General features: G+C 62.1%; 805 protein-coding genes, 34 pseudogenes and 1 riboswitch (2 of these 840 running past the window's edge). Of the genes and pseudogenes, 386 read left to right on the top strand and 453 right to left on the bottom strand.

Annotated elements, in window-relative coordinates:
• The 7 genes and pseudogenes from SJ05684_RS30560 to SJ05684_RS22675 all read left to right on the top strand — a co-directional run.
• Positions 1-18, top strand: a pseudogene (locus SJ05684_RS30560) (HAD family hydrolase); its annotated part reaches 383 nt to the left of the window's first position; the annotation flags it as partial.
• Positions 19-206: 188 nt separating this feature from the next.
• Entirely contained in the window at positions 207-419 is a 213-nt protein-coding gene (locus tag SJ05684_RS22700) for a hypothetical protein (RefSeq protein ID WP_034857659.1), read from the top strand.
• A gap of 184 nt (positions 420-603) precedes the next feature.
• Complete coding sequence (ytfQ, locus tag SJ05684_RS22695; RefSeq protein WP_034857660.1) at positions 604-1566, top strand: galactofuranose ABC transporter, galactofuranose-binding protein YtfQ; 963 nt, start codon at positions 604-606, stop codon at positions 1564-1566.
• 88 nt (positions 1567-1654) lie between these two features.
• Positions 1655-3172, top strand: a complete 1518-nt coding sequence (gene ytfR / locus SJ05684_RS22690) for a galactofuranose ABC transporter, ATP-binding protein YtfR (RefSeq protein WP_034857661.1) — start codon at positions 1655-1657, stop codon at positions 3170-3172.
• On the top strand, positions 3169-4194 hold the full coding sequence (locus SJ05684_RS22685; RefSeq protein WP_034857663.1) for an ABC transporter permease: 1026 nt from the start codon (positions 3169-3171) through the stop codon (positions 4192-4194). Before ytfR ends, SJ05684_RS22685 begins: the two co-directional genes overlap by 4 nt.
• Positions 4191-5159, top strand: coding sequence for a galactofuranose ABC transporter, permease protein YjfF (gene yjfF, locus SJ05684_RS22680; RefSeq protein ID WP_034857665.1), 969 nt, complete (start codon positions 4191-4193; stop codon positions 5157-5159). The genes SJ05684_RS22685 and yjfF overlap by 4 nt, the downstream gene beginning before the upstream one ends.
• 21 nt (positions 5160-5180) lie before the next feature.
• Entirely contained in the window at positions 5181-5930 is a 750-nt protein-coding gene (locus SJ05684_RS22675; RefSeq protein ID WP_034857666.1) for a FadR/GntR family transcriptional regulator, read from the top strand.
• Positions 5931-6143: 213 nt separating this feature from the next.
• Here the strand turns inward: SJ05684_RS22675 and SJ05684_RS22670 are convergent, their stop codons facing one another.
• The 7 genes from SJ05684_RS22670 to SJ05684_RS22640 all read right to left on the bottom strand — a co-directional run bounded on the left by SJ05684_RS22670 (position 6144) and on the right by SJ05684_RS22640 (position 15216).
• Complete coding sequence (locus tag SJ05684_RS22670; protein WP_034857668.1) at positions 6144-7259, bottom strand: TRAP transporter substrate-binding protein; 1116 nt, start codon at positions 7257-7259, stop codon at positions 6144-6146.
• Between the two features lie 81 nt (positions 7260-7340).
• A complete protein-coding gene (locus SJ05684_RS22665; RefSeq protein ID WP_034857669.1) occupies positions 7341-8891 on the bottom strand; it encodes a TRAP transporter large permease in 1551 nt (516 codons plus the stop codon).
• A gap of 16 nt (positions 8892-8907) precedes the next feature.
• Entirely contained in the window at positions 8908-9456 is a 549-nt protein-coding gene (locus SJ05684_RS22660) for a TRAP transporter small permease subunit (RefSeq protein WP_034857671.1), read from the bottom strand.
• Positions 9457-9587: 131 nt separating this feature from the next.
• Positions 9588-10220: a two-component system response regulator MctR gene (mctR, locus tag SJ05684_RS22655; protein WP_034857673.1), complete on the bottom strand. Its 633-nt coding sequence runs from the start codon at positions 10218-10220 to the stop codon at positions 9588-9590.
• Positions 10217-11596 (bottom strand): two-component system sensor histidine kinase MctS, encoded by a 1380-nt coding sequence (gene mctS / locus SJ05684_RS22650; RefSeq protein WP_034857674.1) that lies wholly within the window; start codon positions 11594-11596, stop codon positions 10217-10219. The genes mctR and mctS overlap by 4 nt, the downstream gene beginning before the upstream one ends.
• Positions 11597-11918: 322 nt before the next feature.
• Entirely contained in the window at positions 11919-13415 is a 1497-nt protein-coding gene (locus tag SJ05684_RS22645) for an HlyD family type I secretion periplasmic adaptor subunit (protein ID WP_244426693.1), read from the bottom strand.
• Between the two features lie 13 nt (positions 13416-13428).
• A complete protein-coding gene (locus SJ05684_RS22640) occupies positions 13429-15216 on the bottom strand; it encodes a type I secretion system permease/ATPase (protein WP_034857686.1) in 1788 nt (595 codons plus the stop codon).
• A 695-nt stretch (positions 15217-15911) separates the two neighbouring features.
• Between SJ05684_RS22640 and SJ05684_RS29760 the strand changes: the two genes are divergently transcribed.
• From SJ05684_RS29760 to SJ05684_RS22620, 4 genes and pseudogenes are all read left to right on the top strand, one after another.
• Positions 15912-16442, top strand: coding sequence for a hypothetical protein (locus tag SJ05684_RS29760; protein ID WP_157211997.1), 531 nt, complete (start codon positions 15912-15914; stop codon positions 16440-16442).
• Between the two features lie 327 nt (positions 16443-16769).
• Positions 16770-17780: an IS30 family transposase gene (locus SJ05684_RS22630; protein ID WP_014857614.1), complete on the top strand. Its 1011-nt coding sequence runs from the start codon at positions 16770-16772 to the stop codon at positions 17778-17780.
• Positions 17781-17958: 178 nt separating this feature from the next.
• Positions 17959-19413, top strand: coding sequence for an ISNCY family transposase (locus SJ05684_RS22625; RefSeq protein ID WP_095694228.1), 1455 nt, complete (start codon positions 17959-17961; stop codon positions 19411-19413).
• A gap of 276 nt (positions 19414-19689) precedes the next feature.
• Positions 19690-20070: pseudogene (locus SJ05684_RS22620) on the top strand (helix-turn-helix domain-containing protein); the annotation flags it as partial.
• A gap of 36 nt (positions 20071-20106) precedes the next feature.
• Here SJ05684_RS22620 and SJ05684_RS22615 read toward each other — a convergent pair.
• Positions 20107-21585 (bottom strand): aldehyde dehydrogenase, encoded by a 1479-nt coding sequence (locus tag SJ05684_RS22615; RefSeq protein WP_034857732.1) that lies wholly within the window; start codon positions 21583-21585, stop codon positions 20107-20109.
• Positions 21586-21645: 60 nt separating this feature from the next.
• Positions 21646-23100 (bottom strand): APC family permease, encoded by a 1455-nt coding sequence (locus tag SJ05684_RS22610; RefSeq protein WP_034857691.1) that lies wholly within the window; start codon positions 23098-23100, stop codon positions 21646-21648.
• 287 nt (positions 23101-23387) lie between these two features.
• On the opposite strand from SJ05684_RS22610, the gene SJ05684_RS22605 reads away from it, so the two are divergent.
• From SJ05684_RS22605 to SJ05684_RS22580, 6 genes are all read left to right on the top strand, one after another.
• Complete coding sequence (locus SJ05684_RS22605; RefSeq protein ID WP_034857692.1) at positions 23388-24173, top strand: IclR family transcriptional regulator; 786 nt, start codon at positions 23388-23390, stop codon at positions 24171-24173.
• Positions 24173-25426, top strand: coding sequence for a Tm-1-like ATP-binding domain-containing protein (locus SJ05684_RS22600; RefSeq protein ID WP_034857693.1), 1254 nt, complete (start codon positions 24173-24175; stop codon positions 25424-25426). Before SJ05684_RS22605 ends, SJ05684_RS22600 begins: the two co-directional genes overlap by 1 nt.
• Entirely contained in the window at positions 25423-26073 is a 651-nt protein-coding gene (locus tag SJ05684_RS22595; protein ID WP_034857695.1) for an HAD-IA family hydrolase, read from the top strand. The genes SJ05684_RS22600 and SJ05684_RS22595 overlap by 4 nt, the downstream gene beginning before the upstream one ends.
• A gap of 17 nt (positions 26074-26090) precedes the next feature.
• Positions 26091-27449 (top strand): aspartate aminotransferase family protein, encoded by a 1359-nt coding sequence (locus SJ05684_RS22590; protein WP_034857697.1) that lies wholly within the window; start codon positions 26091-26093, stop codon positions 27447-27449.
• A 1-nt stretch (position 27450) separates the two neighbouring features.
• Positions 27451-28734 carry an aspartate aminotransferase family protein gene (locus tag SJ05684_RS22585; RefSeq protein ID WP_034857734.1) on the top strand — a complete coding sequence of 428 codons (1284 nt, stop codon included), beginning with the start codon at positions 27451-27453 and terminating at the stop codon, positions 28732-28734.
• A 67-nt stretch (positions 28735-28801) separates the two neighbouring features.
• Complete coding sequence (locus SJ05684_RS22580) at positions 28802-29758, top strand: phosphotransferase (RefSeq protein WP_244426694.1); 957 nt, start codon at positions 28802-28804, stop codon at positions 29756-29758.
• 72 nt (positions 29759-29830) lie between these two features.
• Here SJ05684_RS22580 and SJ05684_RS22575 read toward each other — a convergent pair whose 3' ends face one another.
• Positions 29831-30721 carry a helix-turn-helix domain-containing protein gene (locus SJ05684_RS22575; RefSeq protein WP_034857700.1) on the bottom strand — a complete coding sequence of 297 codons (891 nt, stop codon included), beginning with the start codon at positions 30719-30721 and terminating at the stop codon, positions 29831-29833.
• A 95-nt stretch (positions 30722-30816) separates the two neighbouring features.
• Between SJ05684_RS22575 and SJ05684_RS22570 the strand changes: the two genes are divergently transcribed.
• The 9 genes from SJ05684_RS22570 to hpaI all read left to right on the top strand — a co-directional run bounded on the left by SJ05684_RS22570 (position 30817) and on the right by hpaI (position 39969).
• Positions 30817-32379 carry a 4-hydroxyphenylacetate 3-hydroxylase N-terminal domain-containing protein gene (locus tag SJ05684_RS22570; RefSeq protein ID WP_034857702.1) on the top strand — a complete coding sequence of 521 codons (1563 nt, stop codon included), beginning with the start codon at positions 30817-30819 and terminating at the stop codon, positions 32377-32379.
• A gap of 10 nt (positions 32380-32389) precedes the next feature.
• The gene (locus SJ05684_RS22565; protein WP_034857703.1) at positions 32390-32902 is read left to right on the top strand and encodes a flavin reductase; all 513 of its coding nucleotides are present in this window, start codon (positions 32390-32392) and stop codon (positions 32900-32902) included.
• A 95-nt stretch (positions 32903-32997) separates the two neighbouring features.
• Complete coding sequence (locus SJ05684_RS22560) at positions 32998-33384, top strand: 5-carboxymethyl-2-hydroxymuconate Delta-isomerase (protein WP_034857705.1); 387 nt, start codon at positions 32998-33000, stop codon at positions 33382-33384.
• A 31-nt stretch (positions 33385-33415) separates the two neighbouring features.
• The gene (gene hpaE, locus SJ05684_RS22555; protein WP_034857707.1) at positions 33416-34933 is read left to right on the top strand and encodes a 5-carboxymethyl-2-hydroxymuconate semialdehyde dehydrogenase; all 1518 of its coding nucleotides are present in this window, start codon (positions 33416-33418) and stop codon (positions 34931-34933) included.
• A 61-nt stretch (positions 34934-34994) separates the two neighbouring features.
• Positions 34995-35975 carry a 3,4-dihydroxyphenylacetate 2,3-dioxygenase gene (gene hpaD / locus SJ05684_RS22550; protein WP_095694349.1) on the top strand — a complete coding sequence of 327 codons (981 nt, stop codon included), beginning with the start codon at positions 34995-34997 and terminating at the stop codon, positions 35973-35975.
• Positions 35976-36057: 82 nt separating this feature from the next.
• Positions 36058-37464, top strand: a complete 1407-nt coding sequence (locus tag SJ05684_RS22545; RefSeq protein WP_034857711.1) for a pyridoxal phosphate-dependent decarboxylase family protein — start codon at positions 36058-36060, stop codon at positions 37462-37464.
• Positions 37465-37476: 12 nt separating this feature from the next.
• A complete protein-coding gene (locus SJ05684_RS22540) occupies positions 37477-38352 on the top strand; it encodes a fumarylacetoacetate hydrolase family protein (protein ID WP_034857713.1) in 876 nt (291 codons plus the stop codon).
• On the top strand, positions 38349-39152 hold the full coding sequence (gene hpaH, locus SJ05684_RS22535; RefSeq protein ID WP_034857714.1) for a 2-oxo-hept-4-ene-1,7-dioate hydratase: 804 nt from the start codon (positions 38349-38351) through the stop codon (positions 39150-39152). Before SJ05684_RS22540 ends, hpaH begins: the two co-directional genes overlap by 4 nt.
• Before the next feature lie 10 nt (positions 39153-39162).
• A complete protein-coding gene (gene hpaI, locus SJ05684_RS22530) occupies positions 39163-39969 on the top strand; it encodes a 4-hydroxy-2-oxoheptanedioate aldolase (RefSeq protein WP_034857715.1) in 807 nt (268 codons plus the stop codon).
• On the opposite strand, the gene hpaR is transcribed toward hpaI, so the two are convergent.
• The 6 genes from hpaR to SJ05684_RS22500 all read right to left on the bottom strand — a co-directional run bounded on the left by hpaR (position 39963) and on the right by SJ05684_RS22500 (position 47335).
• Complete coding sequence (hpaR, locus tag SJ05684_RS22525; protein WP_034857717.1) at positions 39963-40469, bottom strand: homoprotocatechuate degradation operon regulator HpaR; 507 nt, start codon at positions 40467-40469, stop codon at positions 39963-39965. The two genes, hpaI and hpaR, sit on opposite strands and share 7 nt — an antisense overlap.
• Positions 40470-40975: 506 nt before the next feature.
• Positions 40976-41776: an inositol monophosphatase family protein gene (locus tag SJ05684_RS22520; protein WP_034857719.1), complete on the bottom strand. Its 801-nt coding sequence runs from the start codon at positions 41774-41776 to the stop codon at positions 40976-40978.
• Between the two features lie 29 nt (positions 41777-41805).
• Positions 41806-42867 (bottom strand): ABC transporter ATP-binding protein, encoded by a 1062-nt coding sequence (locus tag SJ05684_RS22515; RefSeq protein ID WP_034857721.1) that lies wholly within the window; start codon positions 42865-42867, stop codon positions 41806-41808.
• On the bottom strand, positions 42864-45086 hold the full coding sequence (locus SJ05684_RS22510) for an ABC transporter permease (protein ID WP_034857722.1): 2223 nt from the start codon (positions 45084-45086) through the stop codon (positions 42864-42866). The genes SJ05684_RS22515 and SJ05684_RS22510 overlap by 4 nt, the downstream gene beginning before the upstream one ends.
• Positions 45087-45157: 71 nt before the next feature.
• Entirely contained in the window at positions 45158-46186 is a 1029-nt protein-coding gene (locus SJ05684_RS22505; RefSeq protein ID WP_034857723.1) for an ABC transporter substrate-binding protein, read from the bottom strand.
• 126 nt (positions 46187-46312) lie between these two features.
• Complete coding sequence (locus SJ05684_RS22500; RefSeq protein ID WP_083846232.1) at positions 46313-47335, bottom strand: ABC transporter substrate-binding protein; 1023 nt, start codon at positions 47333-47335, stop codon at positions 46313-46315.
• A gap of 217 nt (positions 47336-47552) precedes the next feature.
• Here SJ05684_RS22500 and SJ05684_RS22495 point away from each other — a divergent pair, with 217 nt between their 5' ends.
• A complete protein-coding gene (locus tag SJ05684_RS22495; protein ID WP_034857725.1) occupies positions 47553-48293 on the top strand; it encodes a response regulator transcription factor in 741 nt (246 codons plus the stop codon).
• Positions 48290-50383: an ATP-binding protein gene (locus SJ05684_RS22490; RefSeq protein WP_034857726.1), complete on the top strand. Its 2094-nt coding sequence runs from the start codon at positions 48290-48292 to the stop codon at positions 50381-50383. Before SJ05684_RS22495 ends, SJ05684_RS22490 begins: the two co-directional genes overlap by 4 nt.
• A 72-nt stretch (positions 50384-50455) precedes the next feature.
• Here the strand turns inward: SJ05684_RS22490 and SJ05684_RS30555 are convergent, their stop codons facing one another.
• From SJ05684_RS30555 to treZ, 4 genes are all read right to left on the bottom strand, one after another.
• Positions 50456-50665 carry a hypothetical protein gene (locus SJ05684_RS30555; RefSeq protein WP_034857727.1) on the bottom strand — a complete coding sequence of 70 codons (210 nt, stop codon included), beginning with the start codon at positions 50663-50665 and terminating at the stop codon, positions 50456-50458.
• Positions 50666-50808: 143 nt separating this feature from the next.
• Positions 50809-51630: an alpha/beta fold hydrolase gene (locus SJ05684_RS22480; RefSeq protein ID WP_034857728.1), complete on the bottom strand. Its 822-nt coding sequence runs from the start codon at positions 51628-51630 to the stop codon at positions 50809-50811.
• A gap of 114 nt (positions 51631-51744) precedes the next feature.
• Complete coding sequence (locus tag SJ05684_RS22475) at positions 51745-52386, bottom strand: UdgX family uracil-DNA binding protein (RefSeq protein WP_034857729.1); 642 nt, start codon at positions 52384-52386, stop codon at positions 51745-51747.
• A 14-nt stretch (positions 52387-52400) separates the two neighbouring features.
• Positions 52401-54167: a malto-oligosyltrehalose trehalohydrolase gene (gene treZ, locus SJ05684_RS22470; RefSeq protein WP_034857730.1), complete on the bottom strand. Its 1767-nt coding sequence runs from the start codon at positions 54165-54167 to the stop codon at positions 52401-52403.
• 179 nt (positions 54168-54346) lie between these two features.
• Here treZ and glgX point away from each other — a divergent pair, with 179 nt between their 5' ends.
• From glgX to SJ05684_RS30075, 8 genes are all read left to right on the top strand, one after another.
• Complete coding sequence (gene glgX / locus SJ05684_RS22465; RefSeq protein ID WP_034857736.1) at positions 54347-56407, top strand: glycogen debranching protein GlgX; 2061 nt, start codon at positions 54347-54349, stop codon at positions 56405-56407.
• Between the two features lie 62 nt (positions 56408-56469).
• Positions 56470-56700 carry a DUF2934 domain-containing protein gene (locus tag SJ05684_RS22460; protein WP_083846233.1) on the top strand — a complete coding sequence of 77 codons (231 nt, stop codon included), beginning with the start codon at positions 56470-56472 and terminating at the stop codon, positions 56698-56700.
• A gap of 21 nt (positions 56701-56721) precedes the next feature.
• Positions 56722-57147, top strand: coding sequence for a CBS domain-containing protein (locus tag SJ05684_RS22455; RefSeq protein WP_034857731.1), 426 nt, complete (start codon positions 56722-56724; stop codon positions 57145-57147).
• 363 nt (positions 57148-57510) lie between these two features.
• The gene (locus SJ05684_RS22445; protein WP_050980135.1) at positions 57511-57981 is read left to right on the top strand and encodes a CBS domain-containing protein; all 471 of its coding nucleotides are present in this window, start codon (positions 57511-57513) and stop codon (positions 57979-57981) included.
• The gene (locus SJ05684_RS22440; RefSeq protein ID WP_095694348.1) at positions 57969-58238 is read left to right on the top strand and encodes a DUF982 domain-containing protein; all 270 of its coding nucleotides are present in this window, start codon (positions 57969-57971) and stop codon (positions 58236-58238) included. Before SJ05684_RS22445 ends, SJ05684_RS22440 begins: the two co-directional genes overlap by 13 nt.
• 73 nt (positions 58239-58311) lie before the next feature.
• Positions 58312-59100, top strand: coding sequence for an SDR family oxidoreductase (locus tag SJ05684_RS22435; RefSeq protein ID WP_095694347.1), 789 nt, complete (start codon positions 58312-58314; stop codon positions 59098-59100).
• Positions 59101-59261: 161 nt separating this feature from the next.
• On the top strand, positions 59262-59450 hold the full coding sequence (locus SJ05684_RS22430; protein WP_034857744.1) for a DUF3008 family protein: 189 nt from the start codon (positions 59262-59264) through the stop codon (positions 59448-59450).
• A gap of 97 nt (positions 59451-59547) precedes the next feature.
• Positions 59548-59700 carry a hypothetical protein gene (locus SJ05684_RS30075; RefSeq protein ID WP_172901133.1) on the top strand — a complete coding sequence of 51 codons (153 nt, stop codon included), beginning with the start codon at positions 59548-59550 and terminating at the stop codon, positions 59698-59700.
• Positions 59701-59721: 21 nt separating this feature from the next.
• Here SJ05684_RS30075 and SJ05684_RS22420 read toward each other — a convergent pair whose 3' ends face one another.
• On the bottom strand, positions 59722-60243 hold the full coding sequence (locus SJ05684_RS22420; RefSeq protein WP_034857745.1) for a sigma-70 family RNA polymerase sigma factor: 522 nt from the start codon (positions 60241-60243) through the stop codon (positions 59722-59724).
• A gap of 128 nt (positions 60244-60371) precedes the next feature.
• Entirely contained in the window at positions 60372-60746 is a 375-nt protein-coding gene (locus SJ05684_RS22415; protein WP_034857748.1) for a hypothetical protein, read from the bottom strand.
• Between the two features lie 218 nt (positions 60747-60964).
• Between SJ05684_RS22415 and SJ05684_RS22410 the strand changes: the two genes are divergently transcribed.
• Complete coding sequence (locus SJ05684_RS22410; protein ID WP_034857749.1) at positions 60965-61165, top strand: CsbD family protein; 201 nt, start codon at positions 60965-60967, stop codon at positions 61163-61165.
• Between the two features lie 177 nt (positions 61166-61342).
• Positions 61343-61588, top strand: coding sequence for a hypothetical protein (locus SJ05684_RS22405; RefSeq protein ID WP_034857751.1), 246 nt, complete (start codon positions 61343-61345; stop codon positions 61586-61588).
• A 54-nt stretch (positions 61589-61642) separates the two neighbouring features.
• On the opposite strand, the gene SJ05684_RS22400 is transcribed toward SJ05684_RS22405, so the two are convergent.
• Positions 61643-62632 carry an SDR family oxidoreductase gene (locus SJ05684_RS22400; protein WP_034857753.1) on the bottom strand — a complete coding sequence of 330 codons (990 nt, stop codon included), beginning with the start codon at positions 62630-62632 and terminating at the stop codon, positions 61643-61645.
• 191 nt (positions 62633-62823) lie between these two features.
• Between SJ05684_RS22400 and SJ05684_RS22395 the strand changes: the two genes are divergently transcribed.
• Positions 62824-63945: a DNA topoisomerase IB gene (locus SJ05684_RS22395; RefSeq protein WP_095694346.1), complete on the top strand. Its 1122-nt coding sequence runs from the start codon at positions 62824-62826 to the stop codon at positions 63943-63945.
• Between the two features lie 54 nt (positions 63946-63999).
• On the opposite strand, the gene SJ05684_RS22390 is transcribed toward SJ05684_RS22395, so the two are convergent.
• The 3 genes from SJ05684_RS22390 to SJ05684_RS22380 form a co-directional block, all read right to left on the bottom strand.
• The gene (locus tag SJ05684_RS22390) at positions 64000-64728 is read right to left on the bottom strand and encodes a BON domain-containing protein (protein WP_034857758.1); all 729 of its coding nucleotides are present in this window, start codon (positions 64726-64728) and stop codon (positions 64000-64002) included.
• 136 nt (positions 64729-64864) lie between these two features.
• Positions 64865-65062, bottom strand: a complete 198-nt coding sequence (locus tag SJ05684_RS22385) for a hypothetical protein (protein ID WP_083846235.1) — start codon at positions 65060-65062, stop codon at positions 64865-64867.
• Between the two features lie 25 nt (positions 65063-65087).
• The gene (locus SJ05684_RS22380; RefSeq protein WP_034857759.1) at positions 65088-65345 is read right to left on the bottom strand and encodes a hypothetical protein; all 258 of its coding nucleotides are present in this window, start codon (positions 65343-65345) and stop codon (positions 65088-65090) included.
• A 187-nt stretch (positions 65346-65532) separates the two neighbouring features.
• On the opposite strand from SJ05684_RS22380, the gene SJ05684_RS22375 reads away from it, so the two are divergent.
• A complete protein-coding gene (locus tag SJ05684_RS22375; RefSeq protein WP_034857761.1) occupies positions 65533-67506 on the top strand; it encodes a protein-L-isoaspartate(D-aspartate) O-methyltransferase in 1974 nt (657 codons plus the stop codon).
• A gap of 12 nt (positions 67507-67518) precedes the next feature.
• On the opposite strand, the gene SJ05684_RS22370 is transcribed toward SJ05684_RS22375, so the two are convergent.
• Positions 67519-67842, bottom strand: coding sequence for a hypothetical protein (locus tag SJ05684_RS22370; RefSeq protein WP_034857762.1), 324 nt, complete (start codon positions 67840-67842; stop codon positions 67519-67521).
• Between the two features lie 148 nt (positions 67843-67990).
• On the opposite strand from SJ05684_RS22370, the gene SJ05684_RS30550 reads away from it, so the two are divergent.
• The 3 genes from SJ05684_RS30550 to SJ05684_RS22350 all read left to right on the top strand — a co-directional run bounded on the left by SJ05684_RS30550 (position 67991) and on the right by SJ05684_RS22350 (position 69386).
• Positions 67991-68422: a hypothetical protein gene (locus SJ05684_RS30550; protein ID WP_244426695.1), complete on the top strand. Its 432-nt coding sequence runs from the start codon at positions 67991-67993 to the stop codon at positions 68420-68422.
• 384 nt (positions 68423-68806) lie between these two features.
• The gene (locus tag SJ05684_RS22355; protein ID WP_034857768.1) at positions 68807-69154 is read left to right on the top strand and encodes a hypothetical protein; all 348 of its coding nucleotides are present in this window, start codon (positions 68807-68809) and stop codon (positions 69152-69154) included.
• Positions 69155-69194: 40 nt separating this feature from the next.
• The gene (locus SJ05684_RS22350; RefSeq protein WP_034857769.1) at positions 69195-69386 is read left to right on the top strand and encodes a hypothetical protein; all 192 of its coding nucleotides are present in this window, start codon (positions 69195-69197) and stop codon (positions 69384-69386) included.
• A gap of 3 nt (positions 69387-69389) precedes the next feature.
• Here the strand turns inward: SJ05684_RS22350 and SJ05684_RS22345 are convergent, their stop codons facing one another.
• Genes SJ05684_RS22345 through SJ05684_RS22310 form a run of 8 tightly spaced genes read right to left on the bottom strand, consistent with a single transcriptional unit; the run spans position 69390 to position 77927 of the window.
• Positions 69390-70139, bottom strand: a complete 750-nt coding sequence (locus SJ05684_RS22345; RefSeq protein WP_374188718.1) for a TIGR04290 family methyltransferase — start codon at positions 70137-70139, stop codon at positions 69390-69392.
• A 26-nt stretch (positions 70140-70165) separates the two neighbouring features.
• A complete protein-coding gene (locus SJ05684_RS22340) occupies positions 70166-71197 on the bottom strand; it encodes a UDP-glucuronic acid decarboxylase family protein (protein ID WP_034857772.1) in 1032 nt (343 codons plus the stop codon).
• A 21-nt stretch (positions 71198-71218) separates the two neighbouring features.
• Entirely contained in the window at positions 71219-72337 is a 1119-nt protein-coding gene (locus SJ05684_RS22335) for a CgeB family protein (protein WP_034857773.1), read from the bottom strand.
• Positions 72334-73422: a CgeB family protein gene (locus tag SJ05684_RS22330; RefSeq protein ID WP_034857775.1), complete on the bottom strand. Its 1089-nt coding sequence runs from the start codon at positions 73420-73422 to the stop codon at positions 72334-72336. The genes SJ05684_RS22335 and SJ05684_RS22330 overlap by 4 nt, the downstream gene beginning before the upstream one ends.
• Positions 73419-74549 carry a CgeB family protein gene (locus SJ05684_RS22325; protein ID WP_034857776.1) on the bottom strand — a complete coding sequence of 377 codons (1131 nt, stop codon included), beginning with the start codon at positions 74547-74549 and terminating at the stop codon, positions 73419-73421. Before SJ05684_RS22325 ends, SJ05684_RS22330 begins: the two co-directional genes overlap by 4 nt.
• Before the next feature lie 2 nt (positions 74550-74551).
• Positions 74552-75703, bottom strand: coding sequence for a glycosyltransferase family 4 protein (locus SJ05684_RS22320; RefSeq protein WP_050980137.1), 1152 nt, complete (start codon positions 75701-75703; stop codon positions 74552-74554).
• Positions 75700-76824 (bottom strand): NAD-dependent epimerase/dehydratase family protein, encoded by a 1125-nt coding sequence (locus SJ05684_RS22315; protein ID WP_034857777.1) that lies wholly within the window; start codon positions 76822-76824, stop codon positions 75700-75702. Before SJ05684_RS22315 ends, SJ05684_RS22320 begins: the two co-directional genes overlap by 4 nt.
• Complete coding sequence (locus SJ05684_RS22310; RefSeq protein ID WP_034857778.1) at positions 76821-77927, bottom strand: NAD-dependent epimerase/dehydratase family protein; 1107 nt, start codon at positions 77925-77927, stop codon at positions 76821-76823. Before SJ05684_RS22310 ends, SJ05684_RS22315 begins: the two co-directional genes overlap by 4 nt.
• A gap of 333 nt (positions 77928-78260) precedes the next feature.
• On the opposite strand from SJ05684_RS22310, the gene SJ05684_RS22305 reads away from it, so the two are divergent.
• Both SJ05684_RS22305 and SJ05684_RS22300 read left to right on the top strand, forming a co-directional pair.
• Positions 78261-79253, top strand: coding sequence for an MDR/zinc-dependent alcohol dehydrogenase-like family protein (locus tag SJ05684_RS22305; RefSeq protein ID WP_034857780.1), 993 nt, complete (start codon positions 78261-78263; stop codon positions 79251-79253).
• Positions 79246-80253: a Gfo/Idh/MocA family protein gene (locus SJ05684_RS22300; RefSeq protein ID WP_034857781.1), complete on the top strand. Its 1008-nt coding sequence runs from the start codon at positions 79246-79248 to the stop codon at positions 80251-80253. Before SJ05684_RS22305 ends, SJ05684_RS22300 begins: the two co-directional genes overlap by 8 nt.
• 19 nt (positions 80254-80272) lie before the next feature.
• Here SJ05684_RS22300 and SJ05684_RS22295 read toward each other — a convergent pair whose 3' ends face one another.
• On the bottom strand, positions 80273-82030 hold the full coding sequence (locus SJ05684_RS22295; RefSeq protein ID WP_034857825.1) for a hypothetical protein: 1758 nt from the start codon (positions 82028-82030) through the stop codon (positions 80273-80275).
• Between the two features lie 132 nt (positions 82031-82162).
• Here SJ05684_RS22295 and SJ05684_RS22290 point away from each other — a divergent pair, with 132 nt between their 5' ends.
• Genes SJ05684_RS22290 through SJ05684_RS22280 form a run of 3 tightly spaced genes read left to right on the top strand, consistent with a single transcriptional unit; the run spans position 82163 to position 84878 of the window.
• Positions 82163-83266, top strand: a complete 1104-nt coding sequence (locus tag SJ05684_RS22290; RefSeq protein WP_034857783.1) for an inositol-3-phosphate synthase — start codon at positions 82163-82165, stop codon at positions 83264-83266.
• Positions 83263-83901 (top strand): histidine phosphatase family protein, encoded by a 639-nt coding sequence (locus SJ05684_RS22285; protein WP_050980138.1) that lies wholly within the window; start codon positions 83263-83265, stop codon positions 83899-83901. The genes SJ05684_RS22290 and SJ05684_RS22285 overlap by 4 nt, the downstream gene beginning before the upstream one ends.
• 2 nt (positions 83902-83903) lie before the next feature.
• Positions 83904-84878 carry a glycoside hydrolase 5 family protein gene (locus SJ05684_RS22280; protein WP_034857785.1) on the top strand — a complete coding sequence of 325 codons (975 nt, stop codon included), beginning with the start codon at positions 83904-83906 and terminating at the stop codon, positions 84876-84878.
• Here SJ05684_RS22280 and SJ05684_RS22275 read toward each other — a convergent pair.
• The 3 genes from SJ05684_RS22275 to SJ05684_RS22265 form a co-directional block, all read right to left on the bottom strand.
• The gene (locus SJ05684_RS22275) at positions 84815-86233 is read right to left on the bottom strand and encodes a Coenzyme F420 hydrogenase/dehydrogenase, beta subunit C-terminal domain (protein ID WP_034857787.1); all 1419 of its coding nucleotides are present in this window, start codon (positions 86231-86233) and stop codon (positions 84815-84817) included. The genes SJ05684_RS22280 and SJ05684_RS22275 overlap by 64 nt on opposite strands.
• A complete protein-coding gene (locus SJ05684_RS22270; protein WP_034857788.1) occupies positions 86220-87284 on the bottom strand; it encodes a polysaccharide pyruvyl transferase family protein in 1065 nt (354 codons plus the stop codon). The genes SJ05684_RS22275 and SJ05684_RS22270 overlap by 14 nt, the downstream gene beginning before the upstream one ends.
• Before the next feature lie 75 nt (positions 87285-87359).
• The gene (locus SJ05684_RS22265) at positions 87360-87635 is read right to left on the bottom strand and encodes a hypothetical protein (RefSeq protein ID WP_034857790.1); all 276 of its coding nucleotides are present in this window, start codon (positions 87633-87635) and stop codon (positions 87360-87362) included.
• A 293-nt stretch (positions 87636-87928) separates the two neighbouring features.
• On the opposite strand from SJ05684_RS22265, the gene SJ05684_RS22260 reads away from it, so the two are divergent.
• From SJ05684_RS22260 to SJ05684_RS22235, 6 genes are read left to right on the top strand one after another with little or no spacing between them, the layout of a single operon-like run.
• The gene (locus tag SJ05684_RS22260; RefSeq protein ID WP_244426696.1) at positions 87929-88516 is read left to right on the top strand and encodes a cytochrome c oxidase assembly protein; all 588 of its coding nucleotides are present in this window, start codon (positions 87929-87931) and stop codon (positions 88514-88516) included.
• On the top strand, positions 88507-89637 hold the full coding sequence (locus SJ05684_RS22255) for a c-type cytochrome (RefSeq protein WP_034857792.1): 1131 nt from the start codon (positions 88507-88509) through the stop codon (positions 89635-89637). The genes SJ05684_RS22260 and SJ05684_RS22255 overlap by 10 nt, the downstream gene beginning before the upstream one ends.
• Positions 89634-90620 carry a cytochrome c oxidase subunit II gene (locus SJ05684_RS22250; protein ID WP_095694345.1) on the top strand — a complete coding sequence of 329 codons (987 nt, stop codon included), beginning with the start codon at positions 89634-89636 and terminating at the stop codon, positions 90618-90620. The genes SJ05684_RS22255 and SJ05684_RS22250 overlap by 4 nt, the downstream gene beginning before the upstream one ends.
• 6 nt (positions 90621-90626) lie before the next feature.
• Complete coding sequence (locus SJ05684_RS22245; RefSeq protein WP_034857796.1) at positions 90627-90830, top strand: hypothetical protein; 204 nt, start codon at positions 90627-90629, stop codon at positions 90828-90830.
• Positions 90830-93352: a cytochrome c oxidase subunit I gene (gene ctaD / locus SJ05684_RS22240; RefSeq protein ID WP_034857797.1), complete on the top strand. Its 2523-nt coding sequence runs from the start codon at positions 90830-90832 to the stop codon at positions 93350-93352. The genes SJ05684_RS22245 and ctaD overlap by 1 nt, the downstream gene beginning before the upstream one ends.
• A gap of 7 nt (positions 93353-93359) precedes the next feature.
• Positions 93360-93740 carry a hypothetical protein gene (locus tag SJ05684_RS22235; RefSeq protein ID WP_050980139.1) on the top strand — a complete coding sequence of 127 codons (381 nt, stop codon included), beginning with the start codon at positions 93360-93362 and terminating at the stop codon, positions 93738-93740.
• A 34-nt stretch (positions 93741-93774) separates the two neighbouring features.
• Here the strand turns inward: SJ05684_RS22235 and SJ05684_RS22230 are convergent, their stop codons facing one another.
• From SJ05684_RS22230 to SJ05684_RS22220, 3 genes are all read right to left on the bottom strand, one after another.
• On the bottom strand, positions 93775-94302 hold the full coding sequence (locus SJ05684_RS22230) for a DUF1003 domain-containing protein (RefSeq protein ID WP_034857798.1): 528 nt from the start codon (positions 94300-94302) through the stop codon (positions 93775-93777).
• Complete coding sequence (locus SJ05684_RS22225; RefSeq protein WP_034857800.1) at positions 94299-94559, bottom strand: hypothetical protein; 261 nt, start codon at positions 94557-94559, stop codon at positions 94299-94301. The genes SJ05684_RS22230 and SJ05684_RS22225 overlap by 4 nt, the downstream gene beginning before the upstream one ends.
• Before the next feature lie 196 nt (positions 94560-94755).
• Positions 94756-95250 carry a YciE/YciF ferroxidase family protein gene (locus SJ05684_RS22220; protein WP_095694344.1) on the bottom strand — a complete coding sequence of 165 codons (495 nt, stop codon included), beginning with the start codon at positions 95248-95250 and terminating at the stop codon, positions 94756-94758.
• 203 nt (positions 95251-95453) lie between these two features.
• Between SJ05684_RS22220 and SJ05684_RS22215 the strand changes: the two genes are divergently transcribed.
• The 8 genes from SJ05684_RS22215 (at position 95454) to SJ05684_RS22180 (ending at position 103185) form a co-directional block, all read left to right on the top strand.
• The gene (locus SJ05684_RS22215) at positions 95454-95627 is read left to right on the top strand and encodes a DUF1328 domain-containing protein (RefSeq protein ID WP_034857804.1); all 174 of its coding nucleotides are present in this window, start codon (positions 95454-95456) and stop codon (positions 95625-95627) included.
• A 229-nt stretch (positions 95628-95856) separates the two neighbouring features.
• Positions 95857-96012, top strand: coding sequence for a DUF3309 family protein (locus SJ05684_RS22210; protein ID WP_034857807.1), 156 nt, complete (start codon positions 95857-95859; stop codon positions 96010-96012).
• 473 nt (positions 96013-96485) lie between these two features.
• Positions 96486-97781: a c-type cytochrome gene (locus tag SJ05684_RS22205; RefSeq protein WP_050980141.1), complete on the top strand. Its 1296-nt coding sequence runs from the start codon at positions 96486-96488 to the stop codon at positions 97779-97781.
• A 4-nt stretch (positions 97782-97785) separates the two neighbouring features.
• The gene (locus SJ05684_RS22200) at positions 97786-98277 is read left to right on the top strand and encodes a (2Fe-2S)-binding protein (protein ID WP_034857808.1); all 492 of its coding nucleotides are present in this window, start codon (positions 97786-97788) and stop codon (positions 98275-98277) included.
• On the top strand, positions 98274-100523 hold the full coding sequence (locus SJ05684_RS22195) for a xanthine dehydrogenase family protein molybdopterin-binding subunit (RefSeq protein ID WP_034857810.1): 2250 nt from the start codon (positions 98274-98276) through the stop codon (positions 100521-100523). The genes SJ05684_RS22200 and SJ05684_RS22195 overlap by 4 nt, the downstream gene beginning before the upstream one ends.
• Positions 100524-100672: 149 nt before the next feature.
• Positions 100673-101521, top strand: coding sequence for a PRC-barrel domain-containing protein (locus tag SJ05684_RS22190; protein WP_050980142.1), 849 nt, complete (start codon positions 100673-100675; stop codon positions 101519-101521).
• Between the two features lie 71 nt (positions 101522-101592).
• On the top strand, positions 101593-102657 hold the full coding sequence (locus SJ05684_RS22185; protein ID WP_244426697.1) for an AI-2E family transporter: 1065 nt from the start codon (positions 101593-101595) through the stop codon (positions 102655-102657).
• A 27-nt stretch (positions 102658-102684) separates the two neighbouring features.
• Positions 102685-103185, top strand: coding sequence for a hypothetical protein (locus SJ05684_RS22180; protein ID WP_034857811.1), 501 nt, complete (start codon positions 102685-102687; stop codon positions 103183-103185).
• A 62-nt stretch (positions 103186-103247) separates the two neighbouring features.
• Here the strand turns inward: SJ05684_RS22180 and SJ05684_RS22175 are convergent, their stop codons facing one another.
• A complete protein-coding gene (locus tag SJ05684_RS22175) occupies positions 103248-104006 on the bottom strand; it encodes a PRC-barrel domain containing protein (protein ID WP_034857813.1) in 759 nt (252 codons plus the stop codon).
• 486 nt (positions 104007-104492) lie between these two features.
• Between SJ05684_RS22175 and SJ05684_RS22165 the strand changes: the two genes are divergently transcribed.
• The 4 genes from SJ05684_RS22165 (at position 104493) to SJ05684_RS22150 (ending at position 109748) form a co-directional block, all read left to right on the top strand.
• Positions 104493-104666: a hypothetical protein gene (locus SJ05684_RS22165; RefSeq protein ID WP_085939136.1), complete on the top strand. Its 174-nt coding sequence runs from the start codon at positions 104493-104495 to the stop codon at positions 104664-104666.
• Between the two features lie 84 nt (positions 104667-104750).
• Entirely contained in the window at positions 104751-105362 is a 612-nt protein-coding gene (locus SJ05684_RS30955) for a hypothetical protein (RefSeq protein WP_193354432.1), read from the top strand.
• 403 nt (positions 105363-105765) lie between these two features.
• Positions 105766-108192 (top strand): methyl-accepting chemotaxis protein, encoded by a 2427-nt coding sequence (locus tag SJ05684_RS30540; RefSeq protein WP_244938030.1) that lies wholly within the window; start codon positions 105766-105768, stop codon positions 108190-108192.
• A gap of 518 nt (positions 108193-108710) precedes the next feature.
• Positions 108711-109748, top strand: coding sequence for a sodium:calcium antiporter (locus tag SJ05684_RS22150; protein ID WP_034859056.1), 1038 nt, complete (start codon positions 108711-108713; stop codon positions 109746-109748).
• Between the two features lie 134 nt (positions 109749-109882).
• On the opposite strand, the gene SJ05684_RS22145 is transcribed toward SJ05684_RS22150, so the two are convergent.
• From SJ05684_RS22145 to SJ05684_RS22095, 11 genes and pseudogenes are all read right to left on the bottom strand, one after another.
• The gene (locus SJ05684_RS22145; protein WP_050980205.1) at positions 109883-111580 is read right to left on the bottom strand and encodes a complex I subunit 5 family protein; all 1698 of its coding nucleotides are present in this window, start codon (positions 111578-111580) and stop codon (positions 109883-109885) included.
• Positions 111577-113043 carry a complex I subunit 5 family protein gene (locus SJ05684_RS22140; protein WP_034859059.1) on the bottom strand — a complete coding sequence of 489 codons (1467 nt, stop codon included), beginning with the start codon at positions 113041-113043 and terminating at the stop codon, positions 111577-111579. Before SJ05684_RS22140 ends, SJ05684_RS22145 begins: the two co-directional genes overlap by 4 nt.
• Entirely contained in the window at positions 113040-114521 is a 1482-nt protein-coding gene (locus tag SJ05684_RS22135; RefSeq protein ID WP_050980206.1) for a complex I subunit 5 family protein, read from the bottom strand. Before SJ05684_RS22135 ends, SJ05684_RS22140 begins: the two co-directional genes overlap by 4 nt.
• Complete coding sequence (locus tag SJ05684_RS22130; protein ID WP_050980211.1) at positions 114514-114786, bottom strand: NADH-quinone oxidoreductase subunit K; 273 nt, start codon at positions 114784-114786, stop codon at positions 114514-114516. The genes SJ05684_RS22135 and SJ05684_RS22130 overlap by 8 nt, the downstream gene beginning before the upstream one ends.
• Before the next feature lie 32 nt (positions 114787-114818).
• Entirely contained in the window at positions 114819-115739 is a 921-nt protein-coding gene (locus SJ05684_RS22125; RefSeq protein WP_034859065.1) for a hydrogenase subunit MbhD domain-containing protein, read from the bottom strand.
• Complete coding sequence (gene mnhG / locus SJ05684_RS22120) at positions 115736-116035, bottom strand: monovalent cation/H(+) antiporter subunit G (RefSeq protein WP_034859067.1); 300 nt, start codon at positions 116033-116035, stop codon at positions 115736-115738. Before mnhG ends, SJ05684_RS22125 begins: the two co-directional genes overlap by 4 nt.
• On the bottom strand, positions 116032-116313 hold the full coding sequence (locus tag SJ05684_RS22115; protein ID WP_034859074.1) for an MrpF/PhaF family protein: 282 nt from the start codon (positions 116311-116313) through the stop codon (positions 116032-116034). The genes mnhG and SJ05684_RS22115 overlap by 4 nt, the downstream gene beginning before the upstream one ends.
• Complete coding sequence (locus tag SJ05684_RS22110; protein WP_157212034.1) at positions 116306-116749, bottom strand: Na+/H+ antiporter subunit E; 444 nt, start codon at positions 116747-116749, stop codon at positions 116306-116308. The genes SJ05684_RS22115 and SJ05684_RS22110 overlap by 8 nt, the downstream gene beginning before the upstream one ends.
• 524 nt (positions 116750-117273) lie before the next feature.
• Positions 117274-117598: pseudogene (locus SJ05684_RS30530) on the bottom strand (AGE family epimerase/isomerase); the annotation flags it as partial.
• 166 nt (positions 117599-117764) lie between these two features.
• Entirely contained in the window at positions 117765-118532 is a 768-nt protein-coding gene (locus tag SJ05684_RS22100; protein ID WP_034859076.1) for a response regulator transcription factor, read from the bottom strand.
• Between the two features lie 321 nt (positions 118533-118853).
• A complete protein-coding gene (locus SJ05684_RS22095; RefSeq protein WP_034859151.1) occupies positions 118854-119585 on the bottom strand; it encodes a Crp/Fnr family transcriptional regulator in 732 nt (243 codons plus the stop codon).
• Positions 119586-119906: 321 nt separating this feature from the next.
• Between SJ05684_RS22095 and SJ05684_RS22090 the strand changes: the two genes are divergently transcribed.
• The 4 genes from SJ05684_RS22090 to SJ05684_RS22075 all read left to right on the top strand — a co-directional run bounded on the left by SJ05684_RS22090 (position 119907) and on the right by SJ05684_RS22075 (position 124282).
• Complete coding sequence (locus SJ05684_RS22090; protein WP_034859078.1) at positions 119907-120200, top strand: hypothetical protein; 294 nt, start codon at positions 119907-119909, stop codon at positions 120198-120200.
• Positions 120201-120570: 370 nt separating this feature from the next.
• Positions 120571-122067, top strand: coding sequence for a sugar ABC transporter ATP-binding protein (locus SJ05684_RS22085; RefSeq protein WP_034859080.1), 1497 nt, complete (start codon positions 120571-120573; stop codon positions 122065-122067).
• 17 nt (positions 122068-122084) lie between these two features.
• Complete coding sequence (locus SJ05684_RS22080) at positions 122085-123134, top strand: ABC transporter permease (protein ID WP_034859083.1); 1050 nt, start codon at positions 122085-122087, stop codon at positions 123132-123134.
• A 47-nt stretch (positions 123135-123181) separates the two neighbouring features.
• Complete coding sequence (locus SJ05684_RS22075) at positions 123182-124282, top strand: ABC transporter substrate-binding protein (RefSeq protein ID WP_034859086.1); 1101 nt, start codon at positions 123182-123184, stop codon at positions 124280-124282.
• Positions 124283-124403: 121 nt separating this feature from the next.
• On the opposite strand, the gene SJ05684_RS22070 is transcribed toward SJ05684_RS22075, so the two are convergent.
• Positions 124404-125450: a LacI family DNA-binding transcriptional regulator gene (locus tag SJ05684_RS22070; protein WP_034859089.1), complete on the bottom strand. Its 1047-nt coding sequence runs from the start codon at positions 125448-125450 to the stop codon at positions 124404-124406.
• Between the two features lie 143 nt (positions 125451-125593).
• On the opposite strand from SJ05684_RS22070, the gene SJ05684_RS22065 reads away from it, so the two are divergent.
• Genes SJ05684_RS22065 through SJ05684_RS22055 form a run of 3 tightly spaced genes read left to right on the top strand, consistent with a single transcriptional unit; the run spans position 125594 to position 128353 of the window.
• Positions 125594-126082 carry a TRAP transporter small permease gene (locus SJ05684_RS22065; RefSeq protein WP_034859154.1) on the top strand — a complete coding sequence of 163 codons (489 nt, stop codon included), beginning with the start codon at positions 125594-125596 and terminating at the stop codon, positions 126080-126082.
• The gene (locus SJ05684_RS22060; protein ID WP_034859091.1) at positions 126079-127359 is read left to right on the top strand and encodes a TRAP transporter large permease subunit; all 1281 of its coding nucleotides are present in this window, start codon (positions 126079-126081) and stop codon (positions 127357-127359) included. Before SJ05684_RS22065 ends, SJ05684_RS22060 begins: the two co-directional genes overlap by 4 nt.
• 16 nt (positions 127360-127375) lie before the next feature.
• Positions 127376-128353 carry a TRAP transporter substrate-binding protein gene (locus SJ05684_RS22055; protein WP_034859092.1) on the top strand — a complete coding sequence of 326 codons (978 nt, stop codon included), beginning with the start codon at positions 127376-127378 and terminating at the stop codon, positions 128351-128353.
• Positions 128354-128458: 105 nt separating this feature from the next.
• Here the strand turns inward: SJ05684_RS22055 and SJ05684_RS22050 are convergent, their stop codons facing one another.
• The 5 genes from SJ05684_RS22050 to SJ05684_RS22030 all read right to left on the bottom strand — a co-directional run bounded on the left by SJ05684_RS22050 (position 128459) and on the right by SJ05684_RS22030 (position 132063).
• A complete protein-coding gene (locus tag SJ05684_RS22050) occupies positions 128459-129475 on the bottom strand; it encodes a LacI family DNA-binding transcriptional regulator (protein WP_034859094.1) in 1017 nt (338 codons plus the stop codon).
• A 117-nt stretch (positions 129476-129592) separates the two neighbouring features.
• Positions 129593-129925 (bottom strand): hypothetical protein, encoded by a 333-nt coding sequence (locus SJ05684_RS22045; protein ID WP_034859096.1) that lies wholly within the window; start codon positions 129923-129925, stop codon positions 129593-129595.
• On the bottom strand, positions 129922-130806 hold the full coding sequence (locus SJ05684_RS22040; protein ID WP_034859098.1) for an NAD(P)-dependent oxidoreductase: 885 nt from the start codon (positions 130804-130806) through the stop codon (positions 129922-129924). The genes SJ05684_RS22045 and SJ05684_RS22040 overlap by 4 nt, the downstream gene beginning before the upstream one ends.
• A complete protein-coding gene (locus SJ05684_RS22035) occupies positions 130803-131294 on the bottom strand; it encodes a gluconokinase (protein ID WP_034859100.1) in 492 nt (163 codons plus the stop codon). The genes SJ05684_RS22040 and SJ05684_RS22035 overlap by 4 nt, the downstream gene beginning before the upstream one ends.
• A gap of 13 nt (positions 131295-131307) precedes the next feature.
• Positions 131308-132063, bottom strand: coding sequence for an SDR family oxidoreductase (locus tag SJ05684_RS22030; RefSeq protein ID WP_034859102.1), 756 nt, complete (start codon positions 132061-132063; stop codon positions 131308-131310).
• An 86-nt stretch (positions 132064-132149) separates the two neighbouring features.
• Between SJ05684_RS22030 and SJ05684_RS22025 the strand changes: the two genes are divergently transcribed.
• The 3 genes from SJ05684_RS22025 to SJ05684_RS22015 all read left to right on the top strand — a co-directional run bounded on the left by SJ05684_RS22025 (position 132150) and on the right by SJ05684_RS22015 (position 135185).
• The gene (locus SJ05684_RS22025; RefSeq protein WP_034859104.1) at positions 132150-133097 is read left to right on the top strand and encodes a 2-hydroxyacid dehydrogenase; all 948 of its coding nucleotides are present in this window, start codon (positions 132150-132152) and stop codon (positions 133095-133097) included.
• Positions 133098-133108: 11 nt separating this feature from the next.
• Positions 133109-134140, top strand: a complete 1032-nt coding sequence (locus SJ05684_RS22020; RefSeq protein ID WP_034859106.1) for an L-idonate 5-dehydrogenase — start codon at positions 133109-133111, stop codon at positions 134138-134140.
• A 148-nt stretch (positions 134141-134288) separates the two neighbouring features.
• Positions 134289-135185, top strand: a complete 897-nt coding sequence (locus tag SJ05684_RS22015) for an SMP-30/gluconolactonase/LRE family protein (protein WP_034859108.1) — start codon at positions 134289-134291, stop codon at positions 135183-135185.
• Between the two features lie 27 nt (positions 135186-135212).
• Here SJ05684_RS22015 and SJ05684_RS22010 read toward each other — a convergent pair whose 3' ends face one another.
• Positions 135213-136115 (bottom strand): GNAT family N-acetyltransferase, encoded by a 903-nt coding sequence (locus SJ05684_RS22010; RefSeq protein ID WP_034859110.1) that lies wholly within the window; start codon positions 136113-136115, stop codon positions 135213-135215.
• A gap of 430 nt (positions 136116-136545) precedes the next feature.
• Here SJ05684_RS22010 and argE point away from each other — a divergent pair, with 430 nt between their 5' ends.
• Genes argE through SJ05684_RS21995 form a run of 3 tightly spaced genes read left to right on the top strand, consistent with a single transcriptional unit; the run spans position 136546 to position 138991 of the window.
• Positions 136546-137694 carry an acetylornithine deacetylase gene (gene argE / locus SJ05684_RS22005; protein WP_034859113.1) on the top strand — a complete coding sequence of 383 codons (1149 nt, stop codon included), beginning with the start codon at positions 136546-136548 and terminating at the stop codon, positions 137692-137694.
• Positions 137691-138614, top strand: a complete 924-nt coding sequence (locus SJ05684_RS22000) for a 2-hydroxyacid dehydrogenase (RefSeq protein WP_034859115.1) — start codon at positions 137691-137693, stop codon at positions 138612-138614. Before argE ends, SJ05684_RS22000 begins: the two co-directional genes overlap by 4 nt.
• Positions 138615-138637: 23 nt before the next feature.
• Positions 138638-138991, top strand: a complete 354-nt coding sequence (locus SJ05684_RS21995) for a cupin domain-containing protein (RefSeq protein ID WP_034859117.1) — start codon at positions 138638-138640, stop codon at positions 138989-138991.
• A 247-nt stretch (positions 138992-139238) separates the two neighbouring features.
• On the opposite strand, the gene SJ05684_RS21990 is transcribed toward SJ05684_RS21995, so the two are convergent.
• Entirely contained in the window at positions 139239-139976 is a 738-nt protein-coding gene (locus tag SJ05684_RS21990) for a response regulator transcription factor (RefSeq protein WP_034859119.1), read from the bottom strand.
• A gap of 537 nt (positions 139977-140513) precedes the next feature.
• On the opposite strand from SJ05684_RS21990, the gene SJ05684_RS21985 reads away from it, so the two are divergent.
• From SJ05684_RS21985 to SJ05684_RS21960, 6 genes are all read left to right on the top strand, one after another.
• Positions 140514-141824: a polysaccharide biosynthesis/export family protein gene (locus SJ05684_RS21985; RefSeq protein ID WP_034859120.1), complete on the top strand. Its 1311-nt coding sequence runs from the start codon at positions 140514-140516 to the stop codon at positions 141822-141824.
• Between the two features lie 84 nt (positions 141825-141908).
• On the top strand, positions 141909-142787 hold the full coding sequence (rfbA, locus tag SJ05684_RS21980) for a glucose-1-phosphate thymidylyltransferase RfbA (RefSeq protein ID WP_034859123.1): 879 nt from the start codon (positions 141909-141911) through the stop codon (positions 142785-142787).
• On the top strand, positions 142784-143365 hold the full coding sequence (gene rfbC, locus SJ05684_RS21975) for a dTDP-4-dehydrorhamnose 3,5-epimerase (RefSeq protein WP_034859126.1): 582 nt from the start codon (positions 142784-142786) through the stop codon (positions 143363-143365). The genes rfbA and rfbC overlap by 4 nt, the downstream gene beginning before the upstream one ends.
• Entirely contained in the window at positions 143362-144429 is a 1068-nt protein-coding gene (gene rfbB / locus SJ05684_RS21970; RefSeq protein WP_034859128.1) for a dTDP-glucose 4,6-dehydratase, read from the top strand. The genes rfbC and rfbB overlap by 4 nt, the downstream gene beginning before the upstream one ends.
• Complete coding sequence (rfbD, locus tag SJ05684_RS21965) at positions 144426-145343, top strand: dTDP-4-dehydrorhamnose reductase (protein ID WP_034859130.1); 918 nt, start codon at positions 144426-144428, stop codon at positions 145341-145343. The genes rfbB and rfbD overlap by 4 nt, the downstream gene beginning before the upstream one ends.
• A gap of 5 nt (positions 145344-145348) precedes the next feature.
• On the top strand, positions 145349-146857 hold the full coding sequence (locus tag SJ05684_RS21960; protein WP_034859132.1) for an O-antigen translocase: 1509 nt from the start codon (positions 145349-145351) through the stop codon (positions 146855-146857).
• Here SJ05684_RS21960 and SJ05684_RS21955 read toward each other — a convergent pair.
• Genes SJ05684_RS21955 through SJ05684_RS21930 form a run of 6 tightly spaced genes read right to left on the bottom strand, consistent with a single transcriptional unit; the run spans position 146849 to position 152383 of the window.
• Positions 146849-148069 carry a DegT/DnrJ/EryC1/StrS family aminotransferase gene (locus tag SJ05684_RS21955; protein WP_050980209.1) on the bottom strand — a complete coding sequence of 407 codons (1221 nt, stop codon included), beginning with the start codon at positions 148067-148069 and terminating at the stop codon, positions 146849-146851. The genes SJ05684_RS21960 and SJ05684_RS21955 overlap by 9 nt on opposite strands.
• Positions 148066-149040 (bottom strand): NAD-dependent epimerase/dehydratase family protein, encoded by a 975-nt coding sequence (locus tag SJ05684_RS21950; RefSeq protein ID WP_095694343.1) that lies wholly within the window; start codon positions 149038-149040, stop codon positions 148066-148068. Before SJ05684_RS21950 ends, SJ05684_RS21955 begins: the two co-directional genes overlap by 4 nt.
• 15 nt (positions 149041-149055) lie before the next feature.
• Positions 149056-149751 carry an acyltransferase gene (locus SJ05684_RS21945; protein ID WP_034859135.1) on the bottom strand — a complete coding sequence of 232 codons (696 nt, stop codon included), beginning with the start codon at positions 149749-149751 and terminating at the stop codon, positions 149056-149058.
• Entirely contained in the window at positions 149741-150847 is a 1107-nt protein-coding gene (locus tag SJ05684_RS21940) for a DegT/DnrJ/EryC1/StrS family aminotransferase (protein ID WP_034859138.1), read from the bottom strand. Before SJ05684_RS21940 ends, SJ05684_RS21945 begins: the two co-directional genes overlap by 11 nt.
• On the bottom strand, positions 150844-151881 hold the full coding sequence (locus SJ05684_RS21935) for a Gfo/Idh/MocA family protein (protein WP_034859141.1): 1038 nt from the start codon (positions 151879-151881) through the stop codon (positions 150844-150846). The genes SJ05684_RS21940 and SJ05684_RS21935 overlap by 4 nt, the downstream gene beginning before the upstream one ends.
• 1 nt (position 151882) lies before the next feature.
• Complete coding sequence (locus tag SJ05684_RS21930; protein ID WP_034859142.1) at positions 151883-152383, bottom strand: acyltransferase; 501 nt, start codon at positions 152381-152383, stop codon at positions 151883-151885.
• 358 nt (positions 152384-152741) lie between these two features.
• On the opposite strand from SJ05684_RS21930, the gene SJ05684_RS21925 reads away from it, so the two are divergent.
• Entirely contained in the window at positions 152742-153989 is a 1248-nt protein-coding gene (locus SJ05684_RS21925; RefSeq protein ID WP_050980210.1) for a glycosyltransferase family 4 protein, read from the top strand.
• Between the two features lie 89 nt (positions 153990-154078).
• Here SJ05684_RS21925 and SJ05684_RS30065 read toward each other — a convergent pair whose 3' ends face one another.
• From SJ05684_RS30065 to SJ05684_RS21915, 3 genes are all read right to left on the bottom strand, one after another.
• Positions 154079-154240: a hypothetical protein gene (locus SJ05684_RS30065; RefSeq protein WP_157212035.1), complete on the bottom strand. Its 162-nt coding sequence runs from the start codon at positions 154238-154240 to the stop codon at positions 154079-154081.
• A 41-nt stretch (positions 154241-154281) separates the two neighbouring features.
• Positions 154282-155214, bottom strand: a complete 933-nt coding sequence (locus SJ05684_RS21920; protein WP_083846276.1) for a glycosyltransferase family 2 protein — start codon at positions 155212-155214, stop codon at positions 154282-154284.
• Positions 155215-155802: 588 nt separating this feature from the next.
• Complete coding sequence (locus tag SJ05684_RS21915; protein ID WP_095694342.1) at positions 155803-157245, bottom strand: right-handed parallel beta-helix repeat-containing protein; 1443 nt, start codon at positions 157243-157245, stop codon at positions 155803-155805.
• A gap of 1538 nt (positions 157246-158783) precedes the next feature.
• Between SJ05684_RS21915 and SJ05684_RS21905 the strand changes: the two are divergent.
• Positions 158784-159442, top strand: a pseudogene (locus SJ05684_RS21905) (ATP-binding protein).
• A 510-nt stretch (positions 159443-159952) separates the two neighbouring features.
• Here the strand turns inward: SJ05684_RS21905 and SJ05684_RS21900 are convergent.
• A complete protein-coding gene (locus SJ05684_RS21900) occupies positions 159953-160453 on the bottom strand; it encodes an FkbM family methyltransferase (RefSeq protein ID WP_157747895.1) in 501 nt (166 codons plus the stop codon).
• 551 nt (positions 160454-161004) lie between these two features.
• Here SJ05684_RS21900 and SJ05684_RS21895 point away from each other — a divergent pair.
• Positions 161005-163161: an Ig-like domain-containing domain gene (locus SJ05684_RS21895; RefSeq protein WP_034859460.1), complete on the top strand. Its 2157-nt coding sequence runs from the start codon at positions 161005-161007 to the stop codon at positions 163159-163161.
• Positions 163162-163236: 75 nt separating this feature from the next.
• Here the strand turns inward: SJ05684_RS21895 and SJ05684_RS21890 are convergent, their stop codons facing one another.
• Both SJ05684_RS21890 and SJ05684_RS21885 read right to left on the bottom strand, forming a co-directional pair.
• Positions 163237-163920, bottom strand: a complete 684-nt coding sequence (locus SJ05684_RS21890; protein WP_034859461.1) for a sugar transferase — start codon at positions 163918-163920, stop codon at positions 163237-163239.
• A 236-nt stretch (positions 163921-164156) separates the two neighbouring features.
• On the bottom strand, positions 164157-165089 hold the full coding sequence (locus tag SJ05684_RS21885) for a glycosyltransferase family 2 protein (protein ID WP_034859462.1): 933 nt from the start codon (positions 165087-165089) through the stop codon (positions 164157-164159).
• A 444-nt stretch (positions 165090-165533) separates the two neighbouring features.
• On the opposite strand from SJ05684_RS21885, the gene SJ05684_RS21880 reads away from it, so the two are divergent.
• From SJ05684_RS21880 to wecB, 3 genes are all read left to right on the top strand, one after another.
• Entirely contained in the window at positions 165534-167084 is a 1551-nt protein-coding gene (locus SJ05684_RS21880; protein WP_034859463.1) for a GumC family protein, read from the top strand.
• Positions 167085-167129: 45 nt separating this feature from the next.
• The gene (locus SJ05684_RS21875) at positions 167130-167924 is read left to right on the top strand and encodes a CpsD/CapB family tyrosine-protein kinase (RefSeq protein ID WP_034859464.1); all 795 of its coding nucleotides are present in this window, start codon (positions 167130-167132) and stop codon (positions 167922-167924) included.
• A gap of 66 nt (positions 167925-167990) precedes the next feature.
• Positions 167991-169193 carry a non-hydrolyzing UDP-N-acetylglucosamine 2-epimerase gene (gene wecB / locus SJ05684_RS21870; RefSeq protein ID WP_034859465.1) on the top strand — a complete coding sequence of 401 codons (1203 nt, stop codon included), beginning with the start codon at positions 167991-167993 and terminating at the stop codon, positions 169191-169193.
• On the opposite strand, the gene wecC is transcribed toward wecB, so the two are convergent.
• The 3 genes from wecC to SJ05684_RS21855 form a co-directional block, all read right to left on the bottom strand.
• Positions 169149-170405, bottom strand: coding sequence for a UDP-N-acetyl-D-mannosamine dehydrogenase (gene wecC, locus SJ05684_RS21865; protein ID WP_083846282.1), 1257 nt, complete (start codon positions 170403-170405; stop codon positions 169149-169151). The two genes, wecB and wecC, sit on opposite strands and share 45 nt — an antisense overlap.
• Complete coding sequence (locus SJ05684_RS21860) at positions 170405-171220, bottom strand: WecB/TagA/CpsF family glycosyltransferase (protein ID WP_050980222.1); 816 nt, start codon at positions 171218-171220, stop codon at positions 170405-170407. The genes wecC and SJ05684_RS21860 overlap by 1 nt, the downstream gene beginning before the upstream one ends.
• A gap of 106 nt (positions 171221-171326) precedes the next feature.
• A complete protein-coding gene (locus SJ05684_RS21855; RefSeq protein ID WP_244426733.1) occupies positions 171327-172583 on the bottom strand; it encodes a hypothetical protein in 1257 nt (418 codons plus the stop codon).
• Positions 172584-172926: 343 nt separating this feature from the next.
• On the opposite strand from SJ05684_RS21855, the gene SJ05684_RS21850 reads away from it, so the two are divergent.
• Positions 172927-173811 carry a glycosyltransferase gene (locus tag SJ05684_RS21850; RefSeq protein ID WP_050980224.1) on the top strand — a complete coding sequence of 295 codons (885 nt, stop codon included), beginning with the start codon at positions 172927-172929 and terminating at the stop codon, positions 173809-173811.
• On the opposite strand, the gene SJ05684_RS21845 is transcribed toward SJ05684_RS21850, so the two are convergent.
• On the bottom strand, positions 173729-175006 hold the full coding sequence (locus SJ05684_RS21845) for a glycosyltransferase family 4 protein (protein ID WP_083846284.1): 1278 nt from the start codon (positions 175004-175006) through the stop codon (positions 173729-173731). The genes SJ05684_RS21850 and SJ05684_RS21845 overlap by 83 nt on opposite strands.
• Before the next feature lie 565 nt (positions 175007-175571).
• On the opposite strand from SJ05684_RS21845, the pseudogene istB (SJ05684_RS21835) reads away from it, so the two are divergent.
• A pseudogene (gene istB, locus SJ05684_RS21835) lies at positions 175572-176323 on the top strand (IS21-like element helper ATPase IstB).
• A gap of 145 nt (positions 176324-176468) precedes the next feature.
• Here the strand turns inward: istB (SJ05684_RS21835) and SJ05684_RS21830 are convergent.
• Positions 176469-177003, bottom strand: a pseudogene (locus tag SJ05684_RS21830) (IS110 family transposase); the annotation flags it as partial.
• A 65-nt stretch (positions 177004-177068) separates the two neighbouring features.
• Between SJ05684_RS21830 and SJ05684_RS21825 the strand changes: the two are divergent.
• The 6 genes and pseudogenes from SJ05684_RS21825 to tnpC (SJ05684_RS21800) all read left to right on the top strand — a co-directional run.
• Positions 177069-177993: pseudogene (locus SJ05684_RS21825) on the top strand (IS3 family transposase); the annotation flags it as partial.
• 138 nt (positions 177994-178131) lie between these two features.
• Complete coding sequence (tnpA, locus tag SJ05684_RS21820) at positions 178132-178527, top strand: IS66-like element accessory protein TnpA (protein WP_034859469.1); 396 nt, start codon at positions 178132-178134, stop codon at positions 178525-178527.
• Positions 178524-178869, top strand: a pseudogene (gene tnpB / locus SJ05684_RS21815) (IS66 family insertion sequence element accessory protein TnpB). Before tnpA ends, tnpB (SJ05684_RS21815) begins: the two are co-directional and overlap by 4 nt.
• A gap of 44 nt (positions 178870-178913) precedes the next feature.
• Entirely contained in the window at positions 178914-180599 is a 1686-nt protein-coding gene (gene tnpC / locus SJ05684_RS21810) for an IS66 family transposase (protein ID WP_441347420.1), read from the top strand.
• The gene (tnpB, locus tag SJ05684_RS31185) at positions 180524-180691 is read left to right on the top strand and encodes an IS66 family insertion sequence element accessory protein TnpB (RefSeq protein ID WP_441347419.1); all 168 of its coding nucleotides are present in this window, start codon (positions 180524-180526) and stop codon (positions 180689-180691) included. The genes tnpC (SJ05684_RS21810) and tnpB (SJ05684_RS31185) overlap by 76 nt, the downstream gene beginning before the upstream one ends.
• A gap of 70 nt (positions 180692-180761) precedes the next feature.
• Positions 180762-182272, top strand: a pseudogene (gene tnpC / locus SJ05684_RS21800) (IS66 family transposase).
• Between the two features lie 82 nt (positions 182273-182354).
• Here tnpC (SJ05684_RS21800) and SJ05684_RS21795 read toward each other — a convergent pair.
• Positions 182355-183041: an FkbM family methyltransferase gene (locus tag SJ05684_RS21795; RefSeq protein WP_034859772.1), complete on the bottom strand. Its 687-nt coding sequence runs from the start codon at positions 183039-183041 to the stop codon at positions 182355-182357.
• A gap of 1029 nt (positions 183042-184070) precedes the next feature.
• Positions 184071-184257 (bottom strand): annotated as a pseudogene (locus tag SJ05684_RS21790) (phage integrase N-terminal SAM-like domain-containing protein); the annotation flags it as partial.
• Positions 184258-184496: 239 nt separating this feature from the next.
• Here SJ05684_RS21790 and SJ05684_RS21785 point away from each other — a divergent pair.
• Positions 184497-185081 carry a class I SAM-dependent methyltransferase gene (locus SJ05684_RS21785; protein ID WP_034859771.1) on the top strand — a complete coding sequence of 195 codons (585 nt, stop codon included), beginning with the start codon at positions 184497-184499 and terminating at the stop codon, positions 185079-185081.
• Positions 185082-185088: 7 nt separating this feature from the next.
• Here the strand turns inward: SJ05684_RS21785 and SJ05684_RS21780 are convergent.
• Positions 185089-185328: pseudogene (locus tag SJ05684_RS21780) on the bottom strand (transposase domain-containing protein); the annotation flags it as partial.
• Between the two features lie 312 nt (positions 185329-185640).
• Between SJ05684_RS21780 and SJ05684_RS21770 the strand changes: the two are divergent.
• Both SJ05684_RS21770 and SJ05684_RS21765 read left to right on the top strand, forming a co-directional pair.
• Positions 185641-185823 (top strand): hypothetical protein, encoded by a 183-nt coding sequence (locus tag SJ05684_RS21770; RefSeq protein WP_034859765.1) that lies wholly within the window; start codon positions 185641-185643, stop codon positions 185821-185823.
• Positions 185810-186409: pseudogene (locus SJ05684_RS21765) on the top strand (recombinase family protein); the annotation flags it as partial. The gene SJ05684_RS21770 and the pseudogene SJ05684_RS21765, both read left to right, overlap by 14 nt.
• 25 nt (positions 186410-186434) lie before the next feature.
• Here the strand turns inward: SJ05684_RS21765 and istB (SJ05684_RS21760) are convergent.
• A complete protein-coding gene (gene istB, locus SJ05684_RS21760; protein WP_014328473.1) occupies positions 186435-187355 on the bottom strand; it encodes an IS21-like element helper ATPase IstB in 921 nt (306 codons plus the stop codon).
• On the bottom strand, positions 187352-188866 hold the full coding sequence (gene istA / locus SJ05684_RS21755; RefSeq protein ID WP_014331811.1) for an IS21 family transposase: 1515 nt from the start codon (positions 188864-188866) through the stop codon (positions 187352-187354). Before istA ends, istB (SJ05684_RS21760) begins: the two co-directional genes overlap by 4 nt.
• 180 nt (positions 188867-189046) lie before the next feature.
• Here istA and SJ05684_RS21750 point away from each other — a divergent pair.
• A pseudogene (locus tag SJ05684_RS21750) lies at positions 189047-190522 on the top strand (recombinase family protein); the annotation flags it as partial.
• Between the two features lie 27 nt (positions 190523-190549).
• On the opposite strand, the pseudogene tnpC (SJ05684_RS21745) reads toward SJ05684_RS21750, so the two are convergent.
• The 6 genes and pseudogenes from tnpC (SJ05684_RS21745) to SJ05684_RS21720 form a co-directional block, all read right to left on the bottom strand.
• A pseudogene (gene tnpC / locus SJ05684_RS21745) lies at positions 190550-191872 on the bottom strand (IS66 family transposase); the annotation flags it as partial.
• Positions 191873-191940: 68 nt separating this feature from the next.
• Positions 191941-192263, bottom strand: a pseudogene (gene tnpB / locus SJ05684_RS21740) (IS66 family insertion sequence element accessory protein TnpB).
• A gap of 72 nt (positions 192264-192335) precedes the next feature.
• Positions 192336-193348: pseudogene (locus SJ05684_RS21735) on the bottom strand (tyrosine-type recombinase/integrase).
• The gene (locus tag SJ05684_RS21730; RefSeq protein WP_034859647.1) at positions 193345-194259 is read right to left on the bottom strand and encodes a tyrosine-type recombinase/integrase; all 915 of its coding nucleotides are present in this window, start codon (positions 194257-194259) and stop codon (positions 193345-193347) included. The pseudogene SJ05684_RS21735 and the gene SJ05684_RS21730 overlap by 4 nt, the downstream one beginning before the upstream one ends.
• 106 nt (positions 194260-194365) lie before the next feature.
• A complete protein-coding gene (locus SJ05684_RS21725) occupies positions 194366-195298 on the bottom strand; it encodes a tyrosine-type recombinase/integrase (protein ID WP_244426747.1) in 933 nt (310 codons plus the stop codon).
• A 410-nt stretch (positions 195299-195708) separates the two neighbouring features.
• Positions 195709-196020, bottom strand: a pseudogene (locus SJ05684_RS21720) (transposase); the annotation flags it as partial.
• A 751-nt stretch (positions 196021-196771) separates the two neighbouring features.
• Here SJ05684_RS21720 and SJ05684_RS21710 point away from each other — a divergent pair.
• Entirely contained in the window at positions 196772-197614 is an 843-nt protein-coding gene (locus SJ05684_RS21710) for a 2OG-Fe(II) oxygenase (protein ID WP_083846289.1), read from the top strand.
• Between the two features lie 171 nt (positions 197615-197785).
• Complete coding sequence (locus SJ05684_RS21705) at positions 197786-198640, top strand: hypothetical protein (protein WP_157212046.1); 855 nt, start codon at positions 197786-197788, stop codon at positions 198638-198640.
• A gap of 46 nt (positions 198641-198686) precedes the next feature.
• Here the strand turns inward: SJ05684_RS21705 and SJ05684_RS21700 are convergent, their stop codons facing one another.
• The gene (locus tag SJ05684_RS21700) at positions 198687-198929 is read right to left on the bottom strand and encodes a hypothetical protein (RefSeq protein WP_050980234.1); all 243 of its coding nucleotides are present in this window, start codon (positions 198927-198929) and stop codon (positions 198687-198689) included.
• On the opposite strand from SJ05684_RS21700, the gene SJ05684_RS21695 reads away from it, so the two are divergent.
• From SJ05684_RS21695 to SJ05684_RS21675, 5 genes and pseudogenes are all read left to right on the top strand, one after another.
• Positions 198928-200145, top strand: coding sequence for an O-antigen ligase family protein (locus tag SJ05684_RS21695; protein ID WP_050980235.1), 1218 nt, complete (start codon positions 198928-198930; stop codon positions 200143-200145). The genes SJ05684_RS21700 and SJ05684_RS21695 overlap by 2 nt on opposite strands.
• A 139-nt stretch (positions 200146-200284) precedes the next feature.
• Positions 200285-200467: pseudogene (locus SJ05684_RS31055) on the top strand (aldo/keto reductase); the annotation flags it as partial.
• A 44-nt stretch (positions 200468-200511) separates the two neighbouring features.
• A pseudogene (locus tag SJ05684_RS21685) lies at positions 200512-200958 on the top strand (IS66 family transposase); the annotation flags it as partial.
• Positions 200957-201094 (top strand): annotated as a pseudogene (locus SJ05684_RS21680) (UPF0149 family protein); the annotation flags it as partial. The pseudogenes SJ05684_RS21685 and SJ05684_RS21680, both read left to right, overlap by 2 nt.
• A gap of 167 nt (positions 201095-201261) precedes the next feature.
• Positions 201262-202154: pseudogene (locus tag SJ05684_RS21675) on the top strand (ISNCY family transposase); the annotation flags it as partial.
• On the opposite strand, the gene SJ05684_RS21670 reads toward SJ05684_RS21675, so the two are convergent.
• Positions 202136-202966 (bottom strand): right-handed parallel beta-helix repeat-containing protein, encoded by an 831-nt coding sequence (locus SJ05684_RS21670; RefSeq protein ID WP_157747894.1) that lies wholly within the window; start codon positions 202964-202966, stop codon positions 202136-202138. The pseudogene SJ05684_RS21675 and the gene SJ05684_RS21670 overlap by 19 nt on opposite strands.
• 654 nt (positions 202967-203620) lie before the next feature.
• Here SJ05684_RS21670 and SJ05684_RS21665 point away from each other — a divergent pair.
• From SJ05684_RS21665 to SJ05684_RS21615, 11 genes are all read left to right on the top strand, one after another.
• Positions 203621-209011 (top strand): DUF4082 domain-containing protein, encoded by a 5391-nt coding sequence (locus SJ05684_RS21665; protein ID WP_374188725.1) that lies wholly within the window; start codon positions 203621-203623, stop codon positions 209009-209011.
• A gap of 1 nt (position 209012) precedes the next feature.
• The gene (locus SJ05684_RS21660; RefSeq protein WP_034859595.1) at positions 209013-210245 is read left to right on the top strand and encodes a GTP-binding protein; all 1233 of its coding nucleotides are present in this window, start codon (positions 209013-209015) and stop codon (positions 210243-210245) included.
• A 30-nt stretch (positions 210246-210275) separates the two neighbouring features.
• Positions 210276-210581, top strand: a complete 306-nt coding sequence (locus SJ05684_RS21655) for a hypothetical protein (protein ID WP_034859596.1) — start codon at positions 210276-210278, stop codon at positions 210579-210581.
• Between the two features lie 30 nt (positions 210582-210611).
• Positions 210612-212756 carry a peptidase domain-containing ABC transporter gene (locus SJ05684_RS21650; RefSeq protein ID WP_034859598.1) on the top strand — a complete coding sequence of 715 codons (2145 nt, stop codon included), beginning with the start codon at positions 210612-210614 and terminating at the stop codon, positions 212754-212756.
• Positions 212753-214141, top strand: a complete 1389-nt coding sequence (locus SJ05684_RS21645) for an HlyD family type I secretion periplasmic adaptor subunit (RefSeq protein ID WP_034859599.1) — start codon at positions 212753-212755, stop codon at positions 214139-214141. The genes SJ05684_RS21650 and SJ05684_RS21645 overlap by 4 nt, the downstream gene beginning before the upstream one ends.
• 784 nt (positions 214142-214925) lie before the next feature.
• Positions 214926-220454 carry a DUF4082 domain-containing protein gene (locus tag SJ05684_RS21640; RefSeq protein WP_374193096.1) on the top strand — a complete coding sequence of 1843 codons (5529 nt, stop codon included), beginning with the start codon at positions 214926-214928 and terminating at the stop codon, positions 220452-220454.
• Positions 220455-220666: 212 nt separating this feature from the next.
• Positions 220667-221515, top strand: a complete 849-nt coding sequence (locus SJ05684_RS21635) for a Hint domain-containing protein (RefSeq protein ID WP_034858004.1) — start codon at positions 220667-220669, stop codon at positions 221513-221515.
• Between the two features lie 531 nt (positions 221516-222046).
• Positions 222047-222532 (top strand): bacterioferritin, encoded by a 486-nt coding sequence (gene bfr / locus SJ05684_RS21630; RefSeq protein WP_034858006.1) that lies wholly within the window; start codon positions 222047-222049, stop codon positions 222530-222532.
• Between the two features lie 479 nt (positions 222533-223011).
• The gene (locus SJ05684_RS21625; RefSeq protein ID WP_034858008.1) at positions 223012-224475 is read left to right on the top strand and encodes an aldehyde dehydrogenase family protein; all 1464 of its coding nucleotides are present in this window, start codon (positions 223012-223014) and stop codon (positions 224473-224475) included.
• Positions 224476-224580: 105 nt separating this feature from the next.
• A complete protein-coding gene (locus tag SJ05684_RS21620; RefSeq protein WP_034858010.1) occupies positions 224581-225624 on the top strand; it encodes a tartrate dehydrogenase in 1044 nt (347 codons plus the stop codon).
• Positions 225625-225640: 16 nt separating this feature from the next.
• Entirely contained in the window at positions 225641-227098 is a 1458-nt protein-coding gene (locus SJ05684_RS21615; RefSeq protein ID WP_034858011.1) for an NAD-dependent succinate-semialdehyde dehydrogenase, read from the top strand.
• Positions 227099-227105: 7 nt separating this feature from the next.
• Here SJ05684_RS21615 and SJ05684_RS21610 read toward each other — a convergent pair whose 3' ends face one another.
• Both SJ05684_RS21610 and SJ05684_RS21605 read right to left on the bottom strand, forming a co-directional pair.
• Positions 227106-228053, bottom strand: a complete 948-nt coding sequence (locus SJ05684_RS21610; protein ID WP_034858012.1) for a pyridoxamine 5'-phosphate oxidase family protein — start codon at positions 228051-228053, stop codon at positions 227106-227108.
• Positions 228054-228066: 13 nt separating this feature from the next.
• Positions 228067-228678, bottom strand: coding sequence for a glutathione S-transferase family protein (locus SJ05684_RS21605; RefSeq protein WP_034858013.1), 612 nt, complete (start codon positions 228676-228678; stop codon positions 228067-228069).
• A gap of 118 nt (positions 228679-228796) precedes the next feature.
• Between SJ05684_RS21605 and SJ05684_RS21600 the strand changes: the two genes are divergently transcribed.
• Complete coding sequence (locus SJ05684_RS21600; protein ID WP_034858015.1) at positions 228797-229732, top strand: LysR family transcriptional regulator; 936 nt, start codon at positions 228797-228799, stop codon at positions 229730-229732.
• Here SJ05684_RS21600 and SJ05684_RS21595 read toward each other — a convergent pair.
• Both SJ05684_RS21595 and SJ05684_RS21590 read right to left on the bottom strand, forming a co-directional pair.
• Entirely contained in the window at positions 229726-231000 is a 1275-nt protein-coding gene (locus SJ05684_RS21595; RefSeq protein ID WP_034858017.1) for an NAD(P)/FAD-dependent oxidoreductase, read from the bottom strand. The genes SJ05684_RS21600 and SJ05684_RS21595 overlap by 7 nt on opposite strands.
• Positions 231001-231023: 23 nt before the next feature.
• Positions 231024-231692 carry a haloacid dehalogenase type II gene (locus SJ05684_RS21590; RefSeq protein ID WP_034858019.1) on the bottom strand — a complete coding sequence of 223 codons (669 nt, stop codon included), beginning with the start codon at positions 231690-231692 and terminating at the stop codon, positions 231024-231026.
• 311 nt (positions 231693-232003) lie between these two features.
• Here SJ05684_RS21590 and SJ05684_RS21585 point away from each other — a divergent pair, with 311 nt between their 5' ends.
• The 7 genes from SJ05684_RS21585 to SJ05684_RS21555 all read left to right on the top strand — a co-directional run bounded on the left by SJ05684_RS21585 (position 232004) and on the right by SJ05684_RS21555 (position 240400).
• The gene (locus tag SJ05684_RS21585) at positions 232004-232840 is read left to right on the top strand and encodes a GNAT family N-acetyltransferase (protein WP_034858020.1); all 837 of its coding nucleotides are present in this window, start codon (positions 232004-232006) and stop codon (positions 232838-232840) included.
• 13 nt (positions 232841-232853) lie between these two features.
• Positions 232854-234230 carry an aspartate aminotransferase family protein gene (locus SJ05684_RS21580; RefSeq protein ID WP_034858022.1) on the top strand — a complete coding sequence of 459 codons (1377 nt, stop codon included), beginning with the start codon at positions 232854-232856 and terminating at the stop codon, positions 234228-234230.
• A gap of 228 nt (positions 234231-234458) precedes the next feature.
• Positions 234459-235175 carry an HAD-IA family hydrolase gene (locus SJ05684_RS21575; protein ID WP_034858024.1) on the top strand — a complete coding sequence of 239 codons (717 nt, stop codon included), beginning with the start codon at positions 234459-234461 and terminating at the stop codon, positions 235173-235175.
• Between the two features lie 67 nt (positions 235176-235242).
• Positions 235243-236853 carry an ABC transporter substrate-binding protein gene (locus tag SJ05684_RS21570; protein WP_034858025.1) on the top strand — a complete coding sequence of 537 codons (1611 nt, stop codon included), beginning with the start codon at positions 235243-235245 and terminating at the stop codon, positions 236851-236853.
• Between the two features lie 84 nt (positions 236854-236937).
• Positions 236938-237888: an ABC transporter permease gene (locus tag SJ05684_RS21565; RefSeq protein WP_034858027.1), complete on the top strand. Its 951-nt coding sequence runs from the start codon at positions 236938-236940 to the stop codon at positions 237886-237888.
• On the top strand, positions 237885-238748 hold the full coding sequence (locus SJ05684_RS21560) for an ABC transporter permease (RefSeq protein ID WP_034858029.1): 864 nt from the start codon (positions 237885-237887) through the stop codon (positions 238746-238748). Before SJ05684_RS21565 ends, SJ05684_RS21560 begins: the two co-directional genes overlap by 4 nt.
• On the top strand, positions 238748-240400 hold the full coding sequence (locus SJ05684_RS21555) for an ABC transporter ATP-binding protein (protein WP_034858031.1): 1653 nt from the start codon (positions 238748-238750) through the stop codon (positions 240398-240400). Before SJ05684_RS21560 ends, SJ05684_RS21555 begins: the two co-directional genes overlap by 1 nt.
• 228 nt (positions 240401-240628) lie before the next feature.
• Here SJ05684_RS21555 and SJ05684_RS21550 read toward each other — a convergent pair whose 3' ends face one another.
• Entirely contained in the window at positions 240629-241105 is a 477-nt protein-coding gene (locus tag SJ05684_RS21550; protein WP_034858032.1) for an Lrp/AsnC family transcriptional regulator, read from the bottom strand.
• Between the two features lie 234 nt (positions 241106-241339).
• Here SJ05684_RS21550 and SJ05684_RS21545 point away from each other — a divergent pair, with 234 nt between their 5' ends.
• Positions 241340-242662 (top strand): NAD(P)/FAD-dependent oxidoreductase, encoded by a 1323-nt coding sequence (locus SJ05684_RS21545; protein ID WP_034858035.1) that lies wholly within the window; start codon positions 241340-241342, stop codon positions 242660-242662.
• Between the two features lie 220 nt (positions 242663-242882).
• Here the strand turns inward: SJ05684_RS21545 and SJ05684_RS21540 are convergent, their stop codons facing one another.
• From SJ05684_RS21540 to SJ05684_RS21495, 10 genes are all read right to left on the bottom strand, one after another.
• Positions 242883-244106 carry an MFS transporter gene (locus SJ05684_RS21540; RefSeq protein ID WP_157212001.1) on the bottom strand — a complete coding sequence of 408 codons (1224 nt, stop codon included), beginning with the start codon at positions 244104-244106 and terminating at the stop codon, positions 242883-242885.
• A gap of 141 nt (positions 244107-244247) precedes the next feature.
• Positions 244248-245741 carry an ABC transporter substrate-binding protein gene (locus tag SJ05684_RS21535; RefSeq protein ID WP_034858038.1) on the bottom strand — a complete coding sequence of 498 codons (1494 nt, stop codon included), beginning with the start codon at positions 245739-245741 and terminating at the stop codon, positions 244248-244250.
• Between the two features lie 106 nt (positions 245742-245847).
• Positions 245848-246903: an ABC transporter ATP-binding protein gene (locus SJ05684_RS21530; protein ID WP_050980150.1), complete on the bottom strand. Its 1056-nt coding sequence runs from the start codon at positions 246901-246903 to the stop codon at positions 245848-245850.
• The gene (locus SJ05684_RS21525) at positions 246900-247904 is read right to left on the bottom strand and encodes an ABC transporter ATP-binding protein (protein WP_083846245.1); all 1005 of its coding nucleotides are present in this window, start codon (positions 247902-247904) and stop codon (positions 246900-246902) included. Before SJ05684_RS21525 ends, SJ05684_RS21530 begins: the two co-directional genes overlap by 4 nt.
• On the bottom strand, positions 247897-248811 hold the full coding sequence (locus SJ05684_RS21520; RefSeq protein ID WP_085939137.1) for an ABC transporter permease: 915 nt from the start codon (positions 248809-248811) through the stop codon (positions 247897-247899). Before SJ05684_RS21520 ends, SJ05684_RS21525 begins: the two co-directional genes overlap by 8 nt.
• Complete coding sequence (locus SJ05684_RS21515) at positions 248801-249745, bottom strand: ABC transporter permease (protein ID WP_034858042.1); 945 nt, start codon at positions 249743-249745, stop codon at positions 248801-248803. The genes SJ05684_RS21520 and SJ05684_RS21515 overlap by 11 nt, the downstream gene beginning before the upstream one ends.
• Before the next feature lie 422 nt (positions 249746-250167).
• The gene (locus SJ05684_RS21510; protein ID WP_034858129.1) at positions 250168-251664 is read right to left on the bottom strand and encodes a multicopper oxidase family protein; all 1497 of its coding nucleotides are present in this window, start codon (positions 251662-251664) and stop codon (positions 250168-250170) included.
• Between the two features lie 31 nt (positions 251665-251695).
• Positions 251696-252169, bottom strand: a complete 474-nt coding sequence (gene cueR, locus SJ05684_RS21505) for a Cu(I)-responsive transcriptional regulator (RefSeq protein WP_034858043.1) — start codon at positions 252167-252169, stop codon at positions 251696-251698.
• Positions 252166-253206, bottom strand: a complete 1041-nt coding sequence (locus tag SJ05684_RS21500; protein WP_095694339.1) for a 2Fe-2S iron-sulfur cluster-binding protein — start codon at positions 253204-253206, stop codon at positions 252166-252168. The genes cueR (SJ05684_RS21505) and SJ05684_RS21500 overlap by 4 nt, the downstream gene beginning before the upstream one ends.
• A 25-nt stretch (positions 253207-253231) precedes the next feature.
• Entirely contained in the window at positions 253232-255760 is a 2529-nt protein-coding gene (locus SJ05684_RS21495) for a heavy metal translocating P-type ATPase (protein WP_085939138.1), read from the bottom strand.
• Between SJ05684_RS21495 and SJ05684_RS30515 the strand changes: the two genes are divergently transcribed.
• A complete protein-coding gene (locus SJ05684_RS30515; RefSeq protein ID WP_244426702.1) occupies positions 255738-256193 on the top strand; it encodes a heavy-metal-associated domain-containing protein in 456 nt (151 codons plus the stop codon). The two genes, SJ05684_RS21495 and SJ05684_RS30515, sit on opposite strands and share 23 nt — an antisense overlap.
• A 76-nt stretch (positions 256194-256269) precedes the next feature.
• Here SJ05684_RS30515 and SJ05684_RS21485 read toward each other — a convergent pair whose 3' ends face one another.
• The 5 genes from SJ05684_RS21485 to SJ05684_RS21465 all read right to left on the bottom strand — a co-directional run bounded on the left by SJ05684_RS21485 (position 256270) and on the right by SJ05684_RS21465 (position 261122).
• The gene (locus SJ05684_RS21485) at positions 256270-257328 is read right to left on the bottom strand and encodes an L-idonate 5-dehydrogenase (RefSeq protein ID WP_034858047.1); all 1059 of its coding nucleotides are present in this window, start codon (positions 257326-257328) and stop codon (positions 256270-256272) included.
• The gene (locus SJ05684_RS21480) at positions 257328-258734 is read right to left on the bottom strand and encodes a TRAP transporter large permease (protein WP_034858052.1); all 1407 of its coding nucleotides are present in this window, start codon (positions 258732-258734) and stop codon (positions 257328-257330) included. Before SJ05684_RS21480 ends, SJ05684_RS21485 begins: the two co-directional genes overlap by 1 nt.
• Positions 258735-258737: 3 nt before the next feature.
• Positions 258738-259310, bottom strand: coding sequence for a TRAP transporter small permease (locus tag SJ05684_RS21475; RefSeq protein WP_034858054.1), 573 nt, complete (start codon positions 259308-259310; stop codon positions 258738-258740).
• 63 nt (positions 259311-259373) lie between these two features.
• Positions 259374-260342 (bottom strand): sialic acid TRAP transporter substrate-binding protein SiaP, encoded by a 969-nt coding sequence (locus tag SJ05684_RS21470; RefSeq protein ID WP_034858133.1) that lies wholly within the window; start codon positions 260340-260342, stop codon positions 259374-259376.
• A 36-nt stretch (positions 260343-260378) separates the two neighbouring features.
• Entirely contained in the window at positions 260379-261122 is a 744-nt protein-coding gene (locus tag SJ05684_RS21465) for a FadR/GntR family transcriptional regulator (protein WP_034858134.1), read from the bottom strand.
• A 341-nt stretch (positions 261123-261463) separates the two neighbouring features.
• Between SJ05684_RS21465 and SJ05684_RS21460 the strand changes: the two genes are divergently transcribed.
• Positions 261464-264832, top strand: coding sequence for a hypothetical protein (locus SJ05684_RS21460; protein WP_050980151.1), 3369 nt, complete (start codon positions 261464-261466; stop codon positions 264830-264832).
• Between the two features lie 84 nt (positions 264833-264916).
• Here the strand turns inward: SJ05684_RS21460 and SJ05684_RS21455 are convergent, their stop codons facing one another.
• The 13 genes from SJ05684_RS21455 to SJ05684_RS21395 all read right to left on the bottom strand — a co-directional run bounded on the left by SJ05684_RS21455 (position 264917) and on the right by SJ05684_RS21395 (position 276207).
• Entirely contained in the window at positions 264917-268039 is a 3123-nt protein-coding gene (locus tag SJ05684_RS21455; protein ID WP_034858057.1) for a LysM peptidoglycan-binding domain-containing protein, read from the bottom strand.
• Between the two features lie 179 nt (positions 268040-268218).
• Positions 268219-269037 (bottom strand): type III secretion system export apparatus subunit SctT, encoded by an 819-nt coding sequence (gene sctT, locus SJ05684_RS21450; protein WP_083846246.1) that lies wholly within the window; start codon positions 269035-269037, stop codon positions 268219-268221.
• 7 nt (positions 269038-269044) lie between these two features.
• Entirely contained in the window at positions 269045-269314 is a 270-nt protein-coding gene (locus SJ05684_RS21445) for an EscS/YscS/HrcS family type III secretion system export apparatus protein (protein ID WP_034858061.1), read from the bottom strand.
• 5 nt (positions 269315-269319) lie between these two features.
• Entirely contained in the window at positions 269320-269970 is a 651-nt protein-coding gene (gene sctR / locus SJ05684_RS21440) for a type III secretion system export apparatus subunit SctR (protein WP_034858063.1), read from the bottom strand.
• Positions 269963-271015: a type III secretion system cytoplasmic ring protein SctQ gene (sctQ, locus tag SJ05684_RS21435; RefSeq protein ID WP_034858065.1), complete on the bottom strand. Its 1053-nt coding sequence runs from the start codon at positions 271013-271015 to the stop codon at positions 269963-269965. The genes sctR (SJ05684_RS21440) and sctQ overlap by 8 nt, the downstream gene beginning before the upstream one ends.
• 4 nt (positions 271016-271019) lie before the next feature.
• Positions 271020-271490: a type III secretion system stalk subunit SctO gene (gene sctO, locus SJ05684_RS21430; protein WP_244426703.1), complete on the bottom strand. Its 471-nt coding sequence runs from the start codon at positions 271488-271490 to the stop codon at positions 271020-271022.
• A gap of 14 nt (positions 271491-271504) precedes the next feature.
• Positions 271505-272851 (bottom strand): FliI/YscN family ATPase, encoded by a 1347-nt coding sequence (locus tag SJ05684_RS21425; RefSeq protein WP_034858069.1) that lies wholly within the window; start codon positions 272849-272851, stop codon positions 271505-271507.
• Positions 272848-273453: a FliH/SctL family protein gene (locus SJ05684_RS21420; protein WP_034858071.1), complete on the bottom strand. Its 606-nt coding sequence runs from the start codon at positions 273451-273453 to the stop codon at positions 272848-272850. The genes SJ05684_RS21425 and SJ05684_RS21420 overlap by 4 nt, the downstream gene beginning before the upstream one ends.
• A 12-nt stretch (positions 273454-273465) precedes the next feature.
• Positions 273466-274119, bottom strand: coding sequence for a SctK family type III secretion system sorting platform protein (locus SJ05684_RS21415; protein ID WP_034858073.1), 654 nt, complete (start codon positions 274117-274119; stop codon positions 273466-273468).
• Positions 274116-274916, bottom strand: a complete 801-nt coding sequence (sctJ, locus tag SJ05684_RS21410; RefSeq protein WP_034858075.1) for a type III secretion system inner membrane ring lipoprotein SctJ — start codon at positions 274914-274916, stop codon at positions 274116-274118. Before sctJ (SJ05684_RS21410) ends, SJ05684_RS21415 begins: the two co-directional genes overlap by 4 nt.
• A complete protein-coding gene (locus SJ05684_RS21405) occupies positions 274913-275344 on the bottom strand; it encodes a hypothetical protein (protein ID WP_034858076.1) in 432 nt (143 codons plus the stop codon). The genes sctJ (SJ05684_RS21410) and SJ05684_RS21405 overlap by 4 nt, the downstream gene beginning before the upstream one ends.
• Positions 275345-275371: 27 nt before the next feature.
• Complete coding sequence (locus SJ05684_RS21400; protein WP_034858078.1) at positions 275372-275557, bottom strand: hypothetical protein; 186 nt, start codon at positions 275555-275557, stop codon at positions 275372-275374.
• On the bottom strand, positions 275554-276207 hold the full coding sequence (locus SJ05684_RS21395; RefSeq protein WP_034858079.1) for a type III secretion protein: 654 nt from the start codon (positions 276205-276207) through the stop codon (positions 275554-275556). The genes SJ05684_RS21400 and SJ05684_RS21395 overlap by 4 nt, the downstream gene beginning before the upstream one ends.
• 365 nt (positions 276208-276572) lie before the next feature.
• On the opposite strand from SJ05684_RS21395, the gene SJ05684_RS30060 reads away from it, so the two are divergent.
• The 10 genes from SJ05684_RS30060 to SJ05684_RS21350 all read left to right on the top strand — a co-directional run bounded on the left by SJ05684_RS30060 (position 276573) and on the right by SJ05684_RS21350 (position 285063).
• Positions 276573-276734, top strand: coding sequence for a hypothetical protein (locus SJ05684_RS30060; RefSeq protein WP_015242601.1), 162 nt, complete (start codon positions 276573-276575; stop codon positions 276732-276734).
• 110 nt (positions 276735-276844) lie between these two features.
• On the top strand, positions 276845-277753 hold the full coding sequence (locus tag SJ05684_RS21390; protein WP_034858081.1) for a SctD/MshK family protein: 909 nt from the start codon (positions 276845-276847) through the stop codon (positions 277751-277753).
• Positions 277754-277777: 24 nt separating this feature from the next.
• Positions 277778-278158 carry a hypothetical protein gene (locus tag SJ05684_RS21385; protein WP_034858083.1) on the top strand — a complete coding sequence of 127 codons (381 nt, stop codon included), beginning with the start codon at positions 277778-277780 and terminating at the stop codon, positions 278156-278158.
• Positions 278155-278490, top strand: coding sequence for a tetratricopeptide repeat protein (locus tag SJ05684_RS21380; RefSeq protein ID WP_034858085.1), 336 nt, complete (start codon positions 278155-278157; stop codon positions 278488-278490). Before SJ05684_RS21385 ends, SJ05684_RS21380 begins: the two co-directional genes overlap by 4 nt.
• Complete coding sequence (gene sctV / locus SJ05684_RS21375; RefSeq protein ID WP_034858088.1) at positions 278487-280634, top strand: type III secretion system export apparatus subunit SctV; 2148 nt, start codon at positions 278487-278489, stop codon at positions 280632-280634. The genes SJ05684_RS21380 and sctV overlap by 4 nt, the downstream gene beginning before the upstream one ends.
• 70 nt (positions 280635-280704) lie before the next feature.
• The gene (locus tag SJ05684_RS21370; RefSeq protein WP_034858090.1) at positions 280705-282048 is read left to right on the top strand and encodes a type II and III secretion system protein family protein; all 1344 of its coding nucleotides are present in this window, start codon (positions 280705-280707) and stop codon (positions 282046-282048) included.
• Positions 282038-282481 carry a hypothetical protein gene (locus SJ05684_RS21365; RefSeq protein WP_034858092.1) on the top strand — a complete coding sequence of 148 codons (444 nt, stop codon included), beginning with the start codon at positions 282038-282040 and terminating at the stop codon, positions 282479-282481. The genes SJ05684_RS21370 and SJ05684_RS21365 overlap by 11 nt, the downstream gene beginning before the upstream one ends.
• Positions 282482-282534: 53 nt before the next feature.
• Entirely contained in the window at positions 282535-283332 is a 798-nt protein-coding gene (locus tag SJ05684_RS21360) for a tetratricopeptide repeat protein (RefSeq protein WP_085939139.1), read from the top strand.
• On the top strand, positions 283329-284366 hold the full coding sequence (locus SJ05684_RS21355; protein WP_034858097.1) for an EscU/YscU/HrcU family type III secretion system export apparatus switch protein: 1038 nt from the start codon (positions 283329-283331) through the stop codon (positions 284364-284366). Before SJ05684_RS21360 ends, SJ05684_RS21355 begins: the two co-directional genes overlap by 4 nt.
• A gap of 28 nt (positions 284367-284394) precedes the next feature.
• The gene (locus SJ05684_RS21350; protein WP_034858100.1) at positions 284395-285063 is read left to right on the top strand and encodes a L,D-transpeptidase; all 669 of its coding nucleotides are present in this window, start codon (positions 284395-284397) and stop codon (positions 285061-285063) included.
• A gap of 443 nt (positions 285064-285506) precedes the next feature.
• Here SJ05684_RS21350 and SJ05684_RS21345 read toward each other — a convergent pair whose 3' ends face one another.
• The 10 genes from SJ05684_RS21345 to SJ05684_RS21300 all read right to left on the bottom strand — a co-directional run bounded on the left by SJ05684_RS21345 (position 285507) and on the right by SJ05684_RS21300 (position 301621).
• Positions 285507-287099, bottom strand: a complete 1593-nt coding sequence (locus tag SJ05684_RS21345) for a BCCT family transporter (RefSeq protein ID WP_034858110.1) — start codon at positions 287097-287099, stop codon at positions 285507-285509.
• A 255-nt stretch (positions 287100-287354) separates the two neighbouring features.
• Positions 287355-288254 (bottom strand): succinate--CoA ligase subunit alpha, encoded by a 900-nt coding sequence (gene sucD, locus SJ05684_RS21340; RefSeq protein ID WP_034858111.1) that lies wholly within the window; start codon positions 288252-288254, stop codon positions 287355-287357.
• 12 nt (positions 288255-288266) lie between these two features.
• Positions 288267-289451, bottom strand: a complete 1185-nt coding sequence (locus tag SJ05684_RS21335; RefSeq protein ID WP_034858113.1) for a malate--CoA ligase subunit beta — start codon at positions 289449-289451, stop codon at positions 288267-288269.
• Positions 289452-289464: 13 nt separating this feature from the next.
• Positions 289465-290409, bottom strand: coding sequence for an HpcH/HpaI aldolase/citrate lyase family protein (locus SJ05684_RS21330; RefSeq protein WP_034858114.1), 945 nt, complete (start codon positions 290407-290409; stop codon positions 289465-289467).
• Between the two features lie 17 nt (positions 290410-290426).
• Positions 290427-291617, bottom strand: coding sequence for an aminotransferase class V-fold PLP-dependent enzyme (locus SJ05684_RS21325; RefSeq protein ID WP_034858116.1), 1191 nt, complete (start codon positions 291615-291617; stop codon positions 290427-290429).
• 387 nt (positions 291618-292004) lie between these two features.
• Positions 292005-292634 (bottom strand): response regulator transcription factor, encoded by a 630-nt coding sequence (locus SJ05684_RS21320; protein ID WP_034858117.1) that lies wholly within the window; start codon positions 292632-292634, stop codon positions 292005-292007.
• Positions 292635-292896: 262 nt separating this feature from the next.
• A complete protein-coding gene (locus SJ05684_RS21315; protein ID WP_244426704.1) occupies positions 292897-294087 on the bottom strand; it encodes an ABC transporter substrate-binding protein in 1191 nt (396 codons plus the stop codon).
• 20 nt (positions 294088-294107) lie between these two features.
• Positions 294108-294473 carry a hypothetical protein gene (locus tag SJ05684_RS21310; RefSeq protein WP_034858121.1) on the bottom strand — a complete coding sequence of 122 codons (366 nt, stop codon included), beginning with the start codon at positions 294471-294473 and terminating at the stop codon, positions 294108-294110.
• A gap of 69 nt (positions 294474-294542) precedes the next feature.
• A complete protein-coding gene (locus SJ05684_RS21305) occupies positions 294543-298910 on the bottom strand; it encodes a VCBS domain-containing protein (protein WP_095694338.1) in 4368 nt (1455 codons plus the stop codon).
• Positions 298859-301621 carry a VCBS domain-containing protein gene (locus tag SJ05684_RS21300; protein WP_095694337.1) on the bottom strand — a complete coding sequence of 921 codons (2763 nt, stop codon included), beginning with the start codon at positions 301619-301621 and terminating at the stop codon, positions 298859-298861. Before SJ05684_RS21300 ends, SJ05684_RS21305 begins: the two co-directional genes overlap by 52 nt.
• 427 nt (positions 301622-302048) lie before the next feature.
• Between SJ05684_RS21300 and SJ05684_RS21295 the strand changes: the two genes are divergently transcribed.
• Positions 302049-302957, top strand: a complete 909-nt coding sequence (locus SJ05684_RS21295; RefSeq protein ID WP_244426677.1) for a transglutaminase-like cysteine peptidase — start codon at positions 302049-302051, stop codon at positions 302955-302957.
• A gap of 15 nt (positions 302958-302972) precedes the next feature.
• Here SJ05684_RS21295 and SJ05684_RS21290 read toward each other — a convergent pair whose 3' ends face one another.
• From SJ05684_RS21290 to SJ05684_RS21215, 16 genes are all read right to left on the bottom strand, one after another.
• Positions 302973-303581 (bottom strand): ribbon-helix-helix domain-containing protein, encoded by a 609-nt coding sequence (locus tag SJ05684_RS21290; protein WP_034857088.1) that lies wholly within the window; start codon positions 303579-303581, stop codon positions 302973-302975.
• A 3-nt stretch (positions 303582-303584) separates the two neighbouring features.
• A complete protein-coding gene (locus tag SJ05684_RS21285) occupies positions 303585-304877 on the bottom strand; it encodes an HlyD family type I secretion periplasmic adaptor subunit (protein WP_034857086.1) in 1293 nt (430 codons plus the stop codon).
• Positions 304874-307048 (bottom strand): type I secretion system permease/ATPase, encoded by a 2175-nt coding sequence (locus tag SJ05684_RS21280; RefSeq protein WP_034857084.1) that lies wholly within the window; start codon positions 307046-307048, stop codon positions 304874-304876. The genes SJ05684_RS21285 and SJ05684_RS21280 overlap by 4 nt, the downstream gene beginning before the upstream one ends.
• Positions 307049-307082: 34 nt before the next feature.
• Positions 307083-308444, bottom strand: coding sequence for a TolC family outer membrane protein (locus SJ05684_RS21275; RefSeq protein WP_083846213.1), 1362 nt, complete (start codon positions 308442-308444; stop codon positions 307083-307085).
• A 297-nt stretch (positions 308445-308741) separates the two neighbouring features.
• Positions 308742-309503, bottom strand: a complete 762-nt coding sequence (locus tag SJ05684_RS21270; RefSeq protein ID WP_034857082.1) for a GGDEF domain-containing protein — start codon at positions 309501-309503, stop codon at positions 308742-308744.
• A gap of 247 nt (positions 309504-309750) precedes the next feature.
• Entirely contained in the window at positions 309751-310740 is a 990-nt protein-coding gene (bioZ, locus tag SJ05684_RS21265; protein WP_034857080.1) for a 3-oxopimeloyl-[acyl-carrier-protein] synthase BioZ, read from the bottom strand.
• A complete protein-coding gene (locus SJ05684_RS21260) occupies positions 310737-312005 on the bottom strand; it encodes an adenosylmethionine--8-amino-7-oxononanoate transaminase (protein ID WP_034857078.1) in 1269 nt (422 codons plus the stop codon). Before SJ05684_RS21260 ends, bioZ begins: the two co-directional genes overlap by 4 nt.
• Positions 312002-312640: a dethiobiotin synthase gene (gene bioD / locus SJ05684_RS21255; protein ID WP_034857076.1), complete on the bottom strand. Its 639-nt coding sequence runs from the start codon at positions 312638-312640 to the stop codon at positions 312002-312004. The genes SJ05684_RS21260 and bioD overlap by 4 nt, the downstream gene beginning before the upstream one ends.
• Positions 312637-313782, bottom strand: coding sequence for an 8-amino-7-oxononanoate synthase (locus tag SJ05684_RS21250; protein ID WP_034857074.1), 1146 nt, complete (start codon positions 313780-313782; stop codon positions 312637-312639). Before SJ05684_RS21250 ends, bioD begins: the two co-directional genes overlap by 4 nt.
• Positions 313779-314798, bottom strand: coding sequence for a biotin synthase BioB (bioB, locus tag SJ05684_RS21245; RefSeq protein ID WP_050980103.1), 1020 nt, complete (start codon positions 314796-314798; stop codon positions 313779-313781). The genes SJ05684_RS21250 and bioB overlap by 4 nt, the downstream gene beginning before the upstream one ends.
• Positions 314799-315043: 245 nt before the next feature.
• Entirely contained in the window at positions 315044-316177 is a 1134-nt protein-coding gene (locus SJ05684_RS21240) for an ABC transporter ATP-binding protein (RefSeq protein ID WP_050980102.1), read from the bottom strand.
• Positions 316174-317001 (bottom strand): carbohydrate ABC transporter permease, encoded by an 828-nt coding sequence (locus tag SJ05684_RS21235; protein WP_034857072.1) that lies wholly within the window; start codon positions 316999-317001, stop codon positions 316174-316176. Before SJ05684_RS21235 ends, SJ05684_RS21240 begins: the two co-directional genes overlap by 4 nt.
• Positions 316998-317900 carry a carbohydrate ABC transporter permease gene (locus SJ05684_RS21230; RefSeq protein ID WP_034857070.1) on the bottom strand — a complete coding sequence of 301 codons (903 nt, stop codon included), beginning with the start codon at positions 317898-317900 and terminating at the stop codon, positions 316998-317000. Before SJ05684_RS21230 ends, SJ05684_RS21235 begins: the two co-directional genes overlap by 4 nt.
• Before the next feature lie 233 nt (positions 317901-318133).
• Entirely contained in the window at positions 318134-319366 is a 1233-nt protein-coding gene (locus tag SJ05684_RS21225; RefSeq protein ID WP_034857069.1) for an ABC transporter substrate-binding protein, read from the bottom strand.
• 61 nt (positions 319367-319427) lie between these two features.
• Positions 319428-320330: a sugar phosphate isomerase/epimerase family protein gene (locus tag SJ05684_RS21220; protein ID WP_034857067.1), complete on the bottom strand. Its 903-nt coding sequence runs from the start codon at positions 320328-320330 to the stop codon at positions 319428-319430.
• A gap of 8 nt (positions 320331-320338) precedes the next feature.
• A complete protein-coding gene (locus tag SJ05684_RS21215) occupies positions 320339-321334 on the bottom strand; it encodes a Gfo/Idh/MocA family protein (protein WP_034857065.1) in 996 nt (331 codons plus the stop codon).
• A 172-nt stretch (positions 321335-321506) separates the two neighbouring features.
• On the opposite strand from SJ05684_RS21215, the gene SJ05684_RS21210 reads away from it, so the two are divergent.
• From SJ05684_RS21210 to SJ05684_RS21195, 4 genes are all read left to right on the top strand, one after another.
• Positions 321507-322544, top strand: coding sequence for a LacI family DNA-binding transcriptional regulator (locus tag SJ05684_RS21210; protein ID WP_034857063.1), 1038 nt, complete (start codon positions 321507-321509; stop codon positions 322542-322544).
• A gap of 293 nt (positions 322545-322837) precedes the next feature.
• Positions 322838-323137, top strand: coding sequence for a cupin domain-containing protein (locus SJ05684_RS21205; RefSeq protein ID WP_034857123.1), 300 nt, complete (start codon positions 322838-322840; stop codon positions 323135-323137).
• 106 nt (positions 323138-323243) lie between these two features.
• On the top strand, positions 323244-324371 hold the full coding sequence (locus SJ05684_RS21200) for a site-2 protease family protein (protein WP_034857061.1): 1128 nt from the start codon (positions 323244-323246) through the stop codon (positions 324369-324371).
• Between the two features lie 143 nt (positions 324372-324514).
• On the top strand, positions 324515-325777 hold the full coding sequence (locus tag SJ05684_RS21195) for a S41 family peptidase (RefSeq protein ID WP_050980106.1): 1263 nt from the start codon (positions 324515-324517) through the stop codon (positions 325775-325777).
• 14 nt (positions 325778-325791) lie between these two features.
• Here SJ05684_RS21195 and SJ05684_RS21190 read toward each other — a convergent pair whose 3' ends face one another.
• Positions 325792-326790: an ABC transporter permease gene (locus tag SJ05684_RS21190; RefSeq protein ID WP_034857059.1), complete on the bottom strand. Its 999-nt coding sequence runs from the start codon at positions 326788-326790 to the stop codon at positions 325792-325794.
• Between the two features lie 41 nt (positions 326791-326831).
• Positions 326832-327578, bottom strand: a complete 747-nt coding sequence (locus SJ05684_RS21185; RefSeq protein WP_083846209.1) for an ATP-binding cassette domain-containing protein — start codon at positions 327576-327578, stop codon at positions 326832-326834.
• A gap of 279 nt (positions 327579-327857) precedes the next feature.
• Between SJ05684_RS21185 and SJ05684_RS21180 the strand changes: the two genes are divergently transcribed.
• Together SJ05684_RS21180 and SJ05684_RS21175 are read left to right on the top strand one after the other, a co-directional pair.
• The gene (locus SJ05684_RS21180) at positions 327858-328838 is read left to right on the top strand and encodes an NAD-dependent epimerase/dehydratase family protein (RefSeq protein WP_034857057.1); all 981 of its coding nucleotides are present in this window, start codon (positions 327858-327860) and stop codon (positions 328836-328838) included.
• Between the two features lie 44 nt (positions 328839-328882).
• Positions 328883-329872: a sugar-binding protein gene (locus SJ05684_RS21175; RefSeq protein WP_034857055.1), complete on the top strand. Its 990-nt coding sequence runs from the start codon at positions 328883-328885 to the stop codon at positions 329870-329872.
• 46 nt (positions 329873-329918) lie between these two features.
• On the opposite strand, the gene eglC is transcribed toward SJ05684_RS21175, so the two are convergent.
• Positions 329919-331316 carry an endo-1,3-1,4-beta-glycanase EglC gene (eglC, locus tag SJ05684_RS21170; protein ID WP_034857053.1) on the bottom strand — a complete coding sequence of 466 codons (1398 nt, stop codon included), beginning with the start codon at positions 331314-331316 and terminating at the stop codon, positions 329919-329921.
• Positions 331317-331522: 206 nt separating this feature from the next.
• Between eglC and SJ05684_RS21165 the strand changes: the two genes are divergently transcribed.
• Entirely contained in the window at positions 331523-334243 is a 2721-nt protein-coding gene (locus tag SJ05684_RS21165) for a PAS domain S-box protein (protein ID WP_034857051.1), read from the top strand.
• A gap of 1 nt (position 334244) precedes the next feature.
• Entirely contained in the window at positions 334245-334610 is a 366-nt protein-coding gene (locus SJ05684_RS21160) for a response regulator (protein WP_034857049.1), read from the top strand.
• 150 nt (positions 334611-334760) lie between these two features.
• Here SJ05684_RS21160 and SJ05684_RS21155 read toward each other — a convergent pair whose 3' ends face one another.
• The 4 genes from SJ05684_RS21155 to queC form a co-directional block, all read right to left on the bottom strand.
• Entirely contained in the window at positions 334761-335009 is a 249-nt protein-coding gene (locus SJ05684_RS21155) for a helix-turn-helix domain-containing protein (protein ID WP_034857047.1), read from the bottom strand.
• A 195-nt stretch (positions 335010-335204) separates the two neighbouring features.
• On the bottom strand, positions 335205-335942 hold the full coding sequence (queE, locus tag SJ05684_RS21150; protein WP_034857046.1) for a 7-carboxy-7-deazaguanine synthase QueE: 738 nt from the start codon (positions 335940-335942) through the stop codon (positions 335205-335207).
• Positions 335939-336295 (bottom strand): 6-carboxytetrahydropterin synthase QueD, encoded by a 357-nt coding sequence (queD, locus tag SJ05684_RS21145; RefSeq protein ID WP_034857044.1) that lies wholly within the window; start codon positions 336293-336295, stop codon positions 335939-335941. The genes queE and queD overlap by 4 nt, the downstream gene beginning before the upstream one ends.
• Entirely contained in the window at positions 336295-337005 is a 711-nt protein-coding gene (queC, locus tag SJ05684_RS21140) for a 7-cyano-7-deazaguanine synthase QueC (protein ID WP_034857042.1), read from the bottom strand. The genes queD and queC overlap by 1 nt, the downstream gene beginning before the upstream one ends.
• A gap of 226 nt (positions 337006-337231) precedes the next feature.
• On the opposite strand from queC, the gene galE reads away from it, so the two are divergent.
• Positions 337232-338212 carry a UDP-glucose 4-epimerase GalE gene (gene galE / locus SJ05684_RS21135; protein WP_034857040.1) on the top strand — a complete coding sequence of 327 codons (981 nt, stop codon included), beginning with the start codon at positions 337232-337234 and terminating at the stop codon, positions 338210-338212.
• Positions 338213-338265: 53 nt separating this feature from the next.
• On the opposite strand, the gene SJ05684_RS21130 is transcribed toward galE, so the two are convergent.
• From SJ05684_RS21130 to SJ05684_RS21115, 4 genes are read right to left on the bottom strand one after another with little or no spacing between them, the layout of a single operon-like run.
• Positions 338266-339273 (bottom strand): acyltransferase family protein, encoded by a 1008-nt coding sequence (locus SJ05684_RS21130; RefSeq protein ID WP_034857038.1) that lies wholly within the window; start codon positions 339271-339273, stop codon positions 338266-338268.
• Between the two features lie 23 nt (positions 339274-339296).
• Positions 339297-340580 carry an O-antigen ligase family protein gene (locus tag SJ05684_RS21125; protein ID WP_034857036.1) on the bottom strand — a complete coding sequence of 428 codons (1284 nt, stop codon included), beginning with the start codon at positions 340578-340580 and terminating at the stop codon, positions 339297-339299.
• Positions 340581-340588: 8 nt separating this feature from the next.
• A complete protein-coding gene (locus SJ05684_RS21120) occupies positions 340589-341851 on the bottom strand; it encodes a polysaccharide biosynthesis/export family protein (protein ID WP_050980101.1) in 1263 nt (420 codons plus the stop codon).
• A 52-nt stretch (positions 341852-341903) separates the two neighbouring features.
• Entirely contained in the window at positions 341904-342584 is a 681-nt protein-coding gene (locus SJ05684_RS21115; protein WP_034857034.1) for a sugar transferase, read from the bottom strand.
• Positions 342585-343358: 774 nt separating this feature from the next.
• On the opposite strand from SJ05684_RS21115, the gene exoX reads away from it, so the two are divergent.
• From exoX to SJ05684_RS21065, 10 genes are all read left to right on the top strand, one after another.
• Positions 343359-343655, top strand: coding sequence for an exopolysaccharide production repressor ExoX (gene exoX / locus SJ05684_RS21110; RefSeq protein ID WP_034857031.1), 297 nt, complete (start codon positions 343359-343361; stop codon positions 343653-343655).
• 148 nt (positions 343656-343803) lie between these two features.
• Positions 343804-344829 carry a glycosyltransferase family 2 protein gene (locus SJ05684_RS21105; protein ID WP_034857029.1) on the top strand — a complete coding sequence of 342 codons (1026 nt, stop codon included), beginning with the start codon at positions 343804-343806 and terminating at the stop codon, positions 344827-344829.
• A 254-nt stretch (positions 344830-345083) separates the two neighbouring features.
• A complete protein-coding gene (locus tag SJ05684_RS21100; protein ID WP_244426676.1) occupies positions 345084-345584 on the top strand; it encodes a thermonuclease family protein in 501 nt (166 codons plus the stop codon).
• Between the two features lie 897 nt (positions 345585-346481).
• Positions 346482-347276: an endo-1,3-1,4-beta-glycanase ExoK gene (gene exoK, locus SJ05684_RS21095; RefSeq protein WP_034857028.1), complete on the top strand. Its 795-nt coding sequence runs from the start codon at positions 346482-346484 to the stop codon at positions 347274-347276.
• A gap of 110 nt (positions 347277-347386) precedes the next feature.
• Positions 347387-348595 carry a glycosyltransferase family protein gene (locus SJ05684_RS21090; protein ID WP_034857026.1) on the top strand — a complete coding sequence of 403 codons (1209 nt, stop codon included), beginning with the start codon at positions 347387-347389 and terminating at the stop codon, positions 348593-348595.
• Positions 348592-349581, top strand: a complete 990-nt coding sequence (locus SJ05684_RS21085; RefSeq protein WP_034857024.1) for a glycosyltransferase family 2 protein — start codon at positions 348592-348594, stop codon at positions 349579-349581. Before SJ05684_RS21090 ends, SJ05684_RS21085 begins: the two co-directional genes overlap by 4 nt.
• Positions 349578-350504, top strand: coding sequence for a glycosyltransferase family 2 protein (locus SJ05684_RS21080; RefSeq protein ID WP_095694336.1), 927 nt, complete (start codon positions 349578-349580; stop codon positions 350502-350504). Before SJ05684_RS21085 ends, SJ05684_RS21080 begins: the two co-directional genes overlap by 4 nt.
• Positions 350501-351523 (top strand): glycosyltransferase family 2 protein, encoded by a 1023-nt coding sequence (locus SJ05684_RS21075; RefSeq protein WP_034857021.1) that lies wholly within the window; start codon positions 350501-350503, stop codon positions 351521-351523. Before SJ05684_RS21080 ends, SJ05684_RS21075 begins: the two co-directional genes overlap by 4 nt.
• Before the next feature lie 4 nt (positions 351524-351527).
• Positions 351528-352433, top strand: a complete 906-nt coding sequence (locus SJ05684_RS21070) for a UTP--glucose-1-phosphate uridylyltransferase (RefSeq protein WP_034857019.1) — start codon at positions 351528-351530, stop codon at positions 352431-352433.
• Positions 352434-352484: 51 nt separating this feature from the next.
• Positions 352485-354854 carry a polysaccharide biosynthesis tyrosine autokinase gene (locus SJ05684_RS21065; RefSeq protein WP_034857017.1) on the top strand — a complete coding sequence of 790 codons (2370 nt, stop codon included), beginning with the start codon at positions 352485-352487 and terminating at the stop codon, positions 354852-354854.
• A 192-nt stretch (positions 354855-355046) separates the two neighbouring features.
• Here SJ05684_RS21065 and SJ05684_RS21060 read toward each other — a convergent pair whose 3' ends face one another.
• On the bottom strand, positions 355047-355265 hold the full coding sequence (locus SJ05684_RS21060) for a hypothetical protein (RefSeq protein WP_034857015.1): 219 nt from the start codon (positions 355263-355265) through the stop codon (positions 355047-355049).
• Between the two features lie 202 nt (positions 355266-355467).
• Complete coding sequence (gene thiD, locus SJ05684_RS21055; RefSeq protein WP_034857013.1) at positions 355468-356286, bottom strand: bifunctional hydroxymethylpyrimidine kinase/phosphomethylpyrimidine kinase; 819 nt, start codon at positions 356284-356286, stop codon at positions 355468-355470.
• Between the two features lie 63 nt (positions 356287-356349).
• Positions 356350-356452, bottom strand: a riboswitch (TPP riboswitch).
• A gap of 184 nt (positions 356453-356636) precedes the next feature.
• Between thiD and SJ05684_RS21050 the strand changes: the two genes are divergently transcribed.
• Entirely contained in the window at positions 356637-357296 is a 660-nt protein-coding gene (locus SJ05684_RS21050) for a peroxiredoxin (RefSeq protein ID WP_034857011.1), read from the top strand.
• Between the two features lie 109 nt (positions 357297-357405).
• Here SJ05684_RS21050 and SJ05684_RS21045 read toward each other — a convergent pair whose 3' ends face one another.
• Positions 357406-358407, bottom strand: coding sequence for a serine hydrolase domain-containing protein (locus SJ05684_RS21045; RefSeq protein ID WP_034857003.1), 1002 nt, complete (start codon positions 358405-358407; stop codon positions 357406-357408).
• Positions 358408-358581: 174 nt separating this feature from the next.
• On the opposite strand from SJ05684_RS21045, the gene SJ05684_RS21040 reads away from it, so the two are divergent.
• A complete protein-coding gene (locus SJ05684_RS21040; RefSeq protein WP_374193095.1) occupies positions 358582-360912 on the top strand; it encodes a heavy metal translocating P-type ATPase in 2331 nt (776 codons plus the stop codon).
• Positions 360913-360967: 55 nt separating this feature from the next.
• Here the strand turns inward: SJ05684_RS21040 and SJ05684_RS21035 are convergent, their stop codons facing one another.
• Together SJ05684_RS21035 and SJ05684_RS21030 are read right to left on the bottom strand one after the other, a co-directional pair.
• Positions 360968-361912, bottom strand: a complete 945-nt coding sequence (locus tag SJ05684_RS21035) for a 1-phosphofructokinase family hexose kinase (protein WP_034857001.1) — start codon at positions 361910-361912, stop codon at positions 360968-360970.
• 9 nt (positions 361913-361921) lie between these two features.
• Entirely contained in the window at positions 361922-362581 is a 660-nt protein-coding gene (locus SJ05684_RS21030; RefSeq protein ID WP_034856999.1) for a CBS domain-containing protein, read from the bottom strand.
• 149 nt (positions 362582-362730) lie between these two features.
• Between SJ05684_RS21030 and SJ05684_RS21025 the strand changes: the two genes are divergently transcribed.
• Positions 362731-363708: a ribose-phosphate diphosphokinase gene (locus SJ05684_RS21025; RefSeq protein WP_034857111.1), complete on the top strand. Its 978-nt coding sequence runs from the start codon at positions 362731-362733 to the stop codon at positions 363706-363708.
• Here the strand turns inward: SJ05684_RS21025 and SJ05684_RS21020 are convergent.
• Entirely contained in the window at positions 363691-364698 is a 1008-nt protein-coding gene (locus SJ05684_RS21020; protein WP_034856996.1) for a hypothetical protein, read from the bottom strand. The genes SJ05684_RS21025 and SJ05684_RS21020 overlap by 18 nt on opposite strands.
• Before the next feature lie 108 nt (positions 364699-364806).
• The gene (locus SJ05684_RS29750; protein WP_157211992.1) at positions 364807-364959 is read right to left on the bottom strand and encodes a hypothetical protein; all 153 of its coding nucleotides are present in this window, start codon (positions 364957-364959) and stop codon (positions 364807-364809) included.
• A 274-nt stretch (positions 364960-365233) separates the two neighbouring features.
• Here SJ05684_RS29750 and groL point away from each other — a divergent pair, with 274 nt between their 5' ends.
• Positions 365234-366856, top strand: a complete 1623-nt coding sequence (groL, locus tag SJ05684_RS21015) for a chaperonin GroEL (RefSeq protein WP_034856995.1) — start codon at positions 365234-365236, stop codon at positions 366854-366856.
• 48 nt (positions 366857-366904) lie between these two features.
• Here groL and ppsA read toward each other — a convergent pair whose 3' ends face one another.
• The gene (gene ppsA / locus SJ05684_RS21010) at positions 366905-369277 is read right to left on the bottom strand and encodes a phosphoenolpyruvate synthase (protein WP_034856993.1); all 2373 of its coding nucleotides are present in this window, start codon (positions 369275-369277) and stop codon (positions 366905-366907) included.
• A 301-nt stretch (positions 369278-369578) separates the two neighbouring features.
• On the opposite strand from ppsA, the gene SJ05684_RS21005 reads away from it, so the two are divergent.
• From SJ05684_RS21005 to SJ05684_RS20985, 5 genes are all read left to right on the top strand, one after another.
• Entirely contained in the window at positions 369579-370106 is a 528-nt protein-coding gene (locus SJ05684_RS21005; RefSeq protein ID WP_034856988.1) for an Hsp20/alpha crystallin family protein, read from the top strand.
• A gap of 179 nt (positions 370107-370285) precedes the next feature.
• A complete protein-coding gene (locus SJ05684_RS21000; RefSeq protein WP_034856986.1) occupies positions 370286-371116 on the top strand; it encodes a universal stress protein in 831 nt (276 codons plus the stop codon).
• A 214-nt stretch (positions 371117-371330) separates the two neighbouring features.
• On the top strand, positions 371331-372050 hold the full coding sequence (locus SJ05684_RS20995) for an ABC transporter ATP-binding protein (protein WP_034856984.1): 720 nt from the start codon (positions 371331-371333) through the stop codon (positions 372048-372050).
• A 4-nt stretch (positions 372051-372054) separates the two neighbouring features.
• Positions 372055-374418 carry an ABC transporter permease gene (locus tag SJ05684_RS20990; protein WP_034857109.1) on the top strand — a complete coding sequence of 788 codons (2364 nt, stop codon included), beginning with the start codon at positions 372055-372057 and terminating at the stop codon, positions 374416-374418.
• A 3-nt stretch (positions 374419-374421) separates the two neighbouring features.
• Positions 374422-375621, top strand: coding sequence for an efflux RND transporter periplasmic adaptor subunit (locus SJ05684_RS20985; protein WP_034856982.1), 1200 nt, complete (start codon positions 374422-374424; stop codon positions 375619-375621).
• A 24-nt stretch (positions 375622-375645) separates the two neighbouring features.
• Here SJ05684_RS20985 and SJ05684_RS20980 read toward each other — a convergent pair whose 3' ends face one another.
• Together SJ05684_RS20980 and argF are read right to left on the bottom strand one after the other, a co-directional pair.
• Positions 375646-377241 (bottom strand): MBL fold metallo-hydrolase RNA specificity domain-containing protein, encoded by a 1596-nt coding sequence (locus tag SJ05684_RS20980; protein ID WP_034856980.1) that lies wholly within the window; start codon positions 377239-377241, stop codon positions 375646-375648.
• 152 nt (positions 377242-377393) lie between these two features.
• Positions 377394-378389: an ornithine carbamoyltransferase gene (gene argF / locus SJ05684_RS20975; protein ID WP_244426675.1), complete on the bottom strand. Its 996-nt coding sequence runs from the start codon at positions 378387-378389 to the stop codon at positions 377394-377396.
• 173 nt (positions 378390-378562) lie between these two features.
• On the opposite strand from argF, the gene SJ05684_RS20970 reads away from it, so the two are divergent.
• Positions 378563-379006 (top strand): hypothetical protein, encoded by a 444-nt coding sequence (locus tag SJ05684_RS20970; RefSeq protein ID WP_034856978.1) that lies wholly within the window; start codon positions 378563-378565, stop codon positions 379004-379006.
• Positions 379007-379035: 29 nt separating this feature from the next.
• Here SJ05684_RS20970 and SJ05684_RS20965 read toward each other — a convergent pair whose 3' ends face one another.
• Entirely contained in the window at positions 379036-379776 is a 741-nt protein-coding gene (locus SJ05684_RS20965; protein WP_034856976.1) for a response regulator, read from the bottom strand.
• 137 nt (positions 379777-379913) lie between these two features.
• Between SJ05684_RS20965 and SJ05684_RS20960 the strand changes: the two genes are divergently transcribed.
• From SJ05684_RS20960 to SJ05684_RS20950, 3 genes are all read left to right on the top strand, one after another.
• Positions 379914-380654, top strand: coding sequence for a Crp/Fnr family transcriptional regulator (locus SJ05684_RS20960; protein ID WP_034856974.1), 741 nt, complete (start codon positions 379914-379916; stop codon positions 380652-380654).
• Between the two features lie 3 nt (positions 380655-380657).
• Positions 380658-382550, top strand: a complete 1893-nt coding sequence (locus tag SJ05684_RS20955; RefSeq protein WP_095694335.1) for a hybrid sensor histidine kinase/response regulator — start codon at positions 380658-380660, stop codon at positions 382548-382550.
• 95 nt (positions 382551-382645) lie between these two features.
• Complete coding sequence (locus SJ05684_RS20950) at positions 382646-385348, top strand: bifunctional acetate--CoA ligase family protein/GNAT family N-acetyltransferase (RefSeq protein ID WP_034856970.1); 2703 nt, start codon at positions 382646-382648, stop codon at positions 385346-385348.
• Between the two features lie 70 nt (positions 385349-385418).
• Here the strand turns inward: SJ05684_RS20950 and SJ05684_RS20945 are convergent, their stop codons facing one another.
• Together SJ05684_RS20945 and SJ05684_RS20940 are read right to left on the bottom strand one after the other, a co-directional pair.
• Positions 385419-386969, bottom strand: coding sequence for a bifunctional aminoglycoside phosphotransferase/ATP-binding protein (locus tag SJ05684_RS20945; protein ID WP_050980099.1), 1551 nt, complete (start codon positions 386967-386969; stop codon positions 385419-385421).
• 156 nt (positions 386970-387125) lie between these two features.
• Complete coding sequence (locus tag SJ05684_RS20940) at positions 387126-387596, bottom strand: Lrp/AsnC family transcriptional regulator (protein ID WP_034856968.1); 471 nt, start codon at positions 387594-387596, stop codon at positions 387126-387128.
• A 206-nt stretch (positions 387597-387802) separates the two neighbouring features.
• Between SJ05684_RS20940 and SJ05684_RS20935 the strand changes: the two genes are divergently transcribed.
• The 6 genes from SJ05684_RS20935 to SJ05684_RS20910 all read left to right on the top strand — a co-directional run bounded on the left by SJ05684_RS20935 (position 387803) and on the right by SJ05684_RS20910 (position 393298).
• Positions 387803-388582, top strand: a complete 780-nt coding sequence (locus SJ05684_RS20935; protein ID WP_034856966.1) for an ABC transporter ATP-binding protein — start codon at positions 387803-387805, stop codon at positions 388580-388582.
• Between the two features lie 54 nt (positions 388583-388636).
• Complete coding sequence (locus SJ05684_RS20930; protein WP_034856964.1) at positions 388637-389407, top strand: transporter substrate-binding domain-containing protein; 771 nt, start codon at positions 388637-388639, stop codon at positions 389405-389407.
• A gap of 87 nt (positions 389408-389494) precedes the next feature.
• Positions 389495-390217, top strand: a complete 723-nt coding sequence (locus SJ05684_RS20925) for an ABC transporter permease (RefSeq protein WP_034856962.1) — start codon at positions 389495-389497, stop codon at positions 390215-390217.
• A gap of 9 nt (positions 390218-390226) precedes the next feature.
• On the top strand, positions 390227-390916 hold the full coding sequence (locus SJ05684_RS20920; RefSeq protein ID WP_034856960.1) for an ABC transporter permease: 690 nt from the start codon (positions 390227-390229) through the stop codon (positions 390914-390916).
• A gap of 198 nt (positions 390917-391114) precedes the next feature.
• Complete coding sequence (locus tag SJ05684_RS20915; protein WP_034857104.1) at positions 391115-392347, top strand: trans-sulfuration enzyme family protein; 1233 nt, start codon at positions 391115-391117, stop codon at positions 392345-392347.
• Between the two features lie 45 nt (positions 392348-392392).
• Entirely contained in the window at positions 392393-393298 is a 906-nt protein-coding gene (locus SJ05684_RS20910; RefSeq protein WP_095694334.1) for a homocysteine S-methyltransferase family protein, read from the top strand.
• 30 nt (positions 393299-393328) lie between these two features.
• Here the strand turns inward: SJ05684_RS20910 and SJ05684_RS20905 are convergent, their stop codons facing one another.
• Positions 393329-393967 carry a phosphoribosyltransferase gene (locus SJ05684_RS20905; RefSeq protein ID WP_034856955.1) on the bottom strand — a complete coding sequence of 213 codons (639 nt, stop codon included), beginning with the start codon at positions 393965-393967 and terminating at the stop codon, positions 393329-393331.
• 13 nt (positions 393968-393980) lie between these two features.
• Positions 393981-394643 (bottom strand): dienelactone hydrolase family protein, encoded by a 663-nt coding sequence (locus SJ05684_RS20900; protein WP_034856953.1) that lies wholly within the window; start codon positions 394641-394643, stop codon positions 393981-393983.
• Between the two features lie 264 nt (positions 394644-394907).
• Here SJ05684_RS20900 and SJ05684_RS20895 point away from each other — a divergent pair, with 264 nt between their 5' ends.
• From SJ05684_RS20895 to SJ05684_RS20885, 3 genes are all read left to right on the top strand, one after another.
• A complete protein-coding gene (locus SJ05684_RS20895; RefSeq protein WP_034856949.1) occupies positions 394908-396074 on the top strand; it encodes a dihydrolipoamide acetyltransferase family protein in 1167 nt (388 codons plus the stop codon).
• Positions 396075-396167: 93 nt separating this feature from the next.
• Complete coding sequence (locus tag SJ05684_RS20890) at positions 396168-396689, top strand: universal stress protein (protein ID WP_034856947.1); 522 nt, start codon at positions 396168-396170, stop codon at positions 396687-396689.
• Between the two features lie 143 nt (positions 396690-396832).
• A complete protein-coding gene (locus SJ05684_RS20885) occupies positions 396833-397150 on the top strand; it encodes a GYD domain-containing protein (protein ID WP_034856945.1) in 318 nt (105 codons plus the stop codon).
• 91 nt (positions 397151-397241) lie between these two features.
• Here the strand turns inward: SJ05684_RS20885 and SJ05684_RS30055 are convergent, their stop codons facing one another.
• Together SJ05684_RS30055 and SJ05684_RS20865 are read right to left on the bottom strand one after the other, a co-directional pair.
• Positions 397242-400118, bottom strand: coding sequence for an AMP-binding protein (locus SJ05684_RS30055; protein WP_034856943.1), 2877 nt, complete (start codon positions 400116-400118; stop codon positions 397242-397244).
• A gap of 510 nt (positions 400119-400628) precedes the next feature.
• A complete protein-coding gene (locus tag SJ05684_RS20865) occupies positions 400629-401783 on the bottom strand; it encodes a CapA family protein (protein WP_034856940.1) in 1155 nt (384 codons plus the stop codon).
• A 922-nt stretch (positions 401784-402705) separates the two neighbouring features.
• Here SJ05684_RS20865 and SJ05684_RS31200 point away from each other — a divergent pair.
• Positions 402706-403251, top strand: coding sequence for a helix-turn-helix transcriptional regulator (locus SJ05684_RS31200; protein ID WP_502587501.1), 546 nt, complete (start codon positions 402706-402708; stop codon positions 403249-403251).
• A gap of 149 nt (positions 403252-403400) precedes the next feature.
• On the opposite strand, the gene SJ05684_RS20855 is transcribed toward SJ05684_RS31200, so the two are convergent.
• The gene (locus tag SJ05684_RS20855; protein WP_034856938.1) at positions 403401-404177 is read right to left on the bottom strand and encodes a LuxR C-terminal-related transcriptional regulator; all 777 of its coding nucleotides are present in this window, start codon (positions 404175-404177) and stop codon (positions 403401-403403) included.
• A gap of 692 nt (positions 404178-404869) precedes the next feature.
• On the opposite strand from SJ05684_RS20855, the gene SJ05684_RS31050 reads away from it, so the two are divergent.
• Positions 404870-405688, top strand: coding sequence for a response regulator transcription factor (locus tag SJ05684_RS31050; protein ID WP_050980098.1), 819 nt, complete (start codon positions 404870-404872; stop codon positions 405686-405688).
• 118 nt (positions 405689-405806) lie between these two features.
• Here the strand turns inward: SJ05684_RS31050 and SJ05684_RS20845 are convergent, their stop codons facing one another.
• Together SJ05684_RS20845 and SJ05684_RS20840 are read right to left on the bottom strand one after the other, a co-directional pair.
• Positions 405807-406217, bottom strand: coding sequence for a hypothetical protein (locus SJ05684_RS20845; RefSeq protein WP_034856936.1), 411 nt, complete (start codon positions 406215-406217; stop codon positions 405807-405809).
• Between the two features lie 61 nt (positions 406218-406278).
• Complete coding sequence (locus SJ05684_RS20840) at positions 406279-406824, bottom strand: hypothetical protein (RefSeq protein ID WP_034856934.1); 546 nt, start codon at positions 406822-406824, stop codon at positions 406279-406281.
• A 279-nt stretch (positions 406825-407103) separates the two neighbouring features.
• On the opposite strand from SJ05684_RS20840, the gene SJ05684_RS30050 reads away from it, so the two are divergent.
• From SJ05684_RS30050 to SJ05684_RS20825, 4 genes are all read left to right on the top strand, one after another.
• Positions 407104-407262, top strand: a complete 159-nt coding sequence (locus tag SJ05684_RS30050; protein ID WP_172901131.1) for a hypothetical protein — start codon at positions 407104-407106, stop codon at positions 407260-407262.
• A 133-nt stretch (positions 407263-407395) separates the two neighbouring features.
• Positions 407396-408361 carry a SctD/MshK family protein gene (locus tag SJ05684_RS20835; RefSeq protein WP_050980097.1) on the top strand — a complete coding sequence of 322 codons (966 nt, stop codon included), beginning with the start codon at positions 407396-407398 and terminating at the stop codon, positions 408359-408361.
• Positions 408362-408364: 3 nt separating this feature from the next.
• The gene (locus tag SJ05684_RS20830) at positions 408365-410260 is read left to right on the top strand and encodes a flagellar biosynthesis protein FlhA (protein WP_034856932.1); all 1896 of its coding nucleotides are present in this window, start codon (positions 408365-408367) and stop codon (positions 410258-410260) included.
• Positions 410261-410286: 26 nt separating this feature from the next.
• Positions 410287-413508: a hypothetical protein gene (locus tag SJ05684_RS20825; RefSeq protein WP_034856930.1), complete on the top strand. Its 3222-nt coding sequence runs from the start codon at positions 410287-410289 to the stop codon at positions 413506-413508.
• A gap of 261 nt (positions 413509-413769) precedes the next feature.
• Here the strand turns inward: SJ05684_RS20825 and SJ05684_RS20820 are convergent, their stop codons facing one another.
• The 6 genes from SJ05684_RS20820 to SJ05684_RS20795 form a co-directional block, all read right to left on the bottom strand.
• A complete protein-coding gene (locus SJ05684_RS20820) occupies positions 413770-414159 on the bottom strand; it encodes a hypothetical protein (RefSeq protein ID WP_244426674.1) in 390 nt (129 codons plus the stop codon).
• A 251-nt stretch (positions 414160-414410) separates the two neighbouring features.
• Positions 414411-414986, bottom strand: coding sequence for an S-(hydroxymethyl)glutathione synthase (gene gfa, locus SJ05684_RS20815; RefSeq protein ID WP_034856926.1), 576 nt, complete (start codon positions 414984-414986; stop codon positions 414411-414413).
• Positions 414987-415064: 78 nt separating this feature from the next.
• Entirely contained in the window at positions 415065-416192 is a 1128-nt protein-coding gene (locus SJ05684_RS20810) for an S-(hydroxymethyl)glutathione dehydrogenase/class III alcohol dehydrogenase (RefSeq protein WP_095694333.1), read from the bottom strand.
• Between the two features lie 103 nt (positions 416193-416295).
• A complete protein-coding gene (locus SJ05684_RS20805; protein WP_034855688.1) occupies positions 416296-417159 on the bottom strand; it encodes a substrate-binding domain-containing protein in 864 nt (287 codons plus the stop codon).
• A 1-nt stretch (position 417160) separates the two neighbouring features.
• The gene (locus SJ05684_RS20800) at positions 417161-417682 is read right to left on the bottom strand and encodes a c-type cytochrome, methanol metabolism-related (RefSeq protein ID WP_034855686.1); all 522 of its coding nucleotides are present in this window, start codon (positions 417680-417682) and stop codon (positions 417161-417163) included.
• A gap of 130 nt (positions 417683-417812) precedes the next feature.
• Complete coding sequence (locus tag SJ05684_RS20795) at positions 417813-419684, bottom strand: methanol/ethanol family PQQ-dependent dehydrogenase (protein ID WP_034855734.1); 1872 nt, start codon at positions 419682-419684, stop codon at positions 417813-417815.
• 448 nt (positions 419685-420132) lie between these two features.
• Between SJ05684_RS20795 and SJ05684_RS20790 the strand changes: the two genes are divergently transcribed.
• Positions 420133-420474, top strand: a complete 342-nt coding sequence (locus SJ05684_RS20790; RefSeq protein ID WP_034855684.1) for a hypothetical protein — start codon at positions 420133-420135, stop codon at positions 420472-420474.
• Between the two features lie 47 nt (positions 420475-420521).
• Here SJ05684_RS20790 and SJ05684_RS20785 read toward each other — a convergent pair whose 3' ends face one another.
• From SJ05684_RS20785 to SJ05684_RS20690, 20 genes are all read right to left on the bottom strand, one after another.
• Positions 420522-421259: an ABC transporter ATP-binding protein gene (locus tag SJ05684_RS20785; RefSeq protein ID WP_034855682.1), complete on the bottom strand. Its 738-nt coding sequence runs from the start codon at positions 421257-421259 to the stop codon at positions 420522-420524.
• Positions 421231-421974 (bottom strand): ABC transporter permease, encoded by a 744-nt coding sequence (locus SJ05684_RS20780; RefSeq protein WP_034855731.1) that lies wholly within the window; start codon positions 421972-421974, stop codon positions 421231-421233. Before SJ05684_RS20780 ends, SJ05684_RS20785 begins: the two co-directional genes overlap by 29 nt.
• A 77-nt stretch (positions 421975-422051) precedes the next feature.
• A complete protein-coding gene (locus SJ05684_RS20775; RefSeq protein WP_034855679.1) occupies positions 422052-423044 on the bottom strand; it encodes an ABC transporter substrate-binding protein in 993 nt (330 codons plus the stop codon).
• A gap of 306 nt (positions 423045-423350) precedes the next feature.
• Positions 423351-423980: a hypothetical protein gene (locus SJ05684_RS20770; RefSeq protein ID WP_034855676.1), complete on the bottom strand. Its 630-nt coding sequence runs from the start codon at positions 423978-423980 to the stop codon at positions 423351-423353.
• A complete protein-coding gene (locus SJ05684_RS20765; protein WP_050980051.1) occupies positions 423980-424852 on the bottom strand; it encodes a lanthanide ABC transporter permease protein PedC in 873 nt (290 codons plus the stop codon). Before SJ05684_RS20765 ends, SJ05684_RS20770 begins: the two co-directional genes overlap by 1 nt.
• Positions 424849-425637, bottom strand: a complete 789-nt coding sequence (locus SJ05684_RS20760) for a lanthanide ABC transporter ATP-binding protein PedB/LutE (protein WP_034855673.1) — start codon at positions 425635-425637, stop codon at positions 424849-424851. The genes SJ05684_RS20765 and SJ05684_RS20760 overlap by 4 nt, the downstream gene beginning before the upstream one ends.
• A 45-nt stretch (positions 425638-425682) precedes the next feature.
• Positions 425683-426150, bottom strand: coding sequence for a cupredoxin domain-containing protein (locus SJ05684_RS20755; protein ID WP_085939092.1), 468 nt, complete (start codon positions 426148-426150; stop codon positions 425683-425685).
• 48 nt (positions 426151-426198) lie between these two features.
• The gene (locus SJ05684_RS20750; protein ID WP_034855671.1) at positions 426199-427176 is read right to left on the bottom strand and encodes a YVTN family beta-propeller repeat protein; all 978 of its coding nucleotides are present in this window, start codon (positions 427174-427176) and stop codon (positions 426199-426201) included.
• A 20-nt stretch (positions 427177-427196) separates the two neighbouring features.
• Positions 427197-428477 (bottom strand): lanthanide ABC transporter ABC transporter substrate-binding protein PedA1, encoded by a 1281-nt coding sequence (locus tag SJ05684_RS20745; RefSeq protein WP_244426652.1) that lies wholly within the window; start codon positions 428475-428477, stop codon positions 427197-427199.
• A gap of 171 nt (positions 428478-428648) precedes the next feature.
• Complete coding sequence (locus tag SJ05684_RS20740) at positions 428649-429455, bottom strand: EscU/YscU/HrcU family type III secretion system export apparatus switch protein (protein ID WP_034855667.1); 807 nt, start codon at positions 429453-429455, stop codon at positions 428649-428651.
• Complete coding sequence (locus SJ05684_RS20735) at positions 429442-430194, bottom strand: EscT/YscT/HrcT family type III secretion system export apparatus protein (RefSeq protein ID WP_083846175.1); 753 nt, start codon at positions 430192-430194, stop codon at positions 429442-429444. Before SJ05684_RS20735 ends, SJ05684_RS20740 begins: the two co-directional genes overlap by 14 nt.
• A 69-nt stretch (positions 430195-430263) precedes the next feature.
• Complete coding sequence (locus tag SJ05684_RS20730) at positions 430264-430533, bottom strand: flagellar biosynthetic protein FliQ (RefSeq protein ID WP_034855726.1); 270 nt, start codon at positions 430531-430533, stop codon at positions 430264-430266.
• Between the two features lie 2 nt (positions 430534-430535).
• The gene (gene sctR / locus SJ05684_RS20725) at positions 430536-431189 is read right to left on the bottom strand and encodes a type III secretion system export apparatus subunit SctR (RefSeq protein WP_034855663.1); all 654 of its coding nucleotides are present in this window, start codon (positions 431187-431189) and stop codon (positions 430536-430538) included.
• A complete protein-coding gene (locus SJ05684_RS20720; RefSeq protein ID WP_034855661.1) occupies positions 431189-432202 on the bottom strand; it encodes a FliM/FliN family flagellar motor switch protein in 1014 nt (337 codons plus the stop codon). Before SJ05684_RS20720 ends, sctR (SJ05684_RS20725) begins: the two co-directional genes overlap by 1 nt.
• Positions 432199-433518: a FliI/YscN family ATPase gene (locus tag SJ05684_RS20715; protein ID WP_034855659.1), complete on the bottom strand. Its 1320-nt coding sequence runs from the start codon at positions 433516-433518 to the stop codon at positions 432199-432201. The genes SJ05684_RS20720 and SJ05684_RS20715 overlap by 4 nt, the downstream gene beginning before the upstream one ends.
• Positions 433511-434074, bottom strand: coding sequence for a type III secretion system stator protein SctL (gene sctL / locus SJ05684_RS20710; RefSeq protein ID WP_034855657.1), 564 nt, complete (start codon positions 434072-434074; stop codon positions 433511-433513). Before sctL ends, SJ05684_RS20715 begins: the two co-directional genes overlap by 8 nt.
• Before the next feature lie 46 nt (positions 434075-434120).
• Entirely contained in the window at positions 434121-434723 is a 603-nt protein-coding gene (locus SJ05684_RS20705; RefSeq protein ID WP_050980050.1) for a hypothetical protein, read from the bottom strand.
• 2 nt (positions 434724-434725) lie between these two features.
• Positions 434726-435505: a type III secretion system inner membrane ring lipoprotein SctJ gene (sctJ, locus tag SJ05684_RS20700; RefSeq protein ID WP_034855724.1), complete on the bottom strand. Its 780-nt coding sequence runs from the start codon at positions 435503-435505 to the stop codon at positions 434726-434728.
• Positions 435506-435516: 11 nt separating this feature from the next.
• The gene (locus tag SJ05684_RS20695; RefSeq protein ID WP_034855656.1) at positions 435517-435990 is read right to left on the bottom strand and encodes a hypothetical protein; all 474 of its coding nucleotides are present in this window, start codon (positions 435988-435990) and stop codon (positions 435517-435519) included.
• Between the two features lie 50 nt (positions 435991-436040).
• Entirely contained in the window at positions 436041-436286 is a 246-nt protein-coding gene (locus SJ05684_RS20690) for a hypothetical protein (protein WP_034855655.1), read from the bottom strand.
• Between the two features lie 432 nt (positions 436287-436718).
• Here SJ05684_RS20690 and SJ05684_RS20685 point away from each other — a divergent pair, with 432 nt between their 5' ends.
• Together SJ05684_RS20685 and SJ05684_RS20680 are read left to right on the top strand one after the other, a co-directional pair.
• The gene (locus SJ05684_RS20685; RefSeq protein WP_034855649.1) at positions 436719-437708 is read left to right on the top strand and encodes an AraC family transcriptional regulator; all 990 of its coding nucleotides are present in this window, start codon (positions 436719-436721) and stop codon (positions 437706-437708) included.
• Positions 437709-437944: 236 nt separating this feature from the next.
• Complete coding sequence (locus tag SJ05684_RS20680) at positions 437945-438181, top strand: hypothetical protein (RefSeq protein ID WP_034855647.1); 237 nt, start codon at positions 437945-437947, stop codon at positions 438179-438181.
• 224 nt (positions 438182-438405) lie between these two features.
• On the opposite strand, the gene SJ05684_RS20675 is transcribed toward SJ05684_RS20680, so the two are convergent.
• Both SJ05684_RS20675 and SJ05684_RS20670 read right to left on the bottom strand, forming a co-directional pair.
• Positions 438406-440184 (bottom strand): adenylate/guanylate cyclase domain-containing protein, encoded by a 1779-nt coding sequence (locus tag SJ05684_RS20675; protein ID WP_034855645.1) that lies wholly within the window; start codon positions 440182-440184, stop codon positions 438406-438408.
• Positions 440185-440360: 176 nt separating this feature from the next.
• On the bottom strand, positions 440361-442421 hold the full coding sequence (locus SJ05684_RS20670; RefSeq protein ID WP_095694332.1) for a 3-hydroxyacyl-CoA dehydrogenase NAD-binding domain-containing protein: 2061 nt from the start codon (positions 442419-442421) through the stop codon (positions 440361-440363).
• A gap of 184 nt (positions 442422-442605) precedes the next feature.
• Here SJ05684_RS20670 and paaG point away from each other — a divergent pair, with 184 nt between their 5' ends.
• Together paaG and paaI are read left to right on the top strand one after the other, a co-directional pair.
• Positions 442606-443397, top strand: a complete 792-nt coding sequence (gene paaG, locus SJ05684_RS20665) for a 2-(1,2-epoxy-1,2-dihydrophenyl)acetyl-CoA isomerase PaaG (RefSeq protein ID WP_034855639.1) — start codon at positions 442606-442608, stop codon at positions 443395-443397.
• On the top strand, positions 443394-443843 hold the full coding sequence (gene paaI / locus SJ05684_RS20660) for a hydroxyphenylacetyl-CoA thioesterase PaaI (RefSeq protein ID WP_034855637.1): 450 nt from the start codon (positions 443394-443396) through the stop codon (positions 443841-443843). Before paaG ends, paaI begins: the two co-directional genes overlap by 4 nt.
• Positions 443844-443949: 106 nt before the next feature.
• On the opposite strand, the gene paaZ is transcribed toward paaI, so the two are convergent.
• The 9 genes from paaZ to SJ05684_RS20615 all read right to left on the bottom strand — a co-directional run bounded on the left by paaZ (position 443950) and on the right by SJ05684_RS20615 (position 452231).
• Positions 443950-446007 (bottom strand): phenylacetic acid degradation bifunctional protein PaaZ, encoded by a 2058-nt coding sequence (gene paaZ / locus SJ05684_RS20655; protein ID WP_034855635.1) that lies wholly within the window; start codon positions 446005-446007, stop codon positions 443950-443952.
• 14 nt (positions 446008-446021) lie between these two features.
• The gene (locus SJ05684_RS20650) at positions 446022-446789 is read right to left on the bottom strand and encodes a Phenylacetic acid catabolic protein (RefSeq protein ID WP_085939088.1); all 768 of its coding nucleotides are present in this window, start codon (positions 446787-446789) and stop codon (positions 446022-446024) included.
• 32 nt (positions 446790-446821) lie between these two features.
• Entirely contained in the window at positions 446822-447898 is a 1077-nt protein-coding gene (gene paaE / locus SJ05684_RS20645) for a 1,2-phenylacetyl-CoA epoxidase subunit PaaE (protein ID WP_034855633.1), read from the bottom strand.
• Between the two features lie 22 nt (positions 447899-447920).
• On the bottom strand, positions 447921-448436 hold the full coding sequence (gene paaD / locus SJ05684_RS20640; protein WP_085939087.1) for a 1,2-phenylacetyl-CoA epoxidase subunit PaaD: 516 nt from the start codon (positions 448434-448436) through the stop codon (positions 447921-447923).
• A 19-nt stretch (positions 448437-448455) separates the two neighbouring features.
• A complete protein-coding gene (gene paaC, locus SJ05684_RS20635; protein WP_034855629.1) occupies positions 448456-449241 on the bottom strand; it encodes a 1,2-phenylacetyl-CoA epoxidase subunit PaaC in 786 nt (261 codons plus the stop codon).
• On the bottom strand, positions 449241-449525 hold the full coding sequence (gene paaB, locus SJ05684_RS20630; protein WP_034855627.1) for a 1,2-phenylacetyl-CoA epoxidase subunit PaaB: 285 nt from the start codon (positions 449523-449525) through the stop codon (positions 449241-449243). The genes paaC and paaB overlap by 1 nt, the downstream gene beginning before the upstream one ends.
• A gap of 14 nt (positions 449526-449539) precedes the next feature.
• Positions 449540-450541, bottom strand: a complete 1002-nt coding sequence (gene paaA, locus SJ05684_RS20625; RefSeq protein ID WP_034855625.1) for a 1,2-phenylacetyl-CoA epoxidase subunit PaaA — start codon at positions 450539-450541, stop codon at positions 449540-449542.
• A gap of 291 nt (positions 450542-450832) precedes the next feature.
• Positions 450833-451726 (bottom strand): phenylacetic acid degradation operon negative regulatory protein PaaX, encoded by an 894-nt coding sequence (gene paaX / locus SJ05684_RS20620; RefSeq protein ID WP_034855624.1) that lies wholly within the window; start codon positions 451724-451726, stop codon positions 450833-450835.
• Between the two features lie 34 nt (positions 451727-451760).
• Entirely contained in the window at positions 451761-452231 is a 471-nt protein-coding gene (locus SJ05684_RS20615; protein WP_374188712.1) for an Lrp/AsnC family transcriptional regulator, read from the bottom strand.
• Between the two features lie 117 nt (positions 452232-452348).
• Between SJ05684_RS20615 and SJ05684_RS20610 the strand changes: the two genes are divergently transcribed.
• From SJ05684_RS20610 to SJ05684_RS20595, 4 genes are all read left to right on the top strand, one after another.
• Complete coding sequence (locus tag SJ05684_RS20610; protein ID WP_034855620.1) at positions 452349-454427, top strand: alpha-ketoacid dehydrogenase subunit alpha/beta; 2079 nt, start codon at positions 452349-452351, stop codon at positions 454425-454427.
• 2 nt (positions 454428-454429) lie between these two features.
• Positions 454430-455614 carry a dihydrolipoamide acetyltransferase family protein gene (locus SJ05684_RS20605; protein ID WP_034855618.1) on the top strand — a complete coding sequence of 395 codons (1185 nt, stop codon included), beginning with the start codon at positions 454430-454432 and terminating at the stop codon, positions 455612-455614.
• Between the two features lie 73 nt (positions 455615-455687).
• Positions 455688-456056, top strand: a complete 369-nt coding sequence (locus tag SJ05684_RS20600) for an ArsR/SmtB family transcription factor (RefSeq protein ID WP_034855617.1) — start codon at positions 455688-455690, stop codon at positions 456054-456056.
• The gene (locus SJ05684_RS20595) at positions 456053-456592 is read left to right on the top strand and encodes an SRPBCC family protein (RefSeq protein ID WP_034855615.1); all 540 of its coding nucleotides are present in this window, start codon (positions 456053-456055) and stop codon (positions 456590-456592) included. The genes SJ05684_RS20600 and SJ05684_RS20595 overlap by 4 nt, the downstream gene beginning before the upstream one ends.
• A 47-nt stretch (positions 456593-456639) precedes the next feature.
• Here the strand turns inward: SJ05684_RS20595 and SJ05684_RS20590 are convergent, their stop codons facing one another.
• The 7 genes from SJ05684_RS20590 to SJ05684_RS20560 form a co-directional block, all read right to left on the bottom strand.
• A complete protein-coding gene (locus tag SJ05684_RS20590; protein ID WP_034855613.1) occupies positions 456640-457074 on the bottom strand; it encodes an OsmC family protein in 435 nt (144 codons plus the stop codon).
• 109 nt (positions 457075-457183) lie between these two features.
• Positions 457184-459091, bottom strand: coding sequence for a bifunctional sugar phosphate isomerase/epimerase/4-hydroxyphenylpyruvate dioxygenase family protein (locus SJ05684_RS20585; RefSeq protein WP_034855608.1), 1908 nt, complete (start codon positions 459089-459091; stop codon positions 457184-457186).
• The gene (locus SJ05684_RS20580) at positions 459088-459948 is read right to left on the bottom strand and encodes a shikimate dehydrogenase family protein (RefSeq protein WP_034855607.1); all 861 of its coding nucleotides are present in this window, start codon (positions 459946-459948) and stop codon (positions 459088-459090) included. The genes SJ05684_RS20585 and SJ05684_RS20580 overlap by 4 nt, the downstream gene beginning before the upstream one ends.
• Positions 459949-459969: 21 nt before the next feature.
• Positions 459970-461481, bottom strand: a complete 1512-nt coding sequence (locus SJ05684_RS20575; RefSeq protein WP_034855720.1) for a tripartite tricarboxylate transporter permease — start codon at positions 461479-461481, stop codon at positions 459970-459972.
• Positions 461482-461487: 6 nt separating this feature from the next.
• A complete protein-coding gene (locus tag SJ05684_RS20570) occupies positions 461488-462006 on the bottom strand; it encodes a tripartite tricarboxylate transporter TctB family protein (RefSeq protein WP_034855606.1) in 519 nt (172 codons plus the stop codon).
• A 76-nt stretch (positions 462007-462082) separates the two neighbouring features.
• Complete coding sequence (locus SJ05684_RS20565) at positions 462083-463078, bottom strand: Bug family tripartite tricarboxylate transporter substrate binding protein (protein ID WP_034855605.1); 996 nt, start codon at positions 463076-463078, stop codon at positions 462083-462085.
• A 165-nt stretch (positions 463079-463243) separates the two neighbouring features.
• Entirely contained in the window at positions 463244-464155 is a 912-nt protein-coding gene (locus tag SJ05684_RS20560; protein ID WP_034855598.1) for a LysR family transcriptional regulator, read from the bottom strand.
• Between the two features lie 333 nt (positions 464156-464488).
• Between SJ05684_RS20560 and SJ05684_RS30505 the strand changes: the two are divergent.
• Positions 464489-464616: pseudogene (locus tag SJ05684_RS30505) on the top strand (SDR family oxidoreductase); the annotation flags it as partial.
• A gap of 28 nt (positions 464617-464644) precedes the next feature.
• Here SJ05684_RS30505 and SJ05684_RS20550 read toward each other — a convergent pair.
• From SJ05684_RS20550 to osmF, 5 genes and pseudogenes are all read right to left on the bottom strand, one after another.
• Positions 464645-464782: pseudogene (locus SJ05684_RS20550) on the bottom strand (GNAT family N-acetyltransferase); the annotation flags it as partial.
• A 90-nt stretch (positions 464783-464872) separates the two neighbouring features.
• Positions 464873-465610 carry an ABC transporter permease gene (locus tag SJ05684_RS20545; RefSeq protein WP_034855596.1) on the bottom strand — a complete coding sequence of 246 codons (738 nt, stop codon included), beginning with the start codon at positions 465608-465610 and terminating at the stop codon, positions 464873-464875.
• Positions 465610-466548, bottom strand: coding sequence for an ABC transporter ATP-binding protein (locus SJ05684_RS20540; RefSeq protein WP_034855594.1), 939 nt, complete (start codon positions 466546-466548; stop codon positions 465610-465612). The genes SJ05684_RS20545 and SJ05684_RS20540 overlap by 1 nt, the downstream gene beginning before the upstream one ends.
• Positions 466545-467744 (bottom strand): ABC transporter permease, encoded by a 1200-nt coding sequence (locus tag SJ05684_RS20535; protein ID WP_050980048.1) that lies wholly within the window; start codon positions 467742-467744, stop codon positions 466545-466547. The genes SJ05684_RS20540 and SJ05684_RS20535 overlap by 4 nt, the downstream gene beginning before the upstream one ends.
• A 68-nt stretch (positions 467745-467812) precedes the next feature.
• Positions 467813-468730, bottom strand: a complete 918-nt coding sequence (gene osmF / locus SJ05684_RS20530; RefSeq protein WP_034855592.1) for a glycine betaine ABC transporter substrate-binding protein OsmF — start codon at positions 468728-468730, stop codon at positions 467813-467815.
• 325 nt (positions 468731-469055) lie between these two features.
• Between osmF and SJ05684_RS20525 the strand changes: the two genes are divergently transcribed.
• A complete protein-coding gene (locus tag SJ05684_RS20525; protein ID WP_034855590.1) occupies positions 469056-469514 on the top strand; it encodes a membrane protein in 459 nt (152 codons plus the stop codon).
• Complete coding sequence (locus SJ05684_RS20520) at positions 469511-470887, top strand: FAD-containing oxidoreductase (protein ID WP_034855588.1); 1377 nt, start codon at positions 469511-469513, stop codon at positions 470885-470887. Before SJ05684_RS20525 ends, SJ05684_RS20520 begins: the two co-directional genes overlap by 4 nt.
• A gap of 18 nt (positions 470888-470905) precedes the next feature.
• On the opposite strand, the gene SJ05684_RS20515 is transcribed toward SJ05684_RS20520, so the two are convergent.
• Positions 470906-471361 (bottom strand): SRPBCC family protein, encoded by a 456-nt coding sequence (locus SJ05684_RS20515; protein ID WP_034855586.1) that lies wholly within the window; start codon positions 471359-471361, stop codon positions 470906-470908.
• Between the two features lie 198 nt (positions 471362-471559).
• Here SJ05684_RS20515 and SJ05684_RS30500 point away from each other — a divergent pair.
• From SJ05684_RS30500 to SJ05684_RS20480, 8 genes and pseudogenes are all read left to right on the top strand, one after another.
• Positions 471560-471876 (top strand): annotated as a pseudogene (locus SJ05684_RS30500) (AhpC/TSA family protein); the annotation flags it as partial.
• A 217-nt stretch (positions 471877-472093) separates the two neighbouring features.
• A complete protein-coding gene (locus tag SJ05684_RS20505) occupies positions 472094-472432 on the top strand; it encodes a hypothetical protein (protein WP_034855584.1) in 339 nt (112 codons plus the stop codon).
• A gap of 89 nt (positions 472433-472521) precedes the next feature.
• Positions 472522-472983: pseudogene (locus SJ05684_RS30945) on the top strand (multicopper oxidase domain-containing protein); the annotation flags it as partial.
• A gap of 133 nt (positions 472984-473116) precedes the next feature.
• The gene (locus SJ05684_RS30940) at positions 473117-473974 is read left to right on the top strand and encodes a multicopper oxidase family protein (RefSeq protein ID WP_244426649.1); all 858 of its coding nucleotides are present in this window, start codon (positions 473117-473119) and stop codon (positions 473972-473974) included.
• A 27-nt stretch (positions 473975-474001) separates the two neighbouring features.
• On the top strand, positions 474002-474442 hold the full coding sequence (locus SJ05684_RS20495; protein ID WP_034855582.1) for a DUF411 domain-containing protein: 441 nt from the start codon (positions 474002-474004) through the stop codon (positions 474440-474442).
• A 32-nt stretch (positions 474443-474474) separates the two neighbouring features.
• Entirely contained in the window at positions 474475-474948 is a 474-nt protein-coding gene (locus SJ05684_RS20490; RefSeq protein ID WP_034855715.1) for a c-type cytochrome, read from the top strand.
• A gap of 47 nt (positions 474949-474995) precedes the next feature.
• The gene (locus tag SJ05684_RS20485) at positions 474996-475688 is read left to right on the top strand and encodes an SCO family protein (protein ID WP_095694398.1); all 693 of its coding nucleotides are present in this window, start codon (positions 474996-474998) and stop codon (positions 475686-475688) included.
• 198 nt (positions 475689-475886) lie between these two features.
• Positions 475887-476945 carry an adenylate/guanylate cyclase domain-containing protein gene (locus tag SJ05684_RS20480; RefSeq protein ID WP_034855713.1) on the top strand — a complete coding sequence of 353 codons (1059 nt, stop codon included), beginning with the start codon at positions 475887-475889 and terminating at the stop codon, positions 476943-476945.
• An 11-nt stretch (positions 476946-476956) separates the two neighbouring features.
• Here the strand turns inward: SJ05684_RS20480 and SJ05684_RS20475 are convergent, their stop codons facing one another.
• The 7 genes from SJ05684_RS20475 to SJ05684_RS20445 form a co-directional block, all read right to left on the bottom strand.
• Complete coding sequence (locus tag SJ05684_RS20475; RefSeq protein ID WP_034855712.1) at positions 476957-477751, bottom strand: arginine deiminase family protein; 795 nt, start codon at positions 477749-477751, stop codon at positions 476957-476959.
• A 210-nt stretch (positions 477752-477961) separates the two neighbouring features.
• Positions 477962-478390, bottom strand: coding sequence for an OsmC family protein (locus SJ05684_RS20470; protein WP_034855580.1), 429 nt, complete (start codon positions 478388-478390; stop codon positions 477962-477964).
• A gap of 95 nt (positions 478391-478485) precedes the next feature.
• Entirely contained in the window at positions 478486-478941 is a 456-nt protein-coding gene (locus tag SJ05684_RS20465; RefSeq protein WP_034855578.1) for an RbsD/FucU family protein, read from the bottom strand.
• Positions 478942-479162: 221 nt separating this feature from the next.
• Positions 479163-481547: an aldehyde dehydrogenase family protein gene (locus SJ05684_RS20460; RefSeq protein WP_034855576.1), complete on the bottom strand. Its 2385-nt coding sequence runs from the start codon at positions 481545-481547 to the stop codon at positions 479163-479165.
• Between the two features lie 4 nt (positions 481548-481551).
• Positions 481552-482559, bottom strand: a complete 1008-nt coding sequence (gene deoC, locus SJ05684_RS20455) for a deoxyribose-phosphate aldolase (protein ID WP_034855574.1) — start codon at positions 482557-482559, stop codon at positions 481552-481554.
• Positions 482560-482693: 134 nt separating this feature from the next.
• Positions 482694-483425 (bottom strand): DeoR family transcriptional regulator, encoded by a 732-nt coding sequence (locus SJ05684_RS20450; protein WP_034855710.1) that lies wholly within the window; start codon positions 483423-483425, stop codon positions 482694-482696.
• A gap of 148 nt (positions 483426-483573) precedes the next feature.
• A complete protein-coding gene (locus SJ05684_RS20445) occupies positions 483574-484284 on the bottom strand; it encodes a GntR family transcriptional regulator (RefSeq protein WP_034855572.1) in 711 nt (236 codons plus the stop codon).
• A 265-nt stretch (positions 484285-484549) separates the two neighbouring features.
• Here SJ05684_RS20445 and SJ05684_RS20440 point away from each other — a divergent pair, with 265 nt between their 5' ends.
• The 7 genes from SJ05684_RS20440 (at position 484550) to pbpC (ending at position 497516) form a co-directional block, all read left to right on the top strand.
• A complete protein-coding gene (locus SJ05684_RS20440) occupies positions 484550-485638 on the top strand; it encodes an ABC transporter ATP-binding protein (protein WP_034855571.1) in 1089 nt (362 codons plus the stop codon).
• 77 nt (positions 485639-485715) lie between these two features.
• Positions 485716-487014 carry an ABC transporter substrate-binding protein gene (locus SJ05684_RS20435; RefSeq protein ID WP_034855708.1) on the top strand — a complete coding sequence of 433 codons (1299 nt, stop codon included), beginning with the start codon at positions 485716-485718 and terminating at the stop codon, positions 487012-487014.
• A 213-nt stretch (positions 487015-487227) separates the two neighbouring features.
• Positions 487228-488136 carry an ABC transporter permease gene (locus SJ05684_RS20430; protein WP_034855569.1) on the top strand — a complete coding sequence of 303 codons (909 nt, stop codon included), beginning with the start codon at positions 487228-487230 and terminating at the stop codon, positions 488134-488136.
• Between the two features lies 1 nt (position 488137).
• On the top strand, positions 488138-488959 hold the full coding sequence (locus SJ05684_RS20425; protein ID WP_034855566.1) for an ABC transporter permease: 822 nt from the start codon (positions 488138-488140) through the stop codon (positions 488957-488959).
• A 5-nt stretch (positions 488960-488964) separates the two neighbouring features.
• Positions 488965-489702 (top strand): aspartate/glutamate racemase family protein, encoded by a 738-nt coding sequence (locus SJ05684_RS20420; protein ID WP_034855564.1) that lies wholly within the window; start codon positions 488965-488967, stop codon positions 489700-489702.
• A gap of 120 nt (positions 489703-489822) precedes the next feature.
• Positions 489823-495276, top strand: coding sequence for an alpha-2-macroglobulin family protein (locus SJ05684_RS20415; protein WP_034855562.1), 5454 nt, complete (start codon positions 489823-489825; stop codon positions 495274-495276).
• A gap of 104 nt (positions 495277-495380) precedes the next feature.
• Positions 495381-497516: a penicillin-binding protein 1C gene (gene pbpC / locus SJ05684_RS20410; RefSeq protein WP_034855560.1), complete on the top strand. Its 2136-nt coding sequence runs from the start codon at positions 495381-495383 to the stop codon at positions 497514-497516.
• A 103-nt stretch (positions 497517-497619) separates the two neighbouring features.
• Here pbpC and SJ05684_RS30495 read toward each other — a convergent pair.
• The 3 genes and pseudogenes from SJ05684_RS30495 to SJ05684_RS20400 all read right to left on the bottom strand — a co-directional run.
• Positions 497620-497688 (bottom strand): annotated as a pseudogene (locus SJ05684_RS30495) (DUF982 domain-containing protein); the annotation flags it as partial.
• Positions 497689-497726: 38 nt separating this feature from the next.
• On the bottom strand, positions 497727-499070 hold the full coding sequence (gene guaD / locus SJ05684_RS20405) for a guanine deaminase (protein ID WP_034855558.1): 1344 nt from the start codon (positions 499068-499070) through the stop codon (positions 497727-497729).
• The gene (locus SJ05684_RS20400; protein WP_095694331.1) at positions 499067-500305 is read right to left on the bottom strand and encodes a urate hydroxylase PuuD; all 1239 of its coding nucleotides are present in this window, start codon (positions 500303-500305) and stop codon (positions 499067-499069) included. The genes guaD and SJ05684_RS20400 overlap by 4 nt, the downstream gene beginning before the upstream one ends.
• 250 nt (positions 500306-500555) lie before the next feature.
• Between SJ05684_RS20400 and SJ05684_RS20395 the strand changes: the two genes are divergently transcribed.
• On the top strand, positions 500556-501506 hold the full coding sequence (locus tag SJ05684_RS20395; RefSeq protein WP_034855554.1) for a LysR family transcriptional regulator: 951 nt from the start codon (positions 500556-500558) through the stop codon (positions 501504-501506).
• Between the two features lie 32 nt (positions 501507-501538).
• Here SJ05684_RS20395 and SJ05684_RS20390 read toward each other — a convergent pair whose 3' ends face one another.
• Both SJ05684_RS20390 and SJ05684_RS20385 read right to left on the bottom strand, forming a co-directional pair.
• Complete coding sequence (locus SJ05684_RS20390; RefSeq protein ID WP_034855706.1) at positions 501539-502177, bottom strand: LysE family translocator; 639 nt, start codon at positions 502175-502177, stop codon at positions 501539-501541.
• Between the two features lie 128 nt (positions 502178-502305).
• The gene (locus SJ05684_RS20385; protein ID WP_034855552.1) at positions 502306-502914 is read right to left on the bottom strand and encodes a LysE/ArgO family amino acid transporter; all 609 of its coding nucleotides are present in this window, start codon (positions 502912-502914) and stop codon (positions 502306-502308) included.
• 98 nt (positions 502915-503012) lie between these two features.
• Between SJ05684_RS20385 and SJ05684_RS20380 the strand changes: the two genes are divergently transcribed.
• From SJ05684_RS20380 to SJ05684_RS20350, 7 genes are all read left to right on the top strand, one after another.
• On the top strand, positions 503013-503912 hold the full coding sequence (locus SJ05684_RS20380; protein ID WP_034855550.1) for a LysR family transcriptional regulator ArgP: 900 nt from the start codon (positions 503013-503015) through the stop codon (positions 503910-503912).
• 330 nt (positions 503913-504242) lie between these two features.
• Positions 504243-505352 carry a LacI family DNA-binding transcriptional regulator gene (locus tag SJ05684_RS20375; protein WP_034855549.1) on the top strand — a complete coding sequence of 370 codons (1110 nt, stop codon included), beginning with the start codon at positions 504243-504245 and terminating at the stop codon, positions 505350-505352.
• Between the two features lie 345 nt (positions 505353-505697).
• Positions 505698-506747 (top strand): ABC transporter substrate-binding protein, encoded by a 1050-nt coding sequence (locus SJ05684_RS20370; protein WP_034855548.1) that lies wholly within the window; start codon positions 505698-505700, stop codon positions 506745-506747.
• Between the two features lie 79 nt (positions 506748-506826).
• Entirely contained in the window at positions 506827-507642 is an 816-nt protein-coding gene (locus SJ05684_RS20365; protein WP_034855547.1) for an ATP-binding cassette domain-containing protein, read from the top strand.
• Positions 507643-507671: 29 nt separating this feature from the next.
• Positions 507672-508904, top strand: coding sequence for a sugar ABC transporter permease (locus SJ05684_RS20360; RefSeq protein ID WP_034855546.1), 1233 nt, complete (start codon positions 507672-507674; stop codon positions 508902-508904).
• A 28-nt stretch (positions 508905-508932) separates the two neighbouring features.
• Positions 508933-509661 carry an SDR family oxidoreductase gene (locus SJ05684_RS20355; RefSeq protein ID WP_034855545.1) on the top strand — a complete coding sequence of 243 codons (729 nt, stop codon included), beginning with the start codon at positions 508933-508935 and terminating at the stop codon, positions 509659-509661.
• 4 nt (positions 509662-509665) lie between these two features.
• Positions 509666-511297 (top strand): FGGY-family carbohydrate kinase, encoded by a 1632-nt coding sequence (locus SJ05684_RS20350; protein WP_034855544.1) that lies wholly within the window; start codon positions 509666-509668, stop codon positions 511295-511297.
• 96 nt (positions 511298-511393) lie between these two features.
• Here the strand turns inward: SJ05684_RS20350 and dmeF are convergent, their stop codons facing one another.
• Positions 511394-512362 carry a CDF family Co(II)/Ni(II) efflux transporter DmeF gene (gene dmeF, locus SJ05684_RS20345; protein WP_034855543.1) on the bottom strand — a complete coding sequence of 323 codons (969 nt, stop codon included), beginning with the start codon at positions 512360-512362 and terminating at the stop codon, positions 511394-511396.
• 28 nt (positions 512363-512390) lie between these two features.
• The gene (locus SJ05684_RS20340; protein WP_034855541.1) at positions 512391-512663 is read right to left on the bottom strand and encodes a metal/formaldehyde-sensitive transcriptional repressor; all 273 of its coding nucleotides are present in this window, start codon (positions 512661-512663) and stop codon (positions 512391-512393) included.
• A gap of 151 nt (positions 512664-512814) precedes the next feature.
• Between SJ05684_RS20340 and SJ05684_RS20335 the strand changes: the two genes are divergently transcribed.
• Entirely contained in the window at positions 512815-515100 is a 2286-nt protein-coding gene (locus SJ05684_RS20335; RefSeq protein WP_034855539.1) for an acyl-CoA dehydrogenase, read from the top strand.
• Here SJ05684_RS20335 and SJ05684_RS20330 read toward each other — a convergent pair.
• Genes SJ05684_RS20330 through SJ05684_RS20320 form a run of 3 tightly spaced genes read right to left on the bottom strand, consistent with a single transcriptional unit; the run spans position 515094 to position 520485 of the window.
• Positions 515094-516974: an acetyl-CoA hydrolase/transferase C-terminal domain-containing protein gene (locus SJ05684_RS20330; protein ID WP_050980046.1), complete on the bottom strand. Its 1881-nt coding sequence runs from the start codon at positions 516972-516974 to the stop codon at positions 515094-515096. The genes SJ05684_RS20335 and SJ05684_RS20330 overlap by 7 nt on opposite strands.
• Entirely contained in the window at positions 516971-519079 is a 2109-nt protein-coding gene (locus SJ05684_RS20325) for a 3-hydroxyacyl-CoA dehydrogenase NAD-binding domain-containing protein (protein ID WP_083846169.1), read from the bottom strand. The genes SJ05684_RS20330 and SJ05684_RS20325 overlap by 4 nt, the downstream gene beginning before the upstream one ends.
• The gene (locus SJ05684_RS20320; protein WP_083846168.1) at positions 519076-520485 is read right to left on the bottom strand and encodes an acetyl-CoA C-acetyltransferase; all 1410 of its coding nucleotides are present in this window, start codon (positions 520483-520485) and stop codon (positions 519076-519078) included. Before SJ05684_RS20320 ends, SJ05684_RS20325 begins: the two co-directional genes overlap by 4 nt.
• Before the next feature lie 270 nt (positions 520486-520755).
• Between SJ05684_RS20320 and SJ05684_RS20315 the strand changes: the two genes are divergently transcribed.
• Complete coding sequence (locus tag SJ05684_RS20315; RefSeq protein ID WP_050980045.1) at positions 520756-521565, top strand: alpha/beta hydrolase; 810 nt, start codon at positions 520756-520758, stop codon at positions 521563-521565.
• A 181-nt stretch (positions 521566-521746) separates the two neighbouring features.
• Here the strand turns inward: SJ05684_RS20315 and SJ05684_RS20310 are convergent, their stop codons facing one another.
• From SJ05684_RS20310 to uraH, 6 genes are all read right to left on the bottom strand, one after another.
• Positions 521747-522106, bottom strand: coding sequence for a VOC family protein (locus SJ05684_RS20310; RefSeq protein ID WP_034855537.1), 360 nt, complete (start codon positions 522104-522106; stop codon positions 521747-521749).
• Positions 522107-522262: 156 nt separating this feature from the next.
• Positions 522263-523573 (bottom strand): PQQ-dependent sugar dehydrogenase, encoded by a 1311-nt coding sequence (locus SJ05684_RS20305; RefSeq protein WP_034855535.1) that lies wholly within the window; start codon positions 523571-523573, stop codon positions 522263-522265.
• A 230-nt stretch (positions 523574-523803) separates the two neighbouring features.
• Positions 523804-524661 (bottom strand): xanthine dehydrogenase accessory protein XdhC, encoded by an 858-nt coding sequence (gene xdhC / locus SJ05684_RS20300; protein WP_034855693.1) that lies wholly within the window; start codon positions 524659-524661, stop codon positions 523804-523806.
• A gap of 5 nt (positions 524662-524666) precedes the next feature.
• Positions 524667-527003 (bottom strand): xanthine dehydrogenase molybdopterin binding subunit, encoded by a 2337-nt coding sequence (gene xdhB / locus SJ05684_RS20295; RefSeq protein WP_034855533.1) that lies wholly within the window; start codon positions 527001-527003, stop codon positions 524667-524669.
• Between the two features lie 11 nt (positions 527004-527014).
• Entirely contained in the window at positions 527015-528493 is a 1479-nt protein-coding gene (gene xdhA / locus SJ05684_RS20290) for a xanthine dehydrogenase small subunit (RefSeq protein WP_034855531.1), read from the bottom strand.
• Between the two features lie 6 nt (positions 528494-528499).
• Positions 528500-528865 (bottom strand): hydroxyisourate hydrolase, encoded by a 366-nt coding sequence (gene uraH, locus SJ05684_RS20285; RefSeq protein ID WP_034855529.1) that lies wholly within the window; start codon positions 528863-528865, stop codon positions 528500-528502.
• 175 nt (positions 528866-529040) lie between these two features.
• On the opposite strand from uraH, the gene puuE reads away from it, so the two are divergent.
• Positions 529041-530456, top strand: coding sequence for an allantoinase PuuE (gene puuE, locus SJ05684_RS20280; RefSeq protein WP_034855522.1), 1416 nt, complete (start codon positions 529041-529043; stop codon positions 530454-530456).
• Between the two features lie 83 nt (positions 530457-530539).
• Here the strand turns inward: puuE and SJ05684_RS20275 are convergent, their stop codons facing one another.
• The 8 genes from SJ05684_RS20275 to SJ05684_RS20240 form a co-directional block, all read right to left on the bottom strand.
• Positions 530540-531832: an NCS2 family permease gene (locus SJ05684_RS20275; protein ID WP_034855521.1), complete on the bottom strand. Its 1293-nt coding sequence runs from the start codon at positions 531830-531832 to the stop codon at positions 530540-530542.
• Between the two features lie 413 nt (positions 531833-532245).
• Positions 532246-532587: a chaperone modulator CbpM gene (locus SJ05684_RS20270; RefSeq protein WP_034855516.1), complete on the bottom strand. Its 342-nt coding sequence runs from the start codon at positions 532585-532587 to the stop codon at positions 532246-532248.
• Positions 532584-533501, bottom strand: coding sequence for a DnaJ C-terminal domain-containing protein (locus tag SJ05684_RS20265; protein ID WP_034855515.1), 918 nt, complete (start codon positions 533499-533501; stop codon positions 532584-532586). Before SJ05684_RS20265 ends, SJ05684_RS20270 begins: the two co-directional genes overlap by 4 nt.
• Before the next feature lie 394 nt (positions 533502-533895).
• On the bottom strand, positions 533896-534681 hold the full coding sequence (locus SJ05684_RS20260) for a COG3904 family protein (RefSeq protein WP_034855514.1): 786 nt from the start codon (positions 534679-534681) through the stop codon (positions 533896-533898).
• Positions 534668-535963, bottom strand: coding sequence for a hypothetical protein (locus tag SJ05684_RS20255; protein WP_034855513.1), 1296 nt, complete (start codon positions 535961-535963; stop codon positions 534668-534670). Before SJ05684_RS20255 ends, SJ05684_RS20260 begins: the two co-directional genes overlap by 14 nt.
• 221 nt (positions 535964-536184) lie before the next feature.
• Positions 536185-537438 (bottom strand): RNA polymerase sigma factor, encoded by a 1254-nt coding sequence (locus SJ05684_RS20250; protein WP_034855512.1) that lies wholly within the window; start codon positions 537436-537438, stop codon positions 536185-536187.
• 18 nt (positions 537439-537456) lie between these two features.
• Entirely contained in the window at positions 537457-537816 is a 360-nt protein-coding gene (locus tag SJ05684_RS20245) for a YciI family protein (RefSeq protein WP_034855511.1), read from the bottom strand.
• 10 nt (positions 537817-537826) lie between these two features.
• Positions 537827-538186 (bottom strand): YciI family protein, encoded by a 360-nt coding sequence (locus tag SJ05684_RS20240; RefSeq protein ID WP_034855509.1) that lies wholly within the window; start codon positions 538184-538186, stop codon positions 537827-537829.
• A gap of 157 nt (positions 538187-538343) precedes the next feature.
• On the opposite strand from SJ05684_RS20240, the gene SJ05684_RS20235 reads away from it, so the two are divergent.
• From SJ05684_RS20235 to SJ05684_RS31045, 4 genes and pseudogenes are all read left to right on the top strand, one after another.
• Positions 538344-538538: a hypothetical protein gene (locus tag SJ05684_RS20235; RefSeq protein WP_034855507.1), complete on the top strand. Its 195-nt coding sequence runs from the start codon at positions 538344-538346 to the stop codon at positions 538536-538538.
• A 125-nt stretch (positions 538539-538663) separates the two neighbouring features.
• Positions 538664-538792, top strand: a pseudogene (locus SJ05684_RS29740) (hypothetical protein); the annotation flags it as partial.
• A gap of 79 nt (positions 538793-538871) precedes the next feature.
• Entirely contained in the window at positions 538872-539381 is a 510-nt protein-coding gene (cueR, locus tag SJ05684_RS20230; protein ID WP_034855690.1) for a Cu(I)-responsive transcriptional regulator, read from the top strand.
• 12 nt (positions 539382-539393) lie between these two features.
• Positions 539394-539465: pseudogene (locus SJ05684_RS31045) on the top strand (DUF411 domain-containing protein); the annotation flags it as partial.
• Positions 539466-539581: 116 nt separating this feature from the next.
• Here the strand turns inward: SJ05684_RS31045 and SJ05684_RS20220 are convergent.
• From SJ05684_RS20220 to SJ05684_RS20210, 3 genes are all read right to left on the bottom strand, one after another.
• On the bottom strand, positions 539582-540331 hold the full coding sequence (locus SJ05684_RS20220) for an FkbM family methyltransferase (RefSeq protein ID WP_034855504.1): 750 nt from the start codon (positions 540329-540331) through the stop codon (positions 539582-539584).
• Positions 540332-540431: 100 nt separating this feature from the next.
• A complete protein-coding gene (locus tag SJ05684_RS20215) occupies positions 540432-540896 on the bottom strand; it encodes a Crp/Fnr family transcriptional regulator (RefSeq protein WP_034855494.1) in 465 nt (154 codons plus the stop codon).
• A 94-nt stretch (positions 540897-540990) separates the two neighbouring features.
• Complete coding sequence (locus SJ05684_RS20210) at positions 540991-543702, bottom strand: ABC transporter transmembrane domain-containing protein (protein WP_034855492.1); 2712 nt, start codon at positions 543700-543702, stop codon at positions 540991-540993.
• 295 nt (positions 543703-543997) lie between these two features.
• On the opposite strand from SJ05684_RS20210, the gene SJ05684_RS20205 reads away from it, so the two are divergent.
• Positions 543998-544672 carry a class I SAM-dependent methyltransferase gene (locus tag SJ05684_RS20205; RefSeq protein ID WP_034855491.1) on the top strand — a complete coding sequence of 225 codons (675 nt, stop codon included), beginning with the start codon at positions 543998-544000 and terminating at the stop codon, positions 544670-544672.
• On the opposite strand, the gene SJ05684_RS20200 is transcribed toward SJ05684_RS20205, so the two are convergent.
• The 9 genes from SJ05684_RS20200 to SJ05684_RS20160 form a co-directional block, all read right to left on the bottom strand.
• Entirely contained in the window at positions 544650-545831 is a 1182-nt protein-coding gene (locus SJ05684_RS20200; protein WP_034855489.1) for a glycosyltransferase family protein, read from the bottom strand. The two genes, SJ05684_RS20205 and SJ05684_RS20200, sit on opposite strands and share 23 nt — an antisense overlap.
• The gene (locus SJ05684_RS20195; protein WP_095694330.1) at positions 545813-547057 is read right to left on the bottom strand and encodes a glycosyltransferase family 4 protein; all 1245 of its coding nucleotides are present in this window, start codon (positions 547055-547057) and stop codon (positions 545813-545815) included. The genes SJ05684_RS20200 and SJ05684_RS20195 overlap by 19 nt, the downstream gene beginning before the upstream one ends.
• A 5-nt stretch (positions 547058-547062) precedes the next feature.
• On the bottom strand, positions 547063-548277 hold the full coding sequence (locus SJ05684_RS20190; RefSeq protein ID WP_034855482.1) for a glycosyltransferase family protein: 1215 nt from the start codon (positions 548275-548277) through the stop codon (positions 547063-547065).
• A gap of 70 nt (positions 548278-548347) precedes the next feature.
• Positions 548348-549523, bottom strand: a complete 1176-nt coding sequence (locus SJ05684_RS20185) for an ABC transporter permease (RefSeq protein WP_034855480.1) — start codon at positions 549521-549523, stop codon at positions 548348-548350.
• Complete coding sequence (locus tag SJ05684_RS20180; protein ID WP_034855479.1) at positions 549520-550518, bottom strand: ABC transporter permease; 999 nt, start codon at positions 550516-550518, stop codon at positions 549520-549522. The genes SJ05684_RS20185 and SJ05684_RS20180 overlap by 4 nt, the downstream gene beginning before the upstream one ends.
• Before the next feature lies 1 nt (position 550519).
• The gene (locus SJ05684_RS20175; RefSeq protein WP_034855477.1) at positions 550520-552421 is read right to left on the bottom strand and encodes an ABC transporter substrate-binding protein; all 1902 of its coding nucleotides are present in this window, start codon (positions 552419-552421) and stop codon (positions 550520-550522) included.
• Entirely contained in the window at positions 552418-554310 is a 1893-nt protein-coding gene (locus SJ05684_RS20170) for an ABC transporter ATP-binding protein (protein ID WP_034855475.1), read from the bottom strand. Before SJ05684_RS20170 ends, SJ05684_RS20175 begins: the two co-directional genes overlap by 4 nt.
• 165 nt (positions 554311-554475) lie before the next feature.
• A complete protein-coding gene (locus SJ05684_RS20165) occupies positions 554476-555441 on the bottom strand; it encodes a polysaccharide lyase family 20 protein (protein ID WP_034855474.1) in 966 nt (321 codons plus the stop codon).
• A gap of 8 nt (positions 555442-555449) precedes the next feature.
• Complete coding sequence (locus tag SJ05684_RS20160) at positions 555450-556799, bottom strand: adenylate/guanylate cyclase domain-containing protein (protein WP_034855472.1); 1350 nt, start codon at positions 556797-556799, stop codon at positions 555450-555452.
• A 398-nt stretch (positions 556800-557197) separates the two neighbouring features.
• Here SJ05684_RS20160 and SJ05684_RS20155 point away from each other — a divergent pair, with 398 nt between their 5' ends.
• Positions 557198-558535 (top strand): nucleotide sugar dehydrogenase, encoded by a 1338-nt coding sequence (locus SJ05684_RS20155; RefSeq protein ID WP_034855470.1) that lies wholly within the window; start codon positions 557198-557200, stop codon positions 558533-558535.
• Here the strand turns inward: SJ05684_RS20155 and SJ05684_RS20150 are convergent.
• The gene (locus tag SJ05684_RS20150) at positions 558525-559721 is read right to left on the bottom strand and encodes a DUF3095 domain-containing protein (protein ID WP_050980043.1); all 1197 of its coding nucleotides are present in this window, start codon (positions 559719-559721) and stop codon (positions 558525-558527) included. The two genes, SJ05684_RS20155 and SJ05684_RS20150, sit on opposite strands and share 11 nt — an antisense overlap.
• A 253-nt stretch (positions 559722-559974) precedes the next feature.
• On the opposite strand from SJ05684_RS20150, the gene SJ05684_RS20145 reads away from it, so the two are divergent.
• A complete protein-coding gene (locus tag SJ05684_RS20145) occupies positions 559975-560805 on the top strand; it encodes an MBL fold metallo-hydrolase (RefSeq protein ID WP_034855469.1) in 831 nt (276 codons plus the stop codon).
• Here SJ05684_RS20145 and SJ05684_RS20140 read toward each other — a convergent pair.
• From SJ05684_RS20140 to SJ05684_RS20105, 8 genes are all read right to left on the bottom strand, one after another.
• Positions 560792-561562, bottom strand: a complete 771-nt coding sequence (locus SJ05684_RS20140) for a polysaccharide deacetylase family protein (RefSeq protein ID WP_034855468.1) — start codon at positions 561560-561562, stop codon at positions 560792-560794. The two genes, SJ05684_RS20145 and SJ05684_RS20140, sit on opposite strands and share 14 nt — an antisense overlap.
• The gene (locus SJ05684_RS20135; RefSeq protein ID WP_034855467.1) at positions 561559-562656 is read right to left on the bottom strand and encodes a glycosyltransferase family 4 protein; all 1098 of its coding nucleotides are present in this window, start codon (positions 562654-562656) and stop codon (positions 561559-561561) included. The genes SJ05684_RS20140 and SJ05684_RS20135 overlap by 4 nt, the downstream gene beginning before the upstream one ends.
• Positions 562657-562735: 79 nt before the next feature.
• Complete coding sequence (locus tag SJ05684_RS20130; protein WP_034855466.1) at positions 562736-563548, bottom strand: IclR family transcriptional regulator; 813 nt, start codon at positions 563546-563548, stop codon at positions 562736-562738.
• A gap of 64 nt (positions 563549-563612) precedes the next feature.
• A complete protein-coding gene (locus SJ05684_RS20125; protein WP_034855465.1) occupies positions 563613-563996 on the bottom strand; it encodes a RidA family protein in 384 nt (127 codons plus the stop codon).
• A gap of 35 nt (positions 563997-564031) precedes the next feature.
• A complete protein-coding gene (locus SJ05684_RS20120; protein ID WP_034855464.1) occupies positions 564032-564799 on the bottom strand; it encodes an amino acid ABC transporter ATP-binding protein in 768 nt (255 codons plus the stop codon).
• Positions 564800-564806: 7 nt separating this feature from the next.
• Entirely contained in the window at positions 564807-565466 is a 660-nt protein-coding gene (locus SJ05684_RS20115) for an amino acid ABC transporter permease (protein WP_034855463.1), read from the bottom strand.
• Positions 565467-565471: 5 nt separating this feature from the next.
• Complete coding sequence (locus SJ05684_RS20110; RefSeq protein ID WP_034855462.1) at positions 565472-566134, bottom strand: amino acid ABC transporter permease; 663 nt, start codon at positions 566132-566134, stop codon at positions 565472-565474.
• Between the two features lie 69 nt (positions 566135-566203).
• Positions 566204-567046: a transporter substrate-binding protein gene (locus tag SJ05684_RS20105; protein WP_034855460.1), complete on the bottom strand. Its 843-nt coding sequence runs from the start codon at positions 567044-567046 to the stop codon at positions 566204-566206.
• A 162-nt stretch (positions 567047-567208) separates the two neighbouring features.
• Between SJ05684_RS20105 and SJ05684_RS20100 the strand changes: the two genes are divergently transcribed.
• From SJ05684_RS20100 to SJ05684_RS20070, 7 genes are all read left to right on the top strand, one after another.
• A complete protein-coding gene (locus SJ05684_RS20100; protein ID WP_034855458.1) occupies positions 567209-568267 on the top strand; it encodes a D-TA family PLP-dependent enzyme in 1059 nt (352 codons plus the stop codon).
• A gap of 312 nt (positions 568268-568579) precedes the next feature.
• Positions 568580-569605, top strand: a complete 1026-nt coding sequence (locus SJ05684_RS20095) for a sulfate ABC transporter substrate-binding protein (RefSeq protein WP_034855457.1) — start codon at positions 568580-568582, stop codon at positions 569603-569605.
• Positions 569606-569611: 6 nt separating this feature from the next.
• Positions 569612-570469 (top strand): sulfate ABC transporter permease subunit CysT, encoded by an 858-nt coding sequence (gene cysT / locus SJ05684_RS20090; protein ID WP_034855454.1) that lies wholly within the window; start codon positions 569612-569614, stop codon positions 570467-570469.
• Positions 570459-571346, top strand: a complete 888-nt coding sequence (cysW, locus tag SJ05684_RS20085; RefSeq protein ID WP_034855452.1) for a sulfate ABC transporter permease subunit CysW — start codon at positions 570459-570461, stop codon at positions 571344-571346. Before cysT ends, cysW begins: the two co-directional genes overlap by 11 nt.
• 15 nt (positions 571347-571361) lie before the next feature.
• The gene (locus SJ05684_RS20080; protein WP_095694329.1) at positions 571362-572471 is read left to right on the top strand and encodes a sulfate/molybdate ABC transporter ATP-binding protein; all 1110 of its coding nucleotides are present in this window, start codon (positions 571362-571364) and stop codon (positions 572469-572471) included.
• A gap of 379 nt (positions 572472-572850) precedes the next feature.
• The gene (locus tag SJ05684_RS20075) at positions 572851-573876 is read left to right on the top strand and encodes a sulfate ABC transporter substrate-binding protein (protein ID WP_034859896.1); all 1026 of its coding nucleotides are present in this window, start codon (positions 572851-572853) and stop codon (positions 573874-573876) included.
• A 60-nt stretch (positions 573877-573936) separates the two neighbouring features.
• Positions 573937-574980, top strand: a complete 1044-nt coding sequence (locus tag SJ05684_RS20070; protein ID WP_095694328.1) for a sulfate/molybdate ABC transporter ATP-binding protein — start codon at positions 573937-573939, stop codon at positions 574978-574980.
• A gap of 151 nt (positions 574981-575131) precedes the next feature.
• Here the strand turns inward: SJ05684_RS20070 and SJ05684_RS20065 are convergent, their stop codons facing one another.
• From SJ05684_RS20065 to SJ05684_RS20030, 8 genes are all read right to left on the bottom strand, one after another.
• Positions 575132-575641: an RES family NAD+ phosphorylase gene (locus SJ05684_RS20065; protein ID WP_050979983.1), complete on the bottom strand. Its 510-nt coding sequence runs from the start codon at positions 575639-575641 to the stop codon at positions 575132-575134.
• Positions 575641-576012 carry an antitoxin Xre/MbcA/ParS toxin-binding domain-containing protein gene (locus SJ05684_RS20060; RefSeq protein ID WP_034854360.1) on the bottom strand — a complete coding sequence of 124 codons (372 nt, stop codon included), beginning with the start codon at positions 576010-576012 and terminating at the stop codon, positions 575641-575643. Before SJ05684_RS20060 ends, SJ05684_RS20065 begins: the two co-directional genes overlap by 1 nt.
• A 78-nt stretch (positions 576013-576090) precedes the next feature.
• Positions 576091-576876 (bottom strand): crotonase/enoyl-CoA hydratase family protein, encoded by a 786-nt coding sequence (locus SJ05684_RS20055; RefSeq protein WP_034854361.1) that lies wholly within the window; start codon positions 576874-576876, stop codon positions 576091-576093.
• A complete protein-coding gene (locus SJ05684_RS20050; protein WP_034854362.1) occupies positions 576873-577742 on the bottom strand; it encodes a hydroxymethylglutaryl-CoA lyase in 870 nt (289 codons plus the stop codon). Before SJ05684_RS20050 ends, SJ05684_RS20055 begins: the two co-directional genes overlap by 4 nt.
• The gene (locus SJ05684_RS20045; protein WP_034854363.1) at positions 577739-579727 is read right to left on the bottom strand and encodes an acetyl/propionyl/methylcrotonyl-CoA carboxylase subunit alpha; all 1989 of its coding nucleotides are present in this window, start codon (positions 579725-579727) and stop codon (positions 577739-577741) included. The genes SJ05684_RS20050 and SJ05684_RS20045 overlap by 4 nt, the downstream gene beginning before the upstream one ends.
• Positions 579728-579743: 16 nt before the next feature.
• The gene (locus tag SJ05684_RS20040; RefSeq protein ID WP_034854364.1) at positions 579744-580127 is read right to left on the bottom strand and encodes a RidA family protein; all 384 of its coding nucleotides are present in this window, start codon (positions 580125-580127) and stop codon (positions 579744-579746) included.
• An 18-nt stretch (positions 580128-580145) separates the two neighbouring features.
• A complete protein-coding gene (locus tag SJ05684_RS20035; protein ID WP_034854365.1) occupies positions 580146-581753 on the bottom strand; it encodes a carboxyl transferase domain-containing protein in 1608 nt (535 codons plus the stop codon).
• 41 nt (positions 581754-581794) lie between these two features.
• Positions 581795-582958: an isovaleryl-CoA dehydrogenase gene (locus tag SJ05684_RS20030; protein ID WP_034854366.1), complete on the bottom strand. Its 1164-nt coding sequence runs from the start codon at positions 582956-582958 to the stop codon at positions 581795-581797.
• Between the two features lie 617 nt (positions 582959-583575).
• Between SJ05684_RS20030 and SJ05684_RS20025 the strand changes: the two genes are divergently transcribed.
• Both SJ05684_RS20025 and SJ05684_RS20020 read left to right on the top strand, forming a co-directional pair.
• Positions 583576-584022: a helix-turn-helix domain-containing protein gene (locus SJ05684_RS20025; RefSeq protein WP_034854367.1), complete on the top strand. Its 447-nt coding sequence runs from the start codon at positions 583576-583578 to the stop codon at positions 584020-584022.
• A gap of 118 nt (positions 584023-584140) precedes the next feature.
• Positions 584141-584851, top strand: coding sequence for a TfuA-like protein (locus SJ05684_RS20020; RefSeq protein WP_034854368.1), 711 nt, complete (start codon positions 584141-584143; stop codon positions 584849-584851).
• 399 nt (positions 584852-585250) lie between these two features.
• Here SJ05684_RS20020 and SJ05684_RS20015 read toward each other — a convergent pair whose 3' ends face one another.
• Positions 585251-585877, bottom strand: a complete 627-nt coding sequence (locus tag SJ05684_RS20015; RefSeq protein ID WP_034854369.1) for a hypothetical protein — start codon at positions 585875-585877, stop codon at positions 585251-585253.
• 316 nt (positions 585878-586193) lie between these two features.
• Between SJ05684_RS20015 and SJ05684_RS20010 the strand changes: the two genes are divergently transcribed.
• From SJ05684_RS20010 to SJ05684_RS19945, 14 genes are all read left to right on the top strand, one after another.
• Positions 586194-587024: an N-formylglutamate amidohydrolase gene (locus SJ05684_RS20010; protein ID WP_034854370.1), complete on the top strand. Its 831-nt coding sequence runs from the start codon at positions 586194-586196 to the stop codon at positions 587022-587024.
• The gene (locus SJ05684_RS20005; RefSeq protein WP_034854371.1) at positions 587021-588907 is read left to right on the top strand and encodes a flavohemoglobin expression-modulating QEGLA motif protein; all 1887 of its coding nucleotides are present in this window, start codon (positions 587021-587023) and stop codon (positions 588905-588907) included. The genes SJ05684_RS20010 and SJ05684_RS20005 overlap by 4 nt, the downstream gene beginning before the upstream one ends.
• A gap of 10 nt (positions 588908-588917) precedes the next feature.
• A complete protein-coding gene (locus tag SJ05684_RS20000; protein WP_034854372.1) occupies positions 588918-589964 on the top strand; it encodes a glutathione synthase in 1047 nt (348 codons plus the stop codon).
• Between the two features lie 150 nt (positions 589965-590114).
• Positions 590115-590708: an ANTAR domain-containing response regulator gene (locus SJ05684_RS19995; RefSeq protein WP_034854373.1), complete on the top strand. Its 594-nt coding sequence runs from the start codon at positions 590115-590117 to the stop codon at positions 590706-590708.
• Positions 590709-591929, top strand: coding sequence for a CmpA/NrtA family ABC transporter substrate-binding protein (locus SJ05684_RS19990; RefSeq protein ID WP_034854374.1), 1221 nt, complete (start codon positions 590709-590711; stop codon positions 591927-591929).
• 341 nt (positions 591930-592270) lie between these two features.
• Positions 592271-593671 (top strand): CmpA/NrtA family ABC transporter substrate-binding protein, encoded by a 1401-nt coding sequence (locus SJ05684_RS19985; RefSeq protein ID WP_034854375.1) that lies wholly within the window; start codon positions 592271-592273, stop codon positions 593669-593671.
• A 79-nt stretch (positions 593672-593750) separates the two neighbouring features.
• Positions 593751-594824 (top strand): ABC transporter permease, encoded by a 1074-nt coding sequence (locus SJ05684_RS19980; protein ID WP_034854376.1) that lies wholly within the window; start codon positions 593751-593753, stop codon positions 594822-594824.
• 8 nt (positions 594825-594832) lie between these two features.
• Positions 594833-596605, top strand: a complete 1773-nt coding sequence (locus SJ05684_RS19975; protein ID WP_050979984.1) for an ABC transporter ATP-binding protein — start codon at positions 594833-594835, stop codon at positions 596603-596605.
• Between the two features lie 4 nt (positions 596606-596609).
• Positions 596610-599057 (top strand): nitrite reductase large subunit NirB, encoded by a 2448-nt coding sequence (nirB, locus tag SJ05684_RS19970; protein ID WP_034854377.1) that lies wholly within the window; start codon positions 596610-596612, stop codon positions 599055-599057.
• The gene (nirD, locus tag SJ05684_RS19965; RefSeq protein ID WP_034854378.1) at positions 599054-599407 is read left to right on the top strand and encodes a nitrite reductase small subunit NirD; all 354 of its coding nucleotides are present in this window, start codon (positions 599054-599056) and stop codon (positions 599405-599407) included. The genes nirB and nirD overlap by 4 nt, the downstream gene beginning before the upstream one ends.
• A 29-nt stretch (positions 599408-599436) precedes the next feature.
• Positions 599437-600282 (top strand): formate/nitrite transporter family protein, encoded by an 846-nt coding sequence (locus tag SJ05684_RS19960; RefSeq protein ID WP_034854379.1) that lies wholly within the window; start codon positions 599437-599439, stop codon positions 600280-600282.
• A gap of 64 nt (positions 600283-600346) precedes the next feature.
• Positions 600347-602080: a bifunctional protein-serine/threonine kinase/phosphatase gene (locus tag SJ05684_RS19955; RefSeq protein ID WP_050979987.1), complete on the top strand. Its 1734-nt coding sequence runs from the start codon at positions 600347-600349 to the stop codon at positions 602078-602080.
• A gap of 336 nt (positions 602081-602416) precedes the next feature.
• A complete protein-coding gene (locus SJ05684_RS19950) occupies positions 602417-605089 on the top strand; it encodes a nitrate reductase (RefSeq protein ID WP_034854380.1) in 2673 nt (890 codons plus the stop codon).
• Entirely contained in the window at positions 605061-606218 is a 1158-nt protein-coding gene (locus SJ05684_RS19945) for a siroheme synthase family protein (protein ID WP_083846116.1), read from the top strand. Before SJ05684_RS19950 ends, SJ05684_RS19945 begins: the two co-directional genes overlap by 29 nt.
• A 39-nt stretch (positions 606219-606257) precedes the next feature.
• Here SJ05684_RS19945 and SJ05684_RS19940 read toward each other — a convergent pair whose 3' ends face one another.
• On the bottom strand, positions 606258-606728 hold the full coding sequence (locus SJ05684_RS19940; protein ID WP_034854381.1) for an NUDIX hydrolase: 471 nt from the start codon (positions 606726-606728) through the stop codon (positions 606258-606260).
• A 169-nt stretch (positions 606729-606897) separates the two neighbouring features.
• Here SJ05684_RS19940 and SJ05684_RS19935 point away from each other — a divergent pair, with 169 nt between their 5' ends.
• Together SJ05684_RS19935 and SJ05684_RS19930 are read left to right on the top strand one after the other, a co-directional pair.
• On the top strand, positions 606898-607881 hold the full coding sequence (locus SJ05684_RS19935) for a zinc-dependent alcohol dehydrogenase family protein (protein WP_034854382.1): 984 nt from the start codon (positions 606898-606900) through the stop codon (positions 607879-607881).
• Positions 607882-608004: 123 nt separating this feature from the next.
• Positions 608005-608841 (top strand): universal stress protein, encoded by an 837-nt coding sequence (locus tag SJ05684_RS19930; protein ID WP_034854390.1) that lies wholly within the window; start codon positions 608005-608007, stop codon positions 608839-608841.
• A 157-nt stretch (positions 608842-608998) separates the two neighbouring features.
• Here the strand turns inward: SJ05684_RS19930 and SJ05684_RS19925 are convergent, their stop codons facing one another.
• Positions 608999-610450 (bottom strand): acetamidase/formamidase family protein, encoded by a 1452-nt coding sequence (locus SJ05684_RS19925; RefSeq protein WP_034854383.1) that lies wholly within the window; start codon positions 610448-610450, stop codon positions 608999-609001.
• A 439-nt stretch (positions 610451-610889) separates the two neighbouring features.
• On the opposite strand from SJ05684_RS19925, the gene SJ05684_RS19920 reads away from it, so the two are divergent.
• Positions 610890-613079: an acetamidase/formamidase family protein gene (locus SJ05684_RS19920; RefSeq protein ID WP_244426629.1), complete on the top strand. Its 2190-nt coding sequence runs from the start codon at positions 610890-610892 to the stop codon at positions 613077-613079.
• A gap of 57 nt (positions 613080-613136) precedes the next feature.
• On the opposite strand, the gene SJ05684_RS19915 is transcribed toward SJ05684_RS19920, so the two are convergent.
• The gene (locus SJ05684_RS19915; RefSeq protein ID WP_034854384.1) at positions 613137-613589 is read right to left on the bottom strand and encodes a pyridoxamine 5'-phosphate oxidase family protein; all 453 of its coding nucleotides are present in this window, start codon (positions 613587-613589) and stop codon (positions 613137-613139) included.
• A 280-nt stretch (positions 613590-613869) separates the two neighbouring features.
• On the opposite strand from SJ05684_RS19915, the gene SJ05684_RS19910 reads away from it, so the two are divergent.
• The gene (locus SJ05684_RS19910; protein WP_034854385.1) at positions 613870-614259 is read left to right on the top strand and encodes a hypothetical protein; all 390 of its coding nucleotides are present in this window, start codon (positions 613870-613872) and stop codon (positions 614257-614259) included.
• 89 nt (positions 614260-614348) lie between these two features.
• Here SJ05684_RS19910 and SJ05684_RS19905 read toward each other — a convergent pair whose 3' ends face one another.
• From SJ05684_RS19905 to SJ05684_RS19895, 3 genes are all read right to left on the bottom strand, one after another.
• Positions 614349-615599, bottom strand: coding sequence for an MgtC/SapB family protein (locus SJ05684_RS19905; RefSeq protein WP_095694327.1), 1251 nt, complete (start codon positions 615597-615599; stop codon positions 614349-614351).
• A 166-nt stretch (positions 615600-615765) separates the two neighbouring features.
• Positions 615766-616536 (bottom strand): slipin family protein, encoded by a 771-nt coding sequence (locus SJ05684_RS19900; RefSeq protein WP_034854465.1) that lies wholly within the window; start codon positions 616534-616536, stop codon positions 615766-615768.
• Between the two features lie 111 nt (positions 616537-616647).
• Positions 616648-618024 (bottom strand): NfeD family protein, encoded by a 1377-nt coding sequence (locus SJ05684_RS19895; protein WP_034854394.1) that lies wholly within the window; start codon positions 618022-618024, stop codon positions 616648-616650.
• A gap of 336 nt (positions 618025-618360) precedes the next feature.
• On the opposite strand from SJ05684_RS19895, the gene SJ05684_RS19890 reads away from it, so the two are divergent.
• The 7 genes from SJ05684_RS19890 (at position 618361) to SJ05684_RS19860 (ending at position 625744) form a co-directional block, all read left to right on the top strand.
• Positions 618361-619365, top strand: a complete 1005-nt coding sequence (locus tag SJ05684_RS19890) for a LacI family DNA-binding transcriptional regulator (protein ID WP_034854395.1) — start codon at positions 618361-618363, stop codon at positions 619363-619365.
• Positions 619366-619409: 44 nt separating this feature from the next.
• The gene (locus SJ05684_RS19885; protein WP_034854466.1) at positions 619410-620693 is read left to right on the top strand and encodes an ABC transporter substrate-binding protein; all 1284 of its coding nucleotides are present in this window, start codon (positions 619410-619412) and stop codon (positions 620691-620693) included.
• A 99-nt stretch (positions 620694-620792) separates the two neighbouring features.
• On the top strand, positions 620793-621734 hold the full coding sequence (locus tag SJ05684_RS19880; protein WP_034854396.1) for a carbohydrate ABC transporter permease: 942 nt from the start codon (positions 620793-620795) through the stop codon (positions 621732-621734).
• A complete protein-coding gene (locus tag SJ05684_RS19875) occupies positions 621727-622620 on the top strand; it encodes a carbohydrate ABC transporter permease (protein WP_034854397.1) in 894 nt (297 codons plus the stop codon). Before SJ05684_RS19880 ends, SJ05684_RS19875 begins: the two co-directional genes overlap by 8 nt.
• 3 nt (positions 622621-622623) lie before the next feature.
• On the top strand, positions 622624-624342 hold the full coding sequence (locus SJ05684_RS19870) for a beta-fructofuranosidase (RefSeq protein WP_095694326.1): 1719 nt from the start codon (positions 622624-622626) through the stop codon (positions 624340-624342).
• A 23-nt stretch (positions 624343-624365) separates the two neighbouring features.
• On the top strand, positions 624366-625412 hold the full coding sequence (locus SJ05684_RS19865) for an ABC transporter ATP-binding protein (RefSeq protein ID WP_034854399.1): 1047 nt from the start codon (positions 624366-624368) through the stop codon (positions 625410-625412).
• Between the two features lie 95 nt (positions 625413-625507).
• Positions 625508-625744, top strand: coding sequence for a hypothetical protein (locus SJ05684_RS19860; RefSeq protein ID WP_034854400.1), 237 nt, complete (start codon positions 625508-625510; stop codon positions 625742-625744).
• Between the two features lie 191 nt (positions 625745-625935).
• On the opposite strand, the gene SJ05684_RS19855 is transcribed toward SJ05684_RS19860, so the two are convergent.
• Genes SJ05684_RS19855 through SJ05684_RS19840 form a run of 4 tightly spaced genes read right to left on the bottom strand, consistent with a single transcriptional unit; the run spans position 625936 to position 630081 of the window.
• A complete protein-coding gene (locus SJ05684_RS19855; protein WP_034854401.1) occupies positions 625936-626697 on the bottom strand; it encodes an ABC transporter ATP-binding protein in 762 nt (253 codons plus the stop codon).
• On the bottom strand, positions 626691-627761 hold the full coding sequence (locus SJ05684_RS19850) for a FecCD family ABC transporter permease (protein WP_034854402.1): 1071 nt from the start codon (positions 627759-627761) through the stop codon (positions 626691-626693). Before SJ05684_RS19850 ends, SJ05684_RS19855 begins: the two co-directional genes overlap by 7 nt.
• Entirely contained in the window at positions 627758-628894 is a 1137-nt protein-coding gene (locus SJ05684_RS19845) for an ABC transporter substrate-binding protein (RefSeq protein WP_085939053.1), read from the bottom strand. Before SJ05684_RS19845 ends, SJ05684_RS19850 begins: the two co-directional genes overlap by 4 nt.
• A 53-nt stretch (positions 628895-628947) precedes the next feature.
• Positions 628948-630081 carry an ABC transporter substrate-binding protein gene (locus SJ05684_RS19840; protein ID WP_034854404.1) on the bottom strand — a complete coding sequence of 378 codons (1134 nt, stop codon included), beginning with the start codon at positions 630079-630081 and terminating at the stop codon, positions 628948-628950.
• 105 nt (positions 630082-630186) lie between these two features.
• Here SJ05684_RS19840 and SJ05684_RS19835 point away from each other — a divergent pair, with 105 nt between their 5' ends.
• Positions 630187-631002, top strand: a complete 816-nt coding sequence (locus tag SJ05684_RS19835; protein ID WP_034854405.1) for a class I SAM-dependent methyltransferase — start codon at positions 630187-630189, stop codon at positions 631000-631002.
• 263 nt (positions 631003-631265) lie between these two features.
• Positions 631266-631676, top strand: a complete 411-nt coding sequence (locus SJ05684_RS19830) for a DUF4168 domain-containing protein (RefSeq protein ID WP_034854406.1) — start codon at positions 631266-631268, stop codon at positions 631674-631676.
• A 55-nt stretch (positions 631677-631731) separates the two neighbouring features.
• Here SJ05684_RS19830 and SJ05684_RS19825 read toward each other — a convergent pair whose 3' ends face one another.
• The 6 genes and pseudogenes from SJ05684_RS19825 to SJ05684_RS19800 form a co-directional block, all read right to left on the bottom strand.
• A complete protein-coding gene (locus SJ05684_RS19825) occupies positions 631732-632025 on the bottom strand; it encodes a hypothetical protein (protein WP_034854407.1) in 294 nt (97 codons plus the stop codon).
• Between the two features lie 138 nt (positions 632026-632163).
• Positions 632164-632468, bottom strand: a pseudogene (locus tag SJ05684_RS31040) (DUF2934 domain-containing protein).
• An 8-nt stretch (positions 632469-632476) separates the two neighbouring features.
• Positions 632477-633199: a glutathione S-transferase gene (locus tag SJ05684_RS19815; protein WP_034854409.1), complete on the bottom strand. Its 723-nt coding sequence runs from the start codon at positions 633197-633199 to the stop codon at positions 632477-632479.
• Positions 633200-633247: 48 nt separating this feature from the next.
• Positions 633248-633538 (bottom strand): DUF3175 domain-containing protein, encoded by a 291-nt coding sequence (locus tag SJ05684_RS19810; protein WP_034854410.1) that lies wholly within the window; start codon positions 633536-633538, stop codon positions 633248-633250.
• A gap of 24 nt (positions 633539-633562) precedes the next feature.
• Positions 633563-633778 carry a hypothetical protein gene (locus SJ05684_RS19805; RefSeq protein ID WP_034854411.1) on the bottom strand — a complete coding sequence of 72 codons (216 nt, stop codon included), beginning with the start codon at positions 633776-633778 and terminating at the stop codon, positions 633563-633565.
• Between the two features lie 181 nt (positions 633779-633959).
• On the bottom strand, positions 633960-635270 hold the full coding sequence (locus tag SJ05684_RS19800) for a DUF763 domain-containing protein (RefSeq protein WP_034854412.1): 1311 nt from the start codon (positions 635268-635270) through the stop codon (positions 633960-633962).
• A 188-nt stretch (positions 635271-635458) separates the two neighbouring features.
• On the opposite strand from SJ05684_RS19800, the gene SJ05684_RS19795 reads away from it, so the two are divergent.
• The gene (locus SJ05684_RS19795) at positions 635459-636007 is read left to right on the top strand and encodes a DNA-3-methyladenine glycosylase (RefSeq protein WP_034854413.1); all 549 of its coding nucleotides are present in this window, start codon (positions 635459-635461) and stop codon (positions 636005-636007) included.
• Positions 636008-636041: 34 nt separating this feature from the next.
• On the opposite strand, the gene SJ05684_RS19790 is transcribed toward SJ05684_RS19795, so the two are convergent.
• A complete protein-coding gene (locus SJ05684_RS19790) occupies positions 636042-636503 on the bottom strand; it encodes a YbhB/YbcL family Raf kinase inhibitor-like protein (RefSeq protein WP_034854414.1) in 462 nt (153 codons plus the stop codon).
• A 251-nt stretch (positions 636504-636754) separates the two neighbouring features.
• Here SJ05684_RS19790 and SJ05684_RS19785 point away from each other — a divergent pair, with 251 nt between their 5' ends.
• Together SJ05684_RS19785 and SJ05684_RS19780 are read left to right on the top strand one after the other, a co-directional pair.
• Entirely contained in the window at positions 636755-639565 is a 2811-nt protein-coding gene (locus SJ05684_RS19785) for a cation-transporting P-type ATPase (RefSeq protein WP_083846118.1), read from the top strand.
• A gap of 112 nt (positions 639566-639677) precedes the next feature.
• Entirely contained in the window at positions 639678-640586 is a 909-nt protein-coding gene (locus tag SJ05684_RS19780) for a DMT family transporter (RefSeq protein ID WP_095694325.1), read from the top strand.
• 142 nt (positions 640587-640728) lie between these two features.
• Here the strand turns inward: SJ05684_RS19780 and SJ05684_RS19775 are convergent, their stop codons facing one another.
• From SJ05684_RS19775 to SJ05684_RS19735, 9 genes are all read right to left on the bottom strand, one after another.
• Positions 640729-641565: a fumarylacetoacetate hydrolase family protein gene (locus SJ05684_RS19775; RefSeq protein ID WP_034854416.1), complete on the bottom strand. Its 837-nt coding sequence runs from the start codon at positions 641563-641565 to the stop codon at positions 640729-640731.
• 208 nt (positions 641566-641773) lie between these two features.
• Complete coding sequence (locus SJ05684_RS19770; protein ID WP_083846119.1) at positions 641774-643003, bottom strand: adenylate/guanylate cyclase domain-containing protein; 1230 nt, start codon at positions 643001-643003, stop codon at positions 641774-641776.
• Positions 643004-643089: 86 nt separating this feature from the next.
• On the bottom strand, positions 643090-643653 hold the full coding sequence (locus tag SJ05684_RS19765) for a methylated-DNA--[protein]-cysteine S-methyltransferase (protein WP_034854417.1): 564 nt from the start codon (positions 643651-643653) through the stop codon (positions 643090-643092).
• Positions 643654-644055: 402 nt separating this feature from the next.
• Complete coding sequence (locus tag SJ05684_RS19760; RefSeq protein WP_034854418.1) at positions 644056-644493, bottom strand: hypothetical protein; 438 nt, start codon at positions 644491-644493, stop codon at positions 644056-644058.
• A gap of 237 nt (positions 644494-644730) precedes the next feature.
• Positions 644731-646044 carry an HlyD family type I secretion periplasmic adaptor subunit gene (locus tag SJ05684_RS19755; protein WP_034854419.1) on the bottom strand — a complete coding sequence of 438 codons (1314 nt, stop codon included), beginning with the start codon at positions 646042-646044 and terminating at the stop codon, positions 644731-644733.
• Positions 646041-647792, bottom strand: a complete 1752-nt coding sequence (locus SJ05684_RS19750) for a type I secretion system permease/ATPase (protein WP_034854420.1) — start codon at positions 647790-647792, stop codon at positions 646041-646043. The genes SJ05684_RS19755 and SJ05684_RS19750 overlap by 4 nt, the downstream gene beginning before the upstream one ends.
• A gap of 676 nt (positions 647793-648468) precedes the next feature.
• Positions 648469-648798, bottom strand: coding sequence for a hypothetical protein (locus tag SJ05684_RS19745; RefSeq protein ID WP_034854421.1), 330 nt, complete (start codon positions 648796-648798; stop codon positions 648469-648471).
• Positions 648799-648995: 197 nt separating this feature from the next.
• Positions 648996-649439 carry a universal stress protein gene (locus tag SJ05684_RS19740; RefSeq protein WP_034854422.1) on the bottom strand — a complete coding sequence of 148 codons (444 nt, stop codon included), beginning with the start codon at positions 649437-649439 and terminating at the stop codon, positions 648996-648998.
• Between the two features lie 142 nt (positions 649440-649581).
• A complete protein-coding gene (locus SJ05684_RS19735; RefSeq protein WP_034854423.1) occupies positions 649582-650691 on the bottom strand; it encodes a DUF475 domain-containing protein in 1110 nt (369 codons plus the stop codon).
• 375 nt (positions 650692-651066) lie between these two features.
• On the opposite strand from SJ05684_RS19735, the gene SJ05684_RS19725 reads away from it, so the two are divergent.
• The 3 genes from SJ05684_RS19725 to SJ05684_RS19715 all read left to right on the top strand — a co-directional run bounded on the left by SJ05684_RS19725 (position 651067) and on the right by SJ05684_RS19715 (position 652463).
• Positions 651067-651318: a DUF982 domain-containing protein gene (locus SJ05684_RS19725; RefSeq protein ID WP_034854424.1), complete on the top strand. Its 252-nt coding sequence runs from the start codon at positions 651067-651069 to the stop codon at positions 651316-651318.
• A 107-nt stretch (positions 651319-651425) separates the two neighbouring features.
• A complete protein-coding gene (locus tag SJ05684_RS19720; protein WP_050979989.1) occupies positions 651426-651713 on the top strand; it encodes a DUF982 domain-containing protein in 288 nt (95 codons plus the stop codon).
• A gap of 441 nt (positions 651714-652154) precedes the next feature.
• Positions 652155-652463: a DUF6074 family protein gene (locus tag SJ05684_RS19715; RefSeq protein ID WP_034854425.1), complete on the top strand. Its 309-nt coding sequence runs from the start codon at positions 652155-652157 to the stop codon at positions 652461-652463.
• Positions 652464-652493: 30 nt separating this feature from the next.
• Here SJ05684_RS19715 and SJ05684_RS19710 read toward each other — a convergent pair whose 3' ends face one another.
• The 5 genes from SJ05684_RS19710 to SJ05684_RS19690 form a co-directional block, all read right to left on the bottom strand.
• Complete coding sequence (locus SJ05684_RS19710) at positions 652494-652760, bottom strand: hypothetical protein (protein ID WP_034854426.1); 267 nt, start codon at positions 652758-652760, stop codon at positions 652494-652496.
• A gap of 207 nt (positions 652761-652967) precedes the next feature.
• Positions 652968-653246, bottom strand: a complete 279-nt coding sequence (locus SJ05684_RS19705; protein ID WP_034854427.1) for a DUF1236 domain-containing protein — start codon at positions 653244-653246, stop codon at positions 652968-652970.
• 142 nt (positions 653247-653388) lie between these two features.
• Positions 653389-653919 carry a DUF992 domain-containing protein gene (locus SJ05684_RS19700; RefSeq protein WP_034854428.1) on the bottom strand — a complete coding sequence of 177 codons (531 nt, stop codon included), beginning with the start codon at positions 653917-653919 and terminating at the stop codon, positions 653389-653391.
• A 308-nt stretch (positions 653920-654227) separates the two neighbouring features.
• On the bottom strand, positions 654228-654821 hold the full coding sequence (locus SJ05684_RS19695) for a DUF922 domain-containing Zn-dependent protease (protein ID WP_034854429.1): 594 nt from the start codon (positions 654819-654821) through the stop codon (positions 654228-654230).
• A 92-nt stretch (positions 654822-654913) separates the two neighbouring features.
• Positions 654914-655366, bottom strand: coding sequence for an Lrp/AsnC family transcriptional regulator (locus SJ05684_RS19690; RefSeq protein ID WP_034854430.1), 453 nt, complete (start codon positions 655364-655366; stop codon positions 654914-654916).
• A gap of 130 nt (positions 655367-655496) precedes the next feature.
• On the opposite strand from SJ05684_RS19690, the gene ocd reads away from it, so the two are divergent.
• The 4 genes from ocd to SJ05684_RS19670 all read left to right on the top strand — a co-directional run bounded on the left by ocd (position 655497) and on the right by SJ05684_RS19670 (position 661860).
• Positions 655497-656546 (top strand): ornithine cyclodeaminase, encoded by a 1050-nt coding sequence (gene ocd, locus SJ05684_RS19685; RefSeq protein ID WP_034854431.1) that lies wholly within the window; start codon positions 655497-655499, stop codon positions 656544-656546.
• Positions 656547-656894: 348 nt separating this feature from the next.
• Positions 656895-657500 carry a TetR/AcrR family transcriptional regulator gene (locus SJ05684_RS19680; protein WP_034854432.1) on the top strand — a complete coding sequence of 202 codons (606 nt, stop codon included), beginning with the start codon at positions 656895-656897 and terminating at the stop codon, positions 657498-657500.
• Positions 657501-657543: 43 nt separating this feature from the next.
• Complete coding sequence (locus tag SJ05684_RS19675; protein WP_034854433.1) at positions 657544-658680, top strand: efflux RND transporter periplasmic adaptor subunit; 1137 nt, start codon at positions 657544-657546, stop codon at positions 658678-658680.
• A 27-nt stretch (positions 658681-658707) separates the two neighbouring features.
• Positions 658708-661860, top strand: coding sequence for an efflux RND transporter permease subunit (locus SJ05684_RS19670; RefSeq protein ID WP_034854434.1), 3153 nt, complete (start codon positions 658708-658710; stop codon positions 661858-661860).
• Positions 661861-662385: 525 nt separating this feature from the next.
• On the opposite strand, the gene SJ05684_RS19665 is transcribed toward SJ05684_RS19670, so the two are convergent.
• Both SJ05684_RS19665 and SJ05684_RS19660 read right to left on the bottom strand, forming a co-directional pair.
• Positions 662386-663087, bottom strand: coding sequence for a LysM peptidoglycan-binding domain-containing protein (locus SJ05684_RS19665; protein ID WP_034854435.1), 702 nt, complete (start codon positions 663085-663087; stop codon positions 662386-662388).
• A gap of 398 nt (positions 663088-663485) precedes the next feature.
• Positions 663486-663860, bottom strand: a complete 375-nt coding sequence (locus SJ05684_RS19660) for a hypothetical protein (RefSeq protein ID WP_034854436.1) — start codon at positions 663858-663860, stop codon at positions 663486-663488.
• Between the two features lie 298 nt (positions 663861-664158).
• Here SJ05684_RS19660 and SJ05684_RS19655 point away from each other — a divergent pair, with 298 nt between their 5' ends.
• From SJ05684_RS19655 to SJ05684_RS19620, 8 genes are all read left to right on the top strand, one after another.
• Positions 664159-664728 carry an NnrU family protein gene (locus SJ05684_RS19655; protein WP_034854437.1) on the top strand — a complete coding sequence of 190 codons (570 nt, stop codon included), beginning with the start codon at positions 664159-664161 and terminating at the stop codon, positions 664726-664728.
• A gap of 283 nt (positions 664729-665011) precedes the next feature.
• Positions 665012-665440, top strand: a complete 429-nt coding sequence (locus tag SJ05684_RS19650) for a ParB N-terminal domain-containing protein (RefSeq protein ID WP_034854438.1) — start codon at positions 665012-665014, stop codon at positions 665438-665440.
• Positions 665440-666816, top strand: a complete 1377-nt coding sequence (locus SJ05684_RS19645; RefSeq protein WP_034854439.1) for a Y4yA family PLP-dependent enzyme — start codon at positions 665440-665442, stop codon at positions 666814-666816. The genes SJ05684_RS19650 and SJ05684_RS19645 overlap by 1 nt, the downstream gene beginning before the upstream one ends.
• Positions 666817-667827 carry a cysteine synthase family protein gene (locus tag SJ05684_RS19640; RefSeq protein WP_034854440.1) on the top strand — a complete coding sequence of 337 codons (1011 nt, stop codon included), beginning with the start codon at positions 666817-666819 and terminating at the stop codon, positions 667825-667827. It abuts the gene before it with no gap.
• Complete coding sequence (locus SJ05684_RS19635; RefSeq protein WP_034854470.1) at positions 667824-668963, top strand: NAD/NADP octopine/nopaline dehydrogenase family protein; 1140 nt, start codon at positions 667824-667826, stop codon at positions 668961-668963. Before SJ05684_RS19640 ends, SJ05684_RS19635 begins: the two co-directional genes overlap by 4 nt.
• Positions 668963-670849 carry an IucA/IucC family protein gene (locus tag SJ05684_RS19630; protein ID WP_095694324.1) on the top strand — a complete coding sequence of 629 codons (1887 nt, stop codon included), beginning with the start codon at positions 668963-668965 and terminating at the stop codon, positions 670847-670849. Before SJ05684_RS19635 ends, SJ05684_RS19630 begins: the two co-directional genes overlap by 1 nt.
• Positions 670846-672060, top strand: a complete 1215-nt coding sequence (locus SJ05684_RS19625; RefSeq protein WP_034854442.1) for an MFS transporter — start codon at positions 670846-670848, stop codon at positions 672058-672060. The genes SJ05684_RS19630 and SJ05684_RS19625 overlap by 4 nt, the downstream gene beginning before the upstream one ends.
• Positions 672061-672123: 63 nt before the next feature.
• Positions 672124-673242, top strand: a complete 1119-nt coding sequence (locus SJ05684_RS19620) for an ABC transporter substrate-binding protein (protein ID WP_374188705.1) — start codon at positions 672124-672126, stop codon at positions 673240-673242.
• Between the two features lie 258 nt (positions 673243-673500).
• Here the strand turns inward: SJ05684_RS19620 and SJ05684_RS19615 are convergent, their stop codons facing one another.
• The gene (locus SJ05684_RS19615) at positions 673501-675630 is read right to left on the bottom strand and encodes a TonB-dependent receptor (protein WP_034854443.1); all 2130 of its coding nucleotides are present in this window, start codon (positions 675628-675630) and stop codon (positions 673501-673503) included.
• Between the two features lie 379 nt (positions 675631-676009).
• On the opposite strand from SJ05684_RS19615, the gene SJ05684_RS19610 reads away from it, so the two are divergent.
• The 7 genes from SJ05684_RS19610 (at position 676010) to SJ05684_RS19580 (ending at position 686559) form a co-directional block, all read left to right on the top strand.
• Entirely contained in the window at positions 676010-679234 is a 3225-nt protein-coding gene (locus tag SJ05684_RS19610; protein WP_083846121.1) for a sensor domain-containing protein, read from the top strand.
• Positions 679235-679377: 143 nt separating this feature from the next.
• Positions 679378-680064, top strand: coding sequence for a response regulator (locus SJ05684_RS19605; protein ID WP_095694323.1), 687 nt, complete (start codon positions 679378-679380; stop codon positions 680062-680064).
• Positions 680065-680153: 89 nt separating this feature from the next.
• The gene (locus tag SJ05684_RS19600; protein ID WP_050979990.1) at positions 680154-681131 is read left to right on the top strand and encodes a CheR family methyltransferase; all 978 of its coding nucleotides are present in this window, start codon (positions 680154-680156) and stop codon (positions 681129-681131) included.
• Entirely contained in the window at positions 681128-681769 is a 642-nt protein-coding gene (locus SJ05684_RS19595) for a chemotaxis protein CheW (protein WP_034854445.1), read from the top strand. Before SJ05684_RS19600 ends, SJ05684_RS19595 begins: the two co-directional genes overlap by 4 nt.
• Positions 681766-683391, top strand: coding sequence for a methyl-accepting chemotaxis protein (locus SJ05684_RS19590; protein ID WP_034854446.1), 1626 nt, complete (start codon positions 681766-681768; stop codon positions 683389-683391). The genes SJ05684_RS19595 and SJ05684_RS19590 overlap by 4 nt, the downstream gene beginning before the upstream one ends.
• Positions 683388-685508, top strand: coding sequence for a hybrid sensor histidine kinase/response regulator (locus SJ05684_RS19585; protein ID WP_050979991.1), 2121 nt, complete (start codon positions 683388-683390; stop codon positions 685506-685508). The genes SJ05684_RS19590 and SJ05684_RS19585 overlap by 4 nt, the downstream gene beginning before the upstream one ends.
• A 7-nt stretch (positions 685509-685515) precedes the next feature.
• Positions 685516-686559, top strand: a complete 1044-nt coding sequence (locus SJ05684_RS19580) for a chemotaxis protein CheB (protein WP_034854447.1) — start codon at positions 685516-685518, stop codon at positions 686557-686559.
• Between the two features lie 100 nt (positions 686560-686659).
• Here SJ05684_RS19580 and SJ05684_RS19575 read toward each other — a convergent pair whose 3' ends face one another.
• The 4 genes from SJ05684_RS19575 to SJ05684_RS19560 form a co-directional block, all read right to left on the bottom strand.
• On the bottom strand, positions 686660-687631 hold the full coding sequence (locus tag SJ05684_RS19575; RefSeq protein WP_034854448.1) for a type II secretion system F family protein: 972 nt from the start codon (positions 687629-687631) through the stop codon (positions 686660-686662).
• A 9-nt stretch (positions 687632-687640) separates the two neighbouring features.
• The gene (locus SJ05684_RS19570) at positions 687641-688642 is read right to left on the bottom strand and encodes a type II secretion system F family protein (protein ID WP_034854449.1); all 1002 of its coding nucleotides are present in this window, start codon (positions 688640-688642) and stop codon (positions 687641-687643) included.
• Positions 688643-688698: 56 nt separating this feature from the next.
• Positions 688699-690123 (bottom strand): TadA family conjugal transfer-associated ATPase, encoded by a 1425-nt coding sequence (locus SJ05684_RS19565; protein WP_034854450.1) that lies wholly within the window; start codon positions 690121-690123, stop codon positions 688699-688701.
• A 98-nt stretch (positions 690124-690221) separates the two neighbouring features.
• Positions 690222-690383 carry a Flp family type IVb pilin gene (locus SJ05684_RS19560; protein ID WP_034854451.1) on the bottom strand — a complete coding sequence of 54 codons (162 nt, stop codon included), beginning with the start codon at positions 690381-690383 and terminating at the stop codon, positions 690222-690224.
• Positions 690384-690657: 274 nt separating this feature from the next.
• Here SJ05684_RS19560 and SJ05684_RS19555 point away from each other — a divergent pair, with 274 nt between their 5' ends.
• Positions 690658-691155, top strand: a complete 498-nt coding sequence (locus SJ05684_RS19555) for a pilus assembly protein N-terminal domain-containing protein (protein ID WP_034854452.1) — start codon at positions 690658-690660, stop codon at positions 691153-691155.
• Positions 691156-691174: 19 nt separating this feature from the next.
• Here SJ05684_RS19555 and SJ05684_RS19550 read toward each other — a convergent pair whose 3' ends face one another.
• The 4 genes from SJ05684_RS19550 to SJ05684_RS19535 are packed head-to-tail and all read right to left on the bottom strand — an operon-like array spanning position 691175 to position 694693.
• Entirely contained in the window at positions 691175-691597 is a 423-nt protein-coding gene (locus tag SJ05684_RS19550; protein ID WP_034854453.1) for a TadE/TadG family type IV pilus assembly protein, read from the bottom strand.
• Positions 691594-693333, bottom strand: coding sequence for an AAA family ATPase (locus SJ05684_RS19545; protein ID WP_034854454.1), 1740 nt, complete (start codon positions 693331-693333; stop codon positions 691594-691596). Before SJ05684_RS19545 ends, SJ05684_RS19550 begins: the two co-directional genes overlap by 4 nt.
• 20 nt (positions 693334-693353) lie before the next feature.
• On the bottom strand, positions 693354-694145 hold the full coding sequence (gene cpaB / locus SJ05684_RS19540) for a Flp pilus assembly protein CpaB (protein WP_034854455.1): 792 nt from the start codon (positions 694143-694145) through the stop codon (positions 693354-693356).
• A gap of 35 nt (positions 694146-694180) precedes the next feature.
• A complete protein-coding gene (locus tag SJ05684_RS19535; protein ID WP_034854474.1) occupies positions 694181-694693 on the bottom strand; it encodes an A24 family peptidase in 513 nt (170 codons plus the stop codon).
• Positions 694694-694890: 197 nt separating this feature from the next.
• Here SJ05684_RS19535 and SJ05684_RS19530 point away from each other — a divergent pair, with 197 nt between their 5' ends.
• Both SJ05684_RS19530 and SJ05684_RS19525 read left to right on the top strand, forming a co-directional pair.
• Positions 694891-696177, top strand: coding sequence for a pilus assembly protein TadG-related protein (locus SJ05684_RS19530; protein WP_034854456.1), 1287 nt, complete (start codon positions 694891-694893; stop codon positions 696175-696177).
• Positions 696178-696501: 324 nt separating this feature from the next.
• On the top strand, positions 696502-697035 hold the full coding sequence (locus tag SJ05684_RS19525; protein WP_050979992.1) for a hypothetical protein: 534 nt from the start codon (positions 696502-696504) through the stop codon (positions 697033-697035).
• Between the two features lie 97 nt (positions 697036-697132).
• On the opposite strand, the gene katG is transcribed toward SJ05684_RS19525, so the two are convergent.
• Together katG and SJ05684_RS19515 are read right to left on the bottom strand one after the other, a co-directional pair.
• Positions 697133-699316, bottom strand: a complete 2184-nt coding sequence (gene katG, locus SJ05684_RS19520) for a catalase/peroxidase HPI (protein ID WP_034854457.1) — start codon at positions 699314-699316, stop codon at positions 697133-697135.
• A 381-nt stretch (positions 699317-699697) separates the two neighbouring features.
• A pseudogene (locus SJ05684_RS19515) lies at positions 699698-699901 on the bottom strand (UbiD family decarboxylase); the annotation flags it as partial.
• On the opposite strand from SJ05684_RS19515, the gene SJ05684_RS30045 reads away from it, so the two are divergent.
• Positions 699861-700283 carry a hypothetical protein gene (locus SJ05684_RS30045; protein ID WP_162098809.1) on the top strand — a complete coding sequence of 141 codons (423 nt, stop codon included), beginning with the start codon at positions 699861-699863 and terminating at the stop codon, positions 700281-700283. The pseudogene SJ05684_RS19515 and the gene SJ05684_RS30045 sit on opposite strands and share 41 nt — an antisense overlap.
• Positions 700284-700304: 21 nt before the next feature.
• On the opposite strand, the gene SJ05684_RS19510 is transcribed toward SJ05684_RS30045, so the two are convergent.
• Both SJ05684_RS19510 and SJ05684_RS19505 read right to left on the bottom strand, forming a co-directional pair.
• On the bottom strand, positions 700305-700757 hold the full coding sequence (locus SJ05684_RS19510; RefSeq protein ID WP_034854460.1) for a helix-turn-helix domain-containing protein: 453 nt from the start codon (positions 700755-700757) through the stop codon (positions 700305-700307).
• 369 nt (positions 700758-701126) lie between these two features.
• The gene (locus tag SJ05684_RS19505; protein ID WP_034854461.1) at positions 701127-702680 is read right to left on the bottom strand and encodes a putative bifunctional diguanylate cyclase/phosphodiesterase; all 1554 of its coding nucleotides are present in this window, start codon (positions 702678-702680) and stop codon (positions 701127-701129) included.
• A gap of 793 nt (positions 702681-703473) precedes the next feature.
• On the opposite strand from SJ05684_RS19505, the gene SJ05684_RS19500 reads away from it, so the two are divergent.
• The 4 genes from SJ05684_RS19500 to SJ05684_RS19485 all read left to right on the top strand — a co-directional run bounded on the left by SJ05684_RS19500 (position 703474) and on the right by SJ05684_RS19485 (position 707138).
• On the top strand, positions 703474-704433 hold the full coding sequence (locus tag SJ05684_RS19500) for an AraC family transcriptional regulator (RefSeq protein ID WP_309546785.1): 960 nt from the start codon (positions 703474-703476) through the stop codon (positions 704431-704433).
• Between the two features lie 192 nt (positions 704434-704625).
• Positions 704626-706035: a TadE/TadG family type IV pilus assembly protein gene (locus SJ05684_RS19495; RefSeq protein ID WP_034854463.1), complete on the top strand. Its 1410-nt coding sequence runs from the start codon at positions 704626-704628 to the stop codon at positions 706033-706035.
• Entirely contained in the window at positions 706032-706562 is a 531-nt protein-coding gene (locus tag SJ05684_RS19490) for a TadE/TadG family type IV pilus assembly protein (protein WP_034854464.1), read from the top strand. The genes SJ05684_RS19495 and SJ05684_RS19490 overlap by 4 nt, the downstream gene beginning before the upstream one ends.
• 9 nt (positions 706563-706571) lie before the next feature.
• Entirely contained in the window at positions 706572-707138 is a 567-nt protein-coding gene (locus SJ05684_RS19485; protein WP_050979993.1) for a TadE/TadG family type IV pilus assembly protein, read from the top strand.
• A 333-nt stretch (positions 707139-707471) separates the two neighbouring features.
• Here SJ05684_RS19485 and SJ05684_RS19480 read toward each other — a convergent pair whose 3' ends face one another.
• The 12 genes from SJ05684_RS19480 to SJ05684_RS19425 form a co-directional block, all read right to left on the bottom strand.
• Positions 707472-709280, bottom strand: coding sequence for a methyl-accepting chemotaxis protein (locus SJ05684_RS19480; protein ID WP_095694320.1), 1809 nt, complete (start codon positions 709278-709280; stop codon positions 707472-707474).
• Between the two features lie 256 nt (positions 709281-709536).
• Positions 709537-710556, bottom strand: a complete 1020-nt coding sequence (locus SJ05684_RS19475) for a capsular polysaccharide export protein, LipB/KpsS family (protein WP_034854479.1) — start codon at positions 710554-710556, stop codon at positions 709537-709539.
• Positions 710557-710779: 223 nt separating this feature from the next.
• Complete coding sequence (locus tag SJ05684_RS19470; RefSeq protein ID WP_034854480.1) at positions 710780-712957, bottom strand: glycoside hydrolase; 2178 nt, start codon at positions 712955-712957, stop codon at positions 710780-710782.
• Positions 712954-713952, bottom strand: coding sequence for a glycosyltransferase family 2 protein (locus SJ05684_RS19465; protein WP_034854481.1), 999 nt, complete (start codon positions 713950-713952; stop codon positions 712954-712956). Before SJ05684_RS19465 ends, SJ05684_RS19470 begins: the two co-directional genes overlap by 4 nt.
• A gap of 14 nt (positions 713953-713966) precedes the next feature.
• Positions 713967-714359, bottom strand: coding sequence for a VanZ family protein (locus tag SJ05684_RS19460; RefSeq protein WP_034854482.1), 393 nt, complete (start codon positions 714357-714359; stop codon positions 713967-713969).
• 15 nt (positions 714360-714374) lie between these two features.
• Positions 714375-715472: a glycosyltransferase family 4 protein gene (locus tag SJ05684_RS19455; RefSeq protein WP_244426633.1), complete on the bottom strand. Its 1098-nt coding sequence runs from the start codon at positions 715470-715472 to the stop codon at positions 714375-714377.
• A 275-nt stretch (positions 715473-715747) separates the two neighbouring features.
• Positions 715748-716989, bottom strand: coding sequence for a glycosyltransferase family 4 protein (locus tag SJ05684_RS19450; RefSeq protein WP_034854483.1), 1242 nt, complete (start codon positions 716987-716989; stop codon positions 715748-715750).
• An 11-nt stretch (positions 716990-717000) separates the two neighbouring features.
• A complete protein-coding gene (locus SJ05684_RS19445; RefSeq protein ID WP_034854484.1) occupies positions 717001-717756 on the bottom strand; it encodes a polysaccharide deacetylase family protein in 756 nt (251 codons plus the stop codon).
• Positions 717749-719077 carry an O-antigen ligase family protein gene (locus SJ05684_RS19440; RefSeq protein ID WP_034854485.1) on the bottom strand — a complete coding sequence of 443 codons (1329 nt, stop codon included), beginning with the start codon at positions 719075-719077 and terminating at the stop codon, positions 717749-717751. Before SJ05684_RS19440 ends, SJ05684_RS19445 begins: the two co-directional genes overlap by 8 nt.
• Before the next feature lie 10 nt (positions 719078-719087).
• Complete coding sequence (locus SJ05684_RS19435; RefSeq protein WP_034854486.1) at positions 719088-720674, bottom strand: GumC family protein; 1587 nt, start codon at positions 720672-720674, stop codon at positions 719088-719090.
• Positions 720675-720824: 150 nt separating this feature from the next.
• A complete protein-coding gene (locus SJ05684_RS19430; RefSeq protein WP_034854487.1) occupies positions 720825-721973 on the bottom strand; it encodes a hypothetical protein in 1149 nt (382 codons plus the stop codon).
• Positions 721970-723289, bottom strand: a complete 1320-nt coding sequence (locus SJ05684_RS19425; protein ID WP_034854488.1) for a lipopolysaccharide biosynthesis protein — start codon at positions 723287-723289, stop codon at positions 721970-721972. Before SJ05684_RS19425 ends, SJ05684_RS19430 begins: the two co-directional genes overlap by 4 nt.
• Positions 723290-723487: 198 nt before the next feature.
• Between SJ05684_RS19425 and SJ05684_RS19420 the strand changes: the two genes are divergently transcribed.
• Genes SJ05684_RS19420 through SJ05684_RS19400 form a run of 5 tightly spaced genes read left to right on the top strand, consistent with a single transcriptional unit; the run spans position 723488 to position 727605 of the window.
• Entirely contained in the window at positions 723488-724198 is a 711-nt protein-coding gene (locus tag SJ05684_RS19420; protein ID WP_034854489.1) for a N5-glutamine methyltransferase family protein, read from the top strand.
• Entirely contained in the window at positions 724195-725316 is a 1122-nt protein-coding gene (locus tag SJ05684_RS19415) for a hypothetical protein (RefSeq protein WP_034854490.1), read from the top strand. The genes SJ05684_RS19420 and SJ05684_RS19415 overlap by 4 nt, the downstream gene beginning before the upstream one ends.
• Positions 725317-725351: 35 nt before the next feature.
• The gene (locus tag SJ05684_RS19410) at positions 725352-725816 is read left to right on the top strand and encodes a hypothetical protein (RefSeq protein ID WP_034854491.1); all 465 of its coding nucleotides are present in this window, start codon (positions 725352-725354) and stop codon (positions 725814-725816) included.
• Between the two features lie 56 nt (positions 725817-725872).
• Complete coding sequence (locus SJ05684_RS19405; protein ID WP_034854492.1) at positions 725873-726895, top strand: LLM class flavin-dependent oxidoreductase; 1023 nt, start codon at positions 725873-725875, stop codon at positions 726893-726895.
• Positions 726896-726930: 35 nt separating this feature from the next.
• Entirely contained in the window at positions 726931-727605 is a 675-nt protein-coding gene (locus SJ05684_RS19400; RefSeq protein ID WP_034854493.1) for a hypothetical protein, read from the top strand.
• A gap of 57 nt (positions 727606-727662) precedes the next feature.
• On the opposite strand, the gene minE is transcribed toward SJ05684_RS19400, so the two are convergent.
• The 8 genes from minE to SJ05684_RS19355 form a co-directional block, all read right to left on the bottom strand.
• Positions 727663-727923 (bottom strand): cell division topological specificity factor MinE, encoded by a 261-nt coding sequence (gene minE / locus SJ05684_RS19395; RefSeq protein WP_034854494.1) that lies wholly within the window; start codon positions 727921-727923, stop codon positions 727663-727665.
• A complete protein-coding gene (minD, locus tag SJ05684_RS19390) occupies positions 727920-728735 on the bottom strand; it encodes a septum site-determining protein MinD (RefSeq protein WP_034854495.1) in 816 nt (271 codons plus the stop codon). Before minD ends, minE begins: the two co-directional genes overlap by 4 nt.
• Positions 728736-728768: 33 nt before the next feature.
• Positions 728769-729515, bottom strand: a complete 747-nt coding sequence (gene minC / locus SJ05684_RS19385) for a septum site-determining protein MinC (protein ID WP_034854496.1) — start codon at positions 729513-729515, stop codon at positions 728769-728771.
• Positions 729516-729815: 300 nt separating this feature from the next.
• Positions 729816-730823 (bottom strand): NAD(+) synthase, encoded by a 1008-nt coding sequence (gene nadE / locus SJ05684_RS19380; RefSeq protein ID WP_034854497.1) that lies wholly within the window; start codon positions 730821-730823, stop codon positions 729816-729818.
• On the bottom strand, positions 730820-732367 hold the full coding sequence (locus tag SJ05684_RS19375; RefSeq protein ID WP_034854498.1) for a class I adenylate-forming enzyme family protein: 1548 nt from the start codon (positions 732365-732367) through the stop codon (positions 730820-730822). Before SJ05684_RS19375 ends, nadE begins: the two co-directional genes overlap by 4 nt.
• 27 nt (positions 732368-732394) lie before the next feature.
• Positions 732395-732661 carry an acyl carrier protein gene (locus tag SJ05684_RS19370; protein WP_034854499.1) on the bottom strand — a complete coding sequence of 89 codons (267 nt, stop codon included), beginning with the start codon at positions 732659-732661 and terminating at the stop codon, positions 732395-732397.
• 21 nt (positions 732662-732682) lie between these two features.
• The gene (gene asnB, locus SJ05684_RS19365) at positions 732683-734617 is read right to left on the bottom strand and encodes an asparagine synthase (glutamine-hydrolyzing) (protein WP_034854500.1); all 1935 of its coding nucleotides are present in this window, start codon (positions 734615-734617) and stop codon (positions 732683-732685) included.
• Between the two features lie 1081 nt (positions 734618-735698).
• A complete protein-coding gene (locus SJ05684_RS19355; RefSeq protein WP_034854501.1) occupies positions 735699-736298 on the bottom strand; it encodes a YdeI/OmpD-associated family protein in 600 nt (199 codons plus the stop codon).
• Between the two features lie 282 nt (positions 736299-736580).
• Here SJ05684_RS19355 and SJ05684_RS19345 point away from each other — a divergent pair, with 282 nt between their 5' ends.
• From SJ05684_RS19345 to SJ05684_RS19335, 3 genes are all read left to right on the top strand, one after another.
• Positions 736581-737063, top strand: a complete 483-nt coding sequence (locus SJ05684_RS19345) for a VOC family protein (RefSeq protein WP_034854503.1) — start codon at positions 736581-736583, stop codon at positions 737061-737063.
• A gap of 106 nt (positions 737064-737169) precedes the next feature.
• Positions 737170-738084 (top strand): aldo/keto reductase, encoded by a 915-nt coding sequence (locus SJ05684_RS19340; protein ID WP_083846125.1) that lies wholly within the window; start codon positions 737170-737172, stop codon positions 738082-738084.
• Between the two features lie 135 nt (positions 738085-738219).
• Positions 738220-738864 carry a DUF6064 family protein gene (locus tag SJ05684_RS19335; RefSeq protein ID WP_034854504.1) on the top strand — a complete coding sequence of 215 codons (645 nt, stop codon included), beginning with the start codon at positions 738220-738222 and terminating at the stop codon, positions 738862-738864.
• A 5-nt stretch (positions 738865-738869) separates the two neighbouring features.
• Here SJ05684_RS19335 and SJ05684_RS19330 read toward each other — a convergent pair whose 3' ends face one another.
• The 9 genes from SJ05684_RS19330 to SJ05684_RS19290 all read right to left on the bottom strand — a co-directional run bounded on the left by SJ05684_RS19330 (position 738870) and on the right by SJ05684_RS19290 (position 747886).
• On the bottom strand, positions 738870-739772 hold the full coding sequence (locus SJ05684_RS19330; RefSeq protein WP_034854505.1) for a carbohydrate ABC transporter permease: 903 nt from the start codon (positions 739770-739772) through the stop codon (positions 738870-738872).
• A gap of 13 nt (positions 739773-739785) precedes the next feature.
• Positions 739786-740718 (bottom strand): carbohydrate ABC transporter permease, encoded by a 933-nt coding sequence (locus tag SJ05684_RS19325; RefSeq protein ID WP_034854506.1) that lies wholly within the window; start codon positions 740716-740718, stop codon positions 739786-739788.
• A 92-nt stretch (positions 740719-740810) separates the two neighbouring features.
• Positions 740811-742121 (bottom strand): ABC transporter substrate-binding protein, encoded by a 1311-nt coding sequence (locus SJ05684_RS19320; RefSeq protein WP_034854507.1) that lies wholly within the window; start codon positions 742119-742121, stop codon positions 740811-740813.
• A 147-nt stretch (positions 742122-742268) separates the two neighbouring features.
• Positions 742269-743336 (bottom strand): ABC transporter ATP-binding protein, encoded by a 1068-nt coding sequence (locus SJ05684_RS19315; RefSeq protein WP_034854508.1) that lies wholly within the window; start codon positions 743334-743336, stop codon positions 742269-742271.
• Positions 743337-743423: 87 nt separating this feature from the next.
• Positions 743424-744200, bottom strand: a complete 777-nt coding sequence (locus tag SJ05684_RS19310; protein WP_034854509.1) for an SDR family oxidoreductase — start codon at positions 744198-744200, stop codon at positions 743424-743426.
• Position 744201: 1 nt separating this feature from the next.
• Entirely contained in the window at positions 744202-745185 is a 984-nt protein-coding gene (gene denD, locus SJ05684_RS19305) for a D-erythronate dehydrogenase (RefSeq protein WP_034854510.1), read from the bottom strand.
• 37 nt (positions 745186-745222) lie between these two features.
• Positions 745223-746005, bottom strand: coding sequence for a FadR/GntR family transcriptional regulator (locus SJ05684_RS19300; protein WP_034854511.1), 783 nt, complete (start codon positions 746003-746005; stop codon positions 745223-745225).
• Positions 746006-746159: 154 nt separating this feature from the next.
• On the bottom strand, positions 746160-746846 hold the full coding sequence (gene otnC / locus SJ05684_RS19295) for a 3-oxo-tetronate 4-phosphate decarboxylase (protein ID WP_034854512.1): 687 nt from the start codon (positions 746844-746846) through the stop codon (positions 746160-746162).
• Positions 746847-746863: 17 nt separating this feature from the next.
• Positions 746864-747886: a LacI family DNA-binding transcriptional regulator gene (locus SJ05684_RS19290; protein ID WP_034854513.1), complete on the bottom strand. Its 1023-nt coding sequence runs from the start codon at positions 747884-747886 to the stop codon at positions 746864-746866.
• Positions 747887-748019: 133 nt separating this feature from the next.
• Between SJ05684_RS19290 and ltnD the strand changes: the two genes are divergently transcribed.
• The 3 genes from ltnD to otnK are packed head-to-tail and all read left to right on the top strand — an operon-like array spanning position 748020 to position 751016.
• Positions 748020-748946: an L-threonate dehydrogenase gene (ltnD, locus tag SJ05684_RS19285; protein WP_034854514.1), complete on the top strand. Its 927-nt coding sequence runs from the start codon at positions 748020-748022 to the stop codon at positions 748944-748946.
• Positions 748947-748955: 9 nt separating this feature from the next.
• A complete protein-coding gene (gene otnI / locus SJ05684_RS19280; protein ID WP_095694319.1) occupies positions 748956-749732 on the top strand; it encodes a 2-oxo-tetronate isomerase in 777 nt (258 codons plus the stop codon).
• Positions 749733-749735: 3 nt separating this feature from the next.
• Positions 749736-751016: a 3-oxo-tetronate kinase gene (gene otnK, locus SJ05684_RS19275; protein ID WP_034854516.1), complete on the top strand. Its 1281-nt coding sequence runs from the start codon at positions 749736-749738 to the stop codon at positions 751014-751016.
• Between the two features lie 126 nt (positions 751017-751142).
• Here otnK and SJ05684_RS19270 read toward each other — a convergent pair whose 3' ends face one another.
• The 6 genes from SJ05684_RS19270 to gcl all read right to left on the bottom strand — a co-directional run bounded on the left by SJ05684_RS19270 (position 751143) and on the right by gcl (position 757687).
• Complete coding sequence (locus SJ05684_RS19270) at positions 751143-752087, bottom strand: DUF930 domain-containing protein (RefSeq protein WP_034854517.1); 945 nt, start codon at positions 752085-752087, stop codon at positions 751143-751145.
• Between the two features lie 173 nt (positions 752088-752260).
• Positions 752261-752791, bottom strand: coding sequence for an ureidoglycolate lyase (locus tag SJ05684_RS19265; protein ID WP_050979995.1), 531 nt, complete (start codon positions 752789-752791; stop codon positions 752261-752263).
• Entirely contained in the window at positions 752788-754056 is a 1269-nt protein-coding gene (locus tag SJ05684_RS19260) for a glycerate kinase type-2 family protein (RefSeq protein ID WP_034854518.1), read from the bottom strand. The genes SJ05684_RS19265 and SJ05684_RS19260 overlap by 4 nt, the downstream gene beginning before the upstream one ends.
• A 115-nt stretch (positions 754057-754171) precedes the next feature.
• On the bottom strand, positions 754172-755056 hold the full coding sequence (locus SJ05684_RS19255) for a 2-hydroxy-3-oxopropionate reductase (protein ID WP_034854519.1): 885 nt from the start codon (positions 755054-755056) through the stop codon (positions 754172-754174).
• Positions 755057-755059: 3 nt separating this feature from the next.
• Positions 755060-755875: a hydroxypyruvate isomerase gene (gene hyi / locus SJ05684_RS19250; protein ID WP_095694318.1), complete on the bottom strand. Its 816-nt coding sequence runs from the start codon at positions 755873-755875 to the stop codon at positions 755060-755062.
• Positions 755876-755899: 24 nt separating this feature from the next.
• A complete protein-coding gene (gene gcl, locus SJ05684_RS19245; protein ID WP_034854526.1) occupies positions 755900-757687 on the bottom strand; it encodes a glyoxylate carboligase in 1788 nt (595 codons plus the stop codon).
• Between the two features lie 165 nt (positions 757688-757852).
• Here gcl and SJ05684_RS19240 point away from each other — a divergent pair, with 165 nt between their 5' ends.
• The 12 genes from SJ05684_RS19240 (at position 757853) to SJ05684_RS19185 (ending at position 771589) form a co-directional block, all read left to right on the top strand.
• Positions 757853-758674 carry an IclR family transcriptional regulator gene (locus SJ05684_RS19240; protein WP_034854527.1) on the top strand — a complete coding sequence of 274 codons (822 nt, stop codon included), beginning with the start codon at positions 757853-757855 and terminating at the stop codon, positions 758672-758674.
• A gap of 105 nt (positions 758675-758779) precedes the next feature.
• The gene (locus SJ05684_RS19235; protein WP_034854529.1) at positions 758780-759616 is read left to right on the top strand and encodes a bifunctional allantoicase/(S)-ureidoglycine aminohydrolase; all 837 of its coding nucleotides are present in this window, start codon (positions 758780-758782) and stop codon (positions 759614-759616) included.
• A gap of 75 nt (positions 759617-759691) precedes the next feature.
• Positions 759692-762148, top strand: coding sequence for a DNA ligase D (gene ligD, locus SJ05684_RS19230; RefSeq protein WP_034854530.1), 2457 nt, complete (start codon positions 759692-759694; stop codon positions 762146-762148).
• 25 nt (positions 762149-762173) lie between these two features.
• On the top strand, positions 762174-763061 hold the full coding sequence (gene ku / locus SJ05684_RS19225) for a non-homologous end joining protein Ku (protein WP_034854531.1): 888 nt from the start codon (positions 762174-762176) through the stop codon (positions 763059-763061).
• A complete protein-coding gene (locus tag SJ05684_RS19220) occupies positions 763061-764146 on the top strand; it encodes a tetratricopeptide repeat protein (RefSeq protein WP_034854532.1) in 1086 nt (361 codons plus the stop codon). Before ku ends, SJ05684_RS19220 begins: the two co-directional genes overlap by 1 nt.
• Before the next feature lies 1 nt (position 764147).
• Entirely contained in the window at positions 764148-764789 is a 642-nt protein-coding gene (locus SJ05684_RS19215) for an alpha/beta hydrolase family protein (RefSeq protein ID WP_034854533.1), read from the top strand.
• Between the two features lie 12 nt (positions 764790-764801).
• Entirely contained in the window at positions 764802-765575 is a 774-nt protein-coding gene (locus tag SJ05684_RS19210) for an exodeoxyribonuclease III (protein ID WP_034854534.1), read from the top strand.
• 171 nt (positions 765576-765746) lie between these two features.
• Positions 765747-766643, top strand: coding sequence for an NAD(P)-dependent oxidoreductase (locus SJ05684_RS19205; protein WP_034854535.1), 897 nt, complete (start codon positions 765747-765749; stop codon positions 766641-766643).
• Positions 766644-766869: 226 nt separating this feature from the next.
• Positions 766870-767679, top strand: coding sequence for a TIM barrel protein (locus SJ05684_RS19200; protein WP_034854536.1), 810 nt, complete (start codon positions 766870-766872; stop codon positions 767677-767679).
• Positions 767680-767918: 239 nt separating this feature from the next.
• Positions 767919-768848, top strand: coding sequence for a sugar ABC transporter substrate-binding protein (locus SJ05684_RS19195; RefSeq protein WP_034854537.1), 930 nt, complete (start codon positions 767919-767921; stop codon positions 768846-768848).
• 140 nt (positions 768849-768988) lie between these two features.
• A complete protein-coding gene (locus SJ05684_RS19190; protein WP_034854586.1) occupies positions 768989-770530 on the top strand; it encodes a sugar ABC transporter ATP-binding protein in 1542 nt (513 codons plus the stop codon).
• 33 nt (positions 770531-770563) lie between these two features.
• Positions 770564-771589 carry an ABC transporter permease gene (locus SJ05684_RS19185; RefSeq protein WP_034854538.1) on the top strand — a complete coding sequence of 342 codons (1026 nt, stop codon included), beginning with the start codon at positions 770564-770566 and terminating at the stop codon, positions 771587-771589.
• Positions 771590-771709: 120 nt separating this feature from the next.
• On the opposite strand, the gene SJ05684_RS19180 is transcribed toward SJ05684_RS19185, so the two are convergent.
• Both SJ05684_RS19180 and SJ05684_RS19175 read right to left on the bottom strand, forming a co-directional pair.
• A complete protein-coding gene (locus SJ05684_RS19180; RefSeq protein ID WP_034854539.1) occupies positions 771710-773089 on the bottom strand; it encodes a sensor histidine kinase in 1380 nt (459 codons plus the stop codon).
• The gene (locus SJ05684_RS19175; RefSeq protein ID WP_034854540.1) at positions 773086-773763 is read right to left on the bottom strand and encodes a response regulator transcription factor; all 678 of its coding nucleotides are present in this window, start codon (positions 773761-773763) and stop codon (positions 773086-773088) included. Before SJ05684_RS19175 ends, SJ05684_RS19180 begins: the two co-directional genes overlap by 4 nt.
• A 79-nt stretch (positions 773764-773842) precedes the next feature.
• Here SJ05684_RS19175 and SJ05684_RS19170 point away from each other — a divergent pair, with 79 nt between their 5' ends.
• The 6 genes from SJ05684_RS19170 to SJ05684_RS19145 all read left to right on the top strand — a co-directional run bounded on the left by SJ05684_RS19170 (position 773843) and on the right by SJ05684_RS19145 (position 779468).
• Positions 773843-774910 carry an ABC transporter substrate-binding protein gene (locus SJ05684_RS19170; protein WP_034854541.1) on the top strand — a complete coding sequence of 356 codons (1068 nt, stop codon included), beginning with the start codon at positions 773843-773845 and terminating at the stop codon, positions 774908-774910.
• Positions 774911-775151: 241 nt separating this feature from the next.
• Complete coding sequence (locus SJ05684_RS19165) at positions 775152-776096, top strand: Bug family tripartite tricarboxylate transporter substrate binding protein (RefSeq protein WP_034854542.1); 945 nt, start codon at positions 775152-775154, stop codon at positions 776094-776096.
• Positions 776093-776584 (top strand): tripartite tricarboxylate transporter TctB family protein, encoded by a 492-nt coding sequence (locus tag SJ05684_RS19160; protein ID WP_034854543.1) that lies wholly within the window; start codon positions 776093-776095, stop codon positions 776582-776584. Before SJ05684_RS19165 ends, SJ05684_RS19160 begins: the two co-directional genes overlap by 4 nt.
• Before the next feature lie 15 nt (positions 776585-776599).
• The gene (locus tag SJ05684_RS19155; RefSeq protein ID WP_034854544.1) at positions 776600-778117 is read left to right on the top strand and encodes a tripartite tricarboxylate transporter permease; all 1518 of its coding nucleotides are present in this window, start codon (positions 776600-776602) and stop codon (positions 778115-778117) included.
• A gap of 147 nt (positions 778118-778264) precedes the next feature.
• Positions 778265-778426 (top strand): hypothetical protein, encoded by a 162-nt coding sequence (locus SJ05684_RS19150; protein ID WP_085939058.1) that lies wholly within the window; start codon positions 778265-778267, stop codon positions 778424-778426.
• A 268-nt stretch (positions 778427-778694) separates the two neighbouring features.
• Positions 778695-779468, top strand: coding sequence for a TIGR01458 family HAD-type hydrolase (locus SJ05684_RS19145; protein WP_034854545.1), 774 nt, complete (start codon positions 778695-778697; stop codon positions 779466-779468).
• Positions 779469-779633: 165 nt separating this feature from the next.
• Here the strand turns inward: SJ05684_RS19145 and SJ05684_RS19140 are convergent, their stop codons facing one another.
• Positions 779634-780668 (bottom strand): glutamine synthetase beta-grasp domain-containing protein, encoded by a 1035-nt coding sequence (locus SJ05684_RS19140; protein ID WP_034854546.1) that lies wholly within the window; start codon positions 780666-780668, stop codon positions 779634-779636.
• 487 nt (positions 780669-781155) lie between these two features.
• Here SJ05684_RS19140 and SJ05684_RS19135 point away from each other — a divergent pair, with 487 nt between their 5' ends.
• A complete protein-coding gene (locus SJ05684_RS19135) occupies positions 781156-781344 on the top strand; it encodes a DUF2735 domain-containing protein (protein WP_034854547.1) in 189 nt (62 codons plus the stop codon).
• A gap of 36 nt (positions 781345-781380) precedes the next feature.
• On the opposite strand, the gene SJ05684_RS19130 is transcribed toward SJ05684_RS19135, so the two are convergent.
• The 17 genes and pseudogenes from SJ05684_RS19130 to SJ05684_RS19050 form a co-directional block, all read right to left on the bottom strand.
• Entirely contained in the window at positions 781381-782055 is a 675-nt protein-coding gene (locus tag SJ05684_RS19130; protein WP_034854548.1) for an HAD family hydrolase, read from the bottom strand.
• 184 nt (positions 782056-782239) lie between these two features.
• Positions 782240-783235 (bottom strand): ScyD/ScyE family protein, encoded by a 996-nt coding sequence (locus SJ05684_RS19125; RefSeq protein WP_034854549.1) that lies wholly within the window; start codon positions 783233-783235, stop codon positions 782240-782242.
• A complete protein-coding gene (locus SJ05684_RS19120; protein WP_034854550.1) occupies positions 783214-783939 on the bottom strand; it encodes a formylglycine-generating enzyme family protein in 726 nt (241 codons plus the stop codon). The genes SJ05684_RS19125 and SJ05684_RS19120 overlap by 22 nt, the downstream gene beginning before the upstream one ends.
• Before the next feature lie 112 nt (positions 783940-784051).
• Positions 784052-785113, bottom strand: coding sequence for an ABC transporter ATP-binding protein (locus tag SJ05684_RS19115; RefSeq protein ID WP_034854551.1), 1062 nt, complete (start codon positions 785111-785113; stop codon positions 784052-784054).
• Positions 785114-785118: 5 nt separating this feature from the next.
• A complete protein-coding gene (locus tag SJ05684_RS19110; RefSeq protein ID WP_085939062.1) occupies positions 785119-785976 on the bottom strand; it encodes a carbohydrate ABC transporter permease in 858 nt (285 codons plus the stop codon).
• 7 nt (positions 785977-785983) lie between these two features.
• Complete coding sequence (locus SJ05684_RS19105; protein WP_034854587.1) at positions 785984-786895, bottom strand: carbohydrate ABC transporter permease; 912 nt, start codon at positions 786893-786895, stop codon at positions 785984-785986.
• A gap of 111 nt (positions 786896-787006) precedes the next feature.
• Positions 787007-788266: an ABC transporter substrate-binding protein gene (locus tag SJ05684_RS19100; protein ID WP_034854553.1), complete on the bottom strand. Its 1260-nt coding sequence runs from the start codon at positions 788264-788266 to the stop codon at positions 787007-787009.
• Positions 788267-788646: 380 nt separating this feature from the next.
• Positions 788647-789351: pseudogene (locus SJ05684_RS19095) on the bottom strand (class II fructose-bisphosphate aldolase); the annotation flags it as partial.
• Positions 789352-789382: 31 nt separating this feature from the next.
• On the bottom strand, positions 789383-789772 hold the full coding sequence (locus tag SJ05684_RS19090) for a tautomerase family protein (RefSeq protein WP_034854554.1): 390 nt from the start codon (positions 789770-789772) through the stop codon (positions 789383-789385).
• Positions 789773-789989: 217 nt separating this feature from the next.
• Positions 789990-790886: pseudogene (gene iolC, locus SJ05684_RS19085) on the bottom strand (5-dehydro-2-deoxygluconokinase); the annotation flags it as partial.
• 67 nt (positions 790887-790953) lie between these two features.
• Positions 790954-791834, bottom strand: a pseudogene (locus SJ05684_RS19080) (sugar phosphate isomerase/epimerase family protein).
• 50 nt (positions 791835-791884) lie between these two features.
• On the bottom strand, positions 791885-792826 hold the full coding sequence (locus SJ05684_RS19075) for a sugar phosphate isomerase/epimerase family protein (protein ID WP_034854555.1): 942 nt from the start codon (positions 792824-792826) through the stop codon (positions 791885-791887).
• 59 nt (positions 792827-792885) lie between these two features.
• On the bottom strand, positions 792886-794058 hold the full coding sequence (locus SJ05684_RS19070) for a Gfo/Idh/MocA family protein (protein WP_034854556.1): 1173 nt from the start codon (positions 794056-794058) through the stop codon (positions 792886-792888).
• Positions 794059-794191: 133 nt separating this feature from the next.
• Complete coding sequence (locus tag SJ05684_RS19065) at positions 794192-795094, bottom strand: sugar phosphate isomerase/epimerase family protein (protein ID WP_095694317.1); 903 nt, start codon at positions 795092-795094, stop codon at positions 794192-794194.
• Between the two features lie 16 nt (positions 795095-795110).
• Positions 795111-795899 (bottom strand): ATP-binding cassette domain-containing protein, encoded by a 789-nt coding sequence (locus SJ05684_RS19060; protein WP_034854558.1) that lies wholly within the window; start codon positions 795897-795899, stop codon positions 795111-795113.
• A 10-nt stretch (positions 795900-795909) separates the two neighbouring features.
• The gene (locus SJ05684_RS19055; RefSeq protein WP_034854589.1) at positions 795910-796914 is read right to left on the bottom strand and encodes an ABC transporter permease; all 1005 of its coding nucleotides are present in this window, start codon (positions 796912-796914) and stop codon (positions 795910-795912) included.
• Positions 796915-797036: 122 nt separating this feature from the next.
• Positions 797037-798011 carry a substrate-binding domain-containing protein gene (locus tag SJ05684_RS19050; RefSeq protein WP_034854559.1) on the bottom strand — a complete coding sequence of 325 codons (975 nt, stop codon included), beginning with the start codon at positions 798009-798011 and terminating at the stop codon, positions 797037-797039.
• A 162-nt stretch (positions 798012-798173) separates the two neighbouring features.
• Between SJ05684_RS19050 and SJ05684_RS19045 the strand changes: the two genes are divergently transcribed.
• Positions 798174-799214 carry a LacI family DNA-binding transcriptional regulator gene (locus SJ05684_RS19045; RefSeq protein ID WP_034854561.1) on the top strand — a complete coding sequence of 347 codons (1041 nt, stop codon included), beginning with the start codon at positions 798174-798176 and terminating at the stop codon, positions 799212-799214.
• A gap of 204 nt (positions 799215-799418) precedes the next feature.
• Here SJ05684_RS19045 and SJ05684_RS19040 read toward each other — a convergent pair whose 3' ends face one another.
• From SJ05684_RS19040 to SJ05684_RS19020, 5 genes are all read right to left on the bottom strand, one after another.
• Positions 799419-799913 carry a methyl-accepting chemotaxis protein gene (locus tag SJ05684_RS19040; protein ID WP_280109800.1) on the bottom strand — a complete coding sequence of 165 codons (495 nt, stop codon included), beginning with the start codon at positions 799911-799913 and terminating at the stop codon, positions 799419-799421.
• A gap of 152 nt (positions 799914-800065) precedes the next feature.
• Positions 800066-800341 carry a hypothetical protein gene (locus SJ05684_RS19035; protein ID WP_050979997.1) on the bottom strand — a complete coding sequence of 92 codons (276 nt, stop codon included), beginning with the start codon at positions 800339-800341 and terminating at the stop codon, positions 800066-800068.
• A 137-nt stretch (positions 800342-800478) separates the two neighbouring features.
• The gene (locus tag SJ05684_RS19030) at positions 800479-801267 is read right to left on the bottom strand and encodes an ATP-binding cassette domain-containing protein (RefSeq protein WP_034854562.1); all 789 of its coding nucleotides are present in this window, start codon (positions 801265-801267) and stop codon (positions 800479-800481) included.
• Positions 801260-803515, bottom strand: coding sequence for an ABC transporter permease (locus tag SJ05684_RS19025; RefSeq protein WP_034854563.1), 2256 nt, complete (start codon positions 803513-803515; stop codon positions 801260-801262). The genes SJ05684_RS19030 and SJ05684_RS19025 overlap by 8 nt, the downstream gene beginning before the upstream one ends.
• A gap of 85 nt (positions 803516-803600) precedes the next feature.
• On the bottom strand, positions 803601-804683 hold the full coding sequence (locus SJ05684_RS19020) for a substrate-binding domain-containing protein (RefSeq protein ID WP_034854564.1): 1083 nt from the start codon (positions 804681-804683) through the stop codon (positions 803601-803603).
• A gap of 427 nt (positions 804684-805110) precedes the next feature.
• Between SJ05684_RS19020 and SJ05684_RS19015 the strand changes: the two genes are divergently transcribed.
• Entirely contained in the window at positions 805111-805863 is a 753-nt protein-coding gene (locus SJ05684_RS19015) for a carbonic anhydrase (RefSeq protein WP_034854565.1), read from the top strand.
• Between the two features lie 164 nt (positions 805864-806027).
• Positions 806028-806777, top strand: a complete 750-nt coding sequence (locus SJ05684_RS19010) for an SDR family oxidoreductase (protein ID WP_034854590.1) — start codon at positions 806028-806030, stop codon at positions 806775-806777.
• 4 nt (positions 806778-806781) lie between these two features.
• Here the strand turns inward: SJ05684_RS19010 and mmsB are convergent, their stop codons facing one another.
• The 4 genes from mmsB to SJ05684_RS18990 all read right to left on the bottom strand — a co-directional run bounded on the left by mmsB (position 806782) and on the right by SJ05684_RS18990 (position 811509).
• Complete coding sequence (gene mmsB, locus SJ05684_RS19005) at positions 806782-807678, bottom strand: 3-hydroxyisobutyrate dehydrogenase (protein WP_034854566.1); 897 nt, start codon at positions 807676-807678, stop codon at positions 806782-806784.
• Positions 807679-807742: 64 nt separating this feature from the next.
• Entirely contained in the window at positions 807743-808810 is a 1068-nt protein-coding gene (locus SJ05684_RS19000; RefSeq protein WP_034854567.1) for an enoyl-CoA hydratase/isomerase family protein, read from the bottom strand.
• Between the two features lie 12 nt (positions 808811-808822).
• On the bottom strand, positions 808823-809965 hold the full coding sequence (locus SJ05684_RS18995; protein WP_034854568.1) for an isobutyryl-CoA dehydrogenase: 1143 nt from the start codon (positions 809963-809965) through the stop codon (positions 808823-808825).
• Between the two features lie 125 nt (positions 809966-810090).
• Positions 810091-811509, bottom strand: coding sequence for a helix-turn-helix domain-containing protein (locus SJ05684_RS18990; RefSeq protein ID WP_034854569.1), 1419 nt, complete (start codon positions 811507-811509; stop codon positions 810091-810093).
• Between the two features lie 141 nt (positions 811510-811650).
• On the opposite strand from SJ05684_RS18990, the gene SJ05684_RS18985 reads away from it, so the two are divergent.
• The 6 genes from SJ05684_RS18985 to SJ05684_RS18960 all read left to right on the top strand — a co-directional run bounded on the left by SJ05684_RS18985 (position 811651) and on the right by SJ05684_RS18960 (position 819298).
• Positions 811651-813183, top strand: coding sequence for an acyl-CoA carboxylase subunit beta (locus tag SJ05684_RS18985; RefSeq protein WP_034854570.1), 1533 nt, complete (start codon positions 811651-811653; stop codon positions 813181-813183).
• 11 nt (positions 813184-813194) lie between these two features.
• Positions 813195-813485 (top strand): hypothetical protein, encoded by a 291-nt coding sequence (locus SJ05684_RS18980; RefSeq protein ID WP_244426634.1) that lies wholly within the window; start codon positions 813195-813197, stop codon positions 813483-813485.
• A gap of 29 nt (positions 813486-813514) precedes the next feature.
• A complete protein-coding gene (locus tag SJ05684_RS18975; protein WP_034854592.1) occupies positions 813515-815518 on the top strand; it encodes an acetyl-CoA carboxylase biotin carboxylase subunit in 2004 nt (667 codons plus the stop codon).
• A gap of 203 nt (positions 815519-815721) precedes the next feature.
• Positions 815722-817860 carry a methylmalonyl-CoA mutase gene (gene scpA / locus SJ05684_RS18970; protein ID WP_034854571.1) on the top strand — a complete coding sequence of 713 codons (2139 nt, stop codon included), beginning with the start codon at positions 815722-815724 and terminating at the stop codon, positions 817858-817860.
• Between the two features lie 124 nt (positions 817861-817984).
• On the top strand, positions 817985-818566 hold the full coding sequence (locus SJ05684_RS18965) for a VOC family protein (RefSeq protein ID WP_034854572.1): 582 nt from the start codon (positions 817985-817987) through the stop codon (positions 818564-818566).
• Positions 818567-818584: 18 nt separating this feature from the next.
• Positions 818585-819298, top strand: coding sequence for a glutathione S-transferase family protein (locus SJ05684_RS18960; RefSeq protein WP_034854573.1), 714 nt, complete (start codon positions 818585-818587; stop codon positions 819296-819298).
• A gap of 5 nt (positions 819299-819303) precedes the next feature.
• Here the strand turns inward: SJ05684_RS18960 and SJ05684_RS18955 are convergent, their stop codons facing one another.
• Positions 819304-819930, bottom strand: coding sequence for a hypothetical protein (locus SJ05684_RS18955; protein ID WP_034854574.1), 627 nt, complete (start codon positions 819928-819930; stop codon positions 819304-819306).
• Positions 819931-820097: 167 nt separating this feature from the next.
• Entirely contained in the window at positions 820098-821492 is a 1395-nt protein-coding gene (locus tag SJ05684_RS18950) for a selenium-binding family protein (RefSeq protein WP_034854575.1), read from the bottom strand.
• A gap of 119 nt (positions 821493-821611) precedes the next feature.
• On the opposite strand from SJ05684_RS18950, the gene SJ05684_RS18945 reads away from it, so the two are divergent.
• A complete protein-coding gene (locus SJ05684_RS18945; protein ID WP_034854576.1) occupies positions 821612-821911 on the top strand; it encodes a DUF1905 domain-containing protein in 300 nt (99 codons plus the stop codon).
• 23 nt (positions 821912-821934) lie between these two features.
• Here the strand turns inward: SJ05684_RS18945 and phnF are convergent, their stop codons facing one another.
• Entirely contained in the window at positions 821935-822672 is a 738-nt protein-coding gene (gene phnF, locus SJ05684_RS18940; RefSeq protein ID WP_034854577.1) for a phosphonate metabolism transcriptional regulator PhnF, read from the bottom strand.
• A gap of 96 nt (positions 822673-822768) precedes the next feature.
• Here phnF and phnG point away from each other — a divergent pair, with 96 nt between their 5' ends.
• The 7 genes from phnG to SJ05684_RS18905 all read left to right on the top strand — a co-directional run bounded on the left by phnG (position 822769) and on the right by SJ05684_RS18905 (position 827999).
• Positions 822769-823248, top strand: coding sequence for a phosphonate C-P lyase system protein PhnG (gene phnG / locus SJ05684_RS18935; RefSeq protein ID WP_034854593.1), 480 nt, complete (start codon positions 822769-822771; stop codon positions 823246-823248).
• Complete coding sequence (phnH, locus tag SJ05684_RS18930) at positions 823248-823853, top strand: phosphonate C-P lyase system protein PhnH (protein WP_095694315.1); 606 nt, start codon at positions 823248-823250, stop codon at positions 823851-823853. Before phnG ends, phnH begins: the two co-directional genes overlap by 1 nt.
• Before the next feature lie 4 nt (positions 823854-823857).
• Positions 823858-824952 (top strand): carbon-phosphorus lyase complex subunit, encoded by a 1095-nt coding sequence (locus SJ05684_RS18925; RefSeq protein ID WP_034854579.1) that lies wholly within the window; start codon positions 823858-823860, stop codon positions 824950-824952.
• Positions 824949-825842, top strand: coding sequence for an alpha-D-ribose 1-methylphosphonate 5-phosphate C-P-lyase PhnJ (locus tag SJ05684_RS18920; protein ID WP_034854580.1), 894 nt, complete (start codon positions 824949-824951; stop codon positions 825840-825842). The genes SJ05684_RS18925 and SJ05684_RS18920 overlap by 4 nt, the downstream gene beginning before the upstream one ends.
• Positions 825839-826615 carry a phosphonate C-P lyase system protein PhnK gene (gene phnK / locus SJ05684_RS18915; RefSeq protein WP_034854581.1) on the top strand — a complete coding sequence of 259 codons (777 nt, stop codon included), beginning with the start codon at positions 825839-825841 and terminating at the stop codon, positions 826613-826615. The genes SJ05684_RS18920 and phnK overlap by 4 nt, the downstream gene beginning before the upstream one ends.
• A gap of 65 nt (positions 826616-826680) precedes the next feature.
• Positions 826681-827388, top strand: coding sequence for a phosphonate C-P lyase system protein PhnL (phnL, locus tag SJ05684_RS18910; protein ID WP_034854582.1), 708 nt, complete (start codon positions 826681-826683; stop codon positions 827386-827388).
• Complete coding sequence (locus tag SJ05684_RS18905) at positions 827385-827999, top strand: DapH/DapD/GlmU-related protein (protein ID WP_034854583.1); 615 nt, start codon at positions 827385-827387, stop codon at positions 827997-827999. The genes phnL and SJ05684_RS18905 overlap by 4 nt, the downstream gene beginning before the upstream one ends.
• Before the next feature lie 9 nt (positions 828000-828008).
• Here SJ05684_RS18905 and SJ05684_RS18900 read toward each other — a convergent pair whose 3' ends face one another.
• Entirely contained in the window at positions 828009-828554 is a 546-nt protein-coding gene (locus SJ05684_RS18900; protein ID WP_034854584.1) for a Pycsar system effector family protein, read from the bottom strand.
• Between the two features lie 133 nt (positions 828555-828687).
• Between SJ05684_RS18900 and SJ05684_RS18895 the strand changes: the two genes are divergently transcribed.
• Positions 828688-832284 carry a FecR domain-containing protein gene (locus tag SJ05684_RS18895; RefSeq protein ID WP_095694314.1) on the top strand — a complete coding sequence of 1199 codons (3597 nt, stop codon included), beginning with the start codon at positions 828688-828690 and terminating at the stop codon, positions 832282-832284.
• Positions 832284-834269, top strand: coding sequence for an adenylate/guanylate cyclase domain-containing protein (locus SJ05684_RS18890; protein WP_050979998.1), 1986 nt, complete (start codon positions 832284-832286; stop codon positions 834267-834269). Before SJ05684_RS18895 ends, SJ05684_RS18890 begins: the two co-directional genes overlap by 1 nt.
• A gap of 25 nt (positions 834270-834294) precedes the next feature.
• Here SJ05684_RS18890 and pcaD read toward each other — a convergent pair whose 3' ends face one another.
• Positions 834295-835110: a 3-oxoadipate enol-lactonase gene (pcaD, locus tag SJ05684_RS18885; RefSeq protein WP_095694313.1), complete on the bottom strand. Its 816-nt coding sequence runs from the start codon at positions 835108-835110 to the stop codon at positions 834295-834297.
• Between the two features lie 224 nt (positions 835111-835334).
• Positions 835335-837080: a gamma-glutamyltransferase gene (gene ggt / locus SJ05684_RS18880; protein ID WP_095694312.1), complete on the bottom strand. Its 1746-nt coding sequence runs from the start codon at positions 837078-837080 to the stop codon at positions 835335-835337.
• A gap of 550 nt (positions 837081-837630) precedes the next feature.
• On the opposite strand from ggt, the gene SJ05684_RS18875 reads away from it, so the two are divergent.
• From SJ05684_RS18875 to SJ05684_RS18865, 3 genes are read left to right on the top strand one after another with little or no spacing between them, the layout of a single operon-like run.
• The gene (locus tag SJ05684_RS18875) at positions 837631-838716 is read left to right on the top strand and encodes a glycosyltransferase (protein WP_034857263.1); all 1086 of its coding nucleotides are present in this window, start codon (positions 837631-837633) and stop codon (positions 838714-838716) included.
• 12 nt (positions 838717-838728) lie between these two features.
• The gene (locus SJ05684_RS18870) at positions 838729-839910 is read left to right on the top strand and encodes a glycosyltransferase (RefSeq protein ID WP_034857262.1); all 1182 of its coding nucleotides are present in this window, start codon (positions 838729-838731) and stop codon (positions 839908-839910) included.
• Positions 839907-841370, top strand: coding sequence for a lipopolysaccharide biosynthesis protein (locus SJ05684_RS18865; protein ID WP_034857261.1), 1464 nt, complete (start codon positions 839907-839909; stop codon positions 841368-841370). The genes SJ05684_RS18870 and SJ05684_RS18865 overlap by 4 nt, the downstream gene beginning before the upstream one ends.
• A 60-nt stretch (positions 841371-841430) precedes the next feature.
• On the opposite strand, the gene SJ05684_RS18860 is transcribed toward SJ05684_RS18865, so the two are convergent.
• Entirely contained in the window at positions 841431-842762 is a 1332-nt protein-coding gene (locus tag SJ05684_RS18860; protein ID WP_050980116.1) for a polysaccharide pyruvyl transferase family protein, read from the bottom strand.
• Between the two features lie 386 nt (positions 842763-843148).
• On the opposite strand from SJ05684_RS18860, the gene SJ05684_RS18855 reads away from it, so the two are divergent.
• A complete protein-coding gene (locus tag SJ05684_RS18855) occupies positions 843149-843556 on the top strand; it encodes a DoxX family protein (protein WP_034857260.1) in 408 nt (135 codons plus the stop codon).
• 417 nt (positions 843557-843973) lie between these two features.
• Here the strand turns inward: SJ05684_RS18855 and gcvA are convergent, their stop codons facing one another.
• The 11 genes and pseudogenes from gcvA to SJ05684_RS18800 all read right to left on the bottom strand — a co-directional run bounded on the left by gcvA (position 843974) and on the right by SJ05684_RS18800 (position 857451).
• Complete coding sequence (gene gcvA, locus SJ05684_RS18850) at positions 843974-844867, bottom strand: transcriptional regulator GcvA (RefSeq protein WP_034857259.1); 894 nt, start codon at positions 844865-844867, stop codon at positions 843974-843976.
• Positions 844868-844989: 122 nt separating this feature from the next.
• Positions 844990-846191 (bottom strand): annotated as a pseudogene (gene pcaF / locus SJ05684_RS18845) (3-oxoadipyl-CoA thiolase).
• Between the two features lie 95 nt (positions 846192-846286).
• Positions 846287-848356, bottom strand: coding sequence for an acetate--CoA ligase family protein (locus tag SJ05684_RS18840; RefSeq protein ID WP_034857258.1), 2070 nt, complete (start codon positions 848354-848356; stop codon positions 846287-846289).
• 11 nt (positions 848357-848367) lie between these two features.
• Positions 848368-849168 (bottom strand): enoyl-CoA hydratase/isomerase family protein, encoded by an 801-nt coding sequence (locus SJ05684_RS18835; RefSeq protein ID WP_034857257.1) that lies wholly within the window; start codon positions 849166-849168, stop codon positions 848368-848370.
• A 131-nt stretch (positions 849169-849299) separates the two neighbouring features.
• Complete coding sequence (locus tag SJ05684_RS18830; protein ID WP_034857256.1) at positions 849300-850673, bottom strand: MmgE/PrpD family protein; 1374 nt, start codon at positions 850671-850673, stop codon at positions 849300-849302.
• Positions 850674-850768: 95 nt separating this feature from the next.
• Positions 850769-851965, bottom strand: a complete 1197-nt coding sequence (locus tag SJ05684_RS18825) for a CaiB/BaiF CoA transferase family protein (RefSeq protein WP_050980115.1) — start codon at positions 851963-851965, stop codon at positions 850769-850771.
• A 90-nt stretch (positions 851966-852055) separates the two neighbouring features.
• On the bottom strand, positions 852056-853057 hold the full coding sequence (locus tag SJ05684_RS18820) for a Bug family tripartite tricarboxylate transporter substrate binding protein (protein ID WP_034857255.1): 1002 nt from the start codon (positions 853055-853057) through the stop codon (positions 852056-852058).
• 165 nt (positions 853058-853222) lie between these two features.
• Entirely contained in the window at positions 853223-854734 is a 1512-nt protein-coding gene (locus tag SJ05684_RS18815; RefSeq protein WP_034857254.1) for a tripartite tricarboxylate transporter permease, read from the bottom strand.
• Positions 854735-854743: 9 nt separating this feature from the next.
• Entirely contained in the window at positions 854744-855244 is a 501-nt protein-coding gene (locus tag SJ05684_RS18810; RefSeq protein WP_034857253.1) for a tripartite tricarboxylate transporter TctB family protein, read from the bottom strand.
• Positions 855245-855465: 221 nt separating this feature from the next.
• Positions 855466-856569: an AbrB family transcriptional regulator gene (locus SJ05684_RS18805; RefSeq protein ID WP_202947470.1), complete on the bottom strand. Its 1104-nt coding sequence runs from the start codon at positions 856567-856569 to the stop codon at positions 855466-855468.
• Positions 856570-856635: 66 nt separating this feature from the next.
• Positions 856636-857451, bottom strand: coding sequence for an alpha/beta fold hydrolase (locus SJ05684_RS18800; protein WP_083846218.1), 816 nt, complete (start codon positions 857449-857451; stop codon positions 856636-856638).
• Positions 857452-857705: 254 nt separating this feature from the next.
• On the opposite strand from SJ05684_RS18800, the gene SJ05684_RS18795 reads away from it, so the two are divergent.
• Positions 857706-859685: a 3-hydroxyacyl-CoA dehydrogenase NAD-binding domain-containing protein gene (locus SJ05684_RS18795; RefSeq protein WP_034857251.1), complete on the top strand. Its 1980-nt coding sequence runs from the start codon at positions 857706-857708 to the stop codon at positions 859683-859685.
• 77 nt (positions 859686-859762) lie between these two features.
• On the opposite strand, the gene SJ05684_RS18790 is transcribed toward SJ05684_RS18795, so the two are convergent.
• Positions 859763-860518, bottom strand: a complete 756-nt coding sequence (locus SJ05684_RS18790; protein ID WP_034857250.1) for an IclR family transcriptional regulator — start codon at positions 860516-860518, stop codon at positions 859763-859765.
• Positions 860519-860690: 172 nt separating this feature from the next.
• Here SJ05684_RS18790 and SJ05684_RS18785 point away from each other — a divergent pair, with 172 nt between their 5' ends.
• The 3 genes from SJ05684_RS18785 to pcaF (SJ05684_RS18775) are packed head-to-tail and all read left to right on the top strand — an operon-like array spanning position 860691 to position 863555.
• On the top strand, positions 860691-861551 hold the full coding sequence (locus SJ05684_RS18785; protein ID WP_034857249.1) for a CoA transferase subunit A: 861 nt from the start codon (positions 860691-860693) through the stop codon (positions 861549-861551).
• A gap of 10 nt (positions 861552-861561) precedes the next feature.
• On the top strand, positions 861562-862353 hold the full coding sequence (locus tag SJ05684_RS18780) for a CoA-transferase subunit beta (protein WP_034857248.1): 792 nt from the start codon (positions 861562-861564) through the stop codon (positions 862351-862353).
• Positions 862353-863555, top strand: a complete 1203-nt coding sequence (pcaF, locus tag SJ05684_RS18775) for a 3-oxoadipyl-CoA thiolase (RefSeq protein ID WP_034857247.1) — start codon at positions 862353-862355, stop codon at positions 863553-863555. Before SJ05684_RS18780 ends, pcaF (SJ05684_RS18775) begins: the two co-directional genes overlap by 1 nt.
• A 13-nt stretch (positions 863556-863568) precedes the next feature.
• On the opposite strand, the gene SJ05684_RS18770 is transcribed toward pcaF (SJ05684_RS18775), so the two are convergent.
• The 7 genes from SJ05684_RS18770 to SJ05684_RS18740 all read right to left on the bottom strand — a co-directional run bounded on the left by SJ05684_RS18770 (position 863569) and on the right by SJ05684_RS18740 (position 870865).
• Positions 863569-863853: an acylphosphatase gene (locus tag SJ05684_RS18770; RefSeq protein WP_034857265.1), complete on the bottom strand. Its 285-nt coding sequence runs from the start codon at positions 863851-863853 to the stop codon at positions 863569-863571.
• A gap of 382 nt (positions 863854-864235) precedes the next feature.
• On the bottom strand, positions 864236-864961 hold the full coding sequence (locus SJ05684_RS18765; RefSeq protein ID WP_034857246.1) for an amino acid ABC transporter ATP-binding protein: 726 nt from the start codon (positions 864959-864961) through the stop codon (positions 864236-864238).
• Positions 864939-865598 (bottom strand): amino acid ABC transporter permease, encoded by a 660-nt coding sequence (locus SJ05684_RS18760; protein WP_034857245.1) that lies wholly within the window; start codon positions 865596-865598, stop codon positions 864939-864941. Before SJ05684_RS18760 ends, SJ05684_RS18765 begins: the two co-directional genes overlap by 23 nt.
• Positions 865595-866266 (bottom strand): amino acid ABC transporter permease, encoded by a 672-nt coding sequence (locus tag SJ05684_RS18755; RefSeq protein ID WP_034857244.1) that lies wholly within the window; start codon positions 866264-866266, stop codon positions 865595-865597. Before SJ05684_RS18755 ends, SJ05684_RS18760 begins: the two co-directional genes overlap by 4 nt.
• Positions 866267-866335: 69 nt before the next feature.
• Positions 866336-867121 carry a transporter substrate-binding domain-containing protein gene (locus SJ05684_RS18750; protein WP_034857243.1) on the bottom strand — a complete coding sequence of 262 codons (786 nt, stop codon included), beginning with the start codon at positions 867119-867121 and terminating at the stop codon, positions 866336-866338.
• A 4-nt stretch (positions 867122-867125) separates the two neighbouring features.
• Positions 867126-867875, bottom strand: coding sequence for a GntR family transcriptional regulator (locus tag SJ05684_RS18745; protein WP_034857242.1), 750 nt, complete (start codon positions 867873-867875; stop codon positions 867126-867128).
• A gap of 164 nt (positions 867876-868039) precedes the next feature.
• The gene (locus tag SJ05684_RS18740) at positions 868040-870865 is read right to left on the bottom strand and encodes a DNA translocase FtsK (RefSeq protein ID WP_034857241.1); all 2826 of its coding nucleotides are present in this window, start codon (positions 870863-870865) and stop codon (positions 868040-868042) included.
• A gap of 477 nt (positions 870866-871342) precedes the next feature.
• Here SJ05684_RS18740 and SJ05684_RS18735 point away from each other — a divergent pair, with 477 nt between their 5' ends.
• Positions 871343-873106, top strand: a complete 1764-nt coding sequence (locus tag SJ05684_RS18735) for an adenylate/guanylate cyclase domain-containing protein (protein ID WP_034857240.1) — start codon at positions 871343-871345, stop codon at positions 873104-873106.
• 151 nt (positions 873107-873257) lie between these two features.
• Complete coding sequence (locus SJ05684_RS18730) at positions 873258-873662, top strand: DoxX family protein (RefSeq protein WP_095694311.1); 405 nt, start codon at positions 873258-873260, stop codon at positions 873660-873662.
• An 18-nt stretch (positions 873663-873680) separates the two neighbouring features.
• On the opposite strand, the gene SJ05684_RS18725 is transcribed toward SJ05684_RS18730, so the two are convergent.
• Positions 873681-874682: a LacI family DNA-binding transcriptional regulator gene (locus SJ05684_RS18725; RefSeq protein WP_034857237.1), complete on the bottom strand. Its 1002-nt coding sequence runs from the start codon at positions 874680-874682 to the stop codon at positions 873681-873683.
• Between the two features lie 180 nt (positions 874683-874862).
• Here SJ05684_RS18725 and SJ05684_RS18720 point away from each other — a divergent pair, with 180 nt between their 5' ends.
• Genes SJ05684_RS18720 through SJ05684_RS18710 form a run of 3 tightly spaced genes read left to right on the top strand, consistent with a single transcriptional unit; the run spans position 874863 to position 877926 of the window.
• On the top strand, positions 874863-875777 hold the full coding sequence (locus SJ05684_RS18720) for a sugar phosphate isomerase/epimerase family protein (protein ID WP_034857236.1): 915 nt from the start codon (positions 874863-874865) through the stop codon (positions 875775-875777).
• 39 nt (positions 875778-875816) lie between these two features.
• Positions 875817-876740, top strand: a complete 924-nt coding sequence (locus SJ05684_RS18715) for a sugar phosphate isomerase/epimerase family protein (RefSeq protein ID WP_034857235.1) — start codon at positions 875817-875819, stop codon at positions 876738-876740.
• 22 nt (positions 876741-876762) lie between these two features.
• The gene (locus SJ05684_RS18710) at positions 876763-877926 is read left to right on the top strand and encodes a Gfo/Idh/MocA family protein (RefSeq protein WP_034857234.1); all 1164 of its coding nucleotides are present in this window, start codon (positions 876763-876765) and stop codon (positions 877924-877926) included.
• 171 nt (positions 877927-878097) lie between these two features.
• Here SJ05684_RS18710 and repB read toward each other — a convergent pair whose 3' ends face one another.
• The 8 genes from repB to urtA all read right to left on the bottom strand — a co-directional run bounded on the left by repB (position 878098) and on the right by urtA (position 887164).
• Complete coding sequence (gene repB / locus SJ05684_RS18705; protein WP_034857233.1) at positions 878098-879174, bottom strand: plasmid partitioning protein RepB; 1077 nt, start codon at positions 879172-879174, stop codon at positions 878098-878100.
• Positions 879175-879177: 3 nt separating this feature from the next.
• Complete coding sequence (repA, locus tag SJ05684_RS18700) at positions 879178-880455, bottom strand: plasmid partitioning protein RepA (RefSeq protein ID WP_034857232.1); 1278 nt, start codon at positions 880453-880455, stop codon at positions 879178-879180.
• A gap of 355 nt (positions 880456-880810) precedes the next feature.
• Positions 880811-881203, bottom strand: a complete 393-nt coding sequence (locus tag SJ05684_RS18695) for a BRA0787 family protein (protein ID WP_034857231.1) — start codon at positions 881201-881203, stop codon at positions 880811-880813.
• 229 nt (positions 881204-881432) lie between these two features.
• Complete coding sequence (gene urtE, locus SJ05684_RS18690; RefSeq protein WP_034857230.1) at positions 881433-882128, bottom strand: urea ABC transporter ATP-binding subunit UrtE; 696 nt, start codon at positions 882126-882128, stop codon at positions 881433-881435.
• 19 nt (positions 882129-882147) lie between these two features.
• Positions 882148-882900, bottom strand: a complete 753-nt coding sequence (gene urtD, locus SJ05684_RS18685) for an urea ABC transporter ATP-binding protein UrtD (protein ID WP_034857229.1) — start codon at positions 882898-882900, stop codon at positions 882148-882150.
• A 5-nt stretch (positions 882901-882905) separates the two neighbouring features.
• Entirely contained in the window at positions 882906-884078 is a 1173-nt protein-coding gene (gene urtC, locus SJ05684_RS18680; RefSeq protein ID WP_034857228.1) for an urea ABC transporter permease subunit UrtC, read from the bottom strand.
• On the bottom strand, positions 884075-885688 hold the full coding sequence (gene urtB / locus SJ05684_RS18675) for an urea ABC transporter permease subunit UrtB (protein ID WP_034857227.1): 1614 nt from the start codon (positions 885686-885688) through the stop codon (positions 884075-884077). Before urtB ends, urtC begins: the two co-directional genes overlap by 4 nt.
• 183 nt (positions 885689-885871) lie before the next feature.
• Complete coding sequence (gene urtA / locus SJ05684_RS18670; RefSeq protein ID WP_034857238.1) at positions 885872-887164, bottom strand: urea ABC transporter substrate-binding protein; 1293 nt, start codon at positions 887162-887164, stop codon at positions 885872-885874.
• Positions 887165-887450: 286 nt separating this feature from the next.
• On the opposite strand from urtA, the gene SJ05684_RS18665 reads away from it, so the two are divergent.
• Genes SJ05684_RS18665 through SJ05684_RS18650 form a run of 4 tightly spaced genes read left to right on the top strand, consistent with a single transcriptional unit; the run spans position 887451 to position 892922 of the window.
• Complete coding sequence (locus SJ05684_RS18665; RefSeq protein WP_034857226.1) at positions 887451-888206, top strand: Tll0287-like domain-containing protein; 756 nt, start codon at positions 887451-887453, stop codon at positions 888204-888206.
• Positions 888203-890953 (top strand): response regulator, encoded by a 2751-nt coding sequence (locus SJ05684_RS18660; RefSeq protein WP_095694310.1) that lies wholly within the window; start codon positions 888203-888205, stop codon positions 890951-890953. Before SJ05684_RS18665 ends, SJ05684_RS18660 begins: the two co-directional genes overlap by 4 nt.
• A 21-nt stretch (positions 890954-890974) precedes the next feature.
• A complete protein-coding gene (locus SJ05684_RS18655; protein ID WP_034857213.1) occupies positions 890975-891346 on the top strand; it encodes a response regulator in 372 nt (123 codons plus the stop codon).
• Positions 891347-891356: 10 nt separating this feature from the next.
• Positions 891357-892922, top strand: a complete 1566-nt coding sequence (locus SJ05684_RS18650) for an adenylate/guanylate cyclase domain-containing protein (RefSeq protein ID WP_034857212.1) — start codon at positions 891357-891359, stop codon at positions 892920-892922.
• Positions 892923-893031: 109 nt separating this feature from the next.
• On the opposite strand, the gene doeB is transcribed toward SJ05684_RS18650, so the two are convergent.
• From doeB to ehuR, 10 genes are all read right to left on the bottom strand, one after another.
• Positions 893032-894036, bottom strand: coding sequence for a N(2)-acetyl-L-2,4-diaminobutanoate deacetylase DoeB (gene doeB, locus SJ05684_RS18645; RefSeq protein WP_034857210.1), 1005 nt, complete (start codon positions 894034-894036; stop codon positions 893032-893034).
• Positions 894037-894039: 3 nt separating this feature from the next.
• On the bottom strand, positions 894040-895221 hold the full coding sequence (doeA, locus tag SJ05684_RS18640) for an ectoine hydrolase DoeA (protein WP_034857208.1): 1182 nt from the start codon (positions 895219-895221) through the stop codon (positions 894040-894042).
• A 32-nt stretch (positions 895222-895253) separates the two neighbouring features.
• On the bottom strand, positions 895254-896243 hold the full coding sequence (gene eutC, locus SJ05684_RS18635) for an ectoine utilization protein EutC (protein WP_034857206.1): 990 nt from the start codon (positions 896241-896243) through the stop codon (positions 895254-895256).
• Positions 896240-897244 carry a hydroxyectoine utilization dehydratase EutB gene (gene eutB, locus SJ05684_RS18630; RefSeq protein WP_034857225.1) on the bottom strand — a complete coding sequence of 335 codons (1005 nt, stop codon included), beginning with the start codon at positions 897242-897244 and terminating at the stop codon, positions 896240-896242. The genes eutC and eutB overlap by 4 nt, the downstream gene beginning before the upstream one ends.
• Positions 897241-898020 (bottom strand): ectoine utilization protein EutA, encoded by a 780-nt coding sequence (gene eutA / locus SJ05684_RS18625; RefSeq protein ID WP_034857204.1) that lies wholly within the window; start codon positions 898018-898020, stop codon positions 897241-897243. The genes eutB and eutA overlap by 4 nt, the downstream gene beginning before the upstream one ends.
• Positions 898020-898682, bottom strand: a complete 663-nt coding sequence (gene ehuD, locus SJ05684_RS18620) for an ectoine/hydroxyectoine ABC transporter permease subunit EhuD (RefSeq protein ID WP_034857202.1) — start codon at positions 898680-898682, stop codon at positions 898020-898022. The genes eutA and ehuD overlap by 1 nt, the downstream gene beginning before the upstream one ends.
• A gap of 2 nt (positions 898683-898684) precedes the next feature.
• Positions 898685-899344, bottom strand: a complete 660-nt coding sequence (gene ehuC / locus SJ05684_RS18615; protein ID WP_034857200.1) for an ectoine/hydroxyectoine ABC transporter permease subunit EhuC — start codon at positions 899342-899344, stop codon at positions 898685-898687.
• A gap of 100 nt (positions 899345-899444) precedes the next feature.
• The gene (gene ehuB / locus SJ05684_RS18610) at positions 899445-900296 is read right to left on the bottom strand and encodes an ectoine/hydroxyectoine ABC transporter substrate-binding protein EhuB (RefSeq protein ID WP_034857198.1); all 852 of its coding nucleotides are present in this window, start codon (positions 900294-900296) and stop codon (positions 899445-899447) included.
• A 58-nt stretch (positions 900297-900354) separates the two neighbouring features.
• Positions 900355-901140: an ectoine/hydroxyectoine ABC transporter ATP-binding protein EhuA gene (gene ehuA / locus SJ05684_RS18605; RefSeq protein ID WP_034857197.1), complete on the bottom strand. Its 786-nt coding sequence runs from the start codon at positions 901138-901140 to the stop codon at positions 900355-900357.
• A 119-nt stretch (positions 901141-901259) separates the two neighbouring features.
• Complete coding sequence (gene ehuR, locus SJ05684_RS18600; protein ID WP_034857195.1) at positions 901260-902645, bottom strand: MocR-like ectoine utilization transcription factor EhuR; 1386 nt, start codon at positions 902643-902645, stop codon at positions 901260-901262.
• A 104-nt stretch (positions 902646-902749) separates the two neighbouring features.
• On the opposite strand from ehuR, the gene SJ05684_RS18595 reads away from it, so the two are divergent.
• Positions 902750-903232, top strand: a complete 483-nt coding sequence (locus SJ05684_RS18595; protein ID WP_034857193.1) for an Lrp/AsnC family transcriptional regulator — start codon at positions 902750-902752, stop codon at positions 903230-903232.
• A 60-nt stretch (positions 903233-903292) separates the two neighbouring features.
• On the opposite strand, the gene SJ05684_RS18590 is transcribed toward SJ05684_RS18595, so the two are convergent.
• Positions 903293-903508, bottom strand: a complete 216-nt coding sequence (locus SJ05684_RS18590; RefSeq protein WP_034857191.1) for a hypothetical protein — start codon at positions 903506-903508, stop codon at positions 903293-903295.
• A gap of 229 nt (positions 903509-903737) precedes the next feature.
• Between SJ05684_RS18590 and SJ05684_RS18585 the strand changes: the two genes are divergently transcribed.
• The 14 genes from SJ05684_RS18585 (at position 903738) to SJ05684_RS18510 (ending at position 918291) form a co-directional block, all read left to right on the top strand.
• Positions 903738-905234, top strand: coding sequence for an NAD-dependent succinate-semialdehyde dehydrogenase (locus SJ05684_RS18585; RefSeq protein ID WP_034857190.1), 1497 nt, complete (start codon positions 903738-903740; stop codon positions 905232-905234).
• Positions 905235-905251: 17 nt separating this feature from the next.
• Complete coding sequence (locus SJ05684_RS18580; RefSeq protein WP_034857188.1) at positions 905252-906628, top strand: aspartate aminotransferase family protein; 1377 nt, start codon at positions 905252-905254, stop codon at positions 906626-906628.
• A gap of 577 nt (positions 906629-907205) precedes the next feature.
• Positions 907206-907412 (top strand): hypothetical protein, encoded by a 207-nt coding sequence (locus SJ05684_RS18570; protein WP_034857186.1) that lies wholly within the window; start codon positions 907206-907208, stop codon positions 907410-907412.
• Between the two features lie 313 nt (positions 907413-907725).
• Positions 907726-907980 (top strand): hypothetical protein, encoded by a 255-nt coding sequence (locus SJ05684_RS18565; protein WP_034857184.1) that lies wholly within the window; start codon positions 907726-907728, stop codon positions 907978-907980.
• Between the two features lie 14 nt (positions 907981-907994).
• On the top strand, positions 907995-908348 hold the full coding sequence (locus SJ05684_RS18560; protein WP_050980110.1) for a DUF1622 domain-containing protein: 354 nt from the start codon (positions 907995-907997) through the stop codon (positions 908346-908348).
• Positions 908341-908772, top strand: a complete 432-nt coding sequence (locus SJ05684_RS18555) for a hypothetical protein (RefSeq protein WP_034857181.1) — start codon at positions 908341-908343, stop codon at positions 908770-908772. Before SJ05684_RS18560 ends, SJ05684_RS18555 begins: the two co-directional genes overlap by 8 nt.
• Before the next feature lie 118 nt (positions 908773-908890).
• On the top strand, positions 908891-909322 hold the full coding sequence (locus SJ05684_RS18550) for an EF-hand domain-containing protein (RefSeq protein WP_034857180.1): 432 nt from the start codon (positions 908891-908893) through the stop codon (positions 909320-909322).
• A gap of 278 nt (positions 909323-909600) precedes the next feature.
• A complete protein-coding gene (locus SJ05684_RS18545; RefSeq protein WP_034857178.1) occupies positions 909601-910668 on the top strand; it encodes an endonuclease/exonuclease/phosphatase family protein in 1068 nt (355 codons plus the stop codon).
• A gap of 303 nt (positions 910669-910971) precedes the next feature.
• Positions 910972-912252, top strand: coding sequence for a PRC-barrel domain-containing protein (locus SJ05684_RS18540; RefSeq protein WP_034857176.1), 1281 nt, complete (start codon positions 910972-910974; stop codon positions 912250-912252).
• Positions 912253-913431: 1179 nt separating this feature from the next.
• Positions 913432-914250, top strand: coding sequence for a transporter substrate-binding domain-containing protein (locus SJ05684_RS18530; protein WP_374188717.1), 819 nt, complete (start codon positions 913432-913434; stop codon positions 914248-914250).
• A gap of 128 nt (positions 914251-914378) precedes the next feature.
• Entirely contained in the window at positions 914379-915659 is a 1281-nt protein-coding gene (locus SJ05684_RS18525; RefSeq protein WP_083846216.1) for an NAD(P)/FAD-dependent oxidoreductase, read from the top strand.
• Between the two features lie 17 nt (positions 915660-915676).
• The gene (locus SJ05684_RS18520; protein ID WP_050980114.1) at positions 915677-916648 is read left to right on the top strand and encodes an amino acid ABC transporter permease; all 972 of its coding nucleotides are present in this window, start codon (positions 915677-915679) and stop codon (positions 916646-916648) included.
• Entirely contained in the window at positions 916638-917519 is an 882-nt protein-coding gene (locus tag SJ05684_RS18515) for a DMT family transporter (RefSeq protein WP_034857170.1), read from the top strand. Before SJ05684_RS18520 ends, SJ05684_RS18515 begins: the two co-directional genes overlap by 11 nt.
• A gap of 16 nt (positions 917520-917535) precedes the next feature.
• Positions 917536-918291, top strand: coding sequence for an amino acid ABC transporter ATP-binding protein (locus tag SJ05684_RS18510; RefSeq protein WP_034857168.1), 756 nt, complete (start codon positions 917536-917538; stop codon positions 918289-918291).
• A gap of 51 nt (positions 918292-918342) precedes the next feature.
• Here the strand turns inward: SJ05684_RS18510 and SJ05684_RS18505 are convergent, their stop codons facing one another.
• Complete coding sequence (locus tag SJ05684_RS18505; protein WP_034857166.1) at positions 918343-919155, bottom strand: PfkB family carbohydrate kinase; 813 nt, start codon at positions 919153-919155, stop codon at positions 918343-918345.
• A gap of 83 nt (positions 919156-919238) precedes the next feature.
• Positions 919239-920252, bottom strand: a complete 1014-nt coding sequence (locus SJ05684_RS18500) for an SIS domain-containing protein (RefSeq protein ID WP_034857164.1) — start codon at positions 920250-920252, stop codon at positions 919239-919241.
• 234 nt (positions 920253-920486) lie between these two features.
• Between SJ05684_RS18500 and SJ05684_RS18495 the strand changes: the two genes are divergently transcribed.
• Positions 920487-921218: a GntR family transcriptional regulator gene (locus SJ05684_RS18495; RefSeq protein ID WP_034857222.1), complete on the top strand. Its 732-nt coding sequence runs from the start codon at positions 920487-920489 to the stop codon at positions 921216-921218.
• Positions 921219-921341: 123 nt separating this feature from the next.
• Here the strand turns inward: SJ05684_RS18495 and SJ05684_RS18490 are convergent, their stop codons facing one another.
• Both SJ05684_RS18490 and SJ05684_RS18485 read right to left on the bottom strand, forming a co-directional pair.
• On the bottom strand, positions 921342-922175 hold the full coding sequence (locus tag SJ05684_RS18490) for a maleylpyruvate isomerase family mycothiol-dependent enzyme (RefSeq protein WP_083846215.1): 834 nt from the start codon (positions 922173-922175) through the stop codon (positions 921342-921344).
• A protein-coding gene (locus SJ05684_RS18485) for a cupin domain-containing protein (protein WP_050980113.1) crosses the window boundary here: on the bottom strand, positions 922175-922746 show its 3' portion. Its footprint extends 493 nt past the window's final position; 572 of the gene's 1065 nt are visible here — the last part of the coding sequence; its start codon lies off the right edge, out of view; the stop codon is at positions 922175-922177. Before SJ05684_RS18485 ends, SJ05684_RS18490 begins: the two co-directional genes overlap by 1 nt.

The raw sequence follows: 922746 nt of genomic DNA, 5'->3' as shown, positions 1-922746 counted from the left end.
GAGGCAAAACGCGTATAACAATAACACTTGCATGTTCCCGGAGACGTCCGGATCGGGGTTCGTTCCGATGTGCAGCAGAGGCGGCCGCGGCCGCCTGAACGTGTATAGGTCGCGGGAGCACCATGAATTGCTGCGTGATTCCTTGGATCGAGGCCGATTTGAGGAGAGATGCAACGGGCGTCCGGGACAACACCTGGAGGACAGCCATGGAGCTGACAAACGCGCGCAGACTGGCGGATGAGTACCTGCGTCTCGGCGGGCACCGCCGGGTTGTCATCGACGATAACCAGACGTCGGTTCGCGAATGGGAATCCGAGCCGGAGGAGGCGGAGGCGTTCTGGAAACTTTACGTCGAGACGCTGAGCCCTGAACGGCAACGCGAAGTGGAACTATTTCTGCCGACTATCAATCGAGCGTGAGGCGCCGACTTCGGCGCCTCCATTGACGCTTCATCTTGAACGCACACCGCGCCGGCTGATTGAAGAGCTCCTTGATCAATCTGGTAGAAGAGTGTGCATGATCGCAAATGAGAGTTTACAAAAGTAATATTATATGATTTTTTGTCCCCAGCTGCATGGAGGCAGCTTTCTTTGGGAGGAAATCATGAATTTTCGTAAAGCACTCGCGAGTGCCACGATCCTTGCCGCCTGCATGGTCGGCAGCGCTTCGGCCGCCGAACTTGTCGTCGGCTTTTCCCAGATTGGATCGGAGTCCGGCTGGCGCGCGGCTGAGACGACGCTGACGAAGCAGCAGGCCGAGCAACGCGGCGTCGACCTCAAATTCGCCGACGCGCAGCAGAAGCAGGAAAACCAGATCAAGGCGATCCGGTCCTTCATCGCTCAGGGCGTCAACGCCATTCTGCTTGCGCCGGTCGTCGCCACCGGCTGGGACGAGGTGCTGCAGGAGGCAAAGGACGCCGAAATCCCGGTCATCCTGCTCGACCGCACGGTGGACGCTTCCGATGATCTCTATCTGACGGCGGTTACCTCGGACCTCGTTCACGAAGGCAATGTCGCGGGCAAGTGGCTCGTCGACACCGTTGCCGGCAAGGACTGCAATGTCGTCGAGCTCCAGGGCACGACCGGGTCCTCTCCGGCAATCGACCGAAAGAAGGGCTTCGAGGAGGCGCTTGCCGGCCATGACAATCTGAAAATCGTCCGCAGCCAGACCGGCGACTTCACCCGCACCAAGGGCAAGGAAGTCATGGAGAGCTTCCTGAAGGCGGAAAACGGGGGCAAGAACATCTGCGCCCTTTATGCCCATAACGACGACATGGCCGTCGGGGCGATCCAGGCGATCAAGGAAGCCGGCCTGAAGCCGGGCACGGATATTCTCGTCGTCTCGATCGACGCCGTTCCGGATATCTTCCAGGCGATGGCCGCAGGCGAAGCCAACGCAACGGTCGAACTGACCCCGAACATGGCAGGCCCCGCCTTCGACGCGCTCGACGCTTACCTCAAGGACGGCAAGGAGCCGCCGAAGTGGATCCAGACGGAATCGAAGCTCTACACCCAGGCTGACGATCCGATGAAGGTCTACGAGGAAAAGAAGGGGCTCGGCTACTGATCTCGCTGTCGGCCCGCGTCGACCCCGGCGCGGGCCGATCCTAATCCGCCCGCTCCCCGGGCGGGGCGGTAATGATGAGACGGTATCCATGCACAGCACCAGCGACAATATCCTTTCGGCGGTCCGGATCGAGAAAGGCTTCCCAGGTACGAAGGCTCTCGACAAGGTCGATTTCCAGTTGCGGCGCGGTGAAGTTCACGCGCTTCTCGGAGAAAACGGCGCCGGCAAATCGACCCTCATCAAGTGCCTGACCGGCGCCTATCGACGCGACGGCGGCAGCATCCTGCTCGACGGCACCGAAATCGACCCACGCGACACCTTCGACGCCCAGAGACTGGGGATCGGCACCGTCTACCAGGAAGTCAATCTGCTGCCGAACCTCACGGTCGCCGAGAATCTCTTCCTGGGGCGGCAGCCACGCCGGTTCGGCATGATCGACGCCCGGGAAATGAACCGGATGGCGCGCGAACTGCTTGCCGAGTATGAACTCGATCTGGACGTCACGCGCGATCTCGCCGGCTATTCGGTGGCGATTCAGCAGGTCGTGGCGATCGCCCGCGCCGTCGACCTGTCCGGCAAGGTGCTTATCCTCGACGAGCCGACCGCTAGCCTCGACGCGCATGAAGTGGCGATGCTTTTCCGCATCGTAAGGCGCTTGAAGGCGCGCGGACTGGGCATCATCTTCATCACCCATTTTCTCGAACAGGTTTACGAAATATCCGATCGCACCACCGTACTGCGCAACGGTCAACTCGTCGGCACGCGCGAGACGACTGATCTCGACCGGCGCGATCTGATCACGATGATGATCGGCCGCGAGCTCGCGGACGAAATTCACACCAACCACCCATCGGCGGGCGACGGGCAATTGCGCTACCGGTTCCGCAACTACGGCCGCCGCGGACACATAGACCCCTTCGACCTCGACGTGCGCGCCGGTGAAGTGGTCGGAATTGCCGGCCTGCTCGGATCGGGGCGCACGGAAACGGCGGAGGTGCTTTTCGGCGCCAACCGCGCCGATAGCGGTACCGCCGAGATCGACGGGCGCGCGGTCGATCTGTCGTCGCCGCGGGCCGCCATCCGCCAGAAATTCGGTTTCTGTCCCGAGGACCGCAAGACCGCCGGCATCGTTGGCGACCTCTCGGTGCGCGAGAATATCGTGCTGGCGCTGCAAGCCCGGCGCGGCTGGACCCGACCGATCTCGCGTACGGAGCAGAATCGCCTCGCAGACCATTATATCCGCGCGCTCGATATCCGCACCGCCGACCGCGAAAAGCCGATCAAGCTGCTATCCGGCGGCAACCAGCAGAAAGCCATACTCGCCCGTTGGCTCGCGACCGAACCGGAATTCCTGATCCTCGACGAACCGACGCGGGGCATCGATGTCGGCGCCCATGCGGAGATCGTCAGGCTTATCGAAAGCCTTCGCGAAAAAGGTCTGTCGCTGATCGTCATATCATCCGAAATAGAAGAGCTGGTCGCCTACAGCACCCGGGTCGTCGTCCTGCGCGATCGTGCCCATGTCGCCGAACTCGATGGCGAGCGGATTACCGCGCATAACATTGTCGAAGCGATTGCTGCGGCGAATGAAGGAGGGGCATCGTGACGGCGACCGTTAAGACCTATTTCGGCCGACTGTTGCCGCAGTTGATTGCACTGGCTGTAATTGTCGTCGCCATTTCAATGGTTTTTCCGGGTTTTCTCAACCTGCAGATCCAGAATGGTCGCCTCTATGGAAGCCTGATCGATATCCTAAACCGCGGGGCCCCCGTGGTGTTGCTTGCGATCGGGATGACGGTCGTGATCGCCACCAAGGGCATCGACTTGTCGGTCGGTGCCGTCATGGCGATCTGCGGCGCCGTCGCCGCCGCTCTGATCACCTCCGGCCATTCGCTTGCCGAAACTCTGCTGGCGACGCTCGCGGTCGGTATCCTTTGCGGCGTCTGGAACGGAATTCTCGTCGCCATCCTCGACATCCAGCCGATCATCGCGACCCTCGTGCTGATGGTGGCGGGCCGCGGCATCGCGCAGCTCATCACCGAGGGCGCGATCCTCACCTTCAACCATCCGGGGCTCATCTTCATCGGCAGCGGCTCCTTTGCCGGCCTGCCGATGCCGATCGTGATCTGGCTTGTCTTCGGTGTCCTCATCGCGCTGCTCGTTCGTCAGACGGCACTCGGCATGTTGATCGAAGCGATCGGCATCAATCGACAGGCGAGCACGCTGGCCGGCGTGCTCACGCCCGTTCTCCTGATCGCGGCTTACGTGCTGTCCGGCCTCTGCGCGGCGTTCGCCGGTATTATCGCAGCCGCCGACATCAGGGGGGCGGACGCGAACAATGCGGGTCTCTGGCTAGAGCTCGACGCGATCCTCGCGGTCGTGGTCGGCGGCACGTCGCTTCTCGGCGGGCGCTTCAGCATCGCCGCGTCGGTGCTCGGCGCCATCATTATTCAGGCCATCAACACGGGCATTCTCCTGTCCGGCTTCCCCCCTGAGTTCAACCTCATCATCAAGGCGGCGATCATCGTCTTCATCCTTGTGCTGCAATCGCCGCGCTTCAGGACCGCCTTCACCTTCGTGAGGCTGCCGCGCGCCGCCGGAAAACCGACCGAGCGAGAAGCAAAATGAAGCAGAAATATCTTCCGCTTACGGCAACGATCCTCATCTTCGTGCTGAGCTATGCACTCTGTGTCATGCAGTTCCCGAACATGCTTTCGACGCGGGTGATCGGCAATTTGCTGACGGATAACGCCTTCCTCGGCATTGCTGCCGTCGGCATGACTTTCGTCATCCTGTCGGGCGGCATCGACCTCTCCGTCGGTGCGGTCATCGCCTTTACCGGCGTATTTCTCGCCGTCGTCCTGGAGCAGGGCGGCTTGCACCCGCTCGTCGCCTTCGCGCTGGCGCTCGCCATCACCACGGCGTTCGGGGCGCTTATGGGAGCAATTATCCACTACCTCGAAATGCCTGCCTTCATCGTGACGCTTGCAGGCATGTTCCTCGCCCGCGGCATGGCCTTCGTGCTCTCGATCGATTCCATTCCGATCAAACATCCGTTCTACGCCACCTTGAAAGGGTTCTATTATAAGCTGCCCGGTGGCGGTCGGATTACGCTGATCGGCGGCCTGATGTTGCTCGTCTTCGGCGTCGGCATCCTGATTGCGCACCGAACCCGGTTCGGCACGAATGTCTATGCGCTTGGCGGTGGTGCCGCGACGGCGAAACTGATGGGCGTGCCGGTCGCGAGAACCACCATCGGAATCTACGCCCTGTCGGGTCTGCTGGCGGGGCTCGCCGGCATCGTCTTCTCGCTCTACACCTCCGCCGGCTATTCGCTGGCTGCCGTCGGCGTCGAACTCGACGCGATCACGGCCGTTGTCATTGGCGGGACGCTTTTGACCGGCGGTTCTGGCTTTGTCGCCGGGACCCTCGTCGGTATCCTCATCCAGGGGCTGATCCAGACCTATATCACCTTCGATGGGACGCTTTCGAGCTGGTGGACGAAGATCCTGATCGGCCTGCTCCTCTTTGCCTTCATCCTCTTGCAGAAGGGAATCATCCGGCTGTCGCGGGTTGAAAGGCAGCACGCATGACGAGGGGGAGGGCGGGGTGAAATGCCGTCACGGTTCGGCAGGCAAGCGGGCAAAAGGACGAGCCACCGCCTCGTCGTAGACGAATTGGGACAGGCTGTCGTCGGTGGAGAATTTGCGGTGGGCGACATATTGCCCGGCGACCTCGAACTCGCGGCACGGTTCAATGTCTCTCGTACCGTCCTTCGCGAAGCCATGAAGACCCTTGCCGCCAAGGGCCTTGTGCTCGCCCGCGCCCGCATCGGCACGCGTGTCCTGCCTCGGGCCAGTTGGAACCTCTTCGACAGCGACGTGCTCACCTGGCGTTTCAATGCCGGCGTCGACGAGGATTTTCTGCGCCATGTCTGCGAGGTGCGGCTCGCGCTCGAGCCCTATGCCGCGGGTCTCGCGGCAAGCCGGGCGACCGATGCGGATATTGCCCGGATGATGCGGCTCGCCGTCGCCATGGGAAAATCCGGCCATGACGGTCAAACGCTCGCCCAGGCGGATCTCGAGTTCCACCTGAGCCTGCTCGAATCCTCGCTCAATCCATTCATGCACACGGCGGGAAGTCTCATCGAGGCGGCCCTGGTGGGCGTGTTCCGCCGAACGAGCCCCACGGCCGATGCGACTGAAATCGATCGCGTCGCCATGGCCCATATCCGCATCGTCGAGGAAATCCGACGTCGGAACGAGATAGGCGCGCGTAGCGCCATGGAGCATGTGATCCGTGTCGGGCAGGAGCGGCTGATCCTGGACCTTCGGGCGCAGCGCGTTCCAGTCGGGGCGAAGTGACGGCCAAATGAACAACGGATTTGCCAATTCGGACGAGCAGGCGGCGCTACTGCTCTGATCATGCTGGGTAATCCGGCTCGAGGCTTACTGCATGCCTCCTTGAATCGGCCTCGGTTTGAGGACAAAGGCATCCAGCAATTTAAAGGGCTGCAGCGCCGCGCGGTCTGATCAGATGCGCGGCGCTGCAGGGTCTGGAGCCGTCAATGAAAGCTCTTACTTGCCGGCCGCCTGTGCCGCGTAGTTGTAGCTGTCATAGCTGTATTCGGCGACGCGGAACCACTGGAAGGACTCGTCGCGGAACTTCTTCCACTGCGGATAGATCTTTGCCCAGGCGGGATGCTTGTCCTCGAACTCGCCGTAGAGCTCGAAGGTCGCCTGGTAGGCGGCGTCCAGGATGTCGCGCGGCATCGGCCTGAGTTTCACGCCCTTGCCGACGAGCGTGCGGATCGCGGTCGTGTTCTTGACGTCGTACATGGCCTGCATGTTGAGATTTGCCGCCTTGCAGGCGGTGTCGAGCGCAACCTTGTAGGCCTCCGGCAGCGCCTCGTATTGCGCCTTGTTGACGAAGAAGTGCACGGTCAATCCGCCTTCCCAATAGGCCGGATAATAGTAGTTCGGTGCGATCTGGTAGAAGCCGAGGCGCTCGTCATCGTAGGGACCGATCCATTCGGCGGCGTCGATCGTGCCGCGTTCAAGCGCCGGATAGATGTCGCCGCCCGGCAATTGCTGCGGTACGACGCCGAGCTTCGCCATCACCTGGCCGGCAATGCCGGCGATGCGCATCTTCACGCCCTTAAGATCGGCGAGGCTCTTGATCTCGTTGCGGAACCAGCCGCCCATCTGGGCACCGGTCGCGCCGCCCGGAATGCCGACGACGCCATAGTCGGCGAGAAACGCGTTATAGGCCTCGTTGCCGCCGCCATGATAGAGCCAAGCATTCTGCTGGCGCGCATTCATGCCGAAGGGGATGGTCGAACCGATCGCGAATGTCGGATCCTTACCGGTGAAGTAGTAGCCGCACGTGTGCGCGATCTCGACCGTGTTGGCGTTCACAGCGTCGAGGGCCTGCGGCCCCGGCACGATCTCGCCTGCCTGGAACACCTGGATCTGGAATTTGCCTTCGGTGATCTTCGACAGCGTCTCGGCCATCACCACGGCGCCGCCGTAGATCGTGTCGAGATTGTTCGGGAAGCCCGAGGTAAGGCGCCAGCGAAGCGCCGGCAATTCCCCGGCGATCGCCGGAGCCGCGAGCGTCGAGCCGGCGGCGGTCGCGACACCGGCCAGCACGCCTTTTGACAGGAAGTTTCGTCTGTTGAGAGTATGCGTCATGCGTGGTCCTCCTCAGTTTGGATGGCTGATTTTGCGGGTGGCCGCCACGCGAAGCGGCAGCCGGACTCGGTCGTTGGGTGCTTACTGCTGCGGGGCGCCGAAATCCGGCGTGGGCGAGCCGAAGTCTACCGAAGAGAGATCGGGGCTCGTCCCGCCCTCTTCCGAGCCGAAGGGCGCGGCCGGCGTGCCGAAGGGATTGCTTTCCGCGTCTCCAGGCATCGGCACGTCGAGCTGGATCTTAGACGGGTCCACTTCCACCTGGCCGGCCTTGTAGTGGGTCACGAGACCGGGGAAGGACATGACGAGCACGACCATTGCCAACTGGATGCCGAGGAACGGCAGGGCGCCCCTGTATATCTGCCCGGAGGTAACCGGTTGAATGGTCTCTCCGGTAACCTTGTCGCGATAGGCACGAGCCGGTGCGACCGAACGGAGGTAGAAGAGCGAGAAACCGAATGGCGGGTGCATGAAGCTCGTCTGCATGTTGATCGCCAGCATCACGCCGAACCAGATGAGGTCGATTCCTAGACTTTCCGCAACCGGCGCCAGCAGCGGGATGATGATGAAGGCCAGCTCGAAATAGTCGAGGAAGAAAGCGAGGAAGAATACGAGCAGGTTGGCGGCGATCAGGAAGCCAAGCTCGCCTCCGGGAATCGACGTCATCAGGTGCTCGACCCAGATATGGCCGTTCACGCCGTAGAAGGTGAGCGAGAAGACGCGCGCGCCGAGCAGGATGAAGATTACGAAGGACGAGAGCTTCGCCGTTGCATAGAGCGCCGAACGCAGGATCGTCAGATCGAGGCGGCGGTTGAACACGGCCAGCATCAGCGCCCCGACCGCACCCATGGCGCCGCCTTCCGTCGGCGTGGCAAGGCCGATGAAGATGGTCCCGAGCACAAGGAAGATGAGAGCGAGGGGCGGGATGAGGGACGTCATCACCTTGCGTGCGAGCTTGACGCCGCGGAGCGACCGGGCTTCGACCGGCAGCGCCGGCACGCTCTTGGGCTGCAGCAGCGACATGACGACGATGAAGCCGGCATAAACGGCGACGAGCAGGAGACCCGGCACCAGCGCGCCCTTGTACATGTCGCCCACGGACCGACCAAGCTGGTCGGCCAGGATGATCAGCACGAGGCTCGGCGGGATGATCTGGGCAAGCGTTCCCGAGGCGGCGATGGTGCCGGCGGCGATGCGCCGGTCGTAGCCGTAGCGCAACATGATCGGTAGCGAGATCAAGCCCATGGAGATGACCGAGGCCGCAACGACGCCTGTGGTCGCCGCCAGGATCGCGCCAACGAAGATCACTGCGAAGGCGAGGCCGCCGCGGACCGGTCCGAAGAGCTGCCCGATCGTATCGAGAAGATCTTCGGCCATTCCGCTTCGCTCGAGAATAAGCCCCATGAAGGTGAAGAAGGGAATGGCAAGCAGCGTCTCGTTCGACATCTGCCCGAAGATTCGGTCGGGAATGGCGCCGAAGAGGCTCGCGGGCAAGAGGCCCATTTCGATGCCGATGAAGCCGAAGACGAAACCGACGAAGGCGAGGGCAAACGCGACCGGGTAGCCGATCAGAAGCACGACGATCAGCGACAGGAACATGATCGGCGCGAGATTTTCCGCAAAGAAAGCGAACATGTGACGAGATCCTGATCTAGAGGGCGTTGGCTTCGGCGTCGGCAAGCGCGATCGCGTCGGGCATGTCGCCGCGAAGTATGGCGATGCGCTTGATCAGTTCCGAGAAGCCCTGCAGCGCCAACAGTCCGAACCCGATCGGGATCAGCATCCAGACCGGCCAGAGAACCAAGCCGCCGGTATTGTTGGAGATCTCACCACTCGTGAACTTGGCGAAGAAGATCGGCGTCGCCAGATAGATCGTGATCAGACAGAAGGGCATCAGGAAAAAGACCGTTCCCAGCACCTCGATCCAAAGCTGCACACGCCGGGGCAGGTGACCATAGACGAGGTCGACCTTGACATGCTCGTTGTTGAGCAGGGTGAAGCCGGCCGCAACCAGGAAAACGGCCGAGAACAGGTACCATTGCGCCTCGAGCCAGGCGTTTGAGCTCAGGTCGAACAGCTTGCGCGAGATCGCGTTGAGGGCGCTGATCAGCACGTCGGCGAGAAGCAGCCACGAGACTGCCTTGCCCACATGGGTATTCATCGCGTCCACGACGCGAGATAGCGACAATAAAACAGGCATTGAACATCCTCCCCGATGACGGGCGGCTTGGGGCCACCGGTCGTCGCGGCAATTGGTATGCCCGGGAACCCGCGGTCGCAAGGAGGAATATTATGTAAATTCAATGGCATACCCAGAACTGGGTAGGCCGGTCAGTTGAGTCCGTGCTCGATGACGTATCGCGTCAGCCCGGCGGTCGTCGCGATGCCGAGCTTCTTTTTCAGGTTTTTGCGATGGGTCTCGACCGTCGCTGCCGAAATGCCGAGGGCCTGGCCGATGTCGCGATTGCTCTGGCCGGCGGCCAGCAGACGCAGCACCTCCTGCTCACGGATGGTAAGCGGCGTGGCATTCTCGTCGGGCTTGCGCTCCATCAGCACGTCCGAGACGCCGGAGGAAAAGTAGGTCTCGCCGCGCGCGACCGCCTCGATCGCTGCAACGATCTCCTCGGTCGAGACATCCTTGAGGATATAGCCTCGCGCACCTCTCAGAACCGACGTCGAGATATATTCCCTGCTGTCGTGCATCGAAAGCATGAGGACGCGTATGCCAGGCAGTTGCTGCTGGAAGAGTTCGATCGCATCGATGCCGTTCACCTGTGGCATGTTGATGTCCATCAGAACGACGTCCGGCTGCGTGCGCAGGGCAACCTCGAGGCCGGCGCGAGCAAGGCCCGCCGTGCCGACCACCTCGACATGGCTATAGGTTTCGAGCAGCGCCTTGAGGCCGTCCAGAACCAGGGGATGGTTGTCGATCAAGAGGACCTTGATCGGTTGCTGAGGGTTCATGCAGCCTCCGACCGTCTTTCAGGCTCGTGATTTGCCGATTTCGGCAGCATCGCGGTCAGACGTGTTCCCTCAGGTCCCGACTTGACGAGCAGAAGACCGCCGAAATGCGCCATGCGTTCCTGCATGTTGCGCAGGCCAAGCCCGCCTCGACCCTCCTTCACTTCCTCTTCCGCAAAGCCATTGCCATTGTCGGCAATCGTCATCCTGACGCGCGTCCTTTCGCTCCAGAGCCTGATTTCCACCCGGCTTGCCTCCGAATGTCTCTCGATGTTGTTGAGGGCTTCCTGGGCGATGCGGTAAAGGGCCGTGCTCGCCTCCGGCCTCAACATGTCGCGCCACGAGGCTTCCATGTCCACCTCTATTCCGGTGCGCTCGGTGAAATTCTCGCTGAGCGCCTTCAGCGCCGGCGTAAGGCCGAGGTCGTCGAGCACGCGCGGCCGCAATTCGTGCGAAAGCCGCCGAACCTCCTTGATCGCACCGTTCAAGGCCTCGACGCCGACGTCGATCGCCTTGGAAGCATCCTCGCTGCGGTTCTTGACCTGCCGGCTCGCAAGGTCGATTGCATAGCGCACGCCGACCAGGTTCTGCGAAATTCCGTCATGAAGTTCGCGGGCGAGCCTCGCGCGTTCCTCCTCCTGTGTGTCGATGATGCGCTGCGTCAGCTGTTTCAGCTTATTGTCTGCCATACGTCGTTCGCGCAGCGTCACCAGCATGCAGGTGGCGAAGACGAGCAGCACTGCGGGTACGGCGATCAGCGTCACGACCAGAAAGGTCATGCGGATGTTCTCCCGGAGATCCGCCTTTGCCGCTTCGGTTTGCGCGAAGACATCGTCGAGATAGACGCCCGTTCCAATCATCCACTTCCATTTGCCGAGCCCGGCGGCGAAGGAGAGCTTGTCGGCAAGCTCTCCGGAGGAGGGCTTTTCCCACTTGTATTGATGGAGTCCGCCGCCTTCTTTCGCCTTGGCGATCAGATTGGCGATGACTCGGTCGCCGTCGGGATCGACCAGGCCGAGCCAGTTGCGTCCCGGACGAAAATCCTGTCGAGGATGAACGAGATTGTTGCCGTCATAGTCATAGACGAAAAAATAGCCGTCCTGGCCGTAGTCGAGGCCCTTGAGGATCGCCTTGACCTCTTCCTTCGCCGCCTCGTCATCGGGGCCCGCCTTGGCATAGACCTCGTTGATCGCCGAGAGGGCGAGATTGGTGAGGTTCAAAAGCTCGTTTTCCTTCGCCTTCAGCATGTTCTTTTCGAAGGTGTCGATGCTGCTTTCAACGAGCGTCGTCGATTGCCAGGTGATGAAGGCGGTGATCGTCAGGATCGCAACGATCAGCGGGACGATGGCAAGGGCGACGATCTGATGACGAAGATGCACGTGCGTTCCTCCAATCCACGGTCGCCAACTCGCTTGACGGGAGCGGGATCGGTTTCTCCGCCCGTCGACCGAGAACCATGAAAAGGCTAGCCCACAGGATGAAGTGGAAGTCAACTCGGGCGTGGGTCGCGCGGGGAAATTTTGGCCTCGGATGATCGCTCGTGTGGTGGTGCGGCAAGAAGGCGCTGCAGACGCTTCCAATTGCTGCATGCTTCACCTTAGGGAAGGCATGCAGCATCGGCGTGACCATTGGCGTCGCTGCGGTCCGTCCAGATCCTGTCAAAGAAGTGCTCAAGCGCAGGAAGTGGGCGAGTACAAGGCCTCAGTTCTCGCGCATGCCGAGCCGGAAGGCGTCCGTCAGCGGCTGGGTCAGGTAGGACAACACGGTCCTTTCGCCGGTAGCGACGATCACCTCCGCCGGCATGCCGGGCCGGAGCTTTGCGCGGACTTCTTCGGGAAAGTTAGACACCTGCACGGAAACCTTGAGCTCATAGTAGGGCTCCCGTGTCACTTCGTCATGAAGCGCGTCGGCAGCAACCGCCTTTACCTCTCCGATCGCGATTGGAGTCGAGCGGGCCTTGAACGAAGGAAGTCGGATCTCGGCAGGCAGGCCCTCGACAACATTGTTGATGTCCACCGTCGACATCTTCGCCGAAACGATCAGAGTGTCGTCGTCGGGAACGATTTCCATCAAGGTTTCGCCCGGGCGAACGACGGCTCCTATCGTGTGGACATTAAAGCCAACGACCCGCCCGGAGCGAGGTGCGCGTATCTCGGTGCGGTTGAGCACGTCATCGGCCACGTGGAGCTTTTCGCCGGCGTCTGCCAGCTTCGCGCTGGTCTCGGCAAGCTGTGCCGAGACCTCCTCAAAGGCCTTACGCCCGACTTGCTCGATCTGGAGCCGCGCCTCGCTGATCGTGTGGCGTTCACCAGCCATGTCCGCCACGAATGCCCCCAGCTGACCTTGAAGTTCGGCTTGCCGCCGTTTGAGCTCGATTAGTCGCGTAACCGGAATGATGCCCTTGCCGGCCAGCGGCGCCAGCTTGTCGTGTTCCTCCGTGACGCTCTCGATCTGTAAGCGGACAGCCTCGTGTTGGGATTCTAAGGCCTCGATCCGCTGTTCGGACTGGGCGATGCGTTCCTGTAGAATAGAAACGTCGTTGGTACGGGCCAAGCGTCGCTTTAGGAACAAACGCAACTGATCTTGCATCGCGCGTTGGGCAAGGGGCGCGTTCGCAGCGCGCGTGAGTTCGCGCGGGAAGGTAACCATGTCGGCCCCGTCCAACTCCGCTTGCAGCCGAGCCTTTTCGGCAAGCAGCGAGAAAACGGCGGACCTCGCTATTTCCCCCTCGGCCCGCGCCTCGGTGGGGTCAAGGCGCACGAGCACCTCCCCCTCGCTCACATGCGCATTGGGCGAGACGAGAACCTCACGCACGATGCCGCCCGCAAGGTGCTGAATTGCCTTGCGGTCCGTTTCGACCATGACTGTACCCGAAGCGATCACCGCGCTGTCAAGCCTTGCCAGAGCGGTCCATCCGCCGAGGACACCGAAGGTCAGCACGACGATGCCCAACCCGATCCGCGCCGGCTTGCCCCAGTCGCCGGAGAGGTTTGCGTGCGCCGGCTCGTGGGTTGGGGCAGCAATATCTGGCTGCTCGGAAACCGACGGGAAGGCGGCTCGATCCACCCGTCCTTTACGCAAGAGAACTGCACCTACCGCCCTTGTACCGGCGGCGGCAACGTTCGAACGGGCAGCTTGCACGAGGAGTTCGCGCCCGCGCGCCATGGCTGTGGTTCGTTGAGAGGTGTCAGGCTTCATTGTTAACCTCGCGCTATGCATCGACGCGCGGCCGGTGTAGGGGAGTCGAGGCTAATGCCGGCGATCCGGCACGCTCCCCCTCCCAGACGGGTCGCCGCTGCGCCGACGCTACATTGGGGCCAATGAGCGAGGGCAGCAATTGATCCCGACTGCCGATCTGCGCCACCCGCCCTTCTTGCATGATGATAATTCGGTCCACGACGGCGAGGAAGTTCGGCCTGTGGGTCACGATCACAACAGTCTTTCGTTCGCTCCTCAGCCTTTCGATGGCCTGGACCAGTGCCCGATTGCCATCGCCATCCAAATTGGCATCAGGCTCGTCGAGCACGACGAAACTCGGCTTGCCGAACAGGGCTCGCGCAAGACCGACCCGCTGCCGCTGCCCACCTGATAGTCCGATCCCGTCCTCACCGAGATCGGTCAAATATCCGTCGGGAAGGCACTGGATCAACTCGTGCGCGGAGGCCTGTGTTGCCGCCTCGATCACCTGTGCGTCGGCCGCGTCTGCCCGGAAGCGCGCGATGTTGTCGCGCACGGAACCCGAGAACAGCTCGACATTCTGGGGTAAGTAGCCGAGCGCGGAGCCAAGTTGGTCCGGATTAAAATGGCGTAAATCGTTGCCGTCGAGGCGCACGCATCCTTGCGCCGGGGGCCAGGCACCCACAAGCGCTCGCGCTAGCGACGATTTGCCAGAGCCTGATGGCCCCACAAGGGCGACGACCTCTCCGGCATTCAGCGTAAACGTCGCGCCGATGACGACCGGCGTATTCGTGCCGGGGGCACGGACGCCAAGGTTCTCGACGGAGACCGTACCCATAGCGTCGGGCAGATGCATGCGTCCGGCAGTGGGCGGGTTCTCTTCGAAGATGCGCTCGAGGCGTGTGTGAGCGCCGCGCGCGGTCACGATAGCTTTCCATTGCCCCACCATCATCTCAATTGGGGCAAGCGCCCGCCCCATGATAAGCGACGCCGCGAACAAGACACCCCCGGAGATCTCCTGGTTAATAGCCAGGTACGCGCCTACGCCCATCATGGAGATCTGAAGAGCCATACGCAGGAACTTGGACAAGGCGAGAAGACTTCCCCCGCGCTCGCCCGCGCCGACGGAGTAACTGAGCGCCTCCTGGCGGAGGCCGGTGCACCGCGACTGGACAGCGGACCCCATGCCGAGCCCCCGTATTGCCTCTGCGTTACGCAAAGAGGAGCCCAGCCTGTCGATCGCGCGAATATTTGTGACCGAGGCTCGCATGAGCAAACCTTTCGTGGCGCGCTCATTCACGAACGCGATCGTCACGATAGCCACTGCGCCAACCAGGGCCACAATACCGATCAGCGGGTGGAGCAGAAAACAGACCGCGAGGTAGATCGGGGCCCAGGGTGCGTCCATCAGTGCCATCATAACGCCGCCCGAAAGGATCTCCCGCATGAGGTCGAGATCGCGCAGGGTCTGTGCGTGATGGGATCCACGTGAACGCAGCGCAGAGGAGAGCGCCGCCTCAAAGGCGGGGCCGGACAAGAGCCGGTCGAACCGCACGCCGGCCTGCACCAGGATACGACTCCGGCAATGTTCGAGGGCCACATAGGTCACCAGCAGCACGCCCACGATCAGCGAGATCATGACGAGCGTGACTTCGTTGCGGCTCGTTAGCACACGATCATAGATCTGCATCGTGTACAGCGGAGACACGAACATGAGAAGATTTACGAAGAGCGAGATGCCCCCGGCAGCGATGAGACCCGGGCGGATCTCGCGCAAGGCTCGGGCGAGCGGTGATCGAATCTGCGGCGAAGGACTTTTCATATAGTATAACCCAATGAAGCTCTGTCGAACGTTGTATTCCTGATCATCATCAAGACTCTGACCACGGGGCAGTAAGGCGGGTGGCAAGCCGAAATCTCATGCAAATTCACTCCCGACGGAAACCACATCTTACTGGTCACGCGCTGGTCTTTCATCGCATCGGCGCCCGCCAACTCGATGTGGCAAGCGGGATGTGTCCGCAGTCGTATCAACGGCCTCCTCATAATTGGTCGGTACGGTTGTATTGCTGTCGCGCCCAGAAGCGGATCGGCTCGGTCAGAGCTCTTGAATTCATCTAAAAAATCCTAGCCTTAGGCGACTGAGTGGCTCAACCTTTCCGCGTCAAGCAAAGGCATTGTTGGGTGAGAGTAATTCAACGAAATACCTCTCTGATCCGAACAATATTCATCGTCAGTATCCCTGAAAGGGTGACTGCCGATAAATACATTGTCCTGACTAAGACTTAGTAGAACAGCCTGAGTGCTCGTCGGGCCGGGATAATGCTAACTTTCATGACGAAAATACGGCGTGCATAAGGCTATACTGCGAAGACTCTAACTAAAACAGACGGCGATCGAACCCGCACCTACGCCGGATTGCAAATGGCATAGTAAAATCCCGGATGGCGCGTGCTCGCGCATCGTCGAAACAGGAAGAGACTCGGATAACCCGCCCGAATGCGGCACTGCGCGCCGATGGAATATTCGATAATCGGTGAAATTGACAAATCAGACAGCGATGTGAACGCGGTGCTTGGCGCGTGCTCGTGCGCTCGGGTCCATATGGTTCACTCGATCAAGGAACCTTTGGGCACGAACTATCGGGTCGTGGAGATACTGTTCGGGCCCGAGCATCTTGTTGTCGTTAAGATCGCGTCTATCGAGCAGATTGAAGCTGACATGCTCGAGGCGGCAATTCCAACCTTCCGGATATCGGTTCGCCCATCCACTCGTATGATACGACAGCAGTCGATTCCTAAGCGAATAGCCGTGATGGTCGAAAGCGACGACGCCGTCGGTCACGAAGATATGGTTTCCCGCAAAGCCTTCGCCAGGGATGATACGATCCAGGGAGGGGTGCTTCCTGCAAACACTCCGGCGAGAATGGCACACGCACCATTTCCGAAGAAGATGCGGTCAGGGAGAGCCCAGCGTCGCACAGGGTCTTTCTTTATGCCGGGCTTCAACGTGTACAAGGTCGATGCACCGCCCCAAGCAAATCGCTGAATCAGTGACTATCAGCCTGATCGACGATTATTGGGCACGTCAATGAGACGGCGCGGAATGCCAAGTTGTACTCGCGATCCAAGGATTTAAGAGACGCGCAGACGACCTCGTTTAGGAGAGCGATATCGCCGACGAGAACGACGGTCTCTATGCGAGCAAAGTCACAACCGTGTAATCGGCGGTTCAGGCGCAAAAAGCAACACAGACGAAATCGCACCCCTGTTCCATAACATAGATTACGCGATTTTGAGGTGTAGCGAGGTGGGTTCAAGGATGAAGTGCGACTTGCGATAGATACCAATGGGTTATCACTCGCAAGGAATGCTCATGAGACGCACCTACTCCCAGATCGATATGGATGAACGTCGCAGGATCGCTCGCTGGCGAGCGGCCGGCCTCAGCGCCACGGTCATCGCCGAGAAGCTCGGACGGCATCGTTCGACGATTTTCCGCGAGCTCAAGCGCAATGCGTTTGAGGATGCGCAGATGCCGGATCTCAGCGGCTACTATTGCGTGACCGCCAACGAGATGGCACGTGAACGCAGAGCCAAGCTGCGCAAGCTCGCCCGCTTCGTCCATGTGCGCCAATCGGTGGTCGAGCGCATCATGCATGGCTGGTCGCCACAGCAGATCGCCGGCCGCATGCGGCTGGAGCGCCATCCGATTTGCGTCAGTTATGAGACGATCTACAAGTTCGCCTATTCCGCAGACGGCCAGGCCATCAAGCTGTGGCGGCACCTGCCGGAGCGTCGTGCGAGACGCAGACCGCGGCATGCCCGACGGCGTCACGGTCGCCGCTTCAGCCCGGAACTCAACATTCTTCACCGTCCTGATACTGTCGCCGAACGCAAACAGTTCGGGCATTGGGAGTGCGATCTCATTCAGTTTCGCAAGAAGTTCGGCAAGGCCAACGTGACGTCACTGGTGGAGCGGGTCAGCCGCTTTGCTGTCTTCCTGCGCAACAACGACCGGCAATCCAAGCCGATCATGGACGGGCTGATTGAGGTGCTCCAACCCCTGCCCCACGCTGCTCGACGCTCGATCACCTTCGACCGTGGCACTGAGTTCAGCGAATGGCCCTATCTGCAGGCTGGCATCGGAACGCAGACATGGTTCTGTGACCCGCAGTCGCCCTGGCAGAAAGGCACGGTCGAGAACACCAATGGCCGGGTTCGCAAATGGCTTTCGAGAGAGGTCGATCCCCTGTCGATCAGCGACGGCGAGCTCAGGGACATCTGCGACCGGCTCAACTCGACACCGCGGAAATGCTTAGGCTACCGAACGCCCGCGGAAGTCTTCCGCAAGAAACTGCTCGCGCAAATACGACGTGTCGGGTAGCGTCACACGCGCAAGTCGCAGTTCGGCATGAATTCACACGACATTTTAGAGATGCGACATATGCACCAGTTAGAGATGCGACAGTCGTCGCCTCTTGGGATGCTGGTCAAACGTCAACGTTTGGAAGGAAGACTGGCGACGTGAAGCGTGGTTGAGACCATGAGCGTTCGGAGTCGTCATGTCTTGTTTGATCACCATGTCGCAGAAGGAATTGCATCGTCTTGAACTCATCCAACAGATTCGCGGGCGTAGCCTGACTGTCGTCGAGGCGGCCGCGTTGCTCGGTCTCAGTCGCAGTCAGGTGCACCGGCTGTTGCAGGCCTATGATCGTGCCGGCGCCGACGGTCTGGTCTCGAAGAAGCGCGGCCGGCCGAGCAACCGGCGCCACAGTGAGGACTTCCGCAACCTGGTGCTCGACCTGGTGCGTGAGCATTACGTGGATTTCGGACCAACGTTGGCCACCGAGAAGCTGCTCGAACGCCACCGGATAGCCGTCAGCAAGGAGACGCTGCGTCAGTGGATGATGGAAGCCGGCCTCTGGGTGTCGCGACGCGAACGCAAGAAGCGGGTTTTCCAGCCGCGCGGCCGGCGCGATTGTTTCGGCGAACTCATTCAGATCGATGGCTCGCATCATTGGTGGTTCGAGAACCGCGGCCCCAAATGCGCCCTGCTCGTCTATATCGACGACGCCACCGGCAAGCTGTTGCATCTGCGCTTTGCGGCTTCAGAGAACACCTTCGACTATTTTCACGCAACGAGGGCCTATCTGCAGCAATGGGGCAAGCCGATCGCCTTCTACAGCGACAAGCATGGCATCTTCCGCACGACCCATGCTTCCAAGAAGGACAGGACCAGTGGCCTGACGCAGTTCGGGCGGGCTCTTTATGAGCTCAACATCGACATCATCTGCGCCAATACCCCGCAGGCCAAGGGACGCGTCGAGCGCGCCAACCAGACGCTGCAGGATCGTCTGGTCAAGGAACTGCGGCTGCGCGGCATCGACACGATTGCGGCGGCCAATGCCTATGCGCCGGAGTTCATCGCGGATTTCAATCGTCGCTTTGGCAAGGAACCGCGCAATCCGAAGGACATGCATCGGCCGTTTGCCGCGCATGAGAACCTCGATGGTGCCATGTGCCGCAAGGAGATCCGCAAGCTGTCGCAGGCCCTGACGCTGCGCTATGACAAGGTGCAATTCATCCTCGATCCGACGGATATCGCCAAGACGCTCGCCGGCAAGAAGGTCATTGTCTGCGACTATCCCGATGGCCGTCTTGAGATCACCCACGAGGGGACGTCCCTGCCCTACAGAACCTTCGACACGCTGCGCTCGGTGCACCGATCCGAGGTGGTTGAGAACAAGCGCCTCGATGACATGCTGGCGCTAGTGGCCGAGATGCAGGCCGGCCGAGAGCAACAGCGCAGCAAAAGCGGGCCGCGTCGCACCGGCCAGACGGACCATATGTTCGGCATTCCCGACGGCAGCCAAAGCAATGGCTACCAAAAGCGCGGCACGAAGCCTGGCAGGAGGACGGATTTCACCAACGATCCTGTGGTGATCGCCCGGCGGCAGCAGTCTCTGGCAAGATTGAAGGCAGCCGAGCATCCGACGGGTTCGAGCTCTCAAAGCTGAAGTTTATTTTGCAGCTGGAGCCATCCGCCGCCGACCGGGCTGCGCAACCCTGACCAGCTCCACCCGGCCGGCGGCTTGGGTCTGCGTACTTTGTAAACATATCAACTTGAAAACGCAGTAATAATGGATAGGATGAAGTCGCATTTCTAAGTTGACTACTTTGTCTCTTCTTTAAATAGCTGTGACATCTTGTGTAGCCGCAAAGTTGAAGTGTCCTGTTTCTGCAAAGTAAGAATGTCACTCTCCCCGCGTTTTCAATGACGTGGGAGATTGCGGATGGGACTGATTGCGATGAGCGAACGCGATCTGCAGCGGATTGAGGTTCTGTCGAAGGTCGTCGACGGCCGGATGACGATTGTTTCGGCGGCGCATGTCCTGGGCTTGAGCACGCGTCAGGTTCGCCGGCTCTTGGAGCGGATCCGGACGGATGGTGCAGCATCGATCCGGCACAAGGCGATCGGCCGACCGTCGAACAACCGGATCAGCGACGGCGTGCGCGACTATGCCGTAGCGGTCGTGCGCGAGCGCTATGCCGATTTCGGTCCGACGCTGGCTGCCGAGAAGCTGGCCGAGCGCCACCGGATAGCCGTCAGCAAGGAGACGCCGCGTCAGTGGATGATGGAAGCCGGCCTCTGGGTGTCGCGACGCGAACGCAAGAAGCGGGTTGGTTCAATCCCCAAGAGTCCACACGGCCTAAAGCTGAATCCATGCGGTCTTCAGGTTGACGTACTTGTCGAGCGCGTGGAGCGACTTGTCGTGACCGTTGCCCGATTGCCTGACGCCCCCGAGCGGAACGGTGTTGTCCGCGCCGCCATAGGTGTTGACGTGTACGACCCCGGCCCTAAGGCCCCTCACCATGCGATGCGCCCGCGACAGGTCCGAGGTCCAAACGGCTGAGGCGAGGCCGAAATCCGTGGCATTGGCAATCTGCAGCGCCTCCGCTTCAGTCTCGAAGGAAACGATTGACAGTATGGGCCCGAAGACCTCTTCCCTCGCGAGGGTCATGTCCGGCGTGACGTCGAAGACGGTCGGCTGCATATAATAGCCGCCGGTCTCTTCCAGTATTCGCTTACCGCCCGTGCGCAATGCAGCCCCCTCCATCAACGCCTGTTCGGCATAGGAAAGATCTTTCTTCAACTGGATTTCGCTTGCGATCGCGCCGGCCTCGGTGACGAGCTGAAGCGGGTCGCCGACTTTCATTTGTCTAGCGATCTTCGCAACTTTTTCAGAGAATTCCTCATGAATCGATCGTTCCACCAGGAGCCTCGATCCGGCGATGCAGACCTGGCCGGAATTGCGGAAGATGCCAAGGGCGGAAACCCTGGCGGCCTGGTCGATATCGGTGGCATCGCGAAAGATAATGTTTGGCGACTTACCACCGAGTTCGAGATAGACGCGCTTCAGGTTTGACCTGGCCGAATATTCCAGTAGCCGTCGGCCCACTGGTCCGGAACCGGTGAATGCCAACACGTCGATGTCGTTGTGCAAGCCGAGCGCTTCGCCGCAGGCCGCGCCCCTGCCTGTCACAACATTCAGAACACCTTCGGGCAAACCAGCCTCGGCGCACAGACCTGCGAGCTTCAGCAGAGTTAGGGAGGCGCCTTCGGCAGGCTTTAGAACGACTGAATTGCCTGCGGCAAGCGCCGGGGCAATCTTCCAGGCTGCGATCATCATCGGGAAGTTCCACGGTACGATCGCAGCGACGACGCCGACCGGCTCGCGGTGGACCAGTCCGAGGACGTTCTCCGCGGTCGGCGCGATCTCGCCATAGACCTTGTCGATCGCCTCGCCATAGTAGCGGAAGGTGGCCGCGGCGCTGCCGGGCTCGGCCTTGAGCGCCATCGAGATCTCGGTGCCGTTATCGCGCACGCCGAGGACTGCGATTTCCAAAGCACTTCTCTCGATCAGTTCGGCAATCCTCAGGAGGACCTTCTTGCGCTCGGCGGGTGCTGCCTTCGACCACGTACCCTTTTCGAAGGCGGCACGCGCCGCTTGTACGGCGAGGTCCACGTCCTCGGCGCCGGCATCGGCGATGGTCGTCAGCTTGCTACCGTCGATCGGAGAGATGACATCAATGACAGCACCGCCGACCGGTCCTCGCCATGCGCCGCCGATGAAAAGTGATTGGGGCGCGACGGGCAATGTTCGGAGTTGGTCGATCTTGTCCTGCATGGTCCGGCGTCCTTGCGAAAGTATGGCGGGCGAGATGCCCGCCATCATAATCCGACATTATTAGGCTTCCTGCCCTGCCCCCAGCCTTGCAAAGCCCAACGCATTGGCGGATTTCAAGCGTGCCGCGGCAACGAAGCCAATGAGTGCGGCCACGAGCACGAGGCTCGGCAATACCACGGCGAGAACACCGTTGGCTCCGGCGATGGCACCGAAGTTCACCGCGATATAGTAGACCAGTCCGAGCAGGATTACCCCGGTGACCATCGGCAGGAGCTTGGTCACGAGGACGTTGCTTTCTAGGCCGGGATTGCGGCCGAAAAAGGCGACGATCGCAAAGGCGGTGGAGGACATCAGGAGAATGATTGCCAACGTTCCGACATTGGTGAGCCAGGAAAAAAGCCCCAAGACAGGATCCTGGCCGGTCAGCGCGAAAAGCGCCACGACGAGTACGGCAAAGATCGTCTGGATCACCGAGCCTACATGCGGGCTCTGGAATTCCGGATGCGTCGCGCCGACGGATTTCGGCAGCAGGCCTTCGCGGCCGGCCACGTACATGTAGCGGGCCACGCCGTTGTGGAAAGCGAGCACTCCGGCGAACAGGCTGGTGATAAAGAGAATGCTCATCACGACGGTGATCCAGTGCCCGACGTAGCGCTCGGCGAGGCCGAAGAGGAAGGTGGTCGGATCGGCAAGGGCTTGAAGTTCCGGAACGAGCTTGTCCACGCCGGCGCCATTCACCATCAGCCAGGAGGTCAGCATGTAGAAGAGACCGATGGTGAGCACCGAGATATAGGTGGCACGCGGAACTGTCTTCTGCGGCTCGCGGGCCTCCTCACTGTAGATGGTCGTTGCCTCGAAGCCGATGAAGGCAGCAAAACAAAAGAGGATGCCGATTGCCGGCGTGCCGCCCCAGAAGGCGGTCGGCGTGAACGGGGCGGAGGAAAGGCCGCCTTCGCCGCCGGTGAAGAGGATTGCCGCATCGATGATCAGGACGACCAGATATTCGAGGACGACCAGCACGGTCAGTACCTTGGCCGAGAGATCGACGCGGCGATACCCAAACACGGCGACAGCGGCAATACCGATATAGGTCCAGACCCACCAGGGAAGAGCGAGACCGATTTGTTCTGCGAAGAAGCCGGACGTTGCTGCGCCGAACAGACCGAAAACTCCAATCTGCATCGCATTGTAGGCGAGGATTGCTACAAGTGCTGCCGCCCCTCCCATTAGGCCGCCGAGTCCTCGTGCAGTATAGGCGTAAAATGCGCCTGCATTGCGGATGTGGCGGGCCATAGCGACGTAGCTGACGGAAAAGAGTAGTAGCAGCGCCGTGACCAGCAGAAAGGTCAGCGGAATGCCTGCGCCATTGCCTAGCAGCATGGATAGCGGTACGCCGCCCGCCACTGCGGTCAGCGGTGCAGCCGCGGAGACCACAAGGAATGTCACGGCGCCGACGCCGAGGCTGTTCTTGCGCAGCTGGTTCTGACCCGCGCCCGGTGAGTTGTGAGTATCCATAAGCGTTCGTTCCCCTTGTTGAACGTATCCGACCATCGCTGCGGAACGCCCGCATGCGACCTCCACCAATTCGGACTGAAAAGGCGCTTCTTGCTTGTTATTGATTGCGCACCCGTCAGCGCATACGGTTCAATATGTGAACCCATGCTTCAAATATAGACTTGCAAAGAAACTCCGCGTCTGTCAAGTTATTTCTCATGTTAAGTATCTGCGCCGCGGGGGAAGCGATGCGAAGCGGGCACAAGCCCGAAGTAGCAGCGAAGAAAGAGGGCTCAAGAGGAGTAACGATGAGCACGGTCGGTAAAGCGCTGTCATTGCTAGACAAGGTATCTCGGCTCGACACGGAAGCGGGACTGACCGACATCGCGCGTTTGTGCGGACTCGACAAGGCGACGACACGCCGCTTTCTGGTCGAGCTGGAAAAGCACGGCTTCGTCGAACAGGATCCAGAAACCCGTAAATACCGCATCGGATCGGCGCCCGTCCGGCTGGCGCGGATCCGCGAGGCGCGGTACCCGTTCCTGCGTGTCGCCATTCCATTCATCAAGGCGCTCGCCGAAGCGTCGACGGAAACGGTGCATCTTTCCGAGTTTTCCGGCGGCCGTCTGTCCACAATCCATGTCGAGGATTCCCGGCGTGCGCACCGCGTCAACGTAGAGGTGGGCACACTGCTGCCCTTTCATGCGACCGCCTCAGGTCTCGCCTATCTTGCCTTCTGCCCTCCAGGCGAGATCGACGCCGCCCTTTCGAAGCCGCTCGAGAGGATCACCGAATACACGATCGTCGATCCCGCAGTGGTGCGCGGCCTTCTTGATGAAACGGTGGCGCGCGGCTTTTCCATAAGCCACCAGGGTATCGAGGCCGGCGTCGTGAGCACTGCTGCACCGATCCGCGCACCCGGCGGCCATCCGATCGGCTGCGTCGCGATCGCAGCGCCGATGGTCAGGGCCGATCAGTCGGAGCTCATGAAGTTCGGCGCGCAAGTTGCCGCCACGGCCAAGGCAATTTCAGAAAAATACTACGGGTCGGAAAGGCCCATGGGAACAAGCACGCAAATCAGGAGGACAGGCTGATGGGCCCTTCGGCGCCTTCGCCAAGGATAGTCGTCATCGGGACCGGTGACACTAAAAGCGACGAACTGCGGTTTATGGCATCCGTCATTGAAGAAGCGGGCGGCCTGCCGCTGATGGTCGACGTCAGCATTCTGGACGATCCGCCCTATGCACCCGACTACTCGAAACATGACATCGCCGAAGCAGCCGGCACTTCGATCGAGGCCATCATCGCCAGTGGAGACGAGAACAGGGCCATGGCGCTGATGGGCAAGGGTGCAGCCAGCCTCGCCCGCGATCTCTACGATGCGGGCCAGATGGACGGCGTTATCATGCTGGGTGGCACCATGGGAACGGATCTGGCCCTCGACGTCGCCGCGGCCCTGCCGCTCGGCGTACCGAAGTTCGTCGTCTCGACCATCGCTTATTCCCACCTCATTCCGCCGGAGCGCATCGCACCCGACCTGATGATGATCCTGTGGGCCGGCGGCCTTTATGGCCTGAACGGCATCTGCCGGTCCGTCCTGTCGCAGGCGTGCGGCGCGGTGGTCGGAGCCGCGAAACATGGCACGAAGCCGAACAGCAAACGGCCGCTGATCGGCATGACGTCACTCGGCTCCTCGTGCCTCAAATACATGAAGCATCTTAAACCGGAACTCGCGAAGCGCGGGTACGAAGTCGCCGTCTTCCACGCGACGGGCATGGGCGGGCGCGCCTTCGAGGCGATCGCCGCGGAGAACGGATTTGCAGCGGTCTTCGACCTCTGCATTCAGGAGGTCAGCAATCATCACTACGGGACCGTCGTCACCTCCGGGCCGGACCGGCTGGAGAACGCCGGGCGCGCCGCCATTCCACAGATCGTCGCCCCCGGCGCTGTCGACATGGTCGATCTTCAGGCATGGCAGGACCTGCCCGCCATCTTTGCGGACCGCCCCTATCATGCCCATAACCGGCTGATCGGATCGGTCACCAGCTCGCCGGAAGGCCGGCGCGAGATTGCCCGGCTCGTCGGGCGAAAACTCGCGACTGCCGACGCAAAGGTCGCCTTCCTGCTGCCGATCGAAGGCCTGCATGAATGGGACAAGCCGGAGGAGCGGCTTCATGATCCTGAAGGGCTCGACGCTTTCGTGGACGAGATCCGCAGTGCTCTGCCGGCCAACGTCACTGTTCGAGAGGTGAACGCCCATATCAACGCCACGGCGTTCGCTCAGAAAACGCTCGAAATCTTCGACGCGTGGGTGGCCGAAGGCATCATTCCGGAAGGACGGCCATGACAGGCGATCGTGCGCTCATTCTCGATTTCGGAGGCGTGGTGACCCGCACGCTGTTCGAAACCCACGACATCACCGAACGCGCCCTCGGCCTGCCGGCCGGCTCGCTGACCTGGCGGGGTCCCTTCGACCCCGCGACCGATCCGCTCTGGGTGGCGATGCAGAACCGCGAGATTACCGAACGAGACTATTGGCTCACCCGCACAGGCGAAGTCGGCCGGATGATCGGTGAGAATTGGGACGAGATGCAGACCTTCGTGCGCCGCGCCCGCGGCGCCGAGCCGGAGCTGGTGCTGCGTCCGGAAGCCCGCGATGCGATCCTCCAGGTGAAGGCCGCTGGGCTTAAGCTTGCCATTCTCTCGAACGAACTCGACCTCTTCTACGGCGTCGGATTCCGCAAGCGCTTTCCGTTGATCGATCTCTTCGACGTCATCGTCGATGCAACCTACACGAAGATCCTGAAGCCCGATCCCCGCGCCTACGAGCTCGTCCTTACCGAACTCGCGCTTCCTCGCGAAGCCTGCATCTTCGTCGACGACCAAAAGAAGAACATCGAGGGCGCCGAGGCCGTGCGTCTGCCTTACGTGCATTTCGACGTCACTCACCCGGCCGAGGGCTATGCCCGCGCGCTTGCAATGCTTGGGCTCTGAACAAAGAGGTAATACCGATGCGTGAGACCAACTTCCTGATTGAGAACAACGCCCGCCACCTATGGCACCCGATGGCGCATCCGGCCGAGATGCAGGCCCATCCGCCCCGCATCGTCAATGCGGCCGAAGGTGTCGAGATCGTCGATATCCACGGCAAGAAGGTGCTGGACGCGGTCGGGGGCTTGTGGAACGTCAATCTCGGCTATTCCTGCGAGCCGGTAAAAAGGGCGATCCGCGAACAGCTGGAAGAGCTGCCCTATTATTCGACGTTCCGGGGCACCACTAACTCGCCGCTGATAGAGCTCTCCTACGAGCTTGCCGAGTGGTTCAAGGAGGACGGCCTCACCCGCTCCTTCTTCACGTCGGGCGGCTCGGACTCGGTGGAGACCTGCCTGCGCCTGGCGCGGCAATACCACAAGATCAACGGCCAGCCGGAGCGCACCAAGTTCATCGCCCTGAAAAAGGGCTATCACGGCACCCATTTCGGCGGCGCATCGGTGAACGGCAATCAGAACTTCCGCCGCAATTACGAGCCGCTGCTGCCGGGGGTCTTTCACCTGCCGGCGCCCTGGACCTACCGCAACCCGTTTGGCACCAGCGACGGCGCGGAGGTCGCGGCGGCGATCGGGCGCCTGTTCGAGGAGGAGATTGCCTTTCAGGGCGCAGACACGATCGCGGCGCTGATCCTCGAACCGGTGCTTGGTGCTGGCGGCGTCATCGTTCCGCACGATAGTTTCCTGCCACTGATGCGCGCGATAAGCGACCGGCACGGCATCCTGCTGATCGCCGATGAGGTCATCACCGCCTTCGGTCGCACCGGAGCCTGGACCGGGTCGCGGCTCTGGGGGGTGAAGCCCGATCTCATGTCCACCGCAAAGGCGATCACCAACGGTTACTATCCCTTCGGCGCCGTGATGATCGCCGACAAGGTTGCCGAGGTGTTCGAAAGCAACAAGAACGGTACCGGCACGATAGGACATGGGTATACCTATTCTGGCCATCCAGTCGGCGCGGCCGCGGCACTCGCGACGTTGAAGGAAACGAGCCGGCTCAGTGTTGCCGCTAATGCTGCAGCGCGGGGGGAGGAACTCCTCGATGGCCTGGAGAACCTCCAGAACAGGCACGAGCTCATCGGCGACGTGCGCGGCAAGGGGCTGATGTGCGCGCTCGAACTGGTCAGCGATCGGGGGAGCAAGACTCCTGCCCCCAAAGAGATCCTGCAGACGGTTCAGGATGCCACTTACGAGGCCGGCGTCCTCGTGCGCACCTCGGGGCCGAACGTCATCCTGTCGCCGCCGCTCGTCATCACCGCCAACGACGTCGCTCGCATCGTCAGCGCGCTCGATGCGGGGCTTGCCGCTGCCGGGGGACGATGAAATGTCGGACAAGGCCACATTGCTCGCCCGCCGAGAACGCCTGCTCGGCCGCAACATGTCGCTCTTCTACCAAGATCCGGTCCACCTCGTCCGCGGTGAAGGCGTCTGGCTCTGGGATGCCGACGGCAGGCGCTATCTCGACTGCTACAACAACGTGCCGCATGTCGGCCATTGCCATCCGCGCGTTGTCGAGGCGATCGCCCGTCAGGCTTCGACCCTCAACACGCACACCCGCTACCTGCACGAGGGCATTCTCGACTATGTCGAGCGCCTGACGTCGACGTTCGATCATAGGCTCAATGCGGGGATCCTGACCTGCACCGGCAGCGAGGCGAACGACATCGCCCTGCGCATGGCCCAGGTGGTGACAGGCAGGACCGGGGTGATCGCCACCAACCACACCTATCACGGCAATACGGCCGCGGTCTCGCAGCTCTCCACCCGCATGCCGCCCGTCGGCGGCTATGGCGGCCATGTGCGGCATGTACCGGCGCCGGACAGCTATCGGCCGCTCGGCGGCGCCTTGGGTGAGGCATTCTCGGCGGCCTTCGCTGCGGAGGTGGAAAAGGCGATCGCCTCGCTCGAAGAAAGCCCGCACGGCTTTTCCGCCCTGATCATCGATCCCTTCTTCGCCAATGAGGGCTTTCCCGACCTCCCGGCCGGCTTCCTCGACGCGGCCGTCGCCGCCGTCCACAAGGCCGGTGGCCTCATCATCGCCGACGAGGTCCAGCCAGGCTTCGGCCGCACCGGCACGCATATGTGGGGCCACCAGCGCGCCGGCATCGTTCCGGATGTCGTGACGCTCGGCAAGCCGATGGCGAATGGCCATCCGGTCGGCGGCGTCATTGCCAACGTCGACACGCTGAACGCCTTTCGCAAGGCTTTCCGCTATTTCAACACCTTCGGTGGCAATCCGGTCTCCTGCGCCGCGGCGATGGCCGTTCTCGACGTCATCGAGGATGAAGGCTTGATCGAGAATGCGCGGGCCGTTGGTGAATACACGCGAAGCGGCTTTGCAAGGCTCGCCGCGAAGCACGCGGTCATCGGCGACGTGCGTGGCAGCGGTCTCTTCATGGGCACCGAATTCGTGCTCGACCGGGCAACGAAGGAGCCCGGACCGGAGCTCGCGGCCACTGTCATCAACGAAATGCGTAAGCGCGGTGTGCTGATGGGGAAGATCGGCATTTATCAATGCGCCACAAAAATCCGTCCACCGATGCCGTTTTCCAGGGAGCATGCCGATTTGATGCTGTCGACCCTCGACGACGTGCTTTCCAGTCTCTGAGGGGCCGATGATCGACCGTCCCGACGTGCCAGTGCCTGCCCTTCTCGCGCGGGCAAGGGAAGCGCTCATGCATTGGTCTCTCGCGGATCAGATGCCGGAGCTTCTGAAATTTCGCGAGAACGCGGTCTTCCGCATCTGTCTCGCTGGCGGCGAGCCCGCGGTTCTCCGCTTGCATCGCCCCGGCTACCACGACATGCGCGCGCTCGCTTCCGAGTTGGAGTGGATGGCGGCGGTGCGGGCGGGTGGATTGCGCGTCCCCGCTCCTATTCCCGCCGCCGACGGACGCAACGTCGTCGCCTTGCCGGCGACGGCGTTCTTCGCCGGCCAGCATGCCGACGTCGTGACCTGGATGAACGGCAAGGAGCTCGGCCGTTCCGGCGTTCCGCTTGGTCATGCGCCTGATCGGTTGGAACGCATCTTCGGCCGGCTCGGCGAGGCTATGGCCGAGTTGCACAATATCTCCGACCGCTGGGTCGCGCCGTGCGATTTCAACCGCCCCACGTGGGACCTGGGAGGGCTTTTAGGGGAACAGCCGGTCTGGGGTCGCTTCTGGGATTGTCCGGGCTTAACCCGCGACCAGACGACCAGGCTTTCGGCGTTGCGGCACCGGCTTGCCGAGCGACTCGCTGCCGTTGCACATTCCGGACTCGACTATGGCCTCATCCATGCGGATCTCGTGCGGGAGAATGTGCTCGTCGGACCCGATCACGTCGAACTGATCGACTTCGACGATGCCGGCTATGGATGGCGGATGTTCGACATTGCAACGGCGCTTCTCCGAAACCGGGGAGAAGCGAATTTCGCCTTGATCCAGTCGGCTCTCCTGGCGGGCTATCGAAGGAAGCGTCCGCTCGCGGACAAGGACGTCGAGATGCTTCCGCTTTTCCTGCTGATCAGAAGCCTCACCTATATCGGCTGGATCGGCGCTCGCCCCGGGACGCCAGATTCACATGAACGATTGACGCGCTACGTGGCCGAGGCACTGGAGCTCGCCGGGATGCTTGAATCTCCGGCAGTTTCCTGACGCTTATGGCGTGCTGGACGCGACTGTCTTAATGGGCTTCCCCGTCGCCATTGTGTTCCGGTCGAGGTGCGCTCAAGTAACGGACGTTGCTTTCTCGGGATGCAAATGCCGGCGGCGCCAGGCCGCGGGCGCCTCGCCGGTGCGTTTGCGGAAGAAGCGGGAGAAATACGCCGGATCGTCGAAGCCGATTTCGCGGCCGATATCCTCGACCGGGCGGATTGTGAACTTCAACAACCGTTTCGCTTCGAGGAGCCGGCGGTCGAGCAGCAATTCCTTGACGGTTTTCCCGAAGACTTCGCGGGCCGCCTTGTCGATCAGGTGCGGCGTGGTTGCCAACAAATCGACGTAGCGCCCGACGGGCCATTCCTCCTTGTAGTGCTGGTCGATGGCGCGACGCAGCGCCATGCCGAGCGAAACGGTTGGGGACGTGGCGTCGAGGCTGCCGGCACCGCCAAGGCGCGCCATCAGCGACAGGACCGCCGATATCAATCCGACGAGGACCTTCTCGCTCGCACTTCCGCCGAGGCGGTACTCATCGGCGATCATGTCGAGCAGCAACCCGATCCTTTTCCAGGTGAAGTCGACGCTCTCCCCCTTGAGCAGAATAGGCGCATTGAGACCAAGCTCCACCTGCGGGGCCATCGACCGCAGGAGGTCGTCCGATACCGAGACGACGATCGCATCCGACTGCTCGCCGACATCGAACCCATGAACGATGTTGCTTGGCACGAAACTTATGGCGGGAGCCGAAAAATTCCAAGTCTCGTCTTCAATGCGGTAAGTGCCGCCACCTTGGAACCAATAGGTGATCTGTCCCATCAGCGGATGCTTATGCGGTGAAACATGTCCGAAATGCACGCTTCTGCGCTCCATCACCGTCTCGACGTGGAGAAAGCCGACATCAAGCGCGCGGCTTGGTTCACCATAAACAAAGAAAGCCGGAACGTCGCGTCGCGTGACCATACCGAAAAAAGTACCAGCGAATTGCCGTCTTTGTCCATGGCCGCGCATGCCGTTCCGGCTTAGCTTTTGTCATTATTCCAGGGAGGAACACGAATATGCGTGCCGAAGATCACCGCAGCGACAAGACCAGACCTTTCACCGGCGCCGAATATCTGGCAAGCCTGCGCGACGGGCGTGAGGTCTATATCAATGGCGAACGAATCGCCGACGTCACGGCCCATCCCTCGATGCGCAACTCCGCCCGGTCCATCGCCCGGATGTACGACGCGCTGCACGGCGAGAAGACGAAGGAGCGCCTGACTTCTCCGACGGATACCGGTTCGGGCGGCTATACCCACAAGTATTTCCGCGTGGCGAAATCCTCCGCCGAACTCGTCGCACAGCAGGGCGCCATCGCCGATTGGGCCCGGATGTCCTATGGATGGATGGGCCGCACCGCCGATTACAAGGCGGCGCTGATGAACACGCTCGGGGCAAACGCCGACTGGTACGGCCCGTTCAAGGAGAACGCGCTTGCCTGGCACAGCCGCGCGCAGGAATCCGTCCTCTTCATGAACCACGCGATCGTCAATCCCCCGATCGACCGCCACAAGCCGGCCGATGCGGTCAAGGATGTCTTCGTTCACATCACCAAAGAAACGGATGCGGGGATCTACGTGTCCGGAGCCAAGGTCGTCGCGACCTCCTCGGCCCTGACGCACTACAACTTCCTCGCCCAGAGCTCGGCGACGGTCACCGAGGACCCGTCGCTGTCGGTCATGTTCATCGTCCCGATGAACGCGCCGGGCATCAAGATGTTCTGCCGCGTCTCCTATGAGCAGACCGCCAACAGCGTCGGCCATCCCTTCGACTATCCGCTGTCCTCGCGCTTCGACGAGAACGACGCAATCCTCGTGCTCGACAATGTCTTTGTCCCGTGGGGAGACGTGCTGGTGCTGCGGGACGCGGCCAAAATCCTCTCCTTCCACCCTGCCTCGGGCTTCATGCACGGCTACTGCTTCCAGGGCTGCACGCGTTTTGCGGTCAAGCTCGACTTCCTCGCTGGCCTGCTTGCCAAGGCGCTCCGCGCCACAGGCGGCGATGCCTTCCGCGGCAATCAGGCCGCGCTCGGCGAAGTCATTGCGTTGCGGCATATGTTCTGGAGCTTTTCGAATGCGATGGCCCATAATCCCATTCCCTGGACCAATGGTACCGTCCTGCCGAATCTCGAAGCGGCGCTCTCCTACCGCACCTTCATGTCGGAAGCTTATCCGCGAGTCATCGAAACGGTCCGTAGGGTCGTGGCCTCCGGTCTCATCTATCTTCCCTCCTCTGCCAAGGACTTTCTCAATCCGGACATCGACCGCTATCTGGCGCGATATGTCCGCGGCTCGAACGACATGGGCCATGTGGAGCGCATCAAGATCATGAAGCTGCTCTGGGATGCGACGGGCACTGAGTTCGGCGGCCGCCATGCCCTTTACGAGCTTAACTATGCCGGCGCTCCGGAAGAGGTTCGACTGCAGGTGCTGAAGGGTGCCGAGCGGGGCGGGCGGCTCAAGGAGATGGAAGCGCTCGTCGACCAATGCATGGCCGATTACGACGAGAACGGCTGGACGGGCGACACCTGGCTGCCGCCGCTCGACGACGCTTCGCCTGTTCGCAACGCGGCCGAATGAGAGGGCTGCCATGAGAACCGCCGTCTCAAAGACAGAATTCCGCGATGCGATGGCGAGGGTCTGCGCCCCCGTCAATGTCATCACTACCAATGGAGCCGCCGGGCGCGGCGGGTTCACCGCCACCGCGATGTGCTCGGTCACCGACGAGCCGCCGACGCTGCTCGTCTGCATGAACAGCCGTTCGGCCCAGACAGGCCTTTTTGTCGAGAACCGTCGTTTCTGCGTCAATGTGCTGACTGGCGAGCACAAGGATCTGGCGAGCTCCTTCGCCGGCCAACAGGCGGACATGGACGCCCGCTATGCGGCCGCCGAGTGGATCGATCTCAACTCCGGCAATCAGGCGCTTGCCGATGCAATCGTCTCCTTCGACTGCCGTCTGGTCGAGGCGCGCCTTATCGGGACGCACAATATCTTCATCGGCGAGGTGGCGGAAATCCGCACCCGCAAGGATGGGCACGCACTGCTCTATTTCGACCGCAACTACGTGCATGTGCCGACACTGGCCGGCAGCTTCGGCGGCTGACAGGAGGCGCCAATCGGGCCCCTCGCGAAAATGCCGCTTGACAGTGGTGAAATTATTTAACACGTTAATCAAATCGGAAGCACGCGAGAGGACCCATGCCGCATCTCACCGTTGAATACTCCGCCAATCTCGACGGCCGGGCCGATATCGGCGCGCTCTGCCATGCATTGCTGAGGGCTGTGCTGTCGACCGGGCTCTTCGAAACCGGCGCCGTACGAGTCCGGGCGGTCCGCTGTGAGCACTATGCGATTGCCGACGCGCTTGCCGAAAACGCCTTTGTCGACCTGAACTTCCGTATAGGCAGAGGCCGTTCGCCGGAGGAAAAGAAACGTACCGGCGAAGCGGTTTTCGTGGCGGCGAGCAGCGTACTCGCCCCGTTGTTCGAGACCCCGCACTTCGCGCTTTCGCTTGAGATCCGCGAGATCGATCCGGACTTGAGCTGGAAAAAAAACGCGATCCACTCGCGCCTCCGCGGTCGATAGCCGCCAAAAGGAAAACATCAGGGGTCAGATCATGTCCAAGTTGCAGGAAAACATCGCCAGGGCGGAGGACTACCTTGCCCGGTTCAGGAAGCAGGGTGTGCTGAACCGCATCGGCGGCGAGGACACCGCAGCCGCCGATGGCTCGACTTACGAGACCATCTCGCCTGTCGATCTGAAACCTATCGCCACCGTCGCCCGCGGCAATGCACAAGACATCGACCGCGCCGCCAAGGCCGCCAAGGCTGCTTTCGCCGACTGGGCTGCCATGCCCGGCCAGGCGCGCAGGAAGCTGCTACATAACGTCGCCGATGCGATCGTCCACCGCGCTGAGGAAATCGCCTTCGTCGAATGCATGGACACCGGCCAGTCCCTGAAATTCATGGCCAAGGCGGCGCTGCGCGGTGCGGAAAACTTCCGCTTCTTCGCCGACCGCGCACCAGAAGCCCGCGACGGCAAGTCGTTACGCGCCGACGGCCAGGTCAACCTGACGACCCGCGTGCCGATCGGCCCGGTCGGCGTGATCACTCCGTGGAACACGCCCTTCATGCTGTCGACCTGGAAGATCGCGCCGGCGCTCGCCGCCGGCTGCACCATCGTCCATAAGCCGGCCGAATTCTCGCCACTGTCTGCACGCCTACTGGTCGAGATCGCCGAGGAAGCTGGCCTGCCGAAGGGCGTCTGGAACCTCGTCAACGGCTTCGGCGAAGATGCCGGCAAGGCGCTCACCGAACATCCGCTGATCAAGGCGATTGGCTTCGTCGGCGAAAGCCGCACCGGCTCGATGATCATGCGCCAGGGTGCGGAGACGCTGAAGCGCGTGCATTTCGAACTCGGCGGCAAGAACCCGGTGGTCGTCTTCGCCGATGCCGATCTCGAGCGTGCCGCCGATGCCGCCGTCTTCATGATCTATTCGCTCAATGGCGAGCGTTGCACCTCATCATCGCGCCTGCTGGTGGAGAAAGGCATCTACGACGACTTCACCTCGCTCGTCGCCGAAAAGGCGAGCCGCATCAAGGTCGGCCACCCGCTCGATCCTGAGACGGTGGTCGGCCCGCTCATCCATCCGGTCCATGAGAAGAAGGTGCTGGAGTATATCGCGATCGGCCGGTCGGAAGGCGCCAAGATCGCCGCCGGCGGCGCCAAGTTCGATGGCCCTGGCGGCGGCTGCTATGTGTCTCCGACGCTCTTCACCGGCGCCAACAACAAGATGCGCATTGCTCAGGAGGAGATCTTTGGGCCGGTGCTGACCGCCATCCCCTTCAAGGACGAGGAAGAGGCGCTGGCGCTCGCTAATGACGTCCAGTATGGCCTCACCGGCTATCTCTGGACCTCTGACGTTACCCGCGCCTTCCGCTTCTCCGATCATCTCGAGGCAGGGATGATCTGGGTGAATTCGGAGAATATCCGCCACCTGCCCACCCCCTTCGGCGGGGTCAAGAACTCCGGCATCGGCCGCGACGGCGGCGACTGGTCCTTCGACTTCTACATGGAGACGAAGAACGTCGCTTTCGCGACCAGGCCGCATGCGATCCAGAAGCTGGGCGGCTGACGAGCAACAATCATCAGAGACATACCCGCCGCCCCTAGCGAGCGGGCCGGAGGAGGACCCGATGCTGATACCTAAACCCAATCTTTACCCGCCCTTCAACATCGTGCGGCTCTCCCATGTCGAGCTCGGGGTAACGGACCTTGCCAAGTCGCGCGCCTTCTACGTCGACACGCTCGGCCTGCAGGTGACCGACGAGACGTCGGACACCATCTATCTGCGCGCCATGGAGGAGCGCGGCCATCATTGCATCGTCCTGAAGAAGTCCGGCAAGGCGGAAGCCGGCGACCTCGGCTTCAAGGTTTTCAGCGACGAGGACCTCGACAAGGCGGCGCATTTCTTCAAGGCGAAGGACTTGCCGGTCGAATGGCTGGAGCGTGCCTATCAGGCGCGCACCTTCCGCACCCGTGATCCGCACGGCGTCCCGCTCGAATTCTATTCGAAAATGGACCGGCTGCCGCCGATCCACCAGCAATACGCCCTCTACAGGGGCGTGAAGCCGCTCCGGATAGATCATTTCAACTGCTTCTCGCCGAATGTCGACGAGAGCGTTGCCTTCTACAACGAGCTCGGCTTCCGCGTGACGGAATATACCGAGGACGAGGAAACCGGTCGCCTCTGGGCGGCCTGGACACACCGCAAGGGCGGCGTCCACGATATTGCCTTCACCAATGGCCGCGGCCCGCGCCTGCATCATACCGCCTTCTGGGTGCCGACGCCGCTCAACATCATCGACCTGCTGGACCTGATGGCGACCACCGGCTGGGTGGCGAACATCGAGCGCGGCCCCGGCCGCCACGGCGTCTCCAACGCCTTCTTCCTCTATATTCTCGATCCGGACGGCCACCGAATCGAGATCTATTGCTCGGACTACCAGACGGTGGACCCGGACCTCGAGCCGATCAAATGGGATCTGAAGGACCCGCAGCGACAGACGCTCTGGGGCGCACCGGCGCCGAAATCCTGGTTCGAGCATGGCAGCCTGTTCGCCGGGGCCGCCGTGGCGGACTCCGTGCTGAAGGCGCAGCCGATCATCGCGCCCTGACGATCGGCCGCTGACACCAGCGCGCCGGGCGCAAAGACGCGCCCGTCGCAACATTCCGCAATGTTCGCGAGGAGACAGAGGGATGGATGAAGCCACCTTTGCCGAATGGTCGAGAAAGGCCGCAGAATGGGGCAGCGCCTACCGGGCGTCGCTGCGCGAGAGGCCAGTGCGCGCGCAAACGGCGCCAGGCGACATCGCGGCGCAGATACCAGCAGCCCCGCCGCAGGCCGGCGAGAGCATGGATGCGATCTTTGCCGATTTCGAGAAGATCATCATGCCGGGGATGACGCACTGGCAGCATCCGCGCTTCTTCGCCTATTTTCCGGCGAACGCGGCGCCGGTGTCCGTCGTCGCTGAATATCTGGTGTCAGCAATCGCCGCCCAGTGCATGCTCTGGCAGACTTCGCCTGCCGCAACCGAGCTTGAAACGAAGGTTCTGGACTGGCTGCGTCAGGCAATCGGCCTGCCGGAGGGCTTTGCCGGCGTCATTCAGGATTCCGCCTCCTCGGCGACGCTTTCCGCGGTCCTCGTCATGCGCGAGCGTGCGCTTGCCTGGAACGGCAACAAGGCAGGGCTTGGCGCCAATCCACGCCTCCGCGTCTATTCCTCGGATCAGGTCCACACGTCGATCGATCGCGCCATCTGGGTCTCCGGCATCGGCGAGGACAATCTCGTGCGCATTCCGGTCCAGGGCGAATATCGTTCGATGGATTGTGCGGCGCTTGAAGCGGCGATCCTCCGCGACAAGGCGGCCGGCTATGTGCCCGCCGGTGTCATCGCCTGCACTGGCGGCACAAGCACCGGCGCGTGCGACAATATCGCCGACGTGGTTCGGATCGCCCATGCCCACGGTCTCTACGTGCATGTGGATGCGGCCTGGGCCGGTTCGGCGATGATCTGCGAGGAGTTCCGTCCTCTGTGGGCCGGCGTCGAGGAGGCCGACTCCGTCGTCTTCAACCCGCACAAATGGCTCGGCGCCCAGTTCGATTGCTCGGCGCATTTCATCCGAAGCCCGGATGACCTGGTTCGCACGCTGGCGATCAAACCCGAATATTTGAAAACCCATGGCAAGGACGGGATCATCAACTATTCCGAATGGACGGTGCCGCTTGGCAGGCGTTTCCGGGCGCTGAAACTTTGGTTCCTCTTGCGGTTCCATGGGCTGGAGGGGCTCAAGGGCATGATCCGCAACCACGTCGCCTGGGCGGAGAAACTCGCCGAGCGGCTCGGCAGGCAGGATGGATTCGAGATCGTCACCAGGCCGATCTTCTCCCTTTTCTCGTTCCGGCACATGGGCAGTGGCGACCTCGACGCTCACAACCTCGCCCTCGTCAACGCCATCAACGATGACGGGCGGATCTATCTCACCCAGACCCGCGTCGACGGGCGCGTGGCGATCCGCTTCCAGGCGGGGCAGTTCGATATGACCGAGCAAGATGCCGATATGGCCTTCGAAGTCGTCACCGAAATCGCAAAGAGCGCCGCCTAAAGGTAAGTTCTCATGTCCCGTCCGAAATTCCTCAGCTTTACCCAGAAGAACCGCAAGGGCTACGGCCTTCTGACGGAGGAAGGCGTCGTCGACCTCTCGGCACGCTACGGCGCCCGTTGGCCGACGCTGCGCGAAGTCATCGAAGAGGGCTCGCTTTTCCGGCTCGCCGCGGAGAGTGCGTCCCTGTCGTCTGACTTCCCGGCCGAAGACATACGCTTCGAGATTCCGATCCCCTCGCCGGAAAAGATCATCTGCGTCGGCGTGAACTTCCCCGACCGAAACGAGGAATACAAGGACGGCCAGGCCGCACCGGCGAACCCGTCGCTGTTCATCCGTTTTCCCCGTTCCTTCACCGGTCATAATGAGCCGCTCATCCGCCCGCCGGAGAGTGCGCAACTCGACTACGAGGGAGAGATCGTCATTGTCATCGGCAAGGGCGGCCGCCGCATCGCGGAAGCCGATGCGCTCGGCCACATCGCGGCGCTGTCGCTCTGCAACGAGGGCACGATCCGCGACTGGGTGCGGCACGCCAAGTTCAACGTCACCCAGGGTAAGAATTTCGACCGCACCGGCTCGATCGGTCCATGGCTCGTTCCTTATACGGATGAGGCCCAACTCGCCGACATAAACCTCGAAACCCGGGTCAACGGGGAAGTCCGCCAGAGGGACCGGACGAGCCGGATGATCTTCTCGTTCCGCAAGATCATCAATTATATCTCGACCTTCACGACCCTCGTGCCGGGCGACGTCATTGTCACCGGCACGCCTACGGGTGCCGGCGCGCGCTTCGATCCGCCGACCTGGCTGAAGCCCGGCGATATCGTCGAGGTCGAGGCGGACGGTATCGGCATTTTGCGGAACACAATCGCGGACGAGGTGTCGGCATGATGACCAGAGACCAGATCGAAGCGGCGGCTGAAAGCCTCGACGAAGCCGAGCGCGTCCGCGTCCAGACCGGGCTCCTCTCGCTGAAATATCCCGAAATAGACATGGACGACGCCTATGCCATCCAGGGCGCCTGGGTGAAAAAGAAGATCGCTGCCGGTCGCCAAGTGATCGGCTGGAAAATCGGCCTGACCTCCAAGGCGATGCAGTACGCGTTGAACATCAACATTCCGGACTCGGGCGTACTCTTCGACGACATGGTCTTCGAGGACGGCGCCACCGTCCCCGCCAACCGCTTCATCCAGCCGCGCATCGAAGCGGAAATCGCCTTCGTGATGAAGGCGCCGCTGAAAGGTCAGGGGGTTACCGTTTTCGATGTGCTGAACGCCACCGACTACGTCACCCCGGCGTTGGAAATTCTCGATACACGCATCGTTCGTGTCGATCCGGATACCAAAAAGGCGCGCAACGTCTTTGATACGATTTCCGACAACGCCGCCAATGCCGGCCTCGTTACGGGCGGCCGAGCCGTTCGCCCCGATGCAATCGACATGCGCTGGATGGGTGCGGTTGTCAGCCGCAATGCCGAGGTCGAGGAAACCGGCCTCGGCGCCGGCGTGCTCAACCAGCCGGCCCGCGGTGTCGCCTGGCTCGCCAACCGGCTCGCACAATACGGCGACGGCATCGAGGCCGGACAGATTGTTCTTGCCGGTTCCTTCATCCGACCGATCGAGGCACGGCATGGCGACACCATCGTCGCCGATTTCGGGCCTTACGGCTCGGTGAGCCTCTTTTTCGCCTGAGGAGACCCGAATGCCCGCGCCAAAAAATCGTTTTAAGCAAGCGCTAAGAGAAGGCCGTGCCCAGATCGGCCTCTGGCAGGCGCTCGCGAACCCTTACACCGTCGAGATCTGCGCCGGGGCCGGCTATGACTGGCTGCTGCTTGACGCCGAGCATGCGCCGAACGACGTGCCCCTCTTGGTTTCCCAACTCCAGGCCATGAAGGGGACCGCGAGCCATGCGGTGATCCGCCCGCCCATCGGAGAAACGTGGATCGTCAAGCAGCTGCTCGACATCGGCGCGCAGACGCTTCTCATCCCGATGGTCGACAGCAAAGCAATGGCAGAAACGATGGTGAGGGCGGTGCGCTACCCGCCTCACGGCCTGCGCGGAGTCGGGGCAGCACTCGCTCGCGCCTCGGCCTTCAGTCGAACGGCCGACTATCTGCAGACGGCGAACGATGAGGTCTGCCTGCTGCTTCAAATCGAGAGCTGCGCCGGGCTGCAAGCACTCGAAGACATCGCCGGGACGGAGGGTGTGGATGGTGTGTTCGTCGGCCCGGCGGACCTCGCAGCCGATATGGGTTTCCTCGGCGATCCCGGAGCGCCGGAAGTTCAAGCAGAAGTAGAGAAGGCGCTGCTCAGAATACAGCAGTTTGGCAAGGCGGCCGGCATCCTGACCGGCGACCTCTCGCTTGCAAAACATTATCTGGAACTCGGCGCAACTTTCGTTGCGATCGGCAATGACGTGACCCTCCTCGCCAACGCTACCAGTCAATTACTCCGTGACTTCCAGAAGGTGGAGCCTTCCGAGGGCGCGAGGGGCGCAGGCGTCTACTGACCGCCCTCGTCTTTCGTCCGGTCCTGGAGCCCGAGTCTTGAGAGCTCCTCCAGCATGTCGAGAAGCTGCTCCACCCGCTCCGCCCCGAATCGGGCATCAATATCCGCGTATACCTTGAGGCTCTCCGGCATCACCTCCTCGATGATCGCCCGGCCGGCGGGGGTGATCTGCAGCAGGACTCGTCGGCCGTCAGCCTTGTCCTTATGCCTGGTGATGAAGCCACGGTCCTCGAGGGAGCGACACATTCTCGTAAGGCTCGGCGCGAGGATGAATGCCCTCTCCGCCACTTCCGTCGCATCGAGCGTGCCCGCCTCGGCCAGAGCGCGGATGACCCGCCACTGCTGCTCTGTCACATCATGAGCCGCGAGGATCGGCCGGAAATGGCTCATCACCGCTTCACGAGCGCGCAGGAGTCCGATCGCCAGTGAACGCCGCCTTCCAGCCGGGGCCTCGTGCGGCTTGACGCCCTTAATTCCAGTGCTGTTAGCCTTGTTGTTCATGCTGCGTGTATCGCCGTTTTGACTAGGGAGCGCAACGTGCCCCTGCGGGAGCAGCTGCTTGTTGGGTCGTAAGCCGCACCAGGTTGCTTAACACGAAAACTATCTGGTTTCATCCGCCAAACGGGAGGAAACGAACACGGGGCGATGCTGCCTCGTTCCCACAGCAGTCGAGCTCGTGAGGCCACCGAGTGCGAGCAACCCATTGGTGCGGCTGAAGTAGTACGCGCAGCTATACCCAGCGCACAAGCGCCTCCCCTAGCCACCACGCCGATCAGATCAATGGCCGTTCGGACGCCTCGATTCCGCAAAGGCTATGGAATGCGCGAGTCTCGGTACTAGGGCGCAACTCAGAAGGTAGGAATGCCTACCAGCCCCCGAAAGCCGGGTCCGGGTTCCCATAGAAGAACTTGCGCGTGAAACGTCTGCGTGCGGACTTCGCGGCCGCACTGCTATTCTGGCCAAAGGCGCGGCGGATCGAACAGCAAGCCGGTGGTATTCGCTGTGGTTTAGGCCACGCCCGCCAGTTTCTCTAGGTCGGAGCGCGCGCCCGGACCCGACGCAATGACGGGCGCACCTCTGGTCAGGTTCTCGTCTTCTGTCGGGAAGGGATGGTACCAGCCGCCAGCCTCCTTCACGAGGCAATAGCCGGCGAGGCAATCCCAAGCATGCATGTAAGGCTCGTAGTAACCAACGAGCCGACCCGCGGCGACATAGGCGAGCATCAGCGCGCCGGACCCGTTGCGCACGAAATTGCCGCCGGCCTGGAGCAGCCGGCTCACAATATCGGCGACGATTTCCGGTGCCACATAGCTGTTGGCGCCAATGCCCGTGACGGCATTCTGGATGGTACGAGACGGGTCGAGCGAGAGCATCTTGCCGTTGAGCTTCGCGCCCTCGCCGACAGCAGCGGCATAGAGTTCGCCATGGCACGGCGCACCGATGACTCCGATGACAGGCACGTTCTCGTGCAGGACGGCGATCGAGACGCACCAGTTCGGCATGCCGTTGACGAAGGGCGCCGTACCATCGATCGGATCGACGACCCAAGTGTAGCCGGAGGTGCCGGTGGTATGGCCGAACTCCTCGCCGAGGAAACCGTCCTCGGCAAACATCGTCTCCACTCGCTCGCGGATGAGCATTTCCACGTTGCGGTCCGCGATGGAAACGACATCCTGCAGGTCCCGCTTGGTCTCGATCACCAGCGATTCGCGCCGGTTGAAATAATCGAGCGCCATGGCGCCCGCCTCTTGTACGATGGCCTTGGCGAGGGCGAAGCGCTTATCCAGTGCCATCTCTTGCGACGTCATGCTGATGTTCCTTGCGATTTCCACGGTCGTTAGTTGTTGATGAGAGCGATGCCGCGGCTCCTAAAGCCGAGCGAGGCTTCGGATGCGGCGGGCAGGATACGGTCCACGATGTGGTCGACGATGAAGAGCGTGCCGACTTCCGTCTCCACCTCGTATTCGACATGGCTGCCGAGATAGGCAGAGTGCAGAATGCGGCCATCGAGCCCCTGCCCCTTGCCTTCTGCCAGCGATATCGCACCGGGCCGCACGGCCAGTCTGGCGGCGCCGGGCTTGGCCTTTCCGGCCGGCACGCGATGTAAGAGACCACCGATTCGGATCTGTGCCTCTCCGTCCGCAACTCCGACCACCTCGCAGGGAACGACGTTCGCCTCCCCCATGAAATCGGCGATGAATGAAGAAGCCGGGGTTTCATAGAGCTCGCGCGGAACACCCGATTGGGCGATTTGGCCATCCTTCATGACAATGATGCGATCGGAAACTGCGAGCGCCTCGTCCTGGTCGTGCGTGACATAGACGGCGGTGAAGCCAAGCCGCTGCTGCAGCTCGCGGATCTCTGTGCGCACGCGGCGGCGCAATCGTGCGTCGAGGTTCGACAGCGGTTCGTCGAGCAACAGCACCTGCGGCTCCAGCACCAGAGCGCGGGCGACTGCGACGCGCTGCTGCTGGCCGCCGGAAAGCTCCGCCGGCAGGCGTTTGCCCATACCGGCGAGGCCGACAAGCACAAGACCCTCCTCCGCCCTTTCGCGCGCCTCTTTTCGACTGAGCCCTGAAGACTCGAGACCGTAGGCGACGTTGTCGAGCGAGCTCATATGCGGAAAAAGCGCATAGGACTGGAATACCATGGAGACGTCGCGCTCGTTCGCCGGCAGCATAGTCACATCCTTGCCGCCGATGAGAATCTTGCCCTCCGTCGGATGTTCGAGGCCAGCGAGCATGCGCAGCGTCGTCGTCTTGCCGCAACCGGAAGGGCCTAGCAATGTGACGAGCGTGCCAGGCTCGATGGCAAGCGAAAGATCTGGGATCGCGGTGAAGGAGCCGAAGGTCTTACGCACATTCTCGAAGACGACGGATCCTGCTTTTTGGGTGATCATGCGGTTTTCTCCTGGTCAAGGGTAGCGGACTGGGGGGCGCCGGCGACGCGGTTTTCGCGCCGCAACCGCCGCTCGCCCACGAGAAGCTGGAAGCCGGTGATGACCGTGATCATCACGACGATCAGCATGGATGAATAGGCAATCGCCACGCCGTATTCGCCGTTTTCGACGAGACCCACGATGTAGGCCGTCGCCATGTTGTATTCGGCACTGACGAGAAAGATGACGGCGCTGATCGAGGTGATCGCCCGGACGAAGGAGTAGACGAGGGCTGCAGTGATCGCTGGGCGCAGTAGCGGCAGAATGACCTTGCAGATCGTGCGCAAGCTATTGGCCCTAAGCGTCAGCGAGGCCTCGTCCAGGCTCTTGTCGAGCTGGCTCATCGCCGCAATCCCGCCGCGCACGCCGACGGGCATGTTGCGGAAGACGAAGCAGGCAATGAGGATCAGCGCCGATCCCGTCATTTCCAGCGGCGGTAAGTTAAAGGCCATGATGTAGCTGACGCCGATGACCGTGCCGGGAACGGCGAAACTCATCATCAGCGCGAACTCGAAGAGATTCCGGCCGGCAAACTTCTGGCGCACGATGATATAGGCCGTCAGCAGGCCGACGATCGCCGTCAACGGCGCGGAGATGAGGGCTATCTCCATCGTCGTCCAGAACGAATTCCAGGCAACGCCCGTCCAGGCAAGGCCGCCTTCGAAGGTGAGCGAAAAAGCCTTGGCGTAATGGTCGAGAGTCAGCGAGTTGTCGAGGCCCCAGGTTTTCACGAAGCCGCCGGCGAGGATCATGCCGTAGACCACGAGCGTGAAGATGATCCACGGAATGACGATCGCGTGCACGCCGATCGAGAGCCCGATCGGCAGCGCGATATGCGCCCCGCTGTCGCCCTTGCCGGTCACGGTGGCAAAGTTCTTGCCGGACAGCCAGAAGCGTTGGGCGAGGAAGGCGGAGAGCGTGAAGAAGAGCAGTACCATCGCCAGCACGGCGGCACGCGAGGGATCATTCTGCGAGCCGACGACGGCGAAGAAGATTTCCGTCGACAGCACCCCATGGCTGCCGCCCAGCACCAGCGGATTGCCGAAATCCGCCATGCTCTCGATGAAGCCGATGAGGAAGGCATTGGCAAGACCCGGCTTCATCAGCGGCAGCGAGACGCGCCAGAAGGTACGCCAGCGGTCGGCGCGCAGCGTCTGTGAGGCCTCCTCCATCGACGGACTGACGCCTTCGACGACACCGATCAGCACGAGGAAGGAGATCGGCGTGAAGGAGAGCACCTGCGCAATCCAGATTCCGGTGAGGCCGTAGAGCCAGCGGCCAGGCTCGATGCCGAAGAGGTTGGAAAGGCCTTGGGTGACCACGCCCGCGCGACCGAAAAGCAACGTTAGCGCGAGGCCGATGACAAAAGGCGGCGTGATGATCGGCAGGATGGTGAGCAGCCGAAGACCTTTCTTGAAAGGAAAGCGTGTGCGGGTGGCCACGAGCGCGAAGGCAAGCCCGAGCAGCGTCGATCCGAGGCCGGTCATGATGGCAAGCCACAACGTGCGCCAAGCGACGCCGCAGCGCCCGCCACCGACCAAGCAGCCGAGGTTCCAGATGCCGGGATCCTGCACGTTGCGAATGAAACCGCTAGGATTGAACGAGCCGTCGAGATCCTGAACCGCGCCGGTGAACATGCTGCCGATTGGATAGAAGACGAAAACGGCGACGAGGAAGACGAGCAGCGAGATCGCGCTGACGACGAAGGCATCGCCCTTCATCACGCCGCGCTCGGCAAGGCCGAAGGAAAAGATCAGCACAAAGAGCGCGGCCGCGAGCACGGCACCTGCGCCCATCGAGGGCTGGCCCTTGTCAAGCGCCCCGAAAATGCTTTCGCTGATAGTCCAGGTCCAGCCGGTAAAGCCGATTGCCAGACCCTGAAGTGAAAGGAACACGACGCCCAGCGCCCCAACCCATGCCAGCACGCCGCCGCGACGCATCGGGTCTGCTATGCTCCGCGACGCACCAGCAATGAGGAGAAGCAGCGCGACGGCGGCAAGCCAAGGCCGTTCGTGCGCGACGATCTGGACGAGGAGAGGCGCTACCTCGGATGAAAGAGGGAAACCGGCCAACCAACCGAGCCCGAAGAAGCCGCCCTCGGTGCGGTACCAGGGTAAAAGAGTCGTAGCGACCGCGCCCAGGAACAGGACGATATCCAGCCTGCGATTGCCATGCGTCATGGCCGACCTCGCTGTCATTTGTCGTTTCGTGAAGGCGGCGCCCGAACGAGAGGGGCGCCGCCGGTCCGGGCTCAGTTGGCGACGGCGCCAACCTCGCGATCCCACCTTTCAAGGAGCGCCTTGCGACGCTCCGGATCGCCATAAGCCTTAAAGTCGTAGTCGATCAGCTTGATGCCTTCGAAGCGCGGTGCTTCCTTAGGTATCTCCGCCTTAATATTGGAGGGAAGCTGGAAAGACTTCGCGTCCTTCATGCGCGACTGAGCTTCCGAAGTCAGCGCCCAGTCGTACCAGATTTTCGCGTTATCGAGATTGCGCGCGCCCTTGATGATCGACATAGAACCGATCTCATAGCCGGTGCCTTCGCAGGGCGTGACCGACTTGACGGGGAAACCTTCGGCAATCTGCGCTACCGCGTCGTGCACGAAGACGATGCCGAGTGCCGTCTCGCCGCGAGCTGCGGCCTTGACCGGCGCGGAGCCCGACTTGGTGTACTGTGAGACATTGTCGTTGAGCTTCTTCAGATAGTCGAAGGCCTGATCCTCACCCATGATCTGCACCAGCGAAGCGAGTGCTGTGTAGGCCGTGCCGGACGAGTTGGGATTGGCGATCTGTATTTCGCCTTTAAGTTCCGGGGTCAGAAGATCGGCCCAGCAGCCCGGCTCCTTAATCCCCTTCGACTTGAAGATGTCCGTATTGTAGCCCCAGCCGAGAGCGCCGGCGTAGACGCCCACGGTACGGAAGCCGGAGCTTTCGGCCTGCTTCTTAGCCCAGTCCTGCAACTCGTCCAGCATCGGCGACTTGTATTCGAGTGTCAGGCCCTCCGAGGCCGCTTGAAGCTGCGGATCGCCCGTGCCGCCCCACCAGATGTCCGTCTTCGGGTTGCGCACTTCCGCCCGCACCTTGGCATAGGTCTCGCCGGACGAGAGACGGACCATATTCACTTTGATGTTGCTGTGCGCCTTCTCGAAATCCCCCTTCATCTGCTCGCAGATGACGACATCGGCCGAGCAGATGAGGTTCAGGTCACCGGCCGCTTGCGCCGGCATGGCGGCGAGCGCCGCTCCAGCGAAGAGCATGAGGGAAAGAGCGTTCATCTTCATATGGCATCCTCCTGTTGCCTTGGTTTACATCGGTGTTTCGCATGAACTGGGCACAGTTGGCCCGTCCGCCCCTTGCAGAGCGGCACGTTCATGATTTCGGATCGGGATTTTGCTTGCGGATCTAGGTCAGTTCGTCGCGGTGATCTCCGCATCGAACCTCTCGAGCAGCCGACTTCGTTCCTCTGGCGAGCCGAAGGTGGCGAAGTCGTAGTCCACCATCTTGATCATCGAGATATCTGGTGCTGCAAGCGGCAGGATCGATCTGGCATTAGACGGCACTTGGTTCTGGCCGGCGGCGGCGCCCGTGCCCTGCCCTTCCGGACTCAACGCGAAGTCGACGAAACGCTTGGCGTTCTCGAGGTGTTGCGCACCCTTAACGATGCTGACGGCGCCGATCTCGTAGCCCGTCCCCTCGCAAGGGGCGACGATGACGAGCGGAGAACCCGCCTGCTTCTGCGTGACGGCGTCGTGCATGAAGGAAATACCGATCAGCGTCTCGCCGCGTGCCGCCGCCTTAACCGGGGCAGAACCTGCGGTCGTGTATTGGTCGATATTGCGGTCGAGAGCCGCCATATACCGGAAGGCCTCGTCCTCGCCGAAAAGCTGCACAAGCGTCGCGAGCGTCGTAAATGCTGTGCCGGAGGAGTTCGGATTGCCGCTCCGGATGCGGCCGCGGTAGGCAGCGTCGGCGAGGTCCTTCCAGCAGGTCGGCGCCTGCAGCTTCAGTTCGCGCAGCAGATCGGCGTTGTAAGCGAAGCCCAGCGCGCCCGCGTAAATCCCCGCCGAGCGGCCGCCTGACATGGCGAAGAAATTCTGCGCCCAAGGCAGCATGTCGCGCTCATGCGCCGGCTGATAGGACTCCAACAGGTCTTCGGAACCGGCCTGCAGATGGGTATCGCCCGTGCCGCCCCACCAGACATCCACGGTCGGTGCGACCTTCTCCGCGCGGATCTGGTTTAGGATGTCGCCGGTGCTCTTGCGGGTCATCGAGATCTCAAGGCCGAATTTCGCTTCGAAGGCCTTCTTCATCTCGGCGCACCAGACCTCTTCAACGCCGCACAGCACTGTGAGCGATGGGCCCGCCATGCTCGTCGTGACGCTGCACAGACAAAGGGCTACGCCCGCGCTGAAAGCGGTAATCCCTCTCACGATGTCCTCCCATTTTGAACGGATACGTCCAATCTCCGCCGTTAGGATGTCACATTCGGTGTCCGGAGCAATCGAAGAATGGTTACCGTTGTTACAGGCTGGGCCGTCGCAGAAATCGCAAAGACTACAAAGGTTACAATTGTGACAGATTGCATAACACGACCTGCTTTGAACATTGCGGCGGCCTCACCTATGATGCCGGCGGGAGGAAGGAAATGTGCTGAACGAGGGGATAAGGATTCTGATCGTCGAGGACGATCCGGACATGGCGGAGCTCATCGCGGATCTTGTCGAGGCGGAGGGGTGGGCGCCCGTGACCGCGTCGTCGGCGGAAGAGGCGGCAGGCGTTCTGGCGCGCGAGAAGGTGCATCTGGTGCTCGTCGACCATAACCTGCCCGGCACCTCCGGCCGTACCTTCGCCCAACGCCTCAGGGCACAGAGCAATATCGGCATCCTCATGGTCACGGCGGCGGGCAGCGCGGTGGACCGGGTTCTGGGGCTCGAAACGGCGGCCGACGATTACGTCGTAAAGCCCTTCGAGCCGATCGAGTTGACGGCCCGCATCAAAGCCGTGCTGCGCCGGACGATCCCCTCGCTGAAGCCGGAGCGAGAAAACAAGCGTGAGCATGAATCCCCGTCGCTGAAGCTCGGTGACTGGTCGGTCGACCTCAATGGCCGCCGCGCGGTCTGCCTCGCGGATCCGACGAAATCGCTCACCAGCGCCGAATTCGCCCTTCTCGAAATCCTCGCCGAGACGCCGAACAAACCGGTCAGCCGCGCCCATATCCTCGACCGGCTAGGTGCGGAGAGCGACCGTTACATCGACCGTAATGTCGACGTTCTAGTGCTCCGGCTGCGGCGCAAGGTCGAGCGCAATCCCAACCTGCCGCGCCACATCAAGACGCGGCGCGGCAAGGGTTATGTCCTCGATACGGACGACGGCGAGCTGCAGCCGTGATCAGCCGCCCCTTCCTTTCCTCGATCGCCTTCCGCCTGCCCTTTGCAATCGCCTTCATCTGCGTCCTCGTCTTCAGCCTGTCGACCATTGCCGTCTACGGTTTGCAGCGGGCGCGGGAGGAAATGGCGGCCTATGGCTTGCAGGCCTTTTCCAGCCTCGCCAAGGCCTCCCTCGTCTCGCGACAGGTGTCCGATCTCGTGTCGAGTGCACCATTCCTGATGAACGCGACCTCACCCTATCGCATATCGAGCGAAAGCCACTCCGTCGTCGCACAGGTTGAGGCGCTGCTGCGCGCCATGGAGCCGGAAAACGGCGAGACAGCTGTGAAGGGCTTTGCCAGCGCTCGCATCGTCGAACTCCTGAAAACGATCCGCACGCAGACGATGGCACTTGCCGGCGATGCAGATTCCGCGCAGCAGCACAAGGCGGAAGCTGCGGCCGCTCTCGGCGAGATCGCGACCGGACGCGGCATTGCCGACGCCGATTTCCGCCGGCGACTGAACGCCATCGTGCAGTCGGCTTCCAATTCCGACAGCCTCTTCCAGCTCGGCGAACTGCGCCGCCGCTACGTCTCTGAAACGACGCCACGCATCGGGCGTGCGGGACCGGATGTGCGGGTTTCCGCAGCCGAGCTCGCGCCGTATGAGCGGGTCTTCGAGGCGCAGGCGCGCTACCTGCTCGAAATGTTTGCCATCCGCGCCGCGGTGTCGCGGCTGCATTCCGTCTCGCGCGATCTCTCACATGCAACGGAAACCCAAAGCGAGGCGGTCGCCCGCGGCCTCAACGAAGATTTGGTGTCGACCTCCGATGCGCTGAGCCGCCTGCTCGTCATCGTCGCCGTCGCCTCCCTGCTCGTACTGGTGATGGCGATCTTCTCCATCCGCTCCGTCATGCGCGTCTCGCGCGGCATTGTCGCCCTTTCCAACGGTATGAATGCCCTGGCGGAAGGGCGGAAGGATGTCGACGCGCCGGCCTACGAGGGTACGGAAACTGAACTCGTGCGTTTGCTGGACGCCTTCCGCGCATTCCGCGAAAGCGTCGAGCGCGTCTCGCGGCTGCGGCGCACCGCGGAGGCAGCGGCGCGCACCATCCGCTCGACCTTCCGCAACATGAACGAGGGCATTGCGCTCTTCGACCCGGTCGGCAGGCCGATCACCATGAACCGGCGCGTCATTGAACTCGTCGGTTGGTCGGGCTCGGCTAGAAAGTTGCCACTGCGAAAATTCGTAAGCCCTATTCCCGAGATAGAGCCGACGCTTCTGCCCGCCGAAAGCGATACCGGTACACTCGAACACCGGTCCGTATTGCGCCACCGTTCCGAAGCGGGCCGTGTGACCGAGGTCTCGCTGTCACGCCAGCCGGACGGCGGCTTCGTTCTGCTCGCACGCGACGTTACCGACATGGACCGCCAGGAGGCGGAAGCCGCCAAGGCTCAGCGTCTCGACGGCTTAATGCGAATGACGCACCAAGTGAGTCACGAGGTTGGTAACATGATCGGTATCATTACCGGCAGCCTCGGTCTCCTGGAGCGCGAAACCGGCTTCAACGACCGGCAGAAGAGACACATCGCCCGTATCCGCAAAGCAGCCGACCGGGGCCGCTCGCTTGCCGGCAGTATGCTCTCGATTGGCAGCCAGCAACCGATCCATCCGGGTGCCGTAGAGATCGGCGCGCTGTTGCGCGGCATGGCGGATGTGCTTGAAATCGCTGTCGGCGAAAAGTGCCGGCTCTGCTTCGACATTGCCGGTGACCTCCCGACTGTCCTGCTGGACGCGGCGCTCTTCGAGCAGTCGATCCTCAATCTATGTCTCAACGCAGCCGCCGCCATGCCGGTGGGTGGGACTATCCTCATCCGCTGCGCCCGTGGCGAGGCTGGCGTTTTGGTTTCTGTCACCGATGACGGCTTAGGCATGTCGTCAGAAGCGGTCGACATGGCATTCGAGCCCTACTTCACCACGCGCGACGAGGGCGGCGGCGCCGGTCTCGGCCTGGCCGTCGTCTACGGCTTCGTACGCCAGAGCGGCGGAGACGCGCGCATTATTTCGGCTCCGGGCAAGGGAACGACGGTGGAGCTGTTGTTTCCGACCTGACGATGCCGAGAACTGACGGTCTTAAGTCGGGCAGAACCGCCAGCAGGATCTATATGGTCGCGCCCGAAGTCGTTAGATCGTTTGGCTAATGTCTGGCAGCTTGCAATACCATTTTTTCACGCGAAGCGCCGGGTGCTGCTCGGACCATTCAGCGATGTACATAACGGACCGGAACATGCATTGCGTCACCGAGCCTGTGTCTTCGAGCCGCAGAACCTCTTCGCGACACCTTTCGGGCGCGGAGAGGAGGCAGACTGTCAATACAAGCGTCACAGCTTCCATGATGGTGGCGAATCCCTGAAACTCCCGACCGTGCGAATTTACGCATATGCTAATGGAAGTTCAATGGATGACATCTCGAATCAACAAAACCACACCACTGTTGGCCGAGACCACGCCATGGGCCGCTCCAGCGGGTTACCGGTCTACGTGTGATGGAAAAATTGGTCCAATCGGCCGATAACGAGATCCGGGTCTTCGAGTTGGGGCAAATGGCCGACGCCCGTAAGTGTTTCGAAAGAGGCCTGGGAAATCAGCGAATGAAGCGCCTTGCCCCGCTCGAGCGGAATCCAGGGATCGTTCTCGCCCCACATGATTTTCACCGGGCAGCGAATGTCCGCGAGTAGCCCTTCGATCTCGGCGGTGTACCTCTCATCGGCTTGCGCGAACTGGCGGTAGAAGCTTACCCGCCCCTCCTCGGAAACCCACGGCTCAACGAGGCTCTCGAGATCGGCGGGATCGATGTCGTTGACGATCGCCCCTTCGATGTAGGCCTCCACGACGGCTCTGTGGATGTGCGGCGGCAGCCCCAAGAAGGCCTGGACATGGCGACCGACGTGATCGAAGAACTCCGATCCCCAGGGTCGCATCGCGACGACATTCATCAGAACGTACCGCTCGAAATCGCAGCCATGCAGGAGATGGGCGCGCAGCGTCGTCGCTCCGCCCATGTCGTGGGCAACGACCATCGGCCGCTCGAGGCGCCAGTGAGCCAGCATCTCGGCGAATATCTTTCCTTGCACGTCGAGGGAGGTGCGCTGGCCCGCTTCCTTGCTGGATCGCCCGTATCCAGGCATGTCATACCAGTGGACCCGAAAATGCTTGGAAAGGTGCGGAATGATCCGGTGCCACGAAAACGAAGACCATGGCCAGCCATGAGCCAGCACGAGCGGAGGTCCAGTTCCGGTTCGACCTGCCGCCACTGCGCCCGCAGATGTCTGCACGGTCTCATCGAGTTTCCACGACATCCAACATTCTCCCTTTGCCTGAACGAATGCGAAGCGCCCGGGCCGTCGACCTCGAACCTGCCCTTCGCCGACTCTGCGCGCGAAACGTTTCACAACTCGTGGGGGCGTTCAATGCTACGAACGAAGTGAGGCGGCTATCTTAAGGTCTTCGACGAAACGCTCTCGTTCGCGTTGCGCAGCGTCGCGCTCACGTATGCGCAACAGATAAGAGGGGTGAATTGTCACGAGGATTTCGAGATCCTGTCCGGCGTGGATTGCCCTGCCGCGGTCCCGTGTGACTTTGACCGAGTTGCCGAGCAGCGTTCTTGCTGCTGTTGCGCCAAGCGCGACAACGACTTCCGGGTGGATTTTTTCGATCTCCGCTCCGAGCCACCAGGAACAGCTCTGGATCTCGCCGGCATTCGGCTTCGAGTGGATCCGGCGCTTGCCTCGCTGCTCGTATTTGAAATGTTTCACCGCGTTGGTGACGTAGCATTCCGTCCGTTCGATGCCGGCCTCTTCCAGGCACCGGGCGAGCAGATTGCCCGCCGGTCCGACGAAAGGTCGGCCTTCGATGTCCTCGCGGTCGCCGGGCTGTTCACCGACGAGGATGAGTCTGGCGTCGCGAGGTCCTTCACCGAAGACGAGCTGCTTGGCATACTTATAGAGATCGCAGCGCTGACAGCCCTCGGCCTGCTGGCTGATGGCGTCGAGCGATGCGCCGTGTGCATGGTCGCCGACAAGAGCTGGACCCAGCTTCATTTTCCTCCTCCGCATTGTGGCTGGACTCTTCACTGTTTGTCTGCCTCCACTGCGACGGCAACGAGGATTCCGGGAGCCCTCAGCACCGACGCGTCGGCGGGCTGGCCTATAGACCAGATGACCTCTCCCTCTACACGGGGAAAAGCCCGCTGCTGCCTCGAGACATTGGCTCTCAATTGAAGTCTCGCCAGCTTGAAATGCCAGTCGATTGCGATCAGCCCTTCGGGCGACGGGTGAACCACTACCTTTCTTGGCGGAGCCAAGATCGGAACGATGTGGCGCATCCGCAGGTCTATGAGCTCGCTGAGTTTCGTGCGTTCGCGCTCCCCTTCCCCACTCTCCGCCCGGCGCCAGTTCAGCTTGGACGTCTCGAGAGTTCGCGGGTCCACGGCGTCAGGAATGTGCTTTGCATCTTCCGGCTTCCCGCCGAAGCGCACCGCTTCCCTTGGCCGGTTCTTCCGGATGGCATCGGCGATCTCGCCCTCATAGTCGGCGAAGAAACAAAAGGGTCGGGTCTCGCCGTAGTCGTCGCCCATGAACAGCAGAGGGACCTGGGGCGAGAGTAGAAGGAGGGACGTCAGCACGTCCAAAAGGTCCGACGGCACCAGCGTTCGCAAGCGTTCGCCAAGTGCGCGATTGCCGATCTGATCGTGGTTCTGCAGAAACGCGACGCGGGACAACGGTATAGTTTGCGCTACGTTTCGGTTTCCGCTCCCTGAACGCGACCAAAAGCCCGTTGCGAGAATTTCCTTCAGGATCGTCGAAGGGGCTTGCCCGTAAGGCTCGTAGTGGCCGGTGGCCTCACCGGTCGCGATGACGTGGGCCGCGTGATGAAAGTCGTCGTTCCAACCTGCCGAGAAATACAAAGGCAGCCCATCGCCTGAATAGGCGACGAGCTCCGGGCGCCGCTCGTTATCCTCGACCGTCAGATGGACATGACGGTCCGGTATGCGTCGGAGCACCGTCTGTGCCAGCTCCTGAAGAAACGGGGTCTTCTGGGTGCATTTGATGTGCTCGACCGCATCGAGGCGCAGGCCGTCGAAGCGAAAGTGCTGAAGCCAATAGAGAGCGTTCTCTGTGAAAAAGCGCCTTACCGCGGGCTCGTCGAATTCGACCGCCACTCCCCAAGGGGTCGCCCGTCTGCTGTTGAAGAAGGGTGATGCGTAGCGCGCCAGCGCATTGCCCAGCGGGCCGAAGTGGTTGTAGACGACGTCCAGAATGACCATTATTCCATGCCCGTGTGCCGCGTCGATCAAGGCCTTGAGATCATCGGGCGTGCCGTAGGCATTGTGCGGCGCGAAATGGAGCACGCCGTCATATCCCCATCCGCGGCTCCCCGGAAACTGGGCCACGGGCATGATTTCCAAGGCCGTGATGCCAACTCGCGCCAAATCCCCAAGGCGGGTGATGGCGGCCCTGAAGGTTCCTTCCTCGGTGAAGGTCCCGATATGCAGCTCGTAAATGACGGCCTCCTTCCAGGGACGTCCGCGCCAATCTGCATGTTTCCAACGATATTGGCCCTGGTCGACAAGAACCGACGGACCCTCAACTCCATAGGCCTGAGCGTGGGAAGCCGGGTCGCTTACTTTCGTTCCGTCCGAAAGTGCGAATTGGTACAGGCTGCCGGGATCCGCTGCGGTGACGGCCGAAAACCAGCCACCCTCCTCCTCCGTCATGGGTGTCGTCCGCTTGTCGACGACGACACCCATGCGCCTCTGATCAGGTGCCCAGATGCGGAATTCAGCCCGGCCGGGCGCCAGAAGCCGCGGCCCCCATAACGTTTCGCGTGTCAGCATTTTTGATTGCCCTATTGCGTCCTAAGAACCCTGCCGCTGTCGCAAAGTTCCGAATAACAGTGGCGGGCCGCAAGTATAGGAACAAACGTGTTTTGCAGTGCGTTCGCACCTTTGGCGGGGGCTGCCGCATTGTCGGCGATCGACTGTGCGTGACTGAAGGGGAAAGGATGGAAGCGCTTATGAATCTCTCCTTCTCGAAGCTGGACTTCCTGAAGCCGGAGCTTGGAGCCGAGTACATAGGCACAGGTACGCATTTCGCGGTCTTCTCAGCGCATGCCGAAAAGGTCGAACTGTGCCTCTTCTCCAACGATGGCAAAACAGAAGTCGCCCGCCTGCCGCTGCCGACGCGCGAGGGAGATGTGTGGTCCGGCTTCATCGAGGGGATCGGACCCGGCACGCTCTACGGCTATCGTGTCTACGGCCCCTATGATCCGGTGAACGGTCACCGCTTCAACCCCAACAAGCTCCTGCTCGATCCCTATGCCAAGCAGGTTTTCGGAGAACTGAGATGGGACGACGCCCTCTTTGGCTATCATGTTGGCCATGTGGAGGCCGATCTCAGCTTCGATGAGCGCGACAGCGCCCCTTATATGGTGAAGGCCGTCGTGCAGGATCCAGAATTTGACTGGGAAGGAGAACAGGCCATCCGGCGCCCCTGGACGGATACCGTGATCTATGAGGCACATGTCAGGGGCCTGACGATGATGTGCCCCGGCATACCGGAGCAGGAACGCGGAACGTTCCAAGCGATGGGGCACCCCGCGATCATCGAACATCTCTCGAAGCTGGGCGTGACCGCGGTCGAACTCTTGCCGGTGCAGTACTTTCTCGACGATCGGCACTTGGTTGAACGGGGATTACGCAACTACTGGGGATACCAGCCCCTCGGCTACTTCGCGCCGGCTCGCCGCTATCTGTCAAATGGCAGCATTCAGGAATTCAAATCGATGGTGAAGGCTTTCCACGCCGCCGGCATCGAAGTGATCATGGACGTGGTCTACAACCATACTGGAGAAGGTTCCGAACTGGGACCGACGCTCAGTTTCCGCGGCCTCGATAACCTGAGCTACTATCGCCAGTCGCCCGACGGCAGGCATACATACGACATGACCGGCACCGGCAATACGCTCAACGCCGCTCATCCCATGGTGCTTCGCATGGTTTTGGACAGCCTGCGCTATTGGGTGACCGCGATGCATGTCGACGGCTTTCGTTTCGATCTCGCAAGTGCGCTCGGACGGGAAGAGATCGAATTCGACCGCGAGGGCGGCTTCTTCGACGCCATTCGTCAGGATCCCGTGCTCGCAGGCGTGAAACTGATCGCCGAGCCTTGGGACATTGGCGACGACGGCTACCAACTCGGCGGCTTTCCCCCTCCCTTTCGCGAATGGAACGACCGCTTCCGCGACGACGTCAGGCGGTATTGGAGGCGCGATCCCGGGCAACTACCGACCCTCGCACAGCGCCTCGTGGGTTCCCCCACGGAATTCAACCATTCCGGCCGTGTGGCGACCTCGTCTATAAACCTGGTCAGCGCCCATGACGGCCTGACGCTCGCCGATACCGTCTCCTTCAACGAGCGGCACAATGAGGCAAATGGCGAGGATAACAGGGACGGACACGGGGATAACTGCTCGGATAATCTCGGCGTGGAAGGCGAAACAGGCGATGCCGATGTCCTGGCGGCGCGCTCGCGCCGACGCAGGGCCATGATGGCTACCCTGATGCTCAGCCGGGGAGTGCCCATGGTGCTCGGCGGAGACGAGCTCGGCAACAGCCAGGGCGGCAACAACAACAGCTACTGCCAGGACAATGAAATCGGCTGGGTCGGCTGGAGCTCCAGCGATGAGGATTTCCTTTGCTTTTGCAGGAGGCTCATCGCCTTTCGGTTCGACCATCCACTTCTTCGAGACGATAGTTTTCTCGACGCGGAGCTGGTCACCTGGCTTCGTCCTGACGGTCAGGTCCTGACGCATGAGGACTGGCATCAGATGGAGCAGCAGGCGATGGGTGTGCACCTACACGACACCGAGGATGGCGCCGGCGGCGATCTCATCATGGTGCTCAATGCCGGAGCAGATTGTAGGTTCTTTCTGCCTGAGCCGCGGGACGGCTGGCGATGGCGGCGCATGCTCTCGAGCGCGGAGGCAAGCTTCGCAGCCCGTGATGCCGACAATGTCGAGGAGATACCGGAACAAGGCGTCGTCGTCTTCGCCGCTGCCCGCCGAAGCCAGTCGTAGCGGAACAAATGAATGGTTCAGCCGTTGGCAATTGGCATCGATTCTTGGACGGGAGATCGGCAATGGATGACAGAGAAGAACTCATCCGTCGGCGCGCCTATGCAATTTGGGAGAACGAAGGTCGTCCGGATGGTCAGGACAAGCGACACTGGGAGCAGGCCAGCCGCGAAATGGCCCGCGGCAACGGGCCCGATCCGATGGAAGAAACGGAAGGCACCACCGGCGCGCTGAATGCACCGGCAGCCCCCGCCTCCCTTGGAGGCGAAAAAACCCCGGATGCCAATAAGGCCTAATGCCAGTAAGGAGTATAAACCATGCGCGTTGCAGATGTCATGACGAAGAATGTCCATGTGGTAAACCCGGACGATACGATCGCAGCGGTTGCACGGCACATGGCCGATAACGACATCGGCTTCCTGCCGGTTGGCGACCATGATCGGCTGGTTGGGATGATTACGGATCGCGATATCGTGGTCCGCTGTGTGGCCGATGGCCGCGACGGCAGTACACGCGTTTCCGATGTCATGACCACCGACGTCAAGTACTGCTTCGACGACGAGGAGCTCTCCGATGTGGCCCACAACATGGGCGATCAGCAGGTACGACGCCTGCCGGTGGTCAACCGGGCCAAACGCCTGGTCGGGGTCGTGTCGCTTGCCGACGCTGCCCGATCAGATCCCTCGGTCGCAGGAGTGGGCCTCCAGGGCGTGACAGAGCCGGGAGGCGCTCACAACCAGTGATCCGGTGAAGCCTGGGGCGAGCGGCGGCTGGAACCCTTTCAGCCGCCGCTCACGAGCGGACCCGTACGGAAGAGTACGCGACGCCGCCGAAATTCGGCGGCGGGTGGAACCTAATGGCTCGTCGGCACGTTGGGCTAACTGGACTGATCGCAACCGCAAAGGAGGCCGCAGCGATGATGCGACGCAAGCTCAGGCGCAATAAACCTCGCGTGACCCAGCCGGACTCGCCGGAATCTAGACGCGCTCGCAAGAACGCGCAGGAGCCGCAGGTGCTTGTGCCGCAAAAGGTGGATCTCCCTCTACCGACGTCCCCCCTTGATGAGGTCCGAGTGCCAGCGTCGATCGACGGCAGGAGTTTGGGCGATGGCCGAGAGTGAGGGGCAGACTACCGTGGCATCAATTATGACGCCAACCGTCTACACGATTTCGCCGGACGACTCGGCTCAGTCCGCGGCTCGGCTTATGGAGGAGACCGGGGTCGGTTTTCTACCCGTCGAATTCCCGCCTGTCGGGGCGGTGCTTGGCGTGATCTCCGACAGGGACATCGTTACCTCCGTTCTTGCCCAAGGCCTCTCCACTACTGCAGCGGTTCGCGAATTCATGGTGGTATCGCCGGAGACATGCTCCCCTGGAGACAGCGTGCTTTCCGCGGCGGAGAAGATGGCGAGCAGCCGGTCTCGGCGGCTCGTGGTCGTGAATGACGACCGCCGTGCAATTGGCGTCCTGGCGCTGGCAGATATCGCAAGAGTTTATCCGGACTTCGGCGCGTTCGTACTGGCGTCAGTCGCCGACCAGACACGCAATGCAGCGGGGACACAGGGATGGTTGGGTTGAATGTTGACCGGCAGTGGGACGAGCCGGTGATCCTGGAGGCGGACGAACGCGTACTGCGTGTGCAGAGCACGCGCGACGCGCTGCTCTGCCTCAAAAACCATTGGCGGTCAGCGGGGCCGGCTCGGCAGGCCGCCATGTCTGATTGCGAGGCCGCACTGATGGGCGACGGCTCCCCGGACGCAGCCCTGGAGGCCTTTTTGGAAGCGGCCAATGAAGCTGGTTTCCGCGTCAGCCGCTGGCCCCGGGAGGACGCATGATAACCCGTGCGGGCATCGGCTTCATCAATAGTCGGCGGCGCGGACGCAGAGACGATCGGAGAAGGAATTTCCGGTGAAAGCGCCGTCATCGAAACGTGTCGCGCTGGTCACGGGCGCGGGGTCCGGAATCGGCAAAGCGATCGCCCTGCGGCTCGCCCGGGAAGCCATAGCCGTTGCCGCCCTCGGCCGGACACCGGAGGAGACTGCGGTGACCGTTGGCAAGATCCAGCAATTCGGCGGCGACGCACTCGCTCTTGATGCCGACGTCCGGCATGAGGCCCAAATGCGCGAGGCCGTCGAGAAACTGGTGGGAAAGTTCGGTCGCCTCGATATTGTCGTGGCCAATGCCGGCATCAACGGCGTCTGGGCGCCGATCGAAGACCTAAAACCGCACGAATGGGATGAGACAATCGAGACCAATCTTCGCGGTACCTACCTCACCCTCCACTTTTGCGTGCCGCACCTGAAGGCGGCTGGTGCTGGGGCGATTGTCGTCGTGTCATCGATCAACGGCACGCGCACCTTCACGACGCCGGGCGCCACCGCCTATAGCGCCACCAAAGCGGCGCAGGTGGCGATGGTAAAGCAGTTGGCGCTGGAGCTTGGACAGCACCGGATTCGCGTCAACGCCGTCTGTCCCGGCGCCATCGAGACCAATATTTTCGACAATACGAACCAACGCGGCCGGGACGATACGTCGATTCCGGTGGAGTGGCCGGAGGGCGATATACCGCTCACGGGTGGCAAGCCGGGAGAGCCGGAAGATGTCGCTGACGTGGTGTACTTCCTCATCTCCGATGCTGCACGGCATGTTACGGGAAGTCCTGTCTGGATAGATGGGGGTCAAGGCCTCCTTCGCTGACGCTGCCCGGACTCTCTCACGACCCTGACGCCATGCGGGGCGCCCCCCTTCACGGGCCCGGTGGCGAATCATTTAATCCATCACCCCAACAAATTGTGCGGAACATAATCACTGTTGGCCGGTTCCATTGCCGCTCCCGCAGCATGCAAAGGAGAAGAGCAATGCCTGCGAAATCGAAGGCGCAACAAATGGCTGCCGGCGCTGCCCTTGCCGCCAAGCGTGGCGAAAAAAAGAAAAGCGAACTCAAGGGCGCTTCGAAGGAAATGGTTGAATCTATGTCGGAAAAGGAGCTCGAGAAACTCGCTTCGACGAAGCGCAAAGGCAAACCGCAACACGCTTCGAAATCCTGAACCATACGAGACCGCGCTCATTTATCGGCCTTTTTGGAATTTACAGAGGCCGATCAATGATATTTTATCTGGTCCTGCCATGGATAAGGAAATGCGGATGAGTGGAACGAAAGTCCCAGCGGTTGGAGACAGGGCCATCGACGAGCAGATCACGCTGTTGATGGAAGAAATCCAAAGGGAGGCTGTGCCGGAGCGGCTTCTGGAGTTGGCCCAACGGTTGCAGAAGGCCCTTAACGCGCGGACGAAGTAATTTGTGCGTTTAGATCTGCCATCAGTTCAGGGGATTGCCGTTCATCGTGGTTACCAGTTCTTCCCGCGCCCGATTGAGACGGCTCTTAATCGTTCCGATCGCACAATCGCAGATGTCGGCGGCTTCCTTGTAGCTCATCCCGAATCCGGCCACCAGGACAAGGACCTCGCGATGCTCCGGCGTCAGCAATCCTAGGGCCTGGCGAAGCTCGCCATTGAGGACCGACCATTCCTGGGCGGGCCCCGCGGGAATGGATAGCTCCGCGGAATCGGTCGCTCCGGGACCTTCCCGCTTTCGAAGCTTGTATTGCGTGCGGAACACATTCCGCATAATCGTGAAAAGCCAAGACTTGAGACTCGTACCAGGCTCGAATTGGTCGATGCTCCGCAGTGCCCGCAGCAAGGTTTCCTGTACAAGATCATCCGCTTCATAGGACGCCGATGTGAACGTCCGCGCGAATGCTCGCAATGCCGGTATCAGATCAACGACCTGTTCTTCTACTGGTGATGACCGCTGACGCGCTTCGCTGATAATGGCAGGCATATCGACTATTGTCCTTCTGCCCGAGAGAAATTTTTCGGTAACGCGAGGGAAAATGCCTGTGTAGCATTTTGGTTCCTGAGAGGCCGGATATTCTCCAAACCCTCAGAGAACGTCGGAAATAGCAGCCACTACTCCCGCCGCCGCACGCGATCGGTAGGGACGGTGGAAGTGGTAATCGAAGGCGGATCACTGGCCGGGAAGCTGTCCTCCAGCCCTTCCTGCAGTTGCTTTTCCAGCTCGTCGGCGTCCTTTGTCGAACGGGCACTGCGCCGGGCACGCGGCTGCGCCTTTCCCCCGCCGTCATCAAGGGCCTCGACATCCGCATTAGCCAGCTCAACGAAAAGTTCTTTTGCTCTCTCTGCAGCGTTCAGCCGGTTGAGACTGCACGAGGCGTCGTTCGGGAGGCAAACGGACACGATCTCCCCATTTTCCCCGACGAATTCGACGGTGAAGCCGGCTCGACCACCTTGTTCCGGAATGACCTGTACACCAACTAAATGCATTCTATGTCCTCCATGATACGCTCCACAGCTAAACGGCCATGGGCGGTCATGGTTCCGGTACACCTTGAGCGCAGCTGTTGTGCGCCGGCTTTGCGCGGCTGGCAAACTGCCGCAACGCGTTTTCACGGGGGACTCGGAAAAATTCCCTTTTCCCATGCCGAACCAAAGCTGTCTCCATGCATTATTTCGGTGGGCAAACCTATCGAAGGAGTAATTCCATGGACTGGAATCGGATCGAAGGAAATTGGAAGCAATTCAAGGGAAAGGTGAAGGAGCAGTGGGGACGCCTCACCGACGATGACCTTGACGAAATTGACGGTAACCGCCAGCAACTCGAGGGTAAGATCCAGGAGCGGTATGGATTGGAGAAAGACCGAGTACGGCAGGATATCGACGATTGGTATGGTCGCCAGTCTTAGTGACCTGGCTGCTCAACAGGGCTGAGATCCCTGAAAAACTTAATCACGAGACGCCCCGGCGGCATCGCCGGGGTCCCGCCGACCGACGAAAGTCGATGCCTCTCCCTTAAAGATTATTCTTGATGATATTGACAATTTTACACCGGAACCTTCGCCTCGTTCCGGAGTTGCTTTGTCATGACCAAGATCACATCAGATGCTCTTGAAGAAAGAGTTGAGCGCCAGCGCGAATGCGAACGGGCACTGAATTACGAGTTTGAATCCTTGACCAAGTGGGCGGAAAGCGCCGGGTGGTCGTGGGAGGAGATCGCTTTGGCGCTGATGGAACTGGTCGAACAATACGTTCTTGCTACGGCCTGTAGTCGCAACATCGCTCAGGAGCCCGAAGCAGCCCTGCGCGACAAGTCCAGAACGCTCCATTGACCCTTGAGAATAGCCGTTTACGCCCTCTGTGAAACGGCCTTCCGCGCGGACCGCTCAGTACCATCTGTCCCGATACGATCTACGCGGCACGCTTCGGATCGCGACCGCAAGCGCCAAGCCCGCGACTGCGGCGACAGCGATGGCAGCAACCGGCACCCGGCGCTTCGATCGCCACCCTCCGTCGACACCACCCGGCTGCGCAGGAGGACGGAACAGGTTACCGTTGCTTTTCTCCGCCCGCGGCGCCGTTCTCAGATATATCGCCGTCAGGCGGGCGATCAGCCGCGACGTCGTGTTGGGGGCAAGAAAATGCGCCAAGCGCGTCAGATCGGCAATTATGCCAACGGTGACGGAGGGACGGGGACGCTGAGCAAGACGCACGACGGCACGCGCAACACGGCGCGCATCGTAGACGAGAGGAGGCACAGTCAACCGGCGTCCGGTGTAGTTCGCACCGTGTGCGACGCCAGGCGTGTCCAGGAACGTGGGGTAGACGTCACAGACGTGGATATCCGGTTGATCGGCGAGTTCGGCTCGCAGCGCTTCGGAAAAGCCCCTCAAACCGAACTTGCTGGCGCTATAGGCGGTCGCAAACGGCGTCGAGGCGAAGCCACCGATCGAAATCATGTTGATGAAGGTGCCGTGGCCCTGCTTCAGGAAAATCGGTATGACCGCATGTGCATCGTTGAAGTGGCCGATGAGGTTCGTGCGCACGACGCGCTCATGCGCTTCGATCGGTGTGTCTTCAAATCGCCCGACCGCACCGACACCGACATTGCTGAACCAGATATCGATCCTGCCGAAGCTCATCGCCTTTCTCGCGAGTTCTTTGACGGCCTCGGCATCGGTGACATCGGTCGGCGCAACCAAAACCTCCGCGCCGAGTGCGCGACAGGCCTTGGCCACACTTTGTAGTGCCGCCGCGTCGCGCGCGGCAAGCACCAGGTTCGACCCGCGACGTGCGAATTCCTCGGCCGTTGCCTGTCCGACACCAGAGGAGGCACCTGTGATGACGACCACAGCGTCCTTCAGAGATTTTCTCATCGCAGCTCTCCCGTCTCCAGCCAGTGCCGGAGGAACAACCTGCGTCTGAATATGTTCCCCCTTGCCTCAGCGCCGGTTGGACCTGCGCTTGCGTGGCGGCGCCAGCAATTTCGGTGCCTGCCGAGGGACCTGATGGGGCAGCACGGCGTTATTTGCGATACGGACTAAGGCGCGTAAGAAAGACAAAGCGGATGCAATTGCAACTCGATGTAAGGCCGAAGAAGAGCAGAGATCGGCGGCCCAGCCCAGCCGGGAAGCCGCTCGTTCCGAATCGGCAGGGGCTGTCCGCAGCAGATCTCGTTTTCGTCAGCGATTGCGAGCCGGGCATCACCAGGCGACGCTGCGGCAAGGGCTTTGTCTATAGAATGCCAGATGGTTCGATCGTGTCCGACCCTGCAACAAAGGCCAGGGTCGCATCCCTGGGCTTGCCGCCAGCCTACGAGAATGTCTGGATATGTCTTGATGACAACGGTTACCTGCAAGCGACCGGCTACGATGCACGCGGACGCAAGCAATATCGCTACCACCAAGCTTGGCAAACACTGAGAAGTGCCAACAAGTTCGCGCAACTGATCCCCTTCGGGAAGGCACTACCCCGAATAAGGCGGACGGTACGGCGTCACATGGACGGTCAGTCGGAAAGCATCAGGACCGTGCTGGCAGCCATGGTGGCACTGCTCGACGAAGCGCATTTGCGAACGGGCAACCGCACCTATGTCGAAGAAAACGGGACCTATGGCGCGACGACGCTACTAAAGCGGCACGTCAAGCTTCGGAGCGAGTACATCGAATTGAATTTCATCGCAAAGGGTGGCAAGCGCGTGAGGCGGCGGCTGCGCCGGCCCAAACTGCAGCGGCTGCTCGAGGAGATTGCAGATTTGCCTGGTCGCCAGCTGTTCGTGTGGAAGGACGAGAGTCACACAGTGCGGGCGGTAGACTCCGGTCGTCTCAACCGCTACCTGGCGGAGGTCGCCGGCTTCGCAGTGTCAGCGAAGACGTTCCGCACCTGGGCAGGCAGCGTGGCGGCCTTCGCGGCGGCACGGGCGGCGATGGAGGAGGAAAATCGGCGGCCGACGGTAAAAGAGATGAGCGAGGCTGCGGCTGCCGTCCTTTGCAATACGCCCGCGATCTGCCGCAAGAGCTACATCCATCCGGACATCATCGCCTTGGCCGGCAACGGTTCCGCTTCCTCGGCCAGGCCATTGCAGGCGCGCAGCCGGGCGATGCCGGAACTGCGTGCGGAGGAGGCACGCATGCTGGCCTTCCTCTCCCGCGCAAGTCGTTCCCGGGAACAGCGCGACCGGCGCCAATGAAGGCGCCCGTCGGATATAGCCAAGCGGGGCGGGACGGCCAACGCAAATATTTGCTTAGGTCTCGCTTGCAGTGCTACTCCATCCGGATGAGCTCTCTGCCCGAACGCGGATATTGTTCTGAACATTGGTTACGCCGGAGACGTCCTCGGCGCAGTCCTCTGCTCTGCGCTTTGCCCATTTCGAATCGACGAAGCCACTGAGTTGCACCTCGCCATTGGACACCGACACCTCGATATCCGATGCGTCGAGCGCCCCATCATCGCTCAGCCGATCGCTGACATCTTCCTGGATGCGGCTGTCGGAACGGGTATAACCCTTGGGTCCCTTACCACGATATTCGTCCATCCTGCGCCTGCGCTCGGCATCCTCATCGCCGAACCAGGAAGCGACCTCGTCGCTGGCGCGTTCCATGAACCCACGTTCTCCGTAGACCCGATCCCGATCATAGTCGCGATAGGGGTAGCGTCGGGCGTAGCCGTAACTGGGGTAATAATCGCCGCTCGGGTAATAGCCGCCGCGATAGCCGAAGCCGGGCCCGTAATAGTCGCGGAAGGCGCGCTCCCGGTCTCCGCGCTCATAGTCGTCGCCCCATCTGCGGTAGGGGCCGGCTCGACCCGGCTCGGCATCCGGAAAATACTCCGAGTTCTCCCACTCCGCCCCCCGCGCGCCAGTCTCTTCGAACCGGCGGCCTCTGCCTCTCTCTTCGTCATTGGGTGCGCCATACCAGTCCCTACGGCTACGCCCTGCGGGATCGTTGCGCCTCCATTCCTTCCTGCTAGCCATTCCTTCTCTCCTTTCAAGGTTGGATCCACTCCACACCCAAACCGCCGCTGCGCCGCTCGGTTCCGCAATTCGGCGACGATTTGCTTGCCCATGCCCCTGATGAAATCGACGGCATCGGCGGGAAACGGACCTTTCCTCAATCGCCTTTTTGCTTGAGAGCGTCGCTCACTTTGCCCCGGTGGGGATCCTTCAGATTTTCGCCTACAGCGTCCCTGTCCTTTTCTGGATCGTCTTTGGCGGGCAGGTATCCTCGGGGCCGTGTTTCTTTCGGCCCCTCCCATCTCGGCCATTGTTCCGTCGTGCCCGGCGCTCCGGGTTTTGGTTTTTTCTTCATGACTCTTCTCCTCGCGTTGCTCGCGTCATTTCTGCTCTTTCATGTTCGGCAGAGGGAAACGCTGGTCCGCGTCCTCCAGGTCGGTGTCGACGAGGGATTGATCTCTCTTTGCGCGTGCCACCTCGCGCGCCGCTCGTTGCTTCATCAACTCCTCCGGTTCTAGCGGCGGTGCCTTGGATCTTGGATGCAAATCACTGTCGCTCTCGACGTGGTTTCCCATGGGAATTGTGGATTTTCGCGGCTCCTTCGTTTTGGAACTTTGCGGTTCTTTTCGCGTGGCCATTTCGCCCTCCTCGCGGTTCTCGTTGAAACAACGTCAGGGACAGGGGCAGGTTCCATCTCCTTTCCGTCCCTTAGGCGCGCCGAACGGGAACAATGCAGCCCCTTCGTAGTTCCGGAGCGGCAACCCCGTGCCACTGGAGCCCGGGCTCCTTCAAGAACACCCAACCGGAGAGAGGAGGCCGTTCGACATGGTCGACTTTTCGCGCGCCAGGGACAGGATGATCGCGTCTCACCTCTCTCGCCGCGGGATCAGCGATCCCGATGTTCTCGAAGCGATGCGAACCGTCCCGCGGGAGGCTTTTGTAGACCCCGGCTTCGAGGAGTTCGCCTACGAGGATTCTGCACTCGCGATCGGTCACGGCCAGACTATTTCACAGCCCTACATCGTTGCGTTGATGATCGAGCGCGCCGAGCTTCAGCCGGGCGACATCGTTCTCGAAATTGGAACTGGCTCCGGCTATGCGGCGGCAGTACTCAGCCGGATCGCAGCGCACGTCTATACCATTGAGCGGCATGCCGAATTGGCGAAGGTGGCACAGAAGCGGTTTTCAGATCTTGGTTACGACAACATCGATTTGCGCATCGGCGACGGCACGGCGGGCTGGCCAGAGGCCGGGCCCTTCGACGCCATCCTCGTGACGGCCGGTGGACCGGGCGTGCCGTATGATCTGAAAGAGCAGCTTGATCTTGGCGGTCACCTGATCATTCCGGTCGGCTCGGCCGAAGAACAGCGCCTGATGAAGATCACGCGCGTCAATGCCACTCGGTTCGAGGAACAGGATCTCGGCGGCGTTCGCTTCGTACCGCTCGTCGGCGAGCAGGGGTGGACAAGGGACCGGACGGTTTTGCATGCCAAGGCGCGGTCCGCCATGTCCCTCCCGGAACTGATTGCCGACGCCGCCGAGCCCCTGCCCGATTTCGACGATCCGGCTTTCGGCTGCCTGTTTGACCGCTTCGCAGACCGCCGCCTGGTGCTTCTGGGCGAAGCCACGCACGGCACTTCCGAATTCTATCGGGCCCGCGCGGCCATTACCCGCCGGCTGATCGAGGCGCACAGCTTCACGATCGTTGCCGTCGAAGCCGACTGGCCCGATGCGGCAGCTGTCGACCGCTATGTGCGGCAGCGCCAACCCGCCGGGCTACAGACCGCATTCGAGCGCTTCCCGGCCTGGATGTGGCGAAATCGGGAAGTCGTCGAGTTCGTCGAGTGGCTGCGTGGCCACAATCAACGAAAGGCCGAGGCAGACCGCACCGGGTTCTATGGACTGGACATCTATAACATGCGCGGTTCGATCGCGGCGGTTCTCGAATATCTCGACAGCACTGACCCGGAGGCGGCAGCGGTTGCGCGCGAGCGCTACGGGTGCTTGACACCTTGGCAGAACGAGCCCTCGACCTACGGTCGCGCGACGCTGTCGCAGGGCTTCCGTGATTGCGAGAAGGCGGTCGTCAGCCAGTGTCAGGACCTGCTGGAGCAGCAATTGCAGGCCGGGCGTGCGGCCGGAGACGAGCTTCTCGACGCGGCGCAGAATGCGCGCCTGATCGCCTCGGCCGAGCGATATTATCGCATCATGTATTATGCCGGTCCCGAGTCTTGGAACATGCGCGACACCCACATGTTCGAGACACTCGAGCATGTCCTGCGGACCCGCGGACCGGACGCCAAGGCGGTCGTCTGGGCTCACAATTCGCACATAGGTGACGGGCGCCACACCGACATGGGCATGGCGCGCGATGAGTTGAATATCGGGCAGCTGTGTCGCCAGCGATTTCCCGACGAGACGGCGCTGATAGGCTTCGGCACCCATGGTGGCAAGGTTGCAGCCGCGAGCAACTGGGGAAGCGAGATGGAGGTGAAGCCCATCCGCCCATCGCTCGATGCGAGCTACGAGCGACTGTTCCACGAGTCACAAGTCGGACGCTTCCTTCTCGATTTTTCACGCGACCGGGTACTTCGCCAGCGCCTTCTGGGGCCGAAGCTCGAGCGTTTCATCGGGGTGATCTATCGGCCGGAAACGGAACGCCTAAGCCACTATGCCTACGCGTCGCTGCCCCGGCAGTTCGATGCCTTCGTCTGGTTTGACGAGACGACGCCTGTGAAGCCGCTCGGCCCGGACAGCATCGACGAGGGCGTACCAGAGACGTTCCCGTTCGGCTTGTAAAAACGACCGAGACTAGAGCTGCGTCGATACGATATTGTCGACGCGGACTGTACCGCCGACTACGCCCCGCTTCAGTCCCGCAGGCGCCGGCCCCTCCTCTATCACGCTGTAGAGCTTGTCGTTGCGGAAGGCGCTCGCCATTTCCGTCGTGACCCCCTCCGCCGGTTTCGCGTCGATCTCGAGGAAGTCGAGTTCCGCCTCGGCGGCAACGACGCGCGCGTCGCCGCTTGATCTTGCGGCCACGAGCACCTCGCCTTGATATGTGGCATTTTGCCAGTTCGGGTCATCGGGCCCGGCGAGCGGCGACAGCCGATATATTTTCAGTTCTTCCTGCATCCTGCGATACCCCGTGGTCCTGCACTGCCGGTGTCTCAATCGCCAGAGGTTGGAATTGTTCCGTGCCGCGAGATCCGCCTGGCAGCTGGGCGGAACTTTTTATGAGGCCAAGGTTGGATGAACCTCCGATCCGGATAGGGAGAAGTCGATGGCTAGAAATCGCGTCCTCAAACCACAGGCCGGCTCTTTTGTTCCTGCTGATGTTGAAGCAGATGGCCTGCGTGCGGCCCCACCTTGCTTGAAGTCGGAACAAACGGCGGACCTCCGCTTTCCCCTGTCTGAAGGGAGAAAGCTGATGACAACGAACAGCGCCAAACAGTTCGGGCGAGCAAAGTCCGGTCCTGCCGCTGACGACGCGCCCCATCCTCCAGTGGAAGAGAAATTGCCCGAAAGCGCGCGAAATCCTGAGGAAGCGGAGCCCGTGGACCAGGGGCGGGTTCCTCCGGTCCGGAGTCGCGACGAAGCCAATGTCGGGACGGATGAAGCCCTTCCGAGCGACGAGGAAGAGGAAGTCATCCCCGAGAACCCCGAGCGCGAAGAGGTTCGTTTTGGCGAGGCCAAGACCCCGCGGAACGACTAATGGAATGCGCCGCGGCGGCACTATTTAGGAGGGCAGAAGATCATGCTGATGGATTACCTATGGCTGCTGGCGACCGCAGGCGGAGCGTTTGCGCTCGGCGCGGCCGTCGCCTATGCGATAATGAGGCAGAGGCCGCTGCGGCCTGCCGAAAAGGAAGCGCAAAAGCGGAAGATAGAGGAGCTGTACGAACATTCGCCTGAAGGAAAGCCGCGCGAGGGTTTGCCCAGGTGATTGATTGATCCCGCATGCTTTCTGCTGACGATGCCGCTTTCGCAGATCTCGAGGTGCCGCTGAAATTTCCGCCAGGTTCGAGCCGGCGACTCTCGGCTTCGCCAGCGGAACAAACGGCGGAGAATCCGGTTGTCCGCTCGAACAGGAGCGATCATGTCCAGACGGCCTCGAACGAACCCCGCCCAGGTGCGCGGCGACGTCCAGCATGGACGCACGGGAGACAAGACGCGCGGCTTCGATCCGGCAGCAGCGCCGCTAGAGACGGACGACGAAGCGGGGGGAGCCCCCGTGAGCACGGAGGCTGCGCAAGACGCGCGCAATGACCAACTTCGTGGGGCCGCGGTCGACACGTCGACGGAATATGCTGATGCGATGCGGCCGCTCTCCGAGGGAGAAAAGGCGAGCTCGTCGCTGCAGTGGCTGACGATAGCGTTGCCGCTTGCCGTCCTTGCGATCGTGATCGGCGCTTTGGTCTATGTAGCGGGCGCGGGTCTGTCTTGAGCCGACCGTTTACGAAAACGGGGATCGAAAGGAGACCCAAATGTCCGATCATCGCCCCGATCCCAGAGACCCGCTTTCCGAACTGAGCGCGTCGGAGCAGGCCCTCTATCTGCGCCGGTCGTCCTTGCGATTTCTCGAATGCGCGATCCATCTCTGCGCGACGCACATGACGCTTGAGGAAGTGGCGGACCTGCTTGAACAGGAAGCAGAGCAGCTTCGTCGCTTCGGCTGATCGCTAAGGGTGTACCGCGCCTCCAATCACCCGCAATGTCGGCTCGTCCATGTAGGGCCGCTCGCCGCGCCGGACCAAATAGACTTCCCGTTCGGGATTAGCCTCGATGAGGAAACCGGAACTCCTGAGCATAGCCTCGACGCAGGCCCGGTTCGGAATGAACCAGTTGGTCGGATCGTCCGCGAAGCGATGTTCGACGAAGAACAGTTTCGGATAGTCCGGACGGTCGAAAATCCCCCATTCCTTGAAATCGTAGTTGGTGTCGAGCTGCGCCACAGATTTCGTCCCGCGCTGCATGCACTGGAAGAGCATTCTTTCTCCGACGACGTGCTCGTAAAGAAGATCAAGCGCGAGCAACGGATGGCGAAGATGATAGAGAACGCCCATGAACAAGACGAGGTCGAACCGTTCGCGCAGCGAGGCAACCTCGTAGACAGACATAAGTCTGAACTCGATCTCCGCACCCGCCTGCTCGGCGGCGAACTCCGCCTGCCGCAGATAATGGGGGTCTGAATCGATGCCGAGCACGCGCCCGGCATTGCGCCGCTTCATTTCTTGCGCATAGAAGCCGGCATTGCAGCCGATGTCGAGGACACTCCTGCCGGCGAGGTCTTCCGGGATTACATGCTTGAAGGTATTCCATTTCACCGCCGGATAATCACCGAGAAAGTGATCCGGCGACGTCTCGATGCCTCGGATACGCATGTTGTGGAACCACGGTCCGAGCGCTGCGATCTCTTCTTGTAGCGCCATCCGTTCTTTCGCCTCCTCGAACATCGTTAGACCGGCTGCGATGAGACAGATGGTTGCGGCTGCTGGCCGCGGCGTCGAGCAGGCCGGCGCTTTGCAAGCGTCGTCTGGAACCAGCGGATCGTTGGTGAAAGCCCTTCGGCGAGCGAAACCTTCGGCTCCCAGTCAAGCAGCGCCTTCGCACGGGAAATGTCGGGGCGGCGGCGAGAGGGGTCATCCTGAGGCAAGGGTGCATAGACAATGCTCGAAGTCGTTCTGATTTTCGACAGGACAAGTTCGGCGAGTTCGATCACGGTGAATTCGCCGGGATTGCCGAGATTGACCGGTCCGCGCGGGTTAGCCCCGCAATTCATGAGCCTGATGAGCCCCTCGACGAGATCCGTGACGTAGCAGAAGGAGCGTGTTTGTTCGCCGCTGCCATAAACCGTCAGCGGTTCGTTGCTGAGGGCCTGCACCACAAAATTCGAGACAATACGGCCATCGTTCGGGCGCATATGCGGCCCGTAGGTGTTGAAGATGCGTGCGACTCTCGCATCCACGGTCCCGGCCCTCAGGCTGTCGAAGCACAAGGCCTCGGCTGCACGCTTGCCTTCGTCATAGCACGCCCTTGGCCCGGTGCAGTTGACGTGGCCCCAGTAATCCTCCTGCTGCGGATGCTCCTCCGGATCACCGTAGATCTCGCTTGTGGAGGCCTGAAGGAAGATCGCGCCATGGCGCTCCGCCGCCCTCAGCAGGTTGCTCGTTCCCGTCACGCTGGTCAGCATCGTGTGGATCGGGTCGGCCTGATAGTCTCTCGGGGAGGCCGGGCATGCGAGGTTGTAGATCTGATCGATGGGGCCATCGATCTGAATTTCGTCGCAGACATCCTGCTCGATCATCGTGAAGTAGGGATTGCACTGCAACGCACTGAGGTTGACGGGAGAGCCCGTGAGATAGCTGTCGAGGCAGATAACCCGATTGCCTCTGTCAAGCAGTGCCGAGCAAAGGTGTGAGCCGACGAAACCGGCTCCCCCGGCAACCACGATGACCTTTCCTTCGTTCATTTTGGGTCGCTTTGCCATTGGGCCGTTCTCCTTTCGGTGTTAGGCCGGAAGCCGCCGCATGGAATCGGTCGCCGCCAAGTCGGCCGTGGGCGAGACGTTTTCGATTGCATCGATGAAGGTTCGCGCGCGCACCTCAGCGCTGTGCGCGCCGGCCACCCGCTTGTAAGCGGCGTCCGCAATCGCCTCACGTTGCCGATCGTCGAGCTCTTTAAGTGCTCTGACGACATCGCTGCTCCTGCGCGCGATAACGAGGGCTTCGTCGGGCGGGAAAAAACTCTCGATGCCCTGCCACCAGTCGCTGATCAGAGGCGTGCTGCAAGCCGCCGCCTCGAAAAGCCTTACGCTCGGCGACCAACCCGCCGCGATCATGTCGTCGCGCGTGATATTCAACGTGAAGCGCTGACGGCTGTAGAATTCGGCGTGCTCGGAGGGAGGCAGATGCTCTATGCGCTCCACATTCTCCGGCCATCGGATATCCGAGGGATAACTTGGGCCTGCCACGACGAAGCGCTTCTCCGGCAGTTGCCGGGCCGGCTCCATTAGCAACCGTTCGAGAGCGGGCTGCCGATCCGGACTATAGGTCCCAAGATAGCCGAGGTCCCATGTCCTTTGCGCTCCGCTGTTGCGGTATGTGTCGAGATCGACGGCGCAATAGAGCGGAAGGGGGCGGCTTGCCCCGAACTCTTGGCGGAGCCGGTCGATCGTTTTGCCGCCCGAGAAGGAGAAATAGAGGTCGAAGGCTGGAATCTGGCGGCGTGCCAGATATTCCTCGTCGCCGCGCCTCAGCTTCGAAAGCGTCACCGGCGTGTCGATGTCGTAGAAGCAAAGCCGCTTCGGCATGAGATGGGAGACGGCGTCGATCACCTTGACGCCCTCCGGCACGTAGGAGCCGACGACGACGGCATCCGCCGTGGCGAGCCTTTTCGCGTAACGCGCAAGGAGTTCATCGACACTCGCGTAGAAGATGAGGTCGCAGAAATCCGGGTCGGCCATGTCGCGGCGCGAGGCGTACCATGGGACATCGCGCTCCAGGAAGGTCACTCGGTGCCCCGCGGCGCGGACACCGCGAAGCAGTGCCCGGAATGTCGTTGCGTGGCCATTGCCCCAGGAAGAAGACAGCGAGAGGCCGAGAACGACTATGTCGAGGCAGCGTGTCATTCCGCGGCCTCCGGGTTCTGGACGCGGCGGCGGAAAATCCGGTCCACGTCCGCGGCGCGATGCGAATAGGTGTGCTCGCCAAGGACGCGGCTGAGCGCCCGTTGACCGATTTGCTTCGCATCGACCGCACTCAGACTGCACATCAGGTCGGCAACGTCCCGGCCATCCCTCGCGACCAGCACTTCTTCTCCGGGTTTCAGGAAGAGTTCGATGCCCTCCCACGCATCCGTGATCAGGCACGCCCCGGCGCCAGCCGCCTCGAAAACACGGGTCGCCGGCGAGAACCCGTTCTCCGCCATGCTGGCGCGCGAGATGTTGAGGACCGCTTTGGGTGTCGTATTGAAGGCATTGTGATCGGCGGTCGGAACATGGCCGATATAGGTCACGCTCCCCGGTAGCGGCTTGTCGTGCCAGCCCGCTCCGCCAAGCAGGAGGCGGCGATCCGGAAGCTTCGACGCGGGCTCGAGGAAGAAGTCTTGAACGCGCGCTTCCCGATCCGGCAGCCGGTTGCCAAGGAAAGCGAGGTCGGCGGCGAAGCGCGGATCCGGCGCCACTGGATGATGCGTCTGCGGGTCAAGCGCATTGTAGACGGGAATGCATTCCCGTGCGCCAATGGCACGGTAGGACCGGACTACCGGGTCGCCTCCCCCATAAGTCAATACGAGGTCCAGCGACGAGAGGGCGCGCCGGAGCGGATGGTCCGGAAGGGCCCTGAGGATCGCCAGGGTCGCGGGTGCGTCGACATCCCAGAAGATCTTCAGCGCCGTAGGCCTTGCCGCTGCCATCACCTCTTTGAGCAGCAGATCATCCTCGAAGCCGACCCCGCTTGCCTTGACGACGATGTCGGCACCGGCCGCTTGAGCCGCAGCCCGCTTCAAGGCTGGAACCGAGCCCTCATAGACGACGACTTTGCACCATGCCGGCGGATCGATATCCCGATGTTTCTGCCGGTCGTAGACGTCCGGCTCATAGAACGTGATCTCGTAACCCCGCGAGGCAAGCGCCCGCAACAGCCCCCGATAGTAGGTGGCCGCACCGTTCCAATAGGCTGAAACGAGGCTGGAACCGTAGAACGCAACTCTCATGGCGCCGCTTCCTCCCGTGCTATGTGTCCAGCCGCCTTGCCTGTCCTATAGGGCGTCACGATCCAGAGGAGTTCGTCGACGCGATGAGCGCAGGTGTGGCGCGCGCGGATGGTCTCCAGGCCCGAGGCCGCCATTTCGCGGGCGAAATCGGGATCGAAGAGCACCTGGCGCAACAGTCGCTTCATCTCCTTGCTGTCTCGGGCAAAGACGAAATCCTCGCCGGCACGGAACAGGCCCTCCGTGTCGTCCCAATGCGCCGACACCAGCGGAATGCCGCAGGCGAGCGCTTCGAATACACGAATGGTGGGAATGCCGGGCAGGGCTTCGACATAGGGTCGGCGCGGAATGTGCACTGTCACGCGGTGCTCGGCGAAAGCGCGGGGGACTGCCGCATTGGCAAGCCAGCCGCCATAGAGAACGCCCGCATCGCGCAGTCCACTGAGAGCCGCGTCGGGGTATCTCACACCACGGACCGTCGCTTTGAGCTGCAACTGACGCGCGGGTTCGACGAAGAGCGAGACGATCTCGGCGCTCCGCTCCTCGTCGCCCCAATTGCCGATCCAGACGAGATCGCTGTGTTTGTCGACATCGGGTAGCGGTCGGAACAGGGCTGTATCTGCGGCCTCATGCCACGTGTAGACGTCCTTCCCCCAGCCTGTGCGGAGATACCTCTCCCTCAGTGCCTCGCCGAATGCGAGCACCAGGTCGTAGTTCGACAGGTCGAGCCGGGCAATATCGGATTTTGCCGTGACGGCACGATGATGCGTATCATGGAAAACCAGCGTAAACCGGCCGCCGTCGCGACGCATCCGGCCGAGTCGCGCAACGATCTTCGGATCAGTCCATTCGTGGACCACCACGACGTCGGCGGTACTCACCGCCGCCTCATGATCGAAGTCATTGTCGTAAATTGCTGTTCTCAACTCGGGAAAGTTCTTGAGGAAGGCCATGATCGGGCCAACCCCCTGATCGTCGATCAGGTTCTGCCTGCTCCAGGAATCGCTCGGCTCGAGAGCCGTTGCCTGGTGGCCGCGCCGGAGAAGTTCCCGCATGACGCCGCGCAGGAAATGCGCGTTGCCATGGTTCCAGTCGGAGATCAGGGACTGGGTGTAGAACAGAAATCGCATGGTCACTCCGCTGCAGTCAGTCGGCCAGACGCGCGCATTGCCCGACCATAAACATCGAGCATCGCATCGCGCTGAGCCTCGACCGTGAATTCGCTCGACCGCAAGCGCGCACTTTGACCCAATTCGGCCCGGAGATCGGTATCCCTCGCCAGCCGCTCGAGTGAACCCGCAAAGGCTGCAGGATCGCGGGGATCGGCGAAGAGTGCAGCGCCATCCCAGAGCTCGCGATACGTGTCGATATCGGACAGGACGAGGGCTGCACCGCTTCTCGCCGCCTCGAGCGCCGCCAGGCCAAACGGTTCGTAGAGAGACGGCGAGACGACGATCGCGGCCCTCGACATGAGCGCCATGGTCCTGTCATGGCTGAGTTCGCCAAGATGTTCGGCATGCTCTATCGCCAGCCGTTCGCCGCACGGGCCTTCGCACGCGCCTGCCATAGCGACAGGCCAGCGGAACCGGGCGGCCGCCCGGTCGAGCGCCACGCCGTTCTTGCCTTCATCCCACCATCTGCCGGCGGCGAAGACGAAGCACTCCTTGACGGGCCGCGGGCACGGAGACCTGCTCGCATTATGCACGACCATGAGATCGTCGATCTGCCCGTAACAGCGGGTCAGCGCCGCCGCGTGGCTCCGGCTTGGCGCCAGCACCAGGTCGGCGCGGTCGAAGCCTCGCCGGTTTCGGGTCTTCTGCCAGAGCCAGTGCTCCGGCAGCCCGGAGCCGCGCACCGCTTCAAACCACGTTGTGACACACGAGTGCGAAACCACCACGATGGGTATTTGTAGCTGCAGGCCCACTGCCTGCGACGGAAGGTTCAGATGCAGGAGTTCCACAGCGTGCTTGAGAGACAATTCAGTCAACCGATCCGCAATGGAATCGAGGCCGGCTTCATCGTCCGCCATCCAGTCCGGCGACACGGACAACCATTCGAGGACGCCGATGCGGTTCGCTTCGCGCCGCTGGCTTGCTGAGGGAGCAGGGCCGTAGCCGACGAAGACGGTTTCGATCCCACTCTCCCGAATACCTTGTGCAAGGTCCATCGCATATCGCCAGATGCCGCCCACGGCATCGATGCTCATCAGGATCCGCCGCGGCACTTTCGTGCGGGCGTTGACCCCAGCCGTCGCCGGACGTGGAGATGCGGCACGATTGCTCATGCAATGACCCTCCTCGATCCATGCTTCATCAGACTGGCCTCGGCCCAATCCTGGATCAGCCAAGAATGCAGGTCCCGCAGGCCCGTACGCCAGTCGATACGCGCTTTCCAGCCCACCGCTTTTTCGAGAGCCCGTGTGTCGGCGACGAAAAACAATTGATCGCCTGCGCGCCAGTCGCTGCCGACCGTTGCCACCGGACGGCTCATCAAGAGCTCGATCTCATGAAGGACTTCATTGAGGCTGACCGCGTTGTCCGGACCGCCACCAAGGTTGAAAGCGCAGCCGCCGAGCCGATCGATGGACTTCAGCACCGCCCGGTAGGCGGCGACGGCATCGCCGACATGCAGAATATCGCGAACCTGCTTGCCGTCGCCATAGATCGATATCGGCTCGCCCGCGAGCGCGCGAATGAGGAAATGCGCCACCCACCCCTGGTCTTCTGTACCGAACTGCCGGGGGCCGTAGACGCAGCTCATCCGCAGCACCGCCGCCGCGAGTCCATAGGATCTTGCATAGTCAAGCACGTACTGATCCGCGACCCCTTTCGAGCAGCCATAGGGTGTTCGGAAGTTCAGCGGCTGCGCCTCGCTCACACCGAGGCTTCGCACGGTTTCGTCGGCCGGCACATAGCGATCTCCCGCCTCACGCAGCCTCATATCTTCGAGCGTGCCGTAGACTTTGTTGGTGCTGGCAAAGATGACGGGCAGCCGCCGACCAGACCGACGCGCTGCCTCGAGTACGTTGATCGTGCCCATGGCATTCGTCTCGAAATCGGCGATCGGCTGCTGCAGACTGGTCGTGACTGCGGTCTGCGCCGCAAGATGAAAGATCGCCTTGGCGTCCTTGAGAATGGGCTCTATCGCGCCCAGGTCGCGGATATCCGCGATCGCTGGATGCACGCTACGGCCATGATTTCCAACGAGCCAGTCCAGGTTGCTCTCCACGCCGGCGCGGCTCAGATTGTCAAGAACGACGACATCCTCGCCCTCCCGCAGAAAGCTGTCTGCCAGGTTGCAGCCGATAAAGCCGCTACCGCCGACGACCACGATGGCTTTCGCCTTCCGAGCCAAAGCGGGCGTCGCAAGGCCCGGCCTTCTGTGATGCGGAGATCTATCGTTCATATCACCAGCCCCCGCGTCTCCAGGTGCCGCTTCATCTCGGCGCCACGGTCAACGGCGGCGACGCTGCGAACCCAACCGACGAAGTCCGCAAGTGAATTCTCCAGCTTTCGGACCGGCTCGAAACCGATGAGGTCACGCGCCTTGGCTATGTCGGCGAAGCAATGTCGGATGTCGCCGGAACGCCCCTTGTTCAAGATCTCCGGCTCGAGTTCGGGAACACCCATTGCATCTGCGAGCATCCGCGCGACGTCGGCGATCGCATAGGCTTGTCCGCTGCCTATGTTGATGACGTGGCCTGCCGTCTGCTGCCGCTCCAGCGCCAACCGAAAGGCGCTCGCCACATCGCGGACATGAACGAAGTCCCGCCTTTGCAGACCGTCTTCGAAGACCATCGGCGCCTGGCCATTGGCCAGCCGCGAAGCGAAATTGGCGAGTACGCCGGTATAGGGATTGGAGAGTGCCTGACCGGCACCGAAAACGTTGAAGAGCCGCAATGCCACCGCTTCGATCCCGTAGGCTTCGCCGAAGATCAGCACCTGTCGTTCCTGGGCGTATTTCGTCAGCGCATAGATCGACGCGAGATCGACCGGCTTCTGCTCGTCGGTCGGCACGGGACTCAAACGCTCTCCTTTCGGCCCGACCGGGTCCCAGGCGCCGCCCTTGACCCGGCCCTGCGATCGGCGGACTTGTTGCAGTCGTTCGCCCACTGCCGTCTGGTAGAGCCCCTCTCCATAGACGCTCATGGACGATGCGACGACAATTCGCCGGACGGGCATTTCGATCATCGCCTCGAGGAGGATTGCCGTGCCGAGATCGTTGACGCCCACATAGCGGGCGATCTCGTACATTGATTGGCCAACGCCAACTTCGGCCGCAAGATGAATGACGGAGTCGACGCCCCTCAGGGCGCTTCTAACAGCATCCGCATCGCGAATGTCAGCATATCGCATATCGACGCCGTCGGGCATGGCAACATGCGCGTCCGCATGGACCTGTGCGTTGAGTGCGTCCAGGACGCGCACGTCATAACGTCTTGAAAGAAGCTCCTCGACCACGTGGCGGCCGATGAATCCGCAACCGCCAGTAACTAGCACTTTTGCCATATCGCACCTGATTAGGACTCATCAGAGATGGTGGAACAAAGCTTCCAACCTACGTGCGCGGCAAATGTTCCTTCTTCTATGACTTCTTCTAAGACTTCTACTTAGCCTTGGGTGGCTTCGACTTCTCACATTCCAACGAAGGGAACGGACTTCTCGCGCAGGATGTTCCGTCGCGGCTGAGGCAGGAACAAAAGCCGGAAAGATGAAGTTAACGGCGCGAGGGCGACCGAATGCCATTCTACAGCATGATGCGGCACGCACGCGATCGGGGCTTCCTTTTCGCGAGCCGCCGTCCCGCCGGTCTGCCGAGTTTAACCGTAGGAGGAGGCAGGGATGAACATCTCCATGAAGGCAGAGGGCGATACGATGTCGGCCGCCGTCGTTACCGGCCCGGGCACCGTCCGGATCGAGACGCTTCCGCTGCCGCAGCCCGGCCCAAGGCAAGTGCGTGTCAGGCTGGAGGGTTGCGGAGTCTGCGCCTCCAACCTCGTACCCTGGTCCGGGCCAGATTGGATGAACTTTCCCACCGAACCGGGGGCGCTCGGGCACGAGGGATGGGGCATCATCGATGCGATCGGTGAGGAGGTCGACGGCTTCAGGGTCGGGGATCGGGTCGCCGCCCTCTCCTACCATGCCTATGCGACCCACGACATCGCCGAGCAGACGGCGATCGCCCGATTGCCTGCGAAACTTTCCGCTCAGCCCTTTCCTGGTGAGCCCCTCGGTTGCGCCTTCAACATTTTCCGCCGCAGCCGGATCGAATCGGGGGAGACAATCGCAATCATCGGCATCGGCTTTCTCGGCATTCTCCTCACCGAACTCGCAAATGCGGCAGGGGCGCGGGTGATCGCCATTTCCCGCCGGCCATTCTCACTGGCCGCGGCGAAGCGAGCGGGCGCCAGTGAGGCAATCCCCATGGACGATCACTGGCAGATCATCGAGAAGGTGAAGGATCTAACCGGGGGGCAGTTCTGCGACTGCGTCGTCGAGGCGACCGGGAAGCAATGGCCGCTCGATCTTGCGGGAGAACTGACGAAAGAACGCGGCCGCCTGATCGTGGCCGGATATCATCAGGATGGCCCTCGCCAAGTGAACATGCAGCTCTGGAACTGGCGCGGCCTCGATGTGATCAACGCGCATGAACGCGATCCGGCCGTCTATATGCGCGGCATATCCGAAGCGATCGATGCGACCGCTGCCGGCCGCCTGTCGCCCTCGCCACTCTTCACCCACCGCTTCCCGCTCGAGCAGCTCGGTGCGGCATTGGACATGACCCGGGATCGCCCCGAAGGTTTCATCAAGGCGCTGGTGATCTGCGATGCCTGACGCAATCCTGGTTCAAGCCCGCCCCCGTGTCGGCTTCCTGGGCGTTGGCTGGATCGGCCTCGACCGGATGAGGGCGATCGTCGAATGCGGCGCCGTCGAGCCAGCCGTTATCGCCGATCCCTCCCCCGAAATGGTGGCGGCGGCACGCGAACTGGCGCCGGAAGCAACGGTCGCAGCATCGCTCGAAGGGCTGCTCGACCAGGAACTCGACGGTGTCGTGATCGCGACGCCGAGCGCGCTCCACGCGGCGCAATCGATCATGGCCCTGGAGCAGGGCCTCGCGGTGTTCTGCCAAAAGCCGCTCGGCCGTTCGCACGACGAGTGCATCGCCGTCGTCGAGGCAGCGCGACGCGCGGACAGGCTGCTCGGCGTCGACCTGTCCTATCGCCAAACCGAAGGCATGCGGCAGATTCGCGATCTGATCGTCTCAGGCGAACTCGGCACTGTTTATGCCGTCGATCTCGTCTTCCACAACGCCTATGGTCCCGGCAAGCCATGGTTCTACGACAAGGCGTTGTCCGGCGGCGGATGCGTCATGGATCTCGGCGTGCACCTCGTGGACCTCGTCCTTTGGACCCTAGGCTTTCCGGATGTCGTTCGCGTCGAAAGCAGGCTGTATTCGAGGGGATCGCGCATTCTTCGAGACGGCAATGAAGTAGAGGACTACGCGGTCGCAACGCTCGAACTGGCCAACGGTGTTGTCGCCCGGATCGCTTGCTCGTGGCAATTGCACGCAGGCTGTGACGCCGTAATCGGCGCCGACTTCTACGGTACCCGGGGGGGTACGAGCTTCCGCAACGTGAATGGCTCTTTCCTCGACTTCACGGCCGAACTTCACCGCGGCACGCAACGGCAAGTCCTGGCGTCGCCGCCGGATGCCTGGTGTGGACGCGCCGCCGCCGCCTGGGCTGAACGGCTCGCCGCAGCAGAGGCCTTCGACCCCGACTGCGGGAATTTCGCGACTGTCGCTGCAGTGCTCGATATAATTTACGGACGATAGGCGCTCCGCAGCCTTGGGCTCAGTCCGCGACCTCCAATGTACGTTGCCGGAGGCAATTCACGTAGCGTGAAGCGACCGCCTCCAGCCGGGATGCTTCGTCCGCTGACGCAGACTTTCTGGCAGAAGTCCAAAGACCGATCTGGAAGGCCAGATAGAAGATTTCGAAGACACTCTGCAGTTCCGCGTTCACGGCATGCAAGCAGCCGTCAGAAACAGCTGCGCGCAGGTTTGCCGCTTCTCCCGGTGACAGGTCGAACTCGATTGCCGCGCCCGCTATGTCCCATACCACGTCCTGCGCGCCGACGAGATCGTGGCCTTCGCTGTGGTCGAGCGCATCGGCCTTGAGGTAACCCCTTTCCCCCGCCTTGAGCCATTCCCAGGGGTGGAGCCGATTGTCGGTATCGATCCGCACGAGGAGGTCAGCGTAACGCGCAACATCGTCGACGCGCTCTCTCACGGCCCTGGCGAAAGCCCTCCCCAGGGCTTCTTCCGTGTTCATCAGGGTCATCTCGCTCAGCTTGGCCAGTGAGGCCCCGCCATTCTTCGGCGGTGGCAGACGGCGTGCGCGGAATGCGAGGTACTCACCAAGATGCGCGATGAATTCCGGACGGTGCAGGTCTCTCGACGCAGTATGTGCCGGCACCCACTTCTGAACCAGAAAGCCATGGCAGAGCCCTGCGACCGGTGCCGTGAAACCGGCCTCTGCGAGCAGGCGCGCCTTCGCGTACTTCCGCTCGCCGATATCGCCAAGGCCGGCGAACTTCACGAGCCAAGCCCCTTCTGCCGTGTGCGCGAGGAATTTTCGCCGTTCGAATCTCCGATCTGTTGGAGGCCAGGCATGCTGGTCGCCGGTGGTGGCGCGCCGCCAGGCGCCGCAGGAGATATCTTCGAGCGGTCGTTTGAGCGGGCCGACAAGGTTGCTCACCCAGGACGCAAGCCGATGTGAGGACCGAACGCACCCAAGGAGGAGCTCATCCATGTCGACGACGTGCCGCGGGGTCGCTTTCCACCGGCTCTGGTGCCGACGAGTGGCCTCGGGCCCAGGGCTCCCTTTGTGTCCCGGAAAGAAATGTATGCGCCCCTTACAGGTCGCGTGCTCCTCGAGCCAGTCAGCAACGCTGCCGAACGAACTGCCGGAAAGGCCGGGGCCCTCGTCGACGATCGCGAAATCGGCGTCCGGGTCGCGAAGCAATTGGCGGGAAAGGGTGGGAGCGATTGCAATTCGCTTTCGGTAAGGCGGTCCGACCGGGCGCACCGTCTCCGGGGCTTTAGCCCCGATCGCAGCGGAAACGACGGCCGAAAGACTGGTGCCGATCGACCGGATGCCGATCACGACCCGGTTTGGAGAAAGCCTCGACCGTATTGCCGCCTCGATGTAGCTCTCCGGATAGAGACCGTAAAAGGCAAATCCCTCCGCTTCCTTTATCGAAAGAGCCTCGGGCATCCGAAGCTCCCGCAGAAGGGCGGACATCCGGCCGGGGTCGCTCGGATGCCAGGTGAAATCGTGAAGCCAGGATTGGACGACAAGGCGCCCAACCTGGAGAAGCAGACCTCCGGCCGCTTCCCGCACGGGCGAGACTTCGTCGGCACCAAGGCTCTTGAACTCGAGATCCGACAAACCCTGTGCCAGTTCGCCGGCGTTCAGCAGGACGCCGACCAGACGCATGTGCCGTGCGAGGCCTGGCGGCTGATGTGCGACCTCCGCCAGCCTTTCTGCAATCGCTTCGCAGAGGACGTCAGCGCATTCTGCGCGCTTCGGGTCGCCGTAAACCAGCATCTTACCGCCTTTCCCGTTCGCCTTGAACGCGTAGCGGAGGAATTCGATCCGCGCGGTGCGTGTCAATTGGAAGGAACCAATCCAGCGTGCGCGGGTTTGGCAAGCATTGTAGATGCTTTGCGGAGTGCGGAGATGCGATCGAAATCCATTCGGATCGGCTTGGCGGGGGTGGGCAATTGTGCCTCGTCCCTCGTTCAGGGGCTCACCTTTTATCGTAACGCCAGAGAGGACGAACCGGTTCCCGGGCTGATGCATGTCACCCTCGGCGGCTACCATGTGAGTGACGTCGAAATCGCCGCGGCATTTGACGTTGCCGCTCCGAAGGTGGGCCGGGATGTTGCCGATGCGATCTACGCCGAACCGAACAACACCTGTCGCTTCGCCAACGTCGCTCCGACGGGCGTGACCGTTCAGCGCGGCCGGACCCTTGACGGCATAGGCCGATATCTGCGTGAGAACATCGAAGAATCCGACCAGCCCGCAGTCGACGTTGCGGAAGTCCTGCGGCAGAGCGAAACGGATGTGCTCGTTTCCTATCTGCCCGTCGGCGCCGAGGCGGCCACGCGCTGGTATGCGGAACAGGCTCTGGCCGCCGGTTGCGGTTTCATCAATTGCATACCCGTCTTCATCGCCTCCGACAGCGCCTGGCAGAAGCGCTTTGCCGAACGCGGTCTGCCGCTCATCGGCGACGATATCAAGAGCCAGGTCGGCGCGACCATCGTGCATCGCCTGCTCGCCAATCTCTTCCGCGACCGCGGCGTGCAGATCGACCGGACCTACCAGCTCAATTTCGGCGGCAACACGGATTTCCTCAACATGCTCGAGCGGGAGCGGCTGGAATCGAAGAAGATCTCGAAGACACAGTCCGTGGTCAGCCAATTGGATGTCCCGCTCGCCGCCGGCGACATCCATATCGGCCCGAGCGATCACGTGCCCTGGCTTACCGACCGAAAATTCGCCTATATTCGCGTCGAGGGCACCACCTTCGGCAATGTTCCCCTCAATATCGAGTTGAAGCTCGAAGTGTGGGATTCGCCCAATTCCGCCGGCGTCGTCATCGATGCGGTGCGCTGCGCCAAGCTTGCGCTCGACCGGAAGATTGGCGGTCCGCTGATTGCGCCATCGAGCTATTTCATGAAGTCCCCGCCACGGCAATTCACCGACGCAGAGGCTCGCCGACGCCTGGAGGAATTCATCGCCAGCGACGAAGAAGGACTGTTGGGAGCGGCCGAGTGACGACCACGTTCCTCCTGGTGCGCCATGCCGCACACGACCGGATCGGACAGTTCCTCGCCGGGCGAACGGCCGATGTTCCCCTCGGCGAGGCCGGGAGAAAACAGGCAGAACGGCTCGCGGCGCGCCTCGCCTGCGAAGGTATTGCCTCGATCTATACGAGCCCGCGCAAACGTACCAGGGAGACCGCAGGGGCTGTTGCCGCCGCCTCCGGCCTTGCCGAAGTGACCACGACGGAAGCGCTCGACGAAGTCGACTTCGGCGCCTGGTCCGGCAAGACTTTCGAGGCGCTTCATACCGATCCGCTATGGCGGCAATGGAATTCCGAAAGAAGCCGCGTGCGCGCGCCCAGCGGCGAGACCATGTTCGATGTGCAGCGGCGCGTGACACAGCTCGTCGCGGCGCTCGAAAAGAAAAATGGCGGCACGAAGATTGCGCTTGTCAGCCATGCTGATGTCATCAAGTCGCTGGTCTGCCACGTGCTTGGCCTTTCGTTGGATGCCTGGCCCCGCTTCGAGATCGCGCCGGCCTCCGTCTCTGCCGTGGTGGCAAGCGACGGCGACTTGAAGCTTCTGATGTTGAACCGCGAAGCGCCGAACCTGGACGAGACAGCCCATCTACTGACAGCGCGGAGGTAACCATGATCGAAGCCGCCATGATTTGGAACGAACCAAACAACAAGTCGCATTGGGATCCGGACCTCGACCCGGACTGGAGCCGATTTGCCCATATGGCGAAACTAGCCGGAGATGCTATCCGCGATGTGAATCCCGGCCTCACGCGCGTGCTTGGCGGCATTTCGCCGATCGATCCGAATTTCATGGCATTGATGAAATCCTATGGCGTGCTCGACCATGTCGATGCCGTTGCGGTGCATGGATTTCCCCTCGACTGGAACCTTTGGCAGATCGACGAATGGCCGCAGAAAATCGAAGAAATTCGCGGCATCACCGATCTGCCCCTATGGGTGAGCGAGGTCGGCGTCTCGACCTTCGGCGCTGAGGAGGTGCAGGCTTGGGGGTTGAAGAGGACGGTCGAATTGCTCAAGGGCAGGATTGATCGGATTCAGTGGTACAGCCTCTACGACCTGCCGAGCGCCTGGGGGGCAACCACCCGCCACCGCGAGGCGGAGGGCTCCTCCTATTACCGGCATTTCTACATGGGTCTCCTGCGTGAGGACGGCACGCCTAAACCGGCCATCGAGGAATTCTCCAGGCACACGCCCGAGATCGGGCTGATGCAATGGTTCCATTTCGAGGACCCGCGGCTGGACGAGGCGGTCCAGTGGATGAAGCAGCTCGGCGTCACTTATGTGAGGACCGGCCTTTCCTGGGCCGATCGCTTCCGGCCGGACGCCCTGGACTGGTTCGACCGCCAGATGGAGGCGCTCGAAGACTTCGACGTGACCGTCACCTTCTGCTTCACGCCGGCGCACAGGGGGCTCGCTGCCCACCACACCAGCACGCCGATCGTGCCGGAGGAGTTCGCCGAGTTCTGCGCGGAGATGACGGAGCGCTATGCGTCCGTTTCCTCGACGCTGAATGTCGTCGATCAGTCGTCTTTCTCCCGGGGGACGATGCGGTCGACAAGCCTTCCAATCCTGCCCCGGGAGTAGGTGACGCCCTGATAGAAGGCGAGAATTGCGGAGGCCCAGCGGAGATAGAGCACGGGCAGACGCAGCGTGCGAGCACACCAGAACACATGATGGCTATGCGCGCTGATCACGCTGCGCAGCCAATAGATCAGCATGCGTCGCGGCGGCAGACCGGTGAATTTCGGCGGGATTCGCTTTAGCGGTCTAACGCCGCGCCGCGGCCAGCTCAAACGAAATGCCAGCCCCTCGCGCCGCTGCCTGAACCCTGCCGCCTGTGTCCGCACCACGAAAGCGCTGTCGACCTCCCGCAGCTCAAGCCTCCCTTCGGCCATGGCCCGACCGATCAGCCGATGAAGCTCCGGCGAGCGGACAACGACGACATTGGTCCCGCGGCCGTCAGATGCATAGGGCTCCACCCAGGCGTCGCCGAAGGAAATGTCAGCCGTTTCGCCGACCACGTCATCGCAGAAATTGCAGGCGGAGTTCTGGAAGAAGCCGGCGCCCCAATCGCCATCGACCAGGTGCCACCAGTCCCTGCTCCGGCTGCTCCCGTCGCGCATGCTGAGATGGGCGGTGTACCAGTTTGCGGGTCTGCTCTCATCCTTCAGTCTGTAGTCGACACCGCCGACCGCTTCGATCCGCTCACCCGTCTGCCAGGCGAAACTCTCGACGAAGCGGGAGCTTTTCATATGTCCGCAAAAGAGGCCAAGCGTGAAGGCGAGCCGCTCCCGTAGCACCGGATCCTGTCGGCTGAGCAGATGCATGGCCTTGACGAAGCAGGGAATGCCGACGACCGCATAGCGGCCGGGATGTCGCCGGATCTCTTCGATAACGCCTGACAGTTCGACCGGGTAATATCGCGACTTGGCACCCTTGCGGACGTCCTCCGGTTCTCGCGAAATTTGATAGCGGAAGAACGGGTGACCGACACTCTCCCCGCAAGATGGGACGACATGCGCCACACCGTCGACCAGCCGCTCATTCAGGAGCTCGACCGCCGTCCAGTTCGCCATCCCGCCGGAACTGCCTTCAGCCCGAAACCTTCCTTCGCGGACGTGGCCGACATAGCAAGCCTCGTACCGTCCTATTCGGGTGTCGATTTGCCCGCTCGAGGCAAAACGTTCGGCAGCGATCGCGTCTTCATTGATGGAACTGGGAGAGAAGGGACAGATTTGCGCAAATGCTGAGCCGCCGTCCCCTTCGCCGGACACGATCGGCTCTAGCTGGCCAAAGCGGTCGAAACGCATTCTTGCTGTGCCTTTACCAGACTGCGCCACACAAGCGCCGCAGCCGATACAGAGGCCCGACCTCCTCATCTGCGTCGGCGTCAGCACGGCGCGCCTGGCATGGTCACGGGATCTTTCATTGGAGGACATTGGCCAGATACGTCCCGGACTGCAGGCGTAGTTGCGCGATGCGGCGTTCTATGGCCGCATCCAGCGGGCTCCCGAGCATTACCTCATAGGTCGCTTGCGCCGTCTCTTCTGATACGAGGTGACCTTCGGCCCCGACCGTTCGCGTAAGATCGCCTATTTTGTTGGAGCGGTAGTCCGACAGGGTGCAAACGAATGGCTTCGCGTGAAGCAGCGAGAACACACAGCCATGGAAGAAGTTCGTGGCAACCGCCGCCGCGCGGGCAATGAACCCGGCAAAGTCATACGGCCCTGCGTCGAGCCACTGTTTGTCGGCCCAATCGTTTCGATATCCGATGCTGATGAGAGTGAGCGAATAGGATGCCGCCCATCGACGGACGCCGGCCTGGAACCAGTCCGGGAAGGAGTGGCCATATACGGCCAGATAAGGCGACCCTGCCCTCGGCTCCCGACTGGGCGCAAGCGACGCGGGAAACTGGAGGCAGGGATCGAGGACGAGTGTGGCTCGACGCTTGAGATCCTTCTCGATGATCGCCCTCGAATTGGCGTCCCGTACGGAAATGCCATCGAATTTTTGAAGCTTGTCGGCCCAATAGAACTCCAGGCCCTGTGCTGCAGGCAAGTTCCCAAATGTCGCCGCATAGGAGACGAGACGGCGCGCCTGCACGCCGTCTCCATAGAAGATCGGTCGGCCTCCATACCAAGGGTGGCTGAGATTCCAGACCTCGTCGCTCCCGACAAGCACAAGGTCGAAGGGTTCGATTTCCGCAGGATCATCGATTTCGAATGGACCGCTTAGCGGACAAGCCGCAATGGCTTCCGCAAATTTCCTGATCTTCGCAGCGTAGAGCGGAAAATCCGCCCGCGACGATCTCACCGGTAGAAGCGGCTGAAAGGCGCAGCGCCATTCGGCGCGACGAATCCGGGCGGAGCGATGGTCGAGTATCACCGGATCGGCGCCGAGCAATCGGAGACCGTCGACCAGGCAGCGCGCCTGCCAGAATGAGCCGTAGTTGATGCAGCGATGAAAGGTGAGGACGCCCACTCTCGGCAATGGCCTGTGCCTTCCCTATTGATCGTCGAGGCTCGAGCGGGATCGACGCCCGCTCCCGCTCAGTCGAAGATCCGCTCAGTCGAAGATGGTCCCTTTGGCGCCCTCATATTCGCGCGCAAGTTTTTCGATGGCGTCACGAGCCTCGTCGAAGCTCCACCCTACCCCTTCGGCTTCGTGGGCGAGCGTCAGCAAATCACCGGTCATCTCGCCGCCCATGGCGGCAACGATACTGTCCTGAGACTCTGCCGCCAGCTCCGCAACGGCCGGCCGTAGCGCAGCGAGACAATCCGCCTGCCGACCGGGATAATCGGAAGCATGCCTGGGCGCCGAAATGGCATGTGACTCCACCATTGTTTCCCCTCCATCGCCAACGATCTCGTGAACGAGAGGAGTAATGGCGGGCTCTGGCGATTGTTCCGTCGCCCCGGCGGAAATGCAGCCGAATGCTCGCTGCAGGAAGCACACGGACAAATAGCGTCGCCTCATGGCGCCGCCACATATGCTTTGTGGGAACCATCCTCGCCCAGACCGGTTAGGGAAGATGCCGTAACGGCGCGGCCGCGAGGGGCGGGAGACGCATCAGGCCGGTCGGGCGACAAACATTCGCAACACGTATTGCGTGACATTTCAAAGCGGAGGCTGGAATGATGGGACCGCTGGCGAGCCACATGGTCATGCACATTCTGCTTATGAACCTCCTCGCCCCGGTGGCGGCGATGACCGCATGTGGCGTCTGGCATCAAAGACGGGAACCTGTGGGCGGCGCGCTGGCTTTCGCGACAGCCGCGCAACTCTTCGGCCTTTGGATATGGCACGCACCGCCGTTGCTCACGCCTGCCTTAGCCTCCGTAAGGCTTCACCTGCTCATGTACGGGACCCTTTTTCTCACCGCCCTCCTGTATTGGTGGGTGGTCCTTCGTTTCCGTGGCAGCCACAGCTGGAAGCCGATCCTGTCGCTACTCGTGACCAGCAAGCTCTATTGCCTGTTGGGTGTGCTGTTCGTGTTCGCGCCCAGGGCACTCTTCACGGGCATGGTCAGCCATAATCCAGCCGCCGTTGCCCCCACTCCTGAAGCTGTTCTGGCCGATCAGCAACTCGCGGGACTGCTCATGCTGGTTGCGTGCCCGACAAGCTACGTTCTCGGCGGCGTCGTCCTTGGCGCACGATGGCTGTTCGCCATGGAGGCGGACGAAATCGAGCGGCCAAATACGGGTGAAGAAGCGTGGACCTGAAGGATCTGCACTGGACGACGATTGCAAAGATGCTCGCCCTGGCGGGCGCCGGCGTGGTCGTGGTGGCTGCGGTTGTCGTCTGGTCCGGTGCCTACAATGTTGCAGCCTCGCGGGATCATCTGCGGTTCACAACATGGCTGTTCGAAGTGATCCGCGAACGCTCGATTGCCGTCCGCAGCTATCTGGTCAAGGCGCCCGCTCTCGACGACGAGGGCATGGTGCGTCTCGGCGCCGGCCATTTCGAGGGCGGCTGCGTTCCCTGTCACAGCCGGCCGGGGGAAGAAATCAACGCGATCGTCAGCGGCATGCTGCCTCCGCCGCCGGACCTGAGGGCGGTGGGTGAGCACCGCTCTCCGGAAGAGATCTTCTGGATCGTTAAACACGGAATGAAATACACCGGCATGCCCGCATGGCCGAGCTTGCGGCGCGATGATGAAATCTGGGCCGTGACGGCTTTCCTCGCCCGCCTTCCGGATGCGGCAGACCACTATGCAGAGCTTTCCGGTCTTACTCGCAGCACTCTTGGCGATGCGCCCGGAGAGTTGGCGAGCAGCCGAGCGTTGACACAATGTGCGCGCTGCCATGAAAATGAGCGCAACGGTACCAACGGCGACCGTGTACCCCGGCTTGCGGGGCAGAACGAAGCCTATTTGTTGCGCAGCCTCCGGGAGTTTGCCGAGCAGGTACGTCCGAGCGGTGCGATGGAGCCCGTGGCCGGTCTGCTGGACGACGACGAGAGGAGAAGGCTGGCGTCCTATTATTCTGCGCTTGGACCCGCCGCAAAGGAGAAGTCCGCTCCAACCGACGCGGAACAGATTCGGCGCGGCCAGTCCATCGCCCTCCGCGGCATACCTCAACAGCAGGTGCCGGCTTGCATGAGCTGCCACGCCGGAAGGCAGTCGCCCCAGTTTCCGTTGATCGCGGGCCAACACGCGGACTACATCAAGACGCAGTTGCACCTCTGGCAGCAGGGCGGGCGCAGGGGAACGGCCTATGGGCGGATCATGGCGGTAGTCGCCGAGGCTCTCGAGCCGGCGCAGATAGAAGATGTCGCAGCCTATTTCGCCGCACAGTCCTATGGAGTGGCGTCTCCGGCCACCACGGCGGAGGCGGCCCAATGAGCATAGTCAGGTCGATCGCGCCTCTCGCCATCCTCGCGCTCCAAGGCTGTGCCGGCATTCAGTCGGCCCTCGATCCGACAGGTATCGAGGCGGAACGCATAAATGTCCTCAGCTGGCTGCTGATGCTATTCTCCACCGCAGTTCTCGTGGGCGTCTGTGCGATCGCGGCCGCCGCACTTTTCGGCGGCGACGCCTTGCGTGCACGGATATCCGGGGAACGACTGGTGGTCGGAGGTGGCATCATTTTCCCGATTCTTTCCCTCAGCCTTCTGCTGAGCTACGGTTTCTACCTGATGGGACCCGGCTCGCCGGCCGCGCACACGGACGGCGGGCTGCGTATCGAAGTCGAAGGGAACCGCTGGTGGTGGCGGGTAACCTATGTCGACGAAAACGGCCAAAGGATCGAGAGCGCCAACGAAATCCGCCTGCCGGTCGGACGGCCGGTGGAGATTGCACTGACATCGGCGGACGTGATCCACAGCTTCTGGGTTCCGAAGCTTGCCGGCAAGCTCGACATGATCCCAGGCCGCACCAACAGGATGACGCTTGATGTGACGGAGGCCGGCATCAGTCGGGGGCAGTGCGCCGAATATTGCGGCGGGCCGCATGCCCTCATGGCCTTCTTCGTGATCGCGATGCCCGAAGATGAATTCGCCGCCTGGCTCGATCATGAAGCCGCCGATGCCCAACCACCCTCTGGACCGGCGGCGGCAACCGGACAGGCGTTGTTCCAGTCGTCCGGCTGCATCGCATGCCACAGGATACGGGGGACAATCGCCCTGGGGACAATCGGCCCTGACCTGACTCATGTCGGCAGCCGGCATTCGCTCGCTGCGGCAACGCTCGAAAATGACCCCGCGGCCTTCGCACAATGGATCCGCGACAGCCAGCACGTGAAGCCGGAAAACCTCATGCCTTCCTTCGAAATCTTCACTCAGAGCGAGCTCAATGAGCTTGCACTCTATCTGGACCAATTGAGGTGACAACCGATGTTGGATTTCGCAGCCCTCGGACTTTGGCTTAACCTGGCCATTTTTGCCGGCGCGGCGGCGGTCTGGATCGCGGGAGTCCGGATTACCCACTATACCCGAATCATCAGCGACAGGACGGGCGTCGGACAGGCATTCATCGGTTTCGTTTCCGGCCTGATCATACTCTTCTTCCTGCGCGACGTTAGCGGCGGAGGTGGCTGATGGAACTGCCGAATCCCGATCCACGCCCCGAAGGAGAGGTCCGCGAACTGGAGCGCATATGGGCAATGCCAAGCGGATGGCGGCTGGTCACCGCCGTCAACAATACCGTGATCGGCCTGCTCTATATCGGCATCGCCTTTCTGTTCTTCCTGATGGCTGGCGTGCTGGCGCTCATCATGCGTACCCAACTGGCAGTCGGCGACAGTCGCCTGATCGATCAGGACCTCTACAACCAGATGTTTACCGTTCACGGCACCACGATGATGTTCCTCTTCGCCGTGCCGGCGGTCGAGGCGCTTGGCGTCATGCTGCTGCCGCAGATGCTCGCCGCCCGCGACCTGCCCTTTCCCCGTCTGAGCGCCTTCGCCATCTGGGCCTATGTGGTTGGCGGGCTGGTCTTCTTCTCGACGATTTTCTATGACCTTTCGCCGAAGGGCGGCTGGTTCATGTATCCGCCGCTAACGCTCATGGAATTTTCACCGGGCGACAATGCCGACTTCTGGCTGCTCGGCATCGGCTTCATCGAGATCTCGGCCATCGCCGGGGCGATAGAGATCGTCGTCGGCGCGCTCCGGACCCGCCCTCCGGGCATGTCGCTCGCGCAGATGCCGATCTTCGCCTGGACCATGCTGATCTTCGCCAGTATGATCATGTTCGCCTTTCCCGCGGTCATCCTCGCGACAATGATGCTCGAGATCGAGCGGGCGTTCGGCTGGCCATTCTTCACGGCTGCGCTCGGAGGCGACCCGCTGCTATGGCAGCATCTCTTCTGGTTCTTCGGCCACCCGGAGGTCTACATCATCTTCCTGCCGGCCGCAGGTCTCGTCTCGATGATCGTGCCGACCATGGCCCGCACGCCGCTCGTCGGGTACCACCTGATCGTCGTGGCGCTGATCGCCACAGGATTTTTCAGCTTCGGGCTTTGGGTGCACCACATGTTCACCACCGGCATCCCGGCGCTCAGCCTCGCGTTCTTTTCGGCCGCCAGCATGGCGGTTGCCGTGCCGTCGGGCATCCAGGTTTTCGCCTGGATTGCTACCATCGCCGCGGGGCGGGAGCGATTTCGTCTGACGACCCCGTCGCTGTTCGTCCTCGGCTTCCTGTTCATCTTCACCCTCGGCGGCCTCACCGGCGTGATGGTAGCCATGGTGCCCTTCGACTATCAGGTGCACGACACCTATTTCGTCGTTGCGCACTTCCACTATGTGCTGGTCGGCGGCTTCGTCTTCCCTCTGTTCGCGGCATTCTACTACTGGACCCCGCTCTTCAGCCGGCGGCCGCTCTCGGAGCGGCTCGGCCGCTGGGTTTTCTGGCTGATGTTCATCGGCTTCAACGTCGCCTTCCTGCCGATGCACCTGACAGGCCTCAAAGGCATGCCCCGGCGCGTCTGGACCTACCCGGCCGATATGGGCTGGGACCTGCTGAACACCATCTCCACCGTCGGGGCCTTTGTGCTCGGCGCCGGGGTGCTCATATTTCTGGCCGACCTCGTCGCAAAGTTCCGCGCCGGAGAACCCGATGTCGAGAACCCATGGGGAGCAGGCACGCTCGAGTGGCTGCCGAACGACGTCTATTCCACCCGCAGCATTCCGCACATCACCAGCCGCGAACCGCTATGGGACAGGCCGAGCCTTCCCCAGGAAGTACGAGACGGCCATCACTATCTCCCCAATGCTCCGACGGGCGGGCGGGAGACCATTGTCACCTCGCCGATCCATGCCCGGCCGCAATACATTATCCAGATGCCGGGCCCCGGCTGGCCGCCTTTCCTCGCGGCCGTCTTTACGGCCGCCTGCTTCCTGTTGCTGACGATCAAGATTGTGACTGTCGCCATCGTCTGCGGCGCGCTTGCCATCGCCTTCGTTCTCATCTGGACGTGGGGCCTCGATCCCGGCCCATCCAAGGGTACGATCGAGATAGCCAAGGGCGTCCGCCTGCCCACCTATATGACTGGCCCCACGTCGCATTCCTGGTGGGCGATGGTGGTACTGATGATCGTGGCGGGCTCCCTCTACTTCGCCTACGTCTTCTCCTATCTGTTTCTCTGGCTCGTGTCGCCCGAAGTCTGGGCACCGGCCGGATCTCCCGCGCCGCCGCCCGGCCTCTGGCCGGCTTCAACCGCAGCCCTGTTGCTGTCCGGTTCGGCCCTCATCTGGCTCGTCAGCCGCAGGCTTGGGAAACTCGCCGCATCGCCCGTCGCCATGTCGGCGGCTCTCCTGCTGTCGCTCGCCTCTCTGATCGGCGCACTTGCGCTCGAACTCTCAGGCCATCTGATGACCGGCCTCAGCCCCGGCGACAACGCCTACGGCGCCATGGTCTATCTCGGCGTGGTGCTCTTCGGCCAGCTTGCCTTCACGCTTGCAATACTGGGATTGTATACGCTCGCGCGATACCTCACAGGCAAGCTCGATGGCGTGCGCCGTGTTACCTTCGATAATTACATGCTGCTATATCACTACGCCGTAGCGCAGTCGCTGGTCGGGCTCGCGCTCGTGCACGGCTTCCCGCGGCTGATCGGGTAGGTTCGCGATGAAGAATCCTGCACGGGAAGCACCAATCGCCAGCGCTATCCTCTTCCTGCTGAGCGGACCGACCCTATGGGCTGGTCATCTGCTTCTCGTCTATGGCTTCCAGTCCGCAACCTGCGTCGTCGGAAGCGGCTCAGTCGCGCCGTCCGCTCTCATCCAGACGTGGGTGGTTCTGGCAACGTTGGGGGCCATATTGGTGTTATGTTTCGGCATCTTCTTTCCTGACCGCCTCGCACATATGCTGCGCTACGACATGCCGGACCCGCACAATCGTACGTTTTCCATCCGCGTCGAACGGCTCTTGAGTTTGCTGTCGTTGACGGGGGTCATCTGGAGCGGCACATCGATCTTCCTGATCGACGTGTGCGGGATCTTGAGGTGACCACCAACGCGGCGAGAGCAGGCCTTCCGTCCGCCTACTCGCGCGGTTCTGCTTCCCGCTCGTCAAGCCTGTGAAGCACCTGTTCCGGCGTGATTTCCGTCGCAAGCTCGTCAATGGTGTCATCGACATCCGTCTTCACATCAAGGCGCTTCGCGATCGCGGAAACGAGTGCCAGGAGGCGTGTCGCCTCCTGCTCCCCCAGTAAGGATATCTGCAGGTTCAGATCCGCCCGCTTGGCATCCTCCCGGGCCATTCGGTTCTGGGAGATCAGCACGAAAGTGGTAATGAAGATCGCCTCCACCGAGGCGATCATGGCGAGCATGGCAAAGCTCGGGTCAAAAATCGGCACGCCGGGCAGGAGCCCGAGGTTCACGACGATCCAGCTCCCAAATGCGAGGATATGCAGATAAAGGAATTTCAGCGAACCGGCAAAGTTCGTGATGTGCTGCGAAATCCGGTCCTGCGCCGTTCTGTTCCGCTCATCATCCGCGCGCTGTTTCAGCACTGCGCGAATGTTGCGGTCGAGCCTGGGGGTTGCCTCCGCGGGCGATCTTTCGTTCACTGCCGGTCGATGAATTTGTTGAAGCGGCTCAGGCTGCCATCCGCGGTCTTGTCCTGGTGCAGGAACAGCAACTTGTTCTCGTCAAAGATACGGAAGAACTCCTCCCAGGAAATTTGCTCAAGGGATTCCTCGGGCTCGCCGAAATCAATGCGGAGCAGGCCGCCGTTCGGGCCCTTCACTCGCGCCGGGTGGCCGTTGCGCTCCTCGACCCAGCGCCGGATTTCTTCATGCTTGTCGGTTGCGGTGGCTTCGCTCATGAGACCTTCCTCTTCTGCTCGCCTCGCCCAATCGCTAGAACCATGCACGGCCAAACCTGTTCCACTCGAAAGCGCGTCGACCGTCATCGGTTTCGCCCACGGCAAAAGCCGGTGACCCGAGACCGAAAGATGGGCGGATCAGTTGCGCCCCTCCTCGGCAGAGTCACCGGCGTTTTTAGTGTGGGAAGCTGACCGCTCAGGCCGCTTTCGCCTTCTGGTTCGCTGCGTCTACGGCAAGTTTGGTAAGCTTCTTGTCCGTATCGCCTTCTTCCTGCAGCGTCGCGTCGAGGAGGGACACCGCTTCCTTAAGGCCAAGCTGCGTTGCCCAGGTCTTCAGGGTGCCATAGCGCGCGATTTCGTAGTGTTCGACCGCCTGCGCTGCCGCAATCAGTCCCGCATCTATGGCGGGCGACCCTTTGAACTCCTCGGCGACGTCCTCGCCCTCGGCAATCAGGCCGTCCATTGCTTCGCATGTTCTTCCCTGAGCCCGCTTGCCGATCATGTCGAATACCTGCTGCAGCCGCTCGACATGCGTCTCGGTTTGTTCCTTGTGCTTTTCGAACGCGTCCTTGCAATTCTGGGACTGAGCTGCCCTCGCCATCTTCGGCAACGCCTTCAGGATCTGTCGTTCGGCGTAGTAGACGTCCCTGAGCGTTTCATAGAACAGCGTCTCAAGTGTTTTTTCTGCCATGGCTTGCCCTCCTTCTCAGCGAGCCCGTTTGGTACGAGCCCGTCTAACGCCGTCCCTTGAAATTGGTTCCGTCATAACGGCAGGAATGGCGTCTTTGGATCCGGCAATCTCAGCAGGCTCTCGCCGCACGTCGTCGCCTTCTGGCCATGTCGGAATGATGCCCTATTTTCTACGGGATCACTCCTACCACCACAGGTGTAGAAATGTTGAAGTGGGCTTTGATCTTCTTTTTAATCTCTCTCGTCGCGGGCTTCTTAGGCTTCTCCGGCGTTTCGGCTGCGACGGCCGGGATTGCCAAGATACTGTTCTTTATCGCCGTGGCCATATTCCTCGTCTTTCTTGTGCTCGCGATCATGGCCGGAGGGATCGTGCTCTGAGGTAGCTGGCGCCGCTTCGGACCAATGGCAGCCTCAGACCAGCAAACGACACTGCTGCATCAGCAAACGTTTGAGCGTGCCTCCGGAACCATTTGCGCGGCTTTCGGGTTTAGGGTGCAAATCTCATCTAGGTTTGAGCTCCGGGTCGATTGAAATTTTCGAAAAGGCCCCTTCCGACGCCCAAACCGAAGCGTGGACGTGTAGCGATAATTGCTTAAGGAGAGCCGGCATGCTTGGAACCATACTCCTGATCATTCTCGTCGTGTTGCTGATAGCGGCGATCCCTACGTGGCCGTACTCAACGGGCTGGGGCTATGGCCCTTCCGGATTCCTCGGGCTGTTGCTCGTCGTGCTCCTGATTCTGGTACTCATGGGTCGGATTTAGAGGCTTGGCCCCGACTTGCAGTCCCGCGGCAAGGCTGCGAATAAGCTCGCAGCCGCTCGAGCGTCGGTGGACCTAGCGTGCGCCGGGTAAAACCCCGTATCCGTGTGACCAACGCGCGGGGGGAGTCTCCAGTGTAGCGCCGACCGAAACCTGCGCCGAGTGGCTCAAGGGCTTTCCAGCGCGATGCATGGTATGTGCCGCCAAGCGGTTGCAATCCCGTAAGAATTTCTTGTCTCCAGCAGCTCTTCATTAAATGCAAGCCGTGGAACAAATTGCCCGGCTGTGGATTGACTATGCATCGTTCCTCATCATTTGGAGCGACAATCTAGTCCCCCTTTTGCTCTTTGGCGGTGCCTGAAACCAGGCACCGCGATTTTTGGTGCGGACGCCTTAACGTTACGGCACATGGAACATTTTTGGGGTGCTGTCGGTTGGGCTCCATCGAGGACTCTTCTCGATTGGAGGAGAACCCGGTGAAAATTCTCTATGGCGTCGTCGTAGCGCTCATCGTGCTTGCGGCGACGGCCGTCGCCTATGCTGTCAGCCCGCGTTCGCTCGAACCCATTGAGCGTCCCGATCCGCAACGTTTCGACAGCGCCACTATCGAGCTTGGCGAGCGCCTAGCGCTGATCGGAAACTGCGCAGAATGCCACACGGCCGAGCGGGGGGAAGCCTACGCAGGCGGCCGGCCGATCCCGACTCCGCTTGGCACCATCTTTTCGACGAACATCACGCCGGACCCGGAGACTGGCATCGGCAACTGGTCACAAGCAGCCTTCCGACGTTCGATGTATGAGGGACTCGATAGAGAGGGGCAGCACCTCTACCCCGCCTTTCCCTATCACCATTTCACGAAGGTGATGCCGGAGGATGTCGATGCCCTCTATGCCTATCTCATGACGCGTGAGCCGGTGCGGAACGAGGCGCCGGAAAATGAACTGCGATTTCCGTTCAACCTCCGCCCGCTGTTGGCCGCGTGGAAGCTTCTCTATCTGGACAATGAACGCTTTACCCGTCTCCCGGATGCAGACGAGAAGGTGAACCGTGGCGCGTATCTCGTCCAGGGACTGGGGCATTGCGGCGGCTGCCACACGCCGCGCAATGCTCTCCAGGCCGAAAAAGAGGACGACTTCCTGCGAGGCGAGGTCACCGAGAACTGGTACGCACCCGCAATCGCCGGTGATGTGCCGGCGGCGGTCAGGTGGAACGAACAGAAATTGGCCGACTACCTGGCGGGCCGGTGGGTTGACGAGCACGGCGTCGCTTTCGGCGCAATGGCGCCCGTCGTCCACAACCTCTCGCGCATTGCCGACGAAGATGTCGCGGCGATCTCGGCCTATATCACGTTGCTCATGGAGGGCGACGAGGCGGAGACCGATGCCGAGATCACCGGCGCTGTCGGCGATGCGCGTGACGGCGACGATATCGGCGCGGTGATCTATGCCGGCGCTTGCGCGGTCTGCCACGATGCGAGCCCCTCGCCTTTCGCCGCGGGCTTGCCTCTGGCCTATAGCACGTCGATCCGCATACCCACGCCTTTAAATCTCATCCGGGTCATAGAGGAAGGCGTCAAGCCGCCCGAGGGTCAGCCGGGCCGCTACATGCCCGGGTTTGCCGGGGCCCTGACGGACGAGCAGTTGGTGGCGCTCGCGGCCTATCTGCGTGGGCGGTACACCGGGCTGGAGCCCTGGCTGGACATCGACGACGTCGTCGCCAGGAGAACGCACCCAGGGGCAGTTGCCGTGGCAGAAACAGCCGAAGCGGAGTGAGAGAATGATCACGCTGAGAGTGAACGGCAGTACGTTCGACACCGAGAGCGACCCGGAGACGCCGCTGCTCTACGTTTTGCGCAATGAGATACAGCTCAACGGCGCGAAGTTCGGCTGCGGACTGGGCCAGTGCGGCTCCTGCACGGTGCTCGCCGACAACCGTCCCGTCTTCTCTTGCCTTACGCCCATAGCCATGTTTGCCGAGCGGGAGATCACGACGCTCGAAGGTCTCGGTTCGATCGACAGTCCCGGCCCGGTACAACGGGCCTTTATCGAGGAGCAGGCGGCACAATGCGGCTATTGCATCCCGGGTATGATCATGCGTGCGCATGCCCTGCTTTTGCTGAACTCCGCTCCTGACGAACTAACTATCCGCCAAGCTCTTGAGCCCTCTCTCTGCCGCTGCGGAACGCATATGCGCATCCTGCGCGCCGTGCACCGGGCGAGTGAAGGGTTCCGGGAACAAACGTCCGCCGCAGGGGGGAATACTCAATGACCGTCCCTGGACAGCTGGAACTGTCGCGCCGCTCACTTCTCAAGAGCGGTGGAGCGCTCGTGCTCTACTTCTCGATTTCGCCCGTCCGGCTTGCGGCCCAGGAAGGCGCGCCAGCCGACTCTCCACCTCCCGTTAGGCTTCCGGGAAGTCTTTCCGACTTTCCTTTCCTTGATTCCTGGATCCGGATCGACGACGACGAAAGCATCACGGTCTTTACCGGCAAGGCCGAACTCGGTCAGGGCATCCGGACAGCCCTCAGCCAGATCGCGGCGGAACAGCTCAAGGTGGACTTCTCGCGCATCAGGCTCCTCACCGCCGATACCGGACAGACGCCAGACGAGGGCTACACCGCAGCCAGTCATTCGATGGAAAAGAGCGGCACGGCCATTCTGCACGCGGCAGCCTATCTGCGCCGGATGATGATCGAACTGGCGGCCGATCAACTCGGTGTCGCGGCGGACGATCTCAAGGCCGAGGACGGCACTGTCGTCAGCAGTGCCGGCGAAAGGCTAAGCTACGGACAGCTCGTCAGCGGACGGTCGCTTCATGTGACGGTGAACGACCAGACCGGCTTCTTCGAGCCCGAGAGCTATACGGTCATGGGGCAATCGGTACCGCGAGTTGATATTCCGGGCAAAGTCACCGGCGAGCCGTCCTATGTGCACGACCTGAAACTGGAAGGCATGGTGCATGCCCGCGTCGTGCGTCCGCCGAGACGAGGCATGCGCCTTTCCGACCTCGATACGTCGCAGGTCGATGAGATGCCAGGCGTGATCAGGGTGGTGCGTGACGGCAACTATCTCGGTGTGATCGCGGAAGGAGAGTTCCAGGCGATAAAGGCGATGCGGGCGCTCCAAGCTGCCGCGCAGTGGGAAGGAGGCGCATCGCTGCCTTCCGATACTGACATCTACGATCACCTGATGCAGTTGCCGGCAGACAGCAGCGTGATCAATGGGCCGGAAACGGCCGCCTCGCCGCCCGAAGGAGCGAAGGTCGTCGAAGCCACCTACACACGGCCCTACCAGATGCACGGATCGATAGGGCCATCCTGTGCGGTGGGCCTCTTCCAGAATGGGCAGCTCACCATCTGGAGCCACACCCAAGGGGTCTACCCGGATCGTTCGGCGATCGCCGAGATGATGGGCATGGACGAACGCGCGGTCCGACTCATCCATATGGAGGGCGCGGGCTGCTATGGCCATAACGGCGCCGACGACGCGGCAGCCGATGCAGCCCTGCTGGCGCGCGCCCTGCCCGATCGCCCGGTCCGCGTTCAGTGGATGCGTGACCACGAGCATCAATGGGAACCTTATGGCTCGGCCATGGTCGTGCGGGCAAATGGCTCTGTTTCCGGCACTGGCGACGTATCGAGCTGGAACTACGAAGTCTGGAGCAATCCGCACACCACGAGGCCCGGCCCGGCGGGCAACCTCCTGCCCGCGCAACTCATCTCCGGCTCCTTCGAGCCGGAAGCGCCCGCCAATATCCCGCAGCCAGCCGGCGGCGCAGACCGAAACGCCGTTCCGGAATACAACATCCCGAATGCACGCGTCGTCGAACACTTCATCAGCGAGATGCCGTTGCGCACATCGGCCCTGCGCTCCCTCGGCGCTTACACGAACGTCTTTGCACTGGAGAGTTTCATGGACGAACTGGCGCTTGCCGCCGGGGCGGACCCGGTGGAGTTCCGGCTTGTCCGGCTTGAAGATCCGCGAGCCCGCGATGTCGTGACTACGGCCGCCGAGGCGTTCGACTGGAATGGTTGGGAGCGGAGACCGGGACGCGGGCGCGGCTTTGCCTATGCCCGTTACAAGAACCTCGCCGCCTATTGCGCGGTGGCTATCGATGTGGAGGTGGACGGCGCAACCGGGCGCATCATGCTTGGCCGCGCAGTCGCTGCCTGCGACAGCGGCCAGGCCGTCAATCCCGACGGTATCCGCAACCAGATCGAGGGCGGGCTTGTGCAATCGGCAAGTTGGACGCTTTTCGAGCAGGTCCGCTTCAACGAAGAAGGGGTCCATTCGGCCGACTGGGCGGGTTACCCGATCATGCGTTTCCCGTCAGTGCCGGAGACGGTGGAAGTCCACGTCATCGACCGGCCGGGAGAGCCTTTCCTGGGCACAGGTGAGGCCTCCCAGGGTCCTGCAGCGGCCGCGATCGCCAATGCCGTGGCGGACGCGATCGGCGTACGCATTCGCGACCTGCCGCTCCAACCAGAGCGCGTACGTTCCGCTATGCGGGCCTGAACGATCAGTTCTCCCCGTTGAGGATTTTCTTGATAGAGGCCCGGCATGTCGGCCCTAATGGCGGAACATCGTCGCGACATCTCGGTTGGACAGGGACGGAGGCGGTCGCCTCCGCAAACCAGCCCAACAGGCAAGTGGGAGAATCCGACATGAGGAATCTAATCTGCAGTGCAAGCCTCCTGGCTTTGATAGTTGCACCCGCCTATGCGCAAGAGCAAACACAACCCGACCAACCAACGCAACAGGATCAGGCTCAGCCGCAGACGCAGGTGGAGCCTGAGGGTGTGATCGTCTTGTCCGAGTGGCGTTACGATCCGCTTTATACTTCCGGCTGGAGCGTCGATCAGGCCTTTGATGAGGCGACTGTCGTCGGCGCGAACGGCGACGAGATTGGCGATATCGAGAACATCGTCTTCGACAGAGACGGCAATGCCGTCGCGCTGATAGCGGAGGTCGGCGGTTTCTGGGACATTGGCGACACGCATGTCAGCATCCCTTGGGATCAGGTACAGATCTCCGAGGATGCCGCCCGCTTCACCGTACCGGTGACCGAGGAAAATGCCGACGAGTTCGCCGCAGCCGGAGACGAGAGCGTACTCCGCGAAGGCGAAACGGGGCAGGTCTCGACGGTCGATGACGACCTAGCAACTGGACCCAACCTGTTCAAGGCGACCGACATCATCGGAGATACGGCGTTCCTCGATAATGCGGCGCGCTATGGTTATCTGAACGACATCATCGTCAATGACGGCAAGCTTGCAGCCGTCGTCGCCGACACGAGAGCATTCGGTCGGGGCTACTACGCCTATCCGTACACGGGTGCGACGGCCTGGCGCGACCCGGCCCGTTACACGCTGCCCTACGGACCTGACGACGTCGTCGTGCTGCAGGTCTTCGACTACAACCAGATGCAGCGAAAGGGCACAATGGATACAGGTACAACCTCTAGCACGCAGCCCGTGCCGGAGGCCGATACCGATACCCAAACCGCTCAGTGAGCGGTTCAACGCAGCGGGAGTGCCCGCAGCCGTCACATGACGGCTGCGGTTGAGCGAGTCAGATAATTCGGATGCCAGCGAACCTTAGGCCCGCGGACGCTGTCCGCCTCGTTCTGATCGCTGCGGCACTGGTTGTCGCCGGCCTGCTATTTTGGGAGCTGCGGCATCTCCTCCTTCTTGTCTTCGCCGCGGTCCTGCTGGCGATCGCCCTCAATGCCTTCACGCAATTGGTCCAGAACTGGCTCGGGACCGGCTGGACGCTGTCCCTGCTTTTCTCCACGCTCGTGATCGCTGCGGCCGTAGCGGGCTTCACTGTCCTTCTAGGTTCGCGGATCGCGGGCGAAATAACGCAGCTTGCGGAGCGCGCTCCGGAACTGGCCGTCTCCGTTGGGAACTGGCTTGGTCTTGAAGACCCACTCGAATGGCTCGAACAGCAGGCGCGCAGAGTATTCCGGAACTTCACTCTGCTGAGTGGTATCTCCGGGCTCTCGACCGTCATTTATTCTGGGCTGGTCCAGACGCTCCTCGTAGTCGCTGGAGGAATATATTTGACCGCCCGACCTCGAACCTATCGTGACGGCTTTCTCGAGCTGCTGCCGCATACATGGCGACGCAAGGCCGGGAGGGCCATCACCTCGGCCGCGGACGCGCTACGGGTATGGCTGCTTGGGCAAGTCCTCGCCATGCTCGCGGTGGGCCTCGTGACGACGCTGGGGCTGCTGGCGCTCGGCATCCCCTCGGCCGTCGCGCTCGGATTTCTGGCCGGGGTACTCGAGTTCGTGCCCTATGTCGGTCCGGTCCTCAGCGCGGTACCGGCGATTGCGTTCGGCTTGGTCGAGGGGCCCACAAAGGCCCTCCTGGTCCTCGCGCTTTATTTCGCCATCCAACAGGCGGAGGGGCTGCTGCTCGTTCCGCTGATCCAGCGCAAGGCGGTCGATCTTGCTCCTGCTTTGGCCATCTTTGCGATCATCGCTTTCGGCATCGTTTTTGGTCCAATGGGAGTCGTTCTTGCTGCCCCGCTCACGGTTCTGTCCGTTGTCCTGGTGAAAACGCTGTGGCTGCAAGAGGGCGGCGATCGATCTGGTGCCGAAGCACAGGCCGAGCAGTCGGATCTCGAAAGCTCTGCGGGAAATTGAATTTGCTTGAAACTTGGAGGTTGGCCCATGCCGAAATACCATTTAAAGGGAAGCAGCGGCCGAAAATCGTTCCCCCATTACTGCCTGGCGGCCGCGATCGCATGCTCGTTCCTGGCCGAGGTGTCCTCAGCACAGGTCCCAAAGAGAGAGCCGCCGCCCTCCTTCAGAATTACCGACAGACCTCCAAAGCCTGATCCATTGCCCTCCGAGATTCAGCCGGGTGATGAAAGCTTCGTGCAAATCCACGGGAGATGGGTGGAGGACGCCGCGCAGTGTCCGGTGACCAACCCTGCGTCCCCGCCCGTTTCAACCCTCCTCACCGACACGCTTCTCAGGTGGAAGGGCAACACCTGCAGCGTGCGAGACGTCAGGAAAAACGAAGGCGGCGGTGAACTTACGGCGCTTTGCGTTTCCGATGATGGACGATCGGAATACGAGTTCCTGCTACGGCGTGAAACCCCGGAGCGGATGCGCATCCAGCTGTCGGATTCGGCAGAGGAGCAGGTGCTGATACGCTGCCCCCGGTAGCGCGGGGTTCGGGCAGCGGCGCGGGTTCGGGCAGACTGAAGGCTGCACCTATCGGCCTTCCATCATTTCCAATAGTACGGGTAGCCGTAATAGTCGTGATAGCGCGTTTCATAGGCGCGATCGATCGATTCACCCGGGAGATACTCCGGCGCATTGCGTATCTGGTCGCGCGTGAGATTGACGTTCACGGTTTGGGTCGCCCATATCACGTCGGTGAAGGATGTCGGCGAAATCAATACCTTCTTGCCCGGCCACCAATTCACCGTATCCACGGCGATGTAGCGGATGGCCCAGGCATCTGTGTCGACGACCAGGTCCTCCACATGACCGATGTCGCCATCGATGGCGTGCACGTAATAACCGGTGACTTCGTTTGCGGAACGCAGATGGGGATCGCCTTCTTCTCGCGAGTCGGAGACCGCCCGTTCGTCCTCGTAATCGGGTGGCGGCGAAGGCACGACCGGAGCCCTGGCGCCGGGCGCGAAATAGGTATGCGGCCCCCAATAGGGATGCCAGCCATAGTGGTCGTAGACGCTGCTTTCCTGCTGACGCGAGACGGGTGCATCGAAATCAATCTCAGGACTGTCCTTGACTTGCTGTTTCGTCACGTTGACCGACACCAGCCGGCCGATGGAATCTGACGAGAGGATCGCCGACGGCGGCAAGAGCACCTGCCGCCCGGTGAACACCACGCCCGTCTTTACGACGAACCAACGAACGCTCCAGCTCTGATCGTCGAACAGAAGATCGCCGATCGTACCGATCGAACCATCGGTGGCATCAATGCCACAGCCCGTCATGTCGGATGCGCTCCATAGCATTTTCTCACTCCTCGATATTGCCCACGCCTTAGCGCTTCTTCGTCGTCGTAGGGCGATTCCGGGCCGTCTGCCGGGCAACGTGATCCGCTTGCATCTCGGTGTCGTAGGGCGAAGGCTCGCCGTCCTGCAGATCGCCCGCGTCTGCGACGCGTTTCCTGCCGGTCTTTGACGAAGGTTGCGGCTTTGGTTGCGGCGTTGTTTCGGATTCCTTCCACACCTCTTTCGGGTCGGTCAGGTCCTGACTATCGGGGCGCGCCTTCCGGCGCTCATGCCTCGTCTCGGTGCCTGTCGTTCGGGTGAGGTTCGGCTGGTGATCTTGTGTTTTTCCTTGGCGCGGCATTGTCAACTCCCACTCTCAAAAACGCTAACGAACTCAGTGGTCAATAGGTTCCGGTCTCGACCGAGGGCGATCGCTCGGGGCGAAGGAACAGAATGCTCTGGTGTTGGTTAAGGGCGCAACGCCAACAGGTCAGGGAGACCAAGGAGATGGCGAAGAGCAATGTCGAGCAAGCGCAGAAGAAAGCGCGAAAACAGGCGAAGAACACGAGCGGCGGCGGTCACTTGGGCGGTACTTATTACGGCCAGGAACCGGACGCCAAAACGTCCACCACTGTCAGGAAAAAAGGGGACAAGGCCCGGTCGAATGACGGACGAAACTAGCGACCGCTGCGAAAAGTGCGCCTGCGGACGAACTGAAATGTTGCCCGGCGCCGTTGAGGGCGCCTAGGGCGGAGGAGCGCCGAGATGAGATGGAGATGGGTTGCGACCTGTGTGCTGGCAATAGGCGCATTTACATCCGCGCCAGGACTTTCGAAAGATCCGGGGCCTGCCGCGCAGGCAGAGCGCTGCCGTGCCGCGCCGGGTATCGATGACGACCCCCAGGCGCTCGCGCGGAAGCTTGAGGAGTGTAACGGCGTTCTGAAACCGCCCAGGGTGGGGGACCCGGAACTGGTCGAACCGGCCCCTGATGTCGGGCGGACGCCAGTGATCCGACCGGATGAGTTGCCTCCCCAACAGCATGGCCCAAACGCCAAAGGGACCGCGGCCCCGGAAGACGTTACCGTGCGGGACCTCGTGACTGCCCTTGAAGAGACGGCTGCCACGGTGAACAAGCTTGGAACGCTGTCGGCACCCGACGTACAGGTACACGACGTCTCCAAGCTCCTCCGCAGTGACGATGCCCCGACCCTCGACGCCTCGCTGAAGGAACATCAGGAGGACACGAAAAGCTTACGCCAGGCGATTGCCGCGTACCCGACCCTGTCGCAGGCGTTGAGTCGTCAAGGGCTATCGGTTGAGAATGTCGTTGCGGCGAGGATCAACTCGCCCGGTTCGATCACCATCTTTACCAGGTGAGCTATGCCGCCCGGCCCCGGGGGCGAGTTGCGACGCTGCAATCCCGTATCTATACGCCCGCTGAATGGATCAGCAGCCTCATCGCAATCTGCGCGCGAACTTGACGGTTATCAATTCGTCGGAACGCAATCCATAGGTTGCAATATTCAGATTTTCTAAAGAGTTTCTCCTGTATGACTTGCAGCGGAGAACAAAAACAACCTCGTCGATTTTCGCGTGGTACTCCATCGAACCAGGCGTTCCACAACTCTGGTAGCGCCAACTTCCCGACGGAATGACTGCGCCGGGCGCCATCCTTCTCTTTCACAGGAAGCATCACGATTTCCTGTGCGCCACCGCTCAGGAGAAACCATTAAATGCCCTTGCCCTTCGCCTTAGGCGCCGATCAATCGTGGGTAATCTGATGAAGCGCCTGTCAGACTCAATCCGGGCCAGCCTGCTCACCATCGTTTCGCTGCTATGCCTGCTGGCCATAATATTGGCCGGCCGCGAATTCTCCCATGCATGGAGCAGATTCGCGGATGCAGGGCTGGTCAGCGCCAGCAACAAGACGTCGAACCTGCTGCTGTCGGCGGCCGGCGACTGGGCCGTCGAACGCGGCATCACCAATGCTGCCCTGGCCGCTGCCCATGCAGCGCCGGCAACGACCAGAAAGGCGGTCCTCGAACGGCGGGAGAAGGCCGATGCCGCTTTGGAGAACGCGCTACGGAGGATCGCCGAGGACGCTGCTTTCGAGGCGAGCGACGCGACAATTGCCAATGTCGAGGCGGCAATGGACAAGGTCATTGCGATCCGCCGCCGGGCGGACGCCGAACTCGAAAAGCCCCTGGCAGACCGGGACCGCGCGGTCTCGAAACAATGGGTGCCGGCGATGACGTCTCTCGTCATGGCGTCTCAAGCACTCCGTATCGCTGCACAGTTTCAGCCCGATACCATCGAAACCAACATCAGCCAGATCCAGGATGTCAAAGGCGCGGTCTGGACCATGAGCGAATATGCCGGACGTGAACGCGCGCTCGTCGGGAGTGCAATCTCAAGCGGCGCGGCCCTCGACAGCCAAACACTGCAGACGCTCGCCACCTATCGCGGCCGTGTGGAGCAATCGTGGCTGACGGTCGATGCCTATTTAGCCCGGAAGAATGTCGATCATGGCGTGACAGTGGCGGCGGCAGCCGTCAAGCAGACATTCTTTGGCAGTTTCGAGACGACCCGCAAATCGGTCTACCAGGCAGGCATTACCGGTACACCCTATCCACTTGACGCCCACGCCTGGATTGCCGAGGCGACGCGCGCGATCGATACGCTGCTGGCACTGGCCGGCAGCACCGGCGGCGCATCTGACCACGTGACCAATGCCTCCGCCGGCAGTGCACGAATGGCGATGATCGTGAACGGCGCTGTGCTGCTTTTCGGTCTCGCCCTGGCTGGGCTGGCGTTTCGCGTCGTTCTCGGCGGCGTGCTTCGACCTGTTGGGCAGATTACCGACGTCATGCGCACGCTCGCCGATGGCGACCTCTCGGTTGCAATCCCCTTCGCCGACCGGACGAACGAGATCGGCGAGATGGCCCGCGCCGTCGAGGTGTTCAAGCAGAACGGCATCAGGGTGCGCGAACTCAACACCCAGGAAGCGGCTCTTCAGGCAAAGAGCGCCGACCTGCAGTCGAACATCGGCCAGGTCGTCCAGGCCGCCGTCGCCGGCGACTTCACCCGGCGCATCACCAAGGATTACGACAATGCCGACCTCAACCGCTTCGCCGCCCAGGTGAACGAACTGGTGACCTCCGTCGACCGCGGCGTCGCGGAAACCCGGCGGGTGATCTCGGCGCTGGCGGAGGGCGACCTCACCGAAACCATGCGCGGCGAGTTCCAGGGCGCCTTCGGCGAACTTCAGTCGAACGTCAACCAGACGATGGCGAACCTGCGCAGCGTGCTTCGCGAGGTGCGCGCGGCGATCGACACGATCAATGGCGGGGCCGGCGAGATGCGCGTGGCCTCCGGCGACCTTTCCAAGCGCACCGAGCAGCAGGCCGCCTCGCTGGAGGAGACCTCCTCGGCGCTGGAAGAGATCACCGCGGCGGTCAAAAGCTCGACCGAGCGGGCGACGGAAGCCAGCCACATGGTCGACGAGGCGCGGCGTTCGACCGAGCAGTCGAGCGCCGTCGTCAAGGATGCGGTCTCGGCCATGGGCCGCATCGAGCAGGCCTCCGGCGAGATCGGCCAGATCATCAACGTCATCGACGAGATCGCCTTCCAGACCAACCTCCTGGCGCTCAATGCCGGGGTCGAGGCGGCGCGCGCCGGGGACGCCGGCAAGGGCTTTGCCGTCGTCGCCCAGGAGGTGCGCGAACTGGCCCAGCGCTCGGCCAATGCCGCCAAGGACATCAAGGCGTTGATCTCGCGCTCGGGCGACGAGGTCCATGCCGGGGTGAAGCTGGTGACGGCGACCGGCGAGGCGCTCGCCCTGATCCAGGGCCATGTGGTCAAGATCAACGAGCATGTGCATTCGATCGCCACCGCCGCGAAGGAGCAGTCGACGGGGCTTTCGGAGGTCTCGACCGCGGTCAACCAGATGGACCAGACGACGCAGCAGAATGCGGCGATGGTGGAGGAATCGACGGCGGCGACCAACCGGCTCGCCGACGAGGCGGCCAACCTCGCCCGGCTGATCGCCCGCTTCAGGATCGAAGCCGGCGCCGCGCCGCGGGCGGCCGCTCCGGACAGCCGTCCGGTCGCCTCGCCCGCCCGCGCACTTTCCCGCAAGCTCGCCGGCGCCTTCGGCGGCCGCGGCGCAGCCGCCGCAGCGGTCGCCTCGGAATGGGAGGAGTTCTGAGAAAAGATCTCACATAAAAACATCTCCCGGCCCTATGTCCTCAAGAGCCGGGCGATTTTTATTCGTCGCTTCCGCTTCGGCCTCAGCCGCTCAGGCAAAAGCGCGAGCGCCGGATCATGGCGCAGCGTGTCGTGGTCGTCGGGACGTCCTCGTAGCCGAGCGAAACCGCCGCAATGCGGCTGCCCGATCACAGTCCGATCGCGCCGCCGTCGAGACCAGCACCACTCTGTGGCCGTCGAGGCCTTCAAATTAGAGCTGCTCGGAGATACAGTGTGTTTTGCTCTTTGGAGAGTCTGGTAAGCCTTTGTGGCGAAAGCAGCTTCTCAGTTCGCGGGCTCGATGCGCCTCTTACTTTGAGAGATTCAGGTTATTCCAAACGGAACCCAGTTGCACTGTCCTGGTTGTAGCGAAGATGGCACCGCCGTTTCCAAGGCGAGCAGGTCCGATGCAGGTCACTGCTACATTGGACTGATTGCTCGATGACCGCCCACGAAAATCGACGCTGACGAGTCCAGTTGATGGCTATCGACCTTGCTGAACAATCCATCGCCGCTCTGTTTATGGCAATGGGCGTGGCCGGCGCTCTTGTCTGGTATGCCGGCACCAGGCTGGTCGGCCTAGTCGACGAGATCGCAGAGCGCTTGAAGCTCGGCCAGGCATTTGCCGGAATGCTGTTGCTCGGCGGTATCACGTCGCTGCCCGAACTGGCGACGGCGAGTTCGGCTTCAATAGCTGGTAATCCGCTGCTCTCGATCAACGATCTGCTCGGCACCTCGTCGATCAATATTCTGCTGCTGGCGATAGGCGACACCATCTATGGCAAAGAATCGCTGACACACCAGACTTATAGACCCGCGCCGCTGATGCAGGGCGTCCTTGGCATGATTCTGATGGCGGCGGTCGCGATTGCCATCGCCGTGGGGGATACTGCTGTTCCCATACTCGGAACGGGCGTGTTCTCGCTCGTCCTTGCCCTTGGTTGCTGGCAGGCATTGCGCATTTCCAACCGTTTCGAAGGCCGTAGCAACTGGGAAGCCGTGAACCCGCCCAAAATCGAACCGGCAGAGCGCGCCGTCCGGAACGACAGCAATCTGCAACTTGGCGCTTTGACGTTGCTTGCAGGAGCAGCGATCCTGTTCGGTGGAGCGATCCTGGCCCTCTCCGGGGATGCAATTGCCGAGAAATCCGGTCTGGGCAGCTCGATCGTGGGTTTCGTCCTGGTCGGCTTCTGTACATCCCTTCCCGAACTGAGCACAGTTATTGCAGCGCTGAAACGGCGCCGTTATCAGCTTGCGATCGGTGATATCTTTGGCACAAACCTCTTCAACATTCAGATCATCTTCATTGTCGACCTGTTCTTTCGTGGTGGGCCTGCGCTCAACACCGCTGGCGATTTCGAGATGACAGCCGCTTGCCTTTCCGTGGTCATGACCGGCATTTTCGTGGCGGGAATGCTGGAGAGACGCGACAGGACAATCTGGAGGATGGGCACAGACAGCGCCTTGGTGCTGATCGTTTTTGCTGTCGGCCTAGTAGGGCTTACGACGATGGCATGAAGTGGAGAAATCTCGTCTGTAGCGAGACCCACCTGGTTCGGGAAGCAGCTTGAATTGCCCGAAGCGATCACAAGCATGATTCACGCCAGGCGGTTTCACGGGCAGCACTATTCGCCTGATTGGATACCTGTAAGTCACAGCTTTACGATGAGGCCGAAAGCCCAGACCAGCCAGAAACCGATCATCACAATCAAAAGCGTGCCGGCCAATCGCCAGTTTGCAAGGCGCCGCTCCATTAGCTCGATCAGGCGCGCTGGCCGCGAGAGCCAAGAAAGTTCGATCTCGGGCATGCGCGCGTGTTCGAGGCGCGCCGCCCACTTGCAAATTGCGGAAGCGCTTCGCTCCAGAGGGATCACGATGTCGCCTTCTGGAATGGCAAGGCTTGGCCGAAGCGGCAGACGCAAGACGGCACCCAGCAGGCTCGCCCCCGCGAGTATCGGCCATAGTGCAGCCCAAATGTTCTCCGGGTCAAAGGCGTAGCTGATCGTCAACTCGGTCAGCGCGGGAAAAACAAGCCACGGGGCTGCCAGGGCCGCACCTGTACAGGCGAAAAAAGGTACCAGCAGCCCGTTGCGAGCCCTGCCGGATTCCGGAGCCGTTCGACGGACGAGTTGGAGAAAGCGGAGCATCAAAAGCGTCGTCCCCACGGCCGAAAGAGTGACCAGCAGGGCCAAGGTTCCTTCGCCGATCGGGGCCTTGATGGCGAGCTTCGCAAGCGCGCCCCCCGTCAAAGGCAGCCCGGCAATGGCCAGCGCCAGGAGGCCGGCGAGCAGCATAACTGACAGAAGGTTCTTGCGCCCGGTCTCAGCGATCACGCCGACCGACAGGAACAGTGCCCCTTTGGCGAGGCTGTGGTGGGCGACGTAGAGTGTTGAGGCCGCGATTGCCACAGCGTCGGCTCCGGACGATCCGAAAGCGGACCCGAGCACGACGACGACCAGGCCCATCTGGCTCAGCGTCGAATAGGCAAGCACTGTCTTAGGACGGTTCTGAAAGACGCCGACGACGACGCCGATGTAGGCCGTGGCGATGCCCAGTCCGACAAGCACGTCACTCCAAATAGGGAGATCGGCCGTCAGCGGCAGGAACTGAATGAACCCGAATATGCCGGCGTTGACGATCGCGCCCGAAAGCACGGCTGAGGCGGGCACGGGCGCGACAGGATGAGCGAGAGGCAGCCAGACATGCAGTGGCACAAGGCCCGCCTTGAGGCCGAAGCCGGTTACAAGCAGCGCAAACGCCAGATCACGGTGCGGCGATTGTAGGATGGCGGCGCGGAATTCCTCGATCAGCAGCGAGCCGGCAGCATCGGCGCCGATCAGGAGAGCCAGGAAAAGGGAGGTTTCGCCCAGAATGGCAAGAAGGAGATAAATGCGTCCGGCGCGCAGCGCTTCGGCGCTGCCGCTGTGAACCACGAGACCGAAAGCGGCAAGGGAAAGCACCGCGAAGGAAAGGTAGAGACTGATAATGTCGGCGGCGACGTAAAGCAGGAGGTTCCCCGTCAGGGTGGTCAGCCAGAACCCGGTGAAACGGTTGCGCCCCGTCTCGTCGATGGCCGAGCAGGCAAAGAGGCCCGCCAACGACCAGAGAAGCGCCGCGATACCGAGGAAAACCCTGTTTGTTTCGTCCAGTGCAAGGCCGGCCCCCAGCAGGACGTGCGTCAAAGGCTGGGCCGTACCCGCCGGGACGAGCAGGGCAGCAGCAAGTGCGGGCAACGGCGCCGCAGGCATCAACGCGAATGCACTTCGCCGAGTGCCGGGGAGCAGCGCCAGCAGCATGAGCGCGAGGGGAAATCCGGGCGCGGCACACAGGAGGAGCGAAGCGCCGCTCATCCGCCGTGCTCCCTCTCGACGATGAGCTGCGCCCAGCCCAGCGGGCTGAAGTCCGCTCCGGCAAACAATCCTGCAAGGAGGGCTGCGCAGGCCGTTGCGAGCGCCGGCCATATGAGCATCGGCACCCGCTCGCGATCTGGTGCTGCCGTGGTCACGGGTGGCCCGAACCAGGCGTGGTACATCGGCGGAAGAAGATAGGCGGCATTAAGCAGGCTGCTAATCGCAAGCACGAAGATCACCCAGGGCTGACCGGCCTCCAGCCCGCCTGTCCCGAGCTGCCATTTGCTGACGAATCCAGCGATCGGCGGGATCCCGATCATCCCGATCGCCGCAATCGAGAAAGCGCACATGGTGAGTGGCATGGCGCGTCCAGTGCCGCCCAATTGGTCGATCCGGGTCACGCCCATCCTTGTTTCGAGCGCACCCGCACAGAAGAAGAGCGTTATCTTCATCAGGCCCTGGTGGACCAGATGGACAAGTCCGCCCACGGTCGCTTCCGGACCGGCGAGCGCGGCGCCAAGAACGATGTAGCTCACCTGGCTTACCGTGGAAAATGCCAACCGCCGCTTTATGTCGCTCTGGTAAAGCGCGCGAAGCGATCCGTAGATGATCGTGGCGGAAGCGACCGCCGCGAGCGGGAGGCTTGCCCCCAGGTCCTGCACGAGCGCAAAGCCGAAGACGTCGTAGACGATCCTTACTATGCCGAATGCGCCCGCCTTCACGACCGCCACGGCGTGGAGCAGCGCACTGACCGGTGCCGGCGCTATCATCGCCGCCGGGAGCCAGCCATGAAGGGGAATCAGTGCGGCTTTGACCCCAAGGCCGCCGATCAGAAGGACGAAGATGATCCGAAGGACCGTCCTGTCGGGCCCGAGCGGCGGGGCGTGCAGCGCGAACTCGACGGGCCCCACCATGCTTTCCAGCCAGACCATGCCCACGAGAAGCAAGGCGCTGCCGCCGAGCGTATAGGCGAGGTACTTGCGGCCGGCGGCGATAGAATGCCGGTCGCCCTTGTGGGTTACCAACGGCCATGTCGATAGGGTGAGCATCTCATAGAAGATGAAGAAAGTGATCAGCGTCCCTGCCAATGCCACGCCTGTGGTCGCGGCGACGCAGAGGCTGAAGAAGCCGAAGAACCGGGACTGGTTCTGCTGATCGCCGAAGTAGGCGATAGCGTAGATGGTGGTCAGCAGCCATAGGAAGGCGGAGAGGGTCAGGAACAGGAGGCATAGCGCATCCGCTCTCAGCAGCAGTTCCAGCCCCGGCGCGAGCGGGAAACGCATTTCGTAGATTTCGCCTGCCGCCACGCCGCGCAGCATGAGCGCGACGAGGCCGAGCTTGGCGATGGCCCCTGCCAGATTTACGAACGTGCGCAGCCTGGGCATCGAATCGGGAATGAAGAATATGATGCAGGCTGTGACAACGCTGCTGAGCAAGGTCAGGATCGGAAGCCAGTCGTTCATTGCAGTCCTGTCTCCGCGGCAACTGGGCTGCCCACCTGAGCCAGCCGGAACGGCTCGATGGATGCAAGCCCCAGCCCGACGGCGCAAAGGGCGAGCACCAGCGGTATCCATTCAAGGCTCCAGTGAACCCTGCGCGCCGCGGGCGCCGCTTCGTCCCGCTCCATCATCAGCCTGGAGAGAGGTCGGAAGAAATAGGCCGCCGTCAGCAGCCCGCCCGCCACCAGCACCAGACCCCACCACCAGCGCCCGCCCGCGAGGGAGGCCGTCAGCATCAGATATTTCGCCAGGAAACCGCCGCTCGGCGGCAGGCCCATGAGGGACACGGCCGAAAGTCCGAAAGCGAAGCTCGCGACCGGCGCGGCGCGGCCAAGCCCGGCCAGGGCATCAATCCGGCCACTGCCGGCCGAAAGGATCAGCGCGCCGGCGGCAAGGAACATGGCGGCCTTGGCAAGACCGTGGGAAAGCCCCTGGAAAACGGCCCCGGTCCATGCGCTCGCCGCCCAGGGCTGGACTTCATTGGCCGCGCCCGCCAGCGGGAAGACGAGGAACAGATATCCGGTCTGCGCGACGGTCGAATAGGCAACGACCTGCTTCAGTTCCTCTTGCCGCAGCGCAAGGAGCGAACCTGCGAGCACGGCCATCGTCCCGAGCAGGCCAAACAGCATCGTGACCTGCGGGGTCGCGAGCGGGGGCATCACGTCGAACCACAGCCGCAGCAGGACATAGAAGCTGGCCTTCACCACGATAGCCGAAAGCAGGGCGCTCGCCGGAGCGGGCGCTCCCCCATGGGCGGGAGGCAGCCAAGCGTGGAACGGGAACAAGGCCGTTTTCGCAAAAAGGCCGACGCTCACCATGGCGGCCGCTGCGTGCGAGGCCGGTGTCGGCCGCACCTTCGCCGCCAGTTGCGCCATGTCGAGCGTACCGTAGGCGCCGTAGAGAAGGGCAACGCCGATCAGATAGGACAACGAGGCCAACAGGGCATAGAGCAGGTAGCGCATGCCTGCGGCGACGTTCGCCGTGCGCCCTTCGAGGGCCACCATCGCCACTGCGCAGATCGTCAGCAATTCAAGCGCGACGTAAAGGTTGAAGGTGTCGCGTCCAACGAAAGTCCCGTTGGCGGCTGCCCAGATGCCGAAAAAGAGCGGCCAGAAAGAGAAACTCCGGCGCGACCCCTCATCGGCTGCGAAGTAGCGGACCGCGAACAAGCCCGTTCCGCTCGCGACAACCGCACCGAGGCCAAGGAAGGCGGCGGCGAGTCCGTCCGCGCGCAGCACGATACCGAGCGGCGCAGGCCACCCTCCGAGCAGGTGAAGCACTTCCCCATCGTTCCTCACCCGTTCCGCGATGACTGCCGCGATCGCGAGGGCGCCTGGGACGACCGGCCACAGAAGATGCGGCGCGCGGCGCCCCAGCGGCAGGGAGAGGACGGATGCCAGAAGCGGCAGTGCGATCGCGAGAGCGAGGGCGGCTTCAGCCATCCTCGTCCCCGGCATCGGGAAGGGACCGCGCGCCGTCCCGAAGACGGCGCAGCAGTGCCAGGGCAAGCGCGGTGGCGGAAAGCGCGACGACTATGCCGGTGATGATCATTGCCTGCGGCACGGGGTCGGAAGCATGTTCAGGGGCCCGGGCGGACAACGCTCCGAAGAGAAGAAACACGCCGCTGCCCGCGACATTGAAGGACAGGATCTGTCTCAGAAAATGCCGCTGCGCCAAGAAACCGTAAAAGCCGATCGCGATCAGCATAGATCCGGTCAGCCCGTACACGAGCGCGGAAGTCACGATCCGTGCCTCGCGGGGCCAAGCACAAGGAGCGCTAGCGTTGCGGCGATGGACACTGTGAGCGCAAGTTCGACCGTGACGATCATCATCTTCGCTGTACCCGGCTGATAGGTGAGGAAGGCGCCCTCCATCAACCCGAAGAGCCCCGCAAGGATGAAGAGCAAAGGCCCGGCCGCGACCAGCCAACGAAGTGCACCGCTCGCCAGTCGCGGCGGATCCGTGATTGCGGCCATCATCGCCAGCAACCATACCGCCGCGAGCACCGTTGCAGCCTGGAAGGCCCCGCCCGGGGCAGTCGTCCCGACCCAGACCAGATATATGCCGATGACTATTCCAAAAGGCGGGATGAGGCGGCCGAAATTCGCGAGGACGCCGCCTGGGCGGACGTGCTGGCGCGGGCCTGGCCTCCCGCCCCACCTGTCGTCCCGTGAAGACGACCAGACTCCCACGAGCGCCAACAGCAGCACCGCGACCTCGAGGAGCGTGTCGTAGCCACGAAAATTGAGGAGCACTGCCGTGACCGCGTTTGATGCTCCGGAATGCGCGAGTTGCGCCTCGACGGCCGGACGTAGTCCGCTGGTCGGCTCCGCAAGGCCGATCACGATCCAGCAGAGGCCGGCGCCAACCGCAAGACACGAAACAAGCGCGAGCGGCCGGATCTTCAGCGGGAAAGAAGATTGGGCGGGCGAATGAGGAAGCGCGCCGAGAAGGATGACGCTTGTCAAACCGGCGCCGATCGCCGCCTCGACCAGGGCGACATCGACGGCTTCGAGCCGGACCCATCCCACCGTAAGCAACAGGCCGAAAACGATATAGAGCGCGACGCCGGCGAAGAGATCCCTGGCGAGCACTGCCCCCCCGGCCACGGCGAGGACGAGCAGGCAAAGGACGATGTCGAAAGCGGCGCTGACATTCATCGGTTCGGCTCTTCCGTTTGGCATGCGGAAAGAGCGGCCCGAGCGACGAGCTGCGCGGCAGTAGCGGCAGCGGCAACGGTGAAAAGCCAGACGGCAAGGAGCTTGAAGACCGTCCAGACGTCCGCCGCCTGGAATGCAGCGGCGATCACGATGAACCCGAGCCCGAGGTTGTCCGCCTTGGTAAGGGCGTGAAGGCGCGAATGGACGTCCGGAAATCGCAGCAGCCCGACGGTGCCTGCAAGAAAGAAGAAGAGCCCGAAAGAGACCGTCAGGCACGACGCGACATCTGCAATCATGCCTCCTCCTCCGGGTCTCCGGCGCCTCCGGGACTGACGCTCTTGACGAACGCAACGGCGGCGAATGCGGCCAACAGGGCGAGGAGCAACGCGACATCCAGCACCGCCGGCCGGGCACCTGCAAGCGAGAGCAGGATAAGGATCGCGACGCCGCCGGTTCCGACCAGTTGCGCGCCCATCATGCGATCGGCCCGGCTCGGCCCGATGAATATTCGAATGGCGCTTGCGGCAACATTCAGCAGCACGATGAGCGCCGCGCCCTGGAAGAAACTATCCATTCCTCACCGCTCCCGCAATTTCGCTCTCTTCCTGCACGATCTGGCGCACGACTGCTGCGCGCACGTCGAGGCAGTGTATCAGAAGCGAATCTCCCTTGGAGCCCGCAACCAGGGTCCCCGGCAACAGGCTGATCTCGCTGCCGAGAACGACGCGCGAGACGCCCGGTGGCAGGCGGTGGGGCCGGTAGACGACCCAGCCCGGGTTGAGCGGAAGTTTCGGGTGGAACGCGCGCCAGGCCACATCGAGGCCGCCGGCCATCGAGCGCCGGAGGAAGCGGGGGGCCAAGGCAGTGATTTCAAGAAGATCAAGCGATGGTTCATTTGCCGGGGCCAGGCGACCGCCCAGCCACGCGGCGGCGCCTGCGGCAAAGAGGCCCGGAACGAGTGCGTTGATGTCCCCACCCATGATCACGATCCAGAACACGAGGAAACTCACGAACCGCTTCGCTGGCGTTACGATATTCAAGATGGCGCCCATACACAAGAAACCGTTCTCGAATTGCGAAGTTCCGTTGTCACCTCATGCACGAACAACCGGCGTCAGGACGGAATTTTGGCCGAGAAATGCGCGGTGCCCTGAATGGCGGCATCAGTGTCCATTTGAAAGTTGCGGCTCGGCTTGCGTGCCCTTTTCGCCGATGGCTCCGCACGAAGGCCTCGCTCAGCCGCAAGGTAATTGGAAACCTACGAGCGGGGCAGGATCCAGGATCCTGCTCGGCCATATAAAATCGAACGTGAATCCGATACCTCGGCGCGATATCGCCGACGCGCTGAGGCCCTGAGTCTGTCCACGTAACGGACGAGACCTGCATCCTTCGAGCGCGCTCGCTCCGATGCTCACCGCGCAAATCGGCGGACTTCGACGTGAGCCAAATGACGCTCGATGGCTCCGGATGCCACTTGCGCGTTTCATTTAGCAGCGTGCGGTCTTTCCTCTGAGGGCGTACACACGGGCCGCTGTTATCGTGTCCGAAAATGTCTCGCCGTTGTCTTGGTAAAGGAAGGCTCCGATGTGGCGCCGCCATCAGACGACGCTGCCAATTGGCAGACGGTGGCCGCCTCTTCCGTCTTGAGCGCGGTAACGAGGTGTAGAAGATGGAGGCTGGGACTTCGGTTGCGATGGCTCTGCCCTTCTAGTCGATACGGTCGATCCACATACGGGAGCGGCGCCGGATCGGTATGCCAGCGGAAAAAGGTGGCCGACACGAGCCTCGATCTCCGGCTTGAGGTCCGGTCCGCCGGTGCCATCGAGGGCAACAGCGGCCTCTGCCGCCTCGGCCTGCGGCCGCTCGCCTTGATCAGCGCGCTGGTCTCAACGGCAAATCTGTCGGGCATGGATTCAGCATCTGGCTCGCCCAGCTCCGGTTCGACACGAACAAATTTCACCTGCACCACCTCGCGACCGTCGGCTGTTGGGAAGGATTGGCAAGATCGTGGTTGCGGCGTCCTGGTTAATCTCGAGCCCCGTTCTCGACGGGGAACATCTCGCTGAGCTTGTAAGCCACCTCGGTCCGGTTGGTTGCCTTGAGCTTCTTCATGATATTCCGAATGTGGACCTTGACTGTGCTCTCGCGAAGGTTCAGCTCATAGGCGATGATCTTGTTGGCTTTGCCGCGTCTGAGCTCCCGAATGACCTCTTCCTGGCGTTGTGTGAACATCCCAGCCATGGGTCGTTGTGCTGTTCCGCCTGAATCAATGACTTTGTGGGTGGCAAGTACGCTGCTCGCGGGCACGAAGATCCCACCGGCGTGCGCCAGCTTGACCGCTTCCACGCAGACGTCGAAACCGATCGTGGTTGGAATATAGCCCTTCGCTCCGCATTCCAGTGCTTTGAGAATCTGAGACAATTCGTCGGTGTCGGCGAGGACCACGACAGGTGTCGGTCGAAATTCCATCACCAGGCCGGCAATTTCGCCGGCGATATTTGGATCGGTGACCTTTCTGCCGCCTATGTTCACGAGGACCGCGGCGATGGGCGGATGAACATCCTCGTCTCGCCGCCATTCTTCGGTCGATCCGAAGGCCAGGACCTCCAGGCCCACGCCGTATGACACGAGGCATTGGGCCAGGCATTCCCTATCGAGCGTGCGGTGGTCCAGGAGCAGCAGCGCCGCATCCGTTCCCGGCCTGTCGCATGTTTCATCGGCGGCATCGCCGGGCGCGGAAGCATTTAAGGTGTGAAGCGCGGAATTCTCGTAAAATCGGGCCGCTGAATGCATGGTAAAACTCCCCACATTACGCGGGTGAAAAACAAAACCAAGAGACGCTACTCACGGGAGGTCGCGTCGCCGTTCCAGAATACACTTTTTGCAAATGTCGCTCGAAAGCCGGCCATTCACGAATATCAAATTGAACGATAGATCCTAAATGATCGTAGATCATTAATCTATGTTAATAGCCATTAAAAATAAAATCGATGAACCTTGTCAAACGGCGTCATAATAAACGGATTAGTACGTTATGACTATGAATGATTATCTTCCACTAATTGCTTTTTTCAACATAATCACGTTGGCTTAGCTCAGGAAATGAACTCTCAATCAGGATTCGCCAGGCAGCCGGAGATACCCCGGATCGAAACCTGCGAAGCGCTCGAGGCCCTCTCTGTTCACGAAATGAACGGAACCGTGGCGAAATTCCAAATAGCCCCGCTCCCTCAGTTCGCGCAGCATCCGGTTGACGTGGATCGCGGTCAGCCCGAGCGCATCGGCGAGGTCGTATTGTGTCAGAGGGCATTCGAACCCAAGCTGCCTTGCAGAATTCGCCTTTTCAAGGCGTGTCCCCAACTCGAGGAGCAGGTGAGCCGTCCGCATCAATGCGCTTCTCCGGCCAAGATTGGTCAAGTGCTGGACCAGAATCGCCCTTTGACGGGCGATTGCTCCAAGCAGGACGGCAGCGAGATTCGGGGAGCGAGCGAGACCCGCAAGCAACGCCTTGGCGGGCGCCTCGAACACCATGAGTTCGGTTTGCGCTATGAATGATTCCGGGGCCTCGCCGTCGAAGGCCCGAGAGGCTACGAACTCTCCCTTCAGCGGAAAATCCAGGATCTGTCGCTCCCCATCCATCAGCTCGGTGAAGATGCAGCCCCAACCGGAACGGATGACGAAGATGCGATCCTGCTCGTCCCCCTGGCGGGCGATGACGGCATGCGACGGATAGCGTCTCAGAACGAAACCGAGAGAGCCCAGATGGGCCTTGTCGCAATCGTCGAGTCCTACTCGGAAGACCGGGGCCTCCTTCACCCTGGGAAATGCGTGAGACGCAAATGTCATTTGCGAGGCACCTCTTTCTTTGGAGCTTGCATGATACATCGAGTAGAGATCGACGTAAGATTGCCAATCGGAGCTAATGCAAATTCGGTATCTGCGCCCCCTTGGGGGTTTCCAGTTAAATCGGCTAGTGTTTTAGAGAAGGCGCGAGCCAATCAGCCGTTACGTGGCGCTCGGCCCTATCAGCCTCGTTTTGGGCTTAGATTCAAGCAGTTCTGAGGCCGTCTGAAATAGGCTGGGGCCTGAGGACTTGGAGCGTTTTCGCCGGCTCGAGGGTCAGCAGCCGTCGCTGCCGAGTGCGAGCGCGCTATCTTTAGCTCAGTGATGCTTGAAGATGGCAAGAAAAAATCGAGAAACGGATGCGCGGCGCGGCGCCGGCCCAACGTCCTTAAGGCCAAGCGTAAAGCGATCGCACTTGCCGCATTGCACATCACGGAATCGCTGTTGCTCGAGCTGGAAGCGTCCGAACTGCTTTCACCCAAGGAAATAAGGGGGCTGCTCAAAGACGCTATGACGACCCTGCGGAAGGCGGGTCGGCAGGAAGGAATGCGCAATTGCACCGTCGCAAGCGATATCGTGGGGTCCATTCTGGAACAATACGCACGATCGAGACCCTGAGCCCTCCAGCGATGTTCAACGGCGGAGCGGCCTCACCGCCGGCGCCGAATGTCCATCGGGTGAGCATGCCGGACTCTCGGCTCTCTCTGCTTTCTCAAACGGTCGCGCCCGCGAAGCAGAGCGATTGTAAAGACCCTACTTGACCGACCTGGTATATGCGTCGCTCGAAAGAGCATCAAAGGACGTTGTAAGTCGTTGAAGCTCCAAATTGAGCGTCCCGAAGAGCGGGTCCGGTTTTTCAAGCTGGTGCGCTGAGCCGACCCGCTCGCGCTTCAATGACCGCATCCACCACGGAATGCAAATCCCACTTGACCCGAATGTTATCGATAACATAAGCTCTCTCTCAACGCCGAGCTTTGGGAGGAGCGCAATGGTTGATGACAAGCTTCTGGAGTTTCGCTCCATCACCAAGACGTTCGGCGGCACGCGGGCTCTGTCCGAGGTGTCGCTTGATCTTGGAGCCGGCGAAATCCTTGCCCTGCTCGGCGAAAATGGCGCTGGCAAATCGACGCTGATCAAGACGCTCGCCGGCATCTACCGGCCCGACGGCGGAGAGATCCGCTTTCGCGGCGAACCCTATGTCAATCAGCCGCCGAAGCCCAACCGGCGTCAGCCGGTGGCATTCATTCACCAGGATCTCGGTCTGATCGAGTGGATGACGGTTGCCGAGAATGTCGGCCTGGCGCAGGGCTTCTCGATGAATTCGCGCCTGATCAACTGGCGCCAGACGGAGGAACGGGCGCGCGAGGCCCTGCGCCTCGTCGGCTGCGATTTCGACCCCTCCACCCGCGTGCACGACCTGACGCGTACGGAGAAATCCCTGGTGGCGATTGCGCGAGCCTTGGCCGTCGAGGCGGATGTCCTGGTGCTGGACGAACCGACGGCAAGCCTTCCGGCCGACGAGGTGGAGCGGCTGTTCGAAGCCATCCGGCCGCTGAAGCAGAGAGGCGTAGCGATGATCTATGTCTCACATCGTCTCGATGAGATCTTCAGAATCGCCGACCGCGTCGCTGTCCTGCGCGACGGCCGCCTCGTTGGCCAGAAGCCGGTCCGTGATACGACGCCGGACGAACTCATCGAAATGATCGTCGGACGCAAGGCGGACCAGCTTTTCGCGAAGGCGGATTGCACGCCGGGCGAGGCGGTCGTCAGCATCCGCCACCTAGCATGCGGGGGCGCCGGGCCCGTCTCCTTCGACGTGTTCGAGGGCGAATTGCTCGGCCTCGTCGGCCTGCGCGGCGCCGGTCAGGAACTCGTCGGCCGCGCCCTGTTCGGCTGCGAACCTTTTTCCGGTACCGTCACGATTGGCGGACAGCAGCCAGACCTTTCGAGCCCGGTCGCGGCGATGCGCGCCGGTGTCGGGCTGATCGCCCGCGACCGCACCGAAGAATCGGTCGCCATGTCGCTGTCGCTGCGGGAGAATACTTTTCTCAATCCGCAGGCGTCCGGCCGCAAGCTTCTTTCCTTCCTCTCCCCCTCCCGAGAAGCCGAGATGACCTACGCCATCGGTGAGCGCGTCGGACTGAAGCCGAACGACCAAAGCCTGCCTATCGAGGCGTTGTCCGGCGGCAACCAGCAGAAGGTCGTGGTGGGGAGATGGCTTGCGACCGGCCGACGGCTGCTCATTGCAGAGGATCCAACCGCCGGCGTCGACGTCGGCGCAAAGGCGGAGATCTACCGGCTGATCGCGCGCGCGCTCGAAGCCGGCCTCGCCGTTATCGTCGTATCGACGGATTTCGAAGAAATCGCCCATATCTGCCATCGCGCCCTCGTCTTCTCACGCGGACGCATCCTGCGCGAATTGCGGGGCGCCGACCTGACGACCTCGGCGGTTATCGCCGCCGCTTCGGCCTCCGAGGCCGCTTAAAATTCCGGGAGAGAAAAATGCAGTCGATCGAATCCACCGCGCTTGAACCGACCCGAGGCGAACTGGCGGGACTGAGCCTGCTGCAGAAGCTTCTGCGCTTTCTGCCGGCCTATGGGCTCGTAGTCCTTACGCTCTTCCTGATCATCCTCTTCTCAATCCTGTTGCCGCAGACCTTTCCGACCGTGCTCAATCTGCGCTCGATCATCTCCGACAAGGCGATCATCGCCATGCTGTCGCTCGCGGCCATGGTCCCGATGGCTGCCGGACGCATCGACCTGACCGTCGGCTACGGCATCGTGCTTTGGCATATCCTAGCGATCAGCCTGCAGACGATGGTCGGCGTGCCCTGGCCGGTGGCCGTGGCGATCGTGCTGGCTCTCGGTGCGCTTTCCGGCTTCTTGAATGGACTGCTCGTCGAAGTGGCCCGGATCGACTCCTTCATTGCCACGCTTGGCACAGGTACGATCCTTTACGCACTGGCGCTCTGGCACACCGGCGGGCGGCAAGTCGTCGGCGTGCTGCCGGACGGCTTCTATGCGCTGAACGGAACCATGGTCCTCGGCCTGCCGATCACCGGTCTTTATGTGCTGCTCCTCGCAGTCGCGCTTTGGCTGGTGCTCGAATATCTGCCGATCGGCCGCTACGTCTATGCAATCGGCGCCAATCCGAAGGCCGCGGCACTCAACGGCATTCCGGTTCGCCGCTTCGTCATCGGCGCCTTCGTTTCCTCGGGAACTTTGACGGCACTTGCCGGCATTCTGCTCGCCTCGAAGCTCCGGATCGGTCAGGCGAGTGTCGGGCTCGAGTACCTGCTACCGGCCCTGGTCGGCGCCTTCCTCGGCTCGACCACCATCAAGCCGGGCCGTGTCAATGTCTGGGGCACGATGATCGGCGTGATCATCCTGGCCGTCGGTATTTCCGGCATCCAGCAATTTGGCGGCTCCTTCTTCGTAGAGCCGCTCTTCAACGGGGTGACGCTGCTCGTCGCCATCGGCATTGCCGGTTACGCGCAGCGCAAGCGCGGAACGGTCGCGCGAGGGCCGGTGCCGGCCGCCGCAAACGAGTGAACTTGAAAATCAAGATCTGCATCAAGCAACCCAAGGGAGGAAGGGGAATGAATCGCAGGACTTTCATAACGGGAACGGTCGCGGCAATGGCCTTGCTGGTGGCCAATATTGCCCTCGCCGATCCGATGGCCGACGCCAAGGGGCTGGTCGAAAAATATGCGGGCAAGGTCAGTGCCTGGGATGGGCCGACATCGGGCCCGAAAGCCCAGGAGGGTAAGACCATCGTGGTGCTTGCCGGCGACCTGAAGAACGGCGGCATTCTCGGCGTCACCACAGGCGTGGAAGAAGCGGCGGCCGCCATTGGTTGGCAGGTCAAGGTGCTCGACGGCGCCGGCTCGATCGGCGGCCGCACCGCGGCCTTCGGCCAGGCCATGGCCCTGAAGCCGGACGGCATCATCATCAACGGCTTCGACGCCGTCGAACAGGCTCCGGCGCTCGAACAGGCGAAAGCCGCCGGCATTCCGCTCGTCGCATGGCATGCGGGCCCGGTGATCGGGCCGGATGAGAAGAACGGCCTCTACGCCAATATCAGCACCGATGCGATGGAGGTGTCGAAGGCGGCGGCGAATTGGGCCTATGTCGATGCGCAGGGCAAACCGGGCGTCGTCATCTTCACGGATTCGACCTATGCGATCGCAATCGCCAAGGCCGACAAGATGAAAGCGGAGATCGAGGCGCTTGGCGGCACGGTACTCGAATATGTCGATACTCCGATTGCGGAAACATCGCAGCGCATGCCGCAACTGACGACCTCGCTCCTGCAGAAATACGGCGACCAGTGGACGCACTCGCTGGCGATCAACGATCTCTATTTCGACTTCATGGGCCCGTCCCTGGCGGCTGCCGGCAAGAGCGGCACGGATGCGCCGATCAATGTCGCCGCCGGCGACGGCTCCGAGTCCGCCTATCAGCGCATTCGCGCCGGTCAATTCCAGAAGGTGACCGTTGCCGAGCCGTTGAACCTGCAGGGCTGGCAGCTTGTCGACGAATTGAACCGCGCCCTCGCCGGAGAGAAATGGTCCGGCTATCTCTCACCGCTGCACGTGGTGACGGGCGACAATGTCGAATTCGACGGCGGGCCGAAAAACACATTCGATCCGGATAACGGCTACCGCGACGAATACAAGAAGATCTGGGGCAAGATGTGATCTCCCGCAAGCTGGGGCGCCGCAAATGGCGCCCCTCTTTTCTCGTTCCGTCTACAACATCTTCCTGAATCGACCTCGACCTAGAGACAAAGACTTGCAGTAATCAAAGGTCCTGCAGCAATCATTTCGCGTCTGATAACTCGCGCCGTGCTGCAGAGGTCGTGTTGCCCTGGACCATGCGCAGGGGCGCCTGCCATTGCCCTTCCACGTGCTCGCCTGCCAGCATCTGCAAAAGCGCCCGGGCGGCCACCGACCCGATTTCCATTCGCGGCACGTCGATGGTCGTAAGCCGAGTGCGCACCGCATTTGCAATCGATGTCCCGTTGAACCCGACCACGGATACTCTTTCCGGTACGTGAATGCCTGCCTCGTGCAGATAGGACAGGCCGCCGAGCGCCATGGCATCGTTCAGGAAATGGATGGCCTCAGTCTGCGGATGCGTTTCCATCAGCTTTTCGGTCAGGACGCGGCCCGTCTCGGCCTGCCGAGGCATGGAATCGCAGGTCACACGGACTAGATCGATTCCTCTGGCGCGAAGGGCTGAGTGAAGCGCCAGGCAACGACGGCGTGCGCACAGGTCACGGCCAAGCTCCGCACCAACATAGGCGATGCGCTGCAGGTTCCGTTCTAGAAAATGCCCTGCAACCAGCCTCCCCGCCTCCTCGTGAGAGAGCCCGGCACTGAAGTCGTGTGCCGCATGGTCGCTGTCCCACAGGCGGATTGCGGGGCAGTTCCGCCGTGCAAGGAGGCTTTCCGCATCCGGGCTGCGCGTCATGCCGCCATTGAGGAGAAGGCCGGCCGGGCGAAACGAAAGCATTTCCCGCAGAAGATCCGTCTCGATCTCCGGATCAAAAAGCGACTCCCCGATAAAGGTTTGAAAGCCGCGAGGCCGCAAGACGGAATTCACCCCGCTCAGCACCTCGGAAAAGACGACATCGGCGATCGAGGGAATGATGACTGCGACCATGCGGCTCTTGCGGGAGCTGAGTGAGCCGGCAAGGCTGTTGGGCAAATAGCTGAGCTCGTCGGCGGCCTGCCGGACCTTTTGTCGCGTCTTTTCCGAAATGCTCCCGGCGCCGCGCATCACCTTGGACGCGGTCATCGTGCTGACGCCCGCTCGTAGAGCCACGTCGCGCAGCGTCACGAGTCTTCGACTTTTCTCCTCCACCCGCTCCTCCGGTTCCTTCAGATCGCCGCTTGACGGCCATCATTGTTATCGATAACATTTGTCGGAGGTTAGCGGTAACCCTTGCCATATGCAACCGCAGTGACGGGTTCCGCAGGGAGAATGTTCATTCGGGAGGAATGTCGATGGGACGACTCGTGTCGATCCTATGGGCGTGGATCGATGCCATCATGGCGACGCTGCTTGCCGCCATGATCGCCCTGGTCTTTGCCAATGTCGTACTGAGATATGGATTTTCGTCAGGAATTCGCAGTTCCGTCGAGTTGTCTCGGCTCGGGTTCGTCTGGGTGGTGATGTTCGGCGCAGCCGTGGCGCTGCGGCGTGGCGAACACCTGGCGGTAACGGAATTTTCAGCAGCCTTCTTCCCGCGCGCCGTGCCGGTGCTGCAGCGGCTTTGCTGGTTGGTGATCCTCGTTGCGGTCGTGATGCTTCTCTGGGGTGCCGCGCGCCAGACGCTCGCCAACTGGCATAACATTTCGCCGCTCACCGGACTGCCGACGGGATTGATGTATCTGCCCGGCGCTATAGCGGGTGCGCTTATGGCCGCCATCGCGATCGCGCGTCTGATCCATCCGGTTGAAACAAAGACGAACACGATTGGAGAGGGGCGATGACGCTGGCACTGTTCCTTTCCGTTCTCATCATCAGCATACTTGCCGGTCTGCCGGTCGCCTTCGCGCTGTTACTGGCGGCGATGGTGCTGATGCTGCACCTCGATCTCTTCAGCGCCGATGTTTTGGCGCAGTCGCTGATCAACGGCGTCGACAGTTTTCCGCTGCTCGCCGTACCGTTCTTCCTCGTCGCCGGTGAAGTGATGTCGCAAGGCGGCCTCTCGACCCGGATCGTGAAACTGGCGATGACGCTTGTCGGCCATCGGCAAGGGGGGCTCGGCTATGTGGCGATCGTCACCTCCGTCCTGCTCGCGGGCCTCTCCGGCTCAGCGGTCGCGGACGCAGCCGCGCTCGTTTCCATCCTCTATCCGATGATGCAGAAATCCGGCTATCCGGGCGCACGTTCGCTGGGACTTCTCGCCGCCGGCGGGATTATCGCGCCGGTCATTCCGCCTTCTTTGCCGCTGATCATCATCGGTGTCGCGGGCAATATCTCGATCGCAAAGCTCTTCCTCGGCGGCATCGCGCCGGGGCTGATGATGGGCGCAGCCCTGATGCTGGTCTGGTCCATGATGATGCGGAACGAGACGGTGGAGACCACGCCTAGGGCAAGCGCAAGCGAGCGGCTTCAGGCGCTGCGCGAAGGGATCTGGGCGCTCCTGCTTCCGATCATCATCATCGGCGGCATCCGCTTCGGCATCTTCACCCCGACCGAGGCGGCCGTGGTCGCGGCCGTCTACGCGATCGTCGTATCCGCGCTCATCTATCGCGAACTCAGCCTGCGCAGCTTCTTCGACATCCTCGTCAGCAGCGCACGTTCGACGGCGATGGTAATGTTTCTCGTCGGCGCGGCGATGGTCGCGGCCTGGCTGATCACGGTGGCACAACTGCCGCAGCAACTGGCGGAACTGCTCGGGCCGCTCGTAGACCATCCGCGCCTGCTCATGGCGGTGATCATGATCATCGTGCTCTTCGTCGGCATGGTCATGGATCTGAGCCCGACGATCCTGATCCTGGTGCCGCTCTTCATGCCGATCGTCAAGCTCGCCGGTATCGACCCGGTCTATTTCGGGCTGATGTTCGTCATCAACACATCGATCGGCCTGATCACACCGCCGGTCGGTACCGTGCTGAACGTCGTCTGCGGCGTGGGGAAAAAGCCGATGAGCGCCGTCGTGAGCGGAACCATACCCTTCATCATCGCCTATCTCGTGCTTCTGGCACTGTTCATCGCCTTCCCGGCCTTGATCACCGTGCCCATGCGTTTCTTTGCAGGCTAACCAGGGAGGAATAGCCATGAACATACTGATGAAAACAATGGGGCTTGCGGCGGCTCTGACGCTATCGGCCGTGCCCGCCTTGGCGGAAACCGTGCTGAAGCTTGCCCATGCGGCGCCGGAGACAGACCTTCAGCAGACCATGTCGATCTATTTCAAAGAGCAGGTCGAGGCCCGCTCGGGCGGCTCCATCACGGTGAACATCTTCCCCCATGGCCAGCTCGGAAACGACGCCCAGATGATCGACGGCGCCCGCTCCGGCATTATCGACGTCGCGATCTCGGGACTTAACAACTTCACCGGCCTCATCCCCGAAGCCGGCGCTTTCGAGCTGCCCTTCATGTTTCCCTCCCGTGATGTCGCCTACAAGGTCCTCGACGGCGAAATCGGACAGGGAGTTGCCGCCAAGTTCGATCCCGTCGGCCTTAAACTGCTCGGGTTTCCCGAGAACGGCTACCGCAACATCACCAACAATCGCGGGCCAGTTCGCACGCCGGAAGATCTCAACGGCCTGCAGATGCGGGTGAATAACTCCAAGGCACTCAATGACATGTTCGCGCTTGTTGGAGCAAACCCGCAGCAGCTTCCCGTAGCGGAACTCTATACCGCGCTCGAGACCGGCGTCGTCGACGCCCAGGACCATCCGATCGGCATTGTCGTCTCGTTCAAGTTCAACGAGGTGCAGAAGTACCTGTCGCTCACCCAGCACGCCTATTCGGCGCTCGCCATGGTGATGAACAGCGACAAGCTCAAGGACCTGAGCGATGCGGAGCAGAAGATCATCACGGAGGTCGCGGCCGAGGCCGTCGCCAAGCAGCGCGATTTGAGCCTCGCCAAGGAGGAGGAGATGATTGCACAACTGGAATCCGAAGGCATGAGCGTCAACCGCGATGTCGACGCCGCCGCCTTCCAGGCTGCCGTCAAGCCGGTCTGGGAAGGCTTCATCGACGAGAACGGCGACAGCCTCGTCAACGCGATCGTCGCCGCCTCGAAGTGATGCAAGATCCGGGGCGGAGTTTCTGCGTCTGCCCCGGTTTGTCCCTTGCAGCGAGTCTTCCACATGAATTGCGGGGGCGGTACCGGTCGCCGCTCTGGCGCGATGTCAGAGGCTGGTCTGCCGGAGGATCAGATCGGGGCGGATGGTCACCCGGCCCGCTTCGGCCAGCTTGCCGTCGAGCACATCGAGGATCAGTTCTGCCGTTTTTGCTCCGATCTCGCCCGCGAAGGCATTGATCGTCGTCAGACTTGGTACGCAGATGGCACCGATCTCATAGTCGCCAAATCCACCGATGGCGATTTTTTCCGGCACGGCAATTCCGCGCCGCTGGCATTCGGTGAGCGCCCCGAAGGCCGAAAGATCGGAAACGCAGATCACCGCATCCGTATCGGGAAAGCGCTCGAGGAGCTGACCCATCGCGTCGGCGCCCTCCCGCATCGAGATCGGCGGCGGCCCGGCGGCTATGAGGCGGGCGGCCTCCAGGCCATGGTCTTTCATCGCCGCGATGAAGCCCGCCCGTCGGTCGGCGCCGCGTGTGTCCCGAGAGGCGTCGCCGCCGATGAAGGCAATGTTGCGGTAACCGACGGCGACGAAGTGGTCGACCATCTCGCGCACGGCTTGAGCATTGGAAAAGCCGACGACGTGGCCGATCGGTTCTTCCGGCAGGTCCCAGGTCTCGATCACCGGAATTCCGGCATTCGACAGGAGCTTGCGCGTGCGCGGCGTGTGTTTTCCGCCCGTGACGACGATCGCTTCGGGCTTGCGCCGCAAGAGCTGCTCGATGAGCCGCTCCTCCTCCTGGACATCGTAATTGGTATAGCCGAGCAGGATTTGCAGGCCACGCTCGGATACGCCATCGGAGAGCGTCCGGACCGTGTCGGCGAAATTGGCATTGTTGATCGACGGGATCGTCACCGCGACGAAATCGGTTCGTTGCGAGCGCAGATTGGACGCGGTGCTGTCGAAGACATAGCCGAGTTCCTCTGCAGCGCGCAGAATCGCCTCACGGGTCTCCTGACTGACGGAGGCGTCACGCTTGAAAGCGCGGGAAACGGTCATCGGCGAAACGCCGGTCCGGCGCGCGACATCCGCCATCGTCGGGGGTTTGCGGAAATTGTGCATGCTCGCCCATGTTATCGTTACCAGTGCAAGTACACCCACATTGAGGACGGAATGCAAGCCTCTTCTTTGCCAAAGAGAGGTGGCGGCGACGGTTTCGATCCCGTCGCCGCAATTCGATCAAAGGCGGAATTCGTTTGCCTGCGTGATGTGGTGATGAATTCGGCCTTCGAAGAAGCGCGCCAGCACTTCCTCCGTAGCTGCTTTTGCCGCGGCGCGGGCCGGGCTTGCCAGCGCCTTCTCGACGGAATCGAGGTCGGGATAATTAATCGCCAGGATCATCGGGATCTCCGGGGCCCCCTCGTCACGGGCATCGGCAAAGGTGACGCGCACGTCGAGCGCGCCGGGGAAGGCCTTCCATTTGGGCACGATGTTTTCCAGCACGGCCGCGCGGAAGGCCTCCGTCTCACCTTCCTTCAGCTTTCCCTCGAACAGCGCATAACGTGTGATCATCCGAACTTCTCCTTGTTGGGTCCCTTGAAATATTCCATCAACGCGGCCTGATCCTCGCCGCCGAGGCCGGCAGCGGTCAGCATCCTGTGAACTTCGGCGCAGACTGCCGTCAGCGGCATGGTCGTATTGGTGCGGCGTGCGAGATCCTGGGCGCCGTTCAGGTCCTTGACCATGTTGTCGATGCGCCCGGTACGGCGGTAATCCCTGGCGACGAACCGCGGCATGTATTCCTGCAGGATTGCGCTGTCGGCACGCCCGCCCTTCAGCGCCCGGGGGATCTTGGCCGCGTCGACGCCAGCGTCGAGCGCCAGTTGGGTGGCCTCGGCCACCGCAAGGAAATTGAGCCCGCAAAGAACCTGGTTGATCAGCTTGGTCGTCTGGCCGGCACCTGACGGACCCATATGAGTGTAATTCGAGGCGACATGCTTCAGCACCTGATGGGCATCCGCCACATCCTGCTCGCTGCCGCCCGCCATCAGCGTCAATTCACCGATCAGCGCCTTGGGGGCGCCGCCGGAAAGAGGGCTGTCGACCCAGCGCAGGCGCACGTTGGCCGCTTCTGAGGCCATCGCCTTCGTCGATTCCGGGTCAATGGACGACATGTCGATGACCAGCGTTCCGGGCTTGGCTCCCTCCGCTATGCCGCCCGGCCCGAAAACCGCAGCATTGACGATTTTCGCCGAATTCAGGCTGAGGATCACATAGTCGGAGCGGGAAGCCGCCTCCGCCGCGCTCGCCACCGCGACGGCGCCCTTATCCACCAATTGCCGAACCTTTTCGTGGTCGAGATCGAAGACCGTCAATTCGTTCCCGGTTTCCACAAGACGCGTGCCGATGGCGCCGCCCATGGCGCCGGCGCCGATCAAGGCGACTCTGTTCATCTTCCCGTTCCTCCAAGCTGGTTGGCGATGCTTTCGACCACCGCCTCGAGCGGCTGGTCGATGTCGACGCTGATCGCATTCTCGTCTGATCCCGGCGGCTCAAGCGTCGCGAACTGGCTCGCAAGCAGCGCCGGCGGCATGAAATGACCCTCCCGGGCCTTCATTCGCTTTTCGATAACTTCGACCGAGCCGACGAGATGGATGAAGGTCACCGTTGCGCCCACCACGCTCGTAATGTGGTCACGATAGGCGCGCTTCAGAGCGGAACAGCCAATGATCGTCGGACCGGGACCGGCCGAAAGCGCCTCGCCGACGCGTGTCAGCCAGGGCCAGCGGTCCTCGTCGCTCAAGGGAATGCCCCGGCTCATCTTGGCGATGTTTGCCGTGGGGTGCAGATCGTCGCCATCGACATAGACGGCACCGATGCGCCTGGCGAGTGCGGCTCCGACAGAGGACTTGCCGCAACCGGCGACCCCCATCAGCACCATACGCTGCGGGAGGTCAGAGCGAAGCTGTGATACCACCATCGACATAGAGCACATGTCCGTTCACGAAAGAGGATGCATTAGAGGCAAGGAAGATACAGGCGCCGACCAGTTCCTCCACCTTGCCCCAGCGACCGGCCGGTGTACGCTTTTCCAGCCAGGCCGAGAAGGCAGGATCGGCGACGAGGGCCGCATTGAGTGGCGTGTCGAAATAGCCGGGCGCGATCGCATTGCATTGCAGCCCGTACTTCGCCCAATCCGTCGCCATGCCCTTGGTCAGATTGCCGACAGCCCCCTTGGTTGCCGTATAGGGCGCAATTCCGGGACGGGCCAGCGCCGTCTGCACGCTAGCAATGTTGATGATCTTGCCGGCTCCGCGCTTGATCATGTGCCGCGCGACCGCCTGGCCGGTGTTAAAGACCGTCGAGATGTTGGCGCGCAGCAACTTCTCGAAGGCGTCTGCGGGAAAATCCTCGAGCGGCGTCCGGTGCTGCATGCCGGCATTGTTGACCAAAATGTCGATCGCACCGACCTCGGCCTCAAAGCGGTCGACGGCTGCGCGCACCGCCTCATGGTCGGTGGCGTCGAAGGCAAGCCGGCGCGCGCCGGGGATCCGCTTCGCTGCAGCAGCAAGCTTGGTCTCATCGCGCCCATTGAGGATGACTTCGGCTCCGGCATCGGCAAGCCCCTGGGCGAGCGCGAAGCCTATACCTTGCGAGGAGCCGGTGACGAGCGCCCGGCGCCCTTTCAATTGAAATAGTTCGACGCTCATTTTTCCTCCCGCATTCATCTCGACAAGCTCGGATGATCTGTTTATGTTATCGATAACATTCAATGTCAAGGGATGGAGAAACTGAATTGAGCAAACCCCATATCCTCCAAGTCGGCCCCTACCCGGAATGGGATGAGGCGCCACTGAACGACGCCTTCACCGTGCATCGGTATTTCGATGCGTCCGACAAGGAGAGCTTTCTTTCCAGCGTCGGACCGGAAATCCGCGCGATCGCCACGCGCGGCGAACTCGGCGCCGGCCGGGCGATGATCGAAGCCTGCCCGGCGCTCGAACTGGTTTCCGTCTATGGCGTCGGCTTCGATGCCGTCGACCTCGCGGCCTGCCGTGAGCGCGGCATTAGGGTAACGAACACACCGGACGTCTTGACCAATGATGTCGCCGATCTCGGCGTCGCCATGATGCTCTGCCTCTCTCGCGGCATGATCGGAGCGGAAAGCTGGGTCAAGGACGGCAGTTGGGCCAAGAAGGGCCTCTACCCGCTGAAGCGCCGCGTCTGGGGCCGGCCCGCGGGCGTCCTCGGGCTCGGCCGGATTGGCTATGAAGTAGCAAAACGCCTGCAGGGCTTCGACATGGACATCGCCTATAGTGACGTCGAGGCGAAACCCTATGCATCCGACTGGACGTTCGTCGCCGATCCCGTCGGGCTTGCCGAGCGTTCCGACTTCCTCTTCGTCACGCTTGCGGCCTCCGCCGCCACCCGCCACATCGTCGGAAGCGAAGTGACCTCTGCTCTCGGCAGCGAGGGTATGCTCATCAATATCTCCCGCGCCTCCAACATCGACGAGGACGCACTGCTCGATGCGCTGGAGAGCGGAAGTCTCGGCTGCGCAGCACTGGACGTTTTCGAGGGCGAACCGGCGCTGAACCCGCGGTTTCTGGCGCTCGACAATGTGCTCCTCCAGCCACACCACGCGTCGGGCACCGTGGAAACGCGCAAGGCCATGGGCCAACTGGTGCGCGACAATCTTGCCGCGCATTTCGGCGGCAAACCGCTGCTAACGCCGGTGCTTTGAGAGGATCCGAGATGAAAGCCATCGTCGTTCATGGGGCCAAGGACCTGCGCATCGAAGAGCGGACTGTGGAAATGCCGGGCGCGGGCGAAGTGCGGCTTCGGCTTGCCATTGGCGGGGTCTGCGGCAGCGATCTCCACTATTACAATCACGGCGGCTTCGGGGCCGTCCGGCTGCGCGAGCCGATGATCCTCGGCCACGAGGTCTCGGCCTATGTGGAAGCACTCGGATCCGAAGTCGACGGCATCTCCGTCGGCGATCTCGTCGCCGTCTCCCCCTCGCGGCCTTGCCGCGCCTGCCGCTACTGCCAGCAAGGGCTCCACAATCAGTGCCTGAACATGCGCTTTTACGGCAGCGCGATGCCCTTCCCTCATGTCCAGGGCGCCTTCCGCGAGGTGCTGGTCGCCGATGCGCTGCAATGTGTGCCGGCCGAAGGATTATCGCCGGGCGAAGCGGCCCTGGCCGAACCGATGGCGGTGGCGCTCCATGCCACGCGCCGGGCCGGCGAGATGCTGGGCAAGCGCGTGCTGGTCACAGGCTGCGGTCCGATCGGCGTCTTGGCAATCCTGGCTGCACGTCGCGCCGGCGCGGCCGAGATCGTAGCGACGGATCTCTCCGACTTCACCCTCTCGCTCGCAAGGACGATCGGGGCGGATCGCATCATCAACATGAAGAACGAGCCGGACGCCTTCGCCCCCTATTCCGCGGACAAGGGCAGCTTCGACGTTCTTTATGAATGCTCCGGTGCGGCGGCGGCGCTCGTGGCAGGGATAGCGGCGCTGCGCCCGCGCGGCGTGATCGTGCAATTGGGGCTCGGCGGCGACATGAGCCTGCCGATGATGGCGATCACCGCCAAGGAACTCGAACTGCGCGGCTCGTTCCGCTTCCACGAGGAATTCGCGACCGGCGTCGGGCTGATGCAGAAGGGGCTGATCGATGTGAAACCGTTGATCACCCACACGCTGCCGCTTGCCGAAGCGGTCGCGGCATTTGAACTGGCAAGCGACCGCAGCCAGGCAATGAAGGCGCAGATCGCCTTCTCCTGAGCGACACGCGAAAACGTTGAAAAGATCGGGCGCCGCGGCGAAAGCCGCGGCGCTCGCGCCAAGGCGGCCGGGCTTGCATTTGCGCCCGTCGCCCTGCAGTGATGCTCTTTGCAAGCAAGATACGCGATCGGAAAAGGAGGAAAGCCAGATGTCGTTCTTCGAGGTTGTCGACGACCGTTTCCGATCATTCGTCATGGGCAATGCGCCACTCAAGCAGATCGCGACCGGCTTCGACTGGGTCGAGGGACCGGTCTGGTTCGGCGATGCCGGCTGCCTCCTCTTCTCCGACATTCCGAACAACCGCATCTTGCGCTGGATTCCGGACGCAGGGATCTCGACGTTCAGGAGCCCCTCGAACTATGCCAACGGCAACACACGCGACCGGGAGGGCAGGCTCATTACCTGCGAGCATGGCACGCGACGGGTGACGCGCACCGAGCATGACGGCTCGGTCACCGTCATCGCCGATAGTTACGATGGAAAGCGGTTGAATTCGCCCAATGACGTTGTGGTAACGTCCGATGGCTCCATCTGGTTCACCGACCCCCATTACGGCATCATGACGGACTACGAAGGGTTCCGGGCCGAGCAGGAGCTCCCCTGTCACGTTTACCGCGTGGGGCCTTCCGGCGCCATCGACGCGGTCCTCACCGATTTCGCCTGCCCGAACGGCCTCGCCTTCGGCCCTGACGAGAGCCGGCTTTATGTCGCCGAAACCGGCCGGATGTTCTCGTCCGACCCCCAGCACATCCGCGTCTTCGGCGTCCGTGTCGATGGAAGCCTCTCCGGCGGCGAGGTCTTTCACACGATCGCGCCCGGCTGTGCCGACGGGTTCCGGCTGGACTGCGACGGTAACCTCTGGTCGTCCGCCGCCGATGGCGTCCATTGCATTGCCCCCGACGGCCAGCTGATGGGCAAGATCCTGGTGCCGGAGCTCGTTTCCAACCTGTGCTTCGGCGGCCGCGCAAAGCACCAGCTCTTTATCACGGCCACGACGAGCGTCTACATGATCACGCTCAATCGCACGGGTGTGCAGCGTCCGTAGGTTCCATTTTCCCGCGGACCTGTCCACTCAGCCGAGCGCCTGGCTCACCAAACCGTAGGTGACCGTCCCTTCGGTCGCGGCGGCTTTCGCATCCACGCCCTCTCGCGTCAGAGACATGGTGAGGACGGTATCGAATACCGGCATGCCCGCACGGGCGAGAAAGCCGGCAAAGGCGCCGCCCTCGCGATGGGTATCGAGCCGCAGGAAGCTTCCCCCGTGATCAAGCACGTGCGGACGAACGACGGCTATGGCTTCGGCGTCGTCTGCTGCGACGCTCGGGCCAACAACATGTCCACGACCGAAGGGGCGGCAGAGTGCAAACGCCGTGAGCGCTCCGTCGCGAAACAATCCATAACCGACGGACTGCGGGAAGAGTTTGCCAATCAAAACGTCCCGTGCAACGCCAAAGGCACGCGCATCCAGTTCAACCACGGCCGGGAGGTCTGTGGCGTCCAGCGCCCTAACGGTCGCCCCCTCCGGAACCGTCGGGGGTTCCGCCGGCAGATGGACGACACCTTGGCATTGATAGACGGTCTTGACCGGTTGGAAGCCGAGCGAATCGTAGAGACGACGCGCGGCCCGGGTCGAATTGAGCCTGAGGGCGCGCCCTTGGCAATCGGCAAGCACATGCTGCATCAGCCATTGGCCCGTCCCGTTCGCCTGCAACCGCGGCGAGGTGATCACCATGCCAACTGTCGCGAAGTCTTCCCCATGCGGGAACCACATGGCCGAGCCGGTCACCCTGCCGATTTCATCCAGCGCCACATAGCCCCGACCGAACTCGCGCAGGAATCTCAGGTCTTCGGCGCGCAAGGGCCAGCCGACGGAAATCGACAGCGCGTGCAATTGTTCAATGTCTACGCTGTCCACGTCCTCGATACGAAGTTCAAAGCTGTCGATGACTTTGGACTCGGATGCCTGTCCGCCCACTCCCTGCTCTCCCCGTCTATCGCAACCTCAAATCGGCCGCACCGGAATCGTTCGCCTTCAGATTAGTTCAAGGCTCCCGACAGATCTTGCTTGAGGGCCCCACGTATACACAACATTCCTCCAAATTCGTCCCGCTTTCGGCACGTAAACCCTTCGACGCTCCCTAGACTGATCGAAATGATGCGAACCGGTGATTGCCGGTAAATTCAAGAGCCCGTAACATGTCGCCTGCCGCCGGCCCCCGTTGCAACCGCCCCGAACATTCCACCTCGCGCCGATGCCGTCGTCCTTGGCGGCGGAATGGCAGACATTGCTGCCGCTTTCGAACTCGCGCGTCGAGGGGCCGCCCTGGCCGTCAGCGAGAAAGGTGTGGTTGCCGGCGAGCAATCGAACCACATCTCGGCAAGCCGGGCATCTTGTGAGGGAATCGATGCAGGCAACTGAAATTCTTGAAACATTGATCGCCTTCCCTTCCGTCGTCGGCACGCCGAATGACAGGATCGTGGCTTGGATTCGCGATTATCTGGAGCGGCATCGGATCGCCGCTACCGTGCTTCCCGGCCCCGAAGGCGATCGTTCGAATCTATTCGCCACCATCGGGCCCAAGGATCTGCCCGGTTATGTTCTATCTGGCCATATGGACGTCGTTCCGGCCAATGAGGATGGCTGGTCGAGCGATCCCTTCCGCCTGCGCGCCGATGCGGGCCGGCTCTACGGCCGGGGCACGACAGACATGAAGGGCTTTCTTGCGGCTGTCCTCGCCGCCGCGCCAAAACTCGCCGCGATGCCGCTCCGCCGGCCGATCCATATTGCCTTTTCCTATGACGAGGAGGCCGGCTGCCGTGGGGTGCCGCACATGATCGCTCGGCTGCCGGAGCTTTGTGAGAAGCCCTTGGGTGCCATCATCGGCGAGCCGAGCGCGATGCGAGCGATCCGCGCTCACAAGGGCAAGGCGGCCGCGCGGCTGACGGTAAGGGGGCGGTCCGGCCATTCGTCACGGCCGGACCAGGGCCTGAATGCGGTGCATGCGATAACGGATGTTCTCGCCTTGGCAGTGGCGGAAGCGGAACGCCTGAGCCGCGGTCCCTTCGAAAGCACCTTCGAGCCGCCCTATTCTTCGCTCCAAATCGGCACTTTGAAGGGTGGTCAGGCGGTCAACATCATTCCCGAGGCCTGCGAGGCGCAATTCGAGGCACGCGCCATCTCCGGCGTCGATCCCGCCGGACTGCTTGATCCCGTGCGGCAGGCGGCCGAGCGGTTGATCAAGGGCGGGTTTGCCGTGGAATGGCAGGAACTCAGCGCCTATCCTGCCCTGTCTCTTCCCGACGACGCCCCGCTCACGGCGCTGCTTAAGGGGCTGACAGGCAAGGAGCCGCTTGCTGCCGTCAGCTACGGTACCGAGGCCGGCCTCTTCCAACAGGCCGGCATCGATTCGATCATCTGCGGTCCCGGCGAAATCGGTCGCGCCCACAAGGCGAACGAATACATCCTCGTTGAAGAACTCGAGGCCTGCGAGTCAATGATCGCGGCGCTCGGCGCAACTTGTGCGGCAGACTCTGTGAAGGAGCCCCGGCGATGACTTTCCTCTTCAACTCGGATGCGAAGCGAGGCGCAATCTTCGCTGAGGCCTTCGCGCGCGACCTGCCGGACATCCCCTTCTCGATGGACCCGGCAGAGGTCGATCCGGAGGACGTACGTTATCTGATCACCTGGACTGTGCCGGCCGATCTCGCCCGGTATCGCAATCTCGAAATATTGTTCTCGATCGGCGCCGGCGTCGATCAGTTCCGCATCGATGCCGTGCCGGCGCATGTGAAGGTCGTGCGCATGGTCGAGGACGGCATTGTCCGGATGATGCAGGAATATGTGACGCTCGCCGTGCTGGCTCTCCATCGCAACCTGCCCGCCTATCTCGACCAGCAGCGCCGCGGAAATTGGCAGGCCATTGCCCAGAGGCAGGCGGCGGAGCGGCGCATCGGCGTTCTCGGCCTCGGCATGCTCGGCACGGCGGTACTCGAACGCTTGAAGCCTTTCGGCTTTCCGCTTTCCGGCTGGAGCCGCAAACCGCGCGAAATCGCAGGTGTCAGTTGCCTGAACGGCGAGGACGGACTCGATACCTTCCTCGGCTCGACAGACATCCTCGTCTGTCTGCTACCGCTGACGAACGAGACTTGCGGCTTTCTGAACGCCCATCTCTTCGCCAGGCTTCCGACCGGTGCGGCCTTGGTGCATGTCGGGCGCGGGCCGCAACTCGATCATGACGGACTCCTTGAGTCCTTGGACCGCGGCCATCTTTCGGCCGCCGTGATCGACGTCACCGACCCGGAACCGCTGCCGGAAACCCATCCCTTCTGGCGCCATCCCAAGATCCTGCTGACCCCGCATGTGGCGAGCGTCACCCAACCCCAAACCGCCGCGCTCGCGGTGATTGACAACATCAAGCGCCATCGGGAAGGCCTCGACCCGATCGGCCTGGTGGACCGCGAGCGCGGCTATTAATTGTATCCACAAGGAGGAAATACATGTTCCTGTTGAAGACGATCGATACGAACCCCGCCTTCGCTCCGCGCGAGAGCTCTCCGCTTCCCGAACGCCTCATCGCCGGCAACCCGGCGTTCAAGACCTGGGCGCAGGATGTGGCCCGCGGCGAGATGATCCATACGGGCGTTTGGGAAGCGACGCCGGGTGAAACGCGTTCGATCAAGGGCGAGACGTTCGAATTCTGCCACATCCTCGCGGGCGTCGTCGAAATCACCCCGGAGGACGGCGACCCGGTCGTCTACAAGGCAGGCGACAGCTTCGTGATGAAGCCAGGCTTCGTCGGCGTCTGGAAGACGATCGAGACCGTTCGCAAGATCTACGTGACCGTTATGTGAGCACCGATGCCGCGCGCCGCCTTCGACGGCGCGCTGGTACCGACGATCACAGGGGCAGAGCAAGCACTCGGTCGACTGCTTCTTGAATAGAATAGGGGCGTCGTCCGGCCGACAAGGCAGGGCCAAGTTGCTAGCGCATCGGCCGAAAATCGTACGCGATTTCCGTATAATCGATGCGCAGGTTCAGGGAGTTACAGCGAATTTTGCGCGTCTGGAGCTTCTGGAAAGACGCGCGGTGTAGTCGCGCTCAATGACGCTCCTGCGAACTGCGAAACCTCGCCGCCGCTTCCGTTCTATTGTGGGCGCCTAGCTTCGTTATAATGTTGTGCAGGTGGATCTTAACCGTATGCTCTGACAGGCGGAATTCGGCGGCGATCAGTTTGTTCTGCAGCCCACGCGAAACCATCTCAAGGATCTGCAGTTCGCGAGCAGTCAGTTCCGCGATACCGGTGTTCTGGGTTTTGGCTCGAGGTGGTCCGAAGGAATTTCCCGGAGGCAGGGCCGGGCTCTGAATATCCAACTTCGCATTCCGGATCAGCTCGGGGGGAAGATATTCGCCACCGCAGAGCATCAGCCTGATCACCGACAGCCATATGTCGAGGCTGAGATTCATCGGAAGGACGCTACGGACCAGCGGTGACTGGCAGACATGGAACAAGGTCGGCCGGTCGATGCGAGGCGCGACGATCGCTGTGAGGGCTTGCGGGTGGAAACTCAGTAGTTCCGCGGATCTGTCTTCTGCTTCACTTACCAGCCCAGGGTCCACCAGGATCAACGACACGGGACAGGGAAACACGCTGCAGGCAGCGGTGACGTCTTCGACCTGTTCGATGACGACAGAGGGGAACTCCCGCTCCAATGCGTAAATCAGTCTACCTGAGACTATCCCGCTATCGGATATGATTAGGACGACGCGCCGTGGCTCCTGCCGACCGTTGTGCGCCGCCCTTCCATTGCCGATACCGTTACAATCTCTCTTGCTCATACACGCACCCGCTCCAGGACCAGCTGATCGGCAGACACCCTACCGATGAGGCGCAATCGGCATTGCGGCACCCACGGCCTACAAGACTAGCTTAAAACTGCGTCATGCCGCGACTGCCAAAAAAGGGGTGAGACGTGCTGAAAAGGACCCCCGTGCCTCAAAGCCTTTCCGTCATTCCCTATCCGAATGAACTAGACAAGCGCAGCGGCTAGCCTCCTTCTATCGATGGAGAAATCGATACTCGTGTGAATTCATTTGGACCGCCACATCCAAATGTCGAATTAGGACCAACGGAACCAGTCCCGCTCAGCCTTCCGTCGATCGGTTCTGCCCCTCCTTCATCAATTTTGAGGACATTCAACAGGTCGTTTTCGCTTTCCAAATGTCCAAAAACATTCCACAATTTCGAGTGTTTCGCAGAATGTTCTACTGTGATGTATATAATCGTATTTTGATGACGGAAAGTATTATTCTGAATTCCTAATTCGTCTCCATTCGGAATGCGCCAAGGCATTGCTTTGAAGGCTGGAGAAATACATGAATGTATCCGCCCGCGCTTACCACACCTTTCTTCGCAATTTGCTCTTCGTCACTGCGCTCGCACTCCTCGGTGGAGCAACGACAGTTGCGGCCGGTACGCCCGAACTTGCGCCCCAAACGAAAATTCGTCTGACTATCGTGCAATGGATGCCTACCAAAGGCGAATATCGACAGTGGGCGCTTGGCGGCGAATTCGTCGTATCTGACACGGGTGCTATTTCGGTGCCCGTTATTGGAACCGTTGTCGTCGGCAATTTCGACAAGACGCGGCTAGCCGCCGAGATCGCCAAGCGTCTGCAAGCCAAGATCGGGCTGGTGGAAGCGCCGGAGGCAACCATCGAAATAGTCGAATATCCGCCGGTCTATGTCGTGGGAAACGTGGCGAAACCAGGCGAATACAGGTTCCGCCCGGGACTGACCGTCCTGCAGGCTTTGGCGATGAGCGGTGGAGAGTTTCGCCGCACAAGCTCCAACGCATCGGGCGACGAAATAGCGCTGATTGGGGAATTGCGGGTTATCGACGCAGCGCTGCTGCGCAGCAATGCGAAGATTGCAAGGTTGCAGGCGGAAATCTCCGGTGCAAAGGAGGTACGCTTTGCCCGGCCCCTCAACGCCGATTCCATGCTCGCAGCGGCAGTCGAAAATCAGGAGCGCATTATCTTTGCGACGCGTGCGAACGTGCTCGCTCGTCAATCGAAGTCATTCTCCGAACTGCGTGAGCTCCTCGACCAGGAGATCCGAGTCCTTGAAGAGAAGGTGGATGGCGCGGAAGCCAGCATTAAAGCCGCCGAGCGGGAGCTCAAAGCCGTGAGAAAACTTGTCGAAGGCGGTCTCGCGGTTGCATCGCGCCAGTCGGATCTGGAGCGTGAACTGGCCGGCTACCGCGCCAATCGCCTGGATTACCTCACCGCTATCATGCGGGCCCGACAGAGTATCAGTGAAGCGACGCGGAATCTCGAAGGTCTTTCCGACCATCGCCAGGCGGAAATCGCCACCGCGATTCAATCGGAACAAGCGTCGCTCGAACAGTTGAAACTGAAGCGCGCCACCACGGAAAAGCTTCTGTTCGACAAGCTTTCCGCCGATGGAAACTCGGCGCAGCACGGCAATGATGCGTCGGGCACCTTCATCATTGCCCGGCGAAAGGACGGCAAGACCACCGAATTTCCCGCGTCCGAGATGACGACACTGATGCCGGGAGATGTCATCCGGGTTGTCAGGAGTGTCCGGCAGGATCTTGCCGTGTCTCAGGTTCCCCAGAGCCCCTCTCTTTCAGCCGACTCGCAATCGGGTCGTGCCAGCCAATGATCCGCGTCGACGAGGCCGTCAACGCGCCTCGGTCATGGTTCGCACCAATTTCGCTCAGGCGATGTAGATCCAAGGGGGTGAAAAATGAAGGGGATAATACTGGCGGGAGGAAGTGGTACCCGGCTCTACCCGCTTACCATTGCCGTCTCCAAGCAGATCCTGCCCATCTACGATAAGCCGATGGTCTATTATCCGTTAAGCGTGCTGATGCTCACCGGCATCAGGGAAATTCTCGTCATCTCCACGCCACGGGACCTGCCCTGCTTCCAAGCGCTCCTCGGCGATGGTTCCGCCTTCGGGGTCAGCCTGTCCTACGCAGAACAGCCGCATCCCAACGGCCTCGCCGAAGCCTTCATCATCGGGCGTGATTTCATTGGCAACGGCAATGTCGCGATGATCCTCGGCGACAATATCTTCTTCGGAAACGGCTTACCGAATGTCTGCCGGCAGGCCGCATCGCGGCAGACGGGCGCGTCCGTGTTTGCCTATCGCGTCGATGATCCGGAGCGCTATGGCGTCGTCTCTTTTGACCAGCAGACCGGCAAGGCGAACACGATCGAGGAGAAGCCGGCGCGGCCGAAATCCAACTGGGCGGTCACCGGCCTTTATTTTTACGACAACGACGTCGTGGACATTGCCGCCTCGATCAGGCCTTCGGCGCGCGGCGAACTCGAGATCACTGCGGTCAATAACATATACCTCGAGCAAGACCGGTTGCATGTCTGCCAGCTGGGACGTGGTTATGCTTGGCTCGACACCGGCACCTATGACAGCCTGCACGACGCCTCGTCCTTCGTGCGGACAGTCGAACGCCGTCAAGGCGTCCAGATAGCCTGCCCAGAGGAGATCGCGCTGGAAATGGGGTGGCTCGGGCCGGAAGACGTCCTGAGGCGTGCCGGTATGCTCGGAAGGACGACCTACGCCTCTTATCTCCGCCGCCGCGTGGAGGAATATGCCGGATGAACCTAGAGATCAGATCGCTCGGCCTGGACGGTGTTCTGGAGATCCTGCCAAAGAGGATAGGGGACGAACGCGGTTTCTTCTCCGAAACATGGAGCGCGCAGCAATTCGCCGAAGCGGGCATCGTGCTGGATTTCGTCCAAGACAACCATTCCTATTCCGCCGTAAGAGGGGTTCTGCGGGGCCTCCACTACCAGCTCCCGCCCTATGCGCAAGACAAGCTGGTCAGAGTGGTCAAGGGTACGATCCTCGACGTGGTCGTCGACATTCGACAAGGATCACCAAGCTTTGGAAGATGGGTCGCGGTGGAAATATCCGCCCGCCAATGGAACCAGCTCCTGGTGCCCAAGGGCTTTGCGCACGGTTTTGTGACGCTCGAACCGGACACCGAGGTCGTCTACAAGGTCAGCAACTACTATTCCCCAACCCATGATCGCTCAATCCGCTTCGATGATCCCGACATCGGCATAGCCTGGACGCTACCCGCCGCCGAGTTCCTGCTCTCGGACAAGGACCGCTCCGCTCCGCTGCTCAGGGAGGCAGAGGTTTTCAACTTCGCCAAGGAGGGCGGCGACCCGTGAACATCCTCGTGACCGGTGGTGCCGGATTCATCGGTTCAGCACTTTGCCGGTATCTCGTCGCGAATCCGCGCAACCGGGTGATCAACCTCGACAAGCTCACCTATGCCGGCAACCTCGCGTCGCTCCGCCAGATCGAAAATTTTCCCAACTACAGGTTCGTGCGCGCCGATATCTGCGACGAGGCGGCCGTCGCCGGCGTCCTGCACTCCGAGAACATTGGCCGCATCATGCATCTTGCGGCAGAAACACATGTGGACCGGTCGATCGACGGACCCGAGGCCTTCATCGAAACCAACGTTCTCGGGACGTTCCGGCTACTGCAGACTGCGTTGCAATATTGGCGCGAACTCCCCGAACCGGCGGCCGAAGTATTCCGCTTCCAGCATGTCTCCACCGACGAAGTATTCGGCGACCTTCCTTTCGATGACAGCGCCTTCAATGAAGCCACGCCCTATGCCCCCTCCTCGCCCTATTCCGCCTCGAAAGCAGCGTCCGATCACCTTGTCCGTGCCTGGCATCACACCTTCGGGCTGCCGGTCGTCCTGACGAATTGCTCCAACAATTACGGTCCGTTTCACTTCCCGGAGAAGCTCGTGCCCCTCGTCATCCTGAATGCATTGGATGAGAGGCCGCTTCCGGTCTACGGCACTGGCGCGAATGTGCGTGATTGGCTCTATGTCGACGACCACGCGCGGGCGTTGGATCTTGTCGCGGCCCAAGGCGCGGTCGGCGAAAGCTACAACATCGGCGGGAGCTCGGAACGGACCAATCTTCGCGTCGTGGAGACGATCTGCGATACGCTCGACCGCAAGCGGCCGCGGCGAAACCGCAAGAGCTATCGGGATCTCATTACCTTCGTGACCGACCGACCGGGCCACGACCGGCGCTACGCGATGGACACGTCGAAGATCGAGCGTGAGTTCGGCTGGAGGCCGCGGGAGAGCTTCGAGACGGGGCTGTCGCGGACGATCGACTGGTATCTCGAGAACGACTGGTGGTGGCGGCCAATCCGCGAGGGCAGTTATCGGGGCGAGCGCCTCGGCAGCTCGGTGGCAGCGCAATGAGAGTGCTCGCCACCGGCAGGGCCGGTCAGATCGTCACCAGCCTGATGGAGGTTGCCGCGCAGCGCGGCGACCTGGAACTGATCACCATTGGTCGTCCGGAGTTCGACCTCACGAAACCGATCCCGATGAGGCAAGCCATCATAGCGGCAAGACCGGACGTCGTCATTTCGACGGCTGCCTATACGGCCGTCGATCGGGCGGAGGAAGAGCCGGCTTTGGCTCACGCAGTCAACGTTGTCGGCGCTGCGCTTGTGGCCGAGGCAGCGGCCAGTCTCTGCGTTCCCATCGTCCATCTGTCAACCGACTACGTCTTCTCCGGCGATGACGGCGGCCCGCGCCGAGAAACTGACGAGACCAGGCCGCGCACCGTCTACGGCTCTACCAAACTCGAAGGCGAACGTGCGGTGGCGAGTATAACGCCGCAACACGTCATCTTGCGAACGAGCTGGGTCTATAGTCCCTTCGGCACCAACTTCGTCAAGACGATCATGAGGCTTGCCGAGAACCGGGAGTCCCTGTCGATCGTTGCCGACCAATACGGCAATCCGACGTCGGCGCTGGGCTTGGCTGACGCGATCCTGCGGATCGCCGCGGAACTGCCGCGGGACCGGTTTGGCGTCTATCACCTTGCCGGAGCGGGCGAAACCAACTGGTCCGGCTTCGCCAGGCACATTCTGAACATCAGCCGCACCTATGGCGGCCCGTTTTCAGTTGTGCGGGAGATCGCCAGCGCCGACTACCCCACACGAGCCCGGCGGCCTCAAGACTCGCGCCTTTGCACCGACAAGTTCGAGCAAACCTTCGGCTGGCGCCTGCCCGCCTGGCAAGCAAGTACGGAAGCGGTCGTCCGGCGCCTTCTCCAGATGCGCCAGCATTCGGGTGTCCCGGCGGCCGACGGCATCGGAGGCGGTTAGGTCCAATGGAAACGCGCCCAAGCTCCGGAGGCCAGGAGACCTACACGCAGATTCTGAAGTCGACCGCTCTCATCGGCGGCTCATCGCTGATCAATGTGGCTTTCGCCATTATCCGCAACAAGGCGATGGCTCTGCTGCTCGGCCCTGCCGGTGTTGGACTGATCGGTCTTTACAGTTCCATAGCCGACATTGCCCATGCGTTTGCCGGTGTCGGGATCCAAGCGAGCGGCGTGCGCCAGATCGCCGAGGCCGCAGGCTCCGGCGACACGGCCAGGGTCGCCCTGACGGCGACCATTCTGAAGCGGACCTCAGTTGTGCTCGGGCTTCTCGGCGCCCTTCTTCTTGCTGCGTTTGCCTGGCCAATCGCTCAGTTCACCTTCGGCGATCAGGGATACGCTGGCGGCGTCGCCCTGCTTTCCGCGGCGATCCTCCTGCGCTTGCTGGCAGACGGCCAAATCGCTCTGATCCAAGGCATGCGCGACATTGCGAGCCTCTCCCGGATCAACGTTTTCGGCGCATTCTTCAGTACTGTGATCAGCATCCCGCTGGTCTATTTCTTCGGCGCATCGGCGATCGTCCCCTCTCTCGTGGCCGTCGCCGCGGCGTCGTTGGCGATCTGCTGGTGGTACGGCAGACAGATACGCGTCAGCCCAGCATCAATGTCGGTCCGCCAGGTCCGCCAGGAGACGACCGCTCTCCTGCAACTCGGTGTCGTCTTCATGATCAGCGGAATTCTCACGCTTGGGGCAGCCTACGCGATCCGTATCATCGTCTTGAGGGCGGAAGGCTTCTCGGCCGCGGGGCTCTACCAGGCGGCCTGGACGATCGGCGGCCTCTATGCCGGTTTCATCCTGCAGGCGATGGGCACCGATTTCTATCCGCGTCTGACGGCAGTCGCGGATGACGATGCCGAATGCAACCGCTTGGTCAACGAGCAGGCGCAGATCAGCATGCTGCTTGCGGCCCCCGGCCTTATCGCGACGCTGACTGCCGCGCCGCTGGTGATGCGACTGTTCTATTCGCCGGAATTCTATGGCGCGGTAGACGTCCTTCGCTGGATCTGCCTCGGAATGATGCTGCGGATCGTTGCCTGGCCCATGGGCTTCATCGTGCTCGCAAAGGGCGCCAAGGGCGTCTTCTTCTGGACGGAGGTTTCGGCTACCCTGGTCCATGTCGGTCTTGCCTGGCTCCTTGTCCGGGAGATCGGCTCCGTTGGCGCCGGCGCCGCGTTTTTTGGTCTCTATGTCTGGCACGCCATGCTGATCTACCTGATCGTACGGCGGCTCTCGGGGTTCCGTTGGTCGGTTGCCAATCGCAAACTCGCGATGATCTTTCTGCCCGCGTCCGGGGTGGTCTTCGGCGCCCTTGTCCTCCTGCCGTTCTGGCAGGCAATATGGATCGGCATCGTGGCCGCCACGCTCAGCGGAGTCTATTCGCTGCTCAGGCTGTTGGAACTCGTGCCACCGACCTCGCTGGCGGCCGCAATCCGCGCCCGGCGCTCGAAGTCAGCCTGAATGTGGAAGGTAAGAAGCGCCAGACGGCGGCGCCGTAGTCGGTGCGGCGATAGTCGGAATGGACAGGAGCTCCTCGGCGACGAGTGCCACATCATCGTCGGTCATCTGGGCGTATAGCGGCAGGATGACCGACCGCTCCTGCGCCGCGACGCTCCGCCCGAGGCTTCCGGACAGTCGATGCGTGTCGGCGCCTGCATAGGCTTCCTCGAGATGAATGTTCATCACGCCGCGGCGCGTCGAGATGCCCCGGTCGAGCATGGTCTGCATCACCTCGCGCTGGTCGAGCCTGCTTGGCAGTGCCACGCAATAACTCTGCCAGTTGCTCCTGGCCCAGTGAGGCTCGCTCGGGGTTCGCAGCCCTGAAGTGCCCGAAAGGTGCTCCGAGTACTTTTCCGCAAGCGCCCTTCGCCGATCGACCAGCGCGGGAAGCCGCTTCAACTGCTCCCGGCCGATCGCCGCCTGCAGGTCGGTCATACGGTAGTTGTAGCCAAGCTCCGGATAGGCCTCGTAAATGACTTGTTTCGCCCCGTGCCGCACCGTATCGGGTACACTCATGCCGTGCTGGCGCCACAGCCGGAATTTCCGATCATATTCGTCGCTTGCCGTCGTCAGCATGCCGCCGTCGCCGGTGGTCAGTACCTTACGTGGATGGAAGGAGAAGCATGCGATGTCGCCATGCGGCTTGCCGATTCTCTGCCACTGGCCTTCCCAAAGGATCTCGCTCCCCGCAGCGCATGCGGCGTCTTCGATGACGGGGATGGAATATCGCTTGCCGATCTTCACGATGCGGCGAAGATCGCAGGGCATGCCGAGCTGATGTACGCAGAGAATCGCCTTTGTGCGCGGTGTGATTGCAGTCTCGATCAGTTCGGGATCGACATTGTAGCCGCTGGCCTCGATATCGACGAAGACGGGCAGCGCACCGCAATAGCGGATGGCGTTCGCTGTCGCGATGAAGGTGTGGCTGACCGTGATCACTTCGTCGCCGGCACCGACGCCGACGCAAGCAAGAGCCAAATGCAGCGCGGTCGTGCAGTTCGAAACGGCGCAAGCATGGGCGGAGCCGACGAAATCGGCGAATTCGTTTTCAAACGCCGCGACCTCCGGCCCCTGCGTAACCCAGCCTGAAAGAACCACGCGCCGGACCGCTTCAACTTCGCGGTCGTCAAGGACTGGCTTGGCAACTGGAATCTGTCGAGATGTCTCGCTCATGCCGCCTCTCCACCTGCTGAAACCCGCTCGCGCCGCCACCAAGCGACGAGGTCGCGCAGTCCCCCCTCGAGCGTGATCTGAGCCTTGAACCCCAGGAGCCGCTCGGCCTTGCGCATATCCGCCAATCGGCGGCTGACGGCGTTCACCGTCCGGGCCGGTTCGTGCTGCGGCTCGAGCGGAACCCCCATCACCCGTGCCAGCAGTTGCGCCAGCTCGCGCAGGCTCGTTTCGGTACCGCTGGCGACGTTGAAGACCTCGTCCGTGACGTCCGATTTTGCGGCGAGCAGATTGGCCCGCGCGATATCACGCACATGCACGAAATCCATGGTCTGAGTGCCATCACCGAAAATGACCGGTGGTCGGCCGGACTCAATCCGCTCCATCCAGCGGATCAGCACCTCCGTATAGGCGCCGTGGACATCCATGCGCGGACCGTAGACGTTGAAGTATCTGAGCGCGATATAGTTGAGGTCGTACATCTCGGCGAAGCTGCGCAGGAGCCCTTCGTTGAACGTTTTGGCCGCGCCGTAGATCGTGCGGTTGTTATAGGGATGGTGCTCCTCGGGAGTCGGAAAATCTTCCGCGAGACCCAGTACCGAGGCCGACGAGGCCGCGATCACTTTCGACACACCGGCGCCGACCGCCGCCTCGAGCACATTGAACGTGCCTTGCGCCAGAACATCGAAGGCGAGTCTCGGCTCCTCGGCACATTGGGTGATGCGGATGGCCGCCTGGTGGAAAACGATGTCGACGCCTTCCATGTATCTTGCGAGAAGGGCGCGGTCTCTGATGTCGCCTTCGATGATCCTGAGCAGGCCGGAGCTCGCAGACTGTTGCAGATTTTCCCGGCGTCCGCGAACGAAGTTGTCGAGGACCAGGATTTCCCGGGGCTCCTCGAGCGCAACAAGGTCGGCAATATGAGACCCTATGAGGCCCGCTCCGCCCGTGATCAGAATACGTTTGTCTTTCATCACCTGCCTCTTCGTTCACCGTTTCGCCGGGGTGCAACCCGTTCGCCAGCGCAGGAACTTCGCGGGCACCCCCACAACGACTGCATAGGGCTCGACGTCGGAGGTGACCACCGCACCCGCTCCGACGACCGCGCCTCTTCCGATCGTGACGCCGGGAAGGACGGTCGCATTGGTCCCGATATCCGCCCACGCGCCGACGCGAACTGGCTTGATTTCAAGGTCCGTACGGATGATCGGCACATCGACGGGAATACCCGTATGGCTCGACCCCAGGATTTTCGCTCCGGGGCCCCAACCGACAAACTCCTCGATGATGACATCGCGCGCGTCGAGATAGGCCTGCGGGCCTATCCAGACATTGTCGCCGATTACGCATCTGCCGTCATAGCGGCCCTGGATGTAGGACTGTGCACCGATGAACACGCCGCTGCCAATCTCGAAGGTCTCTGGATGCTTGAACCCCGCGCCGCTGCCGACCTGCAGGCCAGTCCCGCAACTTCTCGCGAGGCTTTGCCAGATCACCTTGCGCATCAGAGTGTCGACGAAGCCGTCGCCATCCACGAAACGGCCGTAGAGCTCCAGCAGCCCTGCCGCGCCGTAGGATCGGCGGATCGCCTCGGCCAGCTCCGCCTGATAACTCGGATCGGGCGCCTCGCGCAGGCCATGCACCGCCGGAACGACCCGTGACTTTGACGAGTGCTCAGTGGACATGGGCCTCCTGCTCCACCGCAGACACGACCTGCTCGACCTGCCTCGCCGTCATCTCCGGATAGATGGGCAGCGACAGAACCGATCGGGCGGCGGCCTCCGATCTGGGAAAATCCCCTGGGCCATAGCCGAGGTCGGCATGGGCCGTCTGCAGGTGCACCGGGATCGGGTAATGCAGCCCGAACTGTATGCCCTGAGTGGTAAGGGCGTGCTGCAGCCCCTCGCGGTCCCCGCACCGGATGGCATAGATGTGATAGACATGGCGCCGGGCAGCGGCCTCTACAGGCGTGCCCACATGGTCCGAGCCCGCGAGCAGCGCGGAATAGCGAGCTGCATGGGCACGGCGCGCTTGCGTCCAAGCATTGAGGTGCCTGAGCTTCACGCGCAGAATGGCGCCCTGGATACCATCCATACGGTAGTTGAAGCCCTTAAGCACGTGATGGTACCGGCGCTCCTGGCCCCAGTCGCGCAGCATGCGAATCGTATGCGCCTGGCGGTCATCGCTGGTGACGACGATGCCCCCTTCGCCGCAGGCGCCGAGGTTCTTTCCGGGATAGAAACTGAAACAGCCCGATACACCGATGCTTCCGGCGCGGCGGCTCTCGTATTCGGCGCCGTGGGCCTGGCAGGCATCCTCGATGATGGGCACGCCATGCCGGTCGGCAATGGCCTTGATTGCGTTCATATCGGCCATCTGCCCATAAAGATGGACCGGCATGATCGCCTTGGTTCGGGCCGTGATCGCGGCTTCGAGCTTCGCAGCGTCCATCGTCAGCGTCACCGGCTCGACATCGACAAAGACCGGCTGCGCGCCGGTATAGCAGATCGCCGAGACCGTGGCCACGAAGGTGAAGGGCACGGTGATGACTTCGTCGCCGGGGCCTATGCCGAGCGCCAGCAGGGCCAGATGAAGGGCGCTTGTGCCAGTATTGACGGCGATCGCGTGTTGTGTGCCGCAAAAGGCGGCGAATTCTCGTTCAAGCTGCGCGACCTCTTCTCCGAGAACATACTGCGCCGAATCGAGCACACGAAGCACTGCCGCATCAATCTCGTCTTTGATTGATGCATACTGCCCCCTTAGATCCAGAAAGGGAATCATGCGATCCGCCTCATGTGCTCGAGTTCGACGAGGCGACCGCGCTCGGCAAGTGACTGGGTGGCGGCTTCCAGGATCCTGACCACGCGCAGCCCGGCGTTTCCATCGGCGACCGGCTGCTCATTCCGCTCAATGCATTCCACGAACTGGCGCAATTCGATGCTGAGCGCCTCACCGAGGTCGAGATGCGGGGCATACATGTCGCCGGTGCGATAGCCAACCAGCATCTGGTAGACTTTTTCGCCGTTCTTCTGGGGGTTGCCGTTAAGCGTAATTCCCTTATCGTAGACCTTGATCTTTTCGCTGGGCTCCAGGTCGTCGTAGAGGATCATCTTGCTGCTGCCGCCGATAAGTGTCCGGCGCACCTTGACCGGGGCGAGCCAGTTGACGTGGATGTGAGCGATCAGCTTGCTTTCGAAGAAGAGGTTGAGATAGGCGATGTTGGCCGGTTCTCCGGCGACATGGCTCATTCCGGTGGCCGACACGGCCACTGGCCGCTCCGGCAGCACGTAGTCCATAATCGACAGATCGTGGACCGCCAGATCCCAGATAACGCTGACGTCATGCTGGAACAGCCCGAGATTGACCCGCACGGAGTCGTAGTAATAGACGTCGCCGAGCCCGTCCTGCACAAGCTCGCGCATCTTGCGGACTGCCCCGGTGTGAACGAAGGTGTGATCAACGGCGAGCACGAGGCGGCGGCGCGCCGCCTCTTCGACCATCCGGCGCGCCTCGTCCGACGTCGAAGCCATCGGCTTCTCGACAAAGACGTGCTTGCCAGCCAGCAGCGCCTGCATCGTCAGCTTGAAATGCGCGGCGGCCGGGGTCGCGATGGCAACGGCGTCGACACGTGGGTCGCGCAGAACTTCCTCAAAATCGTCCGTGATATGGACTGCCGGATAACGGGCCTGAACGGCGGTCAACCGGTCCTTGCGCAGATCACAAACGCAGATGAGTCGCGCGCCGGGCGTTTCCCAGAAGTTGCGAACGAGGTTTGGTCCCCAATAACCATAGCCGACGACAGCAACACCGATCATCTTACACCCCCGTAGAAGAAATCTCGATCGCCGCTTCCTTTACGCGTCCGATGATCCGGGCGGGTACGCCGGCGACGATCGTGTAGCCGGGCACGTCCTTAGTCACCACGGCGCCGGCGCCGACCTGTGCACCCTCCCCGATCGTCACACCCGCCAGAATGGTCGCATTGCTGCCAATGGAGGCGCGGCGCTTGACCACTGTCGCAACGACTTTCCAATCGGCCTCCGTCTGGAGCTCGCCATCGGCATTGACGGCGCTTGGATGGAGATCATTGGTGAACATGACGCCATGGCCGATAAAAACGCCGTCTTCCAGCGTCACGCCCTCACAGATGAAGGAGTGGCTGGAAATCTTGCAGTTCCTGCCGATCACGGCGCGTTTTTGGATCTCGACGAAGGTTCCGACGCGAGTGCCCTCGCCGATCGTACAGCCATAAAGGTTGACGAGATCCGGATGATGGATAACGACCCGGGCATGCAGCGTGACATCGGACGCAATCATGCTGCTAAAATTCCTTGTTGCTTGTGCTTGCTGATTTTGACCTCACGGCCATCCAAGCCGTCGAAGTCCTAAGCATGACAATTCGGTGACTTTCTCAAAAGACAATACTTTTACATTTCCAGAGTAAACGAAATAGAATTCAGTAATGAGTGCACCAAAAGACGTATCGATATACAGAATATTAACGAGCCCGCTCGCGCATTTGCATCGTCATCGGAAATCCATTCCATTCCATTTCGGCCAAAGGGAGAGATTGCAAGGAGAAGCACGGACAGCGCTATGCTGCTGTACCATATTCTGTGCCCTCTCCTGGGACTGCGAAGCACGGCTTCGCAGGTCGTAAAGGGAAACACCAGCATTGCGACTGCTCGTATATCCCCATGAGCTTTCGATCGGCGGTAGTCAGATAAACGCCATAGATCTCGCGTCTGCCGTGGCCAACGCAGGCCACGACGTGGTTGTCTACGGCGTCCCCGGTCCGCTCATCTCCTATATCGAAGAACGCGGCCTTCGCTACATACCGGCACGGCGTCTGCGGTATCGCCCCGCCCCTTCGCGAATCGTTCAGCTTGCCGCTCTGGCCTCCCGAGAGCGCATCGATCTGATCCACGCGTACGAGTGGCCAACCTGCCTCGATGCCTATTACGGCGCCGGTCTTTTCTTGAATGTTCCCCTCCTCTGCACCGTTTTAAGTATGCAGGTGATGCCGCATGTCCCTGCCTCGGTTCCGTTGATCATGGGAACGCGAGAGCTTGGCGCCCAGGCGCGCAAGGTTCACCGAGGCCGAGTTTGGGTTCTAGAGCCACCGATCGATGTCGAGCGCGACACGCCTTTCGTCGACGGAAAGGCGTTCCGCAGCAGACACCGCGTCGCCAATGATGAGTTTCTGGTCGTCAGCGTGTCTCGCCTTGCTGTCGATCTCAAACTCGATGCGTTGGTGCGCGCAATCGACGCTGCGGATTTGCTGGCAGGGTCATATTCACTAAAACTCGTCCTTCTCGGCGACGGTCCCGCGCGTGAAGCGTTGACAACGAGAGCAAGTGCGGTGAATCGCCGGCACGGTCGAGAAGTGGTCATCCTTCCCGGCGCCGATCTTGACCCACGAAGTGCCTACGCCGCTGCCGATCTCGTATTGGGGATGGGAAGTTCGGCGTTGCGCGCGCTTTCCATTGGTCGCCCGCTGATCGTGCAGGGAGAAGAAGCGTTCTCTGAAGTGTTCGAGCCCTCGACTTGCGAGCTGTTCTTGAGGCAGGGTTTTTACGGCTTGGCCGAGGGCGCAGTTGGAGCGCGCCGCCTTGCCGCACAAGTGGAGAGCTTAATCAGGGATCCCGGTCGTCGGGCAGCGCTCGCTCACTTCGGGCGGGAAATGGTCGCCAAACGGTTCAGCCTGCAACGAGCTGCGGACCTGCAACTCGACATCTATCGACAAATCTTGGCCGACCCACCGAAACGCAGACTCAGCGATGCGATGCGCTCGGCCCGTCTTTCATTGATGCTCGAAATCGCGAACCATGACCCTTTCCGTAAGCGCGAGAAAAAATTGCGGGAAAAGAGTATCCTCGCCACGGTTCATTCGGGCAGTTGGCCTCCTGTTCTTGGCGAGTAATATAAGAGACACAGCGAATACCCGGAGGAAACGCACCGAATTGCGGTCGCCCCGAAATCAACTGCTCGTATATGGGCCCGACGGAGTGGTCACGAGAGTTTCACCCGAAGCCGCTTGAACTGCATATTTTCGGCGACCGGTTCCGGGCGCGAAAGTCTGGAGAGGTTGGTCAAGAACTCCGCCTTCAAGACAAGGTCCGTTTCCACGGCTTCATCGATGAATTGACCTTGGCCAAGGAGCTGCCACGGCACGACTTTTCACCTAGCATTCGCGCATCAAGCTAGCCACGCTTTCAGGCCGGATGGGGGCGACCGTGCTTCTCCGAGCCGAAAAAGGTATTCCGAGCCATTTTGCCAGCAGATGCTGCAGCGGACCCGATGTGAGCGGGATGATCTCTAAGTCCGGCGATCAGAATCTTCCTCGCCCATCGCCTCTTGCCGAATTTGTAAAGAGAGATCGCCAGGTCGATCATCAGCCTGGACCTTTGCGTCTTCCTCGCACGCAGCACGTCTCTGTTCTTTCTCAAGATGCGTAGCAAACCCATCGTTTGTTTGCGAGAACTGCTCGATATGCTGTCATTCGAAATGAAGCCCAATACAACTGGTTCGATATCTTCGTAGACCGTCGTGTGCTGGACGAGCCTGATCGCGAATTCCCAGTCCTCATTGGCTCGAGCGCAGTTATCGAACCAGGTCGTGCCCGGAATGCAGTTCCGTCGGAAGAGCGCAAGCTGCGGGCCGATGCGATTCTCACACAACAAGCGGCCAAGCTGGTCTTCATCCAGCCCCAAGCATCGCTCGGGCGGCGGCGCGTAAGCCACCTTGCCTGGGCCATACTTGTAGGACGCATCTCGGCCATAGATAATCTTCGCCCCCGTGACGACGCCGACATGCTCTGGAAGTGTGGAAAACAGCGCAAGCTGCCTCATGAGTTTGCCAGGCAACCACAGGTCGTCACTGTCCTGGAAAGCGATGTAGTTGCCATTCGCGCGGGCGAGACCCGTATTGCGAGCGGCGGCGGCGCCGCCGTTTTTGTTCCGTCGGATATACATCACGCGTTCATCGCGGATGCTTCGCACCAGACCCTCTACGTCTTCGACGGAACCGTCATCTACCACGATAAGCTCGAGGTCCTCATACGACTGGTTGAGGACGCTCATCATTGCCGCAGCCAGGCTGCGAGTTCTATTGAACGTTGGGAGAATGACGGAAACATTGGCAGTCATTGAAATCCCCATGTGCCATGACGGAAAAGTCAAATTCCGGCTCGCCCTCCGCACCTTAAGGTCCCAACAGCGGACGGGAATTCGTCTTAGACGAAGCGGGAGGCTTTTCAAGCCGTTGCTAAGTCCTCTATCCATGTAAAATAGTATGCAAAAAGGGTTCTGTATGGGAAGCCACGCCAAAGCGGGCCTTGCCTATCCTTTAGTACAGGTTGGAGACGCAACGTGCCCCTCGCGCCCTGTTCCGTCATCCTTCCCGCGCTACTAGCAACCGATTATCCGTTGCGATTGGGCTTGAGACGCGTACAGACCTTCCTCGATCATCCGATCCTGTTTGGTTGTTTGAGGAAGTATTCCTGGAATGCAACCTATGTCCTGTTCCCTTCCTGCTGGCCAGCGGGATCTGGCTTTTTGAGGTTCATCCCACTGGACGTAACCCGACCAACACCCCAAGACAGCGATTGAAAGCCCGTCCACCTCGTCGAAATCGTCCCCAGGCCGGTAGGCCCGACGGAATGGTCAATTTCGCCCGAAGCCGCGGAAACGGCTTCGGGCGAAAAGCGAGGGGATGACAGCCCCTTAGAGCGAGCCTCAGAAAAACAGGAAGTCGCTAGCTGACGGCATGTGGCCGTCGTCGTCGAACAAAGCGGTCAAGACTTCCGAAGGCGCACCATATCCATCGCTATCAAAATGGTGGGTCTTATGAGAGGCGTCAGACATTAAGCGATCGTTAGCATCGAACGCTTTTGCACCGTCCCTAAAGGCCGAGAAATCGAGAGTTCCGAAATCTGACAAGTCGGATTTTGTGAAGTGGTGGGCGCCACCGGTCTTGCCGTGGTTTTCGTGAGACAAGAACTTGTCAGCCCAAGCGCCGTCGAAGAACCGGCCCAGGCCCGAACCAGCATTGGCCATATCATTGCCTGCTCCTCCCGACACCACGTCATCGCTCGTGGTTGGCAGGACGTCGTCGGCAACTGTGTCCGGCGGGGTGGTAACCACACCTGTGTCCGGCGTGCTCGTATCCGCAACTGCGTCCGGCGCGGTGGTGACCGTACCTGCATCCGGCGTGCTCGTGTCCGCGATTGTGTCCGGAGCGGTGGTAACCACACCTGCATCCGGCGTGCTCGTGTCCGCAACTGCGTCCGGCGCGGTGGCAACCACACCTGCATCCGGCGTCCCCGTATCCGCACCTGTTTCCGGCGCGGCCGTATCCGCAACTGTGTCCGGCGCGGTGGTGACCGTACCTGCATCCGGCGTCCCCGTATCCGCGATTGCGTCCGGAGCGGTGGCAACCACACTTGTATCCGGCGTGCTCGTGTCCGCAACTGCGTCCGGCGCGGTGGCAACCACACCTGCATCCGGCGCGCTCGTATCCGCACCTGTTTCCGGCGCGGCCGTATCCGCAACTGCGTCCGGCGCGGTTTCGCCGAGGCCTACATTCCCGGACATGACCGGGGTGTTGCCATAAAGCGCGAAATCACCGGCGTAGCCGCCACCGATCTGGTTGTTTGTAATGCTGATCGAGGCGTCGTCGACGGTACCGCCGCCGAAACGATCGTCGAGATAGACGGTGTAGCCGCCTCCGACCAGATAATTGCCGTCAACCTTAATGTTCGAGAGGCCCGAGAAATAGTTGTCCAGCATGATTGCCGATGTCTGGGCGTGGTCGTTCACAACGGTGTTGTGCAGGATCTGGATGTCCGAGCCCCCGTTGATTTCGATACCGTCATAGTGAGCGTCAGGGCCGCCCTGCAGACTATGAATGTAGTTGTCCTGGATCAGGGAAGCTCCCGTAACGTTGATGCCATTGTCAACATTGTGAATATTATTGCGTAGGAAAGTCCCGTCTCCCAGCACGCCGTTGACGGTCGTGCCGCCGCCGTCGATCTCGCTGTCCATCAGCGTGAACCCGGTGGCACCTTCCGTGACATAGATCGCGTGCCAGGGGGTGTCCGAATTGAGCTTGATGTTTTTGAGGGTAACGTTACTGGCTTCGATAACGATGTTGCCGTTGACCTCGAGATTTTCGATCACCGCATTGTCCTCGGTGACGTAAAGTGTCCCTGTATATTGGGTTAAGTTCGTCCCCTGCGGAACGCCAGTACTAGAAGAATCAGGATATACTGTTGTCACTGCTCGAATACCTTTCTGTTTCTTTTGCCCCGGAACCGATAGGTTGCTTTCAGCACATTTGTGCGAGTTCGGCTAATACCTTTTCGGCGCACCGAAAGTGCCCCTAGACATGAAAAATGGCGCGTCTAGGGCAAGGGAAAATTAACTATCTTCACGGGACCAGGCCCTTCCCGAGGCCATATTTCAGCCGCAAATCCCACTCGAAATATTAAGTATGACTAAATAATTAAATGAAATTAGTGCGATGCGCATCCCGGTGGCGCACGTGCCAATAAGCCAAAATGGCATGGCCGGAGGCGGTGAAAGATGATTCTGTTGTGGACAAATAAAAAATTTTTTTCGCTTCGTTAGAGCAGCTATTGCGCATCGCTCCTCAGCTACCTACAATGTTTCGTTGTAGGCTAGTGCTTTCGGTAAACGCATAGAGAGCGGATTTCTTTGATTCGCTGGATATTTCAGCTTCAGACGTTGCGGATTCCGACCTGAGCCCGGCGGGCATTCCGATCAAAATCCGGCCACCGTTCCGATTTGAAGCCGGCCACGATTCCTCAAAGACCGGCCGGTTTCCGGCTCTGAAGATACCCCCTGGGTCAGCAACTTTGGCATCAAGCCTCCCGGTAAACTAGGAGATTTTGATGCCAGCAAAGAGAAGGCTGACCATGCGACAATTACGCGGGACAAACAGCCGAGAGATTGCGGTGATCCTCGGCGTTGCCCGCAGTACCGTCTAGGATAGCCTGAAGCGGGCCCGACAGATGCAGGCGGGGCTGAGCTGGCCATTGCCAGGAGAACTGACAGATGATGCTCTGAAGCATCGGCTTTTCGTCCGCGCCGGCGTCAAGCAGGGCCAACGGCGACGAAAGGAGCCGAACTGGGCGGAACTCTCTGTCGAGCTGAAGAAGCCCGGCGTCAAACTGCTGATCCTCTGGGAAGAATACCGCAGCGTCCATTCTGATGGCTACGGCTATAGCCGCTTCTATGAGCTGTTTTGCAGTTTCGAGCAGCGCCTTTCGCCCAGATCTTCCATCGCGGTAAACGCGTCGCCGTGCAATAGCGCCGATATGGCGGCCCGCGCTATGGAACGGACCCCGCGCACATGCCGAGCTCGCACCGGCGCTATGCCGAGTGGACGCCGGATCGCTTCCGGCGCTGGGGCGCGTCCCTCGGTCCGCAGACCAAGGGCTGATCTTCGCCATTCTCGCCAGCCGGCCACACCCCGAGCAAGGCCTCAGAGCATGCCTCGGCATCCTGCGCCTTTATCGCGGCATCAGCCGCGACTGCGCCGAGGCCGTTTCGGCGCCGTCGAGATCGCTGGCCTGACCTGCAAGACCATTGCCTCGCTCATCGCACCCACAAGAGCACAAGGCATTCCACCGAACCTGCTGCCGTCATGGAGCACGCCAATCTGCGTGACCCCGGCTACTTTCGGCCTGAAAGGCATGGCCAGTGCCTATCAGGAACTCGAGATGCAAACGGAAGCCAGAAGCCTCGAACATGGCGAATGGCTTGCCCTGTTTCTCGAACGCGAGGTGACCACGCGCCGCCAGAAGCGCTTCGAGGCGAGGGCCCGTGCAGCCCAGATCGAGAATATCGACTTCCGTGCCGCCCGCCGCCTCGATCGCTATCTCTTCATGAAGCTGGCCGCTTATGACTGGATTCGGGAGCGTCACAGCCTACTATCGATCGGACCCGCAGGCGTCGGGAAGAGCTGGCTTGCCTGCGCGCTCGGACACAAGGCCTGCCGCGAGGACTTCTCCGTCGCCTATCATCACCTCCCAAGGTTCTTCGCCACGCTTGCGCTGGCGCGCGGCGACGGGCGATATCCGAAGGTCCTCAAGGCGCTGGCCAGAACCGACCTCCTCATCCTCGACGACTGGGGCCGGAGAAGCTCAACGACGAGCAGCGGCGCGATCTCATCGAGGACCTCTACGAGAAGCGATCCTCGTCAACAGCCAGGTGACCGTCGATCACTGGTATGACATGATCGGCAATCCAACGATCGCCGATGCCATCCTCGACCGCCTTGTCCACAACGCCTCCCGCATCGACCTTTCCCGAGAGCTTGCGAAAGCAGCGTCAAACACCATCCGCCGCTTGACCGCGCGACAATCAAGAGCCATTCAAATCAATAATCCAGGGGCACATCGACTGGCCGACTTCATCGGAATACGCATCAGACGTGGCGCAAAGTCCTGGTGATCACGACGAATGTACTGGCGGGCTGACGAGCGGGACCAACCGACGCTGTGGAGCCGAACGGGCGTTATTCCGCCATTCGCTGCACGCTATGCAACACTTTCCCGAGTTACTTGGCTAGGGGTAGGTTTGAGATCCTTCGCACCGGAATGTCTATTTGAGGCTCGCAATAGCGGACTGGTGAATGGCAATTATGTTGCGGACAGGCCAGGGGCGATGCGCCAACACTGGATCCGCATCAAAGTCAGTGACCTCGTAAGTGCATTCTCGTTAGGGTGGAAATAGAAGAACCGATAACCGTATGCGGCAAGCTTGGCATACCACGGCAAAGATGTCAGGCAAGCAGCAATACCAATATATCGGCCCCGCCTTTCGCCAGAAAGGCTTCCGCCCCTTCGATGACATGGGGTTCTTATCCGGCGACATTGATTTTGAGCGCCGAGACATGATCCAATCGTCGGCTCTCAAAGTCTGCGGTCAGCGTGCGAGCTGATACGCGTTCTGATCCGGTCTCTCTGATGACGCTTGTCCAGGCACTTGCCGTCTCGGAATTCGCTTCAAATTCGGCGTTCGAGAAGCGACCCAGGGGGACGTCTACCCTATTGCTTACCCCATTTCGGACGAGGATTCTCAACAAAGCCGCGAAGTTCTCGGAACTCGGCTCGAAGGCATGGACTTTGGCAATGGGTAATGTGGCAGCAAACAAGGAAAACTGTCCGATCGCGGCGCCAACATCTACGACGATCCAGTCAGGGCGAGAGATCTTACGAAGAAATGCGAACTCCGGGTCAATGAAGTCCCCTAAAGCAAGAAGGACGCGCGGAGCTTGGTTCGGAAAACTGAACTCGAGTACCGGTCCAGACCGCAAACGTATTTCGCTTCTGCCCGGTCGCCGAATGTACAGGTAACCCATTCTTAGCGCACCTCTTGCGACAGCGCCTACGCCGACCGCTCGTGCGCCCCACGCGATCTTGGCACGAAAGCGGCGTGCCGTACGAAGATATGCCAGGACCGCATCCATTTCCGAGCACCCACCCGACAAAGAAACACTGTTGGTGCGGGGAGATTAGCAATTCTCCGGCCCTAAAAAACTCGGTCGCAAGGCGTAGCGGGGAGCGTAGCACACGGACAAATGGGGTGACTGTTGGGAAGCACCTCCCGCGCTCTGAGAAAATGCAGCCGAGGTTGCCTATATGATCAATGATCGCTTTCCTGTTACACGAGAGCCAAACGCACGATCCCAAAAAAGCCACCGCTGTCAATTGCTCCAAATGGCTGAATCCCCCCTTCTATTGATGGATCGTTCCCCTCCGAACTATGCGGGTCCCGCGCAGGAACAGCCGCTGTATTAAAACGTTGGAACGCTGACTGCAATTCGGCGGCCGAATAGAAAGGCTGCCCGACTTGTGGAGTATCGCACGTGCGGAAGCGCCGGCTCCCACTTTCAGTGATGGGGACGCGGGAATGGCTAAAGGTCTGATACTAATCGGTGCTGCGATTTTTGCTGCGATAATTGCCGCGATCCCGTCGAAGAACCATACCCCTCCCGCAATTTCGTGGGTTGCCCCCCCTGCGGATGGAAGTGCCGTAGATCCCGATGCCGCGATCTTTGCAACCTTCGGAGAAGGCGTCGATCCGGCCAGTGTGAGAATTAGTTTATTTCGGCTGTCAGCAGCGAACGAACTGGTCAAGGCGAACGCCCTTTACGACGAGCAGACCCGCTCGGCCAAGCTTGTGCCCGCCGCGCCATTGGCGAGGGGCACGAAGTACGATGCAACCATTGCCGCTGCCGCGCGGGATATGGCCGGCAACGCAGTGGCACTCGGGCGCCGCTGGTCGTTTACGACGCAGCGAGATCTTGAGCATGGCTTTGGAGGTCCCATCCTGATCGTTAGCTCCAATGAGCAGCCCTTCAGCAAATATTACAGCGAGATTCTGCGGGCCGAAGGCATCGGCTCATTCGAGTCCGTCGAGCTTTCGCAGATTTCCGACAAACTGCTCTCCCGCTTCAATTTGGTTATCTTGGGCGAGATGTCGTTGAGCGATACACAGGTGGCAATGCTTTCGAGGTGGGTCCAAAGAGGTGGCGATCTGATCAGCATGCGGCCCGACAAGAGACTGGCCACCCTTTTGGGGTTGGAAGACCGGAATGCCTCGCTAAACAAAGGTTACCTGCTAATCGATACGGCGACGTCTCCCGGGCGCGGCCTCACGGGTGAGACCATCCAGTACCACGGCGCGGCGGATCTATACACGCGGAAAGAAGATACGACCGAGATCGCGCGGTTATACAGCGACCCTTCAAGTACCACACCGCACCCGGCCGTCACGCTTCGCGCGACTGGGAAAGCCGGAGGCAAAGCCGCGGCCTTCACCTATGATCTTGCCCGCTCCATCATCTATACGCGCCAGGGCAATCCAGCATGGGCGGGTGACGAGCGTGACGGCAATTCCGTGATCCGAACCAACGATCTGTTCTTCGGCGCCAAACAGGGCGACAAGCACTCCGACTGGAATGATTTCGAACGCATCGCCATCCCGATGGCCGACGAGCAGCAGAGGTTGCTCGTAAACCTGATGTACTTCATGCTTGACGGCAAGGCGCCGCTGCCAAGACTGTGGTATTTTCCGAAGGGGCACAAAGCGGCTCTCGTTATGGCGGGCGACGACCATGGGACCAGAAGGGGAACCAAGAGCTCCTTCGATCGGCTCATAGACAACAGCCCAGAGGGGTGCTCGCTCGCGGACTGGGAATGCTATCGGGCGACCTCGTGGATTTATGCGAATTCCGGTTTGTCGGCCGAGGACGCCCGCACCTATGCTGCGCAGGGCTTCGACATCGGCGTGCACGTCGACACCGGTTGCAGGAATGTCGCACTCTCGGAATTCTCCGAAATATTGGGCCGCCAGCTGCACGACTTCCGCGCCAAATATCAGGGCTTGCCTGCACAGGCGGGAAGCCGCACGCATTGCGTCGCTTGGAGCGACTGGGCCAGCACAGCGAAGGTAGAGGCGCGCTATGGCATTCGCATGGACCTGAACTACTACTACTGGCCCCCCACATGGATAAAGGGCCGCCCCGGCTTCATGACCGGCTCTGGCCTGCCAATGCGGTTTGCCGATCTTGATGGCAGCCTGATCGACGTCTACCAACTGCCGACACATCTGGTGAACGAGAGCGGGATGAGCTTTCCTTCGGCAATCGAGGTGCGACTCGACCGGGCGCTGGGACCCGAAGGCTATTATGGCGCGTTCGGGACCCACTACGATTTCACTGACGAATTCGACAGGCAGTTGACGGTAGCCGCAAAGGCTCGCGGTGTCCCTCTCGTATCGGTGCGGCAGTTGCTCGACTGGACGGACGGCCGCAATAACTCGCATTTGGGGCAGATCGCCTGGACCGGTACCACTCTCACCTTCAACGCTTTCGCGGACCCGAGAACCGGAAAAATGCTTCGCGGAATGCTCCCGACGAGAACGGGATCCCGTGAGATTTCCGGGATCACACGCGACGGGGCCCCAGTGGACTACAAAACCGAGACTATCAAGGGCGTCGCCTACGCGGTCTTTCCTGTCGAGAGCGGCACATATGTGGTTTCGTATGGCCGCAGCGACACCTGAAACAAATCGCCATATGTCGACGCACGAGCGCAACTTCCGTCGCAAAAACCGTAGAGCTAAATTGCCATCCATAAATTACACGCCTGTTCCCTGCAGAACCACGGCGGGCGTCTTCGACAAGATCCAGAGATCCACGCTGAAGGATATCATCGCTGCGTACCGGTTGTCATGGATCGCCCGTTCCGCAAAGGTGCAATCGTTGCGTTCACTGATCTGCCAGAGCCCCGTTATTCCCGGGCGCATGGTGAAATACGCCGTCCCCGGATAGTACTGCCGCTGATGTGGCATCATTGGTCGTGGACCCACGAGGCTCATATCACCAACAAATACGTTCCAGAGCTGCGGCAACTCGTCGAAGGAATACTTGCGCAGATACTTCCCGACAGAGGTGATGCGAGGGTCGTCACGCAATTTTTGGGTGCTATCCCATTCCTTGCGGGCATCGGGGTTCGAGTCGAGATACGCCTGTAGCCTCTCATCCGCATCTGGCACCATGGTTCGAAGCTTCCACAGCTTGAAAGTCTTCCCGCCCATTCCGAGGCGCGGCTGGCAATAGAAGACGCCCCCACCGTCGAGGCAGACAAGCAGCGCGAGGATGCCAACAATCGCCAGCACGAAGGGAGCCAGAATTATTGTGATCGACAGATCGAAGCCGCGCTTGAACGATGCGCCATAGATCGGTCGCGACGCGTCGGACGTGCCGCGAAATAGGGGCCTTGTGGTAACTCGGTGCACCTGTATCTTGGAATTCTGCGACATGCGCCTCTCCATGGAGGCGGTAAAACCGCCAGGAAGCGCAGGGGGGTGGCATCGGCCGTTGCCCTCTCGGCATGTGCGCCGGCACCGCTATCAATGATAAGAAAATATCTATAGTACGCATAAACATATTATCCCTGCGCCGATAAATATTAAGGAATGTGAACAGCAAACTTCAATACACTTCGGATATACAATTCGATCTAGACCGAAAGACTTAGGGAAGATCTGCTTACGCCTTAGAGGTTTTGCCTGTTCCAGCCGGCGAGCAGCACCGCAGTGTTTCCATGAATTGCCAGGCGAAACATCAAAATAGCGCGATAGAGGCGCACCCGAGTCAGACATTTGAGCGCGAGCCATCGGGTTCGCGGGCCTGACAGCCGATCTGACCGCAGGATGATTAGCGCCTCGCCGAGGGGTGACACCGCCATGATGGCGCATGTGATCAGCCATCGAAACTGGGCCAGGCGGTCTGTTCCGATTTTTTGAAATTCATGGGCGACGTGCCGGTCCCATCTCCGTGCCAGTTCGCCAAAAGATTTACAGGAAGGCGTCACAACCCTAGCGCCGGACAAGTAGAGCAAGCGATAGCCCTGCGACGTAGCGCGCGCCCCCCAATCGGTGTCTTCCATGGTAGAAATTCCACCAAAAGGACCGACTGCATGAAACACGCGCTTGCGAACCGCCATGTTCCCAGTTGCCGCGAATCCGTGGCGTTGGGCATAAAGACGGACCCGATAGCTATAGATGCTTTCATAGGCTTCTATTGCGGTCGGCCGATCCGGATCGATCATCAGGATCTCAATGTCTCCCGCAATCAGATCGACATCGGGAGCGTTATTCATCAAATCGATGATCGCGCGAAGCCAGCCCGGTTGCACAATGCAGTCGGCATCTACGAAAGCGAGCAGTTCCGCTTGGGCCACTTCAGCGCCACGGTTGCGGGCTGGGCCTGGACCGGGAATGGACTCGTTCTCCAGCCGCACGCCCTCAAATTGTGAGCAGACGGCCACCGGCTTCTCGACTGACCCGTTGTCCACCACAATGATCTCGAATGGAATGCCTTCTTCGCGCTGCGCGTCGAGCGCGGCCAGGCACTGGAGTAGGTTTTCGGGCTCATTGAGGTGTGGAATGACAACGCTCAGCTGTGGTGGAGCATGAATGGGAGGCATTGAAAATCTCGCCGGGATAGCGACGTCAGCACCATGCGGAGGAATCTAGGCATTGAGCGATGGCTATCCATCATCGCTTCTGCACATGTGGCCTATCCACCTGTCCGATGAAGAAGCATGGCCGCGCCTTGAAGGGATTGAAAGATCTCGCACCTCCTCACATCGGAGGAACTTCGACTGGCGCGCCCCCATAAATTCTCAGCATTCGGCTTAGTCTCGGACTAAGGCCTCCCACTTTCAAGGGATGCCTGGCGGCAACACTGGCCTATTCCTTGGCCAGGACCAACTCGAACGCCGCAGCTTTGCCTGGCTGCCTAGCCGAAAGGACTAGCTCCAGCAAAGAGAGGATACAGCCCCTCCACCAATGACGATCTACCCGCGCAGACATAAGGGCTTGAGAATGGCACGAGGTGAATAGGACTACTAGCTTCGGGTCTGCTCAAGATGAATGCTGCGGATATACGCTTCTACTCATCGATTCTCTTGAGACGAATGCCCTACCTGCTGGCGATAACCGCCGCGGGTCTGACGATCGCGGTGATCGTCGCGTTTGTTTTGCCGTCTATTTATCGTGCGAGCGCCAAAATATTGGTGGAGGCACCGCAGATTCCCGCGGAGCTTGCGAAATCGACCGTCCCGATAGAGGCTGTTCAGCAGTTGCAGATTATTCGGCAGGAGATTACGACGCGTGACGATCTCCTCGCGCTCGCCGATAAGCTCGACATCTACGCCCAGAGCGAGGAGCGTCCGACCGACGAGGACATCGTCGATGACATGCGCTCCCGCATCACCTTCGAGGAGGTCGAATTGGGCGCAACGGGTGCTGGTGCGTCAGTGGTCAGCATCGCATTTACGGCACCGGAGCCGTACCTGGCGGCAAGGGTTGTCAACGAACTCGTAGACCTGATCCTGGCGAGGCAGCAACAGCAGCGAACCGGTCGCGCCGCCGACACACTGCAATTCTTCAATCAGACGGTCGCGAGACTCGGTTCGGATTTAAACCAGGTCGAGGCCGAAATTCTAAAGTTCAAGAATGCAAACACGGGAACTCTGCCTGAAAGTCTCGGATTCCGGCGTAATCAGCAAGCGAGTCAACAGGAGAGGTTGATTGCCCTTCAGCGCGAAGAAGCCGATCTGCTCAGCAAGCGGAACAACCTTGCCGAGAGTTACGCGCTGACCGGCCAACTGCCCGATGCCGAGGCCGTGACACCGGAGCAGCAAATGCTCGAGCAGCTCAATCGCGCCCTGGTCGATCAGCTTGCAATCTTTTCGGAAACGAGTCCAAACATCGTGGCGCTGCGGACGCGGATCACGTCTCTTCAGGAGGCATTGCGCACACGTCAATCGCAAGGAGCCCGTCCGTCGACCGGTTCGAAGCTACATTCTGCCTTTGAGGTTCAACTGACTTATATCAATGAGCGCTTGCAGGCGATCACTCAAGAGAAAGCCGCCATAGCAGAAAGCATTGCCGCACTGAAGACTTCAATAGATGCCACCCCCGCCAGCGAAACCGTTCTGAATTCTCTTGAGCGGAATCGCGCCAACCTGCAAATGCAATACAACACGGCAATCGCCAGGCGCGCGGAGGCCTTGATCGGCCAACAGATCGAGAATCGGTCCGATGGGGGCCGATTCTCCGTCCTTGAACGCGCAACGCCGCCGGAGGCTCCAGAGAGCCCAAAACGTCGGCGCATCGCGCTGATGGGTGCGTTGGGTGGATTGGGACTCGCCGTGGCATTCGTCGCCCTTCTCGAGTTTCTCAACGGAACGATACGCAGGCCGCTTGAACTCGAGCGAATGCTTGGCCACAAGCCGGTTGCCACCATCCCCTATATCACGACGGCTGACGAGATTCGCTTCCCGGTCAAACGAGCCTTGGCAGTGTTGCTTTCGACAGCGGCCATTCCGATTCTGTTGATAGCTGTTTATCTCTTTTACTTACCACTCTCAGCTGCAGCCCAGAACGCCTATCGATGGCTTGCCGCTTTGGGCTAACCACGGAAATGGCGTGTCTAGCTGCGTGATCTGGAGGCACGAGACATGGAACACTCCAAGGCATCCCGGCAGGACCTACTTGGATCGGAACGCCTGTTGGAGCAGACGATCCTCGCCTGTTCCCGGACTGCGAGCGAAATGGTTTGGGAGCGTTTGCCGCCGTTGCGAACCGATTCCCGGAGCCTCGCACGCAATCGAATTGTCACCACCACCAGTAGGCCTAACCCGGCGCATGCTGCTTTCGATATAATCCGGACAAAGCTTTTGCAGGGGTTGACGGAGCACAACTGGACCACAGTTGCGATCACGTCTCCGACACCCGGTTGCGGTAAGACGAACGTGGCGCTGAACGTGGCCTTCAGTCTTGCGAACCAGAAGGAATGCCGCACAGTCCTGATCGATCTGGACCTGAAACGACCGCAACTCGCCAAGATGCTCGGGATAGAGGCCGTGCAGCCCTTAGAGAGCTTCTTGAGAGGCGAGACCGACATAGCCGATGTGTTTCTGCGCCACGGCGACAATCTAGCGATCGGTGCAAACAGGCAACCCGTGACGTTTTCGGCAGAGCTCTTGCAAAGTCGCGAGACGGTCAGAGTGCTGCAGGACATGCGACAGCGGATGGATCCGCACGTTATCCTGTTCGATATGCCACCCATGCTAGCCAATGACGACGTCTTGGCATTCCTGCCCAACGTAGATTGCGCTCTGCTAGTCGCGGCAGCAGAGCAAAGCACCCTGGATGAGGTTGATATCTGCGAGCAGGAACTCTCCGAACGGACGAACTTACTAGGCGTAGTGCTGAACAAGTGCCGATTTAGCCCCGAAAAATACGGTTATTGAAGTCCTGCCCCCGTACGCGGCCGTGCAGGTCTGACGTCCAAGGGAAAACGGAAAAGGGAGTCCAGGATGCACAAGGTCCTGATTGTTTATGGCACGCGCCCCGAGGCGATCAAAGTGGCGCCGCTGATCCGAGAGATCGACCGGTCGGCCCATTGCACTTCCGTAGTCGCTGTTACCGGACAACATCGGGAAATGCTTGATCAGGTCAATAAGCTCTTCGGGATCCGTCCTGCCCACGACCTCAACATCATCAAGGAACGCCAGAGGCTTGAAGACGTGACAAGTCGCGTCCTCGAGGGCGTGTCGAACGTGATCGACAACGAGCGGCCCGACGCGGTGGTTGTCCAAGGCGACACCACCACTTGCTTTGCGGCGGCACTGTCCGCCTTCTACCACAAGGTGCCCCTTATACATCTCGAGGCGGGGCTCAGAACGGGTAACCCCGATAACCCCTTCCCCGAGGAGGTAAACCGGCGGCTGACCACGCAAATGGCGGCGCTGCATCTGGCGCCGACCCAGACGTCAAAGATGAACTTGCTGCACGACGGCATCGATGAGCGTGGCATCGTCGTCACCGGAAATACCGTAATCGATGCTTTGATTTACATGGCCGGGCGCCGCACCAAGATCGGCAACCCCGATCTCAAGAGGATCTCCGGCAAGCGAAGCGTCCTCGTCACGGCGCACCGCCGCGAATCCTGGGGCGAGCCAATGGCGCGTGCGGCGCGCGCCATAGCGTGGTTGGCGAGAGCGTTCCCTCAGACCCCGTTTCTGCTCCCGGCGCATCTTAACCCCGCTGTGCGGGACGTCCTCCTCCCTCCTCTGCACGGCCTCACGAATGTGCTGGTAACGCAGCCCCTCGATTACGGCGATTTCGTTCGCGCGCTGCGCGGCTGCTCAGTCGTCCTGACGGACAGTGGTGGCGTGCAGGAAGAGGCCCCGACTTTTGGAAAGCCGGTCCTCGTCATGCGCGAAACGACGGAACGTCCGGAGGCGGTTGCCGCCGGCACCGTTCGGCTCGTCGGAACAGATGAGGACCTGATCATCCGCGAAGTGAGTCGGCTGTTGACCGACAGAACCGCCTACCGGGCGATGGCTCGTGCGGTGAACCCTTATGGTGACGGGCAGGCCGCCGTCCGCTCTGTTCGGGCGATTGAACATTTCTTTGGCGTGGGGGACCTTCCTGCCGAATTCGACACTGGACTGCGGCTAGAGGCAGCGCGGTCAGCGCCAAGCTCCGCGCGTGTCGTAAACGACTTTGCCGCCTAGCCTGTTCTGGCGGATTGCCTTGAAAGGTTCGTGTTCCACAAGGAGCACGACAATGTCGGCGCGCTCCACGGCTTGATAGGCACTTTCCAAGCGCAAATTGGAATAGCCTGAGAGCTTGGTCGGTAGCGCGTCGACGAAAGGATCCGAAATCAGGATCTCCGTGTCGGGTAGCGCATCTGCTATAAGCGAGACGACTTCTACGGCTGGGCTCTCCCGGACGTCGTCGACATTCGCCTTGAACGTCAGTCCCAGACAGGCGATCGTCGGCGAGCGGAAACGCTTGGCTTTCAACACCACCTGTTCGGCGACATGATAGGGCCGCTGATCGTTTACCTCGCGCGCCGTGCGGATGAGTCTGGCCAGTTCGGGCGCTGCCGAGACGATGAACCATGGGTCGACCGGAATGCAGTGTCCGCCGACGCCCGGTCCGGGACTGAGAATTCTTACTCGGGGGTGTCTGTTGGCGAGCCGAATTACTTCCCACACATCGATCTGGAGCGCGTCGGCGATCATCGAGAGCTCATTTGCGAAGGCAATATTAACATCCCGGTAAGCGTTCTCAACAAGTTTCGCCATCTCCGCGCTGGCAGCGTCAGTGAGCAGGATCTCCCCTTGTGCGAACAGCCGGTAGATGGATGCGGCCTTCTCCGCACATCTCTGGGTAAGCCCCCCGACGACGCGGTCGTTGGTGACGATCTCGATCATAATACGGCCGGGAAGTACCCGTTCCGGACAATGAGCGACGTAGATGTCACAACCAAAGTCGCCATCATGCGGCATCCGGAGATCCGGCCGTAGGTCTCCGATCCAGCCGGCGACCTTCTCAGTCGTGCCGGGCGGCGACGTGGACTCGAGCACAACGATATTGCCGGGCCTGAGCTTGGCAGCTATCCGCTCAGCCGCGGCCCGGACAGAGGAAAGATCGGCTGTGCGATCCTCGTTGAACGGAGTCGGAACGGCTATGATAAATGCGTCAGCTTCCGGGATTTCGGTTGTCGCCGTAAGTCGCCCCATCGCAACCGCACCGCTAACCCCCACCGCAAGATCCGGCTCGATGAACGGAACCTCGCCACGTGACACTGCCTCGACCCGTGCCGTATTTGTATCGACCCCGACGACATCTATTCCGCGCGTGGCAATCGCGACGGCCGTGGGGAGCCCGATGTAGCCCAGTCCGAGTATCGCCAACCGGCCTTTGAACAAATCACTCATCAACGACTCCGCTGTTGGCCGCCTGTGGAAACAGGGACGCCGGCCTGGGGATCGCCGGCGAGTTTGAAGGCTTGAGCCGGGCGCAACATCTCCCGAGCAGTCAACTGCACAAACATCGCGTTGGACGTGAAATAGCGCCACCAGAGGCGACGTGGCTCCTGGAGGAGCCGATAGGCCCACTCCATACCCAGCCTCTGCCACCCAATCGGCGCGCGCCTGGTAAGGCCTGCCATGACGTCGAACGAACCCCCAACTCCGTGGAGCACGGGAACATTGAGCGATGATCCATAGGCACCCAGGAAAATCTCCTTCTTGGGCGTGGTCATGCCCAAGAACAGCATATCCACCCCTGCAGCCCTGACATCTTCAGCGATCCGGGCCGCTTCCTCGGGTCCAAAATAGCCATGATGGCTATAGGCGATGCGCAGCCCAGGGAAACGCTGGCGAAGCCTCTCTTCGAGTTTCCGCAGGACGTCGGGGCGCGCGCCCAAGAGAGCAATTGCTCGCCCTTCCTCGTGCGCGAGCACCAGAAGGCGCTCGAACAGGTCTATGCCCGCCACGCGCTCTGGCAAGGGCCTACCCAGCAGCTTGCTCGCCCAAACGATGGATTGTCCGTCGGCGAGAAGTAGGTCGCATTCGATGAGCGATTCACGGAGGAGTGCATCATTATGCAGTCTTACAACCTTGGCTGCATTGAGTACTCCGATCAAGACGCGTCGACGCGTCGCAACGGCCACACGGCAGCGCGCGATTGCATCCTCCATCCGCAAGGCGTCTAGATACATACCGAAGAGAAGTTGTCGCTGTGGAAGCATTCTGCTCTCCCCATTGAGCAGCGCACGCCATTAGCCGACGCGCGGAGCCCGCTTAAATTCTTGAAAGCACCAGTTGCGATGCTGCGTCCGAGCTGTGTTCAGGAGATCAGCGGTGCTCATGGACGCCAGCCAGTCGCGCGACAACACCTCCGGAAAGCCAGGCATAAAGAAGCCAACCCAATTCATAGGGGCGACATTCATAATCCACTTGGTTCGGCGGGAACGCGATGTTCAGAGATGGCGGGTGCAGTCCCGGTTTCAGTGCCGTCGTTGCTGCGGCTATCGCCCTCACCACTTTGCCAGGTTCCCGGCGCATGACCTTGCGCCAGATGAGGTACTCCTCGTCGGCGACGAGAGGCACCGCGACCTCCGTATGTTGATCGAGCCATTCGAGACCCTTGATGATTGGCTGCCAATGAGCGCGGCCGCCCGCCTCACGGAGATCAAGCAGGGCCATAGGAGCCATAGCGTGCTGGTGAACGCTATAGACAGGGTATTCCTCGACTACGCTTCCGTCGCGCACATCATAATGCCACCACCATTGCCCGTGCGGCCCCTGCAGCGCACAGATCCTCTCCGCGCATGCATCGGCCGCGTCCAATGCGCGAAAGTCGCCGCAAGCCGCATGCAGGCGCGCAAGCGCCTGTATCGGATAAACCTGATCGGCGAAGCACCCCACATGGGCACGCAAGCGGCCACTTGCCGATCCTGGCAGCATATGCGGGAAGAGCCCTGATCGGGCCTGGCACTCCAACAGGCGCCTCGCGGCAAGCGTCGCCAATGCTCGAGTATCAGCGAGATGTCGCCCGGCGAGCGCCGCGGACAGGGTCCAAGCGCAGTCGACAGTCGCTATCGGCGCCGCCGTTTCAAGCAGCTCCAGCAGGCGGCGGAGTAGCAAAGTGGCCGGGGATTCGGCCGCTTCTGCCGCGGCCCAGGCAGCCAATGCGATCGCGCCGGGCTCATCGCTGGCTTCCGCCTGCGCGATCGTGCTGCGTGCAAGATCGGCGGCCGTTTGGCCCTTGAGGACCAGCCGCTGCTCCGGTTCGTTGACCCAGGAAAGGCCAAGAGCAACGATCGACGTATACCGGAGGCTCTCGCCCTCGGGAACGACGGTGGAACGGCTCTTGTTCCCAACAGCGCGCATCGTGTGGACGAACGTCCCTCCCATCTGCATGCGGGGAAGGCCGGACTTCGCCAAGGTTAAGAACTGCCCGGCCCGTTGATGGGCGGCCGCCGACCGCGTTGCCAGTGCCTCATGTCTGTCGATCAGACCGTCGTGACTGCTCGCCCTTGGTGTGGACTTGTCATTGGCGAGACCCAGGTCCGGAATCGCAGTTGGCGAATGGCGAAATCCAATCGGCATGGAGGCCCCCTTCCTGCGCATCCAGTTCGGCGAGTTCTCTCTAATATGCTAGGAAATCCCGCCCGATAGTCTACTGCGCTCAAAGGCTTACACAGGCCGTCGCAACCTGCCGACATGAGTGCAGACACACCTCGATTGGATGACGCAGCGGCAGGGACTAAACCCTGTCTACCTCACATGACAGTCTTTCGGCCCCGTCAGCAATCCAGCAACAATATAAGAACTGTTTGGCTCGTCGGGCGTGGTTCTTTTGGAGGCGCACATGGAGGCACTGCCGCGGCAAGCGGAAGAGCATCGGGACTATCCGATTTCCCTTCCTTCGTGTGGAAGTGGGCGGCTCGCGATGATCATTGTAACCTATAACAGTGCGGAAGTCCTCCCTGGGCTGTTGGACTCGCTCTTGACGGGACTCAAGGGAGTCGCCGGCCACGAGGTCATCGTCGTCGACAATGACTCGACAGACGACTCTGTCGAACTGGCTCGCACGCATCCAATCGGTGCAAGGATCATCGAGATGGGCCGGAATGCTGGCTACGCAGCAGGGATAAACGCCGCGACGGCGACTGTCATGCCCGCGACGGACGTTCTGGTACTCAATCCGGATATTCGGCTTCATCCGGGTGCGGCGGGCCGATTGAGCGAACTGTTGAAAGACGAATCCGTCGGAGTCGTCGCGCCGCAGATCCTTGGCGAAAACGGCAAAGTCTGCCATTCCCTGCGGCGGGAGCCGTCTATCAGAACTGTCTGGTCCGACGCGCTCATCGGCACGAAGCTCGCAGCCCGCATCGGTTTGGGGGAAATCGTTGCCGATCCGGTCCTTTATGAGCAAGGCGGCCCGATCGAATGGGCGACAGGAGCCATACTTGCCATCTCGGCGCGGGCGCGGTTGACCGTGGGAGATTGGGACGAGTCGTTTTTCCTCTATAGTGAGGAAGTCGACTATCTCGAAAGGGTTCGCCGGTCAGGCCTTTCGGTACTCTACGATACCAATGCGCGTGCCGTTCACATCGGTGGCGCATATCACGACAACCCCCACTTATCTGCCCTGATGACCGCTAATCGCATCCGCTATTACCGGCGGCATCACGGACCGACGGCCACCATGCTGTTTCGCCTCGGCATCATCGTCGGCGAAACCATGCGGATCATGTTGGGCCCGGGGCACCGCGCGGCGTTGCGTGCTGCGCTGACGTTCCACCGAGAGCATTGCGCTGAGCGGCGCCAATGAGATCCATGTAAATCGAATCCATTCGTTCGAGTTTCGCCGACCACAGGGCGGTTTGCTTGACATGTTCATGGGCTGCCGCTCCCATCTGGCGCCGCAGCTGCGAATTGGTAGCAAGCCTGCGAATTGCCCCGGCGATATCGACCGCAAGCGCATCAGGGGTGGTGACGGGAAGCTTGATCGCACAGAGGTTCGAAGCGGCGCTTCCGGGCCCGCCTCGATCGACCACGATAAGAGGCAGCGAGAAGCCCATGGCTTCCAATGCGACGTTCCCGCCTGCTTCGCGATAGCTGGGGAAGACGAATATGTCGGCTCTCCGGTAGAACTCGGGCAATTCATCCTTCGCTCGCCATCCGTGCAGCGCAACTCGCTCGCTTAGGCCAAGGGTCGCAATCAGAGCCTCGCATTCACTCCGCTCGGGCCCCTCGCCCACGACATCGAGATCAATGTCGATATCCGGGACGAGGGCCATGGCGCGGATGATATCTCGCGCACCCTTCGTCCGCACGAGACGCCCGACGTAAAGCAGTTTTATTCGTCCCGAACGCCCCGAACGGTCGACCGGCAGAGGAACTTCATCAAGGCCCGTTTCACTCATGATCTCGAAGCGCCGCAGGGGAATGCCGGCAAGCTGTTCCCTCACATATTCGGCGATACCAAGCACGCAGTCCGCATTCTGGAATGTACCACGCAGCACGGGGTCCCAGCGCAGGCGATAACGGTCCAGCCGACGCAGACCCATAAACCACGGTGCGGAAGCCTCGTGGGCAGCAAAACCCGGCGGAGACAGCAGCCCACCTCCAACCGGACCAATAACGAGCGGCAAACCTAGCTTAGCTGCCGGCGAGGGATAACGCATAGCCACCGGCACCGGCTGATGCACCAGATCGAAGCGCTCGCCGCTGGCAAGAGCCTTGCGGATCCAATGCCGAGCGCGAAAGTAGAACGGTACATAGGCTGGCTTCAGAATGCTATTCAGCCGCTCTGCCCGCCCAAGCAGTGGCGGCTCGCTCCATTCAACGACGTCAATGCCAGTCAACTGCGCAGCCGCGGGGGTTGCGCCCCTCTTGTGGTACGTCAGCAGGGTGACGTCGTGGCGCTTGCCGAGCTGTTGGGCCCATTGAGAGGCGACCCAAGCCTCGCCGACATCCTCGCCATTACAGGTCGGAGCCACAAGCAGGATTCTAGCCACTTCCATTACCTCGTCGTGTCAAGGCGCGATGCGAATGTTACCGTTGCTCCGCTCGGCGAATGGTTGACGTGTTTCTACGAAACGCGGCGGGAAGGGCTTTTGATAGCGATCCGACACACAAACAACACCATAACTCAGAACTATATGATCGGCCCGCCGGCCGGATCAATGTAGCTCGTAGTTTGCTTGAGGACATCTATGGTGATGCGCGGAATACGACGATCGAGCGAAACAATATACTCTCCGTATCGGCCGCGATGCAAATCTCCGCCGGATTGATACGGCGTAAGCGCTAATTTCCCCGCACCTTTCGCCATTGAGTGCTCTGATGCATGAGGTGTCCACCAAAATAGGTGGACACCAAGTGGCATCCTGCGCCTTTATCGCGACATCCCCCGGGACCGCGCCGAGGCCGTTTCGGCGCGCGCCGTGGAGATCGGCGGCCTGACCTGCAAGACCATCGCCTCGCTCATCGCCACCCACAAGAGCACAAGGCATTCCGAACCTGCTGCCGTCATGAGCACGCCAATCTGCGCGGCCCCGGCTACTTTCATTGAGGAGACACCCAACGATGCTGACAAATCCAACCATCGACATGCTGCGCGAACTCGGCCTGTCAGGCATGGCCAGCGCCTATCAGGAACTCGAGGCGCAGACGGAGGCCAGAAGCCTTGAGCATGGAGAATGGCTCGCGCTGCTTCTCGAACGCGAGGCGACCATGCGCCGGCAGAAGCGCTTCGAAGCGAGGGCCCGTGCCGCAAAGCTGCGCCATGACGCCCAGATCGAGAACGCCGACTTCCGCGCCGCCCGCGGCCTCGACCGCAATCTCTTCATGAAGCTCGCCGGCTGCGGCTGGATCAGGCAGCGCCACAGCCTGCTGTTGATCGGACCCGCCGGCGTCGGAAAGAGCTGGCTTGCCTGCGCACTCGGACACAAGGCATGCCGCGAGGACTTCTCCGTTGCCTATCATCGCCTCCCCAGGCTCTTCGCCACACTTGCCCTGGCGCGCGGCGACGGCCGATATCCGAAGGTCCTCAAGGCCCTGGCCAGAACCGACCTGCTCATCCTCGACGACTGGGGTCCGGAGAAGCTCAACGACGAGCAGCGTCGCGATCTCCTGGAAATCATCGACGATACGAGAAGCGATCCACCATCGTCACCAGCCAGGTGCCCGTCGATCACTGGTACGACATGATCGGCAATCCAACCATTGCCGATGCCATCCTCGACCGGCTCGTACACAATGCCTATCGCATCGAACTCAGCGGCGAGAGCATGCGAAAACAGAAAGCCGTGACCACCGACCAAACAACCATGTCTTGACCGCGAAACGCGGTTCAGGTCAAAAACCCATACGACCCAGGGCACACCAACTGTCCGGCTTCAAATCGGAATCGCGTCCGGCATGAGATCGGAATACCTGTCCGGCTTCAGATTGGAATAGCCGTCCGGCATCACCGGAATACGCAGACAGATCATTCTTTGGGTCATTTAAAACCTGGGGCAAATCAAGCTTGAACAACCCCGCTCCCTGCCGCAAAGGGACGCCGTATTCCAGGCAGAAGGCGCGCATCTGATTGATCAAGCGCGTCCTGGAGCCGACCATCTGATCGCGGATCCGATGCAGCGCCTGGAGGTCAACCTGATCGGTCGTCTTCACCTTGGCGAAGCGCATTGTCGGTCGCGTCGTTGCCTCCGCGATCGCTTCAGCGTCGATGATGCCGTTCTTGTTCGACTTGACGTAGGGCTTGACAAATTGTGCCGGGATCAGACGGACCTTGTGGCCGAGTGCCTGTATCTTGCGGGCAAGCCACTGCGACCCCGCACAGGATTCCATCCCGACTAGGCTTGGATCTGCGCGAGCAAAGAACTGGGGTGTCGCGTCGAAAGCGCACCCGCTGAACGGGTGTACCGTCGCGGCTCAGACCAACGACGTGGAAGATATTCTTGCCTATATCAATGCCATAGACCGCGGCCGGCCGCGGCAGATTGCGATGAGCCATTTGCTTCCTCCATTGACTTGCCCGCCTCATGATGAGCGAGGAGGACGGGGCGGACCATCCCATTAGTGGTGACGCCCGCGACCAAGCGGAGAGCTGTCGCGCATCTGATGAACCAACATCGGATGAGCGAACGGCGGGCGTGTAAAGCCATCGGCTTTTGCCGAATGACGAACCGTTACAAAACGAGACGCGACGACGATCATGGCCTTCGTGAGCGAATGAAGGCGTTGGCGCATGAACGTCGCCGCTTTGGCTATCGACGCATTCATGTGCTGCTCAGACGGGAGGGTCACCTTGTGATCCACAAGCGGCTCTTCCGGCTCTATCGGGAGGAGAAGCTGACGGTGCGCAAACGTGGCGGCCGAAAGCGAGCGATAGGCACGCGAGCGCCGATGCTGATCCCGATGGCAGCCAATGATCGTTGGTCACTGGACTTCGTGTCGGATCAACTCACCGATGGACGCAGGTTCCGGGTTCTGACGGTCGTCGATGATTGCACGAGGGAATGCCTGGCACTCGTCGCCGATACATCGCTTTCCGGTCTGCGCGTTGCCCGTGAGCTGGATCGGATCATCGAGGAGCGCGGTAAACCGAGGATGATCGTCAGCGACAACGGCAGCGAGTTCACCAGCAACGCGATCCTGGAATGGACGGACCGGGCCAAGGTGGATTGGCACTACATCGCGCCGGGCAAACCGATCCAAAACGCCTTCAAGCTTCAATGGGCGGCTGCGAGACGAGTTCTTGAATGAAACTCTCTTCTCGTCACTGACCCATGCCCGATCAGCGCTTTTAAACTGGCGAAGCGATTACAACGATAACCGACCACACTCTGGCCTCGGCTGGCTGACACCTGCCGAGTTCGCTCAGACCATAAACCCGCGACGTGATGCGGTGCTGCGCAGGCGAAATGGCTCCGCACCGCAACCCGCCGCTACCGCCCCAAATACAGCAACCCAGAACCGCTGGAGCGAACTCAAAACTGGATAAAACTTGGGGGCAAGGTCACCGCCAGCTCGCCTGAAGAATTGGCGCTTGCACGGCTGCATCGTATCCCTCCGGTGACGGCCGCCTTGCCGAGGTAGTTTGAAGACTGCAAGTCCTAGTGCAAACACTAGGAGTAGTCCTATGACGAAGCATCAGATTGAGGTGATCACGTCGGTCGAGCGTCGTCGGCGCTGGTCTCGCGAGGAGAAGGAACGGCTCGTCGCCGCAACATTCGAGCCGGGAGCCCGCGTTTCCGAGATCGCGCGATCGGCCAGCATCCATGTGAGCCAGCTTTTCCGCTGGCGCAAGGAACTCTGCCAGATTTCCGCGCCGTCCGTCCCGCAACTCGTTCCGGTGGAGGTCGTCGAAGCGCTGCCAGCGCCGGCGATCCCGCCCGAGCCGCCGCCGGTCTCCCGGCCGCGCAAGAAGGCACGCATGGTGATGATCGAGCTTGGCGGCCGCCGTCGTCTCCGGGTCGAGAGCGACATCGACACTGAAGACTTGACCCGCATTCTTGATGTGCTGGAGCGGCGATGATTCCGGTCCCGAACGGTGTGAAGGTCTGGCTGGCGACGGGCTATACCGACATGCGGAGGCTTTCCCGGCCTGTCGCTGATGGTGCAGGAGACGTTGAACCGCGATCCGATGAGCGGCCATCTCTTCGTCTTCCGGGGTCGGAGCGGCGGGTTGATCAAGGTGATCTGGCACGATGGCCAGGGTGCCTGCCTGTTCACGAAGAAGCTCGAGCGCGGCCGCTTCATCTGGCCGTCAGCGGCCGACGGCACGGTGGTGATCACGCCGGCGCAGCTCGGCTATTTGCTCGAAGGCATCGACTGGCGAATGCCGCAAAAAACCTGGCGTCCAACGGCGGCGGGATGAGCAAAACGCTGGCACGGCGGGAGCGAATATGATTCCATCCCGCCATGACCGATGCGGCCGATCTGCTTCCCGACGACCTTGCCAGCGCGCATGCGATGATCCTCGCCGAGCGCGCGGCCCGTCGTGAAGCGGAAGCACTTGCCGCCCGCGCCCAGGCGGTAAACTCGCACTCGGATGCGCTGATCGCCCGGCTGAGGCTGGAGATCGAGAAGCTGAAGCGCGACATCCATGGCAGCCGCTCGGAGCGCAAAACCCGGCTTCTCGAACAGATGGAATTGCAGCTCGAGGAGATGGAGGCCGACGCCGGCGAAGACGAACTGGCGGCGGAGCTAGCGGCACGCTCCTCAACGGTCAGGGCCTTCGAGCGCAAGCGTCCATCGCGCAAGCCTTTCCCAGAGCATCTGCCGCGCGAACGCGTCGTTATTGCCGCACCAGCCAACTGCCCGTGCTGCGGCTCGGCCAAGCTGGCAAAGCTGGGCGAGGACATCACCGAGACGCTGGAGGTGATACCGCGGCAGTGGAAGGTGATCCAGACCGTGCGCGAGAAGTTCTCCTGCCGCGAATGCGAGAAGATCACCCAGCCGCCCGCGCCCTTCCATGTGACGCCGCGCGGCTTTGCCGGGCCGAATCCCTTGGCGATGATCCTGTTCGAGAAGTTCGGTCAGCACCAGCCGCTGAACCGGCAAAGCGAACGCTATGCCCGCGAGGGCATCGATCTCAGCCTGTCGACGCTTGCCGACCAGGTCGGGGCCTGCGCCGCGGCGCTGAAGCCGCTGCATGGGCTGATCGAGGCGCATGTGCTTGCTGCCGAGCGTCTGCATGGCGACGACACCACCGTGCCGATCCTGGCGAAGGGCAAGACCGATACGGGTCGCATCTGGACCTATGTCAGGGATGACCGGCCGTTCGGCGGGCAATCGCCGCCGGCGGCGCTCTATTATGCCTCGCGCGATCGGCGGCAGGAGCATCCCGAGCGGCATCTCAAGTGCTTCACCGGCATTCTGCAGGTGGACGCCTATGGCGGCTACAATCCGCTGTTCAAGGTGGATCGCGATCCCGTTCCGCTGACGCAGGCGCTGTGTTGGGCACATTCACGGCGCAAGTTCTTCGCGCTCGCCGACATCGCCAGCAACGCCAAACGCGGCAAGAATGCTGCCGCGATCTCGCCGGTCGCGCTGGAGGCGGTTAAGCGCATCGACGCTCTCTTCGACATCGACCGCGACATTAACGGTCTCTTCGCCAGCGAGCGCCTGCAACGACGTCAGAGGGACAGCCGTCCGCTCGTTGATGAGCTTGAGGCCTGGCTTCGATCTGAGCGAACAAAGCTGTCGCGCAGTTCACCAGTCACCGAGCCGATCGATTACATGCTGAAGCGCTGGGACGGGTTTACGGCCTTCCTTAGTGACGGCCGGGTCTGCCTGACGAATAATGCCGCCGAACGGGCGCTACGGGGCTTCGCCCTCGGCAGAAAGTCGTGGCTCTTTGCCGGCTCTGATCGTGGTGCCGATCGCGCCGCCTTCATGGCGACACTGATCATGACCGCCAAGCTTAACGACATCGATCCGCAGGCATGGCTTGCCGAACTTCTCGCTCACATCGCATCCGGGCCAAGCGCGCGGACCGGATCAAGCTCGTCTTCTGGGATGGCAGCGGCGTGTGCCTGGTGTCCAAACGTCTCGAGGATGGCGAGTTCCACTGGCCCCGAATGCAGGACGGTGCGATGCGCCTGACGGCCGCCCAGTTCTCTGCATTGTTCGAGGGGCTGGATTGGAAGCGCGTTTATGCGCCAGTCGAGGCGCGCGTTCCGGAGAAGGCGGGATAACCGCCGCGACCAATTGAATCAGGGCCGTCAACGCCCTCGTCTTGCTCGCCGGAGTGTGCTGTTGTCGTCCATGACGATGAACGCCGACGAGCTTCCCGACGACCTGAACGCGCTCAAAGCGATGGTGCTTTCGCGCGAGGCGGAGAATGCCCGGCTGCGCCAGATTATCAAGGAACTGCAGCGCCATCGCTTCGGCCGTCGCGCCGAGACGCTTCCCGAGGATCAGTTGCTCCTCGGGCTCGAAGAAGCCGAACAGGTCGAGGCGGACGGTCTGGAGGGGAAGGAGCACGCATTGAGCGACCTGCGCCGGGAGCAGGTCGCCAGGCGGCGGGTGAACCGCGGCGCTCTTCCCGCTCATCTGCCGCGTATCGATGTGGTCATCGACATCGAAAGCCATGACTGCCCCTGCTGCGGCAACGGCCTGCACCGGATCGGCGAGGACGTGAGCGAGAAGCTCGACATCGTGCCGGCCCAGTTCCGCGTTCTGGTAACACGCCGTCCCAAATATGCCTGCCGTGCCTGTGAGGAGGTCGTTGTCCAGGCTCCGGCTCCCGCGCGGTTGATCGAGGGCGGCATTCCGACCGAAGCGACTGTCGCCCAGGTGCTGGTCTCCAAATATGCCGATCACCTGCCGCTCTACCGGCAGGCTCAAATTTACAAGCGCCAGGGGATCGACCTGGATCGCTCGACACTCGCCGATTGGGTCGGCCGCGCTGCCTGGCACCTGCGCCCGGTTCATCAAAGGCTTCTCGAACATCTGAAGGCCTCGTCCAAGCTCTTCGCCGACGAGACGACCGCTCCGGTACTCGATCCGGGTCGGGGAAAGACGAAGACCGGGCAGCTGTGGGCATACGCTCGCGATGACAGGCCATGGCAGGGGGCCGATCCGCCCGGTGTCGTCTATGTCTATGCGCCCGATCGCAAGAGCGAACGGCCGATGGCGCATCTCAATGGCTTCGTCGGCGTCCTGCAGGTGGACGGATACGTTGGCTATCGAGCGCTCGCCGCCGGCAACAGCGTGTCGCTTGCGTTCTGCTGGAGCCATGTGCGTCGGCGCTTCTATGAGCTGGCCGCCGCAGGTCCCGCGCCATCGCCAGCGAAGCGCTCAGGCGCATCGCCGAGTTCTACAAGATCGAGGACGATATCCGCGGTCTCACCCACGAGGAACGTCGCGCCGTTCGGCAGGACAAGAGCCGTCCGATCATCGACAGTCTCGCGCCTTGGCTGACCGAGCAACTCTCCCTCATCAGCCAGAAGACCAAGCTCGCCGAAGCAATCCGCTACACGATCTCACGCTGGGACGGGCTGACCCGCTTCATCGATGACGGCCGTATCGAGATCGACTCCAACACCGTCGAGCGTTCCATCCGGAATGCCTTGTTCGCAGGCTCCGACGCCGGGGCCGAACACTGGGCGACCATCGCCTCGCTCATCGAAACGGCCAAGCTCAATGACGTTGAGCCACTTGCCTATCTGACCGACGTCATCACCAAGATCGTCAATGGCCACCCGAACAGCCAGCTCGACGACCTGTTGCCTTGGGCCTACGCCGAAAAGCCAGAAACCAAGCCCGTGGCCTGAGAACACCGCTTACGATGAGGACGCCGCCGACATCTCTTGGCCGCAAGCAGCCGTCGTCATGGCCGAACCGAGCGCATACCTGCTAAAGTTTGCGAAGTGATATGGTCGTGCCTATACACGCGTCCATCGCAGCCTGGTAAACTGCAATGATGTGGCGCGCCGGCCAAGGCCGATGCTCTAAGATGGACGATTCATCAAAAGAGGTGACTTCATAAAGCGCGTTCTCACCAGGGTGAAAATAGAAGAAGCGGTAACCGTATGCTGCAAGTTTGGCGTACCAAGGAAGCGAAGCCAGCCCCAACAATAGAATCAATATGTCTGCGGCGCCTTTAGAAAGAAACGATTCGGCCCCTTCCAGCACGCTGGGCTCGAAACCCGCAACGTTGATTTTGAGAACCGAAACATGACTTAGTCCCAGTCGTCGGAATTCGTCGGCTATGGTCCGAACGGAGACGATTTCGCTTCCCGTGCGGCTAAGTCCACTCGTCCAGGTACTCGCTTTAGTCTCGAAGTTTGATTCACCCTCAGCGCTGGAGAAAGCCAGTTTATGTATACTCGCCCTGTCTCCTACGCCGTTACGTGCGACATTCTTCCGGAGCGCCACAACGTTGGCGACGCTAGGTTCAAAAGAATGTACGATTGCGCAAGGTAGAGTTGCAGCAAACAATGTGAACTGCCCGATCGCAGCCCCCACATCTGCGACAATCCAATCTGGACGTGAAATACGGCGGAGAAACGCGTACTCTGGGTCGATAAGATCTCCAAACATCAAAAGCGCCAGCGGAACCTGGCTTGGATATCCAAATTCCAGAACTGGTCCTGAGCGAAGGTGCACTTCGCTTCGCTTCGGTCGCCGCAAATAGAGGTAACCTAGTCTGGCGGTCCCCTGCAGTGTGGCCCAGGCACCGACTGTCCTAAACCCCCATTGCATCTTGTCAGCCCAGTATAGGGCTTTGCGAAAGATCGCTGGCAGTCCCACGGTGCTCACCTGCTATGACGTGAGGTCGACAGAATGCGGCGAGTCGCCACCTACAGCACTGTACGTCTATTCAGACGCACAAAGAGAGACATTGAATTGCTGCATGGTTTTATCCTTAAAGTCGGTTCCGATTTCAGGAACCATGCACTACGCTAACAAAGTTTGCTATCCGATGACGAGACATTCACCGGAGTGAGGACCCCAACCTCTTCGAACGTCGGCGGGGACGCCTTTACGGGCAATGTATGAATCCGTTAGAAACTTATTGATGAACCGCGACGTGTGGGCACGCCAATCCGTAGGCAGGTACCTAATACAATCGGCGGTGCAGCCCTTCGACACAGCAAAAACCACGTCCTTCGGATCGTCCCGGTCTGTCAGTTACTCCATTCACCGCGAGGCGCAAATTGATTCTTATGGACTGGTCGTGTGGACAGTTCAGTTTCTCACCAGGCCAAGCGCCGACGGCGTACAGGCGCTGTTGAACAAATATGTCGCCAAAGCGCGCGAGCACTGCGTTTCTCTTCGCTCGAAGCGGGTATGCGCGAGAGCCAGGGCCGATACGGGGTCAAAGTTCAGTGCCGATTGACAGCCGATTCGGCTGCAGCCGGCCCGATACGAAAGGTGATAGCCGAGGCGGCGCAGCAGGTGGAATGTTGATGCCTGTCCTGCGCATGGAACGCCGGCAGTCGGGGCATTCGTAGGATTAAGGCCCGCAGCAAAGGCGGATGTCAGCGCCACGCGTGCCTCAGGCTGGAGACAATCCCGGAGCGGAACCCTTACGCATGCGCACCCAGGAAGCTGCCCGTTGTCATGTCGGCCCGTTGAGACAAGGTGAACCTGGAAGGTGTGAACATCGGCAAGATCAAGCTGATCGGGTGATCAGCCGAAGTAGCGGCTGAACTTCCGCACAGCGTTGATAAAGGATCGTTGGGTTGCCGGAGAGAGATTGCGGACCGGTCATGCCCTCGATTATCCTGCGGCGAAGAGGAGTGATCTCGCCCATCGGGACCTCCTGACTGAAAGGTGGGTGAAGCACCCTCGTCCTCTAAGTGAGGAAGCTCTCATCAAAGTCGCCCCAATGTAAGCGGTGGTGCTCCGCTGGCACCTGGAGATAAAATCATGGATTTGTTGTCGATGAGTAATAGCTTTGGTGGACACTGCAGTTGTGCACAATTGCGGTCGTCACGCCTTCATGGTTACCGTCCTTGAGAGCGAGATCGAGTTAGGACAGGCCTGCATTCGATGACCAACGGAACAGTAAGATTCTACAACGACAATGCAGATGATTACGCTGCCCGTGAGCGTGGACCGAATTCTAGACTGTTTCCCTTTCTGCAACGCTGCAAGGCAGCGGGCAAAGTGCTGGAATTAGGAACTGGCGGAGGCGTTGATGCCGCCGCGATTATCAAAGGCGGCTTCGACTTGGATGCCACCGATGGCTCTTCGGAACTCGCGGCAATAGCCACGCGCCGACTAGGTCGGCCAGTCAGAACGATGCTCTTTGACGAGCTTGATGCCATTGACGCTTATGACGGTATCTACGCCTGCGCATCTCTGACCCATGTCCCTAGACCCAATCTCCAGGGAGTAATCGAGAAACTCTACCGAGCTTTGACACATGGCGGAGCCGCTTGGGCCAGCTTCAAAACCGGAGTCCATGAAGGCACAGATGCTCTCGGCCGTTACTACAACTATCTTTCCGCAGACGAATTGATCGCAGTCTGGCGCGAAGCCGCACCATGGCGCAATGTCGAGACGGAGTCCTGGTTGGGAGGAGCTTACGACAGCAGGGCAACCTCGTGGGTAGCTATCACTGCAATCCGGTAGCGTCCGATTAGGCTGGCTGCCGTGACGGATGGGGATTGCTTTTTAAGGCGGGATAACTCCACGGCAGTAGCTCGTCGATCTGACTCTGTTTGTGGCCATTGACGATGCTTGTGAGCGTGCTGGTCAGATAGGCCTGCGGATCGACGGCATTGAGTTTGCAGGTTTCGATGAGCGAGGCGACGGCCGCCCAGTTTTCGGCTCCAGCGTCATGTCCCGCAAACAGTGCGTTCTTCCGGTTCAGTGCCATCTACCGAACATTCTGCCCATGTCGGGCGAGAAGTTGTCGTCCACTATCGCTGGCATCCCTATTTCGGCCGTCGTCTGCGGCTGCACTATAGCGAGAACCGTAAGAAGGGCCAGTTCGTCCACGTTGAGGTCATGCCCGGCGTTGTGACGGCGATCGCTGCATGGATGCTCGATGCGGCGCGCTGTGCTGGCATGGAATTGGGGACGCCTCGGGTCACATTGTCGGCCCTTGTGGATCTGGATCACCTTTTACAGCGCCGCGGAATGCGGCGAACCTGTTCCGGCGAACCGAATCTCGTCGAGGAACCCCAAGATGCCCGATCCGCAATTTCGCCTTCTACCGCATCAGCGTCAGCTCCTGATCTCCTTCGAACCGCCGCGCCTTCTCGGCCTCCCAGCGAGCGAACGCCGGCGACTGGTGTCGAGCCTTGCCACGCTTCTCACCGAGGCGGCAACTTGCATGAAGGAGGAGGAACGGAATGATGACGAGCGTTGAGATCCTTCCTCCCACCATCCTGCAGCGGAAAGCCATTGTTTACGTGCGGCAGTCGAGCCCAGGTCAGGTTGAGAACAATCCCGAGAGCCGTCGTCGGCAATACGAGCTCGTTGACGTCGCACGCCATCGCGGCTTCCGCACCGTTGAGGTCATCGACGATGATCTCGGGCGATCGGCCAGTGGAATGGTTGCTCGTCCAGGTTTTGAGAAGCTGGTAGCGGCATTATGTGCCGGCGAAGTCGGCGCTGTCCTTTGCTTCGATGCGTCGCGCCTGGCTCGCAATGGTCGCGACTGGCATCATCTTCTCGAGCTTTGTGGCCTTGTCGAAGCAAGGGTCATAGATTTGGATGGCGTCTACAATCCTTGCCTGCCGAACGATCGGCTGCTGCTCGGCATGAAGGGCAGCATCAGCGAGTTCGAGCTTGGAATCATCCGTGCGCGCATGCTGGATGCCGCTCGTGCCAAGGCTAGACGGGGCGAACTGAGGATCAGCGTGCCGATCGGCTATGTCTGGCATCGCGACTATGGCCTGGGTTTGGATCCTGATCTGCGCCTTCAGCAGGCTATTCGAACGGTATTTGAACGATTGTAGAGCGACAATCTGGCTGAGATCAGCGCGACAATCTGGATGAGATTCTGGTGTCGCGGTTGTCGGCGACGGTATCATCGTGATTGTCGCTGGCAAGGGCTTCGTTGGTTTCTGATTGTCGCGCAGCGTCGATCTCGGCGGCGTTTCTGATTGTCGCGAAGGAAGCCGGCCTGCCGCGCTGGCGTTTGGCTTCCATCGCGGATCGACGCCGGTAGCTTTCGACATTCATCTCAAAGATGGTCGCGTGGTGGACGAGACGATCGACGGCGGCGAGTGTCATGGCGGGATCGGGGAAGACCCTGTTCCATTCGCCGAAGGGCTGGTTGGCGGTGATCATGATCGATCGCCGCTCGTAGCGCGCGGAGATGAGCTCGAAGAGCACGCTCGTTTCCGCCTGGTCCTTGGTCACATAGGCGAGATCGTCGAGGATGAGCAGATCGAACTTGTCGAGCTTGGCGATGGCGGATTCGAGCTGGAGTTCACGACGTGCCACCTGCAGCTTCTGAACGAGCTCGGTCGTACGCATGAACAGCACCCGCCAACCGTTCTCGATGAGCGCGAGGCCGATTGCGGCGGCGAGATGGCTCTTGCCGCCACCGGGCGGGCCGAACAAGAGGATGTTCGCTCCCTTGGCGAGCCAGCTATCGCCGGCGGCGATCGCCATGACCTGTGCCTTGGAGACCATCGGCACGGCGTCGAAAGCAAAGCTGTCGAGCGTCTTTCCCGGTGGCAATCGGGCCTCGGCGAGATGGCGTTCGATGCGGCGGCGATCGCGTTCGGCCAGTTCGTGTTCGGCGATCACCGACAGGAACCGGGCCGCTGGCCAGCCTTCCTTGTCGGCCCGTTCGGCAAAGTCCGGCCAAAGGACCTTGATGGCCGGCAGGCGGAGTTCATTGAGCAGCGTGCTGAGCGTGGCGGCGTCGATGGCAGGGGCGTTTCTCATGCGGCGTCCTCCAGATGACGCGCGTCGATCAGGGCCTCATAGCCCTGGAGGGAGGCGAGACGAACGTTGACGGTGGGCAACTGTGCCGGATCGGGCGCGAAGAAAGTCCTCAGCGCGATGATGTCCGGCAGTTCGCCCGCATCGAGTGTTTTAGCGAGCCGCTCTGCCAGTTCCCGCTCGCAGCCCCGATCGTGGGCCAAGGCCAGGAGCTCGACGGTGATCTTGCAGGCCTGCTTGTCGGAAAGCCGGTCGAGCAGGGTCTCGAAGGCCCTTCGGTATTCCTGCCGCGGAAACAGCTTGTCGCGATAGACAAGCTGAAGGAGCGCCATCGGCTTTTTGCGCAGCGAATGGATGACATGCCGATAATCGACCACCTGGTCGTGCTTGCCGCTGGCATGTGCACGCCCTCTTTGGAGGGTCATCAGATGCGTGCCGCCGATAAAGAGGTCAAGACGCTCGTCGTAAAGGCGCACGCGCAGCCGGTGCCCGATGAGCCGTGATGGCACGGTGTAAAAGACCTTGCGCAAGGTGAAGCCGCCGCTGCGCGAGACCCGCACGACAACCTCCTCAAAATCGCTGGTGCGCGTTCCCGGCAACGGCTGCAGCGCCGCCCGCTCGGCGTCGATGCGCTTGCCATAGCGGGCATTACGCCGGCTGACGATCTCATCGATGAAGCCGCGATAGCCATCGAGATCGTCGAAGTCACGGGTGCCGCGCAGCAGCAGGGCATCGCGGATCGCATTCTTGAGGTGGCCATGCGGGCTCTCAATCGCACCGTTCTCGTGGGCAATGCCCTTGTTGTTGCGGGTCGGCGTCATTCGGTAGTGCGCGCAAAGCTCTGCGTAGCGCCGCGTCTGGTCCTCCTTGGCATCGGCATCGAGATTGCGGAAGGCCGCCGACAGGCTGTCGCTGCGATGGTAAAGCGGCGCGCCGCCGAGGAACCAGAGAGCGTTCTGCAGCCCTTCGGCCAGCGCCACGAAGCTTTCGCCACCGAGGACGACGTGGGCGTGTTCGAAGCCGGAATAGGCGAGCCGGAAGTGATAAAGCAGGTGATCGAGCGGCTGGCCTGCGATCGTGATCCCCAGTTCGTTCATGTTGGTGAAGTCGGAAAGCCCCAGTCGGCCGGGCTCATGAACCTGGCGAAAGATGACTTCCTGCTCGTCGCCATTGATGGCCCGCCAGGCACGGATCCGCCGTTCCATTGTCCGGCGAACGCCTTCGCTGAGCTCAGGATGGCGGCGCAACATCTCATCGAAGACGGCGACCGGACGAATGCCAGGTGCCGCCTTCAGCAGCGGCACGACCTCGGCATCGAAGATGTCGGCGAGTGGATCGGGACGCCGACGGCCGCGCGGCTTCTTCACTTGTGATGGCAGTTGCGCGTTCTTCTCGATGCGATAGGCCGTTGCTCTGCTGAGCGACGCCTTCGCGGCGGCGACCTCAACCCTGTGCTCTTGTCGTAACTTCATGAAAAGCCTCATCTGATGATCGGTTATGTGACGACCTGGCACAAAGGTGGTTCCCCGTTCTTCGAAGAACCCAACGTACCGGTCGAACCGCAATCACCAGATGAATCGGCGCGGCAGCAGCGGTAGAACTCCGTTCGGGCTACGCCCTCTCTGCGTTCCACCGCTGCTGCCGAGTCTCATCTTGATTGACGCTTCGTCTCATCTTGGTTGTCGCGCTGCAAACGATTTCGCATCCTTGGCAGTGCTCGGCAGACGCATCTGTCGCTGGCGGCAGAGGGGATGTTCTTTCCCCGGCCATCTGATGGCAAGCGCCTGACGTCGTTCGAGTGGCAGCCTATTCGTTATCGCAATGTCATCGGCCTTTTGAAGAACCCGTTCTATGCCGGGGCCTATGCGTACGGCAAAAGCGAGAAGCGGGTCACTGTCGTCGACGGACGGGCGCGCAAGAGCTATGGCCACGGCAAAGCTTTCGATGATTGGGAGGTGCTGATCCGCGAACACCACGAAGGATACATCGACTGGGCGGAGTTCGAGCGGAATCAGGTGTCACTGGCGTGCAATACGTACGGCCGCAGCGGTGGCCAGAAGTCCGGCCGCGGAGGCCGCGCCCTGCTATCTGGCATGATCACCTGCGGCCGCTGCGGTCGCGGCCTCGCTGTTGTGTATGTGGGTCTTGCGCCGGGACGGCCGATGTATCGTTGCGACCGGCCCAATCTTATGCTCGGTTTGCCACGTTGTCTTGGATTCGGTGGAGCTCGCATCGATGCCGCCATCGCCGAGGAGATCGTGCGTGTGGTAGAACCGGTAGCAATTGAGGCTGCCCTGGAAGCCGAGCGGATGCATCATCAGCGTCAAAACGAACGACGACGTATTCTCGAGCTCGACCTTCAACAGGCCCAGTACGATGCCGGGCTGGCCGAACGTCGTTACGCCGCCTGTGATCCGGACAATCGGTTGATTGTTGCCCAACTCGAGAAGAACTGGGAGGCCGCTTTGCGGCGCGTCGAGGAGTGCCGCGCACGCGTCAGTGAGGCAGATCTACCTCCCGGTGCGGATCAAGCGCCGGATTTTACCGGCTTGGCTGACGATCTGGTACGGGCTTGGAATGCACCCGGTGTGGCCACACGTACAAGGCAGCAGATTCTGCGAACCTTGATCGCTGACATCATTGCCGACGTTGACGATAGCAACCGAGAGGTCGTTCTGACCATTCACTGGAAAGGCGGACAACATTCGGTTCTGCGTGTCCGCAAGCCCAAAACCGGCGAACACGGATGCCAGACGCCCGACCAGGCGCTTGCCGTTATGAAGCAAATGGCGACCCGGTATTCCGACGACGACATCGCCGCAACGCTGAACCGAATGGGCATTCGAACGGGTCAAAACAAAACCTGGACTGCGCACCGTGTCAGCTCCAGTCGCAGGGTTCAGGGCATTCATGCTTTTCGGTCGGCCGAGAAAGACGGGCAAAGGCTGACCATGAAAGAGGCCGCTAAATGCTTGGAAGTGACCAGCCACGTCATTCGCCGCCTTATTGTTGATCGCATTCTGCCTGCCGAGCAGGTCGTCCCTGGTGCCCCATGGCAAATCAAAGCGAGTCATCTTCAAAACCAGGAAGTGATCAAAGCAATACGCAACAGAAATGGTCCGTGTCGCGCCGAACCCCAAAAACAAATCTCAATGTTTCCAGATACTTGAAGAAGAGGGGTATAATGAATCAACGCTTGCAATAGGCCGGATGGTTCTTTCGACGCTGTTGTTGTCGATTTCGATGCGACCGTCGGTCAGGAAGAGACACAGGCCATCCCAGTATTTAACGATGTATTTCAGGGCTTCACCCAAGGGCGATTTGGCAGCGACGCGGGCACGGTGATAGGTGAGCCAAGTTTCCATGTCGGCTATGAGCGGTTTTAATCGCTCCCGTCGCGCAGCCAGGCGGGCTTCCGGATCAAGCCCGCGCAAGTCGGCCTCGATTTGGTAAAGTTCGCCAATCCGCTTCACGCCTTCGTCCGCAATCGGCGCGACTCCCGTGCGAGTAATCTCCACCAGCTGCGACGCGCGTGAGCCCAGCAATAGGCCAGTTGAATGCTTGGCCCGACGCGATCCGGTGCGATTAGCCGATTGTACCCCGCATAGCCGTCCACCTGCAGAACGCCCGTGAAGCCCTGCAATATCTGTTCGGCATGATGTCCTCCGCGACCGGGGGCGTAGGTGAAGGCAACGCCCGGCGGTGCGCCGCCACCCCATGGTCGATCATCACGCGCCAGCGCCCAGAAGTAACCGGTCTTGGTTTTGCGGGAGCCGGGATCGAGAACGGGGGCGCGAGTCTCGTCCATGAAGAGCTTGGTCGAGCGTTTCAGGTCGGCTATCAGAGCATCGAAGACGGCACGCAGTTCGAAGGCGGCACGGCCGACCCAATCGGCAAGCGTGGACCGGTCGAGGTCAATGCCTTGGCGGGTTATGATCTGCGCCTGCCGATAAAGGGGAAGATGATCGGCGTATTTGGAGACCAGGACATGCGCGACCGTGGCCTCCGTCGGCAGACCTGCCTGGATCAAACGGGCCGGGGCCGGAGCTTGGACGACACCGTCCGTGCAGGCGCGACACGCATATTTGGGGCGACGGGTGACGATAACGCGGAACTGCGCTGGGACCACATCCAGCCGCTCGGACACATCCTCGCCGATGCAATGCAGGCAACCGCCGCAGGCGCAGATCAGGCTTTCCGGCTCGATGACCTCTTCAATACGGGCAAGATGGCTGGGAAGTGAGCCGCGATTGGTCCTGCGTGGCTTGGAGGATCGTTTGCCTGGGGAAGTATCGGCCTCGTCCTCAGCCTGGACGGCCGCAATGGCCGTTTCCAAATCCTCCAGCGCCAGGTCGAATTGATCGGGATCGATCTTCTCGGATTTGCGCCCGAAGGCTGCTTGCTTGAAGTCTTTCCAGTCGTTCGATCCGCGCGTCCTTGCGAACTTCACGCGCTTCCGCTGCGATCAGCATCGCCTTCAGGGCGGCAATGTCATCTGGCAGGTCGACGGCGTTCAGCATGCGCCGGGTCTACCAAATTCGGCCTCGGCTTACCTCTGCAATGTACCACCCGAGTCATCGTGACGCAGTTACTCGATGGCCTCTGGCGCTCTCGTCTCGACAGCGCGGACGCGACGCCAGTCCAGGCCCGCAAACAGGGCCTCGAACTAGCATGGCTCAACGTCATCAAGCCGTCCTTGATGCCGGGCCAGGTGAACGTGTGTTCTTCCAGTCGCTTCTAGGCCATCACCATGCCGCTGCCATCCCAGTAGATCAGCTTCAAGCGATCTGCCTTGCGCGACCGGAACACGAAGACCGTTCCAGTGAACGGGTCCTTGCGCAGCTCGTTCTTCACCAACGCTGCCAACCCGTCATGGCCTTTGCGGTTATGCGGGGCCCCGCATAACCGCAATTATGTGAAGCGTGCAGTTATGTGGAGTCCGCCGCGGCAATTGCTTGCCGCCTGCGGTGTTTGAGAGTGGGATTACTCGACATAATTTGTCGATCGTCCGATGGACTTCAGCATCGCGAGCAGCTTGTCGGGAGCAGCAAAGCGACCCGGCTTGAGCGACGGCGGCGCCATCGCGGCAAGCGCCTCCAGTTTTTCGGTTGGATCGGCCCGCAGATAGATTTCCGTGCTTTGCAGGCTGGCGTGACCGAGCCAGAGTGACACCTTGCGCACATCGCGGGTCGCTTTCAGGGTGTGCATGGCACAGGTATGGCGCAAAACATGTGGGGTAATGCGTTTATCGGCGAGAGATGGGAGCTTCTGCGCCGCGGTAGCGGCGTGCTTGGCGAGGATATATTCGAATCCGGCCCGGGTCATCGCGCGTCCCACGGCATTGAGGAAGAGTTCGGCGTCGCCACTCGCCGGGCGGTCTGCCAGCCAGGCCTTCAACGCCGCCGTGGTCTCTTTCCACAAGGGCAACACGCGTTCGCGGCGTCCCTTACCCATGATGTGGATGCTGGTGACCGTCTGGCGGTCAATCTGGTCGAGGCGGATGCTGACGAGCTCGGAGACGCGCAGCCCTGCAGCGAAGGCCAGATGCAGCATCGCTCGATCGCGAATGCCGGATACCTGACGCGGGTTCGGTGCATCAAGCAAAGCCTGCATCTCGTCGCGGCTGAGATGGCTGACGAGCGCCTCGTCGACCTTCTTCATCGGGATCGCCCGAACCCGGCGCGCCTGATCCAGACAGGAAGGAGCCGGTACTCGAGGAAGCGGAAGAAGGCTTTGATGGCAGCAAGACGGGCGTTGCGGGTGCGCGCCGAGTTGCCGCGCTCCCTCTCAATGTGCTCCAAAAACGCGAGGAGGAGCGGCGGATCGAGTTGCTCGATCTCGATGCGGGACGGGGTGGTCCTCAACCGGCTAGCGGCGAAGCACAGCAGCAGTTGGAAGCTGTAGGCGTAAGCCTCGCAGGTGTGTGGGCTTGCCCGCCGCTCTTGCGGCAGGTGTTCTCGTAAAAAGGTGGTGAGATGCGGAGCCAGCGCGGTCATGTGACGGCTCCTTGATGCAAGGCCTCGCCAGCCGCTGCGATCTGCCTCAACAGGATCGGCGTTGCCTGCAGATACCAGTAGGTGTCAGTGACGTGGGCATGGCCGAGGTAGGTGCTGAGGGCGACGATATGGCGGCCGACGGCATGGTGATCGTGCTGGCATTGCTCGAGGGAGCGCACGGCGAATGTGTGCCGCAAATCGTGAATGCGGGGGCCCGTTTGCCCGGGCTCTCCCCGCACACCGAGCGATCGTGCGAGGCGGAGGAAGACAGCAATCACGGTACTGTAGGCCGGCGGCGCGCCCGTAGCGGAAACGAACAGCATGCTGTTCAAGGTTCCGAGCCGACGACGCGCCAACAAATACTTGTCCAGGGCGTCCCGCGTCGTGTCGTGGAGCGGCAGCAAGCGGCTCTTCTGGAACTTGGTTTGTCGGATAACCAACCCATCGGCGGTCACGTCCTCAAATCGAAGCGCGAGGGCTTCGGAAATGCGCATTCCGGTGGCGGCCAGCAATCCGAACAGGGTCTCGTACATCAGCGGCCGGATCGTGTCTGACGGCTTCAATTGTGCGGCCGCCTGCAATAACGCGGTGATCTCATCCCGGGTATAGATGTGCGGGATCCGCCGCTTGAGCAGGTTGCGCCCCAGGGCTTCGGCGGAAGGAATCTGGTGGCGCAGGTCCTCGGCTGCTAGCACCAACGCAAAGCGGCGGACCGTAACCAGCCGGTTGCGGCGCTGCTGTGGGGATGGCGCAAGCGTCGCCCATTCAAGTACACGAGTGACTTCAATGTGCCGATCGCCATGCCTCTCGGCGAAGGTGACGAAGCTCCTCAAAAGCGTGTGCTGGACGCGGAACTTGAAGCCCACCGTGCGCTGGAGTTCCACATATCGCGAGAGATCCTGGCTCAGCATGACGCACTCCCCGGCCAAGGCTGGGCGATCTGGAGCAGCATGTCGATGTCCACCTTCGCATAGTGGGCAGTCGTGTCGACCGAGCGATGGCGAAGCACGGTCCCGATCATATCCAGCGTGGCGCCGGCTCGAGCATGCTGGTCGCCGCGGAGTGCCGCAGGAGATTGGCGCCTCGGGAGGGAGCGTTGTCGATACCCGCCCTTACAAGCGCAAGCTTGACGATACTAGAGACAGTCGCGCTCGCCAACGGCCGATGCGGCGCGACAGCCCGCAGGAAGATCTGCTCGCAGGCGCCGGGCGGACGGGCCTCGCGTAGATAGTCGATAATCGCTTCACCGACGTCCTGGGGCAGCGGAAGCCGGATCTCGCGGCGGCCCTTGCCGCGCACACATAAAGTGCCCTCTCGCCAGTCGATGTCTTCAAGGCACATGCTCGAAACGTCGCCGGCGCGCAGGCCGAGACGTGCGAGCAGCAGCAGAACCGCGTGATCGCGGATGCCCATCGGTGTCGTGACGTCGCACGACGCAACCACCCGATCAACGTCGGCGGTGAAGATGTAGAGCGGCAAGGCCGATAACCGCCATTGCGGGACCGTCGGTATGGCCTGATCAAGCCCCGGTTGGCACAAACCCTGGGTAGCCAGATACTTGAGGTAGCCTCGCAACGCCATCGTCATGGTCTTGAGGTTGGCGCGCGAACTTCGCTGGGCCTCGTCAAGGATCACTTGCCGAACAAGACGGGCATCGTACAGTTTTGGATCAGGACCGAGGCCGGCAAGCAGCCGCATGACCATGCGACCGTGGCGACGGACGGTGCGCTCGGATATCCCCCGATGCCGTCTCAGCCAAGTCTGGAAAGCAACAATTTGGACCTCGTGAAGGTCCACACCTGGCAGCTCATGTGTCGACAGCGTCACCGTCCCGTATTCCACCAGGAAGCCAACAAACCGGCGTGCGCGATTGACATATGGCCGACAGACGATCGGTTTGCCGGCTGCCAGGGCAACGGCATCGGTGCTGCGCAAAGCGGCGAACGACATCGTCGTCAATCTCCGTGATGGCAATCTTCGTGCTCTGTAGCCACTGTCCGAAATGACGGGCCGAAGCTTCGTAGCCTGACACCGTCAGGCGGGTATGTCCCAAGTTCAACAATCGGCTCGTGAACGCCTCCAGGAACGGACGCAATTTGCCTGGGTCCATCAGTTGCGTGCATTCCGGTAGAACTTCCGTCGATTTTGGCACGGGTGGTCTCCTCTCGATGACAAAAAGAACGTCTCGAGACGACAACAATTATGCCGAGTGGGGAAGGCTCACGACCGATCTAAGCTATTGGACAAACGAGGAAGCAGCTTGAGCCGCGGCGGACTCCACATAACCGCACGCTTCACATAATTGCGGAAGTCCACAGGCTTGGTCGCCACCATGATCCGCACGCGGTTGGACGGAAAGATCATGCCGAGGCCGCCAACGCACGCGCAACCGCAGCGATCCGGGCTGCCGATGCGCCTTCCTCCAGGCGGATCATAACCGGACCGACGATAATCTCGGGACGGCTGACTTCTCTAATCGGCGGCACGGCATCACACGTCTCTACAACCATCCTCGCGAATTCCGCCGCATCCTCGGGCGGGGGCAAAACCAGCTTGCCCTGCCGCGCCATCGTGCGCCACGACGACAGGTGGTTCGGCTTCAGCCCATAACGTTCCGCCACCTCGTTCACCGTCACGCCCGGCCGCAAACTCTCCGAGACGATCCGCGCCTTGACCTCCTCGGGTCATTGCCGATGACGTTCGCCCGCAGCCTTGGCGGTTGTGAGAACCTCCAACGTAGTCTCCATGGAGAAACTCCCTTCGTTCTTCCATGGAAAGCCGATCACAGATCACGCCAGACAGGGCAACGTGGGGGCTAAACACCGGTTACGCCCCAAGCTGCGACCAGCGCCTTAGTTCAATTCCAAGAGTCCACACGACCTCGCGCTCACAGAGTAGTGTCTTCCTCGACATGACAATTTACGATTGTGGCCCATAGCCCTCGCCCGCGATATTGAAGTCGAGCGCAAAAACCTGACCCCTTCGAGCACCCCATCCTGTTCGGCGTATCCTGTGGCGCCATGTTAGCGGCGGTGCATCTGGCACTTGGCGATAAGCAGCCACCTTTCCGGCGCTGGAGCACTCCGCCATGGTCTGGACCACGGCGTTTCTGTTCCCAGCGCCGGGTCACTTGAAAGCCCTTTCCGCCCAAACCTTGCTGTTGTGGTGGAATTGGCTTCTGCGCACCTATGAAGAGCGTCGGCGGACTCTATGGACGCTCGTCTTCGACATCTACGTAATTGGCTCCTCGGTCGTAACAATGCGCAGCGGTCTCCCCGATCGGATATAGTCGTCTGCATCTAAATGACTAAGTCGACTGGCCCATAGGTTGACCTCGCTCCGATTGCCGCTGCCAAACCTCCCCATGTAAAATTCTCTCGATGCGGCGAAAATACCGACTGCCGCCACATTGGGGGTTACACCGTGGTCTATCTGTATGAGATGAACGAGAAGAACGGCCTGATTTCCGCCGAAATCGACCGGGACAAGGGCAGCGAACTCAATCAGGCTTTTCGGACTGCAGAGCCATGTCCGTTCATCGTCATAGATAATTTCCTGCCTCCGAGCCTCCTTGAGACCTGCCTCGATGAATTTCCGACATCCGACAAAGCGGAAGAGAAGTTCGATCGCTCGCAGGAGCGCCTGAAGGAAAGCTTCAACCCGGATACTCTTCCTCCGAAAATCAGAGAGCTATTCTATTCATTTAACTCCCGCCCATTCATCCGCCTTGTGGAAAACATAACCGGCATCAAGGGGCTTATTCCCGACCCATACTTTGCGGGAGCAGGCCTGCATCGCCTCTCTCAAGGCGGCCATCTGTCGATACATGCAGACTTCAACCACCACAAGCCGATGAATCTTGAACGACGCGTCAACGTCTTGATTTATCTCAACAAAGACTGGCGTCCGGAGTATGGTGGGTTATTTGAACTGTGGGATCAAGGGATGACCAAATGCCACCATTCGATCCTGCCCAGCTTCAACAGATGCGTGATTTTCAATACCACATTGGAAAGCATGCACGGCAATCCGCAACCGGTCAATCATCCCGACGGCGTGCCACGAAGGTCGATTGCGCTCTACTACTACACGGCCACGTGGGACGAGACGAAGCGGGACGCGACAACACAGTTTCGGGTACGCCCCGGCACGGCCGACCGGACGGATTGGCGGACCAAGATCAGCGAAATGGCCACGGACCTCGCTCCCCCCTTGGTCATGCGCAATTATCGTCGCCTGAAGAAGCGTTTGGCCGGCGTCTACTGACGCACGGACGCTGCCTCGGCGTGCTGCGCAGCATAGGCGGGGGCGTGATCATTTTGCTGCGAGATGATGCCAGATGAGAAACCGCCAGTGCGCACCGCTTCTTTGAGTGCCGACAGCCCTTTTGGAACTAGGTGCGCTCCACTTCTAAGATCGGATAGGGATATTTGCCCCATGACATCGTTGAATTCTCTGGAACGCGGTATGATCCGTGCAGTGCGGTTGCTGACACGCCCAGGTCGCATCGTTCATGCTGCACTGCGTCGGATCCCGGTAGGTTCGTACGAATTGCGCTGCGCGCTCGACCTCTATCCACGGCCACACTACGCCTATGGAGTGCAGCAGGCAGCGGTGCTTGCCCAGAGACTGGGTATTCCACACATCAGCGTCATCGAGTTCGGAGTCGCAGGCGGTCAAGGCTTGGTCGAATTAGATCGGATGGCTCAACTGGCCACAGAGGCCACGGGCGTCGCCATCGATATCTATGGCTTCGATCGAGGCGAGGGTCTCCCGAAGCCAAGTGATTTTCGCGATCTGCCCTACATCTGGCGGGAGGGGGATTTCACCATGGATGTGGCAGCCTTGCGGAATAAGGTGCCCAGGGCCCGACTGATGCTGGGTGACATCGAAGTCACCGTCCCCGAATTTCTCAAGTTGGAAAGGGTGGCACCAATCGGCTTCGTGTCGATCGATGTCGACTACTATTCTTCCTCGGTGGCGGCTCTCAAGCTGTTTCGTGGCAGTCCCGAGCACTTCTTGCCGCGTGTCTTCTGCTATCTCGACGACACCGTCGGTGACGACGACCAGATCATCCACAACGAGTATGTCGGCGAGTTGCGCGCGATTGCCGAGTTCAACGAAACGTCCGCTACGACTAAGCTCGCACCCGTGAACGGTTTGTCGGCCAAACGAACTCTTGCTGCACCCTGGAACGATCTTATCTATGTTGCGCACATTTTCGATCATCCCGAATACAGTCGGTACGTCGGCCGGGCTGACAGCCAGACGCAGTTGCCCCTGCACGCCTGACAGGTTGCGTTCGGACGCCGCCGGCTCCGACAAACAGTTGCGATCACTAGAAGTCGACCGCTAAACATGAAAACCAGGTGGGAAATTGTTGCATGAAAGCGTCGGCCAGAGCGACCGCAAACTCATCCCTTTCCGACCAGGAACTGAGGAGTACGACCGCTAGGTCTTTTCGATCGGAGTCTCGGCGGAAACCCGCATCAACGGCCGAGCCACGAACGAAGCTCGCCTGGTGGGCCGTCTTGTTTCTCATCTCCCCGTTTGTTCCATGGCTCTGGGCGATTGGTTCCATGGCCATCTCCCCCTATCGGCTTGTGCTCGTCATCACGGTGCTGCCATGCTTGGGCATGTGGCTGACTGGAAAGGCGGGGCGGATCCTCCCGTCGGATATCGCGATACTTCTCTACTGCCTCTGGTGCATGGTGAGTTTGACAGTCATTCACGGATTTCGGAGCGCGCCGGAATCCGGCGGAATAATATTTATCGAAACCGCTGGCGCGTACCTGTTGGGCAGATGTTCTGTGCGCAGTGCCTACCAGTTCTATGCGATGGCCCGGCTCCTCTTCTGGATCGTGGCTATTCTACTGCCGTTCGCCGCGTTCGAGGCCCTTTCAAATTGGAACGTGTCCCTGGACCTTTTCGCAAAACTCTTCCCGACGCACGTACTTGCCGTCAATGTCCCGCGCTGGGGCCTCCGACGCGTCCAGACTGTATTCGAGCATCCCATTCTGTTCGGCGTATCCTGTGGCGGCATTTTAGCGGCAGTGCACCTGGTACTCGGCGAGAAGCAGTCACCCCTCCGGCGCTGGAGCGCTTCTGCCATTGTCTGGACCACGGCGTTCCTGTCCCTATCGGCCGGTCCTTTGACCGCTCTTGCCGTGCAAACCATGCTGATATCATGGAATTGGCTTCTGCACGGCTATCAAGAGCGCTGGCGGATTCTGTGGGCTGTCCTGTTCGCCAATTACATATTCATCTCCTTCGTGTCGAACCAGACCGTACCCGAATTCTATCTGACGCATTTTTCGTTCGACCAGGAGTCGGCGTACTACCGTGTCCTCATATGGCACTTCGGATCGGAATCCGCCCTGAACCATCCGCTTTTTGGCGTGGGATTCAACAGATGGGACCGGCCGGACTGGATGCCCGGCAGCATCGATATGTTCTGGCTGTATCATGCTGTGCTGTTCGGCATACCCGCTGGCGTGTTGATGCTGTTTAGTTTCCTGTTGCTGGCCGTGGCCGTCAGCTTCAAGAAAGGTCTCGATGAAAAACTGATTCAATACAGGACCGCCTACCTGATTGTCATGATCGGATATTTTCTCGTAGGCTGGACCGTTCACTTCTGGAACGCCACTTACGTCCTTTTTCTGTTTTTGCTGGGAAGTGGCTCCTGGCTTCTCGACGCTGGAGCCGATGACGGATCGACAACTCGTTCCCCGCTCCCGCGTAGGCCTGCGGCCATACCCCAAACGCATCGTCGAAAGATAATCACCAGGCGAGTGTGAATGCCGACTACAGCAAGGGCACGCCGAAGCATGTGCATGACCACTATGGCACGAAGTGAACGGATGAACAGTTCGATGGAATATCGAGCTATAGGGGACACAGAACTTCGCGCATCCGCGCTCGGCCGGGACATCCAGGCTCACTTCGTTGTTTTCGGGACTTACGCGCCGGATGGCACTGCGCCTCATCTCAACAGCGGCGGACCACGGCATAAACTTCTTCGACACTGCCGAAATCTACGGCCAAGGAGGGGCAGGCGTGACGACTTTATCGTCGCGACGAAGGCAGGCTACCGATTTGGTCACGTCGGCGGACTTTTGACTATGGCAAGGCCGCTTCTCTAGGCCGTGATGACGAATTAACGAATTGGAATTCCCAAGGGGGAGCAAATCAGATTCAACGCTGATTTTTGGAGGTCGGCGATCGACTGCGATGCACTTCGGGATGATCAATGGGAACGGGTCAAGGGCTTTGTGCCCGGTGGGAAGGTCCAGCTCACCGAACCGAGCGACGAGGTGTCGTCGAAATCGGCGCTGGGCAAGGCCGTCTCCTACGCGCTCAATCACTGGAGCGGGCTGGCAGCCTTCCTGGAGGATGGTCGGATCGAAGTGGACTCCAATGTGGTCGAGCTTTCGATGAAATCGGTGGCTCTGACGAATAAGAATTCGTTGTTCGTGGGCAGTGCCGGCGGTGGCAAGACCTTCGCGGTCCTCGCATCACTGGTTAACACGGCAAAGCTTAACGGCGTGGATCCTGAAATCTGGCTTGCCGATGTGCTGGAACGCATCATCGTGGGCAAAGTGAAAGCCAACTGGACATATCATTGCGCCAATCCGCAAACTCAGCGGGACAAACGGACCAGCTACCCACAAGGATGCTGCTGCCGTCGCCCAAGCGCTCGTCAACATCCGAACCTACTTCATGCCAAACCGGGCAAAGCAGAAGTTCCGAACGAAAGTGCTATTGCAATTCTGTCAACGCCGAAAGCCGTGGGTTGCTCGTTGCGCTCACGATCAGTTCGGCAAATGGTTTTCGGTCTGGTGCAGCGCGACAAACAAGGTGAGACGCGCATTGCCTCGTCGAAACTGTTCCTGAATATTCACCGTTGCCTCACATCGCCTGAGATCCGTGGCAAATTGCTGGCGATGAGCGCGGCCACGATCGACAGGACGCTGGGCCCGGTCCAAGAGGGCGTGGGACGTCCTCGACGGCGGCCGGCGGCGCACGCCCTGCGACGGAGCATTCCCATTAGGACGTCGGCGGATTGGGACGATCCGGCGCCAGGCTTCGTTGAGGCGGATCTCGTCGCCCATTGCGGCCCTTCGGCTCGCGGCAGCTTCATCCAAACCCTTGTGCTCACCGTCATCGCGACTGGCTGGGCGGAATGTGCGCCGCTGCTGGTCCGCGAACAGACGCTGCTGAGCAGTGTGTGACAGAATTGCGCAAGCAACTGCCCTTCGCGCTTCTCGGCCTAGATACGGACAACGACACCGTCTTCATGAACGAGACGCTGAAGGCCTATTGTGACGCCGCCAACATCGTCTTTACGCGCTGCCGCCCCTACCGCAAGAACGACCAGGCCTTTGTCGAGCAGAAGAATGGCGCGTGGTGCGCACGATGGTCGGATATCGTCGGTTCGAGGGACTAGAGGCCGCCACGCTGCTAGCGAAGCTCTACCAATCAGCGCGGCTGCTCGTGAACTTCTTTCAGCCATCATTCAAATTAATCGCGAAGCAGCGCGACGGCGCTCGTGTGCGCAAAACGGATAGTCCGCCAGCCACGCCGCATCAGCGGCTGATTGCCGACGCTCGCACGTCACATGTAGTCCGCTCCCGTCTGCAGGAAATCTACTCCGGGCTCGATCCTGTCTTGCTATTGCGCGATAATTCGCGCCCTGCAGGAGCGACTCGCTGAGCCTGCCGACACGCCGCCGGCCATGCGCACTGACGAAGTAGCTCAGCCGATCGACCTTTCCCTGGCGAGCCGGGTTCAGTCCAGATGGATGGACTTGCCGATCGTAACATCGACATTCCCGGACATGACCGGGGTGTTGCCATAAAGCGCGAAATCACCGGCGTAGCCGCCACCGATCTGGTTGTTTGTAATGCTGATCGAGGCGTCGTCGACGGTACCGCCGCCGAAACGATCGTCGAGATAGACGGTGTAGCCGCCTCCGACCAGATAATTGCCGTCAACCTTAATGTTCGAGAGGCCCGAGAAATAGTTGTCCAGCATGATTGCCGATGTCTGGGCGTGGTCGTTCACAACGGTGTTGTGCAGGATCTGGATGTCCGAGCCCCCGTTGATTTCGATACCGTCATAGTGAGCGTCAGGGCCGCCCTGCAGACTATGAATGTAGTTGTCCTGGATCAGGGAAGCTCCCGTAACGTTGATGCCATTGTCAACATTGTGAATATTATTGCGTAGGAAAGTCCCGTCTCCCAGCACGCCGTTGACGGTCGTGCCGCCGCCGTCGATCTCGCTGTCCATCAGCGTGAACCCGGTGGCACCTTCCGTGACATAGATCGCGTGCCAGGGGGTGTCTGAGTTGAGCTTGATGTTTTTGAGGGTAACGTTACTGGCTTCGATTACGATGTTGCCGTTGACCTCGAGATTTTCGATCACCGCATTGTCCTCGGTGACGTAAAGTGTCCCTGTATATTGGGTTAAGTTCGTCCCCTGCGGAAGACCGGTGCTACCCTGGTCTGGAAAGTCCGCGGCCAGGGCTGCCTCGCAGAGCGCGAGGGCAACCAGTGGAAGTCGCACACGCGTACCAATCATGGTGGCTACCTTTTCACGTTCCCACTGCAACGCGAGCATCGCGATCACAGAGGCGAGAGGCTGGTGACGATCGGTGACCGCCAGAGCATGGACTTACGAGTGGATACTGCAGCAGTTATGGCGACCATACAACGGATAATTGCCATCGCCAGCACACCCAAAGCAGGCTGCCAAAGACCACTCGGCTCGGCGCTACGGATGATCACCTCGTCGGCCGGAGTCTCGCTGGCCGGCACCGGCCATGCCGGCGATTTCTTCCGACCAACGCGCACTCTCCCGCCTTCTTTTCGGCGCGGGGAAAGTGCAGTTCAAAATGCTCCCGTGCATCATCTCTTGCGGGCGACACCAAAACTGCGCGGGCACGCCGCTCGCACGAATTGGATCGCGCGAAAGTCGGCCAAGAGGGAGCGACACGCGTGCCCTCCTGAATAGTCGATGAGGGTGGACCTTCCGCAGAAGTTGCAGAAACGCGGCATTGCTTCGTAACGGGCGACCCCTGGTGTTCTAGAGACGCGGTGACAGCAGCAGTAACCCCATCGGTGGATGGACGCCCCTTTGCTGCTACCAACTTTTGCAGATGGATCCACCCGATTGGTGTCGTTCCATGCACGCGCAAAGATGGCAGGATCAAAATGTCAACGACTGTTTCCATTCGGCGGCTAAGGACAATCGGGGCGGTGCGCGATGTTCAGGATGCATCTCGAGAACCACGAATACTTGAGCGTGTGCGGCGGTGCGAGCAGGGTCTTCAAAACCCCCGCCGCGTATCATGCAACTTTCGAAGCTCTACCTGCCATCACGGTAACCGTGGTGCCCGGCGTCAGTGTCGATATCGAACGCGAAGGACCGTCGCGCCGACGGACAAAGCGGAACTCGGACTCCCCGCAAGATAACGTTGGGCCGGAGACCCGTCCGGCCGCTTCTGGCATGCTCCATGCGACCTCCGGCACCGCTCTCGGCAAGCCTCACCACGACAGCGAAACATACGACCATTCGCGAGACACCGGCGGCTTAAGCGAATTGTCGGAAGCGAGCAGCGGATCGGAACGTTTCGCCCAGGGGGCCGCCAATCTGGACGCTTTCGGTCGCGACGGAGACGGAATCGGTATCGAAAGAGGCGCCTCGGGTCCTGACGCGGCCCCACAACAGACCGGCGGGCTCCACAAATTACGTGGCGATAGTGCCGCGACCGGATCCGCAATGGAGGCGTCGACTTCCGAGACTGACGGCACTTCTCAAACGTCCACGCCGCTCTATCCGTCATGGACCGTAGGGACCGCATCCCCCACCAGTACCTGGTTGGTGGGTGGAGGGCCCAGTCCTTCGACCAGCCCTCAGTCCAGCTCTACGTCCACAACCGATGAGTCAGCAGCCGGCGCTCCGTCTACGGCAACCGCGCTGACGACAACCGCAACCCCCAATAAGATTGTCGTCGAGAACATGAAAACGGGCAATCCAATAAGCGAATGGGGTATTGACGGCGACGGGAGCTCGAATATCCAGGGTTTTGCATCGCAGATCAGCGCAAATGTCGGCCAGACGATCGATTTCAAGATCGCCACCGATTCGACAAACTATCGCATCGATATTTATCGGCTCGGTTACTATGGCGGTGCCGGCGCTCGCAAGGTGTCGACGATCGATGTTAACCTTGCACAAGCTCAGATACAGCCGCACCCGATCGTCGACACGTCGCGCGGTCTAATAGATGCCGGCAACTGGGCCGTATCGGCGAGTTGGGCCATCCCGTCTGATATGGTCTCGGGGGTGTACATCGCCAAGCTCATCCGCGAGGATGGCACGGCGGGCTCGAGTCACATCCCGTTCATCGTCCGCGACGATAGTTCGGCAAGCGACATCGTCTTCCAAACGTCCGATACGACGTGGCAAGCCTATAACGAGTGGGGCGGAGCGAGCCTCTATTTCGGCCAAGTGCCGGTCGATCCCGCCAACATGATCGGCTATCTGCCGCCCAACTGCGGCTGCGGGGTGAACGCGATCGGTCGTGCCACCGCCGTGAGTTACAACCGCCCGTTTGTGACGAATACAAGCGTGATGGGCGGAACTCACGATTTTATTTTTGGGGTGGAGCACTCGGCGATCCGCTGGCTCGAACAGAACGGATACGACGTATCCTACATCTCCGGAGTCGATGCGGCGCGAAGCGGCAGCCTGCTGCTCAACCATCAAGCCTACCTCTCGGTGGGCCATGACGAGTATTGGTCGGCCGAACAGCGTGCCAATGTCGAGGCCGCGCGCGACGCGGGCGTCAATCTTGCCTTCTGGAGCGGCAACGAGGTTTACTGGAAAGTCCGTTGGGAAACGAGCATAGACGGCAACGGCACGCCCTACCGCACAATGGTTTGTTACAAAGAAACCTGGGGTGGCACGCCCGATCCCAGCGACACGGGCACGGGCACTTGGCGCGATCCACGCTTCGCCGATCCGGGACAGGAGCCGGAAAATTCACTGACCGGCACCATGTTTACGGTCGACAGCTATCGCCTGGACACAATCACCATCCCTTACGATTATTCCAAGCTTCGCTTCTGGCGCAACACGGACGTCGCCAATCTTCAGCCCGGGGAGACCCATTCCCTGGTGCAGAACCTGCTCGGTTATGAATGGGACTCCGATGTCGAGAACGGCTTCAGGCCGGCTGGATTGATCAACCTGTCGCTTTCGACGGTTTCGGTGGACACCTATCTGCGCGACTACGGGACGTCCATCGGTTCGGCCGACGTGACGCATAGCCTGACCATGTATCGGGCGGAGAGCGGGGCACTCGTTTTCGGGGCGGGCACGGTCTTCTGGTCCTGGGGGCTGGATTCCCATCATGAGGGGTCCGCGACACCAACCGACCGGAATGTCCAGCAGGCGATGGTGAACATGTTCGCCGACATGGGCATTCAACCACAGACGCTCGATGCAAGCCTAATCCTCGCGACGCAATCCACCGACACGTCGAAGCCGACGTCAACCATCACCTCGCCAAATGTGAGCGCGAGCTTTGTGGAGGGGCAACGGGTCACGATCACCGGCACGGCGCAGGACTTCGGCGGGGGCATCATTGCCGGCATCGAAGTTTCAGTCGATGGGGGCCAAAGCTGGTGGAAGGCAAGTGGCCGAGAGAATTGGAGCTACAACTGGGTCGTACAGGCAAGTGGCAGCTATACGATCATGTCGCGCGCCGTCGATGATAGCCTTAACCTGGAGACGCCATCGGCGGGCAAGCAGGTAACCGTGTCGCTGCCCGCGACTGCGAGCCTGTGGACCCTGGCGGCCAAGCCGACTGTCGAGACGGTGCTCGATCGCAACGGTGTGGAAGTTGGCGTTCGCTTTCAGACGACGACCAACGGCCTTGTGGAAGGGATTCGCTTCTACAAAGGGTTCTATAATGTCGGCCAGCACGTCGTCAGCCTTTGGACGGAGAACGGCACACGTCTTGCGACGGGTGTCTCGACAGCGGAACCGATTTCCGGATGGCAGACCGTCACCTTCTCGATCCCTGTCCAAATCAGCGCCGGCGCGACCTATGTCGCATCATATCATACCGGCGGCTACTATTCGGTAAGTGATGGCTATTTCAATTCTGCCTATTCCAGCGGTCCGCTTCGCGTAGCGCAAAACGGCGGGGTGTATGCCTACAGCAATAACGCGGGGACCTTTCCTGGCAATACTTACAACGGTGGCAACTATTGGGTTGATGTGGTTTTCAACGCGGGACCGAACATCGTACCGGTAGCGGCTGACGACAGCGGCTTCATCGTGTTTGCCGATGGGACCATGACGATACCGTTCTCCGCATTGCTTGCGAACGATACCGACGGAAACAACGATGCGCTGATCATCGCCGCGGTCGGCGATGCCGTGAACGGCACCGTATCGCTCAATACGCAAACGGGCCATGTGATATTCAAGCCGACGGCCGGTTACTTCGGCCCGGCTAGCTTCAGCTACACGGTTTCCGACGGGCGCGGCGGAACGGATCAGGCGACTGTCAGCCTGACCGTGGAGGAGGGACCCGTCGGCGTATCGCTGTTCCAGCCGACTGACGGCCCGACGGGCGCCAGTTCCAACGACAATCGCGCCGTGGAACTGGGGATGAGATTCGTCGCCTCCACCAGCGGAACGATCACCGGGATACGGTTCTACAAGGCATCCGGCGATACCGGCCCTCATACCGGTTCCATCTGGACCTCCAATGGTACGCTTCTCGGGACTGTCACCTTCACCAATGAGTCCCTGAGCGGATGGCAGACGGCCAAGTTCTCCAATCCCATTCAGATTACCGCCGGAACGACCTATGTCGCCTCTTACCACACGTCTGGTACCTACATTGCCAGCAGCAATTATTTCACGACCCCCCGCACCAACGGGCCGCTGACCGCCCCAGCCTCTACAGCGAGCGCTGGCAATGGCGTCTACTCCTATGGCGCAGCCACAGTGTTTCCGACCTCGACCTATCAGGCGGCGAATTATTGGGTAGACGTGGTCTTCAACCAGTCGACGGTGAACACCGCCCCGACCGCCGCCAATGACAACGGGTTCCTCGTCTATTACAACACTCCGCTTTCGATCGCTGCTTCCGCAGTCCTTGCCAACGACAACGATGTCGATGGTGACTCCCTCTCGATCACCGGTGTGAGCGGCGCGACCAACGGCACAGTAACGTTCGACAGCCAGAGCAACAGTCTCATCTTCACACCGAACACGGACTACACCGGACCGGCCAGCTTCTCCTACAGCATTGCGGATGGGCGGGGCGGGACCGCATCGGCCACCGTTATGATGACGGTGAGCAAAACGACGAGCCTGTTTGCTCAATCAGATAGCCCGAGCAACGCTTCGGTGAATGATGGCAATTCCGTCGAACTCGGGGTCAAGTTCGTTGCCTCCGCCCGCGGCACGATCACCGGTCTGCGCTACTACAAGAGCGCCCAGGAAACCGGTACCCATACCGGCTCCCTTTGGACCAGCACGGGCACATTGCTTGCCTCGGCAACATTTACCAACGAAACCGCCAGCGGCTGGCAGACGGTGATCTTCTCTCAACCGGTCTCCATCTCGGCGGGGACGACCTATGTGGCAAGCTATCATTCCAATGGGAATTATGCGGTGACCCCCAACTACTTCGCCAGCAGCCATTCGAGCGGTGCACTTACTGCGCCGTCCAGTGCTACGAGCGGCGGTAACGGCGTCTACGCCTACGGCACCGGCAGCATCTTTCCCACGGTGACCTACAATGCCACAAACTACTGGGTCGACGTGCTCTACGAGCAAGCCAACCAAAACGCGGCTCCGGTGGCCAGTAATGATTCCGGCTTCTCCACGAGCACCAACATGCCGCTTTCGATCCAGGCATCGGCCCTGCTCGCCAACGACAACGACCCGGACGGCGACGCCATCTCCATCACCAGTGTCGGGAGCGCGACCAACGGATCAGTGGCATTCGACAGCCAGTCGAATGTCGTCACCTTCGCGCCAACGACCGACTATTCTGGCCCGGCGAGCTTCTCTTACACGATCTCTGACGGGCTCGGCGGAACGGCAACGGCCCAGGTCTCGTTGAATATCACCCAGCAAGGCGCCGAACAGAACGTCTTCGCCGCAAACAGCACGCCGGCGATCGAATCCGTGAACGACGCCAGCGCGGTCAATCTCGGAATGAAGTTCCAGGCGGACGCAGCCGGCTGGATCACCGGCATCCGCTTCTACAAGGGCGCCAACAACACCGGACCGCATACCGGGTATCTTTGGACCTCGAACGGCACGCTGCTCGCAAGCGCCACCTTCACGAACGAGACTGCGAGCGGCTGGCAGTCGGTCAATCTGGCCCAACAGGTCGAGATTCAGCCTGACACGACCTACGTCGTCTCCTACAGCACGAACGGCTTCTATTCTGCGACTGGCAACTTCTTCAGCTCCGAAGTCGCGAACAACAACCTTCGGGCACTGTCGTCGGCGCAAAACGGAGGGAACGGCGTCTACGCTTATGGTGCAAGCGGGCTGTTCCCGACAAGCAGCTTCAACAGCACCAACTACTACGTGGATGTGGCGTTCAGGCCACAACTGGCGGCGTAGGATGGAGACGGAGCCTCGAACAGTGCGCGATGATCGCCTGCCGGTGACGGTGCTCGCCGGTTTTCTGGGGGCCGGCAAGACTACGCTCCTGAACCATGTCTTACGGAACCGGGAAGGGTACCGCGTCGCGGTGATCGTCAATGACATGAGTGAAATCAGCGTCGATGCGGATCTCGTCCGCAGCGGGGGGGGCGATCTTTCACGCACGAGCGAAACGCTGGTCGAACTGACCAATGGCTGCATATGCTGCACGCTTCGGGAGGACCTGCTCAATGAAGTTCGCCGGCTCGCCGCCAGCCGGCGCTTCGATTACCTTCTGATCGAAAGTACCGGCATCGCCGAGCCCTTGCCGATCGCCGCGACCTTCTCCTTCAGGGACGAGAAAGGCGCCGCGCTCTCTGACGTCGCTCGCCTTGACACGATGGTCTCGGTGATCGATGCGGTCAATCTGCTCTCCGACTATTCGAGCACGGATTTCCTCGCGGACCGCGGTGAGGCACGCGACGAGAATGACACGCGAACCCTGGTCGACCTTCTGGTCGAGCAGATCGAGTTCGCAGACGTCGTCGTCATCAACAAGGTCTCGGACGTGCCGGTCGAAACCCGCGACACCGTGCGCCGGATCGTCGCCGCACTTAATCCGGATGCGCGCGTTGTCGAGACCGACTTCGGCCGCCTGCCGCTTGCCGCGGTCCTCGAAACCGGTCTTTTCAGTGAGACGAAGTCGGCGAGGCATCCGCTGTGGCACAAGGAGCTCTATGGCGCGAGCGATCATGTCCCCGAGACCGAAGAATACGGAATCACCAGTTTCGTCTACCAGGCGCGCCGCCCCTTCGATCCTCTAAAGTTCCAGGATTTCCTGACGAGAGAATGGACCGGCCTTATTCGTGCCAAGGGCCATTTCTGGCTGGCGACGCGCCCCGACTGGATCGGCCTGTTGTCAATCGCCGGGACGCAGCGTCGCATCGAGGCGAAGGGGCTCTGGTGGGCGACCGTGCCAAGGGCGCTTTGGCCCCGCTATCCGGAGTTCCGGGAAATGCTGAACCAGCACTGGAGCGCCGTATGGGGTGATCGCCGCCAGGAACTCGTCTTCATCGGCGCGGGACTGGCCGAAGAAGGGATTCGCGCGGCGCTCGACGATTGCCTGATTGGGTCAGAAACCGGCTTAGATCCGCAGCTTGCGCGCGACCTGCGTGATCCGTTTCCACCATGGCAGCACGCGCCTGCCGCTTGAGCGACCCTACGGTTCAGTAAGGAGTCTAGGATGAGCACCGAACTTTATGCCGATGGTATCGGCGAAATCACCGTCACCGGAACAATCGTCAGGATTGATGTAATGTCTCTCTCCGCGGTCGAACGGGACGAGAAGAACAATCCGAGACCGGTATTCCGGCAACGGATCATCATGCCGGTGGACGCGTTCGCCAATGCCGTGGACCTCATGCAGAAAGCGCTTACCGGTCTTGTCGAAGCCGGCGCGGTTCGCCGGATCGGCGATATCCAGGAACTGCCGGCGGACGACACGCAGCGGGGGCAGACGGCCGCCAACGCGTCGCCGAACTTCAATTGAACTAGAGCGCGGCTACGTTTGGGGCGGGTGATGAGTACCAATCCGCATACCAGTCTTCAGTGTCTGGTCCTTGTCGCCCGTCATCATGGCATCGACCTTTCGCCCGAACGGCTGCTGCATGATTACGCGCTGGACGATCAGCCGGTCACGACCCGGCAACTCCTGCGCATGGCGAAGGATGCCGGCATGCGTGCCCGGCACCTGCATTTATCCTGGCGTTCACTCTTTCAAATGGGCGCAGCCTACCCCGTGCTTGCCCAACTCGAAAACGGCAACTGGGTGGTCATCGCGAGCGCGTCGCGCGAGGGCGAGGAGGAGGTGATCCGGATTCTCGATCCGCTGGCGGAGCGCCCCGAATTCATCGTCCTTAATGAGGGCCAGTTTTCTAAAGCCTGGCGCGGTTCCGCGGTCCTCCTCAAGCGCAGCTATCGCCTTGCCGACGGTGACCAGCCATTCGGCATACGCTGGTTCGTGCCGGAGTTCATCCGCCAACGCAGTCTTTTCCGGGACGTCGGCCTCGCGGCATTCGCCCTCTACGGGCTTGGGCTCGCGACGCCGATTTTCTTCCAGCTCGTGATCGACAAGGTGCTGGTGCATCAGAGCTATGCCACTCTGACCGTTCTCACCATAGGCGTCGCAGTCGCGCTCGTCTTTGACGCCGCTTTCTCCTTCCTGCGGCGCTATCTCCTGCTCTATGCGACAAACAAGATCGATATCAGGGTGGCGACGCGCACGTTCGGACATCTCCTCAACCTGCCGATCGCCCTCTTCGAACAGGCATCCGCCGGCGTTCTCGTGAAGCATATGCAACAGACCGGGCGCATCCGCGAATTTCTGACCGGCCGGCTCTTCCTCACCCTGCTCGACGGGCTTTCGCTGTTGGTATTCGTGCCGATTCTGGCCCTCTACAGCGTCAAGCTCACCTTCGTGGTGCTCGGCTTCGGCACGCTTGTGGGTCTCGTCGTAATGGCGCTGGTCGGACCGTTCCAACGGCGGCTCCAGGCCCTCTATAAGGCCGAAGGCGATCGACAGTCCCTACTTGTGGAGACGGTCCACGGCATGCGCACCGTCAAGTCTCTGGCGCTGGAGCCGCGGCAGCGGCGGGTGTGGGATGACCAATCGGCGCGGTCGATCTCCGTGCGGTTCCGCGTTGAAAAGATCTCGACCTTCGCGCAGGCGATCACAGGGCTCCTCGAGAAATTGATGAGTGTCGCCATTGTCGGGCTGGGCGCGCTCGACGTCTTCAGCGGGGCGATGACGATCGGTGCACTTGTGGCATTCAATATGCTCGCCGGCCGGGTTTCCGGGCCGCTCGTCCAGATCGTCACCATGATCCACGAGTACCAGGAAGTGGCCCTGTCCGTGCGCATGCTCGGCGAAATCATGAACGAGCGCCCCGAGCAGTTCGGCCGAGGCCGCGGGCTCAGGCCCGAGCTGAAGGGACACATTGAGTTTGACGGGGTTACATTTCGCTATGGGCCGGACGGCCCCCCGGCGCTCGACTACGTTTCCTTCGCGATTCCGGCGGGTTCCGTCTTCGGCATCGTCGGAAAAAGCGGCTCCGGCAAGACAACTATCACCCGGCTCATCCAGGGTCTTTATCAGAACCAGCAAGGGCTTATCCGTATCGACGGGCATGACAGCCGTGAGATCGACCTCGTGCACCTCCGCAGAAGCATCGGCGTCGTGCTGCAGGATAATTTCCTGTTCCGCGGAACGGTTCGCGAGAACATAGCCGCAGCGAGGACGAATGCGAGCATCGAAGAGATAGCCACAGCTGCACGCATCGCCGGCGCAGAGGAATTCATCGAGAGATTGCCACGCGGCTTCGAGACCATGCTCGAGGAGAACGCCTCAAACCTTTCCGGCGGCCAGAAGCAACGCCTTGCAATCGCCCGGGCGTTGATCACCGATCCGAAGTTGCTCATTCTAGACGAGGCAACGAGTGCGCTCGATCCCGACAGCGAGGCGATCCTAAGGCAGAACCTCGCCAAGATCGCCGAGGGACGGACCGTCATTATCGTATCGCACCGTTTGTCCACGCTTGTCGACGCCAATGCGATCCTCGTCATCGAACGCGGCAAGATCGCCGATATTGGCCCTCATGACCATCTCGTTTCGCGCTGCATGACCTACCGTCACCTGTGGTCGCAACAGACGAGGCAATCCGCATGAATACGCTGGACAAACAGCAGGAAATAGCCGGTGCTGCGCGCATCGGAGAGAACCCGCTGACGCCCATCATAGCAGAGTTTCAATCCGACGCGGTTGAATTGGAGGAGCGGGTACCGCCGAAGATTGCCCGGCTCACAATCTACGTCGTGATGATCCTTATCGCGACGGCCATCGTATGGGCCTCACTCTCGTCCATTGACGAAGTGGTCGTCGCCCCTGGCAAACTGGTGACGACAGAGCCGACGATCATTCTCCAGCCACTGGAAACATCGATCGTGCGCTCGGTCGACGTGGCGATCGGCGAGGTGGTGCGCGCTGGCCAGACGCTCGTGAAGCTCGATGCGACATTCAGTCAGTCGGATTTCGACCAGCAGCGGGCAAAGCTCGCCGCCTTCGATCCGCAGATCAAGCGCCTCGAAGCAGAACTTGACGGCCAGGACTATCCCGAGATCGCGGGACAATCGCCTGAAGCGTTACTGCAAGTCCGGCTCTTCGGCCAGCGGCGCGCTTTCTACCTCGCTCAACTGCGGAACTTTGAGCAGCAGATCGCCGGGCAGCTGGCGGCAATCGGGGCCGGGAAGCGGCAGGAGGCAATCCTGCTTGATCGGCGCGAGAGCCTGACCCGGATCGAGAATGCGCGAGAAACACTCTACAAGAATGAGCGGAGCGGCTCGCTCATTAATTTTCTCAGCTCGCGAGATGCGCGTCTCGATGTCGACGCCAGTCTGTCACAACTGCGCGGCAAGTCCGAGGAAGCCGAACATGCCCTGGCAAGGTTCAAGGCGGACCGGCAGGCGTTCATCGAGGATTTTCGCCGCGCTGCGACGGAGCAACTCGTCGAACTGCTCGGCAAGCGCGAGACGGTGCGCGAAGAGCTGAAGAAGATGGAACTTCGCCGTGAGATGGTCGCCCTCACTGCACCCGCCGACGCGGTCGTGCTCGATCTCGGCCAGCCGACAGTCGGCTCGATAGTACGCGAAGCGGAGCCAATGGTCACACTTATCCCTCTCGACGTCCCCTTGGAAGCAGAAGTGGCGGTCAATACCCGCGACATTGGCCGCGTGGCGGTCGACGACGAAGTCCGGATAAAGGTCGATGCTTATCCGTTTCAGAAATACGGAACTGCTTCTGGCGCCATCCGGACGATCAGCCGCGATACCTTTACCCCAACGCAGCAGGATGTGTCGGCCGGTCAACCGGTGGCCGCTTACTTCAAGGCGCGTGTTTCGCTTGGCGACAGCCAGCTCCGCGCACCCCCGGGAACGGTGCGCCTTCTGCCCGGCATGACGCTGACCGCGGAGGTCAAGGTTGGCCGCCGAACCGTCATTTCATACTTTCTCTATCCCCTGCTGCGCGGTTTGGATGACGCAATCCGCGAGCCATGAGGGCCCTCTAACTGGCGGTACTCAGATAGGCCACGAAAGGACAAGACCTGCCTCCTTGCAGTCTTAATCCTTTGATCGAGATAGAAATAGCTACGGTCTGTTTGTGCGGTTTGGTCTATGCTTCTAGCCCGTGGAGGACCCTAGTAGGGCCATGTATGATTTCGCCGCCATTTCGCAAAGGATCATCTCATGCCTGGTGATGGTCGCGGTTGGGGATCTGCGTTCAATTTTGCTCGAGCCAGCGTCCTTGAGCTGGCTGCGCATCGGTCGCAGGACAAGATCGCATGGGGGCGCGTTGCGCCGCGAGGAAGGTCCGCGGGCGCCTGCCACCGGGCAACGCACCTATCGCGACGAGCAAGATGCTCGCGCTATTCCCACGACCGGCAACGACCCTCGTAGGCGGCGCCAGCATCTTGTCTCCGACGCTCGCAGGCAGGTCGACGCCGACGACGCGCCCTCACCAGCGGCTGTTTCAAGAGCGTGCGGCGCAGTTGTGCAGGGAGCAGACTTGCTCAGGACGGCTTTCTCGCTGTCTTCCATCGACCGCAGCGTCCGCGGCCCCGTCATCTACTCCAGGGACCTTGCTCTCCCGCAGAGTCCCGCTCCGGCGGGGTATGAAGGAAGTGAATCCGCTGGCGCAATCGAGCCAAAGAATTCGCGCCCCGTTGTCATCCACAGGGCGAATCCTTCGGTGCGCCCGGTCCTGGATGTTGCCGAGGCGTCAGTTCTCGATCAATCGTCCGACAACGTGCTCCAAGCGGACGGTCAATTCCCAGGCACGCGGATGTCCGATGGAAATTATGTTTCGAACGGGCAAGGGACATTCGGCAGTTCGGCCAACGATCCGTTGTTTTCGCCCAACCTTGTCCCCCTGACAGGCTGGACCGACAGCGGAGAGACCAGTACCTGGACGATGACAGGCCAGTTCGGCATCCAGCCCGGCCTGGTCACCAGCGCGGCTGCCCCCACCACCTCACAAAGCCTCGCGGCAGCCGCGGCGACTAACCCGATCGTTCTCGAGAACCAGAAGCCTGGCAATCCGGAGAGCGAGTGGGGGATTAACGGGTCGGGTGACTCGAACATCGAAGGTTTCGCCACCGACATCAGCGTCAACCGTGGCCAGACCGTCAGTTTCAAGATCAATACGAATTCGAGCAACTATCGCATCGACATCTATCGCCTTGGCTACTATGGCGGCATGGGCGCTCGCAAGGTCGCCACCATTCAGCATACGGGCGTCCAGAACCAGCCCACACCGTTGCGCGACAGCACTACCGGTTTGGTGGACGCCGGCAACTGGTCGATTTCAGCCTCCTGGGCGATTCCGGCCGACGCGGCGTCCGGGATCTACTTCGCCAAGCTCGTGCGTCAGGACGGCGTTGCAGGCCAGAACCACATCCCGTTCATCGTGCGCGACGACAGCAGTCAAAGCGACATCATCTTTCAAACTTCGGATGAGACCTGGCAGGCTTACAATCCTTGGGGTGGCGCCAACCTTTACCAAGGCAACGGGCCAGCAACCGACTCCTCCCCAGGACGCGCATACGCGGTTAGCTATAATCGGCCGATCACCACGAGGGGTGGCGGCCTCTCAGCCGGGCCGCAGGACTATATCTTCGGTGTCGAGTATCCGGCCATCCGGTGGCTGGAGATGAACGGCTATGACGTTTCCTATATGGCCGGAATGGACTCCGATCGCCTCGGCAGTCTGATCCAGAACCACAAGATGTTCCTAAGCGTGGGACATGACGAATATTGGTCGGGACAACAGCGCGCCAACGTCGAGGCAGCGCGGGACGCTGGTGTCAACCTCTGCTTCTGGAGCGGAAACGAGGTCTACTGGGCGACGCGCTTTGCTCCCAGCATCAGTGCAGGCGCCCAACCCTATCGCACCCTGGTGTGCTACAAGGAGACCAGGGCCGGCCCCATTGATCCGGATAACCAATGGACCGGAACCTACCGGGATCCGCGGTTCGTCTCACCGACTGCGGTGGGCGGAGGGCGGCCGGAGAATGCCCTGACGGGCACCATGTTCCAGGTCGACTCGTACCGAAGCGATGCGATCACCATCCCGTATGACGATGCCAATCTGCGCTTCTGGCGCAATACCAGCGTGGCAAACCTGCAACCGGGCCAGACGGCAACCCTCGAGCGGAACTATCTCGGATATGAATGGGATGCGTCGCCCGACAATGGCTTCCGTCCCGCCGGCCTCATCGAACTGTCGTCGACAACATTGCCTGTGAACCAGTATCTATTGGACTACGGAACGGTTACTGGACCGGCCACCGCGACGCACAATCTGACGCTTTACCGAGCTCCTAGCGGCGCCCTGGTGTTCAGCGCCGGCACGGTTTACTGGGCGTGGGGGCTCGATGCCAACCATGACCTGGAGGCCACTCCGGTCGACCCGCGGGTCAAGCAGGCGATGGTCAATCTGCTGGCCGACATGGGGATCCAGCCTGGCACGCTGGAGGCCGGACTGGTGTCAGCAAGCCAGTCGACGGATGCCACAAAGCCGGTGTCATCCATTACCGCGCCGAATGACGGGACCGCACTGAAGGTGGGCGCTGCCGTCACCATCAGCGGAACTGCATCCGACGTCGGTGGCGTTATCGCAGCGGTCGAGGTTTCGACCGATGGCGGCGCAACTTGGCATCGGGCGGTGGGGGACGAAAACTGGACATATAGCTGGGTAACGCCGAGAGCCGGCACCTTCACCATCAAGACCCGGGCGGTGGACGACAGCGTCAATCTGGAGACCCCCGGCGCCGGCCGCACCGTGACCGTCACCGGTAACAACTTCTTTCCCGCTTCGGTCACACCGCCTATCGTGCCGGATGTTGATGCCAAGCCGATCGAAGTGGGTATGAAGTTCCAGTCCTCAGTGGCCGGTACCGTAACGGGCGTACGGTACTACAAGAGCGACTTGAATATCGGCCCACATACGGGGTCGCTTTGGTCGAGCACGGGAACCAAGCTGGCGACGGTCACTTTTACCAACGAGTCAGGGGTAGGTTGGCAGGCGGCGAGCTTTTCGAACCCCATCGCGATCACCGCTGGCACGACATACGTGGTCTCGTACCACACGAACTACGGACACTACACGGCAACGGGAAATTATTTCACGTCTCCCGTGACGAATGGACCGCTTACGGCACCGACGAATGCCGGTGTCTACACCTACAGTTCCGCCAGTGCTTTCCCGAGCAGCACCTTCAACGGCGAGAACTACTGGGTCGACGTCTTATTCAACCCGGCATCGACCTCTAACACGGCGCCGATGGCGATAGCCGATACGGCTGACGCCACCGAGAAGGGCGGTGTTCTCAATGGCTCAGGCGGTACGACCGCCACCGGCAATGTGCTCACCAACGACACCGATCCCGATGCCGGCGATACGAAGACCGTCAGCGCGGTCCGCTTCGGGACGACGAACGGCACGCTCGGAACGGCGCTCGCCGGCGCCCATGGCAGCCTTGTGCTCAATGCCTCGGGGTCCTTCACCTACACCATCAACGAGAACGATTCTGCCGTGCAGGCCCTGCGGCAGTCGACCAACACGATCACCGACGTTTTCAGCTACACGATGCGCGACACGGCCGGCGCCACCGCCTCGGCAACGCTCACCGTTACCATCCACGGCGCCAACGACGCGCCGGTGCTTGCCGCCCAGACCGCCAATCAGAACGCCACCGTCGGTTCGGCCTTCTCGCTGGTGCTGCCGGCCAACACCTTCGCCGATGTCGACAGCGCTGACGCGCTCACCTATGCGGCGACCACCACCAGCGGTTCGCCGCTTCCCGCCTGGCTGAGCTTCAACGCCCCGACCCGGACTTTCAGCGGCACGCCTACATCGGCCGATGCGGGCACGATCGGCATCAAGGTTACGGCGACCGATCTCGGCAGCCTCGCCGCCAGCGAAACCTTCAACATCACCGTGTCGACGACGCCGAACGCGGCGCCAACAGCGATCGCCGATACGGCTGACGCCACCGAGAAGGGCGGCGTTCTCAATGGCTCAGGTGGTACGACCGCCACCGGCAATGTGCTCACCAACGACACCGATCCCGATGCCGGCGATACGAAGACCGTCAGCGCGGTCCGCTTCGGGACGACGAACGGCACGCTCGGAACGGCGCTCGCCGGCGCCCATGGCAGCCTTGTGCTCAATGCCTCGGGGTCCTTCACCTACACCATCAACGAGAACGATTCTGCCGTGCAGGCCCTGCGGCAGTCGACCAACACGATCACCGACGTTTTCAGCTACACGATGCGCGACACGGCCGGCGCCACCGCCTCGGCAACGCTCACCGTTACCATCCACGGCGCCAACGACGCGCCGGTGCTTGCCGCCCAGACCGCCAATCAGAACGCCACCGTCGGTTCGGCCTTCTCGCTGGTGCTGCCGGCCAACACCTTCGCCGATGTCGACAGCGGTGACGCGCTCACCTATGCGGCGACCACCACCAGCGGTTCGCCGCTTCCCGCCTGGCTGAGCTTCAACGCCCCGACCCGGACTTTCAGCGGCACGCCTACATCGGCCGATGCGGGCACGATCGGCATCAAGGTTACGGCGACCGATCTCGGCAGCCTCGCCGCCAGCGAAACCTTCAACGTCACTGTCTCGACCGCTCCCACTACCTACAGCCTGTTCAGCCCCTCCGACACGCCCGCCCAGACGAGCCTCAACGACGGTCGGCAGATCGAGGCTGGACTCAAGTTCCAGGCCAACGTCGCCGGCGAGATCACCGCCCTCAAATTCTATCGCAGCGCCAGCGATACCGGCCAGAACGTGCTCGACCTCTGGACGGCCACGGGGACCAAGCTCGCTAGCGCCACCTTCACCAATACTGCGGCAAGCGGGTGGCAAACCGTCACTTTGGCAACGGCCGTCTCCATCGCTGCCAATACCACCTACGTCGCCTCCTACCACACGACTGGGGCCTACGTCGCTACCGACAACTTCTTTACCAGCGCCGTTACGAATGGGCCGCTGACAGCCCCGGCCAGCGGCAACGGCGTCTTCCGTTATGGTGGCACCAGCACCAGCGGCGTTTTCCCGAACAGGGCTTCAAAAGGCACTAATTTCTTCGCCGATGTGGTCTTCAGGCCGTCGACCTCTAACACGGCGCCGATGGCGATAGCCGATACGGCTGACGCCACCGAGAAGGGCGGTGTTCTCAATGGCTCAGGCGGTACGACCGCCACCGGCAATGTGCTCACCAACGACACCGATCCCGATGCCGGCGATACGAAGACCGTCAGCGCGGTCCGCTTCGGGACGACGAACGGCACGCTCGGAACGGCGCTCGCCGGCGCCCATGGCAGCCTTGTGCTCAATGCCTCGGGGTCCTTCACCTACACCATCAACGAGAACGATTCTGCCGTGCAGGCCCTGCGGCAGTCGACCAACACGATCACCGACGTTTTCAGCTACACGATGCGCGACACGGCCGGCGCCACCGCCTCGGCAACGCTCACCGTTACCATCCACGGCGCCAACGACGCGCCGGTGCTTGCCGCCCAGACCGCCAATCAGAACGCCACCGTCGGTTCGGCCTTCTCGCTGGTGCTGCCGGCCAACACCTTCGCCGATGTCGACAGCGGTGACGCGCTCACCTATGCGGCGACCACCACCAGCGGTTCGCCGCTTCCCGCCTGGCTGAGCTTCAACGCCCCGACCCGGACTTTCAGCGGCACGCCTACATCGGCCGATGCGGGCACGATCGGCATCAAGGTTACGGCGACCGATCTCGGCAGCCTCGCCGCCAGCGAAACCTTCAACGTCACTGTCTCGACCGCTCCCACTACCTACAGCCTGTTCAGCCCCTCCGACACGCCCGCCCAGACGAGCCTCAACGACGGTCAACAGCTCGAGGTCGGCGTCAAATTCCAGTCCGACGTTGCCGGCGAGATCACCGCCCTCAAATTTTATCGCAGCGCCAGCGACACCGGCCAGAACGTGCTCGACCTGTGGACGGCCACGGGGACCAAGCTCGCCAGCGCCACTTTCACCAATACCGCGGCAAGCGGCTGGCAAACCGTCATTTTGGCAACGCCCGTCTCCATCGCCGCCAATACCACCTACGTCGCCTCCTACCACACGACCGGGGCCTACGTCGCTACCGACAACTTCTTTACCAGCCCCGTCACGAGCGGACCGATTACGGCACCGGCGAGTTCCGCTTCAGGCGGCAACGGCGTTTACGCCTATGGCGGAACGGCCAGCACGGGCCTCTTCCCGACCAACACCTTTGCCGCCGCAAATTATTGGGCCGACGTGGTATTCCAACCGCAACTTATTGCTTGAAGCTTTAAGATTGCGGCGTGAGGCTCAACGACCTCAAGAGTTCCAGCGATGGCTCTGACGCTCCCACGGTACATCCGAGCGTATCAGCCTCACCGCAAGACGGTATGCGCCTCCTTCATTTGCGGTACGCTTCCACCGAACTGAGAGTTTCTACCTCCAATCGCGACGTGGCAAGATAGATACCACAGAAGCGCGCAGAAGGAGTCGGCGTGATGGTCCGCAAGGGTAAACACTCTGAAGTCAACCGGGCAAGGCGACACTTCATCGGCCTTGCAGCCGCTGTTGGCGCCAGAATAGCCACCTTGGGAGCGCTCGCCGGCATCGCTCTTCCGAACTCGGCCGAAGCGAAATGGAAACCGTGGTTCGGGAATGGCAAACCAGGCCGGGGCAATGCGAATGGCCACGGAAAGGGCGGCCGCCCGATGTGCCTCCTTCGTGGCACCGCCATCCTGACGCCCACGGGCGAGGTTTGCATCGAGGATCTTCGCATCGGCGATCTCGTGCAGACGGTGCACGGCGAAGCACGGCCTGTGAAATGGATCGGTCGCCATCGCTATCGACGGAGTGGTCTGCGCTGGAATGAGGACACACTTCCGATCCGGATCTCCTGCCACGCCATCGACGGACACTCACCGCACAGGGAGCTCTATGTGTCCCCTGGACACGCCCTGTTCATCGACGGTGTGCTCATGAGGGCAACCGATCTCGTGAACGGCGCGTCTATTGCAACAGCTCGGGTGGATGATCGAGAATCGATCGAGTATTTCCAGATCATGCTCGATACGCATGACGTGATCTTTGCTGAGGGTGCTCCGGTCGAGACTTTCCTCCTCGAGGAGCGCAACTTCGAACGCTTCGCAAACTTCGCCGAATTTGCTCGGCTCTATCCGGGTGACCAGGACGCCACCATGGCTCCCTTCGCACCGATAGTCGGCTGTGGTGGCAGGGAGCATTTGAAGGCGCTGTTGCGGCTTGCGACGGGTCACCGCGTGCGACCCCGTTCCGCGTTGCAGGACACCTACGAAAAGATCGCAGCCCGCAGCGAAAAAATATTCTGCTGAACCAGAGGCGAGCGCCAGCCATCTCTGCTGGTGGCCTTTCCAGATGCACCAACAGTGCCGCCAAAGCGGTCAAAAAGGTGCCGCACCTTGAGTTTTTGGCGAATGTAAGATCTTCCGATCGCCGTCTTTCTATGCTCAGACTGCCACGCTCAAGGCGAGCTCTGCTAAGCGACATTGCTATCGCAAATGGGCGCGCGGACATCCCCTCTGCAAGCTCCGGTCGCGGGCGAACCGCACCCTTCGCTGACGCTCCAGACGTCACGTGTGAAAGAGGCGCGGCGCTGGCGGGCTCGAATCGTGCCATTGGCGAACTTTGATATTGGGATTGGCACGAAAGGTAGAGCTAACCTTCGGCGGTGCGCAACTTTCGAAGGGCAACGATGAAAAGCAACGCACCGTCTGACCTGCGCGCGTAGGTCGCTGTTGCAAAGGCTCCGACAATATTTAGAATCATTCTAAAACGACACTCGACAAGCGCCGAAGTTGAGTCTATTTGCTCTAGCGCACAACCTCGCAAGAAGGACCTATTTCATGAAGGGTGATTCCCAAGTCATCGAGCGGCTCAATGAAGCGCTATTCCTGGAACTCGGAGCGGTAAACCAATATTGGCTGCATTACCGGCTGCTCGAAGACTGGGGTTACACGAAGCTCGCAAAAAAAGAGCGCGCCGAATCGATCGAAGAGATGCAGCATGCGGACAAGCTCGTCGCACGCATCATCTTTCTTGAAGGGCATCCGAACCTGCAGACCGTCGCGCCCTTGCGCATAGGCCAGAACATAAAGGAAGTTCTGGAGGCGGACCTCGCCGGTGAATACGACGCCCGCACCTCCTACAAGGCTTCGCGAGACATCTGCAATCAGGCCGGTGACTACGTGTCGATGAAGCTCTTCGAGGAGTTGCTCGCCGACGAGGAAGGCCACATCGACTTTCTGGAGACGCAGCTCGAACTCCTCGACAAGCTCGGCGTGGAAAAATACGGCCAGCTCAACGCGGATTCCGCCGACAGCGCCGAATGAACCGGCGGCGCGGCCAATTCGACGATCGATCGGCCGCGCATCCTCATGCGTTTCGCTGCCTCGCCGCTCCACCAACCGCGGCGAAAACACATCTGGGGGCCGAGGCCGCCCCTCCAAACTTCCAGAACGATATCCTTCGCCGATCCCGAAACTGCACCGGATAGGGGCCTCCCTGGACATAGCCGATGTGGTCGGCCCGCCTATCATCAGCGGCTATATGCGACCGTCAGCATCCCTCTTTCTGACCGAGGCAAGGCCGCAGTCGCGCTTCCTCGCGCCCTTTTCCGAATGTCTCAGGCGTGGCTTCGCTGACACGTTCCGCTGATATACGGCAGGATCCGCTGTCAGCTTGCCCGGCAAAAGAATTGGCTGCCGGCCTGACCCAAAACGCAATTTTCCGCCGTCCGGATAGCGCCAGTCGAAGCACGCTGCTCGCGCCTATCCGCTAGTCTCGCTCTACTCACTTGCGAGGATAAGCGATGACTCTCAGTTTCGACCCGGACACCGTCACCTTGCCCATCGGGCACTTCATCGGCGACAGGCTGGTGCCGGCCCAAGGCGTCATCGACATGTACCGACCGTCCGACGGCAAGGCCTATGCGGGCTGCCCGCTTGCCGACGAGGTCGTAGTCGACCGCGCGGTGGAGACGGCGAAGCAGGCGCTCAAGGCCAGCAACTGGGGCGGCGTTCGGCCACGCGAACGCACGGTTGCGCTGCAGCGCTGGGCGAACCTGATCGAAAGGGAAGCGGCAACCCTGGCCAAGCTCGAAGCACTTTCCTCGACCCGACCGGTCGGCCATCTTATCGCCGGCGACATTGCCGTCAGCGCCGAGCAGATCCGCTTCTTTGCCGAATTCGCCGACAAGGAGGGGAGCGACGTGGTCCCGACCGACGACGCCAATCTCGGCATGATCATGACCGAGCCCTATGGCGTCGTCGGCGCCATCACGCCGTGGAACTTTCCTGTTTCCATGGCCGCCTGGAAGCTCGGGCCGGCGCTTGCTGCCGGCAATGCGGTGGTCCTGAAGCCATCGGAAATGACGCCGTTTTCGACCATATTCCTCGCCGAACTCGCGATCCGCGCTGGCATTCCGGCGGGCCTCATTAATGTCGTGCTCGGCGATGGACCGGTGACCGGCAACGCGATCACCGGTCATCCGGACATCGCGAAAGTTAGCTTCACCGGCTCGACGGCGGCCGGTTCGGCGATCATGACCAATATCGCCCGCACCGGGGTCAAGCCAATGACGCTAGAACTCGGCGGAAAGAGCCCGCAACTGGTCTTTGCCGATGCGGATCTCGATAAGGCGGCGGCGGCGATCGCCCAGAGCATGCTTTCCAATGCCGGTCAGGCCTGCGTCGCCGGATCGCGGCTGATCGTCGAGGAGAGCGTCGCCGCGCCGCTCGCCGAGGCGATCGTTGCGCGCATGCAGGGTGCGAAGGCCGGGCCGACCTGGGACGAGACGTCCGAATACTCGCCGATCATTTCCAGGCGGCAACTGAACCGCATCCATGGCATCGTCGAGGCGGCCATGTCGGCAGGCGGCGAATGTCTGTTCGGCGGCCGCCAAATGGATGCGCCGGGCTATTTCTATCAACCGACGCTGATGGCCGTGCGCGAAAGCTCCTCCCCGGCAATCACCGAGGAAATCTTCGGACCGGTGCTTACCCTGCAAACCTTCGCCGACGAGAACGAGGCGCTGGCTCTTGCCGACCACCCGACCTACGGCCTTGCCGCCGGCCTTTTCACCCGCGACCTCTCGCGAGCCGTACGTCTTACGCGCAAGCTGCAGGCCGGCACCGTATGGGTCAATCGCTACAGCCGCTCGCGCGACCATATCCTGCCGACCGGCGGGTACAAGCGCTCCGGCATCGGCAAGGATCTCGGTCGCGAAGCCTACCACGCCAATCGTAAGAGCAAGAGCGTGCTCATCAGCCTCTAAGCGGACCTGCGTGGCTCCAGCCACACTTCGTCTGGTTAGGTTTTCGTTTCATCGCAGGTTCTCGGTCTGAACATCGAGCGTCCGAAGCCTGCTTAGGGAGAAGCAATGAAGTCCTATTCGATCGCTCTCATCCCCGGCGACGGCATCGGCGGCGCCGTGACCGACGCCGCCTGGCAGGTACTCTCGACTGTCGCCAGGCATTCCGGGTTTACCCTCACCGGCACCCCCTTTCCCTGGTCCTGCGCCTTCTACAAAGAGACCGGTGCGATGATGCCGGCGGACGGCATTGAAACGCTCCACCGGTTCGACGCGATCCTGCTCGGTGCTGTCGGCTGGCCCGCCGAAGTGCCGGATTCCATTTCGCTGCATGGCCTGCTGCTGCCGATCCGCAAGGCCTTCGTGCAATACGCCAATATCCGCCCGCACAGGCTGCTGGCGGGCGTAGAGGGGCCGCTCAGGGCTCGGAACTTCGACATCCTCTGCATTCGCGAGAACACCGAAGGCGAGTATTCCGGTGCCGGCGGGCGTGTGCATCAGGGAACGGGGGACGAGGTCGCGGTCGAAACCTCGATCTTCACCCGCACCGGCGTCGAAAGGATCCTTCGCTTCGGCTTCGAACGGGCGCGGGCGCGGCGCGGGAAGCTCGCCTCCGTCACCAAATCGAATGCGCAGAAATATTCGATGGTGTTCTGGGATGAGGTCACGCAAAAGCTCGCTGCCGAATACCCGGATGTAGAGGTGACGAGCTACCATATCGACGCCATGGCTGCGCGCATGGTGATGGCGCCGGAAAGCCTCGACGTCGTGGTCGCCTCGAACCTCTTCGGCGACATCCTGACGGATCTCGGCGCAGCCATCCAAGGCGGTCTCGGCTTTGCTGCCTCCGCCAATATCAACCCGGACCGTAGCGCCCCATCGATGTTCGAGCCGGTGCACGGCTCCGCCCCGGATATCGCTCACCTCGGCATTGCCAATCCCATCGCCGCCATTTGGTCCGGTGCTCTGATGCTGGAGCATCTCGGAGAGACGAACGCCGCACAGACGATCATGGGCGCGCTCGAGAAAGCCACCGGCCGTGGCATCGGCACAGTGCCGGGTAAAGACAGAACAGAAGCCATCACAGCTGCGGTGCTCGCCGCGCTCGACTGATCATGAGGGAAACACCATGCAAAATTTGACGGATCGCGATCTCTTCCGCCAGGCGGGCCTCGTCGAGGGGAAATGGATCGAAGCAGCTTCGGGCGAGGTCGTTGAAGTCGTCGAACCGGCAAGCCAGAGGACTCTCGGCACGGTTCCGGACATGGGGACTGCTGAAACGCGCGCGGCGATCGACGCGGCCAACGCCGCATTCGGACCCTGGAAGAAGAAGACGCATGCGGAACGGGCCGCCCTGCTCGAGCGCTGGTACGCGTTGATGATCGAGAACCTCGAGGATCTGGCGCTGCTCCTGACCCTGGAGCAGGGAAAGCCGCTCGACGAGGCGCGAGGCGAAATCCGGTACGGCGCGTCCTTCGTCAAATGGTTCGCCGAGGAAGCGCGCCGAATCGGCGGCCATACGATCCCCTCGCCCACACCGGACCGCCGCATTGTCGTGTTGAAGGAGGCCGTCGGTGTCTGCGCCATCATCACGCCCTGGAACTTCCCGAACGCGATGATCACCCGCAAGGTCGCGCCGGCACTCGCCGCCGGCTGCACCGTGGTGATCAAGCCGTCGGAATTCACGCCCTTCTCCGCGCTTGCCCTTGGAGTACTTGCCGAGCGGGCCGGCATCCCGGCCGGGGTGATCAACATCGTCACCGGCATGCCAGCGGCGATCGGCGACGAGTTCATGGCGAACGAGACGGTGCGCAAGATCTCCTTCACCGGCTCGACGCGCGTCGGATCGCTGTTGATGCGCGGCGCCGCCGACAGCGTCAAGCGCCTCTCCCTCGAACTCGGCGGCAACGCCCCGTTCATCGTCTTCGACGATGCCGATCTCGATCTCGCCGTGGAAGGAGCGATCGTCTCCAAGTTCCGCAATGGCGGCCAGACCTGCGTCTGCGCCAATCGTATCCTGGTACAGGCTGCAGTGTACGACTCCTTCGCCGAGAAGCTCGGCGCCCGCGTCAACGCCATGAAGGTCGGCCCGGGCACCGAGCCCGGAATTGCAATCGGCCCGATGATCAACGCGGCGGCGATCGAGAAGATCGACCGGCATGTCGAGGATGCTCTCGCGAAGGGCGCGAAGGTCGCGGCGCGCGGCAATGCCGTGCCGGACGGCAGGCAATACACGGCCCCGATCGTCTTGACCGGTGCGACGACCGACATGCTGCTCGCGAGCGAAGAAACCTTCGGCCCCGTCGCCCCGCTCTTCCGCTTCGAAACGGAAGAAGAAGCGATCGCGATCGCCAACGGCACACCGTTCGGTCTCGCTGCCTATTTCTACACGGAGAGCCTGAAGCGTTCCTGGCGCGTTGGGGAAGCGCTCGAATTCGGCATGATCGGCCTCAACACCGGTGCCATCTCCACGGAAGTCGCACCCTTCGGCGGCGTAAAGCAGTCGGGGCTCGGGCGCGAGGGAGCCCAGGTCGGCATTGAAGAGTATCTCGAAATGAAGAGCTTCCATATCGGGGGGCTGGACTGACCGTCATCTACCAGACCCCGGTCGCCAGAGTGTACGGCGACCATTCGGCAAGATCGTAGCGGATCGGCACGGCGTCCGCCCGCCATACGATACGACGGGGACGAAAGCGCCAGTAGCGTTCGGCACCCTCGAATGGCTCGCCATCAGGGTGCTCGAACAGGAGCTCCGCCTCCCCCGTCATCTGCAAGAGCCCGCCGGTCTGGAAATCCGGAAAGGCGAGCCCGGCGCGCCCGTTGAGTGCGATATTGCCGAGCGTGTTGAAAAAGCGGTTCCCGGGAAAATCCGGAATCGTCAGCCATCCGTCCTTGCCGAGATGGACGAATCCGGCGCGGCCGCCGCGATGGGAGACGTCCACCTGGCGGCCCACTTCGACGTCGGCGTAGCTCGCCACGAAAAATGTGTCCGCTCGCGCGATGATGGCGCGGGCCGTCTGGTCGAGTGCGAAGCTCGACCTCGGTGGCACCGCCGGCGGCTCCACCGGATCGCGGATGTAGCGGACCTGTCTGAGCTGGATATATTTCGGACAATTGCCGAAGCTCTGCCCGACGTCGAGATCGAAACCGCGGCTGTTGCGCGCAATGGTTCCGTTCAGACGGTTGCGCCGGCGCGTGCCGAGATCGATCCCAAGTAGGCCGAGCGCGGCACCATCTTCCATGCCCGGCTCCGCGGGATCCGCCGGCTCCCTAGCGAGTTCGACGTTCAGGGTATGGGCGTCCGGAGCCCGGAGGAAGCCCGGGTAGCCGAACCGCAGTGTTGTCCAGACGTCGCCATTGGGGTCGACGGCGCCGAGCACCACCATCGGTAGAAGGGGGTAGAATTCACGGTGCTGATCGATCAGATGATCGCGCACGACCCGACGGCCGACCTCGTGCATGCGAGCTTCCACCCCGACAAGGCGCTGCACCGCGATCTCGCCCTGATGCCAGGGAGAAGGAACGAGGACGGGGCTTTCCATGGCGGACCTCCATTTACGCTGCCAGACCCACCGAGGTCTTCTGGAACTCGACAAAGCCCGGCAGCGCCTCAACACGCGCGAGCCAGGTGCGGATGTTCGCATAGGGTTGAAGATCCACATCGCCTTCGGGTGCCCGCGACACGTAGCTGTAGAGCGCCACGTCGGCGATGGTCGGCCGATCGGCGGCAATAAAGTCCCTGCCCTCGAGCTCCGTCTCGACCAGGCTTAGAATTGCGTGCGACCGCAGTATGACTTCATCGGCACGATAGGCAGCCTTGAACACGTTGATGAGGCGCGCCTGCGCCGGGCCATGGGCAATCTGGCCGGCAGCGACGGAAAGCCAGCGCTGGATGGCGGCCGCCCCCTCCGGGTCTTCCGGCAGCCAGTCGATGCGCCCGGTTTTCTTGGCAAGATAGACGAGAATAGCGTTCGAATCGCAGACGATCGTACCGCCGTCAGCGAGCACCGGAACCTGGCCAAAGGGATTGAGCTTCAGGAAGCCAGGTTCCTTGTGCTCTTTCCGGGCGAGATCGACCACCACGAGCTCATGTTCGATGCCGAGCAGCGAGAGGAAGAGCCGCGCGCGGTGCGCATGGCCTGAGAGGGGATGGTAATAGAGCTTCACGACTGCCTCCTGATGAAACTGGAACAGCCGGAAGATTGGTTATTGTTCTTGGAGTTGATAAGATCCCATCAGTGCACTAGACAATTTCTTTCTGTGAAATAATCGGAGGATTGGCGCGATGGACCGCTGGCAGGCCATGCGGATCTTTTCCCAGGTGGTCGACAGCGGCAGCTTCGCCCAGGCTGCCAAGATGCTGCATATGAGCCCGCCATCGGTGACGCGGGCGATCGCCGCACTGGAACAACAAATCGGCACGAGACTGCTGGTTCGCACGACGCGGTCGGTGAAGCTGACAGCGGCCGGCGAGGGCTATGTCGCCGACTGCCGCCGCATTCTCGCGGAAATCGCCGAAGCCGAAGCCAATGCCGCGGGCAGCTTCACGCATCCGGCAGGGCTGCTTACGGTCACGGCACCGGCGCTCTTCGGGCGCATCCATGTCCTGCCGATCGTCCTCGACTTTCTCGATCACTACCCCGCCATGCAGGTCAAGACGGTCTTCGTCGATCGAGTGACCAATCTTGTCGAGGAAGGACTGGATGTGGCAATCCGCATCGCGGCGCTGCCCTCTTCCGGCCTCATCGCGCGCCGCATCGGCTCGGTGCGGCAGGTCGTCTGTGGCTCGCCAGACTATTTCGCCCGCTTCGGAAAGCCACAAAGCCCACAAGACCTCACACGCCACCGCATGGTCGGCCGCGATGGCCTTTTCGGCCATTCCGAATGGCAGTTTGGACGCGACAATAGCATACGGGTCCCGATTGGCGCTCGCCTGATCGTTAATACCAATGATGCCGCGATCGCCGCCGCCGTTGCCGGATGGGGACTATCCCGTTTTCAGTCCTATCAAGTAGCGCCGGAAATCGAGGCCGGCCGGCTCGATGTCGTGCTTGCCGATTACGAGCGCGAGCCGGTGCCGATTCACATCGTGCATGCGGAGGGCCGCAGAGTCTCGGCTCGCATACGTGCTTTCGTGGATTTCGCGACCGAGCGTTTCCGCCGCCGCGCGGGCGTCGATGCGGGGCTGCCGCCGGAAACGCCGCCTTGGTACGGCTACTGAATCCGGTCCAGCATCTTGTAGTACATGCCAACCAGCGGCAGAAACCAGGGCTTGCCGAAATGTCCCGGCACAGCCGGCCAATCGAGGCCCTTCAGTGGATTACGATCCGGCCGGTCGAGAATGGAGTCGGCGATGATCATCCCCAGATGAGTCGCAAGCTGCGCGCCGTGGCCGGAATAGCCCATGGCATACCAGACTCCATCTTGATAGCCGGCGCGCGGGTATCGGTCCTTGGTCACGTCGACAAGCCCGCCCCAGCAATAATCGATCTCGACATTGGCGAGTTGCGGAAAGATCTCCGCAAGGCTCGCCTTCAGGATCGCACCGCTCCTTGCATCCGACCGCTGGTCCGATGTCGCAGAAAACCTGGCGCGCCCGCCAAAGATCAGCCGATTGTCCGGGGAAAGCCGAAAATAATTGCCGATATTCTTCGACGTGACGCAGGTGCGGTTACCCGGCATCGTCGACTGCACCTCCGCCGCCGTCAGCGGCCGGGTGGCGATTATGAAGCTGCCGACCGCGATGATGCGGCGCCGGAAATAACCGAAAGCCGAGGGCGTATAGGCGCCGGTGGCGACCAGCACCTGGTCGGCGGTCACGTTCCCCCGCGCCGTCATCAACTCATGTCGGCCGCCGGTTCGCCGATGATCGGTAACCGCCGCGTGCTCGAAGATCGTCGCGCCATGACGGCTCGCCGCGTCGGCGAGACCGACGACATAGCGGCCCATATGCATCATCGCGCTCTTCTTCGAAAGCATTGCCCCGAAGAAGGGGGCGCCCACCTCGTCTTTGAGTTCATTCGCTCTGAGCAGGTCGGTATCGGCGTCCACCTCGGCATTCACCGCTTCGAAATTTCGCGCAATCGTCTCGAAGTGTTGGGGCTTCGAAGCGAGCTTCAGCTTTCCGGCCCGCCGGAAATTGCAGTCTATGCCCTCTTCAGCAATCAGTGCCTCGAGCGTGTCGATCGAATCGTCGAGCGCCTTGTAGAGGGCGATCGCCCGCTCCTTTCCGAGCTCCGCCTTTGCCGCCAGATAGCTGTGAGCGAGGCCATTGTTCAGATGCCCGCCATTGCGGCCGGAGGCGCCCCAACCGACCCTTTCCGCCTCCAGCACGACGACCTTCGCGCCGGCCTTGGCGAGTTGGCGGGCCGCGCCCAGCCCGGTGAAGCCGCCGCCGATTATGGCGACGTCGTAATGGCCGTCAACCGGGCCCTGCATGGCCCCGGCGAAGGCCGGGGCGGTGTCGTGCCAATAGGAAACGTATTTCATGGCGGACCGCCCATTTTCCTTGTTCAGAGCCCGACGACGCCTGGCAGTTCCGAGATGTTGGCGATCTCGGTATAGCCGTAATAGGGATTTGCCGGCTCGTGACCGCGGTTCACCCACACCTTGTTCTTGATGCCGAGGTCATGGGCCGACATCAGATCGTAGCGGAACGAGGAAGAGCAGTGCAGGATGTCCTCAGGGCCGCAACCCAGCATGTCCAGCATGTATTCGAAGGCTTTGAACCGCGGCTTGTAGGCCTGCGCCTGTTCGGCGGTATAGACCTTGTGGAACGGCGCGCCGAGCTTCTCGACGTTGGACATGATCTGAGAGTTCATCGCATTTGACAGGATGACCAGCGGAATTTCCTTGGCGACCTTGGCGAGTCCCGCCGGAACGTCCGGATGCGGACCCCAGGTCGGCACACGTTCATAGACCATCCGCGCGGCCTCGTCGCGGAATTTGATGCCGTTGCGCTTGCAGGTGCGCTCGAGCGAATTGTGCACCACCTCGGCATAGGGCTTCCAGTCACCCAGGATCTCATCGAGTCGGTAGGCGGCGAAATTCCTGACGAACTCCGCCATCCGCGGCTCGTCCAGCTGCTCGCTATAGAGGTCGCGGGCCGCTTCCGCCATCTGGAAGTTGGTCAGCGTGCCGTAGCAGTCGAAGGTGATGTATTTCGGGCGGAAGGTCGTCATGTGCATTTCCTTCGTAGTGGGGACCGGATGCTATGATCATAGGCGCTGGCCAACGCCTCGGCTCACCTGATTTGGCGAACATCAAAGCAGAATCTACCGTATAGAAAGTCGCCTTTGGCAGAACCTTGCGAGCCCCACCCGCCCCGCTTTGTCCGAGGCTCCAGTTCCCGCAGCCCACCGCAGCCTGCCAGCATAAGATGCGGCGGCTCGGCCCAGCAAAGCCATAAGATATCGCGCGAACGCAGACCTTCAGACGATGTGCCGCATGCGAATCCTCCAGACTCCCAGGTCAGAAATGAGGAAGATTCGCAATGCAGACACGTCAGATCGATCTCATAGCCTTCAGCCCCGAACACCTCGATGCCGCCGTCAGTCTATCACGCCAGGCGGGTTGGCCGCACCGGCCTGAGGACTGGCAGATGGCGCTCGCCTTGAGCGAAGGCGTCGTCGCAGTCGAGGACGATCGGATCGTCGGCACCGTGCTCGTCACCTCTTACAAAGAGGACTGCGCAACCATCAATATGGTGATTGTCGACGAAGCCATGCGCGGCCGCGGACTCGGGCGCCGCCTGATGGACGCCGCCTTGCGCATTGCCGGCAATCGCCCGCTGCGGCTGGTGGCCACTGCGGAAGGTCTGCCGCTTTACGAGAAGGTCGGCTTCCGGGAGACGGGGCGCGTGCTGCAGCAACAGGGCGTCGTTCGCGAAACGGCCGCGCCGGCAGGCGTGGAGCCCGCGAACGCGTCCGACGTCACAGCCATTGCCGAACTCGACCGCGGCGCCTTCGGCGCAGACCGCGGCGACCTCATCGCCTATATCGCGACGGTCGGCGAATTCGCGGTGATCCGCCGCGAAGGACGCGTTTGCGGCTTCTCTGCCCTCAGGCCCTTTGGCCGTGGCGAAGTCATCGGGCCCGTCGTTGCCGCCGATCTCAACGACGCCAAGGCATTGATAGCACATTTCATCGCCCGGCGGCCCGGGCAATTTTTGCGGGTAGATACGATCGCAGCCACCGGCCTCGGGCCATGGCTCACCGAACAGGGTCTTGCCCATGTCGGCGACGCTATCGCCATGACGACGTCGGTCAATCAACGCGCCGCCGATGCCACCGCGACAACCTTCGCCCTCGCCAACCAGGCGCTTGGCTGACCCGGAGAGTCCCATGTACAGCAATTCCCTCATCGAACTTGACCGCGCTCATCTCATCCATCCGGTCGCTTCCTACCGCAGCCATGAAAAACTCGGTGTGCGCGTGCTCGCCTCCGCCAGAGGTGCGACAGTCACCGATGCTTCGGGCAAGCAACTGATCGACGGTTTTGCCGGCCTCTGGTGCGTCAATGCCGGCTATGGCCATGAGAGCATCGTCGAGGCGGCAACCCGGCAGATGCGCGAACTGCCCTATGCGACCGCCTATTTCGGCCTCGGATCGGAGCCCGCGATCCGGCTCGCCTCAGAACTCGCCGAACGGGCGCCGGGCAATCTGGATCACGTCTACTTCACGCTTGGCGGCTCCGACGCCGTCGACAGCACGATCCGCTTCATCCGTTATTACTGGATCGCCCGCGGCGAGCCGCAACGCGACCAGTTCATCTCCGTCGAGCAGGGCTATCACGGCTCATCGACCGTTGGTGCAGGTCTGACGGCGCTGCCGGCCTTTCATGCCGGCTTCGGCATCCCCTTTGACTGGCAGCATAAGATCCCGTCACACTATGCGTACCGCAATCCGGTCGGTGACGATCCGCAGGCGATCATCGACGCGTCGCTTGCGGCACTGAGGCGGAAGGTCGAGGAGATCGGCCCAGAGCGGGTCGCCGCGTTCTATGCGGAGCCGATCCAGGGATCTGGCGGAGTGCTGGTGCCGCCCAAAGGTTGGATGAAGGCGATGCGCAAGCTCTGCCACGAACTCGGCATCCTCTTCGTGGCCGACGAGGTAATCACCGGCTTCGGCCGCACCGGTCCGCTCTTTGCCTGCGATGAGGATGAGATCGTTCCGGATTTCATGACCGTGGCGAAGGGCCTGACCTCCGGCTATGTGCCGATGGGCGCGGTTTTCATGGGCGATCATATCTACCAGACGATCGCCGACAGCGCCGGTGCTGCAGCAGTCGGCCACGGCTACACCTATTCGGCCCACCCCGTCAGCGCCGCGGTCGGCCTCGAAGTGCTGAAGCTCTACGAGAACGGGTTGCTGGACAGCGGCCGCAAAGCGGGCGCACGGCTGATGGCGGGGCTTCAGGGCCTCAAGGACCATCCGCTCGTCGGCGATGTCCGCGGCCGCGGCATGCTCGCCGCCGTTGAGCTCGTAACCGACAAGGAAAAGAAGACCCCATTGCCGGCGGCCGCCGACCCGGCGCGGCGCATCTTCGACCGCGCCTGGGAGAACGGTCTCGTCATCCGCGCCTTCGCCAACGGCGTCCTCGGCTATGCGCCGCCGCTCTGCTGCACCGAAGCGGAAATCGACGGCATTGTCGAGCGCACCCGCAAGGTGCTGGACGCGACGCTGGAGGATCCGGCCGTTCGCGCCGGGTTAAAGGCCTGAAGGGCGATCATCTGCGTATATCGCGGAAAGGTCATATTCGAAATTATGTGCCGCGTCAGTGCGTCTTTTCGGAGACTTCCGCGCGGCACAGCTGGCAAACTGAAGCTCGGGAAATGGCCGGATCGCAGGAAAGTGCGGCCTTTCCAGCAAAGGGGCAGAGACCCCGCCGACGGGAACAGAATATTCTTCTTCAATGAAGCCGCTCCCTGGTGAGCCCGAAACTGGGAAATGAAGTTGAAGAGCCTTACGGAATTCAAATACATGACCTTCGACGTGGTCGGCACGCTGATCGACTTCGAGTGCGGGATCAAGGACTGTCTCGCCAGAATCGCGGACGAGGCGGGCGTCGATATGGATGGCGAACAGGCACTGACGCTCTATCGCGCCGCCCGCTATTCCGAGGACGCGGACCTCTTTCCCGACGATCTCGTGCGGGTCTATCTCCAGATCGCGCCGAAGCTCGGCCTGCCGGCAGAAATGCACTATGGCGAGCGGCTGCGGGACTCGGCAAAGGACTGGAATGCCTTTGCGGACAGCGCCGATGCCCTGGCGCGGCTTGCGAAGGATTACCGGCTCATCGCCATGACCAACGCCCGCCGCTGGGCCTTCGAGTATTTCGCACGCGAACTCGGCAACCCGTTTTACGCCGCCTTTACCGCGGACGACACGGGTACGGAAAAGCCGGACCCTGCCTTCTTTGAGAAGGTGTTCGATTTCGTCGCGTCCGAAGGCAATTCCAAGAACGACATCCTGCACGTCGCCCAGAGCCAATACCACGACATCGGCATCTCGCGGGAGCTCGGCATGACCAATTGCTGGATCGAGCGCCGCCATGCGCAGAAAGGCTACGGTGGCACCATCGAGCCAGCCGAGTTCACGAAGCCGGACTATCACTTCACTTCCATGGCCAGTTTCGCCGATGGCGTGGCTGAAGCGCGCAAGTGATCCATTCAACGGATCGGGTCCAAGCCCACAGGAGAAGGGCAGCCCGCCAACTGAGAAGGGGAATGACATGACAGACAAGATCACCAACTGGACCAGGTCCGACGACGCCATGGTCGAAAGCGCCATCCGACGTGGCGCTACCCGCCGCGAACTGTTGCAGATGCTGCTCGCGGGCGGCGTCGCCATGTCGGCCGGCGGCGTCCTGGCTGGTCGCGCCGGCCAGGCGATTGCCGCAACGCCGGTCGCCGGTGGCGCCTTGAAGGCTGCCGGCTGGTCGTCCTCGACCGCCGACACGCTCGACCCAGCCAAGGCGTCGCTCTCGACCGATTACGTCCGCTGCTGCTCCTTCTACAACCGCCTCACCTTCCTCGATAACACCGGCACGCCGCAGATGGAGCTTGCCGAAACGATCGAGTCCGGTGACGCCCAGACCTGGACGGTCAAGCTGAAGAGCGGCATCACCTTCCATGACGGCAAGCCGCTCACCGCAGATGATGTCGTCTTCTCGCTGAAGCGCCACCTCGACCCGTCGGTCGGCTCCAAGGTTGCGAAGATCGCCGCGCAGATGACCGGCTTCAAGGCGGTCGACAAGCAGACGGTCGAGATTACCCTTTCCAGCCCGAACGCCGACCTGCCGACCATCCTGTCGCTACATCACTTCATGATCGTCGCCGACGGTACGACCGACTTCTCCAAGGGCAACGGCACCGGCGCCTTTGTTAGGGAGCTCTTCGAGCCGGGCGTGCGCTCGATTGGCGTCAAGAACACGAACTACTGGAAGTCCGGCCCGCACGTCGATTCCTTCGAGTATTTTGCAATCAGCGACGATAGCTCGCGCGTCAATGCGCTCTTGTCCGGCGACATCCACCTGGCCGCCACGATCAACCCGCGCTCCATGCGCCTCGTCGAGAGCCAGGGCGACGGCTTCGTGCTGTCGAAGACCACCTCCGGCAACTATACGAACCTCAACATGCGCCTGGACATGGAACCCGGCAGCAAGCGCGACTTCGTCGAGGGCATGAAGTACATCGTCAACCGCGAGCAGATCGTCAAGTCGGCGCTGCGGGGCTTGGGTGAAGTCGGCAACGATCAGCCGATCTCGCCGGCCAACTTCTATCATAATGCCGAGTTGAAGCCGCGGGCCTTCGATCCCGAGAAGGCGAAGTTCCACTTCGAGAAGGCCGGCGTGTTCGGCCAGTCGATCCCGGTCGTTGCTTCCGAAGCGGCCACCGCCTCCATTGACATGGCAATGATCATCCAGGCGTCCGCGGCCGAGATCGGCTTGAAGCTCGATGTCCAGCGCGTTCCCGCAGACGGTTATTGGGACAATTACTGGCTCAAGGCACCGGTTCACTTCGGCAACATCAATCCGCGCCCGACGCCGGACATCCTGTTCTCGCTGCTCTACGCTTCCGAAGCACCCTGGAACGAGAGCCAATACAAATCGGAGAAATTCGATAAAATGCTGATCGAGGCACGCGGCTCGCTCGACGAGGAGAAGCGCAAGGCGATCTACCATGAGATGCAGGTGATGGTCGCCAACGAAGCCGGGACCATCATCCCGGCCTACATCTCCAACGTCGATGCGCTCACGGCCAAGCTTAAGGGCCTGGAGCCCAACCCGCTGGGCGGCCAGATGGGCTATGCCTTCGCGGAGTATGTCTGGCTCGAAGCCTGATGAAGCGAAAGGATCGGGGGCTGCAGCCGCGCCGCTGCAGCTCCCGACCCTACCGAATTTAGCTTTATGCGAAAGGGAGCGCGCGTGAACAACCGGGTTCTTTCCCTTGTCATGAGCAGATTGCTCATTGCCCTGATCACTCTGGTGATCGTCTCCTTTGCCGTCTTCTTCGCGACGACGCTGTTGCCCGGAGACACGGCAACCATCCTGCTCGGACAGGCTGCCACGCCGGAGGCCGTCGAAGGCCTGCGCAAGGCCATGCATCTCGACGAGCCGGCAATCTTCCGTTTCCTGCGCTGGATCGTCGGTCTTGTCCAGGGCGACCTCGGCACCTCCTATGCGAACGAAATGCCGATTGCCGATCTGATCGGCGGGCGCTTCATCAATACGTTGAAGCTCGCCGGCGTCACCGCGCTTTTCTCGGTGCCGATCGCGCTGACACTCGGCATCAGCGCCGCGATGCTACGCGGTTCGATCTACGATCGAACCGTCACTGTAATGACGATCGGCGTCATCTCGGTGCCGGAATTCATGATAGCGACCTCGGCCGTATTGGTCTTCGCCGTCTATCTGAAGTGGCTTCCGGCACTCTCCTTTGCGCACGATGTCCACAGTCTCTCCGACATGCTGCGTATCTACGCCATGCCCGTTATCACGCTCACCTTCGTCATCTCGGCTCAGATGATTCGGATGACGCGTGCGGCGGTGATCGAGACGCTCAATACGCCCTATGTCGAGATGGCTCTGCTCAAGGGCGCCTCTCGCCCGCGGATCGTGCTGCGCCATGCACTCCCGAATGCGCTCGGGCCGATCGTCAATGCGGTTGCCCTTTCGCTTTCGTATCTGCTCGGCGGCGTCATCATCGTCGAGACCATCTTCAATTATCCGGGCATCGCCAAGCTGATGGTCGATGCCGTGGCGACCCGCGACCTGCCGCTGATCCAGAGCTGCGCCATGATCTTCTGCCTTGGCTATCTGCTTCTGATCACGACGGCGGACATCATTGCCATTCTTTCCAATCCGAGGCTCCGATGACAATGACCACTTCTGAGACCACTTCCGAGCGGATGTCCGGATCCCGGTTTGGCTATCGCTTCAACATTGTTGGAATGATCGGTCTGTCGGTCATCTTCTTCTGGGCCTTGGTTGCGATTTTCGCACCGCTGATCATCCCCTATCCCGTCGGTGAGATCGTGGACCTAGACTACTTCGGCCCGATGAGCGCCGATTTCTGGCTCGGGTCCGATTATCTGGGCCGCGACATGCTCTCGCGCATCCTGATGGGCGCCCGCTACACGGTCGGGATTTCGCTCGCGGCAGTCACGATCGCCTGCTTCAGCGGCGTGGTCCTCGGCATGATCGCAGCAGTCGCCGGCGGTTGGCTCGATACGGTGCTCAGCCGCTTCCTCGACGCCCTCAACTCGATTCCGAGCAAGCTCTTCGGCCTCGTGGTGGTCGCCGCCGTCGGCTCCTCCATTCCCGTGCTGATCCTGACACTCTCGGTGATCTACATCCCTGGCGCCTATCGCTTCGCCCGTGCGCTCGCCGTCAACATCAATACGATGGATTTCATCACCGTCGCCCGCATCCGCGGCGAGAGTACGCTCTATCTCATCCGCGCGGAAATCCTGCCGAACATCGTTGGCCCTGTGCTCGCTGATCTCGGCATCCGCTTTGTCTTCATCGTACTCCTGCTCTCTGGCCTCTCCTTCCTCGGCCTCGGTGTCCAGCCGCCCTATGCCGACTGGGGCGCATTGGTGCGGGAGAACATCGGGGGCCTGCCCTTCGGTGCACCGGCGGTGATGGCACCCTCATTTGCAATCGCCAGCCTGACGATCAGCGTCAATCTGCTGATCGACAACCTGCCCCAGAAGATCCGCGATCGGAGCGAATGATGGCCAAGCTCGTAGAAATCCGTGACCTGAAGGTCGAAGCCACCACCGATTCCGGCCGACGCGTCGAGATCATCAAGGGCGTCAGCATCGACATCGCCGAGGGCGAGATCGTTGCTCTGATCGGCGAGAGCGGCTCGGGCAAGACGACGATCGCGCTGACGCTGATGGGCTATGCCCGCCCGGGCTGCCGCATCGCCGGGGGCAGCGTATCGCTTGCCGGCAAGGACATGGTCACTCTATCCGAAAAGCAGCGTGCAAAGGTCCGCGGCACAGAGGTTTCCTATGTACCGCAATCCGCCGCCGCTGCCTTCAACCCGGCAGCCACCATCATGGACCAGGTGATCGAAGTCACCCGCATCCATGGGCTCATGCCGCCGGAGGAGGCGCGCAGCCGCGCGGTGGACCTTTTCCGGGCCTTGTCGCTGCCCGAACCGGAAACGATCGGCAGCCGATATCCGCACCAGGTCTCCGGCGGACAATTGCAGCGCCTTTCCGCTGCCATGGCTCTCATCGGCAATCCCAAACTCGTCATCTTCGACGAGCCGACGACGGCGCTCGACGTGACGACGCAGATCGAGGTGTTGCGGGCCTTCAAATCGGTCATGAAGCAGGGCGGCATTGGCGGCGTCTACGTCTCGCACGACCTTGCGGTCGTTGCCCAGATCGCCGACCATATCGTTGTCCTCAAAGGCGGCGAGGTCCAGGAAGCCGGCACCACCGAAGAAATTCTCACGAACGCCAAACATCCCTACACGCGCGAACTGCTTGCTGCCTTCGAGCCGAAACGGCGCCAGGCCGCGCAAGCGGCTACCGCTCCGACGCTGCTTCTTGAGATCGAGGGCCTTGTTGCAGGCTATGGACAGACCCAGGCTGACGGTTTGCCGCTCGTCCGTGCGGTCGAAAATGTCAGCCTCAAGGTCGAGAAGGGCCGCAATCTTGGCATTATCGGCGAATCCGGCTGTGGTAAGTCGACGCTCGCCCGCGCCATCGCCGGCATCCTTCCGGCCGCTGCGGGCAACATCGTTTTCGATGGCGTGAAGCTCGACCAAAGCGCCCGCCAACGCAGCCGGGAGCAGTTGCGCGAGATGCAGATCGTCTTCCAATACGCTGACACTGCGCTCAACCCGGCAAAATCCGTCGAGGATATTCTTGCCCGTCCGCTGACCTTCTATCACGGCATGAACGCCAAGGCGCGCAGCGCCCGCATCGACGAGCTGCTCGATATGGTGCGCCTGCCGCGCAACCTGCGCCATCGCCGGCCAGGCGAGCTGTCCGGCGGCCAGAAGCAGCGCGTGAACTTCGCCAGGGCGCTCGCCGCCGATCCGAAACTGATCCTCTGCGACGAGATCACCTCGGCACTCGACACCGTGGTTGCCGCCGCGGTCATCGAGTTGCTTAAGGAACTGCAGCGCGAACTCGGCCTCTCATACATCTTCATCAGCCACGATCTGTCTGTAGTGGAGGCGATCTGCGACGAGATTGTGGTGATGTATGGTGGAAAGAAGGTCGAGGAAATCACCCCCGCCACGGTCAAGGCACCACAGCACCCCTATTCACAACTGCTTTTCTCCTCCGTTCCGAAACTCGACCCCACCTGGCTTGATGGTCTCGAGCAGGACCCTGAGTTGGTGCGAGCCTATTGCCGGCGATAGAAGGCGGAAACGCCCCTCATTCGCCTGACGGCACCTTCTCCCCGCAGGCGGGAGAAGGGACTCGCGGCGAAGCCGATTCCCACTCAATGTAAGCAACGTTGCGGTAGGGAAACACGGGTGCCGCAGCTTTGTCCCCTCGCCCTGCTTGCGCGGAGAGGCTCAGGGTGAGGGGCGAATCGCGAGCGTCAGCCCGCGCAACCCAGCGAAATTTGGGGACGCAAGACCAAACTAAAGCCGAAACAGACTCGTCAGCGGCATGTGCGCCTTGACGATGGGCGACTTCAGCACGACGAAACTGAAATATTTGTCGATGCCGACATCCATATCGGTTAGACGCTCCATGATCGTCTGGTATTCGCCGATGCCGGCGGTGACGAATTTCACCAGATAGTCGTAGCCGCCCGATACCAGGTGGCACTCGATGACCTGGTCGACCTTCTCGATTGCCGCCAGGAAACGGGCAAAGTCGATCTGCCGATGGTTCTTCAGCGTAATTTCGGTAAAAACCGTCAGCGTCTGGCCAAGCTTACCCACGTTGATCTGCGCGGAATAACCCTCGATATAGCCTTCCGCCTGCAGCTTCTTCACCCGCATCAGGCAAGGGCTCGGTGACAGGTTGACGAGTTCGGCGAGCTCCACATTGGTAATGCGGCCATTCTTCTGCAACTCGTACAGAATTTTTATATCGATCCGGTCGAGCTTCATCCGTGTGCCTCCGCCTGTTGAGAGGGGTCAACCTGGCAGCACATTATGCTGCTCTACTTCCGACACTGACCTTAACATATTGGTGGAACGTGTCGATTACGTTTCGTGCAATGCGCCGAAGCAGAAAGGGCTGCAACCTCCCTGCAAGACGGAATTTTCTACTGTGGATGTCCATCTCTCCGGCAACGCCTTAGGCGCGAAAAGGCTAGACTGGACGCAAATGGAGACAATGCAATGCCCGCACCGCTGAAACTCGTCGACACAACGCCGACCCTTCCTGCAGCCGCCGATGCGGTGGTGATTGGCGGCGGAATTGTCGGTGTTTTCACGGCCTACTATCTTGCCCGGCGCGGATTGAAGGTGGCCCTTGTCGAAAAGGGGCGGATCGGTGCCGAGCAGTCGAGCCGGAACTGGGGCTGGTGCAGACAGCAGAACCGCGACGCCCGCGAACTGCCAATGTCGACGAAGAGCCTCGACCTCTGGGAGAGTTTCGCGGAAGAGAGCGGCGAGGATACCGGATTCCGGCGCTGCGGCCTCTTCTATCTGAGTGACAGCGAGGAGGAACTGGCCGGCTGGGCACGCTGGCGCGACTTTGCCCGCACTGTCGGCGTCACTACCCACATGCTGGATGGCGCCGAAGCGAGCGAACGCGGTCGCGCGACCGGGAAGACCTGGAAGGGCGGCGTCTTTTCCCCGACAGACGGCACCGCCGATCCGGCAAACGCCGCACCGGCCGTCGCGCGAGCGATCCTGAAGCTCGGCGGCACCATACATCAATCCTGCGCGGCCCGCGGCATCGAGCTCGAAAGCGGGCGCCTATCCGGTGTCGTAACCGAACACGGCACCATCCGCACGAAGACGGCCGTGCTCGCCGGCGGTGCCTGGGCCTCCTCCTTCTGCCGTCAACTCGGCATCCGCTTCCCTCAGGCCTCCATCCGCTCGTCGATCCTCTCCGTCTCCCCGGGCGCTGCAAATCTGCCGGACGCGCTGCACACGGCCGCGGTATCGGTGACCCGCCGCGGCGATGGCGGCTACACACTGGCGATCAGCGGCCGCGGCCGCGTCGATCCCACGCCGCAGCAGATGCGCTTCGCACCGCAATTTTTGCCGATGTTCCTTCGCCGGTGGCGCAGTGTTGCACCCGGCGGCATAGAGGGAATCCGATCCGGTCACGAGACCCTCGCCCGCTGGCCGCTCGACCGGCCGACGCCGATGGAACGCATGCGGATCCTCGATCCGGCGGTGGACAAACGCACGATACGCCTGACCCACGCGCGAGCACTGGAACTGCTTCCTCCCTTGAAGAATACCCATGTCACCGCGGCGTGGGCCGGCTATATCGACAGCACTCCGGACGGCGTCCCCGGCATCGGGGAGACCAACATACCCGGTTTCATCCTTGCCGCCGGCTTCAGCGGCCATGGCTTCGGGATCGGGCCCGGCGCCGGCCATCTAATCGCCGACATCATCACCGGTGACGAACCGATCGTCGACCCCCGCCCTTATCATCCGGACCGCTTCCGCAAATCCGCCTGGGGCAAGGTCGCTGATTTCTAGGGAGAGCGTTTAGCCGCCCACCGGAGTGGACGGTCAAGCCCAGATCAAGCGCGTTGTGTACCCCGCACCCGATCACTTGTCGCCGCGCGATCCCATTTGCCATTGCGGGCCCGGCGCCTGTGCATCGCCTCTGCTCGGCAGGCGGCTGTAAAACGCGGAGCAGCAGCATGCCTCATCGCCGTAGGAGAATACAATAGTAGTGCGGAACTGGAACTGGCGCTCATGCCTCGCCGTGATCTGCGTTGACGGCGGTCGGCGCGGTGGCACGATCCGCAGGCCAGACGCGCGTTGCGACGAGAAACCCGCCCGTTGCCATGACGGCAAGCATAACGAAGGTTGTGGACATGCCGGTAGCCGCGCCCGACAGCCCCGCCGTTAGATAGGCGACAAACCAGCATGCATGGGTCAGGGAGAACTGTGCGGCGAAAAGCACCGGTCTGTCGGCCTTTCCAGCCGTGCGCGCGACAAGTCGGCCCGCTGGCGTGAGAATGAGCGAGTAGCCGGCCCCGAGCCCGAACCAGAAAACGAGGAGGACTGCATAGCTGCCGACCAGCGGGCCGGCTATCAGACCGCCCAGGCAAAAGCAGGCACCCGCGAACATAATGACGCGGACGGGAAGGCGCTCGAGCAGAGCTGGGATCGCGACGGCAGCCGTCATCGAGCCGCCGCCGAATACGGCAAGCGCCAGCACTGCGAATTGCGACTCGAGCGCAAGATCGGACTGTACGAGGACAACGGTATTGACCAGCACCATGGCACTTGCACAAGCGGCGCTGAAGGTAAGGGCAAGAAGGCCCTTGAGCATCGGCGTGCGCACATAGAGGCGAATGCCCCGGGCCGCCCGGGCACCGATGCCGAGTTGCGAGGCGAATCTCTGCGTTGGGATCGAAGCGGATGCCAGCAAGGCCGCTGAAGCGATAAAGCCGCCAAGGGTCGCTATGAACAATCCGTTGATTGGAACCAGGCTCAGCAGGAGGAGTGCAATGAGCGGGCTCGCGACCGTCTCCATATCATAGGAGAGCTGGGTCAGCGCCAAGGCCCGGGTGTAATCGCGCTCATTCGGCAGAATATCGGGAATGGCGGCGCGAAGGCTCGGAATGAGCCCCGCGGAGGCCGAGTGCAGAAGCACGATAAGAAGATAGATCTGCCAGATTTCGGTGACGAACGGGAAAGCGAGCATGACCGACGCGCGCGTCAGTTCGAGACCGATCAGAACGCGGCCCCGGGGAAATCTCTCAAGGGCGGCGGTGATGAAGGAAGAAAGACCGACGGTGGTCAGTGTCTTCAGAGCAAGGGCGATGCCGAGCACCGCCCCCGCGCCTGCGCCTGCGATTTCATAGGCCATGAGCCCAAGGGCAACCGTTGCCACACCGGCGCCGATCAGTGAAATGACCTGGGCAAGATAGACGGCACGGAAGGTCGGGTTGGCGAGGACACTGAGCATCTGAGGCGCCTGCAAGCTTCTGGATTCCGCCGGGCTCACGCGCATGCTGCGCCTGCTGACGCAGGGACTGAAATGCGCGGGGAGAGATTGCGTCGATGTGGGATCGCCCAGGTCAGAAGCCCGCGCGATCCCAGGATGAAGTTATTCGACGGAAAGATCCTTGGTCATCAGGTAATAGACCAGAGGATGCATCTCGTAGTTCTTCACGCGCTTGGCGCGAGCGTCGAAGGAGGTCTCGTTCACCAGATAGACGGTAACCGCCTCATCGAAGAATTTCTTGGCAAGCTGCGCATAGATCTCGTAGCGCGCCTGCGGGTCGATGAGCGAGGATGCCTTCTCGATCAGTGCATCGACGTCTTCGGAGCAGTAATGCGACATGTTGTAGCTGCCGCCGCAGGAATAATCCGCCGTGAGAAAGCCGAATGGGTCGGCAATGTCCGTTAGATAGCCGCGCGACATTAGCGCCATGTCATAGTCGCCGGACATCATCTGGGGTTCGATCGCAGTATACTCGGCCACGCGCAGATTGACCTTGATGCCAATCTCACCAAGTTGCGCCTGGATGATGGCACCAACGTCCTTCAGTTCGGTTCTTGATGTATAGGCCAGAAGTTCAAGCTGCAGTTGCCCCGGCCGGATGCCGGCCTCCTCCAACAACGCCTTCGCTCGCGCGGGGTCGTAGATCGGCTCGATGCCCTTTGGTGCCCATGGATCGTCAGGCGAGAAGGCAGAAGCCGCAGCCGTCACCGTACCTTCATAGACGCTGGCGGCAATCGCCTCGCCGTCAATCGCGGCCTGGATGGCCTGGCGAACGCGGACATCGTTAAGCGGTTCCTTCTTGTTGTTGAGCAGCAATTCGGTCACGCGCGGAGTTTTCAGCCGTATCAGTTCGATCCCCTGCGCCCCTTCCAGTTGCTTGACGCCATGGGGCGGGATCAGACGCGCGATATCGGCTTCGCCGCTGCGAACCTGAGTCATGCGGGTATTGGCATCGGGGATGAAAACCACCATGCCTCCCTCGAGCGTGGGCTTGCCGCCCCAATAATTGTCATTGCGCTTGAATTTCAGATACTCCTTGGGTTTGACTTCGACGATCTCGAAGGGGCCGGTGCATCGGCCGACAGGATCGATCGTTGCGCCCTGGTAGGCGGCCGGCGACAGGATTGTCGTGTTGGGTGCAGCGAGCTGAGCCGGAAGCAGGACCGAAGGGGTATTGGTGGTGATGCGGACGACCTTCTCCCCAACCGGTTCCACGGACTTGATCAGTTTCGGCGAGAAGGGCCGCGCCGGCATTTCTGCGGCGAGCAGATGATTCAGCGCGCCGGTCACGGCCTCGGCCGTCAGAGGCGCACCGTCCTGGAATTGTACGCCATCGCGCAGCGTGAACTCCCATATCGTCGGTTCGACCTGCTCCCACGACGTGGCGAGACCCGGTTCAAGCTGCAGTTGCCAATTGAGGCGCACAAGCGTCTCGAAACAGCCGGCGCGGCTACCAAGGTAAGAATCGTCGCTGGCCATCTGCCAATTCGTCTGAACCGGCTGGAAATCGGCATAGGTGAGCGTTTTGTCTTCCTGGGCAATGGCGCTGGCGGACAATGTCGTCGCGCATAACGCCGCAAGTGCATATCGCTTCATTTCCTGTTCCTCCTCCTATTTTGTTTCGTATCGACCTGTTACGTCATGTCGAACGTGACGGGCAGACAGCGATGCGCTGCCATTCGGCATGACAGCGCACCTCCCTTCATTTCGCCCTCCTTTGGGCTGGGCCGGCCTCTGGTGACTTTCCAGGCTGCAATTCCCGCCAGAAGTGGCAGCGCACCTGATGGCTTTCGCTCGCCGCCTCGAATTCCGGCTCGGCCTGTGAGCACTTCGCCTGCGCGTGGGCGCAGCGGGTGTGGAAGCGGCAGCCGCGGGGCGGGTTGAGGGGGCTCGGTAGGTCGCCGCGCAACTGAATCTCCGGCGCATAAAGCCCCGTCCGATCGAGCATGGAAGCGGCAATCAGGGCCTTCGTGTAGGGGTGGCGCGGCGTCTTGAAGAGCGCATCACGATCGGCGACCTCGACAATCCGGCCCAGATACATCACGGCGATGCGGTCGCAGATGTGGCGCACCACCCTGAGATCGTGAGAGATCATCAGCATGGTCAGGCCGTGGCGGCGCTTCAGATCCGTCAACAAGTTCAGGATCTGCGTGCGCATCGAGGCGTCTAGCGCCGATGTCGGCTCGTCGCAGATCAGGAACCGCGGCTCGAGGAGCAGTGCCCGGCCGATGACGACGCGCTGCAATTGTCCGCCCGAGCATTGCCTAGGGTAACGTTCATAGAAGCTTTCATCCAGGCCGACTTCCGCGAGCATGCGCATGACCTTCTCACGGCGCTCCTCGCGCGTTGCGACGCGGTGCTGCGCGAGCGGCGCCTCCATGCTCGTGCCGATCCGCATACGCGGGTCGAGCGCCCCGAACGGGTCCTGGAAGACGAGTTGCACGGTGCGGCGAAGGCGCTTCAGATCCTCGCCGCTGACGTCCGCAATCTCATGCCCCGCTATTTTTACTTGGCCACTCGTCGGCGTTGTCTGGCGTGTCAACAGGCGAGCGATCGTACTTTTGCCGCAGCCCGACTCGCCGACAAGGCCAAGCACTTCGCCTTGTCCAATAGCAAAAGAGACACCGTCGACCGATTTGATCGAGAACGACCGGCTGAGGAAGTAATGCTTCGCGAGGTGCTCGACCTCGATCAGTGGCGGTTGAATGTCCGCCTGGGCGTCCCTGGTAACGGTCTGCCAAAGCGTGTAGCTGTTCATGCGGCCGTCTCCTTCTCGGCTTCGACGGCCCAGCAGCGCGTCACATGGCCATCCGGATCAGGTTTGAGCGCCGGCTCTGACCGCATGCAGCGGCCGGTGAGGCCGTGCTGCGACGCCGCACTGCAACGCGGATGGAAGCGGCAGCCGCAGGTCAGTTCTCGTGCATGTGTCCCAGAGCCGGGGATCGACAGCAATTGCCCTTTCGGATCGGGAACAAGCAATGAGCAGCGCATTAGCGCCTGCGTATAGGGGTGTTGCGGCGACTGGAGCACCGCCTTCGCCGGTCCCTCCTCGACGATCCGCCCGGCATACATCACCGCGACCCGGTCGGCGAGCGCGGCGACAACCGCGAGGTCGTGGGTGATGAGCAGCGTCGCCAGGTTGCGCTTGCGTCTCTCCTCGTCGATCAGCCGCAGGATCTGGGCCTGCACGGTGACGTCGAGCGCGGTCGTCGGCTCGTCCGCGATCAGCATATCCGGATCCCCGCTCAGTGCTGCCGCCATCATGACGCGTTGCGCCATCCCGCCGGAGAGCTCGTGCGAAAAGCACCGCGCCCGCACCGCCGGGTCAGGGATTCCGACGTCGCGCAGGAGGTCGAGCACCCGACTCATGGCCGCCCGGTGCCCGAGGCCACGATGCAGCCGCAGCGGTTCGGCGATCTGGGCGCCGACCCGCGAGGTCGGATCGAGCATCGCCTGTGGCTGCTGGAACAGCATCGCCATGCGCCCGCCGCGCAACCGATTCATCTGCCGGTCCGCCAGCGACAGGACGTCCTCGCCGTCGAAGCGGATGCGCCCACCGGTAATCGCGCCGCCAGCTGGCAGCAGCCGCATGAGCGACAGCGCCGTCATGCTCTTGCCCGAGCCCGATTCACCGACCAGCGCCAGAACCTCGCCACGGTCGAGCGTCAGGCTGAGCCCGTCGATCACCGGCGCCGATTGGCCCGGAAAGGCGACCTTGAGATCCTCGATCACCAGCAACGGTTCGTTACTTTTATTCATCGCCTGAGTCTCCATCTCTGGCTTCGATCTCCAGCCCGTGCCCGATCCAGGTGACGCTGAGCGCGGCCACGAAGATCGCCAGGCCCGGCGCGATCATCAAGATCGGCAGCCGCTCCACATAGGGCTGTGCATCGGCGAGCATCAGTGCCCAGTCGGCCGCTGGCGGCTGTACGCCGAGCCCGAGGAAGGAGAGCGCTCCAACCGTGATCAGCTTGTGGCCGAAACGCAGGAAGCTGACCGCCGCGATCGGACGGATGATGTTCGGAATGACGTGGCGGAGGATGATGAAGGACCGGCTGCATCCCAGCACCTCCGCCGCCCGAATATAACCCTGAGCATTGACCGCCAGGGTCAGCCCGCGGGCTAGCCGCGCAAACGGTGTCCAGCCGATAACCGTGAGAGAGGCGATCAGCGTCGCATAGCCGGGGCCGAAAATGGCAACCAGGAAGATTGCCACCACGACGTCCGGGATCGAGATCAGAACGTCGATGATGCGCATTGATATCTCATCGAGCAGACTGCCTTGGACGCGTCCGGCGACGACGCCGATCAGCGTGCCGATGGCAAAGGACAGCAAAACTGTGACCATGGCGATGGTTACGGTGAAGCGACCGCCAACAAGGAGGCGGCTGAAGAGGTCGCGCCCGAGATGATCCGTCCCCAGCCAGTGCTCCGCACTCGGCGGCGACAGCCGTGCAATCAGGTTCTGCACGGCCGGATCATAAGGAGCGATCCACGGCGCCAGGATGAGCGTTATCACGAGCGCCACCAGGATCACGATCCCTGTGCGGAACGTCCAATGGCGCCCGCGGAGGAACTGCCACAGCCGCAGTGCGGCCGGATACCTGAGCCGCATCGGCAGAAGCGAACTGGCAGACACACCTTGTGAAGTGTTGTCAATGCGCATGACCGGACCTCACTGCCGGGTTGAGCACGACATAGAGCATGTCGGCGATTGTGTTGATCAGGATCGACAGCGCCACGATGGACACGAAACCGCCTTGCAGCATCGGGACGTCGCGATTGATGACAGCCTCATAGAGCAGCCGCCCCATGCCGGGGATGGCGAAGATGACCTCAATCACGACCGAGCCGCCGAGGAGTCCGGCCAGCCACAGTGCAAAGAAGGTGACGATGGGCAACGAGCCGTTGCGCAGGCCGTGGTGCATGACCGTTTGGCGCATGCTGAGGCCGCGGCTGCGCGCTGCAGTGATGTAGGGAGCCTGCAGCACATCCATCATGGCGGCCCGGGTCACCTGCGTGAAGTAGGCCATCGGTCGCAGCGACAGCACCATGGCTGGCAGTACCAGCGAGCTCCAGCTCGTCCAGCCGGCCGACGGCAACCATCCGAGGTAAAGCGCGAAAACGAGAATGCCCATCGGGGCCAGCCAGTATTCCGGGGTAGCCACGAAGGTCTGGACCATCAGCGTCGTGGCGCTGTCGACCGTCCCGCCCGGCCGTGTTGCCGCCAAGGTGCCGAGCGGTATGGCGACGGCCGCCGCAATTCCGAGCGCTGTCAGCGCCAACGTGATCGATACGCCGAGCGCCCCTCCGATCTCGGAGGCAACGGGCCGGCCGCTTGCGAACGAATAGCCCAGATCGCCCTGGACCGCCTGCCACAGCCAAGCGCCGTATTGGACCGGCAGTGGCCGGTCGAGACCCAAATGAACGCGCATCGCTTCAACGGCGGCAGGATCGACAGCAAGGTCGCGAACCCGTGACATCAGGATCGTCCGCGCTGGATCGCCACCGCTCACATATGGCACGAGGAAAGCCATGAGCGAGACGCCGAGGAGCATCAAGCCGAGAATTAAGAGACGTTGGAGCAGTCTTGTCCACATGCTGTCCTCCCATGTTCACGCAACGGGCGCGAGTTGCCCCGCCGCCACCGTGCACCGCGAAGAAGGAACCCCTCCGCAGCCAGTTTTCCGAGGCGCTCTCTCAGCGTTCCCAGTTCCGGTGAGCCTGCCCCTCCTCTGGCATGGTGGGCTCACTGGCTGACTGCGGTCTTTTGGTGAAGGCCACGCTGGACCCTCGCCTATGCCCCTTCAATCGGTCGTCACCTCGATTACTAAAGGCTAATATAAAACTTGAAGAACTATGTGCTAATTCGAAGTATTGAAACAGAATTTCCTACCAAAAAACAATTCACATAATATCTCGTAAATATAGTCCCAACAAAATCCTCTGAAGCAGTCCAAATTTATTCCATGGTACCGCCAGATTCTCCGACGTCTTCTGATATGTCTTGCAGTGTATACCGTTACAATTCATACTTCAGCGTCGTCATCATTCCTCCGTTCATATGGTAGAGATGGTGGCAGTGCAGAGGCCACTCGCCTGGGTTCACTGCATCGAAAGCGACCGTCACGCTACCCTGCGACGGCACGAGGACTGTGTCGCGCATCGCGCCCGGGAACCGCCTGCCATTGATGGCAACCACCTGAAAGTGATGGCCGTGCAGATGCATGGGGTGTGCCATGGTGGTGTGATCACGGAACGTGATCTCGACGCGCTCGCCCTCGGACACCGAGAGCGGTGCATTTTCGCCGTGCCTCTTGCCGTTCAGCATCCAGACATAGCCGGGCGCCTCAGTGATAGCGACCGTGTGCTCCCGGTCGGCTCTGCGTCCCGCCAGTGGCTGCACAGCCCGTAATTTCCCTTCGAGCGCGAGCCCTACGGCCGCGGCGGCTTCCGCTGCTTCTCCGCCGAGGCGTTCTATGGCGCCGGACGTGGTAGCCAGTATGAAACCGGTACGCTCGCGTCGTCCTTCGCGGATGGCAAAGATCGGCCACGCGCCTTCGTTCTTCGGCAGGTCCAGCGCGATATCGAGGCGTTGCGCGATGGCGAATTCGAAACGCTTTCCGCGGACCGGCTCGACCGGCATTCCGTCGACGGCGATCAGGCGCCCCTCGAGCCCGCCAAGGTCGATCCAGAAGTTTGTCGCGGCAGCGCCGTTGATCAGGCGCAGGCGCACCCGCCCGCCGCGCTCCACCCGAAAGACCTCAGGATCATCAAGCGTGCGGTCATTGGCGAGGAAGGCGTCGTATTCGACATCGTTCAGGTGCGCAGCCCCGGGGACGGCAACATCACTTCCGCCCGAATGCCCGCCAGCGGCGGCCGGCGTCGGAGCACCATGCCCCATCGCGGCGTGGCCCATTTCGCCGTGGTCCATGGGCGCGGTCTGTGCCTGGTCGGCCTGCCCACCACCCTGCAGGCCGGCCAGCACCTCGGCCGGATCGCGGAACGTGAAATCGTGAAAGAGGACGACGACCTCCTGCACGTCTTTCCGAGCGTCGGCAGGATCGCGCACGATGAGCGGCGCGGCCAAAAGGCCCTGCTCCTGCAGGCCGTGATGGGAGTGCATCCAGTTGGTGCCGGCCCGGGTCAGGGGGAAGTCATAGTCGTGCGCGGCGCCCGGGAAAAGCAGTGCCTGCGAGACTTCCGGAACGCCGTCTTGCTTCCACGGAGGGGTCAGGCCGTGCCAATGGATCAGCGTCTCCTCGTCGAGCCCGTTTTCCAGCCGTACTCGGAACGGCTTGCCGACCTCCGCGACCAGCCCGTGCGTGCCATCAGCCTGCGTTAGGCCGTAGACCGTGGCCGCGCGGCGCTTCACCTCAATGGTCCTCCGCCCTGCCTTGAGCAGCGTTGCCGGCCCGGCGAAGGCGGGTCCTGCCGACATCAGCCATGACGGACCGGCAGCTGCGATGCCCGCGGCCGCAAAAGACGTGAGGAACCGACGACGTGAAAGCTGTGGCATTTTCATTTCTGATCTCTCCCGAAAAGGCCGCTCACTGGATTTCCTTCTTCCGGCGCACGGGATCGACGCCGCCAGCGCCAAAGCGCGTCAGGTCCGCGTGCCTGGCCTCGACCTCGATCGCGCCCGCCAAATCCTCGAGGATCGGGCACTCTGGATGTTGATCGCCATGACAATGCTCGGCCAGATGCTTCAGCGCGTCGGTCATTGCCTGCAACTCCTGGATCTTCCGCTCTAGTTCCGCGATGTGCTCGCGCGCGATGCGCTTGACATCGGCACTGGCACGGTGGCGATCCGACCACAGCGCCATCAGCTGCGTGAGTTGATCCATGGAAAAGCCGAGATCCCGAGCGCGCCGAATGAAGCGCAGCCTGTGCACATCATTGTCGCGATAGATGCGGTAGCCCGCGTCGGTTCTGTGCGCTGCCGGGATAAGCCCGATCTGCTCGTAATAACGGATCATCTTGGTGGAGACACCAGACTCTTTGGAGACATCGCCAATGTTCATTTCACATCCTCCAACTCGTGATCCGCCCGCGCCGCCTCAGGGGTGAAGAACACATCGAGATGAAGTTCGTCCCGCTGAAGTCCACGATCGAGAAGGACCGGCGTCACGCTGTCGGCCATTGCCGGCGGGCCTGCCATGTAGGTTTGCCAACCGTCGAGGTCCTGCAGATCCTCCGCAATGGCTTGGGTCACTGTGCCCGTGCGGAAACGAACCGAATGCTCGACCTGCGAAAGCACCGGGATAAAGGCCAGGTTCGGATGATGCTCGCACAAGGTCCGAATGTGATCCGTGAGATAGAGGTCCCGCTCCTGCCGCACGCCGAAGTACAAGTGAATAGGCTGCCGAAACCCATGGTTCAGAGCCGTCTCCACGATAGACTTGATCGGCGCCATGCCGGACCCGCCGGCGATGGCCAGTATCGGCCCGGTATGGCGGTGGCGCAGGAACGCGCTGCCGAAGGGGCCGCGTACCGTCACCTCGTCTCCGACCGCCAACGTGCTGGCGACCCGCTCGCTCGCCGCGCCATTGGGGATGCGACGTATGTGGAACTCTAGTTCTCTTTCGCCCGGCTGGTTTGCCATGGAGTAGTCGCGCATCGGTGCGCCCGGAAAGGAAAGCTGCGCATATTGCCCAGCGCTGAAGGCGAGCGGCATGCCGCCTTTCGGCAAAAGTCTCACCCGCTTTATATCATGCGTGGCGTCATCCAGCGAGATGACCTTCGCTTTGAAGGCCTGCACCGGATGATCCGCCCGGTCCTCTTCCCTGCCCAGCCAAGCGACCGTCGCATCTGTCCTCGGTTGTGCCCGGCACGCCAGGATAAGCCCCATATCGCGCTCTTCGGGTGTCAGGGCAAAAGGCGTATGCGGCAACAAGTCGACCTCACCTTCGATCAATCGTGACTTGCAGGAACCGCAGCGACCCGAGCGACAGCCATGGGGGTAGGCAATGCCGTGCTCCAGGGCTGCTTGCAGGATGGTGCGTTCCTCCGCTACCGATATCTCCCGGCCCATCTGGCGGATTTGAACCGACTTTGCCATTGCAATACCTCCTGCCGACCCGTCGCTATTCCGCCGCAGCCAGGCGACCGTTCCCGTCAGCCCGCACCGCATCGAATTTCATCGGAGCCCGGAAACGCTTGAGCCGCAGCGCATTTCCCAGAACGAACACACTGGACAGCGCCATGGCACCGGCTGCGATCATTGGCGAGAGCATCAGGCCATAGGCGGGAAACAGCGCGCCGGCCGCTACCGGGATCAGCACCGTGTTGTAGGCGAAGGCCCAGAACAGGTTTTCCTTGATATTGCGGATCGTCGCCTTTGAGAGGGCGATGGCATTGGGCACGCCCCGCAGATCGCCGGACATCAGCACGACATCAGCGCTCTCGATGGCCACATCGGTGCCGGTGCCGATCGCGATGCCGACATCGGCGGCCGCCAAGGCTGGCGCATCGTTGATGCCGTCGCCCACAAAGGCCACCTTGCGACCACCCGCACGCAGATTTTCGAGCGCTTGGACCTTTCCGTCGGGTAGCACCTCGGCCACGACCTCGTCGATCTTCAGCCGGCGCGCGATCGCCTCGGCCGTCCTCCGATTATCGCCGGTGATCATCGCGACCTTCACCCCAAGCTCGTGCAACCGATTGACCGCCTCGATGGTCGTCTGCTTGATCGGGTCCGACACGGCGATCACCGCGGCAATCTTCCCGTCCACGGCTGCGAATAGCGGGCTCTTGCCCTCGTCGCCGAGCCGACCGACTTCGTCGGCGAATGCCGACACATCGAGTCCGAGCTTCGCCATCAGCCGGTCCGCACCGACATGGACCTTGCGTCCCGCTACCAGCGCCTTGGCGCCGAACCCGGGAGTGGCATCAAAATCTTCCACCGGCGGAAGAACGAGTTCGTCGCGCTTGGCTGCAGCGACAATGGCTTCGCCGATCGGGTGCTCCGAGCGCGTCTCGACCGCAGCCACCAGCCCGAGTACCTCATCGCGGCCGAAGCCCGCGGCGGGAATGAGGTCGGTGAGTTCGGGCCGGCCCTTTGTGAGCGTGCCCGTCTTGTCCATCGCGATCACATCAGCGCTCTTGAGGGTCTGCAGCGCTTCGCCCTTGCGGAACAACAGACCCATTTCGGCCGCACGGCCCATGCCGACCATGATGGAGGTCGGTGTGGCGAGACCCATGGCACACGGGCAGGCGATGATGAGCACGGCCACCGCGTTCACGAGCGCAAAGCTGAGTGCCGGCGTCGGACCAAAGAAAAGCCAGACGAGGAAGGTGGCGGCGGCCGCAAGCATCACTGCGGGAACGAACCATGCCGTGACCTTGTCCACCAGCGCCTGGATCGGCAGTTTCGCCCCTTGAGCCTGCTCCACCATGCGGATGATCTGCGCGAGCACGGTATCGGCACCCACCTTTGTGGCCCGGAATGTGAAGGCGCCGGTCTTGTTGATCGTGCCTCCGACTACCCCCGCGCCCGAGCTCTTTGCAACCGGGACGGGCTCTCCGGTGATCATGGATTCGTCGACATAGGACGACCCCTCCACCACCTCGCCGTCAACCGGCACCTTGTCGCCTGGCCGCACGACCAGGAAGTCTCCGACCTGCACCTGATCGAGCGAGATCTCGACCGTCTCGCCGTCGCGCACGACCCTCGCCGTCTTGGCCTGAAGGCCGACGAGGCGTTTGATCGCTTCCGACGTGCGGCCCTTTGCCCGGTTTTCAAGATAACGGCCGAGCAGGATAAGTGTCACGATGACTGCAGCTGCCTCATAATAGACATTCGCAGTGCCGCGGGGCAGGACTGCCGGCGCGAAGGTGGCGACTGCGGAGTAGCTCCAGGCAGCCGCGGTACCGAGCGCGACAAGGCTGTTCATGTCCGGTCCCCCGCGCAGGAGAGCGGGCACGCCCTTGCGGAAGAAGCGGAAGCCCGGCCCGAAGAGCACGATGGTTGCCAGCACCATTTGCAGGTACCAGCTCTCCTGCATACCGATATGGAGCATGACGAAATCGTGAATCGCAGGAACGAAGTGCGAGCCCATTTCTACGACGAAGATGGGAAGAGTTAGCACGGCTGCGAGTGTCAGGGCCCGGGAAAGGCTGCGCGCCTCCCGATCGCGGGCCTCGGCCTGTAGGTCCTCCGGGTTCTCAGCGGCCACCGGCCGCGCGCTATATCCCGACTGCTCGATCGCTGCGAGCAGGTCCTGAATACGGACCATGCCGCCAGCGGCGCTAACGAGAGCCCTCTCCGTGGCAAGGTTCATCGTGGCATCGAGCACACCCGGTACCCGTTTCAGCGCCTGCTCGATGCGCCTGACGCAAGAGGCACAGGTGGCCCCCTCGACCGCGAGCTCCACGCTTTCAGTTCTGGCGCCATAGCCGGCGTTGCGGATCGCGCTGAGGACCTCTGCGATGGCGACCGGTTCAGTGAAGCTGATCTCAGCGCGCTCCGTCGCCAGATTGACCGAAGCGGACTTTACGCCCGGGACGGCCCGGATGGCCCGCTCCACCCGACCGACACAGGAGGCGCAGCTCATGCCCACGACATCGACTTGGATCGGTGTTTGAACGTTCATGTTCGCAGTCGCCAGGTTCATGGCCGCTCCTCCGAAAATTGCGACTGCACTCGTTTCTACGGCTTCCAACGATGGGAAAGTCAAGCAAGAAAAAACAGAAATCAGACGGCCGCCAAAAAAAATCAAAAAGGGGCTTGACCTTCCAGCCGTTGGAAACTGCAGGATGCTGCTATCGCTAACCAGAAGGAGAACATTGCCTATGTGCGGAGAACATCAGCATGACGATAATGCCGCCCGCGCCTGCGAAACCACAGCTTCGGGCGCTCGGTTCAAGGTGGAGGAAATGACCTGCGACCACTGCGCCGGAACGATCCGTAAAGCCTTCGAGAAGACAATGCCTGGGACAGCGATCTCTATCAATCTGGCGGCCAGGGAGGTCACTGTTGATGGAGACGCGGCGGTGGCCGTACAGACCATTCGCGCGGCAGGATACGAGCCCCGTCCGATCGCCTGAACGCGATAGCTGCTCGGCGAGGGCCTGGCCCGACCAGCGGGGGCAAGGTCGCCGATTTCCGCCAGCGCGGATCCAATCAAGGCAAATATGTTAGCTGTACCTTGCAGGCCGCCGAGCGATCGCCGGCCTGCTCGAAGGCGCGGACCGCCTCGTCGAGCGGAAAGGCGTGGGAAATGATCGGCCTGACATCGATGTGACGCGTCGCGATCAGGTCGACCGCACGAGCGAATTCCGCGTCGAAACGCTGCGAACCGACAAGCCGCAATTCCTTGCCGACCAGCGCGTTGAGCGGGAGTGCGATATCGCCGGTTACGCCGACCTGGACGATCAGGCCGCGCGGCCTGACCGTGGCGATCGTGCTTCGGAGCGCCGGCTCCGCCGCGGAGCACTCGAAGGCGACGTCGAACCGGCCCTTTTCCGCTTCGAAGGGTGCAAGCGCCATCGGATCAAGTCGGACATTGAGAGCCTTCGTCGCGCCCATTGCCATCGCGCGTTCGAGCGCGGCATCGGCGAGATCGGAGACGACGATCGTCTCGGCCCCTGCATGGCGGGCGGTGGCAACCAACAGCACTCCGATCGGCCCTGCGCCGGTGACAAGGACATGCTTGCCGCTGAGATCGCCGGCCTGCGCTACCGCGTGAAGGCAGACGGCCAGCGGTTCCGCGCAGGCGGCCTCGTCCGCACCGGCGAGGCTTCCGGCCGGAAAGCACTGGCTGGCCGGAACAATCAGCCAATTGCGAAACATGCCTTGGACATGCGGCAAGCGCATCGCGCTCCCCATGAACCGCATGTTCAGGCAGTGAATGGAAAGATCCTCCCGGCAGAAGCGGCAGTGTCCACAAGGCTGGCTCGGATTGACCGCCACGAGCGCACCGACTGCTAGCCCGGATACATTCGGCCCGAGCGCAGCGACATAGCCCGACGCCTCATGGCCTGGAATGATCGGTTCGCGCACCCGGACGGGGCCGAAGCCGCCGTCCTGATAATAGTGGAGATCAGAACCGCAGATGCCGCCAGCCGCCATCTTCAGCAGCACCTCGCCTTCGCCAGGTTCGGCAATGTCGGCCGTCTCCACCCGGAGATCGCGCCGGCCATGGAGCCGCGCGAAGCGCGTACGTATCGTCGCTCTCCCCATCAGCGCACGAGTCCCACCATGCCCGGGAGCCACAGGGTCACCGCCGGGACAAAGGTGATCAGCAGCAGCGCGATGAAGAGCGGCAGGAGCCAGGGCAGGATCGCCATCGTCGTCCGTTCGACCGAGAGTTTCGCTACGCGCGACAGCACGAAGAGCACCATGCCAAGAGGCGGGTGAAGCAGGCCGATCATGAGGTTCAAGGTCATGATCAGCCCGAAATGGACCGGATCGATGCCGAACTGGGTCACGAGCGGCAGCAGAATCGGCACCAGAATGGTGATCGCCGCGATCGTGTCCAGGAAGCAGCCGACGAACAGCATCAGCAGGTTGACCAGGATCAGGAAGACCCATTTGTTGTCCGTGATCGTCAGGATCGCCCCGGAGAGCAACTGCGCGGCCTGGCTCACCGTCAGCAGCCAGGCAAAGATGGAAGCCGCCGTGACGATGAAGAGCACCGAAGCGGTCGTCTCGATCGTGTCGAAAGTCGCCCGGGCGAGCATGGACATGGTCATGCTCCGGTAGCGCACCAGCCCCAAAAACAGCGACCAGAGGACCGCGGCAACTGCGGCCTCAGTCGGCGTGAACCAGCCCATTGTCATGCCGCCGATCAGGATCACTGGTGTCATCAAGGCCATGACCGCGGAAAAGTCGAAATACCAGTCGAGCGCAAGAAGCGCGACGAGTGTAAGGCCGACGGCGACGTTCATCGAAAGGCCGGCGGACATCAACAGATAGATCACGAGCGGCACCGACAGTACGACCACGACCTCGAGGGAAGCCGACAATAGGCGCTTGATCTCGAAGGGCGTGTCGGAGCCCCAGCCGCGCCGATAGGCAAGGATGGCGACAGTCAGCATCATCAGCGCCGTCATCACCACGCCGGGCACGATTCCCGCCATGAACAACGCCCCGATCGAGACATTCGCCATCATGCCGTAGATGACGAAGGGGAGCGACGGCGGAAAGATGGGCCCTAGCGTCGCCGATGCGGCGGTAACTCCGACCGCCGCCTCAACCGGATAGCCGTGATCCTTCATCGCCTTGATCTCGATCGTGCCGATGCCGGCCGCGTCCGCCAGCGCCGTGCCCGACATGCCGGAGAAGATCACCGAGCCGATGATATTGACCTGCGCGAGCCCGCCCTTCATCCAGCCGACGAGCGCGACGGCGAAAGAATAGATGCGCCCGGTGACGCCGGCTGAGTTCATCAGGTTTCCGGCGAGAATGAAGAACGGCACCGCAAGCAGCGGAAAGCTTTCCACGCCGGCAATCATCCGCTGTGCCGCGATGATGTCCGGTGCGACGTTATAGAAAACGAGATAGAGGACGGATGCCACGGCCATGGAGATGGCGACGGGCACGCCGATCACCATCAGCACCAGAAAGGAACCGACAAGCAGCAGCATGGATCAGCCCTCGACTTTTTGAAATTCTTCCGGCTTTTCGAGAACCGAATAGCCGCGGCGTTGATTGGCGATGAAAACCTGTATGGAGCGGATCAGCATCAGCACGAAACCGGCCATGACGCTGTAGAAAACGATGTTGCGCGGCAGATCGACGGTGACCATGCGTTCATGGGCGACGATTTCGACATAGCGCCACATCAGCCAGCAGGCATAGACAAAGAATCCGATCCGAACGAGATCGACGAAAATCGCGGCACCCCGCGCCATCACTGGGGGCAGATAGTGGTAAAGCACGTCGACCTGGATGTGCCGCGAGACGCGGACGCACATGACCGAGCCCAGGAAGACCACAGCGATCAGGCAATTGGTTGCGATCTCCTCCGTCCAGGCATAGGAATCGTTCAGAACATAGCGCGTGAAGAACTGCAGGAACACGCAACCCGTCATGATCCAGAAGATGACGAATGTGATCCAGTCCTCGAAGGCGTAGCCCGAAACATCCGCGGCTGGTGGGGCCTCGTCGAAGGAATGGGCGATTTCCTCCGGCGTCGTCTGAAAGTGGATTTCCTGTGACATGGGCGATCATCCGGCGAGGTGGGCGGAATGCCGGCGGCGCTCAACCGACCGCCGGCAAGCGGTTCACTTGACGGCGCGGATCGCCTCCCAGTCTTCCTTGCGGTAGCCGAAGTCCTCAAGCGCCACTTTATCTATGACGTTCGCTTCGAAATCGGCCTTGTCGACTTCGGTGACTTCAAGGCCGCGCTCCCTGAAGGTCGCGACGAGCCCGTTCTCGCGCTCCTCGATGATCTTTGTAGCGCGCTCCGCGGCTTCCTGCATGACCTCGGTGAAGATCTGCTTGTCCGCATCGGAAAGCTGCGACCACAGGGACTTGGAGACGACCGTGTTCAGGTGATCCACGATATGGCCCGTCAGCACGATATGCTTTTGTACTTCGAAGAACTTCTTGGCTTCGATCGTCGTCAGCGGATTCTCCTGGGCCTCGACGGTGCCGTTCTGCAGCGCGAGATAGACCTCGGCAAAGGCGATCGGCGTCGTATTGGCGCCGCAGGCGCGCGGCATGGCCAGGTAGGCCGGAACGTCCGGGACGCGCATCTTCAGGCCCTGCATGTCGGCGCATTTGGAAATGGACCTGTTCGATGTCGTGTGGCGCGTGCCGTAATAGGTGACGGCAGTGATGTGGTTGCCGGAGGCGTCCTCATAGCCCTTGGCGAGGTCCTTGAAGACATCGCTCTTGGTATAGGCGATCAGATGGCCTGGATCGCGAAAAGTGTAGGGAAAATAGGTGACGCCGATCGGCGCATATTCACGTGCGGCGAAGCTCGAGCCGGAAATGATGATATCGACCGTGCCGAGCTTCAGGCCCTGGTTGATGTCGGCCTCCTTGCCAAGCTGCGAGGCCGGGAAGACGTCGATCTTGTAACGCCCCTCGGTGCGCTTGCCGATCTCTTCGGCCGCCCAGACGGATTCGGTGTGGAACGGCTCCGACGTCTCGTAGACATGCGCCCATTTGAGCGCCGTCTGAGCCTGAGCGGTGATGGCCGAAGCCAGGATAATCGCAGTCGCACCTAGTAGCAGTCTGACCTTCATCTTCTTCTCCTCCCAAAGTGAAGTCATGCGGCGATGCTATTTTCCCCCGACACGCCTCCACGCGGCGGGTATCGTACTGTCGGTCGTTTCCTCGCCGAAGCTGGCCGACAGGCGAAGTTGCGATTGATCGAGATGCGCGCGCATGGCGGCACGTGCTGCACTTGGATCGCCGGCGGCGATCGCGTCGCGGATGACGCGATGTTCCTCCATTGCGGCCCGCCATGTCTCCGCATTTTCGAAATAGCTGGCCAGCTTCTCGAAATAGGGCGTCATGCGCATGTCATGGATGCTTCCGACGAAGCGGTTCAGCGTTTGGTTGGCAATGATGCTCGATACGAGAACATGGAACTCGCGGTCGATCGCCAGCGCCCTGCGACGATCTTCCAGGGCTGCGGCCATTCGCGCTAGGTTGCCGTCGAGGATGGCGATCTGTTCGGGCCGCGCCAGACGGGCCGCCTCTTCGGCAATGGCACATTCGACGACCGCCCTCGCCCTCAGCAACTCGAACGGTCCCTCAAAGTCCTCCGGCGGAACGTCGGAAGCCGACGTCTGGCGGACCGCGACATAGATGCCCGAACCCATGCGGATGTCGATGAAGCCCTCGACCTCGAGCACGAGCAGGGCCTCCCGTATTGTCGGGCGGGAAACACCGAATTTCTGCGCCAGATCACGCTCGGCCGGAAGTCGCGAACCGGGCACCAATTCGCCCCGCTCGATCAGGCCTCGCATCTGGTCCGCCACCTGACGATAGAGGCGACGCGATTCCACGGCAGAGAACATCATCTTCTCCGAGACGGCCAAGTGGCCAGGTGGTCATACCAATTTTCAAACGATACTCATGATTGTGTCTGTGTCAACCTGTCTGCTGTACAGTGCACGAGGTTTGGCCGAAAACGAATTTGCCTGCAGTGTGACCTACGCAAAGACGGTCTACGTGCTGGTGGGCAGGCGCTGCCTGCTCCCGGTATGGTGGTTCGATCGGTTCGGCAATGCCCCCAAGAAATGAGGGTTGCTGATACTGCTGGTTGTGTCCTACGGTCACCCCTTCAGCTTCACTAGGCTCACCGTCTCCCAGTCATACAGCACGGAAATTCCCGACCGCCCAAGGACAGGAGGTCCCTTTGACCCAGCCGATTAACCTTTATCGTCTTGCTCGCCAGCAATTTTCGCGTGCTTCGAGCCAATCCGCGGAAAACAACTTCCAGGCCGCGCTCGGCAAGGCACAAGATCCTCAGGTAACGAAGAAAAGCAAAGGGCCGCGGGACACTCAGACGCCGGGCGGTGTTATCATTCACAAGATCAAGTGTGGTGATACGGCCATCGAGATCGGCGAAGGGCGTGGCTACAGTCTCGATCAGCTGCAATTGATGAATCCGGAACTGCGGGACAACCCCAACCTGATCCTCGAGGGCGAAACGCTCACAGTTCTCGACCAGAGGCTCTTCAACAATGTCAAAGCCGCCGTCAAAACGACGGACGAAGCCGTCTTGGCGCAGGCCTCTTATGAAGACATGACCACAAACCAGGGCGATGTCCCTCCGCATGTGCGCAAGCTCATGGCCATCGAAGCGCCTTCAGTCCGGCAGGCGGCCGCGGAAAAACGGCGCGACGCTGCGGAATTGCTGACACCCGGCCTGCTGGAAGAAGGGCTCGCAAACGCGCTCGACGAGAGCGCTATGAACAAATCGCTCGACGCCCATGCGGCCGCGATCGCGCCCGTCGGAGAGGGGCATCCGGGCTTCGCAGAGATCATCAATGAGGCAAAAGCCGGAGCGCGTGACCAGATCAACGAAATCTTCGCGCGGAAGGTCGAGTTCACCGATCAGACCACCGGGCGGAAGAGAACCGCCCATCTGCGCGAGCTGATGGCCGAAGCGGAAGGCACTCCGACCGCATCAAGACAGCGGGACGCATCGGCGGAGTGGCGGAACGTGCAGTATGCCATGGTGGCGCTGATGGACGACCTGTCCCAAGAAGCCGTCAAGACGAATGGCGGCAAGGGAGCAAATGAAGAACTGATCCGGACGCAGGCGGTGCAGAATGTCGCCCAGATCCTGGCGGCGGCAACACCGAACCGGGAAGGTCCTCTGGAAAATGATCCCTACATATCGACCGTCAACGTCGCAGCCGACGAGATCCTTGTCATGCGGTCTGCCAGGGCCGTCAACGATGCCGCAAATGACCTGGATGCGGCGCTCGATTCGCCAAATTCCATCCCGGAGCTAGCGGAGCTCGTTGCCCAGACCGAGGGCATCGATACTGATCTTGCTGTCCAGCGCGTCGAGGGATCGCAGTCCGCCGTCAATTCCGCGGTGTTTGATCTTTTCCGCAGTCAGGTCGACCATGGCATGGGCGCGATCATGGCCGATGACCGCCGGGTCCAGGATGCCATGACCAACCTGACGATCCTTGCGGACCGGATGCACACGGCAAAGGGCGAAGAGGCGGTTCGGGAACTCGCCTCGTCCATCGCGCGGGTGATCTATTCAACCGGAGAAAAATCCCATCAGTCCTCCGAAAGCCTGGCGATCCAGATCGGGAGCGGCCTGAAAGAAGCGATTGCCAGCGGCCACAGCCCGGCGCTTGCGCAGGAGGTTGCGCGCCAACTGATGGATCCGAGCGTCGTCGGTACAGGCAACAAATACGAGACGGAAGCCTCCAGTATTCTCCGGCAGGCGGGAATGGGGGTCGAAAAGCTTCAGGAGACCGCGGAGTCAACTGGAAAGGAATTTTACGAAAAGATCGTCTATGTCTCCGAGACCGGGCGGCAGAATATCGGGGAATCCAGCACGTTTTCCCATGCGGATGGCGTGAACTCATTGCTGGAATCGCAAAAATCCCTGGTCGAAAAGACCGACCATTACGGTGAAGCGATCGTCTTGACGCTGGCGTCGACGCAGGAGCTGCCTCCCGAACTAAAGGGCCTGGAAGGTGCCCGCCATCTGCAGGATGCCCGTAATTCTCTGAAGGATGAGGTCGATCAGGAGATCGTAACCGGCAAAGGAAAAGATGCCGAGATCAATTCGCTCCCGCTGCTGACCCAGTCGAGCCCGAGCGCGGCGCTGGCATCGCAGCGTGTGGCGCAGGACGCTGCGCTTGACAGGATGAAGGATGTGCCTGCGGAAGATCTCAACCGGCTCGTTGAGGAACTCGGCAAGTTGCCGGCGGGTGATCCCTATGCCGAAATGGCGACGCAGCTCCATTCGCTGGAGGATCCCAAGACCGTTCTCTACGAGAACCCTGCTTTGACGCTTGCACTGCTCGACCGTTTCAGCACTGTGGATCAAGCCCGCCCGGATGTGCGTCCGGCACCGAACGCCGGCTTCCTCTCCCGTACCGGACGCGACGTCCTGCTCGAGGTTTTCAAATTCCAGACCCAGGGCGGCGGCGGACTGATCCCGGGCATTTCTCCCATACAGCCGTCGGCCGATACTCGTTTCGACGCAATGGACCGGCGCCTCGACGCCCTGCAAAATCGCCTCAGTGCACAAAGTGGCACAGCCGGGCGCCTTTCGGCGATGACGGGAATCGCCCGGAACCTTTGGCTCAAGACCTATCCTATACAGACGATCGAGGCCCGCACCGGGATCAATGCCCATACCCCGTCCAGCCCTTTCGTCAACACCGGCTCTGCTTTGCTCAACCTGTGGGGAACCGCAACTCTCACCCGGTCCGATGTGCCTATTGATCAGGCCTGGGGGTGGTATTTCGCCGGCGGCGCAGCCAAGGATCTGGCCCTTGCAGTGGATGGTACGCGCGGGCTGATAACCGGCCGAGCCGGCTTCTCGCAGATTGCGGGATTGCGCGGCTGGGAGTGGCTGCCACGCATTTATAACGGCGCTGGCGTTGCTCTCTCGGTGCTGCAGGTCGGTCATGAACTGAGAAAGGGCGACCTGCCGATGGCCGCCGCCTGGATTCCCGGCACGGCGGCGAGCATCTATGCGGCAATGCCCGGTGCCGTCGCAGCCGGACCCGTCGCGACCATCGGCTTCCTGCTGACGGCCGGGCTAGTCACCGGCATCAGCCAGTATAGACATGTCCAGGATGCAAATCGCCTTGAGGGCCCGCTCGGTGCCTATCTCAAGGGGGCTGCGCCAAGTGTCGAAAAGCCAGAAAGCCTCGCCAACTGCGATGAAAATGGCGTTCCCTATCTGGCGCTAAACCCAACTCTCGCCAAAGCGCAGGGCGTGTCGCCGAGCCAGATGATCGACTATCTCTACGAGCTCGATGTAGGTGAGCGCGACCGGATGATCGATTATGCCCTGCAGGTGAAGCCGAACGATGAGGGAGAATTCCCACTGAAGAACGATCCGGATGAAAGTACCGCAGGGCAGACCCCATGGATGCCGCAAGGCCGCGGCGTCTATCTTCCCCCAGGCAGCCAGTACCCGGCGGCGGGAGATACCCGGATACAACGCCACCAGATCGATACGGTCGAAGATTTCCAGCGCTGGGCCCGCGAATACAACTATACGCTACCCACCGGTTGATGTGACCGATTGCACCGCACCTTTTTGACGGCTCGCCAAGGGCGGGCGTATTTGCCACGACAGCCCGGCTGGTGCCAAGACGCATCACGCCGGCGGAGCGGCAATCCCGAGTTCCGCCAGGACTATGTCGATCTGTACCGCCGAAGAGGGAGCAGCGTTGCCGTCTCGGATCTTCTCCGCGGTGCTCGGGAAATAGACTTCTCCACTCACATACCCGGCATTCAATCGTGTTGCATCGGTAAAAGCTTGGTCCGAGGCTGCGGTCGCTGCCAGCTTCGCTGCTTCGCCGCCAAAGGCATCGAGCGTGTGGTGAAGATTGTCCCGCAACTTCTCCAGCTTTTCGGCCGGAATTGTTTTCAGCCAATCCACGAAGCGCTGGCGGCCGGCTGGCTCATCGAGGTGATAGCCTTTCAATTCGGCATATCTGCCGAGAATAGGGACCGGGCTGTGGCCGTCCCCGCTCTGGTCGACGAGGACGCGAGCGATACCCTCGTCAAGGCCGGAATGCGCCAGAAAACGCATCGACGTGGCATTCATGTGTTTATTCGAGTCTCGTGTGTCGGCGACGATCATCTGACCTATGACCGCGGCGCCGACGATGACGAGCCCGGCCGGGCCGAACATCGTGCCGGTTCCGAGCGCGGCCATGATCGTTCCGCCCGCCGCGGCGGCCGAGAGGCTGCCCATTAACGGGTCGCCGTCCCTGAAATGGTCCACAGCCATCCATGCATCGAACCCGCCGCTGAGTGCGCCCAGAAATTTGACGGCCGGTCTGCTGCTGCTACCGAAATGCCTGACGGCCGCGGAGTCGGCGTCGAGATGATCCATTCCTCCCAGGATTTCGACCGCGCGTTGGCCGAGTCCGACTGCGTCGATCGCGACTTTCAGACTATTGCGTAGCGTAGGGTTGTTCTGCGCCGTCGCCGCCGAATTGGCGAGGCTCGCTCCGGTGGCTGCTACTCCGATCAGGCGCAGTATCTGGCCCGGACCGGTCGTGTTCGCAAAGGATCTGACGCCGCTCGAGCTCTTGAGGTCGTTCAGATCCTCGTTCAGCTGAGCCATCTTCGCACTGGATTGCTCTAGGGTCTCTCCAGCCTCCGGCAGCGACTTGGTGACAGCATCGATCGCCCGGTCCATGTCGATCCCTGGAATACCGAGCATCTGTGAAAGCTTGCCCTTTTTGAGCGTCTCGAGGCTCGCCCTGGCCTTGCCAATTTCAGCAGGGTCGTCCGATTGCAGGTCTGTGAATGAAGGCAGAACCTTATGGCGGATGATCTGGGTCGTCGCTTCCTCCGCGAGCTTGCGGCCGCGATCGCTCAGGCGAGCCTGGTAGCTCATCAGGTTCAGCACGGCCGGGCTTTCCAGCAGTGCTGGATCCTTCCTCATGGCGATGTTGATCGCCATCGCGGTCTTCTCATCCGACAGAATCTTGCCGATCTGTTCATCGACGGCCTGTTGCTGGGAGGCGAGCTCCGGCGGCAGCTCGCCGAGCGCCGTCAGCTGCTGCAGCAGCTTTTTGCCATTTGCGGCGATGTTGTCCTCAAGGCGCTGTTCGGTCACCCCCCATTCGGCGCCCTTGTCCTTCTTGTAGTCTGCGATCGCCTTGGTGAGTTGTTCGGGGGTCATCGTCTTGCCATGGTTGGAGACCAACCACTGCAGTTCCTGCATATGCGCCCCATAAGCGATCACGTCCCGGTTGACCGTGCCGGAAGCATATTGCTTCACGTTGGGAACGATGTTCTCAGTTACGAAATTCGGAGCGGCTTTCGCGCTGCCACCCGCGACGGCAATCGGGTAGTCGAGACGCGAGCCGTTGCTGATGGCCATCGGCATCACGTTCGGGTGATATCCGCCGAGAGCCGCGAAGCGCCGGGCGAGCTGGTCGCCCCCGGGCGTGCCGGCAATGCGATCGATGATCGTCATCATGTTCGCTTGGCCGTTCATGCCAATCAGATCGCCACCGATCTGCTCCTGCTTTCTGGCATTGGCCGCCTCGATCGTCGGCATGGCGACAGATACGAGCTCGACTGCCAGTTTCGGGTCGGCCCCTGCGGTCAGCCGCTCGAGATTCGTCATCGTGGTTGCAGCATCGCCCTGTTCGCTGAGGCTCTGGCCCGGCTGGTAGTCGGCCAATGGCTTCGATGCACGGCTTGCCGCCTTGTCGATCAGGGCTCTCGAGTCCGCGGAACGAAGCAGCACGCGCTGGACCTCCGGCGCTGCCGAGCCGTAGGCGGTAGAGAATTTGCGGAACGCTCCGCCCGGTCCGGCGGCGTTTGCCTCATCGATGAGGCTGCGCGCCTTCGCTTCAACCTCGAAGCCGGCATGCGACGATGGGCGCAAGGTAATGTTCAGCGCTTTCGCCGCATTCTCGATTGCGGTCTGAGCAGGAGCGGCATCCAGCCATTCACGATCGAAGAGGCGTTGCAGCGTCTCGGCGCGTTGCACATAAGGCAGCCGTTCGACAAAACCTCTGACATCCTTGGCAATCTGGTCTGTCTCCGCCTGATAATCGATCTTCGGGTTGTCGGAATATTGGGTTTGATTGCCGCGCTTATAAATGTCCTCGGCAAACACCGCCTCCCCGTCCGTCCTCAAGCCGCGCTCCTTGATCGCGGCCTTCACGGCGGTCCCGGCCGGTCCCGCATCGCCCCAATCGTTGCCCACCAATCGCAAGGCCGCCGCTTGTCGACGAGGCGTCGGTAAACTGTCGAGGTAGGTCTCGACCTCGCTCTGCATGCTCTTGCATTCGGCGGCGTAGTCCATCTTCGAAGACTCGTCCGCATAGGCAAGCTTGTTTCCGCGCTCGAAGAGATCACTGACGAAGGCTGCTTCGCCCTCCGGCACGCCTTTGCCGTCCACCGGTTCTCCTGCGACGACCTCCGCCGAAGTCAACGGCACGATCAGGACTTCGTTCGGGTCAACCTCTGCAGCCCTCCCCGTGAGCCTGATCCGGTTGGCCGCGAGCAGGTCGTCAAAGCTCACATGGTTGTCCTTGGCGATCTCCCACAGGCTATCCCCCTGCTCGACGACAATCGCTTTTTCCTTGAGCGGATCGATTGCATGCGGACCTCCGGCCTCTGCCCGCTCGCGCACGGCCGCGTTGATCTGCTCGATGAAGAACCGTCGTTGCTCCTCGGCAATCGCCGTCGCCCGGTCGCCAGTCGCGTTGTAGCGGCTTCGACCATCGATATCGATCCGATAGGACATGAGACCTCCCTGAGATGAGGCGCGTCGAGGATGCCGTTGCCAGACGGGATAAGGTGTCTGAAAGACGCGGATATGCGGGTTGCCCGCAAGCGCGGTGCGCAACCACAATAATGCGCTTGCTTAATGGTTTGATGACAGAGGTTGTGCTTTCCCGGCGCCCGCCCCCTCTGGCGAGGGGTCTAGTTCGACGCACCGGCAAGGCCGCGCAGCACCTGCGGAGCAGCCTTCAGGAGCGCGAGCTCGTCGACCATATATTGGAGGAGATAGGTCAGGTAGAGGACGATCAGGATCACGAAGATCAGGTTTTTGATTGCGAGCGAAAGATCGAACACGTGCAATTGCGGCGACATTCGCGACAGATAGGCAAGCATCAGATCAGCGATCAGCAGCGCCAGCACGATCGGTGCGATCAGCAGTACGCCGATTTGCATGACCCGGTCGAGAATGGCGAGCACGGCCGTGGCAGTTTCCGAACCGAGCGTAGGCCGAAAGCTGGTCAAGGGCCAAATTTCGTAGCTTCTGTAGAATGTGTCGGCGAGCAGGGAAAACCCGCCCGATTTGAAGAAGACGGCGACCAACGCCAGCACAAAGAAGGTGCCGGCAATGCTGGTCTCCGTCGCCTGCAGCGGGTCCACGAGCTGCGCGGAGGTGGATCCTCGCTGCAAATCGACGAGATCGCCGGCAACCTCGGCGGCCCAGAAGGGAATGCCAAGCACCGCGCCGAGTACAACGCCGATGATGATCTCCTTCATGAATAAGCCGGTGACCATCATTGTTGTCAGGCCCTGCGTATCGATCAGCGTCGTCGTGAACCCCGGCACGAGCGGCAGGGCAATTGCGATTGCTACCCCGGAGCGGATAAGCCCTGTCAGGCCGAGCCGCACAAAAGCAGGCGTGATCACGATCATCCCCAGCGCCCGAGCCATGGCAATGGCTGCCCCGGCGAGCACCGGATAGATGGCATCGAGCATCGCCAATGTGGAGGGGAGAAAATCCACGTGCCACCTACCGCGTCAGAGCCGGAAAGACGTCGAGCGTGTTGCTGGCGAAATTCGCCACCTGGACCGCGAGCGTCGGGCCCAGAACGATCAGGGCCAACATGACGGCCACGAGCTTGACGGCCTGTGGCAGTGTTTGGTCCTGGATCTGCGTCAAGGCCTGTATCAAGCCGACACCGACCCCTATGACGATGGCGATCGCAAGTGCGGGGGCGGACGCGAGCAGCACCGTCAAGAGCGCTTTCTGCATTTGGGCGAGGAAGGCGGTTTGATCCATGGGCTCTATCCGTAGCTCAGGATCAGGCCGTGCATCAGCCTCGACCAGCCGTTGACGGCTACGAAAAGGAAGATCTTCAGCGGAATGGAAATGAGTGTCGGAGACACCATCATCATGCCCATCGCCATCAGGACGGTCGACACGATGAGATCAATGACCAGGAACGGCAGATAGAGCAAGAAGCCGATCTCGAAGGCGCGTGTCAGCTCCGAACTGACGAACGCCGGCACGAGGATCAGGAGACTGTCGGTCTCCACCTGGCTGCGGGCCTCTTCCGACCAAATTCGCTCGGTTGCCTGCATGAAGAACTGGCGCTCGTTCTCATCCGTGTAGCGCGTGAGATGCGCCTGCAGCGGCACGCGCAACGAGTCCGCCGCCCTCATCATGCTGTCCATCGACTGGACGTCGACCTGCTCGCTGGAGAGCGTGCGGTACATCTCCCCGACGAGCGGTGTCGTCACATAGACCGTGAGGATCAATGCAACGCCATAGAGCACGAGATTGGGTGGCGACTGCTGAATGCCCAAGGCGTTACGGATCAGGAAGAGGACGATCGAAATTTTCAGAAATCCCGTCATCGTAACCACGGCGAGCGGTATGAGCCCGATCGTCGAGACAATGATGATGATCGGTATGAGATTGGTCGTCTCACCCATCGGTCGAGAGCCGCACGATGCGCACCCCGAGACCTTCGCCCACCCTGATCAGCTCGCCCTTACCGACCAGACGGCCATTCGCCATGATATTGACAGCGCACGAAAGGCTCGGACGTGCATGGAGCACCGTCCCCTTGCCCATCTTGGCGATTTCCTTGAGAGGAAATTCGGCCCGTCCGATCTCGAAAACGAGCTGTACCGGCAGGTCCGTTAGCGGTTCGAGTTCTTCGGACGGTATTTCCTGGTTTGCCATGAAAGAGTGTTCCCAACTTGATCTTAGAAGTTGCCAACCTGACGTCAGCACGTAGCCCTCATCGCCCCGGCGGAGCGAGGCGATCATGTGATTTGATATGAGTGCGAAGGGATCGTCGGTCGGAGACTGCTCGCACAGGACGATGTCGCCGGCCTCAAGGCTCTCCAACTCGCCGGCGCTGAGCCGCTGGGCGCCGACGCAGAGCTGCACGGGGTGGACCAGCTCCGCCGCAAATCCGTTCAGACAAGGCGTGGGCTGATCAAACGCCCTGCCGATCTTCAGCGCCGCTCCGGTGCTCAGCTGCAGTTCGGCATAATGGGGCAAGCCGCCGAGTTCGATCATCCACGAAAGCGTGATCGGATGGTCCGCCGGCATTTCGTGTGAGCCGAGACCCACCGGTTCACCGACACGATTTTCCAATACCTCCAGATACAATGCGAGAGCCTCCTCCAGGAGGAGGTTGCGCTGCAGAGAGGTAAGCGTAGCGATTTTCGCACGAACTCCGAGACCTGGCGCGAGCTCGTCGAGCGCGGCCGCGGGAATCATGAGCCGGCCCTTCGACGCGCCGATAAAAAAGGCGAGCTCGACCGGCTCCGCCAAAGCCCGCCGGTCGTCACTCGGCTGGATGGAAACATTCGCAGTCGCCAGCGCCAGCCGAAAGGCAACACGGATCCGCGCGAGCAGGTTGAACGCATCGACATGCGCGGCGGGAACTTCCGGCAACCAGGAAGGGTCTTCCGCAAGTAAGCGAACTTCCGCAGCCCGGGCGCCGGTCTCAATAGACATCTTCATCCGGTCACCTGGCACGCTTTCGGTTGTTTACAGGCGCGCCATCTTCCTCATCGATCTCGCTGAGGACGTCTGCTCGCTTGGCATCCAGCCGGTGCTGCTCCTCGACGACCAGCGAGATGCGCTCATGCAGCTTACGTTTGCCCCGATACTCGGCCGCAAGCTCTCGGCTCCGCCTTGCCTCCCGCATTTCACTCTGTCGAGCCGCGTGAATTTCCTGCTCCAACTCGCGGGCGCGGTGATCCAAGGCATCCAGCGCCCTGCGGTAGTTCTCGATATCGCGCTGATCTAGCGGGGCCTGGTTGAGCTCGGAATAGAGGGCCTCCTCCTGCAATCTTCGCTCTGCCTCATGCGCAAGGCTCTCGTGCTTCGCTGCCTCGACGGCACGCGCTGCCTGCCTGTGGCGCCCATGCTGGCGCTCCGCCTCAACTTCAGCGCGGCGCATCCTCACTGCCCGCAGTTCCACGAGTCGGCGCAAGTCGACTTTCCGGGTCACAGTGCGATCCTCTTCAACAGCTCTTCCGTCGTCTCCAAAGGCGAGAACTCGTCACCGTCCTGTCTCAGAAAAGCTTCTATCGCATCGCGCTTTTCGATCGCTTCATCCGACAGCGCATCAACGCCGCGCTCGTACTCCCCTACCCGTAGCAAAAGCTCTATTTCCTCGTATCGGGCAAGCAGCGCACGAATGTGAGCGGCATGCTGCCGGTGCGCCTTGCCTGCGACGGTTTCCATCAACCGGCTGCGGCTCTTCAGCACGTCGATTGCGGGAAAGAAGTTGCGCTCGGCCATACTGGAACTCAGCATGATATGCCCGTCGAGAATGGCTTTCGTCTCCTCGGCGACAGGGTCCAGCGTGCCGTCACCCTCGGTCAAAACGGTATAGAGAGCCGTGATGGAACCGCCTCGCCCGGGCCCTGCCCTTTCCAACAAGCGCGGCAGCGCGGCAAAAAGAGAGGGCGGAAAGCCGCGGCGCGTCGGCGGCTCGCCTGCCGCAAGGCCGATCTCCCTTTGGGCCCTGGCAAAACGGGTGACACTATCCATCAGCAGCAGGACGTCTTGACCTTGATCGCGAAAATACTCGGCGATGGCGGTCGCGCCGTAGGCTGCCTTGACCCGCTCTATCGCAGGGCGATCGGATGTCGCAACGACCACGACCGAGCGCCTGCGGCCCTCCCCGCCCAGTTGCCCCTCGATGAACTCCCGCACCTCACGGCCGCGCTCGCCGATAAGCCCGATGACGATGACGTCCGCTTTCGTGCCGCGAACGATGCTGGACAGGAGCGAGGACTTTCCGACTCCCGGTTCTCCGAAAATGCCGACGCGCTGGCCGCGAGCGATGGTGAGCAGTCCGTCGATCGCACGGATACCAAGTTGCAGAGGTTCGGTGACCAGATCGCGCTGCAGCGCGTTGGGCGGCGGCCGGTGCGTGGGGTAGTAAATGTCCGTGGTAAGCGGAACCGTGCGATCCTCAACGAAATCGAGGACGTCTCCCAAAGGGTTGAGGACTCGGCCAAGAAGGCCCTCGCCAACAGGGATCTGCAATGTCTTGCCGGTGGCGATCACTTCCGCTCGCGTGGACATGCCCTCAAGATCACCGATGGGCGTGAGCACTGCCTCCTCGTCTTCGAAGCCGACGACCTCCGCTGGCACCATTGCGCCGGATACCGGATCTCGGAGATGGCAAAGCTCGCCGATGCGGACCATGGGGGCCGTTGCATGAACGATGATGCCGGTGATCCTGCGAACGCGACCGTGCACCGGCCGCGTTTCCGCCGCCAGCGCCCGTCGCCGCAGGCGCTGAATGAGCTCGCCAGGGTCCGAAAGTGCTTGCTCGATCATGCGGCAGAGCCCGAAGCGTCAGTGCGAACACCGAGCAAGGCGTCGCGAACGACGGAAAGTTGCGTGTCGAGCCCTGCGTCGACGACAGCCACGGCATTGGCGAGAACGCACTTGCCGTCGTCCATCCGGGGGTCCGGCAGAACCGAGATCTTTAGCGCGGGATGTTTGTTGTGCCGCTCGATGAGTTCAGCCACGCGGTCAGCCGCGGCGGGAGATACGGTGATCGTAACCTCGCGCTCATGCTGAAAGGATTGCAGTGCCTGCTGCGCAAGTGTTGCGACCAGCTCCGCCTGATCGATACGGCCGAGCAGTTTTTCGACGATCGCGAGGCTGAGTTCGGCGATCTGGCGGTCGAGCCCAGCGACATAGGCGTTGACGTCCGCAGTGGTTTTCATAAGCAGGACTGCTGCCTGACGCTCTCCCTCCGAACGGCCGGCCTCGTAGCCCTGCCTCCTGCTCGCTTCGACAAGCTGGCGCACCTGCGCGAGCTGATGATCCGCTTCGGTTTTTGCCGCCTTGAGAAAGGCGAACCCTTCGAGCCAGTGATGGCCTTCTGCCTTTCGCAGAATCTTCGTCGTCGGCCTATTGGGGAGTTCTTTCATCGCTCCCCGTCCCTAGGTCGATGTTTCTTCGCGCTGGAGGCGCCGAACGATCGCCGCTCCCCTAGTCCGATCGGTCGCCTCGGCGTGACGCGTGCCGTCATTGTCCACCTCGTCCGTCAACCGTAGCCATGCCGCCAAGGCGTCGGGGAGCGATGCCCGCCAGTCGAGCCAGCATTTGCGGCCGTCTAATTCGATCGCCTGTATCAGGGAGTCGAGGTCGCCGGGAGGCTCGTGGCGGGCGGCAAGATCTCGATTGTCCACAGCGATACGGAATACTCGGTCGCCGATACGCTCCTTCATCGAGGCGACTTCGCGGCTGCGAATTTCGCCGGCAAGCACATGGCCCCAGAACACCGCTCCCGCAAGGTAGCTGTGCTGTGCTACAGCTGAAGGCGACAGTGCCAGGAGCTTGAGGTCGCCTTCTTCAGGGGAGGGACAGGAACCGACATCCGGAAGCTCGAATTTCTCCATCAGCAGCCGCGAAAGCTGTCTTTGCACCCGATCGGATTGCTGTAGCCTGAGGGCCGCCTCGACCGTGATCGCCCCACCAAAGGCGGTAACGATATGGCGCGGATGGATGAGGCGCGCCGGGGCGTGGCAGATGGTCGCCCAGATGCTCTGCATTTCGGCGGCCGTCGCGCCGCTTGCCGCTTGGCGCTCCGTCACTTTGCCGGCCCATATGGCTGCAGAGGATAGACCTTCCGCCGCCCGCTTTGCTTGCGCCATACCAGATAACCGAGGCTTGCCATCGCGGCGAGCAGAGCTCCCGCCAGGCAGCCGAAGATGAGTTTGGCCTTGGCGACGCTCGCGGGAAGCATCCAAATTCCAAGGAAGGAGGTGAGTTCCGCGCCGGTGGCGGGCTCGCTCGTCCGTTGACTGGCCACCGGCACAACCGAGACCTTTTCGTATGTCAGTCCCGATATGCTGTTGGCGACGAGAGTCTTGATCCGGGGAATGAGCGGGTTGACGTCAAGACTGGCTTCGTGGCGGATGAAAACCGATGCTGAGGCGGGGATCGCGTTGCGCTGCAGCGGATCATTGTCCGGTAGGACAACGTGAACGCGCGCGGCGAGCACGCCGTCGATCTCTGATACCGTCCGGGAAAGCTCTTCGCTCAGCGCATAGATCATTTGCGCCCGCTCCTGCACCGGCGAGGCGACGAGCCCCTCCTGCTTGAAGACGGTTCCGAGCGTGGCGAATTTCTCTTTCGGCAAGCCAGCCGTGTTCAGCACGGCCACAGCCTGAGCGAATTGATCTTCGTCGACGGTGACGGTCAGCTTACCGTCCTTCTGGACGACGCGGCTGACCGCTATGCCCTTCGACAAGAGGGTCGCCACCATCTCATTCGCCTCCCGCTCGTCCAGATTGGTATATAGATCGACGCTGCAACTCTGCAGCGTCACGACCATGAGCACGAGGTACACGCCGCGTGCGATCGCAGAGGGAATCCGGGAAATATTCATTGACCTTTGACGAGGGTCATCGTCGCGCTAGTGAATTGCGTCGGGCCGCGAACGACCATCTGCGTCTCGATGGCGTGATCGAAAATCCTTCCCAGTGCCTCCACCAGCCGCCCCGCCTGACTGTCCGATGTCCGAGTGAGACCTGCCTCGGCAGCGCCCAAAGTGGGCGAGAACGACCGTGACGTCTCCTGTTGGCCCGATTTGGCAAAAAGCTCCGTGCCGGTCGCGAATTTCCCGGCACGCTCGACGAAACCCTGCAGGTTGTCGGCGATCGTTCGTCCAAGGTCCGCCGGGCTTGCCCCGTGAGGCAGGATCGTGACGTTCATCGCCGCATGTGCGAACAGGTCTTGCGAAGCGACAGCATTCGAGTCCTGCACCACGGGAGCTGCTGCAAGCGTCGTATTTCCAACTGGCGGGACAACCGTCATTGGTTGGTCTCCTGTTTGCTAGAGCGACTATTCCTCGTCCGACAAAGCTTCGTTTAGGACTTCCTGAGCGATCTTCATCATCTCCTGTCCGATCAGTTGGCTGCCGCCACTCGCAACCGCTTGCTGTAGCGCTTCTTCGAATTTCGCCTGTGTTGGGTCTACATTCTGCGTCTGAGTGGGTGTCCGTGCTGTCGCGGCTACCGATCCGGTCATCTGTTCCCCTCCTGCTGAGCGTCGCTGGTATGGAAATTGGCCGTTTGACGACCACTCTCGCCGAGGTCGTCCGTTACCTCCTTGTGCTGACCGCCGCGGAAGATCCGCACGCGTGGATCGTCCACCTGGGCTCTCGGAGGCGGCTGAACCGATGCGACGACCTGCTTCACCATCGCAATGAATGCAGGCGGTCCGGAAACGCGAAGCGCCGGAGCATTGGGGGTGCTGCGAAGGGAGAAACGATCGTCCATGAGCTCCAGCCGCTCGATCTCGTCTACGACCGAACGGCCATCCGCTCTGCCAATATTGATGATCTGGGTCGAGAACTCGTCGCTGGCATTGATGTGCAAGACCGAGCCGTCGAAGTACCAGATCAGCCCGTTGGCCTGTGCCAGCTTTTCAAGGAACCCCTTGGCCGTTTCTGCACGGACTTCACCCCGGACCTGCCCCCGGATCCGGTCGGACACGACGACCGGAATGGAGAGATTGCGCCCGAACTCCTTGAGTGCGTCGCGAATATCTTGATTGATCAGGACATAATTGTAGCTGCTGCTGTACCAGTGCGGAGCGCCGGCAAGGGTCCGGGATGGTACCGCTAATACAGCGACAGCAAACATACAGACGCCACCCGCAAGTACGAAGTTATTCATATGAGACGTTCCAACTATCCGCATCACGCGGGCGAAAGCTATAACAGTAATCTGTGGCGCGCAACTCTCAGTTGGACGAAAATGACAGCAACGCAGAGCGCTAAACAAGCGCTTAGAGAAATACAGTACCTTTATACTGGTATCTCGATTTCATTACAATTACATGACATTTCTGGCCGCAATCTCGACACTGTCTTCACGAGGAATTACATATTGTAATATTATGTGATACCCTTGCAAATTGTCATTTTCCCGCGGGAACTTTAACCATTGCGGGCCCCGATGCAGGGGCGGTCGACTCGATAAGAACTCTCAGCCGGCGTCCGGGAATGCTCGGGGCCGGCCGAATTATCAAGGAGAAGACAATGGCAGTTTCCGGTGTAGGCGGTACGCAAACTTCGGATAATTCGATCAAGACGATGACGGAAGCTTTTGACAAGGCTATCGAAAAGTCTGCTGAAATCACCAAGATCACCACCGAAAAGAAGGTCGCCCTCGACGCAGCGAAGCAGCGTCCGAACGGCTAAGCGCTAAGCGGAGGGGCGGCTTGCGGCCGCCCCTTTCATCTCCGGTGCATAGACTTGAATAGGGTTCACGCCCTGCCGTGAGGTCATTGTCTAGAATGGCGAGGTGAGCGATGGCATCCAGTTTGGCCTTGTGGAACACTGCTACCGATTTGACGCTGGATATTCTCAAAGGCGTCCACAGCGGCGTCACCTTGCCCTTGGCAAGGGGCTCTTACTTGATCGGTTCCGCCGCGGATTGTGACCTCACGTTGAGCGACCACGGCGTAAGCGATCGCCATATGCGTCTGCAGTTTGCAGGTTCCGAGGTGATGATCGAGGCAATCGGAGCCGAAGTCGCCGTCGATAATACGACGGTTCCCGTGGGTCATGGTCTCCAGGTAAAAATGCCCGTGACGGTTTCGCTCGGCGGCGCGCGGCTTAGCCTTTCCGAGGCTGGGCCGGTTCCGTCCGCGAGCAAGAGTCAAAGGCGCGCTCGCACCACCTGGATGGTGGGCGGCGTCGCGGTCTTCTCGCTCCTCACCATCGCCGCCGTCCAGGCCGGCGTGGCTGACGTCGACAGATCCGTTTCTATCCCGAGCTTCAACCAGGAAACTGTGATGGCCGGGGCCGTACCTCCCTCCCCGCTCTCCCCCGAGGATGTGTCGTCAACCCTTGCGACAAAGCTCCTGGAGGCTGGGTTGCGCGATCTTCGGGTGCACGCGGACGGCGCGCGGTTCTCCGTTTCCGGCGCAGTCGACGAAGAGGGTCGCGAATCGTGGAACGGTGTCCAGAGCTGGTTCGATCGGACCTATGGCAACCGCTACGTACTCACGAGCGAGGTCAGTGAGACTGTTCCGAAAACCTCGCCGAGGTTCAATCTGCAAGCCATTTGGTTCGGCGAAACGCCCTATGCGATCGGCGTCGACGGGACACGTCTCTACAAGGGCGCCGCGCTCGAGGACGGCTGGTACATCAAGGATATTCGCGACGGCAGCCTGACAGCAGCGCGGCAGGGGGAAGAATTCACGCTTCGCTTCTGACAACGTGAGGAAGAGGACGACGGAATGAGCTTGGAGGTCCGCCGACACGACAATCGCAGCCGCGCTCAGACGGGCGCGGTTTCGGTGCGGCCCGATGCGGGTGTTGAGGCGCAGTCGCAGGCATTCGACGCCACGCTCCTGCAATCGGTCCGCCAGGCGAGACAGAAGACGACGCGGGCAAGTGGCACCCGTGCGAGCGCGACCTTGGAGCGGGCAAGACTCTCGAGTGCTGGCCTCTTCGATCTATCGCGTTCCCAGGAGATACTGAACTATATCATCCGGGAAGTCTTGCCCGGCCTGGACCTCGATGAGGAAATCTCGAAGCTCACGGCATCGATGCTGAACGAGGAAATCGAAAGCAGGCGCGATCTTCAGCGCCGCCTCTTGCAGGCGCAAAGCAGTTGACGCAGCAACGTGCCGACAGTGTCGAGTTTCTTCATGCGCTGGGTTCGCTCTACTGTCAGGGCGGACACCATGAGCGCGGCCTCGTCTTCCTGCTGCTTGCGGCGAGAATGGCCCCGGGAGATGTCTCGATACTACACTCCTTGGCCGAAGCATTCATTGCTACGGACGCGCCGACGCGCGCGATCGCTGCCATCGATCGCATCGACGAAATTTCCGGTGAGGCCGATCCCGATCTTTTGCGCTTGAGAAGCAAGGCACATTGGCTGCGAGGACGGGAAGATGAAGCGCGTGCTGCTTTCAGGGACCATCTCCAGGCCAGGGTGACGACATGAGCGCGATCGCCGCTGTCAATCACTTCGCAAGAGCGGCCGCTCGACGGTCGGACATCGTGGTTGCGGCACTGGTAATGCTCGCGATCACGATGATGATCATCCCGATGCCGACCTATCTGGTAGATGCGCTGATCGGCTTCAACTTCTTCTACAGCCTGTTGATCCTCATCGGCGCATTCTATGTGTCGCGTCCCGTGCAGTTCTCGTCGCTACCATCGATCATTCTGATAGGGACACTTTTTCGGCTTTCCCTTTCGATCACCACAACGCGTCTTATCCTGACCCAGGCCGACGCGGGTCAGATCGTCTCAGCCTTTGGAGACTTCGTGGTGGGCGGTGACGTGCTCGTCGGTCTCATCGTCTTCCTGATCATCACCGTCGCTCAGTTCGTGGTGATCACCAAGGGCGCCGAGCGCGTCGCCGAGGTTGGAGCGCGCTTTGCCCTCGACGCCATGCCGGGCAAACAGATGAGCATCGACAACGAAGCTCGCAGCGGCGAGATCGACCAGCAGGAAGCCCGCCAAAAGCGCGATGAGCTCGAGCGTGAGAGTCAATTCTACGGCGCCATGGACGGCGCCATGAAGTTCGTCAAAGGAGATGCGGTCGCAGGCTTGATCATCATCGCGATCAACCTGATCGCAGGCCTGTTGATCGGATCTTTGCAACGCGGGCTGACCGCCGGGGAAGCGGCGCACACCTATTCACTGCTGACCGTCGGCGACGGCCTGATAACGCAGATACCGGCATTGATGATGGCAGTGGCCGCCGGCGCCGTGGTCACGCGCGTACCGTCCGGTCGCCGCCCACAGGACTTGAGCTCGGAAATCCTCGGTCAACTCGGTGCGAGCGATCGCGCACTGGCTCTGGCGGCGGCCATCCTCGTCGGATTCGGCCTGATTCCGGGTTTTCCGTTGCTCGTCTTCTGGTCTCTCGCCGCCGCGGCCGGTCTCCTCGCATACGTCGCGCGCCGGCGAGGCGACGACGAGGATACAGCAGTGCCAGCATCGATACCGCGCGATGCGCCCCGGCCGGTATCCTCCGGCCGCCCCGTCGCCGGACATATCGCAGGAACTCTACCGGTGAATTCCGAAAGGCTCGACGGAGTGGCGCACAGGATGACCGTCTCGCTTGGAGAGGAACTTGCCCGAGTACTTCCGCCTGCGTTGTTCGCCGAACGGACCGAGGCGTCCGCGGCGGCGATCCTCGACGACCTCGGCCTTCGTGTTCCGGCGATCGGCCTGCTCACAGACCCTCGGCAGGACCGCACCGGGCTTCGCATCGCTTTCGAGGGCGTTCCGGTCCTCGATACCGGGCTGCCGCTCGATCATGTCATGGTTTGGGACGAAACGGTTGATCTCGACATCATGGCGATCTCCTATATCACGCAACCGGACCTTTTGGGGCTGAGGCTCGTCTGGGTCGAGAAAACCCATGCGACGGCTTTGGCTGCTGCCGGCGTCGGCCACTGCGAAACGGTCGATGTCGTCGTCACGCTCCTCGAACGCGTGCTGCGCCGCTATGCGCCGGAGTTCATCGACGCACAGGAGGTGCGTGCCATGCTCGGCCGATTGGAAGAGTCCCATGGCGATTTGATCCGCGAGGTTCTGGAGGCGGTTTCAGCGCAGAAGCTTGCCGATGTCCTGCGCAGGTTGATCGAAGAGGATGTTCCGATCACCAATATGCGTATCATTCTCCGGACCGTTGCCGAGCGCGGCGCGCAAATACAGGGAGCGCTGGCCCTGACCGACAGCGTGCGGGTAAGCCTCGGACGGCAAATCTGCTTCCGTCTCGCCGATAACAACAGGATCATATCCGCCTATCTCTTGACGCGGCCCCTGGAGGACGAACTGAGAGCGGCGGTCGAGAAGAATGCCGGGCCGGCTGGTGGCGTTCCGGAGCGGCTTGCGGCGCCGATCCTTGAGGCACTAAAAAAGCGGCAGGAAAACGCGGATACCCCTGTTCGCATCGCCATTCTGACATCGATCGACATTCGGCGGCACGTCCGAAGCCTTCTGGCACGCCACGATGTAAACGTGGCGGTCCTTTCCTACCAGGAAATCTCCTCGGAATTCAGCATCCAGTGCCTTGGCTATATCGCGCTCCCGGTGACCGGAGCGGGGGACCTCGCAGGCACGAGCGCATGACTCCACAGGGGACCGTCAGGAGACACAGTTGAGTTGGCTGCGCGCAGCGAGGGAACGAATAGGACATGGAATGCTAAGCTTGCGAAGTCTTCGCGTGATTGCCCCCGGGAAGCTAATTTCACTCATCCTGATATTGATGCTTTCGACCGGCTCTCTCGTGCCGCCGGCGAACGCGCAGGTGAAGGTCGACGCCATCAATGGTCAGGTGCTAGAACTCACCGTTGGGGAGGGACAAATCCTCCGCTTTGACGAACCGGTCGAGTCGGTCTTCCTCGCCGATACTGCAATCGCCGATGTGCGCGTCGTCTCGCCGGGTGTGGTCTATATCTATGCAACGAAGATCGGCGACACCAATCTGATCGCGCTTAGCGCCGACCAAAGCACCCGCGGCACCGTGCAGGTCCGCGTCAGCGGAAATCCGCGCGCTGCGGAGCAATCTGCACTCGCGCTGCAGCCGACGACCAAGGTCGATATAAGCCTATTCGGCGGTCAATATGTCGGCACGGGGCAAACCCGAAATGTCGGCGAAGCGATGGACATGGAAAATGTCCTCGAGAGCTACTCTACCCCGGACAAGCCTGCGCTCAACAACACGACGATCGCCGGGACCAATCAGGTCAATATTCGCGTCCGCTTTGCGGAAGTCGCCCGCAACGAGTTGACGCGCTTCGGCATCGATTGGAGTGTCTTCGTCAACAGCGGATCGTTCTCCTTCGGCATCGTCCGGACCGGCGGCGCCAGCAACGAGGACGACACCGGCATTGCGATCGGCGCCAGGGGCGATCATGTGAACGTCAACGTTCTGCTCGACGCGCTCCAGGCGAACGGCATCCTGACAATTCTGGCGGAGCCGAACATCACGGCGGTCACCGGCCAGACCGCCAGCTTCCTCGCCGGCGGTGAAATTCCGGTGCCGGTGCCAGTCGGGGACGACCAGATCGGGATAGAGTACAAGCAGTTCGGCGTCTCTCTCCAGTTCACGCCGACGCTGCTGCCGAACAACCGGATCGCACTCCAGGTTCGCCCGGAGGTCAGCAGCGTTTCCCAGGACAGTGTGGTTTCGATCGGCGGGCTGGTGGTGCCGTCCTTGCGAATCCGCCGCGCGGACACGACGGTCGAGGTCGGCAGCGGCCAGACCTTCGCGATTGCCGGTCTGTTCCAGCGGCAGGAATCGCAGACGCTGAACAAAACCCCTGTCGTCGGCGACGTCCCAATCCTCGGCGAACTGTTCAAGTCCAAGCGTTTCCAGCGCAACGAGACGGAACTGGTTATCCTCATCACGCCGTATCTGGTCTCACCAATCTCCGAGCGAAAGATGAAAACGCCGCTGGACGGCCCCTCCGGCGCCATTACCTCGCCGCCCACAAAAACCAGGCCCGTCATCAACAAAGGATACGGCTTCTATGTGGAATGATCGTATAGGAGGGAACCGAGCGGCGATCGTCCGTCTATTGCTGGTAATCGCCCTATCGCTCAGCGCGAACGCCTGCACTGGCTCACATCCACAGCCCTATTCTCCCAACTACCGCTATATTTCGATGCGCGGAGCACCGACGAAGGCAGGCATCGTGCGCAAGGGCTATGATGAGTTGGAGAGCCATGTGCTGGTGCCCGACGCGTGCATCACCCCCGACACGGCCGACCAGCCACTCTATCTGCCTCCCGGCTGCGCCAACAACCTCAATCTGCAGTTCATGGTGCAGGACCAGCGACAACTCATTCGGGGCCGCGAGATGGGCCCGGCGATGGCCGCTCCGGTGGCACGCGCCGCGAAGAACTATCTCGACGGATATAGCGAGGAGGGCCGCAGGCGTCGCGCCTCGACAAACAATACGGGTGACGAATGACGGTACCTTCGTTTCGGAAATTGCGTTGGCATGTGGCTGGCAACAGGACGATCATGGCCGCTCTTCTTGCATCGCTCGCACTCGCCTCATGCACGACGACGTCTGCCGAGAAAGAGAAGGATAAACCGACGAGCGAGCAGAAGAAGCTGCTCAGCATTGCGGAGAGTATCGAAGCCCGAGGGGAAAGTGCGACGGCGATCGCGCTGTACGAGCGCGCCGCTGAAAACGCGCCGAGCGACGTTGCCCTTCGCGTCCGCATCGGCAATGCGCGCCTGAAGGCTGGCGATCTGGAAGGTGCGGAAGAGGCTTTCCGCACGGCCCTGCAGATCAATCCACAGGACGCTGAGGCGCTGCTCGGACTCGGTACCGCGCAATTGCGCAAGGGCGAAGCTCAGTCTGCCGCGCGGACTCTGGCCCCGGCCGCACAGGCGCTGAACTCCGTCGTCGCCTATAACCGGTTGGGCACCGCCCTCGTCTTCAGCGGCGACGGCGCTGCGGCGAAAGAAGCCTTCTCGAAAGCCCTGTCGCTGCAACCTGCCAATCTGGACACCGCCACCAATCTCGCACTTGCCGAAGCACTCTCAAACGATCTGGCTCAAGCGGCGACACATATGAGCAACGTCGTCGGATCACCGCTCGCGCAAAGGCGCCACTTCGTCAATTATCTGGTCGTGCTCGCAATGGCCGGCGAAAGCGAGAAGGCGCGTGCCTTCGACGTGCCCGAAATGTCGGCCAAGGAGAAGAGCCAGGTTCTGGCGAAGGCTTCGAAATTGCGATCCATATCGGATCCGGCCAAGCGCGCCCAGGAGATAGGGCTCTTGTCCTCGCTCAAGGATGACCGCGTTACATGAGCGAGACGAGCGAAGAGAAATCCCTTCCGGCCTCCGAGAAGAAGATCCGGGATGCCCGCAAGAAAGGGCAGGTGCTTCACAGTCCCGACATGGTCTCCGGCATCGTCGTCCTCTTCTGCACGCTATATCTCTTCTATGTCGCTCCGCGTCTGCAGCTGAAGATCGATATCCTGCTGAACGAGGCGTCGCATATCTACGAGCGCCCGTTCGCGGATGTCTGGTACCGGCTGAGCACGGTCGCGGCCGATGTGCTCTGGACAACAGTGCTGCCCATCCTCGGAATAACCATCGTCGCGATCCTCGCGACCAATGTCGCGATCACGAGAGGCTTTGTGTTCTCGGCGAAACCGGTCGAACCGGATTTCAACCGCATCAATCCGGCGACAGGCCTGAAGCGCCTGACGTCGCTGAAAAGCGTCGTCGAATTCGGCAAGGCGCTGTTCAAGATCCTGGCTCTTTCGATTGCCTTTTCCGCGGTCTTCTATGCGGGGCTGAAGGCCTTGTTCCAGGCGCCTACATGCGGCTTCATGTGCCTGCATGCACTCTCCCTCTCCATGCTCAAGACCACGGCCTTTATCGCAATCGCCGCCTTCATCGTCATGGGCACCTTCGATGTCTTTCTGCAACGCTGGTTATTCATGCGCGAGATGCGCATGACGAAGTCCGAGAGCAAACGCGAGCACAAGGATACGGAAGGCGATCCGCTCGTAAGGCAGGAGCGCCGCAAACTCGCGGGCCTGATCGGCATGAGCAAGACCGGTCTTTCCAATGCCGTGCTGCTGATCGGCGACGCCCAATCGGGAGCGGTCGGTGTCCGGTATGTCCGCGGCGAAACACCTGTTCCACTCATCGTCTGCCGTGCCGCCGGCGCCGCCGGGTCAGCCATGCGAGATCAGGCGAGGGAGAAAGGAATTCCGTTGATGGTCGATGCGGTACTCGCCGCCGAACTCGAAATGACGCCCATCGGGGCACCGGTTCCAGACCGGCTTTTTCAGCAGGTAGCAAATGCCCTGGTAGCCAATGGTTTGATTTGACCGTTTCAACGTCGATGGAGAGCTTCATTTGTCCGATTTGAGAAGACTGCCGAGGCGCGCCATAGAGCCGCTGTTCATCACGGCACTTGCATTGGGGGTAGCCGGCCTGGCATACGCGGAGCAGCCTTCGCCGCCATTGCTGGACAAGAACAGCAAACGGGTCTGGATCGACGACGGCTATATCGAATTTCTGATGTCGCCACCCGCCTACCCGCCGCGGCAATACCGCGAAAAGCGTCATTACGGCGAGACAAGCGCCTTTCTACCAAGGCATCGGGTGGCTTATAGGACCGCGGAAGCTCCCGGCACGGTGATCATCGATACGACGCAATATGCTCTTTACTACATTGAGCCAGGAGGAACGGCCATTCGTTACAGCGTGGGCGTCGGACGAGAAGGTTATGGCTGGCGCGGAACCGAGATGGTGACTGCCAAGCGCCCGTGGCCGGATTGGCGTCCGTCGTCCGAAATGCGCGCCCGAAGACCGGACTTGCCTGCTCATATGGTGGGCGGGCTCGACAATCCGCTCGGCGCGCGGGCCCTCTATTTAGGCAACACCCTCTACCGCATTCATGGTTCGAATGATCCCACAAGCGTCGGGCGCTCCTCATCGTCGGGCTGTTTCCGAATGACGAATGAGGACGTCGTCGACCTCTATGAAAGGGTGAAGATTGGGACGAAAGTGGTTGTCCTCTAAAATATTGAGGCCTTCGTCACAAGGGACAAGATCTCGGGCGCCGCTCGGAAGCCCGCTGCATCGTTGAACAGGCAGGCGGGCGCGCCCAGCCGGAAGAACCTGCCCATGCTCCGACAAGGGGCGCGGCCATGATCAGGCCGCGTCCTCGACCGCCACCCACGATCGGTCGAGTGTAGGCTCCAGACCGGATTCAGGGATTCGGAACCGTCCGGTCGGACGCTCTCGACTCCTTCCCGGCCCGGCAGGCCATGGCGTTTGATCCCTTGTTGCCGTTGCGGGGCAGCACCGGCTTCAGACCCGTCTGCCAATTATCATCCGACCTGATTGGCACCTCGAACGCGGCAAGCGAGGTAAGGCGCTGCAGCGGCCCGATAGGAAAGTCAGCGCGTCGGAAATCCGCGCGGCAGGTCCTGGGGCCAGCCGCGCAGTTGAGCGTGATCAGATCACGACACTGCCTCAGGTGCCAGTTCGGAAACTTCGACAGTTTCCGTGACCGGCGTCGCGGGCGCAGTCGCAATCCGCCGCTCCCCTCCCTCTTCGAGTTCGTCGAGAAGGGAATGCCATAGCGAAATGCAAAGCCCGACCATCACCAACAGGAACGGTGCGGCCGCGATAATCGAGGCGGTCTGGAGGCCCTGAAGCCCACCCATAACGAGAAGCACGGCGGCCGAGGCACCGGCAAGCACGCCCCAAAGCACCACAATACCAGGTTTCGGTTGCAGTACGCCGCGTGACGACAGCATGCCCATCACGACCGCGCCCGCATCGGCGCCCGAGATGAAGAAGATGGCGACCAGGAAAATGGCCATCAACGACGTTATCCAGGAAAATGGATACTGTGCCAGAAGGGTGAAGAGCGAGACTGCCGCGCCCTCATTGGTGACGGCCTCGACGATCCCACCTGCGCCGAAAAGTTCTGAATGAAGTGCCGTGCCGCCCATGATCGTGAACCAGATGAAGGTGACGCCGCTCGGGATCAGGAGCACGCCGGTCACGAACTCCTTGATCGTGCGACCGCGCGAGATCCGCGCGATGAACACGCCGACGAAGGGCGCCCAGGATATCCACCAGGCCCAATAGAAAATGGTCCAACTGCCGAGCCACTTGCCGTCGCTGAAGGCGGCCGTGCGCAACGACATGGACACGAGGTCGCTCAGATAGAAGCCTAGCGACTCCGTGAACGTGTTGAACATGAAGATCGTTGGGCCGATGCACACCAGGAATGCCAGCAGGAGCATTGCGATGATCATGTTCATGTTGGAAAGGAACTGGATTCCTTTGCCCACCCCAGACACTGCCGAGAGTATGAACAGCACCGTCATGACGCCGATGATCGTCAGGGCGATGGCGTTGGAAACGCCCGTGCCCCAGAGGAAGTTCATACCGCTGTTGATCTGCTGGGCGCCGAGGCCGAGCGACGTCGCAGTCCCGAACAGTGTTGCAATGACGGCGAGCACGTCGATAGCCTTGCCGATCGGCCCGCTCGCGGCCTCACCGAGAATCGGCGTGAAGGCGGCGGAAATCAGGTTCGGCTTCCCCTTGCGGAAGGTGAAATAGGCGATGGCAAGGCCAACCACCGCATAGATGGCCCAAGGGTGAAGTGCCCAATGGAAATATGAATACTTCATCGTAACAAGCGCCGCTTCGAGTGTCCTCGGCTCGGCCTGCCCGTGGGGCGGATCTGCAAAGTGGTAGATTGGCTCCGCGACGCCCCAGAACATCAGGCCGATGCCCATGCCGACGCTAAACATCATGCAGATCCAAGAGGCCGTGCGGAATTCCGGGCGCTCTTCATCCTGTCCAAGCCGGATCTTGCCGAAGCGACTCACGGCCAGAAACAGAGCGAAAACCAGGAAGCCGGCGGAAGAGACGACGAAGCCCCAGCCAAAATGGGCGATGATCGCATCAAGAGCCACCTTGGCGACCGAAGACAGGCTTTCAGGAAATGCGGTTCCCCATCCGACAAATCCGAGAATGATGAACATGGCCGGCCAGAATACGGCCGGATCGAACTGCCTAGGTCGTGATGGCTCCATTTTTGCTCCTCCCAAGTAACCTCCAGAGCGCCAGTGCCGCTGGTGGGTTCGCCATCCATAAGATCCGGTCCCGTGGATCGCGGCTCGAGATGCGGCAAAAGCAAGACGTTTTTGACATCCGTCAATCCAGCGGGAGTCTTATCAGCTTTGAAGTCGAGCCCGCCGCCGGTGATCGCCCCTGTCGAAGCGCACGAGAGTGGCGCGCTCCATTTCTCCCGGTCAGGGACCGGTCACCGGCAAGCGGGAGTCTTCCAATCAGGCAGCCTTTGTCATGGCCGCCATCACATCCGCCACCGTTTCGCCGAATGAAGACGGGGTCGGCACGATGGTGACGCCAGCGCTCTTCAGGATCTCGACCTTTTCCTGCGCCGATTCGCCGAACGCGGATATGATGGCGCCGGCGTGGCCCATGCGACGGCCCTTCGGGGCCGAAAGCCCTGCGATATAGGCGATCAGCGGCTTCTTCATGTTGTCACGCGCCCAGAGCGCGGCCTCCGCTTCCTGTGGTCCGCCGATCTCGCCGATCATCAGAACCGCATCGGTGTTGGGGTCCTGTTCGAACAGTTGCAGCATGTCCTTGAAGGACGAGCCGTTGACGGGGTCTCCGCCGATCCCGACCGAGGTCGACACGCCGATGCCGCGCGCCTTCATCTGGCTTGCGGCCTCGTATCCGAGCGTACCCGAGCGGCCGACGATGCCGACGCGGCCGGGCAGATAGATCGAGCCGGGCATGATTCCCATCATCGCCTCACCAGGCGTGATCATACCTGCGCAGTTCGGCCCGATGAGCGTCATGCGATCCTCGAAGCGGTAGCGCCGCATGTATCGCTTGACCCTGATCATATCCTGGGAGGGGATGCCGTCGGTGATGCAGACGCAGAGCCGGATTCCGGCGTCGGCCGCTTCCATGATCGAGTCGGCCGCAAAGGGCGGCGGCACGAAGATGATCGAGGCATCGGCACCGGTTTCCTGCACGGCGCCCTTCACCGTGTTGAATACCGGCATACCGAGATGGCTCTGGCCGCCCTTGCCGGGTGTGACGCCGCCGACCACGTTGGTGCCGTAGCGCTTCATGTCCTCGGCGTGGAAGCTGCCGATCTTGCCGGTGAAGCCCTGGACGATGACGCGTGTGTCTTTGTCGAGTAGAATGGACATGTTTCAGCCTCCTCAAGCAGCCTTGCCGGCGGTGAACGCACGCCATGCGGCGACGGCCTTCTCGGCAGCTTCAGCCAACGTTTCTGCGACGATGATGTTTTCGCCGGATTCGGCGAGGATGCGTCGGCCCTCTTCCATATTGGTGCCGGAGAGGCGGACGACGAGCGGAACCGGCACGCCCACTTCCTTCAAGGCCTTGATCACGCCTTCGGCCACCCAGTCGCAGCGGTTGATGCCGGCGAAGATGTTGACGAGGATGGTTTCGACGTTCTTGTCGCGCAGCACCGCGCGGAAGGATTTTGCCACACGCTCGGGCGAGGCGCCGCCGCCGATGTCGAGGAAGTTCGCGGGCTCGCCGCCGGCGATCTTGATCATGTCCATGGTGGCCATGGCCAAGCCCGCACCATTGATGATGCAGCCGATATTGCCGTCGAGGCCGACATAGGAGAGGCCGCGATCGGATGCGTATGTCTCGCGCGGATCCTCCTGGCTCTTGTCGCGCATTTCCGCGATCTGGGGCCGGCGGAAGAGCGCGTTTTCGTCGAAGCTCATCTTGGCGTCGAGGGCCACGAGGTCACCCCCGCGGGTCACCACCAGCGGGTTGATCTCCAGCATCGAGGCATCATAGTCGACGAAGGCGCGGTAGCAGCCGAGCAGGGTCTGGGTGGCGCGGCCGATCAGGGCATTGTCGATTCCGAGGCCGAATGCGATTTCGCGGGCCTGAAACTCCTGCATGCCGACGCCTGGATCGACGGTCGCGCGGATGATCGAGTCCGGCTCGGCTTCGGCGATCTCCTCGATCTCCATTCCGCCTGAGGACGAGGCAACGATCATGATGCGCTCGGATTTGCGGTCGAGCACGAAACCGAGATAGATCTCGCGCTCGATGTCCGTCGCCTCCTCGACATAAAGGCGGCTCACCAGTTTTCCCTGCGATCCGGTCTGGTGCGTCACGAGCGTGCGGCCCAGCATGGAGTCGGCGGCCTCGACGATCTCGTGATCGGACGAGCAGAACTTGATGCCGCCTGCCTTGCCGCGCGCCCCGGAATGGATCTGCGCCTTGACCACCCATCGGTCACCGCCGATCTCCCGGGCGCGATAGGCCGCCTGCTCGGGACTATAGGCGAGGCCACCGCGCGGAATATTGATGTGGTAACGGGAGAGCAGTTCCTTGGCCTGGTATTCATGAATGTCCATGGGGTTCCCTCCTTTAGCGGCCGCCGGCTGTGATTGCGTCATGGGTGGCGAGCACGTTGCGCGCCATGCGTTCCGAAGCAGCGTCGATCATCTTGCCGTCGAGCGAGGCAGCACCCTTGCCCTGGCTCTCGGCGAGCTTCAGCGCTTCGATGATCCGACGGGCGCGGTCGACCTCCTTTTCCGGCGGCGAAAAGATATCGTTGGCGAGAGCGATTTGGCTCGGATGGATCGCCCACTTGCCTTCGATGCCGAGGGCAGCGGCGCGGCGTGCCGCAGCCCTGTAGCCCTTGGGATCCGAGAAATCGCCGAAGGGACCGTCGATTGCGCGCAGACCGTAGGCGCGGCAGGCAACCGTCATCCGCGACAGGCCGAAATGCCATTGATCGCCGGGATAGTCGGGGTTGAGGCCGCCGATGTTGACGGTGCGGGCCTTCAAGCTCGCCGCATAGTCGGCGACGCCGAAGTGCAGCGCTTCCAGCCGGCCGCCATAGGAGGCGATGGCCTCGACATTGGCCATGCCGAGCGCCGTCTCGATCAGCGCCTCAAGACCGACGCGGGTCTCGTAACCCTTGGCGATCTCGATCTGATTGACCATCGCCTCGACCATATACAGATCGGCCGGAACGCCGACCTTCGGCACCAGCAATGTGTCGATCCGGTCGCCCGCCTGTTCCATCAGGTCGACGACGTCGCGGTACATGTAGTGCGTGTCCAGGCCATTGATACGGACCGAAATGGTTTTGCCGCGGCCGCGCCAGTCGATTTGGTTGAGCGCCGCCACGATATTTGCGCGGGCGCGTTCCTTATCCGGCGGCGCCACGGCATCCTCGATGTCGAGAAAGATGTAGTCGGCGTCCGAATTGGCAGCCTTCTCGATCATTTCGGGATTGGAGCCCGGCACGGCAAGTTCACTGCGCTGCAGGCGCAGCCGACGAAGATGATTGATCGTATGGCTCATGAAATCCTCCCCTCTTTTCAAGCCGCTTTCGCGGTCGACGCCGCCGCGGCGGAGCGGAACTGGCTGATAGCCGCGCCCACGCCGGAACCCGGCTCGATTTTCACGCCGCAATCGAGCAGTGTGAGCTCGGCGGCCGAAAGCGCGCCGAGAACCATGACTTCGTTCAGCGAACCGAGATGGCCGATGCGGAAGACCTTGCCGGCCACCTTGCTGAGTCCGCTGCCGAGCGAGGTGTTGTAGGTGCGGTAAGCATGGCGGATGACTTCGGCGCCATCGACGCCTTCCGGCACCCGGATCGCCGACACCGTATCGGAATGCCACTTCGGTTCGGTCGCGCAGAGTTTGAGGCCCCAGGCGGAGACGGCGGCGCGGACGCCGTTCGCAAGGTGGTGGTGGCGTGCGAAGATGTTTTCGAGACCTTCCTCGAAGATCAGGTCGAGCGCGGCGCGCAAACCGCGCAACAGCTGCGTCGGCGGCGTATACGGGAAATAGCCCGTGTCATTGGTCTTGATCATGTCGTCGAAGGAGAAGTAGCAGCGCATGTGACGCGCCGTCTTCGCCGCTTCGAGCGCCTTTTGACTGACGGAAAGAAAGCCGAGGCCCGCGGGCAGCATGAAGCCCTTTTGCGAGCCGGAGACGGCGCAGTCGACCCCCCATTCGTCCTGCCGGAAATCGATGGAGCCGATGGAGGAGACACCGTCGACGAAGAGCAGGGCCGGATGGTTGCAGGCGTCGAGGGCCGCCCGGACGGCGGCGACATCCGAGGTGACGCCGGTCGCGGTTTCGTTATGGGTCACGAAGACGGCCTTGATGCTATGCGCCTTGTCGGCAGAAAGCCGCTCCGCATAGAGCTCGACCGGCACGCCCGTGCCCCATTCCATATCGAGGCAATCGACCTCGAAGCCCAGGCGTTCAGCCATATCGACCCAGAGATGCGAAAACTGGCCGAAGCGGCTCATCAGCACGCGATCGCCGGGCGAGAGCACATTGGTCATCGCCGCTTCCCAGGCGCCGGTTCCCGAAGAGGGATAGATGAAGACGCGGCCGTTCTCGTTCTTGAAGACCTTCTTGACGTCGGCGAAGAGCGGCAGTGTCAGCTCCGGATACCGCGGGGAGCGCATGTCCTCCATCGGCAGGTTCATCGCCTGGCGAACCTGTTCGGGAATGTTGGTCGGGCCTGGAATGAAGAGATGATTGTAGCCTGTCATGATTCCTCCGATACCTGCGGCGTCCACGGGTGCGGACTGGTGCCGACGCCAAACCTGCCGTTCGGGCCGTTTCGGCACAACACTCGCTCAGGCAGAAAAGAATGCCGGACGGGCAGCACAGAAGCGCCCGGACGGGTGGTCAATGGAAAGGCTTGGGTAGGGAATGACTACCCGTGGGTGTCATTTGGCTGCGGCAGATTCGGCGGTAGCGAACGCGTGTCGTGAACTAGCGCACCAGGTGGCGTGATGGTCGGCCGCAAATCGGTCCGAAACGACCGCTGCTACGCCGCGCGTCTTTTCAGACGCGCAAAGATCGCTGTAACTCCTTGAATCTGCGCATCGAGCATTCCGAACATCGGCACGATTTTTCGGGCCAATGCACTGGCATCAGCCCGCGTTGCGCCGGCGCTCCTTCGTGTAGAGCGCAACGGCCATGGCGCGATTGCGGACTTCAAGCTTGTCGTACAGATTCTTGAGGTGGTACTTCACCGTATTCTCGGAAATGCCTGTTCGCGTGGCGATTTGAACATTGGTCCAGCCATTGGCCAACATGCCGAGCAGCTCGGTTTCGCGAGAGGTGAGTTGTTGGAACGGCCTGTTCGGGATCTTGGAGAGCACCGTATAGGGAATGCAGATCCGGCCCTTCATCACGGCGGTCAGCGTCGCAAAGAGGATTTCGGGGTCTTCGAACTGATAGCAGAGGCCGTTGACGCCGAGCCGGATCGCCTCGCTGACGATGGAAGGGGCGTCGGTATCGGCAAAGAGAACGATCCTCGGCTCGATCCCCAGCCGGCCGAGATCGGCCAACACCTCGGGTGCCTCGGCATCGTCGAGTTGCCAGCCGAGCAGAACGCAGTCCGCCTCCACAAAGGCGAGTTTGCTGCAGAGCTCGGCCGATGAACGGGCCGTCTCGACGACCGTAAAGTTAGTACTTTCCGAAAAAAGCCCCCGAAGGGCGGCAATCACCAGAGGGTTTCGCTCAGCGATTAAAACCCGGCCTCCACCAACCTGCGACATGTGCCTCCCTGCGTCCTATGCCGTGACACGCACCCATCCCGCGATGGCCGCAACACTAGCATCAGAAATCGCGCAGATTTCACCGTCGAGCGACGAAACGTGTCCTAAAACCTCTCTTCAAGCCGTAATCGTGAAACGTCTGTCCACGCTCGGTGAAGGTTGGAAGCCGAGGAAGGCCGGCCAATGCTCTCGCTCCCGCGGCGATGCCAAGCTCGCTGCAACACCTCTCAGAGACGCTTGAATGTACCTGGTTCAGGAGCGGTCAGAAGGAACGCGGTGCCGGATCCGCCAGGCTCAGCGTTCCATCGACAAGCTGATAGATGGCGCAGGTTCGGCGAACCGATCCGTCCTTCTCGAAACGGAATGCCGCCGCGGCACCAAGAAAGCCGTTCGGCGACAAGAGGGCCTGTCTGTTGATGCCGCTCTCCCCTTGCGTACGCACGAGGCCGGCCGCGAGCGCGACGATGTCAAAGCCGTAAGCCGCATCCAGATTGGCTGCCCGCTCGTAGCGCTGGCGAAAACTTGCGGTCATCCGCGATCCGTTTTCCGGCCCGAAGAGGCAAAGGTGGCTCCGCGCGAGTTCCGGCAGCCGGTAGGAAGCGGGCGTCCACTGTGAACTTCCGACGACGATGGCGTTCGCCGCCAGATGACCATTCGCCCGAAGCGCCGAAAGGGACCCCACCTCGGCTTCCCCGGCGCCGATGCTTACAACCGCGTCGATGTCTTTGAGCTTGGCTCTGGCACTTGCATCTCCGGGGACCGAGGCCGCACCTGCCGTCAACACGGGCTTGATGCCGTAGCCGGCAAGGCCGCGGTCGAGCCGGTGCCGTTCCGCAGCGGTCATATCCGCAGGCGCCAGAAGAATGAAGCGCTTGCGGCCGGAGGCTGCCGCGTAAGACGCGCCCTCAACCGCGCTGTCGATACGGTCCGAAATGAAGGAGAATCCTCCCTCCCCGGGCTGCGACGACGTGCTGCCGAGAACCAGGATGGGGACGTCTTTTGCACGCACTCCTTCGCGAGCCACGGTCGTCCGCACGTCGGCCGACACGGCGACAAGCCTGACCCCCTGATCCGAAAGCCTCTTTGCCGCCTCCTGGATCTGCTCAGACGAGCCATCGGTATTCTCTATTTGCAGGGACAATTGCCCGCTGCCGAGCTCGTCCACGGCAAGCACCGCACCGTCCCGGATGTCCCGTTCACGCTGACTTTCGCCGGCGGAGGCCAGAAGGGCTGTGATCAGACCGACCCGAACCGGACCGGAGCCGAACGTTTCCTGAGCTCTCGGCTTGCTCAGGGCCGCTCGCCTCGCCTGCGCCGCCTGCGGCGGCTCGACGCTCATGGCATCCTGGCTAGCGCCCTGGCAGCTCGCCACGAGGCCAAGCAACAGGACGCCAAGCGCCCTCCCCGCATAGTGGCGTGCACGCCCCCTCGGGACAGGATGAATGCTGTTCATGAAGGACAAGCGGGCTCTCTTCAATTCATGAAGCGAAGCATCTTCGCGTGGAAGCAATCGCATTTGGCGAGATAATCACCGTCGCGCCAGCCGGATTGCAAGTAGCCATAGGCCTTGCCGCAGGCGACCTTGGTTTCGGACGCCCAAACGAATGTCGGCCGTGTGGAAGCAATCCAGCGCGGGTCGTCGGCGACCGCGATCGCGCGGTCCATGCGTGACACGACTTCGCCTTTCAGGAAAGCAATCTCCTGTCCGACGGTTAGCGACGATGCGGCGAGCGTATCGCACTGCCTGGCGACCGGCGCGTAATCGACGATGAGATCGGCGGCATGGCTGGCCGATGCTGAAAACGCGATCATTGCAGCGGCGAACATTCTCTTGATCATGGAATCCCCCTCAGGAAAGCCGGCCCGCGCATGTTGCCGCGAACCGGAAGAATGTAAAGCGTACAGCCGTCAAACCTCGCCTGTGGTCTTGGTGCCGCTCTCGTTGAAGAGTATCTTCACGACTTCGTCGCTCACCGAGAAGTTTTCGAGCACAGCCACGGTCTGCCAGGTGTCCCCGCCGCCGTCGGTATCGACCTGCAGGTTGGCATTCGCGCCGTCCTGCACGACCTGAACATGCTGATCCAACGTGCCGGATGCCAACTCGCCAAGCAGCGCAGACAAATCGACCACGTCGCCTTCAGCGGCATCATAATCCGTGATGACATCATCGATGCCGAGTTGCAACTCGTCATCGGCTATCACGAAGATATCGGCGCCGGCGCCACCAGTGAGTGTGTCCGAACCCGCGCCGGCGTAGAGTTTGTCGTCAAAGGCACTGCCGATGAGCGTGTCGTTGTAGTCCGATCCGATTAGCCCTTCGACATTGCGATAGGTATCGACACCCAGACCGACGGCAGTCAGATCCGCCACTGTATTTCCCGACGACTGTACGAGGGAGAAGGTAACGCCCGCGGAGGCATCCGACAGATCGAGAAGGTCAACCCCAGCCCCGCCGTCGATTGTATCGTTGCCGGAGCCGCCGCGTAGCGTGTCGCTACCGCCGCCGCCATTGATCACGTCATTGCCGTCGCGCCCGATGATGGTATCGTCGAGAGCGCCGCCTGTAAGATTGTCGGCGCCCGAGGTGCCGTAGATGAGGTTGGATTTCGTGTCGTCGCCGACGACGACAATGCCCGGGTCGCCGGGGTCGAACTTCGAGAACTCAAACTTGAAGTAGCGCGCCTGCTCGTTGCCTCCCTTGGTATCGTCATACTCGACACTCCAGACATCGGATGCCTGCGGCTCGTTTCCTGGAATTGAAAGGTACTGAGCCAAAGTCTGCGAAGGATCGGATGTGTTAATTATGAAATCAAAATCGACTTCCGTTTTCATAAGCCCGGTCGTGCCATCGAACGTCCAATTGTCAGGATTGGCATCGTTTGCGACTACCACCTGAAACTTCACTCCATCGACGTAAACAAAGACGTTGACTTGCTTCTCCAGAAAATCGCCATTCTGATCCTGGCTATTCACCGTTGCATAGGTGCCCGTTGAATCATTCAGCCCTTTTCTCGACCACTCCTGAAAATTCGTGAGAAGGGTGAGCGAACCGTCAGATGGATCCGCAGTGATTGCAGAAGCAAAGGACGACCCGAGCTCAGCGCTGGCGCTTGCATTACGACCAGATGTCAACGGTCCGCTGTTGTCAGAGATCGTCCCAACAGGACCCGGAACAGTTGTAGGCGCAACCTCGTTGATCGTCACCGAATAGGCGGTCGACTGAGAACCATCGCTCGCGCTCAAGTTCAGAGAGACGGAAGGTGTGTCGTTTATGGCTGAGGTCGGTCGATAAATTAAATTGTCAAGGAGGTTGATCCCATTCGCCGGGTCGTAGAGGACCGTATTTGCGGTAACGGCGACGTAATTTGATCCATCAAAATAGTAGACGCCGCTCGGCGAGTTCGTGGCGGTCACGATCACGTTCTCGCCATCGACGTCGGTTGGCGTCGAGACCATGAGCGGATAGCCGCTCGCATATTCCGAACCCTGTTGCGCCGGATCGCTCGGCAGCCAGACGCAGGAACTTGCGACAACCGGCGCGTCGTTGGTGCCGTTGATGGTGATCGTCACCGTCTGGGTGTCGGTGGCGCCGTCGTCGTCGGTCACCGTCACCTCGAAGCTCAGCGTGATCGTCTCGCCGGCATCGAGGAACTGCACCAGTGCGTTCGGCACCTGGTAGTTCCAGCCGGTCGCGGTCGCCGTGAAGCCGGCCAGCAGCGTGTCGGCCTGCGTCTGCGTCAGCGACCCGCCGCTCCAGCTCGGCTGCCCGGTCGGCGCATTCGTCACCGTCAGCGTCTCGTTCGTATCGACGTCGGCAAGCGTGATCGTGCCGCTCGTCGTCAGATTGCCGCTGCCGTCGACGGCGAGGTCCTCGGTCACCGCTCCCGTTGCCGTCGCCTCGATCACCGGCGCGTCGTTGGTGCCGTTGATGGTGATCGTCACCGTCTGGGTGTCGGTGGCGCCGTCGTCGTCGGTCACCGTCACCTCGAAGCTCAGCGTGATCGTCTCGCCGGCATCGAGGAACTGCACCAGTGCGTTCGGCACCTGGTAGTTCCAGCCGGTCGCGGTCGCCGTGAAGCCGGCCAGCAGCGTGTCGGCCTGCGTCTGCGTCAGCGACCCGCCGCTCCAGCTCGGCTGCCCGGTCGGCGCATTCGTCACCGTCAGCGTCTCGTTCGTATCGACGTCGGCAAGCGTGATCGTGCCGCTCGTCGTCAGATTGCCGCTGCCGTCGACGGCGAGGTCCTCGGTCACCGCTCCCGTTGCCGTCGCCTCGATCACCGGCGCGTCGTTGGTGCCGTTGATGGTGATCGTCACCGTCTGGGTGTCGGTGGCGCCGTCGTCGTCGGTCACCGTCACCTCGAAGCTCAGCGTGATCGTCTCGCCGGCATCGAGGAACTGCACCAGTGCGTTCGGCACCTGGTAGTTCCAGCCGGTCGCGGTCGCCGTGAAGCCGGCCAGCAGCGTGTCGGCCTGCGTCTGCGTCAGCGACCCGCCGCTCCAGCTCGGCTGCCCGGTCGGCGCATTCGTCACCGTCAGCGTCTCGTTCGTATCGACGTCGGCAAGCGTGATCGTGCCGCTCGTCGTCAGATTGCCGCTGCCGTCGACGGCGAGGTCCTCGGTCACCGCTCCCGTTGCCGTCGCCTCGATCACCGGCGCGTCGTTGGTGCCGTTGATGGTGATCGTCACCGTCTGGGTGTCGGTGGCGCCGTCGTCGTCGGTCACCGTCACCTCGAAGCTCAGCGTGATCGTCTCGCCGGCATCGAGGAACTGCACCAGTGCGTTCGGCACCTGGTAGTTCCAGCCGGTCGCGGTCGCCGTGAAGCCGGCCAGCAGCGTGTCGGCCTGCGTCTGCGTCAGCGACCCGCCGCTCCAGCTCGGCTGCCCGGTCGGCGCATTCGTCACCGTCAGCGTCTCGTTCGTATCGACGTCGGCAAGCGTGATCGTGCCGCTCGTCGTCAGATTGCCGCTGCCGTCGACGGCGAGGTCCTCGGTCACCGCTCCCGTTGCCGTCGCCTCGATCACCGGCGCGTCGTTGGTGCCGTTGATGGTGATCGTCACCGTCTGGGTGTCGGTGGCGCCGTCGTCGTCGGTCACCGTCACCTCGAAGCTCAGCGTGATCGTCTCGCCGGCATCGAGGAACTGCACCAGTGCGTTCGGCACCTGGTAGTTCCAGCCGGTCGCGGTCGCCGTGAAGCCGGCCAGCAGCGTGTCGGCCTGCGTCTGCGTCAGCGACCCGCCGCTCCAGCTCGGCTGCCCGGTCGGCGCATTCGTCACCGTCAGCGTCTCGTTCGTATCGACGTCGGCAAGCGTGATCGTGCCGCTCGTCGTCAGATTGCCGCTGCCGTCGACGGCGAGGTCCTCGGTCACCGCTCCCGTTGCCGTCGCCTCGATCACCGGCGCGTCGTTGGTGCCGTTGATGGTGATCGTCACCGTCTGGGTGTCGGTGGCGCCGTCGTCGTCGGTCACCGTCACCTCGAAGCTCAGCGTGATCGTCTCGCCGGCATCGAGGAACTGCACCAGTGCGTTCGGCACCTGGTAGTTCCAGCCGGTCGCGGTCGCCGTGAAGCCGGCCAGCAGCGTGTCGGCCTGCGTCTGCGTCAGCGACCCGCCGCTCCAGCTCGGCTGCCCGGTCGGCGCATTCGTCACCGTCAGCGTCTCGTTCGTATCGACGTCGGCAAGCGTGATCGTGCCGCTCGTCGTCAGATTGCCGCTGCCGTCGACGGCGAGGTCCTCGGTCACCGCTCCCGTTGCCGTCGCCTCGATCACCGGCGCGTCGTTGGTGCCGTTGATGGTGATCGTCACCGTCTGGGTGTCGGTGGCGCCGTCGTCGTCGGTCACCGTCACCTCGAAGCTCAGCGTGATCGTCTCGCCGGCATCGAGGAACTGCACCAGTGCGTTCGGCACCTGGTAGTTCCAGCCGGTCGCGGTCGCCGTGAAGCCGGCCAGCAGCGTGTCGGCCTGCGTCTGCGTCAGCGACCCGCCGCTCCAGCTCGGCTGCCCGGTCGGCGCATTCGTCACCGTCAGCGTCTCGTTCGTATCGACGTCGGCAAGCGTGATCGTGCCGCTCGTCGTCAGATTGCCGCTGCCGTCGACGGCGAGGTCCTCGGTCACCGCTCCCGTTGCCGTCGCCTCGATCACCGGCGCGTCGTTGGTGCCGTTGATGGTGATCGTCACCGTCTGGGTGTCGGTGGCGCCGTCGTCGTCGGTCACCGTCACCTCGAAGCTCAGCGTGATCGTCTCGCCGGCATCGAGGAACTGCACCAGTGCGTTCGGCACCTGGTAGTTCCAGCCGTCGCGGTCGCCGTGAAGCCGGCCAGCAGCGTGTCGGCCTGCGTCTGCGTCAGCGACCCGCCGCTCCAGCTCGGCTGCCCGGTCGGCGCATTCGTCACCGTCAGCGTCTCGTTCGTATCGACGTCGGCAAGCGTGATCGTGCCGCTCGTCGTCAGATTGCCGCTGCCGTCGACGGCGAGGTCCTCGGTCACCGCTCCCGTTGCCGTCGCCTCGATCACCGGCGCGTCGTTGGTGCCGTTGATGGTGATCGTCACCGTCTGGGTGTCGGTGGCGCCGTCGTCGTCGGTCACCGTCACCTCGAAGCTCAGCGTGATCGTCTCGCCGGCATCGAGGAACTGCACCAGTGCGTTCGGCACCTGGTAGTTCCAGCCCGTCGCGGTCGCCGTGAAGCCGGCCAGCAGCGTGTCGGCCTGCGTCTGCGTCAGCGACCCGCCGCTCCAGCTCGGCTGCCCGGTCGGCGCATTCGTCACCGTCAGCGTCTCGTTCGTATCGACGTCGGCAAGCGTGATCGTGCCGCTCGTCGTCAGATTGCCGCTGCCGTCGACGGCGAGGTCCTCGGTCACCGCTCCCGTTGCCGTCGCCTCGATCACCGGCGCGTCGTTGGTGCCGTTGATGGTGATCGTCACCGTCTGGGTGTCGGTGGCGCCGTCGTCGTCGGTCACCGTCACCTCGAAGCTCAGCGTGATCGTCTCGCCGGCATCGAGGAACTGCACCAGTGCGTTCGGCACCTGGTAGTTCCAGCCGGTCGCGGTCGCCGTGAAGCCGGCCAGCAGCGTGTCGGCCTGCGTCTGCGTCAGCGACCCGCCGCTCCAGCTCGGCTGCCCGGTCGGCGCATTCGTCACCGTCAGCGTCTCGTTCGTATCGACGTCGGCAAGCGTGATCGTGCCGCTCGTCGTCAGATTGCCGCTGCCGTCGACGGCGAGGTCCTCGGTCACCGCTCCCGTTGCCGTCGCCTCGATCACCGGCGCGTCGTTGGTGCCGTTGATGGTGATCGTCACCGTCTGGGTGTCGGTGGCGCCGTCGTCGTCGGTCACCGTCACCTCGAAGCTCAGCGTGATCGTCTCGCCGGCATCGAGGAACTGCACCAGTGCGTTCGGCACCTGGTAGTTCCAGCCGGTCGCGGTCGCCGTGAAGCCGGCCAGCAGCGTGTCGGCCTGCGTCTGCGTCAGCGACCCGCCGCTCCAGCTCGGCTGCCCGGTCGGCGCATTCGTCACCGTCAGCGTCTCGTTCGTATCGACGTCGGCAAGCGTGATCGTGCCGCTCGTCGTCAGATTGCCGCTGCCGTCGACGGCGAGGTCCTCGGTCACCGCTCCCGTTGCCGTCGCCTCGATCACCGGCGCGTCGTTGGTGCCGTTGATGGTGATCGTCACCGTCTGGGTGTCGGTGGCGCCGTCGTCGTCGGTCACCGTCACCTCGAAGCTCAGCGTGATCGTCTCGCCGGCATCGAGGAACTGCACCAGTGCGTTCGGCACCTGGTAGTTCCAGCCGGTCGCGGTCGCCGTGAAGCCGGCCAGCAGCGTGTCGGCCTGCGTCTGCGTCAGCGACCCGCCGCTCCAGCTCGGCTGCCCGGTCGGCGCATTCGTCACCGTCAGCGTCTCGTTCGTATCGACGTCGGCAAGCGTGATCGTGCCGCTCGTCGTCAGATTGCCGCTGCCGTCGACGGCGAGGTCCTCGGTCACCGCTCCCGTTGCCGTCGCCTCGATCACCGGCGCGTCGTTGGTGCCGTTGATGGTGATCGTCACCGTCTGGGTGTCGGTGGCGCCGTCGTCGTCGGTCACCGTCACCTCGAAGCTCAGCGTGATCGTCTCGCCGGCATCGAGGAACTGCACCAGTGCGTTCGGCACCTGGTAGTTCCAGCCGGTCGCGGTCGCCGTGAAGCCGGCCAGCAGCGTGTCGGCCTGCGTCTGCGTCAGCGACCCGCCGCTCCAGCTCGGCTGCCCGGTCGGCGCATTCGTCACCGTCAGCGTCTCGTTCGTATCGACGTCGGCAAGCGTGATCGTGCCGCTCGTCGTCAGATTGCCGCTGCCGTCGACGGCGACGTCCTCGTCTTCGGTGACGGCGCCGTCCGCGGTAAGGGCTAAAATTGGGGTGTCATTCGCGTCGAGCAGCGCAAGCAGTATTTCCTCCTGCGGCGTGGTGCCAAACTGCAGCTCCGTCGGATCGAGCAAAGAAATCGCCGGCCCCGCATCGCCGATACCGCCGGAAGCTTCAGAGAAATTACCGCCGCTGCTCTGACCCGAAACCACGCTGATGGTTCCGTCGGGTCCAGCCGCAATGTTGATGCCGTTGCCTTCGAGGACCGCCACCAGCGTTTCCCGCGGGATCTCCGCATCGCCAATCACGAAGGTCGGGATATTCAGCGCCGCATTTTCAATTCTGATTTCGGCCCCGCCGGGCTGCTCCAGCACAATGTCGTTACCGACGACCTTGATGTTTTCGAGGGAGATGCCGGCCGCGAGCCGCACGACATTGTCGGCATCCGCTTTGACGCTCTCGGGCATCTCTGCAATGGGTGCCGCCGCTCCGCTGTCATCGGCCGGCCCGCCGGTGGCCGGATCGAGGAGCAGCGGCTCAGACGGATCACCTGCTTGCGCGACGAGGCGCCCGCCCTTCCCGACGATATCGTCATGCACTGCCTCATTGCCTGCCGTCAGAGCCCTTGCACCGGCTGAAAGAGAGAAACCTTCGGTTGCCATGGATACGTCCCCCAAGAATTAAAAGAACGTAAAGCATAAGGTCCCTTTGAAAGCAATTCTTAGGAAAACGTTAGGACGGGAGTACCACATAATATAATATGCCATTCAGGATTATTTCTTTTTTGAATGGCACAAAAGCATAGTCCCATATGCCTTCTCGACCCCGCACCCCGCCAACACGAGGAACACAGATCGCTAACGCACCCACGCAGTGCTTCCGATTAATAGTAAGCTCATAGTGCTTCCTGGATTTTCCTCGCCAACCTATGGATTTTTACGGATGAAACATCCGTGTTAGTAATATAAACATTATTTAAAATTTTAAACAAATTGCACATCTGAGTAATACCATACGTATTCCTTGCTGCTTTACGTGAGTTTTTCTTTTTGTCCTTATGGTGTTGCCAATCAACCGTGAGGTGTGGCGATGGGCAGGAAGATTTGGACGGGCATCAAGACCTATTCGAAGGCGCTCGTTTTGGCGGCCGTCCTGATGAGTCCTGGCACAGCGTCGGTCGGGCAGCCTGTTTCCGCCTCTCTGGGCCCGTTGCAATACAGCCTCGGGGCGCCGATCGCCGCAGCCGTCACCGCAGTTGAATTCTGGCAGGCGAAAGCCTCGGCCGCGCTCGCGACGGCTGGACGGCACGATATTGCCGCGCTTACCTCGGCCCGACCTCACCGCAAACCAGCCACGCGTCAGAACGCTGCTGCCGTATTCCAATCGGTAGCCTTCCGCGTGTCCTCGATTCCGGCGGCACAGAACTGGCGAACAGTCTATCCCCGCGTTGCAGCCGCAGATTTCAAGTCCTGCGAGACGCCGAGTCAATGCGAGGCAAGAGCGATCCTCCGCAAGGCAATCGACAACGCCGCCGGGTCCGGCTTTCACCAGAAGCTGAGCGGCATCAACCGCACGGTAAACTGGCTTGTGCGCTATGAACCGGACGCGCAGAACTATGGCTCCAGGGATTACTGGGCGGCTCCGAATGAAATTCTCGCGCGTGGTAAGGGCGACTGCGAGGACTATGCCATCCTCAAAATGGCTGCACTCAAGGAACTCGGGCTGCCGCCGCGGTCAATGTCGATCGTTGTCCTTCGCGACACCCGGCGAAATCTTTATCACGCCGTGCTATCCGTCATGACGAGCCAAGGCTATTTCATCCTGGACAACCTAAGCAATGAGGTAAAGCTCGACAGCACGCTCCCCGATTACCAGCCGCTGTTTTCGGTCAGCGCGGATCGCGCCTGGATCCATGGCATCAGGACCGGCAGCGACAAGGTCGCCTCTGCCGCCCCGCTCTTGCTCGACGTGATGCCCGGCGAAGGCACGCTGCGATAAACAGCGGGCCGCCGATCACGCCAGGATGAAGCCGAGAATGACATCCTGGCCGAGCAACGATGAGAGCGCAGCATTCAGGCGACCACGGGTGATATGCTCGTTGATTCCGATCGTAAAGCCAGCCGATTGAGGCTCGCCAGGGGAGGCTTTCAACCGTCCGACCAGTTCGGCGAACTGCATGTCGAAGGCCAGTCTAAGCCCTTGCGCCGGCGGAGAGGCCTGGAACCCGAGAAAACGCGACTGCACAAAGGTGAGAAAGGCCGGGTTGTAAGCGACAATGCGCCTATTGCCCGCCAGTGCGAATGCCGGCGACGGACACGCGTATACCTGACCGGTGATGACCGAAAGACTACTACGCTCCCGGGCGTCCGCCAGCTGTTCGCGCAGGTATTTCGCCGCGACATAGCGCAGCCTCGCCGTCAGGTTTCCTCCTTCACGCAACACCTGCTCGCATTCGGCGACGATATCGGCAAGCTTCACGCGCCTTTCGGCGGCCAAGTCCGAAAGAACCGCCCAGAAAAGCGCCTCGAGCTTGATCCCGCGCCGTTGCCCGCCAACGGTTACGACGCGAAAGCGCAGTTCGCTCAAGTCCTCGACCGACGCGGTCGACTGATCGTCACCCATTCGCTAGCGCTCCCGCAGCGCTTCCTCACGCGCCTTGTTTATGGGTTTCATCAGATAGGTGAGGATCGTCTTCTTGCCTGTCATGATGTCGACGGAGGCGATCATGCCCGGCATGATCTCATACTCACGGCCATCCTTCTCGAGCGCCGCCTTGTCGGTTTTCACGCGCACCAGGTAATAGGTTTCGCCTGTATTCGGATCGACCAGACTGTCCGCGCCGATGGTCTCGACTTCGCCGCCCAGGCCGCCATAGATGGAGAAGTCGTAGGCCGAGATCTTGATCAAGGCCGGCTGTCCGGCGCGGACGAACGCGACGTCGCGCGGTGAAAGCCGCGCTTCCACGAGGAGCGTTTCGGACGTCGGCACGACTCCGCCGATCACCGCGCCAGGGGTCACATAGGCACCCACCGTATTGACGTCCAGAGTGTTGATGATGCCGTCGACGGGCGATCGGATGTCGGTGTTTGCAACCCGGCTGCTCGCGCCCCGGATCGTCTCCTCTATCACCGAGAGCTGGGAAAGCGCCTCGGTCTTTTCCGCCAGCGCCTCCTGCCTGAGCTGCAGCGACAGTTCCGTCACCTGCAGTTCGGCTTCCCGGACCGCCGCCTCCAATCGCCCGATCGATTCCCGGGCCAAAGCGAGTTGGCCGCGCGTATCCGTCAACTCCTTCTCGTTTCTCAATAATTCGGTTTGTGCGACCAGCTTGCGCTTCACCATCGGCGCCAGCAGGTCCCGTTCGCGCTCGGTCACCTGCAGGTTTTCGGTGAGCCGTGCGATATTTGCCTGCGCTTCCGCAAGCTCCTTCTGCCGCTGACCATAACGGGCCTGCATGACCGAGAGCTTGTTATTGAAATTGCCGGCCTTGGCGCGCAGCAGCTGCTCCTCGTTCGAGCATATACCCGGCGCTGTTTTGGCGATTTCGTCCGGGCACTTGTAATCGGAGTCGTAGGCACCCGCCTCCTCGAGTTTCAGCCGCGCTATCTGCGCGCGCAGCGACCGCGCCTTGGCTTCCAGTTCCCCAAGCGACGAGCCGGTGACCGTGTCGTCCAATCTCAGAATGAGTTCGCCGCGCCGAATGACCTGGCCAACCTGGACCGCGATTTCCTGGACGATTCCCGGTTCGCTCGACTGAATGATCCGCGTCTTTGAGACGGGGATGACCTTTCCCTCACCGCGGGCGATCTCGTCCACTTCGGCAATTGCTGCCCAGGCCACGAAGCAGGTCATGAGCAGAGCGATGACGAGCAAGCCCGCACGCGCGGCCAAGGGTGGCTTTTCGGTCAATCCGGCGTTCATGCGCTCGCCCCTGAGGCAGTACTGGTCGCCCCGCCTCGCCTCTGCAACTGCTCGATCACCTGCGACTTGGGTCCATCGGCAACGATGCGTCCGTGGTCAAGGACCAGGAGCCGGTCGACGAGATGGAGCATGCTATGGCGGTGCGTCGAGATCAATACGGTCACATCCCCGCCGAAAACGGTGGAGAGCCGGTTGATGAGGTCCCGTTCGCTGGCCAGATCCATGGCGCCGGATGGCTCGTCCAGGAAAACGATCTTCGGTTTGCGAAGGAGCAGGCGCGCAATGGCAACCGCCTGGCGTTGCCCCCCGGAAAGTTGCGATCCACGCTCGCCAACCGGCATATCATAGCCGCGCGGATGATGCGATACGAAATCATCGACGCCTGCAAGCTTGGCCGCCTTGACCATTTCTTCGTCGCTCGCGGTCGGATTGGCCATCAGGAGATTGTCCTTGATGGTGCCGGAGAACAGGTCCGAATTCTGCGAGACGAAGGACACGGCCGATCGCACCACCGACGGGTGGAATTGCCGGATGTCGACGCCATCGAGCAATATGCGGCCCGCACTCGGCGCATAGAGCCCGGCGAGCAGGCGACCGATCGTCGTCTTGCCGGAGCCGATTCGGCCGATGATGCCGACGCGCTCACCCGCCTTGATGCTCACGTTCATGCCATGGATCACCTTATGGTCGCTGCCGGGATAGGCGAAATCCACATCGGTAAAACTTATGCTTCCCTCGCGAATGTCGCGATTGACGAAGCCGACCGTATTCGGCCGGTCTTCGGGCTGCTCCATGACGGAATTCAGTATTTTTAACGACAGAAGCGCCTGGCGAAGCCGCGCAAGCGTCAAGGCGATTTGGCCGAGCGGCGCGACCGCGCGGCCAGCCAGCATGCTGGCGGCAATGATCGCACCGGTAGAGATGTTGCCGAGGGTGAATTCATACGCGCCCGCCACCACGATGCAGACGGTGACGAGTTGCTGCACGAATTGCGTTGCATGCGAGGCCCAGGAGGAAATGTGCTTGATCTGCTCGGATGTGTTTGAAGAGTGCTTGCCCAGCTCGTTCCACCGGCGAAGCAGCAATTTCTCCGCGTGCAGGGTCTTGACCGTCTCGATCGCACTGATCGTTTCCACGAGCATAGCTTGGCGCTGGGCGGATTCGTTCGAGGCCGCGGCCACGCGATTGGCGATCTTGCGTTGCGCCACATAGCCGATGATCACACTGCAGACGAAGGCGACGGCAGGAACGAGTGCGAGCCACCCGGCGATAGCATAGATCGCGGCTATGAAGACGAAGGCGAAAAGACTGTCGATGAGGGTGCTCACCGTATTCGAAGTGAAGAACTCGCGCACGAACTCGAACTGCATGACGCGGTTGGCGTATTCGCCCGTCGATTGCGGACGCGAGGCAAGCGTTGCATGCAGGATCTTCTCGAAAAGCAGATAGGAAAGCTTCAGGTCCGCCTTGCGTCCCGCATAGTCGATCAGCGCGGCGCGCACAGTCTTCAACAGAAAGTCGAAAAGGATGGCGACGCTGATGCCGAGCGCCAGAACCCAAAGTGTCGAGATCGCCTTGTTGGGCAGAATGCGATCGTAGACATTCATCGTGAACAGAGGCGTCGCCAAGGCGAGCAAGTTGATGAATAAGGCCGCGAGCGCGACTTGCGCATAGGCCTGCCAGAATGGCCTGACAGTCGCGGTCAGCCAATGTTGCCGGTCGATATCGCGCGCCTCTCCAATCCCCGGAACGGCTGCCGTATTCAGGTAGGTCGCCGAAAAGGAGACGGCATAGGCGACGTCATCCAGTCGCAAGTCCGAAAATCTGAGGGGCTCACCATCGGGAGACGACGCATTCGAAAAGCTCAGCGCGCCGTCGGGCTCCTCTTCCAGAAGGGCAACCGAGCGGCCGTCCCGGAAGATGACGAGAAGCGGGAAGAAGAAACTGCGGCTGGCGCAGGCGCGTCGGGTGACGAGTTCCGCCTCCAGTCCGACGCGCTCCGCGAGACGGGACACGTCCTCGAAACTGGGCGAGCGGGCGTCGAACGGCACGTCCGAAAAAAGCACAGTCTCCGACGACGGACGGTTCAAGAAGATGCAGATCTCCTTGAACGCGGTCGTGAAGCCGGTCAGTACCGGTCCGGTTTTTGCTCGCGTGTCAACGCTTTGCATAAGAATGACCGATCATGTGCCCTGGCAAAGGGCATCATTTCTGCCGGATTGGCGCAAGCAAATCCAAAGGCAGGTCGTTCGTTTGCCGGGAGGGCACCCGCCGGTAAGTCTCGGTAGCAGGGGGCGCAGGGACATTGAACTCGTTGCGCGCATAGGCGTCGGCTTGAGCCGGCGCATGGATGTTCATCGTCGCAAGAAGCTGGCCGGTTGCCGCAAGCAGGCGGTATTCCGAGAACAAGGCAGCATATTGCGCCGTCTTCGCCAGGACATTCGAATTGAAGCGTGCGTTCTGCGCCCCGAGCACGTCCAGCAGCGAACGCTGACCGACCGCAAGCTGCTCGCGATAGGAAGAGACCAGTTGGTCGTTCACCTGTGCCTGTGCTCTCAGCGTGCGGGAGAGACCGGACTGAGTGGCGCGCCGCTCCCAGGAAATGCGCACGGCCTCTTCGACCTCGCGATGCGCCTGATGGAAGACGAGCCGCTGCTCGCTCGCGCGGCGCATTTGTTCCTGCTCATTGGCGATGTCGATGCCGCCACGATAGAGGTTCCACCGCGCAACGATTCGCGCTTGAGCGTCCCAGGTGTTTCCCGTCGAGCCATCGATGTCGTTGCCGGTGCGAACCCGCCCCTCGGCGACGATCTCAGGCAGCATGTCCGATTTCGCCGCCTTGACCTGCGAATCCGCGACATTGATATCGGCGTCGGCCGCCTTGATGCGCGGGTTGTTCGTGCGTGCGATGCCGATCGCCGTCTCAAGTGTTCTCGGCAAGGCGGCCGCGACCGATTTCGGCATGGATGGGTTGGTGAGCGGTTGGCCGACCAGACGATTGAAGCTGATCTGAGCCGTGTCCAGCGCTTCTTGCGCCTCGAGCAGCCGCGCCTTTGCCGACAGCAGACGTTCGTCGACCTGTTGGAGATCGGCTTGGGTCAGTCTTCCGCCCGAAATCAGCGAATCGATGTCGGAGCGGATCGACTGGTGCGCAGCGACGTTGCGGCGCGCTTCCTCGACGATCTGCTGCTGAAGAATGTATTCGAAATATTCGCGAACGATCTGCAAGCCGATCGTTTCGGATCGCTCCAGGACGCGAAATGAAGCACTGTCGACGCGCGCCGCCTGACGCTCCAGCTCGGCACGGCGACCGCCGCCATCGAATAGTTTCTGCGTGACGGTGAGGCCTACTTCCGAAGGATAAAGCGGATCATTTTCTATGGAAGCGGACCGCCGGCTGCCATCTTCCAGGTGACGAGCTCCAGTCGAAGCCTCCAGATCTACGCTCGGCAAGTAAAGCCCGCGCGCCTGCCGCAATTCGAACTCGATCGCCTCACGGTTTTCTATTGACTGGCCGATTTCGGGGTTCGATTCCATTGCGACCTGCAAGGCTTCTCGCAACGTCATGGCCTGCGTTACACTGCTGGCAAAAAAAGTCGATCCGAGCAGAATGGAAAACAAACTGCCCCTAATAAATTTACGCGGCTTCAAGCAATCCCCCTTGCAGCGAATGCGCTACAAACCAGACCATTCATGCATTAAAAATCGAAAACTGTGGCAGATAATACATAGCGCCAAAAAGAGAGCTATCGATTTCAGATCGCACCGCGGCATGCTGTGGTTTTCGCCAGAGTTTGTTGCAAAAATAGAACAACTGTGCACTGTGGCCAGCAATCCATTTCGCCTTGCTTGCAAGCGTGCCGTTCAGGCCGAGGGCAGTCGCGCAAGCTCCGGGGAAGAGGCGGACTCTTCTGCAATGACAACGGTTTGCGACGCAGCCAATCGGTGCAGCCGCTCCAGGTCGATGCTTCCCTCGAACAGGACGCCCCCCACGCTCAGGGCCAGATCGACGGTTTTCCCGTCCGCTGCGAAATGCGAGGCTGCCAAGGCTTTGGACAGGCGGACGCAGACTTCGTTGGCATCCGACTCACTGGCGCCCGCGAGCAGAACGTCGAAGCTCGCCGGACCCGTGCGCGCAACGATGTCGTCACGACGAACGGAAGTGGTAATGGTCGAGGCGACGAACTGCAAAAGTTCATCGCCCCATTGCGGCCCAAAGCTCCCGGCCATCTCATCGAGATTGTTGATGCGCACGTGAATGAGGGCGCCTTGAAGCGCATCACCTGAGCGCCTGTGCCGGCGTTCCAACCGGTCGACGTGTTGAACGAGGCCGCGTGCGGTTATGCAACCCGTCGTGCTGTCGCGGGAGACGACATGATTCACCTGGTTGCGAAATCGTTCGGCGCGGCGGGATTGAACAGCCGCAAGCACGATCAGGGGGGTCCCCAAGAGCAACGAGACAAGGCCAGCAGCCGCCACTGCGGCGATGTGGGGGCGATCGGCAAGCGCCACAAGACTGAGATAGGTCAACAACTGGGTAAGAACGGCGAAGCTGATGATGCCGCCGAGCGTATAACGCACTACCCGCCAGTCCTTCTGCGCTTTGAACGGCACTTCCCGCTGCACGATTCCATGCTCCCGATTCGTTGACGCCGACCGGTCTAGCGCACTCTTATGCATATTCCCTTGCGCGGATACCTACAAATTTATGGGTTCGGCGGGATGCGTTCGCAAAAAGAATGAGTTAGCGGCGCAATTGTCGCTACAGCGCCGCGCGTCCTTTCAGACGCGCACATGTCGCTGTAACTCTTTGAAACTGCGAATCTGCGCATCGAGCTTTCCGAAAATCGGTTCCGATTTTCGGGCCGATGCGCTAGACGCCAAAGACGACCGCTCCGCCGACCAATCCCGCACCGGCGGCCGTCAACAGGAGCTTCTCTCCCGAAACAAAGGGGCTCGCCCCGTGCGCCACCGAAAGCGAGAGCGGAATTGTTGCAGCCGACGAATTGCCATGCTCCTCAATCGTCCGCACCGTTCTTGAGCGGTCGATGCCGAGTTGGTTGCAGACGGCGTCGAAGATCCTGACATTGGCCTGATGTGGCACGAACCGGCTGACATCGGTCGGGCGCATACCTGCGGCGGCGAGGGCGCGGCTTGCACAGCGTGTCATCATGTCCACGGCACGGGAAAACACCTCTCGACCATCGCGCATGGTCATGAGGAATTCCTCGGCAGCGAAATCCGGTGAGAAAGGTCGATTGCTGCCGCCAGCGGAGATCGAGATCAGGTCGTAGCCGCTTCCATCGCAGGCGAGGTCGACGCCGATAACGCCCGTCTCCGGATCGCCGGAAGGCGCGACCAACACGGCGCCCGCAGCGTCCGCGAAGAGAACCGCACTCGCCCGTTCCGCCGGATTGATCCGGCGGCTCAAAATATTCGCAGCCACGACGAGCACCGGCCTCCCCTGCGACCGCACGAATCCATCGGCGAGCGTCAGCGCGTAAAGAAAGCCCGAGCAGGCGCCGGCAAGGTCGATGGCGCCCGAATGGATAAGCCCGAGCCGGTGGGCGAGCAACGGCGCCGAGGGTGGAAGAAGGCGGTCGGGCGTCGAGGTCGCGAGCAGGGTAAGGGCGACGTCGCTTCGCGCGATGCCCGCATCCGCGAGTGCAGCCTCGCCGGCCTCGGCGGCAAGCCCCGTCAGCGTGTCCCCCTCCTCGGCCCAGTATCGCGCTCGGATGCCCGTCCGGCGCTCGATCCAGCCCAACTCAAGGCCGAGCTTTGCTTCGATTTCGCCGTTTTCAACGCGCCTTGCCGGCACGGCATGCCCGAATCCTGCGAGGCGCGATGACCGGACAATCCTCATGGCTGCCCCATCGCGAAGGCCGAGGCCGCTTCGTCTATGGCGTCATAGGCCCGATCCAGATCGGCTTCCGTGACGCAATAGGGCGGCATCAAATAAATTACATTGCCGAGAGGGCGGATGAGCAGCTTCCGGTTGCGGAAAAATGCCCGGAGACGGGGGCCAATATCAGAGAGATAGCCCTGCGTCGGCACATTGAGATCAAGGGCGGCGATGGTGCCGGACTGCCGGATGTCGCGAAAGCGTGGATCGGCTTCGAAGCGCTTCAGATTCTGGCGTTGGCGGCTGGCGAGTGCCGCGATGCGGTCTGCGACGGGCTCGGTCTTCCATATGTCGAGATTGGCGAGCGCGGCCGCGCAGGCGATGGGGTTGGCGGTATATGAGCTTGAGTGAAAGAACGTCCGGCGGCGGTCACGCGAAAGATGCGCGTCGAAGATCGGCGCAGTGCTAAGGGTGGCGGCCAACGGCAGCGCACCGCCCGTGAGCCCTTTCGACGTGCAGAGTATGTCTGGTGCGATTCCGGCCTGTTCATAGGCGAAACGCGTGCCGGTCCGGCCCCAGCCGGTCATCACCTCGTCGGCGATCAACAGCGTGCCATGCCGCTCGGCTATACGCTTCAGTTCGGCAAGTGTTGCGGCCGGATAGACCTTCATGCCGCCGGCGCCCAGCACAAGCGCTTCGACGAGCAGTGCCGCGACCTCGCCGGATGCGCAAAGGGAATCGAAGGCGTCCAGCGTGTGCTGCTCGCGGCCTGGCCCCGGAAACGGCAATCTGTCGACGGCGAAGAGCAGCGGCTCGTAGGCGGTATTGAAGACGCCGCGTTCTCCGGCCGACATCGTGCCGATCGTGTCGCCGTGATAGCCGTGCTCCAGCACACAGATGCGGCTGCGTGGCCTGCCTGTGTTATGGAAATAGCCGAGCGCCATCTTCAGCGCCACTTCCACCGCCGTCGAGCCGCTGTCGGAATAGAATACGTGCTCCAGTCCGCCGGGCGCGACTTCGATCAGGCCCTTCGCGAGTTCTTCCGCCGGTTCATGGGTATATTCCGCAAAGATGATCTGGTCGTAGGTTTCCGACGCACGGCGGATCGCTTCCATGATCGCCGGGTGGCGGTGGCCATGGGTGATGACCCACCATGACGAGATAGCGTCGAGTATCCGCGCACCGTCCTCATCCACGAGACAGGCGCCCTCGGTGCGGACGATACGCTTCATCGCCGGCTCCAGCGCATGCTGGGTAAAGGGGTGCCAAACCGGAGAATTGCTCATGTCGACACTTCGCGGAACTGGTTGATGTCGAAATTGTCGCGGAAGGCTAGCCGCAGTGAATCCGCCGTCAGCGGGTCGAGCCACGGCAGCCGCCCGAGTACGCGCACCTGACCAATTTCGGCAATGATGGCCTCGGTATCCGCCTGCCGGTCGCCGATGAAAGCAACGCCAAACACAGGGATCGAGCGGCGGCGCAGGGCCTCCAGCGACAGCAAGGTATGGTTGATGGTACCGAGACCGGTCCGAGCGCAGAGGATGAGGGGCAATTGCCAGCGTTCGAAGATCTCGGCGAAGAGCAGCCGTTCGGTGAGCGGCACCATGAGCCCGCCTGCCCCCTCGATGACGAGCGGCGCGTCGATCGCAGGCGGAGAAAGGCGCTCGGGGCGGATCGCGACGCCGTCGAGCCGTGCCGCAAGATGCGGCGAGGCCGGTGTTGCGAGCCTGTAGGTTTCCGGCAAAATGCGCCCTGGCGCGATCCGGCCGAGCCGCCGGACGCTATCGCTGTCAGTTTCGCCATCGAGACCAGACTGGACCGGCTTCCAGTAGAAGCCCGAGATGGCATCGGTGAGCGCGGCGGCAAAGACTGTTTTGCCGATACCCGTATCCGTTCCCGTGACGACAAAAGTCAGCGTCATGGCCGCTCCTCCGCGAGCGCCACCTTCAGCCTGTCCAACACGCCGACGATCTCCGTTCTCCCGATATTCAACGTGATCGCAATCCTGAGCCGCGCCGTGCCTTCCGGAACGGTGGGCGGACGGATCGCCCGGACGTCGTAGCCTTCCGCCTGCATGCGTGCTGCGATCCGCAGCGCCCGTCCATTGTCGCCGATCATCACCGGCAGGATCTGCGATCCGCTGCCCGCCACACCGAGGGTCGTGGCAAGCGCCTCGTTCGCGAAGTGGCTCAATTGGTCGAGGCCTGCACGCCGGTCGGGCTCGTCGGCGACGATCTTCAATGCCTCGCGAACAGCAGCCGCCGTCAGAGGCGACGGCGCGGTCGAATAGATGAAACCGCGGGCGCGATTGACGATGTAGTCGCAAACCAAGCGGCTTGCTCCCAGCAAGGCGCCCGAGACGCCAAGGGCCTTTCCGCAGGTATGCAGCGCCACGATGTTTTCTCGGCCTTCGAGCACCGCCGAAAGGCCGCGGCCGCCGTGACCGTGGACACCGGTGGCATGCGCCTCGTCTATCACCAGAAAACCGTCGTGCCGGTCTGCAAGCGCGGCCAGCGCTTCCAGCGGGGCACGGTCGCCATCCATGGAATAGAGGCTTTCGACGGCAATCCACGGATGGCCCCTGCCCCCTGCGCGCCGCCATCTGCCGATGGCGTCCGCAAAGGCGTCGACGTCGTTGTGCCGTGCGGCCATTGCGTCTGCCTTACTGGCGGCAATCCCCTCGTGGGCGCTTGCATGGATCAGGGCATCGTGAACGATCAGGTCACCGCGCTGCGGCAGCACGGAGAAGAGTGCCGCATTGGCCGCATAGCCACTGCCGAAGAAAAGCACCCGCCCGGCACGGAAGAATGCCGCCGCCTCCGCCTCCAGCGCCTCGTGTTCGGCATGGTTGCCGCGCAGCAGCCGCGATCCGCCGGCGCCGACCGGCACGCCCCGCTCGATCGCCGCGGTGATGGCGGCCTTGAGCCGTGGAGAATCCGCAAGTCCAAGGTAATCATTGGACGTGAAGTCGATACCACCCGGGGCCGCGAGCAGGCGGCGGCGTCCCTTGCGCTCGAGACCCGCCAATGTCTTTTCGTAGCGGTAGAGCGCGTCCACGCTCATTCGGCGGGCTCCGGTACCGTCGGCGCCATTTCCATCGGTTTCAGCCCCAAACGGCGGAACAGGGCCGCATCGTGATCCTCGCCGGGATTGTCGGCCGTCAGCAGAGTCTCGCCGACGAAAATCGAATTGGCGCCGGCAAGGAAACAGAGCGCCTGCATCTCGTCGCTCATCCCGGTCCGCCCTGCCGACAGGCGGACATGACTTTCCGGCATCAGGATGCGCGCAAGGGCAATAGTGCGTACGAACTCGATCGGATCGACCGGCGGCGCATCGGCAAGCTTCGAACCGGCAATCGGGATCAACATGTTGATCGGCACGCTTTCGGGAGGACTGGGCAGATTGGCAAGCGTGACCAGCATCGAGATTCGGTCGTCGGCGGCCTCTCCCATCCCGAGGATGCCGCCGGCGCAGACCTTGATCCCCGCCTCGCGTACATTGGCGAGCGTCTCCAGACGATCGGCGAAGGTCCGGGTGGTGATGATCTCGCTATAGAAGCGCTCCGACGTATCGACATTGTGGTTGTAGTAGTCGAGGCCTGCATCGGCGAGTCGTTCCGATTGCGCCGGCGTCAGCATGCCAAGCGTCATGCAGGTTTCCATGCCGAGCGCCTTCACGCCGCGTACCATGGCGGCGATGGACTCCATGTCGCGCTCCTTCGGGCTGCGCCAGGCTGCGCCCATGCAGTAGCGCGTCGCGCCGCCTTCCTTGGCCTTGCGTGCCTCGGCAATGACGCGTTCGACCTCCATCAGTTTGGAGGCCTTGAGCCCGGTCGGGTAATGCGCCGACTGGCTGCAATAGCCGCAATCCTCTGCGCAGCCGCCAGTCTTGATGGAGAGCAGCCGGCTCATTTGCACGGCGTTCGGATCGAAATGCACGCGATGGACGGATTGCGCCTGGAACAGCAGGTCGTTGAAAGGCAAATTATAGATTTTTTTTGCCTCGGCGAGCGCCCACCGCTCGTCTACGGCGTCTTCTTTTGCCAATTGCCCGCTATCCGCAGCGCGTGCATCCAACATTCCGGTATCCCCCTCCAGTCACCATAGATTTCGACTCCTCATTATCTATAATTTTCTTGGAGGACAACCTCGCTCGAAGCGAGGCGGCGAAACCTGCACGAAACTGCGAGCCTATGGTGATTTCTCGGACGAAGGGCGCGCCGGGAAGATCCAGAGCGAGCCGACACGCTTGAACCTTGGCGCCCCAAGACGCCTGCCGCGTTTCCAAAGATGGGCGTACCGTACTGTAGTTCAGGAACGGAACTTCAAACGCCGATCCGCTGTGGCCGTGCAGTTTCCTCAAACGGAGGCCGCCGAGGCACGCCGACATTACTGCGAGCCAGTTCGATCCGCTTGCCTTCGCGGTCGAACAGATGCAACTGCGCGGGGTCTATCGCGAGACCGACTACGTCACCGCTCCGCACCAAGCCTCGACCATTCTCCACTATAGCCAGTTCCGGTTGCGTGGCCGAGGTCACGTAGGTCGCCGAACCGGTGGACTCAACGCTCCCGACAGGGATGTCGAAGTCGCCGTCGCCGCCTGGGACTATCCTGATGTGCTCCGGGCGGATGCCGACGGTTACCGGCGTCCCCGGCGCGAGCCCCTCGGCGAGTGGGAGCCGGCCAAAATCCAGGACCGCATGTGTCCCGCCCTCGTCGACCCTCGCGGAGACCAGATTCATTGCCGGCGAACCGATAAAGCCCGCCACGAAACGGTTGGCCGGTCGGTCGTAAAGATCAAGGGGGCGGCCTTGCTGCTCGATCACGCCGTCGCGCATGACGACGACATGGTCGGCCATGGTCATCGCCTCGATCTGATCGTGCGTGACATAGACCGAAGTGGCGTGCAGCCGGTCGTGCAGCGCGCGAATTTCCTTGCGCATATGCACCCGCAGTGCCGCATCGAGATTAGAAAGCGGCTCGTCGAAGAGGAATGCCTTCGGATGACGGATAATGGCGCGGCTCATCGCGACGCGCTGCCGCTGACCGCCGGAGAGTTCGCGCGGATAGCGCTGCATCAGGCCGGCAAGGCCTGTGGTCGCCGCCACTTCCTCCGCCGCCTTCCGCGCCTCCGCCTTTTTCACGCCGCGTATGCGCAAGCTGTATGTCAGGTTCTGCTCGACCGTCATGTGGGGGTACAGCGCATAGGACTGGAAGACCATTGCGACGTCGCGCTTGCGCGGGGGAACATCGTTCATGCGGTCGCCGGCTATCCTCATCTCTCCAGTCGTGATCTTTTCCAGGCCGGCAAGCGAGCGCAGCAGCGTCGACTTTCCGCAGCCCGAGGGCCCGACGAGCGCGACGAAGCTCCCCTTCTCGATCGCAAGATCGATGTTCTTGAGCGCATGATAGGCTCCATAGAACTTGTTGACGCCGTTGAGCTCGATTTGAAGGGTCATTTGAGGGCTCCCGAAGTGAGGCCGGAAACGATGCGGCGCTGCAAAAGAACGAAGACGGCGAGAACGGGTGTCACATAGATCGTGGCATAGGCCATGATGTTGTTCCACTCGTTGGTGTTCGGACCCATGAAGGAGTTGAGCCCGACACTCGCCGGCTGCAGTTCCACGGACTGGATCATCGATTTCGAATAGACGAACTCGCCGAAGGCCTGCATGAAAATCAGGATGGCGCTGACGAGAATGCCGTTCCGGGCAAGCGGCAGGGCGATGTTGAAGAAGGCGCCGAAGCGCGAATTGCCGTCGACGAGCGCCGCCTCCTCAAGTTCCATCGGCACGCTCATGAAGGTCGCGCGAACGAGCACAACAAAGAAGGGCATGCTTTTCGCGGCGATCGCCAGAATGACGGCGAGGCGCGGGGCCTCCAGCAGCCCGAACTGCGAGAATCCTACGAAGATCGGCGTGATCATCAAGGAGGCAGGCAAAACCTGCAACATCAGGATCAGGAAGAGGCCAATGTCGACCCAGACGTTGCGATAGCGCGCGAGCACATAGGCGCAGCCGACTCCGAGCACCGCGATGAGCGACACGGCACCCATGGCGATCACCAGGGAGTTCCAGAGGTAGCGACCCATGTTGCGGCTTTCCCAGACATAGGCGTAGATGCTCCACTGTGGATCGCTCGGTAGGAATTTCGGCGGCGTCGCAAACATCGCAGAGCCGGTCTTCAGTGCGGTGACGTACATCCAGTAGAGCGGGAAGAGGTAAATAGCCGCAAGCACGAGTGCGACGCCCAGCATCAGCCGATTGCGGAATTGCTCACTCATCCTCGCACCTCGTGGCGGGTGGAGCGTACATAGACGACGGAAGCGAGCATCACGAAGACGATCATGATTACCGAGATCGTCGCGCCCTTGGCGAAGTCGTATTGGCGGAACGAAAGATCCCAGGCCCAATATTGGGTTACGTTGGACGAATTGTTCGGACCACCCGATGTGATGCCGGCGAAAAGATCGAATTGCTGCAGGGTGAAGATCAGGCCGAGCGCAATAATGGCGCCGATCGTCGAGCGCATCATCGGCAGCGTGATCGTGAAGAAGCGCTGTAGCATGGTGGCTCCATCAAGTTCGGCGGCTTCGTAGAGGTCTTTCGGGATGCCCGACAGCCCGACCGAAAGCAGGATCATGTTGAAGGATGTGCCGAGCCAGATATTGGCGATGATGACGGCCCAGAGAGAATAGTTCGGGTCCGAACGCCAGAAGATGTTGCCGGAGATTACGCCGGCTTCTCGCAGGAAGAAGTTGAGAACACCGAAATCGCCGGAGAGAATCCAGTTCCAGATGGCGCCGACGACAAGACCGGGCATGACCCAGGAGACGAGGAAGAGGCCGCGCAGCCACCCGGCGCCGGGGAAATCCGTCCAGAAGAAGAGCGCGAGGCCGAAGCCGATGACGAACTGACCGGCGATCGAAGCGGCGACGAAAAGCGCCGTGTTGAAGAGGATGGGGCGAGTCTCGGGCTGCGAGAACAGATCGATATAGTTCTTGAAGCCGACAAAGGGCCGGGCGAAGCTGCCCAGGCTGAACATGTCGACCTCCTGAAAGCTCATCACCACATTGTAGACGAGCGGCAGACCGGACAGGACGAACAGAAAGGCAAGTGGCAACAGGACGAGTCCGATGTCGAAGCCTTTGCCGTCCGTCACGCTGGATACAATCTTCCGCATGTACACCCCTCAATCCGCAGCGCGACCCCCGGCCGAAGCCGGAGATCGCCGCCTCGGGAGAAAATTCGGGCGGACCGACTGACGGCGATCCGCCGGTGACTGCCTGCTGTCGCTTCTACAGCGCCGCGCGTCTTTTCAGATGCGCAAAGATCGCGGTAATTCTTTATCTGCGCATCGAGCTTTCCGAAAATACGGTACGATTTTCGGGCCGATGCGCTCGGCGGCAATACCTATCAGCCGAGAACTCCCTTGATCTTCTCAGCCGCCTGGTCCAGCGCCTCCTTGGAACCCATCTGGCCCGTCAGAGCCGCCTGGATGGCGTCCTGGATGGCCTTGGAGATCTTCGGCCATTGTGGATGCGGACCGCGGGGCCTGGCGTATTTCAATTGCTCCAGGAAAACCTTGAGCGCCGCGTCCTTTAGGGGTTCGCCTGTCGGCGGAATGGCAATGTCGGAACGGGCCGGCAGCTGACCGAAGTCCTTAAACATCCTCTGGTCCTGCGAAACGAAGTACTCAAGGACCTTGAATGCTTCTTCCGGATGCTTGGTGCTGGAGAAGATCGCCCAGTTGAAATCACCCATCGCAGAGGATCGTTCAGCGCCGATTTCCGGTACAGGAAGCAGCGTCACGCCCCAGTCGAACCTCGCCTCCTGCATCATCCGGTCGAGTTCCCAAGGGCCGGAAATTGCCATCGCGGCATTCCCGGAATTGAAGGTGCCGGTCGAATCCCATTGGCCACGCGTCAGACTGTCGGGGGAGGCGAGCTTTTCGTCGATAATCGTCTTCCAGAGGTCGAGTGCCTTGACCACACCCTCGGCGTTGATGTTGTCATAGCCGCCGCCCGCCATCTGCGCCCAGGGCAGGAACTGGAACGTTCCCTCCTCATTCGCCTTGGCGGAAAAGGCGAGGCCGTAGACATTGGCCGCCGGGTCGGTCAACTCGCGAGCCGCATCCATCAGTTCGTCCCAGGTCTGTGGTGGCTTTTCAGGATCCAGCCCTTTCGCCTTGAACATGTCCTTGTTGTAGTAAAGCGCAATCGTGTTGGTGGCCTTGGGAATTCCGTAGAGCTTCCCCTCCCAGGTCACGGATGCGAGAGGCCCTGGAAAATAGTTCTCCGGCTTGACGATCGAAGATTTGGCAATCAAGTCTGTGAGATCGAGAAATGCGCCGCGCGAGGAAAAGAGCGCATGCTCCGGATTGTCCACGGCGATGATGTCGGGCGCCTGGCCGGTAGAATAGGCGCGCATCGCCTCGCTGACGACATCGTCGAACTGGATCTGGCGATACTCGACTTTAATTCCCCTATCGAGCTTGTTGAAATCGTTGATCAAGTTTGGCGCCGGCTGAGTGTCTCGGTCCAGCGACCAAACGGTGATCGTGACATCCTCCGCATGAGCGGACAATGCCGACAGGGAGATACTGGCAAGGGCGAGAATGCCCAGGATTGCACGTCTGTGAATATCCATAAACTCCTCCTCTCGTGTTTCCGGCAGGCGGCGTTCCTCCATGCCACCCGCTGGGCTGCCTTCAGGCCGAAAGCTCGACGAAGTCGCCCCCCCGGCAGTTCTTCAGATAATTGAGCGCATGCACTTGCCCGGTCATCTCCAACGCGTCGCGATACACCGGATCGTGCCAGCCTTCGATATCGATCGAGCCGGCCCAGCCGGCGAGCCTCAGTTCAGAGATGATGTCGGTCCAGTTGCTGTCGCCGAAACCGGGCGTGCGCATGAATACGAATTGTTCCTTGCCGAAGATGCCGTGCTCGCGGATGACGTCCCAGCGGATTGTGGCGTCCTTGCCGTGCACATGGAAAATCCTGGGCGCCCACTTGCGGATCTGCGGCAGCGGGTCGATCAGATAAACCATCTGGTGGCAGGGTTCCCATTCGAGCCCGATGTGATCGTCCGGCGTCTCGTTGAACATCAGTTCCCAGGCATCGGGGTTGTGGGCGATATTCCAGTCGCCCGTTGCCCAATTGCCGTCCATTGCGCAGTTCTCGAAAGCGATCTTTACGCCCTTGTCGGCGGCGCGGGCGGCGAGTTCACGCCAAACCTTGCGATAGCGCGCCAGACTGTCGGTGAGCGGACGGTTCCGAATGCGGCCGGTGAAGCCCGCGACGCAAGTCGCGCCGAAATGATGGGCGTTGTCAATGCAGGCCTTCCAGCCCTGAAGCGTCTCAAGGTCTATATCCGTCTCTTCCAGCGGATTGCCGAACATGCCGATCGTCGAGATCGTGATGTCGCGATCGCCGATCGCCTCCCGGCAGCGCTTGCCGAGTTCGGCAAGGTCCTGGCCGTTGGTGGTCTGCCAGAAGAAGGGCTCGAAGCTTTCAAATCCCAGGTCGGCGATCTCGGCAATCCGCTTGGCCGCCATGCCCTTGGTGGCGCTGACCATGGTGCCGATGCGGATGGATTTGGCGGGATTTTTCATCGATGGCCTCATTCGATTATGACACGCTGCCTGCTACGGGCGCTCTCGATCGCCGCAAAGACCATGGCAAGGCTGTTGATGTTGTCGTCGCCTGCCGTCTCCGGCTTTCCACCGTCGTGTATTGCCGAGACGAAATCGGCAATGACGCTGGCATGCCCCTGTGTCCGGCGACGATCGGTAGGCGCCGGCACCTTGATCGGCGTGAGTTTACGCAGGAAGCCCTCGGTGCCGGCGACCTTCTTTGCCCGGAATTCATCGGCACCATCCCAAAGCAGCGTGCCGCGCGTTCCGATGATACGCCACTCGCTTTCCCAACTCGTGTTCGCGCCTTCCGCGCACCAGGAGCCGCGATAGGTGAAGGTCACGTCGTCCGCCATCTCGAAAATCGCCGTCGCGGCCGCGCCGTGCGCATACCAGGAGCCGCGCGGATTCTCCTCGCGGCAATAGACTGCGATCGGCTTCTTATCCGCGATGAACCGGGCGGCGTCGAACGTGTGGATTGCCATATCGAGGAGTAGCACGTGCTCCATCTCCTCGCGGAAACCGCCGAAATGCGCACCGATGAAGAAATCGCAATGAATAGACGTGAGATCGCCAATCGCGCCGCTTTCGATGAAGCTCCGGATGCGGCGGATGCCCGGGACGAAGCGGCGATTCTGAACTATCGCATGAAGCTTACCGGTTTCCGCAGCCATCCGAACCAGTTCGTGGCCATCTTCGAGCGAGGTCGCCATCGGCTTCTCGCTAAGTACGTGGCACCCGTGCCGGAGACCGGCGGCGACCACCTCGACCCGGGCGGACGGAACGACGACATCGAAGAGAATGTCAGGCTGAGTTTGCGCGAGCACTGCCTCGAGGTCGGACCCGATCACGACATCACCGAGGTTGAACTCGCCGGCGAGCATCCGCGCGGCGTCAAGGTTAACGTCGACGAGGCCGACAATCCGGATCGTTTCCCTTAGTCCACGATCCGCGGAGATCGCCTTGACCCAGCCTTTGGCCATAGCTCCGCACCCGCACAGAACTGCGCGCAAGATCACGATTCTCCTCCACGTGCCGACGATTTCGCCTTGCCTGGCCGTCCGTAAACGTTTACGGAACTATGAGCGGTTTCTGAAACATGTCAATAGGGAATCGGAAATCAGCAGACGCCCAGAGGAAGAGGATGGACCCTGCATGAAGGGAATTCGGCACCTGGCGGAACATCTCGACGTCTCGATCGGAACCGTTTCGCGGGCGCTTAACGGCCGCCCTGACGTGAACGAGGAAACGCGCAAACGCGTGCTGGAGGCAGCCCGGAAATTCGGCTACGTGCCCAACCAGTCGGGTCGCAGCCTGAGGCAGGGCACGACGAACATCATCGGCTTCATGATTCAGACCGGAACCGAGATTACCGGACAGGGCGACACTTTCTTCATGAGCGTCTTCGACGGCGTCCAGGAAGTCTTTGCCCGGCACAAGCTCGACCTTGTCGCCCTCCTTTGTTCGTCACAGGAAGACCCGACGGAATATCTGCGCCGCGCCGTGGCGCGCGGCTTTGCCGACGGACTCATCCTCTCCGCGACGCAGCGCCACGACGCCCGCGTCCAACTGCTCGCCGAACGCAACATCCCCTTCGTCACGCTTGGCCGAACCCTGACCGACGCCGGCCAGCCTTGGCTGGATCTTGATTTCGAAGGTATGGCGCAGTCCTCAATCGATCGCCTCGTAGCGCGCGGGCACCGTCGCATCGCGATCACACGGCCCCATGACGACGCCAATCTCGGTTACATCTTTGTCGAGCGATGCCGCGAGGCTCTCGCCGCCCACGGACTGACGCTCCAGGAAAACCTGATCTTCCGTTCGACCCCGAACGAAGCCGGCGGCTACCAGATCGGCCGTGACCTTCTCGCGCTTGACCAGCGCCCGACCGCCATCGTCTTGATCAACGAAATGATCGCAATCGGCTTCTACAGGGCCCTCTCGGAAGCAGGCGTCAGCCCGGGAAGCGACATTGCAGTGATCGGTCGGCACAGTCCGCATGCGCATTTTCTTTCCCCGTCGCTGACATGCTTCCGGCTCTCGCTGCATGACCTCGGCGTAGCGCTGGCACAGACCTTGCTCTCTAGCATGCCGACTTTCGCGCACCATTATCCGGATGCGCCGGCCAATCGCCTGTGGCCAATGGAACTGGTGGACGGCGAAAGCGATGCTTTTCGGGCGCGCGAGTCTTGAGCACCGTCAAGTAAACCCGGCTTGCAGGCGACACTCGGATCGGCGGCGGGACGTCAATTCGCCCAATTCAGAATATAACGGCGGTTAGTGGATCATTTCGCTGATCCCGCGAATAATAGCTTGAACGCTGTCGGTTCTGACCCTGTCTCTCGTTGGAGAATTGGCGATCGTTCTCATCGATCACCGGCACTACACAGTCATTGCATGTCGAAAGTGATCGATTTCAAGAGGTCAGAGCGGGGCCTGGACGAGAATTGCGTCTGATCATGTCCCCGCTGCGGAAGGAGATCACGATGCGGATTTTCTTTGCGCTGGTCGGATTGTCAATAACCACCGTCGCCTACGGCCATGACGCACCGACCGGCTGGACATACCCCTATTCATGTTGCTCGAATTTCGACTGCCGCCACGTCAGCTACACGGCGATAAGCGAACGGCCCCAAGGCTATGTCATCAACGCCACCGGCGAGGTCGTTCCCTATGCTGACAGGAGAGTGCGCATATCGCCGGACGGTGAATATCACTGGTGCTCGGCCGCCGGCGACGACCACGGCAGGACGATCTGCCTGTTCGTACCTCCAAGAGCCTATTGAAGAATGAGGGCCCGGCGAATGTTAAATCGGCGGCTATCGGCGTAAACTCGAAGCCGTGTCCGGCATTCGAGGTGAGTAAGGCCTGACAGCTCACAGGAGCACATCGATGGCTTGGTCCTTCAAAATCGGAACGATCGGTGGCACCGCCATCCGCGTGCATGTGACGTTCGCAATCCTGCTTGCTTGGATATGGCTGATGCACTATCGCATCGGCGGCACGCCTGCGGCCATTGCCGGCATTGCCTTCGTGCTGGCGATCTTCGTGTGCGTCGTTCTGCATGAGTTCGGCCATATTGCCGTCGCCCGGCACTTCGGCGTCAAGACACCCGACATTACGCTGCTGCCGATCGGCGGCGTCGCACGACTGGAGCGCATGCCGGAAGAACCGAAGGAAGAGTTCCTGATCGCTATTGCCGGCCCGCTCGTGAACGTGGTGATCGCCGGCATCATCCTTCTGCTGCTCGGCACGACCGTGGGCCTGGAACAGATAGAGGATATCGAGGACCCGCAGCTTGGATTTCTGGCACGGCTTGCCGGGGTCAACATCTTTCTGGTCCTCTTCAATTTGATCCCGGCCTTTCCGATGGATGGCGGACGCGTGCTGCGGGCCGCGCTCGCCTCTCGCATGAGTTGGTCCCGCGCGACCCAGATCGCCGCCACCATCGGCCAGGGCCTTGCCTTCGTCTTCGGTTTCCTTGGCCTCTTCTACAACCCTCTGCTGATTTTCATCGGCATTTTCGTCTATCTGGCCGCGACCGCGGAGGCGCAGAATGCGCAAATCCGCGATCTCTCCGACAGCGTCCTCGTCGGCGACGTGATGGTCACGGAATTCGCAAGGCTAGAACGGTCGGCGAGCATCGACGAGGCGATAGAGAGCCTGCTGGCAACGACCCAACGCGAGTTCCCCGTGGTCGACGCCTCCGGCCATTTCGTGGGGCTGCTCACACGCGACGACATCATCCGGACCCTGAAAGAGGACGGCGCGGCCACGCCTGTCGTCCAGGCGATGCGTCAGGACGTGCCGACTATCCATTTCCGCAAGCGTCTCGAGGAAAGCCTGCGATTGATGCAGCAGGCGAATTCGCCAGCCGTTGCCGTGGTTGACAGCCTCAACCGCCTCGTCGGGCTGATGACGCACGAGAATATCGGAGAGATGATGATGGTGCGGGCCGCCGCGGCAGGCGGCTTCCGCTTTGGCCATCTGCGTCGAGGCAAACCCGACACGCGGGCCTGAACCACCACGCGTTCGGCGACGCGCGTTCCTGAAGAGGATACGCTGGTCGGCGAACACGACCTCTTCACGCAATCTTGTTGAAGCGATTTATGTCCAGTCTCAATCCGGCCGCGGTCTTCGGCATACTGACCACCACAAAGAAAATGGCTCTATTTGAAGTGAAGACCGTCCGCGCACTATCATTCGTGCTCCTGCTGCTCGTCATACCCGAGCAAGGCCGCGCGCTGGAGCCGCCCCGCTCCGGTCATCCGGTCTTCGACCGTGCCGTCGAATTGGTGCTCGACAATTTCTACGACCCGTCCGCCCTCGAGCGGTTCGGCGCAGCGGTACGGCAGGAAATCCAGGATGCGGACGAACCGCTCACGGAAGATAGCCCGGCGGCTCGCGTCGACGCCGCAATGGACGCCGTACTGGAGAGCCTCCGCGTATCGCACACCGGCCGCTTTACCGACGATACGATCGACTATTACGAATTGGCCGAAATCTTCCGCTTCGCAATCCGCAACGATATGAAGCGCCTGTTCCCGCCGAACGGCAATGTCAGCTATGCCGGCATCGGCATGGTGACGCGGCTCGAAGGTGGCTCACGTTTCGTCAGCGATGTCTATGACGGCGCCCCGGCGGACCGCGCGGGCATCCGCGTCGGCGACGAAATCCTCCTTGTCGACGGAGCCCCGTATCGGGAGATCGCCTCCTTCCGGAACAAAGTCGGACAGAGCGTGGAGATCGCCCTCCGCCGCGATCGCGATGCACCACCCGTCGCAGTCAAAGTGCAGGTGGAGCGTCTGCGGCCGCTGGAGTCGTTCGCAAAAGCGATCGACGAGAGCATAGAGGTAAAGGTGCGCGAAGGGCGTCGCATCGGCTACCTGCGCTTCTGGACGCTCTCCACCTCCGACGGCCTTGAGATTGCCGCCCGCGCACTTTCCACCGGCCGCCTCAAGGATGCCGAAGGCGTCGTCGTCGACCTGCGCGGGCGCTGGGGCGGCGGGCCGCCTGACGCGGCCGAACTCTTCGTCGGCGGCGTACCCAATTTCCGGCTGATCGCGCGCAGTGGGAAGGAGACGGTTGCGAATGCCCTCTGGCGCCGGCCCGTCGTCGCGATCATCGATGAAGGCTCAAGAAGCGGGCTCGAGCTCTTCGCCTATGCGCTGAAAGCAAACGGCATACCGCTCGTCGGAATGCGAACCGCCGGGGCGCTGCTTGCAGGGCGTGCCTATGTCCTTCCCGACGACAGCCTGCTTGAAATAGCGGTCTCGGACGCCGTGATCGAGGACGGTCTGCGGCTCGAAGGGCGCGGGGTGGAGCCGCATATTTCCGTGCCATTCAGCCTGCCCTACGCCGATGGTCGCGATCCGCAATTCGACGCAGCCATGGACGAGATGCAGCGGATCCTTGCCAAAGGATGAAGCCCGGGTAGCTTTTAGTCGCTCTGGCGAAGGTTGCGGATCCGGTCGAACAGGACGGCGAGGATCGTCGCGCCGCCGATGAACGTGCCCTGCCAGAAGGCGCTAATTCCGAGCAGGCCAAGGCTGTTTCGGATGACTTCGATCAGCGCGGCGCCGATCAGCGCTCCGGAGGCGGTGCCGACGCCGCCGGCGAGGTTGGCGCCGCCGATAACCGCCGCGGCAATGACCTGAAGCTCCATGCCCGCGCCGATATTGGTCGTGACAGCGCCGAGCCAGCCGGTTTGGATGATACCAGCGACGCCGGCCGCGAGCGCGGAGATCATATAGACCGCCACCTTGATGCCGTTGACCGGCACGCCCGTCAGCCGCGCAGCATGCTCGTTGCCGCCAATGGCGAAAAGATAGCGCCCGAACCGCGTCCAGCGCAGCACGAATCCCGTGAGAAGCGCGAGAACGACCATGTAGATCACGGGATTGGCGATGCCGAAGAACCAGGCCCCACCGCCGATCGACAGAAGCAGGTCGTGATCCGGGCCGAACTGGAAGACGACGGAGTTGTTGGAGACCACCATCGCCAGGCTGCGCGCGATCGACAGCATCCCGAGCGTGACCACAAAGGGTGGGAAGCCCAGATAGGCGATCAACACGCCATTGAAGCCGCCGATCAGCAAGGCCGTGCCGATGGAAACGGCGACGCCCACCTCAAGGGCGTAGCCCGCATTCATTGTAACCGCGAGGACCATGCTGCACAGGCAGAGCACTGACCCGACCGAGAGGTCGATGCCGCCGGTGATGATCACCAAGGTCATGCCGAGCGCGATGATTGCAACGAAGGTGAAATTGCGCGTGATGTTGTAGAGGTTCCGTGAAGTCGCAAACGTGTCGGTGGCAAAGGAAAGGAAGATGCAGGCGAGGATGAAGGCAATCAGCACCCAGAATGTCTGGCTCGACAATATCGAGCCAAGCCAGGTCTGCTGCCTCTGCCCGACTGCCCGATCCAGGGTAATTGCCATTGGTCAACCTTCGCTTTCTTCCCATACCGGCGCGCTTTCGATCACGCCCGTTCGAGGGCGCCGGTAATCAGTCCCGTGATCTCTTCCGGTGAGCTTGCCGCAATCGGCTTGTCGGCGACTTTTCTGCCGCGCCGCATCACGACAACGCGATCCGCTACGGCGAAGACGTCGGGCATTCGGTGGCTGATCAGTACCACCGCAATGCCGCTGTCGCGCAGGTGGCGGATCAGATTGAGCACTTCCGCGACCTGTCGCACGGAAATCGCCGCCGTCGGCTCGTCCATGAGCACGATCTTTGCCTCGGACAGCATCGTCCGCGCGATCGCCACGGCTTGCCGCTGTCCGCCGGACATCTGCTTAACGAAGTCGCGCGGCCGAGTTTCGGACTTCAACTCCATGAAAATCTCGCCGGCGCGGCGATACATCGCCTTGTAGTCGAGGATGCTCAACGGTCCGAGGCCCCGGCGCAATTCACGACCCAAAAATACGTTCGCTGCCGCTGTCAGGTTGTCGCAAAGCGCCAGGTCCTGGTGGACGATCTCGATGCCGTGCTGGCGCGCCTCGACTGGGCGGTGAAGCACCAGTTCGACGCCATTCATGCGCATTGTGCCATGACTCGGCCGGAAGTTGCCGGCGATCATCTTGACGAGCGTGGACTTGCCGGCACCGTTGTCGCCCATCAGTCCCACGACTTCGCCCGGCTCAAGCGTCAGCGAAACCTCGCTGACCGCCTGGATGGCGCCGAAGTGTTTGGAAATGTTGGCGAGTTCGAGGACCGCCACAGCCATCCACCCTCCCAGACCTGCTGCACGTCCTTGAATCGAGCTCGGGTAAGGACAAAGAGATGCAGCAATTCAAAGTTCCCCAGCGGCGCTGCGGAGCCTGCGCGCTGTCGCCGCCTCTTTGCCTCCCAGGCGGCCTGCAATTCCATTTACGCAAAAGCGAGCGTTAGCGTCAATCAATAGTCCTACAAATTGAACCGTATCTGCGGCATTTTAGATATTGTAATACAAATATTCGTTGACGCGTGACAAACGCGCATATTAGCTTGTCAGCGGGAGGTCAGCATGCTGATCCTTGTCACCGGGGCAACGGGCAAGGTCGGGCGGCACTTCATCACGGCGCTGCTTGACGATCCGCGTTTTCGCATGGCGCGCATCCGTGCGCTCTGCCACAATCGCCTGTGTGCAGAAGCGGAACGCGTCGAGGTGGCGCGCGGCTCGATTGCCGACCGCGAGGCGGTTGTGCAAGCTCTCGAAGGGGTCACGCATGTCGTGCATCTCGCCACGTGCAAGGAGCTGCCCGATCAGGTCATGGACGTGACGGTAAAGGGCCTGTTCTGGCTCCTGGAGCACTTCCGTGCGAGCGTGACCGCCAGGCAGTTCATTCTTATCGGCGGCGATGCCGGCATCGGTCATTTCTATTACCGCCATGAGGGGCCGATCACCGAAGCGGCAGCCCACCGCGCCTATCCGGGCTGCTACGCCCTTTCGAAGGTGCTCGAGGAAGTCATCATCGAGCAATACGGCATCCAATACGGCGTGAACGGCTGCTGCCTACGCGCCCCGTGGATTATGGAGAAGGACGATTTCAAATATTCCCTCTCCTTCGGCGACGACGTGTTTGGCGGCCCCGTCTGGAAAAACCTTGTTTCCGAGGCAGATGCGAAGCGTTACGCGGAGGACGGCACCGTACCGCTGCTCAGAGATGCCGACGGCCGTCCGCTGAAGCGCAATTTCGTGCATGTCGAGGACCTCGTATCGGCGATACTCGCCGCGATCGACAATCCACGGGCCGTGCGTCAGCTCTTCAACATATCGATGGACAGGCCGGTCGATTACGGCGAGGTCGCCGTTCATCTTGCCCGCACGCGCGGCCTGCGTTCCGTCGACATACCGAGCCGGTTCCATTCCAACTGGATGGATAACAGCAAGGCTAAGTACCTGCTGGGTTGGCAACCCCGCTACGATCTCGAAAAGCTCATCGACTCGGCCTGGCAGTACGAGCGGGCGGCAGATGATCCGCGCATCGTCTGGTATCCGGGTTGATTTGGTCGCGGACGGAAGAGTCCGCTCGTTCAAGGGAGGAAGGCATGAGGAAGGCGCTATTGCTTGCTGCCGCCGTCCTGGCGCTCAGCGCCGGTACGGCTCTGGCCCAGAAGAAACAACTCGTCATTGTGGTCAAGGGGCTCGACAACCCGTTCTTCGAGGCAATCAACCAAGGCTGCCAGAAGTGGAACCGGGAGAACCCGGATTCCGAATACGAATGCTTCTATACCGGTCCGGCTTCGACGTCCGACGAGGCCGGCGAAGCGCAGATCGTGCAGGACATGCTCAGCAAGCCCGATACGGCCGCGATCGCGATCTCGCCATCGAATGCCAAACTGATCGCACAGACGCTGAGAACGGCCAATCCGACCATTCCGGTGATGACGGTCGATGCCGACCTTGCACCTGAGGATTCGGAATTGCGGCAGACATATCTGGGCACCGACAACTATCTGATGGGTCAGCGCATCGGCGAATACATAAAGAAGGCCAAGCCGGAAGGCGGCAAGATATGCCTGATCCTCGGCAATCCCGGCGCCGACAATATCCTGCGGCGGGCGCAGGGCACGCGCGATGTTCTGACTGGCCAGGAAGGCCTGACCGAACTGAACGGGGAAGGCGGATGGACGGAGGTCGCTGGCTGCCCGGTCTTTACCAATGACGATGGGGCCAAGGGGGTTCAGGCGATGACCGATATCCTCGCTGCCAATCCGGATCTCGACGCCTTTGCGCTCGAGGGCGGCTGGCCGCTGTTCGGCGCGCCACAGCCCTATCGCGACCTCTTCCGGCCGATGGCAGATCGCATCGCCAGCAACGATTTTGTCATCTCGGCCGCGGATACGATCGGCGAGGAGGTCGCGATCGCCCGCGAGGGTCTGGTGACGGCGCTCGTCGGGCAGCGGCCGTTCGAAATGGGCTACAAAGCCCCGCAGGTCATGCTGGACCTGATCGCCGGCAAGCCCGTCGAGGATCCGGTCTATACCGGCCTCGACGAATGCACCAAGGACACGGTCGACACCTGCATCCAGAAGTGAATCATAGACGTGCCGGCGGCGCCCACGCCGCCGGCACGTCGACCGCTCAGATATGCCAATCTGCATCCAGCGAATAGGCCTTGATGTAGTCAATCTTCATTTCGGACCCGTCGACGAGTCCGTCGCTAGGCGTCCCGGCTATGCCCCCGACTGCGAGATTGACGATCATATACATCGGGTCGTGCATGTCCGAGGGTGTATCGGCCCGCGCTATCGCCGCGTCATCGAAATACCAGACGATCTCCTCCTCCGTCCAAAGCACCCCATATTTGTGAAATCCGCCGGTGTCGGGCACTTTCACGGCACTTGCGACGCTGGTCTGGGAGCCAGTTTCATTGGAATGCACGGTGGCGATGATGGTGTTCGGATCCTGCCCGCGCATTTCGACGACGTCGAGTTCCGGCGGCCAGGAGCCGTCGGCGGGGAGCAGCCAGAAGGCCGGCCAGACGCCCTGGTCATCCGGCATGTCGGCCCGGATTTCGAAATAGCCGTAGGTCTGTGCGAAGGACGAGTGCGTCGTCAGCATGCCGGACGTGTAGTCATAACCATTGATTTCCGCCTGGATTGCCTCGGAAGCCGGCTTGGCGGTGATCGTCAGCACACCGTCCTTTACCGAAAACGGATTGGCAGACGCCGTCGGCTCATAGCTTGGATTGATATACCATTGCAGTTCGCCGTTCCCCGTAAGCGTCGCCCCCTGTTCGGGCGCCCACCAGAATTTGGGATCCCAGACGCCGTTCGTGCCCTCGCGCAGCTGCAGCGTGTCGAAGTCGTCCGAAAAGGTCTGCGTCAGTACGGAGCGGTCGAGGCTCAACCGGAACTGGTTCGCCTGCAACTGATCAGCTGTGGTGTTCCTGAACACAAGGCTCTCGCCGTCTGCGAGGTGGAGCCTGAGATCCATACCCTCCTGGGCCGCATTGGCGAGCACCTGCTGAAAGGACGTGAATCCGTAGCCGTCGAGGCGGACAATGTCATCGAAGTTGAAGTCGGTGATGAGGTCGCTTCCGTTTCCGCGGGCGACGACGAAGGTATCGGCACCTCCCCCGCCGATCAGGACGTCGTTGCCGTCACCGCCGTCGATCGTCTGACGGCTCGAGCCCCCTTTGATGATGTTATCCAGGTCATTGCCGAAAGCAAAGCGGTTGTCGCCGGTGACGGTCAGGTTCTCGAAATTCTCCGGCAAGGTGTAGCTCATCCACGTGCTGATCGTGTCGACGCCCTCGCCCGGGGCCTCATAGGCGCGGTTTATCGATGAATAGAGATAGTAGATGTCGTCGCCCGTGCCGCCGATCATGGTGACGTTCACGGAACTGTCGCCCCACATCGAATCGTTGCCGGCCGTTCCGTAGAGCACGGGGCCGGATCCGGTGGCGGAAAACCATGCCGTGGAGCTACCGCTGTAATAGAGTGGTTTACCTACGGCGTTCAGCACAAATCTGCTCATTCGCATCGTCTCCAATTCGAGTGTGGACTTGCTCCGCGCTTCCGTGACGGCGAATCCGTTTCAACCACACGTCGGAGTCTGGTTATTTTATTGCATCCCTGTGTTGCTACTATGGCATGAGCTCCTTTACCTCTTTTGGGGCAAACCGGAACAAAGCTGACGTTGGCCGCGTTCACCCGCGTTATGGGGGCGCTCGGAGGGAACTTATGAGCAGCGCGCAGATTTTGTCCTCGTGCCTGGTAGGTGATGCGGGGGTGCTCGGATCACCGGACTTTCGTACGGCGTTGGATGCGCTTCCTGTTGCCGTCTACCTGACGGACGCAGACGGATATGTCACCTATTTCAACCGCGCAGCGGCCGACCTTGCAGGACGAGAACCGACAGTGGGGAAAGACCGCTGGTGCGTGTGTTGGAAGCTGCTACGGCCCGACGGAACGGCGCTGCCGCACGACCAGTGCCCAATGGCCATAGCGTTGAAGACAGGCCGGCCAATCATGGGACAGGAGTTGCTCGCCGTCCGCCCGGACGGGACGACAGCCCTGCTTCTCCCTTTCCCGACGCCAATCTTTGACGAGGCCGGGGCACTCTCGGGTGCCGCCAATCTCCTCGTCGACATCACCGAGCGCAGAAGTACGGAAAAGGACTCCCGTTATCTCGCCGCAATCGTTGAATCCTCGGATGACGCCATCGTTGCCAAGGATTTGAACGGCACGATCACCAGTTGGAACCGCGGGGCCGAGCGCCTCTTCGGATACACCGCTGATGAAGTGGTGGGCAAGTCGATCACCATTCTCATGCCGCCCGGCTATCAGAATGAAGAGCCGAGCATCCTCAGCCGCATCCGCCGCGGCGACCGCATCGATCATTACGAAACTCTGCGCCAGCGGAAGGACGGGAGCCTCGTCAACATCTCCCTTACGATTTCACCCGTGCGCGACGCCGGCGGCCGCATTATCGGGGCCTCGAAAATCGCGCGCGACATCTCCGAACACAAGCGTGCAACGGAAGCATTGGCAGCGCGCCTGCGCGAGCAGGCCTCCCTCTACCACCTCGCGGAAAGGCAGCAACGCGCGCGCGACATCAACGAAGTCTATGAGGCGTCGCTGGACGCCATTCAGAGCGCTCTCTCCTGTCAACGGGCGTCCATACTGCTGTTCGACAAGTCCGGGACGATGCGCTTCGTCGCCTGGCGCGGCCTCTCGGAGCGCTATCGGCAGGCCGTCGACGGGCATTCTCCGTGGACCGGCGAGGCAAAAGACCCGGAGCCGATATTCATAGAAGACATTGCCCAAACAGACATTGCTGAGGACCTGCGACGGGTCATCCAGACGGAGGGCATACACGCACTTGGCTTCATCCCGCTCTTCGCTGGGGGGCGGCTTATCGGCAAGTTCATGACCTATTACGACCTGCCGCATGCTTTCGCGGACAGTGAAATCGGTGTGGCCATGACCATAGCCCGGCAACTGGGATTCAGCATCCAGCGCCTTCGCGCCGAAGAGGCGCGGCAACGCGCGGAGGAGCAGTTGCGTCGGAAAGAAGCAATGGAGAGAGAGCGCGCCGCCGAACTGATGGCCATCATGCAGGCTGTGCCTGCGCTCATCTGGATTGCCCGCACGCCCGATTGCGCGGAAATCGGCGGCAACCGTGCGGCTTACGAGCTTCTGCGGCGGCCTCCCGGGACCAACCTGTCGCTGTCCGCGCCAGCTGGCGAGCGGCCAGACAACTTTCATGTATTCTCAGACGGGCGGATGCTGGCGGCCGATGAACTACCCGTTCAACGGGCCGCACGGGGCGAGGAAGTCCCCAACTTCGAAGAGGAAATCCGCTTCGAAGACGGTTCGCTGCGCCATATCTTGGGAAACGCAACGCCGTTACGCGATGCCACCGGCGCGGTGGTTGGCGCCGTGGCAGCATCGGTGGACATAACCGAGCGTAAGCTGGCGGAAGAAGCGCTGCAAGAAAGTGAGCGACGGCTCCGAATTGCGCTCGCAGCGGGGCGGATGGGGGCCTGGGAATGGGATACGGCCACTGGCAAAGTGGTATGGTCGCCCGGCCTGGAGTCTCTTCATCACCTCGATCCGGGAACATTCGGCGGAACGCTGGCCGATTTCAAGCGGGACATTCATCCGGAGGATCTTCCCCTGGTTGAACTGGAGATCGCCAAAGCCTTGAAAACACATGAAAATTATCACTTGATCTATCGGATCAGGCTTCCCGACGGGGAAATCCGATGGATGGAGGCCTTTGGTCAGGTGTCGCCGCCGGGAACGGGACGCCCCCCCAAACTCGCCGGTGTCTGCATGGACATCACCGAACGCAGAGAGGCAGAATCCCAGCGAAACCTCCTCGTCGCCGAACTCAGCCACCGCGTAAAGAACACCCTTGCGATCGTCAGTTCGATCGCGCGTCAGTCCTTCTCCACAAACCCGAACGTCGACGACGCGCGCGAGTCATTCGACGCGCGTATAAGGGCGTTGGCCCAAACGCATACCCGCCTAGCCGAGGCAAGCTGGTCCGGGGTTTCGCTCGAAACGGTGCTCTTCGACGAACTCTCGCCCTACAGCGACGCAAGCAGGAATAACGTCTCGCTATCGGGACCAGCGACAATGTTGCCGCCCAAATATGCGCTGACGCTCGGGATGGCTGCGCATGAACTTGCCACCAATGCGGCCAAGCACGGTGCGCTTTCTGTGAAGAGCGGCAGAGTCGGTATCGAGTGGAGCGTCGCCCCTCAAGGGAGACGTCTTCAGATCTGCTGGCAGGAAGCTGGCGGCCCGCCCGTTCCGGAGCCGAAACACAACGGATTCGGCCGGCTGTTGCTGGAGCGCGTGGTCGCTTCGGATCTCGGTGGTGAAGTACGGCTTGAATTCGCCTCTGAGGGGCTGACATGCACGATCGACGTGCCCTGTCCCAGGGATCCCTGAGATGAACACGTCCGAGCCACATCGCGTTTTCGTTGCGGAGGATGAATTCCTCGTCGCTTTGCAGATCGAGGAGGATCTCGTCGCCGCCGGCTACGCGGTGGTTGGCCCCTTCACAACCCTCAGCGCCTCAATGGCCGCCTCGCGGACGGAGGTTTACGAGGTGGCGACGCTGGATCTCAATTTGCGTGGCGAACTAGGCTATCCATTGGTCGACGAGTTGGTCGAGCGGAATGTGCCGGTCCTGCTGCTGACCGGCTATGCCAAATCGGATCTACCGGAGCGATACAGGACGCTGCCGTGCCTGACGAAACCCTTCGATGCCACCTCGCTGATCCGAAACATCCGGAACCTGCTTGCGGCACAATGAAGCCTCGTCGAATCTATTGTGTCGTGCCTCCTATCCGACACACTACAGCGCCGCGCGTCTTAACAGACGCGCATAGTCGCGGTAGCACTTGAACGCCGCATGTCAGCAAGTCCTTGCGGCCGGATCACGGGCAGCCGACCCGCTCTAGTTTTACATCTCGCCGGGCAGCAAATGGGAAATCGGCACCTGAAGGGCAGCCGCGACTCGCTTCAGCTTCGCCGGATCGTTGTCGCCGCCGCTTTCGATGTCGCTGATTTCGACGCTGGTAAGACCACAGGTGACAGCAAGGTCCTCGATAGTGTAGCCGACTGCCTCACGGGCGGTCCTCACACGCGCAGCAATATCGCTCGCGAGCAAGATCGGGACCTGTTCTTCGCCAAGGGTGGGGGAAATGGACATAAATGTCTCCTTCTCGTGGCATTAAAATTCTTTCGAATTTGCTTTGGAGTGTGGGTGACAGGGCGCCGTTAACGCAGCGGTAACGTTTTATGTCATTGATGTAACACGGACAAGCTCAATTGACACGCCCCCTCCATGAAACGCCTGCGGGAGCCCGGCCAGAGAGCGTATCGATACGGGTAATATTGAAGCGATCTACACGCCCCGCTTGTTCCCCCATAAGAGGACGTGCAATTGCGGCAGAACGCGCGCCTCGAACCACCTGTCTTCGGTGATGCGCTCGACCAGCCAGCGCATACGCTCCGTCACGCCTTCGATGTCGATCGGCGCATCGTGTTCCTCGGGTGGCGGCGGCGTGTGGTTGCCGGGCTGCAGATAGACGGGCAATTGAGGGTAGCGTGCCGCGGCGTGCCGCGCATATGAATAATCTGCCTCGTCGAAGACAACGATTTTAAGAATGGTCTGCGGCTTTCCCGCGCTCGCCTGTAGACAGTCGCCGAGCGCGTCCCAATCCGTCTCCATCCCACTCGATGGCGGCTTGGGGCTGAGCACCAGGACGTCGAGATCGGCGAACCAGTCGCGTGCGACCGAGCCTTGCGTCTCCAGGGCGAAGCGGTATCCCTGTGCGTGGCCGCAGGCGATCAGGTCTCCGAGCGGCTGGATCGCCGGGTTGCCGCCAGACAAGGAGACCATGAGGGGCCTACCGCCGGAAAGGGAAGTGACCTTCTGCCAAACCTCCTCGGTCGACATCGGGCGCCACTCGTCGCGATAGCGGCTGTCGACTGCGTGAAGGCTGTCGCACCAGGAACATCGGTAATCGCAGCCGCCGGTCCTGACGAACACCGTCGGCAGTCCGATCAACGCGCCCTCGCCTTGGATTGTCGGCCCGAAGATCTCGCTGACGCGGATTTCGGCCGGTCGTGAGCCGGTCATGGCCTGTATTCCGCCCAGGTCTTTGCCGTCTCGCTAACGCGCACGGCGGTCGTTTCAGGAAAGCGCGCCTTGCACCATTCAAAGAAATGCTGTGCCAGGCACTCCGCGGTCACACGGTCGTGACCGAGCACGTCGTTCAAGTGACGGTGGTCGAAGGCTTCGTCGATGTAGTGCTTGAGTGACGCGAGGTCATGATAGTCACGCACGAAACCGTGCTCGTTCAGCGCTCCGGCAGAAAGCTCGACCTCGACGACGTAATTATGCCCGTGCAGCCGCGCGCATTGATGTTCGGGCGGCAGGCTCTTCAGCTGGTGAGAGGCGGAGAAGTGGAATTCCTTGGTGATTCGGAACATCATTTCACCTCCTCTGCGACAAAGGCGCCGGTGGCCTCGACCCAGAAATCCGGATCTTCATAGTCCGTCGGGTCGGCAACACCGGCGAGGTGAAATGCCTCGCGCCGCTCGACACAGGTCCCGCAACGGCCGCAATGGCGGCTACCGCCCTTGTAGCAGGACCAGGTTTCGGCAAAGGGCGTGTCATGCTTCGCGCCGTCGGCGACGATGTCCGCCTTGGAGACATTGACATAGGGCGCATAAAGCCTCACGTCCGCGTATCCCTCAAGCGCATGGTTCTGCATCGCCTGGAAGGCATTGATGAAGCCTGGGCGACAGTCCGGATAGATGAAATGATCCCCGCCGTGGACCGCAGTCGCCACAGCCTCGGCCTTGTGGGCGGCCGCGATGCCGAAGGCGATCGCAAGCATGATGGCGTTGCGATTCGGCACGACCGTCGTCTTCATCGTCTCTTCCGCATAGTGCCCGTCCGGCACCTCGACGTCGTCGGTCAAGGCCGAGCCGGTGAGATGCCGGCCGACCTCGGTGAGGTCGATGACCTGATGCGGCACGCCGAGACGCCTGGCGCAAGCGGCGGCGAAATCCAGTTCCTTGCGGTGCCGCTGGCCATAATCGAAGGAGACGAGCAGGGCGAGCTCGTGTTCCGCAGCGACCTTGTGGGCGAGCGAAACGGAATCCAATCCGCCGGAGCAGATCACAATGGTTTTCATAACAGGTGTCCTTGTTTTGACCGGGTAGGCTGCGACCGGAGTGTTACCTGTCCGGCTTTTAGGCCAAAGTGGACGGTTTGTGAATGGCCACCGGATGAGCAGTAAGAAAAATCGATATCCGGTAAATCGCGCCGCCACTTTCATGATGTGTTGGAAATTCGCCGCTATTCGTTGCGAGGCGTATAGGCCCCACGTAAGTTCCAGACGTCATCCACCGAGGTTACCCGTGCAGAACAACAACATCCTTGTCGTCGGCGGCGCCGGCTATATTGGCTCCCACACATGTCTCCAGCTTTCGGAAAAAGGCTACCAGCCCGTCGTCTACGACAACCTATCCAATGGTCACGAAGAGTTCGTCCGCTGGGGGGTGCTGGAGAAGGGCGACATTCGTGATCGTCGGCGTCTTGACGAGGTGATCGCACGCCACGAGCCGCGGGCCATCCTGCATTTTGCCGCCATGATCGAGGTCGGCGAGTCCGTGAGGGACCCCGTGTCCTTCTACGACAACAATGTCATCGGCACATTGACGCTGCTGTCGGCAGCGCTTGCGGCAGGCATCGACGCCTTCGTCTTCTCGTCCACCTGCGCCACTTATGGCCTGCCGGACAGCGTCCCGATGGACGAGACGCACAAGCAGGCACCGATCAATCCCTATGGCCGCACGAAATGGATCTGCGAACAGGCCATGAAGGACTACGGCATGTACAAGGGGCTTCGTTCGGTGATCCTGCGCTATTTCAATGCCGCCGGCGCCGATTTCGAAGGCCGAATCGGTGAATGGCACGAGCCGGAGACCCACGCGATCCCGCTGGCGATCGACGCAGCCCTCGGCCGACGTGAGGACTTCAAGGTCTTCGGCACCGATTATGACACGCGTGACGGCACCTGTGTGCGCGACTATATCCACGTGCTCGACCTCGCCGACGCTCATGTCCGTGCGGTAGACTACTTGCTCGAGGGTGGCGAAAGCGTCGAGTTGAATCTTGGAACCGGTACGGGCACGACGGTCAAGGAACTGCTTGGCGCGATTGAGAAGGTCGCGCAGCGTCCGTTCAATGTCGGTTATGCGGACCGCCGCGATGGCGATTCCACTACGCTCGTCGCCAACAACGACAAGGCCCGCCGCGTGCTCGGTTGGGAGCCCCAATATGATCTGGCGTCTATCACCGAATCGGCCTGGAACTGGCATTCGCGCAGAAACGGCTAGAGCGGCAGCATGTTTCCTGACCCGGACATGGGTGCCTAAGGCGCCAACCGCACCTATTCGACGGTGCCGCCGGCCAGACCAGGGGCAGGCGGCGGCGTCCGGTCGCGCTTCAAGAGGGGGCGCTCCAGCAACAGGTAGCCGACGATGCCGACGAGCGTTCCCGAGACCGTGGCCAATATCATCGAGATCTTCGAATGAAGGTCGAACAGAGTGCCCGCCTTCGCCACGACTGAAATCGCAAAGGTGTGCCAGAGATAGATCGAATAGGAGGCGTTGCCGAGAAGATTTAAAATCCGCACCTTCGGCACCCGTCCATGGGTCTCGAACGAAAGCGCGCCGAGAACGAGAAGCACGGACAGCGGCCCAGTTAAGCGCTCGTCGAAGGGAAGCCGCAGGCCGGCAATCAGCGCAAAGCCGCCGAACGAACAGGCGATAAATCCGAGCCCGGCGCCGAGTGGCGGCACCCTCCCTTGCAGCCAGAGTGCACCGATGATCATGCCGGCAACGAACTCGAGGACGAGAGGGCGGGTATAGGTGAGCAAAAGGGGGTTTTCGCTGGTAAGGGATAAGCCCGCAATGACCAGTATGAGAAAGAACCCCGCGACGGCCGGCAACCGCCAGAGCCGCGGCAGGACGAGAGAGGCCGCAAAGACCGCATAGAAGAACATTTCGTAGTTGAGCGTCCAGCCTTGCACGAGAACGGGCCAGATCTCACCAGTGCTCGGCGAGCGCGCGGGAACGAAAAGCAGGGATGCAACGACGTGTTCGGCCGTGAGAACCAGGTTCGGAAAAAGACCCGCCAGGCCGCCCACAACCATGACCGCCGTCGCAAACCAGTAGATCGGCAAGATACGCCGCACACGGTCGGCGAGGAATTTGGCAGGCATGACCGGCCGCCGCGCGCTTATGACCCACATGATGAAGCCGCTGATGACGAAGAAGACATCGACGCCAGCCGCACCAATCGCGAAATGATGGCCGGTCTTCTCGGCCGCGTGGAAGGCGACGACAGCGAGCGCAGCCAAGGCCCGCAAGTACTGGATTGTCTGTATCGTCCCCATTGGTTGCGCCCCCTCCCCGGTCTTCACGCCGTCGACCGCCGACGCCCGTAAGCGGGCTGCCCCTCCTCGCCAGGCCAAATCCAGGTCGTGCCGGGCCGCGTGCTTGCGACCGTCAGTTTTCCCGCCGTGAAATACATGAGGAAGGATCCAACATGGTACGGATTGAGGATGTCGATCTCCACGAAGGAGCGGATGAGGAGCAGCACCGCAACGCCGAAGAGCACCATGGCTTCGGGATCGCGGTTCGCCGAAAGTACGCGCTTCAACTGCCCGACGACGGCGGCGAGCAGTACGAGACTCAAGAGCACGAGCCCGATGAGCCCGGTTTCGACGGCGGTCTCGATATACGTGTTGTGGAAATGGAAGCCGCTGCGGGCGGTGATGTAGAATTCCTCCCATAGCCGCTCGGCCTCGGCAAAGCCTTGCACCCAATAGGCCTGATAGCCGATGCCGAAGATGGGGGCGGCCTTCGCCGCATCGAGGCCCTGCTGCCACAGGTAGGTGCGGCCGGTCAGCGTCGAATCCTTACCGAAGGCGCCCAGAACCAAATCGAAGGCGCCGCTAGAGATCAAGGCGAACACAGCCACTCCACCGAACGCGACAATCCCGAGGAACAGGCCCTTGCGGCTGGTTGGCCTCAGCGCCGTTATCGCGCGCATGGAGAGGCAAAGCCCGAGAATCGCAGCCGTGGTCAGGATCGAGGTCGCCGACTGCGAGGCGAAAAGCGAGTAGGCGGAAATCGCTCCGGTGACCGCGGCGGCCGCCCGCCACAGCGCCCGTTCACCCAGAATGAATATCGCGGCAAAGGCGAAATAGATGCCCAGCGAGGCATAGAAGCCCAACTGGTTCTTCGAGGCGAAGGCGCCGACGAAACTATACGTGCCGTCAAGCGGATCGTAGTGATAGATGCCAAACAGCAGGGAATAGACAAGCACAATGGCAACGCCGGCCATCATGCCGCGTGAAAGGGTGCGAACGTCGATCACCCGCATGGCGATCAAGGCACAGACGATTTGGCTCAGATATTGTATGCCGCTTCGCAGCGTGACACTCGGCGCGGCCGACCAGAACATAGACAGGCTGGCGAACACGGCGAAGGCGAATATCCACAGAAACTTGCCGTAATTGCCGAGGACCTTCTTGTAGTCGACGAGGACGAGCGGAAGCCACAGGCCGTAATAGAGGAGGATCGAAATTTGCCCGAATCGGGACGAATAGGCGAAGACGAAGAGCGAAAGGGCGACGGCTGCAGTTCCATAAAGCCCATTCGCCCCCGGTGTTATGAGGCTCGCCTTCGAGATCCTCATTCCCACACTCACTGCATCGCCACGAGGGCATCGACCTTGATGACATCACCAGGCAGCACCGGGGTAGTCTCGGTCGCGGCTATCTCCGCCGGCTGGCCGTCCTTTTCCCGGATAATCGTGTAGGTAATGTTTGCGCTCTGCTCCGCCAGTTGAGCCGCCTCAGACGATTGCGTCAAAGCTTCCGTCATCAGGTCGCGGCTGGTACCGAGCTTCAGCGTCAGCGCGTCGATTTCGGCTTCGGTATTCTGCAGTTCCCGCGCAAGCTCCGCATCCCAGTCATCTCGCAGATTGGTCTCGTCCTGCGTGGCCTTGCTCGCTTCCTGCTTCGCCTTGAGCGACGCCGTGTCGATGTCGAGCAGCGAAGACTGTACGTCGGCGACCCTCTGTTCCAGGGACAGCTTGCGCTGGGCGAGTGCCAGTCCTTTCTCGGCCAAGCTGTCGACATTATCTCGATCCTTAAGGACGAGCTCTAGCTGGCGCTGCTGGGTCTCGGCTTTCTTGGCGAGCGAGTCGATCTCGCTTTGGAGCAACGACTTGAGATCCCCGAGTGCGGCGAGTTGCCGCTGCTGTCGCTTGTCGCGCGATTGCATCAGCGCCAACTCACTCTCAAGCAGCTTGTCGACACCGGGAAAATTCTTCAGTTCCGCCGGAAGGGCAATCTTGTCGTGCTCGCCGATTTCGGCGAGGAGTCGCGCGCGACGAATGAGCAGTCGGTTGCGCTCGGCGATCTGGACAGCGGAATCACCCGCCGCATTGATATAGTCGCGTGCGAAACGCTGGCCATTGTCGGCGCGCCGTAACCCGCCTCCAAGGCTGATCGCCTTGAGCACGGTCATGTTTGGCGCGTAGGGATATTCGCCAGGGCTTTCCACTTCGCCGTAAAGATAGACGGGGCGGTACTGCGCCATTTCGACCGAGGCCGTAGGGCGATCCCTGAGACCGAAGAGCTTCTGCATCTTGTCGCCGATCTCTTCGGCGAGTTCCGTCGTCGTCCTGCCGGAAGCTGGCAGGTCACCGATAAAAGGCAGTGAAAGATTGCCCGAAGCGCCGACGGTGTATTCCCCGCTGACGGCCGACCAATCACGCACGGCACCTTCCGCAGTCTGCCATTCGGCGACGCGGACACGTAACTTGTCCATGACTCCAAGTCGATATTCTTCAGCCTGCACCACGCTCGCACAGCAAACGACCGCCGCCACGATAGCGATGCGGGCCAACTTGAAGAGCGTACGGTATGAGGCAGGCTTCGCTGCAATTCTGATGGAAGGCATTTGGATTTCCCGTTCCTCGACGTGATCCTGGCGGTTCGGCCAACGCCAAGTCTCAATAGCTGCCGCGGCTGAAGCAGACTGCGGGGATGGTCTTGAACACAATGACAAGATCGGTGATGAGCGACCAGTTCTCGACGTAATGCGTATCGAAGGCCACGCGGGCGGCATAGGAAACGTCGTTGCGGCCACTGATCTGCCACAGACCCGTCAGGCCCGGTCGCGAGCGCAGATAATAGACCGCAGCCGCATCATAGAGCTCGAGTTCGTCTTCTACGACCGGCCGTGGGCCGACAAGGCTCATCTCGCCGCGAATCACATTGAGTAACTGCGGCAATTCATCAAGGCTGAGCTTCCGCAGCACGCTGCCGAGAACCGTCACGCGCGGATCATTCTGAAGCTTGCGCGTGGCACGCCATTCCTCGTAGGCGGCGGGATTCGCTCTGAAATACTCCTGCAGCACACGATCGCCGTCCTCCCGCATGGTGCGGAACTTCAGGCATCTGAAGGTCTGGCCGTTGTGACCGATCCGGCGATGCCCGTAAAACGCGCTTCCGCCGTCCGACAACTTTACCAAAGCTACAAGAAGCAGGAAGAGCGGACTGAGGGCTAGAAGACCCAAGGAAGCAATCAGTATGTCGAAACTTCGCTTGGATATTCCCCCAATCGGCCGGGCTGTGCCGATGTCCTGGGAGATGAAAAATGGCGAACTGGCCGAGCGTGTCGCGGACTTCATAGAGGTGACTCCATTTACGTTTGGCGATTGTCGGTCCCCGGGGGACGCGAGCCCATCTAGAACGAGTGTATGGTGAGAATTTGTTTTTTGAAGGCCGAAGATCGCAGCAGTCAGCCAGCCAGCGCCGAGAGGTTTCGACGAGATCCAGACCACAGAATATATCTAAAATTAAATTTTAGTAAATTTAAACGTCAGCCAGTTTTGCCCGTCACGAGCTTGACATGAACAAGCAGCGATTAGCTCACTTACTTCGGCTCGGCGGCGTCTTGTACTTTGGATATCTAAACTCCATTCCACATTTGAGGCGCCAGACAACGGGCGAAATTTGATGGAACGCAATTTTCAAGAGAAATTGTGCAGCGCAACATTATTTTGCAATGCACATTTCTCGGCACTCTCATCTGGCTTTGTAACAAAAGTTGATCGGATATTCGGACCATCCAACCCCGAAAAGACGCTGCAATCAGAACGCCTTCGCGCTCTCCCCCTTGAATCTAGGGGCGTCCTGGCGAGTCATCTGACCGCGGCCGGGTTCCGCGGCGGCATATACATATAGATCTGGCAGCCATACCGCTGATTGCATTCAGGCGGGACGGGAGGAATTATCTAATTGATTTGTCCTGATAAAGCCGACGGAAAGATTTCCAGGATAAAAACGACCGGCGCAAAAGCTTTTTGCGTGTTGAAGAGACAAGCCACCACTAATATAGTAATGGGAATGGGAGTAGAGGCCTATGACGGTTGCATCCGAAAGCGGGAGAGTAGGATAGCCGAATGTTCGCACCGCGTTTTTTTGTGAGCATGCTCGGCGCGTTGGTGGCATTCGCCGTCGCGACCTATTACCTCACCGGCTCGTTCGTTTCAACGCTGGTCCAGACGCTGATCTGCGCCGTCCTCATCCAGGTCGGGTATTTTGTCGGCGTGCTTTTTCTCGTCTGGAAGGAGGCTGGCGAGCGCCGCAAGCTTTCCCCTACCAAACAGGCAGCAACGGTCGAGGCGGCAACTGAGGAGAAACAGTCGGCCAAGATCTCCCTGCGCAGGGTCGGCCGTCCGCGGCATTTCAATTCCTGAGCTGAGACTGCGGGCCTCCCGAAATCGCTCGGCATCGGAAAAGTTCAGTGCCTGACGCGTTTGCGTCATGATCGCTCGGCATGGTCTCGCGCGACCGGCCGGTGCCCCATCGCACCGCCGCGCCCAATCACCCCCACTGGAGGTCCGTATGACAGCAGCCGCGCCGACAAATGTTTGCGTTATCATTGCCGCGAAGAACGCCGCCGATACCATCGGCAGGGCCATTGGCTCCGCCCTCGCCGAGCCCGAAGCCGCCGAAGTCGTCGTGATCGACGACGGCTCCACCGACGGCACCGAGGCTGCAGCGCGTGCGGCCGATGACGGTAGCGGTCGCCTCCTCGTCGTCCGCTTTGACGAGAACCGCGGACCGGCTGCCGCACGCAACCATGCCATTGCGATCTCGCAGTCTCCATTGCTGGCGGTGCTCGATGCTGACGACTTCTTCCTGCCCGGTCGGCTGCGGCGATTGCTGGCGCAGGACGATTGGGATTTCATTGCTGATAATATCGCCTTCGTCGATGCAGAGCAGGTGGCGGATATTCGCAGCACGATTTCGCGGTTCGCGGCGACCCCTCGCCCTCTGGACCTGATTGGCTTCATCAACGGCAATATATCCCGCCGGGGGGTCCGCCGTGGCGAGATCGGCTTTTTAAAGCCACTGATGCGGCGGTCCTTCCTCGACGCGCATTGGCTTCGCTACAAGGAGGCCTTGCGCCTCGGCGAAGATTACGAGCTTTACGCACGAGCGCTCGTGCGCGGCGCGCGCTACAAGATCATTCACAGTTGCGGCTATGCGGCCCTGGTTCGGGGAAATTCTCTCAGCGGCAACCACAGGACGATCGATCTGAAGCGCCTCTACGAGGCCGATCGGGAGATACTTTCTGAGAAAAACCTCGACAGCGCCGCAAAGGCGGCTTTAAGGCGGCACGAGCGCCATGTCCGCTCCCGGTATGAACTCAGGCATTTCCTCGATCTCAAAAAAGAAGGCGGCATCGCAAGCGCGCTCGTCTATGCCCTCTCCCATCCGGCTGCACTCCCTGCGATCGCGGGCGGCATCGTTGCCGACAAGACAGAGCGTTTTCGCCGGTCCCGGTCGCCGGCACCGGTTGCCCTCGGCGGTGCGGGAGAGGTGCGCTATCTGCTTCAAGGGCTTGCTGCAGAGCGAGCGGAGTAGCACCCTTCGAACTCACCTCGCCAGACCCCGAGATGTGCAGTGCAGCATAAACCCTAAGTTTTAGGGGATGCGCCGCGCCGCCGCCATGGATTACGCTCCTCGCGGTCCGCAACGACTCGAGAGGATGGGGCATGATCCGCATAGGGATGGCTGCAAAGATCTTCGGCGACAAGCCCCGCTCCCTCCCGCAGACATCAGCGCCGCCACGCGGCCGCCTTTCGTCTTGCTCCGTACCGCCGAGGACGACGGTCGCGTTGGCGCTGTTGGTTGCGACAGGCAGCGCTCATGCGTCGGAACCGATCGTTGGCGACGCCAGCGTTGTCGACGGCGATACGATCGAAATCGCCGGCGAGCGCATACAACTGAGCGGCGTCGACGCGCCGGAAGGCTGGCAAGTCTGCCTTGACGAAACGGGAGGCGATTACCAGTGCGGAAAGGTATCCGCGCGCGCCTTGAACATCTTTCTTTCCGCCTCGCGTCCGACACGCTGCGAGATCGTGATGCGTGACCGCTACGGCCGCTTCGTTGCGACCTGCATTCGCGCGGACGGCGAGGATGTCAATCGCTGGCTGGTCGAGAGTGGTAATGCGGTAGAGCGGGAAAACTACAGCCAAGGCCTCTATTCCGCGGCACAAGCCATGGCCCGGTCAGCCGGCATCGGCATATGGCGCGGACAGCCCCCAGGCGGGCACGTCGAGCGAATCACCGGAGCGGACGTCGAGAATCGCGGACGCGCCGTGACCACAGAGCGGTGAATGGAGCCGGCCCGTCAGCGGCGTCGTGCCTCTTGAGGCGTGTGAATGAAGCTGCGGCACGTCTTTACCCCTCTCCGCTTCGAGGAAGGCAAACCACAGGAAGGACGCGAATCATGCAACGCCTAAGAAGGTGGGATTGCTCGCAAGAAATTGGCCCGCCGTTCGACGGCGGGCCCGCTTTCGTAATGAAACCATTAAAGTATGCAAGCAATATGGGCGTTCCTCCGCGGACTTTCCAGTACCATTTTAGGGGCAATTGCGAGAGCCTTTGCAGCCATAGGGTGGCATCATCGCAATTGCCTCCTCGTTCCCGCTGGGATCGCAGGCCGCCTCGCTCGCACGCGAATCAACCGGCCTTGAACCCCGCCCAAACATTGCCGCATTCCACCGCCCCTGTCCCGGAAAGAAGTTTCAAGCTGGACATGATCGCCAGCATCCGGGCGACGACAGAGCGTCCCGTTCTGACGAACCAATTCGCTCAAAGTATGGGCAGCAACAACTACCGCAACACGCGACGATACAGGGGATTTGCCAGGGCTGGAGAGTTCAGGAGTGCCCCCGCGACATCACGCCAGGCGCGCCGCCCCGGTGCCATGCGCGAAGGGCTCACACCACTTTTCCGCTGCGATGCCATATTTTTTCTTCGCAAGTGCCCTAGCTTACGAGCTGCGGGCTCAAGTCTGCTCTGTTGAAACGGCCGCCGCTGCGGCACTGCCCAATGGGGGAGTGACTGAATCGTGGATCGAAGCGATGTTCTTCGCGGCGAGTCGCACAACCCGCAGCCGAGCCTCCGCCCGGGGAGTCCTTCCCGGCGACTTTCCATTCGAAGTGGCAACCGAACGGCGATCGCGCTGACACGCGCCGAGGGTCCGTTCGCCGCAGAAAAGGTAGCGCGACATGAACATCAACCGTCACCGGCGTCTCTATTACCTGGCTCTCGCCGCGACATTCTCTCTTGCTGGCATCGGACATATTGCAGTGGCCCAGGAGGGCGCGAACGGCGCGTCCTTCTTGGACGACTTCGATCAGCTCAACCGTAAGCTCTGGTTTGTCTCGGATGGTTGGAACAACGGCCCGCATCAGAATTGTACCTGGTCGAAGAAGCAGGCGAAGGTGGTGGATGGAGTGCTGCAACTGACCTTCGAAGAGCGCAAGGAGGGGGACCGCAATTTCGCCTGCGGCGAGATCCAGACGCGCAAACGTTACGGCTACGGCACCTATGAAGCCAGGATCAAGGCGGCAGACGGGTCAGGACTGAATTCAGCCTTCTTCACCTATATCGGCCCCACCGACAAGAAGCCGCATGACGAAATCGATTTCGAGGTGCTCGGCAAGAACACGGCAAAGGTGCAGGTGAATCAATATGTGTCGGCCAAGGGCGGCAACGAGTTCCTTGCAGATGTGCCGGGCGGCGCCAACCAAGGTTTCAACGACTACGCCTTCGTCTGGGAGAAGGATCGGCTCCGTTATTACGTCAATGGCGAAATGGTGCACGAGGTGAACGACCCTGCCAAGATTCCGGTGAACGCCCAGAAGATCTTTTTCAGCCTTTGGGGCACCGACACGCTGAGCGATTGGATGGGCACGTTTGCCTATAAGGAGCCGACGAAACTTGAGATCGACCGCGTCGCCTTCACGGCCGCCGGCGACGAGTGCCAATTCGCCGAATCGGTTGCCTGCAGGCTGGACTGACCAGTAACTGAGTAAACCAGTGATTGATGAGCAGCTGCAACATTATGTTGCAGCGCACAAGAATTTGAACTAAGCTCGCCCTCGGGCTGGGCAGGAAAACGGACGTTTTCATGCTGCAGATACTTTATTTGGCACAGGATCTTGCCGACCCTGCCGTGCGGCGCAGGATCCTTGCGCTCGCCAGCGGCGGGGCCAGCGTGACGCTCGCGGGTTTCCGCCGTAGCGACAATCCGCTTGCGGCAATCGAGGGTGTCGTGCCGATTGCGCTCGGGAAGACCGCCGACGGTCGCTTCCTGCAACGGATGGGCGCCGTGGCCGGGGCGTGCCTTTCGCTCAAGCGCAAGCTTCGGCACCTTCGCAAGCCCGACGTGATCATCGCCCGCAATCTTGAAATGCTCGCCGTCGCAAGACGGGCCGTTGCACTCTTCGGCGGCGAGGTTCCGATCGTCTACGAATGCCTCGATATCCACCGGCTCATGCTGCGCGACGACATGATCGGGCGCGCCTTGCGCGCTGCCGAGGGCAGTCTTGGTCGTGATGCGCGCCTGCTGATCACCAGTTCGCCAGCATTCCTTGAACACTATTTCCGCCCTCTGTCGCACCTCGAAGCAGCGCCGATGCTCATCGAGAACAAAGTGCTCGAAATTGGGGGAGCGCAAGATGCCGCGCCGGTGACTGCGTCCTATCCAGCGCCCGGCACGCCATGGAAGATCGGGTGGTTCGGCGCGTTGCGTTGCAGCAAATCGCTCGCACTTCTTGCCGAATTTTCCAAAAAGATGGAGGGCCGCTTCGAAATCGTCCTGCGGGGCCGGCCCGCCCATGCCGAGTTCGACGATTTCGAAGGCTTTGTGCACCATCAGCCGTTCATGCGCTTCGGCGGCGCCTACCGCAATCCGGAGGACCTCCCCGCAATCTATTGCGGCGTGCATTTCACCTGGGCCATCGATTTCTTCGAGGAGGGCCAGAACTCCGCCTGGCTTCTGCCGAACCGTCTCTATGAGGGTTGCCGCTACGGCCGAGTCCCGATCGCGATCCGTGGGACCGAAACCGCCCGGTTCCTTTCGGTACGCAACATCGGTCTGGTGCTCGAGGAAGCCAGCGCCGACGGGCTTGCCGCCGTCATCGGCGAAATGACGACGGAACGCTTTGCCGATGCCTCGGCGCGTATCGGCCAGTGCCCCGCAACAACATGGGTTTTCGACCGCGCCGATTGCGAGGCGCTGGTGCAGCGGTTGGCGGCGCTCACGCGCGAGCCGCATACCTTCGCACCGGTCCCGGCGATGACGGCACCCCGACACACTGAAGGTGGAATGCCATGACCCCGGCCCATTCGACATCAAGCCTCATCGTCATCCCATGCCTCAACGAAGCCATGCATATAGAGGCTCTCGTCGATACGCTTCGTCCTTCGCTCGATCCCCTGAATGCGAGGATCGTGATTGCCGACGGCGGCAGTACCGACGGCACGCGCGAGATCGCCAGCGACCTCGCCACCCAGGATTCGCGTGTGCTCTTCCTGGACAATCCGCAACGTATCCAGAGCGCCGCGGTCAACCTTGCAGTCGCCGAGTTCGGCTCCGGCTTCGATTTTCTGATCCGCATCGATGCGCATGGCACCTATCCGGATGACTATTGCCTGCGCCTCGTGGAAGAAGCGATCACCATGGAGGCGGACTCGGTCGTTGTCACCATGGAGACTGTCGGTCACAGCATCTTCCAGAAGGCCACGGCTGTCGCCCAGAATTCCAGGCTCGGCAACGGTGGCTCGCAGCACCGGACCGGCGCGGCCGGCCACTGGGTTGAGCACGGGCACCACGCGCTGATGCGCATCGATGCCTTCCGGGCGATCGGCGGCTATGACGAAAGCTTCAGCCACAACGAGGATGCGGAATTCGACTATCGCTTGCGAGAGGCCGGCCATCGCATCTGGATGACCGACAAGACGAACATGGTCTACTATCCACGCACCAGGATCGGGCCGCTCTTCCGCCAGTATTTCGGCTATGGCCGCGGCCGCGCGAAGAATTTCCTGAAACACCGGGCCATGCCGGGATTGCGGCAAATGTTGCCGATGGCGGTGGCGCCCGTCGCCTTCGGCGCGTTTCTCGCCATCATCAACTGGGCAGCGATCATTCCCTTGGGCATTTGGGCGGCCGGATGTCTCGGCTATGGCGTGTGGATTGCGCTTGGACAACGAAATCCCTACGGGCCGCTCGCGGCGGTTTCGGCGATGGTCATGCATCTTGCCTGGTCTACCGGCTTCTGGCGGGAGCTCCTCTCTTTCCGGCACCGGGAGGCACGATGAGCGAGAAACTCCGGATCGACATCGGCATCTGCACATTCCGCCGGCCCGAACTCGCGGAAACGCTTCGCTCGCTGGCCTCGACGGCGCATCCAGCCGACGCGCTGGTGCGCATCATCGTCGCCGACAACGACGTGACGCCGAGCGCAAGCGCTCTTGTCGAAGCGCTTAGGCCGGGCCTACCCTTCGAGGTCGCCTACGTCCACTGTCCTGCGTCGAACATCTCGATCGCCCGCAACGCCTGTCTCGACAACAGCACCGCCGATTTCCTTGCCTTCATCGACGACGACGAGACCGCTTCGCCAGAGTGGCTGACGAAGCTCCTGGAGACCGCGCGCTCCACCGGCGCCGATGCCGTTCTCGGTCCCGTGAGAGCGCATTATGGCCAATCGGCGCCGAGTTGGATGCGCCGCGGCGATTTCCATTCGACGCTGCCGGTCTGGATCGGGGGAGATATCCGCACCGGCTACACATGCAACACCCTGCTCAAGCTCAAGGCACCCGCGCTCGATGGCCGTCGCTTCAAACTTGCGCTCGGCAGAAGCGGTGGCGAAGACACGGATTTCTTCACCGGCATGCACCGGTCTGGCGGAAGGATAGCCTTCGCACCGGAGGCTTGGGTCCACGAGCCGGTTCCCGAAGCTCGAGCCTCGCTCGCCTGGCTGGCGAAACGGCGCTTCCGCTCCGGGCAGACGCATGGCCGACTGCTCGCCGAAAAGGCCCATGGCCTCCGGCTATTTCGCAATCTGGCGCTTGCAGTCGCGAAGTTCAGCTATTGCACGCTCGCGGCTGCCGTCACCTTTCCAGCACCGGTTCAGCGCTATCGCTACGCCCTGCGTGGTCTTCTGCATGCTGGCGTCGTGAGCGGCCTCCTTGGGCATGACGCCATCGAGCAGTATGGGGTTCGGGAGGCGCCGTCGGGATGAACGACGCGAGCCTCGACTGCAGCCCGGACGTGACCTTCGTCGTCGCCGCCTTCAACGCCGCCGACACGATCAGGCGCGCCATCGACAGCGCTCTTGCCCAGGAAGGCGTCTCCGTCGAGGTGGTCGTCGTCGACGATCGCTCGTCAGACGCGACCGCTGCCGTCGTCGCAGCGATTGAGGACCCTCGGCTGCGGCTGATCGCCCTTGAGCGTAACCGCGGACCAGGCGGAGCGCGCAACGCCGGTCTGGCCGCCGCGCGTGGCCGATGGATCGCCATTCTCGATTCCGACGATACGGTGCTGCCACAGCGGTTGAGGCGGATGATCGACCGCGCCGAGGCTGCAGAGGCGCAGATCGTGGTCGACAACCTCGATGTCGTCTCCGTCGACGGGGGGAGCCTCAGAATGTTCCCGGAAGCCGCGCTTGCAGAACTCGGGGAACTCACGCTTCCCGCCTTCATCGAGTCGAATGTGATTTTCCGCTCGGAACACAATTTCGGCTATATGAAGCCGGTATTCGAGCGTCGGTTTCTCGAGACGCATGGCCTCCGCTTCGACGAGGCGTTGCGCATCGGCGAAGACTATATCCTGCTTGCCTCCGCGCTCGCCTGCGGCGGGCGCTGCGCCGTCGAGCCCTCCGCCGGATATGCCTATCAGATCCGAGAAGGTTCGATCTCGCGCGTGTTGAAGATCGAGCATATCGATGCGATGTTGGCCGCCGACGAAACCTTCCTCAGCCGCTATGCGCTCGATCCCCTCTCCCAAAGGATGCAGAGCAAGCGGAAACGAGGATTCCGCCAGGCGCGTTCGTTTCTCGTCCTCGTCGATCAGTTGAAGAAGAAATCATTGGCCGGTGCGCTGAGGACCGCGCTCGCCGACCCGTTTGCGCTTCGGCATCTCCGCATGCCGATCGCTGCCCGGTTGCGCCGCCTGACGGCGCGGCCGAAGCACTCCGCCGCCATGACAGCGGCGGCTGAACGATCCCCCTTGAGCAAACACCCCCATACCAGCAAAGGATGATACCATGGACCGTATCAGGACCGTCAGGAAAGCAGTGATCCCCGTGGCCGGGCACGGAACGAGATTCCTTCCCGCCACAAAGGCCGTGCCGAAGGAAATGTTGACCATTGTCGATCGGCCCGTTGTCCAATATGCCGTCGATGAAGCACGCCAGGCCGGCATCGAGCACGTTGTCTTCGTTACGAGCCGCAACAAACAGGCGATCGAGGATCATTTCGACGACGCTCCGGAGCTTACTTCGTCGCTCTCGCGTTCCGGCAAGGACGCGCAGATCTCGGAGTTGGAGGCCATGCTGCCGAAGGCAGGATCTGTCAGCTTCACCCGGCAGCAGGCGCCTCTCGGCCTTGGCCATGCGGTCTGGTGTGCCCGCGATCTCATCGGCGACGAGCCGTTTGCGCTGTTGCTGCCGGATATGCTTTCCTTCGGCCAGCGCGGTTGCATGGCCGGGCTCATGGATCTGTACCGCGAAGTCGGCGGCAATGTCGTCGGCGTGGAGCAATGCACGCCCGAGGATGCCTCGAAATACGGCATCGTCGGCAAGGGTGACGCTGTGCGGCACGGTTTCGCCGTGACCGAAATGGTCGAGAAGCCGGCGCCCGGCAAGGCTCCCTCCAACTACTATCTCAACGGTCGCTACATCCTGCAGCCGGAGATCTTCTCTATCCTCGCGCACCAGCCGCGCGGCGCCGGCAACGAGATCCAGTTGACGGATGGCATGCTCAAGCTTTCGGCCGAGCAAGCCTTCCACGCCCATCCCTATGATGGCCGCACCTTTGATTGCGGTTCCAAGCACGGCTTCATCGAAGCCAACGTCGCCTTTGCTCTTGCCCGGGCGGATATCGGAGATATCGTGTTCCAATCTGTTCGCGAAATCGTCTTGTCTCACGAAAGCCGCACCCGCGCGGCATAAGGAACGTTTCGGTGGCCGGTCACGGCCACCGGATGAGGACCGGAGAAGAATATGAACAGAGCGGCCCCGATGAAACAGAGAAGTGTCCCATTGAGCATCATACCCCGCGACGATCAGCCCGAGGGCTTTATCGATCTCGATCGGCTTTTTGCCGCCGTCGTTCGCCGGGCGCGGTTGGTGGCCGCCTTCGTGGTGCTTTTCGTCGTCCTCGGGGTTGCCTATCTCCTGTTTACGACTCCGCTCTACACTTCGATGACGAGCATCCTCCTGGACGACAACCTGTCGAAATATGCTGAGGAGGAGAGAACGCCCACGAACAGCCAGTTGCTCGACAATCAGATAGCGAGCGCCGTCGAAATCCTGAAATCCGGCGAACTGGCGCTACGCGTAGTGGACGCACTGAAGCTTTCGGAGAACGAAACGATCCTCAATCCCCCGCGCTCGCTCGTCGCAATCATCAAGGGATGGGTGAAATCGGCAACCCAGGTCTTTTCGAGCGAACCGGCTATATCGGAAGAAGCAGCGCGCAACGGACGTCGGCTGAAGGCGGCCGCCCTCCTCCAGCAGGGTCTGAATGTCGAGCGCGTGTCACGAAGCTCGGTGGTGGCCCTTGCTTATCGCTCCAGCGATCCACGGCTGGCGGCGACGGTGACCAGGGCCTATGCGGACGCCTATCTCACGGATCAGTTGAACGCCAATTTCGAAGCGACGGAGCGGGCCTCGGTCTGGCTGCAGGAGCGGCTCGAGGATCTGAGACAGCGTTCGCAGGCGGCGGCCCTCGAGGTCGAACGTTTCCGCAGCGAAAAGGGGCTGACGGCTGCCCGTGGCGAGCTGATGTCCGAGCAACAGCTCGCGGATCTCAACAGCCAGCTTATCGTCGCACAGGCGGACTCGGCGAGCGCCTCAGCACGCTATAATCAGTACAAATCGATAGTCGACCAGGGACCGGAGGGCGCGGTCAAGAACGCCACTGTCTCCTCCAAGGAGGGCGACAATTCCGTGATAAGGGAGCTCCGCACCCGGTACCTCACCATTGGCAAGCGCGAACGCGAAGTCTCGGAGAATTTCGGGGAGGACCATCCCCAGGCCGTCTCCCTGCGCGGGGAGCGCGAGGACATCGCCCGGCAAATATACCAGGAACTGCAGCAGCTGACAGCCAGCTATCGGAACGAATATGAAGTCGCCCGCTCGCGCGAGGCATCGCTGCGCGAGAGCATCGAAGGTATTGCCGGCAAGAATTCCGACGCCAGCCAATCCCTGGTGCAATTGCGTGCCCTGGAACAGAAGGCTGCGGCGCTGAGGTCGCTTTATGAATCCTACCTTGGGCGCTACGAGCAGGCGGCGCAGCAGCGCTCCTTCCCGATCGCCAAAGCACGCGTCATTTCCGAAGCCGGTGTTCCGGTTGCGCCCTCTAGCCCGAAGAAGACGATGACACTTGCGCTTTCGGCCGTACTCGGGCTTCTGGTCGGCGGCGCCTATGCGGCGTTTCTCGAATTCCGCGAACGGACGTTCCGCCTGGAAGGCGACATACGCTCGGCCCTCGGCCACCGATCGCTCGGCTACCTGCCCCTGGTCGGATCCCGGCCCAAAAAGACCGCGGAACTCGTGCGGGCCCGCTTCGGGTCCGACCGATATCCGCATGATTCCGAAGCGGCCTCGGTGCCGTTCCAACGCCTCTCGCGCCTCGTCGTCGACGCGCCGCGCTCGGCATTCGCCGAAACCTTCCGGAATGCGAAGCTCGCCTGCGACCATATGTTGCCAGGAAACGAGAGCCGTGTGATCGCAATCGCTTCCGCGTTGCCTGACGAGGGCAAATCGGTCGTCGCGGCAAATTTCGCAGCGCTTCTCGCGGCCAGCGGCAAGAGAACCTTGCTGATCGACGCCGATATCCGCAAACCCGGCCTGGCCGAGTTGATCACGCCTCCGCCGCGCAGCGGGCTGGTCGAGGTGCTGACTGGAGAGGCCACTTGGCCCGCAGGTATCAAAGTGGATCAGCGCTCCAAACTCGCAATCCTGCCCGCAGGCGGCGGCAAATCGTATGAGAAGCGGCATCAGAGTAATGAGTTGCTGGCATCGCCAGCCATGGCCGGACTGATCGAGAACGCCCGCAACTCCTTCGACTATGTCGTGGTCGACCTCGCAGCACTCGCCCCTGTCGTCGACGCAAAGGCCTTCGCGCCGCTCGCCGACGGCGTTCTCTTCGTCGTCGAATGGGGCAGCACACCGACCCGGCTCGTGCGCGATCTCCTCAATTCCGAGCCGCAGATCGATGCCAAGGTTCTCGGCGTCATTCTCAATAAGACCGATATGAAGGAACTGCAGAAGTACAGCGACTTCGACGGTGCAGAGAAATACCGGCATCGTTACGGAAAATACTATATCGAACAGGATGTACCCGAGGTGCGCTACACGGCCGCCTGAATCAGGCATCCTTCTGCAGCCTTGGCTTCAAGTCTGTTCCGAGGGAAGCAGGATGCATAATGGCGGCGACATCGCCGCCTCTCTTCGCTTCAAGCGATTGAGTCAGATTTGCCTCCGGGTGCTCACGCAGCCGACACAGGTCCAGGCCCGGACTTTGCCGTGCGGGATCTCAGGTCGGCGGGCACCACGTGATCACAATTGGTTGGATTTGCGGTCGAGGCCGACGATCCAGGCCGCAACCATGAAGACGATCGCCGCCACCAGGGCGCCGAACGCCACAAGGTAAAACAGGCAATACTCGATAAGCCGGGGCACGAATAGAAGCGCATGCCGCAATAGGCTGGGCGACTGCCGCCAGTCCGGCAGTTCGTCACGATTGAAAGCCTCCAGTCGACGAGCAAGAAAGTGCATATCGCCAGACCCCGCTGTCTTTCGTTAACCATAGAGGATAGCCTTTTCCAGCTCAACCGTGGCAATAGCAGGGCATGGGGCCGCCAATTCCTCCAATTACAGCGCCGCGCGTCTTTTCACACACGCAAAGGTCGCCGTATCTCTTTGAATCTGCGCATGAGCATTCCGAAAATCGGCTTCGATTTTTGGGCAAATGCCAGCGTCAAGAGTTCCACCAGTGATGGAAATGATGCACGGGTCCCCGCCCATGCCCTATCTTCAGGCCATGGGCGGCGGAAATCGCGCCATGCAGATAGTGCTTGGCTGCGCGGACCGCTTCGGCGAGCGGTTGTCCCGATGCCAGGCCTGCGGCGATCGCGGCCGAAAGCGTGCAGCCGGTACCATGATCGTTATGCGTCTCAATGCGCGCCGCCGGGAGACGCAGCAGCTTTTGGCCGTCGAAGAAAAAGTCCGTGGCCTCGCCACCCGCCAGGTGTCCACCTTTGACCAGCACGGAACGGGCCCCGGTCTTCATGAGCGCTTCGGCCTGGCGCGCCATCTCCGCTTCGTTCTCGGCGATGGGACGCCCTGTCAGAAGTGCCGCTTCAGGCAGGTTGGGAGTTGCGACGAGTGCCAAAGGCAGCAGTTCATCGATGAGAACGGCAATCGCATCCGATTGCAACAGACGGTCGCCGGACGTCGCAATCATGACCGGATCGACGACCGCAAGCCTTTTGAAGCGGCGCAGACCATCGGCGATGACGGCAATCGTCTCCCGGCGCGACACCATGCCGATCTTCACCGCCTTCACGTCGAGGTCCGAAAAGACCGCCTCCATCTGCGCCGCGACCATGCCGGCCGAGACGTCCTCCACCGCGGCAACCCCCATTGTGTTCTGGGCGGTGACGGCCGTAACGACGCTTGCCCCATAAACCCCGAGCGCCGAGAAGGTCTTCAGATCGGCCTGAATGCCGGCGCCGCCGCCCGAATCCGATCCGGCTATGGTAAGCGCCACCGGTGCATTGGGGCAAAGAGGCGTCATCGATCGATCCCCCGACTGACATCACGGAGATCCGGGCGGACGAAGAAGTGGGCTGGCTTGCCGGCGGGCGACCCATTCCGTTCCTACGCCGGCATGACCCGGATCAGGTTCAAGGGTCCGGCTCACCACCGTCTCAGCGCCGCCCGGCGCACCCCTCGGAATGGCGGTATTCTATGCGTCAGTGGCGTGGGGGTGTCAACGCGATGCGGCGCGGCTCCTGGCATACCCGCTGACTGACGCGTAGATGGACGATCTCTCTCATTGTTGAGTGCGACGACGCGTTTCGCGCTCGAAAACTCTGCTGTTTGCGCTATCCTTGCGCAATTCCTCCGACAGGAAAGGAGCACATCATGGCCCTGCGCATCAACGACACTGCCCCCGATTTCACAGCCGAGACAACGCACGGCACGATCAATTTCCACGAATGGATCGGCGACGGATGGGCGGTCCTCTTCTCCCACCCGAAGAATTTTACGCCCGTATGCACCACCGAACTCGGCGCCATGGCGGGAGTCGAAAGCGAATTCCGCAAACGCGGGGTCAAGATCATCGGCATCTCCGTCGATCCGGTCGAGAGCCATGCCAAGTGGAAGAGCGACATCAAGCTCGCGACGGGCTTTGACGTCGAATATCCGCTGATCGGCGACCGTGAACTCAAGGTCGCCAAGCTTTACGACATGCTGCCCGCTGACGCCGGAGACACCTCCGAGGGCCGCACGCCGGCCGACAATGCGACCGTGCGTTCGGTCTACGTCATTGGTCCCGACAAGAAGATCAAACTGATGTTGAGCTATCCGATGACCACCGGCCGCAATTTCGATGAGATCCTGCGGGCGATCGATTCGATCCAGCTCACCACCAAGCATCAGGTGGCAACGCCTGCCAACTGGAAACAGGGCGAGGATGTCATCATCACGGCTGCCGTGTCCAATGAGGATGCCGTCCAGCGCTTCGGCTCCTTCGAGACCGTTCTTCCCTATCTCAGGAAGACCAAGCAGCCGACTGCATAGCCGGGAGCGGGCACCGGCATCATCGGTCGCCACGAAACCACGCGTTTCGTGGCGGTCTTTTTCCTGCAGTGTCGTGCGTTCCTGCGGTTCACGAGGGCGGAGGATTTCATCAGTCGGCCTTCAGTGTATCGATGATATTCGCGAGGACGCCGTGCAGCGCATCCCGGTAGCCGGTACGGGCGGAAGGGCCATCCTGTTCAGAGGTCATCACCACGGTCAGCTTTAAGGCCGGCACGATATAAAGCATCTGGCCGCCGTAGCCCCAGGCGAAATGCACGTCTTCGCCGCCGATCTGCCGGTTGAACCAGCCGTAGCCATAGGCATCGCCGGAAAAGCGCGAATTCGTGTGCTCCTGCCAGGAGAGATCGATCCACTCGTCCGGAATGATCTGGCGCCCATCAGCTGTCCGGCCGCGATTGCGGTATAGCTCGCCGAAGGCAAGCAGAGAACGGGCGGTCATGGCCATCTCGTTTCCGCCGAGATAGATCCCCTGCGGATCGCGCGACCAGGCATCGATGCGAAACCCGTCGACCGGACCCAGCCATTCGCGCGCAAGGGTCAGGGTCGACTTGCCGCCGACCTTCGTGAGGATCGCCGACAGGAGGTGCGTCGACGCGGTCGAATAGAGCATGCGCCCTCCCGGCTCGGCGTCGAAGGGCCGCGCAAGCGCGAAACGAACCCAATTGCGGCTTGAGACCCAGCGACCGTAGTTCGGGCCGGACAGACGACCCAATCCCGCCTGCATCGACAACAGGTTGCCGATCGTGATGTCGCTGATGCGCGGGTCCGCGGGGGAAGGCAGGTCGGACTTGAGGATCGGTGCGATCTTCTGCTCGGGTCCCGTGAGAAGACCTTTGTCGATCGCGATGCCGACGAGCGCCGAGACGATCGATTTCGACGCCGACTTGATATTGGTCGGTTGCGATGGTCGATGGCCACGGTAGCCCTCTTCCGCGACCACTTCGCCCTCCTGAGCAACGATGACCGTCTTCAGCGACTTGAGATCGTCTCGGTCTGCGAGGCTCTTCAGCAGATCCGGCACGGTCTGCTGCGCGATCGCTGGCGAAAGACAGGCCAGGAGCGATAGAATGATGGCCACGTACCTGATCATTGCTAGGACCTAGAGCCAAAGCGTTGCGAAGTCATGTAGCGGGCGCAAGGTTCACGACGATTTGACTGGAGTTGTGCGACGCAAGGGCACTGCCGCGTCGTTTCAGACAGCGCTTGCGCGGGGTCAAGGCGCCGGGAGCCGGCTTGCTTATCCTTGCCCTGCAAAGGAGAAGACTTGAGGCTGAATCGTTTTTCCAAGCTGATTTCGCAGGGAGAGGGATTGGGCAAGCGCCTTCTCCTTGCGCTGATCACTTTGGCCCTGCTGACGGGCGGCACCGCCTGGCTCGCCGACCGGCCCGATATCAGCGCAGCCGCTTGGGCTGCGGGCACGGCAGTTGTGCTGGCGAGTCTGATCGCCGACATCGCGATCAGCCTCGGGAAGAGGGAATTCGGCCTCGACATCATCGCCGCACTTGCGATGGCCGGCGCGCTTCTCCTTGGAGAATACCTGACCGGTAGCATCGTCGCGCTAATGTTCACGGGCGGGCAAGCATTGGAGGACTTTGCGCAGCGGCGGGCGCGGCGCGAACTGACGGCGCTGCTCGATCGGGCGCCGCGCACCGCCATGCGCTATGCGGAAGGGCAATGGGAGGAGGTACCGGTCGGCGAGCTGACAGCCGGCAACCGCATCCTGGTGCGTGCGGGAGAAGTGGTGGCGGTGGACGGAAATGTGGAGGGCGGCAATGTCGCCGTCATCGACGAGTCGGCGCTGACTGGAGAGGCTCTGCCAGTCCGCCGGCGGTCCGGTGAACCGGTCCTGAGCGGCACGGTGAATGCCGGCGACGCCTTCCAAATGACTGCATCCCGCTCGGCAGCCGAGAGCACCTATGCCGGGATTGCGCGACTGGTCGAGGCGGCAAGGGTCGCCAAGGCACCGATGGCGCGCCTCGCGGATCGCTACGCGCTCGTTTTTCTGGCCATCACGCTGCTGCTTGCCGGCGGGGCCTGGGCAATATCGGGGGAAGCGGTCCGGGCGCTCGCCGTCCTCGTTGTCGCCACGCCCTGCCCATTGATCCTTGCCGTTCCTGTGGCGATCATCGCGGGCGTATCGCGCTGCGCCGGCAAAGGCGTGCTCGTGAAGGGCGGTGGTGCCCTGGAGATGCTTGCCAACACGAAAACGGTGCTCCTGGACAAGACGGGCACGATTACCGACGGCCGGGCGGCGCTCATCGATGCCCGGTGCCGCAGCGACCTCGATGCGATGGAGGTGCTGCGCCTTGCAGCGTCGCTGGACCAGGGCTCTCACCATGTCATTGCCCGCGCGCTCGTGGCGGCGGCGCGCGAACGCGGACTTGAACTGTCCACTCCATCCGCATCGCGCGAAATGTCGGGAGCCGGAGTGGCCGGCTGCGTAGAGGGCCACGAGATCGCCGTGGGAGGCAGAGACTTCGTGAGCGCGCATATCGAGCCGAGCGTCTTTTCTCGAGAGGTCCACGAATGGATCGCGAGAGACGGTTTCGTCGCCGTTCTCGTCGCCTTGGACAGGACCTTGGCAGGCGCGTTCCTGCTGGCGGACGAGGTCAGGCCCGAGGCGAGCTCAGTGCTTCGGCAACTGCGTGAAGCTGGGGTCCGGCGTATCGTGCTCGCTACCGGCGATCGCGCGGAAATGGCCGAGAACCTCGCATCGTTCCTCGACGTCGACAGTGTGATGGCCGAGTTGACCCCGGAGGACAAGACCCGGATCGTCGAGGCCGAGAAGGCCGCGGGTAGGCCGGTCATGATGGTGGGCGACGGTGTGAACGACGCGCCGGCACTCGCCGCCGCGGATATCGGGGTGGCGATGAGCGCACGCGGCGCCGCCGCGTCCTCCGAAGCGGCCGACGTTGTCATTCTCGTGGACAGACTCGACCGCCTCGTCAGCGCAATCCGGATTGCCCGACGCTCGCACCGCATCGCCCTTCAGAGCGTCTACGCCGGCATGGGCCTGTCTATTGCCGGCATGATCGCCGCGGTACTCGGTTACCTGCCCCCGCTTCAGGGCGCTCTCGTACAGGAACTCATCGATGTCGTGGCGATCCTCAATGCGTTACGCGCGCTCACAGGGCCCATGCAGGGCTGGAGAAGACGACCGCGGATGACACATGCGGAGCTCCTGCGTTTGGAAGAGGAGCATCGTGGCCTGATCGATATCGTGGAGGAAATCCGCCACACGGCCGAACGCGTCGGGCATTTGCCGGCCCCTGAAGTCCGCCGGCAGCTCGCGGATTTGGACGTGCTGCTCAGGCAACGTCTTCTTCCGCACGAGCGGCAGGACGATGAGGAACTTTACCCGAGGTTGCGCGGAAGCGCGGACACTCCGGATGCGCTTGCGGGCATGAGCCGTACGCATATGGAAATCCGGCGACGGGTACACAGCCTGGCATCGGTTCGCAACGCACTTGGCGAGGACGGGCCAAGTCTCGCACAACGCTACGAAATCCAGCGGCTGCTCAACGGCCTCGAAGCGATCACGCGACTGCACTTCGCCCAGGAGCAGGAAATCTATCGGATGCTCGAGGACGGCTGAGAGAAATGACCCCACGGGTGGTACACAAGCCCGTCCGCCTTCGATCGCAGGGCGATCAGGCCCCCCCTGCCTCGGCGCCGTAGATGGCGAATACATCGTCGCGCCGGCAAAGCTCGGTGCCGGGTGTCATCGCGGCGGCAGCACCTGCGGCCACCCCGAAGCGGAACGCATCTTCCATCGATTTGCCCTGCATCAGGAACCAGGACAGCGCCCCGACAAAGCTGTCGCCCGCCCCCACGGCGGATTGTACGACCACATGTTTCGAGGGCACGCGCAGGATTCCGTTCGGACCGGCTAGCCAGGCGCCCTCCCGACCCATGGTGACCGCGACGTATTCGGCGGCGCCATCCTTGACCAGCGTCGCCGCCGCTTCACCGACTCCCTGTTCGTTGAGACGGCGTCCGACCAGCGTCTCCAGCTCTCCGATGCTCGGCTTCACCAGCAGGATGGGAGCCTTGCCCAAGGTCTCGCGCAAGGTCGATCCCGGACAATCCAGAAGAACCTTGGCGCCGTTTTCAGCCGCCGCTTCGGCCATCCGCGCGTAGGTGTCGCCCGGGGCCCCTCGCGGCAGGCTGCCGCTCGCGATGACGAAATCGCCCTTGAAGCCCACCACAACCTTCAAGGCATCAGCGAGGCTCTCCTTCGACACTTCCGGTCCTTCCGGAACAAAGCGATATTCGAACCCGCTCTCCTTTTCCTGCACCATGAAGGCAATTCGCGTGGGTTCGGCGATCGGCACCACGTGCAGATCGATCGGCAGCATCCTCAGCCAGTCCTCGAGCATTGCACCCGTTGCGCCACCGGTCAGGACCAGAAGTTCGGGCCGACCGCCGAGTTCGGCAATGACCCGCGCCACGTTTACACCGCCGCCACCGGCCTGGCGGCGCTCGTTGCGCGTCCGCATCTTTCGGGTCGGCTGCACGCGGTCGACTTCGCTCGATAGGTCGATGGTCGGGTTGAGCGCGACCGCCAGTGCGGACCTCGGTCTGGTTTCCGTCATCGAATGTCCTCAGCTCTGAGCAACACGAAGCCGGTTCTGGACGCAGCCGACACCGCCGATCTTTTCGGCCACGACTCGGGCTGCCTCGCGTTTGGCCTCGCTCTCGACCTCGCCCCATAGGCAGACGATACCATCCTCGACGGTGACGTCTATGCTCTCTCGATCAAGTCCGAGATCGTCCGACAGCCGCGTGAGTACGGCTCGCCGCTTCGCCTGCTCCCCGGCTGCCGTGATATCAGGCACGGATCTGGCAATCGCGCGCAAGATATCGCTGCGGGTGATGATGCCGACGGTCTTTTCGCCTTGCATGACCGGAACGCGGTTGACCTCGTTGACCGCCATGATGGCGGCGACGCGGTCGAGCGGCGTATCCTCGCCGACCGTGACGAGTTGCCGGGTCATGACGTCTCCGACGCGCCAGCTGTGGCTCCTCGTGAAGCTCTCCGCCGAAGCGTAATGTTTCTCCGTCGAACTCCTCCAGGCGGCCGGCCCCAGCTCGGCGCGCCTCAGGAGGTCGCCTTCGGACAGGACGCCGAGGAGCTTTCCTTCATCGTCGCGGACAAGCAGACCGCTGATGTGGTTTTCGAGCATGATGCGCGCGGCATGACTGACGCTATGCTCGGGGCTTATGCTGATGACGCCTTGGGTCATGAAATCCTTTGCCTGCATCGCTTTGCAACTCCCGCGCCAGATCGACGTTTCCAGTATAGCCGCCCCGCGCAAGCCAGGATTGACGCGGGTCAATTGCGAGCTTCGACTGTGCCCAGGTGCCGTTGACCACGGTCGAGAAACTCGTCGGACCTTTGATGGTGTTGCCCATGCGTATCTTTGCACTGAACGGAACGAGACCTCTCGGACAGGAAATCGCCGCGAACGCCGGCATCACCCTCGCTGCGCACGAAGAACGCGATTTCGAGGATGGCGAACACAAGGCGCGTCCGCTCGTGAGCGTGCGGGGCGAGGATGTCTTCGTCATCCATGCGCTCAACGGCAATAGGGATGGTTCGGTCAATGACAAGCTCCTGAAGCTGCTTTTCTTCATTGCCGCATGCCGCGAAAACGGCGCCTCGCGGGTTACCGCTGTCGTCCCGTACCTTGCCTATGCACGCAAGGACCGGCAAACCAAGGCGCGTGATCCCTTGACCACGCGCTATGTGGCTGAAATCTTCGAAGCCGTCGGCACCGATCAGTTCGTGGCATTCGACGTCCACAATATCGCGGCGTTTCAGAACGCTTTCCGCTGCCGCACCATACATCTCAGCGCGAAGGGCATGTTAGCGTCACGCATCGCGCAAAAAACTCCCGAAGGGCCGGTTGCGATTTTCTCTCCCGACAGCGGTGGCGTTAAGCGTGCGCAACTGCTGAAGGAGGCGTATGAGCGACTGTCCGGAAAGGCCGCGCTGTTCGGCCTGCTTGAAAAGCGCCGCAGCCGAGGCATAGTTTCCGGCGAACTCTTTGCCGGAGAGGTCGAGAACGCGACCGTCTTCATCGTGGACGACATGATCAGCACCGGCGGCACGATGCTGAGGGCCGCAGAGGCGTGCCGACAACGAGGCGCCAAGGCCGTTTACGCCGTGGTGACCCATGGCCTCTTCGGGAAGGGCGCGGAAGCGGCGCTGGCGCATCCCGCTATCGAAAAGACCATTGTGACGGATTCCGTGGCTCCCTTCCCGCTTGAAAGGGACCTCCTCCAATCCTCTGTCGAGGTGATCGCAAGCGCTCCGCTTTTTGCCGAGGCCATCCGCCGGCTTTCCGACGGCGGCTCGATCTCCGTGCTCCTAGGCGACGACGAGTGACATGCGCTGCCGGGCGGCACCGAGGTAGGCGAGCGCCAATGGGCGCCACTTCTCGGCTTCGCGCACTGGGTGCTCGAGCAGATGAACAAGGCAGAGCCTGGCCCTCAGCAACGCACGAAAACCGCCCAAGAGAGCGATCAGGCGATCGTCCGGTCGTTCGCCAAGCACTTCATCGAGCGCGGACAGAAGCAGCGGCGTGATCCAACCGGCTCCCAACACCTCGCATTCGAGCCCCAGATAGTTCATCTCGTCATAGGGGTCGATGATCCGCATGTCGCGATTGAACTCGAGACAGTCGATAACCTGGGGCGGGTTGATCAGGCAGACATGCTCCGGCCTGAGGTCCCCATGCCCTTCTACGATCCGACCTTGCGCTATGCGCGCTTCGATGAGAACGCGCATGTCACAGAGCCCCGAGCCGACCCAAGCAATCAACGCATCGATTCCGACGGCCGCCAGGTCGAATTCCTGGCGAAGGAGCATCTCCCGATTGATCTCCTGTTCTTCGAGCAGATGCCGGATATAGGCCGGACCGTCGGCGATTTCCGGCGTGCGGTTATGGTAGAAGCGGGCAAGCCGGCAGGCGATGCCGGCTATCTCGTCGGGCGTAATCCGCTTTGCCTCGATGCGGGCATCCAGCATTTCGTCGCTCGGAAGCCGCCGCATCTCAACGAGCCAATCGACGACGCGCTCAGTCGGCTCGAATGTCAGATCGCCCTCTTCGCTGCTATAAAGCGGTCTGACGGCGAGATAGGTATCGCCGGCCAGCCGCCGGTTCAGCCGGAGTTCCTCGTTACAATAGAATTCTCGTGCTGCGATCGTGCTGAAATCCAGATAGGCTCGCTTCACCGGCTTCTTCAGCTTCAGCACCCGGCGATCCGCGATGAATACCCAGGACATATGGGTTTCCCTCGCCAAAATCCGCCCCGGGGACTCGGGATAGGACGCCGGGTCGGCGAGGAATCGCACCTTGGCGCTCAGTGCCGTCATCGTTCCAGTCCTGCTCCCCTCCATCAACGCTCGGGACGTCACATCGTTCACTCGGCACTCAAGCCGACATCAGGTGGTTCAGGGTTCCTTCCTTGAGCAGCGAGCGGGTCACGCCTCCCAACAGGTGATCGGATGGACATCGCCCGCGGCGAAGCCGATCAGATTCGCGTCGAAGCGGAAGGCGAGCTCACGGGCGAACTTCAACTGCCGTGCTGCGCCGTCATGGATGCCGAGGTGTACCAGTATTGTGTTGTAGATCATCGCAGTGACCCCAATTCTTCGTCACTCCCGAGAATAAGTCATCGACCGCGCCACCTGCCTTGACCGGCGTCAAGGCATCGGCCGCGAGTCGACCGCATGCCGGTTTGACGCGCGTCAAAGCGCCGTTTTCACCCTGCGTTAAAAGCATTACAGCGCCGCGCGTCTTTCCACAGGCGCAAGGGTCGCTGTGACTCTTTGAACCTGCGCATCGAGCCTTCTGAAAGTCGGGTGCGATTTTCGGGCAGATGCACTATAGGGAACGGAGTGTGGGAACATGGCTCACAAGCAAGTGCTTTTCCATTCTGCAGCCCGAGAGAAGATCTTGAGGGGCACCACGCAACTGGCGGATGCGGTACGCGTCACGCTCGGCCCCCGCTCGAAGGCCGTCCTGATCGAACGAAAGTGGGGAACCCCGATCGTCTGCAATGACGGCGTGACGATCGCCAAGGAGTTCGATCTCAAGGATCCGGAAGAAAATCTTGGGGCGCGGATGCTGCGGCAGGCAGCGGAAAAGACCGGGGAAATTGTTGGCGACGGGACGACCACGTCGACCATCCTCGCCCAAGCGATCTTCTCCGATGGTCTGCGAAACGTCGTCGCGGGCGCGAGCGCCATCGACATCAAGCACGGACTCGACCGGGCTCTGAAACGTGCCGTCGCCGAACTGAAGAGGAATTCCCGTCCCGTTTCGGAAAAGCGGGAGAAGGAACAGGTCGCGACGATTTCCGCCCACAATGACACGCAGATCGGCGCGCTGATTGGCGAGGCGATGGAAAAGGTCGGAGACGACGGCGTCATCAGTGTCGAGGAATCAAAATCGACCGAAACAATCCTCGAGGTGGTCGAGGGCATGCAGTTCGATCGCGGTTACATCTCACCCTATTTCGTCACAGACGCCGAGCGAATGGAGGTCGTCCTCGAAGGAGCGGCGATCCTCCTCTTCGACCGCAAGATCAACTCCCTCAAAGACTGCGTGCAACTGCTGGAGGCCGTCGCAAAATCCGGAACACCGCTGCTGATCATCGCCGAAGATGTCGAGACGGAAGCACTGGCGACGCTCATCGTCAACCAGATGCGCGGGACGCTCAGGAATTGCGCGGTCAAGGCGCCAGGCTTTGGAGACCGCCGCAAAGCGCTGCTGCAGGACATCGCCATTCTCACGGGCGGCCAGCTCATCTCAGAGGAGCTGGGCATATCTCTTGAAACCGTCGCTTTCGAGCAGCTCGGCCGCGCCGAGCGGGTCGTCGTCACGAAAGAGACAACGACGGTCATCGGCGGGGCCGGAGACAAGAAGGCGATCAGCGCGCGCGCGGAGCAGATACGGCGAGAAATAGCGGCGACCACCAGCAGCTACGATCGCGAGAAGCTCGAAGAGCGACTGGCCAAGCTTTCAGGCGGCGTTGCCGTGATCAAGGTGGGTGCTGCAACCGAGGCGGAGCTGAAGTCGAAGAAGGAGGCGCTCGACGATGCGATCAGTGCGACCAAGGCCGCCGTGGCCGAAGGCATCCTGCCCGGTGGGGGGCTTGCCCTGCTACGCTGCATCCGGGCTGTCGAGGAAGAAGAAAAGGCCTGCGAGGGAGACGAGCGCACAGGCGTCCAGATTCTCAGGCGGGCGCTGGAGCTGCCAGCCCGGCAGATCGCCGAAAATTCGTCGACCGACGGTGGTGTAGTAGTCGCCAAGATGCTGGAGGGCAAAGGCAATTTTGGTTTCGACGCGGGTCGGAAAATCTATGTCGACCTGGTCTCCGCCGGCATCGTCGATCCGACGAAGGTCATTCGCGTCGCGCTCGAAAACGCAGTTTCTGTTGCAAGTGTGCTGTTGCTGACCGAGGCAACGATGACCGAAGTTCCCGAAGCGCAGAAGGAAGCCTTGTCCGAAGCTGCGATGCAGGCGTAGTCCTTGCTCCGCAGGGCTTTCGCCGGGTGGGCTTTACCCTCCTGATTTCTACCTCGCCTTCTCCGCCGCCGCCACGGCCTTCTTCACCGCGACGAAGCTGTCAGGCGTGACGGACACGGAATTGATGCCGCATTCAACCAGGAAGGCTGCAAAATTGGGATGGTCGCTTGGCGCCTGGCCGCACAGGCCGATCTTCGTGCCGGCCTGCCTGGCATCGGTGATGACCTTGGCAATCATCCATTTCACCGCCTCGTCCTCCTCATTGAAGGAGGCGGCGAGATCTTCGGAGTCGCGGTCGACCCCGAGCGTGAGTTGCGTCAGATCGTTGGAGCCTATCGAAAAGCCGTCGAAAGCACGCGCAAAGGCGGTCGCCAAGACGACGTTTGAGGGGATCTCGCACATAACGTAGACTTCCAGGCCGTCCACTCCCCGCTTGAGGCCGTTTTCGGCCATGACGGCAAGCACCTTTTCCGCCTCGGTCACAGACCGACAGAACGGGATCATCACGACAACGTTGCGGAAGCCCATCGTCTCGCGCAGCAGCTTGATCGCCCGGCATTCGAGTGCAAAGCCGTCGCGGTATTTCGGCGAGTAGTAGCGTGATGCGCCGCGGAAGCCGATCATCGGATTTTCTTCCTGCGGCTCGAACTCCGCCCCGCCGCAAAGTCCGGCATATTCGTTGGTCTTGAAATCGCTCATGCGGACGATGACCGGATTGGGATAGGCGACAGCGGCGAGGCGGGCGAGCCCTTGGGAAAGCTGGTCGACGAAATAGTCGGTCTTTTCCGGATAACCCGCGGTCAAGGCGGCAATCCTCTCCTGAGCCGTTCGATCCTTGAGCCGGTCGAAGTGCACGAGCGCCATCGGGTGGATTTGAATGGCGTTGGTTATCACGAATTCCATGCGTGCCAATCCGATCCCGTCGGCGGGAAACCTCCACCAGCGCGAGGCGGATTGCGGGTCTGCGAGGTTGAGCATCACCTTTGTGCGCGTCTCAGGTATGTCCGCGAGGCTGATCGTCTCCGCCTTGAACTCGGAACGCCCCTCATAGATGAAGCCCTCGTCACCCTCGGCACAGGAAACCGTCACAACGTCGCCCGAGCGCAACGCCTCTGTCGCATTTTCCGCACCGACGATTGCCGGAACGCCGAGCTCCCGGCTGACGATCGCTGCATGGGAGGTTCGGCCTCCATGGTCGGTGACGATGGCTGAAGCGCGCTTCATCACCGACACCCAATCGGGATCTGTGGTCGTGGTGACGAGGATGGCGCCATCAACGAACTTGCCAATGTCTTCGGGACGGTCGATCAGGCACACGGGCCCCGCAGCAATGCCATTGCCGATCGCCAATCCCTTTGCCAGGAGGCGGCCCTTCTTGCCGATACGATAAGTCGGGAGCAGGCCGGGCGCCGCTCTTGCCTGCACCGTTTCGGGCCGCGCCTGGACGATGTAAATCCGGCAGTCGCCGTCCTTTGCCCACTCGATATCCATCGGACAGCCATAATGCTCCTCCAGCGCGACCGCCCATCGCGCTAGCGTCAAGATCTCGGCATCGCTCAAGACAAGGCTCGCCTGTTCTTCCGCCGACGTCGGAACGCCGCGCGTCGGCGCGCCGGAGTCGCCATAGATTAGTTTGCTGGTCTTGGTACCGAGTCTCTTCTGGATGATAGGCGCACATGCCGAATCGGCGAGCAGCGGCTTGAAGGCGCGGTATTCGTCAGGATCGACGACGCCCTTGACGACGTATTCGCCCAGCCCCCAAGCGGCGTTGATCAGTACGACCTTGTCGAAGCCGGTCTCGGTCTCGATCGAGAACATGACGCCGGCGCCGCCGAGATCGGAACGAACCATCTGCTGGACGCCCACGGACAGAGCCACTTTCATGTGGTCGAAGGCGTTTGCCTTGCGGTAGCTGATAGCGCGATCGGTAAAGAGCGAAGCATAGCAGCGCCGGCAGGCATCCATTAGGGCTCCCTCGCCGACGACATTGAGAAAGCTCTCCTGCTGTCCGGCAAAGCTCGCCGTCGGCAGATCTTCCGCGGTGGCGCTCGAACGCACGGCGACCGATGCCTCCCCGACATCCAGCATGCGCGAGAGGCTGCGATAGGCGGTGATGATCTCCTCCTCGACGTCGGTGGGCCAGCGTCCGCCCAGGATGATTTTGCGGATAGCAGCGCCCGTTTCGGCGAGCGATGTCTTGCCGCTCTCCCATTTCCGAAGCAGTGCACCGATCGGCGCCCGCAGCCCGTTTGCGTCTATAAAGCGCCAATAGGCCACGGCAGTCGTCGCAAAGCCGTTCGGCACCTCTATGCCGGATGAAGACAGGGCGGCAATCATCTCTCCGAGCGAGGCGTTCTTGCCGCCGACTCTGGCGATGTCGTGTCGTTGCACATTCTCGAACCAAATGACTGCTGCGCCCATCTGTCTCTCCCGTCTTTGGTAACCCGACAATAGTCCTGCTGGGCCGGCGTGACGTTGACGTCCGTCAAGGCGGAAGGCTTTCCGGGCGCCAACAGACCTGGAGCTGAACGGCCCAAAGGCGGGCGAGCGAAGTTGCATCCCGCGTTTGACGCCGATCAATGAGGCGATCGAAGGACGGCAGTTAAATTGCCCTAGCTGCCATCCAGGCGATGGGTCGCATGGCAAAGCGGGCAGCTGGCTTGGCATTCTCATCGGGACCACGGTCAAGCCTACCAAGCCTACACTCCATGGAGGATCAGTCATGGCTGAGAAAGCAACGAAACTCCCCGTCAAGACGGAAGAGAAAGCGGTAAAGCACGGCGCAGAATCATGGCTCCCATTTGAAAGCCTTCGCTCCGAAATCGACCGCCTGTTCGACGAGTTCACTCCGTCGCTTTGGCGCCGCCCATTCGGGTCCGCGCTCATGCAGCGCATGCCGCGCATTTCGGAATGGGCAATGGCCCCGGCTGTCGACGTTGCGGAGACGGAGAAGAGCTACGAGATCACTGCCGAATTGCCCGGGATGGAGGAGACGGATATCGAGGTGAAGATCTCGAACGGAAGTCTGACGATCAAGGGCGAAAAGCAGGAGTCCAAGGAAGAAAAAAGTAAGGAGTACTTCGTCTCCGAGCGCCGCTACGGATCGTTTCAGCGAACCTTCCAAATGCCCGAGGGCGTCGATGCCGACAAAGTCGAGGCAGCCTTCGCAAAGGGGGTTCTGACAATCACCCTGCCGAAGACCGAGGAGGCGCAAAAGAAGGAACGCAAGGTCGCTGTGAAAGCCGCCTAGCGCATCGGCCCGAAAATCGGAGCGGAATTTTCGGAAAGCTCGACGCGCGGATTCGAATTGTTACAGCCACCTTTGCGTGTGTGAAAAGACGCGCGGCACTGTAGCGTATAGTCTTAGTTCCGGCGGCGAAAAGCCTCCACGCGGGCGCGTCTCGCCGCCACTTAAAAAGGAGCGCATCCATGTCTTTCAAGACCATACTCGCGGTCGTCGGCGCCTCGCACGGCGACGAGGACTTGCGGATTGCCGCCGACCTCTGCGGTCAGGCAGGCGCGCATCTAAGTGTGCTCGTCACGGCTTGGGCGCCAGAACCGATGGGGCGCTATCCGACAATGACCCCGGCATGGGTGGAGCAACGGGACCGAAGCATGCAGGCGCTCCAGGAACGGGTCGGGCAGGCGCGCGACCTGCTCGGCCGGCGCGAAATCTCCTCCGATGTCGACAGCGTCTATTCGGAAGTGGCGGCGGCGGACTACGACATAGGCGAACGTTCGATCTACTGCGATCTCCTTCTGATTGGCCCCGATGCCTTTGCCGATGCCGATTTGAAGCGGCAGGTCCTGGGCGGCGGGCTGCTTCAGGCTGGTCGCCCGCTCCTGCTGATCCCGCCCGGCACGAAACCGACGCTGCAGCCAAAAACGGTGCTGCTGGCTTGGGATTCGCGAGCGCAATCCGCGCGTGCCGCGCGCGAAGCGCTGGAAATGATGTCAAAGGCCGAATCCGTTCGCGTCACCATGGTCGATCCGACGGCATCGCTCCGGGGGAGCGGAGATGAACCCGGTGCGGACGTTGCCGCCTATCTCGCCCGGCACGGCATTAATGTGACGGTCGATACATTGCCGAGCGGCGGAAAGACGGTGGCGCAGGTTCTCCAGCAACATGCCGTCGATGTGTCCGCTGATATCATCGTAATGGGCGCCTATGGTCACTCTCGCTTGCGGGAATCCATCTTCGGCGGCGTAACGCGATCGATGCTCGATGAGACGAAGCTCCCCGTCTTGATGGCGCGGTGAACACCCTTGTGAGAATGATCCGGCGAAGTCTCCCATTTCGGGGATCGAGCGCTATCTTCCGGCAAGATGTCGGCAAGAGAACTCGCGCAATGGTCGCGACGCTTAGATTAGCGCATCGGTCCGAAAATCGGACCCGAGTTTCGGAATGCACGATGCGAGAGAGTGACAGCGTCCGCAAGGACCCACCGCGCTGTAGCAAACCAGGGGAGATCCGGTGGAGAATGAGACATCGGCCATAGCCCTTGAGGCGCGCGATCTCGTTAAGATCTATCGCATGGGAGCAGTGGAGGTCCATGCGTTGCGGGGCGTCGATGTCGAGTTCCGCGAAAGCGAACTGGTGGTGCTGCTGGGGCCGTCCGGAAGCGGGAAATCGACCCTCCTCAATATTCTCGGCGGTCTCGATAATCCAACCAGCGGCACGGTCATGTTTCGCGACCGCGTGCTCTCGCTCGGCAGCGAGCGCGCAATGAATCTCTACCGGCGCAACCATGTCGGATTCGTGTTTCAGTTCTACAATCTCATTCCGAGCCTGACCGCGCGCGAAAACGTCGCGCTGGTGACGGAGATTGCCAGAGATCCGATGCAGCCGGGCGAAGCGCTGGCGATGGTCGGACTGGCCGACCGGATGGATCATTTTCCGGCGCAGCTCTCCGGCGGCGAGCAGCAGAGGGTCGCCATCGCCCGCGCGATCGCGAAGCGGCCCGACCTGCTGCTTTGCGACGAGCCCACGGGCGCTCTTGACAGCAAGACGGGCATTCTGGTGCTCGATGCGATCCTCAGGATAAATCGTGAGCTCGGAACAACCACGGCGCTCATCACCCACAACGCCGTGATTGCCGAGATTGCCAATCGCGTGCTCTACTTTGCCGACGGGCGCATCGTCGAGACGCGACGGAACACCATTCAACGCGCTCCAGCCGAACTCTCCTGGTAGCATGATGAGCAGTCTCGATCGAAAACTCCTCCGCGGCCTTTGGCAACTGAAGGCCCAGGTATTGGCGATCGCTCTCGTCATCGCTTCCGGCACGGCATTGCTCATCATGGCGTTGACGACGATTGAATCGCTCGAAGAGACCACTACCGCCTATTACGAGCGAACCCGTTTTGCCGACGTCTTCGCCCGGACGAAGCGCGCTCCCGAATATGTCGGACGCGATATCGCCGAGATACCAGGCGTGCGGCTGGCCGAAACGAGAATTGTCGACGGCGGCATCCTCGACATGCCCGGCTATTCCGAGCCGGTCGTCGCCCAGCTCATTTCACTCCCCGAACACGGACCGCAGCTCTTGAATGCACTGGTGATCCGCTCCGGTCGCCTGGTCGACCCGAGCCGGCCGGACGAAGTGGTCGTCAGCGAGCCCTTCGCCGATGCCCATGGATTGAAGCCTGGCGACTCTTTTGACGCGATCCTCAGAGGGAACAAACGCAAGCTCCAGGTAGTCGGCACTGCGCTGAGCCCGGAATTCGTCTACGCCATTGCACCGGGCGGGCTCATGCCGGACGATGAGCGGTTCGGCGTCCTATGGATGGGGAGAGATGCGCTGGCGGCGGCCTTCGACCTGCAGTCAGCCTTCAACAGCGTGACCTTGAGTCTTCTGCCCGACGCGGACTCCAGGGATGTCATCCGGCGTCTGGACACCCTGCTTGCCCCCTTCGGGGGCATAGGAGCTTATGGCCGGGCCGACCAGACCTCGAACTGGTTCCTCCAGAGCGAGATTGCCCAGCAGAAGAACATGTCGAAGGTCATGCCGACCATCTTCCTTGCGGTCGCGGCCTTCCTGACGAACATGGTGATGGCGCGCCTGATCGAGACCGAGCGCCGGGAAATCGGGCTCCTGAAGGCGTTCGGCTACGGAAATGTGGCGATCGGTTGGCATTACGCCAAGATGGTCCTGGCCATCGGAGCGCTCGGCATTCTGATCGGCTCCCTTCTCGGCGCCTGGCTGGGCCATTGGAATACGGAGCTCTACACGCAGTTCTACCGGTTTCCGTTCCTGCTCTATCGCCCCGGGCCGGACGGTTTCATGATCGCCGGTGCAATCAGCCTGGCGGCCGCACTCGCGGGTAGCCTTTTCGCGGTACGTCGCGCTGTCCGGCTGCCGCCCGCCGAGGCGATGCAGCCGCCCTCACCACCTGTCTACCGGCGCAGCTGGGCCTCGCGCACCGCGCTTGCGGATGCGCTGGACGAACCGTCGCGGATGATCGTCCGGCGCATCATCCGCTGGCCGGTACGGGCATTCCTTGCAAGCCTCGGTCTCGCCATGTCCATCGCCGTGCTCATCATGGCGTTACAATGGGTCGACGCCATCGACTCCCTCGTCGAAACCGTCTTCGAACGCGGGCAGCGCCAGGATGCAACCGTGGCCTTCAACGACCTGCAACCGATCCACACCGTCAGAGACTTCGAGAACCTGCCTGGGGTGCTGACGGCAGAACCCTACCGCTATGTCGCGACGCGCATCGTCAACCGGCATCTCGTCGAACGGCAAGGCATTGTCGGGGTGCCGCAGGGCGCCATTCTGAGCCCGGTCTTCGACAACGACCGCGGCCGCATCGAGGTCCCGCCCGACGGCCTCGTTCTCTCGCGCAAGCTTGCCGAGCTCCTGGAAGTCGAAACCGGCGACACTGTCGCCGTCGAAATGCTGGAAGGGCGCCAGCACCGCGTTAACCTGCCGGTGGTGCAGATTTTCGATACCTATATCGGCACACCGGCCTATATGGACATGGCCGCGCTCAATCGTATGGCCGGTGACGGTCGGGTCGTCAGTGGGTTGCACATCCGCGTCGATCCGCCAAGCCGCGCGACCCTGCTGACGCGGCTGAAGGATATCCCCAATGTCGCCGCGGTTCTCTTCCGGCAGGCCGCCATCGACACCTTCTACAAGACCATGGGCGAAACCATCTTCATCTTCATCGGCTTTTTCGTCGTTTTCTCGCTGACGCTCTCCGTCGGCGTCACTTACAATTCCATCCGCATCGCCCTCTCCGAACGGGCGCGCGAGCTCGCGACACTCCGCGTTCTGGGGTTCAGCCGTTGGGAGATTTCCTACATTCTTCTTGGCGAAGTCGGCATTCTGACCTGGATATCCATTCCGCTGGGCGGGGTTATCGGCTTCAGTCTGGCCTGGTACATGACCAGCGCCTTCGAGACGGAACTTTACCGCGTGCCGTTGGTGCTTCGGGATGCGACCTATGGCAAGGCCGCGTTGATCGCGCTTGCGGCCGCGCTAACCTGCGCCGCCATTGTGCGCCGGCGGCTCGACCGCCTGGACCTGATAGCGGTGCTGAAAACGAGGGAGTAGTCTTTGAGCGTGGCAAAGCGCAGGTTGGTGATCTGGGGCAGTTTGCTGGCCGTGCTTGCGGCCGCCATCGCCTACGCATTACGCCCCCAGCCGGTCCCAGTCGATCTCGCAACCGCCGCAATCGGGATGCTGCGCGTGACCATCGACGAGGAAGGGGAGACGCGGGTACGCGACGTCTACACGCTGCACGCCCCGCTGCGCGGCCAGTTGCACCGGATCACGGTGGATGCGGGCGACGTCGTCGAGGCCGGGGAAACGCAATTGGCGCAAATCGAACCCGCGGCGCCGGCCTTCCTCGATGCGCGGACGGAAGCGGAGCATCAGGCAGCGGTCGAAGCCGCGCGAGCGGCCTACAACCTCGCCGAAGCCGAGCTCAACAAGGCCAAGGCCGACCTGACCTTTGCGGAGAGCGACCGCGCGCGCGCCCGTCAGCTGATCCAGCGCAACACGATCTCCCAGAGGACCCTTGACGATGCGGAACGCGCCTTCAGCGTTGCGGAAGCCCATCTTGCTACGAGCGAGGCGGCGTTGAACGTCAGGCGCCACGAGCTCCAGCAAGCCCAATCACGCCTCCTTTCCCGCCAGGAGATCAGCAGCCGTAGCGAGACCTGCGAATGTGTTCCGCTGACGGCGCCGGTCGATGGCGTTGTGCTGCAAGTCATTCGCCGCAGCGAAGGCGTCGTCGAGGCCGGTACGCCCCTGCTGGAGATCGGTGATCCCAAGAACCTGGAAATCGTCGTCAACATGCTCTCGGAGGACGCGGTCAAGATCAAGCCGGGGCAAGACGCCATCGTCACCGGATGGGGCGGACCGGATCTGCAGGCGACCGTGCGGCGTATCGAGCCCTTCGCCGAGACCGAGATATCAGCGCTCGGCATCGAAGAGCAGCGGGTGGACGTGGTTCTCGATTTTACCGATCCGCCAGAGAGCTGGAGTCCTCTCGGCCACGGCTATCGCGTCGACGTCCAGGTCATCCTTTTCGAGGGAGACGTGCTTCGGCTGCCACTGGGAGCCCTGTTTCGGCAGGGAGAAGACTGGGCTGTGTTCGTGGTCGAGGGGCAGCGGGCTGAACTGCGCCCCGTCGAAATCGGCAACAGAAACAGCCTTTCGGTGGAAATCCGTGAGGGGCTGCAGCCCGGAGACAGAGTCATACTCTATCCGAGCAACCGCATCGAGGACGGCGTCGCAGTCGTCGAGCGTTAAGAAGCGTGGAACCGCAAGCCCGCCTTATGCCTCCTCCATCAGTGCCCGCCGCAATCTGCGCAACACCACGCCGCGCGCCTTGTCGTCAGCGGCCCTCGCCAGTTCGTCCTGAAGATCGAGGACAAGCGATTGGAAGTCGTTGTGCCAATCGGTGTGTCCGGCCCGATACGGATCGATCCGGGGCGGAGGCGCGGCCTCGGATATTTCAACCAACCCTTCTGCACTCAGGCGGAACGCCGCATCGAGACGAGGCCGGATCAGCCTCTCTTCCGGCAGGAACTCGGAAAGACGCTGCCGGAGCGCTTCGAGCGCTTCCTCCTCGCCGTGGACCAGAAAGACGCCGCCGCGAATAGGCTGGCGGGCCCGAACCCAATTGGCAAGTTCCGCCCCGTCGGCATGGCCGCTGTAGATGTCGAGCGTACGGATGCGGGCGCGCACTCGGATGTCGTCTCCCTGGATGCGAACCACGGAGGCGCCGTCTTCGAGAAAACGGCCAAGCGTCCCGGTCGCCTGGTAGCCGACTAGCAATACGGTTCCCTCGTCCCGCCAGAGCCAGTTCTTCAGCCTGTGCCTTATGCGGCCAGCCTCGCACATGCCACTCGCAGCAATGACAATGTGGAAGTCCCGCATGAGGTCGAGTGCCTTCGACTGTTCGACTGTCTCAGTGAAACGGACGTTTCTGGCCTCGATCGCCCTGACAAGGGCATCGCCGTTTTCCAGCTCGGGCGGATGCTTTCGGAAGATTTCGCTCGCCTGTGTCGCAAGCGGTGAATCGATGATGATTGGACATCTCGCGATCGCGCCTGTGTCCATGAGATGGATCAGGTCGGTGAGGAGTTCCTGCGTGCGCTCCACGGCAAAGGACGGGATGATCAGCGCACCGTTCGGGTGGGTCGCCGCCATGACCTCGGCACGCAGGATGTTTCGCCTCGTCTCATCCGGCGTCTGCTCTCGCTCGAGGTCGCCATAGGTGCTCTCGCAGACGACATAATCCCAGTTGCCTGGCGCCGTGGCGTCGAACTGCAGCAGCTTGTGGTGCGGACCGATATCGCCGGAGAAGAGAAGCCGCAGCGGCGAATGCGCCGCGTCGATCTCCATCTCGACGGAGGCCGAACCAAGCAAATGCCCGGCATTCCAGAACCGGAACCGAATTCCCGCCGCAGCCTGATGCCACGCTCCGAGCGGCACCGGACGGAACAGGGTGATGGCGATCGCGGCGTCGCGTGCAGCGTAGATCGGCGTCACCGCATCGCGCCCCCGCCGCAAGCTGCGGCGATTACGCTGGTCGACCTCGCTCTCCTGGATATGGGCGGAATCGGGCAGCATGACCGAACACAGATCCCGCGTCGCGGGCGTTGCGAACATCGGGCCGTCATAGCCGAGCTTGACGAGCTTCGGGAGCAGGCCGGAATGATCGATATGCGCATGCGTGAGGATGACGGCATCGATCTTGGCGGGATCGAAGGGGAATAAACGATAGTTCAGCTCCTTTTCAGTCTTCGACCCCTGGAAAAGCCCGCAGTCGACGAGAACTTTTGTGGGCCCGAATTCCACAAGCTGGCAGGAACCCGTAACGGTACCGGCAGCGCCATGAAAGCGGATGATCGGTTCAGCGGACATTGATGCGGACCCTTTCGCGAAGCAGCCATTTCCGAAGAATGCACGCCTGCGTGGCAGACGACTTGATACGCATCAACATTGTGCGGCCGGCCTGAAGCGACTTTGTATGCGCGATGTTAAGACTTGCAGAAGCACAGCTCCGCCGCAGGGATTCAGCCCGCGATCGTCGCGATAAGTATCGACTTGATCGTATGCATGCGGTTTTCCGCCTGGTCGAAGACAATCGAGGCTTTGGATTGGAAGACGGCGTCCGACACCTCCATGCACTCAATGCCGAATTGCTTGGCAGCCCGCGCTCCGATCTCGCTATTCCGGTCGTGGCAGGCGGGCAGACAGTGCATGAACTTCGTATGGGGATTTTCGCTAGCCTCCATCACGTTCGCCCTGACGCCGAAGGGCGCGAGCAGCCTAATACGCTCGGCCAAGCCCGTCTCCTCCTCGCCGAGCCACGGCGCCGTGTAGATGAAGTCGGCACCCAAAACACCGCCCCGACGTGCTCCAGCACCGTGAACCGGCCTCCATGCGCTCGCGCCTCCGACGTCACCTGCAGGATGAAGGATTGCGCGGGCCAGAAGATCGGTGGCGAAGACGATGCGCAGATCCACTCCGAGCTTGGCGGCACCGATCGCCAGCGATCGTGCGACATTGCCGCGGCCATCTCCGAGGTAAGCCACCACCACCTGCGAGAGCGGCTTTTCACTAAATTCCTGCATGGTTAGGAAATCGCCGAGCGCATGCGTCGGGTGGGATTCATCGGTCAGGCCGTTATAGACCGGCACGCCCGCATGTGCCGCCAGTTCGTCGACCGTGCCTTGCGAGCGACCGCGATATTCGATCGCGTCGTATAGTCTTCCGAGCACGCGCGCGGTATCCCTGATCGATTCCCTGTGGCCCAGGTGACTGCCGGAAGGCCCCCAATAGGTGACATGAGCGCCCTGGTCATGGGCCGCCACTTCGAAGCCGGTGCGGGTGCGCGTCGACTCCTTTTCGAAAATGAGGGCGATGTGCTTGCGGCTCAGCCGCGGGATCTCTTTGCCACTTCTCTTCTCCGTCTTGAGGTCAGCGGCAAGCCGCAGCAAAAAGCGAAGCTCGTCAGGCGTGAACTCCTCGAGCGTCAAGACACTGCGGCCGCGAATATTGATGGGCATAGCACGCTCCCTTTCGCGAACCCTATTCAACAGCAGTTCACGCTTGCTCACCTTGATGCCTGTCAAACTCGTATGGCGATCGCGGCCGTTTGACGGACATCAATGACCGCTCAGCGTACAGGCCGGACCATTGATGCCCACTCAGCCAAGCGGGAAATTGCGGGGAAGCGAGAATGGCCAAAGCCTACTTGGTCGGTCCAATTCAGCGCCATCAGGTCGATCGCGCCTTTCGCCTGATAGAGGTCGTCGGGTACGAACTCGATTTGACCCAATGGCGCGAATTCTGTGCGGCGGCCTTTGCTCGGCAGCACATGTTGCCCTATGCACAGGAGATAGTGACGGTAGAGAATGCCCGCGGTTACATCGCCGGCCTCAGCATCGGCCACATAGCGCACGACCCCTTGTATGGGCGGCTTCTCGACGTGCCTGTCTTCCTCGTCATCAGTGCCGGAGACACGCCAGGTGTCTCCGACGCGCTTCTCGAACATCTGATGACGGCGGCACGCAACAGGCGCTGCAGCTTCATTCGCATCGCCTCGACGGATCCTGCGAACTGGCCCGACCGGCGCGGGAGACCGCGGCAGGCGGATCGCGGCACCCTCATTCCCGTACAGTAACCCCGCTGTTGAAGAACGCCCGAAAACGCCTACGCGTCTTGCCGGCTGGTCCGCGCGCTGAAGACATAACCGACTCCCCTGACCGACTTGATGAGTGCGGGGTTGCTGGGATCCTGTTCGATCTTGCGGCGCAGACGTGCGATCTGCGCATCGATGGACCGGTCGAAGGCATCAAGGTTTCGGCCGCGTGTAAGATCCATCAGCAGCTCCCGCTGGAGGACGCGGCCGGCATGCTTCACAAGCACACAGAGCATATCGAACTCCCCGGTAGTCAGGAGGGTTTCCTCGCCGTTGTCGGACAGCAACTGCCGACGCCCGATGTCGAGGCGCCATCCCTCGAAACCGTAGATTTCGGACTGGGGTTCGCTACGGACCGGCGGCGCCTGCGGTTGCCGGCGCCTGAGCGCACTTCTCAATCTTGCCAGCACTTCGCGAAGATGAAACGGTTTCGCGATGTAGTCGTCGGCGCCGATCTCCAGGCCGACGATCCGGTCGACCACGTCGTTGCGACCGGTCAGCATGATAATCGGAATATCCGAGCGCGCCCTTATGTCACGTGCCAATGTCAGGCCGTCTTCCCCCGGCAGGACGAGATCGAGCAGGATGATGTCGATCGACTGAGTCTCGAGACAATTGCGCATCTCGCGGCCGTCACCTGCCAGGCTGACGCGATAGCCCTCATCCTCGAAGTAGCGTGCGAGCATCTGCCGAATTCTCGGATCGTCGTCGACGACAAGAATGTGCTCCGGCGACTTCTGTGAATAGACCATGCTCCTCGCACCGCTCCTGTTCATCAAAAGGCGCAGTTACAAATCGTTACAATATCGTACCAAGTGTAGCACGCCAGTCGTCGCACGGTCACCGGCCACTGCGCAAACTCCTCCCATCAAATCCACAGGAGGATGCCATGAGCCTTCAAGTTGTTGCCATGCAAGATGCTCGCGAAGCACCCATCACGCTCTCGCAGCCGAGTCTTTCGTCTCTTTTCGACCGGCAACCGCTGGAAAGGTTTGACGCGGGCAGCGCCGTTTTCTGGGAAGGCGACGACGCCACGCATCTCTTCCAGGTCACCGACGGAATGCTTCGGGCGGTGCGGCTGCTCAGCGACGGCCGCCGCATCATCGTCGGCTTCCTGCGCCCCGGCGATCTGCTCGGCGTCTCGCTCAAGGAGCGGTATCTCTATACGGTCGAGGCGATCACCCCAGTCGCGCTTCGCCGCCTCTCGCGCCGCCGCTTCGAAGAAGAAATCCGGCGCCAGCCGCAGTTGAGGGATCAACTCTTCTCCAAATTGTGTGACGAAATGACCGCGGCCCAGGACCAGACCGTGCTTCTGTCGCGCAGGAGCGCCGACGAGAAGGTCGCCAATTTTCTGCTCATGATGTCTCGTGACGAGTTCGGGAATTGCACGCGCATCGTCGATATTCCAATGACCCGCCTCGACATGGCCGATTATCTGGGTATGACGATCGAAACCGTTTCGCGCACCATAACAAAATTGACGAACAGCGGTATCATCACAGCCACCGGACGGCGATCGATGATGGTCCTGAAAATGGATGCACTTCGTTCGCTGGCCGATGGAGACGATGACGAGAACTGGTCGCTGACGCTCGCAGCGGCTGCGTGCCACCGGATGAAGACGGCCTGAGGGATGGGAAAGCGCGTAAGCAACATCGTGGATGCCCTCGACGGGGCGAATGTCATCGTCCACGGGCCCGACGGCAAGATCACCCATTGGAGCAAGGGTTGCGAAGAACTCTACGGCTGGTCGCGCGGCGAGGCCCGAGGCGAGCCCGTTCATGAGCTGCTGGCAACGGCTTTCCCGAAATCGATCGAGGAGATCCGCAGTCATCTCAACGCACACGGGGCCTGGGCAGGTGAGCTCGAGCAGAGACACAAGGACGGCACCACCGTCTTCGTGGCGAGCCGCTGGATCCTTCTCGCCTCGGAGGCTGGCGGTCGCGGCGCCATCGTCCAGACCGATAGCGACATCACCAATCTGAGGCAGGCGCAGTCGGACGTTGCGGCCCGCGAGGCGCATCTGCGATCGATCCTTGATACGGTGCCCGAGGCGATGGTCGTGATCGACGAAAAGGGCAGGATCAACTCCTTCAGCGCCGCGGCCGAGCGGCTTTTTGGATACAAGGAAAATTCGGTTCTGGGTCGAAATGTCAGCATGCTGATGCCGCAGCCCGACCGGGACGCGCATGACGGCTATATCGCCAATTACCTACATACGGGCGAAAGGCGGATCATCGGCATCGGCCGCGTCGTCACCGGCCAGCGCAAGGACGGCACGACATTCCCGATGGAGCTTTCCGTCGGAGAGGCGATTTCGGGGGGCAAGCGGATTTTCACAGGGTTCATTCGCGATCTCACGAGCCGTCAGCGCATCGAGGAAGAGCTCCGTCAGGCGCAGAAGATGGAGGCCGTCGGGCAACTGACGGGCGGCCTCGCCCATGATTTCAACAACCTTCTCACGGTGATCACCGGCAATCTGGAAATGATCGAGGCGCGTCTCGATGACGAGAGACTCCTGTCGCTCCTGAGCGAGGCCCAGGCGGCCGCTGACAGCGGTGCGAAGCTGACGGGACAATTGCTCGCTTTCGGCCGGCGCCAGCCGCTCAACCCGAAACTCGTCGACGTCGGCGAACTGGTTTCGAATTTCTCCAACCTCCTCACGAGAACATTGGGCGAAACGATCGAGCTTCGCACCATGGTGACTGGCGCCGGCAATCTGGCGCTCGTCGATGTCTCCCAGCTTCAGAACACGCTGCTCAACCTGGCGCTGAACGCTCGCGACGCCATGTCCGGCGGTGGCCGGTTGACCGTCGAGATATCGACGACCGTTCTCGATCGAGACTATGCACTCATGTATCCCGAGGTCCGGATGGGACGCTACGTCCTCATCACTGTAACCGACACGGGTACCGGCATGAGCGACGAGGTCAAGCGCCACGCTTTCGAACCCTTCTTCACGACGAAGGGCACAGGTGCCGGGACGGGACTGGGGCTGAGCATGGTCTATGGCTTTGTCAAGCAGTCGGGCGGCCACATCCAGCTTTACAGCGAGCGCGGCCAGGGTACGAGCGTGCGCATCTTCCTTCCGGCGGCGCGCGGCGAAGAGGAACTGGTCGAAGCGAAGGCAGGGGGAGAAATCGCTGCCCAGCAAATTGCGAGGGGCCACGAGACGATCCTGGTGGTGGAAGACGATCCGCGTGTTCGACGCGTGGTCGTCGGACGCTTGATGGACGCCGGCTACCGGGTCATTGAAGCCGAAGCCGGCGCGCAGGCGCTGGAACTGCTTTCGGAGCACCCGGAGGTCGCGCTTGTCTTCACGGATGTGATCATGCCGGGAGGCATGAATGGCGGCGAGTTGGCGCAACATGTGCGCGCCCTTCGACCCGACGTGAAGATGCTCTTCACCTCCGGCTATGCCGAGCCGAGCGTCATTGGCAAGGAATTGTCGTACCCCGAAAGCTGGCTGCGGAAACCCTATACGGCGAAGGAACTCGCCCGGCGCCTTCGCATCCTGCTCGATTGAGAGTGCTTGCCCGTCACGGCAGGAATTTTTGCGCATAGTCAACGCGCCGCCTGAAATGCGCGCTACCTTTGTCGGCGAAAACCGGAGAGCGCGGCATGACCATTCGAAACCTGCATCATGCGATCGATCCGAAATCGCTTGCGGTGATCGGCGCATCCAGTCGTCAGGGCTCGCTTGGGCGCGTGGTCATCGATAATGTCCGGGGGATGGGGTTCGAGGGAGAGATCTGGCCTGTGAACCCGAAATACAGCGAGGTCGCCGGGCTTCGCTGCTATGCACGCGTTACCGATATCCCCGGCGTTCCCGACCTTGCCGTCATCATCACGCCGCCGCATACCATACCCGGGCTCATCCGCGACCTTGGTGAGCGGGGTACCCGCGCCGCGGTCGTGATTACGGCCGGCCTTTCCAAGGAGAACGGCTTGCGGCAGGCGATGTTGAACGCCGCAAAACCCAAGCTTTTCCGCATCATCGGCCCCAACACGGTGGGCCTTATCGTGCCGTCCGCGAAACTCAATGCGAGCTTCGCGCATCTCCAGCCCCAGGCGGGCGACATCGCTCTTCTCTCGCAGTCCGGTGCCATCGCGACGTCACTGATCGATTGGGCCGCCGACAACAATGTCGGCTTCTCCCAGATCATTTCGCTCGGTGACATGGCGGACGTCGACGCCGCCGATTGCCTCGATCTACTGGCGGGCGACCCGAAGACCCGCGCGATCATCATGTACCTCGAAGCCGTCCCGAACCCGCGTAAATTCCTTTCGGCTGCCCGCGCGGCCGCCCGTCTCAAACCGGTTGTCGCCATCAAATCAGGACGCCATGCGGAAGCTGCAAAGGCGGCGGCCACGCATACCGGCGCCCTTTCCGGGGCTGATCGCGTCGTCGATGCGGCCTTGCGCCGCGCCGGCGTGCTCAGGATCGAGAGCCTCGGCGAATTGTTCAACGCAACGGAAACGATCGGTCGCTTTGCACCGCTGAGACGGGCCCGTGCCGCGATCGTCACCAATGGTGGCGGCGCCGGCGTGCTTGCCGTCGACCGCCTGATGGATTTCGACTGCGAACTGGCGGAGCTTTCGGTCGAGACCATCCGGGCCTTGGACCAGGTTCTGCCCGCCAACTGGTCGCGGGCCAATCCGGTGGACGTTATCGGCGACGCATCGCCCGAGCGGTACCGGGCAGCGACAGAAATCGTGGCACGGGACCCGGCGGCCGACATCCTCATCGTCATGAACTGCCCGACCGGGCTCGCCTCGCCCCTGCATGCTGCGCGCGCCGTCGCCTCGCTGTCGCAATCCGGGACGATTGCCGGCAAACCCGTCCTGACCTGCTGGCTCGGCAGCCGGACCGCCCGCGAGGGTCGCCAAGCCCTGCAGGAGGCCAAGCTTGCAAGCTACGACACACCCGCTGACGTCGCTTTGGCTGCCTCCTACATTGCGAACTGGTCGCGGGCACAGGAATCGCTGGTTCGTGTTCCTCCGAGCCGGGCCGGCGACGAAACCCTCCACGACAGCGAGACGGTAAAGGCCATCTTCCAGCGTGTGGCGTCGGAGGGGCGACGGATGCTGAACGAACCGGAGGCAAAGGCTGTCATTGCCGCCTACGGCATCGCGACGCCGACGACACTCGTCGCCGCCTCGCCCGAGGAGACGGAAGAGGCCGCCGCCGAACTCCTCGCCAGTTCGGCCAGGATTGTCGTCAAGCTCGTGGCGAAGGCAGTCAGCCACAAGTCCGACGTCGGCGGCGTCGTGCTCGACATCGCGACCGCTGCCGCCGCGAGAGAAGCGGCGGAAACGATCGCGGCGCGGCTCAAGGCGCATGATCCGAGTGCCGCCATAGAGGGCTTCGCCGTGCAGCCGATGATCGAGCGCAGGCGCGCTTGGGAATTGATCCTCGGTACGAACCGCGACCCGGTCTTCGGTCCGATCATATTGTTCGGATCGGGCGGCGTCTCGGTGGAAGTCGTTGCGGATACGGCAGTCGCCCTGCCGCCGCTCGACAATGTGCTCGCCGGCGATCTCATCGACCGCACACGCATAGGCCGACTTCTCGCCGGCTTCCGAGATCAGCCGGGGGCCCATCGCCCGGCGATCTTGAGTGCGCTTTGCGCACTCTCGCAAATGATCGTCGATTTCCCCGCCATCGTCTCGATGGACATCAACCCCTTGCTGGCGGACGAGGATGGCGCGATCGCACTCGACGCGCGCATCGAAATCGACCCCGAGGCGGCAACCGTGCCAGGCCCGAATAGCGACCTCGCGATCCGCCCCTATCCCGCCGGTTGGGAACGGGATGTCATCGTCGGGGAGCGAGCTTACCATATTCGTCCGATCAAGCCGTCCGACGCGGGCCTCTATCCGACCTTCTTCGCCAGGACGGCAGCGGACGACATTCGTCTGCGCTTCCTGGCACCGCGCAAGAGCTTTCCACATCAGATGCTGGTGCGGCTCACTCAGATCGATTACGAGCGGGAGATGGCCTTCATAGCGCTTGAGAGAGAAGGCGGCGATCTGGCCGGCATCGCAAGGCTCTATGCCGATCCCGACCATGAAACCGCGGAATACGGCCTGCTCGTGCGGACCGATCTACAGGGACATGGTCTCGGCTGGGCTCTGCTCGCGCATTTGCGGGACTATGCCGCAGCCGATGGGCTCAAATGCATCGAGGGGATCATGCTGAGCGAAAACAGCAAAATGCTGCGCATGTGTCGTGAATTCGGCTTCTCCATCCGCCAGCATCCCTCGGACCCTCGCCTGCAGGTCGCATCGCTGGACCTGAATTCCGATTCGGCCGACGGCTGAACTCAGCCTGTCCGCTACTGTATCTCTCCTTGGATCTACCTCGATAAGGAGACATGCGGGATTCAAGGTGCTACAGCGACCTTTGCGCGTCTGGTAAAACGCGCGGCGCTGTAGGCTGCAGGCCGAGAATGTCGCGCGCGATCTCTCTCGCGTCCCGATCAGCATCCACTCTTTGCCAGGTGACGTCGCTACTGGCGGCGGCGAGCTGCCGCGTCAGAACCTCGAGATCTGCGTCGGAAGGGCTAACCTTGCGTGATGCGACACGCCGGCGAAGCAGCGCGGCAGTCGCATCGAGCCAGACAGCGGTGTACGGCACGCCGGCCTCCCGCGCCACGGCTTCGATACGTGCGCGGTTCGGCGCCCTGTCGAAGACGGCGTTGGCAACGACCGAGGCGCCCGCCCGCAAGAGCGCCAAGGACCGATCCGCCATTTTGCCGTAAACTTTCTCCGAGACGTCCGGAAGATAGGCGGCCGGCGGAAGCTTTTCCTCGGCCGGAACGCCGTGCATGGCTTTGCGGATGCGATCGCTTTCGACGACCCGTGCTCCAGGCGGTGGGCCGAACTCGGCGGCCAGCAATTCCGCAACGGTGGTCTTACCGGAACCGCTGAGGCCGCCGATCACGATCAGCCGCGCCGGCGCTGCCTTGATCAAGGAACGGGCGAGCTCGAAATAGGACCGGGCCTGCGCTGCCAGTTCGCTCGAGTGCGCCTCGCTTTCTTCGAGCTGCGTGGCGGTGACATGGGCCCTGACCGCCGCTCGGGTCGCCATGAAGTAGGGCAAGAGCACGAAGCCGTCTTCGTCATTCGTGTCGTCGAGATATCGGTTCGCGACAAGGTTCGCGAGTTCCGGGAAACCGCGATGCCAGAGGTCCATCAGCAGAAAGGCGAGATCGTAGAGCGTATCGACTGTGGCGATCTGATCGTTGAACTCGATGCAATCGAAGAGCCGGGGCTCGTCGTCGATCAGACAGATATTGCGCAAGTGCAGGTCGCCGTGGCAGCGCCTGACCTTGCCGGCGGCTTCGCGGGCATCGAGCAATGCCGCATGAACCGCAAGCTTCTCTTCGAACTCCCGGTTGAAGTCACGAAGTTCATCGGTCCCGAAGACCCGACTCGTGGCAAAGCCGGCGGCGTTGATGCGCAACACGCCGGCAATGTTGGCAGAGCCGGAGCCCTGGTGGATGACCGGCGCCGCCTGGTGGAAGCGGGCGATCATCCGCGCCGTTTGGGTCATCAGCTCGACCGTGAGCCGGCCGTTCACGGCCATGCGGTCAAACAGCGCGCCCTGGTCGAAACGAACCATCTCGACGACGGCATCGACAAGCTCCTCCCCTTCATCGAAACGGAGCCTGCCGTCCTTGCTGCGCATGATCCGACGAACGCCGATGTAGAGCCCGGGCGCTGTGGCGGCATTCAGCGCAACCTCCTTTTCACAGGCTTGAAGCCTCAGCTCCGGCGTCGAGAAATCGACATAGGGCAGCTTCACCGCGCGCTTCATCTTGAAGGCACGATCGCCGACAAGGAAGATATAGGAAATATGCGTTTCGATCCGCTCGACCTCATCCGATCCGCGACGCTCCTCGAGAAACGCGATCGCCTCCGACTGATCCTCAGCCAACATGCTTTCCCTTTCTCCACTCGGAGGGCTCTCGACGAGAGGCCAACTCCCAACAGGATGAGCTTCAGCAGGTAGCGCCTCATTGATGCTTATCAACGAGTGGCGCAGGATGTCGACCGAGGCAGCGTCAACGCGGCAAGGACAAGCTTGGTCTTGAGTCTAACCTTCCACGGGTACGAACAGTCCGAGCTTGACATCCTTCAGTACGACATTGGTGTGGATGCGCTTGATCTGTGGGTTGTGTGCCATGATGGTGGCAGTGATCTCGTCGTACTGGCCGACGTCCTGCGCCGTGATAATCGCAATCAGGTCGACGGAACCGGTGACGTAATAGACCTGCTGTATGTGGTCCTGCTTATCCGCCCAGAGGCGGAATTTCGCAAGCGCATCATAGTTCTCACGCTCGATCTCCATGCCGGCGATGAATGTCATCGGATTGCCGGCAACCTTGCGGTCGACGAGCGCGATCTCGGCCGTTATGACCTTCTCCTCACGCATCCTTTTCAGCCGTCGTTGGACCGCGGAGGCTGAAAGGCCCACCCGGTCGGCGATCGCCTCTGCCTTGAGCTGGCAATCGCGCTGCACGATATCGAGAATGCTTCGGTCGAACTGATCCAATGTCTCCGTCATATACCCCCCGCATTCAGCCTGCTGCAGCATCCGGTTGCAACGTTGTGCAGGGCCAAGTCCATCAATTGCCAGCGCGGCGTTCGCGCATAATGAGGTTCGTATGCGCGTAAATTCCGCATCAGGCAAGGTAATTGCGCGGCAATTCCGCACACGGTCGCGCTATGTTCAGGAGAAAACGCTCAAGAAGCCCCCGGGGAACGACAGGAATGATTGAGAAGACAGTCCCCGCTCTGCTCGTGGAGGACGTCCACAAGAGCTATGGCGATCACGACGTCTTGCGGGGCATTTCGCTGAAGGCGCACCGGGGCGACGTCATCTCGATCATCGGATCGTCCGGAGCCGGCAAAAGCACTTTTCTAAGGTGCATCAATTTCCTCGAGATTCCGGATTGCGGCCGTTTCGTCATCAATGGCGAAGAGGTGGAAATGCGATCCCACGCCGACGGACGGGCGCAGCCGGCAAACTGGAGGCAGATCGAGCGCCTTCGCACCGGTCTCGGCATGGTCTTTCAAAGCTTCAATCTCTGGGCCCATATGACGGTGCTCCAGAACGTCATCGAGGCGCCGGTCCATGTCTTGAAGATGGGGCGCAGACAGGCGATCGAGCGCGCCGAGGCGCTGCTCGCCAAGGTCGGCCTTTACGACAAGCGGCACGCCTATCCCGCCTTCCTGTCCGGCGGGCAGCAACAGCGCGCCGCCATCGCGCGTGCTCTTTGCGTGGATCCTGACGTCATGCTTTTCGACGAACCCACCTCGGCGCTTGATCCGGAACTCGTCGGCGAGGTCCTGAAGGTCATACGCGAACTCGCCGAAGAGGGCCGCACGATGCTGCTCGTCACCCACGAGATGAAATTTGCGCGCGATGTTTCCAGCCACGTGATGTTCCTCCATCAGGGCCGCGTGGAGGAACAAGGTCCGCCGGCACAGATCTTCGGGGCCCCACTCAGCGCCCGTTGTCGTGAGTTCACCGGCGCCCTGTCGGCATGAGATCGCCGTTTCCCGCAACACGTCAGCCAAGACACAACTGAAAGAGGAACACGAATGAAATTGCTTTCCATCCTGCTCACAGGCGCAGCGCTTGCCGCATCGACCCTCAACGCCGGCGCGGAGGTACGCTTCGGCGTCATGAACGAGGCCTATCCGCCCTTCTTCACCAAGGACGCTTCCGGTAAATGGGTCGGCTGGGAAATCGAGCTGATGGACGCGGTCTGCACGGAAATGAAGGAACAGTGCTCGATCGTCGACATGTCCTGGGACGGCCTCATTCCCGGGCTTGAGACGAAGAAGTTCGACGTGATCTGGTCCTCCATGTCGATCACCGACGAGCGCAAGAAGACCATCGATTTCACCGACAAATACTACAACACGCCGAGCAAGCTGATCGGTGCCAAGGATGCGGCGGCGGGCGCGACGGCTGACGACGTTGCCGGCAAGACCATCGGCATCCAGGTTTCGACGATCCAGTCCGAATATTTCAAGAAGTACTTCGCCGAGAACACGTCGGAGAAGACCTATTCGACGCTCGACGAGGCCTTCCAGGATCTTGCGGCCGGCCGGATCGACTATGTGTTTGGCGATGCGATCCCGCTCGCCGAGTTCTTGAAGTCCGACTTCGGCAAGGATTGCTGCGCTGACATGGGCGACGTGGCGGACGATCCGGCCATTCTCGGCGTCGGCATTGGCGGCGGGGTGCGCAAGGAAGACACGGCACTTCGCGACAGGCTCAACGCGGCCATCGCCGCCGTTCGCGCCAGCGGCAGGTACGACGAGATCTCCAAGAAGTATTTCGACTTCGATCCCTACGGCAAGTGATTGCCGGTGGGGCGGCGGCGGGGCCCGAGCCCGGCCGCCTCTCTCGCGTAACGCGCCCGCCCCTTCCCGCCAAGCCAGATTGTCCCGATGTCGTCAGCGCTTTCCCTGTTGGAATTGCTATCCCCCTATCCGCCGGGCTGGGGCGGCGTTCTCCTTTCCGGCGCTTTGTCCACCATCGCCATCTCGCTTGGCGCCTATGGCATCGGCATCCTGATCGGCTTCGCCGGCGCGCTCGGAAAGCTGACCGGCGGCCGTCCGCTGGTGATCGCCCTTGATCTTTACACGACGGCCGTCCGCGCGATCCCGGAATTGATCCTGATCGTCGGGCTCTATTACGCCGGAACGGACGGCATCAATCGCGTCCTGCTTGCCGCAGGCCTTCCGCCTATCGAAATCAACGGTTTCGTTGCGGCTGTCACGGTGCTCGGGATCGTCCAGGGCGCCTACATGACGGAAGTGCTCCGCGGTGCCATTCTCGCCATTCCGGTCGGCCAGATCGAGGCGGCGAAGGCATTCGGCATGCGTCCGTCGCTGCGTTTTCGCCGGATCGTGCTGCCGGCGCTGATCCCCAACGCCCTGCCCGGCCTTGCCAATCTCTGGATGTCGGTGACCAAGGACAGCGCCCTGATCGCGGTTGTCGGCTATCAGGAACTGGCGCTGGCGACGCGGCTCGCCGCTGGCAATACCAAACACTATTTCCTGTTCTTTTTCGCCGCCGCGCTACTCTATCTGGCGATATCGCTCGTATCCAACGTGATCTTCGGCTCGCTGGAATTGCGTTTCCGCCGCGGCCAGGCAAAGAATGCGTGAGGCGGGCCGATGAATTTCTCCTGGGTCTCCACCTATTGGCCGCTTCTGGCCGCCGGCGCTGTACAGACCGTACTCCTGCTCGTGATATCCGTCGTATTCGGGTTCATCCTCGCAATCGGACTGGCGCTTGCGCAGATCAACGGCCCGCGCGGGCTTAAATGGCTGGCACGCAGCTACTGCACCTGCCTGCGCGGCACGCCGCTGCTCATCCAGCTCTGGCTGCTCTATTACGGCGTCGGCTCTTTGCTGCCCCTTGTTCCCGGACTGCGGTCCAGCTTTCTTTGGCCGGTCCTGCGCGAGGGGTTCTTCTTCGCTGCAGTGAGCTTCACGCTCAACTATGCAGCCTATGAAGCGGAGGTGCTGCGCGGTGCGCTGCTCGCCGTGCCGAAGGGGGAAATCGAGGCGGCGAGGGCCTTCGGCATGTCGCGGGCAAAGGTGCTGCGACGCATCTGGCTACCGCGCTCCATCCGCATTGCACTGCCGACCATAGCCGGCGAGATCGTGCTGCAATTGAAGGCGACGCCGCTCGCCTTCACCGTGACGGTGATGGACCTCTATGCGGTGGCCTACAAGGTTCGCCAGGATACACTGCTTGTCTATGAGCCGCTGATCGTCGTCACGGTCTTTTACGTTTTCCTGACGCTCCTCGTGACCCGTGCGTTCAAGATCGTCGAGGCACAGGTGTCCATTCGTCGATAGGTCATTCGCCAGCAGAGGACTGAAGCCCCCGCACCCGACCGGACGAAGACGGTTTTTTCAACCAAGATTGCTGCGCTTTGCGCGGATTTCCGGCGGCAGGCATCCCGATTTCGCCGTCGATCGCACCGCCGCTCACATAGAGTCGCATCCATGAAATCAATGGAAAAGGCCCAAATCTCCACCGAGGCATCGCTGTCCATGGTCACTGCCGAAACGGCCCCCTGGAAGGGCCGTAGCCTGCGCGCCGAGACGCTGGCGCTCGATGGCGGTCTTGTGATCGATCCAGCGACGCATGCTATCGCGCCGGGTATTTCGATGTCGGTCAACAATGTGCTGACCCCGGGCGACGGCGCCTTTTCTGCCGATGGCGTATCCGATCTGACGGCGCTGCCCTATCTTTATGCACGATGGACAAACCCCACCGTGCGGCAGCTCGAGCAGCGCATGGCGGCTGTCGAGGGGACGGACGAGGCACTGGCCACTGCAACCGGCGTTGCGGCAATTGCCGCAACCTTCCTTACGCTTTTGAAAAGCGGCGACCATCTGATCGTCAGCGACGTCTGCTATGCTGGCGCCAGCGAGCTCGCGCGACGCATCCTGCCCGACTACGGCGTCGAAGTCACGGCGGTGAATATGTCGCGCATCCAGGAGGTCGCCGCCGCCTTCCGACCCAACACCCGGCTGGTCCACTGCGAGAGCCCCTGCAATCCGATCCTCCGGCTGACGGACATCGCCGCAGTGGCGAGCCTCGCGCACGACAGGGGTGCCCTGCTCTCAGTCGATTCCACCTTGGCGACGCCGGTCGCAACGCAGCCGGCCTCGCTCGGCGCCGATCTCGTCATTCACTCGTTGACGAAGTTCATCAACGGCCATGGCGATGCTCTCGGCGGCATCATCTGCGGAAGCAAGGCGCTGATCGAGAAAATCCGATCCCGCGCCGGGGTCTATCTCGGCGCGTCACTCGCGGCGCAGAATGCCTGGTTGATCCTACGCGGCATCGACACGCTCTTTCCGCGAATTCGCACCGTCTCGCAATCGGCGGAACAGCTGGCCGAGTTCCTCTCCGCGCATCCGGCGGTTCGCGCCGTCACATATCCGGGGCTCGAGAGCCACCCGCAACACGCGCTCGCCAGGCGCCAAATGCGGGTCTTCGGCGGCATGATCACGTTCCAGACCGCCGCCCCGCACGCAGTCGCCGAACGGCTCGCGAGGAAGCTGAAGGTGGCCCATTACGCCTTCTCGCTTGGTCACCAGCGCAGCATCGTCGTGCTTCTCGATACCGACGAGATGATGAGATCGACCTACGGCCTCGAAGGGGCAGGGCTCGATGACTATCGCGCCTTTGCCGGCGACGGTGTCTTCCGCCTTTCGGTGGGCCTTGAAGCCGTCGAGGACCTCATCGAGGACTTCGACCAGGCTCTGCGGCCGTGATCATTCGATAAATCAACAGGTTCAAACAGAAAGATCGTGCATCACATGAAGAACATACGCGTCCTCGACGGCGGCATGAGCCGGGAACTGATCCGCCTGGGCGCCGAATTGCGGCAACCGGAATGGTCTGCCCTGGCGCTGATCGAAACGCCCGAGATCGTTCGGCAGGTGCATGAGGAGTTCATTGCAGCCGGCGCGGACGTCATCACCACTAACAGCTATGCACTTGTTCCCTTCCACATCGGCGAAGAACGGTTTCGCTCCGAGGGGGCCGCGCTGATCGATCTTTCGGGCAGGCTCGCGCGGGCGGCGGCAGACGCCGAAAGTGGACGCAATATCCTCGTAGCAGGCTCCCTGCCGCCGATCTTCGGCTCCTATGAGCCCGAGCGCTTCGATGGGTCACGGGTGCAGGACTATCTCGCCGTCCTAGTTGAAAACCTGACACCCCATGTCGATGTCTGGCTTGGCGAGACCTTGAGCCTCATCGCCGAAGGGGAAGCCGTGCGCGTCGCAGTCGAAGCGTCGGGCAAGCCCTTCTGGATTTCCTTCACCCTGGCCGACGACGTTGGCGCAGTCGACGGTGACGGGCCGCGGCTGCGTTCCGGCGAGCCCGTCGGGCAGGCGGCCGCCTGGGCAGCGGGTTCCGGTGCCGCCGCCCTCCTCTTCAATTGCAGCCGTCCCGAGGTAATGGGCGATGCGATTCAGTTAGCCAGAACCGTTGTTCGCGAGAAAGGCGTATCGATCGAGGTAGGCGTCTATGCCAACGCCCTGGAGGGAGATCAGGAGGACGGCGCGGCCAATGAAGCGCTGCACGACACCCGCAACGATCTGACCACCGACAGCTATTCCCGCTTCGCCTGCCAATGGGCCGAAGCCGGCGCGACCCTCATCGGCGGCTGCTGCGGGATAGGGGCGCAGCATATCCACCGATTGGCGTCGACCCTGAAGTGACGCCGCCTTCCCCTCCACCCGCAGGAGAGCTCACGACCTCCCGGCGAGAAGGTTCATGACGTCCGTGTCGGTCAGTTGTTCGAAATCGCGATAGAAAAAACCGATGGCGCCGAACATTCTCGGCTGAAGCGGGCATACCACCTCGTCCGCTACCTTTTCCAATTCCGCAACGGCGTCCGGCGGCGCAACCGGGACGGCGACCACGATTTTAGCCGGCTGCTTCGATTTGAGCCCGATCACCGCCGCCTTTACCGTTGCCCCGGTCGCGATCCCGTCGTCGACGACGATGACGACGCGCCCCGCGATCGCCGCAGGCGGGTGGTCTGCGAAATAAAGACGACGCCGGCGCTCGATTTCGGCGAGTTCACTTTGATAGACGCTCTCGAATTCGGCGTCGGTCACGCCGGCGAGACGGATCGTCTCCTCATTACGCACGATCGCCGGCCTGTCGCCGTCTATCACCGCTCCCATCGCAAGCTCCGGCTGCCACGGTACCCCGATCTTGCGCACGAGCAAGAGGTCGAGCGGCGCGTCTAGGTGAGCGGCGACTTCAGACGCCACCGGAACGCCGCCGCGCGGCAGCGCGAGCACGACTACATCCTGCCCGCGATAGAGCTCGAGCGCCTTTGCCAGTTGTTTTCCCGCCTCCGAGCGGTCCGAATAACGCACGGCGCTACCTCCGCTATTTGTCCTTGCCGTCTCGGCCGCCACAATGGGTGTCGAACCAGTCCGCCGCTGCCTCGATAACCGCGTCGAGCGCACCCGGTTCCGAAAAGAGATGGGTCGCGCCCGGGATGATCTCGAGCCTCTTCGGGCCGGCGATCTTCGCCAATGCCCACTGGTTCAACCGGAGGACATCCTCGTCGTCCCCTCCGACGACGAGCAGCGTCGGCGTGCCGACCTCTTCGAGCACCGCCGCTGCCAAGTCCGGTCGACCACCTCGTGAGACCACCGCAAACACCCGATCGCCAAGTTCTGCGGCCGCTTCAAGAGCGGCAGCCGCGCCGGTACTCGCCCCGAAAAGGCCGATCGCCAGCCCCCGGGTATCGGGCGTCATCGCAACCCATTTGCATGCGCCTACCAGCCGGTCGGCGAGAAGACGAATATCGAAGACATTGGCGCGGTTTTCAGCTTCCCTCTCACTCAAGAGGTCGAAAAGCAGCGTGGCGAAGCCCCGTCGCCGCAAGGCCTCGCCCACATAGGTGTTGCGGGGGCTTTGCCGGCTCGACCCGCTGCCATGCGCAAACACGATCACGCCGCGCGGGCTTCCCGGCAGGCGAAGAAGGCCGGGCAATCGGTGGGGCGGAATCTCGACTTCGATCACATCGGCTCGTTCTGCGGCCATGGCCCATCGATCCTTGGTGTCATCTTGGCCTCGATACGCATATCATAGCAGGAAAATGGTGCCATTTGGTGTCGGAGACGGTCGCAATGGGCACGGCCGGTGACGCCATTCAAAGCGATCTCGTCAAGCGCACCGCGGATCGCTATTATTCGGCGTCTTGCCGAAAGCACCGGATGCCGGCAGGACATTCCGCCGCCCGTGCGGGCCATCCGCCTGTGCGTGCGTCAGACGAGACATTGCGCAAGTCAGGAAGGCGATGCGACGATGATCGAGTTCAAGATGCCGACGCTTGCGGCCGAAGTCGAGGCCGCGACACTCGTCGAGTGGTTCAAGCAACCCGGCGACCACATCAAGCGGGGCGATGTAATTGCCATCGCTGAGACGCGGACGGGCGCTATAGAGATCGAAGCCTTCGATGAGGGGGTCATCGGAGAGCAGCGTGTTCAGCCTGGGCGGCAGATCGAAGTCGGAGCCGTTCTGGCGACCATTTTCAGCCCCGAGGAAGCCGATCGCCCACGGCGCGCCGCCAAGACGAGAGGCACGATCGCAAGACATCCCTATGAGCGGCGCGGGTCCGGAAGGCCGTCCACGGTGTGGCCACGCCCGACAGAGCGCGCGTCTGCCGGATGGCAGTACAGGGGTGGGATGCTTACGGTACACGGATTTCCCCCCGTGTGGCCCGAAGCGAACGGAGTCGGCGGCACGGCCGAGTTCCCATGCGACCATCGCCAGGAGCAACAAATGTCGAGGCGGGGCTGGTGGTCCGCTCGCGAAGACCTGCGCAAGGCAACCGGTGCCGCCATGCTGCGGTCCCATCGCGAAATTCCGCATTATTGGGTTTCCCATGCCATCGACGCCACGCCGCTCCTCGACTGGGTGGAGGCTGAGAACGCCGGCCGGCGGCGCAATGACCGGCTCCTCTATCTGGCACCGCTGATGAAGGCGGTGGCACTCGCGCTGAAGGAAGTGCCGGAGCTCAACGGCCATTACCGCGAGGGGGGGTTCCGGCCATCATCCGCCGTCCATATGGGACTCGCCACACCGCTGCGCGGCGGCGGTCTTGTCGCACCGACGATCCGCGACACGGACTCAAGGAGCGTCGACGACCTGATGCAGGCGATCGCCGATCTGACGCCACGTGCCAAGCTCGGTCGGTTGAGTGGAACGGAGACAGCGGGCGCGACGGTCGTCCTGAGCAATCTCGGCAACGGCAAAGCCGACAGCATCTTTCCGCTGATTCACCCGCCCCAGGTTGCGATCATCGCCTGCGGCACGGCCGCGCCGCGCCCCTGGGCAATCGCCGATACCGTCTCCGTTCGGCAGGTGATCCAGGTGACGGTCGCCGGCGATCACAGGGTCAGCCACGCGCCACGGGCGGCCGAGTTCCTCGCCCGCCTGTCAGAACTGCTTTCGGAGCCGGAAGCCCTCTGAGCGATCCTGGGCTCGCCGGTCCCTGGCTTTTTGGCCGGAATCATTGAATTCCGCCGGCCTCGCGCGAGACTCTCGAGAATGGAGGAGAGTATCATGACCAAGCACATTCTTGTCGCCACCGATGGATCGGACCAGGCCCGCGAGGCCGTAACGATGGCAGCGGATCTCGCTAAGGCCCTCAATGCGCGACTCACGGTTCTTCACGTCATTCTGCATGGCCTCAGAGCTGAAGAGGCAACCCGTCTTGCCGATGCAGAACATCTGGTCCGCCGCGTCTCGGCCTATACCATGCCTCAACTCGGGCGTACTCCCGCTTCGATGAACGAGTTTTTCCAGGAGTCGCAGGGCGATATTCCGCAAGCGGTTTCCGTCTTGGGCGACCACATTGCCCGCGACGCTGCCGAAAACGCCCGGAGCCTCGGCGTCGGCACCGTCGACACCCGCGTCGAGCCCGGCGATTATGCCGAGACCATTCTCGCCGTGGCCGACGAGATCGGCGCCGACCTGATCGTGATCGGCAGCCGAGGGCTCGGCGGGTTGCGGGGATTGCTCATTGGAAGCGTATCGCAGAAGGTCGTCCAGCACGCCCCTTGCTCGGTCGTAGTTGTGCGCTGAACGGGCCGCGCCGAGGCAGCGAGGGAACCAAGCGGAGGCAACGTGGTTAGCCACTACGAAACGTCCGCCGCAGAGACCGTCGATCATCGCGGCCGGCAACTCTGCGCGACGGCGTCCGGAAAATCAGAGGAAGGACGGCAGCCATGGCAACGTTCATCATGCTGACGCGGCTCAGCCCCGAGGCGATGAAATCGCCGCAATCAATCGAGAACCTCAGCGATGAGATCGCCGAGCACATCCGCCGGGAGTGTCCCGAAGTCGAGTGGAAGGCGAACTATGCCATCCTCGGCCCTGCAGACTATCTCGACATATTCACGGCGCCCGACAACACCGCCGCAACCAAGGTCGCGGCCATAATCCGCACCTTCGGCCATGCGACGACGGAAATCTGGGCGGCGACAGAATGGCAGGAGTTCGTTCAGCTCATCCGCGACCTGCCGACTTCCCGATCCGTGGGCTAGCGCATCGGCCGGAAAATCGAACCCGATTTCGAAAGCGCGATGCGCAGGTTCAAAGCGCGCTTTTGTGCGTCCTACGCGACGCAGCTCCATTTTACTGGCCGACTTGGACCCCATGGGGTGGCTCGGGTTTAGCCAAGCCGCCGAGATCAGGCTCGCCGCAGCGGCTGAGGATTGCGTCGCGGACGGCATCGCGCAGTTTCAGGACGGCCTCGAAATCCGTTCCCTTCGGCGCCACCGCGTCGGCAATCTCGACGCTGATCGCACCGTGTCTCGGAAACCATTGCTCGCCTCGAAGCACGGATCGTGTTCCCCGGATGATACCAGGCAGGATAGAAAGACCAGCGGCCGCCGCCACCTTGAACGCCCCCAAATAGAAGCCGGTGAGGCCGGGCCTGCGGGAGAATGTGCCCTCCGGGAAGACGACGAGGACGCGGCCTTCTCGGGCCAGACTCGTCAATGTCCCGGCATCTTCAAGGCTTCCCGACACATCGTGGCGCTCAACGAATGGAATTCCGAGACGGCGCAATAGCGGGCCGGCAAGGAGATGGCCGGCAAGCTCCCTCTTGGCGACGATCGCCGGCTCGCCGGGCAGGATCGCCGCAAGCACGAGTGCGTCGAAGTAGCTCGAATGATTGAAGGCAAGCATTGCCCCTTCCTTCGGAACGCGATCAACGCCGCTGGTGGCAAGCGGAACCCCCATGACGGCAAGTGCTGCACGGCAGACCCGTCGGACGGCATGCCAGCGCCAGGAGAGCCGGGGGAGCACGAGGACGGCGACCGCGCCGGTCGACAGTGCCAGGCCGAGTACTGCCCACCACCAGGCAGCGTAGAGCAGCTCCTTCAGCAGCCGCGTTAGCCGCCGCATCTGCGTACCGATACCGAGCATCATCAGGCTCGACAGTTGCAATGGGAGGGCTCGGCTGTCCGACCCGATGCGCCCGTCCTCGTAAAGCGCCTTCGCAGCGCCGCGGCGGATCTTGCCGCTCGACGTCTTTGGTACGGACCGCGGCGGTGCGAGAACCACCTCGTCAGCGGGACTGCCGGCGACGTCGGTCGTGGCCGCGATCACGCGCTCCTGCATGGATGCGCGAGCATCCGGATTGGTTTCAGCCGTTTCCGCGATGACAACCACCCGCTCGGTGCCCGATGCATTATCGGTCTGGCCAAACGCGGCGACCCCTCCCTTGCGTACGCCAGGTACGGCTGCTACGGCCGCCTCGATCTCCTGCGGATAGAGGTGGCGCCCGGCACGGATGATGATGTCCTTGACGCGTCCGGTGATGAAAACATCGCCTCCAGCCATATAGGCGCGGTCGCCGCTGTCGAGCCAATCGCCGTGAAAGAGCGCGCGCGTTTGCTCTTCGTTGCGGAAATAGCCTGCCGTCGCGGAAGGACCACGGAATTCGAGTTTGCCCTCCCGTCTTTCGCCAAGCTCGCGGCCCGCATCGTCGACGATGCGGATTTCGTGACGCGGCAGGGGTTGGCCGCATGCGACGATTTCAACCGGCGCCGGGTCTTCCGCGTTAGCGACCTCCGCGATGCCCCGCGTGCTCAACGCTTGGCGGTCGACCCGATCGATCAGGGGAGGCCGTCCGAGCGGCGGAAAGGCAAGGCCGACCGAAGTCTCCGCAAGCCCGTAGACCGGAGCCAAGGCCGACGCGGACAAGCCGAAGCGCCCGAAGCGTTCGCTGAAGCGGCGCAGAGTAGCGGCGCTCACGGGCTCGGCCCCGTTCGCGATCATCCGCAGGGAGCTCAGGTCCAGGCCCTCAAGATGGGAGTCCGACAGCTTGTTGAGGCAAATCTCGAACCCGAAATTCGGCGATGCCGACAAGGTCGCCCGGTAGTTGTGCATCGCCCATAGCCAGCTTTCCGGCCTCGTGAGAAAGCTCAAGGGTGACATCGCATAGAGCGGAGCGCCGTAATAGAGACAGCCCAGCCATGCGCCGATCAGTCCCATATCGTGATAGAGCGGCAACCAACTGACGAACACGTCGTCCGAGCCAGCCTGCATGGCTTCGCCCATTGCGCGAATGTTCGCAAGCAAGTTGGCGTGGCTGAGCACGACGCCTTTTGGGTCACCGGTACTTCCGGACGTATATTGGATGAGCGCGGCCGCGCCCGGATCAGCCGGCCCGGGCAATTCTTTCTCGGATGACGCACTCTCCATGTCCGCAACGCAATCGACCGCCTTCAGCGTCTCCACCATCGCCTTGAGCAGTCCAGCGAGCCTCCTTCCCTCCGGCATGGTGATGAGCAGGCAAGCGCCGGCATTGCCGAGTATTCCAGCTTGGCGGCGCACGTGCTCCTCGAGTTGGGATAGGCGCGTCGGGGGATAGATCGGCACCGGGACGGCGCCGGCGTAGAGGATGCCGAAAAATGCGACGAAGAAATCGAGGCTGGTCGGGAGCATCAAGGCGACCCGATCGCCCGGCATGACACCGCGAAGGACGAGGGCAGCGGCGACCCGCCGAGCGCGAGTGGCAAGCCCTCCATAGGAGAGAGTGCCGAGCGTGGCGGTCTCATCTTCCAACAGGGTCAGGTGCAGCCGGTCGGCATGCTGCTTCTCGTGCCATTCGAGCGCTTCGACGAGCGTGCTCGCCGCGGTCGGCGCGGAAACGGTCGGCAGAGCGGGCGCCGTGCGCTTGCGGCTGGCGCCGCGCCTCTTCGCCGGGCGCGCCTGCTCCAAGGCCCGACCGAGATCGGCGACCGTCTCTGCTTCGGACACGGCACCAGCCGGCAATCTCACCTGAAAGACGCGCTCGATCCGCAAGGTCAATTCCGTGCGGCCAAGACTGTCGATGCCGAGATCGCGTTCGATCCGGCTCGATGGAGCGATCTCGATGGAGTGGGCTCCCTGCGAGTGCAGCTCGCGTACGAACTCCGTTACGATCGCAATCACGTCGCGAGCGTTGGAAGCCTGCCCGTCAACTGCGGCAGGTGAAGCCGGCTGCCCAGTTTCCTTCGACATGGACAACCACCATAGCGCAACGCGACGCGATCGTCTTCACATGCATCGCGGTCCAAGCGTCATTACCGTGGTCTAGGGCCAACTGTGCGATGTATCAAAGTCCGTTCCCAAAGGTGGGAGGTGGAGTGAAGCCTGAAAAGCCCAGTATCGGCTCGTCGCAGCGCGGATCGAACTTCGAAGGCGGCTGCCGACGTATGCAGGTTGGGTCGGTCTGGTAGGCATAGCCGGACAGGCTGACATATCGACCGGTCTCCATACATCCTGCCGTCATCGCGCATGCAAGAACTGCCGTGAAAAACGTCTTCATGACGGGCCCCTTCCGAATACGAGCCGCATCTGTCTGAGGATATGCTGGCTGTACTGCCAATCCGATGCCCAGCCTTGTGCGATCGAAGCCGCGAGAAGAAGGCGGCAAGACCACCCCTCGAGTGCAGCGATATTATACGGATTCCATTGCATCCCGCTCTAACCCATAGGAGTCGGTCAGGCTCATGACTTCGGGCTATATCGCTAGGCTCGCGGCCAGGTGAGACCAATCGTACCGTCGTCTTGCCGCTTCACACCGGTTGCAAGGGACCGGCATTCAAGTTCCAGCCTCGCCAGAAGCCACTCGACATCCCGTGTGGAGGGATAGACCAGGCGGAAGCGATGCGCCTGGAGCGGAACGATTTCGAGCGCCAGCAGATCGCGGGAGACGGGATCGATTCGAACGAAATACATCGGTCGCAGATCTCCCCTGAAATCCGCATAGCCCGCAATGCCTTCATAGTCATTGATGAAATCGCCGCAGCCATAGAGGATCAGCCGATTGCGATAGACCTCGATCGGTTTGGGATGATGCGAAGAGTGTCCGTAGACAACCGAGACGTCGGCCTCATCGATGAGCGCATGTGCAAATTGTCGCTCGGCCGCGGTCACTTCATAGCCCCAATTGGGCCCCCAATGGAGCGACAGGATCGCCACATCGCCCGGACGCTTCACGCCCACGATCTGCTCCGCGACCTCATGCACCCGCGCCGAGGCAAGATCCGGCAGAAAGTTCACCCCCGCTCTCCTGGGTCCGGCGGCCCAGCCAGCAGGCGTCCCGCTCGTCGGCATCGCCAGTGCAAAGACCAGGACGCGACCTTCGCCACCGGCATCGAGCACGGCTGGCGCTTCGGCCTCGGCCCGGTCGCGCCCGGCACCAACCCTCCCTATCCGCAGATCGTCCAGTGTCGACAATGTCTCAAGGAGCCCGGCACCCCCCCAGTCCAACACGTGATTGTTCGCCAGGACACAACAGTCGATGCCGGCGGCCGCAAGACAGGAAGCGTTCTTTGGGCTCATCCGGTAGTTGATGCACTTGGCAACGTAATCGCTGCTGTGAGTGATCGCCGTCTCGAGATTGATAATTCGCACGTGCGGCTGCGCGCGCCGGAATTCATCGAGCGCCACGCCCCAGATGTAGAACAGGTCGACGGGCCAGGGGATCGGCCCATGGGCCCTCTCCGCAAGTCGAACATAGTCGACGGCGGAGCGGAGATAAGTCTCGTATATGGCCGGGTTGCACGGAGCGGGCAGCACCTGATCGATGCCGCGCCCGGTCATGACGTCGCCGCACAGAAAGAGCCGGATGCCAGGCTCTTCGGTGCTCGTTTCCGACGGGCGCTGTCCGGTCGCGCTCATGCCTCACGGATCTCCGGGCGCTATTTTACGCAATTCGCGGGTAGAGGGAAAGGGCAGCACTCGCAACGGCTGCGTGCATCAGCCTCACTGATCGAACTGCCCCACCAGCGGAACAGCTTACTTTGTTCCCTGTTCCGGCATCGGGCTACATAAGGCCCTCGCAACAAACATAACAAAAAACGGGATGGCTTGAACGGCAGCGAACATGGAAGTTTCATCAGACGCGAAACCGCGGTGCCCAACCGTTAAGTCGGCTCGGGCACTCGGCGAGAAGCCGTACACGCATACAAGGGCGCGTCACCGCTTCCATCGGGGCTCCCTTGCAATCGTCTGACGCATCCCGATCGCAGGGCGCAGTTGTCTCCACGGTGGCCAGCATCGCGCAAACCCGCTTTGGCAGGACGTGCTAAGAACTCGATCCTATAACTACGGAGCTAGCGACCGACCGAGAGAGACCGGCTCGCGGGCGGTTACATCTATTTGCCTGAGACCATAACGATGTCGGGACAGCGAACCGGAATGAAGCTTTCATACATCGGCAACGACGCCGATGAGGTCGCGGACGTTCTCGCGCGCTGCATAGGGCCGGTAAACGTTCAGATGCCTCGCAAGGCGGATCTCTCATACAGCTACGGTTCATTGCCGCAGGCTGTGCCGCCTTCAGCCGTGTGCAATCTCGCGGCAGCTTCCGCCTCGGCCAGAAAAACGAGGTCCCGAAGCTGTTGGTCCTGTTTCCCCTCGAGGGATCGGCCTCTATCGATATCGGAAGAAGAACCCTCTATTCCGAAACGGGCAAAGGCGCAGTGCTCGACGGCAACAGGTTGACTCAGGTTCGGCTCGACGTCACCTCTCCATCATCTTTGATCAAAGCGACCTCATTCGCCACATCAGCACCGTCCTGGAACGTCCCGTTCAAGGATCTTTGGACTTCAAGACCGAATTCGACCTCGAAGCCGGCAGCGGTCAGATATTCTTCAGACTGGCGCAGGTCATGGCACAAAGCTTGGGTCCGGATACCGTGGTCGAGGGCATGCCCCATACCCTCGACCATCTTTCGAAGACCCTCATCAGCCTGCTCGTCGATACAATACCGCATCGATTTTCAGCCTCGTTGAGCCAGGGCGAGTGGCTGCCATCGCCGAGGCACGTGAAACGCGCCATCGAGTTCATGCATGCCAACCTATCAAGTGCACTGTCCATCGGGCAGATCGCCGAGGCGGCAGGCATAGGCATCCGTTCCCAGCAAGAGGGCTTCAGGCGCTTCAAAGGAACATCGCCGACAAGCTATCTGACGCAATTGCGGATGGAGGCCGTGCACCGGGAACTGATGGAAGGGGTACTCGAGGTTTCCATTTCCGAGATCGCTCGGAAATGGGGTTTCCGCCACATGGGCCGGTTTTCAAGCGATTACCGTAAGAGCTACGGTCACGCGCCGTCGCAGGCGAGGAAAGGACGGACGAGGCCATAGGCCTTCCGGTCCGCGCGTCTTATCAGACCCGCAAAGATCGCTGTAGATTGCTGAATGTCTTCATCCTTAAACCGAGGTCGATGTAAGGATGAAGACACGCAGTAGCCGCGTCCCTGCAGCAGCGACTCGGGGCTAGGTGATCATGCGCGTCACGAGTAGCCCGCATCGCCGGCAAACAGATCGTTCAGCTTGTAGGCCACCTCGGTCCGGTTCGATGCCTTCAGCTTCTTCATGATGTTACGAATGTGAACCTTGACCGTGCTTTCGCGGAGGTTGAGTTCGTAGGCGATGATCTTGTTCGCTTTGCCTTTGCGCAAAGCCTGCACGACTTCCGCCTGGCGCAGTGTGAACATCCCCGCGAGCGGCGCCGGCTCCTGCTTTCCGGTCTCGATCAGGTGCCGCACGGCAAGAATGCTGCTCGCCGGAACGAATGTCCCCCCGGCGATCGCCAGCCCAATTGCCTCGATGCAAACCTCTACCCCGACGGATGTGGGGATGTAGCCCCGGGCGCCGGATTCGAGCACCTTCAATATCTGGGCGATGTCGTCATTGTCCGACAGAACCACGACCGGTATGGGACGAAATTCAGAGGCGAGCTTCGAAATGTCCGGGCTGACCTCGGTGACCTTCCGCGCGCCAATATTGAGAAGGACGGCTCCAACCGGTTGGCAACGATCCTTCTTTTCGCGCCATTCTTCAATGGAGCTGAACGCGATCACGTCCATGCCCAGGCCGTGATTGGTCAGGGTCCTCGCTAGGCATTCGCGGTCAAGGGCCCTGCTGTCGAGCACGATGAGGCATCGTTTGCCGATCTTTTCCTCCTGAACCCCGTTCTCGTCTGGACCGTCCCTCGATCCGCCTTGCGCTCCCGACGGGTCCCGCGCAAATACCGAAACTTTCTCGAACGTCGACACCGATGAAGCCATCACATAATCCTCTTATGAAAATTTTCGCCACCGCGAAAAAAGACAGAAATAATTCATGCTTAACAGGCGAATATTCCCCGACTAAAACTCACGGTAATTCTTTTTAATTAATACCTTTGAGTGAGGACGCAGGTTAATATCAGAGTAAACGACCACAGAACAATGACAAATTGGCAAAACTACAATCGATAATCTAATGGAACTTCGCCTAAAAATGAAGTGGCCTTCACAAATATCCTTTCACGGCGGAAATCATCCCCATCCTTCCGATGCACCGGTCGCCCCTCCTGGAGGAGGTCGCGCGTCAGCTTATCCGGCGGCAGCAACTCGCGTCACTATCCGGCTGCGGCGGCCGGTCTGCCACAGGCGGAACACCCGAGCGCGACCATCGAAATACCGGCACACGATGCGGCGCAGTGCGATGCAATCGTGCCTCGCATACCTCAAGGGGATGGGGAAATACCTCGGAGATTATACATCCGAGGTACAGAAGAGAATAGAGATGAACTCCGCAGTTACATAGAAACAATATTTGATACCTTCCTCAACGTCCCAATTTGGTCATTCTATGATGCGATTAATCATAGTACCTTTCGATTCCTGATTTCTATTTTCTTGCGGTCCAATCGGTCCGCAAGGTCGGAAATCTCGGACAGGACGAACACATAAGCGAGGTGCTTGAGGGCAGGACGATGAACTCATCAGGCACAGGGGATGGAAACGAATATCCGGCATCTGTTCGCCCTCTGAGATTGCGGGCCGCAGACGCCTTGTCGACGACAGCCGGTCGGCCGCCTGACCAGCCGCTCGTCATCATCGACAGGCGCGAACTCAGGCGTGAATGCCTGGCGCAGAACATCTCCGCAGCGAGGCCGGCGCGCGATGTGCTCACCTATGGTTCGGCGGAGGAATGGGAGAGGCAACGGAAAGGCGGCCCGTCTCCCTGCGCAGTGCTGCTGAACGTCGCGGAAAGACAGCTCGAAGATCCAGACATGGAAGAGGAGATCCGCAATCTCGTCACCGAACTTGCACCTGCACCTGTCATTTTACTGACCGACACCGACGAACTCACGCAGGTCCTCAAGGCGCTGGAATATGGGGCGAAGGGCTACATCCCCTCCTCTGTCAGCATTGATGTCTGCCTCGAAGCGATCCTGCTATCCATGGCAGGCGGCATCTTTGTGCCGGCCAGCAGCATCTTCGCGATGCGTCATCTGTTCGAACCGGGCGGTATGGCCACACGACCCTATGCCGGGATTTTGACCGATCGTCAGGTGGAGGTAGCGGAGGCCTTGCGCCGCGGGAAGGCGAACAAGATGATCGCGCACGAACTCAATCTCCGCGAAAGCACCGTTAAGGTGCATATCCGCAACATCATGAAGAGGATCAATGCGAGCAACAGGACCGAGGTCGCCTACAAGATCAACGACCTCTTCCCGGATCGTCTAGCGACAGACGCGCCCAACGACGCCGCTTTACAAAAGGGAACCGGCTCCCGAAACCACCATTAGATCGCGGTGCGCCGGCCACAGACTGCCCGAGGGCAGGCGCCTCAGCGCCGCGCGTTGTTTCAGACGTGCAAAAGCCGCTCTCGCGCTGTGAATGCAGGCTTGCGGACAGCCCGCCAGCTTAGTGCGGCGGCTCCCGGGCTGTCTCCTCCATAAGCTCAGTGCGCAGCGCCGTCTTCCTGGCGCGCTGCAGATCCCGCTCACACCGCGCGATCTCTTTCTCGACGGCCGCACGCTCCCGTTCGAGTTCATCGCGCCGACGGGCGAGTGCGGCGCTCGTTTTGCGCAACGCCAATTCGTCTTCCGCGGCGCGTTCAAGCTCCCAGCCCTCGACACGGCGGCCCGGCCTGAGGAGATTTGCGAGCACGGCACTCGCGCGGGTTTCCGACTCCCGCAGTTGCACCTCGACATCCCGCCGGCGTTCGTCGAGCTCCGCCAGATGCCGCTGAAGTTGGGCCAGTTCGCGCCCGAAATTGTCCGCCCGCATGTTGCGGATCCGTAAAAGCTGCGCGAAAGCGGCAGAATCTTTCATACGACGGCGCTCCGGTCCAAACGCGCTTCGGCTCGGTCCTCCCGAGATTGGGTGTCATGCGTCAGTTGAAGTTGGAGCGCGGTACGGCCTCCAGCACACCGCCGCGGATGACTTGGACCGTTTCGCCTCCGGACTGGCTGAGCAGCTTTTCGATTGCTTCGACGAAGGCAGCAGGTCCGCGCACGATCAAGACGTCGCTTTCCGCATCATGCACGATGGCGTCTTCCGGATAGAGCGGGAAGAGTGCATCGACGGCGCTTCGGGCGGACCTCCAACTACGCCCTCCCCGCTCTAGCACGACAGTCTCGACTTCGCTCTTCGGCGCGACAATCACGCGGCTTCCATCATAGGCGACGAACAGATTGCTGGCCCGGCCAAGCGCCGCAAAGGCGGCGATGCCCTCGTCCTTCACCGACAAGTTCTCGACCGTTCCGGAAAGTGACCCGATGGTGGTCACCGGAATTCCGGACATGAAGGACAGGGTGGCGACGACGTCCGCGAGAGGCTGCGAAACGACTTCCAGCCGCACGTACTGCGCATTCGCCTCGCCCAGCGCGGCCGGCATGGATAAAGCGAGAATGGCGTAGAGCAACCGATGCAGTCTCATTCTGATACTTCCCGTTCAGGCGACAACAGACGCGTACTAGCATTGCCTGGCCGCTCGTCATAGAACGGCACTCGTTCATTATAGAGTAACGTTAATGCATAAAATGCAACGGAAATCGCATTTGGAAACACGATGAAAACAATGTTAAGTAGTGCTAAATATACATAAAGCGAACATCATATCTATATTGCGAATTAACTGAATATTATCAATGCTATCTTGACTCTTACTTATTTCTGAATAGCGTTCGTCTCGCCAATTCAAAAAGGAGACACTGCTATGGCAAGCACTTCCACTCTCGACGCCGGCATTGGAGCCGCCATTTCCAGCTTCAAGGCCGCTCAGAACGAAGCGACCGCGCAGAGCTTGCAGGTTGCGACCGAGATCACCAAGATCAATGGTGTCGCTAACGCCATCAAGAAAATCGGTCCGGCCTAATTGGCCCTCGGGAGGCGAAGCTGTCCCGACAGCTTCGCCTCCCTTCTTCTGTCGCGAACAATTGTGGGCTACCGGTCGGTCGCCTGCAGCGCGTTGTCTTGCTCGCCGAACTCTGGAAGGACCGTTGACAATCATGCGCGCAGAATCACATCTGCAAGCCGCACCCCGACCGGGCACGGCCACGCAGCAGTCGGCGGCCGAGCCGGTGCTGCAGGTCACCCGTGCTGGCCGATCATCCGATCTTCCGCTTTCTCCCGGCCTTCATTCGGTGGGTGGCGGCGGACAATGCGACCTTGTCATCCTCGGGATAGAGCCGGAACCGGCGTTCAATCTCGTCTATTCCGCCGGTGCCGACGCAAATCTCCTCGTCGAGGCCTTGCGCGACGGCCTTACAGTGGGCGGGCGGCTCCTTGAGCCGGGCGATCAGACCAGTCTTGCCTGCGGCGAAGTTATTCGCTTTTCCGATGTCGAATGCGTCGTGCAAGGTCTCGCAGCGCGGGGGGCGCGCCGGCAGAATTGGCCGATGGGCCGCCGGATCTTGGCGGCAGGACTGCTGGCGGCTGCCGCAGCTTTGCTGTTCGGCCTGCAGGATAATCCGCCTGCCCCATCCAAAACGACTGAAGCGCACGTGCTTCCGGAACCGCCGCTGACGGCCGAGGATATCGTCGCTGAATTACGCGAAGCGCTGCGGCTTGCCCGCCTCCCACTCGAAGTCGCGATTGCCAGTGACCGGAGCACGGTCCGGGTCGGTGCCGGATCCCCGAAACTTCCACTCGAAACTCGCTTAAAACTGCAAGGCATTCTCTCGGCTGTCGAACGGCACAGCCCGTTGCCCATCGTCGACATGACCAGCCTGTCCTCCGGCCTCAGCGGCTTCGTCGCCGCCGTCGGCTACACGCCCGTCAAATTCATCATCGGCGCCGACGGCAAGCGCTACCGTGAGGGCGAGTTCGTCTCGGGCGAGTGGCGGATCGAGCAAATACAAGCGGGCCGGATGATCGTTGCCAGAGGCGGCGAGAGGGATGTCATCAGTTTCGAACCCAAGGTCCCGGCTATGGACCTGAGGCTCGCCCGGGCTCCCGAGGGCGGAGGCACCTGATCCATGGACGGATACATGCCGCCGCTTAGCGCCCTTAGCCGCCGCACGGACATTCTGTTTGCGGTCTTCTTCCTCGTTATCGTCGCCATGATGGTACTGCCGCTGCCGACCGTCATGGTCGATGCGATGATCGCCTTCAACCTTGCTTTCGCGTTCATCGTGCTGGTGACGACCATCTACCTGCGCAACGTGCTCGACATTTCGACCTTCCCGGCCGTGATCCTCATCGGCACAATCTTTCGCCTCGCGCTGACGATCTCGACGACGCGCCTGGTGCTCGCCACCGGCGACGCCGGCGAAATCATCGCCGCCTTCGGCTCCTTCGTCGTGGCCGGCAATGTCGTCGTGGGACTGGTCGTCTTCCTGATCGTAGCGCTGGTGCAGTTCATCGTCGTCACGAAGGGGGCCGAGCGCATCGCCGAGGTCGGCGCCCGCTTCACGCTCGACGCCATGCCGGGCAAACAGCTGGCGATCGACAGCGATCTGCGCAACGGCCACATCACGGCGGAAGCCGCGCAGAAGCGGCGCAGCCAACTCGAGCGGGAAAGTCAGTTTTTCGGCGCCATGGACGGCGCGATGCGCTTCGTCAAGGGCGACGCCATTGCCGGGCTCATCATCGTTGCAGTCAACCTTATCGGTGGCCTTGCAATCGGCATCTTCCAGCGCGGCTTGAGCTTCTCGGAGTCGCTGCAGCTCTATTCCCTGCTTTCGGTCGGCGACGGGCTCGTTTCCCAAATCCCCTCGATGCTGATGGCGGTTGCCGCCGGCACTGTCGTTACGCGCGTCAGCGATGAAGGCAACAGCAGTCTTGGGGTGGATATCGGCCGGCAGCTAGCACGCGAGCCGCGCGCGCTCGCGGTCGCGGCCGCAATGACCGCACTCATCAGTTTTGTCCCCGGACTGCCGGACCTCGTGCTCTGGCCGATCGCCGGGCTTCTCGGCTTCTTGTCCTTTTCGCTCTGGCGCCGCAGGAAGGACAAGGACTCCGACGGGGCGGAAGCACCGGCGACCGCCTCCCATCCTCACGCCCTCGATCGGACGAAATACGGGGACCCGATCATCGCCACGGTTTCCTCCGAAACGCTTGCGCGACTGGAGGCGGATGGATTGGCGAGCCTGCTGGACAACCGCATTCGCGTCGCTGCACGGGCTGTCGGCGTCGCCATCACGGTTCCGACTTTCAATGCGGACCCTCGCATGGGCAACGATCTCATTCACATTCAGGTCGAAAATGTGCCGGCCGGTCTCGTCCATTGCCCGAAAGGGCGACCGGCCGATAAGATCGCCAGTGATACCGTCCGAATCGTGCGCCGCCACATCGGCTCGATCTTCAGCGTCGATGACGTGACGCAATGGCTGACGAGTCTGGAACCCCGGCTTGGCAAGCTCGCGAGCGACGTCCGCGAGCAGGTCTCCCCGATGTTGCTGGTGGCGGTCATTCGACGCCTGCTCGATTCCGGGGTCACGCTCTCACAGCCGCGCGGCCTGCTGGAGACAATGCTCAACGCCCAACAGTCGCAAGCGCCGGAGGACATGGCGGAACGTGCTCGCCAGGCGCTGGGCAGCCAGATCGCCTTCGGCCTTTTGGATCAAAGGGGCCTCCTACCCGTCATCACCCTCGGCGCCGAGTGGGAACGCGCCGTACGGGCTTTCAAGGCAAGTTCCGGAGGCTCCGAAGCGGAAGCGCGCGAGAAACTGCGCAGGCTCACCGAAGAAGCAAACGACAAGCTTTCCGCCGCCAATGCGGAGGATCGTGATCCTGTTGCGATCGTCGGCGCTGAAATTCGGCTTCTGTCCCAGGCCCTGCTGATCCGACATGGCTGCCGCTTGCCGGTGCTCTCGTCGGACGAGATCAGCCCGGACATTACCTGCGACGTGATCGCTGCGGTCGGTGCATGACGAAACAAAAATAGGGGAAATGCGAAATGGTCGAATCCGTTACCAACCAGAACGGCACGGCGCCTATCCGGGACGAGATGGACCGGCTCAACAGCTCGAGTTTGAGGAATGAAATCTACCGGGGCATTTTCGAGGGCTATAAGAATAAGGATCGCAGCTTCCAAAGCATCGACGTCGCGCTGAACCGGGATAAATATACGGCGGAGCAGAAGCTGATGACGCTGTTCGATCTATTGGAGGCGCGGGAAAACTACGACAATTACGATGACCTGCCGAAGCGCTTCGGTGAGAAGCCGCTCAACCAGGATGAGATCTGGAAGGATCTGAACAACGCCATTGCCATTCTCCAGGCCGACTCGGAAGTGCAATCACTCCTGACAGAAAAGGTCTTCAAAGGGTTCAAACACATACTCACCACCGGCAACCGGGTGGCTCCTGAGACGGAGACCGACACAAGGAAGATCATCGAGAACTCGATCGCCCGGGATGACGAAGTGAAGGACCTGCGCGCGACGCTTACCAAAAGCTTCGATAGCGAAGTCGTCAATGGCGGCATCCTCAACGACGGCCTGAGAGCCGGCAAGGACATCCAGACGATCCTGCAGGAATACAACAGCGCACTTTCCTTCTACCTGTCGGTGCTGCCTCAAGAGACGATGACCGCCAATGCAGATAAGATCGAGGCATCCTACAAGGAATTCTACAACAAGGAGGTGCTGCCGCGCCTGCCGACCCTCAGCGATGCCCTTGACGGTCTGACCCGTGCGAAGGGCTTGGGATCGGTCACGCCGCAGGTCCAGGACCACCTCATCGCTAGCGAAGTCTTTGGCGAGGGACTTTTCGACTCCGACCTGATGAAGCAGATGGCCGCCTTTGCCGATGGCAGCGAGCGCACCGTCAGCGGGCGGGCCATTCCGGAGGTCTCGAAACTGGATACGCTGTTCCAGTCCGGCATCTACGACATCCCGTCGATGCGCCGGCTGCTCACGGAAAAGCACCTGACGCGGGACGACAAGCCCATTCCCAGTCTCGGGACGATCGCAGGCGAGACGATCGATCTCATCGCCAACAACTATTCCGGCGCGAGAAAGGAGACATTCGAATCCGACCTTATCTCGCTCTTCCGCGAACTCTGGGGCGATTTCGTCGAACTGGACGGCGGCGACGTGCGGGGCCTCGACGGCGCCATTGACCGATTCCTGCAACGCAATGGCATTTCCGGCGAGAAGGCCAATGCCCTGCGCGACGGGGCGAAAATGCTGTTCAACGGTGCGGCGTTGGCCTCGACAGTGGCGCGCGACAAAAACATGAGCACGAAGGAACTCTCCGCACTCCTGGTGATGAGCACGAAGCTCGCCGGCGGACATTTGGAAGAAGCGGGCGCCACATCCGGTCTGCGCGGCGAAGCCTCGCGGCAGATGACCGACTTCAAACTGGCCTCTTGGGACGCCTCCGTCCGCAAGAACCACGAGCTCGATGCTTTGAACAAAGCCGGCGATTCGCTCACCGGCTTCATCAAGCGCGCCGATCCGCAAGCGATCGTCTTCGGCCCCGCTCTGGAGCCGGGCGGGGTGGCAAGGCTCTTTTCCGACGCCACGTCGATCATGGCGGAAAACCTATACGGCGGCGACAACGACAAGGCTTTCGCCCGCCAGACCTTCTCCAGCGATGTGCTCACCATTCTCGAAGGTCTGTGGGAGAAATTCACCAAGGGGGAAGTATCGGCGAGGGACCTGCCTGGCCACCTGGAGCGGCTGACATTCCGCATGAACGCTCCGCAAGGCTCCGGCATGGGCGCCAGTGAGTACCGTGAGGCCGTGGCGCAGGCGGTGACGGCGCTTCTCGACGCGGGGGCACTGGTTTCGCGCGTGCAACCGAAGACACTGGGTCAGGACCTTGTTTACCGGGGGGCGGATGGCAAGTTCCACCGCAAAAGCGGCATCAACACCTACACGCCGCAAGAAATCAGCGCGTTGATTTCAATTGCGACAGGCTTGGCCGGACGCAGCATCGCCAGCGGCGGCGGAACGTATTCGCTCATGCGCGGCGATCGTCCGAGCATCAAGTCCTCCGAGATAGCAGGTACGCTGTTCGGTACGAAGGACCACGGCTGGGATATCGACGTCCTCGGCCGGTACGACCTGAAGACGGCTGAAGAGATGGCGGGCAAGGTGACAGACCTCGTCAAGGAACGCGCGCCTGATCTCAACATCGGCGACCCGACCGCCTTTTCTGGCGATAGTACGGATATGGAAGACATCCTCGGCGATACCGTCAACTCGATGGCCAGTTCCTACTTCGGTGACAATGTCGAGGCGGCGGAGCGCTTCAAGGGCAATGTCATGAGCATAATCTATTATGTCTGGTCGGTCGGCCGCCCCGGTGGCCAGGCCCAGACCATGACGGATCAATTGCTCAAGAAGGTCGTGGATGAACGCGTGACCGAAGCGCCGGGCAACATGTCGTTGGTCGCGTACAAGGACACGATCGTCCGTTCGGTCAATGCCGTCATGTATGGCGTCCGCACCGTCTATGCCGGATTCAACCTGAAGCCGGGGGATAATGTCGGCCTCTCAGCCCTCGTGCTCTATGCGGCTTCGACCGGGGTCAACGTCGTGCAGGCGGTCAGCGAGGGGCTGAAGGGCTCCGCCAACGCATCGAACAGCAAGTTGACGGAATGGGCGAAAATCGCCCGGCAGGATACGGCGGAACTGCTCAAGCTCGGTGTCAATGTGGCCAATGCCCTCATTTTCACGGCCTGGCTGCCCCTCGAGGTGATCTGGCTGATCCAGGACATCAAGGGCGGAGATCCGGTGAATATCAGCCTGCTCGCCCTGGGCCTTGGGGCCGATGTCGTCATCGCCGGAGAAGCGATAGTCGGTGCGGGGATGGCCCTCGCCAATCTGATGACCCGCGTGGGGACGCTCGGCGGGGTCGGACTTCTGGGTTCCGCCGGCACTTTTGCCATGGCGAGCAGCTTTGCGATGGTCTTCGGTGCAGCCAATCTGGTTTCTACTGCGGCCTGGATGGCCTACGCCATCTATCAGGGTGTCAAGGACAAGAACGCCTTCAAGAAGCAGACGAAGGAACTCGAGGCGACTCTGAAACGGCTGGTGGACGATCCAATCAAGTTCGCCCGGGGCTTTCAGTTCGGACCCATCAAGATCGGCGACCTCGACAAGCATGAGGCAACGCCGGTCGACTGGGATTCGGTCATCGCCCGGCAGAAGGCCCGAGCGACCGCTTGAATGGATCACTAACGCATAGTGCTCTCCGGTAATCGGACCCGATTTTCGGAGAGCACTATGAGTAAATCCAAAGAAGCGCTGCGTACTTTTTCCGTCCGAAAGGACGCACGGTCGTGTTGGGGCGCTTGCCAGCATCACCTTCGTCCGAAATCCCCTGAGGATCGGGCGCGAGTCGGCGACCAGCAATCCGGCGCTTGCCCCGTTCGAAATCACGGACAGCCGGCGAGTGACCGCCGACTGTCGTGAGCCTGACCGAAATCTTTACTCTTCGCCAACCAGGCTCCTGATTTCGGTCAGCTTCTCCATGCAGGCCTGCTCATTACCGGCTGCGGCCAGTTCGCGGGCTTCCGCCAGAAGCTCGCCCGGGCCATCCTGGGCTTCCACGTCACGCAACACCTCCTCCTGGTGAGGAGTGATCGCTTCCTGGGTGTTTGTCGATCCCGTTGTTTCACTTCCAACAGGCTGCTCCTGCTGTCCGGCAAGAACTTCTTCCTGATGCTGCGTGGCAGGCATGCCTGACTCGCTGCCGCTTACGCCCGTTTCCGCGGAAACAATGGTCTGCTCGAGTTTCTGGAGTTCTTCGCTGCAGTCCGCAAATGCCGGCGACGCCAGCAATAGGGGCAGGACGGCAGCTGCTGTGAGACGTTTCATCATTTTTCTCTTCGCTCCCTGTCTAGGGACGCAATGCATCCGTTACACCAGTGCAACAAAACAAAGCTCTGTGCGAAGTGTTCCGCGTTGGCGACTGATTCAACGCATATTGTTAGGAATGTTGAAAAACGCAGATCATGGTTGAGCGGGAGCGGCAAGCGCTCAGCGTCGCCAGCGCCGTACCTGACGGGCACCCTGTCAGCGCCTCCGCGAGCGCACTGACAGGATCGCACGGGCTCTATGTTTCGATATCAGCTCGCAAGCGCCCCCGTCTTCTTCGCAGTCCAAGTGGCAACATAGTCCATCAGGGCTGGGGACAGGCAGTCATAGGGCTCCAGCCCGAGCTCCCTCAAACGGCTCCGGATGCCGTCCATGCGGCTGGGATCGACTCCCGATTCGATAATGGAGGACACGAAGGCCGCAAAGCCGGGCGGAGCCCAGCCAGACTCCTGGAAGCGCTCGGGATGAATGAAATCCAGCCCTTGGAAGGCATGCTCTCGCTCCACCGGTCCATACATATGGACGCCGCATTCCCTGCAGGCGTGCCGCTGGATGAGCGCGGAGGGATCGACCACTTGCAGCTTGTCGCCGTTCTCAAGCACGGTCACCTTGTCATGCGGGACGACTGCGACAATAGAGAAGGCGGCGCCGTCAGGCTTCCAGCACTTGGTGCAGCCGCAGGCATGGTTGTGGGCAATCTGTCCCTCGATCCTCACCTTGACTGGCCGGTCCGTGCAGGCGCAGACAAGCGTGCCTCCCTGAAAGTCGGAGCGTCCCTGTTTCACGCCGCTATCAACAGCCGGATGAATGCGAATTGAACTTTCCATTGCGTATCCTCCCTGTTGTGCCTCAGCCCTCTCGAACATCGCGAGGCTTCAGCTTCTTCGTTTGCCCGGCGGTTACGCTCAGTAGACGACCACGCTTCTGATGCTTTTGCCGGAGTGCATCAGCTCGAAGCCCTTGTTGATGTCATCGAGCGGCATGGTGTGGGTGATCATCGGATCGATCTGGATCTTGCCCTCCATGTACCAGTCGACGATCTTCGGCACGTCGGTGCGCCCGCGCGCGCCGCCGAAGGCGGTGCCCATCCAGGTGCGGCCGGTGACCAGCTGGAACGGCCGCGTCGCGATCTCCTGGCCGGCACCGGCGACCCCGATGATCACCGACTTGCCCCAGCCGCGATGCGAGGCCTCCAGCGCCTGGCGCATCACCTTCACGTTGCCGGTGCAGTCGAAGGTGTAGTCGGCGCCGCCGATCTGGTCGGCGCCGCGCTTCGTCAGGTTGACGAGATAGGGCACGATGTCGTCGCCCACCTCCGTCGGATTGACGAAGTGGGTCATGCCGAACTTCTCGCCCCATTCCTTCTTGTCATTGTTCAAATCGACGCCGATGATCACGTCGGCGCCGGCGAGCTTCAGCCCCTGGATGACGTTCAAACCGATGCCGCCCAGGCCGAAGACGATCGCCGTTGCGCCGATCTCGACCTTCGCGGTGTTGATGACGGCGCCGATGCCGGTGGTGACGCCGCAGCCGATATAGCAGATCTTGTCGAAGGGGGCGTCCGGATTGACCTTGGCGACGGCGATCTCCGGCAGCACGGTGAAATTGGCGAAAGTCGAGCAGCCCATGTAATGGTGCAGCTTCTCGCCGTTGAGCGAGAAGCGCGAGGTGCCGTCCGGCATCACGCCCTGGCCCTGGGTGGCGCGAATGGCGGTGCAGAGATTGGTCTTGCGCGACAGACACGAGGGGCAGGACCGGCATTCCGGCGTATAGAGCGGAATGACGTGGTCGCCCTTCTTGACGCTCGTGACGCCAGGGCCGACATCGACGACGATGCCAGCGCCTTCATGGCCGAGGATTGCCGGAAACAGCCCTTCCGGATCGGCGCCGGAGAGGGTGAAATCGTCGGTGTGGCAGATTCCGGTCGCCTTCACCTCGACGAGCACCTCGCCGGCCCGCGGGCCTTCGAGCTGCACCGTCATCACTTCCAGCGGTTTGCCGGCCTCGCTGGCAACGGCAGCGCGTACGTCCATGTCTCCATCCTCCCTTGAACATCATCTCCAACCGGGACTGGTTCCTTCGGAAGAACTCCAACAGCGGCGATCACTATAAAGATGACCTGCCGGTACTCGAACGTCACTCCGTGATCATCTCGTCCTGCTCATTGAGAAGCGGGACACCGTAGGAGAGCAAGAGTTCGTTGATGTCCGCCTGATGGTCCCTGATGAAGGTATTAAGTGTGCGTTTCCACTCCTGATCGGACGGCCGCACACCCATCGTGATCCGATAGGTCATGCGCGATCCGCCCACCTCCCTGGTCAAGGGCACGACCGCCAGATCGACCTCCGACTGGAGGACATAATAGCCTGCCATGGGTCCCCAGACAGCGGCGGCGTCGATCACGCCCGCCGCGATGTCGCGAATCATCACCTCAGCCATCGATGGCGCTACGCGCGTGTCGACGACGAGCGGATAGACCTTCGCACTGCGCATCAATTTTGCTGCCGCCATATTCGCGGAGGGCGGAGTTGCTTGGACCACGCCGATCTTTTTGTCAGCAAGTCTGGGATCGGTCAGCGTTTCCACGCCGGTTAGGTCGCCACCCTTCTTGTAAAGCAGAACATAGGCGGAGCGGTAATATGCATTGGTGTTCTGGACGAGCTCATCCCCCTGAGCATAGCCCATGATGATGTCGCAGCGATTGGCGTTGAGCGTATTGCGGACAAAACCCATGGTCGCGGGAAACCACGTGTAGGCGACAGAGCTCCGGCCTGTACCCGCCGCGACCATCTCGGCGAGCTTGTCCTCGAAGCCCTCGCCGCTCCTATCGGAAAAAGGCATGTTGGACGGGTCGGCGCACACTCGTAGCGTGTTCGGGTCGACCAGTTCGCCAGCGGCGCCGAGCCCGGCGCTTTGGGAGTGGACGTGCAACGGCGTCAGCGCAGCAAACGCGACGGCAATGAGGGCTGGCCTGCAAGTCCACTGGATGCCTTGTGACATATCATCCACCCATGCAGGACGCCTCGTAGGCCGTCGCTGCTTCCGGTTTGTCGGCCCTTTTTGGCGGACGCCCCCGGGGCGCAGCGCCGACGGCGCGGGCGCGCAGGTAAATGTAGAGATCATCGAGATAGCAATAGACATTCTTGTTGTCGCCGAACGCCGGCATGATGGATTCCCTCCCGCCGACAGTGCTCTTGCGCCCCTCGGCGACAATCGAAAGGAACGTCCCGTAATCGATGTTCTTCATCGATTCCGTTAGAGCCGGCGCATAGGAGGACCCGAGGGCATCGGGTCCATGGCAAACATGACAATCGGAATGATAGCGGCGATACCCGCTGAATGTGTACCAATCGACAACACCGTTCTCGATGTTGAAGGTGGGATTGCCTTCGGCATCGAAGTGTTTGCCGTCCTCCTCCATGACGCTGGCGGCCTTTTCCTTGGTGTCCTGAGCTCGGGCAGCGGTGTTGGCAAATGCAATAAGCACCACGGCAAACGCCGAAATGATGAAGCCTGGTGACATTCACAACCTCTCTCTCCGGCTGCCACGGTCCACTCTTCTTCGGCTGACTGACGGGCTTGAGATTGACATCTGAGGAACGAGAGCCCGGCTGGTCCGGGCCCTCGCGTAGCTTAGGGTCTGTCGCCCGTCATCAATCCGGGAGACCGAACACCGTCAGTTGCCCGCCAAGCGTCGTGTAGTCGGCCAATGCGGCGTAACCGCCCACCGCACCCAAGCCTGCCGTGGCGATGCGTTCGCTTTCCTCGGTCGGAGCTCTCTCACCAGCTACTGCCTCCTGCCAGGCTCCTGCACCCTCAGCTCCGAGAAGACCGCCGGCTAGACCGATGCCTGCCCAGCCACCTATGCCCGACAGGACCGCAACGTACTGCTTGCCGCCGTGCTCGAAGGTGTTGATGTTACCGATGATGCCGGAGGGTGTCTTGAACCTGTAGAGCTCATTACCTTCCGTATCCACCGCCTTCAAATAGCCCTCGAGCGTGCCGTAGAAGATGACGTCGCCTTCAGTTGCGAGCGCACCTGACCACACCGAGAACTGCTCCGGTTTCGACCAGACGATCTCACCCTTGGCCGCGTCCCAGGCAATGAAGTTACCCATGCCGCCGTGGCTGTTGGGCGTGGGATACATGTTCACGGTCGCGCCGACATAGGCCTGGCCGGCCGTGTAGCTTACCCTGTACGGCTCATAGTCCATGCAGACATGATTGGTCGGAACGTAGAACAGTTTCGTCTTCGGCGAGTAGGTTGCCGGTTGCTGGTCTTTCGTTCCGAGCGCCGCCGGGCAGATACCCGTGGTGTTGACGTCCTCGCCGTTATGTTCGGTCGAGTACTGGTCAACGACCTGCGGACGACCATACTGCTCGCTGTCGGGATCCATCACCACTTCGGTCGCCCAGTTCACCGTCGGATCGTACTTCTTGGCAACGAGAAGCTCACCCGTTGCCCGGTCGAGCGTATAGGCGAAGCCGTTGCGGTCGAAGTGCACGAGGACGTCCCTCGGCTGACCGTTGATCTCCATGTCATCGACAAGGATCATTTCGTTGACGCCGTCATAGTCCCATTCGTCGTGAGGCGTCATCTGATAGGCCCACTTGGCCATGCCCGTGTCGGCGTCGCGCGCGAAGATCGTCATCGACCAACGGTTGTCGCCGGGTCTCTGGTTGGGGTTCCAGGTCGAGGGATTGCCGGTGCCATAATAGACCAGGTTGAGTTCCGGATCATAGGCATACCAGCCCCATGTGGTTCCGCCACCGGTCTTCCATTGCTCGCCTTCCCAGGTGTTCATCCCAGAGTCCTTGCCTACCGGCTTGCCGAGGTGAGTTGTCTGCTCCGGGTCGATCAGCGTTTCTGAATCCGGTCCTGTCGAATAGGCCCGCCAGGCAAGCTTGCCGTCGCTGAGATTGTAGGCGGTAAGATGGCCGCGGACACCATACTCGGCCCCGGATATGCCGACGATCACCTTGTCCTTGACCACCATGGGTGCGGACGTACCGGACTCGGAGAGGCTTCCGTCGATCTTCTCGCCGTTTTGTGCTTGCCAGGCGACCTCGCCGGTCTTGGCGTCGAGCGCCGTGACCATTGTATCCGCCTGATACAGGATGATCTTGCCGTCACCATAGGCCACGCCGCGATTGACGGTGTCGCAGCACATGATCGGAATGACGTTCGGATCCTGCTTTGGTTCGTATTTCCAGAGAATCTTGCCTTCATTCTTGAGATCAAGTGCATAGACGATGTTCGGGAATGGCGTGTGCACGTACATCACGTCGCCGATGACGAGTGGGCCACCTTCGTGGCCACGCAGCACGCCGGTGGAGAACGTCCACTTGACCTGCAAGTCTTTGGCGTTGTCCTTATTGATCTGGTTCAGTTTCGAATAGCGGGTGTTTGCATAATCGCCCGTGGGCATTGCCCAATTTTTCGCGTCGGCCGCAAGGGACATCAGTTCTTCATTGGCCAACGCATTGCCGCCAAGAACCGCTGTCAGAAGCCCAGCGGCGGTCATCGGCAGATATGCGAATCTTCCGAGCATGCGCATGTGAAATCCTCCCGAAGCTGATATTCACTCGAGGCTCGTCGCGAGTCCTCGGGATACCACCAAGGCCAGCCCAAGCGTGTGATGCTTGTCCCGGGAGATACGCCTCCGTCAGTGTGTCTCGGGTTCGTTTACAAGGCAGAGGGCGCCGCAGTTGCCGTCCTCCTGACCTGCGACACTCCGCCGCTCCCAAGAGACAAGCCTTGAAGCTGAAAACCAAAGAAGAGTAGGCGATTAGATCAATTAATGCAAGTTAAACGCAACGGGCCTTGTGCATCGCAAAATTATATTGCTGCCGTGCAACATGCAATCTTACCGCCAAATTTGGTCGCCTATATTGTCCGTTCCGGCAAACTTACTACAATAATACAGAGCATTTGGATGCGGATGCGCATCACCACCCATCGGAGATTGTGCGGTGAAGACCAGAACATTAGGCGCAGCCGCCTTGCTCGCTGTTTCATGCGCCACGACGGCATCGGCAACGGGAGACTACCCGACTGTTGCGGTCGCCGACTACATTTATGGCTGCATGAAAGCCAATGGCGAAACACGCGCCGCACTAGAAAGCTGTTCCTGCTCGATCGATGTCATTGCCTCGATCGTGCCGTATGAGCGCTACGAGGTAGCCGAGACATTCAGGAGCCTGGGATTCGTGACGGGCGAAAGAGGGGCCCTGTTTCGGGAGAGCGCGCCAGCCAAGTCCGCCGAGGCCGAACTGAGACGAGCACAGGCTGAAGCAGACGTACGCTGCTTCTGACGCTCCCCCCATCTCGCCGTTGGTTGGCTGCCGCGACCGGCGGCAAATCACTCTGTGTCGGGAAACCTTTTGTGAAACTCCAGAGCGAGATCATCGAGCGTTCGTGTGTCGCGAAACTCGCGTGAGAGGCGCAGGTCGAAGGTGCCGAGCACCCGCGCCGGCCTCGGTGTCAGCACGATGATGCGGTCCGCAAGCAGAAGGGCCTCGCGCAAATTGTGAGTCACCATCAGGACGGTGGTGGGCCGAGCGGCCCATACCGTCATCAGCAGACGGCGCAATCGGCCGGCAGTCCGTTCGTCGAGGGAGGCGAATGGCTCGTCCAGAAATAGAACCGAGGGTTCCGTAGCGAAAGCCCGCGCCAGGGCGGCACGGCGCGCCAGCCCAAGCGAAAGCTCCGACGGGTAGAGCGACCGCACCGGTGTGAGGCCCAGGATTTCGAACAGCGAGTCAAGGTCTTTGCCCTTGAACCGCGGGGGAAGCGCAATGCGGACATTCTGCTCCACCGTCCGCCACGGGAGCAGCACCGGCTCCTGGAAGACAGCGGCGATGCGCTTGGGGCTGCCTTCCGGCAGTTGATAGCTACCGGAAAACTCCCGATCGAGACCCAGCAGGATTCGCAGGGTCGTGGTCTTTCCGCAGCCCGAAGGGCCAAGCAAGCAGGCAAACTCACCCTGCCGCACTTCGAAAGAAAGCCCGCGCAACACGTCGATCGTGACGCCCTCGGCCGACCGGAACGTCTTCTTGACAATATCGACTTTAAGCGGGGCGACGCCAGCGGGTTGCATGTCGTTCAAAGGGTTGCACCAGAAGGAGTTCGATCAACAGCATGATGGCCACGAAAGCCAGGGTGTAGGCAAGGATGGCGGCAACATCGAATATCTGGAAGTAGAGATAGATCTGAAAGCCGACACCGCTCGAGCGACCGAGCAGTTCGACAACGAGGACGATCTTCCAGATCAGTGCAATGCCGGAGCGTGAGGCAGCCGCGAAATAGGGCTGCAACTGCGGCATCAGAATGTGGCGGAGATAGTCGAGCGGACCCAGCCGATAGACCACCGCCATTTCGGCATATCGGAAATCGAGCGCACGCGCCCCCTCGCGCATCGTGACGACCACATTGGGTATCTTGTTAATGGCAACGGCGCCGATCGCGGCTGACTCCGACAGGCCGAACCAGATATAGGCGAGTACGATAACGACAAGTGCCGGAAGATTGAGGAAGAGAATCAGCCACGGATTGAAGAAGGCGTCCGCCCGCCTATGCGTCCCGAGCAGGACACCGATAACCGACCCCAGGATCATGGCAACGACATACGCCGCCGCGACCCGCCAGAGCGTCATTGCCAGGTGATAGCTGAGGTCGCCGCTCGCAGCCTCCTTAACGAGCACGCGCCAGACCTCGAGCGGCGGCGGAAACGCTCGGCTCGGCCAGAACCCGGCCGCGAGGCTCCAGAGCAGGCAGAGCCCGGCCAGCGACAGCGCGACCGTGGCCACAGGCAGGACGGGGCCAATACCGCGTAGGACGGTGCGCGCGCGCCGAACTGCAGAGCCTCTGTTTCCCGATCCAAGTCCCGCTCTCATGTCTTCAGTGCAGCCCAGAAAGTCCCGGGAGCCATCTGCCGCGCCTCGCCGACGAGTTTCTCACCGCCGATGTCCGCGAGAATGTCGTACAGCTTGGCGGCATCGCTCTCTTCTTCTGCAAGAGGTCGGTTGGGAATGCCTTCGCGATAACGATCGCGTAGCACCTCGAGCTCCCTGCCTTCGGCCCGCATGATAGGGGCCAAGCGCTCCCATTCGGCATCGGATTCAGCCAGAAGCTTCTTCGCCGCCGCGCTTGCCCTGACAAAGCCCATCGCCGCATCCCGGTTTTCCGTCGCCCAGTTTTCGTGGAACACGTATCCGAGCGCCGAGACCGGTCCTGAGGCCCCGAGTGCCTTGGCTGCGCCGTCGGCACCGATCAGCCGACGAAAGCCGCTTGCTTCCAGCCGCGCGCAGAAATGCCAGAAGTTCAAGACCGCATCGAGCTCGCCGGAGAGAGCCTTTTCGGACAGAAGGGGCGGCGCGCCGAAGACGATCTCGGCCTCATTGGCAAGATCTATCTTATGGTCGCGCTGTGCCAGTCCCTGTATCAGAAGCCAGCTCTTGTCGAGCGCCCCGCCCGCCACGCCGACTTTCTTTCCCACAAGGTCGGGGATGCCATGAATTCGTGCGTCCTCCCTGACCATGATCGCGCCAACGGCGGTCGAATATGGCGCAAGCGTGAGGTCTTCGCCCTCCGAACGCTGGCGCGACACCCACAACCAGTCCGAAACGATAACATCCAGGTCGCCTGCCAGCATGGCGACGTTGGTGGCGTCCTCGCCGGCGAAATAGACCACTTCAACATCGACCCCGTTGGCCGCGTCGAATTGATGGTGCTTGATGGTGTCGAGCTCCCAGTTCACCGTACCGAACTTCAGGACACCCACCCGGACCTTGCGAGCGGATGGATTTGCAAAGGCGTGAAAGCCCAGGGAGCTTGCCGCAGCCAACAGACCCACGCCACAAAACCCGCGCCGCGATATATTCATATTGCCACCTCCCAATGGATCTCACGGCAAGGCCGAATTTCCCGGCCCGGTTCGGGGGAAATGCGCGACCACCAGCGCCGCATGATTTTCCCATCAATTTGCGATCCCGGCGGCGCCGATGTCAACGAGATCGAAGAGGTTCAAACGAGCACCTCCTGCATGTCTCCAAAAATCGACTTCGATCCGGGGACACATCCGCGTCCGATATGACGCGCGGCGCCCTGGCGGAAAGCCCGCGACGAGGATACGCGGGCGGAAAACGGGCGTCAATTATTCAGCCAAGCCGTCCCGGACCGGCAGAGCGGGTCAGTTGGCTTCCAGCACCTCCGAGATCGTCTTGGCTAGCGCAAACAGGCGCTGCTCAAGGAGCGTCGGCACCTCGCAGACATAGCTCAATGATCGCGCGCGCTCCTGAAAGATACGCGTCTGAAACGCAAGCCGGTTGTTCCGCAGTTCGAGTTCGTTCGGATCGGCATCGGCCTTGTCCCGCAAAGCGTCCACGGCAGAAGCCTCCTGCCGCAGGAATTGCGCCATGTCCCTCTGCTTGTGTGCGTAGCGCGCGATGCCGGCGATGATTTGCGAGCGTTCCCGGTTCAGAAGATCGAACAGCCCCTGCACGAGCATGTGCATGCGCGGCTTCCTCTCGCCATCAGGGAGACTTTCCGCATACTCCCTGATCTTCTGCTGGGCCTGCGCCAGCGGGACGCGCCGCGCCGCCAATTCTGTCACCAGGGCAGCAATAGCCGCATCCTTGGACCAATCGGCGGCAGCGTCCGGCAGTTCCGAGCCTGCCCATATCTGGCCGAGCGAAAGCGTCGGAACCTTGCGCTGGATACACGGCCAATCCGGGTCGTCCCCCTGGGCGGCCGAAGCCGGGGACGCAATGGCCGCGACTAGCGCCACAGGGATGATGCGCCTCAGGGACAGCCACCACATTAGGCATTTCCTCCCATATCCTGCCTGCGACTGAGCAATCCCTTCGACGGATCATAAGCGAGAATCGCACCGCCCAGAAACAATACCGTGGCGCTCACCACAACCATGAGCGATCCCCAGTCAAGCTGCCCATAGAGGGCGAAGCGGATCAACTCGACCGCATAGGTGAACGGATTCGCCAGGCAGATCGTGTGGAGAAGCGGACTCGACTCCTGAATTCGCCACAGCGGGTAGAGCGCGGGCGAGGCAAAATACATCGGGAAGATCACGAAGTTCATGATGCCCGCGAAATTCTCCAGTTGCTTGATCATCGACGACAGGAGCATGCCGAGCGAACAAAGCATCATGCCCGCCAGGAACAGCGCCGGTAGCATCAGCAGATAGCCGGTCCATGGTGGCCTGACTCCCCAGAACCAGGCGACGGCCAGAAAAGCATAGACCTGCATGATCGATACGGTGACGCCGGCGAGCAGCTTCGACGACAGCAGGAACCAGCGCGGAAACGGGCTGACCAGCAGGGTCCGCATGTTTCCCATCTCCCGGTCATAGACCATGGAGAGCGAGGACTGCATGCCGCTGAACAACAGGATCATGCCGCAGAGACCGGGAGTGATGTAGACCTCGTACATCACATAGGTCTTGTAGGGCGGGATGATGGAGACACCAAGCACCTGCCGGAAACCAGCGGCGAAGATGAAGAGCCACAAAAGCGGACGGACCAGCGACGAGACGAAGCGCTCTCGTTGATTGAGAAAACGAAGGCCCTCCCGGAAAAGAATCCCTTTCAGGCAGACCAAATATTGACGGACGCGGAAACCTCGCTGCGCGTTGGCCCCGGCCGGAATGCGGCCCGCGACAGATTGCACGGTCATTGTTGCGCTTCCCCCGCTGGGACCGACGCGACACCGGTCAGCAGAGCGAAAGCCCCGCCAATGTCGGTGGCGCCACTGGAATGGACGACGTCATCGACCCTGCCGTCGGCTAGAACCGTGCCCCTGTCGAGTATGACCACGTGGTCGGTGCCTTCGACCTCATCGATAAGATGGGTCGCCCAGAAGACGCTGATACCCTCGGTACGCACGAGCTCACGGATGGTGGCAAGAATCTCGGCGCGCGACTGTATGTCCAGCCCTACGGTCGGCTCGTCGAGCAGCAGCAGCGGCGGCCGATGCAGTAGCGCCCGCGCAATTTCGATGCGGCGCATCTGCCCGCCGGAGAGGCTCCGTGCCTTATCGTGCAGGCGGTCGCTCATGTCCATCTGAGCAAGCAGCGCTTCGATCCGCGACAGCGCCTCGGCCCGACCGATGCCGTGCAGCGATGCGTGATAGGAGAGATTTTGGCGGACGCTGAGATCGAGATCGAGCGTACGTGCCTGGAACACGACGCCCAGCCGACGCAGCGCCTCGCCCGGCTCGCGGCTGACATCATGACCGAAGATGCGGATCGCCCCGCGGCGCGTGTCGTAGAGATTGCTGATCAACGAGAACAGGGTCGTCTTGCCGGCGCCGTTGAGGCCGAGCAGGACGGCGAAGCGGCCCGGAGCAACTGAAAAGGAAATGTCATCCAGGGCCTGCTTCTTGCCGTAGAAATGACTGACTGCCGACACCTCGAGTGCGGCAGGCACACTCACTCCATCATTGGCCATCACATGTTGCATAGTGCCGTTTTCTACTCCAACCAAGAATCCAGTCCGTACCCAAGCCTATTTGATGGTAATCGTTCCTTGCATACCTCTCTCGGCGAGATCAGGCACCGACCAGGTGTAGACGCCCGGACGCACGGTGCTGAACTGGACCTGGATGGTACCGTCCGCATCGTATTCGAGCCAGGCCGGGGCGCCGTTCATGTGTACCTCGAGATCGTTGATGACAATCTGGTTCATCCACACATTGCGGAAGAGGTCGGTATGAAACTTGTATTCGAGGCCGCCCGCGGCCGATATCTTCCAGCGATACCCTTGACCGGCGACCAACTCAAAATCCTTTTGATTGACGGTGAACTGGTCGTCCTTCGAACCGAGGATCAATTCAGGGATATCCTTGCTGGCCCGCGTCACCTGCTCGGCGGCCGGAGCCGATCGCGCTGCTGCGTCCTCGGCGTCATCTCCCTCCTGCGCGACGCCGGGCGTCACCAGGCAGACTACCGCGAACGACGCGACAAGCGCGAACAAACGATATCTCTGCATCTCCTCCTCCTTTGCCACCCCTTCTCAGGTGCGTCAGTTCGGGTGGACGACGACACCCCAGGGCAGCGCACCGACAGTCACCGACTGAATTGCCTCATCCGTGGCAACGTCGATGAACGTGATGTCGTTCGAAACGCCGTTGGTGCTGACGATCATTTTCTGGTCGGGCGTGAAGGCAAGCTGCCAGACCCGCTGGCCAACCAGCACGTAGTCCTCGACCTCGTACGTCTTCGCGTTGACGACGGCCACGCGATTGGCAGGGCCGAGTGCAACATAGGCTTTCGTTCCGTCGGCTGTGATGCGCACGCCGACCGGCTGGATCGATTCCGCGCGCAGGCCGGGAATCTCGAAGGTGATCTTGTGCTTGATCTCGCGGCTCTCATTGTCGATGACGGATACTGTGCCACCAATCTCGGAGCTGACCCAAACCTCCGAGTTGTCAGGCTTGAACTCAGCGAATCGTGGCCGTGAATCGACGAGAACATTATGCGTGATCTCGTTAGTTTCGGTGTCGATGAAGTGGGCCATGTTGGTCGTTTCCGAGGTGTTGACCAGCGCCCTCCCATCCGGGCTGATGCCCATTCCCTCGGGTTCGACGCCAACGGGTATTTCTGCTTCAACACTCCTGCTTTCAAGATCGATGACTGTAACCAGATTGTCGTCCTCATTGGCGACATAAAGCGTTTTCCCGTCGGGAGAGAGGACGAACAGCTCGGGATCAGGTCCGGACGGCAGCGTTCCCACGATCTGGTAGTTGGCCGTGTCGATGATCTGGATGGTGTCGTCGTCGCTTGCGCACAGGTAGATGAACTTGCCGTCATGCGAAATCGTGATGCCGCGCGGCCGCTGGCCGACATCGATGGTGCGGACCACCTCCATCAAAGTCGAGTCGACGACGCTCACCGTGTTGTCCCTCTCGTTTGAGACATAGACCAAGTGGGCGGAGGCCGGGGACCCCAAGCTGGCCACGATGACAAGTCCGGCCATGAGAAATGTCAGTCTTCGTAGCATCTGGCTCTCTCCGGTTGATGCTATTTCAGCGCACATCGGGTCTCCGGCTGGTCAATCCCAAGCGTGTCTAGGTCTGTGATGCGATGCAGGAATCCCTCCTGCGGCGACGTCGACACGACGGAACGGCCATCTCCCAGGAAGATTGGCTGGCGCAATTGCCAGTTCCACTTCCGGAAGGTCAGTTTCTGCCCTTTAAAAGCGGCGACCGAGAAATCGTCGTCACGAATGAAGGCCGCGAGCTTTTGCGGGTCTGCACTTTGCGTGCGGGTGGCGGCCTCGCCGATTATCCGCCCCGCCGTCCATGCGGCCATATCTTTCGATAGCATCCTTCTGCCGCTCGCCTTGGCGAATCGGTTCTGTATCTGCGTGCCACCCCATTGCTCGCTGGCCGGATGCCAGGCGGAAGGAATCAGACCGGCCGTCCCGGTTACCGGGCGCGGAATCCAGGTGCGGTACGGCACATAGGTTCCAAAGACTTCGCTCTCATCTGCCACGAGCAGCACATCGTGATCGGGGAACCCCTGCGTGAAAACGGGGATCTGCCGCTGGATCTGGACGACACCGCTGTCGGTCCGGCGCGCCGTGCCAGTGTCGGTAAACTCCTTTTCGGCGACAATCTCCCCGCCAAAGCGGGTGGCGGCACGGCGGAGCGCATCCGCGAACAGCTTGTCACGCTCATGCGAGCCATGAACCAACACCCAACGGCGCCACTGTTTCCAGATCAGATATTGCGCCAGTCCGTCGGCGAGCATGGTACGCGTCGGTGCGGTGTGGAAAACATTCGCCCGGCACTCCTCCTCGCGCAGAAGGTCGTCCGTGGCGCCTACGTTGAAGATAAGGACACCCTCGTCGCGAGCGAGGTCGGCAATCGACAGAAGCTGCGCCGCCGAGAGGTCCGCGAGAATGTAGGAAGCGCCCTTTGACACAAGTTCGTTGAAGGCCGGCACCACGTCGGCATCCGGCTTTACCTCCGACACATGCAGCGTGAACTTCTGCCCAAGGAAGCGACCGGTCGTGTTGTTGTCGCCGATGGCCACCTCCGCCCCGGCGACACCTTCGTCGCGCGGCGGCACATCCAAAACCGAAAGCGCTAGCTGCGGCGCATAGGCTCGAAGATAACCTACCTTGATCTCCGAGACCTGTTCGACTGCCCCATCTGTAGTCCCGTGGGAAGGCTCCTGTGCAGCGGCGCTGGAGAGACTGGAAGCCGCAACGAGGGCGAATGCAAATCGTAGGAGGACGTAGAGCATCGCACGTCCCACTTGTTCAAGGGAATACACCATCTCCGACGACAATCGCATCTATGCAATTCCTGGTGCGGCAGTCAGCTTAACCGAGATGTCTTGAATTTCAAACGGAAACCGGGAATGGTGGCGCACGCCCATGGCAACGACGGGATGGAACTGGCGCGCTGCGCCTACGCCACACGCAATCGCAGGATACACGGCCTTGCATCGGAGGCCGCCGGTTCTTTACCCTCCGGCAGGGCCCTGCCTGCGAGGCGGAGCGTTGCGCATCTCCGCGCCGACCTGCCGGCGGGCCGATTTCATATGTGGGTCGCCTTGGGTTTCCTTGTGCTCGCGCCGGGCCTCGGTCTTCGTCATGCGGTGCTCGCGGCGGAAGAGTGCGCGCGAGATGCGAATATCCACGAAGGCGGCGAGCAGCATGATTCCGGCAGCAATGATCGCGATCGTCCCGACGAGATGCACCGCCACCGACAAGGAGCAGGCTTCGCCGCAGACCGGTGACCAGAAGATCGCATTGAGGAAATAGAGGAGCACACCGGTGCCGGTCACGACGAGCAGCGCAAGCTTGATGGCCCCCTTGAGAAACTCCACAAGGCTCGAGAGCGAAAACAACTTCTTGAAGCCCTCGGCCGGATTGAGGCGCGAGAAGTCGATCCGCATATGCTTCATCGAGGCGGGCAATCCCTGCGCATCGATGATCGACACCACGAAGACGACCGCGAGCCCGAGAAGCAAGGGCGGCCACACTATGCCAAGCAGCGTCTGGCCCATTTCCCTGAGACTTGCCGCCTGCAGCTCCGGCCTCGCTCGCGCCTCCGCCGACTGCAAGGCCTGAAAGCCGAGATCGAACACATGTGCGAAATCGCGGATGACGCTGCCGAGCGCCCAGGAAAGGTAGAGCGCGATCGCCACCACCGAAACGGCCACCGGTAGTTCCTTCGAGCGCGCCACCTGACCTTCGCGCCGCAGCCGGTCGAGCTTTACCCGACTTGGCGGCAGCGACTTCTCTTCCGCATCGTCATTCTTCGCCAAGGCTCGGCTCCAGAAGCGATCGTATCCCGGCGAAACCGTCGATCCAGACCTCGCCAAAATAGGTCGTCACGAAGGTGACATAGACAACGAGGACGACGACGACCGCGAGATTCTTGAAGGCCGCGGCGCTGTCGTTCAATGGAAATTGCCGCGCAGAGCGGCCGACGAAGGCAAGCGACAGCTCGATCGCGCACATGACGATGACGAAGGGTGCGGCAAGTACGGCACCGATGCGGAAGAGCCGCGCGAAGATATCGACGATCGTCGTAAGGGCGCTGCCATCGAATCTTGGCACCAGGGCAAACAGCGGCCAAAGCTCGAAGGACTTGTGGAAAATCGCCACCAGATCGACGACACCGCCGGAAGCGGCGAAGATGGCGAGCGCAATTGCCATCAGCAGGGCGCCGAGTGGCGTCGTCTCCAGCGCATTGATCGGATCGAACAGGTTCGCCGCATTGGAACCGCGATAGACATCGGTCATATCACCCGCCGATTGCGCCGCCCAGAAGGGAATGCCGAGCCCCATGCCGACGAGTGCACCGAACGCGAATTCCTTGAGCGAGAGTGCGCCGAGATCGAGATAGGTGGTCTTGCCCGCCATCAGCACGTCGTAGGCATAGACGACGGCGGGCGCGGAAAGGCCGATAGCAAGCCCGAAACGTAAAATGCCCACGACGCTGAACAGCGAGAACAGCGGGAAAATCGTCAATATGCCGAGTGCGCGCGCTGCCCCCAGCATGGCTGCCGCGGGAATGGCCGTCTGCGCGGAAACAAGCGGTATATGCTCGAACGCCGTCACGCCCGAACCTCACCGGACCATGGTCGGGAAGTCGTTGAGAATGTGGATCGAATGCTCGATCAGTGGGGTTGCCAAGGCACGGCCGAAGACGATCAGGATGATTGTGATCGCGAATATCTTGACGATCTGCGCGATGGTCTGCTCCTGGATCTGGGTGGCGGCCTGAAATACGGCAATCAGCAGTCCAATGACCACGGCGAGGACGAGCAAGGGTCCGGCGAGCGCAAAGGTTGCCGCCACCGACATGCCGATTTCCGCTGCGATCTCGTCCTCAGCCACGGTCAACCCGCATAGGAGAGGACCAGCCCCTCGAGGAGGCGGCGCCAGCCGTCGATGGCGACGAAAAGCAGCAGCTTCAGCGGAGTCGATACCACCGTCGGCGACATCATCTGCATGCCCAGCGCGACGAGAATCGCCGATACGGCGAAGTCGATCATCAGGAACGGCAGGTAGATCAGGAAACCGATCTCGAAGGCGCGCGTGAGTTCGGAGACCAGGAAACTCGGCGTCAGAATGGTGATGTCCTGCGGCCCGGCGGGTTCGGCTGGCGCATTCTCCCAGATCCGCTGGGAGGACTGGACGAAGAAAGCACGCACCTCCTCGTCGGAGAACTTCATCATGAAGGCCTTCAACGGCTCAGAGACTTTCGGAATGCCTTCGGCCAAACCGCTCAGCGTTTCGAAGCTACCGCTGTTTTCGAGAAGGATGCGCCAGGCATCCTGCAGGACAGGGTTCATAACGAAGCCCGTGAGCACGATCGCGACGGCAAAGACCAGAAGATTGGGCGGCGTCTGCTGGATGCCGATGGCGTTGCGCACGATCAGCAGGACGACGGAGATCTTTGTGAAGGACGTCGCCACCACCGCTATGACCGGCAGCACGGATATGGCGGCCATCGCCGCCAGGCCTTGTGTGAGGGGAAAGCTGGATTCCATCAGTCGTGCAACGCCGTGATGCGAACCGCAGCAAGACCAGCGACCGCGACGATCTCCCCGCGCCCGATGATTCGGCCCTGGGCCACGATCTCGACCGCCTCCGACATCGCCCGCTCGAGCGGGAAGACATGACCCTCTCCGAGACTCTCAAGTTCACCAAGCGGAACCTCCAGGCGACCGGCATCGAAAACGAGCTTGATCGGCATCTCGGCGATCGGCGAGGGCTGCGGGACGCCCTGAAGTTCCTGGTCGATTGTATCGTTGGTCATGAAATGTCTCGTCGGTCCTCGGGGTCTCGAGAGCAGCGGCTCAGCCAGGACCACGCCCGTTTCCGAGCGCGTGCAGGCCGCAAGATAGCGTTCGCCTGTAACGGCAAAGAAGGTGTCGCCGTCGTCCGCATCGAACACGATGGCATCGCCCGTCGAAAGTTTGCGGATGCCCTGGAGCGGCAAGACGGCATAGCCGCGACGAATGGCGATCGTCGCCTGGAGGCCAGAGTAGCTGCGACGCGGCAGCCTCCCGGCCCAGCGATAGAGCTCCAGGCGGAGAGCCTCGGGAAATCGGCCGCAGACCGGTAGCGATAGACCGTCCCATTCAACGACGAAGCCGAAATTGGCATCCCCGCGGGACAGGCGCGGTTCGCCGATCTCGGTAAGATGTATCTGCCGGCCGCTGCCCGTTTCAACCGTTTCGATGGCATCGCCGATAAGGCATTCCAATACGGCGGCACGCGCCTCGGGTGAAAGACACTCCCATTGCGCTAGAGGCTCCAGGCGCCCGACGATCAAGGAAAGCGCCGCGGCCGGCACCAGCAGTTCTACATTATCTCCGGCCACGGCCGCCCGGATCGCGACCGCCTCTCCTAGCCGGTCGGCGGCGATATCGGTCGCCGCCGGGCGGATGGTGATCGCCCCCTTCTGGAAGGGAAGCCGCCAAGGCTGGCGTGCACCCGGCTCCGAATTCGGCCCGCGCGCGCCCGACATGTTCTTGGGCGCTGCTGCGACATCGGTCATCGGACAAGCTCCTCGAGCGCAGCAATGGTTTCGGAGAAGCTGCGTTGGCCGCTGGCGCTATCGAACAGGAACCGGTTGATCCGCTCGCGCTTTCTGACCGCCTCGTCGAGTGCCGCATCGCGCCCCTCGCGATATTCACCGACGCGGATGAGGAGTTCGGCATCCTGGTAGAGCGAGAGCATTGTGCGCAGGCGGTCCGCCGCCTTGCGGTGCGTTTCGGAAACGACCGCGCTCATTGTCCGGCTTCGGCTCGCCAGCACGTCTATGGCCGGGAAGTGCCCGGCGCGGGCGATCTTTTCCGAGAGAACGATATGGCCGTCGAGCAGTGCCCGCGTCTCCTCGGCAATTGGATCGTCATCCGCCTCACCTTCGACGAGCACGGTGTAGAACGCCGTCATAGTGCCCTCGGCGCTGTTGCCGGCACGTTCGAAGACCTCCGGCAACGCCGCGAACACGGAAGGCGGGAAACCACGCCGGACGGCAGGCTCCCCAGCGGCCAGGCCGATCTCGCGCAGCGCCCTCGCCATCCGCGTGACGCTGTCGACGAGCAGCAAGACGCGCTTCTGCCGGTCGCGAAAATGTTCGGCGACCGTCGTCGCAGTCAGCACTGCCCGAAAGCGTTCGAGCGCCGGCCGATCGGAAGTGGCAACGACGAGCACCGTGCTGCTGCTGCGGCCCGCCGGCATCACCCGCTCGACAAATTCGCCGACCTCACGGCCGCGTTCGCCGACCAGTGCGCAGACGACCACATCGGCATTGTTCTCGGCGATGATCTGCGAGACGAGCGTGGACTTGCCGACGCCCGGCGGACCCAGAATGGCGATGCGCTGCCCCTCGCCGCAAGTGAGCACCCCGTCGATCGCCGCAAGCCCGACGGGAAAGGGGCGGTCGACCGGCCGGCGCAGAAAAGGATCCGCCGGCCGCCCATGCAGCGGGTGAAGCATGGTCTCTCCCGGGCCGCCGGAGGTTGCCGACTTGCGCACGACATTGCCATTGGCGTCGATGACGGAACCGAGCAGGTGGTCGCCGACGGCGACCATTGCTTCGCGGCCGGTCGGCACGATTTCGGTGCGCACGGAGATGCCGCGCGTTCCCCCTTGGGGCGAGAGCAAAGCCGTGTCGCCTTCTATGCCGACCACTTCGGCAAATCCCGTCCGGCCGCGGCCGGGCTCGCGCAGCTCACAGAGCTCGCCAATCCGGACAGCCGCCACCTTCGCGCGCACAAGCAGGCCGGACACGTCGGTGACGCTGCCGCTCTGGCGGCGCGTCTGCGTTCCGGCGAGGACGCGTTCCAGTCTCGCCAGCGCCTCACTCACGGCTCGTCTGCTCCGCCAGTGCCGCGATCTGCTCGCGCATGCCGATATGTGAACGCCCGGCCGGCGTCTCCATGACGATCTCACCCGCGTCAAGCGCAGCATCGGCGACGACCGCAACAGGGCGGCCGGCATCGCCGATGGCGCGGCGCGCGAGTGCTACCTCCTCCGGAGGCACGCGCAATGTGAGCGGCTCCTGGTCGGTCACATCCTTGATCGCACGGGCAATGAGACGCCTGACACGCTCGTCCGGTTCCATCCCGCCGACGATGAGATCGACCGCCTTGAGCACGACCGGCACGATCCAGCTTTCGAGATCAAGCAGTTCCTGCTGCGCTTTTTGCTTCACGGCGAGAAGTGCTTCGGCCGTCTCGCGCAGGCCGTCCGCGTAGCCCTGTTCGAAACCCTCGCGGCGCGCTTCTTCCCGTGCCGTGCGCGCTTCCTCCGCCGAGGCTTCCGCTGTGCGGCGGGCTGCGGCAAGGAACTCGGCCGCCTCGCTGACGAGCCCGAATTCCGCCGCAGGGATTACTCGCCTATTCCCGGGAGAAAAGGCCGTCACTGCACTCGCCCCCCGTATGGCATGTTTTCGTTGCCATCGTCCGCGCTCAACTGCGTAAGAACAGCGGCGCCGATCGCCTCGACCGAGGGACGATGCAATGTAACCGATCCGCTATCGCAGCCCTTTCCCCAGCCGGCCTGCCATACGGATCCAAGCCCGTGCCGCTGGCGAGAAGCCGCAAGATCGCCCATCCGTCCGCCTCGACGATACCGGGATACTGATCGCCGAGCTGCCGCGATGGAAGCGGCGCCGCGGCAACGAGATAGCTGTTGGCGAGCGCGAAAGAGACAACCTCTCTGCCGAAGATGACGGCAAGCGCTTCGATCGTTTCCCGTGCCATAGCCGGACCGAGTGAAGCGATATGATAGGCTAGACCCGCCCCGATCGCCGTTGTCCTGCGCGCCTCCGGCGTCAGCGAAAGGAGGCGCCGCACTGGATCCGAGAGATCGGCCGGATCGCCCGCGTCGCTGACCAACCCTCCAAAGATTCGTGCCCGCATGCGCTTCGTCGAGGCAAGCCGCCGAGCAAGATTCTCATCGAGTTCACTCAGCCACGGCTGTGCCTTGCTGGCATCGGCCGCGTTGAGGGCGCTCAGGCGGATCGCGGCATTTTCGAGAACCGCCAATGCGTCGTCGCGGACCGGGCGCATGGTCAGCTCTCCTTGCGGCGAGGCAGCAGAATGAGAGTCGCGGCTATGGCGAGCAGGACTGCGCCAGCAATCGAGAGTTTTCGATAATCGAGCAGCCAGGCGATTCCTCCCGCCGCTGGTGTCGGCACGACCTCTTCCGGCGCTTTTTCCGCCGCCACAGTGACGCCGATCTTCGCCCACGGGCTGACGACGACGGAGACGTCTTCATAGGCGAGCCCCCGAATGCTGTTCAACAGGAGCGACCGGCTCTTCATCTCGATCTCGGCGACGTCGGCGCCGGGCCGGTATTGCAGCAGCGCCGAGGCGCGCGCCCGCTCCTTGATCAGCCCGCGGCCGTTGTCCTCGGGCATCACGACATGAACCCTCGCAAGGGCAACTCCCTCGAGCGCCGACAGCGTCTCTCCAAGCTGCTGTTCGAGGGCGAAGGTCATCCTGGCTTTCTGCTCGAAGGGTGTGACGAGAAACCCCTCGCCCGGGAAAAGCTCCGCGACGGTACTGCGGGGAGAACGCGGCAGCCCGGCATCGGCGAGCAATTCAAGGGCCCTGGCGTGATCCTGTGCGTCGACGCTGAGCGTGAATGCACCACCTTTTTCGCTGCTGACGGTGGCGGGGATGCCAGCGCGCTCCAGGAGCACCTGTGCATCGAGCACGTCGCGCTGATCGAGGCCGGTCAGCACGTCCTTGCTGCAGGCGCTGAGGATAATGGCCAGCAGCAGGATGCAACAGCCGCTCGCTACTCGACGCCAGGACAATAGGGACCGTGGATATGGAAGAACCAGCATGGATGCGCAGATCATTGGCCTTGGGTCAACCGCTTGGACGAAGCCATCACCGACTGGGTCAGCGAAGACATCAGGGTCATACCGGTCGCGAACTGCTGAGACTTCTCCAGCCGATCAACGGCAGTCAAGAGATCGTGAGCGCCTCCGGGCTCCGCGCCATCCTTCGCGGGACGGGAAGCAAATCGCGCAAGCCAGGTTTTCGGATTGAGGCCGCTCGGCAGAAGGAATTCCGTCAGACGATCGAACAGGCCAGTTGGCGCCTCGGAACGATACGGAGGGATGACCACTCCCGGGACGGCTTCGGGAGAGAGCTTGCGATACCCGGGATCCGGAAGAGTGGAACTCGGGACGATGTGAATCTCTCTGGTCGTCGACGGCTCATTCATGCGCGTCGACACGACTTCGATCGCCTTCAAAGGCGCTCCTGACGCGGTCAGATCGGTCAGCGGCGCAACCGCCTGACGTGAAAATTCATTTCCGCCCATCAGCATTTCCTCACCCGATACCTATCCGCTGACGCCTGCCGAAGACCGGACTAGCCTTCGTTGCCCTCGTCAATGGCCTCTTTGGCGAAATTGAACAGCGAATTGTTGAGCATCAGAGTGTTCGAGATCATGCTGGGCAAAAAGGCTTCGACCGCTGCCTGCAGTACGGCGCCGTCGCTATTCGGATCCACCTTCTTGGTCCCGCTGCGTGTCACGCCCTGCTCCGGCGCGGTCGATGGGGACGGAGTAGCCCCCCCTGTCGGAATCCTGTTGGGACTTACCGCATCGACTGCCATTGCCGTTCCCCTCGTCCTCATCAAGCCTTACCCGGAGGATTAAGCATCCCCCTCAACCGTGTCAATAATTTATAAATAATGATTCCATTCTTGCGCGCTACACCAAGCAATGTAGTTAATTCCTTTAACCGAGCGGGTCGGAAATTTCGCTAAATCCGGTTACATTATTCAAATTGCGCATCGATTATCCACTTACCGCAATTAATATCCAGATAGCGCGACGATATTTCCGCGCGACGATGTTTTTTGTGGAGCTTTAATTCTTGCAGAACAAGGAATGGCCCGCGCGATTCTTCATTCGCGTTGAAATCGGCTTGATCGCTACCTAAACCGCGACGCAAGGGGTCGGCGCGGCCACAGGGGCTGCCGATCAGCCCTTCTGCAATCGGGAGTTGGGGCACCCCGTCCCGCGGGCAATGGAGGTAGGTCGAGGTGGACAGAGTGCATTTTCACGCGGCCACGTCCTTTCGTGGCACAGGCGCGGAGGAGCTCGGGGCTGCGCTATCCACATGCACATCACCGATAAAAGTTGAGACGCTGAGTGGCGAACCCGTGACGTTCGACTGCGAATTCTTCTCGACAGGCCCCGTGTCCTTCGCCAGTTGCTTCTATGAGGGAGCGTTTCAATGCACCCGGCAGACGGCAACCGACAAGCTCATGATCTTTCTGCCGACACTCGGAAAGGCAGTCTTCGATCCCGGCATGCGACAGATCCTGTCGACTCCGGGACAGGGAACGATCATCGACGGCGCGCGTAGCGCATCCGCCCAGGTCTACGGGCCGCGACGTCACCTCGCCCTGTTCATCGAACATCGCAAGGTCGCCAATCATTTGACCAGCATGCTGGAACGCTCGGTCAACGGCGATCTCGAATTTCACCCCTATATCGAACTGAGGAGCGGGCCCGGGCGGGCCCTCATGCAACTCGTCGAAACGGCGTGCAACGGACTGCGCGGTGACGCCCCTCTCAGACAATCGCCGATGGCGCTTGCCTCAATTTGCGATGCCGTCACTCACTTGATCCTGGAAGCGACTCCGCACCGCTATTCGGATCAACTCGCGACGCCTGCGCCCTTGCCGGCGCCGCGGCATGTCAAATGGGCAATCGATTTCATGCATGCCCATATCTCCGAACCGATCTCCATGGATGACATTGCCGCCGCAGCGAAGGTGAGCGTGCGTACGTTGCAGCAGGGATTCCGTCAATTCCGCATGACGACGCCCATGGCCTATCTCCACGAGATTCGGCTGACCGCCGCCCACCAGGACCTGATGAACGGACATGAGGTGCAGACCGTTGCCGATGTCGCCTTGAGATGGGGCTTCACGCATCTTGGCCGCTTCGCTGCGGACTACAAGAAACGGTTCGGGGTATTGCCCTCGCAGACCCTGCGCGGCAAGGGCTCCGAAGAAGGCCGTTAGCAGGATGGCCGATCCCGGTCGGCGCGCCTCATTACCTCTGCCGATCTTTACCCGCACGCAGTCGCATTGACGAATTCGCGCAGCAGGTGCACCATTTGATCGCGCGCTCTCATATTGCGAAAACTGCTTTCATCTCAGCTCGACATCGAACGTCAATTGCATAAACGGAGCTTCACACCAATAATCTTACCGGACCATCAACCCACGATGGTCGCTTGGATCGGAGGAACTATTCCATGAACAGAAACGTGATCATCGGAATCATTGTGGTCGCGGTCGTCGTCATAGCGGTTATTTTCTTGATACCAGGCACCGATGAACCGACGGCCGACGCGCCTCCGGTGCCGGTCGAAACCGAGACCACGCCAGCAACGCCAGAACCCGCGCCAACTGAGCCCGCGCCGACTGAGCCCGTACCAACCGAGCCCGCGCCGACCACACCGGCGCCCACCGAGCCGGCACCGGCGCAATAGGCGTCCGGCCTACTGCAGTGTCCTTAAATCGTCCTCGATTTAAGGACAAAGACATGCAGCAATTCGAAGTGCTGCGACTTTGCGCGGGTGATAAGACGCGCGTCGCTGTAGGACGACTGTTCGTTTAACGCGTCGCCGTCGGTGCGCTCCTCCATCAGAAAGGGCGCACCGACGGCGATAGAGCAAGCCGTATGCACGAAGTCTGCAGGCTGGCACGCCTGCTGCTATTGGGCCGCAATGCCCCCCGATGTCGACGGCAGGCCGCCTCGGCTGCCTGCAGCCTTGCGCAGCCCTTCACGCAGATGCTCGAAATCGGAGTCCTGGGCGTAGTGCAAGGTTGCGAGAAATGAATCAATCTCGAATTCGGGAGCGAGCCCCCTGACCTTCTCCAGATGCGCCTGAGCGGCGATCTCGTCTCCGAGCCAGCCATAGCAGGCGGCGAGGAATGCATGCTGGACGTGGTCCATGACCGAGAGGTGCATGAAGGCCTCGACCGCCTCGCCATATTGGCGTGCAGCAAAATGCGCTTTGCCGAGGTGGCTCCAGAATCTCTCGGGATGGTGGGGATTGAGCCGCATGGCCTTGCGGATCCATTCGACACCCTCTTCAGGTCGCCCAAGCCACGTCAGCAACTCGCCCTGCTGAACCACGACCAGATCATAATTTGGATTGAGGGAAAGAGCACGCTCCTGGTGGTAACGTGCCGTGGTCAGCGCGTTATTGTTCACATTTACGGCTGCGAGGATACGATGCACGTCGGCGTCGTTATCGTCGAGCGCCAGCGCCCGGTCCAACTCGGCGACCACTTGGTCCCAGGTTGCCTCCTTGTCCTCGCACCAGCCATGAACCCAGGCCTGGCCCAGTATGCACGCGCGCCAAGCATGCGCATGGGCATAGCCGGGGTCGAGCGCGATCGCCCTGTCGATCAGCGACTGCGCCTGCTTATTGTCCGCAACAGTGCCCCTGTGATGCAGCACCTTGGCAGCAAGCGCGCACTCGTAGGCAGCCATGTTCGCGGGCTTATTCCGCGCGAGTTGGTCTCGCTGCGCCGCCTCGACGCGCCCGGGCAGCGTGGCCGCGATCGCCGCCGTCACTTCGTCCTGGATCGCGAATATGTCGTCGAGCTTCCGGTCGTACTTGTCCGCCCAGATATGGGTGTCGTTGGTCGCATCGATCAACTGGACCGTCACCCGCACGCGATCGCCGCTCTTGCGGACGCTCCCTTCCACCAGATACTGTGCCCCGAGTTTCTCCGCGACTTCACGCAGGTTCACGGCCTTGTTCTTGTAGACGAAGCTTGAATTGCGCGAAATGACGAACAGCTCGTGGCGGCGGGACAATTCGGTGATGATATCTTCGGTCAGCCCGTCGACGAAGAACTCCTGATCGGCATCGCCGCTCATATTGGTGAAGGGCAGCACCACGATCGAAGGTTTCGAGACGGTCCGCTTCACCGCGTCCGCATCTTCCGGCTGAGGGAGCGCTATCGCCTCCAACCCAACGCGGAAGAGCTGAACGGGGCGGCTGATATTCTTGAGTCTCTTCTCGCCCAGATCCTCGATCAGGACCTCGAGGCGATCGGCAATCTGCGTCGCCACCGCAGCCGTGATGCAGATGCCCCCCACGTCCGCAAGCTGCTCGACCCGGGCGGCGATGTTCACGCCGTCGCCGAAGATGTCACCGTCCTCAAAGAGGATATCGCCGATATTGATGCCAATTCTGAATTCGATCCGCCGATCCTGCGGGACATCGGCATTGCGTCGCTTCATGCGCTGCTGGATCTCCACCGCGCACCTTACCGCGTCGGTCACGCTCTGGAATTCCACCAGCATGCCATCGCCGGTCGTCTTGATGATCCGCCCCTTGTTTTTGGAGATGGCGGGATCGATCAATTCTATACGATGGGTCCTGAGCCGGGCGATCGTGCCTGCCTCGTCGGCCTCCATCAGCCGACTGTAGCCTGCCATATCGGCGGCCATGACTGCGGCTAATCTCTGTTCCATTCTTCTACCAACAACGCGAAGGGCATGCTTCTCCTCCGGACCTTTGCCAGAGACGTAGTTGCGTGGTTGCTGAAATTCTATCTTACCGTAGGACGATCGACCATCAAAATTCAGGAAATTCTTCGAGAAGCGCGGCACCAACCGATGGCGCCCGGTCCGACCGCGGCCCATTTCACCTAACGTATGCAGGCGGAAAAGCCTCCGCGTGCGGCAGCGCAAAGCAAGAATTCGCAGGCCGGGTCGGCCAAGCCGTCGCTCGATACCGCGTCCAGCGCTCCGATGACCCTGTCGAGGCCGTGAGCCTCGGCATAGTGCATCGGCCCACCCCGCCAGCGCGGAAAACCATAGCCGTGAATCTTGACGAGATCGACGTCGGAGGCTCTGAGCGCTGTCTTGTCCTCGAGGATGCGCGCGCCCTCGTTGACCATCGGCCAGACGATCATGCTTACAATCGAGGCCTCGTCCCATTCGCGGCGCGGATATCCCTCGGCCGCCTCCGCGATGATCGCGGAGACGGTGTCCGATGGGCGAGGCGTGCGGTCGCCGGGCGCGTAGTCGTACCAGCCGCCCCCGCTCTTCTGGCCGAACCGCTCTTGCGCGCAGAGGCGATCGGCAATAGGCGCGAAGGGCGTCTCGCCCCGTGTCCGGGCCGTCTGGCGCTGGAGGGCGGCAATGTCGAGCCCGCCGAGATCCTGTGCCTCGAACGGCCCCATCGGCAGGCCGAAGCCGCGCATCGCTGCATCGACAGCGGCCGGCGTGGCGCCGGAAAGCAGCAACCGTTCGGCCTGGGCCCGCGTGACCTTGAGCATGCGGTTGCCGATGAAACCGTCGCAGGTACCGGCCCGCACCGGGATCTTTCCGAGCATCCGCGCCAGGGCAAATCCGGTCGCCAGCACTTCCGGTGCGGTCGCTTTCGCCGGGACAATTTCCAAAAGCTTCATCACATGCGCCGGGCTGAAGAAATGCAGGCCCAGGAATCGCTCCGGCCCACCTATTCCCTCGGCGATCGTTTCCGGATCGAGATAGGAGGTGTTTGTCGCCAGAACGGCATCATACCGGCAGACGGCGGCAAGCCGCTGAAAGACGTCGCGCTTCACCTCCAGATCCTCAAATACGGCTTCGATGACCAGATCGACGTCGGCAAGCCCGGCGTAGTCCGTCGTGGCGGTCACACCCGCCATCCGTTCGGCGGCAACATCCGCGGCAATGCGGCCGCGCTTTACCGCGCTGTCGAATATCCCGCGCACGCGGGAGACGCCCCGTCCCAGCGCAGCCGCGTCACGCTCGACCAGGGTGACCGGAAGATTGGCATCCCGCAGCGCCGCGGCGATCCCGACGCCCATGGTGCCACCGCCGATCACTGCGGCCGAACGGATGCTAACCGGCACGGTGCCGGCAAGCTCCGGCGGGCGCGTGGCTGCCCGCTCGGCGAAAAACACGTGACGGAGTGCTGCGGCCTGGGCCGAGCCGCGCAGTGCGAGGAAGGTCTCGCGCTCGAAGGCAATCGCCGCGTCGAAATCCTGCTCTGCGGCGCGGCGCAGACAGGCAAGTGCCCTCGGCGGCGCCTCCTCGCCTCTGGCGCGGGCAGCGACCGCCTTTGCCGCGGCATCCCAGAAGGTGTCGCTCGGTGCGGAAATGGCTCGGTCGCGGAGCCTGTTCGGCAGCGGCCGCCCGAGCACTTGTCGGGCGAAAGCCACGGCACCGGCCACGAGGTCATCCTCGATCAGGGCATCGATCACCCCCGTCGCCGCAGCCTCGGGCGCGACGAGCGGCTTACCGGTTGTCACCATGTCCACTGCCATCTCCACCCCCGCCAGCCGCGGCAGGCGCACCGTTCCGCCGGCGCCCGGCACGATCCCGAGACGGACTTCCGGCAGGCCGATATTCGCCGACGGAACTGCTACGCGAAAGCGGCAGCCGAGCGCCACCTCGAAGCCGCCGCCGAGTGCGCTCCCATGGATTGCTGCAATCCAGGGCTTTTCCGCCCGCTCGATGCGCTCGACGAGGTCGGGCAAGTGCGGAGGCTCAGGCGGCTTTTCGAATTCGCCAACATCGGCGCCGGCGATGAATGTCCGCCCGGCGCAGGCGAGCACGACCGCCTTCACCGAAGGATCGGCGTCAAGTGCCTCTGTCGCGTCGAAGAGCGCCTGCCGCACGGCCCGTGACAGCGCGTTGACCGGAGGGTTGTCGAGGGTGACTACGGCGATTTCGCCCCGATATTCAATGTTGACAGCCATGGCTGGGAATCCCTGACGGCTTCTTCTTGCGTCGGCGGTGAGCCGGCAGCCCTTCCCATAGTGATGCCGCCGTAGCATGAGCGCAACGCTTTCAACTGCAAGCGGCGCCGTTTATATTTGGCCGACCGTCGGTCTATGAAGGAGTTTTGCAAGCTCGCCTACGAGCCGGCGACAGGGAGGTACCATGACCGGATCCGGCAGCGTATTGTCGACGCTTGCAGATGGCGTCCTGCGCCTGACGTTCAACCGCCCCGACAAGCTGAATGCTTTCAACGACGAAATGCACCTCGCGCTGCGTGCCGGCTTCGAGCGCGCTCATGCCGACGATGCCGTGCGTGCCGTCCTGCTGACCGGTACCGGCCGCGGCTTTTCGGCGGGCCAGGATCTCGGGGACCGCGACCCACGCCAGGGCGGCGTCCCGGATCTCGGCCACACGATCGAGACCTTCTATAATCCGCTCTTGAGGCTGATCCGCCGCCTCGAAAAGCCGGTCGTTTGCGCCGTCAATGGCATTGCCGCCGGCGCGGGCGCAAATATCGCCTTTGCCTGCGATATCACGCTTGCGGCCCGCTCCGCCCGCTTCATTCAGTCCTTCGCGAAGATCGGATTGGTGCCCGATTCCGGCGGGACCTGGAACCTGCCGCGGCTCGTCGGCGAGGCTCGCGCCAAGGCGCTTGCGCTGACGGGAGAACCGATCGACGCTGAAACGGCGGCGAGTTGGGGCCTGATCTGGCGCGCGGTGGACGACGCGGTACTGATGACCGAAGCCTCAGAACTTGCCGCACGGCTTGCCGCCGGGCCCACGAGCGGGCTCGGCATGACAAAACGGGCGATCCAGGCGGCTGCGACGAACACCTTCGATGAACAGCTCGATCTCGAACGCGACTTGCAGCGCGAGGCGGGACGGAGCGCCGATTATGCCGAGGGCGTCGCTGCTTTCCTGGAGAAGCGCAAACCGGAGTTCAAGGGCAAATGACAGAAGCGGCAAGCTTGACTGCCGACGAACTGGCCCGCGCCTGCGCCCGCGCCATGTGGGACGATGACCAGGCCTCGCAGCGGCTCGGCATGACGATCGATCATGTCGAGCCCGGCGCAGCGACACTTTCGATGACGATCACGCCGGAGATGACCAACGGACATGGCACTTGCCACGGCGGCTTTATTTTCGCTCTTGCCGATTCCGCCTTCGCATTTGCCTGCAACAGCTATAACCAGCGCACCGTCGCCCGGCATTGCTCCGTCACCTTTATCGCGCCGGCCTTGGGGAATGACCGGCTGACTGCAGCGGCAAGCGAAGTCTCACGGATCGGCCGGGATGGCATTTATGACGTCCGCATCAGCAATCAGCGCGGCGAGCATGTCGCCGAATTTCGCGGCCATTCGCGCACGGTGAAGGGCACACATCTGGCGCAGCCGGGCTAAGCCTGTGCGGCCAAGGATAACTCTGCAGTCCTTGCTTACACATGGGATCTGCGATGCTGATCCTTGAAAGCGTGCGGGCAGTCGCCTGAGCCTGCCGCAACCCGCGCTACCCTCTCGTCTTCGCCACCATCGTCAGCACGTCATATTCAGCAACGCTTGCGCCCGTCTGATTGGTGACGCGGCAGTCCCAACGCACCTCGCCATATTCGGCATTTTCCCGCGGATTGATCTCCTTGCAGGTGAGCCGCACCTGCAACGTATCGCCGGGATAGACGGGCGTTAGGAAGCGCAGCTTGTCGACGCCGTAATTCGCAAGCACCGGTCCTGGAGCCGGATCGACGAAGAGCCCTGCGGCGAAGGAGACGATCAGATAGCCATGGGCGACGCGTCCGTCGAAGAACGGATTGGCCCTGGCAGCCTCCTCGTCCATGTGGGCATAGAATGTATCGCCGGTGAAACTTGCGAAATGCTCGACGTCCTCGAGGGTCACCGTGCGGCTGGCTGTCAGGAGCTGATCGCCGATGCGAAGCTCCGCAAGTGATTTGCGGAACGGGTGTTCACCGTCGGAGCGTGCCGGGGCTCCTTCGACCCAGCGGCCGGTGACCGCCGAAAGCAATCCCGGCGCGCCCTGGATTGCCGTGCGCTGCATGTAGTGTTTGACCCCGCGCATACCCCCCAGTTCCTCGCCGCCGCCGGCCCGGCCGGGGCCGCCATGCACGAGGCCCGGAAGCGGAGAACCGTGGCCGGTCGAGGATTTCGCGCTGACCCGGTTTCCGATCAACACGCGGCCGTGGAAGGGCGCGATGCCGATGACCAAGTCCTGGGCAATACACGCATCATTGGTGAAAACGGACGTGACGAGGCTGCCTCTGCCGCGCCTGACGAGTTCCACCGCTTCTTCGGTCGTGTCGTAGGGCATGACGGTGCTGACCGGGCCAAAGGCCTCGACATCGTGGACCGCCTGCGCAGCACCCGGCCTGCCGCAGTAAAGCAGGACAGGATTGAGGAAGGCGCCTGCTTCCGCGTCGCCGGATACCACCCGCGCACTCTTCGGATCACCGACGACGACCTCGGCATCGGCGGTGAGATCGCGGATCCGCGCCCGGACTTCCTCCCGCTGCCCAAGGCTTGCGAGCGGCCCCATCCGCACGTTTTCGTCCGCCGGGGCGCCGAGCGCGACCTTGCCAAGGCGTTCTCCAAGTGCCGCGACAAGCGCGTCGCAATGGGCGCGCGGAGCTATGACCCGTCGAATGGCGGTGCATTTCTGGCCGGCCTTCGCCGTCATCTCGCGCGCGACCTCCTTGACGAAGAGGTCGAATTCCTCCGTGCCGGGCGTCGCATCGAGGCCGAGTACGGCAGCATTGAGACTATCGGCTTCCATGGTGAAGCGCACGGAATTCTCGACGATCGCAGGATGCGTCTTCAGTCTGCGTCCGGTCGCCGCGGAGCCGGTGAAGGTCACCACGTCCTGGCTGTCGACATGGTCGAGCAGGTCGCCGACGGAACCGCAGATGAGTTGGACCGCCCCATCCGGCAGCAGCCCGGTTTCGACCATGCGGCGCACCATCAGCTCGGTGAGATAGGCCGTCTGGCTCGCCGGCTTCACGATCGCGGGCATGCCCGCAAGCAGGGTCGGCGCCAACTTCTCCAGCATGCCCCAGCAGGGAAAGTTGAAGGCATTGATGTGAACCGCGGCGCCTTCGAGCGGCGTCAGGATGTGCTGGGCGGAAAACGTATTGTCGCGCGAAAGCGCTTCTACGTCACCGTCGACGAGCACGCGGGTATTCGGCCACTCGCGCCTCGCCTTCGAGGCGTAGGAGAAGAGCGTGCCGATGCCGCCTTCGATGTCGATCCAGCTATCGGTGCGGGTGGCGCCCGTAGCAGTCGAGAGCGCGTAAAATTCTTCCTTGCGCTCCATCAGCGCCTGCGCGAGCGCCTTCAGCATCATCGAGCGCTCATGGAACGACATGCGGCGGAGCGCCGGGCCAGCCTTTTCGCGCCCGTAGTCAAGTGCGGCAGCAAAGTCGATCCCGGTGGAATCGATCAGCGCCACCGGCGCGCCAGTCGAGGCGTCGAGGAGCGGTACGCCCTCCTTCGCGCCCCGCGTCCAGACGCCGGCGACATAACTTTCGAGTCGGAGCGGCGTGTCTGCCATGACATTCATCGGTTCCTCCCTCCTCAGTTAAGGTTCAGCGCCGCAAGCTCGGCATCGACCACGACCTTCCATTCGGAAAGCAGCGTCGCGTTCGGTGCGTGGCGGAGGCCGAGACGAGCGAGCATCTCGAAGCGGGGAGAGCCCGGAAGGCCGAAACTTGCCGCCACTCGCGGGTGCCAATAGCCGATCGCCTCGCGCGCTTCGCGGCATCCTTCCTCAGTCGCGGCGATGCGCTTCAGCCCTTCGAGGCCGAGTTCGGCATGGCAAGTTTCCTTCGGCAGGATCGCCCGGAACACTTCGGCAAGCGGCTGATAGGAGACACGCGCCAGCTCTCCGAGTTGTACGACGACAGCGCTGCCCATCAGCACATTCATGACCACCGCATCGGTCCAGCCCGCGAGCGGGTAGTGCAGCACCGAGAGGCGCATGTCACCGCCGTGGCGTTCCGCGCCGATATCAGCGTGGCGCGGCAACCGCGCCCCCCAGGGATGATGGACCGCATAGCGCGCCGTATCCGCACCGAAGCTCCCCATCACCTTGAGGACTTGCCTTGCGTGGTCGGCTTTCTCCATGACGATGCGGGCGGCCGCGATGCGTTCGCTGATCCCCGGCGCATCATTGATGATGTCTGCAAAGCCGGCTGAGCCGGCGAGTTCGCTGTCGATGAAGCTCGCCATGAGGCGAAGAAGCTCGCCACGATAGCGCGGCGGGACGTTGTCGGGCGAGGTGAGCACGCCGCCCTGGGCGAGGTAGTCCTCGATCGGCATCGTATCGGAAATCGTATGCGACATTGGGGAGCCTCCTCCCTCCAGGCGTATGACGGTTACTCGTCATAACTGACGACGATGCGGTCGCTCAGCGGATGACACTGACAGGTGAGCACGTAGCCCTGCCTCACCTCGTAGTCTTCAAGCGCGTGGTTGGTCTCCATTTCCACCTCGCCCTCGAGCACCTTGGCCCGGCAGGTGGAACAGACGCCCGCCTTGCAGGCATGGGGCGCGTCCAACCTGTTCTCGAGCACGGCTTCGAGCAGGCTCTGCCCGTGCTTCGGAAAGCTGAAGCTGCGCGTAGCCCCGTCGAGCGTAACCGTCGCCTCGCAGGTCGCACGCTGGTCCGCAGTCTCAGCGCTTGCCACCTTGGGGCGGGCACGACCGGGCTGCGCGGTGGCGAACAATTCGAACTTGATCCGGTCGTCGCCAAGGCCGTGGTCGCGAAGCGCTGCCGCAACCGCCAACATCATCGGCTCGGGACCGCAGATAAAGGCGATGTCGGCCGACCTGACGTCGATCCAGCCACGGAAGAGGGCGGCGCATCTTTCCGCGTCGAGGCGACCGGTAAAAAGATCGATGTCCTGGGCTTCGGTTTCAAGGATGTGCAGCACCGAAAGCCGCCCGAGATAGATATTCTTGAGGTCGTCGAGCTCCTCGCGGAACATGATGGCGTTGAACTGGCGGTTGGCATAGACGAGCGTGAATTGCGAGCGCGGCTCTCGCGAAAGCGTCGTCTTGAGGATGGAGAGCACCGGCGTAATACCGCTGCCGCCGGCAAAGCCTAGATAATGCTTCGCCACATCCGGTTTGATTGTCGTGAAGAATGCGCCCATGGGGGGCATTGCCTCCAATGTATCGCCCGCGCGAAGCTCCTCATTGGCCCAGGTCGAGAACCAGCCGCCGTCGACGCGCTTGATGCCGACCTTCAGCACGCCCTCGTCGAGCCCGGTACAGATCGAATAGGAGCGGCGCAACTCTTCCCCGTCGAACAGGCGGCGAAACGTCAGATACTGCCCCTGCGTGTACTGGAATGCGGCGCGATCCTCCTCGCGCGGCTGAAGCGTAATGACCACGGCGTCACGCGTGTCACGGTGGATTTCGGTGACTGTAAGGGGATGGAAACGTGCCATTGAAGCGGCTCCCGGCACCCCGTCAGATGCACTTGAAATAGTCGAAGGGCTCGAGGCAGCTCGAGCAGCGATAGCTCGCCTTGCAGGGGGTCGAGCCGAACTGACTGATCTTCTCAGTCTCGGTGGAGCCGCAGCGAGGGCACGAGATCGAAAGATCGGAACTGCCCGACAGACTCGCGACCCGTTTGAGCAGACGGCCATTCGCGGCGGTGCCGTCCACCGGCGGCGCGATGCCGTAGTTCTTGAGCTTCTCACGACCTTCGGCACTGATCCAGTCGGTCGTCCAGGCGGGCGAGAGCTGGCGCTCGATCCTCACACTTTCGACACCTCTATTGCGAAGCGCACGCTCGATGTCGAAGTTGATGACCGTCGTGGCCGGACAGCCCGAATAGGTCGGCGTCACCGTCACCACGAGTGTTTCGCCCTTCCAGGCGACGTTGCGGACGATGCCGAGATCGGTAACGGAGATGACCGGGATCTCCGGATCCGATACCTCTGCGAGCCAGCGCCAGATTTCCTCGACCGATGGACACGTCATCGTAGCCACATGAACCTCCCTACCAGGTCGCACCCGGATAGGCGCGTTGCAGGAATTGCAGCTCCGCGAGGACATAGCCGAGATGTTCCGTGTGGATGCCGCGCCTGCCGCCCTTGTGCATGTAGCCGTCGGCCGGCTTCTTCAGCGTCGCCTCGGAAAGCGTTTCGGCCACAAGGGAGTGCCACTCCGCCTTAATGCTGGAGGGCTCCGGCGCCACGCTCGCGGCCGCAAGCGCCGCGTCGGGCGCTTCTTCGATGAACATCTCGCCGGTATAGGGCCAGAGGTCGTCGAGCCCCGCCTGCATGCGGGCGTGGCTTTCGGCCGTTCCGTCGCCGAGCCGGATCACCAGGTCGCGACTGCGTTCGAGATGATAGGCGACTTCCTTCGAGACCTTCTCGGCAATCGCCGCAATGCGCCGGTCGGAGGAACCGAGAAGCGCCTGCAGACAAAGGTAATGCCAGGCGTCGAAGAGGAACTGGCGCATCAGCGTCTTGCCGAAATCGCCGTTCGGACGCTCGGCCAGGAGCAAGTTACGGAATTCATAAGCGTCGCGGAGATAGGCAAGATCGTCGGCACTGCGGCCCTTGTTCTCGACCTCGCCGGCAAGCCCGAACCAGAGCTGCGTCTGACCGATGAGATCGAGTGCCGTATTGGCAAGCGCGATATCCTCCTCGAGCGCCGGCGCATGGCCGCACCATTCGGAGAGGCGATGACCGAGAATGAGCGTGTTGTCGCCCATGCGCAGCAGGAACTCGAACAAAGTGTGCCGGTCGATGGCCGGTTCCGTCATGGTCGCCGCCCCCATCACATGTGCCCCGCTTCCTCGGGAATGTCGAAGAAGGTTGGATGTCGGTAGATCTTGGAGTTGGAGGGCTCGAAAAGTGGCCCCTTCTCGGATGGCGAGCTCGCGGTAATGTCGCTGGAGCGCACCACCCAGATACTGACGCCCTCGTTGCGGCGCGTATAGACGTCGCGGGCATTGTGGATCGCCATCTCGGGGTCAGGCGCGTGCAGGCTGCCGACGTGGCGATGATTGAGGCCGTGCTGACCGCGGATGAAGACTTCCCAAAGAGGCCATTCGCTGGACATGTTTCTCTCCCACATCACTCCGCGGCCATGGATGCGGCACCCCGGGCGGCGGATTTCTCGGCGTAGGCCGTCAGCCCGTTCCGGAACCAGGCGCCGTCTTCCCATGCGTTCCTGCGTGCTCCGAGGCGTTCCGAATTGCAGGGGCCGTTTCCGGCAATCACCTCGAAGAGCTCGTTCCAGTCCGGCTCGCCGAAGTCGTAGCCACCCTTCTCCCCATTCCACTTAAGCTCCGGATCGGGAATGGTGAGGCCAAGATACTCGGCTTGCGGCACGGTCTGGTCGACGAATTTCTGGCGCAGCTCGTCGTTGGAATTCTGCTTGATCCTCCAGGCCATGGACTGGGCCGAGTGCACGGAGGCGTCGTCGGAGGGGCCGAACATCATCAGCGACGGCCACCACCAACGGTTCAGCGCATCCTGCACCATTGCTCTTTGGGCCGGCGTGCCCTCCACCATCTTCATCAGGATGTCGTAGCCCTGGCGCTGGTGAAAGCTCTCTTCCTTGCAGATGCGGATCATCGCGCGCGAATAGGGTCCGTAGGAACAACGCTGCAGCGGCACCTGGTTCATGATCGCGGCCCCGTCGACGAGCCAGCCGATCACGCCGATATCCGCCCAGGTGAGGGTCGGATAATTAAAGATCGACGAGTATTTGGCCTTGCCGGAGTGAAGCTGCGCGTAAAGCTCGTCTCGGCTCACCCCCAAAGTCTCGGCGGCGCAATAGAGATAGAGGCCGTGGCCGGCCTCGTCCTGCACCTTGGCAAGCAGGATCGCCTTGCGCTCGAGCGTTGGAGCCCGGGTGATCCAATTGCCCTCGGGAAGCTGACCGACGATCTCGGAATGGGCGTGCTGGCTGATCTGGCGAATGAGCGTCTTGCGATAGCCTTCCGGCATCCATTCCTTCGGCTCGATCTTCTGCCCCGCGTCAACGCGTTCCTGGAAGGCGCGCTCCTCGGGAGCCATCTCGTCGAGGCTCCTGACGCGGGGGGCGTCCGTTTTCACCATTTGCGCATACATGGTTCCCTCCTCCGTCAGAAACGCGCGCATTCTTCGAGCGCAGTCAGGGGAAGCCAGTCAATTTCGCCCGCTCGCACCGAAGTCACGCTCGAACTCTCAATGGCGGCGCGCTGAGAGCATCCGACCTGGGCGGCGGCGATCGGTCGATAGGACATACATATAACGCGCCGAATGTCACAGTTCAACGACATATGTCTATGTTTTTGTGACATATCGATTTGCGGAGTTCGCTCGGTTGCGGACATTGCTCCCGCAGGCCCTTTCGGCGCCAGTCATTCGAATGAACATCACTTAAGAGTGGTTGCCGCCGCCAAGAGTCGTCAGCCGAAGGGCCGTCGCTTCGCTGGTCATTGGAAGCGGACCTGCAGCCGTGATGAAGTTCCGCGCGACATGCAGGTCCGCGTTCGGCGACAGGCGGCAATAGAGCCGCGCAAATAGACGGCGCGCCTCTTCGCCCGGCCAATCGGACGGCAGAACCTCCGGCGGCAGGCGTGGATCGCGCAAGGCCTCCAGGCGATACTGGTGGACGAGCAGCAGGCGCGCTGTGAGACAATCGGCAGAAGCAAGACGTCCGCCCGCTTCGACGAAAGTCGCAAGCCGGCCGAAGCGCCGCAGGAAACTCTCATAGGCCTTGGCATGCGGGGAAAGGTCCCAGCATTTCGCAGCAAAAGCGCCAAGTTCAGCCGCACCTTCGGCAACATCCGCCCGGAAAACGACCGCAGGCATGACCGAGGCAGGAAAGGGCCGAACCCCGACGGCAAGCCTGGAAGTGAGGCGCGCATGGCCCGAGCGCTCGAGCATCTGCATGCGTTCTTCCGCCGACGGCCCCATCAACTCGACAAAGTGCCAGGCCGTTTCTTCCGGCGGACCGAAAAGCACCCGCGCCGCGGCGGCGAATTCGCTCCGGGCGGCTTGCGTCAGGCGATAGAAGCTGCGCCGCCCCTCCCGTTCTCCTGCGAGCCGCCCTGCTGTTACGAGGCGGGATACAGCCGTGCGCACGAGCGTCTCGCTGATGCCGACGCCGGCGCAAACCTCGATAATGTTGCCGATCCAGATGGCGCCGCCGCGCGGCTCCACGACATCGCCATAGATGGTGACGATGAAGCTCGCCGCCTTCAAGGACGCCTCGTTCAGTATTGCTGCTATGAGCTCCGATCCGGCCCGAGCCGACGTGTCTTGTCGCATCCGGCCGCCCTCACCCCGGTCTCGATCCATGCCGTCACACCGGAATGGCGGTGGAGTATTTCACGCTCTTCAGCGCGAAATGGGACGACGAATGCGCGACGGCCTCATGCGTGAGAATGCCGCGCATCAGCAACCGCTCGTAATCGGCAACGTCCGCGACGACGACCCGCAGGAGATAATCCCAGTCTCCCGACATGGAACAGCATTCCAGCACTTCTTCATGGCTCTCCACGAAGTGCTCGAAATTTTGCCGCGCGGCGGCATCATGGGACTTCATCCGCACCTGGCAGAACACAGTCAAGCCTCGCCCGACCATCTGGGGACTGACGAGCCGGACCGTCTTGCCGAGCACGCCTGCCGTGTCCAGGGCCTTTATACGCCGCCAGCAGGATGCCGGCGAGGCACCAACCGCCTCGGCGAGCGCCGCGTGGCTGATATCGGCCCGCTCCTGGAGTATCCTGAGAATTTTTCGATCAACCACGTCGAGATTGAACATACTATTCACGATCCTCCCGAAATGGAAACAGATTGATCAATTACTATCGAAAATAAGGCAAGATTGAAACCGATTTGCGCCCCCGACGGGCTATTCTTCCATTGAGGTTTTTGGAGGAGTGAGACGATGGGCCAGGCAGCGCTGAAACCCGATCGACGGAACGCACCGGACGAGAGCATAGACTGGAAACGGGTCGTTCATCTGATGCTCCTCTCACGCGAGCTCGACGAGATGGAGGAAACGCGGCTCGTCCCGGAAAAGAAGATTCTCTATCAGTTTTCCGCCCGCGGCCACGACTTGGCGCAGGTCCTCTTAGGCTTGAACCTGACGGAACGGCACGACGCGGCCTGCGGATATTATCGCTCACGGCCGCTGCTTCTGTCATTGGGCGTAGATCCCGCCGACGCACTCGGTTCGGCCATGGCGCGCGGGGGGGGCTATTCCGACGGCCGAGACATCGGCGTCGTCTTCAACTACCCAAACCCCCACGGCGCCTCGGCTCTGCCGATGTGCGGCGGCGTCGGCTCTCAGTACACGCCGACGGCCGGATGGGCGCAGGCGATCACCTATTTCAGCAAGCATCTCAAGGATCGCAACTATGATCGCGCCATTGCCGTCGTCCTCGGCGGCGACGGCTCGGTCGCTTCCAACGGCTTCTGGTCGGCGCTGACCGTCGCCACCACGCAGGAGCTGCCGATGCTCTTCTATATTGAGGACAACGACTTCGGCATCTCGGTGCCCGGTTCTTTCCAGACGCCCGACGGCAACATTGCCGCCAATCTCGCCGCCTGGAAGAACCTGACGGTCATCGACGGCGATGGCTGCAATCCGGAGGAGGCAGCGCGGCTCACCAAGGGAGCCGTGGAACTGATACGCGACGAGCGCATGCCTGTCCTGTTGCACCTCAAGGTGCCTCGCCTCGAGGGGCACAGCTTTCAGGACACGCAGACCTACAAGAGTGAAGAGCTTGTCAAAAGCGAGTGGGCGCGCGACCCGCTGCCGAGGTTGAAGGATTACCTCGTTCCGGCAGTCGTGAGCGAGGAGGAATGGAACGAGGCTGCGAAGAGTGCAAAGGCGGCTGCCGAGCAGGCGCTGGTCGAGGCCGAGTCCCGGCCGGTTGCGGACCCCGAAACCGTCACCCGCAACGTCTTCTTCGAAGGCCCTATGCAGGCCATGGGCGGGCAGCATTGCGCAGGCTATGAGCCCCCGGAGACGACCGACACGCCCGAGAGTGGCGGTCAGCGGATCAACATGGCGACGGCGATCCGGCATACTCTAGACCGCGAGATGTCAATCAACGAACGGGTCGTGCTGTTTGGTGAGGACATCGGCGCGAAAGGCGGTGTTCATGGCGTCACCCTCGGGTTGCAGGAAAAATATGGAGACGCCCGCATTTTCGACACTTCGCTTTCCGAAGAGGGTATCGTCGGCCGTGCGGTCGGCATGGCCCTTGCCGGCCTTGTCCCCGTCCCCGAGATCCAGTTCCGCAAATATGCAGAGCCAGCCATCGAACAGATCAATGATTGCGGCACCATGCGCTGGCGGACGAACAATCGCTTTGCCGCGCCGATCGTGCTCCGTATGCCCGGCGGCTTTTTCAAATGCGGTGACCCCTGGCACAGCCAGACGAATGAAGTCGCCTTCGTGCATCAGCCCGGCTGGAGGGTCGCGGTGCCGTCCAATGCAGAGGATGCGGTCGGGCTCCTGCGCACCGCGCTACGCGGCAATGATCCGGTGATCTTCTTCGAGCACCGGGCAATGCTCGACCACCCCTGGGCGCGACGTCCCTATCCCGGCGATGCCTTCGCGCTGCCGTTCGGCAAGGCGAAGTTCACACGGCAAGGTAAGGACATTACCGTCGTCTGCTGGGGCGCGATGGTGCCGCGCTGCGAGGAGGCTGCGGATGGGCTGTCCGCCGACGTGATCGATCTCAGGACGCTGATGCCCTGGGATAAGGAGGCTGTCCTTTCTTCCGTGCGGCGCACTCGTCGTTGTCTGATCGTGCATGAGGACCTGGGGACGGCAGGCTTCGGCGCGGAAATCGCCGCCACGGTTGCGGACGAAGCCTTCATCGATCTCGACGCCCCGGTCTCCCGCCTGACCATGCCGGACATTCCGAGCCCCCATAATCCGGTTCTGCTCGATTGGGCGGTGCCCTCCACCGAGCGCATCCGCCAGAAAATCACAGACCTTCTGGAGTATTGAACATGGGGCAGTTCATTGACGTCAGCGCCCCTCTCGAGCAGGAAGGCACGAAAGCGGTCGTGCGCAACTGGCTCAAGAAGCTCGGCGAGAGCGTGAACTCGGGCGATCCGCTGGTCGAACTCGAAACAGACAAGGTGACCCAGGAAGTCGCCGCTCCGGCCGACGGTGTATTGGCGGAAATCCTGATGGAGAACGGCGACAGCGCCACCCCGGGCGCCATCCTCGGCCGCATCAAGGGTGCCGAGCCGCGATCAAAGCAGACTGGATTCTCCGCAACGGCCGCAAGCGAAACATCGTCCGGGACCGAAGACGAGCCGCATTTCTCACCCGCCGTACGCCATGCGGCGGAGGCATATGGCATCGATCCGACGACTATTGCCGGCACGGGCCGGGACGGTCGCGTCACCCGGGCGGACATGGACAGGGCCTTTGCGGCAAGATCGGCGCCCCGCACGCCAGAGCCCGCCTCGACTGGCGGCACGGACACGCCGTCTTCGCATCGCGTTGCGCACAGCGATATGCGCAGGGCGATCGCCGCCCATGTGCAGCAGTCCACGGCGACCGCGCCACATGTGACGGCTGTCTTCGAGGCCGACTTTTCGGCAGTCATACGCCACCGAAACGAGCACAAGGCGAGGTTCGCGGCCGAGGGCGCCAATCTATCCTACACCGCCTATATCGTTTCCGCCTGCGTGGACGCCATGCGAGCGGTCCCGGAGGTCAACAGTCGCTGGCGTGACGATGGGCTCGAAATCTTCGAAGACATGAATATCGGCATCGCCACCGCTCTCGGCGAGCGAGGCCTGATCGTCCCGGTGATCCACCACGCGCAGCATCTCTCTCTTTCCGAGATTGCCGGCAAGCTGCAGGATCTGACCGCGCGCGCTCGCGCCAACGCGCTTGAACCCGCCGACGTGAGAGGCGGCACCTTCACCATCTCAAACCATGGCGTCTCCGGTTCACTGCTGGCGGCCCCGGTCATCATCAATCAGCCCCAATCCGCGATCCTCGGCGTCGGAAAGTTGGAAAAACGCGTGGTCGTTCGTGAGGTCGACGGCGTCGACACCATCCAGATCCGGCCGATGGCCTACGTATCGCTGACCATAGATCACCGTTCGCTCGACGCGCACCAAACCAATTCCTGGCTGACGCAATTCGTTCAAGCGCTCGAAGGCTGGTCCCGCTGATCTCATTCGCGCTGGCGCCAATCATTCAACCACATGGTTGACTATCTTTACACATCGGCCTATATTCAACCACATGGTTGAATTAGAAGCACATCGGATGAACTCCGTCTTTCACGCTCTTGGCGACGCAACGCGTCGGCGGATGCTGCGGGATCTCACTCGTGGCGAGCGAACAGTCAGTGAACTTGCGGAACCCTTCGCGATTTCGCTTGCAGCCGCCTCGAAGCACATCAAGGTTCTCGAGAATGCCGGACTGATCCGCCGAGAGGTACGCGGCCGCACGCACTTGTGCCGCCTGGACCCCGGGCCACTTGCAAGTGCCCACCAGTGGTTGAGCTTCTACGAGCAGTTCTGGAGCGGTCGTCTCGACTTGCTCGAACAGCTTCTCCATGAGGAGAAGGCAGGCAAATCCCCAAACCCCACAAAAGGAGATGACAAATGACGGAACTCGTAACCCTGGATGCCTATGGCACGTTGATCGAGCCGACGACTTTGAAGATCCAGCGCTTTCTGCCTGCCGCCATGGAGCGCGTTTGGGAGTATCTTACCGACAGCGATCTGCGCCGCCGATGGTTGGCGGCAGGTGAAATGGAGATGACGGCCGGGGCACCCTTCGAGTTCGTCTGGCGAAACGACGAGCTCACAAACCCACCGGGGGAGCGGCCGTCAGGCTTCGCGGACGAGCACCGGATGCAGAGCCGGATCATCGAACTCGATCCGCCACGCAAACTCGTCATCGCCTGGGGTGCCAACGGTGACGGTGAAGTCTCTTTCGAACTCGAGCCGCGCGGCTCGGGCGTGCTGCTTACTCTCACCCATCGCCGCCTGCCCGATCGAGGCATCATGCTGAAGGTCGCAGCTGGTTGGCACATGCATCTCGACATTCTCGTCGCGCGCGCCGCGGATACCGAGACGGAACCATTCTGGGACGGCTGGAGCCGCCTGCACGGCGAATACGAGGAACGGCTGCCGGCATGATCGCAAGCATTACACCGCCGCGCGTTCAGACGCGCGGCGGTGACGCCTCAGGTGGCCGCCGTATCGGCTGTATCGACGACCTCGAAATCGTGGGTGATCGCGGCCGTCTTGGCGATCATCGCCGAAGCCGAGCAATATTTCTCGAGCGACAAGCCAATGGCTCGCTCGACCTTGTGCCTCGCCAGATTTCGTCCCTTGACCACGAAATGCATATGGATGCGGGTGAAGACCTTCGGCTCCTGCTCTGCCCGATCCGCGTCGATCTCGACGATGCAATCCTCGATCGCCTCGCGACCCTTTTCGAGGATGTGGACCACATCATAGGCCGAGCAGCCTCCGGTGCCGATCAGCACCAATTCCATCGGACTCGGCCCCGGCTTCTGCCCCTCGGACCCAAAGGCCGTACCAAGCACGACATTGTGCCCGCTCTCGGACTGACCGACGAACGTTCGATCCTCAATCCATTTGACGCGCGCCTTCATAGTTCACCTCCGACCGTGAGGCGCTCATCATAGTTCGGGAGAGGGTGAGAATCTGCACCCCTTCAGTAGATGTGCACGCTTTTCCGGATCGTGATGTGAGGCACCGGTGTTAACCGATGAGCGGCATGCCCGTGGGTCGGATCGAGCGCTTTTGCGCGGCAATGCGGAACGGCGCATTGCCGGCGCCATAGCCGCGGTACCCGCCGCGACGCTCGACGATCTCGAAGAAGAAGCCTTCCCCGAAGGTCGGTCCATAGAGCTGGAAGAACTCGCCCTTGTCGTCGCGGTCGTAGAGAATGTTCTCCGAGCGCAGACGATCCGTGAAGTCGGGATCGAGACCAAAGCGCGCTTCTATATCGTCATAATAATTGCGCGAAATAGCCAATGGCCGGAAGCCCGTCTGCTTAAGCGCTGCGGCGGTTGCGAAAATGTCCATCGTGGCGAATGCGAGATGCTGAATGCCGGGCCCAAAGCTCTCGGCAATGAAATGCCCCGCGAAAGTGTTGCGGTTTTCGGCGCCGTTCATCGTCAGACGCAACGAGCCCTGCTCGTTTTCGACGACCTGGCTGCGGACCAGGCCTGATGGATCGACAATATCGACCATCGGTAACTTCGTGGTCTTGAAGATGGCGGTGTAGAAGAGCAGCCACGAAAGCATCTCTTCGGCCTTCATCGTCTGCGCCACGTGGTCGATGGCGACGAGTCCGGCTCCCGCCGGGGAAGCGCCTTCGGATAGCGGCTCGAATTCGGCCTCCCAGATGCGCGCAGTCTCGCCGATGTCATCGACGAAATAGATGAGGCCTCCGCCGACGCCGCGTATGGCCGGCATGGCGACATCCGCCGGCCAGCGCCGCTGCTCGAAGGGTTCCGCACCGAGCGCCTTGGCGCGCTCGACTGTCGTCGCCGCATCGTCCACCTTCAAGCCCATCGCATAGGCACAGGTGCCGTGGACGAGAAAGGCGGAATGGGCGAAGCCCTCCTGCTCCGAATTGACGACGATGTTGATGCCACCCTTCCGCGACGCCTGCCGCCAGAGCGTCACTGCCTTGTCTCGGCGCCGGGCTACCGGGATAAAGCCCATCGTGGCGAGCACGGCGCCGAGTTCTGCCACCTCGTCGTCATCGGTTGCAAACTCGATGAACTCTACGCCGAGGACATTTGCCCGGTCCGGCATAACCGGCACTGCCACCTTTGTATCCGATTCGGCCCGTTTGACCTGATCCATGAGATAGATGAGCGAGCGATGCCCGTCCTCGGCGATCGCCTTGGCGGACCCGCCACGGAACTGGTCATTGAAGATTTCGAGGGAGATGGCACCGGCATAACCGGTGGCGACGACAGCCCGCATGAAGTCTGTGACGGGAAGATCGCCCTCCCCCGGCATGTTGCGGAAATGGCGGCTCCAGTAGAGCAGATCCATATCGATCAGCGGTGCATCCGCAAGCTGAACGATGAAGATCTTGTCGCCGGGGATGGAGCGGATCGAATTGACGTCGATCTTGCGGGCAAAGCTATGGAAGCTGTCGAGGATCAGCCCGATATTCGGGTGGTTCGCCCGGCGCACGATCTCCCAGGCATCGCGGTGGTCGCTGATATGGCGCCCCCAGGCCAGCGCCTCATAGCCGACGCGCAGCCCGCGCCGTGCCGCCCGCTCGCCGAGCTCGCGCAGGTCTTCGGCCGCCCGGTCGATGCCGCCGATCGCAAGCGGCGAGACATTGGAGCACACCAGCATCAGGTCCGTGCCGAGCTCCTGCATCACATCGAACTTGCGTTCAGCCCGGTCGAATGCGCGGGAGCGGTGCGGCTCAGGCATGCCTTCGAAATCGCGGAAGGGCTGGAACAGTGTGACCTCCAGCCCGTGATCGCGGACCATTTTCCCGACCTCGGTCGGCGATCCGTCATGGGTCAGAAAATCATTCTCGAAGATCTCGACACCGTCGAAGCCTGCCGCAGAGACCGCTGCGAGTTTTTCCTGAAGCGTGCCGCTGATGGAGACGGTGGCGATCGAGGTTTTCATGCCGATATCCTCGCTTCCGATTCGGGCTCGGCCAGAACAGCGCGCAGAGCCGCGGCGTCGACTTCCATTCCGCTGAAATAGCGAAAGGCATCGACGCCCTGGTGAAAGAAGAGTTCGTAACCGCTGATGAATGAAAGGCCCGCTGCGCGTGCATCGCAAAGAAACTCCGTCTCGACCGGCGTGTAGACGGCGTCGAACGCCCAGCGCTGTCGCCCGATCAGGGCGCTCGGGATGGCGCTTCCCGGATAGCCGAGCATGCCGAGTGGCGTACAGTTGACGAGACCGTCGGCCGCGACTACCGCCTCCTCGATCGACGGGACGATCTCGACCGACACATCGAAAGCCGCTGCCGCGAGCGAGGAGGCGAGCGCCTCTGCCTTCGCCCGATCGCGATCGAAGATCAGCAGGCGCTTACAGTCGAGCGCCGCAAGCCCGAAGGCGACCGCCTTGCCGACACCGCCGGCTCCGGCCATGGCGACCATGCCGGGTTCGGCTCCCGGAAAGGCTGCCCGGAAGGCGCTCACGAAGCCGGTATAGTCGGTGTTGTAGCCCGAAGGCGGAACCCTGTCGAAGACCACGGTATTGCAGGCACCGATCGCCGCGATCGCCGGATCGGGCACTTGCAACAGCGGAACCACACGTTCCTTGTAGGGATAGGTGATATTGATCCCCCGGAAGCCTTCGGTGAGGCAGCGGCCGAAGACCGTCTCGAAATCCTCGCCGCGATCGGCGGGGATCAGCCGTTCATAGTTCACGTCGAGTCCGCAGAGCCTGCCGGCCGCAACATGCAGCCGCGGCGACTGCGATCGGGCGATATTGTCGCCGATGAGACCGAGGCGAATGGTTGCGTCCGACATAGCTTCTGCCTTGTGTTGCCCTCAACCCCTGCCGAGGCGTGGAGACGCATGCATCTTGATCGCCTTCCACACGGGCGTTTGGCTGAGGAGGATGAGGACGATGGCGAGGAACAGGACCGCAGAAAGCGGGCTCGTGATCATGCCGTAAAAGAAGGCCGGCAGGCTTTCCTGTTCCGAGATGATGGCGCGCCGCCAATTGTCGTCCATGAGGCGGCTCAGGATGATGCCGAGCACGACGGGGCCGACCTGATAGCCATAGAGCTTCATGAAATAGCCGAGCACCCCGAAGCCGAGCATCCACCAGACATCCGACAGCGAGTTGTTGATCGAATAGGCTCCGACCACGCTCAAGAGCAGGATGAGCGGGAAGAGCACACCCTTCGGGCACTCGATGATCTTCGTGAAGATCTTGATGCCCGTCAGGCCGAAAACCAGCAGAAAGATGTTGGCGAGCGTCAGATTGCCGACCGTGAACCAGAACATGTCCGGCTTTTCGATGAGCAGCAGCGGACCGGGATTGAGGCCGTGGATGAAGAGCGCACCAATGATGACGGCGGTCACCGCGTCCCCTGGAATGCCAAGCGTCAGCATTGGGATATAGGCGCCGCCGACGGCCGCGTTGTTGGCCGATTCAGGGCCGACGAGGCCTTCCTTTGCCCCCTGTCCGAAGGGCACTTCGGGATCCTTGGTCACCCGCTTGGCGTGATCGTAGGCCATCAGCGCTGCGATATCGCCGCCCGTGCCCGGCAGGGCGCCGATAACAACGCCGATCGCGGAGGTCTGCAGGCTGAGCGGCAGGTATTTCTTGAGGTCGGAGAAGGACGGAATGATCTTGTCCACCTTCTGCTTGACCGCGGCCAGGTGCAGGTTGTGGAGCTGCAGCAGCGCCTCGGACACGCCAAAGAGGCCGATCATCAGCGCGACCGGGGAGATGCCGTTCATCAGTTCGACCGAACCGAAGGTGAAGCGCTGTTCCGCGGTCATCGGATCGAGGCCGACCGTGCCGAGCAGCATGCCGAGCGCGCCGGCGAAAATACCCTTGGCGAGGCTCTCGCCCGACAGGGAGCCGACGAGCAGGATACCCATGACAGCGAGCAGCATGTAGTCGCGCGGCTGGAACAGGATCGCGAATTCGCTGACGACGGGAGCGGCCACCGCCAGCACGAAGATGCCGACGAAGCCGCCGAAGAATGACATAACCGTGGAAAGGCCGATCGCGTTTCCGGCCTCGCCCTTCTTTGCCATCGGGTAACCGTCGAGCGCAGTGGCGATCGCCGCGGGCGCACCCGGTATGTTGAGCAGGATGGCGGTGCGCGACCCGCCGTAGACGCCGCCCATGAAGATGCCGTTCATCAGCGCAAGCGCGTGATTGACCTCCCAGCCGAAGGTGAAGGAGATCAGGATGGAGACCGCCATGGTGACGGACAGCCCCGGAATGGCACCGATATAGATGCCGGCGGCGGTGCCGACGGCCGTCAGCGCCAGCAATTCCGGCTGCAGCCAGGAGGCGAAGAGATAGGAGAGCGCGTCCATCATGGCTTATTTGCTCCCCGCAAAGAAGTCACCGATTGCCGCGAGGATCGCGCGTTCGGGAATGATGCCTTCCGGCAGCACCACCTGAAAGACCAGGCGGAAGATGACATAGACGCCAACGATCGAGACGATGGCCAATAGAAGCGTCCTGCCGAGCCGGCCGCGCTCCAGGTACCAGATCGAAACCAGCAGAAACAGGAAGGAAGCCAGGAGAAAGCCCAAGGACTTGAGCGTGATCGAATAGGCCAGGATGAAGAGACAGAAGACCACGACCGCCGGCGGCAGGACTTCCCTCCGGAAGCCGCTCCAGCCTTCCCCGGGAGAGGCGAGCCTCAACGAGCGGACAAGAACGACGGCCGAAGCGATGATCATGATGGCGCTCATTGCCATCGGAAAGGCTCCGGCGGAACTCAGGGCCGAGAAACCGGAGATTTGATAGGCCTGCCAGAACATGAACAGGCTGAAGCCGAACAGGGCGGCGTTGAAGACGATTTCGCCCGGGCGCCTGTTTGTATGCGTTTCCATGTATTCCTCCTCCCCAGCCGGCGGGAGGCATCCCGCCGGGCCCGGACACGGCCCGGCGAGGCCGGGCCGTCCTTGATCAGGGCTTGGCGATGCCGAATTCTTCCGGAGATTTCTTCGCGATGCCGGCATCATGGACCACCCATGCGGTCGTCGACTGCCACTTCTTCAGGAAAGCGTCCGCTTCGTCGCCCGAGATATTGAGCGAGACATAGCCGCGGTCGCTGAGAAGCTTCTGGAATTCCTCGGCCTCCGCTCCGGTTTTGAAAGCCTCGACCAGCTTCGCCTTGATCTCGTCCGGCGTATCGCGCTTGACGAAGACGCCGAAGAACGGTCCCCAGGGAAGGAGCTTCTTGAACTCAGGATAGTCGGCAACGATCGGCTTGGCATCGGGCAGCACCGGGTTTGCCTCGAGATCGAAGATGCCGAGGATCTTGATGCGACCGGCCTTCACGTGTTCGGCGGCGGCGCCGAGCACGGCAGGCATGAAGTCGACCGCCCCGCCCTGCATGGCCGTCAGGGCCGGGCCGTCTCCGTCAAAGGGAACCGCCGTGACCTTGAAGTCGAGCTGGGTCGACAGCATGCCACCCACGACGGAGGGAAGGCCGCCGGGACCGGTCGAGCCCATCTTCACCTTGCCGGGATTGGCTTGCACGTAGTCGACCAGTTCCTTGATCGTGTTGAAGGGCGCGTCGTTGTTGGCGACGAGCACCGGAACACCGCGGGCGAGGACGTTCACCGGATAGAAGTCGGCGTAATCCAGATTGGACAGCCCCATCACCTTGTAAAGCTGGGGGTTCTCCGCGCTCATCAGAAGCGTATAGCCGTCGGAGGGCTGGCTCGCGACGAACTGGGTGGCGATTGCCCCGACGCCGCCGGTCTTGTTGGTCATAACGATGCTGCGGCCGAGCACTTTTTCGGCATGCGGTGCAACCGAGCGCATCACGAGATCGGTACTGCCGCCCGCACCCCATTGGATGATGCCCTGGATGTCCTGTTCGGGATAGTCGGCGGCTGATGCCGAGCCGACGAAAAGCGCAAGGGCGGCGACCGCCCCCATCAATTTACCAAGCATAGTTTCCTCCCAATTGGCTGATGCCGGTGACCGAACACGCCGCCCATTCCTCGGATCGGCGGAAGCTGTTTCGTTGCCTTACGGCAAGGTCCATTCATGATTGTCAAGTTTGGCGCCATAACGCAAATACCATCTTCTTCACGTTCAATGCCATTTTGTTATGTTTTAGCGGCCATAGGTCTTACGAATGTGATCCTCCATCACGCGACGCAACATGGTGACGAAGCTCTCGGCATAGCTCGAGAGCGCCGCGTCGGAACGATAGGCGACATAGGTCTGAAAATCAGTCTTTTCGCTGATCGGAATGATGGCGAGGCCCTGGTCGGTCATGTCGGCGACGGTGAAAGCGTCGATCACCGCAATGCCGAGATTCTGCTTCACCAGTGCACAGACGGTCGTTCCGAAGCGGGCACGGATGGAGATGCTGTAATCCAGATTCTCCCGCTCGAAAATGCCGGCCATGATTGCTCCATAAGGGTCCTTGGGATCGATGCCGATCAGCGCATGCTCGGCGATTTCCCGTGGAGAAATGGCCTCCCGCGCGGCGATCGGGTGATCCTTCGAGGCGATGCACACCAATCGGCCCTTTGCCAGGGGTTCGAAAGTGATGGAGGGATGATCGAAGAAATAGCTCATCACCACCACCTCGCCGCGCGCGAGCATGAGATAATCGATCGCCTCTTCGATCTTTAGAATTTCGAAGTTCACCAGGATATCGGGATAGTGCCGTCTGAGGACCGCCACCGCATGCGGCACCATGACATTGGCGATGCTCGGCACCGATCCAAGCGCGAGTTCGACACCGCGGCCGCGCTCGAGCTGTCCGATCGAGACCTGCAGATCCTCGACCTTTCGATGGACCTCCTGCAATTGCGTGAAAATGTCACGAGCCTCGCTGGTCGGCACATAGCGGCCGGCCTTCTTGACGAAGAGCTTGATGCCGAGGGAACTCTCAATATGCTTCATCGTGCGGCTGACGCCGGGCTGGGTCACGTTCATCAGCCTCGCAGCGCCCGCAATCGTCCCCGCGACCATGACAGACCGGATTACTTCGATCTGTCGCAATGTAAGCGTCATGTGAACCCTCCCCCGCCTACTGCACGTCTCCTTGGCTCGACCTCAACGAGACATGCAGCAATTCAAAGCGCCTCAGCGAGCTTTGCGCGTCTTATAAGACTCGAAGCGCTCCAGATGCCGGCAAAATGCGCGAAAACCGCCGTCGGAGAAAGCGCTTTCCGAGAGGGCCAACTTGAGGCGGGGGGGCGGATACACCTCCTCCCACCAAATCCTGGCAATCGGCGCCAGTAGTCTTCGCGGCGCGGTAGGCTGCTCTATGTTGGAGAGGATCTCGCGCAGACGGATGTCGAGAGAGGATTTTATTTATTTTTCAACTGGCATGACCAGCCAACTCCGACAGGACGCGTCGGCACTCCGGAAGAATTCGGCGTCGCGCGGCATTTCTCTGCAGTCAATATGCCGGCTATATCGTCGGCCAAATCCTGTTGCTAGACGGCGGGGCGTTCAACTCGACTTTCTGAGCGATCGCCGCGAAGGCAGGTCCCCCGTTCATGCCACGATGCGCCGGGCCATGAGGATGTCATCCACTTCCCGGCCGTTGCGGATGCAGCCGCAGGGAATGCGGCCGATCTGTGCAAACCCTTCCCGGCGATAGAAGCCGATCGCCTGCGGGTTTTCGGCGCTGAGGCGCTCGACACCGGAAGGCTTGATCATCAGCGTCAGGTCTCCTGAACCGGCGCGAATGTGCTCCGGTCGGACGCCGAGTGTCAACGACCTTCAAACTTGGGAGCGCTGCGCGAGTGCACGCTCCATGGCCTGAAGCGCATCATGGATGAGCACGGCAAGGGCTGCCACGATGAGCCCTCCCTGCAGCACGAAGGCGAGATTGTTCGCCTGTAGTCCGGCGATGATGACTTCGCCGAGCGTCTTTGCCGCGACCGTCGAGCCGATCGTCGCGGTGGCAAGGCTGATCACGACGGACAGCCGGATGCCAGTCAGGATCACCGGCAGCGCCAGTGGAAGTTCGACCTTCAGGAGGCGCTGGCGCTCGGTCATGCCGGCGCCGCGCGCCGCCTCGATCACCGCCGGCGGCAGCGTCGTCAGCCCAGTCAGGGCATTCTCGAAGATCGGCAGCAGACCGTAGAGAAAAAGGGCGATCAGTGTCGGCTTTTCCCCGAATCCGAAGATTGGAACGGAGAGCGCCAGGACCGCCACCGGCGGGAAGGTCTGGCCGATATTGACGAGGCTGCGCGACAGCGGCAAAAACTCCGTCCCCGCCTCGCGTGTGACGAGGATCGCCAGCGACACGGCCACTACGGTGGCGGCGAGCGTCGCGATGAGCACGATCCTGAGATGCAGGACCGTCAGCCATAAGAGGCTGCCGCGGTTGTAGATCACCGGCGCGTTCTCCTGAACGAGCGGCTTCAGCAGCGGGCCGAACCAGCCGGGTTGCAGCAGGAATGCCATCAGAATGACGAGCACGCCCAGCCTGAGGAGATTTGCGGGAGAAACCATCACCCTGGCCTCGCCGCGCGCCTGACGAGATTGTCGAGACTGACCCTGCCGATAATCCTGCCATCCGCTGCAGCGACCGGCAGCGCGGTGCGGCCGGACCAGAGGAGTTCGGAAAGCGCCTCGCGCTGGTTGAGCGTCGCCGGAATCGGCGCGCCCTCGGCGTCACCTGGCTCGACCGCATCGCCGGTCGTCTCGATCGCAAGCTGGCGGAAAGGCCGTTCGCTGGCACCGATCAACGCCTCGACGAACGGGGTGGCGGGCCGGACCAGCATCTCGGCCGGCGACGCATATTGCACGACCTTGCCCTTGTCCATGACGGCGATCTTGTCCGCGAGACGGAAAGCCTCCTCCATATCGTGCGTCACCAGGATGATCGTCGTGCCGAAATGCTTCTGAATCGCGAGCAGATCGTCCTGCGCCTTGGCGCGGATGATCGGGTCGAGCGCGCCGAAGGGCTCATCCATCAGGAGCAGGTTGGGCTCGGCTGCCAGCGCCCGCGCGACGCCGACCCTCTGCTGCTGGCCGCCGGAGAGTTCATGCGGATACCGCGCGCCGAAGAAGTCCGGGTCGAGCTGGAACAGCGTCAGCAGTTCCTCGACCTTCGCGCTGATCCGCGCCTTGTCCCAACCGAGCAGGGTCGGGACCGTGGCGATGTTCTGCGCGACCGTCCGGTGCGGAAAGAGGCCGTGGCCCTGGATCGCATAGCCGATGCGGCGGCGCAGTTCGAAGGCAGGCACGGATCGATTGTCCTCGCCGTCGATCCGGATCATGCCGGATGTCGGCTCGACCAGGCGATTGACCATTCTGATGAGCGTGGTCTTGCCAGAGCCGGAGGTCCCGACGACGACAGTGACCGTGTGCGGCGCGACGGTCAGCGAGACGTCGCTCACCACCTCGGTATCGCCGTAGCGCTTCGTAATATGCTCGAATTTGATCATGCCACCTGGCCCCAGCCGCGATCCGCGGTCGTCATTTCGATCAGGCAGTCGAGCACCATCGCCGAGACGAAGGCCAGAAGCACGGTCGGGGCTGCACCGAGCAGCACAAGATCCATTGCCGTCTGGCCTAACCCCTGGAAAACGAAGACCCCGAAGCCGCCTCCGCCGATGAGGGCGGCAATCGTCGCAAGGCCGACATTCTGCACCAGCACGATGCGGATGCCAGCCAGGATCACAGGAAAGGCCAGCGGCAATTCAATCGCGAACAACCGCTGCAAGTCGGTCATGCCGATCCCGCGCGCGGCGTCATTGGCGGCGCGCGGGACGCCGGCGAGCCCGACGACCGTATTGGCGACCATGGGCAGGAGGGAATAGAGGAACAGCGCGACGAACGCCGGAGCGACGCCGATGCCGCGCACACCCATCGCCATCGCCCCCGGGACATGGGCCGCAATCCAGCCGAGCGGGCCGATGAGTATCCCGAAGAGGGCGATCGACGGGATCGTCTGGATGGCGTTGAGGAAATTCAGAACAGCGTCGCGCACCCGATCGACGCGGTGACAGACAATGCCGAGCGGCAGCCCGACGAGAGCCGCGGCAGCGAGCGAGCCGAGTGCCAGCGTCAGATGTCGGCCTGCTTCCGCCCAGAACGTATCGGCACGGCTTGCATATTCCTTGAGGATCGAGAGGCCGTCCCAGCGGCCGGTCACCAGCATTGCACCGATGAGCGCCAAGACCCCGGCAAGGAAAAGGAGCCGGATACCCGGCCCCGGGGCAAGCCGCGTCAGCGCGTCGGCGATAAGCAGCGCGAAGGCAAAGATGAGGATCCAGAAGCCGGAGGCCGGCGAGATGCGGGCATAGGCATTGTCCGCCGGCATCAGGTGATCGGCAGAGACGCCAATCAGTAGTGCGAGCGCAACCAGAACCGCAACGGCAGCAGCCATGCGAACGGCCGCAGCGGTCTTCAAGAGCGCGATGGCGGCGCCCGAAATCAGCACCAAAAGCAGCCCGTAGCCGAGCAATGGCGGCAATGCCTCAAGGATCGTCCTCGTTTCGCCCTGCACAATGCGGTTGGCGCGGAAGGTTGCAAAGGGCGCGAGGAAAGCGCCGTAGACCGCGAGAGCCGCAATGATCACACCGAGCTTATCGAAAGGAAGGACTTTCCGCTCTGTTTCCGGGATGGTACCGATCGCCATAAAATCGTCCGCTCGACGCGAAAGCTGGAGGGCGTGGCCCGGAATCGGGCAACACCCTTTTTACGAGCTTACTTCAGGAAATCGTTCTTCTTCAAAAAATCCTCGGCGACGGCTTTGGCAGGCTCGCCGCCGACCTGCACGCGGCCATTGAGTTCCTGCAGCGTAACCAGATCGAGCTTCTCGAAGACGGGTTTCAGGAGCGTCTCGATTTCCGGGTTCTCCTTCAGGACCGCCTCGCGAATGATCGGCGTCGGCTGGTAGATTGGCTGCACGTTCTTGTCGTCCTCGAGAACGACGAGGCCTGAGGGCGCGATGCCGCCATCGGTGCCGTAAACCATGGCCGCATTGGCGCCGTTCGTCTGGTTCGCGGCCGCCGAAATCGTCGCCGCCGTATCGCCGCCCGAAAGCGTGATGAGCTGTTCCGGCTTCAGTGTGAAGTTGTAGGCCGTCTGAAAGGCCGGCAAGGCGGCGGCCGAGTTCACGAATTCGGCGGAGGCCGCAAGCACGACCTCGCCACCCTCGCTCACATATTTGCCGAAGTCCGACAGGGTCTTGAGGTTGTTCTCTTCGGCGACCTCCTTGCGGAGTGCGATCGCCCAGGTGTTGTTGGCCGGCGACGGCGTCAGCCAGACGATCTTGTTGGCTTCATAGTCGAGTTTCTTCGCCTCTTCATACGCATTGTCGGCATCCTTCCAGACGGGATCGTCGGCTTTCTCGAAGAAGAAGGCGGCATTGCCGGTATATTCCGGATAGATGTCGATCTCGCCCGCGACGATCGCCTTGCGCACGACGGGCGTGGCGCCGAGTTGGACGCGGTCCGTTGTTTCGATGCCATTGGCATTCAAGACGGCGAGGATGATGTTGCCGAGCACGCCGCCCTCCGTGTCGATCTTGGAGGAAACCACGACGTCGGCCTTGGCCGCGGCGGAAGTAAGCGCAAGGGCGAGCGCGGTACCAAAAAGCATTTTCACCAAAGTCAGGCGCATGATTGTCTCCCTCGATTTGATCCCACAGTGTCGATGACGGACTCTCGGCTGCGTCCGTTCGAGCTGCCATATAGGTCAGCGCTCGGCGAAAAATAGAGTAAGCGCCGCCTCCGGACCTGAGGTTGAATTCACTGGGCGATCCTACCTTCAGCAAGGTTGCAATCGCCGTCGAAGTCGGTCACTCTTGCCGGCGGCCACCGTCGGGCCGAGACGAGCCGATCATCCTGCTTCTTTGCAATGCAAGCATGACACGAGACGGCTGAAAAGCCCGCAGTTTCTTGAACCGTTCGCATGGTCCGCCGGAAGCCCGCGTTGAGGCTCAAAGATGCTCTATATTCTTGCCCTTCTCATCGGTGTTGTGGCGGGTCTTCGCACGATGACAGCGCCAGCGGCCGTGAGCATTGCGGCAACGGCCGGCTGGCTGTCCCTTGCCAATAGCTGGGCGGCCTTCATGGCCTTCCGCTTCGCACCCTTGATATTCGGCCTTCTGGCGCTCATCGAATATGTCACCGACCAGCTCCCGAACACACCGAGCCGTAAGGTTCCGCAGCAATTCGGTGTGCGAATCGTGAGCGGCGGTTTCTGCGGGGCGGCGATCGCCACCGTCGGCGGCTCGCCCTTTGGCGGTGCGGTCGCAGGAGTCATCGGCGCCGTCATCGGTACATTGGGCGGCTATGAGATACGAAAGCGCCTGGCAGCGATGCTCGGAGGCAAGGACCTGCCGGCCGCTCTCCTCGAAAATCTTGTTGCCATTCTCCTGGCATTCTGGGTGGTATCGTCATGAGCACGCATTTCGACGCAATCATAGTTGGCGCCGGCCAGGCCGGGCCGTCCCTCGCCGGCCGGCTGACGGAAGCCGGCAAAACCGTGGCGCTCGTCGAGCGCAAGTTCTTCGGCGGCACCTGCGTCAATACCGGCTGCACGCCGACCAAGGCCATGGTCGCCAGCGCCTATGCAATCCATACGGCGCGCCGCGGCGCGGAGTACGGAATGACGACCGGTGCGGTTTCCGTGGATTTCGACCGTGTGATGGCGCGGAAGGACAAGATCCGGCTCGATTCCCGCTCCAGCGTGGAGAAATGGCTCAAGGGCATGAAGAACTGCACCATCTTCGAGGGCCATGCGCAGTTCGAGGGCCCGCGAGAGATGCGCATCGGCGACGAAGAAATTTCCGGCGAGCGGATATTCTTGAATGTCGGCGGCCGCGCCGCGGTCCCCGACCTCCCCGGCATCAACGACATCCCCTATTTCACCAACAGCTCGCTGATGGAGCTCGATCATCTGCCGAGACATCTCGTCATCATCGGCGGCAGCTATATCGGGCTGGAATTTGCGCAGATGTTCCGCCGCTTTGGCTCCGACGTCACGGTCATCGAAAAAGGACCGCGGCTGATTTCGCGGGAAGATCCGGAGGTCTCGGACGCGATCTGCGCCATTCTCGAGAAGGAGGGCATCCATATCCGCCTCGATGCGGAATGCATCCGCTTCGCCAAACAGGCAGACGGCATTGCAGCAGGTGTCGACTGCACCTCGGGCGCACCGGAAGTCGTCGGCTCCGACGTGCTGCTGGCCACCGGCCGTCGCCCCAATACCGACGATCTCTGCCTCGACAAGGCAGGGGTCAAGACCGGTGAGCGCGGCTATATCGAGGTCGATGATGTCCTGCGCACCAATGTGCCGCATATCTTCGCCATGGGCGACTGCAATGGCCGCGGTGTTTTCACCCACACTGCCTACAATGATTTCGAGATCGTCGCGGCCAACCTCCTCGACAACGACCCGCGCCGGGTCAGCGATCGCATCCAGGCCTATGCGCTCTACATCGATCCGCCGCTTGGCCGGGCCGGCATGACGGAAAGCGAGGCGCGCAAGAGCGGCCGTAAGCTGCTGATCGGTACGCGGCCGATGACGCGGGTCGCCCGCGCGGTCGAGAAAGGCAAGACCGAAGGGTTCATGAAGGTGATCGTCGACGCCGACACCGAGGAAATCCTCGGCGCCGCCATTCTCGGAACCGGCGGCGACGAGGCGATCCACAGCGTTCTTGACGTGATGTACGCAAAGAAGCCCTACACCACGATCAAACGGGCAATGCACATCCATCCAACGGTCACGGAGCTGATCCCGACGGTATTGGGCGATCTGTCGCCGGCGACATAGCCGCTGCAATCTGCCTGATCATTCCGCGCCGGTGCGACCGTGCCAGGGGTCGGGGCCGGGATCGCGTCCGGCGGCAACCTCGGCCAGCCGGTCGAGATAATGGGCCCAGCCTTCCGCATGACCATCGCATTGGTCGGCAGTGGGAAGGCCCGAGTGGGTCAGGCGCAAAAGTGTGCCGTCCGGCTGCTCGACGAGGTCGATCTCGACCAGGCTCGACGCGGGCGGCACGATGTCGCTTTCGTCCCAGCCGAAGCTGTATACCAGCCGGTGCACCGGTACCACTTCGCGGAAGGAGCCGCGGGCAAAGCGTGCGCCGGTCACATTGACGAGATAGAGCCCGCCGGGATGCGGCTCGACCTCTGCCTCCGTTCCCATCCAACGCAGGATCTTTTCCGGGTCGGTCAGCAGGGCGAACACCGCGGCGGGCGGCGCCGGAATATGCATCTCACGGCGGACGACGAGGTTCTCTTGCATCGGTCTCCCCCTATTGTGATGGCGGCAATGAACGACCTATTCCGATAAGACGCGTGATGATCGCTGCAGCACTTCGATTTTACTACATGTCATTGTCCTAAAAACGAGGTCAATTTAAGGAGCCTGGCAGCAGGCGCGGGACCGATCTCCTTCCAGATGTTAGTGCGAAAATCTCTAACGCTTGGTACCAGCGAGCGTCCCGACCGGCCCTACCGCACAACCATGGCGCAGTTCGAAGCCGCCTGCCCGCATCAACCCTGCCGGTGCGTTTCCGGAACCTCTGCATCCTATGGAAGCCAATGTTGTGCTCAACGCCAGGGACTGCTTCGAGTTTGACGAGGCTGATAATGCGACCCTGGCGAACCACGGTACTCAGCTCGTCGGGCCCTTCCTCGTTGACGCAGCTGGCATTGTCGGCTTGGGCGCAAATTGAGGCGCCCGATGGACCGAACAGCCTCTGCATTTTCCCGACCGCTGCGCAGATCCTCGCGGCCGCTGATAGCCTGGGGCGCTAACCCACAGTGGATACTCCGTTGCTGTACGAACGCTGGCGTACATCAGATCGGACGCTTCCTCCAATACATCGGGCCGCGTTGAGCGCCACCAGCGGTCATGTTTCTCTCGATACCGTTTGGGGGCAACGTCACGTCCCGAAAACCGGTTAAAGGTTCCGCGTGTCCTGCGACACTTCGGATGTGGACATCTCTCGAAATCGGACTAGAGTGCCATCCGATGACACAACTCATCCGCCTTCTTGCTGTCGTGCTGGTCGCGCTCCTTGCCGCGGGCACAGTCGTGCACACGCAGAAGGCGACCGCAATGTCGGCGGCCGTATCGACCGCTGTCATGACAGATGCCGACATGGACGATTGTGACGAATGTCCGCCTGCCGATGAGGGCAGGGCCTCCTCGTGCATCGACTTTTGTCTCGGTTCTTTCGCAGCAATTCCCGCGACCGCGCTCGTTGAGCTGCCGTTTACAACGCCCGATTCGGCAGTTTCGTCCTCCGACGACTTGGACGGCCGCGCCGTGCCGCCGGATCCTTTTCCTCCTCGAAGCATCATTCTGTAGCTGACGCTGGTCCCGTTTCCGGTTGCCGGCGTTATGGGCCTTGGGAGCGATACGCGTGCCCAGGCTTGGTCGCATTGCCGCTTCTGCGGATGCCAACCTCCAAGCACAGGATGCCTGAAATCATGTCCAACTTGTTTGCTCCGACGATTACGCGTCGAGCCCTTCTCGCATCGGCGGTTGCCGGCGCGACAAGCTTGATGGTGCCGTTCTCGCCGGCTGTTCCAGCTATCGGCTCCACGCGTGACGTCTTACTTCGGGCTGCACCAGGCCGTATGCGCCTGGGGCCCGAGCCGCTCGGCGAGACGACGGTATGGCATTACAACGGGATCGTTCCCGGCCCGGAGATCCGCCTCCGCAAGGGAGAGCGACTGCGGGTCGCAGTCGAGAACGCCCTGACAGAGGAAACCACCATTCATTGGCATGGGGTGCGCGTGCCGCATGCCATGGATGGCGTGCCGCATCTTACACAGAAACCCATTGGAGCGGGTGAACGATTTGTCTACGAGTTCGACGCGATCGACGCCGGCACCTACTGGTATCACCCGCACCAGAGAAGTCTCGAGCAGGTTGGGCGCGGGCTCCATGGTCCGTTGATCATCGAGGAGCCGGAACCGCTGCTTGTCGACCGGGACCTGACCTGGATGCTAGGTGACTGGCGCCTGACCAAAACGGGCGAACTCCGCAATGATTTTGGCAACAGGCACGACATCCGAGCGCATCCGCCTGCGGCTGATCAACGCCGCCAATGCCCGGATCTTCAGCCTCGATTTCGCGGGGCACGAGCCGATCGTAATAGCGCTCGATGGCCAACCGGTCACGCCGCATGCGCCGGACGAAGGCCTGGTGGTGCTTGGGCCGGCAATGCGCGTCGACCTGATCATCGACATGAACGGCAAAACCGGCAGCCGAGCTTCGGTCACGGACCAGTTCTATGAAGGGCTGGAGTATAAGCTCGTCGATCTTGTTTACGGTGACACGCCACTGAGGGAACGCGCGCCCGAGTGGCCAATCGCGCTGCCGGCGAATGCATTGCCCGAGCCCGATCTCAAGTCATCGAGGCGCCACGAAGTGGTCTTCACCGGCGGCATGATGGGCGAAATGGTGGCGCAGGACATGAGTGAAAGCATGCACGGCATAGGCGCGTCTGGCGGTATGACGGGCGACAGCAATTCGATGATGACCGGGATGATGCGGATGATGAATTCCAGCGCCGCCTGGTTCATCAATGGTGTCGCCGCTGATGAGGCCAGTCACGACATGAGACCGGCGCTGACGCTTGCAAAGGACAAGACCCACGTCATCGCCATGACGAACGCCACCGCGTGGCATCATCCAATCCATTTGCATGGTCACTCTTTCCGGGTGATTTCCCGTAACGGCCAACCCACTCGCCACCGGGAATGGCAGGACACAGTGCTGATTGCGCCGCGCGAGAAGGTCGAAGTCGCCTTCGTTGCCGATAATCCCGGCGATTGGATGTTTCATTGCCATATTCTCGAACACCATGCCGGCGGCATGATGGCTGCCTTCCGCGTCGCCTGAGCGCCCGATATCCCAAAGGAGAAGCTAATGTCCACACTTCTGAAAGGCCTTATCCTCACCTCGATCCTGTCTGGCGTCACTCCGGCGCTCGCAGGCGAAAAAGACGTAACCCTTTACAAGAACCCGGAGTGCGGTTGCTGCGAGGGCTATGCCGATTATCTGCGCCAAAACGGGTTCAACGTGGCCGTCAAGCCGACGCACGACCTTGCCGAAATGAGCCGCGAAGCTGGCGTTCCGGACGACGTTCAAGGCTGCCATCTATCAATGATCGACGGCTATGTGGTGAGCGGCCACGTGCCGATCGGCACGATTAACAAGCTGTTGACCGAACGTCCCAACATTAAAGGCGTCACACTCCCCGGCATGCCCATGGGTTCGCCCGGGATGAGCGGCCCCAAGGAAGCACCGTTCGAGATGCTGGAAATCAAGAAATCCGGCGGCGTCGGCGGCGTTTACGCCAGGGAATAGGAAGCGGCCCGATGATGGAAGGCATGAGCGAAATGAGAAGGAATTCAGTTCTCATGTCGATGCTCGGGATTACCGTGGCGGGTTTCGGACTCGCATGGGCATGGCCTTGGCTTGCCGCCCAGATGGCGAGCGGCGAGGCCCCGGCCGAGACAATCGCGCTCGGCAAGACGCTCTATGGCAAGTACTGCGCCGCCTGCCATGGCGCGAACCTCGAAGGTCAGCCGGACTGGAAAAGTCCGCTGCCTTCGGGGCGCATGCCTGCGCCGCCGCACGATGCATCCGGCCACACCTGGCACCATCCGGACGGAGTGCTCTTCCGCATTACCAAGGACGGCCCGGCGGCTGTCGTTGGCGGGGGCTACCGAAGCGACATGCCAGGCTTCGGGAGTGTGATGAGTGACGACGAAATCCGGGCCGTGCTGGCTTTCATCAAGAGCGTCTGGCCGGAGCAGGAACGGCAATATCAGGCGGAGATGAGCCGCCGGGAGCAAAAGGCGGCGCAGTAGATGTGCCGCCTGCGCGCCAGATCCCTCCTCACGTGGAAAGCATGGTCATGAAATCAAGAACCCTGGTCACTACACTGTGGCTGCTGCTGGCCTCCGCGTCGGTCACACTGGGGCATCATCCGGGGGTAGATCTCGACGAGATGATGGGCAGCGCGGAGAAGTTCTTCCAGGTCATCGACGAGCCGGTCGCGCCGCCGTTCGAACTGGCCGATGCGGAGGGCAAGGTGGTGCGCCTTTCCGATTTTTCCGGCAAGATCGTGGTGCTCTACTTCTTCTTCGCGAGTTGCACGGATCTGTGTCCGATTCATTCCGAGGTGATCGCCGACATTCAGCGCAAAATCAACATTGGACCGATGAAGGACATGGTGCAGTTCTTGGCGATCACCACCGATCCCTCTAAGGACACGCCCGAAGTGCTCAAGACCTATGGTGCCCTGCACGGATTGGACGCGAGCAATTGGATGTTTCTGACGACAGCACCGGGCCAATCGGAGGACACGACCAGGAAGCTCTCGGAGGCTTACAAGGTCCGTTTCGAGGCGCTCGAAGACGACCAGCAGATGCACGGGGCCGTCACGCACGTCATCGACCGCGGCGGACCCTTTGCGGCGAAAATCCATGGTCTGAGGTTCGATCCCATGAACATGGTTCTCTACATCAACGGCCTTAGCAATAACGTGCAGAAGTCCAGACGCGAGCAGCCCGGTTGGTGGGAGCGGTTGAAGACCATTCTCGAGTGATCCTCCAACTGTGGCCATGATGTCGGCTTAACGAACCCTGCGATCGTCGGCACTGGGTCGACTCCGGCTGCACCTCAAGTGGTGGCTTTGAAGGTAAGGTACCAAGCATTAGATTTTCACCACTGGATCGCCAGAGCCGAACGCTCCGCCTCCTCGCGCGGATGACAGGGCTGCGCCCGTCACGGTATGATCGCCGCCATGGATCTGCCCGCACCTCTCGCCTGGCTGTTGGACGAGGCCAGCGCCTCGCCCGACCCTGACCGGTTCCTGGCCGAGCTCGGCGGACGGCTAATGGCTGGCGGGCTTCCTTTGGCCGGCGGTGCGCTGACGCTGGCAGTGCCTCATCCGATCATCGCCCGCCGCACCTGGCTATGGCGAGCGGAGACCGGGGCCGTCATCGAGGCCCTCGGCTTTGCCGGTGGTTCACCGAATGAGGACGGGCGGAACTGGCTGGCCGGCCTTGGCCCGGTAGAGGAGGACGCGATCGGGCGGGGACCGGACAGACCGGTTCTGGGTTGGGCTGGGACACGGCCATTCAAACCTGCCGAGACCGGTCAGCTGCGTCAGGCAGCGCGCTTTGCCGCAGCACCCTTGGCCGCCTTGGCCGAGCGTGCGGCACTGACGGCGCTGCTGGAGGCCTATCTCGGAAAACGCAGTGCCGCCCGGGTGCAGGCCGGTGCGCTAAACCGCGGCACGGGAGAGATGATTCGGGCCGCGCTGCTTTATGCCGACATGCGCAACTTCACCGCCCTATCCGAGGCGAGGGAGCCGGCCGCCGTGATCGCCGACCTCGACGCCTGGTTCGACCGGGTCGCCGGAGCGATACATGCCTTTGGCGGCGAGGTATTGAAGTTCATCGGCGATGGCGTTCTGGCAATCTTCCCGGTCACCCGTATGCCGGCCGAGGCCTGTGAAGCGGCATTACGTGCGGTCGTCGCCGCCCGCGCCGGCATGGCCCATCTCGATGCCCGGCGGCGGGCACAGGGCCTGCCGCCGCTCCCCTACGGCACGGCGCTGCATCTCGGCGAAATCCTGTGGGGGAATATCGGCGCCGTGGACCGGCTGGATTTCACCGCCATCGGCCCCGCGGTCAACCTTGTCAGCCGGTTGGAGGGGCTATGCCGGCCGCTCGGCCGGTCGGTGCTGATCTCGGGTGCGCTCGCCGCCGAAATCGCCACACCGCTCCTGCCGCTCGGCGAACATGCGCTTCGCGGCATATCAACCCCTTGCGCCGTCTTCACCCTGCCGGATGCATGAACGGCTCGCACTCACATCTTGTCGCTGAACCACCGCAACGACATGCACGAGAGCCCGGCATCGATCTTGCCGATTTCCGTGGTCTTCAACGGCACGACCTTGTAACCCGCCTTGTCGAGCATCTCCATCGTGCGCGGAAAATCCGAGCCGACCATGACGACGTCGTTGACGCGGAGCGCATTGGCCGCCGGCTCCTCGCCCTCCGGAATGATCATCTGCCGGAATGCCTTGAATATGCCCGAACGCGCGAGGCGGTTTGTCGCAAGGATCGTCTCCTCGTCGAGGAGCGAGCAATCGGTCTTGAAATGAAGCACACCCTCAGGTGTGGCGACGATCTCGCTCTTGCGGCCAAGCTTTTCAATGTTGGCCTGAAGCGCCTCGGCACCGGCCCTGTCGGTGCGGGCGGAAAGGCCGATCATGACCCCTTGCGCCGTCGTCAGCACGTCGCCGCCGTCGGCAAAACCGGCCGGTAGCTCGAGAACCACATCGAACAGATCGCGCAGCGTCGGCGCGATTTCTTCGACCTCCTTCACGCGCGTCGGAGCGCCCGGACGGAGGAGGATTGCGCCTTCCGTGAAGACAAGCGCCGGATCTTCGACGAAGATGGAGTCCGGGAAGGACGCGAGCGGCGGCAGGACCGTGACATTCGCGTCGGCACCGCGCATCGCCTCGACATAGGCGTCGTGCTCCGCCTTGACGCCCTCGTAAGTGGGACTGCCGCGATCCTCAGCGCGCAGTCCGTCGACGACGCTGGGAGAAGGCTCACGGACAATAACGGAATTGAACTCGAAGACGGCAGCCGGGATCGCCAAATCTGTTCCCCCCAATGGATCATTTCCCAAACAGACTCGCGTGGCTTCGCCCACGCTTCGTCTGCGTTTTGGTCGCTGGCTTTTACTGGAAAGCCGTGGAGCCTGCTTGCAGCACTGCGCGTCTTGTCAGGCGCGCAGCGCTGTAACTCCTTGAATCTGCGCATCGAGCTTTCCGAAATCGGATACGATTTTCGGGCCGATGCGCTAGCCCGAAACCCTGCTCACGAACTCGGGATTGCCCCGCAAGCTGTTACTGATCGTGCAGATTTCGTTTTCCGCCGCCACGGCGATGGCGTGACGAACCACATCGTCGAATTCGCCCTTGATGGTGAATTCTATATCGAAGCGCGAAATTCGAGAGGGCTCGTCGTGGGCCTTCTCGCCGGTGACCCTGGCGGAGACCTCGTCCAGCCTGTCCAGGACGCCGAAGCGACTTGCCGCATGGCGAGCGCTCAGGACAAGGCAACTCGCAAGCGAAGCATAGAGAAGGTCGAGCGGGTCGAAGCCTGGCTGCGAAGGGCTGATGACGACGTCGAGCACGCCGCCCGAAATGGAGGCCACATTCGGGAAGCCCGTTCGCCCCACCACGGCGGTGGCGCCCGTTTGCCGGGTCTTCAGTTTCAACTCCATCATGATCGGCTCCCATCCTCAAGACGAAGACAGTATTCCAGCAAAGACGCGGTTCCACCAGCGCCGTTCTGTACATGTATCTTCAGCCGATTGCGTTTTCAGTCCGACTTCGGAGGAATGACCCCCTTCGTGAGAAGGAAGCAGCCGTAGAAACGGGTTTCGCCCGTCGTAATGACGCAATAAGCCTTCTTGGCAGCTTCATAGAAAGCGAAACGCTCGATGCCGTACATGGGCGCCGGCTTGCCCTCGGCACGGTCAATCTCTGCCTGCACCTCGCGCTGGACTGGAGGAATCTCGTCGGGCGCTCCCATCACCTCCATCCGACCTGCCGAAGGCTGCAACGGCGTGTCGAGCGGGAGAACCGAAAGGACAGCCCGCATCGCCCGGGCGGCCGAGACATTGTCGATGCGCAGCAATTTGCCGAGCGTCGTCTGGCGGGCAATAGCGTCCGACGGGAAGTTGGTGTCGGAGATCACCAGCGTGTCGGCATGCCCCATCGATCGCAAGGCATGCAGCACATCCGCGTTGAGAGCCGGGTCGATATTCTTGAGCATTCCTATACTCCTCCCAATGCGCCTCCGGTGGAAGTCAACGGCGGCTTTGCGGCATCACGCCGCTTCTACAGCGCCGCGCCTTTTATCAGACGCGCAAAGGTCGCTGTAGGACTTTGAATCGCTGCATGTTTGTCCCTAAATCGAGGTCGTTAAGGAGACATGCAGTGGCGTCAGTCGTCAACAGTCCGTTCGGCTTTCTCCACTGCCTGCAAGCCTGAGCGCTACTCGCCGTAGGGAATCCAGATATTCTTCACGTCAACCGCTCGGCGCAGGAAGGCCTGCCCCTCAGCGGCGGATCGATCCATCCAGTCGGTCGCCTTGCCATAGTCGACGAAGGTGCGCTTGAGATTGCCGGTCGAGAGCTTCTCTACGAGCGTCGAGAGCTCCGACGAACCGAAGGCCCAGAGCGCGTCGACATCGTTATGCGCAGCGAGCGTCTTCGCAAGCTCTATCGCCGAGCCGGTAAGGATGTTGACGACGCCGGCCGGCACGTCGGAGGTTTCGAGGATCGAGTAGAAATCGGTCGCGGCAAGCGGATGCGGTTCGCTCGGAACGGCGATAACACGATTGCCGACGGCGATCAGCGGCGCAACCAGGCTGATGAAGGCCAGCAGCGGCGCCTCGGGCGGGCAGATGACACCGACGACGCCCTGCGGCTCCGGCATGGCAAGCGCCACACCACGCAAGGGCGGCTGATGCACGGTACCCTCATATTTGTCCGCCCAGGCACCATAGCTGAAGAGGCGCGCGATCGAGGCTTCGACCTCGGCCTTGGCGCTAGCGGCGGAAGCGCCCGTCATTGCGGCGATGCGGTCGGCAAATTCCATTGCCCGGGCGCTCAGGTTCTCGGCGACGTAATAGAGGATCTGTGCCCGGTTATGCGCGGTCGCTGAAGACCATCCGGATGCGCCGCGCGCCGCGGCGACGGCGTTGCGGATATCCTTGCGATTGGACTCGCCGACCTCGCCGATCACCCTGCCCTTGGGCGACAATATCGGGCGCGAATAGTTTCCGTCCGGCCGCGCCTGCTTGCCGCCGATGAAAAGCTTGGCTGTACGGTCGAGCGCCGGCACGGCGAATTCGCCGGCGACCGATTTCAGAGCCGGTTGAACCGGCTCCGGTCGCAGCTTGCGGCCGAGCCAGGCTTTCGGCTTCAGATATTCGTAGCATCCTTCCTTGCCGCCCTCGCGGCCGAAGCCGGATTCGCGTTTACCGCCAAAGCCGCTCGACGCGTCGAAGAGATTCGTGGCGTTGACCCAGACCACGCCGGCCGCGAGCTTGGCGGCCACATACAGGGCAAGCCCGATGGTTTCGCTCCAGACGCTGGCGGCAAGGCCATAGCGGGAATGGTTGGCGAGCTGGATCGCCTCCTCCGGCGTGCGGAAGGTCATGGACACGGCCACCGGCCCGAAGATCTCCTCCGTGGCCACGACGGAGGTCGGCTGGACTTCCGTCAGCAGCGTCGGGAGGTAGAAACTGCCGCCCTTAGGCAGTTCGATTTTCGGCTGGTACATGGACGCTCCCTCGGAAACACCCTTTGCAACCAGGCTTTCGATCCGCTGCAACTGCACGGGCGCAACGATCGCCGCCATGTCGATCGCCTTGTCGAGCGGATGGCCGACGCGCAGCGTCGCCATCCGCCGCTTCAAGCGCTCATGGAAGAGCGGCGCCACGCCTTCCTGCACGAGCAGGCGGGAGCCGGCGCAGCAGACCTGGCCTTGATTGAACCAGATCGCGTCCACCACGCCTTCGACGGCCGCGTCGATGTCGGCGTCGTCGAAGACGATGAAGGGCGACTTACCCCCGAGCTCCAATGTCAGCGACTTGCCGCTCCCTCCGGTCTTTTCTCTTATGAGCCGGCCGACCTCTGTCGAACCGGTAAAGGCGATCTTGTCGATGTCCTCGTGTTCGACGATCAGCGCGCCCGTCTCGCCCTCGCCCGCTACGACGTTCAAAACGCCCGGCGGCAGGCCGGCCGCACTCGCCAGATCGGCAAAGAGCAGCGCCGTCAGCGGTGTGAATTCCGCCGGCTTCAGGATCACCGTGTTGCCGAGCGCCAGTGCTGGCGCGACCTTCCAGGCCAGCATCAGGAACGGGAAGTTCCAGGGGATCACCTGTCCGACGACGCCGACGGGAACGTGATCGGCGAATTCGGTTTCCTGCAGCTGCGCCCAGCCGGCATGGTGATAGAAGTGCCGAGCGGCAAGCGGAATGTCGATATCGCGCGTCTCGCGGATCGGCTTGCCATTGTCGAGCGCCTCGACGACCGCAATCAGGCGCGCATGGCGCTGGATCATCCGGGCAAGCGCGTAAAGATGCCGCGCACGGGCATGACCGGGCAGTTTCGCCCAAGGCCCTTGGGCCTTGCGGGCGGCGGCGACCGCGCCGTTCACATCCTCTGATCCTCCGAGCGCCACCTTCGCGAGGAGCGCACCGGTCGCCGGCTCGAAGCTGTCGAAGGTCTTGCCCGAGGCTGAGGCGACGAATGCGCCATTGATGAAGTGACCGAAACTGCCGTTGTGCCGCGCCAGCCATTGGCGCGCCTCCGTGTCGGCTTCGGGTGCGGGACCGTAGGACATTTCGTCAAAAAACCTGGCGACGCTCATCGCTTTATCCGATCGGGTGTCTGTGGAGGGCCGAATAGGCGCCGCTGACATGATGTTCGAGCTGACGCTCGATGTCGGCCAGCAGGCTCGATGCTCCGATGCGGAAGAGATCGGGCTCGAGCCATTCCCGTCCGAGCTCCTCCTTCATCAGGAACTGGTAGTTCAGCACGTCCTTCGCCGCCGAGATGCCGCCGGCCGGCTTATAGCCGACCTTCAGGCCGGTCCGTTCCTGATAGGCGCGGATCATCCTGAGCATGACGAGGGTGACGAGCAGGGTAGCGTTGATACTTTCCTTGCCGGTCGAAGTCTTGATGAAGTCGGCGCCGGCCATCATGCAGACCAGCGAGGCGCGCGCGACATTGCGGAGCGTCTTGAGATCGCCGGTCGCCAGGATCGCCTTTACATGGGCATCGTCGCAGGCGGCACGGAAATCGCGCATCTCGTCATAAAGCGCCTGCCAGTTGCCTGTCAGCACATGCTCGCGGGTGATGACGATGTCGATCTCCCGCGCACCGTCCGCGACCGAGGCCTCGATCTCCCGAAGCTTGACGTCGTGCGGCACGAGCCCCGCCGGAAAGCCGGTCGAGACGGCGGCGACCGGAATGCCGGAGCCTTCGAGCGCTTCCACCGCCGTCGAGACGAAGCGATGATAGACGCAGACTGCACCCGTGGTGATGTCTCGATCGCCCACGCCGAGCGCATCGAGGAGGTCCAGACGTACGGGCTGACGGGCCTTGGCGCAGAGGCGCTTGACGCGCTCCGGCGTATCGTCGCCGTTGAGCGTAGTGAGGTCGATGCAGGTTACCGCCTTCAACAGCCACGCGGCCTGCGCGTCCTTCTTCACCGTGCGCCGGCCCGGCAGCGTCGCCACGCGCCGCTCCGCCGCCGAAAGATTGACACGCTGGTCGAGCACCCAGCCAAGATCAAGGTCGATCCCGTCATTGCGCGGCCAATTGTGGCCTGCGCCCACGGGAGGGGCGACAACGGCGCCCCTCGCTGCAAGCTCTTCCAAGCGACTTCTCCTGATCCGTCTTTCGTCGGCAGCCGCTCACGGCCCCAACATTGTTGTATTTCTATCTTTTGTTAGAATTCCACCAATTCCGGACCGAGTCAAGATGACCCGACGGGCCTGCCGGCCAGCATACATCAGTTCGCTGCAAGCGAGGATTCGCCATCCTCCGTGATCACCGACCGGAAGGCCCCCATCGGCGCAAAGAAGGCCGGCTTCAACTTGCCGATTTTGCTCTTGTCGACCACGAGGTAGTTTTCGCGGGTGAGCGAAATGACCTTCTGCTTGACCGGAACCTCATGAAAATGCACGCAGCTCGCGCCCCTTACCATATCGACGCCGGCGGCCGAGAGGAACGCAACGTTGATGCCGAGCTGATCCAGCGTCTCCAGTCCGGCGCCGCCGGAAAAGGAAGCCGAGGACGGATGATAGACCCCGCCCAGCATGACCATGCGGACATTCGGCTTTCGCGTCAGCCGGTCCGCCGTGTTCATGGAGTAACACACGGCCGTTAGTGGATAATTCTCCGGTATCAGCTCGACCAGATATTCAAGCGTGGTGCCGCAATCGATGAAGATCGACTCATCTGGGCGGATATGTCTTGCGGCGTGGGCGCAGGCGTCCCGTTTGGCCGCGGCGTGGCTGTCGGCCGCGCGCGCAAGCTCGTAGGGCGCATCGCCCTCGATATCGGCGGCCGAAACAATGTGGCCGCCGAGATAGCCGAAAAGCCCCGGATTGTCGCCGATATCGCGGCGGACGGTCATCTCCGATACGCCGAGAAGCGCGGCCGCCTCCTTCAGATGCAGCACCCGCCGAGCAGTCAGGGCATCCGCCAAGGTGGCAATCCGCGTCGTCTTGCGATTGGTCATCATTCCTTCGCCGCGCAACTAGCGCCAGATTCCCTATTCAGATAGGTGCCGTCAGATCCTTGTTAGAAATATCACAAATCGCGCTCCAGCGGCAAGAGCGTCGGCGCTGTCGATTGGAACGGCTGATGCCGGCGCATTGCGGTGCCCGTCATAGGCGCAACGCAGCCCGCAAATCGGCCCCCTTTTCTGCCGACCTGAGGTCGAGATCGGCCTCGATGTGGTCGATGTGCTCGACCATCAGTGCGCAGGCCGCATCGACGTCCTTTCTCTCCAGCGCGTCGATGATCTGCTGATGCTCGTTGTGGCCGCAGCTCGAAGCCACTGTGCGTCCATAGAGCGCGATGACGAGGGAGGATCGGGCGACGAGCTCGTCCATGAACCTCTTTAGGATGGCGTTGCCGCTCATTTCGGCGATCGCCAGGTGAACATCGCCGGAGGCCTTGATCTCTGCGCGACGGGCGGAGGTACCGCGCTCGTTTCGCAGCCTTTCCTCCTCCGCCAAATGCTGCCGCAAGTGCCTGATCTCGGCCTTGCCGATCCGCCGCGCCGCCTCGCGCAGGATCACAGGCTCGAGCAGCCGGCGTGTCGCGAAGATCTGTTGCGCCTCGGCGATCGTGGGTTGAGCAACAAATGCGCCGCGGTTCTTCTCGACATTGACCAGCCCCTCGTAGGAAAGCGCCTGAAGGGCGGCGCGAACGAGGGTGCGGCTGACATTGAAGAGGCTGCCGACGTCCGTCTCAGACAGCTTCGTTCCCGGCGCCAACCGACGCTCGACGATCGCCTCGCGGATCGCATCGCGAATATGCCGAGCGTCAACATCAATGGCGGTTTCCGCCGGAGACAAATTGGGTTGAGTCATAGGATTGCGAATCCGACCGATACAATTGCGAGCCTTCGACCGTAGCGCGTGGCACCATGGAAGTTAATCCACAATCTGCACGCAATCCGCATTTATAATTGTATACAATATAGGCGCCTCCTGGAGACAAACGCCTATTAAATGTGCAACCAATGTCACCTTTGCCAGGGATCGAGCAGAGACGGGAGGAACTTGCCTGAGAAATCAGGCTTCTAGGAAACTGGCACGCTTGATGCTTCTCCTCTGCTGCAAGGAAAGGGGCCCCATGTCCAAGGCAGCAGAAATCGATATTGCTTCCGTTTCGAAGGTCTACGGCACGACGACGGCCGTTAACGAGATCAGCCTGAAGATTCCGGCCGGCAGCTATTGCTGCTTCCTCGGCCCATCCGGCTGCGGAAAGACCTCGACGCTGCGCATGATCGCCGGGCATGAACGCATCACCTCGGGCGATGTCCGCCTTGGCAAGGTCGTCGTCACGGATTTCCCGCCGGCGAGGCGCGGCACGGCCATGATGTTCCAGTCCTACGCGCTGTTTCCGCATCTCGACCTCGTCGACAATGTCGCCTTCAGCCTGAAGATGAAGGGCGTCGCAAAAGACGCGCGCCGCACCAAGGCGCTCGAGATGCTGAAGCTGATGCAGATGGAGGCCTATGCGCGGCGCCGCCCAGCGCAGCTTTCAGGTGGACAACAACAGCGTGTGGCGCTTGCCCGAGCACTCATCACCAATCCGGAAGCGCTGTTGCTCGACGAACCGCTCTCCGCCCTCGATCCGTTCCTGAAGATCCGCATGCGCGCGGAACTGAAAAAGCTGCAGAAGACCCTCGGGATCACCTTCGTGCATGTGACGCACAGCCAGGAAGAGGCGATGGCGCTCGCCGACCTGATCGTCATCATGAACAACGGGCGCATCGAGCAGGCGGCTGCTCCGCGCACGGTGTTCGAAAAGCCCGCTACCGCCTTCGTCGCCCGCTTCATGGGCGACCACAACGTGCTCTCCGGCCTCGTGACATCAATCGATGACGGCATCGTCACGCTGACAGTTCCGGACGGCCGGAGCTTCACTGTCCGCGCCATCGCCCAAGAGGTCGGAAAGCCGATCGATATCGGCATTCGCACCGACCGCGTGCGCCTCGAGCCGGCGTCGAACAGGTCACTCGGCTTCGAGGCCGTCGTCTCGAATGTCGAGTATCGCGGCGCTTCCGTAAAGATCACCGTCATCGGCGCCGGCAGCGACGACTTCACCGTCCTCGTCTCCGATGCCGATTATTTCAGGAAGCCCGTGTCGACAGGCGATGCGGTTTCCTTGAGCTGGGCCATGGAGGACGTGATCCCCCTCGGCCGCGTGTCAGCCTGATACGGGGATAAGAAGCAGCGAAATACGCCAGGTCCCGCTCCATCCGATCCATGCACCACCAAAAGGGGAACGAAAGCATGACGACTGAAACGAAGACTGCCACGCCCGCAAAGGGCATTTCGCGCCGCTCGCTGTTGAAGACCGGGGCCGCCGCCGTCGGCGCGATCGCCGGCTCGGGCGCGATTACCGGCTTCCCGACGATCTGGGCGCAGAACCCGATCACGCTCCGGCAGTTCGGTACCGGCGTTTCCAACATCAATGCGATCGCCGAAAAGTGCAAGGAAGACCTCGGCATTACGCTCGAGATGACGGCCACCGATTCCGACGCCGCCGCGCAGCGCGCCGTCACCCAGCCGGACTCCTACGACATCGCCGACATCGAATACTGGATTGCCAAGAAGGTCTTTCCGGCAGGCGTCATGCAGCCGATGGATGTTTCGAAGATCAAGTATTACGACAAGATCGTACCGCTCTTCATCGACGGCAAGCTGACGCCGGACAGCGTGATCGCGCAGGGTACCGCACCGCACACGGTCGGCTTTGTCGAGGCGCAGGATTCCAAGGCCTTTGCCAAGGAGGCGACGCAGTGGATGACACTGATCCCGACCATCTACAATGCCGATACGCTCGGTATCCGCCCGGACCTCGTCGGCCGCGAGATCACCACTTGGGCCGACATCATGGATCCGGCCTTCAAGGGCAAGACGGCGATCCTCAACATCCCGTCCATCGGCATCATGGACGCCGCGATGATCATGGAGGCGATGGGCAACATCAAATATGCCGACAAGGGCAACATGACGAAGGCGGAGATCGACCAGACGATCGACTTCCTCATCAAAGCCAAGCAGGACGGCCAGTTCCGCGCCTTCTGGAAGTCTTTCGACGAGAGTGTCAACCTCATGGCCTCCGGCGAGGTCGTCATCCAGTCCATGTGGTCGCCGGCCGTCGCAGCCGTGCGTTCGAAGGGCATCGCCTGCAAATACCAGCCCCTCAAAGAGGGCTACCGCGCCTGGGGCGGCGGCCTCGGCCTTGCCGCCCACCTCCAGGGCGCTCAGCTCGACGCGGCTTATGAATATATCAACTGGTATCTCTCGGGCTGGGTCGGCGCCTATCTCAACCGCCAAGGCTACTACTCAGCAGCCATGGAAACGGCCAAGGCCCACATGTCCGAGGACGAATGGGGCTTCTGGGTCGAGGGCAAGCCCGCCAAGGGCGATATCCTCTCGCCCGAGGGCAAGATCATGGAAAAGGCCGGCTCCGTTCGCGATGGCGGCTCCTTCGAGGAGCGCATGGGCAAGGTCGCCTGCTGGAACTCGGTGATGGACGAAGACCGCTACATGGTCCGCCGCTGGAACGAGTTCATCGCGGCGTAACAACGCCCTCAGCATGGGGTTCTGCCCTTCACCCTAGCCCCCTCTCCGCTCGCGGGGAGAGGGGACGAGAGCGCCGCTCCCACACTTTCCTTCCTGAGGCGGACAGGGACGAGGAGGCCGCGGCGAGCCCCTTCTCCCCGCAGGCGGGGAGAAGGTCCCGGCAGGGGGATGAGGGGCAATCTCCAATGCCGCAAAAATCCGAGAGGACAGATAATGACGGTAGTCGCAAGCCCAGCAGAGATCGAGACCGGCAATACCCGCCGCTTTCTCGCCGCGCCTCGCTGGCTCATCGCCTATCTCCAGGCCACGCCCCTCCTGCTGATCCTCGGATTCTTCTTCGTCCTGCCGATCCTGATGATCATCGTCGTCAGCTTCTGGGATTACGACTTCGCGGGCCTCTATCCCGATTTCCTGGCGATGAACTACACCGACACGCTCGGCTCCTGGGTCACCTGGAAGACCTATCTTAACACGATGAAATTCACAGCCCTCACCTGGGCTCTGACGCTCGTGATCGGCTTCTGGGTCGCCTATTTCCTCGCCTTTCACATCCGCACGACGACGATGCAGATGGCGCTCTTTCTCGTCTGCACCGTGCCATTTCTCACCTCCAACATCATCCGTATGATCTCATGGATCCCGGTTCTTGGCCGGAACGGTCTGGTGAACTCCACGCTGATCGAGCTCGGCATCGTTCCCGAACCTGTCGATTGGCTGCTCTATTCCGACTTCGCCGTCGTTCTTGCCATGGTGCACTTGAACACGCTCTTCATGGTGACGCCGATCTTCAACACGCTGATGCGCATCGACCGATCGCTGATCGAGGCGGCGCGTGACTGCGGCGCATCCGGCTGGCAGGTTCTCTGGAACGTCGTCTTGCCGCTCGCCAAGCCCGGCATGGCAATCGGCTCGATTTTCGTCGTGACTCTGGTGATGGCCGATTTCTCGACGGTCCAGGTGATGTCCGGCGGCCAGAGCGCCTCCGTCGCGCTGATGATGAAGAACCAGATGTCGCTGCTGCAGTATCCGGCCGCCGCCGCGAACGCGGTCGTCCTCCTGATCGTGGTGCTGCTGATGGTCGCCGCGATCCTCAGGGTCGTCGATATCCGCAGGGAGCTCTAAGATGAACCGCGACGCCCGCACCAAGGAATTCTACATCCTCGCAGCCTTTTTCGCGCTGTTCGTCCTGTTCCTCTATGGTCCGCTGTCGGCCATCGTCATCCTCTCCTTCCAGGGACCGGATGGCGGTCTGACCTTTCCGCTGAACGGCGTTTCGCTGCATTGGTTTTACAATCTTTTCGAGACGCAGGCGGTCGGTGACTTCGGCGCCTCGTTCCGTCGTTCCTTCACGCTCGGACTCATGGTCACGGTCACGAATGTGGTCGTCGCATTGCTAGCGGGCCTCGCCTTCCGAAACCGTTTCCGCGGCTCCACCGCTCTCTTCTACCTGACGGTCGCAAGCCTCGTGGTGCCCTCGATCATCATCTCACTCGGCATCGGCGTCGTCTTCCAGCAGTTCGGGCTCAGACCCGCCTGGTATTCGTCCGGCTTCGGTGCACACCTGACCTGGACGCTGCCCTTCGGTGTGCTGATCATGTTGGCCGTCTTCAACCGCTTCTCGCCGGCCTATGAGGAGGCCGCGCGCGATCTCGGTGCCACGCCCTGGCAGACCTTCCGCCATGTGGTGCTGCCGATGATCGCGCCGAGCCTGATCGGCGTCGGCCTCTTCGGCTTCACCCTCTCCTATGACGAATTCGCCCGCACCCTGATGACGTCCGGCACCTACAATACGCTGCCGCTCGAAATCTACGCCATGACCACCAATGTGACGACGCCGGTGCTCTATGCGCTAGGCACGGTCACGACCCTCTTCTCCTTCACCGTTATCCTCCTCACGGTCGCCGTCATTCTTTTGCTGCGGCGCCGGCAGGCGAAGCTAAGCTGACACCCATGCGCATCCTGATCGTCAATCCGAACACCACCGTCTCAATGACCGAAAAGGCCGCAGCTGCCGCACGGGCTGTCGCCGGGCACGGCACGGAAATTATCGCCGCCACGTCGAAGAGCGGACCGGCCTCGATCGAGGGGCACTATGACGGAGCGATCGCCGTGCCCGGCCTGCTCACGGAAATCCGCGACGGCCAAGCCGCAGGGGCGCAGGCTGCCATCATTGCCTGCTTCGACGATACGGGACTCGACGCCGCGCGCGCGCTTGCCGACATTCCGGTGCTCGGCCTCTGCGAATCCGCGGTGGTGACTGCGGCGCTCCTCGCCCAGCGCTTCACCGTCGTCACGACGCTCGAGCGCTCCCGCGTCCTGATCGAAAACCTCATCCGGCATTACGGCATGGGCGGGCGGGCGAAGGTTCGCGCTGCCGATATCCCGGTGCTGCAACTCGAGAACGAAGCCTCCGGCGCGATCCACAAGCTCAAGCGCCAGATCGAGCGCGCGCTCGGGGAAGACGGCGCCGAGGCGATCGTGCTCGGCTGCGCCGGCATGGCCGACCTCGCCCGATCCCTTCAGCGGGAGTATGACGTGCCGGTCATTGACGGCGTGGCGGCGGCGGTCAAACAGGCGGAGGCGCTGGTCGCGCAAGGGCTTAAGACCAGCAAGCGCAGCTCTTATGCCGCACCGCTTCCCAAACTCTATATCGGCGCCATGAGCGGTTTCGCACCGACCGCCTCCTGAACCTTCGCCCAGGGGTTCCTATGGTTGCAACAGACCAACCGCTTAATGCTCGGTTGACAAGGCTTGGGGAAGATTGGAAGAGTGATGCTCACTCGAAGCGGGCAGCCCTGGGAGGACATCATGTCTGTGCGCGCGTTTCTCGGCCTTTCCACTCTTCTTCTTACGCTCGTCTCGTCCGGAACGACCGCAGCGGCGGCCGAAACCGAACGCAAGGTCGAAATTGCCAACGATGCCGACTATTTCGGCTTCGACCTGCGCACTGAGCAGAACGTTTCTCTCGAAGAATGCCAGACCGCCTGCATCACTGATCGCTCCTGCCGCGCCTTCACCTACAATCCCAAGGTGAAGTGGTGCTTCCTCAAGTCCGACTTCAATCAGCTGAACACTTTCCCGGGTGCGATCGCCGGCAGGATCGTCGAGACCGCGAGCGGGGAACGCGATATCGGCGCTCCGCCGCGCCTTTCCTTCGTCTCGGACGACCTGCTGCAGCAGGCGCGCGACGTCAAAGCCGGGCTCGCCTTGACCGACGATCAGCTCGGTTTCGGCGTCAACGGCTTGGTCGAAACGGCGCGCGGCGAGTTGACAGCCGGCAACTTCGTGAACGCAGTCAAGGCCTTTCGCGGTGCCCTGGCGATCAGCCCCGACGATGCTCAGCTGTGGCTCGAAACGGCCCGCGCCGCGAACCGCTTCACCAGCGGCACGGACATGGCAAGCGAGGCGGCACACGCCGCGCTCAATGGCTATCAGCTGACGCGTACGACCGAAAGCCGTGCGGATGCACTCGCCGTTCTCGCCCAGGCGCTCGAGAACCTGCAGAACTATCGCTCCGCGCTCAGCGCCTACAAGGCGAGCCTCGAGCTCGTGCAGGCGAAGACCGTCGAGACCGCCTATCTTGACCTCAAGGCAAGGCAGGGTTTCCGCGTCACCGGCCACACGATCGATGCGGATAGCGCCAGCCCGCGCACCTGCGTTCAGTTCTCCGAACAGCTGTTGAAAAACGGTCCGGATTACGCCTCCTTCGTAACGCTCAACGGCACGGCTCCGAAGGCAGTCGAGGCCAAGGGCAGCGAAATCTGCATCGAGGGTCTCGCGCACGGGCAGCTTTACAAGCTGGCGTTCCGTCCCGGCCTCCCCTCCTCCGTCGACGAAATCATCGAAACGCCGGTGAGCCTCGATATCTATGTCAAGGACCGGGCGCCGATGGTGCGTTTCACCGGCGACAGCTTCGTGCTGCCGTCGACGGCACGACGCGGCATTCCGATCGTGTCGGTGAATACGGAAAGCGCCAACCTCAAGCTCTACCGCATCGGCGACCGCGGCATCGCGTCACTGCTTGCCAGCTCTCAATTCCTGTCCCAGCTCGACGGCTACAGCGCCGAGCGCATCGAGGCCGACAACGGCGAACTCGTCTGGCACGGCAGCATCGACATCGAGACCGAACTCAACAAGGAAGTGGTCACGAGCTTCCCGGTCGACGAGGCGCTGCCCAAACGCAAGCCGGGCGTCTATGTGCTCACCGCAGTCTCCACCACGGCCCTCACCCAGGAATGGGATGCCCGCGCCACGCAATGGCTCATCGTCTCCGATATCGGCATTTCCACCTTTGCCGGCACCGACGGGCTCTCGGTCTTCGTGCGTTCGCTGGCCAGCGCCAAGCCGCTCGCCGGCGTCGAGCTGCAGCTCATCGCCAAGAACAACGAGGTGCTCGGAACCGCCAGCACCGATGCGGACGGGCGCGCAACTTTCGACGCCGGCCTGATCCGCGGCACCGCCAGCATGACGCCGGCCGTCATCACAGCCCGGAACGGTGACGGCGACTATGTCTTCCTGGACATGACCCGTGCCGGCTTCGATCTTTCGGACCGCGGCGTTACAGGCAGGCCGGCACCGGGCGCAATCGACATATTCGCCTGGACCGAACGGGGCATCTACCGCGCCGGCGAGACGGTGCATGCCGCAGCGCTTGCGCGCGACGTCGATGCCCTGGCGGTCGAGAACCTGCCGCTCACCTTCGTCTTCCTGCGGCCCGATGGAGCCGAGGACCGACGGCTGGTCAGCAATGGCGGCAAGCTCGGAGGACACACGCTCGACCTGCCGCTCACGGAAAACGCCATGCGCGGCACCTGGACCATGCAGATATTCACTGATCCCAAGGGCTCGGCGATCGGCGAGAAGCAGTTCCTTGTCGACGATTTCGTGCCGGACCGAACTGAATTCGACCTGACGAGCGACGTCAAGGAGATCGAACTCGGAACACCCATAGAGGTCGCCGTCGACGGCCGTTTCCTTTATGGCGCGCCGGCTGCGGGCCTCACGCTCGAGGGCGAGGTATCGGTCAAGCCGACGCGGGAAAGCGAGGCCTTCAAGGGATATTTCTTCGGCTTCGCCGATGAAGAGGCGAGCGAGGAAGCGCGTGCGCCGCTCGAGGGTCTTGAACCGCTCGACGCAGACGGCAAAGCCGTCTTCGACGTCGATCTCGCCGACGTGCCCTCGACGACCCAGTTGCTGAATGCCAAGGTCACCCTGCGCATGCGCGAGGCAGGCGGGCGCGCGGTCGAGCGCTCGCTGACGCTGCCGGTGAAGCCGGAGGGCCCGATGGTCGGCATCAAGCCGGAATTTGCCGGTGACCTCGCCGAAAATTCGGTCGCCAAATTCCATGTGATCGCGGTCGGCGAGCATGGCGCCAAGGTCGCAATGCCAGGACTGCTCTGGAAGCTGATCAGCGTCGAGCGCAATTACCAATGGTATCGCGACGGCACCGCCTGGAAATACGAGCCGGTCATCTCGACGAAGCAGGTGGCCAACGGCACGGTCGACGTGACGGGGAACGGCGGCGACATCTCCGTACCGGTCGGCTGGGGCCGCTACCGGCTCGAGATCGAGACGACGGCCGTCGATGGGCCCGCCTCGAGCGTCGAGTTCGACGCCGGCTGGTATGTCGAGGCCACCTCGACGGAGACCCCGGACGGGCTCGAGATCGCTCTCGACAAGGAGAATTATGCGATCGGCGAGACCGCAAGGCTCAAGGTCTCGCCACGTTTTTCCGGCGAACTGCTGGTAACGGTCGGCACGGAAAAGCTGATCGCGACAAAGACCGTGACGATTGCCGAAGCGGGTGGCGAAGTGGAATTACCGGTCACCGCCGAATGGGGTGCGGGCGCCTATGTTACCGCCACCCTCTATCGCCCGGGCGATGCTCAGGAAAGCCGGATGCCGATGCGCGCCATCGGCATCAAGTGGCTCGCCGTCGATCCGGCCGACCGCAAGCTCGCCGTCAGCCTGGACACGCCGGAGAAGGCGGTGCCGCGCCGGCCACTCCATATCGGCCTGAAGGTCGAAGGCGCCGGTGCGGAGGAAGACGCCTATGTCACGGTCGCCGCCGTCGACGTCGGCGTCCTCAATCTCACCCACTACGAGGCGCCCGATCCCGACGGATGGTATTTCGGCCAGAGACGGCTCGGTCTCGAAATCCGGGATTACTACGGCCGTCTTATCGACGGATCGCTTGGCGCGGCAGGACGCCTGCGCACCGGCGGCGACGGCGGACAAATGGCGCTGCAGGGGAGTCCGCCGACCGAAAAACTTGTCGCCGTCTTCTCCGGCGCGGTGAAACTCGATGCGGATGGAAGGGCAAATGTCAGCTTCGACATTCCGCAGTTCAACGGCACGGCGCGTGTCATGGCGGTCGCCTGGACGAAGAACGGCGTCGGTCACGCGGCAAAGGACGTGGTGATCCGCGATCCGGTGGTCGTGACCGCGAGCCTGCCGAAATTTCTCGCTCCCGGAGACCGGGCGGAACTCAGGCTCGATATTGCCAATACCGATGGACCGGCCGGCGACTATCGGTTGCAGGTGGCGACAAACGGCCCCGTCACCGTCGAACAGATGGCAGCCGATACTCTTCGGCTGGATGCCGGCGGCAAATCCACCATCACCTTGCCAGTCGAGGGTCAATATCCTGGCGACGGCCTAGTCACGGTGGCACTGACGGACGCTGCGGGCCAATCGCTCGAGCAGGTCGTGAATGTCCCGGTTCGCCCGGCCGCCTTGCCCGTCACCCAGCGGCAGGTGGTCTCGATCGCCGCCGGCAGCAGCTTGACCATAGACGATCAGCTGCTCGCAGACAGCGTTCTGCAGGGTGCCTCCGTCAGCCTCAATGTGACGCGCTCGGCCGCTTTCGACATTCCTGCGCTCCTGATGACGCTCGACCGCTACCCTTATGGCTGCGCGGAGCAGACGACAAGCCGCGCTCTGCCGCTCCTCTATTTGAGCGAGCTTTCGAAGCAGTCCGGCCTCGCCGAGGATGAAGACGTGGACAAGCGCGTGCAGGAATCAATCTACCGCGTGCTGTCCTATCAATCCTCCTCGGGAAGCTTCGGCCTCTGGGGTCCCGGATACGGCGACCTCTGGCTCGACGCCTATGTCACCGACTTCCTGACCCGCGCGCGCGAGCAGAAATACGAAGTTCCTGAGCAGGCGATGGTTCAGGCGCTGAAAAATCTGCAGAACGCACTCAGCTACGAGACCAATGTCCGGGACCGCGGAAACGAGATCGCCTATTCTCTCTATGTGCTTGCACGCAACCGCAAGGCGGCGATCAGCGACCTGCGTTATTACGCCGATACGATGCTGAACGACTTCCCGACGCCGCTCGCCAAGGCCCATATTGCCGCCGCCCTTGCGCTCTATGGCGATGCCCAGCGCTCGCAGGACATCTTCGCGGCCGCCGTCAACATGTCGACGGGGCTCGTCAATGTCAGCCTCGCCCGCTCGGACTACGGTTCCTCATTGCGCGACGATGCTGCGGTGCTCGCGCTTGCGGCGGAGAGCCGGCCGGTGCCGCCGATCATTCCCGAGCTTTCCAGGATCGTCGCAAAAGAATGGCAGGAGGCGAAATATACCAGCACGCAGGAGCAGACCTGGATGCTGCTCGCCGCACGCGCCATTGAGGGCGGCGACGAGGACATGCAGTTGGAGGTGAACGGCGCCGAACGCTCCGGCAGTTATGCCGCGCGCATCAGCGGCGATGCACTGATGACCCATCCGGTCGTGATCCGGAACAATGGTTCCCAGGCCGTATCGGCGGTGGTAACCACGCTCGCGGCGCCAGCCCAACCGCTTTCCGCCGGCGGCGACGGATTTTCGATCGAACGCACCTATTACACGCTCGACGGGGTGGAGACGAATGTCAGCCAGGCGCGGCAGAACGAGCGCTATGTCGCGGTGCTCAAGGTCACGGAGAGCAATGCGTGGCCATCGCGCGTGCTGATCACGGACCTCCTGCCCGCCGGCTTCGAGATCGACAATCCCAACCTGGTCGACAGCGCGCAGCTTTCGAGCTTCGAGTGGATCGGCGAGGTGGAGACTGCCCACACCGAGTTCCGCACCGACCGCTTCGTCGCGGCCTTCGATCGCTCGGCCGGCGACAATCGGGAGATCACGCTCGCCTATGTCGTCCGCGCCGTGACGCCCGGAAGCTATGATCATCCGGCCGCAAGCGTCGAGGACATGTACCGGCCGCAATTCTCGGCACGCACGGCGACAGGTCGCATGGAGGTGCTGGCAGGCCAGTAGAACGCGCCATGTCCATTCTGTGGAAGCGCTTTGTCGGCTTGGTGAGGAAGTCGCGCGGGCGATGGCGCGCGAAGACCCGGCCCTCTGCCTCTCCTGTGGGGGAGATGCCGGGCAGGGCAGAGGGGGGTATGGCCGGTCTCGACAATGCCCGTCGCGTCCGACGTTCTCGAACGGTTGCGCTGCTCATCCTGACTGTCGGCATTACCACCGCGTTTGCGGCCATTGCCCTCGAATGGGCGGACAAGGCCTTTCCGCCACCTCTCCCAAAGCCGCAAGTTTACTCGAAGGAGGTCCTCGACAAGGACGGTCATCTGCTGCGTGCCTTCGCCACCGAGGAAGGCCTGTGGCGGCTGAAGACGACGGTCGAGGATGTCGACCCGCGTTTCATCGCGATGCTGATTGCCTATGAGGACCGGCGTTTTCGGGAGCATCGCGGTGTAGACCTCCTGGCGCTCGGGCGGGCGGCGCTGCAATTCGTCACGAGCGGCCGGATCGTCTCCGGGGCCTCGACGCTTTCGATGCAGGTGGCGCGGCTGATCGAACCGCGCGAACGCCGCTCGCTGGCGGCGAAGCTCAAGCAGGTCGCCCGTGCCATCCAGATCGAGCGGCGGCTCAACAAGGATGAGATTCTCGACCTTTATCTCACCCATGCTCCCTATGGCGGCAATCTCGAAGGCGTGCGCGCCGCGAGCCTCGCCTGGTTCGGCAAAGAGCCGCGCCGACTGTCGGTCGCCGAAGCCGCGCTTCTTGTCGCCCTGCCCCAGCTTCCGGAAAAGCGCCGACCGGACCGCGACCTTGCGGCTGCTGAGGCGGCTCGCCAGCGGGTGTTGACCCGCATGGCGGTTGTCAAGGTCCTTGGCGAGGGCGAGGCGGATCGGGCTGCAATGGCACCCGTTCCCACCCGCCGCCTGCAGCTTCCGGCCTTTGCGGCGCATCTTGCCGAAGCGGCGCTCCGAAAGGAGCCGAAGGCGCTCCGGCATCAGACGACGCTTCGCCGCGAATTTCAGCGCGGCCTGGAAAGTGTCGCGCGGGAAGGCGCAGCGAAGCTGGGTCCGAAGGTCTCGGTCGCGATGATGATGGCAGATATCCGAACCGGCCAAATCCTCGGCGAGGTCGGTTCGGCCGACTATTTCGATGCCAGCCGTTCCGGCTGGATCGACATGACGCGGATTACGCGCTCGCCCGGGTCGACGTTGAAGCCCTTCATCTATGGGCTCGCCTTCGAGGAGGGACTGGTCGCCCAGGAAACAATCATCGAAGACCGGCCGGCGGACTTCTTCGGCTACCGGCCGCGCAATTTCGACATGAGTTACCAGGGCGACGTCAGCATCCGCCAGGCGCTGCAGCTCTCCCTCAACGTGCCGGCGATCCGATTGCTTGACGCGGTCGGGGCCGCGCGGCTGATGGTGCGGTTCCGGCGCGCGGACGTGCGCCTCGCCTTGCCGCCACACGAAGCGCCGGGACTCGCGATCGGCCTTGGCGGCGCCGGTATCACGCTGCGCGATCTCGTCCAGCTCTACGCGGGGCTTGCCAATCGCGGCTGGCCGGTGCGCCTCGGCAACGGCATCGAGGACAAGGCAGGCCCGCTTGACGGCGAGCCGCTGCTGTCCAACGTTGCCGCCTGGCATGTGGCCGACATTCTCTCCGGCGTGCTGCCGCCGGCCGGCAGCCGACAGCGCGGAATCGCCTACAAGACAGGCACCAGCTATGGCTACCGTGATGCCTGGTCCGTCGGCTTCGACGGCCGATATGTGCTCGGTGTCTGGGTCGGCCGGCCCGACAATGGTGCCGTGCCCGGACTGACCGGTTATGGTGCGGCGGCGCCGATCCTGTTCGAGGCCTTCGCCAAGGCCGGCATCTCCATCACCCCCTTGCCGGATGCGCCCGCCGGGGCCGTGCGCATCTCTCAGGCGGAACTGCCGGTCGGCCAGCGCCGTTTCTCGACAACCGCGAGCGGGCTGCCGCAGACATCGATCCGGGAACCTGCGCCGCAGATCGTCTTCCCGCCGGAGGGCGCACGGGTGGAGCTCGGCGCCAAGGCGGGCGAAAGGATCATGCCCCTCATCCTGAAGCTGCAGGGCGGCCGCGCTCCCTTCCGCTGGCTCGCGAATGGCCGACCGCTGCCGGAAGTGACCCGCCGGAGAGTGAGCCAGTGGATTCCGGATGGCGGCGGCTATTCGACGCTGACCGTGATCGACGCGCTGGGGCGCGCGGCCGCCGTTCGCGTATTCATCGAGTAGGCGAGCAGCTATCATCGGCCGGTGTACGATGCCGCACGCCGGATGGATGGTGGATTTTGTCTCGGTGCCTTGCAGCTTCCGCGTCGCGCCGCCCTGACCAGCGCGGCACTCCCAGGCAGGCAGCGATGAAAGCTTTTCGGGCCACTGCCGCGGGCGTCATGCGGTTGAGCGCCCATCCTTGGCTCGCTCCGAGCCAAGGATCATGCAACGCTACATCGCCTCGAGTTCCCTCTCCTGCCCCACCGCGACCCGTCCCGTCGCTCGCTTCATCGGCTTGCCCGCGACATAGACTTCGGCGACGCAGCGGTCGTCGCCCATCGTCTGCAGAACGAAGAGCTCTTCGGCAAGTGAGGACGCGACCTGCATCCTGAGCTCCATTGCGGATTTGGCACGGCTGTCGAGCACGACGATGTCCGCGTCCGCTCCGACATGCAGCGAACCGATCCGATGTTCCAGCTCAAGCGCCTGCGCATTACCGAGCGTCATCCTATAAAAGGAATTGAGCGGCGAAAGCCGCTGGCCCTGCAGATGCAAAATTTTGTAGGCCTGATCCATGGTCTCCAGCATGGAAAAGCTGGTACCCGCCCCGACATCCGTTGCCACCGAAAAGCGGGCGCCGAGCCGGTCGAAACGGTCGCGGTCAAAGAGGCCGCTGCCGAGGAAGAGGTTGGAGGTCGGGCAGAAGACACCGATGGCGCCGGTCTCGGCCAGCAATGAAACCTCACGGTCGCTCAGATAGATGCAATGGCCGAGCAGTGTCTTGCGGCCGAGGAGGTCATAGCGGGCATAGATGTCGGTATAGTCGCGCGCCGCCGGGTAGAGCGAGGTAGCGAAGGCGATCTCATCCCTGTTTTCGGAAAGATGCGTCTGGACGTAGCACTCCGGGTGCTCGGCGGCGAGCACCCGGGCTATCTCCATCTGTTGTGGGGTCGAAGTGATCGCGAATCGCGGGCTGATTGCATACTGCGCGCGGCCGCGGCCGTGCCACTTGCCGATGAGCCGTTTCGTTTCGTCATAGCCCGTTTGCGGCGTGTCGCGCAGCGCGTCGGGCGCATTGCGATCCATCATGACCTTGCCGCCGATCATCAGCATGTTGCGCTCTTCCGCCGCGGTGAAGAAGGCATCGACGCTTTCCGGATGGACCGAACAATAGGCAACGGCGGTCGTGGTACCGTTGGAGATCAGTTCATCCATGAACCGGCCGGCGATGAAGGCCGCATGTTCCCCTTCCCTGAATTTCTGCTCCTCGACGAAGATATAGGTGTTCAGCCATTCCAGGAGCTGGGCGCCATAGGAGGCGATCGCCTGGGTCTGGGGAAAGTGAAGATGGGTATCGATGAGCCCTGGCAGGACGAGGTGCGGACGATGGTCGACGACCTGCACGCGCCCCCCGGCCTCGGCAGCCACATCCCGATGGTGACCGACAGCCGAAATCCTGCCGCTGATGACGAGAACCGCGCCGTCCTCGTAGAACTGATAGGACTCGCTGTCATCGACGCCCTGGGGCTCCCGGACGAAGGTCAGCACTCGGCCGCGGATCAAGAGGTCGTTCATTGGATTTTACCTTCCTTCACGGCCGTCTCGTACCAGGAGGAGAGCAATTGCCGTTCTTCATCGGTGACGCCGGTGACATTGGCGGGCGGCATGGCCTGCGACCGCCCCGCCTGCAGATAGATCTCGCGCGCATGGGCGATGATGTCACCGTCCGTCTCCAGGACGACGCCCTTTGGCGCCACGATCAGCCCCTCCCAGCCGGGCTCGCGCGCATGGCACATGGCACATCGGCCGAGCACCGTGTCGCGTACTTTGGAAAAGTCCGCCGCCGCCACGACCGCCTGTTCATTGGTCGAGGCCCTCGCCTCCCCGCTCTCCGAGAGAGCCTTGGGAACCGTCGATAGCCACATGATGACGATGAACAGGAGGGCCGTGACGAGCCATGTCCAGGTCGGGCTTCCCTGGCGGGCGTGGCGGGTGTTGAACCAGTGACGTATGGTGACGCCCATCAGGAAGACCAGCGAGGCGATGATCCAGTTGTATTCGGTGCCGAAGGCCAGCGGATAATGGTTCGACAGCATCAGGAACAGGACCGGCAGTGTCAGATAGTTGTTGTGCGTCGAGCGCTGCTTGGCCTGTTTGCCGAGTGCGGGGTCCGGCGCACGGCCCGCGATCAGATCGGCAATCACCTTCTTCTGGTTCGGAATGATGATGAAGAACACGTTGGCCGACATGATCGTGGCCGTGAAGGCACCGAGATGCAGGTAAGCAGCGCGGCCGGTGAAGAGCTGGGTGTAGCCCCAGGCGACGGCGACGAGCACGAAATAGAGCAGCACCATCAGCCGCGTATTGTCCCTGCCGAGCGGCGAGCGACAGATCGCGTCATAGGCAAGCCAGCCGAGGCCAAGCGAAGCGAGCGAAATGGCGATCGCGACCGGCTTCGAGACGTCGAGCACGCTCGGGTCGATCAGATAGAGGTCGGCGCCGGCATAATAGACGAGGGCCAGCATGCCGAAGCCGGACAGCCAGGTGACGTAGGACTCCCATTTGAACCAGGTGAGGTGCTCCGGCATGTCTTCCGGCGCCACCAGATATTTCTGGATGTGATAGAACCCGCCGCCATGTACCTGCCACTCCTCGCCGAAGGCGCCGGCCGGCAAGCCCGATCGCTGCCTCAGGCCCAGATCGAGAGCCACGAAATAGAAGGATGAGCCGATCCAGGCGATGCCGGTGATGACATGCAGCCATCTCACGGCAAATGTCAGCCAGTCCCAGGCAATGGCATATTCGTACATACGGGGTCTCCCATTCTCCAAAGCGCGTCGCGTTCGCACGAATTCACGTGACGCGCTTTGGATCTTTGTTTTTGTGCGTGTCGTTGCCCCAAAACCGCTGTCCACTTTGGGCGACATGCATTAGGCCGCATTATGTGTCATTGCTTGAGGCGGCGAGAACGCCCAAGGGATCACCAACTCTTTCAAAAAAAACTATAAAATGGAGGAGGCGCGGGCGCGGTAGCCTGCGTCCCGGAAGCAGAGGCGGAGCATGTCCTATCTTGATAATGTGCGCGTGTTCGTGCGGGTCGTGGAACTTGGAACGCTATCGGCCGCTGGTCGCGACCAGCGCGTGACCCCGGCGGTCGCCAGCAACAGAATCAAGGAGTTGGAGCGGCAATTGGGTGTTCGCCTCTTCAACCGCACGACACGGAAACTGACGCCGACGGAACACGGCCGCGTCTTCTATGACGGCGCCGTCAAGATCCTCGAAGCGGTGGACGAGGCTGAAAGCGCCGTCGCCGATCTTTCCCGCAATCCCAAGGGCGCGCTCCGCATCACCGCACCGCTCGGCATGGGGCGGCGCCTCATCGCCTCCGGCATCCCTGAATTCCATGACAGGTATCCGGATATCGAGGTACGGCTGCGCCTTTCCGACCGCAATGTCGACATTCTGGCCGAAGGCGTCGACGTCGCCTTCCGGCTCGGCATACTCGAAGACTCGAACCTGCGCATGCGCGGGATTATGAATTGCGACCGGGTGCTCTGCGGTTCGCCCCGCTATTTCGAAAAACGCGAGGTGCCGGCGACGCCGGACGAGCTGATCACCGGACGCCATGATTGCCTGCTGCTGCGCTATCCGGGTTCCAAGGAATATTACTGGACGCTGCAGACGCCCGAGGGCGTGCGAAAGTTCGAGGTGGCCGGCCCCTATGATTCTGATGACGGCGACGTTCTCACCGAATGGGCGCTCGACGGGCGCGGCATCATCAACAAGCCGCTGTTCGAGGTGAAGCACTATATCGACGAGGGCACGCTGATGCCGATCCTTCAAGACACACCGCCACTCGGTGCGCAGCTCGCCGCGATCTATCCGCACAAACGCTTACAGGACCCGAAAGTCCGTCTGATCATCGACTTCATGGCCGACCGCTGCCAGCGGCTGATCGGCAAGATTCTCGCCGAGTCTCCGCCGGCGCGGGTGCAGGAGCCAGTTGAATAGACGGAACCGGAACAATCACTCTCGAGAGCGGTCTATGCGCGCGACAACAGCAGCCGCAGCCCTGCAAGGCCAAAGCACGTAGCGAGGAGCCCCTCTATCCAGCGCCTCGCCCGGCGGTACAGGCGCACCATCGGAGCGGTCGAGAAAATGATCGCATAGCCGCCGAATATGGCGACGCTCAGCACCGCGCAACCGCCGAGGATCGCCGCAAGCGTCTGCCAAGCGGAATCCGGCCCAAGCCCAAGCGTTACAAGGGCGATCCAGCCAAGGATCGATTTCGGATTGCTGAGATGCATGAACAATCCGCGCCGGTAGAGGTCTGCCCCGGTGAAAGCGGCACCCTTCGGCACGGCGCGTGCAGCAGCCTCAGCGTCGGACGCCAGCGCGGCCTTGCCGGCCTTGAAGGCGAGATAGAGGAGATACAGGCCACCGAAAATCTTGAGAACGACCAGGACTTCAGCATAGCGGGTCAGGACTGCGGAGACGCCCGTCGCTGCCATCGTCCCCCAGAAAAGCGAACCGCTGATGACGCCCGCAGCAAATATGAGGGCTGCCCGTCTTCCGCTATGCATCGCCACCCCCATGATCCGCATATTGCTGGGGCCAGGGCTCGCGGCTGCGATCACGTAGGCGGCATAGACGATCAGGAGGTGGTGGAATTCAGTCCACAATTCGAGGCCCTGTCCTGCTGTTAATTGCACATCGATCGCGACCGGACGCGCAGACCGGCAGGCTCTATCTTTGCCCTCGCCATCGACTTCCTGCAAGCGTTGCCGCAAGGGGATGGGGAGAGCAGCGACTACATCCTCCTCAATAGGTTAAAGGCAATAGACCACATCGTCAGAGCGATGAGAAGTTCCAGAATTCGCCAGGCTGCCGGCTTCGAGAAGACCGGCCTGAGCCAGGTCGCGCCGTAACCGAGCGAAAAGAAGAACAGGAAGGAGCCGGTCGCGGCGCCCGCTGCGAAGGAGGCCTCGTGTCCCGGAGACCGGGTCGAGATGGTACCAAGCAGCACGACCGTATCGAGATAGACGTGCGGATTGAGCCAGGTGAGAGCAAGACAGGTCGCAAGCGTTGCCCGAAGACTCGACGACCCCGCCTCCTGCACCGTCAACGCCCCCGACGCGTAAAAGGCAGAGTAAAGGCTTTTCGCGCCGTAGCAGACCAGAAATGCCGCGCCGCCATAGCGCATGACCGGGTCGAGCCAGGGGAGCAGCGCCGCGATCTGCCGGAAGCTGGTTACGCCCAGCGCGATCAACAGGGCGTCGGACAGTCCGCATGCAAGGCAGACGGCGAAGAGGTGCTCGTTGCGAAGGCCTTGGCGCAGCACGAACGCGTTCTGCGCGCCGATTGCCACGATCAGACTGAGCCCCATCACAAGACCCGTGCCATAAACCGGTAAATTCATGCCTCAATGCTCCCGAACAGCGATGGGCTTTTCCGCTATCGCAGCTTGCGAATTCAGGCTAGTTAATGCTTCTAAGCCTAATTAAGCAAAACTAATCCATGCTCGATTATTCAGCGCTCCGTGCCGTCTCCGCGGTCGTCCAAACCGGCAGCTTCGAGAAGGCCGCAGGCCTCCTCAATGTGACGCCTTCGGCCGTTTCGCAGCGCGTAAAGCAGCTCGAGGAACGCCTCGGCGTCGTCCTGGTCGCAAGGGGCAACCCCTGCACCGCCACGGAAAAGGGGGAATGGCTGTGCCGGCACATGGAAAATGTCGGCATGCTCGAAGCCGAACTATTCAGGCACCTGCCGGCGCTTGTCGATCCGGCAGGACCCGAGCCGAGGGTGACGCTGCATGTCGCCACCAATGCAGACAGTCTCGGCACCTGGTTCCTGACGGCCATGTCCCGCTTCGCTGAACGCTCCCCCTATCTCTTGAACATCGCGGTCGATGACCAGGACCATACCGCCGAGTGGCTACGGAGAGGACAGGTCATCGCTGCCGTCACCGGCCTGGAAAGGCCCATTCAGGGCTGCCGGCGCTTGTCACTCGGAACGCTGCGCTACCACGCCACCGCGAGCCCCGGTTTCGTTGCCCGCCATTTCCCGCAGGGCGTCACAAAGGAGGCCATTGCGAATGCGCCTATGCTGACGTTCAACCAAAAGGACAGGCTGCAAGGCCGTTGGATGCATCAGGTGTTCGGAGAAAACCTCAGCCCACCGACCCATTGGCTCCCTTCGACGCAAGGCTTTGTCGAGGCGAGCCTTTCGGGCATGGGCTGGGGCATGAATCCGGCACTCCTCATAGACGAGCACCTCGCCACCGGACGGTTGGTCGAACTGATCCCCGACACGCCGCTCGACGTTCCGCTCTACTGGCAAATGAACCGCCTCGCCGCTGATCGGCTTATGGACCTGACGCACGCGGTCACGACGGTGGCGAAGCATCATCTGCGGACCTGATACGCAGTCAAACGGGGTGGAAAACGGAGCCCGGAGAGCCATCCGTCGAGTGACCCCAATGCGCGAGAAGCCGACATTTCCCCACCCGCCGCCTCGAAGGAATGAAGTGATGATATGTCACTGTCGTTCCTGTGTTTAGTGGCGGGCTGCCTCAGATTGCTGTTCCGGGCCGCGGCGCGAATGCGCCGTTGGAAGGCGCCCTCCGTGCTGGTGAGGTGGCCATATCAATCCTATCCCCCGTGTCATTCGAATTCGCCACTTGCAATGGGACGACACTCCGTGTTAAACGTTTAACTGTTAATCGTTTAACAGCGATAGAGGCGCTGCCCAATGGCCGCGAAAAAGCCGTCAATCCGCGAGGTCGCCGCTTATGCGGGCGTATCCACCGCAACGGTTTCGAACGTCTTCAGCGGCCGCAAACCGGTCAACGAGGAATTGAAGAAGAGCGTTCTCGAAGCGGCGCAGCATCTCGGCTACCATATTGACCGCGCCGCCTCGCAACTGCGCTCCGGACGGACACGCATCATTGCGGTCCTGGTTCCGGATCTCACCGACACTTTCTTTGCGACGATCGTCTCCCGGCTGGAGACCCAGGCCTTTGCGGAGGGCTACGACGTCATCGTCGCGAGTTCGCATGACGACCCATCAGTGGAATCGTCGCGCTTAAAGGCGCTTCTTTCTTGGAGACCGGCGGGTTTGATTGCCGTCCCCTGCTCTAGTTCCACTCCCGCAGAGCTCATCGAGATCGAAAAGAGGCTTCCCATGGTGCTCGTCGATCGTGTGGCAAGCGAGGGTGCGATCGCCGACACGGTCACCATCGACAACCGGGAAGCCGGACAGATCGCCGCCGGCCATCTTCTCGAACATGGCCACCGCGACATCGTCATCGCGGTCTCAAACCTGGATTTCCCGCCGATTTTCGAGCGCGCCGAAGGCGCTGCCGATCTGATCGCGCAGCGTACCGGTGCGCGCCCTGTCACGCTCAAGCTCGGCTCCAACATGGAGCTCGGAGCCAGAACCTTCTCTGATTGGATGGACCGCAATGCGGCTCCAGGCGCGGTGATCGCACTCACCAACATCACCACCCTGAGCGTGCTGTCGGCTCTTGCGGAACGTCGCATTGCCATTCCCGAAAAGACCTCGATTGTCGCTTTCGACGATTATGCCTGGATGGCGGCGCGCAATACCGGACTGACGGCCATACGCCAACCGGTGGACCGGATCGCCGAGACGGCCTGGAAAAGACTGCAGCTGAGAATGGACAACGGCATGGAAGCACCGGCCGAACCCTCAGTCCTCAACGCCAGCCTTGTCGAGCGGGATTCGGTGCGGGACCTCGACAGCCGAAAGCCTCATGCGGTCGGAAACGACGCTCAGGACACAGGGTTGTCGGGCGAACGCATTTTGGCGGCTTCCGGGCAAGGGAAGAATGTTCACTGATCCAAAAGCCGGACAAAAACCGGCGAATTCAAGAAAGCGGCGCATGCCCGCAAACAGGGAGGAATGGAGGAGGCAAAACGTCAAAGCAGACACGCGGGGCGCCTAGAGTCACCCCGCGCGCAAGCACAATCGTCCTGAAATGGCCCGCCTGAACCGACGGCCGCCGATCTCAACAGTCGCCCTCGACCCGGGTTAGCAATCAAGCCGTTGCAGCGGCGCGAAAGCCCGGACCGTGCGGCGTGGCCGATCACGCCTGTCCAATTCTTAGCAGCGGTCTTTCAGGAAACCAACACTCTTTAGGCGATGTGTCGCTCAAGGAGCCTATTTCAAAACGGAGGAACTGAAATGACTGGAACAACAATGAAACTCGCCGGCGCGGCGCTGGCATCGATGCTGATGAGCGGAGTCGCATTTGCTCAGACATCCGGAACAGTCGCCTTCCTCATGCCAGACCAGGCCTCTACCCGCTACGAGGAACACGATTTCCCGGGCTTCAAGGCCGCTATGGAGAAGCTGTGCGCCGACTGCCAAGTCATCTACCAGAATGCGGATGCCGACGTCGCCCGCCAGCAGCAGCAGTTCAACTCTGTCCTCACGCAGGGTGCCAAGGTGATAGTGCTCGACCCGGTCGACTCCAGCGCCGCCGCTTCACTCGTGGCGCTCGCCCAGAGCCAGGGCGTGAAAGTGATCGCCTACGACCGTCCGATCCCGGATAAGCCCGCCGACTACTATGTCTCGTTTGACAACGAGGGTATCGGCAAGGCAATTGCCGAATCCCTGATGCGTCACCTAGAGGAAAAGGGGGTACCGACCGACAAAGGCGGCGTGCTCCAAATCAACGGCTCGCCGACAGATGCAGCTGCGGGCCTGATCCGCGACGGCATTCACGCCGGCATCGCGACCAGCAAGTACAAGACGCTCGCCGAATTCGATACGCCAGACTGGGCGCCGCCGAAGGCACAGGAATGGACAAGCGGACAGATCACCCGCTTCGGTGATCAGATCGTCGGCGTGGTTGCCGCCAATGATGGTACCGCCGGTGGCGCAATCGCAGCCTTCAAGGCAGCCGGTGTCAATCCGGTTCCGCCTGTAACCGGCAACGATGCGACGATTGCAGCGCTGCAGCTGATCATCGCGGGCGACCAGTACAACACAATCTCCAAGCCCTCCGAGATCGTTGCCGCCGCCGCGGCCAAGGTCGCCGTCCAGCTCATGAATGGTGAAACGCCGGAGGCAAAGACCACCCTCTACAACACCCCGTCGGAACTCTTCGTCCCGGCGGTCGTGACGCGCGAGAACCTCAAGGCGGAAATCATCGACAAGGGCATTCAGACGGCTGCGGAGCTATGCACCGGCCGCTATGCCGAGGGCTGCGCCGAGCTCGGCATCAAGTAAACCCTCCCGAGACGGTCGCTCGGTCCATCGTCGGCCGGGCGACCGAACAATATGAAAGAATACAGGAAGTCGACCCGTCATGACCGAGCACCCTACCAATCCGAACGAGACCGAGGCCATCCTCAGCCTCAAGGGCGTGTCGAAGAATTTCGGCGCAGTCTCGGCCTTGACCGACATCGAGCTGGACATCCATCCGGGCGAAATCGTGGCGCTTGTGGGCGACAACGGCGCCGGCAAATCGACCCTCGTCAAGATCCTCGCGGGCGTTCATCAGCCGACCTCCGGCACCATCCGCTTCGAGGGACAGCCGGTCACCATGAACGGGCCCGCCGACGCACTCAAACTCGGCATAGCCACCGTGTTCCAGGACCTCGCGCTCTGCGAAAATCTCGACGTGGTGGCCAATATCTTTCTGGGGCAGGAAAAGAACGCCTGGCATCTCGACGAGGTCGCCATGGAGGTCCGTTCCTGGGAGCTATTGAACGAGCTCGCAGCCCGAATCCCGAGTGTGCGCGAGCCGATCGCCTCGCTCTCTGGCGGGCAGCGCCAGACGGTGGCAATCGCACGCTCGCTGCTTCTCGAACCGAAGATCATCATGCTGGACGAACCGACGGCAGCTCTGGGTGTCGCGCAGACCGCCGAGGTTCTGAATCTCGTCGAACGAGTCCGCGACAAAGGTCTCGGGGTCATCATGATTTCGCATAACATGGAGGACGTCCGTGCGGTTGCCGACCGTATCGTTGTCCTCAGGCTCGGCCGCAACAACGGGGTGTTCGCCCCGGATGCCTCGAACGAGGAACTGGTCGGAGCCATCACCGGCGCTGCCGACAATGCTGTTTCGCGGCGGGCAAGCCGGCTCTCGTCGAGCGCCCCGAGTGAAGGAGCACGGCCGTGAGCATTCAACGGAATTCAGGAAATCCGACCATGCAGACACCTCAACTCGACCGCGCGGACGCCCGGATCAAGCATGCCGAGGGCATCGGCGGCACCGTCAGCGCATTCTTCGATCGCGTGCGTTCCGGTGATCTCGGATCATTGCCGGTGATCGTCGGACTCATCGTCATCTGGACGGTGTTCACGTCGCTCAACCCGATCTTCCTGTCACCGAACAACCTCGTGAACCTTCTCTTCGACTGCTCGACTGTCGGCGTGATATCGCTCGGCATCGTCTGCGTGCTGATGCTCGGAGAAATCGATCTTTCGGTTGGCTCGATGAGTGGGGTCGGCTCGGCTTTCATCGGCGTTCTATGGGTCAACATGGGCGTTCCCCTGCCGATAGCCGTCGGCGGCGCGCTTGCGCTCGGGGCCACCATTGGAGCGGCTTATGCGCTGCTGCGCACACAACTGGGTATGCCGAGCTTTGTCTCCACCCTGGCGGGTCTCCTCGCCCTTCTCGGGCTGCAGCTCTACATGCTCGGCTCGACAGGCTCGATCAACCTTCCCTATGCTTCGGCCCTCGTCAATTTCGGCCAGCTGATGATCATGCCGGCCTGGCTATCCCATACACTCGCACTCCTGCCAGGTGTTGCCCTCCTCGTGATGGGGCTTAGAACCCGCGCGCAAAGACAGGCCGACAATCTGTCCTCGAGCTCCGTCAACGGTCTCGTATTCCGAGCGGTCGTCGCAACTGTCGGCTTCGAATTGGCAGCCTTCTACCTCAACCAAGGCCGGGGCGTGCCGTGGATGTTCGGCTTGTTCGTGCTCCTGGTCGTCATCATGAACTATGCCTTCGTCCGCACGAAATGGGGACGCTCCATGAAGGCGGTCGGCGGTAATGCCGAGGCGGCACGACGCTCCGGCATCAACGTGACGCGGATCTATCTGAGTGCCTTCATGCTCTGCTCGTTCTTTGCCGCCCTTGGTGGTGTCCTCTCCGCCGCGCGCCTTGCTTCGGCAAGCCAGCAGGCGGGCACGGGCGATGTGAACCTGAACGCCATTGCGGCAGCCGTCATCGGCGGCACCAGTCTTTTCGGCGGCCGCGGCTCGGCCTGGTCGGCACTGCTCGGCATCATTGTCATACAGTCCATCGCAAACGGCTTGACGCTCCTGAATCTATCGTCGTCGCTGCGTTACATGATCACCGGCGCGGTTCTCGCCATCGCCGTCATCGTCGACAGCCTCGCCCGGCAAAGCCGCGTCTCCCACGGCCGTGCCTAAGCGAGAAGAACGAACAAGGATCTCCAACATGAAGGACGAACTGAAAGGCAAGGTCGCGGCCATCACGGGCGCCGCCTCCGGCATCGGCTTGGAATGCGCCCGTTCGCTCATCGCCGCGGATGCAAAGGTCGTGTTGATCGACCGGGCGGAAGAGCGGCTTATGCAACTCTGCACCGAACTCGGGCCGAGGGCGATCCCCCTGGTTATAGACCTCATGGATCCACGGGCGGTCGACGGCATGGCCGAACAGATCCTGGAAAAGGCCGGTAGCCTCGACATTTTCCACGCCAATGCCGGCGCCTATGTCGGCGGCGAGGTTGCGACAGGCGATCCGGATGCCTGGGACCGTATGCTCAATCTCAACATCAATGCGGCTTTCCGCTCCGTTCGCGCAGTGCTACCGCACATGGTTGAGCAGAAGAGCGGCGACATCATCCTGACCAGTTCCATAGCCGGGATCGTCCCGGTCGTCTGGGAGCCGATCTACACCGCCTCGAAATTCGCTGTGCAGGCCTTCGTCCATACGCTCCGGCGCCAGGTCGCCCCGCATGGCATCCGCGTCGGAGCCGTTGCGCCCGGTCCAGTGGTGACGGCTCTGCTGGACGATTGGCCTAAGGCTAAGATGGAGGAAGCGCTTGCCAACGGCAGTCTGATGCAACCGAAGGAGGTCGCTGACGCGGTCCTCTTCATGCTCAGCCGCCCGCGCACGGTGACCGTCCGTGACCTCGTAATCCTGCCCTTGACCGTGGACCTTTAAGGCAATGGACCATTATCTGATCGGGATTGATGTTGGGACCGGCAGCGCTCGGGCCGGGGTGTTTGAAAGCACCGGCAGGCTGCTTGCCGCTGCCAGACAGGACATTGCCCTCTTCAGCGAGGGGCCGGACCTTTACGAGCAATCCTCGGAAGATATCTGGCAGGCCGTATGCGCCAGTGTGCGTCGCGCCATCAGCAAATCAGGCATCGACCCGAGCGCCATTGCCGGCATCGGCATGGATGCCACATGCTCGCTGGTGGTTGTCGGTGCCGAGGGAAAATCGTTGCCCGTCGGCGATCCGTGCCATCCCGAACGCAATATTATCGTCTGGATGGACCACCGCGCGCTCGGGCAGGCTGACCGGATCAACGCCACCGGCCATGATGTTCTGCGCTATGTCGGAAACCGCATCTCTCCGGAGATGGAGACGCCGAAACTGCTCTGGCTCAAGGAAAACCGACCCGAGACGTTCTACGCTGCGGAGCACTTTTTCGATCTCACGGATTTCCTCACTTGGCGGGCCACGGACTGCCTTGAACGGTCGATTTGCACGGTGACCTGCAAATGGACCTACCTGGGCCACGAGCGGCGGTGGGATGAAAGCTACTTCCGGACCATCGGCCTTTCCGAGCTCGCGGCCGACAATTTTGCGCGTATTGGCAGCCATGTGGTCGATGCCGGAACGGCATTGGGGTCGGGCCTGACGCCGCGGGCCGCTTCCGAGCTCGGACTGCCGGTCGGCGTGCCTGTCGCGGCGGGTCTGATCGATGCCCACGCGGGCGGTGTCGGAACCGTCGGCTGGAAGGGCGAAACAGACAGTGGGTCGGCGACGACGCGGATGGCCTATGTCTTCGGCACATCCGCCTGCACCATGACCTCCACGGAGGCACCTGCCTTCGTGCCGGGCGTCTGGGGGCCCTACTATTCCGCCATGGTACCCGGTCTGTGGTTGAACGAGGCGGGCCAGTCGGCGGCTGGCGCTGCGATCGATCATCTCCTGTCGCTGCATCCGGCCTCTGCGGAAGCGGCGCGGCTGGCTGAGGCCGCCGGAATGGGTCTCGCAGAATGGCTCGCCGCCCGGGCCTCCGCGATGGCCGCCGGCGAACCGGACCTGGCAATCCTCGCCGACGGACTGCACGTCGTCCCCGAATTCCTCGGCAACCGGGCGCCATTTGCCGATCCGGAGGCAAAGGCGCTCATTGCCGGCCTGAGCATGGACCGATCCATCGACTCGCTCGTTCGGCTCTACGTGGCCGGCGTTTGCGGGCTCGGCTGCGGATTGCGGCAGATCGTCGAGGCCCAACAGGCAAAGGGTGTCACTATCGATACCATCGTCGTCAGCGGCGGCGCGGGTCGAAGCCCCATCGTCAGGCAGCTCCTGGCAGATGCTACGGGTCTCAGGGTGGCAGCTCCGGCTACGGATGAGCCCGTGCTCCTGGGCGCGGCCATGCTTGGCGCCGTGGCAAGCGGCCTGCATCCGAACCTCCAAGCAGCAATGGCAGGCATGTCCGCCATTGGCGACATTTACACACCGAAAGGCGGAGATGTCGCCACCTACCACGCCATGCGGTTCGAGGGGTTTGAGCTGTTGCAATCGACCGGTCGCCGTTTGCGGGAGCTACACTCTCGGAAATAGGACGGACATAGTTTCTCACCTATGCTCGCGCCTCCGTCCGCAAACAGCATACCCTGTTGCCGCCATCGAACAACTTTCAGCCCATCATGGCGCCCCTCAAGGAAGCGCATTCACCCGCTCTACCTCGATAGTGACGTGGGAGAGCGCATGTATCTGCGCGAGGCGAGTCTTGTAATCTGACGGCTCCTTGGGTTTGCTCGACACCAAAGAGATAATGGTTGCATGGTGGCCCGGCCCGACCTGCCAGACATGAAGGTCGGCGATCCGATCGTTTTCGTTTTCGAGAGCCTGGCGGATTTCTCCCGGCAGATCTTCGTCATCAGGGGTCCTGTCCAGCAGGACGGCACCGGAATCAAGAATCAGACCCCAGGACCAGCGGGCAATCACCATGGCGCCCACGATGCCCATGACCGGATCGGCCCAGTGCCAGCCATAACTGCGCCCGGCCAGCAGCGCCACGATGGCGAGGATGGAGGTCAGCGCATCGGCCAGGACATGCAGATAGGCAGCGCGAAGATTGTTGTCCTGGGCGTGGCTCTGGTGGTCGTGATCATGTGCGCCGCTAGCGCGGTTATGCCCGTGTCCATGCCCATGATGATGGTGAGAGCGATCGTCCTTGAGTAGCCAGGCGCAGATGAGATTGACCGCTAGCCCGATCACAGCGACGGCGATGGCCTGCTCGAAACTGATCTCCACCGGGCTGGCCAGCCGCATCAGGCTCTCCCAGCCGATGAGCACCGCAATGAGGGCAAGGACGATGGCGCTGGCAAAGCCCCCTAGATCGCCGAGCTTGCCGGTTCCGAAGGTGAAACGGGGATCTCCGACGTGGCGGCGGGCATAAAGATAGGTCAGTGCCGTGATCATCATCGCCCCGGCATGGGTGGACATGTGCCAGCCATCAGCAACGAGCGCCATCGAGCCATAGATCGTGCCGGCGGCGATTTCGATCACCATCATCGAGGCCGTCAGGGCAATAACCAGCCAGACACGTCGCTCGTTCCGCTGATGATTGCTCCCAAGGAAGTTGTGCCCATGGGTATAGGCAGAGATGTCGATTGCGGACATGCGATGTAACTCCCGCCGGCCCACCGGCTCATTTCATGTAGGTCCGGATGATTTCGATCAGTTCTTCTCCGCCCCGCTGGCGGTCAGTCTCGGTCTCGGCGTGAAGCACGTGCTCCCGGAGTTGCCCCTCCATCACTTCCGCCGTGAGGCCGCTCATCGCGCCGCGAACGGAGGCAAGCTGGCGCAGGATTTCGCCACAGGACTTCTCGGCCTCAAGGGCGCGTTCGATCCCCTCGATCTGGCCCTTGAGGCGGCGAACCCGGGCGATCAGCTTCTCTTTGTCGCGGATGGTATGAGACACGGTAAGGCTATCCTCAGCATTAAATAGCATAGGGGACTATATTATAGAACACACGAGGGGCCTGCAACACGGTTGTCCGCCGGTCGGCTGGAACTGAACGTCACGACGCGGCATTCCAGCTAAGGGTGATAGGGAACGGAAGGCGATTGCCATGACCTTGCGCACATTGCGACGCGACATGATAACCCGGCCGGTCTTCAAGTGGGCCTCACGCATAATGCCGCCGATCTCGGAGACCGAACGGGATGCGATCGAGGCGGGCACGGTATGGTGGGACGGCGAGCTCTTCACTGGGAATCCCGACTGGAGCAAGCTTCTGGCCATGCCGCCCGCGAAGCTGTCTCCAGAGGAACAGGGATTTCTGAACGGGCCGGTGCGCGAGCTCTGCGCCATGGCCGACGACTGGAAAATCAACTGGGAGCATCGCGATCTGCCGGCCGAGGTCTGGGACTTCCTGCGCGAGAATAGGTTCTTCGGCCTGATCATCCCAAAAAAATATGGCGGCCTCGGCTTTTCAAATACCGCGCATTCGGAGGTCGTCCGCACCGTCTCCTCCTGCAGCGTCGTGGCCGGCGTGACGGTGATGGTGCCGAACTCGCTCGGCCCCAGCGAATTGCTCATGCATTTCGGCACCGACGAACAGCGCGATTACTGGTTGCCCAGGCTCGCCGACGGACGCGAGATCCCCTGTTTCGCCCTGACCTCGCCTGAGGCCGGCTCGGATGCGGCGGCGATGACCGACACCGGCGTCGTCGAATACGGCGAATGGGAGGGCGAAAAGGTTCTGGGCGTCAGGCTCAACTTCCACAAGCGATATATCACGCTCGGCCCCATCGCCACCGTGGCGGGGCTCGCCTTCAAGATGTACGACCCGGAAAATCATCTCGGCCGCGGTAAGAAGCTCGGCATCACGGTCGCGTTGTTGCCGACGTCGACGCCAGGCGTCGCGCATGGCGAGCGGCACATTCCGCAATTCACCCATTTCCAGAACGGTCCGTTATACGGCGAGGACGTGTTCTTGCCGCTCGACCTGATCTTGGGCGGCGAGAAGCAGATCGGTAAAGGCTGGAAAATGCTGATGACGGCGCTCGCGGCCGGCCGCGGCATTTCGCTGCCGGCGCAATCGGCGGCGGCGGCGGCCATATGCGCACGCGCCACCGGCGCCTATGCGCGGCTCAGAACCCAGTTCGACGTGCCGATCGGAATGTTCGAGGGTATCCGGCAGCCGCTCGCCGACCTCGCCGCAAACATCTACCAGATCGACGCTGCAAGGCGGCTCACCATCGCCGCTCTCGACGAGGAACACAGGCCGTCGGTGATCTCGGCCATCATGAAATTCCATGCCACCGAGCGGATGCGCGAATCCGTCCGGAAGGCGATGGACATCCACGGCGGCAAGGCGATCATCGACGGTCCGAGGAACTATCTTGGCAGCCAATTCAGGTCGGCGCCGATCGGCATCACGGTCGAGGGCGCGAATATTCTCACGCGCAACCTTATTATCTTCGGTCAGGGCGCGGTGCGCTCGCATCCCTACATGCTGAAGGAAATACTGGCACTGTCGGATGAGGACGAGGCCAAGGGTCTGGACGCATTCGACAAGGTGGTCTGGCGCCATTTCGGGCATATATTTGCCGCGCTTTGGCACGCCTTCGTTCGCGGCTGGTCGGGCGGGCGTATAGGGCCGGCTCCGGACGGAGCGGCGATGCCCGGCTACTGGAAGCAGCTCTCGCGACATGCCGCGTCCTTCGCACTGCTTGCGGATCTTTCGCTGCTGTCGCTGGGCGGCGCGCTCAAGCGCAAGGAAATGATCTCAGCCAGGCTGGGCGACATACTCTCGGAACTCTACCTGCTCGGCGCAGCTCTGAAACGTTTCGAGACAGAGGGGCGACACGAGGAAGACCGACCGATCGTCGACTATGTGATGCGCCAGGGGCAGGGTCGCATTGCGGCCGCCTTTGCCGGCGTGCTCGACAATCTGCCATCGCGCGGGGCCGCTTTCCTCGTTAGGCTGGTCGCCTTCCCCGCTGGTGTATCCGCTCCGACGCCATCCGACGAGCTGACGAGCACGGTGGCCGAAACGCTGATGAAGGATTCGCCCCAGCGCGACCGGCTGACGCCAGACATCTACCTGGGTGAAGGACACGCGGAGCATCCGCTGAAGGATCTCGAGCGGGCTTTCAGGTACGTCACCGCAGCGGCACCCATCGAAAAGAAGATGCGCGACATGCATGTCCGTGACCTGGAAGAGGCCCGCGCCAAGGATGTCATCAGCGAGGCGGAATTGGCGCAACTCGCCGAAGCCAAGGCGGCGGCGGACCGCGTAATAGCAGTCGACGCATTTCCCATGGAGGAGATCTCACCGATCGCCGCACAGCATCGAAGAAAGAAGACGATGCGCGATAATCGCCCCGCAGGTTCCGATGCCGCTCAGTGAGAGGCCGCCGATGGACAGCGCCTAAGCGTCCAGAGAAGCAGCTTTGCATAGAGCTTTTCGCGGAGAGTCGCTGGGGCCGCAAGCTGCATTCTTTCGAGTGCTGCAAACTCCGCCCGGTCGGGCTGACCTTCGGTCAAAGACGCAAGAACCGCGTGCGCGAGCAACCGCTTCGAGGCGATCGTCTGTTTCAGATGTCGCAGCGCCGGAACCAGGTGCTGCTCCTCCTCGGAAAATTCCGTATCGAACGGAAACGGGGCGCACCAGCCTTGCTTGCGCAGCGGTAGTAGCGCATCGGCTATGCGGGCGGGCGTATTGTGGCGGCACGCCGGCGGGATGGTAAAATCCTTCTCGATCTTGCCGGCGCTTTTCGCCATTCCGAGCAGTTCGTCCTGGAAGGCCGAATCGGTGATCGCCAGCATCGCGGCGATGCAGTCACGATCGGATTTGCCGCGCAGATCGGCAACGCCGTATTCGGTCACGACCATGTCGCGCAGGTGGCGCGGGAGCGTCGTGTGGCCGTAGGACCAGACGAGGCGCGATTCACGGCGCCCGCGCGACCGGCGTATCGCCTTAAGCGTGATAATGGAACGCCCGCCTTCGAGGGCGAAGGCCTGGGCGGCGAAATTGTATTGCCCGCCGACACCTGAGACGACGCGCCCGTCCGCGAGCGCGTCCGAAACGGTTGCTCCCATGAGCGTCACCATCATCGCATTGTTGACGAAACGCGCATTCGTTCGATCGGCTCGTTTTTGCTCCGCGTCGCCGTAAATTTCATTGACGAAGGAAATGCCCCGCATCTGGAAAAGTGCGCGTTCCTCCTCCGACAGGTCGCGGAGAAATCGGTGGAACGCGGTACCCCCGACAAAGAAGCCGGAATGGAGGATCGCCCCATCGGAGGCGCGGCGCTTGAGAATGCCCGCCCGGTACAGATCCATGAAGCCGTCGACGAACATTTCGCTGGCGGCGTAGAGGCCGGTCTCGAAGGCTCCGGTCTCCCGCTTTGCAGCCCCGTTTGGAGAGAGGCGATGCAGCGCGTCGGCGAAAAGCTCGGGCCGCCGCTGCCGCAGGATCAGACCGGCGGTCAGCGCGTCGCCGAGGGAGCCGATGCCGATCTGCATCGTTCCTCCATCCTTCACCAGGCTTGCAGCATGAATGCCGATGGCGTGATCGGCCAACGATACCGGTTCCCTCGGCACGACGAAGAGCGGCCGGTCCCGATCGGGTCCGTCCAGGATGAGATCGAATTCGCCGGCCGGCAGCACCGCCTCGCCCGGCATGAAAGGCAACTGCGAGCTGACTTCGCCCACGAGCAGAAACGGTTCCCGCCGCGCCTTCATCTTCGGCAGAATATCGAGCGTGATGTCGGCATTGCAGGATAGGCTGTACTCGGCGTCCCCGGCGTCGCCGCGCTTTGCCACGAGTTGCGCGATCGCGTTGATGCCGCGGTCGATGAGGTAGCGGCCGACATGGGTGTAATTTGCCGAGATGTAGTTTTGCTGTGCGACCTCGGCCCCAAGCCAACGACCGGCGACGAAAAAGAACTCGCTCACGCGGACGTTTTCCGGCAGCTTTCCGTCACGCAGCGCCTTGGCGTAAGCGAGGTCCGGACTGCCCGCATATAGCCGTTCTAGCAACGGCTCGATGAAGCGACGTTCCATGTCGCTCGACCAGGAAGGTTTTTCCAACGTCAGCGCCGTGAATATCTCGACATCGATCGCCCTATCCTTGACCGCCCGCTCGAATAATGCATTGGCGACGAGATTGGCTTTGCCAAGTCCGAGCGGAAGCCCGAGCACGATATGCCCATCAAGGCGCTCGATGATGCGCTCGGCGATGCTTTCGGCTCGCTGATGCTGTTCTGGCTTGCCGCTCACGGCTCTTCGCCTAGTGCCTCCCAGCCCTCGTCTGGGGCAAACCGGGACCCATGCCGCTGTTGGAGGTGCTTAAGCGTCCCAACGATGTCCGCCGCACCGCGGCTGCGTGCATAGTGCATCGGTCCGCCGCGGAACGGCGCAAAACCGGTCGCGAAGATCATCGCGCCGTCGAGCGTCTCTTCATCCTCGACGATACCTTCCCGCAGGCAGCGTACACAGGTGTTGAGCATGGGCAGGAGGAGACGGTCCGTCATCTCCTGGCCGGGTGCCGGTACGTCGGACGTCTTTTTCGGCTTGCCCCTGTTGTCATAGACGTACAGCCCCTTACCCGCCTTTCGGCCGGTTTCGCCGTTTTGAACCTTCGCTTCGAGCCAGGCTGGAATATCGGGGATGGGGTCGTCGAGCTTGTCCTTGAGCATGCGGACGACATCGAGACCGATATCGAGGCCGATGCGGTCGGCGAGCGCTATCGGTCCCATCGGCATTCCGAAATCCTCCGCTGCCCGGTCGATGATCTCCTTGGACGTTCCCTCGTCGACCATGACGAAAGCCTCAGTGAGATATGCCGTCAGGCAACGGTTGACGAGAAAGCCGGGCGCGCTCTTCACCGCGGCGGGCAAACGGTCGATAGTCCCGCAGAAGCGGAGCGCCCGATCGAGTGTTGCCTGGCCTGCCTTATCGTGAGCGACGACCTCGACGAGCTCCATCTTGGCGACCGGGTTGAAGAAATGCAGCCCGACCAGGCGATCCGGAAAGGCCAGGCCCTCGCGCAGCACCTCGAGCGGTATGCTCGACGTGTTTGTGGCGAGGATGGCGTCTTCCTTTATTTTCGGCGCGATCTCGTCGAACAGTTTGCGTTTGACGTCCGTCTTCTCGACGACCGCCTCGATGACGAGGTCCGCCTTGGCGACACCCGTCCCCTCGAAGTCGGGCATCAGACGGTCGAGGGCGTCGCGCCGCTCAATGCTCGAATGAAGCTTCTTGTCGTAGAACTCCGCGGCGCGGCCGATCGCCTTGGCGATGGTCTCGTGGTCGAGGTCGGCGAGCGTGACCCTCAGCCCCCGCGCCGCGCACCACGCCGCAATATCGCCACCCATCGCGCCCGCTCCGATAACGTGGACGTGCCGAATTGCGCTTGCACCCTTGGCGGAGTCCTTCAGCTTTTCGCGCAGGAAGAAGACACGCATGAGGTTCTGCGCCGTATCGCTGACAAGCAGTTCCGAGAATGACGTGATCTCGGCTCTTTGCATTGCCCTGGCATCGCCGCCATGCTCCTTCCAGAGATCGATGAGGCGATAGGGCGCCGGATAATGCTGCTTCGGCGCTCGTCTTTCCGCCTCGGCGCGAAAACGGCGGGCGGCGAGCTGGCGCGCCGGCGCGAGACCGAGCACGCCCGATTTCCAGCTGCCGCGATCTGTCTTCATCTTGCCCGCGACGGCAGCGCGCACGGCACTTTCGACGTGGCGCTCCTCGACAACCGCGTCGACGAGACCGATCGCCTTCGCCTTCTTCGCGTGCACGGTCTTTCCCGTCAGCATCATCGTCATCGCCTCTATGGGATCGATCAGCGCCGTCAGACGGAAGGTCCCGCCGAGCCCGGGATGCAGGCCGAGCCTTATCTCGGGAAAGCCCAGTTTCGCGTCACTCAAGGCAATACGGTATTTGCAGGCGAGTGCAACTTCCAGGCCGCCGCCGTAGCAGTAGCCGTGGATCACCGCCACGGTTGGTATCGCAAGCGCCGCCAACCGGTCTATGATCCCGTGCGCCCACCTCAAACGCTTCTCTACCTCGCGCACCTCGCTCACGTCTTTGAAGTCGCGGATGTCTGCACCCGCGATGAAGCCGCCCTCCTTGGCCGAGCGGATGACGAGGCCTTTGGCCCCAATGCCCTCCATCTCGGCAAGCGCCGCATCGAGTTCAGCGATGACTGCTTCCGACAGGGTGTTCGCGCTTTCGTTTGCCCTGTCGAGCACGAGCCAGGCGATATCGTCCGGCCCCTTGCTCAACCGCCAATGCGTGAATTCCTTCAGGGCGCTCCCTGGCCCGAACTCAATGTTGCGGGGGGCAAGCATTTCCCAGACGGCGGCATTATCGGTCGGCATCATGCAATCTCCAGGAGCATGGCGCCGCCTTGACCACCGCCGATGCATTCGGTGGCTATGCCGCGCTTCAGCCCAAGCCGGCGCATCGCGTTGATGAGATGAAGCACGAGCCGGTTTCCGCTCGTGCCGACGGGATGTCCGAGACTGATCGCGCCTCCGTCCACGTTGAGCCGGTCGCGTTCGATGCGGCCGAAGACGCTGTCGAGACCGAGCACGCCGCGGCAATATTGCTCGTCCTCCCAGGCGGCAAGGCAGGCAAGCACTTGCGCAGCGAAGGCTTCGTTGAGTTCCCAGAGATCAATATCCTCGCGGGAAAACTCTCTGCGTTTCATGAGTTCAGTCGAACACAATGTCGGGGCAAGCCCCATGATCGAGGGATCGAGCGCCGACCACTCGCTGTCGACGATGCGGGCGAGCGGCGTAAGCTTGTGCCTGTTCATCGCCTCTTCCGATGCGAGGACGACCCAGCAGGCGCCGTCGGTGATCTGGGAAGAATTGCCGGCGGTGACATTTCCGTAGGGTTTTTCGAAAACCGGCTCCAACTTGGCGAGCTTGTCCATCGACGTATCCTGCCGCACGCCGTCGTCATGATCGTAGAGCAACCCGTGACGGGATATCGCAGGAAGAATCTCGCCCGCGAGGAAACCATTATTCTGCGCGCGCACCAGGCGTTGGTGGCTTTCCAGGGCGTAAGCGTCGGCAGCCTCGCGCGTAATGCCGAACAGGTGGCCGACCACTTCCGCTGTTTGGCCCATATTGAGGTCGGAGATCGGATCAGTAAGCCCGCGTTCGAGGCCGACCACAGGCTTCGCCATCTCCGGTCTAAAGCCCGCCACGGCAGTGGCTTTTTCCCAAGGGGTCTTCGCAGTTGCAAAGCCGCCGAGCCATTCGACCGCTTGCTGCCGAAACACCAGCGGTGCATGGGACAGCGCCTCCGTTCCACCGGCGAAAATGAGGTCAGCCTTGCCGGTTTCGATCGCCCGGAAGGCGATGTCGATCGACTGCATGCCAGACCCGCAATTGATCTGCACGGTAAAAGCCGTCATCGCCGGCCCCATGCCGAGTCTGAGAGAGGCAATCCGCGCCGGGTTCATCTCGTCGGCGATTACGTTAACGCAGCCGAGTATGACGGCGTCGAATTCATCCGGAGGGAAAGCCTGGCGCATGAGAAGTGGCCGGCCACACTGCACGGCGAGATCGACAGGCGTGAACGGCCCCGGCTTATTGCGAGCCCGAAGAAAAGGCGTCCGTGCCCCGTCAACCACATAGACCCGCCGACCAGAACGGGCGGCGGTGCGATCGGGGGACTGTGATCCTCTGGCGAGGGGCTTTTCGGCAGTCGCGACCGGCGCCGCTCGACGTGGGCTCTTCGCCTTCGTCGTTGCAGCGGAGTTCGGCCGCCGGACCATCGCTTAGCTCCCCAATAGCTTGCTTCTGAAGAAGACAAGAAGTTGTCGCGCAGCCGCCGCGCAACTTCGCACTAAAGCCAAACGTTCAGAACCACCGATCGTTCCGTTGGCGCCCGACATGAGGGGGCTGGGTTTGATGAACCAGAATCGCGATTGACAACCATTGCCCCATGGAGATTCCCATCCCATACATCGTGGGATGCGTGGAGGTTCCCAGGCGTGGGTCTGCCGCTCCATTGCCAGACCGCGACCGTTGGGCGGAGGTCCCGAATGTGGCTCCTGAGACTGATGGTTGGGCTGGCAGGATTGTATGTGCTCGTCGCGGCCGTCGTGTATTTCTTTCAGACTTGGCTGATCTTTCCGGCTGGCCTTGCTGCGTTCGGACCCGACCTGCCAGCCGGGGCACGCCATGTCGAACTGATGACGGAGGAAAACGAGCGCATCGTTCTGGTGCGCCTGCCGCCGCGGCGGCCGAGGGCTGAACCACGGCCGCTCGTGCTGGCCTTCGGCGGAAACGCCTGGAACGCCGATGCGCTTGCCCTGATGCTGCACCAGCTGCTCCCTGAGTATGAGGTAGCCGCGATGCACTACCGCGGCTATGGGCCGAGCAGCGGACGCCCCTCAGCCGTTGCCCTGTTCGCCGATGCCCGGCAGGCATACGATCACGTGGCCGCTGAGGCCGAAGCGGGCGTCGTTGCGGTTGGCCTTAGCATCGGTGCTGCAGTTGCGGTGGACCTGGCCGCTACCAGGCATCTGGGCGGCGTCGTCCTTGTGACGCCGTTCGACTCGTTGGAGGACCTTGCCGCACACCACTATCCCTGGCTTCCGGTGCGCCTTTTGCTGCGGCATCGCATGGGAACGGCGGAAACCTTGCGGGATCTCGACGTGCCGACGGCCATCATCACGGCCGACAACGATGTGATTGTTCCCGCGGCGCGCTCGGCGCCCGTCCGCAAAGCCGCCCGCGACCTACGCAGCGACATCACGATCGAGTCCGGCCACAACGACCTCTACAGTCATCCCCAGTTCGCCGGGGCACTGCGCGAATCCATCGCTGCGGTTGGTGGGGGAGTGAGGTAAAAATCATGCTTCCAAGCGAACGCACATTGCGGAACGGTTGCGTCATGGTGCAGGCCGAACTTTGCCGTTTGTGCCGTCCTTCGGAAACGGCATCAATGCGCCACAAGGGGTCACATCTGCAAAATGCGGCCCCGTCGAAATCACCTCAGCGCCGCCACCCGAGCAGGCGAGCCGTTCGCTATCACTTCTTCGTCGGCTCCCAGAGCTCGACCGGATTGCCCTCGGGATCGTGAATGCGGGCAAAGCGACCGACTTCCGAGTTCCACTCGGTGCGAGTTTCCACTGCGATCCCGCTTGCTCTCAGATTTGCCATGAGCCCATCGAGATCATCGACGCGGAAGTTGATCATCCACTGCTGTTCTGCTCGTCCAAAATAGTCGGTATTCTCAGAGAACGGTCCAAAAATTGTGGTCCCTGCCTCTTGCTGCCACACGGATTTGTGCAGGTCGTCAATTCCAAGATGCTTCTCGTACCATTCGGCGAGCCAAGCCGGATCCGCCGCCTTGAAGAACACACCACCAATTCCAACGACCTTCGGCATGGGATCCTCCTTAGTCCAGAAGAGGACAATGCCGACGCAGGCGCTCACATGCAACTCGAAGATCTCGAGCCATTCGTGATGGGGCGATCAGCCCTTTAGGTAGTGTGCGTTTAAACGCCATGTCCCCTGCGGCGGAGGCAACACCCGTTGCGCCCTTCAGCTGCGCTCCGCCTCGCCCGTCACGCGCCAGACCACATCGCCGACATCGTCCGCCACCAACAGCGAGCCGTCGGGGCCGATGGCAACTCCAACCGGCCGTCCATAGGACGACCGCTCGTCAGGGGAAAGGAAACCGGTCAGAATGTCGCGCGGCGGTCCGGCCGGACGACCATTCGCAAAGGGCACGAAGACAACCTTGTAGCCGCTCAACGTGCTGCGGTTCCAGGAACCATGCTGCCCGATGACCATGCCGTCCGGGAAGCCGGGCAGAGTGCCTGCGGGAAGCCAGCAAAGGCCGAGCGATGCAGTGTGTCCGCCCAAGGCATAGTCCGGTGTTATCGCGGTTGCGACCATTGCCGGGTCCTGCGGCACCCGGTCGTCCACGATCTGCCCCCAGTAGCAATAGGGCCATCCATAGAAGCCGCCGTCGTGCACTGATGTCAGATAGTCGGGAGGCGTCTCGTCGCCCAGGCCATCGCGCTCATTAACCACCGTCCAGAGTGCACCTGTCTTTGGCTCCCACGCCATGCCCACCGGGTTGCGCAGGCCGGAGGCAAATATCCGGCGATCACCACTCTCGAGGTCAAGCTCGTGGATAGCAGCCCGTCCTTCCTCTGCCGCCATGCCGCGCTCGCCTATGTTGCTGAGCGAACCGACGCCGATGAAGAGCTTTCGTCCATCGCGACTCGGAAGCAGGCTTCGCGTCCAATGACCGCCGGACTTAAGGTCCGTCAGCTTTCGCCCGGTCGCGCTGATACGCGTGTCGCCCGCATTATACGGGAACGCAACCACCCCGTCCGTATTGCCGACATACAACGTATCGCCGAGCAATGCCATGCCGAACGGCTGATTGAGTCCGTCGAGAAATACCGACCGTGTTTCGGCCACGCCGTCGCCATCCGCATCGCGCAACAGCGTGATGCGGTTCGGACTTGCGCCCACTGCGGCGGCGCGCTTCATCGTGCTGTACATGGCGTAGTCGAAGGCAGATTTAATGCCCCCCGGCTCGCTCAGCGCCTCAGCCACCAGTACATCGCCATTCGGCAACGCTTGAATCCACCGGGGATGCTTGAGTCCGGCCGCGAATGCGTTCACCTTCAGCCCGGCCGCCGCAGCCGGCATTTGCTCCGCGCTCCATCCCTTGGCTGTCGGCATCTTCAAGGTCGGAATGCCCTGCGGCCTGGCTCCAGGGATTTTCGGTTCGCCGCCATAGGCCGGTTCGAGAGAATCACCGTCCTGGCGGCGCAAAAGGATTGCTGCGGCGCCGATCAGTGCGACCAGTCGACCGAAAACGTCTGACAACCCCATGTGTCCTCCTAACCCGGCGCATCTGGCCGAAAATCGCACCCAAAATTCGGAAAGCTCGATGCGCAGCTTCAAATAGTTACAGCGACCTTTGCGCGTCTGAAAAGACGCGCGGCGCTGTAATGCGCACGCTAGCCGAAGCAACTGCAGGTGGCTATCCTCAAACTGTTTTTTCCAGAGGAAGGACAAGAATCGACACCAGTCTTTCGATGCCCGGCGTCAGTTATTCACTGCTAGGAACTGACCTCCGACTTGAACTTTCTCAGCGACCGGTGCCTCGGCCGCTCGGGCGCGAGCACTGCCGTGAGAACCTCGGCGGTGGCAAGAGCCGCGATCACCGCCGGCCGCTTGTCCTTGAGCATCGCACCGCCAATCGGGCAGACGAGTTGGTCGAAAAGCTCAGGGCGCTCGATTTCACGGGAGAGCCAGTTTCTGAAGGTTGCGCGTTTCGTTTTCGAGCCGATCATGCCAACGTAGGAGGCATCCCCGCGGGCGAGCGCCTCCGCGGCGATGAGGAAATCCAACGCATGGTCATGGGTGAGGATGACGAAGGCGCTACCTGCCGGTGCATCGCGAACGATGGTCTCCGGCATGGCCGTGAGCCAGGTTTCGACGCCCGGCACATCGACCGTTGCAAGCTCGTGCTCGCGCGTATCGACCAGCAGAGTTCGGACCGGCGTAAGCGACAGGGCGATGGCGAGTGCATTGCCGACATGGCCGGCGCCGAAAACATAAACGTGAGGGCGACGCGCCAGCTCGCCGTCGCAGCGCTCGACCAGCTTATTGTGGGCTTCGTCGTCGACGGCCGCAAAGGAGAGCGCTACGCGGCCGCCGCAGCACTGGCCGATTTCCGGGCCGAGGGGTATTTCCAACCGATCCTCGGCAGAAGCACCCTTGAGCAGCTCTCGCGCGTGGTCGATCGCCAGATATTCCAATTGCCCGCCGCCGATCGTGGCAAAGATCCGGTCGGGAGAGACGAGCATCCAGGCATCCGTGTCGCGCGGAGTGGAGCCAGCCGCTCCCGTCACCTCGACGAGGATGCAGGCCGCCTCCTGGGCGAGAAAATCCCGGATGTCCTCCCTCGTCGCCATCTCCATCATCCATTCGTTTTAGCGGCGCGCAGTCGCTCGATCGCCATCAGCACCCGCTCCGGCGTCGCCGGCGCATCGATGCGCGGCGGAATACGATAGCCCGCAACACTCGCCGCGGCCATGGATATCGCTTCGAGGACGGAAATGCCCAGCATGAAGGGCGGTTCCCCGACCGCCTTCGAGCGACGGATCGTCTCCTCGCGATTGACCGACCATTCGGCGAGACGCACGTTGAAGACGCGCGGCCGGTCCGAGGCGAGCGGGATCTTGTAGGTCGAGGGGGCATGGGTGCGCAGTCGTCCCTGCGCGTCCCACCAGAGCTCCTCGGTCGTGAGCCAGCCCATACCCTGGACGAAGGCGCCTTCCACCTGGCCGAGATCAAGCGCCGGATTGAGCGACCGGCCGACGTCATGGATGATATCGGTACGCTCGACCCGGTATTCGCCGGTCAGCGTGTCGACACTAACCTCGGAGCACGAGGCGCCATAGGCATAATAATAGAACGGGCGGCCCCTCCCCTCCGAGCGATCCCAATGGATCTTCGGCGTCTTGTAGAAACCGGCCGCCGAAAGCTGCACGCGCGCCGCATAGGCAGACTTGATGAAGTCGACAAAGGCAATGCGATCGGCACCGACTCGGATCGTATTCGGCTCAAACGCCACGTCCGCTTCGCTGACGCCGTAGCGCTCCGACGCAAAGCGCACCAGGCGCGCCTTGATCTGCTGGGCCGCATTGGCGGCGGCCATTCCGTTCAGGTCGGACCCGGAGGAGGCTGCGGTCGCCGAGGTGTTCGGCACCTTGCCGGTCGAGGTCGCCGTTACCTTGATCCGGTCGAGATCGACCTGGAACTCGTCGGCCACGAGCTGGGCGACCTTGGTATAGAGCCCCTGCCCCATTTCCGTGCCGCCATGGTTCAGTTGGATCGACCCGTCCGTATAGACATGGATCAGGGCGCCAGCCTGGTTGTATTCTGTCTTGGTGAAGGAGATGCCGAACTTCACCGGCGTCAGCGCAATGCCGCGCTTGACGACGTGGCTCTCGCGGTTGAAGGCAAGCACGGCCTGCCGGCGGGAAGCGTAGTCGGCCGAGACCTCCAGCTCTTCGATGATCCGGCCGATGATGTTGTCATCCACGGTCTGGTGGTAGGGTGTGAGATTGCGCCCCTCGCCGCCGTAGAAGTTGAGCTTGCGGATCTCGAGTGGGTCCTTGCCAAGAGTATAGGCGACGTCCTCGATCATGCGCTCGCCGCAGACCATGCCCTGCGGGCCGCCGAAGCCGCGAAAGGCGGTATTCGAGACCGTATTGGTCTTCAATGGCCGCGAGCGCAGCCGGACGTTCGGATAAAAATAGCAATTATCGGCGTGGAAGAGCGCGCGGTCGGTCACGGGCCCGGAGAGATCGGCCGAGAAGCCGCAGCGCGCAGCGAAGACCGCGTCCACCGCCCCGATCCGGCCGTCGTCATCAAAACCGATCTTGTAGCCGACATGGAAATCGTGGCGTTTGCCGGTCGCCGTCATGTCGTCGTCGCGGTCCGGGCGCACCTTGACGGCGCGGCCGAATTTCTTCGCCGCAAGCGCCGCGACCGCGGCGAAGAGGTTCGCCTGGGTCTCCTTGCCGCCGAAGGCGCCCCCCATGCGACGGACATTGACTGTCACCGCATTGGACGGAACGCCGAGCACCTGCGCGACCATGTGCTGCGTCTCGCTGGGATGCTGGGTCGAGGCTAAGACCGTCACCTCGTCGTCCTCGCCCGGGATGGCGAAGGAGATGTGGCCTTCGAGATAGAAATGATCCTGGCCGCCGATCCGCATCTCGCCCTCGACGACATGCCGCGATCTGGCAAAACCGGCAACGATGTCGCCCCGCTCGAGCTTCAGCGGATCGACGACCAGCGGATAATCCGCGGCCGCCGCCTCCAGCACGTCGGTAACGTGCGGAAGATCGCGATATTCGATCCTGGCCTTTGCTGCTGCACGCCTGGCTGCGTCACGTGTGGTGGCGATAACGGCGAAGATCGGCTGGCCGTGGAACTCGACCTTACCGGTTGCGAAGACCGGATCGTCGTGCTTATGCGCGGGGCTGATGTCGTTCTCGCCGGGAATATCCCCCGCGGCCAGCACGCCGACGACGCCGGGGCTGGTCTTCACGGCCTCGAAATCGATCGACAGAATTTCCGCATGTGCGCGCCCGGACAGTCCGAGATAGCCGTGCAATGTGCCGGCCGGCTCCGGGATGTCGTCGATATATTCGGCCGTTCCCGTGACATGCTTGCGGCCGGATTCGTGCCGCTCCTTCTCGTGGACGCCGCCGCGGATGCGGTCGATGGGCTGCATCACGTTCATCGCTCCACCTCCTAGACAGCGACCGCGACAATGCGGTCGATACGCGTGTTTCGTGTCTCCTGAGTCTCCAGATAGAAGCGCCTGAGAAGGTTCTTGGCGACCAGCATGCGGTAGTCCGCCGAGGCGCGCCAATCGCTGAGCGGCGTGAAATCCTGATCAAAGGCGGAGACGGCCGCCTCGACTGCGGCTTCGCTCCAGACGGCCCCCTTCAGCGCGGCCTCCACACTGGCGGCGCGCTTCGGCGTGCCGGCCATGCCGCCGAAGGCAATGACCGTATCGGCAACCCGGCCTTCCTCGAACTTCACGCGGAAAGCGCCGCAGATGGCCGAGATGTCCTCGTCGAAGCGTTTGGAAATCTTGTAGACCGCAAGACGCTCCTCCTCGCCAATGAACGGAATCCGGATGTTCTCGACGAATTCGCCAGGCTCGCGATCCTGCCTGCCGTACTCGATGAAGTAGCCCTCGAGCGGCAGCGTCCGCCGCCTCTTCCCCTTTCGCAGCGACACCGATGCGCCGAGCGCGATCAAAGCCGGCGGCGTGTCGCCGATCGGAGAGCCGTTGGCGATATTCCCGCCGACGGTACCCATGTTGCGCACCTGCTCGCCACCGATCCGATCCCAGAGCTCTCGCAATTGCGGGAAGTGACGCAAAATGACCGGGTGGGCCTCCGTATAGCTGACACCTGCGCCAACCGTGATACCGCTCCCATCGGCGGATATCCGTCGCAGCTCATCGAGATGAGAGAGGTGAACGACCGGCGCGATCTGGCGCATGAACTTCGTCACCCACAGCCCGACATCGGTGGAGCCGGCAACAATCGTCGCCTTCGGATTGGCTTCGAGCACCGCGGCCAGATCGTCGACCGAGCCTGGCAGCACGATGCGTTCGTCTTCGCTGCCGATCTCGACGCGACGGCCATCCTTGAGCAAGGCGAGCTGTCGGGTGATCGTATTGCGCTCGGCAACGAGCGGATCCTTCCCGAGTTCTCCGATCGACGAGATCGCCTCTGCCGCGCGGATGATGGCGGCATAGCCGGTGCAGCGACAGAGATTGCCCTGCAGCGCCTTCTCGATCTCCCGGATACTCGGTTTCGGGTTTGCCATCCAGAGGCCGTAAAGCGACATCACGAAGCCGGGCGTGCAAAAGCCGCATTGGGAGGCATGGGTCTCGACCATTGCCTGCTGCACCGGATGCAGCGGACCGTCCGGCCGGGAAAGCGCCTCCACCGTCACGACATGACAGCTATCGAGCGAAGCAACGAAGCGGATGCAGGCATTGACGGATTCGTATTTCACCCGGCCCTCGAACAATCGGCCGACGAGCACTGTGCAGGCGCCGCAATCGCCTTCGGCACAGCCCTCCTTGGTGCCGCGCAGGTTGCGATCGATGCGCAGGAAGTCGAGCAGGGTCTGGACCGGCGAGACGTCGGCAAGCTCGACCAGTCGGTCGTTCAGAACGAAACGGATCGTGTTGCGGATCTCGGTGGTCATGGCTTTTCAGCTCCCGCGATAGGTGGAATAGCCGAAAGGCGCAAGCAGGAGCGGCACGTGATAATGCGCGGCCGGATCGGCGATTCCGAAGCGGATCGGAATAAGGTCGAGGAACGGACCGGCATCGCGTTCGACACCCATATATTCGCCCGCGTGGAACCGCAGTTCGTAGGTCCCGCTTTCCATCGCATCGCCGCTGAGCATCGGCTCATCGCATCGGCCATCATCATTCGTGCGGATCGAAGCGATATGCTCGCGCCACTCGCCATCGAGACGATAAAGGTCGATCCGCAGGTTCGCGGCCGGTTTGCCGCTTGCCGTGTCCAGCACGTGGGTCGTCAGCCGCCCGGCGCCGCCGTTCTGTGTTTGCATGCCTATTCTCCTCCCGACTCGCTCTCGGTAGTCGATGGCCGAGTATCCGGAGGACCGCCCGCCTTGTGTAGCGTGCTCAAGCTTCGAGACTTTCAAAATTTTCCAGGGGAATTGGCCCGAATGTTTCTCGCTACGAATCCTTTCATCGAGAAAACCAAAGGAGGATTTGCTTCTCATGAGATATCCGCGCGATCTCCACGGCTACGGCCCAAGTCCGAAGATCATCTGGCCGGATGAGGCCCGCATTGCCGTGCAATTCGTCGTCAATTACGAGGAGGGCGGCGAGAATTGCATACTGCACGGCGATGCGGCCTCCGAGGCGTTCCTGTCGGAAATCGTGGGCGCGGAGCCCTGGCCCGGCAAGCGTCACTGGAACATGGAGTCGATCTACGAATACGGTGCGCGCGCCGGCTTCTGGAGATTGCACCGGCTTCTTACCGGCCGGCACGTGCCGGTGACGGTCTACGGCGTCGCAACCGCCCTGCAGCGATCCCCCGCACAGGTAGCCGCCATGCAGAGTGCCGGCTGGGAGATCGCTTCCCATGGGCTGAAATGGATCGAGCACAGGGATTTCACCGCCGCGGAAGAGCGCGCGATGATGGCCGAGGCGGTCCGGCTCCACACGATCGTCACCGGCGAGCGGCCGCGGGGCTGGTATACCGGCCGCTGCTCGGAGAACACGCTCGACCTCATCACGGCGGCCGGCGGCTTCGATTATGTTTCCGACAGCTATGCGGACGACCTGCCTTACTGGCACGACCATGCGGGCCGGCACCAGCTTGTCATCCCCTATACGCTCGACGCCAACGACATGCGTTTCGCAACGGCACAGGGCTTCAATAGCGGTGATCAGTTCTTCAGCTATCTGAAGGACAGTTTCGACATGCTCTACGCCGAAGGGCTGGCCGGTTTTCCGAAGATGATGAGCATCGGCCTTCACTGCCGTCTCGCCGGACGGCCCGGGCGTGCGGCCGCACTCGCCCGCTTCATCGACTACGTCAAGAGCCATGAAAAAGTCTGGCTCGCCCGCCGTATCGATATCGCCCACTACTGGGCCGAGGCCTACCCGTTCCGCCCGAACGACGATCGCCCCTCGCGGCTTTCCGAGGAGGATTTCGTCGCCCGTTTCGGCGGCGTGTTCGAGCACTCGGACTGGATCGCCCGGCGCGCCTTTGCCGGCGAGCTCTCGCCTGCCAACGACACGGCACTTGGCCTCCATGCGGCGCTGACGGGGGTCTTCCGGGCGGCGAGCGAGGCCGAACGGATTGCCGTTCTCAACGCCCACCCGGATCTCGCAGGAAAGCTCGCCCAAGCAAAGCGCCTGACCGAGAGCTCGACCGACGAGCAGGCCTCGGCCGGCCTCGACGCGCTGACCGATGGCGAGCGCGAACGCTTCACCACCCTCAACGGCGCCTATGTCGAGAAATTCGGCTTTCCCTTCGTCATGGCGGTCAGGGGGCGCAGCAAGGACGAAATCCTCGCCGCTTTCGAAGACCGGATCTGCAACGGCCGCGACACCGAATTCGAGACAGCCTGCCGCCAGGTGGAGCGCATCGCGGCTCTTCGCCTCCAGGACATGCTGCCGAGCTGACGAGAACAAGCGCAACGACCTCCAAGAGAAACCGGCCGGACCCGCATTGCTGCGGGTCCGGCCGTTTCCATTGTCCCGAAACGTCACTCGGCGAAGAAGGCAAAGCGCACGATGAACAGCGCTGCAACGATCTGCGTCGCCGGGTGGATGACGGTCCAGCGGCCCGTGCACAGTTTCAGGATCACGTAGCTCACGAAGCCGAAGGCGAGGCCGTTGGCAATCGAGTAGGTGAAGGGCATGGCGAGCGCGGTCAGTGCAGCCGGCGCCGCCTCGGTCAGGTCGTCCCACTCGATTTCCGTCAGTTCGCGCATCATCAGCCCCGCAACGTAGAGCAGCGCCGGCGCGGTTGCGTAGGACGGGACGGCGGCGGCAAGCGGGGAGACGAAAAGGGCCGCGAGGAACAGCACCGAGATGGTGAGCGCGGTCAGCCCGGTGCGGCCGCCCGCCTGCACGCCGGAGGCGCTTTCGACATAGGCGGTGGTGCTGCTCGTGCCGATCATCGAACCGGCGATGATTGCCGAGCTGTCGGCAAGCAGCGCGCGGCCGAGGCGGCTGGGCTTACCTTCTTCCACCAGCTTCGCCCGCTTGGCAACGCCGATCAGCGTACCGGTGGCATCGAAGACTTCCACGAGTACGAAGACGAGGATCACATGGACGAGGCCGCCATGCAGCGCGCCCATGATGTCGAGCTGGAAGAACGTCGGTGCGATGCTCGGCGGTGCGGAAACGACGCCCTTGAATTCGGAGACGCCGAGAACCATCGACAGAACCGTCACCACCAGGATGCCGATCAGGATCGAACCGCGGACCCTCAGCGAGTCGAGCACCGCGATGACGAAGAAGCCAAGGATCGCCAGCAGCGGGCCGGTTTGCTTGAGGTCGCCGAGGCCGACCAGCGTCGCCGGATTGTCGACGACGATGCCCGCATTCTTGAGCGCGATAATGCCGAGGAAGAGGCCGATACCGGCCGCAATGGCGCTCCGCAGCGAAGGCGGAATGCCGGCGATCAGCCAACTGCGGACGCCCGTCACCGTCAAGAACAGGAAGATGATGCCCGAGATGAAAACGGCGCCAAGCGCCTGCTGCCAGGTGAAGCCGAGCGCGGCCACCACGGTGAAGGCGAAGAAGGCATTGAGCCCCATGCCCGGCGCCATGCCGATCGGCCAATTGGCGACGAGCGCCATCACGGCGGAACCCAAGGCCGCCGCAAGACAGGTCGCGACGAAGACCGCGTCGCGATCCATGCCGGTGGTCGACAGGATATCCGGGTTGACAAAGATGATGTACGACATCGTCAGGAATGTCGTGAGACCGGCCACCACTTCGGCGCGGATCGTGGTGTCATGCTCTTTCAGTTTGAAAAGTCGCTCGAACATTGTTCCTCCCTTGGATCACGACGATCATGGACGTGATCGTTCCTCACGGCAGGACACGGACTCCTGGAATCCGGCCGCCTCTCCTCGACCCGCTCCGGCAGTCGCGCCGCCGTGAGACAGGGGCCGGCAGCCGCTCCTCCGGCTCCGACCATTGTTGTTTCTGACCGATCGTCGGACGATCCATGCAAACGGCCACGGCGGCCCGCGGGCCGCGGCGCATGAGCGCTCTCGCCTCTCATTCGCAGCCCGGCAATTGTGCTTCGTCGCGCGAGCGACCGCTAGCCACCCATTTCCCAGCGGAAGACGAAACACTTTCAAAAATCCCGCGGCAGTCGGGACGCGGCACCCGCTCGGCGATGCCGAACGGGCGGGGCTCTGAAACCACCTTTGCTACTATTGCTTTCGGTCGAAGCCTACTTGTGCGCGCCGGCCGCTCGCGCCGAGAGGGCTTGCCTCAATCGCTGGCGGACGTCTTCGGGCTGGTCCACAAGAGCCGTTGCGACCGTCCGGAGTTCGCATCTCAGCCCGTAAAGCTGATCCAGCAGCGCCAGGATAATCGGCACGGCGTCATCATTGACGTTCATGTCGCTTCGCAGTTCACAGACCAGGCGAATTCGAGCGACGTCGACCTCGTCGAAAAGGGGGCCGCCTTCGCCCTGCGACGGCATGATCCAGCCGCGCTGCACCCATTGGCGCAATTGCCTGAGGGTGACGGCACCGAACACTTCGAGGACTTCCCTTTCGCGCAGCTTCATGAGGCCCTCCGTAGCGCGCCGCGCGGATCATAGGCATGCGTCCCGCGCCAGCCTTCCATGAATTTTTCGAGGTCAGGATCAACCTTCTCCGGCAGAACAACGTTCAGAACGACGCGCTGATCCCCCGCCGGGCCCTGTTGAGGCTTCACGCCCTTGCCCCTGAGACGAAGGACATTGCCGGTGTTCGAACCTTTTGGGACGGTCATTGATACGCGGCCGGAAATCGTCGGCACCTCGACCTTGGCGCCGAGCACTGCCTCATAGAGCGTGATCGGCAGGTCGATTTCGATGTCGTTGCCTTCGCGACGGAAAACCGGATGAGAACGGACGCTGACTTGGATCAGGGCGTCTCCGTTCTCGCCGCCGCCGATCCCGGGCGTGCCCTTCCCCTTGAGCCGTAGCGTGCTGGCATCGCGCGTGCCGGCGGGAATCGTAAGATCGAGCGTGTTTCCGTCGGGAAAGGTGATGCGGCGCCGGGCACCGTTGACGGCCTCAAGGAACTCGATCTCCAACTGATAGTAGAGGTCCTGGCCGCGCGCCTTGAACCGGCCGCCGCCCCTTCCCCGGCCGAAAAGGTCGGAAAAGATGTCCGACATATCCTCGAATTCGCCCGCTCCGGCCGAAGATGTATAGCGGCGTGCCTGGTCTGCATCGGCATAGTGCCTGTAGAAGTGCTGCTGCGGCCGCTCTGCCCCCGAGGCATCGATCTCGCCGCGATCGAAGCGGGCGCGCTGCTCGGGGTTGTTCAGCAGTTGGTAGGCCGCCGAAAGCGCTTTGAATTGGGCTTCCACCTCCTTGTCGCCCGGGTGCAAATCGGGATGCAATTGCTTCGCGCGCTGGCGATAGGCTTTGCGGATATCGTCCTGCGTGGCCGTGCGCGAAACACCAAGAACCTGATATGGATCGTCACTCACCGATTGCCCTCCATCGATTTCATCCGCGGATCCTCGCCTCCAGTCCTGCCATCCGTGGTCTTTCCAAGACCAAGGCGTGCGCGCCACAGCACTACGGCACCGAATGGAGGACCTGACCACTCACAGGCGGCGGATCCTGCCATAAGGACATGGTGTCATCGAGCGTCGATTTCAAAAAGGGAGTGATCAGGGAACAGCACGCCGGCCAAAGTCGTCAGCCGGTAGAACCTTGATTCGAGTGGCGCAGGCGGATCTCCGCGCCGCCGCTAGATCACGATGATTTTAGGTCGGATCGACCTAAAATCATAAACGTGATCGATTCTAGGAAATTAGCGCGGGATGCGGGCGGATAACCGCGCACAGTTTCCCGCGCTAGGCGGGTCGCAGAAGTGGCTCAGCCCTTTCTCTCGGCGGTTGCGACCGGTTCCGTCGTCAGTTTGAAATCCGCCATCTCCTCCACCGTGAGGTAGTAGAGCCGGTCCGGCGGCGTTTCGAGGGCATTGAACCAGAGTCCGGCGCCAATGCCCATCGCATCGAGGTGGCGGGCGACGCGGGCGGTGGTGGATTGCGCGGCCGACATGGCCTGTTCTGCCGTCGTTTGGTGTCCGCTGCCGTCAAACACCTGGTGCACCCCGACGACGGCATCCTTTTCGGCCATACGCCCAACGCCGCCGGCAAAGACGATTGGGCAGGAGGAGGCGCAGAGCGCTCTCGTCGCCACCTTGGTGTCGAGCTTCTTTTCGCGGATCAGGTTCGACATGGCGAGCGCGTCCTCCACCGACCCGCCCGGGGAATTGAGCGCCACCGTCCTCACATATTCACCGCGCGCCTCGATCTCCTCGGCGAAGCGCGCCGCTGCCCCGAGGTCGATGGTACCTTCGGCGAGCAATAGGCCACCGGATTTGAGTTCGAATTTCATCGGCTGGCGCAGCACTTCGCCGGAGGTCGCGGGTTGTACCGGCGGAGCGTTCGGCACGCCCTCGGTCAGAGCCGGGGGCAGGACCGGCTGATCCTGAAGAAGCGGGTCGGTGCCCGGAAATTCGGCATTCATGGCCGCGATTTCGCGCATATCGATCCAGAGGAATATCCCCGCCGCCGACAGCAGGGTGATGAAGGCGCCGCGCATCAGCGCACCGTCGTCGAGCCGCGCCAGCGCCTTGAAAGCCTCATCGATCCTCATGCGACCGATCCTTTGCACGCGCCCTCGCCTCCAGGCTGGTGATATTGTTGGGCTCTTCGCCCTCCGGAGGGACGCCAGTCTCCGATGGGCTCACCGCTTTTGCCGTCACGGCTCGCTGTACCTCAAGCGCTTTCAGGAGCTCGGCCGCCGTAATGCGATCGGCAAACGGCATCTTCTCCTCCTGCTTGCGGATGACGCCGTGCACCGTGGCCAGAATGAAGACCAGGACGCCCGGCAACAGATCGATGGAAATGGCACCGGCCCAGGCCGGGATGAAATCGGTCGCGTAGCGCAACACGGCTTCGGCGGAGGAGAGCGGCACGAAGCGGCGCTCCGCCACGGGTGCACGGGCGAGAATTTCGTCGGCCGCTTCGGAAAGAACCTTGGACTGCGCCGCGACCGACGACCGTACCGTCTCCATCACCGCGTCCTGGCGGTTGACAAGATCGGCATCGCCGCCATCGGCGACCGGCGCGATGAAGCCGAGGGAGAGGTCGTCCGCGGCGCGGCGGATCGAAGGCGCGATCGACGTCTGTCCCAGGGAGGCTATCACACCCGTGAGCGCCACCACTTCGGAGGAGAACTGGTCGGCACGCGGTGCCACGGCGCCTGGCGCCGAGACGAGCTTGCGCATAGTTTCGAGCCGCTTCTGCCCGTCATTGAACAGTTTCGTGACCTGTTCGCGGGAGGCATTGACGCCATTCTCCAGCTCCTTCATCTGCGCCGACATTTGCGACAGAAGCTGCACCACGCTCCCGGAACCTTGCGTCCCCGTCAGCGCTCCCGATTGCCGCTCCGAGACGGCGAGCTGGGCGAAGCGTTCGGACGCGCGCTGGATATCGGGAAGAAGGCTTTGGGCCGCGAGTGCATTCTGATGCGCCTGATCGAGGTCACCGCTATAGTCCTCTACCGTTTCCGCAAGATGCTGCTCGAGCGCGGCCGAACCGGCCAGTGCCGCCGCATTGAGCCAGCTCGACATGGCGATGATCATCGCCGCGCCCAACGCCATCACACCCAACATCGCCACCCGGCCCGCATGAGTGGTCACGTGCGGATAGAAGCGGGCCATATAGGACCAGAAGGCGTAGATGGCGACAGAGACCGAGGCCGAGTAGATCATCGCCGCGAAGAACACCGCGGTCGGCGAGCCGTCGAGAAGGCTGCGCACGCCGAGATAGGTGTAGACGCCCGAAGCGAGCGCCAGCACTGCGAGCGCAAAACGCGTCATGGTCTCGACGGCCGCGACGCCCTCGTGCAAACGTTGGGATGCTCCGAGCGTCATGAGCGAAATCTCCGCAAAGGAATGTATTCCTTAACAAAGAATGAAGAAGCGGGCGGAATAAAGGCCGTCACTGGCGCCAATCGGTGTAGCGCCTCCGGAGAGCCGGGTATGTGCTTCAAACGTTGAGATTGTGTGTGGCTAAAGGGAGGTCGCGAGGGCGTCTTGTCAGACGCGCAAAGTCACCGCACCACTTTGAATTGCTGCATATCTCCGAGCGCGGCCTAAGGAGATAGGCAGTAGCCCGGGTCTTCGCTCGCAAGCTCCGCAATGCGCTTGCGAAGGAACGCCTTCTCCGGTTCCTGACGGCAGAGATCGAGGGCGGCCTGGTAGCCGAGGCGCGCCTCGGGGAAACGCCCGAGTTGGCGAAGGAAATCTGCACGGGCCGCATAGGCGAGATGGTAGTTCCGCAGTTCGCCCCTGGACAAGATAGCCTCCAGGAGCTCAAGCCCCGTCGCCGGCCCCTTGCACATGGCTACGGCCACGGCGCGGTTGAGTTCGACGATGGGAGATGGGCAGGCAAGCAGAAGCAAATCGTAGCATGCGACGATGCGGCGCCAGTCGGTCTCTTCCGCATTCCGCGCCCGCGCATGTTCCGCGGCAATGGCCGCCTGCAGGGTGTAGTAGCCAACTATCCGGCCGCGAGATGCCGTATCGACCAGGGCAAGGCCTTCCCGGATCATTTCCAAATCCCAAAGAGAGCGGTCCTGGTCGGCAAGCAGGACGATCTCGCCGGACTTCCCCCGTCTTGCGGCCCGCCGTGACTCCTGCAACAACATGAGTGCCAGCAATCCCGAAACCTCGGCATCCGGAAGAAGGGCAAAGAGCGTTCGGGAAAGGCGAATGGCCTCGGCGGTCAAATCCGCTCTGATGAACTCTCCTCCGGAGGAGGCCGAGTAGCCCTCGTTGAATACCAGATAGACGACATGAAGGACGCGCTGAAGCCGGTCAGGCAATTCCGCCTCGTCGGGCACTTCGTAGGGGATCGCCGCCGAGCGGATGCGATTCTTCGCACGAACAATCCGCTGCGCGACCGTGGCGGCGGGCATCAGGAAAGCATGCGCAATCTCCTCGGTCGTCAGCCCGCATATTTCCCTCAACCCCATGGCGATCTGTGCGTCCGCTGGAATGACGGGGTGGCAGCAGGCGAATATCAGGCGCAGCATATCGTCCTCGATCACCTCAAAGTTGCCGGCTTCCACGTCGGCCGCCGGATAAAGACTATCCTCGACATCCTTCGCTCGCGCCTCGAAACGCGCCTTTCGCCTCAGATGATCGATGGCCCGGAACCGCCCCGTCGAGACCAGCCAGGCAGACGGGTTTGAGGGAACGCCATCTCGGGGCCAGCTTCGCGCCGCCTGGAGGAATGCATCATGCAGCGCCTCCTCGGCCCGATCGAAATCACCGAGCAGGCGGATCAAAGTTGCAAGCACCTTTCGGGATTGCGAGCGGTAGATCTCGTCGATCAGGTTCTGCACGAAACACCTTCCCCGTTGTCAATCTTCCTCACTGATAGAGTAAGTCGGACGCACCTCCAGAGCGGCGAACCTCGCGAGAGGCGAACGGCTGGCTATGTGGAGAGCTTCCTCCATACTCTCCGCCTTGAAGAGAATGATGCCGCCAAGGAATTCCTTGATCTCTGCGAAGGGCCCGTCGGTGATCGAGATCTTGCCATCGCGCGTGCGCACTGTCTTTGCGGTTGCCGGCGCCCGCAGAGCCTGAGCAAGGATCAGGTGTCCGCGATCGACGAGCCCATCGTCGTAGGCCCTGCAGTCCATCGTGAGCTTTTGCTGCTCCTCCTCGGAGAGGTCCTCAATTGCCGAAGTTTCGAACCATATCTGGCAAAGATAGTTCATCACCCTCTCCTTACGAACGGCTGCCGAAATCATGGATCGGCCGCACCTCGATGCTGCCGAGCTTGGCGAGCGGGATGCCCGCGGCAATGCGGATAGCCTCGTTCAGATCCTTCGCCTCGACAAGGATGAAACCGGCGATCTGCTCCTTGCTTTCGGCGAACGGGCCGTCGGTCACCGAGATCTCGGCTTGACGCACCCGAACCACGACCGAGTTCGCCGGCGGCTGCAGCGCTTCGGCCGCAACCATATGACCGCGCCTGGCGAGGTCCTGATCGTATTGCAGGGAGTTTCTGTCGAGTTCATCCTGCTCCTCCTTGGACAAGGCCTCGAAAGTCCCCTCTTTGCACCAGACCAGACAAAGATATTTCATGATGCGTTCCTCCTGTGGTCGACAACCTATTGACGATCAACCTAGGCAGGATTCGACAAAGCCCAAGGATTTTCTCTTCAGTCTGGCGAGCGCATGTCGAAATGCGATGGCGGCGTTCGACCATTGGCCGTCAATCCCATTAGAAGGAGCGCCGGCCATGAACATCCTTGACGTCGCACTTGCAATTCAGATCCGTTTGCCAGGCGAAGGGCCAAACGAAATCGGCAATATGGAGGCGCGCCGCGTCTTCCTGCGACTATGCGCCTTCGCGCCGATCCTGGCGACGATGGTTGGCGTGCTTGAACTCGCCGCACCGGAAGCGCCTCCTGTTGACGCCGCGCTGCGGCCCTGACGGGTGTGGAGCAGCGCGTCCGGCCGAGCCCGATCTCCCTTTAGATCCTATTGAAAGCTCCTCGTGGCGGTTCGTCCGGTGTCTTGTCTGCGCCGGCGTCCCGCACGGCGCCTGGCTATCGGGACGCGGGCGCGCTCTATCCCGCCTGTGGCGCGCTGCTCTCGCCGGTCTTCGCCGCCGCCGCCATGGCGCTTTCGAGAGACTTCGTCGTCGGGAACGCCCTGCGGCTCAAGCGCTTCAAGGCGCACGCGTGATGGCACGACTCTATCCGGGAATATGGAATCCGGTTGGCAATGGGCCTATATCTTGGTTCAGGAATCGAAAGGTGAACGCATGAATATCGGCGATGCCGCACGCGCTTCAGGCGTTTCGGCAAAAATGATCCGCTACTATGAAACGATCGGCCTCATTCCGCCTGCGAGCCGCAGCGGTTCCGGCTATCGCTACTACGGCGACAACGACGTCCATAGGCTGCGCTTCATTCGCCGGGCACGCGATCTCGGCTTCACCGTCGAGCAGATGGCTGATCTCCTGGCCCTGTGGGGCGACCGGTCACGCGCCAGCGCCGAGGTCAAGAAGATTGCACTCGGTCAGGTGGCGATCCTGGAGCGCAAGGCGGAAGAACTGAAGGCGATGAGCCGCACGCTCAAGCATCTGGCCGCGCATTGCCATGGCGACGCCCGGCCGGATTGCCCGATCCTCGACGATCTCTCGGGCGGCGGCGGCAAGCCGGAAACGTTAGCCGAGCCGACCCGTTTCGGACGCGCCGGGATCGATCCCCTGCAGGGTGCGCAACGATCGCGCCCGCATAGTGGGATCGAAGCGGAAAGGAGCGACCGATGACCATGCCCCGTCGGAAAGTCCTTGCCAGCTATGCCTGCGGGCTCGCTCGGCATGGGTGACGACCCCGAAGCCAGCTACGAAGTCTAGGCAATCCCACAGCAGGCGGGGAAAGCGCCGACGATCTTTCATAGCGTGCACCCACGTAGCTGAAGCGCGTTTACCGGCGTGCATGCAACGCACTTTCGCTGAGTGCATTCGCGCTATCTTGCGACGAAGAGCAGATCGAAGCCCCTGAGTTCGCGCCGAACGAGCGATTTTCGGAGCGCCGCCCAGATTGCGGACGGATTTTCCAGCCGGAAGCCGCGGAAGCTCCGGACGAGGCGGAACGTCGCCGCCACGGTGCGAAGCACCCGCAGCACGGCGGGACCGGACAGCGAAGCAGCAAGGATCTGAGGGTGCACGGCAAGGAGCACACCCGCGGTCCTCTTCCGATCGATCGCGCGAAACTGATCAAACGCCTTGTACTCGTATCCCTCGATGTCGACCTTGAAGCAAAGCCGCTCGGTCTTCGCCATTGCCTGAAGGTCGGGGATGGTCACGGTCTTGACGGTAATCGCCATGCCCGTTTCGTCGGCGATGAGCGCGGAGGTCTCCGAACTGCCAAAGCCGCCGCCCACGGAGTGGAGCACCAAGGCCTCGTCCTCGGAAAGCGCGGCATTGATGAGCTCCACCTGGCCGGCATTGCCCTCTCTCATCTGCGTCAGAACATCGAAGCAGACCGGGTCCGGCTCGACGGCAATGACGTTGTGCGCAATCTGCGCAGCCCAATAAGGGGTAACGCCGATCCAGCCGCCGATATCGATGAACGTGGTACGGTCATCGACGAGGCGTTCGATGTTGCGGAAGGTGCCGGGCTCCCATTCTCCGGCCTGAAGCCGAGCGAAGAAGCGCTTCTTTTCCGGTTTCTCGGGGAAGTATACGGTTTTCTGGAAATAGGATATGGCGCGCATGGCGCTTCTCTAGCGCATCGGCCAGAAAATCGGAACCAAGCTCACGACAAAATCATCGCGCCGCCGCTACGACCGCGCCATCGCGCAAAATGCGAAAATCTCAAGCTTCGACGCGCTGGGCGCGGCTGCGGGCCTCTGTCAGTTCGGATGTCGTCTGGCTAAGGCGATCGGCAAGAACGCGCATGATTTCCACGGCCATCTCCGGGAAATCGGCCAGCAGCTTGAGGAAATCGTCCTTGCGTATTCGTAAGGCCTCAAGCGGCGTCGTTGTCGTGATCGTAGCGGTGCGCGGCGTATTACAGAGAATGGCGATCTCGCCGATGATCGAATTCTCTTCCACCTCGGCGACCTTCAACGGCCCGGTCGGCGTCGAGACCAGCACGTCGGCTTTGCCTGACAGGATGACATAGGCCGCATCGCCGATGTCGCCCTGATTAAACAGGCTCTCTCCCGCGCCATAGAGCACTCGGTCGGAGGTGAACGCCAGCAGCTTGAGTTTCGCTGGTGGCAGACCGGCAAAAAGCGTAATCCGGCGCAGCATTTCCACTTCGTCTTTTAGGAGCATATCAGTTCGCTTTTCTCCCCATCTGTCACGGCCGCAAACACGTCCCTTCCCGATCCTTCGGGAAATATGCCTGCCTCCTCGCACAAATACTACATCAAGATGCCAATTCCTTGTAGTCGCTGTCTTTTGAAGGCGTTTCGGCAGCTTCTTCGTGCATCAGGCGTCCATTCTCGAAATGCGCAACGCGATCGAAGAGTTCCGAGAGGGCCGGATTGGAGATGACCCAAACGATCGCCGGATTGCGATCCTCATCCCTTAGGAATGCAAAGACATTCCGCGTGATCTGGTCCTGGGTACGCTGATCGAGGGCGAGCAGCGGCTGATTGAAAATATAGAAATCCGAGTTGCGCATGAGCGTGCGCGCCAGATTGAGTTTCTGCCGCTGACTTGCCGTCAAACGCTTGCCGCCCGCCCCGACGTCGAAATCGAGGCCGAAGGCCAGCACCTTGTCGTAGAGCCCAAGCGATTCGAAGAGATCGCGCACGATCGCGCGAATTCTGTCCGATCCGTCCGTATGCTTGTGGCCGATGCGGCCGAAGAGCACGTTGTCGATGATGCTGGCCGAAGCCATGTAACGGTTCGGCTCGTAATGCTCGATGATACCGGCGAGGTCTGCGGGCAGCCCTTCGCTGAACTCGCGCCGCGCCTCGACGATCTTCTTCATCAGGTCGTCCGTCAAGAGACCGAAGCGGTGCCGCGTCTCGATATAGCCGAAACACAGACGGATGATCCGGATTGCGTCGTCTTCCGAGACCTCCGCGAGTGGTCGCCCTCTCAGCTTCTGCAGGAGCGCTTCGTAAACGGGGATTTCCTCGCTTGTCATGAAGGTGAGCTGCTGGAAGAATGGGTGATCCGGAGGCAGGTCGCGGAACAGTTCGACGACGTTTTCGGCAATCTCGAGCCCCATTTGATAGAAGGTCTCGTGCAGACCCGCGCGCTTCAGCACCGTCTTGAAGAACGGGTGGCTCTCCAGTGCCCGCTCCCACCGCGCCCGATCCGTCACCGTGCCAAAAAGCAGGTTCTCGCCGACGGTCGCTTCGATATTGTAGGAGCCGGGCTCGAAGAACACGACGAGATCGCTGAGCTTTTCCGCTTCCAGACGTCGGCGCAGCGCACCGCGCATTTCGACGATCTCGCCCGCGAAGTCCGGATGTTCGGCCGGATCCATCGTCGAGCGGATAGCAAGCGCCAAGACGTCATTTGTCAGGAGCACAACGTCGAGAACCGCCCTCACCTTGGCAAAGAGATCCTCCGGACCGCTCGCATCCGCGGCAGCGTAGTCGATCCAATCGCTGTTGATGTCGTGCGACGGATTGCCGGCAAGCTTTGCTTCCAGCAACTCCCAGCGGCGATGGGCAGCCCTGTCACCCTCATAGAGGACCTCGGTCAGCGGCGCGTGCTTGAGCCCGTAAAGCAGATTGTCGCCGAGGCTGCCCTGGAAGGTGTAGACCTCGGAAGAAGCATAGGATATCCGCCGCCCGATGACTGCTTCCGGTACTTCGCGGATATCGTTGTCACCGACGACGATCCTGCCGCTTGTAGGCCATGTCAGCCGCCCGAAGGCCTCGGCCAGTGCCTCGCCGCCACCGCCGGTGCCGCCGGTGATCGCAACCGTCTCCCCCGGCCGGATCTGGAGCGATACGTGCTCGACGAGCTTCGCCCCGCCCTCATCGGCGAGCGAAAGATTGACCGCCGCAAGCGCGCCGCTCAGCGGAGGAGCCGGCACCACAGAGACCTCCTGCACCTTCGGATCGATCAGCGGTTCGACGCTGAACTGCTCCACGACCTGAGCGTATTTCACCTGAACGTCCTGGCGCGCCTGATCCCAGTCGATCAGTTCTTTCAACGGACCTGGCAGATCCTTGTAGGCGCCTATGACCGCAACGAGCTGGCCGATATCGAGCCGCCCCTGCAGGGCTAAGTAGCCGCCGATCGAGTAGAAGAGAAACGGCGTCACCTGGGCGAGGAAGTTGTTGAGAAACTTCACCAGGAACTTCCACTGGTAAAGGTCGTAGCGAATCTTGAAGATGTGCCCGAGGCGCGCGGCGATGTCGGCCCTTTCGTAGTTCGTCGTGTCATGACCGCGGATGGTGTGGATGCCGTCGACTATTTCGCTGACCCGGCCCGAGAGCTGCCGCGCCGTCAGCTGGCGTTCGCGGCCGAGGACCAGCAGCCGCTTGCGCATGCGCGGAATGATGATCGCCTGCAGGGCGACGACGAACGCGGCAATGAAGCCGAGCCAGAGATTCTGGAGCAGGATAAAGATCAGCGCCGTCAGCGCCTGCCCCCCGAGAAGCGCCGGCTGCACGAAGGCGTCGCCCGTGAAGCCGCCCATGGGCTCGACCTCGTCCTTGACCATGGTGGCGATCTCAGCAGGCTTTACCCGCTTCAAATGGTTGGGCGGGAAACGAAGGACGCGATCGATCAGTTCGAAACGGATGCGCCTGAGGAGTCGTTCGCCAAGCCGGCCCTTGTAGGTGTTGATGTAGAATTTGAAGAGCCCGTTGACGATCACGAGAAAGAGGAAGACGAGGCTGAGCGCCAGCAGCGTGCCTTGCCGGCCAAGCTCGAAGCCCGAAAACAGATCGACATGACCGAAAATCGGCAAGTCGAAGGAAATCTGCATGAAGCGCTGGGTAGCCCCAGGCGTTTCGAAGCCCTCACCCTGAATCGGCCCGTTGACGATCTGCTTCGGCAGGTCGAAGGACAGGAAGTAGGGTATCATCGACAACGCCACGACCAGCAGGATCCAAAGCTGCTGCTTGCGGGTATGGCTCCAGATGTAACGGGAAAGACGTGTTTCCATGGGTCGGCAATGAAACCTGAACTAAAGTATGGGATTGCACGGCCGCCTCGATGGCAGACGCTCGCCGCACATGGTTTCTCTACACCTAATCTTCAATGGCTTCCCTTCAACGAACCGCGAGCGCTCGCCATGAGAGCAGCGGCGAACCCCAGGTAAAGAATTTGGCGAGCCGAGCAAAACCACCTCGTGTGGCAGGGCCGCGACCATCATCTTCGCACCGGGGACCTGCAACGCGGGCGGGTCTCCCCCTCGCGCGCCGCTTGCGCTTGCTACAGGGTGAGCTTACAACAGCCGCATGACGCATGCCAGCCACTCCCCCCGTCCCGACACAGATTGGCACGAGAATGCCTACGACCTAGTGCGGGGACTGGCCGCCTATTCCGGTAGTGTGCTGGTGGACGGCCTCGCCAGGGTGATCGCAAAACACCCGGAGGCCAATATCGCCAATGCCTTCAACTATAAGCAGGTCGGCTGCAAGCTCTGGGCGCGCGACAAGCTCTTCGAAAGCGCCGGCCCCAGCTATCGCAAGGTGGCGGTACTCGGCGGCTGGTACGGCGTTCTGCCGGCCATGCTCCTCGAAGACCCGCGCTTCAATATCGGAGCTACCGTAAGCTACGACATCGATCCGGCGGTGGAAGAGGTAGCGCGCACGCTCGGTTCCGGATTCGGCGAGAGGTTTCGCGCGGTCACCGCCGATATGTACACCCTCGATTATCGAAACGTCGCAGCCGATCTGATCGTCAACACGAGTTGCGAACACATTGCAGACCTCCCCGGCTGGCTTGGCTTCTTGCCCTCCGGAACGCGCGTCCTCTTGCAGTCAAACGACTATTTCAGCGAGCCAACGCACATCAACTGCGTTTCCTCGCTCGACCAATTCCGCGCGCAAGCCGGACTCGCGCGCACCGATTTCGCGGGCGCTCTGCCGATGAAGAAATACACGCGCTTCATGCTGATCGGAACGATCTGACGGCTTCTTCTCGGGACAGCCGATCCGCAAGGATCATGGCCGTCTGCGCCGCGCCGTTCAAGTCGAGCGGCGGCATGGCCGGTTTTGGCCGAGCAAGCATTGCTTCGACGCGAAGCGCGAGCTCCTGGGGCGTGATACCCTCTTCCGGCAGGACGGTCGCCAGCCCAAGCTTCTCAAGCCGGTCCGCCCGTGTGCTCTGTTCGGTTTCCCCGCCGGCCACGAAGGGAATGAGCAAGGAAGCGCAACCGGCGCGAAGGACATCGCAGACGGTGTTATAACCGGCCTGCGAAACCGAAAGGCGGGCGCCGGCAAGCAGACTTGCAAAGTCCTGACGGAAGCGAAAGAGACCGGCGCCCGCGGGCGCCGATGCACTGAGCGCATCGAAATCCGACGGCGGCAGGTTGGGCCCGGTCACCAGACACCAGCGAAGCGCGTCCGGTAGCAACCGCGCCGCCGCAAGCGAGGCGCCGATCAATTCCTTGCCGACCGCACCGCCGCCGGCGGAGACCACGACATCGAATTTTTCGTTCGGCTGCTCCGGCGGCGGCGGTGCGACGAGGCCCGTATAAACGACCTTGCCCTCAATCTCGCCCGCGAGCGGGAAAGTCTCCTGAAGCCGCGCGAAGGCCGGATCGCCATGGACGAGCACAAGGTCGAAATGCTCACGGACGAGCGCCACCGTCTCCTCCGCCCGCCCCGGCTTCAGCCGCTCCTGCAGGATGTCGCGCAGGGAAGTCGCGACGAGGGGACGCCGTTCCATGGCTGCAATGGCGTCGAGCAGCGGCAGCAGTTCGAATCGCATCTGCCGGCGCCCGAACGGGAAAGCTTCTATAATGACCACGTCCGGGTCGGAACGCCGCAGCGCATCGATAAGCAGGTCCTTGCGACGCTCAAGGAATGCGGGCGTCACCGGATCGCCGGCCGCGTCGCTGAGACCCGAAAAGCCGCGATCGCCCGCCGCCACCGCCGGCAAGGCAATCGTCTTTATTCCCTCTCCGGGAAAGCCCGGCACGGGCAAGCCGCCCATCACCATCGTCACGTCGAAGTCCCTTTCGACAAGGGCCTTGGCAATGCGGCTCGCTCGCGCGAGGTGGCCTATTCCGAGCAGGTGCTGGACATAGAAGAAGACACGCCGTTTGTTCAAGGAACCTTCCTCCATTCGTCGTGGAAGAGCCCGATCAATTGGCGAACGCTCGACTGATGATCGAACTCGGTGCGCACCCGCCTTTCCGCGGCCGCCCCAAGGCGCTGCCTGAGTTCGGGGTCGCGGATCAGGCGCTCGAGCGCCGCGGCAAGAGCGCGTGGGTCTTCCGGCGGCACCACAAGCCCGTTCTCCCCATCCTCGAGCAGTTCCGGGACGCCTGAGACGGCCGTCGAGACGCAGGCGAGCCGCTGGCTCGACGCCTCGACCAGCACATTCGGCAGACCGTCGCGGTCGCCATCCGCCGCAATCCGGCAGGCGAGCGCGAAGATGTCGCTGTCGCGGTAGCGCGCAAGGACGTCCTTCTGGTCGAGCGCGCCGTTCCAGCGGACCCGATCGGCAAGGCCAAGCTCGTCGGCAAGTGCGCGAAGCTCCTGCGTCAAATCACCGGCACCGATATGGTCGAATCGCCAATTGAGATCCGGCAGCAGCGACAGCGCCCGCAAAAGAACATCGAACCCCTTCTTTGCAACCGCCCGCCCGACGCTAACGATCCGAACCGGGTCCCCCGGATCCGCCCCGTCGCGGCTCGAATGGCTGCCCCCGAAGACCGGGAAGCGGTCGAGATCGAGGCCGTGATAGCTCAGATGCACCCGTGATTTCGCATCCGTAAGGCCTTTGAGATGCTCGAAGCCAGTTCTGGTGCAGGTCACCGTCCAGCGGGCGCTTCCGAGTTTCTCGGAAAGCTCCCAATCGGAAGACGTCCAGATGTCCTTCGCGTGCGCCGAGCAGGTCCAGGGAACGCCGGCCATGAGGCTCGCATAGGCTGTGACCGATGCCGGTGTGTGGATGAAATGCGCATGCAGCCAGCCCGCGTCTCCCGGCCACTCCGAAAAAAGCACCAGCGCCTGCCCGAAGCGGCGAAAACGGTTACGCGTCCTGTCACGCAGGAGATCGCGAAGGAAAGGCCCGAGCGCACGCCAGAAGCCGGCCTTCGGCACCGACCTGAGAAGCGCACGCAGCACGCGTCGGGGCTCATCGTGCAAATATTCCGGCAGATAGTGGACGGCGGCGCGTATCTCGTCGTGGATAGGGTGGCGCTTCAGGTCGGTCGGACGGCGAAGCGCGATGAGCACGAGCTCGTGGCCCGCCCTTTCGAGACCAAGCAGTTCCTGCGCGATAAATGTCTCCGAAAGGCGCGGATAGCCTTTCAGGACGACGGCGATCTTTCTATTTGAGGACACGGGGATCAGCTTGTCTGCTTTACGATGCTCAAGTGCTGTTTCGATCGGTGATCGAGCCATTCTCCGACGATGTCGGAAATGTGCAGAAGCCCCTCGAGCCTCAGCCCATGGGCGCTACGGGAAGGCGGTGCGCGGTACGGCAGGGCCTTGATGGCGGCGGCGAAGCGCATCGGGTCCTCGGACTCCTGCGGCAGTAACATATCGACGAGGCCGAGGGCGGAGGCGCGCTGCGCCCGGATCAGCTGCTCCTCACGTGGTACCAGCCGCGGCACGATCAGCGCGGGCTTGTCGAAGGAAAGGATCTCGCAATAGGTGTTGTATCCGCCCATCGACACGACGCCCTTGGCGCCGGCGACCAGTTCCTCCATGCGGTTGTCGAACTCGATCATCCTGATGAAGGGTATGCTGCTGCCCTTGCGGATCAGCTTGTTGCGCTTCTTGGCCGGCATGTAGGGTCCGAGGACGACAAGCGCATTATAGGTTAGTTCCGGATCCTGCTGATAGGCGTGGATGACATCGTGGATCAGATCGGCGCCGTCGCCGCCTCCGCCGGTCGTGACAAGGATGTAATCCCCCTCCGGCCTGTGGCTCGGCATATTGTCGCGCGGAACGCCCCTTTGCAGGAAACCGACAAAGTTCATCCGGTCGCGAACGGTCGCGGGCACATCCAGTCCCACCAGCGGATCATAGAAATCGGGCGGGCCATAGACCCAGATGGCATCGTAGAACTGCTCGATCTTGCGCATCGTGTCGCGGCGTTTCCACTCGACCTCGAGCAGGTGCGGCGCGTCCATGACGTCGCGCAGACCAAGGACCAGCCGGGTTCCGTGCGCCTTCAGATATGTCAAGGTGTCCTCAACCTCGCCGCGCAGGCCCATCGGCTCCTTGTCGACGATGAAGATGTCCGGCTTGAAGGACTCCGCTGTCGAACGAATGATCGACTGGCGCATCTTCAGCGTCTCGTGCAACTCGATGTGCCGGTCGAGCGAGGTGTATTCGCCGTTTCGAAGCTTGATTACGCTCGGAATCTTCACGAAGTCGACGCGGGCGCGGTAGTCGAACGCGCCGGCAATCGTCGCGCCGGAAATGATGAGAATCTGCAGACCGCTATAGTCCTCGACCAGCGCATGCGCAATCGCACGGCAGCGCCGGAGGTGACCGAGGCCGAAGGTGTCATGGCTGTACATGAGGATCCGGGCATCTTCGAAACGCCGTGTCATGCCAGAACCTTTCTCTTCTTGAGACCGCGGCCCGCTGTAACGCGAGGCGCCCGGAGAGGTGATACCGAAGCTATTTGTAGGGATCGGCGGCGTCGCGCAACCCGTCTCCCAGGAAGTTGAACGCCAATATCACAAGAATAACAGGTATGGTCGGCAACAGCAGCCATGGGTAAAAGGCAATGACGCTGACACTCTTTGCCTCCGTCAGCAGGATGCCCCAACTCGTAATCGGCGGCCGGAGGCCGAGACCAAGGAAGCTCAGTGCGGTTTCGCCGAGGATCATGCCGGGGATCGAAATGGTGGCCGTGGCGATCAAGTGCGACATGAAGCCGGGCACGAGATGGCGCCCGATGATGCGGCCGCTTCTCGCTCCCATCAATTGCGCGGCAAGAACATAGTCCTCTTCCCTCAAGGCAAGCAGCTTCGAACGAACGGCGCGCGCAAGCCCGGTCCAGTCGAGCAGCCCGAGAATCACGGTGATGCCGAGATAGATCAGGATCGGGCTCCAGGTCGCCGGCATGATCGCCGCAAGCGCCAGCCAGAGGGGAATGCTCGGTATCGACTGCAGGACCTCGATCAACCGCTGGACGAGGAGGTCGAAGACCCCGCCATGATACCCGGCCAGTCCGCCGATGATGATGCCCAGAACGAAGCTGACGGTGATGCCGAGGAGGCCGATCGTGAGCGAAATCCGCGCGCCATAAATGATGCGCGACAGCACGTCGCGACCAAGCCTGTCCGTGCCGAGGAGGAAAAGCTGGCCGCCTTCTGCCGGACAGAAGAGATGCACGTTGCTTTCGAAGAGACCCCAGAAGCGATAACTATCGCCGCGACAGAAAAACCGGATCGGCTCCACGTCCGCAGGGTTTTCCGCATAATTCCGCTTCAGCGTATCCATGTCGAGCGTCATGGTCCGGCCATAGACGAAGGGTCCCACGAATGCGCCGTTATGGAAGAGATGAATCCGCTGCGGCGGCGCATAGATGAAATCGACGTTTCGCGTATGCAGATTGTAGGGCGCCAGGAACTCTGAGACGAGGATCATTCCGTAGAGCACCGCAAGAAAGATGCCTGACGCAAGCGCCAGCCTGTGGCGTTTGAATTTCCACCACATCAGGCGCAACTGCGACGCCTGGTTGACGCGGACTTGCTCCTCCGTCATCTCCTCGACCGAATAGGGATCGAACGGAGCGGTCGAAACGTAGTGCGGCAGGGGCTCGCCGGGCGCCGGAATGGGGGACGTCACTTGGTGCTCCTGCCTTGCAGACGAATTCTCGGATCGAGGACGGCCAATGCCAGATCGGAAATCAGCACGCCGATGACGGTGAGGAAGGCGAGAAACATCAGGAACGACCCAGCCAGATACATGTCCTGACTCTGCAGCGCCTTGATCAGCATCGGGCCGGTCGTCTCGAGCGAGAGCACAATCGCCGTAATTTCCGCGCCGGAGATGATGGCCGGCAGGATAGAGCCGATGTCGGAGATGAAGAAGTTAAGCGCCATGCGCAGCGGATATTTGAGCAGCGTCTTCGTCGGCGAAAGCCCCTTGGCTCTTGCGGTCACGACATATTGCTTCTGAAGCTCATCGAGCAGGTTGGCGCGCAAGCGTCGGATCATGCCGGCTGTGCCTGCCGCGCCGATGATGACAACCGGGATCCAGATGTGTTCGAGGATCGATTTCGCTTTCTCCCAGCTCATCGGTTCCGAGAGATATTTCTGATCCATGAGATGGCCGATCGACGTGCCGAACCAGATGTTGGCGAAATACATGAGAATCAGCGCCAGCATGAAATTCGGGACTGCGATGCCGATGAGCCCGATCAGCGACAGGCCGTAATCGCCCCAGCTATATTGATGCGTCGCGGCATAGATCCCGATCGGAAATGCGATGACCCAGGTAAACGCGATGGTAAGGAAGGAGACGAGTATCGTCAGCCACAGCCGGTCGCCGACGACATCGCTCACCGGCAACTGGTATTCGAAGGAATAGCCGAAGTCGCCCTGCAGCATGCCACCGACCCAGTAAACGTAGCGCAGCACTGCCGGCTGGTCGAAGCCGTATTCTCTGCGTAGCGCCTCGATCTGCTCCATGTCGACGCCCTCGCCCTGGGCGCGCAGTTCGGCAATGTAGCTTTCGAAATAGTCCCCCGGCGGTAGCTCGATAATGGCGAAGACGAGCGCGGAAATAACGATGAGAGTGGGGACCATGACAGCGATACGCCAGAAGATGTAGCGAAGCATGTCAGTTGCCCCCTTCCAGCCAGAACGTATCGGTCTTGTAGACGCCGAAGTAGCTCGTCGGATCGAAGCCGTAGAGCCCCTCATCCGGGAAGTTGCGCAGTTTTTCCGTGATAAGGATCGGCTGTAGCGAGGCGTTGACCAGTCCTATCGAGAAGACCTGGTCCGTGTAGATGGACAACATCTCCTTCCATATCTCTTCCCGCTCGGCAGCGTCCGAGGAAAGCCTCCAGCGCTTGAGAAGCTTGAGGAGCTCGACCACCGACGGCATATCGGGCGTCTCGCCCATCTCGCCGTGCGACATGTAGTTGAGTCCCCAGACCGGCCATTGCAACTGGTCATCCGCGGTCGGCGCGAGCTGGCCGGGATTCATGTCCGCGGTCGGCACGCCGTTGTCGATGCCAAACCACATCGACATGATGATCTCGCCGCCAATGGCGCGGCTGCGGAACGTATCGCGTTGCGAGGTGCGGATAAAGAGCGATATGCCGACCTTCTGCCAATAGTCGGCGATAAGCTGGAGGACATCCGTATCGAGCGTGCTTTCGCCGGGCGTCTCCACGACGATCTGCGCCCTGCGCCCGTCGGGCAGGAGTCGGATGCCGTCGCTGTCGCGCTCGACGAGACCGGCCTCGTCAAGCAGCGCATTCGCGCGGTCCGGGTCGTGAGCGATCCAGGCATTGGCGAATTCGGGTTCGAAGAGCGGGCTCTCCGGAAGGACAGTGTCGGCACTCTCCTTTGTCAGGCCGTAGAACATCGCCTTGTTGATTTCGCGCCTGTCGATCGCCAGCGACAGGGCCCGGCGGACTCGAACGTCCCTCAGCAACGCCCGCCAGACCGGATCCGCGCTGTTGAGATTCGGAAGCAGCGCCAGGCGCGAGCCCTGGGTCTTCTTCCAAAGCTTGACCTTCACCGGATAGCGCTTCTCTGCATCCTTGAGGAAGGTGTAGTCGACAAAGTCGATGCCGGCCGCCTGGAGGTCACTCTCACCCGTTCCGGCTTTTGCCGGAATGAGCGCGGACGAGCTGACATTGAGCACGAACCTGTCGATATAGGGCAATTGCAAACCGTTTTCGTCGACCCGATGGAAATAAGGATTGCGTTCGAAGACGAACTGGTCGGCCGGAAGCGGCGTGGTATTGCGCCAGGGGTCGAGTGTCGGCAGATCCGGATTTTCCGGCCGATAGGAACGCGCCATGCGCATATGGAGCTGGCTCCACTTCCTCAGGCGCTCCTCCTCGAGGATCGCCTTCAGCTTTTCCTCGTCCTGGTACTTCTTGTGGAACTGCTTGAGGTAGGCTGAGGGCATGGCAATGACCAGAGGCTGCGGCGCGGCGAGCTTCTGGAGGAAATCCGGGTTGGGCACCGACCAGCTATAACGCAGGGTGCGCCCGTCGAGGACTTCGAACTTCCCCGCCTCCCCGTCGATGACCAAGGCTGTCGGCAGACCCGCAGGCGCCAGATCCTCGTTGAGCAGCACATCTTCCCAGCAATAGCGGAAGTCCTCGGCGGTGAGCGGCGTGCCGTCCGACCACTTGTGGCCTTCGCGTAGGCGGAAGGTGAAGATGCGGTCCTCTTCCGACTCGTAGCTTTCGAGTACATCGGGATGGAGGTTGAGATTTTGATCGTAACCAACCAGCCGGGTATAGCCGTAGATCGTCATCAGGCGAATATCCTTCACGCTACCGATCAGCATGCGGATTCTGCCGCCATGGCGGCCGGGTTCCCGTCCCATCGCAGCGACGTTGATGACCCGGGGCGTCTTCGGCAGGCGTTCACTCAGCGGCGGCACCTTGCCTTCGGCGACGAGCGGCGCCAGAGCGTCGAGCTCGCGTGTGGCGCCGAGCAGCGTCCTCGGCAACGCGGCCGTTGCGAGCATGCCGAGCGCGGTTCTTCGCGTGATCACGGTCTTAACTCCCTTGCATTCGCCGATTTCCGGGCGAGCACGAAATGACCGCCGCCGAGATCGGCGGGAAAGAGCGCATCCGACTCGCCACCGTCGAGGAATTGTGCGCCCCATTGCCGCTGATCCGATCCGCCACTCGCCTGGAGCGACTCGAAGTCGAGCCTGCGATCGAGGTCCGGATAGGGCACCGCCGCCAGCAGCGATTTCGTATAGGGGTGGACGGGATTGCGCATCAGCACCTCGCGGGGCGCCAGTTCCACGATCCGGCCGGCGCACATGACGGCAATGCGGTCCGCCATGTAGTCGACCACGGCAAGGTTGTGCGAGATGAAGAGCATCGTCAAGCCGAGCTCCTTCTGCAGATCCTTCAGGAGATTGAGGATCTGGGCCTGCACCGAGACGTCAAGTGCCGAAACGGGCTCGTCACAGATCAGAAGCTGCGGCAGGAGAGCCAGTGCCCGGGCGATGCCGATGCGCTGCCTTTGACCGCCGGAGAAGCTGTGCGGGTAGCGATTGATGAAACGCTGATCGAGGCCAACCGCGTGCAGCAGGGAGCGTACGGTTTCGACCCGCGACTGCGGCGTACCGCGCCCGTGAATTTCGAGCGGCTCGCTCAGGATGTTCTTGATCGTCATGCGCGGCGAAAGCGACGACACGGGGTCCTGGAAAACCATCTGGATCTTCGTGCGCAGCGCCTTGAGGTCCGCTCCTTCAAGCTTCAGGACATCCACCGGCCCGTCACCGTTATCGAAAGTGACGGTGCCGCCGTCGGGCGTCACCGCTCGCATCAGAATCTTGCTGACCGTCGTCTTGCCGCAACCGCTTTCGCCGACAAGACCCAGACATTCGCCGCGGCGGATATCGAAGCTGACATCGTCGACCGCCCGGTGACGTGACCCGTCGTCGCCACCCAACCAGCCGGAACTGCGCCTCGTGAACGTCTTCGAGAGATTGCGCACCGACACGAGGACGTCCGGGCCGCCGGATCTTTTCGGCTGCTGGCTTCCAATTAGCGCTCCCGCCTTGACCGGCACTTCGCGAAGCGCCTTCAGGCGTTCGCCGGGTTTCATGTCGAAATGCGGCACGGCGGCCATCAGCCCCTTGAGATAGGGATGCTGCGGATTGCGGAAGATCGCGTCGACCGGACCGGCCTCGACGATTTCCCCGTGATAGATGACCACGACCTCGTCGGCCATATTGGCGACGACGCCGAGATCATGCGTGATCAGGAGCATCGCCATGTTCATCTTGGCCTGGAGTTCTCGCAGGAGCTGGAGGATCTGCGCCTGCACGGTGACGTCGAGAGCGGTCGTCGGCTCATCGGCAATCAGCAGCGCCGGGCGACAGATCAGCGCCATCGCGATCATCGCGCGCTGCCGCATGCCGCCCGATAGCTCGAAGGGGTACATGTCATAGGCGCGCTTCGGGTCGGCAAATCCGACATATCCCAGAAGCTCTTCGGTCCGTTGCCGCCGCTCGGCCGTGTCCCGATCCGTATGAATCTTCAGCACTTCGGAGATTTGGTTTCCGATCGTGTGAAGCGGCGACAGCGACGTCATCGGCTCCTGAAAGATCTTGCTGATGCGCGCACCGCGGATCTCGTGGATCTCGCGTCCATGGGGCTCCAGCGACAGAAGGTCGACAGGTTCTTCGCCCGCTTGCGGGTCATTGAACAAGACCCGCCCGCTGACCTCCGCCACGCTCGGCAGGATGCCCATGATCGCCTGGCTGATGGCCGACTTTCCCGAGCCGGACTCTCCGACAAGCGCGGTCACCTTGCCCGGCAATATCCTGAAGTTTGTTCCCCGGACGGCCTGCACTTCGCCGCCAAGCACCGAGAATGTGATCCGCAGACCCTCAACCCGCAGCAGGTCCGCTCCCAAGCTCATTTGCGACACACTTCCTTCGTACCCCTCCTTGCATAGTTCGACCTGGAATTATGCAAGCAACCCCAAAGCGTTACAGCGACGCTCGCGGACCGTGCGGCCGCCTCGCGAAAACAGTAGCCCAGCTTCAAAAGGCTGTCCAGCAGACCGGCAAACGGGTAAGTTCGCCTAAAAGGGGCAAGCGCCGTTCGTCAACACGTCGGCACAAATCGGAGAACGACGGAAATCGTCGTAGTAGAGCGTCCAGTCGGTGGTATCGGCAGCGCGATAGGGACCGAACTTGAAATACTGGTTTTCGCCGAGACCCTTGTCCGCATGGCCGATATGGCCTTTCACCGTCACGATCGGCTTACCATTGGCATACAGCTCAATATGGCCGGTGCCGTCGGGGCCAGGCTTGGTATAGACAGCGAAATCGATCCAGCCGGAATCGGGATTGGGCAGCGGATTGCCATGGTTGGTGACCGTCACGGCTGTCGTGCAGGAATTGAAGAGGCTGCCGTCTTCCGGCTTCCAGTTACCGTCGGTCGCAACCAGAATGCGCATCTGATTAACGTCGGGGCGGAGCCACACGGGTGTCTCGCCGGCGCCGCAGCGTGCGGGCACATTGTCGGGCCCGGTCGACGCAGGCGGCAGGTAATTGGTCTCGACAGTTGCGAAGAGCTTGCCGAGATCCATGCGCAGCGCCAGGAAGGGGCTGAAATCGCCGTCCGCACCGGGCTCGATCTCGCGTTTCCACTGCGCGATGAGATAGCGGTGATCGCCGCTCGGGATGGGATTGTCGAACTTTACCGCGAAGCCATACCACACGCCCTCGTCGTAAGGCACGCGCAGCTCCGTCTTTTCCCAGATTTCCGCCCGTTCGCTGCACCCGTCGTTCAGGCTAGGGCAGTGGGGCACGACGCTGAGCTTCAGACCGCCAGTACCGGTTCGCTTAACCAGGCTTTGGAACTCGAGCGAGCCGGCACTCTGTTCGAAGTTCTTACGGTAGTAGAGGCCGCCCTCCGGAGCGAAGTCCTTGCCCTCGAAACCGTCGACGAGCTTGCGCTCCGCCGGCGGCTGCGGCTCCGACGATTGGGCGCCCGCAACCCCGGGCAGAATGAAAATGGCAGCCAGCAAAGCGACCCGCAGCATCGATTCCCTCATTGAAGCATCTTGTCGATCAGGCCACGCGGCCCCGACACCTGTTTCTTGTTACGGTAAAGCAACATGACATGCTCGGCTTCCGAAAGTCCATCCTCCGTAGTACGCTCGGCATGTTCCTCCACTATTGCGGCAAGGGCAGCATCCCGCGGGTAAAGCACGGTGAACTTCTGGCGCACGCCGCGCAAGGTCTCCTCGCCAAGGGTCAGCCAATCGCCGCCGCAGTAATTGACGAAAGCCTCGCTGGCGACGACGCTGTGGCCGTATTTCTTCGTCAGGCTCTGCAGCCGCTGCACCTCGTTCACCGCCGAGCCGAAGACTGAAAAGGTCAACCGGTCCCGAAGCCCCACATTGCCGAACATGACATTGCCCACATGCAGCCCGATGCCGAAGCCGATCGACTCGCGACCAAGCTTTTTCCGCTCTGCATTGAGGGCGGCCATGCGCGCACTCGCGGCGCCGACGGCCGCAAAAGCCTCACGGCTGGCCAACTCAGACGGCTCCCTGTGCCTGCCGCACGGATAGACGGCGATGAAGCCGTCGCCAACGAAACTCAGGATCTGACCGCCATTTCGATTGAACGGAGTGGCGATTGCGTCGAAGAAGCCATTCAGCGTGTCGATATAGGCCTGCCGTCCCTCCTTCTCCGCCAACATTGTGGAATCGCGCATGTCGGCCATCACGAGGGCAGCGCGAACCGTCTCGCCATCGCCGCGCCTGACCTGTCCGCTCATGACGCGTCGTCCGGCATTGGCGCCGAGATAGGTCGTCAGCATGTTGTCGGCGAGTTTGCCGAGGACGGCGACCTTCGCGGCGATTGCCAGATGGTTCTGGAGCCGCAACAATGCCGCGATGACGTCGTCGCTGAAGCCGCCGTGGCGATCCGTCGTCCAGGAGCCGACCATGCCATGCTCTGACTCTGCGCCGAGTGGCTGCATGAAGGCGATATAGTCGGTCGCGCCCTGCTCCTTCAGTTCGTCAAAGATCGGAAACTCCGACGGTTCGGATGGGTCGATGCGCCTTCGTACATGGTCGAGATTGTTGCTGAGCAGGTAATAATAGGGGCTCTGCAGAAAGCGCTCCGGATTGCGTGCCAATTCCTCATGGCGCAGCCCGGTCACCTCGATGCCCCTGCCGCGCCACCAGGTAAAGCCGAGAGCATCGTAAAGCGGGTGCAACATCGAGAAGGACAGATGGACGCGCATCAACGGCAGCCCAGCCGCCGCGAGCCTTTCGCAGAAGCCGCGGACGATCGTCTCCAGCGTTTCGTCGCTGAGCGACGTACGCATGAGCCAATCCGCAACCTTGTCCAGCAGGATTTCGGAAACATTGCCATCGGTCTGGCTCATCGCATGTCCTCATCGTTGCGGTGGCGGCCGCTCCTGCTAGCCGCCAACGGACCGGCGAAGGGGATCGCCTGCCTCGGGGCAGCATCAAAGAATCTTGCACCGTCGAAATAGAAAGGCTCCTGCCGCAGACGCGGCAGACTCGTTCGGCGACCGGGTGCCGCCCGTCCCCCGCAGATATTCACGGCCGGACAGGATTTCCAGGTACCTCCGCAATTTTTCGATCGCAGCGCGAATCTTACACGAATCCCCCACTCCGTTCACACCCCCGAATTGCCGGGGTCTGGGCGGAACGTGCCGGCCCGTGCTTGACTTGAGGCTGCATAATCGCCAACAAAACGGAACCGAAATGGCGGCCGCACCGTGCCAGATCGACCGCCTGCGAAAACTGGAAGCTTATCTTGACCTCCCCTCATCACGACCGGCTCCTCGAATCGATCTCAGCGCGCACCGCCCATGTCGGCGTCATCGGATTGGGCTATGTCGGCCTGCCGCTCGCCATCGCCGTCGCGCGCTCAGGCTTTCCGGTAACGGGCTTCGATATCGACCCCGCAAAGATCGTCGCCCTCGACGACAGGTGCTCCTATATCGAGGCGGTTACGGACGACGCTCTCGGCCGCGAAGCGGCAGCCGGACGCTTCCGCTCAACGACCGATTTTGCCGTCCTCGGCCTCTGCGACGTAATCTTGATCTGCGTGCCAACGCCGCTCACCAAGCACCGCGATCCCGACCTCTCCTACGTGGAAAAGACGTCCCACTCTATCGCCAAGACCTTGCGGCCTGGCCAGCTTGTCGTGCTGGAGTCGACCACCTATCCCGGGACCACCGATGGCGTTGTGCGCGCGATCCTGGAGGAGACGGGACTGAAATCCGGCACCGACTTCTTCCTCGGCTTCTCGCCGGAGCGCGAAGATCCCGGCAACCGCGCCTTCGAGACGGCCAGTATTCCAAAGGTGGTCGCCGGCGACGGTGCGCTCGCGGCGGCGCTCATGGAGCGGTTCTATGGCGCCGTGGTCGCCTCTATCGTTCCGGTCTCATCCAATGCGACGGCCGAGGCGGTGAAGCTGACGGAGAACATCTTCCGCGCCGTCAACATCGCGCTCGTCAACGAACTCAAGGTCGTCTACGAGGCGATGGGCATCGACGTCTGGGAAGTGATTGAGGCCGCCAAGACGAAGCCATTCGGCTACATGCCTTTCTATCCCGGCCCCGGGCTCGGCGGACACTGCATCCCGATCGATCCCTTCTATCTCACATGGAAGTCGCGCGAATACGAATTGCCGACCCGCTTCATCGAACTTGCAGGCGAGATCAACTCGGCCATGCCCCGCCACGTGGTCGGGCGGCTCGCCGAAGCGCTCGACCGCCGGCAGGGAAAAGCGCTGAGCCGATCCAGCGTGCTCATCATCGGCCTTGCCTACAAGAAGAATGTCCCGGACATTCGCGAGAGCCCGTCGCTCAGGCTGATCGAACTCATCGAGGAACGCGGCGGCAAGGCTTCCTTCCACGATCCGCATGTGGACGAAATTCCCTCTACCCGCGAATATCTTTCGCTGAAGGGACGCCGGTCTGTCGCCTTCGACGAGGACACTATCCGCCGTTTCGATGCCGTGCTGGTCGCGACGGACCATGACGCCGTCGACTATGCCGCCCTCGCCCGCTGGGCACCGTTGATTGTCGACACGCGCAATGTCTTTGCGCGCCGAGGCCTCTCGGCGGAGCACATTCTCAAGGCATGACGGAAGAGCCGGCGACCCCGCTAGGGAACCGCCCCGGAAAGGTCGCCTTGAGGTTCTTTGCCGCCATCGCATAGCCGCCGGCGGCACCGTCGATGAAATGCATGTGATCGCGACTCATCGGCGTAGGAACGATGCAGGTCATCAGCGCCGAGTCCTGCCGATGCAGCCCGTAACGGCAAACACCTGCTTCCACCCCTCGCTTCAGCCGCTCCTCAATGCGGCGCAGCCGTTCGGCGCTGACGTCGATCGTCATCTTGAGCCCGTCATCGAACTTGCGGAAATCGGAATTGCTGGCGAGATCGTGCTTGTATTGCTCGACATCGAATTTGCCGAGATTGAGACCCAGCCGGAAGCACAGGAAGAGCACGAGGCTTTGCAGCGCGATCCAGGACCAGGCGAGCGGCCGCCAGCCACCGGACGCTACGGCGCGCGATTCGACCGTTATGCCCTTGATCGACAGATGCGGTTCCGGGCCGTCTTCAGGCACCGGGTGCCCCGCCCGCTCCTCGCCCTCGGCCAAGGCCACGATGTCGCCGATCAGGGCCTGGAATTCGGGGCCGCTGCCGCGCTCGCCCGGCAAGGCGATGATCGAAACGATCGCGCCGTGCCTGGAAACAATCGGGTTCCAGCGGCAGGAGAGGCCCGTCAGGTCGGGCCTCGTGCCGGGCGGCGCCGCCTCGACCTGGTAGCGACCTGCCTTCATCTCGGCTTCCGCCCAGCTTGCGCCGCCGCCGGAAAACATGGCGTAAGTGACCTCCTCGCTAGCCTTGAAGCGGGCCACGCGCATGTCGAGCCCCTGTGCCCGAACGTCGGAGACGGGAACCAGCGCGGCGCGCAGTTCGAGACCGAGTTCCTCCGCCGCCCAGGTCTTGGCAGCAGCGAGCGCCGACCGCGCCTTGACCGCCATCACCGCCGGTATCGCGGCAAGTGCCCCGTCGCCGCCGAAGACGAACGCCAGGTTTCGCTCGTCGAGCGCATTCATCAGCGCCGATATCACGCTGGCACCCGCGGTGTTGACGCTCTTGTACTTCCCGTCTGCAATCGCGCTGGTGGAATCGACGATGTCGGCAACGGCGAGCAGCCAGCCTTCAGGCAGGGGCCTGTAGTTCGCCTCGTCGGCAACGCCTTCGAACGCCTCGAAAAGCGGAAGGTTGTCGTAGAACTGCATGTCAGCTGCGTTAGCCATGGATGTCCATACCTTTCAACCGATCGATTGGGTCGTGCATTGCCAGCACTCCCGTGTGACACCAATTTCGCCCTCCTATCGCGATCATACCGATGGATAAATCACGTTGGTGCGTGAAAACCGAGTTTCAAGAGGGTTTCTCTCGGCCGTACCAGAAATGCCGAATGCCTTGCAGGACCATGATAATCTGTGCTTGTCTAGTTGGCACGCTAAGGCAAGGGGCCCGAGGCGGGCAGGATAAAGCCGGATTGGAATGCAGGAAGAAACCTTTCGCGTGAGGTTCTGGGGCGTACGAGGCAGTTTGCCGGTCTCCGGTGAGCAATTCCTGACCTATGGAGGCAATACGTCCTGCATCGAAGTCCGCTACGGTAACGAGGTGCTGATCTTCGACGCCGGTTCCGGCATACGGGAAGCCGGACTGTCGCTGATGGGGGAAGGCGTATCGAAATTCGATGTTTTCTTTACCCATAGCCATTACGACCATATTATCGGCCTGCCCTATTTCAAGCCGATCTACCGTTGCAGCACGGCGGTGCGTTTCTGGTCCGGCCACCTTCACGGGCAGATGTCGACCCGGGAGATGGTCAACGAATTCATGCGGCCGCCGTGGTTCCCGGTCGGCACCGGGATTTGCGAGGCAAGCCTGGACTGCGTCGACTTCCGGCCGGGCGATACGCTTTCGCCCCGGAAGAATGTTTCCGTCCGGACGATGAGCCTCGTTCACCCAGGCGGCTGCGTCGGCTACCGGGTCGATTGGGGTGGCCGCGCGGTCGCGCTCATCTATGACACGGAACACGAGCCAGGTATCCTCGATCCCGCGCTCCTCGATTTTATCGCCGGCGCGGACCTTATGGTCTACGACTGTACCTATCTGGAATCGGAGATGCCGACCTATCGTGGCTTCGGCCATTCGACCGGCATGCACGGCTCACGCCTGGCAAAGGCCGCCGGCATTCCGCGGCTTGCTATGTTCCACCACGACCCTTCGCGCACCGACGCGGCGCTGGCCGCGATGGAACAGGAAGTGCAGGCCTTCTTCCCCGGGGCATTCGCCGCTCGCGACCGCCAGATTATCGACCTATGAACTCGGCGACGCTGCGCCAGCGGCAGGCCGGGTGCGACGCGGTGACCTCGAACAGTTTCGACAGGAACGCCCAGACGCTCTCGTCGTGAACCAGGTGGTGGGCAAGGATCCCGACCGTTCCCTCGCCGCTACTTAGCTCATCGAGCCGCCGCAGGATTTCCTGAACGAGCTGCGCGTAGTCTCGGCCGCCGCGCGTCCCCCGCCAGTCGATCACGTCCACATGCGTATTGATGATCGCGAGCCCCGGCCGGCGAATGGCGGCGGCTTCACCGGCGCCCTCCGGGCCGAAGACAGAGAGCGCCCTGAAACCGATATTGGCGAGTTCGGCGATTACCCCCGCATCGATGCGGTTCCACGGCGGAACCAGCAGCGGCACGAAGGCGCTGGGATAGAGCGTGCGCAGGCGCGCATATCCGGTGCTCAGTTCCGCGACGACCGTGCCGCTCGGCCGGTGGGCTCCAAGCTCCTGCCGCTTTTCTCCCGCCGAGGCGTGGTTTTGGTGCGACCAACCGTGAACCGCGACACTGATGTTGCGGCGCCCGGCGAGGCAGCGCGCAAGGCGCTCGTCGGTATGCGCCGGGATGACTGCCAACGTCGCCGGCACCGAGAAGCGCTCCGTCAGATCGAGCAACCGGTGAAGCGCCGCGGTCGGTTCGACTGCATCGTCGTCGCGCAGCCAGAAATCGACACTCTGCCCGGCATCCTGTAAATGGTCGAGCCGTTCAATCAACGCTTGCCAAGCGGAGTGCCCGGTCATGGCTTGCTCCTCACATAGCGGTCGAAAATCTCGCCTAGGCGCCGGGCGGCGGCCGGAAGCGAACGTTCCTCGAACACGAAACGGCGCGCCCGTTCGCCGCACTCAACCAAAAACGTCTCGTCATCGAGATATCTCCGAATCGCCGCAGCAAGAAGCCCAACGTCCCCCGCCGGCGTCAGAAGCCCCGTCTGGCCCTCCCTGACGACAGCAGGCACGCCTGCCGTCCTTTGCGCCACGACGGGCAAGCCCGCCGCCTGCGCCTCGAGATAGGAAAGCCCGTAGGCTTCGCCGCAGCCCGGCCAGACATAGAGATCGGCGCCAGCCAGCATCCCGGAGATCGCCTGCGGCTCCGTCTCGCCGGCCCAGTCGAGCCGCTCTGCCGGGAGGGCGGAAAAGGCGTCAGACACCTCCGCGCGGGCGGGACCGTCCCCGACGACCGTCAGCGTCCAGGGCAGATCGACGAGGTGCTCCAAGGCGCGCGCCAGCATTCGAAAGCTGTCCATCTTGTCGCCCGGGCGCATCATTGCAACCGAGATCAGCCGGAAGCCGCCGTTCTTTCTTCTTTCCAGCTTCTCGAAGGGCGCCACGTCGATGAAGGGCGCAAGCATCGCGTAGCGCCCGTCCGGGATTGCGCTCTCCAGTCCATCCCTATCTCGCTGCGTGAAGCAGATATTGACCGCCGCCTGCCGAGCGCCGGCGACCACCTCGTCCTGGGCAAGCTTCCAGGCGCCGTGACCGCGACGGGACGAAAAGGAGCTTTCGGCCGTCACATAGGGAATGGAAAATTCCGCCGAAAGGCGCGAACCGATCAGGTCCGGGGACTTGTAGTAAGTGTGATAGCAGAACCATGCATCGGGTGCGCCGCCCTGCCGCCAGAGAGCGCGAAGGCGCGCAATCTCCAGATTCGCCTGAAGGCGCAGCGCCGAGAAATCCGCATGAGAGGCTTCGCGCGAAAAGCTTCGCAAGCGCGAAGCGATGTCGACCTCATGGCCCGCCCGTTGCAGCGCTTCGATGAGCATGCGCGCCATCTGCCGGTCGCCCGAGGGGACCGGGTGGTCGGGGGATTTCAACGGCGCATAGAACGCGATCTTCATTGCGCGCGCAGCTATCCCGCCTTCCCGATCCCATGTCAACAGCACGCGCGAGCACTCCCGCGCTCGCAGGACCAATCACTCAACCTGCCGCCGCGGCCCGGACGGATTTCCCAGGCTCATGCCGGTAGCCGAGCTTTTCCGAAAGCTCTCTCGCCGCCTCGGTCAGAACACGGAGATAGGCATCGCGATTGCGCAAGCCATCCTCCTTCGGCGCGACGAGGCATAGGGTCGCGATGCAGATTTCGTCCGCATCATAGACCGGCACGGCGAAACAATGGGTGAAGCTGTCGACGATGCTGTTGAAGGTGAAATAGCCGTTCCTTTTGGCTTCGCGGACTTGCGCGATGAATTCCGCCGGATCAAGCCTGTTGCCGTTCGGCAGCAGGTAATCCTCTTGCGGAATAAAGGCCAAAATCTCCTCGTCGCTCATGTGGTCCACAAGCAACCGGCCGGAGGCGGTCCACGGAATGGCGACCGGCTCTCCGATATTCGTCGAAATGCGAAAGGGGCGGCTTCCCTCGTTCATCAGAACGACGGCATATTTATTGCCTTCCAACTGGCACATCTGCGCGGTTTCGCGCGTCTCTTCGGCAATCCGTGCGAGCAGATGCTCGGATTCGCGGATAAGGTCGAACTGCTCGGCATAGGCCGCGCCGAGGAAATAGAGCCTGCGGCCCAGGAAGACGCGCCCGTCGTCACCCCGATACTCGAGTACGCCCTGGCGGAGGAGCAGATTGACGAGTTCATAGACCGACGAACGCGGTGCCTCGATCCCCTGGGCGATTTCGTTCGGGCGGAGCGGCTGGCGCTGCAGGCGCAGAAAGTCGAGGATTTCGAAGGCCCGGTCGAGCCCGCGTGCCCTGCGGTTGATTGTGTCTGCGGCGTCCGTCATCGCACCCTCGATTTCGATCGGAGCAGGACGAGATCATCCCGCCCCGGCCAATTGGAAGTTCACTTCATTTAACCTTGTAGGCGATGCAGTCAACTTCGACCTTGCAGTCGACCATCATGCGTGATTGCACACAGGCGCGTGCCGGAGGGTTTTTGCCGAAAAATTCGGCATAGACTCCGTTGAAGGTCCAGAAGTCGCGCGGGTCGTCGAGCCAGACGCCAACACGGACCACGTCATCGATCCCGTAGTCTGCCTCATCGAGTATGGCGATCATGTTTTCGATTGCCTTGCGGCTTTCGGCAATGATGCCGCCGCCGATGATCTCGCCGCCCTCCATGGCAACCTGGCCCGAGACATAGAGCCAGCCATCCGCCTCGACGGCGCGTGCAAAAGGGAGGGCCTGCTTGCCGGCACCGGTTTCGCCCGTTCCATAACGCTTGATCGTCACACGTCACTCCACTTCTTCGTTTGTCATTTGGATGGTCAATTGAAGGATGATGTCTTCAGGAATTCCGCCAGCCGCTCCGTCTTCGGCTTCACGAACATCTCGCGCGGATCGCCCTCCTCGCCGATCCGCCCCTGGTTCATGAAGATGACCCGAGACGACACTTCATAGGCAAAGCGCATCTCGTGCGTGACGATGAGCATGCTCATACCGTCCTCCGCGAGGGCCTTGATCACCTGCAGCACCTCGTTGACGAGCTCCGGGTCGAGCGCGGATGTCACCTCGTCGAAGAGCATCAGCCGCGGGTTCATGGCAATGGCGCGGGCGATTGCGACGCGCTGCTGCTGCCCACCGGACAACTGGCCGGGATAATGGTCGATGCGGGAGCGTAGACCCACCCGGTCGAGCCATTTTTCGGCAAGCGCCCTCGCTTCGTCGCGCCCCATCTTCTTCACTTTGACCAGGCCGAGCATGACGTTTCCCGCGGCGGTCATGTGCGGGAACAGATTGAACTGCTGGAAGGCCATGCCCGTCAGGGCGCGCTGTCGGGCGATCTCCCGCTCCGGCTTGCGGCGGCGCACCCCGCCAACCGTCTGATAACCGATTTCCGCACCATCGATGGTGATCGTGCCAGCCTGGAACTCCTCGAGCATGTTGATGCAGCGGAGCATCGTCGTCTTGCCGGAGCCGCTGGAGCCGATAATGCTGATCACCTCGCCTTGGCGCATCGAGCAATCGACGCCTTTCAGGACCTCGACCGAGCCGTAGCGCTTGTGAAGATCACGAATTTCTAGAAGATTGGTCATCGAGTCCTCACGATGGAACGGCGGTCTTGCGCTCGACGTAGCGGCCGAAGCGCTCGATCCCGTAATTGATGACGAAATAGAGGAATCCCGCGAAGAAATAGAATTCGAGGCTCATGAAGGTGCGGGAGATCACTTCCTGCGTGCGCAGCAAAAGCTCGGCCACGCCGATGATCGAAAGCAGCGTCGAGGCCTTGACCATCTCAGCCGCCGTGTTGACCCAGGCCGGTAGTGCCTGACGCAGCGCCTGCGGCCCCAGCACATAGGCGAAGGTCTGCGGGAAGGTGAGCCCGATCGCCTTTGCGGCTTCGGTCTGGCCCTTGGGGATTGACTGAAGCGCGCCGCGCACCAGTTCACCGACATGCGAGCTGCAGAAGACCGCAAGCGCCAGTATGCCCGCCTGGAACGGGCCGAGATCGATGCCGACAGTGCTCAGGACATAGTAGCTTGCAAGCACGAGAACCAGCACCGGCGTTCCGCGGATGAAATCCGTATAGCCGCGCACCAGCCATTGGAGCGGCCTCACGCCATAGGTGAGCGCCAGCCCGACAAAAACGCCCAGCACCGTCCCGACGACGATCGACAAAAGCGAGATGGAAAGTGACACACCAAGGCCCTTGAGGAGCGGAATCCGCGCGACCCAGAGCTGATCGAGAAAGGAGAAGTCCATTAGAGTCACCTCGGCACGGCGAGCCGCCGCTCGACGGCGCGCATCAGCGCGGCCAGCAGCGAGCAGGTTGCGACATAGAGGCAACTCGCGACGATCCAGGTCTCGACGACGCGGAACGTCTCGACATTGATCTTGCGTGCCTCGAAGGTGAGTTCCGGAACCGCGATCGCAGCGGCGAGCGACGTGTCCTTGAACAGCGATATCAGGGTACTGCCGAGCGATGGCAGGACGTTGCGTAGCATGAGGGGAATGATGATCGAGGTACGGATCTGCAGTTCGGTCAGTCCGATCGCAAGCCCGGCTTCGCGCTGCCCCGGCGGCACGGCGAGGAGACCGCCGCGAAAGACCTCGGCGAGATAGGCGCCGGCATAGATCGCGAGCGTCAGCACGAAGCTCTCGATCTTGCCGAGGCGGACGCCGAGCTCCGGAAGGGCGAAGTAGCTGAAGAGGACGAGAACCAGGATCGGCGTGTTACGGATCACCGTGACATAGAGGCCGGCCGGCTTGCGCAAGAGAGTGCTTTTCGAGACCAGGCCGAAGGCCGTAATCAAACCGATCGCGCATCCGGCGAGGATCGCCAATGCCGCCAGGCCGAGACTAAGCGCAAGCCCCTGCAGGAGAAGGTCGAAGGAGCGCCAGACGGCCGAAAAGTTCAATGTATAGGTCATGCGCGATAGCCCGTTAGGACCGAGTGGCTGGCAGTTCCGCCGGTCGACGGGACTGCCAGTGGCTGCGGCTTACTTGTATTCGACCGGGAAGCCGATCTGCGGCGGCGTCAGGTCCTTGCCGAACCACGTCTTGAAGGACTTGGCATAAAAGTCGAACTCGACCCCCGTCATCGCCTCATGCAGTGCCGTGTTGACGAAATTCAGCCAGTCCTGGTCGCCGCGCTTGACGCCGCAGGCATAGGTCTGCGGGTTCCAGCCATAGCCGGCGTCCTTATAGCGGTCCGGGTTCTGGGTCATGTACCAGGCTAGCGAGGATTGGTCGGTGGCGGCTGCATCGGCTCGGCCGGATTCGAGCGCCTGATAGATCAGGTCCACGGATTCATATTGGTCCACGCTCGCCTCCGGCAGCGCGGAGTGGACCATGTCCTCCGCATAGACGTTCTGAAGAACCGAGACGGTGACCGACGAGCCCCCAGACTTCAGTGCATCGTAGTCGGCATATTTGCCATCGGCCTTCAGCATCAGGCCGACGCCTTCGCGGTAATAGGGAATGGTAAAGGCGATTTGCTGGGCGCGCTCACCGGTCACGGTCATGAACTGGCAGGTAATGTCGACTTTCCCGGTGGTGATGTTCGGGATGCGCGCGTCCGACGACTGATTGACGAACTCGATCTTGTCCGGATCGCCGAACAGCGCCTTGGCGATGATGCGGCCCATATCGACATCGAAGCCCTGCAGATTGTCCTCGGCGCTCTTGAAGTGCCACGGCGCATTGGTGCTGCCGGTACCGAGTATCAGATGCCCGCGCGCCAGAACCTCATCGAGCTTGCTGGCAGGCTGCTGTGCCATGGCGGGCATGGTGGCGAGCGCGGCGACCGCGAGGCCGGCGGCGAGCGTGAATGTCTTGATCATCAGAGATCTCCCCTGTTTTGTTCCCGGTGATTATGCAGTCCACTATATTAGACATGCGTCCTTAATAACGGATTGACGTATGAAATGCCTCAGTTCATAACTTGTCAAGCGGGATCGGGAAGATTCCCGCGCCAAGCTGACGTCAGGAAAAACGAGGCCCGCATGACCCTGTCGATCGAAACGCCTGCCGTGCTGGTCGACCTTGATGTCGCTCGGCGCAATGTCCTGGCTTTCCAGGCCTACGCCGACAGGCACGGCATACGCGTGCGTCCGCATATCAAGACACACAAGCTGCCGCAGATGGCCGAGCTCCAGCTTGATGCCGGAGCCGTTGGAATCACCTGCCAAAAGGTGAGCGAGGCGGAGGCGATGGTTGAAGGCAGCGCCCGCATCAGGGACGTGTTGATCACCTACAATATCCTCGGGGAAGAGAAGCTGACGCGGCTCGAAAGGCTGAATACGCGGGTGACCCTCAGCGTGGTCGCCGACAACCGGACCGTCGTTGAGGGCCTATCGGCCCATTTCGCCCGCACGGAAAAAACGCTTACCGTTCTCGTCGAATGCAACACCGGCGCGGATCGCTGCGGTGTGGCGACCCCTGCCGAGGCGGCCCGCCTCGCCCGCCTTATCGCCGACGCTCCGGGATTACGCTTCGGCGGCCTGATGACCTATCCGCCGGTCGGCGCTGCGGCACAGCTGGAGTCCTTCATGCGCGAAGCAAAGCGTTTGATAGAGGCGGATGGCCTCGAGGTGCCATCGATCACGTCCGGCGGCACTCCAAGCATGATGCAAGCGGCGGAAGCGCCCATCGCGACCGAATACCGGCCGGGCACCTATGTCTACAACGACCGCTCGCTCGTCGTACGCGGGGTGGCAACCTGGGAGGACTGCGCCCTCACCGTGCTTGCGACTGTCGTCTCGGTTCCGGCGGAGAACAGGGCAATCATCGACGCCGGCAGCAAGGTGCTCACCTCAGACCTTCTCGGCCTGACCGGCTATGGGCATGTGCTCGGCCGCGACGACATCCGCATCGATCAGCTTTCGGAGGAGCACGGCAGGCTCGTTTCCGACGGCCCGATCGGCCTTGCCGTTGGAGAGCAGGTCCGCATCGTTCCGAACCATGCCTGCGTTGTCACCAACATGTTCGACGCCGTGCACATCTTCGAGGGCGGAGTGCCGAAGGAAAAATGGGTCGTGGTGGCACGCGGTCGGGTTCTCTAGCACCTCGGCCGGGCAAGCGGAGATTCAAAGAGTTACGGCGGTCTTTGGCATTTTAAAAGACGCGCGGCGCTTTCGGGCGGCCGCCAGCTCTCAGGGGGCCAGCCCGCAAACGCGAGTGTATTAGCGTAGCCGCAAATGCAGTATTGTTGTCCGATCCGCCCGGCCGGCGCGGCGGGATCGGAGAGAAAGGAATTTCCAGAAACCATCCATGGAAGGAGAGAAGTTTTCACGAGCCGCGGCCACAGCGTCACGGCTTTGCGTTGCAATAGTGCACTAAATTGATAGGTTATCTGGTAAACAACGGAGGTCGAGATGAGCTCGAATAGATTTGCCGGATTTCTGAAATTAGCGCTTGTTATCGGAAGCATGCAGCTTGGCGCTGCCGGGCTCGCACAGGCGGACATTACGATCCTCAACGTCTCCTATGATCCGACGCGGGAACTTTATAAGGACTTCAATGCCGCCTTCGCCGAAAAGTGGGAGGCGGACACCGGTGAAGCGGTAACCATTCAGACCTCCCATGGCGGCTCCGGCAAGCAGGCCCGCTCCGTCATCGACGGTCTCCAGGCGGACGTGGTGACGCTCGCCCTCGAGGCCGACATCGACGCGATCGCCGCAGCCACCGGCAAAATCCCTGCCGATTGGAAAACCCGGCTCGATAACAACAGCGCGCCCTACACCTCGACGATCGTGTTCCTCGTACGCAAGGGCAATCCAAAGGGCATCAACGACTGGGGCGATCTCATCCGCGACGATGTCCAGGTGATTACACCGAACCCGAAGACCTCGGGCGGCGCGCGCTGGAACTTCCTCGCTGCCTGGGCCTGGGCGCGCGCGGCAAACAACGGCGATGAGTCAAAGGCTCAGGAATATGTGGCCGAACTCTTCAAGCACGTTCCGGTGCTTGACACCGGCGCAAGAGGAGCGACGACCACCTTCGTCCAGCGCGGTCTTGGCGACGTGCTGCTCGCCTGGGAGAACGAGGCCTATCTTTCGCTCGAGGAACTTGGCCCGGACAACTTCGACATCGTCACCCCGTCGATTTCGATCAAGGCGGAACCGCCGGTCGCGCTGGTCGATGGCAATGTCGACGGCAAGGGCACGCGCAAGGTGGCGGAAGCCTATCTCAATTATCTCTACAGCGATGCCGGGCAGAAGATCGTGGCCAAGCACTACTATCGCCCCTACAAGCCTGAGGCGGCCGATCCCGAGGACATCGCCCGGTTCGCTGAGGTGAAGCTCGTCACCATCGACGACTTCGGGGGCTGGAAGCAGGCCCAGCCGAAATTCTTCGCCGATGGCGGAGTTTTCGACCAAATCTACAAGCCGGGACGATAAGATCCGATGGCCTCTCGCACACGCATGCGATGGCGGTTTCGGCAGCCGAGCGTCATTCCGGGGTTCGGATTGGCGCTCGGCGTCACACTGACATGGCTCACCCTCATCGTTCTTATTCCGATTGCCGGTCTTCTTTGGCGCTCGAGCGGCCTCGGTTGGTCGAAGTTCATCGCGCTGACACTTGACGAACGTACTGTCAACGCGCTGACGATCAGCTTCGGCACCGCGTTCATCGCGGCGATCGTCAACCTCGTCTTCGGCGTCGTCCTCGCCTGGGTTCTGGTGCGCTACCGCTTCCCCGGCAAACGCGTGATCGACGCCATGGTCGATCTACCCTTCGCGCTGCCGACCGCCGTCGCCGGCATTGCGCTCACGACGCTTTATGCGCCGAACGGCTGGATCGGCGCGGTCCTCGAACCACTCGGCATCAAGATCGCCTTCACCCCGGCCGGCATCATCGTCGCCCTCGTCTTCGTCGGCCTGCCCTTCGTCGTCCGCACGGTGCAGCCAATCATGGAGGAAATCGACAAGGAGGTCGAGGAAGCGGCCGCGACCCTCGGCGCCAACCGCTTCCAGACGATCAGCCGCGTGCTGCTGCCGGGCCTGTTGCCGGCCGGCTTGACCGGCTTCGCGCTCGCCTTCGCCCGCGGCGTCGGCGAATATGGTTCGGTCATCTTTATTGCCGGCAACCTGCCCTATGTATCGGAGATCGCGCCGCTGCTGATCGTGATCCGGCTCGAGGAATTCAACTATCCGGCGGCGACCGCGATCGCCGCGGTGATGCTGCTCCTCTCTTTCATCATGCTGCTGGTCATCAACATGATCCAGGCCTGGAGCAGACGGAGATATGGCCATGGTTCATGATTTCAGCCCGGCACCGGCCACGGCACCCTCCCTGCTCGTCGGCGCGGCAACGTCGGAGAGCCGGCTCGCCCGCTCGGTGCTGATCACGCTCGCACTCGGCTTCGTCGCCCTCTTCCTGCTGCTGCCGCTCGCCACCGTCTTCATCGAGGCGTTCCGCAAGGGGCCGGCGGAGTTCTTCGCAGCACTTGCCGATCCGGAGACCATCTCCGCCGTCTTCCTGACGCTGACTGTCGCCGGCATCGCCGTTCCGCTCAATCTCGCCTTCGGCGTGGCGGCCGCCTGGGCGATCGCCAAGTTCGAGTTCAAGGGCAAGGCGTTCCTGACGACGCTGATCGACCTGCCATTCTCCGTGTCGCCGGTCATTTCCGGTCTGGTCTTCGTGCTGCTTTTCGGCGCCAACAGCGTGCTCGGGCCCTTTCTCCAGAGCTTCGGCATTCAGATTCTGTTCGCCGTTCCGGGACTGGTGCTCGCCACTGTCTTCGTCACCTTCCCCTTCGTCGCGCGCGAGTTGATCCCGCTGATGCAGGAACAGGGCACGAGCGACGAGGAGGCGGCGCTGTCACTCGGCGCCAGCGGCTGGCAGACCTTCTGGCATGTAACGCTGCCCAACATCAAATGGGGCCTGCTTTACGGCGTGCTCTTGTGCAATGCTCGCGCGATGGGCGAGTTCGGCGCCGTCTCGGTGGTTTCCGGCCATATCCGCGGCCAGACGAACACGATGCCGCTGCAGGTCGAGATCCTCTACAACGAATACAACTTCGTCGCCGCGTTTGCGGTCGCAGCACTCCTTGCGCTTCTGGCACTGGTGACGCTCGTCCTGAAGACGGCGCTTGAACTCCGCTACAGCGACGAGATCGCTGCCAGCCGCAGGCATTGAAAGGTCCATTCCGCCATGGAAGTCCGCGTCCAGAACATACGCAAGGAATTCGGCCGCTACCCGGCGCTCGAAGACGTTTCGCTCGACATCGGCTCCGGCGAGTTGATCGCGCTGCTCGGCCCCTCCGGCTCCGGTAAGACGACGCTGCTGCGGCTGATTGCCGGGCTCGAGAGCCCCACCGACGGCGTGATCTTCTTCGGAAACGAGGACGCGTCGAAGAAAAGCGTGCAGGAGCGCAATATCGGTTTCGTCTTCCAGCACTACGCGCTGTTCCGGCACATGACGGTGCTCGAAAACGTCTCCTTCGGGCTAAAGGTCCGACCCGCCAGCAGGCGCCCGTCGGCCGCGGAGATTCGCCGCAGGGCGCTTGGCCTTTTGGAATTGGTGCAGCTTTCAGGCCTCGAAAAACGCTATCCGGCGCAGCTTTCCGGCGGCCAGCGCCAGCGCGTGGCGCTCGCCCGCGCCATGGCGGTGGAACCCAATGTGCTTTTGCTCGACGAGCCTTTCGGCGCGCTCGACGCGCAGGTCCGCAAGGAACTCCGCAAGTGGCTGCGCGACATCCACGACCGTACCGGCCACACGACCGTCTTTGTCACCCATGACCAGGAGGAGGCACTGGAGCTTGCCGACCGCGTCGTGGTGATGAGCAAGGGTGCGATCGAGCAGGTGGGGACACCCGACGAGATCTACGATCACCCGATCTCGCCCTTCGTCTATGGCTTCATCGGTCAGTCGAATTGCCTGAACGTGGCGCTCTCAAATGGCGAGATCTGGTTCGAGGATCGCCCGATCGGCCTGCGCGCGGCGAACGAACCGGATGGCCCGGCAACCCTCTATTTCCGCCCGCACGACGTCGAACTGATCGACGGTTGCGGTGGCTGCCTCGCCGGACTCGTCACCGCCAGCCGGCGCGTGGCGGGCACACGGCACCTGGAACTGGACCTCGGCCGGACCCAGCCTCCGGTCGAGATCGAGTTGCCGCCGGAGCGCGCCTCTTCGACCGACCACACCCGCATCGCCTTCCGGCCGACGAAATGGAAGCTCTACCGCGCTGAGTGCGATTTGGCTGTCGCACCGATGCCGGCGGAACCAGCACAGGTAGAACTCGCACAAACCGGTACGTAACAGGATATTCAACGGTTCGCTTAGTACTACAGTTGTAAATGACCTCGCTTTCTGTAGTGGGCGAGCATAGCCTGAGCCTGATGGTTTCGTCGCCAGAGAGACCAGGCGAGAACGAAAGCCCTTTTTGCGGGCTTTCGCATGATCTGTGCACGCGAATTTCGCATGAAGCCGTCCGCCAGCCGACTGGCCCGAAAAGAAATCATGATTTCTTGACGTGGTCGCCTGCAGCGGAAGCACCTGAGCATGACCAATCGCATACTTTTGTAGGCAGCCGATCGTGAACTTGGCAAAGAAACGCTCATTTACTCGCCGATATCTTAAGGCTATCCGGCTGGTATTCGAAGAGTGTAGTTTCTTCTGGCCGAGGTTGGAGGTCGATATGGGAGCGGATAGACTTGTCCCGGTGGTGAGCCGAGCTCTTGTGATTGGAATCCTGCAGCTCGGCTCTATCGGCCTCGCTCTCGCCGATACGACGATCCTGAACGTGTCCTATGACTCGACGCGGAAACTCTTCAAAGAATTCAATGCCGCCTTCGCTGAAAAATGGGAGGCGGATACAGGCGAGGCGGTGACGATCCGGACCTCCCATGGGGGCTCGGGCAAGCAGGCGCGCTCCGTCATCGACGGGCTGCCGGCGGACGTGGTGACGCTGGCGCTCGAGGCCGATATCGATGCGATCGCCGCGGCGACCGGCAAGATCCCAGCCGATTGGAGAACCCGCCTCGAAAACAACAGCGCCCCGTACACCTCGACGATCGTCTTCCTCGTCCGCAAGGATAATTCGAAAGGTATCAAGGACTGGGGCGACCTCGTCCGTGACGATATCCAGGTGATCACGCCCAATCCGAAGACCTCGGGCGGCGCCCGCTGGAACTTCCTCGCCGCCTGGGCCTGGGCGCGAGCGGAAAATAACGGCGACGATGCCAAAGCGCAGGAATATGTGGCGCAATTGTTCGAGCATGTACTCGTTCTCAACACCGGCGCCTGGGGGGCGATGACCACATTCGTCCAACGCGGATTTGGGGATGTGCTGCTTGCCTGGGAGAACGAGGCCTATCTTTCGCTCGAGGAACTTGGCCCGGACAAGTTTGAGATCGTCACGCCGTCGATTTCGATCAAGGCGGAGCCGCCGGTGGCGCTGGTTGACGGCAATGTCGACCGCAAGGGCACGCGCAAGGTGGCGGAAGCCTATCTCAACTACCTCTACAGCGATGTCGGACAGAAGCTTGCGGCCAAGCATTATTACCGGCCGTTCAAGCCGGAATTCGCCGACCCCAAGGACACCGCGCGCTTCGCCGATCTCAAACTGGTCACCATTGACGAATTCGGCGGTTGGACGGAAGCTCAGCGGAAGTTCTTCGCCGACGGCGGGGTTTTCGACCAGATCTACAAGCCGGGGCGGTAAGATTGCATGGCCCTGGCAGCCGAGCGTTTGAGCCGCAGGCATTGAAAGGTCCAAAGATCCATGGAAGTCCGCGTCCAGAGCCTACGCAAGGAATTCGACCGCTTCCCGGCGCTTGTCGACGTTTCCCTGGATATCCGCTCCGGCGAGTTGATCGCGCTGCTTGGCCCCTCCGGCTCCGGGAAGACGACGTTGCTCAGGCTCATTGCCGGTCTCGAAAGCCCGACCGAGGGCACGATCTTCTTCGGCGCCGAGGACGCATCGAAGAAAACCGTGCAGGAACGCAACATCGGTTTCGTCTTCCAGCACTACGCGCTTTTCCGGCACATGACGGTGCTCGACAACGTCTGCTTCGGCTTGAAGGTGCAGTCCGCCGCCCGCCGCCCGCCCCCCGCCGAGATCCGCCGCCGGGCGCTCGACCTTTTGGAACTGGTGCAACTCTCCGGACTAGAAAAGCGCTATCCGGCCCAGCTTTCCGGTGGCCAGCGCCAGCGCGTGGCGCTCGCCCGCGCCATGGCGGTGGAACCCAATGTGCTTTTGCTCGACGAGCCTTTCGGCGCGCTCGACGCGCAGGTCCGCAAGGAACTCCGCAAGTGGCTGCGCGACATCCACGACCGTACCGGCCACACGACCGTCTTTGTCACCCATGACCAGGAGGAGGCACTGGAGCTTGCCGACCGCGTCGTGGTGATGAGCAAGGGTGCGATCGAGCAGGTGGGGACACCCGACGAGATCTACGATCACCCGATCTCGCCCTTCGTCTATGGCTTCATCGGTCAGTCGAATTGCCTGAACGTGGCGCTCTCAAATGGCGAGATCTGGTTCGAGGATCGCCCGATCGGTCTGCGCGCCGCAAACGAACCGAGCGGGCCGGCAACCCTCTATTTCCGTCCCCACGACGCCGAGCTCATCGAGGGTTCCAGCGGCTGCCTCGCCGGCCGCGTCACGGCGAGCCGGCGCGTCGCGGGCACGCGCCACTTGGAACTCGATCTCGGCAAGACACAGCCTTCGATCGAGATTGAGTTGCCGTCCGAGCGCGCGTCCTCGGCCGACCGCAGCCGTATCGCGTTCCGCCCCACTAAGTGGAGGCTGTTTCGCAGTGAGTAGCCGAACCCTATCATTGAGCGTGAGCGATCGGAGGCTGAATTCCAGGGCCGGCAAGAATTTCCCGGATGTTCGTGGAAGAGGATCTCGACACCGGCGCCCGGGCGGCAACGGCCACCTTCGTGCGACGCTGCCGCAGGCACTTCCGTTTCAGCTAAATCCACGACGCCGGCGACTTTGGCAGCCGGCCCTCGGGATCGACGACGTCGAGTTTCGGTCCATTCTTGCCATTCCAGCGCCAGAGCGCGGCACAGGTGCCGCCGGGTGACATGAAGGATGGGTAGATCACGCCGTGAAACCCACGGGCGACGAGGTTCGCGTGCACGGTGTGCGTCTGCGGCGCCACTCCCCGGTCAAGTTCCTCGCGCCATTCGCAGCGGTGAATGGTGTCCTCGAGGCCAAGCTCAGCAAGCACGTGGGCGTCGGTCAGGTCCGCGAGTTTCGCGTCACGCAGTTCCAGCTTCACGATAAGCGCCGGATGCTGGACGAAACCCTGGTTGTATTCCGCCCAGGCGGTGGAAAGCTCGCGCGCCGCATAGATCGTCGGCGTGCCGACCGGGTTCCATCGGCCGCCGAAGCGCGCGGCACCTTCGCCGGAGAGGGGCATGTGGGCCCAGCGCGGCACGAAGGCGCGCCAGAGCGCCATCGGCTCGGCTGGCGTCATCAGGAATAGACGCCGGCGCGCACGGACTCGAGATAGGCAAGCACCTTATCGGCCTTGCCTTCGCCCACCAGGTCATAGGCCGTCTTCCCGGCCCAGCCCGGGATCGGCTGATGCTTGAACCAGATGACGGCACGGGTCTCGTCCCCCGCCATTTCCGATGCCATTGCAAGGATGCGCACGACCTGGCTCAGCGCGCTGTCGACCTTCCGCACCCCGGACTTGGCGGTCAAGGTGTTGCGGGCGACGCCGATCAGCTTGGCGAGTTCCGCGAGCGTCACGCCCAGCCGGTCGGCAACCAGGCGGGCCGACAGATACTGCGAGTGGTCCTCTCCGAAGCGCGCAGCGGTAATGTCGAAATCGACAGCGATCATGACCAATCTCGATCCTGTTTTGATCAGCTTGATGTTAAAATAGGATCAAATTCTGATCAGTTCAAGCGCAAGCAGAGCTCAAGCGCGCCAGGACGGCTCGCGGCGCTCGAAAAAGGCCGATACCCCTTCCCGTGCTTCGTCCGTCTCCCAGGTATCGGCGAGTCGCTCGATCGTCGCGGCAATGATCGCATCGGTGATGGGAGCACCTAGCGACCGCGCCAACCGCTTCGCCCGCCCGGCTGCTGCGGGAGCGGCGGCAAGATAGGATAGGGTTTCGGCTTCGATCGTGGCGTCCAACTGGGCGGCATCGACAACCGCCGTCACCAGCCCTGCGGTCGTCGCCTCTTGCGCTTCGAAAAGCCGCCCGGACATGAACAGTGGCCGGGCTCTTCCCTCGCCGATCCGGGCAACGACATAAGGACTGATCGTGGCTGGGATCAATCCGAGCCGCGTTTCCGTCAGGCCGAACTTCACCCCCTTCGCCGCAATGACGGCGTCGCAGACGCTCATCAGCCCGACGCCGCCGCCGAAGCTATTGCCGTGCACGCGCGCGACCAGCGGTTTCGGCAGTTCATTCAGCGCCTTGAGCATCATCGCCAGCCGCGTCGCCTCGGCGATCCGCGTCTGCCGATCCGCGGCAAACTGCTCGCGCATCCACTCGAGATCGCCTCCGGCGCAGAAACTCTTCCCTTCGGCATCGAGCACGACCGCGCGCACTGCGGCATCGCCACCGAGCCTAAAGGCTGCGTCGGTGAGTTCGCCGATCATCACCGCGGAAAGGGCATTGTGCTTTGCGGGCCGGGCAAGCGTCAGCCGGGCGATACCGCGATCGTCGACGGCATATCGAATCGTCTCACAGGTCATGCGGCACCTATCAAGGACCGGGCGAAGGCTGCAGCGTAATCGAGCTTCTCCCCGTCGAGACCGGTCGAAAATCCTCTCTTCAGCAGGAAGGCGTTCACCGCGAGCGTGTCGACATTGCCCGCCGCCCCCGGCGCATAGGGGCAGCCGCCGAGCCCGGCCACGGCGGCGTCGAACACTCTCACCCCATGATCGAGGGCAGCGGCAATATTGTCGAGCGCCCGGCCGGACGTGTCATGGAAATGGCCCGCGAGCTTGCTCGCGGCAATCTCCCCGAGCACCGCCGAGAGCATTGCATCGACGGCTTCCGGCGTGCCACGCCCGATTGTGTCGCCGAGACTGATTTCGTAGCAGCCGAGATCGGCAAGATGCCACGCGACGCGCAAAACCGCCTCCGGCGCCATGGCGCCTTCGTAGGGACATTCGACGACGCAGCTCACATAGCCGCGCAGAGGGATACGGCGGTTGTGGGCCGCTTCCGCGACCGGGCGAAACCGCTCAATGCTGTCGGCGATCGAGCAGTTTATGTTCTTCCTGGAGAAGGTCTCGGAGGCCGAGGCGAAGATCGCCACCTCGTCGGCACCGGCGGCGATCGCCGCCTCGAACCCTTGCATGTTGGGCGTCAATGCGGCGTAGCGCGTGCCCAGGCGCCGCCTGATCCCCGACATCACGGCCGGCGCGTCGGCCATCTGCGGCACCCAGCGCGGGCTTACGAAGCTCGTCACTTCTATTCGTTCGTAGCCGCAATCGGAAAGAAGGTCGACGAGCCTGATCTTGTCGGCGGTGTCGACGAGGCGCGGCTCGTTTTGAAGGCCGTCGCGGGGCGCCACCTCGACGATCGTGACATGTCCTGCCTGCTGCTCGGTCATTCCGCAGCCTCCTCTTGTAACGTCACGAGCACCGTGCCCTCGCTGACCTGCGCGCCCTCGGCGACGAGTACACTCGCGACGATTCCTTCGCGCGCCGCCGAAAGGGTCAGTTCCATTTTCATCGCCTCCATGACCACCAGCGGCTGGCCTTTGGCGACGGACTCGCCCGCGCCGACCCGGACCAGCTTGATCAGCCCCGGCATCGGCGCGATCAGTTCGTCGTCCGCGATTTCTCCGCCGTGTCCGCCCGCAAAATGGTCCGGCAACTGGAACGTCAGGTTCCGACCATCGACAAACAAGGTCAATGTCTCGCCCTGCCGAACGAAGCGCAGCGCCCGCCGCCGCCCAGTTACCTCGACACTGGCGCCGTCCTCGAAACGCTCCAGCACCAGCACGGGAAACGTGCTGGTACCCGCATGAACCGCGAACTGGTCCCGTCCGCGCGCCTTCAGCGTCACGACCGAGCGTCCGCCCCCATGGTCGATCGTGACGGTCCGGTCCGCGTCGCCCCAGATCTGCCAATGGCCGAGCGATAGCCATGGATCGTTGGAGGCGATCGGCCGGAGCACACCGATAGAAACGATTGCCGCCAGCGCCAGTTCCTCATTGTCCGGCGTGATCGGCGCTGTCAGCCGCTCGATCTCGCGGTCGATCAGTCCCGTGTCGGGTCTTCCCGAACGGAAGTCGTGCTCCTCCGTCAGCCGGATGAGAAAGTCGAGATTGGTCGCCGTCCCTCCGATGCGGCTTTCCTTGAGCGCCGCCTGCAGACGGGCGAGCGCTGCCGCCCGATTGGAGCCGTGCACGATCAGCTTGGCGATCAACGGATCATAAAAGGGGGTGATTGTATCCCCCCGCCGCACGCCCGAGTCGATCCGCACTCCTTCGTCCGGAAAGCTCAGATGCTTCAGTTCACCCGTTGCCGGCAGGAAGCCCCTGGCGGGATCTTCCGCATAGATCCGCGCCTCGAAGGACCAGCCATCGATGCGGATATCCGCCTGTCTTTTCGGCAGCGGTTCGCCGGCGGCGACGCGCAATTGCCATTCGACCAGGTCGAGACCGGTGATCGCCTCCGTCACCGGATGTTCCACCTGCAGTCGCGTATTCATCTCCATGAAATAAAACCGGTCCGGCAAGAGCCCATTCGTCACATCGGCAATGAATTCGACCGTGCCGGCCCCGACATAGCCGATCGCCTGCGCCGCCCTGACCGCGGCGTCGCCCATGGCGCGGCGCACCTCTGCCGTCATGCCCGGCGCCGGGGCCTCCTCAATCACCTTCTGGTGACGCCGCTGCAGCGAGCAGTCGCGCTCGAAGAGGTGAACGATGTTGCCGTGGCGATCGCCGAAAACCTGCACCTCTATGTGGCGCGGCCGCGTCAGGTATTTCTCGATCAGGACCGCGCCGTCGCCGAAGGCGGCCTTCGCCTCGCGGCGCGCCGATTCAAGCGCCTCGATGAACTCCTCCCGCCGCTCGACACGCCGCATGCCTTTGCCGCCGCCGCCGGCTCGTGCCTTGATCAGCACCGGATAGCCGATTTCGGCCGCCCGTCCTGCGAGGAAGTCCGCCTCCTGCACGTCGCCGTGATAGCCCGGTACCACCGGAACACCGGCGCGCTCCATCAGCGCCTTGGCCGCGTCCTTGAGGCCCATGGCACGGATGGCATCCGCGGGCGGGCCGACGAAAACCATGCCGGCCGCCTCGACTGCTTCGGCGAAGTCGGCATTTTCCGAAAGGAAACCGTAACCCGGATGGATGCCATCCGCGCCGACGCGTCGCGCCGACGCGATGATCCGCTCGATCGAAAGATAGCTGTCGGCGGCCGAGGCCGGCCCGATCCGTATAGCTTCATCCGCCAGCGCCGCATGCATCGCCCCGTCATCGGCATCGGAATAGACGGCGACGGTGCGCACGCCGAGGCGATGGGCGGTGCGAATGATGCGGCAGGCGATCTCACCGCGATTGGCAATCAGGAGCTTCGAAACCATGCGCCTCACTTCCGCTTCACTGCGCCGCCACCACTTCGACCTCGAGCAACCAGGCCGAATCGAAGATGCCGGTGATCACGACTGTCATCGCCGGCGCCAGAGCGCCGAGATATTCTTTGCGGATCTCCCGGTTTTCAACGACGTGCTGCCTGTCGGCCAGATAGGTCGTCACCTTGACGACATCGGTCTTGGACATGCCCGCGGCCTTCAGCTGCGCATCGACGTTAAGCCACACCTGTCGCGCCTGCGCCGTAAACCCCTCCGGCACGGCGTCGTCCGACGTCATCGGAATCTGACCGCTGACAAAGAGCAGCCGGCCGAAGTTCTCGATGCTGACCGCCTGCGAGTAGCCGCCGCTGGGCTGCGGCGCATTCATGGCATTGATATGGTCGCGTTTCATCCCAGGCCCCTCCATGACTTACATTCTGAACAAGCCGAAACGCGTCTCCTCGATCGGCGCATTCAGCGCTGCCGAGAGCGACAGGGCCAGAACTTCCCGGCTCTTGCGCGGATCGACGACGCCGTCGTCCCAAAGACGAGCCGACGCATAAAGCGGATGGCTTTGGCGTTCAAAAAGATCGAGAACGGGTTTGCGGAAACGCGCTTCCTCCTCGTCGCTCCAGGGGGTGCCGGCCCGCCGCAACGCCTCGCCGCGCACGGTCGACAGTACGCCCGCCGCCTGTTCGCCGCCCATGACCGAGATGCGGCTGTTCGGCCAGGTCCAGAGGAAGCGCGGCGAGAAGGCCCGGCCGCACATGCCGTAATTGCCGGCCCCGAACGAGCCGCCGACGAGCATGGTGATCTTCGGCACCTTGACGGTCGCGACGGCCGTCACCAGCTTTGCCCCATGCTTGGCGATGCCCTCGGTCTCGTATTTGCGCCCCACCATGAAGCCGGTGATGTTCTGCAGGAAGACGAGCGGGATGCGACGCTGTCCGCAGAGCTCGACGAAATGCGCGCCTTTCAGTGCCGACTCGGAGAACAGGACGCCGTTATTGGCGATGATCCCGACGGGCATGCCGTGTACATGGGCGAAGCCGCAGACGAGCGTGGTGCCGAAACGCGCCTTGAATTCGTCGAAGCGCGAACCGTCGACGATGCGGGCGATGACCTCGCGGATCTCATAGGGCGTCCTCACATCGGCGGGAACAATGCCGGCGATTTCCTCCGGATCGTAGAGCGGCGGCTCCGGCTCACGTAGCTCCGCCGTCCAGGGCTTTTCCCGGTTCAATGCCGAAACCACGCGGCGGGCAAGCGCCAGCGCATGCGCGTCGTCGCGAGCGAGGTGATCGGCAACGCCGGAGAGGCGCGTATGCACGTCGGCACCGCCGAGATCCTCGGCGGAGACCACCTCTCCCGTCGCCGCGCGCACAAGCGGCGGGCCGGCGAGGAAAATCGTGCCCTGCCCCTCGACGATGATCGTCTCGTCCGACATGGCCGGCACGTAAGCGCCCCCGGCCGTGCAGGAGCCCATCACGACTGCGATCTGGGGAATGCCGGCCGCCGACATGTTCGCCTGGTTATAGAAGATGCGGCCGAAGTGATCGCGATCGGGAAAGACTTCGTCCTGGTTCGGCAGGTTGGCACCGCCGGAATCGACCAGATAGACGCAAGGGAGCCGGTTCTCTGCCGCGATCTCCTGCGCCCGCAAATGCTTCTTCACCGTCATAGGATAATAGGTGCCGCCTTTGACGGTCGGATCATTGCAGACGACCATGCATTCGCGGCCGGAAATCCGACCGATGCCGGCAATCAACCCAGCACCGGGCGCATCGCCATTATACATGCCGTGCGCGGCGGTCGCCCCGATCTCGAGAAAGGGCGTCGCAGTGTCGATCAGCGATGCGATCCGATCCCGCGGCAGTAACTTGCCCCGGCTGACATGGCGTTCGCGCGCCGGCTCGCCACCCCCGGCAGCGGCAATCCGCACCGCCTCCTCGATGGTCGAGACCGCCTCCGCCATGGCGGCGCGATTTGCCTTGAACACATCCGAGGATGGCGAAACTTGCGATCGAAATATTGTCATGGTCCCCCCCAGACCTATTCTTCCGCCCCGATCCGCCCGCGCTATTTCGTTTCGGCAAAAAGCTCCCGGCCGATCAGCATGCGACGGATTTCGCTCGTGCCGGCACCGATTTCATAGAGCTTCGCGTCACGCAGCAGCCGGCCGGCCGGAAAGTCGTTCGTGTAGCCGTTGCCTCCAAGCGCCTGGATCGCCTCGAGCGCCATCGCGGTCGCCCTCTCCGCGGCGTAGAGAATGCATCCCGCGGCGTCCTTGCGCGCCGTTTCGCCACGGTCGCAGGCGGCCGCGACCGCATAGACATAGGCGCGTGCGGCATTCATCGTCACATACATGTCGGCAAGCTTTCCCTGCATCAACTGAAACTCGCCGATCGGTTGTCCGAACTGCGTGCGTTCATGGAGATAGGGGACGACGACATCGAGGCAAGCGGCCATGATGCCGAGCGGACCCGCGGAGAGGACGACCCGCTCGTAGTCGAGACCCGACATCAGCACCTTGACGCCCTCGCCCACATTGCCGAGCACGTTTTCTTCCGGAACCTCGCAGTCCCTGAAGATGAGCTCCGAAGTATTTGAGCCGCGCATTCCGAGCTTGTCGAGCTTTTGGCCGGCCGAGAAGCCGGCATAGGTCTTTTCGATCAGGAATGCGGTGATGCCGCGCGGCCCGGCCGCCGGATCGGTCTTGGCATAGACCACCAGCACATCGGCGTCGGGGCCGTTGGTGATCCACATCTTGCTACCATTCAGAATGAAGCGGTCGTCGCGCTTGTCGGCCTTGAGCTTCATGGAAACGACATCCGAACCCGCTCCCGGCTCGGACATGGCCAGCGCGCCGACATGCTCGCCCGAAATCAGCTTCGGCAGATATTTCGCCTTCTGCGCCGCGTTGCCGTTGCGGTTGAGCTGGTTGACGCAGAGATTGGAATGGGCGCCATAGCTCAGGCCCACGGATGCGGAGGCGCGGCTGATCTCCTCCATCGCCACGCAATGGGCGAGGTAGCCGAGCCCGGCGCCGCCATGGGCCTCATCCGCCGTGATGCCGAGCAGCCCCATCTCGCCCATCTGGGGCCAGAGCGGGGCTGGAAAGGCATTGTTGCGGTCGGCTTCGTCGGCCAGCGGTGCAATCTGCTCGGTAGCGAAGCGGCGAACGCTGTCGCGCAATGCGTCGATCTCCTCGCCGAGCGCGAAGTTCAATCCACCTTGAAACATTCCGTCCTCCTCCCTTGGCACCCGTCGATCTCCTCACTCCGGGCCACCGAACGTGCGGCAATTCAAGATGCTACAGCGGTCCATGATAGCGCCGCACGGCTTTGTCGCGAACGATAACATCGCTGCCGGCTAATTTCCTTCCAAAGAGCTGGCCGGCCAAGCACGATCTGCAAAGAAGAGACCGTCACCAATGGCAGAACACTGCTCCGCCGTCACCGTCCCAAACCCGTCAAGCGGCCGCGCAACCGATCGTAGAGCGACGGCGTTGCGCTTGCAGGAGCGAAGCTGCCCGAGCGTTTCGCCGCCTTGACCTCACGGTTTTCAGGGGCTCATCCTGGTCGATTTCGGCGTGGCCGCACTTGCTTCGGCAGGCGCGGACGTCATTGGCCTCTGACATGTGAAACTATGCCCCTGTCTCGAGCGCACGACGGCTGCGATTCGGGCTAGGAGGCGAGCAACCGACGTGAAGTCCCACGAAAAATGCTGGGTAACATGGAATAAAAAGCGAATTTCAGTTGCAAAAAATGGCGCGCAGAGATTGCAACGGCGCCGCGATTCCAGCACATTTAGATTCAAGAATACACCTATAAGTATCAAGCTGGTGAGGAGAATAGCATATGAAGAAGGATCCCAATCCGATCGATGTCTTCGTCGGTTCGCGCGTGCGAATGCGTCGATTGATGGTCGGACTGAGCCAGGAAAAACTTGCCGACGGCTTGGGAATCACTTTCCAGCAGGTACAGAAATACGAGAAAGGCACGAACCGCATTGGGGCGAGCCGATTGCAGGCGATTGCCGACATCCTGGGCGTGCATCCAAGTTTTTTCTTTCAGGAGGACGACAAGACCCAGGCGCGCGAAGCCCCGGCCGACATCCAGGAATCGCAGGAGATCTCGTCCTTCGTCGGCTCGCGCGAGGGCATCGCCCTCAACAGGGCTTTCCTGAAGATTACCGATCCGGTCTTGCGGAAGAAGATCATTTCGCTCGTTGCCGCCATGGCGAATACGCCGGAGCCGGAACAGATTTCCCCCGAGGCGCACCAAAGCGAATCCCTGCACGGCTGAGAACGGACGCGAGGCGCGAACAGGGTGAACAATCCCAGCCTCGCCGTTCGACACCAAATCTTCGTCGCTGTATCGATCTTCCAGCACATGCGCGAACGCGCCCGGCGCCGTTCCCCGCATGAAAGTCGTCTTTGTCGGCCCAACGGTTCCCGATGCCGCGCAAATGGCCGGCGAGGCGATCGTCATTCGCCCGCCCGCCCGGCAGGGTGATATACTCCGCGCCGCGCGCGACGGCGCCACTGCAATTGGCCTTGTCGACGGGAATTTCGAGCATGTCGCGCCGGTCTGGCACAAGGAAATCCTGTTCGCGCTGTCACAAGGCGTTGCCGTTCTTGGCGCGGCGAGCATGGGGGCCCTGCGCGCCGCCGAATGCGCCGTCTTCGGCATGGTCGGGATCGGCGCAATCTATCACCAATACGCGGCGGGAGAGACCGCAGACGATTCCGATGTGGCACTACTGCATGCGCCGGAAGAACTCGGTTACCTGCCACTCAGCCTTCCCCTCGTCAACGTCCGGGTAACACTGCGGCGCTTCGTGGAGCGGCAAACAATTACGGCTGAACACGCGGCAGCGATCGAGCACGCCGCCGCCAAGCTCTTCTACAAGGAGCGCACCTGGTCCGCTATCACCGCAGGCGCAAGGCTTCCGCCGCATGCGGACCGCGAAGCTCTGGCAACGGCGCTCCGCACCGGATATGTCGACCAGAAGCGCAAGGACGCTCTCGAACTCCTGGACGCGCTAAATCTTATGTCAGCAGCGGATGAATCGCGGCTGAGATGGACGTTCAATGCGACCAGTCTCTGGACGCGGCTGCACGACCGGATTTAAAACACCGGAGATGAGCGGCCATGAGAGCTGGGAATGGCTCGATTGAGGCTAAGCCGCGTCTCCGACAAACATCCCGTGAAATCAGACCAGGCTTCATTATTAAGTTCTGCAGCGACCGCAGCAAAGTCGATGTCGGCATATATGTCTTAGACGTCGCTAATGAATATAGCTGTCAGCGGAGCATGCTATATCCTGCGCCGCTGTCAAAGCGCAGTAAACTCCTCCCACTGCACAAGACCATCGATCGGTTCCACCCCCCTCCCGAGGGTCCGATCGAATCTCAAAACCCCGATGCCGCATCAGGCTCGGGGTGTTTTTTTGGGGGGCGTGCTCCACCGATCCACAATCACCGTTTCAGGTGCATCATTGATGAACGGTTGCAGGGAGCATTGCGGAATCTCAATCGGCTGCGAAGCAGTAGAAAAGACCGTCTCCGCCGGTGCTCCTGAACGCCTCCAGGCTACATCCACCACGCGTCGAGTGAGACGAATTCCACGACTTGGCCGCCGCCGAGTCGTCCAAGCCGGTGCGATCGCTGTGGCCCACGATCGCTGCGCCTTCCGCGCCGCCCATAGTCCAGTTGCCGCACGTTTCCGGCGCTGCAGTTCCATCGGGCAGCGAACCGGTCAGAATGTCGTGGCGGTTCGGACTGTCACCGCGGCCGGGGATGACTTCTCCCTTTTCGTCGAGTGCCGTCTGCTTGGTTATGTTATTGCCATCGCCATGAAGCGAAGCGACGTCGTCCGCGATCTTTTCGCCTTTGGCATTGTACCAGGGACCTGTCCCGATACGATCCTTGGCATTCTCGCTATCAGTGGAGAGATAAGCTCTCCAAGTCTTGCCAGTCGAACCGCTGGCCGCCGCCAGCGCGCTACAATGGGCATCGGCGCCCGCAAGTCCTCCGAGGTCCCCGCCTTTCCCCGGATTTGTGCTGGTAACGAAGAAGCTCATCGACGTGTCCTGGGCACGGGCTGCGATGACCGAACAGGCCAATGCGACCGCGACGAATCCGAGCCGGCGTTTCATGGCGTACCTCCCATTGGATATTCAAACTCCAGCGTATTGCGGGGGACAGCGGCCGTAAAATCGAAATCTCGTGAGGACGAGGGCATGCTTCCGCGCCGACGGCTCGATGGCTGCTTCCATCGACAACTCGCCTTGGACAGCGCAAGCCAAAAAGCGCATGAAGTTCAGTGCCATACGCCGCGGAAGCCTCCAGGCGGTCCCGCATTTGCCGGCGAGGAGAGGCCCCGCTCTCAGTTGACGCTCGGAACCGAAGAACTTTGTTCCGAATTGTAACTGCATGACCAAACCCGTTGAGCAATGAATGCAAGGGTTGGAGATGAGCGTATCCGCAGATTCGAAAGCGCCTCTCGCGCTACCTGTCACCGGCGAATGGTGGACGCAGCACCGCGGCGACTCGCCCGTCGTCGCAACCGCCATTCACAATGGGCATATGGCTCGCGACGCAGTGCGGAGCCTGTTTGCGCTTTCTGAAGCAGAGCGCCTTCGAGAGGAAGATCCGTTCACCGAATTCCTGATCCGCGACATCCCGAACCGGATCGTCGTTCACCGCTCGCGCTTTGAAGTCGATATCAACCGGCCGAGAAACGGAGCCGTCTACCTGCGCCCTGAACAGGCCTGGGGCCTTACGGTCTGGGCGACGGAGCCGCCGTCGGATATCGTCGAACCATCCCTTGCCATGCATGACGAATACTACGCGATGCTGCATTCGTTCCTCGCCGGAACCGAGCGCTGTCACGGACGCTTCGTCGTTCTCGATGTGCATAGCTACAATCATCGCCGGGCGGGCCCAGGATCGGAGCCGATGCTCCCGGCAGAAGCGCCGGACATCAATATAGGCACATTCTCCATGGACCGGCGAAGATGGTCGCCTGTGGTGGACCGCCTTGTGGAGGCGCTGCGCGCCTTCGACTTTCCCGGCGGCCGATTGGACGTTCGCGAAAACATCGCATTTCAGGGCCGTGGCGAGCAGACTCGCTTCATCCACGAGCACTTTCCGAACACGGGGTGTGCAATTGCCGTCGAATTCAAGAAAATCTTCATGGATGAGTGGACGGGCGAGCCGCGTGGCGACGTCCTCCTGGCGCTCAGGCGGCTGGTACGATCGGCAGTGCCGATACTCCTCGACGAATTGGAGGCGGGCCGATGAAGCTGGCGAATGCAGGCGCATCGAGGGATGCGAACCCTCCGGAATGGCTCGATGAAGTATTGAGCTCGATCCAAGCGGGCAAAGCCGTGCGCAAGGAGTTCGCCGGCGGCGGTCGGCTCCACATCGATCGGGCATTGCCCTTTCTCTGCGTCCATGTCTCGGGCGACGAGGATCCTGTTGCCCGCGAGATAGCCCAGGCGAACGCGTCCCATCTGCTCGCGCCCGATGCCGTCGCCGCCACGCCAATAGTTAGGGCTATCGGAATGCTGCTCGAGCGCCGCTTTGGTGCTTTCATGGTGCTCGAAATAGGCGAATTCGCCCGCGACGAACTGCTGACCGACAACGCGCCGCTGCTACCGCCTTTCAAGATCGAAGTCATGGCCGGAAGCAAAGGCCATATCCAGGCAGCCGCGAGGGCGTTTATCGATGCAGCGGAGGTGATCCCAGGCAAATTCCGCACGCCGCAGGTCGAGTTTCGTGAGTGGCCGGAATACCGGGGCGAGGCGGATGAACCGCTCGAAATCCCATTTCCGCTGATGCGCGTGCGCTTTGCACCGATCTACCGTCAACGCCAGTCCGGCAAGGTTTATCCGGAGCTTCGCGAGCGACTGATCGCCAACATTTTTGATGCTGTCCTGCATGCCTTTGCGGCCTTCGCCGGGGCGACGGGCAGCATCGCCGTTTCGACGCATCGCGCCCTCGGAAGGAAAGCATTCATCGATGCGGTGGTGCGGACCGACCGAAGTATCGATGAAATCGCTTCGAGTTTCGATTTCCTCCTCGCAGTTACACCGATCAATGCGGAAGCAGCATGGAGCGAATTTGCAGCGAGCGACTGCGAGCGTGCGCCGCGATTTCTCTACCGACCCTTGGTCCTGCAAGTCGATGCCGCGAAAAAGAAGCTCTTTTCGGTCCCGTTCGAGCACCTCGAGGATCCCGTCCTCTACCAGCTTTATCGCGAGAAGCAGCAGGAGCTCGATCTGCAGCTGTCTATGCTGTCGGCCCGCGACACCCCGAAGTTCGTTGAATTCGGCCGTGCCCTTTACGGCCCGGTGGAGCCAAGCCTCTTGCGGACCGCCCAAGATATTCTCGCCCGGAGCCAGGGCGTCGTCTCGGATGCCGCACGAATAGCCGAACAGCCCGCAGACTGGGATGTCGTCGAGAAGCGGGCACGCGAAATGATCTCCGAATATGCGCGCCGTTGCGCCGGCTTCGAAGCGAGCGTCGAGGTGCGGGACGACCTTCCCGCCGGATTGCTGGTTTCGGGAAGAAGGCTGTTGATCGCTCGAAGCACCGTCATGGACGCAAGTCGTGTCGAGCCTATCCTCAGCCATGAGATCGGCGTTCACCTCCTGACATATTTCAACGGATCAGCTCAAGGTCTGCGCCTGTTTCGCTCAGGTCTCGCTGGGTACGAGGGCATGCAAGAGGGGCTTGCGGTCTTTGCTGAATATCTATCCGGCGGCATGACGGGCCAGCGGCTTCGCCTCATCGCTGGCCGTGTGGTTGCCAGCGCCGCCATGCTCGACGGCGCCTCCCTGCCGGAAGTCTACCGGGTCCTCGTAGGTGACTACGGCTTCGTGAAGACGGAGGCTTTCAACATCGCCCTCCGCGTCTATCGTGGTGGGGGCCTGGTCAAGGACGCGATCTATCTGCGCGGACTACTGCAACTCCTCGAACATCTGGCAGACGGCGGAACGCTGGAACCCTTCTGGATGGGAAAAATTGCGGCTTCGCATTTCGGCGTCATGCAGGAATTGCACGCACGCGGTCTGCTTGGGGCGCCGTCGGTCGGCCCTATATTTCTCGATCATCCGGAAGCACCGTCCCGGCTTGCCAGAGCGCACGCGGGAATGGCTCCGCTGGATATGCTGCAACAATAAGGAGTGGCAAATGCGCATCGCCTTTTTCGTCAATTCCATCGAAGGCGAGGCGCCTTACTATACTACGACATGGCTGGCGCTGGCCGCGCTCGCGCGCGGCCACGAGGTCTGCTACGTCACGCCGGGAGATTTCGTACTGCGCCCCGACGACAGCATGCTGATCCGCGCGACGACTTTGGACGGCGCGAAGCCGAAGAAGCCCGAGACGTTGCTTGGTGCCCTGAAGAGCAAGCAGGCGAAAATCAGCACGATCGAGTTGGGCGAGGTCGATGTGCTTTTTCTGCGAAACGACCCCTCCGAAGATGCAGACAGCCGCCCCTGGGCGGTTTATGTCGGCACGAACTTTGGACGGCTGGCGGCTGCGCGCGGCATAATCGTCCTCAATGACCCCGAAGGCTTGGCGCTTGCGCAGAACAAGCTCTATTTCCAGGGCTTTCCTGAGCTCGTACGGCCGACGACGCTGATCTCCAGAAGTATCGAAGAAATCCGGGCGTTCATCGACAGCCATTCGCGCGGCGTCGTACTGAAGCCCCTGCAAGGCTCCGGCGGCAAGAACGTCTTCAAGATCGGATCCAAGGACGAAGTCAACCTCAACCAGATCTTCGAGGTCGCCAGCGGTGGCGGTTATCTGATAGCACAGGACTTTCTGCCGGATGCGGTCGCAGGAGACATCCGCCTCTTCCTCATGAATGGACGGCCACTCGAGCGCGACGGCGTGTACGCCGCCTTTCGGCGCATCCCGGCAAAGGGCGACGTTCGCTCGAATATCCACGCCAGCGGGAGGCCCGAAGCCGCCACCATTACACCGGAGGTTCTCGCAATCGCCGAAAAGCTTCGTCCCAAGCTCGTAGAAGACGGCATGTTCCTGGTCGGTCTCGACATCGTCGGCGACAAGGTGCTGGAGGTCAACGTCTTCACACCCGGTGGATTCCCCGAGATTGCGGCTATCGTTGGCGTGGACTTCAGCGACGAGGTCATTACCGCGCTGGAGAACAAGCTTCACCTACAGGAACTCTATCGCGGCAGGGTGCCAAACCGTACCCTGGCGACTCTTTGATACGAGTCCGGGACAATAACGCGGCCGCTTCCACTCATCTCCTGCTTGTCGCCACCCACCGAATTCGCCTCAAATTGATGCAGCTTGTGAAAACGCAAATAATTTAGGCAGCCATATTGCGAATTTTGCTGCACCGCATCATGATGCGGCATGACTCATCGCGACCTGACCATTCTGGTGATTGACGAGAACGCCATCCGTGCCTCGATCATCGAGGCCGGGCTGCACAATGCCGGCCACAGCCGGGTCAGTGTCGTTCACGATGTCCACGGCGTCGGGCGCGTCATTGAACGGCTGCAGCCGGACGTGATCGTCATCGATCTGGAAAACCCCAACCGCGACTTGCTGGAGAGCATGTTTCAGCTCTCCCGCTCGGTCAAGCGCCCGATCGCCATGTTCGTCGACCGCTCCGACAGCAGCATGATCGAGGCGGCCATCGATGCCGGCGTCTCCGCCTATGTGGTCGACGGGCTGCGGCAGGAGCGGGTAAAGCCGATCCTCGACATGGCAATTGGCCGCTTCAACGCCTTCTCGCGCATGGAGCGCGAGTTGGCGGAAGCGCGCAGCGAGCTTGCGGACCGCAAGGTGATCGACCGCGCCAAGGGCATCCTGATGAAATCGCGCGGCATCGGCGAGGAAGAGGCCTATAAGCTCCTGCGCACGACCGCGATGAACCAGAATCGCAAAATTGCCGAGATCGCGCAGAGCCTGGTGCTTGCGGCGGGATTGCTGGAGGACCCCTGAATGGCTGCCACCGCCGACATCACTCTCGGTTACATGCCGCTCTTCGACAGCGCGGTCCTGATTGCCGCCGTCGAGAAAGGCTTTACCGGCGAAGAAGGCCTTTCGGTGCAACTCGTTCGGGAAACTTCCTGGGCGAACATCCGCGACCGGATCGCGGTCGGTCAGTTCCAGGCCGCGCATATGCTGGCCCCCATGCCGATTGCATCCAATCTGGGCTTGACGCCGCTATCGCTGGAGCTTGTCGCACCCTTCGCGCTCGGGCTCGGCGGCAATGCCGTCACGGTCTCGCGCGACCTTTGGGGGCACATGGTTGGGAAGGGTGCCGGCCCCGGCACCGATCCGGGCGCAAACGGCACAGCGCTCAGTCAGGTCGTCGAGTACCGCCGTGCCGCGGGCGAGCCGCCGCTGCGCTTTGCCGTCGTCCACCCCTTCTCAGGCCATAATTACGAATTGCGCTACTGGCTTTCAGCCTGCGGGATCGACCCGGAAAGGGATGTCGAGATCGTCGTGGTTCCGCCCTCGCTCATGGCGGATGCGCTGGCGACCGGCGCGATCGACGGCTTCTGCGCCGGCGAACCCTGGAACAGCGTTGCCATTGCAGGCGGCGCGGGGCGCATTGCCACCACCAAGGCGTCGATCTGGCGTCTCAGCCCCGAAAAGGTGCTCGGCGTCTCGGCTCGATTCGCCACGGAACACCGCCCGGCGCTGGACGCCCTGCTGCGGGCGCTTTATCGCAGCTCGACCTGGTGCGGCGACACTACCAATCATGAAGAACTCGCCGCGCTGATGAGCCCCGCTGAGCATCTGGGCCTTCCACGCGAAAGGCTGATGCCGATCCTCACCGGGCATTTGGCGCTTGGGGACGGCGCAGCTGACGCGATCCCGGAATTCTTCGTGCCGCATGCAAAGGGAGCGACCTTTCCCTGGCAGAGCCACGCCCTCTGGTTCTACAGCCAGATGGTCCGCTGGGGCCACGCGGAGCATTCCCCCGCCCAGGCCGAGCGCGCGCGCGACACTTATCGCCCCGATATCTATCGCCAGGCATTAAAGCCGATGGCCGCGCCAATGCCGGGCGCCAATATGAAGGTCGAAGGAGCACTGACAGCCGCGGCACCCGTGGGCGCTTCCGAGAAGGGGCTCGTACTCGGCCCCGACGGCTTTTTCGATGGACGAATATTCGACCCCGACCGGCTCGACGAATATCTTGCGAGCCAAAGCTGAACGTCCTCTGCCGTCTTTTTGTGCACTGCGCAAAATTTATTCAAGCACCAACTTAAAAAGCATCCGAGCTCCCTTTCCCACTATTCCATATTCCCTTGGAAAACCTTGGAATTCCCCTGATTAGCGAAAGTGGCACGGTTCCTGCATTGATGAAAGCGTAGCCCCTCGAGGTGCTCGACATAGTTCGCGTCCAATGGGGGGCGCTAAAGGCAAGGCTGCCAAACTGGGACCACGCTCTGAACGAGGGAGAGCGTTGGCTTCGGTTTGGCAGCCTTTTCTTTTGTGCCCTGAAACGTCGCAGCCGCAGGCGACCTCCCATCGCCGGCAAACAGGAGAAAAGCATGAGCAGAGCTTCCACTGACAGATTCACGAAGTGTTCGATCGTCGCAGCCTTGGCGGCGGCCCTCTTTGGCAGCGCGGCCTCGGTCGCAGCGGCAGAAATGCTGGAACCGGAAAAGGACGAACTGAAGCTCGGCTTTATCAAGCTCACCGACATGGCGCCGCTGGCAATCGCCTATGAAAAGGGCTTCTTCGAAGACGAGGGCCTGTTCGTCACGCTCGAGCCGCAGGCGAACTGGAAGGTGCTGCTTGACCGGGTGATTACCGGGGAACTGGACGGTGCGCACATGCTGGCCGGCCAACCGCTCGCCGCAACGATCGGCTTCGGCACCAAGGCGCATATCGTCACGCCCTTCTCGATGGACCTGAACGGCAACGGCATCACCGTCTCTAACGACGTCTGGGCGATGATGAAAGAGCACATTCCGGTTGGCGACGACGGCAAGCCGGTCCACCCGATCAAGGCCGATGCGCTGAAGCCGGTGGTGGATCAGTTCAAGGCACAGGGCAAGCCGTTTAATCTCGGCATGGTCTTCCCTGTGTCAACACACAATTACGAACTTCGCTACTGGCTGGCATCCGGCGACATCCATCCGGGCTTCTATTCGCCTGAAAACGTTTCGGGACAGATCAAGGCCGATGCGCTGCTCTCGGTGACCCCGCCGCCGCAGATGCCGGCAACCCTCGAAGCCGGCACCATCGTCGGCTATTGCGTGGGCGAGCCGTGGAACCAGGCAGCCGTCTTCAAGGGCATCGGCGTTCCGGTCATCACCGATTACGAAATCTGGAAGAACAATCCGGAGAAGGTCTTCGGGCTGACGAAGGAATTCACCGAGAAATACCCGAACACGACGCTCGCGCTGACGAAGGCGCTCATCCGGGCCGCCGAATGGCTGGACGAGAACGACAACGCCAACAGGCCAGAGGCGGTCGAAATCCTGTCACGCAGCGAATATGTCGGCGCCGATGCGGAGGTCATCGCGAACTCGATGACCGGCACCTTCGAATACGAAAAGGGCGACAAGCGCGAGGTTCCGGACTTCAACGTCTTCTTCCGCCACTACGCGACCTATCCATATTACTCGGACGCTATCTGGTACCTGACGCAGATGCGCCGCTGGGGCCAGATCGACGAGCACAAGGACGACGCCTGGTACGCGGAAACCGCCAAGTCCGTCTACCTGCCGGATGTCTACATGAAGGCGGCGGAGATGCTGATCGAAGAGGGCAACGCGGACAAGGCCGACTTCCCCTTCGGCACCGACGGCTACAAGGCGCCGACTTCAGACTTCATCGACGGCGTCACTTTCGATGCCAAGGCCCCGAACGCCTACATCGACTCCCTTAAGATCGGATTGAAGAGCGGCCAGACCGTATCCGGTTCGGAGGTAGTCGGCGGCTGAGAATGCGGCAGGCGGCGCGAACTTAGGGGCGCGCCGCCTACCCCTTGGACCCACAAATCCTAACAGATGAGACGAATTCATGACTCAAGCGATCACCGTAGCTGACCCGAGGCTTGCGCGACGAGAACGTCTGTTCCAGCGGATCAACAAAGCCGCCAGCTGGCTGAACGTGCTCGGCCTCGGCTGGGTGACCCCGATCCTGCGCATCGCGGCCGGCGACAACGTCGCCGAACAGATGTCGGAGATCCGCAAGGTGCTTCTGGTGCCGCTTGCCGGCATCCTGTTCTTCCTCGCCCTCTGGGCGGTCCTCGCGCCGAAAGTCCAAACCTCGCTCGGCGCCATTCCAGGCCCGGCCGCAGTGTTCGAGCAGGCAAACGTGCTTCTCAAGGACCATTTCGCGGAACGCCGCAAGGCCGACGCCTTCTATGCCCGGCAGGACGAGCGCAACGCCAAGCTCGTCGCAGAAGGCAAGTCCGACCGGGTGAAACATCGTGTCTTCACCGGCAAGCCCACCTATCTCGATCAGATTGCCACGTCGCTCTTGACCGTCGGCCTCGGCTTCGTGATCGCGACGCTGTTCGCCGTGCCACTCGGCATTGCCTCCGGCCTTTCGAAAACGATCAACGGCGCCATCAATCCGCTGATCCAGATTTTCAAGCCCGTCTCCCCGCTGGCATGGCTGCCGATCGTCACCATGGTTGTCTCCGCCCTTTACGTCGATCCCTCGGACTTCTTGCCGAAGTCGCTGGTGATCTCGGCCGTGACCGTGACCCTCTGTTCGCTGTGGCCGACGCTCATCAACACGGCGCTCGGTGTCGCCTCGATCGACAAGGACCTGGTCAATGTCGGCAAGGTGCTGCAGCTCTCGACCGCGACGACCATCCGCAAGCTGGTCCTGCCATCCGCCTTGCCCCTGATCTTCACGGGCCTGAGGCTCTCGCTCGGCGTGGGTTGGATGGTGCTGATCGCCGCCGAGATGCTCGCCCAGAATCCTGGCCTTGGAAAGTTCGTCTGGGACGAGTTCCAAAACGGCTCCTCCGATTCGCTCGCGCGCATCATGGTTGCGGTGCTGACGATCGGTGTCATCGGCTTCTTCCTGGACCGCGTCATGTACGCGCTGCAGTCCGCCTTCACCTTCTCGTCGAACCGGTAGGAGGCCCCGTGACCATTCTCAATGGGACTATTCTTGAACTAAGCGACGTCGCGAAGTCCTTCGGCGAGGGCAAGTCTCGCAACGACGTGCTTGCGGGCGTGAACCTCAGGGTCCAGGAAGGCGAGTTCATCGCGATCGTCGGCTTTTCCGGCTCCGGGAAATCGACGCTGATCTCCCTCCTAGCCGGCCTGACGGCACCCGATAGCGGCGCCGTGCTCTTCCGCAACAAGGAAGTGACCGGCCCCGGTCCGGAGCGCGGGGTCGTTTTCCAGTCCTATTCGCTGATGCCCTGGCTCTCGGTCCGCGCCAATGTCGCCCTGGCGGTCGATGCAGTGCATGCCGGGAAATCCAAGGCCGAGCGGAAGGCGATCGTCCAGAATTACATCGACATGGTCGGCCTCTCCCACGCGACGGAACGCCGACCGGCGGAACTTTCCGGCGGCATGCGCCAGCGCGTCGCCGTCGCCCGGGCTCTCGCGATGAAACCGGACGTGCTGCTGCTCGACGAACCTCTCTCGGCGCTCGACGCACTCACCCGCTCCAAGCTGCAGGACGAATTCGCCGATATTTCGTCGAAGGAAAAAAAGACCATCATCCTCATCACCAATGACGTCGATGAGGCGATCCTGCTGGCGGACCGGATCATTCCGCTCACGCCCGGGCCGGAGGCGACGCTCGGCCCCAGTTTTGCGGTGAACCTGCCGCGGCCGCGCGACCGGGCAGAAATGAACTCCAACGCCGATTTCATCCGCCTGCGCGGCGCCGTTACCGAGTATCTGATGGATCTCGGTGCCGATCGCAAATCCGAGGATGGCAGCGCCGTCTCCCTGCCGAACGTGGTTCCGATCACGCAGAAGGCGGCCAAGCTGCCCGAAGCCTATGCCCGCAAGGCACATTCGGCGATAGAGAAGAGCTATGTCGAGTTCTTCGAGGTTCGCAAGGTCTACCCGACGCCGAAGGGTCCGCTGACGGTGGTCGACGGCTTCGACCTCAAGATGAACAAGGGCGAATTCATTTCGATCATCGGCCATTCCGGCTGCGGGAAGTCGACCGTGCTGTCGATGATGGCTGGCCTCAACCCGATCTCCTCCGGCGGCATCATCCTCGACGGGCGGGAGATCTCGGGAGCCGGGCCGGACCGGGCGGTGGTGTTCCAGGCACCGTCGCTGCTTCCCTGGCTGACGGCGAGGGAGAATGTCGCGCTCGGCGTCGATCGCGTTTATCCGGATGCGACACCCGCCGAACGTCGCGACGTCGTCGAATATTACCTGCAGCGCGTCGGGCTCGGCGATGCCATGCATCGCCTGGCGGCCGATCTGTCGAACGGCATGAAACAGCGCGTCGGCATAGCCCGCGCCTTCGCGCTGTCGCCGAAGCTGCTGTTGCTCGACGAGCCCTTTGGCATGCTGGACAGCCTCACCCGTTGGGAACTCCAGGAAGTGCTGATGGACGTCTGGAAACGCACCCAGGTGACGGCGATCTGCGTCACCCACGACGTCGACGAGGCAATCCTGCTCGCAGACCGCGTCGTAATGATGTCGAACGGACCGAATGCCCGGATCGGCAACATCATGGAGGTGAACCTGCCGCGGCCTCGCTCGCGCAAGGAGCTCCTGTCGCACCCCGACTACTACGCCTATCGCGAGGAACTGCTGGAGTTCCTCGAGGCCTATGAAGGCGGCGCAAATCCCGACCCCGAGCATCTCGAAGCGATCCGGGCGAAACGCGCCGCCCGAACGATGTTGCCCGCCCAACCCCTCAAGAAACAAGCCGCGGAGTAATGGAATGACCGAGAGACTGGTGATCGTTGGCAACGGCATGGCGCCGGGCCGCATGTTGGAAGAGCTCTTCGAAAAGGCGCCCGGGCGCTATGAGGTGACGATCTTCAATGCCGAACCACGCGTCAATTACGACCGCATCATGCTCTCGCCGGTACTGTCCGGCGAAAAGGATTATGAAGAGATCATCATCCATGGCGACGGGTGGTACATCAAGCACGGCATCACCCTCTACAAGGGCCACAAGATCGTCGCGATCGATCGTAAAGCAAAGACGGTCACCTCCGATCACGGCGTTACGGAAAGCTATGACAAGCTGGTGATCGCCACCGGTTCGGTGCCCTTCCTCATTCCGGTACCCGGCAAGGACCTGCAGGGCGTCATCACCTATCGCGATCTCGATGACGTGCAGGCGATGCTGCTCGCGGCGCAGTCGCGCGAAACGGCCGTCGTCATCGGCGGCGGTCTGCTGGGCCTCGAAGCAGCGGCCGGCCTTAAAGCGCGCGGCATGGACGTGACCGTGCTGCACGTGATGCCGACGCTGATGGAACGCCAGCTCGACCCGGCCGCAGGCTATCTCCTGCAGAAGGCGGTCGAAGAGAGGGGCATCAAGGTCCTTACCAAGGCGAACACCAAGCGCATCCTCGGCGAGACCAAGGTCGAAGGCATCGAACTCGAAGACGGCCGTATCATCCCGGCAACGCTGGTCGTCATGGCGGTCGGCATCAGGCCGAATGTGGGCCTTGCCAAGGAGGCGGGGCTTGCCATCAACCGCGGCATCGTCGTCGATGCCGGCATGCAGACCTCCGACGGCGACATCATGGCGCTCGGCGAATGCGCCGAGGTCGACGGAATGGTCTACGGACTCGTGGCGCCGCTCTATGAAATGGCACGCGTCGCCGCTTCGCATCTCGCCGGCGACCGCGGCGCCGCCTTCGTGCATTCCGATACGCCGACCAAGCTGAAGGTGACCGGCATCAATCTCTACTCGGTCGGTGACTTCGCCGATGGCGACGGACGCGAGGAGATCGTGCTTCGCGATGCCACTGCCGGCATCTATAAGCGGCTGGTCTTGAAGGACAATCGCATTATCGGCACGGTGCTCTACGGAGAGACCGGCGATGGCGCCTGGTTCAACGACCTGTTGAAACGCGGCACGGACATCTCCGAAATGCGCGATACCTTGATCTTCGGCCAGGCCTATCAGGGGGGTGCACCCCTGGACCCTACGGCGGCCGTTGCAGCCTTGCCGGATGATGCGGAAATCTGCGGCTGCAACGGCGTCTGCAAGGGCAAGATCGTCTCGACGATCACCGACAAGGGCCTTACCTCGCTCGACGAGGTGCGCGCCCACACCAAGGCCTCCGCCTCCTGCGGCTCCTGTACGGGGCTGGTCGAACAACTGATGTCGCTCACGCTCGGTGACAACTATAATCCGGCCGCGGTGCAGCCGATCTGCGGCTGCACCGACCTCGGCCATGACGATGTGCGCCGCCTGATCAAGGCAAAGGGACTCAAGACCATTCCCGCTGTGATGCAGGAGCTCGAGTGGAAGACCTCCTGCGGCTGCGCCAAATGTCGCCCGGCACTCAACTATTATCTCGTCTGCGATTGGCCGGACGAATATGCCGACGACTACCAGTCGCGTTTTGTCAACGAGCGCGTCCACGCCAATATCCAGAAGGACGGTACCTATTCGGTAGTGCCGCGTATGTGGGGCGGGGTCACGAGCTCGAAGGAGCTGCGTGCCATCGCCGATGTCGTCGACAAGTTCAACGTGCCGATGGTCAAGGTGACCGGTGGCCAGCGCATCGACCTGCTCGGAATCGAAAAGGAGGACTTGCTTGCCGTCTGGGCCGACCTCGGCCAGGCCGGCTTCGTCTCGGGTCAGGCTTACGCGAAAGGCTTGAGGACGGTGAAGACCTGCGTCGGCTCCGAATGGTGCCGCTTCGGCACCCAGGATTCGACCGGGCTTGGCATCCGCATCGAGAAGTTCATGTGGGGCTCCTGGACACCGGCAAAGGTCAAGATGGCCGTCTCCGGCTGCCCGCGCAACTGCGCGGAAGCAACCTGCAAGGACGTCGGCGTCGTCTGCGTCGATTCCGGCTACGAAATCCATTTCGCCGGGGCCGCCGGCCTCGACATCAAGGGCACGGAGGTGCTTGGTCTCGTCAGGAGCGAGGACGAGGCGCTCGAGCACATCGTCGCGCTGACGCAGATGTATCGCGAGCAGGCCCGCTATCTCGAACGAATCTACAAATGGGCAAAACGCGTCGGCATCGATGAGATCCGGCGGCAGATCATGGACGACGCGGAAAAGCGCAAGGCCTATTTCGACCGTTTCGTCTTCAGCCAGAGGTTTGCCCAGGTCGACCCCTGGTCGGAGCGCGTCTCCGGCAAGGACAAGCACGAATTCAAGCCCATGGCCGTCATCCAGAAGGAAGCCGCGGAATGAACGCTCACAATCTTGCAACCGAGGCCGCATGGGTTCTCGTCGGTTCCATCGATGATATCCCCCGCCAGGGTTCGCGTCGCGTCCACATGGACGAAACGAGAATCGCGGTTTTCAGGACCGTCGATGACCGGATCTTCGCCTTGGAAGACAAATGCCCGCACAAGAACGGGCCGCTCAGCGCGGGGATCGTACATGACGGCTGCGTCACGTGCCCGCTCCACAACTGGGTGATTTCGCTCGAAACCGGGCAAGCCCAAGGCGCGGACGATGGAAGGACACGAACCTTCCCGGTCCGGATCGAGGGTCGGGACATCTATCTCGACCTGACAGGCAAATCCGCGGCTCGCTGAGCCGTATCAAACGCAAAAGGGGAACCGCGATGTCCTACGTAGCTCCACAGGAATTCGCCGCGAAGATGATCGAAGCGGGCGAGTCCAAAGTCTTCATGTCCACAAAGGACACTCTGATCCGCGCCTACATGGCCGGGGCCATCCTCGCGCTCGCGGCAGCGTTCGCGGTCACGGTCACAGTCAATACGGGAAATCCGCTGATCGGCGCCCTGCTCTTTCCGGTCGGCTTCTGTCTGCTTTACCTCATGGGCTTCGACCTTCTGACCGGCGTCTTCACGCTGGCGCCCCTGGCGCTCATCGCCAAGCGCCCGGGCGTGACGATCGGCGGAATTTTACGGAACTGGGGCCTCGTCTTCGTCGGCAATTTTGCCGGCGCGCTGACGACCGCCGTCTTCATGGCGATCATCTTCACCATGGGCTTTTCGGAAGAACCCAATGCGGTGGGGCAGAAGATAGGCACGATCGGTGAATCGCGCACGCTTGGCTACGCGGCCGCCGGGGCCGCTGGCATGCTGACGCTCTTTATCCGGGCAGTCATGTGCAACTGGATGGTTTCGACCGGCGTCGTCGCGGCCATGATGTCGAACTCGGTCTCCGGCAAGGTCATTGCCATGTGGATGCCGATCCTGATCTTCTTCTATCTCGGCTTCGAGCACTCGATCGTCAACATGTACCTCTTCCCATCGGGCATCATGCTCGGCGGTCAGTTTACATGGATGGACTACTTCCTCTGGAACGAGATCCCCACGGTGGTCGGAAACCTCGTCGGCGGCCTCACCTTCGTCGGCGGCATGATCTACGCGACCCATTACAAGACCTCGCCCAGCCGCAAGGAGGGCGAAAAGTCAGCGGCGCGACTGGTTGCCGCGGAATGATCTGAACCCATTCCAGCCGGTCCCGCCCGAGACGGCGGGGCCACTTCTCATCGAGAACGATCGAATGCTCAAGTCTCTCGACCCGGTCAAACTCACGGCCACGATCGGCCAATATTCGTCAGCGGGTCGCAAGGCGACAAATCAGGATTTCCATGGCGCGATCGTTCCGGACGGCGCCGCCCTCATAATGAAGGGCATCGCCATCGCCATCGCCGACGGCATCTCTTCGAGCCCGGTCAGCCATATCGCCGCGGAGACTGCGGTCAAGAGCTTCCTGACCGACTATTACTGCACCTCCGATGCCTGGACCGTGAAAACGGCTGCGAGCCGAGTTATCGAGGCAACCAATTCCTGGCTGAACGCTCAGAACCGGGGCATCGAGGATCGCGACCACGCGCATGTGACGACGTTTTCGGCCCTCGTGCTGAAGGGCCAAAGGGCCTATCTATTCCACATCGGCGACAGCCGCGTCTGGCGTCTCTCCGGGCGCAATCTCGAGCCGCTCACGACCGACCATCGCCTGGCATCGTCGCAAAGCGAGAGCTATCTGGGTCGGGCGCTGGGCCTGCGCCCGTCGGTCGAAATCGATTATCGGCGGCTGGAGGTTCAGCCGGGCGACGTCTTCGTGCTGACGACCGACGGTGTCCACAACAGCGTTTCGCCGCGCAAGATCGCGGCATCCGTCGCCTCCGCTAGCGACCTCTCTTCGGCAGCAGCCGAAATCGCCGCGTCTGCCTACGAAGCGGGAAGCGGCGACAACCTGACGATCCAGATCGTCCGCATCGAGAGCCTGCCCGAGGACGATCTCGAACCCGTCTTCGATGGTGCGGATTCGCTACCCCCGGCGCCCCTGCCCCGTGTACCCTGCGATTTCGAAGGCTACCGGCTCCACCGACAGATCCATGCAAGCAATCGCAGCCATATCTTTCTGGCCTCCGTACCGGGAACGGGGGAACATGTGGCGCTTAAATTTACATCCGCCGACCTGCGGGAAGACGACAGCTATCTTCGACGCTTCGCGATGGAGGAGTGGGTCGCGCGCCGCATTTCGAGCGCGCACGTGTTGAAGAGCGGCCAGCCACTGTTGCCGCGCCATTCCCTCTATCTCGTCACCGAGTACGTAGACGGCGAGACCCTTGCCCAATGGATGGCCGATCACCCCCGAGCGGATCTGCGCGCCGTACGCGACTTGATCGGTCAAATTGCTGACGGACTTCGCGCCCTCCATCGCAAGGAGATCATCCATCAGGACTTGAGGCCCGAGAATCTCATGATCGACCGGAACGGCACCGTGAAGATCATCGACTTCGGCTCGGCACTGGTCGCCGGCGTCCACGAGGCCGCGCCAGATTTCGACCGCGGACACATCCTTGGCACCGTGCAATACGCGGCGCCGGAATATTTCCTCGGAGAACGGGGAACCGAGCAGTCGGACCTCTTCTCGGTCGGCGTCATCGCCTATCAGATGCTGACCGGAAAGCTCCCGTACGGCGCGGCCGTCGCGCGGACGAGAAGCAGGAAACAGCAGCAGAGGCTGCGCTTCGACAGCCTGCGCGAAATTCGGCCGGACGTGCCGGATTGGGTGGAAGGCGCGATCCGCAAGGCGGTTCATCCCGATCCCGTCAAGCGTTATCAGGCATTGACCGAATTCGTTTATGACCTGTCGCATCCGAACCTAAAGCTCGTCGGCGCTGGTCGGCAACCGCTGATGGACCGTAACCCTCTGCTGGTTTGGCAAGGCCTAACGATCTTCCTGGCGTTGGTGATCTTCGGCATGCTCCTCAAAGACTACATCTGAAAGCGGCATTTGCTCATTTTTTGAGCATAACATGCAAACTATTAAATCTTGTGCAATCGCGTGTCTTCTGCCAATATAGGGCATAAACAAGTCAGGCGGTGATCGCCGCTTTGACCCCTCTCCATGCGGCGGATCTGCAACGGCGCGGAACCGCCGCCAGCCTTAAATCCAGGCGCCAGCATCGACGCTGTGTAACTCATCCATTCCCTCAGGGGACCTGGCTGATTGCATGGCGTTTTTTGTTTGGGCCGGTTTTTCGTTTGGGCTCAAGGCGATTTTCCAAAGCAGTGCACACCACCGCGAGCCCGGTGTCTAAAGAGGAAATGGTAAGAGCGAATGCCAGAACCGGTCCAGGAGAAGAGCACGAAGACCACCTGTCCCTATTGCGGTGTCGGCTGCGGCGTGATCGCCCGCGTCAGCAATGACGGCACGGTCAGCGTCAAGGGCGACCCTGAGCATCCGGCCAATTTCGGACGGCTCTGTTCCAAGGGATCGGCGCTCGCCGAGACCCTCGATCTCGAAGGCCGCCTCCTCTATCCGGAAATCGGCGGCCGACGGGCCGGCTGGGAGGAAGCCCTTGACCTCGTCGCCGCGCGCTTTTCGCAAAGCATCGCAGAACATGGTCCGGACTCGGTTGCCTTCTACGTGTCGGGGCAATTGCTGACGGAAGATTACTACATTGCCAACAAGCTGATGAAGGGCTTCATCGGCTCGGGCAATATCGACACGAATTCGCGGCTCTGCATGTCCTCCTCGGTCGCGGGGCATCGTCGCGCTTTTGGGTCTGACACGGTGCCGGGGACTTATCAGGACCTGGAGCTTGCCGACCTCGTCGTACTGACGGGCTCCAATCTCGCCTGGTGCCATCCAGTCCTTTACCAGCGCCTTGCCGCGGCAAAGGCGAGCCGGCCGGAAATGAAGGTCGTGGTCATCGACCCGCGGCGGACGATGACCTCCGATATTGCCGACATGCATCTGGCGATCGCACCTGACGGGGACACGGCACTCTTCAACGGCCTCTTGACCCATCTGGTGACAAGCGGCGCGATCGATCAGAACTACATCTCCGCGCACACGCATGGCTTCGCGGAAGCCTTTGCGGCCGCTTCGGCGCTCGAACTTCCGGCACTCACCAAGGCGACCGGCCTGACAGAGGCGGAACTCCGCGATTTCTACCGTCTGTTCGAAACGACGGAAAAAGTCGTGACCTGCTACAGCCAGGGCGTGAACCAGTCGTCCGCCGGCACCGACAAGGTCAACGCCATCCTCAACTGCCACCTCGCGACCGGCCGCATCGGCCGGACCGGCATGGGTCCTTTCTCGCTCACGGGTCAACCAAACGCCATGGGCGGGCGCGAAGTGGGCGGGCTGGCCAACATGCTCGCCGCCCACATGGACCTTGAAAAGCCGCGTGACCGTGATCTGGTGCAGCGATTCTGGAATGCGCCAGGGCTGGCAACCAAGCCCGGCCTCAAGGCGGTCGACATGTTCAGGGCCGTCGCCCAAGGGCGCATCAAGGCGCTTTGGATCATGGCGACGAACCCGGTCGTATCCATGCCCGACGCCGACGCGGTCGAGACGGCGATCAAGGCCTGCCCCTTCGTCGTCGTTTCCGACATATTGCGCGAGACCGATACCGCCCGCCATGCCCATGTCCTATTGCCCTCGCTCGGTTGGGGCGAGAAGGACGGCACAGTCACCAATTCCGAGCGACGGATCTCGCGGCAGCGGGCTTTTCTCAAAGCTCCGCAAGAGGCACGCGCCGACTGGTGGCAACTGGCCGAGGTCGGGCGACGGATGGGCTTCGGCCAGGCTCTCGGCCATACTTCCCCGGCCGAGGTCTTCGCCGAACATGCGGCTCTCTCCGGCTTCGAGAACGACGGCCGCCGCGATTTCGACATCAGCGCTCATGCGGCAATCGACCACGATAGCTACGACGCTCTCTCGCCCTTCCAATGGCCGCAACCGAGAGGCACGGCGCCGCAGGAAAAGCGCTTCTTCGCCGAGGGCGGCTTCTATCACCCGGACGGTCGCGCCTCGTTCATACCGGTCGAAGCGCCGAAGGCGAATACCGGAAGCGACGGCTTCCCCTTCACGCTCAATACCGGCCGTGTGCGCGACCACTGGCACACCATGACCCGCACCGGCAAGAGCGCCCGGCTATCCAGCCATCTCGCCGAACCCTTCGTCGAAATTCATCCGCGCGACGCGCGGGCGATCGGCGCTGCGCACGCCGATCTCGTCGCGATCGAAAGCCCTTGCGGCATCGTGGTCGTGCGCGCCCTCGTCACAGAACGTCAGGCGGAGGGAAATCTCTTTGTGCCGATGCACTGGAACGACCAGTTCGCCGCAAAGGCCCGCATCGACGCGCTCGTTGCCCCGGTCACCGATCCTTTCTCCGGTCAGCCCGCCTCCAAGAACGTGGCGGTTCGCGCGATGCGTTTCGCGGCCGCGACCTACGGCTTCGCCGTCTCCGCCCGCAAACCCGAGGGGCTCGATGCCCCCTATTGGGCGATCGCCAAGGCCGAAGGCGGCTGGCGCATGGAACTCGCCTTCGCCGGGGATGACGCCGATTGGATCGGCTGGAGCCGACGGGTCTTTTCCATTCCCCACGAGATTGAACCGATCGGTTACACCGATCGTACGTCCGGCGAATTGAGACTCGCCTTCTTCGATGGCGACAAACTGCTCGCCGCCCTCTTCCTTTCGCCCCAGCCGGTCGCCGTCGCGCGCAATTGGGCGGTAACTCAGCTCGGCGTCTCGCACGCCAATCTCGGAAAGCGCTTCGCGGTAGCGGCGGGACGGCCAGGCGCCGACAAACCGGATCCGGGCGCGACAGTCTGTTCGTGCTTCAGCGTCGGCGCCAACCAGATCACCGCCGCCATCCGCGACGGCTGCCACAGCGTCGAGGCCATCGGCGAGAAGCTCAGCGCCGGCACCAATTGCGGCTCCTGCCGCGCCGAAATCAGGGGGATCATCAATGCCTGCCTTGCAGCCGCTGCCGAATGACGCCTCGAAGCCGCGACGGGTGGCAGAACTCGCGACGCTGCCGCTTTTCTGGTCGCTGACGCAGAAGAAAGTCGTCGTCGCCGGCGGCAGCGACGCGGCGGCCTGGAAGGCGGAGCTCATCGCGGCCTCGGGCGCAGAAGTCCATCTTTACGCGCCTCGCGCTGGACTGGGCGAAGCCCTCCTTGACCTCCTCGACCGCGGGGCAGCCCATGCTGGCGGCCGCTTCATCCATCATGACGAGGCCTGGCATGAGGACATCTTTGCCGATGCAGCCCTGGCGATCGCCGATTGCGAAGAGGATTATGAAGCGGAGGCCTTTTTCAATGCGGCACGAGCGGCCGGCGTCCCGGTGAACGTCATCGACAAGCCCGCCTTCTGCCAGTTTCAGTTCGGATCGATCGTCAACCGTTCCCCGGTCGTGGTGGCGATCTCGACCGGCGGAGCGGCACCGATCCTCGCTCAGGCGATCCGCCGGCGGATAGAGACGCTGCTACCGCCGGCGATCAAACGCTGGGCAATGATCGCTCAGGCGATCCGCGAACGGGTCAATGCGCAGTTGCAGCCGGGTGCCGCGCGCCGCTCCTTCTGGGAGCGCTTCGTCGATCGGGCTTTCGTGGACACACCGGAGGAGGGTGTGGAGACGCGGCTGGTGGCGGAGATGGGGCGTCTGGCGATGCCCCGCCCCGCCATCGGCCGCGTCACCATCGTCGGTGCCGGCCCAGGCGATGCGGAGCTGCTGACGCTCAAGGCCGTGCGCGCACTGCAAGCAGCCGATGTCATTCTCTATGACGAGCGGATTTCCAACGACGTCCTGGAACTCGCCCGCCGTGAGGCCAAGCGTATCCTCGTCAGCCAGCCGAACCCTTCCGCAAGCGGCAGGCCGATGGCTGAAGATGGAGCGCGAATAGCGGCGCTCGCCAAAGCGGGCAAGCGCGTCGTCCGACTTCAACCCGGAAATCCGATGGCGACAAGCGTGAGCCTCGAGGAAGCGGATTGGCTTGAACGGCTCGGCATTGCCGTGGAGCTTGTCGCAGGCGTGGATGCGGATAGCGGTGACGCCGCTGGCGCGGCAATGGCAGTTCGGGCGACCGATGCCACGCCAGGCCGTGCGCATATCGCCAGTCACTGATGCGAGTCCCTGCGCAATTGTGCGGAAACTCGGAGAGGCTCAAGGGGAGCTCCCGGAGCACAGCTCCTCGAGCCGATCGAGGAACGGCCGCTGCGCGGGGTTTATCTTCGCGCGCGCGTCCGCCAGCGTAAACCAGCCGGCGCGGTCGACCTCCGGAAAGGATTGCGTCCGGCCGCTGCGGGGCGGCCACTCCATGTCGAAGCTGTTGCTTCGGAGGCGGTCAATGTCGAAATCGCTCTCGCTCGCATAGGCCACGACCGACTTGCCACCCTTCTGGCGCTCTTCGCCAAGAGGCGTGAGCGGGCCGGTAACCGCGATACCGGTCTCCTCGAGGAATTCGCGCCGTGCCGCGGCGTCCGGCTGCTCGTCGGCATTGTATTCGCCCTTCGGGATCGACCAGGCGCCAAAATCCCGGTTGCTCCAGAAAGGTCCGCCAGGGTGAACGAGCAGGACGCGAATCCTGTCGGCGTCGTATTTGTAAAGCAGAATGCCGGCGCTCCTCTTCGGCATTTGCGATCCTCGTTTGCCGCAGAAAATGCGCAGTGTCGCAGTGATCGGCACAGCTGTGAAGGCATGTGCAGCGCCCGGTTTTCAAAAAGCCGCACCCTTGTCAAAACCATGCGCTATAGTCGGAAGTTCGGGGTGCGGCTCATCCGTGCTCTCCGAGAAAGGCTCGGCGATGCGAGCGATGGTGCTTGAGGAAATCGGCAAGCCGTTGGTAGCGGTCGAACGCCCGCTTCCCGACCCGCTTGCCGGACAGATAAGGCTCAGGGTCGAGGCCTGTGCCGTGTGCCGGACCGATCTGCATGTGGTCGATGGAGACCTGCCGCAGCCGAAGCTGCCGCTCATTCCCGGCCACGAGATCGTCGGCGTGGTCGAGGCGGTCGGCTCGGGCGTGGGTCCTGAACGGATCGGCCGCCGTGTCGGCGTGCCATGGCTCGGCCACACCTGCGGCACCTGCTTCTATTGCCGCTCAGCGGCGGAAAACCTGTGCGACGCGCCGCTTTTTACCGGTTACACCCGGGATGGCGGCTTCGCGACCGACGTCATCGCGGACGCCGACTATGCCTTCGAGCTCGATCCCACTGGCGACCCCGTGGCGCTCGCACCTCTATTGTGCGCCGGTCTCATCGGCTGGCGTTCGCTGAAGCGGGCAAGCGATTGCCGGCGCATCGGCCTGTACGGCTTCGGTGCGGCCGCGCACATCATCGCGCAAATCTGTACCTGGCAGAAGAGAGAAGTTTATGCCTTCACGCGACCAAGCGACACGGAGGCGCAGCGCTTTGCGCGCGAACTCGGCGCGGCCTGGGCCGGCAAGTCGGACGAATCTCCGCCGGAGCTCCTTGACGCGGCAATCATCTTCGCGCCCGTTGGATCACTTGTACCGACGGCGCTCCGGGCGGTGCGCAAGGGAGGACGGGTCGTCTGCGGCGGCATCCATATGAGCGACATTCCTGCCATGCCCTATGCGCTCATCTGGGGCGAGCGCGAGCTTCTCTCCGTTGCCAATCTGACGCGGCAGGACGCACGCGAATTTCTCGCGATCGCCGCGCGCGCCAGGGTGCACACCCGCACGACGGTCTACCCCCTCGAAGAGGCGAATGCCGCTCTCGATGATCTTCGCCACGGCAGGCTGAGCGGCGCCGCCGTGCTGGTGCCCTGAGATCGCCTTTGCTGGCGCGAACCGAGCACGGCTTTGTTGACAGGGATCAATGATCGCTATCGCCGGCAATCTACGATCATGGCCATGTGACTTGGATCAACCCGCGAAAGGAGATTCCTCATGATGACGTACAAGACCATTCTCAGCGTGATCGGCGTCGACAATTTCGAGGATGATTTGCAGGCGGCGGCGGACATCTGCACGGCGACTGGAGCGCATCTGACGGCACTGGTGGTCAAACTGGCCGCACCGCCCCCGCTTGGCGACTATGCCGCCACGATGTCGATCGCGTGGTTCGAGGAACGGGAGCGGGATCTCTCCGACCTCCGTAGGGGCGTGGAGCGCGCCAAGACCGTGCTGTCAACAACCGGAGTTTCCTTTCAGGTCGACAGCATCTATTCTGAATTTGCCTGGGCGGAAAATGAAATAGGCGAGCGCGCCCGCTATGCCGATCTGACGCTGATCGGTTCGGGACTCGCCGCCGATCCCGAGCTACGGGCTCGCACCGTCAACGGCGCCCTCTTCAGCTCGGCCCGTCCCGTGCTGCTGGTGCCGAAAGGCCGACGCGCGACTATGATCCCGAAAACGGTGCTGCTCGCCTGGAATTCCCACATCGAGGCAGCGCGCGCCGTAGGGCAGGCGGTGGGCTTGATGAGCGCCGCCGATCTCGTTCATGTCACCATGGTCGATCCGGAGGATTCGCCCACAAAGAGCGGCGAGGAGCCGGGTGCCGACATAGCCGCCTACCTCGCCCGTCACGGCGTCAAGGTCACCGTTGACCGTCTGCCGAGCTCCGGCCATCGCGTCGAGGAAGTCATCAACCGGCATGCGCATTCGATTGGCGCCGACCTCATCGTCATGGGCGCCTACGGCCACTCGCGCATGCGCGAGCGGATTTTCGGCGGCGTCACGAGATCGATGATCGATACGGCAGCGGCGCCGGTGTTGATGGTCCATTGACGGGCAAAGCGGGCGGCGGCGTCGGCCGGATGCGGCGGGTGGCGAGCTTATCGCCTCAACCCTTAAGAGCACCGCGAGCGCGCATCACCGCGCTTTACAGCGCCGTGCGTCCCTCAGGACGCACGGCGCTGTAAGTCTTTGCATCTACTATGACGTCTCAGGCAACACGTGCGGCGAAGATGTCCTTCTTCACCACCGCATGGACCCCCCAGTTTCCATCAACGACCTGGGTAATGCCGAAGTCCACTCCGATCGACATCAGGGAAATCGCCTCGTCCTCTGTTAGACCTTTGGTCGTCATGAGGAAATGGCGCATTTTCCGGAACGCATCGCGCAACGCTCTGTCGACAGACGACTTGGAATAGATGTCGCTCTGTGCGCTCGATCCCAGTTCATCGAGGTAGTTGGCGTAGGAAAACCCGTGCACGAGCCAGTCGGTTTGCGTCTCGAGCATGGGGTAGTTGAGCTCCTCGAGCGGTGTGCCGGCAAGGTCCGCCTTCTTGTGCAAGATGAGCTGGAACGTACCAGTGAGCGAACATTCGATCGCCGTTCCGCACAATTCGCTGTCACCTTGGCTGGCATGGGGATCACCGACCGAGAGCAGCGCGCCGTCGACGGCGACCGGATAATACATCGTGGCGCCTTTGCCGATGCGCCAGTTATCGATGTTGCCGCCAGTGTAACTCGGCGGGATGGTGTCCACGACGTCCGCTTCCTTCGGCGCCAGTCCGATCGTGCCGAAATGTGGGCGAATAGGCAATCTCACTCCCTTCAGCACATCGTAGTTTCGTTGGGTCAGGCTGTGGTCGACGGGAACACCGGGATAGTCGATCGTGTCATGCCTGACGCCGAATGGATCGGTCTGCGGCACCCATTGGAAATTGTACACCGCTTCGGCCCAGCTTTTGCCGCCGGCGATGTCGACCTCGTAGATGGTGACGACCTCGCGCTTGATGCCGCCAAGGAGGTCGTTGTAGTGGAAACCCCAATTGGCCGCCGCGTTGACACCGTATGACTTACCTCGGAATTTGGGATTGCCGGACGGACGCGGCACACAATCGAGAATCCGCACCTCTAATATGTCGCCTGGCTCCGCGTTGCGGACATAAACGGGACCGGTCATGATGTGCACGCCTTGCCCCTCACCAGAGCCTTTCTTGTACATTGCCGGGTCGGTAGGGCCGGCACCGCGGCGGTCGACGCCCTTCTTCTCTTTCGTCCAGAGATAGACGCTCTCCGCACCCTCGTCGCCCTCGACCATGCGCTCCAGATCATCGCTCGCATGGTGGGTGAGCGACTCGATCGTGACGATGTCGCCGGAACTAACCTCGAGGCGAGGCTTCAGCGATTTGCTGAAGTAGCCCCAATGCACGGTCTCGGCATTGGCCGGCAAATAGTGATAGGCGCTTTGGGCAGGCAGCTTCGATGTCGTGGCCTGCGCCAGTTTGGGTGTGACCAGCGAGATACCACCGGCGCCCAGCGTGGCCAGACCGCTGGCCGCGAACAGGCCACTCTTCAGAAAGCCGCGGCGCTCGGCATTTAGATCTTGCTTCAACTTCTTGTAGTGAAGTTCGAAATGCGGACAGCTGACATCATCGCCTTTGCACATGAACAGTCCCCTTGTTTTTGTTGGAAGGAATGTGCGCCATGTTATGCACCGCAGGCGCCACCGGCAATCGAGCCAAACGGCCCCGAAAATTATCGCACCGCGCTGTCCGCCTAAAAAATGCGAGTAAATTCAAAAACATATGTGCACTTTCGTACCCTTGACCAAGCTTGAGCTCCGCCTGTTGACCGGGTAAAGTCAAAAGATTGTTCGCATGCGCACAAATACTATGGCCGGCGTCCCGATATAGTCGATCTGCGGCCGACGGGCGCCCGAGGGACGTCACGTGTCGCGGAACAACAAGGACCCTTTTCATATGTTTGCGGCTCCGCGATCGATCGACCATCTGCCCCTCGATCAACGTCATAAGGCGTGGCTCGACTGGCTTGAGGAGCTTTCCCTTTCCGCGTCTGTCGACGATCAGCCGATCCCGAGAGGCACAATGCGCCTACGTGCAGCGAACGCCACCACGCGCCTCGCCGACATCTCCGGCACACCGCAGCACATCGTGCCGATACGCCGCAGCCACGGGATCCTCTTCGCTCTTGTCGTTGCTGGGCGCGGGCGCCTTGTCGCCCCGCAACAGGCGTTTGATCTCGCGGACGGCGACATGATGGTGCTGGGCACTGCAGACGACTGGTCGTTGACCTTTCGCAGCGACTTCCGCGTGTTCCTGCTTCAGGCGGCCGTCGGTCCGCTGGAGGCCCGGCTGGGCCGCAGCGGCATCCGCTTGCCGAAAGTGCTTGGCAGCACCGTTGTCGCTGCGGTCGCAAAGTCCGGATTGCGAACGCTGGGCTCAAATCTCGAGACGTCCGGTGCAGCCGATCTGACCGCGGCCGAGGTGGCCTTGACGGAGCTCGTGGCAAGTGCCCTGCTCGGCGAGGTATGCGAGCCCGCTGGCAGCATGACCGGGGTGCAGGCGGCGCATTTCAGGCGCGTCGCGGCGGCGATCGACGCCCGGCTGTCGGACCCGGATCTCACCTTGGCAGGCATCGCGAGACTAGAAGGGCTTTCCGTCCGTTACACACAGAAACTGTTCGAGCGGCGCGGCGAAAGCTTCTCCGATTATGTGCGCCAGCAACGCCTCGAACGTTGCCGCATTGACCTGGCGGATCCCAACCATGCACGTGAAAGTGTCGCCGCGATCGGCCAGCGCTGGGGCTTTCGCGATCAATCGCATTTCAGCCGCGCTTTCGGCGCGATGTTTGGAACGAGTCCAAGGCGGGTTAGGCGCGCTAGGGCGCAGACGGAGGAAACTTATCCACTGCGCGGCAAACCGGATGGCCGCAAGACGGCGGCGGCGCGGGCCGCCCCGGTGCTGCAGGCCCCCGTGGATCGGCCGCCAACCGTAAGAGCGCGCGAACGCACGGACCATTGGCACTTGCCAGCAACCGCAGAAACCGTGCATTGGGGCTTTTTCAGCCGCTCGCTGCCGCCGGTGCTGCGCGTCGATCCGGGCGACACAGTCACCGTCGAGACACTCACTCAGCACGCTGGCGACGACTGGCAGCGGATGGTGGCGGGTGATAGCGGGGCCGAAAGCGTATTCGATTGGTCACCCGAACATAAGCGCGTCGACCGCCGCGGTGCCGGTCCGGCCAACGCTTCCATCTTCGGACGCGGTGCCGGCGAGGGATTCGGCGTTCACATTATGACCGGCCCTATCTATGTGCGCGGCGCCGAGCCGGGCGACGTGCTGGAGGTCGAGTTCGTGGATATCCGGCCCAGGCCGAGCGCTGCCTTCCCCGGCAAGGCCTTTGCATCGAACGTATCGGCATGGTGGGGGTTCCAGTATCACGACCTTCTGGACCAGGACGCGAAACGCGAAACGGTGACTATCTTCGAGATCGACATGCAGTGCCCGGCCGCCGCGCGTCCGCTATACAGCTATGAATGGCAGCCGCAGACCGATCCCTTCGGAGTTGTCCATGCGACGATCGACTATCCAGGCGTACCCGTCGACCACAGCAAGGTTTCGCATCGCGACTTGAGTGGAAGCGGCGTGCGCATACCGGCGCGCATGCATTTCGGGTGCATCGCGGTGGCTCCACGCGAGGCCGACCTGGTTGATTCCATTCCGCCGGGCTATTTTGGCGGCAATGTCGATAATTGGAGGATCGGAGCCGGTGCGAAGCTTTATTTGCCCGTTGCGGTTCAGGGCGCGCTGCTCTCGCTCGGCGATGGACATTTCGCGCAGGCGGACGGCGAGATCAACGGCACGGGGCTTGAGTGTTCGCTGACGGGCGACATCATTATAAAGCTGCATAAGGCGGACGACGCGTGCCCGACTTTCCTGCGCGGTCTTAACTCGCCACTCATAGAAACCCAGCACAGCTGGGTGATACAGAGCTTCAGCCACCCCAACTATCTCAAGGACCTGGGCAGCAACGCGCAGTCGGACGTCTACAAGAAATCCACAATCGATTTGGCGCTGCGCAACGCCTTCCGCCAGACGCGCCGATTCATCATGCAATCATACGATCTCACGGAGGACGAGGTGCTGAGCATCATGTCTCTCGCCGCCGACTTCGGCATCACGCAAGTCGCCGACGGAAATTTCGGCGTGCATGCCACGATCAGCAAAGCCGTGTTCGAGGAGCGAGACCACAGCCAGCGTACCGCTCGCCCCTGACCACTCCGCTTCTCGAGCAGTGCATGTTGCCCCAAGACCGCTGCACGGCGACATGTATTAGCCTTCCGCCACCGCAGCCCGTCCGGTTACGTCGTCGATGACGATGCAATAGAAGAGATGCGGCGACGCGGCGAGGATCTCCTGTGGCGCCGGTTTCAGCCCTCCCGGCTCCCACCAATTCGGATGCGCCTCGAGAGCCGACCAGGCGCGCAGGTGCTCCTGATGCCACTGCCCCCTCTCCGGAAGCTCCTGGTATCGTCCATGGACGACGACGCTTTTCCACTGGTGCCTGTCCAGAAATTCGTCGACCTGCACGCAGGCATGCGGATTACCGCGCATCCACTCGATCTTTTGTCCAGGCATCGAAAAGCTGTAGAGACATTGGCCGACATGGGCATAGTAGACGGGAACGACATACGGCCTGTTGTCTTTGACGCAGCCCAGCCTCCCCAAGCGGTGCGACGAAACGAGGGCGAGGCATTCCTGCTCGGACATTTCCCTGACGAACATGGTTCTATCCCTTCAACCTGCAGCCTGAATGTTTTATATCTTAGGCCTGTCGAACCGCATTGAGTTAGCTCAAGGACTGAACTTCATGCGTCCCGGGGCGGCCTGCGCCGGCGATTGATGCGGATCAAAGAGCGCATGCATGGCCGCCTGATAATGTCTTGCAGGACGAGAGACATGGCATTCGGACAATGGAGCCCTAGACTCGACGTGCTGAGTGTCGTTCGTAAATCCGATTTGCCGAACAGGGCGACAAGAAGCTGCGAATAGAGGAGTTGCCTTCATGCCCAAGAAGACCACGGACAAGTTCGCCTCGACGTTTTGGCCCCAGGTTCCGGCACCGGTCGATGGCCGCATGTTTCTGCTGTCGATCGGACATTTCCAGACGGCGGCCATACAAGCGATGCTGCGCTACCAGATCGAAGTGCTGACCTTCATGAAAAATCGAAGCGAACACGACAGGCGGTTCCTGGAGGAACTGCTCGCGTCGGATTACGCGCGCGACGGTTTCGACCTCTATTGCAGTTTCTGGCGGGACGCACTCCAGGATTATTCCGACGAGGCCGAGCGCCTGACGCGGCTCGGATCGCAGATGGCAGCGCAAGCGGCCAGGCAGGTACGCAACGATCAGGAAGATCTGACCGAGGAGGTCGCGACGCGGTTGGTTATGTAGCGGAAAGCCGGATCCGGAACCGCCCTACAGCGCCGCGCGCTTCTATAGACGTGCGGCGCGCGGCACTTTGAGTAATCTCGCGGCTGCTCTCATCCGATTGTCCAGCGGAGGGCCCAGCCGACGCCGATCGCTAAAGCCGAGGCCACGGCCAACCGAAGCCAATAGGCGGCCGCACCAGAGGAAACTGCGGCGACGAATACCCGCCCTGCGGCATTGGCGGCAATGGCCGCGAGCACTGCATCGCCGATGATCTTCGACGGCAGGGATTGGCTGCTTGTCCGCAATGCGCTGAGGACGGCGACGTCCACGTCGAAGGCTGCGGACAGCGCCGAGACGGCGATCAGACTCTCGTGGCCGATATGCACCACCAGAGCCGCTCCCAGGGTCGCGGTCAACGCGAAAAGCGTTGCGAAAATGAGCAGCGGCATGAGGTCGAAGGGATTTCGTGCGCTCACCGCCCGTCCACTCGGCGTTAACCCACGCCCCATCAATACGGCACCAACGAGCGCGAAGACAGCGGCGCCGGCAAACACTGCGGGCGCCACCCGTGGAAGGACCGCCGGGGAAATGACGGCAACGATCACCTGCGTCCGCACAAGCGATACAACGGCAGCCAGGCACGCCGCGCCTGCCAAAGGTCTTGCACTCTCGCCGCTCCGGACCTTCTGCCCTAAGCTCGCGGTGACTGCGGTCGACGAAACAAGTGCGCCGGCAAGTCCGCTGACGAGCAGCCCCCGCGTCGCGCCGAACAGGCGCACGGCGATATAGCCCATGAAAGAAATCGCGGCGCTGAGGACGGTAAAGGACCAGATCTCCCAGGGATTGAAGCCGCCCCACGGATCGATGGCGCGATCCGGCATCAGAGGCAGGCCGATCGCAGTCATGACCGAAAGCACGAGCGCCGAACGAAGCTCGATCCATGACAGACGCTTCAGAAGCTTGTGAAGCACCTCGCGGCTTCCAAGCACAGCCGCAACGGCAGCACCGCCGGCCGCCGCCGCGCGGTGGTCGCCGGCAACCGCCAATCCGCCGAGCGCGAATACACAAAGCGCGGCGACGACGCCGGTAACGCTGAAATCCCCGTCGTGGCGGGCCTCGCGCAGTTTGAACCATGCGAAGCAGAGGGCAAAGCCGATAAACCCGGCGGCAAAAATGAAGCCGCCGCCTTGCTCTCGCGCCAGAGCGCCGAAGACGCCGCCAAGAAGCCCGGAAATGCCATAGGTCCTGATCCCCGCCGTGCGGCTGCCCCCCGGGGCATCGCGCTCGCGCCATCCGCGTTCGAGGCCGACCAGGAGTCCAATGGCGAGAGCAAGGCCAATCCTCGGAATTAGCGGATCCATCAATATGCCCGAAGCTTCTTCAGCACAACGCAACGACGAGACCAATGCCCGTTGCAGACGACACATTCTGGCTCTTCCGCAGACTACCCGCAGTGACCGAAGTCAAAGCGCCGTCGGCACCGGGGGAACGGCCGATATCGAAACCTGAAGCGCAGTTGCGATTGCACTATTCGGAAGGGCCCCCCGCCTTGGGAAACATACTGGCAAACTCCATCGGGAAGGGGAAGATCACGGTCGAGTTCTTCTCGCCGGCGAGGACGTTCAGCGTGCTTAGATAGCGCAATTGCATCGCCTCGGGCTGCCGGGCAAGGATTACCGCCGCCTCGAGCAATTTCGCCGCCGCCTGCTGCTCGCCCTCGGCATTAATGACCTTGGCGCGGCGCTCCCGCTCGGCTTCCGCCTGGCGGGCGATTGCCCGGATCATCGACTCGTTGATGTCCACATGTTTGATCTCGACGGTCGCCACTTTGACGCCCCAGGCATCGGTCTGCACGTCGAGGATCTTCTGGATATCATCATTCAGCCGGTCGCGTTCGGCAAGCATCTCGTCGAGATCGTGCTTGCCGAGCACGGAACGCAAGGTCGTCTGGGCGAGCTGGCTGGTGGCCGCCATGAAATCCTCGACCTGGATCGTCGATTTTTCCGCATCGATCACCCGGAAGTAGATGACGGCGCTGACGCGGACGGAAACATTGTCGTGGGAAATGACGTCCTGGCTGGGGACATCGAGAACGCGGGTTCTCAAGTCGACCCTCACCATCTGTTGGACATAGGGAAGGAGGAGGATGAGGCCCGGACCCTTGACGCCGGTAAATCGGCCGAGCGTGAAGATGACGCCGCGCTCGTATTCCCTGAGTATCCGGATCGCATAGGCGATGACGATCAGCAGGAGAAACAGCGCCGCCACGACTGGGGCGAGACTTCCAAACAACGGCATCGACATCCTCCTCTTCCCGCTTCGGCGATCCAGGGTCGAACCGGTTCACTGCCAGCGTGACCGGCTGCACGAATTGGTGCGGGATGGGCGGCCTACCGCAGACGCTCTTCCTTACCCCCCGCTCCAACCGCCTTGCGCATGGCGCACGACCTTGAGCGTCAGCCCGTCCCGGCCAACGACCTTGATTTCCTCGCCCGGATCGAGCGGCTCGGTACTGACCGCCTTCCAGCGCTCGCCATGGGTGATGACGTAACCGGCGGCTCCCGCCCAGCTGTCGACCTTGCCGGACAAGCCGATCATCTCTTCCGAACCGGTGACGACCTCGTGCCGGTGGGAGAGGTAGGCGAGGCGCGCAACGATCAAACTGAATGCGAGGCTTGCGATCGCGACGCCGCCCAGAACCGGCCAGGACACCTGCAGCCCCGGCACGTCGGTATCGAACAGGATGGCAGCACCGAGCACGAGAGCGATCCCGCCGCCGATTCCGAGCACGCCGAAGGACGGCGAATGTGCCTCGCCGACCAGCAGCCCGCTCCCGAGCACGATAAGCCCGATGCCGGCATAGCTCACCGGCAGCACGGCAAGCGCGTAAAGGCCGAGCAGCAGGCTGATGCCGCCGATCGTGCCCGGCACCATCGTTCCGGGCGACAGGAATTCAAAAATCAGCCCATATATGCCGACGATCATAAGCAGGAGGGCAACGTTCGGGTTTGTGATCACGGAGAGCAAGCGGGTCCGCCAGTCGGGTGCCAAATCCTCGACCGCAAGGTTCGCCGTATCGAGCCGGACATCTGTCTGGGCGACGCGGACCGTGCGACCGTGGGATTGCCTCAAAAGGTCCTCGACGGTGGGAGCGACGAAATCGACGACATTCTCCCGTGCCGCCGCTGCCGAGGATAGGCTTGCCGCTTCCCGTACGGCACGCTCCGCCCAGTCGACGTTTCGGCCGCGCAGCTCCGCGAGCCCACGAATATAGGCTATCGCATCGTTGAGGAGCTTAGCTTCGGCGGCATTGGCGGGGCGCTTGTCCGCACCCTGCTCGTCTGCATCATCGGACGTTTCCTTATCCCCCTCGTCTCCACCGAACAGCCCTCCGCCAATGGCGATCGGCGTGGCAGCGCCAAGATTGGTCCCCGGCGCCATCGCAGCCACATGGCTCGCATAGAGTATGTAGGTCCCGGCGCTTGCCGCCCTCGCCCCGCTTGGCGCGACGAAGCTCGCGACGGGAACGGAGGAATCAAGGATTGCACGAATGATCTCACGCATGGAGGTGTCGAGACCGCCCGGCGTGTCCATCTGTAGAACGACCAGTGCGACGCCCCGTTCACGGGCACGTTGAAGGCCCTTCGTTACATATTCCGCCGTCGCAGGGCCGATTGCACCGTCCACATGCAGGACGAGAGCGACACGCTCTTGCGCGGGCACAGGGGGAGTCGGCAGCGAAAGCACCGCGAGGAACAACATCACCATGGCGAGGATTCGGGACATGCGCCGTCAAAGCCTCATGGTCTCGTCGCGTGGAGCGACGCCAGCGCGGCATCGCGCTTTTCGATGCCGCTACCTTTCGTCGAAATTCGGCATCCCTAATATAGGCCAGAACGGCAGAAAGTGTAAGAGATGGCCTCGGAGCCTGCCGCAAAAGTTGCATCGCCGCCGCAATAGTGCGTCGCTCCGCCAATGCCGTCCGCGCCACCCGCACGTCCAGCGAGAGACGCTGGCTGCCTCTCCAGAGCGTCAACGGCCCACCTGACGCGCAGCGGGATTGACACTGATCCGCCGCCGATGATATTCAATGAGTAAACGTTAACCCACCAGGAAGCATCCGTGACATCCTCATTGACCGACATAGCCAAGCGCGCGGGCGTTTCCGTCAAGACGGTGTCCGGCGCCCTGCATGGCGGATCGGCACGCATGTCCGTTGAGACGCGGCAACGCATCAAGGAGATCGCCGAGGAGCTCGGCTATGTCACGAATCTTGCGGCCCGCAGCATGCGCCAGGGCTGGATGCCTCTGATCGGCGTCGTCGCCGATGACTTGATCACCTCACCCTTTGCCACCGAAATCATCCGCGGCCTCGACGGCGCAGCGCGAGCATCGGATATGGCTGTCTTCGCAATGACGCTGAGCGGCCGCCGGGACGTGGCCTCTGTACTGGAGGAAGTGCGCCGCTTCCGCCCGCGTGCGATCGCTTACGCCGCCATGTACCACAAGACCGTGTCTTTGCCGGAGGAGTTTGCGGACGCCGTCGGCGTGATGATCAATTGCCGCGAGGCTAATGATCGCGTGACTTCGCTGGTGCCGGACGAGGTCGGCGCCGCACAGGAGATCACCGGCTATTTGATCGATGCCGGCCGCCGCAACATCGTCTTCATCAACCTGCCTGGCCTGCTTGCCGGCGAATTGCGCGAGGCGGGCTTCCGACGTGCAATGACCGAAGCCGGGCTCGATAGCGGTTGCGCGCGCGTATTGCCTGCCGTCCGCCGTGGCGTCTACAGTGACAGAGCGCCGAGCCTCGTCCTTTCCCATGTCACCGAACTGATGGGCGGCCCCAATCCGCCCGATGCAATCCTTTGCGGCAACGACCGCGTGGCCATGGAGGTTTATGCGGCGCTGCGTCGGGTCGGCGCAGAGATTCCGGACGACGTCGCCGTCGCCAGTTTCGACAATCAGGTAGACATCGCCTCACGCCTCGACCCGCCCTTGACGACCATGGCCTTGCCGCATCGCGCCATGGGCCGCCAGGCTGCCGGTATCCTGCTTTCCGGCGATCCGTCGCCGGGGGAGGTGCGCAAGCTGCCATTCCAATTGGTGGAGCGAGCATCAGTCTAATTTTCATTTGCAGCGTGAAGACCTGTTGAGGAGGAGAGATGAAGATGGGTAAACGATTACTTTCACTGCTGATGGCATCCGCCGCGCTTGGCGGCTTTGCAGAGGCGAAGACGGTGATCCATGTGATGCATCAAGGCGATCCCGGCTGGGTCGCAACCTATGGGGATGTCGCCAAGCGGTTCGAGGCGGCCAATCCGGATGTGGACATCGAGCTCATTTACGCGCCGCATGACGCCTACAACGAGAAGTTCAGCGCCGCGGTCATGGCCAAGCAGTTACCGGACATCATGGAACTCGACGCACCGTTCCTCGCGAACTACGTCTGGTCCGGTTACCTGCAGCCGATCAAGCCGCTGATCGATCAGGACGTCCTCGACGACATGACCGAGTCCAACATCGCACAGGGCACGTATCCGGCAGACAAGGATCTCTACGCCGTCGGGCTCACTGACTCTTCCGTCGTCCTCTACGGCAACCGAAAATATCTGGATGCAATCGGCGCCCGCATCCCGAAGGGAGTGGACGACGCGTGGACACGCGAGGAGTTCGAAGGTTATCTCGAGAAACTCTCCAAGCTCGACGGCGTAAAATGGCCGATCGACACTTTCCGCGGCTATGGCATCAAGACCGAGTGGATCACCTATGCCTATGGTCCGATCCTGCAGTCGGCAGGTTGCGACCTCATCGATCGCGAGACCTGGAAATCCGTCGGAACGCTTGACAGCGACGCCTGCGTCGAAGCGATGACGATGATGCAGACATGGGTAAAGAATGGCTGGGTCGTGCCGCAATCCTCGGGCACCAACCAGTTCTTCGCCGAGGGGCATCCCGCCGCCCTGGCGATGGGTGGCCACTGGTTCTATGCCGAGGCCGCCGCCTCAATGAAGGATGACGTCGTGGTAATGCCGCTGCCGAAATTCGGACCGCAGGGCGCAAGCCCGAACGGAACCTGGATCTGGGGCATCACTACCGCTTCGGAGAATCCGGAGGTCGCGGGAAAATTCATCAGTTTCATGCTGAAGGACAAACAATTTCGCGACTATGCCCGGGACGATTCCGCGTATCCCGGCCTGAAGAGCTTCGCCGCCGATTCACCGCTCTACGACACCGGCGGCCCGATGGCTGTGGCATTCGAGCAGGCGTCGAAGACCGCGGTCGCGCGGCCGCCGCACCCAGCCTATCCGATCATCACTTCGGCCTTCATGGGCGCCGTCGACGAGATCTTCAATGGCGGTGATGTCAAGGCCGCGCTCTCGGCCGCGGCAGAGAAGATCGACGAGGACATCGAAGACAACGACGGCTATCCGCCCTTCGACGAGCAGCAGTAACGCGCATGGCCGCAGTCCCGCGGCGTCAATGCCGCGGGGCATAGCCGAGGGCCGCGATACGGCTGTCGGCACTGAACGCGACCCAAAGAGGAGGAGATCATGACCTTGCAGCAATCGGCGCTGCCGACAACTATGGCTGCGGCGCGTCCTGCTTCGCGCCGGGACAAGAGCCGGCTGTACCAGGAGATAGGAATGCTCGCGCCGGCGGTGATCCTCCTGACGATCTTCCTGATCGTGCCGTTCCTCCTGTCATTCTGGACGGCAATGACCAACCAGCCGCTTGTACCGCGTCCGACGCCCGTCCGCTTCATCGGTTTCAATAACTTCCTGCGCATTCTGCGGGACGATCTCTTCTGGACATCGCTCTGGAACGTCTCGCGCTTCACCTTATGGATACTGCCGATCCAGTGCGGACTGGCATTTGCCACGGCATTGCTCTTGCACCAGAAGCTGCCGTTCCGCAATTTCTTCCGCGGGCTCTTCTTCTTGCCCGCCATCACCTCGATGGTGGTCGTCTGCGTCATCTGGGGCACGCTCTTCCAGTACCCGACAGGACCGCTCAACCAGGTGATCGGCTTCCTCTCCGGCGGCAGCATTCAGCCCGTCGATTGGCTCGGCGATCCCGATTGGGCGATGTTCTCGATCGTGCTTCTTTCCGCCTGGCAGGCATACGGCTTCCAGATGATCGTCTACCTCGCCGGCCTGCAGGGCATTCCGGATGAGCTCTACGATGCCGCCCGCATCGACGGCGCCAACGCCTTCCAGCGCTTCTGGCACGTCACCATGCCGGGGCTCAGGCCAACACATGTCTTCGTTCTGGTCATCACCACCATTCAGGCCTTCAAGCTCTATACACAGGTCGCAATCCTGACCCAGGGCGGTCCGAAGAGCAGCACCGAAACCGTGGTGCACTACATGGTGCGCTCCGGCTTCGAAGAGCAGAAGCTCGGGCATGCCTCGGCCGTCTCGGTCATTCTCTTCCTGATCGTCCTCGTCATCGCGCTCCTGCAGCGCCAACTCCTGAGGCGTTACGATGTCTGATCTCGTTCTTTCCACAGCACAGCTGGAAGTAAAGCGCGCGCCATCCGGGATCGGTTCGCTGCGCATCGTGCAAACCGCCTGCATACTCGTCATTGCCCTTGTGATCGTTTCGCCGCTCCTGATGTTGTTCGTGGCGAGCCTCAAGGACGATCGCTTCCAGATTCTGGCAGACATGGGTAGTTTCCGCGCCTTCTGGGTATCCGACCCCACGCTGTCGAACTTCATGGAGGTCGGCAATTTCTCCGGTCAACTTGCCTTCGGCCGCTATCTCATGAACTCGCTGATCATCCTGGCGGGCACGGTCGGCTTCGGCCTCGTCGTCAATTCCATGGCTGGATTCGTGCTCGCCTGGGGTTCGCTGCGCGGCCGCGCGCTGATCCTGTCACTGGTAATCGCGCTCTACGTGATCCCTCAGGAGAGTATCATCATGCCGCTCGTCATCATGGTGTCGCGCGCCGGCATCACGGACACATTCGCAGTGCAGATCGTTCCCTGGGTTGCAAGCCCGCTCTACATTTACCTGTTCTACCAGTTTTTCGCGCAACTGCCGAAGGAGCTTTTCGAAGCCGCTCAGATCGACGGCGCCTCGGTCTTCCGCATCTACCGGTCGATTTTCCTGCCCCTCAGCCTGCCGGCGCTGGCGACGGTGTCGATCCTGATGGGGATCGAGGCCTGGAATCAATATCTCTGGCCGATTCTCGTGACGCAGACCGATTATGCCCGGCCGATCGCCGTCGCCATCGCCACCTTCTTCGGTCAGGACAGCATCTATTGGGATCGCGCCATGGCCGCCTCCGTCCTGATGATGATCCCGATCCTCGCCCTTTATATCGCCTTCCAGCGCTGGTTCGTAAGCTCCTTCGTTGGCTCCGCCGTGAAAGGTTGATCAATGACAAGCCATGCAAGCCCCCCTGTCCTTGTCGGCAGCCTGAAAACGCTGAACGCCGACCTTCCCGCTGGAGCCATCATCCATGCGTGGCTGAAGGCAGCCGAGGCCGAAACGCCGGCCGAGATGACGGCCAGCCGGGACGGAAAGGTGATCGGCCGCTTCACCGCCCGAAATGCCGAGGAATTCGAACACGGGACGTTGGTCGTTGAGGATGGCGGCGAGACCGTACTGGCCTACGACGCAACCACGACGACCCTCTCCGTCGTCTATGCCTTCTCGGAAGCGGACGTCCTGGAACAGGGCATCCGTGTGCTCTTGAGCGGAGAGGCCAATGCGCCGCCCGCCGCTCCCGGCAGCTATCATTTCCGCCCGCCCTTCGGCTGGATGAACGATCCGAACGGCTTCGGCCGCTTCGGCGACCAGGTCCATCTCTTCTATCAGCACTACCCGCACAGCCTCCGCTGGAACACCATGCATTGGGGCCATGCGATTTCCGACGACTTTTTGCACTGGCGACACCTGCCGGTCTTCCTCTTTCCCTCGGCGGAGCTTTCAACACGAGCCGACGGACGGGGCGGCGCCTTTTCCGGTTCGGCCATTCGGCGTTCCGGAGAAGCGCCAGGCATCCGCGTCTTCTTCACCGAACAGGTCAAGGACCGTGAGCCCGAGGAACAGATCCAATTGACCGCGGTCAGCGACGACCTGGTGACCGCCGGCCCGGCCGAACTCGTTCTTGCCGAGCGCCCGGCGGGCCTGGACCTGACCCTCGATTTCCGCGACCCTTATGTGTTCGAGGGCCCTGATGGCCGCTGGAAGATGCTCGTCGGCAGCCGCGACCATGCGGGGGGCGTCGTCCTGCTTTACGAGACTGCTGATCCGGATGCGGCCGCCGGCTGGACTTACCTCGGCATTCTCCACCGCGAGGACCGTTTCGGGATGACGGCTGCCGAATGTCCCTGCATCGTACCGCTGGACGGGGCGGCCGACGATCCGCGAACCCGCTGGGCGCTGATTTTCGGGCTGCTCACCAGCCGTGATCCGGCGACCGGCAGGCGCAACCTGACGCTCGCGACAGTCGGCCGGTTCGACGGCCGGAACTTCGATAAGGAATTCGAGCAGGAACTGGATTTCGGCACGGATGCCTACGCCTTCCAGGCCTTCGTCGATCATGGCGGCCCCGTCGGCATCGCTTGGCTCGCCAACTGGACGGATATCTCGAAGAGGACCGATTTCCCGACGGCGATGACGCTACCACGCCGTCTCCTGCTCGAAGACGGCACGCTGCGGACACCGCCGGTCGCGAGCGCCGAGAGCCTGCGCCGGCAACTCATCGACGATCACCGACTGTTCTCCGGCGAGACGGTGGATCTCGGCAATGGAGCCGTCGAGATCGTCATCGATCTTCCGGCACCGGGCGCTGCCTTCGATCTCGAATTCGACCACCCCGAAGTCGAACTTGGCCTCCGGGTCGACGAGCAGGGCCTGAGCATCCTCTATGACGCGCCTGAGGGCAAGTTTCCGCCCCGCTACATCGCCGCCGGCGCTCGGCCCTCGACGCTTCGCATCTTCCTCGACATGGGCTCGATCGAGATTTTTGCGGACAATGGCCGCTGGACGGGCACGAAACGCCTGCCCGGTTTCGAAAGCATCCGCTCGGCCCGCCTCATTGCGCGCCACGGTAATGTCGCAGCCGCCCGCCTATGGCAGCTCGCGCTCTGACAAGTTAAATAGGGAGGAACTTCATGGCATCCGTCTCGATCGAACAGGTTCGCAAGCATTACGGCACCGTGCCGGTCATCCACGGCGTATCCATGGATATCGAGGACGGCGAATTCGTCACCCTCGTCGGCCCGTCCGGCTGCGGCAAGTCGACGCTTCTGCGCATGCTCGCCGGCCTCGAGGATATCAGCGGCGGCGACATCCGCATTGGCGGCCGTGTCGTCAACGATGTGGCGCCGAAGGAGCGCGACATCGCCATGGTCTTCCAGAGCTACGCTCTCTATCCGCATATGACGGTCGCGCAGAATATGGGGTTTGCACTCAAGCTCAAGGGGCAGGACAAGGCGACGATCGACAGGCGCGTGCGGGAGGCGGCCGACATCCTGGCACTCGGGCCCCTGCTCGACCGCCTGCCGAAACAGCTTTCCGGCGGTCAGCGCCAGCGCGTCGCAATGGGGCGTGCGATCGTCCGCCACCCGCAGGTGTTCCTGTTCGATGAACCGCTTTCGAACCTCGATGCCAAGCTGCGCGTCACCATGCGCGCGGAAATCAAGGAGTTGCACCAGCGCCTGAAGACCACGACCGTCTACGTCACGCACGATCAGGTCGAGGCGATGACCATGGCGGACCGGATCGTTGTGATGCGCGGCGGCAAGGTCGAGCAGATCGGCAGGCCACTGGAACTCTATGACCGGCCGGCCAACACATTCGTCGCGACCTTCATCGGCTCGCCAGCGATGAATCTCTTTGAAGGCTCGATCAGGGACGGATCATTCTTCACCGATGACGGTGTCGCTTTGCCGCTGCCGACCGACCGCAAGGACGGTGCGGCCGGGATCTACGGCATCCGGCCAGAGCATCTGAGGATTGCGGAAGGCGGCGCGCCCGCCACCGTCGTGGTCGTGGAGCCGACCGGGTCCGAAACGCATGTGCTCCTGAAGCTCGGATCGGTCGAGATGACCCTGGTGCTGCGCGACCGGATCGAGCTCGAGCCCGGTCAGCCGGTCACGGTCGCCCCCGATCCCGCGAACATCCATCTGTTCTCGGCAGAAGGTGTGCGAGTCAACTGACGCGCGGCGTCTCCAAGGCTCATCGCGATCCGCGCGACGCGGATGGCCATCTGCCACCCGTCGCACTCCGCTCAGAACGACGCTCGAGCAACAAAATGCCCGGGCACGACGAGGCCTTCACACCAACCCAGCTCAGCCCGACCGCGATCAACCTGATCGTCGATGGCGAACGGGTCGCCACCGCTAGCGGCAACTTCGACGAGGTCCTCGACTGGAAGGGCTGGGACGTCTCGCAATATGTCGGGAAAGAAGCACAGATCGAGATCATCGACCACAACACCGGTGCCTGGGGCCACATCAACGTCGACCTTCGCCGACAGCGACCGGCGTGACGCGGTATGACGATTCGCTGTTCCTTTGACTGCAGAAGCGCGGCCGGTTCCGCCCGGTCGCGCAACGCCCAGTCCCCGCAAGCGCCGGCAAGGAGCGGCAATCGCCACCGCCGAAGCCGGTGTCCCGGCCTGGCCCTCGGGCGTGGGCTTGGAAAGCGCATTTAAGCTGAACCGGAACGGAGGCGCGCGCCTCAAGAAGCCGAGATGGAATCGTCGACAATGACCACGGGCCGGCCGAGCGAGCAGGCTTCGACCCGAGCGTCGACGCGGTAGACAGACTTCAGCATGTCCGCGGTGATCACCTGGTGCGTCGGGCCGCTTGCGGCCACCGAACCGCCGTTGATGACGATCGTATCGTCGCAATAGCGCAGTGCATGATTCAGGTCGTGGAGCGCGATCAGCACGGCCATGCCCGATTTTGCCGCCAGGCGCTTCATGAACCCAAGCACCTCGATCTGGCGAAAGAGATCGAGCGCCGATGTCGGCTCGTCCATCAGGAGCACTTCCGGCTTGCGCACCAGCGCCTGCGCGATCGACACAAGCTGGCGTTGGCCGCCGGAAAGCTCGCCGAGGCCGCGAAAGGCCAGGTCGTCGATCTTCAGCGCCGCCAGGACGCGGTCGATTTCCTTAAGCTCGCTGTCCTTCACCTTCCAGCCGGAGCCCTGCTTTGCCGAGAGCAGCACGGACTCATAGACCGTGAGCACCGCATTGGCGCCGGTGTCCTGCGGCATGTAGCAAATCGCCTCCGGTCCCTTGGCGGTGTCGGAGAGATGGACGAGGCCCGGTCCGGCGGCAAGGCCGGCGATGCGCTTGAAGAGCGTCGATTTTCCCGCTGCGTTAGGACCGATGACGGCCGTCAGGCGGCCGCCCCTCAACGTCCCGGTGCTGATGTCGGACAACACGATGCGCCGACCATAGGTCGCGCCGACCTCCTTGAGCGCCAGGGCTACCATGACCGTCTCCTATTGGTGAAAATCAGCACGAAGAAGAAGGGGACGCCGACGAGCGCCGTGATGACGCCGATCGGTAGCACCGCGCCCGGAATCAGCATTTTGCTGACGACGGATGTCGACGACAGGAGCAGCGCCCCGCAGAGCACGGAGGCCGGCAGGAAGAAGCGCTGGTCCTCGCCGACGAGCATACGCGCGATATGCGGACCGACGAGACCGACGAAGCCGATCGTGCCGACGAAGGAAACCGGGATCGCTGCCAGCAGGCTGACGGTCATCATGGTTTCGAGCCGCAGGCGTCGAACATTGATGCCGAAGCTTGCCGCCTTGTCCTCGCCGAGCCTCAGCGCCGTCAGCGCCCAGGCGTGGCGCGCGAAGAGCGGCACGGCGATCAGGAGAACCGCACCGGTGATCCAGACCTTCGGCCATGTCGCCTTGGTCAGGCTGCCCATCGTCCAGAAGACGACCGCGGCAAGCGCCTGCTCGGAAGCGAGATATTCGAGCAGCGAGAGCGCCGCATTGAAAGTGAAGACAAGGGCAATGCCGAGGAGCACGATCGTCTCCACCGTGACGCCGCGCATTGTCGAGGCGAAATGGATGAAGAGGGCGGCGGCCATTGCCATCAGGAAGGCGTTAATCGGTACCATGTACTGGACCGCGACGGGAAAGACTGCAATGCCCGCCACCAGGCCCAGGGCGGCGCCGAAGCTCGCCGCTGCCGAGATGCCGAGCGTGAAGGGGCTCGCCAGAGGATTGGCGAGGATTGTCTGCATCTGCGCGCCCGCCAACGAAAGCGAGGCGCCGACGGTGACGGCCATCAGCGCGATCGGCATGCGGATGTCCCAGATCACCACGCGCAGCTGGTCATTAACGCTGCCGGCATCGAAGAGCGCCATCAGGACATCGGACAACGGATAGTTGGCGGGCCCGAGCGCCATGTCCACCGACACGGAGAAAAACAGCGCCGCGACCAGAGCCGAGAGCATGAGCAGCCGGCGTGCCGCAAGGGCGCGGTAGCGCCCGCGCCCCTCCATGCCGGAAACCTCATCTGCGAAAGCGACCATCATTCACCTCCATTCGCCAGCGAAGCGAAATAGCCGGGCCGATAGGCGATCGGCAGGAACTTCTCGTGGAATTCGCGGAAGGTTTTATCCGGGTCGATATCGGCGAACAGATCCGGATGGAACCACTTGGCGAACTGCTGGATCGGCACGAACTCATAGGGAGCACCGTAAAACTGATGCCAGACCGCATGTACCCGGCCCGCCTTCACCGCATCGAGGTTCTCGAAGGCGGGGCGCTGCATCAATCCCTTCAGACGCTCCCTTGCGGCCGCGGGACCGGCGCCGCGACCGACGGCGACGAACTGGTTGACGTCGGATTCCGCCGCCCAATTGCTGCCGGTGACGATCACATGATCGGGATTGGCGACGACGATCTGCTCGGGATTGAGGTCCCCGAAGGTCGTCGAGATCACGTCCGAACCGATATTATGACCGCCGGCCAGTTCCACCATTTCGCCGAAATTCGCCGGGCCGAAGGTGCGGCAACAGGCGACGTCGCCGGAAATCCCCGGCGCACGCTCGATGAAGACCCTCGGACGTGGAAGGGCGCTGGCTTTGGCGAGCCGATCTGTGACGACAGCAATCTGCAAACGGCGCCAGCCAATGAATTCTTTCGCCTGACCCTCCGCCCCGAAAAGCCGCCCGAGGATCGCGATGGAGAGTTCGCTGTTCTTTGCCGGATCGACGCGGAAATCGAGGAAGACGACGGCTATGCCGGCAGCCGCAGCCTTTTCGATGAAACCCGATTCCTCGGCCGCTTCCTGCGCCTCAAGGTTCAGCGTCAGCACGTCAGGCTTCAAGGTAATTGCCGCTTCGAGGCTGAAGTCCCCGCTTGGGACATAGCCGAAGCGTGGCAGCTTCTCGATGTCCGCAAAGCGCTCGAGATAGCCGGCATAGGAATCAGGGTCTTTTTTGATCAGATCGTCGCGCCAGCCGACGATCGTATCGAAGACATGTTCACCTTTGAGCGCCGCCGCCACGTGGATCTGCCGCGCCTCCCCGAGCAATATGCGCTTTGCCGGGAGATCGATCTCGACCTTGCGGCCGGTGACATCGGTGATTTGTGCAGCGCCCGCCGGTGCGGTAGTGACGATCGCAGCGAAAATCGCCAGGAGAACTCTCTTTAATACCGGCATCTGCAACCCTCGAGAGAAAGGAACCGGAGAGCCCTGCCCTCCGGTCCGATTGCTTACTGGCTGACGTTCAGCGAGACGAAATAGCCGCTCTTGTAGGGCAGCGGCAGGAAGCGCTCATGCAGTTCCTTGAACGTCGCCTCCGGGTCGAGATCCTTGAAGAGGTCGGGATGCAGCCATTTTGCGATCTGCTGGATGGCCACGAACTGATACGGATTGTTGTAGAACTGATGCCAGATGGCATGGACATTGCCGTCCTTGACCGCTTTGACGCCGGTGAAAGCCGGGCGCTTGGTCAGGTTCTCGAGCTTGCGAAGGGCTTCCTTCTCATCCGCGCCATAGCCGACGCCGACCCAGTTGCCGCCGGGCACATAGCCTTCCCAGTTTCCACCGGTGATGATGACCTGGTCCGGGTTCGCTGCAATGACCTGCTCCGGATTGACCGTGCCGAAGGTGCCCGGGATGATATCCTTCGCCATGTTGATGCCGCCGGCGAACTCGACCATCTTGCCGAAGTTCTCGTCACCGAAGGACATGCAGCAATCGTCGGAATAGCCGCCGGCGCGCTCCATGAAGACGAGCGGCTTCTCCGGATTGGCCTTCGACAGGACATCAGTCACCTTGGCGATCTGCTCGGCACGGAACTTGATGAATTCCTCGGCCTTTTCCTCCTTGCCGAACAGCTTGCCGATCAGCCGCATGCTCGGTTCGGTGTTTTCCATCGGCTTTTCGCGGAAATCCACATAGACGAGCGGGATGCCGACCTTCTCGAGTTTTTCGATATAGCCTGCCTCTTCCGTCGCCGTCTTGGCGTCGACGTTCATCAGCATCACGTCCGGCTTGAGCGCGACCGCCTGCTCGATGTCGAACGTGCCGTCCTTCATGCCGCCGAAGGTCGGCAAGTTGGCGATGCCGGGATATTTGGCGAGATAGGCGGCGTAGCTTTCGGGATCGGCCTTCGTCAGATCGTCACGCCAGCCGACGACGCGCTTGAAAGGATCGTCATTGTCGAGGGCGCCAACGAAATAGATCTGGCGCCCTTCGCCCAGAATCACATGCTCGACCGGTACATTGACCTCGACTTCGCGGCCCGTGATGTCGGTCACCTTGACCGTATCGGCGAAGGCGGCGCCCGAAAAAAGCACGCAAAGTCCCGCGGCGGCCGCAGCCACCCTGGTGAGAAAATTCATTGTTGTCGCTCCGGTGGAAAATCGATGCGATCTATAGTTTCATGACTTTATTAGTCAACAATTATCTTTTAGAACGCTTCCAAACACGAAGGAACCAATGCACCGATGAGCGACGTGGCAGAGCGGCGGAATTACGATCTTCGCGACGAGATCAAGGCCTATTGGTCGGAACGGGCCGCCACCTTCGACCTGTCCCCGGGGCATGAAATCTTCTCCGAGGAGGAACGCTCCGCCTGGCACCGGCTCTTTCTGCGCCATCTCGGCCGCGGCGATGGTCGCACGGCACTCGATCTTGCGAGCGGTACCGGTGTGATCTCCCACCTGCTCGATGATCTCGGCTTCAAGGTGACGGGCCTTGACTGGGCCGAGCCCATGCTCGAGCGCGCCCGCGGCAAGGCGAAGGACCGCAAGCGCACGATTGCCTTCCAGATGGGCGACGCGGAGAACACCATGGAGCCGGACGACCACTACGACATCATCGTCAACCGGCATCTGGTCTGGACTCTGGTCGATCCGGCCGCGGCTTTCGCGGAGTGGCTGCGCGTATTGAAGCCAGGGGGTCTGGTGCTGATCGTCGACGGCGATTTCGTCAACACGAATGCGCTCGAGCGGTTCTTCGGAAAGCTGAGCGCCTGGGGCCAGCGCGCTGGGATTCTCAGGCCCGACACGCCGATGCACTCGCGGGAAATGATGGAAACGCACCGCAGCATTCTTTCGCGCGTCTACTTCGCCAATGGCGCACGCGCCGAGGCGGTCGTCGATCTCCTCCGCAATGCCGGCTTCACGGATATCGAGGTCGACACCGACCTCGGCGAGATTCACCGTATGCAGGCGAGGAACTGGAACTTCTTTAAGGGGCTCGCGCGCAAGAGCCAGCACCGCTACGCGATCCGGGCAAGCAAGCCTTTGCCCGCAGCGTAAAGCAAGAGCCGGAATTGCTGCCTCGCCGTGCAGCTTTGGGCCGTATCACACGCGTAATGCTCGATCGACGAAGCCCCGATTCACTCGCGATACGAGCCACAAAGCTGCCGCTCAATGGTCAGCAAATTGCCCCGCCACTGCCCAATCGAGCCCTTTTGCACCCTGCATGGTCCCGCTCGCTTCCCGTTCGTTCTCGATTCGGGAGCGAAAAGCAGGCGGTTTTTGCTGCCGATCACGTCATGCAGGTTTAGAGAGGTACGAATATGATTACTCGTCGCACATCCGTTGCATCGGTGACCGCTGCAGTCTTCAGCTTGATGGTCTTCAGCCCCGCAGCTGCACTGGCCCAGGCGCAGCAAACCCAGCCGGCGCAGGGGCAGACCGGCGCCACAAGCGCGCCCGTCAGCGAGGAGAAGCTCGAGGCCTTTGCTGTCGCCTATCTCCAGGTCGACAAGGTCAGGCAGGAGTATTCGGCAAAGATCGGCGCAGAAACGGACGCGTCGGCCAAGGAGAAGCTGCAGACCGAGGCCAATCAGCAGATGGTCAAAGCCGTCGAAGCCTCGCCCATATCGGTCGAGGAATATACGAGCATCCTGACGGCCGCACAGAACGATCCGGCACTCGCCAATAAGGTGCAGGAGAAGCTTCAAACTTCCCAGCCGACACAACAGTAAGCTGTTCTCGACGATGGCGGGCGGTGTCCGCGCAAGCGGACACGCCTGTCTGCCCCTATCCGGCGACGAGCCAGAACAGTGACGCTCCGACCAGAATGAAGACCGCGATCGCCCCGAGCAACCGGGCCATTCCGGCACTGGTATTGCCGCCGAGTGCCCGATTCCAGCCCTCGCCTCCAGCGGCGTCATCGTAAGAGATGGCATCATCGCCCGCCGGTTTCCGGCCTGCACTGCCTGCGCCGGTCGGATGATCGTGCCCGATCTTCTCGTCGCTACCATGGTCCTGCGCGGAGGACGGCTTTCCCGGTGCCCTCGCGCGGCCTTCGCCATCTGCCTGAGTTTGTTGCATGTCGCTCTCCGGAATCGCTTCGTGGAGCACAGCTCGCTGCCCCGAGGGAGCAGCTAAGTCGGGAATGGAAGAGCAATCGTCCCCACTATCAAAAATATTCAGGATGCCGGCGGGGGCACCGGCATCCTGAAACGACGTCTACTGACTTCCGGCGCCGTTTTTCGCCGTTTTGCGGCGAGGCGACGGTGACCGTTTCGACGGCCTCGCGCCGCCGTTCCCGAGACTTTCATCCGGCGCCGAGCGCTTTTGCATTTCCCGGAAGGCCTGCTCCCAATGCCGCAGGTGCTGGCCGTCCGGGCGGCCTTCCTGCTCCCAAATGGCATAGGCCCGGCGCTTGATCAGCTCTTCCTCGTGATTTTCCATATGGTCACCTCTCCGTTGGCTGCACTATCGGCTAAGCCGTAACGGCAGGCCCGGCTTGTTTGTTCCGTCGGCCCGACCATATTCCGGTTCAAAACTGCTGGTCGAGTTCCTGGTAGCGGCGAAAGACGCAGGATTCGTTGAAATCAAGGCGGCGATCGGACGCGAGATAGCTACGGATTCGCGGTCGGGCGGCAACCGCGTCATGCAGCGCGATCAAGGCTGGTAGGTGCGGCTCATGGACCCGCATGGCGTTTGGAAACGCATAGCGGAGTCCCTGGACGAGCTGAAACAGCGAGAGATCCACATAGCTCAATTCCTTGCCGACGGCATGCTTCCTGCCCGCGGGGTTCCGGTTGAGAAGCCGCTCAAAATAGCTGAGGAACTTGGGCAACCGGTCGCCGAGAAACGCCGCCGAGCGCCTCAGCGCTTCCGGCTTTTGCTCATCATAATAGAGCGACACGCTGATCGGGTGATGCGTGTCGTGAATTTCGGCAAGAAGGTCGGTGATCGTCAATTGCAGGCCATTGGCGACGAAACGCAGACCTTCGTCCTCCGGTGCGAGACCGAGCCGGGGCCCGAGATAAAACAGGATGTTGGCGACCTGCGGGATCAAGAGATCGCCATCGACCAAAAAGGGCGGCGCGAAGGGGATGGAAACGGCACTCGGATCCTTCATCAGCGCCAGCATTTCCTCGGTACCGCCCGGTAGTCGGGCGACATCGACATAATCGGCGCCCGCCGCCTCGAGCGTGAGGCGCACGAATTCGCCTCTCCCGGGAATCCCGTCCCAATAGTAGAGCTTGTAGGGCATGACAAAGCTCCCCCTCGTTTGCTTCTCAAAAATTCGGCAAGCTCCGCCTCATCTGGGCGCCCGACCGAAATCTCTTCGCAGCTCGTTCTTTGCCCTTTCGAGAATATGACGCCGATCGCTGCTCAGCCCGGCACCCGCCCTGTTGATGTAGAAAGTCAACATGGACATGGCCGAGCAAAAGGGGCTTGCTTTGCGGCGATCACTCGCCTCCGCCGACCGCTTCAACGAATGCGCGATTTCTCGCGGATCGTCGAGGGTGAAGACCCCCGGCTCGAGGTCCAAGGCATCGCTCTGGACATTCTGCGACCATTTGGCTTTCGTCTCTGGCTGCTTGCCCATGGCCGTTTACCTGCGGCGGTGTCGTCAGCGCAACCACACCGGCACGTCGGAAGCGCCCCGGATGTCCGGCGCCCGGTGCTTCCAGCCAAGCTCTTCCCAAGCGAAATGCTGCGCGGCAGTCTGCGCCTTTTCCTTCGTCGAATAGACCTCCGGCAGGAGGTATTCCCTGTTGCCATAGGTCAATAGCGCCCGGCCGCTCCGAACATCGAAATGAAGCTGCAGGCACTCTTGCGTTTGCATGAAAGCCTCCCTGACCGATCTCGAGCTGGAGCAGAAATTATGCGCGGTTTTCCCACACTTTAGAACCGTCCACGTACTTATTTTTGAGTAGAGACCTTCACCCAAGAAAACGGCGACCGTGCGAGGAAGTTCCGGAAGGCAGGATGTCCCCCGGGCTGTCGCGAACCGAGGGGCGGCGCGATCAGCCCGGATATTTGCGCCTGTCAGAACCAGTCCCGGGCGCGACCTCGGACCCGGCACATTCGGCCGGCCGCCCCTTGCGGCTTTCCTCCCAGCCGAAGACGCTTCGCCCGCCGAAGCGCGGCGAGTCCCTGAACTCTCCCGCGACGATCTCCTTGAGGTCCGGCCCGGTGGCATAGCGCTCCAGCCGGCGCGACTGGTCGTCGAGCCGCTTCAAGGCCGCAAGCTCCTCATCCCCCCCGAGCCGGCCCTTCGTTATCGCCGACTTCATGACATTGATGGTTTCGTCATAGACCTTGAGCGGCACCGGAAAGGGGTGCCGGTCCTTGCCTCCATGGGCAAGCGAAAATCGGGCGGGATCGGAAAACCGGCAGGGGGCACCATGGACCACCTCGGCGACCAGAGCGAGTGCCTTGATCGTGCGCGCGCCGACGCCCGGCACCATGAGCAGTTCCTCGAAGTCCTTTGGCCCGCGATCGGCGGCAGCGGCAAGATTGCCGTGCAGGCGCCGCAGATTGACGTCGCTTTCGCGCACGTCGTGATGAGCCGGCATGAAGAGATGCGGCAAGCTCGGCTGGGTCTCCGGTGCCGGTGCGGCCCCACCCGTCTCGATCTTCGCCACCTCGCGGATCAGCCCATCGGGACCGAGCGCATTGAGGAGAGAAAGCTGGCTCTGGCGCGAATCGGCAGCGCGCCGATCCGCAAGATTCACGATCTCGCCCTGCCCCCTCCCTTCGATTGCCGCATGCGGAGAATCCACGAAGCTCTCCAGCCCTTCCGAGAGCCAGTGATAGCGGCGTGCCTGGCGCCGGTCGCCGTTCATGCCTTGCTGGACGACGACCCACTTGGCGTCGTCGGTAACGATGAAGCCGTGCAGATAAAGATCGAACCCATCCTGCACGGCCGCACTGTCGACCTTCGCGACAAGACGGCTCGCATCGGCAAGCAAGAGGCCATCGAAACCGACACGATCTCCGATCGTCGAGAGTTCGGCCGGCGTCTTGCGGGAATGCTGGCCGCGGCCGCCGCAAACATGAATGCCGAGTTCACCGGCACGCGGCGTCAAGCCGCGTTTCAACGCGCCGATTACGCTTGTGGTAATTCCGGACGAATGCCAGTCCATGCCCATGACTGCGCCGAAGGACTGAAACCAGAACGGATGAGCAAGCCGCTTCAGGAACTCGTCGCGGCCATAATGGTGTACGATCGCCTCGGCAATCAGCACGCCAAGCCTCGTCATGCGGTCGCCGAGCCATTTGGGTACGCGCCCACCATGCAGCGGTAGATCCGCATTGCCTGCTCTCTGCGCCATCGCACAGATCCTTTCTGCCCTTGCTGCCCCGTCCACCAGGCAAGCATCGCCCACCGCGGATCCGCACATTACATGCTTCGGATGTTCATGGAAAGTTCTCACGGGCTGCACGAGAACCGGCGCTGCGACACTGGCGAGAAGTGCCGATACGCCTACATTAGGGGCGGCACAAGTCGAGGGGATATTCATTGCAGTGGGACGACAGCTTTTTTGCGCGTAGCGCCGTAGAGGTCGCAGCAGATCTGATCGGCGCGGAACTTACAGTGTCTGGCGTCGGTGGAATCATCGTCGAAACCGAGGCCTACCTGCCGGACGACGCAGCGTCGCACAGCTACGGCGGCATGACAGAGCGCAATCGCGCCATGTTCGGTCCGTCCGCACAGGCCTATGTCTATCTGTCCTACGGCCTTCATTGGTGCCTGAACTTCGTCTGCCTGCCCGCCAGCGCCGTGCTCATCCGGGCAATCGAACCGAAATGGGGCCTTGAGACGATGCGAGAGAGACGCGGCGTTTCCCGGGACCGGCTTCTGTGCTCGGGGCCGGGGCGCATCGGCCAAGCCCTGGCGATCAACATGGAACAGAACGGCCTTCCGCTCTGGCGGGAGCCATTTTGCCTGCGCCTTCCCGAAGCAAGACCAGAAATCTCCGCCGGCGCCCGCATCGGCATTTCGAAAGCCGTCGAGCAGCCCTGGCGCTTCGGTCTGGCAAACTCCAACTTCCTCAGCCGGAAGTTCTAAAGCGCCGAACCGGGGCTTCCGGAAGGCGCGTCCATCAGCGCTCGTAGGTACCGACGAGCGTGGCCTCGCCGATCATGTGCTTGCTTGCCCGTTTCCACGCCTCGGCGGCGCCGACCTCCTCCGGGATCGAAAGGTTGCCGACGTCGAGAGCCGCCAGCCTGAACTTATAATGGTGGACGCCGGTTCCGGGTGGCGGCTGGGGTCCGTCGTAACGCGCATTGCCGAAATCGTTCTTCATGAACTTTATGGCGTGTTCAGGCCCGGTATCGACGGACTGCTGAAGTTCGGTCCAATTGCCCGGGATGTTGATGATCGCGCAATGGCGGAAAACGCCGCTCACGGCATCCGGATCCTCGACGACCAAGGCGAAACTCTGCGTGCCCGCCGGCGTGCCCGTCCACTTCAAAGGCGGGAAGAGGTTCTCGTCGAAACGGGTGTACTTTCTGGGAATTGGCTGGCCATCAGCGAATGCGGGGCTGATCATACTGAAGGTCATCGCCTGCCTCCTTTCATGTGGCCACTTCGAAATGAGCGAACGATCGTTGCAATCCGTCAAACCTTCGGCGTGGAAGCGTTGATCCCGCTCAAAGACCGCTTACATCGCATCAGATAGGCTTGCCTGGCCGATGCTCAAGAGTGCCGGGCACCGCCGCGTCGGGGATAGGCGTGGCCCAAACAAATGAATGTCCGGCTAAACGGTATCTTTGAGTCAGCATCAACAATTGCATTTCCGAGGAGCCAGCAGGTATGCGCGATGCGGCGTCCACGACAGCGTCCCAGCCACCGGGCTCGACCGAAGAACCTGAGAATACCTCCGCCACGACCACCGGGGCAGCCACCACGCCCGCCCTCGCCTGGCACGCCATAACACCGGAAGCCGCCCTCGACGTGCTTAGCACGGGAGCGAACGGCCTTTCCGCGCGGGAAGCGAGCGAGCGGCTGGAGACCTACGGTCCCAACCGCCTGCCGGAAGGCCCACGCAGCGGCGCCTTGAAGCGCTTCCTGCTGCAATTCCATAATCTGCTCATCTACGTTCTGCTGGCCGCCGGGCTGATCGCTGCCGCCATCGGCCACGGCCCGGACTCGCTCGTCATCTTCGCCGTGGTGCTCATCAACGCGGTCATCGGCTTCGTTCAGGAAGGGCGCGCGGAGAAGGCGCTGGAGGCGATCCGGGCGATGATCGATCCGCAGGCTTCCGTCGTCCGCAACGGCCGTCGCACCACCATTAGGGCGGGCGAGGTGGTTCCGGGCGATATCGTTCTCCTCGAAGCCGGAGACCGGGTGCCGGCCGACCTCAGGCTCATTAAGGCGCGCAATCTGCGCATTGATGAGGCCATCCTCACCGGCGAATCCGTGCCCGTCGACAAATCGATCAGGCCCGTCGCCGGCGACGCGGCGCTGGGCGACCGGTTTTCCATGGCCTTCTCGGGCACTTTCGTTGCCGCCGGGCAGGGAACGGGTGTTACCGTTGCAACGGGCGCGGCGGCCGAACTCGGGCGGATCAGTTCCATGATCGGCGCGGTGGAGCGGATCGCCACGCCTCTCGTTCGGCAGATGGGCCAACTCGCGAGACAGATCACGATCGCCGTCCTCGGCGCTTCCGTCGTGGTCTTCACCTATGCCGTACTCTTCCGGTCCTATCGCCTGGAAGACGCCTTTATGACGGTCGTCGGCCTGGCCGTCGCGGCAATTCCGGAAGGCATGCCCGCGGTCATGACGATCACCCTTGCCGTCGGCGTTCAGCGCATGGCGCGCAGAAACGCCATCATCCGTCGCCTGCCCGCAGTCGAGACGCTGGGGTCCGTCTCCGTGATCTGCTCCGACAAGACCGGCACGCTCACGCGCAACGAAATGACGGTGAGCGCCGTCGTCACGGCCGAACGGGAGATAGAGGTGGAAGGAGCCGGCTACCGGCCGGAAGGCGGCTTTCGGACCAGCGGGGGCAAGGCGCTCGACCCGGCCGCCGACCCGGTGCTCGAAGAGCTGTCGCTGGCCGCGCTTCTCTGCAACGACGCGCATCTCGAGGAACGCCGCGAGGAGTGGACGGTTAATGGCGACCCAATGGAAGGTGCGCTCGTCACATTGGCGATGAAGGCCGGGCACGATGCCGCGGCAGCGCGGGCCGGCTTTGCCCGCCTCGACGAAATCCCCTTCGATTCCCGCCATCGATACATGGCGACGCTCAACGCCTGCAATGGCCGACCGCCCGTGGTCTACGTGAAGGGCGCGCCCGAAGGCATCCTCGCCATGTGCAGCCGCGTCGCAAGCTTCACGGGAGAGCAATCGCTGGATTTCACCGGCTGGCACGACAGGATACAGGCATTGGCCGCGGCCGGTCAGCGCGTGATCGCGTTGGCGCGCCGGAGGATGAAGGACGGCACCCGCGAAATCGCGCCGGCGGATATCGAGCACGACCTCACTTTGCTCGGCCTGGTCGGACTCATCGACCCGCCGCGTCCCGAAGCCATCGCTGCGGTCGCCGAGTGCCGGGCGGCCGGCATCCGGGTAAAGATGATTACGGGCGACCACGCTGCAACAGCACGCGCGATCGCACTTCAACTGGGGCTCGCTGAGGAACCCAAGGCCATCACCGGGCAGGAACTGGAAGAGGCAGGAGAGGCCGGCATTCACAGGCACGCCAGGGAGGCGACGGTCTTCGCCCGCACCAGCCCGGAACAGAAATTGCGCCTGGTGGAGGCGTTGCAAGCGGATGGATCGATCGTCGCCATGACGGGCGACGGGGTGAACGATGCACCGGCCTTGAAGCGCGCGGATGTCGGCGTCGCCATGGGCTGCAAGGGAACCGAGGCAGCCAAGGAGGCGAGCGAGATGGTGCTCGCCGACGACAATTTCGCCTCGATCGTTGCGGCCGTACGCGAGGGACGCACCGTTTACGACAACCTCACCAAGGTGATCGCCTGGACCTTGCCCACCAATGGCGGCGAGGCCCTCACCATCGTGCTCGCCATCCTGTTCGGCTTGAACCTGCCCGTCACTCCCGTGCAAATCCTCTGGATCAACATGGTGACGGCGGTGGCGCTGGGCCTGACACTGGCCTTCGAGCCGACGGAACCCGGCGCCATGCAGCGGTCGCCTCGCCCGGCAGGCGCAAAAATTCTCTCTGGAAGACTGCTTTGGCGAATCCTGTTCGTCTCTGCGCTGATGGTCGCCGGCACGTTCGGCATTTACGCCTGGGCCGTCGCGCGCGGGCTATCGATCGAAACTGCGCGAACCATGGCCGTAAACACGCTAGTCGTCATGGAAATCTTCTACCTGTTCAGTGTCCGCTATGTACACGGCACGTCGCTGACATGGCAGGGCGCCCTCGGCACCAGCGCCGTCCTTATCGGCGTTGCGACTGTCGTTGGGGCACAATTCGCCTTCACCTATCTGCCACCGATGCACTTGATCTTCGGCAGCCGACCCGTATCGTTCATCGATGGAATCCAGATCATAGCAGTCGGCGTCGCGCTGCTCCTCGTCGTAGAGGCCGAGAAGCGGATCGCCGCTTTGTTCACCCTCAGTTCGGACAGCAGGCGATTGGAGCAAAGGCTTTAGCAACGGGCTGACGCCGATGCATCCATTCGCGAAGCTGATGAATTGATCAAAAACCGTGCTTGGATCACGGCGCCCGAGTGTGCCAATGGCTGGGTTTCACGAGGATCTCGCCATGGCCGATACCGCTTCCGCAACCGTTTCCGCCCAGCCGAGCACCGCTCGCACCGGCGTTCTGATCATGCTTCTCGGCATGCTGATGTTTTCGCTGAACGACGTCATGGGCAAATGGCTGGTGGCGACCTATTCGGTCGGACAGGTGGTTCTGATCCGCAGCATCGCCGCCGGTGTGGTGCTGCTTCCGTTCCTGTGGCTCCGCGGACCGAAAAAGCTTGTCGCGGTTGAGAGGCCGGGGCTCCAGCTTGCCCGGGTGGTCGCCTCCACCGCGGAGGTCTTCGCCTTTTATTTCGCCGTCGTCACCCTGCCGCTCGCCGATGTCATGACCTATTGGCTGGCCGCGCCGATCTATGTTGCGGCCGTGTCGCCGCTGGTGCTGAAGGAGCCTGTCGGCTGGCGGCGATGGACAGCGATCGCCATCGGCTTCGTCGGCGTCATCATCGCACTTGAGCCCTCCTCGCAGGCCCTGACGTTGCCGGCGCTGATCTCGATCCTCGGCAGCATGTTCTTTGCATTCATGATGGTTTCCGGGCGCTCGCTGCGTGGAACGCCAGATACGACCCTCGCCTTCTGGCAGATCGTCGGCGCCGCGGTCGCCGGGCTGCTCTGGGCGCCCTTCGATTGGACGCCGCTGAAACCCCTCGACACCGCTTTGCTCGGCCTCCTCGGCGTCGTCGCCATGCTCGCCCATGTGCTCGTCAACCGGGCCTTGAAGCTCGCCGATGCGGCGACCGTTGCGCCGCTGCAATATACGCTGCTCTTCTGGGCGATCGTCTTCGGTTGGCTGATCTTCGGCGACAGCCCGCGCCTGTCTATGGTGCTGGGCGCTGGCCTTATCGTCGCCTCCGGCCTTTTCATCTTCTTCCGGGAGCAGCAACTGAAGCGGCAGGGAAGAATAAAGCTCTAGGAAGAGGGCGACGCGCCTTTGCGCCGGTATTCACCTCCGGTCCGCCCTGCTACTGCACGTCTCCTTAGTCGATTTCGATTTCAGGAGACGTGCTGCAGCGACCGTCGTGCATCTGAAAGACGCGTGGCGCTGTAGGCTCAAATCAGTCCGCGATCACCGTCTGCTTCTGCGTGCCGAGCCCCTCGATCCCAAGCTCGATGACATCGCCGGGCTTGAGATATTGCGGCGGTTTGAAGCCCAGGCCGACACCCGGCGGCGTGCCAGTCGAAATGATGTCGCCGGGATGCAAGGTCATGAACTGCGATAGATAGCTGACGAGATAGGAGACGCCATAGACCATGGTCTCGGTCGTGCCGTTCTGCTTCGTCACGCCGTTGACGCTGAGCCACATCTTCAGGTTTTGCGGATTGGCAATCTCGTCGCGGGTGACGAGCCACGGGCCGATGGGACCGAAGGAATCGCAGGATTTGCCCTTGGTCCATTGGCCCGATCGCCTCGCCTGGAAATCGCGCTCCGAGACGTCGTTGACGACGCAGTAGCCGGCGACATGATCCAACGCTTCGGCCTTGTCGACATATTTCGCCTTCTTGCCGATGACGACGCCGAGTTCGACTTCCCAGTCGGTGGCAACCGAGCCCCGCGGTATGATGACATTGTCGTTCGGCCCGGTGATTGCCGAGGTCGCTTTCATGAAGATGACTGGCTCGGGCGGAACGTCGAGGCCGGACTCGGCAGCATGGTCCGCATAGTTGAGGCCGATGCAGATGAACTTGCCGGTGCCGGCGACGCAGGCGCCGAGGCGCGGCGCATCATCCACTACCGGCAGGCTCTCAATCTCGAGCCTGTCCGCCCAGCCGAGATCGGCGATTGCCGGACCTGAAATATCGGCAACCACACCCGAGAGATCGCGAATTCGGCCCGCTCCATCCAACACGCCCGGCTTTTCCGCCCCTTCAGGTCCATAGCGCAACAACTTCATCCTGCTTCTCCCCGGCAATCGTGACGAATGACTGGTCTGACAAATCAAACAGTGCCGTGGATGTAAAGCGGTTTTGCGCAGTCGCAGTAAGCTTTCCGGGATCTCGACCACGCCCAGATAGAAGTCGATCGAAGCGTGCGGTAGTGCGCGAGGCGACGGTTGCGGATTCGGACAATGGGGCCCCGCCTTCCGGGACGGAGCCCTCTCGTTATCTTCTGCCGGAAAAGGCGAAGACGTCGACCGGGTTGTCGAGTCCGCGCAAGGCATAGGAGCCGAGATTTTCCATCTGTGCGGCGCATCCCGCCCTTTCGACGAAGGCGCGTGAAAGAAGAACCGGACGCTTGAGTTCCTTGGTCAGGCTCTCGAGACGCGAGGCGACGTTGACCGCGGGTCCGATGACGGTGAAGTCGAGGCGCTTGCGCGAGCCGATATTGCCATACATCACGTCCCCCACATGCACGCCGATACCGTAGCCTAGCGGCTCATGACCTTTGCGCAGGTTCTCGTCGTTGAGATCGGCAAGAGCAGCCTGCGCTTCGGCGATGGCGCCGAGCAGATTGCTGCAGGCGCACGGGTCACTGAGCGGGAAGATCGCCAGAAGCCCGTCGCCCATGAACTTCAGGATCTCGCCCCCATGGCGCTCGATCGGCTCCGACATGGCGTCGAAATAACCATTCAACAGCTCGATCACGTCGTCGCGCGGCCAGAGATCCGACAATCTGGTGAAATCGCGCAGGTCGCAGATGAGAATGGCGGCGCCAACCGTCACGCCACTGCCGCGCGTCGTCGCTCCCGCCAGGATCTGTTCGCTCGCATGCGGCCCGACATAGGTCTCGAGAAGCGTGCGCGCGAGACGGTTCTTCAGCCTGATCTCGCTAACGAGCGCCAAGGCTGGCAACAAGTCCTTGAAGAGTTCGATGTCCCCAGGGCGAAAGCCGCCTCGCCTGTCGCTGGCGAAGGTGATGACGTGCTGTTTGCCGAGCGTGTGCTCCAGGGGCCAGCCGATGTAGTCGGTGATACCCTCAGTCCGCAAATTGCCATAGAGCGCGTATTCCGCTCCATCGTCGGAGGGATCGTCGAGATGGCGCCGCACTTCGGCCGCTCCGTTGTTGATCTCGTAGAGAGGGCTGTTCAGGTATTGCGAGCTGTCCTCGGTCCCGTAGTTGTAGAGATCGATTTCGGCTTGTGACAATCCCTTCCGCCACAGTATCCGCGCCCCGATCCACTGCGGATGCTGGATCCGGAAATGCAGCGTCGCGCGCGCGACCGGCACATCGGCTTCCGCCAGTATCCGGCACATCTCGACAAAGATATCGTCGATGTAACGCTCGCCGCGCGTCTCGTTCACCAGCCAGTCCAAGACGCGCCGCCGCCGGACAGGCCATCTTCCTTCGCTGTCATCGGATGAATCCAGAAGTGCGTCCGATAAAGATTGCATAGCAACCTCCGCTTGCGGCATCCTTGCGTCGGAGCCCATATATACAAGCATGCACGACGCAGCAGCCGGGCACAATCTGCCATCGTTCAAAATGCCAGGGATTGTTGTGCGGGTTCCGGCGCGTTCAGATGTACGCCTTCCAGTTCGAGCATTCGCAGCTTGGCGGACGCACCGCCGGGCGCCGAGAAGCCGCCGATCTTGCCGCCGGCGGCCAGCACGCGATGGCAGGGGATGATCAGTGCAACCGGATTTCTGGCCATGGCTTGACCGACATCCCGTGCGGCCTCGGGGCCGGCGCCGAGGTCCTTCGCCAACGCCCCGTAGGTGGTGGTATGCCCCCATGGGATCTTCCGCGCCGCCGCATAGATGCCCCTGAAGAAGGCGTCCTGTCCCTCTAGGTCGAGATCGACTGAGGAAAAATCCGTCTCGATCCCGCCGAAATAGCGTCGGACGGCAGCGATCGCTTCCTGTACCCGGGGCGGCCGCGCGTGCGGTTGGCCGTTGGAAAGGCGGCGCAACAGCAGTCCTTCGGTCATGGCCGCCCTTTTCGTCGGCAGTTGAAAGCGGGTGATGCCGCGCGCGCTCCAGGCGATGCCGCAGAAACCGCCGGCGGTTTCGAAGACGCAATAGTGATGCGCTTCCTCACTCATCCAAAGCCTCCGCATTCATGTCACATGAAGATTGTGTAATCCGAACTCGGAATCAACCCGATTCGCAATCCGGATGACGCGCGGACTTGCTCACGTCCATCAAAAGAGGCGATGAACCATCAGACCTGAAAAATCACAGGTATCATGAAGCAATGGAGCGGCGCACCTGCGGCGGCCGTCTTCGCGCGGCGCTTCGAGCAGCGAAAATACGCACTGCACTACACTTCGCCGCTACCGCAGACCGAATGCCTCTGAGGACACGGGCGCTGTAGCGACGAAGTGCCTCCCCCCGCTATGACGCTGTCCGGGCAGAGGTCATCCTCGGGACGAATGGCTCGCGAAAGATTCCGCTACGGCCGACTCGGTCGCCGCCTTGACCACCTGCCTGTAGACGCCGCCAGCTTAGCCGAGGAATATCTGGCGCAGGCGAGCGAACAGGCCCGGCTGTTTCTCGACCAGCATCGCGCGGATGTGACGCGCTGCGGTCGATGCACTAACCGTCGCACCGAAATGGCAATAGCAAATGACCTTGTGCAGTTGCTCGTCGCTCAGCTCGAAGAACCGCTTCGCCTCGCCGTAGCTATCATTCTCCAGCCCGGCCGCCCGGAGGACGGGATCTTCGAATGCAACGGAGATCGGCGTACCGTCGCCGCGCATGGTCGCGCGAACGCGTGCCGGCTGATACTCGGTCTCGTGCAACGTTGAAAGCCGTCTCTGAGGGTTCTGCTCAAGAAGCTCTGCCCAGCGCTCTAAACGCTCGCTGCGTGACAAAGCCCGACGGGGAAAGTCCTGATTGACCTCGGCGACGATTTGCAGTTCGTCGATTGCATGGTGCTTCATTGTGACCTCCTACTCAGACGATAGTTGGTCCCCCTTTTCAGCCTCATAGGCGTAGTCAGCGTGACTCCAACCGGCCGCGAAGTCCAATCACGAAAGTGCCCTTCCGGCATTTAAACGTCAGATTTCAGCCAAAATTCGCATGGCAGCACCAACGCAGTTGCATTCCCGCGCGGTCCGCGGCTGGTCGCGTCGGCGCGAGGCCGCCGCGGTCGAGATAACCGTCGGCAGTAGGGCTTCTCAGTCCTCGCGGAATGCGTGCCGCATCTGATCCGTCAGCGGCTTCGTCAGATAGGAGATGACCGTGCGGTCGGCGATCTTGATGAACACCTCCGCGGGCATGCCCGGATAAAGAGACAATCCGGTGAGCTTGGCGAGGCTTTCAGGCTTCGGACGGATGCGCAGTGGATAATAGCTGGTGCCGCTGCGCTCGTCCGTCACGAGATCCGGCGCCACGGTCACGACCTCCGCCTCGACTTCAGGCGTCGTTCGTTGGTTGAAAGCGCTGAAACGGATTTCGACCGGCTGGCCGACCTGGACCTGGTCGATGTCGTGGGGAGCCACGCGCGCCTCCACCGTGAGGTCGTCCGCCTCCGGCACGACGAGCATCAGCGTCTCGCCCGGATTGATCACGCCGTTCACCGTATGGACGGCGAGTTGGTAGACCCGGCCGGAGAGCGGCGAGGTGATGTCGAGCCGCCGCAACTGGTCGGTCGCGGCCGTGCGGCGCTCCTCATATTCGGCGATCCTCGCCTCGACATCCGTCAGTTCCTTGGAAATCTCCGTGCGCCGGTCCTCGTCGAGTTGCAGGACCTGCAGGTCGATTTCGCTCAACTTTCCGCGCGCCTGGGCGCGGGCTGCGATGTGCTGTCCTCGGTCTCCCTCGAGTTCCGCCCGCTGCCGCTTCAGCGTCGTCACGCGCTGCATCGGCACCAAACCCTGTCCATAGAGGGAATCGACGCCCACCAGTTCCTCCTCGATGAGCCTCAGCGCATCCTCGATCGCCTTCAACTGAACGGTCAGCCCTTCGATCTCGTCGGCAAGCTGCGCCTTTCTCGAGGCGAGCTGGCTCTTCATCCCGGTCAGCGCCGAGCGGCGGCTTTCGAAGAGCCTCTTCTCGCCGGCGACGAGTTTTGCCGCCGCCGCACCGGAAATGAAATTCTCGAGATCCTCGTCAATCTCGAAGTCCGGCGCGCCTATGCGCTCGGCGTGAAGCCGCGCCCGACGCGCATAAAGCTGCGCCAGCGTGCCTTCGATGATTGCAAGGTTGGCGCGAACGGTGGTCCCGTCGAGGCGGATTAGCACCTGTCCGGCCTCGACGCGGTCGCCTTCCTTGACCCTGAGTTCGCCGACGACACCGCCCGTCAGGTGCTGGACCTTCTTGACGTTGTCGTCGACGACCACAACGCCACCGGCGACGATCGCGCTTGAAAGTTCCGTCGTCGCAGCCCAGCCGCCGACACCTGCGACGAGGGCGAGCGCGAGAACGGATACCCCGACCATGTGCCGCCCGAGCGAGCGCTGCGCGCTCGTCTGTTCCTTGCGTCCGCTCATTGCGCCGCCTCCTGGCCTTCCGCCGCGATCTTGAATCGCGATGGCGCCACGGCCTGCGGCCGAAGCACCTTGTTCAGCACCTCCTCCTTCGGACCGAAGGCCTGCATGCGCCCGTCTTGCATCATCAAAACGAGATCGGTGCTGGCGAGCGCGCTCGGCCTATGGGCGATAACGACGACGATGCCGCCCCGCGCTCGCACGTTCATGATCGCCTCGCTCAAGGCCTGCTCCCCTTCAGCGTCGAGATTCGAGTTCGGCTCGTCCAGAACCACGAGGAAAGGGTCGCCGTAAAGGGCTCTCGCAAGTGCGACGCGCTGGCGCTGGCCGGCGGAAAGCGCAACACCACCCTCGCCGATCTCGGTATCGTAGCCATTCGGGAGCCGTAGGATCAGGTCTTTGACCCGCGCGGCCGTGGCGGCGGCAACGATGGCCTCAGGCGTCGCATCCGCGGCGAAGCGGCAGATGTTCTGGGCCACGGTTCCGGCGAAAAGCTCGACATCCTGCGGCAGGTATCCGATGTGCCTGCCGAGCGCGTCGCTGTCCCATTGGTCGAGCGCCGCGCCGTCGAGACGGACGGAGCCGCGATAGGCCGGCCAGACGCCGATCAGGGCCCGCGCCAGCGACGACTTTCCGGAGCCGCTCGGGCCGATAACGCCAAGCGCGCTGCCGGCATGGACAGCGAAACCGACATCGGTGAAGATGAGGCGTTGTGCGGCCGGCGGACCGCTCGCCAATGTCTCTACGCTCAAGCGTTCCCGCGGACTGGGCAGTGCCAGGGGCGCCTCCGTTTCCGGCAGAGCCTTGAGCAGGTCCTTCAGTCGCTGCCAGCTCTGGCGCGCCGAGACGAGGCCGCGCCAATTGCCGATCGCGAGTTCCACTGGGGCGAGCGCCCGTGCTGTCAGGATGGAGCCGGCGATGATAATGCCGGGCGAGGCCTCCCCCTCGATGACGAGAACGGCGCCCGCCGCCAACACTGCCGATTGCAGCGCCATGCGGAAAACTTTCGAGAGCGCGCCGTAGCCATTGCCGATGTCCGAGGTGCGCCTGTTCTGGTCGCGGAATTCCGCGTTGCGGTCCTCCCAGAGGCTTGTCAGCCGACCGGTCATGCCCATGGCCTGGACGACCTCGGCATTGCGCTGCGAGGCTTGGGCAAAGGCGTTGCGCAGGCCTCCCGCTTCGGATGCCTTTCTGGAGGGTGCCTGCGTATTGCGATTAGTAAGATAGGTCAGAACCGTCAGGATGAGGCCGCCGCCGATCGCGACAAAGCCGATCACGGGGTGGAATAGAAAACAGATTGCGATATAGAAGGGCAGCCACGGCAGGTCGAATAGCGCCGCCGGCCCGGCACTCGAGAGGAAGGAGCGAACCTGATCGAAGTCGCGGAGCGCCTGAAGGCCGTCTCCCTGCATCCGAAGCTTCAGCGGCGCCTTGACGAGCGCTCGGTAAATGCGTGCGCTGAGGCTTTCGTCGAGCGCCCCGGCGATGCGCACCAGCATGCGCCCGCGGATCAGTTCGAAGGCGCCCTGGAAGCCATAAAGCAATAAGGCGAGCAGGCTGAGTGCGATCAGCGTGGGAATGCTGCGGCTCGGCAGAACCCGGTCATAGACCTCGAGCATGAAGAACGAGCCGGTCAGATAGAGGATATTGACGAGCGCACTGGCGATGCCGACGCCGATGAATGCTGTTCGGCAATCGCGAAGGGCGGAGGCGGGATCGATGTTCCTGCCATTCGAACTAAGCTCAGACACTGGCTGCACTCTCCCTGTCAGCGCGGGCGGTGCCCGGTGCGGACTGTTCCAGGTGCTTCCCGCAGGGCCCTGTCGAAGATCTGCTTTGTTCGCTCATGCTTGGTCTCGTTGCTTCAATACGGCTCCTGCCTTCGGGCCCGAATGAGGAGTCCTTGACCGCGCCGATACCGCGGGTTCATGCCGGCCCCTGCGTAGCTTCTCCGTCCGGAGTTGCCAAGTTATTACCGATTTGCCGAAAGCCGGCGGCGGGCATGGTCAGTCGCATTATACCAGAAGATTTGCATCTTCTGCTTGCAGTTTTGAAACGCCCACACGAGATCGGCGGTTGATGAGGCAATATCTGAGGAATCCCACCGTGAAAGAACGCGACGCAGCGACCGAGCGGAATCTCGCCTTTATCTGACGTTCGTCGCGAACGCCGCGAATGCCGGCGGCTTCATGGCCTATCGGATCGCGGCGAGTCCGGAGGGGACCGAGCGCCCGTCCGAGCCGACGGTGAAGCTTGCGCTGCTGACGTGGCTGATCGGCCCCGTTCTTGGAGGAGGGGTTTGCGCGCAAGTCTCTTCAGCGCATCGGATTTGACCGCGGCAGGTTTCGCGGCCGCGCCGCTGACGGTCGCCAGTGATCGAGGACCTTCGCACCGTCTCGAGCGGTAAGGCTGCCCGCCGAGCCGCAATCACTCGGCTACGGCTTGGATGCCCAGCAACTGGACCGCATCGGCCGCATCCTCGGCCTTGGCGGCATCGCAATCCTCGATGCTGCCGCCCCTTGCCCATCGCGCGGCATGGCTCATCAACTCTTGCATCTCTTTGCGGAGCCTATGCCATGTGAGGATGTCGTCGGCGTGCAGGACGTTGGTCCGGAGATCGTAGAACCGGCCGATCTCGTCGCCGCTCTCGTTCCGGGCGGTCTCCAGCCGCAGTTTCAGTTCGTTCGCCTCGTCTTTCGCCTCGAAATAGCGACGCATGACTGCAATCAACGCCAGGTCGTTTCGGCTCGCATTCAAGGGCGTTCCTCCGCGTGTTTCATGGCTGCTGGCCCGGGGAAAGCATTATCCCTGCCAAGAGAGGATCGCCATCGCGCGAAACTTTGGCCCTTTTCCGGCGGCGGCTTCGGGAAATCACATCCTGAGTGTGACGCAGCGTCGCGGCACTGACGCGCTTCAACCCTCTTCGACGCCGCCGCCACCGCTATCCGTTGCACCTACTTCTTGCGGTAGACAAGCACGGGGATGGCCGAATGCGTCAGCACCTTTGCGGCAATACTGCCAATAACCAACGCGCCGAGACCTCCGCGGCCATGCGAAGACATGACGATGAGATCGGCGCCAATATCCTCCGCCTTCCTGACGATGGCGCGATAGATATCATGCGTCCGCGTCTGATCGGTCTTGCAGGGAACGCCAGCCGTTTCGGCTTTGGCCCGCGCGGCCGAAAGGATCTCGGCGGCATGCACCTCGGAGAGGGCCTCATATTGCTCGCGCGTACTGGCAAGCTGTTCCGCGTCGATCGAAACGAGATCAAAGGGCTCCGTCACGGTGAACACTGTGATCTTCGCGCCGATGTCCTTGGCAAAGGCAATGCCGGCGTCCACGGCAAGGGTGGCGAGCGGCGATCCGTCGGTAGGGATAAGGATGTTGCGAAACATGAAAGCCTCCTGGTGGACCCAATTCACGCTATCCGCACCAGGCCCGACGGCATTGACGCAGATCAACAGACCGCTAGCCGCTCATGAAAAAGGCCCGGCGGAATTCGCCGGGCCCCGTATTTACTGGCGATTGCGGTTGCGCTCAGGCCTCCGCATGCAATCGCTCGTGATTTTCTTGCCTCACATCTTCCGCTTCCGCTTGCGCGTGCTGCCGGTTGTACCGGATCGACGACCAGAGCGAGAGGCCGATAAGGCCAGCTCCGCCGAGGCCGGTAATGACCTCCGGAATGTGCACCAGGGTCTGGAAATACATCACCACCGAGAGGATCAGGATCGCGTAGAATGCACCATGTTCCAGATATCGGTAGGCGCTCAGCGTTCCCTTGTCGACCAGCATGATCGTCATGGAGCGGACATACATCGCGCCGATGCCGAGACCGATGGCGATGATGAAGAGGTTCTGCGTCAACGCGAAGGCGCCGATCACGCCGTCGAAAGAGAAGCTGGCATCGAGCACTTCCAGGTAGAGGAAGGCGCCAAACCCGCCCTTGGCCGCAGCGCTCATGGTCTGCTGCGAGGCGTCAAGCAGGCCGCCGACGACCTCCACCAGGAGGAATGTCAGCAGACCGTAGATGCCGGCGTACACGAAGACATTCGCCTGCTCACCCTCGAGCAGCGTCGAAAAACCGAGGATCAAGCTGAGCACGAAGGCGATCTCGATGCCCTTGACGGTCGCAAAGCGCGCCATCTTCCGCTCAATCCACGCGATCCAATGCACATCCTTCTCCTGGTTGAAGAAGTAGCTGAGCCCGACCATCATCAGGAACGTGCCGCCAAAGGCCGCGATCGGCAGATGTGCCTCGTGCATGATGCGAGCGTATTCCTCGGGCCGCACCGAGGCGAGAATGATCGCCTCGATCGGACCGATATTCGCCGCGATGACGACGATCAGCAGCGGGAAGACGATGCGCATGCCGAAAACGGCGATGATGATGCCCCAGGTCAGGAACCGGTGCTGCCATTCCGGCCTCATGTCCTTGAGCTTGTTGGCGTTGACGATAGCGTTGTCGAAGGAAAGGGAGATTTCGAGAACGGCGAGTACCGCGCAAATGAAGAAAACTGTTGCCGTGCCCCCGATGGAGCCGGTCGATTGCCAACCGACCCAAGCCCCGAGGAGAAGACCGATGGCCGTGACGATGAAGGCCCATTTGAAATAGTCGAGCGCACCCTTGTTCGAATGAGTCTCAATCATGGCGAACCTCCCCTGCGCATGCAGGAGCGTCAGCAGACGAGAGATTCGTTGCACGAGAAGAACGCATAGCCGAAAGGGCACATGCGTCGAGCATGGAGCTGATTTTCATGGTAGCTATTCCGCCGGCCTGATTTGCTGGCGGTACCGACATCACGAGAGCGCCGTAAACTCTCGCCAGAGGGGCCCGGCACCATTGTTCCTCCCGCGACCTGATGCCCGAGAGCGGGAGTGCCCCTCTAAATAGCAAGGTCTCGCGCCGCGTCAAGGGGGTGCAGCCGCCACTCACCTGATAGCTAGCAGGCCCGCGCGTCCCGCGGGAACCAAAACCGGGCCGACGGGTTTGGCCTTCGATGGTAGATGCTGTGAGGAAGCGTCATGCACTGTTTCTGGTGGGACAAGACTGTCGAATTGGAACTCGGAGAATCGGGCGGATACAGCTGCGTGAAAAGCACGCGGGAAGCCGTCGAATTTTTGCTGCTGCGTTGGCCGCAGCAGGATGGACGTGCCTTTGCCGCCGCGAAGCGGACGTGTATCCAGGCGCTGGATGGCAAGGTGGAGACGGAGAAAGCCCGAAGAGCCTTTATCAAGGCCGCCGAAGAGGCGCACATCTCGCTCCGTAGTCATTGATAACATGCAGGCCGTCGAGAACTCGGCTGCGTCGGTTAAACGCATTTGCCGAGTAACAAGCGCCCAATTCGAATGGACGCTCTCACCGCTCGTACGGGATAACAGCCATGTACGACATGCTGTGGAGCAAACCGGTGACGATCACTCTGCTGGACGGCCGACGCCGAACGGTGGTCGGCCCGCTCGACGCGCTGAAATGTTTGCAGAACGAATGGCCGGTGCGAGGGGGCGCCTATTATGGCTGCGCCATACGGGCCTGCCACGCGGCCCTCAGGCTCAGCAGAGAGCCCGACGCGGCACGGGCGGCCTTTATCGCTTCTGCCCGCGAAGCCTTTCTGGCGATCGTGCTTCCCACCGGCGGGGCCGAGGAACACGACCCGCGCGCATCCCACTGAAGATGAACGACTGCTGCGATTCGCGCGCTAAAGCGCGTCGCTGTCAGGCGTACACGTGCGACGCGCTTTAAAGCGACCTTCGCGCATGTCGTTGTCCATGAAAACCGCTGCACAATTTTGAGCGATGCATCACACGGGCGCCGCTCGACATAAAGCGGCTCCGCCGGGGAGGCGGAGCCTATCCTGTGCACCAGTAAACACGGAACGCGCGGTTTCCGTAGGGCTTGCGGAGAGGGAACTATGTCCACGCGCTCCGAGCATCAAACCTCGCCGGCGACGATTTGTTCCGGTCGTCACATGCAAATTGTTTTGGAGGGCGAGCGCAGTTGCTGCTTTAGACTAACGGCGCCCGTTCCCCGGGCTGGCACCCCTCGCCGGACGAAGGAATCGTTAACCACCTTGCCGATAGACGTGGCCTTCAGGCGAATGCGGAGTGATTCGATGGCAACAGACTTGGACGGACGGACGACCGGGAGCAAAAGCGGCGAACTCTTCGCCTTTCCCTTGGCGGCACGGACGGGCGACATCGATCGCTGTGCGCGGGAACTCGACCGTGTCCATGGCGACGCCGCCGTCCACTACTGGAAGACGGAGTGCCGCAAGCTCGCTGCTCAGCTTTCGGCACTCGGGCTCGCGGATGAAGAGATCCGTCGCGAGATTATCGGGTTCCAGGCGGAAGTGCAGGCTGCGATGGCGCAACGCTACCGACAGCCGTCTGTAGAACGCAATCGTTCCGACAGCGGCGCTTGACCTTCAACGCACCGGGTTAACACACCGGCGTTAACGCGCCTTCTTCGCCTCCGGATCGAGCTCGGCACGCAACGTCGCATCGCGAAGAATGGACGTGATCTCTGCGGTCATCGCGTTCTGTCTTGCGAAAGCCTCGGATGGGACGACACCAGGATCCTCTTCATGATCCTGAACGATCCGGACCTCGTCGAGTGTGCGGCTGATTTCCGCCCAGAGATCCTCATGGCGCGACAGCCCCGAAAGCACGGCGACCAAAATTTCCCGATGGGCCGCCAGTCGAAACTCCAGTTTCTCCATATATCCGCCTCCCACTGCACATTGCTGCGCTTCCGATGGAGCGCGCTTCAAGCGCGTCGCCTGCCCAGGCCTGCGACGCGCTTCCCATGGTCACATCCTATCTGCGGCCCTGCACCGGAGTATGCCGGCCGGACTGGCATCCCGCTCCGAACCCTTAAGGATCGAAGACGTTCCGACCTCAATTCGATCCGATCGCTATTCCTGAACCTACTGAAGGACTTGGATGACGGTTCGGTCCGCGGGTTTCACGATCACGCGCTGATCATTGACGATCGCATAGGCGTAATCCGGTTGATCCGGAATCGTGTGGATCTCCACGGTCTCGGGCAGCGGCTGTCCGACGACGATCTCGCCTTCTATGGCGACGGACGGGGTCGCCTGCTCGAGTACATAAGTCCTGACCTCACCGGGCAGCACGACGGTCGTTTGGGCCGTTACCGATGCCGGCAGAAGCAAGGCGGCACAGATCAGAGCAATTCTCTTCATGATCTACTCTCCTTTCTCACGCCTCTTCAACCGGCTCGATCAACTTTGGTTCCCATGCGAGGGCGACGCCACAAGCGACGCGCGCAGAAACCGATCTGTTTCGGGAAGCTTCGCTTGGAAGAGTCCGCGCTGAAGAGCGCCGTCAGTTGACGGAATCAAGGGTCATCGACGTGCCAGCAGCGGCGACATTGAGGCCAAGCTGGCCAGTCACGCTCACCGTCTGCAGATGGATCGAGCCGGAAGTGCCGCCGACAAGCACATTGGCCCCGACGCCGGCGCCGATCGTCGCCTCGGCGGTGGCCCCCTTGTAGAGGCCGCTCAGCGAGCCGTGATGGTAGCCGGCGGTCGGTGCGAATACCGCCCAGAGAAGACGGCTCCGCATGGTGAAGCCAACGTCGATGCCGAGCTTGCGGATCTCGCCGGTGTAGCGATCCTCGATCTCCGACCCGCCAAGCGAGCGGAAAACGCACTCGATTTCCTTGGAAGAGCCGAGCACATAGCCCGCGCCCCCGCCGATATCGCACTCGAGATAGCCGATCTTGACGCCGTTCTCTGCGTCCTGGATCACCGGCGGCGCCGGCTCCCGATACGGCGTGAGGTCTGCCGCATGGGCGGCCGCGGCCACAAAGGTCAGCGAGGCGGTGGAAAGTGCGATGGCAAGTTTCGACTTCATTCATTTTCTCCTTATCGCATCGTCGCCGGCAGAAGGAAAAGCAGCCAATAAGCAAATGCAGCGACTGGACGCGCATCCGCTGGAGCCTTGCCGGCTAAGACGGGCGCACAGTTCGAAGGTATTGAGACAATTCAGAGGCGAGCCGCACAGCCGAAATATTTTTGCGGCACAGTGTTGCCGATCTGTCAAATCAGCCGGAACAGGCGCATTTCAGCAGGCATTTGTGAAAGAGCGCACGAATATCTCACGACTTCGGCGCTTACCGCAGTTCTGACTGCAAGAGCATAGGACGCTTTTCCGGAAGTGGCCTATCCGCCATTCACCAATTGCAAAATGAGCTGATGGACATTGCCGCCATTGCTGAGCTCGGCCCGGTCGAACTCTCGGCTTTGCAGTCGCTGGGCGTTGGACAGCGCGCCCAGCCGCTTCGTCATCTCGGCCTTGATCTTGCGGCATTTCGGGTCCGCCTGGACGGTGAGGCCGACCGTGGCGGCCTCGATTTTCCGCACCATCTCCTTGATGAAATCGCCATGCACCAGCTCATGCCGATGCACACCGGAGATGAACGCCTCCCACTGTTCCTGCGTCGCGATCGGCAACGGCTTGGCAGGCTTCGGCAAGGTGTAGGTGATCGCAAGTTTCGGTACCGCCGAGACCAGCACACAGGCATCGCCTTGGGTCTCGTATTTCCGGGTCCAGGTGAGCTTGAAGCTCGTATGCGCGATGGCGCGCGCGAGTCCTCCGACCTTCGGTCCAACCTCGCCGATCGATGCATAGAGCTCGGGACCGGACTGTCCCGCGATTTGATAGGTCTTGACCTTCTCGACCGCCTGCCATTCACCGCGCGCGGCAGCAGGCGACAAGGCAAGACAGACCAACAGCAAGCAAAATCGACGGCCCACTTGAAGACACTCCCGCGAGCGAAGCCTTTGACGTTGCGCCGGAACCTAAAAGGACCGTGTCACGCTTGCAACCATGTCTGGGCCGGAGCGCATCATACGCTGCTCAGCAGCAGACTGGTTTCGCTGTTGGCCACCCCGTCGATCATCCGCACCTCGCGGAGGATCCGGTCGAATTCGGAGAGGTTAGCCGCGCGGATATTGGCGACAAGATCCCAGTTCCCGTTGGTCGTGTGAAGCGACGCGATTTCGGGAATGCCACGCAACTTGCGAATGACCTGTGTCGTCGACTTGCCGACGACTTCGATCATCATCACGGCATTTACGGTGTTGACGTCGTAATCCTCGCGCACGCGAACCGTAAAGCCAAGCAGCGTCCCCGTCTCGATCAAGCGATCCAGCCGGTTCTGCACGGTGCCACGTGCAACGCCGAGCAGATCAGAGAGCTTGGAAAGCGAGGCGCGCCCGTCGGCGCGAAGATGGGCGATGATCCGCCGGTCCAGATCGTCCGGCGTGTATTTCGCGACAACGTAATCTCTCGAACTCATTAGGGTTATATTGTACAATTCGGCTGAACAAACTGTTCTATTCGGTGGCGAAAATAGCACAGCTTTGCGCTTTCGACCAGCGGCCTCAAACGCTACGCTCTTCGGGTGCCGATCACTGCAGGAGAATTCGATGCTTTCATCCCTTCCCTCAGCCAAGGCTATGGTGCCCTTCGTCAGCGTCGAGAACATGATGAGACTTGTTCATCACCTCGGCATTGAAACGGTGTTGGCAGAGCTCACAGACGCCATCGAGGCTGATTTCCGCCGATGGGAAAGCTTCGATAAGACCCCCCGCATCGCAAGCCATTCACGCGATGGCGTGATCGAGCTGATGCCGACCTCCGATGGTTCCGTGTACAGCTTCAAATATGTGAATGGCCATCCGAAGAACATCGTTAATGGGCTGCAGACCGTGACCGCCTTCGGCCTGCTTGCTGAGGTTTCCACCGGCTACCCGGTGCTGCTCACCGAGATGACGCTGCTGACGGCGCTCAGGACCGCCGCGACCTCGGCGATGGCTGCGCGTTACCTCGCGCCCAAGGGCGCGCGGACCATGGCGATGATCGGCAATGGGGCGCAGGCCGAGTTCCAGGCGCTGGCGATGAAGGCCGTCTGCGGGATCGATACGGTTCGCCTCTACGACATCGACCCCCTCGCGACCGAAAAAGCCGTGCACAACCTCGCCGATTCAGGCCTCAAGGTCGTCGCCTGCAGATCGGCGCAGGCAGCGATCGAAGGTGCGGAGATCATCACTACCTGCACGGCCGACAAGCAGTTCGCGACAATCCTCACCGACAACATGGTCGGCGCCGGCGTCCATATCAATGCGATCGGCGGCGACTGCCCCGGCAAGACGGAACTGCACCGGGACATCCTCAAGCGCTCGGACGTGTTCGTCGAATATGCCCCGCAGAGCCGCATCGAGGGCGAAATTCAGCAGATGGCGCCGGATTTTCCGGTGGTGGAGCTCTGGAAGGTCATCGCCGGCGAGGCGACGGGCCGACGCGATGCGCAGCAGATCACGCTCTTCGACAGCGTCGGCTTCGCAATCGAAGACTTTTCGGCGCTTCGCTACATGCGAGATCAGCTTTCCGGGACCGACTTCTATCAAAACCTCGATATGATCGCCGACCCGGACGAACCGCGCGATCTCTTCGGAATGCTGCAGCGGGCAAAGTGAAGCGCGCCGCTCACCGGCTTCTACCGCGTGCGCAGCCGCCGGAGGGTTTTTCCGGCCCTTCCGCCAGGGATGTCCGGATGCCTGCCGATGAAGCGCTCCTGGATCTCCACCGATCTTTCCCGAACGCCCATGACGGCAGCGGAGTCAACATGAGTTGCTCCGGTCGTCGCTCCGGAATTTATCGATCAACGACAAGCCCGGATGCGGAACCGCCCGCCGCGGAGTCGAGGTGAACCAATTCACGACTTTCTGGTGAACTCCAGCGGGTCGCGGAGCATTGACACATTCAGATTGTCGGATTATTAGTGACGAAATTCAAAATTCGTCACTATTCAGAAGTCAGTGCAAATGCCGCACCCGTCAGACAGCGTCGAAGCCAACAGGCAGGAGAATATCACGCGGATTCTCGATGCCGCCGAGCGGCTCTTCCGCCACTACGGCTACAGCAAGACGAATGTGGCCGACATCGCTCGCGACCTCGACATGTCGCCAGCGAATATCTATCGCTTCTTCTCCTCCAAGACCGAAATCCATCAGGCGCTATGCGCGCGCATGCTGAACGCAAGCTATGAGCAAGCGCTGGAGATTTCCCGTCTGCCCTTGAGCGCCGCCGATCGCTTGCGGCGCTATGCGCACGGGCAACACAAGCTCACCGTGGAGACCATGCTCGACGAGCAGAAAGTCCATGAAATGGTCGTCGTGGCAATCGAGCGAGAGTGGCACGTGATCGAGAAACATATCGATCGCATTGACGAACTCATCTCCGGCATCATTCGTGACGGCATCAGCGCAGGCGAGTTCGCCGACCAGCACCCCGGGACCGCCGCCCGCTGCTTCACTGCTTCTCTCTTGACGCTCTGTCATCCCCAGATGGTGGCGCAATGTCTCGCGAAGGAAAACCGTCCAAACCCGGACGAACTGATCCAGTTCGCGATCAACGCCCTGAAGAAATAGCGACAACGCCGCGGCGACCACAACAGAACCAGGAGCGCGAAGGATGACCCTTTCTACAATGTTAGACCGGCCGTTCGCCGCCCGCGTTCTTGGTATGATCGCTCTCGCCGCCCTGCTCTCCGGCTGCTCGGAGGAAAGGGCCGAAACGAAGGAAGTCATCCGACCGGTCAAGGTGTTCGAGATTGCCGGCACGGGCGAAGCGCGGCGGCTCGTTTATGCCGGAGCGATCAAGGCACGCACGGAGATGAATCTCGGCTTCCGGGTCGGCGGCAAGATCACCGAGCGGCTCGTAGACATCGGTGACCGCGTGAAGCCGGGCGATCTTCTTGCCCGCCTCGATCCGACCGATTACGAGCTTTCGGTCAGGAGCGCCGAGGCCAACCTTCTCTCCGCCGAAAAGCAGGTTCAGACGGTGGCGCTCACGAAAAAGCGCGCCGAACAGCTTTTTGCGCGGCAGTTCTCCTCCAAGGCAGAACTCGATCAGGCTGGCCTCGCCTATGATCAGGCCGTTTCTACGCGCGACGCCGCCGCTTCCGCGCTGAGCCAGGCGAAAAACCAGGTGGCCTACACGAGGCTGCTTTCCGACCAGAGCGGAATCGTTACCGCGGTCAATGCCGATATCGGCCAGGTCGTCGGCACCGGCGCGCCGGTCGTGACGGTTGCGATCGACGGCGAGAAGGAGATAGAGGTCGCCGTACCGGAACTCGATATTACGGAGTTCAAGCCGGGCAAGGAGGTACAAGCGCGCTTCTGGTCCCACGACATGCTCACTCTCAAGGGCCACGTGCGAGAAGTGTCCGGCAGCGCCGAACGGCAATCCCGGACATTCTCGGTGCGTATCAGCCTGCCAGATGACCCGCGCGTGCTGCTCGGGATGACCGCAACGGTCGAGGCGGCTGCAGCGAAGTCCGAGGCGCTGATCTCCATTCCCTTAAGCGCGCTCGCCCGGAAGGGCGACAAGGATATCGTCTGGACCGTCGATCGCGAGGCATCGACGGTTCACGCCCGCGCCGTCACGCTCGCCGATTTCGCCGGAGACCTGGTGCGGGTCGCCGATGGGCTGAAGCCTGGCGACCTCGTCGTCGCGGCCGGCACGCAGTTCATGTCCGAGGACATGAAAGTGAAGCTGCAACCCGACGAGCAACAGTCCGCCAGTGCCGGAACACAGATCGTCCGCTAACGGCTCAGATCAGACAGGAATACGACCATGCACGCCTCCACTGAGGAGAAGAAGCCGTTCAACCTGTCGCGTTGGGGGATCGGCCATCCGAGCATTGCGCGTTTCCTTTTCGCGCTGATCATCGTTACCGGGATACTCGGGCTCGTGCGCATGGGACAGCGAGAGGACCCGGAGTTTACGTTCCGCACCATGGTCATCCAGGCGGTCTGGCCGGGTTCCTCGATCGAAGAGATGCAGGATCAGGTCGTCAACAAGATAGAGCGCAAGCTGCAGGAGACGCCGCATCTCGATTACGTCCGCTCCTATACGCGTGCAGGCAGCGCCATCATCACCGTGCAGATCGAGGGTGATACGGATGCGGACGACGTTGCCGACGCCTTCTACCAGGTGCGCAAGAAGGTGGGCGACATCGCCAACGATCTGCCGGAGCGCCTGCTCGGCCCCTATTTTAACGACGAATTCGGCGACACCTATATCACCATGCATGCCATCAGCGGCGAAGGCTACAGCTACCCCGAACTGAAGCGATTTGCGATCGCAGGGCGCGACATGCTCCTGACGACCCCCGGCGTAGAGAAGGTGGTGATCCTCGGTGACCAGCCGCAGAAGATCTATATCGACGTATCCTCCAAATTGTTGGCCGCGCGCGGGCTCACTCTTGCCGACCTGCAAAACGCCGTTGCCGGTCAGAACAACATCGACCCCGCCGGCAGCGTCGATACCGGCACCCGGTCGGTGCGCATCTCCGTCGACGGCGATGTCACGCGGGTCCAGGACATCCGCAATCTGCGCCTGCGCACAGGCGACGAGACGATCCGCCTCGGTGACATAGCGACGGTTATTGCGGGACTCGAGGACCCGTACGCGCGAAAATTCCGTTTCAACGGCCACGACAGTGTGCAGATCGGCGTCGTGATGGCCAAGGGTCACAAGGTCACCGATGTCGGCAAGGCGGTGGAGGCGACCTATGAGCGCTTCCAGTCCTCGCTCCCCTATGGGGTCTCGGTCGACCAGATCTCCAACCAGCCGGAAGTCGTCACCGAGGCGATGAACGAATTCATGCACGCCCTCCTGGAAGCGCTGGCCATCGTGCTCGTGGTGTCGTTCCTGTCTATCGGCTGGCGCTCGGGGCTGGTGATTGCGATCGCCATACCCCTGGTGCTCGCCGCCACCTTCGCCATCATGTACGAGTTCGGCATCGACCTGCAGCGCATTTCGCTCGGCGCGCTCATCATCGCGCTCGGCCTGCTGGTCGACGATGCGATGATCGTCGTCGAGCTGATGGAGCGGAAGCTCGAGGAAGGCCTGGCGAAGATCGATGCGGCGAGCTTCGCCTACTCCTCCACCGCCTTCCCGATGCTGACCGGCACGCTGATCACCACCGCGGGCTTCATTCCGGTCGGCTTCGCGGAATCGACCGCGGGCGAATATGTCCGTTCGCTGTTCTATGTGGTCGGCATCGCGCTGGTCGTCTCCTGGTTCGTCGCCGTCTATTTCACGCCCTGGCTCGGCTACATGATCCTGAAGCAGCGCCACCATGCCGGCGGGCATCACGACGCTTTCGACACGCACTTCTACCGTCGCCTCCGGTCGGCCGTCGGCTGGGCCGTGCGGCACCGCGTCCTCGTGCTCGTCATGACGCTGGCAGCCTTCATGACCAGCCTCTGGTCCTTCCAGTTCATTCCAAAGAATTTCTTCCCGCAATCGTCCCGGCCGGAGATCCTCGTCGACCTGTGGCTGCCGGAAGGCACCAGCATCAACGAGGTCGAACGCCAGGCCAAGACACTCGAGGCGCGGATGATGGACGACGAGGACAAGCGCTTCATCGCCACCTATATCGGCGAAGGCATTCCGCGCTTTTTCCTGCCGCTCGACCAGCAGCTTCGCAACCCCAACTTTGCACAGCTACTCGTCATGGCGAAAGACGAGCCCGCGCGCGAACGGTTGATCCTCAAGCTCCGCACGATCCTCGCCGAGGAATTCCCCTCGATTCGCGCCAAGGTCGGTCGCCTCTTTCTGGGTCCTCCCACCGGCTGGCCGGTCCAGATCCGCGTGATGGGTCCCGATCGCCAGGAACTGCGCCGCATCGCCGATCAGGTGAAGGCGAAGTTCAACGAGAATCCGTTGCTCGGCGCCGTCCACGACGACTGGCTGGAGCCCGTGCCGGCGATGAAGCTCGTCATCGACCAGGACCGCGCCCGTGCACTCGGCGTCAGTTCGCAGCGCGTCCGCCAGATGCTGCAGGCGGCGATGTCCGGTGTCCCGCTCGACGATTTCCGCGACGGCGAGGAAACCGTCTCGATCGTCGCCCGCGAGCCGGAAGGTAGCCGACATCTGCTGTCGGCGGTCAACTCAGTTTATGTGCCGACGGATTTCGGCGGCTTCGTACCCGTCGCCCAGATCGCCAAGGTCGTGCCGGTCATGGAGCAGGGCATCGAGTGGCGGCGTGATCGCCTGCCGACCATCACCGTGCGCGGCACGCTGCCGGACGATGTGCAACCGAACGACGTCACGATGAAGCTCTATGACGAGCTCAAGGGACTGCGGGACGGGCTCGCGCCCGGCTATAAGATCGAGATCCAGGGGGGCGCAGAAGACAGCGCCGAGAGCCAAGCGTCGATCGCCGCCAAGGCGCCGATCATGCTGCTCGTCATCCTCGTCCTGCTGATGGTCCAGCTCCAGCATTTCGGCAAGGCGATGCTTGTGCTCGCCACCGGGCCGCTCGGCATCATCGGCGCGGCTGCGGCCCTGCTTATCAGCGGCGCCCCCTTCGGCTTCGTCGCCATTCTCGGCGTCATAGCGCTACTCGGCATCATCATCCGAAACTCGATCATCCTCGTCGACCAGATCGATCAGGACATCGCCGCCGGCATGGAGCGCGCCGAGGCGATCGTCGGCGCCGCCGTGCGTCGGTTCCGGCCGATCATGCTGACGGCGCTTGTCGCGGTGCTCGCGATGATACCGATCTCGCGCAGCATCTTCTGGGCGCCGCTCGCCTACGCGATGATGGGCGGCATCCTGGTCGCGACGGTGCTGACGATCCTCGTGCTGCCGGCCGGCTACGCCTTGTTCTTCGGCAAGGAGCCGAAGATGGGGAAGACGGATGCGGACGAAGCTGCGCCGAGCGAGGACGCCGTCGCGAAAGCAAAGCGCTATCCGGCGCCGGTCGCGGCGGAATGATCGCCCACGACGAGAGAGGGCCTTGATCGGCTACAGCGCCGCGCGCCTTACCAGACCGCAAAGGCCGCTGTAGTACTAGCTGCATGTCTTTGTCCTTAAATCGAGGTCGCCTAAAGGAGACATGCAGTAGACTTGCCGAGCCTTCCGTATCGCGACCTCCCCCCAATCTCACGAGGCCGCAGTAGATAGCAGGCAGGGCCGACGGCAGCCTGCCGATATTGCTGACGACGGCATAGCCGCTCTGCCCGAAGATCGTGGGCGCATAGGACTTCGCCTCGCACCCACAGAAGCAGGGTGTCCTGCTGCTCTTCGCCGGTCGCAAGGTGCCGCCATAGGCTGTTGCATGCTACGCCCGGAGCGATCGTCGCGATCACCCGTCATCCGGTGCTATGGGGCTTTGCTCTCTGAGCACTCGGCCATCTCGTCGCCAATGGCGACCGTCGCTCGCTCGTCCCGTCTTCGGCGGCTTGCCGAAAATCGGGTCCGATTTTCGGGCCGATGCGCCAGGTCGACCGGCTAGGCCCCTCAGGAACCAAGATCGAAAACGTCGGAAACCAAGCGCATACGCCCATCCGTCGTCTCCACGGCAAAGACGATCTCCTGTCCTTCCCGCGCTCCCGCCGGCACGGCAACAGTTGCTTGCAGCCTCCCCGCTGCGTCGGTCCGCGCGCGAGAGATGTTCTGGAAATCGGATCCGTCTCCGATGCGGGCGTCGATCGAAACCTCCGCATCGCCGGGCAATCCCTGCGCCACCAGCGTCACGTTCTCGCCGGGCCCGGCACTCTTCGGGACCACAGTCAGTTCGGCCTCTCCACTCGCGCCTGCCGAGACGCCCGGCAGCCCCAGCCTCTCGCCGAACTCCAAGATATCTCTGTTGAGATCCGGCTGTTCCGAGAGATACTCGGACACGGATTTCCCCGTCGCCTCGGCGGCCCCGTGCACACGCTCCCCCGCATCCCTCACCGCGTTACGGGCACGGTCGAGCCAATCCTCCTCCCCGCTGGCGGCAGGCATCTCCAATTGGAGGCCAGCACGAATGTCGGTTCGCTCCAGCGACGGATTGGCGGATAGAATTGCTTCGACCTCCGTGTCGCAACGCGCGGCCAACTGTTCAAGGGTCTCGCCTTCAGCGATTGCCTCGTTTTTCCCGCAGGTCTGTGCGGCTGCGGGCAATGCACCGAGATAGAGAAGCAGAGCCGCCGCACCGCAATTTGCCAGATATCGCATGTATCGCCTCCTCTTAAGCCAGACAATCAGTGCCTAACACCCCTCCGATCCGCCGGTTCCCGGAACAAGTCGTAAAAGTTTGCCCGCGGGAGTTCGGCGTTTCCCCCGCTCGCCGAGATCAACCGTGCTTCGCCGCCGTTCCCTTCGAGGGAAGCCATTGGACGGGCCTGAAGAAATGAATATCGCTGAATTGCAGGCGGGGCCCTCTGCGGTCGTGGTCGACTGAATACGCCGGACGTCCCCGTCGGAATGCCTGAAGCTGCGCAGCGATCAAACGCCTGTGTCAGCGCATTCGGAGCGGAGCCGTCGCAAATTCAATGCGCGCCTTGCAGCAGCGTGCCATCCTTTAACACGCTCGGGATGTGCTAGAGGACGCTGCGTCGCTTGAACGGCATGACCTAGTTCTGCGTGCCGTCCGGGGTTATTGTGGGGCTTGGGCCGCCGGTCCCGGTCTGATAGGCGGGGTCCCGATCAGTCGGTGCCTCTATTCCCTCTTCCGTGCTCGCCGGACTTCCTACACTACCTGTTTGTTCGTTCGAAGGCGAAGGCTGAACTTCCTCCACCGCCGCCGTCGGCGCGTCAATATCCGTGCTCTCGGCCCATATTTCGATAGCCGCCCAGACGACCATCGCCAGGACAAGGCTTGTGGCGAGCACCACGAAAACCGGGAAGCCGAACCGCCCCTGGCGCGTCTCGGTCTTTGTGAAGGTCTTCCTCGCCGACTCATGTGTGGCTGAGGGCGGGTCGCCCCGTTCGTCCAGATGATTGCCCATTGGGTCTCTCCGTTTTCCGTGCCTGGACAACGATGTCCGCCCGAACAATGTTCCGGGCAAGCGCGGTCATGTGGTCCGGCGAAGATCGCTTGCGGCGACAAGCTGTAGCCACGCGGCAGCGTAGCAGATCTGATCGCGGGAGCGGCATGGAAGCACCGTCGTTCTCAAGGGCTCGGCTACTGAATGCTTCTTTAAATCGTAACCAAACTGAAGAAACATGCAGCAATTCAAAGAGTGCTCTTTGCACGTCAGAAGGACGCTGCTTTAAGCTTGCGGTGAATTCCTTGCGGAGGCGACGATGTTTGTTCTGATACTCGGCCTGCTGATCTTTCTGGGTGTCCACTCGGTGCACATTTGTGCGCCCGCCTGGCGCAATCGACGCATTGCCGATACGGGGGCCGGCGCCTGGAGAGGGCTCTATTCGCTCGTCTCCCTTGGCGGTTTCGTGCTGATCATTTGGGGCTTCGCTAGTGCCAGGCCGGATGCTCCGGTCCTCTACGAGCCACCGGTCTGGATGAAGCATCTCGCTCTTGCGCTGATGCTCTTCGCCTTCATCAGTCTCATGGTCTTTGCCTTCCCGGCGGGCCGCCTGAAGCCGGCTCTGAAACATCCAATGCTCGTCTCGGTGAAGATCTGGGCTCTTGCGCATCTGCTCGCCAATGGCGATCTCGCCTCGCTACTGCTCTTCGGTGCGTTCCTGGCCTGGGCAGTAGCCGATCGCATTTCGGTCAAACGCCGGGGCAATGACGTGGCGGCGCCGGGTCCGGCAGCATGGGACATGGGGGCTGTGGCAGCGGGCGTCCTTCTCTATGTGTTGTTCGTCTGGCGACTGCACGAATGGCTGTTTGGCGCTACGCCACTTCCCTGACCCGCAAATACCTTCGCCCGGACGGCAGCGCGCTCCTATTTCGCTTGCGAAGGAACTGGCCTTGTGAGCGGCCTGATGCTGGCCGGCACTCCACTGAGACAGCCATATAGCTAACGGGCAAAAGAGCGGCAGCCCACCCTCTCTTCCTGAGCACTCGAAGCAATCGGTCATTGCGAACGCTATTGACGCCACAATCTTCGCTGGCTATAGCAGTTCAATCTTGAGTCATTTACTCAAGATAAATTTTTGCGATGCAAAAGAGCAAGCGCGAGGGCCTGACAGCATGGAATTTTGCCTTCTCTCCCCAGCACGTTTGATTCCGACAGAAGAGGTGAATCTCGACAGCGTCGATGCACTGCAGACCCAAATCCTGCAAGAGGGCTCCTGGACCGCGCCAATTACGGCAGAGAAGGATGCCTTGTTCGTGATGGACGGCCATCACCGGTTGACGGTCGCGCATCGCCTCGGGCTCAAAGCTGTGCCGGTCGTCCTTCTCGACTACGAAACGGTGCACGTAGAGAGCTGGCGTGCTGGAGAAAGGGTCACGCCGGCCGACATCTTCGATATGGCGCGCAGCGGCCGCAAGTTTCCCTACAAGACGACCCGGCACATTTTCCAAAATGGCCTGCCTACATGCGATGTGCCGCTTGGACTCTTGTACGGTCCCGTTCCGACCGGCAGGGCGCCAGCCCTTTACGCAGGAGCGTTGTGATGACGCTTCATTGCCAGAAAGCCGGCCATGGGCTGCCACCGGTTCTGCGGTCGGCGACCGCGAACCTTCTCGCCCGGCACGGTTCTCTTCTTCTCGGCTGGGCTGCCCGCTACGGTTCGCCGCTAAACCTCATCTGGCCGGAAGCACTTGAGGACAACTTTGCGGCCCTTCAAGGCGCGCTGACGGAGAGCGGCGTTCAGCATGCCATCTATTACGGGGCGAAAGTCAACAAGTCCCCTGGCCTGATGCGAGCGGCGCTCAAAACAGGCGCTGGGATTGACGTTTCCAGCCTGTATGAACTTCGCGACGCGACGCGCCTTGGGGCCGATGGTGCAAGGCTGGTGGCGACAGGGCCGGCTAAGACAAGTGTGTTCCACAAGGAGCTGGTCGACTCCGGCGCGTTGATATCGGTTGATTCTCCGGAAGAGCTGGAGGATCTCATCAATGTTCTGCCGGCAAAGGCCGGCCCGCAGCCAATCCTCTTGCGCCTGCGACCGAGCGACCAGAGCAAAAGCCGCTTCGGCATGCCGGCTGACGCCATCGTTCAATGCCTTGCCCGGCTTCTCGGCGAAAGCCGGTTGCGTCTCGAGGGCGTGCATTTCCATCTCAGTGGCTACCGTTGGGAAAACCGCGCCGCAGCATTGAGCGAGGCTGCCGACCTCATCACCGAAGCTCGGCGCATGGGATTTACTCCGCGCATGATCGATATAGGCGGCGGCCTGCCCGTCCAGTACGTCGATCCGGTCTCCTACCGGAACCACCTCGCCGCGCAGACGTCAGATGACTACCGCACCGGCAAAGTTCCGGAGTCCTTCTATCCCTATGGCGGAACTCTTTCGGCTTCAGACTGGCTGCATTCGTTTCTAAAGGCAGAGATGCACCAAGGCCGAACCGTCGCCGACTATCTCACGCGTGAGGGGCTTTCCCTGGCAATGGAGCCGGGTCGCGCGCTGGCGGACCAGACAGCCATAACTGTCTTCAAGATCTCGCGCATAAAGGCGCTCGGTCCCGACACGCATGTCATTTTCGTCGAGGGCAGCAGCTTCAGCGCCTGCGAAACCTGGTTTGCCTCCGAGTTCCTGATCGATCCGATTCACGTGCCGGCAGCTAGGCCGCCGCTCTCTGCGACACCGCCCGTCCGCGCTTATGTCGCCGGACACAGCTGCCTCGACGAGGACGTGCTCAGCAACAGGTGGCTGGACTTCCCCGTCGCGCCGGAAGTCGGTGATCTGCTGGTGTTCGCGAATACCGGCGGCTACCAGATGGATCTTCTCGAAAACGAATTCCACCGTCACCCGATGCCCGCCCGCCTCCGCATCACAGAGGACGCGGAAGGGCAGCCTTATCTCGTTCCCGACACCGTTGAGGAGGTTTAGATGCTGCACACGATTGTAACGCAATTGATCGGACAGACGCCGGTCATGTCGATCGACATACCGAACCGCGACGCCACCCTGGTGTTGAAGATCGAGAAGAACAATCCGGGTGGCTCGATGAAGGACCGTATGGCACGCAGCATGGTAGTCGCCGCGCTTCAAGACGGGCGCCTCGCTCCGGGCGGCACAATCGTCGAATCATCCTCTGGAAACACCGGAACAGGCCTGGCGCTGGCAGCACTGGAATTTGGACTGCGCTTCATCGCAGTGGTGGATCACCATGCGGCGCCCGACAAGATTCGTATGATGCGGGCGCTCGGCGCCGAGATCCGCTACGTCGAAGGCGATTTCCGCGAGGACGAGGTTGCGGTCGTCGAAAGACAAAGACTAGCCGCGCAGCTAGGCGCCCAGCTTCCAGGCGCGTTGTTCATGAATCAATCCGATAATCCCGCAAATCCGGAGGGCTATGCCGGCCTCGTCGACGAGCTGCTGGCGCAACTCCCGGCCGGAATCGATGCGTTCGTAGGCTGCGTCGGGACAGGCGGCTCCATGACCGGGATCTCTCAGCGGCTCAAGCGCCACAACCCCGCTGTGCGCACGATCGCGGTCGAGCCGGCCGGATCGATCGTCTTCGGCAAGCCGGGGCATCCCTACTACCAATCGGGCACCGGTACGCCGGCAGGAGACGAAGTGGGCAAAGTTCTGGATTACGGCTGCATCGACGAGGGTGTCCAGGTGACGGATACCCAAGCCTTCGAGACGGCGCGTTACTTCGCCCGGCGCAAGGGGCTGCTGGTCGGCGGTTCGACGGGTGGCGCCATCTACAAAGCGCTGGAATTCATCGCCGCTGGCAAGCTGACCGGCACGGTCGTGACGACGGTTGCTGACGGCGGAGAGAAGTATCTGGGCACGATATTCGACGACGAATGGATGGCGAAGCGCCGCCTGTTCGACCCAGCTATTGCCGCCCAACTGGACGGCTGGCTCGCCGCAAGGGCATGCGCGGCATGAAGGTGACCATTTGTGGCGCAGGCCGTACCGGGCACCTGAATGCGGTGCTGTTCAAGCAGGTTGCGAGCGTCGAGGTATCTGTCCTGACCAACTCCACCATGCTAGCCGTGCGATGGGAGGTCGGCGATGGCGTCTGGCAGGCGGAGACTCGAGACGGTCGCATGTTCAGCGGTCGACCCGATCATGTCGGAACCGATCCGGCCAAGGCGCTCGAGGGTGCCGACATTGTCGTCGTTACGCAGCCCGCCCAGGCGAGAGCGGGGCTCCTGGATCAAATAGCGCCGCATCTGCCGCGGGATAAATGGATCTTTGTTGGAGCGATCCCCGGCTTTTGCGGCTTCGATTGGCTCGCGGCAAAAGCTCTCTCAGAGCGCGAGAATGTCGTGATCTGGGGCATGAAGGATGTGCCCCACATCGCCTTCGACCTGATCTCGGGCCAGCGCGTGCGCATGGGCGGGGCCAAGGCGGAGCTCTTCGTCGCCCTTCATCGCCGCGAAAGCGCGGCAAGCGGCGCCGCACTCGCGGCAATGTTGAATCGCCTCTATGAGGCGCCCGTCACCCTGCTACGGGACTACCTCGAAATTACACTGACGCCGGGCAATGCGCTGATGCATCCCGCCGTCCTTTACGCGCTCATCGGCCCAGGCGCACCGTGGGAGAACAGGCCATTCGACGAACACCTGTGCTGGTGGAGCGATTGCCCGCAGGCGGCCGCCGAGCTCCTGGAAGCTTGCGATGCAGAAAACCAGGCGATCCGCCGTGCAAGCGAGGCGCGTCTCGGGGTCGATCTAAGCTCCGTGAAGCCACTTCAGCAGGAATTGATAGAGGCCTACGGCGACCAGATCGTGGACGCCCGCACCATGTATACGCTTCTGCGCACAAATCGCGCCTATGCGGACATCCGCGCACCCCTCGTTGCCAACCCGCATGGCCCGGGATTGGTCATCGATCGCGAAAGTCGCGCCTTCCATGAGGACATAGCTTTCGGACAGGCGCTGCTCGTCGCCATGGCGGAACGGCTTGGTGTGGCCGTACCGGCCATTGCCAAGACCTATCGGTGGGCGCGCGACTATCATGGCGGCTTGGCCGCCGGAGCACCCGACTATGTACCCTCAGACTGGCCGGAGGCCGCATGATGGATGAGAAGATTTCTACCGCAACGGCACAAATCTCGCGAGATAATGCGGAGCTTTTGGCGAAGGCAGCAGAAAACGCGATCTACCGTCTGATCCGTTGCCTCTTCGCGGAACGCCTCTTGGATCCGGATGCCCTGCTATGGGCTCGCGACGGTCGCCAGGCCTGGCTGCCGCTTTGGCAGACGCGACGCGTGCTGCATTTTTCCGATCTTCGGCGGGCGCCCGCCGGAACCCTGCAGAACCGCGGGCAAATCGAAGTTCTGGACGCGACCGGTGCCCGCCACCGGATCGAGGACCCCGCCGCTCTGATACGGGAGGTTGCGCCGTCTCTCGCGGTTACTCCTGCGCCCGACGGACTGGGCCAACTCGTCCGCGACGTGGACAACAGCATGCGCAACGACGTTCTCGCACGGCATCATCGGGAACGCTGGAGCGCCGAACTACGTGAGCAGATCGATAAAGCAGGCGCAGCCGATTTCCTTGGCTATCTTGAAGGCACCCTGCCGCCGCATCTGGTTGCCATGACGCTCGACCAATGGGGGGCACTCGAGGGGCATCCGTTCTATCCGACATGGAAGGCCAAGCCAGGCCTGGCGCCGGACGCTGTCGCTGCATTGTCGCCGGAATTCCACGCTCGTGTACGCCTGCGGATCGCCGCGCTGCGCAGCGACTGGGCCTATGTTGAGAAGATGCCGCATGTCGGTGGCTATTCGGAATGGTTCGCCGAAAAATTCCCGGACCTCTGGCGTGATTGGGCGGAGGCCCTGCAAGAGCGCGGCAAATCGCCTGCCGACTGGCTGCCTCTGCCCGTTCACGCCTGGCATCTGGAGAACTTCGTCCGTCGGGAATTCACGCCCGAGATCGAAGCTGACGTTTTCGATCCGGAAGGCCCGGAAATCGAAACACTGCCGTCAATGTCCTTCCGCACGATGCTGCCGGAAACGCGGGAGCCCAGACCATTCATCAAGCTGCCGGTCGCGATCTGGTTGACAAGCGAGCAGCGGACGCTGCAAGCCAAGTCAATCCACATGGGGCCACGCCTCAGCACGTTGATTTCCGACATGCTGTCGAAGGAGGATGACCTCAAAAGCGGGCTGGAGGTATTCACTGAGGAGTTGGGCGCGATTCTGCATCATCCCGACACCGGTGACGAACATCCCGGCCGCTTTCTGTCGGTGGTCTATCGCAGCTCCGATGCTCTTGCCCGCAGAGACGGCCTGCTGCCGGTAACCGTCGCCGCGCTCCTGGCCGCTGGCCCTGTCGACGGACGGCCACTGATCTGCGAACTCATCGGAAGAAACGGCGACGAAAGCGAAGCGGCGGTCGCTGCATTCTACCGGCTCTATGCCCGCACCGTGGTTCGACCGACTTTGGCCATGTATCTCCTCTACGGCATCGCGTTCGAGGCGCATCAGCAAAACAGCACGATCCTTTTCGATGATCGCGGGCTGCCACGGAAGCTGCTGATGCGCGATTTCGGTGACGGCCGCAGTTTTGCACCGCTCTTCAAGGAACGCGGCTACGAGTTGAAGCCGTTCAGTCGAAAAGGCATCCTGCCGACCACATTCGACGATAATATCAGCTTGGTGCGTTCCTTCGTCATCGATGCGTGCTTTGTCTGCCATCTTCACGAGATCGCCCTTTGCCTGACCGAGCAGTATTCGCTGGCAGGTGACAGCCTTTGGCGCATCCTCGGGGAAGAGACGGAAGAGGCGTTCGAGACGTTGCGGCCGCGCATGCTCTCGGATGCGTTCTGGCTCGAGGAACGCCAGGCCTTCCTCGAACGGCCCTGGCCGACACGGTCGGTTCTGCGGATGCATCTCGAACGCTATCGCAACTACCGGGTCGAGCACCAATTGCCCAATCCGCTGGCGAGTGCAGAATGACAAGTACAGTCGCGGCCCTGCGCGGCTTCGGACCCGTCTTCGCGCTTCTATTCGCACTTCAATTCATCTCCATGGGCGCCATGGAGATGAGCGGTCCCTTCTGGCCGATCCAGATCAAGGCGCTGAGCGCCTCCGATAGCATTTTCGGCCTTGCGGGAATCGGAGTCTATGTCTGCCCCATGCTTGGCGTGTCCCTGACGAGCGCCTTTTGGGGGCGGATGGGCGACCGATATGGCAATCGCCTCATGATGGTGCGGGCGCTGACTGGCCTGGCGGTGACGCAACTGCTCGTCGCTTTTGCCGGGGACGTCTGGACCATCCTGGCGCTGCGGTTCCTGCAGGGTGCCTGCGCCGGCTACATCGCGCCGGCCCAGGCCTATGGCGTGCAGGTAACCGGCGGGCGCGATCGCGCACGCCTCTTCGCCTGGCTGCAGGTGGCGACGAATGTCGGCTCGCTCGCGGGCGCCTTCCTCGGCGGGCTCATTCTCGACGCCTTGCCTTTCGCGGCCGTCAACTTCACCGCCGGTTTGATCTGCGCGTTCTGTGCCGCCGTCGCCTGGGCGAGCCTGCCCTCTCCTATGGAAGGAAGAGGTCTCACGGAAGCGGAGCAGGCGCCAGGGATATCACACACGACGTCCACCGGCGTGCCCGTCCCGGGGCTCCTCGGGCTAATGGGGCTACTGCTTGCAAGCAGAATGGTGCTGCAGGTGCCCTTTTCCCTCTATATGTCGGAGGTTTACGGCGCCCAGCATTGGATCACCGGCTTGAGCTATGGCCTTCTTGCGCTCGGCTTTGTGGTCGCAGCACCGGTGTGGGCACGGAGCTTCGCAGGGCGAGCGCCGTCCTTTGTGCTCGGATGGAGCATGGTGAACGCCGGCGGATGCTGCATCGTTACCGGGCTGGCTGGCTCGACGCGCGACATAGGGCTCTTCGCAGGGCTCTATTTCGCCTGGGGCGCTCTCCTCGGTGGAACAACACCCGTGCTCCTTTCGCTCGTTTCGGCAGCAACGCGAAGCGAAAAGCAGGGCTCCGTCCTGGGGGTGGCGCAGACCTGCCAGCAGGGTGCATCCGTGGTCGGCATCATTGCAGGGGTCGCCGCCACGCAACAATTCGGGCTCAAAGCAGCCTTTCCCCTCGTCTCGGGTCTCTATGGCCTGTCGTTTTTCGTGGCGCTCGGCCTGTGGCTCAAGTCGCGCCAATCACTTCGGTAAAGGAGAAATATCGTGTCGAAACATTGTCTGCTGGCGCGCGCCATGTTGACAGCTCTTGTCTTGATGATGCTAGGCCCGGTCAGGGTCTTCGCAGGCGAACAGTCCGCACCCCCGCAAGCACCGATCACCATCACCGACATTGCCGGCCGACAAGTGAGCGTCAGCGCGCCCGTCAAGCGCATTCTTCTTGGCGAGGGCCGGCAACTCTACCTCATTGCTTCGCTCGAGCCGGACAATCCACTGGCTCGCGTCGTCGCCTGGCGCAACGACCTGATCGAGGCGGACCCGGCCACCTATCAGCAATATCTCGGGGCCTATCCCAAATTGGCTGAGCTTCCGGCCTTCGCGGGCAAGGAGAACGGCCTGATCGACATCGAATCGACCATCGTCCAGAAGCCCGACGTGGTCCTGCTCAATCTCGAGGCCATGCGTGCCAATGAGGATACCAAATATATCGAGAAGCTGGCTGAGCTGAACATTCCGGTTCTCTACATCGACTTCCGCCACTATCCGCTGAAGAACACCGAACCGACCATTCGCCTGCTCGGCAAGATCATGGGGCGCGAGGCGCGCGCGGAAGAGATCATCGCGTTCCGTAGCGAGGCAATGGCCCGCGTCACCAACGTTATCGCCGAGGCGCAACCGGAGCCCCCGAGGGTGTTCATAGAGCGGATCGGCGGCTACGCCGATGATTGCTGCCTTTCCTTCGGCGCGGAAAACTTCGGCAAATATGTCGAGCTTGCCGGTGGCCACAACATCGGCAGCGACATTCTTCCCTCGACTTTCGGACAGCTCAATCCCGAACAGGTGATCGCCGCCAATCCCGAACATGTCGTCGTCACCAGCGCCGACTGGGAGGCCTATGTGCCTGGTGGACATTGGATCCCGCTCGGACCCGGCGCCGATCCAAAGGTCACCCGCCAAAAGCTCGAATGGTTCACCACCCGCAGCGCCTACACCGACATCGCGGCCCAAAAGACGCGGAACTTCCACGGCATATGGCACCAGTTCTACAACAGCCCCTACGAGTTCTTTGCCGTCCAGCAAATGGCGAAATGGTTCCATCCGGAACTTTTTGCCGATCTCGATCCGGACGCGACATTTGCCGAGTATCACCGCCGTTTCCTGCCGATCCCCTACCGGCCCGGCTATGCGGTGAGCCTTTCCGGCAGTGCGGATTGACTGCCATCGAGGAGCGAACCGGCCAGCCGAGCTCAGTCCGGATTGGAGAAAGTTCAACAACCGGATTTAAAAATCTTCAGCGGGCGAGGCTCTCAAATCGAGAGCCTCGCCTTTGCATTTCTGCTTCGCTCCTGGTTGCGATCCTGGTGGTGAGCTTGAGCCTACCGCCAAACGGCAGAAAGCGCCGGCCTCTGGCCGGCGCTTTCATGAACATCACCGAGACGGGTCGTCGCTTGGGCGCCGACACTCACCTCACCATCAGAAGTCGGTCGTCATGGAGACCTTGACTGTGAGCGGCGCACCCTGCGACAGCGTGCCGAAGCTCGCAACGCCGGACCAGTAGTCGAGGTCAAACACGTTCTCGACGTCAGCCCGGAAGGTGACCGGCCTCTCGTGGATCTCGGTCAGATAGCGGGCGCCGAGGTCAAGTCGCGTCCAGGAGGGGATTTCCTGGGTGTTTGCCGTGTTGACGAATTGCTCGTCCGTGTGAATGACATTGCCGGTGAGCGTCAGGCCGGGCAAGAAGGGCGTATCCCACTCCGCCCCCAGATTGACCTGCAGCGAGGGAACGCCGATCGGGGTATTGCCGCGTTCTGTGTCGACACTTGTTTCTGTGATCTCGCCGTGAATGAAGGTGACGCCGCCGAGCACTCGGATCGCGGGGGTCACTTCACCGAACACGCTCAACTCCACGCCGCGGTTGCGCTGCTCGCCGCCTTCCACGAAGACGCCGCTACGGAGCACGCCGAAGGGCTTTTCGATCTGGAACGCGCTGACGGTCACCGCCGCGCGCCCGAGATCGATCTTGGTGCCGATCTCGTACTGCCTCGACCGGTAGGGCGAAAGCGTTTCGCCTTCATTGACGGCTCCAGCTGGTGCGGTGTCGCCGACGCTCAGGCCCTCGACATAGTTGGCGTAGAAGGCGACATTCTCCCACGGCTTCACGACGATGCCCGCGAGCGGCGTCAATGCACTCTCATCGGAAGACGAGGAAACCGCACCGGTTGTGGTGTTGTAATTTTCAGTGTCGATGTGCTGCCAGCGTCCGCCCAAAGTCAGTTGCACGCGTTCGTCCAGCATCGACATGGTGTCTGAAAGCGCGAAACCGTAGAAGACGTTTTCCGATAGTCTTGGCACATGTGTCGGCTGCGGCACGTCCTGCTCGGGGCGGGGAAGCGGATCGAAGATATTGGTCAACTGCGCGGTACCTGAATTTGAGCCGCGAGCGAGACGCTGCTGCAGACCGCTGACCTGGAATGTGACCGCGTGATCGATAGCGGCCGTCTCGAACTCGGCGCGTACACCCGTCTCGGCCGTCAGCCGGTCGACATCGAAAATGAAGTTTTGCGGCGTGACGCTGACGTCGCCTGCGGAGTTAAGAAGCAGTGGCGTACCGAAGAGTCGCTCGACACGCGAATTGCCACCACCCACGGCGGCAAACACGGTGACGGCGTCGTTCACGTCGTATTCGACGCGACCGAGCCACGACAGGTCGTCCGTCCTCGCCCATTCCCACGGCTCCTGGACATTGGACCGACCGTCAGGCGCGTCGGGAATTTCAAAGCTGCCAACGGGGAAGAACGGGCGAAGCGGAGCATCAATGTCTTGCCGCTGCCCGATTACGTCCAGCGTTGCCCTGAAGTCTTCGCCCTCATAGTCGAGCGCTAGTGCCCCGACCGCTACATCCAGTGACTGGTTGTCGATTGCCGTGTCGCCGCCGTGATAACTGCCGTTGAATCGAATGCCGAATTGGCGCTCATCGCCGAACCGGCGGCTGACGTCGACATGGCCACCTCCGTAAAGATCGGAAGCGTAATCGGTCGTGACACGGGTCAGGTCGACGTCGGACGCGCGCTTGGGCACGATGTTGATGGTGCCACCGACGCTGTTATTCGGCGAGATGCCGTATAGGAGCGCTGTCGGTCCCTTGAGTATCTCGACCCGTTCGATGTAATCCGTAAAGAGGCGGTAAGTCGGAGCGACCCCGAAGACACCGTCGAAGGCGACTTCGCCGAAATTCCCTTCATTCAGCGGAAAACCACGAATGTAAAACGAGTCCAGCATACCGCCGGGAGCGTGCGTGCTTCTCACCGAGGGGTCGTTGGCGAGCACGTCGGCCACGGTTGTCGCATTCTGGTTCTCGATCGCCTCTGCCGTGTAACTCGTGATGCTGAACGGCGTATCCATGAAGTCGCGGTTTCCGAGCAGGCCCACACGACCGCCGCGTGCCACCTGCCCCCCCGGATAGACTTCCGGTTCAGTGCCTATCGTTGCAGTCGACGTGCCCGCCTTGACCTCGAGACGCTCCAACACCGTTGCATCCTGCGCCAATGCGGCTTGGCTTACGGTCGCCAGCAGAACAGCCAGCAGTCCAACACGCGGTTCCATTAACATCCCCCTGTAACCGATTGACCAAGAACATCTGTTCGGCCCCGGAGAGGAGCGGATGTCATTGGTTCGAGGCGTGTTAAATAACATGACTAGAATTGTCAAGATATTCGCGACTGCCTTGCAGACGGGTCGTCACGCTCGTGTCGGTTTAGGCAAAATTTCGCCCTCTGGGTGCGCGGAACAGAACGATACTGCTGTTCGTTGTTTACGGCGGAGGAAAATAGAATACAATTTCTGGTCTATGCACGCTTCACTGCATGCAAAGGCTGATGCGTGCCGACACAGGGAGTGCGACATGCCTTGGTCGGTCCAGAGGAGAGACTTCCGGCCCCGGGGCCGGTCTACGTGAGGTCAGCCCGTGGATCAGAGGCGAACAATGAACGTTCTTTTGGCCGGTCAGAGACAGGAAGGTTCCTCAACCGCCCTCGCACAGGTGCTGGATGGAATCCCGTCGCCTCTGGTGGTCAAAGACAGCGCCTTGAGAATCCAGTTCGCAAATCTTGGCGCCTGCGCCTTGCTCGGCCGGCCGAGGGACGAACTCATCGGGTGCAGTGATCGCGACATCTGGCCGAGGGAACGAGCCGACCGCCTGCGGGCGCTGGATCAAGCCGTTCTTGCCACGGGCAGAGAGCGCAGCTGTGAGGAAGAATTCGTATCGTCCGATGGTCGGGAAAGTGTGCTCCTGATGACCAAGCGGCGCCTTGTGCTACGAGCCCCCGCGGGACACAGCGAGACGTTCCTGGTCACCTCCCTTTCCGATGTCAGCGAACTGCGCAACACGCAACAGGTGTTGCGCGCAAAGGAAGAGCACTACCGCGCGGTCATCGATCTTCATCCGCAGATCCCCTGGGCGGCCGATCGGGATGGCAACGTCCTGGAGGTCGGGCCGCGTTGGGCTGAACTGACCGGAATTCCCGAAGACGAAACGCTCGGCGACGGCTGGATGAAGGCGCTTTGCCCCGAGGACGCCGGCACAGTTGACCGGCATTGGCAGCACGCCCTCTCCACCGGCGAGCCGCTCGACGTGGAGTACCGCGTACAGATGGCAACCGGCGACTACCGCTGGTTCCGTGCACGGGCCGCTGCCCGGCGCGACGCGGCGGGGAGCATCATTCGCTGGTACGGCATTCTCGAGGACGTCGACGATCGGCGTCGCGCGACGGATGCACTCAAGGAAAGCGAGGCGCGCTTCCGGGCGATCGCCGACAATGCACCGGTGATGATCTGGGTGGCGGACAAGACCGGTCACACCAGCTTCTTCAGTCGTCTATGGCTGCAGACCACCGGCCAAAGTGAAGAAGAGGCCTTAGGGTTCGGCTGGGTCGACGTAATACACCCGGAAGACAGACAAGCGGTACAGACGGCATTCTTCAGTGCCGGCGCCACGCGCGAGCCGGTGCGGACCGAGTATCGCCTGAGGCGCGCTGACGGCAGCTGGGCCTGGATCCTCGATGTGGGGCAGCCGCGCTTTTCCCCCGACGGACGCTTTCTTGGCTATGTGGGCTCCGCCCTCGACATCAGCGAGAGGCGCGCCGCCGAGATCGCGCAGCAGGAGTCCGAGGCCTTCATCAAGAGTATCTTCGACAGCAGCGTCGATTGCGTGCGCGTGCTCGACCTCGACGGCCGGCCGCTGATGATGAACAGGGCGGGGCGCGAACTCTTCGGCATTTCCGAGGACGCCGGCATCGAAGATCAGATGTGGCGCTCGATCGGCTTGCCGGAGGACGCGCCAAAGGTGCAGGCTGGCTTCGAGACGGTGCGGCGAGGGCAAAGCGCGCGATTCGAAATAACCGTTCGCGATGCCCAGGGAAGAGAGCGTTTCATGGACGTCAACGCCGCGCCGGTGCTCAACGCCCAAGGCGAACCGTTCCGTATCCTCTCCATCTGGCGGGACATCACCGATGCGAAACGGGCAAGCACTGACCTGCAGGACGCCCGCGACGCCGCCGAGGCCGCCGCGAATCGGCTGGCGGCGGTGCTCGAAAGCACGATGGATAGCGTCATCTTCGTCGATAAGCTGTGGCGGCTGCGCTATCTCAACGAGAAAGCCAAGCGCCTGCTTAGACTCGACGCCAGCGCATTGGACCTGCCTCTGTGGCGGCTTTTTCCGCGCGAGCGAATGGGCGTGTTCGCGAAGAACTGCCGAAAGGTCATGAAGCTGCGCAAGCCTGCCGCCTTCGAGAACTATCTACCGTCGCTCGACATCTGGCTCGAGGTCAACGCCTCGCCGACCCAGGACGGCCTCTCTGTCTTCTTCCGCGACATCACCGAACGGCGGCGTACGGAGGAAGACCGCTTGCTGGCGCACAAGCAGATCGCCCACATGGCCAGGCACGACATGCTGACCGGGCTGCCCAATCGCCTGTCCTTCCGCGAGTGCTTCGACAGGGCGCTCGATCCCGGCCGCGGCAAGAGAAGTATAGCGGTTCTCTGCCTGGACCTCGACGGGTTCAAGCTGGTCAACGACACGCTCGGCCACCCCGCCGGCGATGCGCTGTTGCGTCAGGTGTCCACGCGGCTCGCCCAGATAGTTGCGGAAAGCGATACGGTCGCAAGACTGGGCGGCGATGAATTCGCCATCATCCGTCCCCTGTCGCCAAAAGCCGACGCGCCATCGATCCTTGCGGAGCGTGTGATCGAGGTGCTGAGCGAGCCCTTCACGATCGAGAACATCAACGTTGCAATAGGTGCAAGCGTCGGCATCGCCACGACACCGGAGCACGGGACGACGGCCGACGAGCTTATAAAAGCCGCCGACATTGCCCTCTACAGCGCCAAGGCAGCCGGGCGCGGCACCTATCGGCAGTTCGAGGCGACCATGGGTGCGCAATTGCAGGCCCACCAGCAAATGAAGCTCGCCCTGCGTGAGGCGCTGAGCCGCGGCGAACTGGAGCTCCATTATCAACCGCTGATCAGCCTGCACTCGAAGAAGGTCAGCTGCTGCGAGGCTCTGCTGCGCTGGCACAGCCCGGAGCGCGGCATGGTGCCGCCGGACCTTTTCATTCCCATCGCGGAAGAGACGGGGCTTATCGTGCCCATCGGGGAATGGACCCTGCAGCAGGCCTGCCGCGATGCCGCCGGCTGGCCGGCGGATGTCGGCATCGCCGTCAATCTTTCGCCCATTCAATTCAGGAGCAAGAGGCTCGTCGGGGCGGTCGCGACGGCGATCACGTCCTCAGGCATCGATCCCGCTCGCCTGCAGATCGAGATTACCGAAAGCGTGCTGCTCGACGAGAGCGAGCACAATCTCGAGCTTCTTCAGGAACTGCGCAAGCTTGGCGTCAAGATCGCCATGGACGATTTCGGCACCGGTTATTCGTCGCTCGGCTATCTACGCAGCTTCCCCTTCGACAAGATCAAGGTCGACCGGTCCTTCATCCACGATCTGCCGCGGGGTAAGGAGTCGCTTGCGATCGTCAAGGCGGTTGCCGGGCTGGGCCACAGCCTCGGAATCACCACCACGGTCGAAGGGATCGAGACCGAGGACCAGCTCAACATCGTCAACTCGGAAGGGTTCGACGAGGCCCAGGGCTATCTGTTTGCGCTGCCGCTTCCGGCATCGGAAATCATGGAATTGATCCGGCAATCGCCGCCGCCATAGGTCTTCGGCGGCGGCAAGCCATTCGGATGAGGAGTTGACCCGATGGGACGTCCCTTAGTTGCACTGCACCGCATCGCTTTTGTCGCAGGACCGACCGCCTGCCGCTATTGCGGCGGATTGCCCGACCCCGGGGGAGAGCATCGATGAGCCCGCATGGCATCGCACTCATCGCAGATGACGACGAGTTCTTCAGAATAGCCCTCTCCGCGATCCTGAAGAATCAGCTCGGCTTTGCCGAGGTCGTGGAGACCGGCTCTCTCGACGAGGCGATCGAACGGCTTGCCGATCGGGACGACTGTTCCGTCGCCCTCTTCGACCTCACCATGCCCGGAATGGAGAGCGCCGCTAGCCTGGGAGCGGTGCGCGAGGTTCGCCCGGACATCAAGGTGGCGGTCGTTTCGGCCTCCTCGCGCCGAAGCGACATTCTGACTGCGCTGGGGGCCGGTATTCACGGCTACGTGCCGAAAAGCCTTGGCGCCCAGGAGCTCGCCGCTGCGCTGCGCGTTATCCTTAATGGCGCGATCTATGTCCCTCCTTCGCTTGCCGGTCAACCAACCGGCCCGGCAAAGCCGGAGCCTGCGGCTCCGAGCACCGCTCCGATGGAGACCCCTCAAAAGCGGGCAATGGAATTCCTGACGCCGCGGCAAAGAGAGGTTCTCTTCCTGCTCGTCGATGGGCTGTCGAACAAGGAGATCGCCCGCAAGCTTCGCCTGGGCGAAGGCACGGTGAAAATCCACATGGCGGCCCTCTTTCGCAGCCTACGGGTAAGAAACCGCCAGGAGGCGGCCGCGGCCGGTGCCCGGCTGCTGCCGGTGGTAGAGCGACGATAGGCCTAGACCGTTTCCGACCATCCGGTCGAATAGCCTGAATGCATGCCAGGACGTAGGTAGATAGCAACGAAAACCGATGTGGACCAGAAATGCAGCGAGGCGGAACGAAAATAAGGGAGCCCCGATTAGCCTCCGAAGCGGGCCGGAGCATCCGCCCTGAAAGCACGATCGACGCATCCATCACCGATGCCGTCGCCGCGGAAATCGCACGCCAGATGCGCCTCAGCGTCACAACGTCACGCAGTCCGGCACTCGCTGCAGCGGTCCAGCGGGTCATGAGCCGGCACGGCATTACCGATCCACAACGTCTGCGGGATCGTATTGCGGCCGATGGCGCACTGCGGGAGGAGGTTCTCAATGAGGCCACCGTACGGGAAACCCATTTCTTCCGGGATTCCAAGCAGTTCGAGTTGCTGCGCCACACGATTCTCCCGCGCTTGTGCCGGAGGCGAGCAGGAGCCCCAGCTCGGATCTGGAGCGCCGGCTGTGCGAGCGGAGAAGAGCCCTATTCGCTCGCCATCCTCTGCGCGGAGGACGGGTACCCGGCGCGGATATCGGCCTCTGACATATCGATAAGGGCGATCGCGGAAGCTGTCGAAGCGGAATATGGTGAGTGGTCGCTACGGGACACGGGCGAGTATCTGAAACGGCGCTACTTCCTGCAATGCGGTGACCGCTACAGGCTCAGGACGGATGTGGCGCGGAGCGTCCGCTTCACCCGGTTGAACCTCGGCTTCGACACGCTGCCTGCGCCCGACCGCGGTTTGGCCGGCTTCGATCTCATCCTGTGCCGCAATGTGCTCGTCTATCTCGACGCCGCCGACCTCATGCGGGTCGCGGAGGAATTGTTCACCTGCCTCGCCGAGGGCGGATGGCTGCTGACAGCTCCGACCGATCCTCCGCTCTGGAAGTACGCCTCCTTTCAAACCGCGACGACCGGTGCCGGTCTCGTTTACCGAAAGCCCATGCACGTTGCTCGCCAAGCCGGCGCCGAGAGGGTTTTCCCGACCGATGCTAGCCGCGCCACCGGTAACGAAGCGCGGCACCCCAAGGAAAATAGCCGATGACGGCACCTGTGCTCTCCAAACCCGGCATGATCGACTGGGAGGATGTGAAGCGGCGCATAGCCGCGGCCATCGAGCAGACGGAAGCGCTCCTCGGCTCGGCCGGCCCGGGAGCCGACCGAGAGGCACGGTTTTCCCCCGCAACCGATTCCGACGGGATGCCGAACGACGGTCCGGCCGAGGTATTGAAAGTCGCCACTTTCGAGCTGTCGGGCTGCCGCCTCGCCCTGGATGTGCACTATATCTGCGAGATTGTCCCGATCGGGCGCTTAAGCCCGATTCCGGGATTGCAGCCCTATGTTCGCGGCGTTTACGACCGGCGCGGTCAATTGCTGCCGGTCTTCGATTTATGCGATCTATTCGACCTTTCGCCGGCCTTGCCGAGCGATACGGCTTGGGCGTTGGTCTGCGGCAAGGAGCAGGCCGAATTCCTGGTTCTGGTCGAGACCACCCCGGAGTTGAGAGAAATCGCGCTTGAAACGCTTGCGCCCGCCAAGACTGAGGGGATGGAACTCCCTTGGGCGCAGGCGATCGCGGGGGATGGAACCGTCGTGATCGACGCTCCGCTTCTCTTTAACGATCGCCGGCTTTTCCTTGGCGACGATCAAGCCAGCCCTGAGGCGGAGGACGACGCGCAATGAGCGTTTCCTGGAGGCATAGCCTTTACGGCAAGCTGGGTGTAGCGATGCTGATGTTTGTGGCGGTCTCGGCCCTTCTGGTCGCCTCGAGCTATCTCGCCCTGGAGAGAGTGCGCAGGGACCTTTCCGCAACGGCGTCGCTGAGCAGGGAACGCGCTTTCTATCAGATCCTCTATTTGGTGAGCCGCCTGCCGGTTGCCGAAGGGCCGGATCGGGCGGCTACCGTCACCGAGCTTCGTGACCTGGTGCAGCGCAATGAACAGATGCTCGCGCGATTGACCGCCGGAGAAAGCCACCTGGGAATCGAAGCCGATCCGCAAGCCCTAGCGGAGTTGAGGCAGCTTCAGCAGCGTTGGGCAGAGGAAGTGCGCCCCCTAATCGAGCGCGCGATTGACCAGAGCCCGCCCGGACGGGCGGCACTGGACGAACTTGACCGGCAGGTCCGAACCTACGCGGCCGTCGTCAACGAGAAGATAGATTCGATCGAAGACGCCGCGACAACCCGGCTGCAGAAATCGCAGTTGCTGCAATTCGTCTTATCCGGGTTGGCCGTGATCTTGCTCTTCCTCGTCCTCACCGTGCTGCGGCACTTCGCCCGCCGGACCAGTGCACTGGTGGAGGTCGCCAAGAAAGTGAGCGCCGGGGACCTTGAGCGACGAGCTGCCTATGAGGGCCGCGACGAATTGGCACTCCTCGGTCTCTCCTTCAATCACGTAACCAGCAAGCTTTCGGGCTTGATCGAAAATGAGCGCGACGACCGGGAGAGGCTGGAGGAACTGCTCGCCACCATTTCCGAGACGGCGCAGCACCTTTCCTCCTCGGCGGCCGAGATCCTCGCCGGAACGACGCAGCAGGTGGAGGGCATGCGCGAGCAATCTTCCGCCGTGGCCGAAACCGTCGCAAGTGTCGATGACGTGCTTCAAACGGCGGAGCAGGCGGCGCAGCGGGCACAGCAGGTGTCGGCCTCCTATGAAGCGGCCGTGACCGTCAGCAGCGAGGGCCGCAGGGCGCTAGACGACACGGTCACCATGATGAAGACGGTGAACGCCCGGACGGAGGCGATTGCCGGCGACATTCTTTCACTCGCCGAAAACAGCCTCGAGATCGGTGAGATCGTTTCGGTCGTGGCCGAGATCGCCGACCAGACCAATCTTCTCGCACTCAACGCGGCAATCGAGGCGTCCCGCGCCGGTGAGCACGGCAGAGGGTTCAATGTGGTCGCGAGCGAAATCCGGGCGCTTGCTGACCAGTCCAAATCCGCGACCACTCGCGTCCGCCGGATTCTGACTGATATCCAGAAGTCCACCAATACCGCCGTGGTCGGCGCCGAGGAGGGGACGAAAGGCGTCAGCCGTGCGCTCGACACCGTACGAGAGGCCGGCGAAACGATCCGCCAACTCGAGTCGATCATCGCCGATTCCGCCCGCTCGGTGGCGCAGATCGCCGCCTCGGCGGGCCAACAGAAAGCTGGCATGAAGCAGATACACGACGCAATGCACTACATCGACCAGGCGAGCAGCCAGAACCTCTCGGCCATTCGCCAGGCGGAAGAAGCTGCGAAGGACTTGAACGAGCTCGGGTCCAGACTGAGGGACATGCTCGCGGATTTTGGTAACTTCAGATGATGAACCCCGAAGAACTCGACCAGCAGTTGTTGGAAATGTTCACGCACGAGGTGCAGGAACGCGCCGCGGACATCGAGCGAATGCTGATGGCGATCGAGGAGACCGGCGAACTGAACTTGCAGGAGAGGCTTCTAAGGACCGTTCACAGCCTCAAGGGCGCCGCTGGTCTTGTGCAAGTGCGCAGTGTCGAATCCACCTGCCACTGGATGGAGGAAGTCCTCGCCAAGGCCGGGAAAGAGGGCCGCGTGCTCGACCCCGGTCAACTCGACCGGCTTCTCAAGGCAGCGGACGCGATTGCGGAAGCCGGCCGGCAATTGGCAAGTGGCGAAATGCCCGCGACCGAGCAGTTGGAGAGGCTTGTTCACGACGGGGAAACAACACTAGCGCCCGGCGACGAGGATGTGGTTCGGCAGCCGGCATTGTCAGCACCTCACGCCGAGTTGGCCGTTCCCTTTCGCTCGACCGACTTGGATGGCTCGATGCGCGTCTCGGCCGAGCGGCTTGACGCACTGCTTCACAGGAGCGGTGAACTCTTGTCCTTTAATGCGGCAATGCGGCGGCATACCGAACAGGTGTCACTTCTGAGAGAAACCGCAAGAAGGCTTCATGCCCGGCAGGACCGTCCCGAAGGGGAAGCTGCCAGCATTGAAGCCGGCCTGCGCACCCTTGCCGCTTCGATGCGCCGTGATGCGCGGCTGATGCATAGCGCCCTCACCGCAATTGGCCAGGAGGTGCGGCACGCTCGCACCCAGCCCTTCGCCGAAGCCTGCCAGGGCCTGACGCGCGTCATAAGAGACATGGCGGCTGCAACAGGCAAAGCGGCGCGCCTGGAGGTCAGAGGCGGAGACATCGAGATCGACCGTTCGATACTGGCCGGACTCCAGGACTCACTCCGGCACCTGGTCCGCAATGCCATCGCCCACGGCATCGAGCCGCCCACGGAGCGAAAAGCGGCCGGCAAGCCGGAACGCGGTCTCGTGACCGTCTCGGCATCGGTCACGGGAGACCGGGTCAAGGTTGTCGTGCAGGACGACGGCCGCGGCCTCGATTCAGCAGCACTGCGCAAGCTTGTTGGTGACGCGGATTCGCCTGGACTGAACGGCGATGGGCAACTCCTTCAGCACGTTTTCAAGCCGGGTGTTTCCACGGCGCCCAATGTCACCATCCTGTCGGGCCGCGGCATAGGGCTCGATATCGTCAGAGGCGCCGTCGAGGGAATGCGCGGCACGGCGACCGTGGCGCCGCTCGCAGAAGGTGGGACGGCGTTCATGCTCACATTGCCCCTGACGCTCGCCACTGTGCGGGCGCTTGAAGTGGTGGTCTCAGGACACGTGTTCACTATCGACACCTCCTCTGTCGAGCGCGTGATTCGAGTTTCTGCGCACGAACTCGCGGTGGAGGAGGAGCGGCTTGTCGCCGCGACCGGGGACGGGCAACTGCCGGTGGTCGATCTCGCCGGCTGGCTCGGTCTGCGGACGACATCAGAAATACCCGCGAGAGAGTCTATGCCAGCCGTGGTTATCGGAGCGGGAGGTAGACAGGCTGTCGTTCTCGTCGACGAAATCGAGGGGGAACAGGAACTGCTTGCGCGCTCGCTTGGGGCCCGCCTTGCGCGGGTTCGCCGCTACTGCGGCGGCATGATCATGCCGGATGGCCGGATCGCACTGCTCCTCAACACGACCGCACTTATCGAGGCCGCCATGGAGAGCACTGGGACGCCCGAACAGTTCCTGGAGAAGACGACGGAGGCAGTGCGCCGCAAGGTACTGGTCGTCGACGATTCGCAATATATCCGAACGCTCGTCCGGCTAATCCTCGAGCGAGGGGGATACGACGTTGCAATAGCGGCCAGCGGATCGGAGGCCCTGGCACATCTCGGCGACCACGGCGCAGACATCGTCGTAGCGGATGTGGACATGCCCAATATGGATGGATTCGAACTGACCAAGGCGATCAGGGGTTCCGAACGGCTTTCGGCCGTGCCGATCGTGCTCTTCACCGGCCGAGAAGCGCCGGAAGACAAACTGCAGGGTTTGAAGCTGGGCGCGAGCGCCTACGTGACGAAGGGCCAGTTCGATGCGCAGCAGTTTCTCGAAACCGTGAGGCGAGTTGGCTGAGGCATCGATGGTTCGCATCCTGCTCGCCACGTCGAGGCTCGACCTTCAGGAACTAACCGAGAAAGCTGTCGGCGCAGATGGTATGACCGTCCTTGTCGGTGTCGCGCGCAGCAATGCCGAAGTGGTCAGGCTGGCACGGGAGCTTTCGCCCGACATCGTGACCATGGAGCTGAGGCTCAGTGAGCAGGACAGTGACGCGGCGGTCCGGCAGATCATGATATCGGCGCCCGCCCCGATCGTCATGGTATCGCGGGAAGACGGTGCGGCGCTTGGGACGGTCTCTGCACGCGCTCTCGAAGCGGGCGCGCTCGCCGTCATTCCGGCGCCTCGACCGGTGGACGGGCGTCTGGACACGGCGGTGGCGGAGAAATTCCTGGCGACGATCAAAGCGATGGCCCAGGTCAAGGTGGTACGGCAGTGGCCGAAAAAGGAGGCCGGTCGCAACGACGCCGGCAATGGCGGCCGCCAGGCGCCGATAGGCGTCGTCGGGATTGCCGCCTCGACGGGCGGTCCGGCTGCAATCCGGTCCATATTGATGCGGCTTCCGGCTACCCTGCCGGCCCCAATCCTGATCGTACAGCACATGTCCAACGGGTTCATAGACGGGGTCGCCGCCTCGCTCGACGCAAGCGTCCCATTGAGGGTCAAGGTTGCAACCGACGGCGATCGGTTGCGGCCGGGGACAGCCTATCTTGCGCCGGATGGTTTACAACTCGGCGTCTCCGGCCAGTTGCGCATCAGCGTATCTGACGATGCGCCGGTGGACGGCTTCAAGCCATCGGGCTCCTATCTCTTCGCCTCCATCGCACGTGCCTTCAAGGCCCAGTCTCTTGCCGTCGTCCTGACGGGTATGGGAAGCGACGGCACGGGAGGACTTCGGGCGCTGCGCATAGCGGGCGGCAAGGTAATCGCCCAGGACGAGACGAGCTCCGTTGTGTTCGGCATGCCGAAATCGGCGATCGGTGCGGGCGTCGTCGATTTCGTGCTGCCACTTGATCGCATAGGCGAGAAAATCGTAGCCCTGGCGCAAGGCGAAGCGAACGCCTCGTAGGCCGCGACGGTCTCATGCACCCGTCACAAAAGCACAGGCGACTGCGGCGCCGCGAACGCTCGACCCTTGCGCGCGGCGCCGCAACCGACCCTCCCCCAACTCATGGCATGGCGGCGATCTGAATGGCAGCCGGCGCGATGATCACGGCGAAGAGAACCGGCAGGAAGAAAACGATCATCGGCACCGTCAGCTTCGGTGGCAGCGCCGACGCCTTCTTCTCCGCCTCGCTCATGCGCATGTCGCGGTTCTCCTGTGCCATCACGCGAAGCGCCTGGCCGAGCGGCGTGCCATATTTTTCCGCCTGGATCAGGCTGGTCACGACGGCGCGCACGCCCTCGACGCCGGTCCTGAGTCCCAGGTTCTCGAAGGCCTGACGCCGGTCCTGCAGATAAGAAAGCTCTGCCGTGGTCAGAAGGACCTCTTCGGCGACTTCCGGCGACTGCGCGCCGACTTCCTCACCAACCTTGCGAAGGGCGCTTTCGATGCCCATGCCGGATTCGACGGTAATCAGCAGCAGGTCCAGCGCATCCGGCCAGGATCGGCGGATCGCCTGCTGCCGTTTGGTGGTCTTGTTCCTGATGAAGATCGCCGGAGCGAAATAGCCGAATGAGCCGACACCGGCAGCCACGGCGACAACCATGAGCAAGTGCACATCCGGCCGGATGACGAGCAGGAGATATAGGAGAGCGGCCGCGAATATGACGAACGGCGCGATCAGCCTGACGGCGAGAAAGGTCGTCACAGGGGCATGGCCGCGATAGCCGGCCATGCTCAGCCTGCGGACGATCTCCCCGTCCTCCGCTTGCCTGGCGAGGTTGAAACGATCGACGATCGCCTTGAAGAGGCGCTTGGGTTTGGCACGAAGGGAGACTTTGCTCTTTTCGCCATTGAGGCGACTACGCTCGCGCTTTCGGATGCCTTCGCGCTCGCTCTCCACCTTGCGCATCCGTTCGGCAAGCGTGTCGCGGAAGATGTAGGGCCAGGAGACGGAAACGACGGCGGTGAAGACGGCGAGGCCGGCCATCATCGCGGAAAGCTGCTCCGGGTCGGGAATGTGGGCGCCGATATTCATGCCGGTTCCTCAGAAGTCGAAATTGATCATCTTGCGCATCACCAAGATGCCCATGCTCATCCACAGCGCGCAGCCGACAAGCACCAACTTTCCGGCAGGCGTCGTGAACAGGAGCGTCATGTAGTCCGGGCTGATGAGATAGACCGCGCCGGCGACGAAGAACGGTAATGCACCGATGATGCCGGCGGAGGAATTCGCCTCCGAACTCATGGCCTTGATCTTGGCTTTCATTTTCCTCCGCTCGCGCAGCACCTTGGAGAGGTTTCCGAGCGCTTCGGAGAGGCTGCCGCCGGTGCGGCTCTGGATGGCGATGACAATCGCGAAGAAATTTGCCTCCGCAAGCGGAATGCGCTCGCCCATGCGCTGGACTGCCTCGTCGACGGGGAGGCCGAGCGTCTGGTCCTGCGCAACCATGACGAATTCACCCTTGACCGGCTCCCCGGCCTCGGCCGCGATCACCCGCAGACAATCGGTCATCGGCAAGCCTGCCTTCAAGCCGCGGACGATCACGTCGACGGCGTTCGGGAACTCGTCGGCGAACCGCTTCAGCCGTCCCTTGCGCTTGCCGTTCACATAGAGATGCGGCAGCAAAAGACCGCCCGCGAGCGCAAAGCCCGCAGTCGTCAGGGCGCCAAACCCCGGAAGCAGCATCACGACATAGGTGGCAAGGCCCGCGCCGACCGAGACAAGCCAATAGGTCCTGATCGACCACCCGATCCCAGCCTGGCGAAGCCTGACGGCGAGCTTCGGCCTGCCGTTTTTGCGCGCATTGGCTTTCTGCTTCTCTTCTATTTCGCGCAGCGTCTTTTCCACCGAGCGGCGACGGTCGCGGGCATCCTCATTGACGGATTCCATCCGCCTGAGCTCTGCCCTGCCTGCCAAGCGATCGAATCTCTGCCGGTAGGCGCCGGCCTTGGCTGCGCGCGGATAGAGCGCGGCCAGCATCAGGCCGCCGACGGAGGTCGATGCAAGGAGGAACACCAGGACTGGAAAGAGCGCAGAGCTCAGCATGGGTCGAACCTCTTCTGCGTGCTGCAGTTTCCTGCGCGTTGGAATGCATCGATAGCCTAAGCGGCAGCCTTTGTTTCTGCAGCGTCGAGCGCCGCGGCGAGCCGCGCCTCCTCACCGTAATAGCGGGCGCGGTCCCAGAAGCCCGGGCGACCGATGCCGGTGGAGCGATGCCGCCCGATGACGTTGCCTTTCGCGTCTTCGCCAAGAATGTCGTAGACGAAGAGGTCCTGTGTCGTCACCACGTCGCCTTCCATGCCGAGCACTTCGGTGATGTGGGTGATACGGCGCGAACCGTCGCGCAGACGCGCCGCCTGGACGATCACGTCCACCGAGGAGACGAGCATTTCGCGGATGGCCTTGGCCGGCAACGAAGACCCGCCCATGGTGATCATCGCCTCGATACGCGAGAGCGCCTCGCGCGGCGAGTTGGCGTGGAGCGTCCCCATCGAGCCGTCATGGCCGGTGTTCATCGCCTGCAACAGGTCGAAGGCCTCCGGTCCGCGCACCTCACCGACGATGATCCGCTCCGGCCGCATGCGCAGGCAGTTCTTGACGAGACTGCGCATGGTGATTTCACCAAGCCCCTCGATGTTCGGCGGTCTCGTTTCAAGCCGCACGACATGCGGCTGCTGCAGTTGCAGTTCGGCAGCATCCTCACAGGTGATGATACGCTCGCCGTGATCGATATAACCGGTCAGGCAGTTCAGAAGCGTCGTCTTGCCGGAGCCGGTGCCGCCGGAAATCAGTACGTTGCAGCGCACGCGGCCGATAATCTTGAGGATCTCGGCGCCCTCCGGCGAAATCGAGCCGAACCGCACCAGCTGGTCGAGCTTCAGCTTCTCTTTCTTGAACTTACGGATCGTCAGGCTCGGCCCATCGATCGAAAGCGGAGGCGCAATGACGTTGACGCGCGAGCCGTCGGCAAGACGCGCATCGCAGATCGGGCTCGCCTCGTCTACGCGCCGGCCGACCTGACTGACGATGCGCTGGCAGATGTTCAGGAGCTGCTCATTGTCGCGGAAGCGGATGCCGGTTTCCTGCACGCGCCCGCCAACCTCGATGAAGACCTGGCTGGCGCCGTTGACCATGATATCGGCAATGTCGTCGCGCGCCAGAAGCGGCTCGAGCGGGCCATAACCCAGAATGTCGTTGCAGATGTCCTCGAGCAGGTCGTTCTGCTCGGCCTTGGAAAGGCCGGCCTTCTTGGCCGCGACGATATCGTCGACGATGACGCCGATTTCCCGGCGCGCCTCTTCGCCCTCCATGTTCGACAGCGCCGCCACGTCGATGGTGGCAATCAGCGCGTTGAAGATTTCCTTCTTAAGGCTGTAATATTGTTGGGACGTTTCAGCCTGGACGACAGCGGGAGGAGCGGCCGGTTTCTGAATTGGGCTAGGCACCGCTTGCGGTTCGCGTGGCGCCTCCGGCTGGATTGCCGTTTCAAGAGCATTTTCTTCCGATAGGGATTTCTTGCCGAACATCGATATCGCCATGCCTTGAGCAATTTGGGGGGCCTTGCAGCGAGCTGGCGGAGACGGTCATCTCTCCGCCTTGCTCTCCATAGACTGCGGATCGCCGATCAGATGGCGGTGGAGATGCTGGTGAACACGGCCGAAACATCGGTGCCGACGATGGTCACCGCACCAATGATGACGACTGCGATCAGGCCAGCAATCAGGCCGTATTCGATGGCGGTGGCACCGGATTCGTTGCGGACGAAACGGACGAGAAGATTTTTCATGGGGTCGATCCTTCAAGTGGGTTGAGGTTGCGCCGACGTGAGGTTCGGCATCACAGGCCGGGCCGGGTTCTGCCTTCGTTTCCCGCTTGCTGTGTGGCCTTCATATAGACTTTGTTAACCCTTTTGATCCATTCAGCCTGATGGCCGATACCACTTCCGGATGAAATCGGCCTGTCGGCCTAGTCCGATCGACGCTGACTTGGTTGGTGCTATTGTGTAAGCTCATCAACCGGACGGATAATCCGTCCATCAATCTGGGATTGGGAGTGGTCCGATGCGGATCAGCGTGAAATGGCCTGTTCTCACCATGGCGGTCTTGACCGCGATTGGTGCGGCTCACGCTCAGGAAGACCCCCCTGGGGCCGCAACCGCGCAAGGTCCCGTCCGGCAGACGGATGGCGTGATCAAGGTAGTCGTCGACTTCGCGAGGCCGCTCTTCCTCGACCGGCCCGCCAGAACCGTCATTATCGGCAATCCCGCCATTGCCCAGGCGACGCTCAGTGACGACAGGACGGTGGTTCTCACCGGCAAGGCGCCTGGATCAACCAATCTAATCGTGATGGACTCCGAGGGCACTGAAGTTGCCAATCTCGTGCTCGAAGTGGTCGCGGCGGGCGGGCGCCTCATCACGGTGCATGAGGGCAACGGACAGGCGACCTATAGCTGCACGGAACGATGCGATCGAGTTCCGGGCGACGTGATTCCGGCGCCGCCCGCCGAGCTGCCGCAAACCATCGAGGGCGGCGATATGTCGGGCGTCGACGAGCCGTGAAGGTTCGGCAGAGGTCCAATCAGCCGATCGGGATGCGCCGGGTCAGTTCGAGCATGATGGGCGTCTCGCTCAATCCGGGGAGAAAGAGCGCCAAGGGATAACGGATCGAGAGCACGCGAAACGCAATCCCGTCCACGGTTTCCTTCCCGACGGCCACCTCCAGCAGCGACGGATCACCGCTGTCGAATTTCTCGCGCACGGCGCTTTCGATCTTCGCTTGGGCTTCGCTATCGGTTGCTTCGGGGGCGACCTGGCCAATCAACACGCGGCGAGCCCCGAAGTCGGCGGCATAGGAGAGTTCGTTGCGCACATAAAAGGCGCGGCCAAATTCGATGATTCCGAAAACGAGCAGGAGCAACGGAAGGCCCACGAGAGCAAATTCGACCGCTGTGGCGCCCGCCTGGCACCGCCAGGCGCGACGAACTGTGAACGGCAGCCTCATCGCACTTGCACTTGCATCGTGGAGCTAAGCTGAAAGGCCGGCAGAACTTCCGGTAAGGACATCGGCTGATAGGCCTTCACCGCCTCCAGACGATAAAAGACCAGTTGCGGAGCCGCGTTCGCGCAAGGCGTGACATCGCAATCCGGCGCGGCCTCAGGCATCACGTCGGCGTTTTCGGGGCATGCGCAGTAGCGCGCGACCGGCGTGAGCGTCACATCCGCCGGCGTCGCGCTTTTTGCAAGCGTCGACTGCAGCACATTCTGCACCTGCACCGCGCCGGGATCGGCCATCGCGACCTGCGCCCCCGCCCGTAGCACATGGTCGATCGTCATCCTTTCGTGAAGCGCGAGGCCGACATCTGCAGCGGCGATAAGCCCGAATGCAAGAACCGGCGCAATCAACGCGAATTCAACGGCCGAGACGCCCGTCTCTGACTTTCGGAGCTCGCCTACCTTCTTGCGAAGTGCGGATGAAGTGCCGCGCCATTTGCCAAGCCCATGAATCAGAGCCTTGAGCCCCTTATGCGGGGTGCGTCGTTCCCTCGTACCGCCGACGCGCCAGGTAAGCGAACCGATGGCCCGTCCGGCTTTGGAGTCGGGTGCCGTCTCGACGACCAGCCGACCGTCGTTCGCCGCCTTGCCGAAGAGCTGCGGATCGAACGGGATGCACACGCTTTCCTCCAGTCCTACCGCTGCCACGAAGTCGCGCGGCTTGATCTCCGGCAGCTTCGGAGTCTCGACCTTGTTCAGCACCAGCCTGGGCGGTGGATCGTTCGGCCGCGCAGCCTTCAGGAATTCGACCAGGTTCTTGGCATTACGCATGCTGGTCAGATCCGGCGTCGCGGTGATGACGATCTCGTCGGCCTCCAGCAGGATCTTACGGGTCGATCGCGTCCACATGTGAGGCAGGTCGACGACGATGTGCCACGCGCTTGACCGGGCAACGTCCAGGAGATGATCGATGTGCTCCTCCTGCAGCGCGAAGGACCTGTTGAGGTCGGCAGTGGATGGCAGAAGATGCAGGCGATCCGTATACTGGACGGCGAGGCGCCGCAGGAGCACGTCGTCGAGACGGTTCGGGCTGCTGAGAACCTCTGCCATGCCCTGTGCTGCCTCCACGTCGAAATCGAGCCCGACGGTACCGAACTGGAGATCCAAGTCGGCCACCAGCACGTCGACCTCCGCACGCTTCGACATCGCAAGCGCCACGTTGTGCGCGAGTGTGGAGGAACCGGTGCCGCCTCTCGCGCCGACGAACGCGACGATGCGGCCGAGCTTTTCTTCGGCCTTATCCCGATAGCAGCGATGAACCGCCGCGACGAAATCCAGTGGCTCCAGCGGCGAGACGAGATAATCGCTGACGCCGGCGTCCAGCAGCTTCTTATAGAGACCGACATCATTGGACCGGCCTATCACGACGACTTTGGTGCCGGTGACACACTCGACCGCCAGTGCTTCGAGCGCCGCCATCAACGGGTCCTCGCCGCCATTGTCTTCCACGACGACGAGGTTCGGCGAGGTGACGCCGCCATAGAGGGCGGTCGCCTCCTTTATGCCTCCTTCCTTGATCGTTACCTCCGCACGGGTCATGCGGCGGTCGAGCGCTGCCGTTCGGATTGCGGTTCTCACCTCTTCCGATCGACAGAAGACGGCGATCTCGACCTTTGGGACGGAAAGCGGTGGGACCGGGACCGCGGTCGTGGCCATGTGTTGGATTTCTTTGCCGAGCTGTTTCATGTTTCCGGGTACCCGTGAGATCAAGTGCCGTTGGAACGGAAGGGAACTTCGACCATGGAGGTGCGGCCCCCGCTGACGATGCGCACGACCCCCCTTTGCTGCCCCTGCGTTTCCACGAGCGGCGGTTCGTGATTGTCGGCAAGTGCGCGCAATGCCAGCGAAACTGTTCCGGAAGCTTCCGCAGCGGCAATGGTTGCGATCTGCTCGGGGTCTGCCTCGAGAGTAGCCGTTTTGCCGATGACCGACGTGCCGTCAGCCCCTTCCGAGACCGTCTGGTCGACCGCGAGCACGCGGATATTGGAAAGGATCGCGCGGCTGACGACCTTGCCCTCCCCGCCGGACGAATCCGGACGAGCAACGGTGTGGATAACATCGACGTGGTCGTTTGGCAGAATAAAGCCGCCAGCGGTGCTCTCCGCAGTTACTCGGACGGCGATCGCCCGTTTCCCGGAGGGCAGCAGGCTTGAAAGGAAGCCGCTGCCGCGTTCGGCGAGCTTGTCTTCACGGATCGGCTCACCCGAGACGAAGCCGCTTTGTGCGAGCATGCCCTGAAGCGAAGCAATCGCGTCGGGACGCGCACGGCGGCTGATGAACACCGGCGGGATATCGCCTTCCCAAGTCTGCCAGCGCAGATGGGTCTCTTCCAGCGTCGCCCCTCTCGCGAGGTCCGTGGCGGCAACCAGCACTTCCTGGTCCGGTCGTGGCGGCAGCTCGATGACGGCCGCTGCGGGCGCGCCGGCAGCGCCGAGCGCCAGCCAGGAAGCCACTCCACCCGAGAGGAGCGCAAAAAGGAGGATGGCAAAGCGGATCATTGGGCTACCTCATCTCTTATCGTTAATGTGTCGGATCAGAGCAGGGCCGAGAACCAGTGGCTCTCAGGCAGCAAGAGCAAGGCCGCCGGAGCCATGGCCGCCCCGTACGGGATCCCCGATTGAGGCTCGTGCAGCCGGCTCGACCAGTCGCGCTTTTCAAGAACTACCGGCAGAGGCACCCGGCGGAACTGAATGAGCGCCACCGTCACTGCCGCCCCGATCACCGAGACGTAAACCAGAAACGGAAGCGCGAGGTCGGCACCGAGCCAGAGCGTTGCCACAGGAAGAAGCTTCGCATCGCCACCGCCGATCCAGCCCAAGGCGAAAAAGGCGAAGCTGCAGGCAAGAACGGCCGAGGCGGCGAGGACGCTCGAAGCGATTGTCGCGACGTCCAGGCCGACAGCCGGTGCAAGCAAGGCAAAGGCGATCGCCAGCACAGCCACGAGACGGTTGGAAATCGTCATCGTCGCGACATCTTTGACGCCGGCATAGGTCATCGTTCCGGCGAACAGAATGGACGCGAGCCAAGCAGCATAGGTGGAGATCATCATCGGTGCCTTTCGAAGTCGGTGGACCGCTTTCAAGTCCTGCGAAATGTGCCCTTCGGACGTCGAAATCGCCATTCGACCTGATGGCCTAGCCGTAATGAAATTCCGCGACTCGGCTCGGACTAGGCCATCAGGACGAATCGCGTGGCCTCCCGCCCCGGGCTATATCGTCCACCCTGAAGCATCAGGATTTCGCCATGCACGACACCTTCGACGGCAAGACATCAGTTCGCCGCCTTCCCAACCCATCGCGTCGATGGCTGAGGGACGATCGCGGCGCGGTAGCGGCGATAGCGGCAATAGCGTTTCCGGTCCTCATCGGGGCGATGGGGCTCGGGGCGGAGACGGGCTTCTGGTATCAGAAACAGCGCAAGCTGCAGCACGCCGCGGACGTTTCCGCACATGCGGCGGCCGTTCGGCATCGGGCGGGAGACGGGCAGACCGAGCTCGAAAGCACGGCGCTGAGAATCGCGCGTGCCTCGGGTTATTCGCCCGGCGACCTGACCGTCGGCACCATGGCCGACGCAAGCGCGGGAAGCACCAAGGTGACGGTGCAACTGAGCGAGTCGCATGAAAGGATGTTCTCGTCTGTCTTTTCCACGGATCCGGTCGTCCTTGCTGCCCGAGCAGTCGCCGAGATCAAGGGCGGCTCGAAGGCTTGCGTGCTGGCCCTATCGGGTTCCGCGCCAGGCGCGGTGACGGTCACGGGCTCAACGGAAATCAACCTATCCGGATGCAGCGTCGTCTCCAATTCAAATGCCGCCGACGCCTTTTTGATGAAGGGCGGCAGCGCCCTCCTTTCGACTGATTGCGTCTACACCGTCGGCGAGGCGGTCATCACCACGGGCCTCCATCTCACCGGCTGTTCGGCGCCCGTGGAAGGCGTGCCGCCGACTGCCGATCCCTTTGCCTCCGTCGTTGAGCCCGACAAATTGCACGTGCAACAGCTGCCCTGCCGTACACTGGCCCATATATCCACTTCCACCTATACGTTCGATCGGCTCGCAAGCGGAATCGACGCGATCAGGTTCTGCGGCGGTTTGGAGATCAAGGGCACTATTGCCCTGAAACCCGGCCTCTACGTCATCGACGGCGGAGAGCTTACGATCACCGCCGGGGCCAATCTGTCGGGCGACGGCATCACCTTTTATTTCACCAATTCGGCGGCTGCCAAGCTGCTCGGTAACGCAGACGTCGATCTCTCCGCCCCCACCAGCGGCCCTTTTTCCGGGCTTCTCTTCTTCGGGAGCCGCCGCGATGCGGGGGTGGTCCACCAGATCACCGGCAACTCGCAATGGTCACTCGACGGCAATCTCTATGCGCCGACCGGACACATCGAATTTACCGGCAACACGACGGTTTCCGGCGGCTGCACTCAGATTGTCGCTGATCGGATTACCTTCACCGGCAATTCCGCATTGAGCACCTGCGCTTCCCCGACCAAGGAGATTACGGTCGGTCGGACGGTCTCGCTGATCGAGTAAAACGCCATTCACGTTAGGGCCTCCCGCTAACTGACTGCCAATCGGGGAATTTGCACCGCCGCTGGCTGGGACACGGGAACCGCAACGTGCGCTGACTCAGGAAGTGTCATCCGGACACCAACACGCTTGGACCGCTTGAGCGACGATCTGCCAGGGCGACGGATGGGCGACGAATTTGACCCCGGCACCAAGCTCTCTCCCCACCATCCGAACGATGGGAATCGGTAGTCGTGAAAAATCATTGAGACGAAGCGGAACCTTCCACGCATCGGCCGGTTCGGAGCAACCGTGATCACGGTGCAAAAGCAAAGGAAGGATATGCACATGAGAATGATTCACCTGCTGGCTGGCGCAATCTCCATGGCCATGGCATCGGCCGCCATCGCTCAGGATACCTCCGGATCGGCGACCGGCGCAGATCCGGCTGCCACCGGCACCGATATGTTGCAGATGACGCAAGCCGAGAGAGACGCGACGGCGGATTGGACCGGCCCGATCGCGGACGCGCTGTTTACCGATCCGTCCAAGACGTCGCTGCGCAGCGAAGAGGAAATCAGGACCAACTGGGCTCAACTCTCGGCGGAACAGCAAAACCAGGTCAAAGAGGACTGCAACACCGTCCAGACCGCAGCGGCCGGTACTGGCACGACCACCGGCACGACCACGCCGTCGGACGATACGACAGCAAGCACGACCCCCGACACGACAACCGGCGGCACCGCTGGCACGGCTTCGGGCGAGACCACCGCAAGCACGACGACGGGAACAACCGCCGGCACGGCCGACCCATCGGCATCGACGGGTGCTGGGGGCGTGATGTCGGTCGCGCAACTCTGCAACATCGTCCAGAACATGTAGTTCTGGCGGGCCTGTTGCGGGAGTTTACCTCCCGCAACAGGTTGAGCGACGCGTAAACGAGGCATGGTTGAAAGCCACGCCAAGCGAAGGTCACCGATCAGACAAGATCAAAACGATCGGCGTTCATGACCTTGGTCCAAGCCGCAACGAAGTCCTGAACGAACTTCTCCATGGCGTCGGCCTGAGCATAAACCTCCGCCACAGCACGCAGCTGCGAATGCGAACCGAAGATCAGGTCGACGCGGGTGCCGGTCCACTTGAATTCGTCGGTCTTGCGGTCGCGGCCCTCGTAGACGCCCTCCTTGCCGGCAATTGGGGACCACTTCGTGCTCATGTCGAGCAGGTTGACGAAGAAATCGTTCGTCAACGCCTCAGGACGTGAGGTGAAGACGCCGTGCTCGGGCTCGCCCGCCTTCAAGACGCGCAGTCCACCGACGAGAACCGTCATTTCCGGTGCGGTCAGCGTCAGCAACTGGGCGCGGTCTACCAAGGCCTCTTCCGGCTTCATGAACTGGCGGCGGCTGCTCAAATAGTTGCGGAAACCGTCGGCACGGGGTTCCAGCGCGGAGAAAGACGCGGCATCGGTTTGTGCTTCGGAAGCATCCATGCGACCGGGGGTGAACGGCACGATCACGTCGTGACCGCCGGCCTTCGCCGCCTTCTCGACACCAGCAGCCCCCGCAAGCACGATCAGGTCGGCAAGCGAGATCTTCTTGCCGCCGCTCTGGGCGGCGTTGAAGTCCTTCTGGATGTCTTCCAGGACCGAGAGCGCCTTGGCAAGCTGCACCGGCCGGTTGACCTCCCAGTCCTTCTGCGGTGCAAGGCGGATGCGCGCACCATTGGCGCCGCCGCGCTTGTCGGAACCGCGGAAGGTGGAGGCGGAGGCCCAGGCGGTGGAAACCAGTTCCTGTACCGAGAGGCCCGACGCAAGGACCCTGGCCTTGAGGTCGGCGACGTCCCTCTCGTCTACCAGCGGGTGGTCGACGGCCGGGATGACGTCCTGCCAGATCAAGTCTTCGGCCGGCACCTCGGGGCCGAGGTAACGGACCTTCGGGCCCATGTCGCGGTGGGTCAGCTTGAACCAGGCGCGGGCAAAGGCGTCGGCGAACTGATCCGGGTTTTCGAGGAAGCGGCGCGAGATCTTTTCATAGATCGGATCGAAGCGGAGCGAAAGGTCCGTAGTCAGCATGGTCGGAACACGCTTCTTCGATGCGTCGAACGCGTCCGGGATGGAGGCCTCGGCATTCTTCGCCTTCCATTGATAGGCGCCGGCCGGGCTCTTGGTCAGTTCCCACTCGTAATTGAACAGGTTATCGAAGAAGTGATTGCTCCAGCGGGTCGGCGTCTGCGACCAGATCACTTCCGGTCCGCCCGTTATCGCGTCCGGGCCAACGCCGGTACGGAACGTGCTCTTCCAGCCAAGACCCTGATCCTCAAGTGCGCCGCCTTCCGGATCAGGACCGATGAAGGACGGATCGCCAGCACCATGGGTCTTGCCGAAAGTGTGGCCGCCGGCGATCAGCGCCACGGTCTCTTCGTCGTTCATCGCCATACGGGCGAAGGTCTCGCGGATGTCGCGGGCGGCAGCAACCGGGTCGGGGTTGCCGTTCGGGCCCTCCGGGTTGACATAGATGAGCCCCATCTGCACGGCGGCGAGCGGATCGTCGAGCTCCCGTTCGCCGCTATAGCGCTCGTCACCGAGCCAGGTGCCTTCCGGCCCCCAGTAGAGTTCCTCGGGTTCCCAAACATCGGCACGGCCCCCGGCGAAACCGAAGGTCTTGAAGCCCATGGATTCGAGCGCGACGTTGCCGGTCAGGATCATCAGATCCGTCCAGGAAATCTGGTTGCCATATTTTTGCTTGATCGGCCACAGCAGACGGCGAGCCTTGTCGAGGTTGGCGTTATCCGGCCAACTGTTGAGCGGCGCGAAACGCTGCTGGCCCTGACCGGCACCGCCGCGGCCATCGGTAATGCGGTAGGTGCCGGCGCTGTGCCAGGCCATGCGGATGAACAGGCCGCCATAGTGACCGAAGTCGGCCGGCCACCAATCCTGAGAGTCCGTCATCAGCGCATGAAGATCTTTCTTCAGCGCGTCGAGATCGAGTTTCTTGAACTCCTCGGCGTAGTTGAACGCCTTGCCCAGTGGGTCGGCGAGGCCAGACTGGTGATGAAGAACCTGGACGTTGAGTTGGTTCGGCCACCAGTCGCGGTTCGATCTGCCTCTGCCCCTCTCGCCGTGCGCAACGGGACATTTGCTCGCGCTTTCGGTTTCCGTGTCCATGACTTTCTCCTGTTGCTTGATATCTGCCATTCAAAGGAAGAGCACTGTCTGTCGTCGCGCGATTCAGTTGCGCCATTAGACCCGATCCGTCGAGACAGAGAACGCGGGGCCGATGTGCGTCCTCCCTTGCAATCATTCATATCGGAAGCGGACGATAGAATTAAGTTGGAATTGCCGATCGTCGCGATAAGCTGAAATTATCGCCGCGCGCTGCCCGGTCTGCTCCCCCTGGTGAGGCAAGGGAAAGGCCGCAGTTGGCGCCGGGGGAGCCCCGCGCGTTGACCTATGGATTCCACGCCGTCGCCAGCAGCGCGATCGGCTGTCCGATGAGGTCACTGGCACGCGCCGCCAGCGTTCGCATCGAACAGGGCGCGACCTTCACAGCCCGAGCTCGCCGCCGAGCACCCGCTTCGGCGAGGCGAAGTCGAGGTAGTCGATTGGCGTGTTATGAAGGAGTGTTATGTCTCGGCTGGCGTCGAAGCGGGTCGAAAGCGCCCAGATGATATCCGCCCAACTCCTGACGTCCACATCCAGATCAACGGCAATGATGAGCTTCGTGTATTTGAACTGCGGCAGCATCGACCACGAAAACCGACGATTACTCGTGATCCAGGACCGGCAATATTCGATCGCCGCCCTCCTGGAACTGCTTCCGGATTTGAGTGCAATTGAAACGGGAGAGCCGGACGGCGGTGTGGTCGAGGACGCGAGCCTGCTTTTTCGCAGATATCTCTTCTGCCGCCAGCACGGACGCACAATTTCTAAACGACCTCCTCAGGGCCGAAGCACGCTACACCACGCCGCCTTGAGGGTCGCGATCGTGTGGCGCCAACGCATCGGTCAGCGGCTCCGCCTGGCGCTGTTTGCGCTAGATCACGATGATTTTAGGTCGGATCGACCTAAAATCATGAACGTGATCGATTCTAAGAAGTTGGCGCGTGGGGCACTTTTCCTCATCCGGCACTAGGCGGGCGCACTTAGCCGATCCCTATTCCGCTGCTTCCCGTGGCACGAATTCGGGTTCCGTGGGCGCAAGCGCCTTGACGAGCGCCACGATCCTCCGGCGCACCTGCGCGTCGCTCAGGCGTGCAAAGGCGCGATTGAGCGCAACGCCCTCCTCCGTCCCCAGGAACTGCAGCATCTCGTCGCTCGAGGCAATTGCCGGATCCTGCTGGCTATCCTTGGCCCCCTCGGGACCACCTTCGAAGAAATAGGAAACCGTGACGCCGAGCACCTCTGCCGCACGCTGGAGTCGACTGGCACCCACGCGATTGAGGCCTTTTTCATATTTCTGCACCTGCTGAAAGCTCACATCCAGCGCTTCGCCGAGCTTGGTCTGGCTCCAATCCAACGCCAGTCTGCGCAAACGGATGCGGTTACCGACATGTATGTCGATTGCGCGAGGTTCTTTCTTGTTCGGTCGCCCCTGAGTTACCTGCATTATTGCCTCATTCTAAGGTTTCGAGCGCCAGCGCGTTTGACACACAGACGCCAATTGGAAAGCCTCCCCAACGGCACAATCCGACCTGGGCGAGACTAAATTTCAACTTTAAATCATGCCTCTATTGAATATGTCGGACCGGATATAAAAGTCATACGAAAAGAACCTGACCGATATCCGGTTAGCGCAAAGCATGTCCCGAAGACGATGCTTTTCTGCAGCAGAGATAGCGATGCGGCAGCCGCCAATGCTTTCGACCCTATGAACAGTCCCACCACGACCAAATACGCCCGTGAAGATGCGGCCGGATCGGTACCTCGCATTTCCATCCGCAACGTGCCCGCGGCGGACATGACCTGTGGTCGCCGCTCAGGCCTTAGCCGCGACTGCATTCGAAGCGCCGGCAAGCAGACCGGGAATCGCGGCCGCCGGCACCGCCTTGCCGAACAGATAGCCCTGGCCGCAATCGCACCCCATTTCCAGGAGGTTGATGCGCTGCCCTTCGTCCTCGATGCCCTCGGCCGTCGTCGCGATGCCGAGGCCCTGTCCTAGGCCCAGAATGGCGCGAACGATCTTTTCCTGTTTGTCGTCATGCTCGAGATCGGTCACGAAGCTGCGGTCGATCTTGATCTTGTCAAACTTGAATTTCGAAAGCTGCGAGAGGCTGGAATAGCCGGTGCCGAAATCGTCCAGTGCCACGCTGATGCCCGCCTCGTGCAGGTCGGACAGGATCGTCTCCGCCGCCGCCGAATTGTGAATCAATGCGCTCTCCGTGATTTCCACCTCGAGCCTCTTCGGAGACAGCCCCGCCTCCATGAGGATGCGGACGATCCGCAATCCCAGGAGACGATCGTTCAACTGCGTGGGCGAGAGATTGAAGGACAGATGGACATGCGCCGGCCATGATCGCGCGTCGGCACATGCAGCCCTGAGAAGCTGCTCTGAGAGCTCCGTGATCAAGCCGGTGCTTTCCGCGACTTCGATGAAATCGGATGGCGGAATGAAGCGACCGTCGCTCGTTTCCCACCGTGCCAGTGCCTCGAACCCGCGGATTTCGCCGGACCTCAAGTCTATGAGTGGCTGGTAATAGGGTCGGATCGCATGGTCCCTGATGGCCTGGCGAAGCGCGGTCTCGATCTCCAGGCGCTTGGCAAGGCTCTGCCGTATGGCCTCATCAAAAGCCCGGACCGTGTTTCTGCCGCTGCGCTTTGCCGCATACAACGCGGCATCGGATTGACGGATGGCGTCGTCGATGGTGCACCCACCATCGGGATAGAGGGCGTAGCCGACACTCGCGCCGATTTCAGCGCGCGTGTTGCCGATCAGGATCGGCATCGAAACAGCGCCGACTATGCGCCGTCCGCAGGCGGCCGGATCGAAACCTTCCCTCCTTGCGAATACGAGGAACTCGTCTCCACCGACGCGACAGATCATTTCGCCGGCAAAGACTTCCTGGAGGCGTTGAGCGACGGTGAGCAGGATCTGATCGCCGCCGCCATGGCCGACGAGATCGTTGGCATTCTTGAAGCCGTCGAGATCGACAGAGAACACGGCGTATTTTGCACTCTTCTCCTCGGTTTTTGCCGGAAGCCGTGCGCAAAATTCAGCAAGCTGATGCCGGTTCGGAAGGCCGGTCAGGACATCATGCCTGGCAATCCAATTCGCGTGCTCTTCCGCAAGGCGGCGTTTGTGGACCTCGTGGCGCAGCGCCCTGATCCTGGAGACTCCGTATACAAGCCCAAGGATACCAATGATCACGATCGCGGGGATCGCCTCGGCAAAACCCTCGTGGCCGTGCTCGTGGATCAATTCGTCCATCAGCCGGTGGACGTGATAGGCCCAGGAAAGATAGGAGAGAAGTGCGCCCACCAGCACAAGGGCAAGAGCCTCCCACAAAGCTCTGCGGCGCAAGTATCGTTTCATGACCAACCGTCTCAAGGATGTGCCTCGCTCCGGCCGTGCGCAGCCACCGCAACATGGACGCGCGACTTCGGGCATGCATCACGCCGAAGATGATCTTCTGCCCGAGCTTCGCGATCGATGTTTTGTCGAAAAAGAGGTATGTCAATTCCCCATTGAAAAAGGCGCAAGCGTGCACTTGCACGCTTGGAAGTATTCTGAATGATTGGAGTTTATCCGGTGTCATTCCGGTCGCTGCCAAGCGGGACTGCCGCGCAACAACTCGCGTTTCGTCGCCGCGCAGCAAAGACGCCCATCCAGCCGTCGTTTCGGCCGACGGATTGGAACGAGGGCATTCCTTGCCCGTTGGGACATAGTGCAGCCATAAAACTTAACGCGAGCTTGCCAACCAGGGGCGGCCGGAAATCTCCGTCGGGAAATGGATAGGTTCGGCGCGAAACTGATAGAAGTCGGCCCGCGTCGGCTGTTGGAGGTAGGATTCGGCTTACTCATCGCGTCGCGTACCGCAGCTTCAGCCCGCCCGCAGCTTTTTGCCAATTCTGGCTGTTTCTTGCGCGCTGCGGATAGGACCTACACCAAAGGATAGTTTACGGCAGCGCTAATATACGCTTACTTCGTGTGACAATTGCGGGCCGCGGCGTATGCGGGCTGAAAGGAGGTGGCGTGAGTTCAGTGTCCATTTCGGCGCCTTGTCATCCGAAGCGCTCGCTCAAGGAGCGGCGCCCACTTTGGTACTCGAATGAGGTACGTTAATCAACGCATCGGGTTCCGGATCGTCGAAGCAGACGCCGACGAAATGACGGAACATTATGCAAGAACGCTTTCGCCCGCCAAGGTTGAGCCCTTGGAGAAGGGCGGTCGCATATTGGTGGAGGGCCGGCACTATGATTCCGGACCTTTCAGCATCTGGTCCGGCAAGTGTCATTCCGGCATGAGCGTGAGCTTCTCGCGACCACCGGAGGTCTATGTCCTTTATCTTCCTATCGCCAACGCGCTGGCGGTGGACGTCGGCAGAAGGCAACTGATCTCCATTCCCGGGACAGCGCTGGTCGGTAACGTGGCGTGTTTCGACAAGCTGACGCTGCACGAAAACCGTGGTCACATAGGCATTGCCTTCGAAAAGGCGGCAATGGTCGGCCAATTGAGCCAAATGCTGGACTCCCCCATTCTGGACGACATCGACATGTGCGCTACGGTGGACATGGCGTCGCCGGCGGGTTCGCGCCTGGCGTCTCTCGGCAACCTGCTCTGGAATTGCTTCGACACCGAGGACGGCGACCGTGTCTCTTCGAGCGCCACCTCCCACCTTTTCCAGGCGGCCATGGCCATGATCCTGGAATCGGTCCCGCACAACTATAGCGCGCGATTGCACCGGCCAGTCTCGCCGGCCATGCCGCGCAATCTGAAGCGGGCGATCGAATATATGGTCGCAAATATATCGCAGCCCATGAACGTCGCCGACATCGCACAGGAGGCCGGCACGAGCGTGCGTGCGCTGCAGGCGGCTTTCCAACAGTTCAAGGGAACCACGCCCCTCGGTTATCTGCGCCAGATGCGACTCGAGGGTGCCCACAAGACGCTTTCCGATGCGGCCAATTTGCTCTCAATTGCCCAGGTCGCGCGAGCCTGGGGCTTCACCCACATGGGCCGGTTCTCTGCGGTCTATCATGATGCCTTTGGCCAAACACCCTCCGAGACGGTCAGGCAGCATAATGTGCGCGGGCTCGGGTCCTCTTCGCAGAAAGCGCGGGGCTAAAGTCGCGGTTCGGGCGGGCGCGCGGCTTCGCGACACCCCTGCCCCTGCCAATCCAAGCGAAGTTTCATTTTCCTGCGCACTCCGGATATCTCTGCGTCATTCGGCTAGAGGAACTGGCCGCTAATTTACGTCTGGATAATGTTTTGCCGTGAACCATCCGTTTGCGAAGAAACTCTATCGGTCATCAAATTCATGCGTCTTGGTTTCGGCTTCTTGTGGCATATCGGCGGGCGAACGGCGGCAATCCTCGGCGACAGGAGCGGCAATGTTGCCATTACTCTGGCGGTCTGTCTCGTGCCGATGATACTCGCGGTCGGCGCCAGCCTGGATTATACGCGCGCCTACAACGTCCAGAGCAAGATGCAATCGGACCTCGACGCCGCGCTCGTCGCCGCCATCAAGCAGATCGACGAATACGACGAAGACAAACTCGTCAAGAAGATCGAGAATTGGTTCGACGCCCAGTCCGACAAGAGCGGTTCCACCTACGACCTGACCGAAATCAAGGTGGACAAGGACGGGCATACGATCAGGGCCTCAGCCAGCGGCACGGTACCCACCACGCTTATGACCCTGGCGAATATCAACAGTGTCCCCGTGGGCGTTGTCAGCGCCATCGAAGGCCCCGCAACCTCCCATCTCGAAGTCTATATCGTCCTCGACAAATCCCCCTCGATGCTGCTGGCGGCCACGCCCGAGGGACAGGTGCAATTGCGCGCCGATGCCAACATAAATTGCGAGTTCGCCTGCCACAGCACCGGCGACCCCGTCAAAGAGAACAAGACCGGCCCGCAGATCGCCAAGACCTACTATGACTACATCAAGGGACTCGGGGTGAAGCTTCGCACCGACGTTGCGCTCGATGCGGTCGAAGAGGTGCTTGACATGATCGACAAGGCCGATGAAGACCACAAGCGGATCAAGGTCGGTCTCTATGGCCTCGGGGAAACGATCACGGAGGTCCTCGCCCCGACCTATTCGACCAGTACCGCGCGAAAGAAACTGTCGGACGATGGCAGCGGTCTCACCAGCGCGACGTCCACCGTCTCGACTGATTTCGATACAGCCCTCGCGGCGCTGCAAAAGAGAGCCGGAAAGGCCGGCGACGGCACCTCGGCGAACTCGCCTCTGAAGCTTGTCCTTCTGCTGACGGACGGCGTCCAGTCCCATCGTGACTGGGTGATCACCGGCGTGAACTGGACCTGTCTCGAATACAAGTACGGCACCTGCATTCGGTTTAAGAGTGGCGCAAAGTGGGGACTTGTCACACCGCTCAATCCGAACTGGTGCGGATATCTCAAAGATAATGGCGCAACCCTGGCCGTGCTTTACACGGAGTACCTCGAGGTCCCGCTCGACTGGGGATACAACGCAACCCTCGACTCGTCGATGTCAAGCAGCAAATGGACGTCAACCTGGGGCGGCAAGTTGCGCAGCGGCGTCAGCAGCAGCACCAGCCGCCACGACTATATCCCGATCGCGCTGCAGGACTGCGCCTCCTCGGCCGACCTTTATATCCCGGCCGCTTCCGAAGAAGAGATCGTCGCCGGGCTCTCCACCCTGTTCAAACAATACCTGACGTCGGTTCGACTCACCCAATGAAGAGGCGCCCAACCATGCTGCTTCTGCGTCGCCTGCTGCGCGACAGGAAGGGAGTCGCTGCGATCGAGTTTGCGCTGGTGGCGCTGCCCCTCTTCATTCTTATCTTCGGCATTCTCGAACTCGGCGCGATCTTCTTCATCGACTCGGCGCTTGACGCTTCGGTGCACAAGGCCGCGCGGCTGATCAGGACGGGACAGGCGACGGAGGGGAAAATGGGTATATCCGGCTTCAAGGCGGAGATCTGCGGCAATCTCGCCTATGTGCTCAATTGCGAGAAGAATCTTCTGGTCGCCGTCAACACGGTGAACGACGCCACATCCAGCGGCGCGATGAAAACCATCGGCAGCAGCGGCACGGTAACCATTACCGAGAACTTCGATATCGGCCGCGGCAGCGACTATGTTCTCGTCCAGGCCTTCCTGCCCTGGTCACCGATCGTCAATCTCTATTCGCTCTCGAGTCATACGCTTGCCGACGGTAGCTACCTGCTCGGCGCTTCCGCATTGCTCCGCAACGAACCGTTCTAAGGACGTTGGATGAAATCCCCCAGACCCTCCACCATCCTGTTCAAGCGTTTCCGTACGGGCCGCGAGGGCGCCGCGGGAATCGAGTTCGCGCTGCTGTTGCCGCTCATGCTGCTGCTGCTCGCCGGTCTCGTCGATCTCGGACAGGGGCTGACGGTTCGCCGCAAGGTCGCTCAGGTCTCGACGACGACCAGCGAGATCATTGCCATGCAGAGCACTTGGACGAAGGCGAGCGTCAGTACCATTCTTACGGGCGTCAGCTCCATCCTTCAGCCATATGAGGTGGACGATCTGACCATCCTCTTATGTGTCGTCGACATCGCCAACAACGGCAAGGCGACCGTCAATTGGTCGGCCGCCTACGGCACGGAACCGCTTTCCACAGGCGAGGAGTCTCCCGTCGACGTGCCGAAGAAGCTCAAGGAAAAAGGCGTCCAGATGGTCGTGACCCGCGTCCGATACAAGCTCGACACGATCTTCTCCGGCTTATTCGAGAGCTTCACCGGGGGCGGCACCTATAACTATGATCAGCATTTCTTCATCCGCCCGAGAAATGGCGATACGATCACCTACGGTTAGATGAGCTTCTACAATCAGGCTTGATACGCCTCGCTCTATCCGGCGATAACGGTGGGCTGAGACAGGGCGTATTCACTATTGTGCGCTCCGCGTATAGGAATTTCGCAGAGTGGATAAGGTACCAATTGCAAAGCGGTAGCCCAAGACCGGTGGAGCAGCTTACATTCTATGCGTGGGTGCAAGGCAGCCTCGGGCATGATGCCCCGGGTTATCGTGCCAGCGGCTCCAGCCGCTGGCACGTTGCCACCCCAGATGCGATGCGCCGGCCGAGCACGACGCACATGTCCGGGATGCGTTCGGCGGATATGGGCCGGCTCCAGGTCCCCTAAGCAATTATGCTGCAAGACGTGCCCGTGCAATCGGGCTTGTCCGAAACCGTCCAGCGACCTGACCAAGATCAAGCACCTCTTCGCTCAGCGCGCGGCAGGCCGCATTCGTTTCCTCGACCATTGCTGCGTTTTGCTGCGTGACACTATCCATCTGCTGCAGCGCCGCATTGATGTCCGCAAGCGCCGAGGATTGCTCATCGGCCGCTGCGACGATGGCGCCGATCAAGCCGCTGACCTGCAGCATGTGATCCTCGATGCCGGTCAGCGCGGAGCCGGTCTGGTTGACGAGTTGCACGCCATCCGCGACTTCGCGGGTCGACGTATCGATCAACGCCTTGATCTCCCGGGCGGCATTGGCAGAGCGCCCCGCGAGTTCGCGTACCTCCTGCGCGACGACGGCGAAACCCTTCCCCGCCTCCCCGGCACGGGCAGCCTCGACGCCCGCATTCAGGGCAAGCAGATTGGTCTGAAACGCGATCTCGTCGATGACACTTATGATCTGCTGGACGCGCGCCGACGATCCGGCGATCCGCTCCATCGCCGCGACCGCATCGCGGACGACGGCCGCGGATCGTTGCGCTCCGTCCTTGGCCGTGCCCATCACGAGGCTCGCCTCGCGTGCGCGCTCCAGTGAATTGCGCATGGTTGCCGTGATCTCGTCGCAGGCCGTTGCCGTTTGCTCGAGCGAGGCCGCCTGCTGCTCGGTGCGGCTTGCGAGATCATTGGCAGCATCGGCGATTTCCGACGAACTCGACCCGAGGCGCGCCGTCGCTTGAAGTACGCCGGAAATAGTTTCGGCTAGCCGCTCGACACTACCGTTGAACTCAGTCCTGAGCTGATCGAACTCGCTGGTGAAGGCCACGTCGATGCGGGTCGATAGATCGCCTGACGAAAGACGGCTCAGTCCCCTGCTGAGCTCTTCAATCACCATCAGCCGGTTTTGCTCTTCCACTTCCTTTTGCCGCCGCAGAGCCGCCTCCTGCTCTTCCCGTTCCCGGCGCTCCTCCTCTGTGCGTTCGCGCGCATTGCGCCGTTCGATCGCCGCTTGTCGAAAGATTCCAACCGACTTCGCCACAGCGCCAATTTCGTCCGTCCTGTCCGAATAGGGGACGGCCCGGCCGTAGTCGCCGGCGGCCAGCGTCTCCATGTAGGAGGACATCGCCGCCAGCGGCCGGACGGCCCTGCGGCGGAAAAGCAAGAGGCCGGCTGCGAGCAGGCCGACCGAGATCACCGAACTTATGACGGCGGCCGCCGAAAGGCGGCCCGTATCCGCGGCCGCAGCCATTTCTTGTTCGCTCTGGAAGGCGACGGCCATCGTCACCAGTTCGTTTACGGCGACCTCATGATAATGAAAGCTCGTCCTCAGTTCGGCCAACGCGCGCTCCGCAGCGTTGACGTCGCCCTTGCGCATTGGGGGGAGGAACTTCTGTTCCATGACCGCCCAGTAGAGATCGGCCCTGGAGAGCACTTCATTCTCCAACTTCCCCATCAGTCTCTCGGGCGCCGTCGATTTCTTCCAATAATCTCGCCGCTCGTCATAGGCGCCCTTTAATGCGGCGATCTTCTCCATGTCCTTGGCGGCAAGTGCCGGATCGGCAATTGCCTCCATCGCCAGCATGTAGGACTCGACCGTATAGAGGGGCGGAGGAAGGATATCGGCGACCAGATCCTTGCCGTAGACGATCTGGGTGTAGACAGGACCGTTCACCCGCAGCTTGTTGAAGGCGTACGTCTTGATGCCGATGGAGACCAGGAGCCCGATCGCGATGATCGTTCCGAAAACTATCATGCCCCGCGCAATGTTGAATTTCATGATTTGCCCCGAACATCCTCTTCCCGCTTGGGGAATCCTCGCCACTAAACAAAAAAGCAACGATCCAAGTTCAACCGCCGCCAGGCGCAGAAATCATCCACAGACTGCGAGATAACCATCCGCGCGAATCTTCCGCCTGGCGATGGATTAGTTGTTCCGCAGATTAGCGCAGCCGATGGTTGCGGAATCGTAAAGATGCGCAGCCTGTCGACGCCAGCGGATATTTCCCTGCGCAATTTGGATATGGCAACGTCCGTCAGGCTCGCTCGGTTGCGGCGACCAGGAGATCGATCGCCCCGAACACGTCCATCGGCTGCCAAGTCGCCGGGTCGCGGTAGCATGGATAAAGCGCGAGTGCTGCGGCGGTCAGCGCTTCGATCGATGGCCGCGCCGCGCGACGCGCCAGTGCCGCTTGGGCGGCCGGCGCTGCGCGGTCCTCCGTCAGCCCCCATCCGGCATAAAAGGGCATGGCATAGGAGCGGACAGGCATCTCCCGCAGCAGGGCATCGAAACCGACCTGGCTGGAGACGGTCCAGACCTCGTCAACGACATCGAGGATAGAGGCGACCGAGACTTTGTCGGCTAGCAGGACGACGCCGCGTGTCCGGGCTGCGCGCGCGGTCATGTAGCCCTTCCGATAGCCGGCCATCACGTCCGGATGCGTACGAACGACGCATTGCGCGCCGCTCGCGAGAGCGTCGTCGAGCATCCGATCGAACGAGTGGCGACTGCCAAGCGCCCGTTCGACCGAGACATCGCCCAGGACCTGGTCGACGAGGAGGATGCGCCTGCGGCTGCTTCGCTCGATCCGTGGCGGGCGATGCGGCAGGTTGTTGTATTTCGAAAGCCTGTGGCGAACCATACGCTCGCGGACCTGCTTTCCGGCGGCCTCGTGCCCGCCGTCCGCCGCGTCGGCGATCAGCAGTTCGAGACGCGATTCCCGGCCTCCGTCGACCGGCAACGCCAGGTCGTCTGCAATGATCGAGACCGGAGCGGCGCCGTCCTTGCCCAGGCCGACCGAACGCAGGAAGCCGTCCTCCAGGTGCCAATGCGGAAGCCGTCGGGCACCGGCAATTGCCATCGCCGTCTTTGCCGGAATTCGCCCGCCCCAGGAAACGATACCTGCGATCCCCGGCGACAGGGTCGAGACAAGCGGTCTTTCGCCGAAATAGCGGTTGAGCCAAGGAAAGGCCCGGCGCACGAAAAAGGTCGCTCCGAGCCTGCTGCCTTGTTTCGGCCACCAGGCCTTGCCGATGATCTCGGGCAAATTATCCATTCGTTGCGACACCCACACACGCCTCGCATCGACCGTCCGGCCGACGCCAGGATCAAAAATCAGGTTAGCCGAGGAAATGCAATCGCTACAGCGCCGCGCGTGTCTTCAGGCGCGCAAAGGTCGCTGTAGCTCTTTGGATCTGCGCACCGAGCTTCCCGAATATCGGATACGATTTCGGGCCAATGCCTTAGCCGACCGAAAGCCGGCATTCTTGGCCGTGTTATCAGCCATCATCAAGCTCGACCAGGAAATAGGTAGTCGGCCCGTACGGAGTGTCGTTGGAAAGGCGGAAGGTGACGGCACCGGTTCCCGCGCGCACTGGCGGATAGACGGTTCCGTCGAGACCAATGGGCGAGACGCGCCATGTCCCCGCCGTCCTCGACAGCGCCAAGGCGACCTGGCCTTTTCGAATCAGGACCGGCAGGCTGCCGAAGTCTTCGATAATGCGCTCCTCGCTGTCACGAAAGACCATGCCGGTATTCTGGGCATCCGTCGCGAAGATCAAGAGCAGACGACGGCTTTTCGTAAGGGCATTGCCCCCGTCGATCGCCGAGAGTGCCACAAGGGCATTGCCGTCCGCCTGTTCGATACGCAGGGTGCCGAGATCGACCGGCTGGCGAAGAGAGGAAAACGCCGCCGCTTCTGTCGCGGGCGTCGAGACCCGGAGTTGCCCGCTCGTGCGGTCGAGCAGTAGCTGACCGGTATCACTCTCATAGAGGCCGCGCTCGATGTCGGTGCGATTGCCCTGTGGCAGGCGACCGCTGCTGCGCAAGTCCTTCATAACGTTCCAGGCGCCATCAGGGCGTGGCTGGCCGACTTCGGTTTCTCCATCCGAATTGACCGCCTGAAGCAAGCCGATCCTGCCAACCAGCGCAAGATCCGTCAGCCGCTCCGGCTCCCGCGCCTGCATGTCCTCTGAAAGATCCTGCTTGCCACGCACGACAAACGGAACCGCGATGCCGGACTCGGCGACATCCCCCCGGCGATAGATGAGCGCGGCGAGCGTCTCGCCGGCGCGGGCGACCGGATCGAGGGCGATCGCATAAGGGAGCATCGCACGCTTGTGCGGATATGGTTCGCCATAGGCGAGCACGATCGGCCCATGGCCGTGCCGGCAGAGCGCGTCCCAGCCCTGAAGAGCGGCATAGGCCGGCATGACGAGCCCTGCCTCGTAGCGGTAGCGGTTCCAGAAAAGGTGGTCGTATTCGCTGACGATGAAGGGTTTTCCGAACCAGCGTGCGGCCGCGGCCATCCGCATGTAATTGGCGCTGTTTTCCATGGAACTCGCCTGCAGGAGGGCGCTGCCCGGCGCGTAGCCGCCAACCCAATCGTGATAGGTGTTCATGGTGACCGCTTCGAGTTCGCGCCGGCTTAAACCGGTCTGCACCGTCGGCCAGTTGTTATAGCTGCTGATCAGGCCTCGATAGCCGAGGTCGCGCAACACTTTGCTCATCCGCGCAACGGAAGCTCGTTCCGTTTCGATGAAGAAGGCCTGCAGATCGCGCATGCGCGCCAAATCCGTATAGCGCTCGGTCGGGAGCCTCACCGTTCCCGCTGCGAGCCGTTCGTCGTCGCCGAGTTCTCCCCAGGCTCGCGCCAGGGCATCGGTCGTTTGGTAGCGCTTTGCGAGCCAGCGATTGAAGGGTGCGGCGAGCGTCTCGTCGTAGTGAGGCTTGCCGGGACGCTCGTGCACGACGCTGTCGAATTCGATGCCGTTTTCATTGGCCAGAATGATAAGCGCCAGGGCATGGTCGCGAATGGGCGCGATTCCGGTGTAGGGGTTGATTTTTGCAAGGAACTTTTCCTGCAGCGTCTTCCAATGCTCGAACGCCTCCTCGTCGAGATGCAGGCGGAGCTTGAGGTCGCCACCCGCCTCCCAGCGGTCGTCATAGCCGCCATAGGCGCCGCGCGACGATGAAAGCCCGTCAATGATCCAGTAGATGCCGTTTCGCTTCAGCGCCGCGAGCAGATAATGGATGCGATCAAGCGTCTCGGGATCGAAATCGAAGTCCTTCTGACGATCGTGCATGAGGCTCGCATCGGTGAAGTGAAGCCGCGCAATATTGTAACCACGGAGCGCGAGCTGGCGCGCATAACGGTCGGCGCCGGCATGATCCGGAAAGCCACCGGAGGCCGGGCTCCAGGCAAGCGATGCGCAGAACATCCGGACCGGTTCCTCCGGCGAGGTCGCATAGGCAAGCCGTCCTCCGGCGCCGGCGACGAGGCGATGCCCGGCATCGATTGGTCCGTTCGGCAGGAAGGCCGAAAAGTCGAGCGGGCTTGCGGCCTTCACTTCAAGCGAAACCTCCCGAACGGGCACCCATTCGTCCGAAGCGCCTGCCTGGGGTATCCAACAGCCGCAGGCGATCGCCGCTGCAGTGAGAAGACGGACGATCTTCATGCCGGCTTTCCAAGGATTCTGCTCTCGATCGGCGCATCCGGCCGTTCGCGGCGCCGGAGCAAGCCAACCGGAAGGGCGGCGGCATGAAAGAACCAGGCGACGACGGTGTAGAGCCCCATGCCGAGGCTGCGCTTCTTGGCGCTCGCGAGCGCCACGACGCCAAGCAGCATGGCGAGAATAGCGGCAAACGCCAGAATCTTGTCGGGCAGAAACAGGACAAGGCCGAGGCAGAAAAGCCACCAGAGATGGATGAGTGTCCAGAGCCTCAGTTCCGGCAACTCCCTCATGAGTTGAGGGAAGTAAGGCTTGCCGAGCGAGGCCCGCAGGAGTTCGCCGATTCCGAATAGATATTTGGTCTTCCAGCGGCGAACCAGCAGCCGGTAGGAATTCACGGTGTGGCCGAAGTGCTGGACGAAGCGCCGGTCGAGGCGATGGAGCCCCCAACCGGCGTTTCGCAGCCGGATGCCAAGGTCGAATTCCTCGTAACCATGCAGGTTCCGATCCGAAAAATGACCGACGTCTTCTATGGCGCGACGCCGATAGAGGCCGCCGCCATTCATGCGATCGATCGCTCCCGTGCGGTTCTCTGGCGCGTTGCGGTTTACTCGCCGCGCGAACTCGAGATTGGCGACATGCATCTCCTCGATGTGACCCGTCACCCCGGCAATCGAGGGATTGTCGGCAAGGAAGCGGACGGCTTCGTCGAGAAAGCCGCCATCCAGCAGCATGTCTCCATCGATGAGACAGACATACTCGCCACGGGAATACTGAAAACCGAGTTGCGGACCGATCCCGCAGCTCGGCCGCGCGGGCGGCGCGATTTGGACGATGGTGACGGGATAGCGGGCGGCGAACTCCACCGTGCGATCGGCCGAGCCACTGTCGGCGACTATGACTTCGCCGCCCTTGCCTTTCAGCGCTGCGAGCGCGCTCTCGATCGTCGCGGCAATGCGCTTTTCCTCATTCAATGTCTTGATAATAACGGATATCGACAAAGTGCCCCCTCGGCTCAGGATCCGCGATGACTTGCGTTCTGAATTATGCCGGCCACGGCCGGCCGGAAGCGCTGCGCATGGCGGGCAAAGAGCCAGACCGCGCCAGCACCGGATGCCGCGCCTGCCACTTTGACGGCGACATCGCCGAACCGCGCATGGCGGTCGGCCGAAACCATCTGCAGCAGCTCAAGACCGGCCGCGCCGGCAAGCAGCATCGCCAGCACGAGCCATTTCCGCCCTGGATAGGCCATGGCAAAGCTGAATCCCAGCGCCCCGTAGGCGCCAAATCTTTCGAGTTGCACCCAACCGCCGACATGCGGCCGCATGCCGAGCGGCGACAAGGTCGAATAGACGATCCCCGCAAAAAGAAGCCATGCGATGAGAGAGACGGCACGCCTGATGTTCATGATCCGACTGCCTTCCTATCGCTTCAGCGCTCCATAGACGGAGAGCGTCTTCTGCGCGACGCTCGTCCAGCTATAGGTCGCTTCGACATGCGCCATCCGAGCGAGAATCTTCTCCTCCCTCGGCGGATTTCCGAGCTTTCCGGCGATCGCCGCAGCAAGCGCCTCTATATCCCCGAGGGGAAAATAGTCTTCGTCCGGCAGGCCAAGCGCGCGATTGGCAATGATGTCGCTCGCCAGCACTGGCAGGCCATAGGCCATCGCCTCCAGCAGCGCTATCGGCATGCCTTCGTGACTTGAAGGTAGGACGAAGAGCGCCGCATTGGCGAAGAGTTCCGTGAGCCTTTCACCAGTCTGGAAGCCCGTAAGGACGACGCCTGGAACGCGGCTCGCGATCGCCTTCACCTCGCGCGCGTAGGGCGTTTCGAATTCGGCGCCGCCTGCCAGCACCAGCTTGAAGCCGGCGTCGCCTAGCCTGGCGAAAGCCCGGATGAGATCGATCTGTCGCTTTTCCGGCACCAGCCGCGCGGCAAGCAGCACGTAGCGGCGCCTCCCGAGTGCGAACTCCTCCAGAACGCCGCTTTCGCCGCGCCATGGCGCCACGGCAACGCCATTCGGGACAAAGGAGACGGGCACGCGATAGCGCGCGCCCATCGTCTCCACAATTTCCTTTGAAATTGCGATGCGACCGTGCGCGAGCCTCATGCCCAGGCGCTCGCCTAGCTTCAGCATCCCTTTGGCAAACCCGCCCCATTTCTGCCGATCATAGTCATAGCCGTGATGGGTGACGACGACCTTCAAGCCGAACATCCGCGCGAGCGGCACCATGAGAGCCGGACCGATCGCATGAATGTGCAGAATATCGGGACGCCGAAGTGCGGCGAAGCAGACGCCGATGAAGGTGTGCACGATCGCTTCAAGCGCCATCATGCGCGGCGCCCAGAGTGAAAAGACGCGAATCCCATGTCCGGAGGAGTGCGGGGACTGCGCAAGATAGCGCCGTCGCCCGACGACCTCGACGCCCCAGCCTTGCGCCGCCAGCTTGGCCGCAAGCATTTCCACATGCTTTTCAACACCGCCCTGGACGCTCGGAATTCCGCGCAGCCCAAGCATCATCACGCGCTGCCGTGCGCCCGTTCTGGCGATGGACGGCAGGCGCGGCGAATACCCGTCAATTTCTTCGACCGAGAGCGCCTGGCCGCTCGAGCTCACCGCAAGCGGCGCCTGTTGCGGACCTTGGACGCGCGAGACTGCAGACCTACTGCTCATGGTTGTTAAGCCCCGGGAGGTTCCCTTTGGACACCTCTTTTAGGGCTCGCCACTTTCGGTCGGCGTAAGAACATCGCTAAATTTTTACGGGAATGGCCGAAATCGGACGTGTCGCCCGAAATTCAAGGAACGCCTAGCGCCGCATAGAGGTCAAGGGTCCTCGACCGGTAGGCGGCTGCGGAAAAGTCGCGGGCGATCCAAGCCCGGCCTTCGGCCCCCAGGCGCGCGCGCTCGGACGACGAAAGTGCCGCCATCCGGCTTAGGGCGCCTGCGAGATCTTCGACATCTCCCGAGAGTGCCAGCAGTCCCGTATCCTCCCGCACCATTTCCGGAATACCACCGATCGCTGCGCCAATGACGGGTCGGCCGAGCGCGTAGGTCTCGAGGAGGCTGATCGGTGCATTCTCGTACCACTCCGACGGAAGCACGAGGGCGCGGCATTCGCCGATCAGCCGATGCAATTTCTCGCCGGAGAGATAGCCTGTGAAAGTCACGTCAGCACCGACTTCGCCAGCCAGTTGCCGAAGGCTTTCCTCCTCCGGCCCGGTTCCGGCAATGACGAGCCGTTCTCCTGCGAGCGCGATTGCCCGGATCAGGGTCTTGATCCCCTTTTCCGGAGCGAGACGCCCCGCGAAGACGAAATAGTCGGCCTCCTGCCAGTCGCTGCGGAAGGCGGAAACATCGACGAAGTTCGGAATGTGAACCATCTTCTCCCGCGGCCAGCCCCATTCGACGAGCTTCTCCAGATAGAAGCTGCTCGGCACCACCAGCCGGTCCACCTTGTCTCGATAGAGCCCGAGCAGCCGGTGCAGCATGGTTTCCGCGAATACGACCGCGCTGAGCGGCAGCGAATCCTTGACGCAACGGTGGCGAAGCACATTGTAGATCCTGCCCCCGCGACAGTCCTCGCAAACCTTGCCGGCGCGCAGCATCTTGTAGGAAGGGCAGGCGAGCTTGAGGTCATGCACCGTCATCACCACCGGAATACCCGCGGCTTTCAGCGTGGAAAAGATCGCCGGCGACAGATGGTGGTAGACATTGTGCGCGTGGGCGACGGACGGTCGGATGCGATCGACCAATCGCCGGATCTTTCGCTGGGCCTCGACCGAATAGATGACGCTCGCCGCCTGGGCCACCTTGCGCAGCGGACCGGTCTTGCGGCCATATTCGATCTCGGAGACGAAATAGTCCGACCAAGGCGACGTTTCGTTCTGGTCATGCTGCATGGCGAAGGGAACGACATCCCAACCGATCTCGCCGAACATGTGCATATGGTCGAAGAACACCGCCTCGGCCCCGCCGCGCCGATAGTAATAGTTGTTGATTGCCAGCAGGCGTCTTCCGGCCGAGTCGAGCGTGGGCACCCGGACTGCTCCTACCAGTTGATCGCGTCCAACGCCCGATCGACGGGGAGCACGCGGCATCCCTTGTCAACCGCGTGGCGGACGAGATGATCGAAGGTTTCCGGCGTGCAGCCATAGGGCGTTGGCCGGGGCGCGATGTCATGGGTGAAGAAGACGAGCCAGCCCGGCCGGTCGGCGACATCGTCGATCCACCGCGTCAGGTCTCTTGCATGCTGTTCCGGCTGACGGATTTCGACGGCCTTGATCATCAGCGGGTCGATCGCCCCGCGATTGATCGCCTCGCCGGCGCCGCGACAGGTCCGGTAGCGCTGGCGCATCAGGCGCCGCGCAGGCGGCCAGGCGGCATTGTAGGGAAAGGCGAAGTTGCGCGCAGTTCCCGCCACACCGGCGCTCTTCAGGTATTCCGCATTCTGATCGAGATCCCCGTCGAGACGGCGAATGTCGCGTATTCGGCGGTGCGCATAGGTGTGGCAGCCGATTTCATGGCCGCGCGCAAGAAGCTCGCCGCACCCTTCCCGCGTGATCAGCGTCCGATCCGGCTCGACCTTTCCGGCCAGTCCGCCCGCGATATAGAAGGTGCCGCGAACGCCGTGCCGCTCGAGAATGGTTGCGCCTTCGCGAAGCGCACTCTCCGGCACGTCGTCGAAGGTGAAGGAGACGAGCGGCACATCCGTCTCGAGTTCGCGCCGAGCAAGCGCGAACTTCCAGATAAGCCGATTTGCCACGCGGTCGACAAGCGAACCGATCCTCCCCTGCCATTCAAGCATGAGCGACGCGACTCCTTTTCACGTGAGCGGGCGCGGCAGTCAGCGCTGCGCTCGACTGCAGTTGCAACCCATAAAGTGCGAAGATGAAGGTGAACCAAAGCAGACTGCCGCCCTCGAAGAAGAGACTTTCGAGGCCGGCATGGAAGATCGTATAGAGCCAGATACGGATGAAGAGACGCGTCAGATGCGAGTGCTCGTGTTCCGGGCCGATGCGCGATATGTTACGCAGCGGCAGCACGACCATCCAGATCAGCGTCAGAGCAAGCCCTGGGAAGCCTGTGGTCAGCGCGATATCCAGATAGGAATTGTGGCCGTTGGCTGCTGCCACGGCCCAGGTCTCGATCGTGCCGCCGCTATAAACCAGTTCCTCCGTCTGCCAGAACCCCTTGAAGCCATGACCGGTCAATGGCCGCTCGGCGAGAGCGGAAAAGGCGAAACGCCAGATGTCGGCACGGTTCGTGAAGGTCGCATCGATGCCGAGCCCGGCGATGAATTCGCCGAGCGGCCTGAAGACGGCCGAGCCGACGGCGAAGAGATTGAACAACCCGACGCCGCCGATGACGATCGGGATACGCAGGAAGCGCAGCTTTTCGAATAGCCAGGCGAGCAAGAGGATCGCCGGCAGCATGGCGGTGGACGTCTTGCCGCCGGTATTGACGAGAAAAAGGAAGGAGAGAGCGACGATCGCAAGGCCCGCGAGGCGCGACCAGCGGTTCATGACGAAAAGGCCGAAGAAGGCGGCGAGCACCATTGCCGCAGCCGCACTGTTCTTGTGCGGAAAATGGCCGCGCCAAAGCCCCGCATTCATCGGCTCGCGCAGTTCCGATGCCTGGTGGATGGCAAGCGTCGGCTTGAACAGAACGCCATAATAGGCAAAGCCCAGCATGATCAGCGTGCCGATGCCGAGCATCTTGGCAAAGTGTCGCTCGGAGGCCGGCAGCAGCAGATAGATGCTGGCATTGAGTGTCATCATCGTCGAGAGAATGATGCCCTTGACCCCCAGCATCGGATGGACGGAGATCACGGAGGTGATGAAGAACCACGAATAGAGCAGCGCCAGTAGCACCCGAGGCTGCAGGATGATGCCGCGCATCGGGTGGAGCAGCCCGTATCCCAACATTCCGGCGGTCAAGAACAGCGCGAGAATCTGGTTCAGCCGGTTGGAGTTCCCGGCGGAAGGATCGAGTACAGCCTCGCCCGTCAGATCGACGTAAGGGTCGATCGAGACCCACAGGAACAGGAAGAGCGCCATGAAAAGGAAGGTGCCAAGGCGCAGTCTCATGTCCTGCGCGCTGGTTTCCTGAAAGCCTGTGCCGCTCATGCCCGCGGCCCTAAGTGGTCGCGCGCTGGTGGCCGCGAACAAATCTCCACAGGCCGAGGGTAAGAGCCACGGTGACGCCGATCGCAAGACCTGCTACGGCGCCGGCGATCAGCAGGATGACCGTACGCGGCGGCCAGCTTCGCGACTCCGGCGGCATCGCGCGCGAGATGACGCGGACATTGGTCGTATCGATCTGCTGACGTTGGGTGATCTGTTGCGCGCGGGCGAGATGCGTTTCATATACCGCCGCCTTGGTGCGCGCGTCGCGCTCGAGGTCGCGAAGATGGACCTGCGCCTCATTGTCGGTGAAGACGTTCGATATCTCGTCATTCGCTTTCACCCGCAAGGCGTCGAGCGCCGAGCGTTCCCGATCGAAATCGGCCTTCGCGCGTTCCGCTATTCGCCGAGCCTCCTGATTGATCGCTGCTTCGAGCGTCGCGCGCTCCGAGCGCGCCGCGGCGAGGCGCGGGTGCCTCTCGCCATAGGTAAGCTGCATCGAGCCGATCTGTTGCTGCACGGTATTAAACTGCTGGCGGAGATTGGTCATGTCGGCCGACTCGAAGACCGAGGCCCTGGCGGCCTGCCCTTGCGCAAGCGCCGCGCTCATCTGCTTGTAACGGGTTTCCGCCTGGATGAAACGCTGCTGCGCTTCGAGTACCTGGCTGTTGAGTTCGCCCGACAGCTGGTTGCTGACAAGTTCGCCATTGGCAGACTGCAGTCCATTTATCCGCCGGAAATCCTCGACCTTCTTTTCCGCGTCAGTCACGCTCCGGCGCAATTCATCGAGCCGTGCATTGAGGTTTTCCGCGACGCGGCCGGCGCTCTCTGCGGCCGATTGGAAGAGTTCCGCCTCGAAGGCATCGACGATCGCATCCGCAAGCATGACGGCCTTGTCCGGTGCCTCGCTCCAGACTTTCAGAACAACGACGAAGGACCGTTCCTCGCGGCGCGCCTCGACCCGCTCGGAGAGTGCCCGCATGACGGCCAGTTCCTTGCCGGCCTTCGCGTCTTGGGACGCAAAGAGGGCCGTCAGCATCGAAAGCGGCGTCGGCTTCACGTATTCCGGGTCCTGCGTCAAACGTAGCTTCCTGATGACGCGTTCCAGGACGTTTCGCGACGTCAGGGTCCTGAGCTTGCTTTCGACCTCCAGCAGTTGCGCGTCGCGCTGCGGATTGTTCATGAAGACGTCGTCGCTTACGACATTAAGGTTCGAGGGATCGACGACGATGTCTGTATAGACCGTGTATCGCGGCGTCGCCATCATCGCATAGCCGAGGGCACCGGCGACACAGACGACGAGTGCAAGAACGATCCAGCGCAGGCTGTCGCGAAGCCAGGCGACGATGTGATCGATTCCGATGCTGCCGAGCAAAGGAAGCCCGGGCAAATACTCGCTGACTCGTGACGGCTCGGGTTCCGCTATGCTTGGAGATTGTGCAACGACCGGGGCAAGAGCAGGAACCTCGTGTGGCTGAGGATCGGTCGCCTCCTTTCCTGCCGGCAGGAGATCGAGCAGCGACCCGCGGCGCGAGTGCGGCCGTTCAAAGCGCTTCTCAAGGCGCAATGCTTGTCCTTCGGGCTCGCTCGGCCGGTACATCCCTCGTCTTCCCCACGCGTGCTCGCAACAGAGCACGCCCCCTGCTGCGCGCAGTAATGATTAAGACTTAGGCTCGCAGGGTGAACATTCGGTTAATCTCGCCGATGCCCGGTAACCTTTCATCGAAAGCCCGCCGACGGCCGCCGCCGATCAGAAATCGGTCAGCAGCCTGCTCCAGCTTTCCGACGCAAGCCCGCCAATATAGATGTCATTGGCGAGGGCCGCTTCCTTGAGATCCGCATGGCGAGTCACCATGCAGAAATAGCCGCGGTGCCGGAAAGAAAGCCAGCGCTGGCGCGAAATTGCATTCATCAAGAAGGGCTGGCCCATACCGGCCGCGACCGCATAACCGTCCTTGTCGATGCTCCGGAACATCGCGGTTGTAACATCGAGTTCCCGCCCGGCTTCGCACAGGATGTTGAGCACATGGGCAGCGCGCTTCGCCTTTCCGAAAAAGAGGAAAGCGCCGATCGCCCTGCCGTCATCGGAGCGTACGATCCCACATTGCAGTGTCCCAAGGCTCCGGTTCAGCGAGGCGACGCTGGCAAGCCAGTCGAATTCGCGCTTCGACCAGTTCGGACGAACCGAAAACCGCTCCAGCATCGGCGCGGCGCACTCGAAGAATGCGTCGAGGCTCGAGGCTTCCGTGCTGCACCCCGCGGCGAATTCGGCTTTGAGCGACGGCCGCCAACGGCGGAGCACCCGGTCAACCCATCCGAGGGCGCCGATCACCGGGCGGGAGGCAAGTAAGGGCATCTTGCGCCCGGCGAGCAACGCCGCGGCGGCGAGTGGTCGGAAGGCGCGGCGCCACTCAAGGCTCTGGATCGGCAGAATGATGCCGCCGCCGGCCGTGCAATGATCGGCGCTCACGGGTGACGAGCTGTCGGAGAAGCACATCTCCTGCCGCGCCGCCCGCACGGTGCGCGCAAGCCGCGCAGCTCCCGCGGCGCCTGCCCTGCCATCGACCATGAAGGCGCACAGAAGGCGAGCCACCGTGCGCCGGCCATTCACGGTGAACTCCATTGGTACCGAGAGAATGGCACTGTCTATGCGGCCATCGCTATTCTCATGCACGATGCTGCCATGTTCCGGCGCATAATGCGGGCTGCCGAAGAAGACCGCTTCCAGATATCGGATCAGATCGTCCCCGGTGCCGCGATGCCGTTGGCGGAAGACCTTGTTGAACAGTCTTGCGACGGCCGGCAAGTCCACCCGTTCCATGGCGCGGATCGACGTCTTGCGATCGCCATAGCCTTCGGCGGCCGCGAAAGACCGCGCTTGCAGCAGCTCGACCGTCATGCGCCAGCCTCGCCGGGGGCGAGCACCTGCCGGGCGGCGCTCTCGCGGTCGCGCCGCACGAAGTGCAGGAACACGCCCCAGGCAGCAACCACCATGGCAGTCTCGATCACGTAGAACGAGATGAGTGTCCCCGTCGGCGGCGCGTACCAGCTCGCCCAGGCGGCAAGACCGGCGCCGGCAACGCTGCCGAGCCCCATCACCGCCGCACGCGGAGCGTGATATCCGGAGGCGCCGAGTGCTTCCACGGCCACGGACCAGATCGCGAGCGGCACGACGACCCAGCAGAGAAGTCGAACGAAGCCGACGAGGGAGACGTATTCACTGCCGAAGAGATAAGGCAGCACCGGCGCCAGGAGGAAGACCGCGACCGCCGCCGCAACGCCGATGACCGTCGCAGCGGCGAGCACCCGCAGCACACGGTCAAGCGCGTGGTGCAGGCCCGCGGCCGACAGCCTCGCAGAGCCGGGATAGATGAGCCGATTGAGTGCCTCTACCGAGAGGTAGCTGCTTTCCAGCATCCGGCGGGCGACACTGTAGCTCGAGACGAGCTCGGCGGTGGTGACAAGGCTCAGGACGAGAAGGTCCGCATTCTGCCTAAGAGCACGCAGAATGAAGGGGATGGCGAAATAGAGACCCTGTGGCAACTCTTCCCCCACGATGGCATAGCGCGGCCTGCCGAGGCGTTTTAGCACATGCAGGCAGACCATCGCGACAAGGAGATGGCAGACGAACTGCCAGACGACCCAGGCGGCGACTGTCGAGACGCTGAAGACGATGCAGGCGAGCGCGGCCGCCACCGTGCGCGCTACGGCAAAGCCGACGACCACCGCATTTGCCGAGGCAAAGTCGGAATGGGCGATGAATATCTGCTCGGCGAGCACGATCAGCCGGACGAGCACGATATTGGTGACGAGCATCACCGTCACCATGGCGATGTTCGTGACCCGGTCCGGTGACAGGCTGAAGAAGAACGGCAGGATGAAAGCGCCGACAAGAACCAGCACCGTGCCGCTGGCGACCGTCAGGATGATGTTGTGACCGAGCATCACGGGATAGATCGTGCGGTCGCGAGCAACCCGGCGCACGAGGCATTCCATCGAACCGAGTCCGCAGAGGTGCACGGCGATGTTGGCGACGGCCGTCATGGCGACGAAGACGCTGAACTCGTCAACGCCGAGCCAACGCGCGAGAATGGCAAAGGTAAGAAGCTGCGCCGCAGAACTGATGACGAGGCTGCCGCCGGACGCGGCATAGGAGAGCAGCATCGGCAGAAGGGCCCTGTAGCCTTTCGGTTCCGTCGCGCCTTCCGAAGTCATCCATTCAGCCTTGCACTGGTCGTAATATCTCAGCGTGGGAGCAGGCTTCTCGCCGGCCCGCTTTCGCCGGTTGCCGCGCAACTTAGCGCTGACAGGTGATTGTGCGGTTAACAGCAGCAGCTCAATTGCATTTCAGCTTCCGTTTACCTGCCTGCGCTAGGGTCCGCGCGAAACCATCCGACGACCGAAGGAGCGTTCGTGCTGCAGGACGACAACCAAACCCGCCCGGCCGACGGCCGACCGCCCCTCGTTCGCTTCATGGAGATCGAGCTCGAGCTTGCGCCAGAGGTGCTCGTGCCGCGGCAAGAAACGGAGCTGCTCGGACGCAGCGCTGTCACCATCCTTCGCCACCGGGAGGGGCCCCCAACGGTGATCGACATGTGCTGCGGCTCGGGCAATCTCGCCTTGGCAATCGCTGCGGAGGTCCCGTCGGCGCGGGTCTGGGGGGCGGATCTGACCGACAGCACGGTCGCGCTCGCCCGACGCAATGCCGAGCGCCTCTCGCTGCAGGACCGTGTCTCCATTCGGCAGGGTGATCTCTTCGCCTCCCTACGGGGAGACGACCTCGAAGGCGCGGTCGACATGATCGTCTGCAACCCGCCCTATATCTCGACCGCCCGGCTAGAAGGCGATAGCGCCCACCTCCTCGAAGGCGAGCCACGTGAAGCCTTCGACGGCGGCCCCTATGGCATCTCCATTCACCAGCGGCTGGTCCGGGAGGCGAGCGCCTTCCTGAAGCCCGGCGGCTGGCTGCTCTTCGAATTCGGAGAAGGTCAGGATCGGCAGGCGGCCGCCCTTCTCGCCCGTGCAAAAGTCTATGAGGCGGTGCGCTTCGCCGAGGATGCGACGGGTAAGCCGCGCGTGGCGATCACGTGCAAGCTCGCCGCCAACGGGGGCGAGGCTCGATGAGCAACATCCGTCCGCTGACGTCGGAAGACATCCCCGCCGTCGCCGGTCTGTTCCAGAAAATCTTCCGCAACAACGACAAGGGGCCACCGCAGGGGCTTACCGCCTATCTGCGCCATCTCTACCTGGAAGCGCCCGGCTGCGACCCGGAAATCAGTCCGCTGGTGCATGTCAACGATGCCGGCCGGATCTCCGGCTTCGTGGGGGTCAATATCCTGCCCATGCGTCACAACGACCGGAGGCTGCGCGCCGCGATCTGCGGCTCGCTGATGGTCGAGGACCGCGACAGCGACCCGATGGCCGGCGCCCGGCTGCTGAAGGCCTTTCTAGCCGGACCGCAGGATCTTTCCTTCAGCGAAACCGCCAGCGAAGTCTCGACGCAGATGTGGACGCGGCTGCGCGGGATCGTGCTGCCGCAATACAGTCTCGACTGGGTACGCGTCATTCGGCCGGCTGCCTTTGCGCTGGACCTCGTCGCCCGCAGGCTGCGCCCGGCCCGCAGCCTGGCTCCACTCGCTCGCGCATTCGATGGGCGATACCGCGGCAGAATGAACCGGCACGAGCTGCGCTGGTCAGCCGTGCCGGCGGAGGCAAGCACGCCGGGAGCCTTGCAGATCGTGGATATTGACCGGGAAAGCTTTGCCGAACTCTTCCCGCTCCTGACCCGACAGTTCGCCGTGCAGCCGGCCTGGACGGAAGCTCAGTTAGCCCACATTCTTGGTGATGCGACCGAGAAGCCGGACTATGGAGAACCCCATTTTGCCGCAGTCAAGGCACGCACCGGCGCGCCGGTCGGCGCCTTTTTCTACCACATGCGGCGAGGCGGAATTGCCCGTGTGCTCCAGGTTCTTGCTCTGCCGGGACAGGCCGGCTCGGTTCTCGACTGTCTGATCGACCATGCCGCCGCACGCGGCGCCGCGGCTGTGAACGGGAGAACCCAGCCCGCGCTTCTCGAAGCGATGATGGGGCGTCGAATCGGATTCGTCCACGCGGCCTCGACGGTCATTCATTCGCGCGACGCGGAACTCCTCGAGGCCTTCCGACATTCGCAAGGGTTTATCAACGGCCTTGCCGGCGAACATTGGAGCCGGCTGATTGGCGGCCGCTTCGACAAGCGATGAATGACACAAAACCGACTAGACCAACCGATTGGCCGATGATCGGTGCGAATTTCCTGGCAGGTCTTGCCGCGGCATCCGTGCTTCAGGCCGCAATCGACCTCCTCTTCTGGTACGGCGCCCATTGGTATTTTCTCGGCGCGAACCCACTTCTCGCGGGGCACGTTCTGCACCCTCTGGACAGCTTCGCGGCATCCCTGTTCGGCCTCGCGGCCTTTACCGCTGCCGCCTCTCTATTGCCCGCGCTCTCGGTCGTTGCATTCTGCCGACGGCGCGACATCAAAGGGCCAATGGCTTATATGACAGGAGGCGCATTGACCGGCGTCATCGGCGTGCTCGCCTCAGTTTCCAATCCTTTTGCCAGTCACGTTCTCGTTTACGCGGCGCCCTTGGCACTCAGCGGCATCGCCAGTGGCTATGTCTTTTGGCGCGTGGGCATTCGTGCCATCGAAATCGACGCGTTTGATCAGCTATCCAAAGAGGCATCAGATAAAGCGCGCTAATATCACGATCCCGTAGCGCCCAATGCGCACCGTTCGAACAGTTGAAAGGCATGACTATGAAGAAGATCGGCATTCTATCGTTCGGGCACTGGACGCCTTCTCCCCAGTCGCAGACGCGCTCTGCCTCCGATGCCCTCCTGCAGTCCATCGACCTCGCGGTCGCGGCAGAGGAACTCGGGGCAGACGGGGCCTATTTCCGCGTGCACCACTTCGCCCGTCAACTCGCTTCGCCATTCCCGCTCCTGGCGGCCATCGGCGCCAGAACGAAGCGCATCGAGATCGGTACGGCGGTGATCGACATGCGCTACGAGAACCCGCTCTATATGGCCGAGGACGCGGGCGCGGCCGATCTGATCGCCGGCGGTCGCCTGCAGCTCGGCATCAGCCGTGGATCTCCCGAACAGGTGATCGACGGCTGGCGCTACTTCGGCTACGCGCCTGCAGAAGGCGAGAACGAATCCGACATGGCCCGGCGGCATGCGGAAGTTCTGCTCGACGTCCTTCGTGGCGAAGGCTTCGCGGAGCCCAATCCGCGACCGATGTTTCCCAATCCGCCCGGCCTTCTGCGCGTTGAACCGCATTCCGAGGGATTGCGCTCGCGGATCTGGTGGGGCGCCGGCTCGAACGCCACCGCGGTCTGGGCTGCCAAGCTCGGCATGAACCTGCAAAGCTCCACGCTCAAGGACGACGAGACGGGGCTTCCCTTCCATATCCAGCAGGCCGATCAGATCCGGGATTTCCGCGAAGCCTGGAAGGCAGCCGGCCACGAGCGCGAGCCGCGCGTTTCCGTCAGCCGCAGCATCTTCGCGCTGGTAAACGACCGCGACCGCGCCTTTTTCGGGTATGGCAACCAGAACGAGGACAAGATCGGCTTCATCGATGAAAAGACACGGGCCATATTCGGCCGCAGCTACGCTGCGGAGCCAGACGTCCTTATCCGGCAACTGGCTAGAGACGAGGCCATAGCGGAAGCCGACACGTTGCTCCTAACTGTCCCCAACCAACTTGGCGTGGACTACAACGCCCATGTAATCGAATCTATCCTGACCCATGTCGCGCCCGCGCTTGGCTGGCGCTGACACGCATTCGAGCGTCTATTCGGCGGAGGACCACGATGCCAGCCGTGCGGGACATGAGCTATGATGCCTGGCTTCAGCACAGCTTTGGCCCGTCCGTCCGCGCGCACGGCAATCCGTGGTTCTTCGACGACGACCCACCATGGTGGGATCCGCAGCCGCCTGTCGCCATCGAGTATTTTACCAAGCTCTTTTCAACGACTGAGCAGTCGCTCTCCGGTTTTTCCGATGCGCAGATTGCGCAGGGCCTTACCTATCTCTTGAACACAAGCGCTTCGGGTGACAACGGGTGGTTCTACAGCCAGTGCACAGCGTTTGAGGAGCGCCTCCGCTGCGTCGCGGCGATCGAGCATATCTTCACCGACCTGTTCGCACCGAGATGTGCCACCGTACTGGGTCACATAGGCGAACCCGGGACAAAGCCGCTGAACATGGTCTGCTATATGTGGTGGGACGTCTTTCCCTGCCTGGCACTGCCGGACGATCCGAATTGCGACAACCTGCACCGGGCGGCGATCGAGGTCATGCACAGAACGCTGCAGCTCGGCTCGGTTGCGTGCCAGGAGGCTGCCCTCCACGGACTTGGCCATTGGGCACGCGACCGGCCAGACGACGTCGGGCCGGTCGTCGACGCGTTCCTTGCGGACGGGCGAGCCCGGCGAGCTGCGCTGACGTCCTACGCCCACGCCGCGCGGTGCGGCTGCATTCTCTAACGCGGTCGTCTTCCGGCGAGCAAAGACGACCGGCACTGAGTCCGGCCGCTCGGTATCTCAGGCCGCACGCACGGCCTTCAATGGGATCTCGATATCGACTTCCAGCGTCGACACGTTCTCGCCGCGGTCCATCTTGACGCTCACTTTGTCGCCATCCACCTGGACGTGCTTGGCGATGACGGCGAGAATCTCTTCCCTGAGCTTCGCCACCAGGTCGGAGTGGCCGACCGATGCCCGCTCGTGAGCGAGCAGCACCTGCAGTCGCTCCCGCGCCATCGGCGCCGACGTTTGTTTGCTAAAGAAGCGGAATATGCTCATGCTGCCCTCCGTCCGAATATTTTGCCGAAGAGGCCGCGCTTCTCGCCCGGAATGGTCATGGGGACGGTCTCGCCGGTCAGACGGCGGGCGGCGTCGAGATAGGCGAGCGCCGGGGCGCTGCGGCTGTCGGCAAGGGTGACTGGTGCGCCGACATTGGAAGCGCGCAGCACATCCGTGCTTTCAGGAACGATGCCGATGAGCGGTATCGAAAGGATCTCGAGAACGTCGTCGACCTTCAGCATGTCGCCCCGCTCGGCGCGTGCTGCGTCGTAGCGGGTGAGCAGCAGGTGCTTCTCCACCCGTTCGCCGCGCTCGGCCCGTTCGGTCTTGGCGTCTAGCAGGCCAATAATCCGGTCGGAATCGCGAACTGAGGAGACTTCCGGGTTGGTGACGATAACGGCGATGTCGGCATGGCGCATGGCGAGCGTCGCACCGCGTTCGATGCCGGCGGGGCTGTCGCAGATGATCCAGTCGAAATGCTTCTTGAGCTCGCCCATCACCCGCTCGACGCCCTCGGGAGTCAGGGCGTCCTTGTCGCGCGTCTGCGAAGCGGGCAGCAGGAAAAGCGTCTCCAGGCGCTTGTCGCGGATCAGCGCCTGCGGCAGCTTGGCATCACCCTGGATAACGTTGACGATGTCATAGACGACGCGGCGCTCGGCGCCCATGACGAGGTCGAGATTGCGCAGGCCGACATCAAAGTCGACCACCACAGTCTTTTCGTTTCTCTGCGCCAGCGCCGCACCGAGCGCGGCGGTCGATGTCGTCTTGCCGACGCCACCCTTGCCTGATGTCACAACGATTACTTTCGCCATATTCCCGCTCCTGTCCGCTGGCCGGCCGCCGGCTCAGTTAAGTCTTTCTGCCATGATCGAATCGCCCTCGAGCCAGAGTTGCACCGCCTGACCGCGAAGGTTGGGCGCCATGTCTTCGGCCGTCTTGTAGACTCCGTCGATCGCCAACAACTCCGCTTCGAGCCGGCGGCAGAAGATCCGCGCCGACGCGTTACCGACCGAGCCGGCCAGCGCCCGTCCCCTGAGCGTTCCATAGATGTGAACCGAGCCGCCGGCGATGATCTCCGCGCCAGAGGCGACCGAGCCGACAACGGTGACGTCACCCTCGGGAAAGATCACAGACTGCCCGGAGCGCACGGGCTCGCGAATGACGATCGAGGAGATCGTCCGCGCCGCTTGCGCCTCGGCCTCATGGGCCGCCGCTTTTTCGTTGGCAGGCCCACTCGCGTCGGACCCGGGCCCCACCTCCGGTATCTCGATGTCCGGAGCCGGTCGACCGCCTCGCATCGCTGGCGGCATGCCCGGCTCGAACAGTGACGGACGCCCGCCCTCGATGCCCATAATTCGGACATTGCGCTTGCCGAGTTCGTCGATCAGGTTCTTCAGCTGCGCCCGGTCGATTTCGATGTCCGCGACGTCGAGGACCACCGGCCGCCCCAGGAAGAACCCCGCCGACCGCGAGGCCAGATCGTCGAGACGGGCAAGCCAGGCTTCGAGCGGCGGCTCTGGCGAGAGCACCAGTGCAAGGAACGAGCGGCCCTTGATGCGTATGGAGCGGGTGTCTGTTAGCACTTTGGTCATCTACGTTAATTTTCCGTTGCCTAGATGTAGGCGAGTCACGGTTAACAAATGGTTAATTCCGCTACCCTGCACGGGGCTGGAGAAAGGTGTCGACGAGGCGGAGTACACCTTCTGTCCGACACGGTTTGATAAGATTTTCGGGGGAGAACAAAGCGTTGCGCGAACCGGCTCAAGTGCGATGCGTTCGAAAACGCCGAGCGCTTGCGCGTGCGCTAATTCGGAGCAGATGCGGTATCCGTTCCGGCGAGGGTGAGCCAAGGAGAAAACCCGGGCGCTCGGCGAGCGCCCGGCGCGGTCGAATCAGCCGCCGATCTCTGCGATCGGTTGCACGAGTTGCGGCCCGAGATGCAGATACCGGGTCGCCTTGCGTTTGGCGGCGACATCGGCCCATACGCGTTCAACCTGAACTGCCGTCAGGTTCGCAACGCGGCCGACCTGTTCGGCGCTCAAGCCATTGTTCAGACCGTAAAGGCAGAGGTCCATGCGGTCGTAGGGGAGCGAGAAATAGAACTCCTCCTGCGTCTGCTCGAGCGAGTAGGTGTCCGTGGTCGGCGGACGGCGGCAGATTTCATCGGGCACGCCGAGATAGGCGGCAAGCGCATAGACCTGGGACTTGTAGAGATGCGCAATCGGCTTGACGTCCGCCGCACCATCGCCGTTCTTGACGAAGAAGCCCTGATCGTATTCGAGCCGGTTCGGCGTACCGAGCACGGCGAAATTGAGCCGATCGGCGTGATAATATTCAATCTGCTTGCGCGTACGCTGTTTCATGTTCGTCGCGGCGACGATGCCGAGATAGACCGAAGGCGACATGCGCAGCTTCGTGCGATTGCCCTCTGGGTCCTGGACCACCAGCGAGGAAATATTGTAGCCGTCGCCCTCGAGCGCATTGGCGATAACGATCTTCGAAGCCCAGCCCGGCCCGTAATCCGGCACGAGTTCGCGGATGAAGGCGTCGCGGCGCTCGTAGCAGCCCATTGCCGCAAGCGTCGGGCCGATATCCTCGATAATCGCCTCAACGCCGAACGTGTCCGCCACCAGGCGACCGAGGCGCAAGCTTTCCGGATCGGAATCGTTCTCCGGCATGAAGAGGCAGAAGACATTCCTGGCACCGACGGCGCGGACCGCGAGCGCCACCGACACGCTCGAATCGATGCCTCCCGAAAGACCGAGCACGAGACCACGCTTGCGCATGCCGCGCAATTGCGCACGCAGACCCGCGACGATGCGGTCAGTCTCTGCCGCCGCATCGATCTTCAGGGTCTCGGCGGAGAAAACGAAACGCTCTTGGTCCGGGCGGATATTCATTCGGCGGGCTCCAATGTTTCGGCTGCCAGCCTGCGGCTGACCTTGCCAGTGTCGGTCTTCGGTAGCTCGGTGCGAAATTCCACGATCTTCGGCACCATGAAATCTTCGAGGTGACGGGCGCAGTGGCGGATGACGTCCTTCTCGCTGAGCGTCGGATCTGAGAGGACTACCAGCGCGCCGATCGCAGCCCCGAGCACCGGATCCGGAACGCCGATGACGACAGCTTCGGCGATCCCCGGATGGGCGTGTAACACGGTCTCGACCTCCTTGGGCGCGACCTTCTCGCCGCGCGTCTTGATGATGTCGTCCTTGCGCCCGACGAAATAGAGGTATCCCTCCTCGTCGGCGCGGAAGAGGTCGCCGGTATAGAGCACCTTTTCCCACGGGTTTGGTCCTGGACGCAGCATTCGGTCGGTCGCCGCGTCGTTTCGCCAATAGCCCTGCATGACATGCGGGCCGCGGATGACGAGTTCTCCGGCCACGCCCGGCGCCACGCACTTACCCTCGTCGTCGACGACGAAGGCTTCCGTGTTCGGAATGGCGATACCAACCGAGCCCGGCCTCCGGTCGAGCTCCTCAGGTGGCAGATAGGTGCAGCGCTTGCACTCTGTAAGGCCGTACATCGAATAGAGCCTGGCCGACGGAAACAGTTCCCTGAGCCGCGCAATATGGGCCGGCGGCAGCGCGGCGGCGGTATTCGAAATATAGCGTAGGCTCGGCAGGAAGCCGGGCTCGAGATCGCGCATCTGCAGCATCAACGCGGCCATGGTCGGCACCAGCGGGAACCCGGTGACACCTTCGGCGCGAATGCGCTCAAAGATTGCCTGCGGAAAGGCGAAGGACTTTTCGAGGACGAGAGTGGCACCGAGACGGATCGCCATCAGCAATTGATAGAGACCGTAGTCGAAGGCGAGCGGCAGGACGTTGAGGATAACGTCGTCCGGCCGATTGCAGAGATAGGTAGTGATCGACTCCGACGCCGCATCGATATTGCGATGGGTCATCATCACGCCCTTCGGACGCCCGGTCGAGCCGGAGGTGTAGATCAGCATGGCAAGGTCGACGTCGATGCCGCCATGCGCCACAGGCGCCGGCGCCGTCGTCAGGCACTCCTCGAAGGATGCAGCCCCGTCAGGCATGCGGCCGCCGGGCGCCGCGGTCGAGACGACGAAGGGCGCATGGCCGAACGAAAGCGTCCGCGCCTCGGCAACGACCGGCATCAGCTTTGCTTGCGTCAAGATCGCCGCCGCCTCGCAATCCGTGATGATATAGGCGAGCTTGTCAGCCTTGGTGGAGGCGTTGATCGGGCTGAAGGTCGCTCCGGTCTTGAGGGCCGCGAAGATCGAGACCGCCGCTTCCCAGCAATTATCCATGAAGACGAGAACGCGGTCGTTCCGCTTGATCCCATTGGCGGAAAGCGCCGCCGCAAGACGGCTCGAAAGTTCGTCGAGCTCTTCGTAGCTCAGCCGTCTGCGGTCGGTGACCAAGGCGGTCTTGGCACCATTCGCTGTGGCGTTCCTCAAGAGGAATTGCTCAAACCTCATGCCCGTAAGCCCCGCTCTGCAACCGCTTCAGGCCGTGACCGGCACTGCGGCCTTCGCTTCGATGAACGTCGTGATGCGCGCAAGCGAGTCGAGATTCGCCGGAACGATGTCGGCGTCAACCATCACGATCCCGAACTGGTCCTCGATGAAGGCCACGAGTTCCAGTACACCCGTGGAATCGATGATGTCGTTTTCGATCAGCGACGCCGTATCGGCGAGCTCGTAGGAGGTATCGCCGAACAGGAAATTTTCGATGATGAAGGTTCTGACCTTGTCCTTTACCGTCTGCGTCATGTCCTTTTCCTTTCTGTCGGTTCAAGCGGCAGCCGCCTTGCGGCCGGCACCGGTAAATGTCTGGAGCCATAGTTGTGTCGAGAGGATGCCGACGAAGGCGGCATTGTCGCGGAAGCCCGAAGCCGGCCGGGTGCGGCACTTTTCATGGAGCTTCGCGACAGCCTTGGCATTGAAGAGGCCGGCGGCGGAGACGGTCTTCTCGCTCAGCGCATCGCGAACGTAATCGAAAGCGCCCGGACCGCTGAAGGAATGGCTGTCCGGCGCACGATACGGCTGCTTCGTGCGCTTGCCGATCATGGGCGGCAGGAGATCCTTGGTGGCCTCTCGAAGAATGTGCTTCTCGGTCAGGCGCTTGAGTTTCATCTCCGGAGGCAGCTTCGCGGCAAACTCTACCAGACGGTGGTCGAGGAAGGGGAAGCGGCCCTCGATGCCGTGTGCCATAGCCATGCGGTCGCCCTGGCTCGAGAGGATGTAACCTGGCAGCAAAAACCGGCTTTCCAGATATTGCGCCTGGTGCAGCGGATGCCAGCGCCCGAAGTCCTTTGGTAGGCGGCCGATCAGTTCTTCGGTCGCGTCGTAATCCTCGAGTTCGGCGCGCAACTCGGCGGAGAAGAAGAGCTTTGTCGCCGCCGTGCCCTTGAAACGCGGCCGGTGCGAGAAGAGCGGATCATTCAGCGGTTCATCGCCGGCGCCGAAGAAGGCGGCGAGGTATTCCGGCGACTGTTGCTTGAGGCCAGGCAGATAGGGATAGAGCTTGCGAAAGAGATGCGGCCTTATGCGCGAGCCCTGCTGGCGGCCGCAGAAACGGCGCACGCGCGCCTCCTTGAAGATGTCATAGCCGGCGAATACTTCGTCGGCGCCCTCGCCGGTCATCACCACCTTCAGTCCCGCCTCCTGCACCAGCCCGGACAATTGGAAGAGCGGCGCGGGCGCGGTGCGGATAATCGGACGTTCGGTGAAACGGATCACCTCGGGAAATACCCTGGCGATGTCGCCTGCACTGCAGGCAACAGCACTGTGTGCCGTGCCGAGCGCCGCGGCCATTTCCAGTTGGAATGCGCTTTCGTCGTGTTCGGCGCTCTCGAAGGTGACCGAGAAAGTCCGAAGTCGCTGCGGCGTCATGCCGGCCGCGAGAGCCGAGACGATCGAGGAATCGAGCCCGCCGGAAAGATAGGCCCCGACCGGCACGTCGGCGCGCATGCGGATGCGCGTCGCATCCGCCAGCAGCGCGCGCAGGTCCTCGGCCGCGCCTCTTTCATCCGTATATGCAGGCGTCTCGCTGCGGTCCGCAAATTGGAGTCGCCAATAGGCGCGCGTGGTGACGCCGCGCTCGTCGGCGATCATCAGGTGCGCCGGTTCGAGTTCAAGGATATTGCGGAAGGGCGTGCGGGGTGCGATCGGCGCCCAGAGAGTGAAGATCTGGTCGAGCGCGATCGGGTCGATCTCAGCTGTCACGCCGGGGACCTCGAGCAACGCCTTGACCTCGGAGGCGAAATAGAGCGTGCTCCCCTGCGTCGTGTAGAACAGCGGCCGCACGCCCATGCGGTCGCGCGCCAGCATCATCCTGCGGCGCCTGCTATCCCAGATCGCGAAGGCGAAGTCGCCGTTGAGCAATGAGACGCACTCTTCGCCCATCTCGTCATAAAGATGGAGGATCACTTCGGTGTCGCTCGAAGTGCGCAAGCGCCGGCCGCGAGCCTTAAGCTCGTCTCGAAGTTCGACATAGTTGAATATCTCGCCATTGAAGGCGATCGTCAGTTCGCCACTCGGATCCGACATCGGCTGCTGCCCGTCGCCAAGTCCGACGATCGACAGCCTTACATGGCCAAGCCCCGCCTGCGGCGTAGCGAAAACGCCCTGCTCGTCCGGCCCACGATGGGCAATCGCTGCCGTCATCCGTTCGAGAAGGGCCTTTCCGTCTCGATTTGAACCAAAATAGCCGCTGAAACCGCACATGCCAGATCTGCTCTCACGCCCCAATCGCGTGGAAACTATAGACCGAATGAAAGCAGCAAGAGTTAATCGCGAAAGAAACCTTCGATGATGGTAAACTATTAAAATTCGACAGAAGGAATTAATAATCGATCAAGCTTCCGGACTAACCGGCGAGATTACGCAATTCTTATTAAAACTTTACTTTATACCGCACCGTTGAGGACGGCACCTAGCGGCCATTTACGCCGTCTATCTCACGCCGACGCGGCGAACGCACTACTTTCCATTTTATTAACCGAATCCGTTCAATCTTCACCATCGAAGCACATGATGAGCTACGACTGGACCGGCATACGCACACGCCGGATCAAAATTATGAGATACGGAATTGCCGCCGCCTTGACCCTATGCCTGCTTCTGGGCGCGGCGTCGGTGACCTTGCACGCCTTATAGGAAGCAGAAAAGATCACCTGATGGCGCATCCTGTTGGCGCATAGTGAGGCTGACCTGCCGGGTTAACACCTGCAATGGGTGGCAGAATATAAGCCGCTCGATTGCGGTCAGCGCATCCGTCGAATGTAGCCTGCAGCACCAATTGATGAAGAGCTTAGCCTTGACGGGTGGGCGCTCCAGGAGTGGAATCCACTATGAGGCGCAAGCCTGAGGCTGCCGCTATCGCAGTTTCTGCGGCGGCGGCCTCACCAGTCGAGGACATGTCGAATGCGGAGCAAGTAAGACGAGCGCATCGGCCAAAAATCGGCCCGCCTTTCGAAAAGCCCGATGCGTGGGTCCGAAGACTTACAGCATGCGTCCTTAAGGAACGCACGGTTGTAGGCTGTTGCAACTGCAGCGGCGCTATGGCCATCGCAACGGCTTGAGCATTCGCAATGGAACCAAAATTGCACTTGCGTGTTCCTGGGGAGCCGCCACGGGAGGGTTCATATGCAGTCAAGATATATGCAAACGGATGTGTTCCTGCGCCTCGAAAGAGAATGGCAGAAGATGCGCCAAGCCGAGCGTCATCTGGAGCTCGAGGCCGAGCGGCCAAAGTCCGACGAAACCGGGTTGGAACCGACCGCCCCCGTAGGAAAGCACGACGAATTTAATTCCCACGCTGCGGATGGAGCGTCTCTCCACGCTTGAGCATTGCGACAAAAGACTCGATCTTTTTGCGCCGCCCTGCCTCCGTCTTCACATGGTGCAGGCGGAAGGCCAGGGCGTAGCGGTTCTGGGCACTCAATTTGTCCAGCATCACCCTGGCTCGCGGCTCGGCGTCTATGGCGACCTGCAGATCGTCGGGGATCTTCATCTCCCGGCCGCTCTCATAGGCACGGTCCCAACGCCCGTCGGCCTTTGCTGCTTCGACCTGCTTGAGCCCATGTTCCGTCATCCGGCCCGCTTCGAGGAGGCGCTCGACATTGTCCACGTTGATCCGGCTCCAGATGCTTTTACGGCCACGCGGTGTGTAGCGCTGCAGATAGCTCTTCTCGTCGAAACCCTTCCGCAGACTGTCGATCCAGCCCCAGCAGAGCACGACGTCGATGGCTTCCTTGGGTGTGATCGATCGGAGTCCGGAGCCAACCTTGTGGACCTTTATCCAGACTTCGTCCTGCTTGTCATGATTTTGGCCGAGCCATTGATAGAAGCTTTCCGCGTCCTCGAAGGAGCGAACCTTCTCGGGATTGAGATAAACAGGCGTCATTGCCGGGCCTCATATTCAGGTAGGCGGGCAGGCTCGCCTCATTCGCTGTTCTGCCGCCACCCCAGATGACGGACTGTCGCTCATCCGGATGTCACGGTCAATCCGGCCGTCGCGGCCAGAAGCGGATCGAGGCGGCTCCTATTCCCGTCACTGCGGCGCTGAAAGTCGTCCGGGGATTTGTCGACTCCGAGGAAGCCGAAACGTCCTACCGGCTGTCCCTTAGGTCGGGACCGATTTGAGCAGACATGCAGCAGCACGTCCACGCCATCGAAGGAGGCTTCCATGCCCAAAGTCATTTCCCATCTCTGGTTTCCGGAGCAAGCACAGCAGGCGGTCGATTTCTACGTCTCTGTCATTCCGAATTCGAGCCAGTCCTCGGCAACGACCGTTCCTGCGGAGACGCCGAGCGGGCCTCCCGGCCGCGTCAAGGTGATCGAGTTCACGCTGGACAACCAGAATTTCATCGCACTGGAAGCCGGACCTCTCGAGGCATTCAACCACGCCTTCTCCATCGTCGTAGAATGCGACAGCCAGGAGGAGATCGACCGCATATGGGACGCCTTTCTCGGAAATGGCGGCACGGCGGAACAATGCGGCTGGCTAAAGGACCGTTGGGGGCTTTCCTGGCAGATCGTGCCGCGCGTGCTCGGCGAAATGATGATGAGTGCCGATCGCGAGAGCGCCAAGCACGCAACGGAAGCTATGCTAGGCATGGTGAAGCTCGAGATCGCCGCGCTCCAGCGCGCGTTTCAGGGCAAGGGCTGAGCGCCTCAGTTCACGACATCGTGGCCGCTCCCGCCGCAGGGATTTCATGATCTTGCCCGACGACCCGGATAAACTCCAAGTCATCGGCGCAAGAAGGAGCGGCTCCATGGCAATCACCCGGCGCATCGCATTGCAGGCGCTTGGTCTCGCTACCCTGCTGCCGCTTCTGCCAGGCCGAGCACTCGGGCAGCGCAATGTGCTCACCCGGACGATCCCCTCCAGCGGTGAGGCGATGCCGGTGGTCGGCCTCGGCACCTGGATCACCTTCAACGTCGGAAACGATCCGGTGCTGAAGGACGAATGCGCCGCCGTGATGGCGGCCTTCTTCGAGCACGGCGGCCGCATGATCGACTCTTCGCCCATGTACGGCTCTTCACAGCCGACGATCGGCTACGGGGTCAAGAAGCTCGGCCACCCGAAGAGGCTGTTTTCGGCGGAGAAGGTCTGGATTTCCGATCCGGAGCGAGGCGCCGCACAGATCGAGGCGTCCCGAGCCTATTGGGGTGTTGCGAAATTCGACCTGATGCAGGTGCACAATCTCGTGTCCTGGGAAGAACACCTGCCGGCGCTCTTCGACATGAAGGCTGCGGGGCGGTTGCGCTATGTCGGGATCACCACATCGGAAGGGCGCAGGCATCGAGAGATCGAACGCATCATGGCAAGGGAACCGATCGATTTCGTTCAGATCACCTACAACATTCTCGATCGCGAAGTGGAGCAGCGCATCTTGCCGCTGGCCGAAGAGAAGGGGATCGGAGTCATTGTCAACCGCCCCTTCCGGCAGAAAAGGCTCATTAGGCGTTTCGAAGACGAGCCGCTGCCGCCCTGGCTCGCCGAGACAGGCGCGCGCAACTGGGCGCAGTTCCTGCTCAAATTCATCATCTCGCATCCAGCGGTTACCTGCGCCATTCCCGCCACCACGCGCCTCGACCATGTGCGGGAGAACCTCGAGGCGGCGACAGGCATCCTGCCGGATGACGGTTTGCGCCGGCGCATGGTCGGCTACGTGGAGTCGCTCTGACGGCGCGCCGCGCGGGCGCTGCTGCATGTCTCCTTAGACCGACGGCGATTAAGAAAAGCGACATGCAACACTTCAAAGTGCCACACCAATCTTAGCTGTCTGATAAGACGGGGCGGCGCTGCAGGATGCCTGCTGATGGAAATCTGGACGACCTACGATCTTGTCGACTTCCTGATGTTCTCACCGCGCGTCTATTTCCGCCTGATCGAGCGCTACAATCAGGCGGTCTGGCCGCTGCAAGTCGTCTTTGTCACGGGCGGCCTGCTCGTGCTGGCCCTCACGAGAAAACGCAACCGTGCTGTCGTCCTACCCGCGCTGGCAGTGGCCTGGGCCTTCTGCGCCTGGCAGTTCCTGTGGGCGCGCTACGCCGTCATCAACTGGCCGGTGTCCTACGCGGCCGCCGCTTTCCTCCTGCAGGCGGGCCTGCTGATCGCGAGTATCGGCCGGGCGAGTGCGCCGGCACCGTCGGCGACGCGGTATTATGGCGGCATCGGCCTGATGCTCTTCGGGCTCGTCGCCTATCCTTTGCTGGCTCCCCTTGCCGGCCGGTCCCTCGCCTCAGCCGAAGCCTTCGGCCTGATGCCGGATCCAACCGTGGCGACCACGCTCGGCGCGCTCCTGGTGCTGTCACCGAAAACGCCCTGGCTGCTGCTGCCGGTTCCGCTCCTCTGGTGTGCCTTCAGCGGCCTGACGCTCTGGGCCCTGCAGGATGCCGGCGCCTGGGCGCCGTTCGCCACCATCATCGCAACGCTCGCGCTCTTGCTGGCAGGCAACCGATAGCGGCGTCACTCCTTCACCGCACCAGTCATCGACGACACGTAGTAGTCGACGAAGAACGAATAGAGGATGACGACGGGCAGCGAGCCGAAGAGTGCGCCCGCCATCAGCGCGCCCCATTCGAAGACATCGCCGCGTACGAGTTCCGTCAGCACGCCGACAGGCACGGTCTTGTTTTCCGACGACTGGATGAAGGTCAGAGCATAGATGAACTCGTTCCAGGAGAGCGTGAAGGCGAAGATGCCGGCCGATATCAGTCCCGGGACGGCAAGCGGCAGGATGATCTTGACGAGGATCTGCCAGCGCGACGCGCCGTCCACAAGCGCGCTCTCCTCAAGCTCGAAGGGGATCGAGCGAAAATAGCCCATCAGCAGCCAGGTGCAGAAGGGAATGAGGAAGGTCGGATAGGTGAAGATCAATGCCAGCTTGGAATCATAGATGCCGAACTTGAAGACGATGAAGGCAAGCGGGATGAAAAGGATCGACGGCGGCACCAGATAGGCGAGGAAGATCATCAGCCCGACCGGCCGCGCGCCGGTGAAGCGCACCCGTTCGATTGCGTAGGCCGCGAAAATCGAGGCGGCCAGCGATAGGATCGTCGAACCGATGGCCACCAGCATCGTGTTCCACAGCCACCCCGGATAGGAGGTCTCGAAAAGCAGGTATTTAATATGGTCGAGCGTCGGCCCCACCACCCAGAAGGGGCTGTAATTGTTATAGTCCGTCAGCTGTGCATTCGGTTTGATCGCGGTGATCGCCATCCAGTAGAACGGAAAGAGCAGCACGAAGACGAAGACGGCCATCGGCAGGTATAGCACGACGATCCTTCGCGGCAGGCGGTTCAGATAGCTCATGCCCTCGGCGGTATCGGTGAGGACCTCGTCTTCGATTTTCGTCATGGTGGTGTTCATTGTCCCCTCCCGCTCAATCCTGGCCGCCCTGCTGCCACTTCCGGCGTTGCAGCCCGAAGAAGCTGAACATGATCGCAGCGAGCAGGAAGGGGATCATCGCGACGGCAATCGCCGCCCCTTCGCCGAGCTGGCCGCCCGGAATGCCGCGCTGGAACGAAAGCGTCGCCATCAGGTGCGTCGCATTCACAGGGCCTCCCCTGGTGAGGACGTAGATGAGCTGGAAATCGGTGAAAGTGAAAAGCACCGAGAAGGTCATCACCACGGCGATGATCGGCGTCAGCATCGGGAGCGTGACGAAGCGGAAGCGCTGCCAACTCGTGGCCCCGTCGAGGGAGGCCGCCTCCTGCAGCGACGGCGGGATCGTCTGAAGGCCGGCAAGCAGCGAGATCGCGACGAAGGGGATGCCGCGCCAGACATTGGCGGCAATGACCGAAGCGCGCGCATTGGTCGGATCGCCGAGGAAGTTGATCGGCGCGTCGATCAGGCCGAGCTGCATCAGCGACCAGGAAATGATCGAAAATTGCGAATCGTAGATCCACCAGAAGGCAAGCGCCGAGAGCACCGTCGGCACGACCCAGGGCAGAAGAACGATCGCGCGGAAGAAGGATTTGTACGGCAGGTTCTCGTTGAGCAACAGCGCCAGCCAGAGGCCCAGCACGAACTTCAGGATCGACGCCACGAAAGTGTAGAGAAGTGTGTTGAACACCGAGAGCCAGAAGACCGAATCCCGCGCCAGGAATACGTAGTTCTCAAGGCCGATGAAGATGCCGTCGCGACCGATGCGCGTATCGGTGAAGCCGAGCCAGACGCCGAGGCCCAGAGGATAGGTCAAGAAGCAGATAAGGAAGACGGCGGCCGGCAGCATGAACAGGAGGCCGAGCACATTGTTGTTCTGCATCAGCGACGCTATTGCGCCTGGCGGCTTCTCGGACGACGTGAGGGACATCGGTCTTCTCCGGCTGAAGTGAATTGCGTCGGCAGGCACAGCCGCCGACGCCTTTGCGTGTCGCGGCGGTTTTCACCGCCGCCGCCCGATCGCTAGACGCGATAGTAGCGGTTTGCCCGCCGCTCCGCTTCCGCCATCGCCTCTTCCGGCGTCATCTGACCGGTCACCGCCGCGGCGAACATGTCGACCAGCACGTAGTCTGCCATCACGCCGGCGGAAGCATAGCCGAGCGGTCCGGCATAGCCGTTTGGCCGCAAGGTTTCGGAGGCCTTCGCATAGGGCGCGTGGATCGGATCCGCGGTCCAGATCGGGTTGTCGGCAAAGGCCTTCAGCGGCTGGCAGCAATAGGCGCTGGACCCTTCGATCCAGGCGTTCATCTGATCGCCCTCCATCATGAACTTGATGTAGGCCTTGGCCGCTTCCGGATATTTGCTATGGTTGAAGAGCAGGATAGAGCTCGTCTGGTGAAGCTCGACGCTTTGCCCGACCGGCCCGATCGGGAAGTTGGTCGAACGGAGATCTTCCGCAATCTCCGCAAGCGCCGGGTCCTTTTTGGCAGCATAGTAGAGCGATACGCCGTTCGCCGTCAGTGATATCTGACCGGCGAGGAAGGCGCGGTTGTTGTTGATGTCGAGCCAGCTTTCGGTTCCCGGAATAAAGGTCTCGTAAAGCTGCTTGGCATAGTTGATCGCGGCCAGCGTCTCGGGGCTGTTGATGGTGACTTTACCGTCCTCGTCGACCATCTTGCCGCCATGGCTCCAGAGCAGCCAATGGGCATAGTTGTTGCCGTCGCCGACGGCCTTGCCGTGCGGGAAGCCGGCCGGGGTTCCCTTGGCCTTCATCGCCTTGCAGAGCTCGAGGAAGCCTGCCGTGTCCTCGGGGAATTCGCTGAATCCGGCGGCTTTCATGTGGCTGTCGCGATAGCAGACGGCGTTGCCGATCGCGGTCAGCGGCATGGCGATGAACTTGCCGTCCCGGGTCGCATAGCCCTTCAGGCCATCGTACCAGCCGCCATATTTGTCGCCGAGATAGTTGGCGAGCTCCGTCAGCTCGACGAGCTTGTCGGGATATTGATGCGCATCGTCAAACCAGCACAACACCATGTCGGGTCCGGAGCCGACATTGGCGGCGACGGCTGCCTTCGGGCGAATGTCCTCCCAGCTCTCCTTGTCGATGCGCACCTCGACGCCGGTCGCCTCGGTGAACTTCTTGGTATTGGCAAGCCAAGCATCTTCGTCGCCCTGGACGAAGGGGGCCCATCTCAGCAGCCTGAGGCTTGCACCCTCCTCGGGCGTATAGGTCGGCTCTGCTTGCGCGAAGGACGGGCGAGCGCTGAGCGGAAGCCCGGCCATGCCCGCGAGCGCCGCGGAACCTGCGAGGAAATCACGTCTCTTTATCGGCATTGGTACTCCTCCTTCATTCAGCGGGAGCATCTTCTTCCCGCATCCGCCGCCCCGCTTGACGAATGCACCCGATGCCCGGCACATCGCCGGGGCATCGCCCGTGCAAATCGAGGAGGGCTCCTCCCCCTCCCCGTCGGCCGCACGGCTTCAATCGATCAGTCGCCGCCCGGTTTCGGCGTCGAACAGGTGAACATGCTGGCTGTCGATCGCTAAACGGATCGTCTCGCCGGGCCTGGCGTTGACGCGTTCTCGGAACACACCGGTCACCTCCGCGCCGCCGAGTTTCACGATCATTTGCGTCTCGTAGCCGGTCGGCTCGATCACCACGACCTCGGCCGGCAATCCGTTCGGATCGAGGGACAGGTACTCGGGCCTGAGGCCATAGATGAGATTGCGCCCTCGTGCCGCGGCGGCAGGGCGCGCTACTGGCAGAGCCGTGCCGTCCACCGACAAGAAGGCGTTAGGATTATTCGCATCGAGGCGGCCGTTGAGCATGTTCATCGCCGGCGAGCCGATGAAGCCGGCGACGAAAAGATTGGCCGGCTGATCATAAAGGTCGAGCGGAGCGCCGATCTGCTCGACGATGCCGTCATGCATGACAACGATCTTGTCGGCCATGGTCATCGCCTCGATCTGATCGTGGGTGACGTAAACCGTCGTCGTCTTCAGGCGCTGGTGCAGTTCCTTGATTTCTGCCCGCATGGCGACACGCAGCTTCGCGTCGAGGTTCGACAGCGGCTCGTCAAAGAGGAATACCTGCGGATCGCGCACGATCGCGCGCCCCATCGCGACGCGCTGGCGCTGCCCGCCGGAGAGTTGGCGCGGATAGCGGTCGAGCAGCCTCGACAGACCGAGAATGTCAGCGGCCGCGCCGACGCTCTTGTCGATGTCCCCCCTCGCCGATCCTTTCAGCATCAGCGAGAAGGCCATGTTGTCTCGGACCGTCATATGCGGGTAGAGGGCGTAGTTTTGGAACACCATGGCGATATCGCGGTCCTTCGGCGGCAGCCGATTGACGACGCGGTTGCCGATGCGGATCTCGCCAGCGGTAATGTTTTCGAGCCCGGCCAACATCCGGAGCAGGGTCGACTTTCCGCAGCCGGACGGGCCGACGAGAATGACGAACTCGCCATCCTCGATCTCGATATTCACGCCCTTGATGACCGGGAAAGCTCCGAAGGACTTCCTGACATCGACAAAATCCACGCCTGCCATTTACGCTCCTCCCAGGACCTTATTCTTTCCGCGGTCGCCCCACCTCCCGCCGCTGAGAGATATAGGGCGGGCGGAAGGCTTTGACCGCTATCCGCGGCCGACCAGCGGCATTTTCGTCGCCATCACCGTCATCGTCAGGACATTGGCCGAGAGCGGCAGCCCGGCCATGTAGACGACGGCCTCGGCGACGTGCTTGACCGGAATGGTCGGCTCGGAAGCGATCTCGCCATTGGCCTGCAGCACGCCGCTGCTCATCTTTTGCGTCATGTCGGTTGCAGCATTGCCGATATCGATCTGGCCGCAGGCGATGCCGAAGGGCCGCCCGTCGAGTGCGGTCGATTTGGTGAGACCGGTAATCGCGTGCTTCGTCGCCGTATAGGGCGCGGAGTTGGGCCTCGGCGTCGTCGCCGAAATCGAGCCATTGTTAATGATGCGCCCCCCGCGCGGATCCTGCGCCTTCATCAGCCGAAAAGCCTGTTGGGTGCAGAGAAAGGCACCCGTCAGGTTCGCGGCGAGGATCCCGCTCCACTGGTCGAAGCTCACCTCCTCGAGCGGCACCGGCGGCACAGTGGAGCCCGCATTGTTGACGAGCAGGTCGAGCCGGCCAAACTCCCGGCGGATCGTCTCGAAAAGCGCCGCCACCTGGCCTGGATCTCCGACGTCGCAGGGAACAGCGCGGACTGTGCCGCCGGTTCCGGCCGCGATCTCCTGAGCCGACGCCTGCAAAACGTCCGCGCGGCGCCCGGTAATGACGAGGGCATAGTGCTCGGCGCTCAACGCCGTGGCGATGCCGCGTCCGATACCGGTGCCGCCACCCGTCACAAGTGCAATCTTCCCCTCGCCCGACCGGTTCCCCTGTGCCATTTCAGATCTTACCCCCGAGTTCGTCCTCGATATGAATGCGGATGATCTCGTCGAAACTCGCCTCGGCGGTGAAGCCGAGTTCGCGAGCCCGACGTGCGTCGAAATTGGTTGGCCAGCCGGCGACGATCGCGCGGATGACCGGATCCGGTTCGTGACGGATGAGTCTGACGGCCTTCGCTCCCGCAATGCGCCCGAGCGCTTCGATCTCTTCGCCGACCAGCGCTGACAGGCCCGGCATGGTGAGGTTGCGCCGCGGCCCGATGCGACTGGTATCCAGGCGCGTCGCATGGACGAAAAATCCGACGGCCGAGCGCGGGCTTGCAAACCAGTGCCGGACGTTTTCGTCGACCGGCAGCACCGCCTCATTGCCGGCGAGCGGTTCGCGCAGAATGTTGGAGAAGAAACCGGAAGCCGCCTTGTTCGGCGCGCCGGGGCGAATGCAGATGGTCGGCAAGCGGATGCCTATTCCGTCAAAGAAGCCGCGCCGCGTATAGTCGGCCAGCAGCAGCTCGCAAATGGCCTTCTGCGTTCCATAGCTCGTCAGCGGGGTCGTGAAGAACTCGTCTCCGATCCTCTCCGGGAACGGCTGGCCGAAGACGGCGATCGACGAGGCGAAGATGACGCGCGGCGCGTAGCGCTCGCGTCGACCTTCCTGGCGGATCGCCTCGAACAGCGCCCGGGTGCCGTCGAGATTGACACGGTAGCCCTTGTCGAAATCCGCCTCCGCCTCGCCGGAGACGATTGCCGCCAGATGGAAGATCACGTCGGGCCGCGCGGCGACGAGCCGCTCGGCGCCACCCTCCGACGAGAGATCGATTGCAAGCGTCGCGGAAATTGCGGAAAGCGTTGCCGGAGTCTCCGGTTCGACCACGTCCACCAGTGTCAAGTGCGTGATCTCATGACCGAGCGCAGCCGGCGCCACGGCCAGCCTTTCGACGAGTTTTCGGCCGATCATGCCGGCCGCACCGATGATCATGACGTGCATTCGCGGCGAACCTCCTCCTGTTCGGCCACAGTCCGGATCAATCCGGGTTGAGCGTTCCCTTGTGCTTCTGCTTCCTGCCGCTCGCAGCGCCTTTGACGAGCAGGTCCTTGGTGGTCTGATAGATGCGCATGAGATGATGGCGGAAAGCCGCAACGACTGCCTCTCGGTCCCGTTGCCGAAGGCCTTCGACGATCTCGCTGTGATCCTTATAGCTCGCCTCGATTGCGCCCGGCCGAGACATGGCGCTGCGGCGATAATCCATCATGTACGTGTAGAGATCGGTGACGAAGTCCGACAGAAGCGGATTGCCACAGGCCCGATAGATCGCCACATGGAATTCACGGTCGCAGATGAGGAAGCGCATTGGATCGTTGCCGCAGAGCCTCTGCGTTTCCAACAGGCTTTCGAGCTTGCGCAGCGCTTCTTCATCCATGTTCTCGGCGGCATCGCCCACCACCTTCAGCTCGATGTGAAGGCGAGCTGCATGGACGTCTTCGAGGTCGTAGCTGTCGATCGCATTGGGCGAGGCGATCGTCACGGGCAAATGGCTGAGGTCGACGTTGGCGACGCGGCTGCGGCTGCCCTGGGACACCTCTATGATGCCGCGCGCTGCAAGCGTCTGGATCGCGCCGCGAACCGTCTCGCGGCTGACGTGGAGCACGCTTGCGAGTTCCCGTTCGCCCGGCAGTTCGTCGCCCGGCCGCAGCATGTTGGTCGCGACCAGCACCATCAGCTTGTCGGCAATCACCTCGCGCGCAGTCCGGCGCTCAAGGCTCCGGCCAACCTTCGGCATCTGCGTGAGGATTGGACTGCCGTTCACTCTCACCGCCTCCCACTGATCCACTGGTTGGTCCACCAGATCAGTGTGATGAATAGATGGCCGAAGCGGGCGTTCGGTCAACCCCTCTTCGATGCCGCGCCGCAACAAAAATGCTGCGTCGTCGTTTGCAGTGCATGATGACCAAACGGTCCGCTCACTCGTAATCGTGGTCTTGGTGGTCCTTGTGGTCCCGATGCGAAGGCAGCACGAGCCCGAAAGTTTTCACAAGATCATCGACCTGCGCCGGGGTCAGATAACGCGGATTGAGGTTGCGCAGCAGCAGGTAGAGCTTTGCGGTCTCCTCCAATTCCTCGGTCGCGAACACCGCTGCCTCGAGACTTTCGCCGCCAACAACCGGCCCGTGATTGGCGAGCAGCACGGAGGAGTATTTGCCGGCCAGTCCGCGGATCGCATCGGCAACCGCCGGATCTCCGGGACGATAATAGGGCACGAGCGCCGTTTCGCCGGCACGCATCAGATAATAGGGCGTCATCGGCGGCAGCGCCGCGCGCGGATCGATTTCGGGCAGCATGGTGAGCGCCACCGCATGGGTCGAGTGCAGATGGACGATCGCCCGCGCGCTACCGCGCGTCTCATAGAGGGCGGAGTGCAGCGGGATCTCCTTCGTCGGCTTGTCGCCGGAAACAAGCCGCCCTTCTGCGTCGAGTCGGGAAATACGGGCGGGATCGAGGAACCCGAGCGAGGCATTGGTCGGCGTCACCAGCCAGCCGCCGTCGTCGAGGCGCAGCGATATGTTGCCTGAGGAGCCCGGGGTAAGCCCCCTCTCGAAGAGGGAGCGGCCGTAGCGGCAGATATCCTCGCGCAGACGCGTCTCGGACATGGTGGGTCCTTTCGAGTTCAGGCGGTCGCGCCTTCGATGAGTTCGAAACCGAGGTCGACCATTTGCGGCGGCGCGTTCGAAACGACGAGCTCGGCAGCCACCTGCCCTGTCACCACCCGGGGCGTGCGGATGGTGGATAGCGGCTGCGGCGTTACCCGACCGATATCGAGGCCGTTATAGCCGAAGATTGCCAATTGCGAGGGGATCGAAATTCCTCGCGCGAGACAATGGAAATAGCCACCGATCGCCATGTCGTCGTTCGAGAAGTAGACGGCATCGAGACCAGGCGATCGTGCAAGCAGCTGTTCCAAGCCCTGTCTTCCGCTTTCGACGGATGAGGGACCTGCATTGATCTGCCGATCGACAAGTGGGAAACCGGCCGTTTCCAGCGCCGCGCAGAAGCCGGCATGGCGCTTCCCAGCGCGCGTGTCGCGCTCGAGATCATGGCCGACATATCCGATGCGGCGATAGCCACGCTTCAACAGGAACGCAGCGCTTTCCCGGCCGGCGGCGCGGTTGGAAAAGCCGACGGCGATGTCCACCGGCTCACCGTCCAGATCGAGCACTTCCACGACCCGGCGGCCGCTCGCGCGCAGCATCTTGCGCGTGCCCTCATTGTGCTCGAAGCCCGCGAGCACCACCGCCGTCGGCCGCCAGGCGAGCATGGCGGCGACGAGCGCCTCTTCGCGCCCCGGATCGTAATCGGTAACGGCGAAAACAGCCTGGTGCTGGTTTGCCTCCAGCACGCCGCTCGCGCCGCGCAACAGGTCGGGAAAAACAATGTTCGACAGCGAGGGGATGACAAAGGCGACGAGACGCGAGCCGGCGGAGGCGAGCGTTCCGGCGATCCGGTTTGGCACGTAGCCGAGCCGCTCGACGGCTTCCATCACGCGGGCCCGCGCTTTGCGGGAAAAGGAGCCTTCGTTTCGCAGGACACGTGAAACGGTGCTCTCGCCGAGCCCGGCGGCTTCGGCGACCTCGGCCAGAGTGACCGAAGACAGGCGTCTAATGTCCCCACTCTCTTTCGGTTCGCCGTCCATTCTCGAGCACCGGTCCAGAGAAACTCCGCAGTTCCATCAATAGCGGAAAATCTTGGCAGCGCTACCAGAATTGATTGGCAGCGCTGCCAAATTGAAGCTAGAAGGGCATTTGCCCGCTGGAGAGGAGGCTGACATGGCATCGCATAAGGAAGGCACCGGGTACACGACGGCCGTCGCCGTGATCGGTCTCGGCTCCATGGGCTTCGGCATGGCGAAGTCGATGAAGCGCGCCGGTCTCGAGGTTGTCGGCTATGACATCACCCAAAGCGCCGTGGAGCGCTTCCTCGCCGAGGGCGGCCGCGTTGCCGCCACTTTAACGGATGCGGTCGAAGGCGCCGATATCGTGGTGTCCGTCGTCGTCAATGCCCAACAGACAGAGGCGGTGCTCTTCGGCCCAGACGGCATCGCGAGGGCAATGAAGCCCGGATCCGTCTTCATTTCATCGGCGACGATGGACCCGGCTATCGCGCGCAGCCTCGCTGAGCGGTTCGAGGCGCTCGGGCTCCACTATCTCGATGCGCCGATTTCGGGTGGCGCTGCTAGAGCCGCGAAGGGCGAACTGACGATCATGGCGTCCGGTTCGCCTGAGGCCTTTGCCGCGGCGCGCCCGGCGCTAGATGTCATGGCCGCCAGGGTCTATGAACTGGGTGACGCAGCCGGGATCGGCGCCGCCTTCAAGATGATCAACCAACTGCTTGCCGGGGTGCATATCGCCGCCGCCTGCGAAGCGATCAGCTTTGCGGCCAAGCAGGGACTTGATCTTCAAAAGGTCTATGAAGTGATCACCGCTTCGGCCGGCAATTCCTGGATGTTCGAGAACCGGGTTCCGCATGTGCTTGCCGGCGATTACACGCCGCTCAGCGCCATCGAAATTTTCGTCAAGGATCTGGGCATCGTTCAGGACATGGCGCGCGCCGAGCGCTATCCGGTGCCGCTGGTGGCGGCCGCGCTGCAGATGTATCTCGCCGCTTCCGGCGCCGGCATGGGCCGCGACGACGATTCCTCTCTCGCGCGCCTCTATGCCCAGCTTTCCGGCGCAAAATTGCCGAGCAAAGGTTAGGAGAATGCCATGCCGGTTTTCGCCGCCAATCTGTCGATGATGTTCAACGAGTGGTCGTTCCTCGACCGCTTCGACGCCGCCGCCGCGGCGGGTTTTACCGCCGTCGAATACCTCTTTCCCTACGAGGCGCCGCCGGAGGCGATTGCCGAGCGGCTTGCGCGCAACGGCTTGCAACAGGCGCTTTTCAATCTGCCGCCGGGCGATTGGGACGCAGGCGAGCGCGGCATCGCAGCCCTCGCCGGCCGCTTCGACCAGATGAAGGCGGATGTCGAGCGGGCGCTCGAATATGCGGAGGCAACCGGCGCCAAACGGCTGCACCTGATGGCAGGGCTGGCCGATCCTGCCGATGCGGCGGCAACGACCGCGTATCGGCGCTCGGCGAACTACGCGGCAGAGCGCCTTGCCGACAAAGGGCTCGACCTGCTGATCGAGCCGATCAACGGCCGCAACATGCCGGGCTACTTCCTCAACGATTTCGGCACGGCCGAGCGGGTAATTTCGGACCTCGGCCTCGCCAATCTGAAGCTGCAGTTCGACATCTATCACCGCCAGATCATCCATGGCGACGTCACCATGGCGCTCCGCCGCCTGATGCCGATCACCGGCCATATCCAGATCGCCAGCGTGCCGTCACGCCACGAGCCGGATGGGGGGGAACTCAACTATCCCTATCTCTTTGAGGAAATCGACAGGCTCGGCTATAGCGGCTTTGTCGGCTGCGAATACACACCCCGGGGGTCGACGCGTGACGGCCTCGGCTGGTTCAAACCATTCGCAAGGAACTGAACGATGGCCATACTCCTGGGTTCGATCGCCGACGATTACACCGGCGCCTCCGATCTTGCGAACACGCTGACGAAGAACGGGCTTAGCACGGTGCAGACGGTCGGTATCCCCGCCCCGGCTCTTGCCTTGCCGGAGGTCGATGCGGTGGTCGTCTCGCTGAAGATCCGCTCCGTCGCCGCCGACGACGCCGTCGTGGCCGCGCTGAAGGCGGAAAAGTGGTTGCGAGACCGGGGCGCCGCCCATGTGCTCTATAAGGTCTGTTCGACCTTCGATTCCACCGATCAGGGCAATATCGGCCCGGTGACGGAAGCGCTGAGCGAAGCCGCAGGCGGCGGGACCGTCCTGGTCACGCCAGCCTTCCCGGAAACCGGACGCACCGTCTATCTCGGCCACCTCTTCGTCAACGGACAGCTGCTCGACGAAAGCCCGCTCAAGGACCATCCGCTGAACCCGATGCACGACCCCAATCTGGTGCGGGTGATGGCGCGACAGGCGCGCGGCCCGGTCGGGCTCGTCGACCTTCCGACCGTGATGGCCGGACCCGACGCGGTGATGGCACGGCTCACGGCCATGAACGCCGAAGGCGTGGCGGCGGCGATCGCCGATGCGGTCTCGGAAAGCGACCTCGAAACGCTCGGCGAAGTGGCGTGGCGGACGGCCTTATCGACGGGTGCCTCCGGCCTCGGACTCGGTCTTGCACGCGCGATCGCGCGTTCCGGCCGCGCATCCTCGTCAGGCGCCGGGCCGGATGACGCCATCCGCTCCGTCGGAGGCCTGGCCGCAATCGTCGCCGGCAGCTGTTCGGCCGCGACATTACGGCAGATCGAGGTCGCCGAACGATCGATGCCGGTGTTGCGGCTCGACACGGAAAGGCTGCTCAAGGGATCGGACGAGGTTGCCGCGGCAATTGTCTGGGCCAGCGAGCGGATCGCGGCGGGCCCCGTCGTCATTGCCGCAAGCGCCGCGCCCGACGTCGTCTCCCGCCTGCAGGCGCAATACGGGCGGGAGGCTTCGGGCCACGCCGTCGAAGCCGCGACTGCAACGATCGCCAGCGAGCTTGTGGCCCGCGGTGTGAAGCGTCTCGTCGTCGCCGGCGGCGAGACCTCGGGCGCGACCGTCGACCAGCTTGCCATTCCCGCTTTCCTGATCGGCCCGGAAATCGCGCCCGGAGTACCAGTGCTCCGCACCGTGGGCAATCAGCAAGGCGAGATGCTGATGGCTCTGAAATCCGGCAATTTCGGCGGCGAAGATTTCTTTGCTGCGGCCCTGGCGATGATGCGCTGAAGACTCGAAACCACCATGCACGTTAGAAAGCCCCCTCTCCCTAGCCCTCTCCCCGCGCGCGGGGAGAAGGTGGCCGGCAGGCCGGATGAGGGGCGGACACGGAGGAAATAGTCGCAGTAGACGCAACTACTCCCGCGGCAATTGCCGCCCTGCCCATTCGCTTTTCGGAATGGCCTTGCCAATGGCGTAGCTGAAGGAGACGACCGACGTCGTCTCCGTGTCGACCTCGCATTTGAAGTCCACAGAGTACCATTTCCCGCGACTGCGGAAGGCGCCGCCATTGGCGCTCATGCCGTCGGGCGAAACAAATCCCTCCGAGGGGCCGAAGGGCACGAGCATGTCCGGAAAGGCGTCAGGTCTCTGCCGACGGACCTGCTCCAGCGCCTCGATGGTGCAAAGCTGAACGATACGCCTCTTTGGCGGCAGGCGACCAATCGCCTGCTTCACGCGGGGGTCGGACAGCGCATCCTTGGAGTAGAGTTCCTGTGCTTCTTGAAGCGCTGGCGCCTGACGCTCGGATACTGCCTGCTCGGGATTCGCGGCCTTATCCGCCTTGGCGACCTTGGGCGTCGGCTTTGCCTCGGGGACGGGCGCGCTCGGCGGCGCTACGGCATCGGCGGCCGCGGTGACAGCCTCGTTAGCTTCAACGCGCAATTCCGCAGGCGCTGTCCTGATAGCGGACGGTTCGTCTTCCTCAGCGCCCTCTGCCTCCGCCGAGGCGGAGGGCGGTTGCTCCGGCTTCGGCGGCGAATCGTCAATCCGATTGGGTGCCGCCGGGGGCAATTGCGGCTGAGTAGGCTTCTCCCTGTCGAGCCGTGCGGAAGCGGACTCGAATGCTTGCGGTTGCGCGCGCGCTGGCTCCGACCTCGGCTTACTGACTTCCTCCGGCGGCTTCTCCTCCGCTTGCGACGGCGGTGGTACGAGCTCGACATTCACGCTCTGCTCCTTCGCCGGCGGGCCGTGCTCTGGCAATCGGACCAGCAGCAAGAACGCCAGGACCAGATGCACGGCGACCGAGGTCGGCATGCCCCAACCGGTTTCCCCCCACATTTTCCTTTTGACCTGCTGCATTGCTCGAAAGTCCGCGGACCATATGCGCGGAAACTAGAGCATTTTGCAGTCAGGTGGAATCACCTGACGTCGCACAAATGCGGCAAAAACAAAGCGATAGAGCGGCGGCGCGAACGCATGTGAGCGCATCCAGCTCTAAGAGCTCGACCGCTTCGCAACAAGGGTGAATGCAATCACCCGTGTTCGACCCGATAGGGCGTATCGAAGAAATGCTCCTCCAGATTGCTAACCTCGCCGCCGCGGTCGATCACGACGAAGTCGGATACGCCATGGAGCGGCGTCAGGATGCCGTGCCAGACGTTGCGGGCGATATTGACGCCCTGGCCGGGCGCGGTCTCAAAGGCGATCGGCGTTCCCGGACAATCGCCTTCGTCCGGCGCGACGACCACCAGAAACGAGTTCCTCGTCAAGGGCACGAAGGCCTGGCTGCCGAGCGGATGGCGCTCGACCATGGTCAGCGTCAGCGGCAGGTCATAGGGCTCGCCGCGCAAAAGGCTGATCAGAACGCGCGCGTCCGGCCCGGTCGCCTCGACCTTGGCAAGATCATGGTGGCGCGTGCATTTGCCGGCGTTGATCGGAAAGCTCTTTGCCGCGTTCATGTCGATCACATCGCCGAAGGGTGCGAAAGAGGCGGGTGTCAGGGGCCGAATTAGCAGGGAAATTACCCGACCTCTGCCGTGCTGCTTTGCTTTTATCTCGCTCATTGGATCAGTATCGCCCTGAAATCATTGACGTTGGTGCCGGTCGGTCCGGGTTCGAAAAGGTCGCCGAGGAGGTCGAAGGCCGACCAGCTGTCGTTGCGCTCGAGCAGCGCCGCTGCACCGATCCCACGCTTGAGGAGCCGGGCGGCCGTCCTGTCGTCGGCGAAGGCGCCGGCATTGTCTTCCGAACCGTCGATGCCGTCCGTATCGGCGGCCAAGGCCGAGATGCCCTGAATGCCGTCGATGCCGAGCGCAAGCGACAGCAGGAATTCGCTGTTGCGGCCGCCCTTGCCCGTTCCCCGCAGGGTGACGGTGGTCTCGCCGCCGGAAAGGAGCACGATGGGCTTCTGGAACGGGCGCCCACGCGTCGCCACCTCGCGGCCGATCGCGGCATGGACCAGCCCGACATCGCGCGCCTCGCCTTCGATGGAATCCGACAGAATGGCCGCCGCAATTCCGGCTGCCCGGGCCTTGGCCGCCGCAGCCTCCAGCGAGGCACCGGCGGACGCGATCAGCCGCACTTCGTTGCGGGTAAAGCGGGGATCGGATGGCGTCGGCGCGTCCGCAGCCTCCGACGCCACCCAGCGCAGAACGTTCTCCGGCAATAATAGGCGATAGCGTTCAATGGTGTTCACGGCGTCGCACCGGCTAGAATGGTCGGCAATCGTGGGACCGGAGGCAACCAGCCCGGGATCGTCGCCGGGGATATCGGAGACGACGAGCGAAACCACCAGCGCGGGATGGGCGGCCGCGGCCAGCCGGCCGCCCTTGATCATGGAAACATGCTTGCGCAGGGCATTCATTGCCCGGATCGGCGCGCCGGAGGCAAGCAGCGCGCGATTGACGGCAATCTCGTCCTCGAACGAAAGCCCTGGCGGGGGTGACGGCAGCAGCGCCGAGCCGCCGCCGCAGATCAACGCAACGACGAGATCATCCTCGCTCAGGCCGCCGACCTCGGCAAGAAGCCGGCGCGAAGCCGTGAGACCATTCTCGTCCGGCAGGGGATGTGCGGCTTCGAGCACTTCGATGCGTTCGCAGCGAACGCCGAAGCCATAGCGGGTGACGACGACGCCGCTCAGCGGCCCGTCCCACAGCCGTTCGAAGGCACGCGCCATCTGCGCGGCGCCCTTGCCGGCACCAACCACGACGGTGCGCCCTTTCGGGCGCTCCGGCAGATTGGCGGCGATGACGCGCGCCGGGTCGGCCGCGACGACCGCCGCGGTGAATAATGTCTCCAGGAATGCACGCGGACTGGCGATAACGGCCATTTATCCCTCCCTTTCGAAAAAAGCCCGGGCGGCGGCTCCTCCTTCCGCCGCCCGGATGCACGATCGCCAACAGTGGATGGGGAAGTCCGCCGGCGGATCATGCGCTTCGTCGAACTCACGCGACGGGGTGGTTCGCCATCCGCTCCAGTGCGCGGACCAATCCGGAATGGTCGAGACCGCTGTCGCCATTGGCGGCGCAAATGTTGAAGAGTTCCTGCGTCGCCGCCGTATTCGGCAACGAGATGCCGAGGCTCTTAGCCCCCTGCAGCGCGAGATTCAGGTCCTTCTGGTGCAGCGATATGCGGAACCCCGGTTCGAATGTCCGCTTGATCATGCGTTCGCCGTGCACCTCGAGGATGCGCGAGGAGGCAAAGCCGCCCATCAGTGCCTCACGCACCCGCGCCGGATCGGCGCCCGCCTTGGAAGCGAATACCAGCGCTTCGGAGACTGCCTCGATCGTCAGCGCGACGATGATCTGGTTGGCAACCTTCGTCACCTGTCCGTCACCGCAATCGCCCACCAGCGTGATGTTTTTGCCCATCAGCTTGAATAGGGGCAGAGCGCGCTCGAAGGATTCCGGCGTGCCGCCGGCCATGATGCTGAGCGATGCGTTCTTCGCACCGACTTCTCCGCCGGAGACCGGCGCGTCGATATAGTCGGCCCCCGTTTCCCGGATCTTCTTCGCGAATTCCTTCGTGTCGATCGGCGAGATCGAGCTCATATCGATGACCAGCTTGCCCTCGCCGAGGCCGTAATAGACGCCGTTCTCGCCGAAGAGGACATCCTTCACTTCCGGCGTGTCCGGCAGCATCAGGATGATCGTGTCGACGGTCTCGGCAAGCGCCTTCGGCGTCTCCACGAGTTCCAGGCCGTGGTCAATGAGTTCCTGCCGCGGCGGGATGACGAATTTCGAGGTGATGATCCGATGGCCTGCATCCTGCAGGTGACGCGCCATCGGCGTGCCCATAATGCCCAGTCCGATGAAACCGATAGATGCCATTACTTAGCTCCTGATCTTGATGATGTCTGCGGATTGCCGGCGCGCGAGCTCGGCACCAAGCCAGTCGAGCCCCGCCGCCGCTGTCGTCAGCGGCTTGTATTCGCAGCCGATCCAGCCGTCGTAGCCGGCTGCCTCCAGCGCGTCGAAGACGAAGGGGTAGTTGATCTCGCCGGTGCCCGGCTCGTTGCGGCCGGGATTGTCGGCGAGTTGGATATGCGCGATCCGGTCCGAATGGCGCTTGTAAGTGCCGACCAACTCGCCCGCTGTGCGCTGCTGATGATAGAGATCGTACTGAATGAAGAGGTTGTCGCTGTCGACTTCCTCGATGATCGCGGCCGCCTGCCCGACCGTGTTCAAGTAGAAGTCCGGAATGTCGAGGCGGTTGATCGGCTCGATCAGCAGGCGGATGCCGTGCTTGCCAAGTTCGTTTGCCGCAAATTTCAGATTGGCAACGAGCGTCGTGCGCAACACGCTGTCCGGCACGCCATCGGGTGCGATGCCGACGAGGCAATTCACCTGGCAGCAGCCGAGCGCCGTCGCATAGTCGATGGCGCTTGCCACGCCCCGGCGAAATTCGTCGATACGGCCCGGCAGGATGGCGATGCCGCGCTCGCCGCCCGCCCAATCGCCGGCCGGCAGGTTATGCAGCACCTGCACGAGTCCATACTGGTCGAGAGCTGCGCGCAGCGCCGTCCTCTCGAATTCATAAGGAAAGAGAAACTCCACCCCCTCGAAACCAGCCTCGGCGGCGAGTGAAAAGCGGTCGAGGAACGGTACCTCGTTGAAGAGCATGGTCAGGTTTGCCGCGAATTTCGGCATGCGGTTACTCCTCTGGTTAATTGATCAGTCGAGCAGCGCGGCGGCGATCGCCGTCGGTGCATCCTCACCCCGTTCGGCGAGCTCCTCGAACTCGACGACCGCGTTGATATCCGCACCCATCGCGATGTTGGTGACGCGCTCCAGGATGAATTCGATGACGACCGGAACCCGATGTTCCTTCATCAGCGCCTCGGCCCGCTCGAAGGCATCGGCGAACTCGTTCGGGCTCCTCACCCGGATCGCCTTGCAGCCAAGTCCTTCCGCGACCGCCACGTGATCGACGCCGTAGCCTTTCTCCGCGTCGTCGCTCGCATTGATGTTTTCGAAGGCGAGGCTCACCTCGAAATCCATGTCGAAGCCCCGCTGCGCCTGGCGAATGAGGCCGAGATAGGAGTTGTTCACGACGACGTGGAGATAGGGGAGCTTGTGCTGCGCCCCGACCGCCAGTTCCTCGATCAGGAACTGGAAATCATAGTCGCCGGAGAGCGCCACGATCGGCCGGCTCGGATCGGCAGCGCGCACGCCGAGCGCTGCCGGAAGCGTCCAGCCGAGCGGGCCTGCCTGTCCGCAGTTGATCCAGTTGCGCGGTCGGTAGACATGCAGGAACTGCGCGCCGGCAATCTGGCTGAGGCCAATCGTGGTGACATAGCAGGTGTCGCGGCCGAAGGCCTTGTTCATCTCTTCGTAGACGCGCTGGGGTTTGAGCGGCGTCTCATCGAAATGGGTCTTGCGCAGCATGATGCGCTTGCGCTCGCGGCATTCGTCCGCCCATCCCGACCAGTCTCTGAGTTTGCCGGCCGTCTTCCATTCGGTCGCGACGTCGAGGAAGAGCTTGAGCGCGGCCCCCGCGTCCGAGACGATGCCGAAATCCGGCGCGAAGACGCGGCCTATCTGCGTCGGCTCGATATCGACATGGATGAACTTGCGGCCTTCCATATAGGTCGGAATATTGCCGGTATGACGGTTGGCCCAGCGATTGCCGATACCGAAGACGAAATCCGAGGCAAGCAGCGTCGCATTGCCGTAGCGATGCGCCGTCTGAAGTCCGCACATGCCGGCCATCAACGGATGATCGTCGGGGATCGTGCCCCAGCCCATCAGCGTCGGGATGACCGGAACGCCGGTGATCTCGGCGAACTCGACAAGCAGGTCGGAGGCATCCGCATTGATGATGCCGCCCCCGGCAACGATCAACGGCCGCTCCGCCGCGTTCAGCATTTCAATCGCCTTCTCGGCCTGCGCGCGCGTGGCGGCGGGCCTGTAGGGCTGAAGCGGTTCATAGGTGTCCGGATCGAACTCGATTTCGGCAAGCTGGACGTCAACCGGCAGGTCGATCAGCACCGGACCGGGCCGGCCCGAGCGCATCAGATGGAACGCTTTCTGAAATACGAAGGGAACGAGCGCCGGTTCCTTGACCGTAACCGCCCATTTGGTGACCGGCGCGGCGATCGCGGCAATGTCGACGGCTTGGAAATCCTCCTTGTCGAGGCGCGCCCGCGGCGCCTGGCCGGTAATGCAGAGGATCGGAATCGAATCCGCGGAGGCCGAGTAAAGTCCGGTGATCATGTCGGTGCCGGCCGGCCCAGACGTGCCAATGCACAGTCCGATATTGCCGTGCTTCGCCCGGGTATAACCCTCTGCCATATGCGAGGCGCCTTCGACATGGCGCGCCAGGATGTGGCGGATCGAGCCGCGCGCTTTCAGCGCCGAATAGAGCGGATTGATTGCGGCACCCGGCACGCCGAAGGCACAATCGATGCCTTCCTTCTCCAGAACATGAACCGCCGCATCAACGGCACGCATCTTGGTCATGGCAACTCCTCCTGTTCGAGGGTGATGCTAAACCATCCGGAGGCTTGTTCAACGCAAATATGGAAACCATTCCCATGATATGGAAATAATGATTTTCAAGAAAATTGGGAAAATCGAACGCAATCGCGGTAGAGCATTATGGTCGCCAGTGATTTGGAGAGGCCTATGGAATTGACGGTTAAGGGAAAGCGCGGACGCAAGGCCGCGGCAAATGCCGCTCCCTCCTCCGTCCAGGTGCTAGATCGGGCCCTGTCGCTCCTTGCGATCATCGCCGAGGGCGATGGCTCGACGCTGACCTCGCTCTCGGAACGCACCGGCATGGCGCCTTCGACGGTACACCGGCTGCTGACCTCGCTTGCCGGCCACGGCATGGTCACACATGACGGCGACACGGGCACCTGGACGATCGGCGTCAAGGCGTTCGCGATCGGCAATGCTTTCCTGCGCTTCCGCAAGCTCGGCGCGATCAGCCGGCCTTTCCTGCAGCACCTGATGGAGGAAAGCGGCGAAACGGCAAATATAGGCATCGAGGATAACGGTGAAGTCGTCTTCATCTCGCAAGTCGAAAGCCACGCGCCGATGCGCGCCTTCTTCCGGCCGGGCCGGCGGGGGCCTATCCATGCGTCGGGCATCGGCAAGGCGATCCTTTCGACCTGGTCCGACACCGAGATAGCTAATGCCTTCAACGACAGACCGCTCGCGCACTTCACCGACCGCACCCTCGACGCGCTGCCCGCTCTCATGGTCAACATCAAAGAAATCCGCGACCGCGGCTGGTCGCTCGATGACGAGGAGCAAACGCTCGGTATGCGCTGCATCGCCGCGCCGATCTTCAACGAGTATGGCGAGGCGATCGGCGGCATTTCAGTCTCGGGCCCCACGGTTCGCATCGACGATGAGAAGCTCGCAAGCCTCGGCCCGGTTGTACGCCGGACTGCGGACGAATTGACTTGCGCGATCGGGGGGCACAGGCCGGCACGGCGCTAGCGTGTCGATCTCTCCCAGAGCACGGGCTGCGACAAGGGCGGCTCCACAATCCACCACCGGGCTCGACCGAACCCGGTCCGACAGCCACTTCGACAGGCGAAAAAGATGAAGAGCAACTATTATTTCCCAGCGGGCGGGCACCCGCCGCAGACGAACCTTCTGACCGACCGGGCAGTGTTCACCGAAGCCTACGCCATCATCCCGAAGGGCGTCATGCGCGACATCGTCACGAGCCATCTCCCCTTCTGGACGAATACGCGGCTCTGGGTGCTCTCGCGACCGCTGTCGGGCTTCGCCGAGACCTTCTCGCAATATATCATGGAAGTAGGACCCTCGGGCGGGAGCGACCGGCCGGAAGCCGACCCGCGCGCCGAGGGCGTGCTGTTCGTCGTGGACGGCGAGTTCCGCCTGACGATCAACGGACAATCGCACCGGATGCAGCCCGGCAGCTATGCCTACATCCCGCCCGGCAGCGAATGGAGCCTGCACAACGACGGAACCACCGCCACCCGCTTCCACTGGATCCGCAAAGCCTATGAGAAGGTCGAGGGACTTCCCGTTCCCGATCCGATCGTCACCAACGAACGCGAGATCGCGCCGACGCCGATGCCGGACACGGACGGCCGCTGGGCGACCACCCGCTTCGTCGACCCTTCCGACATGCGCCACGACATGCATGTGACGATCGTCACCTTCGAGCCCGGCGGAACCATCCCCTTCATGGAGACCCATGTCATGGAGCACGGGCTCTACGTGCTCGAAGGCAAGGCGGTCTATCGCCTCAACTCCGACTGGGTCGAGGTCGAAGCCGGCGACTATATGTGGCTGAGAGCCTTCTGCCCCCAGGCCTGCTATGCCGGCGGGCCGGGCAAGTTCCGTTACCTGCTCTACAAGGACGTCAACCGCCATATGGCGCTCGGCACGCCCGGCCGCTTCGCCTGACCCGGCGCCGGGGAAGCTCCCGCCCCGGCTGACCGTGATATTGCGGCTTCCGCGGATCGGCCGTAGCCTTGGAGAATGGCGACATCGAAGCTCGAGGCCTACCGCAAGAAGCGGGATTTTTCGAAGACGCCGGAACCGGCCGGCCGCCTTGCCGGCGACGGCAACCGTTTCGTCGTGCATAAGCACCATGCGACATCCGATCACTACGACCTGAGGCTTGAGGTCGGCGGCGTGCTGAAAAGCTGGGCTGTGCCCAAAGGGCCGTCGCTCAACCCTGCCGACAAACGGCTGGCGGTCGAGACGGAGGATCATCCGCTCGACTATATCGACTTCGAGGGCGTGATCCCCGAGGGGGAATATGGCGGCGGGCCGATGATCGTCTGGGACACGGGTGTCTGGGCGCCGATGGACGACATTGACGAGAGCCTGCGCAAAGGCGCCTTCAAGTTTCGCCTTGCGGGCGAAAAACTCAAGGGCGGCTGGATGCTGGCGCGGCTGAAGCCGAAGCCCGGTGAAGAGGAAAAGCGCAACTGGCTTCTCTTCAAGGAGCGAGACCCGGCCGCCGACCCTTCCACGGACATTCTCGCCGCCCGGCCGGAAAGCGTCAAATCCGGGCGGCGGATCGAGGAACTGGTTGAGAAGCTTAAACCGCCTGCGAAGCCCGTCAAGCTCAACCCCGGCGCTCTTCCGGGAGCGGCGAAAGGGCCGATGCCGGCGAGGATCGGGCCACAGCTTGCCACGGCCACCGCCACCCCTCCAGACAGCATTGCGACTCGCGAGATCTGGCTGCACGAGATCAAATTCGACGGTTATCGCACCATGGCGTACAAGGCCGGAGACGAGGTGCGGCTTATCACCCGCGGGGGCCTGGATTGGACGAGGCGCTACGGCGACCTGCCGGAGGCATTCCGCCGCCTGCCGTGTCGCGAGGCCATCATCGACGGCGAGATCGTCGCGCTCGACGACCAAGGAGTCAGCCACTTCGCGCTTCTGCAGGAGGCACTCTCGAGCGGGGCAGAAAACAGGCTGGTCTTCTACGCCTTCGACATCGTCCATCTCGACGGCTGGAACCTCATGAACGTCCCGCTCGAACGGCGAAAGGAATTGCTGAAGCAATTGCTCGAGGCGCATGTATCGACAAGCTTTGCCATCCAGTACAGCGACCACGTCACCGGCGAAGGTCGCGCTTTCTACGCGCAAGCCTCCGAGATGGGCCTGGAAGGGATCATCTCAAAGCGCGCATCGGCGCCCTATCAGAGCGGACGCTCCAAGAGCTGGACCAAGACCAAGGCGCCCAAGGCGGATGATTTCGTCATTGCCGGCTATACCCTGTCGGAAGCCGCCGAAGGCATCGGCGCGCTGGCGCTGGGCGAGTGGGTGGACGGCGAACTGAAATATCGCGGCAAGGTAGGCACCGGCTTCGACGCCGCGATGCTCAAGCAGTTGCGGGAGAGACTGGAGCCGCTACGCGAGGGCGCGGCAAAGCTCGAAGGGGCGCCGAAGGAGATCATCTGGGTGCGGCCTGTGCTGACGGCACGCATCCACTACGGCAACCGCACGACGGACAACGTGCTTCGCCACCCGGTTTTCAAGGGACTTCGGGAGGTCGAGCTTTCGACGCCTGCGGCGACGGGCCGGACACGCCTGATCTCCGACGCCGACCTCGCCGGCATCTCCATCACCAATCCGACGCGCCGCCTGTTCGGCAAGTCCGGGCCCACCAAGCTCGATGTCGCCGTCTACTACGCCGCCGTCGGCGATTTCATGCTGCCGCACATCCTCGGACGCCCGGTCTCGCTCGTGCGCTGCCCGACGGGGCGGCCGCAAGACTGCTTCTTCCAGCGCCACCCCTTCACCGGCATGCCGCCTTCGGTGGCGGGTTTCGAGGCCATGAGTTCGGAGGGCGAGCCGAAAACCTATCTGTCGGTGGAGGACGCAAAGGGCTACTTGGCACTGGCGCAATTCGGTGTCGTCGAATTCCATAGCTGGGGGTCGACGCGAAAGCGGTTGGAAAAGCCCGATCGCGTCGTCTTCGACCTCGATCCGGGCGAAGGCATCGGCTGGCGCGAGGTGGTCGAGGCGGCCGTTCACATCAGGCAGGAGCTTGAAGCGCTCAATCTCATACCCTTCGTCAAGACGTCGGGCGGCAAGGGTATCCATGTGGTCGTGCCGATCAAACCGAAACATGAATGGAAGAAAGTGCACCAGGCGACCGGCGGCATAGCCGCCCGGCTCGCGGCTACCGCGCCGGAGACCTTCATCACCACGATGAGCAAGGGAAAACGTGCAAAGCGGATCTTCATCGATATCCATCGCAACGCCCGCGGGCATACCGCGGTTGCGCCCTATTCGCTGCGAGCCCGCACGAATCTGCCCGCGTCCACCCCACTCAACTGGAACGATCTTGAAACTATCGACGCCCCCGAGGATTTAAACTATTCTTCGCTTCCCGGCCTTCTGGCCACGTCCGGCGATCCCTGGGGCGAAATCGACGCATATGCCAGGGACTTGCCGCTCATGTCCGGGAAGTAACCGCGTTGCCGCGCAGGAGACCATCATGGCACCCAGGGCAAGTTGGAAAGGCTATCTGAGACTGAGCCTCGTGAGCTGTCCGGTACGGCTCTACCCAGCCACTTCGACGAGCGATCGCATCACTTTCAATCAGCTGCACAAGGACACGCACAACCGGATCAATATGAAACCGGTCGATCCGGAACTTGGCCTGGTGGAACGCTCAGACCTCGTCAAGGGCTACGAATACGAGGATAAGAAGTACATCCTCATCGAGGATTCCGACCTGGAAAGCGTCAAGATCGAATCCAACCACACGATGAATATCGAGGCCTTCGTCGAGGAAGAGACCGTGGACGTCATCTACCGCGACGCGCCCTATTACCTGGCGCCGGACGGTGCCATGGCGGAGGAGACCTTCATCGTGCTTCGCGAGGCGCTCCGCAGAACCGGCAAGCTCGCAATCGCACGCCTCGTGCTCTCGAGCCGCGAGCGCGTCGTCACCATCGGCCCGCGCGAGACCGGCATGTTCGTCTGCACCTTGCGCAACCCCAATGAGGTGCGCCGCACGGCCGATTACTTCGGCAACATCCCGGTCGGCAATCCCGATCCGGAAATGCTCGAGCTTGCAGAGGCGCTCATAAAGCAGAAGGTCACGGTCTTCGACCCGAAGAACTACGAAGACCGATACGAGGCGGCGCTGATGAAGATGATCCGCGAGAAGCTCAAGGGCCACAAGCCGATCATCGCGGCAGCGCCCGAACGCGGGAACGTCATCAATCTCATGGACGCGCTGAAGGCGAGCCTCTCGCAGGCAAAGCCGCCCGCCCCGAGCAAGAGCAAGGCTAAAGTCGAACCGGCCGCCCCGCAGACAGCAAAAACCGCCGCAACCAAGCGCGCACCAGCCAAGTCCGCCGCCAAGAAGAAGGCCTGATGGCGGTCGCAGGCCAAATATTCGGTTCATTCGGCGCGCTTTCGTCATTCCCGCGTCGGCTGCTCGCGAGAGAGGTCGAGCGGCAAGGCGGGCATCTGAGGCGCGGGGTCACGCGTCAGACCGCTTGCGTGGTCTTCGGCCGCGGTCTGCTGGCCAAGGCCACCGAGGCCGATATCCAGGCCCGGGTCGAACGCGAGGCCGGCGAGGATCGGCACCTCCTCAGCGAAAGCGGCTTCCTGCGGCTGCTCGGGCTGGCGCCCGCGACGTTAACGGCATCGCTGACGCGGCAATCGCTGATCGATCAGTCCGCGCTCGCCCCGCGCCTCGTCGACCTCCTCTCTCTGTTCGACGCCTTCGAGCATGACAGCGAGCCCTATTCGTTCCGCGACCTGATCCTTGCCCGCAAATATGCCGGATTGATTGCGAGCGGGGCCAGTTGGAGTGTGATCGCCCGATCCGTGCACCGTTCTGGGCAAATCGCGTCTCTGACTGCACTCTCGCTTCACCACCAAGGCAGCGACACGATCTATGCGCGTCGTGCCGAAGGCCTGAGCGAGCTTGACGGCCAATTGCTGCTCGCCCTCGACGTTCCGGACGAACTGGCGCTCGAAGAACTTTTCGCCGAGGCCGAAGAGGCCGAAGAGGCGGGCGACTACGACGAGGCGGCGGCGATCTACCGGCGCTACCTCGCCATCGATCGCACGGATTCCGTCGCCGCCTTCAACCGCGCCAATTGCCTGATGGCGGCCGGCCGCGAAACGGAGGCCGTGCATGACTATGTCCGCGCGCTCAAGCTCGATCCCACTTTCGCCGAGGCCTGGTTCAACCTTGCCGGACTCGTCAGCGAGCGAGGCCACATCAACGCCGCCCGCCGGCACCTGGCAAAGGCGATCGCGCTTGACGGCGAATATGCGGACGCGGTCTTCAACCTGGCAAAGCTCGAATTTGATGCCGGCAATCTCGGCGAAGCACGGCGCTGGTGGATCCGCTATCTCGAGCTCGACAGGGACTCCGAATGGGCTCGCACGGCCGAGCGCGGCGTGCGGTTCGTGAACCTTCACCTGTTATCGAAGACGGCGGGCTGAGATGGGCGCAAATTTTCTGTTCGACGGTCCGCAGGATGCGCCCGCCACCATTCTTCTCGCCCATGGCGCCGGCGCGCCGATGGATTCGGCCTCGATGACGGCCACAGCCCTGGCACTTGCCGGTGCCGGCTTCCGCGTCGCCCGCTTTGAATTCGGCTACATGGCGGCGCGCCGGTCGGCCGAGGGCCGGAAGCCCCCGCCTCGCGCCGAAACATTGAAGCCGGAATACGAGGCCGCCGTGGCCGCGCTCGCCGCCACCGGGCCGCTCGTCATCGGCGGCAAATCGATGGGCGGACGCGTCGCCAGCATGATCGCCGACGACCTTTACGCCGCGGGGAAAATCGTCGGGCTGCTCTGCCTCGGCTATCCGTTCCACCCGCCGGCCAAACCGGAGCAGCTCCGCACCCGCCACCTCGCAGAACTCCGGACGCCGACGCTGATCTGCCAGGGAACACGGGATGAATTCGGCACACGGGAAGAGGTGCAGGGCTATACGCTCTCCGACCCGATCGAAATCCTCTGGCTAGAGGACGGCGACCACGACCTCAAACCCCGCAAGCGCATATCCGGCTTCTCGACCGCCGATCATCTGAAGAGGGTGGCCGAAGCGGTCGGCGGCTGGATCGGAACCCTCGTCCGCTGAGCCGGCCGCGCCATGAAGCTCGCCACCTTCAACATCAATGGCGTGAACAAGCGGCTCGAAAACCTCCTCGCCTGGCTGGAAGAGGCCGAGCCCGATGTCGTTTGTCTGCAGGAACTGAAGGCGACGGATGAGCAATTCCCGAGATCGGCGATCGAAAGCGCCGGCTACGGCGCCGTCTGGCGCGGGCAGTCGGCCTGGAACGGCGTCGCGATCCTCGCCCGGAACGTCGAACCGATCCTGACGCGCGCCGAATTGCCCGGCGACCCGTCCGACAGCCAGAGCCGCTATATCGAGGCGGCCGTCAACGGGATTCTTGTCGTCTCGCTCTACGCTCCGAACGGCAATCCGCGGCCAGGACCGAAATTCGACTACAAACTCGCCTGGCATGCGCGTTTTGCCCGCCATGCGGCAACGCTCTTCGAAACCGGCCTGCCGGTCGTGCTCGCCGGCGACTACAATATCGTACCCGAGCCGCACGACATCTACCCGACCCACTCCTACGACGACAATGCCCTCGTGCAGCCGGAAAGCCGTGCAGCCTTTCGAGACTTGCTCGACCAGGGCTGGACCGACGCCCTGCGCAAGCGCTGTCCGGATGAAGAACTCTTCACTTTCTGGGACTATCGCCGCAACCGCTGGCAGCGCAATTGGGGCCTTCGCCTCGACCACATCCTCTTGAGCCGCAAACTCGCGCGCCGGCTTACCGCCGCCGGAATCGACCGGGCCGTCCGCGGCCGCGAGAACGCCAGCGACCACGCGCCGGTATGGATCTCGCTGCTAAGCTAGGCCCACTGCATGTTTTTCCCTAAGTCGGCCTCGGTTTAAGGAAAAAGACATGCAGCAATTCTTTGGGCGCCTGATGAGAGGCGCGGCGCTGTAGGAGCGAGGCTACTATTTGGGTCTGGTGGTCCCCCGCCAATCGTGCACGATAGGAAGAGAGCGACAGGGAGATAGACGATGACGAAAGTGACTGTGGGTTTCATCGGGCTCGGGCTCATGGGTCAGGGCATGGCAGCGAATATCCTGAAGAAGGGTTGGCCGCTCACGGTCATGGCGCACCGCAACCGGGCGCCGGTCGAAGCGCTTGTCGCCGATGGCGCAAGGGAGGTGAGGACGCCGCGCGAGATGGCGGAAGGTTGCGACGTCATCGTGCTGTGCGTCACCGGTTCGCCGGAAGTGCTTGCAGTGATTGAAGGTGCGGATGGCATCGCGGCCGCAGCGCGGCCGGTCACCATCGTCGATTGCTCCACCTCCGATCCGTCCGTCACCATGAAGCTTGCCGCGGATCTCGCCCGCAAGAATATCACGCTCGTCGATGCGCCGCTCAGCCGCACGCCGGCGGACGCGGCCGCCGGCACGCTCGACGTCATGGTCGGAGGCGTGGAGGAGGACCTGCGCCGGATTCGGCCGGTGCTCGAATGTTTTGCCGGCCGCATCGTCCATACGGGTCCGACCGGCACCGGCCATACGATGAAGCTTCTCAACAACTTTCTGTCGATGGGCTATGCCGCGCTTTATTCCGAGGCGCTGATGCTCGGCCGCCAGGCCGGGCTTACGCCGCAAGTCTTCGACAGCGTCATTCGCGGCGGGCGCATGGATTGCCCCTTCTACCAGACCTTCTTCCGCTGGGTACTGGAGCGCGATCCGAATGCGCATAAATTCGCGATCCGCAACGGCTTCAAGGACATGAGCTATCTCGCGGGCTTCGCCAATGCCTGCGGCGCGGCAAACCCGATCGGCGCGGCCGTGCGCAACTCCTTTGCCCAGGCGGTCGGCGCCGGCCGGGGCGAGGACTATGTGCCGATGCTGTCGGACTTCATCGCCGAGGCGAATGGCTTGCCCAAGCAGGAGTGACACGCCGCAGTCGGCACTTCGATTGCCGGTCACCGCCGCGACCACCTGCGCAATGAGAGAATACCATCATTGCCGAAATATTATCTCGCATAAATGCGAGACCGACGACCGCATGCGGCTTTGACTGCCTGCGCTCAAATGGCAAATGTGCCTTCGATCAAAATGGAACAAACGTTCCGATCCTGCACGGCAGCCAATCGAAACATTCCTGGAGGAAACATTCATCATGACGGCCCTTCCTTTTGCGCTCAATCATATGACGGCGCCGAACCTGCCGCTCGACGCCTTTTTCGAACTCGCGAAGTCCCTTGGAATTTCGGCCGTAGAGATCCGCAACGACCTTGCCGGCAACGCCATTCTCGACGGGACGAAGCCGGAGGCGGTAAAGACGCTCGCTGAAAAGCACGGCCTGAAAATCATCTCGATCAACGCCCTGCAGCGCTTCAACGAGTGGAACGCGGCGCGCGACGCCGAGGCGCGCGACCTCATCGCCTATGCCCGCGATTGCGGCGCCCAGGCGCTCGTATTGGTCCCCGTCAACGACGGCAGCGGCCAGGCGGATGGGGAACGCCAGGCGAACCTCAGAACGGCGCTCGAGGCGCTCAAGCCGCTTCTCGACGAGGCGGGGATCATCGGCCTCGTCGAGCCCTTGGGCTTCAAAATCTGCTCGCTGCGCTCGAAATCCGAAGCGGCCGAAGCGGTTCGCGAGATCGGCGGATCGACCTTCCGCCTCGTGCACGACACCTTCCACCACCACCTTGCCGGCGAAGATGCATTCTTTCCTGAACTGACGGGGCTGGTGCACATTTCCGGCGTCGCGGACGATGCCGTTGCCGTCGCCGACATGCGCGATCCGCACCGTGTGTTGGTCGACGCCGCGGACCGGCTGGACAATGCGGGCCAGATCCGGCGCCTTCGCGCAGAGGGGTATGAAGGTACCTTCTCCTTCGAGCCTTTCGCTCCTTCGGTGCATGGCCTGAGCGACCCGGCAGAAGCCGTGCGCGAAAGCATGACCTATTTGCAGGCGCAGGCCTGATTGCCGCACGCGAGGTCAAGAGCGGAAATCGATCCGGGCGTTGCAAGATAGGCTTGACGGCGCCCGGATAAAATGGAATACATATTCCGTCACGACAAACCGCTAGTTTGTTTGTTCCGTTTTCAGCGGAGGGAAGTGGAACACTGCTTCCGGGTGGGGATGAGCTTGATCTGAAAGGATCGAATTTCCGGCCAACGAGAGTAAGGTGTCGCCGGCACCGAATGTGGAGGAGAAAGACAATGAAGAAATTTATCCTGGGCACCGCCATCGCCGTCATGATGTCGACGGCTGCGCATGCGGAGACCATCGGCGTTTCGATGGCGCTCTTCGACGACAATTTCCTGACGGTCCTGCGCAACGGCATGCAGGACTACGCCGAGACGATCGACGGCGTCGAACTGCAGATCGAAGACGCCCAGAACGACGTCGCCAAGCAGCAGAGCCAGATCCAGAACTTCATCGCTGCCGGCGTCGACGCCATCATCGTCAACCCGGTTGACACCGACGCCACCGCGGCCCTGTCGAAGATTGCCGAAGATGCCGGCATTCCGCTGGTTTATGTCAACCGCGAGCCGGTGAACATCGACACGCTCCCGGAAAAGCAGGCCTTCGTCGCTTCCGACGAACGCGAATCCGGCACGCTTCAGACGCAGGAAGTCTGCAAGCTGCTCGGCGGCAAGGGCAAGGCCGTGGTGATGATGGGCGAACTGTCCAACCAGGCTGCCCGCATGCGCACCAAAGACATCCATGACGTCCTTGGGACAGACGCCTGCAAGGGCATCGAGGTCGTCGAAGAGCAGACCGCGAACTGGTCGCGTACCCAGGGCTCCGACCTCATGACCAACTGGCTTTCGGCCGGTATCGAGTTCGATGCCGTCATCGCCAACAACGACGAAATGGCAATCGGCGCCATCCAGGCACTGAAGGCCGCCGGCCGCTCGATGGACTCGGTCGTCGTTGCCGGCATCGATGCCACGCAGGATGCGCTTGCCGCGATGGCTGCCGGCGATCTCGACGTGACTGTCTTCCAGAACGCCGCCGGTCAGGGCAAGGGTTCGGTCGATGCCGCCCTCAAGCTCGCCAAGGGCGAGTCGGTTGACAAGAAGGTCTACATTCCCTTCGAACTGGTTACGAAGGACAACCTCGCCGACTACCAGGCAAAGAACTGATCGTTCTCCGGGAGCGCGGCCGACGCCGCGCTTCCCCTAGAAACAAGTCCCGCCCGAGGCTCTGAAAGAGCCCATTAGAAGGCACTTCCGCCCGCCGCGAGGACGTTCCGGTCGATACCGGAAAATGGGAGGCAATGAGAATGACGCTCAGTCCCACGACGATGGCAGCCGTGCGCGCCAGCGGTGCCATACCCAATGCCGAATATCTCCTGACTGCTGAAGGCGTCCGCAAGGAATTCCCGGGGGTCGTCGCGCTCGACGACGTCGAGTTCAAGCTGAAGCGCGGCACCGTCCATGCGCTGATGGGCGAAAACGGCGCCGGCAAGTCGACACTGATGAAAATCCTCGCCGGCATCTACCACCCGGACAAGGGTTCGGTGAAACTCAGGGGTGTCGATATCCAGTTGCAGTCGCCGCTCGATGCGCTGGAGAACGGTATCGCCATGATCCATCAGGAACTGAACCTGATGCCCTTCATGACGGTCGCCGAAAACATCTGGATCCGCCGCGAGCCGAAGAACCGCTTCGGCTTCGTCGACCACGGCGAGATGCGCCGCATGACGGCAAAGCTCTTCGAGCGCCTGAAGATCCACCTCGACCCGGATATCGAGGTCCGCCACCTCTCTGTCGCCAACCGGCAGATGGTGGAAATCGCCAAGGCCGTCTCCTACGAGTCCGACGTTCTCATCATGGACGAGCCGACCTCGGCGCTGACCGACCGCGAGGTGGCGCATCTCTTCGAGATCATCCGCGACCTGCGCTCGCAGGGCATCGGCATCGTCTACATCACGCACAAGATGAACGAGTTGTTTGAGATCGCCGATGAATTCTCGGTGTTCCGCGATGGCAAATATATCGGCACCCATGCCTCGAGCGAAGTGACCCGCGACGACATCATCCGCATGATGGTCGGCCGCGAGATCACCCAGATGTTCCCGAAGGAGGAGGTGCCAATCGGCAACGTCGTCCTTTCGGTGAAGAACCTGACGCTCGACGGCGTCTTCCAGGACGTCTCCTTCGACGTGCGCGCCGGCGAAATCCTCGGCCTCGCCGGCCTCGTCGGCTCCGGCCGCTCGAACGTCGCCGAAACGCTGTTCGGTGTCACCCCGGCAAGCTCGGGCACGATCTCGATCGACGGCAAAGAACTTGTCATCGACTCCCCCAATACGGCGATCCGCAACCGGATGGCGTTCCTGACCGAAGACCGCAAGGATACCGGTTGCCTATTGATTCTCGACATTCTCGAGAACATGCAGATCGCCGTGCTGCAGGACAAGTTCGTCAAGGGCGGCTTCGTCAGCGAGAAGGAGGTTGCCGCCGCCTGCGAGGAAATGAGCCGTAAGCTGCGCGTCAAGACGCCCAACCTGCATGAGCGCATCGAGAACCTTTCGGGCGGCAACCAGCAGAAGGTGCTGATCGGCCGGTGGCTGCTCACCAATCCGCGCATTCTCATTCTCGATGAACCGACGCGCGGCATCGACGTCGGCGCCAAGGCCGAAATCCATCGGCTTGTGACCGAACTCGCCCGCAACGGCGTCGCCGTCGTCATGATCTCGTCGGAAATGCCGGAAGTGCTCGGCATGAGCGACCGGATCATGGTGATGCATGAAGGCCGGGTCACAGGCTTTCTCGACAGGGCGGAAGCCACCCAAATCAAGGTCATGGAACTTGCCGCGCGCTAGGCGCGTGATGCCGACCGCAGGGAGGAATGAAAAGTGGACACCAATATCGCTGCACATAGGACGACTGCGCCGCTCGCCGGAGCGAAACGGCGCATGCCGCCCGAGTTCAATATTTTCCTGGTGCTGATTGGGATCGCGCTGGTCTATGAAATTCTCGGCTGGCTTTTCGTCGGCCAGAGCTTCCTCATGAATTCCCAGCGCCTGACGATCATGATCCTCCAGGTCTCGGTGATCGGCATCATCGCCGTCGGCGTCACGCAGGTGATCATCACCGGCGGCATCGATCTGTCGTCCGGCTCCGTCGTCGGCATGACGGCGATGATTTCGGCGAGCTTTGCACAGGCCTCCACCTGGCCGCGTGCACTCTATCCTTCGCTTACCGACCTGCCGGCAATCGTGCCGATCGGCATCGGCGTCGGAATTGGCTTCGTGGCCGGCTTCATCAACGGCCAATTGATTGCCAGGACGAAGATTCCGCCCTTCATCGCCACCCTCGGCATGATGGTGTCGGCGCGCGGTGTCTCCAAGTGGTACACCAAGGGTCAGCCGGTTTCCGGCCTCACCGAAGAGTTCAACTTCATCGGCACGGGCATCTGGCCAGTCGTGGTCTTCCTCGTCGTCGCGCTCATCTTCCACATTGCGCTGCGCTATACGCGCTACGGCAAGTTTACCTATGCGATCGGCGCCAATGTCCAGGCGGCGCGCGTCTCGGGCATCAATGTCGAAGCACATCTAGTCAAGGTCTATGCGATTGCCGGCATGCTGGCGGGCCTCGCCGGCGTCGTCACCGCTGCCCGCGCCCAGACTGCCCAGGCCGGCATGGGTGTCATGTACGAGCTCGATGCGATCGCCGCGACCGTCATCGGCGGCACCTCGCTGACCGGCGGCGTCGGCCGCGTCACCGGCACGGTCATCGGCACCGTCATCCTCGGCGTGATGACCTCCGGCTTCACCTTCCTCCGGGTGGACGCCTACTACCAGGAAATCGTCAAGGGGATGATCATCATCGCCGCCGTCGTCGCCGACGTCTATCGCCAGAAAGGCCGCAAGAAGGCGTAAGCACTTTTCTGCTCTCCCAGCGCAGTGCCTGGCCGGGATGAAGAAATTCGTCCCGGCATTTTTCTGTCTGCAGGCCTCTCTCGATCGGCGCCCCGCGGGCGTCCACGATCCCTCGACGCCTCATGCTGCAGGAAAGGTTACGGTCACCTTCAGCCCTCGACCACCCGCGCCGTCTTCCAGCCGCATCGCGCCACCGTAGAGAGCAGCGATCTCCTCGACGATTGGCAGACCGAGACCCGTGCCGGGCGACTCGTTGCCGCCCCGCCGGAAACGCTTGAGCACGGCTTCGCGTAGTTCCTGTCTGATGCCCGGGCCGTTATCCTCGACCTCCAGGGCGACATAGCCCTTGCGCCCTTCGACGCGCACGGTCACCTCGGCGCCGCGACCGGCATAGAGGAGCGCGTTTCCAATGAGATTCTTCAGCAGTTCTCCGACGAGAAGGGGTTCGGCCCGGATGCGGTGCTCCCCTTCTCCGGCAAAGCCGAGGTCGATATCCGCATCGCCCGCTGCCGGCACATGCTCGGCGGTTATGGCGCGCGCAAGCCCCGCAAGTTCGATCCGCTCCGTCCCGCGCGCCTTTTCCTTCGCCGCCGCGTCGATCTTCGCCATCAGGAGCAATTGCGCGAGAATACGCTCCGCATTGGCGACCGCCTCGTCGGCCTTCAGCGCGGCGCCGCGCGCCTCCTCGAGCGTTGCCGCGCGGCGCGCCAGCGCAAGCTGTGTCCGGATGATCGCGAGCGGCGTCCGCAACTGATGGCTGGCATTGCCGGTGAAGTTGCGAAGGGCGTCCAGGGCCGACTGCAGGCGCACCATGAAGGAATTGACCGTATCTACCAACCCCTGCACCTCGCTGGGCACGCGCTCGCGGATCGGATGGAGGTCGTCTGGACTACGCTCGGCGATCGCATCGCCGAGGCGATAAAGCGGCCGCAGCGAGAAGGTGACGGCAATCCAGACGATCACCGCGGCACCTGCAATCATCAGTCCGAGGCGCAGGGCCGAATGCAGCAGGATTGTCTGGGTCAGCTGGCGTCTGGCGATCGTCGTCTCGGCTACCGTCACCACGAAGGGCACGGAGTTGACCCCTGTCGAAGCGGAGCGCCGAAGCACTGCGAGCCTGATGGGCTCACCTCGGAACGCCGCGTCGGCAAAGCGCGTCGACTGGCCCCCGGGCTCCTCAGGCGAGGGCAACGTCTGATAGCCGGTAATGAACCGCCCCGGAGGACCGTCCACCCGATAGAAAACCCTGTCCTGCGCGGCCGACGTCAGCATTTCGAGTGCCACATAGGGAATATCGACCTGCAGCGTGCCATCCTCGGCGACGACGACCCGCTCCGCAATCGCAAGCGCCGAACCCGCGAGGACGCGGTCCGAGACGGAATTTGCCGTTTTGACGGCTTCCCGATAGGTGTCGATCAAGGCGATGACGCCAATGACGGCAGTCGAAATGAGAAGCCAGCCGAGCAGCCTGCGCCGGAGCGAATAGACCACGGTCCTCATTCGGAATTGGCCGCCTTCTCGAGATAATAGCCGATGCCGCGCGCGGTGCGCACGGTCAGGCCGTATGGTGCGAGACGCTTGCGCAGGCGGCTCACATATTGCTCGATCGCATTGGCGCTGAGATCATCGTCGAGGCCAGTAAGCGACTGCACGATCGCATCCTTCGCGACCACCTTGCCGGCGCGCATGAAAAGTAGTTCGAGCAGGCCGAGTTCGCGCGCGGGAATTTCGATCGGCACGCCGCCGGCGGAGAAGCTGCGGGCGGTGAGGTCCAGCGAGACGCTGCCGTAGCTGACGATCGAACTGCGCAGGCCCGCCTGGCGCCGCAACAGGACGCGCACACGCGCTTCGAACTCGCCGATGTCGAAGGGCTTGATCAGATAATCGTCGGCACCGAGATCGAGTCCCTTCACCCGCTCCTCCGGCGAACCGCGTGCCGTCAGGATCAGGACAGCCGCCCGGTTCTGGCGCCCCCGCATCGCGCGCAGTACGTCGAGCCCGTCCATTTCCGGCAGATTGAGATCCAGGATCACCAGGTCGAAGGTCTCGGCCGCAGCGACGGCATGCGCCGACGCGCCGTCTCCCACGACGTCGACCGCATAGCCGCTTCCGCGCAGGAGCGTCGAAAGGCCCTCCGCCAGGGCCCGATTGTCCTCAACAAGCAAGATACGCAAGTATCGCCTCCCCCCTGGGATCACTCTATCGATCGCAACCTTTCTTGTGAACGGCGTCCGCGTCAGGCATTGTGAAATTATGCGCTGCTTGATTTCTTTCGCTTTTTGGTTGCTGTCGGCGTCGCTCGCCTGCGCGGCGGCGGTGCTCTTCCCGGCTGCGTCCGGTAATCCCGCCGCGCCCGTTCTCGTCGTCTACTCCTCGCTTGACGAGCCGCTGGCGCGACCGATGATCCTTGGCTTCCAAAAGGCCAACCCCGATGTGGCCGTACGCTACGAGGACATGCTGACGGGGGAGATATACGACCGAATTGTCGAGGAGACCGACTCGGGGAAGAAAACGGCCGATTTCGCTTTTTCCTCGGCGATGGACTTGCAGGTCAAGCTCAGCAATGACGGCTACGCCCAGCGTAGCGACGTGCCCATGAGCGCACGTTGGCCGGACTGGGCGAATTGGCGCAACACCGCCTATGCCCTCACCTTCGAGCCGGCGGTCTTCGTCTACCACAAGCCGAGTTTCACCGAAGAGCCCCCGCCGTCAACGCGCGCGGAATTGGTCGAGTATCTGGAGCGGGCAGAAACTGCCGTATTCGGCCGCGTCGGCACCTATGACATCGAGCGATCGGGGGTCGGCTTCCTCTTCATGGCGCGCGATCAGGAACAGTTCGGCGATATCTGGAGCGTGATCCGAGCGATGGGGGCGGCCGGCGTCAAGCTCTATTCGACCAGCCAGGCGATCCTGGAGCGCGTGGCGGACGGCCGCTTCGTCCTCGGCTACAACATCTTAGGCTCCTATGCCGCCGACTGGGCCTCGCGCGACCCCGACCTCGGCATCGTACTGCCGAAGGACTACACCGTGGTGATGTCGCGCATCGGGTTGGTGCCGCAAGCGGCCGCCACTCCGGAGCTCGGCCGACGCTATCTGGAGTTTTTCATGTCCAAGGAAGGCCAGACGATCATGGCGCGCGAACTGCAGATTCCCGCAGTCAGCCCCGAGGTCGCCGGCGAGAACACGGCCAACACGATGCGGGAGATGCTCGGAGGTCAGTTGAAACCGGTACCGGTCAGTCCCGGCCTGATGGTCTATCTCGACCAGGTCAAGCGTGCCCGCCTGATCGCTCGCTGGAACGAGGCGCTCAGACAGCAGTGAAATTATCGACAGCCGAAGCAAAGCGTTTACGCGACAAGCCCTTGATGTCAGGTTAATGTCAGCTTTCTATGATGGCTTTACGTCGTCGGCGGACCGTGGAGGCGGGTGCCGGCGGCGCATCGGGAGGAAGGGCGCCAATCCCGTCGGAGGCTACCGCCCTGACGTCAGCTGTCCGTTTCTCCCGTTCGCAACGACAGTCACATGTGCGGGAATGTACCCGCGCGCTCACGGAGGAACGACTTTGAAACACTTTTTCCTGGCATCCATTCTCGCCGGCGCCCTCGCGCTGCCCGCCTATGCTGCTGACTACACGATCATTGCGCCGGCAAATCCCGGCGGCGGTTGGGACCAGACGGCCCGTTCGCTGCAGACCGTGATGCAGCAGGAAGGCATTTCCGGCAACGTGCAGGTGCAGAACGTTCCGGGCGCAGGCGGCACCATCGGCCTTGCCCAGTTTGCGAGCCAGCAGAAGGGCAACCCGAATGCGCTGCTCGTCGGCGGCTACGTCATGGTCGGCGCGATCCTGACCAACAATTCTCCCGTCACGCTCAAGGACGTTACCCCGATCGCGCGCCTGACCGGCGAATACGAGGCGATCGTCGTTCCGGCTTCGTCCGAAATCCAGACAATGTCTGACCTCGTCGAGGCGCTTAAGAAGGATCCGGGCGCCGTCTCCTGGGCGGGCGGTTCGGCCGGCGGTACCGACCATATCACCGTCGGCCTGGTCGCAAAGGCTGCCGGCGTCGATCCGACGAAGATCAATTACATCGCCTATTCCGGCGGGGGCGAAGCGCTGGCCGCAATCCTCGGCAGCCAGGTGACCGCCGGCATCTCGGGCTATGGCGAGTTCGAATCACAGATCAAGGCCGGCGCCCTCCGTCTGCTTGCCGTCTCCAGCGCCGAGCGCATCGAAGGCATCGATGCCCCGACCTTGAAGGAATCCGGCCTCGACGTGGTCGTCGAGAACTGGCGCATGATCGCCGCGGCCCCTGGTCTCACCGAGGAACAGGAAGCCGCCATCACCGCGGATATCGAGAAGGTCGCCAAGTCCGCCGCCTGGCAGGACGTCCTGAAGACCAAGGGCTGGCAGGACACCTATCTCGCCGGTGATGCCTTCGAAGAACAGCTTACAAAGGACATTGCCGCCACCGAAGCCGTTCTGAAGGACATCGGGCTGGTAAAATGAACCAGGGAAACCACCCTTCGACCCAGACGCGCCGCCCTGATTGGGCGGCGCTCACCATCGCCGCCGTGCTGGCGGTTATTGCGGGCGTCATTTTCTGGGACGTGTCCCGCCTGACAGGTCTCGCCGGCTATTCTCAAGTCGGCCCGACCACTGTGCCCTATGCAATTGCCTTCTGTCTCATCGCACTGGCGGTGTGGACGGCAGTCGAGGCGCTGAGGGGCGACTTCCCCGAACGCGACCATCAGGAGATCGGCCCGGTCGCCTGGATCGTCGGCGGGCTTGTGGCGCAGATGCTGCTCCTGAACACGCTCGGTTTTTCGATCGCTACTGGCATGCTTTTCGCGCTTGCTGCGCGCGGCTTCGGCAAGCGCAAGCTGTGGCTGTCGGTGCCGATCGGCATCGCCTTCAGCTTTGTCGTGTGGGTGATCTTCGCCAAGCTCCTGCAACTGTCGCTGCCGGCAGGACCACTTGAACGCCTGTTCTTCTAAAGAGGCCGCCGGACCATGGGTACTTTTGATTTCCTGATGCAGGGGCTGCTGGTTGCTGCCCAGCCGATGAACCTGCTCTACGCGCTGATCGGCGTGACGCTCGGCACCGCCGTCGGCGTGCTGCCGGGCATCGGCCCGGCTCTCACGGTCGCGCTGCTGCTGCCAGTCACCTATCAGCTAGATCCCGCCGGCTCGCTGATCATGTTTGCCGGCATCTATTATGGCGGCATGTATGGCGGTTCGACCACATCGATCCTGCTCAACACGCCTGGCGAAAGCGCCTCGATCGTCACGGCGCTCGAGGGCAACAAGATGGCCCGCGCCGGACGCGGCGGCCCTGCGCTCGCGACAGCCGCGATCGGCTCCTTCGTCGCCGGCCTGATCGCGACGATGGGGCTAGCCTTCATCGCCCCCTATATCGTTAAGCTGGCGCTCGTCTTCGGCCCTCGCGAATATTTCGCGCTCATGGTCCTCGCCTTCGTCACCGTGTCCTCGGCCTTCGGCGACTCGGCCCTGCGGGGGCTCACCTCGCTCTTCGTCGGCCTTACCTTCGCCATCATAGGCATCGACCAGCTGACCGGGCAGACGCGCCTTTCCTTCGGCGTGCCGGACCTGCTGGACGGCATCGAAGTGACGACGCTCGCCGTTGCCATGTTTGCGATTGGCGAAAGCCTCTTCATCGCTGCCCAGGGCGACCGCGGGCCCGACAAGGTCGAGGCCGTCCGAGGTTCGGTCTGGATGAGTGCCGCGGACTGGGCGCGTTCCTGGAAGCCTTGGTTGCGCGGCACGTTCATCGGCTTTCCGATCGGCGCGATGCCGGCAGGCGGCGCCGAAATCGGCACGTTCCTGTCCTATGCGGCCGAGAAGCGCCTGACCAAGCACCCGGAGGAATTCGGCAATGGCGCGATCGAAGGCGTCGCCGGACCGGAAGCCGCCAACAACGCCTCCGCCGCCGGCACGCTGGTGCCGCTCCTGACCCTCGGCCTGCCGACCACGGCGACCGCCGCAATCATGCTGGCCGGCTTTCAGCAATTCGGCCTTCAGCCGGGACCGCTGCTCTTTGCTACCAACCCGCAACTGGTCTGGGGCCTGATCGCCAGCCTGCTTATCGCCAATTTCATGCTGCTGGTCCTCAACCTGCCGCTGATCGGCCTCTGGGTGAGACTTCTGACGATCCCGAGGCCGTGGCTCTACGCCGGCATCCTGTTGTTCGCGACGCTCGGCACCATCGGCGCCAACCCCTCCGTGTTCGAACTCGGCATGCTGCTCGCCTTCGGCCTGCTCGGCTATATCATGCGCGTCTTCGGCTATCCGATCGCACCGGTGGTCGTCGGCCTGATCCTCGGGCCGCTCGCCGAGCAGCAGTTGCGCCGGGCGCTGTCGATCAGTCAGGGGGATGTCACCGTGCTCTTCACCTCGCCGATCGCAGCGGTGCTGCTGGTGATTGCTGCGCTCGCGTTCATCGTGCCGCTGATCATGCGGGCACGCGGGCGCGGCGACGTGCTGACGCAACTCGCCGCCAGCGAAGACTGACCCGCGCTCTGGACGAGATTCAGGCCCGGCCGGCAAACCCGGCCGGGCCTGCTTGCGTTGCATGGCTGGGCTGAGGTTTTGTGCATTGCAAAAGACGCCCTGGACGCCCATCTTCAACTCATAAAAGCAAGGAAAGTGAGCAAAGAGATGAGCAAGAACCGCATGGGTTTCATTGGCCGCGCCTTCGCCGTGCTTGGAGCAGCAACCGCGGCAGCCGCGGCTGTCGAAGGCAACCGTCGCCCGCGCGAGCGGGATCTCCGCACACTCGGCATCGACCCGGCGAACTTCCCGGACACCCGCCGGGGCTGACACGATATCGGCGCTGAGAAGGCGGCCGACCATCAACTACAGCGCCGCGCGTCTTATCAGACGCCCAAAGGTCGCTGTAGCACTTGAATTGCTGCATGTCTTTGTCCTGAAAAGGGGACATGCGGTAGATGCGCGGCGGCTGGCGCTGCCGCGGCCAAGCCGCAAATTCCCCGGTCCCAGCAGCCGGTTCTGTTCCCGCAAAAGAGCTCGATTGACCGACCGCGCCCCCCAGGCTTGACCGGCAGCACCTGAGTGCGATCATCACCGTATGATCAATGCTGTGCTTCTGGACCTTGCGGGGGTCGTCTATGATGGCAACAGGGCCATTTCCGGAGCGGCGGAAGCCGTTTCCCGCCTGCGCGCGTCCGGTCTTCCACTCCGTTTCGTCAGCAACACCACCCGCTCGACGAAGCATGCGGTACTCGAACGGCTCGCAAATCATGGGCTTTCCGTTTCGAGCGAGGAACTGTTCACGCCCGCCGAGGCGGCGTGCAACTGGCTTCGCGATCACCGCCGATCGCCACACCTTCTGGTTCACCCCGACCTCAATTCCGATTTTCACGACCTTCCCGTGACCGACCAAAAGGCAGTAGTCGTCGGCGACGCGGGCGACGCCTTCCACTACAGGTCGCTGAACGAGGCGTTCCGGCAGCTGATCGGCGGCGCCGAATTGCTGGCGCTCGCGCCGAACCGGACATTCAAGGATGAAGACGGACAATTGAGCCTCGATGCGGGCCCCTTTGTCGCGGCGCTTGAATATGCGAGCCAGACAAAGTCGATCGTGCTCGGCAAGCCGGCGCCCGATTTCTTCCGTTCTGCACTCGCCACCATTCCCTGCCCGGCGGCGGAAGCCGTAATGGTCGGAGACGACGCTGAAACCGATGTCGCCGGTGCGCTCAGAGCCGGCCTGGGACAAGCGCTTCTGGTGCGCACGGGCAAGTATCGCGAGGGTGACGAGGCGCGTTTCGAGCCGTCCCCGACCGCAACGGTGCGCGATATTTCGGCCGCTGCCGACTGGATCCTTGCGCAAGGGGGCGCCTGAAAAGAAATCATGGCGCCGGCCCGCGGGGCCGACGCCATGAAACATCCTTGGGAGGATTGAGACCGCTACAGCGCCGTGCGTCCTTCAGGACGCACAAAACACGCTGTAAGACTGTGAGCCCACGCATCGCTTTCCGAAAATCGGGTCCGATTCTCGGCCGATGCCTCAGGCGACCTTCGATACTTCCGTCGAGACGCTGACGATCGTCTTCAGAACGCGGGAGGCGATCTGGTAGGGGTCGCCCTGGGAGTTCGGACGGCGATCTTCGAGGTAGCCGCGATAGCCGTTGTTGACGAAGCTGTGCGGTACGCGGATCGATGCGCCACGGTCGGCAACGCCGTAGCTGAACTTGTTCCACGGTGCGGTCTCATGCTTGCCCGTGAGGCGCATGTGGTTGTCCGGGCCGTAAACCTCGATGTGCTCATGCAGGTTCTCTTCGAAGGCGGCCATGAGCGCTTCGAAATAGTCCTTACCGCCGACTTCACGCATATAGGCGGTCGAGAAGTTGCAGTGCATGCCCGAGCCGTTCCAGTCCGTGTCGCCGAGCGGCTTGCAGTGGTACTCGACGTCGACGCCGTATTTTTCCGTCAGGCGCTGCAACAGGTAGCGCGCCATCCAGACTTCGTCGGCAGCTTTCTTGGAGCCCTTGCCGAAGACCTGGAATTCCCACTGACCCTTGGCCACTTCGGCGTTGATGCCTTCATGGTTGATGCCGGCAGCCAGGCAGATATCGAGATGCTCTTCGACGATCTGGCGTGCGATGTCGCCGACGTTCTTGTAGCCGACGCCGGTGTAATACGGACCCTGCGGTGCCGGATAGCCCTGCTCCGGGAAGCCGAGCGGACGGCCGTTCTTGTAGAAGAAATATTCCTGCTCGAAGCCGAACCAGGCGCCTTCGTCATCGATGATCGTGGCACGGCTGTTCGACGGATGCGGCGTCTTGCCGTCCGGCATCATGACTTCGCACATGACCAGTACGCCGTTGGTGCGAACCGGGTCCGGATAGACGGCAACCGGCTTCAATACGCAATCGGAGCTGCGGCCCTCGGCCTGCATCGTCGAGCTTCCGTCGAAGCCCCAGAGCGGAAGCTGTTCGAGCGTCGGAAACGCGTCGAATTCCTTGATCTGCGTCTTGCCGCGGAGATTTGGAACGGGCGTGTAGCCATCGAGCCAGATGTACTCGAGCTTATACTTGGTCATTAGCGATCTCTCTAACGTGTGCTTCGAGGGTTGAGCAAAACCTGTCGGCCTGGACGCGGCACGCGCGGCTCGACCACCAGGGATCAATCCTCTCAAAGCATCAAGCGTGCCAGTTCGACGGCCGACTAGACTCTTTTTTCGGCAACAACCGGATTCAAACCGGAATCAGGGCTGTCTGCCGGGCGGTCGACGCGGCCCATGAGCGCCGGCATTCGTCCGGTGCCGGGCCGCAGCTTCTCGCCACGGTGTTGATTTTTCTGACGCATGACACGCCAGTCGCCCAAAGCGGCAAGCTATGCCCCCTGGATGCATCGAACAAAACGACTGCTTAAAAAAGCGCACCGCGAACCACCCCAGAACGGCGAACAATCAGGAGTGCTAACGATTCCGGCACCAGATTGAATATTTTTTCGGCATTTCGCGCAAATCATGTGCAATTTCTGGCGCGACATACTATCTTTCGATAGGACTCACGGGAGACCAGAGCATGGCCACGAGTTTACACGGCAAGTCCGCGACGATCCTGCAGTTTCCGAAAAGAATCCCCCGGAAGGCCGACGAGCGTCGGCTGGAAGCAAAGGAAAGAATGGACGTCGCCTCGTCGGAGGTATGCGTGGCCGTCGACGGCTGCTGGTACCACGAAGACGCGCTCCAGGAAGAAAACACCAGGCACTGAGTGGCGGTAGCTGCCGCCTGTGAACACCTGCCGCGGTCAGCGACGCCCGCCGAGTTCATCGATGTGGACGAGCATGTCGGCGGGGTCTTCAAAGATGCGGTAGGCGCCGGCGTCCCTGAGTTCGTCACGACCGTAGCCGCCACTTAACAGCCCCACACCCAGCGCCCGGCAGCGCACTGCTGCGAGCATGTCCCAAATGCTGTCGCCGACGACCACAGCCGTTTCGATCGGGGCGCCGAGTTGCTCGGCAGCGGCGAGAAACAGATCCGGATCCGGCTTGGCATATTTGACGAGGTCTCGCGTAACCACCGGGACCGCGGCCGGGTCGACGCCAAGGGCCACGAGATTGACGGCGGCGGTCTCCAGGCGGCCGCTGGTCGCAATTGCCCAGGAAATTTTCGCGTCGGTAAGCCAGGCAAGGAGTTCGCGCGCGCCGGGTAGCGGCCTGATGCGATCCGCCTGCCGCTTGTAAGCCTCGGCATGGCGCTGGCGCAGCCGCGCCACGCGTTCCTCGCTGAACTCCATGTTCGTTTCGCGCAGCAGCTGATCGGTAAAGAGGCCGCCGCTCATGCCGATCTTGCGATGGATTCGCCAGACAGAGAGATCGATGCCTTCGTCGTCGAGCGCCTCTTTCCAGGCGAGTACGTGTTGATAGACGCTGTCGACGAGCGTGCCGTCCAGATCGAACAGGAACACCGGTTCAATACGCATACAGCTTCTCCCGTTTTCCGACTCTATGGTGCCGCTACAGATATGGCGCGCTCCGCGGATAAGACTACAGCGTCGCGCGTATTTTCAGACGCGCAAAGGTCGCTGTAGCACTTTAAAATCGCTGCCTGTCTTTGTCCTAAAGTCGAGGTCGAGTTAAGAAAGACATGCAGTAGGCGAGCGACTCCTATTCGCGCCGCAAGAAATGAAGATTGCCGGAGAGATCGGAAATCACGATCTCGCCCGCATCCCACAGAAGGACGGAGACCGGCCGCGTCAGCCCTTGGACGACGACGTTTCTTTCGCCCGTCTTCGGGTCGAGCTTCAGCAACCGGCCGCTTTCCTGCCGGAAGCCCTCTTTCTGATCGTAGCCTCCGTGTTCAAGCACCAGCATGGCCCCGGCCCCGTCGAAGGCAATCGCTACCGGGGCATTAAGGTCGTCGGCCTCGAGCCGCAGTTCCGGATCGCCGCCCGATATCGGCAATGAGACGACTCGTCCGGCGCCCGGCAGGAACGGGAAGCCGCCGAAGAGCGCGACATAGAGGCGCCCCTTGCGAAGGGCGATGCCGGTCGGCACGGCATCGACCTCGTACTCGCCGTTCGCCCGGAACTCCGTCGGCGAAAGGCTCTGCATTGCGCTTGGCCCTTGAGCCAATCGGCGAAAGGTGGCGACTCCTCTTTTCGCGCCGTCGAGCGCGACATGCTCGACACTGTTGCGGGCCGCATCGACCACATAGAAGCCACTCTCCGTCGTGACGAGATCGAATGGATTCCAGAATTCATTGCTGATGACCCGCGTCCTTCCCGCGGCGTCGAGAAATATCAGGCTATGATCCAAGGGGCTTTCGCCGGATTTGACCGGCGTCCACCCCTGGGCCACCACGAACCCGTCGCTATGGCGCAGGACACGATAGGGTCCGGTCGGATCGCCGATCACGTCCAGTCCGTGCGGCAATACCGGACCGAAGGCGACGAAGCCGCCTTCCGCGCCGCGACGAAGCAGGCGGCCGCTCGCCAGATCGGTCACGAGCAGCGCGTCGCCATCGCGGGCAAGGCCGCCAAACGCCGCGCCCGGCACGTGAACTGTCTCAAGCCGATGGCCGGCCGCGGCCGATGGCCCGGCAATCGAGGCCGCCGGAAACAACAGCCAGGCGGCGGCGATCAGGGCAACGAACGCACGCATCGGAAACCGCCATTGGCTGCGAAACGGAAGTCGGGATCGTAAGCGAGACGATACGTGGTCGTGAGGTGTTCTGCATCGCTGTTCCAGGCGCCGCCGCGAAGCACGCGATAGCGCCCGCCGCCAACAACGGATGTCCCTTCATAAGGCCGGTAGATGTCGCCCGTCCATTCCCAGACATTGCCGATGAGGTTGAGTACGCCCTCCTCGCTGGCGCCAGCGGCTAATGCCTCCGACGGCGCGGTCATCAGGTAGCCGTCGCGATCGTCGCCCGCACAACAGACTTCACTGCCGGCATTCGCGCGCATCTCGTCAGGCGGTGTCTCGCCCCAGGGAAAGGACCTCCCCGCCGTTCCGCGCGCGGCGCGCTCGTATTGCTGCTCGGAAGGCAGCGCCAGGCCGTGGTGCCGGCAAAAGGCGTCGGCGTCGCCCCAACTGACGCCGACGACCGGCCGGTCGGCGAGACCAAGCAGCGGATGGTCGGCGTAGAAGGCAGGACGATGTCCGGTCGCCGCAACGAAGCGCTCATATTGCCGATTGGTGATCTCAGTGCGATTGATGGCGAAACCCCGACCCTCGAGGATGCGGCGGGGACGCTCGTTCTCCGGACCGTCATCACGGCCGAAGACGAAGCGACCGGCCGGAATCTCGATGAGCGGATTTCCGGCGATTGGATCGAGATCACCGGCGAGCGCACTGGACACCATGAGGAGAGCGACTACCGCCGGCCTGCCCTTGTCCCGGCATCCATCCAAGTAGCGCCAAGTGCCGCGGCGTGCACGGCGATACACCCCTCTGCCCTGCCTGTCCGCAATCGGCCTAGAAATACACACGCCGCTCCGTCTCCGCGTCGAACAGGAACATACGGTCCGTGGCAATTTTGACGCCCACGGGCTGGTCGATCTGGCCGGCGAAATTCTTATCGGCGCGCAGGGTGATGAGCTCGCCGCCGAGTTGCAGGCTGACAAGCGTATTCTCGCCGGTGAGTTCCACCGAATAGATCGGCGCGACCAGGTTGACGTCCGGGTCCTCGGCGCTCGTCACCTGGATGTCTTCGGGACGCGCGCCCAACACCGCGCGCCGGACATCAAAGCGGCCGGCCCCCCCAACCCTCAAGCCTGCGCGTGCGAAGACGCCACCCCTCACCTCCCCGGAAACGAGGTTCATCGCCGGCGACCCGATGAAGCCGGCGACGAACAGCGTGCGCGGATCGCTATAGATCTCCCTCGGCGTCCCAAGCTGTTCGATGACGCCTCTGTTCATGACCGCGACGCGGTGGGCAAGCGTCATTGCCTCGATCTGATCGTGCGTGACGTAGATCGTCGTTACCTGCAGTTCGTGCTGCAGGTGCTTCAGTTCCGCGCGCATCTGGGTGCGCAGCTTCGCGTCAAGATTGGAGAGCGGCTCGTCCATCAGAAAGACGCGCGGCGTGCGCACTATGGCGCGGGCAAGCGCTACGCGTTGGCGCTGGCCGCCCGAGAGTTCTTTGGGCAGGCGTTTGAGCATGGTGTCGAGCTCGACGCGGCGCGCCACTTCGACAATGCGGCGCTTGTATTCGTCCGGCGGCACTTTGCGGATCTTCAACGGATAGCCGATATTGTCCTCGACCGTCAGGTGTGGGTAGAGCGCGTAGGACTGGAAGACCATTGCGACGTCGCGGTACTTCGGCAGCACGTCGTTGATGCGGTCGGCGTCGATGTAGATGTCGCCGGATGTCGGCTCTTCGAGGCCAGCCACCATCCGCATCGTCGTCGTCTTGCCGCAGCCGGACGGCCCGAGCAGCACGAGAAATTCCTTGTCTTTTATCTCGAGGTTGAAATTGGCGACGGCGACGAAGTCGCCGAACTTTTTGGTCACGTTCTCGAACCTGACGGAAGCCATGTGTCTCAACCCTTGAGGGCGCCGAGGGAAAGGCCCCGGACGAGGTGCTTCTGCACGATGAAGGCGAAAATGACGATCGGCACGCAGGCCATGAAACCGGCAGCGCTGATCTCGCCCCAATAGGTCGTGTATTGCGTCACACGTCCGGCAATGCCGATCGGCAACGTCTGCGATTGCTCGGTGAGCGTGATGATCAGTGCCAACAGGAATTCGTTCCAGGAGATGATCAGGCAGAAGATGGCGGTCGCCGCGAGGCCGGGCCGCGCGAGCGGCAGGGCCACGTGCAGGAACGCGCCCCAGCGCGTGTCGCCATCGACGATCGCCGCCTCTTCGAGTTCTACCGGAAGGTCCTGGAAATAACTCTTCATCATCCAGGTCGCAAAGGGCAGGTTGAAGGCCGTATAGGCGATGATCAGCGCCGCCTTGGTGTTGAGCAGGTCGAAATAGTTGAAGAAGAGATAAAGCGGAATGATGCTGACGATTGGCGGCATCATGCGCGTCGACAGGATCCAGAAGGAAACATGCTTGCGCCATTGCCAGGGATAGGTGAACCGTGCGAGTGCGTAGCCCGCCATGGTGCCGAAGGTCACGGATATTACGGTCGTGCCCACCGCGACGAGGAAGCTGTTCAGCGCATAGCGCAGGAATGGGCGCTCGATGAAGGCCTGTTCGTAATGCTTGAGCGTCGGATTGCGCGGCACCCATTCAGGCGGCACGGCGAAGATGTCGATATCGAATTTGAACGAGTTCGCGGCGATCCAATAGACGGGAAAAAGCGTCAGGACCAGGGCAATGAGAATCGTCCCGTAGGCGGCAAGGCGAAGTAGCGTCTCACGGCTGCGGCTGCGCGTTTTGAACCTCATCGCCATCTCACTCCACCAGTCGCATGCGTTTCATGAACCAGGTGCTGAGGACGATCGTCACGAACAGCACGAAGAGCGATATCGCCGCCGCATAGCCGGGATCGGCGAAACGGTAGGCGACCTGATAGATGTAGAGACTCAGCACCTTGGTTCGGTCCGCCGGACCGCCTCCCGTCAGGATGAAGACCAGGTCGAACAGCCGCAGCGCATCCATGACGCGCAGGAGCAGCGCAATGGCAATAACCGGCTTCAGGAAAGGAATGGTAAGGTCCCAGAACTGCCGCCAGGACGAGGCGCCGTCGAGCTCGGCCGCCTCGTACGGTTCCACTGGCAGGCTCGCGAGCCCTGCCAGCATCAGAAGGAAGATAAAGGGGGTCCACTGCCAGACATCGGCGACGATAATCGAGAACATCGCCAGGTCGACATCGCCTGCCCAGGCCTGGGGCGGAAGGCCGAGGCGGTACATGATCTCGTTCAGCACGCCGAATTGCGGCTCATAGATGAGCTTCCAGGTAATCGCCACGGCGATCGGCGGGAGCATCATCGGGATCATCAGCACCGTCTTCAGGAAGGTCATCCGCCGGATATATTTGTCAAGGAGCAGCGCCAGGCCGAGACCGAGCAGGAACTCGACCGAGACCGCCACGACCGTGAAGATTGCGGTATTGCGTAGAGCCGCCTGGAACTGGCCGTCGGAAAAAAGACGGGCAAAATTGGCTGCGCCGACGAACTGCCAGGGCAGATCGGGATTTGGACTGATCCGGTGGACAGCCGCATAGAACATGTAGAGGCTTGGAAAGATCGTCAGCGCAAGAAGGATGAGGACCGCCGGCGCCAGCATTAGGTAGCGCAGGCGGCGTTCCGCCCAACGCTCGAGCCCACCTCCGATTGCGAGCGAGGCGGCAGATTTGCCTTTCATCGGCATTGATCCTCCGGCGGGCCCATAGCCGGAGAGCGACGACCGCGCGGGGAACCTCCAGCGCGGCCGTGGCAAACGCGGCCTGGGGCCTCGTCCGACATCGGGCGCCGCCTAGTTGAGACCAGTGATCTGTTCGACCGCGGCCTGTGAGTTCTTCAGCGCCTCTTCCGGGGCGATGGTGCCTGCGACGGCCTTGGAGAGCTCGATTCCGAAGGCATTCTCGATCTCGGGCCACTTCGGATGGCGCGGCCGTGGCGTCGAGGCCTCGATCGCCTCCATCAGCACCGGATAATGGCGGAACCTCTCCTGCTGGGTTAGCTCCGGATCGGTGAAGACCGACCGCCTGACCGGAGGATTGCCGCGCTCGGCCGAAATCTTGATCTGCTCGGGCGAAGTCGCCCACAACATGAAGTCGAAGGCCTCCTGCTTGTTTTTGGCAGCCGACATGATGCCCATCGTCCAATGGCCGATTTCGGAACTGCCGGGCTCCGTGCCGTCCGGTATGGGGCCATAGGAAATCTTGCCCACCATTCTCGACTGGCTCGGATCCTCGAAGGTCGCGACCCAGTTCGGCCAGTTGATCGAAGATGCCGCGGTTCCGGCGGCCATCGCCGTGCCGACTTCGTTGGCATTGTAGCTTTCGACGCCCTTCGGAGAGACGTCGCGCAGCGACATGAACATCTTCATGCCCTCGGCGCCTTCGGGCGTATCGATCGTCACCTTCGTGCGATCGTCGTTGAACATCTTCGCGCCATAGGACCAGAAGATCGGCATGAAATCGGCAACGACGGGGTTGCCTTGGCCGCCTCGGAAGACATAGCCGTAGTACCGCCCGTCTCCCTGTTCGGTCAGGGCCGCGGCCGCCTTCAGCACGTCATCCCAGGTTTCAGGTGACTCGACTCCGACCTCCTTGAACTTGGCGGCGTCATAGAAGAACATCTGCGCGTTGCCGACATAGGGCAGGCAGACATAAGGGCCCTCATTATAAGGGTTGCGGCAGATCGCCAGCGACTTCGACAGGAAATCGTCGTCCGGCCCTTCGACGCCGGCATTTTTGAAATAGCTCGTCAGATCCTCGAGATGCCCATTCTCAGCAAAGAACGGAATCCACGGATCGTCCATCAGAATGATGTCGAACACTCCGGACCGCGTCGCCCCGGCGTTGGCGCCCTGTTCGAAGACGTTCGCATAGGGTGCTTGGACGATCTCGACTCTCGTATTCTTCAATTTTGCATAGTCGGCTGCCGCGGCCCTCAACCCGTCGCCTTCACTGCCCGAAGGCACGAGGATCGTGATGTCGGCCCAGGCCGATGCGTTGACCGCCAGCGCCGATGTGGCGACCGCCAGCGCAAGACACATTTTTCGCAGCATGATGTACCTCCCAATCCGAGCACCTTCGCAGGATCACTTCACATCGTGATCCCGCGCGATCCGGCCTGGCGGAGACGCTGAGGCAACGTACGTGAGAGAACCGGCCCCTGTCACGGGCCGGTAGACCACGGGCTTCTCCTCAAGCCGACGTTGCTCCACGCCAATTTATCACATTGTCTGCACAATTTAGAGTGCTCTTATCAGCGTTTGCCTTATTGGTGCTGGCGATGGAAATGCACCCCCTCCCGAGGCTAATGGTAAAAATCTGACGCTTGGTGTCCGATGCGGATTACCTGTTCCGACCCATTGCTGCCACTCGTTGATGTCGACCGGGACTTCCGGTGCAGGCCCAAGAGCCGCCGTTCCCAGACCGCGCTCAGGTAGTTCTGGGCCATTTCCGGAAGCCTCAGAACCCGGATTTTCGATGCCTGTCCGCCTCGAAGCGCTCTTTGCAGACCTCGGTCATATGGGCGATGGCCGGCTTCAGGTAGTTGCGCGGATCGAAATTGTCCGGATGTCCGAGGTGATGTTTACGAATCTCGTCGGTGAAGGCGAGGCGGAGGTCCGTGTCGATGTTGACCTTGCGGACGCCGAGCGGAATGGCCTTCTGGATTTCCGCGACCGGCACGCCCCAGGTCTTCTTCATCTTGCCGCCATAGGCATTGAAGAGCTCCTGCAGATCGGCCGGCACGGAGGACGAGCCATGCATGACGAGGTGGGTGTTCGGCAGCCGCTTGTTGATCTTGGCGATCGTCTCGATCGACAGGATCTCGCCGTCAGGCTCGCGCGTGAACTTGTAGGCGCCGTGGCTCGTGCCGATCGCGACGGCAAGAGCATCGACGCCCGTCTTGGAGACGAAGTCGAGGGCTGGTCGGGATCCGTCAGCAGTTCCTCGCGGGAAAGCTTGCCTTCGAAACCGTGGCCGTCCTCCTTGTCGCCGGCACTCAGGATCACCGGAGAGTCGGTCGCGTCGGCGGCTCGCATGACGGCCTGAATATATCGAGATTGTTTACATTGAAGGCTGGCAGCGCATAATTGTTCTCCGCCGCGTGGTCGAGCAGTTGCCGCAATGTGATCAATGCCATCGTGTTTTCCCGCCTGGTTCAAGAGAGAAACTTAAAGTTCGCCCGTCAGAAATTGCGCCCTGCCGTGTCCGAAAGACCAATCTTCATCGGTATTCTCCGTGAATGAGATCATCACGTCCGACGCCGCGATGCCGCATTTCTCTTGGAGAGCCGCACAGAGATTCTCATAGAATGCCACTTTTGCGGCTTTGCCCCTCGGACGCGATACCACCTCCAGCAAGACGAACTTGTTGGTCCGAGGAATGCCGAGACCTGTGTCCAGGGCTCGCATGTTCAAGGGCGCATGTTCGTTGACGATCTGATAGCGGTCCGCGGTAGGCACATCGAATGTCTGGACCATAACATCATGGGCGACATCGAGAAGATAATCGATCTCCTTGGGAGAACGGCTTTGGTAAAGATGAAATTTCAAGATCGGCATGGATAGCTTCTCCGTTGGGACGAGACTGTCGATGGAGGCACTAGCCTTGTGGCTGGTCATGCCCGTCGTGACCTCAGGGAGGCGTCGATGAATTCGAATGAGCTGGCAACATGTCGCGCGAGCGTAAGGCTCCCTGCAATTGATGGGCTCGTGGAACGGCATTCGCCCGCTCCTCCGACCACTCATTGAACGGATAGACCTCGCTGAGCCCCAGCCGCCGCAGTGCCGTCGGCCAGTCCGAATCTTCGAGCCAGCCCTTCGGAAGGCCGGCGAAGAAACCGTCGCCGGCGCCTAGCACATTGAACACTTCGATCGGGAAACCCGGGCCCGTCTGCCCCTCGTCCAGGCAGGCCGGGATGGCTCCCTCGAAAGCGACAGCGCCTGCTGCGCCGCGCTTACAGATCAGCGTTGCGCCGGAAACGCTGCGCACGGCGCGCAAGGCTTCGAGCGTGTCGGTCGTGCCGCCGGCGGTATGGAATTCTTCTTCGGTGCCGACGATCAGATCGAACAGATGCAAGCTCGATTGCAGCTTCTCTGTCACTTTCGCGCTTTTCACAAAGCGGCTCTCGCCCTCGCCATGGCCGGCGACGCCCCATAGATTAGGGCGATAATCGATGTCGAGTGCCGTACGAACACCGTGCTTGCGGGCAAGGTCCAGCGCTTTCAGGACCGCCACCTCGGTACGCGGATGGGAGAGATGAGTACCGGTCACGACGACCGCCCGCGCCGAAGAGATGTAGTTCTCGTCGATGTCGTTCTCGCTCAGGGCCATGTCGGCGCAGTTTTCGCGATAGAAGATCAGCGGGAATTGCTCCTGGTCGCGGATACCGAGAAGCACGAGGGCCGTCAGGCGCTCGGGGTCAGTCACCACCCCGCCCACATCCACGCCCTCGCGGACGAGCTGCTCCCGGATGAAGCGCCCCATATGCTCGTCCCCCACCCGAGTAATGAGACCGGACTTCAGGCCCAGCCGGGCCGCACCGCAGGCAATATTGGTGGGCGAGCCGCCGATGTACTTGTCGAACGATCCCATATCCTCCAGGCGCCCGCCAACTTGCGCGCCATAGAGATCAACCGAGGACCGGCCGATGGTGATCATGTCGAGCGTTTTCATTTCAAAATCTCCTTGCGCGTCAGAAACCGGCCCGTGTCAAAAAGGACCGGCTTGCGGCCAGATCATCCTAGATGCTGCCGGTATTGCGCGGATCGCGTTCCTGTTCGATGGTGATGTAACCGCCATAGCCAAGCTCGGTGAGCAGGGCGCGCACGGACGCATAGTCGATCCGGCCGCGTCCGATCGGGCACATGACGCCCTTGGCGCGGGCATCGAAGAACCGGATGCGCTCGTCCATGACCTGGCCGTAAACCGCTTCGTCGATGTCCTTGAAGTGGATGTAATCGAGGCGATCCCAGTAGCGGCGCAGCGTAGCCACAGGGTCCATGCCGGAATAGTCCATGTGCCCGGTATCAAGGCACAGGCCCGCAAGATCGGCAGGGATATCCTCGACGACACGAGCAAGCTCGTCGGCGAATTCGATATAGCCTCCGGCATGGGGGTGGATGGTCGCGCGCACGCCATATTGTCGCGGGCAAATTCAGCAATTGCCCGTATATTGCCGATCATCCCGGCCCAGGCCTCGGCATCGAGACGCGGCGCGCGGTCCGAGTGGCCGGCAGCATAATCGCGCTCGTCATGGCCCCAGTCCATCACCGTCAGGTAAGGCGCCTCGAACCGCTGGCCGGGATGTGTTTCCGGCTTGGGCAATTTGGTGATCAGTGCGCAGATCTCGTCGGTCTGGCGCACAAGATTTTCACGGTTGCCGGGGCTGACCAGATCGTCAAAGATCGTGCCCGCCACGATCTTGAGGCCCCGCTTGTTCAGCGCCTCGGAGACAAGCCTCAGATCCAGCGGCAGATAGCCGTAAGGCCCCGGCTCGAGCCCCCCGAAGCCGGCTGCCTTCGCCTCGTCCAACACTTTTTCCCAATGCGGCAAGTGGGGGTTTTTCACGTCATCGACACCCCAGCAACAGGGGGCCGTCGTAATGGTGATCGGGTTGCTCATCTCTTCCTCGCGCGCGCTGGCCGGGTCGCGCCGGGCGGCCCGGGTCAAGATCAGCGGCTGATGGTCGCATGGAGTGCGTCGATGGAGGACTGGATGCCGGCCTCCGTAGACATGGTGAAATCTTCCATCTCGAGGCTGACCCAGCCGTTGTAACCGCACATGCGCACGACCGAGAAGAACTCCTTCCACCACTGCAGATCACGGCCCGCCCCGACGGCGACATAGTTCCAGCTCCGGTTCGCGACGTCGGTCACATCCTTCAGTTCGAGAAGGCCGTTCACGTCCGCAAGTCCCCGCTCGATGCGGGTGTCCTTGCCGTGGCAATGGTGGATCGCGTTGCCAAGCGCGCGAGCGGAGGCGATCGGATCGGCGCCCATCCACATCAGATGCGAGGGATCGAGGTTCATGCCGACCATCGGGCCGACTTCGTTGCGCAGACGGAAAAGCGTCTCGGGATTCCATACGAGCATGGCCGAGAAGTTTTCGAGCGCGTATTTTTCCACGCCGGCCTCCTTGGCCAGCTTCACCAGTTCGTGCCACAGTGGGAAGGCACGGTCTTCCCACTGGTAGCGATCGCGCTCAGGCATCTCGTCGGGCCAGCTCTTGGTGTAGACGAGCCAGTTGGGCACCATGTCGCCCGGTGCCGCTTCCGGAAGACCGGACATCGTCACGATGGTTTTCACGCCGATCTCGCCGGCGAGACGGATGGTCTGCTCCATCTCCTTGCGGTGACGCTTGCCCATATCGCCCGGATCAAGTGGATTGGCCGAGCAGTTGAGAGCCGCGATCTCCAAGCCGCGCGCTTCGATTTCCGTGAGCTTGGACCTCAGGAGCCCCCTGTCGGCCAGGAGCTCATCGGCGCGGAAATGCGGCGCGCGCGACCAGCCGCCGCCAGTCATTTCGATGCCTTCGACGCCGAGTTTGACGCATTTGTCGAGCATTTCCGTGAAGGAGAGGTCGCCCATCACATCGGTGCAGATTGAAAGTTTCATGTTTGTCTCTGTCCAAAAAAAGGGGGCGCACTTCGGGTGCGCCCCAGTTGGGGAGGAACTTATTGGAAATCGACCCAGGCGGAGCCCGCGTCGGCCGAGCGAACGCAGTTCTCCAGCCAGCGGACACCTTCCGTGCCGGCCTTGATGCCCGGATAGTGGTGGGTCTTCAGGAAGGCTTCGTCGCCGCGGTTCTTCGCGTCGATCGCTTGCGCGATCCACAGATAGATATTGGCCCAGCTGTCACCGAGGCCTTCGGTATGCAGCGCGCCCATGCGATCGACGGCGAGGCTTTCCTCCTCGAGATAGGGCATACCGTGATGCAGGGTTCGGTTCGGCTCGCCCTGCACTTCGTAGATCAGCTGATCGGGACGGCTGTCGGACCACTCGACAGAGGCCTTGGAGCCAACAAAACGGTAGCGCTGGCTGCCCATGTTCCCCGCGTCCACGGACGAAACCCAGAGACGGCCACGTGCCCCGTTGTCGTAGTGCATGAGCACCGTGGCATGATCTTCAAGCGGCGCCCGGGTAGGGATGAACGCCTTGCGGTCGCAGAGCAGCTTCTCGATCTTCATGTGCGGCAGGACGATCTCGGACAGGTAATAGAGATGCGTGCCGATATCGCCGAGAACGAAAGTCGGACCGGCAGTCTTGGGGTTGGTGCGCCATTTGACGGCCTCGCCTGCTCCCACATCGTCGCCGGAGTTGAAGCCGTGGGTGTATTGCATGTCGACGATGCGAATATCGCCGAGCATGCCTTTCTTGACCATGGCGGCCATCTGGTGAACCAGCGGGTGGCCGGTGAAGCCGTAGGTCACACCCACGATCAGGCCCTTTTCCGCGGCAAGCCTTTCGACCTCCTCGCATTCCGCCACCGTGAAGAACAGCGGCTTTTCGCAGATCACGTGCAGCCCCGCCTCGAGGCAGGCCTTGGTGATCTCGTAATGGGTGAAGTTCGGCGTAGCGATCGAGACGACCTCCACGCCGTCCTCACGTGCCGTCTCTTTGGCGACCAGTTCCTGATAAGTCGCATAGCAGCGGTCCTCGGCCACTCCCAGTTTGGTGCCGAAATCGCGCCCGCGCTCTGCATCGAGATCGAATGCACCAGCAAGCAGCCGGTAAGTGCCGTCCCTGAGTGCACCCGTCCGGTGCTTGTAGCCCACCTGGCCGGTGCGGCCGCCGCCGACCATGCCCCAGCGCAAGGGGCGAGTTATGGTTCTTTCTCCGTTTATCATGCTTGTTTCTCCTCCGGCACCGTGCCGGTTAAGCAAAGCTCCGCCCCTGCGGCGGGAACCCCGCCGCCCGCGTAACTCTTTTGTTGAAGTGTCCGCGCCCTAGTTCATGCAGGCTTCTTCAGCCCGTTGGGCCTTATTTCTTCCAGTACTGGTCCACGTAATGCTGCATCTCGGAGCGCATGAAGCGCCCGGACTCGTCGGCCTTGTCCTCCCAGGCGAAGACGCAGGCCGTCATGATCCCGTCAAACCCCACTTTGGCCAGCGTGCCGAAGAAATCATCCCACGGCACTTCGCCCTGACCGATGTTCAGGTGCTGATGGACCCGAGCTTGGGTGCCAGGCGGGTTCAGGATGTAGCGCAACCCCGAACTGGCCTTGTGGTTGAAGGTGTCGCCGACGTGAACGTGGGCCAGCACATCAGCGCATTCGCGCAGCATGGCCTTCGTATCGTCACCGAAATAGAAGGTGTGCGGCGCGCAATAGAGGAACTTGACGTTCTTCGAATTCACCGTGCGGATGATATCTACCGCCGGCTGCAGTGTCTCACACCAGTCTTCGGGGTGCGGTTCGACGTGCAGGGTGATGCCTTCCTTTTCAAAGACCGGCACCAGCTCTTCCATCGAGCGCCACCAGGCATCCTCGCAGGCCTCGATCATGCTGCCGGTATGGCAGCAATAGCATGAGCCCTTGTCCGGGTGTGGGCCTCGCCCGAACTCGGAGTTCATCACGTCCACTTCCATTTCCACGGCGATCTCAATGGCGCGTTTCCAGTGCTTGACCGCAGCCTGGCGCTCGGCCTCATCGTTCGAGGCCCAGCGATACATCGGCAGAAGCGAGGCGACACCGACACCCGCATCCTTCAGCGCGCGTTTGAAAGACTTGATCCGGTCAGGGAACACGCGCGGCGCCTTGAACCATTCAAGGAAACCCCCCCGCGGCGACAGTTCGATCCAATCGTAGCCGAGCTCCTTCACTTTGAAGGGCAGCTCCTCAAGGCTCAGATGGCGGTGCATGAAGGGGTCGAGGGCGATCTTCATTGACTAAACTCCTGTGTCAATTTGCAGTATGGGCAGCGATTGCGGATTCGAGTTCGGCCATCGCCTCGCCACCTGCCATCAGATCGGTAATCTCTTCGCGACTCTTCTCACCCTTCATGAAATTGGCGGCGAGAGCTCCTCGGATCAGCACCGCGAAGTGATCGCCGACCGCCATCGCGTGCATTACCTGATGGGTAATGAAAATCACGGCCAGCCCGCGCTTCTTGGCTTCGAGCACAATGCGCAGCACGTGCGATGCCTGCTTTACCCCCAGAGCCGCGGTGGGTTCGTCAAGGATCAGCACGCGGGCGCCGAAATGCACGGCCCGGGCAATCGCCAGCGACTGCCGTTCACCGCCCGACAGCCCGCCGATTAGCCTGTCACCGTCGTCGATTCGGGTAATGCCGAAGTCCTGCACTGCTTTGATCGCGATCGCATTGGCCGTCTTGCGGTCGTAGATCTTGAATGGTCCCCAGCCCTTGGTCGGCTCGACACCAACGAAGAAGGATCGGCCGATCGACATCAACGGGAAGGTGCCGCCGAACTGGTGAACGGTAGAGATACCCATCTCCTGCGCTTCGCGCGGGCCGGCGAATTCGACCTCCTTGCCGTCCATCAGGATGGTGCCCGATGTCGGCTTGTGCACACCCGCTAGCGTCTTGATCAGCGTCGATTTCCCCGCGCCGTTGTCACCCAGAAGGCAAAGCACCTCCCCTGCATGGACCTTGAGTGAAATGTCATGCAAAACGTCGATCGGACCGAAGGACTTGTTGACGTTACGCAGTTCCAGAATTGGAGTCGTCATTGCACACCCCTCACTTCTTCTTCGGCCTGTAGGACAGCGCCATGTTGCGGAAGGTGTTGTTCATCAGCACCGCCAGCAGCAGCATGATGCCGATGATCAGGCTCGACCAGTTGCGGTCGAAATTCGTGAAGTAGATGCCCTGGTTAACGATGGCGAAGGTAATCGTGCCGAAGAAGATGCCGACGATCGATCCGAATCCGCCGGTCAAGAGCACACCCCCGACAACGACCGAGATGATCGAGTTGAAGATGAAGGTCATACCGGCCGAAACCTGGGCTACATTGAACAGTATGGCCTGGCACACCCCGACAAAGGCAGCACTCATCGAGGAAAGCACGAACAGCACGATCGTCAGCCTGCGCGTCGGAATGCCGGCATTTCGGGCGCTCACCTTGTCGCCGCCCATGGCGAAGATCCAGTTCCCAAAGGGCGAGAAGTGGATGTAAAAGATGTAGACAACCGTCAAAGCGAGCCACCAGAAGATGATGACCTGAAAGCTGCCGCCGATGAACTCGCCGAACAGCGCCTTGGCCAGCGGACCAGATTCGGCGGGGCTCAGCGCGACACTGGTGGAGCCGGTCATGAGCACCGAGGAGGCGAGGGCAAGCCCCTGCACTGCGAAGAGCGTACCGAGCGTCACGATCAGGGATGGAACGGCGGTACGGACGACCAAAATGCCGTTGATCAAGCCGATCCCCAGCCCCAAACCGAGCGCGCCGAGAATGCCCAACCAGATCGGCAGGTCAAAATGGCCGGAAATGATCGCCACGGCCAGAGCACCAGCCGGGATCGTCGCGCCAATGGAAATATCGAGCTCCCCGGCAATCATCAGCAGACCCACGGGGATCGCGACGATGCCGAGGTTGGCGGCAACGTTCAGCCAGCTGGCCGTGCCTGCCGGCTGCAGGAAGTTGGCGCTGCCGAAGATGACGAAGAAAACCAGCACCGCGACAAGACCGAGAAGCGCTCCCGCCTCGGGACGGCGCAGCAGATTACCGATCGAGAGATTGTTCATCAGATATTCCCCATATTTGGCGTCAACGCACGCGCGGAGGAGCCGAAGCATCGCACCGCGTCGACCATCGCCCAAGCGGCCCGCGCGAATTGCCGCGGGCCGGAGGCTAATTTCCCGATTGTTCAGCGAGCGCCTTTCTGGACACCGGCCAGCGTTGCATCGATGTTCGACGCATCAACAATGCCGGGGCCAGTCAAAACCGGCGCCGTCGGCAGATCGGTACCGAAGTCGATAGCTGAGGCCAGCAGCGTGACGGCCAAGAGCGACTGCAGATAAGGCTGTTGATCGATAGCAAAGCCCTGTGTGCCACCCTTGATACGGTCAAGACCGGACTGATTGAGATCAAAAGTGCCGAGCATGACCGATTCCGTCTTGCCAGCCTGGGTGATACCGATTGCCGCAGAATCCGCGTCACCGGCCGAGATGGTGATCAAGCCATCAACGTTGGCATCCTCGAGCAAGGTCGCCTTGATGGCTTCCGCAACAGCGGTCGGATCGCCGAAGCTGGTCGCCGGCAGCGGCAGCTGCTTCGCTGAACCACCCTTTGCGGTGATACCGTCGATCACACCCTTGCAACGCGCCTCCAGATTGGCGGCGCCCGGAACCGTGTTGACGCAGATGACGTTCTTCTTGCCCTTCGTGGCGAAGTACTCGCCGCCCGCCTTGCCCGCGATATATTCGTCGGATCCGACATAGTTGATCGCACCGAGCTCGATAGCCTTGTCCTGCCCGCCGGCGTTCATCAGAATCACGGTGATCCCCGCCTTGATCGCATCCTTAATCGCCGGGTCCTCGGCTTCCGGAACCCAATTGGGGATCACGAGACCATCGACACCCTGGCTGATCGCTGTCCGGATGAGCTGGACAACGTCTGGAGCAAAATTGTCGTAGGTCTGGAGGCGCAGATAGTTCACCGAACCGCCGTTCGCTTCGACGACCAGGCGCGCGTCATCCAGACCTTTTTTGATGATGTTCCAGAACGCGTCGTCGTTCTTGCCGCCGACCACGGCAATATTTGCGGCCTCGACGGAACTCGCGCCAATCATGATTGTGGATGTCGCAAGAAGTGCGGCGGCAATGCGCTTCATTCGTTTCATGTCTCTCCTCCCATTTGCATCATGCCTTCGCGATAATGCATCAACTAATGCGCCATGATTTGTAGCGCTTGAAATGCCCATATAAAACGATAATAATTCGAGGGATGAATTTTCTGCCAAGAATGGCATTTCATAAATGAAACAGGAGCGAGCCGACAACCAATGAGCAAGCCCACGATAGGTGAACTCGCCCAGACCGCAGGCGTGAGCGTTTCTACAGTCAACAGGCTCCTGCATGGCACAGGCACCGTCAGACCTGACACGATTGAACGCATTCTGGCTGCAGCAGATGAAATCGGTTTTTACGGTCTTGGAGCCCTGCGTGAACGCAAACGAGAAAATCTAACGCATCGAAAGCTTGGTTTTCTCATGCAGCAGTCGCATAGGCCGCTCTATAAGATGTGGGCAGACGCGATCGTTTCCGCCTCATCGCGACGGGCGGATGTCGTCGTCGAGGCAGAGGTCGTCTTCGAGGATGACCTCTCTCCGGAGGCCGTCGCTACCAATCTGCTGAAGATGGGCGAGTCCACCGATGCCATTGCGGTGATTACCGCAGACCATCCAGTGGTCAGCCAGGCGATTGATGAGCTCCGCTCTCGCGGCGTTCCGGTCATTGCATATGTCACGGATCTATCGGCGGCGAGCCGCGCCGGGTTTGTCGGTACTGACAACTGGAAACGGGGCCGCACAGCCGCTTGGTTCATCAGCCAGACGGCAAGCGAACCCGGCAAAGTCATCCCGCTCATGGGAAGCAATCGTTATCAGTGTCAGGATATCTCAGATGCAAGCTTTCGATCCTACATGCGGGAACACGCACGGGAGTTTCACGTGACTGACACCTTTTTGACCCATGAGGAACCGGAGAACGCTTATGCGATCGTCCGCAAATTGATCGCAGAGGAGCCGGACCTCAGGGGTATTTTCGTCAATGGAGGCGGCATTTCCGGGGTTCTGCGCGCTATGCGCGAACGCCCGCCGGAACGCCTAGGCGAGATTCGTATTGTCTGTAGCGACATCGGACCAGAAACGCGCAGAGGCCTGACGGAAGGACTCATAACCGCGTCACTGTGCCATCCACTTGAGAAGATGCCGCAAGAATTGATCGATGTCATGCTGCGCCAGATTGAGCGCAAGGATACAACGTCGGTTGAACAGCGGATCGTCCCGTTCGAGATACTTACGCCTGAAAGCATCTGGACCTGAGGACGGGCGACACTTCTGAACAGTCGCGGAGACGTCGACTGTTGCGCGAGATGGTGCTCATCTAATTCTCCTTCCCCAGGAAGCACCGCGGCAGACATCCGTTGACGGTACGCAACTGAGCCTTGGTTACCTGTTTATGCTGCTGCTAAGGACCCTCCCAAACCATCTTCCTTCCATCGGCCGAGCTTGAAGCTTGAGAATCCTTTATGCAAGAGTTTGGCTGTCGTTCGACAGCGATGCGGTGGCGGCCGATGTCTGTTCAACCATCGCAGCATTCTGCTGCGTCATCTGGTCCATGGAATTGACTGACGCGCTGATCGACGAGAGGTTCGCGTGCTGTTCTTTGGAGGTACCCGCGATGGCGCTGACCCGCTGATACATGTCGGCGACGAACTGCTCGATCTCTGAGAGCGTGGCACCGGTTTCGGTGACCAGTGAGACACCCGAATGGACCGCCGCATTCGAGGAGGTATTGATCAGCGCAGTGATTTCCTTGGCAGCGGTGGCCGACTTGGCGGCGAGTTCTCTGACCTCCTGAGCGACGACATCGAAGCCCTTACCTGCCTCCTCCACACGGGCGGCTTCCACGCCTGCGTTGAGAGCGAGCAGATTCCTCTGGAAAGCAATGTCCTCCATCACGGAAATAATCTGACCGATTTTTGCATGACCGGTCGATGTTGCCCATGGCAGAGATGGCACTGTTTACGACCTGCATGGATCGCGCCGTCGCATTCGAGGTCTTGGCAGCGACTTCGCCTGCTTCTTCGGCGCCCTCAGAGGAAGACCTTACCGTTTTCGTGATCTCCTCCAGTGCCGCGGCAGCTTCCTCAAGAGAAACAGCTTGCTGCTCCCTACGTTGCAAGAGGTCGCCGGCAACCGTTTCCTAGCCGGTCGAGTTCCGCACCGAAAGGTTCATTTATATCGGTTGAGATGTCGCCAGTCGCGAGCCGGCCGAGGCCGTCCGCAAGGATATTGACTGCCCGCTGCTGCCTACTTGCTTGGAGAGCCTTCTCCTGATCGCTCCTGTCGCGTTCGGCTTCATTGTTCCTGCGATCGATTTCCGCCTGATGTTCAAGGCGGACTTTTTCCAAGGCGTTGGCGCGCAGAACCGAACGGTCCTTGGCCATGATGCCTATCTCATCTCCGCGCCGCATAAAATGTCAGCTTCGTCCGCATCGCGGTCATTCGTGCTCATCGCATTGAGGGACTGCTTCCCACCCGGAGCGGGCCTACGGCTCCGGTACCAAGCGTCAGATTTTGACCACTAGAATCGCCCCTCTATGGCCTGCTCCGCGCTGAGCGCCGTCTCACGGGTACCGGATACGATGATCTCCAGTACCTCATGCTCGTCGGTATTCCTGATATAGCGGTCGCCCACATATTCGCCGCGCTTCAGCACCATGACGCGATCGCCGACGGCGAAGATATCGACGAGGCGATGGGAAATGATGATCTGGGCAACGCCCTGCCTCTTCAATTCGAGCATGGTCTCGAGCAGCCGCTCCGTCGCCATTGCCGACAGATTTGCGGTCGGCTCGTCGAGGATCACGACGCGGGGCTCGAAGGAAATGGCGCGGGCGATCGCGACCGATTGCTGACGTCCCCCCGAGAGGCTTTCGACCTTCTGGTAGACCGAATTGACGTCGACCTTCAGCCTCTTCAGCACGCGGCCCGCTTCGGAATACATCCTCCTTCTGTCGACGAAGGGCCCCTTCAGCGGCCAGCGGCCGAGAAATATGTTCTGGCCGACATCCATGTTTCCGCAGAGAGCGAAGTCCTGGTAGATCATCTCGATGCCGGCGTCGCGGCTCTCGTGCGGGCTCCTGAAATGCACGGTTTCGCCTGCCACCCGGACTTCGCCGGCGTCGCGCTGATAGGCGCCGGTGAGAATTTTCATGAGCGTCGACTTGCCGGCGGAGTTGTCGCCGACGAGGCCGAGGATCTCTCCGGGATAGAGAACGAGGTCGACATCGCTCAACGCCTGCACGGCCCCGAAGGCCTTGTCGATGCCGCGCATTTCGACGATCGGTTGGGGCAATGCCGTGTCAGCCATGGACGCCTCCTCCTATTCGCGCGCCGCTCGCGACCCTGGTCCGCAGCCGTCCGAACACATTGGCCTGACGCACCCATATGTCGATCAGCACGGCGATGATGAGGATGCCGCCGATAAAGACGTTGATCCAGTGCTGCGGCATGCTGAAGCCCTGGACGTTGAGCTGCAGCAGCGCTCTGACGAGCGTGATCACCGCGGCGCCCGCGAGCGAACCGATCATGGTGCCAAAACCGCCGAAGATGGAGCCGCCACCGATGATCACGGACGCGATGGCGTCAAGCTCGCGAAACTGACCCGCGACGGGGTTGAAGCTGCGGAAATAGGCGATGTTGATCAGACCGGCCATGGTTGCGCAGAGCGCCGCAAACATGAGCGAGAGGAATCGGACGCGATTGGTGTTGATACCGGCATAGGCGGCGGCGCGCAGGTTGCCCCCGGTGGCGCAGACCTTAAGCCCGAACGGCGTGTAGGCCAGCACGACGCCGGCAACGACCGCGACCAAGAACATCCAGATGGTCTGGATGCTGACGACCTGGGCGACCGTGCGCAGGATGCCGGGCGGCAGCACCAGACCGAAATAGAGGAGCACGTCGTTCACCTTGCGGCCAATGAGATTGTAGGCCTCCGTCCAGCCGGTCAGTTGCTGGCCGGCGACGAACCAGGCGGCAAGGCCGCGCGCCATGTAGAACATGCCGAGCGTGGCGATGAAGGAAGGAAGCTTGAAGCCGATTGTAACCGTCGCGTTGACGAGCCCTGCCGCCATGCCGGCAAGGAGCCCCATGGCGATTGCCGTCATCGGATCGGCGCCGAGCACCTTCAGGAAATAGGCCGCCGTGCTGCCGGCAAGCGCCAGCACCGCGCCGACCGAGAGATCGATATCGCCGGCGGCGATCACATAGGTGAGCCCGATGGTGATCAGCGCCAGCTCCGAATAGTTGAGCAGGATCGCGAACGTGTTGGAGAGATTCCACCAATAGTCTGGCCTGAGCGCCAGGCCGACCAGCCACAGGACGAGCGTGAGCAGGATCGCGAGCGCGTCGCGGCGGGCAAAAAACTTGCCGAAGCCGCTCGCCGACGGAACCATCTCGCTCGCCGTCGCACCTTTGGTCTGCGCGCCGGCCAGGGCAACGCCGCCGACCTCCGGGGCTGCGGGCGGCCGGCGCCCCATGAGCCAGGCCCAGAAGCGGGCTGCGGCCTGGCGGCGGATGAGATAGGGTTCGATCAGGACGGCGATGATGAGCAGCAGGCCGAGAAAGACGAGAACTGCCCCCGCCGGCAGGGTGTATCGGGCACCGACTTCGATACTCTCGCCGTCGATGACCACGGTTCGCGTGATCGGCCATCCCTGGCGCAACACCTTGTCGATCAGGACGACGACCGCCGCACCCAGGCAGGAACCGATCACCCGACCGCGGCCGCCGAGGATCGACGCGCCGCCGATGATGACAGACGCGATGACGGTCAATTCCCAGCTGACCCCGTAGAGCGGGGTCGCGCCCTTGTCCTGGGCGGCCGCCATCAGCGCGGCAAGGGTCGCCGCAAGCGACGAGATCAGGTAGGCGCGCACGCGCACCCAGTTCGTGGGAATGCCCGCATAGACGGCCGCCTGCTCGTTGCCGCCGGTTGCGAAGGTCTCGTAGCCCCAGCGGGTCTTCGCGAGCACGAGCGCCCCGATGGTGGCGGCCACGGCGAAAACGGCGATCTGGTTGTTGAAACCCAGGGCATTCGCTTCGCCCAGATGAAAGAACAGCGGATAGTCCCTGGCCTTGCCCGAATAGTAGATCGCCTGCCCGTGCGTCAGCGCGAGCACGAAGCCCCGACCGATGAAGAGCATCGTCAGCGTCGCAATGAAGGCCGGCACCTTCAGGAGCGTGACGAGCACGCCATTGACAAGCCCGATTGCGGCCCCCAGCAGCAGACAGAGGAGGACGGTACTGACAACCCCGAGATCCAGCGCATTCGACGCGAAGAGGCGCGCGAAAACGACCGCGATCAGCCCGTAAGTGGAGCCGACCGAAAGATCGAGGTCCTTATTGGCAATGACAAAGGTCATGCCGACGGCAATGATTCCGACGCGGGAGGTATCGCGCAGAAGCGCATGCAACGCCTCTGTCGAGCCGAAGAAGCCCGGATTGACAATTGCACCGGCGAGATAGAGCAGCACGAGGAAGGCGATGAGCCCCGCCTCCCAGCCACCGGCGAGTTGAGACGGGGCGCGGCCGAGCGATGCCGACTTGGTCGGGGTCATGTGGACGTCATCCCGGTTGCTCCTCGCGCGATGCATAAGCCCCACCCCCTCTGGCCTGTCCGGTCAGAGGGGGCTTGTTTCGCGTTCAGTTTTCGAACCGCTTGCCGATCTTCTCCACGTTCTCCTTGGTCACGAGCTGGGCGCGCGTGTCGAGGTTCGCAGCGGAGATGCCGCGATCGATCTCCAGGTATAGCTGCATGACGGGCCAGAATCCCTGCAGGAAAGGCTGCTGTCCAAGCGAGCCCGTCAGGTTGCCTGCGACGATGCCTTCCTGCTGTGCCGGGCCAAGGTCGAAGCCGAAGGCGCAGAAGTTGTTCGTCCAACCCATTTGCTCGACCGCCTTGACGAGCGGCGGCGTGAAGACATTGTTGGCTGTGAAGGCGCCGACCACGTCGCCGCGCGATTCGAACAGCGAGACGAGCGCATTGACCGGATCGTTCGGGTTCGTATCGATGCCGACATTCTCCGGTCCGGCGTCCACCTTGAAGGCGTCGAGCTTGCCGGCATCCTTCAGGGTCTTGACGATCGCGTTGAAGGCGGCCGTCACGCGGTTGTTCACCTCGATATTGCCCATCGCCGTCGACGACGGCAGCAGGATCGAGCCGCTGGTCTTGCCGCTGTCGAGCACGCATTTGGCGAGCGCTTCACCGCCGATCGCGGCGGCCGAGGCATCCTGGCCGGTATGGCTGATATTGTTGCGGTTGAGCAGGGTCTCATCGTAGGAATTGGTCGTCGCGACCGGAATCCCGGCGTCTTCCGCCGCTTTGACGATGTCGTTATAGGCTCCGACCTGCGGCGTCGTCATGATGATGCCATCGATTTTGGGGTCGCGGACGATCTGGTTCAGGATCTCGATCTCGCGTGCCGGGTCGTCCACCGGCGATTCTGAGCCGAGCAGCAGGATCTCGGCGCCGATCATGTTGCCGGCCACCTTGGCACCGACATAGACCGGGTCGAAGAAGCCGTTGCCGGCCGTATGGGTGACGATCGCGAAGGTCAGATGGCCGTCGGCAGAATGGAAGTCCTTCGTTTCTGGGGCCTCCTTGGCCGCCTCCTCGAAATCATAACCGCCAACCGCCCTTTCGACGCTGCCGGATTGTGCGATTGCGGAAGACGCGCCGAGTGAAAGAGCCGCGGCCGAGACCGCGGAGAGCAGAATTCGTTTCATTGCTTTCCTCCCTCGGATCACCGCGGCTCCGGCATGAAGAACCGGAACTCAACGTGATCCCTCTTGTTGACCAGAGTGGGATTGGGCGGAAAACCGCGAAAACTTTGCCCCTTCCCGCTCTCATTGTCAGCGGGCGAAAGTCGTTCGAGCGCAATGGTCGAGAGGGCGCCGAACGCTTCCTCCCATGCACCATTCTCTGCGCAGTTCCGGCACATGTAAATGCGAAAAGTGTTACAAATGTAGGCCTATGATTTTGCGCGCAGATTCCCTTCTTTGCGCACGCTTTGTCGAAATCGCACAGCATTTTCTTGAGCTTTGTCAATCCCGACAGCTGTTGGACAGGTTCCAAACCGCAACATCGTCCCCGGCAGGCCATGCCTGCTAGCGCGCGGCGCTGTAAGCGCTTATTCGAGAAGGAAGAAAAAGAATGGAAAGACGTGATTTCCTCAGGGGCCTGGCGCTGCTTGCAGCCTGCCCGCTGTGCGTCAAGACGGCCTATGCCGCCGAGGGCGTGCATTGGAGCTATGAAGGCGAAGAAGGGCCCGAGCATTGGGGTTCGCTGAGCGAGGAAAATGGTGCGTGTTCGGTGGGCTCGCAGCAGTCGCCCATCGACATCCGGGAATCGATCAAGGCGGATCTGCCGGATCTTGGGCTCGACTGGAAGAGCGGCGGCACCATTCTCAACAACGGCCATACGATCCAGGTGAAGGCCGCGCCCGGCGGTACGCTGAAGCGCGGCGACAAGACCTACGAGCTGGTGCAGTACCATTTCCATGCGCCGAGCGAGCATCTGGTCGAAGGCAAGACCTTCGCCATGGAGGCGCATTTCGTTCACAAGCACCCCGAAACGGGCGCGCTCGGCGTCCTCGGCGTCTTCATTACCCCCGGCGCGAAAAATACGACCTTCGCGAGCCTCGCCGCGAAGTTCCCGCAGACAGCCGGTGAGGAAGCGGCGCTCGACGCCGTCGACCCACGCGGCCTCCTGCCTGCTTCGCTCGACTATTGGGCCTATGAGGGGTCGCTCACCACGCCGCCCTGCAGCGAGATCGTCGACTGGATGGTAGCAAGGACGCCGATCGAAGCGGCCGCCTCGGACATCGAGAAGTTCACTGCGCTCTACTCGATGAACGCGCGCCCGGCACTTTCCGCCAACCGCCGCTATGTTCTGAGTTCCAGCTGATCTCGTCATTCGCGGCCATCACTCTTCCCCGGCGGCAGCGGGACCACCCCGGCAAGGGGGAGCTTGCCGGGGTGGTGTGGCTCCCATCCTCCCGGCCATGCTTGCGCCCGGCGCTCTTCGCTGCAAATGTCTCCACCAAAGAAACAAGCGGCGACGAGGCAATCATGTTCGATCTCACAGGCAAGACAGCGCTTGTCACCGGCGGCGGACGCGGACTCGGCCTTGAAATGGCAAAGGCGCTTGCCAGGGCCGGTGCCTGGACGGTGATCAACGGCCGCAACCGCCAGAACCTCGAGGAGGCACGCGAAAGGCTTGCCGCCGACGGAATTTCGGTCGGCATCGCGCCGGGCGACATCACACAGGATGTCGAGACCATTCTCTTACGCGCCATCGACAAGACCGGGCAGCTCGATATCCTCATCCATGCGGTCGGCGAGCGGGACCGGCGCGGCACGGAGGCGATGGCGCCGCAGGATTTCGCCTCGCTGCTGAACACCGATCTGACGGCGGCCTATGCGGTCGCGAGGTCAGCCCTGCCCCTGATCCAGCGCTCTTCGGCGGGTCGGCTGATCTTCGTGACGTCGATTGCAGCCTTCGCCGCCAGGGCCGGAGACCCGGCCTATACGGCGGCCAAGGGCGGGCTCGAGGCTTTGACGCGCTCGCTCGCGGTCGAACTTGGCGCCGACAACCTGACTGTCAACGCGATCGCGCCAGGCTGGTTTGCCACCGAGACCAATGCCCATCTCGCGGCCGACCCGGACCTCAAGGCCTTCGTCGAGGTCCGCATTCCGTTGAAACGCTGGGGGCGACCGGAAGAGATCGCGCCGGCCGCTGTTTTCCTTGCCTCGCCGGCGGCAAGCTTCGTCAACGGGACCACGCTCACGGTCGATGGCGGCATGACCGTTCAGATGTGAGTCTCTACCTCGCGTTTGCCTCCTGCGTGCCGCGCAGCATGCGGATCAGTGCGGAGAAATCCTCGTCGCCATGGCCGAGCTTCTCGAAAAGGCCGTAGAGTTGCGCCGCCTGCGCGCCCATGGGGGTTGCGGCGCCGGCGGCACTTGCCGCCTGCTGCGCAAGCTTCAGGTCCTTCAGCATCAGGCTCGCCATGAATCCTGGTTTGTAGTCGTTGTTGGCGGGGGAAGCCGGAACGGGCCCCGGCACCGGGCAATAGCTCGTCAGCGACCAGCACTGGCCGGAGGAGGTAGAGGCGACATCGAAGAGCGCCTGGTGCGACAGGCCCAGCCGCTCGGCTAGCACGAAAGCTTCGCAGACGCCGGCCATGGAAACGCCGAGGATCATGTTGTTGCAGATCTTCGCCGCCTGGCCGGCGCCCGCGTCGCCGCAATGGACGATCTTCTTGCCCATCGCCTCCAGGATGTGCTTGCCGCGGGAGAAGGCGCCGTCGCTGCCGCCAACCATGAAGGTGAGCGTACCGGCGGCGGCACCCGCCGTGCCGCCGGAGACCGGCGCGTCGAGCGACAGGCACCCGGCGGTATCGGCGAAACCATGGACCTTGCGCGCGCTTTCCACATCAATCGTCGAACTGTCGATCACAAGCGTTCCCGGGTCGACGAAACCCAGCAATTCGTCCCATACGTAGAGCACGTGCGAGCTCGCCGGCAGCATGGTGACCACGCATTCGCTTTCGCGTACCGCCTGGGAAATCGATCCGGCCACGCAAACGCCCGTCTTCGCCGCAGCATTGCGCGAGGCCTCCGAAAGATCGAAGCCTGTGACAGCGTGTCCCGCCTTCACCAGATTGGCGGCCATCGGCCCGCCCATATTGCCAAGCCCGATAAAAGCGATCTTCGTCATGAACGTCCCTCCTCCACTCAACGTGCTCGATCCGGCGGGGCGGCTCTCCGCCCCTCGCCGATGCCTATCCGCGTCCAAAAAGCGGTGCGCCGTCGCGGCGCCCAAAGCGGGCCAGCATCTGCGGCGTCACCTCGTCGAGCCCGACCGACCATTTGGGATTTCGGTCCTTGTCTATAACCGCGGCCCTGACCCCCTCATAGAAGTCCGGATTCGCAAGCATCGCGACGCAGGCAGCGTACTCCCCTTCCAGGCATTCGTTCAGCGTCGCGCTGGCGCGTCCGGCTCTCAGGAGGCTCAGCGTCAGCTTCAGGCTGATGCCCGACCTGCTCTTCAAGAGTTGCAGCGTCTCGCGGGCGAAATCGGAGCCATCCTTTTCGAGCGCGTCCAGGATCTCCTCGATCGTGTCGAAGGCGAAGCAGCGGTCTATGAGCGCTGTGTGTTCGAGAAGGGCCGAGGTCGGCGGCTCGCTGGAGACGGCGTTTATCGTCGCGGAAATCTGCTCGGCGGTTGCCGCGGCGGGAAGCTCGCCCAGCGAGGCAACGAGCGCATCGATCCTTTCCGAGGAAACGAAGCTGTCGGCGAGGCGTGCGTGCATCGCCGCCGCCGCGCCTATGTCGCGGCCCGTCAAACCGAGGTAAGTGCCGAACTCGCCCGGTGCGCGCGGCAAGAGCCAGGTCGCGCCGACGTCGGTGAAATAGCCGATTCCTGTTTCCGGCATGGCGAGCCTGGTGCGCTCCGTGACGATCCGGTGCCTGCCATGGGCGGAGATACCCACACCGCCGCCCATTACGATGCCATCCATGATCGCGATGTACGGCTTTGGAAAGGCGGAGATGCGGCTGTTTACGATGAATTCCTCGCGCCAGAACTGCGCCCCTTCCTCCGGGCGCTCGCGGCCGCTCTCGTAGATCATGCGGATGTCGCCGCCGGCGCATAGTCCGCGCTCGCCTTCCCCTGTGACGAGGACGGCTGCGATGGTCGGGTCGCGCTCGAACTCGGTCAGCGCCTTGTCGATGGCGCGGATCATGGCGAGGTTTAGGCTGTTCAGTGCGCGCGGCCGATTGAGCCGAAGCCTGCCGATCGCGCCGTCGCGCTCGACGATGACTTCCGGTAGGGCGGTTTGCATCTCCATGGAAGGTCCTTCCTACTTCCGGCCCATGATCGCTCGCGAGACGATCAGCCGCATGATCTCGTTGGTCCCTTCGAGTATCTGGTGCACCCTCAGGTCCCTGACAATCTTCTCGATGCCGTAATCGGCGAGATAGCCGTAGCCGCCGTGCAATTGCAGCGCGTCATTGGCGACGGCAAAGCAGCGGTCCGTGACGAAGCGTTTGGCCATGGCGCAGAGCTTGGTCGCCTCCGGATCCGCCGCGTCCAGCGCGGCAGCAGCCCGCCATAGAAAGGTGCGGGCGATCTCAAGATCGGTCGCCATGTCCGCGAGCCGGAACTGCAGCGCCTGGAACTCTCCGATCGCACGCCCGAAGGCGCGCCGCTCCTCAACATAGGCGAGCGCCTTGTCGAAGGCGGCCTGGGCACCGCCGAGCGAGGCGGCGGCAATGTTCAACCGCCCGCCATCGAGACCGGCCATGGCGATCCTGAAGCCTTCGCCCTCGCTCCCGAGCCGGTTCTCGGCCGGCACACGGACTTTGTCGAGCATCACCGCCCGCGTCGGCTGGGCGTGCCACCCCATCTTCTTCTCATTGGCGCCGAAGGTGAGCCCAGGGGTGTCCTTTTCGACGATGAAGGCGGAAATGCCCTTCGGCCCCTCTTCGCCCGTACGCGCCATCACAATATAGAGGCCCGACTCGCCCGCACCGGAAATGAACTGCTTCTGTCCCGTCAGCAGATAGACGTCGCCGTCGCGCGCGGCCCTGGTCTTCAGCGCCGCCGCGTCCGATCCGGAACCGGGTTCCGTCAGGCAGTAGCTCGCCAGCGTCTCCATGGTCAGAAGCCGCGGCAGGAAGTGCTGGCGCTGCGCGTCCGTGCCGTAGCGATCGATCATACCAGCGCACATGTTGTGGATCGACACGAAGGAGGCGATCGCCGGGCAGCCGGTCGCCAGCGCCTCGATGATGATCGCCGCATCGAGGCGCGTCAGCCCCGTGCCGCCGACATCGTCGCGTATATAGATGCCGGCCATGCCGAGCGTCGCCGCGGCGCGCAACGTCGCTACCGGAAAATGCTTCTGCTGGTCCCAGTCGATCGCATGCGGCGCAAGCTCGTCACGCGCGAAATCGAGCGCCATCGCGCGGATGGCCTCCTGCTCCTCCGACAGGCGATAATCCATATGCATGTCCTCCCTGACCCGCATATTGATGATGTGCCGTGGTGTTACACCAAACTGCGTACAGGCACAGCGGCAAATCCTCACAGTATCTGTTCAAAATCGAACAGACTTCGCGTAAGCGAGGCTCAGTTCTCGCTCAAACGATACGGCAGAGCGGCGCGCATGTCATGGTCGACAATGAGCTTACGCTTGAGAGGCGGCACGGCGCGGCTGGCGCATTTGGGGCGCTCGCAGATGCGGCAGGAAATACCGATCGGGCCGAAGGCGGCGCGGTTGCCGAGGTCCATGTCATCGGCATAGACGAAGGCGTCCGCATAGGAGATCTCGCAACCGAGCGCCAACGCATAGCGTGGATGCGCCGCGCGATAGCCGCCCCCGCCCTTGGTGATCTGCGTCGCGAGACAAAGATAGCGCACGCCATCCGGCGTCTCGGCGAGCTGGCGGATGATCCGGCCCGGGGTCTCGAAGGCCTGGTGCACGTTCCAGAGGGGGCAGGCCGCGCCAAAACGGGCAAATTGCAGTTTGGCGGCGCTGTGGCGCTTGGTAATGTTGCCCGCCCGGTCGATGCGCGCGAAGAAGATCGGAATGCCTTTCTGTCCCGGCCGCTGCAGTGTCGATAACCGATGGCAGACCTGCTCCAGCGATGCGCCAAAACGCGCGGCTATGAGCTCGATGTCGTGGCGCAGGTCGCGCGCCGCCTTGAGAAAGGCCTGGTAGGGCAGGATGAGAGCGCCGGCGAAATAGTTCTGCAGCCCGATGCGACAGATCTCATAAGCCTCTTCGGTGCGGAAGCCGGCGCTACCCGCCATGCGGTCGATCTCTTCGCGCGCGTGAAGCTGGGCGATCTGCAGCGCGAGCTGGAAGTCGCGGGTCGGCGCCGGCGCATAAGGATTGAGCGTCAGGATGCGGGCACGCCGGTCGAAACGGCGGATCGCCTCGTCGCCGGCGGCACCGCGCACGATACGCACGCCATGCCGCTGCTCGAGGTGGTTGGCGAGCGCGGCGTGGTTGTCGCCCTCGCCGAGGCCGAGCTCGCCGGCCAGATGCTCGGCGAGCAAATCGATCTCATGTATATAGTTGTCGACGAAGTGGAAGAAGTCGCGCACTTCCTCATAGGGGGTGGTTTCGACGACGGCGGCATCGCGGCCGATCGTGTCGTCGATGCTGGCGAGCTGTTCGCTGTTGCGGCGGTAGGCCTGGTGGCACTTGATCAGCGCGCGGGCGAGGCCTGGCGCGTTCTGAACGACGAGCTTCAGTTCCTGCAGGCTCGATGAATAGGGCTCGAACAGGGGATCGCTCAGGGCCTCCGAGAGCGCCGACAGCAGCCGATCGCCCTCGCCGGAGGAAAGCTCGGCAATATCGATCTGAAATTTCTCCGCAAGCGCCAACAGCACAGCGGCCGAGACCGGCCGCTGGTTGTTTTCTATCTGGTTCAAGTAACTCGTGGAGATGCCGATGCGCTCGGCGAACTGCCCCTGCGTGACGCGGTTTGCTTCTCGAAGTTCCCGGACCTTGCGGCCGATATAAAGCTTGCCGATCGCCATGTTCGCAACTTTGCAGTTTACGTTTTACAATGTTCTATGTTCCACATTTGCACATGATCGGCCGTTTTGCCAGCAGGCCTTCGGAGCTATTGCGATCCTAGCGAAGCCTCTGCACAATCAGCGAAAAATGGGAGGAGAGCGATGCGCGCCATACTGGAACAGGTGGAGGCCCGCCGGGCTCAGGCACGGGCCGGCGGTGGCGAGCGCCGCATCGCCGCGCAGCACGGCAAGGGCAAGCTGACGGCGCGCGAGCGCATCGAAGTGCTGCTCGATGAGGGCTCCTTCGAAGAATACGACATGTATGTCACCCATCGCTGCGTCGACTTCGGCATGGCGAACGAGAAGGTTGCCGGCGACGGCGTCGTTACCGGCTGGGGCACGATCAACGGGCGGCAGGTCTATGTCTTCTCCCAGGATTTCACCGTGCTCGGCGGCTCGCTTTCCGAGACGCACGCGCAGAAAATCTGCAAGATCATGGACATGGCCGCGCGCAACGGCACACCGGTGATCGGCCTCAACGATTCCGGCGGCGCCCGTATCCAGGAGGGTGTCGCCTCGCTTGCCGGCTATGCCGAAGTGTTCCGCCGCAATGCCGAGGTTTCCGGCGTCATTCCGCAGATTTCGGTGATCATGGGGCCATGCGCCGGCGGCGCCGTCTACTCCCCGGCAATGACCGACTTCATCTTCATGGTGCGTGACAGCTCCTACATGTTCGTGACCGGCCCGGATGTCGTGAAGACTGTGACGAACGAGATCGTCACGGCGGAGGAACTTGGCGGCGCCCGCACGCATACCACCAAGTCCTCCGTCGCCGACGGCGCCTATGAGAACGACATCGAGGCGCTCGAAGAGGTCCGGCGGCTTTTCGACTTCCTGCCGCTCAACAACCGCGAGAAGCCGCCGGTCCGGCCCTTCCATGACGACCCGGCGCGTATCGAAATGCGGCTCGACAGCCTGATCCCGGAGAGCGCCACCAAGCCTTATGACATGAAGGAGCTGATCTTCGCGGTGGCCGACGAAGGCGACTTCTTCGAGTTGCAGCCAGAATTCGCCCGCAACATCATCACCGGCTTCGTCCGGCTCGAAGGCCAGACGGTCGGCGTAGTCGCCAACCAGCCGATGGTGCTCGCCGGCTGCCTCGACATCGATTCCTCTCGGAAAGCCGCCCGCTTCGTGCGATTCTGTGACGCCTTCTCGATCCCGATCCTGACCCTCGTCGACGTGCCAGGCTTCCTGCCCGGCACGAGCCAGGAATATGGCGGCGTCATCAAGCACGGCGCCAAGCTGCTTTTCGCCTACAGCCAGGCGACCGTGCCGATGGTGACGCTGATCACGCGCAAGGCCTATGGCGGCGCCTATGACGTCATGGCTTCAAAGCATATCGGCGCCGACGTCAACTATGCCTGGCCGACCGCCGAGATCGCCGTGATGGGCGCCAAGGGTGCGACCGAGATCCTCTACCGCTCCGAACTCGGAGACCCAGAGAAGATCGCCGGGCGCACGAAGGAATATGAGGAGCGCTTCGCCAATCCTTTCGTCGCCGCCGAGCGCGGCTTCATCGACGAGGTGATCATGCCGCACTCCTCACGCCGCCGCATCGCCCGCGCCTTCGCGTCGCTGCGCAACAAGCAGATGGAGACGCGCTGGAAGAAGCACGACACGATCCCACTTTGAGGGAGTCCGCCATGAGCCACGCGCCGAAGCCGGAAATGACGCCCGAAGCCGCCCGCCGCGACCACTGGCAGATGCTGCGCTACATGGCCGTCAATGCTCTCTACGGCGCGCTCGTCGGCGCCGCCGTCGCGGGCGCGCTGATCTGGCTCAACATCGGCGCGGTTGGCACCCACATCGTCCGCTCGACCAACCCGCTCTTGGCCACGGCCATCGTGATCATCCCTTTTGCCCTGCTCTTCGGCGGCGCTGTGGCGGCCTCTTCCATCGCGCTTCTGCCCTACCGGCGAAGATTCAGGCGCTGATGCGACAGAAAGGCTTCAAAGAGAAACGCATGTTCAAGAAAATCCTCATCGCCAATCGTGGCGAAATCGCCTGCCGCGTCATCCGCACCGCCAAGAGGCTCGGCATTGCGACCGTGGCCGTCTATTCCGATGCCGACCGCGATGCCATGCATGTGCGCATGGCGGATGAGGCCGTGCACATCGGCCCGTCGCCCTCGAACCGATCCTATATCGTCATCGAGAACATCCTGGAGGCGATCCGCAGGACCGGCGCCGATGCCGTCCATCCGGGCTACGGATTCCTGTCCGAGAACGCTGCCTTCGCCGAAGCACTGGAGAAGGAGGGCGTCGTCTTCATCGGCCCGCCGGCGCGCGCGATCGAGGCGATGGGCGACAAGATCACCTCGAAGAAGCTCGCCGCGGAAGCGGGTGTCTCAACCGTCCCGGGCCATATGGGGCTGATCGAGGATGCGGAGGAGGCCGCGCGCATCGCCGCGTCGATCGGCTTTCCGGTGATGATCAAGGCGTCCGCCGGCGGCGGCGGCAAGGGCATGCGGATTGCCTGGAACGAGCGGGAGGCGCGCGAGGGTTTCCAGTCGTCGAAGAACGAGGCGAAAAACTCCTTCGGTGACGATCGCATCTTCATCGAGAAGTTCGTGACCGAGCCTCGCCACATCGAGATCCAGGTGCTCGGCGACCGGCGCGGCAACACCGTCTATCTCGGCGAGCGCGAATGCTCGATCCAGCGACGGAACCAGAAGGTGATCGAGGAGGCGCCCTCGCCCTTCCTCGACGAGAAGACGCGGCGCGCCATGGGCGAGCAAGCGGTCGCGCTCGCAAAGGCCGTCGGCTACCATTCGGCAGGCACCGTCGAATTCATCGTCGACGCCGATCGCAATTTCTACTTCCTCGAGATGAACACGCGGCTCCAGGTCGAGCATCCGGTGACGGAACTCGTGACCGGCCTCGACCTCGTCGAGCAGATGATCCGCGTCGCCGCCGGCGAGGAGCTCGCTTTCCGCCAGAAGAACGTGAAGCTCGACGGTTGGGCGATCGAAAGCCGGCTCTATGCGGAAGATCCCTACCGCAACTTCCTGCCGTCGATCGGTCGGCTGACGCGTTATCGTCCGCCAGCGGAAGGCCGCCAGGAGGACGGCACGATCATCCGCAACGACACCGGCGTCGTCGAGGGCGGCGAGATCTCGATGTATTACGATCCGATGATCGCCAAGCTCTGCACCTGGGGCCCGGACCGGGCAACGGCCGTCGACGCGATGGCGCGCGCGCTGGACAGCTTCGAGGTCGAGGGCATCGGCCATAACCTGCCCTTCCTCTCCGCCGTGATGCAGCAGGAGCGCTTTCGCGAGGGGCGGCTGACGACCGCCTATATCGCCGAGGAATTCGGGGGCGGCTTTCAGGGCGTGGTGCCGGACGAGGTCTCGGCGATGAGGCTCGCAGCCGTCGCGGCAACGGTTAATCAGGCGCTGCAGGAGCGCGCCTGCCGGATTTCCGGCACCATCGACAATCACCGCCGTGTCGTCGGCCATGACTGGGTGGCAAGCCTGGCCGACCGCGACTTCCGGGTAACCTGCGGCACGTCCGCGGATGGCGCCTATGTCGGTTTCGGCGATGAAAGGTCCATCTCGGTCGTGACCGATTGGGTGCCGGGCCGCACGCTCGCCACCTTCAACATCGACAATCAGCCGATGGCGGTGAAGGTGGAACTCGCCGGAATCGGCATCAGGCTGCGCTGGCGCGGTATCGATGTGGTCGCGCGTGTTCGAAGCCCGCGGATCGCCGAGCTCGCCCGGTTGATGCCTAAAAAGCAGCCGCCGGACACCTCGAAAATGCTGCTCTGCCCAATGCCGGGCGTCGTGACCTCGATTGCGGTGAAGGCAGGCGAGACGGTGGAGGCCGGCCAGGCGATCGCCGTCGTCGAGGCGATGAAGATGGAGAACATCCTGCGGGCGGAGCGGCGTGCGACGGTGAAGCGCGTCGCCATCGCGGCCGGCGCGAGCCTGGCGGTGGACGAGTTGATCATGGAGTTCGAGTGATGGCGGCGGTGCGGCGCGACGATAACCCCCCTCTGCCCTGCCGGGCTCGCAGCCTCTGCCGCTCGCCCCTCACCCTAGCCCTCTCCCCGCTCGCGGGGAGAGGAGACTGAGACGGCGCGGCAGGTTCCTCCTCCCCGCGAGCGGGGAGAAGGTCCCGGCAGGGGCATGAGGGGCCGAGCCAGATTATATTCGGAGCGAATGCGATGACCGAGAAGACAATCAAGGACTGGGAAGCCCTCGCTGAAAAGGAGCTGAAGGCCTCCCCAGAAAAAATCGTCTGGCAGACGCCGGAAGGCATTGCGGTCAAACCGCTCTACATGCGCGAGGACCTCGCGAATCTCGCGCACCTTGACTCGCTGCCCGGCCTGGAGCCGTTCGTACGCGGACCGCGCGCCACCATGTATGCGGGCCGACCCTGGACAATCCGGCAATATGCCGGCTTCTCGACCGCTGAGGAATCCAACACCTTCTACCGCAAGAATCTCGCCGCGGGGCAGCAGGGCGTCTCCGTCGCTTTCGACCTCGCGACCCATCGCGGCTATGACAGCGATCATCCGCGCGTGGTCGGCGACGTCGGCAAGGCAGGTGTGGCGATCGACTCGGCCGAGGACATGAAGATCCTCTTCGATGGCATCCCGCTCGACAGGGTTTCCGTCTCGATGACCATGAACGGCGCGGTGATCCCGATCCTCGCCAATTTCATCGTCACTGGCGAGGAACAGGGCGTTCCCCGCGAAAAACTCTCCGGGACCATCCAGAACGACATCTTGAAGGAGTTCATGGTCCGCAACACCTATATCTACCCGCCCGAGCCTTCGATGCGGATCGTCGCGGACATCATCGAATATACCGCGAAAGAGATGCCCAAGTTCAATTCGATCTCCATTTCCGGCTACCACATGCAAGAGGCGGGCGCGACGCTCGTCCAGGAGCTCGCCTTCACGCTTGCCGATGGGCGCGAGTATGTGCGGGCGGCGCTCGCCAAGGGGCTGGACGTCGACGATTTCGCCGGCCGGCTCTCCTTCTTCTTCGCGATCGGCATGAACTTCTTCATGGAGGCGGCGAAGCTGCGCGCCGCGCGGCTGCTCTGGACCCGCATCATGAAGGAGTTCAACCCGCAAAACCCATCATCGCTGATGCTCAGGACGCACTGCCAGACGTCCGGCGTCTCGCTTGCCGAGCAGGACCCCTACAACAACGTCATCCGCACTGCCTTCGAGGCAATGTCGGCCGTGCTCGGCGGCACGCAATCGCTGCACACCAACTCCTTCGACGAGGCAATCGCGCTGCCGACGGAATTTTCCGCCCGGATCGCCCGCAACACGCAACTGATCCTGCAGCACGAGACCGGGGTCACCAAGGTCGTCGATCCGCTCGCCGGCTCCTATTATGTCGAGAGCCTGACGAATGAGCTTGCGGAAAAGGCCTGGGCACTGATCGAGGAGGTGGAGGCGCTTGGCGGCATGACCAAGGCGGTCAATGCCGGGCTGCCGAAGCGGCTGATCGAGGAGGCGGCGACCCGGCGCCAGGCAGCAGTCGACCGCGGCGAGGAGGTCATCGTCGGCGTCAACAAGTTTCGCCTCGAAAACGAACATCCGATCGACATCCTCCAGATCGACAACGCCGCGGTCCGCACGGCACAGATCAAGAGGATCGAGGAGACCAGACGGCGCCGCGATTCGCTGAAAGTGAAGGAAACGCTGGAAACCTTGGCCGAAGTGGCGGCGAGCGGCAAGGGCAATCTTCTGGCCGCAGCCGTCGAGGCGGCGCGGGCGCGCGCCACCGTCGGCGAGATCTCCGAAGCGATGCGGGCCGCCTTCGGCGATTACACGGCCGTGCCGGAGGTGGTCACCGACATCTATGGCAAGGCCTATGAGGGCGATCCGGAACTCGGCGTGCTGGCCGCCCGGATCGGCGAAGTCACCAGGCGGCTCGGCCAGAAGCCGAAGATTTTGGTGGCCAAACTCGGCCAGGACGGCCACGACCGCGGCGCCAAGGTGATTGCGTCAGCGTTCGGCGACATCGGCTTTGACGTCGTCGCCGGGCCGCTGTTCCAGACGCCCGAGGAGGCGGCTGATTTGGCGCTTGCTGAAGAGGTCACCGTCATCGGCGTCTCCTCGCTTGCGGCCGGTCACAAGACGCTGATGCCGAAGCTCGCGGAAGCACTGAAGACGCGTGGCGGCCAAGACATCATCGTGGTCTGCGGCGGCGTCATCCCGCGGCAGGACTATGAGTACCTCATGGACAACGGCGTCTCCGCGGTCTTCGGCCCCGGCACCCATGTGCTCGATGCCGCCCGCGCGGTGCTCGACCTGATCGAAGGCAAGCGTCGCAATATCTGATCCCGCACGGTCTGGAATTCGGTCTTGCGTTCCGGCCGCCTTGGGGGACAATCAGGATCGGACCGCGCCGCACAACGAGCGAACTTCCGCAGCGGATGCGCGGGTTTCACAGGGAGGACGGACAATGCGAAAGCTGCAATCGCAAGGGGTCCATCACATCACTCTGGTCGGCGCAGACCGGCAGACATCGATCGATTTCTGGGAAGGCGTGCTCGGCATGCCCTTCATCTTCGAACAACCGAACCTCGACCGGGCATCGGAAAGCCATCTCTATTTCGATCCGGGCGACGGGCGGCTGATCACCATATTCACCGACGAGAATCGCAGGCCCGACCCGAACCGTACGCCGACGGATATCGGCTGTGTGCACCACATCGCCTTCGCCGTGTCGCGCGCCACCTTTCAGCAGGCGGTGGAGCGGTTGAACGAGCGGGAGATCCGGCACAGCGGCGTCAAGGATCGCGGCTTCATGGATTCGATCTATTTCGAGGACCCGCTCGGTCTCCTGATCGAACTTGCCTCCTACCGCTTCGAACCGCCGGCCGGCCATACCCATGCCGAGGTGCTGATGGAGGCGCACAAAATCCGGGTGGCGCGCGGCGACTACGCTATTGCCGAGGTGCATCTCGCCGATGCGATCGAAGCGCTCGTACAACGCGCGCGGCCGACGCTGTCGGCCGATCGCGCGCCGAAGAATCCTTACTGAAAGAAGGGAGGTTCAGTCATGTCGAAGCTAGTACTCAATGTGATCAAGCCCAGCGTCAACAATATGACGGTTCGCGTGTTCGTAAGGGCAGCGAAACTCGATTTCGTAGAACACGACGTTTACGGGCAGACGCGCACCCCCGAATATCTGGCGAGGGCACCCTCGCATCTGACGCCGATGATCGAAACGGCGGACCTGCCCAAGGGTGCGCTCTGGGAAAGCTGCGCCATCATGCAATATCTCTGCAACAAGCACAGGCTCGACCAGTTCTACCCCAAGGAGCCGGAAAGGCGCGCGATGATCGACAGCGCCATGTTCTACCTGATCGGCACCTTCTATCCCTATCTCGCACGCGCCACCTATCCGGCTCTCCATTTCCCGCAATATCCGGGCGAGGTCGGCTACAGCGATGCCGACCATGACACCAAGGAGACAGCGCGCAAGACCGCCGCGGATGCGATTGCCGAACCGCTGGAGGTCTTCCATACCTTCTACATGGCTGGCAAGCCCTTCATCGGCGGAGACCAACCGTCGATCGCCGACATTAGACTGGCCGCTACACTCGAATTTCTCGAGGCGATCGACTATCCCCTGCCGGCCTGGGCGACGACCCATATGGAAGCGGTGGAGAAAACGCTCGGGACGGCCTATTCCGAACCGGCCGCCGACGTTCGCGGCTACATCGCCTATGTGAAGGCGCAGCGGAACGAGGAGCTTACGGGAACCGCCTGAACGCTCTATGAGATCAGCAGGATGATCCCGGTCGCACCGAGCGCCAGCGTCCAGAGGCGGTCGAAGTTGATCCAGGCTGACCGAAGGGCGCCAAGGCCGAGCCGGCTGAATACAATCAGCGCGATCACGGCGATCACGGCGAGCATCGCACCCGTGTGGACGCCGACCGCGGCGAGCGAAATGGGGAGCGAGTTGCCCATGCCGGCAATCCCGGCCTCGTTTGTCAAGCAAAGGCTCAGAACCGCGGGTACCAACATCAGCCCTGCACCATGGCTCGTCGCCATCAGGAAGGACCAAAGTGCAAGTCCCGCCATGCCGGTCCGCAGCCCGACCCTCGCGCGATGACGGTGCCCGAAAATGGCATAGTAGCCCGCGAGAGCTAGAATGATGGAGGCTGCCGCAAGCTGCAGGTTGGGCAGATCCAATATCGTGCCGAATGCCGTCACGGCCAACAGCACCATTGCGATGGACGCGGCGTGACCAAGGGCGATCGGAACGAGAGACAGCCAGACGATCCGGGCACTTTGCCGATGGAGGCCCAGCGCCACGGCGAAGAGCCAGCCCATCGCCGGGTTCACGCCGTGGAACGCACCGAGGCCCGCCAGAGAAAGCCAGGGCCAGATATTCGTCATTTGCTCCGGTGCGGCCGCACGGACCGCTCTCCTTAAGACTTCATAGTCAATTGAACCGTTGGAGGCGCGATGGCCCCCTCACCCCTGACCCTCTCCCCGCGAGCGGGGAGAAAGTGGCCGGCAGGGCGGATGAGGGCCGTCATTTACCTCGCGCCGCCCCACGCCCCTTAAGGATAGCAATAGGAATCCGAGGAGCAATCGCCTCCTTCGAGCCTAACCTGATGCGGCCGATGCCCCTTCGGCCAATCGACGAAGAAGTTCTCGTCGAAGCCAATGCCGCCATTGTCGCCGACGTCGAGCTTCACCATCCAGCCGTCGATACCCTCCGGGTAGAACTGCGGGTCGATCGCGCCATAGAGCGAATTGGTGAAATAGACCCGCTTGCCGTCACGGCTGATCTCGACCATTTGCGGGCCGCCATTCAGCGCACCGTTCGACGCCTTCGGATGGCTGGCCCGCGAGGCTATGCCGCCGATCCGTACCCGCCCCGTCTCCTTCGGCGCGAAGGGATCCGAAACGTCGTACTGTATCATATCGCCGGTGCCCCAGCAGGAAACATAGAGGAAGCGATCGTCCATCGAGAGATCGATGTCGGTCACGAGCGGCGCGACCGCCTTGAAATCCTTGAGGACCGGCGGCAGCAGATCCGGATCGGCGGGCTCCGCCGGGATCTCGATGACCTTCTTCACCGCCCATTTGTCGCCCTCGCGATACCAGGTCCAGATCGAGGCGGAGAGATCCTTCAGGCTGATGACGCAGCCGACGAAGCCATAGGCCTTGGTCGGGTCGTGGGCCGGGCGCAGTTCGAAGACGAGTTGATGTTCCTCGCCGAAGTCGATCTCCTGCACGTGCTTGCGCTTGGTGAGATCCCAGAAATGCAGCCGTCGGCCGTATTTCGAACCGAGCAGCACCTCGGGAACGAGGCCGTTCTCGAAGGTATCTGGCGTTCCCCACTCGCTGGTGATCATCGTGTCATGGCCGAGATGCCACCAGAAATCATAGGCGAGCTTTTGCGGTCCGCGATCCAATTCCCACTGACCGAGCACGTCGAAGCTGTCGTGGTCGAGGAGGAAGATCCCGCCCGGCGCATTGCCGTTCCGGTCGGCGAGCGCGTTGACGTAAATCCCTTCGGGGCCGCAATGGATCGTGTGCAGCCGCGAGTAATTCGCCCTTTCGGCAATCTCCGACGGCTCGATGATGCGGACGATCTCAGGCCTCCTCGGGTCCGGCTTGGTGTCGATGATGTGAAGCCGCGATGACCTCAGGCCGGGCACGACCAGATAGCGTCGCTCCACATGCGGATGCGGCGCATTGGGACAGAGGCAGGACGAGCAGGCATTCCAGCCGAAATGATGGAGCTCGTCGCCGACATTCGGCATCTCGACCTGCCCGACGATTTGCGAGTAGGTCGGGGACGCCGGAGCGACGTCGACAACCGCGATCGCGTCGGGCCGTTGCCGGTCCGGGTCGAAGGCAGCGACATAGGCAAGGGTCTCCCTGGGAGCCTTTGCAGCCATGCGCGGTGATGGGTAGAAGGAAGGATCGGGTCGCCACGTCGCCATGTCTGTTCTCCCCAAAGAGACAATGCGTGGATCCTGATGCAAGAATTAACAGTTACGGCAAAAACTCGTCGGAAATGCGGCGCCTTGCCATAATCCGGGCGACGGCTAAGCGAGGATCAGTGGAACAGTTCGATTTCGAAGCGGAGCTTTGGCTCTATCCTGGGAAAGGCGGCTGGCATTTCGTCACGCTGCCACAGGACATTGCCGTGCAGATCAGGTTCGCGGCCGAGCCGACGAAGACCGGCTGGGGCAGCCAAGCCGTGCTCGCGCGGGCGGGCAGGACCGAATGGACGACATCCATCTTTCCAGACAAGAGCTCGGGCTCGTTTCTCCTGCCGCTAAAGGCGGAGGTGCGACGGAAAGAGAATTTGACGACCGGCCAAACCGTGAAGGTTGCGTTGATGCTGACTCGTGCCTAGCGCATCGGCCGGTAGCCGCTGCGCTAAGTCTCGATCCTGAACTTCATCCGATCTGCGGCAAAACGCGTGCGCGAGTATTCGACGGGCCGTCCGTCCAGATCGGCATTGACCGAGAGCGCCTCAAGGACGATCGCGCCGGGCGAAAGCTTGAGAAGCTCGAGCTCCGCCGCACCGGCGTGTCGGGCGACGATCTCCGTCGACACACGGACATAGTCGTCGAGCCCTTGTGCCGCAAACGCCTTCGTGACGGACCCAAGACGCGCATATTGCTGCGCCATTTCAGGAAACCGTTCCGCCGGAAAATAGGCAACGGTTGCCGAGAGCGGCCGCCCGTCGCCGCTGCTGACGGTCTGCAGTTCCACCACCAGGGATCCCGGCGGAAGCGCAAGGGCGGCGGCGACCTCACCGCTTGCCTGCACTTTGCTGTGTCCGAGCAGGCTTGAGCCGATCTCCTTCACCTGCCGGCCGAGTCCCGCAGAAAAACGGGTCCGCCGGGAGATCGGATAGATCACCCGGTCCTTGCGCTCGATCAGCGTGCCGCGCCCTTGGACGGCTCGCACAAGCCCCTCTTCCGCAAGCGCCGCCAGGGCGCTGCGCACCGTGTGCCGGTTGACGCCGAATTCGCGCGCCAGCGCCGTCTCGGGCGGCACCATTCCGGTCGCATCGTACTCGCCATTGCCGATCGCGAGCCGTATGCGATCCGTGATCTGCCGCCAGAGCGCAACCCCAGTCCGCCGCTCGATCGTCTTCCTTGCCACCATTTTCTTCACCGATGTCACAGGCCTGTCATTTGCGAAGGCTAAGAAAGGATATAAGATGTATAGTTGTCTAGATCAATAGACATGTAGAGTATGATCATGAACGCGACGGAAAAGCATGACCATGACGACCTTCCGGAACCCGCCGCCGAACGGCGCGAAGCCATGCGGCTTCTCGCCCGCGCCACGGGCGCCGAGCTCGCCGCCGCCTGGCAGGCAATCGCCGACAAACCGGAAGTGGCGGCGGTGCGCGGACCCGAAACAGGACTGGTCATGGTGCGCGGCCGTATCGGCGGTGGCGGCGACCCGTTCAATCTGGGCGAGGCGACGGTGACGCGTGCGACGGTCAGGCTTTCAAGCGGCGAGATCGGTCACGGACAATTGCTCGGCACCGACAAGGAGCGCGCCCGCTTTGCGGCGATCTTCGACGCGCTCTATCAGAACCCGGCATATAGACCCGCCGTCGAGGCACTGCACCGGCAGATCGCAGCGCGCCTACTAAACGAGGAGCGCCGCAAGGCCGAGGAAACGGCTGCGACCCGCGTCGATTTCTTCACCATGGTCCGGGGAGAGGATTGATGGGCGCCCAATCGCAAATCTACGCCGGTGCCTTTGCCGACCCGGTCTTTGCGGCACAATCGGTCTTCCGCATGCTGATGGACTGCTTCGCCCGACCCGGCACTATTGGCCGCCCTTCGGCAGGCGCCGAACCGCCGTCCCCGCTCGGCCGGGCCAGCGGTGCGGTCGCGCTGACCCTTTGCGATCACGATACGCCTGTCTGGCTCTCCCCGACACTTTCCAAATCCGCGATGCCGCAATGGATCGCCTTCCATACCGGCGCCAGCATCACGGAAGTCAAGGCCGAGGCCCGCTTCGCCTTCATCGAGAAAGGCGGCGCAATCCCCGGCTTCGACCAGTACGCGCTCGGTTCGCAGGAATATCCGGACCGCTCGACGACCCTGGTGATAGAGGTGGAGGCCCTGACGGGCGGATGCCGAATGATCGCTCGCGGACCGGGGATCAAGGGCGAGACCACCGTCGCGCCGAAAGGACTGCCCGACGTTTTCCTCGATCTCTGGAAGGCCAACCGGGCGATTTTCCCCCCCGGCATAGACCTGGTGCTGACGGCCGAAGAAGGCGTTCTCTGCCTGCCACGCACGACCAGATTGTCGATCGAGGAGTGAGACCATGTATGTAGCCGTCAAAGGCGGGGAAGCTGCCATCGCCAATGCCCATCGGCTGCTTGCCGATCGCCGCCGCGGCGATCGCGCGCGGCCGGCGATCACCATCGAGCAGGTCATGGAGCAGCTCGGCCTCGCCGTCGACCGCGTCATGGCGGAAGCTTCGCTCTACGACCGATCCCTCGCCGCCCTTGCTGTGCGCCAAGCGCGCGGCGACATGATCGAGGCGATCTTCATCCTGCGTGCCTACCGCACCACGCTGCCCCGCTTCGGCTCGTCCGAGCCAATCGACACTGCGAAGATGAAGATCGAGCGGCGCATCTCGGCAACCTACAAGGACCTGCCCGGCGGCCAACTGCTCGGCCCCACCTTCGACTATACCCACCGCCTCATCGACCCGTCTCTGCTCGGCGACGCAGCCGTCGCCGAACCGGCCCGCAAGGAGCCGGGCGACGAGGTGATGCGCGTCTCCGACATCCTCGACAGCGAGGGGCTGATCGAAAACGACGGGACGATGCCGGAGGGCCATGTCGTGGGCGACCTGACCCGCGAACCGATGGAATTCCCGATGCCGCGCGACCTGCGCCTGCAGGCGCTCGCCCGCGGCGACGAAGGCTTTCTGCTGGCGCTCGCCTACTCCACCCAGCGCGGCTACGGCCGCACCCATCCTTTCGTCGGCGAGATCCGCATCGGGGAGGTCGAGATCGAACTCGACCTTCCTGAGCTTGGCTTCGCCGTCTCGATCGGGGTCGTCCGCATCACCGAATGCCAGATGGTCAACCAGTTCAAGGGCTCAGCCAATGAGCCGCCGCAATTCACCCGCGGCTATGGTCTCGTCTTCGGCCAGAGCGAACGCAAGGCCATGTCCATGTCGCTCGTCGACCGGGCGCTCAGGACCGACGAGTTCGGCGAGGACATCGTCGCTCCCGCCCAGGACCAGGAGTTCGTCATCTCGCACGCGGACAACGTCCAGGCGACGGGATTCGTCGAGCACCTGAAGCTGCCGCATTACGTCGACTTCCAGGCGGAACTCGACTTGGTTAGGCGTATGCGCCGCGAATATGAGGCCGCCCGCGACAGCATGAAGGAGGCCGCCGAATGAACGACTTTGCCACCTACAATTTCGCCTATCTCGACGAACAGACGAAGCGGATGATCCGACGGGCGATCCTCAAGGCGATCGCCATTCCCGGCTATCAGGTGCCGTTTGCCTCGCGCGAAATGCCGATGCCCTATGGCTGGGGCACCGGCGGCGTGCAGGTCACCGCCGCGATTCTTGGGCCTGACGATGTGCTGAAGGTCATCGACCAGGGCGCGGACGACACCACCAACGCCGTCTCGATCCGAGCCTTCTTCCAGAAGGTCGCCAAAGTCGCGGTCACCACCAGAACCATGGAGGCGACGATCGTTCAGACGCGCCACCGCATCCCCGAGGAGCCGCTCAAGGAGGGCCAGACGCTCGTCTATCAGGTGCCGATCCCCGAGCCCTTGCGCTTCCTCGAGCCGCGCGAGACCGAGACGCGCAAGATGCACGCGCTCCAAGAATACGGCCTCATGCATGTGAAGCTCTATGAGGACATCGCCCGCAACGGCCATATCGCCACGACCTACGCCTATCCGGTGAAGGTCGAGGGCCGCTATGTCATGGACCCTTCGCCGACGCCGAAATTCGACAATCCGAAGATGCACATGTCCGCGGCGCTGCAGCTCTTCGGCGCAGGCCGCGAGAAGCGCATCTATGCGGTGCCCCCCTTTACCGAAGTCGTCAGCCTCGATTTCGAGGACCATCCCTTCGAGATCCAGAAATTCGACAAGCCCTGCGCGCTCTGCGGCGCCGACAACGTCTATCTCGACGAAGTGGTGCTCGACGACAAGGGCGGGCGGATGTTCGTCTGCTCCGATACCGACCATTGCGAAGACCGGCGAGCGCAAGGCCATGGCGGTTCCATGCTCGCCCGTCCCGAGCGCGAAGGCAAGGAGGCCGCCCGATGAGCGCTGCACCGCTCCTCAAGGTCAATGACGTGTCGAAGTTCTACGGGAGCCGCATCGGCTGCCGCAACGTCTCCTTCGAACTCTATCCGGGCGAAGTGCTTGCGATCGTCGGCGAGTCCGGCTCCGGCAAGACCACCCTGCTCTCCTGCCTGTCTACACGGCTGTTGCCGACCTCCGGCATCGTCGAATACCACATGCGCGACGGCCAGTACCGCGATCTCGCGCGCATGGGCGAGGCGGAGCGCCGCTTCCTGATGCGGACCGACTGGGGCTTCGTGCACCAGAATCCGGCCGACGGGCTCCGGATGACGGTCTCGGCCGGCGCCAATGTCGGTGAGCGGCTGATGGCGGTCGGCGGCCGGCACTATGGCAGGATCCGTGCCACCGCCGGCGATTGGCTGAAACGCGTAGAGATCGGCGAGGATCGGATCGACGACCAGCCGCGCGCCTTTTCCGGCGGCATGCGCCAGCGCCTGCAGATCGCCCGCAATCTCGTGACCTCCCCGCGCCTCGTCTTCATGGACGAGCCGACAGGCGGCCTCGACGTCTCCGTACAGGCACGCCTGCTCGACCTCGTGCGCGGGCTCGTGCACGATCTGGGACTCTCGGCGATCATCGTCACGCACGATCTCGCAGTGGCGCGGCTCCTGTCGCACCGGATGATGGTGATGAAGGACGGTGCCGTCATCGAACAGGGGCTCACCGACCGGGTGCTCGACGATCCGCGCCAGCCCTACACCCAGCTTCTCGTCTCATCGATCCTGCAGGTCTGACGCATGATGCCGAAAGGTGGAACCCGGTCTACGGACAAATTCATGCGGCAAGGAGAATAAACGTCATGGCTACTCCGCTTGTTGTTTCAGAAGTCTCCAAGAGCTTCACCATGCACCTGCGCGATGGGATCCGCCTGCCCGTGGTGGCTGACGTCGCCTTTTCCGTCAAGTCCGGCGAATGCGTGGTTCTCGGTGGTCCTTCCGGCGTTGGCAAGAGCTCGATCCTGAAGATGCTCTACGGCAATTACGGCGTCGACGAAGGCCAGATCCTGATGGAGCATGACGGCCGGCTCGTGAACCTCGCCGCGGCCGAGCCGCGCCTGGTACTCGAGGTGCGCCGCGTGACGCTCGGCTATGTCAGCCAGTTCCTGCGCGTCGTGCCGCGCGTCTCCGCCCTCGATATCGTCGCCGAGCCGTTGCAGGCGCGCGGCGTCGCGGTCGAGGAGGCGCGCGAGCGGGCGGCGGACGTGCTGTCGAAACTCAACCTGCCGAATGCCCTCTGGGACTTGCCGCCTGCCACCTTCTCCGGCGGCGAACAGCAGCGCGTCAACATCGCCCGCGGCTTCATCACCGACCACAAGATCCTGCTGCTCGACGAGCCGACCGCCTCGCTCGACGCCAGGAACCGTGCCGTCGTCGTCGAGATGATCGCCGCAAAAAAGGCCGAGGGCGCGGCGCTCGTCGGCATCTTCCACGACGAGAAAGTGCGCGACGCCGTCGCCGACCGCATCATCGACGTATCCGAGTTCTCGCCGAGGAAGAGTGCCGTATGAGCAAAAGACTGGGGATCGAACCCTTTATCCATCCGACCGCGAGCGTCGCGAATTCGACGCTCGGCCGCTATACGGAAATCCAGGAGCGCTCGCGCCTCGAGGAGGTCGAGTTCGGCGACTATTCCTATATCATGCAGGACGGTTCGATCTGGTGCGCGACGATCGGCAAGTTCGTCAACATCGCCGCGGCCGTACGCATCAACGCCACCAACCATCCGACCTGGCGCGCGACGCTGCATCATTTCACCTATCGCGCGCCGATGTACTGGGACGACGCCGAGCCGGATCACGACCTCTTTGCCTGGCGCCGCCAGAACCGCGTCACCATGGGCCATGATGTCTGGATCGGCCACGGCGCCACGGTCCTTCCCGGCGTGACGGTCGGCAACGGCGCGGTAATCGGCGCCGGCGCCGTCGTCTCCAGGGACGTCGCCCCCTACACCATCGTCGGCGGCGTGCCCGCCAAGCTCATCCGCGCGCGTTTTACGGCGGAGATCGGCGAGGCCATGGACCGGGTCGCCTGGTGGGACTGGGATCATGACAGGCTGCGGCACGCACTCGACGACTTCCGGCACCTCTCGGCCGAGGAGTTTTTGATGCGGTACGGGTGACCCGTTCGGCTATTTCACGGCGAGCAGACAGACATAGCAGATCACGGTGACGAGCAGCCCGCGGAAGGCAAAGGCCACGCAGCGGTATTTGCTGCACGCAATCACCGAAAGCACATCGGCATTTTCGACGTACTGGCGCAGGAGATAGGATCGGTCGCCGCCACCCGCAGCCTGGAGAAAGCCGGCACGATGGGCCGGCCAGGCACCCCAGAACAAAGTCGTCGAAGTGGCGCTCTTCCTCGGGAGAACAACGAGAATTGCCGATATGATTGAAAAGATAGAGGCCATCGCCAGAACGGCCGAAAATATCATCGACAATGAATCGGCTTCTACGTAGAGATGCCAGGTAAAGACTCCCCTGCCCTCTTGAGAAGTAATCAGAAAAGCGAACATGAAAGTGAAAATATAGGCCGCCTTCTGATCGGACATCTTGATCTGATCATAAAAGACGTCATTGATCTTTCGAATGTGATCGTAATATTCCGGCGCCGCTTCGCGGTCACCCAAACATTCATCCCCGCTCTCAAGTTTAAGCAGGTTTCCGCCCACGCTCATCGCCAACAACCCCTCATGCGCTGTTTCAGCTTTATTACACCGACGCAATAAAACAATCCTGCCCAAAAGGGCGATCTTGACTTTTCGCCCGCCGAAATCCACTGGATTCATGCAACGAGGGGATCAATCGCTGATGCGGGCGACACTTAAGGGGGCATGTCTGGCTGCAATCGCGCTTGTTGCGCCAGGGCCGGCGTTTGCCGAGCCGCTGCCGCGCCCCACGCCCGTCGCCGGCTCCGTCATTTCCCGCAAATCCGGCGAGGAGGTGCGCTTCGTCGACGTGTCCAACTGGCAGATCGTCAATCTCGCCCAGGACCTTTTGGCCGGCGATGTTCTGCGAACCAACGCCACCGGTGCGCTCGCCGTGCTCTTTGCGGACCGGACGCAGATCCGACTGGGGCGAAACACGGCTTTGCGCGTCAAGGAGATCGGCCAGGGCGATACCAAACTCGAACTGCAATCGGGCGCGATCTGGGCCCGCGCCGAACGTGGCGGCGAGGGTCTGGCGATCGACACGCCCGCCGCGACCGCTGCCATTCGCGGAACGGACTGGACGCTGACCGTCGGCGCCGACGGCAAGACCTCGCTCATCGTCCTCGAAGGTGTGGTCGAGCTGAAAAATGCCTATGGCAGCGTGACGGTCGAGCGGGGCGAGGGAGCCGTCGCGTCGATCGGCAGCGCGCCGACCAAGATCGTCATCGTTACGCCGAAGGACCGCGAACAGATGCTCTTCCATCTGTCGCTGCGCGATGCCTTCGTCTGGATGCCGCCTTCGCCGCTCAAGGTTTCCGATATGCGTCGGGAACGCGGGCGGATCGAGGCGCAGCCGGAGTCCTCCCGGACCGCCGAGGACTGGCTGACGCTGGCCGAAATCCACCTGACGCTCGACGGGCGCCAAAAGGCGCAGGCAGCACTTGAACAGGCGCGGCGACTGGGTCTCGATCGGTCGCAGACCGCGCGTGACACCCTGATTGAGGCGCTCATTGCCGGTTCCGAGAACCGCCACAACGATGCGGCCAAGCTCTTTGCCGAGGCTGCGCGCGGTCTTGATGCCAAACGCCGGCCCATCGCCGACTATGGCGGATATTTCGCCCGCGCGCTCGCCAATCCCGCCCGGGTCGAGGGTCCCCCGCGGGTGGCGGCCGGCGCCTATGGCGCGCTGGCCGAGGCTTGGACGGCCGGGTTCAGCACAGATATTCGTGCCGCGATCGAGACGCTCAAGAGAGCGGAAAGGCAGCACCCGGACGATGCCACCCTGCCCGCCGCCCGCGCGCAATTTGCCATGCTGCTCGACGATCGTGAGGAGATGCGCGGCGGCATCGACAAGGCGCTGGCGATCGACCCAGACGATCCGACCGCACTCGAATCGCGCGCGAACTACCGGCTCCACATCGAAAACGACAAGGAAGGCGCGCTTGCCGATCTCGAGCGGGCGCTGAAGACCGCGCCCGGCTCTCCGTCAATCTGGAATTCGATCGCCCTTGTCCAAGGCGAACGGGGCGACAGCCGCGCCGCCGAGAAGGCTCTCAAGAAGGCGATAGAACTTGATCCGGCAGATCCGCTCTATCACGCCAATCTCGCGATCAAATACCTGGACGAATTGCGGCTCGCCGAAGCCAAACGCGAGATCGATGCGGCGCTGGCGATCGATCCTTCCTTCGATGTGACGCTGGTTTCGCGCGGGCGATATCACATGCAGAACGGGGATATGGACAAGGCGGTCGAAGACTTGCTCGCCGGCTCCACCGCCAATCCGGCCTATTCCAACGCCCAACTCCTGCTTGCGGCGGCACATTACGAAAAGGGCGACCGGATACCTGCTGCCCAGGCACTCGACAACGCAGACAGGCTCGACCCGAATGATCCCGTCGTCGCGCAGGTTCGCACGGCCATCGCCATCGATGCCTATGAAGCGGATGCAGCGATCCGCAATGCCCAGGACTTCATGCGACGCGTCCGGGCGCAAGGCGGCGACACGGCGGCGCTTGGCGCCAACCAGGAAGCGGGATCGACGCTCAACGACGCCTTCCGCCTGCAGGGTCTCGACGCTTGGGGCCAATATTACGGCGATGCGGTCTTTGATCCGTTCACTGGGGCAAGCTACGTTGACCAGGCCGTGCACGGCAGCGTCAATCCGTTCTTCAACAATTACGACTTCGCCGTGGATACGACTACCAACACGGTCAATCCCACCAGTTTCTCCGCACTCATCCAGGGGCTGCTGATCGAGCCACACATGCTGGCAAGCCGCGAGCGCACCGCCAATCTGCTGCAGTCCCCCTTTTTCGAGGCGGAGCTTGGCGGCGGCTTCATCGCCAATGAAGATCATACCGACTTGGTCGCAGAAGCTGCGATCCGCGGATTGACGGTGTCCCCGTTCCCGATCAGCGTCTACGGCACGTTCCAGTGGGAGGAGCCGAGGGACACGGTAGATCTCGCGGGAGGGCGCATGGATCGCGAATTGCGGATCGTCGGTGGCAACGGCTATTTCACCGCTAGCCCGACCCCCGACGACCGCTTTGTGGCTTTCACGAATCTTTCGGAGTTTGACGAATTCCGGACCTTTTTGCCCGCTCCGCCGGATGTCAAAATCGGTGACGAAGCTGACGGGATAATTTCGGGCGTCGGCTGGAGCCACACATTCGACTACCGTAGCGTCGGCAGCGCAGCTCTATTTTTCAAGGAACTTCGTACTGACGATAGTGTCACCATTCTGGATGCAGCCGGCGCCGGAGCCAGCCTTGATGTCGAGGCAAAGGAGCGAACATACGTCGCCGCGGTCAATCACATGTATGGCGCTGGAGACCTGACGTGGCGTTATGGGGCAGAAGGCGGAAGAGTCCGCTCGGACACCACGGCTCGAGCCAGCCTCATCTTTCCGCCAGTTCTGCCACTCCCACCTTCGTTCGAGTCCTCTGCGCGGACGGTGGCGAAGGCCTATGTCGATGGGCTTTACGAGATCACGCCGGACCTCAACGTTGAAGGCGCGCTGTTTGCCCGCTACATCGAGGACGTCAACGACAACAATATCAGGCTCGAGCCGAAATTCGGTATCGCCTGGGCGCCGACGGAGGGCCATTGGCTGCGGGCGGCGGTCCAGCGCGAAGGCTATGGCTTCGGTGCGGCGACGCTCGCGCCGATCGGCGTCGTCGGGCTGCAGCCCAACCAGTTCCTGACTGGCACCAACGGATATGCAGACACGCTGGCGCTCCACTGGGACGCAGAGTGGAACCACCGGTTCTTCACTGCGCTCGACTATCAGCACCAGGAAATTCGCGGCGGATCGATTAATGTTCCATTCTCGACGACGGATTTTGCGTTCGACAAAGCCAGAGTCGATCGCGTGGCATTGACCGCAAACCTGGCACTCGGCCATGGCCTTGGTCTGTCTGCGACCGTTTCCCGCATGGAAAGCGAAAACCTCTCTACGGGGAGCAGCGGCGACCTTCCTTTCCTGCCGGAAAATGCCGCTCAAGTGGCACTGACCTGGGTCAATACTGCGAATGTCAAAGCAACCATCGCCGCGAACTATGTTGGCGAGCGCACGGACCTTGCCACGACGCTCGACGACTTCTGGACGCTTGACGCCGCACTGCAGTGGGAACCCTTCGACAAACGAATCGAGGTGGAACTCGCCGGCTTCAACCTGCTTGACGAGGAGTTCGAGCTGAGCGACGGCTTGCCCGGCTGGGGCACGACGGTGAAGGGCACGGTCAGAGTGCGGTTCTGATGAACGACCTCCGACCGGCCCTTTCCACTCGAGGCATATCCAGGCAGATAGCTGCCAATCGCTCCTCCGCGCGCCAAGTGAAGCTTGGCGCCCTCACCGCTTTCGTCACCGTCCTCGTCTCGCTTGCCTCGCTCACCAGTGCCTGGACGCTCGCCGATCTTCGAGTCTACGACTATTTCTCCACCTTCCGACGCCCGGCCCTTCCTGCGGATGGACCCGTCATCGTCGCCATAGATGAGCCGTCCATGGCCGAGATCGGCAGTCAATGGCCCTGGCCGCGCGCGCTCCACGCCCGGCTGATCGAAGCACTCCGGGGGGCGGGTGCGCGGGCGATCGCTTTCGACATCGTCTTCGCCGAGCCGGCGGCGGCTGAGAATGATGCGGCACTCGCCACTGCTCTCGGGCCGGACGTGGTTCTTGCCGGCGACCAATCGCTGATCGAAACGCCGCAGGCCGAACAGTTCGTGCGCACCGAACCCCTGCCGCTCTTCACCCAACGGGGCGCGAAAGTCGGCATTGCGTCGGTCCATCTCAGCGGGGACGGGACCTTGCGGCAGGTTCCCGCCTATCCGGATGGATTCGCCCTTGCCCTCGCCCTTGTTGCCGGGCGCGAACCCGCCGCGCCTCCGGAAGATGCGCTGATCCAGAGTTTCGGTCCGCCGCGGACCTATCCGACCTTCTCCTATTACCAGGCTCTCGACCCGCCCAATTTCCTGCCCGAGGGTGTTTTCCGCGACCGCGTCGTGATCGTCGGCTTGAGCCTCCAGAATGCCCCGTCGATTGCCGGCGGCGGGATAGACGCCTTCGCCACCTCCGACACGGTCCATTCGCGCAGCCTCGTCGCCGGCGCGGAAATCCAGGCAACCATATACGACAACCTCATCCACGGGCTGTTCGTCAGGCAGGCCGATGCCACCATCGCCATCCCGGCGATCCTTCTCGCTGCGCTTGCGGCCGTGCTTGCCGTGCGCAAGGCGGCGAGTTGGAAAACGCTCGGCTCCGGCGCCCTCGCCTTGGCGCTGATGATCGTCGGGAGTTATGCCCTTCTCCGTCTGGGACAGCTGTTCGTGTCGCCTCTCGGTCCCGGGTTCGCCTTTTTTGGCGTTGCGGTCGGCCAGGCGGGTCTCGACTATGCCGAAGAGCGCCGACGGCGGCGGGCGATCACGCGCGCCTTCTCCCAATATCTTTCACCGACGCTCGTCGAACGGCTGGCGCAGGACTCGTCTCAGTTGAAGCTCGGCGGCGAACGGCGAACGCTCACGATCCTATTCTGCGACATTCGCGGCTTCACGACGATCGCGGAGGACATGAAGGATGATCCCGAAGGCCTGACGGCGCTGGTCAACCGCCTTTTGACACCGCTTTCCGACGCCGTTCTGAACCAGGGCGGCACCATCGACAAATATATCGGCGACTGCCTGATGGCCTTCTGGAACGCCCCTCTCGACGATCCGGACCATGCGCTCCATGCCGTCGCCGCGGCACGCGACATGCAGGCCGCGCTCTCTCGGGTCAACGCCGATCTCGAAGCCGAAGCCAAGTTGCAGGGGCGCGTATCGCGCCGGCTTCGCATCGGGATCGGTATCAATACCGGCGAATGCATAGTCGGCAACATGGGCTCCGCCCGCCGCTTCGACTATTCCGCCCTCGGCGACGCGGTCAACCTTGCATCGCGCCTGGAAGGAGTGTCGAAACACTATGGCATTCCCCTGCTTCTCGGCGAACGCACCGCCGCGCTTGTCGCTCACAAATACCCGATCGCCGAACTCGACCGGGTCAGTGTCAGGGGGCGGAGCGCGGTTTCGCCCGTCTTCACCGTCGCCGAGGGCGCCACAGCTGCGGCGCTCGCCCGTCATCGCGCCTATGTCGAGGCGAGATATCGCGGCGAAATCACGCTTGATGACGGGCTCTTCTCCGAACTCAAGACAGCCCTGCCATCGCTCGCACGATATTACGAGAGCGAGCGGGAGCGGCTGGTGCGGTAAGATTTCCTCCGAGATTTCGTAGGCATTACTGGCGCGTTCTGCTGGCCCGCGCGGCGGCGGCGAGAAAGCCGCGCAGCACCGTAAGCAGGGCCTCCGGCTGTTCGACGCAGGGAATGTGGCCGGCGTCGCGGATGATCTCGAAGCGGGCGCCGGGAATGAGCTTGGCGGTGGAGCGCACCAGGTCGGGCGGCGTCGAGCCGTCCTGGTCGCCGGCAATGCAGAGAACCGGCACGGCGATCTTGCCGGCGGCGTCGGTATAGTCGGCGTCGCGGATCGCCGCGCAGGTGCCGGCATAGCCCGCCACCGGCTGGCGCACCAGCATGTTGCGATAGCCGGCATAGGCGACGTTTTCCGGCCGGCGGAAGGCCGGCGTGAACCAGCGCTCGAGCACCCCGTCGGCGATCGCCGCAAGCCCCTTTGCCTCGACCGCGGCGATGCGTTCGTCCCACATCTCGGCCGTGCCGATCCTGTGGGCGGTGTTGGAAAGCACGAGCGCCCGCACCAGTTCCGGGCGGCGCTGATAGAGCGCCTGCGCGATCAGGCCGCCGACCGAAAGCCCGCAGACGATCGCATTCTTCACCCCGAGCTGATCAAGAAGACCGGCGAGGTCGGTCGCAAGCTCCTCGATCGAATAGGGAACCTGGCCGATATCGGAAAGGCCGTGGCCGCGCTTGTCGTAAAGAAGGATCGTATGGGCGCCGGCAAGCCTGATGACGACATCGCGCCAGATCCGGAGATCCGTGCCGAGCGCATTGACGAAGACGATCACCGGTTTGTCGGTGACACCCCCCCCGATCAACCGGTAATGAAACGTGTTGTCATTGATACGGGCGAACTGCATCGCAGATTTCCTCCGCCACCATCGATAGGTCATCCGGAGCACCACGGCTTCGCGCCCGACGAACGGTGAAGAAGAAGGTCACCCGGTGATCAGTTCTACGATCGGGACTTTGAAGCTGGCCGCAGCCCGCAGCTCATGTCCCTCTTTGGTCAAAGCGTACTATATCTAAAAGGTTCCACTGATTAGCCTTTTGCGTGCCTGGCGCCCGCGCATTCATTTCCCGTTCAGTACCCCCTCGCCGCCCCGGCTCCGATGCGGCTGTCGACGGCGCCGTTGTAGCGTGCCCCGCCGCCCGCCTCGATTTCGCTCACGCTGCCTCCGCCGACGAGAATGCCGGTCGCCTGCCCCCAGATCTTCCAGTTCTCGTCGATCTGAACATCATGCCCCATCGTGGCGAGCAGTTTGAGCGTATCGGGTGACAGCGCATAGGGCTCCATGAACACCTTGTCCGGCAGCCATTGATGATGGATGCGCGGCGCATCTACCGCCTCCTGTATGTTCATGCCGTGGTCGATCACGTTCAGGATCGCCTCGAGCGTGATGGTAATGATGCGGGCGCCACCGGGGCTGCCGATCACCATGAACGGCTTGCCGTCCCGGGTGATGATCGTCGGGCTCATGGAGGATAGCGGCGTCTTGCCGGGAGCGATCGCGTTCGCCTCGCCCTGGACGAGACCATAGAGATTGGGCGCACCGGGCTTGGCAGTGAAATCGTCCATCTCGTTGTTAAGCAGGATGCCGGTGCCAGGCGCGACGACGCCGGCGCCGAAGGAGCCGTTCAGCGTATAGGTGACCGCGACCGCGTTACCCTCGTCGTCGATGATCGAATAATGCGTCGTCTCCTTGCTTTCGGCAAAGTCCGCCGGCGTCAGCGCCTCGGAAACGCCCGCCTTGAACGGGTCGATCCTTTCCCGAATTTCCCGGGCATAGGCCTTGTCGGTGAATTGCGCTACGGGGTTCTCGACGAAATCCGGGTCGCCGAGCGCCGTGTTGCGGTCGACATAGGCATGGCGCATCGCCTCCACCATCGCATGCACCGTCTCCGCGGAGCCATAGCCGAGATAGGCGAGCGGATAGCCTTCGAGAATATTCAAGATCTCGCAGATGATCACCCCGCCCGAGGAGGGTGGCGGGGAGGAGACGATGTCGTAGCCGCGGTAATTGCATTTGACCGGCTCGAGTTCGCGCACCCGGTAGCGCTCGAAATCCTGCTTTGAAAGGATCCCGCCCTTTTCGACGCTCGCCTTGACGATCCGATCGGCGATCCCGCCCTTGTAGAAGGCGTCCGGCCCCTCTTCCGCGATGCTCGCGAGCGTGGTGGCCAGATCGGCCTGCACCAGGCGGTCGCCGGCGGCAAACGGCATGCTGTCGGCTTTGAGGAAAATTGCGGCGGCCGCCGGGTCCTTCGCCAGCCGCTTGGCCGCCCGCTCGAAGGCACCGACATCGCCCTGCTCCAGCACGAAACCTTCGCGCGCCAGTCCGATTGCCGGCTCCATCAGTTCCTTCAGTGGCCGCGAGCCGTAGCGGCTGCGGGCGAATTCGAAGCCCGCCACCGGGCCGGGCACGCCTACGGCAAGATAGCCCTCGGTGCTCAGACCTTTGACGAGATCGCCCTTGTCGTCGAGATACATGGTCTTGGTCGCGGCAAGCGGCGCGCGTTCGCGAAAGTCCAAGAAGGTCGTGCGCCCGTCCTTGAAGCGGATCGTCATGAAGCCGCCGCCGCCTATATTGCCGGCCGTCGGATAGACGACGGCAAGCGCATAGCCGACGGCGACCGCCGCATCGACCGCATTGCCACCCTTCTTCAGCACCTCGATACCAATATCGGAGGCGAGGTGCTGGGCGGTGACGACCATGCCATGCTCGCCCGAGACCGGAGCGGGCGAGGCGGCCCATCCCGGATGCGGGGAAACCGAGCCGAGCGCGAATACCAGTGCAATGGACAGGCTTTTCCAGGTGAAACTGCGCATGCGCACCTCCCGGTTTGCGCGGCCGCCCGCGCCCCGATTCGTCGAATCAGCTCTTCAACCGTGGACTGTAGCACTATAAATTGCAGTCGAGAAAGCGAGTACCTTCACTCTCCGTCTGCTGGTCGTCTGTCCGCTGGCAAATTCTTCATCGCCATTGCCTGATTTGGGGCCGCTTCATCCGCCGCGTCAATGCCTCCATGCGTATCAATCCTTTAGGGCTAATCCGAAAGGATTACTCTCGATTGACTGTCCAGGCCTGCCGTGACAATCTCTGCTGCGGTGCAGCAATATGGCGCCACCCTTTGCTACGGGCAGCCTTGTCGAGGACTGAGCACGTGCGGCTGGATGAACCGGTCTGCGAAGGTTCCCGCAGTCTGCGGCTTGCCCGCCGATTAACTGACGCATTTATTCCGATATCGCAAGTTGCACCTTTCCGCTCGTCGAGCGACCCAACAATTGCCGTCATTGTGGCGTTTGTGCATCTCGCCACGCTGATCGGGAGGGTGCAAGCGGGTACGGCAAGACGTCTCTATGAAGGAGAGAAAACGGTATGAAAGTTCTGTTTGCCGGCGGCAACGGTTACTATCCCGAGTTCAGCGGCGGCGTTCAGTCGAGCACGCACCATCTCGTTCAGCAATTGCGCGACCGTGGTCACCAGGCGGGTGTACTGGCCGCCCTGTTCGGCGATGGTTTCTTCGGCTTCAAGGCAAGACTCAAGCTCAAATTGTCCGGCGAGAGCGGCGTCATGGACAGCTTTCCCGGCTACCCGGTCATTCGCGGCTGGTTTCCGTGGGAGGCGGCAAGCGTTGCCGTCAAGAAGCTCCAGCCGGACGTGGCCGTCGTTCAGTGTCACAAGTCCGTGCCGATCGGCAAGGCGCTCGAGGCGCATGGCGTGCCTCTGGTCGTCTATCTGAGAAATGTCGAGTTCCATGAGCTTGCCGGCGATCTGCGCGAATTGACCTCCGCTCTCTACATTGCCAATTCGGAATTCACCGCGCGGACCTACAATCAGAAATTCGGCATCGATTCGGTCGTCATCCCGCCGACGATCAATCCCGAAACCTATAGGACGCAGACGACCCGGGACCATGTGACCTTCATCAATCCGTACAAGGAGAAGGGCTTCGAGCTGGCCGTTCAGATCGCCGCGAATTGCCCGGACATTCCCTTTCTCTTCGTCGAGAGCTGGAAGCTATCCGACGACCATCGTGCCGAGATCGAGAAGATCATCGCACCACTCAAGAACGTTCGGCTGGAAAACCGCACCAGCGACATGAAAACCGTATACGGCCGCACGAAGATCCTGCTTGCGCCGAGCAAATGGGAGGAGGCCTGGGGCCGGGTCGCATCCGAGGCCCATTGCAGTGGCATCCCGGTAGTCGGCTCGCGCCGCGGCGGGCTGCCGGAAGCGATCGGCGAGGGCGGCATCGTTATCGATTACGATGCGCCGCTCGACGAATGGACCAGCGCCATTCGTCGCCTCTGGAGCGACGAGGCGGAATATCAGCAGCTGTCGAGAGCCGCTTTGGATTTCGCCGCGCGCCCGCTCATGCAGCCGGCGCGGCAGTTCGCCGCCTTCCTCGATGTCCTCGAACGGGCCGCCGCAAGCCGACCCGCCGAGCGCAAGGCGTCCTGAGGCGGATAAGGCATGCGCATCGGTTTTGTAGTCGGACAATTTCCGCAATTGTCGGAAACCTTCGTCATCGGCCAGATGGCCGGCCTTCTCAAGCGCGGCTTCGAGGTCGACATCGTCTGCAACGGCATCTCCGACTGCCATCTCGCCAATGGCGGCCAGGAGCCCTTGGCGACGCTTCTCAAGCGAACCCGCGACTGGTGGGGTGCTGCGGCACCCGCCCGTCCCGCATTGCGGCGCCTGCCGCCGAAGCTCCACGACAAGGTCTCGACCGCCCTCGACCTCACCTCGGTCGCGAAGCTGAACGGCTGCGACGCGGTTGTCGCCCATTTCGGCCACAATGGAGCGCGCGCGGCACGGCTGAAGAAATGGAAGCGGCTCTCTCCCCCGATCGTCACCATCTTCCACGGCAATGATGTCGGCGTGCCGATGCACGAGGGCGATCTCGGCCGCTATCGCGACCTCTTCCGATACGGCACGCTGAACCTGACCGTGAACGACTTCTTCCGCCGCGCCCTGATCGGGGCCGGCGCTCCGAAGGAGAAGGTCGCGGTCCATCATATGGGCATCGATCTGCGCAACATCGCCTATACCTGGCAGGGCTGGCGCGACGCGTCGCTGCAACTGGTTTCGGTCTGCCGGCTCACCGAGAAGAAAGGGGTGGAGTTTGCGCTCCGCGCCCTCGGCCGGCTGGCGATCGAGGCGCCGAAGCTAGCCTGGCACTATCGCATCATCGGCGACGGCCCCTTGCGCAAGAGGCTCGAACAGCTCGCGCACGCCCTTGGCATCGCCGAGCGGGTCTCCTTTCTCGGCGGCCTCGCCCATGAGGACGTCAAGCAATGGCTGCAGCGCTCGCACGCCTTCGTCCTGCCGAGCGTGACCGCCAGCAACGGTGACGTCGAAGGCATACCGGTGGCGCTGATGGAGGCGATGGCCGCCGGCCTGACGGTCGTCAGCACCGATCACTCCGGAATTCCCGAGCTGGTCGAAGACCGGAAGACGGGTTTCCTCGCACCGGAGCGGGATGTCGAGACGCTCGCCAACCGGCTCCGCTTCGTCGCCGAGCATCCGGAGCGATGCGAGCTGATCGCCCGGGAGGCGCGACGCAAGGTCGAGGCGGAATTCGACGCGGAGCGTCTCGACGACGCATTCGCCGGCATCGTCAGCCGCTTCGCCAAAACGAGGCAAGCCGCTTGAACGAGGAAACCCTTCAATTCGGACGCCTCGCTTTGCGCGGCGGGCTGGTGACCGGCGGCGCGCAGGCGGTGCGCATGGCGATCCAGTTCATTTCCGTCGTCGTGCTCGCCCGGCTGCTGGCTCCGGAGGATTTCGGTCTAGTCGCCTCCGTGAGCCCGATCGTCGCCTTCGTCGGGCTCTTCCAGAATCTGGGGCTGCAGCAGGCCGTCATCCAGCGCAAGGAGATCGGCGAGCGCCAGCTCAATCAGGTCTTCTGGATCAGCGCCCTCGTTGGGCTTGCCTGCACGCTCGCTGTCGTCGCGCTGTCACCGGCCGTCGCCACCTTCTACGGTGATCCGCGCATGACGGCGATCACGGTTGCCGCGGCCTTGCCGCTGCTTCTCGGCAGCCTTGCCTCCCTGCCGCTCGCGCTGATGAACCGGCATCTGAAGTTCGGCCAACTGGCGCTGAACGACGTCTGTGCGGCCGTCGTGGGCCTTCTCGTCACCGCCGTGGCTGCCTGGCTCGGCATGGGCTATTGGTCGCTGGTGATCGGCCCCGCTGCCTCCGCCGCCGTTGCGCTTCTCGCGGCCTGGCTGTCGACGCGCTGGATACCCGGCCGGCCGGAATTCAGGATCGACCGCGACATCATCTCCTTCGGAGCCAATCTCACCGGCTTCAATCTCGTCAATTTCTTTTCGCGCAATCTCGACAACATCCTGATCGGCAAGTTCGCCGGACCGGCCGAACTCGGCTACTACGACCGCGCCTACAAGCTCCTGCTGTTTCCGCTGCAGAACATCACGCAGCCGCTGTCGCGCGTGATGATCCCGCTCATGAGCCGCATCCAGGAAGACAAGGCGCGCTTCCGCGACATCTATCTGCGGATCAACTGGCTGCTGGCAATTGTCACCATGCCCGGCATCGCGGCGCTCACCCTGGCGGCCGAACCGACCGTCGGCATCCTCTTCGGCGAAAAATGGCTGCCCGTGGCGCCGATCTTCGCCTGGCTCGGCATTGCCAGCCTCATGCAGCCGGTTTCGAGTACCACCGGCTGGATCTTCATCTGCCAGGGTGAGACGAAGACGATGTTCCGCTGGGGCATCTATTCGTCGCTGACGACGGTGCTTTCCTTCGCAGTCGGCCTTAAATGGGGTGCGGTCGGCGTCGCCGCCGCCTATGCGGTGAGTGGCTACTTGCTGCGCGTGCCGGTTCTGGCATGGCTTCTGCAGCGCCTCGGGCCGGTCTCGGCAGGCGACTTCCTGCTGGTGCAGAGCCTTTTTCTCGGATCGGCGCTCGTCGCCTGGCTCGGCTACGGCCTGCTGCCGAAGGCCCTGACCGGAACCTCCGACATACTTGCACTCGGCTCGGCCATCGCCCTCAACTACGCGGTGGCGCTCGTCTTCGCGCTCGCCCTAAGCCCGCCGCGCCAGGTCTTGCTCGACGTCTTCAAGCGAGGGCTGAGCGCCCTTCGCCAGTAGATCATGATGATTTTAGGTCAGATCGACCTAAAATCATAAACGTGATCGTCAGGAATTTGGCTAGCGCGGGATGCGGGCGGAAAACCGCGCACACTTTTCCTCATCCCGCGCTGAGCCCTCGATCAGCGGGCGGATGAGATCCGCCGCCGACATGGCCGAGGCATGCTCCTCGATGACCGCCTTGAGACTGACCGCGCGATAGTGATCGAGATTGCCGGCGAACCGGTCGAGCCTGGCGCTCGCCTCGTCCGGCGTCACCGTGTCGATATCGAGCAGCACGTCGGCAACGCCGATGCGCTTGGCGAGTTCCTTGGTCTTGAACTCGTAGGCGATGGGCAGCACCGGTGTGCCGACGCACAGCGACATGATCATCATGTGCATCCGCGTCGCCACGACCAAATCAAAATCCTTAACGACCGCCATCAATTGTTCGGGCGTATGGAAGGAGGCGTCGACCGTCACGTGGCGTGCAATTTCTGGGGCAAGACCCGAGACGATCACCTCTGCCGTCTTCGAATCGTCATGGGCATATTCCGGCACGCCCTGGCAGGTGGAGATGAAGGTGACCTCCTTGCCATGATCGCGCACCAGACGCGTGGCGATCTCGCGGACGGAGTCGATATAGCGGTCCATGCCGCCGGCGCCGTCCTTCACGTAGTGCCAGTGCCGCACCGAAACGCCGACACGGCCGGTCGGCGCCGGACGGCCGATTACGAGAAGCGCCCTGACCCGCTCCACATCGGCGAGCGCGAAAACGGCATCGGCGACCACATGGCACTTCCCCGGATCGTCGACGAGGTCGTGGATGTGCTCGCGCGAGCGCTCGTCGCGGAGCAGGATCAGGGGGCTCAGGGCGAAAATCGGCTGCAGCATCCGACGGTTGTAGGGCTTTTCGAACGGCCCCAGCGATTGGGTGAAGAAGATCGGCCTCTTGCCGAGCATCTCACCGACCTTGAACTCGTTGATGCGGCGCTCGAGCGAATAGTTTTCCACGAGATAGGTGCCGCCGGTGGTGATCACCAGATCGGCATCCCTGTAGAGCGCCAGGCTCTTGCGGTCGTCGTCGCTGAAGAAACGCCGGTCGAGATAATTGCCGCTGCCGACATGGTGCAGAGCCTGGAAGACCGTCTGGTTGTAAACCTGCTTCAGCGCATTCTTGACGGTGTTGTCGTCGTATTTGTACTTGAAGAAGGATTCCGACGGGAGCTTGCGAAGCTCAAGATCCGGATAGTGTTCCTTCGGGTAGAGCCTTGCCGCCACCTCCGGCTGGCTATCGAACACCACGAAATCGACCGCATCACCCAACAGCGTCTTCAGGATATGCCTGATCGCGAGCAGGATCGCCGCATCGCCCGTGTTCAGGCAGACGGTGTTTTCGACTACAACTTTCATGTTTCGTCATCCCCGTGTGAAAAGGTCCTGCGGACGTGGAAGATCATCGGCCGACGTACTGCTGGCTGGAGGTAGGTTCCATGCTTGGCGGACACCCGCAATGGGTTCTGTCGTGAAGTTTTGGTGAATTCATGACCGCGCGGCGATATCGCCGCACATCAGCATCAGGTCCGGGGCCCTGCGCAGTGTAACGCGACTGTGAAGCCGGGCATAATTGGATTTGCGCCTCCCGCTATGCATCATAATCTTCCCTCGATGGGCGACGTGGAGAATGCCCCATGGGTCCAGCCTATTACAGCGCGGCGCGCTTTTTAGGCGCACAAAGGTCGCTGTAGCACTTTGAATTGCTGCCGAAGCCGCCGGTGAGCCATGAAGGAGGCGATCTGATGAATTTCGACAGGATTTCGGCGTGGGCGCCACAGTGGTTGAGCATTGTGAGGATCATGTCGGCGCTGCTGTTCCTGAAGCACGGAACCCAGAAGCTTTTCAATTTCCCGCCCGCTCCGGAGCCTATGCAACTGTCGGCGCTTTTCTTGGTCCAGGGCCTGATCGAGGTGATCGGCGGCATCTTGCTGGCGATAGGGCTCTTCACCCGGCCCGTCGCGTTCATTCTGTCCGGCAACATGGCGGTGGCCTATTTCATGGCGCACGCACCGCAAAACTTCTTTCCGGTTCTCAATCAGGGCGATGCGGCGATCCTCTACTGCTTTATCTTCCTCTACTTCTTCTTCGCAGGCGGCGGAGCATGGAGTGTCGACGCGGCTCGACGCGGCAGCGGCCTCGCGATGCCCTGAATGGCGCTGTGAACTCCCTCCTGCGGCGGTCTTTGCCGGAGCGTCGGGAATGATTGCCGGTAGCGCGACCAAGCTGTTTCGAGGGCGGCTGCGAGCGGCCAAGTTTAACCCAATGCGGACGGTAGCCATCTTCTGGTGGACGCCCGCTCCGGGCGGAGATAGCGGGCGTTGGCTCGGCTGTTAGAATGAGTCTCGGCCGTCATCTGCGACCGCGGCATTTCGGCTGGCTCAACACACTCGCTTCATCGTCGAGGATGTGAGCATTCGCGCCACGAGCCACGACAGGGGCTAAGACCCAATGCTATGTTGAACTGGGCCGTCGACGCGTTGCTGCTCGCCGAACAGGGCGATCGCGAGTTTCACTCATTTCCAGCGGATAGCACAGGCCTGCTGGCACTTATCCACACGGATCAGAAATCAAAACACCTCGTCTTTATCGATCTGCTCGCGCATCCAAGAGAGAAACTTCTGAAGAGGCAATGACGGAGTAATGTTCTTCGGCCACGTGAGATAGTAACCTTCGCCGCTGTAACACGTCATGTCAAAGGGAGCGACGAAGCTACCGGCCTGAAGGTGTCTCTTTACAAACACCTTGGTTGCGATCGCGACCCCAATATCCAGAGATGCGGCCTCGTAAGCGAGTGCGGAACTTTCGAAACGGATGCCAGGGCTGGGGTCCACGGTCGATCCCACGCGTTTGAGCCAGGCAGCCCAATCGGTCGGACGTGCCATAGAATGCAGCAGCCGCACACGGCTCAGGTCATCAGGGGACCTGAGCTTGTGGGCTTCCTGGAAGGCTGGTGAACAAATCGGAATCAGTTCAACATCAACCAGCTTTTCGCTGTGGAGATCTGGCCAATTTCCTTTTCCGGCACGAATGGCAGCATCCAGGTTCTGAGTCTCGAAATCGACCGGGGCGGTGGACGAACTCAGACGGACCTCTATTCGCGGGAAGGCTTCATGAAACTGCGTCAGCCGTGGAATAAGCCAACGCTGGGAAAAGGTCGTGTAAGACTGGATGGCGAGAATATCCCGCCTGCCTCGCCGGGACACACGCCGTGCCGCATTCCCGATTTCGACGAAGGCTCGAGTCACACCTTCATAGAGTTGCCGTCCCTCGTCGGTCAGTTCGATGCCGCGATGCAGCCGCTTGAACAGCACGACACCGAGATATTCCTCCAGCACTTTCACCTGGCGACTGACGGCCACCTGAGACACATTCAGCTCTTCCGCGGCCTGCGTGAGGCTGGACAGGCGGGCAGCCGCTTCGAAGGTCCTTAAAGGGTTTAGCGGGGGTATTGTGTTGCTCATTTGCTAGTCATACGTCATGTCCAACCGTACCCAAACATCTTTCGGCGCTTCCGGCGAGGCGTGCCGCTGGACCCTCATAAAGGCCAGTCCGCGCGTCGGGACCGACTTTGCGGGCCCAGTGCTCACACCCGTTCAAGGGCAACGGCAATCCCCTGTCCCACGCCGATGCACATGGTTGCAAGAGCATAGCGGCCATTGATCCTGGCAAGTTCCAGTGCCGCCGTTCCGGTAATGCGCGCACCCGACATGCCGAGCGGGTGTCCGAGAGCGATGGCGCCACCGTTGGGATTAACCCGGGGATCGTCATCGGAAATGCTGAGATTTCGCAGACATGCCAGGCCCTGACTCGCGAATGCCTCGTTCAGTTCGATGACATCGAACGCCTCAGGCTGCAATCCCAGCCGCGCCATCAATTTTCGACAGGCCGGTGCCGGCCCGAAGCCCATGATCCGTGGAGCGACGCCAGCCGTGGCCCCGCCGAGAATTCGCGCGATCGGCATCAGGCGGTGACGCTTTGCGGCAGTCTCGTTGGCGAGGATCAGGGCGGCCGCTCCATCATCACACCGCTGGCATTGCCCGCCGTGACCGACCCTCCCTGGCGGAAGGGCGCCTTGAGACCTGCCAGGGCCTCCAGCGTTGTCTCGCGCGGATGTTCATCACGATCAAACAGGACCGGTTCTCCCCTGCGCTGAGGGACCTTGACCGGGACGATCTCCTCCCCAAGCCTTCCGCATGCCTGGGCAGCAGCAGTCTTCAGCTGAGAGCGGAAGGCGAACGCGTCTTGGTCCGCCCGCGATATCCCGAACTCCTCCGCGACATTCTCGGCAGTTTCAGGCATCGAATCGACGCCGTATTGAGCCTTCATGACCGGGTTGATGAAACGCCAGCCAATCGTGGTGTCCTGTATTGAGGATTCCCGGCTAAAAGCCGTCTCCGCCTTCGGCACCACAAAAGGGGCGCGGCTCATGCTTTCCACGCCGCCAGCGACTATCAGCTCGGCCTCGCCGGATCGAATGGCGCGAAATCCGGTGATGATTGCGTCCATCCCGGAACCGCAGAGCCTGTTGATCGTCGTTCCGGGAACCTCCAACGGCAGTCCGGCAAGAAGCGACGACATGCGAGCCACATTACGGTTGTCCTCGCCCGCCTGATTTGCGCAGCCAAAGATCACCTCGTCAACCGCTGCCCAATCCAGGGACGACTGACGGATCATCAGCGCTTTCAGCACGGTGGCGCCGAGGTCATCCGGCCTCACGGACGCAAGCGCTCCGCCGAAGCGGCCGATTGGGGTACGGATGTAGTCGCAAATGTAGACATCAGACACGGGTTCAGTCTCCGAGGAGAGAGAATTAGCGGAGCCACGCCGAACGCGCGCACCCGCTCTGGGGGCTAGCCGCTTTGGCGTCCGGGTCGCCAAAATCAGCGAAGCACAACGAGCGCGTCGCCGGCGCGTACACCGGAGCCCTCGGGCAGCACAAAGACCGGATTTATCTCCGCCTCTTCCAGCCGATCGCCCAGCGCCACCGCCATATCTGCGAAAACCAGAACGGCATCGATCAAAGCCTCGGTATCGGCGACCGGCCGACCGCGGAAGCCCTCCAGAAGGGCCGAACACTTCAGTTCGCCGATCATGTCGCGAACCTGTCGGCGCGTCACCGGCAAGAGCCGCATTGCGACGTCCTGGTACAGCTCGGTGGTCACGCCCCCCGCGCCCAAAAGAACACAAGGCCCGAGCTGAGGATCGCGGTTGTAGCCGAGTATGAATTCTACGCCACCCCTGACCAGCTCCTGGATCAGGAAGCCATCGACCTTCGCGCCGGTTGCAGCCACCTGGACGCGCGACAGCATCTGCTCGCAGACGGTTTCGACGTCGGCCGTGGCAACGCCGACTTTTACACCTCCGACCTCTGATTTGTGGAGGATCTCCTTCGAGAGGATCTTGATGACCACGGACCCGTCGAACGCGGCGGCCTTCGCCGCTGCGTCTGCCGGGGTTGCCGCCTCGATTTCGCGCGTGACCGGGAATCCGAAGCGGGCGTAAAACCGCTTCGCCTCAGCCTCGTTCAACGAGCCTTGCGGCAGGTCCGCTCCGTCCACGGCAGGGGGCGCCCCCCGCTCAGCCGAGTCGGCTTCGCCTCGCGGCAGCAAGGCGCACAGTGCTGCGGCGCAGCTTTCGGGTGCCGCATAAGCCGGGATCCCGTTGGCATTCAAGTGTTGCACGATGCCCGGCGCCTCGGGGCTAACATAAGCGATCATGGGCTTGTTGCTGATGTGCATCGACTCCAGGAGCGGCTGGGCGACGACGTCCGGCTGCCCGATCGAGGACGAACCCACGACAACGACTACGGCGTCGTAAGAGGGGCTTTCCGACAATATCTGCAGGATGGATCGGAAGAGATCCGGACGCAGGCCGGCCAGCGTGACGTCGATCGGATTGCGGTCCAGCACTGCCTCCTTGAGGTCGAGCGCCAGCAGCTTTTTCGACGTATCGGGATCGGGGCTCGGCATTTCGAGGCCGGCAAGTCCGACATTGTCGGCGACGATCGTCGCCGCGCCGCCGGTCGATGTCACGATCGCGACTCGCTTGCCGGAAAGAAGACGCCCCTGGGACAGGGCGGCAGGGATATCGAGAAGGTCTGCGAATGTCTGCGCCCGAATGATGCCGAGTTGTTTGAACAGGGCATCATACACCTTGTCCGCGCCGGCCAGTGCGCCGGTGTGGGAGACGGCGGACTGCGCGCCGGACTCGGAACGGCCGACCTTGTAGGCGACGATGGGCTTGCCGGCCGCGATAACCCGCGCGGCGGCATTGCGGAATTTCTCCACGTTGCGAATGGTTTCGAGATAGAGGGCAACAACGGTGCTTGCCAAATCCTCCGCCATGGCATCGAGAAGGTCGGCAACTTCGATGTCGGATTCATTCCCCGTTGCAATCAGCTTGGAAAAGCCGACCCCGCGTCCGACCCCGCGCGAAAGCAGGGATCCGAGAATCCCCCCGCTCTGCGACAAAAGGGCAACTCCGCCGGCACGGAAGTCCTTCATCTCCATGGCACCGCTTGCCGTCAGCATGATGCGGTCCGTCAGGTTGACCAGGCCGATCGTATTGGGGCCCAGAATCCGCATCGAACCAGCAGCCTCGCGCAACTCGGTCTGGAGACGACGCCCCTCCTCCCCGGCCTCGCCGAAGCCGCTTGCGAGTACGATCGCCGCCTTGGTGCCCACAGCGGCAAGCTGGCGCACGGATTCGATCACCCGATGGGCACCGACGAGGACGAGCCCGACATCCGGTGCCTCGGGAAGTGCCTGCGCATGCGCATAGCATGTCAGATCGCCGATCGCTTCATTGCGTGGGTTGATGGGGTAGATCCGACCATTATAGCCGTGCTGTTGCAGATAGGCGATCGGCCGCCCCGTGAGCTTCGTCACATCGGAAGAGGCTCCCACGACGGCGACGCTGGAAGGGTTCAGAAGCGCATCAATGAAAGTCATCTGGGCCTGCCTCACGCGCTGGTTTTGTTGAGGAACGCTTCGACGGACGCACGATGTTCGGCCGTGGTATAGCAGATTGCCTGCGCCTCCCGGCCGAGAGCGAAAATCGCCTCATCGCTGCTCTCGAAGGTCTTGTCGAGAATGGCCTTTGTCAGGGCAATGGCGGCCGGCGAACCGGCACTCAACTGCTCCGCCCAGAGCTGAGCATCATCAATCAGGGTATCGGCCGGCGAGATCCTGTCGATCATGCCGATCCGCAGCGCCTCCTCGGGTTCGACCACCCTCCCCGTCAGAATTAGCTCCTTGGCGCGGGCGAGGCCCACGCGACGCGGTAGGAAATACATCCCCCCGCCGTCCGATACGAGGCCCCGCTTGATGAAGCTCATCGACATTTTCGCGCCCTCGGCCGCGATGATGAAATCGCAGGCGAGGGCCATATCGAGACCGAGACCGAAGGCTGCACCATTTACCGCGGCAATGACCGGCTTGGAGAGGCCATGGATGACGGCAACACCTCTATGCGTGCTGCCCTGGCGGGTCCAACCGTTGAAGGCGACTTCTCCCGCAGGGACCTCCAGACGCGCGCGCATGCCTGATACATCGCCACCGGAGCAGAAGCCCTTGCCGGCGCCCGTCAGAATGACCGCACGAACCGTCCGGTCGGTGCCAACCTTCTCGAAGGCGTCGATCAGTTCAGACCGCATCTGATCGTTGATGGCGTTGCGGACATCAGGACGGTTCAATGTGACGGTCGCGATGCCGTTCTTGTGGGAAACCGCTATGAACTCTTGTTCACGAACATTGACGGTCATTCCTTTGTTCCTTCCTCTCGAGCGCTGCCATGGTGGCACTGGCGCGATCTTTCACTTGGCTAGAGGCATCCATGTCTTCGAAATGTCACCTGGACAACTGATCATCTGGCCGCGTTAGCCCAACCATCAGTTTAGGGGAGAGACCCTTTTGCCTGGCCAGCCGGGACGACCAGCAGTTCTGGCGGCAGGTCGGCGCCGTACAGGATCCCGTCGCGAAGCGACGCTGCGTCTGCGTCCGAGAGAATTCCAGACGCCAGTTCGTGGAACTTCGCGATTAACTCCGCGTCGCTCAGAGGATCCTCGGGATCGCCTCGCCGCGTCTGCTGAAGGTGTTCAAGCACACGGCCATCCCGCAAGATCACCCGTAGACGGGCCTGTCGTCGGTGTGGATATAGAACCGAAAGGGCCGGATCCTCGAACACTGAAATTCTCGTCATCAGTTCGCGTATGTCCGCGCGCGCCAGGGTATCCTCCTCGAAGGCTGCAAGGCGGACCGCTCCGAGGATCAGTCGTGCGGCAAGGCAATATTGCAGACTGAAACGAGCATCCTGCGCCGACGCGGGATCTGGCCGATTGCACATCGCTTCGGTCGCGCGATATCCATGCACTTCAATCCGCGCGATACCCCTCCCGCGGAAAGAGTGACGCTCGCTCATCACTGCAATGGCATCGAGCGCAGGAAAGATATGGCCGCAACATCCGTGGGCCTTGACGGTCATGCGGGTGATGGGTGTCCACTCGCCGAGACCCGCAAGCGCCCCCTCCCAATCTCCGGTCGTATCGCTCGTCGCAGCCGCAAAACCGTTCTCTGCGTCGAGACTATCGGAAGAACCGGCAATCCCCGCCGCGGCTGCCATCGCGGCCAGCAAGCCTGCATCTGCCGCGTGTCCCGGATGCAGAGCTTTAGCCAGACCCTGTCCGCGGAGGTTCTGCTGGTGCCCGCCTGCGAAGCTTGATGCCAGTGCCAGGGCGTTGCCGACGCCCCTCTCGTCAGCGCCGAGAAGCATCGCCCCCGCGACGGCCGCGCCCATCGTACCGACGGTCGACGTGGTATGCCAGAAGGTGTAGTGGCTGGGCTGGATTGCCAGCGAGATCCGGCAACCCACTTCGTAGCCGGCGACTACGGCGCGGTGCAGTTCTCCAAGGCTTGATCCGAGATGCTGCGACAGGGCGAGAGCAGCCGCTATGGTGGGGCTGCCTGGATGATAGCCGCCATCCTTGAAAATGTCGTCGAATTCGACGGTGTGGCTGGCCGTGGCGTTGAGAAGAGCCGCACGCCGCGGCGTAGAAGAGCGGCCATCGACGTACGACCATGCGCCGCCGCTACCATCCGTCTCCGGCACCGCCTTGGCCAGCATTGTCGCCGGCGCGCGCACGCAGCCGGGCAACGTCGTTGCAAACCAGTCCAGGATCGCGCGGCGCACCGCCCACTCAACGGCGCCTTCGATCGGCCGTCGACGCCAATCGCAAGCCGCTCGGGCCAAAGCCGAAAGCGGGCTGCTCATCGCAAGATCGCTCCCAGCCGACCCTTCCGGCAGGGCGAGATCCGCTGCGGCGGAGGCTTCATCGAAACATGCCGTCGTGCCATCTTCTCCGCCTTTCAGTTGATCGCGCCTTCCGCACGAAGACTTTCGATATCCGCACTGTCGAAGCCTATCCCCCGCAGGATTTCCTCCGTTTGCGCACCGAGAGGCTGTGGCGGGAAACTCAAGCCAGGCGCGCTATCCGACATGGTGAAACCCGCGACAGGAACCACCAAGCCATCCGTCGACGTGCCGGGCGCCGCGTGTTTATGCAGAAGCGGCCGCGATTCAATTTGCGGATCCGCGAGGGCTTCCTTGAGCTGTCGTACTCTCGCCGCTGGTATCCGCCTTTCCCGGAAGAAACTCTCCCAGTAGTCGGCGGGCATGGTGGCGATGATGCTGCTGAGTGCAGCCTCCTCCTCGCCATGGCTGTCCAGCCGCTGATTGTTGTTCTGCTTTATAAGATCTTCGCGCCCGAGGGCGATCCATAGGCGGCGCTGCTGCTCGAGGTTCGAGGCGGCGATCATCAGGTCCGCGTCAGAGGCACGGTACTGGCCGATAGTGGCGAAGGGAAAGCGGTTGCCCTTCGGCTTCGGATGACTGCCATTCCACAGATATCCCGTTACGTAAGGACTACACAGGACGAGCGCCACGTCCAGCATGGACACGTCTACGAACTGCCCGCTGCTGCCGCCATTGCGTTCACGCTGCAGGAGGGCAGCGGTGATGGCATAGGCGGCCGTTGTACCAGTCGCATAGTCAACCACGGGAGCGCCACATTTTAGAGGATCGCCATCCTCGCTGCCGGTCATAGTCATCATGCCCGAGAATGCCTGAAGAACGGAATCATAACCCGTCTGCTCCCGGCGCGGTCCGGTCGAGCCGAAAGCCGAGATCGAGCAATATATCAGCCGGGGGTTGAGTTTGCGCAGATCTTCGTAGCCAAGCCCCAAGTCTTCAAATGCACCGGGCCGGTAGTTTTCGACGAAGACGTCCGCCGTTTCGACGAGCCGGATCAAGGCGTCACGACCGGCTTCGGTCTTCAGGTTCAGTGCAACCGCCTTCTTGTTCGACGCCTGTGCCATGAAGGCAGTGCCCATGCCGGCGCTGCTGAGACCGCGATCCGAGCCCTGAAGGCGCGCCTGGTCCGGATCGGACGGATCCTCGATCTTGATCACGTCGGCGCCGAGTACGGCCATCTGATAGCTGGCGAACGGTCCGGCCAGCACGTGCGTGGTGTCTATGACACGGAAACCGGCAAGGGCCCTCGTCATGGTATTTCCCTATCCATTTTTGCTGTCATGTTCTCCGGCGGGTCAATCACCGCCGGAGGTCACCTTCACACGCATGCGGAGGCATCCGCACTACTGCAGGAGTCGAGCCGCCTCTAGCTGCTTGCTGGCGATCTTGCTGACGTCGCGTACGAAAGCGTCGTATTCCTTCGGCCCCAAAGTGGAATCGATGACACCCGTGCTGCGGGCATAGTCCTGATAGGTCTTGGCTTTCATCGCCTCGTGGATTGTGTCTGCAATCTGCTGCTGAAGTTCGAGCGGCATGTCCTTTGGACCAAAGACACCGCGCACTTGCACCCAGCTCGTGTCGACCTCGTAGCCCGCCTCACCGAAGGTGGGAACGTCCGGCAGACCATCGAGCCGCTTTTCACCCAGGACCCCGAGACCGATGATCCGCTTGGATTCGAAGAAGGGCGCGGTCGGCCCGAGGTTCGAAACGCCTACATCCACGTGCCCACCTAGCAAGGCCGTCATGATGTCAGGAGTGGAGTCGAACCCCACCCAGTTGAACTTCACGCCTGCAGCGCTTTCGAGCATGGCCGTGCCAAGATGCTGCATCGACCCAACGGGCCCGAAACCGCCGATATTGACAGTGCCGGAGCTGGCTTTCGCCTTTTCAACGAGGTCCGGCAGTGATTTGATGTCGGAATCCGCGCGAACGAAATAGATGATCGGGTCTTCCTGCGTGGAAGCTATCCAGGAGAAATCGTCGACCGAGAAGGTCCCCTTCAGATTGGTCAGCATGCTCGTGAAGTGGGTCATCGTGTTGATGCCGATTGTCAAGCCATCGGGCTTGGCTTGGCGGACATGCGCCATCTGCGTTGCGCCTCCGGCGCCCGGAGCGTTCACCACGACAATCGGCTGACCGATCATCGGCTCCAGGGATTGCGCCAGGGTACGGATGAAAATGTCCGCCGTTCCGCCGGGCTTCGTATGCATGACGACATTTACCGGTCCTGATGGCTTCCAGGCCGTCTCCGCCGCGACAGGGCTAGGAAGACCCAGCGAGGCCACGACGGCAAATGATACCGTCGCCACGAACGCGCGCGCCGGCTTGAGCAGATTGAATGACATGAAACGCCTCCCACGTTTGAACGAAAGAACCACGGCTCTCTCCAATGAGACCAGTGTCTTATGTTGGATCCGCGAAATGAACTGAGATTTGGTCAGGTCAAACGACCGCAAATATTGGGCATCGTGCTCGGGCAGTGAAGGCTGAGCCTGCCGCCCGAGCAATCGTCAGCCCCTCACCGATGGATCGGCCGCCGGGGTTGCCTGTCTCCGCTTCTGAATAAAGCCGATTGCCGGAAGCAGGAATGCAAGGACAGCCGTTAGAAGCAACGCAACCGTCAGAGGCGAGGTGTAGAAGACTTCAAGGGAACCTTGCGACGTAATCAGCGCCCGGCGGAAATTGGTTTCCATCATCTCACCAAGCACCAGAGCCAGAATGATCGGAGCCAGCGGAACCTGCACCTTTCGAAGCAGGTAACCGAGAATACCGAAGGCAGTCATGACATAGACCGGGAACATGGTGCCCTCGGAGGCGTAGGAGCCCACAAGGCAAATTCCTGCGACGATCGCCGCGATAGCGGGACCGGGAATGTTTGCAACCCTAGCCCAGGCGCGGGCACCGGCAAGCCCGATGAACACCATCACCGGCACGCCGATCCAGAGCGACGCGAAGATAGTGTAAGGAATTTCGGGATTGCGGCTGAACAGGAGGGGCCCCGGCTGAATGCCCTGGATCATCAGGGCGCCGATCATCACCGCCGTCGTTGGCGAACCGGGGATGCCGAGTGCAAGCAAAGGTGCCATGGCACCGGACACGGCAGCATTATTTGCCGCTTCCGAGGCCGCGACACCCTCGATAGATCCTTTGCCGAATCGCTCCGGAGTCTTGGATGTTTTCTTGGCCACCGCATAGGCAATGAAGGAGGCAATGGAGGCGCCCGCACCCGGAATGATGCCGATGATGTAGCCGAGCACCGAGCTTCTGAATACGACGCCATTGAGTGACCATAGACCCTTCCAGTTCCAGCTGCGCCAGCCGCCAAGCGGCGCACTCCTGGTCTTGGCTGTCACGCCCTCTTCGACCAGGAAGAGGACTTCCGAAAGGGCATAAAGCCCGAGCAGCACCGGCACGAGGGGCAGCCCCTCGAAGAGCTCTACCGACGCGGCAAAACGCGGCGCACCAGTCTGCGTATCCAGCCCGACCGTCGCGAGCGCGAGACCGATGCCCATCGCGACCGCGCCCTTGACCACCGAGCCTTCCGCAAGGCCGACCACCAGGCTGAGCCCGACGAGCGCCAGAGCGAAGTATTCACCGGGTCCGAACCGCAATGCGAATTCCGAGAGCGGCACGGCGGTAAACAGCAGGAACAGGGCGCTGATGAAGATACCGATGCCGGAGGTGACGATAGACACCAGGAGGGCTTCGCCCGCCTTTCCCTGCTGACTCAGCGGATAGCCGTCCCAAGCCGTCGCGACCGCTGCCGACGTGCCGGGCGAATTGATGAGAATGGCGGTGATCGCGCCGCCATATTCTGCCGCGGCATACAAGGCCACCAAACCGACGATCGAGACGACGGGGTCAAGTCCGTAGGTGAATGGGATGAGCAATGCGACGCCGAGACTGGGGCCGAGACCAGGTATCGCGCCGATGAGATAGCCGACGAGCGAGCCGAAGACCAAGCTCAGCCATACGAGCGGATCGCCGAAGGCCGAGAAGCCTGAGAGAAGGTTTTCAATCATGGCAGACCCTCACGGAAAGACCACGTTCAACGCAAGCGCGAACACAACATAGATGAATGCGACCAAGCCAATCGGCACGCCCAGCACATGCAGGATCCGGCGCTCGCCAGCCGCCACCATGATCGCAGCGGAGAAGAGCGCGACGCAGAGATAGACACCCAGCGTTTCGAAGCTCACGGCCTGCCCGACAAGGAGCAGGGCAACGATCAAAACAAAGAGCGGGCGCCGCCAACGGCTGTCGGAGCGCCCCATCTTGCCCATGAGACGTGCGACTGCGAGGCCGATCATCGATATGGTGGCAATACCAGTCCCGAAGGCGACGAGAAGCGGGAAGCCGCCCGCTCCGATATCGTGCGAATTGAAAGGCTTCGGCAGGAGGTACGCCTGGACGACGTACCAGGATAAAATCGCAAGTACGATCAGGCCGATCACGATTTCGAGTATCGGCAAAGGTATGCGGACATAGCCCTGCACGGGCTGCTCGCCCTTGTCGAGAACCTCACTCTCCATGGTCTCCTCCTTGCTGCCACTCTGCCGGCAAGTGCCGTATGGCAGCCATTTCCTCCAGCGCCGTTCGATGTGTTTTCGGATGACGACGCAAAGAGGCGCGCCCAGTGGCACGGCCTCGATCTTCGTTATGGGCACTCAGAGGCGTGAATTGAACTGAGTATATATTGGGCAGAATGTTCATTCGCCTTGGTCAAGGTGGCCACGCCACCGGCAGGCGGACGCTACGGCAGATCCGAACCGTCGCCGCCGTCGCAGCAGTTTCGGCGACGCTCAAATCTGTGGATCATGCGGATGATCCAGGGAATGTTCGGCATCAGGATGAAGATGCGGGTCAAATGAAAGGCCGTGATCAGCGCAACGTCCTGGCCCAGAAATTTCGCTGTCAGCGCCATTTCGGTAACGCCACCCGGTGCAGTGCCCAGCACCATCAGCTCCCAGCTCAGTCCGGCCATCCGGGAGACGATGACCGCTATGATCGACGTCAGGGCGAGCATGAGAAGCGTCGTGACGATGGAAGCCGTGACGAGCCGCCCCGCCGCAGCGAAAAGTGATCTGCGGAAGGTCGAGCCAAGCCAGACGCCAAGAATGATCTGCGCGCAGGAGAGAACGATTGACGGATAGAAGGACGGGGCAACGCCAAGTGCCGAAACTGCCGAAGAGGCAGCCAAGGGACCAAGAAAGAAGGGATTGGGCACGCGACATGCTCGGGCCAGCAACGCCCCGGCCATTCCTATGCCGGCGAGGAGGAGGACAGCAATTGCATCGAGCTCGGGCGTTGTCCGCACCATGTCGCGAGCTGGCCATCCGTCGATCATGTAGATGGCGACCGGGACTAGGACCACGACGGACGCGATCCGCACGGTTTGAGAGAGTATGACCGGCCCGGGATTGCAGTTGTAACGCTCGGCCATAACCGCTGCCTCCACGGGACTCGTCGGCAAGGAGGAGAGGAAGGCCGCAGTCAGGTTCAGATTGGCCACACGCGCAAGCAGGAGCGCGACCACGAGCGCGCAGCACGCCGTGGCGAGTGCCATCCCGATAAGAAGCGGTGCGAATGCCAGGAGCATGGCGAATGCGGCGGGCGAGAAATACACCCCCACCTGCGACGCAATGACGACCTGGCCGACAGGCCGCGTCTTAACGGGTATACTGATGTCCACCACGCCCGTCAGATAGAGCGATGCCGTGGCAAGCAGCGGTCCGATCATCCATGGCAGCGGTGACCCGATCCATGCCGCAAACGCCCCAGCACCAGCACCGAACAGGTACACACCGACGAGGCGCGCCAGAAGCTGGCGGTCGGCGGCTTCACCCGGGGCCGGCACGCGCGTCATCCCCGCTTGACAGGTCTTCGCTGTTCCGGACCGGGCAGCATCGGCATCGAGATGACGTCATTTCGCCTGCCATCGCGTACCGAATTGCCACGCAGGACCTCGTTCCCGCGCGGACAGGAAGTCGATTACCGCGGCGTCGAACTCTTGCGGACGTTCGATATTGATCGAATGTCCGCCTTCGACGTCGATGATGGCGATGTGGGGATGCGCCTCGGACAACCAATTTCGGGCAGGCTGGAATTGGTTTTCACGGCGGCCGTTGATGAGAAGCGTCGGGGGCCGCAGATCGCCCAGTCGTTCACGCACCGAAAGCACCGGTGTCGCCTGTTCGAGAAGCAGGGCAATTCCTGCAGCATCCGTCGCGTCCGCATCCTTGCTGAGGATGTCGCGAACGTCCGGCGGAAACCGCTTGGCATGGCGTGGATGATAGGTCATCCGGCGCATGGCGGCATGCCCATTCCTGCGGATGTCTTCGATAGATGCCCGATTGCGCTGGGCGTGCGTTTGCGTCCAGTCGGCACGCAAGGCGCCGTTTGCGTTCGTGAAGATCTGCGCGAGGACGCGCTTGGGATACGTCAGGGCATAACGCAACGTCAGTGCCGCACCGAAACTCTGACCGCAGATATGCCACCTGTCGATCTGCAGACGCTCGCGAACCGCATCGATCGCCTTCACGACCGCCCTCGGAGTTGCGGCGCTCGGCTCGCCTGGAGTAGGTGAAAGCCCATGAGCGGGCAAATCAATTCGGACGCGCCGGAAATGCTTGGCGAGCTCCAGGTTCGGAATCCAATGGTTCCGGCTCGACAACAGGCCGTGGACCAGCAGTAGCGGTGGTTGACCACGGTCAGGATCAGCTTCGAAATAGAGTTTCATGGAGTGCCGATGTTTCCTCGCTCCAGTCGCCAACTTACCAGCTTGGAGCGCCGACTTTGCACCTGCCTATAGGCAAGTCCAGACCAAACAATTGGTTATGTTACCGGCCATTCATTCCTCGCTATAGACGCAGTTCACAGGCGCATGCTGTCGGACCGCAAAAGTGCGCACCGGAGAATTGCCGGCCCGGCGTATGGCGGCACACCACTCCTTAGAGAGCGGTGGGGCCATCCGTGATTGGAAGTGGAGGACTTATGGCATCCTTTGTCAGCTACGAATGCCGCGACGGGCTCGCGATCGTCACCATCGACAATCCGCCGGTCAACGCGTTGAGCCACGGCGTTCGGGCGGGTCTCATCGATGCGGTGCACGCACTGGAAGGGGATGCGGCCGTCGGAGCCGTGGTTCTGCGGTGCGCCGGTCGAACCTTCGTGGCCGGCGCCGACATTCGCGAACTGGGGCAGCCGCCGCGGGCGCCGATCCTGCCGGAAGTGATCGAGGCGGTCGAAGGCGCGCGCGTGCCGTGGATTGCAGCAATTCATGGAACAGTCCTGGGCGGAGGTTTGGAGTTGGCTCTCGGCTGCCACGCAAGAATCGCCGATCCAGGAGCGAAGCTCGGTTTGCCCGAGGTGAGCTTGGGCACGATCCCCGGCGCTGGCGGTACGGTCCGCCTTCCGAGACTGATCCCGATCGCTGACGCCGTCGAACTCGTGACAAACGGCAAACCAATCGATGCCGCCCACGCCCTGAAGGTCGGTCTCGTCGATCGCATTGCCGGAGGTGATCTGCTGGAAGCTGCAGAAGCGCTCGCCCGCGAGCTGCTGACCGGCCCCATGCCTGCACCATTGGTCGATCGGCCCGGCCCGGATGCGGAGACGGTCGATTGGAATTCGACAGCGAAGGCGCTCGCCCGAAAAGCGAGAGGTGCGCAGGCGCCACTGGAAGCCTTAGAGGCCGTTCGCGAGGGAATTTCCCTCTCGGGTCGCGATGCGTTGAAGAAGGAAAGGGAACGTTTCCTGAGGCTCGTTGCTTCCGAAGAGGCAGCGGCTCTTCGTTACGCCTTCTTCTCCGAACGGAATGCAGGCAAGGGTCTCGCAGCTATGACGGCCGAACCGGCAGATCTTTCCCGCGTGGGTGTCGTTGGCGGCGGCACCATGGGCGCCGGCATCGCGGTCGCACTGCTCCTGTCCGGCTCCGCCGTAAGGCTGCTCGAGCGGGACGAAGCTACTGTAGCAGCGGCGCGACAGCGGGTTCTGGAGACACTGCAGGCAAGCGCTGCACGGGGCGCGATCACGCTGTCGCAGGCAGACGACGCTCTCGCACGGCTGACATCAACGCACGACTACACCTCGCTTTCCGACTGCCCCCTCGTGATAGAGGCGGTATTTGAAGACATGGACGTCAAGAAACAGGTGTTTGCCCAACTCGATGCGGTCATGCCGCCGAAGGCAGTTCTCGCGACCAACACGTCCTACCTCGACGTCGACGCCTTGGCAGAAGCGACGGCCGACCCAGCCAGGGTGCTGGGCCTACACTTTTTTGCGCCCGCCCACGTCATGAGGCTTTTGGAAATCGTCCGCGGCAAGCACACCGGTGATCGCGCCCTGGTAACCGGCTCGGATCTCGCGAAGCGCCTGAAGAAGATCGCGGTGGTATCGGGCGTCTGTCGTGGCTTCATCGGCAACCGGATCATGGCCGCCTATCGGAGGGACTGCGAGTTCATGCTTCTCGAGGGTGCTTTACCGGCTCAGATCGATACCGCCATGAAGGCGTTCGGCTTCCCCATGGGCGTCTTCGAGGTCCAGGACCTGAGCGGGCTCGATATTGCCTGGGCGCTGCGCAGGGCCGCTGACGCGACGCGAGACAGGTCGCAGCCCTACTGTCAAATTGCGGACAGGCTGTGCGAGCTTGGACGGTTGGGGCGGAAGACGAGGAAGGGCTGGTACGATTACAGTTCAGGCGGGCCCCAAACCGATCCGACAGTCACGCGCATCATCGAGGAAGAGAGGGTAAGGACAGCTTCGACCGTCCGGGAATTCCAAGGCGAGGAAATCATTCTGCGGATCATCAGAGTGATGCAGCAGGAGGGCGAGGCGATTCTTGCCGAAGGAATTGCCGGAAGCGCGGCCGACATCGACGTAGTGATAGTCTCCGGCTATGGCTTTCCCCGCCATCGCGGCGGGCCCATGTACATGTCGGGAAGCAAAGCACTGCAAGCGACTGATGCTCCATAAGTATCCAGCCACTCCGTTTCAGCGTTGTTTCAATCTTGGCACACCCTCGCGAGTGAAGGTTCACGACCACATCGCCACTATTGCACGAGCGGCCGCAAGGCCGCTTGCGTCTCCCGGAGCAGCGGCAGGTAGCGCTCCGCGAGTTCCCCGGCTGCCACATGGGCGGCCGGTGCGCCGATGTTGAGCGCCGCAACCACCCTTCCGCGCACGTTGATGAGCGGCACGGCAATCGAGCAGAGGCCAAGCTCAAGCTCCTGGTCGATCACCGCATAGCCCTGGTCGCGAACCCGCCGAAGCTCCGCCATCAGTTCCTCCGGGTCGGTCTTCGTTCGCGGCGTGTTCGCCTTCAATTCCGTGCGGCTCAGAATGTCGCGCGCCTCCGCTTCGGGCAGTGCGGCGAGAAGGACCCGTCCCATCGAGGCGCAATAGGCGGGAAGGCGGGAGCCGGGCATCAGATTGATCGACATGACGCGGCGCTGCGAGGCGCGCGCCACATAGACCACCTCGGTGCCATCGAGCACCGACACCGAGGCGCTCTGGCCAGCCTTTTCCGAAAGCTGGTCGAGATGGGGCTGGACGATTGCCGTCAGCGGTGTCGCCGAGAGGTAGGCGTGACCGAGCCGCAGGATCTTCGGCGTCAGCGCGAAGAACTTGCCGTCATAGTCCGCATAGCCGAGTTCCGAAAGGGTCAGCAGAGAGCGTCGCACGGTCGCCCGATCGAGCCCCGTGATCTTCGCCGCTTCCGTAATCGAGAGCCGCGGCTGTGCCTCGCCAAAGGCTTCAATGACCGTCAGGCCGCGCGCAAATCCGCTGACGAAATCCGTTTCCCGCAACGCTTCGTCCTTTCAGTTTCCCTCCTCATTTTGTGCGATATACGAACAAATGTCAAATATCGCACAAAAAATATTGACGAGCGGACCAAACAGGCGCTTATTTCCGGTAGTGTCGCAGACGAATGGGCCCGAAGCCGCGACCGCAGACCCGGAAAATCTTGGAGGAGGAAGAATGGCTCGCATCCTGCCGCTTGCCGAAGCCGTGGCGGAGAATGTCCGCGACGGCGACACCGTCGCCATGGAAGGCTTCACGCACCTGATCCCCTACGCCGCCGGACACGAGGTGATCCGCCAGGGCAGGAAGGATCTGTTCCTCATCCGCATGACGCCGGATATCCTCTACGATCAGTTGATCGGCGTCGGCGCCGCCCGGGGCATGAAGTTCTCCTGGGGCGGCAATCCCGGTGTAGGCTCTTTGCACCGCTTCCGCGACGCGGTCGAGAACCAATGGCCCCGGCCACTCGAGATCGAGGAACATTCGCATGCGGCGATGGCGAACGCCTATGAGGCGGGCGCGGCAAACCTGCCCTTCGCCATGCTGCGCGGCTATATCGGCGCCGACCTGCCCAAGGTGAACCCGAACATCAGGAGCATCACCTGCCCCTTTACCGGCGAGGTGCTCGCCGCCGTACCGGCGATCCGGCCGGACGTCGCCATCATTCACGCCCAGCGCGCCGACCGTAGCGGCAACGTGCTGATCGAAGGCATCGTCGGCGTGCAGAAGGAGGCGGTGCTTGCGGCCAGGCGCTCGATCGTCACCGTAGAGGAGATCGTCGACGAGCTCTCGCCGCCCTCGCCCAATTCCGTCGTGCTGCCAGGCTGGGCCGTGTCCGCCGTCGCCCATGTGCCGGGCGGCGCCTTCCCCTCCTATGCGCACGGCTATTATCCGCGCAACAACGCTTTCTACATCCGCTGGGACGAGATCGCCCGCGACCGGGAAAGCTTCACCGCCTGGATCAAGGAGAACGTGCTCGACGGGAACCCGGAAGACTTCGCCCGCCATGCCGCGAAGAAGTCGTCCAAGGCTGCATGAGGAGACGAGGATGACGGATTTCACCCCCAATGAAATGATGACGATCGCCGCCGCGCGCGAGCTCTCCAACGACGACGTCTGCTTCGTCGGCATCGGCGCCCCTTCGGCCGCCTGCAACGTCGCACGACTGACGCATGCGCCGGAGATCACCTTGATCTATGAAAGCGGCACGGTCGGCACGAAGCCGGATGTGCTGCCGCTCTCGATCGGCGACGGCGAACTCTGCGACACGGCGCTCTTTACCGTCTCGGTGCCGGAAATGTTCCGCTACTGGCTGCAGGGCGGCCGCATCACCACCGGCTTCCTGGGGGGCGCCCAGATCGACAAATTCGCCAACCTCAATACGACGGTTGTCGGCCCCTATGGCCGGCCGAAGGTGCGCCTGCCGGGTGGCGGCGGCGCGCCGGAGATCGCGTCGAATTGTGGCCGCATCTTCATCACCATGGCGCTGACGAAGCGCGGCTTCGTCGAAACATTGCCCTTCGTCACCTCCATGGGTCACGGCGAAGGCGGCAACCATCGCGAGCGTCTCGGCCTGAAGACGAAAGGACCGACGCGCGTCATCACCGATCTCTGTATCCTGGAACCCGATCCGGAGACGAAGGAGCTGACCGTCGTCTCCATTCATCCTGGCGTCAGCCGCGAGCAGATCATCGCGAATTGCGGCTGGCCGATCAGGTCCGCCGAAAACGTCATCGAGACGCCGGCGCCGACGGAAACTGAACTCGCGGTGCTGCGTGACATCAATGCCCGCACCAGGAAGGCCCATGAGGGCACCGGCTCGGGGAAGGAGGCCGCCTGATGCACGAAGCTTATATCTGCGACTATATCCGCACGCCGATCGGCCGGTTCGGCGGCGCACTCTCCGCAGTGCGCGCCGACGATCTGGGTGCCATCCCGCTGAAGGCGCTGATGGAGCGCAATGGGTCCGTCGACTGGGAAGCGGTCGACGACGTGATTTTCGGCTGCGCCAACCAGGCGGGCGAGGACAACCGCAACGTGGCGCGAATGTCGCTGCTGCTCGCCGGCCTCCCGGTCTCCGTTTCCGGCACGACGATCAACCGGCTCTGCGGGTCCGGCATGGACGCGGTGATCGCGGCCGCCCGCGCCATCAAATCCGGCGAGGCGGAGCTGATGATCGCCGGCGGCGTCGAATCCATGTCGCGCGCGCCTTTCGTGCTGCCGAAGGCCGAAAGCGCCTTTTCGCGCCACGCGGAAATTCACGACACGACGATCGGCTGGCGATTCATCAATCCACTGATGAAAGCGCAATATGGCGTCGACTCGATGCCGGAAACCGGCGAGAACGTCGCCGAGGATTATCATGTGAGCCGCGAGGATCAGGACGCCTTCGCGCTCCGGAGCCAGGCGAAAGCCGCCGCCGCCCAGGCGAACGGCCGCCTCGCCCGGGAAATCGTCGCCGTCACGATCCCGCAGAGGAAGGGCGAGCCGGTCGCCGTCGAGAAGGACGAGCATCCGCGCGCCACGACGATGGAGGCACTCGCCAAACTGAAGGCGCCGTTCCGCGCAGGCGGCTCCGTGACCGCCGGCAACGCTTCCGGCGTCAACGACGGGGCGGCGGCGCTCGTCATCGCTTCGGAAGAGGCTGCGACAAGGCACGGGCTGACCCCGCTCGCGCGTATTCTCGGCGGCGCGAGCGCCGGCGTGCCGCCGCGCCTCATGGGCATCGGCCCGGCTCCCGCCTCTCGGAAGCTCATGGCGCGGCTCGGCATGACCGAGCAACAGTTCGACGTCATCGAGTTGAACGAGGCCTTCGCAAGCCAGGGCCTGGCGGTGCTGCGCGAGCTCGGCATCGCCGACGACGATCCCCGCGTCAACCGCAATGGCGGCGCCATCGCACTCGGCCATCCGCTCGGCATGTCCGGCGCCCGCATTATCGGCACGGCGGCGCTGGAACTGGCCGAAGCCGGCGGGCGCTATTCACTCTCGACCATGTGCATCGGCGTCGGCCAAGGCATCGCGGTGGCATTGGAGCGGGTGTAGCGCAGGCCTCAGGCTAACGGGTGATCTGGAATCCCGCCGGCGCGTGGATCGAGGGCGCATCTTCGCTCGCGACGGTGGAGACGGATGCCCCCGGCGGTCCTTCCCAGAACCGGTGTAGCATCGTGTCGACGGCGGTCTCCGGCCCGGCGATCAGGGCCGTGACGGATCCGTCCCTTTCGTTGCGCACCCAGCCGGTGAGGCCGAGCCTCTGCGCCTCGTCGCGCGTCCAGGCCCGAAAGCAAACGCCCTGCACCCGCCCGGTGATCCGGACCAAAGCCGCCCTGCGATCCTCCTCCATGGCCGCCTCCTGATAACCTGTTGTTTCGAATCTGGCGCAGGCGGCACCGAAAGCAAGCGGCGGCACGTGAAGGCAGAAACCTTCTCTGGCCGCCTCTCGTCCAGCAACCAATCCTGCGACATTTTGCCAGCGCGGAATGAATATTTCATCGAGGGGCTTGCAATTGCTGCGTCGCAACATTATTGTATGACTTAACGATAAAGCACTCCTCCTCCCAAGCTCTATCGTGTGATCGGCAACCCTCCTCCTCCCAGTTGCCGATCGGAAATCGGAAGCCCGGCGATCCTCCTCCCACGCCGGGCTTTCTTTTTTACCATCTCATGGAATGGACGTTTCAATCCCGCTGCCGCAGGCTTCCCTGGAGTGGCCCGGCGGCCCCTCCTCAATGCATGCCGAGAAACTGCTTCAGTTCCGGCGTCTGAGGATTGGCGAAGACCTCGTCCGGCGGGCCGATCTCGTGCACGCGGCCCTCATGCATGAAGACGACCCGCGAGCAGACGTCGCGGGCGAACTTCATCTCATGCGTCACCATGAGTAGCGTCATGCCCTCGGCGGCGAGCTCGCGCACGACCGCGAGCACTTCGGCAACCAGTTCCGGATCGAGCGCCGAAGTGATCTCGTCGCAGAGCAGCGCGATCGGCTGCATCGCAAGCGCCCGCGCTATCGCCACGCGCTGCTGCTGGCCGCCGGAGAGTTCGTCCGGATAGGCATCGAATTTTTCGCTGAGGCCGACTCGCTCAAGCATCTTGCGCGCCATCACTTCCGCCTCCGCCTTCGGCGTTTTCCTGACGACCATTTGCGACAGCATGACATTGCCACCGACCGTCAGGTGCGGGAAGAGGTTGAACTGCTGAAAGATCATGCCGACCTTCAATCTCAGCGCCTTCAGGTGCACCTCGTCGTTGATCAGCTGCGCGCCCGCGACCGAGATCGAACCCTTACTGATCGTCTCCAGCCCGTTGATGCAGCGTAAGAGCGTCGACTTGCCGGAGCCGCTCTTGCCGATGATGGCGATCACCTCGCCCGGTTCGACATCGAAATTGATGCCTTTCAGGACCTCGTTCGGCCCAAAGCTCTTGCGGACGTCAGTGATTTCGATGAGCGACATTGAGCTTCCTTTCGAGGATCTGGCTGCTCTTGGAAAGAGGCCAGCAGAGCGCGAAATAGATGAGCGCGACGAGGCCGTAGACGGTGAAAGGCTGGAAAGTGGCATTGGTGACGACGGTGCCGGCCTTGGACAGTTCGACGAAGCCTATGATCGAGGTTAGCGCCGTCCCCTTGATCACCTGCACGGAAAAACCGACGGTCGGCGGCACGGCGATGCGCAACGCCTGCGGCAGGATGACGTAGCGCATCTGCTGCAGCCGGCCCATGCCAAGGCTCGCGGACGCCTCCCATTGCCCCTTGGCGACCGCCTCGACGCAGCCGCGCCAGATCTCGCCCAAGAAGGCGGCCGACCAGAGGATGAGCGCCAGTCCCGCCGCCAGCCAGGCCGGCACGTCGATGCCGAAGAGCCCGAGGCCGAAAAAGGCGATGAAGAGCTGCATCAGGAGCGGCGTGCCCTGGAAGAGCTCGATATAGGATTTGGCCAAGGCCCGGGACCATTTCCGCCGGCTGATGCGTGAGAAAAGCAGGACGAGACCGACCATGCCGCCGCCGACGAAGGAGACGAGCGACAAGACGATCGTCCAGCGGGTGGCGAGCAACAGGTTGCGCAGGATGTCCCAGACGGTGAATTCGATCATCGCGCCGCCCTCCTTGGAAAAATGGCCCAGCCGACCATCGACAGCGCCTGGCGGAGCAGGATTGCCAAGACGAGGTACACGGCGGTCGAGACGATATAGGCCTCGAAGGCGCGGAAGGTGCGCGACTGGATGAAGTTGGCGGCAAAGGTCAGGTCCTCGGCGGCGATCTGCGAGACGACGGCGGAACCGAGCATGACGATGACCACCTGCGAGGAGAGCGCTGGCCAGATACGCTCAAGCGACGGTACGAGAACCACGTGGCGAAACGTCTCGAAAGGGCTCATGGCGAGGCTCGCACCCGCTTCGAACTGGCCCCGCGGCGTTGCCTGGATTCCGGCTCGGATGATCTCTGAGCTATACGCCCCGAGATTGACGACCATGGCGAGATTGGCCGCCTTGAGCTCGCTGAGCTGCAGCCCGAGCGAAGGCAGGCCGAAGAAGATGAAGAAGAGCTGGATCAGGAAGGGCGTATTGCGGATCAGCTCGACATAACCCGCGACAAAGGGCTTCAGCCAGGCCGGCCCGAGCGCCCGCACCCAGGCACAGACGATGCCGAGCAGGATCCCGGCCACCGCGCCGACGGCAATCAGCTCGATCGTGATCGCAATGCCCTTCACGATCTGCGGGTAGTATTCGAAGAGCCAGCCGAATTCGAATTGGTAATTCAAAGGCGCACTCCTGTTGGCGTAAGTATGAGCGCCATCCGGTCTTGGCCGGATGGCGTCGATGTCGACGATTTAGAGATCGGCGGGCAGGTCCGTGCCGAGCCACTTTTGCGCGATTGCGTTCAGGCTGCCATCCGCCTTGGCGGCGGTGATGATGCCATTGACCTTCTCGAGCAGCGCCGGCTGTTCCTTGGAAAGGCCGATATAGCAGGGCGAGTTCTTGATCAGAAACTTGAGTTCCGGCCGCTTCGGCGGGTTCTTGGCAAGGATCGCCGCGGCGACGACATTGCCGGTGGCGACCGCCTCGACCTGTCCCGAGAGGAAGGCCGAGATCGTGCCGTTATTGTCTTCGTAACGCTTGATGACGGTATCGGCGGGCGCAACCTTCGTCAATTCCAGGTCCTCCACCGCACCGCGGGTAACGCCGACGGTCTTTCCGGCGAGTTCCTCGGCCTTTGTCACGGCAAGTTCGGCCGGCGCGAAGACGCCGTTATAGAAGGGCGCATAGGCCGTCGAGAAATCGATCACCTTTTCGCGGTCGGGGTTCTTGCCAAGGCTCGAGATGACGAGGTCGACCTTGTTGGTCTGCAGGTATGGAATGCGATTGGCGCTGGTGACCGGCACGAGCTCGACCTTCACGCCCATCTTCTCGGCGATCAGGTTCGCCATGTCGATGTCATAACCGACCGGCGCCATGTCCGGGCCGACGCTGCCGAAGGGTGGGAAGTCCTGCGGTACGGCGACGCGCAAAGTGCCGCGCGCCTCGATGTCGCCGAGCGCATCGGCCTTGGCGACGGAACCGAAGCCGATCGTGGTGGCGATCGCCGCCACAGCGACGAAAAGTCTTCTGGAAAGCATGGGGTCATTCTCCTCTGTTGGTTTCATCGTTTGGTTTGGGGGGTGCATTCGAAGATGTGGGCACCTGCGGCGGCAGCGAAAGCGAGCGCCTCAGATCAGCGAGCGGGTCGGGGCGCCGCGTCAGGTCGAGCCCCGTCTCCACCTCGTCCAGATGCTCGACGGCAAGCGCCGCCGCCTTCTGGAAGTCGCCCTCCTCCATCGCCGCGACGATGCGGCAATGGCCGAGATGCGATTGCATAGCGTGGAAATCGGATTGGTAGATGAGCGAGATCAGGATCGTGCGCGCCGTGAGGTCGCGCAGGATTTCGACGAGAATCGGGTTGCCGGAGAGCTCGGCGATGCGGATATGAAAATCGCCCATGAGGCAGGTGAGGCGCTGGCGATCGCCGGCAGCGATGGCCGCCTTTTCCTCGGTAAGATGAGCATGAAGCCTATCGCGACCGCTCTCGGTAAGGCGGTCCATGCTGGCGAGCAGACCCCCCTCGATCACCCGGCGCGCCGCATAGACGCCGATCGCCTCCTCGGCGGACGGCTCCACCACGAACCAGCCGCGTCGCGGGCTGACCTTGACGATGCCGCGCTGCTCGAGCCGCATCATCGCCTCGCGCACCCGCGTGCGGGAAACATTGAAGAGGCTCGCCACCTCGTTTTCGCTCAGCCGCGTGCCGGGACGAATGCGCGCGGAGAGGATGCCTGAAACGACGGCCTCGTCTATGCTTGTCTGGCTATTCTGTTGTGGCGACAAATCTTGCATACAAGATGGGTAAGCAAGCCGCGTGCCAAGATTGTCGACCGATTTTTGTGAAGGATTTGAACTCTGTCAGCGGGATCCCCGCCTACAGAATTGCCATTTGCGCATTTTTTAGGCAGCTTCCTAGTGGCCGCGACACTTAGATCACCCCAAAGCGGGCCGGCAGCTCAATCCGCGTCGTCGCCGCTCGCGTGGTCGCGGTTGCCGTAGATGATCTCGCGCTTTCCGACATGGTTCGCTGGGCCGACGAGGCCATCCTTCTCCATGCGTTCGACGAGCGAGGCGGCGCGGTTGTATCCGATGCCGAGACGGCGCTGGATGTAGGAAGTCGAGCACTTCTTGTCGCGCAACACCACCTTCACCGCCTGCTCGTACAATTCATTGCCGTCTTCCGCGGCGATCGCGCTCTTGTCGAAAACCGCTCCCTGGTCTTCCTCCGGCTCCTGCTCATCCTCGTCCGCGGTGACCGTTTCCAGATATTCCGGCCGCCCCTGCGTCTTCAGATGTGCGACCACATGCTCGACTTCCCGATCGGAAACGAAGGGGCCGTGGACGCGGGCTATGCGGCCTCCGCCGGCCATGTGCAGCATGTCGCCCTGGCCTAAGAGCTGTTCGGCCCCCTGCTCGCCGAGAATGGTGCGGCTGTCGATCTTCGACGTCACCTGGAAGGAGATGCGGGTCGGGAAGTTCGCCTTGATCGTGCCGGTGATGACGTCGACCGAAGGACGCTGCGTCGCCATGATCAGGTGGATGCCGGCAGCGCGCGCCATTTGGGCGAGGCGCTGGATGGCACCTTCGATCTCCTTGCCCGCGACCATCATCAGGTCGGCCATCTCGTCGACGATCACGACGATATAGGGCATCGGCGCAAGATCCATCTCCTGCTGCTCGAAGAGCGGCTCGCCGGTCCCCTTCTCGAAACCGGTCTGGACCGTGGTCATGATCGGCTCACCCTTCTCGCGGGCGGCCGCGGCACGCTGATTGTAGCCGTCGATATTGCGCACGCCGAGGCGCGACATCTTGCGATAGCGATCCTCCATCTCGCGCACCGCCCATTTGAGCGCCATTACCGCCTTCTTCGGATCGGTGACGACCGGGGTCAAAAGGTGCGGAATGCCGTCATAGACGGAAAGTTCGAGCATCTTCGGATCGACCATGATCAGCCGGCATTCCTCCGGCTTCAGCCGGTAGAGCAGCGACAGGATCATGGTGTTGATCGCCACCGACTTGCCCGAACCGGTGGTGCCGGCAACCAGCAGATGCGGCATCTTGGCAAGTTCGGCGATCACCGGTTCGCCGCCGATCGTCTTGCCGAGGCAGAGCGCCAGCTTGCAGCCGGTCTTGCGGAAATCGACCGATTCGATCAGCTCGCGGAAATAGACGGTTTCGCGCGTCGCATTCGGTAGTTCGATGCCGATGACGTTGCGCCCGGGCACGACCGCGACGCGCGCCGACAGCGCCGACATGGAGCGGGCGATGTCGTCGGCGAGGTTGATGACGCGCGAGGATTTGACTCCCGGAGCCGGCTCGAATTCATAGAGCGTCACCACCGGGCCGGGGCGAACATGGATGATCTCGCCCTTGACGCCGAAGTCCTCGAGCACGCTTTCGAGAAGCCCGGCGTTCTGCTCGAGCTGCTCCTGGGTCATGAAGAAGCCCTGGCCCTGCGGCGGCTCCTGCAGCAATTCCGCGGACGGAAATTCGTAAGAATCGGCGCCCGGGAGCCGAGTGCTTTGAACCACCGGCTGGAGCGGCGAGGCGGCACGCTCGACGACGGCCGGCATGGTCACCGCGGCCTTGGTTGCAACAGGTTGCGTCTCTTCGTCTGTGACCGGCATTTCATCGGGCTGCGCCGGTGTCGCTTTCTGCGCCGCCGGGGACGGCACGACATCGGCCGCTTCCGCCTTCTCCACGTGATCGACCGTCGCGGGACGCCGGCATTCTACGACGCGGAAGAGCGATGCGATCGCGGCCGGCACCTCCGGGGCTTCCGCCGGCTGCGGCACCGCCGGAGCTTGGACAGGGATCACGGCCGGCGCTGAGACTTGCGTCTGCTCCGGGGCACGGCTCTGCTTCGGTGCCTCGACCGTCTCCACCTCCGGGGCGGCGGAAATCCGGGAGTTGCCGGCCGCGGGCAGCTCCAGCGGTATAAACTCGAAGAAAGCATGATCGGAGAGGTGCGCGAGTTCGGGCTGCGCCTCCGAGGTCGCGGCGAAACCGCGATCGGTCTCGTCGACGGCGGTCTCGGCCGCCGTTTGAGCCTGCGCGGATTGCGGCCCCTCGTCCGTGGCGACGTTTGGCACCACTTCCGCGGGAAGGGACTCGGGCATGGCGGGCGTCTGCGGTCCGGCAGCCGGGGCATCCGCAGACTGCATGGACGACCAGTGCGGCAGCTGGCGCATCAGCACGCGCAACAGCTCCGACGGGCTGTGGGCCGGCGCATCTCCTTCGGGCGCCATGTGCGGCACAGCTTCGAGCAGCACCGGTTCCGCCACCGGCACGTCCGGGACGTCATTGGCCGCGAGCGGCATTGCCTGGTCCTCGGCCCGGCTTTCGACGGCCGCGCTCTCCTCGGCCTCACCTTCCTCCACCGCGGGCGCCCGGCGCTTCATGAATTCGCGCTCCGGCGTGCGGGTGAAACGGACATTCGGCGACAGGAAGAAATGGCTTTCCCAACTCGGCCCCTCGGATTGGCCAGTAATGTCGGCAAGCGTCGGCAGCGGATCGCGCGTCAGCGCCGTCACCTGCGCCGGCGCATAGGCCGAGCCGTGGCCGTAAAGCCGTGCCGCACGATTTGCATTGCCCGCATCGTCGGCCTCTCGGCCCGCCCGACGCGGCGCTTCCGGTGCCTCGAACAGATGATCGTGAGCGGTGGCCGCTGGCGCTTGGGCGTGCACATGAGCCGGCGTCTCCAGACGCGGATGCTCGAATTCGTCCGCCTGATCCGCCTCATGCAAAGCTGCCGTCGAGAAGTTTGTCCGGGGTATACGCATGGCCTGAAAACTCGAAATTCATCATCGAAGGGGCTGTCCCTAGCGAATAGGAAATGAAGGTTAACAAGTTCCTTCCGGGGACATCGCCGGATGGGGCGCGGAGCGGCCCGAAAGCCCCCTCCCGCGGCAACCACCGAGGCGGCGCAGCCGGATTTTGCGGGCCTTGCGCCATGCCGTTTCGCGGCCTGGGGACGGTTCATCAATTTCTGTTTCAAGGCGGGAAAAAATTGCGCGCCCCAGAGGAAGCTGTCCGCCTTTGAAAGGCATCTGCTGCACGCCGCCACGTCTGGAGGAATGCACGCCCGCCAGCGCGGAGTGGAGGAGCACCGTCGACGGACCGGCTCATCTGAATAGACATCGAAGCAGGTCGCCGGTAAAATCTCACGGCGCTAAGCTGAACCTGCGGCAAAGCAAGCAAACTAAGCAGACATTCGCGGGGCCATCCGCGAATGTCTACTTAGGAAGGTGCCATCGCACATGTCTAACGAATCCATCAGACGCCGGCTTGCTGCCATTCTGGCGGCGGACGTGGTCGGCTACAGCCGGCTCATGGAGCGGGACGAAAAGGGCACCCATACGCTGCTCATGGAGCGGTGGAGAGAGGTGCTGGAGCCGCTCGTTGCCGCCCATCAGGGTCGCGTGTTCAAAAGGACCGGAGACGGTGTGCTCGTTGAGTTCGGCAGCGCCGTCAATGCGGTCGAATGTGCCGCAGCACTCCAGCAGGCCATGGCATACGCGAACCGGGCAGCACCGGGGGGCCCGGCCATTGTGCTACGCGTCGGCGTCAATCTGGGCGATATCATGGTCCACGACACCGACCTTTATGGCGACGGAGTCAACGTGGCTGCCCGCATAGAGGCGCTTGCCGTTCCCGGCGGCGTGGCGATTTCGGACGGAATTCACGAATACGTGCATAGTCGCGTCGGCCTCGATTTCGTCGACGGCGGATATCATGAAGTCAAGAACATCGAACGCCCGGTGCACCTCTGGACGTGGTCGCCGGAAGGTCGCGCGATAGAACCCGTAAAGGCCGACGCCGAAAATACGCCGCAGCTGCCGCAGAAGCCGTCGATAGCCGTCCTGCCGTTTGAAAACATGTCCGGGGATCCGGAGCAGGGCTATTTCGCCGATGGCATCACCGAGGACATCATCACGGATCTCTCGAAGGTCTCCGGCCTCTTCGTGATCGCCCGGAACTCCTCTTTCGCCTACAAGGGCAAGTCTCCGGACATCCGCAAGGTGAGCCGGGAACTGGGCGTCCGCTACGTTCTGGAAGGCAGCGTGCGCCGGGCCGCCGACCGAATCCGCATCAACGCGCAGATGATCGATGGCACGACCGGCGGCCATCTGTGGGCTGAACGCTACGATCGCGGACTTGAAGACATATTTGCGGTTCAGGACGAAGTCACCCGTACGATCGTCGATGCGCTGCGGGTAAAATTGACCCCTAGCGAAGAGGAGCGGCGCGAGAGCCGCGGCAAGGTCGATCCGGAAGCCTACGACCTGCTCGTGCGCTCCCGCCGGTCCATCCTGCAGTTCAACGCGCAATCGTCCATGGACGCGCGCAGCATGCTGAAGCGCGCCATCACCATCGATCCCGGCCTGGCGGCTGCCTATGCTGCACTCTCGATCGTCGCCTTGACCGACTTCATCAATCAGTGGAACGGCGCGACGCCTGACAATCTCACGCAGGCGTTCGAACTGGCCCAAAAGGCAATAGAAACGGACGAAACCGAGCCGCAAGGCCCACACGCGCTCTCGCTTGCCCTTTCCTGGATGCGACGTCTGGATGAGGCGGAGCGCGCTGCCGAGCGCGCAATGGAACTCGATCCCAATTCGGCCAGTGCCCATACCGCCCTCGGCGGTATCAGGGAGTTCCAGGGTCGACACGAAGACGCTCTGGCGCTGTACACACGGGCCAATCGGCTTGACCCGCAATTCGACCTGTCGCTGCATTTCCTCGGCAGGGCTCTACTGAGTCTCGGACGCTTTGACGAGGCTGAGATCGCCTTCAAGCGCCGGCTGGCGCTCGCACCCCGATCGGACATGACGCGCTTTTATCTCGCGTGCCTCTACGGTCGTATCGGGCATCACGAAGAAGCGCAACGCTACTGGCGTGAGGTGCTGGAGGTTAACCCGAACTTTTCCATCGACCACCTCAAGCGTGCCGTACCCTACCGGGATCCCGACCTCCTCGATCGGCTAACGGACGGCCTCCGGCGGGCCGGTGTCTCCATCTAATGCTTATCGCCCCAGAGTGAGCAGCGGTTTTGGGCGAAATGCATGAAAACAAGGACCTGAAGCGTCGCTCGTATACGTTTGATCGCAACGCGGTTTAGGGCCCCATGGGGCCGCATGGAGGCGCGACACTCGTTCAGAAGGGGCAACCGACATGGGAAACACTCTTGCACTTCAGAGTTCCCTCGCACTGCTGGGCCGACTGCTGCTTGCCGTCATCTTCGTCACTTCCGGCGTGGAAAAGCTGGCCGATCCCTCCGGTACGGTCGGTTACATAAGCGCGGCCAATCTGCCGCTACCCTGGGCGGTCTATCTCGTTGCCGTGCTTGCGGAGCTCGGCGGCAGTATCCTTCTCGTCCTCGGCTATAGGTCCAGGCTGGCGGCGCTTGTCCTGGCAATCTTCACCTTGGCATCGGCCCTCGGTTTTCACATGGACTTTGCGGACCAGAATCAGACGATCCATTTCATGAAAAACATCGCGATCACGGGCGGCTTCCTTCAGGTGATGGCGTTCGGAGCAGGTGCCCTCATCCTTGATGCGCGAACCGGCCGCGCCTGAGCGGTACGGCTGCCGCTCTCACGCATTCTCCGCCGTCACCGTCAGGAACCGCACCGGTTCCGGGCTGACCTCGACGTCGATCAGATCGAGCGAGCGCAAGGTCAGGTCAATCGACCGCCGTGCCTGGATCTCCGGCGCCTGGTCGAGCACGATCGACATGACGCCCTCGTTGAGCGCTTTGCGCGACCGATCGGAGAGCTCATGGCCGACCCAGAAGACGTTTCGCGCCGCGTGCTCCTTCAGGACTGCGGCGACGGAGCGGTTGTCGCCGCCGGCGGTGTAGAGGCCGATGATGTCTGGATCCGCGTGCAGCGCCTCGCGCAGGAGTTCCATCGAATTGATGTCATCGTCATAGTCGAACATCACCTGGCTGAAGAGGCGATCGCCTTCGCGTTCGGCGAGATAGGCGGAGAAGCCGCGGATGCGCTCCTTGTGGTTTTCATAGGCGCCGCTGTGGCAGAGCGCAACGAAAGTGCCCCGCCGCCCTACAAGCATCCGCGACATGTAGAAGGCAGCCGTGCGTCCCGCGGCATAATGGTCGATGCCGACATAGGGGAGTTCAGGAGCGGGCCTCGTCATGATCTGTACGACCGGCGTGCCCTCGCCGGCGACAGTCCTCAGGCTTCTCACCACGTCCGGATGATCCGGCGCCACGACGATCAGCGCCGAGCGGCGCACCGCCGGATGGGCAATGTAGTGGGCGAACTCCCTCGGATCGCTCTCGCGGGCGAAGGTGCGGTGAATGACGATGGTCTTGTCCAATAGCGCCGCGATCCGCTCGAAGGCGTGGTTCATGCGCGAGTAGAAGCTTGTCTCGGGGCGGACCAGGATGACCTCGATCCGGATCATCCCTCTATGCGCTTCCGGCAGGCTGTGGCGATAGTCGAGCTTGCGCGCGGCGCGAAAGACCTTCTCGACCGTTTCCGGCCGAACCCCACCGCGGCCGTTGACGACGCGTTCGACGGTCGCGGTACCGACGCCGGCCTCCCGCGCCACATCCTTCAGTGTGATCCTCGCCATGGCGATCCCTCCGTGAGCGCAAACTCGACCAACGAGTGAGTCCTTCGTCAATGATCAGATTTGATCAAAGTAGATTTAGGGCCGGGAAGCGGCCGGAGCTAACCTCTCCGGCAGCGAAAACTCAGAAGATGACTTGGGCGCCTTCTCGCTTAAGGCGCCCCCCCAGACGGAGGAGCAGCCATGAAGATCGCACTCGACCCCTATATGCACCGCCACCTCGGCCTGCGCGACCTGTGCCGGAAGGCCGCGGAACTCGGTTACGACCATATCGAGCTTTCGCCGCGCGACGATTTTCTTCCCTGGTGGGTGCGCCCGCGTGCGCACAAGGAGCGGATCGCCGAATTCAAGTCGGCGCTCAGGGACCACGGTGTCCAGCTCGCCTCGATCCTGCCGATGTATCGCTGGGCGAGCCCGCATGAGGACGAGCGCCAGGCGGCAGTGCGCTACTGGAAGGAGGCGATCCAGGCGGCCGTCGAGATGGGCTGCGACACCATGAATTCCGAATTCGGCCGGGGCCCCTCGCCGGACCGCAGCCACCGTTCCAATTGCTGCGGCGGCATGCACAGCCACGAGCACAGCGAGGCGGCGTGGTGGCGCTCGATGGAGGAGCTGGTGCCGGTCTTCGAGAAGGAAGGCGTGACGCTCAACATGGAGCCGCATCCGGAAGACTGGTGCGAAACGCTGCATCCGGCGATCGACATGCTGAAAACGATCGGCTCGAAGAATGTCAAGTTCCTCTATTGTGCGCCGCATACCTTCTATTTCGGCGACGACATGGCGAATATGATCCGCGAGGCCGGGTCGTTGATCGCCCATGTCCACGTGGCCGATACCTATAACCACAAGGCCTCGTCGGGTCTGCGCTACATCATCAACCCACCGGGCGCGAAGGTGACGATCCACCAGCACATGGACATGTACCAGGGCGAGATCAACTGGGACGTTTTCTTCGCCTCGCTCGCCGAGGTCGGCTTCGACGGCATCGTCACGGCCTGCGTATTCGGCTGGGAGGAGCGCGCGGACGAGTCCGGCCGCTTCATGCGGTCGGAGATCCAGAAATACGTGGACAAATACTGGCCGGGTACAATCGCGTAAGAACTTGCTTACCAATACATCAGCACAGGAACCATTCCCGTGACCATCACAATCACGACCGCCCCCTGCTGCTGGGGCGTGGACGACGTGAAGAACCCCAACCTGCCCGCCTGGGAGCGCGTTTTCGACGAGGCGGCGGCTGCCGGCTATGGGGGACTGGAGCTCGGCCCCTACGGCTACGTGCCGCTCGAGTCCGAACGCGTCGTCAGGGCGCTTGACGAACGCAAGCTCTTCATCGTCGCCGGAACGATCTTCGACGATCTCGTCGCGCCGGAGAACCAGGCAAACCTGCTGCGCCAGACCGAAGAAATCTGCGCCGTAATCGCGCAATTGCCGCAGCCGGAGCAGGTGTCCGGTCAGCGTTTCCGAACGCCCTATCTCACCGTCATGGACTGGGGCCATGACGAGCGGGATTATGCCGCAGGCCATTGCGAGCGCGCGCCGCGGCTCGCGAACGAAGCCTGGGTGGACATGGTGGCCAACATCAGGGCGATCGCCGCGCTTGCCCGCGACAAATACGGCGTGCGCGCCGTGATCCATCCGCATGCCGGCGGCTATATCGAGTTCGGCGACGAAATCGAGCGGATCGCCAAGGACGTGCCGGCGGAGCTTGCGGGCTTCTGCATCGACACCGGCCACACCTATTATGCGGGTATGGACCCCACCGAGACGCTGAAAACCTACGCCGATCGCCTCGACTATGTGCATTTCAAGGACATCGACGAAAAGGTCTTCCGCCGGGTACTTGGCGAGAAGATCCGGTTCTTCGAGGCCTGCGCGCAAGGCGTCATGTGCCCGATCGGCCGCGGCGTCATCGACTACCCGGCGATCAAGCGGACACTCGAGGAGATCGGCTATCACGGCTTCATCACGGTCGAGCAGGAACGTGATCCCTTAAGCGTGTCGGGCAGCCTCGCAGATGTAAAGGAAAGCCGCGATTACCTGCGCTCGGTCGGCTTCTGAAATCATGAGCTAGGAAAACACGATGCCAGAGAAGAAAACAATGCCGATCCGCTGGGGCATGATCGGCGGCGGACGCGGCAGCCAGATCGGCAGCATTCACCGCTCGGCGGCGCTCAGGGACAACACGTTCGAACTTGTCGCCGGCGCCTTCGACATCGATGCGGCGCGCGGTCGCGCCTTCGGCATCGATCTCGGATTGGACGAAGGACGGAGCTATCCGGACTACCGGACGCTGTTTGCCGAGGAAGCGGAGCGCCCGGACGGTATAGAGGCGGTCTCGATCGCGACGCCGAACAACACACATTTCGAGATCTGCAAGGCGTCGCTCGAACACGGCATCCACGTCGTCTGCGAAAAGCCGCTCTGCTTCACCGTCGCGGAAGCGAAGGAACTGAAGGCGCTGGCAGAAGCGCGCGGCCTCATCGTCGGCGTCACCTATGGCTATGCCGGCCACCAGATGATCGAGCAGGCCCGCGCCATGGTGAAGAACGGCGATCTCGGCGAAATCCGCGTTGTCAACCTGCAATTTGCCCGCGGCTTCCACAGCGCGGCCGTCGAGGAACAGAACCCGTCGACCCGCTGGCGCGTCGACCCGAAATTCGCCGGCCCCAGCTATGTGCTCGGGGACGTCGGCACGCATCCGCTTTATCTTTCCGAAGTCATCCTGCCGCACATGAACATCAAGCGGCTGATGTGCGTGCGGCAGAGCTTCGTCAAGAGCCGGGCGCCGCTCGAGGACAATGCGGTGACCCTGATGGAATACGACAACGGCGCCATCGCCAATGTCTGGTCGAGCGCCGTCAATGCCGGCTCGATGCACGGCCAGAAGATTCGCATCGTCGGATCGAGGGCGAGCATCGAATGGTGGGACGAGCGGCCGAACCAGCTCTCCTACGAGATCCAGGGCGAGCCGGTCCGCATCCTCGAACGCGGCATGGACTATCTCTATCCGGAAGCCCGGCTCGACGACCGCATCGGCGGCGGCCATCCGGAAGGCCTGTTCGAGGCCTGGGGCAACCTCTACCGCCGCTTCGGTCTTGCGATCAACGGCAATCGCGGCCTCGCCCCTGAGGGTATCGAGAACCTGGTCTTCCCGAGCGTGGACGCCGGCCTCGAAGGCGTCCGCTGGGTGGAGAATTGTGTCCGCTCGGCCGATGCCGGTGGCGTGTGGGTCGATTACGAATAGAGGGTCGCCGGCTATTGCAGGCCCGCCGATCACGCGACCGACGGGCGTTGCGTTCACCATTGAGGGCAGGGCAAATCCGGACGGTGTCCCCTCTTCCCGCACGCGGGGAGGAGGGTTAGTCCTCAGGTTAAACCCAGGATTAAACCCGAGGAGAAGGCCAACATCACAAACTCAGCGACCTCGCAACGATTTCTGACGCTGCTCGAAATTCGCATGGCATTTCGCCAGTATGGCCACCGCCTCCTTGACGAAGACAGGATGCGTTCCGGGCACGAACTCGATTGTTGGCGCCTTCCCGTCGCGCCTCAGCCGCGCGAAGACTTGTCCGGCCTCGTCCTTGAGCTCCTGCGGCTTTTCCGGCTCCGGCCTGTCTCCCTGGGACAGCCGATCGAAGACGAGTTGGAAACGCTGGTCCGTGTCGGCGGCGCGGAATTCGGGCGAAGCGATCTCCTCCTCCGCCCCGGCGCGCGCGTCCTCTCTTTCAAGCAGTGCACCGATCGCCATCCAGCGGGCGCGGCCGGCCTTGGGCGCCGGGCCGATGGCGCGGACGAGATGATGCGGCATGCTGTCGGCCACCTGCAGCAGACGCGACAACTCGCTCTTCTGCACGGCAAGCGCATCGCCGATCACCTTGCGGTCGAAGCCGCGGGCGGCAAGCGCCGCGGCGAAAAGCGCCCGTTCGATAAAGGAGAGGTTGCGCCGCTCGGCATTTTCCTTGCCCTGGGCCAGGACCAATTCGTCGTCGGAGAGCGGCCGGACGATCGCCTTCACCTGAAGCTCGAGCCGGCGCACGGCCTTCAGGCGACGATGGCCATAGGCGGTCTGGTAGTGGCCTTGCTTGTCCGGATGCGGGCGGACAAGGATCGGAGACTGCTGCCCGTTCTCGCGAATGCTCTCGACAAGCGCCAAAAAATCCGGATCGTCGACTTCGCCGTCGGTCAGGCGATCTTCGATGAAGGAGGCTTCGACGAGCGCCGGATCGAGCGAGACGACGCGCTCGCCCGCCGTCAGCGCTTCGCGAAGGGCGCGCGCCTCCTCCGCCTCGCGGGTGATGCTGCCGAGCGAAAGCCCCATTGCCTTGACCGCGCCGGAGGCGGCGCGTGGCGGGTTTGCGGCCGGAGTGCTCCCGTCGTTGACAGGTGTCAACTCGGCCGGCCCTGCAGAGGGCTCACCCGTGGCCTGTGGGGAGGCCGGAGCTCCACCCATGAACAGCGCCCGCAATTCGTTCTTCCGGTTGTTGCCAGCCATCTCCTAGCGCCCCCATGCCGCGTGAATGAGAGCCTCGATCTCGCCGTTGACGCCGTTGAGCGACTCGATTGCACGGTCATAGGTCGCGCGGGTGAAATTCTCCCGGCCGACTTCGTAGAGCGTCTGCTTGGTAAGCCCCGCATCCGAGATCGCCGTCGATTTGACCATGGCCGAAGTCAGCACCCGGTCACCGAAGAGCGAGCGCATGAAGCCCACGATCTGCGCCTGCGGTCCGTCATTCGGCTCGAAGCGGGTGACGAGATAGCGCAGGAAATCGAATTTGAGCTCACCGCCGGCCTCGCGCACGACGCTGAGCAGGTCCGAGGTCATGTAGAGGAACTGGTTCATCGAGGCGACGTCGAGCATCTGCGGATGTACGGTGACGATGACCGAGGTCGAGGCGCAGAGCGCCGAAAGCGTCAGATAGCCGAGTTGCGGCGGGCAGTCGATGACGACGACGTCGTAATCATCGGCGACGCTTGCGAGTGCCGTCTGCACGCGGGCGAAGAACAAGGGCCCGGCATCCGCGCCGCTCTGGCGGGCGCTCAAGGCCTGCGGCGTGGTGTGCTCGAATTCCTGCAGTTCGAGATTGCCCGGCACCAGGTCTAGCCCGTCGAAATAGGTCTTGCGGATGATCTCTCGCAGCGGCCGCGCTTCGGCGTCATAGCGGATGGCGCCGTAGAGCGTGTCGTTGCCGGTCAGGTCCAGCTCCGGCTGGTAGCCGAAAAGCGCCGAGAGCGAGGCCTGCGGGTCGAGGTCGACCGCCAGCACTCTATGGCCGGTCAAGGCGAGATATTGAGCCAGATGAACCGACGAGGTGGTCTTGCCGGACCCGCCTTTGAAGTTGGTGACGGAGATGACCTGCAGATGCTCGCCCCGCGTGGCATCGCGCCATTTGAGGTAGCCGCGCGCCTTGGCGCCGTTGCCCTTGGCAAGTGCCTGTTCGGCAAGATGGCGGCGTAGCGCGTTGATGTCGGAGAGCGAATAGGAGCGCCGCCCACCCGTGCCCGTATCAGGCTGGGGCCCCTCGCCCGCAAGTGAAAGCTGCCGGAGATAGCCGTCGGAAACACCGATGAGCTTTGCGGCCTCGCCGGAGGTGAAGCTTCTGAGCGTCTTCATCGCCAAGGGCGGAAACAGCCGGTCTCGCATCGCCTTCAGCTGCTCCGAAAGCGCGCGCGCATCCGCCGCGATCGCCTCGTCCGCCGGCTGGCGAAGGCCTATATCAACCCCCGCCTCCCCGATCGCGCTTGCGGCTTCAGCCGTCGAACCGGTCATGTCCATCGTCAAATCCCCTCGTGCTTGGCGCAGCGCGGCAAAAGACGGCAATACCTCTCCACCGGCCGCGCAACTGCGCCCGCCGCAATTCCTTACAGAGCAATCGCTTAACTACGCTGGAATTCGGAATATGCGATCTATTCCGTTAGAGGAATGATTCATCATCTGATTCGCGTCAAGCGGTTTTCTGGGCGGGAGCCGGTTCATGTCCTATTGCATGAGCGTAATCGGCAGACGATCGAACGGCGCCGCAGCCTAAATGGACTACAGCGGGTTTCAGCCTCCATCAAGGGCAGCTAGCAGATGCATAATCTGTAGAATGGATGGACAGCGCAGCCGAAGCGGCGCTGCCGAAACTCACTCAGCCTTCGCGCCCGGGTCTCTGGGACGGAATGAAGCGATCGAAGAAAGCCTCGATCGAGCCGCGGCCGAAGCGCATGAGGCGACGCCGGACAAGGATGGACATAACCCGGGCTGCGGTGGAGAAGGTCATCTCGTCCAGCGGCCCGGAGCCGCGCCAGGGCTTCTTCAGCCGATCGGTGACGATGCCGATCATGTTGGCGGGCATGATATCCGTGCAGGGCCTCATCCATTCGAAGACGGCGCTGATCGGGAGAACCTTGCCCTCGAAGGTAACGATCGGCTCCGGCATGTCTTCTTCCCAATCATCATAGGCTTCAAGAGCATCCCTGAAGAGGGTCTGAAGCGTGATCGGGGCATGCCCTTCGTAAAGCTCAGGCAGGAAATTCGTCATTGTGTCTCCTCCAAGGGATCGGGCCGGAAACGCGAATGGCCAATTCTGTCAGCAATAACGGATTGTGATGCGCTTTTATAAAGCGTGGGCAGTATGGTTCAAAGCCGGCCCCTGCGCAAACGCTATCAGCCGGAAGACCGGATCTCCAATGCGCCAGCCGTCCCGCCGCAGCCGCGCGCGGACCTTAAGCTCCTGAAACGGCGGGTCGAATCCGAGCTGTGGAAAAGCGTTATACGGTCAGATGGCGGCGCGCTTCCGGCGTATCCAGTGTCTCTGCCGGCCCCTCATGTACAAAGGCGCCGCGATCCATGATGTAGACGTGGTCGGCAAGGTCCCGGCAGAAATCGAGATATTGCTCGACGAGCAGGATTGCCATGCCGGTCGACTCCTTCAGGTATTTGATCGCGCGGCCGATATCCTTGATGATCGACGGCTGGATACCCTCGGTCGGCTCGTCGAGGACGAGGATCTTCGGCCGGGCGACGAGCGCCCGGGCAATCGCAAGCTGCTGCTGCTGGCCGCCGGATAAGTCGCCGCCGCGCCGGGAGAGCATCGACTGAAGAACGGGAAACAGGCTGAAGATATCCTCGGGGATCGAGCGCTCGGCCCGCTTCAGCGGCGCATAGCCTGTCTCCAGATTTTCGTTCACCGTCAACAGCGGAAAGATCTCGCGGCCCTGCGGTACATAGCCGACGCCCAGCTTGGCGCGGCGGAAAGGTGCCATGCCGTCGAGCGCGATCCCATTGAAGGCGATCGAGCCGGAACTCACCGCATGCTGGCCGGTGATCGCCCGAAGCAGGCTCGACTTGCCGACACCATTGCGCCCGAGCACGCAGGTGATCTTGCCCATCTCCGCCTTGAAGGAGACGTTGCGCAGTGCCTGGGCGGCACCGTAATGCAGATTGACGTTCTCGACCTTCAACATCGCTTTGAAATCCTTCCGCTCACCGGCCGAGATAATTCTCGATTACCTTTGGATCGTTGCTGACGAAATCGATCGAACCTTCCGCCAGCACCGAACCTTCGGCAAGACAGGTGACCTTGACACCGAGGTCGCGGATGAAGCCCATGTCGTGTTCGACGACAACCACGGAGCGTGTCCTGGCGATCTCCTTGAGGAGGACCGCGGTTTCCACCGTCTCCGCATCGGTCATGCCGGCGACCGGCTCGTCGACGAGCAGCAGTTCCGGCTCCTGCGCGAGCAGCATGCCGATCTCCAGCCATTGCTTCTGTCCATGCGAGAGATTGGCGGCGAGGTCGTCTCGGCGCGCGGTCAGCCGCACGGTCGAAAGGATTTCCTCGATGCGGGCCTTGTCCTCGCCGGTGAGGCGATAGAACAGGGTGGCGAAGACACCGCGGCTGCGGTTGAGCGCCAGTTCGAGATTGTCCCACACCGTATGGCTTTCGAAGACCGTCGGCTTCTGGAACTTGCGGCCGATGCCGAGCTGGGCGATTTCCGCCTCGTCCCTTTGCGTGAGGTCGATGTCGCCCTTGAAATAGACCTCGCCCTCGTCGGGCCGTGTCTTGCCGGTGATGATGTCCATCATCGTCGTCTTGCCGGCCCCATTCGGGCCGATGATCGCCCGCAATTCCCCCGGCTCCACGATAAAGGAGAGCGAATTCAGCGCCTTGAAGCCGTCGAAGGAGACGGAAACGCCGTCGAGATAGAGCAGGCTCCTGGGTTTCTTCTCGGTCATGGCGATTACTCCGCAGCCATCGGTTCGGCGACCTCAAGGCCCCGTTGCTCATCCTCGTTTTCCCTCCGGGCGGCCTCGCGATCGGCTCGGCGTCGGGTGACGAGTTGCTGGGCGGTTCCGACCACGCCCTTCGGCAGGAACAACGTCACCAGCACGAAAAGTCCACCGAGCGCAAAAAGCCAGAATTCGGGAAAGGCGGCGGTGAAGATGCTTTTTCCGCCATTGACGAGGATCGCGCCGATGATCGGGCCGATCAGCGTGCCGCGGCCGCCGACAGCCGTCCAGATGACCACCTCGATCGAATTGGCGGGGGCGAACTCGCCGGGGTTGATGATGCCGACCTGCGGTACGTAAAGCGCGCCGGCAACGCCCGCCATCATCGCCGAGACGGTGAAGGCGAAAAGCTTCATGTGCTCAACGCGGTAGCCGAGGAAGCGGGTGCGGCTTTCCGCATCCCGCAGCGCCACCAGCACCTTGCCAAATTTCGAGCGCACGATTGCAGAGGTGATGACGAGCGAGAGGGCGAGCGCCAGCGCCGAGGCCGCAAAGAGCGCAGCGCGCGTGCCGTCCGCTTGGATGCTGAAACCCAGAATGTCCTTGAAGTCCGTCAGGCCGTTATTGCCGCCGAAACCCATGTCGTTCCTGAAGAAGGCAAGCAGCAGCGCATAGGTCATCGCCTGAGTGATGATCGAGAGGTAGACGCCGTTGACGCGCGAGCGGAAGGCGAACCAGCCGAAGACGAAGGCGATGAGCCCCGGGACGAGCAGGACCATCAGCGCCGCGAACCAGAACATGTCGAAGCCGTACCAGAACCAGGGCAGTTCCTTCCAGTTGAGGAAGACCATGAAATCCGGCAGCAACGGATCGCCATAGGAGCCGCGTGCACCGATCTGGCGCATCAGGTACATGCCCATGGCATAGCCGCCAAGCGCGAAGAAGGCCGCGTGCCCGAGGGAGAGAATGCCGCAAAATCCCCAGACGAGGTCGAGCGCGAGCGCCAGCAGCGCATAGCTCAGGTACTTGCCGAACAGCGAGACGAGGTAGGTCGGCACATGCAGCGGATGGTCCGGAGCGGTCATCAGGTTGAGCGCCGGGACGAGAGCGGCGAGTGCCAGCAGGATCGCCACGGCAATGACAATCGTCCGGTCCAGCGATTTGACGAGAAACGAGGTGATCATGCTTCCACCGCCCGGCCCTTGAGTGCGAACAGCCCGCGTGGCCGCTTCTGGATGAAGAGGATGATCAGCACGAGCACGAGGATCTTGCCGAGCACGGCGCCGGCGTAGGGCTCCAGGAACTTGTTGAGGATGCCGAGCGAAAAGGCTCCAACCAGCGTGCCCCAGAGATTTCCGACGCCGCCGAAGACGACGACCATGAAGCTGTCGATGATGTAGCCCTGGCCGAGATTGGGCGAGACGTTGTCGATCTGCGAGAGCGCGACCCCCGCCATGCCGGCAATGCCGGAGCCGAGCGCGAAGGTGAGCGCATCGACCCATGGCGTGCGGATCCCCATCGAAGAGGCCATGCGCCGGTTCTGCGTCACCGCCCGCATCTGCAGGCCCATCGGCGTCTTCTTCAGGAGGAAGAGCAGAGCGGCGAAGACGGCGAGCGCGAAGACGATGATCCAGAGGCGGTTCCATGTGATCGTCAGGCCGCCAAGTTCGAAGGCGCCGGACATCCAGGAGGGATTGCCGACCTCGCGGTTGGTGGGACCGAAGATGGTGCGGACCGCCTGCTGCAGGATCAGCGACATGCCCCAGGTGGCGAGCAAGGTCTCCAGCGGGCGGCCATAGAGGAAGCGGATGACGCCGCGCTCCATCGCCAACCCGACAGCGCCGGTGACGAGAAAGGCGAGCGGCAGCGCGATCGCCAGCGACCAGTCGAAAAGACCGGGAAACGAGGTACGCACGACCTCCTGGACCAGAAAGGTCGTATAGGCGCCGAGCATCACCATCTCGCCATGCGCCATGTTGATGATGCCCATGACGCCGAAGGTGATGGCAAGACCGATCGCGGCGAGCAGCAGCACCGAGCCGAGCGAGAGGCCGTACCAGACGTTCTGGCCGGCCGCCCACAGCGCCTGCGTCTGCTCGATGCCGGCAATGGCCGTCTCGATGTCCGGCTTCAGGGACTCGTCTGCGGAACCGAGGGCGGAGAAGAGAGCGGAGAGCGCGTCGCGCCCGCCGCCTTCCTTCAGCGTCTGCACTGCCTGTTTTTTTTCTTCGAGCGGCCGGTCGGAAACGAGGAGCGTCGTGGCGCGTGCCTGTTCGAGCAAGGCGCGGACCTCAAAATCCTTCTCGGCGGCAAGCGCGCCTTCGATGGCATCGAGTGCGTCGGCATTGGGCGACTGCAGCACCGATTGCGCTGCGCTGAGGCGCGCACTGCGGTCCGGGCTCATGAGCGTCAGGCTGCCGAGTGCGGTGCGCACCGCACGGCGAATGCCGTTGTTGACCTTGACCTTCGAAAGCGCCGCCTTCGGCGCCTCGCCTGCGCTTTCGCCGGACACGGGGTCGGTGAGCGAAAGCTTCGAACCGCTCCCTTTCACCTGGAACACCTGGCCATCGGCCTTGCGCGCATAAAGTTTGCCTTCGCCGAGCGCTTCGAGGATCGGCACGACCTTGGGATCGCCGGTCTTCGCCAGTGCGGCGATGTGCTCGTCCATGTCGGAGAGCTTGGCTCCACCGAGCGCGTTCACCAGATCGCGCAGCCCCTCCTCCGCCCGAGCCCCTGGGGCGGATGCGGCAATGAGGAACACGGCTACCAGCAGGGATAGGAAGATGCGGTACATTCGCCTCTCGCTTCGTCAGTTCAAGGCGGGATGGACCGGCATGCTCTGGCCCGTCCCGCCCGCCTCGCGTCGCCCAACCGATCAGGTCCTTTACACCGGGCAAGGTCCCTCCGTCCGAACGCCTTCGGACGGAGGGTATTGCGGGCTATCGTTTCGTCATGAAGACCCGGCATGATCTACGGATCAGGAACCCTTGCCGCCGCACTTGCCCGTGGCGACGTTGAAGTTGCCGCAGGACATCGGCGCGCGCCAATCGGAGATCAGATCCTTCGAGTCCGGCAGGTAGTCCGACCATTCGTCGCCGACGACGAGACCGGGCGTCTCCCAGACGGTCTCGAACTGGCCGTCCGCCTGAATTTCGCCGATCAGCACCGGCTTGGTGATGTGGTGGTTCGGCATCATCGTCGAATAGCCGCCCGAGAGGTTCGGCACGGAGACGCCGATCATCGCGTCAAGCACCGCGTCGGTATCGGTGGTGCCGGCCTTCTCGACCGCCTTCAGCCACATGTTGAAGCCGATATAATGGGCTTCCATCGGGTCGTTGGTGACCCGCTTGTCGTTCTTGGTGAAGGCCTTCCAGGTCTCGATGAACTCGGCATTGGCCGGGTTGTCGACAGACTGGAAGTAGTTCCAGGCGGCGAGGTGTCCCACGAGCGGCGCCGTATCGAGACCGGCAAGCTCTTCTTCACCGACCGAAAAGGCGACGACCGGGATATCCTCGGCCTTGATGCCCTGGTTCGCGAGTTCCTTGTAGAAGGGCACGTTGGCGTCGCCATTGATGGTCGAGACGACGGCGGTCTTCTTGCCGGCCGAGCCGAACTTCTTGATGTCGGAGACGATGGTCTGCCAATCGGAATGTCCAAAGGGCGTGTAGTTGATCATGATGTCCTCGGGCTTGACGCCCTTGGAGATCAGATAGGCCTCGAGGATCTTGTTGGTCGTACGCGGGTAGACATAGTCAGTGCCGGCAAGCACCCAGCGTTCGACCTCTTCGTTCTCCATCAGATAGTCGACGGCCGGGATCGCCTGCTGGTTCGGCGCAGCACCCGTATAGAAGACGTTGCGCTGGCTTTCCTCACCCTCATACTGGACGGGATAGAAAAGGATCGAGTTCAGCTCCTCGAAAACCGGCAGTACGGACTTGCGCGATACGGACGTCCAGCAGCCGAAGACGGCCGAAACCTTGTCGACGGAGATCAGTTCGCGCGCCTTTTCGGCGAAGAGCGGCCAGTCGGAAGCCGGATCAACGACGACCGCCTCGAGCTTCTTGCCGAGCAGTCCGCCCTTATTGTTCTGCTCCTCGATCAGCATCAGCATGGCGTCTTTGAGCGTCGTCTCGGAGATCGCCATGGTTCCCGAAAGCGAATGCAGGATGCCGACCTTGATCGTGTCCTCGGCGGCAAAGGCGCCGTTGAACGCGGTCGTCGAAAGGACGGCAGCGAGGAATGCGCCGGTGACGCGTGCCTTGATAGTCATCTGATTTGAACCCCTCTTGTTCTGGTCGCCGCAACGGAGTGTTCGTTCTCCTTGGCCGTTGCTCAGGAGCGGGACAGGAAAAGTGTGCAGCGGCTTTCCGCTCGCATCCCGCTCCATGCCCAGAAGCGATCATCCGACGTCGGCGCTGCACTGCACATACGTCATTCTACGTAGGCGGCGGGGGGAAGAAGGAACATGTTTCGGCCACGCCCCCAGAGATGACTCCTGCGGAAAGCGTTCCTGTGATATGGTTCCGCCTTGTGCTTCCTGCTCGAGGGAGAGGAAAATGGAAGCCTTTGCAGCCTTCGCGCGAACCACTTTTCTGGCTCTATTGGCCGGTTGCATGCTCCTGCCTGCGGCAGCGGCTGAACAGGCTGCCGATGTCGAGACCGGGACGCGGCTCGCGGAATTGCTGCGCGCCGCTCGAAGCGTGCTCTCCAATTATCAGTCGCTCATCAACGATCCGTCCATCGGAGACAAGCAACTCGACGGCGAGCGCTTCACGACGGAGGCGATTGCCCTTTATGCCAAGCGCACCGGCGGTCCGTTGATGACCGACGCCCTAGCCGAGCGCGACCGCAAACTGCTCGAGGCGCAGATCGACGCGATGCGCGAGGTCGTCGACGAACAGCAGGCCGACATCAACCGTCCCGGCATCGGCTTCAAGGGCTTCGTCCCGGCAGTTTTCGCCCGGCTGATGAACGAGAAGTTCGCGACCAAGGTGGGAGCGGAGGCGCTGGTCCGCGTGACGGCGCCCGAGGCGCTTGTGCGCAACCGCAAGTCCCTTCCCGATGACTGGGAGTCAGGGGTCATCGAGAACGTCTTTTTAGACCCCGAAAGGCCGAAGGGCGAGATCTACACGGAAATGACGACGGTCAACGACCGGCCCGCTTTCCGCATGCTGCTACCGGAATACTACACGGAGTCCTGCCTTACCTGTCACGGTTCGCCGAAGGGCGAAATCGATGTCACCGGCTATCCGAAGGAGGGGGGCAAGGCAGGCGATCTCGGCGGCGCGATCAGTATCGTCTTGTTCAAATGAGCGCGCTCGGAGAGCCGTTGAGGTCCATCGAAGCTGCCCCGACCAAGGGGCTCGCCCGCCGGCTCGCCGGTCTGCCGATCTCTGCCCGCGTGGCAGCCCTGACCGCGGCCGGCCTGATCAGCCTCATTCTTTCCTCCATGTTTCTGACGCAGGCCCTCTATCGCAGCGCCGACCGGATGGCCGAAACCACGGAGCTGTTCGACCGCGCGGCATCGGCAGCCGCCGCGCATGTCGCCTTCGGAGACCTGCGATACTGGCTGACCGATCTCTCCGTCAGCCTGCTGATGAATTCGCAGCGCAATGCCGAGCGGGCGCGTGAACGCCTGGAGGTACAGCTGGAGCGGCTCGCAATGCACTCGCCCCGGACGGTCAACGAAATCCGGAAGGAAGTCGACGCCTATGTCGAAACGGCGCTTCAGGCGACCGACGCCTATACGCAGGACAACCGCATCATCGGCAATACACTGCTGGCGCAGGCACGCACCCATAGCGGCAGCGTCGATCAGGACTTGAACGAGCTTGTCGAGCAGGTGAAGGCTGAGGCGGAGACCGCCCGCAACGAGGTGGTTCAGCAGGCGCAGAGGACCGCCACCGCCGCCGCGATCCTGGTGGGCCTCCTCGTCGTGATCGGCTCGGTTCTCACCCTGCTCGTCCTGCGCTCGATCGTCGGTCCGCTGAGGCGCCTCAACCGCGTGATCGGAGAATTGACGGACGGACGCTACGACGTCGAGATACCCCAGGAGGGCGGCGACGATTTCGGAGCGATGGCGAGGACGCTTTCGCTTTTCCGGCAAAGCGCGATCGAAAAAAAGAAGCTCGAAGAGGAGGCCGAGCGGCAAAGACGCACGATCGCCGCGGCGCTCGAGGCGATCTCCGATGGCTTCGTCCTCTATGATCCGGACGACAGAATCCTGGTCGCCAACAGCAAATATTGCGAGATCTTTCCCAGCCACGCGCCGAATACGCTCCGCGGCAGAAGCTTCCGCGACGTCCTGGAGGAGGACGTTGCGAGCGGGCACCTGGACCTCGAAGGTAAATCGCCCGCAGAGTGGATCGAGAACCGCCTGCGCCTGCACCGGGATCCGGCCGGCTTCGTCGACGAAAAACGGTTCGGCGACAAGTGGGTCCGCATCACCAAACGAAAGATTCCCGATGGCGGGACCGTCGCCGTCTACACCGACATCACCGAACTCAAGCTGCGGCAGACCGAGCTCGAGCGGGCCAAGAGCAACGCTGAATCCGCGAGCGAGGCCAAGAGCCGCTTTCTCGCCTCCATGAGCCATGAACTGCGCACGCCTTTGAACGCCATCATCGGCTACAGCGAAATGCTGATAGAAGAGGCGCAGGACCATGGGGAGGACGATTTCGTGCCCGATCTCGAGAAGATCGCCTCCGCCGGCCGGCACCTCCTCTCGCTCATCAACGACATCCTCGACCTGTCGAAGATCGAGGCCAACAGGATGGAGGTTTTCCTCGAGACCTTCGATATCGCCGCATTGCTGAGCGATGTGAGCGCCACCGTCGCACCGCTGATGGCCAAGAACGAGAACGAGTTCGTCCAGGACTTCGGCGCCGATCTCGGGGAGATGCACTCCGACCAGACCAAGCTACGCCAGAATCTCTTCAACCTGCTCAGCAATGCGGCCAAATTCACCAGGGCCGGCCGGGTGACGCTGTCGGTCCGGCGCGAGAGGCGCGGGGAGGCGGACTGGCTCGTCTTCAAAGTGTCCGATACGGGGATCGGCATGACCGCGGAGCAGCAGGAGCGGCTTTTCAATCCCTTCACCCAGGCCGATGCCTCCACCACCCGGAACTATGGCGGCACAGGGCTGGGCTTGAGCATCACCCGCAGCTTCAGCCGCATGATCGGCGGCATCGTCACCGTCGAAAGCGAAGTCGGAAAGGGCTCGGTCTTCACGATGGAAGCGCCGGCGGAATGCGGCCAACAGACCGACGGGCAGCAATCGGCCGAAGCGCCTCTGATCCCGCCTGGTCGCACGGCCCTGATCATCGACGACGAGCCGGCCGCGCGCAGCCTGATTGCCAAGGCCCTTGCGGAAGCGGGGCTCACCTCGATCGAGGCGGCAAGCGGCGCCGAAGGCATAGAGGCCGCGCGCAAGCACCGGCCGGCGGCGATCATCCTCGACATCATCATGCCGCATCAGGACGGCTGGGCGGTGCTGCGGACGCTGAAGAGCGATCCCGAACTGTGCACAATCCCCGTCATCCTCGCGACGATTCTTGCCGATCGCGAGCTCGGCCTCTCGCTCGGCGCGGTCGAATATCTGACGAAGCCCATCGACACGGAGAAGCTGATCAGGACGATCGAGGCTTGCGGCGGCGGCAATCGCGATGTGCTGATCATCGACGACGATCGGGCCTCGCGCGATTTCCTCCGTCGTATTCTCGTCAAGAGGAGCTGGACGGTCCGCGAAGCCGGCGACGGCGTCCGCGGTCTCGAACTGATGAGACGGCTGCTGCCGCGCCTCGTTCTGCTCGATCTTCTTATGCCGGAAATGGACGGCTTCCAGACCCTGAGCGAAATGCAGAGAATTCCGGAACTGCAGAACATTCCCGTCGTCGTCGTCACGTCGAAGGACCTGTCTAAAAAGGAGTTGCGGTGGCTGCGCGACCGGGCGGTCGCCGTCGTCAACAAGGGCGCGAACAGCAGGTCCCAGCTGGTCGAGGCCCTCGAGCGCCAGATCGCATCACAGGAACCGGCAACCACGGCGACCCCGAACAGCTGAGCATGACCGAAGGAGGCCGAAATGACGAGAATCCTTCTGGTGGAAGACAATGAAATGAACCGCGACATGCTTTCACGGCGACTGTCCCGTCGCGGCTTCGATGTGCTGATCGCAGAGAATGGACAGGTCGGCGTCGAGCTCGCCACCTCGGAAAGACCGGACCTGATCCTCATGGACATGAGCCTGCCCGTCATGGATGGATGGGAGGCCACACGGCGGATCAAGGCCAATCCTGCGACGTGCGGGATCCCGGTCATCGCGCTCACCGCGCACGCGATGGCGAACGACCGGGACATGGCGCTCGAGGCCGGCTGCGACGACTATGACAGCAAGCCGATAGACCTCTTGCAGCTGGTCAGGAAGATCGAGCAATTGCTGGAGACATCGCCTTGAGCGCCTTTGCATGAGCATCGGGAACGAGTTTCAGCGCCAGGCCATCGCCGCCCATGTCGAGCAGCGGCTGGCCGGCCCTGCGCGCGCAATTCTGGGGTTTCAGGAACTGCTACTCGAGCAGGCGTGGGATCTCGGCTTGACGCGCCTGCTGGGCGATCTCGAGCGGATCGGCGCCGCTGCAAGGCAACTGAACGGCCTCATCGACCGGCTAATGGACGGCACTGCCGATTGCGCCGAGGCAGGCGACGCGGAGGCCGAGGCAAGGCTGCGCCACGATCTGCGCACGCCGCTCAATGCCATCATCGGCTATTCGGAAATGATCCTCGAAGAGGCAGGCGACCTGCAGCAGCACGCGCTCAAGGAGGATCTCGCCGAAATCCTTTCGTCAGCCGAGGAACTCCTGAAACAGGTCGATGCGCTTGCCGGTCTCTCGCGTGGAGAGTCGATCGAAGCGCTCGAGCCGGAAGTTCGAACCGAGATAGACGCGGCCGAGCTCGAACGGCTACTTTTCAAGCAAGAGCATGATGAATGGCCTGCTCCGACCGGCACCATACTCGTCGTCGACGACGTCGCCAGCAATCGCGATCTTCTCTCGCTGCGACTGCGGCGCGAAGGCCATCGCGTCGTCACGGCCGAGTCGGGTCTCGCCGCGCTTGCGAGGCTGGCGGAAGACGAGTTCGACCTCATCCTTCTCGACATATTGATGCCCGACATGAACGGCATCGAGATGCTCTCGCGGCTGAAGACGGAGGACCGATGGCGGCACCTCCCGGTGATCATGATCTCGGGCTTGAGCGAAGTCGCGGCGGTGGCCCGATGCATCGAGGCGGGCGCCGATGACTATCTGACGAAACCCTTCAACCCGATCCTCTTGCGTGCGCGCATCAACTCCACGCTCGAGAAAAAGCGCTGGCTCGACCGCGAGCACCGCTATCTGCAGCAGATCGAAACGGAAAAGAGCCGTGCCGACGCGCTCATCCATGCGATCCTGCCCCATCAGATCGTTTCCCGATTGCATGGCGGGGAGGAGATCATCGCCGACCGCTTCGACGAGGTTTCCATTCTTTTTGCGGATATCGTCGGCTTCACGCCCATCGCGGCGCGGCTGGCCCCGTCGGACTTGGTCCGGCGCCTGGACGGGATGTTCAGCAAATTCGACCTTCTGACACAGGAGCATTGCGTCGAGAAGATCAAGACCATCGGGGACGCCTATATGGCCGCCTGCGGCATTCCCGAGCCCTCGGCGGATCACGCCGACAGGATAGTGGCCCTCGGCAAGTCCATGCTGGAATCCCTGGAGAACATGGCCCCCGACGGGGGCGACCGCTTCCGTATCCGTATCGGGATCCATTCAGGGCCGGTCGTCGCCGGACTGATCGGCCGCCTTCGTTTCGTCTATGACGTGTGGGGGGAGACCGTGAACGTTGCAAGCCGACTGGAGTCCCAGGGCGTTGCCGACCGCATCCAGATCTCGGAGGCGACCCGCCGCGCGCTTCGCGGACCGTGCCGGCTGGAGCCTCGTTGCGTGCTCAATTTAAGGGGCGTCGGCGCGATCGAGACCTATTTCGTTCGATAGCCTCCCCTTTTCGCATCTTCCGTTTGCCCATTGGGCTCTCGAGTAAGGTCCTTTTCTTTACGCATGTCGTTGCCCCAAAGCCGCTGCACACCTTTTTGGGCGACATGCATCAGATGCCGACGCCGACGACGGCGCAACAGTCGCCAGCCTTTATCAGCCCTGGAAAGTGGCGAGCGACGAGGAGCCCATGCATTCTGGCGCGTATCTCGATGGGCTCGGCACCGGTTCGGCCGATCGGATAAATCAGCGCAATCACCGAGCCCTTCGAAACTGCGTCCCCCAGATCGACCAGGAACTCGACCAGGCCCGCGTCCTCGGCAAAGGCGAAGCAATCTTCGCTCGGCATATCCAGCCATTGCGTGCCAAAGCACGCGACCTCACCCCCAATGATGCCCGCGCGACGTAGAACGTTTCTCGTGCCCCGCTTGGCGATCCCGGCACTTCTGGCCGTCGCCGTTCCGCCGCCACCGAGTTCCGTTGTGATGAAGATCTTGCCCATCTCCTCGGCCGCCGTGTCGTACATTCCGACTGCGTCGATCTCCAGCATCTTCATCGAATAGGGCGCGCCAAAAGCCTCGACCAATTCGAAGGCCTTTGCCTCCTGTAGCTTGTCCTCCAATATGTGGGCGGCGCAGAAGGGAAGAAAATCGAGCGTCCTTCCACCGGAATGAAAATCGAGGACGATGTCCGCCAGGGGCAGGAGAACACGATGAAAATAATCGGCGATCTTCTCCGTCACCGTCCCGTCCGGTCTGCCCGGAAAACTGCGGTTCATGTTGCCCCTGTCGATAGGTGATGTACGCGTCCCCTCCTGAAATGCCGGATAGTTCATGGCGGGCACGATGATCACTCTGCCTCGGACCTCGGCCGGATCGAGGCTCCTTGCGAGATCGAAGAGCGCGATCGGCCCCTCATATTCGTCGCCGTGATTACCCCCCGTCAGGAGAGCGGTCGGACCGGCGCCGTTCTTCACGACCGCGATTGGAATCATCACCGAACCCCAGGCCGAATCATCGCGGCTATAGGGCAGGCGCAGGACCCCGTGCTGCACGCCATCCGCCTCGAAGTCGACCGTGGCGCTGATCGGCGATGGCCGTAAATGCTGCTCCCTCATGATTCAGTCCTTGACCATCAGCTTGCGCGGCACAGAGGCGAGACATTCGACACCGGTCTCGGTGATGAGGATGCTCTCCGTCGTCTCGAAGCCCATGTCCTCGAGCCAGAGCCCGGTCATGAAGTGGAAGGTCATTCCGGGCTTCAGTTCGGTCCTGTCGCCCGGCCGCAGGCTCATGGTGCGCTCGCCCCAGTCCGGCGGATAGGAAAGGCCGATCGGGTAACCGGTGCGATTGTCTTTGACGATTCCGTATTTCTTCAGCACCGCGAAGAAGGCCTTTGCGATGTCCTCGCAGGTATTGCCCGGTTTCGCCACCGCAAGGCCCGCCTCCATGCCCTCGAGCGTCGCCTTCTCGGCATCGAGGAAGGCCGGCGTCGGCTTGCCGAGGAAAACCGTCCGCGACAGCGGCACGTGATAACGGTTGTAGCAGCCGGCAATCTCGAAGAAGGTGCCCTCGCCCCTCTTCAACGGCCGGTCGTCCCAGGTCAAATGCGGCGCGGATGCCTCTACGCCTGAAGGCAGGAGCGGCACGATGGCCGGATAATCACCGCCTATGCCGTCGACCCCGCGCGTTCCGGCATCGTAAATCTCGGCGACCAGATCGCATTTGCGCATGCCGACCTCGATTCTGTCGAAGATGCGCTCATGCATGGCTTCGACGATCCGCGCGGCATTGCGCATATACTTGATTTCCGTCTCGCTCTTCACGGCCCGCTGCCAATTCACGAGGGCGGTCGCATCGACGAAACGGGCATTCGGCAGATGATTCTGCAGCGAAGCGAAGGCGGCCGCGGAGAACCAGTAATTGTCCATCTCGACGCCGATCCGCAGCGAACCCCAACCGCGGTCGGTGAGAATGCCCGAGAGATAGTCCATCGGGTGGCGCTCAGTCGACTGCACGTAGTGATCGGGGTAGCCGATGATGTTGCCGTGGCCGAGATAGCTGGTGAGCCGGGCGCCATTCGCATCCTGGCCGCGGCCGAACCAGATCGGCTCGCCCGAGGGCGGCACGATCACCGCCTGATGCACATAGAAGGACCAGCCATCATAGCCCGTGAGCCAGGCCATGTTGGACGGATCGCTGACGATCAGGAGGTCCACCCCCGTTGCCGCCATGGCGTCCCGGGTTTTCCTGAGCCGTGCTTCGTATTCCCCAAGGGAGAATTTGAGGGTCGGAAGAGTCATGTTTGTTTCCTCGTCTGCGGCTGTCCGGATTTTCAGCTTTCGAATGCCACTCCCGCATCTGCCGCTTCGGCTCGTGCGAAAGCCAAGGTCGCTATGGCGGTGTCCTGTATGCCGGTGCCGGTCAGGTCGGCTATGGTGATCTCGTCGGCACGGCTTCGCCCACCCCGCAGCCCGGCGACGACGTGGCCGAGTTCGGCGAACTCGGCACCCGGGGAGACAATTCCCGCGGCGATCGCGTGATGCAGTTCTCCGAGCCGCCGCGTCTGCTTCAGGCTGTCCGCGACATAGGTGGCACGAAGAATCGCGTTGGGATCGAGTTCGTTTTTGTGCTCGGCATCGGAGCCCATGGCGGTAACGTGCTGCCCCGCTTGCAGCCATTCGGCCTGGAGGATCGGCTCCTCCGACGGCGTGGTTGTGACGATCACATCGGCATCCGCGACAGCCGCCTTCGGATCAGCGACTGCCCTGACCGGAATGCCCAATTTTTCGGAAAGCGCCGCTGCCGCCGCCTCGGCCCTCGATGCCTTTCGAGCCCAAAGGCGCGCCTCGCGGATCGGGCGGACGAGGCTGAGTGCTTCGAGTTGCAGCCCCGCCTGCATGCCGGCGCCGAGGATTGCGGCAACGGAAGAATCCTCCCGCGCCAGGTGTTTGGCGGCAACCGCCCCGGCAGCCGCGGTGCGCACGTCGGTGAGATAGCCGTTGTCGAGAAGCAGCGCCTGCACCAAGCCGGTGCGGCTCGACAGAAGCACCATCATGCCGTTGGTGCTCGGCAGGCCGATGCTGGGATTGTCGAAGAAGCCAGGACTGATCTTGATCGCAAAACCGTCGAGGCCGGGCACATAGGCGGTCTTCACATCGACCTCGCCGCGATGCTCCGGAATATCGAGCCTCAGGATCGGCGGCATGGCCACCGATTTTGTGGCGAGCGCATGGAAAGCATCCTCCACGCAGGCAACCGCCTCGCGGTCGAGTGGAACGATGCGACGCAAATCCGCCTCGGTAAGGATCTTCATCCGTGTCATTGAGCCTCCACGCGGAACGGGTCCGCTTCACCATTCATCACCCGCAGATGCAGGCCCATGTCGACGTTGCGGCCGGAGAGAATGACTGCGATCGGCCCATCGAAGGCCATGACCTTTCCGGCGAGAAGCGCCGCGATGCCGACTGCGCCGGCGCCTTCGACGATCTCCCGCTCTTGGGTATAGGCATGGCGCATGCCCGCGGCGATCTCCTCTTCCGAGAGGAGAACGATGTCGTCGATCAGCTCCCGGCACATGCGGAAAGTCACATGATTGTCGAGCCCGATGCCGCCGCCGAGCGAATCGGCAAGGCTCGGATATTCTTTGACAAGCATCGGCTTTCCGGCGGCAAGGCTCGCATTCATCGCGGCGCCGCGGGCCATTGTCAGGCCGACGATCCGCGTCGCCGGGCTCTGCGCCTTGATCGCCGCGGCAACGCCGGAGGCGAGCCCCCCGCCAGAGACGGGAACGAGGACCGTGGCGACCTCCGGCATCTGTTCGATGATCTCGAGACCGAGCGTGCCTTGCCCCGCCACGACCGCCGAATTATCGAAAGGCGGCACCATGACGAGACCTTTCTCAGCGACGAGCCGCTCGACCTCCTGCTGCGCCTCATCCTGTGACTTGCCGCCGATCCGAACATCGGCGCCAAGACGGCGGATCTCGCGGACCTTGTTATCGGGCACCAGGCGCGACATGCAGATCGTCGCAAGCATGCCCTCCGCCTTGGCGGCATGGACGAGCGCACGGCCGTGATTTCCGGTCGACGCGGCGACAACACCACGCGCCCGCTCGTCGGCGGAAAGCGACAGAACTGCATTGGTGGCGCCGCGCAGCTTGAAGCTGCCGGTCGTCTGATGATGCTCAAGCTTCAAGCCGACGGGAACGCCGCAAATTTCGCCAAGCGAGGCCGAGAATGCGAGGGGCGTGCGCAGTACGCGGCCGGATATGCGCCGCCGTGCGGCTTCGATGTCTTCGACTGTGACGGGAAGCGAGGCTTTCACGGCCATTCCCTCTCAAGCGGCAGCGCCATCAGTCGTCCAAGTTCCGGCCGCGCCTCGCCATTGCCGCAGAGGCGCAGGCAGGCCCAGGCTGTCGCCAGGTTGCTGCTGACGACGGGTCTGCCGGTCGCCGCCTCGGTGCCGGCGACGATGGCCGCCGCCCGAAGGGCAGTGCAGGAGATGAAGAGGGCGTCGGATTGCGGCGCCACCGCCTCCTTTGCAAAGGCAGCGATCTCCTCGGGTGCGATCCGCGCCATCTGCCGATCATCGGAAAGCCCGAGACAGGTGAACCGGTCGATTTCGAAGCCGAGCGCAGCGAAATAATCCGCCATCGGACGGCTGGTCTCGACCGTATAGGGGGTCAGCACCGAAATTCGTCGCGCGCCCAGCGCCCGCAGACCGTTTACCGCGGCTCGCGTCGGCGTCACGACGGCGGCTTCTGGCTTGGCGGCTTTGATCGCCGCGGCGATTTCCTCGTCTCCGATGACGACCGAGGCCGATGTACAGGAATACATCACTACATCGAGCGTCTCATCGGGCAGGATCAGTCCTGCAGCCGCGGTGAGCGAAGGTTGCATGGCCCGGAGATTTTCCGCTGTGACCGGGTTCGCATAGGGGAGACGCGCGACGTAGACGCCAATGCGCTCGGATGCGACCAGCCTCTGATAATCCACCTCCGTCGTATGGTCGGTGGCAAGCACGATCAGACCGATGCGCCTGGGTAGCGGCCGGTCCTCGAGGCGCGGCGCGCGCGCTGCCAGGGTGAGAGGTCTTTCCATCAGCGTCCGTCCACGCGTGCATAGCGCGCTTCCAGCCAGCGCAGGAAGAGCACCGAAATCAGGCTCATGACCAGGAAGAACACACCGACGAGCGTCATCGGCTCGATATAGCGATAGTTGCTGTTGGCGATGCTCTTGGCCTGGTTCATGAGCTCGAGCACGGTTATGGCCGAGAGCAGCGGTGTCTCCTTGAACATGGCAATCAAGTAATTCGAAAGCGCCGGGATCATCGGGGGGATGGCCTGCGGCAGAACCACGTGGACCCAGGTCTGCGGCATTGTCAGGTTCGTCGCCCTGGCCGCCTCCCACTGGCCGCGCGGAACGTTCTCGATGCCCGCCCGGTAAACCTCGGCGGCGTAGGTGCCGTAGTGGATGCCGAGGCCTATGACGCCCGCCACGAGTGCCGGCAAACGGATGCCGATATCCGGCAGCACGTAGAAGATGAAGTAAAGTTGCACGAGCAGGGGCGTGCCGCGAATGAACTCCACCGCAAAGGCCGTGGTCCGCGCGACCGGTGCGGGAGCCGACATGCGAAGGATGGCGAAGACAAGGCCGATCACGGCGGCGACGATCGCACCGAGGAAGGTCGCGAGAATGGTGATTTTCACTCCCTCGATGAGGGTCGGCATGATTTGCCAAACGAATTCCCAGTCCCATTCCATGATCAAACCCTCACGCCCTCGAGGCCACGGGTCACGCGCCGCTCCAGCCAGCGCATGCCGAGCGAGATCAGCCAGGCCATGATGAAGTAGAGCACCAGGATCGTGGCGAACGGGATCAGCGTGCTGCCGGTCTGAGCACGAACCACCTGCGCCTGGAAGGTCATGTCGGTGAGCGAGATCAGGGAGACCACTGCGGTTCCCTTCAAAAGCTCGATGGCGTTGTTGCCGAAGGTCGGCAGCATCAGCGGCAGCGCCTGCGGCAAAACAATGTGGCGCATCGCCTGGTAGCGCGTGAGATTGAGCGCGATGCAGGCCTCCCGTTGTTCACGGCCGATCGCCTGCACCGCACCCCGCACCACTTCTGCCCCATAGGCGCCGACATTGAGGCCGAGCGCGAGCACGCCGGCCTGAAGCGGCGTCAGCGTGATGCCGACGAAGGGCAGGACGAAATAGGCCCAGAAGAGCTGCACGAAAATCGAGGTGCCCCGGAAGAATTCGATGTAGGTCGTCGCAAGCGCGCGCACGGCCATGAAGCGGCTGAGCCGCCCGAGCCCGGCCGCAAAGGCAACGACGAGGGCGAGCGCAGAGCCCATCAGCGTCAGTTGCACGGTCACCCATGCACCCTCAAGGATCAACCCGATATAGCCGGACCAGTCGATCATCGTTCACGTGTTCCAGTCAGATTGGCGTTTGGCTGCGCGCACTTGATCGGGCCTTCCCTCCGCCATCCGGAGGGAAGGCCTTGAACGGGAACGGCTAACGCTACTGAGCCGCGCAGAGCTTTTCGCGGGAGGTCGACATCGCGGCCTCAGCCGAGAAGCCGTAGGGCTCGATGATCTTCGCGAATTCGCCGGACTCCTTCATCTTGGCGAGTTCGACATCGAAGGCATCGCGCAAAGCCTCGTCACCCTTCCTGAAGGCGGCGCCATCGCAATAGACCGGCGCCCCTTCGACGGGTGCCACCACCTCGATGTTCGGATCATTCGCCTTGGAAACGAGGTCGTTGATCGACAGTACCGGCAACGAGTAGACGTCGATGCGACCGTCCTGCAACATTTTCATCCCGCTTTGACCGTCCGGTACGACGATCACGCGATCACGCGGCACACCGGCCTCGAGTGCGAGCTTCTCCTCTGTGCCGCCGCCGGGGGCACCGATCTTGGCATCCGGATTATCGGCTATGTCCTTGTAGCTCCGGAGCCCGAGGGGATTGCCCTTCTTGAGCGCGAAAGCCTCGGCATCGCAGAGGATCGGCTCGGAATAGGCCACGGCGGCGCAACGCTCGGGCTTCATGAACAGCCCGGCGGTGATGGCGTCGTGGCGCCCCGCCTGGAGCCCCGGAATCATCGCGCCATATTCGGAGATCGAAGCGACGACGTCCGGAACTCCGAGCCGCTTGAAGATCTCGCGCGCGACATCCGGCGCGGCGCCCGACACCTTGCCGTCGGCTCCGACCGCCGTGAACGGCGGTTCATTGGCGATGGCGATGCGTGCGAATCCCTGCTCTCGCAGTTCTTCCAGCTTGTTCTCGTCCGCCGCAGCGGGCGACACCGCGATTGCTACCAGCAGCGCCGTGGCGCCTGACGCCACTGCCATACGTTGCCTCAGTTTCATGGTCCCAACTCCTCTATTGTTCTTGCTGTCCAGTTCGAGGCAATGCCAGCCCTGGGGCTTAGACGCGGTGCCCTGCCGCTATGATCTTGCGAAGGAAAGTCTGCGTGCGTTCCTGCTTCGGGTGCCGGAAGATGTCCTCGGGCTTACCTTCCTCGACGATCTTGCCGCGGTCGAAGAAAAGCACCCGGTCGGCAAAGTCGTGGGCGAAGCCCATCTCATGGGTGACGAGAAGCATCGTCATGTCCGTCTCGGACGCGAGCCTGCGCATGACGTTCAGAACTTCCTCGACGAGCTCGGGATCGAGGGCGGAAGTCACCTCGTCGAACAGCATGATTTTCGGGGACAGCGCCAGCGCCCGGGCAATCGCGACGCGCTGCTTCTGGCCGCCGGAAAGCTGTGCCGGCATGCTCTTGGCCTTGTCCGCCAGGCCGACCATGTCAAGCAGCTCCATTGCCCGCTTTTCGGCCGCGGCGCGCTGGATGCCTTTTGTCAGCATCGGTGCGAGCGTCACATTGTCGAGAACGCATTTGTGAGGGAACAGGTTGAAGTGCTGGAAGACCATGCCGATCTTCTCGCGCATCCTGTGCAGGTGCCCCTCGTCGGCCGGCACGAGGCTGTCCCCCTTTTTCACGTGGTAGAGCTGTTCACCGTCGATCTGAATGAAGCCGTCGTTGATCGTCTCCAGTGTCATCAGGATTCGAAGGATCGTCGTCTTGCCCGAGCCCGACGGGCCGATCAGGGCAAGCTTCTCCCCCGGCATGACCTCCATGGACAACCCGTCGAGAACGGTCAGAGGACCGTATCGCTTAACGATGTTATCGATGCGGATGATCGGCTCGGCCATGCACGTCTCCCCTCCGAGACATTTACGCCCTAACGATGGGCCGCATGGAAAATCATGTCAATCCAAATAATAATATCATGACAATTATACTGGCGGCGCAAAAAGCACACGCATCCAAATCAGATCGCGAGCAATAGCGCCTCCGGATCGCCCAATGCCAGGGAGGCGACGATTCCGAGACCCGTCTTGAGCTCTTCCTCGGTCGTCGAACCCAGCGATATCCGCACCGCCGGGCGCCACCCGCTATCGGCAGTGCGGAAAGAGGCGCCCGGAGCGATCGCCACCCCCCGCAGCCGCGCCTGCGAGACGAAGGCATCTTCCTGATGCCCCTCGGGCAGCGGCAGCCAGGCGTGGAGACTTTGCGGATGGCTGCGATAGGCTAGGCCGCCAAGCGCATCCGCGGCAATCCGCTGGCGCGCGGCGAGCGCGCGGCGTTGCCAATTCACGAGCTCGAGCGCCGTGCCGTCGCTCACCCAGCGTGTTGCGATCTCGGCAATCGAAGGCGTGGCCATCCAGTTCGACACCAGATGCCGGTTGGCGACTGCCGCGGCGTAGCGGTCCGGTGCCACGAGATAGCCGATCCTCAGACCCGGCACCGTGATCTTTGTGAAGCTGGTGACATAGAGCGTTCGTTCCGGTGCGAGGGCGGCGACCGGCGGCGGCCGCCCCTCCACCAGAGGCCCCAGGATGTCGTTTTCGATGATCGCCATATCGTGCCGTCGCGCCACCTCCGCGAGCGCACCCCGTCGTTCGGCGCTCATCAGGGTCGCCGTCGGATTGATCACCGACGGCTGCAGGAACACGGCACGAATGACGCCTTTGCGGCAGGCCTCGTCCAATGCATCCGGAATCATCCCATCGTCATCGATTGGCAGCCCTTGCAAGTGAATACCGAGATAGGAGGAAAGCGGCACGAGCGTGTGATGACTGATGGCTTCCGTTGCGACCGTCGAACCCGGCGGGGCGACGCTCATCAGCGCCACGGTCATCGCCGAGGTCGCGCCGTTGGTAAGATTGACATGGAGCGGGGATACGGCGAGCCCACACCGTGACAGCCACTCGACGGCAACATTGCGGTGACGCGGGAACACCGTGTTCGGCCGGAACGACAGCGCCGAACTGGCGGGAAGAGTCTCAGCAAGCCAGGCAAAGGCCTGACGCATCTTTTCAACGTGAAGCTGCTCGCAGACGGGCTTGAGGATCGAAAGATCGATCAGTTCCCCCAAGCGCTCCGGAAGATAGGGAGGATCCGGCTCGCGCGGGCGCGTCTGAACGAAGCTGCCGCGGCCGACCTCGCCCGTGACGAGACCCCGGCGGATAAGCTCCTCATAGGCGCGGCTTACCGTTTGCACGGAGAGCTGCAGCTCATCCGCGAGCTTTCGATGCGTGGGCAGTCGCGTGCCGTTCTGAAGCTTGCCCTCCTGAATGGCACGGGAAAATTGGTCGGCCAGAGAGAGATAGGCCGGACGGCGCAGGAGCGCTATATCGGGAACCCAACTTGTCATGATTTTAGAGTGATAAAAATCATCTCAATTGACAATGCTAAAGTGAGAATCCAATCTCTTTTCCCGACATATCACATGAACAGGCGAAACCCGGGTCCCAGCCAATGAAACTCGACGCCATCGATCTGCGGATCCTGGAGGCGATCCAGGCCGACGGGCGCATCACCAAGCTGGCGCTCGCCGAGAAAGCCGGCCTGTCGCCGACGCCGTGTTGGGTGCGGCTCAGGAAGCTCGAAAAGGCCGGCATCGTCACCGGTTATCACGCCCGGCTGGCGCTCCGCCGTGTTGCACCGGTAGCGAGCGTTTTCGTGGAAGTGACGCTGGGCAACCACCGACAAGCGGATTTCGACCGCTTCGAGCGCGCGATCGCCTCCACTCCCGAGATCGTCGCCTGTTGGTCGGTCGGCGGTGGGGTGGACTATATGCTCAGGGTCGTGACGGCCGACATCGATGCCTATCAGCGACTTGTCGACGAGTTGCTCGGCCGCGATATCGGCATCGATCGCTATTTCACCTACATCGTCACCAAGACGGTCAAGGAAGAGACCGTGCTGCCGCTCGACTCGCTCTTGCCGCAGGTGAATTGAAAAGGATGGAGCCAGGCGGGGCGGTCCTTGATGCGCCCGGCGGACGTCGCGGGCCTCGCGCTAGCTTTCGTGATCGGAGAGAACGTCGTGTCGCTTCAATTCCTCGATCGCCTGGAGCGCTTCGTCGGCGGACCAGCCTGCAGAAACCGCCGCCTCGACCAGCACGGCTTCCACCTCTTGCTCAAGTTCCGCATACAGGGGCTCCAGCGCCTCCTGCACGGTCAGGATGTGCTCATCAGCCGTAGCGGCGGGTCGATGGGGCAATGACGGGGCCATGGCACGATCCTCCCTCCTTGACGCGGAAACGTGTTTCGCACAACGGGCGAGGAAAGCTTCTGTTCCACACGCTAAGCGATTTTCCTCGTAGCGGAGACAATCTCTCTCGCGACCGCCGCGACTTTGGTCAAAGTCTCCGGCGCAGGGCGGATGATTGGACAATCTCTCGCGGCAAGGATGTCAGACTTCTCAAGGCCAGACCGAGGAGATCAGCCCGAGGAGACCCGCCATGACCGCCGTCTTTGCCCGCACCGCCTTTCACGAAGCCTTGAAGCAGCTAAACGACCGGCAATTGCTGCGCGAGCTCGCCTATGTCGGCGGCCGCTGGGTCGCCGGACGTGACGGCAAGTGTCTCGAGGTAAGCGATCCCGCCAGCGGCACCGCGCTCGCCTTCGTCGCTTCCGTCGATGGAGGCCAAACGGCTGAAGCGATCGATGCGGCGGAAAAGGCATTCAGATCCTGGCGCAACAGGCTGCCGCAGGCGCGCGCTCAAATTCTGCGCAAATGGCACGAGCTGATGCTCGCATCCCGCGAGGACCTTGCCCTCATCATGACGCTGGAACAGGGCAAGCCGCTTGCCGAGTCGCGCGGCGAGATCGACTACGCCGCGTCTTTCATCGAGTGGTATGCCGAGGAGGGCAAGCGCCTCAACGCCGAAAGCGTGGCGAGCCATCTTCCAGGAGCCGAGATGCTCGTGCGCCGCGAAGCGCTCGGCGTCGTGGGCATCGTCACGCCCTGGAATTTTCCCTCCGCCATGATCACCCGCAAGGCAGCTGCCGCACTTGCGGCCGGGTGCACCGTCGTCGCGCACCCCTCCTCCGAAACACCGCTTTCCGCTCTGGCCCTTGCAGAACTCGGCGAACGCGCCGGTCTCCCGCCGGGTGTATTCAATGTCGTTCCGGGAAAGGCGGCAACAGTCGTCGGGCACATGTGTGAAGACGCGCGTGTCCGCGCCATGAGCTTCACCGGGTCGACGGAGATCGGCAGGCTTATCGCAGCCCAATCGGCGCCGACGATGAAGCGGCTGGTGATGGAGCTCGGGGGGCACGCACCGCTGATCGTCTTTGCCGACGCCGATATCGAGAAGGCAGCCGAGATCGCAGTCGCGGCGAAGTTCGCGACCTCCGGGCAGGATTGCCTTGCAGCCAACCGCATCTATGTCGAACGGCCGATCCTCCAGGCCTTTGAGGAGGCTTTCGCAGGGCGGATCGCGCGCCTGAGGGTAGGCCCCGGCCTCGAAGCCGGCACCGACGTCGGACCCCTGATGCATGCGCGGGCCGTCGCCAAGGTCGAGGAGCAGGTGGCCGATGCCCTGGAGCGGGGCGCCCGGCTCGTCGCCGGCGGCGGGCGCCACCCGGCAGGGCCACTGTTCTTCCAACCGACATTGCTGGCCGACGTGCCCGACGGTGCGCTCATCATGCGTGAGGAAACATTCGGCCCGGTCGCAGCCGTCACCGGCTTCGACAGCGAGGATGAAGTGATCGACCGCGCCAACGACACCGAGTACGGGCTCGTCGCCTATGTCGTCACCGAAAACGGTGCCCGCCAGATGCGGCTCGCCCGGGCGCTGGAATACGGCATGGTCGCGATAAACCGGGTGAAGATCACCGGCGGGCCGATCCCCTTCGGCGGCTGGAAGCAGTCCGGCCTTGGCCGAGAGGGCTCCCGCCACGGCATGGAGGCCTTCACCGAGCTCAAATATATCTGCATCGACACCGCTGCCTGACCGCGAAAGGAAAGACCATGCTCGAAAGAAGCAACGAACTCACCGCCTGGGACCGCGACCACTTTTTTCATCCCTCCACCCACATGGGAATGCACGCGCGCGGCGAGAGCGCAAGCCGCGTGATCGCGGGCGGCGAAGGCGTCTACATCACCGATATTGCCGGCAAGCGCAGCCTCGACGCCTTCGCCGGCCTCTACTGTGTCAATGTCGGCTATGGCCGCCAGAAGATCGCCGAGGCGATTGCCGAGCAGGCGAAGAACCTCGCTTATTATCACGCCTATGTCGGCCACGGCACGGAAGCCTCGATCCGGCTTTCCAAGATGATCATCGAGCGGGCTCCGGAAGGGATGTCCCGCGTCTATTTCGGGCTTTCCGGCTCGGACGCCAACGAGACCAACATCAAGCTGATCTGGTATTACAACAACGTTCTCGGCCGGCCCGAGAAGAAGAAGATCATCTCACGCTGGCGCGGCTATCACGGCTCGGGCGTGATGACCGGCTCGCTGACGGGCCTTCACCTCTTTCACAACGCCTTCGACCTGCCGCGTGCGCCGATCCTGCACACGGAGGCGCCCTATTATTTCCGCCGCCCGGACCGCACGATGAGCGAGGAACAATTCTCGCAGTTCTGCGCAGACAAGCTCGAGGAGATGATCCTTGCCGAAGGACCCGACACCATTGCGGCCTTCATCGGCGAGCCGATCCTCGGCACAGGCGGTATCGTGCCGCCGCCAAAGGGGTACTGGCAGAAGATCCAGGCGGTGCTTCAGAAATACGATGTCCTCATCGTCGCCGACGAAGTCGTGACCGGTTTCGGCCGCCTCGGCACCATGTTCGGCTGCGATCACTACGGCATCAAGCCGGACCTGATCACCATCGCCAAGGGGCTGACCTCGGCCTATGCGCCGCTCTCCGGCTCGATCGTCTCGGACAAGGTCTGGCAGGTGCTGGTCAAAGGCTCGGACGAGCTTGGGGCCATCGGCCATGGCTGGACCTATTCGGCGCACCCGATCTCAGCCGCCGCCGGCATCGCCAATCTCGAGCTGATCGACGAGCTCGGCATCGTCGAGAATGCCGGTTCGACCGGGGCTTATTTCCGAGCCGAACTTCAGAAGGCCGTCGGCGACCACGCCCATGTCGGCGAAGTGCGCGGCGACGGACTGATGGCGGCGGTGGAATTCGTCGAGGACCGGGACGACCGCATATTCTTCGACCCCGGCCGCAAGGTCGGGCCGCAGGTGGCCGCGGCGCTCGCGGAGCGCGGCGTTATCGGCCGCGCCATGCCGCAAGGCGACATCCTCGGTTTTGCGCCACCGCTCTGCCTGACGCGTGAGCAGGCCGACATCGTCGTCAATGCCACGCAAGACGCCATCCGAACCGTGCTTGGAGGCTGAGAAAAACGCGGGGACCGCCCGCCTTTCCGATCCATTCCCGGTTCGCTGCAACCGGGAATGGATGGCACCGCCACCATTCCCTGCTCATCGCCGGTGATGCGCCGCAATCCTTGAGGGCCTCCAGATCTTCGGCGACCTCTAATTCGGACAGGGGCGCATGCCTCATCGTCTTGCCTCCGCTCTCTACCATTTGTTGCCGCCGCGCAAGCAATATAGATCGACCCGGTCAAATTTTGCTAAAAGTAATACTTGAAAATCGACTCGACCTGCAGGTCTTTCTCTGGTTCTATTCTGCCGTGCTGTTTTCAGATGCTTTCAAGGGGGCGGATGGCAGATGGCTTACGACTGGGACGGAAAGCGCACACGTCGTCTTCAAATGCTGAGATTCGCGGGAGCTCTCGCTATACCTGCTCTTCTGTTCGGTTCCGCCATTGCGGCCGTCGAGTGGACCGAACTGGATGGCCCCGCCGTGAGAACCGTTCACTTTCGATAATCTCCGAAACTGTGTTTCATCAAATGCGGCCGAAATCGGCGCAAGGTGGTCTCCGTCGCGGCATTGCCGGAGGAAGAGGGTACGATGAACTCCGCTCAGACCTGCAGTTTCGATCCAATCGGGCCCGACGAATTGGCCATGATCGGGAAGGCCTTCCAGGACGAGCTGCAAATGCGAGCCTTGTCTCGCCAGTCGGAAGAAGCTGAAGCACTCGCCGCAAAGCTGATCAACGCCTATCAGGTCGGAGTTCGGGATGATCTTGGCCTGAGGATTGTCGCAGGGCTTTCCTGAGCAGCACGCGGCGGCGTCCGCGTGTTTGCGAAGGCGTGGATTTGATGCCAGCCTCGCCGGGCTTTTCACCCAGCCACTCGTCGATGAAGTCGATGTCGAGCACCAATCGCTACGCCGATCCTGCTTTTCGGGATCGCCGATATCCAACCATATCCCGTAAATGAGATTGTCGTGCCATCGCCAGACGAAATCGTCGTCGCGTGTGCCACATCCTGAGGTCGGTTACCAGAAGCGCGACCCAGGTCTGCGCGATTCCCCAATGGCTCGCCTCCGGCAATCGCTTGTACGGCGCCGGAACTGAAACTGAACGAAAATGTTCCCGCGCGCCCACTGCCACGCCGTGCTGGTCAATGCGCCTCCGGCCAGCGACAAACATCGGCTGCATCGGATCATCACCGGACCGCAAAAGCTGGCGTTCGTCGACACGTTGGACAATAGCTTTTTGGTCCGGCAAGGGGAACGGCAAGGTCAGGGACGCTCAGGAACCTGGGCCTTCGTGTTCCATTTCCCGTCAGATGCCCCGCTCCGCCGGTCGGCGGCGCCGATTCTGCCCATGTCGAACCTGTAACCTGGAGTTGCATAATGGAACTGGATAGCGTAGTGCATGGAACCGCGAGGGGCTTGGAGATGGCGGGAATCGGCATCATAGTCGCTGGTGCGCTGTTTGCACTTGTCAGCACCCTCGGCAGACTGGGTAAGGTCAATGAGGAGGAGGCGTACTACCATTTTCGACGCCGACTGGGACGGGCAATCCTGCTCGGCCTGGAGCTTCTCGTGGCCGCCGACATCGTCGGCACTGTCATGGTGAGGCCAACGATGGAGAACGTCCTCGTTCTCGCCGTGATCGTGCTGATCCGCACATTTCTCAGCGTCTCCCTAACGGTGGAGGTCGAGGGCCGTTGGCCGTGGCAGGTGACGAGAAGGACCGATGAATGACTGCAGCAAATTTTGCCCCACGATCGCGGCATTCGCCACGCCCGCCTTCGCTCAGTCCGGTGATACACAGGCGACCGGGACCGGCCAGCAGGACCAGGTCATGGCCATGACGGCTGAGAAGCTGAAGACGCAGCTCTCCAACGCCGGCTTCAAGGAGGTAACGGTCCTCGACGCCGCTTACCTGGTCCAAGCGCAGACGGAGGATGGCAACAGGGTCCTCATGCTGATCAATCCGCCGGCGAATATGACCGATACAACCGCGACCACCGGCAGCACCACCCCTGATTCCGACGCCAGCACGTGGGCGAAACGCGGTGGCTGGTCGGCATTGTTCCAGGCGGCCCGGGCAGTACGGGCCTTGGCCCCGCCGGATAAAATTTTCGTGTGCATGGGAACGGGGCTCTCTTCGGCTTGTTGGGGCTGACCTGCGCGACGCCGTAGGACGCGCGTGCGGTCTCGGCTGCAGGGCCCGTTAGGAAGTAGATGTGACGGGCCGGAGCAGCGCCCCCGATGTGAAACAACCCAACAGGAGAACGACCCCCATGATGAAGACAAATTGGACCAAAGCCCTCCTTGGCTCCGCCGTGGCCATCTCCCTCGTTGCTGCGCCGGCAATGGCCAACTTCGGTGAATGGGATGCCAATGGCGACGCCGGTATCGACAACGAGGAGTTCGCTGCCGGCTTCGATAAGGACGTTGGTGTATTCGGCGACTGGGACACGGATGACGACAACATGCTGTCCCAAGCGGAGTTCGATGCCGGTTATGGCACGCGCGATACTGCTGAATCGCCCTTCGACGATGACATTGGCTTCGACGACTGGGACGCCAACGATGACGATATGTTGTCCAGCACCGAATTTCATGATGGCGTGTACGCCGCCTATGACGATGACGGTGACAACATCATCGAGGAGCCTGAGTTCGGCGACTTAGGCGACGACATAGGCGACGGCGGTTTCTGGGACGTCTGAACGCCGTCCGCGATTCGGGTGGCACTCACGTCGGCAAGTGCTGGCGCAGATGTGGACCACCCGAAAACCGGGCGCTAAAGCCGTGGGCGCGCCAGCTGGCAAAAAAGTCGCTCGGGGTGCGCTCCGCCGACGGCCCTGAACGCTGGACGGGCGAGCCGCCCGGATCGTGACAGGCGCTCCGGTGGACGCTTAACCGCAACGCCTGCCATGCAAGTTTCTTAATGCCGCGAGAGGCCTCGATCATATGCTCCGCTAGCCTTCAGCAAGAGGATCAAAAATTGAGTAACGCCCTGTTTGGGTCCGCACTCATCGTCACACTAGTGGCCGGCGCTCTGTCGCTGGTCCCCCTGATCCAGTCAAACTATTGGTGGATCAGGGTACTGGATATCGCTCGACTGCACCTTCTTCTGGTCTTGATCGTCGCTTCTGCGGCTCTGCTGTACTCGCCCCGTCGGCCGCTCGCTTGGGCCGTTCTCGCTCTGGCCCTGCCTGCGATGCTCTACAACGCCTTCTACCTGATCCCTTACCTGCCCTTCCGACAAGAGGCCGGCGCTGTTGCATCGGAGTGTCCAAAGGAGTCCCGGATGCGTGTGCTTGTGGCCAATGTGAATGGCAGACTTGAGAGTGCCGACGAATTGCTCCGGATCGTGCGCGGCTACGACCCCGACCTGTTCCTGGCGGTCGAGACGAACCAGTGGTGGGACGAGCAGCTTGCCGCGCTGAAGCCAAGGTTCACTGATGCGGTTCAGCAGGTCGCAGGATCCCGCGCCAATTTCGGCATTCACCTTTTCACGAACTTTCCCCTCGTCGAGTCCGAAATCCTGTTTCCGGTCGACAACCGCGTCCCCGCGATCAGAGCCCGGCTGAGCATGCGGGACGGCGAGACCGTGTCCTTCTATGGATTGCATCCACGGCCGCCCCGACCTTTCCACAGCTCTGCCACGCGCGATGCACAGCTTATGCTGGCGGCCAAAGCGGCACGCGAGAGCGCAGAGGCAATGGTGGTCGCCGGTGACTTCAATGCCGTGCCGTGGGAACCCGTCTTCCGCCGGACCCTTCGTATCGGTGGCTTGTATGATCCCCGCCTCGGGCGCGGCTATCTGGCAACCTACAACGCCCAAATGCCGATCTTCTATTGGCCGATCGATCACGTCCTTATTACGGAGGAACTGGGCATCTTGGGCTTCGCACGCGGTCCGGCATTCGGATCCGATCACTGGCCAGTCGTCGCGGATCTGTGCCGTCGCCCGGGTTTGGCCAGAGCGAGGGTCGCCCCGCCGCTTGAGCCGGATGATCTCGAGGCGGCCGAAAGCGCAATAAGGTCCGCCACGTCAAATGCGGATTGAGCATTAAGCGAGGACTAACCGGCCGACACCATTTCCGACAGTGTTCTGAACGGGCGCGGCCTTTGGCAGTACTCGCCGAAACTGCGTGCTATTCCTTTCACGATCGGGTGCGTGCGACGCGGCGCCTCGCCGTCTGCCGGATCAAGTTTCCGTGACCGAGGGAACGCAGCCTGCTGCGGCTTGTTCGGGCTGACACGCACAACACCGCGGGTCTTATGCAGGGGGTCTTATGCAGGGTGGCCATGGCCGCCGAGCATCTTTGGTCGCCTTTTTGCGGAAAAGTGAAAATCCGAGGAGACAGAAATGAGCTATAAAACGACATCGACTGCATTGGCGTTGGTCTTGGCCCTTGGCGGGGGCACAGCATTTGCCGCCGGAAATCAGGTTTTCACCGATGCCGACGTGGATACCAATAAGCAGCTGTCGGAATCCGAATTCGAACAGACGAGTCGCGACGTGTTCACTCGCTGGGATGCCGATGATAGCCGCCGGATCAGTGAGAACGAACTCTACAGCGGTATCTTTCAGAACTGGGACGGTGATGGGGACAACCGGTTGACCGAGTCGGAGTATCAGAACGGTTTCGAGCGGTGGTTCGATGATGGCAACCGGCCCGACTTCGCCGCTCTCGACACGGACGGAGACTCCGTGCTGACGCAGAACGAATTCGTCGAAGGATCGGCGCAGGCGCAGGTCGCTGCCGATTGGGATGCGGCAGGCGCGGGTGTCGACTGGCAGGCCTTCCATCTGGCGCTCTACGGGGTCTACGACGCCGACGCCGACCGGAACATCTCCGAAGATGAATTCGCCCGGGCCGGAAGTACCGATATGCGGACCGGCGACGTCGAAACCGGCGACGTGCAGGCTGATGCCGGGGAGGCCGGCGGTGAAAACGACCTGGCCACCGGCGCGGTTACTCCGAGAGAAGATGATGTGGATGTCGTGGCGCTCTCCGAATGGGCGGTTGGAGATCTCTACCAGGGCGGGGTGAGCGTCGACCAGATGTTCGACGACATGGAGGTCCACGGCCCCACAGGCGACGAGATCGGCAGCGTCGAGAACGTAGTGTTTTCCGATGATGGCCGCGTCGTTTCGCTGGTCGCCGAGGTTGGCGGTTTCTGGGACATGTTCGACACCCATGTGAACGTCCCCTGGGACGAAATCGAAATGACGGCGGACCGAATAGTCATTCCGGTTACACAGGAAAACGTAGAGGACTACGCACCCTGGAAGACCAAATATCTCTCGCGCGAGGATGCGACGGAGACGCGGGTGGTGGATGACGACCTGGCGACATCACCGGGGCTTTTCCGGGCCACCGACTTGATTGGCGATTACGCCCGCGTGCGCGACGCCGGTGCCTTCGCCAATTACGGCTATGTCAATGACCTGATCATCAAGGACGGTAAGCTCCAGGCCGTGGTGGTGACGCCCAACGCAGGCTACGGCGTCACCGGCCCCTATGCATATCCGTACTACGGCTGGGGCGGGTATGCGGGCCGTCCGACTTACGATCTGCCCTATGACCGTGAGGAGGTGGTGCAGGGCGAACGCCTCGACTACGAACAGTTCGACATCGAGTAGCGATCGAGAGGTTAGGTTTGCGGGTCCTCCATCTGACCATCGCGACCACCAAGGCCCCGGATGCACGGGATTCGAAAGCCTTTCCTCGAGTTTCTCTCGATCCGGTGACATCTTGGGGCCTGACCTTGCCCCCATGTGTGGGGTGGCCGTTTCCGGAGGCAGGACTGCGGCCGCCGGGATAAGGGACTGCCATTCTTTGTCAATCGCGAACGATGCCCGCCCCGGGCGAAAGGACGGGCACCGGAGGCTCGCGAGGCACTGCATCGCGAGCTCGCTTCGCCGGCGGCTGCGGGGGGATTGAACCGGCGTCGAGTGCGGCATCCCGAAGGTCTAGGGAAATCGTGTTTGCTACTTAACGTTCTGTCTCGCTTCCAGGCCAGTCGCCAAAGTCGCGACAGCGCGATACGGGAAACCTTCCACTCGGCAGACTATGGTCACCCGAGCCCAGGGGTCAAAGTCCTGAGTATCGCGCTGACAGCTGGGTAGCTTCCGCCGCTGCTCCAGGGATCGGCATTTGACTGGATGACCCCGTTTAATTGCCGAGTAACAGCCGCGCAGCGTGCGGTTCAAATTTGCTACAAGCAACGTGGTCTCTTGCCATGTCCCCTTTCGTCGGTCAGCGCGTGGACAGTCTCGACCGCGAGCCTGATGCTTTTCTTCGATGGCCGGTAGCCCAGGCAGGACTGGCCCGTTCTCGCCGAGTACATCCGTCCGAACGTGGACAAAAAGTGGCAGATTCGTTCCTCGTTCACCGTCAGCTTTGCCCACGATCATGCGCAGAGGGGGGAGCGCCACTTCCGCTATTTCGTCGCCTTCGGCGCAACACTTGGCCTCATTGCGGGAGAATTGCTGGGGCCTGGGAGATCGCGACCGGCGAACCGAGCCCGCTTCTCTCGACGTGCCGCCGGCGCGTTTAACATAAGGGCCGACGAAACATTGATTCGGCTCATGTCTTGTGGATGGCGACGAAAGCTGTGGCCGTGCGCTTGCAGAGCGCTTGGCGCGACAGTTGCTAGGTCCATGACCAATTAGCATGGTCTCATCACGTCGTTTCATGGACCGAAGCCGGCCCGCCCCTTGACTCGATCGCCTCCATCTTCTCTAAATCATGTTGTCAGACATCTTACAGAATTGAGAACTTACTGACTGACAACAAAGGAGGAGGACCGCGTGAGGAAACTGGTTCAACAGCTTGCAATCGGCGTCGCCGTGCTGGCATTCGCGACGGCCGTACAGGCGGGCGAGACGCTCGACCGGGTTATGGGGAAAAAGGCCATGGTGGTCGCAACCAACAGCGGCTGGCCGCCCCAGAGCTACCTGGACGATAACAACGAGATGGTCGGTTTCGACATCGATGTCTCGAAGGAAATCGCAAAGCGCCTCGGCGTCGGAGTCAGCTTCGAGACCCCGGATTGGGCGACCCTGACCGGCGGCCGCTGGCAAGGACGCTACGACCTCGGCGTCGGGTCGGTCACCCCGACGAAGGCGCGTGCCCAGGTGATCGATTTTGCCGGCATCTACTACTACAGCCCCTATGTCTACGTGCTCCACAAGGACAGCAAGGCGAAGTCCGTCACCGACCTGAACGGCAAGATCATCGGTGTGGAAACGGCCACGACGTCGGAGGACTTCATCCGCCGGCAACTGGAAATCGACGCGCCCGGCCTGCCCCCGATCGAATACAAGCTAGAGCCCGGCGAGATTCGCACCTTTGCCGATTCCATGCTGCCCTTCGACGACCTGCGCCTTGGGGACGGTGTGCGGCTTGATGCGGTGATCGCGCCGGAGCAGACCGCCCTCAATGCCATCAAGAACGGCTACCCGCTGCGCGTGATCGAGCGCGAATACGCTTTCAAGGAGCCGCTGGCGGTGATCGCCGAAAAGGCCGATCCGGACTGGACGAAGAAGGTCGGAGAAATCATCGACGAGATGAAGGAGGACGGCACGCTCGCGACGCTGACCACCAAGTGGTACGGCAGGGACTACAGCGCCGACTGATCCGATAAACGTGCGGGCGGCTCTACAACGCCGCGCGTCTATTGGACGCGCAAAAGGTTGCTATAGACCTGAGAGATCATGCAGTAGCCGTCCGCGGTTCCGCCATCGTCGTCTCTGCGCGAGGGAAAATGTCTTATCCCGATACCTATTACAAACAGACGATGACCGACTGGAAGGTCAGACCAGTTCTATCTGGTGCGGTCGAATGTGACACCGTGATCGTCGGCGGTGGCCTTGCTGGTCTGACAACTGCGCTTCAGCTGGCGCGTGCCGGTCAGGCGGTCGTCGTGCTTGAAGCCGAAAGTGTCGGGTTTGGGGCGTCCGGTCGCAATGGCGGCTTTGTCAGTCCCGGCTTTGCGACGGGAAGCGACAAGATCGCGGGCATCGCAGGGGCCGAGGTGGCGCGGCAAATTCACCTGCTATCGATCGAAGGGGTCGAGTTTGTTCGCGATACGATCGGTGCCCTGAAGATCGAGGGGGCAAGGCCGCAACATGGCCTTACCAGCGTGCTGCGCTACGATGACGGCGAGAGCCTCAAGGTTCATGCCGAGGAGATGGAGCGCGCCTACAGCTACCATCTCGAATATCTCAATACCGAGCAGGTTCGCTCGGTGCTGAAATCCAAACGCTACTTCCATGGCCTGCGCGATCCAATGGCCTTCCACATGCACCCCCTGAACTATCTTCGCAGCATATCGGACGAGATCGAGCGTCTGGGCGGCCGGATCTACGAAGGGTCGGCCGCCACGAAATGCGCGCTTGGCGGCGCGGAGAAGGTCATTGCCACGGCGGGAGGCCGGGTGAAGGCGCGTCGGGTGGTTTTCACGACCGGAGGCTACACCGGTCCACTGAACGGGCGGTTGAAGCGTTCCTTCCTGCCGATTGCCACCTACGTCATGCTCAGCGAGGAGGCTCCGGACCTCATCCGCACGGCCATCGCAACAACGGACGCGATAGGGGACAATCGCCGCGCCGGCGATTATTACCGCCTGGTCGAGGGCGGAAAGCGCCTGCTTTGGGGCGGACGCATCACCACCCGCGCTGCCTCGCCCGCGGCCCTTGCGGCGGAGCTCAGGCGCGAGATGGTCGGTATCTATCCGCAGCTCAAGAACCTAAAGACGGCACTCGCCTGGTCCGGTCTCATGTCCTATGCGCGCCACCTGATGCCACAGATCGGCGAGATGCAGCCCGGCGTCTGGCATTGCACGGCCTTCGGCGGACATGGGCTGAACACGACGGCGATCGGCGGCAAGCTGGTGGCCGAGGGCATTCTTGGCCAGTCCGAACGCTACAAGCTGTTCAAGCCATTCGGCCTCTCCTGGGCCGGCGGCTACGCCGGGCTGGCGGTCGCCCAACTCACCTACTGGAAACTACAGGCACAGGACTGGTGGCGCGAGCGCGCGGCCTGAACGCCGGAGAGAATGACATGATTGGTCGCCTGATACTGACTTATCCGGAGGCGGCGCGACGCTCCGGGATGTTTTTCATGCTCGCGCTCGTCACGGCTGCAATCTACGGTCTCGGGGTCAGCCCGGACTGGATCCGCCATATGCTGCCCACATCATCGGAATGGCTGAAAGCCAATCCCGCGCTCGGCCAACTGCTGAGCGCAGCGATGATCGCTCTGATCGCGGCCATGAACTGGGAGGCATTGCGACAGTTGCCGCGCCGCCTGCAGGTGGTCGCCGTCTGGATCGAGCTCTTCGCGCTCCTGATGCTCTTCTTCTATTCCTTCGACCTGTCATTCGCCTTCATCGCGAAGAAGATCGGCTTCCTGATTTCTCAGGGCGTTCTCACGACGCTCTTCATCTCGGTGATTTCGATCTTCATAGCGACGGTGATAGCGCTTGCGGGAGCCATCGCCAAGCTGTCCAGGAACGGCGTGCTCTACGGGCTTGCCACCTTCTACACCTCGCTCTTCCGCGGCTTGCCGCTGCTCATGCAGATCTACATCATCTATCTCGGGCTGCCGCAGGTGGGCTATGTCATCGGTGCGGTCCCGGCCGGCATTCTCGCGCTTTCCTTGTGCTACGGCGCCTACATGACTGAAATCTTCCGGGCGGGCATTGAAAGCATCCCGCGCGGCCAGACGGAAGGGGCGTTCGCCCTCGGCCTCAGCCCAAGCCAGACGATGGGGCTGGTGGTCCTGCCGCAAGCGATGCGCGTGATCATCCCGCCGACCGGCAATCAGTTCATCGCCATGCTGAAGGACTCCTCGCTCGTCTCCGTCGTCGGCGTCTGGGAACTGATGTATCTCGCCCGCACGCAGGGACAGACCGAGTTCCGCCACATCGAGATGCTGATCACCGCTTCGATGATCTACTGGGTCCTTTCGGTCTGCCTCGAATACCTGCAGTCCCGCATCGAAGCCCGGTTCGGACGCTTCAATGTCCGTTGACGCGAATGTCAGGCCGGCCGCGGCCGGCATGCGGCGCAATCTCCGCGCCGCTTCACTCGGCTTTGCGGCCTTCGCCGTCTTTTCGGGCACGGATGCGCTGGTGAAGCTACTCGCGGTCCGGCTGGCGGTGCCGCAGGTAACATTCATGGTGACGCTTGCCGCCATGATATCGCTCAGCGCCCGCGCCGGCATCAAGGGTGCCGGGGCATCCCTGATGCCGCGTCATCCGGGGCTTGCGCTGCTGCGGGCGCTGTTGCTCGCCATCGACACTTTGCTGATCTACTATGCCCTCTCGCTGCTTCCCCTCGCCGAGGCCTATCTGCTTGCGTTCCTGACCCCAATGCTGGTGGCAGTCCTGGCTTTCCTTCTGTTGGCCGAGCGTCTATCGCCGCTCGCCTGGAGCGGGGTCGTGATCGGTTTCCTCGGCGTTGCGATCGCGCTTCGGCCAGGAATCGCACCGCTGAACATCGGTCATGCCAACGCTGCCGCCTCCGCCCTGGTGTTTGCGCTCTCGCTCCTCTTGTTGCGGCGCGCAAAAGCGACCGAATCCGATCTGGCGCTCGTGTTCACGCTGCTCGTAGTGCTGACTGTCGTCGCACTCGGGGTCGCGGTGGTAGGGGGTGGCCTGGCGCCGGTCGGGCCGATGGACCTGTTTGTCGCCTTTGCGGCGGGCCTGTTGCTCCTCGCCGGACACCTGCTGCTAGTCCGGGCGTTTCGTATGGGCGATGCCTCGGTGGTCGCCCCCTTCCAATACAGCCAGATCATCTGGGGCTGCCTCTATGGGGCACTGTTCTTCTCCGCCCCGATCGAACTTCATACGTTGGCGGGCGCGCTCGTCATTGTCCTATCCGGCTGGCTCGTTCTGAAATGACATCCTGGAGATGAGAATGCCCGCACCGTTCGACTTTGCCTCCTCGGAGATCACCATCAGCGGCGTGCATAAGTGGTATGGCCACTATCGCGCGCTCAACGACATCAATCTCTCCATCGCGCCGCGCGAGAAGGTGGTGATCTGCGGACCCTCGGGGTCCGGCAAGTCAACACTGATCCGCTGCGTCAATCGTCTCGAAGCCCACGAACAGGGCCGGATCATCGTCGGCGGCATCGAACTCGGCGCGGACGAGCGCAAGGTCGACGCTGTGCGCAGGGAAGTCGGCATGGTGTTTCAGCAGTTCAACCTGTTTCCCCACCTGACGGTCCTGGAGAATTGCGCTCTGGCGCCGATGTGGGTCAAGAAGATGCCGCGCAAGCAGGCAACAGAGATCGCTATGCATTATCTGAACCGGGTGCGCATCCCGGAACAGGCCAACAAGTATCCCGGGCAACTTTCCGGCGGCCAGCAGCAGCGGGTGGCGATCGCAAGGGCGCTCTGCATGAACCCCAAGATCATGCTGTTCGATGAACCGACGTCCGCTCTCGATCCTGAGATGGTCAAGGAGGTACTCGACACCATGGTCGCTCTGGCCAGCGAAGGCATGACGATGGTCTGCGTCACTCATGAGATGGGCTTTGCCCGCCAGGTGGCGGATCGGGTGATCTTCATGGATCGGGGCCGAATCGTCGAAGAGGGCGCGCCGGATGAATTCTTCGCCCGCCCGAAGACCAAGCGCACGAGCCAGTTCCTCAGCCAACTGCTGCACTGACGCAAGTGCCCCGTGCTCGGGAACCGAGTATGCGACTTGATCGGAACGGGTTCAGAGTTGCTGCGGCTCCTGCGGGAATCCGCCAACATGCGTGCATGTGCGCGCCGCCAGATCACGTCCTTTCTCGAGGCATTTCACAAGGCAGCGCCCCTCAAGGTGGGTAACGATGAAGCCGGCGATGAAGCTATCGCCGGCGCCGGTGGTGTCGACCACTTCGACCGGGCGAACGCCGACTGACGCACGTTCGACCGCGTCACTGGCGCATGAACCACGCGCTCCGCGCGTGATCACCGCAAGCCGCGCACCGCGTGCCAGGAAATCATGGATCAGCCGTTCTGCCTTGCCGTCCTCCTCTCCGGCAGAGCCGAAGGCGATCGAAAGTCCCTCGACGCCGAGATCGGCGGCGGCGGCATTGACCGATACGTCCTGGGAAACACTGACACCGGCTCTTGAAAGTGCCCGACGCAGCGCCCCGCCATCGTCCAACCATCCGATATGCACGTGGTCCATCGTCTTCAGGACCTCGAGATCGGCAGCATGCGGCCGGTAACCGGCGCAGGCGCCGAAGTCCTCATGAAGGAAAACCCGATCGCCGTCGGCGGTAACGTCGATTTCCGTGTAAGCGGTGTTGACGTCGCGTTCGCACAGGTGGTCGACTAGAACGCCGTTCTGCTGCAATAGCCGGCGAACCTGGGCGCCATCACGGTCACGACCCACCGCGCCGAAGTAGAAGGACTGGTGGCCCAGAGCCGCGAGTTGGACGGCGACGTTGATCGCATTGCCGCCGACATAGGACTGCCCCAGCGGCGGACGAAAGCGATCGATGCAGTTGTCGCCGACGGCAGCAATGCGGAAGGATGTCATGGCGTTCTCTTGATGTTACGCGGCAAGGCCGCGGATGCCTAGTCATCCGCGACCCTCAAGCCGAGCGATTAGGCGCCGATCGCTCAATAGGCAACGCGCTTGTAGTAGCGGCGCGTCGTCAGCGGATGATTGCGCATGACCTCCAAATGGGCGCTGATGCGCTCGAGGACGGTGGCAAGGACGATCGGCGAGACGAGGCCGCGCACTTCCGGCGAAATGCCGGGGAGAGTGAAATCGGCGGTGTCTAGCACCGTCAGTTTCTCCGTGTAATTGGGAGCGAAGTTCTGCACTCGATCGGCAAGCTGCCGCAGCTTGTCCTCGCCCTTAAAGAGAATGACGCTGACGCCCCTTTCCACCAGTTCCAGGGTGCCATGGAAGAAATCGGAGGCATGCACAGGACGTGTGCGAATCCACTGCATCTCCTCCAGAATGCACATGCCGTAGTAGAAGGCCTCCGGCCACACGTTTCCGGCGCCGGTGACAATGTGATAGTCCGAGCCGGCCAGGATCCTGGCGAAGCCTTCCGCCTTTTCCTCGTAACTGCGCTTCACCTCCAGAAGAAGTTGCGGCAGGCCTTCGAGTTCGTTCACGATCTGCTCGTAGTTCGCGATCTCGCCGCGGTGACGCATGATCGAAAGTGCGATGAACAGGGACTGGAGATAGAAGGATTCGCAGGAGGTGTCATCCTCGGCGAAATTGACGAAGGCGTGGTCGCCGCCCTTTCCGAGCGGGGTATTCTCGTGTCCCACCAGCGTCAGCACGGTGGCGTCGATCTCCTTCACCTTCTCAAGCAAGGCAACGCTTTCCTTGGTGGTGCCGGAGAGGGAGGGGATGACGACGATCGACTTGTCAGTGAGGTTCGCCGAGCCAGTAATGACGAGCTCGGCCGGCAGGTCGACGAAGGCGGGAAAGCGCGACATGCGCTGCAGCAGCTGGGCTGCCGGCTGCATCAGGATGGCGGCGCCGCCGGTGCCGAGGAAGAAGATATTCTCCGCGCCGTTCCTTAGGCAGGACCCGATGACCTCGTCCAGTCGCGCCCGCAGGGCAATGGCACCGGATTGAATGCGAAGGAATCTTTGCTCGTCAAAATTCAGCATGGCTCTCTCTCGTTAGATGGCAGGCGATCGCCGCACCCGTCGCTGGGCTGATGGCATGTTGTAAGACAACTGACAACATTGCGCCGCGGTGTCAAGGGAGATGTTTTGCAGATCAACAAAGGATGATGCGCGGCGATGGTCGAGAGCTCGACAGCAGCAATGTACCGCGCCCTTGACCCCGATGAATTTGTCAGACAAGAAAGCCCAAGCATCTTGATTTTGGAGTCACGGAAATTGGACGAGCCACTTCGCGACACGCGCACTCTGGTGATCCAGCTTCGCGACCGAATTGCGGGGCTGATCCGTGATCAGGGGCTCAACCCGGGCGACAAGTTGCCGACCGAAGCGCAGTTGACGCAACGCTTCAAGATCTCCCGACCGGCCCTGCGCGAGGCGCTGAAGCTGCTCGAGCAGGACGGCGTCATCTATGTCGAGCACGGGCGCGGTCGGTTTGTGTCCGCGATGTCGGCCGTTCATGTGGACAGGCCCCTTACGGTGTTCGAGAGCGTCACCGACATGGCGCGACACTACGGCTATGCAACCGTGAACAAGGTGCTGTCGATCGCCGAGGAAATGCCGGACGCGACTGTGGCCGGGCAACTGAGGCTAAAGCTGGGAGAGCGCGTCGTCCGCCTCGAGCGGCTGCGCCTGCACAAGGACGAGCCGATTCTCTATTGCGTCGACTATATGCCGCGGAACATCATTCCCGCGCGGCTCTACGACGTCGACTGGGGCGGCTCCCTGCTCGACCTGCTCGAAGAATTCAAGAACCGGCCCCGCATGTCCGCCGCAACCGTATCTGCTGTCACGCTGCCGGACGATGTGGTTCAACGCAACGACCTGCGTGATTTCGGCCCGGCATTGCTCATTCGTGAGACCTGCTTCAACGCGACCGGCGTACCCGTCGTCTACGCCATCGACTATCACCGCGGAAGCCACTTCTCCTTCAGTCTGGTGCGCAAATAGACGGCCGCGGCGCTTGTAGGCCGCACCGTCCAACCGAGCGGTGTCCGGGTGGACAAGGCGCCTGTTTCCCTCCTACCTAGCGTGATAGCTGCTGCCTACGAGGGCTTACCTACCGCGTGCTCGTCAACTGGATCCCGATTCGGTGGGTGAAGATATCTGTAGTTCCACCGGCAATGGTCCGATTAATCCGAGGGTTGAGCGAGGCTCTTCGGGTAACACGCCGCCGGCCACCTGCAGTCCGCGTACACCCCGGCCACAGAGCCATTGAGCGATATCCGCCGCTCTTCCCGTCACGGCGATTTCGGGCGCGTTGCCGACCACGAGCGGTTCCGGCCGGTCGGAGAAGGAAAGCGAGAAAGGGCGGCCGGTATAGGCTGCCGCATAGTACCGGATCAGGGGATCAATGAAGTCCGGTGGCATGTCGGCAAACCGACCGCCCGCCGCCAAATCCACCGCGTGGAGCCATAGTGCGCGGGCCCGGATTTCCGGGGTATCACGCAGCGTTACACGCCGGCCCGCGGCGTCTTCGACCGAGGCGTCCCAGCCGGCATCGCTCAAGTCGCGCCATTCCACATTGAGGTGGACTCCGGAATGATCGAAGAGATGGCGGAGAGCGCGCGACGGCAGGCTCGCTCCGAGCACGACATCGCTCGTCGATACCTGTGCCGCCTCTGGGAAGGGCCCCAGCTGCCCCGTCCGCGCCCAGGCGACCATTTCGCTTATAAGCCGGGCATGATAGCCGATATGCGCAATGATGTGACGCCGCGACAGCCCCGGCAGCGCCGATGGTGCGTCGAGATCGCGGTCCGACAGCTCGTTGAGGAGGCGCGCGAAATAGGCCGTGCCGCGCCGCGCCCAATCGAGTTGGCGGGCGGGTGCGGCGGGCGCATCGTACCGGGCGCCGCTGCCCTGCCGGGCCCGAAGGGCGGCGCGCGCCTCCTCGATGCTCTCGCTCATCAATCGCCCGCCTCGACATGGGCGCGCGCAAAGTTCAGCCGCTCCATGATCGGCGCGTCGGAGAAGCGGAACAGATCGAACTGGGTTTCGGCCTGGAGCGACCACGGCACCCAGGACGGGATCACGAACAAGTCGCCGATGTCGAGCTTATGCGTCACCCCGTCGATGACGACTGCGCCCTTTCCCTCGAAGACCTGGAAGACGGACGAGCCTACCTCCCGCCGCTTCGGGGTCGTTGTGCCCGCACGCAGACGATGGAACTCACAGCGGATCGTCGGCATCACGTCGCCACCGTTGGTGGGATTGACGTAGCGGATGGCCGCGTGGCCCTGCTCCACCGTCGCGGGCTGCCCTTCTTCCTCCAGCAGCAGCTGCTCGGTCAAAGCGCGGTCCGTGTGCTCCCAGCGGTAGGCACCGATGGGCGAGCTGACGGTGTCGCGAAGCCCGGACAAGGGCCGCAGGCCCGGATGGCACCAGAGCCGCTCACCCCGTGAAAAGCGCGGGGTGGCATAGTCGGTTACCCGGTCCGAGCCGAACTCGAAAAAGCCGACGTCGTTGTGCTGAGCAAAGG

It is taken from the genome of Sinorhizobium sojae CCBAU 05684 (genome assembly GCF_002288525.1).
GTDB lineage: Bacteria > Pseudomonadota > Alphaproteobacteria > Rhizobiales > Rhizobiaceae > Sinorhizobium > Sinorhizobium sojae.
The sequence above is the reverse complement of the archived record's forward strand: the minus strand, read 5'-3'. Positions and strand labels throughout refer to the sequence as shown.

Coding starts and splice junctions, on each gene's coding strand:
- SJ05684_RS22700 (WP_034857659.1), top strand. CDS start 207: ATGGAGCTGACAAACGCGCGCAGACTGGCGGATGAGTACCTGCGTCTC.
- ytfQ (WP_034857660.1), top strand. CDS start 604: ATGAATTTTCGTAAAGCACTCGCGAGTGCCACGATCCTTGCCGCCTGC.
- ytfR (WP_034857661.1), top strand. CDS start 1,655: ATGCACAGCACCAGCGACAATATCCTTTCGGCGGTCCGGATCGAGAAA.
- yjfF (WP_034857665.1), top strand. CDS start 4,191: ATGAAGCAGAAATATCTTCCGCTTACGGCAACGATCCTCATCTTCGTG.
- SJ05684_RS22675 (WP_034857666.1), top strand. CDS start 5,181: ATGCCGTCACGGTTCGGCAGGCAAGCGGGCAAAAGGACGAGCCACCGC.
- SJ05684_RS22670 (WP_034857668.1), bottom strand. CDS start 7,259: ATGACGCATACTCTCAACAGACGAAACTTCCTGTCAAAAGGCGTGCTG.
- SJ05684_RS22665 (WP_034857669.1), bottom strand. CDS start 8,891: ATGTTCGCTTTCTTTGCGGAAAATCTCGCGCCGATCATGTTCCTGTCG.
- SJ05684_RS22660 (WP_034857671.1), bottom strand. CDS start 9,456: ATGCCTGTTTTATTGTCGCTATCTCGCGTCGTGGACGCGATGAATACC.
- mctR (WP_034857673.1), bottom strand. CDS start 10,220: ATGAACCCTCAGCAACCGATCAAGGTCCTCTTGATCGACAACCATCCC.
- SJ05684_RS22645 (WP_244426693.1), bottom strand. CDS start 13,415: ATGAAGCCTGACACCTCTCAACGAACCACAGCCATGGCGCGCGGGCGC.
- SJ05684_RS22640 (WP_034857686.1), bottom strand. CDS start 15,216: ATGAAAAGTCCTTCGCCGCAGATTCGATCACCGCTCGCCCGAGCCTTG.
- SJ05684_RS29760 (WP_157211997.1), top strand. CDS start 15,912: ATGGAATATTCGATAATCGGTGAAATTGACAAATCAGACAGCGATGTG.
- SJ05684_RS22630 (WP_014857614.1), top strand. CDS start 16,770: ATGAGACGCACCTACTCCCAGATCGATATGGATGAACGTCGCAGGATC.
- SJ05684_RS22625 (WP_095694228.1), top strand. CDS start 17,959: ATGTCTTGTTTGATCACCATGTCGCAGAAGGAATTGCATCGTCTTGAA.
- SJ05684_RS22615 (WP_034857732.1), bottom strand. CDS start 21,585: ATGCAGGACAAGATCGACCAACTCCGAACATTGCCCGTCGCGCCCCAA.
- SJ05684_RS22610 (WP_034857691.1), bottom strand. CDS start 23,100: ATGGATACTCACAACTCACCGGGCGCGGGTCAGAACCAGCTGCGCAAG.
- SJ05684_RS22605 (WP_034857692.1), top strand. CDS start 23,388: ATGAGCACGGTCGGTAAAGCGCTGTCATTGCTAGACAAGGTATCTCGG.
- SJ05684_RS22600 (WP_034857693.1), top strand. CDS start 24,173: ATGGGCCCTTCGGCGCCTTCGCCAAGGATAGTCGTCATCGGGACCGGT.
- SJ05684_RS22595 (WP_034857695.1), top strand. CDS start 25,423: ATGACAGGCGATCGTGCGCTCATTCTCGATTTCGGAGGCGTGGTGACC.
- SJ05684_RS22590 (WP_034857697.1), top strand. CDS start 26,091: ATGCGTGAGACCAACTTCCTGATTGAGAACAACGCCCGCCACCTATGG.
- SJ05684_RS22585 (WP_034857734.1), top strand. CDS start 27,451: ATGTCGGACAAGGCCACATTGCTCGCCCGCCGAGAACGCCTGCTCGGC.
- SJ05684_RS22580 (WP_244426694.1), top strand. CDS start 28,802: ATGCATTGGTCTCTCGCGGATCAGATGCCGGAGCTTCTGAAATTTCGC.
- SJ05684_RS22575 (WP_034857700.1), bottom strand. CDS start 30,721: ATGGTCACGCGACGCGACGTTCCGGCTTTCTTTGTTTATGGTGAACCA.
- SJ05684_RS22570 (WP_034857702.1), top strand. CDS start 30,817: ATGCGTGCCGAAGATCACCGCAGCGACAAGACCAGACCTTTCACCGGC.
- SJ05684_RS22565 (WP_034857703.1), top strand. CDS start 32,390: ATGAGAACCGCCGTCTCAAAGACAGAATTCCGCGATGCGATGGCGAGG.
- SJ05684_RS22560 (WP_034857705.1), top strand. CDS start 32,998: ATGCCGCATCTCACCGTTGAATACTCCGCCAATCTCGACGGCCGGGCC.
- hpaE (WP_034857707.1), top strand. CDS start 33,416: ATGTCCAAGTTGCAGGAAAACATCGCCAGGGCGGAGGACTACCTTGCC.
- hpaD (WP_095694349.1), top strand. CDS start 34,995: ATGCTGATACCTAAACCCAATCTTTACCCGCCCTTCAACATCGTGCGG.
- SJ05684_RS22545 (WP_034857711.1), top strand. CDS start 36,058: ATGGATGAAGCCACCTTTGCCGAATGGTCGAGAAAGGCCGCAGAATGG.
- SJ05684_RS22540 (WP_034857713.1), top strand. CDS start 37,477: ATGTCCCGTCCGAAATTCCTCAGCTTTACCCAGAAGAACCGCAAGGGC.
- hpaH (WP_034857714.1), top strand. CDS start 38,349: ATGATGACCAGAGACCAGATCGAAGCGGCGGCTGAAAGCCTCGACGAA.
- hpaI (WP_034857715.1), top strand. CDS start 39,163: ATGCCCGCGCCAAAAAATCGTTTTAAGCAAGCGCTAAGAGAAGGCCGT.
- hpaR (WP_034857717.1), bottom strand. CDS start 40,469: ATGAACAACAAGGCTAACAGCACTGGAATTAAGGGCGTCAAGCCGCAC.
- SJ05684_RS22520 (WP_034857719.1), bottom strand. CDS start 41,776: ATGACGTCGCAAGAGATGGCACTGGATAAGCGCTTCGCCCTCGCCAAG.
- SJ05684_RS22515 (WP_034857721.1), bottom strand. CDS start 42,867: ATGATCACCCAAAAAGCAGGATCCGTCGTCTTCGAGAATGTGCGTAAG.
- SJ05684_RS22510 (WP_034857722.1), bottom strand. CDS start 45,086: ATGACGCATGGCAATCGCAGGCTGGATATCGTCCTGTTCCTGGGCGCG.
- SJ05684_RS22505 (WP_034857723.1), bottom strand. CDS start 46,186: ATGAAGATGAACGCTCTTTCCCTCATGCTCTTCGCTGGAGCGGCGCTC.
- SJ05684_RS30555 (WP_034857727.1), bottom strand. CDS start 50,665: ATGGAAGCTGTGACGCTTGTATTGACAGTCTGCCTCCTCTCCGCGCCC.
- SJ05684_RS22480 (WP_034857728.1), bottom strand. CDS start 51,630: ATGTCGTGGAAACTCGATGAGACCGTGCAGACATCTGCGGGCGCAGTG.
- SJ05684_RS22475 (WP_034857729.1), bottom strand. CDS start 52,386: ATGCGGAGGAGGAAAATGAAGCTGGGTCCAGCTCTTGTCGGCGACCAT.
- treZ (WP_034857730.1), bottom strand. CDS start 54,167: ATGCTGACACGCGAAACGTTATGGGGGCCGCGGCTTCTGGCGCCCGGC.
- glgX (WP_034857736.1), top strand. CDS start 54,347: ATGAATCTCTCCTTCTCGAAGCTGGACTTCCTGAAGCCGGAGCTTGGA.
- SJ05684_RS22460 (WP_083846233.1), top strand. CDS start 56,470: ATGGATGACAGAGAAGAACTCATCCGTCGGCGCGCCTATGCAATTTGG.
- SJ05684_RS22455 (WP_034857731.1), top strand. CDS start 56,722: ATGCGCGTTGCAGATGTCATGACGAAGAATGTCCATGTGGTAAACCCG.
- SJ05684_RS22445 (WP_050980135.1), top strand. CDS start 57,511: ATGGCCGAGAGTGAGGGGCAGACTACCGTGGCATCAATTATGACGCCA.
- SJ05684_RS22440 (WP_095694348.1), top strand. CDS start 57,969: ATGGTTGGGTTGAATGTTGACCGGCAGTGGGACGAGCCGGTGATCCTG.
- SJ05684_RS22430 (WP_034857744.1), top strand. CDS start 59,262: ATGCCTGCGAAATCGAAGGCGCAACAAATGGCTGCCGGCGCTGCCCTT.
- SJ05684_RS30075 (WP_172901133.1), top strand. CDS start 59,548: ATGAGTGGAACGAAAGTCCCAGCGGTTGGAGACAGGGCCATCGACGAG.
- SJ05684_RS22420 (WP_034857745.1), bottom strand. CDS start 60,243: ATGCCTGCCATTATCAGCGAAGCGCGTCAGCGGTCATCACCAGTAGAA.
- SJ05684_RS22415 (WP_034857748.1), bottom strand. CDS start 60,746: ATGCATTTAGTTGGTGTACAGGTCATTCCGGAACAAGGTGGTCGAGCC.
- SJ05684_RS22410 (WP_034857749.1), top strand. CDS start 60,965: ATGGACTGGAATCGGATCGAAGGAAATTGGAAGCAATTCAAGGGAAAG.
- SJ05684_RS22405 (WP_034857751.1), top strand. CDS start 61,343: ATGACCAAGATCACATCAGATGCTCTTGAAGAAAGAGTTGAGCGCCAG.
- SJ05684_RS22400 (WP_034857753.1), bottom strand. CDS start 62,632: ATGAGAAAATCTCTGAAGGACGCTGTGGTCGTCATCACAGGTGCCTCC.
- SJ05684_RS22395 (WP_095694346.1), top strand. CDS start 62,824: ATGCAATTGCAACTCGATGTAAGGCCGAAGAAGAGCAGAGATCGGCGG.
- SJ05684_RS22390 (WP_034857758.1), bottom strand. CDS start 64,728: ATGGCTAGCAGGAAGGAATGGAGGCGCAACGATCCCGCAGGGCGTAGC.
- SJ05684_RS22385 (WP_083846235.1), bottom strand. CDS start 65,062: ATGAAGAAAAAACCAAAACCCGGAGCGCCGGGCACGACGGAACAATGG.
- SJ05684_RS22380 (WP_034857759.1), bottom strand. CDS start 65,345: ATGGCCACGCGAAAAGAACCGCAAAGTTCCAAAACGAAGGAGCCGCGA.
- SJ05684_RS22375 (WP_034857761.1), top strand. CDS start 65,533: ATGGTCGACTTTTCGCGCGCCAGGGACAGGATGATCGCGTCTCACCTC.
- SJ05684_RS22370 (WP_034857762.1), bottom strand. CDS start 67,842: ATGCAGGAAGAACTGAAAATATATCGGCTGTCGCCGCTCGCCGGGCCC.
- SJ05684_RS30550 (WP_244426695.1), top strand. CDS start 67,991: ATGGCTAGAAATCGCGTCCTCAAACCACAGGCCGGCTCTTTTGTTCCT.
- SJ05684_RS22355 (WP_034857768.1), top strand. CDS start 68,807: ATGTCCAGACGGCCTCGAACGAACCCCGCCCAGGTGCGCGGCGACGTC.
- SJ05684_RS22350 (WP_034857769.1), top strand. CDS start 69,195: ATGTCCGATCATCGCCCCGATCCCAGAGACCCGCTTTCCGAACTGAGC.
- SJ05684_RS22345 (WP_374188718.1), bottom strand. CDS start 70,139: ATGGCGCTACAAGAAGAGATCGCAGCGCTCGGACCGTGGTTCCACAAC.
- SJ05684_RS22340 (WP_034857772.1), bottom strand. CDS start 71,197: ATGGCAAAGCGACCCAAAATGAACGAAGGAAAGGTCATCGTGGTTGCC.
- SJ05684_RS22335 (WP_034857773.1), bottom strand. CDS start 72,337: ATGACACGCTGCCTCGACATAGTCGTTCTCGGCCTCTCGCTGTCTTCT.
- SJ05684_RS22330 (WP_034857775.1), bottom strand. CDS start 73,422: ATGAGAGTTGCGTTCTACGGTTCCAGCCTCGTTTCAGCCTATTGGAAC.
- SJ05684_RS22325 (WP_034857776.1), bottom strand. CDS start 74,549: ATGCGATTTCTGTTCTACACCCAGTCCCTGATCTCCGACTGGAACCAT.
- SJ05684_RS22320 (WP_050980137.1), bottom strand. CDS start 75,703: ATGAGCAATCGTGCCGCATCTCCACGTCCGGCGACGGCTGGGGTCAAC.
- SJ05684_RS22315 (WP_034857777.1), bottom strand. CDS start 76,824: ATGAACGATAGATCTCCGCATCACAGAAGGCCGGGCCTTGCGACGCCC.
- SJ05684_RS22310 (WP_034857778.1), bottom strand. CDS start 77,927: ATGGCAAAAGTGCTAGTTACTGGCGGTTGCGGATTCATCGGCCGCCAC.
- SJ05684_RS22305 (WP_034857780.1), top strand. CDS start 78,261: ATGAACATCTCCATGAAGGCAGAGGGCGATACGATGTCGGCCGCCGTC.
- SJ05684_RS22300 (WP_034857781.1), top strand. CDS start 79,246: ATGCCTGACGCAATCCTGGTTCAAGCCCGCCCCCGTGTCGGCTTCCTG.
- SJ05684_RS22295 (WP_034857825.1), bottom strand. CDS start 82,030: ATGCTGGTTTACGGCGACCCGAAGCGCGCAGAATGCGCTGACGTCCTC.
- SJ05684_RS22290 (WP_034857783.1), top strand. CDS start 82,163: ATGCGATCGAAATCCATTCGGATCGGCTTGGCGGGGGTGGGCAATTGT.
- SJ05684_RS22280 (WP_034857785.1), top strand. CDS start 83,904: ATGATCGAAGCCGCCATGATTTGGAACGAACCAAACAACAAGTCGCAT.
- SJ05684_RS22275 (WP_034857787.1), bottom strand. CDS start 86,233: ATGTCCTCCAATGAAAGATCCCGTGACCATGCCAGGCGCGCCGTGCTG.
- SJ05684_RS22265 (WP_034857790.1), bottom strand. CDS start 87,635: ATGGTGGAGTCACATGCCATTTCGGCGCCCAGGCATGCTTCCGATTAT.
- SJ05684_RS22260 (WP_244426696.1), top strand. CDS start 87,929: ATGATGGGACCGCTGGCGAGCCACATGGTCATGCACATTCTGCTTATG.
- SJ05684_RS22250 (WP_095694345.1), top strand. CDS start 89,634: ATGAGCATAGTCAGGTCGATCGCGCCTCTCGCCATCCTCGCGCTCCAA.
- SJ05684_RS22245 (WP_034857796.1), top strand. CDS start 90,627: ATGTTGGATTTCGCAGCCCTCGGACTTTGGCTTAACCTGGCCATTTTT.
- ctaD (WP_034857797.1), top strand. CDS start 90,830: ATGGAACTGCCGAATCCCGATCCACGCCCCGAAGGAGAGGTCCGCGAA.
- SJ05684_RS22235 (WP_050980139.1), top strand. CDS start 93,360: ATGAAGAATCCTGCACGGGAAGCACCAATCGCCAGCGCTATCCTCTTC.
- SJ05684_RS22225 (WP_034857800.1), bottom strand. CDS start 94,559: ATGAGCGAAGCCACCGCAACCGACAAGCATGAAGAAATCCGGCGCTGG.
- SJ05684_RS22220 (WP_095694344.1), bottom strand. CDS start 95,250: ATGGCAGAAAAAACACTTGAGACGCTGTTCTATGAAACGCTCAGGGAC.
- SJ05684_RS22215 (WP_034857804.1), top strand. CDS start 95,454: ATGTTGAAGTGGGCTTTGATCTTCTTTTTAATCTCTCTCGTCGCGGGC.
- SJ05684_RS22210 (WP_034857807.1), top strand. CDS start 95,857: ATGCTTGGAACCATACTCCTGATCATTCTCGTCGTGTTGCTGATAGCG.
- SJ05684_RS22200 (WP_034857808.1), top strand. CDS start 97,786: ATGATCACGCTGAGAGTGAACGGCAGTACGTTCGACACCGAGAGCGAC.
- SJ05684_RS22195 (WP_034857810.1), top strand. CDS start 98,274: ATGACCGTCCCTGGACAGCTGGAACTGTCGCGCCGCTCACTTCTCAAG.
- SJ05684_RS22190 (WP_050980142.1), top strand. CDS start 100,673: ATGAGGAATCTAATCTGCAGTGCAAGCCTCCTGGCTTTGATAGTTGCA.
- SJ05684_RS22185 (WP_244426697.1), top strand. CDS start 101,593: ATGCCAGCGAACCTTAGGCCCGCGGACGCTGTCCGCCTCGTTCTGATC.
- SJ05684_RS22180 (WP_034857811.1), top strand. CDS start 102,685: ATGCCGAAATACCATTTAAAGGGAAGCAGCGGCCGAAAATCGTTCCCC.
- SJ05684_RS22175 (WP_034857813.1), bottom strand. CDS start 104,006: ATGCTATGGAGCGCATCCGACATGACGGGCTGTGGCATTGATGCCACC.
- SJ05684_RS22165 (WP_085939136.1), top strand. CDS start 104,493: ATGGCGAAGAGCAATGTCGAGCAAGCGCAGAAGAAAGCGCGAAAACAG.
- SJ05684_RS30955 (WP_193354432.1), top strand. CDS start 104,751: ATGAGATGGAGATGGGTTGCGACCTGTGTGCTGGCAATAGGCGCATTT.
- SJ05684_RS30540 (WP_244938030.1), top strand. CDS start 105,766: ATGAAGCGCCTGTCAGACTCAATCCGGGCCAGCCTGCTCACCATCGTT.
- SJ05684_RS22150 (WP_034859056.1), top strand. CDS start 108,711: ATGGCTATCGACCTTGCTGAACAATCCATCGCCGCTCTGTTTATGGCA.
- SJ05684_RS22145 (WP_050980205.1), bottom strand. CDS start 111,580: ATGAGCGGCGCTTCGCTCCTCCTGTGTGCCGCGCCCGGATTTCCCCTC.
- SJ05684_RS22140 (WP_034859059.1), bottom strand. CDS start 113,043: ATGAACGACTGGCTTCCGATCCTGACCTTGCTCAGCAGCGTTGTCACA.
- SJ05684_RS22135 (WP_050980206.1), bottom strand. CDS start 114,521: ATGGCTGAAGCCGCCCTCGCTCTCGCGATCGCACTGCCGCTTCTGGCA.
- SJ05684_RS22130 (WP_050980211.1), bottom strand. CDS start 114,786: ATGCTGATCGCGATCGGCTTTTACGGTTTCTTGGCGCAGCGGCATTTT.
- SJ05684_RS22125 (WP_034859065.1), bottom strand. CDS start 115,739: ATGAATGTCAGCGCCGCTTTCGACATCGTCCTTTGCCTGCTCGTCCTC.
- mnhG (WP_034859067.1), bottom strand. CDS start 116,035: ATGATTGCAGATGTCGCGTCGTGCCTGACGGTCTCTTTCGGGCTCTTC.
- SJ05684_RS22115 (WP_034859074.1), bottom strand. CDS start 116,313: ATGGATAGTTTCTTCCAGGGCGCGGCGCTCATCGTGCTGCTGAATGTT.
- SJ05684_RS22100 (WP_034859076.1), bottom strand. CDS start 118,532: ATGCATTCAGCGGCCCGATTTTACGAGAATTCCGCGCTTCACACCTTA.
- SJ05684_RS22095 (WP_034859151.1), bottom strand. CDS start 119,585: ATGACATTTGCGTCTCACGCATTTCCCAGGGTGAAGGAGGCCCCGGTC.
- SJ05684_RS22090 (WP_034859078.1), top strand. CDS start 119,907: ATGCTTGAAGATGGCAAGAAAAAATCGAGAAACGGATGCGCGGCGCGG.
- SJ05684_RS22085 (WP_034859080.1), top strand. CDS start 120,571: ATGGTTGATGACAAGCTTCTGGAGTTTCGCTCCATCACCAAGACGTTC.
- SJ05684_RS22080 (WP_034859083.1), top strand. CDS start 122,085: ATGCAGTCGATCGAATCCACCGCGCTTGAACCGACCCGAGGCGAACTG.
- SJ05684_RS22075 (WP_034859086.1), top strand. CDS start 123,182: ATGAATCGCAGGACTTTCATAACGGGAACGGTCGCGGCAATGGCCTTG.
- SJ05684_RS22065 (WP_034859154.1), top strand. CDS start 125,594: ATGGGACGACTCGTGTCGATCCTATGGGCGTGGATCGATGCCATCATG.
- SJ05684_RS22060 (WP_034859091.1), top strand. CDS start 126,079: ATGACGCTGGCACTGTTCCTTTCCGTTCTCATCATCAGCATACTTGCC.
- SJ05684_RS22055 (WP_034859092.1), top strand. CDS start 127,376: ATGAACATACTGATGAAAACAATGGGGCTTGCGGCGGCTCTGACGCTA.
- SJ05684_RS22050 (WP_034859094.1), bottom strand. CDS start 129,475: ATGCACAATTTCCGCAAACCCCCGACGATGGCGGATGTCGCGCGCCGG.
- SJ05684_RS22045 (WP_034859096.1), bottom strand. CDS start 129,925: ATGATCACACGTTATGCGCTGTTCGAGGGAAAGCTGAAGGAAGGTGAG.
- SJ05684_RS22040 (WP_034859098.1), bottom strand. CDS start 130,806: ATGAACAGAGTCGCCTTGATCGGCGCCGGCGCCATGGGCGGCGCCATC.
- SJ05684_RS22035 (WP_034859100.1), bottom strand. CDS start 131,294: ATGGTGCTGATGGGGGTCGCCGGTTGCGGCAAGTCCTCTGTCGGAGCC.
- SJ05684_RS22030 (WP_034859102.1), bottom strand. CDS start 132,063: ATGAGCGTCGAACTATTTCAATTGAAAGGGCGCCGGGCGCTCGTCACC.
- SJ05684_RS22020 (WP_034859106.1), top strand. CDS start 133,109: ATGAAAGCCATCGTCGTTCATGGGGCCAAGGACCTGCGCATCGAAGAG.
- SJ05684_RS22015 (WP_034859108.1), top strand. CDS start 134,289: ATGTCGTTCTTCGAGGTTGTCGACGACCGTTTCCGATCATTCGTCATG.
- argE (WP_034859113.1), top strand. CDS start 136,546: ATGCAGGCAACTGAAATTCTTGAAACATTGATCGCCTTCCCTTCCGTC.
- SJ05684_RS22000 (WP_034859115.1), top strand. CDS start 137,691: ATGACTTTCCTCTTCAACTCGGATGCGAAGCGAGGCGCAATCTTCGCT.
- SJ05684_RS21995 (WP_034859117.1), top strand. CDS start 138,638: ATGTTCCTGTTGAAGACGATCGATACGAACCCCGCCTTCGCTCCGCGC.
- SJ05684_RS21990 (WP_034859119.1), bottom strand. CDS start 139,976: ATGAGCAAGAGAGATTGTAACGGTATCGGCAATGGAAGGGCGGCGCAC.
- SJ05684_RS21985 (WP_034859120.1), top strand. CDS start 140,514: ATGAATGTATCCGCCCGCGCTTACCACACCTTTCTTCGCAATTTGCTC.
- rfbA (WP_034859123.1), top strand. CDS start 141,909: ATGAAGGGGATAATACTGGCGGGAGGAAGTGGTACCCGGCTCTACCCG.
- rfbC (WP_034859126.1), top strand. CDS start 142,784: ATGAACCTAGAGATCAGATCGCTCGGCCTGGACGGTGTTCTGGAGATC.
- rfbD (WP_034859130.1), top strand. CDS start 144,426: ATGAGAGTGCTCGCCACCGGCAGGGCCGGTCAGATCGTCACCAGCCTG.
- SJ05684_RS21960 (WP_034859132.1), top strand. CDS start 145,349: ATGGAAACGCGCCCAAGCTCCGGAGGCCAGGAGACCTACACGCAGATT.
- SJ05684_RS21955 (WP_050980209.1), bottom strand. CDS start 148,069: ATGAGCGAGACATCTCGACAGATTCCAGTTGCCAAGCCAGTCCTTGAC.
- SJ05684_RS21950 (WP_095694343.1), bottom strand. CDS start 149,040: ATGAAAGACAAACGTATTCTGATCACGGGCGGAGCGGGCCTCATAGGG.
- SJ05684_RS21945 (WP_034859135.1), bottom strand. CDS start 149,751: ATGTCCACTGAGCACTCGTCAAAGTCACGGGTCGTTCCGGCGGTGCAT.
- SJ05684_RS21940 (WP_034859138.1), bottom strand. CDS start 150,847: ATGATTCCCTTTCTGGATCTAAGGGGGCAGTATGCATCAATCAAAGAC.
- SJ05684_RS21935 (WP_034859141.1), bottom strand. CDS start 151,881: ATGATCGGTGTTGCTGTCGTCGGCTATGGTTATTGGGGACCAAACCTC.
- SJ05684_RS21930 (WP_034859142.1), bottom strand. CDS start 152,383: ATGATTGCGTCCGATGTCACGCTGCATGCCCGGGTCGTTATCCATCAT.
- SJ05684_RS21920 (WP_083846276.1), bottom strand. CDS start 155,214: ATGACTGCCAATGTTTCCGTCATTCTCCCAACGTTCAATAGAACTCGC.
- SJ05684_RS21900 (WP_157747895.1), bottom strand. CDS start 160,453: ATGGGTTACCTGTACATTCGGCGACCGGGCAGAAGCGAAATACGTTTG.
- SJ05684_RS21895 (WP_034859460.1), top strand. CDS start 161,005: ATGGCTAAAGGTCTGATACTAATCGGTGCTGCGATTTTTGCTGCGATA.
- SJ05684_RS21890 (WP_034859461.1), bottom strand. CDS start 163,920: ATGTCGCAGAATTCCAAGATACAGGTGCACCGAGTTACCACAAGGCCC.
- SJ05684_RS21885 (WP_034859462.1), bottom strand. CDS start 165,089: ATGCCTCCCATTCATGCTCCACCACAGCTGAGCGTTGTCATTCCACAC.
- SJ05684_RS21880 (WP_034859463.1), top strand. CDS start 165,534: ATGAATGCTGCGGATATACGCTTCTACTCATCGATTCTCTTGAGACGA.
- SJ05684_RS21875 (WP_034859464.1), top strand. CDS start 167,130: ATGGAACACTCCAAGGCATCCCGGCAGGACCTACTTGGATCGGAACGC.
- wecB (WP_034859465.1), top strand. CDS start 167,991: ATGCACAAGGTCCTGATTGTTTATGGCACGCGCCCCGAGGCGATCAAA.
- wecC (WP_083846282.1), bottom strand. CDS start 170,405: ATGAGTGATTTGTTCAAAGGCCGGTTGGCGATACTCGGACTGGGCTAC.
- SJ05684_RS21860 (WP_050980222.1), bottom strand. CDS start 171,220: ATGCTTCCACAGCGACAACTTCTCTTCGGTATGTATCTAGACGCCTTG.
- SJ05684_RS21855 (WP_244426733.1), bottom strand. CDS start 172,583: ATGCCGATTGGATTTCGCCATTCGCCAACTGCGATTCCGGACCTGGGT.
- SJ05684_RS21850 (WP_050980224.1), top strand. CDS start 172,927: ATGATCATTGTAACCTATAACAGTGCGGAAGTCCTCCCTGGGCTGTTG.
- SJ05684_RS21845 (WP_083846284.1), bottom strand. CDS start 175,006: ATGGAAGTGGCTAGAATCCTGCTTGTGGCTCCGACCTGTAATGGCGAG.
- tnpA (WP_034859469.1), top strand. CDS start 178,132: ATGACGAAGCATCAGATTGAGGTGATCACGTCGGTCGAGCGTCGTCGG.
- tnpC (WP_441347420.1), top strand. CDS start 178,914: ATGACCGATGCGGCCGATCTGCTTCCCGACGACCTTGCCAGCGCGCAT.
- SJ05684_RS21795 (WP_034859772.1), bottom strand. CDS start 183,041: ATGTTTGGAGATCTTATCGACCCAGAGTACGCGTTTCTCCGCCGTATT.
- SJ05684_RS21785 (WP_034859771.1), top strand. CDS start 184,497: ATGACCAACGGAACAGTAAGATTCTACAACGACAATGCAGATGATTAC.
- SJ05684_RS21770 (WP_034859765.1), top strand. CDS start 185,641: ATGCCCGATCCGCAATTTCGCCTTCTACCGCATCAGCGTCAGCTCCTG.
- istB (WP_014328473.1), bottom strand. CDS start 187,355: ATGAGAAACGCCCCTGCCATCGACGCCGCCACGCTCAGCACGCTGCTC.
- SJ05684_RS21730 (WP_034859647.1), bottom strand. CDS start 194,259: ATGCTGAGCCAGGATCTCTCGCGATATGTGGAACTCCAGCGCACGGTG.
- SJ05684_RS21725 (WP_244426747.1), bottom strand. CDS start 195,298: ATGTCGTTCGCCGCTTTGCGCAGCACCGATGCCGTTGCCCTGGCAGCC.
- SJ05684_RS21705 (WP_157212046.1), top strand. CDS start 197,786: ATGACATCGTTGAATTCTCTGGAACGCGGTATGATCCGTGCAGTGCGG.
- SJ05684_RS21695 (WP_050980235.1), top strand. CDS start 198,928: ATGGCCATCTCCCCCTATCGGCTTGTGCTCGTCATCACGGTGCTGCCA.
- SJ05684_RS21700 (WP_050980234.1), bottom strand. CDS start 198,929: ATGGAACCAATCGCCCAGAGCCATGGAACAAACGGGGAGATGAGAAAC.
- SJ05684_RS21670 (WP_157747894.1), bottom strand. CDS start 202,966: ATGCTCGCGTTGCAGTGGGAACGTGAAAAGGTAGCCACCATGATTGGT.
- SJ05684_RS21665 (WP_374188725.1), top strand. CDS start 203,621: ATGCATCTCGAGAACCACGAATACTTGAGCGTGTGCGGCGGTGCGAGC.
- SJ05684_RS21660 (WP_034859595.1), top strand. CDS start 209,013: ATGGAGACGGAGCCTCGAACAGTGCGCGATGATCGCCTGCCGGTGACG.
- SJ05684_RS21655 (WP_034859596.1), top strand. CDS start 210,276: ATGAGCACCGAACTTTATGCCGATGGTATCGGCGAAATCACCGTCACC.
- SJ05684_RS21650 (WP_034859598.1), top strand. CDS start 210,612: ATGAGTACCAATCCGCATACCAGTCTTCAGTGTCTGGTCCTTGTCGCC.
- SJ05684_RS21645 (WP_034859599.1), top strand. CDS start 212,753: ATGAATACGCTGGACAAACAGCAGGAAATAGCCGGTGCTGCGCGCATC.
- SJ05684_RS21640 (WP_374193096.1), top strand. CDS start 214,926: ATGTCCGATGGAAATTATGTTTCGAACGGGCAAGGGACATTCGGCAGT.
- SJ05684_RS21635 (WP_034858004.1), top strand. CDS start 220,667: ATGGTCCGCAAGGGTAAACACTCTGAAGTCAACCGGGCAAGGCGACAC.
- bfr (WP_034858006.1), top strand. CDS start 222,047: ATGAAGGGTGATTCCCAAGTCATCGAGCGGCTCAATGAAGCGCTATTC.
- SJ05684_RS21625 (WP_034858008.1), top strand. CDS start 223,012: ATGACTCTCAGTTTCGACCCGGACACCGTCACCTTGCCCATCGGGCAC.
- SJ05684_RS21620 (WP_034858010.1), top strand. CDS start 224,581: ATGAAGTCCTATTCGATCGCTCTCATCCCCGGCGACGGCATCGGCGGC.
- SJ05684_RS21615 (WP_034858011.1), top strand. CDS start 225,641: ATGCAAAATTTGACGGATCGCGATCTCTTCCGCCAGGCGGGCCTCGTC.
- SJ05684_RS21610 (WP_034858012.1), bottom strand. CDS start 228,053: ATGGAAAGCCCCGTCCTCGTTCCTTCTCCCTGGCATCAGGGCGAGATC.
- SJ05684_RS21600 (WP_034858015.1), top strand. CDS start 228,797: ATGGACCGCTGGCAGGCCATGCGGATCTTTTCCCAGGTGGTCGACAGC.
- SJ05684_RS21595 (WP_034858017.1), bottom strand. CDS start 231,000: ATGAAATACGTTTCCTATTGGCACGACACCGCCCCGGCCTTCGCCGGG.
- SJ05684_RS21590 (WP_034858019.1), bottom strand. CDS start 231,692: ATGACGACCTTCCGCCCGAAATACATCACCTTCGACTGCTACGGCACG.
- SJ05684_RS21585 (WP_034858020.1), top strand. CDS start 232,004: ATGCAGACACGTCAGATCGATCTCATAGCCTTCAGCCCCGAACACCTC.
- SJ05684_RS21580 (WP_034858022.1), top strand. CDS start 232,854: ATGTACAGCAATTCCCTCATCGAACTTGACCGCGCTCATCTCATCCAT.
- SJ05684_RS21575 (WP_034858024.1), top strand. CDS start 234,459: ATGAAGTTGAAGAGCCTTACGGAATTCAAATACATGACCTTCGACGTG.
- SJ05684_RS21570 (WP_034858025.1), top strand. CDS start 235,243: ATGACAGACAAGATCACCAACTGGACCAGGTCCGACGACGCCATGGTC.
- SJ05684_RS21560 (WP_034858029.1), top strand. CDS start 237,885: ATGACAATGACCACTTCTGAGACCACTTCCGAGCGGATGTCCGGATCC.
- SJ05684_RS21555 (WP_034858031.1), top strand. CDS start 238,748: ATGGCCAAGCTCGTAGAAATCCGTGACCTGAAGGTCGAAGCCACCACC.
- SJ05684_RS21550 (WP_034858032.1), bottom strand. CDS start 241,105: ATGAAGCTCGACCGGATCGATATAAAAATTCTGTACGAGTTGCAGAAG.
- SJ05684_RS21545 (WP_034858035.1), top strand. CDS start 241,340: ATGCCCGCACCGCTGAAACTCGTCGACACAACGCCGACCCTTCCTGCA.
- SJ05684_RS21540 (WP_157212001.1), bottom strand. CDS start 244,106: ATGCTCAGTGTCCTCGCCAACCCGACCTTCCGTGCCGTCTATCTTGCC.
- SJ05684_RS21535 (WP_034858038.1), bottom strand. CDS start 245,741: ATGAAGCGATATGCACTTGCGGCGTTATGCGCGACGACATTGTCCGCC.
- SJ05684_RS21530 (WP_050980150.1), bottom strand. CDS start 246,903: ATGAACAGCTACACGCTTTGGCAGACCGTTACCAGGGACGCCCAGGCG.
- SJ05684_RS21525 (WP_083846245.1), bottom strand. CDS start 247,904: ATGAATAAAAGTAACGAACCGTTGCTGGTGATCGAGGATCTCAAGGTC.
- SJ05684_RS21520 (WP_085939137.1), bottom strand. CDS start 248,811: ATGCGCATTGACAACACTTCACAAGGTGTGTCTGCCAGTTCGCTTCTG.
- SJ05684_RS21515 (WP_034858042.1), bottom strand. CDS start 249,745: ATGTGGACAAGACTGCTCCAACGTCTCTTAATTCTCGGCTTGATGCTC.
- SJ05684_RS21510 (WP_034858129.1), bottom strand. CDS start 251,664: ATGCCACAGCTTTCACGTCGTCGGTTCCTCACGTCTTTTGCGGCCGCG.
- cueR (WP_034858043.1), bottom strand. CDS start 252,169: ATGAACATTGGCGATGTCTCCAAAGAGTCTGGTGTCTCCACCAAGATG.
- SJ05684_RS21500 (WP_095694339.1), bottom strand. CDS start 253,206: ATGGCAAAGTCGGTTCAAATCCGCCAGATGGGCCGGGAGATATCGGTA.
- SJ05684_RS30515 (WP_244426702.1), top strand. CDS start 255,738: ATGTTCGCAGTCGCCAGGTTCATGGCCGCTCCTCCGAAAATTGCGACT.
- SJ05684_RS21495 (WP_085939138.1), bottom strand. CDS start 255,760: ATGAACCTGGCGACTGCGAACATGAACGTTCAAACACCGATCCAAGTC.
- SJ05684_RS21485 (WP_034858047.1), bottom strand. CDS start 257,328: ATGGGGAGAGCGACGATACGTACGCGCTTCGCGCGGCTCCATGGCCGG.
- SJ05684_RS21480 (WP_034858052.1), bottom strand. CDS start 258,734: ATGCTGCTGCTTGTCGGTTCCTTTCTGGTGCTGATGGTGATCGGCGTG.
- SJ05684_RS21475 (WP_034858054.1), bottom strand. CDS start 259,310: ATGTCACAGGAAATCCACTTTCAGACGACGCCGGAGGAAATCGCCCAT.
- SJ05684_RS21470 (WP_034858133.1), bottom strand. CDS start 260,342: ATGAAGGTCAGACTGCTACTAGGTGCGACTGCGATTATCCTGGCTTCG.
- SJ05684_RS21465 (WP_034858134.1), bottom strand. CDS start 261,122: ATGTTCTCTGCCGTGGAATCGCGTCGCCTCTATCGTCAGGTGGCGGAC.
- SJ05684_RS21455 (WP_034858057.1), bottom strand. CDS start 268,039: ATGTCCTATCGGATCGATATCGATGGTCGAAGCCGCTACAACGCGACT.
- SJ05684_RS21445 (WP_034858061.1), bottom strand. CDS start 269,314: ATGGATCAAACCGCCTTCCTCGCCCAAATGCAGAAAGCGCTCTTGACG.
- sctR (WP_034858063.1), bottom strand. CDS start 269,970: ATGGGTGAGACGACCAATCTCATACCGATCATCATCATTGTCTCGACG.
- sctQ (WP_034858065.1), bottom strand. CDS start 271,015: ATGAAGATGTCTATTGAGACCGGCGCCCGGGCTGCGGAAGTTCGCTTA.
- SJ05684_RS21425 (WP_034858069.1), bottom strand. CDS start 272,851: ATGATCGAGCAAGCACTTTCGGACCCTGGCGAGCTCATTCAGCGCCTG.
- SJ05684_RS21420 (WP_034858071.1), bottom strand. CDS start 273,453: ATGAAAGAACTCCCCAATAGGCCGACGACGAAGATTCTGCGAAAGGCA.
- sctJ (WP_034858075.1), bottom strand. CDS start 274,916: ATGAATATTTCCCGGATTCCCTCTGCGATCGCACGCGGCGTGTACCTC.
- SJ05684_RS21405 (WP_034858076.1), bottom strand. CDS start 275,344: ATGACGGTTGTCCCGCCAGTTGGAAATACGACGCTTGCAGCAGCTCCC.
- SJ05684_RS21400 (WP_034858078.1), bottom strand. CDS start 275,557: ATGACCGGATCGGTAGCCGCGACAGCACGGACACCCACTCAGACGCAG.
- SJ05684_RS21395 (WP_034858079.1), bottom strand. CDS start 276,207: ATGAATAACTTCGTACTTGCGGGTGGCGTCTGTATGTTTGCTGTCGCT.
- SJ05684_RS30060 (WP_015242601.1), top strand. CDS start 276,573: ATGGCAGTTTCCGGTGTAGGCGGTACGCAAACTTCGGATAATTCGATC.
- SJ05684_RS21390 (WP_034858081.1), top strand. CDS start 276,845: ATGGCATCCAGTTTGGCCTTGTGGAACACTGCTACCGATTTGACGCTG.
- SJ05684_RS21385 (WP_034858083.1), top strand. CDS start 277,778: ATGAGCTTGGAGGTCCGCCGACACGACAATCGCAGCCGCGCTCAGACG.
- sctV (WP_034858088.1), top strand. CDS start 278,487: ATGAGCGCGATCGCCGCTGTCAATCACTTCGCAAGAGCGGCCGCTCGA.
- SJ05684_RS21370 (WP_034858090.1), top strand. CDS start 280,705: ATGCTAAGCTTGCGAAGTCTTCGCGTGATTGCCCCCGGGAAGCTAATT.
- SJ05684_RS21365 (WP_034858092.1), top strand. CDS start 282,038: ATGTGGAATGATCGTATAGGAGGGAACCGAGCGGCGATCGTCCGTCTA.
- SJ05684_RS21360 (WP_085939139.1), top strand. CDS start 282,535: ATGGCCGCTCTTCTTGCATCGCTCGCACTCGCCTCATGCACGACGACG.
- SJ05684_RS21355 (WP_034858097.1), top strand. CDS start 283,329: ATGAGCGAGACGAGCGAAGAGAAATCCCTTCCGGCCTCCGAGAAGAAG.
- SJ05684_RS21345 (WP_034858110.1), bottom strand. CDS start 287,099: ATGGAGCCATCACGACCTAGGCAGTTCGATCCGGCCGTATTCTGGCCG.
- sucD (WP_034858111.1), bottom strand. CDS start 288,254: ATGTCCATTCTACTCGACAAAGACACACGCGTCATCGTCCAGGGCTTC.
- SJ05684_RS21335 (WP_034858113.1), bottom strand. CDS start 289,451: ATGGACATTCATGAATACCAGGCCAAGGAACTGCTCTCCCGTTACCAC.
- SJ05684_RS21330 (WP_034858114.1), bottom strand. CDS start 290,409: ATGAGCCATACGATCAATCATCTTCGTCGGCTGCGCCTGCAGCGCAGT.
- SJ05684_RS21325 (WP_034858116.1), bottom strand. CDS start 291,617: ATGACAGGCTACAATCATCTCTTCATTCCAGGCCCGACCAACATTCCC.
- SJ05684_RS21320 (WP_034858117.1), bottom strand. CDS start 292,634: ATGTCGCAGGTTGGTGGAGGCCGGGTTTTAATCGCTGAGCGAAACCCT.
- SJ05684_RS21315 (WP_244426704.1), bottom strand. CDS start 294,087: ATGAACAGCATTCATCCTGTCCCGAGGGGGCGTGCACGCCACTATGCG.
- SJ05684_RS21310 (WP_034858121.1), bottom strand. CDS start 294,473: ATGATCAAGAGAATGTTCGCCGCTGCAATGATCGCGTTTTCAGCATCG.
- SJ05684_RS21300 (WP_095694337.1), bottom strand. CDS start 301,621: ATGGCAACCGAAGGTTTCTCTCTTTCAGCCGGTGCAAGGGCTCTGACG.
- SJ05684_RS21295 (WP_244426677.1), top strand. CDS start 302,049: ATGGGCAGGAAGATTTGGACGGGCATCAAGACCTATTCGAAGGCGCTC.
- SJ05684_RS21290 (WP_034857088.1), bottom strand. CDS start 303,581: ATGGGTGACGATCAGTCGACCGCGTCGGTCGAGGACTTGAGCGAACTG.
- SJ05684_RS21285 (WP_034857086.1), bottom strand. CDS start 304,877: ATGAACGCCGGATTGACCGAAAAGCCACCCTTGGCCGCGCGTGCGGGC.
- SJ05684_RS21280 (WP_034857084.1), bottom strand. CDS start 307,048: ATGCAAAGCGTTGACACGCGAGCAAAAACCGGACCGGTACTGACCGGC.
- SJ05684_RS21275 (WP_083846213.1), bottom strand. CDS start 308,444: ATGACGTTGCGAGAAGCCTTGCAGGTCGCAATGGAATCGAACCCCGAA.
- bioZ (WP_034857080.1), bottom strand. CDS start 310,740: ATGAGGATTGTCCGGTCATCGCGCCTCGCAGGATTCGGGCATGCCGTG.
- SJ05684_RS21260 (WP_034857078.1), bottom strand. CDS start 312,005: ATGAGCAATTCTCCGGTTTGGCACCCCTTTACCCAGCATGCGCTGGAG.
- bioD (WP_034857076.1), bottom strand. CDS start 312,640: ATGACGCTGACTTTTGTCGTCACGGGAACGGATACGGGTATCGGCAAA.
- SJ05684_RS21250 (WP_034857074.1), bottom strand. CDS start 313,782: ATGAGCGTGGACGCGCTCTACCGCTACGAAAAGACATTGGCGGGTCTC.
- bioB (WP_050980103.1), bottom strand. CDS start 314,798: ATGTTGGATGCACGCGCTGCGGATAGCGGGCAATTGGCAAAAGAAGAC.
- SJ05684_RS21240 (WP_050980102.1), bottom strand. CDS start 316,177: ATGACCCTTCAAATCGAGCTCAACGGCGTCAACAAGTTCTATGGAGCC.
- SJ05684_RS21235 (WP_034857072.1), bottom strand. CDS start 317,001: ATGAGTGAGCAATTCCGCAATCGGCTGATGCTGGGCGTCGCACTCGTG.
- SJ05684_RS21230 (WP_034857070.1), bottom strand. CDS start 317,900: ATGCGGAAGATTGTATCCAGCGTGACGGACGGCAAAGGCTTCGACATC.
- SJ05684_RS21225 (WP_034857069.1), bottom strand. CDS start 319,366: ATGGATATTCACAGACGTGCAATCCTGGGCATTCTCGCCCTTGCCAGT.
- SJ05684_RS21220 (WP_034857067.1), bottom strand. CDS start 320,330: ATGAAAAATCCCGCCAAATCCATCCGCATCGGCACCATGGTCAGCGCC.
- SJ05684_RS21215 (WP_034857065.1), bottom strand. CDS start 321,334: ATGGCCAAAGGCTGGGTCAAGGCGATCTCCGCGGATCGTGGACTAAGG.
- SJ05684_RS21210 (WP_034857063.1), top strand. CDS start 321,507: ATGAAGGGAATTCGGCACCTGGCGGAACATCTCGACGTCTCGATCGGA.
- SJ05684_RS21205 (WP_034857123.1), top strand. CDS start 322,838: ATGCGGATTTTCTTTGCGCTGGTCGGATTGTCAATAACCACCGTCGCC.
- SJ05684_RS21200 (WP_034857061.1), top strand. CDS start 323,244: ATGGCTTGGTCCTTCAAAATCGGAACGATCGGTGGCACCGCCATCCGC.
- SJ05684_RS21195 (WP_050980106.1), top strand. CDS start 324,515: ATGGCTCTATTTGAAGTGAAGACCGTCCGCGCACTATCATTCGTGCTC.
- SJ05684_RS21190 (WP_034857059.1), bottom strand. CDS start 326,790: ATGGCAATTACCCTGGATCGGGCAGTCGGGCAGAGGCAGCAGACCTGG.
- SJ05684_RS21185 (WP_083846209.1), bottom strand. CDS start 327,578: ATGGCTGTGGCGGTCCTCGAACTCGCCAACATTTCCAAACACTTCGGC.
- SJ05684_RS21180 (WP_034857057.1), top strand. CDS start 327,858: ATGCTGATCCTTGTCACCGGGGCAACGGGCAAGGTCGGGCGGCACTTC.
- SJ05684_RS21175 (WP_034857055.1), top strand. CDS start 328,883: ATGAGGAAGGCGCTATTGCTTGCTGCCGCCGTCCTGGCGCTCAGCGCC.
- eglC (WP_034857053.1), bottom strand. CDS start 331,316: ATGAGCAGATTTGTGCTGAACGCCGTAGGTAAACCACTCTATTACAGC.
- SJ05684_RS21165 (WP_034857051.1), top strand. CDS start 331,523: ATGAGCAGCGCGCAGATTTTGTCCTCGTGCCTGGTAGGTGATGCGGGG.
- SJ05684_RS21160 (WP_034857049.1), top strand. CDS start 334,245: ATGAACACGTCCGAGCCACATCGCGTTTTCGTTGCGGAGGATGAATTC.
- SJ05684_RS21155 (WP_034857047.1), bottom strand. CDS start 335,009: ATGTCCATTTCCCCCACCCTTGGCGAAGAACAGGTCCCGATCTTGCTC.
- queE (WP_034857046.1), bottom strand. CDS start 335,942: ATGACCGGCTCACGACCGGCCGAAATCCGCGTCAGCGAGATCTTCGGG.
- queD (WP_034857044.1), bottom strand. CDS start 336,295: ATGTTCCGAATCACCAAGGAATTCCACTTCTCCGCCTCTCACCAGCTG.
- queC (WP_034857042.1), bottom strand. CDS start 337,005: ATGAAAACCATTGTGATCTGCTCCGGCGGATTGGATTCCGTTTCGCTC.
- SJ05684_RS21130 (WP_034857038.1), bottom strand. CDS start 339,273: ATGGGGACGATACAGACAATCCAGTACTTGCGGGCCTTGGCTGCGCTC.
- SJ05684_RS21125 (WP_034857036.1), bottom strand. CDS start 340,580: ATGAGGATCTCGAAGGCGAGCCTCATAACACCGGGGGCGAATGGGCTT.
- SJ05684_RS21120 (WP_050980101.1), bottom strand. CDS start 341,851: ATGCCTTCCATCAGAATTGCAGCGAAGCCTGCCTCATACCGTACGCTC.
- SJ05684_RS21115 (WP_034857034.1), bottom strand. CDS start 342,584: ATGAAGTCCGCGACACGCTCGGCCAGTTCGCCATTTTTCATCTCCCAG.
- exoX (WP_034857031.1), top strand. CDS start 343,359: ATGTTCGCACCGCGTTTTTTTGTGAGCATGCTCGGCGCGTTGGTGGCA.
- SJ05684_RS21105 (WP_034857029.1), top strand. CDS start 343,804: ATGACAGCAGCCGCGCCGACAAATGTTTGCGTTATCATTGCCGCGAAG.
- exoK (WP_034857028.1), top strand. CDS start 346,482: ATGAACATCAACCGTCACCGGCGTCTCTATTACCTGGCTCTCGCCGCG.
- SJ05684_RS21090 (WP_034857026.1), top strand. CDS start 347,387: ATGCTGCAGATACTTTATTTGGCACAGGATCTTGCCGACCCTGCCGTG.
- SJ05684_RS21085 (WP_034857024.1), top strand. CDS start 348,592: ATGACCCCGGCCCATTCGACATCAAGCCTCATCGTCATCCCATGCCTC.
- SJ05684_RS21080 (WP_095694336.1), top strand. CDS start 349,578: ATGAGCGAGAAACTCCGGATCGACATCGGCATCTGCACATTCCGCCGG.
- SJ05684_RS21075 (WP_034857021.1), top strand. CDS start 350,501: ATGAACGACGCGAGCCTCGACTGCAGCCCGGACGTGACCTTCGTCGTC.
- SJ05684_RS21070 (WP_034857019.1), top strand. CDS start 351,528: ATGGACCGTATCAGGACCGTCAGGAAAGCAGTGATCCCCGTGGCCGGG.
- SJ05684_RS21065 (WP_034857017.1), top strand. CDS start 352,485: ATGAACAGAGCGGCCCCGATGAAACAGAGAAGTGTCCCATTGAGCATC.
- SJ05684_RS21060 (WP_034857015.1), bottom strand. CDS start 355,265: ATGCACTTTCTTGCTCGTCGACTGGAGGCTTTCAATCGTGACGAACTG.
- thiD (WP_034857013.1), bottom strand. CDS start 356,286: ATGACGCCTCTTTGCCCCAATGCACCGGTGGCGCTTACCATAGCCGGA.
- SJ05684_RS21050 (WP_034857011.1), top strand. CDS start 356,637: ATGGCCCTGCGCATCAACGACACTGCCCCCGATTTCACAGCCGAGACA.
- SJ05684_RS21045 (WP_034857003.1), bottom strand. CDS start 358,407: ATGATCAGGTACGTGGCCATCATTCTATCGCTCCTGGCCTGTCTTTCG.
- SJ05684_RS21035 (WP_034857001.1), bottom strand. CDS start 361,912: ATGACGGAAACCAGACCGAGGTCCGCACTGGCGGTCGCGCTCAACCCG.
- SJ05684_RS21030 (WP_034856999.1), bottom strand. CDS start 362,581: ATGCAGGCAAAGGATTTCATGACCCAAGGCGTCATCAGCATAAGCCCC.
- SJ05684_RS21025 (WP_034857111.1), top strand. CDS start 362,731: ATGCGTATCTTTGCACTGAACGGAACGAGACCTCTCGGACAGGAAATC.
- SJ05684_RS21020 (WP_034856996.1), bottom strand. CDS start 364,698: ATGACGGCACTGAGCGCCAAGGTGCGATTCCTCGCCGACCCGGCGTCC.
- SJ05684_RS29750 (WP_157211992.1), bottom strand. CDS start 364,959: ATGATCTACAACACAATACTGGTACACCTCGGCATCCATGACGGCGCA.
- groL (WP_034856995.1), top strand. CDS start 365,234: ATGGCTCACAAGCAAGTGCTTTTCCATTCTGCAGCCCGAGAGAAGATC.
- ppsA (WP_034856993.1), bottom strand. CDS start 369,277: ATGGGCGCAGCAGTCATTTGGTTCGAGAATGTGCAACGACACGACATC.
- SJ05684_RS21005 (WP_034856988.1), top strand. CDS start 369,579: ATGGCTGAGAAAGCAACGAAACTCCCCGTCAAGACGGAAGAGAAAGCG.
- SJ05684_RS21000 (WP_034856986.1), top strand. CDS start 370,286: ATGTCTTTCAAGACCATACTCGCGGTCGTCGGCGCCTCGCACGGCGAC.
- SJ05684_RS20990 (WP_034857109.1), top strand. CDS start 372,055: ATGAGCAGTCTCGATCGAAAACTCCTCCGCGGCCTTTGGCAACTGAAG.
- SJ05684_RS20980 (WP_034856980.1), bottom strand. CDS start 377,241: ATGTCCGCTGAACCGATCATCCGCTTTCATGGCGCTGCCGGTACCGTT.
- argF (WP_244426675.1), bottom strand. CDS start 378,389: ATGCCCATCAATATTCGCGGCCGCAGTGTCTTGACGCTCGAGGAGTTC.
- SJ05684_RS20970 (WP_034856978.1), top strand. CDS start 378,563: ATGGCCAAAGCCTACTTGGTCGGTCCAATTCAGCGCCATCAGGTCGAT.
- SJ05684_RS20965 (WP_034856976.1), bottom strand. CDS start 379,776: ATGGTCTATTCACAGAAGTCGCCGGAGCACATTCTTGTCGTCGACGAC.
- SJ05684_RS20960 (WP_034856974.1), top strand. CDS start 379,914: ATGAGCCTTCAAGTTGTTGCCATGCAAGATGCTCGCGAAGCACCCATC.
- SJ05684_RS20955 (WP_095694335.1), top strand. CDS start 380,658: ATGGGAAAGCGCGTAAGCAACATCGTGGATGCCCTCGACGGGGCGAAT.
- SJ05684_RS20950 (WP_034856970.1), top strand. CDS start 382,646: ATGACCATTCGAAACCTGCATCATGCGATCGATCCGAAATCGCTTGCG.
- SJ05684_RS20945 (WP_050980099.1), bottom strand. CDS start 386,969: ATGTTGGCTGAGGATCAGTCGGAGGCGATCGCGTTTCTCGAGGAGCGT.
- SJ05684_RS20940 (WP_034856968.1), bottom strand. CDS start 387,596: ATGACGGAGACATTGGATCAGTTCGACCGAAGCATTCTCGATATCGTG.
- SJ05684_RS20935 (WP_034856966.1), top strand. CDS start 387,803: ATGATTGAGAAGACAGTCCCCGCTCTGCTCGTGGAGGACGTCCACAAG.
- SJ05684_RS20930 (WP_034856964.1), top strand. CDS start 388,637: ATGAAATTGCTTTCCATCCTGCTCACAGGCGCAGCGCTTGCCGCATCG.
- SJ05684_RS20925 (WP_034856962.1), top strand. CDS start 389,495: ATGTCGTCAGCGCTTTCCCTGTTGGAATTGCTATCCCCCTATCCGCCG.
- SJ05684_RS20920 (WP_034856960.1), top strand. CDS start 390,227: ATGAATTTCTCCTGGGTCTCCACCTATTGGCCGCTTCTGGCCGCCGGC.
- SJ05684_RS20915 (WP_034857104.1), top strand. CDS start 391,115: ATGGTCACTGCCGAAACGGCCCCCTGGAAGGGCCGTAGCCTGCGCGCC.
- SJ05684_RS20910 (WP_095694334.1), top strand. CDS start 392,393: ATGAAGAACATACGCGTCCTCGACGGCGGCATGAGCCGGGAACTGATC.
- SJ05684_RS20900 (WP_034856953.1), bottom strand. CDS start 394,643: ATGGCCGCAGAACGAGCCGATGTGATCGAAGTCGAGATTCCGCCCCAC.
- SJ05684_RS20895 (WP_034856949.1), top strand. CDS start 394,908: ATGATCGAGTTCAAGATGCCGACGCTTGCGGCCGAAGTCGAGGCCGCG.
- SJ05684_RS20890 (WP_034856947.1), top strand. CDS start 396,168: ATGACCAAGCACATTCTTGTCGCCACCGATGGATCGGACCAGGCCCGC.
- SJ05684_RS20885 (WP_034856945.1), top strand. CDS start 396,833: ATGGCAACGTTCATCATGCTGACGCGGCTCAGCCCCGAGGCGATGAAA.
- SJ05684_RS30055 (WP_034856943.1), bottom strand. CDS start 400,118: ATGTCGAAGGAAACTGGGCAGCCGGCTTCACCTGCCGCAGTTGACGGG.
- SJ05684_RS20865 (WP_034856940.1), bottom strand. CDS start 401,783: ATGAGCGCGACCGGACAGCGCCCGTCGGAAACGAGCACCGAAGAGCCT.
- SJ05684_RS20855 (WP_034856938.1), bottom strand. CDS start 404,177: ATGGCTTCATCGGTGTCGACGTTCGAGAAAGTTTCGGTATTTGCGCGG.
- SJ05684_RS31050 (WP_050980098.1), top strand. CDS start 404,870: ATGAACTCATCAGGCACAGGGGATGGAAACGAATATCCGGCATCTGTT.
- SJ05684_RS20845 (WP_034856936.1), bottom strand. CDS start 406,217: ATGAAAGATTCTGCCGCTTTCGCGCAGCTTTTACGGATCCGCAACATG.
- SJ05684_RS20840 (WP_034856934.1), bottom strand. CDS start 406,824: ATGAGACTGCATCGGTTGCTCTACGCCATTCTCGCTTTATCCATGCCG.
- SJ05684_RS30050 (WP_172901131.1), top strand. CDS start 407,104: ATGGCAAGCACTTCCACTCTCGACGCCGGCATTGGAGCCGCCATTTCC.
- SJ05684_RS20835 (WP_050980097.1), top strand. CDS start 407,396: ATGCGCGCAGAATCACATCTGCAAGCCGCACCCCGACCGGGCACGGCC.
- SJ05684_RS20830 (WP_034856932.1), top strand. CDS start 408,365: ATGGACGGATACATGCCGCCGCTTAGCGCCCTTAGCCGCCGCACGGAC.
- SJ05684_RS20825 (WP_034856930.1), top strand. CDS start 410,287: ATGGTCGAATCCGTTACCAACCAGAACGGCACGGCGCCTATCCGGGAC.
- SJ05684_RS20820 (WP_244426674.1), bottom strand. CDS start 414,159: ATGAAACGTCTCACAGCAGCTGCCGTCCTGCCCCTATTGCTGGCGTCG.
- gfa (WP_034856926.1), bottom strand. CDS start 414,986: ATGGAAAGTTCAATTCGCATTCATCCGGCTGTTGATAGCGGCGTGAAA.
- SJ05684_RS20810 (WP_095694333.1), bottom strand. CDS start 416,192: ATGGACGTACGCGCTGCCGTTGCCAGCGAGGCCGGCAAACCGCTGGAA.
- SJ05684_RS20805 (WP_034855688.1), bottom strand. CDS start 417,159: ATGTCACAAGGCATCCAGTGGACTTGCAGGCCAGCCCTCATTGCCGTC.
- SJ05684_RS20800 (WP_034855686.1), bottom strand. CDS start 417,682: ATGTCACCAGGCTTCATCATTTCGGCGTTTGCCGTGGTGCTTATTGCA.
- SJ05684_RS20795 (WP_034855734.1), bottom strand. CDS start 419,684: ATGACCGCCGCTGGGCTTCTGACAGCGGTTCTTGGCGGCAATGCGTTG.
- SJ05684_RS20785 (WP_034855682.1), bottom strand. CDS start 421,259: ATGCAACCCGCTGGCGTCGCCCCGCTTAAAGTCGATATTGTCAAGAAG.
- SJ05684_RS20775 (WP_034855679.1), bottom strand. CDS start 423,044: ATGAATATATCGCGGCGCGGGTTTTGTGGCGTGGGTCTGTTGGCTGCG.
- SJ05684_RS20770 (WP_034855676.1), bottom strand. CDS start 423,980: ATGTGGTGGCTGTCCCTGAGGCGCATCATCCCTGTGGCGCTAGTCGCG.
- SJ05684_RS20765 (WP_050980051.1), bottom strand. CDS start 424,852: ATGACCGTGCAATCTGTCGCGGGCCGCATTCCGGCCGGGGCCAACGCG.
- SJ05684_RS20760 (WP_034855673.1), bottom strand. CDS start 425,637: ATGCAACATGTGATGGCCAATGATGGAGTGAGTGTGCCTGCCGCACTC.
- SJ05684_RS20750 (WP_034855671.1), bottom strand. CDS start 427,176: ATGCTACGAAGACTGACATTTCTCATGGCCGGACTTGTCATCGTGGCC.
- SJ05684_RS20745 (WP_244426652.1), bottom strand. CDS start 428,477: ATGCGATTGTCGTCGGAGATGGTGTATTCCCTTGAACAAGTGGGACGT.
- SJ05684_RS20735 (WP_083846175.1), bottom strand. CDS start 430,194: ATGCTGGGGGCAGCGCGCGCACTCGGCATATTGACGATTTTCCCGCTG.
- sctR (WP_034855663.1), bottom strand. CDS start 431,189: ATGGAATCCAGCTTTCCCCTCACACAAGGCCTGGCGGCGATGGCCGCC.
- SJ05684_RS20720 (WP_034855661.1), bottom strand. CDS start 432,202: ATGACCGATGTCGCAGCAGCGCCCAAGAACATGTCGGGCGCGCGCGGG.
- SJ05684_RS20705 (WP_050980050.1), bottom strand. CDS start 434,723: ATGCGCCCGGTCCGCGACGACGCATTGGCGGTTCTCGAAAATGCCGCG.
- sctJ (WP_034855724.1), bottom strand. CDS start 435,505: ATGCTGGTTCTTCCATATCCACGGTCCCTATTGTCCTGGCGTCGAGTA.
- SJ05684_RS20695 (WP_034855656.1), bottom strand. CDS start 435,990: ATGGGCGGAAATGAATTTTCACGTCAGGCGGTTGCGCCGCTGACCGAT.
- SJ05684_RS20690 (WP_034855655.1), bottom strand. CDS start 436,286: ATGGCAGTCGATGCGGTAAGTCCCAACAGGATTCCGACAGGGGGGGCT.
- SJ05684_RS20680 (WP_034855647.1), top strand. CDS start 437,945: ATGAACAGAAACGTGATCATCGGAATCATTGTGGTCGCGGTCGTCGTC.
- SJ05684_RS20675 (WP_034855645.1), bottom strand. CDS start 440,184: ATGGAACAGAGATTAGCCGCAGTCATGGCCGCCGATATGGCAGGCTAC.
- SJ05684_RS20670 (WP_095694332.1), bottom strand. CDS start 442,421: ATGGCTGTCAACATTGAATATCGGGGCGAAATCGCCGTAGTCACCCTC.
- paaG (WP_034855639.1), top strand. CDS start 442,606: ATGACCGGATCCGGCAGCGTATTGTCGACGCTTGCAGATGGCGTCCTG.
- paaI (WP_034855637.1), top strand. CDS start 443,394: ATGACAGAAGCGGCAAGCTTGACTGCCGACGAACTGGCCCGCGCCTGC.
- paaZ (WP_034855635.1), bottom strand. CDS start 446,007: ATGAATGTCATGGCAGACACGCCGCTCCGACTCGAAAGTTATGTCGCC.
- SJ05684_RS20650 (WP_085939088.1), bottom strand. CDS start 446,789: ATGTCGCATACGATTTCCGATACGATGCCGATCGAGGACTACCTCGCC.
- paaE (WP_034855633.1), bottom strand. CDS start 447,898: ATGGCACGTTTCCATCCCCTTACAGTCACCGAAATCCACCGTGACACG.
- paaD (WP_085939087.1), bottom strand. CDS start 448,436: ATGACGTGTCCATCGGTCGAGGAAATCTGGCGCTGGCTCGCAGAGGTA.
- paaC (WP_034855629.1), bottom strand. CDS start 449,241: ATGGGGGCGGCGACCATGACGGAACCGGCCATCGACCGGCACACTTTG.
- paaB (WP_034855627.1), bottom strand. CDS start 449,525: ATGTCCAGCGAATGGCCTCTTTGGGAAGTCTTCATCCGCGGTCAGCAC.
- paaA (WP_034855625.1), bottom strand. CDS start 450,541: ATGTATGCGCAAATGGTGAAAACGGACGCCCCCCGCGTCAGGAGCCTC.
- paaX (WP_034855624.1), bottom strand. CDS start 451,726: ATGCGACAAGACACGTCGGCTCGGGCCGGATCGGAGCTCATAGCAGCA.
- SJ05684_RS20610 (WP_034855620.1), top strand. CDS start 452,349: ATGGGCCAGGCAGCGCTGAAACCCGATCGACGGAACGCACCGGACGAG.
- SJ05684_RS20605 (WP_034855618.1), top strand. CDS start 454,430: ATGGGGCAGTTCATTGACGTCAGCGCCCCTCTCGAGCAGGAAGGCACG.
- SJ05684_RS20600 (WP_034855617.1), top strand. CDS start 455,688: ATGGTTGAATTAGAAGCACATCGGATGAACTCCGTCTTTCACGCTCTT.
- SJ05684_RS20595 (WP_034855615.1), top strand. CDS start 456,053: ATGACGGAACTCGTAACCCTGGATGCCTATGGCACGTTGATCGAGCCG.
- SJ05684_RS20590 (WP_034855613.1), bottom strand. CDS start 457,074: ATGAAGGCGCGCGTCAAATGGATTGAGGATCGAACGTTCGTCGGTCAG.
- SJ05684_RS20585 (WP_034855608.1), bottom strand. CDS start 459,091: ATGAAAACCTCGATCGCCACCGTCTCCATCAGCGGCACGCTTCAGGAA.
- SJ05684_RS20580 (WP_034855607.1), bottom strand. CDS start 459,948: ATGTCGGACGCAACCATTCGCCTCGGTCTCATCGGCGACAATATCGCC.
- SJ05684_RS20575 (WP_034855720.1), bottom strand. CDS start 461,481: ATGGACGCGCTCTCCTATCTCTTCGCCTCCTGGCTGCAGCCGGAATTG.
- SJ05684_RS20570 (WP_034855606.1), bottom strand. CDS start 462,006: ATGGAAACGCATACAAACAGGCGCCCGGGCGAAATCGTCTTCAACGCC.
- SJ05684_RS20565 (WP_034855605.1), bottom strand. CDS start 463,078: ATGCTTGGTAAATTGATGGGGGCGGTCGCCGCCCTTGCGCTTTTCGTC.
- SJ05684_RS20560 (WP_034855598.1), bottom strand. CDS start 464,155: ATGACGCTTACATTGCGACAGATCGAAGTAATCCGGTCTGTCATGGTC.
- SJ05684_RS20545 (WP_034855596.1), bottom strand. CDS start 465,610: ATGGTTTCTCCCGCAAATCTCCTCAGGCTGGGCGTGCTCGTCATTCTG.
- SJ05684_RS20540 (WP_034855594.1), bottom strand. CDS start 466,548: ATGATCAAATTCGAGCATATTACGAAGCGCTACGGCGATACCGAGGTG.
- SJ05684_RS20535 (WP_050980048.1), bottom strand. CDS start 467,744: ATGGCGATCGGTACCATCCCGGAAACAGAGCGGAAAGTCCTTCCTTTC.
- osmF (WP_034855592.1), bottom strand. CDS start 468,730: ATGCGCCTGACTTTGGTGAAAATGCTTTTTGGTACCGCGCTCGCCCTT.
- SJ05684_RS20525 (WP_034855590.1), top strand. CDS start 469,056: ATGCTCTATATTCTTGCCCTTCTCATCGGTGTTGTGGCGGGTCTTCGC.
- SJ05684_RS20520 (WP_034855588.1), top strand. CDS start 469,511: ATGAGCACGCATTTCGACGCAATCATAGTTGGCGCCGGCCAGGCCGGG.
- SJ05684_RS20515 (WP_034855586.1), bottom strand. CDS start 471,361: ATGCAAGAGAACCTCGTCGTCCGCCGTGAGATGCATATTCCGGCGCCG.
- SJ05684_RS20505 (WP_034855584.1), top strand. CDS start 472,094: ATGACACAACTCATCCGCCTTCTTGCTGTCGTGCTGGTCGCGCTCCTT.
- SJ05684_RS30940 (WP_244426649.1), top strand. CDS start 473,117: ATGATTTTGGCAACAGGCACGACATCCGAGCGCATCCGCCTGCGGCTG.
- SJ05684_RS20495 (WP_034855582.1), top strand. CDS start 474,002: ATGTCCACACTTCTGAAAGGCCTTATCCTCACCTCGATCCTGTCTGGC.
- SJ05684_RS20490 (WP_034855715.1), top strand. CDS start 474,475: ATGAGAAGGAATTCAGTTCTCATGTCGATGCTCGGGATTACCGTGGCG.
- SJ05684_RS20485 (WP_095694398.1), top strand. CDS start 474,996: ATGAAATCAAGAACCCTGGTCACTACACTGTGGCTGCTGCTGGCCTCC.
- SJ05684_RS20480 (WP_034855713.1), top strand. CDS start 475,887: ATGGATCTGCCCGCACCTCTCGCCTGGCTGTTGGACGAGGCCAGCGCC.
- SJ05684_RS20470 (WP_034855580.1), bottom strand. CDS start 478,390: ATGATGGAGTTGAAACTGAAGACCCGGCAAACGGGCGCCACCGCCGTG.
- SJ05684_RS20465 (WP_034855578.1), bottom strand. CDS start 478,941: ATGCTCAAGAATATCGACCCGGCTCTCAACGCGGATGTGCTGCATGCC.
- SJ05684_RS20460 (WP_034855576.1), bottom strand. CDS start 481,547: ATGAGCGTCGCCAGGTTTTTTGACGAAATGTCCTACGGTCCCGCACCC.
- SJ05684_RS20450 (WP_034855710.1), bottom strand. CDS start 483,425: ATGACCAATCGCAAGACGACGCGGATTGCCACCTTGGCGGATGCCCTG.
- SJ05684_RS20445 (WP_034855572.1), bottom strand. CDS start 484,284: ATGACTCAACCCAATTTGTCTCCGGCGGAAACCGCCATTGATGTTGAC.
- SJ05684_RS20440 (WP_034855571.1), top strand. CDS start 484,550: ATGTCCAAGGCAGCAGAAATCGATATTGCTTCCGTTTCGAAGGTCTAC.
- SJ05684_RS20435 (WP_034855708.1), top strand. CDS start 485,716: ATGACGACTGAAACGAAGACTGCCACGCCCGCAAAGGGCATTTCGCGC.
- SJ05684_RS20430 (WP_034855569.1), top strand. CDS start 487,228: ATGACGGTAGTCGCAAGCCCAGCAGAGATCGAGACCGGCAATACCCGC.
- SJ05684_RS20425 (WP_034855566.1), top strand. CDS start 488,138: ATGAACCGCGACGCCCGCACCAAGGAATTCTACATCCTCGCAGCCTTT.
- SJ05684_RS20420 (WP_034855564.1), top strand. CDS start 488,965: ATGCGCATCCTGATCGTCAATCCGAACACCACCGTCTCAATGACCGAA.
- SJ05684_RS20415 (WP_034855562.1), top strand. CDS start 489,823: ATGTCTGTGCGCGCGTTTCTCGGCCTTTCCACTCTTCTTCTTACGCTC.
- pbpC (WP_034855560.1), top strand. CDS start 495,381: ATGCCGGGCAGGGCAGAGGGGGGTATGGCCGGTCTCGACAATGCCCGT.
- guaD (WP_034855558.1), bottom strand. CDS start 499,070: ATGAACGACCTCTTGATCCGCGGCCGAGTGCTGACCTTCGTCCGGGAG.
- SJ05684_RS20400 (WP_095694331.1), bottom strand. CDS start 500,305: ATGTACGAATATGCCATTGCCTGGGACTGGCTGACATTTGCCGTGAGA.
- SJ05684_RS20395 (WP_034855554.1), top strand. CDS start 500,556: ATGTCCTATCTTGATAATGTGCGCGTGTTCGTGCGGGTCGTGGAACTT.
- SJ05684_RS20385 (WP_034855552.1), bottom strand. CDS start 502,914: ATGAATTTACCGGTTTATGGCACGGGTCTTGTGATGGGGCTCAGTCTG.
- SJ05684_RS20380 (WP_034855550.1), top strand. CDS start 503,013: ATGCTCGATTATTCAGCGCTCCGTGCCGTCTCCGCGGTCGTCCAAACC.
- SJ05684_RS20375 (WP_034855549.1), top strand. CDS start 504,243: ATGGCCGCGAAAAAGCCGTCAATCCGCGAGGTCGCCGCTTATGCGGGC.
- SJ05684_RS20370 (WP_034855548.1), top strand. CDS start 505,698: ATGACTGGAACAACAATGAAACTCGCCGGCGCGGCGCTGGCATCGATG.
- SJ05684_RS20365 (WP_034855547.1), top strand. CDS start 506,827: ATGACCGAGCACCCTACCAATCCGAACGAGACCGAGGCCATCCTCAGC.
- SJ05684_RS20360 (WP_034855546.1), top strand. CDS start 507,672: ATGCAGACACCTCAACTCGACCGCGCGGACGCCCGGATCAAGCATGCC.
- SJ05684_RS20355 (WP_034855545.1), top strand. CDS start 508,933: ATGAAGGACGAACTGAAAGGCAAGGTCGCGGCCATCACGGGCGCCGCC.
- SJ05684_RS20350 (WP_034855544.1), top strand. CDS start 509,666: ATGGACCATTATCTGATCGGGATTGATGTTGGGACCGGCAGCGCTCGG.
- dmeF (WP_034855543.1), bottom strand. CDS start 512,362: ATGTCCGCAATCGACATCTCTGCCTATACCCATGGGCACAACTTCCTT.
- SJ05684_RS20335 (WP_034855539.1), top strand. CDS start 512,815: ATGACCTTGCGCACATTGCGACGCGACATGATAACCCGGCCGGTCTTC.
- SJ05684_RS20325 (WP_083846169.1), bottom strand. CDS start 519,079: ATGATGCCGACCGATAATGCCGCCGTCTGGGAAATGCTTGCCCCCCGC.
- SJ05684_RS20320 (WP_083846168.1), bottom strand. CDS start 520,485: ATGGTCCGGCGGCCGAACTCCGCTGCAACGACGAAGGCGAAGAGCCCA.
- SJ05684_RS20315 (WP_050980045.1), top strand. CDS start 520,756: ATGTGGCTCCTGAGACTGATGGTTGGGCTGGCAGGATTGTATGTGCTC.
- SJ05684_RS20310 (WP_034855537.1), bottom strand. CDS start 522,106: ATGCCGAAGGTCGTTGGAATTGGTGGTGTGTTCTTCAAGGCGGCGGAT.
- SJ05684_RS20305 (WP_034855535.1), bottom strand. CDS start 523,573: ATGGGGTTGTCAGACGTTTTCGGTCGACTGGTCGCACTGATCGGCGCC.
- xdhC (WP_034855693.1), bottom strand. CDS start 524,661: ATGGCGACGAGGGAGGACATCCGGGATTTTCTCGCCCAGGAGGCGGCC.
- xdhB (WP_034855533.1), bottom strand. CDS start 527,003: ATGAACGTGATGCAGCCCATCGACCGCATCCGCGGCGGCGTCCACGAG.
- xdhA (WP_034855531.1), bottom strand. CDS start 528,493: ATGACCACCGAGATCCGCAACACGATCCGTTTCGTTCTGAACGACCGA.
- uraH (WP_034855529.1), bottom strand. CDS start 528,865: ATGCAAACACAGAACGGCGGCGCCGGGCGGCTGACGACCCACGTGCTG.
- puuE (WP_034855522.1), top strand. CDS start 529,041: ATGAGATATCCGCGCGATCTCCACGGCTACGGCCCAAGTCCGAAGATC.
- SJ05684_RS20275 (WP_034855521.1), bottom strand. CDS start 531,832: ATGTTCGAGCGACTTTTCAAACTGAAAGAGCATGACACCACGATCCGC.
- SJ05684_RS20270 (WP_034855516.1), bottom strand. CDS start 532,587: ATGAAGCTGCGCGAAAGGGAAGTCCTCGAAGTGTTCGGTGCCGTCACC.
- SJ05684_RS20260 (WP_034855514.1), bottom strand. CDS start 534,681: ATGAGGATCGATGAGGCTTTCAAGGCGCTGGCGCGGCTCGACGACGGT.
- SJ05684_RS20255 (WP_034855513.1), bottom strand. CDS start 535,963: ATGACGCTCGGAGCATCCCAACGTTTGCACGAGGGCGTCGCGGCCGTC.
- SJ05684_RS20245 (WP_034855511.1), bottom strand. CDS start 537,816: ATGAACTATCTTTGCCAGATATGGTTCGAAACTTCGGCAATTGAGGAC.
- SJ05684_RS20240 (WP_034855509.1), bottom strand. CDS start 538,186: ATGAAATATCTTTGTCTGGTCTGGTGCAAAGAGGGGACTTTCGAGGCC.
- SJ05684_RS20235 (WP_034855507.1), top strand. CDS start 538,344: ATGAACATCCTTGACGTCGCACTTGCAATTCAGATCCGTTTGCCAGGC.
- cueR (WP_034855690.1), top strand. CDS start 538,872: ATGAATATCGGCGATGCCGCACGCGCTTCAGGCGTTTCGGCAAAAATG.
- SJ05684_RS20220 (WP_034855504.1), bottom strand. CDS start 540,331: ATGCGCGCCATATCCTATTTCCAGAAAACCGTATACTTCCCCGAGAAA.
- SJ05684_RS20215 (WP_034855494.1), bottom strand. CDS start 540,896: ATGCTCCTAAAAGACGAAGTGGAAATGCTGCGCCGGATTACGCTTTTT.
- SJ05684_RS20210 (WP_034855492.1), bottom strand. CDS start 543,702: ATGGAAACACGTCTTTCCCGTTACATCTGGAGCCATACCCGCAAGCAG.
- SJ05684_RS20205 (WP_034855491.1), top strand. CDS start 543,998: ATGACGCATGCCAGCCACTCCCCCCGTCCCGACACAGATTGGCACGAG.
- SJ05684_RS20200 (WP_034855489.1), bottom strand. CDS start 545,831: ATGGAGGAAGGTTCCTTGAACAAACGGCGTGTCTTCTTCTATGTCCAG.
- SJ05684_RS20190 (WP_034855482.1), bottom strand. CDS start 548,277: ATGACACGGCGTTTCGAAGATGCCCGGATCCTCATGTACAGCCATGAC.
- SJ05684_RS20180 (WP_034855479.1), bottom strand. CDS start 550,518: ATGCTTCGCTACATCTTCTGGCGTATCGCTGTCATGGTCCCCACTCTC.
- SJ05684_RS20170 (WP_034855475.1), bottom strand. CDS start 554,310: ATGAGCTTGGGAGCGGACCTGCTGCGGGTTGAGGGTCTGCGGATCACA.
- SJ05684_RS20165 (WP_034855474.1), bottom strand. CDS start 555,441: ATGCTGCGGGTCGCTTTGCTGGCTGCCATTTTCATTCTGCCCGGGGTT.
- SJ05684_RS20160 (WP_034855472.1), bottom strand. CDS start 556,799: ATGAGCCAGACCGATGGCAATGTTTCCGAAATCCTGCTGGACAAGGTT.
- SJ05684_RS20150 (WP_050980043.1), bottom strand. CDS start 559,721: ATGGCTAACGCAGCTGACATGCAGTTCTACGACAACCTTCCGCTTTTC.
- SJ05684_RS20145 (WP_034855469.1), top strand. CDS start 559,975: ATGCAGGAAGAAACCTTTCGCGTGAGGTTCTGGGGCGTACGAGGCAGT.
- SJ05684_RS20140 (WP_034855468.1), bottom strand. CDS start 561,562: ATGACCGGGCACTCCGCTTGGCAAGCGTTGATTGAACGGCTCGACCAT.
- SJ05684_RS20135 (WP_034855467.1), bottom strand. CDS start 562,656: ATGAAGATCGCGTTCTATGCGCCGTTGAAATCCCCCGACCACCCGGTC.
- SJ05684_RS20130 (WP_034855466.1), bottom strand. CDS start 563,548: ATGACGGACGCCGCAGACACAATCAACCGCAGGGCACGCGGGCTCGAC.
- SJ05684_RS20120 (WP_034855464.1), bottom strand. CDS start 564,799: ATGACCAATCTTCTAGAAATTCGTGATCTTCACAAGCGCTACGGCTCG.
- SJ05684_RS20115 (WP_034855463.1), bottom strand. CDS start 565,466: ATGGACTTCTCCTTTCTCGATCAGCTCTGGGTCGCGCGGATTCCGCTC.
- SJ05684_RS20110 (WP_034855462.1), bottom strand. CDS start 566,134: ATGACCTATACATTGAACTTTTCGGCCGTCTGGCGCTCCTTCGACCTT.
- SJ05684_RS20105 (WP_034855460.1), bottom strand. CDS start 567,046: ATGATCAAGACATTCACGCTCGCCGCCGGCCTCGCGGTCGCCGCGCTC.
- SJ05684_RS20100 (WP_034855458.1), top strand. CDS start 567,209: ATGACCCTGTCGATCGAAACGCCTGCCGTGCTGGTCGACCTTGATGTC.
- SJ05684_RS20095 (WP_034855457.1), top strand. CDS start 568,580: ATGAGCTCGAATAGATTTGCCGGATTTCTGAAATTAGCGCTTGTTATC.
- cysT (WP_034855454.1), top strand. CDS start 569,612: ATGGCCTCTCGCACACGCATGCGATGGCGGTTTCGGCAGCCGAGCGTC.
- cysW (WP_034855452.1), top strand. CDS start 570,459: ATGGTTCATGATTTCAGCCCGGCACCGGCCACGGCACCCTCCCTGCTC.
- SJ05684_RS20080 (WP_095694329.1), top strand. CDS start 571,362: ATGGAAGTCCGCGTCCAGAACATACGCAAGGAATTCGGCCGCTACCCG.
- SJ05684_RS20075 (WP_034859896.1), top strand. CDS start 572,851: ATGGGAGCGGATAGACTTGTCCCGGTGGTGAGCCGAGCTCTTGTGATT.
- SJ05684_RS20070 (WP_095694328.1), top strand. CDS start 573,937: ATGGAAGTCCGCGTCCAGAGCCTACGCAAGGAATTCGACCGCTTCCCG.
- SJ05684_RS20065 (WP_050979983.1), bottom strand. CDS start 575,641: ATGACGCCAGCCGAGCCGATGGCGCTCTGGCGCGCCTTCGTGCCGCGC.
- SJ05684_RS20060 (WP_034854360.1), bottom strand. CDS start 576,012: ATGATCGCTGTCGATTTCGACATTACCGCTGCGCGCTTCGGAGAGGAC.
- SJ05684_RS20055 (WP_034854361.1), bottom strand. CDS start 576,876: ATGACCTGTGAGACGATTCGATATGCCGTCGACGATCGCGGTATCGCC.
- SJ05684_RS20050 (WP_034854362.1), bottom strand. CDS start 577,742: ATGACCGAGCAGCAGGCAGGACATGTCACGATCGTCGAGGTGGCGCCC.
- SJ05684_RS20045 (WP_034854363.1), bottom strand. CDS start 579,727: ATGGTTTCGAAGCTCCTGATTGCCAATCGCGGTGAGATCGCCTGCCGC.
- SJ05684_RS20040 (WP_034854364.1), bottom strand. CDS start 580,127: ATGAAACGCGACCATATCAATGCCATGAATGCGCCGCAGCCCAGCGGC.
- SJ05684_RS20035 (WP_034854365.1), bottom strand. CDS start 581,753: ATGACAATATTTCGATCGCAAGTTTCGCCATCCTCGGATGTGTTCAAG.
- SJ05684_RS20030 (WP_034854366.1), bottom strand. CDS start 582,958: ATGTTTCAAGGTGGATTGAACTTCGCGCTCGGCGAGGAGATCGACGCA.
- SJ05684_RS20025 (WP_034854367.1), top strand. CDS start 583,576: ATGAAGAAGGATCCCAATCCGATCGATGTCTTCGTCGGTTCGCGCGTG.
- SJ05684_RS20020 (WP_034854368.1), top strand. CDS start 584,141: ATGAAAGTCGTCTTTGTCGGCCCAACGGTTCCCGATGCCGCGCAAATG.
- SJ05684_RS20015 (WP_034854369.1), bottom strand. CDS start 585,877: ATGAAACGCCGGCTCGGATTCGTCGCGGTCGCATTGGCCTGTTCGGTC.
- SJ05684_RS20010 (WP_034854370.1), top strand. CDS start 586,194: ATGAGCGTATCCGCAGATTCGAAAGCGCCTCTCGCGCTACCTGTCACC.
- SJ05684_RS20005 (WP_034854371.1), top strand. CDS start 587,021: ATGAAGCTGGCGAATGCAGGCGCATCGAGGGATGCGAACCCTCCGGAA.
- SJ05684_RS20000 (WP_034854372.1), top strand. CDS start 588,918: ATGCGCATCGCCTTTTTCGTCAATTCCATCGAAGGCGAGGCGCCTTAC.
- SJ05684_RS19995 (WP_034854373.1), top strand. CDS start 590,115: ATGACTCATCGCGACCTGACCATTCTGGTGATTGACGAGAACGCCATC.
- SJ05684_RS19990 (WP_034854374.1), top strand. CDS start 590,709: ATGGCTGCCACCGCCGACATCACTCTCGGTTACATGCCGCTCTTCGAC.
- SJ05684_RS19985 (WP_034854375.1), top strand. CDS start 592,271: ATGAGCAGAGCTTCCACTGACAGATTCACGAAGTGTTCGATCGTCGCA.
- SJ05684_RS19980 (WP_034854376.1), top strand. CDS start 593,751: ATGACTCAAGCGATCACCGTAGCTGACCCGAGGCTTGCGCGACGAGAA.
- nirB (WP_034854377.1), top strand. CDS start 596,610: ATGACCGAGAGACTGGTGATCGTTGGCAACGGCATGGCGCCGGGCCGC.
- nirD (WP_034854378.1), top strand. CDS start 599,054: ATGAACGCTCACAATCTTGCAACCGAGGCCGCATGGGTTCTCGTCGGT.
- SJ05684_RS19960 (WP_034854379.1), top strand. CDS start 599,437: ATGTCCTACGTAGCTCCACAGGAATTCGCCGCGAAGATGATCGAAGCG.
- SJ05684_RS19955 (WP_050979987.1), top strand. CDS start 600,347: ATGCTCAAGTCTCTCGACCCGGTCAAACTCACGGCCACGATCGGCCAA.
- SJ05684_RS19950 (WP_034854380.1), top strand. CDS start 602,417: ATGCCAGAACCGGTCCAGGAGAAGAGCACGAAGACCACCTGTCCCTAT.
- SJ05684_RS19945 (WP_083846116.1), top strand. CDS start 605,061: ATGCCTGCCTTGCAGCCGCTGCCGAATGACGCCTCGAAGCCGCGACGG.
- SJ05684_RS19940 (WP_034854381.1), bottom strand. CDS start 606,728: ATGCCGAAGAGGAGCGCCGGCATTCTGCTTTACAAATACGACGCCGAC.
- SJ05684_RS19935 (WP_034854382.1), top strand. CDS start 606,898: ATGCGAGCGATGGTGCTTGAGGAAATCGGCAAGCCGTTGGTAGCGGTC.
- SJ05684_RS19930 (WP_034854390.1), top strand. CDS start 608,005: ATGACGTACAAGACCATTCTCAGCGTGATCGGCGTCGACAATTTCGAG.
- SJ05684_RS19925 (WP_034854383.1), bottom strand. CDS start 610,450: ATGTGCAAAGGCGATGATGTCAGCTGTCCGCATTTCGAACTTCACTAC.
- SJ05684_RS19920 (WP_244426629.1), top strand. CDS start 610,890: ATGCGCCTACGTGCAGCGAACGCCACCACGCGCCTCGCCGACATCTCC.
- SJ05684_RS19915 (WP_034854384.1), bottom strand. CDS start 613,589: ATGTTCGTCAGGGAAATGTCCGAGCAGGAATGCCTCGCCCTCGTTTCG.
- SJ05684_RS19910 (WP_034854385.1), top strand. CDS start 613,870: ATGCCCAAGAAGACCACGGACAAGTTCGCCTCGACGTTTTGGCCCCAG.
- SJ05684_RS19905 (WP_095694327.1), bottom strand. CDS start 615,599: ATGGATCCGCTAATTCCGAGGATTGGCCTTGCTCTCGCCATTGGACTC.
- SJ05684_RS19900 (WP_034854465.1), bottom strand. CDS start 616,536: ATGCCGTTGTTTGGAAGTCTCGCCCCAGTCGTGGCGGCGCTGTTTCTC.
- SJ05684_RS19895 (WP_034854394.1), bottom strand. CDS start 618,024: ATGTCCCGAATCCTCGCCATGGTGATGTTGTTCCTCGCGGTGCTTTCG.
- SJ05684_RS19885 (WP_034854466.1), top strand. CDS start 619,410: ATGGGTAAACGATTACTTTCACTGCTGATGGCATCCGCCGCGCTTGGC.
- SJ05684_RS19880 (WP_034854396.1), top strand. CDS start 620,793: ATGACCTTGCAGCAATCGGCGCTGCCGACAACTATGGCTGCGGCGCGT.
- SJ05684_RS19875 (WP_034854397.1), top strand. CDS start 621,727: ATGTCTGATCTCGTTCTTTCCACAGCACAGCTGGAAGTAAAGCGCGCG.
- SJ05684_RS19870 (WP_095694326.1), top strand. CDS start 622,624: ATGACAAGCCATGCAAGCCCCCCTGTCCTTGTCGGCAGCCTGAAAACG.
- SJ05684_RS19865 (WP_034854399.1), top strand. CDS start 624,366: ATGGCATCCGTCTCGATCGAACAGGTTCGCAAGCATTACGGCACCGTG.
- SJ05684_RS19860 (WP_034854400.1), top strand. CDS start 625,508: ATGCCCGGGCACGACGAGGCCTTCACACCAACCCAGCTCAGCCCGACC.
- SJ05684_RS19855 (WP_034854401.1), bottom strand. CDS start 626,697: ATGGTAGCCCTGGCGCTCAAGGAGGTCGGCGCGACCTATGGTCGGCGC.
- SJ05684_RS19850 (WP_034854402.1), bottom strand. CDS start 627,761: ATGATGGTCGCTTTCGCAGATGAGGTTTCCGGCATGGAGGGGCGCGGG.
- SJ05684_RS19845 (WP_085939053.1), bottom strand. CDS start 628,894: ATGCCGGTATTAAAGAGAGTTCTCCTGGCGATTTTCGCTGCGATCGTC.
- SJ05684_RS19840 (WP_034854404.1), bottom strand. CDS start 630,081: ATGAATTTTCTCACCAGGGTGGCTGCGGCCGCCGCGGGACTTTGCGTG.
- SJ05684_RS19835 (WP_034854405.1), top strand. CDS start 630,187: ATGAGCGACGTGGCAGAGCGGCGGAATTACGATCTTCGCGACGAGATC.
- SJ05684_RS19830 (WP_034854406.1), top strand. CDS start 631,266: ATGATTACTCGTCGCACATCCGTTGCATCGGTGACCGCTGCAGTCTTC.
- SJ05684_RS19825 (WP_034854407.1), bottom strand. CDS start 632,025: ATGCAACAAACTCAGGCAGATGGCGAAGGCCGCGCGAGGGCACCGGGA.
- SJ05684_RS19815 (WP_034854409.1), bottom strand. CDS start 633,199: ATGCCCTACAAGCTCTACTATTGGGACGGGATTCCCGGGAGAGGCGAA.
- SJ05684_RS19810 (WP_034854410.1), bottom strand. CDS start 633,538: ATGGGCAAGCAGCCAGAGACGAAAGCCAAATGGTCGCAGAATGTCCAG.
- SJ05684_RS19805 (WP_034854411.1), bottom strand. CDS start 633,778: ATGCAAACGCAAGAGTGCCTGCAGCTTCATTTCGATGTTCGGAGCGGC.
- SJ05684_RS19800 (WP_034854412.1), bottom strand. CDS start 635,270: ATGGCGCAGAGAGCAGGCAATGCGGATCTACCGCTGCATGGTGGGCGC.
- SJ05684_RS19790 (WP_034854414.1), bottom strand. CDS start 636,503: ATGACCTTCAGTATGATCAGCCCCGCATTCGCTGATGGCCAGCCAATT.
- SJ05684_RS19785 (WP_083846118.1), top strand. CDS start 636,755: ATGCGCGATGCGGCGTCCACGACAGCGTCCCAGCCACCGGGCTCGACC.
- SJ05684_RS19780 (WP_095694325.1), top strand. CDS start 639,678: ATGGCCGATACCGCTTCCGCAACCGTTTCCGCCCAGCCGAGCACCGCT.
- SJ05684_RS19775 (WP_034854416.1), bottom strand. CDS start 641,565: ATGAAGTTGTTGCGCTATGGACCTGAAGGGGCGGAAAAGCCGGGCGTG.
- SJ05684_RS19770 (WP_083846119.1), bottom strand. CDS start 643,003: ATGCAATCTTTATCGGACGCACTTCTGGATTCATCCGATGACAGCGAA.
- SJ05684_RS19765 (WP_034854417.1), bottom strand. CDS start 643,653: ATGAGTGAGGAAGCGCATCACTATTGCGTCTTCGAAACCGCCGGCGGT.
- SJ05684_RS19760 (WP_034854418.1), bottom strand. CDS start 644,493: ATGAAGCACCATGCAATCGACGAACTGCAAATCGTCGCCGAGGTCAAT.
- SJ05684_RS19755 (WP_034854419.1), bottom strand. CDS start 646,044: ATGAGCGGACGCAAGGAACAGACGAGCGCGCAGCGCTCGCTCGGGCGG.
- SJ05684_RS19740 (WP_034854422.1), bottom strand. CDS start 649,439: ATGTTTCGCAACATCCTTATCCCTACCGACGGATCGCCGCTCGCCACC.
- SJ05684_RS19735 (WP_034854423.1), bottom strand. CDS start 650,691: ATGATTGAGACTCATTCGAACAAGGGTGCGCTCGACTATTTCAAATGG.
- SJ05684_RS19725 (WP_034854424.1), top strand. CDS start 651,067: ATGCACTGTTTCTGGTGGGACAAGACTGTCGAATTGGAACTCGGAGAA.
- SJ05684_RS19720 (WP_050979989.1), top strand. CDS start 651,426: ATGTACGACATGCTGTGGAGCAAACCGGTGACGATCACTCTGCTGGAC.
- SJ05684_RS19715 (WP_034854425.1), top strand. CDS start 652,155: ATGGCAACAGACTTGGACGGACGGACGACCGGGAGCAAAAGCGGCGAA.
- SJ05684_RS19710 (WP_034854426.1), bottom strand. CDS start 652,760: ATGGAGAAACTGGAGTTTCGACTGGCGGCCCATCGGGAAATTTTGGTC.
- SJ05684_RS19705 (WP_034854427.1), bottom strand. CDS start 653,246: ATGAAGAGAATTGCTCTGATCTGTGCCGCCTTGCTTCTGCCGGCATCG.
- SJ05684_RS19700 (WP_034854428.1), bottom strand. CDS start 653,919: ATGAAGTCGAAACTTGCCATCGCACTTTCCACCGCCTCGCTGACCTTT.
- SJ05684_RS19690 (WP_034854430.1), bottom strand. CDS start 655,366: ATGAGTTCGAGAGATTACGTTGTCGCGAAATACACGCCGGACGATCTG.
- ocd (WP_034854431.1), top strand. CDS start 655,497: ATGCTTTCATCCCTTCCCTCAGCCAAGGCTATGGTGCCCTTCGTCAGC.
- SJ05684_RS19680 (WP_034854432.1), top strand. CDS start 656,895: ATGCCGCACCCGTCAGACAGCGTCGAAGCCAACAGGCAGGAGAATATC.
- SJ05684_RS19675 (WP_034854433.1), top strand. CDS start 657,544: ATGACCCTTTCTACAATGTTAGACCGGCCGTTCGCCGCCCGCGTTCTT.
- SJ05684_RS19670 (WP_034854434.1), top strand. CDS start 658,708: ATGCACGCCTCCACTGAGGAGAAGAAGCCGTTCAACCTGTCGCGTTGG.
- SJ05684_RS19665 (WP_034854435.1), bottom strand. CDS start 663,087: ATGCGATATCTGGCAAATTGCGGTGCGGCGGCTCTGCTTCTCTATCTC.
- SJ05684_RS19660 (WP_034854436.1), bottom strand. CDS start 663,860: ATGGGCAATCATCTGGACGAACGGGGCGACCCGCCCTCAGCCACACAT.
- SJ05684_RS19655 (WP_034854437.1), top strand. CDS start 664,159: ATGTTTGTTCTGATACTCGGCCTGCTGATCTTTCTGGGTGTCCACTCG.
- SJ05684_RS19650 (WP_034854438.1), top strand. CDS start 665,012: ATGGAATTTTGCCTTCTCTCCCCAGCACGTTTGATTCCGACAGAAGAG.
- SJ05684_RS19645 (WP_034854439.1), top strand. CDS start 665,440: ATGACGCTTCATTGCCAGAAAGCCGGCCATGGGCTGCCACCGGTTCTG.
- SJ05684_RS19640 (WP_034854440.1), top strand. CDS start 666,817: ATGCTGCACACGATTGTAACGCAATTGATCGGACAGACGCCGGTCATG.
- SJ05684_RS19635 (WP_034854470.1), top strand. CDS start 667,824: ATGAAGGTGACCATTTGTGGCGCAGGCCGTACCGGGCACCTGAATGCG.
- SJ05684_RS19630 (WP_095694324.1), top strand. CDS start 668,963: ATGGATGAGAAGATTTCTACCGCAACGGCACAAATCTCGCGAGATAAT.
- SJ05684_RS19625 (WP_034854442.1), top strand. CDS start 670,846: ATGACAAGTACAGTCGCGGCCCTGCGCGGCTTCGGACCCGTCTTCGCG.
- SJ05684_RS19620 (WP_374188705.1), top strand. CDS start 672,124: ATGATGCTAGGCCCGGTCAGGGTCTTCGCAGGCGAACAGTCCGCACCC.
- SJ05684_RS19615 (WP_034854443.1), bottom strand. CDS start 675,630: ATGGAACCGCGTGTTGGACTGCTGGCTGTTCTGCTGGCGACCGTAAGC.
- SJ05684_RS19610 (WP_083846121.1), top strand. CDS start 676,010: ATGAACGTTCTTTTGGCCGGTCAGAGACAGGAAGGTTCCTCAACCGCC.
- SJ05684_RS19605 (WP_095694323.1), top strand. CDS start 679,378: ATGAGCCCGCATGGCATCGCACTCATCGCAGATGACGACGAGTTCTTC.
- SJ05684_RS19600 (WP_050979990.1), top strand. CDS start 680,154: ATGCAGCGAGGCGGAACGAAAATAAGGGAGCCCCGATTAGCCTCCGAA.
- SJ05684_RS19595 (WP_034854445.1), top strand. CDS start 681,128: ATGACGGCACCTGTGCTCTCCAAACCCGGCATGATCGACTGGGAGGAT.
- SJ05684_RS19590 (WP_034854446.1), top strand. CDS start 681,766: ATGAGCGTTTCCTGGAGGCATAGCCTTTACGGCAAGCTGGGTGTAGCG.
- SJ05684_RS19585 (WP_050979991.1), top strand. CDS start 683,388: ATGATGAACCCCGAAGAACTCGACCAGCAGTTGTTGGAAATGTTCACG.
- SJ05684_RS19580 (WP_034854447.1), top strand. CDS start 685,516: ATGGTTCGCATCCTGCTCGCCACGTCGAGGCTCGACCTTCAGGAACTA.
- SJ05684_RS19575 (WP_034854448.1), bottom strand. CDS start 687,631: ATGAATATCGGCGCCCACATTCCCGACCCGGAGCAGCTTTCCGCGATG.
- SJ05684_RS19570 (WP_034854449.1), bottom strand. CDS start 688,642: ATGCTGAGCTCTGCGCTCTTTCCAGTCCTGGTGTTCCTCCTTGCATCG.
- SJ05684_RS19565 (WP_034854450.1), bottom strand. CDS start 690,123: ATGTTCGGCAAGAAATCCCTATCGGAAGAAAATGCTCTTGAAACGGCA.
- SJ05684_RS19560 (WP_034854451.1), bottom strand. CDS start 690,383: ATGAAAAATCTTCTCGTCCGTTTCGTCCGCAACGAATCCGGTGCCACC.
- SJ05684_RS19555 (WP_034854452.1), top strand. CDS start 690,658: ATGCGGATCAGCGTGAAATGGCCTGTTCTCACCATGGCGGTCTTGACC.
- SJ05684_RS19550 (WP_034854453.1), bottom strand. CDS start 691,597: ATGAGGCTGCCGTTCACAGTTCGTCGCGCCTGGCGGTGCCAGGCGGGC.
- SJ05684_RS19545 (WP_034854454.1), bottom strand. CDS start 693,333: ATGAAACAGCTCGGCAAAGAAATCCAACACATGGCCACGACCGCGGTC.
- cpaB (WP_034854455.1), bottom strand. CDS start 694,145: ATGATCCGCTTTGCCATCCTCCTTTTTGCGCTCCTCTCGGGTGGAGTG.
- SJ05684_RS19535 (WP_034854474.1), bottom strand. CDS start 694,693: ATGATCTCCACCTATGCTGCTTGGCTCGCGTCCATTCTGTTCGCCGGA.
- SJ05684_RS19530 (WP_034854456.1), top strand. CDS start 694,891: ATGCACGACACCTTCGACGGCAAGACATCAGTTCGCCGCCTTCCCAAC.
- SJ05684_RS19525 (WP_050979992.1), top strand. CDS start 696,502: ATGAGAATGATTCACCTGCTGGCTGGCGCAATCTCCATGGCCATGGCA.
- katG (WP_034854457.1), bottom strand. CDS start 699,316: ATGGACACGGAAACCGAAAGCGCGAGCAAATGTCCCGTTGCGCACGGC.
- SJ05684_RS30045 (WP_162098809.1), top strand. CDS start 699,861: ATGATGAGCTTCGTGTATTTGAACTGCGGCAGCATCGACCACGAAAAC.
- SJ05684_RS19510 (WP_034854460.1), bottom strand. CDS start 700,757: ATGCAGGTAACTCAGGGGCGACCGAACAAGAAAGAACCTCGCGCAATC.
- SJ05684_RS19505 (WP_034854461.1), bottom strand. CDS start 702,680: ATGAAACGATACTTGCGCCGCAGAGCTTTGTGGGAGGCTCTTGCCCTT.
- SJ05684_RS19500 (WP_309546785.1), top strand. CDS start 703,474: ATGACGGAACATTATGCAAGAACGCTTTCGCCCGCCAAGGTTGAGCCC.
- SJ05684_RS19495 (WP_034854463.1), top strand. CDS start 704,626: ATGCGTCTTGGTTTCGGCTTCTTGTGGCATATCGGCGGGCGAACGGCG.
- SJ05684_RS19490 (WP_034854464.1), top strand. CDS start 706,032: ATGAAGAGGCGCCCAACCATGCTGCTTCTGCGTCGCCTGCTGCGCGAC.
- SJ05684_RS19485 (WP_050979993.1), top strand. CDS start 706,572: ATGAAATCCCCCAGACCCTCCACCATCCTGTTCAAGCGTTTCCGTACG.
- SJ05684_RS19480 (WP_095694320.1), bottom strand. CDS start 709,280: ATGAAATTCAACATTGCGCGGGGCATGATAGTTTTCGGAACGATCATC.
- SJ05684_RS19475 (WP_034854479.1), bottom strand. CDS start 710,556: ATGGATAATTTGCCCGAGATCATCGGCAAGGCCTGGTGGCCGAAACAA.
- SJ05684_RS19470 (WP_034854480.1), bottom strand. CDS start 712,957: ATGAAGATCGTCCGTCTTCTCACTGCAGCGGCGATCGCCTGCGGCTGT.
- SJ05684_RS19460 (WP_034854482.1), bottom strand. CDS start 714,359: ATGAACATCAGGCGTGCCGTCTCTCTCATCGCATGGCTTCTTTTTGCG.
- SJ05684_RS19455 (WP_244426633.1), bottom strand. CDS start 715,472: ATGATGCTTGGGCTGCGCGGAATTCCGAGCGTCCAGGGCGGTGTTGAA.
- SJ05684_RS19445 (WP_034854484.1), bottom strand. CDS start 717,756: ATGCTTGAATGGCAGGGGAGGATCGGTTCGCTTGTCGACCGCGTGGCA.
- SJ05684_RS19440 (WP_034854485.1), bottom strand. CDS start 719,077: ATGAGCGGCACAGGCTTTCAGGAAACCAGCGCGCAGGACATGAGACTG.
- SJ05684_RS19435 (WP_034854486.1), bottom strand. CDS start 720,674: ATGTACCGGCCGAGCGAGCCCGAAGGACAAGCATTGCGCCTTGAGAAG.
- SJ05684_RS19430 (WP_034854487.1), bottom strand. CDS start 721,973: ATGACGGTCGAGCTGCTGCAAGCGCGGTCTTTCGCGGCCGCCGAAGGC.
- SJ05684_RS19425 (WP_034854488.1), bottom strand. CDS start 723,289: ATGACTTCGGAAGGCGCGACGGAACCGAAAGGCTACAGGGCCCTTCTG.
- SJ05684_RS19415 (WP_034854490.1), top strand. CDS start 724,195: ATGAGCAACATCCGTCCGCTGACGTCGGAAGACATCCCCGCCGTCGCC.
- SJ05684_RS19410 (WP_034854491.1), top strand. CDS start 725,352: ATGATCGGTGCGAATTTCCTGGCAGGTCTTGCCGCGGCATCCGTGCTT.
- SJ05684_RS19405 (WP_034854492.1), top strand. CDS start 725,873: ATGAAGAAGATCGGCATTCTATCGTTCGGGCACTGGACGCCTTCTCCC.
- SJ05684_RS19400 (WP_034854493.1), top strand. CDS start 726,931: ATGCCAGCCGTGCGGGACATGAGCTATGATGCCTGGCTTCAGCACAGC.
- minE (WP_034854494.1), bottom strand. CDS start 727,923: ATGAGCATATTCCGCTTCTTTAGCAAACAAACGTCGGCGCCGATGGCG.
- minD (WP_034854495.1), bottom strand. CDS start 728,735: ATGGCGAAAGTAATCGTTGTGACATCAGGCAAGGGTGGCGTCGGCAAG.
- minC (WP_034854496.1), bottom strand. CDS start 729,515: ATGACCAAAGTGCTAACAGACACCCGCTCCATACGCATCAAGGGCCGC.
- nadE (WP_034854497.1), bottom strand. CDS start 730,823: ATGAATATCCGCCCGGACCAAGAGCGTTTCGTTTTCTCCGCCGAGACC.
- SJ05684_RS19375 (WP_034854498.1), bottom strand. CDS start 732,367: ATGAGGTTTGAGCAATTCCTCTTGAGGAACGCCACAGCGAATGGTGCC.
- SJ05684_RS19370 (WP_034854499.1), bottom strand. CDS start 732,661: ATGACGCAGACGGTAAAGGACAAGGTCAGAACCTTCATCATCGAAAAT.
- asnB (WP_034854500.1), bottom strand. CDS start 734,617: ATGTGCGGTTTCAGCGGCTATTTTGGTTCAAATCGAGACGGAAAGGCC.
- SJ05684_RS19355 (WP_034854501.1), bottom strand. CDS start 736,298: ATGACGCCTGTTTATCTCAATCCCGAGAAGGTTCGCTCCTTCGAGGAC.
- SJ05684_RS19345 (WP_034854503.1), top strand. CDS start 736,581: ATGCCCAAAGTCATTTCCCATCTCTGGTTTCCGGAGCAAGCACAGCAG.
- SJ05684_RS19340 (WP_083846125.1), top strand. CDS start 737,170: ATGGCAATCACCCGGCGCATCGCATTGCAGGCGCTTGGTCTCGCTACC.
- SJ05684_RS19335 (WP_034854504.1), top strand. CDS start 738,220: ATGGAAATCTGGACGACCTACGATCTTGTCGACTTCCTGATGTTCTCA.
- SJ05684_RS19330 (WP_034854505.1), bottom strand. CDS start 739,772: ATGAACACCACCATGACGAAAATCGAAGACGAGGTCCTCACCGATACC.
- SJ05684_RS19325 (WP_034854506.1), bottom strand. CDS start 740,718: ATGTCCCTCACGTCGTCCGAGAAGCCGCCAGGCGCAATAGCGTCGCTG.
- SJ05684_RS19320 (WP_034854507.1), bottom strand. CDS start 742,121: ATGCCGATAAAGAGACGTGATTTCCTCGCAGGTTCCGCGGCGCTCGCG.
- SJ05684_RS19315 (WP_034854508.1), bottom strand. CDS start 743,336: ATGGCAGGCGTGGATTTTGTCGATGTCAGGAAGTCCTTCGGAGCTTTC.
- SJ05684_RS19310 (WP_034854509.1), bottom strand. CDS start 744,200: ATGGCACAGGGGAACCGGTCGGGCGAGGGGAAGATTGCACTTGTGACG.
- denD (WP_034854510.1), bottom strand. CDS start 745,185: ATGCACGTCATGATCATCGGTGCGGCCGGCATGATCGGCCGAAAACTC.
- otnC (WP_034854512.1), bottom strand. CDS start 746,846: ATGTCCGAGACGCGTCTGCGCGAGGATATCTGCCGCTACGGCCGCTCC.
- SJ05684_RS19290 (WP_034854513.1), bottom strand. CDS start 747,886: ATGGACGGCGAACCGAAAGAGAGTGGGGACATTAGACGCCTGTCTTCG.
- ltnD (WP_034854514.1), top strand. CDS start 748,020: ATGGCATCGCATAAGGAAGGCACCGGGTACACGACGGCCGTCGCCGTG.
- otnI (WP_095694319.1), top strand. CDS start 748,956: ATGCCGGTTTTCGCCGCCAATCTGTCGATGATGTTCAACGAGTGGTCG.
- otnK (WP_034854516.1), top strand. CDS start 749,736: ATGGCCATACTCCTGGGTTCGATCGCCGACGATTACACCGGCGCCTCC.
- SJ05684_RS19270 (WP_034854517.1), bottom strand. CDS start 752,087: ATGCAGCAGGTCAAAAGGAAAATGTGGGGGGAAACCGGTTGGGGCATG.
- SJ05684_RS19265 (WP_050979995.1), bottom strand. CDS start 752,791: ATGAGCGAGATAAAAGCAAAGCAGCACGGCAGAGGTCGGGTAATTTCC.
- SJ05684_RS19260 (WP_034854518.1), bottom strand. CDS start 754,056: ATGGCCGTTATCGCCAGTCCGCGTGCATTCCTGGAGACATTATTCACC.
- SJ05684_RS19255 (WP_034854519.1), bottom strand. CDS start 755,056: ATGGCATCTATCGGTTTCATCGGACTGGGCATTATGGGCACGCCGATG.
- hyi (WP_095694318.1), bottom strand. CDS start 755,875: ATGCCGAAATTCGCGGCAAACCTGACCATGCTCTTCAACGAGGTACCG.
- gcl (WP_034854526.1), bottom strand. CDS start 757,687: ATGACCAAGATGCGTGCCGTTGATGCGGCGGTTCATGTTCTGGAGAAG.
- SJ05684_RS19240 (WP_034854527.1), top strand. CDS start 757,853: ATGGAATTGACGGTTAAGGGAAAGCGCGGACGCAAGGCCGCGGCAAAT.
- SJ05684_RS19235 (WP_034854529.1), top strand. CDS start 758,780: ATGAAGAGCAACTATTATTTCCCAGCGGGCGGGCACCCGCCGCAGACG.
- ligD (WP_034854530.1), top strand. CDS start 759,692: ATGGCGACATCGAAGCTCGAGGCCTACCGCAAGAAGCGGGATTTTTCG.
- ku (WP_034854531.1), top strand. CDS start 762,174: ATGGCACCCAGGGCAAGTTGGAAAGGCTATCTGAGACTGAGCCTCGTG.
- SJ05684_RS19220 (WP_034854532.1), top strand. CDS start 763,061: ATGGCGGTCGCAGGCCAAATATTCGGTTCATTCGGCGCGCTTTCGTCA.
- SJ05684_RS19215 (WP_034854533.1), top strand. CDS start 764,148: ATGGGCGCAAATTTTCTGTTCGACGGTCCGCAGGATGCGCCCGCCACC.
- SJ05684_RS19210 (WP_034854534.1), top strand. CDS start 764,802: ATGAAGCTCGCCACCTTCAACATCAATGGCGTGAACAAGCGGCTCGAA.
- SJ05684_RS19205 (WP_034854535.1), top strand. CDS start 765,747: ATGACGAAAGTGACTGTGGGTTTCATCGGGCTCGGGCTCATGGGTCAG.
- SJ05684_RS19200 (WP_034854536.1), top strand. CDS start 766,870: ATGACGGCCCTTCCTTTTGCGCTCAATCATATGACGGCGCCGAACCTG.
- SJ05684_RS19195 (WP_034854537.1), top strand. CDS start 767,919: ATGAAGAAATTTATCCTGGGCACCGCCATCGCCGTCATGATGTCGACG.
- SJ05684_RS19190 (WP_034854586.1), top strand. CDS start 768,989: ATGACGCTCAGTCCCACGACGATGGCAGCCGTGCGCGCCAGCGGTGCC.
- SJ05684_RS19180 (WP_034854539.1), bottom strand. CDS start 773,089: ATGAGGACCGTGGTCTATTCGCTCCGGCGCAGGCTGCTCGGCTGGCTT.
- SJ05684_RS19170 (WP_034854541.1), top strand. CDS start 773,843: ATGCGCTGCTTGATTTCTTTCGCTTTTTGGTTGCTGTCGGCGTCGCTC.
- SJ05684_RS19160 (WP_034854543.1), top strand. CDS start 776,093: ATGAACCAGGGAAACCACCCTTCGACCCAGACGCGCCGCCCTGATTGG.
- SJ05684_RS19155 (WP_034854544.1), top strand. CDS start 776,600: ATGGGTACTTTTGATTTCCTGATGCAGGGGCTGCTGGTTGCTGCCCAG.
- SJ05684_RS19150 (WP_085939058.1), top strand. CDS start 778,265: ATGAGCAAGAACCGCATGGGTTTCATTGGCCGCGCCTTCGCCGTGCTT.
- SJ05684_RS19145 (WP_034854545.1), top strand. CDS start 778,695: ATGATCAATGCTGTGCTTCTGGACCTTGCGGGGGTCGTCTATGATGGC.
- SJ05684_RS19140 (WP_034854546.1), bottom strand. CDS start 780,668: ATGACCAAGTATAAGCTCGAGTACATCTGGCTCGATGGCTACACGCCC.
- SJ05684_RS19135 (WP_034854547.1), top strand. CDS start 781,156: ATGGCCACGAGTTTACACGGCAAGTCCGCGACGATCCTGCAGTTTCCG.
- SJ05684_RS19130 (WP_034854548.1), bottom strand. CDS start 782,055: ATGCGTATTGAACCGGTGTTCCTGTTCGATCTGGACGGCACGCTCGTC.
- SJ05684_RS19125 (WP_034854549.1), bottom strand. CDS start 783,235: ATGCGTGCGTTCGTTGCCCTGATCGCCGCCGCCTGGCTGTTGTTTCCG.
- SJ05684_RS19120 (WP_034854550.1), bottom strand. CDS start 783,939: ATGGTGTCCAGTGCGCTCGCCGGTGATCTCGATCCAATCGCCGGAAAT.
- SJ05684_RS19115 (WP_034854551.1), bottom strand. CDS start 785,113: ATGGCTTCCGTCAGGTTCGAGAACGTGACCAAAAAGTTCGGCGACTTC.
- SJ05684_RS19110 (WP_085939062.1), bottom strand. CDS start 785,976: ATGAGGTTCAAAACGCGCAGCCGCAGCCGTGAGACGCTACTTCGCCTT.
- SJ05684_RS19105 (WP_034854587.1), bottom strand. CDS start 786,895: ATGAAAGGCAAATCTGCCGCCTCGCTCGCAATCGGAGGTGGGCTCGAG.
- SJ05684_RS19100 (WP_034854553.1), bottom strand. CDS start 788,266: ATGCTGCGAAAAATGTGTCTTGCGCTGGCGGTCGCCACATCGGCGCTG.
- SJ05684_RS19090 (WP_034854554.1), bottom strand. CDS start 789,772: ATGCCGATCTTGAAATTTCATCTTTACCAAAGCCGTTCTCCCAAGGAG.
- SJ05684_RS19075 (WP_034854555.1), bottom strand. CDS start 792,826: ATGAAACTTTCAATCTGCACCGATGTGATGGGCGACCTCTCCTTCACG.
- SJ05684_RS19070 (WP_034854556.1), bottom strand. CDS start 794,058: ATGATAAACGGAGAAAGAACCATAACTCGCCCCTTGCGCTGGGGCATG.
- SJ05684_RS19065 (WP_095694317.1), bottom strand. CDS start 795,094: ATGAAGATCGCCCTCGACCCCTTCATGCACCGCCATCTGAGCCTTGAG.
- SJ05684_RS19060 (WP_034854558.1), bottom strand. CDS start 795,899: ATGACGACTCCAATTCTGGAACTGCGTAACGTCAACAAGTCCTTCGGT.
- SJ05684_RS19055 (WP_034854589.1), bottom strand. CDS start 796,914: ATGAACAATCTCTCGATCGGTAATCTGCTGCGCCGTCCCGAGGCGGGA.
- SJ05684_RS19050 (WP_034854559.1), bottom strand. CDS start 798,011: ATGAAACGAATGAAGCGCATTGCCGCCGCACTTCTTGCGACATCCACA.
- SJ05684_RS19045 (WP_034854561.1), top strand. CDS start 798,174: ATGAGCAAGCCCACGATAGGTGAACTCGCCCAGACCGCAGGCGTGAGC.
- SJ05684_RS19035 (WP_050979997.1), bottom strand. CDS start 800,341: ATGGCCAAGGACCGTTCGGTTCTGCGCGCCAACGCCTTGGAAAAAGTC.
- SJ05684_RS19030 (WP_034854562.1), bottom strand. CDS start 801,267: ATGGCTGACACGGCATTGCCCCAACCGATCGTCGAAATGCGCGGCATC.
- SJ05684_RS19025 (WP_034854563.1), bottom strand. CDS start 803,515: ATGACCCCGACCAAGTCGGCATCGCTCGGCCGCGCCCCGTCTCAACTC.
- SJ05684_RS19020 (WP_034854564.1), bottom strand. CDS start 804,683: ATGAAACGAATTCTGCTCTCCGCGGTCTCGGCCGCGGCTCTTTCACTC.
- SJ05684_RS19015 (WP_034854565.1), top strand. CDS start 805,111: ATGGAAAGACGTGATTTCCTCAGGGGCCTGGCGCTGCTTGCAGCCTGC.
- SJ05684_RS19010 (WP_034854590.1), top strand. CDS start 806,028: ATGTTCGATCTCACAGGCAAGACAGCGCTTGTCACCGGCGGCGGACGC.
- mmsB (WP_034854566.1), bottom strand. CDS start 807,678: ATGACGAAGATCGCTTTTATCGGGCTTGGCAATATGGGCGGGCCGATG.
- SJ05684_RS19000 (WP_034854567.1), bottom strand. CDS start 808,810: ATGGAGATGCAAACCGCCCTACCGGAAGTCATCGTCGAGCGCGACGGC.
- SJ05684_RS18995 (WP_034854568.1), bottom strand. CDS start 809,965: ATGGATTATCGCCTGTCGGAGGAGCAGGAGGCCATCCGCGCGATGGCG.
- SJ05684_RS18990 (WP_034854569.1), bottom strand. CDS start 811,509: ATGGCGATCGGCAAGCTTTATATCGGCCGCAAGGTCCGGGAACTTCGA.
- SJ05684_RS18985 (WP_034854570.1), top strand. CDS start 811,651: ATGCGCGCCATACTGGAACAGGTGGAGGCCCGCCGGGCTCAGGCACGG.
- SJ05684_RS18980 (WP_244426634.1), top strand. CDS start 813,195: ATGAGCCACGCGCCGAAGCCGGAAATGACGCCCGAAGCCGCCCGCCGC.
- SJ05684_RS18975 (WP_034854592.1), top strand. CDS start 813,515: ATGTTCAAGAAAATCCTCATCGCCAATCGTGGCGAAATCGCCTGCCGC.
- scpA (WP_034854571.1), top strand. CDS start 815,722: ATGACCGAGAAGACAATCAAGGACTGGGAAGCCCTCGCTGAAAAGGAG.
- SJ05684_RS18965 (WP_034854572.1), top strand. CDS start 817,985: ATGCGAAAGCTGCAATCGCAAGGGGTCCATCACATCACTCTGGTCGGC.
- SJ05684_RS18960 (WP_034854573.1), top strand. CDS start 818,585: ATGTCGAAGCTAGTACTCAATGTGATCAAGCCCAGCGTCAACAATATG.
- SJ05684_RS18955 (WP_034854574.1), bottom strand. CDS start 819,930: ATGACGAATATCTGGCCCTGGCTTTCTCTGGCGGGCCTCGGTGCGTTC.
- SJ05684_RS18950 (WP_034854575.1), bottom strand. CDS start 821,492: ATGGCGACGTGGCGACCCGATCCTTCCTTCTACCCATCACCGCGCATG.
- phnF (WP_034854577.1), bottom strand. CDS start 822,672: ATGGTGGCAAGGAAGACGATCGAGCGGCGGACTGGGGTTGCGCTCTGG.
- phnG (WP_034854593.1), top strand. CDS start 822,769: ATGAACGCGACGGAAAAGCATGACCATGACGACCTTCCGGAACCCGCC.
- phnH (WP_095694315.1), top strand. CDS start 823,248: ATGGGCGCCCAATCGCAAATCTACGCCGGTGCCTTTGCCGACCCGGTC.
- SJ05684_RS18925 (WP_034854579.1), top strand. CDS start 823,858: ATGTATGTAGCCGTCAAAGGCGGGGAAGCTGCCATCGCCAATGCCCAT.
- SJ05684_RS18920 (WP_034854580.1), top strand. CDS start 824,949: ATGAACGACTTTGCCACCTACAATTTCGCCTATCTCGACGAACAGACG.
- phnK (WP_034854581.1), top strand. CDS start 825,839: ATGAGCGCTGCACCGCTCCTCAAGGTCAATGACGTGTCGAAGTTCTAC.
- phnL (WP_034854582.1), top strand. CDS start 826,681: ATGGCTACTCCGCTTGTTGTTTCAGAAGTCTCCAAGAGCTTCACCATG.
- SJ05684_RS18905 (WP_034854583.1), top strand. CDS start 827,385: ATGAGCAAAAGACTGGGGATCGAACCCTTTATCCATCCGACCGCGAGC.
- SJ05684_RS18900 (WP_034854584.1), bottom strand. CDS start 828,554: ATGAGCGTGGGCGGAAACCTGCTTAAACTTGAGAGCGGGGATGAATGT.
- SJ05684_RS18895 (WP_095694314.1), top strand. CDS start 828,688: ATGCGGGCGACACTTAAGGGGGCATGTCTGGCTGCAATCGCGCTTGTT.
- SJ05684_RS18890 (WP_050979998.1), top strand. CDS start 832,284: ATGAACGACCTCCGACCGGCCCTTTCCACTCGAGGCATATCCAGGCAG.
- pcaD (WP_095694313.1), bottom strand. CDS start 835,110: ATGCAGTTCGCCCGTATCAATGACAACACGTTTCATTACCGGTTGATC.
- ggt (WP_095694312.1), bottom strand. CDS start 837,080: ATGCGCAGTTTCACCTGGAAAAGCCTGTCCATTGCACTGGTATTCGCG.
- SJ05684_RS18875 (WP_034857263.1), top strand. CDS start 837,631: ATGAAAGTTCTGTTTGCCGGCGGCAACGGTTACTATCCCGAGTTCAGC.
- SJ05684_RS18870 (WP_034857262.1), top strand. CDS start 838,729: ATGCGCATCGGTTTTGTAGTCGGACAATTTCCGCAATTGTCGGAAACC.
- SJ05684_RS18860 (WP_050980116.1), bottom strand. CDS start 842,762: ATGAAAGTTGTAGTCGAAAACACCGTCTGCCTGAACACGGGCGATGCG.
- SJ05684_RS18855 (WP_034857260.1), top strand. CDS start 843,149: ATGAATTTCGACAGGATTTCGGCGTGGGCGCCACAGTGGTTGAGCATT.
- gcvA (WP_034857259.1), bottom strand. CDS start 844,867: ATGAGCAACACAATACCCCCGCTAAACCCTTTAAGGACCTTCGAAGCG.
- SJ05684_RS18840 (WP_034857258.1), bottom strand. CDS start 848,356: ATGACTTTCATTGATGCGCTTCTGAACCCTTCCAGCGTCGCCGTCGTG.
- SJ05684_RS18835 (WP_034857257.1), bottom strand. CDS start 849,168: ATGACCGTCAATGTTCGTGAACAAGAGTTCATAGCGGTTTCCCACAAG.
- SJ05684_RS18830 (WP_034857256.1), bottom strand. CDS start 850,673: ATGAGCAGCCCGCTTTCGGCTTTGGCCCGAGCGGCTTGCGATTGGCGT.
- SJ05684_RS18825 (WP_050980115.1), bottom strand. CDS start 851,965: ATGACGAGGGCCCTTGCCGGTTTCCGTGTCATAGACACCACGCACGTG.
- SJ05684_RS18820 (WP_034857255.1), bottom strand. CDS start 853,057: ATGTCATTCAATCTGCTCAAGCCGGCGCGCGCGTTCGTGGCGACGGTA.
- SJ05684_RS18815 (WP_034857254.1), bottom strand. CDS start 854,734: ATGATTGAAAACCTTCTCTCAGGCTTCTCGGCCTTCGGCGATCCGCTC.
- SJ05684_RS18810 (WP_034857253.1), bottom strand. CDS start 855,244: ATGGAGAGTGAGGTTCTCGACAAGGGCGAGCAGCCCGTGCAGGGCTAT.
- SJ05684_RS18800 (WP_083846218.1), bottom strand. CDS start 857,451: ATGAAACTCTATTTCGAAGCTGATCCTGACCGTGGTCAACCACCGCTA.
- SJ05684_RS18795 (WP_034857251.1), top strand. CDS start 857,706: ATGGCATCCTTTGTCAGCTACGAATGCCGCGACGGGCTCGCGATCGTC.
- SJ05684_RS18785 (WP_034857249.1), top strand. CDS start 860,691: ATGGCTCGCATCCTGCCGCTTGCCGAAGCCGTGGCGGAGAATGTCCGC.
- SJ05684_RS18780 (WP_034857248.1), top strand. CDS start 861,562: ATGACGGATTTCACCCCCAATGAAATGATGACGATCGCCGCCGCGCGC.
- pcaF (WP_034857247.1), top strand. CDS start 862,353: ATGCACGAAGCTTATATCTGCGACTATATCCGCACGCCGATCGGCCGG.
- SJ05684_RS18770 (WP_034857265.1), bottom strand. CDS start 863,853: ATGGAGGAGGATCGCAGGGCGGCTTTGGTCCGGATCACCGGGCGGGTG.
- SJ05684_RS18765 (WP_034857246.1), bottom strand. CDS start 864,961: ATGTCGCTCATCGAAATCACTGACGTCCGCAAGAGCTTTGGGCCGAAC.
- SJ05684_RS18760 (WP_034857245.1), bottom strand. CDS start 865,598: ATGATCGAATTCACCGTCTGGGACATCCTGCGCAACCTGTTGCTCGCC.
- SJ05684_RS18750 (WP_034857243.1), bottom strand. CDS start 867,121: ATGCTTTCCAGAAGACTTTTCGTCGCTGTGGCGGCGATCGCCACCACG.
- SJ05684_RS18745 (WP_034857242.1), bottom strand. CDS start 867,875: ATGCAAGATTTGTCGCCACAACAGAATAGCCAGACAAGCATAGACGAG.
- SJ05684_RS18740 (WP_034857241.1), bottom strand. CDS start 870,865: ATGCGTATACCCCGGACAAACTTCTCGACGGCAGCTTTGCATGAGGCG.
- SJ05684_RS18735 (WP_034857240.1), top strand. CDS start 871,343: ATGTCTAACGAATCCATCAGACGCCGGCTTGCTGCCATTCTGGCGGCG.
- SJ05684_RS18730 (WP_095694311.1), top strand. CDS start 873,258: ATGGGAAACACTCTTGCACTTCAGAGTTCCCTCGCACTGCTGGGCCGA.
- SJ05684_RS18725 (WP_034857237.1), bottom strand. CDS start 874,682: ATGGCGAGGATCACACTGAAGGATGTGGCGCGGGAGGCCGGCGTCGGT.
- SJ05684_RS18720 (WP_034857236.1), top strand. CDS start 874,863: ATGAAGATCGCACTCGACCCCTATATGCACCGCCACCTCGGCCTGCGC.
- SJ05684_RS18710 (WP_034857234.1), top strand. CDS start 876,763: ATGCCAGAGAAGAAAACAATGCCGATCCGCTGGGGCATGATCGGCGGC.
- repB (WP_034857233.1), bottom strand. CDS start 879,174: ATGGCTGGCAACAACCGGAAGAACGAATTGCGGGCGCTGTTCATGGGT.
- repA (WP_034857232.1), bottom strand. CDS start 880,455: ATGGACATGACCGGTTCGACGGCTGAAGCCGCAAGCGCGATCGGGGAG.
- SJ05684_RS18695 (WP_034857231.1), bottom strand. CDS start 881,203: ATGACGAATTTCCTGCCTGAGCTTTACGAAGGGCATGCCCCGATCACG.
- urtE (WP_034857230.1), bottom strand. CDS start 882,128: ATGTTGAAGGTCGAGAACGTCAATCTGCATTACGGTGCCGCCCAGGCA.
- urtD (WP_034857229.1), bottom strand. CDS start 882,900: ATGACCGAGAAGAAACCCAGGAGCCTGCTCTATCTCGACGGCGTTTCC.
- urtC (WP_034857228.1), bottom strand. CDS start 884,078: ATGATCACCTCGTTTCTCGTCAAATCGCTGGACCGGACGATTGTCATT.
- urtB (WP_034857227.1), bottom strand. CDS start 885,688: ATGTACCGCATCTTCCTATCCCTGCTGGTAGCCGTGTTCCTCATTGCC.
- urtA (WP_034857238.1), bottom strand. CDS start 887,164: ATGACTATCAAGGCACGCGTCACCGGCGCATTCCTCGCTGCCGTCCTT.
- SJ05684_RS18665 (WP_034857226.1), top strand. CDS start 887,451: ATGGAAGCCTTTGCAGCCTTCGCGCGAACCACTTTTCTGGCTCTATTG.
- SJ05684_RS18660 (WP_095694310.1), top strand. CDS start 888,203: ATGAGCGCGCTCGGAGAGCCGTTGAGGTCCATCGAAGCTGCCCCGACC.
- SJ05684_RS18655 (WP_034857213.1), top strand. CDS start 890,975: ATGACGAGAATCCTTCTGGTGGAAGACAATGAAATGAACCGCGACATG.
- SJ05684_RS18650 (WP_034857212.1), top strand. CDS start 891,357: ATGAGCATCGGGAACGAGTTTCAGCGCCAGGCCATCGCCGCCCATGTC.
- doeB (WP_034857210.1), bottom strand. CDS start 894,036: ATGAGGGAGCAGCATTTACGGCCATCGCCGATCAGCGCCACGGTCGAC.
- doeA (WP_034857208.1), bottom strand. CDS start 895,221: ATGACTCTTCCGACCCTCAAATTCTCCCTTGGGGAATACGAAGCACGG.
- eutC (WP_034857206.1), bottom strand. CDS start 896,243: ATGACACGGATGAAGATCCTTACCGAGGCGGATTTGCGTCGCATCGTT.
- eutA (WP_034857204.1), bottom strand. CDS start 898,020: ATGGAAAGACCTCTCACCCTGGCAGCGCGCGCGCCGCGCCTCGAGGAC.
- ehuD (WP_034857202.1), bottom strand. CDS start 898,682: ATGGAATGGGACTGGGAATTCGTTTGGCAAATCATGCCGACCCTCATC.
- ehuC (WP_034857200.1), bottom strand. CDS start 899,344: ATGATCGACTGGTCCGGCTATATCGGGTTGATCCTTGAGGGTGCATGG.
- ehuB (WP_034857198.1), bottom strand. CDS start 900,296: ATGAAACTGAGGCAACGTATGGCAGTGGCGTCAGGCGCCACGGCGCTG.
- ehuA (WP_034857197.1), bottom strand. CDS start 901,140: ATGGCCGAGCCGATCATCCGCATCGATAACATCGTTAAGCGATACGGT.
- ehuR (WP_034857195.1), bottom strand. CDS start 902,645: ATGACAAGTTGGGTTCCCGATATAGCGCTCCTGCGCCGTCCGGCCTAT.
- SJ05684_RS18595 (WP_034857193.1), top strand. CDS start 902,750: ATGAAACTCGACGCCATCGATCTGCGGATCCTGGAGGCGATCCAGGCC.
- SJ05684_RS18590 (WP_034857191.1), bottom strand. CDS start 903,508: ATGGCCCCGTCATTGCCCCATCGACCCGCCGCTACGGCTGATGAGCAC.
- SJ05684_RS18585 (WP_034857190.1), top strand. CDS start 903,738: ATGACCGCCGTCTTTGCCCGCACCGCCTTTCACGAAGCCTTGAAGCAG.
- SJ05684_RS18580 (WP_034857188.1), top strand. CDS start 905,252: ATGCTCGAAAGAAGCAACGAACTCACCGCCTGGGACCGCGACCACTTT.
- SJ05684_RS18570 (WP_034857186.1), top strand. CDS start 907,206: ATGAACTCCGCTCAGACCTGCAGTTTCGATCCAATCGGGCCCGACGAA.
- SJ05684_RS18565 (WP_034857184.1), top strand. CDS start 907,726: ATGTTCCCGCGCGCCCACTGCCACGCCGTGCTGGTCAATGCGCCTCCG.
- SJ05684_RS18560 (WP_050980110.1), top strand. CDS start 907,995: ATGGAACTGGATAGCGTAGTGCATGGAACCGCGAGGGGCTTGGAGATG.
- SJ05684_RS18555 (WP_034857181.1), top strand. CDS start 908,341: ATGAATGACTGCAGCAAATTTTGCCCCACGATCGCGGCATTCGCCACG.
- SJ05684_RS18550 (WP_034857180.1), top strand. CDS start 908,891: ATGATGAAGACAAATTGGACCAAAGCCCTCCTTGGCTCCGCCGTGGCC.
- SJ05684_RS18540 (WP_034857176.1), top strand. CDS start 910,972: ATGAGCTATAAAACGACATCGACTGCATTGGCGTTGGTCTTGGCCCTT.
- SJ05684_RS18525 (WP_083846216.1), top strand. CDS start 914,379: ATGTCTTATCCCGATACCTATTACAAACAGACGATGACCGACTGGAAG.
- SJ05684_RS18520 (WP_050980114.1), top strand. CDS start 915,677: ATGATTGGTCGCCTGATACTGACTTATCCGGAGGCGGCGCGACGCTCC.
- SJ05684_RS18515 (WP_034857170.1), top strand. CDS start 916,638: ATGTCCGTTGACGCGAATGTCAGGCCGGCCGCGGCCGGCATGCGGCGC.
- SJ05684_RS18510 (WP_034857168.1), top strand. CDS start 917,536: ATGCCCGCACCGTTCGACTTTGCCTCCTCGGAGATCACCATCAGCGGC.
- SJ05684_RS18505 (WP_034857166.1), bottom strand. CDS start 919,155: ATGACATCCTTCCGCATTGCTGCCGTCGGCGACAACTGCATCGATCGC.
- SJ05684_RS18500 (WP_034857164.1), bottom strand. CDS start 920,252: ATGCTGAATTTTGACGAGCAAAGATTCCTTCGCATTCAATCCGGTGCC.
- SJ05684_RS18490 (WP_083846215.1), bottom strand. CDS start 922,175: ATGAGCGAGAGCATCGAGGAGGCGCGCGCCGCCCTTCGGGCCCGGCAG.